Raw genomic sequence first — 922,746 nt, 5'->3', positions numbered from 1 at the left:
CAGCCTCATCACGCGCGATCACCGTTGTCGAATCCCCTTCACCACATAAAGACTCGCACACGCCCGCGTGCTGCCCGTAAACCTCGTCGGATCGGACGGTCCATCGGATAAGCGAGTCGCACAACCAGGAATCTCTCCCCCGGCTGCGCCAGCGATTGAATGCGCTAGCGAGTGGAGGTCGGCGGCGCCACGACTCAGCCAGCGTCATCGACGGACGGCCAGGCGGCCAGCGGCCGGCTCGCGGGTCCAATCACAGCGCCGAATTTTCGGGTGCGACTCGCGTATTTATCAGGCGTCCGACCGCAACAATCGGCGGACCACCGAGCGATTCGGATCGCGTTCGCGTTCGGCGAGCATCAGCTCGATACCCTCCTCGATCGCAGCCGCCGCACGCTCGCGCACCTTGCGCGCGGCGCTATCGTCGGCTTCCCGGCCGGCGAACTCCGTGGTGTCGATCGGCTCGCCGAACCAGTAGTACTGCCGCTCGGGCCGGGGCACCGGAGTCAGCCCGACGCCGCGGACCAGAGGCGGCCCTTCGCGCATGCCGAGCAGCTTGTCGGCCAGGAACTGGGTCGGTGCCATCAGCGGTGAATCTGTATCGAGCACGATGTCGATGCCGTGCTCAGCCCCGACCGAAGCGAACGGCACGATGGGATATGCATGTTGGATCGCTAAGCGTGCGAACCCCAGTCGGTTCTTCCACACCAACTTGTAGCGCTCGTTCTTGCGCTTGTTGACCTCCCGGCCGCCACCGGGGAACACCATGATCAGCTCGCCGCGCTGCATCAGCTCCGAGGTGATCTCTCTGGTTCCTTCGACGACGCCCATCCGCATCAGGGCCTCGCGCCACCCCGGAATTCTGAAGTCGCGTGATCTCCGAGGGAGCGGACCAGCCGGCCCCGCTCCCACAGCTCCGCGCCGAGCAACGGGGCATCGACCATGCCGAGTGTGTTGTGGTTGCCGACGAGCAACGCATGCTCGGTTGGCACATTCTCGATGCCATATACCTTGGGCTTGATCAGTTTTCGCAGCGGCTTGATGATCCGCAACGCCGCGTCGACGTCGGCTTGTGACGGCGGGGGCGGAACAGCGGGGGCTTCGACGTTCGACACAAGCTGAGTATGCCCTCGAGATTTGGGCAAGGGGGCCATTTTGCCTGGTCGGCGTTGGGCCGGACGGATCAGCGTCGGGCGTGCCGGTAGGGTACGCGGCAGCACCGTTGCAGGCATTCGTGAGATCGGGAGTGGGTATGTCGGGTCGCAAGTTCTCCTTCGAAGTCACCAAGACCAGTAGCGCGCCTGCCGCGACGCTGTTCCGGCTCGCGACGGACGGCGCCAACTGGGCTAACTGGGCCAAGCCAATCGTCATGCAGTCGAGCTGGGCGCGGCAAGGTGACCCGGCACCGGGCGGTGTCGGGGCGATTCGCAAGGTAGGCATGTGGCCCATGCTCGTGCAGGAGGAGACCGTCGAGTACGAGCAGGACCGCCGCCACGTTTACAAGATGGTTGGGTCTTCGACTCCGGCCAAGGACTATCACGGCGAAGTGGTCTTCACCCCGAACGCATCCGGCGGCACCGACATCCGCTGGAGCGGCTCTTTTTCCGAAGGAGTTCGCGGAACGGGGCCGGTGATGCGTGCGGCGTTGGGCAACGCGGTCAAGTTCTTTGCAGGTCGACTCGTCAAGGCGGCCGAGCGGGAGGCCTCCAGCACCGGCTAGCGCTTGCCCTAATCGGTGAGTGCTGAGCTTCAGCTGCAACGGCTTTCGGCCCCAGCGGCTACTTGCCGTCGAGTTCTTGCTGATATTTCTTGGTCATGTGGTCGATGGCCTACAGCTGCGTCTGGGCCAGACCTTCCCGCACTTCGCCGGCACGCACGGCAGCGTCGAGGGTGGGCTGGGCTTGTCCCTGAAAGTGCGGCATCACTTCGGCGGCGAACAGCTCGGCGGAACGTCTGGTCGCCGCGGGATTTGCCCATTCGTGGCCCATCTGCAGCATGCAGCCGAATCCACCAGATTGATCCCACAGTCGCTGGACCTGTGCCCGCGCCCGCTCCGGGGTACCGATCACACCGGCGCCGTTCTCGTTGATGATGTCGATCATCTCGTCAAGTTGTTCTCCAGGCATGGTCATCTGGGGGAACGCGGCAACTTTTTGGAAATATCGGAACCAAGGCTCGATGCCGAATTTCACGTCGGCACGGGCTTGCGCATCGGTCTCGGCGATGTGAAACGGCCCGACCAGGGTCCAGTTCTTGCGGTCGGCGTGGGTGCCGAACGCCGCGGCGCGCTCTTCGACGATGCCCCAGTGATAGGCCAGCGCATCGAAGCCCTCGATCGTCAGCGTCGCTCCGATCGACAGCAGGCCGATGCCATGCCTGCCGGCCAGCCGCGCACCGGTCGGCGACGCGACGGCGGCAACCGCCAGTGGGATCCCCCCTTCCGAGAAGGGCGCAAGCTGTAATCTCGCGTCGAACAGTTGATGTGTTGCGGTCTTGGCGGTCACGGTTTGCCCAGCCAACAGCCGGACGACGATGTCGAGGTTGGTTTCCAGCAGCTCGCGGGTGTCGGTGGGGGTAAGCCCGATCATCGCTGAATCGGTGGGCAGTGAACCTGGTCCCATGCCTCCGATCACCCGACCGTGAGTGAGATGATCGAGCAGCATCAGCCGGTCAGCGACCCAGAGCGGATTGTGATAGGCCAGCGATATGACCCCCGTGCCAAGGCGGATCCGCTTGGTCCGTTCGGCGGCGGCGGCGATGAAGACCTCCGGTGAACTGATGATCTCGCTGCCGGCCGAGTGATGTTCCCCGATCCAGGCCTCATCAAACCCGAGGGCATCCAGATGTTCGACGAACTCCAGATCGCGTTGCAGGGCCAGCGTTGGATTGGTGCCGGCACGGTGGAACGGGGCGATGAAATATCCGAACCTGAGCTTGGCCATGTCGAGGCTCCCTTGCGATCGGCCTTGACCGAACCATAACGCGGACCGACCGTCGCCGGAACGCATCAACTAACGCGCCTGGGCCACCAGGGCCGGGGCGAACGTCGCCGCAAAGTTCAAGAAAGTCTCAGTGACGTCTCGCGATCACGGGTAGCTGCCGCAGATGTTGCCGATGCAGCCGCCGCCACCGCCCGGCCCGCCGCCGCGCCCACCCACGCCGGGAATGGTGCCGCCGCCACCGCCTGGTCCACCGCCGCCGGTGGGCCCACCCGGGATGCTGCCGCCTCCCCCACCCGGACCGCCGCTGCCGGTGGGACCGCCGGGCACGCCGCCGCCCCCGCCCTCTGGGCCTCCAGTGCCGGACGGACCGCCCGGCGCCGGTGACGACTCTGTCGTAGGTGAGCTGGATGGGCTGGATGGGACTGTTGTTGTGGGTGTCGTGGTCGGCGTTGTGCTACTTGGCGCCTTGTTTTCGCCGCCACCGCAGGCCACCGCCAGAACAAGCATGGCGCCGCCGCCAAAAACTGCGAATGTCGTCCTGGCTTGGGATCTCATGTCACTCTCCGCTCTCGTCGCCACTGTTGGTCGGGCCTTGTTTGGTCGGGCCTTGCTGCAGGGCTCCGGCGTTGTTGATTAGCAGGCTTGTGAGCTGGGTTGATGATCTTTGGTGCCGCGCTATTGGGGCCGGAGTGTAGGCACGGGCTATCTGGAGAACGATCGAGTTGGTTACTGTTCGTCGTTGGTCTGGAGTTGCCCGTGCCTACCGTTTCAGTATTGCCTGTGTCGTCGGTTCCAGAGGTGTTCGACCGCTGGAGTCCTGGTGAGCGCAGCGAGCTCATCGGATCGGAGTTTCTCGATGTGTTGGCCTCGGTGCCAGACCTGAGGGACCCACGCGGTCGGAGGTATTCGCTGATGGCTTTGTTGGCGATCGCGGTTCTGGCCACTGCCGCGGGGATGCGCGGCTATGCTGGTTTTGCCACATGGGCGGCCACCGCTCCCGATGATGTGTTGGCCTAATTAGGGGTCCGGTTCCGGCGGCCCAGTGAGAAGACCTTCCGCGCTGTTTTGTCTCGGCTAGACCCCGCCGACCTCAACGCCAGGATGGGCAGTTACTTCACTGCACACGTGGCCAGCAGCGACCCCAGTGGATTGGTGCCGATCGCGTTGGACGGCAAGATGCTGCGTGGTGCTTTACGCGCCAAAGCGACAGCCACGCATCTCGTGTCGGTGTTCGCCCACCGTGCCCGATTGGTGCTCGGTCAACTCGCTGTCGCCGAGAAAAGCAATGAAATTCCCTGCGTACGTGCCCTGCTCACGCTGCTGCCGGGTAGCTTGCGGTGGCTGGTCACCGTGGATGCGATGCATACCCAGGTCGTCACCGCGAAGTTGATCTGCGCCACCTTGAAGTCGCACTACCTGATGATCGTCAAGTCCAACCAAGCCAAAATACTTGCGCGTATCACCGCGCTGCCCTGGGCCGAGGTGCCCACAGCCGCTACCGACGACTCCCGCGACCACGGCCGTGTCGAGACCCGCACCCTGCAAATCATCACCGCTGCACGAGGAATCGGCTTCCCCTACGCAAAACAAATCATCCGGATCACTCGTGAACGCTTGATCACCGCCACCGACCAGCGCAGCGTGGAGGTGGTCTATGCCATCTACAGCCTACCGTTCGAGCACGCCCGCCCTACCGCGATCATGACCTGGATGCGTCAACACTGGGGAATCGAGAACAGCCTGCACTGGATACGCGACGTCACCTTCGACGAAGACCATCAAAGGGCACATACCGGAAACGGCGCACAGGTCCTAGCAACGCTACGCAACACCGCGATCAATCTGCACCGCCTCAACGGCGCCGACAACATCGCCGAAGCCTGCCGGATCACCGCTTTGACCGCCAACCGCCGCCTAGACCTCCTCAATCCACAATTCCCCAGCTCACAAGCCTGCTAATCAACAACGCCGGAGCCCTGCGACTGAGCCGTTCACCATCGATCCGATTGCGGTTGGTGGGTTCACCCTCCCGCAGATCAACATTCCGCCCACGACAACAGGGGAACTCACCATCCCGCCGATAGGCCTGGCGTCTTTCACCACGCCTGCGCTCACCATCCCGAGCATTCACGTGCCGGCCGGTACGTTGGCGCAAGTTTCGATCCCCGCCGGTTCAGGTTTCCTCAACTCGAGCACTGCGCCGTCATCGGGCTTCTTCAATGCCGGAGCGGGCGGCAGTTCTGGGTTTGGCAACAACGGATCAGGGCTGTCGGGCTGGTTCAACACAAACGCCACCGGACTGATTGGTGGCTCGGGCTACCAAAACTACGGCAGCGTGTTCTCGGGCTTCTCCAACCTGGGCACCGGTGTTTCGGGCTTCGCCAACACCGGCACGTTGCCGTTAGCGATGACCAGTCTGGTGTCGGGCTTCGCCAATGTCGGCAGCAGCCTGTCGGGCTTGTTCTTCCAGAGCGTCACCCCGTAGCCGTCGTAGTTCCTGCCGGATGGCACGGTCAATCCATCGTGCCATCCGGCTGACTGGAACCTCGCTGGGTGAACTCCCGAGCGGCAGATGTACGCCTAGTCGCCCTTGGTGATCAACTGTCGCAGCGCCACCCGGTCCGCCGTCAGCAACTCCTCGATGCGCGGGCGGTTGACCTCCGCGACAATGATCTCGCCCACGTCCTGGTTGACCTCGCTGAAGATCCCATGCGACTTCATCTTTGAGGTCTGATACTGGTTGTCTTCGGTAGGCGTGACGTAGTAGACCGCGTCAGCCTTGAACCGGTGGACCAGCCAGAGGTGGATCAAGGTCATCAGCCGCTTCTGGCGAAGCTTGTGAGCGAACGTGTTCTGGTCACGCACGGTGAGAATGCTGCGGCTGTGGCGGTCCTTGATGGGATCGAACACGACGTTGGCCAACTGTTCGTCGTCGTTGCCGTAGATTCCCAGTTCCAGCACGTCGGAGCCGGCGCGGCGAGGCCGCAGCTGAACGCGCAGCTTTTCGCCCAGCTGGTAGTGATCGCTCCACAGCGCCAGCCACTCCTCCAGCAGCTTCTTGGGCACCTCGGTCTGCACGAGATGTTGGTGCTGTGTGGAGCCCTTGCCCATCGCCTTGGTAGTCGCCGTGCGTCCGGACGAGGCTTGCAGCGCAGCATCGCTGCGCGGGCCGCCGACCAGGGTCTGTGGTGTGCGATAAGGGGACTCGACGAGGCGCATCTTGCGCTGCAGCCGAGCCAGCGCCAGCATGCCGTCCTGTCGCAACGCCGTTGCGAATTCTTCGGAGGCAACACCATCGATCTGATGCCCACCGTAGGTGATGAAGTTGAAGACGAAGCCCATCTTGCCCAGCTCTTCGGGGAAGCGCTTCATCTCCTCGTCGGTCATGCCGGTGGTATCCCAGTTGAACGACGGCGAGAGGTTGTAGGCCAACATCTGGTCCGGGAACTCGGCATGGATCGCCTCGGCGAACTGCCGCGCGTCGGCGAGGTCGGCCGTCTTGGTCTCCATCCAGAGGATGTCGGCAAATGGTGCCGCCGCAAGCGACTTGGCGATTGCATACGGTATGCCGCCCCGGATTTGGTAGTAGCCTTCTGGCGTTTTTGCCAACTCGCAGTCCCAGCCGGGGTCGACGCCCATTTCCTTCGCCTTTTGCCGAGCCGCATAAAGCGATGCGCGCGCGGCGAAAGTCCGCCATTCTTCGGGGCTCATCGGCACCGGATCGCCTTCGCTTTGACCGAACGCGAGCACCTCGGCCACGGCCTCTGCATAGGTCATCAGGCCGGCGTCGTCCTCCCACGCGGCCACGAACCGGGATTCGACTTGGTCGAAAAGGTCGTCGATGGTCTGCATCCCGTCTTCGCGCCAGGAGTTAACGGCGTCGGAGATCAGGCCCATGATGCCGGAACGCTCGAGCCAGCCGTTGGCGGCGGCGTACTCGGCATCGGCGAGAGCGTAGAGCAGGTGACCGTTGAGTTCCTTGACGCCCAGTTCGTAGAAGCGCCGGAGCATGGCCAGGAAGCAGGACTTGTAGGAGGGGATATCGAGTTTGGTGGCGCCCAGCAGGAAAGGCTGGTCCCGTTCGTCGGCGCGGCTGTCGATCAGATTGGCTGCTTCGGCATCGGTGCGCGCGACGATGATGCCCGGGACTCGCATCACGTCGAGCTGGAAACGAGCGGCGTTGAGACGCTTGATCTGTTCGTCGGACGGCACCAGAACCTTGCCGCCTTGGTGGCCGCACTTCTTGGTGCCCGGGCGCTGGTCCTCGATGTGGTAGCCAGGCACTCCAACCTCGACGAAGCGGCGGATGAGGTTGCGCACGTGTGGATCACCGCCGTGGCCGGTGTCGGCGTCGGCGATGATGAAGGGCCGAAAATCGTAGGCCGTGGTGGTGGCGCGCTGCTGGTCGGTCATCTGCAGGCGCAGGTACTCCTGATTACGGTCGGCGGTAAGCAGGGCGCGTACCAGTACCGCCGCATCGTCGGGCACCTGACTCAGCGGGTAGCTGGCCAGGTCGGGTCCGGGATCCTCGGTCGTGGAACCCTTGGCCGAGGTCGCCCATCCGCCTAGGTAGATCGCCTCGATGCCCATGCGCTTCATGCTCACGGCCTGGCCCGGCGAGTACGGGCCGAAGGTGGTTACGCTCTTCTTCTCGGCGTAGAGCTCGCGTAGGCGCTGGTAGAAGGCGCCCGCGGCGGTTCGTGCGACGGTGTAGTCGTTCGGAATCGTGCCGCGCTGCTCTACGACTTGTCGCGCCGTATAGAGGCGAACAATCCCGGCAAAACGGGAACTGTCGAAGTATCGCTGTGTGTCGGCGACTTCTTGCTCGAACGGTGTGCGGACCTCAGTGTCCGTTTCGGCGATAGCCATGGGCTTGCGCTCCTTTGTGCGCCGGGTTACCTCAACGGACCGAGTGTATCCCCGTAGCACGCGACAAAATCATCGGCTAAGCGAGTCTCTGAAATCGCTCGCAGCCGGGCGGGCGGCGCCGGTATCGTTTTTCTGTGAAAACGCAATTGCGGTTCGAACGGTGGTTCCTGCCCCTTTCGGTGCCGCTGGGCCTGGGACCCAAAAACTGCGCGGTTCGGGTCGAGGCAGGCAACCTGCACGTGCGGATGGGTTGGGCGTTCGCCGCCGACATTCCCGTAACGTCGATCAAGAGTGCCGCGCTCACCAATGCCAGGGTGTTCGCGGCGGGGGTCCACTATTCTGGCGGCCGGTGGTTGGTCAACGGGTCCGGAAAGGGCCTGGTGGCACTGACGATCGAGCCGCCGGCGCAAGCCAAGGCGGTGTTCATGTCGGTGCGGGTGCGCTCCTTGTGGATCAGTGTCACCGATCCGGATGCGCTCATTGCCGCATGCGCTACTCCCTAGCTGCGCTCAGCGCAGGCCGGGGTGCGCCCGCTGCTTCAGCCAATCTCGCTGCCCGCGGATGAAGTCGGCGTCAACGACGCTGCCGTGACCGGGGACGTAAATGGCGTCGGGTCCGCCGATCGCCAGTAGACGCTCGAGTGTTGCGGGCCATGCCGCGACGTCAGAATCGGCGTCGATGGCGGGGTCGGCGGACTCCTCGACAAGGTCACCGGTGAAGACGACGACCGGTCCGGTCTGAGCAGCCGGCGCGGTCGCCACGACCACCAGGTCTGCGCTGGTGTGGCCACGGCCGAGATGGGTGATCCGCACGCGGCGGTCGCCGAGGTGGAGGTCGGCGTCCAAGATCGGGTGCCGAGGCGGTCGCAAGGCTGCGATTGCGGTATCGATCTCCCCAGCATCGGCGCCGTGGTGCAGCGCGTCCTCGCGCAGCTGGTGGCCAGCCGAGGAGAGGTATTCGGCGACTTCGGGCGCGCAGCATATTTCGGCGCCGACAAAAGCCGAGGAGCCCAGCACGTGGTCGAAATGCTTGTGTGTCAACGCGATGTGTGCCACACGGCGGTCGGTGAGTTGCCGGATGTCGGCCTGAATTGCGGCCGCTTCGCGCAGCGTTGAACCGGAGTCGACGAGCAGTGCGTCGTCGCGGCCGATCACCAAACCGACTGTGACGTCGCAGAACGGCAGCCGACAGCGATAGACGCTGCCGGGCAGCTGTTCCCAGTCGTAGTTCACAGCTAGCAACGTAGGCCGTCGCGGGCGTGCGCGGGCCGATTGCGGCATGCGTCTTGCCGGTCGGTCTGGCTGGGAGTCGACGATTGCAGCGCCGGGCGCCAACTTACTACGGGCGATGCGCGGCGGAGTACGGCTGTGTTATGACGGAAAAGTGTTCGAGGACGCGAGTGCCGAGCAGGCCCGGGCGATCCTGGCGGCCGCGCATTGTGTCACCCAGCAGACCATCGATCCCGCCGATCCCCGCTCCGGCCGCGGCGAGGGAGTCGTCGTCGCCGCGGGCCGGTTGTTGTTTCGCCCCGCCGTGGAGATAGAGCCGAGTGGATTGGGGCGCATCGAGCCGCAGGAACTGGCTCGCGCGGTGGGGCCGGATCGTGATCTGGCCGAACACGCCGCGGCGCTGATCGCCTGCGCCTCGCTCTCCGATGGCCGGATCGATCCTGGGCGGCTGCGCAAGGTGGTCGAGTACGCCCACGCGATGCATGTTCGGGCGGGCTGGGTGCGAGACGTGCTCCAGGTGGCTCGTGGGCATCTCGCCTGGGCGATGGCGGACATGACGCGACGCAACAGGTCGACCTTCCCCGGCTGGGCAAGCCCAGACGACACGCTCACCGAGATGATGCCCTACCGGGCGCAGACCGATGAGGACAAGAGGCTGGCCGCTCGGTTCCTGGCCTTGGAAGGATTGCCCAAAGGAACTTTCGGGCAACAGTTTTGGGCTCACTTCCGGCGGCACGGTTTCGGATTTCCCGGTGAAACGGAAGCGTTCACGGGATTGTTTGCTGTTCCTCATGACGGTCTACATGTGCTGTCCGGTTACAGCACCTCGATTCAGGGTGAACTGCTGGTGAGTACCTTCACCGGTGCAATGCACCGCCGCGATGCGCTGCGCGCGCATATCTTGCCGGTGATCTTCGAGTGGCACGTGGGCCACGAGGTCAACGGTATCGGCGCGCGCCGAGGAGCGCTGGACCCGGTCAAGTTCTTGGTCAGCTGGCAGCGCGGGGATTCGATGACCACCGATGTGCTGGCGCCGAATTGGGACTTCTGGTCGGTCGTGGATGCCGAACTCGACGAACTACGAGTCAGGTACGCCATTGCTCCGTTGCTGCCGGCCGACGCCGCGGCGGGTGACGAGGTCATCGTGGCGGATAAGGCGGACCCCTACGCGAACTAGCCGAGCATTATGTCGGAAAAAGTTGACATGTCGGAAATCTCCGACATATATTCGTCGGGTGTGTACCCCGGAACGCATTTGCGACCGCATCTTCGTCGCGCTGGCTAGTCCGGTGCGGCGCAAGCTACTTGAGATTCTGACCGGGCAGCCGCTATCGGCAGGTGAACTCAGCGACCGGTTCGAGCTGAGTCGCCCTGCCATCGCAGAACACCTCAAGGTGCTGCGCGAAGCCGGGCTGGTCAGTGACGAGGCGCAGGGGCGCCGGCGCATCTACCGGCTGACCGCCGAACCGCTGGCCGAGCTGGGTGAGTGGCTGCATCCATTCGAGAAGCTCTGGCGAGAAAAGTTGTCCGCACTTGCCGAAGCGGCCGAGGAGCAGCAGTGAGCCCGACGATTTGCGTGGACCAGTTCGTGGCTGCGCCCCCGGAGAAAGTGTGGCGGCTGCTGACCGAACCCGATCTGCTGCGGCGCTGGTGGGCCGAGGGCGAGGTGGCCGCGGTGGTTGGGCACCAGTTCGAACTCGACATGCCGGGTTTTGGAAAGCAACCCTGCAAAGTGCTCGAGGTGGACCCGCCGCGCCGCTTCGTCTACACCTTCACCGCCGCCTGGACGCTCGCCTGGACCTTGGAGCCCGAAGGCGCTGGCACCCGGGTGTTCTTGGAGCACAGTGGCTTTGATCGCAACGATAGGCGTATGGCCGATGCGTTCCTGCGCATGGGGCCCGGCTGGCGCGATGTGGTTCTCCCCCGCCTGGCGGCGGCCGTCACGGCGACTGCCGATGGGGCCGAGAAAGCAGCCATCGGCGAGTAATTCCGCAAGCTGCGGTTCGATGAGTCCTGATATGGAGGAACAATGCGTGCTGTCGTAATCACGAAACATGGTGACCCGTCGGTCCTGCAGGTGCAGCAGCGGCCCGACCCGCCGCCGCCCGGCCCGGGTCAGCTGCGGATCGCGGTTCGCGCGGCGGGGGTGAACTTCGCTGACCACCTCGCCCGCGTGGGTCTCTACCCGGATGCACCGAAGCTTCCGGCGGTGGTTGGCTACGAAGTCGCCGGGACTGTCGAGGCGGTGGGCGCCGGCGTCGACGAAAGCCGGATCGGCGAAAGAGTTTTGGCTGGGACACGGTTCGGCGGCTATTCCGAGATAGTGAACGTCACGGCGACCGACTCGGTGGTGCTCCCCGAAGGATTGAGCTTTGAACAGGGGGCCGCAGTCCCGGTGAACTACGCAACCGCGTGGGCGGCTCTGCACGGATACGGGTCGTTGCGGGCCGGAGAGCGTGTGCTGGTGCACGCCGCGGCCGGTGGTGTTGGCATCGCGGCTGTTCAATTCGCCAAGGCGGCGGGTGCTCAGGTGCACGGAACCGCATCTCCTGGGAAGCATCAGCGGCTTGCCGAATTGGGAGTCGATCGGGCCATCGACTACCGCCGGGACGGCTGGTGGAAGGGCCTGGACTCCTATGACCTCGTGCTCGACGCGCTCGGGGGCACCTCCCTGCGCCGATCGTATGAGCTGCTGCGGCCGGGAGGCAGGCTGGTCGGCTACGGGGTTTCCAACATGCAGGAGGGCGAGAAGCGCTCGCTGCGCCGGGTGGCCCCACATGCGCTATCGATGCTGCGCGGCTTCAACCTGATGAAGCAGCTCGAGGAGTCCAAAACCGTGATCGGTCTCAACATGCTGCGATTGTGGGACGACCGTGGCACGCTCGAGCCTTGGATCGCGCCCCTGAGTGAGGCGCTCGGTCAAGGTACCGCTGCGCCGATCGTTCACGCGGCGATACCGTTCGCCGAAGCGCCTGAAGCGCACCGCATTCTGGCGGCCCGGGAGAACATCGGCAAGGTTGTGCTGGTGCCATGAGCGTTCGGCGTGCATCGGTACACGTATAGCCAGTCGCCAATGCTGTTGCGCTATCCCGATGTTTGCCGTGTGGCCACATCCTCGAGCACCTGATAGGCAGCGTTGTAGCCCGGTATGAAGGTGATGCCCGGGCCGCCATGGCATCCAGCGCCGCCGAGGTAGAGGCCGTCGATGGGAATCGGAAAGTCGAGAAATCCCCTGGGGCCGGGGCGGTTAGGCCCCATCAGATCCGGATGCAACAACCCGTGGCAGAAGTCACCCGAGGGGGCCCCGAACATTGTTTGCATGTGATACGGCGCGAACGTGATGTAGCGGATCACAATGTCTTTGAAGTTGGGGGCGAATCGGGTGATCTTGTCGATAACGCGTTGGGCCATAATGCGTTTCAGATGACCATGTTGGTCGCGGTCGACCTCCACCGGAAACGCGTACGCATAAGCGCTGGCGGCGTGCTTGCCCGGCGGTGCGAGGCCGCTGTCGTGGACCGAGGGAATCTGCATCCCCATCGAGGGATTCTCCGGCACGATGCCTCGCCGGCAGGTTTCCCATTGCTGTTGCTGTTCCTCGGGCGTTCCGAAGATGCCGACCGACTGCTGCATTCCCGGCTCATTCAACAGCTCATAGGGTGGTGCGAATTCGGGTAGCGCGTCGAGGGCGAAGTGGATCTGTACGAAGGAGGCCCGATGGTCGCGCCCGGCCAACCGTGCCAGCAGATCTGCCGGGACGTGTTCCGGCCCGACGAGCTTGGCTAGGGTCACGTCCGGTGCCAGGTTGGACACCACGACCGGCGTGCCGATCACCGAGCCGTCGGGCAGTCGCACACCAGACACCGCCCCACGGTCAACGACGATCTCCACTACTTTCGAGCGGAATCGGATCTCGCCGCCGGCCGATGCGAAACGCTCCCGCAGATGATCGGTCAGGGCACCGATGCCGCCCCTGAGCTTGGTCATCATCGCGGTGCTGTCGTCGGGCACTGCAAGGGCAAACGCCAGGCAGGCGGCACTGCCAGGAGTAAATGGTCCACGGTAGGTGGAATTGACGGCCAGAAGCGCCAACATTCCGCGCATCACCGCATGTTTTTCCTTGTCCGGCAGGAATCGGTCAATCACGTCCATCGCGGAGCCGAATAGCATTTCGTGAATAGCCCTGCGCTCGGCCTGGTTGGTGGCGCAGGCATACATCTCGTCGAGGGTCCGGGGCGGCGTGCGCACCTCGAAGCGGCCGAGTGCCCGGGCCGGCCCCTGACTCCAGCCGATCAGCTCGGCCATGCCGGTGACAGCCGCCGAGCCGTGCTTTTCGCCTAGGTGTGAGATCAGTTGCAGCGGATCGCGATAGAAGATCATCGCCTCTTCGCCGGATTCGCCGATGTTGGTCGACATCACCTCGGGTGCCACGGTGGGCAAGGTGTCCAGCCCAAGCTCTTTGCTGATTTGGCTGGCCGTCGGAAATTGCACCGATCCTGCGATCTCGAAGGGGAAGCCGTCGATCAGTTCAACCGTTGCGGCCATTCCTCCGGCGTATGTGTTGGCTTCCATGCATAGGGTGCGAAGTCCCGCGCGTTGCAGAACCGCGGCGGCGGTCAACCCGTTGTGCCCAGCTCCCACCACGATCGCGTCATAGTCCGTCACGGCTATTTCCTCCCGAGTAGGCAATGCGCACGTCCCAGGTTATGTCAGTACTGACATATTTTGAAGATGTCAGCCCTGACATCTTTTGCGCCGCTGAGATAGCATCGGTGCGAGATGACCGTGCCCACCAACCGTCACGAACTGCGTCGACGATCCACCCACGAAGCGCTGCGGCGGGCTGCATTAAAGAGCTTTGCGCGTAAGGGATTTGCTCAGGTGACGGTGACCGAGCTGGCACGAGAGGCCGGTGTTACCGAACGGACGTTCTTCCGGCATTTTCCGACCAAAGAAGCGGTGCTGTTCCAGGACTATGAGAACCAGCTGGAGTGGCTCGCGCGGGCGCTTGCCCAACGCCCGGTGTCCGAGCCGCTCTTTGATGCGGTCTTGGCCAGTGTCGCCGCCTTTCCGCATGATCTGGGAGTGGTGCGCCAGGCCGCAACCGCTCGAAGCGAGTTGATCAGCGCGGATCGGATCGCTAACCATCTGCGGGTGGTGCAGTCGTCGTTCGCGCAGGTGCTGACCGCGTTCGTCAGAGACCGGTATGCGGATGTGGCCAATGTCGACCTTGTTGCGGAGGTCGCCGGCGCGACGATTGCAGCGGCTCTTGTGGTGGCGGTGGAAAATTGGGGCCGCTACGGGTGTGCCGAAGACCTCGGCGAACTGGTGGCCGCGAGCCTGGATCTGGTGCGGTCCGGTTTGGCGCCGCTGTCCTAGCGGCGGTGAAGGTGTCCGGTATTGTCAACGGCGCTGCGTTGCGCCAGTCGCGGCTTCTGGTCTACGGCGCCTTGGGGCATGGCAGGCCAGGGCAACCGAAATTCGTAGGCGGGCAGGACACGTCCAGTATTTCTGAAGTGTGAGTGTTACGCCAGGGATCGGCCATGGCGGGGCTGCCCTTGATGTGCGTGATGCATTGGAGGCGCATTGTTGTGAGCCTGCGGGTTCGTGCAGGGGTGGCGAGCGCCGGTACGGCCGCTACCGCGCTGGCCGATTACGGTGTCGCGGGGTTGGGTCGGATCGGTGAGCCTGGCTGTTGCGGAGGTAGTCGGGCATGACATCGCCGCTCTGGATGGCTTCGCCGCCTGAGGTGCATTCGTCGTTGCTGAGCACTGGACCGGGGCCCGGAGGAATCCTGGTGGCCGCCGCCGGGTGGCTATCGCTGGGTGCGCTTTTCGAGGCAACAGCGGCAGAGGTCGATCATCAAATTTGCGAAGCGATACGCCTCTGGCAGGGCCGTGCTGCCGATGATTATGTAGCAGCGCACACCCCTTACGTGGTGTGGCTCGACCACGCCGCAATCGTCTGTCAGCGGGCTGGTGCTGCGCTCCAGATGATGGTGGCGGCATATGGCGATGCCTTAGCCGAGATGCCCACGATGGCGGAATTGCAGGAAAATCATGCTGTACACGGGGTGCTGGTCGCGACGAATTTCTTTGGCCTAAACGGGGTTCCCATAGCTGTGAACGAGGCGGACTATGTGCGGATGTGGATCCAGGCCGCCGGCGTGATGGGCGTTTATGAATCCTGCACGAGTGCGGCGCTACTCGAGGTGCCGCCGACCTGCCCATCCCCGGTGTTGGTCAATCCCGGCGTCGAGGGGGTTGGCAATGCCACCAGTTGGTCCGGCTTCGCCGACAGCGACGAATTCTCCGTCTCTTCCTTCAACGACGGCGTTCTTGGGCTGGACGTTGCGGGGGAACTATGCGAGTTTGACCCGTTCGACGGCCTTGATCTTGACGGTTGCCAGTTGGTCAGCGTCTCCACGACTCAGGGATTCGGCGCAGCTATGGATGTGACCGCAGCACCGGGCTCGCCGCTTTCGGGAGCGGCGTTAGCTCCCACCGGCCACATCTGCGCTGGGGTGCCGTTGGCGACCAGCACGCCGTTGGGGGTCACCCGTCACGTTGGCGACCTTCAGATGATGGCAGCACGAGACAACTCCGATCGCGCTGTGGTGGACGCACCCCACGAAATACTCGTCAGTGATTCTCGCGGGGGCACAGCCCAGTCGGGGGCGTCAGGTTCGGTGCGTCCCGGAGTGGGATCGGCCTCCGTGGTGCAGGCAGCGTCCGATGGGAGGCCGGTGTCGGAGCTGGCAGGCGGCCGTGGTGCAGGAACGGTGGGCTTCGCGGGGGTCTCCGCCACCGGCACCAAGGTGCGGCCCGCGGGTTTGTCGGCGACCGGTGGTGGTGAATTCGGCAGTGGTGCCGGCGTGCCCGTCTTGCCGGCTACCTGGCCGCTGCAGGTTGTCGGCTCCACTAGCGGTAGCGGGGTCTCGCCGCCGGCCCTGTGAGAGCACACCACCGACAACTACCGACGACCCAGAGCGCAACAGCTGGCAGCCCTTCCCGCCGGCCAGCGCGGGGGCCATGGCTTCCCGTTCGTGGCCGCCGACCGGGATCCGATGCGCTTCGGGGTATGCCGCCGTCCTCGGCCACTATCAGATATGAGATCGCAAACCCTGCTCGGTGAGCATCGACTCGTCGACGGCTATGCGGCGTATGTCTTCGTCGACCCCGAGGCTGTCAAACATCACAAAATTGACGTGCTGTCAAGTGAATTATTAGCGCTATTCGGGCGGGCGTGCCATGACTCGCCGCTGCGATTGCTGGTTACAGCGAGGTAATTCCGTCTCTCCATATCGTGCTACATCACCGCAGGCTAACGTGCTATATGGGCGAATGCGTGTTCGGCGCTTATGCGAACTCCCCGCAGCAAAAGTTCATCGCATCATGAAATGTATATTCTAGAATGTAGTTTTGAATTCAAAATGAGCTTCATTTGTTAAACGTGTGCGAAAATTCAGCCATTTTGTGCTCACATTTCTCTGGTCGATGTCAGGATTGCCTACGTGGCCAGCTGCGCGAGGCCACGCCGAACGCAGGACCAGAGAGGAGCCATCATTTTCACGCTAAAAGCAACTCGCTCCAAGGGGTCTGCGCGGGTGTCCGCCGCGGCGACGTCTCCCCTACTTCGACCGGAATCGGCGCCTGCACCGCCGCCGCCGCCGTCTTTACCGCAGTCTGCCGAAGCCGGAAATCATCGGATCGTGAGATGTGAACGAGTTCCGTCGAGATCGCTGTCTTACGACCAACGTTCGGCGCTGCTGGACCGTCTTTATTCTGTCTACAGCGCCAGGGCTCCGGCGTTGTTGATTAGCAGGCTTGTGAGCTGGGTTGATGATCTTTGGTGCCGCGCTATTGGGGCCGGAGTGTAGGCACGGGCTATCTGGAGAACGATCGAGTTGGTTACTGTTCGTCGTTGGTCTGGAGTTGCCCGTGCCTACCGTTTCAGTATTGCCTGTGTCGTCGGTTCCAGAGGTGTTCGACCGCTGGAGTCCTGGTGAGCGCAGCGAGCTCATCGGATCGGAGTTTCTCGATGTGTTGGCCTCGGTGCCAGACCCGAGGGACCCACGCGGTCGGAGGTATTCGCTGATGGCTTTGTTGGCGATCGCGGTTCTGGCCACTGCCGCGGGGATGCGCGGCTATGCTGGTTTTGCCACATGGGCGGCCACCGCTCCCGATGATGTGTTGGCCCAATTAGGGGTCCGGTTCCGGCGGCCCAGTGAGAAGACCTTCCGCGCTGTTTTGTCTCGGCTAGACCCCGCCGACCTCAACGCCAGGATGGGCAGTTACTTCACTGCACACGTGGCCAGCAGCGACCCCAGTGGATTGGTGCCGATCGCGTTGGACGGCAAGATGCTGCGTGGTGCCTTTACGCGCCAAAGCGACAGCCACGCATCTCGTGTCGGTGTTCGCCCACCGTGCCCGATTGGTGCTCGGTCAACTCGCTGTCGCCGAGAAAAGCAATGAAATTCCCTGCGTACGTGCCCTGCTCACGCTGCTGCCGGGTAGCTTGCGGTGGCTGGTCACCGTGGATGCGATGCATACCCAGGTCGTCACCGCGAAGTTGATCTGCGCCACCTTGAAGTCGCACTACCTGATGATCGTCAAGTCCAACCAAGCCAAAATACTTGCGCGTATCACCGCGCTGCCCTGGGCCGAGGTGCCCACAGCCGCTACCGACGACTCCCGCGGCCACGGCCGTGTCGAGACCCGCACCCTGCAAATCATCACCGCTGTACGAGGAATCGGCTTCCCCTACGCAAAACAAATCATCCGGATCACTCGTGAACGCTTGATCACCGCCACCGACCAGCGCAGCGTGGAGGTGGTCTATGCCATCTGCAGCCTGCCGTTCGAGCACGCCCGCCCTACCGCGATCATGACCTGGATGCGTCAACACTGGGGAATCGAGAACAGCCTGCACTGGATACGCGACGTCACCTTCGACGAAGACCGTCAAAGGGCACATACCGGAAACGGCGCACAGGTCCTAGCAACGCTACGCAACACCGCGATCAATCTGCACCGCCTCAACGGCGCCGACAACATCGCCGAAGCCTGCCGGATCACCGCTTTGACCGCCAACCGCCGCCTAGACCTCCTCAATCCACAATTCCCCAGCTCACAAGCCTGCTAATCAACAACGCCGGAGCCCTGTCTACAGCGAGACCATGTAAGGGCACACGCGCGAACAATTCGAAGAGCACCTGTTCAGCGCTGGCGAGCTCACGTTTGCGCTTTATTACGGCACTTTTGGCGAGTTGGCCGGGTTCGCCATTAACGGTGTTCAATGCGTCACTCATGGGAAAAGTCGGATGGCGGCGTTTTCCGGCGGTGGCTTCTTCCGGCCCGGGTATAACGGATGCGGCGTGGTCGCCATGTTTTTCGGACTGCGTCAGGCGCTGCGCTTCAAACTCCGCCAGCCGGGCACCGCTTTGGGGTACCTCGCTCGCACCTCCTCACCGGTTGCCTACTGCCTGTTCACCCGGACCATGCCGCGGGTATATCCGTGTCGCACCTGCGCGACGCCGGCTGAGGTCGACAACTTGGTGCGGAGCATTGGCGAGGGCCGACACTACGTTCGGACCAACGCGGATTCCTGGGTGGTGCGCTCGGACGCGATTCCGCGCGACGCGTCTCGCATGAGCAAGCTCGACGATCACCCGGACGTGAGGTTCTACAGCCGAATCAATCCGCGATTCTGCGAGGGTGATGCTCTGTTGGTCTGGATACAGCTCAATGCCGCCAACATCTTCGGCGGGTTGTATCGCCAGGTAAGGCTGCGCGTCTTCCGATGGTCGCAGTAGTTCGCAACGGCTGGACACGCGAGGGCGCCCGCCAGGTGCTACTCGCGGTAGGTGCCGGTGTGTTGTATGGCAGCTGGGCGGCGTTTGCCAATCAGGCGGGCGGCGCCGCGGTGGCGCTGCGCGCGGCTTTGACACAGATGCTGTTGAGTATGGCCGCGACCCTGATGTTGGAGCTGCTGCTGGAGCGGCTATTTCGCTTGGGGCGCACTCCCAGACGCGGCTTTTGGCTGTCGTGGCTGGGGTCGTCGATGCTGGCCGCGACCGCATTGGTGACGGGGCACGTCCTGGTAGGTACGCCGCACGTTGCCACCACGATCGCGCCGTCACTGATGGTCGGCACCGCATTCTGCTATCTATATGCGTGCGGGATGCTCGCGCGCCGCGGACGCGGGCACCCGAGTCTGGCGGCGTAGATACCAGCAGTTCGAAATGCGCTGCTCACCCCGGTAGACTGCAGTGCTATGGGCTCGAAGGTAATGGCATCCCACGCGGCGCGCCTTGGCGCTGCGGGATTGCTGCTTGCGGGCTGGGCGGGGTCGATGGGCGTTGCCGCGGCCGATCCCCAACCAGCGCCGCCCGCGCCGAAGACGACGATGGATCACGACGGCACGTATGCCGTGGGCACCGACATCGTTCCCGGTACCTATACGTCGGCGGGGCCGGTCGGCGACGGGGCCTGTTATTGGAAGCGCATGAGCAACCCCGATGGCGCCCTCATCGACAACGCGATGACCAAGAAGCCTCAGGTAGTGCAAATCGAGCCGACCGACAAGGCGTTCAAGACGAGCGGCTGCCAACCCTGGCAGAGCACCCCTGACGCCGATGTGCCCGCCGAGCTTCCCGGCCCGGCCGCCGGGGGCCAGCTGCAGATGAATCTGGGGATACTCAACGGGCTGCTCGCTCCGAATGGTCAGCAAGTACCCCCGTCCTAATTGAGGTCGATCTTGGGCAGCGGTCGCACCGCGGCAAGTGATGCGCAACAAGTCGTCGTCATCGGTGCCGGCGTCAGCGGGCTGACGTCGGCCCTGTGCCTGGCCGAAGCGGGTTGGCCGGTGCGGGTGTGGACCGATCTGCTGCCACGGCAAACCACCTCCGCGGTGGCGGGTGCGGTGTGGCGACCGCGATTTGTGGAACCCGTCGTCAAGACCCGAAAGTGGGCCGAGCAGTCACTGCATCGGTTTCGCGAGCTGGCCGACGATCCGACCAGCGGTGTGCAGCTGATGCCCGCTATCAGTGTTGGGGAGATAGCCGAGGTGGACGTGACGGCGTCTGGGGAGGACATGATTCCCGGCCTGCGTCCGGTCGCCGACACCGACGTTCCGGACGGCTTTCCCGCGGCCACTGCAGCGACCCTGCCGATGATCGATATGCCCCGCTACCTTGATTACTTGACGACGCGGCTTGCCGCGGCGGGTTGTGAAATTGAGATACACCCGGTGCGGTCGCTGACCGAAGCCGCTCAGAGCGCACCGATCGTGATCAACTGTTCTGGTCTGGGTGCCAGGGAGTTGGCCGGCGATGACACCCTTCGGCCGCGATTTGGCCAGCATGTTGTGCTGGCCAACCCCGGCTTGGACCAACTGTTCATGCAGCTAGGTGATGGCCCGGAATGGATCTGCTACTTCCCTCACCCGCACCGGGTGGTGTGCGGCGGCATCAGCATTCTTGATCGCTGGGACACCACTGCGGATCCCCAGGTGACCGACCGTATCCTGCGAGACTGCCGGCGGATCGAACCCAGATTGGCCGACGCGCCGGTCATCGAAACAATTACCGGATTGCGGCCCGATCGGCCGTCGGTGCGTGTGGAAGTCGAACAGATTGGGGCGACGCGGTGTATTCACAACTACGGTCACGGGGGCGATGATGTGACTTTGTCGTGGGGTTGCGCGCTTGATGTTGCGCGGCTGGCCGGCCTCGATTGCTGAAGGGCAGGGCCCGCTCAGTGCCCGTTGGGAACGGGCGACAACGCGGCTTCGACCGACGAATACATCGGCAGCAGACGGCGCAGTCCACACGCGGCAATGGTGCGGGCAACGATGGGCTGGTTGCTCACCAATCGCAGATTCACGCCGCGCCGACGGCACCGCACCGACTCTTGGGCCAAAACCGCATAGGCACATGAGCCAATGAAATCCAGGTCACGAATATCGATCACAAACGGACCCGGCGCGATGGCGATGGCAGCGCTGCGATTCACCAACCGCTGCCAGACCACCTCATTGCTGGCGTCAACGTCTCCTCCGACGTGAACAACCACTGCCGAGCCGGTGCACTCGGTGACCGCCCGTAGACCGGTATGCGGATCCCCGGCGGGTGAACTCAGCCGGGTGCTCGATGAACTAGGCGATGACCCCATCGCGGCGGTGTTCACTCTTCGCACTATCCCGTCCTAGTGTGCCGTTAGGTAGCGCCGACCTGGATCCGCGAGGACAAACCATCGGTCCTCGCAATCGCAGCAGAGCTACTGTCTCCGAGCGCGTTAGCGAGCTGTGTTCGTAAGCATATGTGCAACTGTGGCTGACAACATAGGGTGTCGCGTGCGGTAATTTTGGGCGCTCTTGCCCGGCAAGTTTGTCACATCGATCGACGTAGGTGGCTGAACTTCAATTTATGGTCGTGTTCTACCTGCCCTCAGCAACCTAATCGAAGGCCAACTAATAATGGCTAGCCGCGCGCTACGCGGCGCAAATCACGAGTCAGCAACGACAGAAGCCAGCTCACGATCGACAAGAGGATGGCGGCCCAGACGGCGGTCCACCAGAAGTGGTCGATCTGCAGACCCCACCTGGTGGTGTCTTCGGTGATCCGGGCGGTGATCCACAACATGAACGCGTTGATGACGACGTGAATGAGGCCCAGCGTCAGGATGTAGAGCGGGATTGACAGAAATTGCACGATGGGCTTGATGATGGCGTTGACGAGGCCGAAGATCACCGCGACAACGAAGATGATCCCGATCTTCTCCAACGTCGTGTCGCCACCGACAAATCGGATTCCCGAGATGCAGAGCGTGACCACCCACAATGCAAATCCTGTGACGGCGGCGCGTAGCAGAAAAGGTCCCATGCGCCGATCCTGCCATTCAATTCAGCTCGTAGAAGCGCTGGGCGTTGAGTCCAGCGATCTTGTTCCGAGACTGTTCACCGATGTCGGTCCTGGTGCGCAGCTGCTTCGTGCTCTCGGGCCACTCGCCGTCCCAATGCGGGTAGTCGCTGGCGAACATGATGAAGTCATCGCCCAGCACGTCAATCACGCCAGGCAGGATTGGCTCGTCGGGCTCGCAGGTCACCCAGACGTTGCCGGCGCGCAGGTAGTCGTGCGGGTCGCGGCGCCAGCCTCCGTCGATCCAGTCACCGCGCTTCTCGTAGTGCTCGTGCAGGCGGTCGACAAAGAAGGGGACCCAGCCGACGCCCGCCTCCAGAAAGGCAACTCGCAATCGGGGATGACGGTCAAAGACACCGCCCGAGACCAGCGCGGTCATCGCCGTCATCTGGTCGAAAGGGAAGCTGATGCAGTGCACCTGGATGTAGTTGGTGAAGCGGTCCACGCCGATTTTGGGCAGGTGCATACCGGGGGCGCTGTGAATTCCCAGCGGCATCCCCTGCTCGACGGCGGCGGCGTAGAACGGATCCAGGTCGGCATGGTCAAGGTTGCGGGACTTGAGCGCGGGTGGGACCAACGTTGCGACCAGCCCCAGCTCGTTGGCCTCTTTCATGATGTCGATGGCCACTTGCCCGTGTTCGATGGGAGTGACACCGACACCGCGTAGTCGCCCGTTTGTCGGGGCACAGAAGTCCGCGATCCACTCGTTGTAGAGGCGCGCGAAACCGGCGGCGAACGCCGGGTCTTCCAGGCTGGGAACGCAGAGCCCGACGCTGGGATAGAGCACCATCGTGTCCAGGTGATCGCGATCGGCGTCGGCGAGTACCCCATCGGCTGTCGCACAGTTGATTCCGGGAGCTTTGCTGATGCCGTGTTGGGGCGGACACCCGGCCCCGGGACCGTTGTCCTGCGGGTAGTGCCGGCCCTCGATCATCAGATGCGGTCGACCGCGCGTAGTGAGTCGCACCCGGTCCGGCCAACGACGCAGCGCTTCGCCGGTCAGCGACGCGTTTTCGGCGACATGTCCATCGGCATCGATGATTCGCATATACGCCCAAGCTACTCGCGAGTGGTCGCCACCCCAGGTGCGCGGTCCGGCGTGCGGTACGCCACGATGCAGAACGTGAAAACACCGTGGCTGAACGTCGACCAGCGGAATTCGTTTATCGCGGCGTTCTTGGGCTGGACGATGGACGCGTTCGACTACTTCATCGTGGTGCTGGTCTACGCCGACATCGCCAAAACCTTTCATCACACCAAGACCGAAGTCGCGTTCGTGACCACCGCGACGCTGGCCATGCGGCCGGTGGGTGCGTTGATCTTCGGGCTGTGGGCAGATCGGGTCGGCAGGCGCGTTCCGCTCATGGTCGACGTGGCCTTGTACTCGGTGGTCGGGTTCTTGTGCGCCTTTGCCCCCAACTTCACGGTGCTGGTGATCTTGCGCCTGCTCTATGGCATCGGCATGGGTGGTGAGTGGGGATTGGGTGCGGCGCTTGCCATGGAGAAGGTTCCCGTCGGTCGGCGCGGATTTTTCTCGGGGCTGCTGCAAGAGGGCTATGCGTTCGGCTATCTGCTGGCCACGGTGTCGAGCCTGGTGGTGATGAACTGGCTGGGTCTGTCCTGGCGCTGGCTGTTCGGGTTGTCCATCATCCCCGCGTTGATCAGCCTGATCATTCGGTACCGGGTGAAGGAATCCGAGGTGTGGGAGGCCGCGCAGGACCGGATGAGGCTCACCAAGACCCGAGTCCGAGACGTGCTGCGCAACGCGGCGATCATCCGGCGGTTCGTCTACCTGGTGTTGCTGATGACCGCCTTCAACTGGATGAGCCACGGTACCCAGGACGTCTACCCGAGTTTCCTCACCGCCACCACCGACCACGGTGCCGGATTGTCGCCGGCTACCGCCCGCTGGATCGTGGTCGTCTACAACGCGGGCGCCATCATCGGCGGGCTGATGTTCGGCACCCTTTCACAGCGCTTCGGCCGGCGATACACGATTGCGTTCTGCGCGGTATTGGCGTTGCCGATCGTGCCGATATTCGCTTATTCGCGTATCACCGCGATGCTGTGCCTGGGTTCCTTCTTGATGCAGCTATGCGTGCAGGGGGCCTGGGGCGTGATCCCGGCGCACTTGACCGAGATGTCGCCGGACGCCATTCGCGGCCTCTACCCCGGGGTCACCTATCAGCTCGGCAACCTGCTGGCGGCGATGAACCTGCCCATTCAGGAACATCTGGCCGAAACCCACGGGTATCCGTTTGCCTTGGCCGTGACAATCGTGCCGGTGTTGACCGTGGTCGCGGTGCTGGCGCTGATCGGCAAGGACGCGACCGGTGTCCACTTCGGCACTGCCGAGACCGCCTTTTTACCAGGGAAGACATGACGCAGACAGCGTCGGGATCGCGAAATGCGCGCTCCGGCTAGCCCGACTCGGGAGCGGTCGCCGCACGATCGACCGGCGACGAATCGTCGGCCGAGTTATTCGCTCAACGCACGCCGCAACAGGTGCATGGCAACGGTCGTTGAGCGTTCGCGGATGTCGGACCGATTTCCGGGCAGCCGCAGCGTTCGAGTGACGTTGCGACCGTCGCCGACCAACACGCAAAAACAGACTGTCCCGACCGGCTTTTGCTCGGTTCCCCCACCGGGACCGGCGATTCCGGTAATCGCGACCGCGGTGTCGGCGCCGAAGCGCTGCAATGCCCCCGCCGCCATGGCCTGCGCCACTGGTTCTGAAACTGCCCCGTGCATCTCGATCAGTGCTGGGTCGACGCCGAGCAACTCGGCCTTGGCCTCATTGGAGTAACTCACCACACCGCCCATGACATAGGCCGAAGAGCCAGGGCGGTCGGTGAGCCGAGTGGCCAGGACTCCAGCGGTGCACGATTCCGCGGTCGCGATGCGCCGGTCGGCAAGCAATCGTGCCACCAGATCGTCCACCTGCGAGCCGTCTTCGGAGTAGATTTGATCGCCATGGCGATCGCGCAGCAGTCGCGCTACTTGCGCATAGGTGTCTGCCGCGCCCGGTTCGTACCGCGTGACCATCTCGATTTCTCCGCGCCGCAGGCATGTCGTGATCTCTAGCGCGCCAAAATCGGGGATGGTCGTCTCGGCACTGCGCAAGGTCTCGGCCAACCCGGACTCCGGCAGTCCGAACATCCGTATTGTCTCTTGCCGGTAGGTCGTTCGGCCGGCGATCGCCTCCTGCGCCCCGGGCATCTGAATGGCACTGTGCCACATGGGCTGAAGCTCGCGCGGGGGTCCTGGAAGCACCATGACCGCCGGCTTTCCCGGCACCACCAGACCAGGCGCGGTACCCACCGGATTGATCACTTGCGCACCAACCGGGATCATCGCTTGCTTCTGATTGGCGGCCAGTACCGAGTCGAAGTTGCCGGGGTCGAAACCCGGGTTGCGCGCCATCAGCCTCTTGAGGATGTTGGCGATCGTGTCTTCCAGTTCCGCGTCCAGTATCAGCTCGCGTCCACAGAAACGGGCGACCACCTCGACGGTCATGTCATCGGCCGTAGGTCCTAGGCCACCGCTGGTGATGATCAGGTCGAGGTCCTGGTCTGCCATGAATCGCAGCTGCGCTTCGATGTCGGCAGGGCGGTCGCCGCAGATGGTGATGTGGGCCAGCTCGACACCCAGCTCGAGCAGCTGGTCGGCGATCCACGGGCCGTTGCGATCTTGGACACGGCCGGTGAGAACCTCAGTTCCGGTGACCACGATGCCCGCACGTGCGCTCACCGGCCTCAGCCTACGCACCGGCCGATCCGGCGACGAAAGTGCCTTCTTGGCAAGTCGATTAATGCCCAGCTGGGGTGCGACGGCCGGGGCCGCACATTCGGCGCTCAGCGCCTGCAGGTGATCTAGTGGCCCGGGGCGCCAGGTTGACCCGGTTGGCCCGGCTGACCAGGCTGGCCGGGCTGACCGGGGGTTCCGCCGGGGCCCGGTTCGCCGCCGGCGCCGCCCGGACCACCCTCGCCGGGCCGACCACCTATGCCAGGTGCACCGCCCGGTCCGCCGTCGCCGCCCCGGCCGCCTTGACCTCCAGGACCGCCGGCACCGCCGGCACCGCCCCTGCCGCCGGCACCGCCTCGCCCACCGGCACCGCCCCTGCCGCCGGCACCACCGGCTCCGCCGGCGCCACCGCGGCCACCCGCCCCGCCTTGGCCGTCTTGGCCGCCGGGCTCACCGGTATCGCTACTCATGCGATTCGCGCCGGTAGGGGTGTGCAGTGACGAGCCATCGGTGTGCCTCCTGGTGGGCCAGCCAAACTTCCTCGGTTCTGTCACGTTATCTCAGCGGCCGCCTCGACCGGCATCAGACTCCAGGCCGTGCCGTGGCAGTCCCTCCGCTTTGGTCCGCGTCGTCGCGGCTGGCTGGCCGAAGCCGGCCGGTTGATGGCGTTTCCGGCGGTGCGCGACGGACAATGGGCCCATGATCGAGCTAGAGGTAGTCCAGGCTGACGTCACGAAGCTCGAACTCGACGCGATCACCAACGCCGCCAATACCCAACTTCGCCATGCCGGTGGCGTCGCAGCGGCCATCTCCCGCGCCGGTGGGCCGGATATCCAGCGTGAATCGAATGAAAAGGCGCCGATCGGGCTCGGAGAAGCGGTCGAAACCACGGCCGGCGAGATGCCGGCGCGCTACGTGATCCACGCGGCGACAATGGAGCTGGGCGGTCCTACCTCGTCCGAGCTCATCTCTCGGGCCACCAGCTCTGCCTTGCGCAAGGCCGATGAGCTCGGTTGCCGCTCGCTGGCCTTGGTGGCATTTGGCACCGGCGTCGGCGGCTTCCCGCTCGAACGGGCGGCACGGCTGATGGTCGAAGCGGTGCGGCGACACCACCCGGGTTCGCTAAAGCGGGTGGTTTTTGCCGTGCACGGAAATGCGGCCGAGAAAGCATTTGTCACTGCAGTGCAGGCCTAAGGTGCTGGCTGATCGCTGCCGGGCTGAGCTAGGTAACGCTCTACCGACGCGACTTTGCCGGTCATTGCGTCACTGGCTTCCCGGCGCCAGTCCGCCTTGATCACGGTGCTGACTCGCGGCGCGCGGGCCGCGACGGCCTCCACCGCGCGCTGTACCACCGCCATGACCTCTTCCCAGGTTACGCCTTCGATCACGGTGAACATCGAGTCCGTCTGGTTGGGCAACCCGGAATCGCGAACCACCCGAACCGCTTCGGCCACGATCTCGCCAACGCCTTCACCAACGCCCATCGGGGTAACGGAAAACGCGACAAGCACAGACACGCTTTTCTCCTATGTCAAGCCGCTGTCGGTCGGCACGGCCGTACTCGGCACCGCGACGGCCAGGACCGCAGCCACGGCAGCAAGAATCCGGCCCTCAGCACGATACGCCCCGCAGTGGGAGAACAGCCGTCCGCAATTGGCGAGATCGGTTGCTTCCACCAGTGCCGCCGCTACCGCCAGACCAAGCGATCGGATTTCCGCCACCGCAACACGTGGCACCCGCACGCTCACAGCGACATGCGCCTACCCAGACCGGCCCCTTGGCGCTGCGACCCGACCTGGCAGCATCGAGGCCCATACGGGTTCTGGTGCAACGGGTGTGCTCGGCAGCGGTGACGGTCGACGGTGACGTGGTCGGCGCCGTCCGGCCGCCCGGCCAGGGACTGCTGGCCTTCGTCGGTGTGACTCACGGTGACGACGGCGACAAGGCCCGGCGGCTTGCCGAAAAGCTCTGGTATTTGCGTATTCTCACCGACGAGAAATCGGCTTCTGACCTTGGCGCGCCGATTCTGGTGGTCAGTCAGTTCACGCTCTACGCCGATACTGTCAAGGGACGGCGGCCATCGTGGAACGCTGCGGCGCCGAAGGCGGTGGCCGAGCCGCTGGTGGCCGCGTTCGCTGAGGCCTTGCGGGCGCTGGGCGCCCACGTGGAAGCCGGTGTCTTCGGGGCCCACATGCAGGTTGAGCTCATCAACGACGGTCCGGTGACCGTCATGCTGGAACTGTGATCGCGTGCGGCGGTAGGTTGGCGCCGTAGCGGGAGGTATCGATGACTACATCCGAATATGGATCTCGTCGTTCCGACGATGACCAGTGGGACATCGTCAGCGGCGTCGGTTACACCGCATTGCTGGTGGCGGGATGGCGCGCGCTGGACACGGTCGGGCCGCAACCGCTGGCTCCCGACGAGTATGCGAAGTACTTCATCGCGGCGTCCGGGGATGCGTATTTGAACGACCAACTCGCCCATCCGCCAACCTCCGTGGACGAAACCGCGTTCCCCCGCCTCTACGGAGTCCAGACCCGGTTTTTCGATGACTTTTTCCGCTCCGCCGCCGCCGCGGGAACCAAACAGGCGGTGATCGTCGCCGCCGGTCTTGACTCGCGGGCCTATCGGCTCGAATGGCCATCCGGAACAACGGTATTCGAAATCGACCTGCCACAAGTTCTCGAGTTCAAAGCACGGGTGCTGCAGCGCCATGGTGTCGAGCCCAAAGCGCGACGAAACGAGGTAGCGGCGGATCTGCGCACCGACTGGCCGGCGACGCTGCACGCAGCGGGGTTCGAGCCGGGTCAGCCCAGCGCCTGGTCGGTGGAAGGACTGTTGCCATATCTGACCGCTGACGCGCAAGATGCCCTATTCGCGCGGATCGATGACCTTTGTGCGCCGGGCAGCCGAATCGCCACGGGGGCCCTGGGGTCGCGGTTGGATCACGATCAGCTCGTCGCCCTGGAGCAGACGCACCCCGGGGTCAATCTGTCTGGCGACGTGAACTTCTCTGCCTTGACGTATGACGACAAGACCAATCCGGCCCAATGGCTGGCGGCGCGCGGGTGGGTCGTCGAACCTGTTCGCAACACGCTCGAGTTGGAAGCCGGCTATGGAATGACGCCCCCCGCGGTGGATGTGCGCCTCGACGCCATCATGCACTCCGAGTACATCGTCGCTACTAAACCTTGAGCAGCACCTTCACGTCATTGCCGGACCGGGAACCGGCAATCGAGTATCCCTTGGCAGCTTCGTCCAGTGGCAATGAAGTGGTGAAGATCCCGTCCACATCAAGGCGTCCCGACTCGAGCAACGGAATCAATTCTGACCAGGTGCGCTGCACGGGTGCGATGGTCAGTCGCAATGTGATGCTGCGCAGCAGGCAGGTCAGGGCGGGAAGCGGAAACGGCTGCAGATCGTGAACGCCGACAACGGACACGGTGCCGCCGGCCCGAACGGCGTTGAGCGCGTCGGTCATTGATGCGTCGGTGCCCACGGCATCAATCACCGAATCGGCGCCGCGCCCACTCGTCGCTGCGACAATGGCCTCGGCCGCCGGAGAAGCGACGGCGGTCGCTCCCCATTCGGCGGCCCGCTGCAAGCGCCCCTGCACTCGATCCACCGCGAACACGGTCGCAGCGCCTTGGGCGAGGACACTGCGCACCGCGCACAGCCCCACCGCGCCCAGGCCGATGACTGCCACCGTTGCGCCAAAGGGGATATCGGCCCGGCGTGCGGCCGCTCAGCCGGTTGCGAGGTTGTCGGTGAGCAGCAACGCCTGCTCGGTGGTGATTGCAGCGGGAATCTTGAGCACCTGGAAGTCCGCGGCCGGGACCGCGAGCAGGTCGGCCTGCGCGCCGCCCAGCGCGCCGGATCCGAAGATCTGTGGCCCGGAAACACACATCGCCGGATCGCGGGTGGCGCAACCCGCGCAGGCGCCGCATCCCGCCACCGAGGACACCATGACCTGGTCACCCACTTCGACGGTGTGGACGTCGGGTCCTTTCTCCACCACCGTGCCAACCGCCTCATGACCCAGGGCCACCGGCTCGGCCAGGGGGTATTCGCCCTCGTAGAAATGCAGGTCGGAGCCGCAGATACCCGCGGCGCTCACGACGACTATGACTCCGTCAGATCCGGGCAGTGCCGGGTCGGGACGGTTGTCGACGCGGATACTGCCCGGCCCGTCGATGACTACGGTGCGCATGTCGGCGTGCTCACTTTCTTTGTCGGAGAACGAACTTAGACCAATCGGGCTGACGTACCGCGGCCCAATACTCGTTGAGCCGCCACGGGCTGACCGTATGAATTTCCCCGTCGGCGTTCTTGAAGTAGGAATGCTTGACGGCCGGGTGCGACCACACCATCTTCTTGATCTCGGCTTGCGTCCGCTCGTGCCAGCCCGCGGCCGCTTCGTCAGTCGGTTCCAGTGAACCAATGCTATCGGCCACCAAGCGTTCCAGGCACAGGTTGATATAGCGTATTTGAAGTTCCGATTGAAAGATCAGGCTGCCGCCGTGAGCGAGATGCGTGCCGGGCCCGTAGATGAGAAAGAGATTGGGAAATCCCGGAACCGTGATCCCCAGGTAGGCGTAGGGCCGTCTCCCCCACACGCGGTGCAGGTCGATTCCATTGCGGCCGATGACCTGCAGCGTGGCCAGCCAGCTACCGTTGTCCTGCAGGGTCCGCTTGCCGGTAGCCGGATAGTCGGGCAGCACCTTGCTCAATAGCGCGTCGCCGTCGGCGACTTGGCTGCTGATCCACTGGCTGAACATCATCCGCGCCGCGGCGTTGATATCGCTGACCGCATAGTCCTGGTCGGCGTAGTTCGGATCGGTACGGGCGGCGTCGAGGCCCTTGTCGGCTCCCGGCCAGAGCAGCAGAAATCGGTACCACCTGCCGTAGAACGGCAGGTGGCGCATCGCCCAGCGCACGCCGTCTCCGACTTCGTCGTGATACATGGTGTTGGGAAACATCCATTGGGCCGTGCGCTGAAACACGGACAGCTGCGCCACATCCTCGGCGATCGCCGGTGCGATCTGGAAACCGCTGGCGCCGGCGCCGACCAGGGCGACCCGCTTACCGGTCAGGTCCACCGACCGGTCCCAGGCTGCGGAGTGAAACGATGGCCCGGCAAAGGTGTCGGCACCGTCGAATTCCGGGACATAGGGACGGTTCAGCTGATCCACGGCGGTGATGAGCGCCCGCGCGGAGAGGGTGCGCGTGGTGCCGTCGGCCGACCGCAGCCGAACGGTCCAGACTCCGTCGTCATCGTTCTACTCGGCCCCCAGGGCTTCGGTATTCCACTGGATATGCCGACCCAGATCGTGCGTGTCGATCGCCTTTGCGAAATAGTCCTGCAGCTCCCACTGTTCGGCGAAGAAATGCGTCCAATCGTTGTTGGGTTCAAAGCTGTAGCAGTAGAAATGGTTGGCTACATCAACACGCGCGCCGGGATAGCGGTTTTCCCAGGGCTCCGGCGTTGTTGATTAGCAGGCTTGTGAGCTGGGTTGATGATCTTTGGTGCCGCGCTATTGGGGCCGGAGTGTAGGCACGGGCTATCTGGAGAACGATCGAGTTGGTTACTGTTCGTCGTTGGTCTGGAGTTGCCCGTGCCTACCGTTTCAGTATTGCCTGTGTCGTCGGTTCCAGAGGTGTTCGACCGCTGGAGTCCTGGTGAGCGCAGCGAGCTCATCGGATCGGAGTTTCTCGATGTGTTGGCCTCGGTGCCAGACCCGAGGGCCCCACGCGGTCGGAGGTATTCGCTGATGGCTTTGTTGGCGATCGCGGTTCTGGCCACTGCCGCGGGGATGCGCGGCTATGCTGGTTTTGCCACATGGGCGGCCACCGCTCCCGATGATGTGTTGGCCTAATTAGGGGTCCGGTTCCGGCGGCCCAGTGAGAAGACCTTCCGCGCTGTTTTGTCTCGGCTAGACCCCGCCGACCTCAACGCCAGGATGGGCAGTTACTTCACTGCACACGTGGCCAGCAGCGACCCCAGTGGATTGGTGCCGATCGCGTTGGACGGCAAGATGCTGCGTGGTGCTTTACGCGCCAAAGCGACAGCCACGCATCTCGTGTCGGTGTTCGCCCACCGTGCCCGATTGGTGCTCGGTCAACTCGCTGTCGCCGAGAAAAGCAATGAAATTCCCTGCGTACGTGCCCTGCTCACGCTGCTGCCGGGTAGCTTGCGGTGGCTGGTCACCGTGGATGCGATGCATACCCAGGTCGTCACCGCGAAGTTGATCTGCGCCACCTTGAAGTCGCACTACCTGATGATCGTCAAGTCCAACCAAGCCAAAATACTTGCGCGTATCACCGCGCTGCCCTGGGCCGAGGTGCCCACAGCCGCTACCGACGACTCCCGCGGCCACGGCCGTGTCGAGACCCGCACCCTGCAAATCATCACCGCTGTACGAGGAATCGGCTTCCCCTACGCAAAACAAATCATCCGGATCACTCGTGAACGCTTGATCACCGCCACCGACCAGCGCAGCGTGGAGGTGGTCTATGCCATCTGCAGCCTGCCGTTCGAGCACGCCCGCCCTACCGCGATCATGACCTGGATGCGTCAACACTGGGGAATCGAGAACAGCCTGCACTGGATACGCGACGTCACCTTCGACGAAGACCGTCAAAGGGCACATACCGGAAACGGCGCACAGGTCCTAGCAACGCTACGCAACACCGCGATCAATCTGCACCGCCTCAACGGCGCCGACAACATCGCCGAAGCCTGCCGGATCACCGCTTTGACCGCCAACCGCCGCCTAGACCTCCTCAATCCACAATTCCCCAGCTCACAAGCCTGCTAATCAACAACGCCGGAGCCCTGGCGGTTTTCCCACCACGTTCCGCCCGGTCCGGCGTTCTTCTCCACAATCGTGAACGCAATGTTGGCTTGCTCGAGGCGAATTCCGGCCAGGATCCCCGATTCGCCGCAGCCGATCACGATGACCGGGAACTCCGCCGCGCTCTCCGAAGGCAGGGCTACTGGCCGGCGTGGGTCCAGCCCCTCGAGGTCCATCTCTTCAGCGAGCAGAGGCAAGTAGTCATCGGGGACGTGCTCGCACGCGGCCCAGTCCAGCATTTCCCGGATGAGCTCACCGCTCAGGGGCTTGGGCTCGGGGCAGCCCTGGTCGCGATACTCGCTGATCACCGCCAGAGCCTCAGTGCGTGCTCGGGCCTTGTCGTCCTCCGACATGAATCCCTGCACTTCGTTGAGAAATAGACCCATGGGCTTGAAGTCACGGATGAAACGGGCATCGCCGGTGATGTGCACCAGGGAGAGCAACAGCGTCGGGATGCTTACGTCCTCGAGCGCGGCGGCGATCTCTGCTGTGGTCGTGGCGAACGGCAGGCCGGCGTAACGACTTCGCATTTCGGCCTTTCTCTCGGCGGACCGCAATTACGCTACTCGACGTGTCGTAATTAGCAGCACAACGCTACCGTTGCTTGCGGTACCTGAGCAAGAGTCGCCATTTCTTGCGCACCGAGGCGCGTCATCCAGATGGTGGCAACCGCTATCAATAAGCGGCAGGCATCTCAGTCTCCGTCGGACCCATCGTGGCCGGCCAGAGATCCACCTGTGCCGCCGGCGCCACCGGTTCCGCCGGAATCCCCCCCGGCCGCCGTCGCCGCCGTCGCCGATCAACTGGGCGTTGCCGCCGCTGCCGCCGTTGCTGGGGAAGACACCGGTGGGGCTGACCCCGGCGCTGCCGCCGGCGCCGCCATTGCCGATCAGCGTTGACATTCCGCCATTGCCGCCGTCGCCGGCAGGATGAACACCCGCGGTGGAACCACCGGACCCACCTGCTCCGCCGTTGCCGAGCAGCCAGGCCCCGGTCCCGCCATTGCCGCCGTCACTTCCTAGGGCAGTGCTAAAGCCGTCCGCCCCGGTGCCGCCGGCTCCGCCGTTGCCGATCAGCCCCACCGCATTGCCACCGTTGCCGCCACCGCCCGCACCGAGGATGAACCCGCTGCTGACAATGTTGGCGCCGCCGTCGCCACCGTTGCCGATGGCTGTCCCCCCCTGAACCACCATCGCCGGCGAAGCTGTTGTAGATCGCCCAGCCACCATTGCCGCCGTTGCCGACCAGCCCGGCGTTACCGCCGTCGCCGGCGGTGCTTTGAAAGCCGGCGGACCCGCCGTCGCCGCCATCGCCGAACAGCGATCCCCCGGCGCCGCCATGGCCGCCTATGCCGTTCTGCCGAAGAACACCCGCGGAGTCGCCGTCGCCGCCGTTGCCGATCAGGCCAGCGTCACCGCCGGCTCCGGCAGCGGCTCCGCCCCAGGAGGTGCCACCATCGCCGCCGTTGCCGTACCACTGGCCGCCAGCGCCCCCGGCGCCGCCAACCCCGCTGACCGCGCCGAAGGCTTGGTTGTAACCCCCGGTTCCACCGGTACCGCCGTTGCCGAACAATCCAATCGCGGCGCCGCCGGCGCCGCCCGCGCCCCCCGAATCCCCGATGCCGATGCCGAGCCCGCCGATCCCACCATGGCCGCCATTGCCGATCAGCCACCCGCCAGCACCGCCCGCGCCGCCGGACATTCCGGTGGTACCGGGCCCGCCGATCCCGCCATTGCCACCGTTGCCAATCAGCCCCGCGGCGCCACCGGCGCCCCCGGCCTGACCGGATAGACCGTTGCCGCCGTTGCCCCCGTTGCCATACAACAACCCGCCGTCCTGACCGGATTCACCCGGCGCTCCGTCGGCGCCGTCCCCGATCAATGGGCGACCCAGCAGCGCCTCGGTAGGAGCATTGACCACGTCAAGCGGATTGCCGATCAACCCGCCCGCACCAGCCGCGCCGGCGGACCCGCCCGAGTCGCCCAGGCCGCCGCTGCCGCCGTCGCCCATGAATTGGGCGCTGCCGCCGTTGCCGCCGGTACCAGGGGCGCCGCTGAGGCTCACCCCAGCGGCACCGCCGGCACCACCGTTGCCGAACAGCGCGGCCATGCCGCCACTGCCGCCGGTTCCCCCCGACGCAAGCTGGCTTTGTCCGCCGGCCCCTCCCGCCCCGCCATTGCCGAACAGTTGAGCGCCATTGCCGCCGTTGCCGCCGATCCCGCCCGTTACGCCAGAGAGGCCGGCCGCGCCGGCACCGCCGGCGCCGCCGTTGCCGATCAGCCCGACAGCGTTGCCGCCGTCACCTCCCGGGCCAGCGCCGGGAGTAAAGCCAATCGTTGCCCCGCTGGCGCCACCATCGCCGCCGTTTCCGATCACGGTCCCCCCCGGAGCCGCCGTCGCCTCCCCGGCCATCAAAGCCGGCCCACCCGCCGTTACCGCCGCTACCGAACATTCCGGCGGCGCCGCCGTCACCGCCAGTGCTATATGAGCCGGCGGAGCCGCCGTCACCGCCGTTGCCGACGAACCAACCGCCGCTACCGCCGGCGCCAGCAGTCCCCCCGCTCAGGACACCCAGGCTGCCCTCGTAGCCGCCGCCTCCGCCGTTGCCGATCAGCCGAGCATCACCCCCGGCCCCGCCGTCCGCGCCGCCCCACGGGGCGCCGCCCCGGCCCCGCCGTTGCCGAACAACAGCCCGCCGGTACCGCCGGACCCGCCGGCCCCACCAGCGATGAAGATATCGGGGCCGTTACCGCCTGTTCCGCCGGTTCCGCCGTGACCGAACAGGCCGACGGCGTCGCCTCCGGTCCCGCCGATGCCGCCGATACCTGTGGTGCCGATGCCGCCCCGCCCGCCGGTGCCGCCGTTTCCGAACAGCCACCCACCGGACCCGCCGGCCCCGCCAGCCAAACCGGTGGTCCCAGGCCCGCCGATACCACCGCTACCGCCGTTACCGATCAACCCCGCGGCCCCGCCAGCGCCGCCGGCCTGGCCCACTCCGCCGTTGCCCCCGTTGCCGCCGTTTCCGTACAGAAGTCCGCCGTCGCCGCCGGATTGCCCGGGCGCCCCGCCAGCGCCGTCGCCGATCAGCGGGCGTCCGAACAGTGCCTGGGCAGGCGCATTCAGCACGTCGAGCGCCGCCTGCAGGGGCGAAGCATTTACGGCCTCGGCGCCGGCATAAGCCCCCGCGCCGGCGGTCATTGCCTGCACAAACTGCAGGTGAAACGCGCTGGCTTGCTCACTCAACGCCTGATAGGCCTGCGCGTGCGCACCAAAGAATGCCGCGATTGCAGCCGATACCTCATCAGCGCCGGCGGCCAGGACCTCGATCGTCGGGGCCGCCGCCGCCGCATTGGCTGTGCTGAGCGCAGAACCGATGCCGGCCAAGTCCGACGCCGCCGCTGCCACGTACTCAGGGGAGGCCACCACAAACGACATCACGTTCTCCTCGCACCGATTGCCTTCGACCAGACCGGAAGCGGTGGAGCGCGGTGCGCCCTGCAGCCAACTCCGAAACTGACAATACCATATAGGACGGTATGTCCAGTTGTCCTGCCGACACTAATAATTGGATGACTGCGGGGTGGGTCGGCGGTGATCGCGATAAGTTCTAGCGCGCACCCGACGGCCCGCGTAGCCTGCACATTGGGATGCGCGACAGATCGATGATGGGCGGCATTGTGTGCCTGGCGGGTAACTATCGTGGCGACGGTACTCACCGCTTGTAGCGGCTTTCTGCTCGCGATCTTGTGGATGGACCTGATATTCGACAGTCAGGTTGTGTTCTGGCGAAATTCCCCCGATCGACTTCCCGAGTCGGTGCTGGAATCGATCTCGAGCTATTACCGGCGCGCGACCACCACATCGCGGCCGATGGGGCATCTGATTGCTCTGGTGATGTTGATCCTGTTGGGCACCTTAGGATTTCGTGCGGCTCTGGGGCACGACGCCGGCTGGCTGCTGGTGCTATCGGCGGCGCTTGCCGGTGGCCCGATCGTCTTGGCGCTCACCCGTACCTTGCCCAACGCGGTTCGGCTCGGAAGGCGATCGGGCCCGCCGTCCGCGCAGGCACGTGTTGCACGGTCGATCCTGCGGGATCACCTGTTTTGCTTTGGCTGCATGTTGGCGTTCCTCATTCTGTGGGTGGTCAACGACATGTCGTAGCCGAATCGGGTCGGGTCATCGGTGCTCAGCGCCGGTTTGCCGGCCCGAATCCGGCCTGAACCTGGGCCGCTGGTCAGGCCGCCGGTGGGCGTACTAAACTAGAACACGTTCCAATTCCGTCATCGTCCGTTAGTTTCCGGGGAGCAGGCATGCACACCGCCATATGCGACGAACTTGGCATTGAGTTTCCAATCTTCGCGTTCACGCACTGCCGCGATGTTGTCGTCGCGGTCAGCAAGGCCGGGGGCTTCGGCGTCCTGGGGGCGGTTGGATTTACCCCTGAACAGCTAGAGATCGAGCTCAACTGGATCGACGAGCACATCGGCGATCACCCCTACGGCGTTGACATCGTCATCCCCAACAAGTACGAGGGCATGGACTCGCACCTGTCGGCGGAGGAACTGGCCAACACGTTGCGGTCAATGGTTCCGCAACAGCATCTGGACTTTGCCCGCAAGATCCTCGCTGATCACGGTGTCCCAATTGAGGACGCCGACGAGAACAGTCTGCAGTTGCTCGGCTGGACCGAGGCGACGGCCACTCCCCAGGTGGAAGTGGCACTCAAGCACTCGAAGGTGACGATGATCGCCAATGCGCTCGGCACCCCTCCGGCGGAGATGATCGCGCATATTCATGAGCGAGGCCGCAAGGTTGCCGCCTTGTGCGGCTCGCCCTCGCAGGCCCGCAAGCACGCGAACGCGGGCGTCGACATCATCATCGCCCAGGGTGGCGAGGCCGGCGGGCACTGCGGTGAGGTGGGCTCGATTGTCTTGTGGCCGCAAGTCGTCAAGGAAGTGGCACCGGTCCCCGTCCTGGCTGCCGGCGGTATCGGCAGTGGCCAGCAGATCGCCGCGGCCCTGGCGCTGGGATGCCAAGGGGCATGGACGGGTTCGCAGTGGCTGATGGTCGAGGAGGCCTCCAACACCCCAGTGCAACAAGCGGCATACGCCAAGGCATCCAGCCGCGACACGGTCCGTAGCCGCTCGTTCACCGGAAAACCGGCCCGGATGCTGCGCAACGATTGGACCGAGGCGTGGGAGCAAGCGGACAACCCGAAGCCGCTAGGCATGCCACTGCAGTACATGGTCTCCGGCATGGCGGTGCGGGCCACCAACAAGTACCCGAACGAAACCGTGGACGTCGCGTTCAATCCGGTTGGTCAGGTGGTCGGACAGTTCACCAAGGTCGAGAAGGCTGCCATCGTCATCGAGAGATGGGTGCAGGAATATCTCGAGGCAACCAACAGGCTCGACGAACTCAACGCCGCCGCCGTCTGACGGCAGTCGCGCGGCCCGCCGAGCCTGGTGTCGGTGACTGCCAGCCGGGACTAGTCCAGGTCGTCGTCCTTGTCGATGAGCACCTCTTTGACCTTGTCGACCGCGTGGGTCGCGATGTCGATCGAGTTCTGCACAATGCCGCTGGCTCCCCCGGAGACGTCGCCGCGGATGATGTCACTGGCGTTCTCGACAATGTCGGAGGCCTTCTCGACGGCATTGGTCGCGATGTCCCTGGCCGCGTTGACTGCATCTTTGGGATTGATGGCCATCGGAGGCTCCTTTTCGTTGGTGGATGCTTGATACGACTGTAGTCCCGGCGAATTCGCCTCGAACATGCCAGAGTCAGTAGTCGACCAGGGTGCGCCAGTATTGTTCCGGGATCTCGTCACCGGACCGCAACACCCGGGCCAGCCCAACCGCCATCGCTATTCCAAGCAGACCCAGCCACAGCCCGGCGAGCCCGATGATCCACCACAGGACCGCGGTAGCCGCCTGCCACGGGGACAACAAAACCAGGGCTCCGGCGTTGTTGATTAGCAGGCTTGTGAGCTGCGGAATTGTGGATTGAGGAGGTCTAGGCGGCGGTTGGCGGTCAAAGCGGTGATCCGGCAGGCTTCGGCGATGTTGTCGGCGCCGTTGAGGCGGTGCAGATTGATCGCGGTGTTGCGTAGCGTTGCTAGGACCTGTGCGCCGTTTCCGGTATGTGCCCTTTGACGGTCTTCGTCGAAGGTGACGTCGCGTATCCAGTGCAGGCTGTTCTCGATTCCCCAGTGTTGACGCATCCAGGTCATGATCGCGGTAGGGCGGGCGTGCTCGAACGGCAGGCTGCAGATGGCATAGACCACCTCCACGCTGCGCTGGTCGGTGGCGGTGATCAAGCGTTCACGAGTGATCCGGATGATTTGTTTTGCGTAGGGGAAGCCGATTCCTCGTGCAGCGGTGATGATTTGCAGGGTGCGGGTCTCGACACGGCCGTGGCCGCGGGAGTCGTCGGTAGCGGCTGCGGGCACCTCGGCCCAGGGCAGCGCGGTGATACGCGCAAGTATTTTGGCTTGGTTGGACTTGACGATCATCAGGTAGTGCGACTTCAAGGTGGCGCAGATCAACTTCGCGGTGACGACCTGGGTATGCATCGCATCCACGGTGACCAGCCACCGCAAGCTACCCGGCAGCAGCGTGAGCAGGGCACGTACGCAGGGAATTTCATTGCTTTTCTCGGCGACAGCGAGTTGACCGAGCACCAATCGGGCACGGTGGGCGAACACCGACACGAGATGCGTGGCTGTCGCTTTGGCGCGTAAAGCACCACGCAGCATCTTGCCGTCCAACGCGATCGGCACCAATCCACTGGGGTCGCTGCTGGCCACGTGTGCAGTGAAGTAACTGCCCATCCTGGCGTTGAGGTCGGCGGGGTCTAGCCGAGACAAAACAGCGCGGAAGGTCTTCTCACTGGGCCGCCGGAACCGGACCCCTAATTAGGCCAACACATCATCGGGAGCGGTGGCCGCCCATGTGGCAAAACCAGCATAGCCGCGCATCCCCGCGGCAGTGGCCAGAACCGCGATCGCCAACAAAGCCATCAGCGAATACCTCCGACCGCGTGGGTCCCTCGGGTCCGGCACCGAGACCAACACATCGAGAAACTCCGATCCGATGAGCTCGCTACGCTCACCAGGACTCCAGCGGTCGAACACCTCTGGAACCGACGACACAGGCAATACTGAAACGGTAGGCACGGGCAACTCCAGACCAACGACGAACAGTAACCAACTCGATCGTTCTCCAGATAGCCCGTGCCTACACTCCGGCCCCAATAGCGCGGCACCAAAGATCATCAACCCAGCTCACAAGCCTGCTAATCAACAACGCCGGAGCCCTGACAACAAAACCAACACTGGCGCGAAAAAGAATCCGGCCCCGATGTACCACGCCGAGCCCGCCCGATCCGACGCGAGGACAAACCGTAACCACCGCGGGATCGGCGATTCGGCTTGCTGCGCCTCGGGCGTCATCGGATCAGGTCACTGGATCACTCGGGGGGAAAGAAGCCTGCTCCGGTAAACCATCCGGCCTGCCATCCCTGGGCACCCCGACAGAGCATCGGCAAGCCGTCTTCGGTCTGGGCGGCGGAATTCGGACCCGGGCACGACGCTCCGGTCTGCTGGACCCCGTACAGAGGATAGGAGATTACCCAGTAGCCGGTGGTGGCGGCCGGGAACTGGTTGGGCGGCGGGAAATGGCACGCCTCGGCTTGGCCGCTGGTGCCGTGTCCGAAGATAAAGCGTTCGTAGTTGTCGCAGGGCGCACCCAATGAGGCGTCGTAGTTCATCCCTGGCACGTCACCCTCGTAATGCGGCTGGTCGGCCACGGCGACAGGTGCTACACCGATCGCGGCACCCGTGATTGCCGCGGCGGCGAGCAGTTCCCGAATCATCTTCCACCCCTTCGTGGCACCGGCAAGCTTTCCCAAAGCATAACGATTGTGGCCTGGCCCACAAGATTGGATAGCAAAGCCGACGGTGTGGGACAAGGCGGCGACCATCCGCCGTCACCGGCGGCGAGGCCGGGGGCTCGGGTGGCCTGCCAGACGGATTTGACCAGTGCCTTCGGTGTACTGCGGCGCCGATATCCGTCGTGTCGGGCCGGTCGGCGCTAGCCGCGGTGGGCAAGCGCGCTCGTCGCCGTGGGAGGTTCGCGCGGTGTCTCTTCGACGCCGGTCGGGACTCGTGAACTCGTTTCGGTCTCGGACGTGTCAGGAAATCCTGGCGGCTGAACGCGTTGCAATTTCTCTTCGCGGATCTGGTCGGAGTTCTTCCCAACCGCGGTGGAGCAATGGATTATGGGCAATAGACGACGACTAACAGAATTCGCATCGAGGAGTGGCCTTATGCCAGCTGCCGAGCCAACCGCCACATCGGTCCCCAATCTGCCTCCCGGATTCGATTTCACCGACCCCGACATCTACGCGGAGCGGTTACCGGTAGCCGAACTCGCCGAGATGCATCGATCCGCGCCCATCTGGTGGAACGAACAGCCGACGGGCTGCGGTGGGTTCGACGACGGCGGTTTTTGGGTGGTGACAAAGCACAAGGACGTCAAGGAGATCTCGCTGCGCAGCGATGTCTTTTCCAGCCTGCAAAAGACCGCGCTCCCCCGCTATAAGGACGGCACGGTTGATGAGCAGATCGAACGCGGCAAGTTCGTGCTGCTCAATATGGACGCACCGCAACACACCCGGCTGCGCAAGATCGTCTCGCGCGCATTCACCCCAAGGGCGGTCGAGCGGCTGCGCGACGACCTCAGAGAGCGCGCTCGGCGCATCGTCGAGGCAGCCGCGGCCGAGGGGCGGGGGGACTTTGTGGAGCAGGTGTCTTGCGAACTGCCGCTGCAAGCCATCGCTGGCTTGATGGGCGTACCGCAGGAAGACCGCAAGAAGCTTTTTCACTGGTCCAACGAGATGGTCGGCGACCAAGATCCAGAGTTCGCTACCAACGATGCTCTGACCGCTTCCGTCGAACTCATCATGTACGGCATGCAGATGGCGGCCGACCGGGCGAAGAATCCGGGCCAGGATCTGGTCACCAAGCTGGTCGAGGCCGACATTGACGGCCACAAGCTCTCCGACGACGAGTTCGGCTTCTTCGTCATCCTGCTGGCGGTGGCCGGCAACGAAACCACCCGCAACTCCATCACCCAGGGCATGATGGCCTTCACCGACTTCCCCGATCAGTGGGAGCTGTACAAACGGGAGCGTCCTGTCACCACCGCCGACGAGATCGTGCGCTGGGCGACTCCGGTGACCTCGTTCCAGCGCACCGCCCTGGAAGACTATGAACTGTCGGGGGTGCGGATCAAAAAGGGCCAGCGGGTGGTGATGTTCTACCGCTCCGCCAATTTCGATGAAGACGTATTCGATGACCCGTATACGTTCAACATCCTGCGCGACCCCAACCCACACGTGGGTTTTGGCGGTACCGGCGCGCACTATTGCATCGGGGCTAATCTGGCCCGGATGACGATCGACCTGATGTTCAATGCGATCGCCGATGTGATGCCGGATCTGGAATCGATCAGCCGGCCAGAGCGGCTACGGTCGGGCTGGCTGAATGGAATCAAACACTGGCAGGTCGACTACCACAGCGATTCATCCGGGAAATGTCCTGTCGCGCACTGACAAACGAATAGTAGAGGCGAGCTGATGGCAACCCACAAAGCTGTCCAAATTGGTGCGGCGGGCGGGCCCCTACAGCTGGTTGATGTCGATACTGCTCCGCCGGCTGATGGCGAGGTGCGTATATCAGTTTCTGCGTGTGGTATTTGCGGCACCGACCGGGCATTTGTGCACGGGGCCTTTCCAGGCCTGGGCTGGCCGCTGACGCCTGGACACGAGATCGCCGGAAGAATAGCCGAAATCGGGAATGGGGTTGAGGATTTCGCAGTTGGCGACCGCGTCGCTGTCGGTTGGTTCGGCGGAAACTGTAACCACTGCGATCCCTGCCGCAAGGGAATGTTCATCCACTGCTCCAAGATGGAGGTTCCAGGCTGGCAGTATCCCGGTGGCTATGCGGAATCGGTGACGGTGCCGGCCACCGCGCTGGCTCGCATTCCGGCAGAGCTCTCCGACGCCGAGGCGGCTCCAATGGGTTGCGCTGGCGTCACGACGTACAACGCGTTGCGTCACACCCGGGCACGGCCGAGCGATCGGGTGGCGGTGCTCGGTGTCGGAGGTCTGGGCCATCTGGGGCTACAGTTCTGTCGGGCCATGGGTTTTGAGACTGTGGCGATCGCTCGCGGTAGTGCCAAGGCCGAGGATGCACGCCAGCTGGGAGCCCCCCATTACATCGATTCCACCACGGGTGACGTAGCGGAAGGATTGCGACGGATCGGCGGTGCCGCGGTCGTGTTGGCGACCGCTGGCAATTCGGCAGCTATGGCTGAAACGGTGGGCGGACTTCTTCCCCGCGGCGAGCTGGTCGTCATCGGCGTGACGGCTGATCCGCTACCGATCAGCCCGGTCCAGCTGATCAACCCCGGCCTCAGCGTCACGGGTCACCCATCCGGTACCGCTAAAGACGTGGAGGACACCATGCATTTCGCGGCCTTGTCCGGTGTGCGGGCCTGGATCGAAGAGCGACCGCTCGCGCAGGCCGCCGATGGCTATGAGGCGATGGAGCAAGGCCGGACGCGCTATCGCACGGTCCTGGCCATGTAAGGGCCAGGCCAAGCGAATACAGTCGTGTTGTGAGCGAGGCTGTGTGGACCCTGGACGCTTCCGACGGCGAGCTACTCATCGGCACTGGTGTCGCGGGACGGGCAGCGAAAATGGGCCATCGACTGACCATTGCGATGACCCGCTGGCAAGCGACGGTGAATTGGGTAGCTGACGAGCCCAGCGCCGCAGAGCTCATTGTCGAGGTGGATTCGCTAGAGGTGCTACGCGGCGAGGGCGGAGTCAAGGGGCTTTCCGGGCCGGAGAAGGTCCTGGTGCGGTCCAATGCACTGAAATCGTTGCGCGCCGATCGGTTTCCGCGCATCGAATTCTCCGCCGATGCCATCGAGAAGACCGCGGATGGTTACCGGCTCAGTGGGGCATTGCATATTCACGGAACGTCGCATCAGCACGTAATCGACTTGCACACAGATGATCTGGGCGATTCATGGCGCATGTCCACCGAAACGGCGGTTCGCCAGTCCGACTACGGTGTCAAGCCTTACTCACTGCTGATGGGATCGCTGCAGGTTGCCGATGAGGTGACGATCTCATTCAGCGCCGTGCGGGCCAAGAATGGCTGATGAACGGTTTGCCGGCCGCCGATAAACCGCTGGAAGACAATGTGTTACCGCTCCGGTGGCCGCCGTACGGCCGCCCGCGCTGAAAGGCTTCTGGTGCTTGGTGGCTTGCTCGGCAGTAGCCTTCGTGGTGTGAAAGAGCGTGATGACCAGTACGTGTAGTCGAAGGAGCCGTCGATGACGCAACCAACTGCCTATCCGGTCCGGGTAAGGGGCAGGGCTCCGGCGTTGTTGATTAGCAGGCTTGTGAGCTGGGGAATTGTGGATTGAGGAGGTCTAGGCGGCGGTTGGCGGTCAAAGCGGTGATCCGGCAGGCTTCGGCGATGTTGTCGGCGCCGTTGAGGCGGTGCAGATTGATCGCGGTGTTGCGTAGCGTTGCTAGGACCTGTGCGCCGTTTCCGGTATGTGCCCTTTGACGGTCTTCGTCGAAGGTGACGTCGCGTATCCAGTGCAGGCTGTTCTCGATTCCCCAGTGTTGACGCATCCAGGTCATGATCGCGGTAGGGCGGGCGTGCTCGAACGGCAGGCTGCAGATGGCATAGACCACCTCCACGCTGCGCTGGTCGGTGGCGGTGATCAAACGTTCACGAGTGATCCGGATGATTTGTTTTGCGTAGGGGAAGCCGATTCCTCGTACAGCGGTGATGATTTGCAGGGTGCGGGTCTCGACACGGCCGTGGCCGCGGGAGTCGTCGGTAGCGGCTGCGGGCACCTCGGCCCAGGGCAGCGCGGTGATACGCGCAAGTATTTTGGCTTGGTTGGACTTGACGATCATCAGGTAGTGCGACTTCAAGGTGGCGCAGATCAACTTCGCGGTGACGACCTGGGTATGCATCGCATCCACGGTGACCAGCCACCGCAAGCTACCCGGCAGCAGCGTGAGCAGGGCACGTACGCAGGGAATTTCATTGCTTTTCTCGGCGACAGCGAGTTGACCGAGCACCAATCGGGCACGGTGGGCGAACACCGACACGAGATGCGTGGCTGTCGCTTTGGCGCGTAAAGCACCACGCAGCATCTTGCCGTCCAACGCGATCGGCACCAATCCACTGGGGTCGCTGCTGGCCACGTGTGCAGTGAAGTAACTGCCCATCCTGGCGTTGAGGTCGGCGGGGTCTAGCCGAGACAAAACAGCGCGGAAGGTCTTCTCACTGGGCCGCCGGAACCGGACCCCTAATTAGGCCAACACATCATCGGGAGCGGTGGCCGCCCATGTAGCAAAAACAGCATAGCCGCGCATCCCCGCGGCAGTGGCCAGAACCGCGATCGCCAACAAAGCCATCAGCGAATACCTCCGACCGCGTGGGTCCCTCGGGTCTGGCACCGAGGCCAACACATCGAGAAACTCCGATCCGATGAGCTCGCTACGCTCACCAGGACTCCAGCGGTCGAACACCTCTGGAACCGACGACACAGGCAATACTGAAACGGTAGGCACGGGCAACTCCAGACCAACGACGAACAGTAACCAACTCGATCGTTCTCCAGATAGCCCGTGCCTACACTCCGGCCCCAATAGCGCGGCACCAAAGATCATCAACCCAGCTCACAAGCCTGCTAATCAACAACGCCGGAGCCCTGGGGTAAGGGGGGATATCGATCCCGCATTGTCACGTTGGCAATGGCTGATCAAGTGGATCTTGGCGATTCCGCACTACATCGTCCTGGTTTTCCTGTATCTGGGCGCCTTCGTGGCCACCGTGATTGCCTTTTTCGCGATCCTGCTCACCGGCAGATATCCACGGCCGCTGTTTGATTTCAACGTCGGCGTCATGCGGTGGCGGTGGCGGGTCGCGTTTTACGCGCTGACGGTGTTGGGCACCGACCGCTATCCGCCATTCAGTCTGCGGGAGAACCCGCAGTACCCTGCCGATCTGGACGTTGAGTATCCGCAGCACCTACATCGCGGTCTGGTGTTGATCAAGTGGTGGCTGCTGGCCATTCCCCACTACCTGATATTGGCCGCCTTCTTTTCCGGCGGCTGGCGCGTGGTCATGCTTGGCCGGCATGAATTAGGCGGTGTAATGCTGCCGTCGCTGGTGGTGATTGTGGTGGTTAGCGCCGCGATAGCGCTGTTGTTCACCGGGCGCTACCCCGATGGCTTGTACAACCTGTTGATCGGGGTCAACCGTTGGAGCCTGCGGGTGCACGCCTATGCCGGGTTGATGCGCGACGAGTACCCGCCGTTTCGGCTCGACATGGGTCCACGCGAGCCCTTCGAGTGAGCCTGACCAAGGTGGCGGACTACTCAGGTGGGCGAGAGCCCTCTTCTTCGCCGTAGCTGCCGGGGATGTGCGTAAGCACTCGGGTCAACATCGGTGATCCATCCGCGGGCTCGGACTGCGGTGCCTCCCCGCCAGGTTGTTCGACCGGCGCGGCGTCGGTGATCTGCTCACCGGCGGTAAGACGAATGGGCTCCTGCCCCGCACCGGGGGCCGGTGCCTGATGAGGAGCGGACGGCTCTGGTTGCGCGGGCATCGGCACAACGGGGGCGACCGCTTCTACGATCTCAGGCGTTGGCTTGTGTCCCGCGTGACCGGTGGCTGTGTGATGCCTTTCCGGGGTGAGCTGCAGACCGATCGCTAGTGATAGCGACCCAACGAAGGTCACCGCGGCGGCCGCCAGGGTGGTTGCCGCTCCGGCGTAGTGCAGGGACCGCTTGGGTGCCGGGGCGGGTTCGCTGACGTCTGCGATCAGCCGGGCGTCGGTGAAATCGGTGCTCTGGGCGGCCGCCAGCGCTGCGCCGCGCGCAATTGTCACCTGGGCCATCGTCTGTGCGAAAACCGGCACTGGCAGAGCCTTTTCGAGCTGCCAAGAGAATTCTTCAACGTCGGTGTCCGAACCGACGACCACGACGGCGGCGGGGCGCCACGCACCGCGGTCGAACATTCCGGTCAGCCAGGAATTCAGGCCGTCGAATCCGCCTCGAACGTGCTTGACGGCGGTTTGAGTCTTCCCGTCTTGGGTATCAACCATCACAACGGTTGCCCAGTCGTGCTCGAGGATGCAGACCGCGGTCTGGTCATAGCCGATAACCGGTGCGATCGCTTCGGCCAGCGTCTCCACCGCGTCAAGCAGCCGAACCGGCACAACGTTGTCGAAACCCGCGTCGGTGAGTGCCTCGAGCAGCAGCGCGGCCTGCGCGGATGCCTCGTCGCTCCAGGTCACGCCGATCATGCGCAGGCGATGGCCCGCACCGCTGGCAACCTCTTTCGCGTGCCAAACCTCATCGGCGACCTGCTCGGCGGTGTGCACGATGCGCATGCCGCGAGAACCGTGCAACTGCGACTCGTGGTGATCGAGGATGGCGCCATCGGCACCGTGTCCTTCAGCGAGGACCCACCCGACGGTGGTCGGCGTTACTGATAGCCCAAGTATCGTATCCAAAACTTCGCACCTCAATCGTTTCCGGAGCCCGACGCCCTCAGCCACCGCCAGCGCGCACCAAGGGGCCCTGGTGTGCTGGTGTGGGCAGCGCCGGAAATGACCGGAATAGTGTGGTCTCCATCGGCTTGTCTTGACAGAGAGTACGCGGTCGATGCAAATTCGGCCGCCTCGGTAGGCAAACCCGCAGGTGACTCACAAGAAGTGGGCATTGCCGCTGGCGTCGGCTACGGCGCCAACGCAGGGCTCCGGCGTTGTTGATTAGCAGGCTTGTGAGCTGGGTTGATGATCTTTGGTGCCGCGCTATTGGGGCCGGAGTGTAGGCACGGGCTATCTGGAGAACGATCGAGTTGGTTACTGTTCGTCGTTGGTCTGGAGTTGCCCGTGCCTACCGTTTCAGTATTGCCTGTGTCGTCGGTTCCAGAGGTGTTCGACCGCTGGAGTCCTGGTGAGCGTAGCGAGCTCATCGGATCGGAGTTTCTCGATGTGTTGGCCTCGGTGCCAGACCCGAGGGACCCACGCGGTCGGAGGTATTCGCTGATGGCTTTGTTGGCGATCGCGGTTCTGGCCACTGCCGCGGGGATGCGCGGCTATGCTGGTTTTGCTACATGGGCGGCCACCGCTCCCGATGATGTGTTGGCCTAATTAGGGGTCCGGTTCCGGCGGCCCAGTGAGAAGACCTTCCGCGCTGTTTTGTCTCGGCTAGACCCCGCCGACCTCAACGCCAGGATGGGCAGTTATTTCACTGCACACGTGGCCAGCAGCGACCCCAGTGGATTGGTGCCGATCGCGTTGGACGGCAAGATGCTGCGTGGTGCTTTACGCGCCAAAGCGACAGCCACGCATCTCGTGTCGGTGTTCGCCCACCGTGCCCGATTGGTGCTCGGTCAACTCGCTGTCGCCGAGAAAAGCAATGAAATTCCCTGCGTACGTGCCCTGCTCACGCTGCTGCCGGGTAGCTTGCGGTGGCTGGTCACCGTGGATGCGATGCATACCCAGGTCGTCACCGCGAAGTTGATCTGCGCCACCTTGAAGTCGCACTACCTGATGATCGTCAAGTCCAACCAAGCCAAAATACTTGCGCGTATCACCGCGCTGCCCTGGGCCGAGGTGCCCACAGCCGCTACCGACGACTCCCGCGGCCACGGCCGTGTCGAGACCCGCACCCTGCAAATCATCACCGCTGCACGAGGAATCGGCTTCCCCTACGCAAAACAAATCATCCGGATCACTCGTGAACGCTTGATCACCGCCACCGACCAGCGCAGCGTGGAGGTGGTCTATGCCATCTGCAGCCTGCCGTTCGAGCACGCCCGCCCTACCGCGATCATGACCTGGATGCGTCAACACTGGGGAATCGAGAACAGCCTGCACTGGATACGCGACGTCACCTTCGACGAAGACCGTCAAAGGGCACATACCGGAAACGGCGCACAGGTCCTAGCAACGCTACGCAACACCGCGATCAATCTGCACCGCCTCAACGGCGCCGACAACATCGCCGAAGCCTGCCGGATCACCGCTTTGACCGCCAACCGCCGCCTAGACCTCCTCAATCCACAATTCCCCAGCTCACAAGCCTGCTAATCAACAACGCCGGAGCCCTGGGCGCCAACGGAGCGCGGAATGCGTGGATTGCTCCCGCTGGCCGCCTCCCCGATATTCCGGCCGACTTTTCCGCCGATTCGTCATTTGATTCGTCTGATTCGTCAATTGAATCCGCAAGCGCTTTCTCCCCATACCGACCGATGCGACCCCATGCGGCACGCGGGCGCCGCCTGATTGGTTGCATATCGCCCCGCTCGCGGAGCGCCACCGCGCGCGGGCGATCAGCTGACTAGGTGCGGGTGCCGACTAGCCGCCAACTGTCCTGGTCACAGCTGCATCACGGCTGCTGGGGCTGGTTTATCAGGGCCGGCGGGAGGTTATTACCGAGAAGTCGGGATCGTGGCGGCTCGCGTAGCACAGGTGCTGTGTCCGTGGCGGTGGCCGATATCCAAATGAAATGAGTTCGCGTCCCGATCGACATTTTCTGTACTCACGCGGTAAGTTCTGCCGGGAGCACACGACTACATACGGACAAGGGGCACAGGTATGACAGACGTGAGCGGGAAAATCCGAACCTGGGGACGGCGGCTGCTAATCGGCGCGGCTGCCGCGATAACCCTTCCTGGCCTGGTCGGACTCGCCGGCGGCGCGCCGGCTGCGAAAGCTTTTTCGCGTCCGGGCTTGCCCGTCGAGTACCTGCAGGTGCCATCCGCGGCGATGGGGCGCAGCATCAAGGTCCAGTTCCAAAGCGGCGGGGACAACTCGCCTGCGGTCTACCTGCTCGATGGCCTGCGCGCCCAAGACGACTACAACGGCTGGGACATCAACACCCCGGCGTTCGAGTGGTACTACCAGTCAGGCCTGTCCGTCATCATGCCGGTAGGCGGCCAGTCCAGCTTCTATGCGAACTGGTACCAGCCCGCCTGCGGTAAGTCCGGCTGCTCGACCTACAAGTGGGAGACGTTCCTAACCAGCGAACTCCCCGAATGGCTGTCGGCCAATCGCAGCGTCAAGCCCACCGGTAGCGCCGCGATCGGCATCTCGATGTCCGGCTCTTCGGCGATGATCTTGGCGGTGTACCACCCCCAGCAGTTCGTGTACGCCGGTTCGCTGTCGGCGCTGCTGGATCCGTCCCAAGGGATGGGACCGTCCTTGATCGGCTTGGCAATGGGTGACGCCGGAGGCTACAAGGCCGGCGACATGTGGGGGCCGTCCAGCGATCCCGCCTGGCAGCGCAACGACCCGACGATCCAGATCCCTGCCTTGGTCTCCAACAACACCCGCCTGTGGGTTTACTGCGGCAACGGCACCCCCTCCGAACTGGGCGGCGCGAACCTGCCCGCCGAGTTCCTGGAGAACTTCGTGCGCAGCAGCAACCTGAAGTTCCAGGACGCCTACAACGCGGCCGGTGGCCACAACGCGGTGTTCAACTTCAACGACAACGGAACGCACAGCTGGGAGTACTGGGGCGCACAGCTCAACGCTATGAAGGGCGACTTGCAGGCCAGCCTCGGCGCCGCCTGATCGCCAATCAGATCGAAACTGCTGGGCTTGACGGCCCCGGTTTTCCGGGCCCGTCGAGCCCAGCGGTCGTTTCTGGCGTTGTCCTACCGGAGCGGGCCGAACTGGTCGCTGATATCGGTCCATCCCATCGTGTCGCGGCGGTGATCTGTGGTGTTGCGGCACGGACCGTAGAGCCGTAGGACTCCCATGGTGGGGTCATCGCGGTGCCGATACAGAACGGCTGTCGTGTCGTCCCTGGTCAAGGTCCTGCCGAACACGTGCTCAGCGGGTGGTCGTCCCTCGGTCCATCCGTGCTGGACCAGCGTGCCCGCCACCGCGCGAAAGTAGGTATCTGCGTGGGCGTCGACGGGCAAGGTGAAGGTCAGATAGATCACGCCCTGATAGGGCGGATCCTCGCGGTTCTTGCAGGACATCAAGAGGTAACCCGCGGCGATCGGCCGTAGCCCGGCGACGGCGACGAGTCCTCTGGCCGATTCAACGACGTGGGCTTCGGTCGCAGCGTCGGAAAGTGGGATGCCGGGATGGTCGATGGCGCCGGCAGACGACGACTTACGGCTGTCCACCAGCAGCACGGCTGCGCCGAGGAGTAAGCAGGTAGCCAGGGTGCTGGCGACGGCGAATCGAAGCTGGCTCCTGCCGAGCCACTGTCTGCTTGTGTCGTTGCGCTGGATCATCGGTGGGGCATCTGTTTCCCGTGGCGCCATGGTTGGGTGTCTGTCGCTGCGGCTGATTATCGTTGGTCGCGGTTGCGGTTGCACCCGTCAAACGGGTCTCGGTGCACCCAAGACCCCACCTTGTGACGTTGCGCTCGCCGCGAACACGCTGGTTGGCCCGGCTCCCGGCTGGCAGTGTCACCCCCGTGCCCGAATTCCGGTTCTCGTTCAACGTGTTTCGCATCGATCCGGTACACACGTTCATCGAAACGTGCCGACGCGCCGAACAATGGGGGTATGACGCCGTCTTCGCTGCCGACCACCTCGGAATCGCCGCACCCTTCATGACCCTGGTCGCCGCAGCAGCCGCCACCGATCGAATGCGGGTCGGCACCTTGGTGCTCAACGCGCCATGGTGGAACCCGGCGTTGCTGGCTCGCGATATCGCGACCACCGACGTCCTGACCGGGGGCCGGCTCGAGGTCGGTCTGGGTGCCGGGCATATGAAATGGGAGTACGACCAGGCGGACATTCCATTCCCGTCATTCACGACACGAACCGCTCGGTTGCGCCAGACCATCGAAGAACTCGCCAGCCGGTTCGCCGAGGACGGGTTCGCCCAACAAGCTGAACTACGCGAAGCCCACAACATTGCGGTACTGCGCCCGACCCAGCGGCGGGGATTCGGCGGCTACGGTCCACCCCTGCTAGTCGGCGGCACCGGTGATCAGGTGCTGCGACTTGCCGCGCAATACGCCGATACGGTCAGCATCGCGTGCCTGTACCAGGTCAAAGGACGGCCCCCAGGGACGATGCGACTGGCCACCGTAGCCGAGATCGAGCAACGGGTCGCCTACGTGCGTCGGTGTGCCGGAGCTGCCAGACACCCGGAGTTACACACGTTGATTCAAGAGGTCGTGTTGACCGATGACCGTAGGGAAGTCGCCGGCATGCTCGCCGCCAAGTATGGCAACCTGCTAACCGCCAACGAAATCCTGTAATCCCCAACGCTTCTCATCGGTACAGTTGAGCAGATAGCGCGGCAGCTGCGCGCGAATCGGGAACGATACGGCTTCACTCACTACACCATCCCCCAGCCCCATGTGGCGGCCTTCGCCCCGGTCATCACCGTGCTTGGTGACCTGAACTAGCGCCACCATTGACTTTCATGCGGGCTGCACGTAACTTACGTACTGGCAGCACGTAAGTATCCGCGAAGGGGTGGCACCGATGGCACAGGTCACGCTGAGTCAGGCGACAATCGCCTACCGAGTGCTCGGACCCGAAAACTCCCCACATCCCCCGGTGCTATTCGTCCACGGCATTCTCGTCGATGAGCGCCTGTGGTCCGCCGTAGCCGAAGGGCTTGCCGCGATGGGGTTTCGGTGCATCCTGCCCACCTGGCCGCTGGGTTCCCACACGATCCCGGCTAACGAAGGCGCTGACCTCTCCCCCGCCGGGATCGCGGAGATGATTCACGAGTTCATGGTCGCCCTTGATCTCGCCGACGTGACCTTGGTGGGCAACGACACCGGTGGCGGCCTGTGTCAGCTGGCGATCGATGCCCACCCGGATCTGGTCGGTCGGTTGGTGCTCACCAACTGCGATGCCTTCGAGACTTTTCCACCGTTTCCGTTTCCTGCCGTATTCACGCTGCTTCGGGGGCCAAGATCGATCAAGACGCTGTTTGCGGCGATGGGGTTGCGGCCGTTGCGGCACTCCCCGCTCGGGTTCGGCCTGCTGTTGAACAAGCCAGACGCCGCGCTGACGGCGTCGTGGTTGCAGCCCTGCCGCACAGACGCTCGCATCTGCGATGACCTGGCCACGCTGCTTCGACATCCACGCTGCTTCGACATGTCGCCGCCACCGATCTGACCGAGGTGTCGACGCGGTTTGCCCAGTTCACCAAGCCGGTGACGCTGGTCTGGGGCATGGGAGGCCGGTGCTTCAAGCCGACGCTGGCTCGCCGCATGGCCCAGCTCTTCCCGGACGCGTCGATCATCGAGGTACCGGGTTCGAAAACCTTTGTCGCTCTCAATGAGCCGGCGGCGGTGATCAACGCGATCAGCACTGTTGGCGCACACCACGGCTGACATGCTGTGATGAGGCGTGGTTTTTCCAGCGCGCCGATCGACTCGGCATCGGTTGGGTGTCGGGCTCGGCGGGGCGGCCGCCCTGCTTGCGGTGGCGCTGGGCGCGCCCGGGCAGGTGCGGGCCGACAGTGCCAGCCCGCTGATCACCTTGGTCGACGCGGCGGCGCAGCGGTTGGCCGTGGCAGACCCGGTGGCGGCCTTCAAGTGGCATGCTCGCGTGGCCATTGAGGACCCGGACCGCGTCCAGCAACAACTCGCCAAGCTGGGCGATGCGGCCCGCGCCGCACAGGTCGACCCCAACTACGTCACCCGGTTGTTTGGCGACCAGATCAGCGCGACCGAGGCGATCGAGTACAGCCGCTTCGCGGACTGGAAGTTCGGCTCGGCCGACGTCCCCGCGGCACCCCCCGACCTGTCCGCATCGCGCGCCGAGATCGATGCGCTAAACGATAAGATTTTATCTCAGATAACACTTAATCGCAGTTTGCTGGAGTCGGCGTCCTGCGCGGCCCAACTCGACCTCGCGAGGGCGGACACGATACGGGCTCGTCAGCTGGACAGCCTCTATCAACGTGCTCTGTTGACCGCAACGAGGTCGTACTGCCCGGCCGGGGGCCAAGCCTGAGGTAGCGGCCCGCGGGCGGTTTGCCTCCCTACTCGGTGAATTTCGGTGCGATAGATTTCCAATCTCACAAGATTCTCTAATCGGTAACGCTTTGACTACGTCCGCCGAAAAGTCGGACATGACACACATCGCGAAACCCCTCACCAAGTCCGCGCTCGCCGGTGGATTCGTCGTTGCGTCGATGTCACTGTCCACCGGTGTCGCACAGGCCGATCTGATGAACTGGGAAGCCGTCGCGCAGTGCGAGTCTGGCGGAAACTGGTCGGCCAATACCGGCAACGGCGCCTACGGCGGTCTGCAGTTCAAGCAAGCCACCTGGGAGGAATACGGTGGGGTGGGAAACCCCGCAAGTGCCTCTAAACAGCAACAAATCGCAATCGCCAACCGGGTTCTGGCAGGACAGGGACCGGCCGCCTGGCCCAAATGTTCGTCCGTCGGTGGATTGCCGCCGGTGCCCGTGGTGTTGCCCAAACCGGTACGTCAGCTCGAGCAGACGGTGACTCAGATCATCTCGATATTCACGCCCCGTTAGGGGAATATCGCTGGTTCGGTTCCATGTGTTACAGCGAGCGTGTTTGGATCGTGTCATGGAGGGTTCAGCGACAGTTCACATGGCAGCCCCGGCGGACAAGATCTGGGATTTGATCGCCGACATCCGCAATACCGGACGATTCTCGCCGGAAACCTTCGAGGCCGAATGGCTCGACGGCGCGACCGGCCCTGCGCTGGGTGCCAGGTTCCGGGGGCATGTTCGGCGTAACGAGATCGGACCGGTTTACTGGACGGTTTGCGAGGTGACGGCCTGCGAGCCAAGTCGCGAGTTCGGGTTTGCTGTGATGATGGGCGACAGACCGGTCAACAACTGGCACTATCGCCTGGCGCCCTCGGGGGGCGGGACCGATGTGACCGAGTCATTTCGGCTCGCGGAGTCTCCGCTGAGCACCGTGTACTACTGGATGTTCGGTGGCTGGCTGCGCAAGCGCCGCAACATTCGGGACATGACCAAGACGCTGAACCGGATCAAAGACGTGGTCGAGGCGGCCTAGGTCGGCGGCGCTCCATGAAATCGGTATTCATCACCGGCGCCGGCAGCGGAATGGGCCGCGAGGGGGCGAAGCTGTTTCACGCCAAAGGCTGGCGGGTCGCCGCGGTGGACCGCGACGGCGCCGGCCTTGACGCGCTGGGCGCCGAACTTGGCACCGAGCGGCTGTGGACCCGCGTTGTTGACGTGACCGACCGGGATGCGTTGGATCGCGCCCTGGCCGATTTCTGCGCCGGTACCAGCCACGGCGGACTTGACATGATGTGGAACAACGCCGGCATCGGCGAAGGCGGATGGTTCGAGGACGTACCCTACGACGCCGCGATGCGCGTCGTCGACGTGAACTTCAAGGCGGTGCTGACCGGGGCTTACGGCGCCCTCCCCTATCTGAGAAAGGCGCCGGGAAGTCTGATGTTTTCCACATCGTCGTCGTCGGCCACCTACGGCATGCCACGGCTGGCGGTCTATTCGGCAACCAAGCACGCCGTCAAGGGACTCACCGAAGCGTTGAGCACCGAATGGCGGCGCCATGGTGTGCGAGTTGCCGACGTGCTGCCCGGGTTGATCGACACCGCGATTCTCACCTCAACTCGGCAGCACTCCGACGCCTCCGCCCCGACCCTGTCCAGCGAGCAGATCCGCGCCGCCGCGCCCAAGAAGGGGATGTTTCGTCTACTGCCGGCATCCAGCGTCGCCGAGGCGGCCTGGCACGCCTACCAGCACCCGACGCGGCTGCATTGGTACGTGCCGCCAAGCATTCGCTGGATCGATCGGCTCAAGGGCGTCAGTCCGGAATTCGTTCGTAGCCGCATTCTCAAATCCCTACCCACGTTTGGAACAGGACAGCAGTAGAGTCTCGGGCACAGCGCTGGTGTCCACAATGGAGGTGGCTCGTGCAGATTCGGTTGGTCACTGTCACAGGGCTTGCAATGAGCGTGGTCGCTGCCGTCTCCGGGTGCGGGAGCGCGATGACGGTGCCCCGCCAAGCCGCGCACGTGACCATCGACGGCTCCACCCACACGGCACGCCCCGCCGCGTGCAGTCAGGAGCAGTCCTACCGGACCATCGACATCGGCGACCGGGACGGCCATGTCCAGGCGGTGGTGCTGATCAGCGGCGAGCGAGTGATTCCGCAGTGGGTGAAGATCCGCAATGTTGACGGGTTCAACGGCAGCTATTGGCAAGGCGGGGTGGGAGAGGCTCAGGTGGACTTTTCCCACGGGACATACACGATCACCGGCAGCGCCTACGGTATCGGCAGCGACAACCCGAACAAGGTGGTGACAACCGACTTCAAGATCGTCGCCGAGTGCTGACCCGTTGGGCTCTGCCTCGGGGCGCGAGCCTCGATTAGCCCTGCGTCGGCGACCTCGACGAGCTTAGTCTGGTCACAAGCGCAATGGCGAAGTCGATCGATGGAGGCGCGGTGAAGGACAAACTGCACTGGTTCGCGATGCACGGGGTAATCCGGGGCATGGCCAATATCGGTCTTCGACGAGGTGAATTGGAGGCTCGGCTGATCGCCGACCCGGCAGTTGCGGCCAACCCGGGACCGTTCCATGACGAGTTGCGCCGCCACGGGCGTATGGTGCGGACCCGCGTCAACTACCTCACCGTTGACTATCAGCTCGCGCACGATGTGCTGCGCTCCGACGACTTCCACACCATCTCGTTCGGTGAGAACCTGCCGGGACCGCTGCGCTGGCTGGAGCGCCGCACCCGCGACGAGCAGCTGCATCCGCTGCGGCCGCCGTCGCTGTTGGCCGTTGAGCCGCCCGATCACACCCGATACCGCAAGACGGTGTCGGCGGTTTTCACCTCCCGAGCGGTTGCCGCGCTACGCGATCGGGTCGAGCAGACCGCGAACAGTCTGTTGGATCAACTCGCGCAGCGGCCCGGTGTTGTCGACGTGGTGGGCCAGTACTGTTCCCAGCTCCCGATCATGGTGATCAGCGAAATCCTCGGTGTTCCAGAACAAGACCGCGGCCGAGTGCTGGAATACGGCGAATTGGCAGCGCCTAGCCTGGATATCGGGGTCCCCTACCGGCAGTACCGGCGCATACAGCAGGGCATAACGGGATTCAACTCGTGGCTGACGGCACACCTCGAGCAGTTGCGTCGAAACCCCGGCGACGACCTGATGAGTCAATTGATCCGGGTCGCTGAAAGTGGTGATGCTGGGACATATCTCGATGAATCCGAACTGCGCGCGATTGCTGGGCTGGTGTTGGTTGCGGGCTTCGAGACCACAGTCAACCTGTTGGGCAACGGAATTCGGATGCTGCTGGATGCCCCCGAGCAACTGGAGACACTGCGTCAGCGTCCGGAACTATGGCCGAACGCGGTCGAAGAGATCCTGCGGCTGGATTCACCAGTCCAGCTCACCGCCCGGGTGGCCCGCACCGATGTCGAGATAGCGAGCTGGCCAATCAATCGCGGCGAAATGGTGGTGGCCTAGCTGGCCGGAGCCAACCGCGACCCGGCGGTATTCCCGAACCCGCACCGTTTCGACGTCGAACGCGCTAATGCCGGAAGGCATCTCGCATTCTCCACGGGTCGTCATTTCTGTCTTGGTGCGGCTCTGGCCCGGGCCGAGGGAGAGGTTGGGTTGCGGACGTTCTTCGAGCGCTTCCCCGACGTTCGGGCCGCCGGCGCGGGAAGTCGCCGCGACACCCGCGTGTTGCGGGGCTGGTCGACGTTGCCGGTCACGCTCGGACCGGCCCGCGCGCTGGCCGCCTCCTAGCGGACCGCGAGGGCGTGTCCGCCGGTCGCGTTGAGGGCGCCAATTGGCATCGGCGCAGCGTGGTGGTTGACAGCCCAAGAGGGACCAAGTGTTATTGGCCGTTATGGCAGAACTTTCTTTGATTTCGGTTGGCGATACGGTGCGTGGGATGTGGCACGCGCTGTCTCGGAGGGACTGGGATGGCGTCAAGACGTTTTTGTCGCCGGACTGCCTGTATGTGGACATGCCGGTTCCCGCGCTGTCAGCGCGCGGTCCGGACGACATCGTCACGCGGCTGAAGCTCGGGTTGGAACCCCTGGCCGGCTACGAGAACCACGACGGACTGCTGCTGTCCAGCGGTTCCGATGTCATGTATGAGCACTCCGAGACCTGGACGTTCGCGACCGGTGAGCAGGGGCTGCTGAGGTTCGTTACCGTCCATCAAGTCGCCGACGGGAAAATCACCGTGTGGAAAGACTATTGGGACTTCAACAGCCTGGTGGCCTTTGCGCCGCCGCAGCATTTTGAGAACCTTGGCTCGGCAGATCAGGGCTGGATATTCGACGCGAGCAGCCTGGTCTAGCAACCGGTTGATGTCGCCGGTGACTACCGGTGGGGTCTAACGCGCCGACCACCAGCACAGCCGCCATAGGACCAGGGCAGCCGGTCGAGGTCAGACAGCGACGACAACTGCCGCCGCGGGTTGGCGGTCACCACCGTTAGGAGCCTCTCCAACCGGTCGGTAATGGCTTCGATCACCGTAGGAGTGAACATGGCGGTGCGGTATTCGACGACTCCGCTGATCCCGGCGGGCTCACCGCTCTCGGTGAACTGCTCGGTCAGGGACAACAAGAAGTTCATCCGTGCCGCCCCGGTGTGCACCGGGGCTTCGGTGATTTCCAGCTCGCCCAGTGCCAGCTCGGCCGGTTTGTTGTTTTGCCAGGCCAGCATGACTTGGGCCAAGGGGCTAGCGGGTGACGAGCGGGCGGCGTTGATCTGTTCTACCAGAACGCCATAGGGCATGTCTTGATGGTCGAGTGCTTGCAGACTGCGGGTACGCACCTGGTCGAGCAGGTGTGCGAAATCCAGGTCGGGGGCCACCGCAATGCGCAATAGCACCGTGTTGACGAACACACCGACCAACTCATCGAGCGAGGGGTGACGGCGACCGGCGACCGCTACTGCCACCACGATGTCGTTGCTGGCGGCCAGTTGTGAGAGCAGCGCGGTAAAGCCCGCCTGGACGACCATGAAGCTGGTGGCGTGCTGTGCGCACGCCAGCTCGGTTATCTGGCGGTGCAATGCCGCCGGCCAGCGCACGGCCAGCGTGTCGCCGCGAGTGTCGTACGAGGTGGCATCGGGTTGCCCGGGTGATAGCTCGAGATGCGTGGGCATGTCCGCAAGCGTCTTCTGCCAGTACCGAAGTTCCGCGGCGATCATGCTGTCGGGATCCGCCGGGTCCCCCAGGTACGCGCGTTGCCATAAGGCGTAGTCGATGTATTGGATGGGCAACGGCTCCCAGCCGGGGGCCTGCCCGTCGCATCGGCTGCGGTAGGCCACGTCGAGATCGGCCGCCAGCGGGGCCAGTGACCAGCCGTCAGCGGCAATATGGTGCAGCACGAGAACCAGCAGGTATTGATCGTCGGCCCGGCGATAGAGCTGGACCAGTAGCGGCAGCCGGCTGGCCAGGTCGAAGCTGTGGCGGGCTTGGGTCGAAACGACGTCACGCAGCTGACCCGGCGTCCAGGTGGTGGCGTCAATGACCTCCCAGCACAGGTCCACCGCTTCGGGCGCCAAGACGACTTGGTGCGGTTCACCGTCCACGGCGGGATAAACGGTGCGCAACGGTTCGTGACGACAAACAACATCGACTAGGGCCTGGCGCAGTGCCTCGGTGTGCAGGATGCCACGCAACTGCAGCACCCAGGGGATGTTGAACACAGCGGAGGGGCCCTGCAGCTGAACGACACTCCACATCCGGTGCTGGGCCGGCGATAGCGGCACCCGCTCGGGCCGCTGGACCGGTGCCAGGGGTATCGAGGCGGCCGATCCCTTGTTGATGTGCGGCACCAGCTCGGCGACGCTGGGTGCATCGAACAACACCCGCACGGACAGGTCTGCGGCCAAAGCGGTGTTGACCGCCGCGACCACGCGCATCGCCAGCAACGAGTCGCCGCCCAAATCGAAGAACGACTGGTCGGCGCCGACCCGTTCCAGCCCGAGGACCCGCGCAAAAATTCCGGCCACGATTTCCTCCACCGGCGTGGTCGGGGCTCGGTAACCGGTGATGTAGTCCGGAACGGGCAGCGCGGCAACGTCAAGTTTCCCGTTGACCGTCAACGGCAACCGCTCGAGCGACATGATGGCCGCCGGAACCATGTAGTGGGGCAGTTGGTCTTTGAGACCGGCACGAACAGCTTCGGGGTCGGCTTGGCCGGTGATGTAGCCCACCAGACGCTTGTCGCCAGGGCGGTCTTCGCGGACGATGACGACCGCACTGTTCACGCTGGGCGACCGCATTAGCGCTGTGGTGATTTCGGCGGGATCGATGCGATAGCCGCGAATCTTGACTTGGTCGTCCACCCGACCCTTGTAGTGCAGTTGACCGTCAGCACCCCAGCAGGCCAGATCGCCGGTCCGGTACATACGGCTGCCCGCGGTTCCCCGAACGGGCAGGCCACAAAACGCGATGCCGTCAACCCGGAGCGGTGCCAATATCCAAGCCCAACTTGGCTTCCCGCCACATACAGCTCCCCCACCACCCCGGGGGCAGCTGGCGCAACCACGAGTCCAATACAAATAGAGCAGTACCCGGCAGTGGTAGGCCGATGGGAGCGGTCCCGGAACCGGCAACCAGCGGTGCGCTGATGCTGACGCAGACAGTGGATTCGGTTGGGCCGTAGGCATTCACCATCACTCGCCCGGGCGCCCAACGATCCACCACCTCGGCGGTGCAGGGTTCACCGCCGACCACGAGTGTCGTGGCTTCCAGAGCATCGGTTGACAATGCGGCAACCGCCGAGGGGGTTTGGGTCAGCGCGTTGACTCGCTGTTCCAGCAGCAAGTCGTGGAAATCGGTGGGGGAACGAGTTGCGTCTTCGCCTACCACGACAAGTCGCCCGCCGTGCAGTAACGCGCTCCAGATTTCCCACACCGAGAAGTCGAATGCGTAGGAGTGGCAATGGGTTACGGCCAGACTGTTCTGGGCGTTCAGTGGGGTGGGTGCGGCCACGAGTTGGGCAATGTTGTGATGGGTGATCGCCACGCCTTTGGGCACGCCGGTGGTGCCGGATGTATACAGCACGTATGCGACGTCGTCGGCGGCTGGCGCGGGCAGCCCCGTACTGGGTCGGGCGGCAACGGCGGGATCGTCGACGTCGATGACCGCCAGGGCGTGGCCGTCCAGACCGCCGGTCAAGTCGCGGATGGTCAGGACAGCCACCGGCTTGGTGTCGTCGAGCAGGAAGGCAACGCGGGCGCGGGGGTGGTCCGGGTCGATGGGCAGGTAGGCCGCTCCCACCTTCAGCACTGCCAGGATCGCGATGATGGCTCGTCCGCTGCGTGGAAGCAGCAACGCTACGACGTCGCCACGGCCTATCTCGTGAGATGCCAACAAGGACGCGAGCCGGTTGCTGGCGGCGTCGAGTTGGCGGTAGCTCAGCACGACGTCCGCGGCTGTCACCGCGACAGCGTCCGGTCTCTGGGCGACGTGGGCGGCGAACAGCTCCGGAATCGACTGGGTAGGAGCAGCGGGGCAGGTCAGCGCGGCGTGGTTACCCCACGTATGGATCCGGCGGCGCTCGAGCTGATCGAGCAGGTCGATTGATGACAACCGCCGCGCCGGATCCGCGGCCAACACCATCAAGAGCCCAGTCAGTCGTTGCGCCAAGGCTGGGCCCTCGAAATCTGATGATGGCGCGCCAGCACCTGCCGTGCTCAAAAGCAGCCGCTGCCCCTCAATCATGACGAACATTCCAAATCGATTGCCGCGGCCAAAATTGGTATGCACCAGCGAGGCCGGCGCATCACCGAAATGTGGGATCGCCGTCGGCGGGAGCAGGTTCAGCGCGATTCCGCTGAGGGGCCCGCACAACGTGTGTACCGGAAACCGTTGATGTCGTAGGACATCGCGGACCCGCGAATCCGCCTGCGTACACAGCTCAGCAACTGAGGAAGTGGGTGATGTCGGCAACGCCAGCGGAACCACCCCGGCAACCATCCCCGGAATCGTCTTCAACTTGTCGGTGCCGCGCCGGCTCACCGCAAAATCCAGTACCACCTCCGGACCGCCACCATCCCAACCGTGTACCAGTAGCCCACACGCTGCGGTGATGATCGAGGATCGCCTGACGCCTAACACTGTGGCCAGAACATCAATGCTCTGCGCGGCGGCGGCATCCAGCACCACCGGCGCCGACGCGCCGTAGCGATCGTTCTCATTCCCGGTCTCCGCGGACTGGTATTGGAGCGCTGGGCGGTCCGGGGGCAGATTCTCCCGCCAAAACTGCAGGTCTTCTCGATACTTGCAGGACACCTCGTACTCCAGTTCGGCGCCGACCAGATCGTGCAGCGAACCAAAGGATGCTGCCGGGACTGGCGTGGCAGAGGCGAGCGCCGAGTAGATAACGGCGATTCGACTGACGAACAGCACGGAACTAAATCCGTCGACCACGATGTGATGTAGACAGAAAAACAAGAAGAATTGGTTTGGACTCGTCCGGAATAACGCAAATCGGAACAACGGCCCCGCCCATGCCATGGGCTGGCGCTGCATCGACGCGGCCAGTTGGTGCGCTTCCCGAACCGGATGTCGCGAGCCGCTCACGTCAACGAGCGGGACAGTAACGGCCGGATAGTCCCGCGGTTTCTGGCAGACCTGTGCGTCGACCTCGAATATTCCGACCCGCAACGGCTCGAATTCGGCCACCGCCCGCCGGACGGCACGCTCGATGAGGACCGGATCGACCGGGCCGCTGATCACTGCGAAAAAGCTTGTTTGCCAGGGTATTCCCGAGTCGTTGCGCTCTTGGGAGGGCCATACGTCGAGCTGCCCGCGCGTGAGTGCGAGGAACTTCCCATTTGCCGGCACTGCGCCGTGCGGGTCGGTGGGAGCAGACATCAGGTGCCGGTACGGACCCGAAGCGCGCGGTGGCGATTCCCGAGGTCACCGGCACAGACCCAGGGCTCCGGCGTTGTTGATTAGCAGGCTTGTGAGCTGGGTTGATGATCTTTGGTGCCGCGCTATTGGGGCCGGAGTGTAGGCACGGGCTATCTGGAGAACGATCGAGTTGGTTACTGTTCGTCGTTGGTCTGGAGTTGCCCGTGCCTACCGTTTCAGTATTGCCTGTGTCGTCGGTTCCAGAGGTGTTCGACCGCTGGAGTCCTGGTGAGCGCAGTGAGCTCATCGGATCGGAGTTTCTCGGTGTGTTGGCCTCGGTGCCAGACCCGAGGGACCCACGCGGTCGGAGGTATTCGCTGATGGCTTTGTTGGCGATCGCGGTTCTGGCCACTGCCGCGGGGATGCGCGGCTATGCTGTTTTTGCTACATGGGCGGCCACCGCTCCCGATGATGTGTTGGCCTAATTAGGGGTCCGGTTCCGGCGGCCCAGTGAGAAGACCTTCCGCGCTGTTTTGTCTCGGCTAGACCCCGCCGACCTCAACGCCAGGATGGGCAGTTACTTCACTGCACACGTGGCCAGCAGCGACCCCAGTGGATTGGTGCCGATCGCGTTGGACGGCAAGATGCTGCGTGGTGCTTTACGCGCCAAAGCGACAGCCACGCATCTCGTGTCGGTGTTCGCCCACCGTGCCCGATTGGTGCTCGGTCAACTCGCTGTCGCCGAGAAAAGCAATGAAATTCCCTGCGTACGTGCCCTGCTCACGCTGCTGCCGGGTAGCTTGCGGTGGCTGGTCACCGTGGATGCGATGCATACCCAGGTCGTCACCGCGAAGTTGATCTGCGCCACCTTGAAGTCGCACTACCTGATGATCGTCAAGTCCAACCAAGCCAAAATACTTGCGCGTATCACCGCGCTGCCCTGGGCCGAGGTGCCCACAGCCGCTACCGACGACTCCCGCGGCCACGGCCGTGTCGAGACCCGCACCCTGCAAATCATCACCGCTGCACGAGGAATCGGCTTCCCCTACGCAAAACAAATCATCCGGATCACTCGTGAACGTTTGATCACCGCCACCGACCAGCGCAGCGTGGAGGTGGTCTATGCCATCTGCAGCCTGCCGTTCGAGCACGCCCGCCCTACCGCGATCATGACCTGGATGCGTCAACACTGGGGAATCGAGAACAGCCTGCACTGGATACGCGACGTCACCTTCGACGAAGACCGTCAAAGGGCACATACCGGAAACGGCGCACAGGTCCTAGCAACGCTACGCAACACCGCGATCAATCTGCACCGCCTCAACGGCGCCGACAACATCACCGAAGCCTGCCGGATCACCGCTTTGACCGCCAACCGCCGCCTAGACCTCCTCAATCCACAATTCCCCAGCTCACAAGCCTGCTAATCAACAACGCCGGAGCCCTGGGCGCAGACCGAAACGGGCCGCCTAGTCTTTCGGCAAGTCGCCACGGTGGTGACGGAGCGTGGTGCCATTTTTCACCTAGGTCATCGCAACCAATGTCCGAGTTTGCTGCACATTTCGGATACAACACTGGCTGTGCACTGAAGTCGTCAATACGCCGTGGTAGAAGTTTACACGCGCAACCACTTCATCAGTATCCGCTGGCGCGCGGGATTTGTAGGGGGCGATGTCGTTTTGGCGCCGGAACGGCGCGGCCGTAGTCGCGCCGCTGGTCGTGTCCCCCGATCTGGGGACACGACTTCCCCCCGTACAGGGGGCGAGCATTCCGGTGCAATTGACACCCGTTCGGGGGATGTTGTGCTACCCAAAAACCGGAAAGCTCTGCATCAAAGTTGGCGAGCGCATCCGGCGATTCGTCTGTATCCACCAGAGGAGGCCAGTCGAATGGCGCACGAAATTCTGTTCTGCGAGGTTGAGGTTGCTCACAGCGCTCCTGCTTTCCACGTCGAGGGCATCACCGACTAAGACTCTCGGTCGCGTCGCCAATCACTATCGTGTGGTGAACTAGGCGACCGTCAGGTCACCACCAGCCCTGGGGCTTGCCATCCGCCGAATATCGCCTCGAGGTGGCTCGCTACCGCCAGCGCCGTGCCGTCGTGCCATGGCCGGGCCGCGATTTGAACGCCGATGGGCAAGCCACCTGGCGATGTTCCGCACCGGACCACCGCAGCGGGCCATCCGGTGAGGTTATGCACCATCAAATGCGAAAAATCGCTGATCTCGACCAGGCCGTGGTGGTGCGGCTTGGCCGGGGTGGGCATGGCCGGGCCGACGATTACGTCGTAGTCGGCCATAAATGCCAGCATCTGGATGCGGTAGTGGTCGATATCGACCAGGCGGCGTCGGGCTTCGGTGAGCGAGAAGTCCACTTGGCGGGCCTGCGCCGTGAACTCGGCCAGCTCTTCGGACGGCGCCGTGGTGCCGATGGCCCCCAGGTCCTCTTCAAATCCCCGGCCCCGGTCACCACCTAGGAAGATCGACGTCCACAACAGGTCTGTGGTGCGATTCAGGCAGGGCGGCACGGCGTGATCGATGACGGCGACCACCTCCCGTAACGCTTCGACCGCCGCCGTGACGACCGCCGTAACCTCTTCGGAGGGTGGCGAAATGCCGTCATCGAGATAGGCGGCCACTCGCAGAGTGCCCAGTTCCACATCGTCCGGGCTGCCCAGCGGAGCCGGCGCCGTATACGGGTCCGCGAGATCTGGGCCATTCATGATCGACAGGCCCAGAAACAGATCTCTAACCGATCGGGCCAGCGGCCCGTAGCACACGAACGGGCTGAAAACTCCTAGAGCATCGCCGAATACGCTCCCGGTGCGTGGGATCCGGCCGTGCGTGGGCTTCAGGCCGGCTATGCCGGTGTTGTGGCATGGCTGCCGGATGCTGCCACCGCCGTCGGACCCCACGCTCAACGCGGCCCCGCCGGCGGCGACGAGCGCGGCCGAACCTCCGCTGCTGCCGCCGGGAGTCCTGGTGAGGTCGTAGGGATTGTTGGTCCGCCCATACAGGTTGTTGTTCGACTCCCCGCCGCGGCTCATCTCCGGGACGTTGGTCATCCCCAACACGATCGCCCCTTGGGCCCGCAGCCGCGACACCACGGTAGCGTCGGTGTCCGCCACGGCGCGCAAGCCTGGACTGCCACCGGAGCACGCCAGCCCGGCCACTTGCATGACGTCCTTGATCACCACCGGCAGACCGTGCGCCGCGCCCAGCGGGGCGCCTCGCGCGACGCACTCGTCGGCGTGGTCGGCTTGCCGCAAGCAGCGCTCCGGATCTTCGGCCTCAACCAGCGCGTTGAGCGCGGGATTGACGGACCGAATCCGAACCAGATGCTGCTGGATGACTTCTCGGCACGATACCGAGCCGGCGCTCATCAGGGCGACCAACTCGTGGGCGCCCAGGTGGCACAACTCGGTCATGAATTCTTGCTCATCGATTGATCGCCCTTCTGCTCCAATTGGTATATGCGGGCTGCATTGTCGTGCCCAATGAGGTCGACGACGCGGATCGCGTCGGCTTCGGCCCAGTCGCCGCTTTGTACGAAGCCGTGTAGAACGCGGTGAATGCCTCTGCGCCACAAAGCCGCTCCCAGGTAGTGGAGCTCTGCGGGGCCGAAACCGTCCGAGGAATACACGATTTTTCGCAAGGGCGCCAATTCCAATAGCCGGCCGATGAATTCCGGCGCTCGCGCCCCAAGGTAGTTGACGGTCAGGCCGCCATCGACGAAGACGTTGTTGAAAGCCTGTGCAAGATATCCGGCTTCGCGTTCGTAAGGATAGCAATGCAGCAGCACAATCGGGGTTTCGCCGGACTGGCGCAGGAAATCAAGCAGATACAGCGGATTGGTCTTGTGTAGGTCGCAGTCCCGGTCGCCGAAGCCGATGTGCAGCTGTAGCGGCTTTCCCAGTCGCAGCGCCTGATGGAGCCCGAATCACAACAGAACGCGGTCACTCAACCGGGTTCCACCGCAGTCCCGCCACCGCTTTGCGGCTTGGGCAACCTGGGCCGGTGAGGGCTCGGTCAAGTCGCCGTCGAATCCGCCCCGGTACGCCAGGATTGACTTGGTGCCGATGGCCGTTGCCATACGTTGGTGTAGGAGTTCCTGGAATGCCAAGGCATAGTCGCCCGGCGCCTGCGCGGCCTGTTCGGCCACCTGCTCGAGTCGGACCACCTCGTGAGCACGGCCCCCTGACAGCGCACTCAACTCCGCCGGACCAGCTACATCGCTGTCGATGCCGGTATCTACCAGCCAGTCGGTTACCCCGGCGGCCGCCAAGAACCGCTCAGCCAGTTCGGTTTCCCCGAGCTGGCTGCGATGTTCCCAATATGTTTTCGGGTCAACGTGTTCAGGCAGGCCCAGGATGGGGCCACAGTGCTTGCGCAGCGCAAACCCCAGCTGCGAGTCGAACGCCGAGTCAAAGTCGGCAAGCGGTTGTGTGTTCGCCTCGTTGAGGGCGTTTTCGAACCGCGATCTCTCCCCCGCGGTCAACCAGCAGCCGTGCACATGTTGATCAATCAACGCCACATCGCGGATATGTCGGGCCAGCTCCGAAGTAGCGGACTCCGTCACTTGTCACAGGCTCCAGGCCATGCGGAACTTGTTGGCCAGCTGTTCGGGGTTCAGGTCGGTGTAGCGTTCCTGCATCAGTTTGCGGACCGCAACGACGGCGTCGATTGAGGCATCCCCGAGCACGCGCCGCATCGTCTGCGAATTGTCCAGCGCGGTAATAACCTCGCGCGGATCGTCGGGCAGCCGCAAGATGCCGGCGCGGTCGCGATCGGCATTGGAGAGTTTTGCCGGGTCAATCACCGTCTCCTGCGGAAGGCTGACTTTCCGCTGGATGCCGTCGAGTGCCAGCCCAAGAATCGCGGCCGATGCAAGGTACGGGTTGGCAGAGGGGTCAACGATTTTCACTTCACCGTTGCCGCCATAGGCGGCGCCGGGGACGTGCTTGACGAATCGAACTGCCGCCTCCCGGTTTTCGGTACCCCAGCAGGCATAGGCGCCAGCCCAGTTACCGGGGCGCATGCGTAAGCCGGAGACGATCGATCCGCACAGAATCCCCTGGGCCTCCGGCAGACCGCGCAGTACACCGGCGACCGCGCTTTCGCCCGCCGTTGTCATCCCGGCCGCGCCGGCGCCCTCTGAGAACATCGGGCCCTCGGCGGTGCTTAACGAAAAGTGCTGGTGCGCGCCGCAACCAACATTGTCGGCAAAGGGTGTTGGGGACAGGCTGACGCGTAGTCCGTGCCGACGGGCGGCGCGGCCGATGATGATCCGCGCCAACACCAGCTGGTCGGCGGCGGTGACCGGGGAATGCGGTGTTAGGGAGATTTCGAATTGGTTGGCGTAATACTCCGGGTGAAACTGCTCGATCCCGACACCGGCGGCGGTTGCCGAAGCGTTGACGTCCCGCACGAAATGCTCATACTCGAGCACCCCGGCAAGACCGTACTGCGCCCACATTGTCGACGGCCGCTGAGTACCGTCCGGGTTGACCACGAGGAATTCGATTTCGTGGCCCACCATCGCCTCGATGCCCGCTTCCTCGAGCGCGGCCTCGATCCGTGCGAGCGTGCCGCGGGTGCACGCGGCAACGGGGGCGCCATCTTGCTCGAAGAAAGCGGCAGGCGCCCACGCTAATCCGTCTCCTATTGCCCGTAGGGCGGACAGGTCGATACGCAGGCGTTGGTCGCCGATGACGCCCACTTCATCACTGAACGCGATACCGCTTTGGTCCACGGCGAAGCCGTGCCACGTCGGACTGGCACCGAGGCCGGGATAGGCGAATGTGTTGGTCCGGCGCACCGGCACGGTCTTGGCCAGCGCGAGGCCGGCGGGGTTAATCACGGTGCCGATGACCGTGTCGACGCCCTCGGCCTCCAGCTGAGCGATCGCCGCGGCGGCAAGCGGTGTTGCTGTCATGGAAGTCATTGTGCAGCGCCTTGCCGCCCGGACCGCGTGGACGCGCGGCTAGGCGCGGCTGGGCAGGGTGAGCATGCACGCTTGGCCGATGTCCAAGATGCGTAGGACCCGCCCCATGCCCACCCACAGCGCACACGACAAGGCCAGGTCGGCAAGCAGGTCTTCGGAGAAGTGTTCGGTGGCGCGGCGCCAGAAGTCTTCGTCATCGCGCAATACCGTGTGCTCGGTGGCAAACCGGTAAGCGAATTCGGCTGCCAGCCGCTCCTGTTCGCTGTAGCCGGGCCAGGTACGCGATTCGGCGACATGATCATAGAGTTCCTCGTCGACTCCGGCCGCCGGGCCGTCGGCATCGCGGGTATTGGCGCATACGACGCATTCGTTGTTGTCGGCAATCACAGCACGCGCGAGTTCCCGAGTTCGCAGTGGCAATCGGTTGCTGGTGTACACGGCGCGGCTGAAGGCAGCAAGCGCACCACCGAGCTCGGGTGATTTCTGAATCCAGCCGGCGACGTCATCGTCGGCGAATGTTCCGATGCGGCTCATGGCGCGATGCTACGCCCGCGCTGGCCGGTTTGGTCAGTGCGTTCCGGGCTCAGGGTCCCGTCTTTCGAGATGGCCGTCGATGGCGCAGCGGTTGCCTAAACGCGCTGATCCAGAACTCGACAAGCCCCACGTACGCCGGTGGCCTCCCCGTTCAGACGTATTACCCACCGGGATGCCATCGGCGGTGCGCGCAGTATCCCGGCGCGGCAGCGCCCGACTGCGGCTGCGACGAAATCGCCTCGGCCAAAGGGCTTTCGCATTCACGTCGGGCGGTGGCCGGGCGCACCGGTACGGGGCGATGAACAGGCGCATCGCCGCGACCCGGTTCCGGCAGACGAGGCGGTCAAGCTGGCCGAGAGGTCAGCCAGCCGCACGGGCATGTCATCGGATGGATGTTCGACTAGCCCCGCGCTGCGCCTGGGGACGGACCCACGGCCGAGATCAACTCGGCGGGCGCGAGACGCACTGTGCGGAGTACAGCTCCTCGCCGAGCTTGTTCATCAGCTCCAGCTGGGTCTCCAGGTAGTCGATGTGCTTTTCCTCGTCGGCCACGATGCTCTCGAAAAGCACCGCGCTGGTGCTGTCCTGCTTTTCGCGGCACATGATGATTCCGGGCTTGAGCCGGTTCACCACTTCGTATTCAATCGCGAGATCGGCCTCGAACTGCTCGCGCAGCGTTTGGCCGACTCGCAAGGAGCCGATGCGCTGGTAGTTGGGCAATCCGTCCAGCAACAAGATTCGATCGGTGATCGCCTCGGCGTGGCGCATCTCGTCGAAGGACTCGTCGCGGGTGTGGGCCGCCAACTCGGTAAACCCCCAGTTCTCCTGCATCTTCGAGTGCAAGAAGTACTGGTTGATAGCGGTGAGCTCGCTGGTCAATTGCTCATTGAGCAGGCGCAAAACATCGGGATCACCTTGCATGATCACTCCTAGGGGGTAGCAGGCTGTCATGTCTTACCGCAGCAGGTGAGCTGGGCTGGAGCGTCACCATGCTGTGTTCTGGCTGTGCCTTTCGGGTGCCAAACTCAAATCTAGTTCAGCAGGCGAGGCTAGCAGCGGATTTTTTGGACGCGATCGGCGCGTCGTCTGCCTTGAGCTTCAGGATTCTTAGGTTAGACTCAACTAACCTAGTCTAGGTTAGACTCCACTAATATGCGGTGCGTTCGTCCGGCAGTTTGTGAAGACACGTCATTCGGTGGCGTGAGCGAGCATCTGATGGGGGTTTGCTGATGTACGTGTGCCTTTGCGTCGGCGCCACCAATCAGACCGTCTGTGATGCCGTCGCCCGCGGTGCGGCAACCTCCAAGGAGATCGCCGCCGCATGCGGTGCCGGCAGCGACTGCGGGCGTTGCCGCCGCACGCTGCGGGCCATTATCGCGGCCGCAGCCCAACCCGCGGCAGTCTGAGCGTGCCCCGATAGTGGGTTTTTCGTCGGTTTACGGTCGCCGGCGATCGGTGAAATCGGCAAGGGCAGCGGCGTTGGCTTGAGCGCCCATCAGCTCCGCGAAGTGCGCGTTCTCTCGTGCGCTGGCCGCCGCGATCTGGGCACGGTTGGGTTCGACCATCGTGTGCTTGACCGCCATCAAGCTGGAAATCGGCTTGGCAGCAAGTATTTCGGCATGACGACGCGCCTCTGGTAGCAGTTCCTCAGGACTGCAGATTCGCCAGACCAGGCCCATCCGCAGTGCCTCTTCGGCGTCAATCCATTCCGAGGACATCAGCAACCAAGCCGCGTTCTGGCGGCCCACCAGTTGCGGCAGAAGATAGGACGAGGCCGCTTCGGGAGCCACGCCGAGGCTGGTGAAGGGGCACTTCAGGCGCGCTGTCGAGGACATGAAAGCCAGATCATCGGCATAGCCCAGAATGGTGGCGCCGATCCCGACGCCAAGCCCGTTGACGGCGCAAATCAGGGGCTTTGGGAACCCGGCGAGTGCTTCGATGAGACCGAGGAAGCCAAATTTCCCCTCGGAGAAATTTGGATCGTTGATGCGAGCCTGCATTTCGGCAAGATCGGTGCCAGCGCTGAAGCCGCGACCCGAGCCGGTCAGCAAGACCACGGCAACCTGCGGATCGTCGGCCGCGTCCAAGAGGGCCTGGGCGGTCGCGTCGTAGAGGGCTTCGTTAAATGCGTTGAGCGCCTCGGGACGGTTCAGCGTGAGCGTGCGTACGCGGTTGTCATCATCGATCTGCAGCGTCACTGCTGCAGCCTAGCCGTTGCCGTAAATGCGGGTCGGCTCGATGAGCACCACGGTTCGTCGTTCCTCGGCCATCACCCGGTCGTATTCGTCCCAGTTGTCGTGGGTGCCACCGGCCGAAATGAAGACATCGCGAAGCAGCAGTCGCAGCTGTTCGCGGTCGGCCAGCCATGGCTGGGAGTCGTCCGGACCGGCCAGCTCCGCGCCGCCCTCCACCGTCGCCCACCGCCATCCGTTGCGAAATGTGACGGCCAATTGAGGTCGAGCCCGCAGGTTGGCGAGTTTGACCTTGCCGTAGGTGGCAAAGCCCAGGGCCGGTCTGCCGTGGTCGGGGTGCATCAGCAGGCCGACATTGACCAACGAAGCCTGAACGGTGCCGTCAGCGCGAACGGTGGAGACAACGGCGAGGCCGCGATCCGCGGTCGCCAGGCCGACTGCGTCGTTGAGTGTTGTCATTGACGCTCCTCGCATGTAAACGGTGTCTTGAACACATAGCGGCTGGTGGGAACGGTGTCGATATTCTCGTTGGCGCCGAATGCGGCCGTGCTGGCCACCATCCTGCCGAGCCGGTGCTGCAGGTCGCCGTCATCGCTGGCGCCGAAGAATGCCTTCAGATCGGTGATTGCCGCCATCGGGAACAGTTCCTCGATGATGGCCGCGACCTCTGGTGCCCCTGGGGTGAGGGTCCGTACCACCCAGTTCTGCGTGTAGCCAAAGGTCGACTGGGTCTCAATCGCCACCGGCGTGTGGTCATGCTGCCAGCGGGCCAGCCAGGTTGGTTCATCTAACGCGGCGGGCCGACGCAGCAACGCGATGTTGGCTAATCCAGGTGTGCGACTGCCGGGTTGGACTCTCGGCGCGACCAGTGGCACCGACTCGGTCACCAGGTAGGCACCCAGCGATTGGCATTCGGCACCGAGCAATCGCAGCGCTTCGGCTACCTGGTCGCCGTAGCACTGCTGGGTCCACACGCTCACTACCGCGGCGACCGGTGGGTCCAGTGTGGTCAGAGTCATCAGCGACTCGCATACCGCGCCGTCGCGGACATTGACCGACAGTCCGGGCAGGCCCAGCGCCAACAACGACTCGGCAACGGGACCGCGTTGGCGAGCGCACCACCGCTCGCTGGGGTCCGTGTGCATGAGGACGGCGATTATCTTCTCCATAGGTCCTCCATAGGCCGAACCTACCCCCGCAGGCTCAGTTGACCAGGCGCACCTGCTGTTCGTTGCTGATCGATTCGCCCATGATTGCCGCAAGCTGCCGATAGGCCTCGTCGCGACCGCTGGACGCGCGGTAGACCAGACCGATGCGTCGCCCCGGAGTGGGCGCGGCAAAGTGCGCGAGGCCGACGCGGCTACGCGCAGCCTCGACGGACACCGCGCTCTGTGGGATCAGTGTTACGCCCAGGCCGCCGTTTACGCATTGGACGGCGGTCGCCAGCGAAGCTGCCCGGGTATCGGCAAGCTCAGCCCGGACGCCGGCGTTCTGGCAGACATCCAGAGCCTGGTCGCGCAGGCAGTGCCCCTCATCGAGCAACAGCAGCGGCAGCTCGGACAGTGCCGCGACAGGGACTCCGTGCCGGTCCGCCATCGGATGCCCAGGCGGTAGCGCCAGCACGAAATCCTCTTCATAGATCGGTATTTCCGTGAGACCGCCATAGTCGGCGGGCAGCGCGATCAGGGCCGTATCGAGTGAACCTTCGCGCAGGGCGGTCAGCAGACGCTCGGTCTGGTCTTCAATCACTCGTACCGTCAGGGTGGGCAGACGCCGGGTCAGCCCGGCTAGCACCGTGGGCAGCACATACGGAGCAACGGTGGGGATGATGCCGAACCGGATGCTGCCGTTGAGCGGATCCGCCTCTCCCGCAGCGGCTGTGGTGAAGGCTTCCACGGCTTCCACCGCGGCCTGGGCGTGAGGTAGCAGCGATCTGCCCTCGGTCGTCAAGAAAACCCGCCTGGTCGATCGTTCGACGAGGTGAAGGTCGAGTCCGGCCTCCAGTGCCGCCAACGCCTGCGACAACGTCGACTGACTGACGCCGAGAGCATTTGCCGCGCTGCCGAAATGCTGCTTTTCCGCTACCGCGACGAACGCGCGCAACCCGGCCAAGGTGGGCTGATAGCTCTTATCGGTCATGCCGATCAATATAGTGGCAAGCATCACCTTTACCTAACAGTCTTCTGCAGGCAACATGGTGTGGGCTCCAAAAGCCATGTGCGGAATACCGAAAAGCGAAAAATCGAAAATGAGGAGAGTTATGTCCCTGCTGACCATCGGCCAACAGTTTCCCGCCTACAGCCTGACTGCGTTGATCGGTGGCGATCTGTCCAAGGTCGACGCCAAGCAGCCCGGTGACTACTTCAAGACCGTGACCAGTGACGACCACGCGGGCAAGTGGCGGGTCGTGTTCTTCTGGCCCAAGGACTTCACCTTCGTGTGCCCGACCGAGATTGCCGCCTTCGGCAAGCTCAACGACGAGTTCGAGGACCGCGACGCGCAGGTCCTGGGTGTCTCGATCGACAGCGAGTTCGTGCACTTCCAGTGGCGTGCGCAGCACGACGACCTCAAGAACCTGCCCTTCCCGATGCTTGCCGACATCAAGCGCGAGCTGGTGGCGGCGACCGGTGTGCTCAACGCCGATGGTGTCGCGGACCGGGTGACCTTCATCGTCGACCCCAACAACGAGATTCAGTTCGTCTCGGCCACCGCTGGATCTGTCGGCCGCAACGTCGACGAGGTGCTCCGTGTGCTCGACGCCCTGCAGTCCGACGAGCTGTGTGCCTGCAACTGGCGCAAGGGTGACCCGACGCTGGACGCCGGCGAGCTGCTGAAGGCTTCGGCGTAGTCGGGGCTTGGTCAGAGACTGAGGACCGGACGGAGAAGACATGAGTATCGAAAACCTCAAGGCAGCGTTGCCTGAGTACGCCAAAGATCTCAAGCTGAACCTGGGCTCGATCAGCCGCACTACGGTGCTGGACGAAGAGCAGCTCTGGGGCACGCTTTTGGCGAGCGCCGCAGCGACTCGCAATGCGCAGGTGCTGGCCGAGATCGGTGCGGAGGCGGCTGACAATCTGTCTGCGCAGGCGTACCAGGCGGCGCTGGGAGCCGTGTCGATCATGGGCATGAACAACGTGTTCTATCGGGGGCGCGGCTTCCTCGAGGGCCAGTACGACGATCTGCGTGCCGGATTGCGGATGAACATCATCGCCAACCCGGGCGTGGACAAGGCGAATTTCGAGCTCTGGTCCTTTGCCGTGTCGTCGGTCAATGGGTGCTCCCATTGTGTCGTGGCCCACGAGCACACGCTGCGTGAGGCGGGTGTGGGCCGCGAGGCGGTGTTGGAGGCGCTGAAGGCGGCGGCTATCGTCTGCGGTGTGGCACAAGCGCTCACCGCTGCACAGACGCTGGCGGCCGTCGGCTGATCGTTGCGCCGTGAGTAAGCCCACCTGGGTGCAGCACGCGATCTGGTGGCAGGACTATCCCCTGGGCTTCGTCGGTGCTTTTCCCGCCAATCAGCCACCTGATCCGGGAGAGCACCGACTACGGCGCCTCGTTGGCTGGTTTGATCACGCCGTCGAGTTGGGCGCATCCGGGGTTGCCCTGGGCCCGATTTTCGACTCGCGTACCCATGGTTACGACACCACCGACCATTTCCGCATCGATCCTCGCCTCGGCGACGAGGGTGATTTCGACCACCTCGTCGCCGAGGCGCATCGGCGTGGACTGCGGGTGCTGCTCGACGGCGTTTTCAACCACGTCGGTGTGGATTTCCACAGCTATCGCCACGCCGCTGACGACCCGTCCTCCGCAGGCTGGTTTTGTGGCCGAGCAGGCAATTTCCGTACCTTCGAAGGACATTCGGGGCTCATCACACTCAACCATGCCAACCCGGAGGTGGCCGACTACGTCGTCGATGTCATGGCGCACTGGCTGCAACGCGGTGCCGATGGCTGGCGCCTGGATGCGGCCTACGCGGTGCCACAACAGTTCTGGGCGAAGGTCCTGCCCCGAGTGCGGGACCGATATCCGCAGGCCTGGTTTGTCGGCGAGATAATTCACGGCGACTATGCCGCCGCGGTTATGCCGCCGCGGTGCAGGGCGCCGGTTTCGACTCGGTGACTCAGTACGAACTTTGGAAGGCGATCTGGAGCGGTCTCAACGACGGCAACTTCTTCGAGCTGGACTGGGCGCTACAGCGGCACAACGAGTTTGTCGCCAGCTTTGCCCCGCTGACCTTCATCGGCAATCACGACGTCACCCGGATCGCCAGCCGCCTCGAACGTCCCGAGCACCTAGCCCATGCGCTGGTGATTCTGATGACTGTCGGTGGAATTCCGAGCATCTACGCCGGTGACGAATTCGGCTGGCGTGCCGTCAAGGAAGAGCGCTACGGCGGTGACGACGCGATACGCCCGGAATTCGGCTCTCCCCCATTCGAATTGACTCACGACCAGGCGTCGGTCTGGGCGTTGCACCAGTACCTGGTCGGGCTACGCCGCCGCTATCCATGGCTACACACGGCCTCCACCAGCGCACTACGATTGCGCAACCGTCAGTACGTCTACCAGACCCGCAGCGCCGACAACGCACTAGTGGTCATACTCAACGCAGACGATGAGCCGCTTCGGATGAGTCTGCCGGATCTTGGCATCCCTCGCGCCGAGGTGCTTGCCGGATCTGCCGCGCCGCCCCAGGAGGTCACCGACGAGGTGCTCGTCGAGGGGTACGGCTGGCGGATCCTGCAACCCGCCTAGCGATTCAGCTGCGCGAGCGTCAGCGGGTCGAGCCGGCGGGCGTAGCAGCGGGTGCCTCGACGAATCGCTTCAGGTCAAAGGGATGTCTTGTCGAGTCCATGCGACCACGTTGATACACTGGTTAGATGACGCGAATGAGCACGGATGAGCGCAGGCGCTGATGGCTGTCGATCGCAGGCTTCCGAGGGTGGGTGACCTGGCACCCCTGATGCAGTTCAAGAGGCCCCAGTTCAACCGCACCAAGCGCCGTCTGGAAACCGCCCTAACCATCGAGGACCTGCGCCGTGTCGCGAAACGGCGTACCCCCAGAGCGGCGTTCGACTACACCGACGGTGCAGCCGAGGACGAACTGTCGATCGAGCGTGTCCGGCAGGCCTTCCGCGATATCGAATTTCACCCGACGATCCTGCGCGATGTCACGAGTGTGCGTACCGGCTGGGACGTCTTTGGCAAGCCGGTCGCGTTGCCCTTCGGTATCGCGCCGACCGGGTTCACTCGATTGATGCACACCGAGGGCGAGATCGCCGGTGCGAGGGCGGCCGCCGAGGCCGGGATCCCGTTTTCCATGTCGACTCTGGCCACCTGCGCAATAGAGGATCTGCAGGCGGCTGTTCCCCAGGGCCGCAAATGGTTTCAGCTCTACATGTGGCGGGACCGGGACCGTTCGATGGCGTTGGTCAAACGCGCAGCGGACGCGGGATTCGACACCATGCTGGTCACCGTGGACGTTCCGGTCGCGGGTGCGCGGCTACGCGATGTCCGCAACGGCATGTCGATACCGCCGGCCTTGACGCTACGAACGGTGCTTGACGCACTGCCGCACCCACATTGGTGGTTCGACCTGCTGACCACCGAGCCGCTGGCCTTCGCATCACTGGATCGCTGGTCGGGCACCGTCGGCGAGTATCTGAACACCATGTTCGATCCCAGCGTCACCTTCGACGACCTGGAGTGGATGAAGGCCCAATGGCCAGGCAAGCTGGTCGTCAAGGGGATCCAGACCCTCGACGATGCCCGCGCGGTGGTGGAACGCGGGGCCGACGGCATCGTGTTGTCCAATCATGGCGGTCGCCAACTCGATCGTGCGCCGGTGCCGTTCCACCTGTTGCCCCTGGTTGCCCGCGAGCTGGGCAAGGACACCGAGATCGTGGTGGACACCGGCATCATGTCCGGTGCCGATATCGTCGCCGCGATCGCGCTCGGTGCGCGGTGCACGCTGATTGGGCGGGCGTACCTGTATGGGCTGATGGCTGGTGGCGAAGCGGGGGTCAAACGCGCGATCGAGATCCTGTCCGCCGGCGTCTCCCGGACCATGCGGCTGCTGGGGGTGACCTGCCTGGAAGAACTCTCGGCCAAGCATGTGACGCAGTTGCAGCGACTGGGTCCCATACCTCTGCCGACGTGAGGCTGCGCGCTCGAGTTCGGCGGAATCAGCCATCGGCCTGCGCCGGGGAACAAAACGCCCGACAGCTGGGTTAAGCGCAATAGACCTAGCTATTGGAGGATTGATACCCCAAGCCATATCAGTGCCGGTGCTGTTCGTCAGTGACACCATCGTGCTACCCGGAATGGTCGTGCCGATCACGCTCGACGATGCCGCACAAGCGGCGATCGACGCCGCGCGGGCCAGCGAGTCTGGGCAGTTGCTGATCGCTCCTCGGCTCGATGACCGATACCCCACCTACGGCGTCTTGGCAAAGATTCTGCAGGTTGGGCGAATCGCTGGCGGTGGCGCCGCCGCTGTCGTGCGAGGTGAGGCGACCGAGGAAGCCAAGACGCTTGCCGCCGAGTACAAGAAGCTGTTAGTGGCCATGCTGCAACGACGCGAGGCCTGGCAGATCATCGACCACGTCAATAGCCTCACCGATCCGTCTGCGCTCGCGGACACCGCCGGGTACGCGTCGTATCTGGCGGATATGCAGAAGCGCCAGTTGCTCGAGACGGCCGACGTTTCCCAGCGTCTGCGGTTGCTGATCGATTGGACCGGCGACCATCTCGCCGAAGTCGAGGTCAACGACAAGATCGCCGACGATGTGCGGGCGGGCATGGAAAAGACGCAGAAGGAGTTCCTGCTGCGCCAACAGCTGGCTGCGATTCGTAAGGAACTGGGTGAGGGTGATCCCGACGGCGCCGGAGATCCAGAGGACTACCGGGCCCGTATCGAGGCCGCTGAACTGCCCGACAAGGTGCGCGAAGCGGCGCTGCGTGAGGTTAGCAAGCTGGAACGGGCCAGCGACCAAAGCCCGGACAGCGGCTGGATTCGCACCTGGCTGGACACCGTGCTCGAGCTGCCGTGGAATATCACGACCGAGGACTCGGTCGACTTGAGCGCGGCCCGCGAGACCCTCGATGCCGATCACCACGGCCTCGACGATGTCAAAGACCGCATCATCGAGTATCTGGCGGTGCGTGCCCGACGCGCGCAGCGTGGACTGCAGGTCGTCGGCGGGCGTGGTTCGGGCGCGGTGATGGTGCTCGCCGGTCCTCCCGGGGTCGGCAAGACGTCCTTGGGCGAAAGCGTGGCCCGAGCCCTGGGGCGCCGCTTCGTGCGCGTCGCCCTGGGTGGTGTCCGCGACGAGGCCGAGATCCGCGGCCACCGGCGTACCTATGTGGGCGCGCTGCCAGGCCGGATCGTCCGTGCGATCAGCGAGGCGGGATCGATGAATCCCGTTGTGCTGCTGGATGAAATCGACAAGGTCGGTTCCGACTATCGGGGCGACCCAAGCGCTGCCCTGCTGGAGGTGCTTGGCCCTGCCCAGAACCACACCTTCCGCGATCACTACCTGGATCTGGACTTGGACCTGTCCGATGTGGTGTTTCTGGCTACGGCCAACGTGATCGAGAACATTCCCTCGGCCCTGCTGGACCGGATGGAGCTGGTCGAGATCGACGGCTACACCGAGGACGACAAGGTTGCCATCGCCCGCGACTACCTGCTGCCCCGGCAGCGAGACCGGGCAGCGCTGAGCGACGACGAGGTCATGATCACCGAGGCCGCGTTGCGCAAGATCGCTGCCGACTACACCCGTGAACCGGGTGTGCGGCAGTTCGAAAGGCTGCTGGCCAAAGTGCTGCGCAAGGTGACCACAAAGTTGGCCGCAGATCCCGGACCCGCGACGATCGACGAGCCCGATCTGGTTGGCTACCTGGGCCGCCCGCGGTTTACCCCCGAGGCCGCTGAACGCACCGCGGTGCCGGGTGTGGCCACCGGACTGGCCGTTACGGGCCTGGGCGGTGACGTGCTCTACATCGAGGCCGGTGCCGCTGGACCGCCACGGCCGGGCGAAGGTTCGCTGCAACTGACCGGGCAGTTGGGTGATGTGATGAAGGAGTCGGCGCAGATCGCTCTGTCCTACGTGCGCTCTCACGCTGGGCAGTTCGGTGTGGATCCCACGACGCTGGATCGCAGCATCCACGTGCATGTGCCCGCAGGCGCGGTACCCAAAGACGGCCCGTCCGCCGGTGTCACCATGGTGACCGCGCTGGTCTCGATGGCCACCGGGCGTCAGGTCCGCGCCGATGTCGGCATGACCGGGGAAGTCACGCTCAACGGCCGAGTGCTGCCGATCGGCGGCGTCAAACAGAAGTTGCTCGCAGCGCAACGTGCCGGGCTGTCAACGGTTTTCATTCCGGCTCGCAATGAACCCGACCTCGACGACGTTCCTGCCGAGGTGCTGGGCGCACTAGTGGTCAAACCGATGACCGATGTCGCCGAGATCGTTGCGCAAGCGCTGGAACCGGCGGCTGAGGCCGCTGGGGTCGCCGCCTGACACCGTCGCCAATGCCACGCTGGGGTGACCGTCGACACTGAGCGTCACCCCAGCGCGGCGCTCGGTGCTAGCGGTGCCGTGCGGTCTGCTGCACAATCAGGGACATGGCCGAGCTTCGGGATCTCAAACGCCGAGTAGTCCATCGCATGCAAAAACTTGTGGTCAATCCGATCGGCAGACAATTGCCGGTGACCATGCTGGAAACCATCGGTCGCAAGAGCGGACAACCCCGCCACACCGCGGTGGGCGGCAAGTTGGTGGACAACCAGTTCTGGATGGTCTCCGAACACGGCGAGCATTCGGATTACGTTCGCAATATCAAGGCTAACCCAGCGGTTCGGGTGCGCCTTGACGGCGAGTGGCGAAGCGGAACCGCTCACCTATTGCCCGACGACGACCCGCTACAGCGGCTGGGCAACCTGCCCCGGCTCAACAGCGCGGTCGTTCGGGCGATCGGTAGCGAGTTGCTGAGCATCCGGGTGGATTTGGACTGACCATGGCCTATGACACCGGCCTGGCCGACCGGATCCGTGAGTTGCTGGCTCGACAGCCCGGCGTGGATGAAATGCGCATGTTCGGCGGGCTTGCATTTCTCATCGGCGGGCACATGGCCGTTGCCGTCAGCGGGCAGGGCGGACTATTGGTCAGAGTGCCGCCGGAAGACGCCGACAAGCTGCTCGAGCGTGATCACGTCAGCCCCATGGTCATGGCCGGACGCGAAACCCGCCGCTGGCTGCAAGTGGCCAGCCAAGGCGTCAAAACCAAACGTCAGCTTCAGAGTTGGGTGGACCGCGCCGTGGCCTACGTGCGCACGATGCCGCCCAAGTAACGAGCGCGGAACCCACGCCCTGGCCTCCGTTGCCGCGAAGCGCCGCCGGCGGTGAGCCCCTAGTGTTGCCGTGAGGAATCATACGACCGAGGGCAGCCGAGTAGTGCAGTGGTTAGGAGAGTTATGAGTGCAGGCTGGATTATCCCGTTCATCATCCTGGGCGGAGCTCTACAGACATGTGGAGCTGCGATGAATGGGCAACTGTACAAACACATGATCAACCCATGGCTGGCATCAGCGATTTCGTTTGCGCTGATCACGATATTTTTCGTGGGCGCATTCCTCATCATGCCCAACCCGCTACCCACCACCAAGGACATCGCCTCGATGCCGTGGTGGGCCGTGGTCGGCGGCCTCGTCGGAGCGGTGCAGGTCTATGCGGGCCTGACATTGGTCAACAAGGTGGGCGCGGGCACGTTCATTGGGGTCACGGTCACAGCAGCACTCATCATGTCGTTACTGATCGATCATTTCGGCTGGCTCCGGGTGGACGCTCATCCGCTCACCCTGTGGCGGGCCCTCGACGGTGCGTTCCTGGTTTGCGGGGTGGTATTGGTTGCCAAGTTCTAGCGGGCGACCGTCCTGGTGGCCGTGGGCGCGCCAAGGGCCCACCGTTGCGATCGCCGGATTGATGGATCACCCGGGCGGTGTCTGGAATGTCCGCGACGATGTCAAAGCGCGGGATTCCAGTTGCCGTCAATCACTTCGGGTGGGTGCTGAGCCTGTAACCGTTCCCGTTCGGTGCGTCGGCGCTTGATTCGTAGCCGCGCATCGGCCGGCATGGTTACCAACTCGTCGGCGGTCAAATAGTAGACATCATCGATGGTGTCCATCAGATCGGCCGTTACCCGACGAGATGCCAGTTCGCGCAAAGTCATCCGGAGGTCGTGGGTGAACCGGATGGTGGTGTCATGGGCGAGTTCGCGCGAACCGCGGGCACTGGCGGCCAAGCGCTGGGACAAGGTCGGCGCCGCCGCCGGTGTCGCGGGTGCTGCTGCGGCTTTGGCCGCCGCTGTCAGCAGCAGCGCCGGATCGTCACCGAAAGACGGGTTGGCCAGCTCCGCTTCGCCGCAACCCCGATGCGCGAGCCGGGCAACCGTAGCGTCAAGTGCGGCGGCCGCTGATGCCGATAGGGCTAGGATGCTGTCGACGTTGCCGTCGCGGGCCAGCGCACACAACGGAGCATCGGCGCGCAGGATTTCGGTCAGCGCCGCGGTCTCCGCGGCGATACGGCCGCTTTCCATGATCACGCCGACACCGGAGACGCTGGTTCCGGCCCGGGTGTGCTCGAGCGTTGCGGCGGTAACACCTGTATCGATGACCCATAGCGCCGTGAGGATCCAGCCTTGGTGAATCCGGTCCCGTAACAATCGAATCCGAACTTCCAGGCTGGCGTCGGGCAGCGTAGAGAGCTGCTCGGCGCCAACGTGTTCGTCAGCCGCCGCGGTCACGTAAGCCTGCGTATCAGCACGGATATGACGTAACAGGGAAAGCGACCGCGCCGTCACCAGCACCTTGGCCGCCGACCGCAGGGGTCCACCGGTCAGCTGGGGCCGGCCGAACGGCAGCAGCTCGGTGACCTGGGTGTTACCCCCCAATGCTTGCTGGGTGACTGCTCGCTCATTCCAGCCGGGCAATTGGGTCGCGGCGACGAGATTGGCCGACACCCCAACATAGGGGCGATGACCGAACACCGCGATAGCCCGGCTCCCCCACTCCTCGGCGACCACGTCGCCAACGGCGAGCACTTGGCCCATCGCTCGCCCCGCAGCGCGCAACCCGCTCATCTGGACGTCCAGGGTCATCGGGGTCAGCGGCCCGGGCAGCGCCTCGGCGAGACTGGCCGCGCTGAAGACTGGGAACCGCGGGTCGATCCGGTCGTCGAACTCGCCCTCCAGCCCGTCTGGTGCCGCGGAATCCAGGGCGGTCCCGTCGGCGGGCGTCAGTCGCGGTGTCGGCTCCACCGGTAGCGCCAACTGGGCCGAACCGATGGTCGCACCGGCGGGATCTAGTCTGCGCCCGACCAGGCCACGGCCGGTATCGACGATCGCATCGGTGGCCTGCCACCCGTACTGAAAGTTCCAATCTTCCTGTGCTGCAGCGATATCCATCTCAGGGATCAACTGTGACCAGCCTTGAACCCGGTGCGGCCGCAACCGCGGGTCGACTGATCCGAGCAGCCGCCACGCGGTGACCACGTTTGTGGTGTCGGGCGTGGCCAGGTCGACGACACCATTGCGGTCGGTGTCCAGCGCCAGAACCAGGAACCGGACCAGATCGTCGAGGTGCAGTACCCGCATCGGCCGGGCGGAGACCTTGGAGCGCATCAGGGTCGCGACCGTGCGACACACCATCCAGTCGAGCTGGCGGCCGACCGGCGGTGCAATGCGGATGACCAAACTCGGTGCCCAACCGGTCGACACCAGTGTCTCGGCTTGTTGATAAAGCTCCGGTGAGCCCGCGGCCTGGGACACGAACAGCAACCGGGCGCCGGCGCGGGCCGCAGCGTTGCTCACGTGTGCCAAGCCGGTGATGCCCGCGGCACCCGGCGCGCCCTTCTCGACAGGGGCGAGGTGAATCACCGCGTCCGCTTCGCTGGCTAACTCCAATAGCACTGGGTTGCGCAGCGATGCGCAAACAAAATCGACGTTGGGATCCAGGTAGTCGTGTGGGTGGGAAGATATACCGCTTACGGTGTGTCCCGCAGCGATCAGCTGACGTGTGACCAGCCGCCCGATCGCTCCCGCGGCGTCGGTAACCAGGACGTGCACCTTACTCACCTCCCCCAACGCTTTCCATGACAATAGGCATGTTGGCCCCATTTGCGCGACACTTGAGTCTCGACCGTGACACTTCGGTGCTGGATGCGCCCGCTATTACCGGTGGGGCCGGTTACCGCAATGTCGCGTTGCCATCGGCAGCGATGGCAACCTTTGCCCCGGCGATGTCCTCATGCACGGTGGCATTGGCCGATGCGGGATCGGTGATCACGCCTAAGGTACGCGCCCCGGTGGGCGTGCGCACGGCGACGAAGGCCTTCTCGGGTTGCCCGTCTCTGGTGAAGGGCGTTGTCCAGGCCTCGACGGCGCCGACGCCGTCCCATCCGACCAGGGCGGCCCGGGTGGGCTCGCGGTCCACCAGCGGTTGCACGTCTTCCCAGCGGAACTCCGCGGGTGGCTCGGTGCCGTACACGCCGATGCTGTGCTTGGTCAGGTAGCCGCCGTTGGCGGTGATCAGCCCGCGCCGGCCGGGGTTGGCCGCCAATAACTCGGCCATGGTGGCAATCGAATGTGTGACGTAGTTGTTCCACGGGCCCCCGGCAAAGGTCAGTCCGCCGGTGACGGTCAACGGCCGGTCGGCATCGTCGACAGGCAGCCCGAGTTCGTGTGCGGCAACCTGCACCGCGGACGGGAAACACGAGTACAGGTCGACGTAGTCGGCATCGTTGATGCCCAGACCGGCGAGTTCCAACGCGCGTGCCCCGGCAATTCGGATGGCCGGCGACTGGTGCAGCTCGGCGCGCTCGGCAATCGAGAAGGTGTCGTGCGCCTCGGTCCCGGTCTGCGGGTAGACCCAGCGTTCGGTGGGCACCCGCAGCCGTGTCGCCTGCTCGACCGACGTGAGGATCAGGGCGGCGCCCTGGTCAACCATGTTGTTGGAGTTCATCAGCTTGGTGTAGGGCCAGCTGATCATCCGGTTCTGCGGGCCGGGCCGACAAATCTGTTCGGCAGTCATCGGGGTGCGGATCCAGGCGTGCGGGTTATCCACCGCGACCGCGTTGAACCCCGCCCACAGTCGGCCGACTCTGCTGCGGTGGTCCTCGATTGACTCGCCGTTGGCGATGCGTAGCGCCTGCTCGAACATCGGATAGACGTAGGCGGGCCGATCCAGCTTGATTCTGATTTCGCTCTCGCCGGCCATCGGCACATCCTGGCCGGCGACCCGCGGCAGCGGAACGGATTCGTCCTGAAGCGTCCAGGTCAGTCGGGCGCCCTTGGACTTCAGACCGGTCCTGGTCCGCCACGTCTCGGCGCCAGCGATCAACACCACCCCGGCTCGACCCCGCTGTACGTCCAGGCACGCCTGGCTGACCAGAGACTGCGGTGTGTTGCCGCCGACGCTGCTGTAGCTGGTGGCGAAACCACTGGCCTGCAGCCGCTCGCCGAGCAACTGGCCGGGATTGCGGTAGTGCGCCGAGAGCACGCGGACCACGCGAATGGAGTCAACGGCCGCGAGCACCCGGGAATCGGCCGCCTGCTGCGCCGCGGCGAGCATCAGATCGACAGGCTCGACCGACGGCATGGTGGGGTCGATTTCATCGCGGTAGTTGACCTGGCCGTAGCCGATCAGCACCGGCGTGCGGGGGTCTACGGCCATGAATCGAACCTAGCGCCGCCCCTCGCCGGCCACCGCACGTCGCGCTCGACCTCGGGCCGGCGGCGCAATCGAGCGAGCGAAGGCGTCACCGGCTTTCCCCGGAGCCCTGCTGTTCGGTGGCCAGCTGCTCGGAGTTAGCCGACGGGGCGAACAGCACGCCTTCGGTGATCAGGAACTCGATTTCTTCCGGGCTCATGTCCAGCAGCTCAGTGCAGATCTCTCGGGTGTCCTGACCCGGCTGCGGCGCGGGTCGTTGTGGTGACTGCGGGATATGGCGAAACGGCGCCGGGCCGGTCTCCGCGGGCAGCGGGCGTGCGATGAGCGGATGGGTCATGTCGCGGAACAGGTTTCGCGCGATTAGTTGCGGGTCCTCCAGAAGGTCCGGCGGGCGGTTCATCGGGCCCGCTGCAATCCCTGCCGCTTGCAGCGCCTGGGCCGCCTCGAATGGGGTGTGGTCGGCGGTCCAGGCCGACACGACTGCGACCAATTCGGCGCGATTGGCCATGCGCGACTCGGCCGAGGCGAAGCGCGGGTCATCGGCCAGTTCGGGTTGGTCGATCAGTTTCGCCGCACAGCGCCATTCGTTGTCCGAGCAGATGGTGACGACGCACCACTCGTCGTCACCGGCGCAGGGGCATACCGCGTGCACACTGAGGTCATTGCGGACTTCGGCGATGCCGGCGGCCAGTGCGGCCTCGGTGACGAACAGGGTGTCGAGCTGATTGACCACAACTTCGGCTTGCGAGATGTGTACGTGGGCTCCGGTACCGGTGCGGTGACGGTGGATCAGCGCGGCCAGCGCCAGGACGGCAACGATTCGCCCGACAACGTGGTCGGGGAAAATTGTCGTGGCGTCCTAGAAGGCATGCCGGGAACCGTCGGTAGCGGCGTCTTCGGATGTCCACACCCGGGTCACGCCGGTGGTGGCTCGCACCAGCGGGCCGTATCCCAGCCGGGTACTCCAGGGGCCGCGATTACCGAACGCGCTGCTGCCGGCGAGCACGATGTGCGGGTTGAGGGCATGGAGGTTGGCGTAATTGAAGCCCAGCGAGGTCAGGGTGCCCGGCTTGAAGTTGGCGAACACGGCGTCGGCCGCGGCGACCAGGCGACCGAAAATTTGCTTGCCCTCGGGGCTGCGCAGGTCGAGGCCGAGCGCACGATGATTACGGTGCGTCCAGGCAAACGACTCACTCATCGCGTCACCGGCACGGGCCTGTCGTAGCCCGTCGGGGTAGTCGGCGCTTTCGACCTTGATGACCTCGGCGCCCAGGTCGCCGAACAGCCGGCTCAGCTCGCCCCCCGCGACGATGATGCCCAGATCGAGAATCCGCAGCCCTTCGAGCGGGTAGCCCCCCACGCTGGCCGTGCTCGCAAGCTCCGGAGCCGGGTCGGCCAGCCAGCGCGGCTGGTCTTGGCCCACGGCGGGTGCGGGAGTGTGAAACCCCGCCCGCTGCTCGTTGACCACGAAGTATCCGGTGGGGACCTTGGTATGCACCCCGGGGACCAGTTCGGCCTCGGTGATGGCTCCCACCGCCTGGAAGTGTTCGGAGGCCAGAATCCGCGACGGTGTGAGGACGGCCGCAATCGGGACCCCGTGGGCTTGGCCGGCAGCCACCAGCTCCTTCATCGTCTGGGGGGCAAACAGCGCCGCAACCAACTCACTGATCTGCGGCCAGGCCGCGAAACGAGCACCGATCACGTCGTACTTGGGATCCTGAAAGTCTGGTGGTTCCCCCAGCCAGCGGCGTAGGCCGCGCCACTGGCGCGGCGCCATCACGCACAATCGCACGTACCCGTCCTGGCACGGGTAGATCGGGTAGGCGTCCTGGTTTTTCGGGCGTCCCCGCCACCGCGCACTGCTTCGGATGCCGGCCGCGACCTGCCCGTGTGCCCCGAATGCGGGATCAAGAGCCATCACCACCGCATCGAAGCGCGAGAAGTCGATGTAATCGCCGGTACCGCAACGCAATTTGTTGTAGTAGGCGGCCAGCACCGACCAGGTCGCCTGGACCGCGGCTGTCGCCGAAGCGATGCCATCTGGCGGCAATACCGGGGTGCCGGTGGTGGGCCCTGACCGTGATAGCGATCCCGACATCGCGTAGAGCACCGCGTCGGTTGCCCGCCACGACGATCGCGGACCCGATGCACCGAAGTCGGTGAACGACAGCACCACCAGGTGGGGGCAGCGATCGGCTAGCTCCACACACGATGTCCCGTAGCTGCTGGCCTGCCCCGGCAGACCGCTGTCGACGAGGATGTCGGCGCCGGCGGCCAGCTCGAGCAGCCGTGCCCGGTCGGCTGCGTCGTTGGGGTCCAGCACCACGCTGCGCTTGTTGGCGTTGTGCACGGCGAACGGAATGCTGGCGCCCGCCAGCGTGGGCGCTTGGTTACGTCCGGGGCTCCCGCCGGGCGGCTCCACCTTGAGGACGTCGGCGCCGAGGTCGGCGAGCAAGCGCGCGACCGTGTCGGCGGTACCGCCGGACAAGTCCAGGACGCGCACCGCGGCGAGCAGCTGGTCGGCCATTTGCATACCGTAGCCGCCGGGTGGCAGCGGGCTCCGCATCAAACGGGCCGCCGACCGGCCAAGCGCATCGGTGCGGCCTCGGCCAGTCGATGATTCCGCGCCGGGCGGCTAGGTCAGTGAGCAGCGGTAGCGCATTTGGTCGACCGGGGTGTCGCCGATGATCTCGGTGCGACGCGTGCCGTCGAAATTCCATCCATCGCGTTCATAGAAGCGCCGAGCGCGGGCATTGCCATCCAGGACCCATAACACGGCTGCGGTGACGCCAACCCGCCGCAGCCGTTCCCGGGCGGCAGTCATGAGCAACCGTCCGACGCCGGTGCAGACATGCTCGGGATCGACATAGATCGCCCGGAGCTCACCGAAGTTCGACAGCTCCGTGTCGCGGGATAGACCGGTGGTGGCCAGGCCGCGGATCGCCGAACCGTCGACCGCCACCTGGATGGAGGGTAGTCGCAACCCCATCCGGCCAACGGTGTAGCGGTCGACCCAGTCTTGCGGGCTGAGATTGTCGAGGTAATCCTGGGAAATCAGTCCCCGGAATGCCCACTGCCACGAACGCACATGCACCCGGGCCACGTCATAGGCATCCTCCGGGGTGGCTGCGCGGACCTCGATCATGGTTGCAGTATCGAGACTGTCTGCCGCTATGGCCATTCAATCGGCGTGCGCGCCCATCACCAGGGCCATTTGCGCAGCGGAGCCGTCAGTGCTGTGCTTGGCGGGTCGACTAGTTGACACCCGTCAAAGTCGGGGAGGGCGAAATGGCAGATTCGACAACCATCGGCGTCAGGGTCCGGGACAAAGTCATCGTGATCACCGGCGGTGCACGGGGAATCGGGCTGGCAACCGCGACCGCGCTGCACAAGCTGGGTGCCAAAGTCGCGATCAGCGACGTTGACGAACCCGCTGTGAAGGAGGCCGGCGCCGACCTCGGCCTCGAGGTGTACGGCAAACTCGATGTCACCGACCCAAATTCCTTCTCGGACTTCCTCGATCAAGTCGAGCGCCAACTCGGCCCGCTCGACGTGCTGGTGAACAATGCCGGCATCATGCCTGTCGGGCGGATTGTCGACGAGCCGGATTCGGTGACCCGGCGCATTCTGGACATCAATGTCTACGGCGTCATGGTGGGCAGCAAGCTGGCGGCTCAGCGAATGGTTCCCCGCGGGCGGGGCCACGTCATCAACGTCGCATCGCTGGCCGGCGAGATCTACGTGGTGGGCCTGGCCACCTATTGCGCAAGCAAGCACGCGGTGATCGCATTCACCGATGCCGCCAGGATCGAATACCGCACCACCGGGGTGAAGTTCTCCATGGTGTTGCCGACCTTCGTCAACACCGAACTCGCGTCGGGGACGCCGGGGATGAAAGGGTTCAAGAACGCTGAGCCCTCTGACATCGCCGACGCAATCGTCGCGCTGGTGGCCAATCCCAAGCCTCGCGTGCGGGTCACCAAAGCGGCCGGCGCCATGATCGCCTCGCAGAAGTACCTCCCCCGCTGGCTGTCCGAAGGCCTCAACCGACTCCTCGGGGGTGAGCATGTCTTCACCGACGACGTCGACGCCGCCAAGCGCGAGGCCTACGAGGCCCGCGCCCGCGGCGAAACCGGAGAAAGCTGAGCGCCGTCAACGGGTTGTTCATCGACGGCACGCACAATCGATGAGATGAGCCCAGAAAATCGTGCCACCAGCGAACCCGCTCCCCTGTCCGACGACGACCTGGCCCTCATTGACGCCTATTGGCGCGCCGCCAACTACCTGTCGGTCGGTCAGATCTATCTGCTGGACAATCCACTGTTGGCCGAACCGCTGGTGCCCACGCACGTCAAACCCCGGCTGCTGGGGCACTGGGGCACCACCCCCGGCCTCAATCTGATCTACGCGCACCTGAACCGGATAATTCGCGAGCGCGACGCCAACGTCATCTACGTCACCGGGCCCGGCCACGGGGGCCCGGACTGGTAGCCAATGCGTACTTGGAAGGCACCTACAGCGAGGTGTACAGCGCCATCGCGGAGAACACCGACGGAATGCGGCGGCTGTTTCGCCAGTTTTCCTTTCCGGGCGGGATTCCCAGCCATGTCGCGGCGCAGACGCCCGGGTCCATTCATGAGGGCGGCGAGCTCGGCTACGCGCTGGTGCATGCTTACGGCGCGGCCTTCGACAACCCCGACCTGGTGGTCGCCTGCGTGGTCGGTGACGGTGAAGCCGAGACCGGTCCACTGGCGACAAGCTGGCATTCGAACAAGTTCCTCAACCCCGCCATCGACGGGGCGGTGCTGCCGATCTTGCATCTCAACGGCTACAAGATCGCCAATCCGACCGTGCTGGCCCGCATTCCGCATGACGAGCTCGAATCGCTGTTGCGCGGCTACGGCTACCGGCCCATCACGGTGGCCGGCGATGATCCGCCCCGTGTGCACCAGCAGCTGGCCGGCGCGCTCGACGAGGCGTTCGACGAGATCGCCGCGATTCAGCTCGCCGCCCGCACCGGCGGCGATATCAAGCGGCCGGTATGGCCAATGATCGTGCTACGCACCCCCAAGGGCTGGACGGGGCCAAAAGTCGTCGACGGCAAGAAGGTCGAGGGCACCTGGCGATCCCATCAGGTTCCGCTAGCTGACACCCACGACAACGCGCAGCACCGTGACCAGCTTGAAGAATGGCTGCGCAGCTACCGGCCCCACGAGCTGTTCGACGATCACGGCAAGCTGCGAGCGCAGCTGCGGGCGATGGCTCCCAGCGGCAATCGACGGATGAGCGCCAACCCGCACGCCAACGGCGGGCTCTTGTTGCGTGACCTCGATCTGCCCGACTTCCGCGACTACGCGGTGCAGGTCAACAGCCCGGGCACCGAAATCCACGAAGCCACTCGGGTACTCGGGACATTTCTGCGCGATGTGATCAGGCGAAACCCGGATCGATTCCGTCTGATGGGTCCGGATGAGACGGCGTCGAATCGGCTCAGCGCCGTATTCGAGGCAACCGGCCGAACCTGGCTGTCGGAGACCACGGCCGATGACGACCACCTTTCGGCCGAAGGCCGCGTGATGGAGGTGCTGTCAGAACATCTGTGTCAGGGCTGGCTGGAAGGTTATCTACTGACCGGCCGCCACGGCATGTTCGATTGCTACGAGGCCTTCGTGCATATCGTCGACTCGATGTTCAATCAGCACACGAAATGGCTTTCCACCAGCCGGGAGCTGCCGTGGCGGCGGCCGATCGCATCGCTGAACTACCTGCTGAGTTCCCACGTGTGGCGGCAGGACCACAACGGCGCTTCCCATCAGGATCCCGGGTTCATCGACCTGGTCGCCAACAAGCGTCCGGAGGTGGTCCGCGTCTACTTGCCGCCGGACGGGAACACCTTGCTTTCGGTTGCCGACCACTGCCTGCGTAGCCGCAACTACGTCAACGTCATCGTCGCCGGCAAGCAGCCCGCGCTGGCTTATCTGGATATGGACGAGGCCATCGCGCACTGCACCCGGGGACTGGGCATCTGGCAGTGGGCGAGTACGGCCAGCGGCGAGCCCGACGTGGTGCTGGCCTGCGCGGGAGACATTCCGACGTTGGAGACACTGGCGGCCGCCGATATCCTGCGTCGCGAACTGCCCGACCTGGGTGTCCGGGTGGTCAACGTCGTCGACATCATGCGTTTGCAGCCGGAGTCCGAGCACCCCCACGGCTTGCCGGACCGCGAGTTCGATGCGCTGTTCACCCGCGACAAGCCGGTCATTTTCGCCTACCACGGCTATCCATGGCTGATCCACCGCCTTGCTTACCGTCGTGCCAACCATGCCCGCATCCATGTGCGCGGGTTCAAGGAGCGAGGCACCACGACTACGCCGTTCGACATGGTGATGCTCAATGACCTGGATCGCTTCCACCTGGTGATCGACGTCATCGACCGGGTGGTGGGCCTGTCCAGCCGGGCTGCGGTGCTGCGGCAGCGGATGGCCGATGCGCGCCTGGCAGCGCGCCAGTACACGCGTGAGCATGGTGAGGACGACCCGCGAATTGCGGATTGGGCCTGGGAGCCGAGCGAGCAGAGCGAGCTTGGCGAGTGATGGGAGCGAGGCGACCCATGCTTCGGCGCTAGCCTGTGTAGGTGGCGCATGTGTTGACGGTCAACTTGGCTCGTACCCGGGCGAATCCCGACGTGCGTTCGACGTCGGAATTGACGGGTATCGACAAAGTGGCGGCGGATGAGGCGGTAATGGTCCGTGCCCCCGGCCCATGCAAGGGGGCCTGGGGAGCGGTCTGGTCGGGGACACCATCGGCAATCACAACTTCCATGGGGGTGACGATCAGGCGGTGTACGCCTACTCGCGAGAAGACCTTGACGCGTGGGAGGCGCAACTGCAGCGCACCCTCACCAACGGAATCTTCGGCGAAAATCTGACGACCTCGGGCCTCGACGTCACTGGCGCGCGGATCGGGGAACACTGGCGTATCGGCGCCGACGGCTTGGTGCTGGAAGTCTCCGCGCCGCGGGTCCCGTGCCGCACGTTCGCGGCGTTCTTGAATCTGAAGCAATGGATCAAGACCTTCACCCAGGCCGGCAAGCCCGGCGCCTACTTACGGGTGATCTCGCCGGGAACGGTGCGCGCCGGCGACACGATCACCGTCGACCACCGGCCTGATCACGACGTGACCATTGGGCTGGTATTTCGTGCTCGGATGGCTGAACCCGACCTGCTTCCCAAGCTGCTGGCGGCAGATGCGCTGCCGGCGGAAATCAAGGCGGATGTGCGCCGTCGGCTGGCGTCCAACACTGGCTGAGCGCGTCGGCCTCGGCGACTGTGAGCAAGTAGACACTCGACGTGCGTCGGTGCGCATACGACAGCAAGGAATCACCGGTGAGCACGGCGCCGCGGGGCGGCCCGATCCTTTCGAGCTGCTGTTGGCCCCGCCGAGTTTGTAAGGGTTGTCTGCCCTTTCGGTGATGTGGGCCGAGGAGACGAGCGGGCGGCCGCATCTCGCGGCCGCCCCGGTTGCCCTTGCCTGCAGTTAGCCGGTACCGCTGGCGCCGACGAAAAACGGAGGTGGACGACCGCCCCGCAGGTAGAATCGGTCGGCATGCGTGACCATGCGACGACGGCCCCTCACCCGGATGCGCTAGTGACGCAGCTTTCCGCGCTGCACAGGTTGCGTATCCACCTTGATGTCGCGGTTGTTGTGGTGGTGTTGGTGCTGACAAATCTTATTGCGCACTTCACCACGCCGTGGGCGAGCATCGCGACCGTCCCGGCGGCCGCGGTCGGGCTGGTCATCCTGGTGCGTAGCAGGGGTCTGGGCTGGGCCGAGTTGGGGTTGGGGCGGGATCACTGGAGATCTGGGATGCTCTACGCGCTGGCCGCGGTTGGCCTGGTGGTCCTGGTGATCTCGGTAGGTGTGCTGTTGCCGATGACTCGGCCGATGTTCATGAACAACCACTACGCGACGGTTTCTGGCGCCGTGATTGCCTCTATGGTCATCATCCCGCTGCAAACGGTCATCCCCGAGGAGCTCGCCTTCCGCGGGGTGCTGCATGGGGCGCTGAATCGGGCTTGGGGATTTCGCGGGGTGGCGCTGGCGGGATCATTGTTGTTCGGACTTTGGCACGTCGCGACGTCGCTGGGACTGACCAGTAGCAACGTCGGTTTCACCCGGTTGTTCGGTGGCGGGATAGTCGGGATGGTCGCCGGCGTCGTCTTGGCGGTCCTGGCCACCGGGGCCGCCGGCTTCGTCTTCAGCTGGTTGCGCCGCCGCAGCGGAAGCTTGATCGCGCCGATCGCCCTGCATTGGTCGCTGAACGGCGTGGGTGCCCTGGCGGCCGCTGTGGTCTGGCACCTGTCGAGCTGAACCTCGTTACACGATCAACACCGCGGCGCCGGCGATGCGGCCCGCGCTGAGGTCGCTGAGCGCGCGGTCAGCCTGCCCGAGCGGGTATTCGGGCGTGGTGACCTCGATATGATGCTGGCCCGCAAAGTTGAGGAAAGCCCGGGCATCACCGCGGGTGTTGGACGTCACCGACCTGATCTGACGTTCCTGGAACAAGTGACGCTGATAGTTCAGCGGCGGGATGTCGCTGAGATGAATCCCGGCGACCGCCAGGGTGCCACCACGGTCGAGGCCCGCCAGAGCCGGCAACACCAGCTCCCCTACCGGGGCGAACAGGATCGCGGCATCCAACGGTACCGGTGGTGGGTCGGCGGCCCCCTGAGCCGATGCGGCGCCAAGCTCGAGTGCCAACTCACGCGCCTCGGCTCCACGGGTCATCACATGCACCTCGGCTCCCTGGGCCAACGCGACCTGTGCGGTGATGTGCGCGCTGCCGCCGAACCCATACAGGCCCAACCTGCCGCCGGGTGGTAGTTCGGCCCGCAGCAGGGAGCGGTAACCGATGATGCCGGCGCACAGCAGTGGGGCCAGCTCGCTATCGCTGTAGCCGCTGGGCAGATGGTGGGCAAACGCCGCGGGAACGGTGGTGAATTCTGCGTATCCCCCGTCAGCGTCCCATCCGGTGTAGAGGGACTTCGGGCACAGGTTCTCATCGCCACGGCGGCAGTACTTGCACACCCCGCAGGTGTGGCGCAGCCAGGCGATGCCCACCCGGTCGCCGACGGCGAACTCGTCGCCGGCCTCGGCCCCTACTTCTACGACCTCTCCGACCACCTCATGTCCCGGCGTCACCCGCTCCCGGTGCACCGCCAGATCGCCCTCGGTGACGTGGAGGTCGGTGCGGCACACGCCGCATGCTCGCACCGCCACGAGCAGTTCGGAGGGCGCCGGTCTTGGTACTTCGACGTTCACCCGCTCCAGCGGGCCGGTGTCGATGGGACCGGGCCGGCGCACCTGCCATGCGCTCATCGTCGGGGTACTCGCGGGTGCGGCCATCAGTCCATGATGACGCTATCGCCAGGGACGGCTCGACCCGCCACGGTCAGCAGGGATCCAACGCGCTAGTGGCGGGCCTTGCCCGCGATCCAGAGCAGGATCACCGAGCCCAGGATCGCGGTGAACAAGGTGAACCACCAGCCGCCGGCGGCGGTGTCGACAAAGAAGCTCAGCAAGAAGCCACCGATCAGCGCGCCGATGACGCCGATCACGATATTCATCAGAATGCCGGATCCGGCGCCTTTGACGATCTTGCCGGCAATCCACCCGGCGAGCGCTCCGATGATGATGTAGCCGAGCCAGCCGACACTGGTCAAGGTGCTGGAGCGAGCCAGGAATTCGGTAGCTGCCATGACGTCCATCGGGATCTCCTTGCAATCACTGGCAAGGTCCAACTGCGGTGTCGGACCGTGACTTCGGTATACCCCGTTCGGGTAACGATGGGGATGCGATTCTGCGAAGCAGAGAATATCCCCGCCTAGTTGGCGGGGACTATCTTGTCAGGGGCAGTACGGCCTCAGGTCGGTTGTGTTCGCGGTGCTGGGGCGACGGTCGGAGCCACCCCAGCGGCCGGCGCGGGAGCCGGTGCGGGGACGGGTTCCGGCGCGCCCGGTTGCGGCGCGGGCTCACCCGGCGCAGGCGCCGGTGCCGGTGCCGGTGGTGGCATCCACGGCCGGATCGACTCCGCCAGTACCTTCGCCGCACCCTTGTCGACGGGGTCATTCGAGGTTCCCAGCCAGACCACAAACCAGCGCTGCGGCGGTCCTTCGTTGGGCGTGCTGCCCGCGGGAGTGCCGACTACGCCGGTCCAGATCTGTCCGTTGGGCTTGGACTCATCGCTGAACTTCACTTCGTAGTGCGACGCGCTTCCGGTTATCCCGTTGGCGTTGAGCGGAATGGTTTCCTGATTGATCCGGGTGCCGGGATAAGGCATGAAGAACTCACCCATATCCGATCCCAGCCGGACGGCGGCCTTGGGATTGGTGGCCTCCGCGCTGGCGTAGAGCTTCTGGTCCAACCGCCCCAACACGACTCGCGTGTCGTTGGCAATCGGCGGGGCCTGTCCTGGCATGGGTGGCTCGCCCGTCATCTTGCTCAGCAGCGCCGACCCGTAGTCGAGGTGCGAAGCGTCGGACTCGACCCAGCCCGCCGGAACGACGAAGCTGAAACCACCGACCGCATTGTTGACCCGCCCGGGCTCCGGTGCATTCGGGTCAACCACCGGTGGTGGTGGGGCGTTGGGGTCAGCTGGTGGTGGTGGGGCGTTGGGGTCAGCTGGTGGTGGTGGGGCGTTGGGGTCTGCCGGTGGTGGTGGGGCGTTGGGGTCCGCTGGTGGCGGTGCGGCATTGGGATCCGCCGGTGGCGCCGCGGTGGTCGACGGTGCCGGCGCAGGCGCCGGGTCGGCGCTGGCGGTCGCCGGAAGGGCAATGGAGACAACGCTGGCACTGCTCACCGCTGCGAGCGCTAGCGTTGTCCAGAGTCCGTGGCGACGTCGCTTGTTGGGGTCCACCTCATGCATGGCGACGAACCTACCGTGTTATGGCCGCGAAGCAAGGATGGCCTGCCCATGTCTTCGCTGATCGTGACGGACCCGGTGGCAATCCCCTAGCGGGCTACCTGGCGGCGCAATGCTTGATGTAACGCCACCTCATGAGCCTTGACGCTGAACCACACTCGCGCCCCGGGCGTCAGCTTCAACTCGGCGGCAGCGTCGACGGTGATGCTCGCGGCCAGGCCGGGCAAGCCGTCGGGCTGGTCCTCACTGCGCACCAACACGGCCGGCCCACGAGTCTGTAGATCTGCCACGGTCACCTCGGCCGTATTGCGTGGGCTGCCGTGCGGCGGTTCGAGGTGCACTGCCACCGCGGTCGGCGGGAACACGGCGATGGCGTCTTGCCCAAAATCGAGCGCTTCATCGAGGTCTCGGGCCGGTGTTCCCCTCCATTGGCTACCGAAGCGGGTGTGCAGGGACCCGTCACGGCCGATGGTGCCGCTGACCAGGTTGACCCCCGCGATGCGAGCTCCGAAATTGCTGCGCGGCGCGGCCAGTACGTCGGCGGCCGCGCCGATTTCGGAGATCCGGCCGGCCTCGAGAATCAGCACCCGATCGGCCAGTGTGCATACATCGAGCAGGTCATGAGATATCAAAATTACGGCGCATCCGCTGTCGACCACCATGGCGCGCAGCACCGCCCGGATGGCCGCGGCCGCGGCGACATCGAGTCCGGTCAGCGGCTCATCGAGCAGCAGCACATCTGGTTCGGCCGCCAGCGCCCGGGCGATGGCGACGCGCTGGACTTGGCCGCCGGACAGCTGTCGCGGCCGGCGATCTACCAACTGCTCGGCGCCCACCTTGGCTAGCCACCGTAGTGCCGATTCGCGTTGCTGGCGGCGACCGGAGCGCAACGTGCCGCGACGGTGATGTGGACCGAACGCCACGTTGGCGCCCACGCTCATGTGCGGGAACAGCAGCGGGTCCTGCAGCAGTAAACCGACTTTGCGGTCGTGGGTTGCCACGTCGATGCCCGCGGCGGTATCGGTCAGCACCCGCTCGCCTAGACGAACCACTCCGTTGTCAGGGCGAACCAGCCCGGCGATGACGTGTAAGACGGAAGACTTTCCGGCGCCGTTGGGCCCCAGGATCGCCAGCACCTCGCCCGCCGCCACCGAGAACTCGACGTCTAGACGACGGTCCGCAACGACCGCGCGAAGCTCTAGCGCGCTCACACCGCGCCGTCCCGTGTCGGCGGCACCGTGCACGCCTGAATTCTGCGAATTGCGCCTGACGTCACGACCCGCGAAATCCGCGCCATACTGTCGGCACTGGGCACCCGATTTGCCCACCACTACGACGCATGCTCACACCCTAAGTGACGGCGAGCATGACCGATGGCCGGTCGCCGCGAGCGGCTAGTGGTGTCCGCTGAAGATGATTCGCATCATCTTCAGATTGATGCGGACGAATCGCCACATCTGCACCGGAAGATTCTGCCGCATGCGCAGTTTGGCTCCGGTGGGTAGTGGGGCGTCGGCAATGCGTTCGGCGGTCCGGACATCCACGTCTGAGCCGCTTTTGTCCGCGTCTGTAAGGTCCATGGAAGCGCCTTTCATTCAGGGATCAGCCACCAGAACGGCCTGGCCTTGGCCTTGTAGATGAACAGGTAGTGCAGCAGCACCTTGATCCAGTGCCCCGCCAGGCCAAGCTCACCGGAGGTGCCGCTGATGTCGCGGCCGGTCTGCGGGTAGCGCACCGGGTCGGGCACGACCGGAAACATGGTCATCGCGGCCGTCGAACCCTCACGCAGGCCGGTTCCGGCCGAGGCGATGCATGCGGCGCCCATGGTCGCCATCGAGGCTTGGTGGGCCGGACTCGCGGCGTTGTTGGTGATGCGATCGCGAATGGTCTCGGCCACGGTCTTGGCCATGATGCCCGACGGCATGCCGGTTCGGGGTGGGCTGGGGGTGATCACCGTCCCGGTAACGCTCTTGCGCGGTTTGGAGATTGGGTGCGGCGGCGCGAACGCGATGCCGGGCGCGAAGATGTTCGGATAGGCCACGGATTCGTAGGTGTGTGGCCAGTCCTCGGCGGTCCACTCGTCGTAGGGCTTGCCCGAATAGTCGGCGTCGACCTTGAGGAAGCCCGATGGCGCGAACAACGTGGACGTGATGTCGTTGCCGTCCCGGTCGTAGGCGGCCAGGCTGGCGCCCCTAAATGGTGGCAGCAGCATCGCAAAGTCAAAGTCCAGATCGTGTTCTTTGCCGTCGAGCTGTTCGTAGCGCAGCTTGCCGTCCATCACCTCGTGCACGTGGGCCTGCGTGATCGCCTTGACGCCACGTTCGCGGAATAGCGATTCGGTCCACAGCCGGCTGGACTGCATGAATCCCTTGTCGACGAATCTCATGCCGTCGACCCCGAAATCACCCAGCTCGTACTCATTGGTCAGATAGATGACCTCGGCCAAGTCGCGCACACCGGCGGCGCGCAGTCGATGTTCGACGTTGAAGGTGTACTCGAACGCTGCCCCTTCGCAGGTGCAGGTGCCATGCCCGACACCGATAACGAGGCGCTGCCGCTGGCCGGCCCGCAACTTGGCGATGACCCCGTCGAGCGCCTTGGCGGCCTCGGTGGCGTGGTCGGCAGTACACACCGAATACGAGTGCCCCTCGGGACCGAGGCCCGGCGTCGCCGCGAAATTCAGCTGAGGGCCCGTCGCATTGATCAAATAGTCGTAGCTAAGGCTGCCGGTCTCGCCGCGTCGCCCTTCCTCGGTGTACGTGAAGTCCACCGACGGTGTCTGCTGTTCACCGGTGCCCTCGGCACCGGATAGCAGTTGCCAGCGCCTGGTGAAAGACGATGCCTTTGCGCTGGTAGATCGGTTTGAGGGGAATCAACACCTTCGTCGGTTCCATCCGCCCCACGCCGACCCAGATATTGGATGGAATCCAGTTCCAGTCGGCGTTCGGAGAGATAACGACGATCTCGTGTGCGCGGGGAAGCCATCGGCGCAGGTGCAGCGCGGCGGCATGGCCCGCGATGCCGGCGCCGAGGATAACGACTCGTGCCATTGGTCGCTCCTTGATTGAACTCAACTACAGCTGAGGTAGCTAGCCGATCATCATTCTATACCCCCTAGGGTATTTTGTTAAGTGGTATCGACGATCGGATGTCCAGTTGCGGCCGCCGACGCAATCTGGGGCTACCCGCATTGCGCGCGCGGCATGGAGTCCTCCGGCGCGGCTTGGATAAGTTGTGTAGGTGGGTCATTCAGATAACAACGTGAACGCCGGAATGCTGGGCGGTGTCTCTGAAACCGCATTGCTGACCCTCAACGGCAGGGCTCACCAAGCCGCCAAGCCGAACCCGATCATCGATGACCCGATGGCGATCAAACTTGTTGAATCCATCGATTTCGACTTCGAGAAGTTTGGACGCCGCGGCCAAGAGATGGCGTTGCGATCGCTGGCCGTTGATCGGTGTGAGATCGCATACCTCACCAAGCATCCGGGGGCTACCGTGGTGGCGCTCGCGGAGGGCTTTCAGACCGGGTTCTGGCGGGTGAGCAATGCGCTACCAGATACGCAATTTCGTTGGGTATCGCTCGATCTGGAGCCCGTAATGGAACTGCGGCGGCGCCTGCTGCCGGATTCTGCGCGCGTCACCAACCTCGCACAGTCCGCCTTGGACTACACGTGGATGGACAAGGTCGACTCGCGCGCCGGCGTCTTCATCACCGCCGAAGGTCTACTGATGTATCTGCAGCCCAATCAGGCAATGGAGCTGATCAGTCAGTGCGCCAAGCGCTTTGCCGGTGGACAGATGTTCTTCGACCTGCCACCCACCATCGTCAAGCGGGTTGCCCCCAAGGGTATGCGTGCCTCCAGGCGCTACCGCGTTCCGCCGATGCCATTCAGCCTGTCGGTGAACCAGCTCGCGAGGCTGGTCGACACCGTGCCCGGAATCCGCGCGGTGCACGATGTGCCGATGCCCGAAGGCCGCGGGCTGTTCTTCAGGACCCTCTACCCCGCCCTGTGGCGTTTCCGCCGATCAAGCCATTCCGCGGCGCCTACGTCCTGCTCGAGTTCGACTGACCCACCCGAAGCTACCCCGCCTGGCCGCCGGTCAATCGGCGCGCCCCCAGGCTCAGAACCACCAGCGCGGCCACCGCGACCAGCAGCAGTGACAATGCGATCGCCGCGTCGGGATCATTCACCCGCTGCAGGTAGATCTCGAGCGGCAGCGTGCGGGTGACACCTTGGCGGGATCCGGCGAAAGTCAAGGTTGCGCCGAACTCCCCCAGCGACCGGGCGAAGGCGAGTACAGCACCGGACACCAGACCCGGCATCAGTAGCGGCAGCGTGACCTTCCACCAGACCGCGCTGGGCCGCGCTCCCAGCGTCGCCGCGACAACTTCATAGTCCGCGCCCGCGGTGCGCGCCGCTCCCTCGAGCGATACCACCAGGAATGGCAGCGAGACGAACGTCTGCGCCAGCACCACGGCCGTCGTGCTGAACGCGATCGTGATACCGCCCGCCTCTAGGTAACGCCCGATCAGGCCAAGTCGGCCGAATGCGTAGAGCAGCGCGATACCCCCCACTACCGGTGGCAGCACCAGCGGCAGCAGGATCAGCGGCCGCATCAGCCGCATGAGCCGCGCCCGGCTACGGGCCAGGACCAGCGCCATCGGCACGCCCAGGAGTACGCATATCGCGGTGCTCGCCGAGGCGGTCTTCAAGCTCAGCACGAGTGCCGTCCGAGACGACGTGCTGGTGATCAGGGACCAGAAATTCGGCCAATCGACCTTGGCCGCCATCGCGACCAGCGGCAGAATCACCAAACCCATCCCCGCGGTAGCGGGTAGGTAAACCCAGCGGGGCAGCTCCGGTGGTCCGTGCATATCGGCTCGTCAGGGCTTGGCGAAACCAGACTGATCCAGGATGCGGCGTCCTGTCTCGGCCGTGACCATGTCGACGAATTTACGCGCCAGCCCCGGTTGGGGGACGTTGCTGAGCACCGCGATGGGATAGACGTTCACCGCGGGTGCGGCCTGGGGAAACTTGATAGTGCTCACGGTGCTTCCCGCGCTCATCGCATCGGTGAGGTAGACCAGCGCGGCGTCGGCTTGTCCGGTCGTGACCTTGTTGAGGACATCGGTAACGCTGAGTTCTTCACTAACCGGGTTGAGGTGGACCCCGGTGCCGTCTTCGATGCGCTGCGTGGCCGCGCCACAGGGCACCTGCTGCTGGCAGACCACAACGGTTAGATCCGATCGAGAGAGGTCGGCGAACGATCCGACGTGCTTCGGATTGCCCAGCGCGGTGACGATGACCAGTGTGTTGGAGGCGAAGTTCGTCGGATCTGCGGCGAGCAGACCGGCTTTGGCGACCGTGTCCATCTGAGCGGTGTCCGCTGAGGCGAAGACGTCCGCGGTGGCGCCCTGGGTGAGTTGGGTGGCCAACTCGGAGGAACCGGCGAAATCGAGCTCGACACCGACGCCCGGGTTGGCGGTCTTGAACCGTTCACCTATCTGGGTGAAGGCGGTCTTCAGCGATGCCGCGGCAAAGATCGTGATCGAGCGAGCACCTTCGGCCAGCCGTGACGGCGAACCGCAGCCCACCACCCAGACCAGCAGCGCCGACACCATGCCGGCCAGCATCCCGACCCGAGTCACCGGTCAAACCTAGCAGCGACCTCGGAGGCTTCTGCCAGCGAGAACGGGCGGGTCCGTTGCTGACGAATCGTTACCCAAATCATCTGCTCGGCGCGACCGCGCGGAGTTTCGTCAAATTGCTACTGTCCAGTAACATGGGTGCGGATTGATGCCATAACATGCTGAGATCCCAGGCAACAATCCTGTCGTGTGTGACCATCGGGACGATGTTTTCAACGCGCCGAGTGGAAACATAAACGCTGGTGAAGTGCCAGGGTCTGGGTTCAACGGTGAACACGAGGAGGTCATGGCAGTGGAGGTGCTGGTCACCGGCGGCGACACCGATCTGGGACGCACAGTAGCCGAGGGCTTTCGCGACGACGGTCACAAAGTGACTCTTGTCGGCGCCCGGCGCGACGATCTCGAGGTGGTCGCCAAGGAACTCGACGCAGACGCGATCGCCTGCGACATCACCAATCCGGCCAGCCTGGCAGAGGTGCGCGGGTTGTTCCCCCACCATCTGGACACCATCGTCAACGTGCCGGCGCCGACCTGGGATGCCGGCGATCCGCGCACCTACTCGCTGGCGGACACCGCCACGGCGTGGCGCAATGCACTGGACACCACCGTGCTCTCGGCGGTGTTGACCGTGCAGTGTGTCGGCGACCATCTGCGATCTGGCGGTTCGATCATCAGCGTGGTGGCGGAGAACCCACCAGCGGGCAGCGTCGATGCGGCGATCAAGGGTGCCCTGTCGAATTGGGTCGCCGGGCAAGCCGAGATCTACGGCACCCGCGGCATCACGGTCAACGCCGTGGCTTGCGGACGCAGTGTGCAGGCGGGTTATGAAGGGTTGTCGCGCACGCCGGCTCCGGTGGCCGCGGAGATCGCCCGGCTGGCGCTGTTTCTCACCACCCCGGCGGCTCGGCACATCACCGGCCAGACGCTTCATGTGAGCCACGGCGCGCTCGCTCACTTCGCCTGAGGCAATTCGGTTCTCTTGGCTTTTCGGAGCCGATCGCTACGGTAGAGCCCGTGGCTATCCGGCTTGGTTTCCAGATCCCGAGTTTCTCCTACGGTACCGGCGTCGACAAGCTTTTTCCGTCAGTCATCGCGCAGGCGCGCGAGGCCGAGGCGGCCGGCTTCGACTCGCTTTTCTTGATGGACCATTTCTATCAACTGCCGATGTTGGGGACACCGGACCAGCCCATGCTGGAGGCCTACACCGCCCTGGGCGCGCTGGCCACCGCTACCGAGCGGCTGCAACTGGGCACTCTGGTGACCGGCAATACGTACCGTAACCCCGCGTTGTTGGCAAAGATCATCACGACGCTGGATGTGGTCAGTGCCGGACGTGCGGTCCTCGGCATCGGCGCTGGATGGTTCGAACTCGAACACCGCCAGCTCGGCTACGAGTTCGGCACCTTCACCGACCGATTCAATCGGCTCGAGGAGGCGTTGCAGATTCTTGATCCGATGATCAAGGGTGAGCATCCGACCTTCTCCGGGAGTTGGTACCAAGCCGAATCGGCGATGGCCGAACCCCGTTACCGTGACCGCATCCCGATCTTGATCGGCGGCGGGGGTGAGAAGAAGACCTTCCGCATCGCCGCCCACTGGGCCGATCATCTCAACATCGTCGCGGCGCTGGATGAATTGCCTCGCAAGATGGATGCCGTCGCCGCCCGATGCGAGGAAGCGGGGCGGGATCCATCAACACTGGAAACCAGTGTGATGCTCACGGTGGTGGTCGACGAGAAGGCCAAGGTGGAGCGCCTTCCCGCAGAGACGAGCAGGCGCATGGTGACCGGCAGCCCGGCACAGATCGCCGATCAGGTGCAAACCAAAGTGCTCGACACCGGCATTGACGGCGTGATCATGAACCTCTCCGCGCACGGCCACTCCCCCGGCCTGATCACCACCGTTGCCGAGGCACTGCGCCCGCTGTTGACCGGGTAGGCCGCTCAGGGTTTGTGCGATGAGCCGCCGGTGGGAGGGCGGATCCGGTTGCGCCGGTGTGGCTAATTACACATGCTCACGAGTTGGGCTTGCGGGCCTGGTATGACTAGCGTGTAGCTAACTGCAATGCGCCCGTCAGGAGATCCGTCAGGAGCAGCGTCACATGAGCCCCCAGCCAGAAACCACAGAACAAGCACGTCCGCGCCATCGTGTTGTCATCATCGGATCTGGCTTCGGCGGACTCAACGCGGCAAAGAAGCTCAAGCGTGCCGACGTCGATATCAAGCTGATTGCTCGCACCACCCACCACCTGTTCCAGCCGCTGCTCTACCAAGTGGCTACCGGAATCATCTCCGAAGGTGACATCGCGCCGCCGACACGCGTGGTCCTGCGCCGGCAACGCAACGCGCAGGTGCTGCTGGGCAACGTGACCCACATCGACCTGGCCAAGCAATCCGTCGTGTCGGACTTGCTCGGTCACACCTACGAAACCCCATACGACACCCTGATCGTCGCCGCGGGCGCGGGCCAGTCCTACTTCGGCAACGACCACTTCGCCGAGTTCGCACCTGGCATGAAGTCGATCGATGACGCGCTGGAACTACGCGGACGGATCCTGAGCGCCTTCGAACAAGCCGAACGGTCGCGTGATGCGGAACGACGGGCCAAACTGCTGACGTTCACAGTCGTCGGGGCCGGACCCACCGGTGTCGAAATGGCCGGGCAGATAGCCGAATTGGCCGAGCACACGTTGAAGGGCGCGTTCCGCCACATCGACTCCACCCGGGCGCGGGTTATTCTGCTCGATGCCGCTCCGGCGGTGCTGCCGCCGTTTGGCGACAAGTTGGGTGAGCGGGCGGCGGCACGGCTGCAGAAGCTGGGGGTGGAAATCCAGCTCGGCGCGATGGTCACCAACGTCGACCGCAACGGCATTACCGTGAAGGATTCCGACGGCACCATCCGGCGCATCGAATCCGCGTGCAAAGTGTGGTCCGCCGGTGTCCAGGCCAGCCGGTTGGGCCGGGACCTTGCCGAGCAGTCCGAGGTTGAGCTCGATCGAGCCGGCCGGGTCCAGGTGCTGCCCGACTTGTCGGTCCCGGGACACCCCAACGTGTTCGTCATCGGCGACATGGCTGCGGTCGAGGGCGTGCCCGGGGTAGCCCAGGGCGCCATCCAGGGCGCGAAGTACGTCGCCACCACGATCAAGTCCGAGCTGGCCGGTGCCAACGCTGCGGAACGCGAGCCGTTCCAGTACTTCGACAAGGGCTCCATGGCCACGGTGTCGCGTTTTTCCGCGGTGGCCAAGATCGGTCCAGTGGAGATCAGCGGCTTCATCGCTTGGCTGGCCTGGCTGGTCCTGCACCTGGTGTACCTGGTCGGGTTCAAGACCAAGGTCAGCACGCTGTTGTCGTGGACGGTGACCTTCCTGAGCACCCGGCGTGGTCAACTGACCATCACCGAACAGCAGGCTTTCGCCCGGACGCGGCTGGAGCAGCTGGCCGAGTTGGCTTCCGAGGCGCAGAGCACCGAGGCGCGACAAGCCAGCTAGGCCGGTGTGGTCGCGGCCGACTCGCAGCGTGACTATCCGACTCCGCGGCGCCCGGTGACCGCAATGACCTCTAGCCGATCAACCGTTCCGCTTGCCACGTACTAAGAGTTCCGCCCTCGGCGAGCTGCAGCACTGTCGAACCGGCCTCGATTGCATCAGTGAACTCCCCTGTGGGGTAGCGTAATTCGCTGACCGTCGCGCGGGGAGCGCAAATCACGTCATCGGCCAGTGATCCAGCGCCCAGTTCCATCCGGTGTCGCAGCATCGGACGACCGTCCAGGTCCGCATGCAGCGATCCCGACCAGAATCCTTCCCGCTCACCATATCTGCCGATCTGGATGCGCTCGCGCAGACGGACCCGGCTAGCGCCATCCAACTGCACCGTGACAGACGACAGATGCCGGGCGGCAGCGGCGACGATTGTCGGCTCGAGGTCCACATCCAGCTCCCCGGCAACCTCGATTTTCCAGCGGGCTCGGGAAGTCATGGTCTGTGCGCCGGGCAACACCACGGCCGCGGCCGCACTTCGCAATCGCAGCGACGCCCCCTCCTCAACGATGATCTGGAGGTCGAAGCTGTCGCCCCCTAGCGGCGTTGCCGCAGCCGACACCAGAAAAACGGTGTCGGCTGCGGTGCAACGGGCCGCAATGCCGCCCCGGCATCGGATGCGCGGCAGCCGGTTTCGCGACGCGACCAGCAGAACCTCGGAGTGCATCAGCCTGCGGCGGCCAACTGACTGCGCACCCAGTCCAGTACCTTCGTCGCGGCGGGGTCCTCGGTCAACGACTGCAACACGGTCGGACGTCCGTCGCGTACCGCTTCGGCGTCGCGAGCCATCACCTTCAGATCGGCGCCCACCAACGGGGCCAGATCGGTCTTGTTGACCACCAACAAGTCTGAAAAGGTCACACCGGGCCCGCCCTTGCGGGGAACCTTGTCGCCGCCGGCTACATCGATGACGAAGATCTGCACATCCACCAGGCCCGACGAGAAGGTGGCGGTGAGGTTGTCACCACCGGATTCGACCAAGATCAAGTCCAGCGCGTCGTGTGCGGCGATCAAGTCGTCGATCGCATCCAGGTTGGCGGTGATGTCGTCGCGGATCGCGGTGTGCGGACAGCCACCGGTTTGCACCGCGGTTATCCGGCTGTCTGGCAATACCGCATGCTTGCGCAGAAAGTCGGCGTCCTCGGTGGTGTAGATGTCATTGGTCAGCACCGAGAGCGACAGCTCGTCTCGCAACTGCCGACATATCGCCGCCACCAGTGCGGTCTTGCCGGATCCAACTGGGCCCCCGACCCCGATCCGCAACGGCTCCCCCGGCTTTCGAACCCGCCGTGGCCGGTCGTGATGGTCGTGGGTGTGATCATGGGAATGCTTGGCCATGCAATACCTTTCATGAGGCGAACAAGGGCCGCTCGCGTTCGGCGTGATGTTGCGCCAGCGTATCGAGCAGTGGGTCGGACAAATCGGCCAGTCCGATTGCCGCTTCAGCGGCGGTAGTCGTGCACAGCTCAGAGAGCTGGAACGTGAGCACGGCCACGTCGGTGGGATCCAGCGCGAGCAGCCGCTGGGCAGCGGTAGCCGAGCCGGTCATCGTGGTGTAGACAAGTTGCAGGGCAAGGTGTTCGGGGGTTAGCCCCGCCAGCGCTCCCACTCGGCCTGCAGCCACCGCCAGATGGGGTTTTGCGCCGAGGGCGTCCCAGTCCGCTTCCGGCCAGATCGCCCGAGCCAGCCGCACCAGCCCTCGTCCCTGGCTACGTGAGGCATCCCGCGCCGCGGGCGAAGGTGTGCGGGCGTCGGTTTCCCGATCTGCGCCATCGGGGGCCAGATCGCCTCGCTGCACAGCGGCAGCGATGGACGCGGTAACCAGGCCGTGGCTGCGGATGCGTCGCTTGAGAAACGCCTCCAGGCTTGACAGGTTGGTCACCAAGCCGGCGGTGATGGCCTCCTCGACGCCGCCGGAGTGCACGTGGGCACCGGTGGGTAGCCGAGAATCGGCCAGGGTCAGGAGCATCGCGAGCGTGGTCACTAGAACAAGAAATACCGTTGCGCCATAGGGAGTTCGGTGGCCGGCTGCTGCTCCCATACCTCGCCATCGATACGCACGGTGAACGTATCGGGGTCGACCTCGATGCGCGGCTGTGCGTCGTTGAGTGGCATGTCGGCCTTACCGACGGCCCGGACATCGGCCACCGGAACTAGTCGGCGGTCGACGGCGATCTGATCTGCCAGACCGGCCTCGATGGACTGTGCTGCGACGAAATGCACGGAGGTCGCCGCTGCCACGGCCGGCGACGCGCCGAACATCGGGCGCGGAAGCACCGGCTGAGGCGTGGGTATCGAGGCGTTCGCATCGCCCATCGCGGCCCAGGCGATGGCGCCACCCTTGACCACCGCGTGCGGGCGTACCCCGAAAAAGGCCGGCTCCCACAACACCAGATCGGCGAGCTTTCCCACCTCCACCGAGCCGACCTCGTGGTCGAGACCGTGCGCGACGGCCGGGCAGATGGTGTATTTGGCGACATAGCGCCGTGCTCGATTGTTATCGGCCGAATAGCGGCCCGACGGGTCGCCCTCCAAGGCGCCGCGGCGCTGCTTCATGACGTGCGCGGTCTGCCAGGTCCGCATCACCACCTCGCCGACCCGGCCCATCGCCTGGGAGTCACTGCCGATCATCGAGATCGCTCCGATGTCGTGCAGCAGGTCTTCGGCGGCGATGGTGGATGGCCGAATCCGACTCTCCGCAAATGCCAGATCTTCAGGAATCCGTGGGTTGAGGTGATGGCACACCATCAACATGTCGAGGTGCTCGTCGAGGGTGTTGACGGTGTACGGGCGAGTCGGATTGGTGGAGCTGGGCAGCACGTTGGGATGTGCCGCAACGGTGATGATGTCGGGGGCGTGCCCGCCTCCGGCTCCCTCGGTGTGGTAGGTGTGAATGGATCGCCCGGCGATCGCGGCCAGCGTGTCCTCGACGAAGCCCATCTCGTTGAGAGTGTCGGAGTGTAACGCGACTTGAACACCGGCGGCATCGGCGACGGTCAGGCACGCATCGATCGCCGCCGGTGACGAACCCCAGTCTTCGTGAAGTTTGAAACCTGATGCCCCACCACGCAATTGCTCCCACAACGCGTCGGGATTGACGGTGTTGCCCTTGCCCAGCAGCGCGATGTTGACCGGCCAGGAATCGAGGGCTTCCAGCATCCTGGCCAGATGCCATCCCCCGGGCGTGACGGTGGTGGACTTGCTGCCTTCCGCTGGGCCGGTGCCGCCGCCGATGATGGTGGTGATACCCGAACCGAGGGCCTCGGCGATGACCTGAGGACAGATCAAGTGCACATGGCAGTCGATGGCACCCGCGGTGACGATGCGCCCGTTTCCGCCAATGATCTCGGTGGACGGTCCGACCACTAAGTCGGGATGAATACCCGACATGATGTTGGGGTTGCCGGCCTTGCCAATTGCGACGATGCGCCCGTCACGAATGCCGATATCCGCCTTGATGATTCCCCAGTAGTCAATGATTACCGCGCCGGTGATCATGGTGTCGGGCGCGCCCTCGGCCCGCGTGACACGCCCCTGGCCCATGGACTCGCGCAGCACCTTGCCGCCGCCGAACACCGCCTCGTCCCCCGCCAGTCCGGGCCCCCCGCAACGGTCTTCGGTGATTTCGACCAGCAGATCGGTATCTGCGAGCCGGATCCTATCGCCAGTGGTCGGACCGTAGAGCTGTGCGTAGCGCTCCCTGGACAGCCGCGCCATCAGTCGTCCAATCTTCCAGGTGGATTCAGCGTCAGCCCGTACACCGCGCGTCTGCCCTCTAGCGGCACCAGGCTGACGGTGTGGGCAACGCCCGGCTCGAAGCGGACCGCGGTGGCGGCCGGAATGTCGAGACGGTAGCCGTGGGCGGCAGCGCGGTCGAACGACAGCGCCGCATTGGCCTGCGGAAAATGGACGTGACTTCCGACCTGTACCGGGCGGTCGCCGGTGTTGACGACATTCATCTCGATGCGCTGGGCAGTCGTGTTGATTTCGATATCGCCTCTGCCGTAGTGGATTTCACCGGGGATCATCGGATCGGATGATGGACGGTGACCAATTTGGTGCCGTCCGGGAAGGTCGCCTCAACCTGCACGTCCGCGATCATCTCGGGCACTCCTTCCATCACATCGTCTTGACCCAGGACCTCACAACCGCTGGCCATCAGCTCGGCCACCGTGCGGCCGTCGCGTGCACCTTCAAGGACGTGGTCGGTGATGAGCGCTACGGCCTCGGGGTGATTGAGACGCAAGCCGCGAGCCTGTCGGCGGCGGGCCACCTCGGCGGCGTAAGACAGCAGCAATCGCTCCTGTTCGTGCGGCGTCAAGCGCATGCTTTGGGATCCTGCCACGCCGTGACGGTTCTGGCCTTTCGAGGCGAGAGTGACTGAGGTCACCCGTCGCTGGGCGGCGCCTCGAGATTCTGCAGCCGCACCTGCCCGCGAGCGATCACATGATCGGCGTCGTCGGTGATCACGACCAGCCACAGCTGCTGGCGTCGGCCGCGGTGTAGTGGCTCGGCGGTGCCGTAGACGGTCCCCGAGCTGATCGCGCGCAGAAAGTCGGTGCTGTTGTTGACGCCCACCACACCGCCGCCGCCGCGGGTGCTCAGCCAGGTGAACGCGGCCATGCTGGCCATGCTTTCGACCATCGAGCAGTAGACACCCCCGTGGACTAGGCCCATTGGCTGCAGGTGCTTGGGCTTGACCTCGAGCTGCGCACGGGCGCCATCGGCGGTGAGTTCGGTGAACTCCAGGCCCAGTTCAACATCGAAAGGTGGAGAAACTGTGGGCGGGATGGCTACGGTGGGGTCCGCCTCCGGCGACGATCGCACGTTCTTGTGTCTACACCATCGGCGTCTGACCAGCGTTGCGGATCTACCAGACGCCTGCGGACCGCTCCGGGCGCGGCTATTCCGGCCGCAAAAACGGGCGAGCCCCGTGCACTAGGCACGGGGCTCGCCGATCGAGTAGACCGGGGGTCACTGCAGCCCTCAGGACTCCGGCACGGTCATTGTTGCTCGACCAGAACTACAATAGGCAAGGCTGCCCTAATTTCGCAAGCATCGACTGCGTAACATTGTCGACGTGTCGTCCCTACGCATCCCGGGTACCTGTCCTGGGTCGGCTGTCTCCCGATTGCTCGGACCGCGGATGTCTCCGGATTTGCCTGGAACTAATCGCGGTTGGTTACGACAGCCGGTAGTAAGCCGGAGTACTCTGGATTCAAAGCTGATGGAGCCGATGGAACTAAACGAACTATGGCCAAGCTGACGCGCCTGGGGGATCTGGAACGCGCGGTCATGGATCACCTGTGGTCCACCCCCGAACCCCAGACAGTTCGACAGGTCCACCAAGCGCTCTCGGCGCGGCGAGACCTCGCCTACACAACCGTGATGACGGTGCTGCAGCGGTTGGCTAAAAAGAACCTGGTTTCTCAGATCCGCGACGACCGGGCGCACCGGTATGCACCGGTGCACGGCCGTGACGAGCTGGTCGCCGGGCTGATGGTGGATGCGCTGGCCCAAGCCGAGGACTCGGGTGGCCGGCAGGCCGCGCTGGTGCACTTCGTCGAGCGTGTCGGAGCCGACGAGGCGGACGCGCTTCGCCGAGCGCTCGCCGAATTGGAAGCAAGTCATCGCATTCCGCCATCTGCTGGCGCTCCGGTGGACAGCTGAGGGAGACTAGCAGCGTGTCCGCGCTGGCCTTCACCATCCTCGCGGTGCTGCTGGCCGGCCCGACACCGGCCTTGCTGGCACGCGCCACGTGGCCGTTGCGCGCACCTCGCGCCGCAATGGTGCTCTGGCAAGCGATCTCCCTGGCCGCCGTACTTTCCGCCTTCAGTGCCGGAATCGCGATTGCGACCCGATTGCTCATGCCCGGTCCCGACGGGCGGCCCACGGCCGGCATCATCGACGCCGAAGGCCGGCTCGGTTGGCCGCTGTGGGCGGCCTACGTTTCCGTCTTCGCGCTCACCGTCCTCGTGGGGGTACGGCTGGTGGTCGCGGTGGTGCGTGTTGCCATCGCCACCCGGCGACGGCGGGCCCGTCACCGCATGGTCGTCGACCTGGTCGGAGTGGGGCACGAAGCGACCTTGGCCCAGCCTTGCGCGCGGACTCGCGATCTGCGCGTGTTACACGTCGCGCAACCACTCGCCTACTGCCTGCCCGGGGTACGTAGCCGGGTGGTGGTCAGCGAGGGGGCGCTCACCACGCTCAGCGACGAAGAAGTCGCGGCAATACTTACCCACGAACGGGCCCATCTACGGGCCCGCCATGACCTTGTGCTGGAGGCGTTTACCGCCTTCCACGAGTCCTTTCCGCGGCTGGTTCGCAGCGCCAACGCATTGCGCGCGGCGCAGCTACTGGTTGAACTGTTGGCCGACGACGCGGCAGTGCGCGCCGCGGGGCGAACCCCACTGGCCCGGGCCCTGGTCGCCTGCGCGTCCGGGCGGGCACCGTTGGGCGCCCTAGCCGCGGGCGGTCCCAGCACGCTGGTGCGGGTGCAGCGGTTGTCGGGGCGAGGCAACAGCCTGGCGCTGGCCGCGGCCGCCTACGCGGCCGCTGCGGTGGTGCTGGTGGTGCCCACCGTGGCGCTGGCCGTACCGTGGCTCACGGAATTGCAGCGGTTGTTCGACCTCTGACGCGCCGCGACACGCCTCGGAGTTTCTATGCCACAGTGGGTCGGATTAGCGTTCGGAAGAGCTTTGGCATGAGTTCTCTAATCTGAGTGGCCTCACCGAAAGGCAAGATATGAGTTCGTCGGAATCGAGCACCGCTACCGCGCAGATCGGTGTTACCGGCCTGGCCGTGATGGGTTCGAACATCGCCCGCAACTTTGCCCGACATGGCTACACGGTGGCCTTGCACAACCGCTCGATCGCCAAGACCGACGCGTTGCTCAAAGAGCATGGAGCTGAAGGCAAGTTCGTCCGAAGCGAGACGATCAGCGAGTTCCTCGCCGCGCTCGAGACGCCGCGCCGGGTGCTGATCATGGTCAAGGCGGGCGAGCCCACCGATGCCGTGATCAACGAACTCGCAGATGCCATGGAGCCCGGCGACATCATCATCGATGGCGGGAATGCGCTCTACACCGACACCATTCGCCGTGAGAAGGCGGTGCGTGAGCGCGGACTGCATTTCGTCGGCGCGGGGATCTCCGGCGGCGAGAAGGGCGCGCTCAACGGGCCATCGATCATGCCCGGCGGCCCCGCCGAGTCCTACACCTCGCTGGGCCCGCTGCTAGAGGAGATCTCGGCACACGTCGACGGCGTTCCGTGCTGCACTCACATCGGGCCGGACGGGTCCGGGCATTTCGTGAAGATGGTGCACAACGGCATCGAGTACTCCGACATGCAGCTCATCGGCGAGGCCTACCAGCTGCTCCGTGACGGGCTGGGGATGAGCGCCCCGCAGATCGCCGACGTGTTCAGCGAGTGGAACAAGTGCGATCTGGACAGCTATCTGGTGGAAATCACTGCCGAGGTGCTGCGCCAAACCGATGCGAAGACCGGAAAACCCCTCGTCGACGTCATTCCGGACCCAGGGCTCCGGCGTTGTTGATTAGCAGGCTTGTGAGCTGGGGAATTGTGGATTGAGGAGGTCTAGGCGGCGGTTGGCGGTCAAAGCGGTGATCCGGCAGGCTTCGGCGATGTTGTCGGCGCCGTTGAGGCGGTGCAGATTGATCGCGGTGTTGCGTAGCGTTGCTAGGACCTGTGCGCCGTTTCCGGTATGTGCCCTTTGACGGTCTTCGTCGAAGGTGACGTCGCGTATCCAGTGCAGGCTGTTCTCGATTCCCCAGTGTTGACGCATCCAGGTCATGATCGCGGTAGGGCGGGCGTGCTCGAACGGCAGGCTGCAGATGGCATAGACCACCTCCACGCTGCGCTGGTCGGTGGCGGTGATCAAGCGTTCACGAGTGATCCGGATGATTTGTTTTGCGTAGGGGAAGCCGATTCCTCGTACAGCGGTGATGATTTGCAGGGTGCGGGTCTCGACACGGCCGTGGCCGCGGGAGTCGTCGGTAGCGGCTGCGGGCACCTTGGCCCAGGGCAGCGCGGTGATACGCGCAAGTATTTTGGCTTGGTTGGACTTGACGATCATCAGGTAGTGCGACTTCAAGGTGGCGCAGATCAACTTCGCGGTGACGACCTGGGTATGCATCGCATCCACGGTGACCAGCCACCGCAAGCTACCCGGCAGCAGCGTGAGCAGGGCACGTACGCAGGGAATTTCATTGCTTTTCTCGGCGACAGCGAGTTGACCGAGCACCAATCGGGCACGGTGGGCGAACACCGACACGAGATGCGTGGCTGTCGCTTTGGCGCGTAAAGGCACCACGCAGCATCTTGCCGTCCAACGCGATCGGCACCAATCCACTGGGGTCGCTGCTGGCCACGTGTGCAGTGAAGTAACTGCCCATCCTGGCGTTGAGGTCGGCGGGGTCTAGCCGAGACAAAACAGCGCGGAAGGTCTTCTCACTGGGCCGCCGGAACCGGACCCCTAATTAGGCCAACACATCATCGGGAGCGGTGGCCGCCCATGTGGCAAAACCAGCATAGCCGCGCATCCCCGCGGCAGTGGCCAGAACCGCGATCGCCAACAAAGCCATCAGCGAATACCTCCGACCGCGTGGGTCCCTCGGGTCTGGCACCGAGGCCAACACATCGAGAAACTCCGATCCGATGAGCTCGCTGCGCTCACCAGGACTCCAGCGGTCGAACACCTCTGGAACCGACGACACAGGCAATACTGAAACGGTAGGCACGGGCAACTCCAGACCAACGACGAACAGTAACCAACTCGATCGTTCTCCAGATAGCCCGTGCCTACACTCCGGCCCCAATAGCGCGGCACCAAAGATCATCAACCCAGCTCACAAGCCTGCTAATCAACAACGCCGGAGCCCTGATTCTGGACCAGGCCGAGCAGAAGGGCACCGGTCGCTGGACCGTGAAATCCGCCCTCGACCTCGGGGTGCCGGTGACCGGCATCGCCGAAGCCGTCTTCGCGCGAGCGCTGTCGGGGTCGGTGCAGCAGCGCGCGGCCGCGGTTGGGCTGCCTTCGGGGCGGCTGGGCGACAAGCCCGCCGATCCGGACACCTTCACCGAGAACGTCCGGCGGGCCCTGCATGCCTCGAAGATCGTGGCCTACGCGCAGGGGTTCAACCAGATCCAGGCCGGCAGTGCCGAATTTGGCTGGGACATCACTCCGGGCGACTTGGCCACCATTTGGCGTGGCGGCTGCATCATTCGGGCCAAGTTCCTCAACCGGATCAAAGAGGCGTTCGACGCGGAGCCGGCCCTGGCCAGCTTGCTGGTCGCGCCCTATTTCCGCAGCGCCATCGAATCGGCCGTCGACAGCTGGCGCCGCGTGGTGTCCACGGCGGCTCAATTGGGTATACCGACCCCCGGGTTCTCGTCGGCCCTCGCCTACTATGACGCGCTGCGCACCGAACGGTTACCCGCCGCACTCACCCAGGCCCAGCGCGATTTCTTCGGCGCGCACACCTACGGGCGGATCGACGCGGCGGGCAAGTTTCACACGCTGTGGAGCGCAGATCGCAGCGAGGTGCCGGCCTAGCCCGGCGAGAACGGCTCAGCGAAGGGCAACCATGAGGTTCTTGGACGGGCATCGGCCCGGGTACGACCTGACGTACAACGACGTATTCATCATGCCGAATCGCTCCCTGGTGGCGTCCCGGTTCGACGTGGATCTGTCGACCGCCGACGGTTCGGGTACCACCATTCCCGTGGTGGTGGCCAACATGACCGCGGTGGCCGGGCGGCGGATGGCCGAGACCGTGGCCCGCCGCGGTGGCATCGTGGTTCTGCCGCAGGATCTGCCCATCCCGGCGGTGCACCAAACCGTGGAGTTCATCAAGAGCCGCGACCTGGTGCTAGACACGCCGGTGACGCTGGCCCCCGAGGATTCGGTATCCGATGCGATCGCGTTGATCCACAAACGTGCCCATGGGGTCGCCGTTGTGGTCTCCGAGGGCCGCCCAATCGGCTTGGTGACCGAAGCGTCCTGCGTGGGCGTGGACCGCTTCGCCCGGGTGCGCGATATCGCCGCCCTGGACTTTGTCAGCGCTCCGGTGGGCACCGAGCCGCGAAAGGTCTTCGATCTGCTCGAGCACTCGCCCATCGAGGTTGCGGTGCTGACCCGGCCCGATGGCACGCTCGCCGGCGTGCTGAGCCGAACCGGGGCGATCCGCGCCGGGATCTACACGCCGGCCACCGACGCGGCCGGCCGGCTGCGCATCGCGGCGGCCGTCGGTATCAATGGCGACGTGGCCGCCAAAGCGGGCGCCCTGGCCGAGTCAGGGGTGGACCTGCTGGTCATCGACACCGCCCACGGGCACCAGGTCAAGACACTGGATGCGATCAGTGCGGTCGCATCGCTGGATCTGGGCCTTCCGTTGGCGGCGGGCAACGTGGTGTCTGCCGAGGGCACGCGGGACCTTCTGGGCGCCGGTGCCGACATCGTCAAGGTGGGCGTTGGTCCCGGCGCCATGTGCACGACCCGGATGATGACCGGTGTCGGGCGGCCGCAGTTTTCCGCCGTGCTCGAATGCTCCGCTGCGGCAAGGGAGCTTGGCGGGCACGTATGGGCCGACGGCGGGATCCGTCATCCTCGCGATGTCGCACTGGCGCTGGCAGCAGGCGCGTCCAACGTGATGATCGGATCCTGGTTCGCGGGCACCTATGAGTCCCCCGGCGATCTGATGCGCGACCGCGAAGACCAGCCCTACAAGGAGAGCTACGGCATGGCTTCCAAGCGTGCGGTAGTCGCTCGGACCACCACCGACAGCGCGTTCGATCGGGCCCGAAAGTCGCTGTTCGAGGAAGGCATTTCGACGTCGCGGATGGGGCTCGACCCCGATCGCGGCGGAGTGGAGGACTTGATCGACCACATCACATCCGGCGTGCGCAGCACTTGCACCTACGTCGGCGCGTCGAATCTGGCCGAACTTCATGAACAGGTGGTCATCGGCGTGCAGTCAGCGGCCGGCTTTGCCGAGGGGCATCCCCTACCCGCCGGCTGGTGAGCAGCGCCACACGGCGCGGGCTGATCTGTGCGGGATGGTTTCGTTACCATATGGACTTCAATCCTGCGATGCCCTACCGCGGGATCTAGCGAAAGGGATGACGTGCCGCAGGCACCCGCCGAGGCCGCTGGCTTCCAGGGCGGGCGGTCCCCCGCATCCGCGCCGGGCGCTGCGGCCGCGCCACTGAGCCGCACATGATGTTCACCGCCACCACCGTGAGCATCGTGGCCATCCTGGTGCTCACCCTAGGCACCGCGGTTTTCGTCGGCGCCGAATTCTCGCTGACCGCGCTGGACCGCAGCACCGTCGAAGCCAACGCCCGCGGCGGAGACAGCCGTGACCGCTTCATCCGGCGCGCCCAGCACCGGCTGTCGTTCCACCTCTCGGGTGCGCAACTGGGCATCTCCATCACCACCCTGGCCACTGGGTATCTGACCGAACCCCTGGTCGACGCGTTGCCGCATCCGGCGCTGACCGCAATCGGAATATCCGACCAAATGTCGGACGCCATCACGGTGTTCTTGGCGCTGGTGGTCGTGACGTCGGTATCGATGGTGTTTGGCGAGCTGGTCCCCAAATATCTTGCGGTGGCCCGTCCCCTGCCGACTGCTCGAGCGGTGGTCCTTCCCCAGTGGCTGTTTTCGGTGCTGCTCACCCCGGCGATCCGACTGACCAACGGCGCCGCGAACTGGATCGTGCGCCAGCTCGGCATCGAGCCGGCCGAGGAGCTGCGCTCCGCCCGTACCCCGCAGGAGCTGGTGTCGTTGGTGCGCAGCTCCGCCCGAAGCGGGTCACTCGATGATGTCACCGCGTCGCTGATGCGCAGGTCGCTGCAGTTCGGGACCCTGACCGCCGAGGAGCTGATGACGCCGCGCTCAAAAGTCGTGGCGTTGCAGACCGATGACACCATCGCCGACCTGGTCGCCGCGGTGGCTGCGTCGGGATACTCGCGATTCCCGGTTGTCCAGGGGGATCTGGACGAGACCTTCGGCATCGTCCATGTCAAGCAGGTGTTCCAGGTTCCGGCCGCCAAGCGCGCGCACACGTTGCTGAGCAGCATCGCCAAGCCGGTTCCGGTGGTGCCCTCGACGTTGGACGGCGACGCGCTGATGGCCCAGATCAGGGCCAATTCGCTGCAGACCGCCATGGTGGTGGATGAATACGGTGGCACCGCGGGCATGGTCACCGTCGAGGACCTGGTCGAAGAGATCGTGGGCGATGTCCGAGATGAACACGATGACGCGACGCCGGACGTGGTGGCGGCCGGCAACGGATGGCGGGTATCGGGGCTGCTTCGCATCGACGAGGTGGCCATCGCCATCGGCTATCAGGCCCCGGAGGGACCCTACGAAACGATCGGCGGTTTGGTGTTGCGCCAGCTCGGACATATCCCGGTGGCCGGCGAAACGGTCGAACTTCCGGCGCTGGACGAAGACCGGGTGCCCGATCAATCGGTACGCTGGCGCGCCACCGTCGTACAGATGGATGGTCGCCGGATCGACCTGCTGGAGCTCACCGAGCTGGCCGGTGCCGAGGACGGCCAGGATGATTCCGACCCGGAGCGGGGCGGCCGATGAACCCGGTGCTGGCTGTGGCCCTTGCGGTGTTGCTGATTGCGGCCAACGCGTTCTTCGTCGGCGCGGAGTTCGCCCTGATTTCGGCCCGGCGCGATCGCCTCGAAGCACTGGCCGAACAGGGCAGGACCAGTGCGGTCACCGTGATCCGGGCGGCCGAGCAACTTCCGTCGATGTTGGCGGGGGCGCAGTTTGGGGTCACGGTGTCTTCGATCCTTCTCGGACGGATCGCGGAGCCAGCAGCGGCCCAGACCCTGCAGAGATGGTTCGGCTTGGCCGGTTTGGATCCGAGGTTGCTGCACACCTTGTCGTTCGTGGTCGCGCTGGCCATCGTGGTGACGCTGCACGTGCTGCTCGGCGAGATGGTGCCGAAGAACATCGCACTTGCTGGTCCGGAACGCACCGCGATGCTGCTGGTCCCGGCATACCTGCCGTATGTGCGCGCCGCCCGCCCAATCATCTTCTTGTACAACAAGTGCGCCAACGCGATCCTGCGCATCTTTGGGGTGCAGCCCAAAGATGAACTCGACATCACCGTCTCCACGGTGGAGCTCTCCGAGATGATCGCCGAATCGGTATCGGAGGGTCTGCTCGATCCTGAGGAACACACCCGATTGACGCGGGCACTACGGATTCGTACCCGGGTGGTGGACGATGTCGCGGTCCCCTTGCCCAATATTCGAGCGGTGCCCGTTGCTGCCGCAGGGTCCGGACCCACGATCGGTGCGGTGGAGCAAGCCTTGGCCGAGACCGGGTATTCGCGCTTCCCGGTGCTCGGTCTCGACCACCATTTCATTGGGTACCTGCACATCAAGGACGTGTTGGCACTTGGTGACGACCCAGCAACGGTTATCGACCTGGCCTTGGTCCGCCCGCTGCCCCAGCTGGCGAAGTCACTGCCGCTACCCGATGCGCTATCCCGGATGCGTCGCAGCAACAGCCATCTGGCACTGGTCACCTCCGACGACGGCGCTGTGGCCGGCATGGTCGCGCTAGAGGACCTAGTGGAAGACCTGGTCGGCACCCTCAGCGATGGGAAACACCGGAACTGACGGGCGGGACGCCCTATGGCTGCGGCCGCCCCTGATCACCATTTCTGAACCAGTTGGCCAAACGGCGCAAGCCGCAGTCGGATGACGATACGTTGTGGCTGCGAGGACTTTGTCGCTTTTTCGCGATTGGTGTGGCGCGCATATTGGGTCGTCCGGGAGAAGTGGGTCGTTAGCGGTGGTGTGAGGAGCACGTGATGTCGTTTGTGGTGGCGGCCCCGGACGCGGTGACCGCGGCGGTGCAGGACTTGGCCAGCATCGGCTCGGCGATCAACGTGGCCAACGCGGCGGCCGCGACGCCCACGACGGGGGCGCTGGCCGCGGCCGCTGATGAGGTGTCGGCGGCGGTTGCGGCATTGTTCGACGGACACGCCCAGGCCTATCAGCTGATCGGTGCGCAGGCGGCGGAATTTCATGAGCGGTTTGTGCGGGCCATGGCTGCGGGTGCGGCGTCCTACGCCACCGCGGAGGCCGCGAATGCTTCGCCGCTGCAGGCCGCGCTCGACGCGGTGAATGCGCCCGCCCAGGCGCTATTGGGACGCCCCCTGATCGGCGACGGTGCCGATGGAGCCCCGGGGCAGCCCGGCGGCGCCGGCGGATTGCTTTACGGCAACGGTGGTAGCGGCGGCAACGGTGGGATCGGCCAAGCCGGCGGGGCCGGCAGGGACGCGGGTTTGATCGGTAACGGCGGTAGCGGCGGCATCGGCGGGCCCGATTCCACCGGTCTGCCCGGTGGCGCCGGTGGGGCCGGCGGATGGCTGTTGGGTGACGGTGGCAACGGCGGCATCGGCGGGGCTGGGACTGGCGTCGGCGGCGCGGGAGGCTCCGGAGGTCAGGGCGGCGCCGCCGCCGGGCTGTTCGGCAGCGGTGGCACCGGTGGGGCAGGTGGGTTTGGCAATTCCGGGACCGGCGGGCCTGGCGGCGCCGGCGGCACCGGTGGGCTGCTGATCGGCAACGGCGGAAACGGCGGCTACGACATCCAGGGCGGTGCTTTCGGCGGAGACGGGGGCAACGCTCGGCTGATCGGCAATGGCGGGGACGGCGGCGTCGAAGCCGGTGGCCCCGGAACTACCGGCGGCGATGGCGGCAATGGCGGCAACGGTGCCGCTGACGGTGGTGGCGCCGGAAGCGCTGCCGGGGCCGGAGGCAACGCCGGGCTGATTGGCAACGGCGGTCACGGCGGCTTGGAACACATTGACGGCAACGGCGGCGCCGGCGGCAATGGTGGGCTGCTGTTCGGCAACGGCGGTCACGGCGGCGCCGTCGCATTCGGCGGCGCCGGCAGTATCGCCGGGGCCGGTGGTGATGCCGGACTGTTCGGCAGCGGCGGCAACGGCGGCTTCAACGGGTACCAGGGCGTCGGCGGTGCCGGCGGCGCAGGCGGGAAGCTGTTCGGCGACGGTGGTGACGGTGGCGACTGCGCGGAGAGCAACGGCGGCATCGGCAGTGGCGGTCGCGGCGGCAGCGCCGTCGGGCTGATCGGCAACGGTGGCGCCGGCGGCGTCGGCGGGGTGGGCCACAATGCCAATGCCGGGGGCAGCGGCGGGAGCGGCGGCAACGCCGCCTGGCTGTTCGGTGATGGTGGGGCGGGCGGTTCGGGTGGATCCAGCGATACCGCTGCCAGCGGCGGCAACGCCGCCTGGCTGTTCGGTGATGGTGGGGCGGGCGGTTCGGGTGGATCCAGCGATACCGCTGCCAGCGGCGCCGGAGGCAACGGCGGCACGGCCGCTCTGATCGGCAACGGCGGTGCCGGCGGGGACGCCGGCGTCAGCTTTGCCGGTATGGCGGGACCAGGTGGAAACGGCGGTGACGCCAGGTTGATCGGCGACGGCGGCGACGGCGGGCGCGGCGCCCCGGGCGGCGCCGGCGGTATGGGTGGGTCGCTATTCGGGCAGGACGGATCCAACGGGGCTTAGTCGGAAGCGCGGCCCGGCCCGTATGATCTCAGCGGCTACGGCAACACGCACGGATCGCCAATTGAGCTCAACGAGTTGCCAGAGCGCAATCGTGCAGCGCCATGCGCCGCGGTGGGCAACTTGGCTAGGCCATTGTGACCTGGTGCTGCGCGCCGCCGGATGCGGCAGTCGCGCTGTCGGCCGGTAGTCTGACCTAATTGCCAGTAAGGGAGGAAGCAATGACGGATCGCGTGTCGGCGGGGAATTTGCGCGTCGCTCGGGTGCTCTACGACTTCGTAAACAACGAGGCCCTGCCCGGCACCGACATCGACCAGGACAGCTTCTGGGCGGGCGTGGACAAGGTGGTCACCGACCTCACCCCGCAGAACCAGGATTTGCTGAAGACTCGCGATGATCTGCAGGCCCAGATCGACAAGTGGCATCGCCACCGGGTGATCGAGCCGTTGGACCCGCAGGCCTACCGCGAGTTCCTCACCGAGATCGGGTACCTGCTGCCGGCACCCGAGGACTTCACCATCACCACCTCCGGGGTTGACGACGAGATCACCACGACCGCCGGCCCGCAGCTGGTGGTGCCGATCCTCAACGCGCGGTTCGCCCTCAACGCTGCCAACGCCCGCTGGGGCTCGCTCTACGACGCCTTGTACGGCACCGACGTCATCTCCGAAAGCGACGGCGCCGAAAAGGGCCGGGGCTACAACAAGGTCCGTGGTGACAAGGTAATCGCCTACGCGCGCCAGTTCCTCGACGGCAGCGTGCCGCTGGCGGGGGCCTCCTACACCGATGCCACAGGCTTCAAGGTGGAAGACGGACAGCTGGTGGTGTCGCTGGCGGACACGTCCGCAGCGCTGGCCGATCCCGGCCAGTTCGCCGGCTACACCGGCACCGCCGAGAACCCTAAGTCGATCCTGCTGGCCAATCACGGGCTGCACATCGAGATCCTGATCGACCCCGAGTCGCAGATCGGTGCCACCGACGGCGCCGGCGTCAAGGACGTGATCCTGGAGTCCGCCATCACCACGATCATGGACTTCGAGGACTCGGTGGCCGCGGTCGACGCTGACGACAAGGCGCTGGGCTATCGGAACTGGCTCGGACTGAACCGGGGCGATCTGTCCGAGGACGTCACCAAGGACGACAAGACCTTCACCCGGGTGCTCAACACCGACCGCACCTACACCGCCCCGCACGGTGGTGAGCTGACCTTGCCCGGCCGCAGCCTGTTGTTCGTCCGCAACGTGGGCCACCTGATGACCAACGACGCCATCGTTTCGGACGCGGAAGGCGCCGAGGGCGCCCCGGTGTTCGAGGGCATCATGGATGCGCTGTTCACCGGCCTGATCGCCATCCACGGTCTGCGAAGCACCGATGCCAACGGGCTGTTGACCAACAGCCGCACGGGCTCCATCTACATCGTCAAGCCCAAGATGCACGGTCCCGCCGAGGTGGCGTTCACCTGTGAATTGTTCAGCCGCGTCGAGGACGTGCTGGGGTTGCCGCAGGGGACCATGAAGGTCGGCATCATGGACGAAGAGCGACGTACCACGCTCAACTTGAAGGCATGCATCAAGGCGGCCGCCGACCGGGTGGTGTTTATCAACACCGGCTTCCTGGACCGCACCGGTGATGAGATCCACACCTCGATGGAAGCCGGCCCGATGATCCGCAAGGGCGCGATGAAGAACACGGCGTGGATCAAGGCCTACGAGGACGCCAACGTCGACACCGGGCTCGCCGCCGGCTTCTCCGGTAAGGCGCAGATCGGCAAGGGCATGTGGGCGATGACCGAACTGATGGCCGACATGGTGGAGCAGAAGATTGCCCAGCCGAAGGCCGGCGCGACCACCGCGTGGGTGCCATCACCCACCGCGGCCACCCTGCACGCGATGCACTATCACAAGGTGGATGTCTTTGCCGTGCAGAAGGAGCTGCAGGGCAAGACCCGCACCAGCGTTGACGAATTGCTGACCATTCCGTTGGCCAAGGAACTGGCCTGGGCGCCCGAGGAGATCCGCGAAGAGGTCGACAACAACTGCCAGTCCATCCTCGGTTACGTGGTGCGTTGGATCGACCAGGGCGTCGGCTGTTCGAAGGTTCCCGACATCCACAACGTGGCCCTCATGGAGGACCGCGCCACCCTGCGGATTTCCAGCCAGTTGCTGGCCAACTGGCTACGGCATGGTGTGATCACCAGCGAGGATGTGCGGGCTAGCCTCGAGCGCATGGCACCGCTGGTGGACAAGCAGAACGCCGGAGATCCCGAATACCACGCGATGGCACCCAATTTCGACGACAGCATCGCATTCCTGGCGGCCCAGGATCTGATCTTGTCGGGGGCACAACAGCCCAACGGATACACGGAGCCGATCCTGCACCGCCGTCGTCGTGAATTGAAGGCACGCGCTGGTGCCTGATTCTCGCTGGCCATCGGTCAATCTTCGACGGAGAGGACGCTGATACCGGTATGGGTAGGCACAGTTTGCCCGACCCCGAGGACTCCGCCGACGAACCGTCCGATGATCACGATGCGGAGAATCAGGATTGGGACGATGAGCTAACCGGGCAGCCTGGTGGGGGTGCGGATTCGGCGGCCGCTGATCCGGGGGCCTTCGCGCACCCCCAGACTGCCGATTCGGCCGGCGGCTATCCCTACCCCGGGTGGGAGCAGCCGGGTGACACCGTTGGGCATTTCGGTGATCAGGAGGCTGACGAAGACTCCGCAGACGAGGACGGCTACTGGGCCGACGAACAGGTCTTCGACGAGAGCCAGTACCTCGAACAGGATCCCTACGGCGCCGACGATCGGCATCCGGAGCTGGGGGCCGAGGAATACCCGGACTTCGGGACGCACCCGGATGGCCCGGAGCCCAGTGACCCCAAACCGGCGGCAACTCCCCCGCCGCCGCTATTTCGTGTTGCCGGCCATCGTGGATTGCGCGGCTGGCAGGGCGGCCACCGCAGCGCCGACGGGCGGCGCGGAGTCAGCGTCGGCGTGATCGTGGCCTTGGTGGCCGTCGTGGTGGTGGTCGTCGGAGTGATCGGGTGGCGCTTCTTCGGTGACGTGTTGTCCAACCGCTCGCAGACCGCCGCGGCTCGTTGTGTGGGTGGAAACGATACCGTCGCCGTCATCGCCGACCCGTCGATCGCCGATCAGGTCAACGATTTTGCCGACAGCTACAACGCATCGTCGGGACCCATTGGTGACCGGTGCGTGTCGGTGGCTGTTAAGGCCGCCGACGCCGACGCCGTCATCACCGGCTTCATTGGCAAGTGGCCATCCGAGCTGGGTGCTCAGCCCGGATTGTGGATTCCCGGCAGCTCCGTCTCGGCGGCGCGGCTGGTCCAAGCCGCAGGTAAGGAAGCCATCAGCGACAGTCGGTCGTTGGTGACCTCGCCGGTGTTGTTGGCGATCCGGCCCGAGCTGCAGCAGGTGCTTGGCAACCAGAACTGGGCCGCGTTGCCCGGTCTGCAGTCGGATCCCAATTCGATGGCCGGCCTGAAATTGCCGTCTTGGGGTTCGCTGCGCCTGGCGCTGCCGGTCGGGGGTAACGGGGACGCCACCTTCCTGGCCGGTGAAGCCGTGGCGGCGTCGGCCCCCGCTGATGCGCCGCCGACCGCCGGCATCGGTGCGGTGCGCACGCTGATGGCCACCCAGCCCAAGTTGGCGGACGGGTCGCTCAGCGAAGCGATGGACGCCCTGCTCAAGGCCGACGACGTGGCCGCGGCGCCGGTGCACGCGGTGATCACCACCGAGCAACAGCTGTTCTTGCGAGCACAATCGTTGTCCGACGCGAAGAAGAAGTTGAGTTCATGGTTGCCGCCCGGCCCGGTCGCGGTCGCCGACTACCCGGCGGTCCTGCTCAATGGGTCATGGTTGTCGCAGGAGCAGACCACGGCGGCCAGCGCCTTTGCCCGGTACGTGCACAAGCCGGAACAACTCGCGAAGTTGGCGAAAGCGGGATTCCGGGTCGACGATGTCAAGCCGCCCAGCAGCCCTGTCACGAGTTTTCCGGCCTTGCCCGCTCCCCTTTCCGTTGGTGACGAGGGAATTCGCGCCACACTGGCCGATGCCGTGGCCGCACCGTCGATGGGAGTTGCCGCGACCATCATGCTTGACCAGTCGTTGTCCACCGACGACGGCGGCAAGACTCGCCTAACCAATATCGTTGCGGCGCTGCAGAACCGAATCAAGACGCTGCCGCCCACCTCGGCTGTTGGGTTGTGGACGTTTGACAGGCGCGAGGGCCGAACCGAGGTGCCCACCGGGCCACTCGCCGACCCGGTAAACGGGCAGCCCCGCTCGGCGGCGCTCAACGCCGCGCTGGACAAGCAATATTCGTCAAACGGTGGCGCGGTGTCGTTCACCACGCTGCGGATGATCTATGAGGACGTGCAGGCGCATTTCCGTGCCGACCAGGCCAACTCGATCTTGGTGATCACCGGGGGACCCCATACCGACCAAAGCCTCGATGGCCCTGGCCTGGAGAATTTCATCCGGACCAGCGCGGACCCGGCCAAGCCAATCGCGGTCAACGTCATCGACTTTGGTGCCGATCCGGACCGCAAGACGTGGGAAGCCGTTGCTCAGCTCAGCGGTGGTAGCTACCAGAACCTGGCGACCTCGACGGGCCCGAACCTGGCCGCCGCGGTCGACACCTTCTTGAGCTGACCCGGCTACCCGCGAGGATCGATACGGGCCTAGCCGACCAGCAGATCGAGTGCGGCTTGCGTATACGCTTTGGGATCCTCCACCTGCGGGTAGTGGCCCAAACCGGGTAATTCGATGACCCCGGCGTTCGGGCGCAGTTCACGCAACCCATTGAGCACGTTCGTTGTGGCCACCGGGTCATCGAGGCCCCAGACGAACCCCAGCGGCTTGGGCCAGTCCCGTACCGCGTTGTGCCAGCGCTGCGCGTACCGCTCCCGCTCTTCGAGGTAGCTGATCAGAAGATGCGCGATGCGATGACCGTTGTTGTGGGTCAACAGTTCCCACTGCGCCTCAGCTTCTTGGGCCGACAACGGGTGCTGCGCCGAAAACAGTTTGCCGAAACCCCGCGTGAACCCGCCCCGGTTGACCAAACGAGCCGCGATCGGCCCCAGCGGACCACGCAACACCTTCTGAATGGGACGTAGGCTGGCGCGTTCGAGGATCACGCTGCCGTTGCTGAGGACCACGCGTTGCAGCTCGAATGGGAGCCGGCCCTCGAGGTCGCGGGCAAGCAACTCGGTCGTCACCGAGGTACCCATGTCATGAGCCAGCACCACCACCGGTCCGGTGACGTTCTGGGCTACTACGTTTTGCGCCAAATCGGCCTGTTCCAGCAGGCTGTAGCGGTGCGGACGGGGCTTGTCCGACAGACCGAAACCAAGAAAGTCCATGGTCAGCCAGGCCTGACCCGCCAGGTACGGAATCACCGACCGGAAGTCGAACGAACTGGATGGGAATCCGTGCAGGAGCAGGACCGTGGGCGCAATGCCCTCACCAGATCGCACCAGGGCTCCGGCGTTGTTGATTAGCAGGCTTGTGAGCTGGGGAATTGTGGATTGAGGAGGTCTAGGCGGCGGTTGGCGGTCAAAGCGGTGATCCGGCAGGCTTCGGCGATGTTGTCGGCGCCGTTGAGGCGGTGCAGATTGATCGCGGTGTTGCGTAGCGTTGCTAGGACCTGTGCGCCGTTTCCGGTATGTGCCCTTTGACGGTCTTCGTCGAAGGTGACGTCGCGTATCCAGTGCAGGCTGTTCTCGATTCCCCAGTGTTGACGCATCCAGGTCATGATCGCGGTAGGGCGGGCGTGCTCGAACGGCAGGCTGTAGATGGCATAGACCACCTCCACGCTGCGCTGGTCGGTGGCGGTGATCAAGCGTTCACGAGTGATCCGGATGATTTGTTTTGCGTAGGGGAAGCCGATTCCTCGTGCAGCGGTGATGATTTGCAGGGTGCGGGTCTCGACACGGCCGTGGCCGCGGGAGTCGTCGGTAGCGGCTGCGGGCACCTCGGCCCAGGGCAGCGCGGTGATACGCGCAAGTATTTTGGCTTGGTTGGACTTGACGATCATCAGGTAGTGCGACTTCAAGGTGGCGCAGATCAACTTCGCGGTGACGACCTGGGTATGCATCGCATCCACGGTGACCAGCCACCGCAAGCTACCCGGCAGCAGCGTGAGCAGGGCACGTACGCAGGGAATTTCATTGCTTTTCTCGGCGACAGCGAGTTGACCGAGCACCAATCGGGCACGGTGGGCGAACACCGACACGAGATGCGTGGCTGTCGCTTTGGCGCGTAAAGCACCACGCAGCATCTTGCCGTCCAACGCGATCGGCACCAATCCACTGGGGTCGCTGCTGGCCACGTGTGCAGTGAAGTAACTGCCCATCCTGGCGTTGAGGTCGGCGGGGTCTAGCCGAGACAAAACAGCGCGGAAGGTCTTCTCACTGGGCCGCCGGAACCGGACCCCTAATTGGGCCAACACATCATCGGGAGCGGTGGCCGCCCATGTGGCAAAACCAGCATAGCCGCGCATCCCCGCGGCAGTGGCCAGAACCGCGATCGCCAACAAAGCCATCAGCGAATACCTCCGACCGCGTGGGTCCCTCGGGTCTGGCACCGAGGCCAACACATCGAGAAACTCCGATCCGATGAGCTCGCTGCGCTCACCAGGACTCCAGCGGTCGAACACCTCTGGAACCGACGACACAGGCAATACTGAAACGGTAGGCACGGGCAACTCCAGACCAACGACGAACAGTAACCAACTCGATCGTTCTCCAGATAGCCCGTGCCTACACTCCGGCCCCAATAGCGCGGCACCAAAGATCATCAACCCAGCTCACAAGCCTGCTAATCAACAACGCCGGAGCCCTGGCTCGACGATCAACATGGCGAATGTGGCGGCAACCGCGCCCACCACTGCGGTGTTAGCGGCCGGTGCGGATGAGGTGTCCGCGGTCATCGCCGCCTTGTTCGCCGCGCACGGCCAGGCCTACCAAACCTTGAGCGCTCAGGCGGCCCAATTTCATGACCAGTTCGTTGCGGCGATGACCTCGGCCGCGGGGGCCTACTCGGGCGCCGAAGCCGCCAACATCTCGCCGCTGCAATCGCTGCTTGACGCGGCCAACGGGGAGACGATGGCGATGTTGGGGCGCCCGCTGATCGGCAATGGAGCCGACGGGGCACCGGGCCAGGCCGGTGCGGACGGTGGCTTGTTGTTCGGCAACGGCGGCAACGGCGGCAGCGGGCTGGCCGGCCAGGCGGGTGGGGTCGGTGGGGCCGCCGGCCTGATCGGTAACGGCGGCAATGGCGGCGCCGGCGGTGCGGGGTCGAACGGATTGGCCGGCGGCAGCGGCGGCGCCGGTGGGTGGCTGATCGGCAACGGCGGCAATGGCGGCGTCGGTGGGATCGGCTCGGCGGCCGTCGGTAACGGCGGGTCCGGGGGTGCCGGCGGGGCGGCCGTCGGGCTGTTCGGAAACGGGGGCATCGGCGGGGCCGGCGGGGGCGCCGAAGGACTCACCGGCGGCGCCGGCGGCGCCGGTGGATCCGCTGTCGGGTGGTTCGGCGATGGCGGGGCGGGCGGCGCCGGCGGCCCTGTGGTGCCCACGGCGGCCCTGGGCGGGTTGGGCGGGGCCGGTGGTGCCGGCGGTAATGGCGGACAACTGTGGGGCGACGGCGGGGCCGGCGGGCTCGGTGCGTTCGGTCAGCACGGCGGCGGGGCCGGCGGTGCCGGGGGCAATGCCGGAATGGTCGGCAACGGTGGCGACGGCGGCACCGCTCTCGGTCTCGCCCACGGCGGCGACGGGGGCACCGGCGGGACGCTGATCGGTAACGGCGGTGCGGGCGGCGGCGCGACGATGTCAGACGCCGGGGACGGCGGTGATGCGGTCGGCCTGATCGGCAGCGGCGGGGCCGGTGGCATCGGTGGGGCCGCCCTGGCTGGCGGCACCGGTGGGACTGGCGGGGATGGCGGCCATGGCGCCAAGCTGCTGGGCAACGGCGGCGCCGGCGGGGCCGGCGGAGCGGCCGGGGGCGGACTCGGCAACGGCGGCAACGGTGGAAACGGCGGCGAGGCCGCGCTCATCGGCAACGGTGGTGCTGGTGGTGACGCGGGCACGTCCGGGAGCAGTCGCAACTTCGGGGACGGCGGCAACGGCGGCGATGCACAGTTGATCGGCAACGGCGGCAACGGCGGGACGGTGGCCGGGGCAAACGGGACCGACGGGCCCTAGCCGGAAACCCGCGGCCGACCGGGTCGGCCCTAGGCGAAAGCCTCCACCGGCGGGCAGGAGCAGACCAGGTTGCGGTCGCCATAGGCGCCGTCGATACGGCGCGCCGCCGGCCAGACTTTCGGCCGAAACGCGGTGCCGAGCGGGTAGGCCGCTTCCTCGCGGGTGTACGGGTGGTCCCACTCGCCCACCAGCAAACACTGCGCCGTGTGTGGCGCGCCCCGTAGCGGATTGTCGTCAACGGGCCACTGTCCGGACCCGACCCGGTCGATCTCGGCGCGGATGCTGATCATCGCGTCGCAGAACGCGTCGACCTCGGCCAGGCTCTCGCTTTCGGTCGGCTCCACCATCAGCGTGCCGGCCACCGGAAAGCTCATGGTAGGTGCGTGAAATCCATAGTCTGCCAACCGCTTTGCGACATCGTCGACAGTCACTCCGGTTGCCTTGGTGATGCCGCGCAGGTCCAGGATGCACTCGTGGGCGACCATGCCGTTCTCGCCGGTGTAGAGCACCGGGAAATACTCGTCCAGACGCCGCGCGATGTAGTTGGCCGAGGCGATCGCGGTCAGCGACGCCGCGCGCAGACCGTCGGCGCCCATCATGCGGATGTAGGCCCAGGTGATGGGCAGGATCGAGGCAGACCCGTAGGGCGCCGCCGACACCGGATCCCCTTGGGGTAGTCCCGGCGCGAACGGATGGCCCGGCAGAAACGGAGCCAGATGCGACCGCACCGCCACCGGACCCACTCCCGGACCACCGCCCCCGTGCGGGATGCAGAAGGTCTTGTGCAGGTTCAGGTGGCTGACATCGCCGCCGAATTTGCCCGGTCGGGCCAGGCCCACCAGCGCGTTGAGGTTGGCGCCGTCGACGTACACCTGGCCGCCGGCGTCGTGCACCGCCGCACAGATGTCGGCAATGTCGTGCTCGTAAACGCCGTGCGTGGAGGGGTAGGTGATCATCAGCGCCGCCAACCGGTCGGCGTGCTCGCCGACCTTGGCACGCAGATCGTCGAGGTCGACATCGCCGTTGTCGTGGCAACCCACCACGTCAACCCGCATCCCGGCCAGGGCGGCCGAAGCCGCATTGGTGCCGTGTGCGCTGGACGGGATCAGGCAGATATCGCGGTGCGGCTCCCCCCGGCTGGCGTGGTATTCGTGGATGGCCAATAGGCCGGAGTACTCCCCCTGTGAGCCCGCGTTGGGCTGCAAGGAGACCTCGTCGTAGCCGGTGATGGCCGCCAACCAGCCCTGCAGCTCAGTGATGAGCCGACGCAGGCCCGGGGTATCCGAGGCCGGGGCAAACGGATGCTGACGTCCGAGCTCAGGCCAGGTAATCGACTCCATCTCGGTTGCGGCATTGAGCTTCATCGTGCATGAGCCGAGCGGAATCATGCTGCGGTCCAGCGCAATATCTTTGTCCGCGAGTTCGCGCAGGTAGCGCATCATCGAAGTCTCGGTGCGGTAATTGGTGAATGCGGGATGGGTCAAGAACTCTGAGGTGCGCGTCGCGATCTCGGCGCGTGCTGCCTTGGCGGCCGACACCCCGAACGCGTCCAGGACCGCGGTCACGTGCGCGGCGGTGGTTACTTCGTCGCAGGCCACCGACACGTGGTCAGCGTCGACGCGCCATAGGTTGACTCCGCTCGCCTTGGCCGCGGCCACCACCTCATCGGCACGGTCGGGTACCCGCGCCAGCACGGTGTCGAAGAACGTGTCGTGCACCAGCGCGTCGCCCAGCGCACCGGCGATGGTCTCGGCATGCCCGTGCACCCGCCGGGCGATGCCGGTCAGCCCATCGGCGCCGTGATAGCTCGCATACATTGCGGCCATCACCGCCAGCAGCACCTGAGCGGTACAGATATTGCTGGTCGCCTTGTCGCGGCGAATGTGCTGCTCGCGGGTCTGCAGCGCGAGACGATAGGCCGGGTTGCCGTCACTGTCGACCGATACGCCGACCAACCGGCCGGGCAACTGCCGGGCGTGCTTAGCGTGCACCGACAGATATCCGGCGTGCGGGCCGCCGAATCCCATTGGAACCCCGAAACGTTGGGTGGTGCCGAACGCGATGTCAGCACCGATCTCGCCGGGCGGCGTGAGAAGTGTCAGCGCCAACAGATCGGCGCCGATGGACACCAGCGCGCCGCGGTCATGGGCCTGCTGGATCAGGGCGGTCCAGTCGGTGATGCGCCCACTCGCCCCGGGCAGCTGGGCGATCACCCCGAAGAATTCGCCGTCAGGCAACCCGTCGCGCAGGTCGGTGGTGACGATCTCGATACCCAACGGCTTGGCGCGCGTGGCCAGCACTGCGGCGGTTTGGGTGAACAGGTCGGCGTCCACCGCGAGATGCTTGGTGGAACTGCGCGTTACACGGTGCATGAGCGTCATGGCTTCCGCCGCCGCGGTGCCCTCGTCGAGCATCGAAGCATTCGCGATCTCGAGGCCGGTGAGATCGGTGACCATCGTCTGAAAGTTGAGCAACGCCTCGAGCCGCCCCTGGCTGATCTCGGGCTGGTACGGCGTGTAGGCGGTGTACCAGGCCGGGTTCTCCATGATGTTGCGTAACAGAACCTGCGGCGTGAATGTGTCGTAGTAGCCCTGTCCGATCATCGACACGGCCGTGGTGTTGGTGTCAGCCAGCGCACGTAGCTCGGCCAGGGCCTCGGCCTCGCTGGCGGCCGGCGGCAGCTGATCTAGGCCCGGCGCGAGGCCGCTGTCGGTGGGCGTATCGAAAATCCGCGTCGGCACCGCCTTGGCGGCCAAGTCGTCGAGCGAGTCGACGCCGATCACCGCGAGCATGGTCGCGATGGCCTGGTTGTCCAGCCCGATGTGGCGGTCTGCGAAGGTCGACTCGAACATGGAGTGGTCGGACACGGTGACTCCTGACTGGGCAGCGGACGGGCCTTACCCAAGGCCACGTGCGGGCAGAGGACTAGCGGGCCCTCTCCCTCTGTCTTCACCCGTGCACCAGGCGCCTGAGAGATTCAGCGCCCAGCCCAAGCGGGCGCCTTTCCCCATCGGCGGGCGAGGACCGCTACGGGTCACCACCGCTTTCCAGAGGCATCGTCATCCAGCGCGGTCCGGGGGCCTGAGAGATTGACGGAGAGGTGTTGCTCCTTCGGCGTCCGTAGCTGGCGGCCACAGAACTCTCCCGCACGAGAACGATGCGTCGCCCAGTTTACTCGGCCAGCCGCAGCGACGGCGCGCTGCACGCCGATGCGTGGTGCCGAAGGCGGTCAGCCGATCTTGCGGTCTCGATGCTTGCGGCGCGACGCCAACTCGTCTTCAGGGGCGGCAATGGATTCTCCGCCGTCGGCCCGCTCGCCGTGGAAGTCGGCGATGACTCCGGTCAGCTCCCGCATCGCGCCCGAAACCGCGATGCCGAACACACCCTGGCCGCCTTGCAGCAGGTCTACGACCTCCTCGGCCGACGTGCAATCATAGACGGTTGTCCCGTCGGAGAACAGGGTGATGTTGGCCAGATCCTGGACCCCGCGCTGACGCAGGTGATCGACCGCAACCCGGATGTTGTGCAGCGAGATGCCGGTGTCGAGCAATCGCTTGACGATCTTGAGCACCAGAATGTCTTTGAAGGAGTACAGGCGCTGACTGCCCGATCCTGCCGCGCCGCGGATCGAGGGCACAACCAACGAGGTGCGTGCCCAGTAGTCGAGTTGGCGGTAGGTGATACCCGCAATCTGACAAGCGCTTGGTCCGCGGTAGCCGACCAGCTCGTCGGGTACCGAATCGTCGGGGAACAGTCCCTGCTGCACGGGTTCGCCTGCTGCAGAGCCATCGTAAGAACCGTTGGTCCCAGCGGTTGGGTTGGCTGCAAGATCCAGCTGTTCTTGACGTGGCTGGTCGCTCACGGTGTTTCCTCTCGCCGATCGCGCTGTTGTGTCACTAGCTGCGTCACTGGCTGCCTCGGCAACCGCGTTTGCTCAGGGCCGAGTTCTGAAGAGCATACGCTGTTGGACCGTTGCGGTCCGCGGGTTGATCATCAAGTCGCCTTCAAAGTATGGACGCTGCGCGGGCCCGTGAGCGCCATCCCCTAGGCGTGTCGAGATGGCATGTTGCGAGATGAGACGGATCCGTGACGTTGTTGATCCTCCCTCACGATTGCTTTTTTCCTGCACCTTTGTTGGGTCAGGTGGCCTTGAAGTCGTCGGGCGAAACGCTGTCGAGAAACTCTTTGAATTTCTCGACCTCGTCCTCTCGAACGGCGCTTCCGGCCTCCTCGTCACCCTCGTCGGGTATCAACAGGCCGGCCTGGGCCAGCACCGCCTCCTCGACATAAATCGGAACACCGACGCGCAGCGCAATCGCCACCGAGTCGGAGGGGCGAGCCGAGACCGTGATGTTGCGGTCGAAGATCAAATCCGCATAGAACGTGCCCTCTTGCAGATCGACGATGCGCACTTCCTTGAGGGAATGCCCGAGCGCGGCAATGAGATCCCTGATCAAGTCGTGCGTCAACGGCCGGGGCGGCTCCACGCCTTGTTGCTCAAGCGCGATGGCAGCGGCCTCGGACTGGCCGATCCAAATCGGTAGGTACCGGTCACCGTCGGCTTCGCGCAGCAACAGCACCGGCTGGTTCTGCGGTTGCTCGACGCGAATGCCGACAACACGAACTTCACCCATCTGTGTCTGCCCTCCACACATCCCGCCGTGACCGACCATTGCTCAGCGTGACGACGCGGTGAACACCCATCCCATTGCCACTGTCTGCCATTGTCGGGCCTTTGTCGCCGAACACCGAGCTGTCGAGGAAAGTCTAATCCTCAGCGGTGCAGAACGTCGCGTACAGCGGATTTGATTAACGAGGTGTGCAAGGTGATCGCCAGTGCGGCCACCTCACGCGCCAAGTCGTCGGCACGGTCGCGCGCGCCGGCCTTGTCGGCCTTGACCAACGGCCCGGCGATCTGTGCGATCAGGTCCGACTGCCGGTCGGCCGCCGAGCGGAAAGCGCGCAGGTGCCGTGGCTCCACGCCGTATTCCGACAGCGCGCGGGCGCACTGCAGGATTACCACGGCGTGTTCGTCGAAAAACCCACCCGGCCCGGTTGTGATCACGCCAGCCTTCAACACCGCACTGAGCAGTTCGTCGTCGACGCCCGAGCGCTCGATCAGGTCTTCGCGACTGAGCCGAACTCGCGCCGGCGCGACCGCCCCGGTGTCAGATCCCCCATCAGGTCCGGCGGTGCCGGCACTGTTACCCGCCACCGACACCAATTTCGGTACCCCGTAAGGGGATCCAATCGCCGGCAACTGGCCGTCGGGCTGGGCGTCCAGCTCCGACCTGATTACTTTGAGCGGTAGGTAATGATCACGCTGAGCGGTGAGTATGAAGCGCAGCCGCGCACAGTCGTACGCGGTGAACCTCCGATACCCCGATGCCGCGCGCTGCGGCGTCACCAGCCCTTCGGCCTCCAGGAAACGGATCTTGGAGATGGTGACATCTGGGAAGTCCGGTCGGAGCAGTTCCAACACCGCCCCGATGGACATCCCGGCGAGCGCGGGGCTATCGGGCGCGCTCACTGGCCTCCGGTGCCCCCGTCGTCGTCACCTTGCTTGGGGCCGGTCAGGAAGACCAGGCGGAACTTGCCGATTTGAACCTCGTCGCCGTTTGCCAACACGGCCGAATCAACCGGCTCCCGGTTGACGTAGGTGCCGTTGAGGCTCCCGACGTCCACGACGCTGAACTCGTTGCCTTCCAAGCGGAATTCGGCGTGACGACGGCTCACCGTTACGTCATCGAGGAAGATGTCGCTGTCGGGATGCCGACCAGCCGAGGTGATGGGTTGATCGAGCAGGAAGCGCGACCCGGCGTTGGGCCCCCGCTTCACGACCAGCAACGCCGAGCCGGCCGGCAGTCCCTCTACCCCTGAAACTGAGCTTTCGGTGCCCGACTGGGTGGGGGCGTCCAGTTCGTTGAGGAAGTCAGCGCGGAAGACCGATGTCGTCTCCACGGTAACTTCGTCAGAAGTCTGGTCCCTATCTCTTGCTGCGTCCATGTCCGTCACCCGCTGCTCCTCACTGGCCGCTATCGCCTTGACCGCCGAGCCGGTCCACCGGCTTCTCCCTCGGATATACCGCTTGAACTACCTTTTACTGCCTTCAAACGCTTCCAACGCTGATCTATCGACCGTACCGCGCGAGGGTCCGCCCCGCGGCGGCGACGTGCCCGCCACTGCGGATCGTATGCCCGAAAGGCTGGTTCCTCATAGGTCAGTCACGGGTCCAACGCGCCCCCAACGCTGGCAGGGACCTTAGCAACCGATCATTCGGTCACCGTGTCGCGGTAGGTCTGGACGTCAAGCAAAGCCGCCAACGCCGATTCCAGCGCGGCGACGTCGGAACCCTCGACCTGGACGTCCAGCAACCAGCCGGCGCCATACGGATCGGTGTTCACCAGCTGTGGCGTCGCTTCCAGATCAGCGTTCACCGCGGCCACCTTGCCCGAGATCGGGGCAAACAGATCAGACACCGACTTGGTCGATTCGACCTCGCCGAAGGTCTCCCCGGCGGTCACTTCGGCACCCACGTCGGGCAGCTGCACGAAGACCACATCACCGAGCGCAGACTGCGCGAAGTCGGTGATCCCGACCCGCACGGTGTCCTCCGCGGTCCGGCGAATCCACTCGTGCTCGGCGGTGTAGTGCAGGTCGGCGGGGATATCGCTCACGGTAATCCTGTTCTGGTCGGTTTTCGGTGTTAGTTCATTTGACGGGCTGAGCGTATTGGTGAGGTTTTGGTTGCCGCAAGGCGGTCACGTCTACGCGGTCGGACTGCTGTACCGACATCCGCCCGCCGACACGTTTGATGCTGTCCTCTGCGCCACCCGGAATGTTCATCGCCGCGGCCAGTGTAGGTGGATCACCAATCGCCAGAATCGAATACGGCGGTGAGAGGTTCTTGTTGTCGATTGTCAACGCACCGGGAGCACCAACGACCCAGGTATCCACACCGACCCGAACCGACTGCTGAGCGTCACTGACTTGGATCGCCTCGGCTCCGGCGGCACGCAATTCGTTGATCACATCGAGCATCGCTTCCGGCGCCACCCCCGGCCCCGGATCGTCGATTCGCACCGTGACCCCGGGCCCGGTGGCGCCCACCGCACCGACCAGGATGGACAACGTGGCCAGCCTGGCCTGAGCGCTCTCGATCGCGGTCTGGTCGTTGTTGCCGGAAGCCTCCAGCGCGTTGAGAGTGTTCTGCAGGTCGGTCACTTCGGCATTGAGCGTTCCCTCGCGTTGCCGCAGCGAGTCCAGCAACACCAACAGGTCCGCGGGCCGGGCCGTTTCCAGCGAGTCGCCGGACTCCGTCTGGCGCACCTGGGTCACGATGGCCACCCCCAAAACCAGGCACAACAGGATCGCCAGCGCCCCAAACAACAACCGGGAACGGCCGCGGCGCGCGCCGGTGGAGTCTTGAGTCTCGCGCGGTCCACGGTCGGGCCGGGAACGGTCGGCAGGCATCTCGTGACGACCGTGCTTGGCGGTTGCGTGACTTTTCGGGGTCGTCTTGGAGTGACCGTGTTGGGTTGCCGTGCCACGGTTTTCGTCACGGCTTTCGTCGCCGCCGGCGGCGCAACGATCCTGACTCACAGTGACCTCATCTCCGTATCTCCGTCATGCTCCGAACAGCCGGCGCCGCAGCGCCGCCGCGTTGCCGAAGATGCGAATTCCCAGCACGACGATGATCGCGGTGGACAACTGCGTCCCAACGCCCAATTGGTCGCCCACATAGACGATCAGGGCGGCTACCAAGACGTTGAACACGAACGACACCACGAAGACCTTTGGGTCGAAGATTCGCTCGAGATAGGCGCGAAGTCCGCCGAACACCGCGTCGAGCGCGGCCACCACCGCGATCGGCAGATACGGCTGGATGGCCTCGGGCACGCTGGGGTGGAAAACCAGGCCCAGCACGATGCCCACGGCAAGTGCCGCAATTCCGATCATGCTGGCTGATTTCCCGTCGGCTTCTCTCCCCCGCACACCACTAATACCAGAGCTTCTCTCACTAGGGCCCAATCTGCTTGGCGAACTTGACATCTCGAATGGATCCGGCGGGCAGTGCCAGACCGTCGCCGACGTTGACGCTAACGCCGACACCGTAGGAGATCTCCAGCAGCTTAAGACGGCGCATGCCGGGGCTTCGGTCGAAGGCGTCTCGCATCGCGTGAGGCGGTCCGACAGCGAGGATGGTGTACGGGCTACTGGTGGGATTGTTGTCGACCAGAATCGCTCCACCGGCCTGGCGGATGGTGACATTCGGTCCGATCCGGACACCGTCGACCGAGACAGCCTCGGCCCCACTTGCCCACAGCGAGTTGAGCACGAGCTGCAGATCGCGGTCCAAGATGATTTGCTGGCTGCCGCTGACGCGCTGCTTGGATGCGTCGGAAAGATTGGGCCCGACACCGGGGTCGGTCACCGTCACCGTCAAGCCAGGGCCGATGACCGGTGTGCTGGCAGCCGCCAGATTGAGGGCGTCGAGCTGGGTCAGCAGCCGTTGTCCTTCGACGTCGTCGGCCAACGCCAGCCGCTGCACGTCGTCGACCTTCGCCGAGAGTGCGCTGCGCCGCTGGGCCAGTTCGGCGGCAGCGGCCTGAGTGGAACGCACACTGGTCACCAGCAGCTGCTGTGCCGCGTGCACGCCGGGGGCAACCAGGCGCGCTTGCGCGACCGCGGCAGCGAAAACCGCGGCGACCAACGTGGCCGCCAGGGCCTGCCACAGCCAGCCGAAAGCGCGGGCTCGAACAGTTCGCTGGGCGCCGGAACTCTCGCGTTTGGCGGCTGCCGCGGCGTAACCGGGATCGAGGTGGTCGGAAAGCAGGGCACGAAGCAGCGACGGCACCGGGTTCCGTTTAGGCCGCGCGGCGTGGGCACTGTAGCCGGCGTTGGGGTCATAGCCACCGAGCAGCCGGCCCACCTCAGCCATCCCCGCCCGCATTTCGGCCGACCGGCTGGAAAGTCCGGTGCTTGATCTTGGGAATCCGGCGCACCACCATCGTCATCTGCACGATGTAGAGCACAAATGCCCAGAGGTATGCATACAGACCCCAGATCAGAAACGCCCAGCCGCATGCCTTGAGCGCTCGGCTCCACAACGCATCCCACTGGCCCAGCAACAGCACCGGAAACCCGGCCATCAAAGCAAACGTGGCGGCCTTGCCGACGTAGGTGACCGGCAGCGCCGACACCCCCCGGCCCCACAGCGCCGGCAGAGTCAGGGCCAGCGCCGCGTCGCGGGCCAGCAGTGCCGCGATGAACCACCACGGCACGATCCCGCTCAGCCCCAGCACGATGGGCACCGTGATCATGTAGAGCCGATCAACGGCGGGGTCCAGCAGCACGCCCAGCCGGGACGACTGGTTGAGGAGCCGGGCGATCTTGCCGTCGGCCCAATCCGAGGCCCCGCTGAACATCAGAATCGCCACCGCCCAGCCATGGGCGGGCGCGATCAGCATTACGTAGACGAACACTGGGATCAGGGCCAGGCGGATGGCGCTCAGCAAGTTCGGTACCGTCAGCACCCGATTCTGTGCGAGCACTGGCTTCATGAGCGGTGACCTTAGCTGGGTGACGAGAGAGCCCGCATCACGGGCGCCGAACGCCCGAACGGGAACCTGGCCCCACGGTAGGGCACGAACATGAATCCGGCTGCACGGTTGCCGCCCCGGCTCACCGGAAAACGCCGGGCAGGCTCAGCGTAGAGAGAGTGTCGTCGGACAGTGGGTTGTCGTTGACCATGTAGGTCCATGTCGACGTGGGCCTGGCCAATTTGGACAGATCCAGCCCGGGCTCGTCTTCGAGAACGTTGGCGGTTTCGAAGGTCTGCTGTGCCGCCTCGATCGCGTCCGCGGCCAGCGAGGCAAACGCGTCCACCGCCATCCGGTGAAACTCGTCAAGCGGATTCTGCCGACCGAGCGCCCGCAGGTGAATGCTTTCCCGGATGTCGGCCAGGTATGCCAGGTGATCTGCCCAGCCCCGGTCGAGGTGATAGAGCATGATCATCCGACAGATCTTCTCGAGGCGGTCCTCGGACGCTGTCTCGGATAGCTCCTTGTACCGCTTGGGCGCCAAGTCCGCGAGTTCCTCGCGTGCGGTTGCGGTGCGCAGCAACGTGTTGCGCCGGTCGACGATGATGGCGCGCTGCTGGGCGATCAGTTGGTTGTAGCGCCAGGTGTTTGCGTGCACGTCGAGCATGCGGCCCTCGGCAACTCGCTGGGCGTGGTCGAGCAGCCCGGCCGCTTTGGCGCTGACGATCTGGCCGTCTTCGTCGGTTTCCATCGGAAGCTTGTTGCCGTCCAGGTTGGCCGCGACAACGTCGTCTTCCCAGCTCGAGAAGAACACCGATGATCCGGGATCGCCCTGGCGCCCGGCGCGGCCGCGCAGCTGGTTGTCCAGCCGTTGGGTGTGGTGGCGGCCGGTGCCCACCACGTGCAGCCCGCCCAGTTCGGCGACCTGGTCGTGGTCGGCTTCATCGGATCCGCCCAACCGGATATCGGTTCCACGCCCGGCCATCTGGGTCGAGACGGTGACCCTGCTCAGAGTGCCGGCCTCGGCGATGACCGCAGCCTCTTCGGCATCGTTTTTGGCGTTGAGCACCACCGCGGGAATGTCGCGGCGCAACAGCCGCTCGTGCAGATCTTCGGACTCGGCAACGTCGCGGGTGCCGACCAGGACCGGCTGTCCCGTGTCATGTACCTCGGCGATGTGTTCAACGATCGCGTCGTTCTTGGCCGCAGCGGTGATGTACACCCGGTCGGATTCGTCCTCACGAATGTTGGGGGTGTTCGGCGGTATCGGCGACACGCCCAACTTGTAGAATTGGCGCAGCTGCTCACCGGCCGCCAACGCGGTTCCGGTCATGCCGCACACGGTCACGTACCGATTGATCAGTGCCTGCACCGTGATGGTGCCGAGCACCTCTCCGGTCTCGGTGGTTTCGATACCTTCCTTCGCCTCCACCGCCGCCTGCAGCCCGTCGGGCCAGCGCTGCAGTTGTGCGATGCGACCGCGCGACGCGTTGATCAGGTGAACCGCGTCGTCTCGCACGATGTAGTGCACGTCGCGCTGCAGCAGCACATGGGCGTGCAGGGCCACATTGACTTCGGTCAGCGTGGTCCCGACATGCTCTTCGGAGTACAGATCGATGCCGCCCAGCGCCTTTTCGACCTTGCGCGCTCCGGCCTCGGTCAGGTGGACGTTGCGGCTGTCGGCGTCGGTGGCGAAGTACTCGTCGGCGTCCTTGTCTTTGACGAGTTGGCCCACCAGCTTGATGATCTCCAGCCGCGGTGTCTCGCGGTGAGTCGTCCCGGCCAGCACCAGCGGGACCAGTGCCTCGTCGACCAGCACCGAGTCGGCCTCGTCAATGAGCGCAACATCCGGATTGGGTGAGACCAGGTCGGCGACATCGGTCACCAACTGGTCGCGCAACACATCGAAGCCGATCTCGTTGACCGAGGCATATGTCACGTCGCATTCGTATGCGGCTCTGCGGTCTGCTCCGGTTGATTCGGCGGTGATCCAGCCGACCGTCAGGTCCATCGCTTCCAGCAGTGGCGCCATCCACTCCGCGTCGCGGCGGGCCAGGTAGTCGTTGATGGTCACGACGTGGACATGGCGACCGCCCAACGCGTAGCCAGCGGCCGCGATCGCGCCGGCCAAAGTCTTGCCCTCACCGGTAGCCATCTCAATCACGTCGCCGGCGAGCATGCGCAGGGCGCCAAGCAACTGCACGTCGAACGGTCGCAGCCCGGTCGCCCGCTCGCCCGCTTCCCGCGCGATCGCGAGGAACTGGGGAATGTCGGCGGAGTCGGCGAGGTCTTCCAGATTGAGCAGCCCGGCCGCCTTGCGCAGCTTTTCGTCGTTGAGGTCGGCGGCTTCTTTGTCGAACTCAGCTGAAGCGGTCACCTGGGCGAGCGACCGGTTTTGATTCTTTTCCGTTGTGGCGCCGAGCAGCCGCCAGAATCGGCTGCTCAGGCGGCCCGACTGGGCGCGCGTGGTCTTGGACACAGCCCAACGGTACGCGACGCCCAAACCGCGGCGAGCGTGCGTGTTTGTGCGCGACACGCCGGGCGCCGCTGTACAACTGCGCACGCTCGCTGCCCGCGACGCGCGGCGAGCCGCCTAGGCCAGGTTTGATCGGCGCGGGTAGGCGACGCTCGGGTCGGTGAGAACGTTGACGACGGCCGGAAGCCCGCTGGCGAAGGCGCGTTCCAGCGCGGGACGAAGTTCAGCGGGCGCGGCCACCAGCTCTCCGTGGCCGCCCAGGGCGCGTACCACTTCGTCGTAGCGGGTTCCCGGGCGCAGCTCGGCCACCACCGAATAGCCATAGAGCGCTTCCATCGGGTGCTTCTCCAGACCCCAGATGCCGTTGTTGCCGACCACCGACACGACCGGCACGTTGTGGCGGACCAACGTGTCCCATTCCATTCCGCTGAACCCGAATGCGCCGTCGCCTTGCAGCAGCACCACCTGACGCTCCGGCCGGGCCAGCTTGGCGGCCAGGGCGTAGCCGGGCCCCGATCCCAGGCAGCCGAACGGGCCGCTGTCGAGCCAGCAGCCCGGCTGGTAGCTGTCGATGACACGCCCGGCATAGGACCCGAAATCGCCCGCATCGATGACCACGATCGCATCGCGATCCAGCAGCGGCGCCAATTCCGCGTACACCCGCATGGGGTGCAGCGGGATCCGATCTTCAGCGAGTTCGGTCTTCTCCCGTTCGCGTGCCTCGGTCTCGGTGTCGCGCAGTTCGCGGATCCAGCTCTGATGGTCACCAGCATCAGGTCCGGTCAGCGCCGCCAGGATCTGACTCAAGTCCCCGTAGAGGCCGGCGGCAATGGGTCGTGGATGCTGGCGTTCGGGCTCGGCGCGGTCCACCACGATGAGCTGGGTCTGCGGCCCGAAGACTCCGCCGAAGCCCAGACGAAAGTCCATCGGCACGCCGACAATCAGCGCGACGTCGGCCTCGCCCAGCGCCTTTGATCGGGCCCGCGAAAAGGCAAGTGGATGGTCGGCGGGCACGACGCCACGCGCCATCCCGTTCATCAGCACCGGAATCTGCCGTTCTTCGGCAAGGCGCAGCAGCGCGCGCTCCCCGTGGCCCCACCAGACATTCGTTCCGGCCATGATGACCGGGCGCTGGGCCCGCGAGAGCAACTCGGCGGCCCGATCGATTTCCCGGCCGTTCGGGGCCGGGTGTTGTGCGGCTGCCGGTTGCTCGGTCAGAACGCCCGGCCGACCGTCATCTTGTGCCATGGAAAACACGTGGTCCATCGGGAAATCGACGAAGGCGACCCCGGAGTGGGAGCCCACCGCGGCCCGCAGCGCTTGGTCGACCAGGAGACCGGCATCCTCGGCGGACTGGGCGGTGGCGGCAAAGCGGGTCAACGGCGCCACAAACGGCACGTGGTCGATTTCCTGCAGCGAGCCCATCCCCCATCGCCCTGCCGGTGCCCGGCCCCCCAGGACCACCAGTGGCGACTGGTTCTGTTGGGCGGCGGCCATTGCGCTCATGCCATTGGTGACCCCGGGGCCGGCCGTCAGCGCCGCCACGCCCGGCACCCTGGTGACCTTCGACCAGCCTTCGGCGGCGAACGCCGCGGTCTGTTCGTGGCGGGTATCGACCAACCGGACGCCCTCGTCGCGGCAGCCGTCATAGAGCGAAAACAGATGGCCGCCCGATAGGGTGAACACGGTGTCGACACCGCTGGCGCGCAGCCTACGGGCGACAAGCCGGCCGGCATGAACGGTTTGGACTGGGGCGGCGTCGGTGCTCATGTCCGTCATATTTGGGAAGCCTAGCCACCTCCTTCGGGTACCTTCCAGGGCTCCGGCGTTGTTGATTAGCAGGCTTGTGAGCTGGGTTGATGATCTTTGGCGCCGCGCTATTGGGGCCGGAGTGTAGGCACGGGCTATCTGGAGAACGATCGAGTTGGTTACTGTTCGTCGTTGGTCTGGAGTTGCCCGTGCCTACCGTTTCAGTATTGCCTGTGTCGTCGGTTCCAGAGGTGTTCGACCGCTGGAGTCCTGGTGAGCGCAGCGAGCTCATCGGATCGGAGTTTCTCGATGTGTTGGCCTCGGTGCCAGACCCGAGGGACCCACGCGGTCGGAGGTATTCGCTGATGGCTTTGTTGGCGATCGCGGTTCTGGCCACTGCCGCGGGGATGCGCGGCTATGCTGGTTTTGCCACATGGGCGGCCACCGCTCCCGATGATGTGTTGGCCTAATTAGGGGTCCGGTTCCGGCGGCCCAGTGAGAAGACCTTCCGCGCTGTTTTGTCTCGGCTAGACCCCGCCGACCTCAACGCCAGGATGGGCAGTTACTTCACTGCACACGTGGCCAGCAGCGACCCCAGTGGATTGGTGCCGATCGCGTTGGACGGCAAGATGCTGCGTGGTGCTTTACGCGCCAAAGCGACAGCCACGCATCTCGTGTCGGTGTTCGCCCACCGTGCCCGATTGGTGCTCGGTCAACTCGCTGTCGCCGAGAAAAGCAATGAAATTCCCTGCGTACGTGCCCTGCTCACGCTGCTGCCGGGTAGCTTGCGGTGGCTGGTCACCGTGGATGCGATGCATACCCAGGTCGTCACCGCGAAGTTGATCTGCGCCACCTTGAAGTCGCACTACCTGATGATCGTCAAGTCCAACCAAGCCAAAATACTTGCGCGTATCACCGCGCTGCCCTGGGCCGAGGTGCCCGCAGCCGCTACCGATGACTCCCGCGGCCACGGCCGTGTCGAGACCCGCACCCTGCAAATCATCACCGCTGTACGAGGAATCGGCTTCCCCTACGCAAAACAAATCATCCGGATCACTCGTGAACGCTTGATCACCGCCACCGACCAGCGCAGCGTGGAGGTGGTCTATGCCATCTGCAGCCTGCCGTTCGAGCACGCCCGCCCTACCGCGATCATGACCTGGATGCGTCAACACTGGGGAATCGAGAACAGCCTGCACTGGATACGCGACGTCACCTTCGACGAAGACCGTCAAAGGGCACATACCGGAAACGGCGCACAGGTCCTAGCAACGCTACGCAACACCGCGATCAATCTGCACCGCCTCAACGGCGCCGACAACATCGCCGAAGCCTGCCGGATCACCGCTTTGACCGCCAACCGCCGCCTAGACCTCCTCAATCCACAATTCCCCAGCTCACAAGCCTGCTAATCAACAACGCCGGAGCCCTGGGGTACCTTCGCCGAAGGATTTGTATTGAGCAATCACCTCAACACCTCGACCGTGAGGAGTACCGATCTTGGGCCCGAAGCCGTTTACGCCCTCCATCGACTGGTCCAGTGCATTCGTAGATTCGGTGTTTTGGGTGGCTAAAGCGTGGGCGATCAGCGCCGTCTGCGTGATCGCCGCGTTGGCCCTCTTCAAGTTCTTCACGCCGTGGGGCCGGCAGTTCTGGCGAATCACCTCCGAGTACTTCATCGGCCCCAAAAGCATTCGCGTGTGGTTGATGCTCGGTGTGCTGTTGTTTTCGGTAGTGCTGGCGGTGCGACTGAATGTGCTGTTCAGCTACCAGGGCAATGACATGTACACCGCATTGCAGAAGGCCTTCCAGGGCACCGCCGCCAGTGACGAAGCGGTGAAACGCTCAGGCGTGCGAGGATTCTGGATGTCCATCGGGGTCTTCAGCGTCATGGCAGTAATACACGTGGCCCGCGTCATGGCCGACATATACCTGACCCAGCGCTTCATCATCGCGTGGCGGGTGTGGCTCACCGACCATCTCACCAAGGACTGGCTCAAAGGTCGGGCTTACTACCGGGATCTGTTCATCGACGAAACGATCGACAACCCCGACCAGCGTATTCAGCAAGACATTGACGTCTTCACCGCGGGCGCCGGGGGAACACCTAATCAGCCGTCCAATGGGACCGCCAGCACGCTGCTGTTCGGGGCCGTGCAGTCGATCATCTCGGTGATTTCCTTTACCGCGATTCTGTGGAACCTGTCCGGCACGCTGAATATCTTCGGCTTGTCATTCCCGCGGGCGATGTTCTGGACCGTGCTGATTTACGTCTTGGTGGCAACGATCATCTCGTTCGTCATCGGGCGGCCGCTGATCTGGCTCAGCTTCCGTAACGAAAAGCTCAATGCCGCTTTCCGTTACGCGCTGGTGCGATTGCGGGATGCGGCCGAGGCCGTGGGCTTCTACCGCGGCGAGCGGGTGGAAGGCGCACAGTTGGAGCGCCGCTTTCTACCGGTCATCCGCAACTATCGCCGATATGTCCGCCGCAGCATCGCGTTCAACGGCTGGAACTTGTCCGTGAGCCAGACCATCGTGCCGTTGCCCTGGGTGATCCAGGCGCCGCGATTGTTTGCGGGGCAGATCGACTTCGGCGACGTCGGCCAGACGGCCACGGCCTTCGGCAACATTCACGACTCGCTGTCGTTCTTCCGTAACAACTATGACGCATTTGCCTCTTTCCGGGCGGCGATCATCCGTCTGCACGGCTTGGTCGATGCCAACGAGAAGGGGCGCGCACTGCCTGCGGTATTGACCAAGCCAAGCAGCGACGAGTCCGTCGAACTCACCGATGTTGAGGTTCGCACCCCCGCTGGAGATCGATTGATCGACCCGTTGGATGTCCGGCTCGACCGCGGCGACTCACTGGTGATCACCGGCCGGTCGGGCTCTGGCAAAACGACGTTGCTGCGCAGCCTGGCCGAGCTGTGGCCGTTCGCCTCGGGAACTCTGAGCCGCCCAGACGGTGCCAACGACACGATGTTCTTGTCGCAGCTGCCCTATGTGCCGTTGGGCTCGCTGCGAGTCGTGGTGTGCTACCCGAATTCCCCTTACGACATCCCGGACGAGGCTGTGCGCGACACGCTGACCAAGGTCGCCCTGGCTCCGCTGTGCGACCGCCTCGACGAAGAACGCGACTGGGCGAAAGTCCTCTCTCCCGGTGAGCAACAGCGGGCGGCGTTTGCCCGGATTCTGCTGACCAAACCCAAAGCCGTCTTCCTTGACGAAAGCACGTCGGCGCTGGACACCGGTCTCGAGTTCGCGCTCTACGAGTTACTGCGCAACGAGCTACCGGACTGCATTGTGGTCAGCGTCAGCCATCGACCCGCGCTGGAGCGACTGCATAACCAGCAGCTCGAACTGCTCGGCGGCGGCCCTTGGCGGCTGGGTCCGGTGAACCAGGAGCCGGCACCGGCCTAACGACGCCCCGCTCCCGGCGGAAGCGGCAGCCTTTTCGCCAGAGCCGACGAGCGGTCCCATTCATCAGAGCTATTGCATGGCGAATTCATGGCCCGCCACCGACCTCGGCGTCAATTGCGGATATCATCCGGCAATAAATCTACGGCTCACCATCCGGTGAATCAATCGGCATCTTCGGGGTGCTAATTCAACCGGTCAGGAATTGTTTATCTTCTCGTCATCGCCCACCATGGCAGGCCGCCGCGATACTACTGGAACCCACTCTCCCGCAGCCTGACTGGACCACCCGCGGCCGGGCGCATGGCGCACCGACACTGACCCGGGCGATATTCCGAGTGTGATGAATATTCGGGCATCAACTTGCCTCGATCGATCCGCCTATTGCGCTATATCGCTGAAAGTCATTCGTGTCTCAACAATTCATCGAACCCGCAATTAAAATGGTTTCCAATTAGGACATTTTTGGCATGCCGTCGCGTAATGTCCCGACCCAACCTCGTTAGCGGCAGGTTTTTCTGGCCGATCCAGCGAGATTCATTGGTATTTGGTTCTGGGAGGAGAACGTGATGGCGTTTGTGCTGGCGGTGCCGGACATGGTGGCGGAGGCTGCGGCCGATCTGGCTGGTGTCGGGTCGGTGATCGATGCCGCGAATACGGCCGCGGCCGGGTCGACGACGGGGATCGTGGCTGCCGCTGAGGATGAGGTTTCGGCGGCGATCGCGGCGTTGTTTTCCGGCCACGGTCAGGCGTATCAACAGATCAGCGCTCGAGTCGCGGAGTTTCACGCCCAGTTCGAGCGGGTCTTCGCCGCCGGTGCGCAAGCCTATTCCGGCGCCGAAGCGGCCAACGCATCGTTCCTGCAAGACCCGCTGCAAACTGCGCTCAACGCCATCAACACACCAGTGCAGGACTTGACCGGGCGGCCGTTGGTTGGCAACGGCGCCAACGGTGTGCCCGGGACCGGCGCAAACGGGGCGGCCGGCGGCTGGTTACTCGGCAACGGTGGTGCGGGCGGCTCGGGTGCGGCCGGCCAGGCCGGCGGCGACGGCGGGGCCGGTGGGCTGTTGTTCGGCCCCGGCGGGGTGGGCGGAGCCGGTGGGGCGAGCTTCCTGACCGGCGGAACCGGTGGTGACGGTGGGGCCGGCGGCATGGGCGCAACCGGCGGTCACTCGGGTGGTGACGGCGGCGCCGGCGGGGACGCAGGCCTGCTTTTCGGCACCGGGGGCGCCGGTGGGGCAGGCGGTCACGCCTTTGACGGTGACGGGGGCGCCGGAGGGGCCGGGGGCAACGCGGGACTCATGTTCTCCAGCGGCGGGTCCGGCGGGGTCGGTGGTGCCGGCTCGATCGACGGCGGAGCGGGCGGCGCCGGCGGGGACGCGGGCTGGCTGGGCGGCGGCGGGGCCGGCGGCGCCGGCGGCTTCGGCACGATCAGCGATGGAGGCGCCGGCGGCCGGGGCGGCGGCGGTGGACAGCTATTGGGTAACGGCGGAGCAGGCGGCGCCGGCGGGCAGGGCGGCAATGATGGTGGCGCCGGTGGCCTCGGGGGCAATGGCGTCCTGATCGGCAATGGCGGCAACGGCGGAGTCGGCGGAGTAGGAGAAACGCCGGGTGGTGATGGCGGCGGCGGAATCAGCGGGCTACTGCTGGGCGCAGACGGATTCAACGCCCCGGCGGGTAGTTCCCCCGTGCACGCCCTGCAACAGCAGGCGCTGGCTGCAATCAACGCACCCGTGCAGGAGCTGACCGGGCGCCCGCTGATCGGCAACGGCCTGCCCGGTTCCGCGGGTAGCGGGGCGGCTGGCGCGCCGGGCGGTTGGCTGCTCGGCGACGGCGGAGCTGGGGGGTCTGCCGCTGCGACCCCGGGAGCCGCCGGCGGTGCCGGCGGTGCGGCCGGGCTGGTGGGTGCCGGCGGTGCGGGCGGTGCCGGCGCGAATACGGGGATCAGCAACCCCGGATTCGGCGGGGCCGGTGGATTCCTGCTTGGCGACGGCGGGGCTGGTGGAGCCGGTGGGGCCGGGGCCGGCGCCGGCGGCGGTGTGGGCGGGGCTGGTGGTGCCGGCGGACTGTTGGGCGCCGGTGGGACCGGCGGAGGCGGCGGAGTCGCCCCCTCATTGGTTGACGGCGGCACCGGAGGCGCTGGGGGTGCCGGCGGCGCTGGTGGTCTGTTCGGCGGGATTTTCGGCGCCGGCGGCGGTGACGGCGGGGCCGGTGGATTCACCGGCGGCATTGATGGTGCCGGCGGGGCCGGCGGGAATGCCGGCCTGCTGGGCGGCCCGGGCGGATCGGGCGGCAGCGGCGGCGACGGGATTGCGAAACTGGGATTCAACGCCGACGGAGGCGCGGGCGGTGCCGGCGGCAACGGCGGGTTCTTGTTCGGCAGCGGCGGGACCGGCGGGTTCGGCGGGGTGGGCGGAGTCGGCACCAGCACGGGTATTGGTGGTGCCGGCGGACGCGGCGGCAATGCCGGTTTGCTGTTCTCCGACGCCGGGTTCGGCGGGTTCGGCGGCACCGGCGGCGGAACCGGCGGAACCGGTGGGAATGCCGGGTGGCTCGGGTCGGGCGGGTCCGGTGGCGCCGGCGGCGGTTCCAGCGGCGATGGTGGCGCCGGCGGAACCGGTGGCTCCGGCGGACAAATAGTCGGTGATGGCGGCGCGGGCGGCGCCGGCGGGCAAGGCGACCTTCTTTCGGCCGGCGGCAGCGGCGGAGACGGCGGCCAGGGCGGCGACGCCGTGTTGATCGGCACCGGCGGCAACGGCGGCAACGGCGCTTCCGGAGTGCTCGCGGGTATCGGCGGCGACGGGGGCAGCCGTGGATTGCTGCTCGGCGAAGACGGCATCAACGGCGAAGCCGCCCCTCCGATGACGCACATCGTGTTGCTCGGCGGGGATTTCCCGGCGGCGGCTAGCTAGCGGTGCCGGACGGCCGCGGCGATCGACACGATGTGCCGTGATGACTTAGGGGGCCACGCGGGCGCCCGCGTGCGCCGCGGCATGGGCTCCGGCACGGCGCCCGAAGAATGATCCCTCCCCCAGCTGCGTACCGCTCGCGTAGCCCTTGCCATCCTGGGCGATGTTGGAGGCGCACGCGCCGGCCGCATATAGGCCCGCCACCACCGACCCGTCGCTTCGCAGCACCTCGCCGTCGACCGATGTGGCCAGTCCACCGAGGGTGAAGCCGGCATACATCGCCTTGCCCAGCGAGATGTCGAATGCTCCCCATGGCCCCTTGTCCTGGGGGGCAAGGAATTCCGGCTGTTTGTGAAAGTCGGGATCCTCGCCGCGCGCGGCATAGGTGTTGTAGCGATCCAGCGCCGCAACCAAATTGCAGTCCGGAATGCCAAGTGCGGCTTCCATTTCGGCGACGCTCTCCCACCCGTCGATCAACGGAACCAGCGGCATCTTGGGATGCTGCAGGTGTGCCTCGTCGACGATCAGATAGGCCGCGCTGTCGGGTTGATCCATGATGAACCCCGCCGTGCGGGAATGATATGAGTCCTCGGCGACGAAACGCCGTCCGAGCTTGTTGACGATGACGCCGGTCAGCAGGATCGATGGCGGGTACGGCGGAGCGGTAACGAAGATCTGATCCATGTGTTCGGTGGCGCCGCCGGCCGACACCCCCATCCGAATGCCCAGCCCGTCGTCGTAGGTGTTGCCGAGCACGAACGGCTTCTCGGCCAGTTTCGGGGTGTACTTGGCGACCATCTCGGGGTTCATCACAAATCCCCCGGCAGCAATAATCACCGACTTCGCCTTGATCGCGCCGGTTTCGGTGAACCGCTTCCACATCACTCCGGCTACCCGGGCCGCCGTTCCCGAGCCGGCCACGATGAGTTCGGTGGCGCCCGTCTCGTAGCGGATCTGCACCCCCAGGCTCGCGGCTCGTTTGAGCAGCAGGTCGATCACCATCGACGCGCCGCCGGTGTCACCCGGAACCGGCACCTTGTGGCCGCGTGGCGCCGGCACCGCCTTTTCGAAGAAGGGCCAAACCTTCTCATTGCCGGTGAACATCAATCCCTCGGTGTTGGGCTGGATCACCGCCTTCCCGGGAAAGTAACTACGCTCGAACTGAAAGCCGAGGTCTTCGAGCCAGTTGAAGTGCTCGACGCTACCGTCGCAGTAAGCGCGAATCTTGGCGTGATCGGGCTGGCGCGACACCGCAGCCAAGTACTTGTACATCTCATCGGGTGTGTCCGAGTGACCGGTCGCCTGCTGGACCGCCGTTCCGCCGCCCAGATAGAAATGCCCTCCGGCCAGCGATGTGGTTCCGCCCGCCGCGGCGGCACGTTCGAGCACCAGCACCCGGGCGCCGGCGGCGGCCGCCGCGACTGCTGCGCATCCCCCGGCGATACCGAAGCCGATTACCACCACATCGACGTCATCCGTCCATGAGGTCACCGTGTCTGAGCTAACCGTCGCTGGTATCTCGGTGTTCAACGCTGCTCCCGTTTGATGTAGTCATAAAACGCCTTGATTTCCGGCGAGAAGTACGCAATTTCCACAAACGGCACCCCCGCCTGTGGTGCCGCGACGTAGGCGAACTGAATTCCCCCCGGCATCGAGCCGCGCTGGACCACGCTGGCGCCGTGGTCAGCGGCCTCGGCCAGTGCGATCTCAAGCTGCTCGGGGCCCTCGACCTCCAGACAGATGTGATGCAGGCCCGGCCCGCAATCGCGCAGAAAGTCACTATAGATATTCTCTCCGCGGACCGGAGAGATCAGCTCCAGCTGAATGTCGCCGAGATAGCTCAGGGAGATACTCGCGACAAAGTCGGCGGGCTTGCCGCGATAGCTGCAGCTGTCCGGAGCAAAGTGCACATCGGGTATCCGCACCCACTTGCGAGCGCCCAATAAGCCTGTGAGCGCTGCTTCTGTAGCATCCAGATCCGGGGTGACCCACGCAATCTGTGTCGGCGACCGGACAGAAAGGTTCATCGTCTCGCAGGATAGCTCAGCCCGCTGAGCCCAGAAAGAGCGCAGAGGAACTTTGCCATCGTCACTAGTGGCGGTAACGCCGGGCCCAGGTGAACACGTTCTAATTCGGCGAGCGGCGCGGGTAGGTGGTCGGTCGGACGCAGCGGTGTCAGCGACTCCGGGATTCCGGCCGAATCGCGACCGCGGGCGTTTTAGCCGGCAAACGGCACTCCGAGATCCTGGCGCATCTCGTCAGAGGTGCGCTGCCAGGAGACCGCGGCGGGAAAATCGCCCCAGATGCTGTTAAAGATCCCCACCAGCTGCCCTGGCCCTGCGCCGGCAACGTAGACGGGTCCGCCGGAGTCACCCCGCTGACTTTCGACGCCACCGGTCATGGTGAACCACCCATTGTTGACGCTCTCGACGGTCCCGCACGTTTCCCCGGTGGTGATGCCGAAATGGCAGACCGCTTGGCCAGGTTGCAGCGCGAGACCCGGGTTTGAGGTCAAGGGGCGTCCCCCCGGCATGATGTTGCTGATCCGCACCCCATCAACCAGCATGATCGCTTCGTAGTCTTCGATCGTCTGATCGGTGGCCACCGTGGTACCGCTGGGTGTGTTGTCGCGGAAGGCCCGCAGCTGCCCGATGATGGCGTTGCCCCGGTCGGTGACTGGTCCGTCGCCTCGGCAGTGCCCCGCGGTAAAGGCCATGTGCATCGCGGGATCGACCCAGGCCAGGGTGCAGACGTGGTTGTCCTGGTGGATCTCCATGCCGGGGAACACCAGCGGCGGTTCGGCACGTGCGGCCGGCGCCCACGCGAACGCGAGGGCCGCGGTCGTGGCTGATACGGCGAAAGCACGCAATGCCAGGCGGCGAACCATGGAATCTACCCTTCGGGGCCGGCGCAATGCCGACCACAGTTAGACGTTACGGCGTATCTCGACTTGACGAATAACTTTTCGTAAACGGCCCCCCGGCCGTTACATCGGCTAAGTCGGACGCTAGCCAGACGTGGTCACAGTGGCTGCATCCTCGGCCCGAGGTGTTGCCGTCGTCGACGGTTGCCACCCCGGCGGCCCAAACGCGTAGCCTAGCCGGTCACGCAGCCTTGTCGCCGATCGCCAATCGCGAGCAATCGCCACATACTCACGCGTCTGCAGCTTCCAGATGTTGAACGTGTCGACCGGTTTGGTCAGTCCGTAGTGCGGCCGAGCGGTCTCCGCCTGGAAGCTGCGGAACAGCCGGTCCCAGATGATCAGGATGCCCCCGTAGTTCTTGTCCAGGTACATCTGGTCCATCCCATGGTGCACCCGGTGATGCGACGGAGTGTTGAAAATGAACTCGAACCAGCGTGGCAGCTTGTTCATTCGCTCGGTGTGCACCCAGAACTGGTAGATCAAGCTCACCGAAAACCCGAAGAACACCATCCAGGGCGGTAACCCCAACAGCGGCAACGGAACCCACATGAGCACCTCGCCGCTGTTGTTCCATTTCTGCCGCAACGCGGTGGCAAAGTTGAAATATTCGCTGGAGTGATGTGCCTGGTGAGTGGCCCAGATCAACCGGACTCGGTGAGCGATGCGGTGATAGGTGTAATACAGCAGGTCGACGCCCACGATCGCAATGACCCAGGTGTACCAGCGCCCCGGCGAAAGATGCCACGGGGCGACATAGGTGTAGATGGCCGCGTAACCCAGCAAGGCCAGCGTCTTCCAGAAAGCGATGGTGACCAGTGATACCAGGCCCATCGAGATGCTCGCGACGGAATCGCGGGTGTGGTAGGAGCCCGATACCGGCCGCGGTGTTTCGGTGGCGCCTGCCTCGAGTTTTTCCAGCTTGCGAGCGGCCGCCCATTCGACCGTCAACAGGAACAGAAAAAATGGGATGGCGAACAACACCGGATCGCGCATTTCGCCGGGCAAGACGGCGAGGAAGCCTGGTAGAGCACTCACGTTAGACAGACTACTGATATCCGGTTTGCCGCCCCAGGGCCAAAAGGCCCGGCAATCGTGGAGGTAGCGCCATGGACGGCCCGCCGCGCAAGCCCAGCATGCCCTACCGGCTCTGTTACGCGCCTCCGGTCAGCGCTGCCGACTGTTTCCGGTTGCCGAGCTGGACCGCTGGGCCGCCCACCCACGGTCTATGAGGTCAGCCCGCGACTGTCCGGGGACGCGGGATCGAACCTCACCTGCTATGTCTGCACGGCGGCGGGTACGTGCCGGATCTGTTGCCTCATTTCCACTGGCCCGCGATTGCAAGATTCGCCAACACCCTGCGCCGCACCATGACGGTGCCGATCTACCCAGGGCTCCGGCGTTGTTGATTAGCAGGCTTGTGAGCTGGGGAATTGTGGATTGAGGAGGTCTAGGTGGCGGTTGGCGGTCAAAGCGGTGATCCGGCAGGCTTCGGCGATGTTGTCGGCGCCGTTGAGGCGGTGCAGATTGATCGCGGTGTTGCGTAGCGTTGCTAGGACCTGTGCGCCGTTTCCGGTATGTGCCCTTTGACGGTCTTCGTCGAAGGTGACGTCGCGTATCCAGTGCAGGCTGTTCTCGATTCCCCAGTGTTGACGCATCCAGGTCATGATCGCGGTAGGGCGGGCGTGCTCGAACGGCAGGCTGCAGATGGCATAGACCACCTCCACGCTGCGCTGGTCGGTGGCGGTGATCAAACGTTCACGAGTGATCCGGATGATTTGTTTTGCGTAGGGGAAGCCGATTCCTCGTACAGCGGTGATGATTTGCAGGGTGCGGGTCTCGACACGGCCGTGGCCGCGGGAGTCGTCGGTAGCGGCTGCGGGCACCTCGGCCCAGGGCAGCGCGGTGATACGCGCAAGTATTTTGGCTTGGTTGGACTTGACGATCATCAGGTAGTGCGACTTCAAGGTGGCGCAGATCAACTTCGCGGTGACGACCTGGGTATGCATCGCATCCACGGTGACCAGCCACCGCAAGCTACCCGGCAGCAGCGTGAGCAGGGCACGTACGCAGGGAATTTCATTGCTTTTCTCGGCGACAGCGAGTTGACCGAGCACCAATCGGGCACGGTGGGCGAACACCGACACGAGATGCGTGGCTGTCGCTTTGGCGCGTAAAGCACCACGCAGCATCTTGCCGTCCAACGCGATCGGCACCAATCCACTGGGGTCGCTGCTGGCCACGTGTGCAGTGAAGTAACTGCCCATCCTGGCGTTGAGGTCGGCGGGGTCTAGCCGAGACAAAACAGCGCGGAAGGTCTTCTCACTGGGCCGCCGGAACCGGACCCCTAATTGGGCCAACACATCATCGGGAGCGGTGGCCGCCCATGTAGCAAAAACAGCATAGCCGCGCATCCCCGCGGCAGTGGCCAGAACCGCGATCGCCAACAAAGCCATCAGCGAATACCTCCGACCGCGTGGGTCCCTCGGGTCTGGCACCGAGGCCAACACATCGAGAAACTCCGATCCGATGAGCTCGCTGCGCTCACCAGGACTCCAGCGGTCGAACACCTCTGGAACCGACGACACAGGCAATACTGAAACGGTAGGCACGGGCAACTCCAGACCAACGACGAACAGTAACCAACTCGATCGTTCTCCAGATAGCCCGTGCCTACACTCCGGCCCCAATAGCGCGGCACCAAAGATCATCAACCCAGCTCACAAGCCTGCTAATCAACAACGCCGGAGCCCTGCCGATCTACCCCATCGCCCCCGAACTCACCTACCGCAAGGTGTTCCCGTTCCTCTTGCGGCTCTATCACCGGATTTTGCAGACCAGTGACCCGAATTCGGTTGCGTTCAGAGGTGATCCGGCCGGGGGCGGGATGGCGTTCGCGCTGTGCCATGCGCTGCGCGACGCGGGACTGCGGTACGCGGGACTGCGGTACGCGGGCGGAGATCCGCTGGGCACTCCCCTGCTGAGCCCGAGCGTCGGCCCGCTGATCGGCTTGCCCCGGCTGACGATATTCACTGGGACTCATGACGTGCTCAATCCCGATGCGCGCGCGTTGCGGGAGCGCGCCGCTGACGAGGGGCTCGACATCGGATGGTATGAACGCGACAGAGGTTTACACGTGTGGATGCTGATGCCGGGCCATGATGCGGCCGCGGCGCTGGCCCGGATGAGCGAGGGGCTGAGCGGTTGAACCGGGTACTGGTGATTGGTTCTGGTTTCGCGGGACTGTGGGCGGCCCTGGGCGCCGCGCGGCGAGTCGAGGAGCTCGCCGTACCGCCCGGGTCCGTCGACATTACGGTGTTGAGCGCCAAACCGTTTCACGATATCCGGGTTCGCAACTACGAAACCGATCTGAGTACCTGTCGGATCCCGCTCGCCGACCTCCTCGATCCAGCCGGGGTCTCACATATTCCCGCGGTGGTGGTTGGGATCGACGCCGCGGCACGCCGAGTGCGCACCGCCGACGGCCAGACGTACGAATACGACCGCTTGGTGCTCGCCTCGGGTAGTCAGGTGGCCAAGCCCGACCTTCCTGGCCTGCAGGAGTTCGGATTCGATGTGGACACCTATGAGGGTGCCGTCCGGCTGCAATGTCACCTGCAACAACTGGCCGATCGGCCGCCAGCGGCCGCCGCGGCCACGGTCGTGGTGGTGGGAGCCGGGTTGACCGGGATCGAAACCGCTTGCGAGCTGCCCGCTCGGCTCGCAAAGTTGTTCGCCCACAGTGCCGTCGTCCCCCGAGTGGTACTGGTGGACCACAACCCCGTGGTCGGCTCGGATATGGGTGCGTCAGCGCGGCCGGTGATCGAGGAAGCGTTGTCCGAGGTCGGTGTTGAGACCAGGACCGCGGTCGGTGTTACCGCGGTCACCGAGGCTGGCGTGGCGCTGTCATCGGGTGAGCTGCTCGAGGCAGCCACCGTGGTGTGATGCGCCGGCATGCGCGCAAATTCGCTGGCCGAACAACTGCCGGTACACCGTGATCGGCTGGGGCGTGTCGAGGTGGACGACTACCTGCGGGTGGTTGGGGTTCCCGAGATATTCGCCGCGGGCGATGTGGCCGCCGCCCAGATGGACGACGACCACGTGTCGGTGATGTCGTGTCAGCACGGGCGGCCGATGGGACGGTATGCGGGCTACAACGTGATCAGCGACCTGTTCGGCGAGCCACTGCTGGCCCTGCGGATTCCCTGGTATGTAACGGTTCTCGATCTGGGACCGGCCGGCGCGGTCTACACCGAGGGGTGGGACCGGATGGTGGTGTCGCGTGGCGCGAAGGCCAAGGCCACCAAGCAGACCATCAACACTGAGCGGATCTACCCGCCGCTGACCCGAGATCGCGCGGACCTGTTGGCAGCCGCCGCTCCGGACCTACAGGACCGGCCGTAGGTCAGTCCGGCTCGGTGCCGGGCAGCACGGGATTGGACTGCTCACCTGCGTACCAATGCACTGCGTAGATGCCTGGTTGTAGGGACAGCTCGGCCACCAGCCGCTCTAGCTTGGCGGGCGTGTGACCGTCCAAAAGGATGTGGGCGGTCAACGCGATGTTGTCGTCGTTGGCCTGGCCAGTGTGAATGCCACGGAGAATGATGTCGTTTCTGGCGATGTGTTGGACGATCTGGGCGCGCGCGTACTTCGCCGTCTTGGGGCGGCAGAGAACCTGTAGGCGATAGGGCTGCAGGCCTTCATCCTCTTCGACCCCGTTGTCGTGGTCGATCAGTCGGCCCAGTGGGCGTCCCAGCAAGTGAACGCTGACGATGGTGCCGGTAGCGATCAGCGCAAAGATCAAGTGTCCGGAGGCCGCCAGCACGCCCACCGCTGCCGAGCACCACAGGGTGGCGGCGGTGTTGAGGCCGCGGACGTTGAATCCCTCCCGCAGGATTACTCCACCGCCGAGAAACCCGATACCGGACACGACGTAGGACGCGACCCTGGTGGGGCTGCTGTCCTCGGTCGCGACGGCGTACAAGACGAATAGCGTGGCTCCGGTGGCCACCAGGGCATTGGTGCGCAACCCGGCCATGCGCGCGCGCCATTGCCGCTCGATGCCGATGAGGGCGCCACAGCCGAGTCCGACCGCCAATCGAAGTGTGAACTCAGCAACGCTCAGGTTCTGCACTGGCGTCGCACTCCCTTCCTGACCGACACGATGGCGACGGCAGCTAAGCACGCCTGGGTTAACGACAGGTGGAGTCAAGGCGAACCGGCCGCATCGTAGTGGTACTCAGCGACGACCTACCGGCGGCTCAGGGGCGATCCATTCGGTGCGATTTGGGCAATTTCGTTTTCGGCCGCATGGTTGAGCCGAAAGCCGCGACCTGCTAGATCAGGCGTGGCTGAGGTGATGCGGACAGTAGTAGGTCGCCGCCAGCACAGCGAACTGCGATGCCGCCTCCATATTGAATCCGGGATTGTGGGTCTTCATATCATGAACCAGTTCCAGGCCGGATTCGCCGCCGTCCAGACACCAGCACACCGCCTTGGCCGATCCGATGGCTTGGTCCGGGTTGGAATAAGTGATACCGGCATTTTGCAGTGCGGCAAGAAAGCCGACATCGTCCCCCCCGCCTTCGTCAGGGTGTGCGTGCGCGGGCGCGGCCAGCCAAATCATGGCAGACAGCCCGAGGAGAGCAAATAGCGTTTTCATTGTTAGCCATTCTCCGATCCCACAGCAGTTGCCTATTGCCAATTATTCCAGCTCGAGCTGGGGCATAGCTGTTAAATGTGTGTGGTCTAGCCACTGCCGCAGCGGAATGCGGCACTGGCATCGATGATGCCCACCGTTGCGAGTCGAAATTCCCCGAATGCTGTTCCAATCTTCTTGGCGCGCAGGTTATTTGGCGCTCTAGTGACGCGATTGTGGCAGCGCAGCGCGGGTAAGACGCTTCGAGATCCCGGCATCGGGGCCCATCATTGGGCAGCTCCAACGTCGAACTGCACTTCCCCACTAGCCTGGCTGCGCATCGGTGGGCACGACTTTGGCTTTGTCGCCTTTGGACAGGTGCACAGCATGGATACCGGGTTTCTTCGCCAGCTGCTCCAAGAGACTGTCAAGACCTTCCTGATCGACAGTATGGTGCTGGACACTTTCGGGCTTCTCCGATATTTGCGCGACCAGACGTTTCAACTTTTCCGGTGAAGTGGCGTCTTTGAGGTCTTTGAGCGGAGTGAGGCGACTGCGGACGCCGGCGCGTTTGTACGCGTCCGGGGCCCCGGCACCAAAGGCACTTCCGAGCATGCCCGCCACTGCCATGGAGCTGAGCAGCCCTCCCTCGCCGAGTGCCGCTGCCGGGACGGCCTCGGGTCCGGCGGCCGACAGCGCGGCGGCTACGGTCCTGATGGTCGGCGTGGCCGCGGCCCAGCTCGGTGGAACCGTCAATTTTCCGACCAGGGTGCCGCGCCCCCAGTGCGGCGTCATCGCCTCCGGCTGTATCGCGCTGAACAGCGTGCCCTGGTTCCAGTGCGGAGCCAGCCCGAGGCCGCCTCCCAACGCGTCCTTGGGAAGCGGGCCGAGCCCGGGGTGCGGGGCGAACTTGAGGAACTGCGAGGCGGGGAAGTTGATCAGCAGGCCGATGTCGTTAAACCCGGTGGTGAAGTTCAGCGGAGTCTTGATGGCGTTGTACAGCGTTAAATAGGTCGTCGCGCCGGATGGCCCGAAAAGGCCGTTCAGCAGCGCGGTGACCGCTGCGGTATAGCCGGTGCTGAGGTCGGCACCCAACTGCAGTAACCAGGAGATGGGGCCAGTTGCCAGCAGGTCCTGCACGGTGGCGGCCGGGGAGGCAGCGGCAGCTTGGCCCACCACTGCGGCTTGACTGGCCAACCCGGCAGCATTGACGACTTGCGGTGGTTCGGCAAATGGCGTGACTTCGCTGGCGGCCGCCGACGAGCTGGCGTAGCCGTCCATCGCGGTGGCGTCTTGTGCCCACATTTCAGCGTATTGCGACTCGGCCGCGGCGATGGCCGCAGTGTTCTGGCCGAATAGGTTGGTGGCCACCAGCATTGCCAATTGCGCGCGATTGGCCGCGATCTCGACCGGTGGCACGTGTGCGGCAAACGCGGTCTCGTAGGCGGTCGCCGCGGCGGTGGCCTGTGTCGCCGCCTGCGCGGCTTGTGCGGCGGTGGCGCCCATCCACGTCACGTAGGGTGCGACCGCGGCCGCCATCGCCAGCGAGGACGGACCTATCCATGGCCCGCTGGTCAGGCTTGCGATCACCGAGGAAAACGCGGCGGCCGTGGACTGCAATTCCGCGGCAACCGCGTCCCAGGCTGCCGCGGCGGCCAGCAACGGCCCCGATCCAGGACCGGTGTACATCCGGCCCGAGTTGATCTCCGGCGGAAACGCTGCATAGAACATGCGGTACCCCTTACCTGGACTTCTGTGCCTGGATCGCCCGGGCCGGGCTGCTGTAGGAGTTCTCGTGATTCATGGCAGTCGGCGTCCTATTCGTCGAGCGCCGGGATCACGATGATGGTGGCGGCGGCTGGGTCGGCCTCGGCAACAACCCCGCCGAGCGAGTTCGCCACGACACCCCCACTGGACGAACCAAACGTGCTGGCCCCCATGGCACGTCCGGCGAGGCTGGACAGCGCCATCTGGCCGAAGACCCCCGCCTCGCCCGGTAGCCCAGCGGTCGGCGCGGCCGCCAGGTTGGTGGATAGCACCGATGAGACCAGTCGCATCGCGGGTGCGGCCTGAGTCCAGCCTTGCGGCACCGACATGCTGCCCACCAGGGCGGCGCGCCCCATCGTCCCCGATACCGAGTTCGATACCGACGCCGAAGTCAATCCGACGCCGCCGGGACTGATCTCCGGAACCAGCGGCGCCAGCGTCCCGGTGATCGCTTTCGGACTGTAGAAGGCGTTGAGCCCCTGAGCGTTTTGCACGTAGGCGTAGACCTGCCCGAAAGACAGGAACGGGCCACCCGGTATCGAACTGATCCCCTGCAGTGAGAATGGCCCGGTCAAGGTTGCCATGATGGTATTCCAGTTCGCCAGGTTGGTGGCGAGCCATGGAGGCAGGGACACCTCGGGCAGGATGGACGCCGCGGTCGGTGCGGCGCTCGTTGTCGCGAGGGTTTGCAGCGCATTCGGTACCGAGGTGATCAGTCCGGCCAGCTGGGACACTACGTCTGAGCTGGCGGCGGTACTGCTGGCCTGGGCCACGGCGACGGATTGAGCGGCCCCCGCCACCGGATTCGTGGTTTGCGGCGGCTCGGTAAATGGCGTCAGCGCCGAGGCCGCGGCCGCAGTGCCGGCATAGGCGTACATTGCCGCCGCGTCTTGGGCCCACATCTCCAGGTATTGGGCTTCGGCGGCCGCGATAGCGGGAGTGTTTTGTCCGAAGATGTTGGTCGCGATCAGCGCCATCAGTAACGCGCGATTGGCCGCGATCACCGGCGGTGGCACCGTGGCCGCAAATGCCGTCTCATACGCGCCGGCGGCCAGCTTCGCCTGGGTGGCGGCCTGCTCGGCTTGAACGCCCGTGGTATTGATCCAGGTCACGTAGGGTGCGGCCGCTGCCGCCATCGTGATCGACGACGCACCGGTCCACGGTGCCACGGTCAAGCCTTGGACCGTTGAGCCATACGAAGCTGCCATGGATTGCAGCTCGGCGGCCAGCTCGTCCCACGCCGCGGCCGCAGCTATCAGCGGCGCCGCGCCTGGCCCCACATACATCCGCCCCGAGTTGATCTCCGGCGGAAGCGCCCCAAAGTCAATCATCTGCTACCTCCGGTTCTTAGCTGAACGCCAGGGTAATCACGAAGCTGTAGTCCCGCACGATGCTGGCCTCGGCTCTTATCGAACTCATTAACCACCCCCTGAACTCTCCAATGATTGATCCACCGAGCCACAACAAAAACTATCTCATATCCCCGCGGAAAAAATCCCAAATCGTCCTTTGGCTAGCCACTATTCGCGCCCCCATGGCCGCATACGACGTTGATCTTGAATGAGGCATATTTGCACCGCGTTCCCGCCGCGTGATCTCGATGTTAAAAATCGATCTCACCACCCCAGCGGCGCGTGTGAAGCTTCCGCTCAGCGATGCACTGCCGCCACTACCTATGCACCTAGACACAGTTATAACCCAACTCATGGCAAACCACCGCCCAGGCGGAGCCGCGTTCACCATCAACGCAGAGGACAAACACGATCGATGGGCGATTATTGACACACAAGTCCATATTTGTATTTTGCAGGCGAAATCGCACGGCGCCATTCTCGAACGAGCGGAAATGTCCCACTAAGAACAGCATTACAGTTTCACTAATATGAATTCATGTAGTAATTTCACGCTACCCACCGTAATGACCGACGGTGCGACGCTACCAACGGATAAGGCTGCCGCATGGCCTCCCGGATTTGATGCGTGATGGCGAGGAGTTTGATTGCTGAACACGTGGGTGCGAACGTCGCCAACTGCCAGGGGGAACGATGTCCACTCCCGTGGCGCAGGCAGTTACCGGCGCAGTACCGGATCAGCCGGAGCCGGGGCTCCAGACGACCGGGTAAGCATCGACTTCACCGAACTGACGGCTGCTCGTCATGGGGCGTTCTCCTTGCGTCGGAGGAAGGTTACGCACCTCGCGGGCAACCAGGTTCACAATCGGCTGTTACTCGGCTGGCTGGTTGCTGCAGGTTTGCTGGCAGGCCATCGCCCGGCGTGCCATGACGGTCCCGCGGCCGGGCGTGAAGCTTGTGCGCTGCAAATACCGCAGCCCACGGAGCAACATGACTACCGGACGTGGTCGACGATGTCCTTTGCGTGATCCGACTTCGCCTCGGCCGCAGATTTCCCCGCAGCTATCCCGCCGCGGGAGGGCGGGCGACAAAGATGGGGCGGAAGCCGTATTGGGGCAAAGCCCGCCCAAACGGCTGCCCAGCCATATTCCCGAACGGCATGCCGGGCATGCCGGCCGCCGCCGTCGGCGGAGGCGCGACCATCGGTGTGCCGCCCAGGGCTGAACCCAGCGGGCTGGCCAGTGGAGCTGCCCCCGTCCAACTCGGCGGCACCGACAACTTGCCGACGATGGCGGCGTTGCCCGCGGCCGCCAGCCCGGCCTGGCCACCGACGGACCCGAGCGGCGCGGAAAGCGCACCGCCGAGCGCGCCAGAACCCGTGGTTCCGAGCGCGTCCTCGGCCGCATCCGCCACCGCTGCGGTGCCCAGCATGCCGAGAAAGGGGGTGACCATATTGCTCGGCAGCAGAAAGCCGGTCGAGGCGATGGTGTTCCAGATATTGGCGTTGGGCCCGAACTCCGACCACAGCGTGGCTAGCCAGGACTGGCCATTGCCGGACAGCAACGTGCTCAGCAGCCCGGACGGCGCGGATGCCGAAGTGTTGGAAGACGCCAGTCCCTGCAACACGTTGGGAACTGCCGACATCAGCTGGGCCAGCGTTGACTGCTGTGCCAGCAGCCCAGCCGGATTGGTGTTGTGCTGCGGCTCGAGGAACTCGCTTAGCCGCGTGGCGGCGGCCGACGAGCCGGCATAGCCGTACATGGCCATGGCGTCCTGGGCCCACATCTCGCAGTATTGGGCCTCTACGGCTGCGATTGCCGGAGTATTCTGCCCCAGCACATTGGTCGCGACCAGCACCATCAATTGAGCCCGATTAGCTGTAATCACCGTGGGCGCCACGGTGGCCGAGAAGGCAGCTTCGTAGGCTGCCGCAGCGGCTGCCGCCTGTACCGCACTCTCCTCAGCCTGCGCGGCGGTGGTGCTCATCCATGCCACGTACGGCGCTGCCGCAGCCGCCATCGAGGCCGACGCCGGGCCGTACCATTCCTCGCCGGTCAACGCCCTGAGCACTGAGTCGTAGGACAACACGGTGACGCGAAGCTCCGCAGCCAGGCCCTTCCAGGCTGAGGCTGCGGCAAGCATCGGGGCGGAGCCTGGCCCCGAATACATACGTGCGGAATTGATTTCGGGTGGCAGTGTGGCGAAATCCAGACTGGCGGTCATCGCTGGCTTCTTTCTCTACCTGGCCGTGATGGCGTTGGCGGCCGTTACGGCCGAGTGGGACGCGGGGCGGGCATCGGGTTGCGTAGCCCTAGCGCCCGATTGCGCTCCGGTGCACGCTCGGTGCCCTATACATGGGCGCTATCCACCGAATTATGTTGTGGCCCAGCTTTATATCGGTCCAGGGGCCACATGGCATCGGGCTTCTCCTGACGCACAACGACACAGCGCCGATACCGCAACTTCGCGCGCTTCAGCTACACGTCCGCAGCACAGGCTAAGGCGTGCCGATCAAACAAACGTGGATGAAACCGTGTCAGATAACGAAAAGGGCGCCGGGATCGGATCGAAACGAAATGGCCGTTGGTCTCGAATACGGTCTATCACCGGGACTCACTTCGCACTCACCTCCTCGGGGCCGGGGCACGCGGGGTGCCAGTCACACAGCACATAGAGGCGAGTGCCCAGCACGACGACTGAGCGCGGCACCCCTCTCGTCAGAGCTTTGGCACCACACGGCGTATCCGACGCTTTCAAGCCGGAAGTCACTTGGGCTCAACCCTTAAGCCGGGAAGAGCTGTCCTGACCCGGGGCGTCTTTCGACGTTCGAGGTCAGTGGCCTGTATCCGTGCAGACGCCTCACCTAGCGAAGTGCTTGCAGAGGTCATAGTTTCACTCGAAGCGGTGACCGTCAACCCAACGCGCCCGTGGCTGCCCGATCATGCCGGTAAGGCGATGCGCCATCGTGTGCCGGGTTTTGTTTCATCGCAGCGCTTTTCGCTGTCTTCAGGTCACACACGCGGAGCGGCGCAACTCCGCCGGCTTCGGTGCAAGCGCGTTGTTCAGCCGCCCGAGAGCGGGCGCGGCATTATCGTCAGCCGGAATCCGTACCGGGGTCCGGTGCCGTAGCTGCGCGCGTAGGCGCCCGGAGCAGGTACCCCGGGTACGCCAGGCATCGCCGCACTCGCCTCCGGGGCGGTAGCGGTGCCAGCGCCCGGGAGCGCGGTGGCGACATGATCTGTCACTTCGGTGGTCCCCGCCCAGCTCGGCGGGACCGACAGTCGACCCACCATGGTCGCCTGGTTGGTTCCCGCGGCGACTCCCCCCAGGCCCGATTGCGGAACTGTCATTCTTGTCCAAACGGCATCGCCGGAATCGGATCCCGTAATTGGCAACGCAATCCCTGGTAAGCCGTCTAGGGCCAACGCATTGACGTCGGCCATTGCCGATATCACGGCGGGCACGACGATCCCCGGAGCCGTGTATCCGGCCGAGATGACTCCATTTGCCAATGAGGAGTTCAAGAAGGTCCCGAAGGCGTTTCCATCGTTGCCGTCCAGAAAGTTCAGGATGTCAGCAAGCAGACCCGACCCTGCAATGGTGTCCAGCGGTGCCGCCGCCGGTGCGGCGAGTCCTTGCAGACTTGCCGGTACCGCGGACATGAGTTGGGGCAGTTCGGTCTGCGTGAGGCCGCCCATAGCGGTACTCGCCGCCTGGGCAACCGCCGCGGTCTGACCCGCCAGCCCGGAGCGGCTGGCGGTGTGTGCTGGTTCCGAAAATGGTTCCAACGTGGATGCCACCGCGGAACCGGCCGCATACCCGTACATGGCTGTCGCATCCTGCGCCCACATCTCGGCGTATTCGGCCTCGGTAGCCGCGATCGCCGGTGTGTTGATGCCCAGAAAATTGGTAGCCACCAGCGTCAGCAACTGCACCCGGTTCGCCGCAACCACACTCGGCGGCACCGTCATGGCGAACGCGGCCTCGAACGCCGCCGCGGCCGCCGCCGCCTGACCGGCCGTCTGCGCGGCCTGTAGCCCGGTGGCGCTCAGCCACGTCACATACGGGGCCGCCGCTGCCGCCATAGCCGCCGAAGCTGGCCCCAGCCAGCCGTCGCTGAGCAAAGCCGAGAGCACCGACTCGTATGCCGCTGCCGTCAAAAGCATTTCCGCGGAAACGTCATCCCACGCCGCCATAGCGGCGAGCATGGGCGCTGACCCTGGGCCCGAATACATGCACAGGGAGTTGACTTCCGGTGGCAGGGCCCCGAAATCCATTGCCGGCAAGACCATTACCCGAGCCTCAACGCGAGGGAGTCATGCTGGCAGATTCGGTAGCCGCGGCAGTCCCGGAACCGATCGTCGATGTCACGGTGACTTCCGTCTCGTCATCCAGCAGCTGGCGGGCGCCCCATGATCGTTGGGCGGAATCCGTACCGGGGGCATTGCCGAGGCTGTGCCCGTAAATGCCCGCGGGCATACCTGGAATGCCGGGCATCCCGACTGCCGCTTCGGGGACAACGGCCGTACTGGTCCAGCCGCCGCCCGGGGCTGCCGCACCGGCGTGATTGGCCACCGCTGTTGCCACGCCCAGCTTTGGGGAACAGACATTCGCCCGACCAGCTCAGCCTGGTTCATACCCGCCGAGATTCCTCCAGTCCCCAGCGTGGCTGCCGTCTCCTCACCCAGAACCGGCAAACTTTCCGGGCTTGCCGATGATGCCGCGGGTATCCACGACGGATTTCCTTCGCCGGACCCCATGGGCGGTACCGCGGCCGATTCCTGGGCACCCAGTGCCACTGCATTGATATCGGCCATTGCGGCCCAGATTGCGGGTCCGACGACGGCACGGCTGACGTATCCGGCTGAGACGAACCCGTTCACCAATGACGAGTTCAAAAAGACCCCGTACGGGTTCCAGTCGTTGCCATCCAGGAAGTTCAGCAGTGCGGCAAGCAGCCCGGATCCGGGAATGGCGTCTATCGGCGATGCGGCCGCTGGTGAGGCCAGCCCCTACAGGCTCGCCGGCACCGCGGACATCAGTTGTGGCAGCTCCGTCTGAGTGAGGTTGCCGACTGTGCTGCCTACTGCCTGAGTGACCGCCGCCGACTGACTGGCCAGCCCGCTTGGATCGGTGGTCTGCGCCGGCTGGGTGAACTGTGTCAGCGTCGATGCGGCTGCAGAGCCGACCGCGTAGCCATACATCGCCGCCGCGTCCTGAGCCCACATCTCGCCGTACGCGGCTTCGGTAGCGGCGATGGCGGGCGTGTTCTGCCCCAGAAGATTGGTGGCAACCAGCGTCTGCAACTGAGTGCGGTTGGCGGCCACCTGCGCCGGGGGCACCGTCATCGCGAACGCGGCCTCAAACGCGCCCGCCGCCGCTGCCGCTTGGCGGGCGGTTTGCTCAGCCTGCATTCCGGTGATGTTCATCCACGCCAGGTACGGAAACACGGCGGCTTCCATCGACTCCGAGGCCGGCCCCAGCCAGCCGTCACCGGTTAGCACGGCGATCACCGTCTCGTATGCGGCGGCCGTCGAGCGCAACTCGGCAGCGAGCCCATCCCAGGCTGTTACCACAGCGAGCATCGGAGCTGAGCCCGGCCCCGAATACATGCGTATCGAATTGATCTCTGGTGGCAGTGCTGCGAAATCCATCTCCAACGCCCCCTACCCGGCCGCACTCGACGCGGCCATCATCGGCGCAAGCGATCCAAGCCCGCGCGCCGAGAGGGTGTCGGTACGCCGTCGATGATCAGGTTCAGGCTGCCGCCGCGCGCTTCCAAAACCCGGGGCGGGAAGAGCTACTTCTATTGCAGCCAAAAACAATTCGCCCCGGACAGGGGCAGGGCCTTGGTTGGCTAGCCTGCCGGCCGGCAGTGCCGGGACTGGCGGTCTCGTCATGACAAGAGACATCGGACTTTCTCCTCTTTGGGATAGCCCGACCCGGCTATTGGCTCGGCCGCTGTGGTGGTGTCGGGATGTTGCCGATGGCACGTGCACAATCAGTTCGCGCGTGCCTTCGGGCACTCGGCGCCAGTCGATTCAGACGGCGGAATTTCTGCCCGGACCGGATCGGATGGAAACGGTCACCAACTTCGCACAACCACTGTCAACTGGTTCAGTCCCGCCCACCTCCCGTCGCAATCCGGCGCCCACGGGAGTGCGCGGTGGTTGCGCAACTCGGGTTCAAGCCGCCAGCAGTGTTTGCTGGACCGGGCGGCCGGTGTTGCGCAAGCTTTGGCATGACATAGCGTATCCGCCCAACGGTGCGCGATGAGCCGAGTTGATCTCAATCCATCCACGGGGCGAACCAGCGCGCCCCGGAGCATCCCCCGACCACTGATGCCAATTCCGATTTCGAGGCCCCGTTTTCGTGCAAAGACTTCGGCTGGTGAGGCAGAACCAGCGTCATGGTGTCACCGGGGTCAACCCAGCGTGAACGCGACTCGCGGTGGTTGCGCCGGGCGAATACGGCGCCCCGCGTCTGGGCCCGTGTAGGTTCGTCCTCCCGGGCGACTGCGGGTTAGCTGGGCTTGGTGCTTGCCGCGCCGAGGCCTAGTTCGTCTTCTTCTCTGCCACCGCGGCACTGAGACCTTCGGCCAGGTCTTCTTTCGTCAGCTCTCTGAACCTACGCATCTGCAGCTCGCTGAATTCCGTCAGATCACTGTTGAGCACCGCATCGAGATCTTCATCGTCGAGGCGGAAACTGCGGTGGTCACGGGCCTTCTCCACGACATTGCGCACGAAGCCGGCGTTGCCGAGCATGTCGATGCCGCGAATCAGGTCGCCGTCCTCGGAGTAGTTCTGGTCGTTGTAGAACCTGGTGTACGACGGCAACAACACCTGAGCTTCTTCCTCAGTGATGACGTCTTCGTTCTCCTGGCCCATCAGTTTGGTGAGCGCAATCAGCTCTTCGGGCGTGTAGCTGAAAAACTCGATCACGGTCGAAAAGCGCCGTCGCAGACCCTGGTTCACCTCGAGCATCTTTTCCATGGCCTTGGCATAGCCCGCACCGAATACGACCAACTCGTCGCGGTGGTTCTCCATGTACAGCAGCAGGGTGTTGATGATCGCGTTGCCGTAGGGGTCGCCCTGGGAGTAGCCCTTCTCATGAAGGGTATGCATCTCGTCGAAGAAGACTGCGCCGCCCAGTGAACCCTCGAGCATCTCCTCGGTGTTCTTCTCCGCGTCGGCCATGTAGCGACCCAACAGCTTGGTGCGGCTGGTCTCTACCACCAGCGGCTTGCGCAGCACCGTCAGCCCGCACAGCTGTTTGGTGAATGCCCTTGCCACCGAGGTCTTTCCAGTACCAGGAGGACCGAATAACAGGGTGTGGCGTGAGGTCACCGGAACGGGAAGCCCCATCTTGGCGCGCGCCAGATTCACCTTGGTGGTCGACTTGATGAGCTTGATTTCTTTCTTGGCCTGCTCCATGCCGAGCATCGCATTGAGCTCGGCGTCCCCCTCGGCGAGATACTTGGCAGCCATCTCCGCATGCCGGGCGGCTTCGGTTTGGGCACGGGTAGGCGCACTGTCCGGATCCCATGGATCCTTGCGCGCCTCAATCGTTTCGGGGTCGGTCAATACCAGTCGGTAGTTGGGGTTATCCAAGGCTTCGCGGGCTGGGCTGAACTTTGCGTCGCGCGAATACACGCGACGCAACAGCTCGACGGCTTCCTCCTCGCGCCCCACGTGGCGCAGGCACATGCCCTGGGTGTAGAGGGCGATATTGGCCGCGCCGGGAACCCGGTCCCCTTCGATGGCCTCCTGCGCACGCCGGAAGGCCTCCTCGAAGACCCCCAGTGATGCCAAGGCCGTTGTCGCCATCGCCGCACCGGCCGCCTTCAGCTCCGGGTGCCGCCAGGGCGTTGCCTCGGGGAACTGGGCCAGCACGTCGGGCCAGCGCTTGGTGCGAAAGTACAAGACACCTCGCACATAGCTCACCAACTCGGCATCGAAGGGATGCTTGGGATCGGTGGTGTCGAGCAGGTCCGAGGCCTCCTGGTAACGCTTGTTCTCGGCCAGAACGGCAGCGTAGGCGCAGGCCAACGAATCGACACTGGTAACAGCCAGCCGCAGGAACAGCCCGTCGGACACCTCGGGGCGGAACTGCAAGTCGGTAACGCCGAGACGGCGGGTTTCCCAACCGAAGGTTCTTACCGCCGCCCATGCGCCGGCGAGAACGTCCATGGTCTGGTCGCCGGCGAGCAACCGTGCCAGCCAGGCGTCACACATCGCTGGATCGAGCTTGGTTGCGGTGGTGAACATCTTAGCCGCAACCTGCGGGTTATGGCTTGGCTGTAGCCCGTTGACCGAGATGCCCGACGCCAGAAGACCGGCGACCATGGCGTTGCGGGCATCGTCTGCAGCTGATTGTGCGCGGGTCATTGCCCTGTGGTCGCGCTTGTCGCGTGCTCCTGTGTTTGCCCCACAGGCAGTTCCAGCTCGTCGTGGTCTAGCAACTCGCGACTGGAAACAACCAGCTGAGCCCGGGTGGACGGCACCGGCAGGCTCGCTCGCACTGCCGCCAGTTGGCGGCCGGTCAACCGGTTGAGGCCCACCGATAGCTCCTTGGGCAGGCGTTCATCGCTGTGGTAGCGGACCCACGCCGACAACCGAGGTTCTCCCGCGCGCATCACCAGACGAAGCGTGAGCACCGTGGCGCCTACCTCGGGGGCGTCCGAGAGCCAGACCTCATCGAGGGTCTCGGCGTTGATGTCGGCCGGCGTTACCCAAAAACTGGTCGCATAGCCGTTGAAGTGCTTGAGATGACGCCAGCCCGGACGGCTCCAGGTCGGCTCCAGCTCGGCCAATATCGCGCTGTCAACCTCGGCCAGCTCGTCGGCCGCCAATGGGCGCGCGGCACAACTCTGGCCATCGAGCACCTGGGCAAGCCGCTCGGTGGCTGTCACCAACGTCGAGGCCAGCGAATCACGACTCGCTATCGCCGCAACGTTGCGCTGGGGATTCATCCGCAAGATCAACCACGTACGGCGACGGTTCGCGGCGGGACTCTCCCCCACCATTCCCCACTCTTCCGGGCCCCACTCATCCAATGAAGCCGACGCCCGGGCCGCCTCGGCACCACCGCGGACCTCAACGGTCACGATGTCGACGCCATCGAGCTGAACATCGAACTGTCGCAAGTTCTCGGCTACAGTCGCCACCGGTACCACCGCCGACTGCGTGGTGCGATGCCGATGCCGACCCGCGGCATCTCCCTCGCCATCGTCGACGGTGATCACGGTGACCAATCGGCCATGATGCTCGCGCACTCCGACGGTGTCGCGCCCGAAACGACGCTGGTGATCCACGGCCGGTGTGCAGCCGGCACCCAGTGCCGTGCCCGGGTCAGCGGACCAATCCCAAAGCCAGGCAGTGATACCCGAGGTGACCGTGATCCGGCGATAGGTGACGACCGACAACAAGGTGGCCAGCACGGCAATGCCGACGCCAACCCACCACGCGATGCGGTTCTCGCCCTGCCACGAGTCTGGGCAATGGCTGGCCACGATCAGAATGAGCAGGTCGATCACGAACACTGTCGTCAACCGCGCCCACGACAAAGCTAAACCGAACCTGCGCTGAGCCTTCATCGCCGCTTCCGTGATCGCCGCATTAACGTCGCCGTACCGAACACCGCACCGCCTATCAGTAATGCACCGGTCAATCCGCCGGCAGCCACCCATACTGGCACCATATTGCGCTCTGCGGGCGGCTTCGGCAGCTCCAGCGGTGCCGATAGCTGCTTAGGCGGCTTGACCGGCCCTTCGGGCACGTCCCAGGTGAGGGCAGCCACCGGATCCACCACACCGTAGCCGACCTGGTTGTCCACTCCACGAGCGGGCGGGCGGGCGGTGTGAATGAGCCGATTGCTGATTTGGTACGCCGACAGCTCCGGATACTTCGCCCGGACCAGGGCAACCACGCCAGACACGATCGCCGTCGCAAAACTCGTGCCAGCCGGAACCAGCAACGAGTTGTCCGGACCGTCGATCGCGTTGATCAAGCCGTCGTCACGGGGCGAGAGTCCGATGACATCGGTCCCGGGCGCCGCGATCGACACCCATGGTCCGGCGATGCTCATCTTTGTCATCGGCTGACCGTTGGTGTCGACTGCGCCAACCGTCAAGACATAGTCACTGAACCAAGAGGGCGTCACCACCGTGGTGACCGCGTTCCAGTCACGTGGGTCGTCTGGCTGCAACGGATCAAAGATCGGGTTCTGCTTGCAGTCCTTCTTGCTGCCGTCGCCGGCCGCGGCCACTATGACCACGTTCTTGTCGACGGCCGCGTAGTGGACTGCGGCCCCCAGCGCGTTCTGATCGATGACGTTGCGGGCGCTCATGCAGGTCACATCGGAGATGTTGATCACCGACGCTCCCATGTTGGCGGCATGGACGATCGCTCGCGCCATTGTCTCAACGTCGTCGATCTTCTGTTGCGTCTGCGGATCCTCATCCCCGGTGTAGGGGTCCTTGAGGCCGAACGCCTGGCTCGATTGGCGGATCGAGATCAGCTCGACCTCCGGCGCAATCCCGCTGAATGCATCCGGTGCCGGCGGCGGCGGGTCGAGCGGACGCGGGCCGCCCGCGTGGTCGACCCCCGTCACCCACGCACCACCTGAGTAGCTGGGGATCGTCACCGTTCCGCCACCATGGTTGCTTGCCGGCGGTTGGCCGGGAGCTGGCGGGGGCACCGGCCCGGGTCCGGGCTCACCCTGGGGAGCCCCTTCCTCCGGCGGCAGCCCCGGAATCACTGTCACCGTTTGAGGAGGCACAGGTGACAACGTCACGGTCTGCGGCGGTGGCGGCTTCTCGGTGGTGGGGATAGTGACCGGCCGGCGTGGGACTGCCGGAGGCGGTAGCGCCCCGTTGGCCGGCGCCGCACCGATCATCGACGCCACGATGGTGCCGTGGGCGTCGCAATCCTGCAGCCCGTCACCGCCCATCACGTAGTCCCCGCCCGGGATCAAGTGGGGAAACCGCGGGTGCGGTGTCACACCGGTGTCGATGACAGCGACCTTTACCCCGGCGCCACGGCCGAATTGCCATGCCTCGTTGATGTTCAGCATCTCCATGTACTTCGGCTGCAACTTGAAGTCGGTGCCAGGCAGCACCCCAACCTCAGTGCAGTAGGAGTTCTGTTTCATCGGGGCCGGCGGTCCCGGCGTACCGTCGGGCGGCAAAGCTCCCAGATCAATGGTCGGAGGATTGATTGCGTACGCCGGTGGCAGGCCGGCCAACGCACCCGAGGCAAGCAGAAGTGCGGCGATGGTCGCGGTTGATCCGCGACCAGGCCGCAACCTGCCGCTAACGGTACCGAATCGCTGCATAGACATTCATCAACCAGAATGCCAGCGGGAAGATTGGCATCAGGCAGAGGTACTCCGTCCATTCCACGAACTTGCGGAACAACGGACTGTAGATGGTGTTGGGGACAACGGCCGCGGCCGTCATTCCGGCTGCGGGCAGCAACACCAACAGCGACGCCACGATCGACACCGACAACGGCGAAGACAAGACCAGCGCGTATCGGACCGACACCGCAGCAACCACGATCACGGCGGTGACGGCCAGGGTGATCGACTGCCAGCGGTCGACGTAGGAGCGCCCGCGCAGCATCAGGAAGCCCGAGGTGAATCCGGCGAGCATCAGTGGCAGCCAACGCTCCGAGGTGTGCGGATTGCACAGCGAGGTCAGCGACACCACCATCAGCACGCCCAACCCGACCAGCAGACCGCTCAGGAAGGACCGGGCCCGTTCGGCCTGCAACACCACGTCGCGCACCGAGGCGGGGCCCTCCAACACGGGGGGACCGCCAGCGGCGACCGCCACGGTGGTGGGCAGATCGGGACGTGCCTCAAATACCCATCGGCTGGTTGCGGACGGGAAGACCGGCAGCCGGATACCCGACAGTCTCCGCGACAGCGCGGGCGAGGCGTGGTACATCACGACGCAGATCAACAACATGGTCGCGAACAGCGTCACCGCGCTGGTCGCGGCGACCATCCGCGACAAGCTCGCCAATGTCGTCAGGCCACAGATCGTGACGATGGCGGTATAGATCGCCAGTCGTCGACCAGTGAATCGCAGGGCCAGCGCCGCGGCGATGGACAGGACCCCGAAGCCGAGCACGGCCTGCGGAGAACCGACGGAACCAGGCGGTGCCGAAGCCGCCGCCACGGTCAGCGGCGCAAGACCGCTGACCAGCATGATGTCTGCAACGCGCCGATCCGCATCAGTGGTGGCACGCATCAGCAGCATCATGGCGACCATCAGCACAAGCACGGCAATCACCGAGGCGAAGATTGTGGTCAGCCACGTGTTGTGGTGCCAGCGCCACCAGCCCAAGACGCCCGAGGCAAGGATCACACCGGTCCCCACCATCCCCGCGCCGACCTGCACCGCGACAACTGGGTCGATCGAGGCGAATCGCTTGCTGAGATTCGACGCAACCGCAGTGGAGATGTGCTCGATGACCTGCGACCGGTGTTCGGTGTCCGGGATGAACCGGATCCACAGCCGGTCGCCGTCATAGACGTCTTGTTCGGTCAGCGACTGGGTAGCACGCAACGGCGAGCCGTCGATCAGGCACAACGCCCATCTACCGCGCCCAGCGGCCTCCAACGTCGACTCGCCGAGCTCCCGCAGCCGACTGTTGACCACCTTCAGCAACGGGTCGGTCATCACCGAAACGGGAGCATTGGCGTCGAGCAGAACCCCGATCTGGACGCCCTCGCCAGCCATGATGCCAACTACGACCGCCCGAGGCGAAGATACGCCCTCAAGTTCGGCCTGTGGAGCATCAGCTACTGCGGTCATCGTTCTGTACCCCCTGCTGTGGCGAACGTGTTACTCCGTGACTTCAGCCGCGCCCGGGGCTCTGTCGGTACATACACCGTCGGTACATACACCGAAGCGCCGTAGCCCGCTTTCATTTGCGGCTCGACTAACTCCAATTTCATTTGCCTCGCCTTGCGACTAATAGTTGTAGTTGCCGTTGCTTTTCAGTTTTACTGCGGATTCTAGAGCAGTATGCCGTGTTGCCGTCTCAATCGCATTTTATGCTTAAAAAGCTTGCTGCACGCGCAATTTCGTCGCTTCCTATCAAACTCTGCTATGCGTTTTCCACTCGCCGTATGGCAGCGTGTCGAGCACCGTCTTCACGCCGACTTGCACCAGCTGAGGGGTGGCGGGACAGATAGCCAACCAGGCCTCACCGGAACCGGCGGTCCGCGCTTGCTGATACAGCGCGATACGCCCACCGGATCCGTCTTTGAGAGACAGCACCGAGGCACTCGGGCCTTTGGCGTCATCCCGGTACTGCCGCGCGTAGACCGCCACTTCGGCTGCGGGGTCCGATAGCGCTTGCCCCAATGCCGCAACCGTGGACGCGCTGATGCCCATCCGGCGCAGATCCCCCCCGGAAAAGACGTTGAAGCCGGACTCCTGCCAGGATTTGGTGGCTTCCAGCATTTCCTCCAGCGGCACGTTGACCGCGTTGATCGCGGCCGGGTCCGCGTGGTGGATGGACTCCAGGCCGTCAATCACCAACGCGGCGATTGACGCGCTGTCGGAAACGGATACGTCGTCGACGGTGATGTCATTGCCAACGCGAACGGCCGACACCCAGTGCTGGCCACGACGGGCCAACACCACCCGAAATTCGTTGTCGGGAATGTCGCGCGAACCGGGCGGCTGGTCCTCGTTGTCGACGACTCCATACAGCAGTTTGCCCCGCGAAAGCAGGGCGACAACTTCGAGGTCAGGTGCGGCTAGCACCCTCATCCGGGCGGCTACCTGCTCGTTCACCGTGTCCCCGACGACGATGCCCTGCTCGCGCATGACCGCCATGCCCGGGTGTTCATTGAGCCAGTCGTTCGAGTCGGTGGATACGTACGGCCGGCACCGTAGTTCAGGCGCAACGTGCCGGATATCCAGCAACGCCTGAAGCATCCAGAAGCCGTCCACGTTGACGGTGATATCGGTGCGCGTACTTTGTTGATCCATCCCTACCTCAGATATCGACGTGGCTGTTGACTGCAAGACACGGCAGCACACCGGTTGGTTGGTGTGCTGCCGCGCCTGAAGTTAGGTTTTAGGCCCAGCTAGAGCCGACGGCGCTGTCGGTCTGCGCCATGTTGTTGCCGGCAGCCTGAACCTTCTGGCCGTGCGAGTTGGCCTGCTCGTAGATCACCTGGAAGTTGCGACCCAACTGGGTGATGAACTCCTGGCAAGCCACCGAACCGGCGCCACCCCAGAAGTCACCGGCAGCCAGCACATCGCGAACGATGGCCTGGTGCTCGGCCTCCAACGAGGCGGCCTGCGCGCGGATGAGGGCGCCGTGGGCGTCAACATCCCCGAACTGGTAATTGATGGTCATATTGGTGTTCTCCTAACCTGAGAAAAGCGTACGCAGCTGTGGCTTTGCGCGCTAGCCGCGGAGGACCTGCTGGGAAGCCTGCTCTTGCTGCTCGTAGTTGTTCGCGTCGCGAACGAGACCGTCGCGCACGCTGTGCAGCATGTTGACGATGTTGCGGAAAGCGGTGTTCATCTGGCCCATGGTGTCCAGCGAGGTGGCCGAGGCCATACCGCTCCAGCCCGCGCCGGCGATGTTCTGCGAGGACGCCCACATCTTGCGGGCCTCGTCCTCAACCGTCTGGGCGTGCATTTCGAAACGGCCCGCCATGTCCCGCATAGCGTGCGGGTCGGTCATAAAGCGTGCAGTCACCTGAATTTCTCCTTGTGTATTGGCTGGTTGGTTGTCAGTTAGATCGTGTATTCGGTTGTGGTGAGCGCGATGGCCGATCAGCTACGCGCTCACGCAACCGCCGGCCCAAAAGTTACGGATGCCCCCCTCCTTTCGGTCAGCCAGCGGTCACCGAGCATTTCAGCGCGGTGCGACATACATCGCCCCCGAACCTCGATGTCCGATTCGACGAAGCACTTCACAACTGCCGGGAGCGTCGTCGCAGCCGAGCGATCAGAGCCAGAATTCACCCACCGATGGGAGGTTTGTGTTGCGCTCACCGCAGCGCCTGATCCCTCCCCCGGTCTGAGACCGACAGTGCGGTCAGCCGGCAGCGGCCGCGTTGGCGGCTTCGGTGGCCGCATACGAACCGGAGCTTGTTGCAAGCGTGTTAACGAACATTTCGTGAATGGCCGCGGCTTGGGCGCTAACGGCTTGGTACATCTGCGCGTGGGCGGCGAACTGAGCGGCGGTCAGCGCTGACACCTCGTCGGCGGCCGCGGGTACCACTCCGGTCGTCGGCGCCGCCGCTGCCGCGTTCTGCGCGCTCATCGTGGTGCCTATACCCTGCAGGTTTGCGGCTGCAGCAGCCAGCGCCTCCGGCTGTGTGGTCACAAACGACATGCTGTATTCCTCCCTCGATTATCCCCGGCGCCCATCTAGTGCAGAGACTAGATGACTGTGTGACGCCAGGTTGCCTTCTACGGGGCCTGTTTACATTTGTTCACGCGATAGCACCGTGAATTCACCTGTAGTAACGACACAGTAACAGCGCTCGATGCACCTAGCATCCCACTCAGCAAACTCACAGTCAAGGATGTGCGGCTGCTGGCCGAAGAGCGCGCGACGGGGCATTTTGCGGCGTCTAGCTGCCAGCGCGACAGCCATCCGGTCGGCCGCGAGGCTCGTTCGGCGCTGCCGTGACGGTGCTACAGCAATACGGTGGGGCAGTTTCGGTGGGCCGGCTCGATGAGCGCCGGCCGTCTTGATCCACCGCGGATTCGCGCAACTAGTCAACGACTCTGAGTCCGAAACTCGCGACCACGGTCGGTCATGGGCGCTCGGGGCCCGGACAGCCCCAAACGAAGACGTTGTCGTCATACTCACTTCCCCCCTCCTCCCCTGGCATATCAGGGCTCCGGCGTTGTTGATTAGCAGGCTTGTGAGCTGGGTTGATGATCTTTGGTGCCGCGCTATTGGGGCCGGAGTGTAGGCACGGGCTATCTGGAGAACGATCGAGTTGGTTACTGTTCGTCGTTGGTCTGGAGTTGCCCGTGCCTACCGTTTCAGTATTGCCTGTGTCGTCGGTTCCAGAGGTGTTCGACCGCTGGAGTCCTGGTGAGCGCAGCGAGCTCATCGGATCGGAGTTTCTCGGTGTGTTGGCCTCGGTGCCAGACCCGAGGGACCCACGCGGTCGGAGGTATTCGCTGATGGCTTTGTTGGCGATCGCGGTTCTGGCCACTGCCGCGGGGATGCGCGGCTATGCTGGTTTTGCCACATGGGCGGCCACCGCTCCCGATGATGTGTTGGCCCAATTAGGGGTCCGGTTCCGGCGGCCCAGTGAGAAGACCTTCCGCGCTGTTTTGTCTCGGCTAGACCCCGCCGACCTCAACGCCAGGATGGGCAGTTACTTCACTGCACACGTGGCCAGCAGCGACCCCAGTGGATTGGTGCCGATCGCGTTGGACGGCAAGATGCTGCGTGGTGCTTTACGCGCCAAAGCGACAGCCACGCATCTCGTGTCGGTGTTCGCCCACCGTGCCCGATTGGTGCTCGGTCAACTCGCTGTCGCCGAGAAAAGCAATGAAATTCCCTGCGTACGTGCCCTGCTCACGCTGCTGCCGGGTAGCTTGCGGTGGCTGGTCACCGTGGATGCGATGCATACCCAGGTCGTCACCGCGAAGTTGATCTGCGCCACCTTGAAGTCGCACTACCTGATGATCGTCAAGTCCAACCAAGCCAAAATACTTGCGCGTATCACCGCGCTGCCCTGGGCCGAGGTGCCCGCAGCCGCTACCGACGACTCCCGCGGCCACGGCCGTGTCGAGACCCGCACCCTGCAAATCATCACCGCTGTACGAGGAATCGGCTTCCCCTACGCAAAACAAATCATCCGGATCACTCGTGAACGTTTGATCACCGCCACCGACCAGCGCAGCGTGGAGGTGGTCTATGCCATCTGCAGCCTGCCGTTCGAGCACGCCCGCCCTACCGCGATCATGACCTGGATGCGTCAACACTGGGGAATCGAGAACAGCCTGCACTGGATACGCGACGTCACCTTCGACGAAGACCGTCAAAGGGCACATACCGGAAACGGCGCACAGGTCCTAGCAACGCTACGCAACACCGCGATCAATCTGCACCGCCTCAACGGCGCCGACAACATCACCGAAGCCTGCCGGATCACCGCTTTGACCGCCAACCGCCGCCTAGACCTCCTCAATCCACAATTCCCCAGCTCACAAGCCTGCTAATCAACAACGCCGGAGCCCTGCCTGGCATATCCAATCAGTCCCGCCGCCCTATTACTAGGGTCGCCATCCGGCGGGTGCGCCGTGGCCCTAGAGCGATCCCTCCTCGGGCCGATACTGCGGGCAATACGCGTCAATAGCCGCGCCGACAAAGTAGCCGGAGTGATATCCGGGCATGGAACTGCTGTTGAGCACGTCGTAAGCGACCTCTGTTGGCGTCATGCCGCTGTCAAGCTTCTGGCACACAATGTGGGCGGCCAAGATCGCGTGCGAGGGCGAAATGTGGTCTGTGATGCCCTCGGACTGCAATTCCGAGAGAAATCTGTCGTCATTATTGTCCGCGTGAGCGGTTGCCACAGTTCCCAATGGTCCAAGTAACGCGATTGCGACAACTAGAAGGCGTTTTAACATTTTCGGTGCTCCCTTTGAGCTGAGGCTCCTTGCTGACGATGTGGTCCGGCAGGGGGCGATCTGCGTTGCCTGGCTAGCCAGCGGGAAGTGGGCGCGCCATGACCGTCGGTTTGAACCCGTATCGGTGACCTGAACCGACCCCACGTCCGGCACCCGTGGCGCCCACGGGCATGCCGCCGACCACGTTCGCCGCCTCGGGCGAGGTGATTGGCTCACTGACCGCCTGGACCGTTGGGCGCACGGCCTCTGCAACCGATGCACCCGGCCAGGATGCCGGGACCGCCAAGTGTCCGACGTGGGCGCCGCTGCCCAATCCGGCCGCCACCTGGCTGCCTGCACTGCCGATCGCACCGAGCGCGCCACCCAGCCCCGGGACCTTCGGCAGGGCTGCTGCCGCGGCGGCAGCCGGCTGAGTTATCAACCCCAGCGTCTTGGCCATCTGAACACCGAAGTTGCCCATACCGACGCTGAAGTACGGAAGACCTTCGGTGTTGTAGAAGAAGCTGGCGTAGTTGGAGTAGCCCTGCATGAACGTTCCCAGGTTGTTGGGCAGCACGGTCTGCCCGGTCAACAGGAACCAAATCTCGGTCAGGATCGGATTACTCGCCCCCAGCTGCGACACGAAGCTCTGCGTTCCGCTCGGCGAGGCGAGCTGTCCAAGCTGGCTGGTGATCTGGCTGAGGAAACTCTGGACCGTGCTTTGGGTGGAGGCCGCCGACGTCGCTTGCGCCGCACTGACCGCGGCACCCTGAGTGGTACTGGCCGCCGGATTGGCTATCGTCGGAGCCTCGGTAAACGACTCGATCTTCGTGGCAAGTGCAGATGAGGCGGCATAGTTGTACATCGCCGACGCATCTTGAGCCCACATTTCCGCATACTGGGCTTCCAATTGGGCGATCACACCGTTGTTCAAGCCGAACATGTTGGTCTGCAGCGCCTGAGTCAGTTCGGCGCAGTTGGTGGCGATTAACGGCGGAGGCACCACGGCGGCGAACGCCGTCTCGAAGGCCGCCGCGGCCGACTGAGCCTGCGTGGCCGCGTGCTCGGCCTGGCCGGCGGTGACCGACATCCAGGTCATGTAGGGCTCGACGGCCTGTGCCATCGTTGCGGAGGCAGGCCCCATCCACTCTTCGCTGGACAGCTGGGTGATCACCGTGAGGTAGCCCTGGGCTGTCGAATTCAGTTCGGCGGCCAGCGCGTTCCAGGCTGAGGCCGCCGCAACCATCGATGATGATCCCGGCCCCGCATACATCAGCGCCGAGGTGACCTCGGGCGGAAGCATCCCATAATCCATCGCCATTTCCGGACCCCCTAGCCGGCCGCGGCCGCGTTGGCCGCTTCGGTCGCCGCGTACGACCCTGAGCTGATGCCCAGGGTATTGACGAACATTTCGTGAATCGCCGAGGCTTGAGCGCTCACGGCTTGATACATCTGGGCATGTGCGGCGAACTGAGCCGCGGTCAGCGCCGAAACCTCATCGGCTGCCGCGGGCACCACACCCGTAGTGGGTGCTGCCGCGGCGGCATTCTGGGAGCTCAGCGTCGAGCCGATGCCCTGCAAGGTGCTGGCTGCCGCCGCCAGGGCCTCCGGCTGTGTGGTCACGTATGACATAGGAGTTCCTCCTCATCACCCGCGGGCCCGAAGACCGTCGGGATTTGATTGCTATCAACGCTAATTGGAACCGGCTTCGCGGCGCCCCTTCGCTGCGAAATACTCATCGTCGAACAGTCACTCTTCATCCGCTCTTCATTTACTGGCAACCTTTGAATCCGATGACGGTCACACGCAGTGGTTGTTGCGGCCATGACATCAACCTGCCGACGGCGGTCTGGTCAGGACGGGGTAGCGGAATCCGTAGCGCACGCCCAGGTTGCCGGTGCGCTGGGCGCCGCGCGATCCAACCGGGAATCCGCGCAGCGCGGCGTTCAATCCGTTCGCAGGGTTCGCTTCGCCCGGTAAGGTAGTGAAATTGGTGCTCACGAGCTTCGTGGATGCTTGTTCCACCGCACCGGGAGTGGTGCCCCAGCTGGCCGGAACCGATAGGCCGCCGACCTTGCTGGACGACGCAAAGCTCGCCATCGGGTGCCAATGCCAGGTATCAGCGCCCAAGGCGGCGAATTCGGGTGTCGGGTACCAGGCACCACCGGCACCGGCCGTGGTTCCCCCGGGGCCGAAGGTCAACTGCTGGGCTATCGACCAGCCGGAGTTGCCTATTCCCACACCGAAGTAGGCCTGCAGTGTTTGCCTCAGCGCGTTGTACATGCCGGGATAGAGGCCAGCATAGTTGTTGTCCGGCGTCGGCAGCCCGTAGGTCAGGAAGTTCTGTACTTGCGTCTGAATGATCTGCCACACGGTTGGCGATGACGCCGCCGACGGCGACATCGACGACACTGAAGACAATGAAAGCTGCTGCAGTCCGGGCACTCCGGCGGACGACAGCAGCTGCGGGATGGTGGCCGTGATGGTCTGCGCGGAGTCTCCAGCCGGCGTGGCAGCGGCTTGGGCAACGACAGCGGACTGACCTCCGGCCGCGTTCACCGAGGTGGTATCCGGTGGTGGCGCGAACCGCGGCAACTCCGTGGCCAGCGCCGACGAGCCGGCGTAGCTGTACATGGCGGCGGCGTCTTGCGCCCACATCTCCATGTATTGAGCTTCTGTGGCCGCGATAGCCGGGGTGTTCTGGCCAAAGACATTGGTCGCCACCAATGTCATCAACAAGACCCGGTTGGCCGCAATCACAGGCGGCGGCACCGTCATCACAAATGCGGTCTCGTAGGCCGCCGCCGCCGCGCGGGCCTGGCTGGCCGCGGTCTCGGTCTGGGCGGCCGCCGCGCTGAGCCAAGTCACATAAGGAGCAACGGCCGACATCATCGAGCGCGATGCCGGGCCGAGCCATGGTGAGCTAGTCAGCTCTGCAATCACCGAACTGTAACCAGATGCCGCAGAGCTCAATTCGGCCGCCAGAGCATCCCAGGCCGACGCAGCAGCCATCATTGGCCCCGATCCAGGGCCGGTATACATTCGGCCTGAATTTATCTCGGGAGGCAACGCCCCGAAATCAAACACCCACCCCTCCTAAAGCCGCCCACGATCGCAATCGCGATCCGGACACAGCAATGCCACCCCAGCATCGGCCAGCGAGGCCGCGACCGTTCGTGTAATCACCACCTTCTGCCCCCCGGCCCAGCTGATTGAAGCCGTCTCGCCAAACGGCCTCAGCACTGCGAACGGGCGTTACTCGTTGATCCGGCATGGTCTTCGAGACACGTCGCGGTGCGAAAGATGCGCGCCAGGAATTTTTCGGGCGAGGCGTTGTCGAGAGCATCTGCAGCTACCGTCACGGCCAACTTGTGGTCATCAGCGCATGAGCTTTCAGCCTCGAGAAGACCGCATCTTAGCACCATCATGCAACAGCTGTCACGTTGCAGAACTATTGCATATGGAACATATTAGATGACCCGACCGGCCTCCGGCGCCGAAGACGCCAACTATTCATTCCCCGTAAACCATAGTTAAACTGCTGTTAACCTAAATACAACTATCCGTTAATGTTTAGTTTAGAAAGACAGCGGCCGCCCGAGGTCCGTCAGGCGGCCACTTTTGTCACTCCTCGTCGAGGATGAGCGCCATTTCGGGGCAGCTAGCCACACCATCGCGGGCCACTTGCTCGTCCTCGGGTCGCACCTCGTGCTCTTCGAGAATCGAGTAGCCGGATTCGTCGATCGGAAACAGGTCTGGATCCACCGCGTAGCACTGGGCGTGGCCGACACACTTGGAGCTTTCGAGGCGAATCTTCACCGGACTTCCTCTCTCGAGTCTCAACCCAGCTTGGAGCAGGTCAGCTCGGACCACACCGATCAATAGGTAGATTAGCTTGTCGATTGATGGTCACGAGTCCCTCGTGGCCTCGGCTCCGCGGCCAATCCGTCGGATATGAACTCGGATGTGATCGATGTCGGATTGTTGGGTGTTTGCCGCCCGTGCGATATTGACCGTATCATCAAGAGTTTGGCGGCCCCGATGACCTCCGACTAGAACGGAAAACGGAAGACTTGAGCGAATGAGTACCCCCGGCGAAGGTTCGGCCAGCTCGTTTTATCTACCGCGCCTTGAATATTCGACATTGCCGCTAGCCGCCGACCGCGCGGTCGGGTGGAATACGCTGCGGGACGCCGGGCCCGTGGTCTTCATGAATGGCCACTACTACCTGACCCGGCGCGAGGACGTGCTCGCGGCGCTGCGAAATCCCAAGATCTTCTCGTCGCGGATCCTGCAGCCACCGGGCAATCCGCTGCCCGTAGTGCCCCTGGCGTTCGACCCGCCCGAGCACACCCGCTACCGCAAGGCGCTGCAGCCTTACTTCAGCCCGCATGCCCTGGGCAAGTCGCGGCCGGTACTGGAGCGCCGCGCGGCAGAGATGATCGCGGGCTTCGCCGGGCGCGGTGAATGCGATGCGATGGCAGAGTTCGCACGGCTATACCCATTCCAGGTATTCCTGGACCTCTATGGCCTGCCGCTGCAGGATCGCGACCGAGTGATCGCGTGGAAAGACGCAATTATCGGCGACAAGCTCTATCTCACCCGCGAAGAGCTCGAAGTCGGCCAACTAGAGCTGCTCGAGTACCTCAACAACGCGATCCAACAACGTCGCCAGAACCCCGGCTCAGACATGTTGTCACAGGTGATGACCGGCCCCGGCGAGTTCACTGATCTCGAACTTCTGGGCATGAGCCACCTGTTGATCCTTGCTGGTCTGGATACCGTGACCGCCGCGATCGGATTCTCGTTGCTCGAGTTGGCACGCCGGCCGCAGCTACGCACCCAGCTTCGCGATAACCCGAAGGAAATAAGGGTTTTCATCGAGGAGATCGTTCGGCTGGAGCCGTCAGCGCCGGTTGCTCCACGAATCACCACGGATTTTGTCAACGTGGGCGGCATGACGCTACCACCAGGCTCACAAATGCGGCTGTGCATGGCCGCCGTCAACCGCGACGGTAGCGACGCCATGTCCACCAATGAACTGGTCATGGACGGAAAGGTGCACCGGCACTGGGGATTCGGAGGTGGACCACACCGTTGCCTGGGCTCACACTTGGCGCGGATAGAACTGACCGTGATCGTTGCCGAATGGCTCAAGCAACTGCCCGACTTCGAACTGGCGCCCGACTACAGTCCCGAGATCGCTTTCCCGTCAAAGACGTTCGCACTCAAGTCATTGCCGCTGCGCTGGGCCTGACACGGTCAGGCCCAGCGCAGCGGGCCCGGTCTTACTTTCGCACCTCGGTCAGGGCAACCTGAACGAATACGCCGGTGTCCTCGGCCATCAGCAGGCCTCGGCCGCGAGGCAGCGGGCCACCCTTCATCTTGCCGCGAATGAAGCCCTCGTCAGGATCGGCATCCATCACCAGCAACGGCGCATTCGCCTGATGCAACGCCCGCAACATCGGGTCGCTACCTGCCGACGACCAACCACCGAAGGACCTCGTCACGATGACGTGCAAACCGACGTCAGCGGCCCGGTTGACCCAGGGAGCGGCCTTGTGCAGCGGCGAATCGAAGCCCGGTGGCAGCTGCTGGATGTCGTCGACGATCAGGAAGATCTCCGGACCACTCCACCACGACCGGGACAGCAGCTCCTCGGCTGACAGCCCAGGTGGTGGCTCCCGGCCGGCCAACACGGCGGCCAACTCGCCCATCTTCGCCTGGACGCCATCGAGGTTGTAGGCGAACCGCTCCACATAGTTGGAGCCCAGCGCGGTCAGCAGCTGACGGCGCGGGTCGATCAGCCAAACCTGCGCCGAAGGTTGCCCGGGTGGCGGAGCGGGAACGCTGGTGGCGCCCGGCGCATACAACCGCCCGATCTCGGACATGATCGTGGCCAACGTTGTGGTACGCCCACATTCGCGCCGGCCCGTCACCATCAAGTGCGAGTTCTCGGCGAAGTTAAGGTACACCGGCTGCAGATCCAATTCCGATATCGCCCAGGCAATTCCGCCGACACCAACACCTTGACGGGTATCCCGGGCGGCGAGCTGGCGCACCTGATCCACACCGAAACTCGCCGGCAGGCGACGCACCGGCGGCGCCTGGGAGGTCGTGAGCCGACTGACCGCCGCAACGACACTGTCACACTCGAAGACGTTGGTGGGGGTGCTGCCCATCGCCGGCCTCGCCACCAATGTGTGCAGGCCTGCCTGGGGATCGCTGTCCAGCCGGACGTAGTTGACCGCGACCATGCCGCGGCCGGGCTTGACCGGGACATCTTTGGCGAACCGAGAACGCACCAGCTTGGCGTCCTCCACCGCCGCCAAGCGCAGTTCAACGCGGGAACCGAACCCGCTGCGCACCGGGGGCCGCAGCTCAGATTCACGATCGGCAGTGACCACCACGTGCACGCCGAACGAGGGTCCCTGGTTGATGATCAGGTTCACCTGCTCGATCAGCACCTCGTTTTCCTCGGCGAGAGCGCGGTAGTTGTCGATCACCAGGTACACATCGCCGAAGCCATCGTTGGGCACCGGACCGGCTTCCCCACCGAATTTGCGCCGACGGAACATCTCCATCGAGGCAATTCCGTATTCCAGGAAGCTGCGCTTGCGCTCACGCACCAAGGCCAGCAGCTCGGCCACCGTCCGACGCACGCCATACGGGTCCGTCGGGCCAGCCACCTCACCCACGTGAGGCAGCTTGGAAACCGTGGTCAACGCGGTGCTGCTGTACGCCAGGCAGTAGAACTGAACTTGATCGGGCGTGTGAGTCAGCGCCGCCGAGGAAATCAGTGTCTGCAGCGCGGTCGTCTTGCCCGATCCACCCGCGCCCAAGATCAGCACGTTGGACCCGGGACCAGAGGTGTCCACGGTCCACGGCGGCTGGTCATGCTTGAACGGGCGGTCAATGACACCGATCGGGAACACCAGGTTCCGAGCGGACCCATACTCCTTCTGCCACGGGTGCCCGAGGAACCGGTTGACCAGGTCGTCGATCGCGACGGGCTGGGTCAGCGGCGGTTGCCACAGCCGGTAGGGCTCGAAGTTGATCCTGCGCAACTGATCGATGATCACGGTACCCACCTTGGGCACTCGGATGCCTTCTTCCTCGGCCTCGGCCTCGGCCTCCTCGACCACTTCGCCGTTGGCGTGCGCGACCACCTTGTCGATCTCGGGTCCGCCCACCGTTACCTCGAGTGGGGTGAATGAGTTGGTGAACAACTGCGGGCGAATGTAGTCGATGCTGTGCACCAACACCGGCGCTTCCTCGCCGTCGACGGTGATGCCGGGCTGGAAGTAGTCCCGCCAGAGGAATTCGGCCTGGAACCGGATGATGTCTTCGAGGCTCTTCCGGAAGTAGCCCAGACCTGCCTGCGCCGGCAGATTCACCGCGTTGGGCACACCCGCCGCCTGGGCGGCCCCGGCAGTACGTGCCTTCAGCACCAGGCGGTAACCCATGTTCTCCATGAGCTTTTCGGCACGGCTCTCAATGGTCTGCGAGGCCATCATCAAGTGGATCCAATAGGCACGACCCTGCCGGCCGATCGAGTCGAGCACGTCGACCGCCGTCGGCATGATGCGGAACCACTCGTAGAACTCGTCGATGACCACCACGAGCATCGGCAGCGGCGCCATGTCCTGGCCGCGTGCGCGCATCCTGCCGCGAACCGAGTTGTACTCCTTGGCGTCGTCCACACCCGCGCTGTCACAGATCGCCTTGCGCCGGGCGATCTCGCCCCACAAGGCGTCCAGGAAGCGTTCCATCAGCGCCTGGTCTTCTTCCAGGTCGGTGATGATTCGCGAGACGTGTGGCACGCCGGCGAACGGCTTCACCGCGGAACCACCCTTGAGGTCGGCCAGCACGAACTGCAGCTCCTCGGGCGGATGTCCGAGCATCAGCGATTCGATCACGGTCCGCACCAGCGTCGACTTACCGGAACCCGTGGTACCCGACATGACCCCGTGCGGGCCGTCACCACCTTCGTCGAGGGACTTCATGTCCAAGAACAGCAGCTCACCGTTGTCGGATCGGTTGCCGAACGGCGCCCGCAACCGCGACCGGCCCATGCTGTCAGTGCGGCTCCCCCACAAATAGTCGAAGTCGATGTTGCCCGGGTCGTCGATGCCGTAGTAGGCCAAGATGTCCCGAGCGCCAATGTGGGCAACCCGCTGACCGATCTCTTCGTATGCCTCGGCCAGCCGCCACTGGGCCAACTTCTGACCGAACTCCTCCGCCTCCGCGATGCTCACGTGGTCGGTCAGGGCGAAGAACCAGGCGTTGTCGTCGATCACCATCCAGGTGTCGCGGTCGCGGGGCAGCGCCTCGATCACACCAGTCTTGTCGAACTCCAACTTCCGCTCCGGGACGTTCGTCCACATCGGGGAACCGGTCAGGTCGAAGAACGTCACCCCGTCGACGCCCTCTGCGCTGATCACGTACTCCCACTGCGGGTCATCGACATCACAGATGATCACGGTGTGCGGTGTCGGCGTCTGCGCCGAGGAACTGGCGTGCCGTGGCGTGAAGGACCCTCGTCCGGCGAACAGCTCGCCTTGCTCGGCGGCGAACTCACGCACCGAGCTGTAAACCATCCGCGCGTTACCCGCCGCGTCGTAGCGCCGTGAGTCACCGAAGTGCGGAAGCCACTTCACCCATTCCCACTCGGCCAGATCGGAACTGACGACGATGAACTGCACGTGGTCAGGGCCGTGCGAAAAGGTGAGCTGGCAGATGATTGCACGCATCAGTCCCAACGCCTGCTCGCGCTCTCCGACCAGGGCATACCAGGGTTCGACAAGCAGCGAAATCATCTTGGGCAGGTTGTAGACGACGCTTTGATAGCGCCCGAATTCCTGCAACGCCTTACCGGTCACCGGCTCGAGTTCGATGTCGGTCGGCATGTTCTGCGGCTCACCCCAGGTCACCTCGGGGCGGGTCATGCCGACACCGACGCGCACGACCCCGAAGTTGAGGTCTTTGCCGTCGGGTTTGCGTTCCCACATTCGCGGCGAACCGACAGCCGCTGCCAGGGTGCTAGGCGCCGGATGGAACCAGCGATAGTTGGAGTCCATGCTGTCCGCAGACTCCTGAGCCGTCTCGCGCAGCATGTCCAGCATCAGCATGAACTGGGCCCGCATCGCATCGAGCTTGGGGCGGCTCATCTGCTGCTGTCCGCCCGCGCCGACGCTGCGGAACATCATCATCATGATTCCGACCATCATGAAGATGGGGAAAATCGAGCCGACGCCGCCGAAAACGTGCGAACCGCTGGCAAACACCATGGCCACCATGCCGCCAAGCAGGCCGACCACGACGACGCCAACGACAATCAACCACCAGGGCTTCCCCTCTGGCGGGGGGATGCTCAACGGTGTTGGCAGAACGATGTTTTCGGGCTTGATTACCGGCGCCTTCTCGGGCGTCGGCCGGGCGAATCCACGTTTCACTTCGGTACCACCAACTCTGCTGGGCTCATATCCATCGGTAGCGTGTCGTGCTCCACCAACGCATCCGCACGTGACAACGTCGGGCCTTGTGGCAATAGCCGCAGCACCACCCAGGGTGCCGGGCTGGGCGTCAACCCCAATCCCAACGCTTCACGCGCTTCTTTGGTGTCCTCAACCCCGAATCGCGCACCGGCTTCGGTAAGCCACCACAGCGATTCAGTTGTCTGGGCGGCCGGGTTGTTTCCGGTAACGGCGACGAAGTTCGCAAAGTTGGGGCCGAAATAGACCTGGTCAGCCTCGCGGCCGGACATGTCCGCCTTCGCCAAGTCGACCACCTTGTTCATCTCGTGTGGCGCGACTGGAATGTTGGGTCCGGAAATCACCTGAACCCGGGACCGGTTCTCACCGGCGGTCCGTTCCCACCACCAGCAGGTTGAGGGATTGTCCCGAATGTCCATCACATTCAGCGGGTCGTCGGGGTAGGCGGACAGATCCAGCCTGTTGACCACCGGCATCTTGGCCAGCGAGGAGGGCTGCACCGTGACCGGCTTGGTGTTGCCCGGGCGTCCCGCGTTTTGCAGGATCTGGGCCACCAGTGGCGGGAGAGTCTGCACACCGTCGGTCAAGACCAGCGAATACTGCTGCGGTCCACTGATCTGAGGCGTGACGATCACCGTCCCGACGGGCCCGGGAGCACCCGGGAACGTCGCCGCCGCACCGTCATCGGGCACCTCCGGAACTACCAACTCCGGTCCAACCGGCAGCGCATCATAGAGCGCATGGCTCATCGGACGTGCCTGAGTGACTTGTTCGGGCGTCAGCCCCAACGGCAGCAGTACCGACCGGTCTGTGGCGTCGATGCGGGAGCGACGTCCTTCGCGGATCACCCAGGCATCACCCCCGTAGCGCAAGACCACCGCGTCGGAGCCCTTCAGCACCCGCCGGTGACCAGTTAGGTCGGGTGTGCCGTCGATAACGGTCACCGTTACGCCGTGCGGCGACTGCGGCATGGTCGACGGACCCGCTACGGTGTCGCACACTAGCCAGGACGACGTGGCAGGACTTGCTGGATTGAAGTCCGACGGCGCGCCAGGGATACCCACCAGCGGCCCATGCGGCATCGAGTCGATCTGGCTTCCCCGAACCAGATGCGGGTTGGAAGCCCGCCCGGTGATCAGTCGTGCCGACGCCAGGTTGAGCGCTGGGTACAACCGGTCCCCTACCCGAACATAGAGAGCGCCGGAATCGCGGTCGGCGATGATCGGGGAATCGTTGATCTGGCCAGAGGGGCTGATGAACGACCAGAGCAGCGATCCCAGGCAGATCACCAACGCCGCCGACACCGATGCAACGACGGCAAGCGTCTGACGACGGCCCGGCTCGATTTCCATCCGCACGCGCCAGCGGGTTAATGCCATCGCGGTTCGACGGGCCAGGAACTGATAACCCGTTACCTGCGTCCGCGTCGACAACCCGAGGCCGTAGCCTGACCCCCGCTGTCCGCGGTCTTGTTCAGCCACGTTAGATCACCTTTCGCTCTGTTTCAGAACGCCTGGATGCTGGCCTGGATACCCGGCGTAACGCTGATCACGTTGACAACCGTAGGGCACCGGGCCAGAAGTCGCCATGCGACGCTGACCGTGCTGGACCCCCCCAAGGATTCGCTGTGTCTCCTGTGCATGTTAGCGGCGAATCGCCGGCGTGGCGCGCCAAGTGGCAAACACCCGGCCGCAGGTCGCTGACCTGCGGCGCAGTGCGACGATGCGGTCGATGTCGGGTGGGTGGGCCCCGTCAAGGTCGCCCTGCGCGCGACGCGTCCTCAGGGTTGGACGCAAGATGGGCGACATGACGGAGCTTGCGCCCTCGCTGGTCGAACTCGCCCGCCGGTACGGCATCGCCACCGAGTTCCAGGACTGGAGCGGCCAGTGCATACTCGTCTCTCAGGACACTTTGGTGGCCGTGCTGGCTGCCCTCGGCGTTCGGGCGGACACCGAACAGCGGCGCAACGCCGCCCTGACCGAGAACCTGCGGTCGTATTGGACGCGCTCGTTGCCGGCGACCATCGTCTCGCGTGCTGGCGCGCAAACGCGTTTTTGGGCGCATGTCACTCACGGCGCTCCGGCCGACGTCTGGCTGCAGCTCGAGGATGGCACGCTGCGTGGCGAGGTGGCGCAGATCGACAACTTCGCTGCGCCGTTCGAGCTGGACGGTCGCTGGATCGGCGAAGCCAGCTTCGTGCTGCCTACCGATCTGCCGATCGGCTACCACCGGGTGTATCTGCGATCCCACGACTACGAGACCAGCACGGCCCTCATCATCACCCCGGATTGGCTGGGGCTGTCGGAAAAGCTCGGAAACCGTCGAGCCTGGGGCCTGGCCACGCAGCTCTATAGCGTTCGATCGCGGCGGTCCTGGGGTATCGGAGACCTGACGGACCTGACTGATTTGGCGCTCTGGTCGGCCTACCGCCATGGCGCCGACTATGTATTGGTCAACCCGCTGCATGCGGCGGCACCGACCGCGCCCATGGAGCCCTCGCCCTACCTGCCGACATCCCGGCGATTCTTCAATCCGATCTACCTTCGTGTCGAGGCGATTCCGGAATACGCCGATCTACCCAAGCGAGGGCGGGTACGCCAACTGCGTGAGAACGTGCAACGGGGGGCGGACCAGGTCGCCGTCATCGACCGCGACGGGATATGGGCGGCCAAGCGCGCAGCCCTCACCCTGGTCCACCGGGTACCCCGCTCGGCGGGGCGTGAGCTGGCCTATACCGCGTTCTGCGACCGGCAGGGCCGAGCTTTGGATGACTTCGCCACCTGGTGCGCGCTGGCCGAGCGGTACGGCGATGACTGGCACCGTTGGCCGAAGCCGCTGCAGCATCCCGATGCCTCTGGCATCGCGGCTTTCGCGACCAAGCACGCGGATGCCATCGACTTCCACCGGTGGTTGCAGTGGCAACTCGACGAGCAGCTAGCCGCGGCGCAGTCGGAAGCGACCGGTGCCGGCATGTCGCTGGGGATCATGCATGACCTCGCCGTGGGCGTTCACCCCAACGGGGCCGACGCGTGGGCCCTACAGGACGTGCTGGCCTTGGGCGTCACCGCGGGCGCACCCCCGGATGAGTTCAATCAGCTCGGGCAGGACTGGTCGCAACCGCCATGGCGGCCGGACCGACTCGAGCAGCAGGAGTACCAGCCGTTTCGCGCGCTCATCCAGGCTGTGCTGCGGCACTCAGGCGGGGTCCGGATCGACCACATCATCGGGCTGTTCCGGCTCTGGTGGATTCCCGAGGGAGCCGCCCCAACCGAGGGTACTTATGTGCGCTATGACCACGAGGCCATGATCGGCATCGTCGCGCTGGAAGCGCATCGCGCCGGAGCTGTGGTCGTCGGCGAGGATCTCGGCACCGTCGAACCTTGGGTGCGTGACTACTTACTCCTGCGCGGCTTGCTGGGCACCTCGATCTTGTGGTTTGAGCTCGACCGGGACGGAAACGGTGACCCGCTTCCGGCCGAACGCTGGCGGGAGTACTGCTTGTCGTCGGTAACCACGCACGATCTTCCGCCGACAGCCGGGTACCTGGCCGGCGACCACGTGCGATTGCGCGAAACGCTGGGGCTGTTGACCCGACCGGTGGAGGTCGAATTGGAGGCATACCGGGCGGAACGAGCCGCCTGGCTAGCGGAATTGCGCCGCGTTGGCCTACTCGACGAAGCGGCCGGAGCCGGCGTAACAGCCGGGCCGGAAGACGACCCCGAACAGGTCGTGCTCGCGTTGTATCGCTACCTGGGGCGGACACCGTCACGGCTGCTGGGGGTGGCACTGACCGACGCGGTTGGCGATCGGCAGACCCAAAATCAGCCGGGAACCACAGACGAGTATCCGAACTGGCGAGTTCCGCTGGCCGGCCCCGACGGCCGCCAGGTGCTGCTGGAAGACATCTTCAGCAATGCCAGGGCCGCCAGGCTGGCCAACGCCGTTCGCGATCAGACGACGCCAGAAAGTATCCGGTAGTCCGGTCGGCTTCGGCGGCGACGGGCGTGGCGCCAAGTTGGCCGCTGCCAGCTGTCTCGCTAAAACCGTTGCGTGACTGCAGATTCAAGCCAGGCCATCGCTCTGGGCTACCGCAACTGCGCCAGGTTGCGCACCGAGGTGTGCACCTCGGATCGGAGGATTCTGGCTACCAGCCGCCCAATCGGCCCACCTAGCGGACCCCCCGGTCATATCGGCGGTCAGGTGAAATACCGATCCCGGGTGACCCGCCGCGACGGTCATCGCCACCGCGAGCCGCACTCCGCCCCGCCCACGCCCCCGCAGCTCTATGTACTTCGGCTGGTCGTATTCGGTAACCGTCCAGCCGATGACGTTGCGGAAGCTCATCGAACCGGTCTAGATCCGAAGCGACCGTCCAGGCGGTAGCGGGCTCGAGATCCGATGACGTCGAAACCTCCACGCGAGCCATGAGCCAGCCCCACTCCCCCTGTTGCCCCTCTTGCCGGCGACACCGGCTCGTCCCCAAACAGGACCGGGGGCGTCGTTCGGGTTCGCATACCCAGCCCCGGCCGGCAGCTAAACGAGAAACGACCCCAGCGGGGCGGCGCCCTAAGCAGTTGTCAGCGGTTGCCCCATCAGGCCAGCAGCCCCGGCGATAGCTATTGATCGCACTGTCGGACAACGGGATTGATGACGATCGGCTAGCCGGACCAAGGGGATCTGGCTAGATTCCGGTCCAGGCGTCGTCCAACTGGGTCGCCACATCGATGATCTGCGCGGCTTGTGAATGCGGTGCGTCGATCTCGTCCGCGACGTACTGGGCGATGAAACGCCGAATCTCACCGTCAACGCCCGCAAGAATGCGCAGGACCTCTCCCCTGATGGATTTCGAGGACACATTGACCGTGATGTCCGACGGACGCGGTTTCGATACGTCGACTATCAGCAGTAGCGGCTCGGCGGCGCGCGCGGTCGCGCGCAACGCGATGTCACCGGTCACCGAGAATCGCTGCTTGTCGAGGCGCAGATCCAACAGAAGATCGATCGACAAGGGAATGTGGATGACGAAGGTGATCAGATCACCCAGCTTTCGGGTCACCCGCGGATCCTGGATTTTGACTTTCGCACTGACTTTGGCGATGCCTCCGGGGCCCTGAGCGATCGGTTCCATCGCGAACTCGCTGCCCGCGATGTCGGCGAACGCCGCCGCGACGCGGTCCGGGGTGACGGCAACCTCAAAAAACCTGCGGCCGAAGTCCTCGTAGGAGACGTAGTGGTGATTTTGCATAGGTTTATACCGTCTCATGTCGCCTGCTGAAATGGACACTGATCCGCTCGCGTCGCACAAATATGCCACCTGGGCGCAGGACAGCAAGTACCGGTGGGGTATCGACCTGTGTGATCTGCAACATGAGCTGGTGACTTGTGAACAACCCCACATGCGGCCGCCTCGATTCGGTGTGTCGGGCGCCGGCCTGCCACCCTTGAACTAATTGGAGGTGTTTGGAGTCTGATGTGCGCCCAGAAATATCCTGAGCAGCGCTCGACCACCTCGCGGATCGAGGGGCTGCTCACCTGGCTTGGTGGCGGGCACTGGCGTGAACTCGGTGAGCGCCATGAGAGGTCCACGCACGCCGTCGCGGGCGCTGTTGTGGCCTTCGGAGCCGTGTTGGCCTGGCTCGTCGCCGGGCTGGCGGTGAGCGAATCGGTGAGCTGGCCCGGCTGGGCCGTGGTTGGCGTGACACTGGTGTTCGGCTTGCTGATTGGAGCGGTTACCCGCGGCACCGCTAGTGCTCTCACTCGACGCTGGCCCAGCATCGTGTGACGCGCCGCGGTCGCGGTCGCCGTCGGCGTGGTGGTGGGCGAGCTCGCCGCGCTTGTCGCATTCTCCGGTTCGATTGACCGATACCTCGACGAACATGCCCTGCGCAACGCGCAGACAGCCCCGGCCGTGGCAGCGGCTTCGGAGTCGCTACGGCAATCGCGCACGGCGCGCCGCTCGCTGGACAACGCGGTCGAAGAAGCTCGCGTCCATCTGGATAGCGCCCTGGTGGTTGCCCGGTGCGAGTACCACCCCACGGCAGACTGCCCACAGACCAGGATCACCGGCGTTCCCGGTCGCGGACCCGAAACACGAACGGCGAATCAGCTTCTCGCGGACTCGCAACGCGAGTTGGACAACGCGCTGGCGGCCCGGGCTCGCCAAGCATCCAACCTGGACGCCAAGGTGGCTCGTGATGAGCAAGCGCTGGCCGAAGCCCAACGCGCGGTGGTCGCCAACGCTGGTGGCGGGCTGGGCACGCGCTGGGTGGCGATGAACGCGCTGACATTCGCCAGCAAGGGCGCGTTGGCGTTGCGGCTGCTGACGATCGCGTTCTTTGCGCTTGTGTACTTGTTGCCGCTGATCCTGTGGCTCTGGCGGGGCGAGACGACTCACGACCGCCATGCGGCGGCGCGCGCGCAGCGCGAGCGTGCCGAGCTCGACGCGGACACCGCTATCGCGGTCAAACGGGCCGAAGTGCGCCAGGCCGCCGAAATCATGTGGGCCGAGCACCAACTCAATCAGACCCGTATGGCCATCGAGGCCCAGGCCGAAATCGACCGTGCGCAACAACGCCGCCGCGTCATCGAAGCACTGGAGCTTCCGATGCACGCTTCGTCGCAACGTACCGACGAGCCAGTGGAGGAAGACATGTATCTGCCGATCGCAGCCGAAGCAGAAGCCGCCGCCAGCCGGGCAGTCGCAGAATTGCCGGCCGGGGCAGCGAAAGCCGATACTGACACGACCCATCACCTTCCGGCGCAGGTCGAGTCGAGCCCGACGGTAGAGCGGCACGAGCAGGACCGCGCGGCGCCGCTGATCCCGTCGATTCCTGACGCCACAAAAGCCGCGGCGCGCTGGATTCGCCCGTTGGTGCCCCCGTTCGTCGCGCGTGTCATCGACAACACCACCCAGCCGATCCGCAGCGCGCGTCAGGTGTTCGAAGAAGTTGAGGAGATCGCTTTTTCGTTCAAGCGCACGCGCAAGGTAACGGTGAACACCGAGAGTTCCGACGACCATCGCGAGCAGCCCGCACCCCAATCCGCCGGTGCCGATGCTCCAGCCCCCGTCAATCGCATCGCTTCGTCGCGCGGAGACGCCGAATCGGGCAGTTGGGCCGAAGACGGCGAAGGACTGGAAACCCACCAGGGGCAGCCCTCGCTGGGGCAGGTGCCTGCCGCAGATGTGGTGGGACTGCCGGTCGGGACGACAAAGCAGCACGGCCGGCGCGAATTGGCCGAACGGGAGGGCCCACGCGAGCTGCGGTCGCCCGACGGTCCGCGCCAGCTCCCGCCCGGCAAATAGTCGTGCGACTTGCGACAGCGGTCGCACCACAGCGGCGGCGTATTATCCTGCCGACGCGTGGAATCGGTGCCGACAGCAGTGACACCCACCGTTGTATCTGGCCGGATTTCATACGGATTGGGAGCAGGACAGAATCTCGTGGATCTCATCACGGCGGTAAACGCAGGGTCCAGCCCAAAGGAGTTCCCCGCACGAGCGATCGGGATGCGGGTCCGCGCATGAAGGTCAGCGTCTTTCTTGCCGATGCCGCCCATGCCGACGTTCAGTCCGGAAAGATCCACACCCTCGGCCTGGGTTGGCGACAGTGCCAAACACCCACGCCCCCTTTTGCTTTAGTGCTTTTCGTAGACATTGACTGGAATGAGACCAACAAGCAGCACAAGCTGAAGTGCCAGCTGTTGACTACCGATGGTGACTTGGTCGTGGTGCCGGGGCCGAACGGACCGCAGCGTGTGCTCTTCGAAGCCTCCGCCGAGGCAGGGCGACCGCCCGGCGCTATCCACGGTACGTCGGTTCGGATGCCGCTCACCCTCAACATTCCTGCCGGCATTCCGCTGGAACCGGGCATATATGAGTGGCGAGTGGAGGTCGAAGGCTATGCCAGAGCCACGGCGGTCGAGTCGTTCGTGGTGACCGGCCCCGGTGTTCCACCGGCGCCTTCGGAGTGATGGCTTGCGCCGGAATGCCCACCGCGGAAGACACTTTCGTGGTGGCGTTGCACCGGACGGCGTGATATCGATTGCAGCAGGAGAGCGGTTCAATGAGCACTGAGGATCAAGTCACCGTCGATGCCGACCCGTACATCTGGCCTTTCGATGGCGACATTGCCATCGGGCGGACAGCGCTAGTCAACATCGACTGACAAGTCGACTTCGCCGGTCAAGGCGGCTATGTCGACACCATGGGCTACGACCTGTCTTTGGTACGTGTTCCCCTGGGCCCGGCGCAGACCGTGCTCGAAACCGCGCGGAAGCTGGGCCTGCTGATTGTGCACACCCGCGAGGCCTCACCCGAGGTGAGCCGGGATGGGAGATCATCCCGGAGATGGCGCCGTTGCCAGGAGAAATGGTCGTGGACAAACTTGGCAAGGGAAGCTTCTACGCCACCGATCTGGAGTTGATCCTCACCACCCGCCGTATCACCCATCTGATCTTCACCGGCATCGCCACTGATGTCTGTGTCCACACCACGATGCGCGAAGCGCGAAGCCAACGACCGAGGGTACGAGTGCCTACTGCTCTCTGACTGCACCGGCGCGACCGACTACGCTAATCACCTTGCCGCCCTGAAGATGATCACCATGCAGGGCGGTGTGTTCGGCGCCCATGCCACCGGCGCGGCGCTCCTCGAGGCGTTCGACAAAATCCGCGACAGGCAGGCCCACGCGGAACTGGGCGGCACCCACGCCGACACCCCGCGAGCGGTCCTGGCAAGACGCTAGTTGGAGGGATCGCCGCCGGCACCACCGGACCCGCCGGACCCGGTGTCGCCGTTGGGCGGATTGCCCCCTGAGCCAGCGTCGCCGAGTTTGCCGCCTTCCCCGATACCACCGATGACGCCGCTGCCACCCGTGCCGCCGTGGCCGCCGGTACCTCCGTAGGCACCCCCGCTGCCGAACGGTGCGGGCGCCCCAGTACCGCCGGCACCACCGGTGCCGCCGTCACCACCGGCCCCGCCGGCGCCGTTGAAGCCGTTGCCGCCGTTCCCGCCGTCACCGCCAGTGCCACCCACCTTTGCCTCGATGCCAACGCTCGCATCGTATCCGGGGCCGCCCCTGCCGCCGTTCCCGCCGTTCCCGCCGATGGTGCCGTTGCCACCGTCACCGCCATCAGCGCCCTCGTAGGCAGCCGAACTGTAACTTACGGGTTGCTGGTTCGGGGCGTCTCCGCCGTCCCCGCCATCCCCGCCAGGCCCGATCGCACCGTCGCCCCCATTACCACCTCTGCCTCCCCAGATTTCGGCGAGACCGTTGCCGCCGTCACCACCGTCCCCACCGGTGCCCCCGTCTCCGCCGGAACCGCCTCGACCGCCCTCCCCTGGGTTCCAGAGACCGAAGCCGTCGCCGCCGTCGCCACCCGAGCCGCCGTTACCGCCGGCTCTCCAGGCGCCGGTGGTGCCGGTGCTGCCCTGAGTGGACCCAGTCCCGCCAGCGCCGCCGGCCCCGCCGGCAAAGGCCTCGCCGCCACTACCACCGTCCCCGCCGTTGCCTGCGCGATTCGTCAAGGTGGCGTCGAGTCCATCCCAAGACCGCCGGTGCCGGCGAATCCGCCGTCTCCACCGTCACCACCGGCTCCTCGGGTGCCACCGCCACCAGCGCCCGCGGCGCCGCCGTTGCCGCCAGCCCCGCCATCGCCACCACCCTGGCCGTCGCCGCCGTCTCGGTCGGTCCCGCCGCTCGGAACGCTGCCGTTGTTGCCGTTGTGCCCGTTGCCGCCGTTGCCGCCGTCACCAGCGGCACCGCCGTTACCCCCGGCCCCTTGGCTGCCGTTCTGGCCCACACCGGACACAGCCTTGCCACCGGCACCGCCAGCGCCTCCGGCACCGCCATCACCACCATCGCCGCCGGCCCCACCGGCCGTACCGTCAGCACCACCGTCCTTGCCGGCTTCTCCTGACGCGGCACCCGAGGAGCCTGCCGTGCCGGCGGCACCGTTGCCGCCCTTGCCGCCGACCCCGTTGTTGACTGCCCAGGTGCCGTTGCCGCCGTTGCCGCCGTTGCCGGCCGTACCACCAGTTCCGCCGGCCCCGCCGTCACCGCCGACACCCTGGCTGCCGTCGCTGTAGCCCACCGCCTGCGCGGTACCGCCGGCGCCACCATTACCGCCGCGGCCGCCGGTACCGCCCTTGCCGCCGTCACCGCCCTCACCGCCCGCGCCACCTGCCGGGCCCGTGGTACCGACCTGGCCGGCCCCGCCAGTTCCGCCGACACCGCCGTCGCCGCCACTGCCACCGGTGCCACCATTGCCGGCATTGGCCCCGCCCTTGCCACCTGCTCCACCCACGCCGCCGTCGCCGGCCTGTCCGCCGGCTTCACCGTTGCTACCAGCTGAGACACCTGCGGCCCCAGCCTTGCCCGCGCCACCATTGCCGCCGGTACCGCCGTCGCCCCCGTCGCCGTAGAGCCCGCCGTCACCGCCGGCACCTCCCGCCCCGCCGGCGACACCGATTGCACCGCTGCCGCCGTTGCCGCCTTTGCCGCCGTTGCCGCCTTTGCCGCCGTTGCCGCCGGTGGTGGGGCTGAGCCCGTCTGCGCCATGAGCGCCGGTGGTGGCGCCGGCTCCACCAGCCCCACCGCCCCCGCCCAGGCCCGGATCGCCACCGTCGCCGCCCTTGCCGCCGACGGCACCCGAGCCGGCGGCCGCGTTTGCTCCGCTGCCGCCGGTGCCGCCCTCTCCGCCGGCCCCACCATCACCACCGGCTCCACCGCCCCCCTGGATGCCGTCGGAGAATCCCGCGGCCTGTGACAAACCACCCGCACCGCCGTTGCCGCCGGCCCCACCGACGCCGCCAGCGCCCCCGTCACCCGCGTCGCCACCGTTAAGGCCGGCCTTAGACGAGCCGTTGAACCCGTTGCCGCCTCGGCCGCCGGTTCCGCCAGTGCCGCCACTGCCACCGTCACCGCCATCGCCACCGTGACCGGCCAGGGTGCCACCCACGCCTCCGGCGCCTCCGTCGCCACCTGCCCAACCGGAACCACCGGCACCGCCGTTGGCACCCACCACATCGCTCGACCCGGCCGTGCCGATCGATCCGGTACCTCCGGTGCCGCCATTGCCGTAGCGCCCGCCGTCGCCGCCCGCACCGCCAGCGCCCCCGGTGCTGCCGGTGGGACCCGTCGTACCGCTGCCGCCGTTACCGCCGTCACCGCCGTTGCCGCCAATGGTCTGGGTCAGCCCATCCGCGCCGTGGGCACCGGTAACCGAGCCGGTTCCACCAGCCCCTCCATCCCCGCCGTCGCCGCTATCGCCACCGTGGCCACCATTGCCCCCAGCTAGCCCCGAGCCGGCGGCCGCGTTCGCGCCATCGCCACCATCACCGGCGCCTCCACCGGCCCCACCATCACCACCGGCTCCCCCGACACCTCGGATGCCATCGGAAAATCCCGCAGCCTGCGCCAGCCCACCCGCACCACCGTTGCCACCGGCCCCACCAACACCACCCATACCGCCACTGCCACCAGCGGTGCCGTCCAGGCTCAGCTCGGTACCGTCAGCACCACGGCCACCGTCGCCACCAATACCCCCGGTACCACCGTCTCCACCAGCACCACCAACACCACCGTTGCCGTACCGGCCACCATCACCACCAGCCCCACCAGCACCACCGCTGGCACCCACGGTGCTGGCATTGGCCCCATCCCCACCGTCACCGCCGTCGCCGCCAGTGGTCGGGCTCTGCCCGGCGACGCCGTGGTCACCCACGACCGAGCCGCGACCGCCGGCTCCACCAGCACCACCCACACCCGGGTCACCGCCCTGCCCGCCGGCACCACCGGCGCGCCACTTCCAGTCAGGAATGAACCCGCGGCCCCATCACCGCCATCACCCGCGGCCCCGCCAGCACCACCAGACCCGCCGGCACCCCGACCGCCCAAGAACCTGATCAGGCCGCCCTTGCCGCCATCTCCGCCAACCCCACCGACTCCGCCGCTGCCACCGCTTCCACCACCGTCGCCAGCACTACCCGCGATAATCCCGTTGGCACCTGCACCGCCCGCTCCGCCAAGCCCCCCGACGCCGCCCAAGCCTCCCGCGCCGCCGGCACCGATCAACCAGCCACCCCGCCCGCCGGCACCACCGTTGCCGGCGCTGCCGCCGTCGCCGCCGGACTCACCAATCCCGCCCGATATCCCGTCGGCGCCGTTTCCGCCGGCACCCCCACTGCCTCCGGCACCCCACAACCCGGCGGCAGCGCCACCGGAACCGCCGTCACCGCCAGTTCCGACCACGCCGCCCGCTCCGCCAGAGCCACCGACCCCACCGCTGCCAAACAAGCGCCCACCGACGCCGCCGGCCCCACCGTTGCCGAAGCCGTCGCTGGCACCGCCCACACCACCTGCGCCGCCACGCCCCAGCAGCGGGGCGTTGCCGCCGCCGCCGGCCCCGCCGTCTTGGCCGCCAACACCGCCAGCGCCACCCAGACCGCCGGTGCCGATCAGACCCGCATTTCCACCGGCACCACCGCCACCACCAGCACTAGCGAGGCCCCCGCCACCGGATCCACCGGCTCCGCCGGCACCCCACAACCAGGCCCCTCCGCCGGCACCGCCGGCACCGCCACTCAACGCACCCTGTCCGCCAGCACCGCCGACGCCGCCGTTGCCGTACACCAACCCGCCACGCCCGCCGACACCGCCACTACCGCCGTTGCCCGCCGCGTTGATTCCACCCGCTCCGCCGGCGCCGCCATTGCCAAACAACCCGGCCGACCCGCCGGCCCCACCAGCCTGGCCGGACCCTGGCGTTGCATCCACGCCATTGCCGATCAACGGACGTCCCAACCACGACTGTGTGGGCGCATTAATCGCGTTCAGCGCATTCTGTTCCGCGAGTTGCAAGGCCGATATGAGCGATGCATTAGCCGTCTCCGTGCTGACATAAATTCCGGTGCCCGAAGTCAGCGTCTGCACAAATTGTTCGTGAAACGCCGCCATCCGGGTGCTGAGCGATTGATATTCGGCCGCGTGAGTACCGAACAACGTCGCAATCGCCACCGACACCTCATCGGCCGCAGCGGACAGCACCGTCGTGGTCGGTCCCGCTGCCGCGGCATTGGCCGCCCCGATCGAAGACCCAGGGCTCCGGCGAACTGATCTACGACGCAGCCGCCGAGTTGATCGCAAGCGACGGACTCAGCGCGTTCGACATCGACAAGCCGCCGCCCGAGTGCACTGCTCGCGCGCGACCATCTATCGCTACGCCGGGGGCAAAGCCAAGATCCGCGATGTTGTCATCGCGCGGGCCGCGGCGCGCATCGTCGAATCCGTTCGCACACAGGCCGAAAGCCTCACTGGCGCTGAGCGAGTGGTCGCCTCGGTCGAGTTTGCGCTTGCCGGCGTCCGTTCCGACCCATTGGGCCGGCATCTTGTCGGATCGTTCCCAAAGAGCGCAAACGGGGCCGAGTGGTTCGTGGGTTCCCAGCTGGTAGCCAACTTCGCGGCCGATCTCGCCGGAATCACCGGCGGTGACCACCAGGCCGGGGGGTGGCTGGTTCGAGTGGTGCTGTCGCTGATCCTTTGGCCCGCCGAGGACGAGGAGATTGAACGCCAACTCGTGCACCGGTTTATCGGCCCGGCGTTTGGCCACGAATCGGGATTTGATGCAAACAACTCACGCGTCGCCGAAGCCGCCTCATAGCTTCGGCCCAAACCCGTGTCGGTTCCCAATGGTGTTGCACCGCTGTAGAGCGGCTTTACCTCACGGCCAGTTCGAGATTCTCCAGCCGGCGAACCAGCATGCTGGGCAACCATCGCCCGACATCAGCGGCCTCGATCACAGTGGTTCGTTCCAGCAGCAGGCGCAGCACGATCTGTGCCTCCAGGCGTGCCAGTGCGACGCCGACGCAGAAGTGCGCCCCTTTGCCGAAACTGATGTGGCCCTTGCCGCCCGGCCGATCGAGGCGGAACTCTTCGGGCGCATCGAACTGGACCGGGTCCCGATTGGCCGCCCCCCACATCAACAGCAGGTGCGAGTCGGCAGGCAGAGTCAGGCCGCCCAGCGTGGTGTCATTTCGTACGTGCCGGTAGTGGCCCCGGAAGGGGGCTTCGTAGCGCAGCGTTTCTTCAACGAACGCGCCGAGCAGCTGCGGATTGTCGCGCACCTGCTGCTGGATGTCAGGACGCGTTGCCAGTATCCACACCGCGCTACCCAGCAGTGATGCCGTGGACTCACCCCCGGCGGCGAACAGCATCACCATCATCAGGTTGGCGGTCAGGCTGTCCAGCTCCCCGGTCGCACACGCGGTAGCCAGCTCGCCCAACAGATTCTCCTGCGGGTCGGCTGCGGCTCGGGCGAATTGCTCGGTGATATAGCCACTGAGCTGCATCACAGCGATGCCTGCGTCGGCGAGCTGGTCTTGGTCGACGAGCCCCTCTAGCAGCTGGGTTGCGCCGTAGCCCCACTGGACCAACTGGGCAATGTCCGCGTCAGGCAGACCGATGAGCTCGGCGACGACCATCATCGGCAAACGGTTGGCGATGGCGTCCATCCATTCGATACGCCCGCCCTGCAATCCATCGAACCAAAGCCGTTCTGCAGTCTCGGAGACGAACCGTTCCAAGCTGCGGATGCGCCTGGCCGCCAGATGGCGCACCAACAGCTTGCGGTGTACCGCGTGGGCGGGATCGTCCGCGATGGCCAACACATGAGTGGGCCCGCCCAGCTGATCCATCTCGAACGCCGCGACCTTTCCGTCCGGCGAATACGTCATGGTCGCGGTCAGGTTGGAAGAGAAGTCTTCGGGGCGGCTGATGGCGTCGTTGACCGCGTCCCAGCCGCACACGGCGTAGAACTCCGAGTCCGCAATGCGATGCACCGGCCCCTCCGCGCGCATGCGCTCGTACAGCGGGTACGGATTCTGCAGAGATTCGGTGCCAAAAAATGTCATGGCATCGCTCGCGACTTTCATTGCTCCAGCCTGGGGGCAGAAAACGGCACGTCAACGGCGCGACAACAAGTCTAGAACGGCCCCCCGGCACCATGATCTCAGTCATTCTCAGCGCGGGCGTCATACCTGCGCATACTGAGGCCAACATGGCGAGGTTTGTCTCACGCTGAGAGATCCGGGCCCACCCGTTGCAACCGGTTCTCACCCGAGCCAGCCCTCCACCGACTCGATAGCGTTGCCCGGCTCCCGGCCTAGCCTCCGCCACCGAAGCCCCCTGACCGCCGTTACCGCCAGAGCCGCCATTGATGCCTGAGGGTGCCCCGCCGGTGGCCCCGCCGGAGCCGTTTTGGCCGGGGTAGGGGCTGCCATCGACAACTCCCACCCCACCGGTGCCGCCGGCCCCGCCGTTTCCGCCCGCGCCCCCAGGTTCGGTCACACTGAAGGGTGGGACTCCCGTATCGGTGCCCAGGCCCCCCGCTCCGCCGGCCCCGCCATGGCCGCCGTCACCGCCTGAACCATTGAGCCCGATACCGCCGAATCCGCCGGCTCCACCGTTACCTCCATCACCTGCACTGCTCAGCCCGCCCGATGCATCGCCTCCGTCGCCGCCGTCACCGCCCGAGCCACCATCTCCGCCCTGCGAGGTACCAGTGCCACCGGTGCCGCCGGTTCCGCCGGCACCGCCATTGGCCCCGAAGTAGGAATCGCCTCCGTACCCGCCGCTACCCCCGGTGCCGCCAGTCGCTCCGGTGCCGCCCGCGCCTCCCAAGCCGCCCTGACCGCTCTTGCCGCTGTTCGAGTCGCCGCCGTCACCGCCGACGCCGCCCGTACCACCGGTTCCGGCACCGCCCGATGCCCCCGTTGCGCCGATGCTCGATCCGTCGCCGCTGAGGCCGCCACCGCCCCCACTGCCGCCCTGGCCGGCCGTACCGCCGGTACCCCCGGTTCCGCCGGTACCAAACCCCGTGGCATAGCTACCGGTGCCGCCAGCACCGCCGGTTCCGCCGGTCCCACCGATTCCGCCTTGGCCACCGGCGCCCCCGGCGCCGTCGACGCCGTCCTGGAACCCGCCAGCCTGGGCCTGGCCACCGAGTCCTCCCGTCCCGCCGGTTCCGCCGGTGCCGCCCAAACCACCGGTAGACCCGCTACCACCTTGCACGCCCGAGCCCGTGGGCATCGACAAACCCGTGGCGCCGGTGCCGCCCTGGCCGCCGACTCCGCCCGTGCCGCCGGCACCGCCAGCGCCACCGTCGCCGGCTTGGGCTCCGCCGAGACCCCCGGCCCCGCCGTCACCACCGGTTCCTCCGGTAGCACCGGCGTCACCGAGCAGACCCGGCGTCGTGCCGCCGGCACCCGTGGCGCCTTTGCCGCCGGTGCCGCCCGTGCCACCATCGCCGCCGTTGCCGTAGAGCCCACCGGCGCCACCGGCCCCACCGGTCCCCCCTTTGGATCCGGTAGCGCCGCTGCCACCGGTGCCCCCGTCGCCGCCGTCGCCACCACTGGTGGGACTGGTCCCCGCCTTGCCGGTGCTCCCCGTGGTCAAACCGGTCCCGCCTTTGCCGCCAGCTCCCCCAGCACCGGGATCACCGCCGTCCCCGCCATTTCCACCGGTCGCACCGGAACCCGCCGCCGCATTCGCGCCGTCGCCGCCATCGCCCGGATTCCCTCCCTCGCCACCGTTGCCGCCGTCACCACCGGCTCCTTGGGTGCCGTCGGAGTATCCAGCCGCCTGCGCCTGACCGGCGTCGCCGCCGTTGCCGCCGGCGCCCCCATCACCCCCGGCGCCGCCGTCCCCGCCGTCCCCAGCGTTGGGGTTGCCCCCGGCGACTCCGTTGGCGCCGTTGCTGGCGTCACCCCCCTTACCTCCGGTGCTGCCGTTACCGCCATCGCCGCCGTCGCCACCGTCCTGTCCGGGCGTGAGGCCTCCGAAGCTATTTGTGCCGGAGGCTCCGTTACCGCCGTCGCCCCCGTCGCCGCCATTGCCGTAGAGCCCACCATCGCCACCCGCTCCGCCGGCCCCACCGCTGGCGCCGTTGAGGGTGGCATTGGCGCCGTTGCCGCCGTTGCCTGCGCTGGTCGGGCTGACGCCGTCGGCGCCTTCGGCACCCGTCGTGGAGCCACTACCGCCGCTACCGCCGGCCCCACCGACTCCAGGGTCGCCACCGTGACCACCGTCGCCCCCGGCCTGACCAGAACCCGCGGCCGCGTTTGCTCCGTCACCGCCGCTACCGGCGCCGCCCCCAGCCCCGCCGGTGCCGCCGTCGCCTCCGACACCCTGCGTGCCATCGGCGAAGCCGGTGGCCTGGGCCTGGCCAGCCGCACCGCCATTGCCACCGGAGCCGCCGGCTCCGCCGTTGCCACCGTCGCTGCCGTCGAGCGACAAACTGGTGCCGTCGAATCCTTGACCGCCGTCTCCGCCCTGTCCACCAGCGCCGCCGGTGCCGCCGGCACCACCATCACCACCGTCGCCGCCCAGGGCTTCGCCCATGCCGCCGGCACCACCATTGCCGCCGGACCCACCGGTGCCGCCGCCGGTGCCATTACCACCTACGACCGACGAAATGCCCCCTGAGCCGGTGTATCCGTCCCCACCGGCACCACCGTCCCCGCCGTTGCCGTACAACCCACCGTCACCACCGGCGCCACCGCCACCGCCGTCGCCACCGGTCGCTGCGAACGCGGCACCATCGCCGCCGTCACCGCCGTTGCCGCCAGTCGTGGGCGCGGCCCCGTCGGCCCCGTGTGCGCCCGTCGTGGAACCGCTTCCGCCGGCTCCACCGCTTCCCCCGGCACCGTTATCCCCGCCGTTACCGCCGTCACCCCCGGCCATGCCAGAACCCGCCACCGCGTCCGCGCCATTGCCACCGTCACCGGCAGTCCCGCCCGCGCCGCCACCGCCGCCGGCCCCACCCATTCCCTGGACGCCGTCAGAAGACCCCACGGCCTGGGCCTGACCGGCCGCGCCACCCGCACCGCCGGCCCCACCGACACCACCGGCGCCACCGTCGGTGCCATCGAGGCTGGCGCCAGTAACACCATCAGCCCCACCCGCGCCGAGCCCACCACCTCCACCGGTAGCCCCAGCCCCACCGACACCGCCGTCACCACCATGGCCTGCCAGCGCACCCCCCATGCCCCCGGCACCACCGGCGCCCCCGGCACCACCGACATCACCGGAGGCACCCGCCACGGTGGCATCCTGACCGTTGGCACCGGCATACCCATCCCCACCGGCACCACCGTCACCGCCGTTGCCATACAGCCCGCCATCACCACCGGCGCCGCCGACACCACCGCCGCCTCCGGCGCTGACGGCGTCGGCTCCACGGCCACCACTGCCGCCGTTGCCGCCGGTCGTGGCAATGGCCCCGTCCGCGCCGCGGTCGCCCGTAGTCAATCCGGACCCGCCGGCGCCGCCAGCGCCACCCAGGCCCGAGTCGCCGCCGCGCCCACCGGCTCCACCGGTGCCATCGCCCCCGCCCGCGAACGTGCCCGTGGCGCCGGCGCCACCATCACCAGCGGCCCCACCGGTACCGCCCTGGCCGCCGGTCCCACCGGCACCCTCACCGCCCAGGAAGCGGATCAGGCCGCCCTTGCCTCCAGCGCCGCCGATGCCCCCGGCGCCGCCACTGCCGCCGTTGCCGCCCGTGCCACCGGCGCTAGCCGGCACGAGCCCGTCGGCTCCGGTACCACCGGCGCCACCGGTGCCCCCGATACCGCCCGCGCCTCCCGCCCCACCGGCACCGATCAACCAGCCACCGCTACCACCGGCGCCGCCGTTACCCGCGTCACCGCCGGCTCCACCGGACTCACCGGCGCCGCCCGCCAAACCGGTGCCGCCCTCGCCGCCGGCGCCACCGACCCCGCCGTCGCCCGAACCAGCACCACCACCGACCCCACCGGCACCACCGGCGCCCCAGAGCCCGGACCAACCACCGGAGCCTCCCGCACCTCCGACCATTCCCTGTCCACCGGCGCCGCCAATTCCGCCGTTGCCGTAGAGAATCCCGCCGCTGCCACCGGCCCCGCCAGCAGCACCGGTGCCCGACGCGCCGGCAGCGCCGCCCGCGCCCCCGGCACCGCCATTACCGAATAATCCCGCCGCCCCACCAGCGCCGCCGGTCTGGCCGGTGCCTCCCGAGCCGCCATTGCCGCCATTGCCCCACAAAATGCCGCCGGCCCCGCCTGCTTGCCCGGTGCCGGCAGCTCCATCGGCACCGTTGCCGATCAACGGACGCCCGAACCAGGATTGCGTGGGCGCATTGATCAGTTGCAGCGCAGCCTGTTCCACGGCCTGCAGGGGTGCAGCATTGCCCACCTCGGCGGCCGCGTAGGACCCCACTCCCGCGCGCATTGTCTGCACGAAGTCGTCGTGAAAGGCCGCCATCCGCGTACTGATGGACTGATACTCGACAGCGTGTGCGCCGAACAGCTCCGCAATCGCCTCCGACACCTCATCGCCACCAGCGGCGAGCACGCTGGTAGTGGCCCCCGCGGCCTGTGCATTGGCGGTGCCGACCAAAGACCCGATCCGCGCTAGGTCTGACGCAGCCGCGGCCACATACTCCGGCAACACATTCACAAACGACATTCCCACCCCTACCCACTCGTTGACGAGAGCTCCGTGGGCCAGCCTTGCCAGCCCAGATTTCGAGGTCAACGGCGTCGCACACACTTGATACACAGGCCCGCTAGCGGCACCCGACGTCGTCTCAGGCCGGGGCTTGGACCTGTGATAGCAGCCAGATAGATGGACGAGTCCGTCTCACATTGAGAAGTTATGAATTTCTCAAAACGGGGGGCGGCTTTCAGTACGCAAAGGTAAGAATGTGGCTCACACGAGGTGATCACCGACCCGCCCGGAACTCTCAGATCAAGCCCTGATCGATCCCATCTCGAACACCGGAGTGGATGCCCTTGACATCGACATGCTGGCACCAAGATCAGCTGCGGGGGACCAAACCTTGCGCCACACCCTGATTCGCCACCTCTGTGCGGAAGAATGTTATTTACTTTGAACAACTTGCCACTTGGTATTTCGAGCGGGGAGGACACTGACCAGTGCCCAACGACGACTGGCTCGTCGGAGGCGATCGGCGCCGCGCCGCCGCCGATCGAATTTATGACGCCGCCACCGACCTCATCGCCCACGAGGGAATCAACCAACTCGACATCGACAGGCTTGCGACCCTCGTCCATTGTTCGCGCGCGACCGTCTATCGCTACGTCGGCGGTAAGAACGACATCCGCAACGTTGTCGTCAAACGCGCTGCCGCACGCATCGCCGACTCGGTCCGCTCGGCGGTGGAGAATCTTAGCGGCCGAGAACGCGTCGTCGCCGCGATCATCTTGTCGGTCCAACGCATTCGAGCCGACCCGCTCGGCCAACTCATGATCAGCTCGATTCATGGCGGCACTCAGGAAGTCGCCTGGCTTGCCGACTCGCCGCTGCTTGCGGGTGTGGCCAGCGACCTCACCGGACTTGCCGGCGGTGATCCCCACGCCGCGAGATGGGTGGTCCGCGTAGTGCTATCGCTGATGTACTGGCCGGCCGAAAGCGAAGACGTCGAACGCCTCATGGTCGAGAAGTTCGTCGCACCGGTATTCGCCGAGTAGCGGTGGCCGCGAGGGATACCCGTGAGTGGGTCCCGGTGCCGCGCGGCCTGGGGCTGCAGTCTCCCACCGTCGGCGGTGCCGTCGAACTGGAAGTCCATCGCCCGAAACAGCGTTGCGACGCATCGCTGATATCCCCGCTACGGCGGGTGATCGTGTTATCTCGAGATGGGATATTGGTACCGGCGCTGGGCGCGGCACCCACCTGGCCACAGCCGATGCGGCCGCATTTCCGCATTGTCGGATCAATTCAGATGTCCGGCAGTCACTTCCCGGACCAGTGTCGGCTTGCTCGCCACCGAAGCTGGACTGGTAGTCAGCCATACCGCACCTGAAGGACCTCATCCGGGGAGATCATTGCTGGCCGGCCCCGACGGCACTCGTGGCCCACGTTGACGGGACCATCGGGATACCTGAAGCAGTTGACGTCGACCAACCCCTAGCCGAAGCCGTCGCTGGGGAGCCAGCAGTATCGGCAAAGCCCGCCACCGTAGCCACTTCGCGAGACGGCTGCGCCACCTCCGCAGGTATGTGCCTCGGTGCCATCATCTCGACGGGGTTCGCGTCGACCGAGTCATCAGTGGTCGCGGAATCCGAATCGAGGGGGTGGGACGTGATCCGATCAGTGCCGGTATCGGATTCGGCGCCGGAGAAATCGGGCGCCGACTGCTCCCGATAGTTGACGTAGCCGCCAATGCCAAGCGGCAACGCGACTGGCAAGGTAATCGCGGCCGCGGCACCGAGGCCAAGTGGGACGAGAGCACTTGAACCCAGCACCAATAGCAACGTCGCCAGCGGATAGTTCCACAACAACGCCACAACGGCCCCCAAGAGAAACGGAACCCAGTCGGCAAGGAACCCGCCGATAGCTGAAAGTAGCCCTCCAATTAGCCCAAGGAGACCCTGCAGCAATGACAACAGCAGAGGTATGAAGAACTCCCAAAACAAAAATGCGACCGTTATGCCCAAATAGGCCACTTCGAGAATCCCCTGCCAGACCCATACAAGCATCCCGACGATCCACGACCAGATGCTGCCGATGACCTCGGCGCCGCCCAGGGCCGCGGTGCTCCCCGCACTACCGGCCGGTCCCATTTCACGATCTTTGAGGATCACTGGCGCGGGCGAGTTGTGTGGCGCTGAGCCCAGCGCCACAGCCGAGATCGCGTCATAGACGCCCATCGTGGTGGCGGCCTGCACCCACATGCGGACGTAGTCGGCCTCATTGAGGGCAATTGGAATAGTGTTGATACCGAAGAAGTTCGTCCCCAACAACACCGCGTGAGTGGTGTGGTTGGCCGCCAGCTCGGTCAGGGTCGGCATCGCCGCTAACGCACTGATATATGCCGTTGCCACGATTTCGAGCTGGGCCGCCGATTCACCGCAGACAGTGCTGTTCTGAGCTAACCACTGCAGGTAGGGCAGATATGCGGCCATGCAACTCTCGGCACCAGGGCCCTGCCACGCCCCGACCTGCATCCCCGCCAGTTCTGCAGCCAACTCCTCTGCCGCCGTGGCGTATTCAGCCCCCAGCGAACCCCACGCCGCGGCGGCGGTGAACAGCGGACCAGGGCCCGAGCCACTCCACAATGCACTCGAAAGTACCTCCGGCGGCCAGGCTATCCATACGGACGCCGTCATTACAGACCTCTTGAAGTTGCACGCGAAGCCGCTGTCGCGATATCGCCACCGGCGTCCCCGAGCCCGGCCAGGGTTCGACTGGAAAACCCCGCCCCGCTTTGCCAATTCGCCAGATTTGATACCGGAAGCATCGTCTTGCTGGCCGTTGCCGAACCCTCGGAAGTTAATCGCGTCACGACCATAAGCCCCTTTCGACCTCGCCCTGCCCCGATAGAGGCTGCGGGGTGACCGCCAATACCCACCACCAATCGAGGTATCGATCAACCGCGTTCCGTCCTAGCAACTCCCGTGAACGCGTCATCGCGACCGGAATGTGCGGCATACGGTAGTGAGCGTATGGGGGCTCGTCAGTACTTCGGCGGCACTGGGACTTCCAATGAGGACGCCTTCTGACCATTTCTCATGGTCATGGAACCTCGGGGCTGGCTAGCGCACATTAATTCCATGTGAGTCTAGCCAAAACCATTTTCTGTCAACAGGATTGACACTGAACCTGCCGCGGGAGTCAACGTGAATCGCGACCATGGCATCAAAGACCCAGTCCCCGGTGTGGAAATCACGCACTGCACACCGGGTTATTTGACCGGGGTCCACGCGGCATCGCCGATGGCTGGATAGCCCGGCCGATCGCAGTGTTGCCGGTCATCACCGGATCATGGTCGTGGTTGCCTTACCCGTCTTCATTCTTGGCAGGCGGCACAGTTCAGCGATGCCGGCGCGGCAAGCGTTACAACCGAAGCCGCTCGGTCAGGTTGCCGCCGCGGGATCTTGTGCTTCCCGCCCGGAGTCGCGAAACACACAGATGCCACCCTCGGGTGGTCCCGGATCCGACTTCTTGCGGCGAATCAGACCGCCAGCGCTAAGACTTCGTCAAAGCCAGCGACCAGAGCGCTATAGAACACGTCGTAGTCGGGGATTGCCCCAGTATCGACATTGATGCCGAGCGTGCAGCTATCCACGTAGGACAGCAGGGTGACGTTGACCGCCGCACCGATCGTTGGACCAAATGCGTATTGGGTGCGCACTGCGGCACCGCCCAGAAACACCGGCCCGGGCACCCCGGGCACATCGCTGGTCAGAAAATCAACATGCCGCAGAACCGAACCTATGTACCACCGCGGCATCAGGTTCAAAAAGCCGGCGATGGCTTGCGTATGCGGCAGCGACTTTTCCTGTCGCACCGCGCTGACCCGCTCGTGTATGGCCTTGATTCGCTGTGCCGGGTCGGCTTCGCCGACCGGAATATCGAAGCGCATGATGGTGATACGGTTGCCGCCCATACCATCGTCATCGGTTCGCAGACTGATCGGCATCGTCAGGTGTAGGTCACCAACGCCGACACCGTGTTTCTCATGATAAAGGCGTAGTCCACCGGCCACTCCGGCCACGAATGCCTCGTTGAGTGCACCCCCGCATCGGTGGGCGGCCTCGCGCAACTGCAGCCGAGGCACCTCGAGGACGCCGAGGTGCCGGATCAAACTGCGTTCCTTGATCAGCGGAGAACCGGTGTGGTTCAGTGGCCGAACGGTTCGGTAAACCGAGGCGGCGTTGGCTGCGGCCGATCGCGCTGTCACTACGGGCCGCCGCAGGCTGTTGTACAGCAACAGCGGACCCCCCTTGATCGCTCCGGTTAACGCTCTGGCCAGCATGGACACGCCGTAGCGCCAGGAGTCGCGGTACCCGTCGAGCCACGAATGCCGGGGCAGTTCCGCAACCGCCGGCAGCGACGGGTGTGCACCCACCTCTGCGGACAGGTCAAACAGGTGCATGGCGATCTGGACGCCACCGACACCATCGGTGAGCGCGTGGTGGAACTTGCAGATCACGGCGGCACCACCATCTTGGAGGCCCTCGATCAGCGTCGTCTCCCACAGCGCCCTGGCCCGGTCGAAGTCTTGCATCTCGGCCAACCGGGCCATCTCGAGCACATCCTCGAACGTCCCGGCTCCGGACACCGTCACCCGCCGCATGTGGTAGTCCAACTCGAAGTCGGCGTCCGGCTCCCATCGAGGCGGAGCGGGTGGCGGGGATTCCACCACCCGCTGCCGAAACATCGGCATCTCACGGCTGATCAGGTCGAACCGCTGGCCAGGGCTCCGGCGTTGTTGATTAGCAGGCTTGTGAGCTGGGTTGATGATCTTTGGTGCCGCGCTATTGGGGCCGGAGTGTAGGCACGGGCTATCTGGAGAACGATCGAGTTGGTTACTGTTCGTCGTTGGTCTGGAGTTGCCCGTGCCTACCGTTTCAGTATTGCCTGTGTCGTCGGTTCCAGAGGTGTTCGACCGCTGGAGTCCTGGTGAGCGCAGCGAGCTCATCGGATCGGAGTTTCTCGATGTGTTGGCCTCGGTGCCAGACCCGAGGGACCCACGCGGTCGGAGGTATTCGCTGATGGCTTTGTTGGCGATCGCGGTTCTGGCCACTGCCGCGGGGATGCGCGGCTATGCTGGTTTTGCCACATGGGCGGCCACCGCTCCCGATGATGTGTTGGCCTAATTAGGGGTCCGGTTCCGGCGGCCCAGTGAGAAGACCTTCCGCGATGTTTTGTCTCGGCTAGACCCCTCCGACCTCAACGCCAGGATGGGCAGTTACTTCACTGCACACGTGGCCAGCAGCGACCCCAGTGGATTGGTGCCGATCGCGTTGGACGGCAAGATGCTGCGTGGTGCCTTTACGCGCCAAAGCGACAGCCACGCATCTCGTGTCGGTGTTCGCCCACCGTGCCCGATTGGTGCTCGGTCAACTCGCTGTCGCCGAGAAAAGCAATGAAATTCCCTGCGTACGTGCCCTGCTCACGCTGCTGCCGGGTAGCTTGCGGTGGCTGGTCACCGTGGATGCGATGCATACCCAGGTCGTCACCGCGAAGTTGATCTGCGCCACCTTGAAGTCGCACTACCTGATGATCGTCAAGTCCAACCAAGCCAAAATACTTGCGCGTATCACCGCGCTGCCCTGGGCCGAGGTGCCCGCAGCCGCTACCGACGACTCCCGCGGCCACGGCCGTGTCGAGACCCGCACCCTGCAAATCATCACCGCTGCACGAGGAATCGGCTTCCCCTACGCAAAACAAATCATCCGGATCACTCGTGAACGCTTGATCACCGCCACCGACCAGCGCAGCGTGGAGGTGGTCTATACCATCTACAGCCTGCCGTTCGAGCACGCCCACCCTACCGCGATCATGACCTGGATGCGTCAACACTGGGGAATCGAGAACAGCCTGCACTGGATACGCGACGTCACCTTCGACGAAGACCATCAAAGGGCACATACCGGAAACGGCGCACAGGTCCTAGCAACGCTACGCAACACCGCGATCAATCTGCACCGCCTCAACGGCGCCGACAACATCACCGAAGCCTGCCGGATCACCGCTTTGACCGCCAACCGCCGCCTAGACCTCCTCAATCCACAATTCCCCAGCTCACAAGCCTGCTAATCAACAACGCCGGAGCCCTGAACCGCTGGCGAACCTCATCCCAATCCGGAGATCGATCCAGCAACAAGACCGTGACGACGGTGGATCGAAGGCGCGGATCGCTTTCCATCGACCAGGTAAACGCGTCGCTTTTGCGCATGAATTCGGTCATGTTGACTCCACGCACAAAACGTACGCCAGTCCGTGACCGGGGTCACTAGCGTGTTGGCCGCCAATGACTTTGGTCCCCATGAATTGGGGCCGTTAGTCGACCCCCGGGTCAGGCGCCCAGCACCCGCCGGGTGTAGTCATTGAGAAAGACGCGGTTGGGATCCAGCCGGTCGCGGACCGCGGTGAAGCGGTCCCAGGCCGGATAGCGCTCCCGCAGGCTGGCAGCCCGTTGATAGTGACGCTTGCCCCAGTGTGGCCGGCCGCCGTACTCATCCATGATCGCTTCGACCGCCCGGAAGTAGGTCTCGAATTCCATCCCGGTGTACTGATGCACCGCGATGTAGCAGGTGTCCCGCTCGTAGGCGGTGGACAGAAACGCATCGTCGGGAGCGCTGAAGCGGACCTCGAGGGGGTACATGATCGGCAAGTCGCGACGGCGCACGACCTCGATGACGCGGCGAACCGCCTCCCGCGCATTCTCACGCGGAATCGCGTACTCCATCTCGGTGAATTTGACGTTGCGCGGACTCGGGTAGACCTTCCAACCACGATCTTGCACGCTCGAGGGCGACATCAAACTCGTCAACAGACGATTCAGTTTCGGTGCTGTGCTGGGGAACTGCCGACCGGTCCGGCAGACAAGGCCTAATCCAACGTTTTCGAATTGGTCCCCCACCCGACGCCTCCACTCGGGTACGGGCATGGGGGGCTCTTCGCTGCGGCGCGTGGTCCGTGTCAGCGCCGTCTCGGCATAGGGAAACACGAAAAACTCGAAGTGGTCGTTGTTGTCGACATGCTCATCGAGCCGCTCGAGCGTTTCAGCGAGGGGCTTGAGCTCGTCGTCACGATGCAACGTGAACAGCGGCACTACCTTGAGCGTGAGCTGCGAAATCACCCCGAGAGCGCCGATAGACACCCGTGCTGCCAGATAGTCATCACCCTCGGATAACTCTAGCACCTCACCGCTGGCGGTGACCAGTCGTAGCGCAACGATTTGCGCTGACACGTTGGCAAAGCGGGCTCCGGTCCCATGCGTCGCGGTCGCGGTCGCACCGGTGATGGACTGCTTGTCGATGTCGCCCTGGTTTTCCAGCGCCAGACCGTGCTCTGCGAGCTGCGAAAAGAGTGGACGCAGTTTGGCCCCGCCCTCGACAGTGGCCAGACCGGCCTCGGGATCCACGTTGACGATCCGCTGCATCCCGGCCATGTCGACCATCACGCCGTCAGTGCATGCGCAGTCGGTGAACGAGTGCCCGCTGCCGACCGCGCGCACTCGCTCGCCGCGCTGGCCGGCTTTTGCGACAAGCTCTGCCAATTCGGCTTCCGAAGCTGGCCGGACAATCTCCGACGGCGCACAGTACTGCTCGCCGGCCCAATTTCTCCACACAGTTTTCACCGCGCCAACTCCCTCACTACCGACTCGGCCACGGTGACCGCGTGTGCCACCGTCTCATAATTGACGTTGTCCGGCGTATCGGACATCTGATGGTAATTCGACAGCGCTTTGTGGCGGTCGATCGACGAGAAGCACGCCGTCGGGTAACCCGCCCGGCTCATGATCACGGCGTCGGTGCTGTTGCGAGAGCGCATGCCGCGCCGCAGCGGCGCCTCGGCCCGGTCGGCGGCACGCGCCACCAGGTCACGGAATGGCCGGTGGTAGTAATCCTCCATAACCGTGGTGCCTTCACCTTCGAGCATGATGAGTTCGGGCGAGCCGATGGTGTCGAAATTGGGGAAATACGTGTGATCCCGGTCCAGTTCGGGCTTGTGGCGGGCGACAAATCCGTAAACGCCACCCTGCAGTTGTTCTTCGGCGCCCAGCGACACCAGTAGCACCCGCACGCCCGGCACCGGTCGCTCGCGTAGCCGCTCGGCGAGGGCAACAAGCAACGCGACGGCCGAGAGGTTGTCGTTGGCCCCGGGCACGATTGGACTGCGAGCGATGTCGGTGAACGCCGCTACTCCGATCGCGCTCATGGCTGCGCCCGCGATCATCGTTTTCCGGCTACCGCGCCAAGCACCGACACCGGCGACGATCGGCGCCAAGATTGACGGCCACCAGTTCGGTAGCGAGGTGTCGATGCGCTCGACGATCCCCGGGAACCGCTCGACAAAGAAGCGTTGATAGCCCGGCTCAAAGAACTTTCCGCTGTGGGCGGCGTCATGGTGGGCGCACACCACAACCGTCTCCTGCCCGTCTAGGTCTCCGGCCTCGGCCACAACATTCCAAGTCGTTCGCCGCTGTTGGAGCGACTTGCGTGCGATGCGCACCCCGTTCGAGCAGTCATCGGCGATCGCCAGTCCGGCTCCCACGCCAGCCAGCGCGGCAATGCCGCGCAGCCGCCGACTGATCAGCCCGGCGGCGGCCGCGCCGACCCCAACCGCCGACAATCTGGCGTGTAGCTGCGGATAGCCGTCGTAGAACTGCTCCTCTTCGATCCGTGCATGTTGGGCCCCAGCCGCATCAAGCCAGTCCACGATGCGCAGTGCCGCCTCGTGCTCACCCGGGTCACCGGCCGCTCGCTCGATCGGTGCCAGCGTCTCGATGATCGTGCGCATCGTGGCAAGCTCGGTAGGCAGTACCGTGATCGGACTCATTGCAGCTCCTTATCGCGCAATTCGTAAGCGAGGCAAGCCTTTTCCGCCGCCGAAGGCTATTGGCTCTTTAGAGAAATGTGCGTCCCTCACCCCGGTAGGTCGGGACGACGTCGACGACCTGCGCGCCACGAACCAGATACAAGCGATCGAATCGCTCACAGAGTTCGCCGGCCTTGGTGTGGCGGAAGTAGACCTTGTCGCCAACCTTGAGCCGTCGCGCCGCGCGGCCCGACAGCGGTGTCTGCACCTCGCCGGTGCCCTCCATCGGGTCGAGCTTCAACCCGCTGGGCAGATAGGGGCTGGGCATCCGGTCTTTTGCTCCGACTCCGCTGGCCAGGTAGCCGCCGCCGAGCGCGGTGACGGTCTTGGCTCCGGGTCGGCGGCATATCGGCAACGCAAACATCGCCGCTGGCTGCAGGGAGAACGCCGAGTAGGAGTCAAACAATGTCGGCGCGTAGAACCCGGAGCCGGCGGTCGCTTCGGTGACCGCGGACTCGTGGGCGACCAGTTGAAGGTCTCCGGTGCCGCCGGCATTGACGATCTCGAGTTCAGCGACCTCGCTGACCAGTTCAACGGCGCGAGCGCGGCGTTCGCGCAGCTCTGCGAAGGATTCGCGCTGCATCCAGCGCACGATCGCGTTTTGGGCGAATTTGCCTGCCACCTGGTCCCCGAACCCGGCGATGTGGCCTTCGTAGGACATGAGTGCGACCAGTCGCAGCCGTGGCCGCCGGGCGATCTCCAGCGCAAGCTCGCGTGCTTGTTCGGGGGTGTGCAACGGGGAGCGCTTCGGGCCGACCTTGACCCGTCCTCCCGCTCGCCAATAGCCGGCGTCGAGGTCCAGGCACAGCCGAACCGGCCTGTCGGTTGCTCGGTCGATCAGGTCGAGGTGTTCGACGCTATCGACCATGACGATCGGCGCCCGCGCGGGGTTTTCGGCGGTTAGCTCGCCCAGCTCACGCAGCCCGGTGCGATCGGTTGTCGGATAGGCAAGCAACAGGTTGTCGAAGCCCTGTCCGGCCAGCCAGAGGGTCTCGGCCAGCGTGAAGGTCATCAGACCTTCGAATCGTGGGTTCGAGTCCAGGATTTCGCGCTGCAGCGGCCTGCATCGCAATGACTTGGACGCTGCCCTGATGGGCTTGTCGCCCGCGCGCGAAAGCATTTGGCCGGCATTGCTCCACATCGCGTCGAGGTCGACGAACGCAAACGGCGCATCTTGGTCGGCAAACGCTTCCTCGTACCGCTGCAACCGATTCTGCTCATCTAGCCTGGCCATCTCGTCCGAGCGTTGCTCGCGACCCACCTCGTGCACGCCGCCACCCTACTGAACGTGGCCCACGCAGGGACAGAGGATCGGCCATGTTGCGCCCAGGGATCACCGGATATGCCACATTGTGTGCGGATCGCCTGCGAATTTGCGCAGCCATGTGCAAATTTCCCTTGAATTGCTGCCGGCGGCGTCCGTGCGCGCTAGGGAAGTCCGTTCGACCCGTTCTGGCCGAAGATGAAACCGCCGCTACCGCCGGCGCCACCGGCCGCGCCTCCGGTACCGTCGCCGCCGTCGCCCCCGTTGCCGATGAGCACCGCACTGCCGCCGGTACCACCGACGCCCGTGCCCCCTGGCGCACCGTTGCCCCCGGCACCGCCGTTGCCGAAGAACAGCGCACCCGAGCCGCCGGCACCGCCCGCTCCCTGGCCGCCCGCGCCGCCATCGCCGCCGGCTCCGCCATTGCCGAAGAACGCCGAGGCCGCGCCACCCTGGCCGCCCGCGCCGACGCTGGTGCCCCCGCCCGCGCCACCGTTTCCGCCGGTACCGCCGGTACCGAAGATCAGGCCGCCGCCACCGCCGTTGCCGCCGGTGGCATACAGCGCCCCGTTGGTGCTGGTGGCCCCACCGTTGCCCCCGGTACCGCCGACCCCGAAGAACAGCCCGGCTCGCCCACCATTGCCGCCAGTCCCGCCCACCGGCTGGGTTGTCAACGGCACCGCTGCGGTTTCACCGGCACCGATACCACCACCGCTGCCGCCGGTGCCGCCGAAACCAAGGAACTGAGCGTCACCGCCGGCCCCACCAAAGCCCCCTGAGCCGGCAAAACCGTTGGTGACGACGCCCGTGCCTCCGGAACCACCGAGGCCACCGTTACCGCCGGCCCCGCCCGTGCCGAAGATCCAGCCTCCCGGGCCGCCTACGCCACCGAGGCCACCCACCCCGCCGTTGCCCCCGTCATTGCCACCGCTGGCGCCATCGCCCCCGATACCGCCGTCGCCGCCGGCCGCTCCGTTGCTGAACAAACCAATTGCGCCGGCATCGCCGCCGGAGCCGCCATGTCCACCGGGGCTCGCGAACGTCCCGACGCCGGCACCTCCGGCGCCACCGGCCCCACCCGCACCGGGCGTGCCGAACAGGACCCCGCTCTGACCACCGAGCCCGCCCATGCCGCCATATCCGCCGATGGTCTCGGTCGTCGTGTCGCTGAGCCCACCGGTGCCACCGGCACCACCGAAGCCGATCAGAGCCGCACCACCGCCGCCGGCACCCCCGGTCCCGCCAACGCCGCCCGCCGACAGAATGGTCTGCCCGACGCCGGTGGGCGGCGCCACCCCGCCGGCACCGCCGTTGCCCCACAGCAGCCCGCCGCTGCCGCCGGCCCCCCCGTTGAATCCGTTGACACCCGCGACGGTGGAGTCTCCCCCGGCTCCGCCGGCACCGCCGTTGCCCCAGAGCCCGGCACTCCCGCCGTTGCCCCCACCCTGATTGTTGGCGCCGGACCCGCCGTTGCCGCCGTTGCCGTACAGAAACCCGCCATTACCACCGCTTTGCCCGGTTCCCGGCGCCCCGTCGGCGCCATTGCCGATCAGCGCCCGGCCGAACAGCGCCTGGGTCGGTGCATTGATCAAGTTCAGCGCGTCCTGCAGGGGTGAGACGCTGGCCGCCTCGGCCAGAGCGTAGGAACCCGCTCCCGCATTGAGCGCCTGCACAAACTGCTCATGAAACAGCGCGGCCTGCGCACTCAGGGACTGATAGGCCTGGGCATGTGCGTCGAACAACGCCGCGACCACAGCCGATACCTCGTCAGCGCCAGCGGCGCGCACCGACATCGTTGGGGCAGCGGCGGCGGCATTGGCCGCGCTTATCGATGAGCCAACGCTCGCCAGATCGGTAGCCGCCGCAGCCACCATCTCTGGCGCTGCGATGAGATACGACATCAGTGACCTCCCACCACGTCACACAGACCCGGCAGCCGCCCGGTCGCCATCGAACCCTCGGCAAGGGTATCGCTATCAAGTCAGCACACCCCGCATTTGCGGGTGACCTATCAAGCGTTTCGCTCGATGGCGCCGGAACGTTTCAGCCGGCCGCACTTCCGACGCTTCCGGGAACGCTGCGCAGCAGCTGAGACCATCAGGTGGCGTTGGTTTGGGCCTCCGCGAATTCGCAAAACGCGGTGTAGGCCCGCGCGCCGTAAATCGTGGCCGGTCCGCCGTGCATCAAGATGGTGACGCCGATCGCCTCAGCGGCTTCCTCCGGAGTGGCCCCGGCGCGTGCGGCAGCCTGGGCGTGGGAGGCAATGCAGCCGTCACACCCTTCCACTACACCGATCGCCATCGCCATGAGCTCCTTGACCTTGCGGCTGAGGGAGCCGTCGCCGAAGGCGGCACCACTGAGCGCCGCGAATCCCTTGTAGACCTCCGGGATCTGCTGACGTAGCGCCCGGTGTTGGGGCCGCAATTCCTCGAGAACCTCGTGATGGTGCTGGTCTGACATAGCTGTATTACCCCCCTTGGGTGTTAGGCGGAATGGGTGGACTCGGATCGACGGTCACACTTGCGACGGATTGGCGACGCTGGAATTCTCCAATTCGCCGATGAACGCCTTCAGCTTGCCCGAAACCTCTTCGGCGATCGGCACCAGCATCGGTTCGCCGGTCACGTCCGCCATCATCTGGGGATTCATCGCCTCGATGATGATGGTTCCGTCCCGCTCGGGGTCGGCCCGCACCACGACGTTGCACGGCAACAGCGTGCCGATCTGACGATTGACCCCGATAGCGCGGTGGGCCAGGGGTGGGTTGCAGGCGCCGAGGATCAGGTAGTCCTCCATGTCTTCGCCAAGTTTGGCTTTCAGCGTTTCCTTCACATTGATCTCGGTCAGAACGCCAAAGCCTTGCCCGGCCAGCGCCCCGCGGGTGAGTTTGACTGCCTCGTCAAAGCTCATGTGCAGCGTGGTCGACAACGCAAGATTCATTACCAGTGCCTCCCTATCCTTCGTTAACGCTGTTCAGGCCAGCGCCAGAAACAGCTTTTCCAATTCGGCTTCAGTCAGTGGCGGTGCGCCGTCGGCCGTGGCGCCCAGCGCGCATTCCCGCAGCCCGGTCGCGACGATCTTGAACCCGGCGCGGTCCAGGGCGCGTGATACCGCGGCAAGCTGGGTAACCACGTCTTTGCAGTCGCGGCCCTGTTCGATCATTGAGATCACTCCGGCAAGCTGCCCCTGGGCACGGCGCAACCTGTTCAGCACGGCAGCCATGCTGTCCTGATCACCAATCACGATGAGTCCTCTCTCGTTGAGCGTTACCGCCATAGTACCCCGGGGGGTATAAAACAGCCAGTGGCTCGATACAGGGAATATACCCCTATGGGTATCAGTTGTCCGAGTGGGTATCCCCGAAAGAAAGGACACACAATGCCTACCGTCAGCCTCAACCACGACACCTTCGAGTCGACCGTCACCGATAATTCTCTTGTTCTGGTTGACTTTTGGGCCTCCTACTGCCGCCCCTGCCACGCTTTCGCGCCAACCTATGAACGATCGGCGCAGACTCACCCCGACGTCGTACACGCCAAGGTTGATACACAAGCGGAGCCAGCGCTGGCGGCCGCGGCGGGCGTGCGCTCAATTCCGACGGTAATGGCGTTTCGGGACGGCGTGCTGGTCTATAACCAGCCCGGTGCCATGCCCTCGGCCGTCCTCGAAGACCTGATCGGCCAGATGAAGTCACTGGACATGGACAAGGTGCACGCCACGATCGCCGCCCGCAAAGCCGCCACGGCGGGGTAGCCGATTCGGCCGCGACCATAGACCATGTACGCCCGGGGCGGTCGCGGGCTTGCCGGTCGGCACGCGTTACGCGCGCGCCAGCAGCCAAGCCCGCCCGTCACCTTCACCCGCGGCGATCGGGTCGAGTTCGGCAAACGCGGTGGACAACTCACCGGGGGCGGCCCGGTAAGTCCCCGCAGCGGCGCCAACCTCGCTCAAAGCGACCAGGGCGACCAGCCCGCCCGGGGCCAGACGCTCGATAATGGCCGCGTCGAGGCGGCGGTCACGAAAGTTGTGACACACGATCAGGTCGACAGGCGGTCCATCCGGCAGGCCGTCGTCGAGGTCGACAACGTCGAAGCGGCATCGCGCGCTAACCCCACTGCGCTCAGCCAAGTCTCGCGCCTGGGCGATTGCCACAGGGGAAATGTCGAGCCCCAAGACATCCAGACCCCGGCGGGCCAACCAGACCGCCCCGAGCCCTTGTCCACACCCCAGATCGAGAGCCCTGCCCGCGGCGGGAACCAACTTCAGGTGAGCCTGTAGCAGGGCCGGCGGACGCACCGCGCTCACCGCTGCGGGCCCTAGGCTCGCGTAGCGCCGGTCCCAGCGACGGCGGTCGGACTCGGCCACACGCGCCACCATACGACGACCGCGACAACACCGGTGAACCTGAGCGGTGGCCGAACACCCCGGGTAACGAATGCTCAGGCGGTCCGCCCGCTCCGCAGTTCTGGACATATGTCTACTTATGGACTGGGCGTTGACGCCCCTGTCGCCACGGATCAGGACCGGCACGTCCAATTAATCACTTGGCAATAGCCTGAATAGCCGATCCGCTCAAGTTTCGGGGTGACATTGTCGGGCGAGCCCGGGTATTCCTACACTGGACTCGTGTCTAGCGATAACGCCGATCCACCCGATGCCGGCACCGGCGCACCCGTGCCGGCGGGGCGCCGATCGGATCGGCGGCCGGCGCAGACCATCCGCAAGGTGCTTGAAGCCGGATTGGACGAACTCCGCGCAACATCATTCGCCAACCTGACGATGCGCGCGGTTGCGGCTCGCGCCGGGGTGTCGCCGGCCAGTGCCTACACCTACTTTCCTTCGAAGAGCGCTCTGGTGGCGGCGGTCTACCTCCGGCTGCTGCGCGACCTGCCACTGCATACGGATGTCAACGACACCACCAAGACCCGGGTGAGCGCGACCATGCGGGATATGGCGATGGTGGTGGCCGACGAACCCGAACTGACCGCCGCCTGCGGCACCGCGTTGATGGCCGACGATCCGGCAGTGCAACCGCTGCGCGCGCAGATCGGCGAGGAAGTAGCGAGGCGGATCGGCGCCGCGCTGGGACCGGGTTGGCCACGCTCGGTCAAGTCGACCCTGCAGATGACGTTTTCCGGCGCCCTGATGACCGCGAGATTCCTCAGTTACGAGGAGATAGCCGGACAACTTGACGAGGCGGTGAACCTCATCCTCGGCGCGGCCGTTGCCTGAAAATTACTCGGGCGCAGCGCAATCCGATCGTGGCTTCCGATCACAGATGTGGCAGCGGATCGTGCCGTCGACGGGCATTCGAAACCCGGCCTCCGCGGGCGAGAATGAAAACCTCAGCGGGCGCCGGAGTTCTCTAGGTAGGCGACAATGGCGTTGGTCAGCCCGCGGCGCGCCTCATCGAGGTCTGAGTATGTCCCCAGCTGCTTCTCGGAGGTGATCCCACGCATCGCACCCGGGATGAAGGCGGCCACTTCTCGTACCCGATTGGGGTCGACCTCCAAGCCGGCGAATGCCTTCTGGCAGGCCAAGGCCCAGCTGCGCTGCCACGACGACAGTTCGGCGGCCGTGCGCGGATAGTTTCGTTCGAGTTCGTCACGATTGTTGGGCAGTGCCCTGCGCAATGTCTCGATGGCCCGGGAGTGAGTGGACGTCAGCCCCTCGTACAAGGTGTCGATGATGGCGGCGACTCGCTCCGGTAGTGGGCCGCCGGAGACGGCATTCGACGGCAACTCCCCACGCCGCTCGGCCGTGCGATGCAGCACCGCTGCCCAGAACCCGTCGATGTCGCCAAACTGGTACTTCACCGCGCCCCACGTGGCTCCGCATTCCTTGGCGATGCGATTCGCCGAAGCCGCGCCCGGGTCACCAGAGGCCAGCGAGCGTAGCGCCGCCTCCAACATGCTCTCGCGCGTCGCATGTCCGCGTCGGTTTGTACGCCGTCCCTGCACGCCCAGATCTGTCATTCCCGGCATGCTAGTGCTCGCATTCTGCCGCCACGCGGGCGCCACACAGCAGCCACGAAATCCAGCCAACAGATTCGCTCAGCGACCTTCGTGTGCCAGGATCCGCACGGATACCCGAAATTCGCCGAACACCGGTTTGCCAATGATTACGACGAAATTCCCCACCAAACCGTGCGTAGCCGTATCCGGGCACTACCAGCACGAACCCGGCTTATTTGCGCTCGCGGTTTGATCGATCGGCCGAGTTCGGAGATCCTCTACGAGCTGAGGTTGAGCACCACGCTGATGAGGAGTCGCTATGGTGGGTCTGGCGGAGATTGCGCTGAACACGGCGCCCATATTCGGTGGCGCACTGCTTGCCGTTTCGGCCGGTCAATTCAAGCGCCCCGACTACCGGGCAATAATCAAGCAAGACATGGACCTGCTGGATCGGCTTCCACCGGATGCCACCGAGCGGCGCGCGGATCTGCAGCGCACGATCGATTCACGCATCGATGACCTCGTGAACATATCCCAGCGCAACCGCGCGCTGCGTCAGGCTGCCGCGTCCTACCAGGGCAATTGGCGAGATCTGGTGCTCCTGCTGTGTGTGGTGCTCTTCACCTTCGTCTGGTGGGGCGTTAGTCATAGTCGAGCCAATTGGCTGCCGACATTCATCGCGCTGATCGTGCTTTCCTGTGTAGCGGCCGTCTACGCGGGACGCGGTGTGCTTCGGGCCATAACCTCGCTGCTGGCACGTGGGCAAGACCAAGCCTGACGAGCGGGCGCATCGCCACCGGTCACCGCGATGGAGCCTTCAGTACCCGCGGCCGCCAAAGGTTTCCAGCATCTCGAGCGCCGCGTCGATCCCGGGCTGGATCGTCGGCCCGTAGTGGCTGACCAGTTGTGCGAGCGCGCGGGCGATGTGCGGACCGACCGCCCCCGCGGCCAGCACCTGCTCGGCCAACACGATGCCGTTGACCAGATGAGAAGCGCTTAGCCGGCCATCTGAGGTGACCTCGTAGCGCCAGTCGCCGATCAGGATTCGTTCCGGTTCCGATCGAAAGAATCCGCGCCGGGCCGGGGTGAGAACGACCCCCGGAACTGCGCAAAAGACCTTGACCACCATCCCGACTCCCCCGGGCCGGCCAACGCTGCCCCCACGGCATCGCTGACCCGTTGCTGGTCGTACCCGGTCATCAACCACTCATCGGCAGAACGAATGACGGCGTGATGCTCTGCGGTTCGCCGCTGCGACGCACTGCCGTTCCGGCCACATAGAACTCCACCGTGTGATGTCCCCACGCATAGTTGGAGATGGCGAAGTGCACACCCACGACTCCGGAGGCGCCGTCCCGTTCCGCCTCGGCCTGCATCCGAGACATCGCAAGTTCGCGGGCCTGGTAGCTGCCCTGAGTCCATTGCGGCATCTCGACGTTGCGCCCAACCTGGCTCAGCGTCTTCAAGAATCCTTGGACCGCAATGTGGAACACGCAATTGCCCATCACGAATGCCACGGGCGCGAATCCCGAACGCAGCAGGGTCGTCAGGTCCTGGCCGGACAGGTGGCTGGTAAACGCTTGTCCGTTGGGGCGCCGAAAGGCCCCGGGCTTGGCGGTGTAGCGGACAGCGGTGCCGACGGCGATGAATTCGAGATGTTGTCCTTCACCCTGATGGCGCCAGTCCAGTCGGACCCCGACAATTCCGTCCGCGCCCAACGCATCGGCTTCGGCCTGCATCCGCGACATTGCGTTCCAGCGGGCGCGATAGGTCGCGTCGGTCAGCACCGGCAGCTCCGACTGCTGTCTGATGCCGGTGAACTGGTAGCCAACGTGGTAGACCGAAACCCCCATCACGAGTTCGATCGGTTCAAACCCCGCCCCGTGCAGGAGGGCGAACTCGTTGATCGACAAATCAGAGGTGAAGACCTTTGCAGCGTGGGACAGCCGCTCCTTGGCGACTGGGTCGAGCTGGTTGGGTTGCATGGTCAAATACCCTCCTGCGGTCCCGGACAGCGTAGCCGCAGCGGCGCATCGCAGACGCGTTATCTGCGACTTGGACGAGGGTGTCGGTGAGTGCTTGTCGCCACCGGCCGGATGCAGGCCGATCAGCTATCGAATCGGCGACCGATCAGACGTCGACAAGGTCGATATCTGCGCACCGGACGTCGCGACATTCGAGCAGTTCTTTCAACGCATCCGGGAATCCGTCGGCAAGACCCCACAGGTCAGGGACCAGGTCCGGGCAGGAGATGAGGCCAATGCCCAGTTCACCGTTGAGCGACATGACGGTGATGTTGAGTCCAGCACCCCCCAGGATCGGGCCGAGCGGACACATCGCGTCGACCCGGCAACCCAAGAAGTACAACTGACTCTGCGGACCTGGCACATTCGACAGGATCAAGTTGTAGGCGGGACTGCGGGATATCGGAATGCGAGGCAGGATCGAGAACATGGTCGGGCCGCCGAACTGAGTCCAATCGTGCAGGAGGGTGGGGCCCACCGCTGCGGTGTGATCTTTGGCGGCGGCGTTCCCTTTGGCGATGGCACGAATGCGTTCCGCAGGATCGCTAATCTGGCTTGCCACCCGGCAGAACATCCACGTGGTTTGGTTACGTCCGGGCCGGTCGGACTTCTCGTGCATCGATACCGGCACGGTCGCGACCAGCGGCGTATCGGGCAGTTCACCGCGCTCCAGCAGGAACCGGCGCAAGACCCCCGCACACAGCGCCACCACCACGTCGTTGACGGTCACCCCGAAACGCTGCTTTACCCGCTTCACGTCGCGCATGTCGAGCTGGGTGAACGCGACGTTGCGATGCCGAGTGACGTTGCCGTTGAACGGCGTCGGTGGGGCCGAGAACGGTGCGGCCATGGTGCGGCCTTCGCGAGCGCGTAGCACCGTCTGAGCCAGCGTCCGGATCGTTGCCGGCACCACCGTGGCCAGCCGTAGCGGGCGCAGCGCAAACCCCATCAGTCCGCTCGTGGCGATCTGCAACGGATGCCCAGGGCCGGCACCGCGGGCCGGCAGGGGTACCGGCCCGTCGGCCTGAAAGCTGCACAAGTGGGCCAGCAGGTTGGCTCCGGCAACCCCATCGACTACCGCGTGGTGAACCTTGAGCATCACCGTCACCGAGTCATTCCGGGCTCCGCCTTCGATCACCCACATCTCCCACAGGGGACGATCCCGGTCCAGCGCAAGTCCCGCGATATGGCCACACATCTCGGCTAGTTCGCGACGGCCTCCGGGCGCTGGCAGCCCGACCCTGTGTACATGGCGGCGCAGCTGAAAGCCTTCGTCGTCCACCCATACCAGGTGATCGAGGTTGAGCTGGGTATCGGCGAGCTTCATCCGAAACTCCGGCACCGCTTGTAGGTGTCTGGCCAGGGCGGCATGAAACCGCTTGTACCGGTAGCCGCCCGGCATGGTCGAAGTGTCCAGCTCCAGCACGCAACACACGTTCATTGGTTGCGCTGGAGTCTCCAGATAAAGGAAAAACGCATCAAGTCCGCTCAATCGTTCCATGGCCGCCCCGCCCGACTAGAGTGATTCACATCTTCCGCCCCGGAAATGCTCGTACGCGCAGACGCTGGGAAGCGTGCAACTACGCTCCCGTACAAGACATTTGGAGTTGATCTCGTATCGGTGCGCGCCACACTGCGCGCCCCGTTTGGTGAGCACGACATGACGATCTTGCGGTGGCGCCCACCCATCCCGCTCATGCCCGCTCATTGGTCTTTCCCACACTGAGCGCGTAATAAACATCGTCTTTGGGTCTTTGGCCGAAACCACCGGCGAGGCTCGGTGGGTGCAACCTTCGCCGGTGGCCGCTCCCGCGCGGACAACGCCCGCTAGTCCGTGTCGAGCAGCCGGGCGTTGATCATGGTGTGCAGGTCCTCGACCGGCCACGGCGGATCGGCCCGATGATCGCGCCAGCCCAGGACCCGTGGCGTCGGACGGTCGAAGGTGCCAACGAATCCTCCTGAAGCAACGAAGATCTGACCCGTGATCCCGCTGGCCAGATCGCTGGCCAAATAAGCATACAGCGGCGCGACGAAATCAGCCGGCGGCGCATCGAGGGAGGCCTGCCTAGTCATCTCGTCGAGCAGTCCACGGCGATGGAGTTCGTTGATATGCGCTTCATAGTCCGGGCCGCTGGACAGCCGCGTACGCGCCCCGGGGCAGATGACGTTGGCACGTACACCGCGCGCTTTCAGTTCTGCCGATATTGCCAGGGTCAGCCCGTTGACGGCCGCTTTGCCCGCGGGATATCCGCTGCCCCCGTAGTCGCCGAGGAACGCAACCGAACCCGTGTTGATGATCGATCCGTGTCCCTGAGCGGCCAGCACCGGCGCGGCGACCCGGCAGGTGTGGAATACGGTGCCCAGATGGGCTCGAAGCAGACCATCGAATTGAGCCGGACTGATGTTGAGGATCGAGGAGCCGGGCGGCTCGGCGATGCCCGCACAGTTGATCAAGGCGTCTAGTCGTCCGAAGCTGGTCATGCACCGATCGACCAGTGCATTTGCCGTGTCTTCGTGGTCCGCCGCGCCGGCGATGCCGGCGGCGCGACCGCCCGCGGAGATAACCGCCTCGGTTGCGTCACGTACCGCGTCCGGCTCGCGTCCACTGATCACCACGCCGGCACCGAGTCGGGCCAGCAGTTCGGCGACGGCGCGTCCGATGCCGCGGCTGCCGCCGACCACGACAACGCCCCGTCCGGCCAGGAGGTCTCGGTCGGTCATCGGTTCCCCGCAATCCGCTCAGTCCAGCGCCGGGCTGTCCATCCTCGAGATGACGACTCGAGGGGTCGCCTGCTTCGCGTCGTGACTCGCGCTGAACCGGCAACGACGGTTCTCGGCCACGTAGCAGGAATACTAAGAGCCCGACGGAAGCGCCTTGCCCGGGCTAGCTTGGGACCGGCGCGGCACGCTGCCGTCGTCTCACACCTGAGCCTGGCGAACGGAGCTTGCCTTGAAGAACACCTGCACGTTGGCCGCCACCTTGACTGCGACGGTGACGCTGGCCGCAGCCGCGCTGGTCGGCTGTAGCAGCAATACGGAGTCATCGCCGTCATCGTCGAGCCAGTCGAGCCCCTCGAATGCGAGCAGCGCAAGTTCGGCGGCCACCGCCGCGCCGACGGATCCGGCCGATTATGCCCGGCTGCTGATCCAGGCTTCAGAGATCGACGCGCCCTAGGCATTCACCGCTAGCCCGCCCGTGCGAAACCCGGATGGGCGACCCGGCGTCTCCACGAGCTTCAGCAACGACGACCGTAGCCACGTCATCAATGACACCATCTGGGTCCTGCCGGATCCTGCCGCCGCGACCAGTGCGCTCGATCAGCGCAAGAACGCTCTGGACGGCATCGTCACAGGAACCCCCGATCCGTTCGACGTCGGCGTTGGCGTTGGCGGGATCGCAATCACCGGGCTCTCACCGGACGGGACAAAGGGGGGGACGGTGCTGCTGTTCACCCAAGGTCGGGCGTTGGCCGAGCTGGAATTCGATGGGCCGGCCGAAATCCCGGCGCCACCCGAGTTCGTCACCGACGTGGGCCGCAAGCAAGATGCGGCGATCAAGAAGGGCCTCACCGGCTGAGCGGTCCCAATACCGCTCAGCGCGGGGCGGACACGGACCAACGAGCGCGCCCACCAACACCGCCGCCGTGCTCCCCCGCTCCCGATGGCGCGCTTTCGGCGTCGGCCCGAAAATCGTGAATTGCACTATCAAGGCGGCCATCCCGGGGTGAAGATATCCCTATGAGCGCACCGCGCGACGAACGGGACATCCCTCACTTTGTCTACGCGGAGCTGCCGATGGCTACCGACCGGGGACGCGGATGGGCGACCTTGCGCGACGCCGGCCCGGTGGTGATCGGCGATGGCTTCTATTACCTGACCAGACGCGACGATGTGCTCGATGCGCTGCGCCATCCCGAGGTCTTCTCGTCCAAGCGTGCCTTCGACATATTGGGCAGTCCATTGCCGCTGGTACCACTTGCGTTCGATCCACCCGAGCACACTCGATTCCGGAAAGTCCTGCAACCGTTCTTCAGTCCACATGCACTGGCCGCCATGCTGCCGTCACTGCAAGCGCAGGCGATCGAGATCATCGACGCAATCACCGCCGGAAGCCAGTGCGAGGTGATCACGGAGCTGGCGATCCCGTATCCATCACAGGTGTTCCTGACGTTGTTCGGCCTTTCGCTGGCAGACCGGGACCGCTTGATCCGCTGGAAAGACGCCATCATCGCCCTGGGCCTGCTCGCCAGCCTGGACGACGCTGACCTGACTCCCGCACTCGAGCTCACGAGCTACCTTGTCGACGCCATTGCCGCCCACCGCCGGCATCCGGGTACCGACATTCTGTCTCAGGTGCTCCTCGGCGATGACCCACTCGATGACAGCGAGGCACTCGGGCTCAGTTACGTCTTCGTCCTTGCCGGCCTGGACACCGTGACCTCCGCGATCGGGGCAGCGCTGCTCGAGCTGGCTCGGCGCCCGCAATTGCGCCAGCTACTTCGCGAAAACCACGGTCAAATAGCAGTTTTCGTTGATGAGATCGTCCGACTCGAACCTCCCGCGCCGGTTGTTCCGCGCGTCACGACCCGAGAAGTCAACATCGCCGGCGCGAAGATCCCAGCGGGTTCGAGGGTGTGGTTGTGCCTGGGTGCGATCAATCGCGATGGCAGCGACGCCACCTCGGTCAATGATGTCGTCATGGACGGCAAGGTGCACAAGCACTGGGGCTTCGGTGGCGGCACCCACCGCTGTTTGGGCTCGCACCTGGCGCGGATGGAGCTGAGCCTGGTGATAAGTGAATGGCTGCGCCGGATACCCCAGTTTGAATTGACGTGCGGGTACACGCCCGAGATCGATTGGCCATCGGCAACTCTCGGCCTGTCGACGCTGCCGCTGCAGTTCACCTCATAGCTGAATCCGCCGATGTCGACCCAGCGGGTGGTGTCGAAGAAGGAGAGCATCGATGAGTAGGCCGCTCACTGTCATGGCTGCGATCGCGGCCCTGCTCCTGTCGGCCGGCTGCGGCGGATCCAACTCGCCATCGGCTGACGATGCAGCCTCGACCGGGTCCGAGAGCCAGGCCGCGACGCCGGCCAGTTCCACCGAAGCCGCCGCAGCGGGCAAGGTCAATACCCGCTATGACGACGCCCAGACACCGGATGCGGAGCAAGGTCGAGGGCTCATGATGGACGCAAAGCTCTTGGAAGCGGTGGCGGCACAGGTCAACGACACCTTGAACCTGCCCTACGACATCACCGTGGTCGGCAAGCAATGCGGTGAACCCAACGACTATTGGGATCCCAGTGTCAATGAGATACAACTCTGCTACGAAGACATCCAGCAAAGCGAGCAGCGGTTCGCCGGAAGCGGCAACCCGGACTCGACGACCGCCGCGGTGGACGCGACGACTTCGGGTTTCTATCACGAGCTGGGCCACGCCACGCTCTCCATCTACGAGCTGGCATTCACCGGTCGTGAGGAGGATGTCGCCGACCAGCTCTCGGCTTTCATGTTGCTGGCCCCCGGGGCAGACGGAACGCCCTATCGCAATGGCGTCCGCATCGCGACCAACACGGCGCAAGATTGGCGGCTGAGCGCAAAAGAGGACGGCGATGCCAACGATCTCCCGTTCTGGGATGGGCATTCGATGGACATCACGCGGATGTACAACTGGGAGTGCTGGATCTACGGCTCGGATACGACAGCCAATGCCGGCATCGTCACTTCCGGCGATTTGCCGGAAGACCGCGCCGGCAATTGCGAGGACGAGTTCCAGAACATGTCGAAAGCGTGGCATCAGATGCTGGGCCCGCACCTGAAGAAGCCCAGCTGATCCGTAGTCCCCGGCACGACCCGAGTAGATTTCACGGACAATTCAGATGGCCGTCGGCTCCGCATCGTTGATCGCACACAAGGGCCGGTTTTTCTCACGGGTATGCGTGTGGTTCAGGTCGCCAACTTCTACGGACCACGTTCGGGTGGCCTGCGAACGGCGGTCGATCGGTTGGGCGCCGAATACTGCGCCAGCGGGCACGAGGTGTTTCTCATCGTGCCGGGGGCGCACACCGGGCAACGCCGCTTGGGCACCGGTGCAGGGCTCCGGCGTTGTTGATTAGCAGGCTTGTGAGCTGGGGAATTGTGGATTGAGGAGGTCTAGGCGGCGGTTGGCGGTCAAAGCGGTGATCCGGCAGGCTTCGGTGATGTTGTCGGCGCCGTTGAGGCGGTGCAGATTGATCGCGGTGTTGCGTAGCGTTGCTAGGACCTGTGCGCCGTTTCCGGTATGTGCCCTTTGATGGTCTTCGTCGAAGGTGACGTCGCGTATCCAGTGCAGGCTGTTCTCGATTCCCCAGTGTTGACGCATCCAGGTCATGATCGCGGTAGGGCGGGCGTGCTCGAACGGCAGGCTGTAGATGGCATAGACCACCTCCACGCTGCGCTGGTCGGTGGCGGTGATCAAGCGTTCACGAGTGATCCGGATGATTTGTTTTGCGTAGGGGAAGCCGATTCCTCGTGCAGCGGTGATGATTTGCAGGGTGCGGGTCTCGACACGGCCGTGGCCGCGGGAGTCGTCGGTAGCGGCTGTGGGCACCTCGGCCCAGGGCAGCGCGGTGATACGCGCAAGTATTTTGGCTTGGTTGGACTTGACGATCATCAGGTAGTGCGACTTCAAGGTGGCGCAGATCAACTTCGCGGTGACGACCTGGGTATGCATCGCATCCACGGTGACCAGCCACCGCAAGCTACCCGGCAGCAGCGTGAGCAGGGCACGTACGCAGGGAATTTCATTGCTTTTCTCGGCGACAGCGAGTTGACCGAGCACCAATCGGGCACGGTGGGCGAACACCGACACGAGATGCGTGGCTGTCGCTTTGGCGCGTAAAGCACCACGCAGCATCTTGCCGTCTAACGCGATCGGCACCAATCCACTGGGGTCGCTGCTGGCCACGTGTGCAGTGAAGTAACTGCCCATCCTGGCGTTGAGGTCGGCGGGGTCTAGCCGAGACAAAACAGCGCGGAAGGTCTTCTCACTGGGCCGCCGGAACCGGACCCCTAATTAGGCCAACACATCATCGGGAGCGGTGGCCGCCCATGTGGCAAAACCAGCATAGCCGCGCATCCCCGCGGCAGTGGCCAGAACCGCGATCGCCAACAAAGCCATCAGCGAATACCTCCGACCGCGTGGGTCCCTCGGGTCTGGCACCGAGGCCAACACACCGAGAAACTCCGATCCGATGAGCTCGCTGCGCTCACCAGGACTCCAGCGGTCGAACACCTCTGGAACCGACGACACAGGCAATACTGAAACGGTAGGCACGGGCAACTCCAGACCAACGACGAACAGTAACCAACTCGATCGTTCTCCAGATAGCCCGTGCCTACACTCCGGCCCCAATAGCGCGGCACCAAAGATCATCAACACAGCTCACAAGCCTGCTAATCAACAACGCCGGAGCCCTGGGCACCAGTGTCGTACGAATCAGCTTGCCCGCCAAGCTGATTCCGCTTACTGGCGGCTACCGCGCGGTGATGCCGGGACGGGTGCGGGAGCTGTTGGGCGCGCTTGATCCCGACGCCGTGGAGGTCTCCGACCCGCTCACGCTGCGATCGCTGGGATGCTGGGGTCGCGAGCGTGGGATCACGACGGTCATGATTTCCCATGAGCGCCTAGATCGGTTGGTGGGTCAGGTGCTTCCGCACCGCGCCGCGCAGCGGCTCGCCGACTTCGCAAACCGGCGTACTGCCGCCAACTACGACACCGTGGTGTGCACCACGGCGTTCGCCCGCGAAGAATTCGATCGCATCGGCGCGACCAACACCCTCACCGTGCCCCTGGGCGTGGACCTGCAGACCTTTCACCCGCGTCGGCGCTGCCCGCTGGTGCGCCAGCGTTTCGCCACACCCCGGCAGCTGCTGTTGATCCATTGCGGCCGGTTGTCAGTGGAAAAGCACGTCGATCGCAGCATCGGGGCACTGGCCGCGCTGTGTGGTGCGGGCGTCGATGCACGGTTGGTCATCGTTGGAGAGGGCCCGCTTCGGGCCAGGCTGCAGCGCCAGGCGGCAGGGCTGCCCGTCGACTTCACCGGATTTGTCACCCACCGCGACACCGTCGCCCAGCTCCTGGCCTCCGCCGATATCGCGTTGGCGCCCGGCCCGCACGAAACATTCGGGCTTGCCGCACTCGAGTCCTTGGCTTGTGGCACACCGGCCGTGGTGTCGCGCACCTCGGCCCTCAGCGAGATCATCACCACCGACAGCGGGGCATCGGCGGACAACGACCCCGCGGCGATCGCAGCCGCGGTTCGCACCATCGTCGGTTGGCCTGAGCGGCAACGCCGCAGCTCCGCCAGGCGCCGCGCCGAGATGTTCACTTGGCAGGTGGCCGCCGCCGGGATGCTAACCGCCCTGGACGCCGACGCACCAGGGTGCTGTGGCGGCGGGGACGCTGCCAGCCGCGCGTGCTGATGCCCGCCGCCCGTGGCTGTGCCGAAATCAAACAGACGCACATCGCAGACAGCAAATGGGCGCCTAGCCCATTGCTAGGCGCCCATTTGCGAAAATTGAAGCGTTGGTTGATCAGGTGCAGGGAATGCCGTGCGGTCCCCCAACCCAGTGGCCAGGAGGTGACTGCCACGGGCACACCTTCTTGATCTGGCCGGGCGGTACCTGGTGCCAGTTCGCCCAGTCGTCAACGTGCGGTCCCGGCGGGCCCGGTATCCGCGGTCCCGGGTTGGCCGAGGCCATACCCGCGCCGAACCCGAGCGTGGTGGCGCCGAGCGCACCCGCAAGAACAACTGTTCCAGCAAACTTCTTCACGTTCATTTCATAGCCTCCTTCCGGCCGGACTGTCGTGAATCCGGCCGGACTGTCGTGAATCATCCGATCGATTCACTCACGCGTCTGGTATCCAGCGGCTGCGTGTCGATTGGATCCGGCCTCAGAACCTGCGCAAGTATGCATATACCCGCGGTTTTGGGGCTCAAACCTCACCGTTTCACCGGGACCGGGGTTTGTGGGCTCAGTCACAAACCACAGCAGTCCCAGCAACCGCAGATACCACATGACCGGGCGCAAGATCCGTGCTGCGACCGCGCTCCAGGTTCAGCTCGGATTGCGCAGCGGAAGGCCTGCGGCGCGGTAGATGGCATCGATGACAGTCATGTTCTGCACCGCGTCCTGCGGTGTCGTCTTGACCGCTTCGCCGCGCAGTATTGCCCCGGTAAAGGCGTCGAGTTGATACGCATACGAGGCCCGGCGGGGAAAGCGTTCCACCCTCGTGCCAATGGCCGACTGGACGGTGAGCCGATGGAAGAGCTGGGGCACAACGGGGTTCAGCACCCGGAGCTCGCCGCGGTCACCAACCACCCGCGCGCTCATGTTCAACAGGTGCGACGAGCACATCGAGCACTGGATTCGACCGGAATGTCCTGCCGGAAAACGCAACTCGGCTGTCATCGCACGGTCCACTTCCGAGTCACGCCGTTTTGCTTGCGCTGAAACCACTTCCGGAGTGCCGCCGCCGAAGGTACGAGCCATGTGCACCGCGTAGCAGCCGGCGTCCATCGTCGCGCCTCCGGCCAGGGCGTAGTTGTAACGGATGTCGGAGAACTTTGGCAGCGGAAAACACATCGACGTCTCCACCCGCTGCAGCGTGCCCAGCTCCCCGGAGGCGATGATCTGCTCGATCCGCAGAGTCAGCGGATGGTAGCGGTAGTGGAAAGCCTCCATCACCACGCGATCGGTGGTCGCGGCCAACTGGGCGATCTCGTCGGCCTCGGCGGCATTGGCGGTGAACGGCTTCTCACACAGCACATGCTTGCCGGCGGTCAGCGCGGCTTGGGTCCACCTGCCATGCAGGCCGTTGGGCAGGGGGATGTAGACGGCATCGAGGGTTGGATCGGCGATGAGCGCCTCGTAGCTGCTGTGCACCCGGCTGATGCCGTGTTTGGCGGCAAAGGCCTGTGCGCGTGCGCCATCGCGTGCGGCGACCGCGGCCACCACGGCTTCGACGTTGCCCTGAGCTGGTTTGACGAGCGCCTGCGGCGCTATCCGCGCCGCGCCCAGGATGCCGATCCGCAGTGGGCTCCCGTGTCCTGTCACGGACCGACGCTAGCACTTGCGCCGGCACCGCCGGTGACGCGTGATCAGTCGGTGCGGCCGCCCCGGCGAGCAAAGGCGGGTGCGTGCTCGGGCCGGACCCCGACCCCGACAAAGTAGGCCGGGATCACCGACAGCCACGGCACCCGCTCGACCAAGCCGAGCAGAGCCGCCGGCGGGGTCGCGTCCTGACCGCGCAGCAGCGGTCCCAGCAGCCGCCGGTGCAGTAACCGTTGCACGGCCTGGGTTATCACGGTCGGGATGACGCGACGGCGGCGCACTGCCGCCAGGTCCCGACCGGTGACTCGGTGTCCTAGCAGTGGTTCGGCCAAGATGGTCGCTGCCGCGACCGCGTCCTGAACGGCAAGATTGATACCCACCCCACCCAGCGGCGACATCGCATGCGCGGCATCACCGATACACAGCAGCCCATCGATGTGCCAGCGTCGCAGCCTGTTCACCTTCACGTTGAGATGCTTGACATCGTCCATGGAGGCCAGCCCGGCCACGGACTCGGCCGCTTCGGGTAGCAGTGCGCCGATGTCGTGCCGGAATTCCTCGATCCCGCGCTCACGCAGCTTGGCGTCTGTCCCCTTGGGCCCGATGTAGGCGATCTGGAAATAGCCCTCACGTGGGATAACGCCCAGCCCCTTGCCCGGCCCGAAACGCGGCAGGAACGAAAAGTCCGCATCACCTTCGCGCGGCAGCTTGAACCACCACACGTCGAAGTTCACCGGGTAGTCGCGCGCCTTGAGCCCGGCCGCCTGGCGGGCAATGGACCACCGCCCATCGCACGCCACGGTCAGCTCCGCCCGCAATTCACCGGGTCCCTCGGCGCCCTGATAGCGCACTCCGGTGACGCGGCCGCCTTCCTGCAGCAAACCGGTCACCTCGGTATTCATCCGAAGTGTGAAGCTCGGCTCGGCTTGGGCGGCCTCGGCCAGCAGGTTCAACAGGTCCCACTGCGGCACCATCGCGACGTAGGGGTGCGGTTGGTTCAGCCGCCCGAAGTCGATATAGGTGACCGAACGCCCGTTCGTATCCAGCGTCGCTTTGCGAACTTCGCTGAAGGGCAGCTCAGCAAAGCGTTCCCACAAGCCCAACTCGTCGAGCAGCCGCATCGTGGTCGGATGCACTGTGTCACCGCGAAAGTCGCGCAGAAAGTCGCCGTGCTTTTCCAGCAACGTGACTTCTACACCCGCCCGGGCAGCAGAAGCCCGAGAACCATCCCGGCTGGGCCGCCGCCGATTATCGCGCACGTGGTTTTCTCACCCATTTGCGGACAAGCATAAGGGGCGTCCAATGGCACGCCGGACCGGGCGGAGTTCATCGGCGCACTACGGTCGAGCCAATGCTCGAGTCCAAGACACCGTGCACGCCCGCGACGGCGGCCCTGTCTGGTACCCGACGGCCGCCCGCAGCGGCGACATCCTCGATACTGCCTAACGCGAAATCGTCTTGGCGGCATGCGATCTGGCCGCTGGGCCACAAAAGGACGACACGCTGGGAACGCCCGCCACCCCGGCGACACCGTCAAGCTGATCACCGCCGAGCTCGAACATACCTGCCCCACAAGCCAACCCCAACAGACCCGCTCACAGCCCCGCAAGGAGAGGTCGGCGCCCACGATCACCAACAGAACCTGCACCCAATTCCGGTGCTGGGCCGGCGCTGGGGAGCACGCACGTGACCAGGCCCCAGGTTCGCCGCAGATGAAGTCCTAGTCGGCGGGTAGCTCGAGGCCGGCAGGCGGCAACCTGCCCGAGACGAAGAAATCGTTGACGATTGTGCCTAGTGGCTCGCCGGCGCGGCCGTAGGCGACGTGGCCGGCGCCAGCCCATTGCAGATATTGGCCGTGTACGAGCGTCGCAGCCAGCTCGCGGCCCCAGTGCGGCGGTGTCGCTGGGTCACCAGCGACACCGATCACCAGCGTCGGCCCGGAGCCCGCAGCCGTCATCCGGTGCGGCGGCGCGGCGGCCCGCGTGGGCCAGACGGTGCAGGGCAGTACGGACCACGCGCGGCTGGCCCCGGTCAATGGGGCTTCACGTGTCCAGGCGCGGGCTAACGCCGCAACGTCACCGACCTGGGTGGGCGTGGACAGGTCATGACACGCTACCGAGAGATAGGGCAGGTCAGCGGGGTTAACCAGAAGTGCCGGTCCGTGCACGGCGTCGATGACCGGAGCCCAGTTCCCCCGACTGGCCTCGGCGAGTACTTCTCGCAGTACCAGCACCGACGTCTCCGGTTCGTAGGCTGCTGATTCGACGTAGTTGAGCAACCGCAAACCCGACAGCACACGTCCGTCTTCGCCCACGATGGGGCTTTCATCCAGTCTCTCGATCAACGCCTGGATGCGTTGGATTTCTGGGGCGTCGAACTGAGCCCGGATAGCGCGGTCAAAAGCAACAGCCTGATCGTGGCGCAGTGTGGCGTAGTCGTTGGCGGGATTCATGGCCGAATCGAGCACGATGCGGTGAGTGCGGCCGGGGAACATGTCGGCATACACCACCCCCAGGTAGGTACCGTAGGAAAATCCGAAGTAGTCGATGCTCTCCACGTTCATCGCGACGCGCAGCGCCTCAAGGTCGCGTGCAACCTCTTGCGTCCCAACTAAACCCAGAACGCCTCCTCGCTGCGCGGCATCCACCAGCCGAGTTGTCCCCTCCAGACGACTCCGGCGCTGAGCCTCGGTGCGCGGAATGCTGGGTTGATTGCGGACAGCGGCGACAAGCTCATCGCCGGCCAACGCGATGGCCGGCCGGCTCGCGCCTACCCCGCGCGGATCGAAGGTGACGATGTCGAAATCTTGTCGTAGCCGGTCCCAAAAATTGCCGCTGTAAGCCATATCATCGATGCCCGATATGCCGGGACCGCCCGGGTTGGTGACGATTACACCCAGCTTGTGCGCTCCGGTTGCGGGCAGCCGAGCCACGGCCACCTGTGCCATGGCAGATTCAGCTAGGTTCCAATCCAGCGGCACGTTGAGGATGGCGCATTGCATTCCGGCAGCGCCGTTGGCAGCGGCGCATGGAGACCATTCCGACAGTGCGGCCGACTGGTCAGATCCGCCCGCCCAAGCGGCGGCCCAGCAGGTGCCCGCGGCAACAGACAGAACCGTCGCAGCCACACCAAACCAGCGGCGCCAAGTTGTTCTGCGTGGGCCAGCTCGGAGGCGGCGGAAAACCCATCGCGGCCGGGAACTGCCAGGGACTGCCGTCCCCGCGGCTTGCGGCTGGCCGGTGCCCTGCTCGCGAGCCCAATCGATGCCAGCGCCTTCGATGCCGCCGCTCATCGCGATCGACGCGCCCCCCGCACCGCGCCCTCCATCGTTGTTGTTACCGCCGCCGGTGGCAGCAATTGCGTAGGTCCCTGCGGTGCTCTGCACAGTCGAGCCGCACCCGCCGGCCACACCCTGATCACGGTCGCCGCACCGAGCCTCGGACGACATCGCTTGAGCTGTGCGACCGCCGTTGCCACAATATAGGCCTCGGTCCACGCGTGTCCGGCATCCAAGACGCCGTTGCCGACCAACAGGTCAGGGCTTGCTCGATTGGCCGCCGGCACCTCGGTACTCCAACGTCAGGGCGCCTGTCCGCGGTCGCGACCATGTGGCAAGCTGGTCTCGGTTCGACTGGTCACCACGAAGCGAAGTGTCGTGCGTTGCCTGAATAGGTGCGCCCTGGGAAATCTACCGGGACCATCCTGGCGATGGAGAAGAAGCGTCTGTGCCCGCTGCAGATCCGTTCGATTCACAGCAGTGGGATCGCGAACACCTGCTGACCGCCCTGCGCGGGATGATTGCAGCCCAGCTGATCATCGGTAAGCGACACGCCCGCCAGTTGCCCCAACCCACAACGAATACGGATCCTGATCAATGACAGAGACGATTCAGGCCCTGCTGCAACAGCGCATGTCCGACTCCAGCATTGCCGTGAAATATCATGATCTGCAATGGACTTGGCGCGAGTATCTGGCGGAGGCCGCCGCGCGCGCGGCCGGATTGATCGCCGCCGCCGACCCGGACCGCCCGCTACATATCGGGTCCTTGCTGGGCAACACGCCCGAAATGCTGGCCCAGATGGCCGCGGCCGGGCTGGGTGGCTATGTGCTCTGCGGCCTGAACACCACCAGGCGCGGCGAGGCGCTGGCCGCGGACATCAGGCGCGCCGAATGCCAGATCATCGTGACCGATGCCGAGAATCGCTCGCTGTTGGATGGTTTGGACCTCGCGGATGTAGAGATCTTCGATACCTCGACACCTCGGTGGGCAGAGCTGGTTGGCGGTGCCGGTTCGCTGGTCCCCCATCGCAAAGTCGAAATGATGGATCCGTTCATGATGATCTTCACGTCGGGTACCAGCGGCAACCCTAAGGCGGTACAGGTTTTACACCTGATGCCCACATTCGCCGGCCGCAGCCTGACCGAACGGTTCGGGCTGTCGGCTCACGACACCTGCTATGTGTCCATGCCCCTTTTTCATTCCAATGCGGTGGTCGCTGGATGGGCACCCGCGGTGGTCTCGGGCGCGGCGATCGCCCCGGCGAAGTTCTCAGCGACCGGGTTCCTGGATGACATTCGCCGCTATCAGGCCACCTATATGAACTATGTCGGCAAGCCACTGGCCTACATCCTTGCCACGCCCGAACGCGACGACGACGCCGAGAATCCGCTGCGCGTGGCTTTTGGCAACGAGGCCAATGAGAAAGATATCGAAGAGTTCTCGCGACGTTTCGCAGTCCAGGTCGAGGACGGCTTCGGCTCGACCGAGAATGCCGTCATCGTGATCCGTGAACCGGGCACGCCGCCGGGCTCGATCGGCAAGGGTGTCGACGGTGTCGCCGTGTACAACAGCGACTCCGTCACCGAGTGCGCCGTGGCACGCTTCGATGAGCACGGAGCGCTGGCCAACGCCGACGAAGCGGTGGGCGAATTGGTCAACACCATGGGATCGGGCTTTTTCACCGGTTATTACAACGACCCCGGCGCCAACGCCGAGCGTATGCGCCATGGCATGTACTGGTCCGGAGACCTCGCCTACCGAGACTCACAGGGCTGGATCTATCTCGCCAGCCGCACCGCCGACTGGATGCGGGTAGACGGCGAAAACCTTGCGGCAGCCCCGATCGAACGAATTCTGTTGCGGGACAATTCGGTAAACCGAGTCGCGGTATATGCGGTCCCAGATGCCCGGGTTGGCGATCAGGTGATGGCCGCCGTCGTGCCGCACCGGGACCAGCGGTTCACTCCCGAATCGCTTGAAGCGTTTCTGCGCGCGCAACCCGACCTGTCCGCCAAAGCCTGGCCGCGATACGTCCGGATCGCCGCAGATCTGCCCAGCACCGCCACCCACAAGGTGCTCAAGCGACAGCTGGTCGCCGAAGGGACAGCCATCGGCCCGGACGAGGCGCTGTGGGTGCGGGAGCAGCGCGGCACCCGTTACCGAATAGCCTCCGACGAGAGCCGCTAGCGCGGCGCCCGGGCCGGCCGGTAGCTAGCCATCTATCTCCCCGGCGATGCCGCGTTCGATGCTGGCTCTGGTAGTGCCAGGCAAGACCATGAGACCGTCGAGTTCATTGCAGGCCAAGTCGTATGCCCGCGAGCGTTCTTGGGCGGTGGCGGAGCTATCCGCGGCCACCCGCAGCAGGCTCTGGGCACGAGCCAGCCGCTGTTGACCTTCTCGGGAGAAATCACTTCTACGCCGGCGCATCGCCTCGGCTTCGGCGGCGTTGAACGCGGTGACGTAGTTCTGCACCGCATCGAAATACTCTTTGGCCGCATCGCGGTCGTCCAGCAGATCTTCGGCCCGCATAGGACGGTGAAAGTCCGCCGCCAACTTCGCCTTGTGAAAACGGGTCGTGATCGGGTCCCGCATGTCGGTCATCACCGGGAAATCAAGGAGCTTGGCCACGTCGAGTTCATAGTCCAACCAGCGCGTGTTCGTTTCCGTCGTGGGCGTCGATCGCGCGTCGTATCGCCCGCCATTGGGCCGGTTTGCTGCCGGGCAGGGCGTCGTCGGGCTGGCCAGCCGCGCGATCCTGCGGGGCGTGGTCGACCGCTCCATCCCCCGACCTCCTGTTGAGCGACGAGATCGCCCGGATGCCCGCATAGATCAGCCCAACGATGGGCGCAATCAGCACCAGCAACTCGACCAACCGAAACAGCAGCCCCACCCAAGCCAGGATGCCATCACCGGCGGGGATAGTCAGCGCCGCCGCGCGCCCCCTTCGGGCTAGCGCTTGTGCAGCTGGCCGGCGGCGATCTCGTCGGCCGCCTTGGCCGCGATCCCCCCACCCAGCCGCGAGGCGATCTCGGGGGCATTGGCGGCAAATCGCGCCAGCGCCCGCTGGCGTAGCGGCGCCACGGTGACCTCGCCGCGATTGCGCTCGATCGCGGTGACCACGGCGGCACCGACCTGATCGGGCCTGCCGGTACCGATCAGCGGCGGAGCGGTCGCACCGGAGTCCGCGAACATGCCCGCGCCACTGATCGCCCCGGGACTCACCACCGAGACGCCGACCCCAGCCGGGCGCAGATCGTCACGCAGGCACAGCGCGAAACCGCGGATGCCGAATTTCGTCGCCGCGTACAGCGACGCACGCGCGGTGGCCGTCTTGCCGGAAATGGACGACACGAAGACGAAATGCCCGGACCCTCGTTGAGTGAACGCCGGGATCAGTTCGCGGGTCATCTGGACCGGTATCTCGAGGTTGACCCGCAACGCGCGATCCACCTGCTCGGCGGTGAAGGTTTCCAGTTTCCCGGATGCTGGCAGGGCTGCGTTGGCGACCAAAACGTCGATCTCCCCCGCCTCGGCGAGCAGGGCCAGCGCGGCACCCGGTTCGGCGAGGTCGCTGACGATCGAGCGATGGTTGCGTCCCGGAAGCGATGCCGCGAGCTGGTCGAGCTCCGCGGGCTTGCGCGAGCTCAGGATCAGCTCCGCACCGCGGTCGGCCAGTGACGAGGCGATCGCCCGTCCGAGACCGCCCGTGGCGCCGGTAACCAGAACAGTCTTGCCGGATAGTTCCATGGGGACGACGGTAGCCGACGCTGCCCGTTGCCTTCGATCCGACGTGACACCGCCGCACCGGTGCCCGAGCTCAGCCACCGCGCACCGGGGCATCGACCGGCGCTTTGAGACCAGCCGAGAACCACACTGCGGGAGTAGGTTTGGGGCGCGCGGGGGCGCCGGCGCGCGCACTCACCGATCGGGCATTGGACCGCACCCCCGCCCGGGGCTGGCCATGGATGACTGGCCGTACGTATCTTGATGTCAATGGCCTTCTCCGATTGTAGCCACGCACCGTCCGCCGTACCCGCGGGGCCCGCGCGGTTGACCGGCATGCCGTTCCACGATTCCGACGATGTCATTCGGGCCGCCCTCGCCGAGGCCAGCGCTCCGGCGCTGCTGATGTCGATGGTGCACATGACCGGCAATTTGGGCTTGCTCGACGAACTTCCGGGCCCGTCGATGCTGATCGCCATGGACATCCAGGGCGGCATGAGCGAAGAGGACAAACAGACCGTCCGCGAGCGTGCCTTCGAGGTGGTGCGCGACTACCGCGACCGTGGCTGCCCGGCGCCGTTCCTCCCGAACCGGGTCCAGCTGCAGACCATGCTCGACGTGGCGTCGGCCGGTCAGGTTACCGACGAGTTCATCGACTACATTGCCGCGGATCTACGGATCTCAGACGCGGACCAGGATGGCCCGCCGCTGCGATCCACTCCAAGTCAACGCAGTGGTTTCCCAGTCTTGGTCATCGGTTGTGGCGAAGCGGAGCTACTGGCCGGAATTAAACTCAAGCAAGCCGGTCTGCCGTTTGTGATCATCGAGAAGCAGGCTGGGGTCGGGGGCACGTGGCGGGCCAACCGATATCCGGGCTGCCGCGTGGACATCGCGAACCATTACTACGCGTACTCGTTCGAGCCCAACGACCATTGGTCGCATTCCTACTCCGAGCAGCCCGAGATCCTGAACTACCTCAATAACGTGGCCCAGCGCTACGAGATCACCCCGCATGTCAGATTCAACACCGAAGTTGTCGGCGCCGCTTGGCAAGACGAATCGGATAGCTGGGCGGTGCGGATCCGCGGCCACGACGGCAGCGCCGAGGTGCTCAGCGCACGCGCGGTCATCTGCGCGGTCGGCCAGTTCAGCAAGCCGGTGATCCCGGACATCAAGGGCGGCAAGGATTTCGCCGGTCCGTCGTTCCACACCGCCGATTGGGACGAGCGCGTTGAGCTCGCCGGCAAGCGGGTCGCGGTGATCGGAGCCGGCGCCAGCGGTTTTCAGCTGGTGCCCGCCAGCGCCGACATGACCGAACGGGTCGACGTCTACCAGCGCACCGCGCAATGGATGGCGCCCAACATCAACTACCACGCGGCCGTCAGCGATCCGGCCAAATGGGCGGTGCGCCATCTCCCCTACTACGGCAGGTGGCTGCGATTCGTGACCTGGTGGCCGATCGCCGACGGTGCAGCCCACCTGACGGTTATCGACCCGGACTGGGAGAACGGCGGCTTGTCGGTCAGTGCCGCCAATCACCAAGTCCGCGAGCTGTTTATCGCCTGGATGCGGGCCTTCACCGATGATGAACAGCTGCTGGCGAAGGTCACGCCGAACTATCCGCCGATGGGCAAACGCACCCTGCAGGACAACGGAGCATGGCTCAAAACCCTGCAGCGTGACGATGTCGAACTCATCCGCGAGGGCGTTGCCGAGATCACCGCCCACGGGGTGATCACCCGCGACGGTGTGTACCGGCCGGCCGACGTCTTGATCTGGGCCACCGGATTCGACGTCAACCATCAACTGGGGCCCATCCGCGTTCGGGGCTTGGACGGCGTTGAGCTCAACGACCTGTGGGGCGACGCCGCCTACGCCTATCTCGGCATCAGCGTGCCCGGCTTCCCCAACTTCCATTGCATGTACGGCCCGGGTACCAACGCCGTCAACGGCGCCAGCATCATCTACAACTCCGAGTGCCAAATGCGCTACATCCTGGGCTGTATCGACATGGTGCTGTCCGAGGGGGCTCGCTACGCGGTGCTGCGAGACGGGGTGTGTAGTGACTACAACCAGCGCAGCCAGCGGCAGCTCGAGACCATGGTCTATACCCACCCTGCGGTGTGCAGCAGCTACTACAAGAACGCGGCGGGTGATGTGCCCACCCTGTTCGCCTGGCGCATCCTGGACTATTGGAACTGGACCAACCGCCCCGACCGCAACCACTACGAGTTTCGGCGCTAGGGGGCCTGAGGCTGGTCGCTGACGGCGGCGTGCAGGTGCGTTCGCAGGAACTGGCACTGACTGGCGAAGAACCCCAATGACACCTGCGCATTCGGCGCCAACAGATCGAATGCGTGGAAGGCACCGTCGGCGATCTGCTCATGGACCTCGACACCCGCGTCGCGCAGGCGCGCGGCATAGTCGAGGCATTCCTGATGAAACAGGTCCAGCGTTCCGACGCCGATCCAGGCCGGCGGCAGATTCGACAGGTCGGCACGTCGCGCCGGTGCGGCCGTGCTGGGGTCTGCCCCGGCCAGATACAACTGCCACGCCTGTTGGTTGTCCCGCTCGCTCCACATGATGCGCTTGTGGCCGTTCGGACCGGAGCCGGTGCGGTCGTCGAGCATGGGGTACACCAACATCTGCAGCACCGGTTCCACATCATCACGGTCGCAGGCCAGCTGAACCAGCGTGGCCGCGAAAAGATCGCCGGCACTGGCACCGGCCACCGCGATCCGCGACGGATCGACCCACTGCTGCTGGCGCAGCCACAGCAACGCCGCATAACAGCCCTCGACGGGGGTCGGATAGGGGTGCTCGGGCGCCAACCGGTAGTCCACCGCGGCCACCGCGACGCCCGCCAGATGAGACAACTTGCGGCAGTACTGATCCTCCTGAGCGGCGCTGCCCATGACCGTTCCGCCGCCGTGGATCCAGAGCAGGGCCGGGCCCGGATCCGGCAATCCGGCTGGCCGGTGTAATCGCACGCTGACCGCGTCGTTGACGGCCACCACCGGCACATCGCGCAGACGTCCAGTAATCCCAGCCAGCTTCATCAGCGCACGTGGCAGCTTGAGGCCGCGATGCAACCCATAGCCTCGCGGCAGGATCCGGGAGATCGCCCGCAAGGCGGGGTCGATTGCGTCGGGCTTGGTGAAGGCCGGCGGACCATCGGAACGGGCTTGCATGCACCATACGATTGCACATCGAGGTGTCCGCATGGGCCTACACCGGTACCGGCGGCGGCCCGGGCGACCCTAGCGGCCATCGGCGGACATGCCCGCTACCCAAGGCCATCTGAATTAATGACTCAAGTCACTTGAGTGTGCATACGAGGCTAGGTGAGCATAGGTGGGTGACTACCCTTCCTAGTGCCGGATCGCTGTCGATCTCCACCGTTACCGGCGACCCCGTCGCGCGAGTTGTCGCTGACGCCACGGTCGCCGACGTCGCCAACGCGATGATCGCCGACAACGTCGGAGCGATCGTGATCGGGGACGACGACCGGCCTGCCGCCCTGGTGAGCGAACGCGATGTGGTTCGCGTAGTAGCGACCGGCAAGGATCCGAATACGGTGCCCGCCCTCGACGTTGCCAGCACCAAACTGGTGTGGTGCGACTCCGACGCCACCGTCGATCAGGTAGCGAACCAGATGATGGAACACTACATTCGCCACGTTCTGGTGGAACACGATGGCATACCGGCGGGGATCGTCTCGGCTCGTGACCTGCTCGGCGTCTACTGCTCCGATGCCGTTTTGGACTCGGACTAGGGCGGTGCGCGGCGGCTCTGCGTCGTTCTCGGCCGGCCCGGATCGGCCGTGACAATCCTCAGAATGCCTCTGGATTCTGCGCGATGGCGACCGGTACCGGGTGCTGGTAGAGCCGCGCCGCATTCTCCCAAGTGATCTTGCGAATCACGTCGGCGGGCAGTCCGTCGAGTTGTTCATGCATGGTCTGCTGGGTGTGCGGCCAGGTCGAATCGCAGTGCGGATAGTCGGATTCCACCATGATGTTTTCCGTACCGATTCGGTGATGCTGCACGAACGAGGACTTGTCCTCCACCGCGCAGAACCAGAAGTTTCGCGTGAAAACCTCTGCCGGCGTCAAGCTTTCGCCCATGGCCCGCCAAGTGCCATACATCTCGTGATAGCTCAGCATGTGGTCGAGACGATCGAGCAGTCCGGCAACCCAACCGATTCCCCCCTCGGACAGGCAGATCTTGAGATCCGGAAATCTGCTGGGCAGGCCGGAATACAGCCAGTCCACGGCCGCGGAGATGGCGTAGGCGAAGAACAGCACGCCCGGGACATCCGCAGGTGCGCCATCGGTGGTCGACGGGGACGAACCCGACGATCCGATATGTAGGTTCACCACCGTGCCGGTCTCGGCGCACGCCGCCATCATCGGGTCCCAGTGGCCCGAGTGAATGCTCGGCAGTCCGAGCATCGCGGGGTTCTCGCTGAAGCTGACGGCGCGAAATCCGCGCTCGGCGTTCTCATGGATCAGCTGCGCGCCCGCACTGGGATCCAGCAGCCAGGGCAGCTGGCAGGGAATGATCCGCTCCGGATATGGTCCAGCCCAAGCTTCCAGGTGCCAGTCATTCCAGGCCCGCACCGCGGCCCAGGCGAGTTCGGGATCCTTGGTCACCTGCTGCAGCCGCTGGCCGGCAAACCCCGGCAGAAACGACGGGAAGTTCAGCGATGCGTAGACACCATTGAGATCCATGTCCTTGATGCGCTCATGAATATCCCACGCACCCCTTCGCATTTCGTCAAAGCGCACCGGCTCGAAGCCATATTCCGAGACGGGTCGCCCTACCACCGCGTTGAACCCGACGTTGGGCAGTACCTGTCCGTCGTAGACCCACACCTGTCCGCCGTCGTCGGTCTCGACGACTCGCGGTGCGCGGTCGGCGAACCTCTGCGGCAGACGTCCGGTGAAGGTGTCGGGCGGTTCGACGATGTGATCGTCCACCGAAATCACCGTGTAGCGGCGCCGCGCCCTGGGCGGATCCGTCAAGAAAGTGACGCTGCGATCTGCGCCGGTCTTCGCCGTGGTGAAGCTGAGGTCGCTGGCCAGTTCGTCGATCGATTTCATCGTCGGCAATCTCTCTGCAGTGCTGGGTGATTCGCGGTCATCGGGGCTCAGCTCAGTACGGCCGGGTCGGCCTTGATGGTCATCCGTGCCGCCCCCGCCCAATAGACGTCGGCAGCCCGTTCGATCAGCGATGAACGCATGCCGGCCATATCGGACCATTTCATCTGTGTGGGTTCTGCACCGGTGAGCATCACGTCGTAGGCCAGCTTGCATACTCGTTCGATCGACGCGGCGCGATAGACGGCTTGGGCGAGATTGCGGCCGGTGGCGATGACGCCGTGGTTGGCCAGAATCGTCAGGTTCGCGCTTCCGATATGTGCCGCGAAGTCGGCCGCACGTGCGGCGCTGTCGATTTCGCCGTCATAGCTTTCGACCAGGCACATGTCGTCGAGGAAGAGCGATCCGGTCTGGTGCACCAGGTCCGGCAGCCGGCCCAGGGCCGCCAGGACGCACACGTAGTACGGGTGGTTGTGGATGACCACGCGAGCATCGTCGCGAACTCGGTGCAACTGAGTGTGGATATGGATCGCGGGGGTGACGTCCCACCGCCCTTGACCACCCGCGCGTCGGCGTCCACCGTGCAGATATCCGAGGCGGTGAGTTCCTGCCACCACAGCCCCCATGGATTGACCAGCATGTCGGTTTGGCCGTCGGGCTGCCAGGTGATGTGACCGGCCATGTTCTCTGCGAACCCGATGCCCGCGAGGTGGCGGAAGGCAACGGCGAGCGCCTGCGCATCGGATAGCTCCACACCGATCGGCGGAATCACCGATGGCGCCCATACCTGCAGGCCACCTTGGCGTGCGTCAGGAGCGTTCATGCTCGGCCTCCATCCTGGCTCGAATATCGTCGCGAAGCTGCCCTTTGGCAATCTTGCCGCCGGAGGATCGAGGCAGTTCGTCGACCACGACGAGTCGTTCGGGCAGTAGTTCTTTGGAATACCCCAGCGCCAAGAGGTGCTCGACGAGTTCGGTTCGATCGAGGCGCTGCGAGTCGGCGAGCTCGACGTAGAGGCAGACCTTCTCCCCGAAAACCGGATCGGGCATCGACACCGCCGCAGCGATCGCGACGGCCGGGTGGGTCAGCGCCGCATCCTCGACCTGACCGGCGCTGATGTTCTTTCCGCCGCGCAAGATGAAGTCCGAGGTCCGGCCGGTGACGGTCAGATAGCCGTCCGGATCGATCTCGCAGATATCACCCATGCGCATCCACCCGTCCCGGGTGAACAACTTCTCGTGATCGGTTCCGCCCAGATAGCCGAGGCTGGTCGCCTGTCCGCGGCACCCAGGCTGGCCCCGGCCCGACGCGGTGACGTCACGGTCCCCGTCGAAAAGCCGCACCGACATTTCCGGAACAACCCGCCCACCCGTCCTGAGGCGACGCTCCCGCGAGTCGCGCAAGGTGGTCGCACTGAGCAATCCGGTCTCGTTGGAGCCATAGAACTGCAGAATGGCTGCGCCGGTGAGATCCTCGAACTCAGTGGCGCGCCGGTACGGCAACGCCTCGCCGCCGGCGAAGACGACCCGCAGCGAACTCAGATCATAGGCCCGGCACCAGTGGTCGGCCATGAGCATCGTCAATTGAGTATTGACACAGCACAACACCGTGACCCGGTGCCGAGCGATTGCCTCACATGCGGCCAGCGTCGTGAACCGATCCAGAATCACCGCGCTGGCCCCCAGGTAAATGGGTGTGGTGTGGCTGGTCCAGATGCCGAATCCGAAGGGCATGGGAATCACCGGCAGGACTACGTCCTGCGGCGTCAACATGCCATTGGCGACCGCGTGCTGATGAAAGTAGTGCCAACGGTTCTGGGTATGCACCACACATTTGGGTGCCCCCGTGGTGCCCGAGGTGGAGTTGATCAGGAACACATCATCGGGACCGAGGCGTCGCTCGTTTCCGAGCTCGCTTTCGAGCCCATTTTCGGGCGCCACCGGCACCGGCTTACCGTCGAAGCGCAGCGTTTTACCCTCGCGCACCAAGACACCCGAGGGCACCGGAAGCTGTGCGCTCACCTCGGTCGCGGCGGCGCTGCGCGGGGCGTCGCTGACCAGGAGCTTGACCTGCGCGGCGCGCAATATCTGGGTGGCTTCCCGGACACCGGCGCGTGCACCGATGCCCACCACCACGGCGCCACAGCGCTCGATGGCGATGAACAACGCATGTAGCGCGGCGCAGTCGCCGTGCCATACCGCCACCCGGTCGCCGGGCAGCACGCCAGCTCCGGCCAGCTGTTCGGCTAGACTTGTTGCCGCACAGTCGAATTCACTCCACGTTAGCAGTGACGCCGGGTAGTCGATATAGGCGGCATGATGCGGCGAGCCTTCGGCGTTTCGTCTTACCGCGTCCGATAGCGTCGAGTCGGACCACCAGCCTGCGGCGTGGTAGCGGATCGCCTCCTGGGTGCTGAATGCCGGAGATCCCGCCATATCGCGCCGACCGACAGCCATAACCAAATGATAGGAAAATAACGTGCCGCTCCACACCGACCCGCGACGGTTGGTGTCGGCCCCGCACCCAGTAGACAATCGAGATACCCCGTTCGCCAGGTGTCCCTCGGACGCTGCGCTACTCTCCCCCAAACCCGTAATCGTGCAACTGCGCGCGAAAGTCGGGTCGAAGACTGTAGCGGGCAGTATTGTCCGTGGCTCAGACAAACCATGGGAGCAAGCGTGACGGAGATGCCCGACGGTATCTCGATCCGGCAAGCTGAGCCGGCGGACTACCACAACGTCGCGCAGATGCACTATCCGAGCTGGCGGCTTTCCTACCGCGGCATCATGACGCCCGAAACCCTCGATCTGTTCGATTGGCAGGAGTGGATCGACGAGGAGTACCCGCGCAGGCTCGCCAGAGCCGGCTGGTCCATGTGGCTAGCCGAGTCGGGCGGCCAGATCGTCGGGATGAGCATTTTCGGGCCGGAGCCCGACAATCCGGATCAGCTGGAGATCGACTCGCTCTACGTCGCCGCCGGCAATGATCGCCGGGGCATCGGCGGCCTGCTGCTTGCCAATGCGCTCAACTCGGCGCCGTCACATGACGCGGTCTTGTGGTGTGCCGAGAAGAACTATCGAGCGCGACGGTTCTATCAGAAGAACGGCTTCCAGCTCGATGGCCGTTCATTCGCCTGGACGCTGGTACCCGGGGTCCTGGTCATACCGCAGATTGGCTTCACGCTGCACCGCTCGAGATCCCAGAGCTGAATCCTGACCTCACCGTGGCGGTCGCCCGGTGGCTGATCTGCGGTTTCGTGTCGCCAAGGAGTTACCAAGAATCCTCCAAGGACCGAGCGGCAAGGTGCAGTCGACCAGAACCGATCGACCACAGCGAGGAGCCCGAGACCACCCATGGCCATTGTGGAATCGCCGCCAGGCCACCCCTACCCGCACTTGCCCGCCTCGTTCTACGGCACCCCATCGGGATCGCCCCCGGGTCCCACCGGGTACCTGGAGCACCCCAGACGCCACCCGTGGGAAATCGGGCTACTGGTGCTGGTCATCGTGTCCAGCGTGCTGCTCTACCTGGTCGCGGCCGCCGTGGTGCTGTCGGGCAAGTCCAGCCTGCTCTGGATTTCCATCGTGGCCACGCCGATCGTGCTGTTCGCGCTGCGCGGGCTGACCTACGGCAAGCAGCGCGCCAACGGCGTCAAGATGTCACCGACCCAGTTCGCCGAAGGCTACTGGCTCGTCGTCGAGGCGGCCCGCCGGTTCGGGCTCAGCGAGGTTCCCGACGCCTACGTGGTGCTGGGCAACGGGCTGATCAACGCCTTCTCCAGCGGGCACGGCTTTCGCCGCTACGTCGTGGTGTACAGCGACCTGTTCGAAATCGGCGGTCAAGCCCGCGACCCCGAGGCGCTCGCCTTCATCATCGGCCATGAGGTCGGCCATCTCGCGGCCGGGCATGCCTCGTACTGGCGCCAGCTGATGCAACTTGCGATGCGCGTTCCGCTGTTGGGGCCGACGCTGTCACGGTCGATGGAGTACACCGCCGACAACTACGGCTACGCGTTCCGTCCCGCAGGTGCCCGCAAGGCCATCGGTGTGCTCAGTGCCGGAAAGTATCTGCTCCGGTCGGTGGATTTCGACGGCATGGCCGACCGGGCCGGGTCCGAGACCGGGTTCTTCGTCTGGCTGGCCAACATGGTGTCCTCGCATCCGGTGAACACCTGGCGCGCAGCCGCGCTGCGCAACCGCATGGTTGCGGGTTCGCTGTTCTTCCGGCCCAAACAGCCGGCCCCGGTGCCGCCGACGGCCTGGGCGGTCCCCGGCGACGGCGGATGGGCCAGGTAGTCCCCCAGCCTCGCGTTCAATAGCCTGGGCACGGGAATCATCCGGTCCGGCGACGCAGGAGGCAGCGGCAGTGCGATCCATATCGATGGGCCAGGTGGGGGCGGGACTGGCCAGCGGAGCGATCGCCGGCGCCGCCGGCACCACCGCGCTCAATGTGATCGCCTACCTGGACATCGCGGTGCGGGGCCGCTCCACCAGTACGACCCCGGAAGACACCGTCAATGCCATGGCGCGATTGCTGCACCTGACGGTTCCGGGTACTGGGGACGTGCTGGCCAACCGCGTCGCCGGTCTCGGCGCGCTGACCGGCTACGCGGCCGGGATTGGGATGGGCCTGGTTCTTGGGCTTGCCTACGGCCTGGGTTGGCGGCCGCGGTTGCTGGTGGCCATGCTGGTCGCAACAGCCCTCGCCCTGGTGGGTACCAACGGACCGATGACCCTGCTCGGGGTGACCGACCCCAGGACCTGGGGCCTCGTCGGCTGGATCAGTGATCTGGTCCCGCACCTCGGATATGGCGTGGTCACCGCGCTGGTCTTGCATTACACGGCGTTGTGCAAGCGCCACCAACCACTGGATCCACGCTAGGCGGGTTCGCCAGGAACCCGACCCCGCGGCCGATCACCCGCCCTTGAGGCGAATCTTCCACCGCACGAAGCTGACGTAGCACAAGCTGATGAACGCGAGCATGGCCATGTCAAACCACCAGGCACCAGCCGTGTGATGCCAGTGCGAATCCTTCGGAGTCAGCGGACCGGGCACGAGTTTGATCAGGTCGACGGTCGAGGCCGAGGTGGCAAATCCCCATCGTGCCGGTGTGGCCCAGGACATCTGGTCCAACCCCAGGCGGTCGGTGACGGGAATCATGCCGCCGGAGAACACCAGCTGCGACATCACCGCGACCACCAGCAGCGGCATGATCTGTTCGTTCGACTTGGCCACCGCCGATAGCGCCAGTCCGAGCATCGCTGAAGCGACGCAGGTGGCGGCGACGTCGGCGAACAGTTCGAGCCCAGGTTTGCCCAGCGCCACGGCGCCCTGGGTGGGACCGCCCTTGCCGATCAGCACGATGATGGTGACAATCGCCGATTGAACGACCGCAAACACCGTGTAGACGCAGATCTTCGCCAGCAGGTACGCGGTGGTGGACAGGCCGACTGCCTGTTCGCGCCGGAAGATGGCCCGCTCGCCGATGAGATCTCGGATTGTCAGCGCGGTCCCCATGAAGACCGCACCGACATTGAGCAACACCAGAATCTGGCCCGGCTCGTTGGGTGCGTTCCCCATCGGATTGGGCATGCCGAAGCCGACGTCCCCGGGTACCGACATCGACAGCGAGCCCATGACGAACGGCAATATCGCCAGGAAGATGAAATAGCCCCGGTCCGAGATGATCAGCCGCATCTGGCGTCTGGCGATGGTGGAGAACTGGCGGAACAGGCTGGTGTGCGACGGGTCGCCACCCAGCTCCCCTGGACGCTCCACCGGCGGCGCTGGCGGGGGTGGCCCCGTTTGCGCCAAGTAGCGCGCCTGGGCCCCCTCCGGGTCGTCGGCGACCGTGCTGAAGATGTCGGCCCAGTTGGTCGTCCCCATGGCCGGACCGATCTGGCTGGGCGGCCCGCAGAACGCTGTCTTGCCGCCCGGTGCCAGCAACAGAACCTGATCGCAGACATCGAGGTAGGTCAGTGAGTGAGTGACAACCAGCACCACACGACCGGCGTCGGCCAACTGCCGCAGCATGGTCATGACCTGCCGGTCCAACGCCGGATCCAGACCGGATGTGGGCTCATCCAGGATCAGCAGCGACGGTCCCGTCAGCAGTTCGAGGGCCACCGATGCACGTTTGCGCTGACCTCCCGACAGTTTGTCGACCCGCGTCTCGAGGTGCTTGGACATCTCCAGCTCTTCGAGGACCCGGGCGACCACCTGTTCGCGGTCCTCCTTGGTGGTGTCCGGCGGCAGCCGCAGTTCGGCCGCATACATCAACGCCTGCCGGACCGTCAGTTGACCGTGGACCACGTCGTCTTGCGGCACCATGCCGATCCTGCTGCGCAGGGAGGCGTATTCGGCATGAATGTTGTGGCCTTCAAAAGTCACCGTGCCGTTGGTCGGGTGCGTGTACCCGGCGACCAGCCTGGCGAAAGTTGATTTGCCAGCACCGGACGGGCCGATGACCGCGGTGAGCATCCCCGGGCGTGCCGCCAACGAGATGTTGTCCAGCAGTGTCTTGTTGCCCTCGATCGTCCACGTCACCCCGTGCACGTCAAGGCCCCCGGTGCGCGTCTCGAGCAGGCTCTCTTCGCGGCGGGCCAGCGCACCATTGGCGAAAATGAGGTCGATGTTGCCGATCGTGACGACGTCGCCGTCGTGCAGCAGTGCCGCCTCGACCCTGGCACCGTTGACGAATGTGCCGTTGATGCTGCGGTTGTCCCGGATCTCGGTGCCCTGCGGTGTCGGGATCAGGGTGGCGTGGTGACGCGACGCCAGCACCTCGGGAATGACGATGTCGTTGTCGTCGGCGCGGCCGATCGTCACCGCGCCCGGCGGTAATTCGCCCGCCGCCCTGCCCGGACGCAGAATCTTCATCATCGAGGTGGCGATGTTGCCGGTTTCGCCGGGCGCGCGCCCGACCACGAGGGGGGCCGGGGGCGCCGGGCTCGCGGCCGGCGGCCGGTATATCTGCGGGGCCGGCTGAGCGCCGGTTTGCGACCGCGACGTCTGCGGGCCGCTGGGGTATTGCGGTTGCTGGGCCGACGGCTGCACGTGCTGCGGTCCGCTGGGAGGTTGAGCCGGCATCCGCGTGGTCGGCGGGGCCGGCTGCGGCGGAACGGGCCGGTGCGAGCCGGTTTGCGGGGGTGCCTGGCTGGGCCATGCCCCGCTGGGCATGGGCGGGGGCACCTGCATGACCGCGGTTGGCGGTGGGCGCCCGACCGAACCTTGCTGACGGCGGCCGACTCCGAAGTCCAGCGCCGGACCATCCGGGTTGCCGATGCTGACCCGCTGGCCATCTTGGATGTCGACAACCGGTACTCGCCGGTTGTTGATGTAGAGCCCGTTGAGACTGCCATTGTCAATGGCGATCCATCGGCCTTGATCGAAGCGCAGCAGCAGATGCACCCGTGAGATCAGCGGGTCCGCGACGCGGACGTCTGCCCGCAAATCACGGCCAATGACTACGTCGTGGCCTGCGGCGAAGGTGCGCTCAGCTCCGTTGTACCGCACGGTCAGCACCGGCGGGGCGGCTGTTTGGGTCATCGGGACCAACTGTACTGGCACCGGCGCTCCGGGCAGAACAGGGCGCGGATATGTGTTAGCCGCGCCGATCCGCCGCGGCCACTGACATTTCACACGGCACGTCATATGGTCGGTCTACGGAGCCTCCCGGAGGAGAGATCGTGAGCACCTTGTCCAGTGGCCTGCGAACGCTCAGCTACGAAGCATTCATCTACTTCTATCCGTTGGTCATGATGGATGTGACGCGACTGCAGGCCCTCAACGCGGCACCCGGCACCGGCACCGGCGCCGGCCCGCCCAATCACTTCTCGCACATGCGGGCGTTCCCGTCGGCCGACTTCCGCGCGGTGGTGCGGCCCAACTTCGACACGCTGTACTCCTCGGCCTGGCTGGACCTGCGCAACGGTCCGGTCCGCCTGGCAAGCGCACCAGCGGGACGGGTCCACTTGATCTCGTGATCGCCGGCCCTGGCTACCAGGGCGAAAGCGGCGAAAGCGGCGAACAACCGCGCCCAACCACGGTCGTGGCCGCGCCGACACCGTTTGTCTGGATCATCGGCCGCACCCAGACCAACGGGCCGGCCGACTACCCGGCCGTTCACCGGGTACAGGACGGCTACTCCCTCACTGAGCTCGGCAGCGGTGCGCAGGCCAGTGCGGGAGACAAGCGACCAGACTTTGACCTGACTACCGAGCCGCCCAGAATCGTCAACGGCATGGCCGCGCTGGACTACCTCTCCTATGCGGCCGATCTGCTGTGCGTCAATCCACCACACCCGACCGACTACTCCGTGCTGGCCCGGCTGGCCAACCTCGGCATCGAAGCGGGAAGCCCGTTCGATGCGAGCCGGTTCGACGCGGACCAAGTGGCAGAGCTCGAGCGCGGCAGAAGCGATGCGCTCAACGACATCCTCAAGAGCGCCACCAAGCTTGGGGCCAACGTCGACGGCTGGATCAGCCTGACCGAGAGCATGGGCGTCTACGGCAACAACTACCTACGGCGCGCGGTGGTGGCCCTCATCGGTCTGGGAGCCAACCCCGCCGAGGACGCCGTATATCCGTTCCTCGCCACCGACGAGCACGGAGATCCGCTGGCCGGCGAACACGACTACGTCATCCACTTCGACGCGGACAAGCTGCCCCCGGTGGACGCATTCTGGTCGGTCACGATGTATGACGCCGAAGGCTTTCAAGTGGCCAACGAGCTGAACCGATTCGCCATCGGCGACCGTGACGAGCTGCGCTACAACGACGACGGCTCATTGGACCTCTATCTCGCGCACACCGACCCCGGTCCCGAGCGCCAGTCGAACTGGCTCCCGGCCCCGTTGGGCCCGCTGGGCGTGACCATGCGGCTGTACGCGCCGAGGCCCGAGGTGGTCGCCGGCGAATGGTCGCCACCCCCGGTGCGCAAGGCCTGACTCAAACATCGGCCGTGGCCTTGGCGCCCGGAGGTGCCGCCGCGGCTGCGGCGGTGTCTAGCCCTCGAATCCGTGATAGTGCATCACGTGCTTGATCCGGGTGTAGTCCTCGAACCCGTACATGGACAGGTCCTTGCCGTAGCCGGAGTGCTTGAAACCGCCGTGCGGCATCTCGGCAACCAGCGGAATATGGGTGTTGATCCACACACACCCGAAGTCCAGCCGTGCTCCCATGCGTACGGCGGTGTCGACGTCCTTGGTCCACACCGAGGATGCGAGACCGTATTCGGTGCCGTTGGCGAAAGACAGGGCCTGCTGCTCGTCGCTGAAACGCTGCGCGGTGACGACCGGGCCGAAGATCTCGGTCTGAATCAATTCGTCGTCCTGTTGCAGGTCGACAATCAACGTGGGCTCGTAGAAGAAGCCCGCGCAGTCTTTCTGCTTGCCGCCGGCAAGAATTCGAGCGTGCGCCGGCGCACGGGACACCAGGCCATCGATGTGGCGCATCTGGTTGCTGTTGTTGATGGGACCAAACAAGATGTCCTCATCCGCGGGGTCATAGCCCGTCCTGGTGCCGGCCACCGACTCGGCCATCGCCGACAGGAACTCGTCGTAGATGCCGTCCTGGATGATCAGCCGAGTGGCGGCGGTGCAATCCTGGCCCGCGTTGAAATAGCCTGCCGCGGTAAGTCCCTCCACCGCCGCCGCGATGTCGGCGTCATTGAAGATGACTACCGGCGCCTTGCCGCCCAGCTCGAGATGCGCACGTTTGAGGTCGTTGGCCGCGCTGGCCGCCACCGCCATACCTGCCCTGGTGGAGCCGGTGATCGACACCAGCTGTGGCACCGCGTGCGCCACCAGTGCCGCACCAGTGTCGCGGTCGCCGCACACCAGGTTGCACACCCCGGGCGGGAAGATCTCCTGCATCTTCTCGACCATCCAGTAGGACGACGCGGGCGTGGTGTCCGAAGGCTTGAGTACCACGGTGCAGCCGGCGGCCAGCGCCGGGGCAAACTTCCACACCGCCATCATCATCGGGTAATTCCAGGGCGCTACCTGGGCAACCGGGCCCACCGGCTCCCGTCGAATCGACGACGTGTGCCCACGCATGTATTCGCCCTGTGAGCGGCCTTCCAGAACCCGCGCCGCGCCGGCGAAGAACCGGATCTGATCAACCATCGGCGGAATTTCCTCCGACATGGTCAACGAGATTGGCTTGCCCGTGTTCTCGCACTCGAGCGCGACAAGTTCCTCGGCGTTGTCCTCGATGAGGTCGGCGAGCCGCAGCAGCGCACGCTGCCGTTCGCTGGGGGTGGACCAACGCCACGACTCGAACGCCTTGGCCGCCGCGGTAAACGCGTCATCGACATCTTTGCCAGAGGAATTCGGCGCCGATGCATAGACTTCGCCCGTCGACGGGTTGACGATATCCATCGTGTTTCCGTCCGGCGTTGCCTGAATTTCTCCGCCAATGATGTTGTGAAAAACCTTCTTTTCCACCATGGTGTCCCGTTCTACGAGTAGCGCTCAATGATGTTGGTCCGGACCGGCGTCCGGATGGCTAGCGGTGGCGATGGCGGCGTCGTCGGTGAGGGCAGGGGTTGACGGCGTCAGCGTGTGACCCAAAAAGAAGCCGGGTTGGCGCACTCGCATGACCACCATCAGCACCGCACCGAGCGACAGGATGCCGAAGCCAAGGTAGAAGACTAGCCCGACGCCTGCGATCGACGCGCCGCTGCCATGTCGCGGGTCCATGCTTTCGCGGACCGAAACAACAAAGACCAGCAACAGCATCATCCCGCCGAGCAGCGGACAAAGGAATTTGAAAACGACGTTGCGCAAAGACGTGAAGAGTTCCTTGCGGAAATACCACATGCAGGCGAAGGCGGTAATTCCGTAATGCCAGCAAACCAGCATGCCGAGGGCCGCAATGGTGTCCAACAGGGTTCGCTCCGATAGCAGGGCTCCGGCGTTGTTGATTAGCAGGCTTGTGAGCTGGGGAATTGTGGATTGAGGAGGTCTAGGCGGCGGTTGGCGGTCAAAGCGGTGATCCGGCAGGCTTCGGCGATGTTGTCGGCGCCGTTGAGGCGGTGCAGATTGATCGCGGTGTTGCGTAGCGTTGCTAGGACCTGTGCGCCGTTTCCGGTATGTGCCCTTTGACGGTCTTCGTCGAAGGTGACGTCGCGTATCCAGTGCAGGCTGTTCTCGATTCCCCAGTGTTGACGCATCCAGGTCATGATCGCGGTAGGGCGGGCGTGCTCGAACGGCAGGCTGCAGATGGCATAGACCACCTCCACGCTGCGCTGGTCGGTGGCGGTGATCAAGCGTTCACGAGTGATCCGGATGATTTGTTTTGCGTAGGGGAAGCCGATTCCTCGTGCAGCGGTGATGATTTGCAGGGTGCGGGTCTCGACACGGCCGTGGCCGCGGGAGTCGTCGGTAGCGGCTGCGGGCACCTCGGCCCAGGGCAGCGCGGTGATACGCGCAAGTATTTTGGCTTGGTTGGACTTGACGATCATCAGGTAGTGCGACTTCAAGGTGGCGCAGATCAACTTCGCGGTGACGACCTGGGTATGCATCGCATCCACGGTGACCAGCCACCGCAAGCTACCCGGCAGCAGCGTGAGCAGGGCACGTACGCAGGGAATTTCATTGCTTTTCTCGGCGACAGCGAGTTGACCGAGCACCAATCGGGCACGGTGGGCGAACACCGACACGAGATGCGTGGCTGTCGCTTTGGCGCGTAAAGCACCACGCAGCATCTTGCCGTCCAACGCGATCGGCACCAATCCACTGGGGTCGCTGCTGGCCACGTGTGCAGTGAAGTAACTGCCCATCCTGGCGTTGAGGTCGGCGGGGTCTAGCCGAGACAAAACAGCGCGGAAGGTCTTCTCACTGGGCCGCCGGAACCGGACCCCTAATTAGGCCAACACATCATCGGGAGCGGTGGCCGCCCATGTAGCAAAACCAGCATAGCCGCGCATCCCCGCGGCAGTGGCCAGAACCGCGATCGCCAACAAAGCCATCAGCGAATACCTCCGACCGCGTGGGTCCCTCGGGTCTGGCACCGAGGCCAACACACCGAGAAACTCCGATCCGATGAGCTCGCTACGCTCACCAGGACTCCAGCGGTCGAACACCTCTGGAACCGACGACACAGGCAATACTGAAACGGTAGGCACGGGCAACTCCAGACCAACGACGAACAGTAACCAACTCGATCGTTCTCCAGATAGCCCGTGCCTACACTCCGGCCCCAATAGCGCGGCACCAAAGATCATCAACCCAGCTCACAAGCCTGCTAATCAACAACGCCGGAGCCCTGGGACCAGCCCGCTCAGTAGCCGTTGCTGCGGCGAATGTCCTCTCGGCATTCGTGGCGGGTCTGGCCGGTCTGCTGCATGCAGATGCGTATCGGCGAATCCTGATCGATGGGTAACGGCGGCTCGGTCGGATCGGGCGTGGCGCTCACCGTCGGACTGGCCACCGTGCCTTCGGTGAGCGACCAGATTGTCGTGTTGGTGCCCTGCAGGGTCGAACAGTAGGCGGTGGCGCCTGTTTTTGTGGTTCCGGTGCTGCCGAGCGGGGAACACATGGCGCCAATGACGACCGCGGGCGCGGGAGTCACCGATTCCGTCGTCGCGGCCGCCGTACTGGTAGACGTGCTCGTCGGCGCGGTCGTGGTGGCCGTGGTTGTCGAGGTCTTGGCGGCCGTGGGGCTGGGCCGGCTGGAACTGGTCGCCGCAGGCGGTGCGACGCGCTCATCGTCGGCGCGCTCGAACTCGCGCAGCGCCACGGCGATCGCTACGACCAGCAGGATCGCCAGCACGGCGGGGACGATGACCGAGGCTCGCGCCAGGGACTTCTTGGCCGCAGGCACCGCCACCGCCACCGGCCGGGAGATGCGCGTGTCGTCGGGATCGCCGACTCCGCCCAGCCGATGGCTCAATGCCCGCGCGAAATCGATGCAGCGTTGGTAACGGTCCTTGGGGTCTTTGGCCAGCGTCTTGGCGAAAACCGGGTCCAGCTCTGCCAATGCCGGCAGGCGCTGGCCGATCGCCGGGGGTGCGGCGCTGAGATGCTGGCTGATCACCACGGCGGGATTGGAGTGCTGAAACGGCGGTGAGCCCGTCAGCAGGTGGTATGCCGTCGCCGCCAGGGCGTACTGATCGGCCTTTCCGTCCAGGTCGTGGCCCATCAGCTGCTCGGGCGGCGCGTAAGACACGGTGCCGACGGTCATGTTCGTCGCTGTGAGCCCACTGGCTTCGCCGACCCAGCCGGCGATCCCGAAGTCGGCCAACATGATCCGCTTGGCCTGCGAGGCCGGCGCCGCGATGAGAATGTTGGCGGGCTTGACGTCGCGGTGCAGCAGCTTGTGGTCGTGCGCGTAGTCGAGCGCCTCGGCTACCGCGGTGATGATCTCGCTGACCTCCGAGCCGGGCATCCCGTTGGGGTACCGATCGCGAAGCAGCGTCACAGCATCGGTGCCGTCGACGTAGTCCATGTCGATCCACAGCTGGCCGTCGGTTTCCCCGCGGTCATGCACGGCAACGATGTGCGGATGCCACAGGGCTGCGGCGGCGTCTGCCTCGCGGTGGAAGCGTTGGCGGTACTCGTGGTCTGCGGACACCTCGGGCCGAAGGACTTTGAGCGCGTCTTGCCGGGGCAATCGGGGATGCTGGGCCAGATAGACCTCGCCCATCCCGCCGGTACCCAGCTGTCGGACGATGGTGTAGCCGGCGAACGTCGAACCTGCGGCGAGCGGCATGGCCGCATCGTAGCCCGCCCGGGCGCAACAGGTCGAAGAGCGGGTTGGCCGCTCAGCCCGACGCGACTGTCGATTGGGTCTGCACCGGGCGAGCCGCGTTGCCCATCTGGCGGGCCCTGCCGATGAGGTCGGGGCGTCAGCTCACGGTCACCGGGATGCCGTTGAGGACACCGTTGCCGGAGGGCTCGTCGAGCAAGGTGGGCGGGACAGCACGTTGGTGTTGACTCCAGGTGCGCTGTTGGCCACCGCCAGCCGGGTGCCCGGTTTGCCGTGCCCCCAACCGTGGGGCATCGAGACCACGCCCGGTTTGATCGCCGAGGTGAGTTCGACGGGCACCGTGATCTCGCCGGCCGACGATCTCACCGTCACGGTGTCGTTGTCGGTGATGCCGTTACGGGCTGCGTCGTCCGGATGCATCAGCAGCGTGCAGCGATCCTTGCCCTTCATCAGCGCCGGCACGTTGTGCAGCCACGAGTTGTTCAATCGCAGGTGTCTGCGATTGACCAGGACCAACTGCTCGGCCGGCCGATCCATTCTGGATGCCAGCCGGGGCAGATCGTCCAGGAGGTACTGCGGGGCCAGCCGGATCTTTTTCTCCGGGGTCCCCAAAATGTCCGGTAACTGCGACACCATGGGTCCGAAGTCGATGCCGTTCGGATTGGCCTTGAGCATGTCCAGCGTCAGTCCGCCGGGATTCTGGCCGTAGCGATCGCCGAACGGACCGGTCCGCAACGTCAGATCCAAAATCCGCTCTGGCCCGCCCGCCCAGCCGTCATGCTCGTAGCGTTTGCGGATCGCCGCACCGTCAAATCCCTTGGTAAAAGCCAGATAATCAAAGAATCCGTCATCGATCGCGGCGACGTCGACGTCCTCGGCCGGCGTGCCGGTGCACAGCCCGGTCAGCCGAATCAGGATCTCCCACTCGTGCGGGCGATCGCCCGGATCGAAGAGCGGCGCGGAGTAGTTCGCAAAGCTGCGGATCGCGAATTGCAGCACCAGATCATCGTGATGGGGCTGTTCGAGCGGCGACAGCCCGGGCAGAATCACATCCGCGTGCCGCGTCGTCTCATTGAGCCAAAGGTCAACGGAGATCATCGCTTCCAGCGAAGACAGCGCTTCGTCGAGCTTGTCACCGCCGGGTGTGGACAGCACCGGGTTGCCGGCGATCGTGATGAGCGCCCGGAGCTGCCCATCTCCCGGGGTGGCGATCTCTTCGGCTAGACAGGACACCGGCGCCTGGCCCAGGACTTCCTTCGCACCGCGCACCCGGGTATGCCAGCGACCGAATTCGGCGACGCCACCTTCTAGACCCGGCAACGGTTGCGTGGTGATAGACCAGGCAGCCGGCCGGGGGGAACATGGCGCCGCCGGGGGTGTCGAAGTGGCCCGTCAAGATGTTGATCACGTCGACCAGCCAGCTCGCCAGACTGCCGAACTCCTGATTGCACAGGCCGATTCGGCCGTACACCACCGACTTGTGGGTGCCGGCGAGCTCGCGAGCCAGCCGCCGGATGCGCTCCTCCTCGATGCCCGTGACCGCGCTCACCCGGGCCGGCGGCCAGTCCGCGGCAACCCGGCGCATCGTGTCGACGCCGTCGACCTGCGGCCCGGGGTTGACCAGGTCCTCGTCAAACAGCTTGTGTGCGACCGCCAGTAGAAGCGCCGCATCGGTGCCGGGCACGATGGGCAGCCACTCATCGGCACGCGCGGCGGTGACCGTGCGGACCGGGTCGATCACGATGACCTTGCCTCGTTGACGAATCGCGTCGATCAGGCCCATTACGTCGGGCGCGGCCAGCAGCGAGCCCTGGGATGCGGCGGGGTTGGCGCCCATGATGACCAGGAGGTCGGTGCGTTCGATGTCGGGTACCGGAAACGTCCACCAGCCCCCGTACATCAGGTGCGACGAGAGGTTTTTCGGCCACTGGTCGACCGTGCCCGGCGAATAGGTGACCGGCATGCCGGACATGCCCAGCAGCACACCGGCATAGCGAGCCAGGGAGAAAGAGTGCGCCAATGGATTACCGGTGTAGGCGGTGACCGCGCCGATGCCGTAGGTGTCGATCACCGGAGCCAGCAATTCGGTGCAGCGGCGAAATGCCGCGTCCCAGCTCACCTCGTGCCATTGTCCGTCGATCTTGATCATCGGGTGCCGGATGCGGTCCGGGTCGTCATGCAAGGCGCCCAACGACGCGCCTTTGGGGCAGATGTGTCCGCGGCTCCACACGTCGTCGCGGTTGCCCCGGATGCCGACCACCCGACCGCCGCACAGGCCGTCGGCTACCCGAATCTCCAAGCCGCACATGGCTTCACAAAACGGGCACGTGTGCAGGTGCCTGCCATCATCGACCGTGGCCATGCACCCACCTTATTCCGCTACGCGCAGTCGCGGAAGTGGCTCCGGCCGATCGGCGAGGTCAAGCACCGCGGCCTTGGCGCCCTGCTGCGAGCGCCGATGCCGCTCGGTAGCCTCCTCGGAGGCCAGCGCGGTAGCCACGTCACGCGGGTAGCTGCGCCGGGCCACCGTCAGGATCAGGGTGCCCGCCAGGAACAGCGCGGTGAGCATGATCAGAAACGTCTGCGTCAGCCCGGTCGATGCGGTTGCCACCTGACCGGGCGCGCGCCGCTGCGGCGCCAACTGCATGGATACCAGGGCGAAAACCAGCGGGGCTGCCGCCGTGAAGCCGGACCGTAGGGCGGTGCGGATCGCCTCGGCCCTCCCCACAACCTGGAGTGCATGATGTCCAGTCGCGCCGCGTCCAGTGGCGGATTGACCCCGCCCAGCCCGATCGCCGCGAGAAAGGCCGCCACCACGGCGATCACGACGTTGTCGGTGAGCAGCGCGGGTACGAAGAACCCGCCCGCAACCAGAAATGCCGCACCGGCGACGCCCAACCGGGCGCCGAGGTAACCGCGGCCGATCAACCAATCCGCGAGGCGCCCGGCACACAGCGTTCCGATCAGCGCGCCCACTCCGATGATCACGATCAACGAAATCGCCAGTGTCTGGCTGATCCGGAATCGGCTGCGCAGCAGCGCGACCGCGAAGGTGCCCAGCCCCGTGTAGAAGAAGTATCCGAACGCCGACGCGACTATCAGGGCCACGTTGGTCCGAATTTTCAGTACATAGCCCACCGCCCAGCGCAGGGACCGGCCTTCCGGGCTCTCCTGCAGAATGAGGTGTGGGTGCGCGCTGACGCGTTGGGCGATCACCGCTGCCGCCAGGGTGTCGTTCGAGCAGTCCCGGCGATCGCTGCCCGCACTCGCGCCGAATGTGTCGCCGCCACGCGCGGGTTCGGGCACCGTCCTGGCCAAGGCGAGCGTGAGCAGCAATCCGGCCACCGCCAGCCACAGCAAACTCAACCGCCATGTGATGGCGGCCAACCAGCCCGAAACCAGCACCCCCAGTGCGGTGCAGATTCCCTCACCCGCCAGGACGAAGCCGTAGATTCGCCCCCGCTCATGCTGAGCGAAGAAATCGCCCATCAGGGACGCGACAACCGGGCCGCCAACCGCCACGACCACCCCAAGTGCGACCCGGCTGGCCAGCAGCCAGCCGTACCCGGCGCTGATACCGCCGAGGGCCATGGCCACCGACCAGATCAAGACGGTGATCCACAGCACGCGGGTGCGGTTGACCCGGTCGGCCAGCGTTCCCGACACCAGCATGACGACGATCCCGATCGCGGTCGACGCCGTCACCAGCAGGCCGACCTGCAAGTTGGTGATCCCGAAGGCCTGTTTCAAGGCCACGGCGAGGGCGCCGATGGTGCCGTTGCTGGCGCCTTCCAACCCGACCACCAAGGCCAGCAGCACGATCACCCGCATCCGGGCCGGACCGCCGACTGCATCGGCAAGCCCGCCCCTGATGGCGCGACCGTTGGTGGTCATCTCAGCGCATTCGCCCCGAGTCCCTCCGGCTCGGGAGCCACGCCCTGGCGATGGTGAGCCCTCACTACACCAGGATGCCCCGATAGTCGCGCGAGAAACAGCTGCGGTCACGAGCCGGTCGGCGATGTGGCCAGGGCCCGCCGGGCGGCCTTCCGGTCAGATTTGCACCCAGGGGTCGGTGGCCACCAGATGAGTGCTCTGCAATGCCGCCGCGCGGTGCACGTGCGCGTTCTCGTGATATGCCGGGTTGGTCACCATGGACACGAACGCCGCCCGCGATGGGTAGCGCACCACGACGATGGCGTCCCAGAAGGGGCGGTCGATATCGCCGGCGACAACGTGGCTGGCTTCGCCCGCGTACTCGATGGTGGCGCCCACCGCTTCCAGAAACGGCATGACCTCTTTGGCGTAGCGCTGGTAGTTGGCTACCCCGTCCGGTTTGAACTGCAGCAGGTTGATCATGACCACGGGCGTGTCGAGATCGGCGGCTGCCGCCATCAGGGTGGCTAGCTGGTTCTCGTTGGGTTCGATGGCGGTCATGGGTCACCCACCCCAGCTGGTCAGGTCACGCGAGGCGATCCCGTTGGCGGCGCAGTAGCTGGTGTAACGCTCGATGGAGGTCTTGTGGTTCTCCTGCCACAGGATCTTGTTGTCTGCGTCGAGAAAAAGCAGCTCGCCGACCAGGAAGAAGAACACCTCAGTGTCTTCCAGGCTTTCCGGGGTGTGCGATGAGCCGGCCACCTCGTAGACGGTGTCGCCCGCGCGGGAAATCCAGTTGTTCTCCTGGTACCGCCACGCCCCGCTGACGGTGTGGCCTACCACGATGCCGGTGTGGTAATGGGGTGGAAGTTCCAGTCCGGCAGGAAATTTCATCGACACGATGATTTCGGCGCGCACCGGATCGACCTTCCAGTACTTCAGGAAGACCTGGTCGGTGAGCGGGGTGAACGGAATCCATGGGTTGTCGATGCCGCTCATGTAGTTGACGTCGAGTTCTTGCAGGGTCTGCATTTCTCGTGCTCCTTCATGGTGCCTGTTTGCCGCCGCGGTGCGGCTGAGGCAAAACGTAGGAGCAAGAGCCAGCCCCGCGCTCGGTGCGCGGCGACAACCACGCCGACCCTGATTGTGCTCAGATCACAATTCCCCGGAGCGGCCCTGCGCGAGCCCGGGCAGCACCGGCAATAACGCCAGCGCCACCGACAGCTCGAGGACGTCGGCATCCACGGCACGGCCCAGGATCGCCTCGGCTTGATTCACCCGGTAGCTGACGGTGTTGGGGTGCACGTTGAGTCGCTTGGCCGCCCGCGTTCGGCTGCGATTTTCGGCCAGAAAGACCGCTAGGGTCGTGGCGATCCGATAGGTGTCTTCGTCGGCGGCCGCCAGCCCGCCCAGGACCCGGGTGGCGAAAAAGACGGCATGGTCGCGATCCGCACTGGCCAGGGCGGCAACCGCGACGCCGCGGTACAGCGTCACGGCGTCGGCGCGTCGCCCCATCAGCGACGCGACGCGATGCGCATACGTCGCCTCGAGATAGCTGCGCCTAAAACCCTTGAGTCCCCGCGCCGGATCGCCAACGGCCAGCCGTACGCCTGCCGGGGCCCCGGCAACACCGTCTTGGGCGTCACGCACGCTCAGCGAGCCTCGACCACTCACCCATCCGGCGACCGCCAGCGATCCCAGCGTGTGCACCAGCGTGCTCTGCGCGGCGGTGGCGCGCGCTAGGTCGGCGACCACCCGGCCCAGCAGCGGCTGAGCATCGCCGTCCTCGGGCAACCTGTCGATCCAGGCGATGACCGCGAGGTGCTGGGTGCTGACGTCATAGCGCAACCGTTTTGATGCCCGTTGCGGGTCGCGCTCGCGCTCGGCGACGATGTCGTCGATCGCGCTGGCGCGCGCGACGGTCGCCCCCCGCAGCCAGGCCTCTCGCTCAACGTCATAGGCCCGCTCGGCCCGCATCAACGCCGCGTCGACGTAGCCGAATATCCATCCCGTAGCCAGCTCTACCGCTTTGGCCTGCTCGGCAGCGTCTCGGGAATCGGCGTTAATGCGGCCGAACATCCACTGCCACAGCAGTTCCTGAGCCAGCCGGTAAAACCGCAACAAGTCCGCCAGCGCAACTTGGCGCGGCACCGCCGCGCGCGATGGCCTGGGTCGACGGCGGCAACTCCACTTGGCGTGGGTCAGCGCCGGCCTCGATCACCTGGGCCAGCTGGCGAAGGCTGGCTTCGGTGCTGACCAGGTTCTCTTTGACGGTCTGTTCGTCGGGGAACAATTGCGGCACTTCGGCTTGCATCCGGGCGACCGCGCGCTGGGCCAAGTCGGCGGCCTGAGTACCCATCTCGGCCGCGAGTGGCACCAGAACCCGCTGCCAGACCCGCTGCGCCTCGGCATCGCACGCCGGCGGCCACTGTAGCTCCATGGCCGGAATCTAGTCCCGCTGTCGCGACGTCACAATCACCCCAGCCAACGTTGGCATTTGCGTACGAGACGGCCGCATCGGGCCGACCGTACTTTGCTCACCATGTTCAAACTCAACTCAGGAACCAACACCTCAGATCTCGCTGGCCGAGTGGTGGCGATAACCGGTGCCGGCAGCGGCATCGGCCGCGAACTGGCCCTGCTGTGCGCGCAACGCGGAGCCGATCTCGCGCTCTGCGACAGCAACGACACCGCGGTGGCCGATACCGCACAAACCGCCCGCGGGTTCGGACATGACGTCATCACCCGCCGGGTGGACGTGTCCGATCCCGAGCAGATGACCGCCTTCGCCGACGCCACCCTCGGCCACTTCGGCGGGGTGGACCTCCTGGTCAACAATGCCGGAGTTGGCCTCATCGGGGGTTCCTGGACACCAGCCGTAAAGACTGGGACTGGCTGGTGTCGATCAACGTGATGGGTGTCGTCCATGGCTGTGAGGCCTTTCTCCCGGCCATGATCGAGTCGGGTCGGGGCGGACACGTCGTCAACCTTTCCTCGGCCGCGGGTCTGCTTGCCAATCCCGCACTCTCGGCGTATAGCGCAACGAAGTTCGCCGTGTTGGGGCTATCGGAAGCGTTGCGTATCGAGCTCGAGCCCCACCGCATCGGCGTCACCGCGATCTGCCCCGGTGTCATCAACACCGCAATCACCAAGGCCAGCCCGATCCGCGGAGCCGGCGACACCGAGGGGCGCCGGCAGCGCCTGACCGTGACGTATCAGAGGCGCGGATACACGCCAGCGCGTGCGGCCCGCAACATCTTGCGAGCGGTCGAGCGCAACAAGGCGGTCGCGCCGGTCGCCGCCGAGGCGCACGTCATGTACGTGTTGTCACGCATCATGCCACCGCTGGCCCGCTGGGTGTCCGCACAGATGGCGAAGGCCGCGAAATGACCGCGCCGATCAAAGGTGTCACGCGACCCCAACGGCTCAGCGGCGCGGACGCGTTCATGCTCGGGATGGAGACTCCGCGCGCCTACATGCACACGTTCAAGGTCGCGATCATCGATCCGTCCACCGATGCGCAGGGCTGGTCATTCGACAGGTTCTACGCCGAGGCGGCGCGGCGGATACATCTACTGCCGATGTTGCGGTGGAAGTGCGTCGAGTCGCCACTAGGCCTGAATCACCCCTATTGGGTGGAAGATCCGGACTTCGAGCTGCACAACCACATTCACCGCGTCGCGTGCCCGGCGCCGGGCGACCACAAGAGCCTCTGTGCGGTGATGACAACGATCTATTCGGCGCAACTCGAGCGTGATCGCCCGTTGTGGCTGATGTGGGTGGTCGAGGGACTCGCCGAGGGCAAGGTAGCGCTGGTCATGTTGGTCCATCATGCCTATGTCGACGGCGTCGGAGCCGCGTGGCTGATGCAGCAGTTCTACCAGCCCCATCGTGGTGTCGGAGCCGCCGAGGCGCCGGACTATCGCCCCGCCCCACTCCCCTCCTGGCCGACCCGGCTGGGCTGGGCCGTCCGGGACTGGCCGGAGACCGTGATCGGCAACGTACCGAAGGTGGCCACCGGACTATGGCGAAAATTCCTGTTTGACCACAAGCGCAAGTCGGCCGGCTTGCCACCGCACCCGTCGGCCCGGCAGATGCAACGAACGCCGATCAACGTCAACCTGAGTGCCGCGCGCACATTTGTCTGTGACAGCGTCCCGCTGCAGCACTTCTCGGCCGTGGCCAAGGCACTTGGTGTCACCATCAACGACGTCTTCAGCAGCTGCGCGGCCGGTGCCCTGCGACGTCTGCTTGTCGACCTGGACTACGACCCGGACACCCACCCGCTGATCGGCGCTACCCCGTTCGCGGGCGAACGGCCCTTGGGTATGCAGGGTTTGGGTAACTACGCAACCGTGGACTACTGCTGGCTGCGCAGCGACATCGCCGACCCGAGCGCACGGCTGCAAGCCAGCCGCGAGGCGAACACGCAGATGAAAGAGCACATCAAGGCGGTCAAGGAGGCCGGTGCCGATTTCAACTCCGTGATGCAGGTGCTGCCACCGTGGGGCATCAAGATCATCCGCAAGGCCATACACCGCAGCCGAGGACGCTTCGGATTCTTCGGCAACGTGGTGTTATCGAATGTCCCCGGCCCCAAAGAAACTCTCTACCTGGATCATTGGAAGGTATCGAACTGGTTCTCCACCGGTCAGATCGCTGACGGCACGGCGCTCAACATCACCATGTGGAGCTACTGCGGACAGGCCAACATCTGCATTCTGGCCGACCGCGCGGTGCTCGACGACGGCTGGCGAATGTTCGACTACCTCGTCGATGAACTCAATTCCCTTACCGCATTAGCGAGCACAAAGGAAGCCGCATGAACACCAACCGAATCAGTCCGATCGATCTGTCCTTCTTGTTACTCGAGCGGCCCAACCGGCCGTTTCACATGACGGCCTTCACGATCTTCCAGAAGCCAAAAGGACAACATTCGTCGTTCGGCTCACGCCTGTTCGACGCGTATCGGCACAGTAGGGCGATCGAACCCTTCAACTACAGGCTCAGCTGGCTGGGCAGGAATGTCGCACGGTGGGAAATCGTCGAGCCGGACATGCGAAACCATTTCCAGCACATCGTGTTACCGGGACCCGGTTCGATGGCCCAGTTCTACGAGACGGTGTCATTCCTGAACACCGGGCTGCTCGACCGGGGGCACCCGCTGTGGGAGTGCTACATCATCGATGGGATTGAGGGCGGTCGCATCGCCATCATGCTCAAGGTGCACCACGCGCTCATCGACGGTGAGGGCGGGTTGCGTGCAATGCGCGGTTTCCTGAGCACTTCCCCGCACGACAAGACGCTGGCCGGTCCATGGATGCCGGCACCGAGCGCTCGTGCGCCGCGCCGGCCGCAGCCGCGCGTTTCGCGCCGGCAGTGGCTGCAACGCGGCCTCACCGGCATCGCCAAGCTGCCGTCGGATCTGGCCGACATGGTCGGTGACGCGGTAGACCTCGGCGCGCAAGCACTGCAGCTCAAGCCGCAGCGGGGGGCCCTGCCCTTCGCCGCAAGCCCTACCCTGTTGAACCACACCGCGAAATCGGCGGCACGCGCCTACGCGAATATGGAGTTGCCGCTCGCCGAGGTAAAGGCCGTCGCCAAGGCCACCGATACCTCCATCAACGATGTCGTCATGACCATCGTCGACGACGCCTTGCATCACTACCTCGACGAACACCGGGCGCCGGCCGACCGGCCGCTGGTGGCCTTGATGCCGATGTCGATGCGGTCCCAAGCCGGGGCGGGCAACCAGGTGAGCGCCGAACTCATCGCGATGGGTGCGCCCAAGGCAAACCTCAGGCAGCGCCTCAAGCAGGTCAGCCAGGCCACAACAGCTGCCAAGGACAAAGGGAACGGCATGAAATCGCCGTCACGTCAGGCATATACGCTCTCGCTGTTTGCCAGTCTGGCCATGTCGGATGTGCTGCCCGGGTTCGGCAAGGCGCCCAGCGCCAACCTGGTGATATCGAACATGAAAGGCCCTGCCGAACAACTGTATTTGGCCGGTGCACCGATGGTCTCATTCGGTGGTTTGCCCATCTTGCCGCCGGGAGCCAGGCTGAACGTCACCGTCGCAAGCGTGAACGAGCAACTGTGCCTGGGCATCGGCGCTGCACCCGAGGCCGTACGCGAGCCCGCCCGGCTTGCCCAACTGATTGAGCAGGCCTTCGGCCAACTACAAGCCGACATCGGCAGGTCAGCACCGGCAATCGCTGGTCACCAGGCCGATTCCGCATAAGTCACATCGTCAACCCGCTGGACCGGACAGGAACCACCATGAAGAACATCGGCGCCATGCTCAAACAACGCGCGCATATCTCTCCTCGGCTGCAGGCCTACGTAGAGCCCTCGACCAACGTGCGGATGGACTACACCGAGCTGAATATGCTGACCAACCGATGCGCCAGCGTGCTGAGGGCGCTCGGGGTCGGCAAGGGCGATCGCGTCGCGCTGTTGATGCCGAACAGTGTTGCGTTCTGCTGCCTGTTCTACGGCGCAGCCAAGCTCGGGGCGGTGGCCGTGCCGCTCAACACCCGCCTGGCCGCACCCGAACTGGGATTCATCCTTGCCGACAGCGGCAGCACCGTCCTGATCTATCACCAGTCATTGGAGCCGGTGGTCACCGCGATCAAAACCGCAACCGAGCGGTCCCACAACGTCATCAGCTGGGTGCCGTTGTCGGACGGCGAAGGCTCCCTGGCGCAACGCCTCGAAACCGCCGATGCCGGCGAGCCGGTCTGCGACAGCGGCGGGTCGGACAACCTGTTCATCATGTACACCTCGGGCACCACCGGAAACCCCAAAGCGGTTGTGCATACTCATGACTCGGTGCACACGGCGGCCAGCTCATGGTCACTGACCGTAGACGTGCGCTACCAGGACCGCCTATTGCTGCCGTTGCCGATGTTCCACGTCGCGGCGCTGACGACGGTCATCATGTGCGCCATGCGCGGCGTCACCCTTGTCTCGATGCCACAGTTCGACCCGGCCAAGGCCTGGTCGCTGATCGTCGACGAGCGTGTTTCGCTGGCCGGCGCCGTACCGGCGATTTTGAACTTCATGCGTTTGGTACCCGAATTCACCGAGCTCGATGCACCCGAGTTCCGTTGCTTCATCACCGGCGGTGCGCCCATGCCCGAGGCGCTGATCAGGATGTATGACGCCAAGAACATGCAGGTCGTTCAGGGCTACGCACTCACCGAATCATGCGGCGGCGGCACCCTGCTGCTCGGGGAAGACGCCCTGGCCAAGGTCGGCTCGGCCGGACGCGCCACCATGTTCGCCGACGTTCGCGTACGCACCGACGACGGCATGATCGCCGAACGCGGGCAGGGCGAGGTGGTGATCAAGTCCGACTTCCTGCTCAAGGAATACTGGAACCGCCCGGACGCCACCCGCGACGCTTTCCACGGCGACTGGTTCCGTACCGGCGATGTCGGCGAGATCGACAGTGACGGCTATCTCTACATCAAAGACCGCATCAAAGACATGATCATCTCCGGTGGTGAGAACATCTACCCGGCCGAGATCGAGAACGTCATCACCGGCATCCCCGGCGTCGCCGAAGTGGCCGTCATCGGGCTGCCCGACCAGAAATGGGGCGAGATCGCCTGCGCCATCGTGGTGTCCGACCAGGGTGCGGTGAGCGAAGCGGGCATCGTGGAGTTCTGCGCCGCCCGGCTGGCGCGCTACAAGTTGCCGAAAAGGTTGATCTTCACCGCGACGCTGCCCCGCAATCCGGCAGGCAAGGTGCTCAAGCGAGAGCTGCGCGAACTGTATCGGTGAGAGCCCCGGCGCGGTGTCGCGGCTAGCCCGACATGCCGGGCGTTCCATAAAGCCCGCCACCTGCACCGCCGCGCCCGCCGGCTCCGTCGGTGACGCCACTGCCGCCGGCCCCGCCATTGCCACCGTTGCCACCGCTGCCCCACAGCCAGCCACCGTCCCCACCGCTGGCCCCGGCACCGCCACCGCCGCCGTCTCCGCCATCCCCCGGGTTGCCAACGCCATTACCGCCGTTGCCGCCCATGCCCCCGCGCCGCCGGCGCCGCCCCCGATCTCGCTGCCTCGGCCGGCGCCACCTTGCCCGCCCGCTCCGCCGGCGCCACCGGACCCACCGTCACCGAACAACCAATCCCCATCGCCCCCGGCGGCACCGGTCCCGCCAGCACCGCCAGTGCCACCGCCGCCGATGGAAGCACCGGTGCCACCCATGCCGCCCATCCCCCCGGCACCGCCGGCCCCACCCGCACCGCCGTTGCCGGCAACCCAGCCACCCGCCCCGCCGGAACCGCCTATCCCGCCCACCCCGCCATGCCCGCCGGTACCGCCCGAAGAGGCTCCGCCGGCCGCGCCTACCCGACCCGCACCGCCTTGCCCCCGGCCCCACCGGCACCGCCGTCGCCCCACAGCCCGGCAGCTCCGCCCACGCCACCGGCGCCACCGTCACCACCGGTCGGCACGGCGGGCACCCCTGCCCCGCCGGTGCCGCCTACGCCGCCAACGCCCCCGTTGCCGTAAAGCCAGCCGCCATGCCCGCCGGCGCCACCGGCCCCACCCGCAGCGCCGTTGCCGGCATTAAAGCCGGCTCCACCGGCCCCGCCGTTACCGATCAGGCCGGCATCCCCGCCGTTACCACCCGCGGTGTGTGTCGCGGTGCCGGCCCCGCCGGCTCCGCCGTTACCCCACAAAAGCCCACCGGCCGCGCCGTTTTGTCCAGGCGCCCCATCGGCACCGTTGCCGATGAGAGGTCGGCCCAACAGTGTCTGGGTGGGCGCGTTGATGGCCGCGAGCAGCTGTTGCTCGATGGCCTGAAGCGGGGATACATTGGCCGCCTCGGCGAGTGCATACGAACGGTTTGCGGCGCTCAGTGCTTGGGCGAATTGCCGGTGAAATTGCGCCATTTGAGCGCTGATCGCCTGATATTGCAGGGCTCCGGCGTTGTTGATTAGCAGGCTTGTGAGCTGGGTTGATGATCTTTGGTGCCGCGCTATTGGGGCCTGAGTGTAGGCACGGGCTATCTGGAGAACGATCGAGTTGGTTACTGTTCGTCGTTGGTCTGGAGTTGCCCGTGCCTACCGTTTCAGTATTGCCTGTGTCGTCGGTTCCAGAGGTGTTCGACCGCTGGAGTCCTGGTGAGCGCAGCGAGCTCATCGGATCGGAGTTTCTCGATGTGTTGGCCTCGGTGCCAGACCCGAGGGACCCACGCGGTCGGAGGTATTCGCTGATGGCTTTGTTGGCGATCGCGGTTCTGGCCACTGCCGCGGGGATGCGCGGCTATGCTGTTTTTGCCACATGGGCGGCCACCGCTCCCGATGATGTGTTGGCCCAATTAGGGGTCCGGTTCCGGCGGCCCAGTGAGAAGACCTTCCGCGCTGTTTTGTCTCGGCTAGACCCCGCCGACCTCAACGCCAGGATGGGCAGTTACTTCACTGCACACGTGGCCAGCAGCGACCCCAGTGGATTGGTGCCGATCGCGTTGGACGGCAAGATGCTGCGTGGTGCTTTACGCGCCAAAGCGACAGCCACGCATCTCGTGTCGGTGTTCGCCCACCGTGCCCGATTGGTGCTCGGTCAACTCGCTGTCGCCGAGAAAAGCAATGAAATTCCCTGCGTACGTGCCCTGCTCACGCTGCTGCCGGGTAGCTTGCGGTGGCTGGTCACCGTGGATGCGATGCATACCCAGGTCGTCACCGCGAAGTTGATCTGCGCCACCTTGAAGTCGCACTACCTGATGATCGTCAAGTCCAACCAAGCCAAAATACTTGCGCGTATCACCGCGCTGCCCTGGGCCGAGGTGCCCACAGCCGCTACCGACGACTCCCGCGGCCACGGCCGTGTCGAGACCCGCACCCTGCAAATCATCACCGCTGCACGAGGAATCGGCTTCCCCTACGCAAAACAAATCATCCGGATCACTCGTGAACGCTTGATCACCGCCACCGACCAGCGCAGCGTGGAGGTGGTCTATGCCATCTACAGCCTGCCGTTCGAGCACGCCCGCCCTACCGCGATCATGACCTGGATGCGTCAACACTGGGGAATCGAGAACAGCCTGCACTGGATACGCGACGTCACCTTCGACGAAGACCGTCAAAGGGCACATACCGGAAACGGCGCACAGGTCCTAGCAACGCTACGCAACACCGCGATCAATCTGCACCGCCTCAACGGCGCCGACAACATCGCCGAAGCCTGCCGGATCACCGCTTTGACCGCCAACCGCCGCCTAGACCTCCTCAATCCACAATTCCCCAGCTCACAAGCCTGCTAATCAACAACGCCGGAGCCCTGCCTGATATTGGACCCCGTGCGCGGAGAACACCGCCGCGATGGCCGCCGACACCTCGTCGCCACCGGCGGACAGCAGCCGCGCCGTACGCGCTGCCGCTGCCGCGTTGGCCGCGGCCAGCGCCGACCCGATCTCGGCCGCATCGCTGGTCGCCGCCGACAGCGCCTCTGGCGCAACCGTCAGGTATGACATGGCCACACTCCCAACGTGACCCGGACGAGCGCCGCGGATCGTGGCGCGAGTCAGGGCGGGGTAATCGAACCCGGCCAATGCGGGCGCATCGGTGCCCAACTGTAGCGCGATGGGCGGCGCTGACCTGGTAGTTTCACCGATCGGGTGGGGGCAATGGGCAACCTGAGCCAGCCCGCCGTCCCCGCGGCTCCCGACGTGCCAGCCCCCATCCCGACCATGCGGTCGGCACGCACCGTCTTGCCGCAGCGACAGCAGGCACGGTCACGACCAAAATAATCTGAACACGCCTTGTAAGCGGTTTGGAAAAGATCTGTATTAGATATGAGATCTGTCGCTATCCTTGGGCAATTATGGACTGCGCGAATTGTTCGACCCCACACGCGGATGCCGCCCGTTTCTGCTCCCGGTGCGGTAGTCCACTGAATCCGGCCATCGATCGGTCCCGACATTTCGCCGCACATCCCGAAGAGCCGGTGCGGGCGCTCGCGGTGATGAGCACGCTGATGCCACACCTGGCGGGCGGGCGCCACCACATCTACCGAGCGATGGTCGCGTTGGCGCTATTGGCGTCGCTGATCGCCGCGGCGTTCGGGATGCTTTCTATCGCATTGGTATTGGCGGCGATTGCGCTGCCTGCGGCCGTCCTGACCTATGTCCACGACCACGATGTGTGGCGACAGGAACCGTTCACCGTCATCGGGGTGGCGTTTGCGCTTTCCCTGCTGCTCGGTGTCGGCGTGGGGATGGTCGAACAGCACTTCACCAAGCCGGTGCTATTGGCCGCACCGGATCGCCAGTTACCACCGCTGTCCCAGATCTTCGAATTGGGCGTGCTCATCCCGGTTGTGGCTTTCGCCGCGGCATTGATTGCGCCGCTGCTGGTGACGGCGCGCAGCGCGTTTCGGCACCCGGTCGATGCCACCGTCGCCTGCTCGCTCAGCGGTTCGGCGCTGTCTTTGGGGCTGAGCGTGGTGGTAGAGCGTGGCGCGTTCACCCATCTCCCGACGACCCATATCGACCCGGCACACGTCGCTTTCATCGCGCTGACACTCGGGTTTTTGCAGCCGATCATCTTGGCCTGCGCTGCCGCCCTGGTCGTGGTGCCGTTGCGCGGCACCGGCGGCAACACGGCCCTGGGGCTGCTGGAGGGCGTGGCGTTGGTACTGCTGTACGAACTGGCGACCACCATGCTCACCCCCTACGGGACTCGCGGCATTGTGCTGACCGCGTTGGCCGCATTGGTGCTGGCCGCAGCCGGGCTGGTCGCAACCCGCGCCAGTTTGCATACCGCGCTGCTCGCCGAAGCCCAGGCCGCCCTCACCGGGGACGCCACCTTGACCCGCGCCCCCGATACCCACCAGGTCTGCGCTCACTGCGGCGCGGCAATCGGCAGCGGGAGCGCGTTCTGCCAAGTCTGCGGAACAGCCACGGCCGCACTAGCCAGCCATCCTGCCCTGAACCGCCCCATCAACGGATAACCGAACCGCGGTACCGCCGGCCTGAAACCACGGCAAAACAAGGAGCCACGATGTCAGCAGCACCGCCACCGGATACTCCCCCGCCACCGCACTACCCGCACGGCGGCGGCCGGGTCGGACACCGATTGCACTCGGCCATCATCATCGCCATCATCGGCGTAGTCATCCTGATCGCCGCAGCCGTGACCGCGGCGATTGTGCTGAGCGGCAAGGCCGAGCGATCCAAGCCGCCGTCGATTCTGCCCGGTGGCCATGCTGCCATGGCCGCAGCCGCTGGGCCCGGCACTGCCCGATTGCCTGACCCGGAAGCGCCGGTACGCACCCCCGTGACGATGCGGTTGAGGCTGGCCTCGGCCGAGTCAATCAACATCGCCGAGGGCATATCGGTCACGGCCGCGCCGGGCTGGACCCTGGTGAACCGGGGGCCGAATTGGGTGACGCTGCAAAACGGCGACACCAGCGCCCAGATGTACGTCGCCGTCAAGACCACTGATGAGACAGATGTCGTCGCCGCGCTGCGGACCGACATCGCCAGGTTGACCGATCCTTCGTCGGGCGATCTCGCCAACCCGGTGTTGTTCAAGGCCACTACCAAGACCCTGGAAAGCGCCAAGTTCCAGCAGGCCGCGCTGATGGACTACTTCGCCGACGTGTTCACCGAACAAGGCGAGCTTTCGGTCAGCGGCGCCTTCGCCGAATTGCTGAACACCTCCACCCACCAGTCGGCCTTCATCGACTTCCGGCGCACCGCCGATGCACCGAGCCAGGCTCCCGATGACGCCCGAGCCATGATCGACTCCATGCTCTAGTGTTCGGCCAGCTGGTCAAAGCCAGCCGAGGGCTTGGGGAACCATGTAGAGCCCGAAGGCGATGACAAATAGGCACAGGGTCCGAGTGATGTACTTGCGCACTCCGCGCATGCGCCATTCTTCGGGCAGCGTGTGGGCTTCCAGCACCAGCAGCAGCCCCAGCACGATCGGCAGCAAGAGTGCGTTCATCACTTCGACATCGACGGCCAGATTGACCAGGTCGACGCTGCCCAGGACGAGGACGGCGCCGATGATGTGGGCAAGCGCATAAGTGGTGTAGAACTTGGCGGTGGCCCGGTTGGGCCGCTGGTTGAGAGTGTGTCGCCAGCCGAAGACCTCGGATAGTCCCCACGCTCCAGCCAGCGACGCGACAATGGCGGCGACCAGGGCGGCACCCAACATTCCCAGTCCGAACAGCACGGTTCCACCGAGTCGGCCCAGGTATGGGGTCAGGGCATCGGCGATCTGCCCGACGGTTTGCAGCGACGCCGCACCATGGTGGGTTCCGATCGTCGCCGCAACGGTCACCACCACCGCGATCATGATCAATTGAGTCAGCACCGCACCGACGGCGGTGTCCAGGCGAGCCTGGCGGATCGTGGCCACCGACAGGTGCTTATCGACCACGGCTCCTTGCTGGTAGAAAATCATCCACGGCATGATGACCGCGCCAACGTTCGCCGCGACCAGCAACAGGTAGGACGAGTTGCCCAGCGGCATCGACCGCAAGCCCGCCAGCAGCTGGTCCAGTTGCGGGCGAGCCATGACCATGGCCACCAGGAACGCCACTTCCGCTGCGCCGACGGCCAGGCCGATGCGTTCGACGCGCCGGTAGCTGCCGGTCAGCGCCAAGGCCAGCAACATCACTGTGGCAATCGGGATGCTGACCCAGCGCGAGATCCCGAATAGCTCCCCGACCCCGGCAACCCCGACAAACTCGGTCAGCAGCGCGCCGATGGCCGATGCGAACAGGGTGAATGCCGAAAGCCACGCCCAACCGCGGCCGAATCGCTCCCGGATCAGCGCACCGTGCCCCTTGCCCGTGACGATCCCCAGCCGCACGGTCATCTCTTGGACGACATAGAGGATCGGCATCAAGATCAATTGCGGCAACACCATCCGATAGCCCCATTGCGCCCCGGACTCGGCAGCGGTGATCAGCGAGCCCGCATCGGTGTCGGCCAACATCACCACCAGGCCCGGACCCCAGACCGCCAGCAGGCCCCAGCGCAGCCAGCCGCCGCGATGGACCCGCATCGATGCCTCAGGCCCGGTCGTAGCCCGGACCTGCTCGTCGGATCTATCGGTCACGTCTCGAAAGCCCCTCAGTCGCAATAGCAGCCAAACAACGCCATGCCTTCGAAACACTGCCAGCCAGTGTGGCCCGAGGACAACCCGAAACCCTCCGGTTCGTGCGGCACTTGGTCCCGGAGGATGACCCGCCCTGGGATCCGGCCCGCGCCGTGACCCAGTATGTGACAGGTGGATGAAGCAACGCCGGCCCGGCAACTGCTGACCGACCGGGTGGCCGTGGTGACGGGCGGCGCCGGCGGTATCGGCGCGGCGACCTCGCGGCTATTCGCCCAACACGGCGCCCAGGTCGTCATCGCCAATATCGATGCGGAGCTTGCCCACCGCACCGTCGACGAAATCGGCGGTGCGGCTTGGGTAGTCGGCACCGACGTCCGCGATGCCGATCAGGTCAGCGCGCTGGCTCAGCGCGTGCTCGATCGCTACGGCCGCGTCGACATCCTGGTGAACAATGTCGGCCACTGGTTGCGCCACCCCGGCAACTTCGTCGACACCGACCCACAACTGTGGGATGAGCTGTATCGAGTGAACCTTCATCACGTCTTGCTGGCGACTCACGCCTTTCTGCCGGCGATGATCGAGCAACACGGCGGCGCGATTGTGAACGTCTCGTCGGTCGAAGGACTGCGCGGCTACCCGGAGGACCCGGTCTATGCAGCCTTCAAGGCCGCCGTCATCCATTTCACCCGCAGCCTTGCCGTCCAGGTAGCCAACCACGGGGTGCGGATCAATGCGATCGCCCCGGACGTCACCGAATCGCTACAGGTGCCCTACTCGCAGTGGCTATCCGATGCCGAACAGACGCAGTGGCCTGGTTGGGTTCCCGTTGGGCGGATGGGTGTCCCAGAAGATCAAGCCCGGGTGATCCTGTTCTTGGCCTGCGAACTCTCGGCGTTCGTCACCGGCCACACGATCCCGACCGATGGTGGCACCGCCGCGGCCGGCGGATGGTTCCGCTCGTCGCGCCGCCCCGACCGGGAATGGACGAACCGTCCCATCGCGCCCTGACGCAGCCTCGGGTGCATCGATCACCCGAAGAGCGGCTGGACATCGAAGAACGGCTGGATACTCACGTTGAAGTTGCCGGGACCCGCTGAAGCCATGACACCGTCGGTCAGACCAATGGCGAGGTTGAGGAAGCCGTTGAAGGCACTGGCCCCCGACCCACTACCGAACACGGTTGCGACATTGACGCTGGCCAGGCCGCCCGACTGGTCTCCGGCCAGGGCCGTGTTGTTGTCCCCGCCTACGGTCGCGATATTGGAGAGCCCCGTCCCGCCTGCGAAGACGTTCTGGTTGTTGCTCCCGATGACCGTGGCCACGTTGCCGATATTGGCCACACCAAAGCCGGCGGCGGCGACATCGGTGTTACCGAAACCGATGGCCGTGGAGACGATGCCCAGATTGCCGGCCTGGTGTCCGCGCGCCGCGATCCCGGTGTTGCCATCCCCGACGGCCGTGGCGACACTGCCGATGGTGAGTCCGGTGCTGCTGGCCGCGACCGTATTGCCGCCACCGATGGCAGTCGCTGCGACGCCGATGTTGCCGCCCAGGCCGCCGGCATCCGCGGTGACTTCGGTGTTGCCGTCGCCGATGGCCGTGGCCGCGATGGCGATGTTGCCGCCCGCGCCCGAAGCGGTGGCCGAGACCGCGTTATCAGCGCCGACGGCGGTGGCCAGGCTGGCAATGTTGCCCACACCGGACGCCGACGCGGTGGCCGTATTGCCGCCACCGATGAAGGCGGTGGCCACGGTGGCGGTGTTGCCGAAGCCGTTCGCTGTGGCCGAGACCGCGTTGCCGTCGGAGAGCGCGGTGCCCAAGGTGGCGATGTTGCCCCCGATGCCCACCGCGCTGGCCTCGGTCGCCGTGTTATTGCTGCCGATCACGGTGGCCAGGGTCGCGATGTTGCCGCCGACACCACCAGACTGAGCCAACACCCCACTGTTGCCGTCGCCGTACACGCTGGCCAAGGTGGCGATGTTCTCCACGCCGAAGACGTCGGTGGTAACCGTGTTGTTGCTGCCGATCACGGTGGCAGCGCTGGGAACGTTGCCGAAGCCCACCACATTTGCCTTCACGGCGTTGCCATCACCGAACACGTTGGCCAGGGTCGCGATGTTGCCACCCACACCGCTCGCCGTGGCTTCCGCGGCGGTGTTGTCGTTGCCGAACACGTTGGCCAAGGTGGCGATATTGCCGCCCACCCCGCCGGCGTCGGCCACAACGCCGGTGTTGTTGTCACCGATCACGGTGCCCAACGTGGCGATGTTTTCCAGCCCGAACGTGCTGACCTTGACGCCGTTGCCGCCACCGAACACGGTGGCGGCGGTGGGCACATTGCCCGCACCAAACGCGGTGACGACGGCCGTGTTGCTGTCGCCGAACACGCTGGACAGGGTGGCGATATTGCCCCCGGCGCCGCCGGCCTCGGCGCTGACCTGGGAGTTGCCGCTGCCGATCGCGGTGGCGACGGTGGCGATGTTGGCGCCAAGCCCCGGGGCATTGGCGGTCAGACCGTTGTTGTCACCGATTGCGGTCGCCACCGTGGCGACATTCTCCAGACCGAACACGTTGATGTCAGCCGTGTTGTTGTTGCCGATCATGGTGGCGATGCTGGCGGTATTGCCCGCGCCAATCGCACTCGCCGAAGCCGTGTTGTTCTCACCGAACAACACCGTCGACACCGACGCGATATTGGCGCCCGCCCCACCGGACTCCGCACTGACGGTATTGCCTTGCCCCCCAAGCGCAGTGGCCACCGTGACGATGTTGGCACCGATACCCGGCGCGGTCGCAGAGACATTGTTGTTGTCCCCGTAGGACGTAGCGATCGTCGCGATGTTCTCCACACCCAACGCACTGACAGTAGACGTGTTGTTATTGCTGAACAACACCGTCGCCACGTCCGCGATATTGCCCGCACCCAGCCCACTGGCCGAAGACGTGTTGTTGTCACCGAACAACACCGTGGCCACCTGCGCGATATTCGCCCCACCAGCACCGGCCTGAGCGCTCACCGTGTTGTCCTGACCACCCAACGCCGTGGCCACCGTGGCGATATTGCCACCCAGCCCCAACGAGTTGGTCGCCGTCACAGTGTTGCCATCACCGTAGGAGGTCGCCACAGCGGCAATGTTCTCCACCCCAAACGAACTGGCATTGGACGTGTTGTTATCGCTGAACAACACCGTGGCCACGTTGGCGATATTGCCCGCACCAATCGCACTCGCCGAAGACGTGTTGTTCTCACCGAACAACACCGTCGACACCGACGCGATATTGGCGCCCGCCCCACCGGACTCCGCACTGACGGTATTGCCTTGCCCCCCAAGCGCAGTGGCCACCGTGACGATGTTGGCACCGATACCCGGCGCGGTCGCAGAGACATTGTTGTTGTCCCCGTAGGACGTAGCGATCGTCGCGATGTTCTCCACACCCAACGCACTGGCAGTAGACGTGTTGTTATTGCTGAACAACACCGTCGCCACGTCCGCGATATTGCCCGCACCCAGCCCACTGGCCGAAGACGTGTTGTTCTCACCGAACAACACCGTGGCCACCTGCGCGATATTCGCCCCACCAGCACCGGCCTGAGCGCTCACCGTGTTGTCCTGACCACCCAACGCCGTGGCCACCGTGGCGATATTGCCACCCAGCCCCAACGAGTTGGTCGCCGTCACAGTGTTGCCATCACCGTAGGAGGTCGCCACAGCGGCAATGTTCTCCACCCCAAACGAACTGGCATTGGGCGTGTTGTTATCGCTGAACAACACCGTGGCCACGTTGGCGATATTGCCCGCACCAATCGCACTCGCCGAAGACGTGTTGTTCTCACCGAACAACACCGTCGACACCGACGCGATATTGGCGCCTCCGGTGCCGGTTTCGGCACTGACGGTGTTGTTCTGGCCGCCCAAGGCGGTGGCGACGGTGGCGATGTTGCCGCCCAGACCCAACCCGTTGGTGGCCGAGACCGTGTTGTTGTCACCGATCGAGGTGGCCACGGTGCCAATGTTTTCCACTCCGATCGAGCTGGCGGAGATCGTGTTGTTATTGCTGAACAACGCGCTGGAAACGTTGCCGATATTGCCCGCGCCGAAGGCGCTGGCCGTGACGTTGTTCTCGTTGCCGAACGCGGTGGCGACGGTGCCGAGGTTGCCGCCCGCGCCGCTGGCGTCGGCGCTGACCTGACTGTTGCTGTTGCCGAAGGCCGTCGCAATGTTGCCGATATTGCCGCCCACGCCAACACCGCTGGCTCCGACTCCATTGTCGTTGCCACCCGCGGTCGCCACGGTGGCGATGTTTTCCAAGCCCACCACGTTGGCATTGATGGTGTTGTTGTTACCCAACGCGGTGGCCGCGGTCGCGAGGTTGCCCGCACCCAAGACGTTCGCCGTGACCGTGGGGTTGTTGTTGCCGAACGCGGTGGCTAAGACGGCGACGTTCTCGGCGCCGCTGGCTTCGGCCGCAACCGTGGTGTTGCCGCTGCCGCCCGCGGTGGCCACCGTCGCGATGTTGTTCAAGCCGAAGGAAGTGGCTTTGACTCCATTGTTGTCGCCGAACAACGCGCTGGCGACGGTGCCGATATGACCAGCGCCGGTGGCGTCGGCATAAAGCGTGTTGTTGTTCCCGATCAACGAAATGGCGCCGGTACCGAGAGTGCCGCCCACGCCGGTGGCGTTGGCTATGGCCGAGTTGTTGTTGCCGAGTGCCGCTGCCACCAGGATTTCATTGGCGCCCACGCCGCCGGCGTTGGCCATCACATTGCTGTTGCCAGAGCCGGCAGCGGTGGCAACTATGGCGTTGTTTTCCACACCGAACGCGTTGGCAGAAACTCCGGAATTGTCGCTGCCGAACACGGCCGACACCACACCGGTGTTTTCCACACCATTGACGATCGCCGAGACGTCGGTGTTGTTGTTGCCGAACGCGGCCGCAACGGTGGCGTTGTTCTCCACCCCGTTGGCGATCGCGGTCACCGAGTTGTTGTTGCCGAACGCCGCGGCCACCGTGCCGATATTGGCGACGCCGATGGAGCTGGCGTTGACCGTGTTGCCGTCGCCGAACGCGAGCGCACCGGTGCCGATGTTGATTCCGCCGGTCGCGCTGGCCGAGCTATTGGCGCCGCCGACCCCGGCAATGTTGAGCACGCCACCGGTGGCGGAGGCGCTGCTACCGCTTCCGAAGGCGAAGGCGATATCGGCCACGCCGGCATCGGCCGAGCTGTTCGCGCCCGAGGCGATCGCCAACCCGCCAAACGTCGTGGTCGCATTCGCGGTACCGGTCTTCACCAGTTGCAGACCAAAGATAGAAAGGCTGAAGTCGGCATCCGCGGCGGGCAGGGCCAGCGCCTGCTGCCACGGAGCCAACTGCTGCGCTATCGCCGAGACTCCTGCGTGATAGCCCGCCATCACGGCCACATCCTGGGCCCACAGCTGTTCGTAGACGGCCTCGGTCGCCGCGATCGCTGGTGCGTTCTGTCCGAAGAGGTTGGAGATCACCAGCGCCACCAGCTCGTTGCGGTTGGCTGCCACCATTGCTGGATGCACGATCGCGGCCTGTGCGGCCTCGAACACCGCCGCCGCCGCCGCCCGCCCCGCCGTGCCCGGCGGCTTGGGCCGCCGCCGCGCTCAACCAGCTCGCGTACGGTGCGGCTACGGCTGACATCGCTGCCGACGCCGGCCCCTCCCATGCCCCACTCGCCAGCCCGGCGGTGACCGACGACAACGAAGACGCCGCGACCTGCAGCTCGTCAGCCAGGCTCCCCCACGCTGCTGCCGCCTCTAGCATCGATGTGGACCCGGCGCCGGAAAACAGTCGTAGTGAGTTGATCTCTGGCGGCAACACTGAAAAATTCATTGCATCCGTCCGTTCCCGTCCACAGCACCTGCGCTGTCGCCCACCACCACGTACCTACGACCGCTATCGCCCGATCCACCCGGCCAACCGTGCACACCTAGCCGGAGCCCGCCTCACGTGCCAACCCACGGCTTCACCCACACCGGCGTCATATCGCCGATGGGCCGCTGAGCGTGACCCCGCATCATTGCGTGCCTCCGCCCGCGACAGGCAGGCCGCTGATCCGGTCGAATCAAGCAACTTGGCAGCAAAAACATATCTGGCAACAGCGGAAAAATATGCCTGTTTGGAAGAAATCCCCGTATCAATTCTGAATGACGAGAGAACTCCGCATACCGTAATCCGGATGGCACCCGGCCAGGAAATGCGCTTGGACGCTGCCCCGCAACGCGAAAATTACTCGCATTCAGCACCTTTCGATATGGTCAGAGGCCCTCCCGGGGCCCTGGTGGGAATTTGTGCCGCCAATATCTCTCTCAAACGTCCTGGACCATGCCGGTCTGGGGCGTTGGGGCCGCGATCCGGCGGCAGCCGGCTTGATGGCGTCGCACTTCGAGGGGCACGATAACCGGATGGTCGCATTTCTCCCAGCAGCTGACTTGCCCGAGTCACAGACGACACCCGCTACATGACCGACTCCAGCACCTCCCGGGTGGCGGTCTACTTCGACTTCGACAACATCGTCATCTCGCGCTACGAGCAAGTCCACGGCCGAAACACGTTCCACCGGGACAAATCCAAGGGTCTGGAACAAGAACGATTGCAGCTGGCGACCGTCGATCTGGGTGCGATCATCGACTTCGCCTCCTCGTTCGGCACACTGGTACTCACCCGCGCCTATGCGGACTGGTCCGCCGACGTCAATGCTGGCTACCACGGCCAGTTGGTGGGCCGCGCGGTTGACCTGGTCCAATTGTTCCCAGCCGCCTCCTATGGCAAGAACGGGGCCGATATTCGACTAGCCGTCGATGCGGTCGAGGACATGTTTCGGCTACCCGATCTGACGCACGTGGTGATCGTCGGCGGCGACTCCGATTACATCGCTCTTGCCCAGCGCTGCAAGCGCTTAGGACGTTACGTCGTGGGGATCGGCGTGGCGGGTGCCAGCAGCGGGTCGTTGGCCGCCGCCTGCGACGAGTTCGTCACCTATGACGCCCTGCCCGGGATACCGACCCTGCCCCCGCCCGCGGCCAAGAAGCGCAGCCGGCGCTCGACCGCCGGCGATCGCGACGAGCCGACGCCACCGGACGCGCAAACCGCCGCCACCGGGTTGCTCGAGCGCGCCCTGCGCATCGGGCAGGAGAAGGACGACGCCGAATGGCTGCACAACTCCGCGGTCAAGGCCCAGATGAAGCGAATGGATCCATCGTTCAGCGAAAAGTCCCTCGGCTTCAAGTCATTCAGTGACTTCCTGCGCTCCCGCAGCGACCTGGTGGACCTCGATGAAAGCAGCACCACCCGACTGGTTCGACTCCATACCGAGGCCGATTCCTAACGGGTGCCCAGCGCGTACGCCTCGCGCGGGGTTCCGGGTGCAAGACCGCTCCGGCGCCGGGCATGTTGTGGCCGGGACAAGTCGCGGGGCAATCATGCCGGCGAAGAAGGGCCGAAGTTGCCAACGACAGCAATCCCACGCGTGCGTCAAATCGCTGCGCACACCGAGGTGAATGGGATCAATGCGTTGATCGCGACGGATTCCGTCATCGCCACGACGACCCGAATAGCACCAGGTAGACGGGGACCCGGCGAGGCTTGGACACCCGTAGATCTGGACCGACGATTGCCCGCGCGGACCGAACTTCAGTGCGCTCAATCTCGAGCGATACACCCCTGACCGCATGTTGGAAATAGGACCGGATACCGGCTCGATGTCGGCTGCTGTGTCAGATATTATCGGCCACAATCGATCGCTTGCTTCGCATGCAATTGTCGGATCCGCGGACCGGCATTCATGCAAATACCAAGGACCGCTCGGATGTGACAGCTAGACGATTTCCGCTCAATGTGGCTGTGTGTCCCGACGGCAACGGGCGTTGGGCGGCCCAGCGCGGTCTTTCTGCGATGGAAGGCCACCTAGCCGGAGGCGAGGTGGCGTTCAACCGCGTCCGCGATGCCTGCGAACTGGGTCTCACGCAGTTCTCGCTCTACGGTTTCTCTACCGAGAACTGGGGCCGTGCCTCCGCCGAGGTTTCCGGACTGATGGACATCTTCAGCACCCTGTTCGATCGTGGCATCCAGGCACTGGAACCTCTCGGCATCCGGCTAAAGGTCGTAGGCGCGCGCGTCGGCCTACCGCACAACGTGCTTGACGCGATCGATCGCGCCGAGGCCGCAACAGCCCACAACGACCGCATGACACTGTTCGTCGCGCTCAACTATGGCGGCCGCCAGGAGGTGCTAGATGCCGCGGAGCGCTACACCGGCGGTGGCCCGGAGGCGTTCCACCGGCTGCTCTACGCGCCCGAGATGCAAGATCCGGACCTCGTCATCCGTACCGGGGGCGACCGGCGCCTGTCCAACGGCTTTCTCTGGGAATCGGCCTACTCCGAACTGTTGTTCCTCGATGAACTGTGGCCGGACTTCACTCGCGAGCACCTCGAGAACGCGCTCATCGAGTTCGGACAGCGCGTCCGCACCCTAGGAACCTCACACCGCGAGCAGAGCCCGTAGCCGCCTGCCGCCTTCCGCCGCATCAAGACGTACGCCACGGCCGCGCGGGCGGAAAGCGCCCCGACGCCGATTGCTGTTCCACCGAGTGCGACTCACCGGGGCATCAATAGAACGTGTTACAGTTCGCCCAGCGGTGACGCGACGCCGGTTGGCCGGCGCAGTCCGTCACACGCCGGCAGGCGGTCGGTGAAAAGTGGAGCAGCCGAAGTGAATTGGCCATCATGCAGGCGCGCGGTGATGCGCGCCAACGGCTTCGCCCGCCAATGACCACCACCAAACGACGATCATTGACGATCATCGGCGGCGCCTACGTCGTCGCTGTCGGGGTGGGCGCCGCCTGGCTGGCGTGGGGGCCGACCACCGGACGGCTATGGCTGGACACGTTGGCGGCCGACGTGCTCGCTACCCTGGTGGTTTTCGCCTTCAGCCGCGCCTACCACAACTCGAGCTTCTATGACGCGTACTGGAGTGTCGTCCCACCGCTGCTGGCGCTGTATTGGTGGGCTCACGCTGGATCGTCGGCTGATCGATTGCGCTGCTGGCTGATCACCATCGTGATCTGGGTGTGGACGGTGCGCCTGACGGCGAACTGGGTCCGCGGATTTGCGGGGCTACACCACGAGGACTGGCGCTACCCCCTGCTGCGGGAGCGTGCTGGCCGCTGGGAATTCGCCGTCGATCTGGTGGCGATACACCTCATACCCACCGGGCAAGTGTTCGCGGGCATGTTGCCCGCCTATGTCGGCATCACCCGCGCCGGCCCCGGCGTTCGCTGGCTGACAATCGTCGCCTTCGGGGTGGGTCTGGCAGCGGTGGCCTTCGAATTCCTGGCGGACCGTCAACTGCACGCATTCGTCCGCGACCGGCGACCCGGTGCGGTCATGGACCATGGGTTGTGGAGTTGGTCGAGGCATCCCAACTACTTCGGGGAATTCGGCTTTTGGTTTGCCTTGGCCTTGTTCGGCGTGTCCGCTTCCCCATCGGACGCGTGGTGGTTGTTCGCCGGTGCGGGCGCGATGCTTGCCATGTTCCTGGGCGCCAGCATTCCGATGATGGAAACGCGCAATCTGCAACGGCGCCCGCAGTATCGCGAGGTAGTCGACCGAGTGCCGCGCTTTGTGCCCAGACCGCCCCGGCGATCGATGACATGAACCGCAAGCGCGTTGTCGTCGCCGGGCTGGGTGATGTGGGAGTGCTGATCGCCATCCGGCTGTCCCGCCATTGTGACGTGGTGGGGATCTCGGCCAAACCCGCCCTGGTGAGCGGCCAGGAGCTCGGTGTGCGGCTCACCCGCCCGCATGACTGGGCCCGCGACTACTGGATTGCGTTCGACAAGTTCCGGCGTCTGGACCGGGTACACACGATCCAGGCCGAACTGACCGGCGTCGACCTTGCCGCCAGATCCGTATTCGTCCGCTGCGATGATGGCACGACATTCGCCGAAGCCTATGACGCCCTGGTGATCTCGACCGGGGTCAGCAACGGCTTCTGGCGTCGGCCGACATTGCAGTCGCCCGCCGACATCGGCGCCGAGCTGCAGGCCGCACACCACAGGTTGGCCGCCACCGCATCGGTGATCGTCATCGGCGGCGGCGCCGCGGCGGTGAGCAGCGCCGTCAACATGGCAACCACCTGGCCAGACAAGCGGATTGACCTCTATTTCCCGGGAGAACGCCCGTTGACGGCCTATCATCCCCGGGCCTGGCAGCGCATCCGCGGCCGGCTGACCGGACTGGGAGTGGGCCTTCATCCCGGCCACCGCGCGGTGACCCCCGACGCGTTCACCGGCGATGAGATCACCAATGCACCGGTGCGGTGGACCACCGGACAACCCGCGGCCCACGCCGATGCCGTGCTGTGGGCGATCGGGAAGGTACGACCCAACACCGGCTGGCTGCCCGAGCAGCTACTCGATGATCATGGTTTCGTCCGCGTGACCCCGCAGTTGCGGGTCCCCGGCCGGCGCGACGTATTCGCGGTCGGCGACGTGGCTGCCAGCGATCCGCTGCGCAGCTCGGCACGAAATCGTGGCGATGCCTTGGTGGCGAACAACATTCGCGCCGAGTTCACCGGAAAACCGCTGCGCTCGTATCGGGCGCCGCGGCGGCGCTGGGGTTCGCTATTGGGCATCCAGCCCGACGGGCTGGAAGTCTTTCTGCCCACCGGCCATTCGCTGCGCCTTCCGTCCTGGTCGGTGCACCGGGTGGTGATGCCGGTGGTGGTCCGTTGGGGCATGTACCGGGGAGTGCGCAAGAACCACCCGTTGACCTGATCCCCCTGCTATGCCAGTTCCGTGTGCATCAACATCACGTTGTATGCCGACCACAACGACAGGTTGAAGTACACATCCTTGCCGGTGGACCACGGGTGCATCATCGGTGCGTAGATGCCGCCGGGCATCTGCCACGACGAGACCAGCATCTGCTCCGGGCTCCAGGGTCCTTGCGGAGTCGGGGCGGTGCGAGCCACCACGTCGTTGCCACCGTTGGTGTACATCACCAGGTACTGCTTGAGGTAGGTGTTGTATTGAGCCGACATTTCACCCACCGGCCCCGGGATCACCGGCGTGGCCGCACCCGGCTTTCCTGCCACCCATGAGTTCGAATCACCGTTCCAATATTGGTATTTGGTGAGATCGGGCACGAAACGCTGCGGGACGCGCGCCAGGTAGGCCGAACCGCCACGCCCCGGTGGGGTGCCAAACGAGTAGAGGTAGCCATCGTTGGCCTTGACGAATGCCCCCATCTGGAAGTTCTCATTGCCCGGGACGAACCGCACTCGTCCGCTATCGGGCCCGGACGCGCGGATGGTCCCCGGGAAAACTCCCCAGTTCTGGCCGTTGTCTTTGGAAACCGCGATGCCCGAGTAGTTCGTCGTCCACTCACCGTCGCGGCCCCAGTCCCGGATGGACATGAAGCTGACGTACTGGGTCTTGCCCACGGCAATGCCTGACGTCGGAATGATTCCCGTCTCGTCTGGCGCCCACTTGATGCTGCTGATGATCTGCTTGGAAAAGCCCGGCTGGCTGATCGGCGAACCGGAGTACCGGTTGACTGGATCGCCGGGGGTCACGTGCAGTCCGTCGGCCAGGTTACGGTCCTGACTGCGGAACAGCGTGTTGTATCGCCATTGATGCTCGCGGACAGCGCAATAGCCAAACGTGTCACCGAAGGCCATCAGCACCTGATGGTTGGCGGGATCGCCGTTATCCCACAGGATGCCCAGGTCGGTGCCGGAGATGCCGAATCGCTCGAGGGTCTTGTTGGGGCTGTCCGGTCCGGTCACCCATTCCGCCAGCGACGTCGTCGCACCGCCAAGTGCCCCACCGGCATCCGACCCATCCGGAGGTGGCGGCGGGGCCGGGGCGGGGATGGGCGCCGCATCGGGAGCGATCTGGGTGGCGTTGGGAGCCTGGTTGGCCGGGTTGGGCGGCGCCGGCGCCGGTACCGCAGCCTGCTGTTGCACCGGTGCGGAGCGCCGCGCACCCGGATTGAGCAGTCGTGACAAGGGGCCCAGCTTGGGCAGGGGCGCACGCTCGTTGGCGCCCCGCGGCCGCAGCCCTCGCGTCATCGGGCCGAGGGTCTTCGATGACGGCGCGGTCACCACCGCGTTCGCCGGTGGCGGAGCATTCGCTGCATCGCCGCTGCAGGGCACGGCGGAAGCCATGGGCGCGAGACCCACCGCACCGATGAACCCGAATGCGGCCGCCGACGCCACCGATAACGACACGAGTCGATGAATCGTCGACATGTAACACCTTCCAGCGCCCGAACATCACGTTGACGTCCGCAGTAGGCTGATGTGACGATAGTGATCGATGGGGCTTTTGTGATCATCGATCCCCCGATAGGTACCCGTCTGTGACCGTGTCGCAACGCATTTGCTCCACTCCCCGGCGCCGGCCCTGGTCGGATGCGATCACGGCCGGCCCGGCCCATCTGGTCGCGGTGGCGCCGGCGTCGCGGCTACTTCCCGAAGCCGGCGTCGCGCAATGCCTGGGCCATGGAGCTTCCGGATGAGCTGCTATCCCGGCGACCAGCACCCTTGGCATGGTGCGGATTTCGCTGGTCGCGCCGGAATTTGCTGTCAGCGCCGCCACGGGGCTTCGGGGCGCGGTCGGCGCGGTTGGCCCGGTCACGCTGGGGCTCGTCGTTCAGCCGCAGGCTCAGCCCGATGCGCTGGCGCTCCACGTCCACGTCGACGACCTTGACCCGCACCACCTGTCCGGACCGCACGACCTCGTGCGGATCGGACACGAAGCGCTCAGCCATCGCCGAGACATGCACCAAGCCATCCTGGTGCACACCGACGTCTACAAAAGCCCCGAACGCGGCGACGTTGGTCACCACACCCTCGAGAACCATGCCCACCTTGAGATCGGCCACCTTCTCGACACCGGCGGCAAATGTGGCGGTGATGAAGGCCGGTCGCGGATCGCGCCCCGGCTTTTCGAGTTCGGCGAGGATGTCGGTCACGGTCGGGACGCCAAATCGGTCATCGGCGAAATCCGCGGGCCGCAGTGATCGCAACGACCGTTCGTCGCCGATGATCTCGGCCAGCGCAACCCCGGTGCGGTCCAGAATGCGCCGGACGACGGGGTAAGCCTCGGGGTGAACCCCGGAAGCGTCGAGGGGATCTTCGCCGTCGCGGATCCGAAGAAAGCCGGCGCATTGCTCGAAGGCTTTCGGGCCCAGCCGCGGAACATCCAGCAGCGCGCGGCGGTTATGGAACGGACCGGTGTTGTCGCGGTAGGCCACGATGGCCTCGGCCAAGGATTCGGAGACACCGGACACCCGCGCCAGCAGCGGCACCGACGCCGTGTTGAGGTCGACGCCCACCGCATTGACCGCGTCCTCGACCACGGCGTCAAGGCTGCGCGCGAGAATCCCCGGCGTCACGTCGTGCTGATACTGGCCCACCCCGATCGACTTCGGCTCGATCTTCACCAATTCGGCCAGCGGGTCCTGCAGCCGCCGGGCGATCGACACCGCACCCCGCAGGGTGACATCCAGTTCGGGTAGCTCGTGAGCCGCATAGGCCGACGCCGAATACACCGACGCCCCGGCCTCACTCACCACGGCCTTGGCCGGTGGTGTCGCCCCGGCACCACGGATGTCGCTGATCAGTTCGGTCGCCAGGGCATCGGTCTCGCGCGAGGCGGTGCCGTTGCCGATGGCGATCAGGTCGACCCGGTGCCGGGCGATCAGCGCGGCCAGGGTCGCCTTGGCCGTGTCCCACTGCCGCTGCGGCTGGTGCGGATAAATGGCACAGGTGTCCACCACTTTGCCGGTCCCGTCGACGACGGCCACTTTCACGCCCGTCCGGAAGCCGGGATCAAGGCCGAGGGTCGTTCGTGCGCCAGCCGGGGCGGCGAGCAGCAGGTCCTTGAGGTTCTTCGCGAAGACCGAGACGGCGTCCACCTCGGCGCGCTGTCGCAGTCGGACCCGCGCGTCGATGGTTGCCGACGAGATCAGCCGGATGCGCCACGCGAAACTCACCGTGGCGGCCAGCCACGGGGTCGCCGCGGCCTTTGCGGATAGGTCGATGTCCAGGGTTGCCGCGACCATCGCCTCATACGGGCTGTCCTCGCCACAGTCGAAATTGAGGGAAAGGACCTTTTCCTTTTCGCCGCGTAGCACCGCGAGCACCCGGTGTGACGGCATGGTGTGTAGCGGCTCGGAAAACTCGAAGTAATCCCGAAATTTCTGGGCCGCAGCGGTCGTGACGACGTCGGCGGACCAGGGAGCCGTCTGTAGCGACGCGTCCGACCAAAACTTCTCGCGAATCGCTCCGACCAGCTCGGCGTCCTCGGCGGCCCGCTCGACCAGAATGTGCCGCGCCCCCTCCAGGGCCGCCGCGGCGTCGGCGACGTCGTCGCTGATGAACTCCGCGGCCGCGGACTCCGGGGCCAGCGTCGGGTCCGACAGCAGCCGGTCCGCCAGGGGCTCCAGACCGGCCTCCCGAGCGATCTGGGCCTTGGTCCGGCGCTTGGGCTTGTAGGGCAGGTAGATGTCCTCGACCCGCGCCTTGGTGTCGGCGGCCATCAGGGTGGCCCGCAGCTCGTCGGTCAGCTTGCCTTGTTCCTCGATGGAGGCCAGCACCGCGGCGCGGCGCTCGTCAAGCTCCCGCAGGTAGCGCAGGCGCTCCTCGAGGGTGCGCAGTTGCCCATCATCGAGGCTGCCGGTCGCCTCCTTGCGATAGCGGGCGATGAACGGGACGGTTGCGCCTTCGTCGAGCAACCGGACGGCGGCGACCACCTGGGCCTCCGCGATGGCCAGTTCCTCAGCGAGACGGGCGTTTACAGACTTGGTGGCGACGCTTGGATTCACGCGGATGGACCCTACCGAAGCCTTGCGACACCGCCCGGCAACCGGGCATGGCGCGCCGCGCGCCGACCCTCAACCGTGCCGATTGCGCAGGCCAGACGGTCGCCCCGCCAGCCCGAGCGGCGCGCGCGATGGCATCGTGCTGTACACGGCGGCCCAGACCGAGCGCTCCAGAAAGCTGTCGGCAATGAATAGCAGCTCATCGCCGGGTTCGAGCGTGTCATCGGGCTGCGGCACCCGCACCGCATCACCGCGCAGCACGCTGACCAGCGCCGTATTGCTGGGCAGTTCCAACTCCGATACCCGCTTGCCGACCAGCGGATTGTCGCTGGGCAGGGTCAGTTTGGTCAGCGCCGCCCGGCCCTCACGCAGCCCCATCATGCGAACCAGGTGGCCCACATCGATGGCACCCTCGATGCCCGCAACCATGGCACCCGGGGTCGACACCGCCACGTCGATGCCCCAGGACTGGCCGAACAACCACTCGTTGCGGAGGTCGTTGATCCGCGCCACCACTCTGGGCACTCCGAATTCGGTCTTGGCCAGCAAACCCACCACCAGATTTGCCTTGTCGTCTCCGGTGGCGGCGATCACCACGTCGCAGGTCTGCGCGCCCGCCTCCTGCAAGGTCGACAACTCACACGCATCGCCGTGGAGCCAATCCGCCGCGGGAACCGAATTCGGCTCGAAGTCGTCGCGTTCGCGTTCTATCAACAGCACCTTGTGGCCGCCGTCGAGCAGCTCCTGGGCAACCGAACGACCGACTTTTCCCGCACCCGCGATCCCGACCCGCATCCTTACAACCGGCACCTAGCCATCTTGTCGTATCCGGGCCGAGACCTTCACCCGGTACACACCGAGCGGCCTGCGGCTTCGACTAGCTGGTATCTATGTACTGGCACCACACCTGCGTCGCAGCCAGGTCGCCGCCTGCTCGCAACCCCATCGGGCGTAGTGCGCTCAGCGACGCATAACCATGCAAAAACGACGACACCGACGCAGAACCAACACGCCGCCGAGACCACATCGGGACGGGAACCAATGAGCTTGCAGCAGCTGTACCTGGCCATGCTGATCGGCGGCTTCGTGCTGCTGGCCAGCATCGTCGGTACCCGTTTGGCGACGCGGGTGGGTTTTCCCAGCATGCTGCTGTTCCTGCTGGTCGGCGTCATCGTGGGCGAGGATGGGTTCGGGCTGCGGTTCGACGATGTGGAACTCGCCCGGAACATGGGCACGGCTGCGCTGGCGGTGATCCTGGTCGAGGGCGGTTTGACCACCCGATTCAGCGATATCCGCAAAGTCCTGGCACCCGCGGCCACGCTGGCCACCGTCGGGGTGATGGTCAGCATGGTCGTGACCGCGGTCGGGGTGCACCTGGTACTGGGCGTCAGCTGGCAGGCCGCGCTGTTGTTGGGGGCCATCGTTTCCTCGACCGACGCCGCGGCGGTGTTCTCGGTCCTGCGGGTCCTGCCCCTGCCCCGGCGGGTGGCCGGCCTGCTCGAGGCCGAATCCGGCTTCAACGACGCACCCGCGGTGATTTTGGTGCTAATGTTCAGTGAGGTGCCCTTTGCGTTCCGGCCAGCGGCCGCACTCGAGGCCCTGGTCTTCGAACTACTCGTCGGCGCCGCGATCGGACTGGCGATCGGATATCTCGGCGCGTTCACGCTGCGGCGCATCGCGCTGCCCGCCTCGGGCCTGTACCCGATTGCCACGTTTGGGCTGGGGCTGGTCGCGTTCGCGGCCGCCGGTGAGAGCCATGCCAGCGGATTCATCGCCGCCTATCTGGCCGCGGTGGTGCTGGCCAACACCGGACTGCCGCACCGCGCGGCCACCCGGTCGTTCGCCGAAGGAGTGGGCTGGCTGGCGCAGATCGGTCTGTTTGTGCTGCTCGGACTGCTGGTCGAACCGATCGAGGTGATACACGACCTGATCGCGGCGATCGTGGTCGGTCTGCTGTTATTGCTGGTCGCCAGGCCACTTTCGGTCGTGCTCTCACTGTCCGGCTTTCGCATCCCGTGGCGCGACCAGGTCTTTTTATCCTGGGCCGGGCTGCGTGGCGCGGTTCCGATCGTGTTGGCCACCTTTCCGATCGTCGCGGGCGTTCCTGACAGCTACCGCCTGCTCAACATCGTGTTCATGCTGGTCGTGGTGTTCACCCTGGTACAGGGTCCGAGCCTGCGCCCGATCGCTCATCTGCTAGGGCTGATATCGCGCGAAGCCACCCGGGAGATCCAGGTCGAAGCGGCGCCGTTGGACGTGCTCGACGCGGAGCTGGTCACCATGACCGTGCAGCCGCCGTCGCGGCTGCACAACGTCACCGTGCTCGAACTGCGGCTCCCCGATCCAGCCGTGATCACGCTGATCATCCGCAAAGGACACACGTTCGTCCCGATGCCCGACACCCGGATCCAGCGTGGCGACGAACTGCTCATCGTGACGACCAGCACCACCCGTGCCGCCGCCGAATCCCGGCTTCGTGCCGTGAGCCGGCGGGGCAAGCTCGCCTACTGGTTCGACGAATACGGCGAGCCGGACTGACCGCGCACCCTAGCCGACCCGCTGCCGCACCGCCGCCGGTGCACGCTGAGCCTCGCCCGCCCCGGACGGCGGGCCCGTCATGGCCCGCGCCGCCACCAACGCCACCAGGAAACACCCCAGCGATACCCACCCGGGCGCGCCGCTGAGCCCGTTCTTGGCCACCAACAGCAGGGCGACACCGGCGCCACACACCAGTAAACCGGCGGCGCTGGCACGGGTACCGACGACAGGCACCGGTTCGTCCCACCAAGGCAGCCGACGATGTTCGAGCGGAGACAGCAGCCAAAACGTCGCCGCCATGACGAGGGTGAACACCACGGCACGCAGCGCCAGCAGGCACCAGAACCAGGGTGTGTGCACGTCGAAAGCGTCCAGCCCGACCGCATGCAACACAAAGGCGGCGACAGCGATGGCCGGGATATGCCACAAGTACAGCGTCATGGCTCCCCCATTGCCCATCGCGACCAGCTGCCAGACCCGCGGCCGTGCCGCCCAGCGCCGGATGACTGCCGCGGCCGCAACAAACGCGCAGAACATCCAGGTGCAGTGCAGCGCGAGCAGCAGTGTCGGTGGCGCCACGTTCGACATCCGGTCGGCTCCGGTCACGACCAGCGACACGTCGTAGACGCCGGTGCCTGCCAGGCGCAGCTGTGCGGCGAACGCGGCGACGGCGGCGACCAGGGCTGCGCGCGGGCCGATCAGCCGGCGCGCGTAGCCCACACCGAGCGCCACGGGGATCAGCCACACGATCAAGAAATTTGCGGCCCCCGATTCGGCGGTGCCCACCGCGAGACGAATCTGATCTACCGCGGCGGCCAGCACCAGCAGGGTCACCGAGACGGTGGCGATCCCATACCCCGTCCGCAGTCGCGTCAAGGCGGGCACGAAGGCAAGGACCACCAGATAGACACCGAGGAACCACAACAGCGCGACGCATTCTCGCCCGAGTCCGGCCGCGGACTGCGCACCCAGCGTCGCGCGCACGACAACCAGGGCACCCGTCCACGCCGCGAGATACCAGAACACCGGCCGGCACAGCCGCTGCGCCCGAGTCAATAGCCAGGCGCCCCAGGGCACAACGGGGACAACGCTGGAAGTTCGCCGAGCAGGTTGCCGATGCGCACCCCGTGCGAGTCGATGGTGGCCAGCAGCAGGGCGCGGTGCCCGAACATCACCACCACCAGGGCCCACAGGCGTGCGACGTCGACAGCGCGGTCCCGCCCGGGCGGGGTGGATCTGGGAGTGCGGCGGGGTCAGGGGTAAGCGACGTTTTTCGCATGCAACCAAGCATGCGTAGCAGTGGGCCGGCGCGAATGAGTAGGACTACGCGCTTCCCGGGGTGCTGGAACTATCCGATCAGCTTGGTCAGCCAGCTCGGATTCTGCAGGTCGATGGACTTGCTCCCGTCCCACACGAAGGGCGTGCCGCTGGCGTTCAGTTCGGACAGCGTCGCGTCAGCGGCCGCCGCCTTGGTACGGGCGGTACCCATGTCGTTTCCCGCCTTGATGCAGCTGGTCGCGGTGCCGTTGGCGCCGACGGTTTGCGCCAGATGGGCCAGTTCGGCGTCGGTGCGATCTGATGCGGCGGCCTCCTGGGGCTGAAAGTCGCTGGCGAACAGGGCGGCATAAAAGCGGTGTAGACCTTGGGATCGTCCTGAGCCGCGACGCAGTAGCTGGCCGCCACCGCCCGAGTCGAGTACGTCTTGGTGTGCGACTGTTCGTCGAGGAAGTTGAGCAGGTGATAGCGCACCGCCAGCTTCTTGTTGGCCACCGCGGCGTCGATGTCGCTGGCGTATGACCTGATGAACGCGCCGCAGGGCGGGCAGATGGGCTCATTGAAGATGTCGATGGTGGTTGTCGCGGCGGAGCTGCCGATGAACACGCCGTCATTGAGCACCCGAAGCTGCACCGCGTCGGGCGGCGGCGGAGGCGGGGCGCTTGCCGTCGGCGGACCCGGCGAGCGCCAAGGGTGCGCGATGACCACACCCAGCACACCCGCGATGACCACCACCACGGCGACGGCCGCGGCGATCCAGGGCCAGGTCTTGGCCGCGACGGTGGGCTGCGGCGGCGGTTGCCCCCAGGGCGGCGCCCCGGTGGTTCCGGTGTGTCCCACGCCCCAGCCTGGGACGCCGGCCCACGGCGTCGGCACGGGTGCGCTGGGCGCAACCGGCGCGCCGGGAACCGACGGCGCCGGCCATCCGGTGCTTGGCGCGGACCCGGGAACCGGCACCGCCGGCGAGCTGGGCGCAAAACCGCCGGGCGGGGTACTCGCGAATCCGGCCGGCAGCTGTGCCACCTGGCTGCGCTGCAAGATGTCGGTGGCCCGATCCTGGTCGGGTGTGGCCAGCGCCGAGTAGGCGGCCGCGGACAGGTCCCCGCAAGTGGCATACCGGTCCGCCGGGTCCTTGGCCATGCCACGGGCGATCACGTTGTCGAAACCCGCCGGAATACCAGGTCGCGCGGCGCTCGGCCGCGGAATCGGCTGGCTGAGGTGCGCGCCCATCACGCTGAGCTGGTCACCTCGATAGGGCGGAGAGCCCGTCAAACACTCGTACAGCACACACGCCAGCGCATAGATGTCGGCCCGGTAGGTCACGTCCCCGCTGCTGAATCGTTCGGGGGCCATGTAGTAGAGCGTTCCCACGGTGCTGCCCAGTTGGGTGAGCTTCTCGTCCGAGGTAGCGCTGGCGATGCCGAAATCCACGCGATAGGCGAAATCGTCGTGGCTGACCAGGATGTTTTCCGGCTTGACGTCACGGTGGGTCACCCCGGCGGCGTGCGCGGCGTCGAGGGCGGAACCGATCTGGCGCGTGATGGCCACCGCCCGCGGCGGGGGCAGCGGGCCGTACCGCTTCAGCATGGCCGCCAGGTCCTTGCCGTCGATCAGTCGCATGTCCACGTACAGCTGGCCATCGATCTCGCCGTAGTCGTGGATCGGCACCACGTGCGGTTCCTGCAGCCGCCCCGCGGTACGAGCCTCGCGCTGCATACGGGTACGGAATACCGGGTCGTTCGACAGCGTCTGCGACATGAGTTTGAGCGCCACAACCCGCTCGCGCACGGTGTCGTCGGCCTCGTAGACGTCGCCCATGGCACCGCGGCCGACTATCCGCCGCAACCGATACGGACCAAATTGCGAACCCTCCCGCGAATCCGCGGTCGCGTCACTCATCGCCGACTCCTCACCCCGCCTTCCACACGCCGCAAACCGATTCGAAGCGTCCTCTCGCCCCTGGGCATTGACCGCGCCGGATACGAGTACGCGGTGGTGTGTAGGCATAAGGCTAATCGTTTCGGGATTGCCGGGGCGCGGTGAATGGCGAGAAGACCGACCCCTGCGATGGCCCCCGGCACCCGCACCCACACGTCTGCGCGCTAACCGCGGTGCCCGACGCCCGAACTACTCGGTGTCGACGTGCACATCAGCCAATTGGATCGAGACCAGCGTCGGGAAGGGCAGCGAGCGATTTCGGGGGCCGATCGGGTGGACCCACCGACGCGTCGGGAACACCAGCCCGTCGGCCTCGATCGGTTCGACGCAATAGTGGGCGGCCCGTGCCCAGTGTCCGATCACCTCGGGTACATAGTCATGGCGGCGAAGCAGACCGTCACCATCGAAGTAGAAGGTCTGCCGCGGTGAGAGGGTGTCGATGGTGGCCGGGAAGCTGGCCCTGAGCCGGCGCCACGTCTGGCCCCCTTGCTGCCACGGTTGCGCCTCGCTGACCTCGACACCTTCGCGCGTCAAAAGGTAAGGGGTGGTGAGGTAGTTCCACATGGCGTAGCCGGCGAAGTAGACCGAATCCAGCGGATCCCAACGGATATTCCGCCGCAGGCCCGAGCGACCGAAGAACGCCGCGCGCGCGTTCGTTCGTGAACTCAGGACCTGCCCGTCGTCGCTTTCGATCCGCACCTGCAGGCGCTCGAAGACACCGCGTTGCCCGGCGCGCGGGAATGGGTCCAAGACCACCCGCTGCCGCGCAACGGTGATCGTGATGCGGTAATCGGCTAGCCGATTTCCGGGGACACGGGTCCGCAGCAGCAGGCCTCCCGTGCGCACCCGAGCGTGGATGGTTGCGGCGTTGCGCCACCGGGTAAGACCCCCATGCGCGTCTAGCACCTCGTCCAACAGGGCGCTCATCGCACGCGACTCCGTGCCGGGGCCTGGTCGATGCTCATCGGTGTAATCGAACACCATTTCCGGCGGCCACGGATCGGGTCAGCAAAAGACGATCAGTGCTCGGGCCGCATCGGCGGATGACTCACATGCCGCCCGCGCAATCGAACCAGGCCTTCCACGACAATCGCACCGACCAAGAACCCGCCCAGCACGCAAAGGTGAGCGGGCGTCGTCGCGGCCGCATAGACCGTCATTGCCGCGAAAGACGCGACGCAGGCCACCGCACCCGTGACGGCCAGCACGCGGGTCAGGCGCGTGATGCGCAGTCGCAGCACCGCCAGGTTGACGGCCGCGAAGATGAGCAGAAATCCGGCCGATCCCATCAGGCTAATGCCTTCGATGTCAACGGCATTCACCACGACCAGGGTGCCGGCGGTCGTGGCCAGCAGACCGCCGATGGGCCGATCCCACACCGGCTTTCCCAGGGCGGCCGGCAGTTCTCCATTGCGGGCCATCAGGTAGGTGAATTTTCCTGTGCCGTAGAGGGTTGCGTTGATGGCGCTGGCCGTGGAAATCACCGCGGCGATCCCGATCAGTTCGAAGCCGGCCGAGCCCAGGAACGGGCGTGCCGCGACGGCCAGCGCGTAGTCGCGGTCGTGATCGATTTGCGCGACATCGAGATTGCCGACCGCGACGAACGCCACGAGCACGTACAGAACGATCACCACGCCGATCGAGATGAGGTATGCCAACGGCAGACTGCGACGTGGATTCCGGGCGTCCTCGGCGGCGTTTGCGATCAGCTCAAAACCCTCGTACCCCAAGAAGATCAATGCACCGGCGTAGACGATCACCCCGAAAGAAGGATAGTGGGCGGGCGAGACACGGCTGCCGTCGACGAAGGCCAGCCCCGCCACACAGAACAGCAGCAGGATCGCGAGCTTGCCGTACACCAGAAACGACTCGGCCCGGCCCACGATCTGCGCGCCGGCCAGGTTCAACGCGGCGAACGCCACCACCACTGCGCTGGCCAGGACGCGGCGCCAGGGCCCGTCCGGGTCTGCTCCCAGCAACACCGCCCCGTAGCTGCCGAAGGCCACCGCGTACAGCCCCAACATGACGAAATAGCTCAGCCACAGCAACACGTTCAGTGGCCCACCGATCGCGGTGCCGAAGCACTTGTCCAGGAAGAACGCGGTGCCACCGCGGCTGCGAATCCGCACCGACAACAACGAATAGGACCGTCCGGTCAGAGCCGCGATCACGCCGCCGGCAACAAACGACAGGTAGGCGCCCGCGTCGGCGATCTGCACGGTCAACCCCAGAACCGAGAAGATCCCGCCACCGACCATGCCGCCGATACCGATCGACACCAGCGCGCTGACCCCAAGCTCACCCCCCTCGGGCTGTCCACCCGCGCGTTGGCGCCCCGCCGGGGAATCTCTGCTGCCCTTGGCCGGGGGCGACGCCGGCGCCGTCACTTGTCAGCGTTTCGAACAAGATTCGGGCGCCCGGGGGTTCGGTCGGGACGCACGTGGCGGTCGAGCCAGTAGTGGGTGGCCAGCTTGACCCGGTCTTCGATGAGGAACCAGAACAGCGCATATGCCCACACCAGTGCGGCCCAACGCCAGCCCAGCGGTGTCATGAGCGCACCGTAGACGGCGATCAGGGTGGCGACGGTCTGAGTGCCGATGACCGCGACCAACAGTATGGGTGCCGGCGCGGGCTTGGACCAGAACGCATGCCGGGTACGGGTGACGAACACGGTCAGATGGCCCGATACCGACAGCTTAAGGAAGATCAGCGTGCGGATCAGGTCCTGATCCAGCCCAAAGACCTGCTTGGCCAGCGCCAGGAGCAGGAAGGTTTCGGCGACCCCCATAATGCCCAGCGCGGTAGCGATGGTGAGCACGCTGCGCATGTCCCAGGCGGTGGGCCGATTCGCGCCCCGGACGTGGTCGTAGGCGATGGCCAAGATCGCGCCGTCGTTGAGCAGCGCCAGGAACACGATCATGACCGCGGTGACCGGGAAGAAGTTCATGAAGACGATCGCCAGAGTGATCAACAGCAGCACCCGGATCGTCTCGGCGATGCGGTAGGTGGCGTAGTTGGTCATCCGGGCGAAGATCTCGCGGGCTTGGCGGATCGCGTGCACGATCACCGACAGCCCTTCGGCCAGCAACACGACGTCGGCGGCGGCGCGGGCGGCGTCGGTGGCCCCGGCAACGGCGATGCCGGCGTCGGCCTGTTTGAGCGCGGGGGCGTCGTTGACACCGTCACCGGTCATGCCCACAATGTGCCCGCGCCCCTGAAGCAGACGGACGATGCGGTACTTGTGTTCGGGAAACACCTGGGCGAACCCGTCGGCGGCTTCCACCCGAACCGTCAACTCGTCGTCGTCAACGGCGCTGTCGAGCGTGCCCGCGTCCAGGATCTGCTCCCCTAGGCCCACCTGACCGGCGATTTCGCGGCCGATCGCCACCTGATCACCGGTGACCATTTTGACCTCGACACCCAGTTCCCTTGCCGCAGCGATGGTCTCGGCGGAGTCAGCACGCTGGGGGTCGGCCAACGCCAGCACTCCCAGCAGCCGCCAGGTCTGGTCGCCATCGGTGCGGGCCACGCCAAGAGAGCGGTACCCGCGGCTGGCGAATCCGTCAACCACATCGCTGACCTGGCTGCTGACCCCGTCTTGCCCGCACAACGCGGCGATGATCTGCGGTGCTCCTTTGCTCACCCGGAATCGCAGCCCGTCGGAGTCCTCGATGGCGGCTTCGGTGCGCTTGCTCACCGGGTCGAACGGGGTGAACCCCTGCACGTGCACTTCGGGCGGCGCACCCGCGGCGGCCAGCACGGCCAGATCGATGGCGTCGTTGTTCTCGGAGCGCGAAGCCATGGCGGCAACCCCGAGTAGATCGTGGTTGTCGACACCTGGTGCCGTCCACTGGGCCGTCAACGCCAGCCGGTTCTGGGTAAGAGTGCCGGTCTTGTCCGAGCACAGCAGGTCGACACCGCCGAGTTCCTCGACCGCGGGCAGATGGCTGACCACCGCCTGGTGCCGGGCCAGCTTGCGGGCACCGACCGCCATGGTCACCGACAGCACCGCCGGCAATGCCACCGGCACCGAGGCGATGGTCACCACAAGCGCGAACTCCAGTGTCTCGAGCACCGCGTTGCCGCGGATCAGCGAAACCGCCACCGTCAACACCACCAGCGCCGCGGCCAGCACGATCAGATAGTTGCCGATACGCAGCACCGCGCGCTGAAAGTGGCTGACCGTACCCGCCTCACCGACCAGCGCGGTGGTGCGCCCGAAATATGAGGCGGCGCCGGTCGCATAGACCACCGCGTCGGCTTCGCCGCGCACCAGTACCGAGCCCGAATACAAGACCTGCCCCCGCCCGCGCGACACGGCGAGCGATTCACCGGTCAGGGCCGATTGGTCCACCTCGAGCGTCACGTCATCGAGTACCCGCACGTCGGCGGGCACCACATCGCCAAGCCGGACCCGCACCACGTCGCCCGGTACCAGCTCCCGCGACGCAACGGTCACCCACGCGCGGTCCCGCAGCACCCGAGCCGAAGCGGCGAGTCGTTGCTTGAGCGCGGCGATTGCGTTGGCCGCCTGATGTTCTTCGACGAAGGCCACCCCGCCGTTCATCATCAGCAGCCCCGCGATGATCGCGGCATCGGTCCAGTGCCGGGCCGCCAGCGACAGCACCAGCGCCGCCTCGATCATCCATGGGATCGGGGCCCAGAAATATCCGAGGAAAACCAGCACCGGGTTGCGCCGCTGTTCGGCTATCTCGTTGGCGCCGTATCGCTGCAATCGCTGCGACGCCTCGGTCGCGGTCAAACCTTGTGCAGAGCTGTCCAATTCATCGAGCAGCTGTCCCAATGACAGTGTCGTCAGTTCGTCGGTGGCCTCCGTCACCCCTCGCACCTCCCACCTCGGTTTTCACACCGCCCCACGACCGCACAATCTGTTGAACCCACGTTCGCATCGCCGTTGCGCGCCGCAACAGGGCCGAATGACTCCATTCCACACCGATGTCGGCCATCCGTCACGCCGAGCCGCGCCCGCCTGGGCTTCGACACACCAAACAGCCGACCGTCGTGCCGGTTTGGCGGGATTCGAAGTCGGCCTGGAGGAAGAAAGCCTCGTCAAGTCGGCACTATTTGCTCCTGACTCGGCTACCGCGCACCGGATAGCGTCGAGGTTGCATCCACCGGCGCGCCCGGCCGGACGGGTGCGAGTCACTCGACGAGGAGGACAGCATGATTGAGGTATTGACGGATTTTCCTGACGAGGTAGCGGCATTCGTGTGTCACGGGCATGTCACCAAGGACGACTACGAGACGGTGGTCATCCCCGATATCGAGAAGCGGCTGCTCAACCACGACAAGGTGCGCATCTACTACGAAATCGGTTCGGATTTCGGCGGCTTTGACCCTGGCGCCATGTGGGAGGACACTAAGCTGGGATTCAGCCACTTCCTCCGGTGGGAGCGGTTTGCCGTGGTCACCAACATCGAATGGATCAAGCAGACAGTGAAATTCGTCGGGTTCCTGATGCCCGGCGAGCTGCGCACCTTCACCCCGACGCAAGCCGAGGAAGCCCGCGCCTGGGTCAGCGCAGAATCCGGCTAGACCCACGCTCAACGCCGTTCGGGCGCGCTGGAGCAAAGGGCCTGTGCACCCGAGCCACTGGGCGTTACGGTGGTGTTTCAGCGAGGGATGGTGACCATCGATGGCTGAGGATGCTCCGTACACAACGCAGGCACACCCTGCCCAGCGGGGTGGCATTTCGGGTATCCCCGGCGAGCTCATCGATGCCGGATTCGAGAACGTCGCCGAAGTCGGACGCGGTGGCTTCGGCATCGTCTATCGCGCCTTCCAGCCGTCCCTGGATCGCACCGTCGCGGTCAAGGTCTTGACCGCTGACCTCGATCCAGACAACCTCGATCGGTTCCTGCGTGAACAACGCGCGATGGGCCGATTGTCCGGGCACCCGCACATCGTCACCATCCTCGAAGTCGGTACCACCGCGACCGGCCGTCCGTTCCTGGTGATGCAGTATCACCAGAACGACTCGCTAGAAGCGCTGGTCCGGCGCAACGGGCCGCTGGACTGGGGCGAGGTGGTGCGGCTCGGGGTCAAGGTGGCCGGCGCCTTGGAGGCCGCGCACCGGGTAGGCACGCTGCATCGTGACGTCAAACCGGGAAACATCCTGATCTCCGATTACGGCGAGCCGCAACTCACCGACTTCGGCATCGCCAGGATCGCCGGAGGTTTCCAGACCTCGACGGGGGTGATCACGGGTTCCCCGGCCTTCACCGCCCCCGAGGTGCTCGAGGGTGCACCGCCGACGCCGCAGTCGGATGTGTATTCACTTGGTGCGACACTGTTTTCCGCCATCACCGGTCATGCCGCCTTCGAGCGCCGCCGCGGTGAAAAGGTGGTGGCCCAGTTTCTGCGGATCACCTCGCAACCGATCCCGAATCTGCGTGGGGAAGGCCTGCCGGCCGACGTGGCCTCGGTGATCGAAAAGGCGATGGCGCGCGATCCCGCGGATCGTCCCGACAGTGCCGCCGCTTTTGGTGAGCAACTTCGCCAAGTTCAGCGTGAACATGGCGTCGCCGTCGACGAGATGGCGCACCCGGTCGAGTTGGGGGCGCCCCGCAGCGATCTGGCCACCGCCCGGTCGACGTACGGACACGACACCCATGCACCCCGGCACCGCCCACCCCCGCGACCAAGTATCGTCCCCAGGTTCCCGCCCGGTCGCGGGTCAGCCGCCGGCGGCTGACCGACGCGCTCAGCGCGGCCGGCCGGCGCCGGCTCATTCTGATCTACGCGCCCTCGGGGTACGGCAAGAGCACGCTGGCCGCCCAGTGGCGCGAGGAACTGGTGCGCGCGGGCGTCGCGGTCGCGTGGCTGACGATCGACGATGGCGACAACAACCCCGTCTGGTTTCTGGCGCATCTGCTGGAGTCGATCCGGCGGGTGCATCCGGGGGTGGCCGAGTCACTGGACCACGTACTCGAGGAGCACGGCGACGACGGGAGCCGCTACCTACTGACGTCGATCATCGACGCCCTGCACGACGCCGACGAGCCGACCACCCTGATCGTCGACGATTGGCAGCGCGTGTCCGACAGCCAAACCATCGCCGCCCTGAGTTTTCTGCTCGAACACGGGTGCCATCACCTGCAGATCATCGTCACCAGCTGGTCCCGGACGGGACTGCCGTTGAGCAGACTGCGACTGGCCGATGAGCTGGTCGAGATCGACTCGGCGGCTTTGCGTTTCGACTCCGGCGAGGCGACGTCATTCTTCGACAGCCTCGGTGGGTTATCGCTGACCGGCAACGATGTGGCCGCCCTGACCGAGTCAACCGATGGCTGGGCCGCCGGGCTGCAACTGGCCGGGCTGTCCGTGCGAGGCGGCGCCGACGCGTCGACGCTGGTCGGCAAGCTCTGCGGCACCAGCGAGGTGATCGGTGAGTTCCTCGCCGAGAATGTCTTGGCCTCACTGGAACCCGAGATCGTCGATTTCGTCCTGGCCACCTCGATTCCCGAGCGAATATGCGCGGATCTGGCTTCGGCCCTGGCGCAGGTGCCCCGGGGCCAAGCGTTGCTGGAGCAGGTCGCCCAGCGTGGCCTGTTTCTGCAGCCGGTCGACGAGGAACCGGGCTGGTTTCACTACCACCAGATGTTCGCCGAGTTTCTGCGCCGCCGGCTCGAGCGCGACGATCCGCAGCGGGTCGCGCAGCTGCATCGCACCGCGGCGCTGTGGCTCAAAGAACACGACCGGCTCCACGATGCCGTCAAGCACGCGTTGGCGGCCGGCGATCCCGCTCTTGCCGTCGACTTCGTCGAGGATGACGAAACCAACCTGCTCGAACAGTCCAAGATGACGACCTTGCTCGAGATCGTCAAGAAGCTGCCGCCACGGCTGATCGTCTCCCGGGAGCGGCTGCAACTGGCCATCGCTTGGGCGAACATGCTGCTGCAACGCAAGGTGCCCGCCGCGCTCAATCTGTTCACGAAGGCGCTCGATCACGCGGACCCGGCCACCCAAGCCGACCTGCGGGTGGAAGCCGATGTGCTACAGGCGGTCGCGGACACGTTCGCCGACCGCATCGACCGGGTGGACACGCTTGTCGCCGAGGCACTCTCGAGGCCGCAAACGTTTCATCCGCGGGTGCCCGCGGTCGCCGGAAACGTATCGGCGTTCGCCGCGCTCTACCGGTTCCAGTTCGACCAAGTGCGCCGCCTCTTGGCGTGGGCAACACCCTACCGAGAGATGATGGGCCCGTTCGTCAGCGTCTACGCGCGGTGCTATCTGGGCTTGGCCGCCAAGTTTGCGCTCGATATTGCGACCGCGGTCGCCGAGTTCCGGCGAGCCGTGGAGATCGCACAGAGTTGCGGAACGAACTCCAACGCGACGCGGATCGCCGGCGCCTTCCTCGGTGAGATGCTGCACGATGTCGGCGAATTGACCGAAGCCAAGCTCCTGCTCGACGAGAGCTATCGGCTGAGCCCGGAGGGCGGCGGAGTGGACTACCTGGTGGCGCGGTTTGTGGCCGGCGCCAGAGTCAATGCGGCGCACGGGGATTGCGCCGCAGCGGCGGAGCGGCTGGAGGCTGGGATGGCGGTCGCCGACCAGCTGCACCTACCGCGACTGTCAGCGGCGATCAACCACGAGCGGGTCAGGCTGGGCATCGGCCTCTCGCCGCCGGTTTCTGCCCGGCTGCGCGATACCCGCCACAACTCGAGTGACGACGGAATCGTCACGCTCACCTACGAACTCGATGAAGCCTCCGCTATTCGGTTGCTGTCGGCCGGCGGTTCGGAGCAGGACCGCGCTGACGCCCACCGACGCGCTCGCGATCTGTTGACCGGTATTGATGCCACGCTACGACCGTGGGCGGCGTTGCGCGCTCAGCTATTGCTGGCCGAAACGCTGCGCGCAGCGGGACTGCAGCCCGATCCGGAGTCGGTCGGCCTCGCACAACGCTGCAACGAGCTGGGGCTGGTGCGCCTGGCCGTCGAAGCCGGCCTTACCTAGTTTCGGGACCTAGTTTCGGGACCTGGTTTCCGGCACCGTCCAGGTTGCTGCTCACCAGAAAAACGGCGGTTGGATATCGACGATGCCGTTGCCGCCGGTCGCGTCGGCCACCGCCTTGTACGCGCGAGCGAGCGCGAGATTGAAGTTCCCGGCACCGGCGCTGGCCTGGGCATCGGTGACCAGTGCCCAGGCATTGTTTCCGGCACCGATGGCCACACCGTCGTTGGCGGGGTTGACTTCGGCTAAGGTCGACGAGCCGATCGCCGCGGCCGTGTTGAAAACGCCGCCGCTGACGGCGGCGGTGCCCGCGGTCACCGCCGTGGCGCCATTGGCAATAGCGCTGCCACCACCGACGCCGAATACGGCGTTGAAGTCGCCGTGGGAGACGGCGGTGCCGCCGTCCATCGCCAGCGCGGGGTTGGCGGTGGCCACGTCGGCGTTCTGGATGTCGCTGATGGCCCAGGCCGAGTTGAAATTGCCGGTCACTACGCCGCTGGTGGTGTCGCCGGTGGCGGCGGAATCGGCGAAGTTGACGGTGCCCAGGCTGTTGCCGACCGCCCCGGCCACATTGAAGTCGCCCACGATGCTGGCGGTGGCGGTGCCGTTCAGGTTGGCGTTGGCGATGGCTTGGTTGACCTCGGCGTCGCTGTACTGGTCAAAGGCCCAGGCCCGGTTGAAGCTGCCGGTGGCGTCGGCGTTGGCAGCGCCGGTGAACGTCTGGGCGGTCACATCGTTGACCAGCGCGGCGCCGCCGCCGAAGGCTCCGACCGTGTTGAAGCTGCCGGTGGCCCCCGCGACGGCGTCCATACCGTCCGCGCGGGCGGTGTTGACTTCGGCGGCGCTGCCGTCGAAGGCCCAGGCGTTGTTGAAGCTGCCGTCCGCGCTCGCGGTGGCCCCGTTGTCGGAGCCCGCGGTGTTCACCGACGCGACACTGGCGCCGAAGGCTCCGGCCATGTTGAAGCCGCCGGAGGCGGCAGCGCCCCCGGTGACGTCGTTGACCGCCGCGAAACTGTCGGCCCCCATGGCGCAGGCACCGTTGAATACGCCGCCGCCGACCCGGGCGGTGCTGTTCTCGCCGACGGCGACCGCCAGCGAGCCAAAACCCGCGGTGGTGGCATTGGCACTGCCCCGCTGCAGCAGCTGCACCCCGCTGAACGACACGGCCAGATCCAGGTTCTGCGCGGCCGCGGCGTTGACGGCCTCGGCGGCGGTGTAGGCGGCCGCGCCCGAGTGCAAGCCCGCCACCAGCTGGCGGTGAAACGCCGCCATCTGGGCGCTGAGGGTCTGATAGGTCTGGGCATGCGTGCCCAACAGCGACGCGATGGCCGTCGACACCTCATCGGCAGCCGCGGCCAGCAGATCAGTTGTCGGGACGGCGGCGAGGGCATTGGCCGCCGCGATCGTTGAACCGATGCCGGCCAGATCGGTGGCCGCAGCCGACACCGCCTCGGGCACCGCGCTCACGTACGACATCACGCGCCTCTCGTCGGCCCGGTCAAGGCCTGGCTTCGCACCCGGAAAGCGCCCTTGATGCTGAAGGCAGATCAGACGCCGATCGTAACGTCCCACGGCCGGCCACCCGCGGCTTTTCGGCGGCGCCGCCTCAGCTCCCGGGGTGCTGCGCGCCCCGCGCGCCCGCCCCATCGGCCGGTTCGTCGTCGTCCTCGGCGTCGGCCACCGTCAGCGGCAGCGCCAACTCTTCCAGCGGGCGCTGTTCGGCGGCGATGCCGAGCCAGAGTTCGACCAGGCCGGCCACGGCCATCACCGCGGCACCGATGATGAACGACCAGAACACCTGGCTACGCTGCCCGGACTCGATCAGCTGACCGAACAGCAGCGGGCCGCTGATGCCGCCGATCGCGGTGCCCACCGCGTAGAAGAAGGCGATGGCCAGGGCTCGGGTCTCCATCGGGAAGATCTCGCTGACCGTCAGGTAGGCCGCGCTCGCGCCCGCCGATGCCAGGAAGAACGCCGCCGCCAACACGATGATGAACGTCCAGACACCGCCGGTCTGGTTCACAAATATCACCGCGAGCACCACGGCTATCACCGCGGATCCGATGTAGGACATCGTGATCATGGGCTTGCGGCCGACGGTATCGAAGAGCCGCCCCAGCACCAGGGGCCCGACAAAGTTGCTCAGCGCCCACACGATGAAAAACAGCGGCACGTGTCCGGATTCGACACCGTAGAAGCCGCTTAGCAACGTGCCGAGATTGAACGTGACCCCGTTGTAGAGGAACGCTTGACCGATGAACAGCGCCAGCCCAAGAAAGGCCCGCCGCGGATAGCGGGTAAACGCGACCCGGGCGATCTCCCACAAGGAAATCCTTTGACGCTGACGTATCTTGAGCGGCCGCCCCGGCGGGTCAGGTAACCGCTGGCCGGTGTCGCATTCTACTTCCTCCTCGATCTCCCGAACGATCTGCTCGGCTTCCTGCTCACGCCCATGAATGAACAGCCAGCGTGGGCTTTCCGGGACGTTGCGCCGGACCAGCAGCACAAAGATGCCGAAGATGGCACCCAAGCCGAAGGCAAGCCGCCACCCCATGTTGGGCGCGAAATTCGAGGTGTCCAACAGGACCAGCGCCCCGGCCGCTCCAGCGGCCGAACCCAGCCAATAGGTGCCGTTGATGATCAGGTCAACGCGGCCGCGCACGCGGGCGGGTATCAGTTCGTCGATCGCCGAGTTGATCGCGGCGTACTCTCCCCCGATGCCGGAGCCGGTGAAGAAACGCGCGATGAAGAAATACCAAGGTGCGAAGGCGAATGCGGTGGCCACGGTGGCCGTCAGGTACACCGCGAGGGTCAACAGAAACAGGTTGCGCCGCCCGAAGCGGTCGGTGAGGTGGCCGAAGAACAGTGCCCCCAGGCAGGCCCCGGCGATGTAGAACGACGCCGCCACGCCGATCTGCGCGGGCGTCAGGTTGATCCCGCTGCCATGCTCGGTCAGCCGCGCCGACACGTTGCCGACCATGGTGACTTCGAGCCCGTCGAGGACCCACACGCCGCCAAGCCCGATCACGACGCGCCAGTGGAATCGTCCCCACGGCAACCGGTCCAGCCGTGCAGGTACGTGCGTCGAGATGGTCCCGGTTTGCGCGCGTGCGCTCATCGCTGACTCCGTTTCTGGGTGGGCAGTCGGGTACGCACCGGCGCGTATCGACAGGCCTCGAGCGCGACGTCTTCGGTGCCGGGACATACCGCGGGCTCACCGGAACCAAAGGCGCCGTCCAGCGACATTAGCCAATCAATCGGCAAAACTCGTAGGCGACCTTCCGACCCGAGTCCGGGCGATCACGGTGCTGGCGGCCGCCGCGGGACCCGTCGGGGCGGGTGCGCTCCCGCGGGGCGCCACTAAGTGGTTAGCTTCGGGAATGCAACGCACACCCGAGTTGGCCCGGCGTTTATACGATCGCTTCGAACCCATCCACGCCGTCACATATTTTGCTCCGGAGGCCCGGGCAGCCCTGGCCAACCTTGGGTACCGCGGATTCTGGATGGGCTATTTCGCCGCCCGATCGGCCCCGCTGGGCCAGGTGGCGCCGGAGGTCGTGACAGCCGCCTTCTACAACTTCGCACCCGCACGGGTGGCCAAGGCCCTGCCCGCGGCCTGGGACATCGCCGAGCCGCGGCTGGCGCTGCAGGCTCGCCAAGATTCGGCGGTGGCTGCCCTACGGCGTTACGGGCTCACCGACGACGACAACGTGCGCAGCGCTGGCCGGCTGGCCGGCAGCGCCGCCAGCCGGGCTTCGCTGGAGGGGCGCGCATTGTTTGCCGCCAATCGCGCCCTGCCGTGGCCAGAGGATCCGGTCGCGGCGCTGTGGCACGCAACGACCCTGCTGCGCGAGCATCGCGGGGACAGCCACGTAGCGGTGCTGGTGGCCGCCGGCGTCTCCGGACGCGAGTCAAATGTGTTCCACTGCGCGGCCGACGGAGTCCCCAACGACTACATGAAACTAACCCGCCACTACGACGACGCCGAGTGGCAAGCCTGTGTCAACAGCCTGGTCGGCCGCGGCCTGCTCACCGAAGAAGGATCGTTGGCGCCCGCCGGGCGCGAATTGCATGAGCACCTGGAGAACACCACCGATGCGCTGGCGCTGCGCGCCTTTGACGGTCTCGACGACGCCGAGCTGGACGCGTTGTTCCAGGCATTGACACAGGTCGCAAAGACCGTGATTTCCGCGGGTGACCTGCGCTCGGTGACGCCGATGAGTATACGGCGCGACTTTTAGCCACTGCTCGGATCGTATGGTCGCGAGGTGACCTCGCGCGGGCGAAACAGCGGACCGCGACAAGGCCCCTGTCCTCGTTGAACTTTCGCGCCCGATGCCGAAACCCGCTGCCACGCGGCCTCGTCGGGCATCCGTTCCCGCGACGGAACTCCGTTGTACAGCAGATGATTTCGGCTCGCCCGTCAACGCTAGTTCCAAACACCGACGCGCGCAACGGCGGTACGGCCGAAGCACCCACCGATGACGCCCGCGCCGCTGTTCACCGCATGCGCAGCCTCCGGGAACCGATAAGGTGGGATGCATGGCCTGGCGTCGCTCAGCCGCCCCGATAGTGGCATACCTTGTGGTACTGATGGCGCCGGCCTGCAGTCCAGCGGCCGATTCGGGGTCACCGCCGTCAAGCAAGCGCTCCACCGCCAACACTGGAACCTCGATGCCGGCGCTGTTCTATGCCAAGGCGGGTTCGCTGTATGTGAGCGATCCCGCCGGAACCCCCGGACGCAAGCTCACCGACGGACCGGCCGACACGCAGCCGGCGCCGTCCCCCGACGGCACGCGGGTGGCCTATGTCCACAAGAACAGCGCCTCGGACTACGGCGGTGAGCTGTGGGTGCTCGACCTGGCTGAGGATGCGCCGGCGGGGGCGCCCCACCGACTCGTGGACCCCGCCGCCCTCCCGCCGCCCCCCGGGCATCGACTCGGGCAGATCGTCAACCCGCGCTGGTCACCAACCGGCAAGCAGATCGCGTTCCTGCAGAACGACAGCAACGGCACCATGGCCGGCGGCCTGCTGATCGTCGCGGCCGCCGACACCGGCTCGGTGCTGTCGCCGCCGCAGCGCCCGGCCGCGGCCGACCAATATGCGTGGGCGCCGGACGGCAACCACATCGCGTGGGCGAACGCGCGCAGCGACGTGTCCCCCATCGACGTCAATGCCCTCGAGGTCGGCGCGGCATCGGCCTCGGTCGCGATGGACACCAACGCGTATTCGGTGGCCTACGGCAGCGACGGTCGGTCGATCCTGTTCACCAACGGCGATGCCTCCGGTCCGAACTTCACCGAGATCCCGTTTGCGCTTCGCGACGGTGGCATCTATTCCGCCGCCGCACCCGGCGGCACCGGCACCGATCCGGCCGGAGCTCCCAGGACGGTGTTCGCCAGAGCCGGCTCCTACTACTCCGATCTCGCGGCGCTGTCCTCCGGCGAGCTGGCTTTCACCGAAACCCGAAGCGGCGAAGGCGAATGGTCGAAAAGCCTGCAGGTTCTCGATGTCTCGGGCGGCGCGCCGCAAACGATTGCCGCCAACGTCGCCGCCGAGGTCCAGGGGCCCCGGTGGGGAGCCGGCGACGTGGTCGCCTACCTGGAGAGCTCACCGGGCAAGCCGCTGGTCATCACCGATCTGGACAAGCGCACCCGCCAACAGATCGACACTGGGGTGGATGCGTTCGCCTGGCCACCCCAAGCCGCGACGGCAACCAGCGGCGGCTAGCGGTCACTTCCGCCCGGGCAGCTTCATCACCGTGCGCACGATCGGCAAGAGCGACTTCTGCCAGAGGGTGGGCGGGACGCCCATCGGCGGATCGAGGTTGAATACCCGCGCGGTGGCGATCGTCTGCGATTCGGTGTACTTGAGCAGCCCCTCGGGGCCGTGCCTGCGGCCGACCCCGGAGATTCCCATGCCGCCCATCGGTGCGCTCAGGCTTCCCCAGGCGAAGGCATAGCCCTCGTTGACGTTCACCGTTCCCGACCGCAACCGGGCGGCGATCTTCTCCCCCTCGGCGGTCGAGCCCGCCCATACGCTGGCGTTGAGCCCGTATTCGGTGTCGTTGGCCTTCTCAACGGCTTCCTCGACGTCGGCAACCGGGTAGATCGAGACGAGCGGCCCAAACGTTTCGTTGTCCGCGCATTCCATTTCGTGGGTGACATCGGTCAGCACGGTCGGCTCGTAGAACAGCGGCCCGACATCGGGTCGAGCCTTGCCACCCGCAATCACCTTGGCGCCCTTGGCCGTTGCGTCATCCACGTGGCCGGACACGGTCTTGAGCTGTCCCTCGGAGATCAGGCTGCCCATGTCGACCGAGAAGTCGTAGGCGGTACCGAGCTTCATGCTTCGCACCGCATCGCCGAACTTGCGGGTGAACTCGTCGGCGATGTCTTTCTCGACGTAGATCCGCTCGATCGAGATGCACAATTGGCCCGCGTTGGAGAAGCAGGCGCGGGTGGCCGCCTTGGCCACCTTGTCGAGGTTGACGCCGCGCGTCACGATCATCGCGTTCTTGCCGCCCAGTTCGGCCGAGAAACCGATGAGCCGACGGCCGGCGTGCTCGGCGAGCCGGCTGCCCGTCGCCGACGAACCGGTGAACATCAGGTAGTCGCAGTTATCGGCGATCGCGGTACCCACCACCGAGCCCGGGCCCGGCACGATCGCATACAGCGCGCGCGGCAGGCCGGCCCGGTACAGCAGCTCGGCGCACGCCAGTGCGCAGTACGGCGTCTGGCTGTCCGGCTTGAGCACCACCGCGTTACCCGCGATCAGCGCGGGAACCGAGTCCGACGCCGTGAGCGTCATGGGGTAATTCCATGGCGAAATCACCCCGACCACGCCTTTGGGCTGGTAGCCGACCGTGGTCTTGCCGATCCCGGGCAGCAGCGCCTGTACCGTGCGGGGCTTTAGCAGGCCCGCGGACACGCGTGCGTAGTAGTTGGCGTTGGCCACCAGGTCGACGACTTCCTCCTGCGCCGCCCAGCGCGCCTTGCCCGCCTCGGCCTGCAGCAGGTCCATCAGAAACTCGCGGTTCTCGATGACCAGATCGCGGTAGCGGCGGATGACCTCCGCGCGTTCGCTGACCGGACGCTTCGCCCAGTTGGCCTGTGCCGCGCGAGCTTCGGCAAACGCTGCCTCGACGTCTTCGGCGGTGCCGACCGGGATGGTGGTCAACGGTTTGCCAGTAAAGACCTCGTCGATGGTCCGGGTCGGACGAGCATCGACGTCCTTGATCGCGGCAAGGCTCAGTAGACGCTCGAAGACCGCGGATGACGGAACAGGCATATCGCTACCTCTCGAAGACGCACAGATTCGTTGGACATTTATAGGGCAAATGTAAGCCAGTTATAACAACAGACTAGCCGCCGATGAATTTGCTCAACCCAATGGCGACGAGTAGCCCGAATCCGGCCGGGCACCGCCGCCGAGTCGGGCCGCGAGGCGGCGCAGCGCTCAGCGCGGACTCGGTGCCAGGAAGTGGAACGGCGCGGCCGGCTCGAACTTCTGCGACACATCGCCGCCCTGATCGTCGGGGACACCGACGGTGAGCTTCATCGGTTGCGCGGCGGGCGTCAGATCGACCTTGTCGAGATCGACCCAGATCACCGACGGGTTGATCACCGAGTCGAAGTAATAGCGCCGAGCGTCGTGGTCGACCACCGATCGCCATAACGTGGACGCGATGTTGGGCTTGTCGGGGTCACTCATGCCCAGCGGTACTCCGATCGAGCGCATCTGCGAGAACACCGCCGCCACCGCCTGGCGCCGATCACTGAATTGCGGTGACGCCTTCAGGGCGTAGCTGGCGCGCACAAAGCGGTCCGCGGAGGTGATGGTTCCGGGCAGCATGTTGTGCCCGCCGATCAGATCCCAGTAGGTGTTGATGGCGAGCTGCTGCTCGAATACCGGCGAATTCGTCAACACCGTGTGGTCACGACTGTGGTGGATCACCAGCTTGGCGTCGAGGTACTCGAAGATCGCCGAATCGCCACCGGCGTCGGACAACGCGACATGCACCGAGGCGGCACGTCCGTTCGGCGCGTCGGCCGAGACCACCGTCATCGGATCGGCGCTCATCGCCTCGACCGCCTCAGCGACCGTGCCGAAATTGTCGAGCAGGTACTGCAGCCAGGCCCCCACCGAGATCGTCGGCTTGGACCGCGCGCCCTGGTCGCCGTAATCGGACTCGGTCAGGTAGAGCAGGTTGCCCACCATCCCCGCTTCGTTGACGCCGTCGGAGGTCGCCAGGTCGTAGATGCTCAGGATCACCGAGCCGTACTTCGAGGTCCACGTGATCGACCCCGCCCCACCCCGCCGTCGCGGCGCATGCCGCGGGGAAACACCCAGCAGTCCGTTTGCATGTCCAGGTCGTTCCAGTCCATGCCGCGTCCGGTGACGTAGGTCCCCGTGCCGGTCCTGTAGAGAATGCGTGTACACATGCGACTCCCCGTTCCTGAAGCGACTGACCGCGAAACCGGTTCTGGGTCAAGCTGATCCCGAACAAACCGCCGTCATCGACCAACCGGTGCCGATGCTTTGGCGTCGAAGCCGATTATGGACCGTCGCAGTTCTGACCAGACCGCGGGCGGCACCGGCCCGATCCGGTCGAGCATCCGCCGGCGCACAAAGCCAGAAAACCAACGACCAAAACACTGTCCCACCCGTCCCACCCGACACTAGAGTGCTGTTTCGTGGGCATTAACGTCTTCGGCAATGGCCGGGGCCGGTGGTTGGCATTCACAGCCTCGCTGGCCTTGTCGGCCGCCATGATCTACGCCCAGAACGCCAAGCCTCCCTGTTGCGTCGAGCCGCCGGCGGCCGCTCCGGTGTCCCCCGCATCCCCGGCACCCGCACCGGTCAGCGCGCCGCACACCGCCAGTCCGGTGGAGGCCCAGTCGCTGGCGGCGAACGTGCCTGCGGCAGCTCAGGAATTCCAGTTCTCCCTGCCCTCCGGTGTCGCGCCGGAAAGTGGGTTGCAGGTCAAGACCATCTGGGCGGCCCGCGCCATCAGCGTCTTGTTTCCCCAGATCACCACCATCGGCGGGTTCCGGCAGGATCCGTTGAAGTGGCATCCCAACGGGTTGGCCATCGACGTGATGATCCCCGACCACGCCAGCCCCGAGGGAATCGAGCTGGGCAACCAGATCGCCGGCTACGCGTTGGCCAACGCCAAGCGCTGGGGTGTGCTTCACGTGATCTGGAGGCAGAAGATCTACCCGGGCATCGGAGCGCCGAGCTGGACGGCGGACTACGGCTCCGAAACGCTCAACCACTACGACCACGTGCATATCGCCACCGACGGCGGCGGATACCCGACCGGCCAGGAAACCTACTTCATCGGGTCGATGAAGCCGACGCCGCGGGAATGATCGATTCGGCGCTGCCCGCCATCGCCGTGCTGCCGCGGCGGTGTCGCGGCGTCAGATATTCATGAAGCGATTCACGCTCCGGTGCGATACTCGCAGGCATCAGGACGGCTGGAAACCAATGGGGGAAGCGCGACCATGAGTGATGTCATTCTGCCCGCGGCCCAGGCGGCCACCGCAGCCACGAATGTCGGCGATGTGCGCACCGGAATGAGTTCCGATGCCCTGCGTCAGGCGATTGAAGACCACCTGCGCTATTCGCTCGGGCGTCCCGCGGCCCTGCTGGAGCCCAAGCATTACTACCGCGCGCTCGCGCTGGCTGTGCGCGATCGGATGCAGCAGCGCTGGATCGAGACCACCCAGACCTATCTGGATCTCTCCCGCAAAGTGGCCTGTTACCTGTCGGCGGAGTTTCTGCTCGGCCCGCACCTGGGCAACAACTTGCTCAACCTGCAGATCGAGGAGGAGGCGCGCGCCGCGCTGACCGCGCTGGGGCAAGATTTTGACGAGGTACTGGCCTGCGAGGAGGAGCCCGGCCTGGGCAATGGAGGGTTGGGCCGGCTCGCGGCCTGCTATCTGGACTCGCTGGCCACCCTGCAGCGCCCGGCGGTCGGCTACGGGATCCGCTACGAGTTCGGCATCTTCGACCAGGAGATCCGCGACGGCTGGCAGGTGGAGAAGACCGACAACTGGCTGGCCGACGGCAATCCCTGGGAGATCGTCAAACCCGAACTGAACTACCGGGTCGGCTGGGGCGGCCGCACCGAGTCCTACATCGATGAGCGGGACAGATACCGGGTGCGCTGGATTCCCCAGCGCGCGATCAAGGGCGTCTACTACGGCACGCCCATTCAGGGCTACGGAGTCAACACCTGCAACACCCTCACGCTGTGGAGCGCCCGGGCCATCCAGTCACTGGCGCTGGATGCGTTCAACGCCGGCGACTACTACCGGGCGGTCGATGACCAGGTGGTGTCCGAAACCGTCACCAAGGTGCTCTACCCCAACGATGAGCCGGAAGTCGGCAAACAACTGCGGCTGGCCCAGCAGTACTTCTTTGTGTCCTGTTCGCTGCAGGACATCCTGCACCTGCTCGAGGACTTCGCCGGCTTGCCCGTGCAGGAGCTGCCCAACCGCGTGGCGATTCAACTCAACGACACCCACCCCTCGGTCGCCGTGGCCGAGCTGATGCGGCTGCTGGTCGATGAACGTGACCTGGATTGGGAGGAGGCCTGGCGGATCACCGTGGCGTCGCTGGCCTACACCAATCACACCCTGTTGCCGGAAGCTCTCGAAACCTGGCCCCTGTCGATGTTTGAACGGTTCCTGCCGCGACATCTGGAGATCATCTACGAGATCAACCGGCGTTTCCTCGACGAGGTACGGGCACGGTTTCCCGGCGATGAGAACCGGGTCCGACGGATGTCGCTGATCGGCGAGGACGGCGACCGCAGCATCCGCATGGCGCATCTGGCGACCGTGGGCAGCCACGCGGTCAACGGTGTCGCGGCGCTGCACTCCGAGCTGCTGAAAACCACTGTGCTCAAAGACTTCTACGAGATGTGGCCGCAGCGATTCAGCAACAAGACCAACGGGGTGACCCCGCGCCGATTCGTTGCCCTGGCCAATCCCGGCCTGCGCAAACTGCTCGATGAAACACTCGGCCCTGGGTGGTTGCGCAACCTGGACCGCTTGAGCGAGCTGGCGCCGTTGGCCGGTGATCCGGCGTTTCAGCAGCGGTGGCGGGCCGTCAAACGAACCAACAAGGCCCGGCTATCGGATTATGTGCGGTCCTGCACCGGTATCGAGCTCGACCCGGACTGGCTTTTCGACATCCAGGTCAAGCGCATCCACGAATACAAGCGCCAGCATCTCAACGTGCTGCACATCATCACCGCCTACCACCGGCTCAAGCTCAATCCGGATCTGGAAACCGCTCCGCGCGCATACATTTTCGGCGGCAAGGCGGCACCCGGCTACATCATGGCCAAACTCATCATCAAACTGATCAACTCCGTCGCGGAAATCGTCAACTCCGATCCCGACGTCAACGACCGGATGAAGGTCGCGTTCATCCCGAACTTCAATGTGCAAAGCGGCCAGATGATCTATCCGGCGGCCGATCTCTCCGAGCAGATCTCCACGGCCGGCAAGGAAGCATCCGGCACGGGCAACATGAAGTTCATGATGAATGGTGCACTGACCATCGGCACCCTCGATGGGGCCAACGTCGAGATCCGCGAGCAGGTGGGCGCGCAGAATTTCTTCCTGTTCGGCCTGACCGTCCAGGACGTGCAGCGGGTTTTGGCCGCGGGCTATCGTCCCCGGGACTACATCCGCGAAAACGCGGAACTCTCGGCGGCTCTGGGGTTGATTGGTTCGGGAGCGTTCTCCGGCGGTGACCCCGAGGTGTTTGCGCCGCTGATCGCCAACCTGAGCGAGCGGGATCCGTTCTTGGTCAATGCCGACTACGCCGACTACCTGCGCGCCCAGCAGGAAGTCAGCAACACCTGGCAAGACACCGAAAGCTGGACTCGCAAGTCGATTCTCAACTCCGCCTACAGCGGGAAGTTTTCCTCAGATCGGGCGATCGCCAAATATTGCGACGATATCTGGAACATCGCCGCGGTGACCATTGGGTCCCGCCCGGACTGACTGCCCGGCTCGCCGGCGAGTGGCCGACACCTGCGCGGCGAGCACTCCCGTCCGCACTGGATGCCGCCCAAGGTACCCCCTTGAATAACCTTGGGCGGCATCACCATTAGCGACTATTGACCGCCGCGGTGCCGTCAGAGCCGGTGCAGGACTGCCGTAATCCCGGCCGTAGACGATCAGCCGGGATTACGGGTCGGCTGGCTGTCAGTGCAGCAGTCCGGAACGGCGACCGCCGGTGATGCCGGAGTGCCGCCTGCCCATCAGCGATGGCAACAGCGGCCACGATGACCTGGACCAGCAGTTCGAGCCAGTCGACGCCACTGGTCGCGGTCAGGATTCCGACAGCCTTTGCGATCGCGGTCCCGATGAACGCGGAGACGATGCCGACCAGGATGGTGACGAGCACTCCGATGGATTGTCGGCCTGGCACGACGAGTCGGCCGAGCACGCCGATTACCGTGCCGATGAGAATTGCAGTGATAACGCCGGTGATAGTCATCTGTCCTCCAAGGGGGTTTGCAGGTGCAGTTGAAATACCCCCGGCGCCGGCCACATAAACGTCGGCGCGATGTACACACCGCCCACCGCTATCCGAATCGGCCGGCACTGGCCCGGATGTGCGGTAAACGTCGGTCGCAAGAAATTCACCCGGTTGAACGAATCTCGGCCCTAGGGTCGAAGCCTATGGAATCCGCTGCGCAGCCCCACCGGATCGAAGTGGGAGAAACCGTCTGCAACGACGGCACCGTGATCGGCCACACGGCGGCCGGCGAGGGCCCGGCCTTGGTGTTGTTGCCCGGCTGGTCGCTCACCGCACAGATCTTCCGCCATCAGCTGGCTGGTTTGTCGCACACATGGCGGGTGCTGGCGATCGATCATCGCGGGCACGGTCGTTCGTCAACCCCCCAGCTCGGCTATCACATCCACCGCCTTGCCGCCGACCTGCGAACCGTATTGCAGACACACCAACTCGATCAGGTCCATCTGCTCGGACATTCGATGGGGTGCGCGGTGATCTGGTCCTACCTCGAGCTATTCGGTACCGATCGGCTCGCCTCGCTGCTGCTGGTCGACCAGATGCCCTGCGCGCTAAGAAATCCCGCGTGGACCGGTGCCCAGGCTCTCGAGGCCGGAGCGACGATGGACCCCACCGGACTGTTCGCGTTCACTGATCGGCTGCGCGCCGATGGCGATGACCCGCGTCCGGACTTCGTCACCGAGGTTGTCTCCGAAGGCATCGGAGCAGATGAATTGGCCTGGCTCGTGGAGCAAGGCCAGACGTTGGACCGCCGCTGCGCCGCCGACCTGATCTTTGACGTGGCAACCCATGACTGGCGCGGGCTGATGGCGCACATCGGCTTGCCAACGCTGGTGCTGGCCGGCGACTCGGTCAATGTGCCGATCGCTTCCCAACGATGGATGTGGCGGCAGATCCCCGGCGCGCAATTTGCCCGGGTCCCGGGACGGCGGGGTGGCACGCACTTCCCATTCCTGGAAAACCCGCAGACCTTCAACGACGTGGTGTCGCAGCATCTTTGCGCCCACCGGCCCGGCTGAGACCGGCCGGCCTCTGGCAAGCGCTTCGCGGGTACGGTGATCTAGGCCGGTGGGACCATGCGCAGCGAAACCCCGCTGTATCCGCCGGCGACCAAGTTGTATGAATTCGCGTAGTCCGAGTCGTGAAAGCTGAAGAAGTTGAGGACGAGCTTGGAAATCTCGGAACGCCCGGTGAGGTGGCGCAGACCCTGACATGCGTCGATCAGCGACCGCTCCGCCGTGCCATAGGCATGGGCAAAATAGTTCAATCGCTTGACGAAGGCCGGCGCCGCCTTGGCCACCGGCAAGGCATGTAGCGAGTCGAGAGCCAGATTGGTTTGGCGGCGCGTGAGGTCCTTCTCCAAGCGTGTGGTCATCGGGTCGTCGGCGCACACGCGGGCCAACACCTCATCGAACCTGGAATCCGTTGCCGCTGTGGCATCGGTGATCCGATTCGCCAGATCCTCACGGCCGGACTGATTCTTCAACAACTCGGGCCCGATGTCGCTCAGCAGGCAGACGAGACGATTGCACGCTGAAAGTGCGCGGAACAAGAGCAGATCGATCTCTTCCATCGGCACGTCGCGGTACTCGGGTGTGTCCAGCAGGAAGGCGATGTAGTACCCCAGGGTGGTGGAGGCCAAGATCGCATCGGCGCTGCTTTCCAGCCGCTGGCCGATTCCGCCCCTGAGTCCCGTGCCGATCATCCGATTGACGCCGGTGTAGCGCCCGAGCAGATAGCGCCGCACCGGTTCGGCGTAGCGCAGTCCCCTGATGGCGCGCAGCACCCCGCGAGCGGCGATGATGTTGCCGACGAGCAGCGGCCACAGCGCGGCGCGCACGTCAGCTCGCACATTCCGGCCGCATTATGCGTTGAAGGCCTTGACCAGCTGTGAATAGGCAGCTCCACTCGGCGTCTGAATCAAGAAGTCGATGCGACGAGCGCTCGCGCGGCTATCGGCGAGCAACATCGGCGCTGCGGGCCTTGGCCTCGATAGCGCACGGATGGCCGCGTGATTGACATCGGTCGCAAGTTTGCGCCGCAGCCGTTCGTGGGGGCCGTCGAGGCGAGGATCCATGCCGAGCCCGATGCCCAGATCGTTGGCGACAGCGTCGAAAGCCAGGTACGTGTTTAGGGCGGAGCTTTGTCCCAGCAGGTGCTCGGCGTGGGCGTCCTCCATTGAGTACAGAAGTACCTTTTCCGTCATCGCATGCGTGGCTCCGCTGCCGCTGAGACGCAGCCATTCGGGCTGCGCCGGCCTCTGCGGCGACGAGCACCACAGGAAGAAGTCGCGGCACGGCGAGTCGGCAAATGCCTCCTGCAACACGCCAGCAATGCCTTTGGTGAGGTTGTCCAGCACCTCGTCGTGGGAGTTGCGCCGAAAACTGGCGATGTCCACGGCGTTTTCCCCGGCCATCAGCGCTCCCGGCAGCAGATCAGTTGCGACAACGCGATCAGATCGCGGGATCGCACGGCATCGGGCAGTGCCGCGACAGTCGCTTGAATGCGTTGATCGGCGCATCGCTGCACGGCGTGGCGTCCCGCGGCAACGTCGACAAGGGTTGCGGCGCGATCGATGTCACCGGTTGCCATGAAACTGCCGGAGTGGCAGAGCGCCGCCGGTTCGATGGCCGCTTCGGATCGTGAGTTCAGTGCGGCCGCCACCGTCAGTGTCGCGTTACGGCGGCCAAGGTCGTTGACGCATTGGAACGCCAGACCCAATTCACGGCCGAACCGTTCCAACGCCGCAATCGTGGCATCGCCGGCATCGGCGGCCAAAGCGCCTAGACCGCAACAACAACCGATCAAGGCCGCAGTCTTGCCTGCGGCCATCCGCTCGTAACTGTCGACCGGGCCGGCTTGACCGCATTCGAATGCGCAATCCTCGAACCAGCCGATACACAAGTCCAGGCACGACGTCTCCAACCGCATGACCGCCCGGACCGCCACGCCCGGGTCAGGCAGGTCGGTCAGGGTCCGAATAGCCGCAGTCTGCAACGCATCTCCCAACAGGATCGCGTTGTCGATGCCCCAGATACTCCACACCGCGCGCCTGCCGCCGCGGGTCACCTCCCCAGCCATCACGTCGTCATGGAGCAACGTGCCGCTGTGCACCAACTCCACCGCCGCCGCAATCGGCGCCGCGTTGCCGGCATCACCGCCGCAGGCCGCGGCGGCCGCCCAGACCAGAGCGGCGCGAACGAACGTGCCCGACGATCCTGCTAGGGCGGATCTATCGATATCCCACCAGCCAAGGTGGTAGCCGGCCATCGTCGCCAACGGTTCCGGCATCGACTCGACGGCCCTGCGCAACACCGGATCACACGCGGCTCGAGCGCTGCTCAAAAACAGCTGCACAACCTCGGCGGGCACATCGCTCTCACAAGTCCCGTCCGCGGTCAACGTGCCTCCCCAACGCCACGGGAACGTCCAGATCCCAGCGTTGCCAGCAAACTCACAACCAGTGTGTCGGTTTGCCGCGAACCGGCTTTCGACTCTCGATCACCACATCGGATCCTGCCAAAATTATCCGATTGGTGCACAACACGTCTCAATTCATTCCTTGGTTCTCGACGGCGGGTTGCGGCGGCTTTAATGGCGCCTTCACCAAGCATTTTAAATCGATATCAGCCCATCCCCGCGACCAATCAGCAAACCTGACATGGGTTCCGGGCGGCGGCCGCCCTGCCGTGTCTCACGACTTCGGTCCAACCTGGGCGAACAGGCCGAATGCCCCAGCAATCCGTCTCACGCCTGCAACACAAGATCGCGTGGTCGATCCGCCCAGCACCACGTCGGACCGGTTGCGAGATACCCGACGCGGCGCCTTCCGGTGTCGGCAATTGCGTCATCGACGCATACCATCCGGTACCGGCGGCCTGTTACGCTCGGAAAAGCCCACCACAAATTGCGCGCCTTTCAAACAATTCGCAGCGGAGGCAAGGCTATGGGTATTCCTACATTCATGATGTTCGACGCGGCGCCTGACGCGTGTGCACCGTATAGCCATGTTGTCGAAAGCGACGGCTGGTTATGGATCACCGGGCAGATGCCCAACTATCCCGACGACCACGCGAAGCCGCTACCGGACGGGATCGAGGCCCAGACCCGCAATGTGATGCACAACCTCGAGATTGTGCTCGGCGAGCTGGGCATCGGTTTCGGCAACGTGGTGCAGACACGCGCCTTCCTCACCGAGTTCAAACGCGACTACGAGTCGTTCAACGGCGTCTATAAGTCCTACTTTGAACCGGGAAAGCTGCCCGCCCGCACCTGTATTGGTGTCACCGCACTCGCGCTGGACGCCTTGGTCGAGGTCGACTTCGTCGCCCGCAGGCCGTAGCGCGGTGCCCGACACCGGGTTACGCCCCGTTCGGCACGGGCTCAAGGCGGGCAGATGAGCCCTTACGGTGGCGGCGTCGTTACGACCGCCGTGGTGGCTCGCAAGGTACGCCCCGAACACGTCGAGGCCTACCGCGCTTGGCAATCCGAGATTGACGCCGCCACCAGCAGCAGTCCCGGGTTCATCGGAACCAAGACCATTCCCCCGGTGCCCGGTATCCATGATGACTGGGTCATCATCTTCCGGTTCGATTCCAAGGAAAATCTGTCGTATTGGATGCAGTCCGAACGGCGCCGCGAGTTGCTCGAACGCGGCGATCGGCTGCTGGAGACCCCCGCCGAGGAACACACCATGGTCGGCGGCCGGCCGGCCGCCCACGTGGTCACGGTGGTGGCCAGCACATCCCCGCGGCCGGGCCGGGAAACCGAGTTTCTCGCCGCGGAAAAGGCCCTCGAAACGGCGGCGCGGTGCTTCGACGGATTCACCGGCTACGAACTGCTCGAACCCGCTCACGACGGGGGCGCGTGGACCAGTTTGTATCGCTTCACCGAGCCGCGCTACGCCGACGAATGGCTCACGTCGCACACACGCGCCAAGCTGTTGGCTGAACTCAACCAACACATCGAGCGAAACGTCGTGCGCAAGGTGCCCAGTGCCTTCGGCAGTTGGTTCAGTTTCAACGAGGTCGATGGGGCGAACACGCCGAACTGGAAACAGTCGATGACCGTGTTGCTGATGCTCTACCCCACGATCATGTGCATCAGCTACCTCATGACCTACCTGCAGGACAAGGGCGTCCCGTTCTTCTTGCGGACCTTCACTTCCAACATCTTGAGCACCATCACTCTCGGTTTCCTGTTGATGCCGCTTGCCACCCGTGCCCTGAGTTTCTGGCTGAATCCGGGTGTGCCAACACGGATCACGATTCGAGGAACGATCCTCGTCATCGTGCTCTATGCGGTGCTGCTTGGCTTTTGGGCGCTGGTCACTCTCTGAGCCGATGCCTGCTCGCCTCTGCCTCGTCGAGGGGCGCGAGCACGCTGACGGTGATCGGACTGGCCAACAACGCGCTCAGTTGGGCACGGTAGTTGAGGTAATACTCGGTCGTGCGGTGGTGTTCCAGGGCGGCCTGATCGTCATAGCGCTCGATCAACACCAGCTCGCCGTCCGGCGGCGCCTCGTAGAGGTCGTAGCGTCGACAGCCCTCCTCGGATCGAGTGGGACCGACCATGCCCGCGAGCAGCACCCGCAGATCAGCACGCCTTTCCGGTAGTGGGGCGAATCGCGCGATAACGCTTACTGGGTCGGACACGGGTACCTCCTGTTGGGTGGCTGAGGTCACTTTGACACCGTTGTCACTAATCGTTTATAAACGTTACATGATGACTGCGCCTCCAGCTGCAGGGCCCAGCCGTGGCGCTGCGGCGGAGATGGCCGATGACCAGCGCATATCCCGAATCCCGAGCGAGTGCGATGTAATACGTTTTATGACGTCCGATGAGGATTCCCCCCGACACGATCTCGCCGATGCCGACCTGCGAGTCACCCGTGGCAGCGTGCCGGCGAGTGTCCAGCTTGCGGAGTTGTTGAGGACGCAGATCCTGGAGCGGGCGCTGTCCCCCGGCAGCCGGCTGCCGACCGAGCAAGAGTTGATCGCACGTTCGGGTGTTAGCAGGTCGACCGTGCGCGCCGCGGTTGGAATTCTCGAGGACGAGGGCTGGTTGGTCCGCCGTCAGGGGTTGGGGACGTTCGTCGCCGAGCCGGTGAAACAGGACTTGGAGTCCGGTGTCCGGACGATCACCGAGGTACTGCTGAGCCGGGGGGTGACGCCCCGCGTCGAGGTGTTGGCCCATGCGGTCGTCGCGGCGCCCCAGTCGGTGGGTGCCGCCCTGGGGCGTTCGGAAGTGCTGCGGATTCAGCGCCGCTATAGCGAATCCGATCAACCGCTGGCGATCGTGACCTGCTACCTACCGGCGGATTTGCCCCACGACGCCGTCGAACCGCTGCTCTCAGCCACATCGGTGACCGCGACCACCTACACGATGTGGGAACAACGACTCGGCGTGCGCATCAGCTCGGCCACCCATGAGATTCAGGCGGCCGGAGCCTCCCCGGAAATCGCAGCGGCACTGGGCTTGTCGGAAGGCGCGCCCGTTCTGGTGCTGCGGCGCACGAGTTACACCGACGGGGACAAGCCGCTGGAGGTGGTGCTCTTCCACCATCGCCCCGAGCGATACGAATTCTGCGTCACCCTGCCTCGGACGATGCCGGGACAGCGAGCCGGGATGACCGAAAGGTAGACGGTGCCATGCACGAAAACACCAGCAACCCGCCACAACACGGCGGCCCCCAGTTCGGGTTGATCCTGGCGCTGATGACCCAGGGACTGGCGATCAGCGACTATCCCGACATGGTCCGGGTATCCACCCTCGCCGAAAGCTACGGCTTCGATTCCGTTTGGCTCTGCGATCACTTTTTGACCCTGAGTCCCGACGACTACGTCACGCAGGCCGGCATCAGCGGCGAGCACGAGCGCCGCGACGGGCGAGACCGGCCCGCGACGATGCCGCTGCTCGAAGCATGGACAGCGCTTAGCGCACTGGCCCGCGATACCACCTACATCCGCCTGGGGACCAGCGTGCTGTGCAACTCCTACCGCCATCCGGCGGTGCTGGCCAAGATGGCCGCCACGCTCGACATCATCTCCGAGGGGCGCCTGGACCTCGGCCTGGGCGCCGGCTGGTTCGAGCGCGAATTCACCGCCTACGGAATCCCGTTCTTACCCGTCGGGGACCGCGTCACCGGTCTGGGCGAGGCGCTAGAGGTCATCACAGCGATCTGGACGCAGCCCGATCCGGTGTACTCCGGGCGGTTCTACACCCTCGACGGCGCGATCTGTGACCCACCGCCGGTGCAGACACCGCATCCACCGCTGTGGGTCGGGGGTGAAGGCGACCGGGTTCACCGCATCGCCGCCCGCTCTGCGCAGGGAATCAACGTGCGGTGGTGGTCGCCGCAGAAAGTCAAGCAGCGCAAAGACTTTCTGGCCCAGGCCTGCGCCACCGCGCAACGCGACCCCACCACGTTGCGGTTCTCGGTGACCGCCCTGCTCGCGCCGACCGACTCCGCCGAGCAGGAAGCCCAGATCAGGACAGAATTCTCGGCGGTTCCCTACGACGGTCTCATCGTCGGCCCCGCGGATAGGTGCATCGAGCGAATCAACGAATACTACGAGTCCGGGGTGGGCACCTTCTTGTTCACCATTCCAGATGTCGCACGGTCGGACTTGATTCATACCGTTGGCCAAGAGGTTCTTCCGGCGTTCGACTAAGCCGCTACCCGGCCTGGCAACAGTTTTCGGTTCACCGAGTAGGCAAGGATGGGTTCTGTCATGCACGCCAAGAGCGGCCGCAACACTGGTGCCGGCCCCTATCTGGAATCGACCGAGTATCTCGACGCCGACCATCCGGTAGTGGCCGAGCTCGCCGCGAGACTCACCCGCGGGGCAGGCTCCGATGTGGAGCGGATCCGGGCGATCTACTTGTATGTCCGTGATCTCCCCTACGCCATTGCCGAATCTTTCCGCTATCTGGCGGCCGGAGAGCGCACCGCCAGCGCCGTCCTCACCCACGGAGTCGCCTTCTGTATGGGCAAGGCCAGCTCGTTCGTGGCGTTGTCCCGGGCGGCGGGCGTGCCCGCGCGCGTCGCCTTCCAGACGCTGGACTCCCCCGAAAAGGAATTCCTCGCACCGCGCGTTCGCCCGCTGTGGGGCGGCAAACCGGGCCGGCCATTGGCCTGGCACTCACTGGGGGAAGCCTTGCTCAACGGCCGCTGGATCAAGCTGGATGCAACCATCGACGCGCCGACGGCCGCGCGGCTGGGCAAGCCCTACCCGCAGGAATTCGACGGGATCACCGACATCCATACCGTCGAAGGCCCGATCCTGCGCGAAAATGGCAGCTACGCCGACTATCCGCGAGAAGTCGCAGACTGGTATGAGCGCCTCGCTCGCGCGGTCGTCACGGCGCTGAACTCACCCGAAGATCGTCAGGTGATTGCCGAAGACGACGATCTTTGGTCGGGCCCCAAGCGTGCGCAGGTGATGCGTTTCGCGGTTCCCGGGGGCGTCGCCGGCGGTGCCCCACCGCGATGGGTTGGCTATTCGGCGCCGAAGCCGAAAACCGTTGTCGAATCGTAGGTCTGACCCGGGGTGAGCTCGGTGCTCGGGAAGCCGGGGTGATTCGGCGAATCCGGGTAGTGCTGGGTCTCCATCGTGAATCCCGCGCCTTGGCGGTAGATATGCCCGCTGGTGCCGGTGAACGTCGCGTTGATGAAGTTGGATGTGTAGAACTGCACGCCGGGCTCGGTGGTGGAGACGGTCAGGGTGCGCCCCGTTTGTGGATCCTGCACCCGGGCCGCCTCGATCAATTCGGTGTTGTCGGCGCGGTTGATCACCCAGTTTTGGTCATAGCCGTGGGCCAGCAACAGTTGCGGGTCATTGTCGGTGATGTGCGCGCCGATCGCGGTCGGTGAGGTGAAATCGAACGGCGTGCCCCGCACCGCGGTGATCTGCCCGGTCGGGATCAGGGTGGAGTCGATTGGCGTGTAGTTGTCGGCATGGATGGTGACCTTGTGGCCGTAGACGTCAAGTGCGTCCTCACCGGCCAGGTTGAAGTAGCTGTGATTGGTCAGGTTGATCACGGTCGGCGCGTCGGTGCTGGCGTGGTAGTTGATGCGCAGTTGATTGTTCTGATCCAGGGTGTAGGTGACCGTTGTACTCAGTGCCCCGGGAAAGCCCATTTCTCCTGCGGGACTGACATAGTGGAGCTTCAAGCCCACGCTGTCACCGCCTTTTTCCACACTGGCCTGCCACACCTTGGTATCGAATCCGGCGGTGCCGCCGTGCAGGCTGTTACCGCCGTCGTTGATGGGCAGGTGATACTCGTGGCCGTCGAGCGCGAAGACTCCCCCGGCGATCCGGTTGCCGTAGCGGCCGATGATCGCGCCGAAATAGGTCTTGGCGGATCCGGTGTTGTTCAAGTAGCCGGCCAGGGTCGGAAAGCCCAGCACCACATTGCCGATACGTCCGGTGCGATCGGGGACTTCGATCGACTGGATGATGCCGCCGTAAGTCAGGATTTGCACCCGCATTCCGCGCCCGCTGTTGAGCGTGTAGCGGCTCACCGGGGTCGCATCGACCTCACCGAACGGCTCGCTGGTGATCGACGGCGGCCCTGCCGGTGTCGATGCATTGCCGCGGCCCGTGGGCGGGTTGGTTGCCGTGTTGCTGCACGCCGCCAAGCCCGCCACCCCGGCGATGGCGATCAGTTGAAGTCCTCGTCTGCCGCGCATGGGCGCTCCTCGCACTCGTACGAGCAATGCTTGAAACCTGTCGATCGCCGGGGGAAGGCGCGTACCTTCCCGGATGACCGATTTGATGATTCCAAGCTAGACCGGCGCGCCAACGCTGGTCGGGAAGGCACGTCGGGTGCTCAGCGCAATCTCTGATTCCGGCGACCGGGACGACAGGCTGATCGGGGCCACCCGGTCGCGCTGGCGCGCGGTCAACGCACCGCATCTGGTTGCGCTGGTCCGCGCTGGGGCAAAGTTCGGCAACGGCGAACTCGTCGAACGCCCCGACGAGATCGCATGAACCCGCCGCCTCAAGGAAAGCGCTCGCTGGCGGGTCCCTCGTGGGCGACCTACCGGCAGAGCATCGGAGACAGATCCGGGCTGTTCGCAACCCTCGCAGCGGCCTGGGCGCCGGCGAAGGCACTGTATCCGGGCTGCTATCTCGACATCTCGCCCTCGACGGCGATCCCCTCGGTTACCTACGTCGACACCGACCGCCGCGCCGCACGCTACTTCGCCAGTCACGAATTCGCCGTCGCCGAATTGCGGGATCGCACCCGCCCCGGCGTCGAGCCCGATGTGAATTTCCTGCACGCCGACTACACCACCGCACTCGGCCTGGCGCAGGCCCACTTCGACCTGCTCATCTCGCTCTACGCAGGCCCACTGTGGGACCACTGCCAGCGCTACCTCAAACCCCGAGGCCTCTTCCTGGCCAACACCAGCCACGGTGACGCCAGCCTCGCTGCGCTCGACCCCCGACTCGAGCTCGTGGCCGCCGTTCACCACCGCGGTGAGCACTACCGCTTCGACACCGACGCACTCGACAGCTACCTGACCCCGAAGACGCCGACGGCGGCCGACCCCGACGCGATTCGCCGCAAGGGGCGAGGGATCGCCTACACCCGGACCGCGTTCGCCTACCTATTCCGACTGGCCTGACCGAGGCAATCCACCGGTAGTGACTACTTCTTCCACCCGGATTTCGTCGCAGTACGGGACTTTCGGCACTCCCGAGCTGCACGGTTGCCGTGTTGGACTTGCCCGAGACACAAACCGACGACGCTTTGTGCCCAGCAGTTTCCGACTGAAGTGTCGTTGGCGTAGCCACACCTCAGGTCGTTGGCGTAGCCACACCTCAGAAGGAGGTTGCCATGTCACTCTCAGCCCCAGCGGTGCACCGTGGGATCGCAGTCGGCGCATTCAGCGCCGCCCTGCTGTTCGGTAGCGCGGCTATCGCCGTTGCGGATCCGCCGGCGAACTGCACGGCCGCTGACCTGGCCCGCACCGCATCCGGTGTTTCCAACGCCACGGCGGACTACCTGTTCAACCATCCCGACGTGAACGATTTCTTCACCGGTCTCAGGGGCCAGGATCGCGATGCGATGAGCGCGAACACGCAGAATTATCTCGACGCCAACCCGTCGGTGAAAGCCGACCTGCAGGGCATCCGTCAGCCGCTGGTTGATTTCAAGGGTCGCTGCCAATAACCCCTGCGCCGAGCGGTTGGGTCTTTGATCCCGCTCGGCCCGTCGGAAGGATGACTGCCATGCGAATCGGACGGATGAGCCTCGCTGCGATTCTCGCGACCGCCCCCGCCGCCGCGGCGGCGATGCTGGGCGCCGCCAGCGCCAGCGCCGCCCCCGGCGTGGAGCGCTGTGTCGACGTGGTTCGGGTGTCCGCCTGCACCAGCGTCGACATTGGCGTACCCAATATCAACGCGGTGGAGAACATCCCCTACGTCCCGGTGCCGAACATCAACCTGCCCAAGGTCAAGGTGAACCCGGGGCACGTCGGTGCGCCGGGGCGCGGACGGTAACGCCGCAGCTTTTCGCGAGCGGCTGCCCGCACCGGTATCGAACGCCGTGGTGTTGATGGCCGCCCTGATGGCGCCGGTGCGGCATGGACCCTCGAGTGCGCCGTCAAAGGCCCGCGCCTCTGGCGGGGTCTGGGCCCCCACGCGCCGTGCCGATGCGGTGAGGTACAAGGTGTTCTTGTTGGTCCTCAGCAGCGCCAGGCGCTCTCGGAAGGAGCTCGATTGAACTGGTACACTGGCAATACGACCTATGACACCGTCTTGACGATCGCCCTGGCCGTCGCAGCGTTGGTCATCATCGGCGGCTTGTTTATGCAGAGTCCCTATGGTCGCTTCGGCGCCACCGCGGGCGGGGTGAATCTGAACCCGAAGCTGGGCTGGTGGCTGATGGAGATCCCGGCAACCGTGGTGTTCGCCATCTTCTATCTCACCGGCCCACAGCGATTCGATGCCGCGCCGCTGGTGCTTGCGGCCATCTGGCTGCTGCACTACGGCAACCGGGGCTGGTTCTTCCCCCTGTCGATCAGGCAGGTGCCGGGAAAGCGCAGCAGCTTCAACATCTCGGTGCTCGCGGCCGGAATGGTGATCACCTCGATGCACGGATATCTCAACGGGGCGTTCTTCAGCCACGACTACCGGCATCAGTACGGCACCAAGTGGCTGACCGATCCGCGGTTTCTGCTCGGGACGCTCGTGTATCTGGCCGGATTCGTCCTGCTGGTCTGGTCGGAGTCGATCGTGCGCAATCTGCGGGACAAGAAAAACCCGGGTGCCACCGAGTACCAGATCCCCTACGGCGGCGGGTTCCGGTTCGTCACCAGTCCCGCGTACTTGGGCGAGCTGATCGCCTGGGCCGGGTTCGCCCTGCTGACCTGGTCGCTGGCCGGGGTTGCCATCTTTGCGATCACGGCAGGCAATCTGGTTCCACGAGCGTTCGCCACGCAGAAGTGGTACCGCGAGAAGTTCCCCGACTACCCCGCCGAGCGAAAAGCCTTGATACCCGGGGTGATCTGAGCAGTCGGGGCTCGGTTCCGCGGCTTCGTCTCAGCACAGACCCCCGATGCCCCGGCCCCATTGGCACCGGCCTTGGGAGGCATCAGCCCCCAAGGTTGAACGACAGCTCGGTCGGCGGCCGAGAGTTGTCGAGGATCAGCACCGAACTCTGGCTGTTCACGTCGTCGAAAGGGAAGCCGTAGGCCAGGTTGTTGATGCTGTCGGAATGGAAGAACTCCGCCCAGTTGTTCCACCGCCCGCCTGTCGGGTAGTAGTCGGCGACGTTGGACCATTGGTCGGGCGAGATCGCGACACCCCGGTTGAACGCCGCATCGAGTTCGGCGAGGAACGCCCCCTGTTGGGCGGTGCCCACGAACGGGCCATTGGCGGCGAAGACTTCCGCCGTCGTCGGCTTGACCATCGTGTAGGTCGTGGAGCTGCCCCCGGTGGGGGTCACGCTGTAGACGAACTGGTCGCTGGCGTTGACGCTGCCCTGCACCGTGTACCCGGGCCCGTCGTAGTTGAACTGGTTGGTCTGGTAGGTCGTCCAGAAGTCATTGATCGATGGATCAAGCCAGGTGGACAGGCCTCCCGGCTGGGCGGTCCGCGGGGACAGGATCCGCACCGGGTCCCCGGTGGCATCGTGGACGACAAGTGACTGGAACTCCGTGGGGACCGTGGTCGCAAACTGCTGGAACACCTGAGCCCGCGACAGCGTCAGGCCGCTGGTGCCCGCAAAGCCGCTGGAGTCCTGGGTCACCGTCACCGAGAACGGGAACCCGAACTGGTCCACCTGTGTTGTGTTGCCGCCGAACGGGATTGCGCCGTTGTTGAAGGTCATCTCATACCAGTCATAGACGGTGCTGTAGTTCGGATCGGCCGGGTTGGCCGGGTCGGGACCCGCCCAGCCCATGTTGTCGGGGCTGATGGCGATGTAGAGCGGCTGCTTCATCGAGATGAATACCCGGCCGCCCTGAAATTCCGACGGCGTCGTCAGGTTGCCCGCTTGGTCGAGAGTGAACGACATGTTGGCGTAGTTCACGCCGTCCTTCGTCAGGTGGCCCGGGGCATCGGCGGCGTTGTGGTCGATGGGGTGGGCAACCCCGTTCTGGTCGATCCAAGCCCAGTGGCCGGGTGTCGTCTGGCCGATTTCGGTCACGTAGATCTGGTTGTCGGGCAGACCGGTGTTGTTGATGAAGTCCTCGCGGAATCCGAAACCGCCGCCGCCGGCAGCGCCATTGGTGCCGGTCTGCCCGCCGATGCCCGCGTGACCGGGGCTCCCAAACAGTCCGGCCGCGCCGCCCGCGCCCGCGACGCCGCCAGTGCCGCCCGGACCGCCGGCACCGACCACGCCTTCGGCGTTGACTTGGCCCCCGACGCCGCCAGTGCCGCCCGCACCGCCGGCGCCGCCGGTCCCGCCATTGCCGAACAGCAACCCGCCGTGGCCCCCGAGCCCGCCGGCCCCACCCGTGCCTCCGGTACCGCCGCTCTCGCCCGCGGCGCCAGGCGTGCCGGTAACTCCAGTTCCGCCCGCGCCACCGGTTCCGCCATTGCCGAACAAGCCCGCCGCCCCGCCGACACCGCCGGTCTGCCCGGGCGCCCCGGACCCGCCAGCACCGCCGTTACCCCACAAGATCCCGCCGGGCCCTCCGGCTTGACCGGTCCCCGGGGCACCGTTGGCGCCGTTGCCGATCAGCGGGCGTCCCAACAATGCGTTGGTGGGTGCATTGATGAGGTTCAGAGCGTCGCGCATGAGGGTCTGCAAGGACGAGGCACTGGCCGCCTCCGCGGCCGCATAGGCGCCGGCGGAGCCGTTGAGGCTTTGCACAAACTGCTGGTGATAGGTCGCCACCCGCGCACTGATCGCCTGATACTCCTGTGCGTGGGTGCCGAAGAACCCCGCAATCACCGCCGATACCTCATCGGCGCCAGCGGCCAGCACGGCCGTGGTCGAGCCCGCCGCGGCCGCGTTTGCCGCACCGACCGATGACCCGATACCCGCCAGATCCGATGCTGCCGCGGTCACCCACTCCGGCCTCACCATCGCAAATGACATTTGCGTGCCCTCCGACCAACCGCGTGCGCTTGCCCGCCACAATTGCAGAGATAGGCCACAGGTCAACGATGTTGCACAAGTTGAGATAGCCCGTTTTTGCTCTGCGCCGCGGATTCGTCTCACGCAGACGCCAGAGCAGTGACGACAAGCTGGAATCGGGGAAGACGGATCTCAGCGGTAAGAATCGATCGCACTGCGCTGCCGAGAGGAAAAGGCAGCTCAATGGCGTCCGGTGACGATTGGGCGTGGGGAAATCGTGGCGTCGCGGCCGGGCGCGTTTTCGGTGTGGTCGGCCAGACAACCGTGACGCACCGGCCAGACCTCAAGCGCGACGCATTAAACGAAAACGCTCATTCGTCGGGCCGACCGTGTCGCATTCCGCGACATCGTTGGCAGCTGTCGCGCGACATCGTCAGCATCTCTCCGTTTCGCTAGGTCAGCCAGGTCGATGGCGCAGCTGGTCATCACGGCCGTGGTGGTCGACGGACGCCCCGTCGTTTTAACCTGAGGCTTGGGCAATTCAGGTGACCGGCAAATCAGTAGGGTTTGCAGTGTTGGCCGAACTACACCTTGGAGTTAGGACACTGCTCATGCCAGCACCCACCAGCGGCAAGTGGCGGGATCGCGAAGAGCGGATGCAGCGGACGGCGGCACTGGTCGACCGCCTGCACGCGATCGTCGAGGAACTCGAGCTATTGCATCCGGGTCGGAAATTTCCCCTCGACGGACACCTCGTTGGGTCGTTGGCAGAAGCTGCGGCCGAGACGCTCTTCGATATCACGCTCATGCCGCCGTCGACACCGGGACATGATGCGATCAGCGAGGACCACCGCGCAGTCGAGATCAAGGGCACCTACGGCACCAGCGGCATCGCCATCAGGCCTACTTCCCACGACCATGCCTCGGCCCTGATTGTGCTCCGCTTGTCGCGCAAGTCCGACGAACACCCTGAGGTCGTCTACAACGGTCCGTTCGAAATCGCTGCCGCCGCTGCGGGACCCGTCGGGTCCAACGGGCAAGCACACATCAGCTTGAATCGGCTGCGCGCCCTCAACGAATCCGTCGCTGACGGAGACCGTGTCGCGCGTCGCCGCCAAGGAGGTCCCCTCATTCTGGATCCCGAATAATCCCTGAGGTCCTGTGATGTCGGGCCATGACGGGCCAAGCATTAGATCTTGCGCGGTTACGGGCCGACCTCGACGGCGCGCGGCGCGCGACGGTCTACTGGCCCGGAATGCGGCGGCGACCGTCAGGCCTCCGCCGACGCCAAGGCCGACGGAGTCAGAGCGGCAGGCGCGTCGGTGTTCGGCTGACGTTGTTCGGCAACTCGGTCCCCGACTGATCCCTCCCCCGAAAAACAAGACCCGCTCCGACGCTGGCAACCCGACGTCACACACTGGCATTTCGCCGATCACAGCGGCGCAGAAATCCTCAACATCATCGACGACCATTCCCGCCTAGCGATCGCTGCCATCGCCTGCCCCACCATCACCGGCCCAGACCTCGTCGACACCTTCCTGACCGCCTTCACCACCCGTGCAACCCCCGCAGCACTCCATCAACTCGACCGACTCATCGATGACGGCCCCCGTCGGAAGAAAGCGCAGTCAGCATGGCGACCAGGTGTTGGAACTCGTTCGATCGTCTGGACAGGTCTCGCAACTCCATTGGGCAACTACGAAACAGCTTCATGAACCCACCGGAGGACGACAACCTGACCCATTGACGGTGTTGGCCCGTCGTTGATGGTGTTGGCCCGTCGCCAGCAACGCCGCACCTAACCGGGCGGCCGACTGTCGCATTTCTTTCGTCGTGAGCGTCTCGAAAGCCGCAGCCAAAGTGCTTCCCTCAGCGGGCCAGTTCGACTCGCGCCTCGGTCTTCTGGTCTAGGCCGAAGACCTGGACAGCGGCTGTTTTCCCTTTCAGCACATGGAATCCCCGGTCGATGAGTCCAGGGGGTTGCGACACCAAAGCATCAACGCACTGTTGGGTGAGCAGGATCGTGTCACCGGTGGTCTTGGTGAGTTGCTCGACGCGGGCGGCCACGTTGACGGCATCACCAATCAGGGTGAACTCCAGCTTGCCCCCGCCGCCGATGGTTCCTGCGATGATCACGCCGGTGTTGATCCCAACGCCGATGCGAAGCTCCTGGCCGAATCGCTCAGCAACAAGACGGTGAATCTTCACGGCGGCGCGTAGTGCGGCGTCAGCGTGATCCTGAAGGTCATTTGGTGCCCCGAAAACAGCCAGTGCGCCGTCGCCCAGGAACTTGTTCACGTGCCCACCGACGTCGACGACGCCGGGCACCACGATCTCGAACAGCGCGTTGAGGCGGGCGACCGTGTCCTCGGCGATGTTGGCTTCGGCAAATGGGGTGAAGTCGCGGATGTCGATGAACATCACGGTGACTTCGCGGCGTTCACCGATGAACACATCGTCACCCTGCTCGAGCAGTCGGGCCGCCAGAGCTGGATCAACGTAAGTGCCGAACGCGGCGTGAAGTCGTCGCCGCTCGGCCAAACCGGCCTGCATGCGGTTGAACGAGGCGGCCAGCACACCGAGGTCATCGTCTTGAACCACGGGCAAGCGTTGGCTGTAGTCACCGACCGCAACACGTTTGGTGCCTTCGGCAAGGTCGCGAATCGGTTGGAGGGAAGGCGAAAACCCGGCGCCGACGGTGATCGGCAGCCCCATGCCAAACGCCAAGCTAAAGGCGATGACGACAGCGAGCAGGGGAACCTCACCGACCCGATGGAACACAGCCGCCAGCATCGCGCCCGCCAGGGCGAAGACGAAAGCGACGCCCAGCATGAACATGTTGGCCCAGGCGGCAAAAGTCGGGCGAGAGCGCGGCAGGGAATCACCGATCCCCGTATCACCGGCTAACGCGGCCCGCGCTGGCCGTAGGGATACTTCCGAGAAGCTGTGGCTCGCGGCCAGCTGGGTGGTGGCTCCGAGGACGGCACCCCATACGCCGTACTGGACGACCCGCCACCAGGTCGCTCCGGCGATCGCACCGACAACGACCGCAAGGATAGTGGCCCAAACGGCGGTGACGACCATGGCTCGGAAGAACGTTTCCCGAACGTACCTGTAGGTGTCCGCCAGAGCTGTCGCCCGATCGACCTGCTGGGCCGCCGCCCACCGCTCAACGGAGCGGAGTCGGCCTAGGCCAGGAAGAACGATGGCGTACACCAGCACTGGCACGGCCACAACGGTGAGAGCAGCCGTCTCGAAGTAATGATTGGAGTGCTCGTAAGCGGTAATGATCATCGACGCCACGAGCCAGACCGGGAGCAGCGTAAGGTTACTGATTGTAAAGATCGCCCACGAGTACCTCGCACCGTACCGATCCCACGCCCACTGCCAGATGCGGTCCATGCCGGTAGACTAAACGCCGAGCGCCTTGACCTGCGGATACTTCCAGCTATACGAAGTGGTCACCTTGGGCTAATAGAGCCGACAAAAGTCAAATTGGTTGCTCGGCAAGGCATTCGAGTCGGTCGGTGCCTTGCTCCGCGTAGTTCGTGATGGTGCCCACCTTGACCGGCCGTGAACGACCAAATCCGAGAATCCTATGAAGCTGGGCCGGGTGGTCCTTGGCGTAAAGCACCGCGGCAGCGTTCTCCACGTACGAGCGCAACAGTGTGTAGGCGACCAACGGGTTGTCGGCGCCGAGGGCATGGACCGCGCCGTCGTGTAACCCGGCCGCGCGACTCGCCAGACCCATCACAAGAAGGTGCCCGTCGCAAATCATGTCGTTCGTGCGACCAAGAACCTCCTTCGCGTCGTCAAAGAGCCACTGACAAGAGGCGCGGGCTTTCTCAATCCCGGTCGCCCGGTCAACGATGCCGCGAGCCTGCACCGGTTCGGGAGGCTCCCCGGTAGATCCGTCGCACGTCATGGGTCGATTGTCCGCCGCACAGCAAACGGGTTTAGGGGTGCCTTCCAGAGCTGGTTTGGGTCAAACATGTGGGTCAAACGACCGGAAACGGACGGTCAGACGGCCAAAAATGCACGCTGACTTGTGTCGGCCTGTTGCAAAACTATTCAAACCATGACGTAGTAGGTCTTCGTCGACTGGCTGCACTGATCGATACAACACCAAAACGCCCTCTGACCGGCACAAACCCGCCAGCACGGCCACATCGGCTTGACCGGCGACTCTCTCCCGACGCCATCACGGATCTAGTTGCCACCTATCGCTCCGGCACCTCCACCAACGAACTCTGCCGACGCTACGGCGTTTCGAAGGGCGGAGTGCTCAAGATTTTGGCCGACCATGGCATCGCCATGCGCTACCAACCAATGACGGAACGGGAGATCGACCGAGCTATCACACTCTACGTCGAAGAAGGCCTATCCATTCGCGCCATCGCGCACCAGCTTGGCAAGAGTAAGGGCAGCGTCTGGAAGGCACTTCACGAGCGCGGCATTATGATGCGCGCGGCTCACTGATCGACTTTCGGATTAATCTCCCGCTTGGCACTTGGAATACCTGTAGATCGAGACCAGCCAGCAGCAGATCTCACTCCATATTGGTAGCTTAGGCGCGCTGAGTTGGACGCTTGTCGTTGTAGCGGCTGTCGATGGCGCAATCGTTAACCCCGACGCATGAGCGAATTGGTTCCAGCCACGTCCGATCGGAAGCACGACTTTATGCGGCGAGCAGCAAGTCCGCTACGTGCATCGGCATTCGATCGATCGCCCCTGTGCCGACAGACATCCGTCTGAGGTTTCGGTAGAACTGACGCCGCACGTGCATTGGATCAGAGTCGTGGATCTCGGCGAGAAGCTTCTCAAGCTGGTCAGTGTCACCAGGCTTGCTCCCAGTACGCCTTCGAGCAACTGGGAAGTCGGTCTCCGGTAGAAGCCGGTCTAGCGGCAGAGCGGTGAGGATTTCACGGCGCATGGCTGTGTTCACTGAGAAATAGCACCCAAGCGATAGCAGCTCGTCGACCTCTTCGGGCCGGCCGGAAAACCAGTGCATGATTACACCTTGAGTCCGGCGTAGGCGGACGATCTTGGCGACCTCCGCCGTGCAGCCTGCGCTGTGTACTGACAAGAGCACTGGCTCGTCCTTGAGTCGATCGAGTAGTGCATCGAACACTTCCGCCTGATGATGCAGGTTACCGCTTCGACGGTCCATGCCGATCTCTCCGACGATGGCGAAGCCCGTTGCACAACGGTCGAACTCGTCGAGGTCGACAGCTCCGCCACGCGCGACGTATGAGGGGTGTGCTCCGCAGCCCCAGAGGATGTTGTGGTCGCGGCGTTGCGCGGCCTCGACTGCCTCCGCGGGCTCCCGGGTCATGGCAAAGACGATTGCCGTACCAAGCTGAGCGATCTGACGGTTCGTGACGCTAGGCGATACATGCGCGTGACAATCCAAGCTAGGCAGGCCCACTACCTCAGCTCCGCAAGCACTACCGCAAGCTCCGCAAATCCGCGACGGCAGAGCTCAGCGGCTGCCGAGAGGTCAAAGTCATCAGGGTACGGACCATTCTCCAGAAGCGTGAATTCGTCGATCTCGGCCTCCACCCGGCTCATAACTGCCCTGACATCGAGTCCACGTCGGGAGCGAAGCTGGTCAAGTGACGTGCCGGTCAATATCGTTGCAAGGTAAGGAGTCTTGTCCTCAAGACCCGCCGCACGAATCGAAGCCCTACGTGTAAGGCAAGCGACGCAGAGACCGCAGTTCAAGTTAGGATTCCCGCCCTTGTACGTCCGCCCGTCGAGCTTCGCGCACGACAGTGTTGTCACCAACCCTTCAGCGAATGCCGGGCAGACATCCGCCGCTGCCCGCACCAGTTCACCCTTTGTCTGCCATTCGTAAGGGTTCACGAGTTCAATATCGATCCCAGCGTCATCGAGCAGTCTTTGCATCAGGTGCATGGTCCACGGATGCGTGGATCGGGTTGACAACACGCCCCCTCTGTCGTTATCAAGCGAAAGATTCAGCCCTGTAAACCCGTTCTCAGGCACTTCGACGCGATCTATGCCACGAGCATCAGCGAGAGCCACAGCCAGGGCATAGAAGAGGAGTGCACGAGTACGTGTTGTGTTCTCACGCTTGCGACTGGCTTCATTCAGCGAGAGTCGGACACACTCGCCCTCGACCCCGTTGCTAGTCAACCAATTCCATGTGCGCCTCTGGGCGCCAGTCACCGTTGGATTGTCGGTGTGCGAGAGGAACAGTCCGGGCGCGCCCTTCAGCACAGCACCGCTGAACGAGTCGAGCCCGCCGCTGAGAAGTGAGACGGCGTCGGGCACATCATCGGGCGGGATGAACGGCTGCTGGCCCAGGACTGGTCGCGGCGCGGTGGCATCGGATGCGCTCAGTTCCCACGCATCCCCCGACACCCAATCCAGCAATCGTTCAAACTGCGCGAGTAGCGGCGTCCACGCTGCGACATCGGTGAGATGGACATGGACACGCATCGTTCGGGAGAAGCCGGCGCCACGGGGTCGAAGCCGGTCGGCAATGTACGCCGCGCCTGCAAGTCGAACAAGATCGATGACCCGGTCACTGACATCACCGAGTTGTGACAGCCACGCGTTCAGCGACGCGTCGACGTCCGAATCGGACTCCCCTGGCTCTCCCCACCCAACTTGCGTGAAGTCGTGGTGGATCGGCTGCGACTGGACCGGGCGGACCTCCAGGTTCACGGCGTGCCTCCGCCGCGTGCTCGCAGCAGCTTAATCACTTCCTTTGTCAGCTCGGCCGCTCGCGTTCGCAGATCACGCGGCTGGATGACTCCTCCGCCAGGAATAGGTAGATTCTGGACCCGCTTTTCGAGATAGACACGGATCGTGCGCTCTTTCTTCGCCACGCCGTCAGGTGAAAGAGCACCCTCGTTTACCTGTCGCTGTAGCTCCACCAGAGATAGCTCAAAGACATAGCTCACAACGAAAGCCCGCAGCGACACCATCTCATCCGGTGGTTCACCCTTCGTCAGAACATCTTTGAGAGCCTCAAGTGACGCCTTGCGTAGTGCCATTTCGTCCGGATGAGCGCCTTCTCCGAGCACCGCGTCAAGAATCTCGGCACACTGCCGTATCGGGCTAAGGCCCTGCAAACGAGTGAGGTCGAGCCCAAGCTCCTTCAAGTAGTCGGCGTCGCCCCTACGAACGGCGTATGCGGCACCGAGCGCGGCGCCGCCACGTGCAGCACTCCGAGTCACCTGCCGGCGAGAACCAGAGCCTTGGCGTCCCGCTCCCAAGCGGACCCGTCCGTTGCCTCCACCCTCGCTACCGCCATCAGAGCCGCTGGACCCTCTGCCGGGGCGGCCGAGCCATGGGATCAGCGCGGGTAACGCGATCTTCGATTCGTCGACTATCGGCCGGTGAGGCGAGGGATCGTCGGAATCAAGCGCATCACCGATCGATCCCCAAAGATCTTCCAGAGGTTTCTCGCTTGGCTGCTCGCCGCCTCCCGAATCACCACTGCCAGCGCCCGGCGGGAGGTCAAGAATCTGCTGCCGAGCGTCCTTCCAAACCTGCTTGGCACTCCCGCCATACGAGCCTCAAGTGCCCATTAATTCGTACCTCCATCGAGCACGTTAAGGGCCGCCTGCCTCACCTCTGCATCGATCACCTCGTCTTCAGCCAGTTGTCGCGCCACGGTCGCAATTTCGGGGACCTTTGAACTCGCCATCTCGACGGCATTGCCCACGTCAATCTGCTTCCAGCAGCTCTCTTTCAGTCCAGCGGCAACGTCTTGAGCGAGAGCGGGAGCCGTTCCCGCGATGTCGATAAGCGAGCTGATGGTCGACCCGCCCTCATCTTGTCGGCGCGCCTGGGCGAACAGCGCCTCAATCGCAATGCGCTGATCATCTTCCGACCGCTCGACGAGTTTGTCGACCGCCGTGCGTCGCAGAGTCTCTGAGTCACCGGTCAATTCGGCCAATAGGGCAGCAAGCTCCGCGTCAAGCGGCGTGCCGCTCTGGCGTGTAATAGCAAGCGACGCGGCAAGAGTCAGGTATGGGCCGATTTTCTCCGACGACAGGTCGGGCTCAGCCGCAGCCCATTCTCTACTATCCTCAGAAACGCCCTCGGGCTTGGCGCTGCCCTCTCCCGAAGCCCACTTCTGCCAGGTGTCCAGCAGTGTTTTTCGCTCCAGATCAGGCGTGTTGACCAGCTTCTCGAAATCTACCCTGAAGCGATCTTCGAGCAAGAGCAGCTTCGCGAGAACATCCGCACGAACGCTTACGCCGCGTGCCTGCGCGATTCGGTTTCGGACTTGAAAAGCGTTGAGAAAACGCTTGATCTCACGCGGATTGACGACCTTGTCGCTTCGCAGGCCGTGGACGAGCTGACTTGCGAGTCTGAGTGTGTCGTCATCGGGCTTGGCCGCAAGGCCGTCCATTTCAGACAGCAGCGGAACCTTGTTCGCCTTGCGACGGTCGCTCGCGTGGGCGACGAGGGCCGTGAATGCGTCGTCATCCAATCCGGCCTTCGCAAGCAGAAGCCCGAGGTACGCGTCTGCCTCATGCGCAGGCAGGAACGGCAAAGAAACCGGCAGCTGGACAATCTTGTCGAGGTAGCGCTGGGCATATCGGCTGGACTCCGGCGACCCCCCGAGGTTCATCGCGATGGCATCACGAACCATGTCCTGATCGGCTGCGATGACGAAAACCATGCCAGACACGGAGAGAAAGAGCTTGATTGCCTCCAAGGTGGCGACCGTCGCGGAGGGCATACAGCGATCCAGGTCATCAACCAAAACGACAATGCGTCGTGTATCCGGCAATGAATCGATCAGCTTGCCAAATTCTGTCTTGAAGCCAGCCATCGATTCAGGTGAGTTGCGCGACTTCGGCTTCAAGGCCTCCGCCAAGCCCGCGAAGTCCAACGTTTGGGTGAGAACTCCTTTCGCCACGACTGTGCCAACCCGTGACCAGCTGATCCGCCCGAGCAGCTCTCCGATCTTCTCGGTTAGGCCGGCATCTTGATCAAAGTGCTCGCGCAAACCGTCGAGCACTTCCGCGATAATGGTGCCCTTGACATCCTCGTGATCATCGAACTCCCACGGGTTTGTACTGACTACGCGGACACCGTCGACGTCGAAGAGCGCGTCGTCAATAAGGTTCAGCACGGTCGATTTGCCGCCGCCCCACTTCGCATGAACCCCAATCGTCAGTGGATCGAGTTCCTCCGCCACGATGGCATCTAGATGGGAGCAACGACAGCGTCGAAGCCCAGCAGATCGACTTCCGAGGGGTTGTCGTCCCAGAGCGGTGTGCGTAATACGTTGTCAGTCATGCGGCAGCAGCTCTCCCCGAAAGTTGTTTACGTGGACCAACCGCCGCGTGCGCTCCCGATGGTCACTCATTGATTCAAGCACGGCGCTGTTCCCAATCCTCCTCCGCCAGCGGAGCGTCGTTCAGCTGGTCACGCCGACTGCGCCAGTCGGGCATGAAACCGTCCATGAGTGTTGTAAAGCGTTCGCCGTGGTTGCGTTCAAGGTAGTGGGTCATCTCGTGGACGAGGATGTACTCCAAGCAGTCTGGGTGCTTCTTGGCGAGTTCGACGTTGATCCAGATATGTCGGGTCTCGCGGTTGCACGATCCCCACTTAGTCTTCATGCGGCGGATGCTCCATCGTGGCACCTTGAGATCGAGCTTTTGCTCCCATTTCGAGATCAGTGCCGGAGCCCTGGGCATGATCCCTACCCCGAAGGCGGAGAGCCTCAGGGCGATCGGAGGTGTCCTCGGTATACCGGCCATCGACTTGTTCACGATTGTTGGATGGATTGCGGCTGGCGAGTTGCCCTCGATCGGGCCGTATCTCCGTGCGAGATACCCCAAATTGCCCGAGGACGTGCTGCGGGAGATCGAGACTCACTTTGACGCAGTTGTCCACGAGTACGACCCCAGCTTTGATCTCGCACAAGGAGCTTGAACGTGACTGACCGTAATGACGCCAGCGTCCCTAGTCTCGACCTAGCAGTGACATATCTGCGGGTCTCCACCAAGAAGCAGCTCTACACGGCGATCGACATCGACCCGGACGGCAATTCCATCACTACCCAACGCGAGGTCACCGGTACCAAGGCAGACAGCATGGGGGTGAAGATCGATCGAGAGTTTATAGAGCCCGGGCATTCAGCCAAGACGCTTGACGAGCGCCCGGTGTTCAAAGAACTACTGGCGTATGTCCATCAGCGCCGAGGTATCAAGTACGTCATCGTCTATATGCGCTCGCGCGCTTTCCGCAATCACTTCGACGCAGCGATCGTCCAGACACAACTCAAGAAGCTCGGCGTCCGACTGGTCTCGGCCAAAGAGGACTTCGGCGAAGGCCCGACCGCCGTGGCCATGGAAGGGATGCTCGACATCATGAACGGCCTGCAGAACACTCTGCAGGGTCTGGACGTCCAGACGAAAATGCGCAATAAGGCCAAGGCAGGCGGCACCGTCTCACTCGCCAAATTGGGCTACAAGAACGTACGTGTCGACTACGAAGGCCGCCAGATCAACACCATCGCCCTAGACCCGGAACGAGCACCGCTCGTACGAAAAGCCTGGGAGCTGTACGCGACAGGCGAGTACTCCGTCGAACGGCTAGAAGCGACAATGGCAGACCTAGGCTTGACAGCCCGACCAAACAGGCGCTCCCCCAAGGGGACCCCAGTCTCAGCCTCGAAACTGCACCGAATGCTTAGCGATCCCTACTACGTAGGCTTTGTCACCTATAAGGGCGATATGTACCCCGGTCGCCACGAACCAATCGTCAGTCAAGCTCTCTTCGACCGCGCCCAAGACGTGGTCCATGCTCGCAGCGCCCGAGGACAACGCGATCGCGTCCACCAGCACTACCTCAAGGGAGCGCTGTTCTGCCAACGCTGCCACCACGCGGGACGGACTTCGCGAATGATCTACACGGAAGTCACAGGCAACGGCGGAAAGTACGCGTACTACGCATGCCGAGGACGTCAAGAGGGATTATGCGACCTGCCGCACCTGCGCGTCGAACTCATCGAAAAGGCAATCGCTGAGCACTACACCACGCTGCGGCTCCCTGACGATTTCATTCAGGATGTGAGGAGGCTCCTGGCGGATACAGTCAGCGACTCTCAGGCAAACACGCGGGAGTTGCACGCCAGCATGACGCGCCGGTTGAAGCAGATCGATGTGAGGGAATCACGGCTCATCGACCTCGCGGCTGACGGCGAGATGCCACGGGACAAGATTCGCGCCAAGCTCAACGCGCTGAAGATGGAGCGAGCAAACATCGAAGCCAGCCTCGCGAGCACGAGTGAAGAGCTGGCAATCGGAGCATCGGTGCTCCGCGATGCATTGCACCTGGTCGAAGATCCGCAATCGCTATACGCGAACGTACCCAACGAAGTCCGTCGTCACCTAAATCAAACCTTCTATGAGCGCTTCTACATCGATGACACGGAAGTTGCCAACGATCAAAGGACGCCGCTGTTCGCTGAGCTAGAGGAGGCAGCGCACGTGTTTGCACAGCATAGGGCGAAGGGCAACTCTGTCCCGACTCAGAGCGACGCAGTAGCCGCTATGAATGAAGAAAACCCCCGTCAAGCAGGGGCTCCTAGATCTACCGGAACGGAGTCGCTCACCTTGGCCAGTGTCTTTTCGGTCACTGGTTTGAGTAAGAACGTTCTGGTCGGGCTGACAGGATTTGAACCTGCGACCACTTGACCCCCAGTCAAGTGCGCTACCAAACTGCGCCACAGCCCGTTGCCGCCGATGTCTGCATCGGCAGCAGGTCGAAAGCCTACCTCAGTCCAACCACGCCTCCGCGCAAGGCCCGAGTGACCTGCGCGACACCTGGGCCCGAGCCCAGGTCCGCGGGCCTAGCGCCTGCCGGGGCGCTTGGCCCCCCGCTTTTCGCGGACCCGAACATTGATCCGGATGGGGCTGCCCTCGAACCCGAACGTCTCGCGCAGCCGCCGCTCCAAGAACCGCCGGTAGCCGGCTTCCAGGAAGCCGGTGGTGAACAGCACGAACGTCGGCGGGCGGGCGGTGGCCTGGGTGGCGAACAGGATCCGCGGCTGCTTGCCGCCGCGCACCGGCGGCGGGGTGGCCGCCACCACCTCTTTGATCCAGCTGTTCAACGGGCCGGTCGGGATCCTGGTGTCCCAGGATGCCAGTGCGGTCTCCATCGCCGGCACCAGTTTCTGCACGGCGCGTCCGGTCTTGGCGGAGATGTTGACCCGTTGCGCCCAGCGGATCTGCACCAGCTCGCGATCGATCTCGCGGTCGAGCAGGTCGCGCCGGTCCTCGTCGACCAGATCCCACTTGTTGTAGGCCAGCACCACGGCCCGGCCCGCTTCGATCACCATCGACAGCACCCGCAGGTCCTGTTCGGTGAGCGGTTGGGAGGCGTCGATCAGCAGCACCACCACCTCGGCGGCGTCGATGGCCCCGCGCGTGCGCACCGAGGCATAGAACTCGTGTCCGCTGGCCTGGCCGACCTTGCGGCGCAAGCCCGCGGTGTCGACGAACCGCCACACCTTGCCGCCCAGTTCGATCAGCGAGTCCACCGGATCGACGGTTGTGCCCGCGACGTCGTGCACCACCGAGCGCTCGTCGCCGGCCAGCTTGTTCAGCAGCGAGCTCTTACCCACGTTGGGCTTGCCGACCAGCGCCACCCGCCGCGGTCCCCCGCCCGCGGAGACCGACTCGGCCACCTCGGGCAGCATTTTCAACACCGTGTCGAGCAGATCTGCCACGCCGCGGCCGTGCATGGCGCTGATGGCGTGGGGCTCGCCGAGGCCCATCGACCACAAGGTCGCCGCGTCGGCTTCGGCCTTGTCGCTGTCGACCTTGTTGGCCGCCAGGAACACCGGTTTGCCCGAGCGCAGCAGGATGCGGGCTGCCGCCTCGTCGGCGGTGGTGGCACCGACGGTGGCATCGACCACCAGGACCACCGCGTCGGCGGTGCGCATCGCCACCGACGCCTGCTCGGCCACCAGCTGCTGTAGCCCCTTGGCGTCGGGCTCCCATCCCCCGGTGTCTTGGACGACGAACCGGCGTCCATTCCACAAGGCGTCGTAGGAGACGCGGTCACGCGTCACGCCCGGGATGTCCTGCACCACGGCTTCGCGCCGGCCCAGGATCCTGTTGACCAGGGTTGACTTTCCGACGTTGGGCCGGCCCACGATCGCCAACACCGGGGCAGGCGCGGCCTCGGCCAGGTCGGCCAGATCGGCGTCGTCGAGCTCCCAATCGCTTTCGTCGGACCAGGTGCCGTCTTGCGTCACCGCGCCGCACCGCTTCGCTGCGTCACCAACTCGGTCAGATGAGCGATCACCTCGGCCTCGGTCATCTCGCTGGTATCGACGACGATCGCATCCGCCGCCGCGCGCAACGGCGACACCGCCCGGGTCGAGTCGAGGTGGTCGCGCCGACGCACATCGGCCAGCACCGCCTCGTAATTGTCGGCCAGGCCGGACGCGACGTTTTGGTCGTTGCGCCGCCGTGCCCGCGTCTCGGCCGACGCGGTCAGGAAGATCTTCACCCGCGCATCGGGGAACACCACGGTGCCGATGTCGCGGCCCTCCACGACGATGCTGCCCGTCCCCTCGGCCATCGCGCGCTGCAGATTGACCAGCCGCTGGCGCACCGACGACACCGCCGACACCGCCGAGACCGCCCGCGTCACGTCGTCACCGCGGATCTCGGCGGAAACGTCTTCTCCCGAAAGGAAAAACTTGCTGGCGTCCGGGTCGTATCCCACCGACAATTGCGCGCTCGCCGCGCAATCGGCCACCGCCTGCTCGTCGGCCGGGTCGATTCCGGCGCGCAGCACGGCCAGGGTGACCATCCGGTACATCGCCCCGGTGTCCAGGAACCGTGATCCCAGACCGCGAGCCAATCCCCTTGACACCGAGGATTTTCCGGTGCCGGCCGGGCCGTCGATCGCGACGACTAACCCGACCGGCGCGGGCTCATTCGTTCCGCTCGTTCCGCTCGTTCCGGCACTCACTACGCTCGTTCCGCTCGTTCCAACACTCACTACGCTCGTCCGCTCGTTTCACTCAATACGCTCATGCCGCTCACAGCCCAACCGCCTTGTACAGCTGGCCGATTTCGTCGCGGCGTAACGCCCGGACACTGCCCGGGCGCTGTTCGCCCAGCGACACCCCACCGATATCGATGCGCACCAGCGCCTGCACCGAAAATCCCACCGCGGCCAGCATCCGGCGCACGATTCGATTCCGGCCCTCGTGCAGTGTCACCCGTACCAATGTCTTGCCGGGTATCGCATCCACCACGGCGAATCCGTCGACGCGGACCGGCCCGTCCTCCAATTCGATTCCCGCCCTGAGCTTTTTACCCAGACCCCGCGGTACCGTCCCGGCGACGGTGGCCAGATACGTCTTGGGCACCTCGTGGGAGGGATGCATCAGCCGGTGTGCCAGCTCACCGTCGTTGGTCAGCAGGATCAGCCCTTCGGTGTCGGCGTCCAACCGCCCGACGTGAAAGAGGTTCTTGTTGCCCCGGACCTTGCGCTCGATCAGGTCACCGATACACGGCCGGCCGCGGTCGTCGGACATGGTCGAGTGCATGCCGCGCGGCTTGTTGAGGGCCAGGTAGACCAGCGAATCATCGAGAATGACCCGGACTCCGTCGACCCGGATCAGCGAGGTGTCCGGGTCGACCCGGGTCCCCAGCTCGGTGACCACCTGGCCATCCACCTCGACGCGCCCGTCGATGATCAGCTTCTCCGCGGCCCGCCGCGAGGCAATCCCCGCCTGGGACAACACCTTTTGCAGGCGGATGCCGCGTTCCTGTTCGAAATCCTCGGTGTCTGTCATCAGTCTCGGTCCACATCGAAGGTCACCGACTGATCGGAGGGCTGGGTGCCGGCGAGTTTCATGAATCGCGGGTCGGTGTCCAGCGAGGCGCTCAGGTCCTCGATGCTGTCGATGTCGGGCAGCAGCGGCGCGATATCGGGCAGTTCGGTCAGCGACGTCAACCCCAACCGCTCCAGGAACAACTCGGTGGTCGCAAACGTCACCGCACCGCTGTCCTCATCGTTGCCCACCTCGGTGATCAGGCCGCGCGCCAGCAGGGTTCGCATCACGGCATCCACGTTGACCCCGCGCACCGCGCTCACCCGCGCCCGCGTGACCGGCTGACGGTAGGCCACCACCGCCAGCGTCTCCAAAGCCGCCCTGGTGAGCTTGGTTCGGGCGCCATCGAGCAACAGCTTCTCCACATAGGGCGCGAATCGGGAGCGGGTGTACAACCGCCAGCCCTCGCTGTTGTGCCGCAGGTCGATGCCGCTGTCGCGTTCGATGAGTTCGTCGGCCATCAGCCGCAGCTTGGCCGCCACCCGGTACACCGGTTGGTCGATCACCGTCGCCAGCGTCTCGGCGGTCACTGGGGTGTCGATCACCAGCAGCAGCGCCTCCAGCACCGAGCCGAGTTCTTCGGGTTCCATCTCGGCGGGCTCGGCGATGTCGGGAATGCCCGAGGACAGTTCCGAGCCCAGCTCGGGATCGGGTACTTGTTCGGTCATTATTGATCTCGCACTTCTACCAAGGCTTCGCTGGTCGGTCGTTCCCCGGTCCACGAAACCTGGAGCACGCCAAGGGGCTCTGACTGGTCGAATGCTACCGCCCTGCTCCGATACAGTTCGAGCAGCGCCAGGAAGCGGCCGACGATCTCGATTGGCGCCGTGCAGTCGGCCACCAGCTCCGAAAACGATGCCCACTGGCCGGTGCCGCGCGACTCCAGCATGGTCAGCAGGTGCTTGGCCTGCTCGGGAACCGACACCGTCTGTTCATGCAGGTGCCCGATGGCCACCGTGGGCACCGGCCGCGGAGTCAGCGCGACCGCGGCGATCTGGGCGAAGCGCTCGGCGTCAACGCCGAGCATCACCTCGGGAAGTAGCGTGGCGTAGCGATCCTCGAGCGACACACCCCGCGGGTAGCTGCGCAGCGCGGTGGCCTCCAGCTCGGCGAACATCTCGGCGACGTGCTTGAACGCGCGGTACTGCAGCAACCGGGCAAAGAGCAGGTCACGAACCTCGAGCAGGGCGAGGTCCTCTTCATCGTCCATCCGGCCGGCCGGCAGTAGCCGCGCCGCCTTGAGGTCCAGCAAGGTCGCGGCCACCACCAAGAACGCGGTGGTCTCCTCCAGGTCCAGCTGGGCGCCGATGGCTTTGGTGTAGGCGATGAAGTCGTCGGTGACCTGGTGCAACGCCACCTCGGTGACGTCGAGTCGGTGCGCAAAGATCAGCTGTAGCAGCAGGTCGAACGGCCCCTCAAAGTTGGTCAGCCGTACTCGGAAACTGTCCGGGTAGCCGTTCTGAGGTTCCGCCGCTGAGCTCTCGGTGCCGTTCACACGCCGAATCGGTCGATGAACTCACGGGCCAACGCGCGATAGGCCAAGGCGCCAGCGGACTTGGGGGCCCACGTCGTAATGGGTTCGCCGGCGACGCTGGTCTCCGGGAAACGAACCGTGCGGGTGATCACGGTATCGAACACTAGGTCACCGAATCGTTCGACGACGCGGGCCATGACCTCCCGGGAGTTGACCGTGCGCGGGTCATAGCGGGTGAGCAGGATGCCGCTGATGTCCAGCCTGGGGCTCAGCCGGTCGCGCACCTTCTCCACGGTGTCGGTCAGCAGCGCCAGGCCACGCAGCGAGAAGTACTCGCATTCGGTCGGGATGACGACACCGTCGGCGCAGGCCAGCCCATTGACGGTAAGCAGCCCCAGGGAGGGCTGGCAGTCGATCAGCACGTAGTCGTAGCGATCCAGCACCGGGTAGAGCGCCCGCCCCAGCGTCTGTTCCCGGCCCACCTCGTTGACCAGCTGAATCTCGGCGGCCGACAGGTCGATGTTGCTGGGCACCAGGTCCAGGTTCTTCACCCGGGTATGGATGAGCACGTCATCGACGGACACCCGGGGCTCCACCAGCACGTTGTGGATGGTCTTTTCCAGCTCGTAGTGGGCCACTCCCAGGCCCGCCGACAGCGCACCCTGGGGATCCATGTCCACCAGCAGCACTCGTCGGTCGTACTCGGCCAGCGCGGCGCCCAGGTTGATGGTCGACGTGGTCTTGCCCACCCCGCCCTTCTGGTTGCACATCGCAACGACCTTGGCGGGCCCGTGTGAGCTCAGCGGCTTGGGGTCTGGGATAGCCCGCGGTGGCCTACCGGTCAAGCCGACCGAGACACCGCTGTCTGGGTGATCGTTCATGCCCGATCGCGATGCGTTGTGAAGCACGTCAGGGTGGACATCGCAGGAAAGTCTAACGGCTGCGTCCGCCTGCGCCGGGAGACCCGCAGGCAACCATCAATGCCCGATCGCGCTCGCCCGGCGGTGGGAGCCGTCAGCGATGCCTTGTCAGGCAGCGATCACCGGCAAAGCGGCTAGACCGTCGACGCCTCCAGGATGTCGTCGAACATCTGCGAGTAGAAATGGATGGTCATGCGACGACCCTGGACGATTGAGTCGAAGTCGGAATCTCGGACCAGGTTGTTCACCGCCTTTTTCACATCTTCGATGTGTTTGACGTCGAATCCCGAATGCGCCCGCAGAAACGTCGTCTGTTTCGGTTCGAATCCATATTGCTCCAGGGCTCCGGCGTTGTTGATTAGCAGGCTTGTGAGCTGGGTTGATGATCTTTGGTGCCGCGCTATTGGGGCCGGAGTGTAGGCACGGGCTATCTGGAGAACGATCGAGTTGGTTACTGTTCGTCGTTGGTCTGGAGTTGCCCGTGCCTACCGTTTCAGTATTGCCTGTGTCGTCGGTTCCAGAGGTGTTCGACCGCTGGAGTCCTGGTGAGCGCAGCGAGCTCATCGGATCGGAGTTTCTCGATGTGTTGGCCTCGGTGCCAGACCCGAGGGAACCACGCGGTCGGAGGTATTCGCTGATGGCTTTGTTGGCGATCGCGGTTCTGGCCACTGCCGCGGGGATGCGCGGCTATGCTGGTTTTGCCACATGGGCGGCCACCGCTCCCGATGATGTGTTGGCCTAATTAGGGGTCCGGTTCCGGCGGCCCAGTGAGAAGACCTTCCGCGCTGTTTTGTCTCGGCTAGACCCCGCCGACCTCAACGCCAGGATGGGCAGTTACTTCACTGCACACGTGGCCAGCAGCGACCCCAGTGGATTGGTGCCGATCGCGTTGGACGGCAAGATGCTGCGTGGTGCTTTACGCGCCAAAGCGACAGCCACGCATCTCGTGTCGGTGTTCGCCCACCGTGCCCGATTGGTGCTCGGTCAACTCGCTGTCGCCGAGAAAAGCAATGAAATTCCCTGCGTACGTGCCCTGCTCACGCTGCTGCCGGGTAGCTTGCGGTGGCTGGTCACCGTGGATGCGATGCATACCCAGGTCGTCACCGCGAAGTTGATCTGCGCCACCTTGAAGTCGCACTACCTGATGATCGTCAAGTCCAACCAAGCCAAAATACTTGCGCGTATCACCGCGCTGCCCTGGGCCGAGGTGCCCGCAGCCGCTACCGATGACTCCCGCGGCCACGGCCGTGTCGAGACCCGCACCCTGCAAATCATCACCGCTGTACGAGGAATCGGCTTCCCCTACGCAAAACAAATCATCCGGATCACTCGTGAACGTTTGATCACCGCCACCGACCAGCGCAGCGTGGAGGTGGTCTATGCCATCTGCAGCCTGCCGTTCGAGCACGCCCGCCCTACCGCGATCATGACCTGGATGCGTCAACACTGGGGAATCGAGAACAGCCTGCACTGGATACGCGACGTCACCTTCGACGAAGACCGTCAAAGGGCACATACCGGAAACGGCGCACAGGTCCTAGCAACGCTACGCAACACCGCGATCAATCTGCACCGCCTCAACGGCGCCGACAACATCGCCGAAGCCTGCCGGATCACCGCTTTGACCGCCAACCGCCGCCTAGACCTCCTCAATCCACAATTCCCCAGCTCACAAGCCTGCTAATCAACAACGCCGGAGCCCTGTCCCCGCACCGAGCTTGGCCGAACTCCCAACTCGTCAAATCCCGATGAGACAATCGAAATCCTGTTCGAGCGGGGCGGAGCCGGGTTGAGCCATGAGCCCCTAGCGGGCAGCGATGCCACCGCCCGAGACCGAAAGCCATCGCAGCTAGCAAAAGCCCTGTGCCGCAAAGTCCCCCACACCATGGGCCGTCAATCCACGTCGAGCGACCGAACGCTCCGGGCAGACGGCGCGCTCGGGTCGAGCGCCGCGGCCGGCTCGAGAACGCACAACCGGTCAATATGTCGCGCCCATTTGCACACGCTCAGCCCGATTCCGGTGAGACCCTTGACTCATGCCTCATGAAGGACCGAACCAGCTGTATGGCCTCTACCTGAGCATGCTGCGCCGAATAGGCCACTACCGATGGTTCGCGGCGATCTTCAAGCGCGTCGGCACGCCGGTAGACCGGGCGCTGATACGGGTGAGCCGGGGCCGGCTCTCCATGGGTGGTTCCGAGATGCCGACGATGCTGCTTACCACGAAAGGCAGGCGCACCGGCAAAGAGCGAACGGTTCCGCTGCACTACGTGTGGGATGGCTCGAACGTGGTCGCCGTGTGTGAGAACTTCGGCTTGGATACGGCCTCGAGTTGGCCGTACAACCTGCTCGCTGACCCGAAGGCCCGCATCGAGATTGACGGCGCTGCTGCTGACTATCTGTCGCGACCCGCCACGGCGCAAGAGGTGGACCGCAACATGCCGAGGCTGATCGCGCTGTGGCCTGCGCATGACACCTATGTCAAGCGCACCGGCACCCGCAAGGTGTTCGTCTTCGAGCCCGTGAGCGCGCGGCGCTGACGGACTGACGGGCTGAGGGGCTGAGGGGCTGAGGCCAAAGCGGCTACCCGTCGCCGCCGTTGCCGCCGAGCGCGAAGTCACCGCCGGTGCCGGCGGTGCTGGCGCCGTTCCCACTGGCTGCGCCGCCGCTCCCGCCGTTGCCACCCGCACCGCCCTGACCGCCCGGACCGCCCGTGCCGCCAACCCCGGTGCCACCGGCAGCCCCCCGCCCAACATATCGAGCACTCGGTGGCTACCGATCCTAGGCCGCGGGTAACTCCCCGACAGGCATTCTGGAAAAGGTTGTATTCAGATCATCACAAGCCTGACCTCCGCGCGAAATCCGTCGTTGCGCTCATTCGGAAACTAAAGCGCAGCCACGCCCGCCACCCGCGTGATTGGCGATTTGCCCAGCAAATCTGGCTCGCAAACGGGCCCAACGCGTGAGCAGCTGCGATAGCCTCATGCCGCTATGACAGAAATGGCAAAGGGCAAGCTCATCCTCCTTAACGGCGGATCCAGCGCGGGAAAAACTTCGCTCGCGCTGGCATTCCAGGATTTGGCTGCCGAATGTTGGATGCACCTGGGTATCGACGTGTTTTGGAAGGCGCTGCCGCCCAAGCAACTTGACCTCGCGCGAGTGTGGCCGCAGTACTACACCTGGGAAAGCGTGGTCGAGGCCGACGGGCTGGACTGGTTCACCGTGCACCCGGGGCCCATCCTGGACCAGGCCATGCATGCGCGCTACCACGCAATCAGGGCCTACCTGGACAACGGCATGAACGTCGTCGCCGATGACGTGATCTGGAAACGGGAGTGGCTCATCGATGCACTCCAGATTTTCGAAGGTGCTCAGGTCTGGATGGTCGGGGTTCACGTCTCCGATGAAGAAGGCGCCCGTCGGGAAGAAGAGCGCGGCGACCGCTATGCGGGATGGAACCGCGGCAGCGCGCGCGCTGCCCACCGCGATGCCGAGTACGACTTCGAACTCGATACCACCGCGAGCCCGGTTCGGGAGCTGGCGCGCGAACTCTACGAGTCCTACCAGGCCTGCCCGCAACCCACGGCTTTCGACCGATTGCGCAAGCGCTTCCTGCCCTGAGCCGCAGCCTCAATCTTGCGGGGCGACGGTAGCTTTGGCCCACCGGTAATCCGGCTTGCCGGCCGGCGAACGTTGCACCTTGGGGCAGAAGACAATCTCCTTCGGCAGCTTGTAGCGGGCGATGTGTCGCGCGGCCTCCCCGATGATGCTGTCGGGGTCGGGGGCCGCGCCCTCGGCCAGCTGCACGATCGCGACGACTTCGTTTCCCCAGCGCGGGCTGGGCCGCCCCGTCACCACGACGTCATAGACGGCAGGATGCTCGGCGATCGCGGCCTCCACCTCCTCGACAAAGATCTTCTCGCCACCGGAATTGATGGTGACCGAATCCCGGCCCAGCAGCTCGATCGTGCCGTCGGCGTCCCAGCGCGCCCGGTCGCCGGGAACCGAATGCCGGATTCCTTCGATGACGGGAAAGGTCCGCGCGGTCTTGGCTTTGGCACCGAGGTAGCCCAGCGGTATCACGCCCTGCTGGGCAAGCCAGCCGATCTCGCTGTCCCCCGGCGTGAGGATTCTGGTCAAATCCTCGCTGACCACCACCGCACCCGGGATCGGGTCGAAGCGTCCGCTTGCGGGAAGCACCCGACTGGACACCTGGACCATTTGTGATCCCGATTCTGATGACCCGCCCGCGTCCAGGATCGTCAACTGCGGCAACAGATCGACGAAACGCTGCTTGACCCCGGCGCTGAGCGCGGCGCCACCCGAAAACAGCACCGACAGGGCGGACAGGTCGTAGTCGCCGGACTCGAGTTCGTCGAGCAATGGCCGGCCGAAGGCGTCGCCGACAATCGACAGCGACATCACCCGTTCCCGAGCGGCCATCGCCCACGCCGCGGCTGGATCGAAGCGGGTGGCCATTTGCGGCATCACAAACGGCCGGCCGCCGCACAGGCTGATGAACGCCGCCCACTGCGCAGCGCCGTGCATGAGCGGAGCGACCGTCATCGAGCCCGGTCCTCCTTGCCGGGATCGCTCGACGATGTCGTCGAGCCCGGTCACCAGCTCGCCGGTGCCGAACGTTCGCCCACCCATCGAGTTCATAAAGATGTCGTGCTGACGCCACAGCACCGCCTTCGGCATCCCGGTGGTGCCGCCGGTGTAGAGCATGTACAGGTCGTCTGGCGACAACTCGACGTCTAGCGGCTCGTCGGATACCGACGCCAGTAGCTCCTCATAGCGCACCGCGCCGGGCAGCGGATCATTTCCGGACTCATCGTCCACGTGGATCAGCTGCGGTTCACCGCCGGCCTTCTCCAACGTCTCGGCCAACGTCGGACCGAACCGAGCGTGGTAGATGACCGCATCCGCGCCGGCATTGCGCAGCAGGTACGCGAGTTCGTCAGCAACGTAGCGATAGTTGATGTTGAACGGGGCGACCCGCGCCTGGTACGCGCCGACCATCCCTTCGAGGAACTCGTTGCAGTTGGTCATATACAGGCCGAGGTGACTTTGACCCGACTCGTAGGGCGCCAATTGCGACCGTTCCCGGCTGGCGCCGAAACCCCACTGGTGCAGCGCCCGAGCCAAGCGGCGGGCACGCCGTTCGGTTTGAGCGAAGGTGAATCGCCGATCCCCGTAGACGATGCAGTCTCGGTCCGGGTTGGCAGCGGCCACCGCCGAGAATACCTGGGCGATGTTGTATTCCACCGGCTCTCCTCAGCTCGTTCAAGCCAACGTCTGGGCCCCTAGCAACGCTATAACGCCGACCCCGATCTGCATGGCGAGTTGCGGCTGAACTTGGCGCCAGTTGCGCGAATTCGCCGAACCGCCGGCGAGTCGACCGTAATTGGCTGGATGCGACCGAGGCGCGGACGCGCCGATACATTGCTCGGCTGCGTTTCGGACGCACATCTCGCGTCCGTCAGGCATCCTTTAGCCATGGATGTGGAAGCCCTGCTGCACACGATTCCGCCACTAGCGGTCTACATCCTGGTCGGCGCCGTCGTCGGGGTCGAGAGCCTGGGCATTCCCCTTCCCGGGGAGATCGTGTTGGTCAGCGCCGCCCTCCTGTCATCGCATCACGAGCTGGCCGTGAATCCGGTCGGGGTTGGGGCGGCGGCCGTGATCGGCGCGGTGATCGGCGACTCGATCGGTTACACGATCGGACGCCGGTTCGGCATGCCGCTGTTCGACCGGCTCGGGCGGCGTTTTCCCAAGCACTTCGGCCCGGGGCACGTCGCGCTCGCCGAACGGTTGTTCAGTCGCTGGGGCTCTCGGGCGGTCTTCTTCGGTCGTTTTATCGCGCTGCTACGGATCCTGGCCGGCCCGCTGGCCGGTGCCCTGAAGATGCACTACCCGCGATTTCTGACCGCCAACGTGTCCGGGGCGATCTGCTGGGCGGGCGGTACCACCGCGCTGGTGTACTACGCAGGCATGGCGGCCGAACACTGGCTGCAGCGGTTCTCCTGGGTCGGGCTGGTGATCGCCGTCGTGGGCGGCCTCATCGCGGCGATCCTGCTGCGCGAACGCACCGCCCGGGCCATCGCCGAATTGGAGGAAGAACACCACCGCAAGGCGCAGACCGCCGAGGCTTGACCTGGCCTGACTAGCAGGCCGCCGCACCGGCCGCGCGGTGCTGTTCGATGAGCACCTGGGCCATGCGCTGGGCGCGGCGGGCCGAATCCGGGTCACCCACCGCTGCCAAGATAATGGCGCCCTTCATCAGGATGTGCCAGGACCAGGCAAAATCCTCGACGTCGTGCAGCCCTGCGGCCACCGCTCGTTCACGCACGATGCCGCGGACGTGGTCGATGTGGCCGATGCACGCCCGCCCGGCGGGGTGATCGGCCCCCAGTTCGAGCAACACGTTGATGAATGAGCAGCCTTCGTAGCCGTCGCGGCTTTGGAACCACTCGTGCAGGACGTCGAAGATCGCCAGCAACTGTTCCGCGGGCGTGTTGCCGCGCGCCCGTGACTTCTGCTCGATCAGACCGAAAGTCCAGAGTTCTTCGCGACGCTGCAGCACCGCCAGCACCAGGTCGTCCTTCGTGGCGAAGTGCCGATAGAGCGTGGCTCTGGCCACCCCGGCACGATCGATTACCTCATCGGTGCCGACGGCCCGGATGCCGCGCCGACTGAACAGATCGTATGCGGCCCCCAAAATGCGCTCGCGAGCCGACACAGCCGGCGTGGTGGCCTCCGGGATTGCCATAGCGAGGATTAACCATACTCTCAGGCCGAAGAGGTAGACAGACCGCCCTGTCTTGTTATACGAATGAGATTCGAGCGACGAAAGTCTGTCTTCAGACGCGCAGGACGGGCATCCATCGCGGCGTTACGACGCCAGTCGATTAGGAGCGCACCATGAGCGTGGATATCGCAGAACCCTTTACCCCTCACCCAATGCTCAGCATCCGGCTGCTCCGCGAGTTGGGCGCCCCGCACAGCACACTGCGGGCCGCCACCGACTTCCGCAGCACCGCGGTGTTGATCCACGCGGGCGGCGAGGTGGACGCGGCCAACGAACACACCTGGCGCCAGCTGATCGCCGAGACGGCCGCCAGTGCCCCGTCGCCGGGATTGTTCGTCGTCGACGTGAGCGGCCTTGATTTCATGGGCTGCTGCGCGTTCGAGGTTCTGGCCGAGCAGGCCGGCCGATGTCGCGCCCGCGGCGTCGAGCTGCGCATCGCCAGTGCCGCCCACACCCGCGTGACTCGCATCGTGGCGGCGTGCGGGCTCAGCGACGCACTGCCCGTCTACCGGTCGGTGGACGCCGCCCTAGCGTTGCCCGCCCCATCGGATTGAGCACCCGGCCCCGTTGGGTTCAAGCGGGGTCAGGCGGGGCCTGCGGGCCGCGATCCACACCGGTACGCAACTTGACCGACGCCGAGTACGCGAGTGTGCGAAAGCGAAGCACCGGGTCATCAGAGGCTTCGATGCCGTCGGTCACCCGCATCGGGTCGAACACGACGATATCGCCGTCGTGTTCGCGTTCGGTGTCAACGCCAGTGACGTCAAGGGTGCCGACGGTGACCATCTCCGAACCCTGCCAAGGCACCGACGGATCGACGATCGAATCCCCCGGGCCGGCGATTTGGACGCGAAAATAGAACCGCACCGGCCCGGCGGCGAGGCGGGTTTGCAGTTCGTCGGTGAGGAAGTCGGCGCCCTGGTTGCGGGCCGCCAGCGGCGACAGGAATTTCTCCCCGACCGCGGGAATCATGTGGTAGCGAACGAATCTCGCACTGCCGTCAGCGGCTACCCAGCGAAAAGCGTGCAGCCCGTGATATTCGCAGGTGGCGTAACTGGCCGGAATTCTGTTCGCCGCGCCCAGGATCGGCAGCGCGGCCAGCACGCGCGGGTGGGTGACCAGATACTTCGCAATGCGCGCCGGGGTGGTCAGGCTCGGCCGCAGCGCTTTGAGCAGATCTACGAACCCCTCCGGCGTGCTCGAGGTGAACAGCCGCGCGGTCTGCATCGACACATCGGTGGTGGACTTGTCGGGCAGTGTGAATTTCACTGCCATGCCGCGCACTCCGGGCGCGCCGTCGCGCTGGGTGGGCTTGCCCGATCCATTGGAAAACCGGATCAGCGCCGCGACGGTGGCGCCGTCGAAGTGTTTGGCGCGAGAAAGCCCGGCCGCCTCGGGGGTCGCGGTGAACGTGCCGCGATACAGGGTTCCCTTGGCGTGCAACGCCCGGTAACCGGGACACGCTCCCCCGGTCCCCCGGATCGCTTCGATCGCCTCGTCAGGAGTGACTGAACCGCCCATTGGCGAATCCTAAGTCCTGCCGTCGCCCCGCCGGGGCGGTGGCTACAGGTACGGGACCGTCGCGGTTGCGTACATCTGGGCGGGGTCGGCGAGCAATTCGTTGTATTTGTTCTGCAGCGTCGCGATGGAGTCCCCCACGGGTTTGTCGCAATAGCGGCAGTGCGCTTTGAACTGGCCCTGCCCGTCTTCGTCCGGCCAGAATCGGCGTGGCCCGACCTGTGCACCGGGGTCGAATTGGACCGACTGATGCGCGGCCTCTTTGAGGATCCTGCCCACCGGATGACCTTGCGGGCATTCGAGTTTCAACACGCCCAGCCCGTCGGAAAAGCTCATCGTCTGCCATCCTCCGTGTTGTTTTGGACAACCTGCCAAGGCTGACGGTATGCCATCGCGCCGGGTAGCGCCTCGCCGTGCGGCGACCGCGGCCGGCTCAGGTGCAGCAGTCGGGACTGAGCACCGCGCACAACGCCTGCAGGGCCTCGGTGTGCACTCGGTGAAAGACGTGCATGCCGCGCCGCTCGGAGACCACCAGGCCCGCCTTGCGCAGCTGGGTCAGGTGATGGCTGACGGTGCCATCGCTGAGGTTGAGCGCGGTGGCGAGGGTGCCACTGATCTCCTCCCCGGCCGGGGAACCGAAGAGCAGCGACATGATCTTGACCCGCGCCGGGTCCGCCAGGGCCTTGAGCCGCAGGGCCACCGCCAAGGCGTCGTCGTCGCCGATCGGTCCGGCGGCCACCGGGGCACAGCAAACGGGTGCGGAGATGTCGATCACGGGCAGGGCCTTGGGCACAAGTTCACTCTGCCAGATACCTTGACATATATCAAAAAGGTGACGACACTGGGCAGCGGCGCCACTTTGATATATGTCTAACCAGCCGGAGGTTTCACCCGATGTCCCGTGTTCAGCTTGCCCTCAATGTCGATGACCTTGACGCGGCAATCACGTTCTATTCCAAGCTGTTTAACGCCGAACCGGCCAAACGCAAACCCGGATACGCCAACTTTGCGGTGGCCGATCCCCCACTGAAGCTGGTGCTGCTGGAAAACCCCGGCGCTGGCGGCACCCTCAACCATCTCGGCGTGGAAGTCGGCGATAGCGACACCGTGCATGCCGAGATCGCCCGCTTGGCCGAGACCGGAATGTTCACCGAGGAAGAGATGGGCACGACGTGTTGTTTTGCCACCCAAGACAAGGTGTGGATGACCGGCCCCGGCGGTGAGCGCTGGGAGGTATACACCGTGCTGGCCGACTCCGAAACCTTCGGCACCAGTCCGCAACACCCCGCCGACCAGGAGAGCGACGCGGCCGAGGCGGGTGGGTGCTGCGGCGCGCAGACCGCGGCCGCGACATCCTGCTGCTAGGTGATGACCCGAGGCGGGTGGGGCGGCTGGGCCGAGCGCCCCACTTGCCATCGGATTCGATATCCATCAATATCGATGCATGTCGAATCGTGTCGAAATGGATGCGCCGTGCTGTGTGACAGCGCCGCTGCTGCGTGAGCCGCTCGAGGCCAGCTCAGCGGTCGAAATGGCGGCCCGATTCAAGGCATTGGCCGATCCGGTGCGGTTGCAGCTGCTGAGCTCGGTAGCAAGTCATGCCGGAGGCGAAGCCTGCGTCTGTGACATCTCCGCCGGAGTCGAGGTGGGCCAGCCCACGATTTCCCACCATCTCAAGGTGCTGCGGGACGCGGGTTTGCTCACTTCACAACGGCGCGCCTCGTGGGTGTACTACGCCGTGGTCCCGGAAGCACTCAACGCGCTGTCGCGGCTGTTGAGCGTTCACGCGGGCAGCGCAACCGAGCTGGAGACATCGGCATGACCGGCACCGTCGACCACCAGCCCGCGCCCGCGGTGGTGGGCAAGCTTTCCACCCTGGACCGGTTCTTGCCGGTATGGATCGGGCTGGCGATGGCCGCCGGGTTGCTGCTCGGGCGCTGGATTCCAGGCCTGAACACGGCATTGGAAAAGGTTCAGGTCGACGGGATCTCGCTCCCGATCGCCCTGGGCCTGCTGATCATGATGTATCCGGTACTGGCCAAGGTGCGCTACGACCGCCTCGATAGCGTCACCGGCGATCGCAAGCTGTTGATCAGTTCCCTGCTGCTGAATTGGGTGGCCGGCCCGGCGCTGATGTTCGCACTGGCCTGGCTGCTGCTGCCGGATCTGCCGGAGTACCGAACCGGCCTGATCATCGTCGGACTGGCCCGCTGCATCGCCATGGTGATCATCTGGAACGACCTGGCCCGCGGGGATCGCGAGGCGGCCGCGGTGCTGGTCGCGCTGAACTCGATTTTCCAGGTGGCGATGTTCGCGGTGCTGGGCTGGTTCTACCTGTCGGTACTTCCGGGTTGGCTGCATCTGACACAGACCACCATCTCCACCTCGCCGTGGCAGATCGCCAAATCGGTGCTGATCTTCCTTGGTATCCCGCTGCTGGCCGGATACCTGTCCCGGCGGTTGGGCGAGCGGGCGAAAGGCCGCGGCTGGTATGAATCCCGGTTTCGGCCCAAGGTCGGGCCGTGGGCGCTCTATGGCCTGCTGTTCACCATCGTGATCCTGTTTGCGCTGCAAGGCGATCAGATCACCAATCGCCCCCAGGATGTCGCGCGCATCGCGCTGCCGCTACTGGTCTACTTCGCCGTCATGTGGGGCGGCGGCTACCTGCTGGGCGCGGCGCTGCACCTGGGCTACCAACGCACCACGACCATGGCGTTCACCGCCGCGGGCAACAACTTCGAACTGGCCATCGCCGTGGCCATCGCCACCTACGGCGCAACCTCGGGTCAGGCGCTGGCCGGAGTCGTCGGCCCGCTGATCGAAGTGCCGGTTCTGGTGGGACTGGTCTATGTGTCCCTGGCGCTGCGCAACCGCTACTACGGTCCGGCCCCCACCGGCGCAAGCACGACATGATCAAGCCCAGCGTCTTGTTCGTCTGCGTACACAACGCCGGACGTTCGCAGATGGCTGCCGGATGGCTGCGCCACCTCGCCGGTGATCGCATCGAAGTTCGCTCGGCCGGTACCGAGCCCGCTGACCGCATCAATCCCGTCGCGGTAGCAGCGATGGCCGAACTGGGCATCGACATCACCGCCAACACACCCGAGGTGCTCACCGGGGCGTGGGTACAGACCAGCGACGTCGTCATCACCATGGGCTGCGGCGACGCCTGCCCGTACTTCCCCGGCGTCAGCTACCGCGACTGGACCCTGGCCGACCCGGCCGGCCAGCCCCTCGACGTCGTGCGGCCGATCCGGGACGACATCGGCGAACGAGTGCGAGCCCTGATCGCCGAGTTGCTCAACGAGCATCCCGATACCGCGCAGATTTGCCGGGGATAGCCATTTCGGCCTCTTCCGAGGCGAGGTTTGCTAGGTTTTGTCGGGATCGTTACTGCCGGTGCGAAATCGCCCGCCGAGGAGACCTGTCAAATGAGCCAGCTCACGAGCCAGCCCGCCGGCGATCCATATGCGTGAGGCCGGTACTACTCCCGGGCCGGGGCAAATACTGCGGGTCGCCGTTCCCAGCTTCCTGTTGTTGTTCCTCGTCGCCTGTGGCGGGTCCGGACGGGTGAGCCACCCGGCGGCTCATGGCTCGTCGTCAGCGCAGGAAACCACCACTGCGCCAGAATTGAGCGCCGAACCGTTGCCCTTCAATGCCGGCGGCCTGCTTGCCGGTTCGGCGCACCCCAGCTTCCCCGAGGGGGAGCCGAACAAGATGTCCGTCGTTCAAGTCGGTCCGCTGACCGTGCATGAGGGCGGATCAGCCCAGGGCTCCGGCGTTGTTGATTAGCAGGCTTGTGAGCTGGGTTGATGATCTTTGGTGCCGCGCTATTGGGGCCGGAGTGTAGGCACGGGCTATCTGGAGAACGATCGAGTTGGTTACTGTTCGTCGTTGGTCTGGAGTTGCCCGTGCCTACCGTTTCAGTATTGCCTGTGTCGTCGGTTCCAGAGGTGTTCGACCGCTGGAGTCCTGGTGAGCGTAGCGAGCTCATCGGATCGGAGTTTCTCGATGTGTTGGCCTCGGTGCCAGACCCGAGGGACCCACGCGGTCGGAGGTATTCGCTGATGGCTTTGTTGGCGATCGCGGTTCTGGCCACTGCCGCGGGGATGCGCGGCTATGCTGGTTTTGCTACATGGGCGGCCACCGCTCCCGATGATGTGTTGGCCCAATTAGGGGTCCGGTTCCGGCGGCCCAGTGAGAAGACCTTCCGCGCTGTTTTGTCTCGGCTAGACCCCGCCGACCTCAACGCCAGGATGGGCAGTTACTTCACTGCACACGTGGCCAGCAGCGACCCCAGTGGATTGGTGCCGATCGCGTTGGACGGCAAGATGCTGCGTGGTGCTTTACGCGCCAAAGCGACAGCCACGCATCTCGTGTCGGTGTTCGCCCACCGTGCCCGATTGGTGCTCGGTCAACTCGCTGTCGCCGAGAAAAGCAATGAAATTCCCTGCGTACGTGCCCTGCTCACGCTGCTGCCGGGTAGCTTGCGGTGGCTGGTCACCGTGGATGCGATGCATACCCAGGTCGTCACCGCGAAGTTGATCTGCGCCACCTTGAAGTCGCACTACCTGATGATCGTCAAGTCCAACCAAGCCAAAATACTTGCGCGTATCACCGCGCTGCCCTGGGCCGAGGTGCCCACAGCCGCTACCGACGACTCCCGCGGCCACGGCCGTGTCGAGACCCGCACCCTGCAAATCATCACCGCTGCACGAGGAATCGGCTTCCCCTACGCAAAACAAATCATCCGGATCACTCGTGAACGCTTGATCACCGCCACCGACCAGCGCAGCGTGGAGGTGGTCTATGCCATCTGCAGCCTGCCGTTCGAGCACGCCCGCCCTACCGCGATCATGACCTGGATGCGTCAACACTGGGGAATCGAGAACAGCCTGCACTGGATACGCGACGTCACCTTCGACGAAGACCGTCAAAGGGCACATACCGGAAACGGCGCACAGGTCCTAGCAACGCTACGCAACACCGCGATCAATCTGCACCGCCTCAACGGCGCCGACAACATCGCCGAAGCCTGCCGGATCACCGCTTTGACCGCCAACCGCCACCTAGACCTCCTCAATCCACAATTCCCCAGCTCACAAGCCTGCTAATCAACAACGCCGGAGCCCTGCCCCGGAGCCGGGATCGAACGGAATTTGTTTGCCGAATCGGCATGCCATTGACCAGCGTTACCCCCTGGCCCGCAAGGCTTTTAGCCGTTAACTCAGCAACAGCAGACGTCAACACGCAGCGCTTGTGATCGCACACGAACCCTGGCCGATCAGCAAACAAACACCTGAGGCACCGAGACGCGGCCGACGCGCCGCTAAGCAGGCAGATAGATCAATCGCACCCGAGCGGAGTCGCAGCTAGCAAATTTTGCTATCCGAATAATTGGAATGGCATTCCACAATAGTAATTTCCTTTCTCGACGGTCACGAATTGCGGCAATGTACCGGCTCATCAAATGGCGGTTAAATACTCTGCAGATACCGTCAAAACCCTGAATTCGCGAATGGTCGTGCCTAACATTGACGGTTGCGACTATTCGCCAACGAAACAGTGCCCCTCTGGCACGGCCAGGGGCTGGGAGGACACCGATGTCGTATGTGATCGCGGCCCCGGAAATGCTGGCGGGCGCAGCCACGGACCTGGCCGGCATCGGCGCTGCACTGCAGAGTGCCAACGGCGCCGCTGCGGCCCCGATCACCGGCGTGCTGGCCGCCGGCGCCGACGAAATCTCCGCGGCGGTGGCCGCACTGTTTTCCGGCCACGCCCTGGACTACCAGGCCCTGAGCACCCAGATGGCCGGGTTCCACCAGCAGTTCGTCACAGCCCTCAACAGCGCCGGGGCCTCCTATGCGGCCGCCGAGGCGGCCAGCGCCAACCCGCTGCAAGCTGTCGAACAACAACTGCTCGGGGTGATCAACGCGCCCACCCAAGCCCTGTTGGGGCGGCCCCTGATCGGTGACGGCACCGCGGGCGCGCCCGGGCAGAACGGCGGCGACGGCGGACTTCTGTGGGGCAACGGCGGGGCGGGTGGCGTCGGGACCGCCGCGCATCCCACCGGCGGCAGCGGCGGATCGGCCGGACTCATCGGCACCGGCGGGGCCGGCGGCGCCGGCTACGGCCCGGCCGCCCAAACCGGCGCGACCGGCGGCAGCGGCGGGGTTGGCGGAACCGGGGGCTGGCTGTACGGCAATGGCGGGGCCGGCGGAATCGGCGGCACCGGCGGCAGCGGGCTGGATGGGCCCGACAGCGGCGCGGCGGGTGGCGCCGGCGGTAGCGGCGGCAGCGGCGGTGCGGCCCGGCTATTCGGCAATGGCGGCGCCGGCGGTAGCGGCGGGCAAGGCGGCAACGGCGGCAGCGCCATCGAGACGGGCAACGGCGGTGCCGCCGTTGCCGGCGGCACCGGTGGCGCCGGCGGACACGGCGGCTGGCTAGTCGGCAACGGAGGAATCGGCGGCGATGGGGGCAGCGGCGGCGTAGGCGGCGACGCGGGCGCCTATGGACCCCCCGCAAACGGTGGCGCTGGGGGCCACGGCGGCATGGGCGGCGTAGGCGGCGACGCCGGGTTGCTGTTCGGCAGCGGCGGCGCCGGCGGGGTGGGCGGCAATGGCGCCATCGGTGGGACCGGTGTGATGAGCGGCGCCGGCGGCGCCGGCGGTGACGGCGGCAACGGCGGATACGCCCAGCTGATCGGTGACGGCGGCGGCGGCGGCGCCGGCTACAGCGCGAGTGGCGTGCCCCCGCAGGGATCGGCGCACCCGGCGGCGCCGGCGGGGCCGGGGGAAGCGGCGGCTGGCTGGTCGGTAACGGCGGAGCCGGCGGAATCGGCGGAATCGGCGCCAGCGGCAGCTTCGGTGCGCCCAGCGGTCAGGGCGGCAACGGCGGCATCGGCGGAGCCGCGGGGCTGTCCGGCCAGGGCGGCGCCGGCGGCAACGGCGGGCAGGGCGGCGGCGACGACTTCGCCCTGTCGGCTGGAGCGGGCGGGGCGGGCGGTGCCGGCGGGCACGGCGGCCAGCTCTACGGCGATGGCGGCGGCGGCGCCGGTGGCATGGGCGGCAGCGTTGACATCGCGGAGAGCGGGGTAACCGGTGGTCGCGGTGGCAGCGGCGGCGTGGGCGGCGGCGCCGGGCTGTGGGGCGCCGGCGGGCAGGGCGGCGACGGCGCGCAGGGCGGGGACGGCGGGGCGGGCGTCGACACCACCACCGGCGCGGGCGGCGACGGCGGCGCCGGCGCTGGTGGCGGAACCAGTGGGTTCCTGTACGGCAACGGCGGAGCCGGCGGTGCGGGCGGGCATGGCGGCGGTGGGCCAGGCATGGGCGGTGATGGCGGGGACGGCGGCGACGGCGGCAGGGCCCAGCTGATCGGCACCGGTGGCAACGGCGGAGCGGGCGGCACCGCCGCCCCTGGCGGGACCGACGGGACCGCTGGCGCCGCCGGCAAAGGTGGAGTGCTGTTCGGAACCGACGGGGCAACCGGGTAACCACCACCAACCGCTGCCCGACGGCCGCTCGCGGCGCCTACGCCGGTGCTTGACTGCGAGTTCGCATCGGGAATGGGTGAAGAAAACCCATAAACAAACCTTGTGGTCCCGGCTGGGATCGAACCAGCGACCTTCCGCGTGTGAAGCGGACGCTCTCCCACTGAGCCACGGGACCGGCGCCGAACGGCAACGAGGAGGAAGACTAGCACGATCCACGGCGTCAATGAACGCGCCGTCTGAGCCGGCGACCACCAAAGCGCCCCAAAGGACCTCGCGATTTGTGCCCGTCCGCTCAAGTGGACTAGTGTCTTGCTTCGCACCGGACGACGATCTCGCCCGTTGCGCGCGGATGTAGCGCAGTTGGTAGCGCATCACCTTGCCAAGGTGAGGGTCGCGGGTTCGAATCCCGTCATCCGCTCGAAGGTGCAAGTGGCATCAATCCCCAGCGGTGGAGTGGCCGAGTGGTGAGGCAACGGCCTGCAAAGCCGTGCACACGGGTTCGATTCCCGTCTCCACCTCCAGATTTGATCTCCCCAGCGCGATTAGCTCAGCGGGAGAGCGCTTCCCTGACACGGAAGAGGTCACTGGTTCAATCCCAGTATCGCGCACCAGAGTCAGCTCAGTTCGCAGGTGCTACTTAGCACTGCTCATCAATTCTCGTGGTCGAATTCGGCTACACCGTCGCCTACCGTTCGAACCGCAGAGACGGTCGTCTCCGCTGCGGAGGTGTACGTAGTACTCATGTCTGAAGGGCCACAGCGGCGGGCCGAGGCCGCGCCGGCAACTCTTGCGGCATCGGCGCTACGGCCACGCAACGTGCTGGCGATCGCGGTCTCCGCGATTTCCCCGACGACGTCGGTGTTCTTGATCTACGGCGACGGGCTGCAGATCGCCGGAACCGGCGTCGTGTGGGCGTTTGTCATTGGCTCCGCCATCGCGGTGTGTATGGCGCTGTGTTACGCCGAGGTCGGCTCGGTCTTTCCCTCCGCCGGCGGCGCCTACACGATCGTGCGCCGCGCCATCGGCCCCGTAGCGGGTGGCGTCACCAGCGTGCTGTTCCTGCTGCTCGGAGTGGTCTCGACGGCCGCCATCCTGGTCGCCGCGGCGACGTATCTGTCGTCGCTGATCGGCGCCGCCGTACCGGTGCAGTGGCTGGCGCTGGGGATGATGGCGCTCATCACGGCGCTATCGATCGGGAAGATCGCCCCGGCCAGCTGGGTTGTCGCCGCCATGCTGGCCCTCGAACTGGCCGTGATCATCGTCTTCACCGTCGTGGCCTTCGCGCACGCTTCCGCGGTTACCAAGCCGTTCACCCAGCCGGTGACGGCCGGGCCCGGCGGCGCCCTCGTTGGTGTCGGCATCGCCGGTATTTTCGCTGCGGTCGGTCCGGCGCTGTTTGCCTTCAATGGCTACGACTGGCCGCTGTATTTCTCCGAGGAGACGGCGGGATCACGACGCGCGATTCCGCACGCCGTGGTCTTGTCCGCGGTCCTGGCCGTCGTGGTCGAGTGCGTCGCGGTGATCGCCGCGACCCTGGCCATCCGCGACATTCCCGCCGCCATCACCGATGGTTCTGCGGTCGAGTTTCTTGCCCGCCAAATGATGGGTCCGGCCGGCGCGACGGTTCTGGTCGCCGGCGTGGTGGTGGCGATGTTCGATACCGGCCTGGCGGCAAACCTCGGGTATGCGCGCGTCTACTACGCCGCGGCCAGGGATGGGATGCTGCCGCGACGGCTGCAACCTCTGTTCGGTCGACTGTCAGCCCGGTCGCGGGTCCCGGTGCACGGATTCCTCTTCCTCGGCAACGGCCTGCTGTGCGTCTTCATGTCGCTGCCCAAGCTCATCACGTTCACCGGCGTGGTCATCGCCATCGTGTATCTGCTGGTGGCGTTGTCGGCGATCGTCTGTCGTGTTCGGGACCGCGACTTGGTGCGGCCCTTTCGGATGCCGCTGTGGCCGCTGCCGCCGCTGCTGGCAGTCGTGGGCGTCGTCGTGACGCTGGCCACCCAGGAAGTCAAGGACCTCGCTATCGGCGCCGGCCTCGCCGCCGCCGCGGCCCTGGGTTATCGGATACCCCGGCGAAGGTTGCCCGCGCGCCTGGGCGGCGACCCCGTCACTGGTCGCAGCACGCCGTAACTCGGCATGCACACGAGGCGCGGATCGGCACGTCGGCACGCGCGGCGGCCAGCGCGAGCTGCTGGCCGATGATGGCGGCCTCAGCGGTTCGACCGAGCCGCTGCAGGCACTCGTGATACCCGTGCAGGCTCCAAACGTTTCCGGGATGCTGACACGGCCGGGCCAGGGTGGGGTCCAGTCCCAGGTCGGCGGCATACACCGCGGCCGCCTCCTCGACATGGCCCTGTTCGAGCAGCAGCGCCCCATACGCATGCCGGGTGGGCTGCATCCAGCCCCAGGGCTCGTCGTAGGGCAGCGTGTCATCGAGTGTCACCGCGCGCCGTAGGTGCGCGAAGGCCTCGTCGAAACGCCCGTCGCGGTAGGCGATCTCACCGTCGAGCATGGCGGCGGCCACCGCGAGGATGTCGCGGCTGGTGTTGTTGAACAGGTACCGCGACTCCGGCACCCGCGCGCAGGCCTCGACGAACGCGGCGCGCTCGGCATGGGCCTGAGCGAGTTGGCCGGTGGCCGCCAGGGCGACACCACGGCCATAGTGAATCGTGGCCGTCGTGTCGCAGTAGAGGTCCCGGTCCATGGCAGTGGTTGTGCGATCAGCTCCTGCCATCTGCCGAACCGCACCAGCACGTGGGTCCGCAGCGGCACGAACGCCTCGAGCCAGTCGGCCATCGGCGGAGATTCGATCGATAGCAGCTCGGCCCCCAGCTGGCCGGCCAGCTCGTCGGCGGCCCGCAGCGCGATCTGCGATTGCCCTTCGAACATCGCCGAGTACACGATGAAGTGCAGGTCGTGCGCGCGGTAGAGCGAGTAGAAGTTCAGCGGGCCCTCGCGACTGACGAACCGCCGATCCGCCCGCACCGCGGCAAGATTGGCCAGCACCGAGCTGCGGTAGTCGCCGCACAACACGTCGATATGGCTAGGCATGTGCTGCAGATGCCCGGCGTCGGGCACCAAGCCGCGCAACAGGTCGGCCGCCGGCAGGGCAACCTCGGGGTCGCCGACATCTCCATGGCGTGCAGGTACAGGTGCAGGATTCCCGGATGGGCCCGGCCCGCGGGGGTGGCCAGTGCCTGGTCCAGGAGGCGCTTGGCCTCGAGCACCCGCGAGCCGGCGGCCGGCTCCCCGGTCGCCGTGTCCCACAGGGCCCAGGCGGTGACGTTGAGCAGCGCGTCGGCGGCCAGGGCCTGCACGTCGACATCGGCCGGATAGGCGGCGGCCAGCTCTGCCATTGCGTCGGCGTAGGCGCCCAGGCCGGCGCGCAGCGCCTCCGCGTCGTCGGGGTCGTCGGTCGGGAAGCGGGCTTGCAGCGCCGCGACCAGGCCTTGGTCGACCGGACTGGCCCGTCCCTGGGCGGCCAGGGACAGCTCCATGCGTGCGCGGGCCAGTGACGTGGTCATATCGACGGGGTCGAACGCCACCCACGGCTTGTTGTAGTTCGGGCCCACCGCGTAGGCGATCCCCCACCGCGCAATGGCCAAGCCGGGATCAAGGTCCAGCGCCCGTTCAAAGCAGCGGATCGACTCTTCGTGATTGAACGCGTACGCCCACACCATCGCCCGGTCGAACCAGACCTGCGCCTGGGCGGAGGGGGTCTGGACGGGCCGGTGGTAGCTGCCGAGGTCGAAGTATTGCTCGCCGGCGGTCATCGCCACACCCCGCCGCGTGGCCCCGCATCATCACCGCTGCGCCGCAAAGGATTCGACGACTTCGGCCAGCTCGTCGACCGCCTCCCAGCTCAGCAGGTGTCCCGCGCCGGGCACGGTGACCAGCCGAGCACCCGGGATTCCGGCGGCCAGCCGGTGCGAGTGGCTGGGCGGGGTGGTGCGATCCGTGGAGCCTACCATCACCACCGCCGGCACCGAGATCTCGGCCAGCCGTGGATAGCGATCCTCGCGCGAGAACGCCCGCACGATGGGTAGGTGCGGTCCGTGCCGGTCGAGATGTTGATGGAACCACTCGAGGAATACCGAGATCATCGCCGGTGACGGACGCGCCCCGCACTGTGCCGCCCCGAACAGCACCGCGATGGTCCTGCTGCGCAGCAGCCGTTGCAGGATCCCGCGTTCCAGCAGCGGGATCTGTAGGCGGTTCTGCGGAGCCCCGTCCAGCACCCGGCCCGCCCAGGTGGCGAACAGCACCACCGCGCGCAGCCGCTGCGCCAGGGCGCCATGGTCGAGCAGGGCGCGGATGCTGACGAAGCCCCCCATCGAATGTCCGACCAGCACGCCGTCGCGGATGTCGAAGTGTTGCAGCACCGCGGCAAGATCGTCGGCCATGGGCTCCGATCCGATTCCCTCGGCGCCCAGTGTCGACCGGCCATGGCCGCGCTGATCAAAGGCAATCACCCGCAGGCCCCCGGCCAGCAGTTCGTCCCAGACGAAATTCCACTCGGTGAGGCTGGCGCAGTAGCCATGGACCAAAATCACCGGCGTCCCCCGGCCTGCCACCAACGCATGCAGCACGGCCCCGTCGGGGCGGGTGATCGCGACCCGCTCACCTTGTGGTTCGGCCAGCAACCGTTCCCTGGGAAACGGGTCGGGATTGCGCTCGATTCGGCGGGCCAGGGCCCGGGCACCACCCCAGCCGACCAGACCGCTGGCACCGGCTAGGGCCGCGGCGGCCAGCGTCGGTCTCATCCGTCCAGCTTGCCTGATTTGCCCGGCTCAGAGCACGCAATGGCCTAGCGGGCTCAGCCGGGAGGGTTTGCGCCGTGGCCGGAAAGGATCGCGGGGCAATAGGCATTGGCCGCGATCGCGGTGAACTTGGCTGCGCCATCTTCTTGGAGCCCGGAATTGGAGCTCTGTACCTGCTTGACAACGTCGACCGTCTGAGTCCCGTTGTTCACTTGCTGACATATCCATTTGGCGGCCGCGATCGCTCGTGCCGCGTCCGGATAGGTGATGCCGGCCTTTCCCAGCGCAACCAGGAATGCGTCATCGTTGGCATCGGCGTGTGCGGGTGCGGCCAGGCCGACCATGACGGCCAACCCTGTCACCCCAACCAAGAGCTTCATATCCCCCTGATGGTCCCAGACCGGCGCCATCCCTGCATCCCGGAGAACACGCCAAGATCGTCAACCTAGCGTTGACGAAACCGCTATCGTCAACCGATCGTTGACGACGTGGCCGATCCGACCAAAATCACCTATCCCGTCCGCCTCGACGAACTGATCGACGCGATCAAACAGGTCCACACCAACGCGCTGGACCAGCCTGACCGACGCGGTCCTGGCCGCCGAACACCTCGGCGAGATCGCCGACCATCTGATCGGACACTTCGTCGACCAGGCGCGTCGTTCCGGAGCCTCATGGACCGACATCGGCAAGAGCATGGGAGTGACCAAACAGGCCGCGCAGAAGCGATTCGTCCCCCGAGCCGAAGCCACCACGCTGGACCCGGAGCAAGGCTTCGGACGCTTCACGCCGCGCGCTCGCAGCGCGGTGGTCGCCGCCCAGAACGCCGCCCACCAAGGCGCCAACGACGAGATCACCCCCGACCACCTGCTGCTGGGAGTGCTGGCCGACCCCGCCGCGCTGGCCACCGCGCTGCTGCGGATGCAAGCGATCGACACCGAGGCCCTGCGCGCGTCGGTGCGCCTACCCGCGGCCACCGGCGAAACCCCCGCCCTCATCCCGTTCAGTGGACCGGCGCGCAAGGTGCTGGAACTGACCTTCCGTGAGGCCCTTCGGCTCGGCCACAACTACATCGGCACCGAGCACATGCTGCTCGCGTTGCTCGAACTCGAGGACGGAGCCGGACCGCTACACCGATCCGGTGTCGAGAAGTCACGTGCGGAGGCCGATCTGAGCAGCGCGCTCGAGTCATTGACCGGCCACGGACCGGACGGCCGCCCCGGCAAGTCCTGAAGACTCAACCCCTCCCCTTCGCATTGCCGCATGTGTAATCATGCGAAGGTCCCAGAACAGGGCGCCGAGGAGGCAAACATGCACCGCTGGCCGAAGGTTGTTCGCTCCGCCCTCGTCGTTCTCGTGGCCCCCGTCTTTGCCGTCTTGCTCGCCGCCGGTGCCGGGGTGCTGGCATTGAACTCGGCCGCTCCCCGCGCCTGGGCCGGCGATGCGCCGATCGGACACATCGGTGACACGCTTCGAGTCGATACCGGCACCTATGTCGCCGACGTCACCGTGAGCAACGTGGTACCGGTCGATCCGCCGCCGGGATTCGGCTACACCCGCACCGGCGTGCCGGTGAAGAGCTTCCCCGGCAGCTCGGTGAACCGCGACGACGTGACGGTCCGTGCGGTCCGGGTGCCCAATTCCTTCATCATGGCCACCAATTTCAGCTTCGACGGCGTCACCCAATTCGCCGACGCCTACAAGCCGCGCCCCTGCGACGCACCGGATTGGCTGGACGCCGCACTGGGCAACGCACCACAAGGCTCGATCGTGCGCGGCGGGGTGTACTGGGACGCCTATCGCGATCCGGTCTCCGTCGTCGTGCTGCTGGACCGCAAGACCGGCCAGCACCTCGCACAGTGGAACCTCTGAACTGAACGTCCAGATCGCCGCGGCGGGCCCCGTCGACGCCGCCGAGTTGGGTGCGGTGGCCGCGCGCACCTTCCCGCTGGCTTGTCCGCCCTCGGCACCGGCCGAACACGTCGCGTCGTTCATCGAGACCAACTTGTCGGGCGACCGGTTCGCCGAATATCTCAACGATCCGCAGCGCACCATTCTTGCCGCTCGCGCTGGCGGCCGAATTGTGGGCTACGCCATGCTTGTTCGCGCCGATACCGACGACTGCGATGTCGAGTTGTCCAAGCTGTACCTATTGCCCGACCAGCACGGCACCGGAACCGCCAAGGCGCTGATGGACAATGCGATCACTACCGCCCAAGACTGGGGAGCCCGCCGGGTATGGCTCGGGGTGAACCAGGAAAACCAACGGGCACAACGCTTCTACGCCAAACGCGGGTTCACGGTGAGTGGCACCAGAACATTTCAGTTGGGCCCCCACCAAGAGAACGACTACATCATGGTTCGCGAGCTTCGCTGACCGGGGCCGTCAAAGCCAACAGTCGCGAGGTGGCACGTAGATACTTCTTGCGGTAACCGCCCGCCAGCATCTCCTCACTGAAAATGGTGTCCAGCTTGGCCCCGGATGCCACCACCGGGACGCCGGCGTCATAGAGCCGATCGGTGAGCGCCACCAGCCGCAGCGCAACATGTTGGTCCTCGATGGGGTGCACACCGGTCAGAAACACCGCGCTCACACCGTCGATCAGGGTCAGATACCGCGATGGATGCATGGTAGCCAGGTGGGCACACAGGGCGTCGAAGTCATCGAGGGTCGCGCCGCGCACCGTCGCAGCGCGCTGGGCGACCTGATCATCGGACAACGGCTGCGGCGCCGGCGGCAGGCCACGGTGGCGATAGTCCGGACCCTCGATCCGCACCGTGGTGAAAATACTTGCCAGCGTGTTGATCTCGCGCAGAAAGTCCTGGGCGGCAAAGCGCCCCTCGCCCAGCTGTTCGGGCAGCGTATTGGAGGTGGCGGCCACCGACACGCCCCGCTGCACCAACGCCGAGAGCATCCGGGAGATCAGCGTGGTGTTACCGGGGTCATCAAGCTCGAACTCGTCGATGCACACGGCCGTGTGGTTGGCCAGCAGGTCGATGCATTCGGCGAAGCCGAAAACGCCCGCCAACTGGGTCAGCTCACCAAAGGTCGCGAACGCCTTGGGCTGTTCGGGTGCGTCCGGCCCCAAGCCGGGCAGCTGGTAGTAGGACGAGGCCAGCAAGTGCGTCTTGCCCACACCGAATCCGCCATCGAGGTACAGCCCGACCCCGGGCAACACCTCACGCCTGCCCAACAGCTTCTTGCGGCCAGCCCGGCGCTGCACCGCCTCCTGGCAGAAGTCCCGGCAGGCCACCAGGGCGGCGGCCTGGGTCGGTTCCGCGGGATCCGGCCGATACGTCGAGAAGCTCACCTCGGCGAAGGTTGGGGGCGGGCGCAATTGGGCAATCAGCCGCTCTGGCGACACCGACGGATGACGGTCCACCAGATGCGCCACCCCTCCCCAAGCACCCGCAGAAGTGGACCCGTGCATGCTGGCACTGTAGCGGCGTGTTGCAATCAACTTCATAGCCGACGTGGAGGTCTGCCCATGCCTGACCCAACCTCAGGCCGGTCCGCCGATGCACAGCTGACGCTGCTCGGAACCGACCGCCAACTCACCGACGAGGACCTGCCCGAGTTCTACGGCTATCCGGCGAAGCTGAGCGGCACCTGGTTGCGGGCCAATTTCATCACCAGCCTCGACGGCGGCGCGACCGTCGGGGGCACTAGCGGCGGCCTAGCGGGGCCGGGCGACCGAGCCGTGTTTGTCCTGCTGCGTGAGCTGGCCGACGTCATCTTGGTCGGCGCGGGCACGGTGCGCATCGAGGGCTACTCCGGCGCGCAACTGGGCGTCGCGGAACGCCAGCAGCGGCAGGCCCGCGGACAAAGCGAAGTCCCGCAACTGGCGATCGCCACCAACTCCGGTCAGCTGGACCGGGATCTGCCCGTGTTCACCCGCACCGAGGTACCACCGCTGGTTCTGACCGCCGCGGCGGCCGTCTACGACACCCGCCGGAGGCTGACCGGCCTCGCCGAAGTGGTCGACTGCTCCGGCAAGGACCCCCACCGGGTCGACGAGGGCCTGCTGCTGGCCAGACTCGCCGGGCGGGGCATGCGCCGCATCCTCACCGAGGGCGGGCCAACGCTGTTCGGATCGCTGATCGAGCAGGATCTGCTCGACGAGTTGTGTCTGACCATCGCCCCCGTTGTGGTGGGTGGTCTGCCCCGGCGCATTGCGTCCGGCCCGGGCCAGCTGCAAACCCGGATGCACTGCGCTCACGTCATCACCGACGATGCCGGGTACCTCTACACCCGCTACGTTCGAGCCTGAACTGCACGTCGCGCAGCATCGCTGAGCGGAGTGGTTAGTGTTGTCGGCATGAGTCGGCGCCTCCCGTCCACCCCGATTCTCGTCGCGGTGGCCTTCTCGGTGACCACAGTGCTGGCTGCCTGCGTTCCGGTACTGGGCGCTGACCCGCGCTTTGCCACCAACACCGGCGCGCGCCCGCAGGGCGCCGCCACCACCACACCACCGCCCAGCGGCCCGCCGCCGATCTCCGCGCCCAAGAACGATCTGTCCTGGACCGACTGCACCTCACAGGTCTATTCCGATGCCGGCGTTCAGGGCGCCCCCGGCACCCGGCTGGAGTGCGCGACCTTCGACAACGACCTGGATCCGGTCAACGGCGGATCCGGGTCGGTCAGTATCGGCGTGGTGCGCGCCCGCTCCGGCCAGACGCCACGCGACGCCGGCCCGCTGGTCTTCACCACCGGCTCCGATCTGCCGTCGTCGACTCAGTTGCCGGTCTGGCTGTCTCATGCCGGCGCCGACGTGCTGCGCACCCACCCGATCGTTGCCATCGACCGCCGCGGGATGGGCATGTCGAGCCCGATCGACTGCCGGGACCACTACGAGCGCACCGAGATGCGTGATCAGTCGCAGTTCCAAACCGGCGATGACCCGGTGGCCAACCTTTCGACGATCTCCAACGAAGCCACCACCGATTGCACCGACGCCATCGCCCCCGGCGCATCCGCCTACGACAACGGACACGCCGCATCCGACATCGAGCGGCTGCGCAATCTGTGGGATGTGCCGGCACTGGCGCTGGTCGGCATCGGCAACGGCGCCCAGGTGGCCCTCACCTACGCCGGATCACGACCCGACAAGGTCGCCCGGCTGATCCTCGACTCCCCGGTGGCTTTGGGGGTCAGCGCCGAAGCCGCCGCTGAACAACAGGTCAAGGGTCAGCAAGCGGCGCTGGATGCGTTCGCCGCACAGTGTGTCGCGGTGCACTGCGCGCTCGGATCCGATCCCAAGGGCGCCGTCGCCGCACTGCTGAACGACGCCCGTTCCGACAACGGCCCCGGCGGCGAGTCGGTGGCCTCGATCGCCACCGCCATCACCACCGCCCTGGGCTTTCCCACCGGGGACCGCATCCGCACCACAACCAACCTGGCGGACGCGCTGGTGGCCGCCCGCGCGGGTGACATGAACCAGCTGTCCAACCTGATCAACCGGGCCGATGCCCTGCAGCACACCGACGGCCAGTTCGTCAGCTCGTGCAGCGACGCGGTGAATCGCCCCACCCCGGACCGGGTTCGCGAACTGGTGGTCGCCTGGGGCAAGCTCTATCCACAATTCGGCACGGTCGCCGCACTCAACCTGGTCAAGTGCGTGCACTGGCCCAGCGGCTCGACAACCGATGCCCCCAAGAGCCTCAAGGTCAACGTCCTGTTGCTGGGGGTGCAAAACGACCCGATCGTGGGCAACGAAGGCGTCGCCCAGACCGCGGCCACGATCATCAACGCCAACGCCGCCAGCAAGCGAGTGATGTGGCAGGGCATCGGACACGGTGCCAGCATCTATTCGTCCTGCGCGGTACCACCGCTGATCGGCTATCTCAACGACGGCAAACTGCCGGGCACCGACACCTACTGTCCCGCCTGAAACCGGCTCGGCCGCCCCGGTGTACGGTGCGCTGGTGACCGCGGCTGACTCGACCCGAACCGGCTTGCGTGAATGCATGCAAGCCGCATTCCGTCCCCGTACCGGCCCACCGAGCGCGTCGGCGATATTGAGCTCGGTGCTGTGGCCGGCGGCCATTTTGTCGGTACTGCATCGCGCCATCGTGCTGACGACCAACGGGAACATCACTGACGACTTCAAGCCGGTGTATCGGGCGGTGCTCAACTTCCGCCGCGGCTGGGACATCTATAACGAGCATTTCGACTACGTCGACCCGCACTATCTCTACCCGCCGGGCGGCACGCTGCTGATGGCCCCGTTCGGGTACCTGCCCTTCGCGCCGTCGCGCTACCTGTTCATCTCGATCAACACCGCGGCCATTCTGCTGGCGGCGTACCTGTTGCTGCGGCTGTTCAACTTCACGCTGACCTCGGTCGCCGCCCCCGCCCTGGTATTGGCCATGTTCACCACCGAGACCGTGACCAACACCCTGGTCTTCACCAACATCAACGGCTGCATTCTGCTGCTCGAGGTGCTGTTCCTGCGGTGGCTGTTGGACGGCCGGGTCAGTCATCAATGGTGGGCCGGGATAGCTATCGGATTCACGCTGGTGCTCAAACCACTACTCGGCCCGCTGCTGCTGCTGCCCCTGCTCAACCGCCAGTGGCGCACGCTGGTGACCGCCATCGTGATCCCCATCGTCATCAACCTGGCCGCCCTGCCGCTGATCAATCATCCGATGGACTTCTTCACGCGGACATTGCCCTACATCCTGGGCACCCGCGACTACTTCAACAGTTCGATCCAGGGCAATGGCATCTACTTCGGCCTGCCGACCTGGTTGATCCTGTTCCTGCGGCTGCTGTTCACCGCAATCGCGATCGCCAGCTTGTGGCTGCTGTACCGCTACTACCGCACCCGCGATCCCCTGTTCTGGTTCACCACATCCTCGGGTGTGCTGCTGCTGTGGTCGTGGCTGGCGATGTCGCTGGCCCAGGGCTACTACTCGATGATGCTGTTCCCGTTCCTGATGACGATCACGCTGTGTAACTCGGTGATCCGGAACTGGCCGGCGTGGCTGGGGATCTACGGCTTCATGACGCTGGATCGCTGGCTGCTGTTCAACTGGATGAGGTGGGGCCGCGCCCTCGAGTATCTGAAGATCACCTACGGGTGGTCGCTGCTGTTGATCGTGACGTTCACCGTGCTGTATTTCCGCTACCTCGACGCCAAGGCCGAAGACCGGTTGGACAGCGGGATCGATCCGGCGTGGCTGACGGCCGAGCGAGAGCGCGCTAGCGTGGACGCATGACCTCCTCCGACGCCGGCTCGCAGCGTCCGAAACTGCAACTCAGCGAAGACGAGTGGCGCAAGAGGCTCAGCCAGCGGGAGTACGACGTGCTGCGTCTGGCCGGCACCGAACGGCCGTTCACCGGCGAGTACACCGACACCAAGACGCAGGGCATCTACCAATGCCGGGCCTGTGGCGCGGAGTTGTTCCGCAGTACCGAGAAGTTCGAATCCCATTGCGGCTGGCCGTCATTCTTTGACCCGTCGGCCAGCGAAGCGGTGATCCTGCGTCCCGACCACTCACTGGGCCAGCTGCGTACCGAGGTGCTATGCGCGAACTGCCACAGCCACCTGGGCCATGTGTTCGCCGGCGAGGGGTATCCGACACCGACGGATCTGCGTTACTGCATCAACTCGATCTCGCTGCGCCTGGTTCCCACGGACTCAGCAGCGCAATAGCAGGGGGGTTAGTCCAGCCGGGTGGCGTGGACTTCCCAGAACGGGACGTGCGCGATGCCGTCGGTCAGCCAGGGCTGGATCGTCTTGAACCGCTCCACCAAGGGCCCGACCTGGTCAGCCACCTCGGGGTTTCGCGCGGCCATGGTTTCCAGCGTCTCCATGCTCACCGTGGTGCGGTAGGTGGTCGGCCCCAGATAGGTGATCTCCCAACCGCCAAGTGGCAGCATCTCGCGGAAGTTTTCCTCCGGCAGCGACCGGATCGCGGTCAATCCGTTGACCTGGTGGGCGCCGAACTCGTACATGTAAAGTCGTGCGCCCGGCTTGGTCGCCCGCCACAACGCCTGCACGTAGGACCTCTGCAGCTCGGGCGCGGTACCGAACGTGTGATAGAAGGCGCAGTCGACGACGGTGTCGAATCGGTTGTCCAAGCCTTCCAGCCTCGTGGCATCGGCCACCTGGAAGTTCACCGACACCCCGGCCTTAGCCGCGTTGTCCCGGGCCCGCTCGATGGCGGTCGCCGATCCGTCGATGCCGGTCGCCAAGTAACCCTTGGACGCGTAATAGATCGCGTGGTGGCCGGGCCCGGTGCCCGGGTCGAGCACCTCCCCCTTGACCGCGCCCAGCGCGACCAGCTGCTCAACCACCGGTTGCGGGCCGCCGATGTCCCACGGTGTGGCCGCCGGCAAGCCGTGTGCCACCCGCTGGTCGCGATACATCTCCTCGAAGCGGGTGGGGTCGGTCGGATCCGGGGCGGTCATGGCAGCGAGGTCACCAGCTGCTCGACGGGCACCCGCGGCCCGCTGTAGAACGGCGTCTCCGCACGGGTGTGCCGTCGGGCGTCGGTGGCCCGCAGGTCACGCATCAAATCGACGATGCGGTCCAACTCGGGGGCCTCAAACGCCAGGATCCACTCGTAGTCCCCCAGCGCGAACGCCGGCACCGTGTTGGCCCGAACGTCCTTGTAGCCACGCGCGGCCATGCCGTGCTCGGCGAGCATGCGACGTCGCTCCTCGTCGGGCAGCAGATACCACTCGTAGGAGCGCACGAACGGATACACGCAGATGTAGGCGCCGGGCTCCTCGCCGGCTAGAAATGCCGGGATGTGGCTCTTGTTGAACTCGGCCGGACGATGCAGCCCGACGCTGCTCCACACCGGAGTGCAGGCCCGCCCCAAGGTGGTGGTGCGCCGAAAGTCCGAATAGGTCGCCTGCAACGTTTCGATGCGCTCGGCGTGGGTCCAGATCATGAAATCCGCGTCCGCCCGCAGGCCCGCGACGTCGTAGAGGCCGCGCACCACGACGCCGCGTTCCTCCTGCTGCTTGAAAAACGTCGCAGCGTCGTCGATCACGGCTTCGCGGTGGTCACCGAGTTCGCCCGGCCGCACAGAGAACACCGAGAACATCAGGTACCGAATGGTTGCGTTCAGGACGTCGTAGTCGAGGCGTGCCATGGCACCTATCGTGCCACTTGCGGGTTGAGCGCCCCAACGACGCCGTCCACCGCGCGGCTTGCCGCCCCGACACAGGCCGGCACCCCGATTCCGTCCAGATAGCTGCCGGCCACGGCCAATGTCGGGGGCAGCCCGGCCCGCACTTGCGCGACCAGCACCCCGTGACCGGGACCGTATTGCGGCATCGCCTCGATCCACCGCTGCACACGTGAATCGACGGGATCCACCGTCACACCGAACACCGTGGCCAGGTCGTCGCGCGCCCACGAAAGCAGCTGATGGTCGGACACGCGCTCGGCCAGGTCGTCGCCGAACCGCCCGAACGAAATCCGCAGCTGCTGGACGTCGCCCTGGATACCCCATTTCCGCGACGACAACGTGATTGCCTTGGCCCGCAACGGCTCACCGTTGGCCACCAGCACCCCGGAACACTGCGGGAAGGGGGTATCTGCCGGCACCGCCAGCGCCACCACAGCCGAGGAGGCACTGCGCACCCGGCTCGCGGCCGCGACGCTGCGCGGATCCACCCCGTCGACACCGTCGAGGATCCGCACCAGGCGCGGGGCCGGGATGGCCAGGATGACGGCGTCGGCGTGCCAGCGCCGGCCGGCATCGTCGTGCAGTGCCCAACCGGGTTCGATCTTGCTGACCGCGGCCTGCACCCACTGCACCCCACTGCGTGCGACCAGCTCCTCGACCAGCACCTGATAGCCGCCCGTCAAGGCACCGAACACCGGACCGGCACTGGCCGGTGGCAAGCTCTGCCGAACCGCCTCGGTCAGGCTGGTGGCGCCGCGGTCCAGCTCCGCCGCCACCGCCGGGATGGCCGCGCGCACACCGATCGTGGCGGCCGAGCCCGCATAGACGCCGCACAGCAGCGGATCGACCGACCTGGTCACGGTCTGCTCGCCGAACCGCTCGGCCACCAGTTCGGCCACCGCGGGATCGCCGCCCGGGCGCCAGTGCAGCGGCCGGTCCGGTTCGGCCTCGATCTGGGCAATCGTGGCGTCGTCAACCAGGCCGGCAAGCGAGCGCGCCGAAGCCGGGATCCCCATCACGGTGCCCGTTGGCAGCGGGTGCAGCTCTTGGCAGCTGTAGATCAGCGGCCGGGCGCCCGTGGTGGAGCGCTGCAGCCCGGACAGACCGAGTTCGGCGAGCAGGGCGGGCATCTCCGGACGGCGCACCACGAACGCTTCGGCACCCAGATCCATCGGCTGTCCGCCGACCCGCTCGGTGCGCAAGATTCCGCCCAGCCGATCGCTGGGGTCCAACAGGGTGATCAAGGCGTCTTCACCGACCGCCAGCCGCAACCGGAAGGCCGCGGTCAGGCCCGAGATTCCACCGCCCACAACACAATACGAGCCCGGTGTCATAGCGAGTGAACCAGTGACACCAGGTCGGTCAGCACCCCCGGATCGGTCTGCGGCAGTACCCCGTGCCCCAGATTGAAGACGTACCCGGCCGCACCCGCGTCGACGGCCCGACGTCCATCGTCGACGACGGCGCGTGCGGCCCGTTCCACCGCGGGCCAGCCCGCCAGCAGCACCACCGGATCCAGGTTGCCCTGCAGCGCGGTGCCGGGTTGCACCCGGGCGGCGGCATCGGCCAGCGCGGTGCGCCAGTCCACCCCGACCACCTTCGCCGTCCCCGGCTTGACCGCCTCCGACATCGCACCCAGCAGTTCAGCGGTGCCGACCCCGAAGTGCGTCATCGGAACACCATGCTCGGCTAGCGTGGCGAACACCCGTGCGCTGTGCGGCAACGCGTACTGGCGGTAGTCGGCCAACGACAACATTCCCGCCCACGAGTCGAACACCTGGATGGCATCCACGCCGGCACGGATCTGACCGAGCAGAAATTCGATGGTGAGGTCGGTCAACTTGGTCATCAACGCATGCCAGGTCGCGGGCTCGGCCAACATCATCGCCTTGGTCCGGGCATGGTGGCGGCTGGGTCCGCCCTCGACCAGGTAGGAGGCCAACGTGAAGGGCGCTCCGGCGAATCCGATCAGCGGAGTGTCACCCAGCTCGGCGACCAACAGCTCAACCGCGTCGAGCACCGGCGCAATCGACTGGGGGTCAATGGGTTTGATGGCGTCGACATCGGCAACCGTACGCACCGGCGCAGCGATGACGGGTCCGACATCGGCCACGATGTCCAAGTCCACACCGGCCGCGCGCAGCGGTACCACGATGTCGGAGAACAGGATCGCGGCATCGACGTGGTAGCGGCTGATCGGTTGCATGGTGACCTCGCAGGCCACCTCGGGTTCGAAGCAGGCGGCCAGCATGCTGTGCTGGCGGCGCAGCGCCCGGTATTCCGGCAGTGAGCGGCCGGCCTGCCGCATGAACCACACCGGTACTCGGCTGGGTTTGCGGCCGGCCACCGCGGCCAGATAGGGCGACTGCGGAAGGTCGCGACGGGTACTCATCGGCCTCAATGCTGCCATGAGGGCTGCCATGAGGCGGTTTGGGCGGCCCCGCAGGCCATCGGGCCGCTGCGTAACATCACGGCGGCAACCAGCTGGCAACCAGCAACGGTCAGGAGCGCCGCATGCCACTCACCTACCAAGATTTCCCCAGCCTTCGCTTCGAGCCGGGTGAGCACGGCGTGCTGAATCTGGTGCTGGACTCCCCCGGGCTGAATTCGGTCGGACCGCAGATGCACCGCGACCTCGCTGACGTCTGGCCGGTGATCGACCGTGACCCCGACGTGCGGGTGGTGCTGGTTCGTGGTGAGGGCAAAGCGTTTTCGTCCGGGGGCAGTTTTGAGCTCATCGACGAAACGATCGGCGACTACGAAGGCCGAATCCGCATCATGCGCGAGGCCCGTGACCTGGTGCTCAACCTGGTCAACCTCGACAAGCCGGTGGTTTCGGCGATTCGCGGCCCGGCCGTTGGCGCCGGTCTGGTGGTAGCGCTGCTCGCCGATATCTCGGTGGCAAGCGCAACCGCGAAAATCATCGACGGCCACACCAAGCTCGGGGTGGCGGCCGGTGACCACGCCGCGATCTGCTGGCCGCTGCTGGTCGGCATGGCCAAGGCCAAGTACTACCTACTCACCTGCGAGACACTGTCCGGCGAAGAAGCTGAACGCATCGGCCTGGTCTCGACGTGCGTCGATGACGATGAGGTGCTGCCCACCGCAACCCGGCTGGCCGAGAATCTGGCGCAGGGGGCGCAAAACGCGATCCGCTGGACCAAGCGCAGCCTCAATCACTGGTACCGGATGTTCGGGCCGACCTTCGAAACGTCGCTTGGCCTGGAGTTTCTCGGGTTCACCGGCCCCGATGTGCAGGAAGGCCTGGCCGCGCACCGGCAGAAGCGTCCCGCCCGGTTTACCGACCGCACCGAGGGGCCCTAGCCGGCGACGAAACGGCGCGCCTGTCCCCGCGTGTCGACCGATGGGTCTACCGTCGAATTCTGTGAACCGCGCCGACGATAAGACGGGGCGCAGCGATTGGGGGGCACCTCCCGCTTGCGGGGAGAGGAGCGGCGCTTGTGACCTCAGCCGAACCGACCCCTTTCCGCGAGGCGGTAGCGGCGATGAACGCTGTCACCGTGCGGCCCGAGATTGAACTCGGCCCCATCCGCCCGCCACAGCGGCTGGCCCCGTACAGCTATGCCCTGGGGGCCGAAGTCAAGCATCCCGAGCTCGACATCGTGCCCGAACGATCCGAAGGCGACGCTTTCGGACGGCTGATTCTGCTCTATGACCCTGATGGTTCTGACGCGTGGGACGGCACCATTCGCCTGGTTGCCTACATTGAGGCCGATCTGGACTCGCAAGAGGCGATCGATCCGCTGCTACCGGAAGTGGCGTGGAGTTGGCTGGTGGAGGCGCTGGAATCACGCACCGAACACGTGACCGCGCTCGGTGGCACCGTCACCGCCACCACATCGGTGCGCTACGGCGACATCTCCGGACCGCCGCGCGCCCATCAGCTCGAGCTACGAGCGTCGTGGACGGCGACCACACCCGATCTAGGCAGCCACGTCGAGGCGTTCTGCGCTGTCCTCGAGCACGCCGCGGGCCTGCCGCCGGCCGGGGTCGTCGACCTGGGCTCGAGGTCGCGCGCCTGATATGTGCTCAGCCCTATCTCCTGAGGGGAACGAACCGCCGGAGGGCACAGCACCCGAAGCCACTCCCCTGCTGAGCCCGGCGAGCGGGGTTCCGGAACTCTCCGTGACCGCCGGCCAGATCGAGGCGGCCGCGACACTCCTGGACCGCGGCAGCGGGCCCTTTGCCGTCGACGCCGAGCGCGCATCGGGCTTTCGTTACTCCAATCGGGCCTATCTGATCCAGATCCGGCGGGCCGGCGCCGGAACGGTGCTGATCGACCCGGTCAGCCACGGCGGTGACCCGCTGACCGTGCTGCAACCGCTGGCCGAAGTGCTGGCCAAAGACGAGTGGATCCTGCACTCGGCCGACCAGGACCTGCCCTGTCTGGCCGAGGTTGGGATGCGTCCGTCGGCGTTGTACGACACCGAACTGGCGGGGCGATTGGCCGGGTACGACCGGGTGAACCTGGCGACCATGGTCGAGCGGCTACTCGGCATGGGCCTGGTCAAAGGTCACGGCGCCGCCGACTGGTCCAAGCGTCCGCTGCCGTCGGACTGGCTCAACTACGCCGCGTTGGATGTGGAGTTGCTCATCGAGCTGCGCTCGGCGATCTCGGGGGTGCTGGCCGAGCAAGGTAAATCCGACTGGGCCGCGCAAGAATTCGAGTATCTGCGGACGTTCGAATCACGGTGGGTGCCGGCGACCGCCAAACCGGACCGCTGGCGGCGAACCTCGGGGATCCACAAAGTGCGTGACCGGCGAGGTCTGGCCGCCGTTCGCGAGTTGTGGATAACCAGAGATCGCATCGCCGAGCGTCGTGACATCGCGCCCCGCCGGATTCTGCCGGACTCGGCGATCATCGATGCCGCCCTCTCCGACCCGAAGTCGGTCGAAGACCTGGTGTCATTGCCGGTGTTCGGCGGGCGCAACCAGCGCCGTAACGCGACGATGTGGCTCGGGGCCCTCGACGTCGCGCGCAAGAGCCAGCATCCGCCGGAAGTGGCCGAACCCTCCAATGGGCCGCCCGTTCCGGCGCGGTGGAGCCGACGCAAACCCGAAGCTGCCGCGCGCCTGGAGGCCGCCCGCGCGGCGTTGTCCGAGGTGTCGGATTCGGTGGGAGTGCCGACGGAGAACCTGGTCACGCCCGAGCTGGTGCGGCGCCTGTGCTGGGACTGGGCACCGGTGGCCGCCGCCGAGATAACCAGCACCATCGATGAATTCTTGGCCACCGGGCAAGCCCGGGTCTGGCAGCGTGAGCTGGTGGTAACCGCCCTGGCCGCAGCGCTGGCCAATGCCGCCGAACCCGAGACCGAACCGGGCGCCCGCTAGTCGAGCTGTTCGGTGATCTCGGTTTCGGCAACGCTGGAACCCAGCGCGACAACCCAGCCGGTGATGCGGCGGGCGACATCCTGGTCGGTGAGACCCAAGTCGGCCAACACCTCGCCACGCGACGCGTGATCGAAGAAATCCTGCGGCAGGCCCACATCGCGACACGGCAGGTCGATCTCGGCACGCCGCAGCGCTGCCGACACCGCTGACCCGGTCCCCCGGTTGACCCCGTTGCCTTCGAGGGTCACCAGCAGCTTGTGCGCCACCGCCAATTCGAGCACCGCGTCGGGGACGGGCAACACCCAGCGTGGGTCGACCACCGTCACCCCGATGCCCTGGTTGTGTAGCCGCTTGGCCACCGCCACCGCCAGCGCCATCGACGTCTCCGCGCCGCTCCAAAGCCGGAATATCGTCACCGACGTCACCTCTGGGGAATCATAAAGCCGTCGGACCATCACTGAACTCGAGCGCATCCCCCAGTTCCTCGCGCAACCGGGTGGCATCCCTGGGCGCGGCTACCCGCATTCCGGGGACGATGCCCAGCATCGACAAATCCCGCATGCCGTTGTGGGCCGGACCATCCGAACCGGTGATCCCTGCCCGGTCGAGCACCATGGTGACGGGCAGCTGGTGCAGCGCCACATCCATCCTCAACTGGTCGAATGCCCGGTTGAGGAACGTCGAATAGATCGCCACTACCGGGTGCATCCCACCCATCGCCAGCCCAGCTGCCGACGTGATCGCATGTTGCTCGGCAATGCCGACATCGAACAGGCGGTCCGGAAAGCGCTGCCCGAACGCCGTCAGCCCGGTCGGCCCCGGCATGGCCGCGGTGATGGCCACAAGGTGGCAACGGCGGTTCCGGCGTCGGCGCGGGCCTGGCCGGCGGAAACGGCGGCGCCGGAGCGGGCGGCACCAGCGCCGGAAGCCTAGGGCTGCCATCCCCAGCAGGGCCAGGGGACGTCGAGGCGCGGGTGAGCGAAGCCGTAGGACGGTGCGGCACATTTCGAATGTCGATAGACAAAGCGATTTATTTAGACGTGGTGAATTACAACTGCAGCAACCGCATCCGAATTAACTCCATAGAGAATTAATTTCCTGCCAGAAATTCAGCAGTGAATGACTTAAGAAAAGTGCTCAAATTAGTGGAAATAGCTACACATTGGCGTACATTCGTCCAATCTAATTCCCACCACATTCCATGTGAATGGCAAGCGAGGCAGATGTGTGGTTCCACGCCGAGAACTCCCTGCTGCTACGCAGTAGCGCTGGTCGACAGCAGCGCAACCAGTCGCTGCGAGAGTCTGCCGAAGGGCCGGAAAAGAACTCTTTCTCATGTAATGGACGGCACGGTTCACAGCGAATTTCCGGTAGCCCGAGACATTGCCGACAACGAACCTTCGGTTCGAGACCGGGTGCGATCGCTGTCGCCCGACCGTGCGGAAACCATTCGGCCGTCCGGTGTTTTTCAGGGCGCGGTCAGCATTTGTCGACCGCGCTGCCTGAAGCCTGCGTTGTTGTTTGAGTTCGGAGGAGAAACCTGATGTCCTACCTAGCGATTGCACCGGAGATCGTGGCCGCCGCGGCCGCGGATATGGACGGGATCGGCTCGGCCATCACCGCCGCCAATGCCGCCGCGGCGATCCCAACCAGCGCCATCGCGGCCGCGGCCGCCGATGAGATTTCGGCGGCCATCGCCGAACTGTTCGGCAACCACGCCCAGCAATATCAGGCCCTGAGCGCCCAAATGGCGCGGTTCCACGACCAGTTCGTGCGCAGCCTGTCCGGCGCAGCACAGACGTACGCCAGCGCCGAGGCCACCGGAGCCGCACCCCTGCAACCGGTGCTAGACCTCATCAACGGGCCCACCCAAGCACTGTTGGGACGCCCGCTGATCGGCAACGGCGCCAGCGGGGCCCTAGGCACCGGGCAGGCCGGCGGTGACGGGGGCCTGCTGATCGGCAACGGCGGCGCCGGCGGTTCCGGCGCAGCAGGCCAGGCCGGCGGCGCCGGCGGGGCCGCCGGACTGATCGGCTCCGGCGGCGCCGACGGCATCGGCGGAACCGGCGCGGCCGGCGGAAAAGGCGGCAACGCCGTCCTCTTCGGCGCCGGAAGCAACGGCGGCATCGGCGGGACCGGAGCCGTTGGCGGGACCGGGGCGGCCGGCGGAGCCGGCGGCAACGGCGGGTTCCTCTTCGGCGCCGGAGGCAACGGCGGCATCGGCGGGACCGGAGCCGTTGGCGGGACCGGGGCGGCCGGCGGAGCCGGCGGCAACGGCGGGTTCCTCTTCGGCCACGGCGGTGACGGCGGCACCGGCGGCACCGGCGCCAGCGGCGTTGCTGGCGCCAACGGCGGTGCGGGCCAAACCGGACTAGCCGGAACCGACGGCGGTACCGGCGGCGTCGGCGGGGCCGGCGGCAAAGGCGGGCTGCTGTTCGGCGCCGGCGGCGAGGGCGGGGCCGGCGGCACCGGCGGGGCCGGCGGCGCCGGCGGCACCGGTGGCGACGGGCTGGCCGCCACGACCGCTGGCGGCACTGGCGGCAACGCGGGCGACGGCGGCGAGGGCGGCGCTGGCGGTAACGCTGGAGCCGGCGGCGCGGGAGGCCAAGGCGGCCTGTTCGGCAATGCGGGTACCACCGGCGCCGGCGGCGATGGCGGTAATGGCGGCAACGGCGGACTCGCGGGCAACGGCGGGGCCGGCGGCAACGGCGACGCTAGCAACCCCAACGGCGGGACCGGCGGCAACGGCGCCAACCCGGGAGCCGGCGGGGCCGGCGGCGCCGGCGGCAACGGGTCGCGCACCGGTGCACCCGGTACCACTGGCAACACCCCCACCACCGCGGCCGGCCACGGCGGCAAGGGCGGAGACGGCTTTAGTCCCGCCACCTCCGGTCAAGACGGCGGGTCTGGCGGCAAGGGCGGAGACGCCGGCCAATTCGGCAACGGCGGCAACGGCGGCAACGGAGCCGCCGGTGACGCGGCGGGCAGCGGCCACACCGGCGGCAACGGGGGCGCCGGCGGGGCCGGTGGCAACGCTGGCGCGGGAGGCCTGAGCGGCACCGGCGACAGCACCGGCAACGCCGGCACCGGCGGCAACGGCGGTGCCGGCGGCAACAGCGGAACCGGCGGCGATGGCAGCGATGGCGGCACCGGCGGCAACGGCGGAACCGGCGACACAGGCGCCGAAGGCGCCACCAGCTTTGCAGGCGGCACCGGCGGCAACGGCGGTACCGGCGGCAACAGCGGCCCCGGCGGCACCAACGGCACCGGCGGCAAGGGCGGCATCGGCGGCATCGGTGGCGACGGCCGCAACGGCAGTACCGGCGCCATCGGCGGCAACGGCGGGACAGGCGGCACTGGCGGAATCGGGGGTACCGCCGGGAGCGGCGGCACCGGGGGTAGCGCCGGCAACGCCGGCACCGGCGGCACCGGCGGCAATGGTGGCGCTGGTGACAGCGGCGCCTCTGGCGGCGCTGGCGGCGAAGGCGGCGCCGGAATCGGCGGTAAAGACGGCGGTACCGGGGGCACTGGAGGCACTGGAGGTGCGGGCGTCGTCAGCGGCTTATCCGCCTTCCCCAGCGGCATCGGTGGCACCGGCGGAGCCGGCGGGCAGGGCGGCCAAGCAACCGGCGGCGGCAATGCCGGCGACGGCGGCACCGGCGGGCAGGGCGGAACAGGCGGGCAGGGCGCAGCAGCCCCCTCAGCCGCCAAGGCCGCCGGCAACGGCGGGGCCGGCGGCGTCGGCGGCGACGGCGGGAACGGCGCCGACGCCAGCGGCGGTGGCAACGGCGGCGACGGCGGAAAGTCCGGCGGGGGCGGAACCGGCGGAACCGGCGGCAAGAGCTTAGGCAATCTACCCTCAGGTGACGGCGGAGTTGGAGGCAACGCCGGCACCGGCGGCAACGGTGGCAACGCAACCGATGGCGGTGCCGGCGGCAAAGGCGGAGACGGGGCCCCCGGCGGCACGGGCGGCAACGCCGGCGAGTTCCAGTTACTCCTCGGCATCGGCAAAGGCGGCACCGGCGGCAACGGCGGCACCGGCACACCCGTCGGGGCAGGCGGCCTGGCCGGTACCGGCGGTGCCGGCGGGTTTGGCATTTTCCCCGGCGGCCAGACCGGCCAGAATGGCACCGACGGCAAGGCCGGATGAACCCGTCCAGCCAACCGGGGCGGCAGCTAAGTCAGCGGAACCCTAGTCGAGATGTTCTTTGATCTCGGCTTCCGAAACGCAAGCACCCAGCGCGGCAACCCAACCGGTGACCCGGCGGGCCACGTCCTGATCGGTCAACCCCAGGTCGGCCAGCAGTTCACCGCGCGAGGCGTGCTCGAAGAACTGCTGCGGCAACCCCACATCGCGACAGGGCACGTCAATCTCGGCACGCCGCAGCGCAGCGGACACCGCTGACCCGACGCCACCGTTGACGCCGTTGTCCTCCAGCGTCACCACCAGCTTGTGCGCCACCGCCAGGTCGCCGATCCCATCGGCCACCGGCAACACCCAGCGAGGGTCGATCACCGTCACCCCGATCCCCTGGTTGTGCAGCCGTTTGGCCACCGCCAGCGCCATCGACGCCAATGCACCTACCGCTATCAGCAGCACGTCGTGGTTCAAGCCGCTAGCCGGCACAGCCAGCACATCCATGCCATCGCGCCGTTCCAGTGCCGGAATATCTTCGCCCACATCGCCTTTGGGGAACCGCAACGCCGTCGGTCCGTCATCGACGTCGAGCGCCTCGCCCAGTTCCTCGCGCAACCGGGTGGCATCCCTGGGTGCGGCTACCCGAATTCCGGGAACGATGCCCAGCATCGACAAATCCCACATGCCGTTGTGGCTCGGACCATCCGAACCGGTGATCCCGGCCCGGTCGAGCACCATGGTGACCGGCAGCTGGTGCAGCGCCACATCCATCATGATCTGGTCGAATGCGCGGTTCAGGAACGTCGAGTAGATCGCGACGACCGGATGCATTCCGCCCATCGCCAGCCCGGCCGCCGACGTCATCGCGTGTTGCTCGGCGATACCGACGTCGAACAGGCGGTCCGGGAACTGCTGGCCGAACGCGGTCAAACCGGTGGGGCCCGGCATGGCCGCGGTGATGGCCACGATGTCGCGGCGCTTGCCGGCGTATTCGATCAAGGCATCGGCGAACGTCGTCGTCCAGCCCGGGCCCGCCAGCTTGGTGGCCTGTCCGGTGGCCGGGTCGATCGGAACCGTGGAGTGCATCTGCTCGGCCACGTCGGCCTCGGCCGGGCCGTAACCCATGCCCTTGCGGGTGACCACGTGCACGATCACCGGGCCGCCGAAACCGCGGGCACTGCGCAACGCGACCTCTACCGCCCGCTCGTCGTGTCCGTCGACCGGGCCGACGTACTTCAACCCGAGGTCGGTGAACAGCAACTGCGGCGACAGGGAGTCCTTGATACCGGCCTTGACGCTGTGCATGAAGTGGTAACAGACTTCGCCGACCAGCGGCACCGCCCGCACCACGTCTCGGCCCTTCTCCAGCACCTGTTCGTAGGCCGGCTGCAACCGCAGCTTGGCCAGGTGGTCGGCGACCCCGCCGATGGTCGGCGCGTAGCTGCGGCCGTTGTCGTTGACGACGATGACCACCGGCCGGTGCGAGGCGGCGATGTTGTTCAGCGCTTCCCAACACATGCCGCCGGTGAGCGCGCCGTCGCCGACCACCGCAACCACATGCCGATTACGGAGCCCGCTCAGCTCGAACGCCTTGGACAGACCGTCGGCGTAGGACAGCGCCGCGCTGGCGTGGCTGGATTCCACCCAGTCGTGTTCGCTCTCGGCCCGGCACGGATAACCCGACAACCCGCCCTTCTTGCGCAGGCTCTCGAAGTCCTGGGCGCGGCCGGTCAGCATCTTGTGCACGTAGGCCTGGTGCCCGGTGTCGAAGATGATCGGATCGTGCGGCGAGTCGAACACCCGGTGCAAAGCCAGCGTCAGCTCCACGACCCCAAGATTCGGTCCCAGGTGTCCCCCGGTGGCGGCGACTTTGTGGACCAGAAACTCTCGGATTTCCTGAGCCAGCTCACGCAGCTGCGCCTGCGACAGGTGCTGCAGATCAGCGGGACCACGGATCTGTTGCAGCATCTCGCCAGTGTACGCAGCGCCTGCGCATCGGAGCCATCAATGACCTCCGCCGCCCATCGACCGGACGGCTTGATAGCGTCGGAGACCGGTGAGCCGGGAAGCCTGGTCGGCGTCTGATTGTCCTGCAAGCACTTACGACGCGAAAAAACACGATGGGTGCAAATGAGCTAACCCTGACCACACCGGCAACGTATGGTCACCATATGCGCGCCGAGGACATCGCCGAGGAGTATCCCGTAATCAGCATCGACTCAGACGCACTCGAGGCGGCACGCACGCTGGCCGAACACCGCCTGCCCGGGTTGCTGGTTACCAAGAAAACCGGCAGCCCTTACGCGGTGTTGCCGGCGTCGCAGGTGGTCCGATTCATCGTTCCCCGCTATGTCCAGGACGACCCATCGCTGGCCGGTGTGCTCAACGAATCGATGGCAGACCGCTGCGCGGAAAAACTGCGCGGCAAGAAGGTCAGCGATGTGTTGCCCGATCACCTCAATGACGTTCCGCCGGTCAATGCCGACGACACCATCATCGAGGTGGCCGCGCTGATGGCTCGGTTGCGCAGCCCGCTGCTCGCGGTGGTCAAGAACGGCAAGTTGCACGGGGTGATCACGGCATCGCGCCTTCTGGGAGCGGCGCTAAGGCCTTGATCTCAACGGATTCAGCGATAGACGGTCTGCGGGCAAAGACACAGGTAGCGACTCGATGAGCATTGTCGCGGTCGCCATCTTTGTGGTGGCCTATGCGCTGATCGCCAGCGAACGCGTCAACAAGACCCTGGTGGCGTTGGCCGGTGCCGCGATCGTGGTGATGCTGCCGGTCATCAATTCCGAGGACGTCTTCTATTCCCACGAGACCGGGGTCGACTGGGACGTCATCTTCTTGCTGCTCGGCATGATGATCATCGTCAGCGTGCTGCGTCAGACCGGTGTGTTCGAATACGTCGCGATCTGGGCGGCCAAGCGGGCCCGCGGCAAACCACTGCGGATCATGATCCTGTTGGTGATCGTCACCGCGGTCGCATCGGCGCTGCTGGACAACGTCACCACGGTGCTGCTGATCGCCCCGGTCACCCTGCTGGTGTGTGACCGGCTGGTGATCAACCCGGCGCCGTATCTGATGGCCGAAGCGTTCGCCTCCAACATCGGCGGCACCGCGACACTGGTCGGTGACCCGCCCAACATCGTCATCGCCAGCAAGGGCGGGCTGACGTTCAACGACTTCCTGGTCCACCTGGCTCCGATCGTGGTCATCGTGATGGCGGTGTTCATCCTGATGCTGCCGCGCCTGTTCCCCGGCTCATTCGAGGCCGACCCCGAGCGAGTCGCCGACGTGATGTCGCTGGAAGAGAAGGAGGCCATCCGCGACCACGGCCTGCTGATCAAGTGCGGCATCGTCCTGCTCCTGGTGTTCACGGCATTCGTCGCGAACTCCGCGCTGCACGTGAAGCCGTCCATGGTGGCGCTGATCGGTGCCGGCATCCTGGTGGTCGTCTCCCGGCTGGACCACTCCGACTATCTGTCCAGCGTCGAGTGGGACACGCTGCTGTTCTTCGTGGGTCTGTTCATCATGGTCGGTGCCCTGGTGAAAACCGGTGTGGTCACGCAGGTCGCGCAAATGGCGGTGACCGCGACCGGCGGCAACACCCTGCTGGCGACCATGGTGATCCTGGCCGCCTCGCTGGTGATCAGCGGCATCGTCAACAACGTTCCCTACGCGGCCACCATGACGCCGATCGTCGCCGAGTTGGTGCCGGTCCTGGTCGACAAGGGCAACCCGGACGTGTTGTGGTGGGCCCTTGCGCTGGGCACCGACTTCGGTGGCAACCTCACCGCGATCGGCGCCAGCGCCAACGTCATCGTCCTGGGCATCGCCAAGCGGGCCGACAATCCCATCTCCTTCTGGGAATTCACCCGTAAGGGCATCGTGGTCACCACGATGTCGCTGGTGCTGGCCGCCATCTACCTCTGGGTTCGCTACTTCGTACTGAGTTGACCCGTGCACACACCAGATAACGATTCATCGGAGACCCCGTGAGCGTCATTGCGATCGGGGTGTTCGTCGTCACCTACGCGCTCATCGCCAGCGACCGGGTCAGCAAGACCCGTGCGGCGCTGGTGGGTGCGGCGATCATGCTCGCGGTGGGCATCGTCGACTCCCACGACGTGTTCTACTCCCACGACACCGGAATCGACTGGGACGTCATCTTTCTGCTGCTGGGCATGATGATCATCGTCAGCGTGCTGCGCCAGACCGGCGTCTTTGAATACATCGCCATCTGGGCCGTCAAACGCGCCAATGGCTCCCCCACCCGCATCATGATTCTGCTGGTCCTGGTGATGGCGTTCGGTTCGGCCTTGTTGGACAACGTCACCACGGCGCTGCTGATCGCCCCCGTCACCCTGCTGGTGTGCGACCGGTTGGCGATCAACCCATCGCCGTTCTTGATGGCCGAGGTTTTCGCCGCCAACATCGGTGGCGCGGCAACACTGGTCGGCGACCCACCCAACATCATCATCGCCAGCCGAGCCGGACTGTCGTTCAACGACTTCCTGCTGAACATGGCCCCGGTCGTGCTCATCGTGCTGGTCATCTTCGTCGCACTGCTGCCCCGCTTGTTCGGCTCGGTCACCGTCGAGCCCGAACGGGTCTCCGACGTTATGTCGCTCAATGAGCGCGAAGCGATCAGTGACCGCAAATTGCTGATCAAGTGCGGCGTGGTGCTGCTGGCGGTGTTCGCGACCTTCATCGCCCATCCGGTGCTGCACATCCAGCCCTCGGTGGTGGCCCTGCTGGGCGCCGGCGTGCTGATCATCATCTCCGGACTGGGCGGCCGCGATTATCTGGCCAGCGTCGAGTGGGAAACGCTGCTGTTCTTCGCTGGGCTGTTCATCATGGTCGGGGCGCTGGTGAAGACCGGCGTCGTGGACAAACTCGCGCGCGCCTCGATCGAACTGACCGGCGGTAACGAACTATTCACCGTCTTGTTGATCATCGGGGTGTCGGCTCCGGTGTCGGGCATCATCGACAACATCCCCTACGTCGCCACCATGACGCCTATCGTCACCGAACTGGTCGCGGTGATGCCCGGTCAGGTCAACCCGGACGCGCTGTGGTGGGCGCTGGCCCTGGGTGCCGACTTCGGTGGCAACCTCACCGCCGTCGGAGCCAGCGCCAACGTCGTGATGCTGGGAATCGCCCGCCGGGCAGGCACTCCCATCTCATTCTGGGAATTCACCCGCAAAGGCATCGTGGTCACCACCATCTCACTGCTGGTGGCGGCGGCCTACCTGTGGCTGCGCTACTTCGTTTGGAGTTGACCCGGCTAGACCGAGGCCACGTGTTTGGCGTGGAAACGGCGGAACAGCGCCCAGGCCAGCGCCAGGTTGTAGGCGCTTCCCGCCACCAGGTACGGCCACCAGGTGGCGTGATCGCTGGCCAGCCAGAACGCTTTGGCCGGCCAGTACGGGGGCAACACCGCGAACACGAAGTTCCAGTTGGAGTGGATGAACCAGGGCAGGCAGGGCAATCCCGCGATCAGCATCCCCAGCGCGCGGACGGCGGCCAGCCCCTGAATCTTGTTGTTGGCCACGGCCAGAATCAACAGCAGGGTCACCACCGCCGACAGTCCCGCGAGCAGGCCGATCGGGATCAGCGAGGGCAACAGCCGCAGCTCGAGTATGCCGCTGAGCGACAACGTTGCCACCACATAGATGGTGGTGACCACCATGACGGTGGCAGCACGATAGACAAAGAAGGTCGACAGCGGCACCGGGGTGACCCGCAGCGCGGCCAGCGTGCCGGCGTCCACCTCGTCGAGAACGAGAAACGCCACCAAACCACCGACGATGATGATGCTGGTCAGCAGCAGGAATGCGGTCAAGATCAGCGGATAGTAGGGCCTCAGGTCGAACCCGTTGCGATCGGCCAGCATCGTGGTCACCCGCGGCGTCAGCAGCGCGACTGCGCTGGTCCAGATGACGGGTGCGACCACGATCATGACCAACAGCGGCTCACGATAGGTACCGCGGATGTCGTTGCGCCCAAACGCGATCAGTGCGCGTATCGACGCGCCGGCCGGGGCGCTCACCAGCTACCCGCCGCTGCGACGACGTAACGGGCGAAGCTTGCCTCAGCCACTCGATACAGCACCCCGACACACACCGACGGATACAACAGCGCGTATCCGATTTGCCAGGGCGCCAGGGTCAGCTGACCGAAGGCCGCGCCGAGCAGCAACAGCGGCCCCTGGGTGGGAATGGCATACAGCACCGGGTGCGGCCACACCCCGGAGTAGTACAGCACCGGCAGATTCATTACCGCCAGCGGGATCGTCGCCACCAGGAACCAGTCGCTTATCGAGGCGAATGGCAACGAGCTGATGAACCCCACCAGCAGCATCAACAACGTCCCCAGCGCCACCGCGACGATCATCGGCGCGGCCGAGTAGGAAAACCGATGCGCGATGGTGGCCACCACCACCGCCACCCCGACCGAAACCATCAGCAGGACGGCCAGTTTGGCCGCCAGATATTCCCCGAACCGCAGCGGGGTGGCGATCACCGCGCTCAGCGTGCGCTCCTGCTTTTCGAAGAAGACCGTGCCGGCGACAAAGAAGAACCCGATGATGGTGATGTCACCGGAGAGCACGTAAGGTTCGGCAACCGAACGCAAGTCGGCCGGCATCGGCAGCAGCACCGCCAGCCAGATCAAGCCCGAAAACACCGCGGCATGCAGGAACCGCTGACGGTTTTGCAGCGTCAGCTCCAGCCGCAGCGCCGTGCTCAAGCGGCTCACGACAACCGCCGGCCGGTGACTTCGACGAATACGTCCTCGAGGCTGGCTTCCCTGCTGTGGATCGTCTCGACCTGATGTTCGCGCAGCACCGCGTGAAATGCCGGGTCGTCGGCCAGCGTGTCCAGCGAAAACTCCGCGGCGCTCAAACCACCGCCGTTGCCGCGATATTCGACCGTGACCAGGCGCTGGCTGCGGGCGATCTTCAGCTCGGCGGGCCGGTCAGACGCGACGATGCTCCCGTCGACGACAAAGGCCACCCGGTCACACAGCTCGTCCGCCGTCGCCATGTCGTGTGTGGTGAGAAACACCGTGCGCCCGCGTGCCTTCAGATCCATGATCATGTTCTTCACGCTGCGGGCGTTCACCGGATCCATCCCCGAAGTCGGTTCGTCCAGGAAGAGTAACTCGGGGTCGTTGAGTAGCGCCCTGGCGAACGTCAGGCGCATCTGCATGCCTTTGGAGTACTTGCCCGCCCGGGTATCTGCGTGGTCGGCCAATCCGACCGCCTCGAGTAGCTGCATCGGATCCAGCGTCGGCGCGCTGTAGAGCGAGGCGAAGAACTGCAGGTTCTCCAGCCCGGTGAGTTTCTGATAGTGATTGGGCAACTCGAACGACACGCCAATGCGCTCGTAGTATTCGGAGCCCCAGCTCGCCGGGTCTTTGCCCTACACCGCCACTTCACCGCCGTGGCCACGCAGTAGCCCGATAAGAATTCGTTGCGTCGTCGACTTGCCCGCACCGCTGGGACCGAGAAAGCCGAAGATTTCACCTCGGCCGACACTGAAATCCATGCCGCGCACCGCGGGTGTCGACGCTTTCGGATACGCGAAGGTGAGTCCACGGACCCGGATCACCTCGCCCACGGCGCCGGACACGGCCGGCTCGGGGTCGCGCATGCGCGCTCCTTTCGTCCAGTTCCGACCAGACTTCCCGGAGCGCCCTCGCCAGCATAATCAAGTTCGCGGCGCTTCGGGCCTCGGCGCGCGCGCATTCGGCCCCGACGCCCAACGGGCTAGCGGGTTAGCAGGGCAACGCACTCCACGTGATGGGTCAACGGGAAGGCATCGAACACCTTGATGGCGTCGACGCCGTACCCGTGGCCCCGATACAGGCCGAGGTCGCGAGCGAAAGACGCTGCTTCACAACCAATGTGAACCACACGGCGCACTCCGGCATCGGCCAGCAGATCAATGACCTCACGCCCGGCGCCCGATCGGGGCGGGTCCAGCACCGCAATATCGGCGCCACCGTCCTGAGCCGCCAGCACCCGTCGCACCGAATCGGTGACCACCTCGACCTGGGGCAGATCAGCCAGGGCGACGCGGGCCGCGGCCGAGGCCGCGCGCGCGGTGTCCACGCTCAAGACCCGTCCCGACTCCCCCACCGCGTCACCGAGCACCGCCGCGAAAACACCCGCTCCCCCGTAGAGATCCCAGGCGGTCATGCCGGCACCGGGTTGGGCCCAGTCCGCGACCAGGCCGCTGTACACCTTCGCTGCGTCGCGGTGTGACTGCCAGAACGCCGTCGCCGGAATGCGCCAGCTGCGCTCACCCACCCGCTGCAGCACACGCGGGTCGCCCTCGACCACCTTGGCGTCGGTTCGCCGGCCCCGGCGCACCGTGAGCACCACGTGGCGTGCCCCGTCGTCACCGAGCGCCACATGCAGTTGCGCCCCGGCCGGCCAACCGGCCTTGGCCGACCGCTGCGCCAGCCCGTCCAGCATTCCGTCGGGCAGCTGCCCACAGCTCAGATCGGTGACCAGTTCGTTGCTGTGGTAGCGGTGGAAACCCACGCAATGGTCCGCTCCCACCTCGAGCCGAACCCGGGTACGCCACCCCGTCGGGCCGGCATCCGAGAGCGGCTCAGCCGCGCCGGACCAGCTGAAGCCGCCAAGGCGTTGCAGCTGTTCGCCAACCACGCTCGACTTGATCGACCGGGCCGCGTCCGGGGCCGCAAACGCCAGATCACAACACCCGGCACCATCCACCCCGGCGATGGGGCACAACGACCCGATCCGGTCCGGCGACGGGTTGATGACCTCGATAACCTCTGCGTTCCAATAGGAACCACGTTGCGCGGTGACTCTGGCGAGCACCCGCTCCCCCGGTAGCGCATGGCGGACGAAGACCACTCGCCCCTCGTGGCGGGCCACGCAGCTACCGCCGTTGGCGGCCGCACCGGTGACCAGGTTCAGTTCAAGTGCCTGATTCGGGTTCAATCGAAAATGCCCCGCCGCATGTCGCCGGGAGCCGCATGCGGCTCCAACGTGTTGATCCGCTCCGACGACGTCAGCTGCCATGGCACCGAGGTGACCATCACCCCGGGCATGAACAGCAGCCGCGTCTTGAGCCGGAAGGCACTTTGGTTGTGCAACAGCTGCTCCCACCACCGGCCCACCACGTACTCCGGGATGAACACCGTCACCACGGTGCGTGGCGATTCCTTGCTGACCCGTTTGACGTAATCCAATACCGGACGGGTGATCTCGCGATAGGGCGAAGCAATGACCTTCAGCGGCACGCTGACGTCGCTGTCCTCCCACTGCCGCACCAGCTCGCGGGTCTCGACATCATCGACACTGACGGTGATCGCCTCGAGCACATCCGGACGGGTCGCCCGCGCGTAGGACAGGGCCCGCAGCGTGGGCAGGTGCAACTTCGAGACCAGCACCAAGGCGTGGTTGCGGCTGGGCAACACCACCTCGTTGTCATGGGCGGCGGCTTGCTCCTCCAGTTCCCGATTGACCGTGTCGTAGTGCCTTCGGATCATCTTCATCAGAATGAAGACCGAACCCATTGCCACAATGGCGATCCACGCGCCGGCAAGGAATTTGGTGACCAGGACGATCAACAGGACAGCCCCGGTGGACACCAGGCCGACCGAGTTGACCACCCGGGAGCGCACCATCTTGCGCCGGGCCGCGACATCGGTTTCGGTGCGCAGCAAGCGAGTCCAGTGCCGGACCATTCCGATCTGGCTCAGCGTGAACGAAATGAACACGCCGACGATGTAGAGCTGGATCAGCGCCGTCAGCTCAGCCCGGAACGCGACGACCGCCCCGACGGCCGCCGCGGACAAGAAGATGATGCCGTTGGAAAACGCCAGGCGATCCCCGCGGGTGTGTAGTTGGCGGGGCAGGTAACTGTGCTGAGCCAGCACCGAGCCCAGGACCGGGAAGCCGTTGAAGGCGGTGTTGGCGGCCAGCACCAAGATGAGCGCAGTCACCGCAGCGATCATCAGGAAGCCGAGGTGAAAGCTGCCGAATACGGCCTGCGCCAGCTGGGCGACCAGCGTCTTTTGCTGGTACCCGTCCGGAGCACCGGTCAACTGGGTATCCGGGTCGTCGACGACTTGGGCCCCGGTCTGCACGGCCAGCGCGACCACACCCATCAGCAGGGCCACCGCGATGGCGCCCAGCATGAGCAGCGTGGTCGCGGCGTTGCGCGACTTCGGCTTCTGGAAGGCCGGTACCCCGTTGCTGATCGCCTCCACACCGGTGAGCGCCGCACAGCCGGAGGAGAACGAGCGGGCCACCAAAAAAACCAGCGCGATGCCAACCACCTTGCCGTGCTCGGCGTGCATCACAAATCCAGCGGATTCGGCGCGTACCTGATTGCCCAGCACGTCGATCCGGAACAAGCCCCAGCCCAGCATGGCGCTGATCCCGATGATGAATGCATAAGTCGGGATGGCGAATGCCAGCCCTGATTCGCGGACGCCGCGCAGATTCAACGCCGTCACCAGCAGGATGGCGGCCACCGCGAAGAACACCTTGTGGTCATAGACGAATGGAATCGCCGAGCCGATGTTCGACATCGCCGAAGCTATCGAGACCGCAACGGTGAGAACGTAATCCACCATCAAGGCGCTGGCCACCACCAGGCCGGCGGTGGGCCCGAGGTTGGTGCTGACGACCTCGTAGTCCCCGCCGCCGGATGGGTAGGCGTGCACGTTCTGGCGGTAACTGGAGACCACGACGAGCAACACCGCTGCCACCGCCAGCGCGATCCACGGCGCCATCGAGTAGGCCGCCAGGCCCGCCACCGACAGCATCAGAAAGATCTCCTCCGGGGCGTATGCCACCGAGGACATCGCGTCGGAGGCAAACACCGGCAACGCGATCCGTTTTGGCAATAGCGTGTGGCTAAGCCGATCGCTGCGAAACGGCCGGCCGATTAGCAGCCGGCGCGCGGCCGTGGAAAGTTTGGACACGAGAGCCAAGGGTAAGCCCCATCGGCGTTGACGGTAGCGTTCCCTAGGCGAGAATTTTCCATAGGGGAATCGGCTGGCCAGTGTGGTTACCGATTGCGTTCGACGCGAGGGATACGGCCGAGAGGACGTCAAGTGCGAGTGGTAGTGATGGGCTGCGGCCGAGTCGGCTCTTCGGTGGCCGATGCACTGTCGCGAATCGGCCACGACGTGTCGGTGATCGACCGCGACGGCACTGCCTTCAACCGGCTCAGTGCCGAATTCGCCGGCGAGCGTGTTCTGGGCCAGGGATTCGACCGAGATGTGCTGCTCAGCGCGGGAATCGAGGGCGCCGACGCCTTCGCCGCGGTGTCCTCCGGAGACAACTCCAACATCATCTCGGCGCGTTTGGCCCGGGAGACCTTCGGCGTCAAACGCGTCGTCGCGCGGATCTATGACGCCAAGCGCGCCGAGGTCTACGAACGCCTCGGCATTCCCACCATCGCCACGGTGCCGTGGACAACCGACCGCCTGCTCAACGCCCTGCTCCGGGAGACCGAGACCGCCAAGTGGCGCGATCCCACCGGCACCGTCGCGGTCTGTGAAGTAGTGCTGCACGAAGACTGGGTCGGCTGCCGCGTCTCCGACCTGCAGCAGGCCACCGGTGCCCGGGTCGCGTTCCTACTCCGTTTCGGCACCGGCGTGCTGCCCGAACCGAAAACGGTGCTACAGGCCGGTGACCAGGTCTATGTCGCCGCCATCTCCGGGCGGGCGGCCGAGGCCGTCGCCATCGCGGCGCTGCCGCCGAGCGAGGATTTCGAGTCGGGGACCGCCAAATGAGCCGCGCTCGCGACGCACACATCGGCGCAGCCGGGGTTGAGGGGTGGGGCAAATGAAAGTCGTTGTCGCCGGCGCCGGCGCGGTCGGCCGCTCAGTCGCCCGCGAACTGATCGCAAACGCCCACGACGTGACCCTGATCGAACGCAACAGCGATCACGTCGACGACGACGCCATTCCGGCCGCGCATTGGCTGCTGGGCGATGCCTGCGAACTGAGCCTGCTGGAGTCGGTTCATCTCGAAGATTTCGATGTCGTGGTCGCCGCCACCGGCGATGACAAGGCCAACGTGGTGCTCAGCCTGCTGGCCAAGACGGAGTTCGCGGTGCCGCGGGTGGTGGCCCGGGTCAACGATCCCCGCAACGAGTGGCTTTTCACCGATGCCTGGGGCGTGGACGTGGCGGTGTCGACGCCCCGCATGTTGGCCTCACTGATCGAAGAGGCTGTCGCCGTCGGCGACCTGGTGCGGCTGATGGAATTCAGCAAGGGTCAGGCCAACCTGGTGGAAATCACCCTGCCCGACGACACGCCCTGGGGCGGTAAACCGGTGCGCAAACTGCAACTACCGCGGGATGCGGTGCTGGTCACGATCCTGCGCGGACCCCGCGTCATCGTCCCGCAAGCCGATGAACCCCTTGAAGGTGGCGACGAGTTGCTCTTCGTCGCGGTCACCGAGGCAGAGGAAGAGCTGAGCCAGCTGTTGCTGCCGTCGAGCTAGCCACCCGCGCGCTGTCGCTGCGCGAGCCAATGTGCGATTACGGCGCGCACTGTGCGCCGGTGGCGATGCAACGGGGGCAACGCCGCCCTCAGCGCGCACTCAAAGCCCTCCAAGGACACTGAACGCCCCGCCGGCGCCTCACGGCCCATGGGGAGCCCGCCGAGCACGCTCAACGCGGTACAGGGGCTCTCAGCGCCCTAAATGCGTCCGAACCGGGTCTAGAGCTCCCGGCAGGCCTCGGTGTCGACGGCAGCGACTTCTGCGGCCTCGGGCTCGTCAGCGGCCGGCATGGCCCGCCGGGCCGCCTTGATCGCCGCATAGGTCGCCAGCGCCGCCACCGCGGTCAGCGGCCAGCCCATCCCGATCCGCGCAACCCCTAGCCAGCCCGTCTTGTCGGCATCGTAGAGAAGCCGCTGGACGATGAACCGGGCCGCGAACACCAGCGTCCAACCCAGCGTTGCGACGTCAAACGCGTAGACGGCGCGGGGCACCTCACGCCAGCCCTGGTCACGCCCGCTGGTCCAGCTCCACAGAAAACCGACCACGGGCCGACGAACAACGATCGACAGGGCGAACACGACCGCCCACAGCAGCGACATCCAGATGCCGAGCAAGAAGTAGCCCTTGGACTGCCCCACCAGGTAGGCGACCAGCGCGCACCCGGCGACCCCGAAGAACCCGGAGACCGCAGGTTGGGTGGACTCGCGCCGGATCAGGCGCAGCCGCAGCACCAACCCGGCCGCGGCAAGCGCGGATCCGATGGCGGGCAAGAGTCCGCCGATACTGGATACTGCGACGAAGATCACTACCGGAACCGACGAGTAGACCAGCCCGCTCACCCCGCCGGCCTGTGCTAGCAAGCTCTCGGCGCTGACCCGGTTAGCGCTCACCGGCCGCCTCCGCCACCAAAGCGATGATCACCGCTGGATTTCGTAATGCGGGTTGTAGATGGCCTTGCTCCCGTTCTCGAGCTTGCCAAGCCGTCCCCGCACCCGCAGTGTGCGGCCCGAATCGATGCCGGGGATCCGGCGTTGACCCAACCACACCAACGTCACGGTGTCGCTCCCGTCGAACAATTCGGCCCGAACACCGCCGGAACAACCCTTGCCGTTGGTTTCCACACTGCGCAGCGTGCCTACCATCGTGACTTCCTGGCCGCGTTGGCAGTCGATAGCCCGCTGCGCTCCGGTATTGACGACTTCGTCGGACAATTCTTCGACGTCGCGCTGCTCCGGGTCCTCCGTCAACCGACGGGTGAGCCGGCGCAGATAACCTTCGGCCCCCATGGCCTCTCCTGACACTCCAACGTCGTTTGGAAGCTGTGCTAGCTAGTGGCACTAGCTAGCAGCATTCCACAATGCCAACGGTCACCGTAGACCTGTTAGTTCCCGTCCGCCACACGGATCGCCCTACCGACGTTGGAGTACCTGAAATGACCGGGCACTATCGTGGGGTGCCAGTCGATCTGCGCGGTGTACCCGTCGCATTATTGCCCGGAACCGGCTCCGACGACGACTACGTCTACCGGGCCTTTTCCGGCCCGCTGCAAAGCGTGGAAGCCATCTTGGTGACACCGCCGCCGCAGCCAGAACACCTAATCCAGGGCTATCTGGCCGCACTGGATGAGGCCGCCCAGGCCGGTCCGATCGCCGTGGGCGGCGTGTCGATCGGTGCCGCGGTGGCCGTCGCGTGGGCGCTGGCCCATCCCGACCGGTGCGTTGCCGTGCTGGCCGCGCTGCCCGCATGGACCGGGGAACCTGGGCCGGCGCCGGCCGCCCACGCGGCGCGCTACACGGCAGCGCAATTGCGTCGCGACGGCCTGGCCACCACAACAACGCAGATGCGGGCATCCAGCCCACCCTGGTTGGCCGACGAGCTGGCTCGGTCCTGGCGGGTGCAATGGCCGCAGCTTCCCGATGCGATGGAACAGGCGGCCGACTACGTGGCGCCAAGCAGCACCGAATTGGGCCGCCTTACCGTGCCGCTGGGGGTAGCCGCCGCGACCGATGACCCGATCCATCCACTGCAGGTCGGTCTCGACTGGGTGTCCGCAGCGGCACACGCCGCCTTGCGGACGGTGACGCTGGAGCAGATGGGGGCCGACACTTCGGCGCTGGGCGCCGCCTGCCTGGCCGCTCTGGCCGATATTTGAGCGCTGGGTACGCCTAGCCGCCGGTGGTGCTGCGCAGCTGCTGCATGGCAGATCCTTCGGCCCCGCGCCGCGGTGCCGGCTGGTCGGGCTCCTGCTGTCCCTGCTGTCCCTGCTCGTGCTGGGCCGCCGCAGCCTGCCGCAGTTGCTCCACCATCGACTCAGGCAACTGCACCGGCAGCGGGGTGCGCACCGGCAACGGCGTGTCGCCGCGGCGAATCACCGTGTCGGCCAGCGCCTCGCGGGCCTCATCGGTCAGCGTGTCGATGGTCTCGTGCGGACCGTTGACCACACACCGGACCATCCACCGATAGCCGTCGACGCCGATGAAGCGCACCACCCCGGAGGCGGTGCCGATCACTTCCCGACCCCACGGGCCATCCTTGATCGATACCTCGGCCGAATCCTTGCGCAGCGAGTCGGCGAGCTCCGATGCGACCTCACGCCACAGGCCGGCGGACTTGGGCGCCGCATAGGCAGCGATGGTGAAGCGACCGTTGGCCGTGACAACCCACACGGCGCTGGGAACTCCGCTCTCGGTCAGTTCGACCTGGACCTGGCCGCCTTCCGGCATGGGAACCAAGACCGATCCCAGATCGAGTCGGGCCAGCTGGGCAACCGACGGGTCGTCGAAGTCTTCGATGTCGAACGGGCCTACCAGGTCCACGTCATCTGCAGCCGGTTCGCCGACCTCGCGCCCTGCGGGCCCATCGGGTTCCACGGGGCTGCCGCTGCTGTCGCCTTTACGGGTGCGTCTACCGAATGCCATCACAAACTCGCATGTCCGCCGGAGGAACCATGACCACCATCACCACGGGATGTCGCGGCCAGCCCGGCCTCGTCGAAGGACGAAACCTCGACCAGCTCTAGCAACTCGACCCGCTGCACCAACAGCTGAGCGATACGGTCACCGCGGTTAACCACGATTGGCGTGGCCGGGTCGAGATTGATCAGCGCGACCTTGAGCTCGCCCCGGTACCCCGCGTCGATGGTGCCCGGGCTGTTGACGATCGAGAGCCCGACGCGGGAGGCCAGCCCCGAGCGGGGATGGACCAGACCCACCATGCCGAAAGGAATCGCGACCGCGACACCCGTGCGCACCAGGGCCCGCTGCCCCGGGGGCAGCACCACGTCTTCGGCGCTGTAGAGGTCTACCCCCGCGTCGCCATCGTGAGCGCGGCTGGGCAGCGGAAGCCCGGGGTCAAGACGCACAACGGCGAGACTGTTCGACACGGGGCCACAGACTACTCTTGACCGGATGTCCGAAACGCGCGTCGCGCCGCACAGCGTGCGATATCGCGAACGACTTTGGGTCCCCTGGTGGTGGTGGCCGTTGGGCTTCGCACTGGCAGGACTCATCGCGTTCGAGGTCAATCTGGGTATAGCCGCTCTCGCGGACTGGCTCCCGTACGCGATTTTGTTCACTGTGGCGGCCGCCGCATTGCTGTGGCTAGGCCGAGTCGAGATCCGAGTCATCGCCGGCGCGGATGGCGAAGTCGAGCTATGGGCCGGCGAGGCGCATCTGCCTGTCACCGTCATCGCCCGCTCCGCCGAAGTTCCACGCACGGCGAAGTCCGCGGCTTTGGGCCGTCAACTCGACCCAGCAGCGTATGTCCTGCACCGAGCGTGGGTCGGGCCCATGGTTCTGCTCGTTCTGGACGACCCAGACGACCCGACGCCGTACTGGCTGGTGAGCTGTCGCCACCCCGAGCGGGTCCTATCTGCATTGCGCAGCTGACCGATCAGGCGGCGCAGTCGGTACAGATCATCAAGCCGTTCTTCTCGCTGGCCAGGCGGCTGCGGTGTTGCACCAGGAAGCAGCTCGAGCAGGTGAACTCGTCAGCCTGCTTCGGAATGACACGCACCGACAGCTCTTCGCCGGATAAGTCAGCCCCTGGCAGCTCGAATGACTCAGCGGATTCCGATTCATCCACGTCGACCACCGACGAGGCGGCCTCGTTCCGTCGAGCCTTCAGCTCCTCCAGCGAATCCTCTGACACGTCGTCAGACTCTGTCCGCCGTGGAGCGTCATAGTCGGTAGGCATTGTTCCGTCCCCTCGCATGCCCTCATCACTTCAAGCAACGCTTTGTACCAGCGTCGAACGCATCCACCAAACGATTCGTGCCCGTATCTTGCTTGATTCAACTGTGATTTACGTCACATCTCTGAATCGGCCCTTGTAATCAGGCCTAAACGGTGCGGACAGCGTGCGGACTAGAGTGCACGTGTGGTCGCACAAATCACCGAGGGTACCGCCTTCGACAAACACGGTCGGCCATTCCGGCGACGCAACCCCCGGCCCGCCATCATCGTCGTGATTCTGCTGGTGGTCTTGACCGGTGTGGTGTGGACAGTCGCGCTGACCCGCCCACCGGACATCACCGAGGCCGCGGTGTGCAACCCGCCGCCCCAACCGGCCGACGCGACGGCAACGGTCAAACTCGGTGAGCGGGTGTCGCGCACCGAAATGACCGACGTCACACCCGCACAACTGGGCGAGACCAAAGTCCGGGTGCTCAATGCCAGCGGCCGGGGCGGTCAAGCCGCCGACGTCGCTGGTGCGCTAAAAGACCTCGGATTCACCCAGCCGACCGCAGCAAACGACCCCGTCTATGCCGACACCCGTCTGGACTGCCAAGGCCAGATCCGATTCGGCACCGCCGGACAAGCGACCGCGGCGGCGGTATGGCTGGTCGCACCGTGCACCGAATTGTTCAACGACGGCCGGGCCGACGACTCCGTCGACCTCGTCCTGGGCACCGACTTCACCACCCTGGCGCACAACGACGACATTGACGCGGTGCTGAGCAGCCTGCGCCCGGGCGCCACCCAACCGCCGGACCCAACCCTGATAGCAAAGATCCACGCCAGTAGCTGTTAGCCGACTCAGTCCAGGGGTTCGAGCGCATTGAGTCGCTTCAGGACCCCCAACAGCTCATCGGCGACCCCAGGCGCGGCGGCGACGACCAAACCGGCGCCAACGACATCCGAGGCGGGCAACACCACCCGCGCTCCGGCCTCGGCGGCGATCAGCGCTCCCGCGGCGCGATCCCACAACTGCAGCCCGTGCTCGTAGTAGGCGTCGAGACGGCCGGCCGCGACCATGCACAGGTCCAGCGCCGCCGAACCGATCCGGCGCACGTCGCGGACCATTGGCAGCATCCGGGCCAGCAGGGCGGCCTGGGTGGCCCGGCGTCCCGCCGAGTAGCCAAACCCGGTGCCCAGCAACGCCATCGACAAATCCTCCACCGCGGTGCAGCGCAGCTCGCGGGTTCCCTGCTCGTCGGTGACGTGGGCGCCCTGGCCAAGCGCCGCCGAATACACGCTGCGGCCCACCACGTCGGCGACCGCCCCGGCCACCGACACGCCACCCACCTGGGCGCCGATCGACACCGCATAGGCCGGGATGCCGTAGACAAAGTTCACGGTGCCGTCGATGGGATCCAGCACCCAGGTAACGGCATCGTCGGGCGCCGGCGCCGAATCCGCGGGACCGCCACCCTCCTCCCCCACAATCGGGTCCCCGGGCCGAAGTTGCGCCAGTCGACTGCGCAGCAACCGTTCCGCATCGGTGTCGACGACGGTCACCGGGTCGGTCGGGGTGCTCTTGGCCCGCACCGCGTCCGACTCGTCAGCCGCGGCCGGATGGGCGCCAAACAGCTCGGCGCGCCGGCTGCGCACGAATTCGGCCGCCTCGGCGGCCAGGGTCTCAGCCACCACACGCAGCCGCGCAGGGTCGTTGTCAGGTCGTGTCACCGCTCTATCGCATCACAGTCGCCCCACGCAGCCCGCTCCTCACCACGCCAAGCCTGGTTTGTCGCCGGGCTCACCCCAAACAGCCCGCTCCTCACCAGGCCAAGCCTGGTTTGTCGCCGGGCTAAGGTGATCCGGACACAAAACGTCTCGCCACGTCTCGCCGAGGAGATCCGATGACCAGCACCGACCCAATGGCCCAAACCGCCGGTGCCGCACAGCCGCATCGCGGATTCGGGATTGACGTCGGCGGCAGCGGCATCAAAGGCGCGATCGTCGACCTGGACACGGGCCAGCTAATCGGCGAGCGCATCAAGCTGGCGACCCCGCAGCCCGCAACTCCGTCAGCGGTTGCCAAGACCATCGCCGAGGTGGTCGATCGATTCGGCTGGACCGGCCCGCTCGGGGTGACCTATCCGGGCGTGGTCACCCACGGCATCGTTCAGACGGCGGCCAACGTGGACAAGTCGTGGATCGGTACCAACGCGCGCGAGGTCATCAGCGCCGAATTGAACGGCCAGGACGTGACGATCCTCAACGACGCCGATGCGGCCGGGCTCGCCGAGGAACGGTACGGCGCCGGGAACAACCAGCCCGGCCTGGTGGTGCTCCTCACCTTCGGAACCGGTATCGGGTCGGCGGTCATCAACGACGGCACGCTCATACCCAACACAGAATTTGGCCATCTCGAGGTCGGCGGCAAGGAGGCCGAGCAACGGGCCGCGTCGTCGGTCAAGGAGAAAAACGACTGGAGCTACGAGAAGTGGACCAAGCAGGTGACGCGGGTCCTGGTGGCCATCGAAAACGCGATCTGGCCTGACCTTTTCATCGTCGGCGGTGGCATCAGCCGCAAGGCCGACAAGTGGGTGCACCTGCTGGAGAACCGCACGCCGGTGGTGGCGGCGACCCTGCAGAACACCGCCGGGATTGTCGGCGCGGCAATGGCCTCCAGCACCGATGTGACGCACTGAATTCTGCCCGCTCGGGCGGTGCACGCGCGCAGTGAAGTTACAATGGTCGTCGGCGACAGCCCAACCGATAGCGCGCGAGTATTCACGCTGATATCAACGCCGACATTCGACATAACAGACACTTTCGGTTAAGCACGCCCAGCCGCAGCCGGAAGTGAGTACCACCGAAGGGGTGTATGTGGCAGCGACCAAGGCAAGCCCGGAGACCGGTGAGCCGGTGAAACGCACCGCCACCAAGTCCCCGGCCAAGGCTGGGGCCAAGCGACCGACGAAGACCGCAAACGGCGCGGCCCCCGCCAAGCGGGCCGCAAAAACACCAGGTCAAGCCGACGACGCCACTACCGGCGACGCTCCGAAGAAGACGCGTCCGTCGGCCAGAGGCACCAAGGCCGCCCGCGGAACCAAGGCGCCGGGCGAAGGCGCAACGGACCCAGACGCCAATCTGGACACCGCTGACGATCTTGATGCCGATCCGGACATCGACGTCGACTCCTCCGACGATCTCGACCTCGACTTGGATGACCTCGAAGACGAGGACGAAGCGGCCTCCGACGAGGCCGAGGGCGACGACGACTCGGACGAGGGCGACGACGCCGAGGACGGCGATGGGGCCAAGGCACCCGCGGCCGCGGCGCCGGGAACCCCTAGCGATGAAGAAGAGATCGCCGAGCCCAGCGAGAAAGACAAGGCTTCGGGGGACTTCGTCTGGGACGAGGACGAGTCGGAGGCATTGCGCCAGGCGCGCAAGGACGCCGAACTGACGGCATCCGCCGACTCGGTCCGCGCCTACCTCAAGCAGATCGGCAAGGTGGCGCTGCTCAACGCCGAGGAAGAGGTTGAGCTCGCCAAGCGCATCGAGGCCGGTCTCTACGCGACACAGCTGATGGCTGAGTTGACAGACCGCGGCGAGAAACTGCCCGCAGCCCAGCGCCGCGACATGATGTGGATCTGCCGCGACGGTGATCGTGCGAAAAACCACCTGCTGGAAGCCAACCTGCGTCTGGTGGTCTCGCTGGCCAAGCGCTACACGGGCCGCGGGATGGCGTTTCTGGACCTCATCCAGGAAGGCAACCTGGGCCTGATCCGTGCGGTCGAAAAGTTCGACTACACCAAGGGCTACAAGTTCTCCACCTACGCGACGTGGTGGATCCGCCAGGCCATCACCCGTGCCATGGCCGACCAGGCCCGCACCATCCGGATCCCGGTGCACATGGTCGAGGTGATCAACAAGCTGGGCCGCATCCAGCGCGAGCTGCTTCAGGACCTGGGCCGCGAGCCCACGCCGGAGGAGCTGGCCAAAGAAATGGACATCACCCCGGAGAAGGTGCTGGAGATCCAGCAGTACGCCCGGGAACCGATCTCGCTGGACCAGACCATCGGTGACGAAGGCGACAGCCAGCTCGGTGACTTCATCGAAGACAGCGAAGCGGTCGTCGCGGTGGATGCCGTGTCGTTCACCCTGCTGCAAGACCAGCTGCAGTCGGTGCTGGACACGCTCTCCGAGCGCGAGGCCGGCGTCGTACGTCTGCGCTTCGGTCTCACCGACGGCCAGCCGCGCACGCTCGACGAGATCGGCCAGGTCTACGGCGTCACCCGGGAACGCATCCGCCAGATCGAGTCGAAGACGATGTCCAAGCTGCGCCACCCCAGCCGCTCGCAGGTGCTGCGCGACTACCTGGACTGACATCCCGCGTAAGCGCACCGGATCAGCGGTTCTCTTGCAGCTCCGGCGCGCCCGCCGCGCGTTGTGGGGACCGTTGGCGTCGCCATCTACCTGAGGTGTCGAATAGCTGCGACCCGCCAGCGTTTGCTGACATCCGGTGCACCAGGGCATAGTGTTCGGCGTACACATCGTGTTCTTTGGCAGTACTGACGCTCCCCGGGAGGTCGCCCATGCCGTCCTATGTGTTCGCCACGCCCGAGGCTCTGACCACGGTTTCGTCGGACCTGGCCGGGATCGGCATCGCCATTCGGTCGGCGAATTTGACGGCTGCGCCCTCGACAACGCAGGTGTTAGCCGCGGCACAGGACGAGGTCTCGGCGGCGATCGCAGGGTTCTTCAGTGGCCATGCCCAGCAATTTCAGACGCTCAGTGCGCAGGCCTCGGCCTTTCATGACCAGTTTGTGGAGACACTGAGCGGCGCCAGTGGCGCCTACGCGGCAGCCGAAGCGGCCAGCACCTCGCCGCTGCAGAACCTCGAACAGAGCTTGCTGGCGGTGATCAACGCCCCTAGCCAGGCGCTGACGGGGCGCCCGCTGATCGGCGATGGAGCCAACGGATCCCCGGGCACCGGGCAAAACGGCGGTGACGGCGGATGGCTGTGGGGCAATGGAGGCAATGGCGGCTCGGGTGCGCCCGGCGGCGCCGGTGGGGCCGCGGGGGCGACGGGGGCGTCGGCGGGGACGCCACTATCGCCGGCGGGTCTGGCGGTAACGGTGGCGCCGGCGGAGCCAATGGGCTGATCGGAGGCGGTAACGGTGGCGCCGGTGGCGCCGGTGGCATCGGCGGGGCCAACCGTCAGCTTCTTTCACTAGACGGGACCGGTGGCGCCGGCGGCACCGGCGGCGGCGGCGGGTTCGGCGGCATCGGCGCTGCTGGAGGTGATGCCGGTGCCGGCGGGGCCGGCGGGGCCAACCAGGCGCTGTTGGGCGGTACCGGCGGCACTGGCGGAAACGGCGGCAACGGCGGTGCCGGCGGCGCGGGCGGCGGGCTCGGTGGCCAGGGTGGCGTGGGCGGTACCGGCGGCGTCAACCACGCGCTGCTGGGCGGCACCGGCGGTCACAATGGCCTTAACGGCAGCAACGGCAGTGACGGCATCACCGGGACGGGCTCTACCGGGGTGTACAAGCCCTACGTCGACATCACGCTGTGGCCCTACCCGGATGGATCCGGATACAACTTCTCTGACGCCGCCAACGCGGGCATCACAGACGTCACGCTCGCGTTCATCACCGCCGACACCACAAATGGCCAAGCTGCTTGGGGTGGGTATACCGCCTACGACGTCACCGGCGGCTCCCAAATCTCCTACATCGAGAACCAGATCACCAACATGACCAACGCCGGCATCAACGGGACCATCTCCTTCGGTGGCCAGGCCGGCACCCCGCTCGCTGTGTACGCCGCGAACAACTCTCTCACCGCCACCCAGTTGGCCGCGCAGTATCAAGAGGTGATGAGCACCTATGGGATCTACAACATCGACTTCGACGACGAAGGCGCCATTCTGACCAACAGCTCGGCACTGACGTTGCAGGCCCAGGCGATCGCGCTCTCCCAGGCGTGGGGCACGGCCAACGGGACCCCGGTAACGGTCTCCTACACCGTTCCGGTGGCGCCCTCGGGTCTGACCGCTGAGGGCATGGCGCCGATCAATGCCGCGATCAGCAGTGGCGTGAACGTGTCGACAGTGAACATCATGGCGATGGACTACTACGACGGCACCACCCAGATGGGCACCGCGGCAATCGACGCCGCGACCGCCACTCATGGTCAGCTGATGACGCTGTATCCCTCGCTCAGCAGCGATCAGGCGTGGGCCATGCTCGGCGTGACGCCCATGATCGGCGTCAACGACGACACCAGCGAAATCTTCACCCTCACCGACGCCCAAACGTTGACCTCGTTCGCGCAGGACAACAACATCGGCCAACTGTCGATGTGGCAGCTTCCTCGCGACCAGACCGGCGATATCGGGGTATCGAACAACAACGGCAGCGGAGTGGAACAGACGCCCTTCGAGTTCTCCGAGATCTTCGAGCAGTACGCCAGCAACTCCTGAGCCCGACCGCGGCCTGCCAACACATCTCGGCCTGCCCTCCCGCTGCATCGGCTTGAACTGCGGCTCAAGAAATTGAGCTGCACTCAGGGCCACTGAGGTCCTACTGTGACGCGCATGTCAACCAGCCGCACCATCATTTCGTCGGAATCGGATTTCGAGTCGGCCGTCGGTTACTCGCGCGCAGTTCGCATCGGCCCCCATGTCGCGGTGGCCGGAACGACCGGCAATGGCCCGGCCGGTGACATCGCCGCGCAAACCCGAGACGCCCTGCGGCGCATCGAGGTCGCACTCACCGATGCCGGGGCCAGCCTCGCCGATGTGATCCGCACCCGGATCTACGTGACCGACATTTCACGGTGGCGCGAAGTCGGCGACGTGCATGCGCAGGTCTTCGGCCACATCCGTCCGGTAGCCACCATGGTCGAGGTCTCCGCACTCATCGCGCCCGACTTGCTGGTCGAGATCGAAGCCGACGCCTACGTGCAGTCGCCAGGCGGGCAGCCAAGCCCCGAGACCGACCCGAAGGTGCCGTCGGGGCCTGGCCGGTAGGCGGTCACCCCGACCACCGCCTGCACCGGCAGCGGCCCATACAAATGCGGGAATAGCATCGAGGCCGGATCCGTTGGAACGCCTGGTTGCCACCGCACCGGTGACTGCAGCGCAGCAGGGTCGATGTGGAGCAGAACCAAGTCTGGACGGCCGTGGAACAGTCGATTCGCCGGAAGGTGCACCTGTTCGGGCGTCGACAGGTGGATGAACTCGGCACCAGGTTGTGGCGTTATGCACCCATGGTGACGAGCGTGCAACCACTCCTCGGCACCGCACATGTGCACCAGTGAACCGACCGTCGCAGACATACAGTCAGCTTGCCCGACCCGCAGGTCAAAAACTCGTGAGAAACGACACACCTCACAGCGGTCGGGGAACAAGGCGAAATCCCCATACGTCTGACAGAGTGAACTTACGCCAGGAACGGAGAAGCCATGAACGCAACTCTGACCAGTCCCGAATTGACTAGAGCAGACCGCTGCGACCGCTGCAGTGCAGCAGCGCGGGTGCGTGCGAAGCTGCCTTCTGGAGCCGTACTTCTCTTCTGCCAGCATCACGCCAACGAGCATGAGGCCAAGCTGCTCGAGCTAGCCGCAGTGCTGGAGGTCAGCGGCGACTAGATGCACCGAGCCAGCCCGGAGCCAACGTCGGCTGACCGAGCAGTCTTCGGTAATGCTGGACTGGTATGAGCGACCAAGTCCCCAGGCCGTCCCGCCATCACATCTGGCGTATTAGTTTAAGAACCCTCTCCAAAAGTTGGGACGACTCGATCTTTTCCGAGTCGGCGCAAGCGGGTTTCTGGTCGGCGCTGTCGCTGCCGCCGCTGCTGTTGGGAATGTTGGGCAGTTTGGCTTACGTGGCTCCGCTGTTCGGGCAGGACACGTTGCCCGCGATCGAAAAAACGATCATCTCGATGACCCACCGCTTCTTCTCCCCCAGCGTGGTCGACGAGATCATTGTACCCACCATCCGCGACATCACCGCCAACGCTCGTGGTGAGGTGGTATCGGTGGGTTTCCTGATCTCGCTGTGGGCAGGGTCATCGGCGATCTCGTCCTACGTCGATGCCATCGTCGAGGCCCATGACCAGACTCCCCTGCGTCATCCGGTGCGCCAGCGGTTCTTCGCACTCTTTCTCTACGTCGTGGGATTGCTGTTCATCGTCATCTCGGCGCCGGTGGCGGTGATGGGCCCGCGCAAGGTGAGCGAACACATCCCCGACAGCATGTCCAACCTCATGCACTACGGTTACTACCCGGCCCTGATCGCGGTACTGACCGTCGGGGTGATCATCTTGTACCGAGTATCGCTGCCGGTGCCGCTGCCGACCCATCGACTCATCCTGGGTGCCGTGCTGGCGATGGCGGTGTTTCTCATCGCCACGTTGGGGCTGCGGTTCTACTTGGGATGGATCACCCACACCGGCTATACCTACGGTGCACTGTCCACCCCGATCGCTTTCCTGCTGTTCGCGTTCTTCGGCGGTTTTGCGGTCATGATCGGCGCCGAACTCAACGCCGCCATCCAAGAGGAATGGCCGGCACCGGCAACCCACGCGCACCGGCTGCGCAATTGGCTGCGGGCACGCACGGCTGCGGCTACCGGGTCCGCGGATTCGGAGTCACCGCAGTCCAACACCGCGGTCGACCCGCCGTCCTGATCAGTCCCTCTTGAGCTGTTCGTAGATCTGCTTGCAATCCGGGCAGACCGGCGAGCCCGGCTTGGCCGCCCGAGTCACCGGAAAGACCTCGCCGCACAACGCCACCACGTAATTGCCCATGACCGCGCTCTCGGCGATCTTGTCTTTCTTGACGTAGTGGAAGAATTTGGGGGTGTCGCTGCCGGTCCCGTCGTCGACGCGTTCTTCGGTATCGGGACGTTCGATCGTCTGCGTCTCCATGTATGACATTGTGCCTCCTGACTCGCTCCTGCCGGAATCCACCGGATGTGGGAGAGTGGAGGTATGACGCGAGACTCGGAGTTGAGTTTCGACGACTTCGACGACAAGCACCGCCCAGTGTTGATCACCGGCGCTGCGCCGTCCTACGAGGTGCAGCACCGAGCGCGAGTGCGCAAGTACCTGACCCTGATGGCCTTTCGGATCCCGGCGCTGATCCTTGCCGCGATCGCCTACGGCCTCTGGCACAACGGTTTGATTTCACTGCTGATCGTGGCCGCCTCGGTGCCGTTGCCATGGATGGCCGTACTCATCGCCAACGACCGGCCGCCGCGTAGCTCCGATGAGCCCCGCCGCTTCGACGACGCCCGGCGGCATACCCCCCTGTTCCCCACCGCTGAGCGGTTGGCGTTGGACGCCGGGCTGGAAGACCCCGCGCCACGGTGGGACGCGCAGCGCTTCGACGAGCGGGGCTAGTCCGGGTTCCGGTCAACCGACCCGGCGACACATTTCTCAGGACATTCTCAGCTCGGCGGCACATTCCTGCACGTCACGGGGTGTGAGATGACAGCTGCGCGGGAACTCTGCGGTGGAACCTGTCGTTAATCCTCATGACAGCACAAGCCGATCGGGAGGGCGAAATGGCACAGCCCATAGCAAGGGGCATCGTAGGCCGGGTTGACAGCGATCTGGACGCTCAAAGCCCTGCAGCGGACTTGGTGCGCGTGTATCTGAACGGCATCGGCAAGACGGCGTTGCTCAACGCCGAGGGCGAGGTGGAACTCGCCAAGCGCATCGAGGCCGGGCTCTACGCGGAGCATCTGTTGGCAACCCGCAAGCGCCTCGGCGACAACCGCAAACGCGAACTCGCCGCCGTGGTGCGCGATGGCGCGGAAGCGCGCCGCCACCTATTGGAAGCGAACCTGCGGCTGGTGGTGTCGTTGGCCAAGCGCTACACGGGTCGGGGCATGCCGTTGCTGGATCTCATCCAGGAGGGCAACCTGGGCCTGATCCGCGCGATGGAGAAGTTCGACTACACAAAGGGATTCAAGTTCTCGACGTACGCCACCTGGTGGATCCGTCAAGCCATCACCCGCGGCATGGCCGACCAGAGCCGCACCATTCGGCTGCCGGTCCACCTGGTCGAACAGGTCAACAAGCTGGCCCGGATCAAGCGTGAGATACACCAGAATCTGGGCCGCGAAGCCACCGACGAGGAACTCGCCGCCGAATCCGGCATTCCCGTCGAGAAGATCAACGACCTGTTGGAGCACAGCCGCGACCCGGTGAGCCTGGACATGCCGGTCGGCTCGGAGGAAGAGGCCCCGCTGGGCGACTTCATCGAAGATGCTGAGGCCATGTCCGCGGAGAACGCGGTCATCGCCGAACTGCTGCACACCGACATCCGCAGCGTGCTGGCCACCCTCGACGAACGTGAGCATCAGGTGATCCGGCTGCGCTTTGGCCTCGATGACGGCCAGCCACGCACCCTGGACCAGATCGGCAAACTGTTCGGCCTTTCCCGCGAGCGGGTACGTCAGATCGAGCGGGACGTGATGTGCAAGCTGCGCCACGGCGAACGCGCCGACCGGCTGCGCTCATACGCCAGTTGAGTAGTCAGCCCGTTGCCCGCTAGGTTGAGAGGCTAGGTACGAGACGGTGTGCCCGCCGCTATACGCGGCGGGCATACTGCTGCGGTGGGGTGTTTTGGCAGACCATGCAAGCAGCTGGCCAAGTAGACTCGGCGGCAACGGAGGATGCTGAATGAACGACTTGGTTGATACCACCGAGATGTATCTGCGGACGATCTATGACCTCGAAGAAGAGGGTGTCACCCCATTGCGCGCCCGGATCGCCGAGCGGCTCGAGCAAAGTGGGCCCACCGTCAGCCAGACCGTGTCGCGGATGGAGCGTGACGGGTTACTGCGCGTGGCCGGCGACCGCCACCTCGAATTGACCGACAAGGGCCGGGCCCTGGCGGTCGCGGTGATGCGCAAGCACCGCTTGGCCGAACGTTTACTCGTCGATGTCATCGGGTTGCCGTGGGAAGAGGTGCACGCCGAGGCATGCCGGTGGGAGCACGTGATGAGCGAAGACGTCGAACGGCGTCTGGTCAAGGTGCTCAACAACCCCACCACCTCCCCCTTCGGCAATCCGATTCCGGGTCTGCTGGACCTCGGTGTGGGACCGGAGTCCGACTCCTACGAAGCCAACTTGGTGCGGTTGACCGAATTGCCGTCGGGATCACCGGTCGCGGTGGTCGTCCGCCAGCTCACCGAGCACGTTCAGGGCGATATCGACTTGATCAGCCGGCTCAAGGACGCCGGCGTGGTACCCAACGCGCGGGTGACCGTCGAAACCAGCCCGGCCGGCGGGGTGACCATCCTCATCCCGGGACACGAGAACGTGACCCTGCCCCACGCGATGGCACACGCGGTCAAGGTCGAGAAGGTCTGACCTAGCCGGCGCATCGACCGTAGGGGCCCGATGCCCGCCGCGGAGGTAACTGCACCCCCAGCTGCTTTGCCAGCCGATAACCGGTGACCGCGAGGTCACGGATGTGCTCGGGGCGCAGACCGGACTGCAGCGCCGTGTCCAGCATGCCGGCCATGCGATGTCCTGGCGCGCAGCGCAGCGCCGCGTCCAGGGAAACCCCGGTCAGCGGCCCATCACCGCGCACATAGGCGCTGAACGCGAGCAAGACCAGCGCTTCGGCCCGCCATGGCGCCGGGAGCGCCCACGCCAGCACGCCCCACAAGGATTCGGCCTCATCCGCGTTTTCACCGACGGCAAGGGCATACAGCGTGTCGCGGACCTGAACGTCGGTCAGCGCGCATCCCAGCCGCGCCAGCTCCACCTCCGACAGGGATTGCCCGTCGGCAACCCGCGCGGCGGCGGCCATCGCGCTCTCGACGTCGCGGCGGGCGCATCGCGACGGGTCGGCCCGGTAGGAGATCTCCCGCTCGGCCGCGTGTTCGGCGAGGGCCCCGGCCAACTCGCCGGCACGCGCCGACTCGTCCAGCTCGACGACGGCTTGCAGGTCGGCACGCCGCGGGTAGAGACGGCGCCCGTCCAACACCGCCGCAACGGCCAGCGGCGACGCCGCCGGGTCGTCGATCAGCCCGCTAGAGCCGCACCCATCGACGCAATGCCAGCGTCCGCCCACCGCGATCTGGTCCACCACATGCGCCGCCCGCAGCACCACGTTGTGTTGCGAGAGCGCCTCGGCGAGCGCCGCGCACACTCGCCGGTACACCTCATTGCACGCCGGGCACTGTGCGCCGCCCTCGTCGACGATCACCGCGATGGCGGCCTGCGGATCGGCCCCTCCCGCGACCTCGGCGAGATGCTCGACCCGGTCAACAAGCAGGGCTCCGGCGTTGTTGATTAGCAGGCTTGTGAGCTGGGGAATTGTGGATTGAGGAGGTCTAGGCGGCGGTTGGCGGTCAAAGCGGTGATCCGGCAGGCTTCGGTGATGTTGTCGGCGCCGTTGAGGCGGTGCAGATTGATCGCGGTGTTGCGTAGCGTTGCTAGGACCTGTGCGCCGTTTCCGGTATGTGCCCTTTGACGGTCTTCGTCGAAGGTGACGTCGCGTATCCAGTGCAGGCTGTTCTCGATTCCCCAGTGTTGACGCATCCAGGTCATGATCGCGGTAGGGCGGGCGTGCTCGAACGGCAGGCTGCAGATGGCATAGACCACCTCCACGCTGCGCTGGTCGGTGGCGGTGATCAAGCGTTCACGAGTGATCCGGATGATTTGTTTTGCGTAGGGGAAGCCGATTCCTCGTGCAGCGGTGATGATTTGCAGGGTGCGGGTCTCGACACGGCCGTGGCCGCGGGAGTCATCGGTAGCGGCTGCGGGCACCTCGGCCCAGGGCAGCGCGGTGATACGCGCAAGTATTTTGGCTTGGTTGGACTTGACGATCATCAGGTAGTGCGACTTCAAGGTGGCGCAGATCAACTTCGCGGTGACGACCTGGGTATGCATCGCATCCACGGTGACCAGCCACCGCAAGCTACCCGGCAGCAGCGTGAGCAGGGCACGTACGCAGGGAATTTCATTGCTTTTCTCGGCGACAGCGAGTTGACCGAGCACCAATCGGGCACGGTGGGCGAACACCGACACGAGATGCGTGGCTGTCGCTTTGGCGCGTAAAGGCACCACGCAGCATCTTGCCGTCCAACGCGATCGGCACCAATCCACTGGGGTCGCTGCTGGCCACGTGTGCAGTGAAGTAACTGCCCATCCTGGCGTTGAGGTCGGCGGGGTCTAGCCGAGACAAAACAGCGCGGAAGGTCTTCTCACTGGGCCGCCGGAACCGGACCCCTAATTAGGCCAACACATCATCGGGAGCGGTGGCCGCCCATGTGGCAAAAACAGCATAGCCGCGCATCCCCGCGGCAGTGGCCAGAACCGCGATCGCCAACAAAGCCATCAGCGAATACCTCCGACCGCGTGGGTCCCTCGGGTCTGGCACCGAGGCCAACACATCGAGAAACTCCGATCCGATGAGCTCGCTGCGCTCACCAGGACTCCAGCGGTCGAACACCTCTGGAACCGACGACACAGGCAATACTGAAACGGTAGGCACGGGCAACTCCAGACCAACGACGAACAGTAACCAACTCGATCGTTCTCCAGATAGCCCGTGCCTACACTCCGGCCCCAATAGCGCGGCACCAAAGATCATCAACCCAGCTCACAAGCCTGCTAATCAACAACGCCGGAGCCCTGGGCCAACAAGGTCCTCGGACAAGTCGGCGCGCAGCACCGAACCCAGTTCGCCGTCATCGAGAGATACCAAGACCAGAGACTTTTCCGGCACGAATCCGAGAATGGCCGGAAGTGCCGCAATAAGTGCGGCAGGACGATTCAGTTCAAATTCAGATCGATGCTTCGTCATAGGCCTCAACGCTGGCCCTGCACACCGTCAGCCGGTGCACACACCGGGCGACCCAACTGCCCTCCTGTGGACGAATTGCCCACTGTGCGTTCTACTGTCTATTCCATGGGGTCGATGCGCGAATACGACATGGTGGTTATTGGTTCTGGGCCTGGCGGCCAGAAGGCCGCCATCGCCTCGGCCAAATTGGGTAAATCCGTCGCGATCATCGAGCGCGGCCGCATGCTGGGCGGGGTATGCGTCAATACGGGCACCATCCCGTCAAAGACGTTGCGCGAGGCGGTGCTTTACCTCACCGGCATGAACCAGCGCGAACTCTACGGAGCCAGCTACCGCGTCAAGGACCGAATCACCCCCGCCGACCTGCTGGCACGGACTCAGCACGTGATCGGCAAGGAAGTCGACGTGGTGCGTAACCAGCTGATGCGCAACCGGGTCGACCTGATCGTCGGCCATGGCCGCTTCGTCGACCCGCACAGCATCGTGGTCGAAGACCAGACACACCGGGAAAAGACCACGGTGACAGGCGATTACATCGTCATTGCCACCGGCACCAGGCCGGCCCGGCCATCCGGGGTCGAGTTCGACGAAGACAAGGTCCTCGACTCCAACGGGATCCTGGATCTCAAGTCGCTGCCGGCCTCGATGGTCGTGGTGGGCGCCGGAGTGATCGGGATCGAGTACGCGTCGATGTTCGCCGCGCTGGGCACCAAGGTGACCGTCGTCGAGAAGCGGGACAACATGCTCGACTTCTGCGATCCCGAGGTCGTCGAAGCGCTGAAATTCCACCTGCGCGATCTGGCGGTGACATTCCGGTTCGGCGAAGAGGTCACCGCGGTCGACGTCGGCTCAGCGGGAACGGTCACCACCCTGGCCAGCGGCAAGCAGATCCCCGCCGAAACAGTGATGTACTCCGCCGGACGCCAAGGCCAGACCGACCACCTGGATCTGGCCAACGCCGGACTCGAGGTCGAAGGTCGCGGGCGGATCTGGGTGGATGACAAGTTCAGGACCAAGGTCGAACACATCTACGCGGTGGGCGACGTCATCGGCTTCCCGGCGCTAGCCGCAACATCGATGGAGCAGGGCCGTCTCACCGCCTACCACGCATTCGGCGAACCCACCGACGGCATCACCGAACTGCAGCCGATCGGCATCTACTCCATCCCCGAGATTTCCTACGTCGGGGCCACCGAGGTGGAGCTGACCACGAACTCGATCCCCTACGAGGTGGGCGTAGCACGCTACCGCGAGCTGGCCCGCGGTCAGATCGCCGGCGACTCCTACGGCATGCTCAAGCTGCTGGTCTCCACCGAAGATCTCACCCTGCTGGGCGTGCACATCTTCGGTACCAGCGCCACCGAGATGGTGCACATCGGGCAGGCCATCATGGGCTGCGGCGGCACAGTCGAGTACCTGGTCGAGGCGGTGTTCAACTATCCGACCTTCTCCGAGGCCTACAAGGTGGCCGCGCTCGACGTGATGAACAAGGTCCGGGCGCTCAACCAGTTCCGCCGCTGATCGGGCCTCACAAGCACGCGTCGTCGAACTCGACCGGCGGGTCGTCGCCGGGTCCGCCGGCTTCGGCACGAACCAGAAGGGCAGCGGCGTGTTCGTCCAACGGTGCCGAATACGAGACGCTCTCGGTGCAGCCACCGCCTTCTAGACCACCGATTACCCCAGTGACGGTCCCAGCACTGACCCAGGGCGCCCCGCTTGTGCCGGCCACCAGGCCGTCGCATGACAATTCCGGAAACCCGCCCTCCGTGACCTCGGTGTTCGCCGAACAGGCGATGGGCGTGTCATCCAGACCCGCCGGGTAGCCGGTGACGGTCACCGGGGCGCCCCGCGCCGGGGCTCGGCCCAACAGCAGCGCGGAGCCGACCCGTGCTTGCAGCGATCCATCGCCGCTGACGCGGGCGATCGCGTAGTCGGCGCGCGGATCCTGGTTGGCGATCCAGCGTGGATCGAAATAGACCTGGTCGATCTTCCATCTCGACGGCGGCGGGTCGGCGCGCCCGAATCCCGGGATGAAGGACCCCGCCGTGTGACCGCCCAGCAGGCAATGCGCGGCGGTCAGGACGAGGTCACCGCTGGTCGAATGCAACACCGCGCCCGTGCAGATGTGCACCGGCCCGTCATCGACGGAAGATCGCGCCACCCGCGGGTCCGGATCCACCGGGACGGCCACCGCGGCCTGGTTGCCGGGCGGGCTGGACCGCTGCCCGGGCAAGGAAGTTTGCTCAGACCGCTCACCGGCGCTGGGGGCTTGGCTGGTTGGCCGCCCGCAGCAACTCAGTAGCAGCGCCAGGCCGCCCCACAAGCAAATCACCGCAGCCAGGTTGCGCATCGACACCCATCTTGACCCATCTGGTCCCACCGCCGGGCGGCAAGCGGATGCGGATCGCTTTCACCTCGCCAATACACTTGTCAGCAACCCGCTCCACCGCATGACGCCGGCGACAGCGAATACAGCCGGGCGCTCGCGCGTTATGTATGAAACGAACAAACGAGTTTGTAATTAGATCACTGGTGCCCACTGATCTGCGAGACACTGATCAGGGCACCCTGGTCCGACCCCCGAGAGGAGGCAACACCCATGGCGCATGACCAAGACCCAGGCGAGGCGCAGGACTACCAGCCGGGCCAATCCGGCATGTATGAGCTTGAGTTCCCCGCGCCCCAGTTGTCGACGTCCTATGGCCGCGGTCCGGTGTTGGTGCATGCTTTGGAGGGCTTCTCCGACGCCGGTCATGCGATCCGGCTAGCCGCCACCCACCTCAAGGATGGTTTGGACACCGAGCTGGTCGCGTCGTTCGCGATCGACGAGTTATTGGACTATCGCTCGCGGCGACCGATGATGACGTTCAAGACCGACCACTTCACCAAGTATGACGATCCAGAGCTGAGCCTTTACGCACTGCGTGACAGTGTCGGCACACCGTTTCTGCTGTTGGCCGGGATGGAACCCGACCTGAAATGGGAGCGGTTCATCACCGCTGTTCGCCTGCTGGCCGAGCGGCTGGGGGTGCGCCAGACCATCGGATTGGGCACCGTTCCCATGGCCGTCCCGCACACGCGTCCCGTCACGATGACCGCTCACTCCAACAACCCGGAGCTCATCGCGGACTTCCAACCGTGGATTTCCGAAATCCAGGTTCCGGCGAGCGCATCCAACCTGTTGGAGTACCGGATGGCTCAGCATGGCCACGAGGTCGTCGGATTCACCGTGCACGTCCCCCACTACCTCACCCAAACCGACTACCCCGCTGCCGCGCAGGCACTGCTGGAACAGGTGGCCAAGACCGGTTCACTGGACCTTCCTCTAGCCGCACTAACAGACGCATCGGCGCAGGTCGGAGCCAAGATCGATGAGCAAGTACAGGCAAGCGCGGAAGTCGCTCAAGTGGTGGCAGCCCTCGAGCGCCAGTACGATGCGTTCATCGACGCCCAGGAAAACAGATCACTGCTAACGCGCGACGAGGATCTGCCTAGTGGCGACGAGCTGGGCGCGGAGTTCGAACGATTCTTGGCCCAGCAGGCAGAGAAGAAGTTCGACGATGACGACCAGCCATAACGCCCCCAAAAAATACGCCCCAGTCGGCCAGACAATGAGGTTGCCGAGATGACCGAGCGCAAACGCAATCTTCGCCCGGTGCGGGAAGTGACTGCGCCGTCGCTTCAGTTCCGCACCATCCACGGATACAAGCGAGCGTTCCGGATCGCCGGGTCAGGTCCCGCGATCCTGCTAATCCACGGGATTGGCGACAATTCCACCACTTGGACCGGTATTCACGCCAAGCTCGCCCAGCGGTTCACCGTCATCGCCCCCGATCTGCTGGGGCACGGAAGGTCCGACAAGCCGCGCGCCGACTACTCGATCGCGGCCTATGCCAACGGCATGCGCGACCTGCTCAGCGTGCTCGACATCGAGCGCGTGACCATCATCGGCCATTCGCTCGGCGGCGGCGTTGCCATGCAATTCGCCTACCAGTTCCCACAGTTGGTGGACCGACTCATTCTGGTCGGGGCCGGTGGAGTTACCAAGGATGTCAACGTCGTCTTCCGTTTGGCCTCGCTGCCGATGGGCGCCGAGGCGTTGGCGTTGTTGCGGCTGCCCATGGTCCTGCCAACGGTTCAGCTCGCCGGCAAGGTGTTGGGCATGGCACTCGGCTCCACCGCGCTCGGCCAAGACCTTCCCAATGTGCTGCGAATACTCGACGACCTCCCCGAACCAACGGCCTCGTCGGCTTTCACCCGCACATTGCGGGCCGTGGTCGACTGGCGCGGCCAGATCGTCACGATGCTCGATCGCTGCTACTTGACCCAGGCCATCCCGGTGCAGATCATCTGGGGCAGTCGAGATGCCGTGGTCCCGGTTCGCCACGCCGAAATGGCACACGCGGCCATGCCGGGATCCAAGCTCGAGGTCTTCGAGGGATCCGGACATTTCCCGTTCCACGACGACCCCGCTCGTTTTATCGACATCGTCCTGCGCTTCATCGACAGCACCCAGCCTCCCGAATACGATCAAGCGGCGCTTCGGGAACTGCTGCGCACCGGCGGCGGTGAACGAACCGTTTCGGGCCCGGCCGACACCCGCGTGGCGGTGCTCAGCGCCATGGGTTCTGACGAACGCAGCGCCACCTGACCAGCCCTTATGCCGACGCCTAGGACGGCGTCGTAGAGTCGGGCCATGGGCATCGACGTAACGGTGTTGCGGGTCTTCACCGATCCAATCGGCAACTTCGGGAATGCACTCGGGGTGGTCGACGCCAGCAAGGTTGAACCCCGTGACCGGCAGCATCTGGCGAGCCGATTGGCCTACAGCGAAACAGTTTTCGTCGACCTTCCGGCCACCGGCTCGCACACCGCACACGCCACCATCTACACCCCCCGCACCGACATCGCATTCGCCGGCCACCCGACCGTTGGTGCGTCCTGGTGGCTGCGCGAGCAGGGAACACCGGTCAACACCCTGCAGGTGCCGGCCGGTCTCGTGCAGGTGCATCACGACCGCGACCTCACCACGATCAGCGCCCGCGCGGAGTGGGCACCCGAATTCGCTATCCACGACTTGGATTCCCCTGATGCCCTCGCGGCCGCCGACCCCTCTGACTTTGCCGATGACACGGCGCACTACCTATGGACATGGACCGACGACGCCGCCGGTGAGCTGCGGTCGCGGATGTTCGCCTCCAACCTGGGAGTCGAGGAAGACGAAGCAACCGGTTCCGCCGCAATGCGGCTTACCGACTACCTCAGCCGCGACCTCACCATCACCCAGGGCAAGGGATCAATAATCAACACGACCTGGAGTGCCGAAGGCTGGGTCGCGGTTGCCGGACGAGTCGTCAGCGACGGCGTGACGCACGTCGACTGACCGGGCGGATCAGGACTTTCGGCGCAACCGAGCGCCCAGATGGTGTTGCAGCGGCAGTCCGACCGCTCCCATGCGCAGCCGGTAGGACAGCTCGTCTCCGACCATCCGGAAAGATCGGCTCAGCGCAGTCACCTCTTTTGCCGTGGGGGTCATGCCGATGGCCGTGGTGACCATTTCCATCTCGATCACCCCGCCGCTTGCCGAATAGGTGCCCACCTCGATTTCGGTGATGCCACTCGGATGAGCCAGGACCAGCTCGACCTGGCCTGGTTTCGGCACGCGCAGATATCCGGTCTCCGCATGCAACGGCGTCCCGTCGGCAACGGCCCTGGTCTTCTGTGCGTAAACCAGGAACGGCTTGCCTACATGAGAGAACACAACCTCTTCGAGATATTCGAACGGCTCGATCGTCGGATACTCGCCGGCACCTTGTCCCGCCCAGGTGCCCAGCAGCGGGGCCAGCGCATCAAGATCCGGGTGCAAGTCGGCAGACATGGGGCCAGCCTAACGAGGCGGCAATGGCTCAGCTCGAAGTAGGAACCTGGCGGTGTGCGCGCAACGCCTCGATTTCGCGCTCGAAATCCTCGGCCGAGGAGAACGAGCGATACACCGATGCAAATCGCAGGTAAGCCACCTCGTCGAGTTCACGCAGCGGCCCAAGGATGGCCAGGCCGACTTCGTGACTGGGGATTTCCGGCGAGCCAGCGGCGCGAACCGAGTCCTCCACCTGCTGGGCAAGCAGGTTCAGCGCGTCGTCGTCAACTTGGCGCCCCTGGCACGCCCGGCGCACCCCGCTGATGACTTTCTCCCGACTGAATGGTTCTGAGACACCGCTGCGCTTGACCACGGCAAGGACCGCGGTCTCGACAGTGGTGAATCGTCGCCCGCATTCCGGACATGACCGGCGACGCCGAATGGCCTGGCCCTCATCGGTTTCCCGCGAATCGATCACCCTGGAATCGGGATGCCGGCAGAACGGACAATGCATGGCCGCTCCTTCGGCGTCCTGACAACGCGGTACCTCGGACCTTTCCGAGAGTACCTGCGCGCTCCCCCGCACTGCCAACGCCGTCGCAATCCACCTCCGCTCGACGCCGCGGTAGCCGAGGAGCGTTGATGTGGAGCGGTTTTCGCTGTTCATCGGAGTGCGCTAGCCAACCGGCGCAATCAGCGTCTGCCCGGAAGCCGGCATCGACGAGCCCAACGCGTTCAATTCCCGGATGCGCTCGACGACCTGTCGAACCGGCGCGTCCGGAGCGACTCGAGCCGCCACGTCCTGCAGCGACTCCCCCGCGTCCACCCGGACCACCGCGAGCCGGTCCGGCACGCCCGATGAGATGGGTGACACATTGGCGGAGCCGCCATTGGCCATCTCGCTGAAGTGGGCGACCAACCCCAGCCAGAGCGTGATGATCGCGGCGAGCAGCGCCAGGCCCACCGTCGTCGCAACCGAAGCGGGACGCCGGCGATGGGCCGTGGCCGACAGCGCCACACCGGTGCCCCGGTAGCTCAGCGGGGCAACAGCCGGACGCGATGGGCGGACCCGCCGCGACGTGGCCAGCCTGCCCCGGCCGGTGACAGGCTCGTGGATGGCCCCCCGACCGGCCCTCGAATGAACCTGCGCGCCTCACGGGTGCCCAACCGGACGGGCACGGCGGGCGAGACGGGCTGGACTGCCTGCATGAGTGTCATGTTCGTTCCTCCGGCTGACGGTTTATCGCTCAAGTGTTCGATACTGTAGTCGCTCATGTGTTCGATTTACCGAACATTTGATCGAGGCGTGTCGCTCGAGCAAAACGCTAGACCAAGCCACCGACAAGACCTGCCGGTCGCAACCAACTCCCATGTGCTGCGAATACCCGGCCTCGCGCCGAGTTACACCTTTGTGATTCGCCAGTTCGCGCCGCCGCGGCGGGCACCTGAGGCATGCCACTAACCCCGCGACACACTGGTCGAACACATGTTTGATTCTTGGGCGCCGTACGGCTACATTCAGTCCCATGAGCGACAGCAGCGACACCACGGTCGACGGGGCGAGTGACGGAGCCAGTGGAGCGGACAATCGCGCGCAATTAGTAGACACGGCGTTGACGGAGCGGCAGCGCACCATTTTGAACGTCATCCGGACGTCGGTGAACGATCGCGGATACCCACCGAGCATCCGGGAGATCGGCGATGCCGTCGGCTTGACGTCGACCTCGTCGGTCGCGCACCAACTACGCACCCTGGAGCGCAAGGGCTATCTGCGCCGCGACCCCAATCGCCCCCGCGCCGTCGACGTGCGTGGCGCTGACGACACGGTGACCGCCGCCCCGGTCACCGATGTCGCGGGTTCGGACGCGCTGCCGGAAGCCACGTTTGTCCCGGTCCTGGGACGCATCGCGGCCGGCGGACCGATCCTGGCCGAGGAAGCCGTCGAAGATGTGTTCCCGCTACCGCGTGAGCTGGTTGGCCAGGGAACACTGTTTCTGCTCAAGGTTGTCGGGGAGTCCATGGTCGAAGCCGCGATCTGTGACGGCGACTGGGTGGTGGTGCGACAGCAGAACGTCGCAGACAACGGCGATATCGTTGCGGCGATGATCGACGGCGAGGCGACGGTCAAGACGTTCAAGCGCGCGGGAGGCCAGATATGGCTGATGCCGCACAACCCCGCCTTTGATCCGATCCCCGGCAATGACGCGACCGTGCTCGGCAAGGTGGTCACGGTTATCCGCAAGATATAGCGGCACCCGGGGTGCCAACCACCACGGGCAGTGCGGCCCTCTAGTCGGCCTTGATGAAACCGTTGGCTTGCGCGGCCGCTTCGGTGGCGAACCAGATCTCGGCAAGGGTGTCGTAGTACAGCGCACTGCTCGGCGTGTAGTACAGGCCGAAGCGGGCGCTGGCCTTGATGGGATATCCCTCCGGCGCCTGGTACGGGTCGTGGTCGAGCGGCATGTGGATCGTCGGTCGCGCCCCCGCGCTTGGCCCAGCTGCGGCGGCCGCTGGGGCATGGGCTTGCCGAGCATGCACGGTGACCTCGTCCTCGGAGTCATCCTCCGCCGTTTCGGCCGCGGCGTGCCGTCCGGCCCTGGGTGGACGAGGCGATCCGGCCGCTTCCGGGAGCACGCGGATCTCGGTCGTGGCGTCTGCGGTACCACCGCCGGGCATGAAGCTTTTCGGGAAATCGTCCTCGTGGACCGCGGTTTCCGGAACCGCTGCCTCCGGTGCCGCGGTCTCCGGAACGACTGGTTCCGGAACATACCGGTGCGGTAGCCCGAAGGCCTCGGTGACCGCGGTTTCCGGCACGGCGGTCTCCTGCCGCACCGCTTCGGCCAAGTCGGCGATGGAGATCACGGGGGTGGGTGTGGTGTCCACCGCGTCGGGGTCTTCGTCATCGGCCCCGAAGTCCTCGTGTTCGAAGTTTTCGTGCTCGAAGTCCTCATCTTCGAAGTCTTCATGTTCGAAGTCCTCGTGTACGAACTCGTCCCGCTCGAAATCTTCGTGGAACGAGGGCGGCATCTCCTCGCCGTAGGCAGGGCCACCACCACCACGCGGCCAGCTGACCCGGGCCCCGGTGCCGGAGTCAGACGCCGCATGCGCCAGATCGTGATCATCAGGCGGGAAGTGTTCGGAACCGAAGTCCAACTCGTCATGGGGCCACTGGCCACCGATGGCGTCGTAGCCGGATTCCGCATCTTGCTCGGCCGGCTCATAGCCGTGGGTCTCCTGGCCGGCGCGACGCCGGCGCAGGCCAACAGCCATCACCACGAGGAATACCACCAGCAGCAGCACCGGGATGGCGGCCGCCAGCCACCACCAATGCCAGGTGAACTTCTTGCTGTGCGGGGGCGCCGCCGACGTGCTGGGCTGATTCTGGCCGGACACCTGAAGGCCCGAGAGCAGCGGCGCCAGGTTCGCCGGGTCGGTGCTGAAACTATTGGTCGCCCGGTTCCACGAAATCGTGCCGCCGGTGAACTTCTGCGACACCACATCGCCGGCCTCGGTCTGATCGGCGACCGGTGCGCCCAGTTTCCCGGTGGCACCCTTGAGCTTGTCCCAGGCGACCTTCATGGCTCCGCGCACGACGAAGGCGCCGTGATCGGGCGTCCAGAAGATCACCGGCTTGTCGGCCGCCGAGAAGGCAGCGACCCAGCTCGCCGGCTCGATGCCGCCGTCAGACTCGTTGGCGGTGGGGAAACCAAGGTCGCTGCTCACCGGCCCACCCAGCGACTCGTACTTCGCCAGAATCTCGCCCTCGACCGCGTTCGCACCGGTAGCCGGGCTGAAGAAGACCTTTCCGCCCTCGAAGTCCTGGGCGATACCATCGCCGCCGATCGGGTACTGGGCGCCCTTCCTGGCGCCCAACGGGCCGGTGGCGCCGCCGGCGGCGCGCCAGGCCATATTGATGGCCGCGGTGGGGTCGATCGCCACCTGCAGGTCCTTGAGCTGATCGGCCAGTACCGTCGGGGTGGTGGTGAACTCCTTGGTCTGCCGGTTCCAGGACACCTCGCCGCCGGTGAACTTCTGCGAAGTGACCTCGCCGTCGAATGTCGCGTCCCCTATCGGGGCACCCAATACACCGCCGGAGCTGCCCAGCTTGTCCCACGCGGCGTTCATCGCGCCACGCACGACGAACGCCCCGTGGTCGGGCGTCCAGAAGATCACCGGGTTGTCGCTGGCGGAGAAGGTGCTCACCCGGCTATCGGGGCCGGCCAGACCGGGGACTTCATTAATCGTCGGAAAGCCCAGATCGCTGTCTGCCGGACCGCCTAGCTCGTCATACTTCGCCAGAATCGGGCCGTACATGTACTTGGCCCCAGTCTGCGGGGTGAAGAACATCTTTCCGCCGTCGAAGTCCAGCGCGAATCCGTCACCGACGGGATAAACGTCGCCCTTGCGGGCACCGAGTGTTGACGTATCGCCGCCGGCCTTGTCCCAAGCTTCCATCATGGCGGCTTCGGCGTCGCCGATCGGCGACGCCGTCGCGGTAGGCGCCAGCAACGTGACTGCCACCACCGAAGCCGCCAAGCTGAGCAATGCACGCCCAATCAGCCTGCTCAATTGACCTCTCTGCCCGTTCACCAAGCCTCCCAGCCGATGCCGCTGCCCCGCCTAGCGTTTCAATGGACCGCCACCCTTGGGCCGTCCTCTAGCTACGATCCGCGTCGCTGCCAGGGGCCCGCATTACTTTGCTACAACGAATGACAAATAAGAAGTCAATTCGCAGATATTACGAAACGGATACCCAGCTGATGTCGAATCGATGCGGGGCCGAGCTCCTTTCGCGATGAACCGAACTGCTACCCGCACGGCGATTAGGTTACCGTGCGCACGAGCCTAACTCGACTTACACCGCGAGAGGAAACCCAGCTGGAAATGGGTGTTCCCACTATTGTCTGGGCCCTCACGATCGTGATGGTCGCGGCTCTGATGCTGTTCGACTACGTATTTCACGTACGTCATACCCACGTGCCGACGCTGCGTGAAGCCGCGTTATGGTCAGCGATCTACATCGGGGTTGCGATCCTGTTCGGTGTCGGCGTGGTGATCTTCGGCAGCATCGGCATGGGGATCGAATACTTCGCGGGCTACTTGAGCAACGAAGCCCTTTCTGTCGACAACCTATTCGTCTTCCTGGTGGTGATCAGCAGCTTCGGGGTCCCACGGGTCGCTCAGCAGAAGGTCTTGCTGTTCGGTGTTGCATTCGCACTCATCGCACGCACCGGTTTCATCCTGCTCGGTGGCGCACTCATCGAACACTTCAACGCGGCCTTCTATGTGTTCGGTCTGACGCTGCTGATCATGGCGGGTAACCTCGCCAAACCCGCCGCAGCGGAAAGCCGCGACGCCGACAATCTCGCCATCCGCCTGGCCAATCGGTTCCTGCGTACCTCCCAGAACTACAACGGCGACCGATTTTTTATCGTGGAGAACGAAAGTCGGGTCATGACTCCGCTGCTTCTGGTAATGCTCGCGGTTGGCGGCAGCGACGTGCTGTTCGCGTTCGACTCGGTGCCGGCGCTGTTTGGCCTGACCCAGAACGTCTATCTGGTGTTCGCTGCGACCGCGTTCTCATTGTTGGGTCTGCGACAGTTGTACTTTCTGATCGACAATCTGCTGTACCCAGGGCTCCGGCGTTGTTGATTAGCAGGCTTGTGAGCTGGGGAATTGTGGATTGAGGAGGTCTAGGCGGCGGTTGGCGGTCAAAGCGGTGATCCGGCAGGCTTCGGCGATGTTGTCGGCGCCGTTGAGGCGGTGCAGATTGATCGCGGTGTTGCGTAGCGTTGCTAGGACCTGTGCGCCGTTTCCGGTATGTGCCCTTTGATGGTCTTCGTCGAAGGTGACGTCGCGTATCCAGTGCAGGCTGTTCTCGATTCCCCAGTGTTGACGCATCCAGGTCATGATCGCGGTAGGGCGGGCGTGCTCGAACGGCAGGCTGCAGATGGCATAGACCACCTCCACGCTGCGCTGGTCGGTGGCGGTGATCAAGCGTTCACGAGTGATCCGGATGATTTGTTTTGCGTAGGGGAAGCCGATTCCTCGTGCAGCGGTGATGATTTGCAGGGTGCGGGTCTCGACACGGCCGTGGCCGCGGGAGTCGTCGGTAGCGGCTGCGGGCACCTCGGCCCAGGGCAGCGCGGTGATACGCGCAAGTATTTTGGCTTGGTTGGACTTGACGATCATCAGGTAGTGCGACTTCAAGGTGGCGCAGATCAACTTCGCGGTGACGACCTGGGTATGCATCGCATCCACGGTGACCAGCCACCGCAAGCTACCCGGCAGCAGCGTGAGCAGGGCACGTACGCAGGGAATTTCATTGCTTTTCTCGGCGACAGCGAGTTGACCGAGCACCAATCGGGCACGGTGGGCGAACACCGACACGAAATGCGTGGCTGTCGCTTTGGCGCGTAAAGCACCACGCAGCATCTTGCCGTCCAACGCGATCGGCACCAATCCACTGGGGTCGCTGCTGGCCACGTGTGCAGTGAAGTAACTGCCCATCCTGGCGTTGAGGTCGGCGGGGTCTAGCCGAGACAAAACAGCGCGGAAGGTCTTCTCACTGGGCCGCCGGAACCGGACCCCTAATTAGGCCAACACATCATCGGGAGCGGTGGCCGCCCATGTAGCAAAACCAGCATAGCCGCACATCCCCGCGGCAGTGGCCAGAACCGCGATCGCCAACAAAGCCATCAGCGAATACCTCCGACCGCGTGGGTCCCTCGGGTCTAGCACCGAGACCAACACACCGAGAAACTCCGATCCGATGACCTCGCTACGCTCACCAGGACTCCAGCGGTCGAACACCTCTGGAACCGACGACACAGGCAATACTGAAACGGTAGGCACGGGCAACTCCAGACCAACGACGAACAGTAACCAACTCGATCGTTCTCCAGATAGCCCGTGCCTACACTCCGGCCCCAATAGCGCGGCACCAAAGATCATCAACCCAGCTCACAAGCCTGCTAATCAACAACGCCGGAGCCCTGCTGCTGTACCGGCTGATCTATCTGCCCTACGGCCTAGCGACGATTCTGGGCTTCATCGGCATCAAGCTGATGCTAGAAGCGTTGCATCACAACACCATTGCATTCATTAACCGGGGCAGGCCGGTCACGACCGTGGAGATGAGCACCGCGATGTCGTTGACCGTGATTGTCGTCGTCCTACTTCTCACAACGGTGGCGTCATTGGTTTCGGTACGCGGACGCAGGGAAAACGCCGCTGCCCGAGCCCGTCGACACGCCCTGGAGTATCTCGATCTGCATCACCCGGCGGATCCGGTCGAACGAGAAGGGATCTTCGCAGCGCTGCTACAGGCCGAAGACGAAATCAGCTCACTCCCATTGAAACACCGCGCCCAGGTGCAGCAGGACACGGAGCTGACAACGCTGCTGCAACAGGCCCACAACGCGCGCGAAGCGCGCGAGTGAGACCCGTCAGAGCCACACCGCGGTGCGGCTAGATACCCAGGCTGCGGCCGATGATCTCTTTCATGATTTCGGTTGTGCCACCGTAAATCGTCTGCACCCGTGAATCCAGATAGGCTCGGGCAACTGGATATTCGCGCATGTACCCGTAGCCCCCGTGGAGCTGCAGGCACCGGTCGTTCAAGGACACCTGCTTCTCGGTGGAGTACCACTTGGCCATGGCGGCCTGCTCGGCCGTCAACTTGCCGTCAAGGTGCAACTCGATGAACTCGTCGACCATGATGCGGACCATGGTGGCCTCGGTGGCCAGCTCAGCCAGGACAAAGCGACTGTTCTGAAAATTGCCGATGGACCTGCCAAATGCCTTACGTTCCTTGGTGTATTGCAGCGTCTGGTCTAGCACCGATTCCATCCCGGCGGCGGCCATGATGGCGATGGAGATGCGCTCCTGGGGCAGGTTCTGCATCAGGTAGATGAAGCCCATTCCCTCTTGGCCAAGCAAGTTTTCGACCGGCACCTGCACGTCGGAGAAGGACAGTTCCGCGGTGTCCTGGGCATCCAGGCCGATCTTGTCGAGATGACGGCCCCGTTCGAAGCCCTCCATCCCGCGTTCGACCACCAGCAGCGAAAAGCCCTGGGCGCCTTTCTCGGGATCGGTCTGAGCTACCACGATGACCAAGTCCGCGTTGATCCCGTTGGTGATGAAGGTTTTTGAACCGTTCAGCAGGTAATGATCACCCTGCTTGACGGCGCGGGTCTTGATGCCCTGCAGGTCACTGCCGGTTCCCGGCTCAGTCATCGCGATCGCCGTAATGAACTCCCCGGTACAGAACTTCGGCAGCCAACGCTGCTTTTGCTCTTCGGTTGCCAACGCCAGCAGGTAGGGGGCCACGATGTCGTTGTGCAACCCGAAACCGATGCCGCTATAGCGCCCGGCGCTGGTCTCCTCGGTGATGATCGTGTTGTACCGGAAGTCGGGGTTGCCCCCGCCGCCGTACTCTGCGGGTACCGCCATGCCGAGGAAACCTTGTTTGCCGGCTTCAAGCCACACGCCTCGATCGACGATCTTGGCCTTTTCCCATTCGTCGTGATATGGCGCTACATGGCGCTCCAGAAAGCCGCGGTAAGACTCGCGGAATAGATCGTGCTCAGGTTCGAATAGAGTGCGCTGGTACTTGATGGCACTGCCCATGAATAGACCTCCGCCGAAGATAATCTTGCTGCACACCGTATACCAACCCTACGGCTGGTAGGCCTGTTGGGGCCGTTATTGGGCATCCGGTTGCAACGAGTGGCAGGCCAACGCGAAATTTGCGGCGATAACCCGGGCGGCCGCTACTCCCCCGGCCCGGCAGGCGATGCAGCGAATTCCCGCAAAGTGGCCGCCAGTGCACCAGGCACCCGGGCCCTGATCCGGGTGCCCTCCGGCTGATGCTCCGCCTGCTGCACCCGCCCATCGGCGTGCATGCGCGCCACCAGGTCACCGCGGTCATATGGGATCACCACATCCACGGCGGTATCGGTGGGAGCGGCGAGCTCTGCCAGCTTGCGCCAGAGCACATCGATACCGTCGCCGGTGTGTGCGGAGACGAATAGCGCGCCGGGCAGAGCGTGACGCAGCTCGGCCAATGCCAGGTCACCGACGGCATCCACCTTGTTGACGACCAGCAGCTCCTGCGGCGCCTCGGCGCCGGCACTGCCGGCCCTCCCATCACTGGCCTCACCGCCGCCTGTGGCCTCGTCGGCGATGACCTCGGAGATCACCTGGCGCACCGCGTTGATCTGGGCCAACGGGTTCGGGTCGGAGCCGTCGACGACGTGTAACAGCAGATCCGCGTCGATGACCTCCTCCAGCGTGGACCGAAACGCCTCGACCAGCTGGGTGGGCAGATGGCGCACGAAACCGACGGTGTCGGTGAACAGAAAGGGCCGCGCACCATTGGAATCGGGGTCAAACTCCGCGCGCCGGGTGGTTGGATCCAGTGTCGCGAACAACGCGTCCTGCACCAGGACCCCGGCGCCGGTGAGCGCGTTGAGCAGGCTGGACTTGCCGGCGTTGGTGTAGCCGACGATCGCAATCGAGGGCACGTCGCTATGCAGCCGCCGGCTGCGCTGAGTGTCGCGGGCCTGCTTCATCGCCTTGATCTCGCGCCGTAGCTTGGCCATCCGCTCCCGGATGCGACGACGGTCGGTCTCGATCTTGGTCTCACCCGGGCCGCGCAAGCCGACCCCGCCGCCGCTGCCACCGGCTCGGCCACCGGCCTGCCGCGACATCGACTCACCCCAGCCGCGCAGCCTCGGCAGCATGTACTCCATCTGAGCCAGCGCAACCTGGGCTTTGCCCTCTCGGCTGGTCGCGTGCTGGGCAAAGATGTCCAAAATCAGCGCGGTGCGGTCGATGACTTTGACCTTGACCGCCTTCTCCAGGGCGGTCAGCTGGGCCGGTGACAATTCGCCATCACAGATGACGGTGTCGGCCCCGGTCGCCACCACCACTTCGCGTAGTTCGGCGGCCTTGCCCGAGCCGATGTAGGTGGACGGGTCGGGCCGGTCACGACGTTGGATAAGCCCTTCGAGCACCTGGGAACCGGCGGTTTCGGCCAGTGCGGCCAGCTCCGCAAGGCTCGCCTGGTTGTCGGCCGCGGTACCTTCGGTCCACACGCCGACCAACACCACACGCTCCAGTCGCAGCTGTCGGTACTCGACCTCGGAGACGTCGGCGAGCTCGGTCGACAGCCCGGCGACGCGGCGCAGCGCGGACCGGTCTTCGAGGGCGAGCTCGCCGATGCTGGGCTCGGCGGCGGGCTGAGAAGCCCGCCGAACGGAATCGGGAAATTCGGAATATGTCATAGGCAATTAGCAATAGTGCACGGTGGATGGGTGTCGCGCACCTGAATTAACGCCGTTGATCGCGCCACCATTCCTCGCTGATCTCACCGCTGGCGACCAGCACCGACGGCCCGCGCAGCAGGCTAGTCGCATCGGTGATGTTGACCGTGACATCCCCGCCGGGAATGCGGACGGTCAGCGTGCCGGTCTCCTGTCCTGCGCTCGCCAGCGCGGCGACGGCGGCGGCGACGGTGCCGGTGCCGCAGGAGCGGGTTTCACCAACGCCGCGTTCATGAACACGCATGCACACCACGCCGGCGGCCGGCGCGGTGAGAACCTCGACGTTGACGCCCTCGGGAAATTGCGCGTGATCGAAGCTCACCGGGGCCCCCACATCCAACGCTGCCAGCTGCTCCGGTGTCAGCCCCGGATCAAGGCATGCCAGGTGCGGATTACCGACGTCAACGGCCACGCCGGATAACCGCCTGCCGCCAACGACGGCCTCCCCCGGCCCCAGCTTGTTGGCCTTGCCCATGTCGACGGTGACGTCGGCGTGGGTCTGATCGGCGTGGTGCGCGGTAACCGGCCGCGGGCCGGCCAGTGACCCGACCACGAACTCATCGCGCGTCTCCAACCCGCTGGCTCGCAGGTAATGGGCGAACACTCGCACGCCGTTGCCACACATCTGAGCGGTCGACCCGTCGGCGTTGCGGTAGTCCATGTACCAGTCGCCCGGACTGACACCGTCGGGCAGACGGTGCAGAACACCGGCCGCCGCGGCCGCATCCGCGGTGGTGACCCGCAGGATGCCGTCAGCGCCCAAACCCCGGCGGCGATCGCAGAGCGCCGCAACCTGCGCGGCGGTCAGCGACAGCCGGGCCGCCACGTCAGGCAACAGCACAAAATCGTTCTGGGTGCCGTGGCCCTTGGCGAAGATCACCAGATCAGGTTACGTGCCGCCACACCCGCAGCGCCTCATCGACCATGGCGACGCGATCGGAGGGACCGGTTGCGCCGGCGTCGCACCAGTGCACTCGGTGGTCCCGGCGAAACCACGACCGCTGCCGTCGGACGTAACGGCGGGTACCGAAATAGGTCTGCTCACGTGCGTCGTCGAGTAGCTCCGCGCCGCCGCCGGCGTCGAGAGCCGCGAGCACCTGGGCATAACCCAGCGCACGCGCGGCGGTCACCCCTTCGCGCAGACCCGCGCGCAGCAACACGCGCACTTCCTCGACCAGGCCCCGCTCGAACATCGAATCGGTGCGCACCGCCAGCCGATCATCCAGAATTGTTGTGTCGCAATCCAACCCGATAATCGCGGTGCCCCATTGGGCGGCGCCGATGCGCGGCGCGGATGCGGCGAACGGCTGCCCGGTGAGCTCGATGACCTCGAGCGCGCGCACGATGCGGCGACCGTCGGTGGGCAGGATCGTGGCGGCGGCGGCCGGGTCGCGCCGAGCCAGTTCGGCGTGCAGCTCGCCGACCCCGAGTTCGGCCAGACATTCTTCCCATCTGGCCCGCACCGCCGGATCGGTTGCCGGAAACGACCAGTTGTCGAGCAGCGACTGGACGTAGAGCATGGAACCGCCCACCACGATCGGCACATGCCCGCGAGCGATGATCGCCTCGATGTCGGCCGCCGCCGCCTGCTGGTAGCGGGCGACGGTCGCCGTTTCGGCGACGTTGAGGACGTCGAGTTGATGATGCGGGATGCCACGGCGCGCTGCGACCGACAGCTTCGCGGTGCCGATGTCCATGCCGCGATAGAGCTGCATCGCGTCGGCGTTCACGATCTCCGCGGGTACCTCGCCGGCCAGCCGCTCGGCCACGTCGAGCGCCAGTTGCGACTTTCCGCTGCCCGTCGGGCCGATGATCGCCAGTGGTCTCATGGCTGCCAGACACCGACGAAGCACCCCACACCGAAGGGTGCCCCGCGATAGAGCTCCGTGGCCGATCGGGGCCCGGCACCGCAAAGGCCGGCCAGCACCTGGAACGCGGGGCGCCCGAGCACTCGTTCGGGCAACCGCGCCAGGGCGGCGACGTCACCGCCGGCCAGCGCGTCGTCAAGGAGCAGTTGGGCCGGGGCGCCGGTGGGGTCATAGCCGCCCGGCGCGCTTGGGGTCAACGTATTGACGCCGTCGGCAACGACGAGCACACCGACCGGATCGGCCGTCCGGTCGATCTCGGCGCGCAGTAGCTTGCCCTGCACCAGTGCGTCTTCGGATTCCCGGCCGTGGGCGTAGACCTGGATTTTCGCGGTGGCGGCGGGCCGTACCTGACCGCGAACCCAACCCGCCAGCAATGCGCAGAGCGGAAGGTCGGACGGCGGACCCGGTTGCTCGCCAAGCGCTGGGGCAAGGCGGACCTGCACGTCTACCCCGAAGCCCGCAAAAGTCCCGACCGCGTCGGGGCCGGCTACCTGATCTTCGGGGCCGACCCCGATGCCAACCCAGTGGTTCGGCAACGAGCTCGCCGCTGCGACCACCGCCGACCTCAGGTCGGCCACTTCGGCGCCGGCCAGTCCGGTCAGTTCGGGGACAAGCACAGGCGCGGACGGGATGATCGCGATGGCGCTCAGCACGTCACCAAACTAGTGTCTCGGCGCGCGCCGGTTCGACCGGTTGGGGCTAACCCGCCGGCGCCCTGCGCAACCGGTCGGTCTGCACGTCGTCGTCGGCGGGCCCGAAGTGCATGGTGACCGCCCGGTGGGGCATCGTTGCCGGAATATGGCCACTCTCGACCGCCTCTTCGGCCACCTTCTCGGCCTCTCCGCGGGCCAGCGCTATCGTCGCGACGAGCACCAGGACCACGCCAAAGGCCACCACGACAAGCCCGGGGCCGGTGGTATCGAGTGTTTCGCCCAGGACGACCATGCCCAGCACCGCGCCCATCAATGGTTTGGCCACCACCACCGTCGGCAACGAGGCGGTCAACGTGCCCGCGCGAAACGAGGACTGCTGGAAGATCATTCCGCCCAGCGCGGCGGCGATCCAGACATAGAACTCCGGCGCGCGAAACAGTGCGCCGGCTCCCCCGCCGACCACTTCGACGACCGCCTTGGTGAGCACGGCGAACAGCGCCAACGAACACCCCGAGACCACCGCCAGCAGCACCGCGGCCACCGATCCTGACCAGATCCGTGCACCAAGCACACAGAACACCATTACCGGGCCCAGCACCGAGGCCACCACCATCCAGGTCGCCAGTGAACCACGCGACACGCCGACATCCGGGTCGCCAACGATGACCACCACCGCCAGCGAAACGGCCAACAGCACAGCCCAGGTCCACTCCCAGCGTGTCACCCGGCGCCGAGTAACACGGGCGTATATCGGCAGCGCGAACAACAGCGCCGTCACCTGCAGCGCCGACACCAGCACCACCGATCCCAGCGTCAGGGCGGCGGCCTGCAGCAGATAGTTCGCGATCGCGCCGAGGGCTCCCAGCCACCAGCGCGAGTCGCGCAATGACAGCCAGAACAGCTCCAGGTGGCCCACCTGTTCGTCGGTGATCTCCTGAGCGGAACGCTGACGCGTCACGTTGCCCAGCGCGGATGCGAACGCGGCACCCAGCGCGAGAACAGCCGCGATCTCCGTCGTCGTCATGGCCAACCTCCTCGCCAAAACTCGCCCTCGGGAAACCGTTCGTACATCCGGTATCCACTACCCGTTTTGGTGGTGTTCTCAACCAGGCTTACCCCGCCGGGCTGGCAACTAGCTGGATTCGAACCGACCCCAAATACCCACCGTGCACCCACCTAACAGCGGCAACTCTTTAGGAAGCTATGCAGAACCTGTGTGCCAGATGTGTTTCGGTTCACACGGCTACGGCATGGCAAGCTGGCCGGCCGCGTTGAGATTGTCGGCGGGCGCCATCATGGCGGCTTCGTCGCGAGCCAGCGCCACGGTGGCCACGATCACCACGGCAACGGCAACCAGCAACACAAACACGCCCAAGTCGCCGGTCTGTAGCACCTCGTCGAGCACCGTGACCCCCAACAGCGAAGCAATCACCGGCCTGGCCACGGTGATGGTCGGCAATGACGCGGTCAACGAGCCGGCCCGCAGCGATGATTGCTGAAGCATCAGACCGATCGGCAGCACCGTCATCCAGGCGTAGAACTCGGGGGCGCGCACTAGCGGCCCGAAGCCGGTGCCGATGAGCGCGACAACGCCTTTGGTAAACACCGTGAACACGGCCAGCACAGCTGGCCGAAGAGACCGCTAGTAGCACCGCCGACAGAGCACCGGAGGTGACCCGCGCCGCTACCACGCAGACCACCAAGGCCGGAATCATCACCGCGGCAACCACCGCCCAGGTCGACAGCGGGGCGCGCGCGTGGCCAGCCGTGGGATCCCCTGCCGTCACGATGACCGCCACCGCGCCGGCCAGCAAGATCGCCCACATCCACTCTCGAGCGGTGATCCGATGCTGAGTAAGCCAAGAATCGATCGGCAGGGCGAAAAGCAGCGCGGTCGCCTGCAGCGACTGCACCAGCACCACAGACCCCATGGTCAACGCGATGGCCTGCAGGGTGAAGCTGGACAGAGCCGCGGCGCTGCCCAGCCACCACTGACCATGGCGTAGCGAGAGGTGCAGCAGCGTGAAGTGACCATCCTCGTCCTCGGTGACCTGCTGCGCTGACCGCTGCAGCACCACGTAGCCGACCCCGGCCAGCAGCGCCGCGCCCAGGGCGAGCGACGCCGAGACTTCGACATTGGCCATTTGGTGCCCTCCCACCGCATTCAGCTGCAAGCTGTCTGCGTAAACCTTCCGTTAGGCAGTTGTTCAATAATGACCCGTGTGTACTGGTTAAGCATCTCAATCGCGCGATCCCGTAGAAATGGTTGCCTCACCCGGGCATCGGGCCGCGCATTTCGCAGCCGACCGGTCGGCCGCGACACCAGCTGGACGGTCCGCACGCCAGCAGCGCGCACACCCGATCACCGCAATTCACAAAATCGATCGGGGCGCCGGCTATGCCGATCCGACCTGCCCAAATTCCCGCGCGAGCACACAGCGCAACTAACGGAACGGTTGCAGCTATAGGACGGATGCTGCAGTTTTGGTGCGTCCACAATGGTGAGCAATTACCGTCATGGTTGCTAGACCGGGGTATGCGGTCGGCAGGTCGGCCGGTGAGTGTGGCTTGCCGGTGCGATTACCCGCTGGTTTGAGGAGTAGGCGATGAGCGCCTCCGCGCGACGCTCGCGAGTAGGTACCCGCTTCGGGCCCTACTACCTCAAGCGACAGCTTGGCACCGGCGGCATGGGCGAGGTCTACGAGGCCGTGGACACCGTGAGACAGCGCGTGGTGGCACTGAAGTTGATGTCGGAGTCGCTCAGCCACGATCCCGTGTTTCGCATGCGGATGCAGCGTGAGGCCCGCAACGCGGGCAGGCTGCAAGAGCCGCACGTGGTGCCCATTCACGATTACGGTGAAATCGACGGGCAGCTCTACCTGGACATGCGCCTCATCGAGGGCACCCACCTGGCGCTGCTGCTGGAACGGTTCGGTCCGGTGACACCCCCGTGGGCGGTGGCGCTGGTGCATCAGGTCGCCTCCGCATTGGACGCCGCCCACGCGGCCGGCGTGATGCATCGGGATGTGAAACCGGAAAACATCCTGGTGACCCAGGATGACTTCGTTTACCTGGTGGACTTCGGGATCGCCAGTGCGGCGACCGACGAGAAACTGACGCAGATCGGCAGCGCGGTGGGGACCTGGAGGTACATGGCCCCGGAGCGGTTTTCCGACGCCGAAGTGAATCAGCGTGCCGACATCTATTCGCTGACCTGCGTGCTCCATGAGTGCCTGACCGGAACCCCGCCATATCGGGCGGACAGCGCCGGCATGTTGATCACCGCGCATCTGATGGCGCCCATCCCGCGTCCCAGCCAGCTGCGGCCCGGTATCCCCGCCACGTTCGACGCGGTGATCGCGCGCGGAATGGCCAAACGCCCGGAGGACCGCTTCGCAAGCGCGGGCGAACTGGCTGCGGCGGCGCACCAAGCGCTCAGCGCACCGCACCAGGCTCAAGAATTTCGCATCCTCAAACGTAGTGAGGAGGCCGGTGGCCTGCACACCGACGCCGCGGCAGAGGCCGGTATCACCTTTGCGAGCCCGTCGACGGCGTCACCATCGGCACCCACCCCGGTCGCATCGACTTCGCAGCCCGACCTGAGGATCTCCGGGCCCCTGTCGATTCCGTCATTCCCCACATCGGAAGCCAACGTCCCGTTATTCGACGCGAGCACGAGTTCTTGGGGCGATCTGACGGCCGCACCACCACCACAGGCACCCCCGGCGCCCCTGACACCCCCGACTCCCCCAGTTCCCCCGACGCCCCCGCAACCGCCGAAGCAGACGAGCGACACATCACCGTCGGGCCCGGGCCCACACTTCTTGGCCGCACGCCTGCGCAACCCGTGGATGCTGCTCGGCGCCGCCGCCCTGGTGGCCCTGATCGTCTTCGCCGCCCAGGGCATCTGGCTCAGCTTCCGGCCGAAGTCCGAGTCCGCTTCCACCAGCCCGTCGACGGCTTCGCCCAGCGCGCCCTCGCCGGCGTCGGCGGACGCGCTGGCCCGCCTACTGAGCACGCTTCCACTGGGTTACGCACCGGGCACCTGCCGGGCCTTTCTGCCGGCCAAGGACTCGCTGGCCAGGGTCACCTGCGACAAGAACGTCGACCCTGGGGGCCCGTCCCGGGGCGTGTACACGCTGTTCGGGGAAACGGCGACGCTGCGCCAGTATTTCGACGGCCTGCTGCGCACCGACATCATGGTCGACTGCCCAGGCGAGAAGAAGTCACCGACCGCCTGGCACCATCCCGATAGCCCACAGGTCGGCGGCATGATCTTCTGCGCGATCCAGGAGGGCAGTCCCTCGGTGGTGTGGACAAACGAAGCCCAGTTGATGATCAGCGTGGTCCAGGGCGATCCGCGGGGCCCCAACCTCGAAGAGCTCTACAGCTGGTGGAAAAAGCACTCGTGATAGCCGGCCTCGTTTGTGAAACTGTCCAGATGGGCAGTTAACCAACACCGACCAAGGTGTCGGTGTATGGCGGGGCAAGCTGCTTCAATACTGTTGGAACTGTTAGAACCGGTCTGTGCCCTCTGGTGAAGCCGTCGGCCCCATCAGAGCTGCAGATCGGATATTGGGTGCCGCTTCGCGCGGCAGGTGCGCGGGATACGGACCGCGCAGAGGGTGCAAAGGGTAGGTGACGAGCGCATGACGGCTGACGAACCCCGCGGCAACGATTTGCACCCGACGGTTTCGGGCCCCGGCCCACGGCCGGGACCGCGGCCGGGACCCAGGCCCGGCCCCAGGCCGTCGCCCCGACCCGTTGCCCATCCGGTGGTGGTATCCGCGCCCAGCGATCCCCACCGGTTCGGTCGTGTCGACGACGACGGCACGGTCTGGCTGATCACCACCGCCGGCGAGCGCATCGTCGGGTCCTGGCAGGCCGGGGACGCCGAGGCCGCATTTGCGCATTTCGGCAGGCGTTTCGACGACTTGAACACCGAGATCACGCTGATGGAGGAGCGGCTGGCCGCCGGCACCGGAGACGCCCACAAGATCCGCGCCAACGCCGCAGCGCTGGCCGAGACACTGCCGATCGCGTCGGTGCTCGGGGACCTCGATGCGCTGGCCACCAGGCTGGCCAGCCTGTGCGAACAGGCCGACAGCATGGCCGTCGCCGACCGCACCAAACGAGACGAACATCGGGCCGCCCAGACCTCGCGCAAAGAGGCGCTGGCCGCCGAGGCTGAGGAACTGGCCGCCAACTCGACCCAATGGAAGGCCGCCGGCGACCGGCTGCGCGCGATCCTCGACGAATGGAAGACGATCAGCGGCCTGGACCGCAAGGTCGATGACGCGTTGTGGAAGCGCTACTCGGCGGCCCGTGACACCTTCAACCGTCGACGGGGCTCCCATTTCGCCGAACTCGACCGTGAGCGATCTGGGGTCAAGCAGAGCAAAGAGCGGCTCTGCGAGCGCGCGGAGGAGTTGTCCGACTCCACGGACTGGGCCCCCACCAGCGCTGAATTCCGCAAACTACTCGCCGAATGGAAAGCGGCGGGACGCGCCAGCAAGGACGTCGACGACGCGTTATGGCGTCGTTTCAAAGCCGCCCAGGATGCCTTTTTCACCGCGCGCAACGCCGCGACCGCGGAGCGAGACGCCGAGTTCCGCGCCAATGCCACCGCCAAGGAGGCCCTGCTCGTCGAGGCGGAGAAGCTCGACACCACCAACCGCGACGCCGCGCGAGCAGCGCTTCGCACCATCACCGACAAGTGGGACGCGATCGGCCGCGTGCCCCGCGAGCGCACCGCCGAATTGGAGCGTCGGTTGCGCGCGGTCGAGAAAAAGGTGCGCGAAGCCGGCGAATCCAATTGGTCGGATCCACAGGCTCAGGCGCGCGCCGAGCAGTTCCAGGCCCGAGTCGAGCAGTTCGAACAGCAAGCCGCCAAGGCAGCCGCGGCGGGTAAGACCAAGGAAGCCGAACAGGCAAAGGCCAACGCCGAACAGTGGCGGCAGTGGGCGGCAGCCGCGGCCGACGCGCTGACCCGCAAAACCTAGTCCTGGTCTTTTTCGGCCGCGGTCCCGTCGGACTCATCGGGTGTGTTGAAGCTGTCCAACAAGGTCTGCGACTGTTGTTCGGCGACCACGCGACGACGCTGCTCTTCCGCAGCAAGCTGCACTATCGTGCGCTGCCACACCACCCGTGCCCAGTGAAACGTCAACAGGATCACCGCGATCCAAGACACGATGAGCCCGACGCCCGGACCCGGTTGACCCGCGGCCACGGTCTGGCGCGACCACACCGCCAACAGCCCGGTGCCACTGGCCAACGCCGAACCCGCCAGGGCCACCCACGCCAGCGTCCAGCGTCGTGTCATCAACGCCAGCATCGAGAAGCCCACGCCGAATACCAGTGTCAACCAGGCGAACACCTGCGACGGCAGCGTCACCGCGGCGTCGGTGGCCCCATTGCTGCTGAACAGCACATCCCATCCGCGCACGTTTCCGGTGTGCGGCAGGATGAACGACCCCAGCAGCACGAACACGAGGATCGCGACGACCAAAGCTCTGGCGCCGGGGTCGATCTCACGCGCCACCCGGCGTTCTGCCGCCTCGATTTCAGACCGGTAGGCGTCGAAATCCGCCACGTCAACCTCTCCGTTCATTGCGGGTCACCCGCGCTAGATCCAGCCCCGTCCGCCGACCCGCATCCGCCCGCCGATCCGCATGAGGTGGCTTCGGCCGCAACGGGAACCACGGGCCGCCCGATGCCGGGCATGCCCAGGCCGATGCCCCGAACGGTCTGTCCGTCGGCGTGCGCGTCACCGGCACGGGTACGGCGGTGGGCCAGAATGCCCCCGTCGGCAATCAGGTGGTGCGGAGCGGCATCGGTGACCTCCACGGTGACGATGTCGCCGGGGCGAACCGGCCCGTCACCGGCGCGGAAGTGAACCAGGCGCCCATCGCGCGCCCGGCCGCTCATGCGCGCCGTCAGGGTGTCCTTGCGTCCTTCTCCGGTGGCCACCAGCAGCTCGACGCGCTGTCCGACGATGGCCCGGTTGCCCTCCAGCGAGATCTGCTCCTGCAACTCGACGAGCCGCTCATACCGTTCCTGCACAACAGCTTTGGGCAACTGCCCGTCGAGTTCGGCCGCCGGGGTCCCGGGGCGCTTGGAGTACTGGAAGGTGAACGCGGCCGAGAACCGGGCCTGCCGCACCACATCAAGGGTGGCGGCAAAGTCCTGTTCGGTCTCACCCGGGAATCCCACGATCAGATCCGTGGTGATGGCCGCGTGCGGCATGGCGGCCCGAACCCGCTCGATGATGCCCAGATAGCGTTCGGCACGGTAGGAGCGCCGCATCGCGCGCAGCACCCGATCCGATCCGGACTGCAGGGGCATGTGCAGGGCGGGGCACACGTTGGGTGTTTGTGCCATGGCCTCGATGACGTCATCGGTGAACTCGGCCGGGTGCGGCGAGGTAAACCGGACCCGCTCCAGCCCGTCGATGTCTCCGCAAGCCCGCAGCAACTCGGCGAAAGCGCCCCGGTTGCGCGGCAGTGCGGGGTCAGCGAAGGAGACGCCGTAGGCGTTGACGTTCTGCCCCAGCAGGGTGATCTCGACTACACCGGTATCCACCAGCGACTGGACCTCGGCCAGGATGTCTGCCGGGCTGCGATCGATCTCTTTGCCGCGCAGCGACGGCACGATGCAGAAGGTGCAGGTGTTGTTGCAGCCGACCGAGATCGATACCCAAGCGGCGTACGCAGACTCACGGGCGCTCGGCAGCGACGACGGGAACTGCTGCAGCGCCTCGGCGATCTCCACCTGAGCCACCCGGTTGTGCCGGGCGCGGTCGAGCAGCGCGGGCAACGACCCGATGTTATGGGTACCGAAAACCACGTCAACCCAGGGCGCTTTGCGCAGCAGCGCGTCGCGGTCTTTCTGGGCCAAGCAACCACCGACGGCGATTTGCATGTCCGGACTGGTGCGCTTGCGCGGGGCCAGGTGGCTGAGGTTGCCGTAGAGCTTGTTGTCGGCGTTTTCCCGTACCGCGCAGGTGTTGAAGACCACTACATCGGCATCGGTGCCCTCGGCCGCACGACGGTAGCCGGCGGCTTCGAGCAGGCCCGCCATTCGTTCGGAGTCGTGGACATTCATCTGGCAGCCGTAGGTGCGGACCTGATACGTGCGCGCCGACATGGGCTCAGCATCATCGGCCGGGCCGGCAGACCCGGCGCCGTGCGCCACCGTCGAAGTCACGGGGCCATGGTACGGCGGCCGGCTGGCCGACAGCGTGTCGGCCGGTGGCCGAGCCCCTCCCGGACAGAGTCGGGCTAGACCCGCCGGCGATCTCGTTCGGCGGCCAGTTCTGCGATGACCACCTCGCACGCCACAGTCTGGCTGTAGCCACGACGCGCCAGCATCGCCACCAATCTGCGGGTCACCCGGGCGTCATCCTCGGTCAGCTTTTCGCGCCTGAGCTTGGTCCTGACGAGTTGCTCGGCCCTGCCTCGCTCGGCACCCGCGTCGAGTCCGGCCAGCGCGGTGCCGATCACATCCTGGTCGACCCCTTTGGCCTGCAGCTCAGCGGCCAGTGCGCGCCTGCTCTTTCCCGCATTGGCCCGACGGGATTGCACCCAGTCCGCGGCAAAGTCGGCGTCGTCGACCAGACCTACCGCGGTAAGCCGATCCAGCACGCGATCGCCGACGTCCTCGGGGTAGCCACGTTTCGCCAGCTGACCGGCCAACTCTGCCCGAGTCCGGGATCGCGCGGTGAGCAGGCGCAGACATAACGCCCGCGCCTGCTCTTCGCGAGATGGCTCAGAAGTCGACGGGGGCGGGAAGGACACCGTCATCAGTCACCACTGCACCGATACCGAGCTTTTCTTTGATCTTCTTCTCGATCTCGTTGGCCACTTCGCCGTTCTCCAGCAGGAAGTTGCGGGCATTCTCCTTGCCCTGCCCGAGCTGTTCGCCCTCGTAGGTGAACCACGCACCGGATTTCCGGATGAAGCCCTGATCCACACCCATATCGATCAGCGAGCCTTCCCTGCTGATACCCCTGCCGTAGAGGATGTCGAACTCGGCCTGTTTGAACGGTGGCGAGACCTTGTTCTTGACGATCTTGACCCGGGTGCGGTTACCGACCGCATTGGTGCCGTCCTTGAGCGTTTCGATCCTACGCACATCCATGCGCACCGACGCGTAGAACTTCAGCGCCTTTCCACCCGTCGTCGTCTCGGGTGAGCCGAACATCACCCCGATCTTGTCGCGGAGCTGGTTGATGAAGATCGCCGTGGTTCCCGAATTGTTCAATGCGCCAGTCATCTTCCGCAGCGCCTGGCTCATCAGCCGGGCCTGCAGGCCGACATGGCTATCCCCCATTTCGCCTTCGAGCTCCGCGCGTGGCACCAGTGCGGCCACCGAGTCGATCACCACGATGTCGAGCGCCCCCGAACGGATCAGCATGTCGGCGATCTCGAGCGCCTGTTCACCGGTGTCCGGCTGGCTGACCAGCAGGGAATCGGTATCGACACCAAGCTTTTTGGCGTACTCGGGATCCAGCGCATGCTCGGCATCGATGAATGCCGCGACGCCGCCGGCGGCCTGGGCGTTGGCCACCGCGTGCAATGCCACGGTGGTCTTACCCGAGGATTCCGGGCCGTAGATCTCGATCACCCGGCCACGTGGCAGACCGCCGATGCCCAGGGCAACATCGAGTGCGATGGATCCGGTCGGGATGATCGAAATCGGTTGCCGTACCTCGTCGCCAAGGCGCATCACCGAACCTTTGCCATAACTCTTCTCGATCTGGGCCATCGCCAGTTCGAGTGCCTTTTCGCGGTCGGGAGCTTGCGCCATCGTGCCTCTCCTATAGTCGGTGTTCGATGACCGGTATCGGTCGGTTGGCTGTGACACTAAAGAAGGCCACCGACAGATCGCGTCTTCGAGCGATGACCACAGTAGCCGAACATCTGTTCGATTCAAGTTTCGACACGCCGCGTGTGGCAATATCGGCTACCGATGGACGCATGAACATCTCCGCCGAGCTGGCCGAAATCGCCTCCTACGGAGGTTTTTTCGGGCTGACCGTGGGCGGCGACCCAACGGGATGGCATCCGGTCACCCAGGCCTATGCCAACGGGTTCTCGGACTTGATCGACGCCACCATCGAGCGCTATGGCACGCCAGAGGTGCGAATCGGCGCATCCCTGGTGCATCTCGGCCATGCCGCCCGGCTGTGGTCACCAGTGCTCGCATGCGTCTTGAGCCAGGGGGTAGTTCCCGACCTGACCAACCTGCAGCGTGCCGACAACGCCGCGCTGCTGCGGCTGCCCGAACCCATCGGCGAGCCCGCCGCACCGTCCCCGGAATTGTTGTATCGCGTCGTCATCAAGGACCACATGGAGCCGTTCGCAGCGGGCCTGCGCGCCAAGTTGGCGCCCGCGCTGCTGTCCGGCAACATCGCGTCGGCACTCGTCGGGGCGTCACGCGCGATGATCTCGGCGCGGCCGGACTTGCGCCAGTCCGTAGCCAGCACCACCGCCGAGTTGCTGAGCATGGGCCGCCTGGCCGGATCAGGGGTGATCGCAGGCGCCGATCTGAGCTTCCGGCGCAACAGTTGCTGTCTCTACTACCGCCTGCCCGGCGCGGGGAAATGCGGCGACTGCCCGCTCTAGCGGGCGCCTAGATCACCACTGCTCACGGGGAACATCGAAGTCAGCGCACAACGCCCGCCACACGTCGCGAGGCTCCACACCCGCCTCGATCGCCTGGGCGGCGGTCCGGCCATCGAAGACCGTCAAGACGTGGTCGACCAGAACCGATGCGCCGTAGGCGGCACCAAACCGCAGCGTGATCCGTTCGTGAAACTCTGTCAGCCGCACGCCAGCCAACATACTGGGCCGGCCAGCCAATCCGGTCATCCCGCAAGCGCCAGCGCTTCGTGGCAGACCTGCACCGGATCGGCCACGTCGGCAATGCTGGCGGCGGCCCGTTGCGCCGCCTCCCGGTAACCGGGCGACGACAGCACCTCATTCACCGCGGCCGCCAGCGCATCAGCGCCCAGCGGCCGGATCAGCCGAGCGCTGCCCTGGCGTACCACGCGATTGGCTATCTCCCACTGGTCCCCGCCGCCGGGAACCACCACCAGGGGCACCCCGGCCAGCAACGTCTTGGAGACCATCCCATGACCGCCCCCGCAGATCACCACGTCGGCGTGGGTCAACAGCTCGGCCTGGCTGCCCAGCCCGACCGCCGCCCACGACGGTGTCACCAGATCGTCGCCGCCGAGCCGGGAGACCACCAGCCGCGATCCCGACGGCAGCGTGTCGCCCGGAATCAGCGACTCCAGTGCGACCTCGGCCAGTCCGGCGGTTCCGGACAATGCCGTGGACGGCGCGATGACCAGCACCGGACCCGAACCGGCAGGGACTTTCAGCAGCTGATCGGTCGGTTCGAAGTGCAACGGGCCGACCACGATCGCCTCGGCAGGCCAGTCCGGACGCGGCACCTCGAGGGCGGGCAGCGTAGCGATCAATCGCCGCAGCGGGCCCGGATCATGCTCTGCCAGGCCGATCTCGGCCCGCACCGCGGCGCGCTGTCGCAGGCCCGCACGCCAGGACCGCGCCGTCAGCGCCCGCATGGTGGTGTCGCGCAGCCGGCCGCGAATTCCGGTGCCCGGCGCCAGACCGCTGCCGATCGGCGGCAGGCCTTTCGACGGCCGATACAGCGGATGCGGGTTGAGCTCGATCCAGGGGATCCCCAACCGCTCGGCCGCCATTCCCCCGCAGGCGGTGATCACGTCGGACACCACCAGGTCGGGCGCCAGGTCGGACAGCGCCGGAGCGTTGAGCAGGGCCATCTGAGCGGCCCTGCGATGAATCCTGGCGCCGGCATCCAGATCCTCGTCGGTGGCGACCAGCCCCGCCAACTCAATGGCGTCAACGCCGGCCGCCCGAGCGGTGTCCAACCACTCCACACCGGTCAGCAGCGTTGGAATATCGCCGGCCGCCAAAAAGCGCCGGCACAGCGCAATCGCGGGAAACGAATGGCCGGGATCCGGCCCGGCGACCACGGCGACACGCACCGCACCACCCTGCCACAGTGCCTGGCCGGTGCCCAGCCACCGCCCAATCGCCGACCAGCCACCGCAGTTGCCCGTACTCGCTTACCCTGGCAACCATGACCGAGCTGACTCAAACAAGCCAAACAAGCACCGACAACATCCGCACGGTCGAGGGCTTCCTGAGTGCGCTTCAGGACGCGGACTACGAAGCGGCGAACGCGGCCCTAGACGACCACCTGGTGTACCAGAACGTCGGACTGCCGACGATCCGTGGCCGGAGCCGGGCGATGCGGCTGTTCCGCCAGATGGACGGGCGCATGGGGTTCGAGGTGAAGATCCATCGCGCCGCCGCCGATGGAGCCGCCGTACTCACCGAACGCACCGATGCATTGATTCTCGGCCCGCTGCGAATTCAGTTCTGGGTCTGCGGCGTGTTCGAGGTACACGACGGGCGCATCACGCTGTGGCGCGACTACTTCGATTTCTACGACATGACCAAGGCATTGCTGCGCGGGGTGGCCGGCGCGGTGATCCCAGCGCTGAAGGCACGCATGTAGGTGCACACCTAGCGGCGCGGTAACCCACCCAGTTCGTCGAAGGCCTGCGCCCAGCCGGCCAGGCGATCGGTAGCTCCGACCAGTTCGTGGCGGTAGCGCTGCTGCGACACCGCCTCGGCCACGGTGGCACCGTTGGCCGACGAAACCAATTGCGCTGCCGCGGTCACCATCTCGTTGTACTGACGCACGCCGGCGCCTAGTTGGGCGGTAAAGGCATTGATGGTGGGCACCAGTTGGCCACGCGAGGATTCCGAATACTGCGCCGCCCGCTCCATCGATACCACCTGGGCAGCCGTGGCGGCCATCGCCGCGGCGCTGTGGTTGGCCGCATCGGTCAGGTCCTGGATTTCGGCCGCAGGTACCAGCGCGCCCCGCTCCATCACACCCAACAGCGAGAAGAATCCACGTTCGGAGGCGCCCAGGGCGGCCATCGCGGGGCGGGCGGCCGAACCCATCGGCGGCAACCGCCGGGTGGTGGTCGGCCGCTGTGACGGCAACGGCTCCGACCGCAGCCAGTAGTAGCGGAAAAACAGCAACGTCGCGGGAATCACCTGCACCACCGCGATCGCTCCTGTGATCTGCAGCAGCAACGCGAACCAGCCCCACGCTGCCAGCACCGCCGTCACCGCGGCCCAAAAGACGCAGCCGGCGCTGAAGATCAGCGCCCACCGCAGCGCACGGCGGCGGCGGCGCAGCTGGCGAGCTCGCGGATCGGTGGCAGCGCTGATCTTGCGGGCGGCGAAGTCGGACAGATCACCCACGAAGTCGAGACCCCGCTGCAGCAACGCACGCCGCTGGCCGCGCTGAGCCGACTTCACCGCCATGTGAGACTCTCCGCCCTACTGCTGACCAAAAGGTTTCTCTGCGACCGCCCCACCGGTTTCGGTGGCCCCAGTGGCACCGGGAGTGGCCGCGCCTCCCGCCGGCAGCGACTCGCCGCGCATCGAGGCCCGGATCTGTTCCAGCCGGGAATGACCGGCCATCTGCACGCCGGCCTGCTGAACTTCGAGCATGCGGCCCTGCACCGAACTTTGGGCGAGCTCGGCCTGACCGAGTGCGGTGGCATACCGGCGTTCGATCTTGTCCCGCACCTCATCGAGGCTGGGGACGTTGCCGGGGGCGGCAAGCTCACTCATCGACCGCAGCGACGAGCTGACCTGCTCTTGCATCTTTGCCTGCTCCAGCTGGCTGAGCAGCTTGGTGCGTTCGGCGATCTTCTGCTGCAGCACCATCGAGTTCTGCTCGACTGCCCGCTTGGCCTGAGCCGCGGCATTGAGGGCCTGGTCGTGCAGCGCTTTGAGGTCTTCGACGCTCTGCTCGGCGGTCACCAGCTGGGCGGCAAACGCTTCGGCGGCGTTGTTGTACTCGACCGCCTTGGCCGCGTCGCCAGCGGCGGTGGCCTGGTCGGCCAGCGTCAGCGCCTGACGCACGTTGACCTGTAGCTTTTCGATGTCGGCCAGCTGGCGGTTGAGGCGCATCTCCAGCTGGCGCTGGTTTCCGATCACCTGTGCGGCCTGTTGGGTCAGCGCCTGATGGGTGCGCTGGGCTTCCTCAATAGCCTGCTGAATCTGCACTTTGGGGTCGGCGTGCTCGTCAATCTTGGAGTTGAACAGCGCCATGAGGTACTTCCACGCTTTGACGAACGGATTGGCCATCGGTTAGCTCCGCCTTCGTTTCTTGTGGGCCGGGTGGGTCCCGGGTAGGGCCCGATTGAGCTCAGCACACTTACCCTGTCGCTCAATTTAGTGGGTCCGGGCCGATCTCCCCACCCGTGATCCCATAACTGATCGACACCAGATCGGCTGCGCCGCGCTCAGGCCACCGCCAGCGACGCTACCTGGGGAATGACCAATCTGGTGCCGGCATCGATGGTGGCTCCGGTCGGCGCGGTCTGGATCGCGCGTTCGTCACGCGCCATCCGCTCACCCGCACCGATGAGCACCTCAGACAGCGGGACCTGCAACGCGTCGCAGATTGCATTGAGCAATTCGCTGGACGGCTCCTTGCGGCCACGCTCGATCTCGGACAGATACCCCAGACTCACCCGAGCGGTGTCGGACACCTCCCGCAGCGTCCGGCCCTGTGAAGTTCGCTCCCCGCGCAACACGTCGCCAATGACCTCGCGCACCAATGACGCCATCGTGCTCTCCTCCATCTGCCTTCAACATCCATGACGGCCAAATCAAGCACCCAAATGCGGTTCAAGCGCCCGACCAGCAGCGCCCAAGAGCACTGGTTCTTAGATGAACGCGGCGTGAGCTGGTGTGGTTCCCGCTGGCTTACGACGCGCGTTTTCCGGCACGAATTTCGCGGACGGTCGATACCACGTAGTCGATCCCGGTCACCACCGTGAGCACGATTGCGGCGGCCATCACGACCACCGCCGCCATGTGCAGCGGGCCGGAAAGCGGCAGGACGAACAGCCCGATCGCCACCGCTTGGACGACGGTCTTGAGCTTGCCGCCCCAGCTGGCGGGAATGACACCGCGGCGGATGACAGCCAGCCGCAGCATGGTCACCCCGAGTTCGCGGCTCAGGATCAACACCGTGACCCACCACGGCAGGTCGTTGAGCATCGATAGCCCGATCAGCGCCGCCCCGATCAGGGCCTTGTCCGCGATCGGATCAACAAACGCCCCGAATTCGGTGGCCATGCCGTAGTTGCGGGCGAGCAGTCCGTCAAATCGATCGGTGATGCTGGCAACCGCGAATACCGCCCATGCCGCTATCCGGAAAGTCGTTTGGTGACCTCCGTCATAGAACAGGAGGTACAAGAAAATCGGGACCAGCACAAAGCGCAGGCCAGTCAGGACGTTGGCTAGGTTGGCGATCCCTGCGGTTCCCGGCACCTGACCTGTTTGCGGCTGCCCTGACACCGCAACAGAATAACGGTTGACCAGCCGCCCCGCCGCCGATGTCGATACTGTTTTCTCGTGACCGAAAGTCAACAGGATTTCCGGCCGGTGGTCCGGCGTGCCAGAACGTCCGACGTCCCGGCGATCAAAAAGCTTGTCGACACCTATGCGGGGAAGATCCTGCTGGAGAAGAACCTGGTCACCCTTTACGAAGCGGTTCAGGAATTCTGGGTTGCCGAACACCCCGAAATCCAGGGCAACGTGATCGGCTGCGGGGCCCTGCACGTGTTGTGGTCGGACCTCGGTGAGGTCCGCACCGTCGCGGTGGATCCCGCTATGACCGGGCACGGCATCGGCCACGCGATTGTCGACCGACTGCTCGAGGTGGCCCGGGAACTGCAGCTAGAGCGACTATTCGTGCTGACGTTCGAGACCGAATTCTTCACCGCGCACGGGTTCACCGAGATCGAGGGCACGCCGGTGACCGCGGAGGTGTTCGAAGAGATGTGCCGCTCCTACGACATCGGCGTCGCGGAGTTTCTGGATCTGAGCTACATCAAGCCCAACATCTTGGGCAACACCCGGATGCTGTTGGTGCTTTAAGCCGTCACCGATCAATCCTCGTCCGGCGCGTCGTCGGCCACCCCGCCCCTGATCAAGGCCAGCGTTCCGGCCAATTCATCGGGCTTGACCAGCACCTCGCGGGCCTTCGAGCCTTCGCTCGGCCCGACGATGTTGCGCGTCTCCATCAGGTCCATCAGTCGGCCGGCTTTGGCGAACCCGACCCGCAGCTTGCGCTGCAACATCGAGGTGGAGCCGAACTGACTGGACACCACCAACTCCACGGCCTGCAGCAGCACGTCCATGTCGTCACCGATGTCCGAGTCGACGTCGGTGCGCTCACCGGTGGGCTTGGCGTTGGTGACACCCTCGGTGTACTCGGGCTCCGCCTGATCCTTACACGCGGTGACAACGGCGTGGATCTCCTCGTCGGTGATGAACGCGCCCTGCAGCCGGATCGGCTTGCCGGCGCCCATCGGCAGGAATAGGCCGTCACCCATACCGATCAGCTTTTCCGCGCCCGCCTGGTCCAGGATCACCCGGCTGTCGGTCAGTGAGGATGTGGCGAACGCCAGCCGGGACGGCACGTTGGTCTTGATCAAGCCGGTGACCACGTCGACCGAGGGCCGCTGGGTGGCCAGCACCAGATGGATGCCGGCGGCGCGGGCCTTCTGGGTGATCCGCACGATGGCTTCCTCGACGTCACGCGGCGCGGTCATCATCAGGTCGGCCAACTCGTCGACGATCGCAACGACGTAGGGATAGGGCTTGTACACCCGCTGGCTGCCCAGTGGCGCGGTGATCGCTCCCGATCGCACCTTCTCGTTGAAGTCATCGATATGACGCACCCGGGACGCTTGCATGTCCTGGTAGCGCTGTTCCATCTCCTCGACCAGCCATGCGAGAGCGGCCGCCGCCTTCTTTGGCTGCGTGATGATCGGGGTGATCAGGTGCGGAATGCCTTCGTAAGGGGTCAGTTCCACCATCTTCGGGTCGATCAGGATCATCCTGACCTCTTCCGGGGTGGCCCGGGTCAGCAGGGAGACCAGCATGGAGTTGACGAAGCTGGACTTTCCGGACCCGGTGGAACCGGCGACCAGCAGGTGCGGCATCTTCGCCAGGTTGGCCGAGATGAAATCGCCCTCGATGTCTTTGCCCAGGCCGATCACCAGCGGGTGGTGGTCGCGGCGGGTCGTCGGAGCGGTGAGCACGTCGGCAAGCCGCACCATTTCGCGGTCGGTGTTGGGCACCTCGATGCCGACCGCCGACTTGCCGGGGATGGGAGCGAGCATCCGCACGCTCTCGGTGGCCACCGCGTAGGCGATGTTCTTCTGCAGCGCGGTGATCTTCTCCACCTTGACGCCGGGCCCCAGCTCGACCTCATACCGCGTGACGGTCGGACCGCGGGTGCAGCCGGTCACCGCCGCGTCGACCTTGAATTGGGTGAGCACATCCCCGATGGCGCCGGCCATGTGACTGTTGGCGGCGCTGCGCTTCTTGGGCGGATCTCCCGCCACCAACAGTTCCATCGATGGCAGTGCGTAGGGCCCCTCGACGACACGGTCGAGTACCAGGGTTTCCTGCTTCTCCGCCGGGGCGCTGCGGCCGGACTTTCCGGCCTTGCCGGCGCCGCGCGCGACGGCAGGTTCTGGAACGGTCGGCGCATCCGGCTCCCCGATTTCGCCGTCGGGCTCCGTGTTCGGCGAGGGCCAGGCCCGCAGCTCCTCGTCGGGCCGCAGCGGCACCTCGTCGTAGTAGCCGTCGGAGAAGTCCTCACGCGCGACTTCCACCGTGTCGGCATCATCACCGGCGAAATCCGAGTAGCCCTCGTAGTCATCGCCGTCGTCGAACTCGTCATCGTAGTACTCGCGCTGCAGCAGCCGGGTTCCGAACAGACCACGTAGCACATCGGGAACCTCGCGGATTGTGGTCCCGGTCAACAGCAATAGTCCGAACAGCGCCCCGATGAACAGCAACGGAGCGGCGATCCACACGGTCAGCCCGTCGGATAGCGGTCCACCGATCGTGAATCCGATGAACCCCGCGGCACGCTGGCGCAACTCCGGGGATTCCGGCGAACCCGCCCACAAGTGCCGCAAACCCAGGAAAGACAGCGCGATCAGGCTGGACCCGAGAATCAGCCGGGGCCTGGTGTCGGGGTTCGGCTCGGTGCGCATCAGCACTATCGCCGTGCCTGCAAGAACGATCGGGAGCAGCACCACCGCCGAGCCGATGAACGTTCGCAGTACCGCATCCACCCACGCGCCGACCGGGCGGGCGGCGTCGAACCATGAACTCGCGGCGACGACCACCGCAATGCCCAGCACCACCAGCGCCACGCCGTCACGGCGATGCCCGGGTTCGATGTCACGAGCGCGCCCTATCGACCGCGCCGCCCCGCCGGTGCCCTTGGCCGCCATCATCCAGGTAGCGCGCATGGCTCGGCCGCCCGCGAGCCCGGCCACCTTGAGCACGGACTGATTGCGCCGCGGGATCGGCTTGGCTACCCGCTTGGCCGGCTTGCCCGCCGGCTTTCTGGTCCCCTTCGCCGGCCTTGCCGGCCCGGCGGAGGCAGTAGCTCTCCCGCCTCGGGAAGCGCCCCCTAAAGCGGCCTTTGACCTGCTCGTTCGGGCTCCGGAGCGCGCAGCGGTCTTACTAGCCATGCCAGCAAGACTAGTCGCAATTGCATCATCTGCACCACTTGCCACACTGGTAACGCAGGCTTCACCAGCATGTGCCCGCCTCGTTATCTTCGGGCCTGAGTAGGGTGGCCAAAGGTGACCAAAGTCATGCCCGGTCACACCACCAAAAACCCGCCGCAGTCTCCCCAGGAGGTCCCAGCATGCCCGTCGTCGTCGCCACGCTGACCGTCAAGCCGGAGTCGGTCGACGCCGTCCGCGACATCCTCACCACGGCGGTCGAAGAGGTGCACGGCGAACCCGGCTGCCAGCTCTACTCGCTGCATCAAACGGGCGAAACCTTCGTTTTCATCGAACAGTGGGCCGACGCGGAGGCACTGACCGCCCATAGCACCGCGCCCGCGGTGGCCAAGATGTTCACCGCGGCCGGCGAACACCTGGCCGGGGCGCCGGACATCAAGATGCTGGCGCCGATCCCCGCGGGAGATCCCGACAAAGGTCAACTCCGTCAGTGATGAGCCGGCCACTGGACGGCCCACTGAGCGGCCGTGTTGCCTTCATCACCGGGGCGGCGCGCGGGCAGGGTCGCGCGCATGCGCTTCGACTGGCCCGCGACGGCGCAGATGTCATCGCGGTCGACCTGTGTGACCAGATCGCCAGCGTGCCGTATCCGCTGGGCACCGCCGAGGAATTGGCAACCACCGTCAAGCTCGTCGAGGACACCGGCGCCCGCATCGTGGCCAGCCAGGCCGACGTCCGGGATCGGGAAGCACTGGCCGCGGCGCTGCAAGCCGGGATCGACGAATTGGGCCAGGTCGACATTGTGGTGGCCAACGCCGGTATCGCACCGATGCAGTCCGGCGACGACGCCTGGCGTGACGTTATCGACGTCAACCTCAGCGGCGCCTACTACACGGTCGAGGTCGCGATACCGACCATGATCGAACAGGGCCGGGGCGGGTCGATCGTTCTGATCAGCTCGGCGGCCGGATTGGTTGGCATCAGCAGCGCGGACGCCGGCGCCATCGGCTACGCCGCCTCCAAACACGCGTTGGTCGGGTTGATGCGCGTATACGCGAACCTGCTTGCACCGCACAGCATCCGGGTCAACTCGCTACACCCATCCGGGGTGGATACCCCGATGATCAACAACGAGTTCATCCGGCGCTGGCTCGCCGACCTGGTCGCCGAGACCGGCTCCGGCCCCGGCGCGGGCAACGCGCTGCCGGTGCAGATCCTGCAAGCCGATGACATCGCCGGTGCGCTGGCCTGGCTGGTGTCCGACGAGGCCCGTTACATCACCGGCGTCGCCCTGCCGGTGGATGCCGGCTGTGTGAACAAGAGGTAGTTGATGACCCGAAATCCCGCTGCGCAGACCGCCTTCGGCCCGATGGTGCTGTCGGCTGTCGAACAGAACGAGCCCGCCGAGCACCGCCTGGTCGACGACGACCTGGCGGATCTGTTCCTGCCCAGACCGCTGCGGTGGCTGGTCAGCGCGACCCGGCCGGCCGGCATTCGGCGCCTCTTCATCCGCTGGTCGGAGTGGTCCGGCAGCGGGCTCTGGGTCAATCTGACCTGCCGCAAACGATTCATCGGCGACAAACTTGGCGAGGCGCTCGACGACGTCGATGCGGTGGCGATTCTGGGCGCCGGGCTGGACACCCGCGCCTACCGACTGACCCGCAAGGTGCGCATTCCGATCTTCGAGGTGGACCTGCCGGTCAACATCGCTCGCAAGGCCAAGACGGTGCGACGGGTGCTGGGCGAACTACCGTTGTCGGTTCGGCTGGTGGCGTTGGACTTTGAGCATGACGACCTGCTCACCGCATTGGCCGAACATGGCTACCTCACCGACTTCCGGGTGTTCTTCATCTGCGAGGGCGTCACCCAATACCTCACCGAAGAGACCGTCCGGCGGACCCTGGAGGGGCTGCGCGCGGCGGCACCGGGCAGCCGCCTGGTGTTCACCTACGTCCGCCGCGACTTCATCGACGGAACCAATCGCTACGGCACCCGGACCTTGTACCGCTCGGTGCGCCAACGGCGTCAACTGTGGCATTTCGGCTTGCTGCCCGACGAGGTCCCCGAGTTTCTTGCCGAATACGGCTGGCGGCTGGTGGAACAGGCGGGGCCCGACGAGCTCGTCCAGCGCTATGTCGAGCCGGCCGGCCGCAAGCTCAACGCATCTCAGATCGAATGGTCGGCCTACGCCGAAAAACTCTGAGCCGGGCCGGAAGCGGCCGGTCCTCAGACTTCGATGACCGTGGGCACGATCAGCGGCTGCCGACGGTAGGTCTCACCGACCCATTTTCCGACGGTGCGGCGCACCCCCTGCGCGATCCTGATCGGATCGGTGACGTTGGCGGCAACCAGAGATTCCAGCTCGGCTTCGACCTTGCGCACGGCGGGCTCCAGCGCCTTGGGGTCTTCGGAGAATCCACGCGAATGCAGATGCGGCACAGCCGCGGGACGCCCGGTGCCCCGGTGCACGACCACGGTCACCGCGATAAAACCCGACGACAGGATCAGCCGCTCGCCCAGGGTGATTTCGCCGACATCGCCGGTGATCAAACCGTCGACGAACATCTTGCCAACCGGGACCGCACCGGCGATCGAAGCCTTGCGCCCCACCAGATCGACGCTGACCCCGTTCTCCGCCAACAGGATTGACTCCGGCGCCACCCCGGCGCTGGCGGCCAGCTTGGCGTTGGCCCGAAGCATTCGCCAGGTTCCGTGCACCGGCATGACGTTGCGTGGTCGCACCCCGTTGTACAGGAACAACAGCTCACCGGCGTAGGCATGGCCGGAAACGTGCACCCGGGCTTGGGCGTTGGTGACCACCCTGGCGCCGATCTTGGAGAGCGAGTCGATGACGCCGAAAACCGCTTCCTCATTGCCGGGGATCAGCGACGACGACAAAACGATGAGATCACCGGCAGTCAGCGTGATGCTGCGGTGCTCACCGCGCGACATCCGCGACAACGCCGACATCGGTTCGCCCTGGGTGCCGGTGGTAATCAACAACACCTGTTCGGGCGGCATCATCTCGGCGGCACCGATGTCGATCACATCGGAATCGTCCACCCGCAGAAAGCCCAGTTCCCTGGCGATGCCCATGTTGCGCACCATGGAGCGCCCCACGAAGGAAACTCGCCGGCCCAGTGCCACCGCGGCGTCGATGATCTGCTGCACCCGGTCGACGTTTGAGGCGAAACACGCCACGATGACCCGACCGTCGGCACCCCTGATCAGCCGGTGCAGGGTGGGACCCACCTCACTTTCGGAGGGCCCGACACCGGGGATCTCGGAGTTGGTCGAATCACACAGGAACAGGTCAACACCGGCATCGCCGAGGCGCGACATGCCCGGTAAGTCGGTGGGGCGACCGTCGAGGGGCAGCTGATCAAGCTTGATATCACCGGTGTGCAGCACGGTTCCCGCGCCGGTGTAGACGGCGATCGCAAGGGCATCCGGCACGGAGTGGTTGACGGCGAAGTATTCGCACTCGAACACGCCGTGTCGACTGCTCTGCCCCTCCGCGACCTCGACGAACACCGGTTTGATCCGGTATTCGCGGCACTTGGCCGCAACCAGCGCCAGGGTGAACTTGGATCCGACGATGGGGATGTCCGGACGCAACCTGAGCAAGAACGGGATAGCCCCGATGTGGTCCTCGTGCGCGTGCGTGAGCACCAGCGCCTCGATATCGTCCAGGCGGTCCTCGATATGGCGCAGGTCGGGCAGGATCAAATCGACGCCCGGCTCGTCGTGGGTCGGGAACAGCACGCCGCAGTCGATGATCAGCAGCCGCCCCAGATGCTCGAACACCGTCATGTTGCGGCCGATTTCGTTGATGCCGCCCAGCGCGGTGACCCGCAACCCCCCGGAAGCCAACGGCGCTGGTGGGGGAAGTTCTTCGTTCACCGTCGACTCACCCTGGGATTCACCGAAGCACGGAGGCCGCGCGCATGTCAGCGGCCAACACGTCGATTTGCTCAGCGGTGGCGGCGACCTGCGGCAGCCTCGGGTCACCGACCTCGATACCTTGCAGCCGCAAGCCGGCCTTGGACAGCGTCACCCCGCCCAGTCGGGTCATCGCGTTGCACAGCGGACTGACCGCGACGTTGATCTTGCGGGCGGTGGCGACGTCCCCGGAACTGAATGCCGACAACATCTCCCGTAGCTGGCCAGCCGCCAGATGACCGATCACGCTGATGAAGCCGATGGCGCCCATGGCCAGCCAGGGCAGGTTGAGGGCGTCGTCGCCGGAGTAGTAGGCCAGTCCCGTGTCGGCCATGATCTGGGCACCGCTGGGCAGGTCCGCTTTGGCGTCCTTGACGCCGACGATGTTCGGGTGCTTTGCCAGGGCGCGGATTGTTTCGGACTCGATCGGCACCGCAGACCGCCCGGGGATGTCGTAGAGCAGCACGGGCAGCTCGGTCGCATCGGCCACCGCGGTGAAGTGCGCCAATAGCCCCGATTGTGGCGGCTTGGAGTAATACGGGGTCACCACCAACAGACCATGGGCGCCTTCGGCCGCAGCGGCCTTCGCCAGCCCAATGCTGTGCGCGGTGTCATTGGTGCCGGCCCCCGCAATCACCCGAGCCCGGTCGCCCACCGCTTCCAAGACGACTCTGAGCAGCTCACGCTTCTCGTCGTCGGTGGTAGTGGGCGACTCGCCGGTGGTACCGGAAACCACCAGTCCATCGCACCCCTGGTCCACCAGGTGATTCGCCAGTCGCGCCGCCGCGGCAAGATCAAGGGCGCCGTCGGAGCCGAATGGTGTCACCATCGCGGTCAGCAGTGTTCCCAGGCGTGCGGGAACGTCGAATCCGACGGTGCTCACGGTTCCCAAGATTACCTGGCGGCAGCAATCTTTTTTTGCACCGGCGCAAGCGTGCGTGTTTGTCCGCCGACACGCCGCGAAGGCTGCCCGGATACGCATCCTCGCGCCAGGGCCGGACTCAGAACTCGGTGGCCAGCGGGCTGGTGGCGACCTCGCTGCCGTCGGCCAGGGTCGTGACCTCGAAGTCGGCGAACACCGCTGGCGCCACCGCGACGAGCTGACGCAGGCACTCGATGGCCAGCCGCCGGATCTCCACATCGGCATGCTCGCTGGCCCGCATGGCTATGAAGTGCCTCCACGCTCGGTAATTACCGCTGACCACGATCCGGGTTTCGGTCGCGTTGGGGAGCACGGCACGAGCGGCCTGGCGAGCCTGTTTGCGCCGCAGGACGGCGTTGGGCTGGTCAGCGAACCTGGCTTCCAGCTTGGTCAGCAGTTCGATGTAGGTGGCACGGCTGGCGTCGGCGGCGGCGATCAGGATTTCGCGCAGCTCGGGATCGTCCTCCAACCCCGGCGGCACGACGACCCGCGAGTCACCTTCGGGCACGTAGCGCTGGGATAGCTGCGAGTAGGAGAAGTGGCGGTGCCGGATCAGCTCGTGGGTGCACGATCGCGAGATGCCGCTGATGTAGAACGACACACTGGCGTGCTCGAGCACGGCAAAGTGCCCGACGTCGATGATGTGGCGCAGGTAACCGGCGTTGGTCGCGGTCTTGGGGTTGGGCTTGGACCAGCTCTGGTAGCAGGCGCGACCGGCGAACTCGACCAGCGCCTCGCCTCCGTCGGCGTCGGTGGTCCAGGGCACGTCGGGGGCGCCAAGAACTCGGTCTTGGCGATCAGCTGTACGCGTAGCGGCGCAGTCTCGGCCACGGCGCTCACCTTAAGGCGTGCCGAGCGGCGACGCGAGGAGGAGCTCTCCCCCACTGACGGCGACCTCGCCGGTGACCAATCCCGGTAGCAGCGCGTCGCGCAGCGCGGCCAGCTGCGCGCACTGGCCACGGCGGGCATGACACAACGCGCCCAGATCGGTGATCGTCGCGGACTGGGCGGCTCCCAAGCGCCGGACGTCTGGCACCTGAAGGTCGAGCAGGTCTTTGGGCCCGATGCGCTGGTGACTTCCCGATGTTCCGGCGACCAGCTGTGCCAGCGAGGTTGAGACTTCGGGCTGACGCAGCGCCGACCACAGCACCGAGGTATCCACCCCGAGCGGGCTCAATACGACGAACTCGCAGCTGGCCAGCGCCATCTGGGGCGGCAGGCGCACCACGTTCCAGATTCGCGGTACTCGGGGGTTCAGTTTCGCGAACAGCACACAGGGTTCGGACAAGTGGAACTTGCCGCTTTTGACCGATGCCCCGGCAACCGGCCGGGCGTGCGCCCCCGCATCAAAGGCGGGAAGGCTGAAATGGGCAACAACGTCGTCAAAGTCAGCGGGATTGACCAACTTCGTCGACCGGCGCGCCAGGCCCGACAGCCCGACGCGCGCATCGACCGACCCGACCATCGCGACCATCAGGGCCTCGGCGGCCTCGATGACCCGCTCGTTGTTGGCGATCTTGTCGTCCAGGGCGCCCAGCACCTCGGCGATTCGCCGACGCTCAGGTGCTTGGGCAACGTGGACCGAGACCTCGCGAAGAGTCCGCTGATTCAGCAATGGCTGTCCGGATCCCGCCCGGTGTTCATTGAGCCGGCACGTCTGCAGTGCGTAATACCAGTACCGGGTTTCCGCAGGGTCATTGGCACGGCAAACGTAGGCGTTATCGGTGACCCAGACATCGGAGTCGCAGTAGCGCACACTGCCGCAATAGGATCCAACGCGCCCCACCACAATCAGCGGACCGCTGACGTTGTGTTCGGCCGCGAAGCCGATCGGCCCGTTCGCACCGTATACGGGAACCCGGCCCCGGGCGCGTCGCGGCGGAGAGCAACTGCCGCTGCGGAATTCGAGGTGCTCGCCGAGCCTCACCTCCACCGCACCCGCCCCAACTGCGCACGCACCGCCTCGTCAAGTTTTGTCGATTCATCCAGCGCGGCCAGCAACTGGGTGGTCAACCTTGTGAGTTTGTCGCCGATCGGTTCGCCGTCAGCACAGGACGCTCCAGTCCCCACATAGCGCCCCGGCGTGAGCACGTACCCCTCGGCGCGGATCTCATCCAACGACGCCGACCTGCAAAATCCCGGAATATCCTGGTAAACAGCACCTTTCGCGACGGCTGATGCGGATCCGAACCAGCCGTGATAGGTATCGCCGATGCGGGCTACGTCGTCATCGGTCAGGGTTCGCTCGCAGCGGTCCAACATGCTCCCGAGCCCGCGCGCGTCGATGAACAGCACCTGGCCCGAACGAGCTTTCTTGTCCTTGGCGAAGAACCACAGACACACCGGAATTCCGGTACTGCGAAACAGCTGCGTCGGCAGGGCGACCATGCATGAGACCAGGTCTGCATCAATGATTCCAGCGCGAATCCTGTCCTCTCCATTGGTTTTCGATGACATCGAGCCATTGGCCATCACCACCCCGGCCTGACCTGTCGGCGCGAGCTTGGACAGGATGTGCTGAATCCAGGCGAAGTTCGCATTTGCGGCGGGCGGAGTGCCGAACCGCCAACGCGGGTCCTGTTCGTCGCGGGCCCAATCCTTGATGTTGAAGGGCGGATTGGCCATCACGTAGTCCATCGGCACGCCGTCGTGTTGGTCGGTGGCGAAGGTGTCGCCCCAACGCGCGCCCAGGCCCGCATCATCGATCCCATGGACGGCCAGGTTCAACTTTGCCATCCGCCAGGTCTGCTCGACGCTCTCCTGACCGTAGATCGATATCTGCGCGGGGTCCCCGTCGTGGGCGCAGATGAAGCGCTCGGTTTGCACGAACATCCCGCCCGATCCGCAGCACGGGTCATAGATCCGACCGCTCGAGGGTTCGAGAATCTCCACGATCACTCGAACGACGCTGGGTGGGGTGAAGAATTCGCCGCCGCGTCGTCCCTCCGCGCGCGCGAAGTTGCCGAGGAAGTATTCGTACACCTCACCCATCAGGTCACGCGCGCGATGACTTGGCCGGCCACTGAATCGCGCCGCGCCGAGCACCTCGACCAGTTCGCCGAGCCGCCGCTGATCGACCTTGTGATACAGCTGCGGCAGGGTCGCGGCCAGCGACGGATTGGCCGTCATTACCGACAGCATCGCCGTGTCGATGAGCTGGCCGATGTCCGGTGATTTCGCATTGCCGGCCAACGCTTCCCAGCGCGCTTCGGGGGGCACCACGAATGGCTTGCGCCCGTCTCGGGCATCGGAAACGAACTTGAGAAAGACCAGGCCGAGAATGACGTCTTTGTACTGGCTGGCCGGAATGGACCCGCGCAGCTTCTCGGCGCCTTTCCAGAGCGTGTCTTTGAGCTCTTTCATCGTCGACGGTGCCATCAGCCGGTCCGCCTGACGGCGATCGCCAGCTCCCCGGCCAGATCACCCCGTCCGGACGCGCTGACCCCGCTCAATCCCAGCCACGGCGCCATCGACGCCAACTCACCGGCGAGTGCCGCGGCGACCCGCGGCCCCGATGCGTCGGGTTCGGCGAACGCGCCCACCACCAGCAGGGTGTCGGTGGAACGGTCGGCCTTGAGGTCCACCCGTCCCACCAGCTGCCCGTCCAGCAGCAGCGGCCAGACGTAGTAGCCGTATTGGCGTTGGGCGGCCGGGGTGTAGATCTCGATGCGGTAGTGAAAGTCGAACAGGCGCTGCACCCGGGGCCGGAAAAAGATCAGCGGGTCAAACGGACACAACAGTGCGGTGCCGCGATCACGTCGTGGCAGGGATCGGCCCGCCCGCAGATATGCCGGGGCCGACCAACCCTGCACCTGCACCGGCTCGACCTCACCGGCGGCTACCAGATCGGCGAGCGCGGGCTTGACCTGCTGCGCGGACAGCCGGAAGTAGTCGCGGATGTCGGCCTCGGTCCCCACCCCCAGCGCGGAGGCCGCCCACAATACGAGTTCGCGAACCGCCTCGTCATCGTCGACCTGCCGGGCCAGCACTTCGGGCGGCAACACCCTTTCCACCAGGTCGTAGTGACGAGCGAAGCCCAACCGGGTGGCGGTGGTGAGCACGCCGGACGCGAACAACGCCTCGGCAACCCATTTGGTGTCGCTGCGATTCCACCAGGGCCCCTGGCCCCCGCGCGGCTCCGCTGCCAGGTGAGCTTCGATCTGTCCCGCGCTGGACGGGCCGAGTTCGGCAACAGCGGCAAGGACGTCGTCCACCAGGCGCGGGTTGGCCTTGACGATCTCGGTGCCCCACCTGCCGTGCCGGTACTGCCGCATCCGCCAGCGCAGCAACGGCCAGTCTTCGACGGCCATCAGCGCGGCCTCGTGCGCCCAGTATTCGGCAAGCAGCCGCGACGAGGGCGGGCCCCACGCGACCCGGTCCAGCACCTCCCGGTCGTAGGGCCCGAGCCGGCTGAACACCGGCGCGTAGTGGGCGCGCACCGCCACCGACACCGAATCCAGCTGCAGCACCTGGATCCGGGAGATCAGCCGCCTCAGGTGTGCCTTGTTGATCCGGCCGGCCGGCTTGGGTTCGGCGAACCCCTGTGCGGCGACCGCCACCCGGCGGGCCTGGGCAACGGTCAAGGTGCTCATAGTCGGCGGTAGCTGTGCATCCGGTATCGCAGTCCCGAGCGGCTGACCAGCCACTCCCCGAGGTGCCAGCCCAGGTCTGGTCGAGCACGGGGGCCAGGGCGTCCTCGTCCTCGGGCGGTAAGTCGACGTCGACCTCGGTGACTTCACACCTGTTCGCCAGGGGCAGCGCCAGCGCGTAGATCTGGGCACCACCGATCACCCATGTCTCGGCATCCGGCTCGGCCGGACACAACGCCTGCTCGAGGGAACCCACCACCTGCGCTCCGTGCGCCACCAGACCAGTCTGGCGGGTCACTACGACATTTCGCCGGCCTGGCAGTGGCCGGTGGGCGGCGGGCAGGGAGTCCCAGGTCCGGCGGCCCATCACCACGGTGTGCCCCATGGTGAGCCGTTTGAAGTGCGCGAGATCCTCGGGCAGTCGCCACGGGATGCCGCCATCACGGCCGATGACCCCGGAGGTGGACTGAGCCCAGATCAGGCCCACCGACGTCATCTGCGCCTCATACAGCGACGGGAGCTTTGATCGCGGGATGGGGATCATAATCCTGCACGACGACGTCCTCGTAGGTGTAGTCGAAGATCGAATCCCGTTGCGACAAGATTAGTTTCGGATAGGGCCGAGGCTCGCGACGCAGTTGCTCGGTGACCTGTTCGACGTGGTTGTCATAGATGTGGCAATCGCCGCCGGTCCAGATGAACTCGCCGACCGAAAGACCGGCCTGAGCGGCCATCATGTGGGTGAGCAGGGCGTAGCTGGCGATGTTGAAAGGCACCCCCAGAAACAGGTCGGCACTGCGCTGATACAGCTGGCAGCTCAGGCGGCCGTCGGCGACGTAGAACTGGAAAAAGGCGTGACACGGCGGCAGCGCCATTTGCGGGATCTGGCCGACATTCCAGGCCGACACGATGATGCGCCGCGAATCGGGGTCGGTACGCAGCAGTTCCAATGCGGCACTGATCTGGTCGATGTGCTCACCCGACGGAGTCGGCCAGGATCGCCACTGAACTCCGTAGATTGGGCCGAGACCGCCTGTTTCGCTGGCCCATTCGTCCCAGATGGTCACACCGTGCTGCTGCAACCAGCCCACGTTGGAGTCGCCGCGCAGAAACCACAGCAACTCATAAACGACCGACTTGAAGTGCACCTTCTTGGTGGTCAGCAAGGGGAAACCGCAACCGAGGTCGTACCGGATCTGCTGGCCGAACAGGCTGCGGGTCCCGGTGCCGGTGCGGTCGGATTTGGCGGTGCCCGTTTCGAGCACCCTGCGCAACAGATCCTCGTAAGGCGTCGCGATCGGCACGCGGTCAGCTTAGCGGTGATCGCGAGCCCAACGAAGCCAGGCACGGCGCGACGGCGCCGCCGAAGCTGGGGCGATCTAGCAGGAGTAGAACGGGTGCCATGCCGATAATCAGTGACAGCGTCTCCACTCCCGACGGCACCTGCCCGGTCCGTTTGTTCACTCCTGCCGGCCCGGGTCCCTGGCCAGGCGTGATCATGTTTCCCGACGCCGGCGGGGTGCGCGAGACCTTCGAGCAGATGGCGGCCACATTGGCCGGCCACGGCTACGTCGTGCTGCTGCCCGATGTGTACTACCGCGAGGGCGATTGGACGCCGTTCGCCATGGAAACGGTGTTCGGCGACGCGGACGAGCGCGCTCGACTCATGTTCATGCTCGGAACCCTGACGCCGGACCGGGTCACCCGCGACGCGGGCGCATACTTCGACTACCTGGCCACTCGCCCGCAGGTGAGCGGCGAGCGTTTCGGTGTATGCGGCTACTGCATGGGTGGGCGGATCTCGGTGCTGCTGGCCGGCCGGCAGCCGGACCGGGTGGCCGCCGCGGCGTCCTTTCACGGCGGTGGCCTGGTGACCGACAATCCCGACAGCCCGCATCTGTTGGCCGACCGGATGACCGCCAGGCTGTATGTGGGCGGCGCCACAAACGACCCGTCGTTCACCACCGACCACGCCGAACAATTGGAGAAGGCGCTGACGGCTGCGGGTGTCGAGCACACCATCGAGTGGTACCCGGGCGCGCACGGGTTCGCGGTTCCCGATAAGCCGCCCTACGACGAAGCCTGCGCGCAGCGGCACTGGACCGCGATGACCGACCTGTTCGCCGCGACGCTGTCCCGCTAGGCCCCCGGCCCCGCCGCAGGATTCAGCTCACCGGGAGGTTGACCAGCTTGGCCAGTCGACCGCGGTGGCGATACGCGGTGCCGAGCGCCAACTGGTCGCTCTTGGCTCGCTTCAGGTAGAGATGGGCCGGATATTCCCAGGTCATCCCGATGCCTCCATGTAGTTGCACACACTCCTCAGCGGCGTGCACCGCGACATCACCGCAGTAGGCCGCGGCGATCGCCGCCGCAATCGCCGCGTCCTCATCACCGCGAGCACAGGTGTCAGCGCCGTAGCGGGCCGCGGCCCGCTCTGAGCCGACTTCCAGCCACAGGTCCGCCAGCCGGTGTTTGATCGCTTGATAGGAACCGATGGCACGGCCGAACTGTTTGCGCTGCTTCGTGTAAGCCAGCGTGGTGTCAAAGCACCACTGCGCAATCCCGAGCTGCTCGGAGGCCAGCAGCGCGGCACCTGTCTGCAACGCCTCAGCCAGCGCGGCCTCCGCCGAGCCGAGACCGACCGGTGCGGACGCGGCCCCCGAAAACACAACGTCGGCAAGCGGTCTGGTCATATCGAAGGCCAGCAACGGCACTATCTCGACGCCGGGCGCATTGGCGCGCACCGTATGCAGTTCCACTCCGTCGGCCCCGGCGACCGGCACCACCAGCACGTCGGCCTCCCGGGCACCCGCCACGCCGCAGACTCGCCCGGACAGCCCAGCGCTGCCACGACTCACCCCGGCAACGGGGTCACCCGGCGCCGTGTCCAACGGCACCACCAGGGCCGCGGTGAGCTCACCCTGCGCCAGCTCCGAGAGGGTCTCGGTCTCCCCGGAATGCAGCAACGCGACGGTGGCCAGTACCGCACTGGACAGGAACGGGACCGGCGCTACCGCCCGGCCGACTTCCTCCATGACTACCGCCGCCTCGCGCGCGCTGGCGCCGGCCCCACCAAGGGACTCGGGCACCAGCAAACCCGCGACCCCGAGCTCGGCGGCCATCGTGCGCCACAGCTTGGCGAAGTCCGCCGGAGGCGAGTCGTAGGCGGCCACCACCGATTCGGGCGGGCAGCGCTCGGCGAACAACTGCCCAACGCTGGCCCGCAGCGCTTCCTCGGTGTCGGAGTACAGCAAGTCCCCGGTGCTCATCGGTCCAGGTCCTTCCAGGCGAGGGTCTTGTCCACGCGGTGTTCGCCGGGCAATCCCAGGACCCGCTCGGAGATGGTGTTGCGCAGGATTTCTGAGGTGCCTCCCTCGATCGAGTTACCGCGAGCCCGCAGGTACCGGTAACCGGGCCCGCGTCCGGTGAGATCAACCGTGTCGGGTCTGCGCAGCGTCCAGTCGTCGTACTGCAGACCGGATTCGGGGTGTAATTCCAGTTCGAAACCCGAGATCTGTTGCGCGAGCCGGGCAAACGCCACCTTCATGCCCGCCCCCTCCGGCCCGGGCTGACCCGAGGCGGCCTGCTGGCGCAGCCGTTCACCGGCCAGCCGCAGCACCTCCGCCTCGACCCACAGCCGCATCATGTCGTCGTGCATCGCCGGGTTGCGCAGCGCCGGTTCGGCGCGCCACGCTTCGGTGACCTTGCCGATCATGCCGCCCTCCCGCGGGACACCGGTTCGGGAGCCGATAGCGACGCGCTCGTTGTTGAGAGTGGTGGTCGCCACCCGCCAGCCACCGCCTTCGGGACCAAGCCGGTTCGCGTCGGGCACCCGGATGTCGGTCAGGAACACCTCGTTGAACTCCGCTTCGCCGGTGATCTGGCGCAGTGGCCGGATGTCGATCCCCGGTTGGGTCATGTCGCACAGTAAATAGGTCAAACCGGCGTGTTTGGGCACGTCGGGGTCGGTTCGCGCGACCAGGATCGCCATTTGCGCATGTTGCGCCATCGACGTCCATACCTTTTGCCCGTTGACAATCCAGTCCTGGGGCCGGTGTGGATCGCGAACGGCGCGGGTTGCCGCGGCGGCCAAGTCGGATCCGGCCCCGGGCTCGCTGAACAACTGGCAGTAGAGATGCTCTCCGGTGAACAACGGGCGCAAGAACTTCTGTTTCTGCTCCGCGGTGCCGAACGCGGCAATGGTCGGTGCCGCCATGCCGATGCCGATGATGTTTCGCCCGCCGCCGGCCGGCGGTGCACCGGCGGCGGCCAGCTGCTTGTCGACCTGCGCCTGGTAGGTGTGCGGCAGGTCGAGCCCGCCGAACCCGACCGGAAAATGCACCCAGGCCAGCCCGGCGTCAAATCGTGCACCGAGAAACTCGCGCGGGTCACTCGTGGCCGGGGGGTGCGCGTCGAGCAGAGTCTGGACCCGCGATTGCAGGTCGTCGGCGGCCGTCACGAGGCGCTGCCCGGCCGGGACTGGAAACCCGCCGCGCTGCCGAGCAGCAGACCGCCGTCAATCACCATGGTCTCGCCGGTGATCCAGCTCGCCGCGTCCGACACCAAAAAGCCGACGGCTTCGGCGACATCCACCGGTTCCCCGATCCGTCCGAGCGCGATGTTGGCCGCCAGCGGGTCCTCGTGGTCTTTCCACAGCGCTTCGGCGAGCTTGGTGCGCACCACACCGGGGCAGATCGCATTGACGCGCACCCGCGGTGAAAGTTCCAGCGCGAGCTGCTTGGTCACATGGATCAGGGCGGCCTTGGTGGCGTTGTACATCCCCATGGCCGGCGATTGGTGCATTCCGCCGATCGAGGCGGTATTGATCACGACGCCGCCGTGTTCGCCCATCCAGGCCTTGACCACCAGCGAGGTCCACATCAGCGGGGCCCACAGGTTGACATCGAAAATCTTGGTGAACCGGGCATGGTCCTGCTCGATCAGCGGACCGTAGGCCGGGTTGGTTCCCGCGTTGTTGATCAGGATGTCCACGCTGCCGAAGCGCTCGAGCGCGAGGTCGACGCACCCTCGCGCAGCCTCCTCATCGACCGCGTGAGCGCCGACGCCCACCGCCCGCTCACCCACCTCAGCGGCGGCGGCGTCGGCGGACTCCTGCTTGCGCGCGGTGAGCACCACGTTGGCGCCCGCGCCGGCGAGACGTTGTGCGATGGCCAACCCGATACCCCTTGAGGCTCCGGTGATTATCGCGGTGCGGCCGGTCAGATCCAGTGAGGTCATCGTGGTGTGCCTTCGGTTGTCGGTGAGCCGGACTCAGTCAATAACATCGTTGACGGGCACCTGTTGCACTCAATCCCTGCTGCCATGTTTCGGGCAGGCGCGCGCGTGGTATGCGATAAGGATGTTAACGAAATCACACCTCATCAAACCACTGGTGGTGGCTGGGGCTGTCGCTACTGCGATCGCCGCAGCACCGGTTGTCACAGCCGATGCCGTCGCGGCGGCCGGCCCGGCAGCGGCCACCACAGCAATCACTTTCCTCGCCACCGAACAGCCCGGCGGCAGCGGCTGCGACAGCAACGGCAACTGCGGATCCGGAGGGGTCAACGGTGGCCCCGGCGGCGGACCGGGCGGCCAAGGCTGCATCCCCGGCGTCGGTTGCGGCTCCGGAGGCCAGTTCTCCGGACCCGGTGGCGTGCCGGGCGGCCAGGGCTGCATCCCCGGCGTCGGTTGCGGCTCCGGCCACGGATAACCAGCCGCGCGAACCGTCAGCGTCCCGGCAGTCTGGTGATCCAGGCCCGGGACTCTGCCAGGTCTATCACGTCATCCAGTTCGAATGTGGTGGCCGACCGTAGCGCTTTGCCGTGTTGGTAGGCGGCCTGAACAAGACGATCGAAGAGTTCTTGGCGCTCGATGTCGTCGGCGGCCGCCGCGAGTTCTTTGCTAAAGCCAAGGCGGGCCGCCCCTTCCAAGCCCATGCCGCCGATCTCCCCGGTGGGCCAGGCGATGGTGAATTCGGGGGCATGAAAGGAGCCGCCGGCCATCGCCATGGCTCCCAGCCCATATCCCTTGCGCAAGATGATCATTCCGAGCGGCACCGTCAACCGTGCGCCGGCCAGAAACATCCGGCCGAACCGGCGGACCGAGGCCTGCGTTTCCGCGTCTGGCCCAGACCATGAACCCGGGCGTGTCACACAGTGAGATCACCGGCAACCGAAACGATTCGCAGAGCATGAGGAAGTCGGTCGCCTTGTCCGATGCTTCGGCATCGATGGCACCACCGAGGTGGTGACTGCTATTGGCGATCAAACCGTAGGCAACACCCTCGATCCGAACGAGTGCGGTGACGATGCCCACCCCATAGTCGGCGCGCAACTCCAATACCGAACCGACGTCCACAATGGACTCGATCGCACGGTGAACATCGTAGGCGCGCAACCGATTCTCCGGCACCACCTGGCGGGCCAACCGCGGATCCGGCGCCTGCCAACCCTCGACCTTGCCCTGGAAGTAGCCGAGATACCGTTTGGCAAGCGACACCGCATGGGCTTCGTCGCGGGCGACCAGACTTACCACGCCGTTTCGTCGTTGAACATCGATCGGGCCGATCGCCTCCGGGGGTACACCCCGAGCCCACCGCCCTCGATCATTGCGGGACCACCCATCCCGATGTTGGCGTCCGGGGTCGCAATGATCACGTCGCATACTCCGGCGAGTGCGGCATTGCCGGCGAAGCAGCGGCCGGAAACGATCGACACCAACGGCACCCGCCCGCTGAGTCCGGCCAGCATCCGGAAGGTCGGCACATCGAGTCCGGAAATGTTGCCGAGGTCGGTGTCCCCCGGCCGGCCACCACCGCCCTCGGCAAACAGCACGACCGGAATCCGTTTTCGAGCGGCCAGTCCGAAGACACGATCGGTCTTGGCGTGGTTGCGCATGCCTTGGGTTCCGGCCAGCACGGTGTAGTCATAGGACACCACCACCGCCTCGGCGGCGTTGCTTCCGAAGCGATCCGCGCCGATGGTTGCCAGCCCGGCCACCAGGCCGTCGGCCGGAGTGCTCACGATCAGGTCTTGCTCGGAGCGCCGGCTGCGTTGCGCCGCGATCGCCAGTGCACCGTATTCGACGAAGCTTCCGGCATCCACCAGGTCGGCGATGTTCTCCCGCGCCGTGCGTCGGCCTTGCTTGTGCCGCTTGCCGACGGCGAGTTCCCTGCCCTCGTCCAGAGTCAGCCGGTGGCGCGCCCGGACCTCCTCGAGATCGGCCCGCGAGCGATCCAGATCGACGGCCGCCAACGATGATTCGACGTCTTCTCCAGCATCGGTGCGGCAGAAGACTACTAGCGGGTCGCCCGTCGCAACGACCTGACCGGGCGTCACCAGTATCCGGACCGTGTGAAGCCGATGCGGCGCCGCCAGCACATGCTGCATTTTCATCGCTTCCAGAACCACCAGTTGGTCACCGGCGCCGATATCGACGCCCTCGGGCGGAACCTCGACGACGGTGCCCGCCATTTGGGCGCGCAGCGCCTGTTCACCGGGGTACAACTCGAGGGCCACCACACGGACCTCGCGCTGCTGCGACTGCGCCGCCTCTAACAGCGCCGGGAGTATCTCGTCGAGGAAGGTCGTCGGCACCACTCCGGACACAAGACGCTCATCCGAGAGCACTTCCCGCAACAGACCGGCGTTGGTCGCGATGCCCTCGATGCTGAAATCGGACAACACGGTCCGGGCCTTGCGCAACGCTGCCGGAAACGAAGAACCGTGTACGTGGGTGATCACCTTGGCCAGCAGCGAGTCGTAGAGCGGGCTGGGGACCAGGCCTGGCCGGCCATAGGTATCGACCCGCACGCCCGGACCGCTTGGCGGCGAGAACACGTTCAGGGTGCCGGTAGCGGGCGAGACCGAGCCGTCAGCGGCGAGGGTCTCCATGTTGATCCGGGTCTGGATGGCGATCCCGCGGCGCACGGCGGGCTCGCCGATGACTTCACTGCCGTCAGAGGCGATACCGGCGGGTAGTCCGAGCTGATGACCCAGTTCATAGTAGGAGGCGCCGCCGGCGATCGCCAACTGTGCGGCCACCAGGTCCACCCCGGTGACCTCTTCGGTGATGGTGTGTTCCACCTGAATTCGCGGATTGATCTCGAGAAAGACGAACTTGTCCCCCGCAACCAAGAATTCGACCGTGGCCACCCCGCGCAGGCCTACCCTGGCACACAACCGCGCGGCGGCCTGATGCAGCTGACGCCGCAGCAGGTCCGAAAGTTGCTGGGCTGGCGCTATTTCAACCAGCTTCTGGTAGCGCCGCTGGATACTGCAGTCCCGGTCACCAAGAGCCAGGGCACGTGTTTGGTGCCCGACGGGGGCGGCGACCACCTGGACCTCGATGTGGCGCGCGTTGTGCAGCAACGCCTCAGCGAACAGCGCGGGATTGCCGAATCCGAGTTACGCTTCGGCCGCGCACTGCCGGTATGCGTTGTCGATCTGGTCACCGCACTCGACCTTGCGCATTCCGCGGCCGCCACCGCCGGCCAGCGCCTTGATCATGATGCCGCCATCCTGGTCAGCGAAGAAGGCACGGACGTCCTCGACGCTGCTCGGCCCTTCGGTCGCGGCCAACACCGGCACTCCGGCGGCAGGCGCGACGCCACGGGCAGAGGCCTTGTTGCCCACCAGGTCCAGTACGTCGGCGTCCGGCCCGACAAACGTGTAGCCCGCGGCCGTGCAAGCCCACACAAATTCGGAGTTCTCGCTGAGAAATCCGTAGCCAGGATGGATCAGGCGGGCCCCGGCCTTCGCGGCCGCCGCGAGGATCGCCGCTCGGTCCAGGTAGGCGCATGCGCCCTTGCCAGGCAAACCGATCGCCTCATCGGCAGCGTGCACGTGTGGGGTCTCGGCGTCGTCTTCGGCATACACCGCCACCGTCGCGATTCCCAATTCATTTGCCGTGCGGATGATTCGCAGCGCAATCTCACCGCGGTTCGCGATTAGCAGAGTCATGAGTCCCGTCGGTTTTTCAGGTCAGTGGGGATCACACGACAACTTGCTTGGGCATGACGGTGGGTTTGAATCCATAGCGTGGCCCGGCAAAGCCCCCGCCCTTGCCTGCTACTGCCATTCCCGGTCCACCCGGCATCGCCGCTATTGGCCCGGATTCCTCGGGTACGGCCCAGCCGCTGCCGTCCAGCGCCGTGGTGCCAGAGGTCAGCGCGGGCGCGGCGCTGGACCAACCGACCGGAACCGACAACTTGCCCACCCCGGCGGCCTGCCCCAGACCCGCCTCAACGCCGGCCCCGCCGAAGCTCAACGGCGCCACCGCATGCCTTAGGCCCGCCGCGGGCGCGAGGGCTGGGGCAAGATCGGCAGCCACGGGCGCGCCCGCGGTCTCGATGGCGTTGAGGGTGTGGCCGAGGAAGACCGAATTGGGGATGGCCGCCATGACGAACCATGCCGCGGTGTTGACCGCACCGTTGATGGCGTTCTGCAGGAAGGGTGTCCCCAGCACGCTGCTGATGTCCTGAACCAGGGTGCTCAGCCCGGTCGCATCGACCAGTGATGCCGCCGGGGATGCCAGACCCATGACCGCCCCTGGCACGTTTGTGATCAGATTGCCCAGGCCCACCTGCTCGACAGTGGTGGCCGCGGCGGCCTGGCTCACGGCGGCCGCCTGGCTTGCCAGCCCGGCCGGGTTGGCGATCTGCGCGGGCGTGGTCAAAGGATTCAGCGTGCCGGCGGCCGCCGACGAATTGGCCGTCTCTGCGGCCGCATAGGTGCCAGCGCTGACCCCGAGCGTTCTGACGAACATGTCGTAGAGGGTCGCCGCCTCGGCGCTAACCTGCTGATACAGGGTTCCGTAGGCGGTGAACAGTGACGCCTGCAGCGCCGACACCTCGTCTGCTGCCGCGGGAATGACTCCGGTCGTGGTCGGAGCCACGGCGGCCACGTTCTCCGCATCCATCGTCGCACCGATGGTCTCCAGCTTGCCCGCCGCTGCCGCCAGCTCTTCGGGCTGTGTAGTCAGAAAAGACATCTATTGCTCCTTCCTTGTGAAACATTCCGGCTCATTGCCGCGACCGAATTTCCTGTACATTTGCTGAACACTTTCTGAATATTTTCTGATTGGCTCCTGTGCACTGAGATAAGGCTAGTGATATGCACCCCCGCACTTCCGGCCCAAAGACGCAGGCGAGGAATCCATTTACGGTTTCTTAACGCCGACGCCGACAGCGCTAACACTGTCCATTCGAGCGTGTCACCTTGGCACGGCCGACCGCACCGAATTGAGCCTTGTGGCGAAAAAATTTCTGCGGGCCGTGCGCGCGCGTCAGTCACCGCAAGGCCGCGCCCCACTGGATCTGCTCGCGAAGCTTGGCCTTGAGCAGCTTGCCTCCGGCGTTGCGCGGCAACGGATTGGTCACCACGGTCACGTATTGCGGGACTTTGAAGTCCGCGAGCTGGGCCCGACAGTGTTGCAGCACCGCGGCCACATCGATCGGGTCGGCGCCCCCGAACAGCACCGCTCCGACCTTCTCCCCTATCACCTCGTCGGGCACGGCCAACACACACTCGTCGGCGATGCTGGGCGCGGACAACAACACGGATTCGACCTCGACACTCGAGACGTTCTCCCCACCCCGGTTGATGATGTCTTTGAGTCGATCGATGACGTGCACCCGGCCCGCATCGTCGACGCGGACCACGTCACCGGTATGCAACCAGCCGTCCACGATCGTCGCCGACGTGGCCTCCGGCCGATTCCAGTAGCCCGCCGTCACATTGGCGCCACGCACCACCAGCTCGCCTACCAGCTCACCTGGACCGGTCCCGCCGTCGCGCAACGGAATTACCCCCAGGTCCACCGAAGGAACCGCATATCCGACCGAATCGGCGTGCTCGACGGCCTCCGGGTCGGGCAGCACGGTCATCAGCGAGGCGGACTCCGTCATGCCGTATCCATTCAACACCGTGGCCCGCGGAAACGCTTCCTTCACCCGCCGCACCAGCGACGGCGCTATCGGCGCACCCCCGTAGCAGACCTGGCGGACTCCCGAAACATCGGCAGCGCCAAAATCCTTGTGCCGCAGCAGTAAAGAATACACCGCCGGAACGGTCACCAGGAGCGAGATCCGCTCTGCGAGAAGCGTTACGAGCGCCTGGTCAAGGTCGAGTGCAGGCAGGATCACCGCGACGCCGCCAAGCCGGGCGGCCGTCAACAGCTGTGAGTTACAGCCTGTCACATGAAACAACGGCACCGTGATCAGGGTGCGCAGTTGCTCACCGAGATCCGTTGCCAATCCGAGACATCTGAGCCCGTTCTCGGTGTTGGTCAGGAACGCCTCGTGGGTCGTTGGCACGCCCTTGGGTTTTCCGGTGGTGCCCGACGTGTAGAACAGCGCTGCGACATCACGCCGGCCGAGTTGCTCGGTCACATACGGATCGCCATCGGGCAGCGCGTCCTGTGGTGCCAGGTCGATCCGTGCCCCGCAGTCGTTTAGCACGAATTCGACCTCGGGGCGGGCCGAGCGTGTGTTGACCGCAACCGCGATCCCCCCGGCCATCAGTACCCCCCAAAATGCCAGCACCCAATTGATGCCCGCCGGGTATCGCACGGCCACCCGGTCACCCAGGGCTCCGGCGTTGTTGATTAGCAGGCTTGTGAGCTGGGTTGATGATCTTTGGTGCCGCGCTATTGGGGCCGGAGTGTAGGCACGGGCTATCTGGAGAACGATCGAGTTGGTTACTGTTCGTCGTTGGTCTGGAGTTGCCCGTGCCTACCGTTTCAGTATTGCCTGTGTCGTCGGTTCCAGAGGTGTTCGACCGCTGGAGTCCTGGTGAGCGCAGCGAGCTCATCGGATCGGAGTTTCTCGATGTGTTGGCCTCGGTGCCAGACCCGAGGGACCCACGCGGTCGGAGGTATTCGCTGATGGCTTTGTTGGCGATCGCGGTTCTGGCCACTGCCGCGGGGATGCGCGGCTATGCTGGTTTTGCCACATGGGCGGCCACCGCTCCCGATGATGTGTTGGCCCAATTAGGGGTCCGGTTCCGGCGGCCCAGTGAGAAGACCTTCCGCGATGTTTTGTCTCGGCTAGACCCCGCCGACCTCAACGCCAGGATGGGCAGTTACTTCACTGCACACGTGGCCAGCAGCGACCCCAGTGGATTGGTGCCGATCGCGTTGGACGGCAAGATGCTGCGTGGTGCCTTTACGCGCCAAAGCGACAGCCACGCATCTCGTGTCGGTGTTCGCCCACCGTGCCCGATTGGTGCTCGGTCAACTCGCTGTCGCCGAGAAAAGCAATGAAATTCCCTGCGTACGTGCCCTGCTCACGCTGCTGCCGGGTAGCTTGCGGTGGCTGGTCACCGTGGATGCGATGCATACCCAGGTCGTCACCGCGAAGTTGATCTGCGCCACCTTGAAGTCGCACTACCTGATGATCGTCAAGTCCAACCAAGCCAAAATACTTGCGCGTATCACCGCGCTGCCCTGGGCCGAGGTGCCCACAGCCGCTACCGACGACTCCCGCGGCCACGGCCGTGTCGAGACCCGCACCCTGCAAATCATCACCGCTGCACGAGGAATCGGCTTCCCCTACGCAAAACAAATCATCCGGATCACTCGTGAACGCTTGATCACCGCCACCGACCAGCGCAGCGTGGAGGTGGTCTATGCCATCTGCAGCCTGCCGTTCGAGCACGCCCACCCTACCGCGATCATGACCTGGATGCGTCAACACTGGGGAATCGAGAACAGCCTGCACTGGATACGCGACGTCACCTTCGACGAAGACCGTCAAAGGGCACATACCGGAAACGGCGCACAGGTCCTAGCAACGCTACGCAACACCGCGATCAATCTGCACCGCCTCAACGGCGCCGACAACATCGCCGAAGCCTGCCGGATCACCGCTTTGACCGCCAACCGCCGCCTAGACCTCCTCAATCCACAATTCCCCAGCTCACAAGCCTGCTAATCAACAACGCCGGAGCCCTGCCCGGTCACCTGGTTTCAGGCCGTCGGCCCGCAGCCCTCCGGCCACTCGCGATGCGCGGCACCACAACTGGCGGTAGGTCAACCGGTCGCCACCGACTTCGATCACCGCCATGGCGTCGGGACGGCTGTCGAACTGCTCGGCGAGCATTTCCAGCAGGGTGGCCGGCAGTTCGTCGTAGCGCGCGACGCCGTTGCGATCGACGCAAACCCCTACTCGCGGGAACGGGTTGTGGTCGCGGGAGATTTCGATGACCGAACTCATGTCCCAATCCTTTTGCTACTACATCAGCGCTCACCGGTGTCGTTGTTGCCCCATATCAACAAACGGTAGGAGCGGCCGGCTGCGTAGTCCAGGTTCAGGTCAGACGAGGACTTTCTTCGGCATCACCCTCGGTTTGACTCCGTACCGCGGGCCTGGCCGCGCACCAGCACCGTTGGTGCCGGCGACCATCCCCGCCGGGCTCGGCACGTCCTCGTCGGGAACCGCCCAGCCCGTGCCGTCGGAGGCGGCGCCGCCGGTCGCAGCCGGTGCCGCGGTAGTCCAGCCCACCGGCACCGACAGCGCACCGACCGAGGATGCATCGCCAACGCCCGCGGAGGTGACCGTTTGGGCCAGTGCGGATCCCGCCGCGGCCGCCGGGGCGACCCCGCCCGCGGAGGTTGCGGTATTGGCGCTGGTCTGCAAGGTCAGCAGATTGGCAGCGATCATGGTGGCATAGTCCGCGGTCGCGCCCAGGCCGTGAAACGCGGACTCTACGAACCGCGGAATATCCAGAAAGATGATGTCCTCTATGAAAGCGCCGAGTGACGTCACATGCGGTGAGGATGTCACGGGAGCCGACAGGCTCATGACCGCATCGGAGACCGTGCTGATCAGGTTCTCGAAACCCGCCTGCTGCACCGAAACAGAGGCGGCAGCGTGGCTGACCGCGACCGCCTGGCTGGCGATCCCGCCCGGATTGGTGGTCTCCGACGGCCGGGTCAGTGGATTCAGTCTTACGGCACCCGCGCAAGAGGCCGCATAGCCGTACATGGCCGACGCGTCTTGGGCCCACATCTCGCCGTAACGTGCCTCGGTAGCCGCGATAGCCGGCACATTTTGCCCAAAGATGTTGGTCGCCATCAGTGCCGCCAGCCGCGCTCGGTTCGCCGCAACCTCGGCCGGGGGCACTGTCATGGCGAATGCGGTTTCGAAGGCGGCCACCGACGCCGCGGCCTGCGCCGCAGCAAGTGCTGAGGATTCAGCGGTGTAGCTCAACCAGGCCAGCAACGGCTGTGCCGCGGCGGCCATCGACAGCGACGCGGTACCCAACCACTGATCGGAACTGAGCCGGGTGATGACCGACTCGATGGCGGACGCGGCGGTGCTCAGCTCGACAGCGATGTCGTTCCATGCCGCCGCGGCCCCCAGCAGCGGAGCCGCTCCCGCGCCGAAGTACATGCGCGCGGAGTTTATCTCCGGAGGTAGAGCTCCAAAATCCACTTGGGATTCCATTTCTCGTTCTAGCCGGGGATATTGGCGTTCTGTGCTCCAGGTGTGCCATCCATTATCCAACAGCCTGCCCGCCAATGCGGGCTCAAGCGCGCCGATTGCAGCTTCTTTATTGCAACGCACTCGAAGTTTGCCTGCACCCGAGTTCCTTGCCGGACACAATTACCGTCTCGGCGTAGGTGTCGCCGATTGTGCGAGCAGGAAGTCCGCGCAGCGCTCTCCGATCATGATCGAGGGGGCATTGGTGTTGGCGCGGGGAATGCGAGGCAGCGCCGAGGCGTGGCTCCCCATCGCGACGCTGCAAGCGGGATGGCGGGTGGTGATCGCGGTTTCTCGAATGCATGCCTTCACATCGGAACCCGGGCCTGGGAGAAGTTCAGGCCCGACAGCGGATGCGATCGGCTCGGTGGCGACGATTTCCCTTGCCCGTTCCAACGCGCACACCAGCGCATCGACGTCGTCGCGCTCGGCTCGAATGCCCCTGTCTTGGGATCGGCGCGCATCACGGCAGCACGGGACTCACTCCATCAATTGCGCGGCGACCGTCGCGCCGAGGTTCCAACACGCCTCGACATCTGCCTTGGTCGGCTTACCCATCACCACGACGGTCTCCGCGGCCTTTACCCACCCGAGTCCGGCGGTGATGCCGTCGATGGCACGTAGGGCTCCCTCGGTGCCCTCATTGCCGTGCATCCAGGCCCCGAAGGGCCGACCTCGCGTCGAGTCGAGCAATTGGTAGTAGGACTGGTCAAACGCGTGCTTGAGCGCGCCCGAGATGTAGCCAAGGTTCGCCGGGGTGCCCAGCAAGTACCCGTGCGCCTCCAGCATCTCTACCGGTGAGACGGTCAACGCGGGCCGCCGGACGACCTCCACACCCTCGATCTCAGGGTCAGTCGCCCCGGCCACCACCGCCTCGAACATCTCCTGGCAGTGCGGCGACGGCGTGTGGTGCACGATCAACAGTCGCTTGCTCACTGCCGCGCCTGCAGTTCGACAGCGGTTCTCATGGCTTCGCGGGCACGGCGGCGGTCCCCCGCGTAATCGTAGACACGGGCCAGCCGGTACCAGCGCCGCCAATTTTGCGGGTCCTCTTCCAACTCGGCGCGCATCGTGTCGAACAACGCGTCAGCCGCATCGCGCTCGATCCGGCCCGACGCCCGCCGCGGCAGCCCCTCGGCGTCGAGTTCTAGTCCCTCTTCGGCGATGAGGCGGGCCAGCTTCTGATGCGTGAATCCAGCTCGTAGCGTCGCGACCATCGCCCATAACCCGATCAGCGGCATGATCAGCAGCGCCAACCCCAGCCCCACCGCGGCCGCGCGACCCGAGCCGATCATCGCGAACGCAAGCCGGCCGAGCATGACGAAATACGCCAGTAGGGCTACGCACATGAAGGCAATCAGCACCTGAACACGCACGGTGCGCACAGTGTCACTCATTGGTCACTCACTGCAGGTTGAGCAGCGGCTCAATACCTATGGTCAGGCCGGGACGCTCCCGGACCCGACGCACCGCCAGCAGCACACCGGGCACAAACGATGTCCGGTCCAGGCTGTCGTGGCGGATTGTGAGCGTCTCCCCCTGCGTACCGAACAACACCTCCTGGTGAGCGACGAGTCCGGCCAAGCGCACCGCGTGCACCGGGATCCCGTCGACGTCGGCGCCACGAGCTCCCGGCAGGCTGGTGCTGGTGGCATCGGGGTTGGGCGCCAGGCCTTCCCGCGCCTCGGCGATCAACTTTGCGGTACGGGTGGCCGTGCCCGATGGTGCGTCCGCCTTTTGTGGATGATGCAGCTCGATGATCTCAGCGGAGTCGAAGAACGGCGCAGCCTGCTTGGCGAAATGCATGGATAACACCGCCCCGATAGCAAAATTCGGCGCGATCAACACTGCCGTGCTTGGCTTTTTGGCCAGCCATGATTGCACCTGCTCGACCCGCTCGGCGGTGAAACCTGTGGTTCCGACCACGGCGTGAATTCCATTGTCGATCAGGAACTCCAGGTTGCCCATCACCACGTCGGGGTGGGTGAAGTCGATGACGGCCTCAGTGTTTGTCTCGGTCAAGGTACTCAGTGGATCACCGGCGTCCACCTCGGCGGACAGGGTCAAGTCCGCAGCGGACTCGACCGCCGAAACCATCGTCGCACCGACTTTTCCCTTGGCTCCCAATACGCCTACTCGCATGGCCTTCACCCTAGACCCGGCACCGTCATCCACAGTCCGGCGTTCATCCACAGCGGCCGTTGACCGCCGCACCCGTGTTGCCGCACACACATAAAATTCGAACATGTATTCGATATCCGCCTTGTTGGACGCGCTGGACGCGGCGGTGGCGGCGATCGGTGAAGCCGACCTTGGCCACCTCGAGCCCGCCGCTCGGCTGCGCGCGCTGCAGCGGATGGAGAACGCGCGACGACGCCAAGCGGTGGTCAGCCACGACGTGATCGCGGGCCTGGCCACCGAAGATCCGGCCGACATCGGCGGCCCGGTCTACAAGGTGGTCGCCGACTGGCTGCGCATCAGCTGCGCCGAAGCCCGTCGCCGGGTTCACGATGCCCAACAACTATCACCGCGCATCACGCTGACCGGCCAACCGCTGCCGGCGGAACTGCCCGCCACGGCACAGGTGTGGCGCCGGGGCCTGCTGGATGGCCAGCACGTAAAGGTCATAGCGGCCTTCGTGCGCGATCTCCCCCAGGACACACCGGCCAACACGGTCAGACAAGCGGAACAATTTCTGGCCCGGCAAGCGGTGCAGCTGCGGCCCGACCAACTCGAAAAGGTCGCCAACCGCGCCGCGGTGCTGATCAATCCCGACGGAAAGTTCTCCGACGCCGACCGGGCCCGCCAGCGTGGCTTTACCTGGTGCGCTCAACGCCCCGACAGCATGAGCATCGGCAAACTCATCGCCACCCCACAACTGCGTGCCCATCTCGATGCATGGCTGGCCCGGTTCGCCGCACCCGGAATGTGCAACCCCGATGACGAAACACCCTGCGTCAAAGGCGAACCCACCGACGAGGTCACCGACAAAGATCTGCGCAGCCCCGCCCAGCGCCGCCACGACGCCCTCAACGCCCTGCTCGACGGCCGGCTAGGTGATCCAAAACTCGGTGCCCACAACGGATTGCCGGTGACGGTCATCGTGTCGACCACGCTGCGGGAACTGACTTCGGGCACGGGCCGCGCGGTGACCGGCGGTGGGACGTTTGTGCCCATGCGCGACGTGATCCGGATGGCCAGCCGCGCATATCACTACTTGGCAGTTTTCGACGAACATTCAAATCGCCCCCTGTATCTCGGACGATCTCGCCGACTAGCCTCGGCCGATCAGCGGCTGGTCCTCTACGCGCAGGACCGCGGCTGCACCCACCCCGGCTGCGACGTGCCCGGCTACTGGTGCGAAGTGCACCACACCGACGAGTGGGCGGCCGGCGGCCCAACCGACGTCGACAAACTCACCTTTGCCTGCAAGCCCGATCACAAGCTGGCCGGAAATGGCTGGCAAACAACGAAACTCCCCAACGGACGGACCGCATGGATCCCGCCCCCACAGCTCGACCGCGGCGCACGCACCAATGACTACCATCACCCCGAGCGCCTCTTCGACGACGGGGGGCCCTGACCGGGGCTAGTTCTTGAACCGCCCGGCAAACCCGCGCAATGGAAGCTCAGCGCTGGTGATCAAGCCGGGCCGTGCCGCCACCACCGACTTGATCGAGTTGAGGGCGGGCATGCCGGTGACCGTCATGCCGATGGAGGCGAAGTTGTCCGGGTTGGACAGGTCCACACCGGCTTTCGGGAAGATCATGTGCTTGTTGTAGATGCACGGGTCACCCTTGATCTGGGTGATGTAGCAGCCCTTGATGTTCCAGCTCGGGTCGGTGTGCGGCGTCATCTGCCACTCCAGGTGTGTCTCCACCCGCGGCACCCCGCCGACCATGCCCTGATACTTGAGATAATTACCGCCGAGTGAGCCCTTGGGCAGCGTATACCAGCCCAGGTCGACGTCCTTGGTGCAGGCCCCGAGTTCGTAACTGAACTTGACCTCGTCGAGCGGCAAGTCGAAACAGTCCGCCATCATCAGCACGCTGTCGGCGAAGACCCGCGTGTACTTCTCCAGCTTGGCCGGAATGTCCGGGTCATCAACCGGTTGACCGTAACCGACCTCGATCCAGGTCTCCTTGGAGTGGTGGCATGACACGTCGACGGACTCGATCGTGGTGACGTTCTCGATCTCGGCCACATCAGCTAAGCACACCACACCCAGGATCTGGTTCAGGCCGGGGTTCATGCCGGTGCCGTAGAACGTGGCGCCGCCCTTTTCACACGCCTCGGCCAACAGCTGCGTCACCGGCTTGCCCGATGGATGTGGATGGTTGTGATCGCGGTGCCACCCGGTGATCCAGTCGGCGGTGGTGACGATATTGATGCCCGCCTCGAGCACTTTGACATAGAGGTCTTCGTCGGGGAACACACCGTGAAACGTGAGCACATCCGGCTTGGCCGCGACGATGTCGGAGACGCTGCCCGTGGCCGTTACGCCGATCGGGCCGATACCGGCCAGTTCCCCGGCATCTGCGCCGACCTTGTCTGGCGAATAGCAGTGCAGCCCGATCAGCTCCAGGTCGGGCCGGGTTTGTAGCCGTTTGATCATCTCGCGACCGACGTTGCCGGTGGCGACCTGAAAGACCCGAATCGGTTGGGGCCGTGCACTCATTCGGTTCAGCCTTTCTGCAACGCTGCATACACCTCGGCGGCGCTGCCGCCGATGCCGTCGGGATAGAACTGCTTGGCCCATCGGCGAATTGCGGTGAATCCGGCGAGTTCATCAGTGGTTAGCGCTGGCGGGTCGCAGTAGCGCTGATGAGCCCAAATCTGGATGTCTTGCTTGAACTGACGGATCACTTCCCGGCCGAATTCGGCAGCTTTGAGTTCGGCTCGGGCCGGATCCTTACCCGGGGTGCGGCCGATGTAGACCATGAACCGGACATCGGAAGTGGATTCGTCGACCGGCGTGATCGCCGAAATGGTGCGATTGTCGACCATGCCCCAGCTCTTGGTGACCGCCACTCCCAGGCCGCCGTTGATCGCCTCCACGCCGCTGTTGATGTCCTCGATCTGCTGGCCGTCATCGCCTTCGAAGGTGATGGTGAAGTCGACGAAAGACACTGGGCCGTCGAAGTCGTGGCGGGTGAACACCGGCACTATCGGAGTGTTGTGCACGTACTTGAAGTGCGCGAAATCCACCCCGTTCTCGAGCACGTATTGCGGATGCAGTTCCAATGTGTGCCGGTAGAGGCGCTGCTGCGGATAGTAGTCGGCGACGCTGCTGCCATCGTTGAAGCCGGCGAACACATCCGGGGCGTCGAAGAACGGCGCACGGCCTTCGACATCGTGCCAAAGGTAGACCGACGCATTGCGCTCCACCACGGGATAGGTACGAATGCGGCGCCCTCGATTTGGCCGGTCCTGATACGGAATGCACACGTTGCGACCCAGCTGATTCCACTGCCACCCATGGAACGGACACTGCAGCACCTCGCCAACGACCTTGCCGCCGTAGCCGAGGTGGGCGCCAAGATGTTCGCAATAGGCGTTCATCACGGTGAGCTGGCCCGACTCGGCCCGCCAGGCGATCAATTCCTGGTCGAAGTACTTCATGGTGCGTACGTCACCCACGCCGATCTCGTCGGACCAGGCGACCTGGAACCATCCGGTCGGCTTCATCGACAGCGGCGGCTTGGCCATCTGAGCAGTCCTCCTTGGCGGCTTCGTACGAATGATAGGCCGCCCCGCCAAAAAATCACAGCACTTTCATTGAAAATGTGGATTTGCCCCTACTGCCATCGCGACAGCCGATACCATCGGCACATGACTCGGGCCGGAGTCACAGGCAGACGCCCCAACCGGCGCGGCAACGCCACCCGCGAGAGCATGCTCGAAGCGGCGCTGACGTCACTTGCTTCCGGGGATCCGGGCTCGGTTTCGGCCAACCGCATCGCCAAGGAGATCGGCGCCACCTGGGGTGCGGTGCAATACCAGTTTGGCGACGTCGACGGTTTCTGGGCCGCCGTACTGCACCGCACCGCCGAGCGGCGTGCGGGGTCGATGTTGGCATTGTCGAAGCCGCTGCAGTCCGGCCGGCCCCTGCAGGAGCGAGTTGCCGCCGTCATCGAGACCCTGTTTCACGGCCTGGCATCGGCCGATTCACGCGCAATAGAGAACCTGCGCGCCGCGCTGCCCCGAGACCCAGGCGAACTCGAGCGCCTCTATCCCCGCACCGCGGCCGAGCTGTTCTCCTGGGGCAGAAGCTGGCTCGAAACGTGCCAGAACGCCTTCGCCGATCTCGATGTCGACCCCAACCGGGTGCGTGAGGTCGCCGCCCTCATTCCCGGCGCGATGCGCGGGCTGGTGTCAGAGCGACAACTGGGTTCCTACGCCGACCTCGAGCTGGCACGACGCGCGCTCACCAATGCGCTGGCGGGTTACCTGAAGAATTCTCGAACACCCTGAGTCGCTCAGGCGTCGATGACGACCCGAGCGCTGTGCCCCCGCGAAACGCAGACCAGCATTTCGTCGTCCCCCTGCGCCGCCCGGCCACGGTGATCAACCTGTCCGGCAAGCACTTTGACCTTGCACGTGCCACAGAATCCCTGTTGGCAGGAGTACGCGGTCGTCGGATCGCGGTCGAGCATGACGTCCAGCGCTGTCCGATTCGCCGGGATGCTCAGCACCTCGCCAGTGCGCGCGAGCTCCAGCTCGAACGGCACCCCGTCCACGACCGGCGGCGGGCTGAATCGTTCGTAGTGCAAAGGTGCACAGGGATATTCAGCACGCGCCGCGCGTACCGCCTCCAGCATTGGGGGTGGCCCGCACACGTAGACGGCCGTCTTCGGTCCGGCGCCGGCCACCAGATCTTCCACTTGGGCAAAGCGCCCGTGTTCGTCGTCGGCCCACACCGACACCCGCTCCGGTGCCATAGCCACGAGCTCATCGAGTAGGGGCATGTACTCGCGGCTGCGACCGGCATACATCGCGCGCCAATTGACGCCGCGCTGGTGGGCCAGCGCGACCATCGGCAGAATCGGAGTCACCCCGATACCGCCGATCACAAAGAGCATGTCGTGCTCGGCAGCACCGAGATAGAACGCGTTGCGCGGCCCCTCGAAGACCAGGATGTCTCCCGGTTGGTAAGCGGCGTGCATCTCGATGGAACCGCCGCCCCCGTCGGCGATGCGGCGCACCGCGATGCGGTAGTCGGTGCGGCGCCCCGGTGGGCCGCACAGCGAATACTGGCGGCGCCGGCCAGAGGGCAGCTGCACGTCGATGTGCCCCCGGGTGACCAGGACGGAAGCAATCCGCCGTCCGGGTCTGCCAGGGTCAGCGCGACCACGTCGGGCGCGACGAGCTCGCGCTCAACCACCCTGGCGCGATGTGTCCGGCCCACCGGCGTTACCCGCGACGGATTCCACCGCGAGAACCGGGCGAATCCACCGAACATGGTGCGCACACCCCACAATGCGGTGGCAAAGCGATCCCGGTGGCTGCGACCGTACAGATCGGCGGGCCTGCTGGTCCAGCTGCTCTCCGACACCGCCATATCCCCAACTTTCTACCGCTGCCGGATGTCCAAGCGTGCGAACATCCGAATCATCGACGGGCTGATGCGCCGCATCGCGTAGCCCACCTTGGATTCCGCGGCCACCGGCAACACGGCCGGCCCGGACCTGATGGCCTTCACGATCGCCCTTGCGGTCGCTTCCGGGGTGAAATTACGACGCCGATAGGCCGCGTCCGCCTTCTGCCGGGCGCGCTCTTGTTGCTCGGTCGACATCCCGGCGTAGACAGTGCTCTTGGCGATGTTGGTGTTGACGAAGCCCGGGCACACCGCTGTGACGCTGATGCCTTCGTCGGCTAGGTCGGCGCGCAACGCTTCGCTGAACCCCAGCACCGCGGCCTTGGTGGTGCTGTAGGCGACCATCGATTTCGACGGGAGATACGCGGCGGCCGACGCGATGTTGATGATCGTTCCGCCCTGACCGCGCTCGACCATCTGGGCACCGAATGCTCGGCTCCCGCTGATGACGCCACCGACATTGATCCCCAGGATCGCGTCCCAGTGCTGCGGGGTCGTCTCCAAAAACCTGCCCGCCATCCCGATTCCGGCGTTGTTCACCAGGATGTCGACGACACCATGTTCGTCAAGGACTTGCGCGGCAAGGTCGTTCATCGCCGTTTCGTCGCTGACATCGACCTGGTACACGGCCGCCGCCGCGCCCGCGGCGCGCACCTGTGTTGCGCTCTCGTTGGCCGCGGCAAGGTCACGGTCGGCGATTATCACCATGCGGGCGCCCTGGCGCGCCAGCTCCACCGCGGTGGCTCGGCCGATGCCCGCACCCGCCCCGGTGACCAAAGCGAGCTGACCGCGCACCTCACCCGGACCCGCGCGCACCACGGTCGCCGCGGCGTCGCCCGTACCCGCAACGACCCGGTCCACCCAGTCGGCGGTCAGCCGTGCGACCACGTCCGGACGCGAGGTCACCACCCAGTGCCCGCCCTCGATCGGGACCACCCTGCCGCCGCCCGGAATCGCGCCGGTGAAACGTTGCAGAGCCGGCGTCACGAACATGTCTTTCCTGGGCACCAACACCTGAACCGGCACGCTCGTCTGCGGGAGTGACGACCCATCGGTGACAAATCCGGCGGGCATGTTGGCCCGATAGAGGTTGAGCGCGTTCACATAGTCCCCGATCGAGCGCGGCGTCTGACCACGCTGACTGCGGGTGCTCGATTGACCGATACGCTCAAACGCCCCAACGAGTTTCACCCCGATGCCGGAACGGAAGAAGAGTTCCGGCACGACCGGGCACAAGAAGAACCCGATGTATCCTGAACTGGCAAGCTGCCTGGCAACCTGGGCCGCCGAGCGGGGGGTGCGCCCCGAGCGCAGGAACGCACCCGCGTACTGCAGGTGCGGGCCCGAGATAGAGGTAAATGAGGCGACCTTTTCCATGACCGAGTCGGCGGTCACCGCGGCCCAGCCCTGAATCGAGCCCCAATCGTGTGCCAGCAGGTGCACCCGATCGACGCCCAGGCTGTCGATCACCGCGCCGGTGTCAGAAACCAGCTGTTCCAGCCGGTACCCGGAACGACTGGCAGGACAGGATGATTCGCCGGAGCCGCGCACGTCATAGGCAACCACGTTGTAGCGATCGCCGAGCAGCTCGGCCACCGGATCCCACAGGTGGTGGTTATCGGGCCAGCCGTGAATGGCCAAAATGGTCGGGCACTGCGGATCTAGCGGCGTGTAGTGATACACAGCCAGGGTGGCGCCGTCGGATGCGGTGATTCCCGTTCGCGAAGCGGTGTTCATTGGCCTCAGTGCGACGCCCGGGCGGCGGGAGAGACGGCCAGGTAGTCGACGGCCCGCTCGAGTCCACCCAACTGCGAGGGGTGAAAGCCCGGCTTGTAGTAGTCGCCTACCACCCGGATCAGTCGCCACGGGCCGGGCGTCAGACCGCGACGCCTGGACCTGACGTAGTCCCGCCACCGTGGTTTGGTGCCCGGCGCCAGCAGCGGATCCACCGTATACATGAACCGGACCCCGCGAATCCACAGCAACAGCATCACCGGCGTCACGGCCAGCTGCGCACGCACTTGCCGCCAATACCCCGCGCGCAGGTGCTTCATGGTGTCGAACGCCACCGCCTTGTGCTCGACCTCTTCTGCGCCGTGCCACCGGAGCATGTCCAGCATCACCGGGTCGGTGCCGACCACGTCGAGTTGCGGCGAGTTCAGAATCCACTCCCCCAATACGGCGGTGTAGTGCTCGATTGCCGCGATGAAGGAGACCTGCTCCAGCAGCCAGCGGTGCCGTTGTCGCGGATTGCGTCCCGGCTTCTCCGCCAGCAGCTTCCCGAACAGCCACCTGATCTGGTCGGTATAAGGCGTCACGTCCACGCCCTGGGCCTCGAAGTGGGCCAGCACACCGGAGTGTGCCTGGGAGTGCATCGCCTCCTGGCCGATGAACCCCTGCACATCCAGCCGCAGCTGATCATCCTTGATCAATGGCAACGTCTTCTTGAAGACCTCGACGAAGAATTCCTCGCCGGCGGGCAGCAGCAGGTGCAGCACGTTGAGCACATGGGTGGGCAGCGGCTCGTTGGGAACGTAATGAAACGGCAGGTTCGCCCAGTCGAACTCGACATCGCGAGCCTCGAGAACGAGACGCTCGTGGTCGGCCGCACCCGATTCTCCAGAGTGCGGCCCCACTGCGCGGTTATCGACGGTGAACATAAGGCCCCCTTGCCTTGGACGTTTACATTAACGCCTCATATGTCGCCTCAATAGACAACTCGTGCTCGCAAGTATAGTGATGCAATCCCCCGATGGTGAAGAACTCAGTCGCCAGCCTCAGCACGTTGCTTCAGGCGCTGCAGCGTGGTCGCGATGTGCTCGGCGTTTGTCGCGGCCCGATCCTTGACCCCGGTCGCCAGGCCGGCCACCTTGCGGAACCACCCAGGCCGCCGGTCCCAGGTGCTCTCGGTGACCCGGCAACCGCCATCGGCACCGACGATGTCGTACTGCCACCGCGACACCGGAATGAAGATGGAGTGGACATCGAACGCGAAGATCCGGCCCGGTTCCGCGTCGGTCACCGTGCAGGTCGTCTTCCAGCGCCGGCCACCGTTTCGGTTGTGGCCGACGAACACGGCCCCCTTACCGACTCCATCGCCTTTCTGCAGTTCCATCACCACCGCCTCCTCGGCCAGCGACGCCAGTGTCCTCAGGTCGGTGATCAGTCCGTACACCCGCTCGGGGGTGGCATCGATCTCGACAGTGGCCGCCACAGAAGGCTTGGTCATTGGGTGATCATAACCAGGGCGGACCGGCCTAAAGGGGCGCGGCCCCGCGTAGATGTTCGAAGATCAGCGACGTTTGGGTGCCCGCGACGTTGATGTCCGCGTTGAGGTTCTCCACCACAAATGAGCGCAGGTCATCGGTGTCCCGAGCGGCGACATGCAACAGAAAGTCTTCGGCACCGGCCAGGAAGTAGACATCCATCACCTGTCGCTTGCGGCAGATCTGCTGAATGAAGCTGCGAATCTTGCCACGGGCGTTGGCCTGCAGGCTGACCGAGATCATCGCCTGCAGCGGTTGGCCCACCGCGACGGGGTCGATATCGGTGTAAAACCCGCGGATCACGCCGAGATCGACCAGTCGGCGAACCCGGCCGTGGCATGTCGAAGGCGCGATCCCGACCGCCTGGGCCAGGGCATTGTTGGTGATCCTGGCATCGCCATGCAGCAGCAGCAGGATCTTGCGGTCCATGTCGTCAAGCACAGCGGGCCGAACATCCTTCGGCGAGTCTCCCTCTCGGCCGCTAGATCCCGTTAGGTCATCAGACATGCATCCACATTACAGAATTATCATCAGTGTAATTGCATAACTTCCGAAGTTTTTTCACACTTATGGAACCGCGTCACACAAGCCCGTCAAACCCCCACCAAATCGGCAGGAGCGAATATGCGAGTCGGTATTCCAACCGAAACCAAAGACAACGAATTCCGGGTTGCGATCACCCCGGCCGGCGTCGCCGCCTTGACCAAGCGCGGCCACGAGGTGCTGATCCAGGCCGGCGCCGGAGAAGGCTCCGCCATCTCCGACTCCGACTTCAAGGCCGCCGGTGCCCAGCTGATCAGCACCGCCGACCAGGTGTGGGCGGATGCGGACCTGCTGCTCAAGGTCAAGGAACCGATCGAGTCCGAGTACGGCCGGCTGCGCCGGGGCCAGACCCTGTTCACCTACCTGCACCTGGCCGCCTCGCGCCCCTGCACCGATGCCCTGCTGAAGTCCGGCACCACGTCCATCGCCTACGAGACGGTGCAGACCGCCGACGGCGCATTGCCGCTGCTGGCCCCCATGAGCGAGGTCGCCGGGCGCCTGTCCGCCCAGGCTGGGGCCTACCACCTGATGCGCACCCACGGCGGTCGCGGCGTGCTGATGGGCGGCGTCCCCGGCGTCAAGCCTGCCGACGTCGTGGTGATCGGCGCGGGCACGGCCGGCTACAACGCCGCCCGCGTCGCCAACGGCATGGGCGCGATGGTCACCGTGCTGGATGTCAACATCAACAAGCTCCGCCAGATCGACGCGGAGTTCGGCGGTCGCGTCCGGACCCGCTACTCGTCGACCCTCGACCTTGAGGATGCGGCAGTCAACGCCGACCTGCTGATCGGGGCCGTGCTGGTGCCCGGCGCCAAGGCACCCAAGTTGATTCCGAACTCGCTGGTAGCGCGGATGAAGAAGGGCGCCGTGCTGGTGGACATCTCCATCGACCAGGGCGGCTGCTTCGAGGACTCCCGGCCGACCACGCACACGTCGCCGACGTTCACCGTCCACGACACGGTGTTCTACTGCGTCGCGAACATGCCCGGCGCCGCGCCCCGCACGTCGACCTACGCGCTGACCAACGCGACCATGCCCTACGTGCTCAAGCTCGCCGACCTGGGTTGGCAAGCGGCCTGCCTCTCGGATTCCGCACTGGCTAAAGGCCTTTCGACTCACGAAGGCGCGCTGCTGGCAGATCACGTGGCCGCCGACCTCGACCTGCCGTTCACCGACCCGGCGAGCGTGCTCGGCTAACCGAATCACAACCGACGCTGGCCACCTGCCCACCATGCAGGTGGCCAGTGTCGCGTCGGGGGCCGTTGGGCCGGACCTACAGCGACCACACGTCCGGCGCCAGGGCGGCAACGATGTCGGCCGCCGGTCCCGCCTGGGCCGCCCGGTAGGCCGTCCCCGCCCACAGGTTTGTTCCGTGGGGGTCGTCCGCCTCGATCGCCGCCGCCCGGATGGGCTTGGTCATCTGATTGACCTCCGGATAGCCGAGCGGCGCGACCCGGTCAAGCAGTCGAGTGAAGTTGTTCGCCAGCCCTCGCGCATAGCGGCCGGAGAAAGCACGGGTGACTAGCGTGGAGTCGAACTCCGGGTTCTTCAGGGCAACTCGGTGCACCGAGCTGGTACCCGCTTCATCAGCAAGCAACAGCGCCGTCCCCACCTGTGCAGCAACCGCTCCCCTGCGCAGCACGGCTGCCACTTCGTCGGCGGTACCAAGACCGCCCGCCGCGATCAGCGGCACATCGTGGGTATGGCCGATGTGATCGAGTAGTTGGTGCAGGGACTCCTCGCCCGGCTCCGTATCCGGCGCGAACGTACCGCGATGCCCGCCCGCGCCGGGGCCCTGAACCACCAGGTTGTCAGCGCCGGCCGCGATGGCCACCCCGGCCTCATAAGCCGACGTCACCGTGACCGAAACCAACAAACCCAGCGCACTGAGCTGGCGGACCACATCGGGCGGCGGCGCACCGAAGGTGAACGACACCAGCTCCGGACGAATGTCGGCCACGACTTCGAGCTTGCGTTCCCACTCGTCGTCATCACCGTGAATGGGTTGTCCCACCTCGACGTGGTAGTACTCGGCGACCTCCGCGAGTTCTTCTGCGTAGTACTCCAGCTGCAACCAGTCGGCGACGCTGGGCTGGGGCACAAAGATATTGGCTCCGATCGGGCCGGTGGTGGCGGCCCGCGCAGCGGAGATGTCATCGGCGAACTGGTCGGCGGTCCGATACCCGCCAGCGACGAAGCCCAGCCCGCCCGCGTTCGACACGGCCGCGGCCAAGGCCGGGGTTCCTGGGCCGCCCGCCATCGGAGCACCCACGATGGGTACCGCGATGTCCCAGAAACCCAGTACCATCGACCTAATTTACCATCGCTCGAAGTTGTTGCGGCAGCTGTCGTTTCGAGGTATACGGGCCGAGAACCGCGGCGCCGTATCGTTTCACCAGCAGCCGGCGGGCCAGTGCGTTGACCTCGTCGACCGTGACCCGATCGATTTGCTGCAAAGTGTGTTCGATAGTGCGGTGCTTGCCGTAGTTCAATTCGCTGCGGCCGATGCGGCTCATTCGCGAGCTGGAATCCTCTAGCCCCAGCACCAGCCCGCCACGCAGCGAACCCTTGGCAATACGGCATTCGGACTCGGTGATGCCGTCGCGTGCCACCGCCTCCAGCACCTCTCTGGTCACGCGCATCACTTCGGCGAAACGTTCCGGAAGACAGGCGGCATACACCGACAGCGCTCCACTGTCAGCGAAGATGTCCAGCGCCGAATAGACCGAATAGGCAAGACCGCGGGACTCGCGGATCTCCTGGAACAGCCGCGAGCTCAATCCGCCGCCGAGCGCGGTATGCAGCACCGACAAAGCCCAGCGGTGCTCCCAGCCACGTCCGGGCGTGCGGACTCCCAACGACACGTGGGTCTGTTCGGCTTCCCGGTCCGCCAGCACCAGCTGCGGGGTGCCTTTGACCCGGCCCGTGCCCTTGCGCGGGGCGACGGGCCGGCGGCCGCGGACCAAGCGTGGCCCGAAGTGCTCGCGCACCAACCCGACCACCTGGTTGTGGTCGACATTGCCGGCTACCGCGACGACCATCCGATCCGGTGTGTAGCGGCGCATGTGAAACGAGTGCAGCTGGGCTCGCGTCATCGCCGAGACGGATTGCGTACTGCCGATCACCGGCCGGCCGACCGGATGGTCACCGTACATGGCCGTCAAGAACATGTCCGCCAGTGCGTCCTCGGGGTCATCGTCGCGCATCGCGATCTCCTCGAGAACGACGTCACGTTCCAGCTCGACATCGTCGGCGGCGCAGCGTCCGTTGAGCACCACGTCGGCCACCAGTTCCACGGCCAGCTCTAGGTCGTTGTCGAGCACGTGCGCGTAGTAGCAGGTGTGCTCCTTGGCGGTGAACGCGTTGAGCTCCCCACCGACGGCGTCCATCGCCTGAGCGATGTCCACCGCGGTGCGGGTCGGGGTCGACTTGAAGAGCAGGTGCTCGAGGAAGTGCGCGGCACCGGCCACCGTCGTGCCCTCGTCCCGCGACCCGACCCCTACCCAGACCCCGACCGACGCGGAGCGCACCGCAGGCAGGTATTCGGTGACGACCCGCAGACCGCCCGGCAGTGTGGTGCGGCGCAGTGCCGGGACGGCCGCAGGGTCAGCTGCTTGCCGTGGCGGCATCAGCCGGCGCCGGGGAATCGGCGGCCGCCGCAGCGGCTGAATCGTCGTCCTCGGCCACCAACACCAGCGAGATCTTGCCGCGCTTGTCGATGTCGGCGATCTCCACCCGCAGCTTGTCGCCGACATTGACGACGTCCTCGACCTTGGCGATGCGCTTGCCCTTGCCCAGCTTGGAGATGTGCACCAGGCCATCGCGACCGGGCAGCAGCGACACAAAGGCACCGAAGTCGGTCGTCTTGACCACCGTGCCCAGGAACCGCTCACCAACGGTAGGCAGTTGCGGGTTGGCGATGGCGTTGATCTTGTCGATGGCAGCCTGAGCCGACGGCCCGTCGGTGGCGCCGACGAACACGGTGCCATCGTCCTCGATGGAGATTTGCGCGCCGGTCTCCTCGGTGATCGAGTTGATGACCTTGCCCTTGGGCCCGATCACCTCACCGATCTTGTCCACCGGAACCTTGATGGTGGTCACCCGAGGCGCGTACGGGCTCATCTCGTCGGGCGTGTCAATGGCCTCGGCCATGACCTCGAGGATGGTCAGGCGCGCATCCTTCGCCTGGGCCAGCGCACCGGCCAGAACCTGCGACGGGATCCCATCGAGCTTGGTGTCCAGCTGCAGTGCAGTGACGAAGTCCTTGGTTCCGGCGACCTTGAAGTCCATGTCACCGAACGCGTCTTCGGCGCCCAGGATGTCGGTCAAGGTGACGAAACGGCGCTCGGTCTTGCCGTCCACCTCGACATCGTCGGACACCAGGCCCATGGCGATACCGGCCACCGGCGCCTTCAACGGCACGCCGGCGTTGAGCAGCGCCAGCGTCGAAGCGCACACCGACCCCATCGAGGTCGAGCCGTTGGAACCCAGCGCTTCGGATACCTGGCGAATGGCGTACGGGAATTCCTCAACGCTGGGCAGCACCGGCATCAGCGCCCGCTCCGCCAGCGCACCGTGCCCGATCTCCCGTCGCTTGGGCGAACCGACCCGGCCGGTCTCACCAGTGGAGAACGGCGGGAAGTTGTAGTGGTGCATGTACCGCTTGGTGGTCTCCGGCCCCAGCGAGTCGATCTGCTGCGCCATCTTGACCATGTCGAGCGTGGTCACGCCGAGAATCTGGGTCTCACCGCGCTCGAATAGCGCGCTGCCGTGGGCCCGCGGAACCAGGGCGACTTCGGCCGACAATGCGCGGATGTCGGTGATGCCGCGGCCGTCGATGCGGAAGTGATCGGTGACGATGCGCTGCCGTACCAGCTTCTTGGTCAGCGAGCGGAACGCGGCGCCGATCTCTTTTTCCCGGCCCTCGTAGGTGTCGGCCAGCCGTTCGAGCACCTCGGCCTTGATTTCCTCGGTGCGCTGGTTTCGTTCGGCCTTACCACCGATGGTCAACGCCGCGGCCAGTCCATCGGTAGCCACCGAGGACACCACGTAGTAGACGTCGTCGCCGTATTCGGGGAACACCGGATATTCGGCACCGGTCTTGGCGGTGGCCCCAGATGCGTCGGCCAGCTCCTGCTGCGCGGTGCACAGCGCCGCGATGAACGGCTTGGCCGCTTCCAGACCCTGCGCGACCACGCTCTCGGTCGGCGCCGGGGCGCCACCCTCAACCAGCTCGATGACCTTGTCGGTGGCCTCGGCCTCGACCATCATGATCGCGACGTCGGGCGTGCCGTCTTCCTCGGTGCCGACAATCCGTCCGGCAACCACCATGTCGAACACGGCGCGCTCGAGCTGCTCGACGTTGGGGAATGCGACCCACTGGCCGTCGATGAGGGCCACCCGCACGCCCCCGACGGGACCGGAGAACGGCAGCCCGGCCAGTTGGGTCGAGGCCGACGCGGCGTTGATCGCCACCACGTCGTACAGGTCGTTGGGGTCCAGGCTCAGGATCGTCACCACGACCTGGATCTCGTTGCGCAGTCCGTTGACGAACGACGGCCGCAGCGGGCGGTCGATGAGCCGGCAGGTCAGGATCGCGTCGGTGGAGGGGCGGCCCTCACGACGGAAGAACGAACCGGGGATGCGGCCGGCGGCATACATCCGCTCTTCGACATCGACGGTCAGCGGAAAGAAGTCGAAATGCTCTTTGGGGTTCTTGCTGGCGGTGGTCGCCGACAGCAACATGTTCTCGTCGTCGAGGTATGCGACCACCGAGCCGGCGGCCTGCTGGGCCAATCGGCCAGTCTCGAAACGGATGGTGCGGGTGCCGAAGCTCCCGTTGTCGATGGTGGCGGTTGCTTCGAACACGCCTTCTTCAGTTTCAGCTACAGACATAACGTCCGTGCGGCCCTCTCTGGGTTATTCAGCTGTTTCGCGGCGTCACACGCAACCCGATGAGTTTGCAGGACTCCTCGCGGACCCAGATGGGCCGGCCTGGATGCGGCTACGGCCGTCGATCGAAGCGGCCGGACTTTCCCCAGATCCGGGGTGCCCGGCAGCCACTACCGAAGACCGCCCGATACAGGCAGGGCTGCTCCCTCGGACATACGTAGCGACTCGCTGGAACGGCGCACGCGGATCTGCGTGAACCGCACCACAGTGCCTGGGCCGAATGGGCCCAGAACTTCCTCACTGTACACCGGCCAATTCGCCACGATGCCCGGCCATGATGGGAACCTGTCGACGATTATCGAGGGCTCCGGTTCTAAGCCAATTCCAGTTCCGTGAAATCGTCGGCGACCTTCTCGAGCTCGCCCAACTCGTGGTCCCAGCAGAAGACCTCGTCGCGCAATGCCGAACCATTCACACCAGGCAACAAGACGAGCCGGTCGCCGCAACCGTTGGCCCCAATGGCGACGGCGTTGACCGGAAAGCCGAACCATTCCTTGGAGCTTGCCGTCTCGCGGACAATGTCATTGCAGGTCCGCTTCAGCCGCTGTTTGTCGCTCGTGTCGAAGAAGGGGTGCAAGTCCCAGACGTCCGACGACGTCTCGACAGCCCCACCGTTATCGGCCATCATCTTCGCCCGGAACGCCGCGGGGAAGGTAACTCCGAGCTTCTCCTCGGTGTCGAGGATGTACTTCTCAGCGACCGGGAAGGGCATCAACTTCTCCTGATGGAACGATCAAACTCACCCACTACGTCTGGGAACTGCCGCCGACGTCCTCCACACAGACAACGAACCGCCGTTCGGTGTAGGTGTAGCCCACACCGCTGGCGCACTGATCCACGGTGACCGGGGATGCGACATCTTGGAGAATCTGGGTGGCCCGTTGCCGGTGCGGCGCCGACGCGTCGTTGCAGCCCACTCGAAACGGGTCGGTCTTGTGGTCCGGGTCGACACTCATACAACTGCCCAGCACCCAGTCGACGTCCAGGCACAGGGTGCTGTTTGCGTCGCCCAGCACGTTGCGGCTGGAGTACGACGAATCCACGTCGGCCGGGCACTCCGTGTGGTCGGTCCCATCCTTGGCGACGGCAACGACCTTGAAGTTGGAGTCCTCGCTGCCGCACGCGGCCTTGGTGGCCTGCGGCCGGTCCGGCGGTCCGGCAAGTTTGAGGCAGTCACCCACCGCCAGGTCGGCGGCCTTGGTGGTTGACGAGCAACCCACCAAGACGCCGGATGCCGGCACCGCCAGAACCATCAGCACGGCCAAGAACAAGGCGCGCATCGCGCCGGGGGTCAGCGACGCAGGCCCAGCCGCTCAATGAGCGAGCGATAGCGCTGCACATCGATCTGGGAGATGTACTTGATCAGCCGGCGCCGGCGCCCCACCAGGAGCAGCAGTCCACGCCGCGAGTGGTGGTCGTGCTTGTGCACCTTGAGGTGCTCGGTGAGGTCAGAGATCCGCTTGGTCAGCAGCGCAATCTGCGCCTCCGGGGATCCGGTGTCGGTCTCATGAAGACCGTAGGAATTCAGAATTTCCTTTTTCTGCTCGGCAGTCAGCGCCACGAAACATCTCCATCAATTGGTCCGCGATCAGGGATTAGCCGGCGCGGCCACCGCGAACCGCAGCACGCGCCGATGTCGTCGGGCAGTCTAGCAGCGGTGTGGCCGACAGACACAAACGCCGCGGGTCAGCCGGTCGACAGCAGGACCCGGCTCCGTTCAGTATCCGCCCCGATCTCGGCGACCAATTCGGGCACGGAAGCGAATTTCTTCTGGCCTCGGATGCGGGCAACAAAGTCCAGCGCCACGTGCTGACCGTAGAGGTCCGCGGCGGTGTCCAGGACAAACGCCTCGACCGTGCGGGTGCGTCCGGAGAACGTCGGGTTGGTCCCGACCGAGACGGCCGCCTGGTAACGCTCCCCCGGTATGACCGCGCCGGTCACCGGGCCGTGTCCCAGGACGGTGAACCAGGCGGCGTAGACCCCGTCGGCCGGTATGGCCGAATACATCGGCGGCGCAACGTTAGCGGTGGGGAACCCCAGTTCGGCGCCACGCCCGTAGCCGCGGACCACGACGCCCTCGACACGATGCGGGCGGCCCAGGGCTTCGGTGGCCGCCATGACATCACCGGCGTCCACACACGACCGGATGTAGGTGGACGAGAACGTCACGGTCTCGTTGCTGTGGTGCTCGGACACCAGCGACATGGCCTCCACGGCGAACCCGAATCGCTCGCCGGCGTGGCGCAGGGTGTCGACGCTGCCGGCCGCCTTCTTGCCGAAGGTGAAGTTCTCACCGACCACGACCTCGACCACGTGCAGGTGCTCGACCAGCAGTTCGTGGATGAAGCGATCCGGTGTGAGCTTCATGAAATCGGTGGTGAACGGCATCACCAGGAACACGTCGATGCCCAGCTCTTCGACCAATTCAGCGCGACGGGTCAGCGTCGTCAGCTGCGCCGGGTGGCTGCCGGGGTAGACCACTTCCATCGGGTGTGGATCGAAGGTCATCATCACGGTCGGCACGCCGCGCGCCCTGCCGGCCTTCACGGCGTGCGCGATCAACTCGGCATGCCCGCGGTGCACACCGTCGAATACCCCGACGGTGAGCACGCACCTGCCCCAGTCCGTGGGGATCTCGTCCTGGCCACGCCACCGCTGCACAACCGCAAGCCTACGGCGCGATGGGACCGCGGCGTACAGCATCGCTGGGGTTGGCGGGTCTTGCCGGCACTGTCCGAGCGGGTTCGGAGCGCGCTCGGACGGTCATCGGGGCCCACCGGGACACGCTCGTTTGGCGGGCTGGACCGCCGATCAGGCGTGGGTTGCCTAAACTTTCTCCTGTGAGGGCTGACGAGGAGCCTGGCGGTCTCACCACGGTTGCCCAGGACTATCTGAAAGTCATTTGGACGGCGCAGGAGTGGTCGCGGGAAAGGGTCAGCACCAAGATGCTGGCGGAGAAGATCGGCGTGTCGGCCAGCACCGCTTCGGAGTCGATACGCAAACTCGCCGAGCAGGGCTTGGTCGACCACGAAAAGTACGGTGCAGTGACCCTGACCGACTCGGGGCGGCGAGCCGCGCTGACGATGGTGCGCCGGCACCGGCTCTTGGAAACCTTCCTGGTCAATGAGCTCGGCTACGGCTGGGATGAGGTGCACGACGAGGCCGAGGTGCTCGAGCACGCGGTATCGGATCGCCTGGTGGCCCGGATCGACGCGAAGCTGGGCTTCCCGCGGCGGGATCCCCATGGTGATCCCATTCCCGCCTCCGACGGGCAAGTGCCCACCCCACCGGCCCGCCAGCTGTGGGCCTGTCGGGATGGTGACACCGCGACCGTGGCACGCATATCCGATGCCGACCCGGAGATGCTGCGGTATTTCGACAGTGTCGGGATCAACCTCGACTCGCAGCTGCGGGTCCTGACCCGGCGTGAGTTCGCCGGCATGATCTCGGTGGCGATCGAATCGGCCGACGGCGCCGCGAACACGGTCGATTTGGGGAGCCCCGCGGCGCGAGCGATCTGGGTGGTGGCCTGATCGGTCTGATCCGACCTCAGCCAAGAAGGCCCTTGGCGATGTGAGTTACCTGGACCTCATTGCTTCCGGCATAGATCATCAGCGACTTTGCATCGCACGCAAGCTGTTCCACCCGGTACTCGGCCATGTAGCCGTTGCCGCCAAATAACTGGACGGCCTCCATCGCGACGTCGGTGGCGGCTTCGGAGGAGTACAGCTTGATCGCCGACGCTTCGGCCAGTGTCGGTTCCCTGCCCGCCTTGAGCTTCTCGAGTGTCTGAAAGACCATGTTCTCGACGTTGATTCGGGCCACCTCCATCTTGGCCAGCTTGAGCTGGATCAGTTGGAACTGCCCGATGTTCTTGCCCCACAACGTACGAGTCTTTGCGTAGTCCACGCACAATCGGTGACATTCGTTGATGATGCCCAGCGCCATCAGCGCCACCCCGAGACGTTCCACGGCGAAATTGGCACGGGCGCTCTCACGTCCGTCACCGTCGCCGTGGTGTTCACTCTCGCCGAGCAGACGGTCCGGAGTCAGCCGCACGTTGTCGAAGAACAACTCACCGGTCGGCGAGGACATCATGCCCATTTTCTTGAATGGCTTGCCTTGCGTGAGGCCTGCCATACCCGATTCGAGCACAAAGATGAGTACCGGCCGGTCCCGCCGGTCCGAGGACGTGGCTCCGGCCTCGTCGAGTTTGGCGTACACCAACAACACGTCGGCGTAAGGACCGTTGGTGATGAAAGTCTTCTGACCGTTGAGGATGTAGTCGGCGCCGTCACGTTTGACGTGAGTCTTCATGCCGCCGAACGCATCCGAGTCGGAATCCGGCTCGGTGATCGCCCAAGCCGCGACCTTTTCCAGCGTCATCAACTCGGGCAACCAGCGCTGCTTCTGCGCCAGCGTGCCGCGGCTCATGATGGTCGCCGCGCCCAATCCAAGGCTCACCGCGACCGTGCTCAGCAAGCCGATGCTGACTCCGGCGAGCTCGGACACCAGCACCGCGGCCATCGACGCCTGGGGCCCCAGGCCACCCGAACCGCTGGTTCGGTGCCGCTTTTCGCCTTGGTTGGCGCGCTCGGCGTCCAATATCGACTTGACCGATTCGGCGGCCAGCACATCCAAACCGAACTGACTGAACAGCTTGCGCATGATCGGATACGGCGATAGCGCACCGGTTTCCAGTTCATCCAGATTTGGCCGAATCTCCCTGTCGATGAATTGACGAACCGCGTCGCGCATCATCAGATCTGTGTCGGACCACTCGATCATCGGAGCCGCCTCGCCGCCCGCTCGCCGCTCAGCGTTCGGCGCGCTGGTAGGCGGTGACCACGGCGGCGCCACCGAGCCCGATATTGTGCTGTAGCGCGGCCGTGACGTTGTCGACCTGCCTCCTGTCGGCGGTGCCACGAAGCTGCCAGGTGAGTTCGCAGCACTGGGCCAGACCGGTCGCACCGAGCGGATGCCCCTTGGAGATCAGCCCACCCGAAGGGTTGACCACCCAACGTCCGCCGTAGGTGGTGTCGCCGTTGTCGATCAGTTTGGGCGCCTCACCTTGGCCACACAGGCCCAGCGCTTCGTAGAGCAACAACTCGTTGGCCGAGAAGCAGTCGTGCAGCTCGATCACTTGAAAGTCTTCGGGGCCAAGTCCAGATTGTTGGTAAACGCGCTGTGCCGCTTGAATATTCATGTCGTATCCGATGAGGTTCTTGGCGCTGCCGTCGAAGGTCGACGCGAAGTCGGTGGTCATGGCCTGGCCGACGATCTCGACCGCTCGCCCGGCCAGCCCGTGGCTGTCGACGAAGGATTCCGACGCCAGGATCGCCGCCCCCGAGCCGTCTGAGGTCGGCGAACACTGCAGCTTGGTGAGTGGTTCGTAGATCATCCGCGACGCCAGGATGTCGTCGAGCGTGTAGGCCTCCTGGAACTGCGCGAACGGGTTGTTGACCGAATGCTTGTGGTTCTTGAAGCCAATCTTGGCGAAGTGCTCGGCCGTGCTGCCGTACTGCTGCATGTGTTCGCGTCCGGCGGCCCCAAACATCCAGGGAGCCACCGGAAACGCGAATTCGGCTATTTGGGCCAGCGCCTTGACGTGTTTGTCCATCGGTTGCGTGCGGTCGTCGTAGGACGAGGACAGCGAGCCCGGCTTCATCTTCTCGAAGCCCAGCGCGACGGTGCAGTCGGCGAGTCCGCCGCGGATCGCCTGTGCCGCCAGGAACAACGCGGTGGAACCGGTGGAGCAGTTGTTGTTGACGTTGACGACCGGAATGCCCGTCATACCCAGCTCGTAGACCGCCCGCTGACCCGACGTCGACTCTCCATAGACATAGCCGACGTAGGCGTGCTCGACTTCGCGGTACTCGATGCCGGCGTCATTGAGCGCGTTGGTTCCCGACTCGCGCGCCATGTCGGGATAATCCCAGCCTTCACGAAGACCCGGCTTCTCAAACTTCGTCATACCGACGCCGATGACAAAAACCCTGTTCGACCCGTTGTTAGGCATCTTTACCCCTACTACCCTTCCAGGCCCCCCTTAGCGGCTGAAAGGCCGGAACGACCCCTCTTGCACAGTGTGCAACCCGGCCGCATCGACTTTAGGGGCAGGTCCCCTACATCGTCGCCGGGCGGATCACCACCACCGACTTGGTGCGGCGCCCCTCGTCGCGCAACAGCGCAATCACCCGGCCATCGGCATCGCTGGCGGCGTAGATGCCGTCGATTCCGGCCGGTTCAAGGGGACGACCGTTGCCCACGGACTGAGATTCGTCGACGGTGAGGTCGCGGCGCGGAAACATCAGCAGGCAGGCCTGATCGAGGGTCAGGCTCAGCGCCGGCCGCTCGGCCAGCTCGTCGAGTGACGCGGCCTGGGACAGGTCGAAGTGACTAACGCGAGTGCGCCGCAGCGACGTCAAATGGCCGCCCACATCGAGCGCCGCACCAAGATCGCGCGCCAGGGCGCGGATGTAGGTCCCTGACGAGCAGTCGACTTCGACGTCGATATCGATCACATCGGCGCCGCGCCGAAGATCCATCAGCTCGAATCGGTCGATGCGCACCGGGCGCGCCGCAAGCTCGACCGTCTGGCCTTCCCGGGCCAGTTGATACGCGCGCCGGCCGTCCACCTTGATCGCGCTGACCGCCGACGGAACTTGTCTGATGTCGCCAGTCAAATCCAAGATCGCCGCCGCGATTGCCTCGGGTGCGACATGTTCGGCGGACACCGAGGCCAGCGGCTCGCCTTCGGCGTCCTCGGTGGAGGTCGTCTGGCCCAACCGGATGGTGGCGGCGTACGACTTCGACGTGGCGGTCAGCAGGCCAAGGATCTTGGTGGCACGCTCGATGCCGATCACCAGCACACCGGTGGCCATCGGGTCCAGGGTTCCCGCGTGGCCGACCCGGCGGGTGCCAAAGATCCTGCGGCAGCGCCCAACCACGTCGTGGCTGGTCATTGCGCCCGGCTTGTCGACCACAACGATGCCCGGGCAAAAGCCGGGACCGGCGTTCTGCCGGCTCATAGCACGATCGCGGTCAGCACCAGCCCGCGCTCAACCGACCATCGACCGTGAAGTGTCGTCAGGGGCGGGCCCCACAGCGCACTCGGATCGATCAAGATGCGGGAGACAAAGCGGCCGCTCCGCCCCGAGTCGTCGGCCTCGAACGTGATGTGCGCGTCCTCGAATCCCAGCCACCGATTGGTCAGCGGAAACCATACTTTGTAGGTTGCTTCCTTGGCGCAGAACAGTATGCGGTCCCAGTGCAGGCCGTCCGGCATTGCCGACGGTATCTCGTCGCGCTCTTCGGGCAGGCTGATCGCATCGAGCACGCCGTTGGGCAACACGTCATGCGGTTCGGCGTCGATGCCCACCGAACGCACCGCGGCGCTGCGACCGACCACGGCACCGCGGTAGCCCGAGCAGTGGGTGAGGCTACCCACCACGCCGTCGGGCCAGCACGGTTGCCCCTTGTCGCCCTTGAGAATCGGCACCGGCGGCACACCGAGGTCGCCCAACGCGACGCGAGCACAGTGGCGGACGGTGATGAACTCGTTGCGCCGCTTGGCAACCGACCTGGCGATCAGTGGTTCCTCTTCGGGCAGCGGCACCAGGCCGGGCGGGTCCGAGTACAGCTCCGCATACGCCAGATCATCGACCACGGTGCCGGGTAGAACCGACGAGACCAACATGCTGATTGTCACCGCTCCTGCCGCTGCCGCAGTCTTTCCCGGAACTTGGTGGCCTGCGCCCTCATCTCCGGAGTGATCACGAAATGACCGCCGAAGTCGTTGAGGTACCCCGGCGCGTACTGGGGGTCCGGCAACACCTGACGCAGCCAGCTGTAGGGCTTGCGTCGACGCCATTCCCGCGGGTAGCCCACCGACACCTCTTCAAAGCGCACGCCGTCATGCCATGTGGTGCGCGGGATGTGCAGATGGCCGTAGACCGAACACAGCGCGTTGTAGCGGGTATGCCAGTCGGCCGTCTTGGTGGTTCCACACCACATCGAGAATTCCGGGTAGAACATCGCGTCACACGGTTCGCGCAGCAGCGGGAAGTGATTCACCAGCACGGTGGGCTGCATCCAGTCGAGCTGTTCGAGACGGGCGCGGGTAGCGGCAACCCGCTCGCGGCACCAGGCATCCCGGGTGGCATAGGGCTCGGGCGAGAGCAGGAATTCGTCGGTGGCCACCACATTGCGTTGCTTGGCGATGGCCATACCCTCGGCTTTGGTGGTCGCGCCGCTGGGCAGAAACGAGTAGTCGTACAGCAAGAACATCGGCACGATGGTGGCCGGGCCACCCCGTTCGGTCCATACCGGGAAGGGGTGCTCGGGTGTCACCACGCCCATTTCGTCGCACATGTTGACCAGGTAGTCATAGCGCGCCCGGCCAAAAATCTGCATCGGATCGCGGGTGGTGGTCCAAAGCTCATGGTTTCCGGGCACCCAGATCACCTTTGCGAATCGCCGCCGCAGCAAGTCCAGCGACCAACGAATCTCGTCGGTGCGCTCGGCAACGTCGCCGGCGACGATCAGCCAGTCCTCTGGCGAGGAGGGGTACAGCGACTCGGTGACCGGCTTGTTGCCCATATGACCGGTGTGCAGATCGGAGACAGCCCACAACGTCGGCTGCGCCCCGCCGGTCGATTCGTGTCCTGTCACGACTCACCAGCCTAACGACCCGGTGAAGTGGAGACGAAATCCTTGGGTCCCGCACACCTCGGGCGCAGCGGCGGGGTTCAAGGCCCCAGGCTAAGGGGTCGGCGGTGGGCTGGGTGTGTCGGTCTCACTGATCCGGCAGTCCGACTGCGCCGTGAGCGATGAGGCCACCTGGGTGCCCAGTTTGAACTCGACGCCCCCGTGCCCAGCGAGGTAGACGTCATGGTCACCCGGCTTGTCCTTCATCACCCCAAAGGTGGTGGCACCGAACTGCTGCCCACCATCTTTGACAATCCGAACAGCCTGCGGCCACTTGTCGTCGGGAATCGGCCCGCTGAATCCGACCATGAAATACGCCGTTCTGGCCCTGGTCCACTCGTAATCGCCTCCACACCCATTCCAGCTGTCCACATCCATCGACCAGGTCAACCCCGGCACCAGGGCCGCGATCGCATCGGCCATCCGGGTCACCGCGGCGCGGTACTGATCCTTGGCCGCCTCCAACGAAGGCTTGGCCCGCAACGGGTTCTCCAGTTCAGCAACCTTCTCCGGACTCAACGGGCCCTCCTGCTCACCACCACGCCCAAGACCACCAGAACCACTGGAACCACATCCCAGCACCAGCACACAAACCAGCGCCAGCAACCCCACCAGCCGCCACCGCATCAATACCCCCCTTCACACCGCTGCGGCAAGCGCCGACAAGCACCGTCCGGCAACCGGCTACGGGGGCGGCGGTGGGCTGGGTGTGTCGGTTTCACTGATCCGGCAGTCCGACTGCGCCGTGAGCGATGAGGCCACCTGGGTGCCCAGTTTGAACTCGACGCCCCCGTGCCCAGCGAGGTAGACGTCATGGTCACCCGGCTTGTCCTTCATCACCCCAAAGGTGGTGGCGCCGAACTGCTGCCCACCATCTTTGACAATCCGAACAGCCTGCGGCCACTTGTCGTCGGGAATCGGCCCGCTGAATCCGACCATGAAATACGCCATTCTGGCGTTGGTCCAGACGTACTCGCCACCGCAATGATTCCAGCTGTCCACATCCATCGACCAGGTCAACCCCGGCACCAGAGCCGCGATCGCATCGGCCATCCGGGTCACCGCGGCGCGGTACTGATCCTTGGCCGCCTCCAACGAAGGCTTGGCCCGCAACGGGTTCTCCAGTTCAGCAACCTTCTCCGGACTCAACGGGCCCTCCTGCTCACCACCACGCCCAAGACCACCAGAACCACTGGAACCGCACCCCAGCACCAGCACACAAACCAGCGCCAACAACCCCACCAGCCGCCACCGCATCAATGCCCTCCCGCCAATACGTGGCCGGGCGCTGCCGGCATCCCGCCGCCCAGAACCGGCGGAAGCAACGGCGCGCCGACCTTATTGTCCGGCAGCCCAGCGGCGATCGCCGCCAGGTTATAGCCCGACATCCGCAGCTGTGGCTGCCCGGCGGCATCTTGGAAGACTCGCGGATAATCACCATGGGCATACACCCCGTCCCGCCAGATCCCACCGGGATCGAAACCGGCCTGTGACGACAACTCCGTCAAGCCGGGAGTCAGATACGGGTCCGGCCCCCAACCGTGCAGCGGGGCCAGCGGGGCCACCACGCCGGTGATCAAATCGTGCGGCGCCTGCATGACATAAGCATGCCCGTGCTCGAGTCACAGTTGAGCCGGGCTGTAGAGCTCCAGGCCGGGTGAACCGTAGAACACGACATCGTTGACGGGATGCGCGCCATGGGCGTTGAGGTCCTGCAGGGCCAGCGACGCCGTCAACGAGCCATAGGAGTGCCCCAACACGGTGAGGTGGCCGGAGGGGTTATTGGCGCGCACCTGCTGCAAATACCTGGACAAATCGCCGGCGCCCGCACGTGCCTGCCCATCGGTCATGGTCTGCCACAGGTCACCCGCAGTTGCGGTGTCGAGCGGGTTGGGGGGCGGCTCATAGCCCATCCAGGCGATCGCGGCGACCGACGTCGGTTTGCCGGCATTCTTCAACTGCCGCATTTCTTCGCTTTGTAGATTCCGCGCCTCTGTGACCATGCCCGGCAGGGTGCCCCGGGTGGTGGAACCGACTCCGGGCACGGTCACCGAAACATTGGCTGCGGTGTCCGGATTACCCACAGCCACCGCAGCCAGCACCTGCTGGTGCGGGTCGTCCGGAACCCGCAACTGGGCCAGGTAGGTTTCCGGGGCGTTTCGCAGTGCCTGATCAACAGCATCTAGATCGCCCAGCCGGCCCTTGGCGGCGGTCAGCTGATCGCCAAGGGCGGCGAGCTGGCCCATCGCATCGCTGTCGAGGATGCCGTTGTTGTAGTCGCTGGCGCCCCGCGCCGCCAGCTGGTCATAGCGCCCCTGCAACTGCCCAATCCGGGCTCGCAGCTTGGCGCGTTCCTCACGCAACAGCTCCTCGTTGGCATCGCTGGCCCGCTAAGTCGGTGTCAGTCCCTCGGGTCCGACCGGCGCACCGGCCTCGGCCGGGATGGGCGAATCACCGTCGGCCATGTTGACCGCTGACGCCAATTCCTCGTCGATGGTGTTCGCCTCAACCACAATCGCCCCCAGGTCAGCCTGCAGCTCGGCTTGCTTGGCAAGCACCCGCGCCCATTCGGACTCGGTGTGGCGCAAGCCCGCAATCGGCACCACCCGGCTGCTCAGCGCATCGATCTGCAGTTCGGCGGCCGCGGCGGCATTGCGCAACGCGGCCAACTCCGATTGGACCTTCACAATCCCATCAGCGGCCCGATCCGCCGCCCTCGCAACTGCCAACGCTTCATTACCGTGGGCGTCGAGATCGCGGCGAAGTCCCGCGTTCTGATGCGCGGCAGCCTCGGCGGTCTTGCCACGGGAGTTGGCAAAAATCGACAGCGTGGCCAGCTGACGCGACACCTCCAAGCTCACCTGGGCTCGGGCGGTGGCCGCGTGGAACACCTCCCGAACCGCTTGCGCGTCCCACCGATCGATATCGGCGACCGTCAGCAACATCGCTCAAAACCAACGCCCACTTGGGCGAGCGCGCGGGCCCGCTCCTCCTCCGCCGCCGCATGCGCGACGGCGGCTTGATGCAGGCCGCGTGCATGATCGCCGATTCTGCTCAACAACGCCCTCGACATTTCCAACCAGTCGTCCATGGCGGCATTGAGAGCCAGCGCCGACGCGCCCTGCCACCCGGACTGAGCGGCCTGGATCCGATGATCGGACGACAAATGTCCGGCCGCCAAGTCCTCCCCCTGCCCGGTGACATGCGCCGCTGAGCGCACCCATTGCTCCGGGTTGATCTCAAACACCCAGACATTCTTGCGCTGGGCGCCACCAAGCGCACTTCATCGCGGGTCAGGGCGAAATTCGAGCTGCGCCACGCTCGAGTTGGCCACCAAGAAATCAACCCCCCGGACTAGAACAAGTTCTCGTTTGACTGTGGCGGCGCGGAGCCGACTTGTACACTCCGGGCAAAGGGACCGCCCAAAGGCAGGGGGTGTCGTGCTTACCAAAGTGCGTCTGGCCGGAGCGCTTGGCGCACTGGTCGCAGCGGCGGTGATCGGCTGGCAGGGCGTCGCGCCGGCCCCCACCAGAGGCGAAAACATCGATCTGCGCTCAACCACCGCGCCGCTGTCGAGCACGATGAAGAGCCCGATCGTGGAGACCAACAACGTACGCCCGTTCGACGCGTGCGAAGACATCCCGTTCGACGCCGTGCAGCGACTCGGTCTGGCCTACACGCCGCCTGAACACGAGGATGGGTTGCGGTGCCACTTCGATGCGGGCAACTACCAGATGGCCGTCGAAACGATCGTCTGGCACACCTACGCTCAGACCCTGCCGCCGGATGCCATCGAGACCACTATCGCGGGCCACCGGGCGGCTCAGTACTGGGTGATGAAGCCGACCTATCACAACAGCTTCTGGTTCTCCTCCTGCATGGTCACCTTCAAAACCAGCTACGGGGTGATCCAGCAGTCGCTCTACTACTCCACCGTCTACTCCGAGCCCGATGTCGACTGCCAGGCAACCAACCTGCAGCGGGCAAATGAACTTGCCTCCTACTACGTTTTCTAGCTCCGCTAGCGAGCGTGGCTAACCTGGGGATATGACCATCACTTCAACCGACGTCGGGCAGCCCACGCTGCGCGCCTTGACCAAACGAGTCGGCGGCAGCGCGGCCGGCGGCGCTCTCGGCGGCTTATTGGGCCTACCGCGCGCGACCACTCGCTACACCGTGAGCCGCGTCGGAGTCCCGATGCGCGACGGTGTCCACCTGGTGGCCGACCACTACTGCCCCACTACGTCGCGACCTGCCGGGACCGTGCTGGTCCGCGGACCCTACGGGCGCGGATTTCCGTTCTCGTTGGTGTTCGCCCGCCTGTATGCCGCCCGCGGCTACCACGTCGTGCTGCAGAGCGTGCGGGGAACCTTCGGGTCCGCCGGGCAGTTCGAGCCAATGGTCAACGAGGCGGCCGACGGCGCGGACACCGTCGAGTGGCTGCGCCGGCAGCCCTGGTTCACCGTCCGGTTCGCCACCATCGGGGTGTCCTACCTGGGGTTCACCCAGTGGGCGTTGTTGCAGGATCCGCCTCCGGAGCTGGCCGCGGCGGTGATCACCGCGGGCCCCCACGACTTGCGGTCCTCGGTCTGGGGCACCGGCTCGTTTGCCATCAACGACTTCCTGGGCTGGAGCGAGTTGGTCGCCCGCCAGGAGGATCCGGTGCGCATCCGGACCGGAATCCGCCAACTGACCGCCCCGCGCCGGGTGGCGCGAGCGGCGGCCGAATTACCGATGGGTGAATCGGCCAGGACGCTGCTCGGTACGGGGGCGCCGTGGTTCGAATCGTGGCTCGAGCACACCGACCACAGCGATCCGTTTTGGGACCGGATGCGCTCCCCGGACGCATTGGACCGGGTGCAGGTTCCGGTACTTCTGGTCGGCGGTTGGCAAGACGTCTTTGTGCAACAAACGTTGCAACAGTATCGGCATCTGCGCGACCGCGGCGTGGACGTCGCGCTGACCATCGGCCCCTGGACTCACTCGCAGCTACTCAGCAAAGGGCTGGCCGTCAGCGCACAAGAGACGTTGGACTGGCTCGACACCCACCTGGGCGGCACGGCCGAGTTGCGCCGGCCCGACGCGGTTCGCGTCTACGTGACCGGCGAGGGCTGGCGCCACCTTTCGGACTGGCCGCCGAAAACCACTGACCATGAGCTCTACCTGCACCCCACCGGCCGCCTCAGCGAGATCGCGCCGCCCGACGCAACGACACCGGCAACGTTCCGCTACGACCCCACCGATCCCACCCCGACCATCGGCGGCCCGCTGTTGTCCTCCAAAGCCGGCTATCGCAACGACAGTCGGCTCGCGTCACGCAATGACGTGCTCACCTTTACCGGCTCCGCGCTGACCCATGATCTGTGGATTCACGGGCACCCGGTGATCGAGTTGACCCACAGCTCGGACAATCCCAACGTCGACGTGTTTGTCCGGATCAGTGAGGTCGACAGCAACGGGCGATCCCGCAACGTCAGTGACGGTTACCAGCGACTGGGCGACGCGCCCGAAACGGTCCGCATCGAACTCGATCCGATCGCTCACCGCTTCAAGGCCGGCTCGCGTATTCGCGTCTTGATTGCGGGCAGCTGGTTCCCGCGTTATGCCCGCCACCTGGGCACCGACGAGCCGACCCTGACCGGACGGCAGGTGCAACCGGCCACCCACTCGGTGTACTTCGGCCAGTCGCGGCTGCTGCTGGGTGTCGACCAGTCAGCCAACGACATCACGGACGCGGGCAGCGACGAATCACCCGAATGACGCGTCCGCACGGGATCTGCGATTGAGACGAATTAGCCTGGCAGTCAATGCGATTCGGCCGAGAGAGCCGAAATGGCGGCTCGACGGGCTTGGCCCGGAGATGCGCCGACCGCGGATTGAAATGCGCAGTAGCGCAGTGCAGCACGTCAACGATCAATGAGCGCCCAACGCGGGCGCTAGCATCCCTGAACTCCTCCGCCGCGGCACGGTCGGTCAGCAAAATCTGGAGCCGGCGGTTTCCGCCTCTGCACCTCAATAGCACTGCTTTCCATAGCATTTGGGATATCTGCCCGTCATTGATTGCAGCGTCGCGCGATTTGGCTGGGGTGCAGACCCGCGCTGCCTGTGTGGTTCGCGTCCGCGACCGGCTCTGGGTATGCTCGGCTCCCGTCGAGTTCAAGACCGACTTGCTCACACGGCGCAAGCCGCCGGACCCGTACCGATTGAACGGGGTCAAGCCCACCCATGATGGAACTATTGACGATTTGGTGCGTTACATGATCGAGGTATTGACCAGTTGTTCGCTGGGCGGCGCGGGCGCTGTGGTGCCCACCGCCGCGCGATCCGCCCTCAGCGCAGCCGACTTCGGAGTCGAACGGCCCACCGTGCCGGGCGCACGACGTTCACCTGGGGGTTCGCTCACGTGAAGGCCGACCAGAATGCCCACCGGGCCGATGTGACCCCGGCGTTTCAGACTCGAGCGCGCCGCGGTCGGCTCTTAACCCGATTCTGCACCGTTGTTGCAGCCGGGATGCTGACCGCTTCCGCCGTGGCACCGAGCCAGGCGACCCCGGCAGCGGCCGATCGCTGCGATGGTGGACCAGGTTGGGAGTTCACGTCTGACGAGTTCGACAACTCGTATGGCCGGCACGCCTTCGTCGGCAACGGCTACCTGTCGCAACAAGTGCCGCCGGCGGGCATGGGGTATGCGCAGACCGGTGAGGAGACCGGATTCCCCCTCTTCACACCGCGTTTCGACGGCGCTTTCACCGCGGGCTTGTACTCCGCGGCTCCGACCAAGCAGAGCTCCGCGCCCCGGCGTGCCATCGCGGCGATACCCACGTGGTCGACGTTGGAGGTACAGCAAGGCGCCCACAAGTACTCGCCCGATGTGTCCCCGAAGCAGGTGTCGAATTTTCGGCAGACGCTCAACGTCAGGTGCGGGCTACTGCGCACGTCGTTGACGTGGACGACACCAGACGGGCGTGCGACGGACCTGGAGTACCAGGTGCTGGCCGATCGAGCGAACCCGCACGTCGGGGCGGTGCGCCTGAAGATGACGCCGCACTGGAGCGGACCGGCTCAGGTCGTCGACCGAATCGATGGGGCCGGAGCACGGCGGGTACAGCCGACCGGGTCTGGTGCCGACGAAAACACCATTCATGTCGGCTTTTCCACCGACGGGGTGGGTGTGAACGGCGCGGTCGCGTCAACGCTGCAGGCCGGTCCGTCAGCAAAGGTGCGCGAACACCACCACCGCGCCGACGGTCTGACCGCTGAGCATGCCGTCGATTTCCAAGTCGAGCCGGGTCACACCTACGAATTCGCAAAGTTCGTGGGCGTGGACACCAGGCGCCGAGATGCCTCGACCGCGGTGCGGTTCTCCCGGGATGCGGCCGAGCGCGGTTGGGGCAATGTGTTCGCGACGCATGCCGAGCAGTGGTCGCGGCTGTGGCGAAGCGACGTCCGAGTTGTCGGGCGTCCACAGCTGCAGGACGCGTTGCGTTCAACGAACTACGCCCTGCTGTCCAGCATCCGTGAGGGTCAGGCCAGCAGCGTCGCGCCGGCCGGGCTGAGCAGTGACAACTACGCCGGGCTGATCTTTTGGGATACCGAGCTGTGGATGTACCCGAATCTGCTGCTCGCGCACCCCGAAATCGCGCGCAACATCATCGATTACCGGGTGACAACGCTGCCGGCAGCGCGCCGTAACGCGCAATCGATCGGCGAGAAGGGCGCTTTCTACCCGTGGACGAGTGCGGACACCGGCGATGTATACGCCGACTGCCACAGCTGGGATCCGCCGCACTGCCTGACCCAAAACCATCTGCAAAGTGACGTCGGGTTTGCCATGTGGCAGTACTACCTGGCCACCGGCGACCGGCAATGGCTACGCCACGACGGCTGGCCGGTCCTGCAGGCGGTCGCCGAGTACTGGGCCGGCCGCGTGCGGGTCAATCGTGACGGGAGCTACTCGGTTGCCAACGTCGCCGGGCCCGACGAGTACAGCAACGGTGTCACCGATGGCGTGTTCACCAACGCGGGCGCCGCCATGGCGCTCACCCGCGCCACCGAAGCGGCGCGGCTGATTGGCGAAACGGCACCCCCGCGATGGGAACAGATCGCCGAACACACCTGCGGATTCCGTTCGACCAGAGCCACAAGGTGTTCATGCAGTACGACGGCTACCGAGACAGCACGATCAAGCAGGCCGACTCCGTATTGCTCCAATATCCGTTGGAGTGGCCGATGTTACGTGAAGCCGCGACCAACACCCTCGACTTCTACGCACCGCGCACCGACCCGGACGGTCCTGCCATGACGGATGCCGTGCACGCAATCGACGCGGCCGCCACCGGCGAACCGGGGTGTGCGACCAACACCTACCTGGACCGTTCCGTGCTGCCATACCTCAGAGCGCCATTCGCGCAGCTTTCGGAAACTCGCGATGACAGTGGCAGTGCGCGCACCGGGCCTCCGGCGTTTAGCTTCCTGACCGCCGGCGGCGGATTCACGCAGGTGTTCACCTTCGGTCTGACCGGCCTGCGACTGCGCGCCGACGGCATCGTCGTCGACTCGATGCTGCCGCCGCAGCTCGCCGACGGCGTGGAAGTTGCCAACCTGCATTGGCAGGGCCGCACCTTCGACATCGCCATCGGGCCCCAGACCACACAGGTCAGCCTTCGCGACGGTGAGCCATTCACGGTGCACGCCACGGACGGGGACCATGTGGTGAGCGCGCAAGAGCCGCTGGTCCTCCAGACCCGGCGCCCGGATCTCACACCGACCAGCGATGTCGCTCGGTGCCGACCCGCGACCGCCACATCGGAGGAGCCGGGACGGTACGCCGAGGCTGCGGTCGACGGCAACAACGCGACCAGCTGGGCGCCCAACGGAACCGCGGGCTCCCTCACTGTCGACTTGGGCCAGCCACGGTAGCTCACCAAGATCGCGACGACGTGGACTGATGTTGCGCCGAGCTCCTTGCGCCTGTTCACCTCCGTTGATGGTGAGCATTTCAGCGAAACGGGGACCGAGCTTACGCCGCCGCGGCTAGCCCGCTACGTGAAACTGGAAGTCACCGGGCCAGCGCAGCAACATGTCGGATTGCGTGAATTGGTGGTAACCGATCGGAGTTGACGTTGCGGGTTTCAGGCGCCGGCTAGTCAGCCGACGGCATCACGGACGCGGGCAGCGACCTGCGATAGCAGCGCCTCGTCGTGCACCGGTGCCGCGTTGCTCGGCGCAATCGGCAACCGGACCCAACTGGTGCACCCCCCGAACTCCGGAACGCGGCGCACCCGCACGGGCTCGGCGAGCGGGATCGCCGACACCACCAGCACGGCAAGCTTGTGTTTGGGCCGGAAGTCGAGCCGCTCGGACCGTACCGACTCTGCGGTCCAGATGTGCAGATCCTCGATTTCTCCCAGCCCCTCCGGACGGTTGACGGGCAGTGCGGCAACAACTTTCGCTGCCGCACGGATCAGCAGGTGGTCGTCGGTGCTATCGGCAGCGGCGGCGGTCAGTAGATCCCGGTGCTCGGGTCGAACCCGCTCGGTGTGGCTGTGCGCCACCGTCGGAAACAGCAAAAACTCTTGCGCCGCAACCTCGAATCGTTTCTCACCGATGCCCCCCTTGCGCAGCAGCACCTTCTGGCGCCCGTCCAGTAGCGCGTGCACCGCGGCGCTCCACTCCTTCAGCGCGGGCGTCATGGCGATTGCGAGCCCGCCAACCGCGCCACCACCTCTGGTCGGCGCAACGGCGGAACCGTCTTTGGCGGCTGCCGCCGGGGGGCTAGCCCGGCGAGCAACCGTGTCGTGGTCGCAGTGACTTCGGCGACCGCGGCTTCAAACGCTTCCGCGTTGGCAGCCGAGGGATGGGTGATCCCGCTGACTTTGCGCACATACTGGCGCGCCGCGGCCGCGATTTCCTGGGCAGTGGCCGGCGGCTCCAGCCCGCGCAGTTCGGTGATGTTCCGGCACATACCTCCACGATAGGCACCATGGGTCCGCTCGACCCCGCTACCCGCCAGCAGGAGTGCGTTGCATCACCCGATAGCGGAATCCGTATTTCTGCTCCGCCACGGCGGTATTCCTGCCGGCCGCTGTCATCGGCATGCCCTGCAGGTATGCGTTCGACTTCGCACTCGCCACCGAGCCGGCCAGGTCGAGCTGCTCATCGGCGGCGGCGTTGGCGAATTCTCGAACCCCAGCACCCCAACTGCTCGGCGTCGACAGGGATCCCGTCAACCGCGCCTTGCCCATTGCCGCCGACACCGGGCGGGTCAGCGTGCCCAAATCCTCCTCGAACTCCGCGGCGGCCCCGCCATGGGCGCCGTGCAGCATCGACCCCCAGTTGTCAACGACAGAGGATCCCGAGCCCCGGCGCCACTGGCGGTCCCGGGAATGGTTTGCAGCGCTATCGATGTGGAAAACTGCACCATCCCCAGGACGAAGTAGCTTTGCCCCAACAGCCGGACCACCGTGGTCCTTTCGGCGGGCGTGATGCCGGGCAGGTGCGCTTCGAGCCATTGCGCCAACGCCGCGAGCCGCGGGAGGGCGACGGGTCGCCGGGTCGCCGCCAACAGCGTTGACCCGCCAGCCACCGCGGTTGTGGTGGCGGCTTTTCCCATCGCGGATGCTTGCCACAGCGGTCCAGGCAGGTTGGTCGTCGCGGGCGGCGGCACGAAGGGGGTCAGCCTGGTGGCGGTCGCCGAGGATGCGGCGTAGCCGTACATCGCGGCGGCGTCCTGGGCCCACATCTCGGCGTATTGGGCCTCCGTGACCGCGATCGCCGGGGTGTTCTGACCGAAGAAGTTGGTGACGATGAGCGTCGTCAACAAGACCCGGTTAGCCGCGACCACGGGCGGGGGCACGGTCATGACGAATGCCGCCTCATAGGCGGCCGCGGCCGACCGCGCCTGACTGGCGGTCCGTTCGGCCCGGATGGCGCTGGCGCGCAACCATGCCACATACGGGGCGGACGCACCCACCATCGAAGCCGCCGCCGGACCGACCCACGGCCCACTCGTCAGCTCGGAAATCACCGATGTATAGCCGGAGGCCAGCACACCGAGCTCGAAGGCGACCGCATCCCATGCCGCCGCGGCCGCCAGCATGGATCGCGAGCCTGGGCCGAAATACATCAGCGCAGAGTTGATTTCGGGTGGTCGTGCCCCATAGTCGGCATGGGCCATCAGCGCTTTCCCGATTGGATGCGGTCGCCTGAATACAGGAAAGTCTGCATCGGGACATCGCCATAGGTTGGGTCAGCACTTGTGTCCTGGCTGTCGGGCGGGACCGTTATCACGTTGGTCGCGATCACGTTTCAGCCGGCAAAGGGTGGGCGTGCCATCACGGTGGGGCGGACACCGTATCGGGGACCCGAACCGGATGCGCCGAGCCCGGGACCGCCAAGCGGCATGCCCCCAACAGGTTCCCGGCGCCTCCACCGTCGGGTGCGAACTTGAGCGTCTCGATCGGCATGCGTGCTGGCATGGACTCGAGATCCGGGACGGACTGCGCCCACGACGGCGGCACCGACAACCGCCCCAGCGACGCGGCGTGCCCCAGATGTGCCGATACCTGCCCGCCGCCGTCAATCAGGCCGCCCAGACCGGCTAACCCACTGGCGGCGCCGCCAGTGGCCGCCGCGGTGGTGCCGCTGAGCAATCCCAGGGTCTTGCTCATCTGAATGAAGTTGTTCGCCATCCCAATGCTGAAATAGGGCAAGCCCTCGGTGTTGTAGAAAAAGCTGGCATATGGCTGCAAATCGGTGAGCAGCGCCGAAATCGAGGTGGGGAAAGTCGTTCCGAACAAGATTTGCCACAGCCAACCCAGCGGGGAGTCTGGTGTGGTCGAGGCTGCAAGGGGCGCAACAATGCCATGCAACGCCTTGGGGATCTCCGAAATTAGCCGCGACAGCGTTGTTTGACTGGTGCCGGCCAATGTTGCCGCCGAGTGTGCGACCGCAGCGATCTGCCCGGAACCGGCGCCGGGGCTAACGATCTGCTGCGGCTGCGTGAACGGGGTCAACTCCGTGGCCGACGAGGTGGCCGCGGCGTACTCGTACATGGCCGCGGCGTCTTGAGCCCACATCTGGCCGTACTCGGTTTCCAAGGCGGTAATAACCGCGGTGTTCTGACCGAAGACATTCGATGCGATCAGCTCGGCCAACCGCACCCGATTCGCCGAGATCAGCGGCGGTGGCACCACCGCACCAAACGCGGTCTCGTAGGCCGCCGCCGAGGCTCTGGCCTGCATCGCCGTGTGCTCGGCCTGTGCGGCGGTGGCCCGCATCCAGACCACATAGGGCGCGACCGCATCTGCCATCGCCACCGATGCCGGGCCCAGCCACCCTTCCTCGACCAGCCCGATGACCAGGGATTCATAGCTGGTCGCCGCCGAATCCAACTCCGCGGCAACGCGGTTCCAGACCGATGCCGCAGCGGTCATCGACGTCGACCCCGGACCCATATACATAAGCGCGGAGGTGACTTCAGGCGGTCTGCGCCCAAAATCCATCTCTTCGTCTCCTCACCTCGGAAGTAGCAGCGGTTACGAGATCTGCGCCGGCTGTGCCGCAGACACCCAAAAAGCGAGCCCGTCAACAGTTTTCCTACAAAACAGTTGCTATATGCAGTAATTGGCCGCTCGCAGGAAACGGTAGCGTCTATTCACGCGAAACCCAAGTGGGTTCAACACTGTTCACCGTTGATACACCACCCAGCCACTCCAAATTCGGCGCCGAGGGCTGCGGCCCCTTCCTGCCAACCAGCCGGATAGGGGTCCTTGCCAGCGCCGACTACGGTGAAATCATGACCAACGAAATCCTGCTGATTGATACTGCTGAGCGGGTGCTCACTTTGACCCTCAACCGCCCGCAATCACGCAATGCTCTATCGGCGGCCCTGCGGGATCAGTTTTTCGCGGCTCTCGCCGCGGCCGAGACCGACGACGTCGACGTCATCATCCTCACCGGCGCCGATCCGGTGTTCTGCGCCGGACTGGATCTCAAGGAGCTCGGCGGGCAATCAGCACTGCCCGACATCTCGCCGCGCTGGCCGGCCCTCACCAAGCCGGTGATCGGAGCCATCAACGGTGCCGCGGTGACGGGCGGACTCGAACTCGCCTTGTACTGCGACATCCTGATCGCCTCCGAGCAGGCACGCTTCGCCGACACTCACGCGCGAGTCGGACTGTTGCCCACCTGGGGCCTCAGCGTGCGGTTGCCCCAGAAGGTGGGCGTGGGCCTGGCCCGGCGCATGAGCCTCACCGGGGACTACCTTTCGGCCACCGACGCGCTGCGCGCGGGCCTGGTCACCGAGGTCGTGGAGCACCAGCAACTGCTGCCCGCCGCACGCCAGGTCGCGGCGTCCATCGTTGGCAACAACCAGAACGCGGTCCGAGCCTTACTCGCATCCTACCACCGCATCGATGATTCTTCGACCGCGCAGGGGCTGTGGCTGGAAGCAACTGCCGCTAGAGAATTCCGGACCAGCGGCGACGATATCGCGGCCAACCGCGAGGCTGTCCTCAATCGCGGACGTTCCCAAGTGCGGTAGCGATCACACCGCGCTTGCCTGAACGCAGAACTGCAGGGATCCTTGCCAGATGACCGATCCCCATGACGTCGTCGTCATCGGTAGCGGTCCAGCCGGATTGAGCAGTGCGTTAACGCTCGCCCGAGCCCGAAGATCCGTCCTGGTCATCGATGGCGGGCAACCGCGCAATGCGCGGTCAGCCGGGGTCCATGATTTCTTGACCCGCGACGGTTGTGCCCCCGCGGATCTCATTTCCGCCGGTCATGCCGAAATTGCGGGTTATGGCGGCCAACTCCGCCAGGGCCAGGTCATGGCGGCACACCGCAACGGATCGATGTTCGAGGTTTCCATCACCGACGGCAGCACGATTCGCGCACGCAAGCTGCTTATCGCTTCGGGGCTGGTGGACCATTTGCCCGACATCACCGGCCTGGCCGAGCTATGGGGCACCGATGTGCTGTATTGCCCGTACTGCCACGGGTGGGAGGTGCGAGACCAGCCGATCGGCGTCCTGGCAACCGGGCCCGAATCCGTCCATCAGGCCCTCATGTTCCGACAGTGGAGTCCGCGGATCACGCTCTTTCTCAACGGCGCAGTCGATCCGAGCGAACCCGAGCGAGCCCGGCTGCACGCCCGCCAGATCGAAGTCATAACCTCGCCGGTCACCGAGGTTGTCAGCAACGACGGGCGACTAGAGGCCGTCGCGCTCGCCGACGGCAACCGCGTCGCGCTGGCAGCGCTCGCGCTGTTGCCGCGGATGGTCGCCAACACCGATTTCCTAGAACCGCTGGGGCTTCGCTTGGTGACCCACCCGTCGGGTTTCGGCGAGAATCTGCAGACCGATGGCAGCGGCCGTACCTCGGTGCCCGGCGTCTACGCCGCCGGCAACGCGGCCGACATTTCGGCTCACGTGGTCAACTCGGCGTCTTCTGGCCTGCTCGCCGCTATGGCCATCAACGCCGACCTGGTCGACGAGGACACCGAGCAAGCACTTCTGGGGGTTGCTGACCGATGACATCGGGTCCGCGATAGCACCGGTACTGCTCAACGGATGCGCGACTCGGTTCGACTATCGAAGAAGCACACTTCCTGCGGATTCGGCGCGATCGACAACGAATCCCCCGCACCGACGGTGGTGTGTCGGTCGGACCGGATCACGATCCGCCGGGTCCGTGACGACCACCCGTCCTGGGCGACGGGGGTTGCGTAGATGAACGATTCGAAGCCCAATTCCTCGACCTGTTCGACGCGAACACCCAATGATGCGGCGGCATCGCCTCCTACCACATCCCAGGACTCCGGCCGGACGCCAATCAGCACCCGGTCGGCGGCGCCGCGCGGAACCGGTATCACCAGACCGGACAGTCGCGCCACCCCATCGGCGACCGGAGCCTCGATGGGGTTCATCGCCGACGCCCCGATGAAAGTGGCGACGAAAGTGTTCACCGGGTTGTCATACAATTCCCGGGGCGTATCAACCTGTTGCAGCACAACGTCTTTGAGTACGGCGACCCGATGGCCCATTGTCATGGCCTCCACCTGGTCGTGTGTGACGTACACGGTGGTGGTGCCCAGCTGACGTTGCAGCCCCGAGATGTGCGATCTGGTGCTCACTCGCAGCTTGGCATCCAAATTCGACAACGGTTCGTCCATGCAAAAGACCCGCGGCCGGCGCACGATGGCTCGTCCCATCGCCACCCGCTGGCGCTGTCCACCCGAAAGCTTCGACGGCTTACGATCCAGCAGCTCGGTCAGTTCCAGCATGCTGGCAACTTCGAGAACTCGTTGCCGAGTGTCCGCGCGCGACATGCCGGCATTGCGCAACGCAAATCCCATGTTCTGCGCCACCGTCATATTCGGGTAAAGCGCGTAGTTCTGGAATACCATCGCGACATCGCGAGCCCGCGGCGGAAGGTCGGTGACATCCGTATCGCCGATAGTAATACGACCGCTCTCAACGGATTCCAGTCCGGCCAGCACCCGCAGTATGGTGGATTTGCCGCAACCGGAAGGGCCGACCAGCACCAGAAACTCGCCGTCGGCGATCTCGAGGTCCAGGTTGTTCACAGCGGGCGCACCACTGCCTGGATACCGATAGGTGACCCCGGAGTACTGCACTTTAGCCATGCTGGCGAAGCTTTCGCACGATCTGTCGGTCCAGAATGATCTGCAGCTGCCTTTCAATACTTGCGAATGTCTTTGCCACGTTTGTTCCCCGCAACCCGATGGACTCGAGCCCGGCGGAGATGATTCGATCGGCACCGGGCAGGAAGACCCGCGCGTAGTCCTGCGGGCGGGTGTGGGGAAGCTGGTTGATCGCAACTCTGGCGCGCGGATGATCCGCCAAATACTTCTGTTCGCTGGGGACATCGGCTGCCGACTTTCGCACCGCCAGATATCCGGTGCGCTGACTGAAATAGGCGGTATTGACCGGGTTGGTGATGTACTCGATGAACCTGAGTGCGTTGCGCTTGCGTTCGTCGGAGAGCTTGGTGGGAATCGCCAGGCCCGCCCCACCTGTCGGGCATCCGGGGGCTCCGCCCGGGCCGGTAGGCCAGGGCTCCGGCGTTGTTGATTAGCAGGCTTGTGAGCTGGGGAATTGTGGATTGAGGAGGTCTAGGCGGCGGTTGGCGGTCAAAGCGGTGATCCGGCAGGCTTCGGCGATGTTGTCGGCGCCGTTGAGGCGGTGCAGATTGATCGCGGTGTTGCGTAGCGTTGCTAGGACCTGTGCGCCGTTTCCGGTATGTGCCCTTTGACGGTCTTCGTCGAAGGTGACGTCGCGTATCCAGTGCAGGCTGTTCTCGATTCCCCAGTGTTGACGCATCCAGGTCATGATCGCGGTAGGGCGGGCGTGCTCGAACGGCAGGCTGCAGATGGCATAGACCACCTCCACGCTGCGCTGGTCGGTGGCGGTGATCAAGCGTTCACGAGTGATCCGGATGATTTGTTTTGCGTAGGGGAAGCCGATTCCTCGTACAGCGGTGATGATTTGCAGGGTGCGGGTCTCGACACGGCCGTGGCCGCGGGAGTCGTCGGTAGCGGCTGCGGGCACCTCGGCCCAGGGCAGCGCGGTGATACGCGCAAGTATTTTGGCTTGGTTGGACTTGACGATCATCAGGTAGTGCGACTTCAAGGTGGCGCAGATCAACTTCGCGGTGACGACCTGGGTATGCATCGCATCCACGGTGACCAGCCACCGCAAGCTACCCGGCAGCAGCGTGAGCAGGGCACGTACGCAGGGAATTTCATTGCTTTTCTCGGCGACAGCGAGTTGACCGAGCACCAATCGGGCACGGTGGGCGAACACCGACACGAGATGCGTGGCTGTCGCTTTGGCGCGTAAAGCACCACGCAGCATCTTGCCGTCCAACGCGATCGGCACCAATCCACTGGGGTCGCTGCTGGCCACGTGTGCAGTGAAGTAACTGCCCATCCTGGCGTTGAGGTCGGCGGGGTCTAGCCGAGACAAAACAGCGCGGAAGGTCTTCTCACTGGGCCGCCGGAACCGGACCCCTAATTGGGCCAACACATCATCGGGAGCGGTGGCCGCCCATGTGGCAAAAACAGCATAGCCGCGCATCCCCGCGGCAGTGGCCAGAACCGCGATCGCCAACAAAGCCATCAGCGAATACCTCCGACCGCGTGGGTCCCTCGGGTCTGGCACCGAGGCCAACACATCGAGAAACTCCGATCCGATGAGCTCGCTGCGCTCACCAGGACTCCAGCGGTCGAACACCTCTGGAACCGACGACACAGGCAATACTGAAACGGTAGGCACGGGCAACTCCAGACCAACGACGAACAGTAACCAACTCGATCGTTCTCCAGATAGCCCGTGCCTACACTCCGGCCCCAATAGCGCGGCACCAAAGATCATCAACCCAGCTCACAAGCCTGCTAATCAACAACGCCGGAGCCCTGGCCGGTAGGCACGGGCGCCGCACCAAAGTCGAATTTGGCCATCTGGGTAATGCCGGTCAGCGAGCCGGTCGAGGCGACCGCGGAGGCCATGATTCCGGTGGCGAATTCGTTGGCGATGTTGTTGGCGACCGCCGCATAACGCTTGGTATGGATGCTGTCCCGGTAAAAGTTGCCGGCCGCGATGGTGTCGGGGTCGGTGAATCGCAGCGTCCACAGATCCGAGTAAGAACCATCGAAGGTCCAGTTCACTCCTTGGAACGTCCACGAGATCAATTCGGCATTGGCCCAGCCGTGGGCCCACTGCCGTTCATCGACGACGCGTTGTAGCCGCGGGCCCCAGTCATCGAATTCTTGCCAACTGTTCGGCCCGCGATCGGGCAATCCGGCCCGCTGCCATACCGCCTTGTTGTAGTAGAATAGCGGCGTCGAGCGCGCATAGGGCAACGCGTAATGCAGTCCGTTGAACTCGTAGTCGGCCAGCAGTGTGTCCACATAATCAGAGGTGTCCACACCGATCTGGCGAAATAGTTTATCGAGGGGGGAAAAATCACGCCGCTCAAGGCAAAGTGAAACCACCAGATATCGTCCAGCACAACCACATCGGGCACGTCATCGCCGATAAGTGCGGCGTTGAACTTCAGGGCTCCGGCGTTGTTGATTAGCAGGCTTGTGAGCTGGGGAATTGTGGATTGAGGAGGTCTAGGCGGCGGTTAGCGGTCAAAGCGGTGATCCGGCAGGCTTCGGCGATGTTGTCGGCGCCGTTGAGGCGGTGCAGATTGATCGCGGTGTTGCGTAGCGTTGCTAGGACCTGTGCGCCGTTTCCGGTATGTGCCCTTTGACGGTCTTCGTCGAAGGTGACGTCGCGTATCCAGTGCAGGCTGTTCTCGATTCCCCAGTGTTGACGCATCCAGGTCATGATCGCGGTAGGGCGGGCGTGCTCGAACGGCAGGCTGCAGATGGCATAGACCACCTCCACGCTGCGCTGGTCGGTGGCGGTGATCAAGCGTTCACGAGTGATCCGGATGATTTGTTTTGCGTAGGGGAAGCCGATTCCTCGTACAGCGGTGATGATTTGCAGGGTGCGGGTCTCGACACGGCCGTGGCCGCGGGAGTCGTCGGTAGCGGCTGCGGGCACCTCGGCCCAGGGCAGCGCGGTGATACGCGCAAGTATTTTGGCTTGGTTGGACTTGACGATCATCAGGTAGTGCGACTTCAAGGTGGCGCAGATCAACTTCGCGGTGACGACCTGGGTATGCATCGCATCCACGGTGACCAGCCACCGCAAGCTACCCGGCAGCAGCGTGAGCAGGGCACGTACGCAGGGAATTTCATTGCTTTTCTCGGCGACAGCGAGTTGACCGAGCACCAATCGGGCACGGTGGGCGAACACCGACACGAGATGCGTGGCTGTCGCTTTGGCGCGTAAAGCACCACGCAGCATCTTGCCGTCCAACGCGATCGGCACCAATCCACTGGGGTCGCTGCTGGCCACGTGTGCAGTGAAGTAACTGCCCATCCTGGCGTTGAGGTCGGCGGGGTCTAGCCGAGACAAAACAGCGCGGAAGGTCTTCTCACTGGGCCGCCGGAACCGGACCCCTAATTGGGCCAACACATCATCGGGAGCGGTGGCCGCCCATGTGGCAAAACCAGCATAGCCGCGCATCCCCGCGGCAGTGGCCAGAACCGCGATCGCCAACAAAGCCATCAGCGAATACCTCCGACCGCGTGGGTCCCTCGGGTCTAGCACCGAGACCAACACACCGAGAAACTCCGATCCGATGAGCTCGCTGCGCTCACCAGGACTCCAGCGGTCGAACACCTCTGGAACCGACGACACAGGCAATACTGAAACGGTAGGCACGGGCAACTCCAGACCAACGACGAACAGTAACCAACTCGATCGTTCTCCAGATAGCCCGTGCCTACACTCCGGCCCCAATAGCGCGGCACCAAAGATCATCAACCCAGCTCACAAGCCTGCTAATCAACAACGCCGGAGCCCTGCGCCGTGGCCGCGTCGTCGTCACCGGCGCAGTGTATCGGTGGTTGCTGGGGAGTTCTCGTCAAGATCCAAGATCGGCGCCGGGCGAGTCAAGCCGTCCCCGTCAAGGCCCACCGGCCACTCATCGCCCGCCATCCGACGAATATCAGCCGCAGCACGATGAAGGTGGCAAGGCCCGACCAGATGCCCGCCAGCCCCCAGCCGTACACCAACGACAGCCAGGTGAGCGGCAAGAACCCCGCCAGCGCGCTGACCACGGTCGCGGTACGCATGAAGGCGGCGTCACCAGCACCCAACAACACCCCGTCGAGTGCGAAAACGATTCCGGCAAAAGGTAACTGCGCAACAAGGAACCACCACGGCACGGTGACCGCCGCGAGCACCGCCGCATCGTCGGTGAACAGCGCGGGCAGCACCGGGGCCCCCAGCGCCAAAGCCGCCGCCAACATGCCCGCGGCAAGCAGCGAAAACACTGTCACCCGCCATGCCACCCACTTCGCGTGTGCGGCGTCCCCGGCCCCGAGTGCCGCCCCCACCAGCGATTGGGCCGCAATGGCCAGTGAATCGAGAACCAGGGCGAAAAAGCCCCACAGCTGCAGCACCACCTGGTGTGCAGCCAGAGCGGCAGCGCCGAACCTGGCAGCCACCGCCGCGGCCGAGATAAAACACGCCTGGAACGCCATCGTCCGCACGATCAGATCGCGAGCCAGCACCAATTGCTCCCGCAGTATGTGGCGGTCGGGTCGCAACGACACCCGCTCGGCGAGCAGCGCGCCCCCGAACAGCAACGCCGCCAGCCACTGCCCCACCAGATTGGCCACCGCCGAGCCGGCCAGTTCCATTCGCGGCAAGCCCAGCCAGCCGTACACCAGCAGCGGACACAGCAGTGCCGACAACCCAAAACCGGCAACCACGTAGCGCAGCGGCCGAACGGTGTCCTGCGCGCCCCGCATCCAGCCGTTGCCCGCGAGCGAGATGAGGATCGCCGGCGTGCCCAAAATGGCGATCCGCAGCCAGGGCAGCGCCGTCCCCGCGATATCGCCGCTACCCGCGCGGGCCCCGGCGATCACCGAGACCAGGGGCACCGCGGCGATCTGCACCACAAGGATGGTCAACAGCCCGAGCGCCACCGCCAACCAGGTCGCCTGCACGCCTTCGGCGACCGCCGCCACCCGGTCGCCCGCCCCGTAGTGGCGCGCCGAACGCGCCGTCGTGCCGTAGGACAGAAACGTCGCCTGAGAACCGACCAGGCCCAGAACCAGACTGCCGATGGCCAGACCCGCCAGGGCCAAAGCCCCAAGCCGACCTATCACTGCGGTATCGAACAACAGATACAGCGGCTCTGCGGCCAGCACACCCAGCGCGGGCAACGCCAGCGCTGCGATCTTGCGGCCGCCGGCGTCGGGCCGCCCGGCGTCGGGCCCCATTTCCCGCAAAGAGGGTCAGCCCAGCGCTGCGAGCAGCGACGCCACGACGTCATCGATCGAGCCGGTGGTCGAATACCCCGCCGCCAGCAGGTGGCCCCCGCCACCGAACGCTGAGGCGACCACGCTCAAATCGATGTCCTTCTTGGCCCGTATCGACACCGACCACTGCTGGGGGTCGACCTCTTTGAAAACGACCGCGACCTCGGCCTGCCGGGTGGTGCGCACGATGTCGACGATGCTCTCCACCTCTTCGGCGCGCGCCCGCACAAACTCCTGGTGCTCGACGACCGCGTAGACCAATCCCCGACCGGCTACCGCCTCGGGCAGCAGCTGCGCCGAGCCGAGCACCCGGGAGAGCATCGGCAACCACATGAACGGGTGGGTATCCATCAGCGATCGGCTGATCGCGGCGTTGTCCACGCCGATGTCCACCAGCCGGGCCGCCAGCCGCAGGCCGCGCGGACTCGCCCACCTAAACGACCCGGTGTCGGTGGTGAGACCGGCATAGATGCAGTGCGCGACGTCCAGATCGATCGGCTTGCCCCACGCATCGAGAATCTCGGCCACCATCATGGTGGTCGAGTCGGCCGAGCAATCGATGAAGTTGGCCGTGCCAAACTCGGCGTTGGACGCGTGGTGATCGATGACCAGCACGCTGCGGCCCGGATCGGCCAGGTCACTGAGCCCACCGAGACGCTTGATGCTGGGGACGTCGACGGTCACCACCAAGTCGACGTCGCGGCGCATCTCGTCGGCATCGACAAGCAGGGCGCAACCGGGCAGCGACGCCAGCGACTCAGGCAGCGTGGCGGGGGCGGCGAAACTCACCTCGACCTGCTTGCCGCACCCGTCCAACACCAACGCCAGGGCCAGCCCCGCGCCGATCGTGTCGGCGTCGGGGTGGACATGGGCGATTACCGCAATGCTGTCGGCGGCCGAAAGCAGCTCGGCCGCGCCGACGGCGTCGACGCGCACCCCCGGACATCGCATCTGCTCAATCTTCGGCTTGGTAGTCGTCACCGGTGTTCTCAGCCTCGAGCCCGTCGCTAGTTCGAATGACCAGTCCCCCGGCATCCGACGGTTCGTCGGCCGATCCCCTGTCGCGGTAGGGATCGGCCTCCCCCGCCGGCTTGGCACCGACTCGCACCCGCGCCAGATCTGCGTCGGCGGCGCGGGCACGGGCCAACAACTCGTCCATCCGATGCACGGTGTCGGACGTGACGTCCCGGGTGAACGTCAGGGTCGGGGTGAAGCGCACGCCAGTGCCGGCTCCGACCTTGGTGCGCAGCACCCCCTTGGCCCGTTCCAGTGCCGCCGCGGCGGCCGCGTAGTCCGGCTCATCGTCCAACGTCGGCCCCATCACGGTGTAGTACACCGTCGCATCGTGCAGATCGGCCGTCACCTTGGCGTCGGTGATGGTCACCCCGACCAGCCCCGGATCCTTGATCTCGTACTCGATCGCCGACGCGACGATCGTGGTGATCCGTTTGGCCAGCCGGCGCGCTCGCGCCGGGTCAGCCATGCTCGCGCCCCATCAGGAGCGGTCTTTCTGGACCAGCTCGTAGGACTCGATGAAGTCGCCCTCTTTGAGGTCGGAGTAGCCCAGCGTCATACCGCACTCGAATCCCTCGCGGACCTCGGTCACGTCGTCCTTCTCCCGACGCAACGAGTGAATCGAGAGGTTCTCGACGACCACGATGTTGTCTCGCAACAACCGGGCCTTCGCGTTGCGGCGAACCACACCGGAGCTGATCATGCAGCCCGCGATGAGGCCGACCTTCGAGGACCGGAACAGCGCCCGGATCTCTGCGCGCCCGAGCTCGACCTCTTCGTAGATCGGCTTGAGCATGCCGCGCAGGGCCTTCTCGATCTCATCGATCGCCTGGTAGATGACCGAGTAGTAGCGAATCTCCACACCTTCGCGGTTGGCCAGCTCGGTGGCCTTGCCCTCGGCACGCACGTTGAAACCGATGATGATCGCATCCGAAGCCGACGCCAGGTTGACGTTGGTCTCGGTGATGCCACCGACACCGCGGTCGATGACACGCAGGGCCACCTCGTCGTCGACCTCGATACCCATCAGGGCCTCTTCCAGCGCCTCGACAGTACCGGCGTTGTCGCCCTTGAGGATCAGGTTGAGCTGGCTGGTTTCCTTCAGCGCCGAATCCAGATCTTCCAGGCTGATCCGCTTGCGACTGCGCGCCGCCAACGCGTTGCGCTTGCGAGCGCTGCGCCGGTCGGCGATTTGGCGGGCGATCCGGTCCTCGTCCACGACCAGGAAGTTGTCACCGGCACCGGGGACCGAGGTGAAGCCGATCACCTGGACCGGACGCGACGGTAGCGCCTCTTCCACGTCCTCGCCGTGCTCGTCGACCATCCGGCGCACGCGGCCGTAGGCGTCGCCGGCCACCACCGAGTCGCCGACCCGCAGCGTGCCGCGTTGCACCAGCACGGTGGCCACCGGGCCACGACCACGGTCCAGGTGCGCTTCGATCGCCACACCCTGGGCCTCCATGTCGGGGTTGGCCCGCAGATCCAGGGCCGCGTCGGCGGTAAGCAGCACCGCCTCCTCGAGCGCCTCGATGTTGGTGCCTTGCTTGGCCGAGATGTCGACAAACATCGTGTCGCCACCGAAATCCTCAGCGACCAAACCGTATTCGGTGAGCTGACCGCGGATCTTGGCCGGGTCGGCGCCCTCCTTGTCGATCTTGTTGACCGCCACCACGATCGGCACGTCTGCGGCCTGCGCGTGGTTGATGGCCTCAACCGTCTGCGGCATCACACCGTCGTCGGCGGCGACCACCAGGATGGCGATGTCGGTGGCCTTGGCACCGCGGGCACGCATGGCGGTGAACGCCTCGTGACCGGGGGTGTCAATGAAGGTGATCAACCGCTCGGTGCCATCGTGGTCCACGCTGACCTGGTAGGCACCGATGTGCTGGGTGATGCCACCGGCCTCGCCCTCGCGGACGTTGGCCTTACGGATGGTGTCCAGCAGTCGGGTCTTGCCGTGGTCGACGTGACCCATCACCGTGACTACCGGCGGTCGGGTCTGCAACTCGGACTCGTCGCCGGAGTCTTCGCCGTAGGTCAGATCGAAGGATTCCAGCAGCTCGCGGTCCTCGTCCTCGGGACTGACCACCTGGACGTTGTAGTTCATCTCGCTGCCGAGCAGCTCGAGGGTCTCGTCGCCGACCGACTGGGTGGCCGTGACCATCTCGCCGAGGTTGAACAGCGCCTGGACCAGTGCCGCCGGGTTGGCGTTGATCTTGTCCGCGAAGTCGGAGAGCGATGCTCCGCGCGCCAGCCGGATGGTTTCACCGTTGCCGTGCGGCAGCCGCACACCGCCGACGACCGGCGCCTGCATGTTCTCGTACTCGGCGCGTTTGGCCCGCTTGGACTTACGGCCGCGCCGGGGCGCGCCGCCGGGACGGCCGAAAGCACCGGCCGCACCGCCGCGCTGGCCGGGACGGCCGCCGCCACCACCGCCACCGGGACGGCCGCGGAAGCCGCCTCCAGGTGCGGCGCCAACGCCGCCGCCTCCGCCGCGGTAGTTACCGCCGCCACCATCTGACCGGCCGCCACCTGGCCCACCAGGACGACCACCACCGGGCCGCGGCGCGCCGGTACGCGGTGGGCGAGGCCCACCGGAAGCGCCGCCGGGACGCGGAGGCATGTTGCCGGGAGAAGCGCCGCCGGGGCGAGGCGCCCCTGGGCGCGGCGCCCCGGGACGCGGCGCCTGCGGGCGCGGAATGGGCCGATCAACCGGCTGCGCCGAGGAGAACGGGTTGTTGCCGACGCGGGGAGTACGAACTCCCGGCTTGGGCACCGGCCCCGGCCGTGCACCCGGAGCCATGCCCGGGTGAGGCGCTTGCGGAGCGGCCGGCTTGCCCGGTGTCGGCGCAGGCCGTTGCCCGGGAAGCGGCGCCTTCGGCGGCGCGGGCGCTGCCGAAGCAGCGGGGGCCGCCGGCGTCGCGGCCGGCGGTGCCACACCGGAGTCCGCGGGTTGCGCGGGCGCAGGCGTAGGCGCCGGCGCGGGGGCGGGAACGGGCGCCGGAGCACCGTTGCCTACCGCCTTGTCCAGAGCGGCGTCCAGAGACCTGTCCGGAGCCTTGGCCGCGGGGCTGGCACCCGGCACCTTCTGCGGGGCCTTGGCCACACCTTTGGCGGCACCCGTGTCGGAGCCTTTCGCCGGCGCCGACTTACCGCCACCGAACGATTCACGCAGCCTGCGGGCCACGGGAGCTTCCACCGTCGACGAGGCCGACTTGACGAATTCGCCCTGTTCACTCAGCCGGGCGAGCACTTCTTTGCTGGTTACACCGAGTTCCTTAGCCAACTCGTGTACGCGGGCCTTACCTGCCACTACATCTCCTGTCCATGAGGCGACAGTCGTGGGCCGCGCCTCGGGGTTTAGCTATGACACATTGTCATCGGGACTTCACGGTGTGCTCATGTTCTTTGCTACCTGTTCTGTTGCTCGGCGGACCGGGCACATCCAAACCACCGATGTGCTCGACCACCGCGGATATATCCGGTGACCCGGTGATGCGCAGCGCTCTGGTGAAAGCCCGTCGCCGAATCGCTTGTTGTACGCACTGCGGCACCGGGTGCAACCACGCACCCCGTCCCGGCAGCCCCCTAGCTGTGTCAACGATCACGGCATAGTTGCCGTTCCCGGTCGACTCAGCCACCACTCGAAGCAGTTCGACGGCCAACTCTCGCTTTCGGCACCCGACACACGTCCGCACCGGTCCGCAGGGGATATCCGGACGCCCGTGCGCCATGGCCGAAGGCTTGCGCTGGATCACGGCTCAGTCTAGCGTCACCGAACCGATTGCCCGAACCGCCCGTGGACCCGTTGTCCGGGCCGGCGCCCAAACCGGGGCATGTCCCCTAGTGGTCGTGCGCCAAGCCGCGGCTGGCGCCCCGTTCCGGGTGCTCCGCCGACTGCTCCGGCGAATCGCCGCGGATGTCGATCCGCCAGCCGGTAAGCCTGGCCGCCAACCGCGCGTTCTGGCCTTCCTTGCCGATGGCCAGGGACAGCTGGAAGTCCGGCACCACGACGCGAGCCGCCCGTGCGGTCTGATCGATCACCGACACCGAAACAACCTTCGCCGGGGACAGCGCGTTGGCGACGAACCGCGCCGGGTCCTCGTCATAGTCGATGATGTCGATCTTTTCTCCGGAAAGTTCGCTCATCACGTTGCGGACGCGTTGACCCATCGGTCCGATGCAGGCGCCCTTGGCGTTCAGCCCCGGAACGTTGGACCGAACCGCAATCTTGGACCGATGTCCGGCCTCGCGGGCGACCGCCACGATCTCCACCGAACCATCCGCAATCTCGGGCACTTCCAGGGAGAACAGCTTGCGCACCAGATTGGGGTGGGTACGAGACAGCGTGATCAGCGGCTCGCGAGAACCGCGGCTAACGCCCACGACGTAGCAGCGCAGCCGATTGCCATGCTCGTAGCTCTCGCCAGGAACCTGTTCGGCAAAGGGAATCACGCCTTCGGAGGCCTTGGTCTCGCTTCCCATCCGAACCACGACCAGCCCACGAGCGTTGGCTCGGCTGTCACGCTGGATCACACCCGCGACGATCTCGCCCTCGCGGGTAGAGAACTCCCCGTAAGTGCGCTCATTTTCCGCGTCCCGGAACCGCTGCAACATGACTTGGCGTGCGGTTGTCGCGGCGATGCGGCCAAAACCCTCGGGCGTGTCATCCCATTCGCTGATCACATTGCCGTCGTCATCGGTCTCGCGGGCCATCACGCGCACGACGCCGGTCTTGCGGTCGATCTCGATGCGCGCGTCGGTCTGATGGCCTTGGGTGTGTCTATAGGCGGTCAGCAGCGCCGATTTGATCGTCTCGAGCAGCTCATTGACCGAGATGCCCCGATCGACCTCGATCGCATGCAGTGCCGCCATGTCGATGTTCATGCCTCGACCTCCGTCCCAGCGGCCCTACCTGTAGTCGCGAGTTCTAATTCAGCTGGATTCGGCGGCGAAAACTCGACCTGCACAACCGCTTTCTCCACCTCGGCAAGTGGGATCTCGCGGACTTTCCACTCCCGCCCGGCCCGAACCACCAGATCCAGCGAACCGCTTTGCAGCGCGCCGATGCGGCCAGTCAGCTGCGATCCGTCCGCCAGGGTCAGTTCGACCTTGCGGCCACGAGCACGGCGGAAATGCTTCTCGCTGGTCAGCGGGCGATCGATACCGGGCGAACTGACTTCAAGCACGTAGCTGTCGCCGATGTTGTCCAGGCTGTCGAGCAAGCTCGACGCGGAGCGCGACAGCACGCCGATAGTGTCCAGGTCCAGGGTGGTGTCACCATCAGCGACAACCGTAATCCGCGGTGGACGAGCGCGGTGGTCGATGACCACATCCTCGATCTCGTAGCCGGCGCGCGCGAACTCTCCACCGAGTAGCTCGATCACCTGCGTCTGCGAAGGTAGCCCGGTGGTCACGGCGAGCTCCTCATCTTGAGTTGTCCGGTCATCTGGCGGATGGCGCCGCCAGGGGCGGTACCAGCGTCGCACCGGCACCAAAAAGCCGACGATTCACCGGAACCAGCTACCAACGATACGCCAGGAATCCGCGTCGGCGCGCCGATCCCGCCGTCAAGCTCCGAGCTAATCGTCCCTGATCGTCCCCCGCTTGATCTCAATGGCAGGATGTTGCTGTGTCCCGAGCAGTAACCGTCCTCAACAGGCGGGGTGTGCTCGCCGGCGGTGCCGCTCTCGCTGCACTCGGGGTGGTCGTTTCCGCCTGCGGCGAGTCCCCGCCCAAGCCGCCAGCCGTCGAAGAGCTGCTGGCGCCTTTGGAGCAGGCCCGCCATGACAGTGCGCTGGCCTCGGCCGCCGCCGGGGCGATCGGCAATCCACCACAGATCGCCGCCGCCCTGACTGTGGTCGCCAACCAACGGGCCGCCCATGCGCGCGCGCTGGCCACCGAGATCGCCCGCGCGGCCGGCAAGCTGGTATCGGCGACCAGCGAAACGAGCAGTTCGAGTCCCAGCCCCAGCGCCACCGAGCCGCAGGCGCCGCCACCGCCGCCCCCGCCCCTGTCCGACGTGGTCGACTCACTGCGCCAGTCCGCCGAGGACGCCAATCGCCTGGTCACCACGACGGAGGGCTACCGTGCCGGGCTGCTCGCCTCGATCGCCGCATCCTGCACCGCGTCCTACCAGGTCGCGCTGCTGCCCGGAGGGCCATCGATATGACCTCTTCCGAACCCAGCTTCGGCGCCAACCCGAAGCGCTCCCCCGCCGACAAAGACGGCGACACCGCGGCGCTCTGCGATGCGCTCGCCGTCGAGCACGCGACCATCTATGGCTACGGCATCGTGTCAGCACTATCGCCCCCGAGCGTCAACGACCTGGTGGTGGAGGCGCTCAACCAACACCGCCAACGCCGTGATGACGTGATCGCCATGCTGACCTCCCGCAAGGTCACCGCACCGGTCGCCGCCGCCGGGTACCAGCTGCCGAACGTGGTGAGCAGTGCCGCCGACGCCGCGCGGCTGGCCGCCCGGATGGAGAACGACGGTGCAACGGCCTGGCGCGCGGTCGTCGAATACGCCGACACCGCCGGTGATCGGGTATTCGCCAGCACGGCGCTGACCCAGAGCGCGGTGATGGCCGCCCGCTGGAGCAAGGTGCTGGGCGCCTGGCCGATCACCACCGCCTTTCCGGGCGGGGACGAGTAGCCAGGCGTTGGGTTAGCCCGAAATGGCCGCCGCGATGTCGGTGGCCAGCGAATCTCCAACCGTCAACTCGCGGGTCTGCCCACCGAAGCGGTCGCGCAGCTCCACCACGCCGTCCGCCCAACCACGCCCGACGACGACCACCCAGGGCATTCCCAGCAGCTCAGCGTCCTTGAACTTGACTCCCGGCGACGCCTGCCGGTCATCGAGGAGCACCTCGACGCCGAGGCCATCCAGTTCGCCGGCCAGCCCGATGGCCCCAGCCCGCGCCTCGGCGTCCTTGTTGGCGATCACCAGATGAACACCGAACGGCGCGATCTCCGCCGGCCAGCGCAAGCCCAGGTTGTCGTGATGCTGTTCGGCGATGACCGCAACCAGCCGCGATACACCGATACCGTAGGAGCCCATGGTCAGCCGCACGGGCTTACCGTCCTCACCGAGCACATCGGCGGTGAAGGCGTCGGTGTATTTGCGGCCGAGCTGGAAGATGTGACCGATCTCGATTCCGCGGGCCATGACCAACTGACCGGCGCCGTCCGGGGCGGGATCTCCCTCGCGCACCTCGGCGGCCTCGATGGTGCCGTCGGCGGTGAAGTCGCGGCCGGCGACCAGGCCGACCACGTGGCGACCGGGTTCGTCGGCCCCGGTGATCCAGCTGGTGCCGTCGACCACCCTCGGGTCGAGAAGATAGCGAACGTCGTTGCTTCGTAGCGCCTTCGGACCGATGTAGCCCTTGACCAGGAACGGGTACTTGCCGAAATCGTCGTCATCGAGGAAGACGTACTCGGCCGGGTCCAGCGCCGCGGCCAGCCGCTTCTCGTCGATCTCGCGATCGCCCGGCACGCCGATCGCCAGCAGCTCCCACTCCCCGCCCGGTTGACGGATCTTCATCAGGACGTTCTTCAGCGTGTCCGCGGCGCTCACCTCACGCCCCAGACCCGCCTCGTTTGCCCAGGCCACCAGGGTGGCGATGGTGGGGGTCTCGCCGGTGTCGTGGACCACGGCGTCGGGCTGCCAATCGATCGGCAGGCTTTCCGGGCGCGCGGTGACGACCGCCTCCACGTTGGCCGCGTACCCCGACTCCACACACCGCACGAAGGTGTCTTCGCCGACTGGACTCTCGGCCAAGAACTCCTCCGAGGCGCTGCCGCCCATCGCACCGGACACCGCCGACACGATGACGTAGCGCACCCGCAGCCGATCGAAGATCCGCTGGTAGGCCTCTCGGTGGGCGTGGTAGGCCGCTTTGAGGCCGCCACTGTCGATGTCGAAGGAGTAGGAATCCTTCATGACGAATTCGCGGGCCCGCAAAATGCCGGCGCGCGGTCGGGCCTCGTCGCGGTACTTGATCTGGATTTGATACAGCGTGAGTGGAAAGTCTTTGTAGGAGTTGTATTCGCCCTTGACGGTCAGGGTGAACAGCTCTTCGTGGGTCGGGCCCAGTAGGTAGTCATTGCCGCGGCGGTCTTGCAAGCGGAATACGCCGTCGCCGTACTCGGTCCAGCGGTTGGTGGTCTCGTAGGGCGCCCGCGGCAACAATGCGGGAAACAGGATCTCCTGCCCACCGATCGCGTTCATCTCCTCACGAATGACGCGTTCGATGTTGCGCAGCACTCGCAGCCCCAACGGCAGCCAGCTATACAGGCCAGGCCCTACCGGCCGGATGTATCCGGCCCGAATCAGCAGTTTGTGGCTAGGCACTTCCGCATCGGCGGGGTCGTCTCGCAGGGTGCGCAGGAACAGCTCGGACATCCGGGTAATCACAGGCGGCTAGCCTAGTGGCGGTGCGTCCGCGGGTGACCAAGCGGGCCACCTCCGGGCGGCGAGCCGGCGTGTTCTCACGCGCGGCTACGGCGCCCCCGCCGAAGGCTTACAGCTCTCCGGCGTCGATCGCTTCCTTGACCTCTTGCGCGTGGGCCACCTGCTCCGGGGTGTACCCGATGAACACTGCCGCTCCGCCGACGATCACGGCCGCTCCGGCGACCCACAACAGGCCGTAGGTGTATCCGTGGTCGAGCGCGTGCAGCTGTGCGTCGTTCATGAACTTGACCGGGCCCGTGGTGCCACCCAGATACAGCGTGCGGGAGGTAATCACGGCCTGAATGACGGCCAGCACCAGCGGCCCGCCCAGGCTCTGCAGCATGAGCGTGAGGGCCGATACCGGACCGATGCGGTCGAAGCCGACGCCGGCGATCGCCGCCAGCGTCAGCGGGACGACAGCCATGCCGATACCGATGCCGCCGATCACGATGGGGGCCACCAGGTTCGGGAAGTAGGGCACACCGCGCTGCATGAACGCCCAGCCGTAGATCATCGCGCACACCAGCAGGTATCCACCGCCGATCGTCAGCACCCGCGGCGAGAATCGCGAAACCAGCTGCGAGGACACGCCTAGGCCGATTCCCATCGCGATGACGAAGGGGATGAAGCCGACACCGGCACGTAGCGCGCTGTAGCCCAAGACGTCCTGCACGTACAAGCCGATGCAGACGGTCAGGCTGAACATCACGCCACCGGCCAAGAAGATGGCGATGAACGTGACCAGCCGGTTGCGGTCATGGAACAGGTCAAACGGTACGACGGGGTTTTCGGCGGTACGTTCCACCAGAACGAAGCCGAGAGCGGCGGCGAACGCCACGGCACCCGAGCCGATCGTGGTGATCGAGAGCCAGCCCTTTTCCGGGCCTATCGAGAAGGCGAATACGGCAGCGGTGCACGCCAGTGTGGCCAGGATGGCACCGGCGGCGTCCAGCTTCATCCGCTCGCGGTTGGTCTCGCGCAGCGCGGTGCGAGCCAGGTAGATCATGACCAGACCGATCGGCACGTTGACCATGAACGCCAGCCGCCAGGAGACCTCGGTCAGCGCCCCGCCTACCACCAGGCCCATCACCGAACCGACCGCAGTCATCGCGGCGAATACCGCCGTCGCGGCGTTACGCGCCGGCCCCTTCGGGAACGTGGTGGCCACCAGGGCCAAACCAGTCGGCGAGGCGATCGCCGATCCCACACCCTGCGATAGCCGTGCGATGACCAATGTCGCCTCGTCCCAGGCGACCGCACACAGCACCGACGAGATGGTGAACAGCGCGACGCCGACGATGAATGTCCGCTTACGCCCGATCGTGTCCCCAAGCCGGCCGCCGAGCAGCATCAGCCCGCCGAAGGTCAGCACGTATGCGGTAATCACCCAGCTCCGACCCGCGTCGGAAAGGCTCAGCTCGTCCTGAATCTTAGGAAGCGCGACGATCGCGACGGTGCTGTCCATCGTCGCCAGCAGCTGCATCCCGCCGATCGCAATAACCGCGGCGATGAAGCGGCGCGAGGGCAACCACATCGGGTAATACCTGCTCGCGCGCTCTGAAGCGGTCTCCGTCTCGCGCGTTGCGCGAGCGGAGGTCGGACGCTCCTGCCGTCCGGACGTCCAATTATGGACTGCCCGCTCTGTGTCGTTGAGAGCCGTCATAGCGGGTTACCTTACAGTAATCTTAAGAATCGTTTAAACCCCGAATGCCGCGACAGCCCCTATGACGATGATCGCAGGAGGTCGGATCCCCTCCGCGCGGACCTTTTCCGGCGTGTCGGCAAGGGTCGCCCGCAACGTGTGCTGAGCGGGCGTCGTTCCATGCTGAACGACAAGCACCGGCGTATCCGCAGGTCGGCCGCCTTTCAACAGCGCCTCGACGAAAAGTTCGATTCGTTCGACCGCCATCAGCAAAACAATCGTGCCTGACATTGCTGCCAACGCATTCCAATTCACTAACGATTCGGGATGGTCGGGCGCGATATGGCCACTGACCACCACAAACTCGTGATTTGTGGCCCGATGAGTGACCGGAACGCCCGCCAAAGCGGGCACAGCTATGGCACTCGTCACACCTGGCACCACAATCACCGGAATCCCGGCTTCGGTGCATGCCAACACCTCTTCATAGCCCCGCGCGAAGACGAACGGGTCGCCCCCTTTGAGGCGGACGACAAAGCGCCCCGCCTTGGCCCGCTCGATCATGACGTCGTTGATGGCGTCCTGGGCCATGGCCCGGCCGTAAGGGATCTTGGCCGCGTCGATGACTTCCACGTGCGGCGGCAGTTCGGCGAGCAGTTCAGGTGGCGCGAGCCGGTCGGCGACGACGACATCCGCCTGGGCGAGCAGGCGTCGACCCCGGACGGTGATCAGCTCCGGATCCCCCGGACCGCCGCCGATCAGCGCGACCCCGCCCCGGATGACGTCGGAACTCTGATAGCTCGTCGAGGTGACAAGGCCGTTCTGCAGCGCCTCGCGAATCGCCGACCGGATTGCCGCCGAACGACGGTGGTCGCCACTGGCCAAGACTCCCACCGACAGGCCCGCGTGGTTGAAGGTCGCGGGGGTGACCGCGGTTCCTTCCACGGCGATGTCGGCGCGCACGCAGAAAATCTGGCGCCGATCGGCTTCAGCGACGATGGCCGCGTTCACCGCGGGGTCATCGGTGGCCGCTATCGCGTACCAGGCGCCTTCCAAGTCACCGTCGCGATATTCCCGCAGGGTCAAGGTGATCTTGTCCATCACCTCGACAGAACGGGTGGCGCTACGGGATATGACTTGCACATCCGCGCCGCTGGCGATCAGAAGGGGCAGACGGCGCTGAGCAACGGTGCCCCCGCCGACCACGACGACCTTCCTGCCGGTCAGACGCAGTCCGACAAGGTAGGGGCTCTCGGTCACCCGGCAAGCTTAGTGGTGACCGCCAGCGCGGCGGGGAGCCGGGCGCAGCGGGTCGCCACCATCAAATCCCGTGGCCGGCCCGGGCGGCGTGCGCGACAAAACGTGCTACCGCGTCCGGCGTGGATGCCGGATGAGTATGCAGGTATGACGCATGCACGCCGGCATGTACAACTCCATCCCGCACCGCTGCCGCATCGTTGCCGCGATACACCCAAGCCGGCTCGTAACGATCGGAGAAGGTGACGGTGGTGCGGTGGAATTCGTGTCCGACAACTCGATGGCCGGCCGCATACAACGCCGAGTCCGCAACCGCGACCGCGTCGCGATATCCCAGGGTGAGGTGCGGGGTGAACCGTGCCGATCCGGCCAGCACATCGCACATCGGGTACCCATCGAGTTCGGAGGCCAAATAGATAAGGCCCGCGCATTCGGCGTGCAGGGGCGCGCCGGCGTGCGCCAGGTCTTTGATTTGGCGGCGCACCAGGTCGTTGGCGGACAGCTCCGCGGTGAACTGCTCGGGAAATCCGCCGGGTAGCAGGACGCCGGTGCTATCCGAGGGCAGTGGTTCGCCGAGCGGGTCGAACTCGACCACGTCGGCCCCGGCGGCCCGCAACAACTCGGCGTGCTCGGCGTACGCGAAGCTGAATGCCTTGCCGGCGGCCATCGCGATGGTGGCGTGGCCGGCTGGCGCCCCACCAATGGCGGTCACCGGGTCCCAGGGCGCATCGCCGACACTGCTGCCGGCCGCGGCCAGCACCGCCTCCACGTCGACATGGCGGGCGATCAACGCTGTCATCGCCTCGACCGCCAGCCGGGCACGACGGCCATATTCGACGGCGGTAACCAGACCCAGATACCGCGTCGGAAGCTCCAGCTCGGCACTGCGCGGGATGGCGCCCACCACCGGCACACCGGCTTGCTCGCACGCCTGCCGCAAAACGTGCTCATGGCGGGCGCTTCCGACCCGGTTGAGAATGACCCCGGCGATGCGGGTCTTGGAGTCGAACGTAGAAAAGCCATGTAGCAGTGCGGCGATGCTGTGGCTTTGGCCGCGGGCATCGACCACCAGAATCACCGGTGTTCCCAACAGATTTGCCACGTGTGCGCTCGAACCCGTCGCCGGGCCCGCCACGGCGTGCTCGATACGCCCGTCGAAAAGGCCCATCACCCCTTCGACCACCGCGATGTCGGCACCTTGTGCGCCGTGTGCGTACAGCGGGCCGATGAGCCGCTCCCCCACCAATACCGGGTCCAAGTTGCGGCCCGGGCGTCCCGCGGCCAGGGCGTGGTAGCCGGGATCGATGAAATCCGGGCCGACCTTGAACGGGGCGACCCTGCGGCCCGCTTGTCGGAGCGCTCCGATCAGACCCGTGGCCACGGTGGTCTTTCCGCTGCCCGATGCCGGGGCGGCGATCACCACACCGGGGATTGAGTTCACCGAGGCACCCGGTGCGAGCGTGCACAAAATGCCACCTGTAGCGGCGTGTCGCTGTGCCGACACGCACGCTCGCGGCACCGGGGCGGGGCGATGCTCACCACTCGATGCCCTTCTGCCCCTTACGCCCCGCGTCCATCGGGTGTTTGACCTTGGTCATCTCGGTGACCAGGTCGGCGGCCGCAATCAGCTGCGCGGGGGCATCACGCCCGGTGATCACCACATGCTGGTACCCCGGCCGCGCCAGCAGTACGTCCACCACTTCCCCGACGTCCACCCAGCCCCACTTGAGTGGGTAGGTGAACTCGTCGAGCACGTAGAACTGGTGGCGCTGCGCCGCCAGTCGCCGCGCGATCTCGGCCCAGCCGTCCGCTGCTGCGGCCGCGTGGTCGTCGTCGCTGCCGACCTTGCGTGACCAGGACCACCCCGCGCCCATCTTGTGCCACTGGACGGCCGCGCCGATCCCCTGCTGGTCGTGCAACCGGCCGAGGTGTTGGAACGCCGTCTCCTCGCCCACTTTCCACTTGGCGTTCTTGACGAACTGGAATACCGCGACATCCAAGCCGACGTTCCAAGCCCGCAGCGCCATTCCGAACGCCGCGGTCGACTTGCCCTTGCCGTCACCGGTATGCACGGCCAGCACCGGGGTGTTGCGCCGCTGTCGGGTAGTGAGACCGTCGTCGGGGACTTGGGCCGGATTTCCCTGTGGCATAAGCAGTTGCCTTCCGCGAGTTCAGGCCACGCTGCGGATGGCTTGCGCCAAGTAGTCGGCGTGCAACTGTTCGAGCCGCACCGCCGGCGCGCCGAGATGGCGGGCGAGTTGCTGGGCCAGTCCGAGCCGCACATACGACGTCTCGCAGTCCACAACCACCGCGGTGGCGCCTTCGGCGACAAGCCGAGCGGCGGCGATTCGGCTGCGGCCCAACGGGTCCGGCCCGGCGGTGGCCCGTCCATCGGTGAGCACCACCACCAGCGGGCGGCGGGCACGGTCGCGTACTTTCTCCCGGATCACCAGCTCGCGCGCGGCCAGCAGACCCTCGGCCAGCGGAGTCTTGCCGCCGGTGTCGAACCGGGCCAGCCGCCGGCTGGCGATGTGCGCCGACGAGGTGGGTGACAGCAGGATCTTGGCTTCATGCTGGCGGAACGTGATCACCGCGACCTTGTCCCGGCGCTGGTAGGCATCGCGCAGCAGCGACATGGTCGCGCCGCTGACCGCCGCCATCCGATCCCGGGCAGCCATCGATCCCGAAGCGTCCACGACGAAGATCACCAGGTTGCCCTCACGCCCCTCGCGCACCGCCCGGCGGATGTCGGCGCCCTGCGGGCGCAGCGGCCCCGATCCGGTGGCGTTTTCGGCGGCCGAGAGCAAGGTGGCGAACAGGTGCAACCCACGGGCGCCGGAATTGCTGTCACTACCGTCGGCGGCCGCTACCACGCTGCCGGAGCCGTTGCGCGCCCGCGAGCGCCGCCCGGGCGCACCTTCGCCGACCCCGGGCACAACCAGCGCGCGGGTGCGGAACACCTTGGACGGCCCGGCGCTGGGCTTGGGCGCCTGCTGGGGCCTGGAGTTCGAGTTCTGTTGTTGGGGAGGGCAATCCTGGCCGGCTGACTGGCCTCCACCCGGCGGGTCAGGCTCCGGCTCGGGCGAACCCTGCGACTCCGCTCCGGCCCGTGCCAGTGCCTCGTCGAGCTGGTCGCGGTCAATACCGTGATCGTCGAATGGGTCCCGACGACGGCGATGGGGCAATGCCAGTTCCGCGGCGACCCGCACGTCTTGTTCTTCGACGGCCGGTGCGCCGCGCCACGCCGCATGAGCGGTGGCCGTTCGGGCCAGCACCAGATCCGCTCGCATGCCATCGACGTCGAACGCCGCGCACAACGCGGCGATCCGGCGCAATTCGTGGTCGGGCAACACGACCGTGTCGACGATGTCCCGCGCCTCGGCGATACGGCGGGCCAGCTCGGCGTCGGGGCCGACATAGCGTTCACAGAAGGCGTCCGGGTCGGCTTCAAAAGCCATCCGCTGGCGAATGACTTCCACGCGGACGTCCACATCGCGGGACGCGTGCACGTCGACGGTCAGCCCGAACCGGTCCAGCAGTTGTGGACGCAGTTCGCCTTCTTCGGGATTCATCGTGCCGATCAGGACGAAGCGGGCCTCGTGCGAATGTGAGATGCCGTCCCGTTCGACGTGCACCCGCCCCATCGCGGCGGCGTCGAGCAAGATGTCGACCAGATGATCGTGCAGCAAGTTCACTTCGTCGACGTAGAGCACTCCCCCGTGGGCGCGGGCCAGCAGTCCCGGCGCGAAGGCGTGTTCGCCATCGCGCAAGACGCGCTGCAGGTCCAGCGAGCCGACCACCCGGTCCTCGGTGGCTCCCAGCGGCATTTCGACCAGCCCGGGACCGGAACTGCCGGTAGCGGCGGACAGTAGCGCGGCGAGCCCGCGCACGGCTGTTGATTTCGCGGTGCCCTTCTCGCCGCGAATGAGCACGCCGCCTATCTCCGGACGAACGGCGCACAACAGCAACGCCAGTCGCATCTGGTCGTGTCCAACGATCGCGCTGAATGGATAGGCCTTCATGACTGCGCCGCGGGACCGTGTGCGGGCCGCAACATGGGCAGGTGCGGAATACCGTCGTCGATGAAATCGTCCCCGTCACGAACGAATCCGTGCCGCGCATACATTTCGGCCAGGTAGACCTGCGCGTCGATCCGGCACGGGTAGTCGCCAACCTCGGCCAGGGCTGCCCGCAGCAGCCGGGTGGAGTGCCCGTGCCCGCGGGCCTGACGTTTCGTACACAGCCGGCCAAGCCGGAACACCTTCTCGCCCCCGGCGTGTTCCTCCATCAACCGCAACGTGCAAATCACTTCGCCATCGGCGGTTTCCAGCCAGAAGTGGCGGGTCTCGGCGAGCAGATCACGGCCGTCCAGCTCCGGATAGGGGCAGGCCTGCTCGACCACGAACACCTCGACCCGCAACTTGAGCAATTCGTAAAGGGTTGGTACGTCAAGGTCTTTGGCCCAGACACGGCGCAGCGCTTCGCTCATGACGCATCCAGCTGCAGCGCCCTGCTGCTCCAGGACCGCACCTCGTCGTACAAAACCGGCTCTTCAGACAAGTTCGCCCCAACGACGGCACCATCTCTTTGAGTGCTGGCAGCCAGGACTGGTACCGATGGGTAAAGCATCGCTATAACACCTCAAGCATTATCGGCACCGCCGTCGAGGCCCCGGGCGACCCCCCAAGTAGTCCCGCAATACTGCCGTCGGCCTCGCCGACCACCGTGGTACCGAATTCGAGCACACCACCTTTGCGCTTGTCCCGACGGATCACCTGCACTCGCTGACCTGCCACAATCAATTCCCAGTCCGAATCCGCTGCACTGGGAACAAACTCGCGCAGCACCGCGACTCGGTCGGGCTCGGAGAGACGCAGCTGGCCGATCAGGTAGTTCAACAGTGTCACTTGAGTGACACCGACGCCAACCATGGACAGTATGTTGTTGGGCTTGATCGAACCAGGTAGGTCGCGCAAGTGGCCGCGCTTCAAGAACTTCGGCGACCATCCGGCGAACGGCCCGAACATCAGCCAGGACTTACCGTTGACATACCTCAGGTCCAGGTGCAGCGCACCCAGCGGCGGGGCCCCCGGCGCCGGAACGCCGTACACCTTGGCCCGGTGTGCCGCGGTGAGCGCCGTGTTCGCGGTACGCAAGAACCGGCCGCCGATGGGAAAGCCGGCAAAACCGTTTATTTCCTTGATGCCCGACCGCTGCAGCAACGACAGCGCGTTGCCCCCGGCACCGACAAACACGAATTTGGTTTTCAGCTTGCGCTTTTCGCCGGTGCGCCGGTTGACCACGGTCAGCATCCAACCACCGTCGGGCTGTCGAACCAGATTGCGGACCTCCTGACCGAACAGGGCCACCGCGCCATTGCGCACGCAATAGCCAATGAGCTGTCGAGACAGTGCGCCGAAATCAACGTCGGTACCGTCGGCGGCCCAGTTGAGCGCAATCGGTTCGGAGAAAACACGTTTGGCGGCCATCAAAGGCAGTCGGCGGGCGAACTCGTCCGGGTCGTCGATCCACTCGGCGCCGGCGAACAGCGGGTTGCCGGCCAGCGCGTCGCGACGCCGCCGCAGCTGATGGACCCGCTCGGCACCGTGCACAAAGCTCACGTGCGGGAGTGGGTTGAGGAAGCTGCGCACGTCGTTGAGGATGCCGTTCTCCGCCGCGTACGCGCAAAACTGGCGGGTGACCTGAAATTCCTCGTTGATCCGCACCGCTTTGGAAATGTCTATGGAACCGTCGGGTCGCTGTGGCGTGTAGTTCAACTCGCACAGCGCGGAGTGCCCGGTGCCGGCATTGTTCCAGGGGCCACTGCTTTCTGCTGCGACGGCGTCCAGGCGCTCGATGAGGGTGATCGACCAGTCCGGTTCCAGTCGTCGCAGCATCGCGCCCAGCGTGGCGCTCATGATGCCCGCGCCCACCAGCACGACGTCGGTTCTGGCTGACTCTGACACCGGATCGTTGGTCCTTCGTGTTCGCGCGGTTGTGCAGGTCCTCAGGTTATCCCGCCGGGCATGGGCCCCACCCAAACCGCTGCCGTCGAGCCGGCAGACCTCGGGGCGCAGGCCGCAATTGCGACGGCGCAGACCAGCAAACGCCGCTGCCCCACCTAGTCGCCCGCGCTTCGGTGATCGCCTCTAAGCTGACCTCGTGAGCGGCTGGGTACCCGATGTACTGCCTGGCTATGAGCAGTACACGATCCCGCTCGGACCCGATCCCGTCGACGAGGGCGACATCGTCGCGACCCTGGTCCGCCGGGCGAACGCCGCGCCCTCGGCACACGCGGTTCTGGCGGTGCACGGCTTCACCGACTACTTCTTCAATACCGCTCTGGCCGACCACTTCGCCGACCGCGGCTTCGCCTTTTACGCGCTGGATCTGCAAAAGTGCGGCCGCTCGCACCGGCCTGGCCAAACCCCGCACTTCACCACCGACCTGGCGCAATACGACGTCGAACTGCAGCGCGCCTTGGCGGTCATCGGCGAGCACACCGGCGCGGCAGATGCCGCCAAGGTCCTCATCTACGGGCATTCGGCCGGCGGGCTCATCGTGGCGCTATGGCTGGACCGGCTGCGTCGGCGCCGGCTCGGTGCGCACGGGGGCGTCGGCGGCCTGGTGCTCAACAGCCCGTGGCTGGACCTGCAGGGCGCGGCGGTCCTGCGCCTGGGCGTGATTTCCGCCGCGATCGGCGCGGTATCGCAGGTGCGCCCCATGTGGGTGCTCCGAGCGCGAGGTGAGCCCGGCTACGGCTCCGGCCTGCACCGGGACTACCACGGCGAGTTCGACTTCAACCTGCAGTGGAAACCGCTGGGCGGCTTTCCCGTCACCGCCGGCTGGTTCAGTGCCATACGCCGCGGCCAGGCGCGGCTGCATCGGGGGCTGGACGTCGGCGTGCCCAATCTGATCCTGCGTTCGGACCACAGCGTGCCCGACAGCGCCGACCCGACCGCCGTAGAACGCGGCGACGCGGTTCTCGACGTCACACAAATCGCCCGCTGGGCCGGCTGCATCGGGAACCGCAGCACCGTCATTCCGGTGCCGGACGCCAAACACGATGTGTTCTTGTCCCTGCCACAACCTCGACTGACCGCTTATCGTCAGCTGGACCGCTGGCTGGACCACTACCTCGAGACTATCGACGCCGACCCATCAAAGCCCTTGCGCAAGGGTTGACCGCGGCGCCCTCAAGTCGGACATGAACAAGGCGGCGCCGACGCCGAGCAGTGCGATCAACGCGGGCAACAGCAGTGACTGCGACATCGAGGCCGAGAACGGCTCGCGCGCAAACTCGGGCAGCTGCAGGGCGACGCCTTCGGTTGCCGCCGCCGCAGAGGTATGCGCGTCGTCGTGGATGGCCGGGGCCTGGGCGGCAATGCGTGATGTCATCAACGCCGCCATCCCGGCACTGCCGAGCGTGGCGCCCAACGCCCGAGCCGCGTTGTATACCCCTGAACTCGCACCGACCAGCTCCGCCGGCAGGTCACGGGTGGCGGTAACCGTCAACACAGGCCAGGCGAACACCATTCCAACGCCAAGGAAAGCGATCGGCACTGCTAACCGCCAAACCGGGGTTGCCGGGGCCATCTCGATCGAGAACCAGATCAGCGAGATGGCCACCACTGAGAAGCCGAAACCGGCCACCGCCCGCGGGTGTGCCCGATCCAGGATCTTGCCGATGAACGGGGTCAACAAGCCGACGACAATGGGCAGCGGCGCCATCAGCAGCGCCGTACGAGTCGGCGACAAGCCCCGCACCGTCTGCATATAGAACACGCCAGGCAGCATCATCGCCGCCGCCACGAACGCGATCACCGCCACACCGAAGCTGCACAGGGCGAAGTTGCGATCGCCGAAGATCCGCAGCGGGATCAGCGGCTCGCTGGTATTCACCGATTGCCAGTAGACAAATACGGTCACAAACCCGACGCCCACGGCGATCATCGCCCAGATCCATGGCGACCAGCCGGCCGCGTGCCCCTGCTGCAGCCCGAAGACAATGAGGAGCAAGCCGAGTCCGGATAGCCCCACACCGATCAGGTCGAACCGGCGCGTGTGTGTCGGCAGTGCGGGCACAAACCGCACGGCCAGCACCAATCCGACGATGCCGACGGGGATATTGACGAAAAAGATCCACTGCCACCCAAGGGTGTCGACCAGCGCGCCGCCGAGCAGCGGACCGACCAGATTGCCAAAGCCGGCGGCCGCAGCCCAAACGGTCGCCGCCGCTCCGCGACGTTCCGGCGGGAAAGCCCGGGTGACGATGGTGAATGTCTGTGTGTAGAGCAACGCGGCGCCGATGCCTTGGGCCACCCGAGCCGCTATCAATATTTCGATGGTGCCCGACAGGCCACACCACAATGAGCTGACGGTGAACACCGCCAATCCGGCCAGGTAGAGGTTCTTGACGCCGAACCGGTCACCAAGTCGACCAGCGACCAGCGACCAGCGACCAGCGACCAGCGACGGCACCGTATAGGCCAACACGTAGCCGCTGGTCACCCAGATCACCATGTGATAGCTGGTGTTCAGCCCGGCCATGATGCTCGGGTTGGCGACGTACACGACGGTGTCGTCCACCGAGGCCATGAAGATGCCAATGGCGATCGCCCATAGCGTGTCGCGATGGGTTTGGACGGGCACAGCATTGCAGCGGATGCCCGGACTTGCCGGCACGGCTCGCGTCTCCCCCCGCGTCATGGCGCTACTTCGACCTGGCCACCACCAGCAGCGCGGGCCGCGGTGGCCGTAACGGGCCCGGCCGGGCCAGCCCGATGCAGCACCCAGGCGGCCATCACCAGCAATGACATCGCTGCGCCCCTTCCAGTCACTCGGTGAGCATCGGCGAGAACCGATGAATACCTGCGCCGCGGCTCGATCTGAAACAGCTGCAATATTCGCGCACGTCCCGACCGAATATTTCCCCGAACGGAAGCCAACGTCGATGATGCGTCGGCAAGTCCAGCCCGTGACTCCACCCCGCAGAAAGACGCTGCTATGCAAATCTGACAAATTGACAAAATCTTGCCTATCTCCGCTCGAAAGCAACCACTGCGTGAGTCACCAGCAAACTCAACAATTGTTGACAGATATCGACATACAACCTCGCCATCAAGCGTAGAATCGAACATGCTCAGCGAGCCGATTCTCGCCAGGCCAATATCGAGGATATTGCCCCAATACTAGAATCAAATTCAAGAACGTAATTCGAGAATATAATTCAAGAATCTAATTCGAGTATCCCGGGCAGGGCGTCACTTCCGATTGCAAACCAGCTTGGTACGAGCCCGCGTTTATTCAGCTTCTGGCGTGCATAAATGGGATCGTCCTTCGATGACGAACCCCGGCAGGACGGCCCGACCAGGAGGAGTAGCGGTCAGCGTTTCATGGGTCGTAACCTCCGCCGCAGAATCGCTGCCCGAAATCGGTTTCCGGCGCCCACCACCGCGCGCCGCACCATGCCACCTACCAGCCGAAAGCCCGGCCGTACATCAGGACTTCGGACGGTGGAGCTGCGCGCGTCGTCGCACGGATTTCGGCCAGCACTAGCGCGACATCGTTGAATGCCCCGCCCCGCCATGAAAGCTGCACCCACCTAGCCCGGTCCGGGGCGACAAATAGCTGTGGACGAACATTGCCTGCACCCGCTTCCCGCCGCGACTTTCACAAAATACTGACAACCCGCTCGGCCACGAAGTACGCTGCACCAACGGTTCGTAGCACGACGGATGGGGCGGCGTTGACGACATACATCGCGACGAAGGAATCCGACATCGACTGTCGATTCACATCAGGCAATAAGAGATGGGCGACAGGGGGTACTCATCGCACCATCTTTGACACAATCGATCTAGCGAAGCACGCGTGAGTGGCAAATACCTCAACAACACAGATACAGAATCATTAATTCTGGCACGGTCGATCTACAAATTCGCGGTTTCCATCGCCCTGTTTTGGCTAGCCGTCTGCGCGATCATCGCGGCCTTCGTGCCTTCACTGGAATCGGTTGGAGAAAACCGTTCGGTGTCATTGACTCCCCGCGACGCGCCGGCGATGCAGGCTATACACCGGATCGGGGCGGTGTTCAAGGAATCGGATTCCGACAGCATCGTGACAATTGTTCTGGAAGGCGACCAGCCCCTCGGCACCGAAGCCCACAAGTACTACGACGATCTGGTCCGTAGGTTGCGTGGCGATACCAGGCACGTGCAGCACGTCCAGGATTTCTGGGGGGATCCGCTTACCGCTTCCGGGTCGCAGAGTGCCGATGACAAGGCCGCTTATGTCCAGCTGAATCTGGCCGGCAACCAGGGTGAGCCGCTGGGCAACGAATCCGTCGAAGCTGTCCGCAGCATCGTTGACGGCGCCAAGCCGCCGCCCGGGATCGCGGTCTACGTCACCGGGACGGCGGCACTGGTGGCTGACATGCAACACAGTGGCGACAGGTCTTTGGCGAGAATCACCGTCACGACCGCCGCGGTCATATTCATCATGTTGCTCTTGGTGTACCGTTCGCCGCTCACGGTGGTCCTGCTATTGCTCACCGTCGGAGCCGAATTCACGGTGGCCCGTGGAGTAGTCGCGCTACTCGGGCAGGTCGGGGCCATTGCGCTTTCCACCTTCGCCGTGAGCCTGCTGACTTCGCTGGCGATTGCCGCCGGCACCGACTACGGGATCTTCATCATCGGGCGCTATCAGGAAGCCCGCCAGGCCGGCGAAGACCGCGAGACGGCGTTCTACACGATGTACCGGGGGGTCGCCCACGTCATCGCGGGCTCGGGGCTGACGATCGCGGGGGCGACGTCTTGCCTCAGCCTGGCCCGGCTGCCCTACTTTCGAACGCTAGGTATCCCCTGCGCGGTCGGGATGCTGCTAGCGGTGGTGGTCGCCCTGACGTTAGGACCGGCGGTGCTTGCCATCGGCAGCCGTTTCGGGGTATTCGACCCCAAACGCATGATCAAGATTCGCGGCTGGCGACGGATCGGCACCGTCGTGGTTCGCTGGCCGGGGCCCGTTCTGGCTGCCACAATCGCAATCGCGCTGATCGGTCTGCTCGCTCTGCCCGCGTACACGACCAGCTACAACAACCGGGACTACACCCCGGGCTTCACCCCAGCCAACCAGGGATTCGCCGCCGCGGATCGACATTTCTCTCAGTCGCGGATGAAGCCCGAGGCGTTGCTGATCGAGTCGGATCACGATCTGCGGAATCCAGCCGACTTTCTGGTCTTGGACAAGGTCGCAAAGGAAATCTTCCGGATTCCCGAGATTTCCCGTGTCCAGGGGATAACCCGGCCCGAAGGAAAGCCGATGGATCACACGTCGATCCCGTTTCAGATCAGCATGCAAAACGCCAGTCAGATGCAAAATCTCAACTATCAACGTGACCGAATGGACGACCTACTCAGACAGGCGGATGCGATCGGCAAGTCCATCACCGTGATGAAACGCATGTATGACTTGATGATGCAAATGTCGGACACGATGCATCAGACGGTCATCGACACCGGCCAGATAAAGGATGTCACCGATGAGTTGCGCGATCATATTGCGGACTTCGATGATTTCTGGCGACCGATCCGGAGCTATTTCTACTGCGATAAGCACTGCAACGGAGTCCCGATGTGCTGGTCGCTGCGATCGATATTCGACGCGCTCGACGGCGTCGACAAGATCAGCGACGAACTAACCGACCTGCTGGGCGACGTGAAAACCATGGACCGGCTCATGCCGCTGACGGCCGCCCAGATCCCGCCACAGATCGAAGCCCTGGAGACGGTACGGGACATCGTCCTGACCATGCATAGCACCATGATCGGGATCTACGACCAGATGGACGAGTTGAGCGCAAACTCGACGGCCATGGGGAAAGCGTTCGACACCGCAAACAACGACGACTCGTTCTATCTCCCCCCCGAGGTGTTCACCAACGCGAACTTCAAACGCATAATGAAACTATTTCTATCCCCCGACGGGCATGCGGCTCGGTTCATTATTTTGCACCGTGGAGACCCCGACAGGCCTGAAGGAATTGCCTGCATCGACTTGATACGCACCGCTGCCGAAGAGTCGCTGAAGGGCTCGCCATTAGAAGACTCCAGGATTTATCTGACCGGAACCGGGGCCGTATCCAAGGACCTCTCCGAAGGCGCTAAATGGGATCTTCTGATCGCGGGAATCGCTTCCCTGTGCCTCATTTCCATCATCATGCTCATCCTCACCCGAGCCCTTATCGCCGCCACCGTCATCGTCGGCACGGTGGCGCTGTCATTGGGCGCTTCCTTTGGCCTATCCGTATTGGTCTGGCAACACATTTTCGGCATCAAATTGCACTGGCTGGTGCTTCCGATGTCGGTGATTGTGCTGTTGGCGGTGGGATCCGACTACAACCTGCTTCTGGTCTCCAGGTTCAAGCAGGAGATCGGCGCCGGCCTCAATACCGGCATCATCCGTGCGATCGGCGGTACCGGCAAGGTGGTGACGAATGCGGGACTGGTGTTCGCCATCACCATGGCCTCGACGATCGTCAGCGATCTGCGGATCATCGGCCAAGTCGGCACCACCATCAGTCTGGGCCTGCTGTTCGACACCCTGATCGTGCGCGCATTCATGACGCCGTCCATCGCCGCCCTACTCGGGCGCTGGTTCTGGTGGCCGCTGCAGGTGCGAACCCGGCCAACCAGGCCCACCGCCGTCAAACCCCGCCGGCCTGATCCGCCGGATCATTTGCCATCAGTTGGCGAACGTCACCAAACCCGGCGGCTGCGCGCCTTGTCGACTGAGACCCTCAGCCCCGGCTGATCCACTCCTCGAGGATCTGCGCTGCGGGTTTCGCCCCTTCGACGAGCAGCGAAACGTGGTCCACCGCGACCGTGCGCACGGTATTCGATGGCGACCAAGGCTCGGTGGCGGGACAGGGCTCCGGCGTTGTTGATTAGCAGGCTTGTGAGCTGGGTTGATGATCTTTGGTGCCGCGCTATTGGGGCCGGAGTGTAGGCACGGGCTATCTGGAGAACGATCGAGTTGGTTACTGTTCGTCGTTGGTCTGGAGTTGCCCGTGCCTACCGTTTCAGTATTGCCTGTGTCGTCGGTTCCAGAGGTGTTCGACCGCTGGAGTCCTGGTGAGCGTAGCGAGGTCATCGGATCGGAGTTTCTCGGTGTGTTGGTCTCGGTGCTAGACCCGAGGGACCCACGCGGTCGGAGGTATTCGCTGATGGCTTTGTTGGCGATCGCGGTTCTGGCCACTGCCGCGGGGATGCGCGGCTATGCTGGTTTTGCTACATGGGCGGCCACCGCTCCCGATGATGTGTTGGCCTAATTAGGGGTCCGGTTCCGGCGGCCCAGTGAGAAGACCTTCCGCGCTGTTTTGTCTCGGCTAGACCCCGCCGACCTCAACGCCAGGATGGGCAGTTACTTCACTGCACACGTGGCCAGCAGCGACCCCAGTGGATTGGTGCCGATCGCGTTGGACGGCAAGATGCTGCGTGGTGCTTTACGCGCCAAAGCGACAGCCACGCATCTCGTGTCGGTGTTCGCCCACCGTGCCCGATTGGTGCTCGGTCAACTCGCTGTCGCCGAGAAAAGCAATGAAATTCCCTGCGTACGTGCCCTGCTCACGCTGCTGCCGGGTAGCTTGCGGTGGCTGGTCACCGTGGATGCGATGCATACCCAGGTCGTCACCGCGAAGTTGATCTGCGCCACCTTGAAGTCGCACTACCTGATGATCGTCAAGTCCAACCAAGCCAAAATACTTGCGCGTATCACCGCGCTGCCCTGGGCCGAGGTGCCCACAGCCGCTACCGACGACTCCCGCGGCCACGGCCGTGTCGAGACCCGCACCCTGCAAATCATCACCGCTGCACGAGGAATCGGCTTCCCCTACGCAAAACAAATCATCCGGATCACTCGTGAACGCTTGATCACCGCCACCGACCAGCGCAGCGTGGAGGTGGTCTATGCCATCTACAGCCTGCCGTTCGAGCACGCCCGCCCTACCGCGATCATGACCTGGATGCGTCAACACTGGGGAATCGAGAACAGCCTGCACTGGATACGCGACGTCACCTTCGACGAAGACCGTCAAAGGGCACATACCGGAAACGGCGCACAGGTCCTAGCAACGCTACGCAACACCGCGATCAATCTGCACCGCCTCAACGGCGCCGACAACATCGCCGAAGCCTGCCGGATCACCGCTTTGACCGCCAACCGCCGCCTAGACCTCCTCAATCCACAATTCCCCAGCTCACAAGCCTGCTAATCAACAACGCCGGAGCCCTGGGTGGCGGGATAGGTAATATCACCCGCGCCATAAGGCATCACCCACGGCCGGGTGCATTGCACGAATAGCACATCGGATTCAAGAGGCCCATCGTACATATTGGGAAGCAGATCCGACCAGCTGACTACGGCAGTTAGCCTGGTGGCATGAAATAGATCCTGTCCGACACTTTCTACGTACACGTCATAAAGTATTTCTCTGGTGAGAAGTTCAGTTAGTTCGGGATCGGATTCCTTGTGACTATCGAGTAAGGCCACACCGGCTAAATTGCGATTTCTGACATCCTCAAAATGTTTGCCGAGAGCATAGGCGAACTTTCCACCCGATGATTGCCCCGCGAGGACGAAAGGCTCATCACCGACCAGTTCGACGACGATCCGAGCGAGGCACTCAACCGCGGCTTCCGGGGAGTCGGGCAGTGGCTCACCGCGGGCGAAACCGGGCAGGGGTATGGCCGAGACGGCTCGCACTCCCCTGAATTCTGATGCGATTCTTGCATAGTTATGCACTCCGCTGCTGAAGACCGACGTGCACAGGAAGATCAGATGGGGAGCCTTGGGCCCTCTGGTGAAGGTCGTCGGAACGGCGGTCGGCCAGGTCCGGGCGCCGGACTCGGATTGAACCGCCAGTCGCAGCTGAGACGCCGAACGCAGCAAGTGCATTCCCTCGCTGATCCGCCCTGTGGTGATCGCCCCCTTGAGGAGCGCTTCGAACGAATCCCTGGTTGATGCGTCGTCCCCATCCCCAGCCGGACCGCACCGGGCCGGGTTGGGGTGCTGCAGCAAAGCTTGCGGCGGGTGGTGTTCGCAACCCGCCACCTCAGCGTTCCTCAACATGTGAGCCAGGCCTCGAACGGTCGGGTGGTTGAAGACGTCCACCGGAGGCACATCCCGGTCGAACGCCTGGCTCAGGCGCGAAGCCAGTTTCACGAACCCGACCGAGTCCAGGCCCTGCTCACTGAGGGGTTGGTCGATGTCGACCCGCGCAGCCCGAATTCCGAAGACCGCGGCTACCTGGTCGCGCACCGACGCCAGTAGCGGGTCGCCCGGAGCTGCCGGCCAGGCTCCGGCCGATGTGACCACTGGGCCGGCCGTCCCCAGTTCGTCGTCGGGCACGTCCGGCGGCCCCGCGTCCTCGAGGCGTGCCACCAGCAGCTCCTCGGCTTCCAGGGTGCCGTCCAGCAGGCGGGTGCGGCATCTGGCACGCTGCACTTTCCCGCTGGTCGTCTTGCTCACGCTGCCGGGCGGCGCGACCACCACCGCCGAGCAGCGCAACTGGTGGTTCTTCAAGACAACTGCCTGCACCTCATCGGCCACCCCCGACAACATCTCGGTGGCGATATCGGCTTTCACCTCGACGAGCACCGCAAGCCCCTCGACATCGCCGGCATCGCCGGCATCGACTGCGAAGGCTGCGATCCCGCCCGGCCTGATGGCTGGGTGACAGTCACGCAGGCTCTCCTCGATGTCTTGGGGATGGATGTTGCGCCCGGCCAGGATGAGCAGGTCTTTGAGGCGACCGCACACATACAGCTCGCCGTCATGCAGGAGTCCCAGGTCACCGGTTCGCAGGTAGCTGCGGCTGTCGTCAGACCCGGCGAGACGGGCGCCGAAGGTGTCGCGGCTCTTGTCCGGCAATCCCCAGTAGCTCGCCGCCTTACTCGAATCCACCCAGATCTCGCCGACCTGCCCGTCGGCCAGCGGCACGTGGAGTTCGGGGTCCACGATGCGCACGTCGACGTCGTCGGCCACCTGGCCGCAACCAATCAGCATCTGGCTACCGGGACCATCGGCAGGAACCGCCAGCCGCTGCGTCTCCAGCTGATGGCGGTCGACACTGAGCGTCGAACGCCCGAACATCGTGACGGCGACGGTGTGCTCGGCCAGGCCATAGGCGGGGCAGAATGCATCGCGACGCAGCCCGGTTCCGCTGAAGGCATCCAGGAAACGGCTGGTGGTGTCCTCGCGTACCGGTTCGGCCGCGCTCATTACCACCTGCAGCGAACTCAGATCCCATGCCGCACGTTGCTCGGCGGTGGTCTTACGCACCGCCAGTTCGTAGGCAAAGTTGGGGGCGGCGGTGTGGGTGGCACGCACCCGATCCATGACGTCGAACCACAGCGCGGGCCGTTGCAGGAAGGTCAACGGCGACATCAGGGTGACCTCGCCACTGCCCGCCAAACCGCTCAGGATCACGCTGATGAGTCCGAAGTCGTGATACGGCGGGAGCCAGAAGACGCCCCGGGCATCCAGTCCGAGCCCTAGCAACCGACGGTTGAAATCGACCTGATGCGCCAGGTTGCCATGGGTGATGACGACACCCTTGGGGTCTGAGGTGGAGCCCGAGGTGTATTGCAGCAAAGCGGGGGCGTCAGGGCTCGGGGACCAGCCGCGGCCCGGCGCGCCGGGGGTGCCCGGTCCGCGCATTCGGCGGCCGCCGATACCCCGCGAGGTGATGTGCCAGGGGAGATCCCCAGGCCAGCCAACCGTGCTTCCGGTCACGATGGACCTGGCTGTTCCGAGCCGGCGAGCGTTCGCATACCGCCGACTCGTCAGCACCGCTTTCGCACCGCTGCTGGCCACCACCCGCTGCATCCGGTCGACGGTCTTCTGAGGGTTGATCGGGTCCGGCGGGTAGATCGGGACGGGAACAACCCCCGCTGCGAGGCAGCCGATCAGGCCGCGCACGAAGTCCAGACCGGATGGATATGCAAGAATCGCCCGGTCCCCCGGCTCCAGTCCGCAGTGGTGCCGCAGAAACTCGGCCACCTCGCCCATGTCGCTCACCACATCAGCACGGCTCATCGATTCGGCGACTCGCCCTTTTTCGTTGACGAACGAGATGGCGGTGTTGGCGGGTATGCACGCCGCGAGTTCCCTAAACCGGTCTAGAAGTAACGACATAGCTGTGGCCTCAGTAGTTGTACATGAAATCATTCGGGCATCAATCAGTGGCGCAAATGCGATGGGCGCTCCACTGCGTTGAACGGTAACAGTTCGCCGATCGCCTCGGCGGCCAAACCAAGATTCTCGGTACCGCGACTTGGGAGCACCCTCGAGGGGCCTGTTTGACGCCGGGATGCCCGTCGGTATCAAGCGGAAGAAGAGATGGTGGTGCCAATTATATTGTCGATAGAACCTGAATCTACATTCACATATTTCACGCAAACTCGAACACGCTCGAATGGCCCATTTCCGAGGAAGTGGCCGACGACGCAACCCCCGGGCAAAGGCGCGCATACGCCCCCTCGAGTCGAGCCGAGATCCCGCTGCATCATCTCGACAAGCATTGCGTGCCTCGAGGATCGGTCCTTGGCGCGCGTGGATCCGCGGGGCGGGCGATGCCACCCACCAGCTCATCGACGAGTGCGCCCAACACGACGTCTTCTTTCCGGCCGGACAGCCGGGCCAGATAGCCTATCGCCAACTAGACACCGACGTCTCGGCATCGTCCGGGGAAAGGGTAAACGGCCCAGAATGGAAACCTACGACCTCGCGATCATCGGAACGGGCTCGGGCAATAGCATTCTCGACGAGCGCTATGCCGGAAAGCGAGCAGCGATCTGCGAGCAAGGCACCTTCGGCGGCACCTGCCTCAACGTCGGGTGCCTGCCAACAAAGATGTTCGTCTACGCCGCCGAGGTGGCCCAGACCATTCGGGGCGCGTCGCGCTACGGCGTCGACGCGCACATCGACCGGGTGCGCTGGGACGACATTGTCTCGCGGATCTTCGGCCGTATCGATCCCATCGCGCACAGCGGCGAGGACTACCGACGCTCGGCACCCAACATCGATGTATACGGCTCCCATACCCGGTTCGGGCCGACCCAGGCTGACGGACGCTACCTGTTGCGGACTGCGGCCGGCGATGAGTTCACCGCGGACCAGGTGGTGATCGCGGCTGGGTCGCGGCCGGTGGTTCCCCAGGCCATCGCCGAATCCGGCCTGAAGTATCACACCAGCGACACCGTCATGCGTATCGCCGAGTTGCCCGAACACGTCGTGATCGTTGGAAGTGGTTTTGTGGCTGCCGAATTCGCGCATGTGTTCTCCACGCTCGGCGCACGAGTCACCTTGGTGATCCGGGGCAGCTGTCTGCTACGCCATTGCGACGACACCATCTGTGAGCGGTTTACCCGCATCGCGTCGACCAAGTGGGAACTACGCACGCACCGCAACATCGTGGGCGGGGAAAACCGTGGCTCGGGCGTCGAGCTGCAGCTCGACGACGGCTCAACCATCGACGCCGACCTGCTCCTGGTGGCGACCGGGCGGGTTTCCAACGCCGATCTGATCGATGCCGAGCAAGCCGGCGTCGCGGTCGCCGACGGCCGAGTAGTGGTCGACCAGTACCAACGGACTTCCGCGCGTAGGGTTTTCGCGCTCGGAGACGTGTCCTCGCCGTACCAGCTCAAGCACGTAGCCAACCATGAAGCCCGCGTTGTGCAGCAGAATCTGCTTTGCGACTGGGACGACACCGAGTCGATGGCCGTCACCGACCACCGGTTTGTCCCCGCTGCGGTGTTCACCGGCCCGCAACTGGCTGGGGTCGGGTTGACCGAAAATGAAGCCGTGGCAAAGGGCCTCGATATCACCGTTGCGATACAGGAGTACGCCGACGTCGGGTACGGCTGGGCGATGGAGGACACGACCGGGTTCGTGAAGCTCGTGGGCGACCGCGCCACCGGTCGGCTCTTGGGCGCCCACATCATGGGCTATCACGCATCGACGGTGATCCAACCGTTGATTCAGGCGATGAGTTTCGGGCTGACCGCGGCCGAGATGGCCCGCGGCCAGTACTGGATTCATCCCGCGCTGCCCGAGGTGATCGAAAACGCCCTGTTGAATCTGCGCTGACCTCGACTAGCGGTCTGCCTGTTCCGGCTTGTCCGCCACGCTGTCTTGACACGCCGGACACAACCCGCGCAGCGTCAGTCCGGCGCGCTCCGAGAGCACGAAAGAACTGCCCGCCATCGCCTGCTCCAGCGCCGAGCTCAGCTGTCGTGCGGGCACTTCGATGATCGCCGCGCATTTGGTGCATACCGCGTGGTGGTGGGCGGCGGTGGCCAGTCCGTAAGTGGTGACGCCCCCATCGAGGGTCAGCGCGTGCAGCACCCCCTGCTGCACCAGAGTGGTGACGGTGCGATAAATGGTTGCCAGGTCCGGCGGCTGTGCACCGGCGGGAAGCCGCGCGGCCAGCCGTTGATGGATCTCGGCCACCGACAGGTGCCCGTTGACCGGTTCGAGCACCGCCAACACCTGGATGCGCGACGCCATCCGCCGCAACCCGCGAGCGCGCAGCAACTCTCCGATGCGTTCGGTGACGGCCGGGTCCAGCCCCGGCGGCGTTGTCGTCACCTATTCAGTGTCGCGCCCAACCCCCGGGAATGCCAGTGATGGAACACGGCGGTGCCGCCGCGGCGGCGTTCTTGCAATTGACTTGCATCCAGCTCGGGGACGAACCTACAGTCTGATTGTTGCGTCGTGCCCAGTGCCGGAAGGACCGACATGGCCAGCAATGACCTCGTCTCACGCTCTTCGTGGTGGTCCAGGCTGCACAGCACCCTGACGCCGCCGGAATGGTGGCGCCTGGGCGCGATGTTCGCCTTCATCGCCGCGCTGCATGTCGTCGGCTGGGGCACGCTAGTTTTCTTGGTGGAGCCGGCGCAGCTTGCCGTGGGCAGCAGGGCCTTCGGTATCGGGATCGGAGTGACCGCCTACACGCTGGGCATGCGACATGCCTTCGATGCCGACCACATTGCCGCGATCGACAACACAACCCGCAAGCTGATGAACGACGGCCAGCGTCCGTTGGCCACCGGATTCTTCTTCTCCCTGGGCCACTCCACCGTGGTTTTCGGCCTAGCGGTCCTGCTGGCAACCGGGATCAAGACCATCATCGGCCCGGTCCGAGAGGACTCCTCGAGGCTGCACCACTACACGGGCCTGATCGGCACCAGCGTCTCCGGGCTGTTCCTATATCTGATCGCCATCCTCAACGTCATCATTCTGGCCGGCATCCTGCGCGTTTTCTTCCGGTTGCGGCGCGGCGAGTTCAGCGAGGCCGAACTCGAGGAGCAGCTGAACAACCGAGGACTGATCAACCGGCTGCTGGGCCGGTTCACCAATTCGATCACCAAGTCCTGGCACATGTATCCGGTGGGATTGCTGTTCGGACTCGGGTTCGACACCGCTACCGAAATCGCGCTGCTGGTGCTCGCCGGCACCAGTGCGGCGGCCGGATTGCCCTGGTACGCGATCCTGTGTTTGCCGGTGCTGTTCACCGCGGGCATGTGCCTGCTGGACACCATCGACGGTTCGTTCATGAACTTCGCCTATGGCTGGGCGTTCTCCAACCCGGTGCGCAAGATCTACTACAACATCACCATCACCGCACTGTCGGTGGCAGTGGCGCTGTTGATCGGAAGCGTCGAGTTGCTTGGCCTCTTCGCCGACGAATTCGGCTGGCGGGGTGCATTCTGGGATTGGATCGCCGGTCTGAACCTGAACCTGGTCGGTTTCCTGGTCGTCGGCATGTTTGTGGTCACCTGGGCCGCCGCCATGCTGGTCTGGCGCTTCGGCCGCATCGAAGAGAAGTGGACCGCCGCGGCAAATAGCGCGACCTGACCCGAGCCGCACCCCACCGCTGTGTCCCGGGCTGATGGCCCCGGTGCGGATCCACGGTGTAGAACAGGCACATGAGCTCCGTTTGCCGCCCATGCATGAACTAGCCCTGTGTGAGGCGATCGCCAACGTGGTCAAGACGCATGCCGACGGTCGCCACGTCGAGGTGGTCCGGGTGCGTGTCGGCGCGCTGAGGCAGGTGGTCCCGGAGTCTTTGTCGTTCTGCTGGACCCTGGTGCGCGACTCGGAGAACATGCCCGACGCCGAGTTGGAACTCGAGCGCGTCACCGCTGAGGTCCGCTGTCGCGCCTGTGGCCAGCAGTCGGAGATCACCTCGGCGTGTTCGATCTGGTGTCCGCAGTGTGACAGTTCCGATGTAGAGGTGCTACACGGCAACGAGTTCCTGGTGACATCGCTGGATGTCTCGTGAAAGGTAGTCAAGATGAACGGTTTCCAGCTTGGGTAGATTTCACCGTCACGACGACGGCACGGTGCACACCCACGAGCACGAACATCACCAGCACGGCGATCACACCGGCTATCAGACGGGACCGGCGCGAATCGAAGTGTTGGAAGAAATCTTCGCCGAAAACGACGTGCGCGCCGATCTCAACCGGAGGGCTTTCGAAACCAACGGGATCCGCGCGCTCAACCTGATGAGCTCCCCCGGGTCGGGTAAGACGACAGTGCTGCAAGCCACCCTCGACCAGCTCGCCAGCGAGTTCGCCATCGGGGTGATCGAAGGCGACATCGCCACCGATCTGGACGCCGCCAAACTCAGTGGTCGCGGCGCACAGGTATCGCTGCTGAACACCAGCAACGGATTTGGCGGGGAATGCCACCTCGACGCGCCAATGGTCAACCGGGCCCTACCGGGTCTGGACCTGCCGAACCTGGACCTGGTGATCGTCGAGAACGTCGGCAATCTGGTCTGTCCGGCGGAGTTCGATGTCGGCGAGCATGCCAAGGCCATGGTCTACTCGGTGACCGAAGGCGAGGACAAGCCGCTGAAGTACCCGGTGATGTTCCGCTGTGTGGATGTGGTGCTGCTGAACAAGATCGATCTGGTGCCCTATCTGGACGCTGACGTCGACACATACGTCGCGCACATCCGAGAGGTCAACGCGCACGCAACAATCCTGCCGGTGAGTGCACGCACCGGGGCCGGCATGACCGCCTGGTTCGACTGGTTGCGCCGATTCGCGCAAGGCCTACCGCCGGAATAGACCTCTTTACGCATGCAATTGGCGGCGCGCATTAATTCAGCTGCAAATGATTTGCAGAAAGCCCAACAATGGTCCGCCGAGCCGCTCGCCAGGGCTCATCGGATGGGCCAGAAGTCATGAATACTGTTCTGCTCGAAGCGGATTCGGTATAAACGATGGGTCATGCAATGGCTTTCTTGCCACATTGCTTGGTGTTCTAACTGCGAACCATTGACAAGGCTCGGCAACCGGGGTAGACCCAAAAACAACGCTGCGCAAGTGGGCCGAAGGTCAGGGCTCCGGCGTTGTTGATTAGCAGGCTTGTGAGCTGGGTTGATGATCAGGGCTCCGGCGTTGTTGATTAGCAGGCTTGTGAGCTGGGTTGATGATCTTTGGTGCCGCGCTATTGGGGCCGGAGTGTAGGCACGGGCTATCTGGAGAACGATCGAGTTGGTTACTGTTCGTCGTTGGTCTGGAGTTGCCCGTGCCTACCGTTTCAGTATTGCCTGTGTCGTCGGTTCCAGAGGTGTTCGACCGCTGGAGTCCTGGTGAGCGCAGCGAGCTCATCGGATCGGAGTTTCTCGATGTGTTGGCCTCGGTGCCAGACCCGAGGGACCCACGCGGTCGGAGGTATTCGCTGATGGCTTTGTTGGCGATCGCGGTTCTGGCCACTGCCGCGGGGATGCGCGGCTATGCTGGTTTTGCCACATGGGCGGCCACCGCTCCCGATGATGTGTTGGCCTAATTAGGGGTCCGGTTCCGGCGGCCCAGTGAGAAGACCTTCCGCGCTGTTTTGTCTCGGCTAGACCCCGCCGACCTCAACGCCAGGATGGGCAGTTACTTCACTGCACACGTGGCCAGCAGCGACCCCAGTGGATTGGTGCCGATCGCGTTGGACGGCAAGATGCTGCGTGGTGCCTTTACGCGCCAAAGCGACAGCCACGCATCTCGTGTCGGTGTTCGCCCACCGTGCCCGATTGGTGCTCGGTCAACTCGCTGTCGCCGAGAAAAGCAATGAAATTCCCTGCGTACGTGCCCTGCTCACGCTGCTGCCGGGTAGCTTGCGGTGGCTGGTCACCGTGGATGCGATGCATACCCAGGTCGTCACCGCGAAGTTGATCTGCGCCACCTTGAAGTCGCACTACCTGATGATCGTCAAGTCCAACCAAGCCAAAATACTTGCGCGTATCACCGCGCTGCCCTGGGCCGAGGTGCCCACAGCCGCTACCGACGACTCCCGCGGCCACGGCCGTGTCGAGACCCGCACCCTGCAAATCATCACCGCTGCACGAGGAATCGGCTTCCCCTACGCAAAACAAATCATCCGGATCACTCGTGAACGCTTGATCACCGCCACCGACCAGCGCAGCGTGGAGGTGGTCTATGCCATCTGCAGCCTGCCGTTCGAGCACGCCCGCCCTACCGCGATCATGACCTGGATGCGTCAACACTGGGGAATCGAGAACAGCCTGCACTGGATACGCGACGTCACCTTCGACGAAGACCGTCAAAGGGCACATACCGGAAACGGCGTACAGGTCCTAGCAACGCTACGCAACACCGCGATCAATCTGCACCGCCTCAACGGCGCCGACAACATCACCGAAGCCTGCCGGATCACCGCTTTGACCGCCAACCGCCGCCTAGACCTCCTCAATCCACAATTCCCCAGCTCACAAGCCTGCTAATCAACAACGCCGGAGCCCTGGGCCGAAGGTCGACTCCGGCAGCGTGAGGGGCTTCAGCCCGCCCCGGAAAGCTGCAGCATGCCAACAGAAGCAGCAGTCAAAGCAGAAGAAACCTTGATCCATGTTCTGTGGATCAATGCAGGTCTTAGTTGTGACGGCGATTCGGTGGCGTTGACTGCCGCCACCCAGCCCAGCGTCGAGGAAATCGCATTAGGCGCACTTCCCGGCCTGCCTCAGGTCGCTGTCCACTGGCCATTGATCGATTTTGAATGTGGGCCCAGCGGGGGCGCGGACGACTTTCTCGCGTGGTTCTTCAAGGCCGAACGCGGTGAATTGGAGCCCTTCGTGCTCGTCGTGGAAGGGTCGATTCCCAACGAGAAGATCAAGAACGAGGGCTACTGGTGCGGGTTCGGCAACGACCCGGCGACCGGTCAGCCGATGACCACCAGCGAATGGCTGGATCGGCTGACGCCCAAAGCCACCGCTGTCGTCGCCGTGGGAACATGCGCCACCTACGGCGGCATCCACGCGATGGCCGGCAATCCGACCGGGGCGATGGGGGTGCCCGACTACCTGGGCTGGGACTGGAAGAGCAAGGCCGGCATCCCGATCGTCTGCGTTCCCGGCTGCCCGATTCACCCGGACAACCTGTCGGAGACCCTGACGTATCTGCTCTACATGGCCACCGGGCAGGCACCGATGATTCCGCTCGACGACGCGCTGCGCCCCAAGTGGTTGTTCGGCAACACCGTGCACGAGGGCTGCGACCGGGCCGGTTACTACGAGCAGGGAGACTTCGCCACCGAATACGGTTCACCGAAATGCATTGTCAGACGGGGATGTTGGGGTCCCGTTGTGAAGTGCAACGTGTCCAAGCGCGGCTGGATCAACGGCATCGGGGGTTGCCCGAACGTCGGCGGCATTTGCATCGGTTGCACGATGCCGGGATTCCCGGACAAGTTCATGCCGTTCATGGACGAGCCGCCGGGCGGCAAGTTGTCCAGCACCGTGTCGGGTCTGTACGGAACGGTGATCCGCAGTCTGCGCAATATCACCGAACGCACCGTCGACAAGGAACCGCGCTGGCGCCACAAGGGCACCCAACTCACCACTGGAGCCCGCCGCACCTGGTAGTTCGACGAACCGACCGGCACTCCATCTTGTTCTAGACAGAGAGACTCCGATGACAACTATCGTCCCCGAGCCCACCACTGCCAAGCGCGAACCCGGCCAGCTCGTCGAAATGGCGTGGGATCCGATCACCCGAATCGTGGGCAGCCTCGGCATCTACACCAAGATCGATTTCGAAAACCGCGAAGTCGTCGAGTGCCACAGCACTTCGTCTATTTTCCGCGGCTACTCCATCTTCATGAAAGGCAAGGATCCCCGAGACGCCCACTTCATCACCAGCCGCATCTGCGGCATCTGCGGTGACAACCACGCCACCTGTTCGTGCTACGCGCAGAACATGGCCTACGGAGTCCGGCCGCCACACCTGGGTGAATGGATCGTCAACCTCGGTGAGGCCGCCGAGTACATGTTCGACCACAACATCTTCCAAGAGAACCTGGTCGGCGTGGACTTCTGCGAAAAGATGGTCTCCGAAACCAACCCCGGAGTGCTCGCCAAAGCGGAAAAGACCGAAGCGCCACATGCCGACGCGCACGGATACAAGACCATCGCCGACATCATGCGCTCGCTCAACCCGTTCAGCGGCGAGTTCTATCGCGAAGCCCTGCAAGTCAGTCGCTGGACCCGAGAGATGTTCTGTCTGATGGAAGGTCGCCACGTGCACCCCTCCACGCTGTACCCGGGTGGGGTCGGCACGGTCGCGACCATCCAGTTGATGACCGACTACATGACGCGTCTGATGCGCTACGTGGAGTTCATGAAGAAGGTCGTCCCGCTACACGACGATCTGTTCGACTTCTTCTACGACGCCCTGCCCGGCTACGAGAAGGTGGGCCTGCGCCGCACGCTGCTCGGCTGCTGGGGCTCCTTCCAGGATCCCGAGGTGTGCAACTTCGAATACAAGGACATGGAACGCTGGGGTAACGCCATGTTTGTAACCCCGGGTGTTGTGGTCGACGGCAAGCTGGTCACCCACTCGCTGGTGGACATCAACCTGGGTATCCGGATCCTTTTGGGCAGTTCGTATTACGACGACTGGACCGACCAGGAGATGTTTGTCAAGACCGATCCCCTGGGCAACAAGGTGGATCGACGCCACCCGTGGAACCAGCACACCAACCCGCATCCCCAGAAGCGGGAAATGGATGGCGGCAAGTACAGCTGGGTGATGTCGCCGCGCTGGTTTGACGGCAAGGATCACCTGGCCCTGGACACCGGTGGCGGTCCGCTGGCCCGGCTGTGGGCGACGGCCCTGGCCGGCCTGGTCGACATCGGCTACGTCAAGGCCACCGGCAACAGCGTCAAGATCAACCTGCCCAAGACCGCGCTGAAGGGCCCGGTCGAGTTTGAGTGGAAGGTACCCAAGCACGGCAGCAACACCATCGAGCGCGACCGCGCCCGCACCTACTTCCAGGCCTACGCCGCGGCGTGCGCCCTGCACTTCGCCGAGAAAGCACTCGCCGAGATCCGGGCCGGGCGCACCAAGACCTGGGAGAAATTCGAGGTGCCCGACGAGGGCATCGGATGCGGGTTCACCGAGGCCGTGCGTGGAGTGCTGAGCCACCATCTGGTGATTCGCAACGGCAAGATCGCCAACTATCATCCGTATCCGCCCACACCGTGGAATGCCAACCCGCGCGACAGCTTTGGCACCCCAGGCCCCTACGAAGATGCCGTGCAGGGCCAGCCGATCTTCGAAGAGAACGACCGGGAAAACTTCAAGGGCATCGATGTCATGCGCACCGTGCGTAGCTTTGATCCGTGCCTGCCTTGCGGGGTGCACATGTATCTGGGTAAGGGCAAAACCCTGGAGAGACTGCACACACCAACACAGTCACCCGTCGGGGAGTGACACATGGCGGATCGCCCGGAAACCCCCTCGGAACCTACCCAGGCAATTTCGGAAAGCGACGTGCAGTGGCGTACAGCGGGCGATCGGATCCAGACACTCCTGGACTCCTGCGCGGCCGGCGGAGCCGCCGCTCAGGAGCGCGCTTCGCAACTGGTCCGGGAGGTAGTCGGCCTCTACGGAGCCGGGCTTGAGCGGATCATGCGGCTGCTCTCCCAGCCTGGTCTGGACCCGGACGCGCACATCGACCTAGCCGAGCGGCTGGCCACCGACGACCTGGTGGCCAGCCTGCTCCTGGTCCACGGCCTACACCCGCATGACGTCCACCGGCGAGTGTCCGACGCTTTGGACGGGGTACGGCCCTATCTCGGATCCCACGGCGGTGACGTCGATTTGATCGACGTCGTCACCGGGCGATCGGGCGACATCACCGTGCGCCTGGCATTCACCGGCAGCTGCAAGAGCTGTCCGTCGTCGGCGGTGACGCTGGAGTTGGCGGTACAGGACGCGGTGCGGGCTGCCGCCCCGGAAATCGCGGCGATCGAGGTCGTGGCGGCCGAACCCGCCAGCACCGCCGGCGTGATACCGGCGGAGTCGTTGTTGTCGCGCGTGCATTCCAACGGGTCCAACGCATCACGCGCCACCAGCTGGCACCCGGTGCCCGAGCTGGCCGAACTGGTGCCCGGCGAAGTCGCCGGTTTTGCGATTGGCGACACCACGCTACTGGCGTGCCGCGTCGGCGAGCAGGTACTGGCCTACCGCGACCATTGTCCGATCTGCCGTGACTCCCTGGCCGGGGCGCAACTGCTGGGCACCCTTCTGCGATGCCCTGGCTGCCGAACAGATTTCGACGTCGTGCAGGCCGGCGTACCCGCCGGCGCGGGACACCAGGAGCTCCACCTCGACCCGCTGCCGCTGCTGATTCGCGACGGTGTGCCCTCGATAGCACTGCGCGGTCAAGAGCTGGGAGCCATCGCATGAACACCGCCTATGACGTGTTGGCGCGGATCACCGCCAACCGGCGGCCTCCCGAACCAGCGGGTGAGCACTGCGAAATGTGCGCTACCGAGATCGCCGACGAGCACCAGCACGTCGTCAATGTGGCTGGCCGGCAACTGATGTGCGTCTGTCGAGCCTGCTATCTGTTGTTCACGGACTCGGCCGCCGAGTTGCGCTACCGCGCGGTGCCCGACCGGTACTTGTGGTTCCCGGATTTCGCGCTGGACCGCCGCGCCTGGGACGCACTGCAGATCCCGGTCGGTGTGGCGTTCTTCTTCACCAACTCCGCTCTCGGACGCACCGTCGCCTTCTATCCGGGCCCGGCCGGGGCCTGCGAATCCGAGCTGGACCTCGATGTCTGGAGCGACCTCAAAGACGGCGACAAGCGACTCGAACTGCTTGCCGACGACGTTGAAGCGCTGCTGGTGCAAGTCCCCGAATCGGGCGCCCCACGCAGCTATCTGGTCCCGATCGATGCGTGCTACGAGTTCGTCGGACGGTTGCGCATGCTGTGGCGAGGGTTCGATGGCGGTCAGCAAGCCCGGGAGTTCATCGACAGCTTTTTCGCGAAGGTCGCGGGCAAGGCGGTGGAGACGCCGCGATGAACGAACAACCGCTGGACCTGACCTTCGCCGTGTTGGACGTGGCGCCCGAACCCTACGCCGTCAGCCCGGTGCTGACCGCCCGCGTCGGGATCGACACCGGCGGCGAAGACCCGGTGCACGCCATTGCGCTGCGCTGCCAGGTCCGAATCGAGCCGCTGCGTCGTCCCTATTCCGATGCCGAGGCGGACGGACTGGTGGACCTTTTCGGTGCCCGCGAACGCTGGGCTATCACCCAGGGCTCCGGCGTTGTTGATTAGCAGGCTTGTGAGCTGGGTTGATGATCTTTGGTGCCGCGCTATTGGGGCCGGAGTGTAGGCACGGGCTATCTGGAGAACGATCGAGTTGGTTACTGTTCGTCGTTGGTCTGGAGTTGCCCGTGCCTACCGTTTCAGTATTGCCTGTGTCGTCGGTTCCAGAGGTGTTCGACCGCTGGAGTCCTGGTGAGCGCAGCGAGCTCATCGGATCGGAGTTTCTCGATGTGTTGGCCTCGGTGCCAGACCCGAGGGACCCACGCGGTCGGAGGTATTCGCTGATGGCTTTGTTGGCGATCGCGGTTCTGGCCACTGCCGCGGGGATGCGCGGCTATGCTGGTTTTGCCACATGGGCGGCCACCGCTCCCAATGATGTGTTGGCCCAATTAGGGGTCCGGTTCCGGCGGCCCAGTGAGAAGACCTTCCGCGCTGTTTTGTCTCGGCTAGACCCCGCCGACCTCAACGCCAGGATGGGCAGTTACTTCACTGCACACGTGGCCAGCAGCGACCCCAGTGGATTGGTGCCGATCGCGTTGGACGGCAAGATGCTGCGTGGTGCTTTACGCGCCAAAGCGACAGCCACGCATCTCGTGTCGGTGTTCGCCCACCGTGCCCGATTGGTGCTCGGTCAACTCGCTGTCGCCGAGAAAAGCAATGAAATTCCCTGCGTACGTGCCCTGCTCACGCTGCTGCCGGGTAGCTTGCGGTGGCTGGTCACCGTGGATGCGATGCATACCCAGGTCGTCACCGCGAAGTTGATCTGCGCCACCTTGAAGTCGCACTACCTGATGATCGTCAAGTCCAACCAAGCCAAAATACTTGCGCGTATCACCGCGCTGCCCTGGGCCGAGGTGCCCGCAGCCGCTACCGACGACTCCCGCGGCCACGGCCGTGTCGAGACCCGCACCCTGCAAATCATCACCGCTGCACGAGGAATCGGCTTCCCCTACGCAAAACAAATCATCCGGATCACTCGTGAACGCTTGATCACCGCCACCGACCAGCGCAGCGTGGAGGTGGTCTATGCCATCTGCAGCCTGCCGTTCGAGCACGCCCGCCCTACCGCGATCATGACCTGGATGCGTCAACACTGGGGAATCGAGAACAGCCTGCACTGGATACGCGACGTCACCTTCGACGAAGACCGTCAAAGGGCACATACCGGAAACGGCGCACAGGTCCTAGCAACGCTACGCAACACCGCCATCAATCTGCACCGCCTCAACGGCGCCGACAACATCGCCGAAGCCTGCCGGATCACCGCTTTGACCGCCAACCGCCGCCTAGACCTCCTCAATCCACAATTCCCCAGCTCACAAGCCTGCTAATCAACAACGCCGGAGCCCTGGGCTATCACCCAGCGCACCTTCTTGTGGCAACACTGCACCGCGATGGTCCCCGGATTCGCCGGCAACACGACTGTCGCCCTGCCGCTGGACTGCATATACGACTTCGAGGTGACCGCCGCCAAGTACCTGCATGCGCTCCGCGACGGCGCATTGCCCCTTCAATTTCTCTTCAGCGGGACCATCTTCGTCAAGTCCGAGCGCGGATTCTCGGTCCAGCAGGTGTCCTGGGATTGCGAAGATCGATACGACATGCCGGTGGCGGTGTGGCATCAGCTGATCGCCCAGCACTATCCAAATTCCGGTTGGGCGCGGCTGGGCCATGACACCATCAGCGCGCTGGCCCGTTACAAGTCGGCCCACGGACTGCTCGACCTCGACCACACGGTCACCGCCCTGATCGCCGCCGCCGCACTACCGGAGGTCGCCCAATGACCTCAAACCGAGACCGGGCCCGCGCGGTCGCCGACGCGGTGCTCTACGAGGGTTACCTGCTGTATCCGTACCGTGGGACCTCCAGCAAGAACCAGTCTCGTTGGCAGTTCGGCGTTTTGGGTCCGCCCGGGGCGGCCGATGCCGGCTTGGGTGAAGACGACACGCTCGCGGCAGAGTTCCTGGTCGAGGGCACCCAGGCGATCACCGTGGCGGTGCGCTTCCTGCAGTTGCAGCATCGCCGGGCCGAGCGCGAAATCAACGGCGCGTTCGAGGCCGTCGACGAACTGGCGACACCGTCCGGATCATGGCTGACCTGGGACGAAGCGGTCGAGTGCGAAATGTCATTCGGACCACTCGCATTCGACGATCCGGACCAACCGTGGCAGCTACCGGTGCTGGCACCCGCGGCCACTGACATCGAGGAGGTCGAAGGCGGTCGTCTGCTGCGACAACGCCGGGAAGTGCGCGGCGAACTCACGGTTTCCAGCCAATCCGACGGCGACCTGCGGCGAGTCTCGTTGCGGCTCCGCAATGTAGGGCCGCCGGTGGATCCCGTTACCGAGGGTAAAGACTCGGTGATCGCGCGGTCCATGATCGGCAGTCATGTGATCGCCGAAGTGATTGGCGGCCAGTTTGTCTCGCTGCTCGAGCCGGCGCCTGCCGCGGCCGATGCGGTGTCACGGTGCACCCAGCACCGCTGCTTCCCCGTACTGGCCGGCCCCCCGGGCACCCAAGACTTGCTGCTGATCTCGCCGATCATCCTCTATGACCACCCCGAGGTCGCCGAACAGAGCAACACCGCACTCTACGACTGCACGGAGATCGACGAGATCCTGACGCTTCGGGTGATGACGATGACCGACGAGGAGAAGGCGCAAGCGCGGGCCACCGATCCGCGCGCCGCCCAGATCATCGACCAATGCGACGCCATGTCACCCGAAGCCATGGCGCGCCTGCACGGTGTGCTGCGCGATCCGCATGCCGTCTCCGGCCTGGTCCCTGAGCTGCCCGAGGGAGTCGACTGGTGGGATCCCATGGCCGACAACGCGGTTCGGCCCGAGCTGGACGGCGTGCTGGTGAACGGGGTCCGGGTCGCGCGGGGCAGCCGTGTCCGGCTGCACCCCAGGCGCAACGCCGACGCTCAGGACATCTTTGTTGCCGGCAAGATCGCGCGGGTCACCTCGGTGCATGAGGACGTTGAGGGCAACCGCCACGTCGGGGTCGTGGTGGAGGACGATCCCGCCGCCGATCTGCATGATTGGTACGGGCGCTACCTGTACTTCTCCCCCGACGAAGTCGAGCCGTTGGAATCCGAACAAACCAGCAACGAAAGGAGTTCGATATGGAGATCTTAGGCTGGATCTTCCTTGGCATCATCGCGCTGGTCGTGGCGGCCGCGGTGGTGATGGGCGTGGTATCGCTACCGGACGCCCGTCGCTACCTCAGGCTGCGGCGCATGTAGCCTCCCGCCAGCCCGATGACAGCACGCATCCTGGTAGCCGGAATCGGCAATATCTTTCTGGGGGATGACGGATTTGGCTCCGAAGTGGTCCGGCGAGCCGACATCCCGCAGAACGATCCGGGTGTGCGCGTCATCGACTACGGCATCCGCGGTATGCACTTGGCCTACGACCTGCTGGACAGCTGGGACACCCTGGTGCTCGTCGACGCGGTACCCAGCCGCGGCAATCCGGGCACCCTGCACGTCTTCCAAGCCGATTTCGAGGCAGATCAAGCGTCCTGGTCAGAGGCGCCCGGCCTGGACGCCCACGGCATGGATCCAGGAACGGTGTTCGCCAATCTGCGGGCGCTGGGCGGCAATCCGCCCTACACCGTTGTCGTCGGATGCGAGGCGGGTAGCGTCGAGGAAGGTATCGGCCTCACCGAACCCGTCGCCAAGGCCGTCCCCCGCGCCGCGCGAGCGGTCGAGGAGATCGTGGCGGCGCTACAGGGTCCCGCGACCGCGCAGTCGACCGGAGAGGAGGTCTGAGCATGTGCCTGGGCATACCCGGTCAAGTAATCAGGATCCTCGACGGCTACGAGGGGCAATTGGCGTTGGTCGAGGTCACCGGTGAGGCGCGGAAAGTCAATATCGGCATGCTGCCGGAGGAGACATTTTCACCCGGTGACTGAGTGATCATTCACATGGGCTTCGCCATCGAGAAAACGGATCGGGCCGGTGCCGAACAAGCGATGGCCGGTCTGGAGTTGATGGGCCGCGGCAGAACCGACACCGACTTCACCGACGGCGGCTGACATGGCCGGCCTCCCCCTGCTGCGGCCCGCGATGGTGCGGTGCGCCGAGACCCGACAGCGTTTCACGGTGACCGGTGTCGTCCAGGGAGTGGGTTTTCGCCCCTTCGTCCACCAACTGGCCAGCGAGCTGGGTCTGTCCGGGTTCGTCGGCAATGACTCGGCGGCGGTCTTCATCGAGGTACAGGGCGGGCGCGCCGGGCTGGACGAGTTTGCGCGCCGATTGCGCGCAGACGCTCCGCCGTTGGCCCGCATCAGCTCGGTCTCGGCTACCGAGTTGGCGCTGCAGGCCGGTGCCGCCGGCTTCCGGATCGTTGCCAGCCAGGGCGCACCGGTGCGACAACACCGATTCCGCCGGATATCGCGGTGTGCGACGACTGCGTGCGCGAGCTTTTCGACCCGCGGGACCGACGCTTTCGGCACCCGTTCGTGACCTGCACCAATTGCGGGCCGAGATTGACCGTCATCCGCACGCTGCCCTACGACCGTCCGGGCACCACCATGTCGGCATTCCCGATGTGCGAGCGGTGCGCCGCCGAGTACCACGATCCAGGCGATCGCCGATTTCACGCCCAACCGATCGCCTGCCCAAACTGCGGTCCGTCGCTGTGGTTTCGGAGTGCAACCGAGCACGTCGCCGGGGCGGATGCGGCGTTGGCGGCCGCCCAGCACGCCCTGACGGCGGCGAAGGTCTGCGCCATCAAGGGCATTGGCGGCTACCACCTGGCCTGTGCCGTCGACGACGACGCGGTGGTCGGTGTGCTGCGATCCCGCAAAAGCCGTGGGGCCAAACCTTTCGCCATCTTGGTCCGCGATCTGGACGTGGCGCGCCGCTACGCCTTCATCGACGATGCCGAGGCCGCGGTGTTGTCCGATCCCGCCCGGCCAATTGTGTTGCTGCGCCGCCGCCCCGACGCGCCGGTCGCCGACGCCGTCGCTCCGGGCAGCCCGCTGCTCGGGCTGATGCTGCCGTACTCCCCCATCCATCACCTACTGTTGGCGCCGGTCCCGGGTGCCGATGCGGCGGCGCCCGAGGCACTGGTGCTGACCAGCGCCAACCGCTCCGATGAACCCATCTGCTTCACCGAAGGTGATGCCGCAGAGCGCCTTTCGATGTTGTGCGATGCGGTGCTCGACCATGACCGTCCCATCCACGTGCCCTGCGACGACTCGGTGGTGCGGGTGGTCGAAGACGCGGGCCTGGCCCGTGAGCTACCGATCCGCCGATCTCGCGGCTATGCCCCCCTGCCGGTCGACCTCGGGCACATCGCCGTCGAGAGCCCACCGGTTCTTGCCGTCGGCGGCGAGCTCAAGAACACGTTCTGTCTGACCGACGGCACACGGGCCTACCTATCCGGGCATATCGGTGACATGGCTACCTGGGAGACGTTGCGTGCGTTCGAGCGCGCGGTTGGCCAACTCAGCGAAATACGCGGCCATCCGGTTCGTTTGGCCGCCGATCTGCATCCGGGTTACCACACCCGCAACTGGGCCGAGCGTCACGCGGACGATCGACCACTCGATCTGATCCAGCACCATCACGCGCACGTGGTGTCGCTGCTCGCCGAGCACGGGCGGATCAACGAACCCGTCGTCGGAGTCTCCTTCGACGGCACTGGCTATGGGTGTGATGAGACGATTTGGGGTGGGGAGATTCTTGTCCTCGGGCCCCAGAGCCACCGCTTCACCCGCGCCGGACACCTGTTGGCGGTGCCGCTGCCCGGCGGCGATGCCGGGGTGCGCAATCCGTGACGGATGGCGCTGTCGCAGCTGTGGACCGCGCATATCGAGTGGAGCCCGGACCTGGCGCCGGTCGCTGCGGCGGGAGTCGATGAACTACGGGTGACGCGTTCCCAGTTGGCCAGCGGCACGGGCTGTGTCCCGTGCTCGAGCATGGGCCGCTTGTTTGACGCGGTGGCTTCCCTGCTCGGCGTCCGCCACCGGATCGACTATGAAGGCCAGGCCGCCATCGAACTCGAGGCGCTCGCCGAGTCGGCGCTCGCTGAGTGCAACGGGCCCCGGCCGTCGCTGCCGCTCACCGTGCGCCCGGACGGGGTGATCGACCCGACCACGATGGTGCAAACACTGGTATCGGCCCTGCGCGCTGGCACGCCACCGGCGGTACTGGCGGCGAGTTTTCACCAAGCGGTGGCCCGCGCCTTCGCCGAGGTGGTTGCCCAGGTAGCGGGCCAGGTGGGGCTGGTGGGCCTGACCGGCGGAGTGTTCCAGAACGTGCTGCTGCTGCGGGCATGCCGGGAGCGATTGCAGCGAAAAGGATTCGAGGTGCTGACCCACCATACGGTGCCGCCCAACGACGGTGGGCTCGCGCTGGGCCAGGCCGTGGTTTCCTTGTTGATAGGACTGGATGAGGATTGGAAAAGGACTGATCGATGAACACCACCGCGATCGATCGCGGGCTCAGCTCCGAGCTGGCCGCTGACCTGGCGGCCGCCGCGTTCACGCTGGCGAAAAGGTTCGCCGCGGGCGCGACCATGTGGTCAATCGCGCCGTCGTGGGAACCGCATGCCCTGCACATCGCGGTCGAGTTCGTCCATCCGGTCATCATGGGCAAACGCGCCTTGCCCGCGGTGGCGCTGACCGGCCCTGACCTGGTGGATCTGGTCCGGGTATCGGTGCGGCCCGGCGACATCGTGGTCGCGGTGGCCGGCGCCGACCAGCCCGACGTCCGATCGGTGATGCGTCGCAGTCCGGCCTGGGGCGCCACCACGATCTGGATCGGCAGCGGCGCCCGCCCCGAGGCCGCGCTGGCCGATCATCTGCTCTGGCTCGACGATCCCGACCCGCGAGTGCCCGCAACCGGCGGATTTGTGCTGTTCTATCACCTGCTGTGGGAATTGACCCATGTCTGCTTCGAACATTCCGGTTTGCTCAAACCCGAGTGCACCGAGGAGGTGTGCGTCACCTGCAGCGACGAAGGCCGGCTGGGCGAGGTGGTGTCAGCCCCGGCCGACGGGCTGGCCGCGGTGCGCACCGCGCGCGGCATCGAGGACGTGATCACGACACTTATCGACCCGGTCGCCGCCGGTGACCTGGTGCTAGTGCATGCGGGTACCGCGATCAGCCGCCTCGGCGACGACGGGGACGACTCATGACGCGCGAGGAACCCACCAACTTTCTGTATCCGTTCATCGACGCGCAGGAAGAAGATCCACAATCCCTGCTCGCCGACCTCGCCGCCTCGGCGCAGGCAAAGGCCGCCGAGAGCCTGGCCTTGCGGCGCTCCACGCTGGAGGCCAACGCCGAACTGCTGGACCAGGCCGCCACCGAGATGGCACGCCGCTTCCGCGTCGGCGGGCGCCTGTTCACCTTCGGCAATGGCGGTAGCTGCACCGATTCGGCGACCTTGGCCGGCCTGTTCGCCCGGCCGCCGATCGGCACACCGGCGACGTCACTGCCGGCCTGGTCGCTGACCGCCGACCAGGCGATCATCACCGCGCTGGGCAACGATGTCGGGTTCGAGCTGGTGTTCGCCCGACAATTGATCGCGCGCGCACAGGCCGGCGACATTGCGATCGCCATGTCAACCAGCGGCAATTCACCGAACCTGTTGACCGCGTTGGCCGAGGCGCGGCAGCGGGGTCTGTACACCGTCGGGTTCGCCGGCTACGACGGTGGCGCGATGGCGGACAACCCGAACGTCGACGCCTGCTTCATCGTTCGGTCACAAAGCGTGCATCGGATTCAGGAGTCACAGGCATTGTTGGGCTATCAGTTGTGGTTGGCGACCCACGAAAAGGTCGACCGGGATCTGGGGGCGGCATGAGCAAGTCAGCCGGCGAATACTTGTCGTCAGGACCGCGCTTTGCCGAAGGTGACGTCATTGGGCGCATCGAGTCGTTTCGCCGCAGACGTCCCAGGCTGCTCGACGAGCACGTCACCCTGGCGCACGGCGCCGGCGGAAAGGCGTCCGCGGCGCTGATCGATGCGGTGTTCATGGAGGCTTGCCGCAACCCGCTGCTGGAGTCGCTGGGCGATGGAGCCATCCTCACTCTGCCCAGCGGCGAGCGGGTGGCGATATCCACGGACTCATTCGTGTTGCAGCCCAGACGCTTTCCCGGTGGCTCGATCGGCGAACTCGCCGTGCACGGAACATGCAACGACCTCGCCGTGGCGGGCGCGGTACCGTCCTGGATTTCGGCCGCCTTCGTGCTCGAAGAAGGGTTCCCGATCGAGGAGTTGAAACAGATCGTCGCCGACATGGCGGACGCGGCGGCCAAGGCCGGCGTGCAGATCGTCACCGGCGACACCAAGGTGGTGCCCAAGGGCGCAGCGGACGGCCTGTTCATCACGACCACCGGGACCGGCATCATTCCCACCGGGCGTGCGCTGTCTGCCGACTCGGTGCGACCGGGCGACAAGGTGCTGTTGTCCGGCTCGATGGGTGATCACGGCATGGCGGTCATGTTGGCGCGCGGGGATCTGGCCATCGAAGCCGACATCCACTCGGACACCGCGTCGGTCAGCCCGCTGGTGGAACTTCTCATGGCGGCCGCCCCGGGCACCCGCTGGCTGCGCGACGCCACCCGCGGCGGGGTGGGCACCGTCTGCAACGAGCTGGCCCAGGCCTGTGGTTTCGGGGTCTTGCTCGACGAACAGCGCCTTCCGGTGGCTCCGATGGTCAACGGCGCGTGTGAGCTGCTCGGCATCGACCCCCTTTACGTCGCCAATGAGGGCAAGTTCATCGCTGTCGTCGCGCCCGAGGAAGCCGAAGCGGGGCTGGCCGCGTTGCAGTCGCACCCTCTGGGAGCCGATGCGGCCGAGGTTGGCGAGATCATCGCCGAGCCGGCCGAAACCGTAATCCTGCGAACCGGATTCGGTGGTACCCGGATTGTCGACATGTTGGTCGGCGACCCGCTGCCGCGAATCTGCTGAGCTGCTAGAAGAGAGGGGCTGACATGTGTCTTGGGATTCCGGGCCGGATCGTCGAGATCACCGATCCGGAGAACTATTTGGCGAAAGTCGATGTCAGTGGGGTGCAGCGCACGATCAGCGTGCGGCTACTCGACGAAGACACGCCACAACCCGACGATTGGGTGTTGGTTCACGTCGGGTTCGCGATGGCCAAGATCGATGAGAGCGAAGCGTTACTCACGCTGGCCGCCATCAAGCAGCTCGGCGAGGCCTACACGGCCGAGATGGAAGCCTTCGACTCATCCTCGATCGTGTGAGGAGGCTGACGATGAAATTTGTCGACGAATTCCGTGATCCGGCGGCGGCCCGAAAACTGCTGACCGCCATCGAACATTTGGCGCACCTGCCGGGAGCCGGCCCCGAACACTTCAAGTTCATGGAGGTGTGCGGCGGACACACGCACACCATCTACCGGCATGGGATCGAACACCTCCTGCCAGACAATGTCGAACTGGTGCACGGCCCCGGTTGTCCGGTGTGCGTCATCCCGATGGGCCGCATCGACGACGCCATGTGGCTGGCCGGCCAACCCGATGTCATCTTTACCTGCTTCGGCGACATGATGCGGGTTCCCGGGTCCGACGGCAGCCTGCTGGACGCCAAGGCGCGCGGCGCCGACGTTCGGTTCGTCTACTCGCCGCTGGATGCGCTCAAGGTCGCAATCGACAACCCGGACAAGCAGGTGGTGTTCTTCGCCATCGGTTTTGAAACCACCGCACCCTCGACCGCGGTGACCCTGGTGCGGGCTCGCGACCTCGCGTTACCCAACTTCAGCGTGTTCTGCAATCACGTAACGATCGTTCCGCCGATCAAGGCCATTCTGGAATCACCGGATCTGCGCTTGTCGGGTTTCATTGGCCCCGGTCATGTCTCGACCGTCGTGGGTAATCGGCCGTATCGGTTCGTGCCCGAGGTGTACCACAAGCCGTTGGTCGTGGCGGGATTCGAGCCGTTGGACATCCTGGCGTCGGTCACGATGCTGCTACGTCAGATTCGTGAGGGCCGCTGCGAGGTGGAAAACCAGTACAAGCGGGTCGTGCCCGAAGAGGGCAACCCCGCCGCACTGGCACTGATGGGCAAGGTATTCGCCCTGCGCCCACACTTCGAGTGGCGTGGGTTGGGCTTCATCTCGCAAAGTGCACTGCGGCTCAGTGACGATTTCGCCGAGTTCGATGCCGAGCTGCGATTCGCGATGCCCGGCGTACGGGTGGCCGACCCGAAGGCATGCCAATGCGGTGAGGTGCTCAAGGGTGTGCTCAAGCCTTGGGAATGCAAGGTCTTCGGCACCGCGTGTACGCCGGAGACTCCGATCGGCACGTGCATGGTGTCTCCGGAGGGAGCCTGTGCGGCCTACTACAACTTCGGCCGCCTGCACCGCGACGCCGTCAAGCTCGTGGGGCAGTCCGGGCGGGCATGACGCGTGTCAGTCCCTGATACGCCCGACATCCGGGGGCCCGAGATGTTCGCCCGCTACGCCTACGCGCCCAACGCCTTGGGCTATTGCGGTCCCCCGCTGGGCGCCACGCTGCGGGACGGATCGGTTGCCGATGTGCGCGCCGCGGCCAGGAAATTCTCGGGTGCGTGGCCGTACCTGCGGGTGCTCTCGCGGCTGACCGGCATCGCCGATCCGTTGGACTATCGGCTCGTCGAGGCATACTGGCTCGGTGGCGGCGTCGGCGCCGACGTGGAGCCTGGCCGGTTCTTCGACGAGCTGCTGGCCATCATCGGCCCGCAGGCGGGCCGTTATTGGTCGCATCTGACGCCGGAACTGGCGCACGAGGCGGCCGGAAATCACTGCTTCCACGTCTTCGGTGTCTATCCGTGGACCCGCTTTCTGCGCCGGGGCCTCGACGAGCATCCGCTGAGCGTGCTCGATAGTTGCCGAATCACTTGGGCAACAGTCGTCTCCCGTACTGGTGACGCCGTTGAGGTTTCGCGTCAAAGCCTCATCTGGGATGGCGAGGCGCTGGCTTTGGCGGCGCCCTCATCGCAGCTACTGGATGTTTGGGCCGACGGATACAGCGCGGTACCCGATGTGTCGGTCGGCGAAGAAGTCGCCGTGCACTGGGGCCGGCTCTGCGCCCGGCTGCAGCCAGAACAGGTGGTGGCGCTCGCCGAGAGCACCCACCGCCAGCTACGAGTGACAAACCAGCGACTGGCTCGGGTGTAGCGGCATGCCAGACTGACCGTCATGCCCGGTTCCATCTGCGACGTGTTGCCTGCGGCGGGCGCACTACTGGGGGTCCCGGGCACCGAAGACCGGCTCGGGCTGATCGACCGGGTCGGCCACGTCGACCGCGTGCTCGTCGTCCTGGTCGACGGGCTGGGCTGGCACTTGCTGCCCGAGTTGGCCGCTGATGGTGCACTGCTGGCCTCCGTGTTGGCCGGTGATGCCGGTCGGGTCAGCCAACTCAGCTGTACGTTTCCGTCCACGACACCGACAAGCCTGGTCTCCCTGGGTACCGGAGCGATGCCCGGTGAGCACGGCATCCTCGGTTTTACCGTCAACGTCCCCGGAACCGATCGAGTGCTCAACCACATCCGCTGGCGCGATGATCCACCACAGGGCCAATGGCAGCCCCTCCCAACCTGGTTCGAACGATTGACGTGGGCGGGCATCAGTACACGCGCGGTGCTGCCGGAGTGGTTCATCGGCAGCGGCTTGACCGCAGCGGCGTACCGCGGCGCGCAGTTTCACCCGACCCGCGCAAGCGACGACTACGCTCAGCTGGTCATCGATGAGGTGCGTGGCGCGCCGGGACTGGTTTACGCCTACACCTCCGACCTGGACACCGCGGCGCACCTGTTCGGCATCGGTTCATCCCAGTGGCACGAGGCGGGGCGCAGCGTGGATTCCTTGCTCACCCGGCTGGTCGAGGCGTTGCCGCCGGATGCGGCGCTACTGGTGACCGCAGACCACGGTGGCCTCAATGTCGCGGCCGATGCTCGCGTCGATCTCGACACAGACCCACGGCTTTCGGCCGGGATCCGGGTGGTCGCCGGTGAACCGCGGGTGCGCTACCTGCACACCGTGCCCGGGGCGACAACCGACGTCTTGGATACCTGGCGGGAGCTGCTGGGAACCCGAGCCGATGTCCGCACCCGCGACGATGCAATTGCCACAGGGATTTTCGGTTCGGTGGCACCGGAGCACCGGCTCCGAATCGGCGATGTCGTCGTGACTTGTGCCGACGACGCGGCAGTGCTGGCAACGGCTCACGAGCCGCCGGAAACGGCCCGACTCATCGGCTTTCACGGCGCCGCCACCGCGGCCGAAATGGCCATACCGCTCATCTCGTTCTGATCCTTGTGCCCGGCAACTGATCTGCTTGGGCGATCTGTTCTGGCCACGGATACATCGTTGAACTGCGCGTTGCGCCAACATCGCGCGGGCGCATCAGCCTACGTACGGCTAACGGGTCGGGCGCAAGCGTTTCCGGACTATTCGGTTTCCTTCACCCGCTCGCGCGCATCCGACTTCCCAAGTTCGGCAGGGCTCCGGCGTTGTTGATTAGCAGGCTTGTGAGCTGGGGAATTGTGGATTGAGGAGGTCTAGGCGGCGGTTGGCGGTCAAAGCGGTGATCCGGCAGGCTTCGGCGATGTTGTCGGCGCCGTTGAGGCGGTGCAGATTGATCGCGGTGTTGCGTAGCGTTGCTAGGACCTGTGCGCCGTTTCCGGTATGTGCCCTTTGACGGTCTTCGTCGAAGGTGACGTCGCGTATCCAGTGCAGGCTGTTCTCGATTCCCCAGTGTTGACGCATCCAGGTCATGATCGCGGTAGGGCGGGCGTGCTCGAACGGCAGGCTGCAGATGGCATAGACCACCTCCACGCTGCGCTGGTCGGTGGCGGTGATCAAGCGTTCACGAGTGATCCGGATGATTTGTTTTGCGTAGGGGAAGCCGATTCCTCGTGCAGCGGTGATGATTTGCAGGGTGCGGGTCTCGACACGGCCGTGGCCGCGGGAGTCGTCGGTAGCGGCTGTGGGCACCTCGGCCCAGGGCAGCGCGGTGATACGCGTAAGTATTTTGGCTTGGTTGGACTTGACGATCATCAGGTAGTGCGACTTCAAGGTGGCGCAGATCAACTTCGCGGTGACGACCTGGGTATGCATCGCATCCACGGTGACCAGCCACCGCAAGCTACCCGGCAGCAGCGTGAGCAGGGCACGTACGCAGGGAATTTCATTGCTTTTCTCGGCGACAGCGAGTTGACCGAGCACCAATCGGGCACGGTGGGCGAACACCGACACGAGATGCGTGGCTGTCGCTTTGGCGCGTAAAGCACCACGCAGCATCTTGCCGTCCAACGCGATCGGCACCAATCCACTGGGGTCGCTGCTGGCCACGTGTGCAGTGAAGTAACTGCCCATCCTGGCGTTGAGGTCGGCGGGGTCTAGCCGAGACAAAACAGCGCGGAAGGTCTTCTCACTGGGCCGCCGGAACCGGACCCCTAATTAGGCCAACACATCATCGGGAGCGGTGGCCGCCCATGTGGCAAAACCAGCATAGCCGCGCATCCCCGCGGCAGTGGCCAGAACCGCGATCGCCAACAAAGCCATCAGCGAATACCTCCGACCGCGTGGGTCCCTCGGGTCTGGCACCGAGACCAACACATCGAGAAACTCCGATCCGATGAGCTCGCTACGCTCACCAGGACTCCAGCGGTCGAACACCTCTGGAACCGACGACACAGGCAATACTGAAACGGTAGGCACGGGCAACTCCAGACCAACGACGAACAGTAACCAACTCGATCGTTCTCCAGATAGCCCGTGCCTACACTCAGGCCCCAATAGCGCGGCACCAAAGATCATCAACCCAGCTCACAAGCCTGCTAATCAACAACGCCGGAGCCCTGGGTACTACCTGAGTTCGACGGTCGTCATGACGGGTTCCACGCTGTCCGAGGGCAATCACCTCTACCTGGACCGCATTGGCCCCTGGCGGGAAGCGCTACGACTGATTCTGGCCGCCGCGGACGAAGAATCCGAGCGCGCGGGAGCCGACGCGATCATGCTGCGAGACTTGCCCGACGGAGATCCGGAAATGGATACCTTCATGCTCGACGAGGGCTTCTCCCGCGTGCCAATCCTCGACACCCACACCCTCACCCTCGATGCCCCGGACGAGTCGGCCTGGTATTCGGCACTTCATAACAAGAAGCGCTACCAGCTGCGGCGGGTTATCGAACATGCGAAAGACACCGAAGTGAGCTTCCACGGAGTAGGCCTGGCTCCACTGACCGATGAGGAGGCCGTCTACTTGCATGGCCTGTTTGAACAGCTGGAGCAGAAAAAGTTTCGGATCAACCTATTCGACCTGCCGATGACGCTGCTCCCGGGCATGCTGACCAGCCCCGCTTGGGAACTCGGGGTGGTCCGAATCCGCGCCGAAGCGGGCGGCCCACAACAGCCGGTCGGATTCTGGGCCGCGCACAAGTGCGGTGACACCTATGCGCCGTTCCTGTTGGGAGTTGACGACGCGTATCGGGATCGAGACATTTACCGCGTGACGATCCTGCATTGGGTGCGCAGGGCATGCGCCCTGTCAATGCGCAAAGTCCGGATGGGCATGGACGCCGAGGTCGAGAAGAACCGCTTCGGCGCCCGCGCCGAACGCATCTTCATGTACTTGCGGACCCGCGATGACTACGCGGGGGCTCTGCTCGGCGAGGCCGTCGCCAAAGTGGCCACCAACCAACAGATTCACCAAGGCGCCGATTAGTCGCTCTCAACGCAGTGCATCCCGGCCTCGCGGGGGTTGGCGGCTGTTTGTTGACAGCACAAGAGCCCAGAAACGGCTTCACCCCATACACGTTCGCCAAGACCCCCGGTGCCGCAACGCATCCGCCCCGATGTCGAGATCCTGGTCCCGAATCGCGCTACGGTGAACCATGACCGCGTCGGTCCCGGGCCGACGCCAGCCGGTTATTCCGGTATTGGAGGTAGCACATGTCCTTCGTGATCACGCTGCCGGAGTTGATCGATTCGGCAGCAATGGATTTAGCCAATATCGGCACAGCTTTGAACTCGGCTACCGCCGCTGCGTCGGCTTCGACAACGGGGATTCTGGCCCCGGCCGGGGACGAAGTATCCGCGGCGGTTGCGACCTTGTTTTCCCAACACGCCCATGCATATCAAGCAGCCAGCGCGCAGGCGGCCACATTTCAGCAACGCTTTGTGCAAGCGTTGACCGCGGGCGCGAGCGCCTATGCCGGCGCGGAGTCCGCAAGTGCAGCATCGATCGCCGACCCGCTGCTGGCCGCCATTAACGAACCCGCGTTGGCGTTGACCGGGCGCCCGCTGATCGGCAATGGCGCCAACGGGGCCCCGGGAACCGGAGCGGACGGGGCACCGGGCGGGTGGCTGCTCGGTAATGGTGGGGCCGGCGGGTCGGGCGCGGCGGGGATGCCCGGCGGGACCGGCGGAGCGGCTGGACTGTTCGGTTCCGGAGGGGCCGGGGGTGCCGGCGGCGGCTCGACGGTCGATGGTCGCGGCGGGGCGGGCGGCGACGGCGGGGCAGGCGGATCCACCACCTTCGACTCCTCCGGCGCCGGCGGCAACGGCGGGGCCGGCGGCAACGGCGGGCTGTGGGGCACCGGTGGGATCGGCGGGAACGGCGGGTACGGCACGACAGGTGGTGGCGACGGCGGCAACGGCGGCAACGCCGCCTTGGTCGGCAACGGCGGGATAGGCGGAGCCGGCGGCTACGGCGAAAACGTCCTTGGCGGCGCCGGCGGGACCGGCGGGAGAGCCGGCCAGCTGATTGGCAATGGTGGCGCTGGCGGTGCCGGCGGCGGTGCTGGAGTCAGCGGCGGGACCGGCGGAAACGGCGGCGCCGGTGTGCTGTTCGGCAACGGCGGCAACGCCGGGGTGGGCGGTGCCAGCACCACCAACGGCGGCACCGGCGTCGGCGGCACCGGCGGGCTACTCATCGGGCTGGACGGATTCAACGCAGCGGCAAGCACCTCGCCCCTACACAACCTGCAACAGCAGGTCCTCACCGCCATCAACGCGCCCACCCAGGCACTGACCGGGCGCCCGCTGATCGGCAATGGCACCCCCGGCGCTGCTGGCACCGGGGCGATCGGCACGCCTGGCGGGTGGCTACTCGGTGACGGCGGAGCCGGCGGGTCCGGAGCACCAGGCGTCGGCCACAACGGCGGGGCCGGAGGTTTGGCCGGGCTATGGGGCGCCGGCGGAACCGGCGGGGCCGGAGGCAGCTCGTTGACATCGACTACCAACGGCGGCGCCGGCGGATCCGGCGGGGCCGGCGGCTGGCTGTCGGGCACCGGCGGGGCCGGCGGATCCGGCGGATCCGGCGGACCCAACATGGCCGGTGGCGGCGGTAACGGTGGGGCCGGGGGCGGCGGCGGGGCCGGCGGACTGCTGGGCGCCGGCGGTGTCGGTGGCACCGGCGGGGCGAGCGTGCTCAATGGCGATGGCGGCTCGGGTGGAGCCGGCGGCTCCGGCGGGCTACTTGGCGGGCTATTCGGGGCCGGCGGCGGCAATGGCGGGACCGGTGGCGGCGCTACCGGCATTGCAGGTCTTGGCGGGGCCGGCGGCGATGCCGGACTGCTTGGTGGCCCGGGCGGCAGTGGCGGAGCCGGCGGCTTCAGCCACGGGGGTTTCGCCGGTGGCGGCGGATCCGGCGGCAACGCCGGGCTGCTGTTCGGCAGCGGGGCGGCGGTGGGGACGGCGGATTCGCACCCGTTGGTGTCGGCGGCGTAGGCGGGGCCGGCGGCAACGGCCGTGACGCCGGACTGCTGTTCTCGGCGGGCGGGGCCGGGGGCTTCGGCGGGTTCGGCAGCGGGACCGGAGGGGCCGGCGGCGCGGGCGGAAGCGCGAGACTGGTTGGCTTTGGCGGGGCCGGTGGCGGCGGCGGACTCGGCGGAGTCGGTGACGCGGGTGCCGGAGGGGCCGGCGGCGTCGGCGGAGGGCTGCTCGGCAACGGCGGAGCCGGCGGCGAGGGCGGGGAAGGCGACGGCGCCGGCGGGGTCGGCGGCAACGCGGCGTTCATCGGGACCGGCGGCAACGGCGGCAACGGCGGAACACCCACCGGCAGCGGAGGCCACGGCGGCTCCGGCGGGCTACTGGGTCAAGACGGACTCAACGGGTTGCCCTAGCCAGGGCACCCTGCGCTGCGGCCGCACGTAACACATCGGAAACAACCGGCAAGCAAGACAATCCGTTTATCAGCCCAGTCCTCACACAGGGCTCCGGCGTTGTTGATTAGCAGGCTTGTGAGCTGGGGAATTGTGGATTGAGGAGGTCTAGGCGGCGGTTGGCGGTCAAAGCGGTGATCCGGCAGGCTTCGGCGATGTTGTCGGCGCCGTTGAGGCGGTGCAGATTGATCGCGGTGTTGCGTAGCGTTGCTAGGACCTGTGCGCCGTTTCCGGTATGTGCCCTTTGACGGTCTTCGTCGAAGGTGACGTCGCGTATCCAGTGCAGGCTGTTCTCGATTCCCCAGTGTTGACGCATCCAGGTCATGATCGCGGTAGGGCGGGCGTGCTCGAACGGCAGGCTGCAGATGGCATAGACCACCTCCACGCTGCGCTGGTCGGTGGCGGTGATCAAGCGTTCACGAGTGATCCGGATGATTTGTTTTGCGTAGGGGAAGCCGATTCCTCGTACAGCGGTGATGATTTGCAGGGTGCGGGTCTCGACACGGCCGTGGCCGCGGGAGTCGTCGGTAGCGGCTGTGGGCACCTCGGCCCAGGGCAGCGCGGTGATACGCGCAAGTATTTTGGCTTGGTTGGACTTGACGATCATCAGGTAGTGCGACTTCAAGGTGGCGCAGATCAACTTCGCGGTGACGACCTGGGTATGCATCGCATCCACGGTGACCAGCCACCGCAAGCTACCCGGCAGCAGCGTGAGCAGGGCACGTACGCAGGGAATTTCATTGCTTTTCTCGGCGACAGCGAGTTGACCGAGCACCAATCGGGCACGGTGGGCGAACACCGACACGAGATGCGTGGCTGTCGCTTTGGCGCGTAAAGCACCACGCAGCATCTTGCCGTCCAACGCGATCGGCACCAATCCACTGGGGTCGCTGCTGGCCACGTGTGCAGTGAAGTAACTGCCCATCCTGGCGTTGAGGTCGGCGGGGTCTAGCCGAGACAAAACATCGCGGAAGGTCTTCTCACTGGGCCGCCGGAACCGGACCCCTAATTAGGCCAACACATCATCGGGAGCGGTGGCCGCCCATGTAGCAAAACCAGCATAGCCGCGCATCCCCGCGGCAGTGGCCAGAACCGCGATCGCCAACAAAGCCATCAGCGAATACCTCCGACCGCGTGGGTCCCTCGGGTCCGGCACCGAGACCAACACACCGAGAAACTCCGATCCGATGAGCTCGCTGCGCTCACCAGGACTCCAGCGGTCGAACACCTCTGGAACCGACGACACAGGCAATACTGAAACGGTAGGCACGGGCAACTCCAGACCAACGACGAACAGTAACCAACTCGATCGTTCTCCAGATAGCCCGTGCCTACACTCCGGCCCCAATAGCGCGGCACCAAAGATCATCAACCCAGCTCACAAGCCTGCTAATCAACAACGCCGGAGCCCTGAGTCCTCACAACCGCACTGCGGCACTGGCAGGTTCGGCCACGACGCCCTAAAGCCATTTCACCCCAGAACTTTTCACAGCAAACCGGCGACCAACCGAGATCGCCGCGCCGCCCATCACCTGCCGCTATTACCGCCAATTCTAGGCATCCCGTTATGGAAATAGGAATCCCAAAAGCAAATTTGCGATACGGTAAATATCGCCAGGCGCGTCGACATCGATTGGGCGCAAACCGAATTCGATTCTATTTTGAGGGATGACAATGTCGTTCGTAATTGCGGTACCCGATTTTATTGGCTCGGCAGCAACAGACTTGACTGGCATCGGCTCGACACTGAGCGCCGCCAATGCCGCTGCGGCTATCCCTACAACCGAGATCCTGGCCGCCGCCGAAGACGAGATATCAACCGCAATTGCGGCGCTGTTTGCCGGTCACGCCCAGGCCTATCAAGCGGCCAGTGCCCAAGCGGCGGAGTTTGGGAACCGGTTTGTGCAGGCCCTGACCTCCGGGGCCGGCGCCTATTCCAGCGCCGAGGCCGCCAGCGCGGCGTCAATCGCCGACCCCCTCCTGGCCGCAATCAACGCCCCCGCTTTGGCCTTGACCGGACGCCCACTGATCGGCAACGGAGCCAACGGGACCCCGGGCACCGGTGCCGATGGGGCGGCCGGCGGCTGGCTGCTCGGCAATGGCGGCGCCGGCGGCTCTGGCGCGGCGGGATCCGGGCAGAACGGCGGGGCCGGCGGCGCGGCCGGACTGTTCGGGTCCGGGGGTGCCGGCGGTACCGGCGGCAGCTCATCGACCGGCAACGGCGGCGCCGGCGGGGCCGGGGGCTTGTTGTTGGGCAACGCCGGGACCGGCGGGGCCGGCGGGTACAGCAATTTCTTAACCGGATCGGGCGGTGTCGATGGCACCGGCGGCACCGGCGGGTTGTTTGGCGCCGGCGGGCTCGGCGGGGCCGGCGGCGCCTCAGGGATGGATACCGGTGGGGATGGTGGAGCCGGTGGAGCCGGTGGGCTGCTTGCGGGGCTATTCGGCTCCGGCGGCGGCAACGGCGGTAACGGCGGATTCGGCTCGGTCAATGGCGGAGCAGGCGGGGACGGCGGGGACGGCGGGGCGCTGGCCGGCCCGGGCGGAAGCGGCGGGTCGGGCGCATTCGGCGGCACCCTTGGCGGGGACGGCGGGGCCGGCGGCGCCGGCGGCGACGCCGGCTGGTTTGGCAACGGCGGAATCGGCGGCGCCGGCGGGGCGGGCTATTTCAGCTCCGGGGGTGTCGGCGGCGGCGGCGGTACCGGTGGGGTGCTGTTCGGCAACGGAGGTGCCGGTGGCAACGGCGGCACCGCTTCCACCGGTGGCGCCGGCGGGTCCGGCGGCGCCGGCGTACTGATCGGCAACGGCGGCAACGCCGGTATCGGCGGCGCTGGTGTGACCGTCGGCGGCACCGGCGTGGGCGGGACCAGCGGGCTGCTCTTGGGTCTGGACGGCTTCAACGCGCCGGCCAGCGCTTCGCCGATACACGCCCTGCAGCAACAGGCGCTGACCGCGATCAACGGGCCGATCCAGACACTGACCGGACGGCCGCTAGTCGGCAACGGCACCCCCGCTGCGGCGGGTAGCGGTGCCGATGGAGCCGCCGGCGGCTGGCTGCTCGGCGACGGCGGCGCCGGCGGATCCGCTCCACTGTTCACGGCCGAAGACGGAGGTGCGGGCGGAGCCGCCGGGCTGTGGGGCACCGGCGGCAGCGGCGGTGCCGGTGGCACCTCGACGGGAGGCCTGGGCGGCGCCGGCGGTGAGGGCGGGGCCGGCGGATTTCTGGCGGGTACTGGCGGGGCCGGTGGCGCCGGCGGGTTCTCACCAGCGACCGGTACCGGAGCCGGAGGGGTAGGCGGGGCAGGTGGAGCCGGGGGCCTGTTCGGCGGGGGCGGGGGCGGCGGGGTAGGCGGGGGCAGCCTCGCCGGGCCCGGTGGGGGCGGCGGGGCCGGCGGCGCGGGCGGGCTGCTCAGCGGCCTGGTCGGCGCCGGAGGTCACGGCGGGCCAGGGGATACCGACGGCGGCGACGGTGGCGCTGGAGGCAATGGCGGGTTGCTCGGCGGCGCCGGCGGCGCTGGCGGCACCGGCGGCTACAGCGACGATGCTCCCTCGAGCAACGGTGGAGCCGGCGGCAACGCCGGACTGCTGTTCGGCAGCGGCGGATTCGGCGGGTTCGGCGGGTTCGGATCCGGCGGCGGGTCCGGAGGCAACGGCGGCAACGCAGGTCTATTCGGCAGTGGTGGTGACGGCGGAGCCGGTGGATTCGGAGTGTTCGTCGATGGCGGCTCCGGCGGGTCCGGCGGTAGCGGCGGACCGGCTCTTGGGCACCGGAGGCTCCGGCGGCGCCGGCGGAGAGTGCGACTTGGGCGGATTCGGGGACGGCGGGGACGGCGGGGACGGTGGCGGTGCGATGCTGATCAGCAACGGCGGCAACGGCGCTGCCGGTGCAACTGCGGGCACCGACGGCAAGGGCGGAGCCGGCGGTACCGGCGGCACCCTGCTAGGCGAAGACGGGCTCAACGGGTTGCCCTGAGCCCACACCCGCTCTCCCCCGAACCGCAGATGGTGCGCATCTGGGTCGTGTAGCAAATGATTCGCAACTATTTCTGCAAATCGATTGCATCAATGTGGTTGCAGTAGTTACCTTCTAGATACAGGGAGTCTCCGCCAACCCTAAGGGGACGCACATGGCCTGTGCTCTGTGCTGCCGGCAGCCATCGTCGCGCTTGATTCGAAAGACTATTGCACCGGACAAATCGGCACCTTGTTTCCTGACCTGCAGTAGCGCACGGCTAGAAGAGCAGTGCTCGATGCCTGCCGAACGCGTCGGCTGATACGCGTCGTCACATCGGCTTGGGTCGGCCTCAAGCCGCGGGCACCACCGCGCCGGTACCGGATTCGATGACGATCCGATCTGATAGACGTTGGTGGGGAGGCATTTCCGGCATCCCAGCCATGGATCAACGCACAATCGACACAACGATCGGACCAGCTTCTCCCCCAACCACGGGCGGAGCAATTCACTGAAGTCGACGGCCGTAATCTACCCATCCGGTCCCGGTATCGCGCTCGACATCGAAAATGGTTTCACTGAGCCATATTTCATGCTCGTATGCTGTTTTTCAATCGTGCGCCGCTGCGCGCCCAAACACGGACACCTTTACCGGGGCCGGGCTCGATTCCGAAAGAGAAGCCCATGTCATCTGCCCGAACGATACCCCAAATATGCTCCGCGGCAGCGGATAACGCCAAATACCTTGGTCCGAGGCGGTCGGTCGTTGCGGACTGCCATCCCACCAACGAAGCCACCAACGTAATCATCGCCGGTTGAGCGGTGGGTACAACCATGGACTACGCAGCGCTTCCGCCCGAAGTCAACTCGGCACGCATGTACACCGGCCCCGGCTCGTGCCCGATGCTGGCCGCCGCACTGGCCTGGGATGGCCTTTCTACCGAGTTATCCTCGGCCACAGCCGATTACAGTTCAGCATTGGCCGCCATGACGAGCGGGCCGTGGCGGGGGCCCGCATCGACCTCGATGGCCTCCGCCGCCGCCCCCTACATCGCCTGGATGGCGGGCACCGCGACACAGGCCCTGCAGGCTTCACTGCAGGCCAAGGCCGCCGCCGCGGCCTACGAAACCGCATTCGCCATGACCGTGCCACCGCCGATGATCGCGGCCAACCGCGCGCTGTCGGCCTCATTGGTCGCCACCAACCTACTCGGCCAAAACACGCCGGCCATCGCCGCCGCCGAGGCCGCCTACGGCGAGATGTGGGCCCAAGATGCGGCCGCCATGTACGGCTATGCCGCGTGCTGCGCGACGGCAACGCAGTTGACCCCGTTCGCCGACCCACCACCGACCACCAGCCCCGAGGCCGGCCTGATCGCCCAGGCCGCGACCACAAGTAGCGCCCAAAGCCAGGCATCGCTGTCGCAGGTGATGTCAACGGTGCCGACCGCCCTGCAGGGGCTGGCCTCGCCGTCAGCGTCCGGCGTGACCATCACCGATGTCGCGGGCGCGCTGGGGCTGGGTGCCCCACAACTGGACCGCATTCAAAGTTGGCTCGGTTTACAGGGCATCGACCTGACGACCCCGAGCGGGCTGCTCGCATTCTTCAACGGGACCGACGGATCGCCGCTGGGCACAGCCGTCAACGCAATAACCACGAACGCGATCGGCTCCGGCTTCTACACGCCCGGCAACTTCTTTGGCACCATGTGTGACTTCTTCGGGCTATCCAGTTTCTCGGCCATGGACGCTGCCGAGGACGCCGCCATCGCCGCCAGCAGCGGCCTCGGCGGGGCCGCACCCGGTCTCGGCGGATTCGGCGGGTTGGGCACCGCCGTGTCGGCGGGGGTGGGAAATGCGGCCTCGATCGGGTCATTGTCGGTGCCCCCGACCTGGGCGGCAACCTCGCCGGTCGGCGCCGCAGTGGCGACCTTGCCATCCGTTGCCGCCGGCGCACCCCTGACCGCACACGGCCCGGCGAGCATGCTCGGCGGGCTGCCATTGAGCGGCTTTGGCGGACGCGGTTTCAGCGAGGTCCCCCGCTACGGGTTCAAGCCGACAGTGGTCATGCACCCGCCAGCGGCGGGTTGACCGGACTCCCTGCCAATCCGGTTCACGGCCATGCTCGGCACCGGCGCGAAAGCCGTTTCATGCCTTACCACCTCAGCTGAGTGCGGTCGCTGGTACCGTTGAATCACTGTGTTTCTGCGGGGCCCCAACAAGCCGACGCGATGGCAGTCAGCCATCGCTGTGGTGGCCGGGCTTTGCCTATTCGCCGCCGTCATCGGATGCTGGGCATTGCGCTCTGGGGTGGCGGCCGCCACTCCGTCGCATCCGGCCGCAACAGCATCCGCCGCCGGCCTCAGCCGAGCCGACATCGACAAACCGTCCGTGCGCAGCACCGGGCACCAACGCTCGTCATCCACAGATCACAGCCCCTGCAAAAGCGCTGGGTTGAAACGGGATCGGCCGCCGACGTGGTCGCGCTCGGCACCGCCGCAGTGGTGGCTATCCACACCTGCCTCACTGACCACGGCGGGCCACCCGCTCAGGGCACTGCGTGCGCGCGCCCCGCTGGCAGCTGCCGCCGGGCGGGCATATCTCAACCAGCTCTGCGTCGCTCGCTGCTGATCGGCTAGCACCAGGCTCGTTGTGCGGCCATTCCAAGGCTGACACGGAGCCGGCGAAACCTACACCCGGTCAGCAATCTCGCTGACCCGTGCGACTTGTCATGCCCTAAACGGCTCACCCAAACATGTCCAGAAGAAGTGCATGTTCTGTTGCGCCACAAACTAATTCGTCATGCCCGCGGCGACAGACACGCCAACGCACCAAGCCAGCCAACCGGCGCAAGACCCGAGGAAATAGCAATGGACTATGCAGCTTTACCACCCGAAATCAACTCCGCTCGCATGTATGCCGGGCCAGGATCGACATCCATGCAGACCGCGGCAACAGCCTGGGACGCGTTGGCCACCGAGCTCTATTCGGCGGCCAGTTGCTATAGCTCCATCACCGCGGGACTGGCCGGCAAGTGGCAGGGCCCGGCCCGCTACCGCGATGGCCCAAGCCGCCGCGCCCTACGCGGCGTGGCTCAGCACCACCGCGGCCCAGGCAGAGCTAGCCTCAGCCCAGGCAAGAGCGGCCGTCAGTGCCCACGCCGGCGCGTTCGCGGCGACAGTGCCGCCACCGGTGATCGCCGCCAACCGTGCCCATCTGGCAGCGTTGATCGCGACCAACCTACTAGGTCAGAACAGCCCGGCGATCGCGACAACCGAGGCCAACTACGAACAGATGTGGGCTCAGGATGCGGCAGCGATGTATGGCTACGCGGGTGCTTGCGCGAGCGCCACACGGCTGACGCCATTTACTTCACCGCCGCCGATCACCGACCCGGTCGGGTTGGCCAGACAAGGTGTTGCCGCCACGCAATCGACCGGCGCATCGGCGGCTGCGCCAAGCCTCGAGGCCGTACTGGCGGCATCTCAGGTGATCACAACGCCGCCCGGGACCCTGGCTGGGCTCGCCACCGCACCCATCATGACATCCCTGAATAGCGCCTTCACGTCGTTGTCAACGTCGCTTTCGAAGCTGAGCTCACTGGCCGTGCCGCTGAACTTCGCCATGTACGCGCTGAACTTTCTCGATAAGGGGATCGAATTTACCAAAGCCGCAACCGGTTCGCTCACTGCCGCGGCCACAGGTGCGGTCAAGGCGGTCGAATCCGGGGCGCAATCGCTGGGATCGGTTTCGCTGGGAATCACGGGTAGCGGTGCGGCACTGAGCGCCCCAATGGGCCGCGGCATGACGGTAGGGGCGTTGTCGGTTCCGCATTCTTGGATCACGGCGCCAGCCACAAGTGCCGTCGCCGCGAACCTGCCGAGCAGTTTGTCCTCGGTCGGCACCCTAGACAGCGGCACCGCAGGTATGCCGTTCATGCCGTTGACCGGCATGGCCGGGCGCAGCGCCAACGGCCCTGCCGCCTCCCGGTTCGAGCTGCGCTCAACGGTGGTACCCCGTTCCCCGGCCGCCGGATGACCCAAACGATGACGGGATGCTGTTGGGGCCCACGCCGCATCGGGCCCCGATCACGTGCCCGTGCTCAGTTACCCAGCTGAAAATGCCATTCCTCTAACCAATCTCAAAGGTTTCTTCCAGCCCCCAACAATGCTGGCGCTGTATGTTTGCGCCACTGTGACCTTCCCATGCGCGGCTTCTCCCCGACGATGGCAACGCGCCGTCGTCGTTGTTGTCGTCGCAGTAGGTCTTTTTGCCGCCGTCATCGCGGGCTGGGCACTGCGGTCCGGGCTTTCCGCCGCGGCACTACTGCAACCCGCAGCATGGTCGCAGGCGATCCCCGATATCGGCCACCTGCAGCTCGCTCACGGCCCACAACCCGTGAACCATAGCGATCAAGACGCTCCTCCCGCGCATCAGGAACCCTTCAGAAACGCTTGGATGACGCGGGATCGGCCGCCAAGCCAGGCCCACCTTGGGCCACTTTCAGCCTGGTCGCCGACGAGTGGTTGGGTAACCCGGGGCTGGCAATCCCAGCTGATCCACGTGCACCCGCCCGGTCCACCGGCGGCGACTGCCGCTGACCGAGATATCTTGACCGAGTTCTGCGTCGCTCGGCGCTGATCGTTCCCGACGGTTGTGCTGCAGCACAACCGGTTACAGGTGATTGCCAACCACGCGCTTTCAACGCGTCTGCGCTGGTTGCATGACGCCGTTCTTCGTTCTTCGATGCGGTAACCCCTTCGCGGGATGCCATCGAATGCCAACGATCCCGAGCACATCGATAACGGGACAACAGCGGAATCAACCCGTCCCCCAGCACTTTAGGAATTGATCATGTCTTTGCGGCCCACTCCTGCCATCCCCCGAACATTTGTCGCACGGAAGAGGCCGAAGAGATAGCCATGGACTTCGGAAAGTTGCCACCGGAGGTCAACTCCGGCCGAGCCCGTCCGGGCTCCCTGCAGGCCACCGCGGTGGCGTTGCGCGGGTTGACCGCCGGGATGCGCCAGATTGGGGCGGAATGTAGTTCGATCGCCGCCGGGCTCACCAGCGGGTGGCGCGGGCCGGCGGCGGTGCCGGTGATGCGGGTCATTGCGCCGCACTGGGCATTGCTCACCGCCCTGGCCCGCCATGCCAGTCAGACCGCGGTTCAGGCCGAAACTGCCGCGCAAGCCTACGAACAGGCAGCAGCAAAGATGACATCGGCACAGCTGATCGCGCCCAACCGCATGATGAGAAAGTGGTTGTCGGCGAACAACTTTCTGGGCCAGGCCAGCCCGGTGATCGCCGAGCTCGAAGCCGAGTACGACCGGGTGTGGGTGCACTGCGCCGACGCCGTGCACGACTTCGCCGGCGCCCTGGCTATCTCACCGAGGTCGACGCCGTTGACCTCCCAACTCGTCGCCATCGGGTTCACGAAGCTGGCCCACCGTGGTTCGCCCGTTGCCTGCGGGACAGCCGCCATGGATAGCCTCGCGATCATGACTACCGGCACTCAGGTGGTTTCATCAATTCCGCGAGCGTTCAAGGCCCTGTCTGCGCCCTATGCGTCATTGGGTGCCGCGATCTCCCCGGCGGCTTTGTCGCTGTCAAGACTGAGTTCGGTTGTCCTACGGTCAAATCTCGCGGCCCGCACGCTACATGTCCTGGAAACGGCTACCGCCTCGGGCCTAGCACGAACCACCGTCGCAGACAGTGGCGGTAGCCAGCTTTTGGTCGACGTTGATCACGCAACGTCGATCGGAGCGTTGTCGGTGCCGCAGGCGTGGATAACAGCGATTGCCGCCAGCCCCGTCGTCTCGGTGCTACAACGCACCGGATGGATCTGCGAACCAATCGGTGACGCCGTCGGCAGTGAGCCGCCGGGGTAGCGCCCACACTAGGGCGCAGCCAGGTCGGCGGAGGCGAGTGCGGCGTCCAATCGGGAGGGCCGATCCGCTCACCCGCTCCTGCGCGACCGGGCGGCATCAACCACCGCCGAGAACAGACGCAGATCCTCCAATGACTCCTCGGGATGCCACTGCACGGCCAACACGAAGTTCTCCCCCGGCAGCTCCAGCGCCTCGACCACGCCGTCGACATCAAAGGCGCTGACCACCAAGCCTTCGCCCACCTCGGCGACGGCCTGGTGGTGGTAGCAACGCACCTGCGCGGACTCCCCGATCAAGGTCGCCAACCGGGTCCCGGGCACGGTACGCACCGGCAGCGAGGAAAACACCGCGTTGCCTGCCCGGTGTCCGTTGTGCCCGAGCACATCGGGCAGGTGCTGGTGCAGCGTCCCACCGAATGCGACGTTGAGAACTTGAGCGCCGCGGCAGATACCGAGCACCGGTAGCCCCCGTTGCAGCGCACCACGCAGTAGCGCGAACTCCCAGCTGTCCCGGATCGGTGCCGGCTCGTCGGTGGCCGGATGCGCCTGTTGGCCGTAGGCAGCGGGGTCGACATCCTTACCTCCGGTGATGACCAGGGCATCGAGGCTGTCGAGCACTCTGTTGGCAGCATCGGCATCGGCCCGCTGCGGAGGCAGCAGCACGGCGATGCCACCAGCCATGGTGACACCGTCGAAATAGCTGGCGGGCAGAAAACTTGCGCTGACATCCCAGACACCAGTCTTGGCCTGGTCCAGATATGTGGTCATCCCCACGATCGGTCCCGGTCCAGCGGCGTTCAAGACCACCCGTCCTCTCCCCATCATGCTGGAGCATCCGCATCGCCCAGCGTGGTGTCATGCCGAATATTTCAACGGAAACGGTTGTGGCACAAGACTAGACATCCCTGGCCCGCTCGCGGAAGGCCAGGTTGGCGGCACCTACCAACCGCTGGTGCGCAGCACGATCTCGGTGGCCAGCTGGGCCGTCGACTCCTGCGCGTTGCGTCGGCCCAGCAGCTCAACCACCCGATACTCGGCGTAGACCAACTGCTGGCTGTTACGGGCCGCTTCCCGCACGGCCGCCGAAGTCACCAGCACGGTGGTGGCGATCTCGACGGGCGGACACGAGTCATCGCGAACGACGCCCTCGGAATCGGCGATCGCCGGATGGCCACGGTCAATTGCGACCAAGCCGGCGAACCTGCCCAACCTCGTCGCCGCCAGTTCCCAGGCGAGTTCGGCGCCCTCCCGATCGCCGACCACCACCGCCCACTTGATACCCAGGGCATCGAGGATGCCAACCACGGATTTTGACGTCAGCCGCGGGTCGGCGCCCACCACCACCGTTCGAAGTGAGGCGGTATGCAGCCGCTCGCACACCGCGTCATACGCGGTGACGGCGCGTTGATCGGCACCAAGAATGACGACGACGACGCCATTTGCGGGACCGGCCACTGCCACTTGGACCGGGAATCCGTCGAGCGTGGTCATCATCGAGGGCACCTACGCAAGTTACCGCCAATCGACCAGAGCGTGCCACGAGTTCATCCAGTCGCAGTCCCGCGACACCTCGAGCTTCCTGCGGCTAACCACCCGGTAACGGGTCAACCGCCGACGCCACCGAGCATGGCGAGCAGACGCAAAATCGCACCGGCACGCGGACGGCTACGCGAGTTTGCGTCTGCTCGCGTGCGGAGAGCTCATGGCAACGTGAGAATCTCGGCACCGGTATCGGTGACCAGCAGCGTGTGTTCGAACTGCGCGGTCCACTTGCGGTCCTTGGTGACCACCGTCCAGTCGTCATCCCAGATCTCGTAGTCCAACGTGCCCAGGTTGATCATCGGCTCGATGGTGAATGTCGTCCCGGTCTGCATGATCGTCTCCACCGCAGGCTGGTCGTAATGCAATACAACCAGCCCGTTGTGGAAGGTGGTACCGATGCCGTGGCCGGTGAAGTCGCGAACCACGTTGTAGCCAAAGCGATTTGCATACGCCTCGATCACTCGCCCGATGACCGACAACGCCCGTCCGGGTTTGACGGCGTTGATCGCCCGCATCGTCGCTTCCCGGGTGCGCTCCACCAGCAGCCGGTGCTCCTCGGAGACGTCGCCGGCCAGGAAGGTCGCGTTGGTATCGCCATGCACCCCGTCGAAGTAAGCCGTGACATCGATGTTGACGATGTCACCGTCGGCGATCACCGTCGAGTCGGGGATTCCGTGGCAGATCACCTCGTTGAGCGAGGTACAGCACGACTTGGGGAAGCCCTTGTACTCCAGCGTCGACGGGTAGGCGCCGTTGTCGACCATGTACTCGTGGGCGATCCGGTCCAGCTCGTCGGTCGTGACCCCGGGTGCGACCGCTTTGCCCGCCTCGACCAGTGCGCCGGCCGCGATCCGCCCGGCCACGCGCATCTTCTCGATGACCTCAGGCGTCTGCACCCATGGCTCGGTCCCTTCGCGGGCCGTCGGCTTGCCGACATACTCCGGGCGCGCGATCCACTTGGGCACCGAGCGCATCGGCGAGAGGACTCCGGGGGAAAGCGCGGTGCGAGCAGGCATCCCGCTAGCTTAGTCGCGCCTGGCCGGTGACTCGCACCTCACCGGGAGCGCCCGGCCCGCCGTCACATCCCGCCCCGATGGTCGCTGCCTGGACGAACCGCTGGTTACACCTGATGGCGGCGCAGCAAGGCCCGGCGCGGACCCCGGATCACCACGGAGCCGCACACCACCTGGCCCGTCACCACGACATGCGGTGTGCCTTCACCAGGGGCATCCTTGCGACGGTCGCTGGCACTGCCCACGTAAACCTCGACGTCGTCGATGGAGGCGCTGACCCCCTCGGGCAGTCTGAGCTCGAGTGAGCCGAACCTCATGTCGAGTTCGATCACCACCACGGGTCCCGCGAAACGCGCCTTGGTCAGGTCGAGTTCGATCGAGCCCAGCCGGCGAACCAACGCCAGGCGAGTCGGGACCATCCATTCGCCATGGCGCTTCAGCGACCCGGCCCAGCCACGCAATTCGACCCGGTCAGCCGCGGATGTGACGATGGCACCCGGCCCGGGCAGATCACAGACCAGCCCGTCCAGTTCGTTCTGGGTGCGCGCAAACGACACCCGAGACGAACGCTGCTCGAATTCATTGATGTCGATCAACCCGAGCGCCACCGCGTTGTGTAAACGGCGCATCGTGCCGTTCCTGTCGGCGTCGGAGACCCGCAACGCCACCATCTCTGCACCGGAATCCGTCATGGCCTTTTCCTGATGTCCCTCGCTAACGGCGATCATCCGCCTCTCCTGGCAACTTACCGCGGTTGCGGGATCGGTGGCGACGCCGCGGGCCCAGCCAGGCGCCCACAGCGGCTAGGTCAGGTACCCGGGCGGCATCAGCTCGAACATCATCTTGGTCATCCGCACGGCGTATTCCGAGCTGCCACCGCCGACAATCAGCGAGGCGAACGCCAGGTCACCGCGGTATCCGGCGAACCAGGAATGCGACCCGCCCGGGAATTCGGCTTCACCGGTCTTGCCGAAGACCTCGCCGCACCCGGCGATCTCTTTGGCGGTGCCGTTGGTCACCACCAGGCGCATCATGGGGCGCAGCGCGTCCACCATCTTCGGGCTGATCGGCGCGCCCTCACCCGTCACCTGCGTGGGCCGACCGACGATGAGCTGCGGAACCGGTGTCCTGCCCGCGGCCACGGTGGCCGCCACCAGCGCCATCCCGAAGGGGCTGGCCAGCACCTTGCCCTGGCCGAACCCGTCCTCGGTGCGCTCTGCCAGGTCCACCGTCGGGGGCACCGAACCGGTGACCGTGGTGAGGCCCTCCACTCGATAGTCGAGCCCGATGCCGTAGCGAATGGCCGCCTGCGTCAACCCGCGCGGGGGCATCTTGCTGCTCAGTTCCGCGAAGGTGGTGTTGCACGAACTGGCGAACGCGCGTGATAGCGGCACTACGCCGAGATCGAAGCCGCCGTAATTGGGGATCGTGCGATGGCCGATGTCGAGTTCGCCGGGGCAGCCGAGCATGGTGTTGGGGGTGGCCATATCGCGCTCGACGGCCGCACCGGCGGTAACGACCTTGAAGGTCGACCCGGGTGGATACAGGCCGGTGGTGGCAACCGGGCCGCCGGCGTCGGCGGCGGCATTCTGCGCCACCGCCAGAATCTCTCCGGTCGAAGGCTTGATCACCACGATCATCGCCTTGCCGCCCCTGGCGTCCACCGCGCGCTGCGCGGCGTTCTGCACGGCCCGATCCAACGTGATGGTGACCGACGGCGCCGGTGACGGTGCCACCTCATGCAGCACCGCCACGTCCACACCGTTCTGGTTGACGCTGACCACCCGCCAGCCCGCCTCGCCCTCCAGCTCGTCGACCACGGCTTTCTTCACCTCGGTCATGACGACTCCGGCGAAATGATCGTCGGTCGGCAACATCTCGGGCTGAGGCGTGATCACCACACCGGGCAGGTGGCCGATCGCTTCGGCGACCCGACCGCTGTCGTCAGGACGCAGGGTGACCCCCAAGTCCAGCGGGTGCGTCAACGAACTGGCCTGCTCGGCGAGCAGCTGCGGGTCGTTGAGCGCGTCGTTGAAGGGGTGCAGGGCATCAACCGCGGCGTGGGCGGTCCCGATCAGGTTGCGGCCGGCCTCGACGGCATCCAGAGCGTAGTGATACACGTAGCCCGGCACGAGCACGTCGGTGCCGCCGAGCTCGTTGACCGACGCCCGCCGGGGCGGGTCGGCGCGCAGGGAAAACGTCTGGTGCTCCCCCAGCTTGGGATGCAAGCCGGTGGACACCCAGCGGACCGCCCAGCGCCCCTCATCGCGGGCCATCTTCAACTGGCCGTCATAGGTCCACGTCCGATTCTTGGGAAGGTGCCAGGTGAAGCGGTAGACGACGGTGCCCGTGTCCTCGGCATACTTCGAGCTGAGGATCTGCGCGTCCAGGTGGGTCGCCTGCAGACCCGCCCACGCGGCGTTGAGCGCTTCCCGGGCTTCGTTGGGGTTGTCGCTGAGCTGGGCCGCGGTCGCGGTATCGCCAACGGCGAGCGCGGCGAAGAATTTCGCGGCAGCCGGCCCCGGGCCCTCGGGGCGGGGCGTGCAGCCTGGCAGCGCCATGCAGCAGACCAACAAAAGGGCTGCGCCAGCTGAGGCCAATGTTGCTCTAGTTACCATCGTTACTGATGTTAAGAACAGTGACGCCAAGGAGGGCGTAGACACACCGAGACCCAACCGTTATGTCGGATCTGGTTGACGCTACGAAGGGGTTTGGTGCAGGAGGCTGCTCAGTCGAGCAGCACTGTGGCGAAGGTGCCGACTTCCTTGAAGCCGACGCGCGTGTAGGCGGCGCGGGCGACCGTGTTGAAGTTGTTCACGTACAGGCTGGCGATGCGCCCGCTGCCGACGGTCACCGCGGCAAGCGTGGCGGTTCCCGCGGTACCCAAACCCAGGCCGCGCCGCTCCGGATGAACCCAAACCCCCTGGATCTGCCCGACGGCCGGAGACTGCGACCCCACCTCGGCCTTGAAAATCACCTCACCGTGCTCGAACCGGGCCCACGCCCGCCCGGCCGCGATGAGGCTGGCGACCCGGCGGCGATAACCCCGGCCGCCGTCTCCGAGGCGAGGATCGATGCCCACCTCACCGATGAACATGTCCACGGCGGCCACCAGGTAGGCGTCCAACTCCTCGGGTCGGACCTGGCGTACCTCCGGGTCGATCGCGCAACTGGGGTGAGTGTTGATGGCCATGAGCGGCTGGTGGTCACGCACATCGCGGGCCGGCCCCCAGGCCGACTCCAGGCGCTGCCACATCGGCAGCACCAGATCGGCCCGGCCCACCAGCGACGAACACCGCCGCGCGGTGCTCTTCGCCTCATCGGCGAACGCGTTCAAATCGATCAATTCACCGCGCAGCGGGATCAGGTTGGCGCCGGCGAAGCACAACGACTCATCCACTCCGTCGCGCGTCCACAGTTCCCCGCCAAGCGAATTGGGCTCGATTCCGTAGTCGGCCACCCGCGCGGCGACCATGCACGATTCGACCGGATTCTCGTCGAGCACTCGCCACAATGCGGCAACGTCACGCACCACAGACACCCGTCGTTCGCCGACAAGGCGCATGATGGACGGAGCCGACATCTCAGATCTCTCTGTGGTGCGAACTGAGGCCAGACAATTCACTGACCCCTATCAGCTTACGGTCACAATAGGCGCACCGCTTGATGTCGTGCCCGGATCCTCAGTTCCCATTTCTGCGGCGATGCGCATCGCCTCCTCGATCAGGGTCTCGACGATCTGCGCTTCGGGCACCGTCTTGATCACTTCGCCCCGCACAAAGATCTGGCCCTTGCCGTTGCCCGAGGCCACTCCCAGGTCAGCCTCACGCGCTTCACCAGGACCGTTGACGACGCACCCCATCACGGCCACCCGCAACGGAACGTCAAGACCGTCCAAGCCGGCGGTGACCTCGTTGGCCAGCGTGTAGACGTCAACCTGAGCGCGTCCGCAGGACGGACAGGACACGATCTCAAGGGACCGTGGTCGCAGATTCAGCGACTCGAGAATCTGGTTGCCGACCTTGACTTCCTCCACGGGTGGGGCCGACAACGACACCCGGATGGTGTCACCGATGCCACGGGAGAGCAGCGCACCGAAAGCGACCGCGGACTTGATGGTGCCCTGAAAGGCCGGACCGGCCTCGGTGACCCCCAGGTGCAGCGGATAGTCACATTGGGCCGCCAACTGCTCGTAGGCGGCGACCATGATCACCGGGTCGTTGTGCTTGACGCTGATTTTGATGTTGCCGAAACCATGCTCTTCGAACAACGACGCTTCCCACAGGGCAGACTCGACCAGCGCTTCGGGCGTGGCCTTGCCGTACTTCTGCATGAACCGCTTGTCCAGCGAGCCCGCGTTGACCCCGATGCGAATCGGAATGCCAGCCGCCCCGGCCGCCTTGGCGACCTCCCCCACCCGGCCGTCGAACTCCTTGATGTTGCCCGGATTCACCCGCACGGCAGCGCAACCGGCATCGATGGCGGCAAAGATGTACTTCGGCTGGAAGTGGATGTCGGCGACCACCGGAATCTGGCTGTGCCGGGCTATCTCGGCCAGCGCGTCAGCGTCCTCTTGGCGGGGGCAAGCCACCCGGACGATGTCGCAGCCCGCCGCGGTCAGCTCGGCGATCTGCTGCAGCGTGGCATTGACGTCGTGGGTCTTGGTGGTGCACATCGATTGCACCGAGACCGGGTAATCGCTGCCGACTCCGACATCGCGGACCATCAGCTGACGCGTGGTGCGGCGGGGCGAAAGCGTGGGCGCCGGAGGCTGCGGGATGCCCAGGCCAGTGGTCACTGTGACCCCTTCTTTCTGGTTCTTATTGGAACAACCTGATCGGGTTGACCAAGTCGGCGGTGACGGTCAACAGCATGTATCCGACCACGAAAACCAGCACCACATAGGTCGCTGGCATCAGCTTGAGATAGTTCACCGGCGCCGCGGCCACCTTGCCGCGGGCCGCGCGGATCATGTTGCGAATCTTCTCGAACACCGCGACGGCGATATGGCCGCCGTCGAACGGCAACAGGGGCAGCAGGTTGATGGCCCCGAGGATGAGATTCAACTGGGCCAGGAAGAACCAGAAGGCCACCCACAGCCCGTGGTCGACGGTGTCGCCGCCGATGATGCTGGCGCCGACCACGCTGATCGGCGTCTGCGGGTCACGCTGGCCGCCCCCGATGGCGTGGACCAGCGCGCCGACCTTGGTCGGGATGGCCACCAGCACCCTGCCCACTTCGACCGTTAGGTCACCGGTGAAGGCGAACGTGGCGGGCAGCGCCGACAGAATCCCGTATTGCGTCGGCCCGGACTGGGCCGCACCCACCCCGATAGCGCCGACAGTCGCGGGCTCGAGTTGATTGCCCTGCTCGTTGGGAACCCAGCGGCGGGTGGATTCGATGACCACGTTGGCCGTCACCGTGGTTCCGTCGCGTTCGACGACGATCGGCACGCTGCCGTGCAGCTTGCGAATGGCCGTCGCCATCTCGTCGAAGGTGGAGACCGCGGTGTCACCGACCTTGACGACGACGTCACCGGCGCGCAGTCTGGCTAGCGCCGCGGGCCCCGGCCCGGTGCACTGCTCCAGTTTTCCTTGAGCCGTTTCCGGTGCGACACAGCCGGTTTCGCCAATGATCGCCTGGGTGGGCGGGTGCAGGTTCGGCAGCCCCCAGACCACTGCGATGCCATAGATCAGCACCAGGCAGATAACGAAGTTCATGCCAGGCCCGGCGAACAGGACCGCCACCCGCTTCCAGGTCGCCTGTTTGTACATCGCCCGGTCATGTTCGTCGGGCTCGAGATCCTCCACCGGGGTCATGCCGGCGATGTCACAGAAGCCACCCGCCGGAATGGCCTTGACCCCGTACTCGGTTTCGCCTCGGCGCGTCGACCACAAGGTGGGACCGAAGCCGACGAAATAGCGCCGCACCTTCATTCCGGTCGCACGCGCTACCCACATGTGGCCGCACTCGTGCAGCGCCACCGATATCAAGATGGCGAGTGCGAAGAGCACAATGCCGACAACGAACATCATCAGCCTCTATCGACCTTTCTCAAGCCAGTCCGGAGACCTTCTCGCATGCGCCGGCCGGGCTTGCTTTGGCGATCGCACGCTGTGCCCGCTGCCGCGCCCAACGCTGCGCGTCAAGTACGTCATCCACGTTAGCGGGTGAAACGGCCCATTGGTCGGCAGCGTGCAGCACGTCGGCGATAGTTCCCACGATGGCGGGGAAACTGATCCGGCCGGCGAGGAAGGCCGCTGCCGCTTCTTCGTTGGCCGCGTTGTACACCGCGGTCATGCACCCGCCGGTCTCGCCGGCATGGCGAGCCAGCTCGACGGCGGGAAACACCTCGTCGTCCAGCGGCTCGAACTCCCACGTCTGAGCCTGACTGAAATCGCAATAACGGGCCGCACCCGGCACCCGGCGCGGCCAGCCCAACGCCAGCGAGATCGGCAATTTCATGTCCGGGGGGCTGGCCTGGGCGATGGTCGAACCGTCGACGAAGGTGACCATGGAATGCACGATCGACTGCGGATGCACGACGACCTCGATGCGCTCGTACGGGATGCCGAACAGTAGGTGGGTTTCGATGAGCTCGAGTCCCTTGTTGACCAGTGAGGCCGAGTTCAGCGTATTCATCGGGCCCATTGACCAGGTCGGATGGGCACCGGCCTGCTCCGGGGTGACCTCCTGAAGGTCGGCCGCCGACCACCCCCGAAACGGCCCACCCGAGGCGGTCAACACTAGTTTGGCGACTTCGTCGGGGGTGCCTGCGCGCAAGCACTGAGCCAGCGCGGAATGCTCGGAGTCGACCGGCACGATCTGACCGGGTTGCGCGGCCTGCAGTACCAGTGGACCGCCGGCAACCAGCGATTCCTTGTTGGCCAAGGCCAGCCTGGCCCCGGATGCCAGCGCGGCCAGCGTCGGGCGCAGGCCCAATGCGCCGACGAGCGCGTTGAGGACGACGTCGGCCTCGGTCTCCTCCACCAGCCGGGTGACAGCGTCGGGCCCCTGGTACGCAATGTCGCCGGCCAGTTGCGCCGCCCGCTCGTCGGCGATCGCAATCTCCGTTACGCCGGTCTCGGCGCGCTGTCGCAGCAGCGTGTCCAGATTGCTGCCCCCGGCAGCCAGCCCGACGACCTCGAAACGGTCCGGATTGGCGGCGATGACTTCCAGCGCCTGGGTGCCGATCGAACCCGTGCTGCCCAGCACTAGCACGCGCAAGCGGCCGTCGGCGGACCCGTCGGTGGCAGTAGTCACTCCATCATTGTGCCCCGACCGACCCCAATGCGGCCCGGCCAGCCCGCCGCTTCGACTAGCCATCCAGGACCTCCGCAGTTTCGAATAGTGAACATGGTCACGCTTGCACTCGTCGGCTTCGTCGGAGGTCTGATCACCGGGATCTCGCCGTGCATCCTGCCGGTGCTGCCGGTGGTCTTCTTCTCCGGCGCCCACGGCGGCGCCACGGTGGCCACCACACAGACGGGGGTTAGTACGCCGGACCCGAAGGCCGCGCGTGTCCAGACACGCCCCTATCGGGTGATCGCCGGCCTGGTGCTCAGCTTCTGTCTGGTGACCCTGACGGGTTCGGCGCTGCTGTCGTTGCTGCATCTGCGCCAGGACACCATCCGCTGGGTCGCGCTGGCCGCGCTGGTGGCGATCGGCTTGGGCTTGATCTTTCCGCGACTCGAACAGTGGCTGCAGCGGCCGTTTTCCCGCATCCCGCACAACTCGATCAGTGCTGGCGGCACCGGTTTCGGGCTCGGGTTGGCGCTGGGCGTGCTCTATGTTCCCTGCGCCGGCCCGGTGCTCACCGCCATCATCCTGGCCGGCGCCACCTCGAGAATCGGGCTCAACACCGTCGTGCTCACCTGCGCATTCGCCCTCGGAACCGCCTTGCCACTGCTGTTCTTCGCCCTGGCCGGGCGCGAGACGGCAGGACGGGTGAGCGCGTTTCGTCGGCGCCAGCGCGAGATCCGGATTGGGGCCGGAGTCGTGACGATTCTGCTGGCAGTGGCCCTGGTGCTCAATCTGCCCGCGACTCTGCAACGGGCCATCCCCGACTACACCAGTGCGCTACAGGGCCTACCGGAGCAGGTGGGCGGCCCCAACCAGATCGGCACCAACCTGGGCGGCATCGGCGGTCTTGTGACTGACCAAAACGCGCAGCTCTCCAACTGCACCAACGGCGCCGCCCAACCGCAAGACTGTGGCAGCGCACCCGACATCACGGGAATCAGCGGCTGGCTCAACACCCCTGAGCACCAACCGATCCGGTTGAGTTCGCTGCGAGGCCGCGTGGTGCTGGTCGACTTCTGGGCGTATTCATGCATCAACTGCCAACGCGCCATCCCCCACGTCGTCGGCTGGTACCGGGCCTACAAAGACAGCGGCCTGGAAGTGATCGGCGTGCACACACCCGAGTACGCGTTCGAAAAGGCGCCGGAAAATGTTGCGGCCGGCGCCGCGGATCTGAACATCACCTACCCGATCGCGCTGGACAACAACTATTCGACCTGGACGAACTACCGCAACGCATACTGGCCCGCCGAGTATCTGATCGATGCCAGTGGCACCGTTCGGCACATCAAATTCGGCGAGGGTGACTACGACGGCACGGAGAACCTGATCAGACGGCTACTCACCGACGCCAATCCGGGCGCCAAACTGCCGGCACCCGTGGACGCCGCCGACACCACACCCGCGCTGAGCCTGACCCCCGAGACATATTTCGGCGTGGGCAAAGCGGTCAACTTCGCCGGCAGCGGCTACGACCAGGGTTCGGCGACGTTCAGCTATCCGCTCGCGCTGCCCCCAGACACCTTCGCCCTGCAAGGCCCCTGGTCCCTGGACCACCAGCGGGCCACGGCCGACGGCGACGACTGCCGCATCAAGCTGAACTACCTCGCCAAGAACGTCTATCTGGTGGTCGGTGGCACCGGAACCCTCACCGTGACCGGAGCCGGCAAGTCGACGACGCTGCGGATCGGCGGGGCACCCACCTCGCATCAAATCGTCGCCGGCGACCAAGTGCAGCGAACCACGATAGAAGTGCATCCCAGCAAAGGATTGCAGGTGTATTCATTCACCTACGGATGAATTATTTTTCCCACAACACCGATCCAAAACCGCTGCGGCTCCGAATAACAGTCAGAGATCCACCCGACAACAAAGGAGCCATAGGCAATGAAGTTCCACAACCCAGCAATTGCAGCAACCGGTCTCGCGGCAGCCGCTGCGGTAGGCCTGGTGGTGGCCACCGCTCCGAGCGCGATGGCCAGCCCGCCAGACACGCTGGTCGGCCCCGGATGCAGTGCCTACGCACAGCAAGTGCCGACCGGGCCAGGGTCGGTAGCCGGCATGGCGGCCGAACCGGTCGCGGTGGCGGCGTCGAACAACCCGATGCTCACCACGCTGACCTCGGCGTTGTCCGGCAAGCTCAACCCGCAGGTGAACCTGGTCGACACCCTCAACGGCGGCCAATTCACAGTCTTCGCCCCGACCGATGCCGCGTTCGGCAAGATCGACGCCGCAACGATCGACTCGTTGAAAACCGATGCGCCGCTGCTGAAAAAGATCCTCACCTATCACGTGGTCCCCGGGCAGTTGAGTCCGTCGCAGGTGGTCGGCACCCACAGCACCGTCGAGGGCGCCTCGCTGACCGTCACCGGTTCTGGCAATGACCTACAGGTCGGTGACGCGGCCGTGGTCTGCGGCGGAGTGCAAACCGCCAACGCCGTGGTGTACATGATCGACACCGTGCTGATGCCGCCCAGCTAGCCAGCTAGGCATCACCGGCAGTGGCGACGCATTTCGCTACGGCGATTCCTCCGGACGGGTAGCACAAAGGTGATGACCCCGGTCTGCGCTTCGGGCAGATGTGCCAGAATGATCGGGTTCGATCCGAAGACGTGCAGTAGCCAATCCCATCCGGAGGAATCGCTGTGGCCAGTACTGAGGTGGAGCCTTTCACCGGCGTCGATATCGCCGAGGTGCCGTCCGCACGCTGGGGATGGAGCCGGATCAATTACCGCACCTGGCACATCACCGGCGCGTGCATCTTTGTGTTCCTGCTGGCGATGCTGCGCGGCAACCACGTCGGCCATGTCGAAGACTGGTTCCTCATCGGGTTCGCTGTACTGACGCTGGCCGTCCTGGTTCGTGACCTGTGGGGCCGCCGGCGCGGCTGGCTCCGATAGCGGTTTCCCGACCAACTCGGCGCGCGCCGCTTAGCGACGGGCCCGCCGATACCAACTAACGCTGAACGCACCGGCCACCAGCAACGTCAGCACCACCACCCACGGCCAGATACCGTGCTGGTGGACCCAGCCGGCCAACTCACCTTGGATGCGGCCGGCCGCACCGATCACCCGATCTTGGGGATCGACCAGTAGACCAGAGGTCAACCGCACCTCGTAGTAGCCGTAGTAGCCGACGTAGAGCCCAACCACCGCCAGCAACCCACCGCTGATCCGGTTGACCAGCGGCAGCACCCGCCGCAACCGGTCGGCCAGTGCTGAGCTGGCGGTCGCGGCGGCAATGGCGAGTGCGCCGACCACCATGGTCAGGCCCGCGATGTAGGCCAGGTAGATTGCCACCGCCCCCAGGATCGAACCGCCCCGCAGGCCCGCCCCGGTTACCGCGATAAACGGCCCGATGGTGCAGGACAACGAGGCGACGGCATAGCTGACGCCGTAGCCGTACATGGAACCCAAGCGGGCCGTTGGCGCCCATCGCGGACCAAACCCGCTAGGGGTCAGCGCGGCCAACTCACGCCCCGACAGCAGCCACACCCCAAGGCCGAAAAGCAGCACACCAATCAACACAGTCAGGTAGGGCAGGTATCGCTGCACCGTGGAAGCTGCCGAGATGGTCAAAGCGCCAAAGGCACCGAAGACCGTAAGGAAACCGAGCGCCATCCCGATGGTGGCGGCGATGGCTCGGCCGACCGCGCCGATCGGAGAGGCAGCCTCCCCCGACTCGCCGCCATGCTGCCCGCGCACCACCAACAGCAGGTATGCGGGCAGCATCGCGAATCCGCATGGGTTTAGCGCGGCCACCGATCCGGCGGCGAAGGCCAGCGCGACCAGGGCCGAATTCATCGGGGTCGGGGAATCAGGACGTCAGCGCGGCGACCCGGTCGGCCAGTTCCTGCTGGGACATGGCCGAGGTGGGGTTGTTGACGAAGGTCGAGGAACCGTCGGCCCGATAGAACACCCAGGCCGGCTGCCAGGGCACGTTGTAGCGCGCCCAGATCGCGCCATCGGCGTCGTTGATGTTGGTGAAGTTCAGCCCGTATTTGGAGACGAAGCCCTGCATCGCACCCACGTCCGAATGCGCGGCGATGCCGACGAATGTGACCCCGGGGTTGGCGGCCGCCACCTGGCTGGCGGCGGGGCCCTCGGCGTTGCAGAACGGGCACCACGGCGTCCAGAACCACAACACCGCTGGCTTACCCTGCAGGCTGGCCCCGTTGAAGGGCGCGCCGCCCAGCGTCATCGCGGTGAAATCGAGACGATCGTCGGCGGCGCGGGCGCGCGGCGCGGCGATCACGCCGAGCGTCAGGACAAGCGCGACCATGCTGGCCATCAGGACCGCGGCAAACCAACGATTGCGGGGCGTAGGGCGAACAGTCATAGCAGACCTCACTTACTGGTGTTTGCCTTGATGACGTAATACCCACTGACGCGGTTCATCGCACCCGCTGCAGCTACCCGCCTTCGGCGGCCAGCTGTCCGCAGGCCCAGCCCCAATCGCCCACGCTCCAGCTACCCGCCTTCGGCGGCCAGCTGTCCGCAGGCGGCGCTGATCTCGCGGCCGCGAGTATCCCGTACGGTGCACGAAACCCCTTGTGCACGAACTCGTTTGACAAACTCCCGCTCCACCGGCTTGGGACTCGCATCCCAATCGCTGCCCGGTGTCGGGTTGAGCGGGATCAGGTTGACATGGACCAACGGACCCAGCGCGCCATGCAGTCGTTTACCCAGCAGATCAGCCCGCCAAGGTTGGTCATTGACCTCACGGATCAGCGCATACTCGACGGAGACCCGACGACCGGTCACCTCTGCGTAGTAATGCGCGGCCTCGAGAGCTTCGCTGATCTTCCACCGGTTGTTGACCGGCACCAACGTGTCGCGCAGTTCGTCGTCGGGCGCATGCAATGACAGCGCCAGCGTGACGCCGAGGCGTTCATCGGCAAGCTTGCGGATCGCGGGCGCCAAACCCACCGTCGAGACCGTCACCGATCGGGCCGAGATGCCAAAACCCGTCGGCGGCGGTTCGGTGATGCGACGCACCGCCGCCAGCACCCGGGCGTAATTGGCCAGCGGCTCCCCCATGCCCATGAACACGACATTCGACAACCGGTCACCGAACTCGTCGCGCAACGCCGCGGCCGCGGCCCGCACCTGTTCGACGATCTCTGCAGTCGACAGATTGCGGGTCAGGCCGCCCTGCCCGGTCGCGCAGAACGGACACGCCATCCCACAGCCCGCTTGCGAGGAGATGCACACCGTATTGCGCTGCGGGTAGCGCATGAGCACCGATTCGACGGTGACACCATCGGTGGCGCGCCATAGCGTCTTTCGCGTCTGGCCCGCGTCACAGGTGACCTCTCGCGCCGCGGTCAGCAGGTTCGGGAACATCGTTTCGGCGATCTGGTCACGCACCGCCGCCGGCAGGTCGGTCATCTGACGGGGATCGGCGATCAGCCGACCGTAGTACTGGTGTGCCAGCTGCTTGGCCCTGAAAGGCGGCAGGCCGAGCGCGGCCACCGCCGACGCGCGGCCCTCCGCGTCGAAATCGGCAAGGTGCCGCGGCGGCTTCCCGCGACGCGGCTCCTCAAACATCAACTCTTGGGCCATGTGCTCCAGTTTGACATCCGTGCCGCGGCCGCAGCCGGGATTGCGAACCAACCGCGGCTTTCTGCACCCTCATCGTGGTTCGACCGGCACACGGCCCACCGCGCGGGGGTCAGGGGCTTGCGGGGGCGCCGCCGGTCCCGCCGACGCCGGGCGGACCGGCGTAGCCGGGTGGAGGAGGTTGGCCTGGGCCACCGTTGTAGCCGGGAATGCGTTGTCCGTCAATGGTGCTGGTGCCGCCGCGGCCGCCGGCACCGCCGTAGCCCCCCGTAGCGCCGTTACCGGTGCCGCCGGTGCCACCGTCCCCGCCGTAGCCGCCGACCCCGGCGGTGCCGAGGCCGCCGATACCGCCGATCCCACCGGTGCCGGAGGTGCCGGCAAAGGTGCTTCTACCGCCGGTCCCGCCTCGGCCGCCGTCGCCGCCGGTGACCCCGGCGCCACCGATCCCGCCGGTCCCGCCGTCGCCGCTGGCAGCGGCATAGTTATTGGCATCCGCGGCACCGGCCATGCCTCCGGTCCCGCCGGCGCCACCGACCCCGCCGGTGCCGTAGGTGCTGGAGCCGCCAACACCACCGGTGCCGCCGACCCCGCCGGCCCCGGAGTAGGTAAAGACGACGTTGTGATCGAGGGTGCCGCCGCTGCCACCGGCACCACCAGTCCCGCCATTGCCAGCGACGCCGCCGACTGTGTTGGAGTAGCCGCCTTCGCCGCCATCGCCGCCGGCGCCACCAACGCCACCGCTGGCCGCGGAATTTGTACTGAACCCGGTGCCCCCGTTGCCGCCATTGCCACCGGCCCCGCCGACTCCGCCGGTGCCGTTGGTGCCACCGGAGCCGCCGGCCCCGCCATTACCGCCAGTGCCACCGGCACCGCCGCTCGGGCCGAACAAGCCTCCGGCACCGTCGATACCGTGACCGCCGTCGCCGCCGGCACCGCCTCTTCCTCCGGTCACGGAGCCGACGCCACCGTCGCCGCCGTTACCACCGTGACCTCCGTATCGCGGCGTACCAGATTGGCCGCCATTGCCGCCGTCGCCGCCGCTGCCACCGACACCGCCGACAGAACCGTAACCACCGGCACCGCCGTTACCTCCGTGGCCGCCGTCGCCGGTCGCGGTGCGGCCACCGAGCCCGTCTCCCCCGCTGCCGCCGGTGCCACCGACCCCTCGAATGCCCGCGGCGCCTCCGGCGGCTCTAGTGCCGTCGCCGTTGAGGCCGCCGGTGCCGCCGTTGCCACCGGCACCACCATCTCCTCCAGCCCGCTGGTTGTACCCGGCTTTGCCGTTGCCGCCTTCGCCGCCGTACCCCCCGGTGCCTCCTTGGCCGCCGTCGCCTCCGTGGCCGCCGGCACCATCGTGGAATCCGGTTGCATGGGCCTTTCCGCCGTTGCCGCCGTCGCCGCCGGCGCCGCCAGCAGACCCGAGACCGCCCGCACCGCCGTTCAGGCCGTTTGCGTCCACCTGCGACTCACCGTGCGCGCCCATACCACCCGCGCCACCGGTTCCCCCCGTCCCGCCGTCCCCACCGTTACCGCCGAGGACTCCTCCGGCACCTCCCACGCCGCCGGCACCGCCATGCCTACCAGGACCACCGCCAGACCCGCTCAGGCTTTGGCTTCCGTCGCCGCCGGTCCCGCCGTCGCCGCCGTTACCGCCATTGCCGTAGGCCCCGCCGTTGCCGCCCCGCCCACCGGCTCCGCCGAAATCGCCCGGTGGGTTAGAGAGGTTGCCGGCGCTACCGCTGCCGCCGTCGCCGCCGCTGGTGGGGCTGTACCCGCCTAGTCCACTCAATCCGTTGGTCGAGCCGGCACCGCCTTTACCGCCGGCACCGCCGACACCCGGGTCACCGCCATTGCCGCCGTCGCCGCCGGCGCCACCGGTTGTCGCGGCTCTGTTTCCGCCCCGGCCGCCGTCGCCGGCCAGCCCGCCGGCGCCACCGGCGCCACCGGACCCACCAGCACCGCGGGTGCCATCGGAGTAGCCGGCCGCTTGTGCGTGACCGGCTGCTCCTCCGTCGCCCCCGGCACCGCCGTCGCCCCCGGTACCGCCGTGGCCGCCGTCACCACCGCGGCCACCGTTGTGGGTGCCGTTATCCCCGGCGGCACCGGCCGCGCCGGATCCGCCGGCACCACCATCACCACCGGACCCGCCGTCGCCACCGTCGCCCCGTGACCGGCCAGGGCCCCACCGTTGCCACCGGCCCCGCCCGCGCCGCCCACACTGCCGGCGCCGCCGTCGGTGCCTGAGCCCCCCGGAGCAATCGCGGTCAGCCCGCGTTCTCCATTGACGCCGTCACCGCCGTCGCCGCCGTGCCCGCCGTTGCCGTAGAGCCCGCCGTTACCGCCGGCACCGCCGGCACCGCCGGCGATATCGACCGCGCCTTTGCCGCCATCACCGCCGGCACCGCCGTTGCCGCCGTTAGTCGGGCTATGCCCGCCAAGGCCAGTGAGTCCGGTGGTCGAGCCGACACCGCCTTTACCGCCGACCCCGCCGGCGCCGGTGTTACCGCCGTGGCCGCCGTCCCCGCCGAACCCGACCGCGCCGTCTCCACCGCGGCCGCCGTCGCCGGCGAGCCCGCCGGACCCGCCGTCACCGCCACGGCCACCGTTGGGATCCGCGGCGCTGCCCTGATCCCCGGCACTACCCGTCGCGCCGGACCCGCCGAAACCACCATCACCGCCGGCCCCGCCGGCACCACCATCACCGCCGTGACCAGCCAGGGTTCCGCCCAGCCCGCCGGACCCGCCAGCACCACCAGCCCCACCGCTGGTACCCGAGCCCCCCGGTGTGGTCGCGGTCGACCCCTGCGATCCGGTAACACCGTCGCCACCGGCACCGCCGTCACCGCCATCGCCATACGTTCCGCCGTCACCACCGGCCCCGCCGGTCCCACCGGCGATATCGATCGCACCCCTGCCCCCCTCGCCGCCGGCACCGCCGTTGCCGCCGCTGGTCGGGGTTGCTCCGGAAAGGCCGTGCAATCCGGTGCTCCCGCCGGTACCACCGGCACCGCCGGACCCGCCAGTACCGGAGTCGCCGCCGTGGCCACCGTCGCCGCCATCGCCGCCCAATCCGACCGCGCCATCACCACCGCGGCCGCCGTCGGTGTAGCCGGCCGCCAATGCCTGACCACCGGCGCCACCGTTACCACCGGCGCCACCGTCGTGGCCGGCGGTACCCGAGTCGCCCGCAGTGATCGCGGTCAAGCCCCGCGATCCGGCGATCCCGTTGCCGCCAGCCCCGCCCGCACCACCATTGCCGTAGAGACCGCCGTTGCCGCCAGCCCCGCCGGTTCCGCCCAGCACCGCGCTGTCCGCCCCCCGGCCTCCGGCACCGCCATTACCGCTCAGTGGGCGGGCACCTTCGCTGCCATGAGCGCCCGCGATCGAGCCGGCCCCGCCGGCGCCGCCAGCACCACCCACACCGGGGGTGCCGCCATCACCGCCGGCACCACCGGTACCGCTGCCACCACCGGCAAACGTGCCCGTGGCCCCCACACCACCATCACCGGCCAGCCCACCGGCCCCACCGGCACCGCCGGCCCCGCCGGTACCGCCATCACCGCCATCTCCGCCGTCACTGCCCAACACCAGCCCGTCCGCGCCGCCACCACCGGCACCGCCGACACCCCCGACACCGCCAGCACCCCCGTCGCCGCCGGCACCGGCCAGCCAGCCGCCCCGCCCCCCAACGCCCCCATCACCGGCACGGCCGCCATCACCACCGGTCTGGCCCGCACCCCCGGTGCTACCGCCATCACCGGCACCACCGCCACCCCCGGCCCCACCGTGGCCGATCAGCCCCGCCGCACCACCGGCCCCGCCGGTACCGCCGGCGCCACCACCGCCGACCTCACCACCCACCCCGCCGGCACCACCGTCGCCGCCGCCATAGACCAGCCCGCCCTGCCCGCCGCCGCCACCGGCACCGCCATCGAGACCCATGCCCTGCCCGCCGGCACCGCCGGCCCCGCCCGCACCCCACAACCACGCTCGACCCGCCGCAGCACCAACACCACCGCTAAGCGCACCCACCCCGCCAGCACCACCATCCCCGCCGGCACCCCACAACCAGCCGCCATTGCCGCCCACCCCGCCCGCACCGCCGGCCCCCGAGGCGCCGCTGAGCCCGCCCGCACCACCGGCCCCGCCTCGCCCGATCAACCCCGCCGAACCACCCGCCCCACCGCTTTGACCCACCCCGCCCGAACCCCCATTACCCCCGTTACCCCACAACAACCCCCCGCCCCACCGGCTTGCCCCGTCCCGGCCGCCCCATCAGCGCCATCACCGATCAACGGCCGCCCCCACAACGCCACCGCCGGCCCGTTCACCGCCCCCCACACGCCCCGCTCAATCACCCCTAGCGGCGACAACGTCCCCACCGCAGCCGCCTCAGCCCCCGCATACGCCCCCGCCCCGGCCCCCAACGCCCGCGCGAACCGCTGCTCAAACTCCGCCCACTGCCCACACACCGCCTGATACTCGCGACCAAACCCCCCAAACAACGCCGCAATCGCCACCGACACCTCATCACCGGCAGCCGCCGTCACCGACGTCGTCGCCCCCGCCGCCGCCGCATTAGCCGCACCCACCACCGACCCAATCCCGGCCACATCGGTTGCCGCCGCCGCCACCCACTCCGGAACCACACTCACAAACGACACAACACCCACCGCCCATCCACCCAAAGGCCAACAGAGTTCGACCCGGACCCAACCGGTCCAAACACGCTATATCCGCAGGTCAGCGATGCATCTGTAGAAAAATCAGATCGTCAAAAGTTGAGTAGAGATCACGACATGCCAGGCTCGCGGCAATCTCACCTCGATTACGCGAACTGCAGTTCCGTCTGCCGGGAGCGACTCGTTGCGTCTCACAATTGCGAAATGCAAATCCGCCAGAAATGAGCTCTCTGGCGGATGGAACGCATTTGGAAGGCATGGATCTACCGAAGATGCGTTACGCCTCAAGCAGCTGCCGCATCTTCTCCGAGCCGGACCCGGCTGTCACATCGGGGCTGACTGACTCTGTCAGGTCAACAGTGACATCACGATCCAGGCCGCCACCGCTGACGGCAGAACGCCGTCGAGCCGATCCATCAAACCTCCGTGGCCGGGTAGCAGCCGCCCCATGTCTTTGATGCCGAGGTCACGCTTGACTTGCGACTCCACCAAGTCACCCAGCGTGGTGGTGAGCACGAACAGCACCCCGAGCAGCGCACCCACCCAGGAGGGTTCATGCGCCAGGAATGTCGCCGTGATAGTCGTTGCAACGATCCCGCAGAACAGCGAACCGGCAAAACCTTCCCAGGACTTCTTGGGGCTGATTGTGGGGACCATCGGATGCTTACCGAAAAGCACACCCACGGTGTATCCCCCGACATCGGACGCGATGATCGCGATCATCACGCAGAACACCCATCCGGTGCCGTTAGGCGGGTAGACCAGCATCGCGGCGAAGGAACCGAATAGCACAACCCAAACGGCCAGAAAAACGGTGGTCGAGGTATCGCGCAAATAGGTTCCCGACGCGGGCACCCCGTCGCTGCCAGCACCGTCGTGCGGCAGGTTGTCCTGCATGAACAGCCGCCAGAACATGCAAACCACGATCATGGCCCCGAACCCGGCTAGCACACCGCGAACGCCGTATGGCCAGCTCAGCCAGACGGTTAGCTGTCCACCGATCAGCAGCGGAACAACCGGAATCAGATACACGGCTTCACGTAGCCGCCGCACCACCTCGTGGGTAGCGACGACCATCGCAAACGCACAGATCGCGACCCAACCGCGCGGCGCGAACACCAACGTCGCAACCAGGAACAAACCAATGCTGAGGCCCACCGCGATGGCCGCGGGCAGGTCGCGCCCAGCTCGTGATGCTTTTTTCGGCGGCTCTTGCACCGGCTCGTCGGCCGGGGTGCCGGTGGTGGCGTCGGTGTTGGCCACGGATCTAAACGGACTCAGCTGCTGAGAGGTCGTTAGACCTCCAGCAGCTCGCCTTCCTTATGCTTGACCAGCTCATCGAGCTGCGCGACGTACTGGTGGGTGCTCTTGTCGAGGTCCTTTTCCGCACGGGCGACCTCATCCTCGCCCGCCTCGCCGTCCTTGCGGATGCGGTGCAGTTCTTCCATCACCTTGCGCCGAATGTTACGCACCGAGACCCGGGCTTCCTCGCCCTTGTGTTTGGCCTGCTTGACCAGGTCGCGCCGACGTTCCTCGGTGAGCTGCGGTACGGCCACTCGGATGATGGTGCCGTCGTTGGTGGGATTCACCCCGAGGTCGGAATTGCGAATTGCCGTCTCAATCGCATGCAACTGATTGACTTCATACGGCTTGATGACCACCATTCGCGCCTCGGGGACATTGATGCTGGCCAGCTGAGTGATAGGGGTATGGGTACCGTAGTAGTCGATAACAATCCGGGAGAACATTCCGGGGTTCGCGCGGCCGGTGCGGATTGTCGCCATGTCTTCACGGGCTACCGATACGGCCTTCTCCATTTTCTCTTCTGCATCGAAGAGAGCCTCATCGATCATTGCGCCGCTCCTCCTCATCGCTGCGCCCTGCATCGTCGCAAGCGCGGATCATTGAGTCTTCCTCTTAGGTGGTGACCAGCGTTCCGATTTTCTCACCAGCGACCGCACGGGCGATATTGCCATTGGTCAACAGGTTGAACACCAGAATCGGCATGCCATTGTCCATGCACAGACTGAATGCGGTGGCATCGGCGACCCGCAACCCTCGGTCGATGACCTCCCGATGACTGATCACGGCGAGCAGCTCGGCGTGCGGATTCACTCGCGGATCCTCGGCAAACACCCCGTCGACCGCTTTGGCCATCAGAACCACCTCGGCCCCGATCTCGAGTGCGCGCTGCGCCGCCGTCGTGTCCGTCGAGAAGTAAGGCAACCCCATGCCGGCGCCGAAGATCACCACTCGCCCCTTCTCCAGGTGGCGAACGGCGCGCAACGGCAGGTATGGCTCAGCCACCTGGCCCATGGTGATCGCGGTCTGAACTCGGGTAGCTATGCCCTCTTTTTCAAGAAAGTCCTGCAACGCGAGACTGTTCATGACGGTGCCGAGCATTCCCATGTAGTCCGACCGGGTCCGCTCCATACCGCGCTGCTGAAGCTGGGCGCCGCGGAAGAAGTTGCCGCCGCCGATCACGACCGCCACCTGTACGCCACCGCGCACCACTTCGGCGATCTGCCGGGCCACCTGTGCCACCACGTCGGGATCCAGGCCCACCTGACCGCCGCCGAACATTTCGCCACCCAGCTTGAGCAATACTCGCTTGTATTGCGACACCGACCCCGAAACAGGAGCTGCCGGTACGCCGTTGGCGCTTGCCGGCTCCGGCTTCGGAGCCGCCCCACCGGCGACGTCGGACTCCGTCATGAATCTCCTCGCATGAGAGTGCCATCCCGGCAACCACCCGGAACGGCCTCTCATATCCTGCCTCATCGCACTGCTCCGGGGTAGCCGGGGTGTCCGCTCATATCCAACGGCACCAAAAGCGTGCCCGGTGTCAGGTCGCGGACACCGGCGCAGCGATGTTTGAACGGCCGGGGCCCCGGGAATCCGCCATCGAGCGCGGGCCATTGACCCCAACCGCGGCGCCCCGCTGGGGACCAAGCAGGCTTGTTGGAAAGGTGGGCCCGGTCCGGACACGGATCGGGCCCACCGACTTGTTCTGGACTGTCGTGCATGCCACCGGCACGAGGGGGCGGAATTAGTTGCGGCCGAAAAGGGGTACCCAGTGCTGCCGTGAGACATCTCCCCGGGAGATGCATGCGGACCGGGGTGGCCGGAACCCCGCGAGGGGTTGAGAGATGTTTTTTGAGAGTCCTCTTGCTCAGCAATGCCGCTGACTTCGAATCGACTCTGCCGACGTTGAAGTCGTTCGCATCGCAGGGCTCCGGCGTTGTTGATTAGCAGGCTTGTGAGCTGGGGAATTGTGGATTGAGGAGGTCTAGGCGGCGGTTGGCGGTCAAAGCGGTGATCCGGCAGGCTTCGGCGATGTTGTCGGCGCCGTTGAGGCGGTGCAGATTGATCGCGGTGTTGCGTAGCGTTGCTAGGACCTGTGCGCCGTTTCCGGTATGTGCCCTTTGATGGTCTTCGTCGAAGGTGACGTCGCGTATCCAGTGCAGGCTGTTCTCGATTCCCCAGTGTTGACGCATCCAGGTCATGATCGCGGTAGGGCGGACGTGCTCGAACGGCAGGCTGCAGATGGCATAGACCACCTCCACGCTGCGCTGGTCGGTGGCGGTGATCAAGCGTTCACGAGTGATCCGGATGATTTGTTTTGCGTAGGGGAAGCCGATTCCTCGTACAGCGGTGATGATTTGCAGGGTGCGGGTCTCGACACGGCCGTGGCCGCGGGAGTCGTCGGTAGCGGCTGTGGGCACCTCGGCCCAGGGCAGCGCGGTGATACGCGCAAGTATTTTGGCTTGGTTGGACTTGACGATCATCAGGTAGTGCGACTTCAAGGTGGCGCAGATCAACTTCGCGGTGACGACCTGGGTATGCATCGCATCCACGGTGACCAGCCACCGCAAGCTACCCGGCAGCAGCGTGAGCAGGGCACGTACGCAGGGAATTTCATTGCTTTTCTCGGCGACAGCGAGTTGACCGAGCACCAATCGGGCACGGTGGGCGAACACCGACACGAGATGCGTGGCTGTCGCTTTGGCGCGTAAAGCACCACGCAGCATCTTGCCGTCCAACGCGATCGGCACCAATCCACTGGGGTCGCTGCTGGCCACGTGTGCAGTGAAGTAACTGCCCATCCTGGCGTTGAGGTCGGCGGGGTCTAGCCGAGACAAAACAGCGCGGAAGGTCTTCTCACTGGGCCGCCGGAACCGGACCCCTAATTAGGCCAACACATCATCGGGAGCGGTGGCCGCCCATGTGGCAAAACCAGCATAGCCGCGCATCCCCGCGGCAGTGGCCAGAACCGCGATCGCCAACAAAGCCATCAGCGAATACCTCCGACCGCGTGGGTCCCTCGGGTCTGGCACCGAGACCAACACACCGAGAAACTCCGATCCGATGAGCTCGCTGCGCTCACCAGGACTCCAGCGGTCGAACACCTCTGGAACCGACGACACAGGCAATACTGAAACGGTAGGCACGGGCAACTCCAGACCAACGACGAACAGTAACCAACTCGATCGTTCTCCAGATAGCCCGTGCCTACACTCCGGCCCCAATAGCGCGGCACCAAAGATCATCAACCCAGCTCACAAGCCTGCTAATCAACAACGCCGGAGCCCTGGTTCGCATCGGTAATACAACACGCGCGGCTAGACGCTGCCGACCCACCGGATTGGGCCGGCCCAGATGTCGCGATGATCGACGCGCGCTCCGACCTGACAACTGCCCGCAGCGCCTGCCGACGGCTGACCGCCAACGCGCCGTCTGTTGCGGTGGTTGCAGTTGTCGCCGCGGCCGACTTCGTCGACATCGACATCGATTGGCACTTCGACGACGTCTTGCTGGCGGCGGCCGGCGCGGCCGAGCTGCGGGCCCGGCTGCGGCTGGCGGTCATGCGTCGCCGCCGGGCCCGCAAAGGCACCCTGGAATTCGGCGACCTCGCCATTCACCCGGACAGTTGCACGGTCACCGTGGCCGGCGAAGCCTTAGGCCTGACACTCACCGAATTTCGGCTGTTCCACTTTCTCGTCCGCCACGCCGGACAAGCCTTCACCCGCACGCGGCTCATGCATGAAGTCTGGGGCTACGACTGCAACGGACGGGCCCGCACCGTCGACGTTCATGTGCGGCGACTGCGCGCCAAGCTGGGAGCAGACCACGAATCGATGGTCGATACCGTGCGGGGCGTGGGCTATATGGCGGTAACGCCACCGCCGCCCCGATGGACCGCCCGACAACCCGTACTCAGCCCGGGTTCGGGGCCAGAGCCGCAAGACATTTCGGTGCCGACCGAACAGGTCCTCGTCCGCTGATCACCCGAACAGGGGCAGAGCGCGCTTGCGCGCCAACGCGTCCATCCTGTGTTGGATGCTGTCCTCAACCTGGTGGTAGATGTCGTCGATGTACGCGTCGTCATCGGTGCGGTCGGGATCGTGGTCAAGATCGATCGCGGGCATAAACCGGGTGCGGATCTTGGCCGGCAACGGCAGCTGGGGCAGGGCAGCTGGCGCAATCCCCCATGGCAGTGAGATTGCCAGCGGGAACACCTTCAAGCGCAGCAGCCGGTCAAGTTGTAGCACCCGCGACAGACGGTCCCCACGGATCAGAACCGGCATCGCGTCCGCCCCGCCGACGGTCGCAATCGGCACGATCGGGACTCCGGCACGAATCGCCATCTTCACGAATCCCTTGCGCCCGGCCAGGTTGGCACAGTCGCGCTCGGTCCACGGACGCAATGAATCCACCTCGCCGCCCGGCCACAACGCCACGTCGCGGCCCTCGGCCAACGCCGTGGCGATCGCGTCCGGAGCGGCGGGGAGCACTCCCATAGACCGGAAGTAGCGCCCAATACCCGGAATCGCCATCAGCGCATCGTGAGCCGTACCGTGCAGCGGACGCTGCGGACCGAACCGCCGCCACCACTGCAGTCCCACCGTCCACGCATCCCAGACAAAGGGAGCACCCGAGTGAATGCCGATCAGCAGTGCCGGCGAATCCGGGATGTTTTCCCAGCCGTCGATCTCCATGCGAAACCAGTAGTCGACCAACAGATTCCAGAAAAACTTCTGCCGCTGCAGGGTGGCCTCGTCTTGGCCATCTAGGTCCCACCGCCCCGCTCGTTGCGCCACCCAACCGCTGAGTCCGCCGTCGCGGCGCTCACGCTTGTCATCCATCGCCACTCTCGCCCGCTCGGCATGGCGCTGAGCTTGTCGCCGTAGCGGTTCCGGCCTGGGGTCGGTTGCACTCGTGTCGGTTGCGCTCATGGCGAAGGAGTACCCGTTTGCCAGACCCACGACTCAGCCAATCGAACGGATTTCGGCGGCACAAACAACCCTCCCCGCGCCAGATGACGCGGGGAGGATGTCGGCTAGCGGTGCGCAATCAGACGTTACTGGTCCAGATGAGAACGTCTTGCACGCCGTCGTTGTACACAACGCCATTAGGCGGTGGGCCGGTCACATCGAAGTACAGGACGCCACTTTGGCTGTTGCCCTGCAGGATCGGTGCGGGATTGAGGCCACCGGGTGCCGGGACTTCGTTGACCACTCCGTAGGTGTCACCGTTGGCCGCGCGGGCGTTGAAGCTCGACACCAGCGGGGTGATCGTTCCGGTCACGGACCGAGCCGTGACGTCGGCCGAGTAAAGCTGTCCCTGAGGTAGGTAGCCCGCAATGGTGACATCGCTGAGCTGCAGGTTACCGACCGTGTAGGAGGTGACCATGGGCCCGTCGACGAGCCGTTCGCTGGTCCCGAAGCCTTGAATAGTCGGTGGCGCGGCCAACGCTGACGCTGCGCCGAAAACGCTTGCCGCCGCAATGGCCGCGGCCCCCACAGCCGTCTTCATGGTGGTAGCAATGAACTCCACGGTTATCCCCTCTCTCTCGTGTCGTTCAAACAGTCCGCCCCGCCATGGGGACCAACCGCTTTCAACTGGGTTTCCGGGTGCCGCCGGACCCAAACACCGATAACCCGGGAATTGTTTTGCCACACCGATCTAGCTGCGGGGACTGTGCATTTTCAGTTTGTTTCCTTTTACACTGCAGCATCATTGGCATCAGCTCTTACAGCGGCATCAATTGCCGGCCTTTGCTGAACCAAGCGCTTCCCGGCGACGATCGCGACCGCGTTCCGCGCGATATGTCAGGATGGTTGACATGGGTCAAGCCGAAGAAGCCCCGCTAGGGTTCCTGCTCTACCGGGCCGCAGCGGTGCTGCGGCCAGAGGTTTCTACCGCACTGAGCCCCCTGGGGCTGACGTTGCCGGAATTCGTCTGTCTACGCATACTCTCGGCGTCGCCCGGCCTGTCCAGCGCCGAGTTGGCCCGCCACACCAATGTCACACCGCAGGCGATGAACACGGTGCTGCGCAAATTGGAAGAGGTCGGCGCGGTATCGCGCCCAGCATCAGTGCCCTCCGGTCGCGCCCTGCCTGCCACCTTGACCGCACCCGGACGGGCCTTGTTGAAGCGCGCGGAGGTCGTCGTGCGCGGCGCCGATGACCGCATCCTGGCCAAGCTGACCCCAGCTGAGCAGCGTGAGTTCAAACGGATGCTGGAGATGCTGGGCACCGAATAGCGGGCACGTCTACATTCACCCGGGTACGTGGATGCGCGCGAAAGGCTGCGCTTCCTCCAATTCGTAGGCCAGCTCGAGCAGGCGGGCTTCGCGGCCGATGTCAGCCGTGAGCATCATGCCCACCGGCAACCCATCCGAGGATTGGGCCAGCGGTAGCGAAATCGCCGGGTCACCGGTGACGTTCTGCAGCGGAGTAAAGGTGACCCACTTGCGCAGCCGCTCGATGACCTGGTGGTAGTCAGTGGGCGAAAGGTAGCCGACCTGCGGCGGCGGGTCCGCGAGGGCAGGCGTGAGTACCACGTCATAGCGTTGGAAGAACCGCTCTGTGTGCCGCCGCAGCGTACGCAACCGGGCCACCGCCGTGGGTAAGCGGTGCACATTGCGGTTGGCGTGGCGAGCCAACCCGAGTGTCAAACTGTCCAACCGGTTGCGATCGAACGACTTACCGAAAGAATAGCGGCCGGTAAGCACCTGCGCGGTGGCCAAGAAGCCCCAGTACAAGATGAAGTCGTCGGGCAAAGACTCCGGTACCGGAACCTGTTCGACATATTCGACCCGGTGCCCAAGTTCCTCGAGAAGCCCGGCGGTCTTCAATGTCAGTTCCCGCATCTCGGTGCCGCATTCACCGTCGACCGAGCGAGTCACCACCGCGATCTTGAGCCGCTCGGTGCCGGGCCGGGTGACGTCCCCGATGGGTGGCAATCCACTCGGCCGCCAGCTGCGCTCGACCTCGCGGTAGATGGCAGCGGTGTCGCGCACCGACCGGGTCAGCACACCATTGGCGACGATGACCAGTGGCAGTCGGCGCAATTGCGAATTCAATGGCAGCCGACCGCGCGACGGCTTGAGCCCGACGAGGCCGTTACAGGATGCCGGAATTCGGATCGAACCCCCGCCGTCGTTGGCGTGCGCGATCGGCACCACGCCCGCGGCCACCAACGCCCCCGATCCCGACGAGGAGGCGCCCGCGGTGTGGTCGGTATTCCACGGATTACGGACCGGGCCCAACCGGGGATGCTCGGCCGCGGCGCAGAAGCCGAACTCCGACATCTGCGTCTTACCCAACGCGATCAATCCGGTAGACAGCAGTTCCCGGGCAATCTCACTGTCGGTACCGGCCCGACGGGGCACCCACGCGTCAGTGCCCCGCATCGTCGGCAGGCCACTGACGTCGACGTTGTCCTTGATATAACTCGGCACCCCGCCGAAGAAGCCGCGCCCCGACCCGCGCCCGTGCTGCTGAGCCGCGTCTCGCGCCCGGTCAAAATCGGCGTGCGCCACGCCGTTGAGCCGGGCGTTGACCGCTTCGGTCCGCGCGACGGCGGCCTCGACAACCTCGACCGCACCCAACTGGCCGGACCGGATGGCATCGGCTAGGCCGACAGCGTCAAGGTCACCGAGGACGTCGTCACCGAAAGCGTGGACACGGACCATACGGTCGACGGTAGCCCAAGCTAGGCCTGGCCCACCTCGAACCGGACGAACTGCGTGACCGTCACACCAGCGTCGTCGAGCAGAGCCTTGACGCTCTTCTTGCTGTCGGACACCGAGGGCTGTTCGAGCAGCACAGCGTCCTTGAAGAAGCCGTTGAGCCGGCCCTCGACGATCTTGGGCAGCGCCTGCTCGGGCTTGCCCTCTTCCTTTGCGGTCTCCTCGGCGATACGGCGCTCGCTGGCCACCAGGTCTTCGGGCACGTCCTCGCGCGAGAGGTAGCGCGCCTTGAGCGCGGCGATCTGCAGTGCCACCGCATGCGCCGCTTCGGCATCGGCACCGGTGTACTCGACCAGCACCCCGACCGCCGGCGGCAGGTCGGCCGCCCGACGGTGCAGGTAGGTCTCGACCGTGCCGCCGAAGATCGCGACGCGACGCAGTTCCAGCTTCTCGCCGATCTTGGCCGAGAGCGCCCCGATGGCCTCCTCGACCGTCTGACCGCCGATGCTGGCCGCCTTGAGCGCGTCAACATCAGCGGCCTTCGACGCCACCGCCGCAGCGACGATGTCGTCGGCAAGCTTCTGGAACTCCGCATTCTTGGCGACGAAGTCCGTCTCGCAGTTCAGCTCGATGAGCGCGCCATCCTTGGCAGCAACCAGACCCTCGGCGGTCGCACGCTCGGCGCGCTTGCCGACGTCCTTGGCACCCTTGATCCGCAGCGCCTCGACGGCCTTGTCGAAGTCTCCGTCGCTTTCGGCGAGCGCGTTCTTACACGCGAGCATGCCAGCACCGGTCAGCTCCCGAAGTCGCTTGACATCGGCAGCGGTGAAGTTCGCCATTTCAGCCTTCCGTGGGGGTTGTTTCGGTTGCGACAGCGCCTTCGGCCGGGGCGGTGGCAGTGGCACCGGCAAGCAGCTCCTGCTCCCATTCGGCCAGCGGCTCCGCGGCCTCGACCACAGGCTTGCCATCACCGCGGCCCGCTCCGGCACGTGCCTGCAGGCCCTCGGCGACCGCGGAGGCAATCACCTTGGTCAGCAGCGCGGCCGAGCGGATCGCGTCGTCGTTGCCCGGGATCGGGTAGTCGACCTCGTCGGGGTCGCAGTTGGTGTCCAGGATCGCGATGACCGGGATACCCAGCTTGCGGGCCTCGCCGACGGCGATGTGCTCCTTGTTGGTGTCGACAACCCAGATCGCCGACGGCACCTTGGCCATGTCGCGAATACCACCGAGGCTGCGCTCGAGCTTGTTCTTCTCCCGGGTCAGGCCCAGGATCTCTTTCTTGGTGCGGCCCTCGAAGCCACCGGTCTGCTCCATGGCCTCGAGCTCCTTGAGGCGCTGCAGCCGCTTGTGCACGGTGGAGAAGTTGGTGAGCATGCCACCCAGCCAGCGCTGGTTCACGTACGGCATGCCGACGCGGGTCGCTTCGGCGGCGACGGACTCCTGCGCCTGCTTCTTGGTGCCGACAAACAGCACGGTTCCACCGTGGGCGACGGTCTCTTTGACGAACTCGTACGCCTTGTCGATGAAGGTCAGCGTCTGCTGAAGGTCGATGATGTAGATGCCGTTGCGGTCGGTGAAAATGAACCGCTTCATCTTGGGATTCCAACGACGGGTCTGGTGCCCGAAGTGGGTGCCGCTGTCAAGCAGCTGCTTCATGGTTACAACAGCCATGCTGATGCCTTACTTGTGTCGGTTGTTCGCCCGGTATCGGCTGAAACCGGGGCCCTGGCGCCTGCCGCGATGCCGAACCCGCTCCGGAGACTCCGGCTACGGGACCGCTCGGCATGCTGTTGCGGATCCCTGAACTACCGGGCCGCGAAGCAAACGCGCGAAGTCAGCCCGCGGTTGCGAGCTGCGTCGAGAAGTTTACACCGAAGCCGGCGACGGTTTTTCCACAGCGGCCCCGTGGCGCACAGATCCGCGAATTTGGCTGGCAAGGACGCCGTCGGCGCATTGAACTGATCATGTGCGACGGGTGACGGTGGCTGCATCCTGGTTGGCATCCTGGCTTGCCGCCTGGTCGCTGCTGGGCGCGGCGGCGGCACATGCCGACGACACCCGGTTGCAGTGGCCGTTGCGGCCGCCGGCGGTCGTGTTGCGTGGTTTTGATGCACCCACACCGAATTGGCGCCCCGGGCATCGCGGCGTCGACTTGGCCGGGGTCCCCGGCGAGCCGATCTTTGCCGCCGGTGACGCGACCGTCGTGTATGCCGGAACCTTGGCGGATTGGCCGGTCGTTTCGCTGGCCCATCCAGGCGGCTTGCGCACCAGCTACCAGCCGATGCGCCCGACGGTGCGAGCCGGCCAGCACGTGACGGCGGGATCAGCGGTAGGCACCCTGGTGGCTGGGCACCCGGGCTGCCCAGCCAAGGCGTGGCTGCATTGGGGCGCGATGTGGGGGCCGGCGTCGGACGCCCACTATGTCGATCCGCTCGGCCTGCTGAAATCCACCCCGATCCGGCTCAAGCCCGTGACGGGCTGAGCTCCCCGCCGGAGGGCCCGGCTAGGCCCGCGGATGGGCCTGATCGTGTACGGCGCGCAGTCGCGAGACCGCCACATGGGTATAGAGCTGGGTGGTGGCCAAACTGGAATGCCCGAGCAACTCCTGGACCACCCTCAGGTCGGCTCCACCTTCAAGCAGATGGGTGGCCGCGCTGTGACGCAACCCGTGCGGCCCCATGTCGGGGGCCCCATCCACCGCGGCGACGGTTTGATGAACCACCGTGCGGGCTTGCCGCACATCGAGGCGCCGGCCCCGGGCGCCGAGCAGCAGCGCCGGACCGGACTCCGCCGTTGCCAGTGCCGGACGTCCGTCTGCCAGCCAGGCCTGAAGCGCTTCGGCAGCGGGCTGGCCAAACGGCGCGGTGCGCTGCTTGTTGCCCTTCCCGAGCACCCGCACCAGCCGATGGCCGGTGTCGACGTCGTCGATGTCAAGACCACACAGTTCGCTCACCCGGATCCCGGTGGCATACAGCAGTTCGACGATCAAGCGGTCCCGCAAGGCCAGCGGATCCCCTTGCTGCGCGCCGGACTTCGCCGCCGTCATGGCCGCCAGCGCTTGGTCCTGGCGCAGCACGGCGGGCAGGGTGCGGTGCGCCTTGGGCACCTGCAACCGCGCCGCGGGGTCGGTGGCCAACAGCCCGCGCCGCACCGCCCAGGCGGTGAAGGCCTTGACCGCAGAGGTGCGCCTGGCCAGCGTCGTTCGGGCCGCCCCGGCCCCCGCCGCGGTAGCCAGCCACGACCGCAGCACGGGCAGACTCAGTGCCCGCAGGTCAGCGCCGCGGCCGGCGAGATAATCCAGCAGCGATCGCAGGTCGCCCAGATACGCGCGACGAGTGTGGGCCGAGCGGCCGCACTGCAGTGCGAGGTATTCGTCGAACTCCTCGAGAATCGCTTCGCTGTTGTCCGGCACTCCCCCACCGTCGCAGACAGCGCTGCGGGTTTCAGTTGACGCGCCGCAATGTGTCCGGGGTGAGATCTTTGCGCGTGGGATACCCGTCGACGGCCATGATCAGGTCGGCTTCGGCGAGCAGCATGCGCAGTACATGCACGACGCCGTCCACGCCGCCCAGCGCCAATCCGTAGGCGTAGGGCCGCCCGATGCCGACCGCCGTCGCGCCCATCGCCAGCGCCTTGATGATGTCGGCGCCACTGCGAATCCCCGAGTCGAAAAGCACCGGCAGCCCGTCGGCCGCCTCGACCACACCCGGCAGACAGTCCAGGGCCGGAAGACCGCCGTTGGCCTGGCGTCCGCCATGGGTGGAGCAGTAGATGCCATCCACGCTCCCGTCCTTGGCGCGCCGGGCGTCATCGGGATGGCAGATGCCCTTGACGATGAGTGGCAGATCGGTGAGTTCGCGCAGCCAGGCGAGATCGCTCCAGGTCAGCGGGTTTCCGAAGAGCTGGGCCCAGCGCAGCACGGTCCCCTGCGGGTCTTCCTCCGGGGGCGGGGCAGGCCGGCGCGGAACACCGGGTCGCTGGTGTAGTTGCTCAGGCAGTGTCCGCGTAGTTGGGGAAAATTGGCGGTGCTCAGGTCACGCGGCCGCCAGCCGGGGATCCAGGTGTCGAGGGTGACCACGATGCCCTTGAAACCCGCGGATTCGGCGCGCTGCACCAGGCTGGCGGCCAGCTCGCGATCCTTCGGCGTGTACAGCTGAAAGAACCCGGGGGTGTCACCGAACTCGGCGGCCACGTCTTCCATGGGGTCGGCTGTCAGGGTGGAGACCACCATCGGGACTCCGGTACGGGCCGCCGCGCGCGCGGTGGCCAGATCGCCGTGGCCGTCCTGGGCGCACAGTCCGATGACGCCGATCGGTGCCAGGAAGATCGGTGAGGGCAGGGTCAGTCCGAACATCTCCACGGTCAGGTCGCGTTCCGCGGCACCGACAAACATGCGCGGCATCAGACCCCACCGGTCGAAGGCCTCACAGTTGGCGCGCTGGGTGCGCTCGTCGCCGGCCCCGCCGACCACGTATGACCACACCGACGGCGGCAGCGCCATCTGAGCCCTGGACTCCAGTTCGGCGAAGGCCATCGGCAGCCCTGGCACTACCCCGGATAGCCCCTGGAAGTAGATCTCGTACTGATAGTCGCCGAATGCCATGCGATGAGAATGCCAGCCGGCGGTCAGCTACCCGCTTCTGACTCCGCCAATTCCCTTTTCCAATGCCGGAACGTCTCCTCGGTGCGCCCGCGTCGCCAGTAACCAGAGATTGAGGACGCCCATTTCGCATCCACACCCCGCTCCTTGCGGATGTAGGGGCGCAAGTTGTGCATGACGGCCTGGGCCTCGCCGTGGATGAAGACGTGCACCTGACCGGGAAGCCACAGGGCGGTCTTGACGGCCTCGATCAGCGGCGCATGGTCGCCGGCACGATCCGCTGAAACCAGATCGGCGCGACCACCGCGGTAGACCCAGTTGATCTGGACCGACTCCGGCGCGCGCAATTCGATCTCGTCGTCGGGACCGGCAACCTCGATGAACGCTTTGCCGACAGCGTCGGCGGGCAGCTCCTCGAGCGCAGCGGCGATGGCCGGCAGCGCGGATTCATCGCCGGCCAGCAGATGCCAGTCGGCCTCCGGGTCGGGCTTGTAAGCGCCGTTAGGACCCATCAGGTAGACCGGCTCGCCAGGTTGCGCGGCCGCCGCCCACTGACCGGCTACCCCGTGTTCGCCATGCGCCACGACGTCGAGCACGATTTCGCGCGCCGCGGCGTCGACACGACGGACGGTCAGGGTCCGCACCGCGGGCTGCTTCTCGGGCGGAAGACTGGAAAAGCAATCCAGTGTCAACGGCCGAGGCAGTGCGGCCACGTCGACGTCATGCGCGACGAAAACCAGCTTGACGTCAGAGTCGGTGAATTCGCTGGGAACGAATGTGTCGAAGCCGCTGCCACCGACTCGCACCCGGACCATGTGGGGCGCGAGTTGTTGGGTACCCACGACTTCGAAGGTGTGTACAGGTCGACCCGCCACTACTCCTCCTGTCCAGATCCGACCCCAGTCGACTATACGAGCCGCGCCCGCACGCCCTCGGCCGCGGGCCGTGCGCGGCCGGCGCGCACCAGGCGCCACCGCCCGCCGTCACGCTCGGCCAGTCCGGCCACCTCGAGGATCGCCAACCGCCCCATCACCTGTTCGGCCACCAGCCCGGATGCGACAGCGATCTCGTCGACGCTCATCGCGCCGCGACCCGGCAATGCCTCATAGACCTGACTTTCGGACTGGCTGAGTCCGTCCAGGACGGACGTGGGACGCGATTGTTCGAGGGACAATTCGCCGATCCGACCGACCAGTTCGACTATCTCATCGGCGCGGGTGATCAGCTGCGCCCCGTTGCGAAGCAGCACATGGCAGCCCGCCGAAGCCGATGATGTCGCCGGCCCGGGCACCGCGGCCACGATCCGCCCCAGCGCCCGAGCCCACGCGGCGGTGTTGGCGGCACCGCTACGCAGCCCCGCTTCGACCACGACCGCGGCGCCACCGAGAGCAGCCACCAACCGGTTGCGGGTGAGGAACCGATGCCGGGCCGGCCGCACACCCGGCGGGTATTCGGTGACCAGCAAGCCGTGCTGGCCGATCCGATGAAGCAGGGCCGAATGCCCGGTGGGGTACGGGATGTCGATCCCACCGGCCAGTACCGCCACCGTGGTGCCCTCGGCAATGAGCACTGCGCGATGGGCCGCTCCGTCGATTCCGTAGGCACCGCCGGAGATGACCGCAACGTCACGTTCGACCAGGCCGGCGGCCAGATCCGCGGCCATGTGCTCGCCATATGCCGTCGCGGCGCGGGTTCCCACGAGAGCGGCGGCGCGCTGAACCACCTGGTCGAGGCGAGCGGGGCCCTGCACCCACAACGCCATCGGAGCTCCGCCGTTTCCCTTCGCCCGGATCGCCGAACCAGAAAAAGCCGTGAAGGCCACCACCGGCCACTCGTCGTCGTCGGGTGTGATCAAGCGCCCGCCACGGCGCGCGAGTTGCTCGAGATCCGCTGCGGCCCGATCGATTTCGCATCTGGCCCGGGTCAAGCGGGCAAGCTCGCCGTCAACCTGGCCGCGCCGGATCCGCTCGGCCGCCTCTACCGGGCCGACTCGTTGCACCAGGGCAGCCAATTCCGCGCACGGCGGCTCCGCCACGCGCGACAGGTAACCCCAGGCCCGCAAGGCACTATCGGACGCGCTCATCGGCAAGCTCCCGGCTGCCGAAAGCTCAGCGCGGTCGACACCTCGTCCAGGCCGGGTGCCGCCCGGCCGGCCAAGTCCGCCAGACTCCACGCGACTCGCAGAGTTCGATCGACACCGCGGATGCTGAGCAGCCCCCGATCCAGCGCCGTGCGCAACGGGACCATCGCTGAGTTGCCAAGCCGGAATTCCCGACGCAGCAGGGGGCCGCTGACTTCTGCATTGGTGCGAAAGCCGTGCGGCTGCCACCGCTGGGCGGCCGCGTTGCGGGCCTGGGCCACCCGGTCACGAACCTGCGAGGTCGACTCGCCCGCCACCGCCGAGAAGGCTCCGGCCCGCACCGGGTGCATCTGTACCCTCAGGTCCACCCGGTCCAGCAACGGCCCCGACAGTTTGCCGAGGTAACGTCGCTTCACCGCCGCCGCACAGATGCAGTCTTGCGGGTCCGCTGGAGCGCATGGACACGGGTTTGCGGCAAGCACCAGCTGAAATCGGGCCGGGTAACACGCCACTCCGTCGCGGCGGGCAAGGCGGATTTCTCCGTCCTCCAACGGAGTTCGCAACGCTTCCATGGCGCTGACGCTGATCTCGGCGCACTCGTCGAGAAACAACACCCCACGATGTGCCCGGCTGACGGCGCCAGGGCGGGCCATGCCCGTGCCGCCCCCCACCAGCGCGACGACGCTGGAACTGTGGTGCGGCGCCACGAACGGCGGCCGGGTGATCAGCGGGGTGTCCCCCGACAACAAACCAGCCACCGAGTGGATCGCGGTGACCTCCAGTGACTCGCCGCGCGACAGCGGCGGCAGTAAACCCGGAAGGCGTTGTGCCAGAATCGTTTTGCCTACCCCGGGAGGACCGGTCAGCATGAGATGGTGCGCACCGGCCGCCGCCACCTCGACCGCAAAACGCGCTTGGGACTGCCCGAGCACATCGGCCAAGTCGGCCGAAGTCCCCTCGCTGGTGGCCGCGGGCCCGCTGCGACTGTCCAAACCGGCAGCACCCGTCAGCCAGCCCTGCAGTTGTCCCAGGGTGCGCACACCCCAGACATCGATGCCATCCACCAGGCTGGCCTCGGCCAAGTTATCCGCCGGAACCACCACGGCCGGCCAGCCATCGCGCTTGGCGGCCAACACGGCCGGCAGCACGCCACGCACCGCGCGGACCCGGCCGTCCAGCGACAACTCCCCCAACAACAGCGTCTTTTCCAAACGCTGCCACGGCTTTTTTCGCTGCGCCGACAACACCGCAGCGGCCAGGGCAATGTCGTAGACCGAACCCATTTTCGGCAGGGTGGCCGGCGACAGTGCGAGCGTCAGCCGAGCCAATGGCCAGCTGTTGCCGCAGTTGGTGACCGCCGCGCGAACCCGGTCGCGGGATTCCTGCAGTGCCGCGTCGGGCAGACCCACCAGATGCACCCCCGGCAGCCCCGAGCTGATGTCGGCTTCGATTTCCACGATCTCGCCGTCCAGCCCGCACACCGCCACCGAGAACGCCCGCCCCAGCGCCATCAGCCCACGCCCATCAGATGCGTGATCTCGGGGTTGGCGCTGCGGCCGATGCGCACCCCGATGACATCGAGGCGCACGGCCGCCCAGCCGCGGTCCTGACCGGCCAGCCACAACCCGGCCAGGCGGCGCAGCCTGCGGACCTTGCCTTCGGTCACCGCCTGGGCCAGCCCGCCGTACCCGTCGCCGGTGCGCGTCTTGACCTCAACGAACACCACGGTGCGGGTGGCAGCTTCACAGGCGATCACATCGAGTTCGCCATAGCGGCACCGCCAGTTTCGGGTCAAGATCTGTAGCCCCTGACCGCTCAGATGCTCCACGGCCAGCTGCTCCCCCAGGGCTCCCAGTTGCATGCGAGTCAACGTCTTCATGCGCCCAAACCTGCACGCCGGCCCCGACACTGGCCGCCGGACCGAGGGCGTCAGGGAAGCAAAACCGCCCGATTATCAACAGTCGCGCACTCGTCCACAACGGGCCGACAGTGGATTCAGACGATGCGGTCCGGGCGCGTGTAGACGTTCATCGAGTCTTCCCGCAGAAACGCTACCAGCGTCATCCCGGATTCTTCGGCCAGCGAGACCGCCAGCGACGACGGGGCGGAGACCGCGGCCAGCACCGGGATCCCGGCCATCAGCGCCTTCTGCGTCAGCTCGAACGATGCGCGACCGCTGACCAGCAACACCGACCCCGCCAACGGAACCCGATCGTGCTCGATGGCCCAGCCGATGACCTTGTCTGCCGCGTTGTGCCGGCCGATATCTTCGCGGATCACGTGCATTGTGCCGTCCGCGCTGAACAACGCCGCGGCGTGCAGGCCGCCGGTGCTCGCGAAAACCTTTTGGCCACTACGGAGTTGGCCGGGCATCTCCTCGAGCGCACCGGCCGTGATGGTGGCCGGATCGTCGCCGGGCAAAAATCGGCTGATCAGCCGCACCGCGTCCAGCGACGCCTTGCCGCAGACTCCGCACGACGAGGTGGTGTAGAAGTTGCGGGTCACATCGAGGCCCGGCGGGCTTACCCCGGGCGCCAGCGTGATGTCCAAGACGTTGTAGGTGTTGGCGCCATCGGCACCGCGCCCGCCGCAATAGCGGACCGTCAGCACATCATCACGGTGGGCGATCACCCCTTCGGTCAGCAGGAAACCGCGCGCGAGCTCAAAATCCGAGCCGGGGGTGCGCATGGTGACCGATATCGGCACACCGTTGACGCGGATCTCCAGCGGCTCCTCGACGGCCAGGGTTTCCGGTCGGGTGATCGCATAACCGGCGGCGAGGTGCTTGACCCGCCGACGCGCCGTTACGTGGCCCACTGACCGGCTTCGATTGGCCCCGCCGCCGAATCGCACCGGCAGGAGGCCACGGCATCGGCAGGGACCGCAGAACACCCGAACACGGCCTCAACGTACCTCGATTGCGCACCGCCTGTCGGATCGGCCGGCCGCCGTCATATCGCTGCAGCCAGCGCCGACAAGGTTTCAGCTGACGAGTGCGTCGGCGACCACCCGAGTTCGCGTTTCGCCTTGGCGGTGTCCATCACCACGGGTTGTCGCACCGCATGAAGCCATTCGAGCAGCGAGGGTACCAGCGGCAACCGGGAAATAGCCGCGGATGCGACCGAGGCGGCGGCCGCTGGGACCCGGACCGGACGGCCGCCCAGCGCCCTGGCCATGTCGGTGATCGTCACGACCCCGTCAGCGGCGATGTTGTAGGCCCCCGCGGGCACCGGTGCGGTCGCCGCCAACGCTATCGCGGCTGCCACGTCGTCGTGATGCACCAGCTCCACCGGGACACCCGGATCCGGCACGATCGGCTTCAGCATCGGCACCACCCGGCTCAGCGCGCGCACCGGCGCGGGCACCTGCCTGCACGGCATGGCCTCGGCCAACGAGTAGGCGTGCGGGCCCGCGACGATACACGGGCGCAGGACGAACACCTGCAGTAACGAGTCCTCGGTGATCTTGGCGAGCTCTGCCTCGCTTTGCGCCTTCTGCTCGGAGTAGTAGTGCTCCGGTGATCCGCGCGCGGGTACGTCCTCGGTGATGGCCGCCGGGTTGTCCGAGTGGTAGCCGTAGGCCGCCACCGACGACGTGTAGACCAGGCGGCGTGGCCGGCGCGCCGCGACGGTCGCTTCGAAGACGTTGCGGGCGCCCTGCAGATTGACCTGCGCGCTCTCGGCACGCGATCCGAGCTTGATGAACGCCAGGTGGACCACCACATCGGCCTGGGCGACCAACGCGTCGACCGCATCGCGATCCAGGATGTTGCCCCGCTGATAGGTGGTCTTGGACCAGCCGTAGATGGCCGGGTCAAACGGCCGGCGCGCCATACCGACGATCGACGCCACGGCCGGCTCCCGCTCCAGCGCGGTGACCGCCGAGATGCCGATATCTCCAGTCGGCCCGGTAACCGCGACAGCAACACCCACCTAGAATGGGTTTCCGCCAGCGACCGCGCCCAAACGCAGGACCAAAACCCGCAATGTGTGCGGGGCCTTGCGCGCGGCTATCCCGGTTGGTGTTGCTCGAGTTCGGGGAGACGAATGATGAAGCTGATCGCACCCACCGATTCCATGTTCTTGCTCGGCGAATCGCGCGAACACCCGATGCATGTGGGGGGCCTGCAGCTGTTCCAGCCGCCCGAGGATGCCGACGAGAACTTCGTCACCGAGGCATATGAAGCCATGCTCGACTGCACCGACGTCCAGCCCATGTTCCGCAAGCATCCCGCGTTCTTGGGCACGATGACCAACTTCGCGTGGACATTCGACGACGACGTGGAGCTCGACTATCACTTCCGCCGGTCCGCTCTCCCCCGGCCAGGCCGGGTACGGGAGCTCCTCGAGCTGACCTCTCGGCTGCACGGCAGCCTGCTCGACAGGCACCGGCCCCTCTGGGAAGCCCATCTGGTGGAGGGACTCAACGACGGGCGCTACGCGGTCTACATCAAGTTCCACCATTCCTTGCAGGATGGGGTTTCCGCGCAGAAGCTGATGCAGCGCGCATTCAGCACCGATCCGGATGACGATGAGATCCGGGTGCCGTGGGAACTAAAACCGCGGCGCCGCTCGAACCCGGGGCACAGATCCTCACCGCTTCGGCTACTCACCGAGACGGTTGGCGCCACAGCATCTCTGGCGCCCTCGGCGCTGTCACTGGCCCGCGCGGCGCTGCTCGAGCAGCAACTGACCCTGCCATTTCGAGCCCCGAAGACGCTGTTCAATGTCCGGATCGGTGGAGCACGCCGGGTCGCCGCCCAGTCCTGGTCCCTCGATCGCATCAAGGCGGTGAAGAACGCGGCAGACGTCACCGTCAACGATGTCGTGCTGGCGATGTCGGCCGGCGCGCTGCGCGCCTACCTGATCGATCAACACGCGCTTCCCGACGCCCCACTGATCGCCATGGTTCCGGTGAGTCTGCGCAAGGAAGGCGATGCCGATCGCGGCGGCAACATGGTCGGCACCCTGCTGTGCAACCTCGCGACCAACCTCGACGACCCGATGAAACGCCTCCAGGTGATCAGCCAGTCGATGTCGGACAACAAGAAGGTGTTCGCTCAGCTTCCCCGCATCCAGCAGCTGGCGTTGTCGGGCTTACTGACCGGCGGTTTGGTGTTCGGACTGGTTCCCGGTTTCGTGGCCACCGCGCCGCCACCGTTCAACGTCGTCATATCGAATGTTCCCGGCGCGCCCAACCCGCTGTATTGGCGGGGCGCGCGGCTGGTCGGAAACTATCCACTCTCAATTGCCCTGGACGGCCAGGCGATGAACATTACAGTGACCAACAACGCCGACAATCTCGATTTCGGGCTCGTCGGTTGCCGGCGCAGCGTGCCTCGCCTGCAGCGCATGCTCGGGCACTTGGAGACATCGCTGAAAGAGTTGGAACGCGCTGTCGAAGTTTGAGGGCCCGGCCAGGCCCGATAATCTACGCCAGCGCACTGGGGGGCGACTCCCCCCTGCCACCCGAAGTGAGGGAACACGTGACGGCCACACCGAAGGACAGCAACCCGGACTCGGTACCGGGTGGGACGACCGCCGACCCGGCGACAGTCTTTGCGGCCCTCGCCGAGATCATCTATCAGGGCGCCCAACCCGCCGAGACGTACTCCGCGATCTGCATCGCCGCCACCCTGATCGTTCCGGGGTGTGACCATGCCAGCTTGCTGGTCCGCACCAATGACCGCTACATCACCGTCGGCGCCAGCGACCGGCTGGCCCAGCACGTCGACGAACTCGAGCGCAAAGCCGGCGACGGCCCGTGCATCGACGCTATCGAGGAAGAAACGCCGCAGATCGAAACGGACCTGACCACTCCGACGCAATGGCCGAAGTTTGCGGCCGCGCTTCTGGCCCAAACACCGGTACGCGCGCCATGGGATTCCGGCTGCTGGTCGACAAGCGCAAGGGCGCCGCACTCTACCTATTCAGCGAAACCCCCAACAGTTTCGATACCGAGTCCGCCGGCCGTGCGGCGGTGCTGGCATCGTTTGCGAGCGTGGCGGTCAACGCCATCGCACACGGCGAGGATGCCGCCAGCCTGCGCCGCGGGCTGCTCAGCAACCGCGAGATCGGAAAAGCCGTCGGCATGTTGATGTTGCTGAATGGGTTCACCGAGGAAGAGGCGTTCGACCTGCTCCGCCACCATTCCCAGAGCCTCAATATCAAGCTCGCCGATGTTGCCCGCACCGTCATCGAAAACCGTGGCCAGCTGCCCCCCGAAGCCCTCGAAACCGACGACACGGTCAACCCCACCGTCAGCGGCTAGGAGAACTATTCGGGCAGCCTCAGCTCGGGCTTCTCCACCTCTTCGATGTTGACGTCCTTGAAGGTGACCACCCGCACCTGCTTGACGAACCGAGCCGGCCGGTACATGTCCCATACCCAGGCATCGGCCAGTCGTAGCTCGAAATACACCTCGCCATCGGCGTTGCGCGGCACCATCTCCACGCTGTTAGCCAGGTAGAAGCGTCGCTCGGTTTCCACGACGTAGCTGAACTGGCCGACGATGTCCTTGTATTCGCGGTACAGCGAGAGCTCCATCTCGGTTTCGTACTTCTCGAGATCCTCTGCACTCATCTGCTCAGACGTCCTTCTCCCAACAATTTGCCAGATCTCCCGCTCGGGGCCCTGCAGGACTCCGCGCGCCACCGGCGGCGCCGATCGCCGCCCGGTCGGAAATCTTGCCCCATCTTTCCCTACCCGGTTCCGTCACGCTCTTGGGGAGGGTCCGCTTCGCGTTCGGCCGTCGCGGCGCCGTTGGACCGGGTGGCCACTCGGCGAACGTTGATGAACGACCGACGATGCTCGGGGCAGGGCCCTAGCTGGGTCAGCGCCAGGGTGTGTGCGCGGGTGCTGTAGCCCTTGTGCTCGGCGAATCCGTATCCGGGGTACTGGGTGTCCATCGCCACCATCAGCCGATCGCGGCTGACCTTTGCCAGCACGCTGGCCGCGGCAATGCAGGCGGCGGCCGCGTCGCCACCGATCACCGGCAGCGACGGCACCGACAGTCCCGGGACCCGAAAGCCGTCGCTGAGCACATAGCCGGGGCGCACCGACAGCCCGGCCACCGCCCGCCGTATGCCTTCGATGTTGGCCACGTGCACACCACGACGGTCGACCTCCACCGACGGAATGAACACCACGTGATAGGCCAGGGCATAGCGGCAGATCAACGGGAACAGCTTTTCCCGAGTCTTTTCGGTGAGTTTTTTCGAATCGTCGAGGGCGGCCAGGCTCTCGTAGCGATTCGGCCCGAGTGCGCAAGCGGCGACCACCAGCGGGCCCGCGCACGCACCTCGCCCCACCTCATCCACACCGGCTACCGGTCCCAGACCGCTGCGCTGCAGCGCGGACTCCAGCGTGCGCAGTCCGGAAGACTTGCGGATCACGGTTCGTGGCGGCCAGGTGGTGGCCACGGTTACTGGCCCGTTTGGGGGTTCACCGAACGCACCACGCCCCACCGCGACGGCGGCCACACGATAAACCGCGCCTTGCCGATGACGTTGGCCACCGGCACGGTGCCGGCCATGGCGTCCCCGGTGCACAGCATGGGGCAATGTGCCCGCGAATCCGCCGAGTGGGTCCGATTGTCGCCCATCACCCACAGCCGGCCCGCCGGGACGGTCACCGGCCCGAATTCGCTGCCCAGGCAGGGGTAGACGGATGGGTCAGCCAGCATGGTGGCCGGATCCAGATATGGCTCCTTGAGCGGCTTACCGTCGACGGTCAACCCGGTGTCGGAGCGGCATTGGACGGTCTGTCCGCCCACCGCGATGACGCGTTTGACCAAATCGTTCTCGTCCGGGGGTACGAAACCGATGAACGAGAGGGCGTTTTGCACCCAGCGCAGCGCGGTGTTGCTCGAACGTATCGACTTGTAGCCGACGTTCCACGACGGTGGCCCCTTGAAGACGATGACGTCACCGGGCTTGGGTGAAGTGAACCGGTAGGTGAGCTTGTCCACCATGATGCGGTCACCGACGCAGGTCGAACACCCGTGCAGGGTGGGCTCCATCGACTCCGACGGAATCAGGTATGGACGCGCCACAAACGTCAACATCACGTAGTAGATCACTATCGCGATGACGGCCAGGGTCGCGAATTCACGCAGGGTCGATTTCTTGGCCAGCTTCGACTCGTCCTCGTCGGCCGCCCTCGACTCCGCCCCAGGTTCTTCCTGAGCCGCCGCACCCGGGGCATCAGCACCTCGAGCAGCGAGCGGCGCCTCCGACTGACCTGCGTCGGGCTCGCGCTCAGATGGGGAGTCCGTGGTTTCGGTCACGTGATCAGCGTAGCCAGCGCGCGCCGTAGCCTTCGAGACTGGCGAGCCACTGGCGAGTTGAACCGCCGGTGGTGCCCAGGCAGGCCGGGATGGCCACCAAGGCCGCGCCGGTCAGCGCTTCTCCTTGATCTTGGCCTTCTTGCCGCGCAGTTCACGAAGGTAGTACAGCTTGGCGCGACGAACGTCACCACGCGTTACCACCTCGATGTGGTCGATGTTCGGCGAGTGCACCGGGAACGTCCGCTCGACGCCGACGCCGTAGCTTTCCTTGCGCACTGTGAACGTCTCGCGGATGCCCCCACCCTGCCGGCGAATCACCACACCCTTGAACACCTGGATACGCTCCTTGGCGCCCTCGATGACTTTGACGTGCACATTGATGGTGTCGCCCGGGCTGAAGGCCGGGATGTCGTCGCGCAGCGACGCCTGGTCGACGAAGTCCAGCCTGTTCATTGGAAAGACACTTCCTCCGGATCGCGGCTCGGCAGACCGCATACACGCAGGCACGCGGCACTTACCAAGCCAATGGATATGGGCTTTATGGGTGTATCTCGCAGCAGGCGGAGCAAGCGGCCCGCCGACAACTGCTAAAGACAACTGGCCAATTGTGCCAGACGGTACGCATGCAGTGAAAATCACAGGAAATCCGGGCGGTTCACATCGTCCGCAAAGCGCCTGCAAGTGGTACATATGACAGGTGCCAAACCGCGCAGGCCGAACCCTCAGCTTTGCGTGATTCCCGGGGCAGATGGCAGTGCGGCCGCCACACTTGCGCGTCTTCGCGTTACCGGAGAGTGCTGAAGGAGAAGCATGCGAGCACGGCCGCTGACGATGCTGACCGCCGCGGCGGCGGTGGCATTGGTGGTATCGCTGGTGCTCACCGGTTGCGAGGCAAAGGTGCAGGCCAAGGCGTATGGGACCGATGATCGCGAATCATCCCGGCAACAATCCCAGCCCCAGCAGCAACAGCTGATCGAACTGCTGCTGCGTGCCATCACGCCGCCCGAGGATCCGGCCGCGCTATTGCCCTCGGCCGGTCTGGTCGGGGTTCAAGAACGCATCCAGCGGGCAACCGAGGAAGCCGCCGCCAAGGGCGCCACCATCACGGTCGCGATCCTGGACCGCGCTACCCACCAGCTGGTCTCCAACGGCAAGACCTCGATCATCGCCACCGCCTCGGTGTCCAAGCTGTTCATCGCCGACGAGTTGTTATTGCGGGCGTCCCAGGGCAAGACCACCCTTTCTGCCCAGGATCGCCAGGCCCTCGAAAACATGCTGCGCTCATCGGATGACGGCGCCGCCGAGCAGTTCTGGGGCGAGCTCGGCGGCGATGCCATCGTCACCGAGATCGCGACCCGGTACGGATTGGCCGCCACCGCACCACCCAGCGACGGGCGCTGGTGGAACACCTTCAGTTCCGCACCTGACCTGATCCGCTACTACGAGATGTTGCTCGACGGGGAGGGTGGGCTGCCGTTGCAGAGTGCCGCCATCATCGTCAACGACCTGGCCCAGTCCACTCCGAACGGAATCGACGGCTACCCACAACGGTTTGGCATCCCCGACGGCCTCTACGCCGAACCGGTCGCGGTCAAGCAGGGGTGGATGTGCTGCATCGGCGCCGACTGGATGCATCTGTCGACCGGAATCATCGGCTCGGACCGCCGCTACATCATGGTGATCGAATCGCTGCAGGCCTCCGATGACGCCACCGCGCGCGAAACGATCACCCAAGCCGTCAAGACGATCTTTCCCGCCGGCCGGATCTGACCCGGTCCAGCGCGGGCCCTACGGCCCCGCAACGCCCCTCTTGCCGGCGAGCAGACGCGGAATCGCGCCAAACCGCTTCGCGATGTGCGATTCCGCGTCTGCTCGGCAGGGCTACTCCGGTGGCGCGAGGTCGGGCCGGCGCTCCCGGGTGCGCCGCAACGAGACCTCCCGGCGCCAAGTGGCGATGCGCGCGTGGTCACCGGAGAGCAGGATCTCGGGCACGTCGAGCCCCCGCCAGCTCGGTGGCCGGGTATAGCTGGGCCCCTCCAGCAACCGATCCAGTTCCGGCGAAAACGAATCCTCTTGGTGGGATGCGGGATTGCCCAGCACTCCGGTCAACAATCGCAGCACGGCCTCGATCATCACCACCGCCGCGGACTCCCCGCCGGGCAGGACATAGTCGCCGATCGAGACTTCCTCGACCCGCATGCGCCGGGCCGAGTCCTCGGCGACCCGCTGGTCTATCCCCTCATACCGGCCGCAGGCGAACACCAAGTGCTGCTCGGCACTCCACCGTTGCGCGGTGGCCTGGTCAAACAGCGAGCCGGCGGGCGTCGGGACAACCAGAAGCGTTTCAGCCGAACATATTTCGTCAAGCGCTTCCCCCCAGACCGGCGCCTTCATGACCATTCCGGGCCCGCCGCCGTAGGGCGAGTCGTCTACCGAGTGGTGCACGTCGTAGGTCCACCGGCGCAGGTCATGCACCTGTAGGTCGACGAGGCCCGACGCAATCGCCCTGCCCGGCAACGATTGCCGCAGCGGGTCCAGGTACGCCGGGAAAATCGTCACCACGTCGATTTTCATGACACCCCCTAGGACCCCAGGTCCAGCAGCCCGTCGGGCGGGTCGATCTCGAGAATGCGATCGTCCAGCGACACCGACGTGACGATCGCGCCGACGAACGGCACCAACACCTCGCCGGAATCACATTTGACCGCCAGCAACTCGCCGGCACCGGTGTGCAGTACCTCGGCGACCACTCCGACGTCTTGGCCCGCCGTGGTCCGGACCCGAAGTCCCTCCAACTGGTGGTCGTAGTAGGTGTCGGGCTCCTCGATCGGCGGCAGGTCGGCGGAATCGATGACGAACAGACTGCCACGCAGCCCATCGGCCGTGTCCCGGTCGTTCACCCCGGCCAATCGCACCAGCAGCCGCGCACCGTGCTCACGCACGCCTTCGATCACATAATTGCGGCCGGTGCCGCCGTCTCGGGATCTCTTGGCGCGCAGGCTGGCGCCCGGCGTGAACCGGCGGTCCGGTTCGTCGGTTCGGATCTCGACGACAACCTCGCCGGTAATCCCGTGCGCTTTCACCACGCGCCCGATTACCAGCTCCATCGGTGCTCCATGAGCAAGGCTTCGCTACTGGTCGGTGTCCACCACGTCAACGCGGATACCACGGCCGCCGATGCCGGCGACCAGTGTCCGCAGTGCCGTTGCGGTACGTCCCCCGCGCCCGATCACCTTGCCCAAGTCGTCGGGGTGGACGTGGACTTCGACGGTGCGTCCGCGACGGCTCGTCACCATGTCCACCCGCACATCGTCGGGGTTGTCCACGATTCCGCGGACCAAATGCTCGACAGCGTCGACCACGACAGTGCTCATAGCGGTCGTCAGCTCTCGGCCGATTCGGTCTGCTCACCCTCGGCGGAAGCTTCCACCTTCTCGGCCGCCGCATCGGCGTCGCCTTCGCCGCCCTTGGCCTTCTTGGCCGGCGACTTCTTCTTCGGCTTGGTGGCCTCGGTGGTGGGACCACCCTCGGCGGCAGCCAACGCGGCGTTGAACAGTTCGAGCTTGCTGGGCTTGGGCGGCTTGACCTTCAACCGGCCCTCGGCGCCGGGCAGGCCCTTGAACTTCTGCCAGTCACCGGTGATCTTGAGCAGCTTGAGAACGGGTTCGGTGGGCTGCGCCCCCACGGACAGCCAGTATTGGGCCCGCTCGGAGTTGATCTCGATCAGGCTCGGCTCTTCCTTGGGGTGGTAGCGGCCGATGACCTCGATCGAGCGACCATCACGCCGGGTGCGAGCGTCCGCCACCGCGATGCGGTACTGCGGGTTACGGATCTTGCCGAGCCGGGTGAGCTTGATCTTTACAGCCATGAAAGCGATTTCTCCTGTGTGTGCACGCTGCAATTCAGCGATCCGGGCGGGATGCCGGGAACCGGTTTTGCCTCGCGTGTTCGACCACCGGGCGGTATCGCAACGATGCACGGTCGCGCGGTGGACAGCCGCCCATTGTGCCAGAGCACCCTGCGATCCCGGAAATTCGCTCGATCCGCCAACGCACCGCTGGGGCGCGCCGGCGTCAGGGGCGTCGATCGAAGCACTTCGTTTCGGCGCGGCGGCTCATCCGCCAGCCCTCGGCGGTGCGCACGAACTCGTCGTCGTACCAGAGCCCGAGCAACATGGTGGTGGGCTTCTCGCCGGCGAACACCATCGGGTTGAAGCAGAAAGTGCGCGCGGTCGCGGTGTCGCCGGCGAGCCGAATCGATGGCAGACCCAGCATGTGCGCGTAGTTGGCGAAGTTGGGCAACACCTCGGCAAGCCACGCCTTGACGTGCGGGTACTGGCCGTCGATGCCGCCCATCGCGCGGTAGTCGATATAGGCGTCCGGGGTGAACACCTTGTCGAGGTCATCGAATCGGCGCAGATCAATGGCGGTGGAGTAGTCCACGAGCAGCTGCTGGATCTCTAACCGGTCAGAAATTTCGGGCAGGCTCAACATGATTCGATTCAACACCGCCGATCCGTTCGAAAATAGGCGTCCCGAAGCCGCGGAAGTTACACTTTGCGCCCATGCGAAAGGTCATGGCCGTAGCCGCGGTGCTGCTCACGGCCGCCACCATCAGCGGTGCCACCGCATCGGCCGATACCGAAATGCAGCCGGCCGGATCGGTGCCAATCCCCGACGGTCCCGCACAGACCTGGATCGTCGCCGATCTGGACACCGGCCAGGTGCTTGCCGGGCGCGACCAGAATGTCACCCACCCGCCCGCGAGCACCATCAAGGTGCTCCTGGCTTTGGTGGCGCTCGACGAGCTCAACCTGAACTCGACCGTCGTCGCAGACGAGGCCGACACGCACGTGGAGTGCAACTGCGTCGGCGTCAAAGCGGGTCACACCTACACCGCCCGTCAACTGCTCGACGGCCTGCTGCTGGTGTCGGGCAATGATGCCGCCAACACGCTGGCGCAGATGCTCGGCGGCCAGGACGCCGCGGTCGCCAAGATGAACGCCAAGGCGGCCGCGTTGGGCGCCATGAACACCCACGCGGCCACTCCCTCGGGATTGGACGGCCCCGGCGGGTCGGGATGGTCGACCGCTCATGACCTCGCGGTGATCTTCCGCACCGCGATGGCCAATCCGGTGTTCGCGCACATCACCGCGGAGCCGTCGGCGATGTTCCCCGGCGAGGATGGTGAGCACCCGATCGTCAACCAAGACGAGCTGTTACAGCGCTATCCGGGCGCGATCGGGGGCAAGACGGGCTACACCAACGCCGCCCGCAAGACCTTTGTCGGTGCGGCGGCCCGAAACGGCCGCCGGCTGGTGATTGCCATGATGTACGGGCTGGTCAAAGAGGGCGGGCCCACCTACTGGGACCAGGCCGGAAGTCTTTTCGACTGGGGATTCGCCCTCAACCCGCAGTCCGGCATCGGATCTCTGTAGCCGCCGGCGGGCTCGACCGCTAGGGAGCGGTATCCGGCACCGCGGCGCTCAGTAGCGCGGCGAGCACCGGGATTCGCTGCTCGTCGATGTCCGGCTGAGGCAACACCGCCCCCACGATCGCGGCTCCGTCGAACACGTTGGTCAACACCGCCACGATGGCCGGGAAGGTCTCCTCCGGGAAGCCCTCAGCGCCGGGCAGGGTGCGCGCGGCGTCGTAGATCTTGGCGCGATATTGCCCCAGCACGTGCTGCAGGGTTTCTTTGAGCTTGTCGTCGGTGCGCGCCGCGATCATGAGTTCATACAGCACCGCGTTGGTCGCCCCGGCGGTGATGTCGCGCAGTATTGCCAGCGCCGCTTCCAGCGCCGGCCGGTCCGCGGGTATTTCGGCGACTTGCTTGGTGAAGATGTCCAGTTGCCGGCGCAGCACCTCGTAGGCGGTCGCCGCCATGAAGTCGCCCATCGTCTCGAAGTGACGGAACAGAGCGCCCACCGACACGCCGGCACGCTTGGTGATGATGGCCGCCGACGCCCGAGCGTATCCAACCTCGACGATGGTGTCGATGCTGGCCTGCAGCAGCCGCGCGACGGTTTCTTCGCGGCGTTGCTGCTGGGTCCGGGCCATCTCAGGCGCTGACGCTAGCTGCCGTGTATCGCTGCCCCGCCCTCAGGTACCGGCCCGACCGCACCGTTTGACCATAGCCGTCCCGGAACTGGCCGGTGCCGAACACCACGGCACCGGCCACACCGGTGGCGATCACGGTCGCGTCGTTGCGATTGACCATGCGCGACAGGCCGCCATAGAACGGCACCTGCGCCTCATGATAGCCGTCTACCGATTCGTCGCGGTGGGCCTGCAGCAGACGGTGTATCGCCTGACCGGTGAACTGGCCGAGTGGTTTGGCGTCGATGCCGGCACGTTGCGCGAGGCGGGTCGATCACCACGAAGTCCGCGCGGTCACCGGGACAGGAACGGCTTTCCGGCCCGCTCGGCGTCCCAGGTTCGCTTGAGCAACCGCAAGGGGAAGTTGTAGAAGGCCATGTTGCGCAGGTGCGCGCCGGCGTCGGAGAAGCCCATGTGAACGCCGGGCTCGGCGGCCAGCTTGTTGAGCTGTTTGGGACGGTGGTTGGCGACGACGGTCGTCCAGCGCACGTTGCGTTCGCCGTTTTCGACGAGCACGTCGAGGAACGCATCGAGTGGATGCAGCCCGCGCTCGTCTGCGATGGCCCCGAAGCTCTTGCCGATCAACGACTCGTCAGGGCACTCGACGATCACTGCGTCGTGAAAGTCTTTGTGCCACAAGGACGGTCCGAGTTTGGTGCGGTCGAATTCACGCCGAAACTCGCGACGGTAGGACTCGTCGGCCAACAACTGGTTGCGCTGCACTTGTTCGCGAAGGTGCAACGCCGCGGTGCCGGCGCCGAACTCCTCGAAGACCGGCAGGTCGATTCCGTCGGAGTAGAGCTCGAACGGCACCGGCAGGTGCTGGAATCGGACGCTGGCGGCCAACAGCTTGTTCAGCAGCCGGGCACCCAATCCGAACGTGTGCACCGCCATCGGCATCGACTTGGAGTCGGCAGAGACCAGCAAGCTCATCCGAACTCCCTTGCGGCGGTTCAGGATCCGACTGCTGGCCAGGAAGAACAGCAGCGCCGAAGCGGGCTTGTCGACGTTGGGTGCGCTCTGCAGGATTCGCCCGCGCTTGCGCAAAACTTTGATCAGCCGGCGCCGTTCCCGCCACGTCGCGAAGGTCGACGGCAGCGCGCGCGACCGGAAGCGCTCACCGTCGAGCTTGTCGATCGCCGAGTCCATCCCGGACATGCCGAGCATCCCGGCATCTAGTGCCTCATCGAGCAGCGTGGCCATGCGCCCCAGCTCGGCTTCGCTGGGCCGCACGCTCGCGTCGGTGGCGCGTTCGAGCCCGAGGACGGTGGCTCGCAGGTCCGAATGACCAAGCAGTGAGCTCACATTCGGCCCAAGCGGCAGGGAGTCGATGGCCGTGATGTATTCGGCCGCGTTCGACCATGCGCGTTCGCTCTTGGCGGCGGACAAGGCACCCAAGACGAACTGGCGCGGCACCGCCTCGACCCGACTGAACAGGTCGGCGGCATCTTCGGCGCCCGCGTAGACCGTCGACAGGGAGCAGTTTCCGAGCAACACCGTGGTGACACCGTGGCGCACCGACTCGCGCAGCCCGGGATCGAGTAGCACCTCGGCGTCGTAGTGGGTGTGCACGTCGATGAAGCCGGGCATGACCCACTTCCCGGCCGCGTCGATGACCTGGGCGCATCCGGTCTCATCCAGCGGGCCTGCCGACACCGTCGCCACCATGCCGTCGCGGATTCCGAGCGTGCGGGTTTGCGGCGCGCTGCCGGTTCCGTCGAACCAGAGTCCGTCACGGATGATCACGTCGTAGGTCACAGTTCCTCCAGATTGCGGGTTGCAGACAATCTAACATAGATAGCGATCACTCGCAATCTTTTTTGGATTCGCGCTCCTCCCCCATTTGTGCTGGGCAGTTATCGATCAGCGGCCGGGGCCCGACGGCGCAGTGGTCGGGGTGGTCGGGGTGACCGTTGGCGTCTCGGACGGGGACTCGGACGTGGCAGGCGCCTGAGGGGCTTTGGGGATCGTCACCGGGTTGGGCACCTTGATCCCAGGCGGAATATCGCCACTGCGGCTAGCCACCGCGGGGATCCGGATCACGGCCGATTGTTGGCCGCACTCATTGGTTTCCACGGTGACCACCAGAGCACCGACGAGGTCACCCGTGGATTGCGGGCGCAGCGTCAGCACCTGCACTGTGGTCTGGGTGTTCGCCTCGCCATTGGGCCCGATGCAGGCAAACCGCACCGTATCGGGCCGCGATCGCCACTGACCTTCGGAAAACTCCATGATGATGGGGGGAATCCCCTGCTTGGCCTGCCCATGACCGTAGCCGTCGAGCATGGCGGCAGCCGCGAGGCACCCCGTCGGTATGCACGAGGATTGGATGGCCCACCAGGTGGTCACATTGGGCGGCTGTGGGCTGGGTCTGCCGTTGTAGAGCTGCTTGGCGCGTTGAATTTCGATGCTGTAGGTGCCGTCCAGGGGCTCCGGGGTGGCGGCCTGGGGGCTGGTGGCCGACGTGCTGGGCGCGGGCGGTGAACTGGTTGCGGGGGCCGCTGCTGGAGGTGGGCTGCTGGTTATCTCACGCAGGCTCGGGATGGCGACGGCCAGCATGCCCACCAACAGGATCGCGACCAGCGACCCGATGAGAATGCGCCGTAGCCTGCGCTTGCGCGGTTCACGGCCCGCCGCGGAGAATTCGTTGAGCCGCCGTGCCAGCGACGCTGCCACCGCCTGCAGCAGGGTGGCGGGCGGCTGGGGAGCCATCGGCATGGGTCCGGGGTGGACCGGGGGCTGCGGCGGTGCGACCGCCGGCCAGCCGTAGGCCGGGTAGTCAAGGACCTCGCGGTCCTGGCTCGCACCGGTGGCCCCGGCCTCCGGAGAGAGGTCCCAGGACGCGCCCACCTCCATGTCGTCCCGGCCGGCAGCGCCGAAACTGCCCCCGACCTCATCGCGCAGCGCATCCGCTAGCTCGTGGCAGGTCCGGAAGCGGCCGGCCGGCTCGGTTGCCAGCGCTCTGGCGAACAGCGCATCCAGCCGTGCCAGGTCGGGACGCAGGTCGCTGAGTTTGGGCGCCGCGGATGGGGAACCGCCACCCGGGGCCGCGCCGGTGAGCAGGATCATGGCGGTGGCCGCCAACGCATGCTGGTCGGAGCGCCCGTCGGCCTCGGCGCCGGTGAGTTGTTCGGGCGCCACAAATCCGGTCGCGTCGCCCGGCGCGCCGTGGGGAGCGGCTATGCCGAAGCCTTTCAACAGGATCCGGGGTTGGCCCTCCCCCGCATTCGTCATCACGATGTCGACGGGTTTGACGTCGCCGTGGACGAGCCCGCGTTGATGGGCATAGTCGAGGGCGTCGGCAACCGGAGCCACGATCTCGAGTACCTCGCCGACCGGCAAGACCGCGGGAAACCGATCGCGCATCAGTTGCCCGACATCGATGCCCTCGATGTAGTCCATCGCGATCCACAGCCTGCCGTCCAGCTCACCGTGGGCGCGAACCTCCACGATGTGCGGGTGATAGAGCCTGGCCGCGATCGCGCTGTCGCGCTCGAATCGCCGGCGGAATGCGTCATCCGACGACCACGACTGCGGAAGGATCTCGAGCACCTGCCAGCCCGGAAAGCCGGGTTCGCTAACCAGATAGCTCTCACCGGTCGCGTCCGCGCGCAACCTGCGAACCACGGTGTAGCCGGCATAGACCGCACCGTTGTCCAACGCCATTTCGCGATAATAGCCAGGCGCGAGTAGCCGCGCACGACCGCCGCTGAGCTAGCGGTGACCTAGTTGGTTGGGGCGATAGGTCCGGCCGCGCAGGATCACCAGATCCGGCCGGTTAAGTATTGCGGCACCCCGACGGGGGTCTTCGGAAAAGCACACCAGGTCCGCCGATGCCCCGTGCTCTACCGTGGGCCGGCCCAGCCAGCGCCGCGCCTCCCAGCACGCGGCACCCAGCGCCTCGGTGGCGCTCATTCCGATCTTCTTGAGGGCTTCGACCTCGTCGGCGATCCGCCCGTGTTGGATCGTGCCGCCCGCGTCGGTGCCGGCGTAGATCGCAATCCCCGCCTCGCGCGCCGCCGCGACCCGCGGGTAGGTGCTCGCATACAGGTCGCGCATGTGGGCGGCGTAGGTCGGATAGCGGACGGCGGAATCGGCGATGCCGGGAAAGTTCTCGACGTTGATCAGCGTGGGGACCAGAGCGGTCCCGTGGTCGCGCATGAGCGAAATCGTGTCGTCGGTCAGGCCGGTGCCGTGCTCGATGCAGTCAATCCCGGCGTTGATCAATCCGGGCAGCGCATCCTCTCCGAAAACGTGCGCGGTGACCCTGGCACCGTTGGCGTGTGCCGCGTCGATGGCGGCTTTGAGTACCTCGTCGGACCACAGCGGGGCGAGATCGCCGATTTGGCGGTCGATCCAGTCCCCGACCAGCTTGATCCAGCCGTCGCCGCGGCGGGCTTGGGCGGCCACCGCGGCGGGCAACTCGGATTCGTCTTCGAGTTCTGGCGCGAATCCCGGAATGTAGCGTTTCGGTCTGGCCAGATGGCGGCCCGCGCGGATGATTCGCGGCAGGTCTTCGCGGTCGTCGAGGGGGCGGGTGTCGGTGGGTGCCCCGCAATCGCGCAGCAGCAGCGCCCCCGCGTCGCGTTCGGCTTCGGCTTGGGCGATGGCCTGGTCAAGCTCGATGGCACCTTGGTGGCCCAGCCCAACGTGGCAATGCGCGTCGACCAGCCCGGGCAGAATCCAGCCGCCGTCGAAGACCGTGTCGGCGCCGCTGACCGGCTCCGTGCTGATGTGGCCGTCGACGATCCACAGCTCGACCGCAGTCTCGTCGGGCAGCCCCCGCCCCCGCACGTGCAGTCGCACGGCGGACTACTTCTTGCCCGGGAAATTCAGCTTGGACAGGTCGAAGTCGGCCAGGCCGGGCGGCAGCTCATCGAGCCCTTCGGGCATCTGCGACAGATCCGGGAATCCGGCCCGCATACCCGGCATACCCGGCATACCCGGCATGCCGAAGGGGCTTTTCACCTTCGGCGGAGTCGGACCGCGGGCGCCCCCCTTCTTGCCCTTCTTGCCGGCCTTGCCTTTTGCACCCTTGCTTTTTCGGGTCGCGGACTTGCGCCCCATGCCGGGGATGCCCATGCCGCCGAGCATCGACGACATCATCTTGCGAGCTTCGAAGAAGCGGTCGACCAGCTGGTTGACCTCCGACACCGATACACCGGAGCCGTTGGCGATACGCAGCCGCCGCGACGCATTGATGATTTTGGGGTCGGCCCGTTCTTCGGGTGTCATACCGCGGATGATGGCCTGGATCCGATCCAGGTGCTTGTCGTCGACCTCGGCCAGCGCATCCTTCATCTGCGCACCACCGGGCAGCATGCCCAGCAGGTTGCCGATCGGGCCCATCTTGCGCACCGCGAGCATCTGCTCGAGGAAGTCTTCCAGGGTCAGTTCGCCGGCGCCGATCTTGGCGGCGGCTTGTTCGGCCTGCTCGGCGTCAAAGACCTGTTCGGCCTGTTCGATCAGGCTCAACACGTCGCCCATGCCCAGGATGCGACTGGCCATGCGGTCCGGGTGGAAGACGTCGAAGTCCTCGAGCTTCTCCCCGGTTGACGCGAAAAGGATCGGAACGCCGGTCACTTCGCGGACCGACAACGCGGCACCACCGCGGGCATCGCCGTCGAGCTTGGTCAGCGCCACCCCAGTGAAGCCGACCCCTTCCCCGAATGCCTGGGCGGTGGCCACGGCGTCCTGGCCGATCATCGCGTCCAGGACGAACAGCACCTCGTCGGGGTTGATGGCCTTGCGGATGGCCGAGGCCTGGGCCATCAACTCCTCGTCGATGCCCAACCGGCCGGCGGTGTCCACGATGACGACGTCGAAATGCTTGGCCTGGGCTTCGGCCAGCCCCGCCGCGGCGACGGCTACCGGGTCGCCGGGGCCGGATTCGGGCGAGGCGCCCGGATGCGGCGCGAATACCGGCACCCCGGCCCGCTGGCCGACCACCTGCAGCTGGTTCACTGCGGCCGGTCGCTGCAGGTCACACGCCACCAGCAGCGGCGTGTGGCCTTGGCCGCGAAGACGTGCGGCCAACTTGCCGGCCAGCGTCGTCTTGCCGGACCCCTGCAGACCGGCCAGCATCACCACGGTCGGCGGTGTCTTGGCGAAAACCAACTCGCGCGTCTGGCCGCCGAGGATGCCGACAAGCTCCTCGTTGACGATCTTGACAACCTGTTGCGCCGGGTTGAGGGCTCCGGATACCACGGCCCCACGGGCGCGTTCTTTGATCCGGTGGACAAAAGCCCGAACCACCGGCAACGAAACGTCGGCCTCGAGCAGGGCCAGCCGGATCTCACGGGCAGTGGCATCGATATCGGCGTCGGTGAGGCGGCCCTTGCCGCGCAGCCCCTGCAGGGCACCGGTCAACCGGTCGGACAGCGATTCAAACACGACCGCCAGCCTAATGCGTAATCATGGTGCGGCACCGTCGTGGCCCTTGGTCCGCTCGCCGGCGCGACAAATCCCGCCGTGCCACAGCGCGACCTCCCGCCGCGATTGAAAGCCCGCCGGAAGGGCTAACCAAGCCCCATGGTTGCGTTCCGAGTTATCGATCCGCACGGCGCGATCGTCGCGACGAAGAACTGCGACAGCGCCGAGGACGCACACACGTGGTTCACCGGCTCGGTTGCGGGCAGTTCCCGGCTGGGCTGGCGGTTGGAGGTCAACGACGGCGGCCAGTGGGCGTTCTTCGACGACACCGGCGGATTCAGCGCGCCGGCAAGCCGCCACCGAGCGTCCGGGTAGCTCCCAGCACCGCACCGACCGGTGTCGTGCACGTGCCGAAATGTGTTGTCATGCTAGATTTCACACTCGCCAAGTCGTCGACCGGCCGATGAAGACCGTCGTGAGCTGCGCCGCGAGGGCACCGCGCGGCAGCGACGCCGCGGATCCGGGGCTTGGCAGTGGCTCGATTGGTGAACGCCAGGCGCGGCCGAACAGCTACGGGGGGAGCAAGGTCGATGCAGTCGGTAAGCCCCGCCGAACCCATCATCGAGGGCACTCGACCGCTGCGCAGCTGGCAGCGCAGGGCGCTGGTGAAGTACCTGGGCACCCAGCCGCGTGATTTCCTGGCGGTGGCCACCCCCGGGTCCGGCAAGACGGCATTCGCCCTGCGGATCGCGGCCGAAGCGCTTGGTCAGCGGGCCGCAGAGCAGATCACGGTGGTGGTGCCCACCGAGCATCTCAAGACCCAGTGGGCGCAGGCGGGCGCTCGGCTGGGCCTCTCGCTGGACCCGAAGTTCAGCAACTCCAACGCCCAGACTTCGGCCGAGTATCACGGTGTGGTGGTCACCTATGCCCAGGTCGCAGCGCATCCGACGCTGCACCGGGTGCGCACCGAGCAGCGCAAGACCCTGGTCATCTTCGATGAGATCCACCACGGCGGCGATGCCAATACCTGGGGCGACGCGATCCGGGAGGCGTTCAGCGACGCGTCGCGCCGGCTCGCGCTGACCGGGACGCCCTTCCGCAGCGACGACTCCCCCATCCCGTTCGTCAACTATGAGCCCGACGGGGAAGGTGTGTTGCGCTCCCAGGCCGACCACACCTACGGCTACGCGGAGGCCCTTGCCGACGGCGTGGTCCGGCCGGTGGTGTTCCTCGCCTACTCCGGGCAGGCCCGCTGGCGCGATAGCGCGGGCGAAGAGCACGAGGCGCGACTGGGCGAGCCGCTGTCGGCCGAACAGACCGCACGGGCGTGGCGCACGGCGCTGGATCCGGCCGGCGAATGGATGCCCGCGGTGATCGCGGCCGCGGACCGGCGACTGCGTCGGTTGCGCGAGCACGTGCCCGATGCCGGGGGCATGATCATCGCCTCCGACCGCACCGCCGCCCGCGCCTACGCCGCGTTGCTGCAGAAGATGACCGGGGAAACACCCACGGTCGTGCTCTCCGACGACCCCGGATCATCGGAACGGATCACGGAATTCTCCAACGGCACCAGCCGCTGGCTGGTCGCGGTGCGCATGGTGTCCGAAGGCGTCGACGTGCCCCGCCTGTCCGTGGGGATCTACGCCACCAGCGCTTCGACACCGTTGTTCTTCGCGCAGGCCATCGGCAGATTCGTCCGGTCCCGCCGACCGGGCGAAACCGCGAGCATTTTCCTGCCCTCGGTGCCCAACCTGTTGCAGTTGGCCAGCGAACTCGAGGCCCAGCGCAACCACGTGCTGGGCAAACCGCATCGCGAATCCCTCGATGATCCGCTCGACGGCGATCCGGCCACCAAGACACAAGACGAGCAGGGCGATCTCGAGAAGGGCTTCACCTCGCTAGGAGCCGACGCCGAACTCGATCAGGTCATCTTCGACGGCTCCTCGTTCGGGACCGCCACCCCGGCGGGCAGCGACGAGGAAGCCGATTATCTGGGCATCCCCGGCCTGCTGGATGCCGATCAGATGCGCGCCTTGCTACACCGTCGCCAAGACGAACAACTGCAGAAGCGGGCCCAGCTGCAACAAGGGGTCACACAAGTCGGGACGCTGGCCGAGCCGGCCACCACCCACGGCCAGATCCGCGAGCTGCGCCGCGAGCTCAACACCCTCGTGTCGATAGCCCACCACCGGACCGGCAAGCCGCACGGATGGATCCACAACGAACTGCGGCGGCGCTGCGGTGGACCACCGATCGCCGCGGCAACCCGCGACCAGCTCAAGGCGCGCATTGACGCGGTGCGCCAACTCAACGCCGAACATGGGTGAGGCCGGCCGGCCCCCGGTTCGCACGGCTAGTCGCCGACGGGCTCGTCGAGCAGCACGTCCGCGGACCCACCCAGCACGGCCGAGAGCTGCTGCTCCATCGCGGCCCGTGCTTGGGGCTCCTCGAGCCCGGCCGAAACCGTCACGCAGAACACGTCTGCGGCGGTCGAACCGAACGTGTTCACCTTGGCCCAGACGATGTCTGCGCCCGCCCGTTCCAGCGCGCGCGTCAGCAGCGCGAGCAGTCCCGGCCGGTCCATCGAACGAACTTCGAGCACCAGCTGATCGGGGGCGGCGGAGTCGAGCCAAAGGATGCGCGGCGGCGCGGTCGAACGCGTGACCGGCACCCCCGCGACCACCTCGCCGGCTCGCTGGGTCGCGTTGCTGGTGGCCTCGCTGTCCCGCTTTTCCACCATGGCGAGGGCGTCGATGTCGCCGCTGAGCGCGCCGACGAACTGCTGACGCAACAGGTCGGCGGCGGCCGGGGTGCCGAAAAGCGGGGACACCACGAATTGGGTGATCGCGACGCCCTCGTGGCTGTTCACCCACGCCGAATGCACACCCAGCGAATTCAGCGCCAACACCGCCGCCGCCTTGGACACCAACCCGGGCTTGTTCGGAGCGGCCATCACCACCTGGTACATGCGAGCACTCTCGCCGGGCGCGATCTCCACGTGCACTCCGTGGTCGGCCGACAGCGAAACATAGTGTGGTGCTTCGGGATCGGCACGCGGCAGCGGTTCGCCCGCCATCGCCAAGCGGCAGCGCGACACCAGGTCGTCGACCAGCGACGCCTTCCAGTCACTCCACACACCCGGACCGGTCGCCTTCGAGTCCGCTTCGGTCAGCGCACGCAGCACCTCGAGCAATTGCGGATCCCCGCCCAGGGCCTCCGACACCCGCGTGATGGTGCTGGGGTCATTCAGGTCGCTTCGGGTGGCCACGACCGGTAGCAACAAGTGGTGGCGGACCAGCTTGGACAGCAGATCGATGTCGGGGGCGGAAATGCCCAGCCGCTGGCCGATCGCCACGACCATCTCGGCGCCGAGCACGCTGTGATCGGCTCCCCTGCCCTTGCCGATGTCGTGCAACAGCGCGCCGAGCGCAAGCAGGTCGGGCCTGGCCACCTGCGTGGTGAGCGGCGCCGCCTGCACGGCGGTCTCGATCAGATGGCGATCCACCGTCCATTTGTGGGCCACGTCGCGCGGCGGCAGGTCTCGGATCGCACCCCACTCCGGCAACAGGCGCCCCCATAGCCCGGTGCGATCGAGCGCTTCGATGGTCACCACCGCGGTAGGACCGGCCAGCAGCACCACCAGCAGGTCGTCGAGGACCTCTCGGGGCCACGGCGTCGGCAATTCCGCAGCGCTGTCGGCCAACCGGCGCAGCGTGGCGGCACCGATCGGCAACCCGGCGTGGGCCGCCGCGGCGGCCACCCGCAGCACCAGACCGGCATCTTGTTCGGGTTGGGCATCGCGGGCCAGCACGATTTCGTTGGCACATTCGACCACGCCCTCGTCCAGCGGGCGCCGCTTGGGGCGCCGCCGCAGGGCTGAGATGCCGCGCCGGGGCAGGGCATTGCAGGCGGTCCGCAGCCCGCTTTCGGCGTGGTAGGCGATGGTGCGGCCAGCACTGGACAGCATCCGGGCCAGGTCGAACCGATCACCGAAATGCAGCGCCGCGCTGATGTCGTCGGCATGTTGAGCCAACAGCAGGTCGCGGCCACGGCCGGAGACCCGGTGCAACTCGGTACGCACATTGAGCAGGGTGAGGTATGCGGCATCCAGTGAACCCACCGGCATGTCGGGCGTGACCAGGCCGTGGCGATCGATGAGCTGGGCGATCGCCAGCGCGTCGAGCAACTGGACATCGCGCAGGCCACCGCGACCCGACTTCAGATCGGGCTCGGCGCGGTTGGCGACGCGCCCGCAGCGCAGCCAACGGTCGTGGGTCATGTCGACGAGTTCGTTCATCCGCGAACGGATTCCGCTGCGCCACTGGCGGCGTACGCCGTCGATCAAGCTCGCCGAGAGCTGTTGGTCCCCGACGATGTGGCGGGCTTCCAACATGCCCAGCGCGGCCGCCATGTCGGCACCGGCCACACCCAGGGCATCCGAGACGGTGCGCACACTGTGGTCCAGCCGAATGTTGGCGTCCCACAGTGGATACCACAGCGCATCGGCGACATCGCCCAGTTCCTCGACGGGTTTGCCGTCGTGCAACAGCACCAGATCCAGGTCCGAATACGGCAGCAGCTCGCGCCGGCCGAGCCCGCCGACCCCGACGATCGCATAACCGCTGTCATCGGCGATCCCGATCTGCGCGGCCTTGACGATCAGCCAGGACTCATGCAGATCCAGCCACGCCTGCCGCAACTCGGCCGGATCCATGTCGCGATGATCATCGGACAACAACTGGCGCCGCGCGGCAGCCAAATCGCTTGCCGCGCGGACACTCCCCGGCTCCATGACCTCCGAATCAGATAGCCCGGACGGGTCCGGCCGGTGCTGTCTCACGCCCGGCCGGCCCATCCGGATTCGTTGCGCAATGCGCGGCTATTCTCACAGCACGTCAGGTCCGCGTTCACCCGTGCGTACTCGCACGATGGTGTCCACGGGGCTGACCCACACCTTGCCGTCGCCGATCTTTCCGGTGCGCGCGGCCCGGACGATGCTGTCCACGACCTTGTCCACGATGGAGTCGTCGACCACGACCTCGATTCGGACCTTGGGCACGAAGTCCACCGAATATTCGGCGCCCCGGTAGACCTCGGTGTGCCCCTTTTGCCGCCCATAGCCCTGGATCTCGCTGACCGTCATTCCCAAGACTCCAGCTTCTTCGAGGCTGGTCTTGACGTCGTCGAGGGTGAACGGCTTTACGATCGCTGTGATCAGCTTCATTTCGGCTCCGCCTCCACTTTCTCGCCTACTCGCTCCTCTAGGCCGTTACGCGAATCCGCGACGATGCCGGGACGAGGTAGAACCGAACCGCTAGCGACCGCGAAGTCGTAGCCGTTCTCGGCGTGCTCAGCCTCGTCGATGCCCGCGGACTCCTGCTCCGGACCCAGACGCAACCCGATGGTGTACTTCAGGATCAAAGCAAGGATGAACGTGACTACACCAGAATAGATGAGAACGCTAGAGGCTCCGACAGCTTGTCGTACCAGCTGATCGAAGCCGCCGCCGTAGAACAGGCCCTTGGAGACACCCTCGACTCCGTTGATGGCCGGGCTCTCCGGGGCGGCCATCAGGCCCACCAGCAAGGTGCCGGCCAGACCACCGACCAGGTGCACGCCGACCACGTCGAGCGAGTCGTCGAATCCAAGTCTGAACTTCAATCCGACCGCCAGCGCACACAGCACCCCGGCTACCGCGCCGACCACCAGCGCGCCCAGCACGTTGACCGAAGAGCACGACGGGGTGATGGCAACCAACCCGGCGACAATGCCCGAGGCGGCACCCAGCGTGGTCGCCTTGCCGTCCCGGATTCGCTCGGTGAGCAGCCAGGCGAGCATCGCCGCGGCCGTAGCGACGGTGGTGGTGACGAACGTCGTGGCCGCGGTGCCGTTGGAGCTGGTCGCCGAACCGGCGTTGAACCCGTACCAGCCGAACCACAGCAGCCCCGCCCCGAGCATCACGAACGGCAGGTTGTGCGGTCGGAACAGCGTCGTGGGCCAACCGCGGCGCTTGCCCAGCACCAGCGCCAGCACCAAGCCGGCCACACCGGCGTTGATGTGGACCGCGGTTCCCCCCGCGAAGTCGATCGCGTGCAGCTTGTTGGCGATCCAGCCGCCGGTGGCAGCGGTGACGCCGTCGAACGAGAAGACCCAGTGCGCGACCGGGAAGTAGACGAAGGTCGCCCACAGTCCGGCGAACAGCAACCAGGCGCCGAACTTGAGCCGGTCAGCCACCGCCCCCGAGATCAGTGCGACCGTGATGATGGCGAACATCAGCTGGAATGCCACAAACACCGTCATGGGCAGCGAACCGGCCAGCGGGATGTCCACCGCCGCGGTCTGCGTGGCGGGATCCGCGGGCGCCCCATTGCCCCCGATCAGCCCCTTCAACCCCAGGTATTCGGTCGGGTTTCCGGCGACGCCGCCCATGTCGTTGCCGAAAGCGACCGAGTAGCCGTAGAGCACCCACAGCACGGTCACAACGCCCATCGCGCTGATGCTCATCATGATCATGTTCAGCACGCTCTTGGCGCGCACCATGCCGCCATAGAAGAACGCCAGCCCCGGCGTCATCAGCAGCACGAGCGCGGAACTCGCCAGCATCCAGGCAGTGTCGCCGGTGTCGGGCACGCCCGTTATCGGGAAGTCACTCACTCGTTATCACCTCCAGTCAGCGTTGGGAGGGCCCCAGATTTGTTGACTGGTGACCTGATCCAGAACCATGCGCAGTAGTTGTTGCAGCAATGGTGCCGACGTGTTTCATCAGGATTAACGTAAAACTTGCTGTGGAGTAGCTTTCAGCCGAGCAGGGCGTCGACAAACGCGGCGGGTTCGAACGGCGCCAGGTCGTCGGGGCCTTCGCCGAGCCCAACCAGCTTCACCGGCACGCCGAGTTCCTGTTGAACGCGAAAGACAATGCCGCCCTTGGCTGTTCCGTCCAGTTTTGTCAGCACCACCCCGGTGATGTCGACGACCTCGGCAAAGACCTTGGCCTGAGCCAGCCCGTTCTGCCCGATGGTGGCGTCGAGCACCAGCAACACCTCGTCGACGGCCGCGCGCCGGGTCACCACACGCTTCACTTTGCCCAGCTCATCCATCAGGCCGACCTTGGTGTGCAGCCGACCGGCGGTATCGATGAGGACGACGTCGGCGCCCGCGGCAACCCCCTTGTCGACGGCATCGAAGGCCACCGATGCCGGATCGGCTCCCTCGGCCCCGCTGACCACCTCCGCGCCCACCCGGGCCGCCCATGTCTGCAGCTGGACCGCCGCCGCCGCCCGGAAGGTGTCCGCCGCACCCAGCACCACGCGCCGGCCATCGGCCACCAGCACCCGCGCCAGCTTGCCGACCGTGGTGGTTTTGCCGGTTCCGTTCACGCCGACCACCAGCAGCACCGACGGATGGTCCGGATGCGGCAACGCGCGGATCGAACGATCCATGTCGGGTTGCAGCGCCTTGATCAGAACATCGCGCAGCACCGCCCGGGCGTCATCCTCGCTACGGACATTGCCGCTGGCCAGCCGGCTGCGCAACTGTGACACCACCGCCTCGGTGACAACCGGCCCGAGGTCGGCGACCAACAGGGTGTCTTCGACGTCCTGCCAGGAGTCCTCGTCCAGGTCACCGCCGCCGATCAGGCCCAGCACACTGCGCCCGAGCGCGTTCTGCGACTTGGCGAGGCGTCCGCGCAGGCGCTCCAAGCGGCCTTCCGGCGGCTCGAGAACCTCGGCCTCGGCAACCTCGGGCGCTTCGGGCGCTTCGGGTGCTTCGGGCGCTTCAGGCACTTCGGGCGCTTGGGGGGTCTCAGGTGCGACCGGCGGCGCCACCGGTTCTGCGGCAACCGGGGCGGGGGTCTCGGGTTCGGGCTCGATTTCTGGTAGATGAACCTCGGAGATGGTGCGTTTCGGGGCGTCGCGCGGGATGGTCGCATCGTCGCCGACCGCGGGCAGGCCGCTGGTGTCTATCCGATCGGCCGGTTCGGTGGTCGTTGGCGTCTGGCTGAAGGTGATGCCCGAGGACGCCGTGTAGCCGCCCGAACGGTCTTTGGACTCCACCTCCGGCCGGGCCGCCAGGCTGATCCGGCGCCTGCGGTAGCGCAACAGACCCACAACCAGCGCGACGATGACAAGCAATGCGGCAATGACCGCGATCGCGACCCACAGACCTTCCGACACGCTGACAATCCTTCCAGTGCTAGACGCGAGGCAGTTTCCGAAGCAGTTTCAGCCGAACGCTACGACGAGTTGGCAACCAGCCGATCGACCTGCTGACCGCGGATCCGCTGCGAGATCACCGCGGTGATGCCATCGCCCTGCATGGTGACCCCATAGAGCGCATCGGCGACTTCCATCGTCGGCTTCTGGTGCGTGATGATGATGAGCTGCGATCGGTCCCGCAGCATCTCGAACAGGCCGATCAACCGGCGCAGGTTCGTGTCATCGAGGGCCGCCTCCACCTCGTCCATGATGTAGAACGGCGACGGACGGGCCCGGAAGATCGCCACCAGCATCGCCACCGCGGTCAGCGCCTTCTCACCACCGGAGAGCAACGACAGCCGGGAGACCTTCTTGCCGGGCGGGCGGGCCTCCACCTCGATGCCGGTGGTGAGCATGTCCTCGGGCGCGGTGAGCCGCAACCGGCCCTCACCCCCCGGGAACAACGAACTGAAGACGATCTGGAACTCACGTTCCACGTCGACGAAGGCGTCGCTGAACACCTGCAGGATGCGGGCATCGACGTCGGCAACCACATCCAGCAAATCCTTGCGGGCCGCTTTGACGTCCTCGAGCTGGGTGGACAGGAAGTTGTAGCGCTCCTCTAGCGCAGCAAATTCTTCCAGGGCCAGCGGGTTGACCCTGCCCAGCTCCGTCAGTTCACGCTCGGCGCGTTTGGCGCGGCGCTGCTGGGTGGCGCGATCAAAAGGCATCGGGGCCGGCGCGACGACCTGCTCGCCACGTTCGCGGGCCTGTTCGAATTCGGCCATCTCCAGCTCGGTGGGCGGCAGCGCAACATCTGGGCCGTACTCGGCGACCAGATCTGAGGGCGCCATCCCGAACTGCTCGAGCACCATCTGTTCGACTTGCTCAATTCGCAACGCCGCCTGGGCATTTGCCACCTCGTCACGGTGCAGCGAATCAGTCAGTGTGGCCACTCGGGCGCTCAGCGAGCTGGTTTCTTCGCGAACCGCCGACATCGCCGCTGAACGCTGCTGCCGCTCGGCCGCCAACTCGTCACGAAGCTGCGATGCCGCGTCGACCACCCGGTTCAACCGCCACGCCAACAGCCGCCCGGATTCTGCGACGGCCGCGGCCACCGCCGCCGAGCGCAATCGAACCGCCCGCGCAAGCTCGGCGCGCACCCGGGCTTCGCGTTCCGCCGCGGCGGCCCGGCGCAGCGAGTCAGCCCGCCCGCGCAACGCGTTGGCACGCTCCTCGGCGGTCCGCACGGTGAGCCTGGCCTCCACTTCAATGGCGCGCGCGCTCTCGGCAGCCGCCGCTATCTCCTGGCGGTCGACCGGTTCGGCAGCCTGGACGTGCTGGGACTCTTGAGCGTTGCGCAGCCGGCTCTCCAGCTCGAGGACCTCTTCGAGGGTCTGCGTTCGCCCAACCTCTAATTCCTCACGCTGTCGCAGCAGCCTGGTCCACTCTTCCTCGGCCCCACGCGCATCCTGTCCGATGCGGCCCAGTTGCTCATACATCGCCGAAATGGCGGTGTCGGATTCGTTGAGCGCCGCCAAGGCCTGTTCGGCCGCATCCTGGCGGGCGGTCTGATCGGTCAACGCGCCCGAGAGCGCCGCGCCGAGTTCCGCCACCCGCACCTCCGCGGCGGCCAGCTCGCTACGGGCCTTGTCGATCTCCGATGTGATCTCCAGCGTGCTGGGTTTGCGGTCCGAACCGCCGCTCACCCAGCCGGCACCCACCAGATCACCGTCGAGGGTGACCGCACGCAGTTGAGGTTGGGCCTGCACCAGATCCAGCGCTTCGGACAAGTCGTTGACCACGACAACGCCCGAGAGCATCGCCGTCATCGCTGGCCGTAACCGCGACGGCACCTCGATCAAATCCAGCGCCCACAGCGTCCCGGACGGCAGGCCACCGGCCGCCCGGTGGTCGTGGGCATCCGGCCAGTCACCCAGCACCAGCGCGGCGCGGCCGCCGTCGGCCTGCTTGAGCGCGGTGACCGCGCTGCGGGCTGCCCCGAAACTGTCGGCGGCCAGCGCCTCGGCCGCAGACCCGAGCACTGCGGCAACTGCCGCCTCGTAACCCGAACGCACCTTGACCAGTTGGGCAACCGATCCGAAAAGCCCCGCGTCGCTGTGATTGCGGGCCAGCCACGCCGCGCCGTCTTTGCGGTCCAGACCCACCGACAGCGCCTCGATGCGGGCCCGCAGCGACGCCACCTGCCGCTCGGCGTCACGTTCGGCGACCTGCAGTTCGGCGAGCCGCTGCTCAGCCAGCCGCAGTGCCGCCACCGTGCGTTCGTGCTGCTCGTCCAGACCGACCTCGCCCTGATCCAATTCGCCGACGCGGGCCTGCACGGTCTCGAACTCCGCGCGGGTCTGCTGGGCCCGGGCGGCGGCATGTTCGATGCGCTCGGAGAGCCGCGCAACGCTGTCGTCGATCGATTCGACGCGCGCCCGCATGGTTTCCACCTGTCCGGCCAGGCGCGCCAGCCCCTCACGGCGGTCGGCCTCGGCGCGGACCGCTGCCAGGTGCGCGCGGTCGGACTCGGCGGCACGATGCTCACGGTCGGCCAACTCCGCGCGCGCGGCATCCAGCCGGTCGCGGGCTTCGGCCAGCTCGACCAGCAGCTGTTGTTCGGCGATCGCGACCTGCTCGGCCTCTGCGTCCAACGCGTCCGGGTCGGTGTCGCTGTTGGTCACCGGCTCGACGTCGAGATGCTGAGCACGCTCGTTGGCGATGCGCACCGTGGTGCCCACTCGTTCGGCCAATGCCGACAACCCGAACCAGGTGTGCTGAACCGACTCCGCCCTGGACGTGAGCTCGGCCAGCGCCGCCTCGTGAGCGGCCAACTCTTCGGCCGCGACGGTCAGGCGGGCAGCGGCCTCGTCGTGCTCGCGACGCATCGTCGCCTCGGCTTCGAAAATGGCTTCGCGCTCGGCGCGCCTGCTCACCACATCGTCGGCGGCCAGCCGCAGCCTCGCATCGCGCAGATCGGCCTGAATGGTCTGGGCACGGCGGGCCACCTCGGCCTGTCGGCCCAACGGCTTGAGCTGGCGACGCAGTTCGGTGGTCAGGTCGGTGAGCCGGGCCAGGTTGGCCGACATCGCGTCGAGTTTGCGCAAGGCCTTTTCCTTGCGCTTGCGATGTTTGAGCACACCCGCGGCTTCTTCGATGAATGCGCGGCGGTCCTCCGGTCGCGACTGCAGGATCTCGTCCAGCTTGCCCTGACCGACGATCACATGCATCTCACGGCCGATGCCCGAGTCGCTCAGCAGTTCCTGGACATCCATCAACCGGCAACTGCTGCCGTTGATTTCGTACTCACTGGCGCCATCGCGGAACATGCGCCTGGTGATCGACACCTCGGTGTACTCGATCGGCAGGGCGTTGTCGGAATTGTCGATCGTGACCGTGACTTCGGCGCGCCCCAGCGGTGCCCGCGACGACGTACCGGCGAAAATGACGTCTTCCATCTTCCCGCCACGCAGGGTCTTGGCGCCCTGCTCCCCCATCACCCAGGCCAGGGCATCCACCACATTGGACTTGCCGGATCCGTTGGGCCCGACCACGGCCGTGATGCCCGGCTCGAAGCGCAGAGTCGTCGGCGCAGCGAAGGATTTGAAGCCCTTCAGCGTCAGACTCTTGAGGTACACGACCAGCCAGACTACCTAGCAGCGCATTCGCCCCACCCGGTCCCCCGCAAGCTGGCGGACCCGCGCACCCTCAGTCGCGGTGCGTCTCGCCGCCCGGGCTATCGCTCGCTGAACCCACTGATCGGTTCAACCCGTTGCGACCAGTCCGCGACGACCTTGTCCACCCGGCCGGGAGTGGTATCTCCCTCGAGCAGCCGCAGCAGCTGCACACCCGAGTCGCGCGGCCCCTGGGCGACCACCATCACCCGGCCGTCAGCGTGATTGGCGGCGTAACCGGTCAGGCCCAGCTCCAGCGCCCGGCAGCGGGTCCACCAGCGGAAACCGACCCCCTGGACGTGACCGTGCACCCATGCGGTCAGCCGCACATCCGGCTGTGACACGGGCGCGACATCGGCGACCTCGAAGTTGACCACGGTGCCCGACTTCAGCGTGCGGCCCACGGTGCAGACCAGGTCGATGGCCCGGTCGACGACCACGCGCACGCGCTCCTTCTCCTCTTCGGACAAACCCGACAGGTCCAGCTCCAGGGTCTCCTCCAGCAGCGGATAGCGTTCCTGATCGCGGTCGGCGGCACCGGAAACCCTGACCACGGCTTGGTAGTCGTCGCCGAGACGACGAGCCAGCGGCCGGTCACTGGACATGCCGCTGCACGCGGCAAGCGCAATCTTCATCAACTCGCCCGGGGTGAACACCCCATCGACGTCCTCCGAGCCGATGAGTACCTGCGCACCCCGCGAGCTGTGTCCGGTATAGCGGCGAGCACCGGTGCGTTCGGCCCACAGTTGCGTCATGGCTTCTTTCTACTAAATTGCGGTGCCGCCTCCGGACACCACTACCGCCCCCGGACGGCGCCAGGTCACCCCCCACGAACTCAACTCTGGCTACCGGCGGGGCCGCGGCTGACATCTCGGGCAGTAGAACGACGAGCGGTTCATGAACTTTTCTCGACGCATCACCGCACCACAGCGCCGGCAGTGTTCTCCTTCGCGGCCGTAGGCGTCCAGCGATCGGTCGAAGTAACCCGACTGACCGTTGACGTTCACATACAGCGAATCAAACGAGGTACCGCCCTTGGCCAGCGCCTCACGCATCACATCGGCGGCCGCATCCAAGACCGCGCCCAGTTGCCGACGGGTCAGCGTGGCGGCCACCCGGGCGCCACGCACCTTGGCCCGCCACAGCGCCTCATCCGCGTAGATGTTCCCGATTCCCGAGACCACCTGCTGGTCGAGGAGTTGGCGTTTGATCTCAGAGTGCTTGCCCCGCAACACTTTAATGACGGAGTCAACGTCGAATAGCGGATCAAGCGGGTCACGCGCCAGGTGCGCGACCGGCGCCGGTACCACGCTGCCGTCGACGCTCACCAGGTCGGCAAGCTGCCACCCGCCGAAGGTCCGTTGGTCGGCGAAGCTCAGCACCGTCCCGTCATCGAGCACGGCGGAGATCCGCACGTGCTCGGCGCGTGGAACACCCCCCAGCAACATCTGCCCACTCATCCCCAGGTGCACCACCAGCGCGGCGTCCGGATCATCGCGCCCGGTCGTGGGCGCCCCAGCGTCCAGCGTCAACCACAGGTACTTGCCGCGCCGATCGGTTCCGCTGATGCGCGCGCCGAGCAGCCGCGCCGTCAGGTCGGCCGGCCCGGCTTCGTGGCGGCGCACCGCACGGGGGTGGTGGACCCGCACCGCGGTCATCGTCTTGCCCACCACGTGGTCCTGCAGGCCGCGCCGCACCACCTCGACTTCGGGCAGCTCGGGCATCTAGGCCGACGAATTGCCGGGCATGGCGCCGTCGAGGACTTCCAGACCTTCGAGTGCCTGGTAGGCGGCGGCCGCCGCCTTCTGCTCGGCTTCCTTCTTGGAACGCCCGACACCCGATCCGTATTCGGTGTTGTTCACCACGACCACCGCGGTGAACTCCTTGTGATGATCCGGACCGGTGGATGTCACCGCATAGAACGGGGCGCCCAGACTGCGCGAGGCGGTCAACTCCTGCAGGCTGGTCTTCCAATCCAATCCGGCGCCCAGCGTGGGTGCCGCGTCGAGCAGCGGACCGAAGATGCGCAGGATCGCCTCGCGCGCCACCTCCATGCCGTGGTGCAGGTATATCGCGCCCAGCAGCGATTCCATGCCGTCGGCCAGGATGCTGGATTTATCGGCACCACCGGTGTTGGCCTCACCCCGCCCCAACAGCATGTGGGCACCCAGACCGTGGTCAGACAGGTGGCGCGCCACATCGGCCAGCGCCTGAGTGTTGACCACGCTGGCCCGCAGTTTGGCCAGGTCGCCTTCCGAGCGTTCCGGGTGCCGGTGGAAGAGTTCGTCGGTGATCGTCAGCCCGAGTACCGCGTCGCCCAGAAACTCCAGCCTCTCGTTGGTCGGCAACCCGCCGTTCTCATAGGCGTAGCTGCGATGCGTCAACGCCAGCGTGACAAGTTCCTCAGGCAGCTCGACGCCCACCGCGTCGAGCAGCGCTTGCCGTGACACGCTCACCGCTCACCCCGCCCCGTCGCCTCGGGGCCGTCGGGGGTGAACATGTCGGCCAGCTTGGACCACCTCGGATCGATTTGGTCATGGTGATGACCGGGCTCGGCATCCAAGGCGACACCGCACTGTGGGCACAGTCCCGAGCAATCGGGCCGGCACACCGGCGACAACGGCAGTTCCAGACCGACGGCGTCGATGATCGGTTGCTCGAGGTCGATCCTCTCGTCGACGACGCGGCTGACCTCGCCTTCCTCCGTGGTCGCCTCGGTGGTGCTGTCGGGATAGGCGAATAGCTCGGTCAGGTTCACCTGCACGCTGCCGGTGACGGGAGTAAGGCAGCGGGAGCACTCACCGACGGTGTCCGCGGCGACGGTCCCTGTCACCAGCACTCCCTCCGATACCGACTCCACCCGCAGGTCGAGCTCCACCGGCGCACCCTTGTCGATCGCGATCAGGTCCAGCCCGATGCGTGAGGGGCTGTCCACAGTGGTGTGCGCGGTGACCATCGACCCGGGGCGGCGCCCGAGTCGTGCAATGTCGACCGTCAAGGGGCTACTTACATGTCCCGATTTTGTCTGGCTGCGCTGCCTTGCCATAGACGAAATCCTACGGCGCGAGCCCGCGATCTGGCGCCATCCGGTTTGCCCGGCCTCCCGGCGCCCGCTCGCGACTAGCGCGTGGCGTAGTCGTGCGTACCGGCCGCGGTGCGTAGCTGGTGGCGTCCCCGCCCGACAGAACGGAGCGTGCCGTTGAGCATTTCCTCGAACTCGGCGAGTTTGGTGTCCACATAGACATCGCATTCACCACGCAGCCGGTCGGACTCGGCGTGGGCGGTATCGACCAGCCGGGTGGCTTCCGCATTCGCCGCCTGGACCACCTCGTTCCGCGAAACCAGGCGCTGCTGTTCTTTGATGCCCTCCTGCACGGCGTTCTCGTAAGAGATGTTGCCGCTTTCGATGAGCCGATCGCATTCCGACTTGGCCCGACTCATGCTCGCTTCGTATTCGCGCTTGGCCGCGGCCGCGATACGAATGGCCTCCTCGCGTGCTTCCCCCACCATCCGTTCGCTGTGCTGGCGCGCCTCACCAACCATCCGATCGGCCTGAGCTTTCGCATCGGAGAGAATCCGGTCAGCCTCCGCACGGGCGTGGTTGAGCATTGATTCCGACTCGGTGGTCGCCGAGGACACCATCGAGTCGACATGGGCCTTGGCCTCCTGCAGCATTGAGTCGCGCGCGTCGAGCACATCCTGGGCGTCGTCGAGTTCACCCGGAATCGCGTCTTTGATGTCGTCGAGCAGCTCGAGCACGTCGCCGCGGGGCACAACGCATCCGGCCGTCATCGGCACGCCGCGGGCTTCTTCGACGATTGCGCCCAATTCGTCGAGCGCTTCAAAGACTCGGTACACGGCCATACCCTCCTGGTATCACTGGCACTGCTGTTGTTACCAGTGTGCCCGGTGTTATCCCTGTGACGATGGTTCGGCACCGGTGTGTCGGGTCTATTTCCAGATTTCAACGCAGCCTCGGCGACCCGCGATACGGCGGTTCCCGCAGCACACGGCCACGCCCAGCGGCCGGCCGGGCCGGCGGGCGTGGCCCCCGAAGCGGTCATCGCCGGGCCCGCGCGGCACCGCGCCAGTGAGTCGGCTAACCACCACGACGAGCAAGAACGCCGATACAAGCGGTTTGTAAACCAAGGTATGGTGACCCCGTGAACGGGCGCTCAAGCAACAGTAAAAGCGACGAAAAGCTAACTGCACCTACGCTATACATCTTCCCACATGCCGGTGGAACGGCGAAGGATTACGTTCCATTTGCTAAGGAGTTTTCCGGCGAAGTGAAGCGGGTAGCCGTCCAATACCCCGGCCAGCAGGACGGGTACGGCCTGCCACCACTGGAAAGCATCCCCGGCCTCGCCGAGGAAATCTTCGCGATCATGAAGCCAGCGGCTCGGATTGACACTCCGGTCGCGCTTTTCGGTCACAGCATGGGCGGAATGCTGGCCTTCGAAGTGGCACTGCGATTCGAAGCGGCGGGATATCGGGTACTTGCCCTGTTTCTGTCCGCCTGCTCGGCGCCGGGTCACATCAAGTACAAGCAACTCAAGGGCTACTCGGATAACGAGATGCTCGACCTCGTCGCCCGGGCAACTGGAACCGATCCAGAATTCTTCAACGATGAAGAATTTCGAGTGGGAGTCCTGCCGACATTGAGGGCAGTTCGAGCCATCGCCGGTTATAGCTGCCCACCGGAAAACAAATTATCGTGCCCAATCTACACATTTATCGGGAGCAAAGATTGGATTGCCACCCGAGAAGACATGGAACCGTGGCGCGAGCGCACCACCGGAGACTTTTCGCTCCGCGAGTTTCCCGGCGACCATTTTTACCTGAACAAAAATTTGCCAGAGCTGGTAAGCGACATAGAGATCGGAACGCTGCAGCAGTTTGACCAAATTTAGCTAGGGCGAAACCTGGGCCCGCGACGCCGGCTGACGGGCGGCTTACGCCGCTCCGGCATCCCGGTTCGCTGCACGCTGACGGGGGCCGCCGGGCCGCCGCAAGCCCACCCAGTTTCGCCCCCGCATGCCACCTAGCCTGGGCCGATGTGCCATGGATCACCCGCGACGGAGGTTTCACCGATGTTACCTTTGTCACAACTGGACGCCAGTCCCAAAACCGCTGGCATCCTGGTCCTAGCAGTCGAAACCTCATATCTCACGCAACTGGACATTGGTCACACATGCCTCAAATTTCACAGAACGTACGACCGCTTCCCCCGGGGGGCATGAAATTAGCGCTCAATGCTGATCAAAGCGCTGGGATACTAGATAGTGCGATCTGCGGGCGTCGCAAGCAGCGACCAGATTTTCCGAATACCGCCCGCACCTGTCTCCGAAGGCGCATACCCTACAGCTAGGGATTCGTTATTCGGGGAACTGGGTTTAGTCTAGGGCCGACTGCTGGTGCCACGCAGGCGTGCTTTGCGAGGTGCAAAACTGCGGCAGCAACAGAGCGGCCTGGTCAATGCGGACCAGCGCGGTTAGACAGCGCTGCGAAGTCTCGCTGTGCGATCGCAAGCGGGTTCACAGCTTCCGCAACACATAATTGAGCAGACAGCCGAATGGGAGTGTAGTGCGATGCCGGTGACCGACCGTTCCATCCCTTCTTTGCTGAAGGAGCAGGCCGACCAGCGGCCCAACGAGACTGCCTTTACTTTTCTGGACTACGACTTAGACCCCAACGGCTTTGCCGAGACGTTGACTTGGTCGCAGGTTCATGCGCGTGCCTGCGTCGTTGCTGACGAACTCACAATGTATGGCGTTCCGGGTGACCGAGTAGCAATTTTGGCGCCGCAGGGGCTGGAATACATTGTCGCGTTCCTCGGGGCACTACAGGCCGGATTTATCGGGGTCCCACTTTCCACACCGGAGTACGGCGTTCATGACGAACGTGTATCCGCGGTACTGCGGGATTCCCAACCGGTCGCCATTCTCACGACCTCGGCCGTGGTAGGCGACGTAACAAAATACGCCAGCTCACAAGACGGACAGCCCGCTCCGCCGGTCATCGAGGTCGACCTGCTCGACCTGGACACCCCGCACCCGCAGCAAGCTCTCCCACAGCCCGCCTCCGGGTCCGCGTATCTGCAGTACACGTCCGGGTCGACCCGCACCCCGGCTGGCGTCATCGTCTCGCACGAGAATGTCATCGCGAACGTGACGCAGAGCCTGTACGGGTACTTCGGCGGTCCCGACAAGTTCCCCGCGGACACCACCGTGGTCTCATGGCTGCCACTGTTTCACGACATGGGACTCATCCTCGGAATTTGCGCCCCGTTGGTGACCGGTTGCACCGCCGTCTTGTTGAGCCCGATGTCGTTCCTGCGCCGGCCGGCCCGTTGGATGCAGTTGCTGGCCAGCCATCCCAAATGCTTTTCCGCGGCGCCGAACTTTGCCTTCGAATTGGCGGTGCGCAGGACGACCGACGAGGACTTGGCCGGACTCGACCTGGGTGATGTGCTCGGGATCGTCAGCGGCAGTGAGCGCATTCACGTGGCAACGATCAAGCGGTTCACCGAGCGTTTCACTCCCTTCAACCTCAGCCCCGCTGCGGTGCGGCCGTCCTACGGCCTCGCCGAGGCAACCCTCTACGTGGCCGCACCGGAACCCGGCACCACCCCCAGGACGGTCCGGTTCGACTACGAGTCCCTGACCGCCGGCCACGCCAGGCCGTGCCGGGCTGACGGATCGGTCGGCACCGAACTCATCAGCTACGGCTCGCCCGACCCGTCGGCCGTGCGAATCGTCAACCCCGAGACCATGATCGAGAACCCATCGGGGACGGTCGGTGAGATCTGGGCGCATGGCGAGCACGTGGCCATGGGGTACTGGCAGAAGCCCGAGCAGAGCGACCGCACGTTCAACGCACGGATCGTCAATCCCGCGCCCGGAACACCTGAGGGGCCGTGGCTGCGCACCGGAGACTTGGGCGTCATGTCCAATGGCGAACTGTTCATCATGGGCCGGATCAAGGACCTCGTGATCGTGGACGGCCGCAACCACTACCCCGACGACATCGAAGCGACGATCCAGGAAATCACCGGCGGGCGCGTGGCGGCCATTGCCGTGCCGGACAACATCACCGAGCAACTGGTGGCGATCATCGAGCTGAAGCGACGGGGGGCTTCCGCGGAGGAAGCCATGGTCAAGCTCCGCTCGGTGAAGCGCGAGATCACTTCGGCGATCTCGAAGTCACACAGTCTGCGGGTGGCCGACGTCGTGCTGGTACCGCCCGGCTCGATCCCGATCACCACCAGCGGAAAGATCCGGCGTGCGGCCTGCGTCGAACGCTATCGCAGCGACGGATTCAATCGGCTGGACGTGACGGTATGACACCGAGCATCGGTGGAGAAGCCGACCTCCGCCACTGGCTCGTCGATTACCTGGTCACCAACATCGGCTGCCCACCCGATGAGGTCGACCCCAACCTTTCGCTGGCTGACCTCGGCGTGAGTTCCCGTGACGCCGTTGTGCTGTCGGGCGAGTTGACCGAGTTGCTGGGCAGGACCGTCTCCCCGATCGACTTCTGGGAACATCCGACCATCAATGACCTGGCCGCATACCTGACCGCGCCCGAGCCCAGCACGGGGGCCGAAGCCGCAGTGAGCCGCACCGTGCGCGGCTCACTCGAGGAGCCCATCGCCGTTGTCGGCATGGGGTGCCGGTTTCCGGGCGGGATATCCGGACCGGAAGCGTTGTGGCAGTTCCTCTGTGACCGCAAGTCCTCGATCGGTCGGGTTCCCGACGAACGGTGGGCGCAATTCGACGACGGATCGCCCGCGGTAAAAGCGCTGCTGGCCCGCACCACCCGGTGGGGCTCGTACCTGACCGACATCGATGCCTTCGACGCGGATTTCTTCGAGATCTCCGCCAGCGAGGCCGACAAGATGGACCCGCAGCAACGCCTGCTGCTGGAGGTGGCGTGGGAAGCGTTGGAGCACGCGGGAATTCCGCCGAGCTCGCTGCGCCGTTCGCAAACCGGGGTGTTCGCCGGCTCATGTCTGAGTGAATACGGCGCCATCGCTTCCACCGACCTCACTCAAGTCGATGGCTGGAGCAACACCGGCGGCGCGATGAGCATCATCGCCAACCGCCTCTCCTACTTCCTTGACCTGCGTGGCCCTTCGGTGGCAGTTGACACCGCTTGCTCGTCGTCGTTGGTGGCGATTCATCTCGCCTGCCAGAGCCTTCGCATGCAGGACTCGAACCTGGCGATCGCCGCCGGGGTGAATTTGCTGTTGTCTCCGGCGGTGTTTCGCGGATTCGATCAGGTCGGCGCATTGTCGCCAACCGGCAACTGTCGCGCCTTCGACGCGGCCGCCGACGGTTTCGTCCGTGGTGAAGGTGCCGGGGTGGTGGTGCTCAAGCGGTTGACCGATGCGCAGCAAGACGGCGATCGAGTGCTCGCAGTGATCTGCGGTTCGGCGATCAACCAGGACGGTCGCTCCAACGGTCTGATGGCTCCCAACCCGGCCGCGCAGCAGGCCGTGCTCCGTGCGGCCTACACGAACGCGGGGATGCAGCCCAGCGAGGTCGACTACGTCGAAGCGCACGGGACCGGAACATTGCTGGGCGACCCGATCGAGGCGCGCGCCCTGGGCTCGGTGCTGGGCCGCGGTCGTCCCGAGGAATCTCCGCTGCTCATCGGCGCCGTCAAGACCAACCTCGGCCACACCGAGGCAGCGGCCGGAATCGCCGGTTTCATCAAGGCGGTGCTGGCGGTGCAGCATGGCCGGATTCCGCCCAACCAGCGTTTCGAGAGCCCCAACCCACACATTGCCTTCGCCGACCTGCGGATGAAGGTCGTTGACGAACTGACTGATTGGCCGGACACGGGTCATCCGCGGCGGGCCGGCGTGTCGTCATTCGGATTCGGCGGCACCAACGCCCACGTGGTGATCGAGCAGGGTCAAGAAGCGGCTTCCTCGCCCGAGGCGGGCTTGACCCCGGCGCTGTCGACGCTGGTGGTGGCGGGTAAGACGCCGGCGCGGGTGGCTGCGACGGCCGGGATGCTGGCCGATTGGATGGAGGGCCCGGGCGCCGAGGTGGCGCTGGCCGATGTGGCCCACACGCTCAACCATCACCGTTCCCGGCAGGCCAGGTTCGGCACCGTGGTCGCCCGGGAACGCGCCCAAGCGGTGGCCGGACTACGCGCGCTGGCCGCCAACCAACACGCCCCCGGCGTGGTCAATCCAGCCGACACCCCGCCCGAGCCGGGCACCGTGTTCGTCTACTCCGGCCGCGGATCGCAGTGGGCCGGAATGGGCCGCCAACTGCTGGCCGACGAACCCGCCTTCGCCGCAGCCGTCGCCGAACTGGAACCGGTATTCCTGGCCGAAGCCGGGTTCTCCCTGCACGACGTCCTGGCCAACGGAACAGAACTAGTCGGCATCGAACAGATCCAGCTAGGTCTGATCGGCATGCAGCTCACCCTCACCGAGCTGTGGCGTTCCTACGGAATCCAGCCCGACCTGGTCATCGGCCACTCCATGGGCGAGGTCGCCGCCGCCGTGGTCGCCGGAGCACTGACCCCCGCCGAAGGATTGCGGGTGACCGCCGTGCGCTCGCGGCTGATGGCCCCACTGTCCGGACAAGGCGGTATGGCCCTCCTGGAGCTCGACGCGTCCCAGACCGAGGCGCTGATCGCCGACTACCCACAGGTCACGCTGGGCATCTACAACTCGCCACGCCAGACCGTGATCTCCGGGCCCACCGACCAGATCGACGAGTTGATCACCGTCGTACGCGCCCGCGACCGTTTCGCCACCCGAGTCAACATCGAAGTGGCCCCGCACAACCCCGCCATGGACGCGCTGCAACCCCAGATGCGTTCGGAACTAGCGGATCTGGCGCCGCGGACCCCAACAATCCCGATCATCTCCACCACCTACGCGGACCTGGGCGCCGCCCGCGAATCCGGCCCGACCTTCGACGCCGAGCACTGGGCCATCAACATGCGCAACCCAGTGCACTTCCAACAAGCCATCACCGCAGCGGCAACCGACAAGCACAACTTCATCGAAATCAGCGCACACCCGCTGTTGACCCAAGCGATCCTGGAAACCCTGCACACCGTGCAGCCCGGAAGTAAATACACCAGCCTGGGGACCCTGCAACGCGACAGCGACGACACCATCGTCTTTCGCACCAACCTCAACACCGTGCGCACCGCCCCACCCCAAACCCCCCACCCCCCGAACCACACCCCCAAATCCCCACCACACCCTGGCACCACACCCACCACTGGATCGACACCCCAGCAGTCGCCAGCCGATCGGCATCAACCCCGGACAAGGACGCCGCTGGGTCCAGCGAGCCCTCGGTGTCGGGCGACTCCGACGATGCGGTTGACTCCTGCCACTACCGGGTGGGCTGGCCCACCAAGCCGTTGGCTGATGCCAAGGCAAGCACCGAGACCGCAAGCGGTACCCGGTGGCTGGTGTTCGCGGACGCAGAGCTCGGTGCCGAGCTGGGCCTGGCCGCCGGCGCACAAACACGCGTCGACGTCATCGACCCGTCCGCGCTGACCGAGGAGAGCGAGCTGCTCGCGGCGCTTGCCGGCGTCGAGCATGTGGTCTACGCCCCACCCGCAGGAAAGTCCCTCGACGTCAACGCGGCCTACCAGCTCTTCCACCAGGTGCGCCGCCTGGTCACGGTGATGACCAAGGCGTCTTTGACGGCCAAACTGTTGCTCGTTACCCGCAACGCGCAGCCGATCGCCGAGGGCGATCGCGCCAACCCCGCGCACGGAGTGCTGTGGGGCCTGGGCCGCACCATCGCCCTGGAGCACCCCGAAATTTGGCGCGGCATTATCGATTTGGACGAATCGATGCCGGCCGAGCTGGCGGCGCCGAAGATACTGGGCGAAGTCACCGGCACCGATGGCGAAGACCAGGTCGTTTACCGGTGTGGCGGTCGCCACGTGCCCCGCTTGCAGCGCCGCACGGCGCCTGCCGTGGCGCCGGTGACGCTGGACCCCAACAGCAGTCAACTCGTCATCGGCGCGACTGGTAACATCGGCCCGTACTTGATCCGCCAGCTGGCGCAGATGGGCGCCAAGACCGTTGTCGCGGTGTCGCGCAATCCCGGACAGCGACTCCAAGAACTGGCTGAAAGTCTTGCCTCAGAAGGGACCAACCTCGTCATCGAAGCTGCTGATGCCACCGACGAAGCAGCGATGACAGCGCTGTTCGACCGGTTCGGTGCCGACTTGCCACCGCTGGAAGGCATCTATCTGGCGGCCTTTGCCGGCGGACCGGTCCTGCTCAACGAAATGACCGATGCCGACGTGCGCGCCATGTTTGCACCCAAACTCGACGCCGCGGCCCTGCTGCACCGGTTGTCGCTGAAGGTCCCGGCGCGCCACTTCGTCTTGTTCTCCTCCATCTCCGGCTTGATCGGCTCACGCTGGCTCGCCCACTACACCGCCACCAGCGGCTACCTCGACGCACTGGCCTACGCACGCCACGCCCTGGGGTTGCCGGCCACCACGGTCAACTGGGGCCTGTGGAAGTCCCTCGCGGACGCCGAGCACGACGCCAGCCAGGTCAGCGTGGGATCCGGACTACTGCCGATGCAGGACGAGGTCGCCATCGGCACACTGCCGCTGCTGATGAACCCAGCCGCCGGAGTGCATTCCGTTGTGGTCGAAGCGGATTGGCCGCTGCTGGCCGCCGCCTACCGAACCCGCGGGTCCCTGCACATCGTTGACGACCTGCTGCGCGATTTTGCGGAGGCTTCGACGATTCCGGCGCGAGATTGGTCGCACCTGTCGGCGCAGGAAGTGCGCACCGAGTTTGAAGCGGGGCTACGCAGGATAGTCGCCCGCGAGCTGCGGGTTTCGGAGTCAGATCTGGAAACCGACCGGCCGCTTGCCGAACTGGGGCTCAATTCCCTGATGGCGATGGCGATTCGGCGCGAGGCCGAGATGTTCGTGGGTATCGAGTTGTCGGCAACCATGCTGTTCAATCACCCGACTGTCGCATCACTTGCCAGCTATCTCGCTAACCGTGTTGCGCCACAAGATAATTCAAGTAACGACCAGATGGCCGAATTGTCCGCTTCAGCGGGAAGCACATTGGACAGCCTGTTCGACCGCATCGAGTCGTCTTCACTGCTCCCGGAGGGCCCTGGGTAATGCGATCTGTGTACAGCCGCATCTCGAGTATGACGGCTCAGCAGCGTGCTGCCCTGTCCGAGGAGTTCTCCCGGGCCTCACGCACCACCACGGCAGAGCCCGTGGCGGTCGTGGGTATCGGCTGCCGTTTTCCGGGGAACGTGACGGGCCCCGACAGCTTCTGGGACCTGTTGGTCGAAGGCGGCAACGCCATCTCGGGGATTCCCGCGGAGCGCTGGGACGCGGACGACTATTACCACCCCGACCCGTTGACGCCCGGGCACATGACCACCAAGTGGGGCGCCTTCGTAGCAGACATCGCCGGATTCGACGCCGAATTCTTCGGCATCACCCCGCGCGAAGCGGCGTCGATGGACCCGCAACAGCGGATGCTGCTCGAGGTCACCTGGGAAGCCCTCGAACATGCGGGCATTCCAACGGAATCCCTCGCCGGCACGCGAACCGCGGTCATGATGGGCGTCTACTTCAACGAGTACCAATCCATGTTGGCGTCCAGCCGCGAAGACGTGGACGCCTACACCGGAACCGGCAACTCGCACAGCATTACCGCCGGGCGGATCTCCTACCTGCTGGGGCTGCGTGGCCCGGCCGCGGCAATCGACACGGCCTGCTCGTCGTCCTTGTCGGCGATCCACCTGGCGTGCCAGAGCCTGCGCCTGCGCGAAACCGATCTGGCACTGGCGGGCGGGGTCAGCGCGACCCTGCGCCCGGAGACCCAGATCGCTATCTCGGCGTGGGGCCTGCTCTCACCGGAAGGCCGGTGCGCCACCTTCGATGCGGCCGCCGACGGGTTCGTACGTGGTGAAGGCGCCGGGGTTGTGGTGCTCAAGCGTCTTACCGACGCGCTACGTGACCAGAATCAGATACTGGCGGTGGTGCGCGGTTCCGCGGTCAACCAGGACGGGCGCTCCAACGGCATCACGGCACCGAACACGGCCGCCCAGTGCGATGTGATCGCCGACGCGTTGCGCTCGGCCGATGTCGCGCCGGAGAGTGTGCACTACGTGGAGACCCACGGCACCGGAACCCAACTCGGGGACCCGATCGAGTTCGAGGCGCTGGCGGCCACCTATGGCCTCATCAAAGGCCAGGATGGCGACTCGTGCGCACTGGGAGCCGTCAAGACCAACATCGGTCACCTCGAGGCCGCATCCGGCGTGGCCGGGTTCATCAAGGCGGTACTGGCCGTACAACACGGCCAAATCCCCCCGAACCTGCACTTCTCACAATGGAATCCGGCCATCGACGCGGCATCGACGCGGCTTTTCGTTCCGCTCGACAACATTGCTTGGCCGTCAGATTCGGGTCCACGACGGGCGGCGGTTTCCTCCTTCGGCCTGGGCGGGACGAATGCGCATGCAATCGTCGAGCAGGGTCCGGAACTGTCGCCAGCCGGCCGGCGCGGCACCGACGATGAGGTCACGACGCTGGTGGTGGCGGGTAAGACGCCGGCGCGGGTGGCTGCGACGGCCGGGATGCTGGCCGATTGGATGGAGGGCCCGGGCGCCGAGGTGGCGCTGGCCGATGTGGCCCACACGCTCAACCATCACCGTTCCCGGCAGGCCAGGTTCGGCACCGTGGTCGCCCGGGAACGCGCCCAAGCGGTGGCCGGACTACGCGCGCTGGCCGCCAACCAACACGCCCCCGGCGTGGTCAATCCAGCCGACGCCCCGCCCGAGCCGGGCACTGTGTTCGTCTACTCCGGCCGCGGATCGCAGTGGGCCGGAATGGGCCGCCAACTGCTGGCCGACGAACCCGCCTTCGCCGCAGCCGTCGCCGAACTGGAACCGGTATTCCTGGCCGAAGCCGGGTTCTCCCTGCACGACGTCCTGGCCAACGGAACAGAACTAGTCGGCATCGAACAGATCCAGCTAGGTCTGATCGGCATGCAGCTCACCCTCACCGAGCTGTGGCGTTCCTACGGAATCCAGCCCGACCTGGTCATCGGCCACTCCATGGGCGAGGTCGCCGCCGCCGTGGTCGCCGGAGCACTGACCCCCGCCGAAGGATTGCGGGTGACCGCCGTGCGCTCGCGGCTGATGGCCCCACTGTCCGGACAAGGCGGTATGGCCCTCCTGGAGCTCGACGCGTCCCAGACCGAGGCGCTGATCGCCGACTACCCACAGGTCACGCTGGGCATCTACAACTCGCCACGCCAGACCGTGATCTCCGGGCCCACCGACCAGATCGACGAGTTGATCACCGTCGTACGCGCCCGCGACCGTTTCGCCACCCGAGTCAACATCGAAGTGGCCCCGCACAACCCCGCCATGGACGCGCTGCAACCCCAGATGCGTTCGGAACTAGCGGATCTGGCGCCGCGGACCCCAACAATCCCGATCATCTCCACCACCTACGCGGACCTGGGCGCCGCCCGCGAATCCGGCCCGACCTTCGACGCCGAGCACTGGGCCATCAACATGCGCAACCCAGTGCACTTCCAACAAGCCATCACCGCAGCGGCAACCGACAAGCACAACTTCATCGAAATCAGCGCACACCCGCTGTTGACCCAAGCGATCCTGGAAACCCTGCACACCGTGCAGCCCGGAAGTAAATACACCAGCCTGGGGACCCTGCAACGCGACAGCGACGACACCATCGTCTTTCGCACCAACCTCAACACCGTGCGCACCGCCCCACCCCAAACCCCCCACCCCCCCGAACCACACCCCCAAATCCCCACCACACCCTGGCACCACACCCGCCACTGGATCGACAACGCGGCCTCGAGTTCACCCGCGCTGTCGCGGTCGGAGTCTCGAGACGGTACCGGGGCCGCGTTGGATACCCGCTGGTCACCGGAGAGCGGCAGCCTCCTCGACGAGTGGTCCCACAAGGTTGTGTGGGCGGCGCAGTCCTTGCCGGACACGCCGAGTGCGCAGACCGCGGTCCACGGCCGGTGGCTGGTGCTGGGCAATGCCGACCTGGCCGCCGAACTGGGCCGTGGCGCGGACGTGCTGGACAGCGATAGCGAGCCGGCCGCGTTGGCCCGGGCGCTCAGCGATGTCGACTACGTGCTCTACGCGCCGCCGGTCCCCGCCGACCTGCTCGATGTCGCAGAGGCCTACCAGCTGTTCCACCAGGCGCGCCGCCTCGCCACTGCGATGATCGCCAACGGCTCACCGGCCAAGTTGCTCATCGCCACCCGCAACGCCCAGCCGATCGCCGAAGGCGATCCCGCGAACCCCAGCCATGGCGTGCTGTGGGGCCTGGGCCGCACCATCACCCTCGAGCACCCCGAAATCTGGCGCGCAATAATCGATTTCGACAACTCGGTGCCGGCCCAGGTGGTCGCGCGCCAGGTGTTGGACGAAGCCGACGCCACCGACTCGGAGGACCAGGTGGTCTACCGGTCGGGGGTGCGCCACGTTCCCCGGTTGCGCAGACACTCCCTCGCCGCGCAACCGGTCGCGCTGGATGCCGGCGCTAGCCAATTGGTGATCGGCGCCACCGGTAACATCGGGCCGCACCTCATCAACCAGCTCGCCGAGATGGGCGCCAAGACCATCGTCGCCGTATCGCGCAATCCCGCTCAGCGGCTGCAGAAGTTGGCTGAAAGCCTTGCCGCAGAAGGGGTTAACCTCGTCATCGCGGCCGCTGATGCCACCGACGAAGCCGCGATGACCGCGTTGTTCGACCGGTTCGGTGCCGACTTGCCACCGCTGGAAGGCATCTATCTGGCCGCCTTCGCGGGCCAGCCCGTGCTGCTCACCGAGATGACAAACGACGACGTGACGGCCATGTTTGCGCCCAAACTCGACGCCGCGGCCCTGCTGCACCGGTTGTCGCTGAAGGTCCCGGTGCGTCACTTCGTCTTGTTCTCCTCCATCTCCGGCCTGATCGGCTCACGCTGGCTAGCCCACTACACCGCCACCAGCGGCTACCTCGACGCACTGGCCTACGCGCGCCGGGTGATGGGGTTGCCGGCCACCACGGTCAACTGGGGCCTGTGGAAGTCCCTCGCCGACGCCGAGCACGATGCCAGCCAGGTCAGCCTCGGCTCCGGGTTGGTGCCCATGCAGGACGACGTCGCCATCGGCGCATTGCCGCTGGTGATGAGCCAAGCCGCCGGAGTGCATTCGGTAGTCGTGGCGGCGGATTGGCCGCTGCTGGCCGCCGCCTACCGAACCCGCGGGTCGCTGCGCATCGTCGATGATGTGCTGCCGGTCTCGGACGAGACGACGGTGCTGGAAAGCGAATTCCGTGTCGCCCTGCGCAACTGTGCACCGGAGCGTCGCCACGACATGCTGCACGACCAGGTGGCAATGCTTGCCGCCAACGTGATGGGTTTACATGCGGGCGAATCGCTGGATCCCTCCACGGGCTTCTTCCAGCTCGGGATGGACTCATTGATGAGCGTGACGCTGCAGCGGGCGCTGTCGGACAGCCTCGGCGAGTTCCTGCCACCGTCGGTGGTTTTCGACTACCCGACCGTTTACAGCCTTACCGACTATCTGGCGACTATCCTGCCCGAGCTGGAGACCGACGATGAGTCGACAGCCGATGTTTACGACGAACTGACCGAAGCCGAACTATTGGAACAGCTTTCGCAGAGGCTGCGAGGAACCTGATGACCGCGACACCGGACCGCAGAGCGGTCATAACCGATGCGCTGCGCAAGATCGATGAACTCAGCGCACGCCTGGAAATCGCCGAAAAGGCGGGCACCGAGCCAATCGCAGTGGTTGGCATGGGGTGCCGATTCCCTGGTGGAGTCAACAACCCGGAACAGTTTTGGGACTTGCTGCACGAAGGCCGCAGCGGCATCGTCCGGGTTCCCTCCCAGCGGTGGGACGCCGACGCCCTCTACACCGACGACCACACCCTTGCGGGAACGATCTGTAATCGCGAAGGCGGCTTCCTCTCGACATGGGAGCCGAGCGAATTCGATGCGGAGTTCTTCTCCATCCCGCCGCGCGAGGCGGCGGCGATGGACCCGCAACAACGGTTGTTCCTCGAAATTGCCTGGGAAGCCCTGGAAAACGCGGGAATCCCGCCGCAGACCATTCGCGGCACCCAGACCGGGGTTTTCGTCGGCGTAACGGCCTATGACTACATGCTGATGATGTCGGGCGCCGTGCGAGCCGAAGAACTGGACGCCTACCTGCTCACCGGGAACTCGGCGAACTTCGCTGCCGGACGAACCGCCTATCTGCTCGGGGCCCGAGGTCCCGCCATGGTCCTGGACACGGCGTGCTCGTCGTCGTTGGTGGCCATCCACCTGGCCTGCCAAAGCCTGCGCTGGCGCGAAACCGACATGGCCTTGGTCGGCGGGATCAACCTGTTGCTCAGCCCCGGAACCAGCATCGCCTGCTCCCGGTGGGGCATGCTGTCGCCGGAGGGTCAATGCAAGACCTTCGACGCGGACGCCGACGGGTACGTACGCAGCGAAGGCGCTGGCGTGGTGGTGCTCAAGCGGTTGTCCGACGCGCAGCGCGACGGCAATCGGATCCTCGCCGTGGTGCGCGGTTCGGCGGTCAACCAGGACGGCGCCAGCAGTGGCGTGACGGTTCCCAACGGCCCGGCCCAGCAAGCGCTGCTGGCGCAGGCGCTCGATTCGGCCAAGTTGACGCCGGCCGACATCGACTACATCGAGGCGCACGGAACCGGCACTCCCCTCGGCGACCCGATCGAACTCGACTCGCTGAGTAAGGTTTTCGCCGATCGGGAGGGCCGCGAGCCGCTGGTGCTCGGCGCGGTCAAGACCAACCTCGGCCACCTGGAGGCCGCGGCCGGGATCGCCGGATTCATGAAGTCGGTGCTGGCCGTCGGACACGGCCGTATTCCACGCAACTTGAACTTCCGCCAGCTCACTCCCCACGCCAGTGAAGGCGTGTCGCGGCTGACCATTGCCACCGAGGAAATGGAATGGCCGGCCACCGATCAACCGCGCCGGGCCGGCGTGTCGTCGTTCGGTGTCAGCGGGACCAATGCGCACGTGGTGATCGAGCAGGCCCCGGATCCGGCGCCGGTGCCGCGAGACGCTGCTCCGGCGGTGTCGACGCTGGTGGTGTCGGGTAAGACGGCGCAGCGGGTGGCCGCAACGGCCGCTGCGCTGGCCGATTGGATGGAAGGCCCCGGTAGCGAGGTGCCACTGAGCGATGTGGCCCACACGCTCAACCATCACCGCGCCCGCCAACCCAAATTTGCCACGGTGGCCGCCGTCGACCGCGAGCAAGCCATCACGGGGTTGCGTGCGCTGGCCGCCGGCGAGCCGGCCACCGGCGTAGTCGGCTGCCCCGAGAAGCCGCTCGGGCCCGGCACCGTGTTCGTGTACTCGGGTCGCGGGTCGCAGTGGGCCGGAATGGGCCGCCAACTTCTCGCCGACGAACCCGCATTCGCCGCGGCGATCGCCGAACTGGAACCGGTGTTCCTGGCCGAGGCCGGGTTTTCGCTCCACGACGTGATCGCCGACGGAAAAGAACTGGAAGGCATCGAACAGATCCAGCTGGGTCTGATCGGGATGCAGTTGGCGCTCACCGCGCTGTGGCGCCACTACGGGGTTACACCCGATCTGGTGATCGGCCATTCCATGGGTGAAGTGGCCGCCGCGGTGGTGGCCGGCGCCTTGACGCCGGCCGAGGGCCTGCGGGTGACCGCGACCCGGTCCCGGCTGATGGCACCGCTGTCGGGCCAGGGCACCATGGCGATGCTCGAACTGGACGCCACGGCTACCGAGGCACTGATCGCTGGCTACCCCGAGGTCACGTTGGCCATCTACGCCTCGCCACGCCAAACCGTCATCGCGGGCCCGCCCCAGATGATCGACGAACTCATCGAGCAGGTACGCGCGCAGAACCGCTTCGCCGGCCGGGTCAATATCGAAGTGGCCCCACACAACCCGGCGATGGATGCCCTGCAGCCCCTGATGCGGTCCGAGTTGGCCGACCTCACCCCACGGCCGCCCTCCATTCCGATCATCTCAACCACCTATGAGGATCTGGAAAGTCGCCCGGCCTTCGACGCCGAGCACTGGGCCACCAACATGCGCAACCCGGTGCGCTTCCAGCAGGCCATCACCCATGCCTTCAACGGTGCCGACACCGCCCACCACACCTTCATCGAGATCAGCGCACACCCGCTGTTGACACACGCCATCAGCGAGACGCTGGCCGCAAGCCAGGACAGCGCCCAAGGCGAAACCGATTCCGGTGCGAGTTATCTGAGCATCGGCACCCTGCAGCGCGATGCGCATGACACCCTGACGTTCCACACCAACTTCAACGCGACCCACACCACCCGCGGCCCCCAGACGCCGCACCCTGCCGAACCGCACCCGGTGCTACCCACCACCCCCTGGCAACACGGCCAGCACTGGATTTCCAGCACGACCGCGTCTCGCTATGCGACCGGATCCCACCCACTGCTCGGCATCGGTGTCACCGATCCCACCAATGGCACCCGGGTATGGGAATCCCAGCTAGGCCCGGATCTGCTGTGGCTCGGAGATCACGTCATCGACGACCTTTGCGTGCTGCCGGGGTCGGCCTACGCCGAGGTCGCGCTGGCAGCAGCGATGGACACCTTCAAAGACGCTGAAGGCGACCAGGGTTCGGCAGACCCAGCCGGCCCGGACGGTTCGGTGGCCTCAAACGCGCATCAGCCCTGGGTGATTCGTGAACTGAGCCTCCATCAACTGCTCCACGTCACCGACGGCACCAAACTTGTCACCACCCTCACCGGGGACGAGCACACCTGCCGGATCGAGATCAGCACCCAAAGCGGCGCCTCGGGGTGGGTCAAGCACGCCTCCGCGACACTCGCGCGCCACGACGCCTCCGATAGCGACGCACCGCGACCGGCGGTCGAGGAAGCGGGCGCCCCAACCGACGAACTCGACCCGGAGCAGCTCTATCAGCGGCTCCGCGGCGCCGGGCAACAGCACGGACCCGCGTTTCGCGGAATCGTCGGCCTCGCCGTCACCGAGTCGGGTGCCGCCCGTGCGGACGTCCGGCTCCCCTCTTCGGCCAGGATCGGTTACCGCGGCTTCGCGCTACACCCGGTGATGATGGATATCGCGGTGCAGACCCTCGGGGCCACCCGGATGGCCCTCGAACTCGCCGAACAGCAGGATTCTGGCCACACCCTGGTGCTGCCAATACGTTTCGCGGGTATCCACGTGTACGGCGACATCGCCGAGGGAGTCCGCGCGATCGGCTCGCTCGCCGCCACCGATCGCCCGGACCGCCTCGTGGGCCGAGTGACCCTGGTTGATCCCGATGGCCAGCCGCTGCTGGTCATCGACGAGGTAGAGATGGCGGTGCTGGGGTCCAGCGCCAGCCCGACCGAACTCACCAGCCGCCTGTTCACTCTGGAATGGGAGCCAAAACCCCTCGACCAAACCGCCGCCACACCCGGTGCCGTGTTGTTGATCGGTGACCTCGGCGCCGACGACCGGCTGTTGCCGGCCCTGCAGACGTCGCTGACCGGCAGCGCCGCCGAGCTGGACGTGGTGTCACCGGCCGACGCAGCCAAGCTGCGCGCGGCCATCACCCGAACCGATGCCCGGTGGCAGGACATCGTCGTGGTCTGTCCGCCACGAGCCGTCGATGAGGCCCTGCCGCAGGACGCTCAACTGGACCTGACCCAGCAGCGCACGCTGATGATCGCCGACGTGGCACAGACCGTGACGCGGATGGGGGCCCGGAACAGCCCACGACTGTGGATCGTCACCCGGGGCGCACAACAGCTGAGTCCGGCCGACGAGGTCACCCTGGCACAGACACAGCTTCGAGGAATCGCGCGCGTGCTCACCTTCGAGCACCCGGAACTCAAGACCACCCTCGTCGACATCGAGGGCGACGGCGAGGGCTCACTTGCCGCCCTGACCCAAGAGTTGCTGGCCGGCACGGACGACGACGAAATCTCGCTTCGGGACGGACAACGCTTTGTCCACCGACTGGTGGCCGCACCGACGGTTGGCACCGGGGATCTCGAACTCGAATCTCGCCGCACCGTGGTAAATCTGGACGCCGGCGGGGCGGTACAGCTGCGGACCGATCAACCCGGACGGCTGGACTCGCTGACCGTGCATCAGGTGAAACGATGCCGGCCTCAAGGCGATCAGGTGGAGGTTCGTGTCGCCGCCGCCGGGCTCAACTTCAGCGATGTGCTCAAGGCGATGGGCGTCTACCCGGGACTCGACGGTGCGGCTCCGGTGATCGGCGGCGAGTGTGTCGGCTACGTGACTGCCATCGGCGACGACGTCGACTCACTCGAGATCGGGCAGCGCGTGATCGCCTTCGGCCCAGGCACATTCGGATCGCATCTGGGCACGATTGCCGATCTCGTCGTCCCGATCCCCGACACGTTGCCCGATAACGAGGCGGCCACCTTCGGCATCGCCTATCTCACCGCGTGGCACTCGTTGTGCGAGGTCGGGCGGCTGTCCCCCGGCGAACGCGTGCTGATCCACTCCGCCACCGGCGGGGTCGGAATGGCAGCGGTGTCGATCGCGAAGATGATCGGCGCGCGCATCTACACGACGGCCGGCTCGGATGCCAAACGCGAAATGCTGTCCAGCCTGGGCGTCGACTACGTCGGCGACTCGCGCACCGTCGACTTCGCCGACGAAATTCTGGAGCTCACAGACGGCTACGGTGTCGACATCGTTCTCAACTCGCTGGCCGGCGAGGCGATTCAGCGCGGCGTGCAGATACTGGCCCCTGGCGGCCGGTTTATCGAACTGGGCAAGAAGGACGTCCACGCCAACGCCAACCTGGGATTGGCCGCATTGGCGAAGAGCGCGTCGTTCTCGGTGGTGGACCTTGACCTGAATCTGAAGCTGCAGCCGGCCAAGTACCGCGAACTTCTGCAGGAAATTCTCGAGCATGTGGCCGATGGCACGCTGGAAGTGCTTCCGGTCACCGAATTCGGTCTGCGCGATGCGGCCGACGGATTTCGGCTCATGGCCTCCGGCAAGCACACCGGCAAGATCGTCATCTCGATCCCCGATGGCGGCACTGTCGAGGCGATCGCCTCGCCCCCACCGGAGCCGTTGGTCAGCCCGGAGGGCGGCTACCTCATCGTGGGCGGCATGGGCGGTTTGGGTTTCGTGGTCGCGCGGTGGCTGGCCGAGCAGGGCGCGGGTTTGATTGTGCTGAACGGACGTTCGGAGCCCAGCGACGACGTTCGGGCGGCCATCGCGGATCTGAGCTCCGGTGGCACCCGGATCGAGGTCGTCACCGGCGACATCGCCGAGCCCGGCACCGCCGAACGGCTGGTGCAGACGGTGCAGAACAGCGGCTTCCGGCTGGCCGGAGTCCTGCACAGCGCGATGGTGCTCGACGACGAGATTGTCTTGAACATGTCGGAATCGGCCGCGCGCCGGGTGTTCACTCCGAAAGTCGCCGGTAGCTGGCGGCTGCACGAGGCCACCGCCGACCTCGACCTCGATTGGTGGCTGACCTTCTCGTCGGTGGCTTCGCTGCTTGGGGCGCCCGGTCAGGGTTCCTACGCCGCCGCGAACTCGTTCGTCGACGGCCTGGTCGCCTATCGCCGTTCGCTCGGACTGCCCGCCGTGGGAATCAACTGGGGCCCGTGGGCCGAAGTCGGCCGCGCCCAGTTCTTCGCCGATCTCGGTGTCTCGATGATCACCGTCGAGCAGGGACTGGCGGCAATGCAGCTGGTGCTATCGGCAGACCGGGCACGCACCGGTGTGTTCATTCTCGACGCCCGGCAGTGGTTCCAATCCTTCCCGGCCGCAGCGGGTTCGTCGCTGTTCTCGAAGCTGCAGGAGTCGACCACGCCGGAGCGCCGTGCTGGCGGCGCGATCCGAGCGGAATTGGATGCCTTGGAGGGTGCGGCCGCCGCCGAGCGTCCCGCCCGGCTCGCGGCCGCGATCGCCGGCGAGATCCGGGCGGTGCTGCGCTCAACCGAGCCGATCGACGTCGACCGGCCGATGGAGTCCCTCGGTCTGGACTCGCTGATGGCCCTCGAGTTGCGCAACAGGCTCGAAGCGAGCCTGGGCACCACGTTGCCGGCGGCTTTGGTCTGGGCATACCCGACCATCACCGATCTTGCCGGCGCGTTGTGCGAACGCCTTGGCTATGCGCAGCTAGCCGATGTCGAGCAGACGCGCGACGCGGAGGCGGCATTGTCGGACGAAGAAATGGAATTGCTGTCCGACCTCGTGGCAGCAAGCGAGCTGGAAACGGCAACGGGGAGCAGCGAGTAATGACAAGTCTTGCCGAACGCGCGGCACAGATGTCACCGAAGGCGCGCGAGGTCCTCGCGCGTGAACTTGTGCGGGCGGGAACGGCGTTCCCGACGGATATCGCCGAGCCGGTGGCAGTGATTGGGATCGGTTGCCGGTTGCCGGGGAATGTCTCGGGGCCGGACAGCTTTTGGCAGCTGCTGGTAGACGGCAGGGACGCCGTCGACGAGGTGCCGGCCGATCGATGGGACGCGGACGCGTTCTATGACCCCGATCCGCGGGCACCGGGGCGGATGACGACGAAATGGGGCGGATTCATCGACGACGTCGCCGGGTTCGACGCCGACTTCTTCGGCATCACCCCGCGCGAGGCCGTGGCAATGGACCCCCAGCAGCGGGTGCTGCTCGAAGTTGCCTGGGAAGCCCTCGAGCATGCCGGCCTGCCACCGGATCCGCTGAGCGGCACCCGAACCGCGGCGGTGATGGGGTTGTCGGCGTGGGACTACACGATCGTGAACCTCGAGCGTCGCGCCGAGATCGACGCGTACATCAGCACCGGCAATCCGCACAGTGCCGCGGTGGGGCGGATTTCCTATCTGTTGGGACTGCGCGGCCCAGCCGTGGCCGTGGACACCGCGTGTTCGTCGTCTCTGGTGGCGCTGCACTTGGCTTGCCAGAGCCTGCGATTGCGCGAAAGCGACGTGGCGCTCGCGGGTGGGGTTCAGCTCATGCTGTCACCGTTCACCAGCATCGCGCTGTCCAAGTGGTCCGCCCTGTCACCGACCGGCCGGTGTAAAACCTTCGACGCCTTGGCCGACGGGTTCGTCCGCAGTGAAGGCTGCGGGGTCGTGGTGCTCAAGCGGTTGGTCGACGCCGTCCGCGATGGCGACCGCGTGCTGGCAGTGGTCCGGGGCTCGGCGATCAACCAAGACGGTCGATCCAACGGCATGACCGCGCCGAACGCGGCAGCGCAGCGTGATGTGATCGGCACGGCGTTGAAGCTGGCCGATGCGACCGCCGACAGCGTCAACTATGTCGAGACCCACGGCACTGGAACGGTGTTGGGCGATCCCATTGAATTCGAGGCGCTCGCGGCCACCTATGGCCTTGGCAAAGACAAGGGTGCGGACTCGTGCGCCCTGGGGTCGGTGAAGACCAACCTCGGTCACCTCGAGGCGGCCGCCGGGATTACCAGTTTCATCAAGGCGACGCTGGCGGTGGCGCACGGATACATTCCGCCCAATCTGCACTTTTCCCGCTGGAATCCGGCCATCGACGCATCGTCAACCCGGCTGTTCGTGCCCACGCAGGGCGCGCAATGGCCCGCCGGCCTGCGCAGGGCGGCCGTTTCCTCGTTCGGCCTGAGCGGGACGAATGCGCACGTGGTGCTCGAGCAGCCCCCGGCGCCCGCGCCGGCGGATCAGCCCCGTTCCGGGTTGTCGGCGTTGGTCGTCTCGGGCAAGACGCCGCAGCGGGTGGCCGCGATGGCGTCCGCCTTGGCCGACTGGGTGGACGGACCGGGGGCCCAGACGCCGCTGGCCGATGTGGCACACACGCTCAACCATCATCGGGCCCGCCATGGCAAGTTCGGCGCCGTGGTTGCGCGTGATCGAGCCGGCGCGGTCGAGGGGCTGCGGGCACTGGCCGCCGGCCAGCCTGGCCCCGGAGTCCTGGGCTGCCAGGACGTCCAAAACCAGCCGGGCACCGTGTTCGTGTACTCCGGACAGGGCTCGCAGTGGGTTGGCATGGGCAGGCAGTTGTTGGCCGACGAGCCGTCATTCGCCGCAGCCATCGCCGAGCTGGAGCCCGATTTCGTTGCCCAGGCCGGTTTTTCGCTGCAGCAGACCCTTACCGAGGGCCGCGAGGTGGTCGGCATCGACCGCATCCAGCCGGTGCTGGTGGGTATCCAACTGGCGCTGACCGCACTGTGGCGCTCCCACGGCGTGACACCCGACGCGGTGGTGGGCCACTCGATGGGCGAGGTGTCCGCCGCCGTGGTAGCCGGGGCTTTGACACCGGCGGACGGGTTCAAAGTCATCGCCACCCGCTCGCGACTGATGGCGCGGCTGGCCGGCCAGGGCGCGATGGCCCTGTTGGAACTCGACTCCGATGCCGCCGAGGCTCTGATAGCCGACTATCCGCAGGTGACACTGGCCGTGCACGCCTCGCCGCACCAGTCGGTGGTGGCCGGCCCGCCCGAGTCGGTGGACGCCGTGATCGCCGCGGTGGCCGGCCAGAATCGGCTAGCCCGACGGATCGAGGTCGATGTCGCCTCGCATCACCCCATCATCGATCCAATCCTGCCCGACTTGCGAAGCGCGCTAGCGGATTTGACTCCCCAGCCGCCCGCCATCCCGATGATCACGACCACCTGCGAGCAGCCTCAGCCGGTGCTCGACGCCGACTACTGGGCGGCCAACCTGCGCAATCCGGTGCGGTTCCACCAGGCCATCACCACCGCCGGCGCGCAACATCACACCTTTGTCGAGATCAGCCCCCACCCGCTGCTGACGCATGCCATCACCGACACGTTGGCCGCAGCCGAGAGCCGAACCCGACTGATAACCGCCACCTTGCAACGCGACGGAGACGACGCCATCACCTTCCACACGAACCTGGCGGCGGTCGGCAAAAAGCCCGCCGACGCTGTCACTGGTCAACTCGCCGACATCCCGGTGACGCCCTGGCAGCACACCCAATTCTGGGTCGAGGATCGGTCCGGGATATCTGAATTGGTGGCCGCCCACCCGTTGCTCGGCGTGCACATCGAGGTTCCCTCTGGCCACGACCACGTCTGGCAGGCCGACGTCGGAACCAAGGCTTGCCCCTGGCTCGGCGACCACAAGGTGTTCGGTCAGGCCATCATGCCGGCGGCGGGTTTCGCCGAGATCGCGTTGGCGGCGGCCAGCGAGGCTTTCGATCTGCCGGTCGATGCCCTCTCGATCAACCAGCTCGAGATCGAACAGATGCTCGATCTGGACGAGCACACTCAGGTCACAACGCAGTTGACTCGACGGGCCGACGACAAGACGCGCATCGAGATCTATTCCCGCTCCGCCAGCGGCTGGCGCCGGCATGCCGTGGCCAAGGCCGAAACGTCCACGCCGAGCGCGGCCCCGGTGCTGGAAGAACGCACGTCACGTCAGGACGAGACCGACATCAAACCGGCCGACCTGTACGCCCTGCTGCGCCAAGCCGGCCAGAACCATGGTCCGGCGTTTGCCGCCCTGACTCGCATTCTCCGACGGCCAGACGGATCCGTGGAAACCGAGATCACCCTTTCTGACGAGGCGCCCAGGCACCAGGGCTATCGCATCCACCCAGCAATGCTGGATGCGGCTCTGCAAAGTCTGGCGGCCGCCGTCCCCAACGACGAGTTCGCCGGGTCGGCCGAAGCCAGTTATCTGCCGGTGTCGTTCGAGACGTTGCGGGTGTACAGCAACCCCGGCCGGCATGCTCGCTGCCGGGCCCAGCTGACAAACCTCAACGACGGCGGCGCCGGGAAGCTGGGCCGAATCACCCTGACCGACGACGCGGGAAATGTGACCGTCGAGATCAACGACATCTACCTGCGCCGCGTCGAGCGCCGCAGTGTGCCGCTGCCGTTGGCGCAGAAGATCTTCGACACCGAGTGGGTGGAGAAATCCATCGCCGGCGCAGACCAACCCGATGCTCCCGGCAGTTGGCTGGTGCTCACCGACGCCAAGTCCAACGCCGACGAGTTCGTCGCGCGGTGGAGTTCGCCGCAACGCCGGGTGATCACCGCAGACCTAGGCGATGAAGCCGCCATGCTCGCCGCGTTCGCCGAAACCGCGGGCGATCCCGAGCGGCTTCCCGTCGGTGTCGTCGTTTTCGTTGGGGGCGCGGGGAACAACTCCGGCGCTGCCGACGACGGCCGCATCAGCTATGACGGCCTGATCCAGTCCCGCGATACCGTCTGGCAGATCTCGACGGTCGTTCGCGCGATCGTCGGCACCTGGCATGGGCGGGCACCGCGGCTGTGGTTGGTCACCGAAGGCGGCCTCGTGGTTCACGACGAGCCGGGCCGCCCCGCGATCGGTGCGTTGCAGGGTCTGGTGCGGGTGCTCGCCTACGAGCACCCCGAACTGCGCGCCACCCTCGTGGACCTGGACACGGGTGCGGATTCGGTAACGAGGTTGGCCGGCGAACTCAGTTCGCCGCGTGACGACCCGAACTACGACGACGTTGTCGCTTGGCGAGATGGGCACCGATACGTCACCCAGCTGTGCCGCGCGATCCTCGACCCCGAACCGCAGCGCGACCCGGTCATTCGCCCGGGAGCGTCCTATATCGTCACCGGCGGTCTCGGTGGTCTCGGCTTGGTTGTCGCCCGATGGCTGGTGGACAGCGGCGCGGGCCGCGTGGTTCTCAACGGCCGCAGCGAACCCTCCGATGAGCAGCGCAAAGTTCTGGCCGAGCTGGAAAGCCGGGCAGAGGTGGTCGTGGTCTGCGGCGATTCGGCCACCGAAGGCGTGGCGGAAAGTCTGGTTGCCGCGGCCGAGGACCAGCAGCGCCAGCTGCGCGGCATCGTGCACGGAGCGGCGGTCATCGACGACAGCCTGCTGTTCTCGATGACCAAGGACAGCCTCGAACGAGTGTGGGCCCCCAAGGCCGCCGGCGCGCTGCGACTGCACGACGCAACCGCGACTCGCGAACTCGACTGGTGGCTGGGATTTTCCTCTACCGCTTCGCTGTTGGGCTCCCCCGGCCAGACCGCGTACGCGTGCGCGAGCGCGTGGCTGGACGGTCTGGTTGCGTGGCGCCGGGCGGCCGGTTTGCCGGCCGCCACCATCAACTGGGGCCCGTGGTCAGAGGTGGGTGTGGCCCAAGCGCTGGTCGGCACCCCGCTGGACCCGATCACTCCGGCCGAAGGCGTGGTGGCACTGGACGCCTTGCTCGCCGCCGACCGCGGCCGCACCGGCGTTGCGCGGCTGCGTTCGGACCGAGCGCTGATCGCCTTCCCCGAGATCCGCAACCTCGGTTACTTCACCCTGGTGGTCCAAGAACTCGACGCGGCCGGCGACGGCGGCGACTGGGCTGGTCCCGAGGCGCTCAAGGAAATGGACCCGGCCGAGGCACGTCAAGTTGTGACCGAGCGGTTGCACACGCGCATCGCCGCGGTGATGGGCTACGCTGACCGGTCGGCTGTCGATGCCTCCATGCCGTTGACGGAGCTGGGTCTGGACTCTCTGATGGCGGTGCGTATCCGAAACACCGCACGAGCGGACTTCGGTGTGGAGCCGCCGGTGACACTGATTTTGCAAGGCGCGTCGTTGCATGACCTGACGGTCGACGTGATCCGCCAGCTCGACTTGGCCGGCGATGAGCAGACCCACCAACATGTCGACGTTGTTCGCGACCGGGCGCAGCAGCGCGCGGCAGCGCGACACGGAGCCGCGATGCGGCGGAAGCGAGGATAGAACCTGTGAGCACCATCCCCGACAACGCGATCGCGGTCGTCGGCATGGCCGGCAAATTCCCTGGCGCCAAGGATGTTTCGACCTTTTGGAGCAATCTGCGGCGGGGCAAGGAATCGATCGTCACGCTGTCCGAAGAGGAACTGCGCGAAGCCGGAGTCAGCGACAAGACGCTGGCCGACCCGTCCTATGTGCGTCGCGCTCCCCTGGTCGACGGGATCGACGAGTTTGACGCCGATTTCTTCGGGTTCCCACCGCTGGCGGCGCAGGTCCTGGACCCGCAACACCGGCTGTTCCTGCAGTGCGCGTGGCATGCACTCGAAGACGCGAACTGCGACCCCGCCAAGTTCGACGGCTCGATCGGCGTCTACGGAACCTCCTCTCCCAGTGGCTATCTGCTGCACAACCTGCTCTCGCACCGGGACCCGAACACGGTTTTGGCCGAAGGGCTCAACTTCGATCAGTTCAGCCTGTTCCTGCAGAACGACAAGGACTTCCTGGCAACGCGGATCTCGCACGCGTTCAACCTGCGTGGCCCCAGCATTGCCGTCCAAACCGCGTGCTCGTCGTCGCTGGTCGCGGTTCACCTGGCCTGCCTGAGCCTGCTGTCCGGCGAGTGTGACGTCGCACTGGCCGGCGGATCCTCGCTGTGCGTCCCCCACCACGTCGGTTACTTCACCTCGCCCGGATCGATGGTGTCGGCCGTGGGCCACTGCCGACCGTTCGATGTGCGATCGGATGGAACGGTCTTCGGCAGCGGCGTCGCGATGGTGGTCCTCAAGCCATTGCAGGCCGCCATCGACGCCGGGGATCGCATTCACGCCGTCATCCGCGGATCGGCGATCAACAATGACGGATCGGCGAAAATGGGTTACGCGGCACCTAACCCCGCCGCCCAGGCCGATGTCATCGCGGAAGCTCACGCGGTGTCGGGCATCGACGCGTCGACGGTGAGCTACGTCGAGTGCCACGGCACCGGCACCCCGCTCGGCGACCCCATCGAAATCCAAGGACTCCGAACGGCTTTCGAGGCATCTGAGACCACCCGTACGGGTCCTTGCGTGCTGGGTTCGGTCAAGTCGAACATCGGCCACCTGGAAGTTGCCGCCGGGATCGCGGGTCTCATCAAGACGATTCTGTGCCTGAAAAACCGGGCGATCCCCGCGACGCTGCACTACACCAGCCCGAACCCGGAACTGCGGCTCGAGCAGAGCCCATTCGTCGTGCAGAACAAGTACGGCCCCTGGGAATGGGATGGGGTGCTGCGCGCCGGGGTGAGTTCGTTCGGCGTCGGCGGCACCAACGCGCACGTCGTGCTCGAGGAGGCACCGACGGTGCCTGCGCACGACGAGCCGGCCGGCCCCCAGGTGCTGCTGCTGTCGGCGCAAACCGCTGCGGCGCTTACGGAGTCGCGGACCGCCCTGGCCGAGGTGTTGGAGCGGTCGGACAGCCCAGACCTCTCCGTAGTGGCCTACACGCTGTCCCGGCGGCGCAAGCACAACGTCACGATGGCCGCCGTCGTCAGCGACCGTGAAGAAGCGGCAACGGCGCTGCGCGCGGCCGACAACGACAGCATATTCGTCGGCGAATCCGTAGCCGGCGTCGCCGATGCCACCGCAGCGGCAGCAGAACGGGTCGTCTTCCTGTTCCCCGGCCAGGGCGCCCAGCACGTCGGAATGGCCAAGGGGCTCTACGAGACCGAACCGGTCTTCGCCGAACACTTCGACGCCTGCGCCGCGGGATTCCGCGCGGAGATGGGTGTCGACCTCAATGCCGAGATCTTCAACGGAACCGCCACCGACTTGGAGCGCATCGACCGCTCACAACCGGCGCTGTTCACGGTGGAATACGCACTGGCCAAATTGGTCGACACCTATGGCGTGCGCGCCGGCGCGTATATCGGGTACAGCACCGGCGAATACATCGCGGCCACCCTGGCCGGGGTCTTCGATCTCGAGACGGCGATCAAGACGGTCTCGTTGCGGGCCCGCCTGATGCACGAGTCACCCCCCGGCGCCATGGTCGCCGTGGCTGTGGGCCCCGATGACATTGCGCAGTACCTCGGCGACGGGGTGGAGCTGTCCGCGGTCAACGATCCCGGCAACTGCGTGGTCGCCGGGCCCAAGGACGAGATCCGGGCATTCAGCCAACGCCTCAACGAGGCCGGGATACCGGTGCGCCGGGTCCGCGCGACCCACGCTTTCCATTCCAGCTCGATGGAACCGATGCTCGGAGAGTTCCAGGAGTTTCTGTCCCGCCAGCAGTTGCGCGCCCCGCAAACACCGTTGTTGAGCAACCTCACCGGAACGTGGCTGTCCGAGCAGCAGGTCACCGATCCGGCTACCTGGGCGCGTCAGATCAGTTCCACGGTCCGGTTCGCTGACGAACTCGACGTGGTGCTGTCCCAACCGAACCGGATCCTGGTTGAAATCGGGCCCGGTGGCAGCCTGACCGGTTCGGCGATCCGGCATCCGAAATGGTCGGATGGGCACCGCAGCGTCCGGCTCATGCGTCACCCGATCCAGAACCTGGATGACCGCGAAACTTTCCTGCGCGCGCTGGGTGAACTCTGGTCGGCCGGAGTTGACGTGGACTGGACGCCACGGCGTGCGGCTTCGCCGCGCATCGTCTCCCTGCCCGGTTATCCGTTTGCCCGCCAACGGCATTGGGTCGAGCCCAAGCACATGGCCTGGGCGCAGATTCCCACCGCGAGCAACGGCTCATCGGTTGGCGCAAAGCTCGGCTCGGGCGCCGACTCGGGCATCCGCGGCGGTGCGCAAACCGGGGAGTCGCAGACCGAAGACGTCTTGCAGCGGATCTGGTCGCAGTGCCTGGGTGTCGGCTCGGTCGATCGAAACGCCAACTTCTTCGACATGGGCGGCGATTCCCTGATGGCGATCAGCATCGCGATGAGCGCCGCCAACGAAGGTCTGACCATCACGCCGCAGGATCTGTATGAACATCCCACCCTTGCGTCGTTGACGGCCGCCATCGATGCCTCGTTCGCGTCCAGCGGGTTGGCCAAGCCCCCGGAGGCCGACGCAAATCCGGCAGTTCCGCCCAACATCGCGTACTTCCTCGACCGTGGGTTGCGCGACACCGGCCGCTGGCGGGTACCCCTGATCCTGCGACTGGATCCCCAAGTGGGCCCCGAGGACATTCGAGCGGTGCTCAGCGCGGTGACCAACCACCACGACGCGTTGCGCCTGCGCCTGGTCGAGAACGGCGGAGTGTGGGAGCAGCACATCGCAGCGCCTGCAGACTTCACCGAGCTTGCCACCCGGCAGCTTCCCGGTGACCTGGCCGCCGACGAGGCGGATGAGCACAGCGCGGTCTCCAACATCGTGGCCGAGCTGATTGCCGAGCAAGGTGATTCGAACGCGCCGCTGATCGCCGTGCATGTCACTGCACCCAATGGTGGTGCGCAATACCTCGGTTTGGCATTGCACGAAATGGTTGCCGACGACGCCTCGCGTCAGCTGCTGGGCGCAGACATCATCACCGCGTTCGCGCAGCGGCTCGGCGATCAAGAGATCAAGCTGGACCCGGTCACCACCGGGTGGCGGGATTGGTCGGTGCGCTGCGCGGCGTTGGCGACCCACCCGGCGGCCCTCGACACCCGTTCGTACTGGATCGAACAGTCGACCAAGGCCAACCTGTGGTTGACCGATGGCGATGCCGCCCAGCCACCCAGCGCCACCGATCTGACCAAGCTGCCCAGCGTGCTCAACGCCGAGCAGACATCCGAGCTCGACGATGCCCGGCGCCGGTTCCGGCGGTCGATTCAGACCATCTTGCTGGCCGCGCTCGGCCGAACGATCGCCCAAACCGTCGGTGACGGCGTGGTGGCCGTCGAGCTCGACGGCGAGGGCCGCTCGGTGCTGCGGCCGGATGTCGACGTGCGCAGGACCGTCGGCAGGTTTACCACCTACTACCCGGTTGCCCTGACGTGTGCCACCGGGCAAGGCGCGGCAGCGCTCAAGGGGCTCGACGCCGTTCACGACACCCTCAAGTCGGTTCCGCACTATGGGATCGGATACGGGCTGCTGCGGTACCTGTATGCCCCGACCGGACGGGTGCTGGGTGCGCAGCGCACACCCGACATCCACTTCCGGTACGCCGGCACGATTCCCGAGCTGCCCCCCGTGGATGCTCCGGTACAGTTCGATTCCGACTTGGCAATGCCGGTGCGAGAGCCGCTCCCTGGGCTCGGCCACGCCGTCGAAATCCGGGCCTACCGGTCCGGCAGCTCGCTACATGTGGATTGGTGGTACGACACCCGGCGTATCACCGCGGAAACAGCAACGGCGCTGGCGCGGTCGTTCCCCACCGCACTCAGCGAACTGATCCAGGAGAGCATCGCGGCGGAGCAGGAAGAGCGCGACGAAGACGAAAAGGTTGGGGTAATCGAAGCCGGCGCTCTGGTGGACCTCTCGAGCCTGGATGCCGGCTGAGGAGGATTGGATGCGTAACAACGACTTGGCGGTAGAGGTTCGCGGGGTTCGCAAGGCCTTTGGCGACGTCGTGGCTCTCAACGACATCAGTTTCGAGGTTGGCCGCGGCGAGGTCATCGGTCTACTCGGCCCGAACGGGGCGGGCAAGACGACCATGGTGGACATCTTGTCCACCTTGACCCGCCCGGATACCGGCTCGGCCCACGTCGCCGGCTACGACGTCGTCGCCCAGCCGGCCGGAGTGCGGCGCTCGATCATGGTCACCGGGCAACAAGTGGCCGTCGACGACGGGCTGACCGGGGAGCAGAACCTGGTGTTGTTCGGCCGCCTCTACGGGCTGCGCAAGTCCCGTGCTCGCCAGCGGGCGCAGGAACTCCTCGATCAATTTGGCCTCACCTATGCCGGCAAGCGGCTGGTGCGCACCTACTCAGGCGGGATGCGTCGACGCATCGACATCGCGTGCGGACTGGTGGTCGAGCCGCAAGTGGCGTTCTTGGACGAGCCGACCACGGGGCTGGATCCCAGAAGCCGACAAGCCATTTGGGACCTGGTCACCAGTTTCAAGAAGCTTGGCATCGCCACCCTGCTGACCACGCAGTATCTCGAGGAGGCGGACGCGCTCAGCGACCGGATCATCCTGATCGATCACGGCAAGATCATTGCCGACGGTACTGCCAATGAGCTCAAGCACCGCGCCGGCGACACCTTCTGCGAGATTGTGCCGCGGCATCTGAAGGATCTGGACGCTACCGTCGCCGCCCTCGGCTCGCTGTTGCCCGAGCACAACAGGGCCATGGTGACCTCGGAATCGGACCGCATCACGATGCCGGCTCCCGATGGCACCCGCACCCTCATCGAAGCGGCCCGAAGGATCGATGAGGCCAATATCGAGCTGGCCGACATCGCGCTGCGCCGGCCGTCTCTTGATGACGTATTCCTTTCCATGACAACCGATCCCAGCGAGGCCCACGCGCTGAGTCACGTGGCGTCGGGGGCCATGCTGTGAGCATCTCGGCGGTCGACCCAACCCCGGTCCCGACCTTCAAGGGGGCAGGCCCGAGCGCGGCGAAACCACGTCTGTCGACGCTGCAGCAATGGTGGGTGCTCGTTGGACGCTTCACCAAACCGCGCCTGCGCGACCCGGAGCTGATCACCATGGTCGGCGCGCCAGTGGTCTTCACGGTGGGCTTCTACATACCGTTCGCCATACCGTGGAATCACTATGTGGGTGGCGGCGCCTCCGGTGTCGCCAGCAGCTTGGGGCAATACATCGCCCCGCTGATCGTGCTGCAGTCCATTTCGTTCGCCGCCATCTCCTCGGCCTTTCGGGCGGCCACCGATTCCCTGCAGGGCATCAATCGACGGTTCAGGTATATGCCGATCGCCCCGTTGACACCGGTAGTCGCCCGCGTGACAGCCGCGATCTACCGCTGCTGCGTCGGTCTGACGGTGGCGCTGATCTGCGGATACGCGATCGGCTTCCACTTCAATCGCGGACCGCTCTACATCGTCGGCTACTGCCTTTTGGCGATCGCGATCGGGGCGGTGCTGTCATTCGGTGCCGACCTACTCGGCACCGGCACCAAGAACCCCGATGCCATGCTGCCGTTGCTGTCGTTGCCCATCTTGATCTTTGGGCTGTTGTCCGTTGGTCTCATGCCGCTCAAGCTGTTTCCGCATTGGATCCACCCGTTTGTTCGCAACCAACCGATAACGCAGTTCGTGGTGGCGCTGCGCGCGTTGGCCGGGGATACCACCAAGGCGGCCATACCGGTGACGTGGACGGTAATGACGCCGACCTTGGCGTGGCTAGCCGGCTTCGCCCTGTTCCTGGTGCCCGTGTCCATCATCGTTTTGTCCCGGCGGCCATGATCGGTATGACAAGTCAAGAAATCGCGTTTGCGCCCGCACAGTCCCAGCACACCGACCACTCTGCCCGGCTGCTCATTTGGCAGACTCTAGTGCAGACCCAGCGGATACTCACGCGCTGGTCGCGTGACTTCGTCACCCTCATCGAAGCGCTGGTCTTCCCGATTCTGTTCATGCTGGTGTTGAAGATCGTGCTCGGCAATCTGATCTATGCCGTAACCCACCATGATGCGATGTACAGCATCGTTCCGTTGATCGCACTCGGCGCCGCGATCACCGGATCGGCGTTCGTCGCGATCGACCTGATGCGAGAACGCACCAGCGGACTGCTGTCCCGACTGTGGGTGCTGCCCGTGCACCGGATGTCGGGTCTGATGGCCCGCATCCTGGCGGACGCGGTTCGGATTCTGTTCACCACTCTCGTGATGCTGGGCGTGGGGATCCTGATGGGCTTCGAGTTTCGCCAAGGTCTGATCGCGAGCCTCATGTGGCTGTGCGTTCCGGTGACGCTGGGCATCGCCTTCGCCGTCATGGTCACCACCGTGGCGCTCTATTCGTCGCAGGCAGTGATCGTCGAGGGGGTCGAGCTGACCCAGGCGATCGCGATCTTCTTCTCCACGGGCCTGATTCCGCTGGACCAATACCCACACTGGATTCAGCCGGTGGTGGCCCATCAGCCAGTAAGCTATGCGGTCTCGGCGATGCGCGGACTGTCGATGGGTGGCCCGGTCCTGTTACCGATGATCGGGGTGCTGTTGTGGACCGCGGGCATCTGCGCGGTGTGCGCGGTTCCCCTGGCCGTCGGCTGGCGACGGGCCAGCACGCATTGATCCACCATGCAGTGAAGAACGGAGAGTCTTAACGTGTTCCCCGGAGCCGTAATCCGGAAGCTGGCGTTCAGCGAGGAAATATACGCCCGATACCAGGCTTTCACCTCGTTCACAGCGCATGTGCGAGGTCCGGTCGATATCGATGCGATGTCGGAGGCCTTCGACGCTCTCTTGCAGGCCCATCCGGTGTTCGCGGCCCATCTGGAGGAAGGTCCCGACGGGAACCACCACATCGTCGCCAATGACCTGCTGCACTCGGGGCTGGTGGTCATCGACGGCAGGCGGGCCGAAAACCCGCATGTGCAGCTCGATCAGCGCGACTCGCTGTTCAGGCTGCAGTTGACGCTCGGCGAGTCGGAGAACCTGGTCACCGCGTATGTCCATCACAGCCTGGCCGACGCTCACCACCTCGGCAGCCTGCTTGACGAGCTGTTGTCCCGCTACACCGACGTGGTCACTACCGGCGACCCCGGTCCGATAACGCCCGAGCCGGCGCCCCAACCAGCTGAAAACCTGCTGAAGCGCCGCGGTATCAAGCAATCAGCGCTGACCGGGTTCGAGCGTTTCTTGCCGCTCTTGTTCGCCTATGACCTTCCGCCCATCGCCGAGGAGATGCGCAAGTTCGAAGCGCCCGAGCCGGTTCCGGTCACCAGGTGCCGACTCACCAGCCAGGAGACCGCTGACCTGGTCTCATTCAGCCGAGACAATGGGCTCAGCTTCAACGCGGTGCTGGCGGCCGCTATCCTGCTCGCCGAGTGGCGGTTGCGCGAGACGCCGCACGTCCCAATTCCCTACTGCTACGCCGTAGATCTGCGCTTCCTTTTGAGCCCTCCGGTAGGGGCGACCGAGAGCACCAACCCGGTGGGATTGGCAACCTATCTCGCCGAGATTGGTCCCGACACCGACATCACCGAGTTGGCAGCCGACATCGTCGCAACTTTCCGGGCTGACTTGTCCGACGGCATGATTCACCAATCGGCGCTTCGTTCCGGCCGGATCCTGGAGGGAACTCCCCCCGGACTGCCACCATTTGTCTTGTGCACGAACGTCAGTACGCTACCGCCGATCCGCACACCGGAAGACGTGGAGCTGGTGGACTTCCACAGCAGGATCCACTGCGCGATGGATGTCCCCTTCGGCTTCTACGCCTGCTCGATTGCCACCGACCGGCTCTCGATCGAGCTGCACGGCAGCATCCCGGCGCCTCAGCTCTTGTTGGACGCCATCCGCGACATCCTGTGCTCTGTTCCCTCAGAGTACGGGTTGTTCATGGAATGACCTGCGCCTGCGCGCTTTTGTAGATCCGATCTGTAGATCCGACCTTTTGTCGGATCGGACCCTTTTGTTGGATCGCACGTTGTGCAGATCGGCTCTCGTTCGCCTTCGCCACCATCAAGCCTAGTTCGCTGCCATAAGGCACCGTTGCACTGCAGCGCCCCTCGCGGTCTCACGAAGAATGCTACAGTGCAACGGATCCGCCGTTATGACGCCGCGGGTTGGGCTTCTTCCTCGGCCAACGTGTCGGCCAGATGCTGCGACAAGGCACGCGCAGTGTTATGGCTGGCGATGACCTTGGGCGACAGCCGCACCCCGGTCTCGGTTTCGATGTGGGTCCGCATCTCGAGCATGCCCAGCGAGTCCAGGCCGTACTCGACGAACGGCCGGTCCGCGTCCACCGTGCGACGCAGGATCACACTGGCCTGCTCGGCTATCAGGCGCCGCAGCCGACCGGCCCACTCCTCTTGCGGCAGCAACTTCAGCTCCGCGAGGAATTTACTTGGGCCCCTCGTGTTTTGACCGCTGGACTGGAACATCTCAGCCCACGGGCTGCGCCTGACGAGGTCTGCCAGCCATGGCGCACCGATGATCGGGATGTAGCCGGTATAGGTGCGGGCATGGCGCAGCATCTGCTCGAATGCGTACATACCCTCGTCGGGGGCGATCATGATCTCGCCACCTTCGGCCAAGAATGTGGCGCGGCCGACCTCACCCCACGCACCCCAGCCGATGGCGCAGACCGGTAGGCCCTGGGCACGGCGCCAGTGAGCGAACGCGTCGACCCAGCTGTTGGCCGCCGCGTAGGCACCCTGACCGGGCGAACCCATCAGGGCCGCACCCGAGGAGAACAGGCAGAACCAGTCGAGCGGCTGTCCGGTCGATGCGCGATGCAGGTTCCAGGATCCGTAAACCTTGGGCGACCAGTCCCGATCGATCAGTTCGTCGGTGATGTTGCTCAACGTGGCGTCCTCGACCACCGCGGCCGCGTGCAGCACACCCCGCAGCGGAAGCCCGGTGGCGGTCGCCGCACTGACCAGACGGTCAGCGGTCTCGGGCTCGGCAATATTGCCGCACTCCACCACGATGTCAGCCCCATTGGCCCGCAGCCGCTCGATGGCCTGCCGCGATTTGGGGTTGGGCTGTGAGCGGGCAGTCAGCACGATCCGGCCGCATCCCGCCGCGGCCATCTTCGAGGCGAAGAAGAGTCCCAGGCCACCCAGGCCGCCGGTGATGATGTAAGATCCGTCGCCGCGGAACACCTCAACCTGCTCCGGAGGTACCACTACCCCTCTGCGTCCACTTCGCGGCATGTCGAGCAGCAGTTTGCCGGTGTGTGCGGCGTTGCTCATTGTCCGGATAGCCTCGGCGGCTTCGGCCAATGGGTAGTGAGTGCACTCCGGTGCACTCAGCACACCTTCGGCGGTGAGGTTGTACACCGTGGAAAGCAACTCGCGGACCCGTTCGGGCTGGATGACCGACATCAGCCCGAGGTCCACGTAGTAGAACGTCAGGCCGCGCCGGAACGGGTACAGCCCCATTCGGGTGTTGCCGTACACGTCGGCCTTGCCGATCTCGACGAACCGTCCACCGAAGGCCAACAGTTCCAGGCCCGCGCGTTGGGCGGCACCCGTCAGCGAGTTCAGCACGATATCGACGCCGTACCCGTTTGTGTCGCGCCGGATCTGATCCGCGAACTCGATGCTGCGCGAGTCGTAAACGTGCTCGATGCCCATGTCATTCAACAGTTGCCGACGTTCTGCGTTGCCGGCCGTTGCGAATATCTGTGCTCCTGCGGCGCGCGCGATCGCGATGGCCGCCTGCCCCACACCACCGGTTGCGGAGTGGATCAGCACCCGGTCGCCGGCCTTGATTCCGGCCAGGTCGTTGAGGCCGTACCACGCGGTGGCGTGGGCGGTGGAGGACGCGGCCGCATGCTCGTCGGACAGGCCCGCCGGCAGTGTGACAGCGAGGTTGGCGTCGCAGGTGAGGTAGCTCCGCCAGCATCCGTCCTTGGAGAAGCCGCCAACCCGGTCACCGACCTGATGATCCGTGACGCCCTCCCCGACCGCCGTCACCACGCCGACGAAGTCGGTGCCCGTCTCCGGCAGCCGTCCCTCCAAGCTGGGGTACCGGCCGAAGGCGATCAGGACATCGGCGAAGTTGATGCTGGACATGGTCACCGCGACCTCGATCTGACCGGGCCCCGGCGGAACGCGGTCACAGGCGGCGAGTTCCAGCGTCTGCAGGTCACCCGGCGTGCGGATCTGCAGACGCATGTTGTCACGCTCGTGGTCGACGGTGGTGGTTTGCCGCTCGTCAGCGCTCAGTGGGCCGGGGAACAGGCGCGCCACGTACCACTCGCCACCCCGCCAGGCGGTCTCGTCTTCCTCGGATCCTCCCAACAGTTGCTGGGCAAGCTGTTCGGACTGCGTGCTTTCGTCAACGTCGACCTGGGTTGTCTGCAACAGCGGATGCTCACTGCCAATCACCCGCAACAAGCCACGCAGTCCGGCCTGCTCCAGGTTGATCTCGTCTTCTGGCCGAACTCGCTGAGCTTGCCTGGTCACCACGAACAGACGCGGAAGCTCACCTTCTAGCTCGGCCAGCTCCCGGGTGATCCGAACCAGGTGGCGCACCTGCTCACGACCCTGCAGCAGGCTCTGCTCATCCGCGTCGCCGCTACGTGGCCCACAGACGATCACTACACCCTTGTTGGTACGGGCCCGAAGCTGGGCGCCCAGCTTTTCGATGCCGCCGGCCAGATCGTCCTGTGCCGACCAGACCATGCTGGCGCACTCCGCGCCCTGGGATTTCAGCGCATCAGCCAACATCGTTGCCATCAAGTCCTCACCATCGGAGGCGCTGATGAGCAACCACGAGCCGGTCTTCTCGTCGAGGACCTCGGGCAGCTGTCGTTGTTGCCACTCGAGGGTGAGCAGACGCTCGCTGAGCACGCGGTCGCGTTCACCGCTTTCGGAGGTCCCGGTGCCTAGGCGTAGGCCACGCACGGCCAATAGCACGCAACCCTGCTCATCGAGCAGCTCCAGGTCGGCCTCGCCTCCATTGGCGTCGGCCTTGGTCACCCGCGTGTAGCAGTACTGGGCATTGCGGGTCGGCCCGTAGGCACGCAGGCTGCGCACCCCCAATGGCAACAGCAAGCCGCCACCGCCGGTGCTCTTGACGCCCGCGGCGACGGACTGGAAGCAGGCATCCAGCAGCGCCGGGTGCACGCCGTAGGCCCCCTGCTGGAACCGAATCGACGCGGGCAGCGCCACTTCGGCCAGCACCGTGCCGCCTTCTGTCTCCGCGGTGCGCGCGATGGCCAGACCGCTGAATGCGGGACCGTGCTGAATGCCACGTTCGACGAACGCTTCGCGCAACTCGGCTCCGTTGACCGAGACGGGATGGGCCGCCAACAGTGCTGCGATGTCGTAGGCCGGCGGCACGGATTCGTCGTCGCTGGCGCGCAACGCCGCGGTGGCGTGGCGGGTGGTCTCACCGTCAACGTGGGTCTGCACCACGAAGTTGGCGGCACCCGGCGAGTCCAGCGATGCGACGGCGTCGATCGGGGTCTCCTCGTCGAGCAACAGCATCTGCTCAAAGACCAGGTCGCGGACCTCGAATGCTTCGCCGAATACCTCGCCAGCGGCCGCCAACGCCATCTCGCAGTAAGCCGCGCCGGGAAGGGCGGCCACGTTGCGCACCTGGTGATCGCTGAGCCACGACAAGGTTTCGGTGCCGACATCGGTCTGCCACACATGGCGCTCCGGCTGCTCGCTGAGCCGCACGTGTGCGCCGAGCAGCGGATGCACGGTGACCGAGCAGGCACCTTGCGCCTTGCTGTCTTGTCCTTCACCGTCGACGAAGAAGCGACGGTGCGTCCACGCCGGCAGCGGCGCATTCACCAACCGTCCGGCTGGATAGAGCACCGAGAAGTCCACGGCGGCGCCGGCGCTGTGCACATCGGTCAGCAGGCCGCGCAACCCGTGCGGCAGCGGCTGCTCCCGCCGCATACCGGCCAGGGCGGCCGCCGACATGTCGAGACTGCGGGCGTTCTGGTCGACGGCGTGGGTCAGCAGGGGGTGCGGCGAGAGCTCGGCGAAAACTCGGAAGCCGTCCTCCAGCGCGGCCTGCACCGCCGCAGCAAACTGCACGGTGTTGCGCAGGTTGTCCACCCAGTAGGCGGCGTCGCAGGTGGGCCGCTCACGCGGATCGAACAGAGTGGCCGAGTAGTACGGAACCTTGGGATCCGACGGAACGATATCCGCCAGCGCCGTGGCCAGATCTTCGAGGATTGGGTCAACTTGAGGCGAGTGCGACGCCACGTCCACTGCAACCTCGCGCGCCATCACCTCCCGCTGCTCCCACCGCGCGACGAGATCACGCACCGTGTCGGTGGCACCGCCGACTACCGTGGACTGCGGCGAGGCCACCACCGCGACGGCGACGTCATCGATGCCGCGGGCCATGAGCTCCGAATTCACTTGCTTGGCAGGCAGTTCCACCGATGCCATCGCGCCGGCGCCGGAGATCCGCAGCATCAGCTTGGACCGGCGACTGATGACGCGTGCGCCGTCTTCCAGCGACAGCGAGCCGGCGACGACGGCCGCGGCCGCCTCACCCAGCGAGTGCCCGATGACGGCACCCGGGCGCACCCCGTAGGTCTTCTCCATGGTGGCGGCCAGCGCAACCTGCATGGCGAACAGGGTCGGCTGCACCTTGTCGATCCCGGTCACCTTCTCCGGCGCCGTCATCGCCTCGGTCACCGAAAAACCCGACTCGTGGGCGATGATCGGCTCTACCGCGGCAACGGTCGCAGCAAACACTAGTTCGTTGGCCAACAGGTCGGCTCCCATGGCGGCCCACTGCGACCCCTGCCCCGAGAACACCCATACGGGTCCCCGGTCGCCGCGTCCGACCGCGGCCTCATACATGAGGTCGCCCTCGGCGACCTCCTGCAAACCCTCGACCAGTTCGGGCAGGCTGGCGGCGACTACCGCGGTGCGCACCGGCCGGTGCGCACGCCGGCGCGCCAGCGTGTAGGCCAGGTCAACAGCCTCGGTGGAGTCCGCGGAGTCCGCGCGACTACCCACCCACTCGGCGAGCTCGCGTGCGGTCTGGCGGAGCCCGTCGGCCGAGGTGGAGGACAAAGCGAACAGCAATGGGCTGGCCATGCCGGGCTCCGCGGGGGCTTGATCCCTTGCCGGCGCTGGGGTGGGCGGTTCTTCGAGGATGGCGTGCACGTTGGTCCCCGACATCCCGAACGAGGACACCGCCATCCGCCTCGGCCCCTGATCCTCCGGCCATGGCGTGATCTCGTGGGGCACATAGAGCCCCGTCTCGATCTCCGCAAGCTCGTCGGGCAGTCGGGTGTGGTGCACCATCGGCGGCACCACCCCGTGTCCAAGCGACAGGGTCGCCTTGATCAGTCCCACCGTTCCCGCGGCGGACTCGCTGTGCCCAATGTTGGTCTTGACCGATCCCAGCATGCAGCGGCTGCCGCCGGAGCCGTACACCTGCGCCAGGCTCCGGTACTCGATCGGGTCACCGACCGGGGTGCCGGTGCCGTGCACCTCCACCGCTCCGACGCTGGCTGCGTCCACTCCCGCCGCCGCCAGGGCTTCGCGGTAGACGGCGACCTGCGCGGTCTCCGAGGGCATGAGCAACGTCTCGGAGCGACCGTCCTGATTGGCAGCCGTACCGCGTACCACCGCGAGGATCCGGTCTCCGTCGGCCAGCGCATCCGACAGTCGCTTGAGCACGACCACCGCGCAACCCTCGGAACGCACAAAGCCGTCCGCGTCAACGTCGAATGCGTGGCAGCGACCGGTCGGAGAGAGCATGCCCTGCGAGGACAACGAAACACTGCCGTTGGGCTCCAGCAGCAACGCACAGCCGCCGGCCAACGCGAGGTCGCTCTCCCCCTCGTGCAGGCTGAGGCAGGCCAGACGCACCGTGAGCAGACCGGAAGAGCATGCGGTGTCCACCGTCATCGCCGGACCGTGCAGGCCCAGCGTGTGGGCAATGCGCCCGGACGCCACACTGTTGATAAGGCCCGTCGACGCGTAGGGGCCCGCCAGGTCGCCCGCGAGGACGCTGCGCACCAGGTAGTCCTCGTGGGACAGCCCAACGAACACCCCCGTCGAGGAGCCCGACAACGACGCCGGATCGAGACCGGCGTGCTCGATCGCCTCCCACGCGGTCTCCAGCAACTGCCGGTGCTGCGGGTCGATCGAGGTCGCTTCCCGTTCGCTGACGCCAAAGAACTCGGCGTCGAAACCGGCGACGTCGTCGATGAACCCACCCCATCGCGATACCGTTCGACCCGGGACGCCCGGCTCGGGGTCGTAGTAGTCGTCAACGTCCCACCGGTCAGGCGGAATCTCGGAGACCAAGTCGTCACCGCGCAGCAAGGACTCCCAGAGTTTCTCGGGCGAGTCGACGCCTCCGGGCAGCCGGCATCCCATCCCGATAATCGCAACGGGCGTGGCAGGTTTTTGCATAAATCTATATTCCTTGTCTCAGCTCGACCGATCTCACACCGTGCAACCGGTGTGACACCGACGACACCACCGAATCATTCACAAGGGCAACGAAATGGCTACAGCGCCGGTTCCGAAGCCGCCAATCCAGGCCAAGCCGGATCTCGACACCGCTAGCGGGTCTCGCAAGCAAGCCTAGACGACTCAGGGCATGCCGGGGGCACGGCTTGTCCGAATGCCCGGCCTGTGACGGGTCCGACCGATTGAGCGGCAAGTGGCCTTGGCCACCACGGCGTATATCGAGGGTCCGGACCCGAAGAACCCCGAGATCGGACGGTCCGACCGGCCTGCTGTGAGAAGAATGACCTTCAGCTGTGAGATGAATCGATCCGGCCGGCCAATCTCGCGTCACCCGGTGGCACACGTGGGCGAGGCCCCGAACCAGGACGCAGGGCCCCCCGAAGCCCCGAAGCCGCGCGCGGACCCACCAGGACAGCCCTCAATCCCGCCGTCAATCTTGTTCTGCTCCAACGCATTCGCATGACGTTGCTGCGGAGTAGGCAGGGGGCCGGTGGGGCGGCTACTCCTTGAGGAAGCAGTACATCCGGTAGGAGATATCACCGCTTTGCATCAGGCGGTATAGGGGGGTGCCCGTCGCACCGATGTAGTTGCGGCCGGCGGCGCGCAAAAAGATCGGCAGATGGCGCTTTACCAGTTCTCGCGACTTCGGCGTATTGATGTCGATGCCGCGAAGGACCTCCGCGTTGATCTCGCGGTGCGAAATTTGCTGTAGCCCGGCGGCGGCCAGGGCAGCCTCCCATTCGGCGATCTCAGTGCAGGGGCGGATATCCGCGTATGCGAAGTACCCTCCTGGGCGCAGCACCCGCTTCACCTCTTCGAGGAAAACTGGAAACCGCGGGTAGCAATGTGAGGCTTCCACGTTGAGCACCACATCAAAGGATTCGTCCTCGAAAGGCAGGTCCTCGGCATCGCCTTGCACGAAATCCAAACCGGGCAGGTGGTGCCGTTGTTGGCAGAACTTGATGCCGGCCGGGTTCAGGTCCAATGCCGTATACGAGGCGGGGCCCAGGGTGCGGGTGAGGTAGGAGGCTCCCCCGCCATGGCCGCAACTGACCTCCAGCACGCGCTTACCACTCAGATCAGCCTGGGTCGCCGTCCGGTGATACAGGTTGATGTGGCATCGGTCCGGCTCGTCGGTCGCCTCCAATGGCAGGTCCATCGGCGGATCTTCCTCGTAAGCCCAGTTGATGAACACAAGCTCATCGGCACCGAGCCCACGGGTCATAAGCGGATACCAGTATTTCCAAATTTTCTTGTAGACCCGGGTGTGTGCGAGGCCGGCGACGACACGGTGGGTACGACTTAAGGCCACGGGGAAGCAGTATGGCAGAGCACCTGTCCAAAAACGGCAAGAATGGCAAGAACGACAACGGCGCGTCCAAGAAAATTCGGCGTACCCCGCCACCGCAGTGCGGTGGCGGCCGGGAATATGGACAACGCCATTTGCTGTGCCCCTCGATTAACCGGCCCCCACCGCCGGTAGTGACCCGACCCGCCCCCCAAGAAATGGGGCCCATCGACGGCAATCATTTCCCCGCGCATCCGGGCGCACAAGAAATCAAGATCAACCGGGTGGCTCGACCTGCCCGGCGTTGCGTGAACGTCCACTAAGCCACCGTTAAGCCACCGTTTAAACCATCGTTGAACTCGCGAAATGCGGCTTTTAGGGCCCGGTGGGGTGCCCGCCGCCCGGATTCGTGGGCAGGCCGGGGCAACGTTGCATCCAGGCCGGTAACGTGATGCCCATGAGTGTGCGTTCCCTTCCCGCGGCGCTTCGTGCCTGCGCCCGCCTGCAGCCCAACGACCCAGCGTTCACCTTCATGAACTACGAACAGAACTGGGACGGTGCAGCGGAGACGCTGACGTGGTCGCAGCTGTATCGGCGGACTCTGAACGTGGCCCGAGAGCTGAGCAGTTGCGGGTCGGTCGGTGACCGTGCGGTGATCTTGGCTCCGCAGGGACTCGAGTACGTCGTCGCTTTCCTCGGCGCGCTACAGGCCGGACGGATCGCGGTTCCGCTTTCGGTTCCCCAGGGCGGCGCCAGCGATGAGCGCGCCACGTCGGTGCTTCGTGACGCGTCCCCGGTCGCGATTCTCACCACATCGCCGGTGATCGACGATGTGACCCAGCATGTTTCGGCTCAGTCCGCCGGGCCGGCTCCCTCGATCATCGAACTCGACCGGCTGGACCTGGACGCTGCGGCTGGATCCGGCGCCGGGACGGAGAACTACCCGGCCACAGCGTATCTGCAATACACCTCCGGATCGACCCGGGAACCGGCCGGCGTCATGCTTTCCCATCAGAATCTGGTGACCAACTTCGAACAGCTGATGTCGGGTTACTTCGCCGACACCGATGGGATCGCGCCACCGGACTCGACGCTGGTGTCGTGGCTGCCCTTCTACCACGACATGGGTTTGGTTCTGGGTGTCTGCGCACCGATTCTGGGTGGGTATCAGGCAGTGCTCACCAGCCCGGTGTCGTTCCTGCAGCGTCCGGCGCGGTGGCTGCAGATGCTGGCAACCAGTTCGCACGCATTTTCGGCAGCACCGAACTTCGCCTTCGAACTTGCGGCCAAGAAGGTATCGGATGACGACATGGCCGGGCTCGATCTCGGCAACGTGCTGACCATCCTCAGCGGCAGCGAGCGGGTACAGCCGGCAACCCTGAAACGCTTCGCCGACCGCTTTGCCCGCTTCAACCTGCAGGAAAAGGTGCTCCGCCCCTCCTACGGCTTGGCGGAGGCAACGGTGTATGTGTCGACCAGCAGACCGGGTCAACCACCCGAACTCGTCGAGTTCGATGCGGAGAGTTTGTCCACCGGCCAGGCCAAGCAGTGCGAAAGCGGAGCCGGCACCCAGTTGGTCAGCTACGTCTTGCCGCGCTCACCGATCGTGCGGGTCGTCGACCCCAACACCTGCACCGAGTGCCCGGACGGGACCGTCGGCGAAATCTGGGTGTGCGGCGACAACGTCGCCATCGGCTACTGGAACAAGCCCGAAGAAAGCGAACGGACCTTCGGCGGCAAGCTGGCCTCTTCCTCTGAAGGCACCCCGGAGGGGCCGTGGCTGCGAACGGGAGACTCCGGTTTCATCACTGACGGCAAGATGTTCATCATCGGCCGAATCAAGGATCTGTTGATCGTCTACGGGCGCAACCACTCTCCCGACGACATCGAGGCGACGATCCAGGAGATCACCCGGAGCCGCTGCGCGGCGATATCGGTTCCCGGAGACCGCAGCACCGAGAAGCTGGTGGCCATCATCGAATACCGACGCCGCGGCGACTCGGACCAAGAGGCGATGGACATGCTGGTCGCCGTCAAGCGTGAAGTCACCTCGGCCCTGTCGAATTCGCACGGCCTCAGCGTCGCGGATCTGGTTCTGGTAGCGCCGGGTTCGATCCCGACCACCACTAGCGGCAAGGTCAGGCGGGCTGCGTGCGTCGAGCAGTATCGACAGCAGCAGTTCGCCCGCCTGGACGTCTAGCGTGTCAACCGACGGTACCCATAGGTCGTCGCGGCTGGTCAACTTCCTCATCGTCGCCGCCTGGATTGCGGTGGCGGTGATCGCGAATCTGGCTGTGGTGCTAGCGCCGGGAAAGTCCAGCGATGCCGGCTCGGCGCTGTTGTCGCCGGATTCCACGGCGTCTGCCGCCAGCAGCCGGATTGGGCAGGCCTTCCCGGGCACCGGCACCAACGCGGTCGCCTACCTGGTGGTGGATAGGCCCGACACCCTTGGGCCCGCCGATCAGAGCTACTACGACGCGGCGGTTAACGCGCTGCGCGCGGACAGCCGCCACATCGGTTCCGTCCTCGACTGGTGGTCAGATCCTCTGACGGTCCCGCTGGGAACCGGCTCCGATGGCCACTCGGCGATGGCGATGGTCTGGCTGGTGGGCCAGGCCGGGTCGACCCAGGCGCGGGAATCGCTGCAAGCCGCGCAATCGGTGGTGCACAATCTGCCGGCAAGTGCGGGGCTGCGTGCCCGCGTCGTAGGTCCGACCACGTCGAGCAGCGTGCCCGCGCACATGACGGTGTGGCAGGGCGCGGTGATCGTGCTCGCCACTGCGGTGATTGCCGTCCTATTACTGCTGTGGGCGCGCCGCTCGCTCGTGGCCGCCGCAGTCGTGCTGCTGACCGCCGGCCTCTCGCTCGCGGTGGCGTGGCCGCTGGCCGCCGCGCTGCGCGCTATCCCCGGACAGAACATCTCGGTCTTCACCGTGTTCTCCGCGACCCTGGCCGCGGTCCTGACAATCGGCGCGATCGCCGCTTCCACCATGCTGGTCGCACGGCCCGGACATGCCCCGGGTGCCACCGCGGCCCAGCCGCTGGGCCGATCGGCATCCCGCGAAAACCTGGCCGCGTTGGCCATGCCCGCAGCGGGCGTCGCGATACTCACCGCCCCGCTACTGCTGGCCCGAACGCCCGCGCTCCACGGCGTCGGCGTCGCCGCGCTGGGTGTCGTTGTGGCACTCGCGGCTTCGCTGACGCTGTTGCCTGCCCTGATCGGGCTCACCGGGCCGTCACGGCTGTCCTCGTCACGACCCGTCGGCGCCCGCCGCACACTGCCCGTGTCGATACCGCGCACCGCCGTAGTCGCCGCCCTGGTGCTCGCGGTGTGTGCGGTACCGGTCATCGGGATGCAATGGGGCATCGGTGACGGCCCGGTGAACCCGGCCGCAGGCGGCACCAAGCGGGCGTTACCTTGGCAACCGCTGCCTGACGTGGTGATGCTGGAAGCCAAGCACGATCTGTCAGATCCAGCCGGGCTCATTGCCATCGACCAGGTCAGCCACCGGCTGATGGAGATTCCCGGCGTCCGCAGGGTGGAGTCGGCGGCATGGCCGGCCGGTGTGCCCTGGACCGACGCGTCGCTGACCGCCGCTGCCGGAAAACTCAGCGATGAGCTCGATCGCGGGGCCGGCTCCTTCATGCCGCAGGTGAGAGCGATCAAGACGTTGGGGTCGATCGTCGATCAGATGTCCGGCGCGGTCGACGAACTGGACCGCAGCGTCACCGCCGGTCTGGCCGGGGCGGCCCAAATCCAGCAGAACGTCGACCTGCTGATATCTGGCACCAAGAACATCAAAGGCGTGACCGTGGAGTTGTCCGGATATTTGGATCCGGTCCGCGGTTGGATGGGCGACGTCCCGAACTGTCCCGGCGACATGTTGTGTGTCGCCGCGGGCAAGGTGATCGATCCCGTCGACAGGGTGGTCGACGACGTGAAGTTGCTCACCGACGGGGCCGATCGCATCGCCGCGGTATCGCGCAAGACGGTGGGCGCGTTCTCCTCCGCGCCGCAGGTGGTCGCTCAGATGCGATCGGCACTGGCCCAGCTGCAGTCTTTTGTGCCCAACCTGGAAACGACCATCGAGAACACCCTCCCGCAGCTGGTGCAGGTGTCGGCGTTCTTGAAAAATCTCAGGCTCGATTTCGCCAACACCGGCCAGGGTGGCTTCTATCTATCCGGTAAGGCCCTCGCGGACCCGTCTTATCAGCAGGTCCGGCAGTCGATGTTTTCGGCGGACGGGACGGCCACCCGGCTACTCGTCTTCTCCGAGGGCAACCCCGGTCTGGACGCGTCGGCAAGGGCACAACAGCTCGAAGCCGCGGCCGGCAAGGCGATGAAGTACGGGAGCCTCGAGGACGCCGAGATCACCGTGAACGGGGCCGCCCAAGTGGCCACCGACGTCCGGGGCTCCCTCACCCACGATGCCGTGCTGCTGGCCGCCATGATGCTGGCGGCGGTGGTTCTGGTCAGCATGTGGCGCGGAGCGCTCACCGCCGTTGTGATGGCAGTCGGGTTGCTCGCGGCCTACCTCGCCGCGCTGGGCATTTCGACGGCCCTCTGGCAATACCTGGCGGGGCGTGAGATCCCCGCGGCGGTGCCGTTGGTGTCCTTCGCCATCCTGGCGGCGTGCGGGCTTCCCTATCTGCTGGATCGCACCGCCACCCCGATCAGCACCGAAGCCCCGATCACCTCCGACGCACAACCCGCGGATACCGCGGCGCTGCGCAACGCCGGTGCGCCGCTGGCGGCCCTGACCGCGGTCTTCGGCCTGGGTTTGGTGCTGGTCTCAGCCGGGTCGTTGGGCGCGCTGAGTCAGATCGGCACCGTGGTGCTGTTCGGCGTCGCCGCGCTGACGGTGCTGGCACGGGTGTGCATTCCAGCCGCGATGCAAGATCGGGCTGACCGCGCCACCGTCGCGACCGAGCCGGTCGCCCAGCCCGACTAGCAATCGACTGGGCACCGGTCAACGGCCGGCCCGCCGCAATCAGTCGACGTTGACCGGTTCATTCCATTTGGACAACGTGACCTCGACGGCCCCGGAACCGAGGTCCACGTTGGCCCGAACGAGGCGGTGCGAACCGTCCTGGGCGATCCACACGGTCGCCGGTCGCGGACTGCGCGCGCCAGGATCCAAGATCTTGACGCTGTCCGTTGGCAGCGTTCCGGTGATCTTGCTGGTCTGAATTCCGTTGATGACCTCGTTGCCCTGCGACTGCAGGTTGTTAACACCGGAGAGCAACTTCGTCACCCCATTGATGGGGTCCAGCACGCGTGAGGCCGACAGGTCGGACACGGAGCCCAGATTGCTCCAGTCGTCGAACAGTTTGACCGAGATGTTGTCGTCCTTGATGCGGAACGGGACACCCGCCTCGCCGTTGTAGGTGCAGTCACCCTTGGCGGCAAGCGGTTTGGCCTGGACATTCACGTCGGCGCTACTGATCCCGAGCATGCTGTCGACTTTCCCGGTCGTGCGGATCGCCAGATGCGCGCTGGTCAAGGCCTTTGTCGCGTCGAGCGACTGCTCGATCTCGGCCATCAACGCCGGGTCGGCCGGTACCGTGGTCGAACTTTGAGCCTCGGGTTGCGTTTTGTCAGAAGAACATCCGGACAGCCACAACACCAGTCCAAGCGCTACCAGAAGGGCGGAAATAACCGCCGGTTTCCTATGGTTCATTCCCTACCACCTCGCTGATATTCGCTGTATTGGTCCAAGCCGCTTGCACCGCGGGCAGCACCGAACCCAGCGCAGGGTTCGGTCATGAGCGGGCCGACAGCAATACCGCTCACCGCTCTGGTGTCCGGCACTGTGCCCTCTGGCGGCCCTACGGCGCAGCACGATTGGCCGCGCGTCGTCCATCAAATTGGCCAACAAAACATTCGGCGCGTCTCGGTGGACCCGAACATCATGCGCTTGCTGGCGTACCCGATCGTAGCGTGCGTCGACGTGGCCTCGCGGCCGCGGCCAGCATCGGCTCATCGACCACCCTGATGCACATACCGGCCATACCGGTGAGTTAGCCAGCGCTTCAGTCCTTTCCAGCGATCCGTCGCGTCCCGCCAACTCACCGGCAACCGGCGCTCGTCCCTGCTACGCAGTTACCGAAACCATCTCGCCGTCGGATTCGGGCAGCTTTTCTTCTTCGGCTTGGGTTGCCTGGCTGTCCGGAATCTGCCGGCCGACATATTCGGCGATCGCAGTCGGTGTCGGATGGTCGAAGATCACCGTGGGTGGCAACGTCAGGCCCGTGGCGCTCTTGAGCCGGTTGCGCAGTTCTACCGCGGTCAGCGAGTCGAAGCCAAGGTCCTGGAATCCTGCCTCCGGATCGATGTCCTCGGGGACGGCCGGCCCAGCACCGCGGCGGCCTGCAAACACACCAGGCCGACCAGGGCGTCTTGGCGTTCGCCTGCGCTCAGCCCATTGAGGCGCTCGGCCAGCGCCGACTTCGACTGGGCGGCATCACCGGTGTCCTCGATCTGGCGCCGCCGCGGCCGGCGCACCACCCCGGCGAACAACGGCGGCAAGCCGCCGGCCTGAGCCCGGGCCTCCAGGGCGGGCCGATCCAAGAGCGTAGCCACCATGAGGGGATGGTTGATCGCCAGCGCCGCATCGAGCAGCCCTACCGCCTGCTCCGGGTTCATCGGAGCCAGCCCACTGCGGCTCATCCGGGCCAAGTCGCGGCTGCTCAGATGGGCAGCCATGCCGCCGGACTGCTCCCACAGCCCCCACGCCACCGATATCCCGGCCAACCCCGCGGCTTGCCGATGCGCCGCCAACCCGTCCAGGAACCAGTTTGCTGCCGAGTAGTTGCCCTGCCCCGGCGAGCCGACGGTCGCCGCGATCGAGGAACACAGCACGAACATCGACAAATCCAGATCCAAGGTGGCCTCGTGCAGATTCCAGGCCGCATCCACCTTGGCCCGCAATACGGTATCGATCCGCTCCGGTGTCAGTGAGCTGATCACCGCGTCGTCGAGCACACCGGCGGCGTGAATCACGCCACGCACCGGCGGGTACTCCCCCGACAACCGGGCCAACATCGCCTCCACCGCGTCGCGGTCCGCCACATCACAGGCCACCACCTGCACATTGGCGCCGGCCTCGGACAACTCGGCGGCCAGTTCGGCAGCCCCCTCGGCCCGATCGCCTCGCCTACTGGCCAACACCAGATGACGCACGCCGTAGGCGTCGAGCATGTGGCGGGCCAGCACCGCACCAACCGCCCCGGTGGCACCGGTGATCAGCACCGTTGCATCGGCGAGCCCGTCGGCCAGCGCCGACGGCATGGTCAGCACCACCTTGCCGATGTGGCGGGCCTGGCTCATGAACCGGAAGGCCGCCGGCGCGCAGCGCACGTCCCAGGTGGTGACCGGCAACCGATGCAGCACTGCGGTGTCGAACAGCTCCCGCACCTCGGCCAGCATCTCCTGCATGCGCACCGGGCCGGCCTCGGACAGGTCGAAAGCCCGGTACCACACGCCGGGGTAGTTGGCGGCGATCTTGTCGGCGTCGCGGATATCGGTCTTGCCCATCTCGAGGAAACGCCCGCCGCGTACCAGCAGTCGCAGCGAAGCATCCACGAAATCACCGGCCAGCGAGTCGAGCACCACATCGACCCCACGGCCGTCGGTGACCGCGAGGAACTTCTCCTCGAAGTCCAGCGTGCGGGAGTCGCCGATGTGGTCGTCGTCAAATCCCATGGCGCGCAGCGTGTCCCACTTGCCGCGGCTGGCGGTGACGAAGATCTCGACGCCCCAGTGGCGAGCCAGCTGCACCGCCGCCATGCCCACACCACCGGTTCCGGCATGGATCAACACCGATTCGCCGGGCTGTATCTTGGCCAGGTCCTGCAACCCGAACAGGGCCGTCAGGAACACCACCGGCACGGCGGCAGCCTGGGCGAACGACCACCCTTGTGGCATCCGGGTGATCAGCTGCTGGTCCACGACCGACAGCGGACCGGCACCACCAAGGAAACCCATCACCGAGTCACCGACGGCAACCCCGGATACCTGCGGACCGACCTCGAGGACCACCCCCGCGCCTTCTGCCCCCAGCGGCGGGGCCTCACCGGGATACATCCCCAATGCCGCCACCACGTCGCGGAAATTGACACCGACCGCACGCACCGCCACCCGGACCTGTCCGGCCGCCAAGGGCGCCTGGACCTCCGGACAAGGCTCGATCACCAGGTCCTCCAACGTTCCGCCGCCACCGGCGGCCAACCGCCACGCCGACTCATCCGCCGGCACCGCCAGCAGCGGCGCGGCCGGGGCCAGCCGAGCGGCGTGTGCCACGCCGGAGCGCACCACGAGTTGGGGTTCCCCAACTGCGACCAGCTCCGCCGCCTCCACCGCGGCGTCCGCGTCGACCAGCACGATCCGGCCGGGATTCTCGGCCTGCGCCGACCGCACGATTCCCCATACCGCAGCGCCGGCCAGGTCGCTGACGTTCTCGCCGGGCATCGCCACGGCGCCGTGGGTCAACACCACCAAGGTGCCCGCGCGGTCCCCGTCGAACCAGGACTGCAACACCTCCAGGGCGGCGTGGGTGGCCGCATACACCGACCCCACCACATCCTCGCCTGCGGGGTTGGGCTCCCACACCACCACACCGGCATCGCCGGCCGCGCCACCGTCACCGCCGGCGCAGAAGTCCGCCCACGACACCACGGCGGGCTGAGCAAACCCGTTGGTGCCGCTCCCGCTCAGCGGTATCGGCGACCAGATCACGTCCAGTGGTCCCTGGTCGGGTGCGCCACCGCCGGCCGCCGCAACCGCGGCGCGCAGCTGGGCCGCCGACATCGCCCGGGTGACCAGCGCGCCCACCGTCAACACCGGCAGCCCCGCGGCATCGGCGATCTCCACCGAGATCGAATCCGGCCCGGACATGGTCAGGCGCGCCCGCACCCGGCCGGCACCGCCGGCGTGCAGCGACACGCCCCACCAGCAGAACGGCAGCTTTGTCTCATCGGAATCCGGGTTCTGCTCGGCGGTCAGCCCCAGCGCGTGCAGCACCGCGTCCAGTACCACCGGGTGCATTCCCATCTTGTCGACGGCCACTCCGGAGGGAGCGACCACCTCGGCGAACAGCTCGGAATCGCGCCGCCAGACCCCCACCAGCCCCTGAAATCCCGGGCCGTAGGCATAGCCGCGGTCGGCCAGCTGCGCATAGCCATCGGAGATGTCGACGCTCTCGGCGCCCTCCGGCGGCCAGACCGACAGATCCGCACCGGAGCTTGCCGCCTCGACCCCCAACATGCCCTCGGCATTGAGCAGCCAGCCCTCGCTCTGATCACCGCGCGAATACACCGACAGCGCCCGGTTCCCGGAGTCATCGGCGGCTCCCACGATCACCTGCACCTGCACGCCCATTCCGGGGTGCAGCACCAGCGGCGCGGCCAGCACCAACTCCTCGACGACGGCACAGCCGACCTCGTCACCGGCGCGGATGGCCAATTCCACAAAGCCCGCCCCGGGGAACAGCACGACTCCGCCGATCACGTGATCGGCCAGCCAAGGCTGATCGGCCAGCGCCAGCCGGCCGGTCAACACCACGCCACCGGAATCGGGACGCTCGACCACCGCACCCAACAGGGCATGCTCGGCACCGCCGAGACCCAGTCCGGTCGCGTCGGCGGGCCCATCGGCGCCCGGTACCTCCCAGAACCGCCGGCGCTGGAAGGCGTACGTCGGCAGGTCCACCCGGGTGGCACCCGAGCCGGCAAATACCGCCGGCCAATCCACCGACATCCCGGTGCTGAACAGCTGGCCGAACGCGGTGAGCACCGAGGCCACCTCGGGACGGTCCTTGCCCAGCATCGACACCACGACCGCCTCGGCGGGCGCCAGCGACTGCTCGATGGAGCCGGTCAATCCGCTACCGGGTCCGACCTCCACGAAATGGGTCACCCCGAGTATGTGCAGCTGCCGCGCGCTGTCGGCGAAGCGCACCGCCCGCCGAACGTGCTCGACCCAATACTGCGCAGATCCGAAACCGCCATCGGCACTGGCCAATTCGCCCGTCACATTCGACACCAGCGCGATCTGTGGTTCCCGCGCCTCAACCTGGGCGGCGATCCGCGCGAACTCCTCGAGCATCGGCTCCATCAGGGGCGAATGGAACGCATGCGAGACCGCCAGCCGATGCACCCGCCGACCCTGCTGGGCGAACTGGTCGGAGATGGCGGTCACCGCGGCCTCGGCCCCGGAGATCACCACCGATTTGGGGGCGTTGATCGCGGCGATGCCCACACCGTCGGTCAGTGACGGCAACACCTCGTCTTCGGCGGCGGCCACCGCCACCATGGCTCCGCCGGCCGGCAGGGCCTGCATCAACCGGCCGCGCGCAACCACCAGCATGGCCGCATCGGCCAATGTCAGCACCCCGGCGACGTAGGCCGCGGACAGCTCTCCCACCGAGTGGCCCATCACGAAGTCGGGCTGCAGTCCCCAGCGTTGCAGCGCCGCGAACAACGCCACCTCCACCGCGAACAATGCCGGCTGAGCAAATTCGGTGCTATCCAGCAGCGCCGCATCGGATCCCCACATAACTTCACGCAGAGGGATTCTCAGATGGCGGTCCAGCTCGTCGGCCACCGCGTCAAATGCTTCAGCAAACACTGGAAGTTGGTCATGGAGTTCCCGGGCCATGCCGATGCGCTGCGAGCCCTGCCCGGGGAATACCACGGCGGTCTTGCCTACCGACCCCGCTTGCCCGGTCACCACGCCCGCGCCCGGCGCGCCGTCGGCCAGCGTCGCCAGCCCGGTCAGCAATTGCTGGCGATCGGCGCCGACCACCACGGCCCGATGCTCGAACGCCGATCGGCCCGCCAACGAGAACCCGATGTCGACCGGGTTGGACTGCGGGTCGGCTTGGACATGGGCCAACAGTCGGCCGGCCTGCGCCGTCAGCGCCTCGGCCGATCGCGCCGAAATCACCCATGGCACCACCGGCAAACTCGGCTCGCCCTTGTTGGATTCGCTGTCCGGCACCGCTTCCGGTGCCGGAGCCTCTTCCAGGATCACGTGCGCGTTGGTGCCGCTGATCCCGAACGAGGACACACCGGCCCGGCGCGGGCGCCCGGCATCCGGCCAGTCCCGAGCCTCGGCCAGCACCGACACCGCGCCGCTTTCCCAATCCACTCGTTTGGAAGGCTCATCGACGTGCAGCGACGCCGGCATCAGGCCGTGCCGCATGGCCTGCACCATCTTGATCACCCCTGCCACACCCGCGGCGGCCTGAGTGTGACCCATGTTCGATTTGATCGAGCCCACCCACAGCGGCTGATCCGTCGGGCGTCCCTGCCCATAGGTGGCCAACAACGCCTCGGCTTCGATGGGATCACCCAATGTGGTTGCGGTCCCGTGGGCCTCGACCACGTCGACATCGGCGGAAGTCAGCCCACAATTTGCCAATGCCGCCTGGATCACGCGCTGCTGGGCGAGCCCATTGGGCGCGGTCAGGCCGTTGGACGCGCCGTCCTGATTGATCGCGCTGCCCCGCACCACCGCCAATACGTTGTGTCCGTTGCGTTGCGCATCGGATAGCCGCTCGAGCACCAGCACCCCGGCACCTTCGCCCCAGCCGGTCCCGTCGGCCGCCGCGGCAAATGCCTTGCATCGCCCATCTGCGGCCAACCCCCGCTGCCGACTGAACCCGACGAAGATCGACGGCAGCCCCATCACCGTCACACCGCCGGCCAATGCCATGTCGCATTCCCCGGAACGCAACGAGGCCATCGCCCAATGGATCGCCACCAACGACGACGAGCACGCCGTATCCACCGACAGCGCCGGGCCTTCCAGCCCCAGCACGTAAGCGACCCGTCCCGAGGCCACACTCACCGGCGAGCCGGTCAGCCCGTACCCCTGCAACGCACCGACGTCCTTGCCGCCGTAGCTGGGCGCGAAAATTCCGGTGAAGACCCCCGTCGAGGACCCGCGCAACGACATCGGGTCGATCCCGGCATGCTCGAGCGCCTCCCAGGAGACCTCCAGCATGAGCCGCTGCTGGGGATCCATCGCCAGGACCTCACTTGGCGGGATGCCGAAGAACCCGGCATCGAAGTTGGTGGCGTTCTCGACAAACGCACCCCACCGCGTGTAGGTCTTGCCCTCGGCATCCGGATCCGGGTCAAACAACCCCTCGGTGTCCCACCCTCGGTCATTCGGGAACTCCGTTACGGCGTCGCGCCCCTGCGAAACCAAATCCCACAGCCCTTCCGGGCCATCCGCGCCGCCGGGAAACCGGCAGCCGATTCCTACCACCGCCACCGGCTCGGTTGCGCGTTGTTCGTATTCCCGCAGTCGCGCGCGTGCCTCGTCGAGCTCGACAGCGACCTTCTTCAGGTAGCGGAAGAGCTTGTCGTTCTGCTGGTCGGCGCTTTCACCGCTGGTGGTCATACTCAGTTGCTCCTGTTCATGATTCGCCAAATTCCGAATCGATCAGCTGGAAAATTTCGTCGGGGGTCGAGGCGGCGGCGATGCGCTGGCCCCAGTGCTCCTGCCCTTCGGTGATCGTGCCGAGCAGGGCACGCAACCGTTCGGCCACTCGCGGCTTCTCACCGTCGGCGATGGCCGCGGTCAGCTCTTCGACCTTGTTCAGCTGCGCTTCGATCAGCGGCAGCGCCCGCGCGCCGCTGCGCGCTGACTGCGGCGTCACCCGCCGGTCCGCGCCGGACAGTTCGGCCTCCAGGTACTGGGCCAGTCCCGATATCGAGCCGTAGTCCCACCCAACCGTCTCGGGCACGCGCAACCCGGTGGCCGCGGCCAATCGGTGGCAGAGTTCGACGGTCATCTGCGAGTCGAAGCCGAGCTCCGAGAAGGCGAGATCGCGGTTGACCGAGCGCGGATCCGGCTCACCGAGCATCTTCGCGGTCTCCCCGCATACGGCGTCGAGTACCAGCCGGTGACGTTCCTGCTGCAGCGCGGCCAGCCGCTCTTTGAGGCTCACTTCGCGGGAGCCCGAAACCAGGGCAGACGCCGACTGATCATCGAGTTGGCCGGGCGCGTCGGACCGGTGCTCGGCCGAAGCGAGTTCCCAGATCGGCTTGGCCGGGGTCTGGCCACGCAGCGCGCTGCGCAACAACTTCCCGTTGGCGGTTCTGGGAAGTCGCTCAACAACGGCAAATCGGTGCGGCACCTTGAATGCAGACAGGCGGGTGAGCAATCGTCGGTGGATGTCGCGCATGACCGACCCGTCAATGCCCTCGGCGCTCGCCGGAACGAGAAATGCCTGCAGTGTCGATGCGCCGGTGGCTTCCTTAACTCCAACCACCGCGACCTCGGCGACGGCGTCCTCCTCGACGATCAGCCGCTCGATCTCGCGCGGATTGATATTGACCGCCCCGACGATTTCGGTGTCGTCCGCGCGGCAGGCGTAGGTGACCCATCCGTCGTCGTCGATGCAGACCCGGTCACGCGTGTCCAGCCAACCCTCATCTGTCAGCAGCGGCTCCGGCCAGTTCCAATAGCTCTCGGCAATCGACGGTCCGCGGACCCAGAGGTCACCCTCCACCCCGGGCCCGGCGGCCCCACCGTCCGGTGCCACGACGCGAATCTGGTAGGGCGGAAGAACCTTGCCCAGGCTCCCCGGGCGCCACTCGTCGACGGTATTGGATACGAACGTCTGCCCGACCTCGGTCGATCCGACCCCGTCCAGGATCGGGATACCGCCAAAGAATTCGGTGAGCCGCTCGGCCAGCCCCACCTCCAGGGCCTCGCCCGCCGATACCACGCATCGCACCGAACGGAACGAATCCGCAGAACACGCGTCGACAACTCTGGCAAAGAAATTCGGCACACCGTAGAGCACCGAGGGCTCGAATCGGGCGCTCAGCGTCGCCGCGACTTCCGCGCCCACCGGTAGCGGATTGACCACCGCCGAACTGCCGGTGGCCAGCGGAAACCAGACCGAATTTCCCAGGCCATAGGCGAAATACATGCGCGCGCTGCTCAGCCCGATGTCGGCGGGAGTCAGCCGCAACGCATTGCGACACATGGCCTCGACAAACGCGAACACGTCGCAGTGCCGGTGAATCGCCGCCTTGGGCGGACCCGTTGTACCGGAGGTGTAGGTGGCATACGCGGCGGCGTCACCACCCAAGATCTCGTAGTCCGCCGGCCCGACCCGGGCCGCCTCGGAAAATAGATCCGCGGCATCCACCACCGTCGACGGCGCAAATCGGTCACAAAGAGGACCGGAGGTGATTACCAGCGCCGCCTGCGTGTCCCGCTTCTGGAACGCGTGGTCGTCACGGTGCAGCTCCGGGTTTGCCAGAAACGCCAGGATCCCGCGTGCCAGGCATGCCAGCAAAACCTGCACCAGCTCCGGCGAATCCGGCATACACAGCAGGACACGATCCCCCCTGCAAAGGCCACGATTGGCTAGCACCGCGCCGAGCCGTGCGGCTCCATCATGGATCTGACCATGAGTCACCACATCCGGCGCGTAATAGGCAGGCTGGTCAGTCCATCCCGCTTCCGATGCCCGCTCGGCGAGCAGTCCCGCTACATTCTCATTCCGCATTATTGGATGACCGCCCTAGCCGATGCTGTTTCTGGCTTGCCGACTGAATTGGATCCATGGATACAAATTCTGCGACCTCTGGCATCGTCACCCCCATAAACCCACGGGGAACCGGCCATTAGGTACAAATCGATCTCCCACTCCTCGCACTGGTACCGACGGAACGTTGGTGACGAATAGGTTCTTCACGCGAATTATCTTCGAATACACTTCGGAGAAAATACTCGGTGATGATAATCACCGGCCGGCCTTCCGCGATCACACGGTACTGACGGCCGACAACTTTCGGCGGCAAGTTACGACGCCGATCGAGCGCGAGCCAGGCCGGTGACTCTCCCGCCCAGACCTTCGCCTCTTCTTTAAAGGTTTCAATACAGCTGGCGGCCATCACCTCGCCAATAGGACGATGCGTTTCCAGCAGGCTCGCCACGATTTCGGGAGGCAGCAAGTCGATGGCAATGAATGATTCTGCGGCGACGAACGGAATTCCCGACCTGCGGCCCTTCAGCACGATATCGCGCCGCAAGACGCGGCCGATCGAAGAATGGTCGCACCCATCCATTTCCGGCGCGGCATCCTGAATCTGCTGCTTGACTATCTCTACGACGATCTCGTCGTTGGCAAGCACGTTCAGAATCCGAGTGAGGGTGCCGTTCGTCGCTATCAGTATCCGAAGGTCGCGATTGAGCTTTCGGATATCTTCATCAGACAGATGACACTCGGTCATTTCTTGTTTCTCGGGTAAAGCCGCCAACATGCCGTCATGCGGACCGGTCCAAACGGGTGAATCCGTCGTTTCGGTAACGCTCCACACAGGATGAACGTCGAACTTTGCCGCTGGTCGTGACCGGAATCGAACCGGTCGCCACCAACACGACATCTGCGACCCGCACTCGGTGTGCCCGCGATATCGCGGAGGTGATCTCCCGCTTGACCGAGCGCAGCTTGTCGATGGCCTCCTCACCCGAGTGGCCCCAGCTGGCGAACTCCACGATGGTGACCAACTTCTCACCGTCGGCATCGGGCACCGCTATCGCCACCACCCGGCCACCGGTGATTTCCTGAATCGTCGACTCAATATCGTCGGGATAGTGATTGGATCCGTCCACGATCAGCAGATCCTTGATGCGGCCCGTGATGAACAACTCGCCTTCGAACATCACCCCGAGGTCTCCGGTTCGAAGCCACGGACCGATCGAGGTGCCCGGCGAGGGGTCGGTCAGCTTCGCATCGAACGTGCGCTCGGTGAGCTGGGGGTTACGCCAATAGCCCATGGCAACATTATCCCCCTGCACCCAAATTTCGCCGACCGTCCCCGCCGGACATTCCGTCCTGGCCTCGGGGTCGACGATCCGCACCTCAGATGTCCAGCTCGAACCGTAGCTGACCAGCTTGGCACCGTCGTCGGCTTCATTCGCGCACCGCTCGACCCGACCGACCGACAAGCTCTGGTAATCGAAGTTGACGCTTCTGGGCGGGCGTCCCGGTTCCGCAGTGGCCACGAACACCGTCGCCTCGGCGAGCCCGTAGGAGGGTCGGATCGCCGTGTCGCGCAGGTTGAAGGGGGCGAACCTGTCGATGAAGCGCTGCAGCGTCGCCGGATTCACGCGCTCCGCACCGCTACCGATCCCCCGGACGTGTCCGAGATCCAATCCGGCCATATCTTCGTCCGACGTGCGGCGGACCGCCAATTCGAAACCGAAGTTTGGCGCACAGGAAATCTGTCCACGAAATTTGCCCATCAATTGCATCCAGCGGGCCGGCCGCTGCAGGAATGCCATCGGATTCAGCAATACCGCGGTGTCTTGATTGATCATCGGCAGAATGATGCCGAGCATCAGCCCCATGTCGTGATAGAACGGCAGCCACGACACCGCGGTCGAGGGAACTTTCTCTGTCTCCCCAAGGTAATCGGACATCAACTGGACGCAGTTGGTGATGACGTTCTTGTGGGAGAGGACCACACCGGCGGGCGAACGGGTCGACCCCGACGTGTATTGCAGATACGCGGTGCTCGAATGGGCCGGCGGCGTGAGATCGAGCTCCCGCGCGGAATCCAAGTCCAGCAAGTCGACCGCCACCACAATGGGTGTGCCGCCCTGCCCGGCGCGTGCGTGTGGCGCATATTTGGTGACCTCGTCGATCACCGGCGAAGTCGTAAGAATGACGCTCGGCGTGGAATCCTGCAGCGCTGCCGAGATTCGTTCGTCGTGAATGCCGAACTGGGGCACTGGAAGGGGGACAGCGATAAGTCCGGCTTCTAGCACGCCCAGAAAGGCGATGATGTATTCAAGGCCTTGCGGAGCCAATACCGCGACCCGATCACCGCTGGCCCCGTAGCCGCGCAGCTCTTCGGCCACGATCTTGGCGCGCCGATAGATTTGCCACCAGGTGAGCGTTTCGGTGAACCCGTCCGGGTTCACGTCGTAGTCGATGAACTTGTAGGCCGCGCGATTGGGGTACTGGGTGGCCGCCTTGTGCAGCAGATCGGTAAGCGAGGACTCGCTCATCGCGAATCGCGTCATCATCCCATTGGACGTTGGTACTGCTTGGCCACCCGTTCCCGGTGCCAGTTGCGTCGTCACCTCGTCCCGGGCACGAAACGAAACGGCGTTGGTGTCCATGATCATCCTTGCTCTCGACGGAAGAGACTACGGGCGTTTCGCTGCTGTGTCAGTCGAAACCCGAATCAGCGGGACGGCGTGCCGCGCAAAGCCGCGCCGCAACTCGAAATCGATATGGCCGCATCGCCATAACAGCCCTCGCGCCACCGGCTCGCAGCAAGATTTAACATGGTCGTCACTCACGACCATGGCTCTTGCTGGAACCCGTTTGGTGGACATGAGCTTTGAGGTTACTAAGGATCAGCGATAGGTGAGATGTTGGGACCGACGGTCCTGGGAAAATTTGGGCCATCCAATCACCCTTCCCAGGGCCCGGACGCCGGGTGCAATCTGAAGCATCGAGGGGTCTACGACAATCACCTCGGCAAATCATCTCTGGATAACCAACCAGGGCTCCGGCGTTGTTGATTAGCAGGCTTGTGAGCTGGGGAATTGTGGATTGAGGAGGTCTAGGCGGCGGTTGGCGGTCAAAGCGGTGATCCGGCAGGCTTCGGCGATGTTGTCGGCGCCGTTGAGGCGGTGCAGATTGATCGCGGTGTTGCGTAGCGTTGCTAGGACCTGTGCGCCGTTTCCGGTATGTGCCCTTTGACGGTCTTCGTCGAAGGTGACGTCGCGTATCCAGTGCAGGCTGTTCTCGATTCCCCAGTGTTGACGCATCCAGGTCATGATCGCGGTAGGGCGGGCGTGCTCGAACGGCAGGCTGCAGATGGCATAGACCACCTCCACGCTGCGCTGGTCGGTGGCGGTGATCAAGCGTTCACGAGTGATCCGGATGATTTGTTTTGCGTAGGGGAAGCCGATTCCTCGTGCAGCGGTGATGATTTGCAGGGTGCGGGTCTCGACACGGCCGTGGCCGCGGGAGTCGTCGGTAGCGGCTGCGGGCACCTCGGCCCAGGGCAGCGCGGTGATACGCGCAAGTATTTTGGCTTGGTTGGACTTGACGATCATCAGGTAGTGCGACTTCAAAGTGGCGCAGATCAACTTCGCGGTGACGACCTGGGTATGCATCGCATCCACGGTGACCAGCCACCGCAAGCTACCCGGCAGCAGCGTGAGCAGGGCACGTACGCAGGGAATTTCATTGCTTTTCTCGGCGACAGCGAGTTGACCGAGCACCAATCGGGCACGGTGGGCGAACACCGACACGAGATGCGTGGCTGTCGCTTTGGCGCGTAAAGCACCACGCAGCATCTTGCCGTCCAACGCGATCGGCACCAATCCACTGGGGTCGCTGCTGGCCACGTGTGCAGTGAAGTAACTGCCCATCCTGGCGTTGAGGTCGGCGGGGTCTAGCCGAGACAAAACAGCGCGGAAGATCTTCTCACTGGGCCGCCGGAACCGGACCCCTAATTAGGCCAACACATCATCGGGAGCGGTGGCCGCCCATGTAGCAAAACCAGCATAGCCGCGCATCCCCGCGGCAGTGGCCAGAACCGCGATCGCCAACAAAGCCATCAGCGAATACCTCCGACCGCGTGGGTCCCTCGGGTCTAGCACCGAGACCAACACATCGAGAAACTCCGATCCGATGACCTCGCTACGCTCACCAGGACTCCAGCGGTCGAACACCTCTGGAACCGACGACACAGGCAATACTGAAACGGTAGGCACGGGCAACTCCAGACCAACGACGAACAGTAACCAACTCGATCGTTCTCCAGATAGCCCGTGCCTACACTCCGGCCCCAATAGCGCGGCACCAAAGATCATCAACCCAGCTCACAAGCCTGCTAATCAACAACGCCGGAGCCCTGGGGGGACTCCTAGCTGTTCATCGCGTATTCCTCTGGGGAGCGGGATCCGCAACCGGTTCCTGGGGCTGCTCAGCAACATCAGAGTCCTGTCCAGACGCCACCATCACGCCGGCCGAGACATCCGCACCGGCGGCCTGCGCCGCTTGTTTTGTATTGTCAGATGCCAGCAGCGGCCAACCCTTGCGCAGCACGTAGTCAAGCCAGGCGCCGGCGAACTGCGAGGTCAGCACCGCTGCGACCACCAACGTGGTGTAGAACTTCGGGCTGATGATGCCGGCGTCGAAGGCCACGCTTGCCAGGACGATGCCGGGGCCACCGCGGGCGTTGGTGGTGACCGCAAGGTTGATGAGGTCCAGACCTCGGAAGCCCGCGAATCGTCCGGCGAGCGACACCGATATCACCTTGATTGTGCAGGTGCCCAGAACGAAGATCGCGATCATGGGCAGCGAGACGCCGCGGATGAGGTCGAGCTTGAGGCCGACGATGGCAAAGTAGACGGGAATGAAGAAGGCAAAAGATACTTTGCCAATCGCCTCGAGAGCGTCCTCAAAGATCCTGCGCTTGCGATGCACAACCGCGAAACCCGCAAGGAACGCTGCGAATACGAGGTTGACGTCTAGTGCACCGGCGACGGCACAGTACGCCAGCAGCACCGCGATCGCATAGCCCGTAGGTGACTGCTGCGCGAAGGCGTTCCAGCAGGCCTTGTTGATGCGCTTCATCACGACGGGAAGAATCGTGAGACCGACGGCGAAGTAGGCCACCGTCACCGCCAGATGCAACGACATCTGCCACGCATTCAGCGTTGTCTTTGTCGCGATTGCGGTGGCGATGGCAAGCGCCAGCCACAAGACGATGTCGTCTAGCACGGCGACGCCAAGGACCAGTCGCGCGAATCGTGTGTCCAGAATGTTGAGGTCGGCGAAGATCTTTGATGCCACCGGCACCGAGGTGACGGCGATACCAACCGCGAGAATGATGATCAGTGACAGTCGATTGCCGTGTGGGCCAGCCAGACTCGGGCCCACCAGATGGGGACCGACAATCAGTCCGAGCAGGAACGGGGTGCCGGTACCGACGATGATGAGCCAGCCCACGGTGCGTCGTTCACCCCGGGTGAACAGCTGCTGCATCTCGGCGCCGGACAGAAACATCAGCAACAGCAGGCCAAGCCAGTAGACAAAGGTCAAGATGTTGCCGCTGTGTTTGACGGCGTCGACGATGTGCTCCATGAATGGCAGGCGTCCCAGCAGTGCCGGCCCCAGCACGACGCCGGCCAGAATCTCTCCCACTACCTTGGGTTGTCGCATCTTGACGAATAGGTAGCCCAACAGTTGCGCAAAACCGACGAGCAGCAACAGGATGAAAATAACGTCAGTCAATTGAGTATTCGACACGTTGGACTCCTCATCTCATCGAAATACTTTCGGTGGTGCAGCCCGGCCTGGCGATCCACCGTCGATAGAGCAGAAAAACGAACGTCAGGGCTGTGGCGCCGATGGCCACGCAGATGGGGTATTTGATTCCGGCGGAACTGATCACCAGGGGGAGTAGTCCGATCGCCAGCGCGGGCGGCATGTGGATCTGCAGCAGACGAAGGACTGCGATCCCGGTGGCCATGCTCAGCCCCGCCGCGATGCCGCTGGCCCCGAATGCGGTGACGGCGAGCCATCCCGCCGTAGCGGTAAGAAGGCAAGCCAGCGGAAGGGTGAAGGGCTTCTGTGCCCAGGGGCACGAATCGGGGTTGGCGAACATCTCGTATGCGATGACGACAAGTGGCGGCACAAGTAGCAGCCGCAGGCCCGACACCGTGGCATAGCAGGCCAGCGTCGCCAGGAACAGATATAGCGGCAGGATCCATCTATTCCCGACCGGCGGCGCCTCGAGGCGGTCGTCGATATCGCTGGTTGCGACCTCGACTTGGTCGGGATATTTGCGTTGATAGTGCCGGTGCCAGGGCACCAGAAGTACGACGACCCCAACCAGGCCGATCATTACCGCGACCGGGTAGAGCCAGCTGGTGATGCCCAGCACCAGCGGTAGCATTCCGGCGGCTATGGCGGGGCCGATGTTTGATTTGAGGATGGCCAACAAGCCCAGGGCTCCGGCGTTGTTGATTAGCAGGCTTGTGAGCTGGGGAATTGTGGATTGAGGAGGTCTAGGCGGCGGTTGGCGGTCAAAGCGGTGATCCGGCAGGCTTCGGCGATGTTGTCGGCGCCGTTGAGGCGGTGCAGATTGATCGCGGTGTTGCGTAGCGTTGCTAGGACCTGTGCGCCGTTTCCGGTATGTGCCCTTTGACGGTCTTCGTCGAAGGTGACGTCGCGTATCCAGTGCAGGCTGTTCTCGATTCCCCAGTGTTGACGCATCCAGGTCATGATCGCGGTAGGGCGGGCGTGCTCGAACGGCAGGCTGCAGATGGCATAGACCACCTCCACGCTGCGCTGGTCGGTGGCGGTGATCAAGCGTTCACGAGTGATCCGGATGATTTGTTTTGCGTAGGGGAAGCCGATTCCTCGTGCAGCGGTGATGATTTGCAGGGTGCGGGTCTCGACACGGCCGTGGCCGCGGGAGTCGTCGGTAGCGGCTGCGGGCACCTCGGCCCAGGGCAGCGCGGTGATACGCGCAAGTATTTTGGCTTGGTTGGACTTGACGATCATCAGGTAGTGCGACTTCAAGGTGGCGCAGATCAACTTCGCGGTGACGACCTGGGTATGCATCGCATCCACGGTGACCAGCCACCGCAAGCTACCCGGCAGCAGCGTGAGCAGGGCACGTACGCAGGGAATTTCATTGCTTTTCTCGGCGACAGCGAGTTGACCGAGCACCAATCGGGCACGGTGGGCGAACACCGACACGAGATGCGTGGCTGTCGCTTTGGCGCGTAAAGCACCACGCAGCATCTTGCCGTCCAACGCGATCGGCACCAATCCACTGGGGTCGCTGCTGGCCACGTGTGCAGTGAAGTAACTGCCCATCCTGGCGTTGAGGTCGGCGGGGTCTAGCCGAGACAAAACAGCGCGGAAGATCTTCTCACTGGGCCGCCGGAACCGGACCCCTAATTAGGCCAACACATCATCGGGAGCGGTGGCCGCCCATGTAGCAAAACCAGCATAGCCGCGCATCCCCGCGGCAGTGGCCAGAACCGCGATCGCCAACAAAGCCATCAGCGAATACCTCCGACCGCGTGGGTCCCTCGGGTCCGGCACCGAGACCAACACATCGAGAAACTCCGATCCGATGACCTCGCTACGCTCACCAGGACTCCAGCGGTCGAACACCTCTGGAACCGACGACACAGGCAATACTGAAACGGTAGGCACGGGCAACTCCAGACCAACGACGAACAGTAACCAACTCGATCGTTCTCCAGATAGCCCGTGCCTACACTCCGGCCCCAATAGCGCGGCACCAAAGATCATCAACCCAGCTCACAAGCCTGCTAATCAACAACGCCGGAGCCCTGGATAACCAACCAACAGCCGATTTTCATGAGAAGTGCTAAGTACGAGCACTGCTAAATAAGTTTGGCGCGCGCAACGTTTGGCGATACACGCCGCTGCGGTAACCACGCCCGGCGGTGATCGCCCCACTCCCCTAGCCCCGAGCAGGCCGTAACCAGTCGCGGCAAAACCGTTGCGACAAAGGCAATGTGGCATCTCGGGCACGCGGTGTCGCGCGGCGGTGCGCTGAGGCGTCGCCGCTAAATCGTTACCAGGCAACGGGTTGGGGCCAACTCGCCGCGCCCCCGAGGCCACCGATTCAGCGCTGCGGATCCATCCACCAAAGTGCCCGCAACGACTTCCGGCCGATCGCTAAGCGACCCGAATAGCTAACTTCAGCAATGGCTTTGATCGATCTGCGGCCGCAACGAGCCCAGGCTAGCCGCGAACCGGCTCCGAGCGGATTCGCCGGTGGCCGGTCACAGCTTCTTCAGCCCCCGCAACACCTTGGCGTGCGGCAGCACCGCAGTGACGGTCTTGCGCAGGCTCGGGTTGACCAGGCTGCCATTGATCACCAGCAGATACCTCAGACCGTGGTCACGCCACTCGGCGACCTGATCGATGACCTCGTCCGGCGTGCCGCTGGCCACCACTTCGCGGATCAGGCCGGGCGGAACCTTCGCGGTGTAGGAGAGGACCGTTTCCCTGTCCATCGTCTGGGGGATCAGATCCTGCACACCGGTGAAGTCGGCTCCCATCGGGTGCTCGACACCGTGGCGCGCCCAGGCCTCCGCGGGCATTCCGAGCGCGTTCATTTTGACGATCACCGAGTCCAGCGCTTCATCCACGTCGTCGCGACTCCACCCGGTGACCACGCCGCGCACTGCCGAAGGGGTGATGGACATCGGGTCACGACCGGCATCGGATGCCGCGGCACGCACCGCTTCCAGCGCGCGGCTGTAGTCGGTGGGCCGGATGATGACGATGGGCACCCAGGCGTCCGCGTAGCGTCCAGTAGCCCTCAGCATCCGCGGACCGTGCGCCGCGACCCAGATTTCGGGCCACTTTCCCTTGTAGGGCGGCAGGTCGAACAGGGCATTGCGCAGTGGAAAGTACGGCGACTCACGCGTGACCAGCGCCCCGTTCGAATCCCACAGGGCACGAATCGTCGCGAGGCCCTCTTCGAACCGCGCAACGGGCTTGCTCCACTCCACCCCGTAGGGCTCGTTGCCCTCACGTTCTCCAACACCGATGCCAAGAATGGCTCGGCCTCTGGTCAGCAGATGCACAGTCGCCGCGGCTTGCGCGGTAACCGCTGGATTGCGACGGCCGACATCGGTCACGCACACACCGAGCCGCAAGCGGTTGATCCGGTTGCCCGCGGCGCGGTTTCCCAGCATCGTCCAAGGCTCGTAGTTGGCATCAACCTTGGGCACCAGCCGCGCCCCAAGACCGAGAAATTCGGGGGTCGCCACCGACCGTGGCACCAGCGCGTTGAGATGGTCACCGATCCAATACGAGTCGGCGCCCATCACTGCGCCGGCCATCATGCTCGACCGCGCGATCATGCTCGGTGGGAGGCGCGAGTGCACCGGAGCGTCGACAAAGCCGTAACGAAAACCGCTCGATTTCTTCAAAATCCGCCTACCTTGCCGTCCGTCGCGGTGTGACTGCGGCGAGGCTACCTGACGTTTCTGTGGACATCCCGCAGCCAACTGGCGGCCTGCGGATCGCCGGCCGGCCCTACCATCTCGCGCCGATGACGCGGCGACTGCGTTCCTACGCAATTGCATTCATCGCTGGTCGCCCGTAACTCAGCCTCCCCAGCCCGCTCGGGTAGTCTCGCCCGATGAGTTCAGCGCAACGCGAGTTCGACATCGTCTTATACGGCGCAACCGGCTTCTCCGGCATGCTGACCGGCCAACACCTTGCGCAACGTGACACGAACGCTCGGATCGCCCTGGCCGGCCGTTCGCCCCAACGGCTGCGGGCCGTGCGGGACAAGTTGGGCCCACTAGCCAGCGACTGGCCACTCGTCGTCGCCGACGCATCACAACCGGCGACGCTCGAGGAGATGGCCACCCGGGCACAGGTCATCCTCACCACCGTTGGCCCCTACACGCGCTATGGCCTGCCCCTGGTGGCGGCCTGCGCCAAGGCTGGCACCGACTACGCCGATCTGACCGGCGAATTGATGTTCTGCCGCAACAGCATCGACCTGTACCACAAACAGGCCGCTGACACCGGCGCCCGAATAGTGCTCGCGTGTGGATTCGATTCAATTCCATCGGATCTGAACGTCCACCACTTGTACCGCCGTGCCGCCGAAGACGGCACCGGAGAATTGGCCGAGACCAACCTGGTGCTCCGCTCGTTCTCCCAGCGTTGGGCCTCCGGCGGCTCGGTGGCAACCTATTCCGAAGCGATGCGCACCGCATCGAGCGATCCCGAGGCGTACCGGTTGGTCAACGACCCTTATACGCTGACCACCGACCGCAGTGCCGAACCCGATCTCGGTCCGCAGCCGGACTTTTCCATGCGGCGCGGACGCGACCTGGCTCCTGAGCTCGCGGGCTTCTGGACCGGCGCATTCGTACAGGGCCCATTCAACACTCGAATTGTCCGACGTAGCAATGCATTACAGGATTGGGCTTATGGCAAGCAATTCCGCTACTCGGAGACGATGAGTCTCGGTCGGTCGTTTGCGGCACCAATCGCCTCCGCTGCCGTCACGGGCGCTATCGCCGGCGGCATCGGTTTGGGCAACAAGTACTTCAGTCGCCTACCGCAACGTGCGTTAGAGCGGGTCACTCCGAAACCAGGCACCGGCCCGAGCCAAAAAAGCCGGGAACGCGGCCATTACCGCTGTGAGACGTACACCACCACGACCACCGGTGCCCGCTACCTGGCGACGTTCACACACAACGTCGACGCGTATGCCTCGACGGCCGTGCTGCTCGGCGAAAGCGGTCTGGCCCTGGCGCTGGACCGCGATCGGCTCTCCGAGTTGCGCGGTGTGCTGACCCCCGCCGCCGCCATGGGGGATGCACTGCTGGCGCGGCTGCCCCAGACCGGCGTCGTTGTGAGCGCGACCCGACTGCACTGACTCCTGGCGCCGCCGCTCAGGTCAGCGCCCGAGCGGCGGTCGCCGGCCGATCAGATCTTCGGGCTGATTCCGTCGGATGCGAGAAAGTCGTCGAAATACGTGGGCGGCTTCAGGTTGAGTAGGCGCTCGCGGTCGGCGACCAGATCCGCGTAGTCGAGGGCCTCGATCTGGTCCGCCGTGTAGGACAACTGCGATTCCGCCGAGCCCTTACGCACGATCCCGACGCCGAAATCGCAATTGAGCACCGCGACCTGCAGATCCGCCCGAGTGCTGCGCAGATGAACGATCGCCTTCCAGACGTCGCCGCTCCACAACATCTGCCACCAGCGGTTCTCGGCACGAAAGTCTTCATAGGACGCCGCCGGATAGGCGATCGAAGGATGCGTGGGGTTGCAGTCGTGCAGGACGATGACCCCGTCGTCCTTGAGGTAGCGCAGGATGTTCTCGACATCACGCACTACCTGCTTGTAGGTGTGCAGCCCGTCGACCAAGGCCACATCGACACCGTTGTGCTCGAGATAGCCGGCATCATTGGCGAAAAAGGCGTCACTGGTCGTCTCGAAGTAATGGGTGACACGCGCCTTGGCCGAGGCCAGCTTGCGGGTCCGCGCCGACAGCTTGAACTCGGGGTCGATTGCCGTCTTCTCGTCGGCAGCTATTCGCCGGAACGCAAACCCATGGGAGACACCGATCTCGAGGTAAACAGGCGCCGCCCTACCGGCGAGCGCCCGTTGCACGGCCCTGACCCGGTTCATCCGACGATCCTTCCCGAAGTGGAACTGACCGTAGTTCCATGACTCTTCGGTGAGGCGCCACACCAGCGCCTTTGAAGTTTCGGTTGCTCCCATGAAGGGTTCCTTTCGCCGAGAGGAGAAACGTTAGCCGCAGTGCGGCATCGAACTAACGTTTGAATCGAGGATCTGTGGGGACCGAATCGTCCGATGCCGCCGATGAGCCGACCGCTGGTCCAAACCTACTAATTGACCTGATTGACAGGCGCTACCCCTGCTAGCCGGCCGCCGATTTCGCGACCGCGCCCTCGGATACGCGCCGCAAAGCGCTCTCCACATGCTGAGGAAAGCGAGCCAATTCGCGTCCGAACACCTCGGCGAGCTCCTGAGCGGATTGACGGTATCCAGGTCGGTCGAGCAGCTGGCGCACGGCCGCCGACACCGAGCGAGCCTTGAGCCGCTCGGTGCGCAGCAGCAAGCCCGCTCCGGCTGCCTCGATGGCCTGCATGTTGAGGTGCTGGTCCAGGTTGCTAGCGATCCCCAGCACCGGCACCCCAGCCACCAGGGCCTGCTGCGTCGTGAGGCTGCCCCCGTTGCAAATCACCACGTCGGAGCGAGCCGCGGCCGCCTCGCCCGGCAGATAGTCCGCCACATAGGCATTGGCCGGGATATTGTCCAGGTCGCTACGGTCGGCGGTGGCAGCGATGACCGTCACCGGCAGATCGGCCAGGCCGTTCAACACCACCTGCAACAGATTCCGCCCCCCGGAGGTACCCAGGGTCGCGTAGACGATCGGCCGGTCCGCCGGCAGCGAATCCCACCAGTCCGGCGTCTCCCCGACGGCGACCAGAGAACCGGGCCGAGATACTGGTGGTTGTCCGGCCGGTTGTAGGTCGGCTGCAGCTCGGGGATATCCGCGTACAGGGTTTGGTCGCCATCGGTGAAAATGCGGCACAGGTTCAAACCCAGGCTCGGCAATCCGTGCTTGCGCCGGACCCGATTCAGCGGCATGCACTGCAGAGCGAAGAACAACGGTCGCTCCAGCCGGTAGGCGCGCTTGACCAGCCGAACACCGAACAGGCGGCTCCAGAACACCTCGGGCAGCGGAAAACGACGGCGCGAGTAGGGACTCCAGTAGGCGTTGGCGATGGCGACGTAGGGAATGCCGGCCAGTCGGGCGCTGGCCGATAGCGAAATGCGAAGGTCACCGACGACCAGATCCGGCGCAACCTCGGCCAGCACCCTGCTGTCCTCCTCGACGTACTGGCGCAATGTCCGGGTCGTATAGAAACGGCCCTGCACCAGGTTGCCGAGAAATCGCTCGCTGGGGATGGTGTAGATCGGGTGATGGGGAAACGGGATCGGCCCCAGCAGCTTGTTGAACCGCGGGTCACACGCGAAATGCACCTCATAGCGGCTCGGGTCCAGCGACAGCGCGACGACGAACGGTCGCACGACGTGGGCCAGCGTCGTTGCCTCGGCGACAAACAGGACCCGCTGCCTCCTGACGGGCTGCGGTGCGTTTGTTGCGATGCTCATGACCGCGTCCCTTCACGACGTTTGTCGGCAAGTTGTCGGTAACCGTTGTTCGTTACGCCCCACCCAAACGCCGTAGCGTACCCCCTGGACGCCCGCGGTCTGGAAGATCGGGCCAAAATGGCGTGGGCGATGCCGATCCGGTCGACTCGTTCACCGCAGCGCCCGGTCGCGATGACATCCACCCGGGCGCCCGCGCTTCATTGCCCATCTCGAACATCGTGTTTCATTGTGTGCCAACGCTTTTGCGCAGCCGTCCGGAACTCTATCGCCAGCCAATGCGACGCTGCCGCCAACCGGTTCACCGACGGCCGGGACGCCCGGTCGCCAGCAAGCGGGAGGCGAACCCGCATGCGCCCCCCAAAACAGCCGCATATCCTGCGGATTCCGGACACGGCACCCCCTTGTGCCAATACCCCCATAGGGTATATGTTGCCGCAAGGGAGCGGGTCGGCCCAGAATGAAGACTTGCCGGATGGATGATGCGAAACGGAGGACCGGGTGGCGGGCACAGTATTGGGAGCGGTCGGCCATGCACTGGCCCTGACCGGATCGATGACCTGGGAAATCTTGTGGGCGCTGATCTTGGGCTTCACGTTGTCGGCGATGGTGCAGGCCGTGGTGCGCCGCTCGACGATCGTTGCTTTGATGGGCAACGACAAACCGCGCACGCTTGCGGTTGCCGCCGGACTGGGCGCCGCTTCGTCGTCCTGCTCCTACGCCGCGGTGGCGCTGGCACGATCGCTGTTTCGCAAGGGCGCGAACTTCACCGCAGCCATAGCGTTTGAGATAGGTTCCACCAACCTGGTCGTCGAGCTGGGCATCATCCTGGCGTTGTTGATGGGCTGGCAGTTCACCGCCGCGGAGTTCGTCGGTGGCCCGCTGATGATCATCGTGTTGGCCGTGTTGTTCCGGCTGTTCGTACGCACCCGGCTCATCGACGCGGCCCGCGAGCAGGCCGAACGCGGGATCGCCGGCTCCATGGAAGGTCACGCCGCCATGGACATGTCGGTGGGCGGCGAGGACTCGTTTCTGCGCCGGCTGTTCTCCCGCCGCGCCTTCACCTCGGTGTCGCACGTGTTCGTGATGGAGTGGGCGGCAATTCTGCGCGACCTCGTTCTCGGTCTGGTGATCGCCGGCGCAATCGCGGCTTGGGTTCCCGAAACTTTCTGGCAGAACTTCTTTTTGGCGAATCATCCGAACTTGTCGGTGGTGTGGGGACCGCTCGTTGGCCCCGTCGTCGCGATCGTCTCTTTCGTCTGCTCGATCGGCAATGTGCCACTTGCCGCGGTGCTGTGGAACGGTGGCATCAGCTTCGGCGGTGTCATCGCCTTCATCTTCGCCGACCTGCTGATCCTGCCGATCTTGAACATCTACCGGAAGTACTACGGAACGAAGATGATGTTGACCCTGCTGGGCACCTTCTATGTCTCGATGGTCGTCGCTGGATACCTGATCGGACTCATCTTTGGCGCGGCGAACTTGATTCCTCGACAGCGCAGCGCCACGGTCCTGCACGCGGGCATTTCGTGGAACTACACCACCTGGCTCAACATCATCTTTCTCGGAATCGCGGCAGTGCTGGTGACTCGCTTCATCACCAGTGGCGGCATGCCGATGCTGCGTATGATGGGCGGCTCTCCCGAAGCCGAAGGCCACCAACACGGCCATCAGTGTCACTAGCCGAGGGCGCCGGCGGTATCCTTTCCGGCGGCAATGTCTCAGAATTTTCCACCGCCGCCTGGCGGTCCACCGCCGCCGGCCGATATCGGTCGGCTACTACTGCGTTGCCACGACCACCCTGGGATCATCGCCGCCGTCAGCACGTTCCTGACCCAGGCCGGCGCCAACATCATTTCCCTGGACCAGCACTCCACCGCCCCCGAGGGCGGAACATTCCTGCAGCGGGCGATCTTTCACCTACCCGGGCTCACCGCTGCCATCGACGAACTGCAGCGTGAGTTCGGCAGTGCCGTCGCCGACAAGTTCGACATCGACTACCGGTTCACTGAAGCGGCCAAACCCAAACGAGTCGCGATCATGGCTTCCAAGGAAGACCACTGCTTGTTAGATCTGCTGTGGCGCAACCGACGTGGCGAACTCGAGATGTCGGTTGCCATGGTGATCGCCAACCACCCTGATCTGGCCGACCATGTGCGCACGTTCGGTGTGCCGTTCATCCACATCCCCGTGACTCGGGACACTCGCGCCGACGCCGAACAGCGTCAACTTCAGTTGTTAAGCGGCAACGTGGATCTGGTGATCCTGGCTCGCTACATGCAGATCCTCAGCCCCACGTTTCTCGACGCCATCGGTTGCCCGTTGATCAACATTCATCACTCGTTTCTTCCCGCCTTCACCGGCGCGTCTCCTTACAAACGCGCCCGGGAACGTGGCGTCAAGCTGATCGGCGCCACCGCACACTACGTGACCGAAGCTCTCGACGAGGGGCCGATCATCGAACAAGACGTCGTTCGGGTCGACCACAATGACACCGTGCACGACCTGGTGCGAGTCGGCGCCGACGTGGAGCGCGCCGTGCTGTCGCGTGCGGTGCTGTGGCACTGCCAGGACCGCGTCATCGTGCACCACAACCAGACCATCATCTTCTGACGCCGCGGCCGGCCGTCAACGCCGGCATACCCGCGACACCGATGCACCCCGGGGCACCAAGAATGTGCCAAGGTTTCGCCAAGCGCGCGCCATCAACCTTGCTTGGACGGCGACATTCGCCTCACCCGCACCCGATGACCGAACAGAAAGGCATCTATGATCGCTGCCCGAATCCGTGCCCTCGCCGGGATGTCGCTGTTGGCCTCGGCCATCGGCCTGGCCGCCTTCGCAGCGGCCGGAGCCGCCAGCGCGGCCTCCAGCCACCAGCCCGACTACGGCACCTACACCTGCTACGACACGGCGACGCAAACCTTCTACGGCTGCTTCGACCCACGCTAGTCGGGGCCGCATCGTCGCTCGACACTGTGGACAGGTGAGCGGACCTAGTCGCCAACCGCGGCTAGGTCCGCTGCTATTTTGTCCGCTCCCGCAGGCGGCGGTTCACCGGTTCCGGCAGCAGTTCGGAGACGTCGCCGCCGAGCATCGCCACCTCTTTGGCCAGCGACGACGACACAAACGAATACCGCGGCGCCGTCGCGACGAAGAATGTGTCGACGCCAGCGATGTGTTTGTTCATCTGCGCCATCTGCAGCTCGTACTCGAAGTCGGTGCCGGTGCGCAACCCCTTGACGATGGCGTTCATCCCCTGGGCCTTGACGAAGTCGACCACCAAGCCTTGCCCGGCCTCGACCCGCAGGTTGGGCAGGTGAGCCGTCGACTCCTCGATCATCGCGATCCGCTCATCGAGGTCGAACATGCCCTTCTTGGCGGGATTGACCAGAATCGCCACCACCACCTCGTCGAACTGGGCGGCGGCGCGTTCGAAGACGTCGACGTGCCCCAACGTCACCGGGTCGAACGAACCCGGACATACCGCGCCCGTCATCTGCGCCGCTTCTCCTCGTCGCTTCGGCCTGCCTGGTCGCCGGCGGTCATGACCGATGACGGTACACGCTGGCCTACGACCGGTCGGCCAGCTCCAAACGGGTGTCGCCGTAAACCCGCTCGGGCCACACCGACCAGCCGGCCGGCCAGGTCAACGCCGCACCGGTGGCCGGCCGCTCCACGACGGCCACCGTTGCCTGGTGCACCCACCCGTGGGAGTCCAAAGCCGCCAAGACGGCTTCGATCTCGGCGCAGGAGACATCGTAGGGCGGGTCGGCCAGGATCAGGTCGAACGGCGACGCGGTGCCACCCGCCAGGACCGCAGCGACCGCACCCCGGCGCAGTGTCGCGCCGGCGAGCCCCAGAGCCTCGATGTTGCGGGCCAGAACGGCCGCGGTGCGCTGATCGGACTCCACGAACAGCGCGGCGGCCGCGCCGCGCGAGAGTGCCTCCAGTCCGAGCGCTCCCGAACCGGCATACAGGTCCAGCACGGCCAGGCCGGTCATCGCGCGTCGCGCCGCAAGAATGTTGAACAGCGACTCGCGCACCCGATCGGTGGTGGGTCTGGTACCATGCTGCGGGACAGCGAGGCGACGGCCGCCGGCGACGCCACCGATGATCCGGGTCAGCTCACCACCACCAGCAGGTCGCCGCCCTCCACCTGGGCGGTCGACGACACGGCAACCCGTTCGACGGTGCCATCGTTGGGCGCGGTGATCGGGGCCTCCATTTTCATCGCCTCGATGGTGGCGATGGTTTGCCCGGCGCTCACCCGATCCCCGACCGCGACGCCCACGCTGACCACGCCGGCGAACGGCGCGGCGATGTGTCCAGGATTGCCGCGGTCGGCCTTCTCGGCGGTCGGGACCGCACTGGCAATGCTGCGGTCACGCACCAGTACCGGCCGCAGCTGACCGTTCATGATGCACATGACGGTTCGCATTCCACGCTCGTCGGGTTCGGAGATGGCCTCCAGGCCGATCAACAGTTCCACCCCGCGCTCCAGCTTGACCCGGTGCTCCTCGCCCTGTCGCAGGCCGTAGAAGAACTGGTTGGCCGACATTTGGGACGTGTCGCCGTAGGCTTCGCGGTGCTCCTCGAACTCCTTTGTCGGCGCCGGGAACAGCAACCGGTTCAAGGTCGCCTGGCGTTTGGGTCCCGGCGCGGCCAGCGCGCTGTGGTCCTCGCCGGTGAGCTGACCAACGGGCTTCGCCGGTGCGCGCCCGGCCAGGGCCGCACTCCGCAATGGTTCCGGCCACCCCCCGACCGGGTCGCCCAGATCGCCACGCAAGAAGCCCAAGACCGAGTCCGGAATGTCTAATCGTGCCGGCTCGGCAGCGAATTCGTCCGCACTCACCCCGGCACCAACCAGCGCCAGGGCCAGATCCCCGACCACCTTCGAGGATGGGGTGACCTTGATCAAGCGGCCCAGCACCCGGTCGGCTCCGGCGTAGGCCTCTTCGACCTCTTCGAACCGGTCCCCCAGCCCCAGCGCAATCGCCTGCTGGCGCAGGTTCGACAGCTGGCCGCCCGGAATCTCGTGGTGGTAGACCCGACCCGTCGGACCCGGCAACCCGGACTCGAAGGGCGCGTAGACCTTTCGCACCGCCTCCCAGTAAGGCTCGAGCGCGCAAACCGCCGCCAGTGACAGACCGGTGTCGTATTCGGTGTGCGCGGCGGCGCCAACGATCGAACTCAGCGCGGGCTGGCTGGTGGTACCGGCGAGCGGGGCGGCGGCGCCGTCGACGGCGTCGGCCCCCGCATGCCAGGCGGCGACATAGCTGGCGAGCTGGCCGCCCGGGGTGTCGTGGGTGTGCACATGCACCGGCAAATCGAAGCGACTGCGCAGTGCGGTGACCAGCTGGTGAGCCGCCGGGGCCCGCAACAGTCCGGCCATGTCCTTGATGGCCAGCACATGCGCGCCCGCCTCCACGATCTGCTCGGCCAGCCGCAGGTAGTAGTCCAGCGTGTAGAGCTGCTCGGCCGGGTCGCTCAGATCGCCGGTGTAGCACATCGCGACTTCGGCTATCGCAGAACCGGTTTCGCGCACCGCGTCGATCGCGGGCCGCATGGACTCCAGGTTGTTGAGCGCATCGAAGATCCGGAAGATGTCGATGCCGGTCGCGGTCGCTTCCTCGATGAAGGACGAGGTAACCACCTCGGGGTAGGGCGTGTACCCCACCGTGTTGCGGCCACGCAGCAGCATCTGCAGGCAGATGTTGGGCATCGCCGCGCGCAGCGTGGCCAGCCGCTCCCACGGGTCCTCTTTGAGGAAGCGCAGCGCCACGTCGTAGGTCGCACCACCCCAACACTCCACCGAGAGCAGCTGCGGCATGGTCCGCGCCAGATAGGGCGCCACCCGGCTCAATCCGCTGGTGCGCAGCCGAGTGGCCAGCAACGACTGGTGGGCGTCTCGGAAGGTCGTGTCGGTGACCCCCACCGCCGGCGATTCCCGGAGCCAGCGCGCGAAACCCTCCGGCCCCAATTCGACCAGGCGCTGCTTGGAGCCGGCCGGCGGCGGGGCATCCAGATCAACCTGGGGCAGCTTGTCGTTCGGGTAGACCTTGGACGGGCGGCTGCCGTGCGGCTTGTTGACCGTGACATCAGCCAGGTAGTTCAGAATCTTGGTGCCGCGGTCGGCCGAGGTGCGCGCGGTCAGCAGCTGGGGGCGTTCGTCGATGAACGCCGTCGTGATGCGCCCGGCTTGTAAGTCCGGGTCATCCAGAACCGCCTGCAAGAAGGGAATGTTGGTCGATACGCCGCGAATCCGGAACTCGGCGATCGCCCGGCGTGCCCGGTTCACCGCCGTCGAGAAATCCCGTCCCCGGCAGGTCAGCTTGACCAGCATGGAATCGAAGTGCGCGCTGATCTCCGCACCGAGGTTGGTGCTGCCGTCCAGGCGGATGCCCGCGCCGCCGGGGGCGCGCAGGGCGCTGATCCGCCCGGTGTCGGGCCGGAAACCGTTGGTCGGATCCTCGGTGGTGATCCGGCATTGCAGGGCGGCGCCGTGCGGCCGGACGGTTTCCTGTCGTAGACCCAGATCTTCGAGCGACTCCCCCGCGGCGATCCGCATCTGGCTGGAAACCAGGTCGACGTCGGTGATCTCCTCGGTTACGGTGTGCTCCACCTGAATCCGCGGATTCATCTCGATGAAGACGTATTCACCACTTTGGTCCAGCAGGAACTCGACGGTACCGGCGCAGGTGTAGCCAATGTGACGGGCGAAGGCGACCGCATCCGCGCAGATCTTGTCGCGCAGCTCACCGGGCAGGTTAGGCGCCGGCGCCAACTCGATGACCTTCTGGTGACGGCGCTGCACACTGCAGTCGCGCTCGTAGAGGTGAATCACGTTGCCTTGCGTGTCCGCCAGGATCTGCACCTCGATGTGACGGGGGTTCAACACCGCCTGTTCGAGATACACCGTCGGGTCGCAGAATGCGGACTCGGCTTCGCGGCTGGCTGCCTCGATCGCTTCGGCCAGCGCGGAGATGTCGTTGACCCGGCGCATGCCACGGCCACCACCGCCGGCAACCGCCTTGACGAAGAGCGGAAAGCGCAGGCCGGTGGTCTCCGACTGCGCCGCAGCCACCAGCTCCTGCACCGAGGCCGACGGCGCCGACGACCTCAGCACGGGCAGCCCGGCCTCCCTGGCCGCGGTGACCGCGCGGGACTTGTTTCCGGTCAGCTGGAGCAGCTCGGCGCGGGGGCCGACGAAGGTGATGCCCGCCGCCGCACACGCCCCGGCCAGATCCGGGTTCTCCGACAGGAACCCATAGCCCGGGTAGATGGCATCCGCACCCGCACGGAGGGCGGTTTCGACGATCTCGTCCACCGACAGGTAGGCGCGCACCGGGTGCCCGACCTCGCCGATCTGGTAGGACTCGTCGGCCTTGGACCGGTGCAGTGAATTGCGGTCCTCGTACGCGTAGACGGCAACGGTGCCGACGCCCAATTCGTAGGCGGCGCGATACGCGCGGATCGCGATCTCACCGCGGTTGGCCACCAGCACTTTTGAGATCATGATTGACCCCTTACTTCACCCGTCGCAACGCAAACTCGACACCTAGAGCAGTGTCGACCAATAGTTCCAGAAGCGAACCATGATCAGCAGAAACACTGCGGTGAGCCACAGCGTGGCAATCGACCACCGCCATTGGAAAAGCACCCGCACAGCAGCGCCGCTGGTGCTGTCCGGGTCCGGACAGAATGCTATCGAGCCAACCACGACTAACAAAGTCGCGGTGATGATCCAGACCACCATGCAGTACGGACACAGCGACCCGATGCGGTAGAGACTCTCGAAAATCAGCCAGTGCACGAACACCGTTCCGACCAGGACACCGATCGTCAGCCCCACCCAATACCAACGTGGCAGGGGTACTTTCGTCACCGCCAGCACGCCGGTGACCACCACCACGGTGAACGCCGCGATGCCGAACAGCTGGTTGGGAAAGCCCAGCAGCGAGGCCTGCGCGGTCGTCATCACCGAGCCGCACGACACGATGGGGTTGATGTTGCATGCGGGAACATAGCTGGGGTCGAGCAGGATCCTGACCTTCTCCACGGTCAGCGCTCCGGACGCAAGCAGGCCCGTCACACCGCAGATCAGCACCCACCATGCGCTGGCCATGGGCACGTACACCTGGTGAACGGCGCCTGACGTCAGGTCGCTGGATCGCTCGGCGGAGTCAGCTGACACCACAGTGGTCAGGATGTCGCGTTGGCTGCGACCGCGTCAATGCCCGGAATGGGGCCCACGATCTCTTTGATCTTGGCCACCAGCGCTTCCGGCGTCGACCATTCGTATTCCTCGCCATTGATCTTGACCGTCGGGGTGGCATGCACATTGGCTGCCACCGCCAACCCGTTGACCTTGTCGAGGTACTTGCCGCTGTTGATGCAGTCCGGCACCGTTCCCGCCGCACCCGCCTCACGCGCGATTTCGATCAACTTCGCGTTGTCGGGGAATGTCTTGCCGACCTCGGACGGCTGAATGTCCTTGCTGAACATCGCGGTGTGGAACCGCCGGAACGCATCGATGGACTCATCGGCGACGCAGTACGCCGTGGCGGCGGCTCGCGCCGAATAGTTCTGGTTGCGCGGGCTGGAGAGAATGTCGACCATCGTGTAATCGGCGGCGACCGCCCCGATGTCGACCAGCCTGGACACCGTCGGGCCGAACGCGCGCTCGAACATGCCGCACGCCGGACACAGGAAGTCCTCGTAGAAGGTCATCACGACCTTGGGGTCCTGGGTCCCCGGCTGGGTGACCAGCTTGCTCGACGTCACCCGGACCGAGTCGTCGGGACCGGCGGCACCGCCGCCCTTTTTCTGATGCGAGGTCACGATGTAGAAGACCAGGGCGACCGCGAAGAACACGACGAACGCGGTGCCACCGATCTGGATGAGCCGGCCGAACTTGCCGTCGGGCGAATTCAGGTCGATCCGCGGGGGACGCTTGTTTTTGTCGGCCACAGGTTTGCTGATCCTCACATGTATTGGTCGGCTGCGCTTCGCTTGCGGGCTCGTTCAGCCTCCGGTGGTCGGGCGCCTCTAGAGTACCGGCGGCCGGCCAGCCGCAGCTGAGACCCACGACGATATTGACCGATGGTGCCCGCAACGGTCCGCACCCACGGCGCGAAGCCACCCCACCGGCACCGCTCAAACCCGGGTCAGGTGTGCACGCAGCGCAGAAATCAGCTCGCTGGTTGCGGCGGCACAACCACCACCGAGCGGAAACAGATTGAGGAACCCGTGCGTCAGCGACCCCATGGCGCGCAGGTCAACCGGGGTGCCGGCGGCCCGCAGGGCGGTCGCGTAGTTCTCGCCTTCGTCACGCAACGGGTCGAAGCCTGCCACCGCGATCAGCGCCGGCGCCAGCCCGGCCAGTGATTCGGCTCGTAACGGCGATACCCGCGGGTCCGTGGGCTCGATGCCGGAGCCCTTCAGGTACTGGGAGTGAAACCAGTCGATGTCGCGTTTGGTCAGCAAGAACCCTCGGGCGAACAGGCTCGCGGAACGGGTCCGCCCGGCAAAGTCGGTTCGTGGGTAGATGAGCCACTGGAAAATCGGGGCCGGGCCTCCGCTGTCTCGGGCCAGCTGGCTCACCACGGCCGCCAGGTTGCCCCCCGCACTGTCGCCACCGACCGCAACCCGTCCCGGCAGAGCACCAAGCTCGGCGGCGTGCGCGTGCGCCCACTCAAAGGCCGCGAACGCATCGTCGATCGCGGCGGGGGCGCGATGCTCGGGCGACAGCCGGTAGTCGATCGCCAGGACATGGATGCCCGCATCGCGACAAGTCAGTCGGCAGACCGCGTCGTGGGTGTCGAGGTCGCCGAGTGCCCACCCGCCCCCGTGGTAGAAGACCAGCAACGGCGCGGCCGCATCGCCGGGCGGACGGTAATGCCTGGCGCTGATGTCGCCGGCAGGTCCGGGCAGGGTTAATTCCTCGACATCGACATGGATCTGCGGACCGGGAAATCCCAACATCGCCTCGCGCATGTGGGCGCGGGAAGCGGCCAGGTCGTCATCGATCACCAGCCCGTCCAGACCCACGACCCGCATGCCCGACAACATCAGCTGCAATGCGGGATCGAGGGTGTTTCCGTCGATGATGACCGAGCGACCCCGTGTGATCAGCCGTTTGGCGACATCGGGAACCCATGGGATGACCTTGGCGCCGACGACGGTGACGGTGTTCTGCACGCGACTCAGCCAGCTCATCGTCGCGTGCACCGTTTCGGGATGGAGGTCCGTCTCACCTGGCAGGCTATTTGTCATGGGCTACTCCCTAGAATCGCTAGACAAGCCTCGTCTTGCCTCGTCTTGCTGGACGACGATCATTCGGTAGCCGTCGTCGGGCTCGGCAACTGCTGGATCCCGACAACCCCCGAGGTAAACCGCAGTGAACGGGAAACCCGGCGCGCGGTCGGCGAGTCCGACGTGCCCTGCGACCAACTGTACGTGGTAGCCCTGTTGCCGAATCTGGACCACGGTTGCAGCCGCGGGCCGGATGCGCGGCAGCCATCCGACCATCTTCCACGCATCGGCGCTGGCCACCGCCGGACAAGTTCACCCGAAGCGCCCCCCGACACCGAGCGTCACAGGGCGCAACGCCGTCGCCGTCACCTGCGACGAAGCAGCGGCACGGGCGTTGATTAGGTGACATATACAACTCGGTAATATCGTGATCCCCTGAGTCGGTAAACCCCCAGACGGATTGCGAGCGACTTCCACCGTGTTCGACTTTGAACTGAGCGCCGATAAAATCACGGTGGCCTGGTCGCCAGAGGTTCGAACCCGACTTAGTCAAAATCCGCGAACGTTCAATTTTCACAGGTAGGTGAGATGATGCCGGGCGCCCCCAGCCCCTCTGCCCCATCGATAGCGCTCAATGACGAGAACACCATGCCGGTCCTCGGCATGGGCGTCGCTGGGTTGTCGGATGACGAGACCGAGCGCGCGGTGTCCGCGGCATTGGAAATCGGCTGCCGGCTCATCGACACCGCCGCCGCATACGGCAACGAGGCGGCAGTCGGGCGGGCCCTCGCCGCATCCGACATTCCCCGGGCGGAGTTGTTCGTCACCACCAAAGTCGCCACCGCCGACCACGGCTTCACCGCGTCCCGCGAGGCCTGCAAGGCCAGCCTGGACCGGCTGGGCTTGGACTACGTCGACCTGTACCTGATTCACTGGCCGGCCCCGGCGGTGGGCAAGTACGTGGACGCGTTCGGCGGCCTCATCCAGGCCCGCGGTGAAGGCTTCACCCGCTCCATCGGGGTGTCCAACTTCACCGAGGAACACGTCTCCAACGTCATCGACCTGACCTTCGTCACCCCCGCGGTCAACCAAGTCGAGTTGCACCCGCTGCTCAACCAGGACGAGCTGCGCAAGGCAAATGCCCAGCACAACGTGGTGACGCAGTCCTACACCCCGCTGGCGCTCGGCCAGCTGGCCGACAACCCGACCGTGACCTCGATCGCGGGCGAGTACGGCAAGACGCCCACCCAGGTGCTGCTGCGCTGGAACCTGCAACTGGGCAATGCCGTCATCTTCGGTTCCTCCAATGCCGAGCACATCGCCACCAACCTGGACGTGTTCGAGTTCGAGCTGGCCTCCCAGCACATGGACGCCATCAACGGCCTCAACGACGGGACCCGCCTGCGTGAGGACCCGATGACCTTCGCCGGGGTGTAACCGGCTACCCGGTCGGGCAGGTCGCCGCGGCCTGGCGCAGGACGTCGCTCGACGCCCGATCGACCGGCAGCGCATATCCGCGCAGCACGGCGATGAATTGCATGGCGTATTGGCAGGCAAACGCGGCGTTGGGCGGCATCCACCCGGCCGGCGGGGAGTCCCCTTTGTCCTGATTGGCGTGCCCCTGCACGGCCAGCAAGTTGGCCGGATCGTTGGCGAACCGCAGCCGCCGCGCCGCCGGCCAGTCCGATGCGCCCATGTCCCACGCATACGACAGCGGGACGATGTGATCGATCTGCACCGATTGCCCCACTCTGGCGCCACGCTGGAAGACGACGATGGTGTTGGTATACGGGTCGTGCAGCGTGCCGGTGGCCACCGCATTCGGACACCGCTTGGTCACCACATAGGTCTTGTCGACGAGATCGCGGTCGAGGATGTCGTCACGAGTGTCACACCCGTTGTGGCCGCCGGGGGCGTCGTTGTTGTCGTCCCAGGCCGCGCCGAATGCGGCCCTGCGGTAGTCGTAGCGGTGCATTCGCCGCGGCAGCACGCCGATCCCGGCGAGCACGTCGGTCCCGGGTTGGACCGTCGGAACGCCGGCCCGCGCGGCGAACTCCTCTGCGTGCCTGGCCGTCGACGCCCGCACGCTCTGATAGGCGACCAGCACCGCAAGCAGCGCGGCCACCGACAGCCACAGCAGCATCTTTCGGTTCACGACGTTATGACTTGTCCAGGTAGTCGATGCGATCGGTGTTGGTGAAGCGCGCCGCCATCAGAGCCAACCCGGGATGTGGGCCACCGCCGCCAGTGCTCTGCTGATACGCCTGGTTGCAGAAGTCCCGGGCGGCCTCGATGAATACCCGATGCTCGGCCAGCGACAGCAAGCGTAGGGTGATCGCCTTGCCGGACTGGTTGCGGCCCAGCACGTCTCCTTCCCGGCGCTCCTTGAGGTCCAGCTCGGCAAGATCGAAGCCGTCCATGGTCTCAGCGACCGCGCGCAGCCGTCGCCCCGCCGGCGAGCCCGGCGAAACCCAGCTGGCCAGCAGACAAAGGCTGGGATGTTCGCCACGCCCGATGCGGCCGCGCAGCTGGTGCAGCTGGCTGATGCCGAAGCGGTCGGCGTCCATCACCAGCATCACCGTGGCGTTGGGGACATCGACACCCACCTCGATGACCGTGGTGCACACCAGCACATCAACGTTGCCGGCGCGGAAGGCCGCCATCGCGGCTTCCTTCTCGTCGGCAGACAGGCGTCCGTGCATCAACGCCAATCGCAGCCCCGCCAGTTCGGCGGCCTGCAAACGGGAATAGAGCCCCACGGCGGTCGCCGACGGGCGGGCGCCGTTTTCGGCTTTGTCGCTCTCGTCGCTCTCGTCGATGCGCGGGGCCACCACGTAGGCCTGGCGACCCGCGGCAACCTCTTCGACGATGCGCTGCCAGGCCCGATCGAGCCAGGCGGGTTTGTCTTTCACAAAGATGACGTTGGTGGTGATCGGCTGACGCCCGCGCGGAAGCTCACGCAGGGTGGAGGTCTCCAGGTCGCCGTAGACGGTGAGCGCTACGGTGCGCGGTATCGGCGTGGCCGTCATCACCAGCAGATGCGGTGTGATGCCGGCGGGAGCCTTGGCCCGCAGTTGGTCTCGCTGCTCGACGCCGAAGCGGTGTTGTTCATCGACCACCACCATGCCGAGATTGTGGAATTCCACCGCGTCCTGCAGCAGCGCATGGGTACCGATGACGATGCCGACCTGACCGCTGGCGATTTCGGCCCGAACCTGCTTTTTTTGCCCCGCTGTCATCGAGCCGGTCAGCAGCGCCACCCGGGTGGCGTTGTCGGCGCCGCCCAGCTGGCCCCCCATCGCCAGCGGACCCAGAACATCGTTGATAGACAAAAGATGCTGTGCGGCAAGCACTTCCGTAGGAGCCAGCAGCGCACACTGGTAGCCCGCATCGACCATCTGCAGCATCGCCAGCACCGCCACGATCGTCTTGCCCGAGCCCACCTCGCCTTGCAGCAAGCGGTTCATCGGACGGGTCGCCGCCAGCCCGTCGGACAACTCGTCGAGCACTTCGCGCTGCCCCGCGGTGAGCTCGAAAGGCAACCGTGCCAACAGCTCGGCGGCCAGGCCGTCGGATCGGGCCGGGGCCGGCGGCCCCGACTCGGATAGCTCACCGTGCCGGCGGGCCACCAACGCCCACTGCAACCCGACGGCTTCGTCGAAGGTCAGCCGCCGGCGCGCTTGTTCGCGTTCGGACTCATCCTCGGCGAGGTGGATCGCGCGCAAGGCGTCGTCCTCGGAAATCAGGCCGTGCTCGGCGCGTAACGCCGCTGGCAGGGGCTCGTCCACCGGGTCGAGCACTTCGAGCACCTGGCGCACACACTTGAAGATGTCCCAGCTCTGCACCTTGGTGCTGGCCGGATAGATCGGGAAAAAGCGCCGCTCGAACTCCTCCATCGCCAGTTCGCCGCTGATGGCCTGGGAGGCGTCGGCGATGCTCTTCAATGATTTGGTGCCGTGATGCTGGCCGTCCGGCGAATCCAGGATCAGAAACGCCGGGTGCGTGAGCTGCATGACGCCCTTGAAGTACCCGACTTCGCCGGACAGCATCACCCGGGTGTTCTTGGTGAGGCCCTTTTTGATGTAGTCGGCGTTGAAGAAGGTGGCGGTCACCTTGTTGCGCCCCGACCCGAGGGTGATCCGCAGACACAACCGCCTCGGGGTCTTCTTCATCGGAAACGACTTGGTTTCGGTGATGACATCGACGATGGTGATGTGCTCCCCCACTTCGGGCTGCTCATCGTCGGTGCCGCGGCGTGCCCCGCCTTCGACATAGCTGCGCGGGTAGTGCCGCAAGAGGTCGTCGACAGTCCGGATGCCGAACTCCTCGTCGAGAGCCTCGGCCGCCTTGGCACCCAGAACGAAGTCGAGCCGATCGCTCAATGCCACCATGGCTACTCCACCCCGATCAGCAGCGCGTCACCGCGATGACCGGTGCGGTAGATCACCAGCTCGGTCCCCGGGTGATGGTCGTGCATGTGTTTTTCCAGGCTCTCAACCAGCCTGGCAATCCGTTCATCATCATCGATACCGGCGCCTATCAGCACCGTCACCAAGTCTCCTCCCGGCGCCAACAACAGATCGACCAACCCGATCGCCGCCGCGGCGACGTCATCGGCGACGATCAGCACCTCATCGCCGGCGATACCCAGACCATCGCCCGGTTTGCAGGTTCCAGCCCAGGTCAGTGCCGTCTCGGTGGCGATACGTACCGATCCGTGCCGGGCGGCCCCGGCGGCCCGGGCCATGATGTAGCCGTCGTCGACCGCCTGACTGGCCGGGTCGTGCACGGCCAGCGCGGCCAGGCCCTGCACCATCGACCCCGTCGGCACCGGGACCACGTCAACGCCCCAGCCGATGGCCGCCGTACAGCCGGCCACCAGTTCCTCGACGGCGACGTAGCCGTTGGGCAACACCATGACCTGCGCGGCACCGGTGTCGACCACCGCGCGCACCAACTGGTGTGCGCTCAGGTCGGACGCGGGCGCCGCGGCCCCCGCGCCGGGACGCAACACACACGCACCTTCGGCGGCAAACAGTTCGGCGGCACCATCGCCGTCGACAATGGCCAGCACGGCGCGCTGGCGGGTCCAACCGCCGGCCGCCAGTGCAGTGGTCCCGGAACTGAGCGCCGAGATCACGATCTTGCTCAGCCGCCCCGCCGCCAGCCCGGCCTCGACGGCCGCGCCCGCGTCGTCGGTATGCACATGCACCGAATAGCTCTCCGATGGTGCGGCGGCAATTGCCACCGAATCCCCCAGCTCCGAGAGCCGATCGCGCAGCGTGTCGGCCGCCGCGGCATCGCAACCGGCCAGCAGGTACATCACCTCGAACTGCGGTACGGGTGCCGGCACCCCCGCCCCGAGCGCCGGCGAGCGCGGGGCCGGCTCGTAGACCGATCGCGCGGGAGTCTGACCGGTGATGGTCGAGCGCAGCGCGTCCAGCAGGACCAACAATCCTCGTCCGCCGGCATCGACAACACCCGCGTCGGCCAGCACGTCGAGCTGCTCGGGGGTCTTCTCCAGCGCAACCACCGCCGCGTCCCCCGCCGCGGCGACGGCGGCGGCCAACCCTTCGCCGGCGTCAGCACACTGCCGGACCGCGACCGCGGCGGCGCGCAGGACCGAGACGATGGTGCCCGGCACTTCCTCACCGCCCATCGACGTGATGACCAGCTCGACGCCGCGCCACAGGGCCGCGGCCAGCAGTGCCGCGTCGATTGCGGCCAACGGTTGACCGGCGGCGGCGCTATCGGTCACATCGGAAACACCGCGCAGGATCTGTGACAGGATCACCCCGGAATTGCCGCGTGCGCCGTTGAGGGCGCCGGCCGCCAACGCGGCCGCGACCTGGGCGACATCCCTGTGCTCGGGGTCTTCGGGGTGTTCGGGCCCCGCACCACCCGTCGAATCGACCTGAGCAAGCGCGGATCGCATAGTGAACAGCATGTTCGCGCCGGTATCGGAATCGGCGACCGGAAACACGTTCAGCTGGTTGATCTCGTCAAGGTGGGTGATCAGGTCGCTGACGCCGGTGTGCGCCCAGTCTCGCAGGGCCAAGGCATCCAGCGGGCGTTCAGTCGTGCCCAACCTGCCCCCACCTCCTCTGCCTAGCCCCGGTGGGCGCCAGCGTAGCTCCGGTGACGTTGCGGATAGTTTGCGTCGGTTCATGCGCGAGGGAACACCCCGGGCCACCGGGGACCCGGCCCATCGAGCCTAGCCAGGCGGTCCGACGAGACCGGCCCTGACGCCACCCTTAGCGGTGGCTCGTTTGGTGCTTGCCGGGGACGTCGGTATCCTAGGACGGCCTGGGTAGATCTAGGCTGTCCCGGCCGGGTCGCCGGAACCCAACAGACTTGAGGAGTGCAACAATGGCCGCTGTGTGCGATATCTGCGGGAAAGGCCCCGGCTTCGGCAAGTCGGTGTCGCACTCCCACCGCCGCACCAGTCGCCGGTGGGACCCCAACGTCCAGACCGTGCGCGCCGTGACCCGCCCTGGCGGCAACAAGAAGCGCCTCAACGTCTGCACCTCGTGCATCAAGGCCGGTAAGGTCAGCCGCGGCTGAACAGCCACCGGCGGGTTCGGCCCAGCCAGTAGCGGCGCCACCGAGTTCGTGGTTGCTCGCGCCTGTTCGCCCGTCTCGATAGAGCCGGGCGATTTGGCGTGTACGGGCCCGCCCAACTCCGGTCACCGCAAGCTCTTCTCGCGCCCGCTGGCCAGTCAATCGTCGAGAAAAACGACGTGTTCAGCAACATCGTCGCGACCAACGCGCAGCTGATTGCCGGCAAAGTCCGGGTCGGGATAGCCGATCGCCAGGCCACACAGGATGGTCAGGTGCGAAGGTATGCCCACCTGCTTGCGGACGATCTCGGGATAGCCGGCGATGGAGACCTGTACGCAGGTGCCCAGACCGCGCGCGGTCAGCGCCAGCATCAGGTTCTGCAGAAACATGCCGACACCCATGCTGTCGACCAGCCCCAGCTCCTGGTGCATCGATACGATGCCACCCAGCGGGGCCCGGAAGAACTCCCAGTTGCGCAGCACAGCGGTCTGTCGGGCCTGCGTGTCATCGCGAGCAATGCCCATCGCCCCGTAGACCTGTGCTCCCAGTGCGCTGCGTAGGTGGGTGAATGCCGGCGGCAATCGCGCAACATTGGGCGGCTCGGAGCGCGCCCTTTCCAGCATCGCCGCGACCAATCGGTCGCGTGCCGCACCGCTGGTAAACACGACATGCCAGGGCTGCACATTGGAGTTCGAGGGGGCACACATCGCAAGTTCGAGCGCTTCCTGCACCAACCGCCGCGGCACCGGGCGGGGCAGGAACATGCGCGTCGAACGCCGCAGACGGATGGTCTCATCCAAGTCGTACATGCCTCGATGGTCTCAGGCCGTAGCGCAATCCGCGTCGAGCCGGCCGCTGTCACTGTCCAACCGTGATGACGGTCTTGCCCGCTCGCCGAGCGGCACCCCGTCCGCTTTCGAACGCCTCGCGCCCCTTTGCCAGCGGAAAACTCTGCGCAATCTCGACATGCAGCCGCCCACTGCCGACCAGCTCGCCGAGCCTGTTGAGCTGATCGCGGTTGGGCGTCACGATGAAAAACACTGCAGTAACGCCATGTTCGTCGGCCTTGCCGGCGGGCGGCGGTGCCGAGAGGGTGACCAGCCGTCCGCCTGGGCGCAACACCGCGAAGGATCTGTCCAATGTGTCCCCGCCCACCGTGTCGATGACGACGTCGAAATCCGTGGCGGTCCGCTCGAATGCTTCGGTGCGGGTGTCGATTACCCGCTGGGCACCCAGGCGGCTGACCAGCTCGCCGGCATCGCTGCGAACGGTAGCGGTGACGTTGGCGCCGAGGATGGCCGCCAGTTGGACCACCAGGGCCCCGACTCCCCCGGCCCCTCCGTGCACCAATACCGCTTCGCCGGGCCGTACCGCCGCGTGATCGACAAGTGCCTGCAGCGCGGTCAACCCGGCCAGCGGCAGCGCCGCCGCCACGGTATGGCTGATCGTCGCAGGCTTGGCGGCCAGGTGTGCGGCGGGCACCGCGACGAAATCGGCTGCCGCACCGTCTCGATCGAAACCGATCAGCCCGTAGACCTCATCACCACAATGGAAATCTTCGGTACCCGATCCGATTTCATGGATCACTCCGGAGACTTCGTGTGACGGGATCACCGGTGTCCGGCTGACACCATCGCGGGTCCAGGTCTGGTCCCAGGTCAACTCGTCGAACGTGATGCCGGCAGCGCGCACGGCTACCACGACCTCGCCGGCCGCCGGCACCGGCACCGGTGCGCGCTCGACGGCCAGCGTTTCCGGGCCGCCGCGCCGGTGCGCACGCAACGCCCTCATGGCGCTCAGGGCAAGCGCCAGTCAATCGGGTCGGCTCCCCTGCCGGTAAGCAATTCGTTGGCCCGGCTGAACGGCCGTGAACCGAAGAAACCACGAGACGCCGATAGCGGCGATGGGTGTGGAGATTCGATCGAAGCACAATCGCCGTCGGCCAACATCGGCTTCAGGGTCGACGCGTCGCGCCCCCAGAGAATGGCAACCATCGGCTGCGACCGCGCGGCCAAAGCCCGGATGGCGCACTCGGTCACCGCTTCCCAGCCCTTGCCCCGATGTGACGCCGGGTTGCTGGGCCGAACCGTGAGCACCCTGTTCAACAGCATGACACCGCGCTGCGCCCACGGCGTCAAGTCGCCGCAGGCGGGCATCGGATAGCCCAGATCGTCCGCATACTCCTGGAAAATGTTGGACAGGCTGCGTGGAGGCGGGCGGACATCGGGGGCTACCGAAAAGCTCAGTCCCACCGCGTGTCCGGGTGTCGGGTAGGGATCTTGGCCAACGATCAGAATTCGCACCTGGTCGAAGGGAAAAGTAAACGCGCGCAAGACGTTCGGCCCCGCGGGCAGGTACTTACGGCCCGCCGCGAGTTCGGCCCGCAAGAACTGCCCCATCGCAGTTACCTGGTCGGCGACCGGCTCGAGAGCTTTCGCCCACCCCGGCTCGACCAGTTCATCGAGCGCCCGCGCGGTCACTGCACCCCCCGAGCCAGCAACACGACCGTATCGGCGCCCTCCCGGCGATCCTTGGCGATGTCCTGGTAATCCGGCGACTGCGCCCAGTCCCGAAATGCCGCTTCGTCAGGGAACGACATCAGCACCACTTTCTCGCGGTCCCACTGCCCCTCGACCACCGTCGGTGACTCGTCGGCAGCGAGCAGCGTTCCCGCGTAGCGGTCGAAGACCTGCATAAACGCTGCCTGGTACCGGTCATAGGCGGGCCGGTCGGTGAATCTCAATTGGGCGATCGCGTAGACGGTCACCGCGTCACCCTACTCAATTGCCGCGCTAGTCAAATGACTGCCAGCCGGCGTAGCCGCTCCACTGCTGGCCGTCGACCAGCACCCGGGCCGGCCCGTCCAACACCCGCCCGATCACCCGCCAGCCATCGGGCACCGCACCGGAAAAACACGCCACCAGCGCGTGGTCCTCACCCCCACCGAGCACCCACCCCCACGGATCGGCGCCCACCGCATCCGCGGCTGCGATCAGCGCGCGATGATCTTGGGCCAACGCCGCCGTGGCGACGTCGATGCCGACCGCAGCGGAATCGGCGATATGGCGCAGGTCGGCGACCAAGCCGTCGGAGACGTCGATCATCGCTTGAGCCCCGGCCACCGCGGCCGCCACACCCTGGCCGTAGGGCGGGTCGGGTACCAGATGGCGGCGGCGAAGTTCGTCAAACCCGGCAATCTCGTTGTGCCACAGCGCATATCCGGCCGCCGAACGGCCCAGTTCGCCAGCGACCGCAACCGACGAGCCCGGCTTGGCGCCGCCACGGGTGACCGGCGGGCGACCTTCGAGGTCACCCAGAACGGTGACCGACACCACCCATTGCGGACACCGGACCATATCGCCGCCGACGATTCCGGTGCCGATCCGCCCGGCCTCCTCCCACATGCCGTCGAGCAACGCAGTCACCTCGGCCACCGGCGTGTGGGCGGGTGCGCCCAAGCTCACCACGAACGCGGTAGGCCTGGCGCCCATCGCGGCGATGTCGGCGGCGTTCTGGGCGATCGCTTTTCGACCGACGTCGTGGGGACTCGACCAGTCCAGCCGGAAGTGGCGATCTTGGACCAGCATGTCGGTGGAAATCACCGTACGGCCGTCGGGGGCGGCCACCACCGCAGCATCATCGCCTGGCCCCAGCTCAACGACAGCGGGCTGGTTGCGCCCCTGCACCAACCGGTCGATCACGGCGAACTCCCCGAGCTCGCGCAGGGTCGGTGTCTGTCCCGACGTGTCCTGACCCACGCCACCTCCTTCGTGGTGTACCGGCCCGGACTCGCATACCCGCGAACCGAGAGCGGTCTGCGGTAATTTTGGGGTTCCTGCCCGCCCGGGCGGACCGCGTTAGTGTATGAGCCCTGACGACCCGAAACACCCGCGCGGGCCGGTTGCGGTTCCGGGGCGGACCGGGTGGGACAGGAGAGTCGAGTTGAACCGGAGGTATCCGACGCGGTGACAGGCGACACCCCGGCCAACCCCCAACCCGATCCCGATGGTCCGCCACGAGTCCTGATCATCGCCGCCGCACTGCTGGCCGTGGCCGCCCTCGGGACAATTCTGGTGATCGCGGCCAACCGCGAGGTACCGCGACAACCGGTCGCCGTCCCCTCGGTTCCGGCCCCGCAGGCGGCCAGCCCTGCGTGCCACGCGCTGCTGACCGCGTTGCCGCAGCGTCTCGGCGACTATCAGCGCGCGCCCATGGTGCAACCCGCACCGCAAGGCACCGGCGCCTGGAGCTCCGCGGCCGCCGATGAGCCGGTGATATTGCGCTGCGGGCTGGACCGCCCGGCCGACTTCGTGGTGGGGTCGCCGATTCAGGTCGTCGACCGGGTGCAGTGGTTTCGGGTCAGCGACCAAACCGAGGCCGCCGGCACCGCGACGGCGGGGAGCAGATCCACCTGGTACACCGTGGACCGTCCGGTCTGCGTGGCGCTGACCTTGCCCGCGGGGTCGGGGCCCACCCCCATCCAGGAGTTGTCCGAGATCATCGACCGCGCCATTGCGCCGGTGCCGATCGACCCGGCCCCGGCGGGTTAGCGCAGGCCGATGCCCCGCGACAACGCGGTCTCCACCATGGTGGCCAGCAAGGTGGGATAGTCGACCCCGCTGGCCGCCCACATCCGCGGGTACATCGAGATCGTGGTGAACCCTGGCATCGTGTTGATCTCGTTGATCACCGGGCCGTCGTCGGTGAGGAAGAAGTCGACTCGGGCCAGGCCTTGGCAGTCGATGGCCTCGAAAGCGCGAATCGCCAGCTGGCGCACCGCGTCAGCGACGTCGTCTTCGACCTTGGCCGGCACGTCCAATTCGGCAGCGTCGTCGAGGTATTTGGTCTCAAAGTCATAGAAGCCGTCTTCGCGTCCACGCACACCGGCCACCCGGATCTCTCCCAGGGTGCTGGCTTCCAATCTGCCGTCGGGGAACTCGAGCACGCCGCACTCCAGCTCGCGACCGTTGATCGCGGCCTCGACGATCACCTTCGGATCGTGTCGCCGGGCGGCGGCGATCGCGGCGGGCAGCTCATCGAAGCTCGAGACCCGGCTGACACCGATCGAGGAGCCGCCGCGCGCGGGTTTGACGTAAGCCGGCAACCCCAGCCGCTGCAGTTCCTCGCGGTCCAGCGATTGTCGCGATGGGCGCAGCACGGCATGCGGGCCGATCGGTAGCCCCGCCGCACTCCACAGTTTCTTGGTGAACTCCTTGTCCATACCGGCCGCGCTGGCCAGCACCCCGGCGCCAACATAGGGAACGCCGGCGAGTTCGAGTAGTCCCTGGATCGTTCCGTCCTCGCCGTACGGTCCATGCAGCACTGGAAACACCACGTCGACCGAGGCCAGCACCTCTCCGGCACCGGGCGGCAACGAGACCAATTGGCCGCCCCAGCGCGGATCTGCCGGCAAGGCCAGCTCGGTGCCGGACTGGGAGCTCACCTCGGGTAGCCGCCGGTCGGTGATTGCCAGCGCATCCGGGTTGCCGTCGGTGAGCACCCACGAGCCTTGCGGGGTGATCCCGATCGCGATCACCTCGAAGCGTCGCGGGTCAAGATTGCGCAGAATGCTGCCCGCAGACACGCATGAGATCGCATGCTCGTTGCTGCGTCCGCCGAACACGACGGCAACCCGGAGACGTTCGCCACGCCGGCTGCTGCCACTCACAACCTGGAGAGGCTACCGGGTGCTGAGCGACCAGGCCGGACTACCCGCACTAACCAGGGCAATCGGGCGGCGCCGACAGAGCGGGTCTGACCTATTCGGGTTTGGTACTACGCCCCAGCAACAACGCGATCACGTCGTCTACCGACAGGCCCTTGTAGCAGACCCGGTGTACGGCGTCGGTGAGCGGCATTTCGACGTCGTAGCTGGACGCCAGCGCGAGCACCGATTCGCACGACGTCACCCCTTCCACGACGTGGCCTTCCTTGCTGTGCAGTGCCGATTGCAGGATCTCGCCGCGGCCCAGGCACTCGCCCAACGACCGGTTGCGGGAGCGCGACGACGTACAGGTCGCTACCAAGTCACCTACCCCGGCCAGCCCGGCCAGCGTCGCCCCCTTGGCGCCCAGGGCGATACCGAGCCGGATGATCTCCGCCAATCCGCGGGTGATGATGGTTGCCACGGTGTTTTCACCCAGGCCAACGCCCGCGGCCATACCGCACGCCAGCGCGATGACGTTTTTGCACGCTCCCCCGATCTCGGTGCCGACGATATCGGTGTTGGTATAGGGACGGAAGTAGCCGCTGTTGAGCGCACGCTGTAACGCGAAGGCCCGGCCGGAGTCGCTGCAGGCCACGACGGTGGCAGCGGGCTGGCACTCGGCGATCTCGCTAGCCAGGTTGGGGCCCGAGATCACCGCGACCTGGGCCGGGTCTGCTCCGGTGACCGAGACGATCACCTGACTCATCCGCATCAGGGTGCCCAGCTCGATGCCCTTGGCCAGACTCACCAGGGTCGCGCCACGTGGAATCAGGGTTGTCCAGTGCTCGAGATTGGTCCGCATCGTCTGCGCGGGTACACCCAGCAGCACCGTATCCGCGCCGGCGAGCGCCTCTGCCGCGTCGGCGGTGGCCCGGATCCCCGGCGGCAGCAACGTACCGGGCAGGTAGTCGGGGTTGTATCGGCTGTCGTTGATCTGGTTGGCAACGTCGGCGCGCCGGGCCCACAGCTTGACCTCGCCCCCGGCATCGGCCAACACCTTGGCCAGGGCGGTGCCCCAGGCACCGGCTCCCATCACCGTGACGGTTCCCGTGCTGGCCATCCCCACACCCCTATTTGTCCCATTTGTCGTTTGCGACGGCACCGGTAGCCGCTACACAGTAGACCCCGGCAGGGGCCGCCGTCACGCTGTTGCGGCGGGGGTCACTGCGGCAGGCGCCAGCCCAGTGAAAGCGGGCGGCGGCGGGGTGGCAGCTGGGTAGCACCGAAACCAGCGCTGGCAGGATGGCCTTCATGAGCGGCATACGGGCCGACGGTACGGGTGATGTCGGCCTGATCATCGCCGTCAAGCGATTGGGTGCGGCCAAGACGAGATTGGCCCCGGTGTTCTCCGCGGCGGCCCGGGAAAGTGTGGTGCTGGCCATGCTGATGGACACTTTGACCGCCGCGGCGCGGGTAGGCGACCTGCGCTCGATCACCGTCATCACACCGGACGAATCCGCCGCGGCCGCGGCAACCGAGCTCGGCGCCGAGGTGTTGGCCGACCCGACTCGCCAAGGTGATCCCGACCCGCTGAACAACGCCATCCTCACCGCCGAACAGGTGGTATCCGGTTCCGTGCCAAATATTGTTGTGCTGCAAGGCGATCTGCCTGCGATGCAGACCCAGGAGCTCGCCGATGCGATCTGCGCCGCACGCGCTCACCAGCGCAGCTTCGTCGCCGATCGGCTCGGCACCGGCACCGCGGCCCTGTGCGCCTTCGGAAGCGCACTCGATCCCCAGTTCGGGCCGGATTCCAGCGCCCGACATCGCCGTTCCGGGGCCGTCGAGCTGACCGGCGCGTGGCCCGGCCTGCGTTGCGACGTCGACACTCCGGCGGACTTGGCGGCCGCCCGCAGCCTCGGGGTCGGACCGGCCACTGCACGAGTCGTCGCCCACCATCGCTAGCCCGCATGGCGGCTGTGCGGGGATGAACGGAACAAAAACAGCAAACGGATGTCGGTTCAGCGCTGGCAACGTCACCCGGTGATAGGCAATGATCGCTGGGTGACCGAAATCGAAACCGGCCCAGTCACAGAGGCACGGCCAGACACGAACGCACGGGAGCCAGGCGACAGGACCCCGGCGGCACCGCCGGCCGCGACGCCGGCCGCGACCACCGACCAGCTGCCCGAGGACCGCTACCTCAACCGCGAACTGAGCTGGCTGGAGTTCAACGCCCGGGTGCTCGCGCTCGCCGCCGACGACTCGATGCCGTTGCTCGAACGGGCAAAGTTCCTGGCCATCTTCGCGTCCAATCTCGACGAGTTCTACATGGTTCGGGTGGCCGGTCTCAAACGCCGCGACCAGATGGGATTGTCGGCTCTGTCCGCCGACGGCCTCACCCCACGGGAGCAGCTGGGCCGCATCGGCGAGCAGACGCAGCGCATCGCCAGCCGCCATGCGCGGGTGTTTCGCGATTCGGTGTTGCCCGCGCTCGGCGAGGAAGGCATCTACGTTGTCACCTGGGCCGACCTGGATCAGGCTGAGCGCGAGCAACTGTCGACCTATTTCCACGAGCAGGTATTTCCGGTACTGACTCCGCTGGCCGTCGACCCCGCGCACCCGTTCCCGTTTGTCAGCGGGTTGAGCCTGAACCTGGCGGTCACGGTGCGCCAACCCGAAGACGGTGGCCAGCACTTCGCCCGGGTAAAGGTGCCCGACAACGTCGATCGCTTCGTCGAACTGGGCGGCACAGATACCGACGGAGCCGAAGGGGCGGCCGTACACCGTTTCCTGCCCGTGGAGGAACTCATCGCGGCCTTTCTTCCGGTGCTCTTCCCCGGGATGGAAATCGTCGAGCATCACGCGTTTCGCATCACCCGCAACGCAGACTTCGAAGTCGAGGAGGATCGCGACGAAGACCTGCTGCAGGCGCTCGAGCGGGAATTGGCTCGCCGACGGTTCGGTTCGCCGGTGCGGCTAGAAGTTGCCGACGACATGACCGAAGGCATGCTGGAGTTGCTGCTGCGTGAGCTCGACGTGCATCCCGGCGATGTCATCGAGGTGCCGGGGCTGCTGGATCTCTCATCGCTGTGGCAGATCTACGGTTTGGACCGCCCCGCCCTCAAGGATCGGACCTTCGTTCCGGCCACCCATCCCGCCTTCGCCGAGCGCGAAACGCCCAAGAGCATCTTCGCGACGCTGCGCGAGGGTGACGTCTTGGTGCACCACCCCTACTATTCGTTTTCCACCAGCGTGCAGCGGTTCATCGAACAAGCCGCCGCAGACCCCAACGTGCTGGCGATCAAACAGACGCTGTATCGCACCTCCGGGGATTCGCCGATTGTTCGGGCGCTGATCGACGCGGCCGAGGCGGGCAAACAGGTAGTGGCGCTGGTCGAGATCAAGGCCCGCTTCGACGAGCAGGCCAACATCCGCTGGGCCCGCGCGCTGGAGCAGGCGGGCGTGCACGTGGCCTACGGCATCGTCGGGCTCAAAACGCACTGCAAGACAGCACTGGTCGTGCGTCGTGAGGGCCCGGTGATCCGGCGGTACTGCCACATCGGGACGGGAAACTACAACAGCAAGACCGCGCGCCTGTATGAGGATGTCGGCCTGCTGACCGCCGCGCCCGACATTGGCGCAGACCTCACCGACCTGTTCAATTCGTTGACCGGCTACTCGCGAAAGCTGTCCTATCGCAATCTGTTGGTGGCCCCGCACGGGATTCGTGCCGGCATCATTGAACGCGTCGAACGCGAGGTGGCCGCACACCTTGAACACGGCCCCCAGGCGGGAAAGGGCCACATCCGGCTCAAGATGAACGCCCTCGTCGACGAACAGGTCATCGACGCGCTCTACCGCGCTTCGCAAGTGGGGGTCCGGATCGAGGTCGTGGTGCGTGGCATCTGCGCGCTGCGCCCCGGGGCCGAGGGGTTCTCGGAAAACATCACCGCCCGCTCGATTCTCGGCCGATTCCTAGAACATTCGCGAATCCTGCATTTCCGCGCGATTGACGAGTTCTGGATTGGCAGCGCCGACATGATGCACCGCAATCTCGATCGGCGGGTGGAGGTGATGGCTCAGGTCAAGGACCCGCGGCTGACCGCGCAGTTGGACGACTTGTTCGAGTCCGCACTCGACCCTGCCACCCGCTGCTGGGAACTGGGGCCCGACGGTCAGTGGACCGCGTCGCCTCAGGAAGGCCGTACCGTTCGCGACCATCAGGTATCACTGATGGAGCGGCACCGCAGCCCCTAACACTGTGAAACTCCGGCGAGTTTTGTGCCACCTAACCGACCGCGCGCGGCCCAGGCCGAATTGACCTGCAGGAGTTAACTTGTCGATCCCCAGCTCGTCTGTCCGCCGACGCTCGGGAGACCGAATCGTATATGCCGCCGGTGCGGTGCTGTGGCGCCCGGGAAAGGCCAAGGGGGCAATCGAGATTGCATTGATCCACCGCCCTCGCTATGACGACTGGTCGCTGCCCAAGGGCAAAGTGGATCCCGGCGAGACCGCAGCGGTTGCGGCCGCGCGTGAGGTGTGCGAGGAGACGGGCCAGCACGCCCACCTCGGCAGGCGACTGATCATGGTGAGCTATCCCGTCGAGCAGGGCCTCAAGAAGGTCTACTACTGGGCCGCGCGCAGCCTCGGCGGGGAGTTCACCGCCGGAAACGAGGTCGACAAGCTGATCTGGTTACCGGTCGCCGACGCGATGACCAAGCTTGACTACGCACAGGATCGAAAGGTCTTGCGGCGGTTCGGCAAAAAGCCGGCGGATACCAAGACCGTCCTGGTGGTCCGGCACGGCAGCGCCGGCAGCAAGTCACGCTTCTCCGGAGATGACACCCAACGGCCACTCGACAAGAAGGGACGAGCCCAGGCCGAGGCACTCGTGCCACAGCTACTCGCTTTCGGTGCCGACACGGTGTACGCGGCCGACCGGCTGCGCTGCCATCAGACGGTGCAGCCGCTGGCCGAGGAATTGGGAGTGGTCATCCACAACGAGCGCACCCTCACCGAAGAGGCCTACGCCAAGAACGCCAAACGCGGCCGGCAACGGCTACTGCAGATCGCTACGCGCGATGGCACACCCGTGATCTGCTCACAGGGCAAGGTGATTCCGGACCTGATCGCTTGGTGGTGCGAACGCGACGGCGTCCGCTCCGACCGATCGCGCAACCACAAAGGCAGTACGTGGGTGCTGTCGCTTTCCGGCGGCCGCGTCATCGCCGCCGACCACATCGGCGGCGCGCTGGCCGCCAACGTGCGGGCCTAACGCACGAATACCCTTCGGGAGGCATCGCTGCCACCCGAAGGGTATTTGCGTGTGAGCTGACTTACTTGCGACCGCGCCGGGTGCTCGTCGCCTTCTTGGCGGGAGCCTTGGTGGCCGGCCTCTTTGCCGCAGCCTTCTTGGCGGGAGCCTTGGTGGCCGGCCTCTTTGCCGCAGCCTTCTTGGCGGGAGCCTTGGTCGCAGCCTTGCGGACTGGCGCCTTGGCGGCGGTCTTCTTCACTGTTGCCTTGGTCACCTTCTTGGCCGGAGCCTTGGTGACCTTGGTCACGGCCTTCTTGGCGGGAGCCTTGGTCGCGGCCTTCTTGGCGGGAGCCTTGGTCGCAGCCTTCTTGGCAGCGGTCTTGGTCGCGGCCTTCTTGGCGGGAGCCTTCTTTGCTGCCTTCTTGGCAGCGGCGCTCGCCATCACGCCACGCTTGACCGCCGGGCCCTCCGCCGGGAGACGCTGTGCGCCAGAGACAACCGCTTTGAATTGCGCGCCTGGGCGAAATGCCGGGACGGACGTCGGCTTGACCTTCACCGTCTCACCGGTACGCGGATTGCGGGCCACCCGGGCCGCACGGCGACGCTGTTCAAACACCCCAAATCCGGTAATCGTGACGCTGTCGCCCTTGTGCACGGCGCGCACAATGGTGTCGACAACATTCTCGACGGCCGCGGTTGCCTGCCTACGGTCCGAGCCCAATTTCTGTGTGAGCACGTCAATGAGCTCTGCTTTGTTCATCCAACCCTCCGAAGCTAGCGGTCCTCGTTTATGGAACCGACTAGTGGACACGGTAAACCCTCACCTGCCTGATTTCCAAGAGCCACGCGCAATTTCAGGACCCGTCGAACGCAATTTCGGCAATCCGATTGCCGCCCTTGACCGGTGGAGTGACCCCAAAATGGGTGTTGCTTGCCCACACCACAGCGGCTCACGGAAGGGAAAATTCCCCGCCCCAAGAGCCTTCAGGAGGTAGGCAAAGTGCGCGGTTTCCACGCCGGATAAGCAGCCTCATATGCCTCGATTTCATCGAGTTTACGCAGCGTAAGGGCTATATCGTCAAGACCTTCAAGGAGTCGCCACGCGGTGTGGTCGTCAATCCTGAACGGCAGCACCACTGTTCCGGCAATCACATTTCGATCTTGAAGATTGACAGTGATTTCCAAACCTGGACTCTGCTCGATGAGCTTCCAAAGAAGTTCAACGCCATCTTGGTCGACTTCGGCGGCCAACAGACCCGCCTTGCCCGCGTTCCCGCGAAAAATATCGCCGAACCTCGAGGAGATGACCACCCGGAATCCGTAGTCCATGAGCGCCCAGACGGCATGCTCGCGGGAGGATCCGGTGCCGAAATCCGGCCCGGCCACCAACACCGAGCCCCGGTCAAAGGGGCTGAGGTTTAGCACGAATGACGGATCCGAGCGCCAGCTGGCGAACAACCCGTCCTCGAAACCGGTTCGCGTGACACGCTTCAGGAAAACCGCGGGAATGATCTGATCGGTGTCGACATTGGACCGGCGCAGCGGTACACCGATGCCGGTGTGGGTGTCAAAGGCTTCCATGACTCTTCCTCTGTTTGTTTGAGTTCAATTCAAATCGGCAGGCGCGGATAGGGTGCCGCGAACCGCGGTTGCGGCGGCCACCGCCGGCGAGACCAAATGTGTCCGCCCGCCCTTGCCCTGGCGCCCCTCGAAGTTGCGGTTGGACGTCGCCGCACAGCGCTCCCCCGGCGCGAGCTGATCGGGGTTCATCCCTAGGCACATAGAGCATCCCGCCTGCCGCCATTCGGCGCCCGCGACCGTGAAGACCTCACCCAGGCCCTCCTTCTCGGCCTGGGCACGCACCCGCATGGAGCCGGGAACGATGAGCATTCGCACCCCTGGGGCGACCTTGCGGCCACGCAGCACTTCGGCCACGACCCGCAGATCCTCGATCCGGCCGTTGGTGCACGACCCGACGAACACGGCATCGACCGCGATATCGCGCATGGCTTTTCCTGGCTCAAGGTCCATGTACGCCAATGCTTTCTCGGCGGCCTGGCGCTCGCCGTCATCGCCGATGAGCTCGGGATCGGGCACCGTGGCGCAAAGCGGCACGCCCTGGCCGGGATTGGTTCCCCACGTAACAAAGGGGCTCAGCTCGGCGGCGTCGAGATGGACCTCGGTGTCGAAGACGGCGCCAGGATCGGTCCGCAGTTGTTGCCAGTACCCAAGCGCGGCATCCCACTGGGCACCGGTTGGGGCGTGTGGCCGGTTTCGCAAGTACTCGTAAGTGGTCTCGTCCGGCGCCACCATCCCGGCTCGGGCGCCGGCCTCAATGCTCATGTTGCAGATCGTCATCCGGCCTTCCATGGACAGCGATTCAACCGCGCTGCCCTGGTACTCGATGACGTGCCCCTGCCCACCGCCGGTGCCGATCTTGGCGATCAGCGCAAGGATGATGTCCTTGGCCGACGCTCCTGCGGGTAGTTGCCCATCCACATTGACCGCCATCGCCTTGAACGGCCGCAACGGCAGCGTCTGTGTTGCGAGCACATGCTCGACTTCGGAAGTGCCGATGCCCATCGCCAAGGCACCGAACGCGCCATGGGTCGAAGTGTGGCTGTCACCACAGACGATGGTCATTCCCGGCTGAGTGAGGCCCAACTGAGGTCCCACGACGTGCACGATGCCCTGCTCGACATCACCCATGGGGTGCAGCCGGATGCCGAATTCCGCGCAATTACGCCGCAATGTCTCCACCTGGGTCCGAGACACCGGGTCGGCGATCGGCTTATCGATATCGACGGTCGGCACATTGTGATCCTCGGTGGCGATGGTCAGATCGGGCCGTCGCACCGGGCGGCCGGCCAGGCGCAGACCATCGAATGCCTGCGGGCTGGTGACCTCATGCACCAGATGCAGATCGATGTAGATCAGGTCGGGAGCCTCGTTCCGACCGGACACCACGACGTGGTCGTCCCAGACCTTCTCAGCCAGCGTGCGCGCCTCGCGCGTCTGCAGTGCCATCTCGAATTGCCTCGATTCGTGTATCCGCGGCTCGCGATCAATGAGGGTTCCATCGCATAATACGAGACGCTAGTATCTCCTTGTGAGACAGGATAGCGGCATCGGCGTCATCGACAAAGCGGTGGGTCTGTTGCGCGCCACCGCGGAATCACCCTGCGGTTTGGCCGAACTATGCGAACGGACCGGCCTGCCCAGAGCCACCGCATACCGGCTGGCGGCGGCCCTGGAGGTCCATCGCCTGCTGGGGCGGGACGAGGACGGACGCTGGGGCCTGGGCCCCGCGATCACCGAGCTCGCGGCCCATGTCGACGATCCCCTGCTGACCGCCGGCGCGACCGTGCTGCCCCGATTGCGCGAGACCACCGGCGAAAGCGTGCAGCTGTACCGCCGCGAAGGCACGTCACGGGTGTGCGTGGCGGCGCTGGAACCACCTGCGGGCCTTCGCGATACGGTTCCGGTCGGCGCCCGGCTACCGATGACGGCGGGCTCCGGAGCCAAGGTGCTACTGGCCCACAGCGCCCCGGCCACCCAGCAGGCCGTCCTACCAACCGCCAAATTCACCGACCGGGTGCTGGCCGAAGTACGCCGCCGGGGTTGGGCGCAGAGCGTGGCCGAGCGCGAACCCGGAGTAGCAAGCGTCTCGGCGCCGGTGCGCGATGGCCGCGGTGTCGTCGTCGCCGCCATATCGGTATCCGGTCCGATCGACCGAATCGGTCGACGGCCCGGGGCGCGTTGGGCCGCCGACCTGTTGGCCGCGGCCGACGAACTCGCCCGCCGGCTCTAGCGCTACCCGTTTGGCCGGCGGCCCCAATCTTGTGACACACCACCCGGTTCAGCCGCCCGCGCGTCGAGGCCTGGTGGCGATCGCCGCGCCCCTGCCTGCGGCAATCGATTCATTCCCGAAACGCCGCAGCCCCGGGCGCGCTAGGTTATTGTCGTTACCGTAGTCCTGTCTGTAACCGGAACCACACGGCCGCGCTCGCCGACCGTTCGCACATTAGGTCAGGACCAATCAGATGCGCTCGATCCTCGTAGCGGCGATCCAGGATGCGGCGCCGTCTGCGCCGGAGTGCCGGCGCTGCAACGACGCTCGGGTGCGCACAATTTTGCCGAATCCGCGCTTTGGCGAAACGCGAGCGGCTTACCGGCCACGCTCACCTGACGCGGCACGGCTTGGGCGGTGAGCAATCCCCGACCGCCTCGGGCCGCAACCACCAAGCACTACCCGGCTCCACCGTCGGCAACCTGATCCGTTACCGCCGGGCACCAAGCCGCTGTCTCGTCGACATCCTCGTAGCTCGCAGAGCCAACCAATCATGGGGGAACCATGGATCTATTCGCCAAACTTGTCGCAGATCAGGATCCGCTGTTTCAACTTTCACGTGCCATCCACGGGATAGCGACATTTCCCAAGTTAGGCGGAGCCGCCGGCACGCGAATGACGTGGCGCGACGATGAATACATCATCTGGAACCTCAACAACTACCTTGGGCTGGCCGATCATCCCGAAGTCCGGGCGGCCGATGCCGAGTTCGCAGGCCGCTACGGACTGGCGACTCCCATGGGCTCGAGAATGATGTCCGGCGAAACCGACGATCTCGAGCTACTCGAGAGCGAACCAGGGCTCCGGCGTTGTTGATTAGCAGGCTTGTGAGCTGGGGAATTGTGGATTGAGGAGGTCTAGGCGGCGGTTGGCGGTCAAAGCGGTGATCCGGCAGGCTTCGGCGATGTTGTCGGCGCCGTTGAGGCGGTGCAGATTGATCGCGGTGTTGCGTAGCGTTGCTAGGACCTGTGCGCCGTTTCCGGTATGTGCCCTTTGATGGTCTTCGTCGAAGGTGACGTCGCGTATCCAGTGCAGGCTGTTCTCGATTCCCCAGTGTTGACGCATCCAGGTCATGATCGCGGTAGGGCGGGCGTGCTCGAACGGCAGGCTGCAGATGGCATAGACCACCTCCACGCTGCGCTGGTCGGTGGCGGTGATCAAGCGTTCACGAGTGATCCGGATGATTTGTTTTGCGTAGGGGAAGCCGATTCCTCGTGCAGCGGTGATGATTTGCAGGGTGCGGGTCTCGACACGGCCGTGGCCGCGGGAGTCGTCGGTAGCGGCTGCGGGCACCTCGGCCCAGGGCAGCGCGGTGATACGCGCAAGTATTTTGGCTTGGTTGGACTTGACGATCATCAGGTAGTGCGACTTCAAGGTGGCGCAGATCAACTTCGCGGTGACGACCTGGGTATGCATCGCATCCACGGTGACCAGCCACCGCAAGCTACCCGGCAGCAGCGTGAGCAGGGCACGTACGCAGGGAATTTCATTGCTTTTCTCGGCGACAGCGAGTTGACCGAGCACCAATCGGGCACGGTGGGCGAACACCGACACGAGATGCGTGGCTGTCGCTTTGGCGCGTAAAGCACCACGCAGCATCTTGCCGTCCAACGCGATCGGCACCAATCCACTGGGGTCGCTGCTGGCCACGTGTGCAGTGAAGTAACTGCCCATCCTGGCGTTGAGGTCGGCGGGGTCTAGCCGAGACAAAACAGCGCGGAAGGTCTTCTCACTGGGCCGCCGGAACCGGACCCCTAATTAGGCCAACACATCATCGGGAGCGGTGGCCGCCCATGTGGCAAAACCAGCATAGCCGCGCATCCCCGCGGCAGTGGCCAGAACCGCGATCGCCAACAAAGCCATCAGCGAATACCTCCGACCGCGTGGGTCCCTCGGGTCTGGCACCGAGACCAACACACCGAGAAACTCCGATCCGATGAGCTCGCTACGCTCACCAGGACTCCAGCGGTCGAACACCTCTGGAACCGACGACACAGGCAATACTGAAACGGTAGGCACGGGCAACTCCAGACCAACGACGAACAGTAACCAACTCGATCGTTCTCCAGATAGCCCGTGCCTACACTCCGGCCCCAATAGCGCGGCACCAAAGATCATCAACCCAGCTCACAAGCCTGCTAATCAACAACGCCGGAGCCCTGGAGAGCGAACTGGCCGACTATGCGCAAAAGCCGGCAGCACTGGTCCTCAACTATGGCTATCAAGGCATGATCTCGCTGATTGACTCCCTGACCACCGAGGTGGACTGGATCGTGTCGGATGCGGAAAACCATGCCTGCATCATCGATGGGATTCGATTGCACCGTAAACGCGGTGAACGGACCCGAATGTTCGCCCACAACGACATTGACCAACTCGAGACACACCTGGCCGAAATCAACCGGGTGCGGGGCCCCGACTCCGGGGTGTTGGTGGTCACAGAGGGAGTCTTCGGAATGTCCGGCGATCAGGGCGCATTGCGCGAAATCGCGGCACTCAAGCAGCAGTACGACTTCCGGTTGCTCGTTGACGACGCACATGGATTCGGCGTTCTCGGCCCCAACGGCGGCGGCACCGGGGAACAACAGGGCGTCCAGGACGATATCGACCTCTATTTCGGCACCTTCACCAAGGCCGCCGCGGGCGCCGGAGCATTCGTCGCATCACAGGCCGATGTCATTTGGAAGCTTCGCTACACGATGCGGTCCCAGATCTTCTCCCGCGGCTTGCCCTGGCCGATCGTCGCGGGTAACCGGGTGCGTTTGGGGTTGCTGCGGCGTAGCGACGACCTGCGCCGACGAGCGCACGCGGTGGCCGGCAAACTTCAGGCCTCGCTGACCGAAGAAGGTCTCAACATCGGGAAAGCGAACTCTCTCATCACGCCGGTGTACCTGCCGATGGACCCGCTGTCGGCTCTCGCATTCTTGACCGAATTGCGCCATAAGCACGGAATATTCTGCTCAGCGGTGACCTATCCGGTGGTACCGCCCGGGATCGTTCAACTGCGCTTGATCTCAACCGCGGGCCACGACATCGCTGATGTCGAGCCGACGGTAAAAGCCATCGCGGCCGTCTACAAGGAATTGACCGGAAACCGGACCATCCCGCAGCTCGATAATGCGCCCACCTGAGCGATGTCGCCTTCGGGCACCGCGACCCGATGACGCCCTCTCGGCGGCGGACCCGCCCCAGCGCGTAGTTTCACCCGCTTTGTTCCCAGGATTCGGGCGCGAGCCGGTCCGATGAAATGCAAGAATTTACCCGCCTCGCGGCGCAATCACGGTGCCCTCATGGTCACGATGGGTTCGTCGCATAACGCGACGACCGGGCGATACCGAACGGGGGTTCAATGGTCAGCCTTTTTAGGCGGATGTGGGTGCCGATCGTGATGATCCTCGTCACAATTGTCGGGGCATCGGTGGTAATGCGCTTGCATGGCGTCTTCGGCTCACATCGATATGTGCCGGATGCGGGCAACTCCGACGCCATTGTCGCGTTCAACCCGAAGTACGTTCGCTACGAGGTTTTGGGTCCTCCGGGAACGGTCGTCACGGTCAATTACCTCGATGCCCAGGCCGAACCACACGAAGTCGCCAACGCCGCGATCCCGTGGTCGTTGACCATCGTGACCACACTGACCTCGGTGGTTGCCCACCTCGTGGCGCAGGGCAACAGCGCGACCCTGAGCTGTCGCATCACCGTCAACGGCGTGGTCCGCGCCGAGCGCACGGCCGATGCCCACGATGCCGCGACTAGCTGCCTAGTGAAATCTGCGTGACGCCGGCACACAGCGCGGGGCGCCCCTTTATCGCCCGGACTATCCAAAAGTTTTCGCTACCGGTCATTTTGCTCTGGATCGCGCTCACCGTCGGCGCCAACCTGCTGGCACCACAACTAGAAGAGGTCGCCAAAGAGCATTCGGTGTCGTTGAGCCCCAGTGATGCTCCGTCACTGATCGCGATGCGGCGCATCGGCAAAGACTTTCAGCAGTTCGACTCCGACAACACCACGATGATCGTGCTGGAGAGCAATGCCAAACTCGGCGACGAAGCCCACCGCTACTACGACGCACTAATTGCCAAGCTGTCGCAGGACAAGACGAACATCCAACACATCGACAATTTCTGGGGCGACAGGCTCACGGCCGCGGGTTCGCAAAGCGTCGACGGCAAGGCCGCCTATGTGCAGCTGTACCTCACCGGTGGCCTGGGCAGTGCCAGAGCCAACGATTCCGTTGCCGCAGTTGCGCGGATCCTCGACGATGTGCCGCCGCCGCCCGGAATCAAGGCCTACCTGACCGGCCCCGGTGCACTCGGCGCCGATCATGACACGTCCGGCAACAGCAGTCTGCAACGGTTGACCGCGGTCACGATTGCGGTGATCACCATCGTGCTGTTGATCGCCTATCGATCGATTGCGGCCGTTGTGGTGATGCTGCTCACAGTCGGGATCGAGCTGCTTGCGGCACGCGGCGTGATCGCTGCGCTGGCCGCCAACGACCTGATTGGCCTATCGACCTTCGCCATCAATGTCTTGACGGCACTGACGATCGCGGCGTCGACGGACTACATCATCTTTCTGGTCGGCCGCTACCAAGAGGCCCGGATGGCCGGCCAGGACCGAGAGCTCGCGTACTACACCATGTTCCGCGGGACAAGTCACGTCGTCTTGGGATCCGGGCTGACCGTCGCCGGAGCGATGTACTGCCTGAGCTTCACCAGGCTCCCCTACTTCCAAACCCTCGGGTCACCATGCTCGATCGGTCTGCTGGCGGTGATCCTGGCCTCATTGACCCTGGCGCCGGCAGTCATCGCCCTAACAACCAAATTCGGCGTATTCGAACCCAAACGCGCCACCACAACCCGGCGTTGGCGTCGCATCGGCACCATCGTGGTGCGCTGGCCGGGCCCGGTCCTGGTCGCCGCGGCACTGATCTCGCTGATCGGACTGCTCGCCCTGCCCAAGTACCAAACCAACTACAACGAGCGCCATTACATCCCGGCCGGCGCCCCCTCCAACATCGGCTACCGCGCATCGGACCGCCACTTCCCCCCGGCCCGCATGGAACCCGAAGTGCTGATGATCGAGGCGAACCACGATCTGCGCAATCCCACCGACATGATGCTGCTGGACCGGATCGCCAAAGGCGTGTTCCACCTTCCCGGCATCGCACGTGTCCAAGGCATCACCAGGCCACTGGGCTCACCGCTCGACCACAGCTCGATCCCGTTTCAGCTCAACATGCAAAACGCCATGACCATCGAGAACATGGGTTACCTCAAAGCCCGCGTCGCCGACATGTACACCATGATCGATGAGCTGCAACACATGATCGATATCGCGGCGCGCCAACAAGAACTGACCCAACAGCTCAACGACGCCAGCCACGACATGCTCACCCACAACAAGCAGATGCAGGCCAACACCGATCAACTGCGTGATCAGATCGCCGAATTCGACGACCTGTGGCGACCCATCAGAAGCTACTTCTACTGGGAACGCCACTGTTCGGACATCCCGATCTGTTGGTCACTGCGGTCCCTGTTCGACGCGATCGACGGCGTCGACAAGCTCAGCGAAGACGTCGGCACGCTCACCGACGACCTCGATCGCATCGACGAACTCCAACCCAAACTGCTCGCCCTGCTGTCCCCGATGATCGCCACCATGCAAACCGTGAAGAGCCTCACCCAAACCACGGCCAGCACCTTCTCGGCACTGATCACCCAAATGGACGACATGACCCGCAACGCCACCGCCATGGGGCAGGCCCTCGACGCCTCCAAGAACGACGACTCCTTCTATCTGCCGCCGGAAGCCTTCGACAATCCCGACTTTCAACGGGGTCTGACCCTGTTCCTATCCCCCGACGGCACCGCGGCCCGGTTCATCATCACCCACAAGGGCGATCCCGCCACCGCCGAGGGAATCGCCCACATCGACCCGATCCTGCTGGCCGCGAGCGAGGCGGTGAAAGGAACCCCACTGGCAGCCGCCAACATCTACCTGGCCGGCACCGCGGCCACCTACAAGGACATCAGCGAGGGCAGCACCTATGACCTACTGATCGCGGTGGTGGCCACCCTGTGTCTGATCTTCGTGGTCATGCTGGCCATCACCAGAAGCGTTGTGGCCTCCGCGGTCATCGTCGGCACGGTGGCACTCTCGCTGGGCGCCGCCTTTGGACTCTCGGTCCTGTTGTGGCAGCACATCTTGCACATGCCGCTGCACTGGCTGGTGCTGCCCATGGCCGTGATCGTCATGCTGGCCGTCGGATCGGACTACAACCTGCTGCTGGTCGCCCGATTCCAGGAAGAGATCGGCGCCGGCCTCAAGACCGGCATGATCCGAGCCATGGCCAGCACCGGCCGCGTCGTCACCATCGCCGGACTGGTGTTTGCCTTCACGATGGGCTCCATGCTCACCAGCGACCTGCGCGTGGTCGGCCAGGTCGGCACCACCATCATGATCGGACTGTTGTTCGACACCCTGGTTGTCCGCTCTTTCATGATGCCCGCCATCGCGGCCCTGCTCGGCCGCTGGTTCTGGTGGCCGCGCCGGGTACCCACGCACGCCGCTTCGCCGCCGGCCGTTACGGCCAGTCCCGGTGCGGCCGCGACGTCTGTGCTGGCTTGACGTCGAACGTGCCCGCCGCCGGCGGCTAACCCGACCGGTTCAGTATCCGGGTGGCATCGCAGACCATCTCGGACACGATGTCAGCGGCGGGGCCAACTCTAGAAATCAGACCTACCGCCTCGCCAACCAGCACCGTGGCCATCTCGAAGTCCTCTGCCGCGACCGCGTTTTCGAAGGCGCCCAGCAGGTCCGGCAGTCGCCGTATCAGTTCGGATTCGTTGCCATGCCATGCCTGGATCAACGAGTTGCTGAGCAACCGAAGATCGTATTCCGCCGGCCAATCCCGCTGCCGCACAATGTCGTAGACGCGGGTACGGATGGTGTCGTCCCCGCTGGCCTCCACCGCCCGCTGGTGGGCTCGCGGCGATACCAGCGCCTCTGGGCAAGCCCAGAATCTGGTACCCACCAGGGCGCCGTCTGCGCCCAGCGCCAGCGCTGCTGCCAGCCCGCGGCCATCAGGCGATCCCCCCGGCCGCCACGACCAGCGTTTCGGCCGAGCGTTGGGCAACCAGGTCCACCACGTCGGGAACCAGCGTGAAAGTGGAGCGCACACTCATTCCGTGTCCACCTGACTCGCTGCCCTGGGCCACGATGATGTCCGGACCGACTTCCAGCACACGCAGCGCCTGCTCGCGGGTATGTATTTGGCAGATCAGCGGAATGCCGGCATCGTGGATGGGGCCGGCGAAGTTGTGTGGATCACCGAACGACAACATGATCGCCGCCGGGTTCGCGGCCAGGATCAGGTCGAGCAGCTCGGGATTGCGGGCGAGGCTCCAGGTAATGAACCCACATCCGACCCGTTGCCCCTGCGCCTGCTCCAACTGGCGCTGCAGCCACTCGGCCTCGCCATAGCCTCCACCGATCAGGCCCAGGCCACCCGCGGCGGTCACCGCCGCAGCGAGCCGGCCCCCCGACGTCATTGCCATCGGTGCCAGCAGGATCGGGTGTTGGACTCCGAGGAATTCTGTGAGACGGGTATTCAGCGACACCGCTAGCCCCCTTCAGAGAATTGTTGAGCTGCTGTTTCGGCTTTCTACCATGGCCCGCGGCCGGGGCGGTCACCGAAGTTCGCGGCACCGCGGTCGCTGCTGGCAGGCCGTCCGCCGGTAGGGATTGAGCCCGTGCCTGCCACACTGACCGAATGGGAACAAAGCAGCGCGCAGACATCGTCATGTCCGAGGCTGAAATCGCCAACTTCGTCACCACCAGTCGCACCGGCACACTGGCCACGATCGGGCCGAACGGCCAGCCCCACCTGACCGCGATGTGGTACGCCGTGGTCGACGGTGAGATCTGGCTGGAGACCAAGGCCAAGTCACAAAAGGCCGTCAATCTCAAACGGGATCCGCGGGTGAGCTTCCTGCTCGAAGACGGCAATACCTATGACACGTTGCGCGGGGTTTCCTTCGAGGGTGTCGCCGAGATAATCGACGATCCCGAGGCGCTGCACCGGGTGGGGGTCAGCGTGTGGGAACGCTACACCGGGCCCTACACCGACGACGTGAAGCCCATGGTCGACCAGATGATGAACAAACGCGTCGGCGTTCGGATCCTCAGCCACCGAACCCGATCCTGGGACCACCGCAAGCTCGGGCTGCCGCCCATGCCGGTCGGAGGCAGCACCGCGCCGGCTGTGCTGGGTACCGGTCGGACCGACCGGTAACGCACTTGTTCTGTTGTAGCCCCGATGGGATTCGAACCCACGCTACCGCCGTGAGAGGGCGGCGTCCTAGGCCGCTAGACGACGGGGCCAGAACCAATCCGAGCAGTCAGCATAGCTCACCCGGATAAGCCCACCTAATCGCTTGCACTGGTGGGCTTTTGCTGGGGTACCAGGACTCGAACCTAGAATGGCTGAACCAGAATCAGCTGTGTTGCCAATTACACCATACCCCATTTTGGCCTAAAACAGCTGGTCAGAGCGGATCTGCGAGATTTACCCGCATCGCGACCCCACTACTGCCAACCATTGTCGGCCGACGTGCACACTACCAAAGACTCAGCCGGTATTGCGCATGGCGCCTTCGATTCTCGTCACACTGGGGCGAACCGACCTGATCGCGCGCCGATCGGAGCCTGCCCAAACTACGTTCGCGGCCGAGCAGTTCCAGTGATTCAAACAGCGGCGGACTAACCGTGGTGCCGGTGGCGGCAACCCGGATCGGGCCGAACGCCTTGCGCGGTTTGAGGGCCATACCCTCGATCAACGCGGTCTTGAGGGCCGCCTCGATGTCGGCAGTGGTCCAGTCGGCCGCACCGTCAAGCGCCGCGATAGCGGCGTCTAGCACTGGGCCGGCGTCGGGCCCCAGCTCCTTGGCCGCGGCTTTGGGGTCGATCGCGTACCGGTCGTCATTGAGGAACTTCAGCAATGCCCACGCATCCTCGAGTACCACGATGCGGGTCTGCACCAACTCCGCGGCGACGGCGAACGCCGCGTCGTCCAGCGCGAGCTGATGGCCGTGGGTATCCAGGTACGCGCGCAATCTGGCGGTGAAATCCGCGACGTCGAGCATCCGGATGTGCTCGGCATTGATCGCGTCAGCCTTCTTCTGATCGAAGCGCGCCGGGTTGGAATTCACGTCGGCCACATCGAACGCGGCCACCATCTCATCCAGGCTGAACAGATCGTGGTCATCGGCGATGGCCCAGCCGAGCAGCGCAAGGTAGTTGAGCAAGCCTTCGGGAATGAAGCCCCGGTCGCGGTGGGCAAACAGATTGGACTGCGGGTCCCGCTTGGAGAGCTTTTTGGTCCCCTCCCCCAATACCGTTGGCAAGTGCGCGAATTCCGGAACGCGCTCGGCAATCCCGATGCGCATCAGCGCCTGGTATAGCGCGATCTGGCGCGGCGTGGACGGCAGCAGGTCCTCGCCGCGCAGCACGTGGGTGATCTTCATTAGCGCGTCGTCGCAGGGGTTGACCAAGGTGTACAACGGATCTCCGGTTGCCCGGGTCAACGCGAAGTCGGGCACCGAGCCCGCCGCGAAGGTGGTCGGCCCACGCACCAGGTCATGCAAAGCCAGATCGGTGTCGGGCATCCGCAGCCGCACCACTGGCTTACGGCCTTCGGCCAGGTAGGCCGCGCGCTGGGAATCGGTCAGCTGACGGTCGAAGTTGTCGTAACCCAACTTGGGGTTGCGGCCGGCGGCGATGTGGCGGGCTTCGACCTCCTCGGGCGTCGAGAAGGCGTAATAGGCCTCACCCGCCGTCAACAGCTTGGCCACTACGTCGTGATAGATCTCGGTGCGCTGCGACTGCCGATAGGGCCCGTAGGGCCCGTCCACCTCGGGCCCCTCATCCCAGTCCAAGCCCAGCCAGCGCAACGCGTCGAGCAGGGCGAGATAGCTTTCCTCACTATCGCGTGCGGCGTCGGTGTCCTCGATGCGAAAAACAAAGGTGCCACCGGTGTGCCGGGCATAGGCCCAGTTGAACAGCGCGGTGCGAACCATTCCAACATGAGGGATACCGGTGGGCGACGGGCAGAATCGGACCCGGACGCTGGATGAAGTCACGACTTTCCTTTACGGACTACGGGGTTGGTCAGGGTGCCGATCCCCTCGATGGTGATGGAGACGGTGTCACCGTCTTCGATGGGACCGACCCCCGCGGGTGTTCCGGTGAGGATGAGATCACCGGGCAGCAATGTCATTACCGCCGAGATCCACTCCACGATGGCACCCACATCGTGGATCATCAGCGAGGTACGCGCGTGCTGCTTGACCGCACCATTGACTTCGGTGCGCAGTTCGAGGTCGGCAGGGTCGACATCGGTAACGATCCATGGCCCGACCGGACAGAATGTGTCATGGCCTTTGGCCCGGGTCCATTGCCCGTCGGATTTCTGCTGATCGCGGGCGGACACGTCATTGCCGATGGTGTAGCCGAGGATGTTGTCGACCGCCTGCGCGGCCGAGACGTCCTTACACGGCCGGCCGATCACAATCGCCAGTTCGCCTTCGAAGTGGACTGGTGATGCCTTGGCGGGCAACCGAATCGGCACGTTCGGACCGACGATCGCCGTGTTGGGCTTGAGGAATATCACCGGATCCGCCGGCGTCGGACCGGTTTGGCCGCCCATCTCCGCGATGTGATCGGTGTAGTTCTTGCCGACACAGACCACCTTGCTGGCAAGTATCGGGGCCAGCAGCCGCACATCGGCCAACGGCCACGAGCGGCCGGTGAAGTTCGGCGTCCCGAAAGGGTGCTCCGCGATCTCCCGGGCGGTCATCGCACCCGGATTGTCTAACTCGCCTTCGATGCTGGCGAAGGCGACCCCGTCAGGGCTGGCAATACGTCCAAGGCGCATTCGGATGAGCCTAGCGGGGCGACGATTCGGGCTGGCACGGCCCGATGAGAAGCCCCGCAATCCCACCCAGCGGGCCTGGGCGCGCTGCGCAGGGCTCCGGCGTTGTTGATTAGCAGGCTTGTGAGCTGGGTTGATGATCTTTGGTGCCGCGCTATTGGGGCCGGAGTGTAGGCACGGGCTATCTGGAGAACGATCGAGTTGGTTACTGTTCGTCGTTGGTCTGGAGTTGCCCGTGCCTACCGTTTCAGTATTGCCTGTGTCGTCGGTTCCAGAGGTGTTCGACCGCTGGAGTCCTGGTGAGCGCAGCGAGCTCATCGGATCGGAGTTTCTCGGTGTGTTGGCCTCGGTGCCAGACCCGAGGGACCCACGCGGTCGGAGGTATTCGCTGATGGCTTTGTTGGCGATCGCGGTTCTGGCCACTGCCGCGGGGATGCGCGGCTATGCTGGTTTTGCTACATGGGCGGCCACCGCTCCCGATGATGTGTTGGCCTAATTAGGGGTCCGGTTCCGGCGGCCCAGTGAGAAGACCTTCCGCGCTGTTTTGTCTCGGCTAGACCCCGCCGACCTCAACGCCAGGATGGGCAGTTACTTCACTGCACACGTGGCCAGCAGCGACCCCAGTGGATTGGTGCCGATCGCGTTGGACGGCAAGATGCTGCGTGGTGCTTTACGCGCCAAAGCGACAGCCACGCATTTCGTGTCGGTGTTCGCCCACCGTGCCCGATTGGTGCTCGGTCAACTCGCTGTCGCCGAGAAAAGCAATGAAATTCCCTGCGTACGTGCCCTGCTCACGCTGCTGCCGGGTAGCTTGTGGTGGCTGGTCACCGTGGATGCGATGCATACCCAGGTCGTCACCGCGAAGTTGATCTGCGCCACCTTGAAGTCGCACTACCTGATGATCGTCAAGTCCAACCAAGCCAAAATACTTGCGCGTATCACCGCGCTGCCCTGGGCCGAGGTGCCCGCAGCCGCTACCGATGACTCCCGCGGCCACGGCCGTGTCGAGACCCGCACCCTGCAAATCATCACCGCTGCACGAGGAATCGGCTTCCCCTACGCAAAACAAATCATCCGGATCACTCGTGAACGCTTGATCACCGCCACCGACCAGCGCAGCGTGGAGGTGGTCTATGCCATCTGCAGCCTGCCGTTCGAGCACGCCCGCCCTACCGCGATCATGACCTGGATGCGTCAACACTGGGGAATCGAGAACAGCCTGCACTGGATACGCGACGTCACCTTCGACGAAGACCGTCAAAGGGCACATACCGGAAACGGCGCACAGGTCCTAGCAACGCTACGCAACACCGCGATCAATCTGCACCGCCTCAACGGCGCCGACAACATCGCCGAAGCCTGCCGGATCACCGCTTTGACCGCCAACCGCCGCCTAGACCTCCTCAATCCACAATTCCCCAGCTCACAAGCCTGCTAATCAACAACGCCGGAGCCCTGGCGCGCTGCGGCCCGGCGATGTTACCGGAAAGCGATTCGATGGCGCCCTGCGCCGAGTCCGCCGATCCCGCTGCGCCACCCGACAGCGCAGAGGTGTGCAAGCATTAGCTAGTGCCTGATGAGTCGAGCGCCACACAGGAACTGAGTCTTTCCGCGCGGTGGTGGATTGTGATCGTCTCGCTGATCGTCACAGCAAGCTCATTTCTATTCATCAACGGTGTCGCCTTCCTGATCCCCCGGTTGGAAAACGCGCGCGACACCCCGCTGGCCGAGGCGGGTCTGCTGGCGTCCATGCCCAGCTGGGGCATGGTGGTAACGCTGGTCGCCTGGGGCTATGTGTTGGACCACGTCGGCGAGCAGATCGTGATGACCGTGGGCTCGGCGCTCACCGCGATCGCCGCCTATGCCGCGGCATCGGTGGATTCGCTGTTGTTGATGGGCATCTATCTGTTCCTCGGCGGCATGGCGGCCGCCAGCTGTAACAGCGCCGGCGGCCGGTTGGTGTCCGGCTGGTTTCCGCCCCATCAACGTGGGTTGGCGATGGGTATCCGTCAGACGGCGCAACCACTGGGAATCGCCCTAGGTGCGCTGGTGATCCCCGAGCTGGCCGAACACAGCATTCACAACGCGTTGATGTTTCCCGCTGCCTTTTGCACGATCGCCGCGGTAGCCAGCCTGGTCGGCGTGGTCGACCCGCCCCGCAAGTCCCGCAAGGTGGCCAGCAAGGAAGAACTTGCCAGCCCGTATCGGGGTTCGGCGGTGTTGTGGCGAATTCATGCGTCCTCGGCGCTGCTGATGATGCCCCAGACCGTGACCGTCACGTTCATGCTGGTTTGGCTGATGAATCATCACGGCTGGCCGGTTGCCAATGCCGGAATCCTGGTGACCGTCTCGCAGCTGCTGGGCGCGCTGGGCCGCATCGCGGTAGGCCGCTGGTCCGACCGCGTGGGTTCGCGGATGCGACCGGTGCGCGTCATCGCGATCGCGTCGGCTGCCGCCCTGTTCCTGCTCGCGCTCGTCGACGACGAGGGCTCCCGGTATGACGTCCTACTGATGATCACGATCACGGTGATCGCAGTGCTCGACAATGGGCTGCAGGCAACCGCGATCACGGAATACGCCGGGCCGTACTGGAGCGGACGCGCATTGGGCGTTCAAAACACCACTCAGCGCCTGATGGCGGCCGCCGGGCCTCCCATCTTCGGTGCGCTGATCACCACGGCTGCCTACCCACTGGCCTGGGGACTGTGCGGGTTGTTCCCGCTGGCAGCGATACCGCTGGTTCCCACCCGGCTACGTCCGCCCGGGTTGGAGCCTAGAGAGCGGCCGCAATCCGCTCGCCGACTGCGGCGGTGGCAAGCCGTTCGTTCCCGCGAGTTGCCAAGTAACCCTCGACCGCCCGATCCACCCGGCTAGCCGCGTCGTCCAGGCCCAGGTGGGCAAGCAGCAGCGACACCGACATGATGGCCGCGGTCGGATCGGCGATGCCCTGACCAGCGATATCGGGCGCACTTCCGTGCACCGGCTCGAACATCGACGGGTTGGTCCGGGTCGCATCGATGTTTCCGCTGGCGGCCAGGCCGATTCCACCGCACACGGCCGCCGCCAGGTCGGTCATGATGTCGCCGAACAAGTTGTCGGTGACGATCACGTCAAAGCGGCCGGGATCGGTAACCATGTGGATGGTCGCCGCATCGACGTGCTGGTAGGCCAACTCGACATCGGGATACTCTTCGCCGATCTCCTGCACGGTCCGCCACCACAGCGAGCCCGCAAAGGTCAGCACGTTGTTCTTGTGCACCAGGGTCAGGTGCTTGCGCCGCCGCATGGCTCGTTCGAAGGCGTCCCGCACCACTCTGCGCACCCCGAACGCGGTGTTCACGCTGACCTCGGTGACAACCTCATTGGCCGTGCCGACCCGGATCGCGCCGCCGTTTCCGGTGTAAGGGCCTTCCGTTCCCTCACGCACCACCACGAAGTCGATCTCGGGATTGCCCGGCTCCAACGCCAACGGGCTCTTCACTCCCGGATACAGCCGACCCGGACGAAGATTGATGTGGTGGTCCAGCTCGAATCGAAGCCGTAGTAGCAGACCCCGCTCGAGCACGCCGCTGGGCACCGACGGGTCACCGATCGCGCCCAACAAGATGGCATCGTGCTCGCGTAACTCCGCGATCACCGAATCCGGCAATATCTCGCCGGTGGCATGAAAACGCCGTGCACCCAGGTCATAGTTCGTCTTCTCGACACCCGGCTGGACCACGTCGAGGATCTTGACCGCTTGGGCCACCACCTCGGGACCGATCCCGTCACCGGCAACGATCGCTAATTTCATCGGTATCGCTCTCCTGCCCCCACGTCGTTTCGCTGCACGCCGTAACCGCCGCGGCTCACGAGAGATCGACAACTTCAAGCCTGTTGGCGCCCACCGCGGCGGCGATGGCCGAACGCACGTCCTCAGGCACATCCTGGTCCAGGCGCAGCAGAACGGTGGCGCCCGGGCCCTCCACGTCCTCGGAGAGCTGCGCGGCATGGATGTTCACCCCGGCCGCACCCAGCAGCGTGCCGATCTTGCCCAAAGCCCCCGGCTGGTCGACGTAGTTGACGATCAGGTTGGTCCCCTCGGCCCGCAGGTCGAAGTGCCGGCCGTTGATCTGAACGATCTTGTGGGTCAACTGCGCGCCGTACAACGTGCCCGAGACGCTCACCACCGAGCCGTCCGCCCCGACGACACGCACGTCGACGACGCTGCGGTGGTTGGGGCTCTCGGAGGCCTTGCTGATCTCGACGGAAACACCGCGTTCGGCGGCCAGCGCCGGCGCATTGACGAAGGTCACCGGGCCTTCGACGACCGCCGAGAACAGACCGCGCAGTGCCGACAGCTTGAGCACCTCGACGTCTTCAGACGCCAGCTCGCCACGGGCCTGAACCGACAGCGACACCGGTGGTTCATCGGACAGCGCGGCGGCCAGTACCCCGAGTTTGCAGGCCAGATCCAGCCACGGGGCCACCTCCTCGTTGACCGCACCACCGGCGATGTTCACCGCGTCGGGAACGAACTCACCGGCCAGCGCCAGCTTCACGCTGGCGGCGACGTCGGTTCCGGCCCGGTCCTGGGCCTCGGCGGTGGAGGCCCCCAAATGCGGTGTGACCACGACCTGCGGTAGCTCGAACAGCGGGCTGTCGGTGCACGGTTCGGTGGCGAACACGTCGAGCCCGGCCCCACGGACGTGGCCGCTGGTGATGGCCTCCGCCAGCGCTGACTCGTCGATCAGTCCGCCGCGTGCGGCGTTGACGATGATGACGCCGGGCTTGGTCTTGGCCAGCGCCTCCTTGCCGAGCAGGCCGGCCGTCTCGGGCGTCTTGGGCAGGTGCACCGAGATGAAGTCGGCACGGGCCAGCAGGTCGTCCAGGGGCAGCAGCTCAATGCCCAGCTGAGCCGCGCGCGCGGGCGACACGTAGGGGTCGTAGGCGACCACATGGGCACCGAACGCCTCGACCCGCTGTGCGACCAACTGCCCGATCCGGCCCAGACCCACCACCCCGACGGTCTTGCCGAAGATCTCCGCACCGGAAAACGATGACCGCTTCCAGGTGTGCTCGCGCAATGAGGCGTCGGCGGCCGGGATCTGGCGAGCGGCGGCCAGCAGCAGCGCCATCGCATGCTCGGCGGCGCTGTGAATGTTGGAGGTGGGAGCGTTGACCACCAGCACACCGCGCGTGGTAGCCGCATCCACGTCGACGTTATCCAGCCCCACGCCGGCGCGCGCGACGATCTTGAGCTTGGTCGCCGCGGCAAGTACCTCGGCGTCGACCGTGGTGGCCGAACGCACCAACAACGCGTCGGCCTCGGGCACCGCGGCCAGCAGCTTTTCCCGGTCAGGACCGTCCACCCAGCGCACCTCGACCTGATCTCCCAGGGCAGCGACTGTTGATTGAGCAAGTTTGTCGGCTATTAACACAACAGGGAGGTTCACGCGGCCAGCGTAGTCGGCTGTAATCATGGGGTGGACGTCACCGTCGTCGGCAGCGGGCCCAACGGGTTGACCGCAGCGGTGATCTGTGCTCGTGCAGGTCTAAGAGTGCAGGTCATAGAGGCCCAACAGACCTTCGGTGGCGGCTCCCGCACGGCAGCTGACTTCGAATTTCCCGGAGTCCTGCACGACGTGTGCTCAGCGGTGCACCCACTGGCGCTGGCGTCGCCGTTTTTTGTCGAGTTCGATCTGGCCGCCCGGGGCGTGCGGCTGGCCGTGCCGCACATCTCCTATGCCAACCCGCTGCCGGACCGCCCAGCGGCGATCGCCTACCGCGATCTGCGGCAAACCTGCGCCGAACTCGAGCATGGCCCATCCTGGGAGCGCTTGCTGGGCCCGCTCGTAGAGAACTGCGACGCCGCGGTCGATTTGCTACTCGGCGACAAGCGGTCGGTACCCACCGCGCTGCGCCCCGCCATGCATCTGGGTCTACGCGTGCTGGCGCAGGGCACCCCAGCATGGCGCGGACTCGCTGGCGAAGATGCCCGCGCATTGTTCACCGGCGTTGCTGCCCACGCTATTTCGCCGCTGCCTTCGCTGGTGTCGGCCGGCGCGGGACTGATGCTGGCCACCCTGGCCCATAGGGTCGGCTGGCCCATCCCGATCGGCGGCAGCCAGGTGATTGCCGACGCGCTGATCGCCGATCTGCGCGCGCACGGCGGCGAGCTGACCGCCGGGATCGAGGTGACCGAACCGCCCCAGGGCGTCGCCGTCTTCGACACCGCACCCACGGCATTGCTGCAGGTGTATCGGGACACGATCCCCAACCGGTACGCGACCGCATTGCGCCGGTACCGATTTGGATCCGGGGTAGCCAAGGTCGACTTCGTGCTCAACGGCGACATCCCGTGGTCGGATGACCGGATCGCGACGGCCCCGACATTTCACCTCGGCGGTACCCGCGAACAGATGGCGCACGCCGAAGCAGAAATCGCCGCCGGGCGCCACGCCGATTGGCCGATGGTGCTGGCGTCCTCGCCCCACACGTCCGATCCCGGCCGCGTCGACGACGGCGGCCACCGGCCATTTTGGACCTACGCCCATGTGCCGGCGGGGTCTTCCGTCGATGCCACCGAGGCGGTGTGTCGTGTCGTCGAACGGTTCGCGCCCGGCTTCCGTGACGTCGTGGTGGCGGCTCGCAGCGTGCCCGCGGCCGCGATGGCCGCGCACAACGCCAACTACGTGGGCGGCGACATCGCAGTGGGGGCAAACTCCGTCTGGCGAGCGATGGCTGGCCCCACCCCGCGGCTAAATCCTTGGCGCACGCCGATTCCGAAGGTGTACCTGTGTTCGGCCGCAACCCCACCCGGCGCCGGGGTCCATGGCATGGCCGGCTACTACTGTGCGCGCACGCTCTTGCGTCGCGAATTTGGGATTGCCGAAATGCCTAAGCTATCGCTATGACAAAACTCGCGGTCATTTACTACTCGGCCACCGGCCACGGGACAACGATGGCGCGGCACGTCGCCGCCGCGGCCGAGTCCGCCGGCGCCGAGGTACGGGTGCGACACGTCGCCGAAACCCGCGACCCCGATTCATTCGCCCACAATCCCGCGTGGTCAGCCAACTACGAAGCGACCAAAGACCTTCCGGCTGCCACCGGAGACGACATCGTGTGGGCCGACGCGGTCATTTTCGGTTCACCCACCCGTTTCGGATCGGTCGCGGCACAGCTGCGCGAGTTCCTCGACTCACTCGGCGGGCTGTGGGCCGAAGGCAAGCTGGCCGACAAGATTTACGCGGCCTACACCTCAACCAACACCGCCCACGGCGGTCAAGAGACCACCCTGCTCACGTTGTATGTCACGCTGATGCATTTCGGGGGCATCATCGTGGCGCCGGGGTACACCGACGCGCTCAAGTTCGTCGACGGCAATCCCTACGGAGCGAGCCTGGTGGCCACCCACGACAACATCAACGACATCGACGAGCCGACCGCCAACGCTTTGGACCACCTGGCGCGCCGCGTGGTGCACACCGCCGATCGGCTCGCCTCCGGCTAAGCCCGATCGCCGAGCGTCACGCCAGGGTGACGGTCGGCGCCGAGCGCCACGCTGGTGTGACGCTCGGCGCCGTGAGCCGCAAAGGGCTAGGCCGTCTCGGTGATCGGGCGGTCCACCCAGCTCATCAGGTCGCGCAGCTTCTTACCGGTGACCTCGATCGGGTGCTCGGCGTTCTCCTTGCGCAGCGCCTCGAGTTGCTTGTTGCCGCCCTCGACGTTGGCGACCAGCTTCTTGACGAAGTCGCCGCTCTGGATGTCGCGCAAGATGGCGCACATCCGCTCCTTGGTGCCCGCGTCGATCACGCGCGGACCGGACAGGTAGCCACCGAACTCCGCGGTGTCCGACACCGAGTAGTTCATCCGGGCGATGCCGCCCTCGTACATCAGGTCGACGATCAGCTTGAGCTCGTGCAGCACCTCGAAGTAGGCCATCTCCGGCGGGTAGCCCGCCTCGACCATCACGTCGAAACCGGTCTTCACCAGTTCCTCTGTGCCACCGCACAACACGGCCTGTTCGCCGAACAGGTCGGTCTCGGTCTCGTCTTTGAAGGTGGTCTTGATGACGCCGGCCCGAGTGCCGCCGATCGCCTTGGCATAGGACAACGCCAGCACCTCACCCTTGCCGGTCGGGTCCTGGTCGACCGCGATCAGACACGGCACGCCCTTGCCGTCGACGAACTGACGGCGCACCAGGTGGCCGGGCCCCTTCGGGGCCACCATGGCCACGGTGACGTCGGCCGGCGGCTTGATCAGGCCGAAGTGGACGTTGAGGCCGTGACCGAAGAACAAGGCGTCACCGGGCTTGAGGTTGGGCTCGATGTCGTTGGCAAAGATCTCGGCCTGGGCGGTGTCGGGTGCCAGCACCATGATGACGTCGGCCCACTCGGCCACCTTGGCCGGCGTATCGACCTCGATGCCCTGCTCCTCGACCTTGGCCCGCGACTTCGAGCCCTCTTTGAGCCCGACCCGCACCTGGACACCCGAGTCGCGCAGACTCAGCGAGTGCGCATGTCCCTGGCTGCCGTAGCCGATCACACCGACCTTGCGGCCCTGGATGATCGAAAGGTCGGCGTCATCGTCGTAGAACATCTCCAATGCCTGGGATGACACGTCTGCCACGTGAATATCTCCTTCTTACTTGTCTTTTCGAAACGTACGAATTTACTTGGCGGCGGTGCCGATGCCGCGCGGACCGCGGGACAACGCCACCATTCCGGACTGGGCGATTTCGCGGATGCCGAACGGCTCCAGTACTCGAAGCAACGCTTCCAGCTTGCCGCGGTCGCCAGTGGCCTCGATGGTCAGCGATTCCGGCGATACGTCAATGATCTTGCCACGGAAAAGATTTACCGCTTCAATCACCTGACTGCGGGTGCCCGCATCCGCCCGAACCTTGATCAGCGCCAGTTCCCGGGCCACCGAGTGGTCGTCATCCTGCTCGATGATCTTGATGACGTTGATCAACTTGTTGAGCTGCTTGGTGATCTGCTCGAGCGGAGTCGCCTCGGCGGAGACCACGATGGTCATCCGTGACATGTCCTTCTGCTCGGTAGCACCCACAGCCAACGACTCGATGTTGAAACCACGCCGCGAGAACAGCGCCGCGACGCGCGCCAACACACCGGCCTTGTCTTCGACCAGCACCGACAAGGTGTGAGTCTTCGTGCTCATCAGGCGTGCCCTTCGCTCTCGTCGTCGAACAGCGGGCGGATGCCGCGGGCCGCCTGGATCTCGTCGTTGCTGGTTCCGGCGGCAACCATCGGCCAGACCTGCGCATCGGCACCGACGATGAAGTCGATGACCACTGGCCGGTCACTGATCTCCCTGGCCTGGTTGATCACGTCGGCGACATCTTCTTCTCGCTCGCAACGCAATCCCACACAGCCCAGGGCCTCGGCCAGCTTGACGAAGTCTGGGATGCGGTGTGAGTGGGTGGCGAGGTCGGTTTGTGAGTAGCGCTCCTCGTAGAACAGATTCTGCCACTGCCGCACCATGCCCAGGTTGCCGTTGTTGATCAGTGCGACCTTGATCGGGATGCCCTCGATCGCGCAGGTGGCCAGTTCCTGATTGGTCATCTGGAAGCATCCGTCGCCGTCGATCGCCCAGACCTCGGTGTCGGGCAGCGCGATCTTGGCACCCATGGCCGCCGGGATGGCGAAGCCCATCGTGCCCAGCCCGCCGGAGTTGAGCCAGGTGCGCGGCTTCTCGTACTTGATGAACTGTGCCGCCCACATCTGGTGCTGCCCGACTCCGGCGACATAGATGGCGTCGGGGCCGGCGATCTCGCCCAGCTTCTCGATCACGTATTCCGGGCCCAGGCTGCCGTCACTTTGAGGTCCGTAGCTCAGCGGATACGTCGCCCGCACACCCTCCAGGTACGCCAGCCATTCGGACATCTCGATGTTGCCCGGAATGTCGTAGTGGCGCAGCATCGCGATCAGCTCGGTGATAACGGCCTGAACGTCACCCACGATCGGAACATCGGCGTTGCGGTTCTTGCCGATCTCGGCAGGGTCGATGTCGGCGTGGATCACCTTGGCCTCGGGGGCGAAGGAGTCGAGCTTTCCGGTGACCCGGTCGTCGAAGCGGGTGCCCAGGGCGATCAGCAGGTCGCTGCGCTGCAGGGCCGCCACCGCGGCCACCGTGCCGTGCATGCCCGGCATGCCCATGTTCTGGCGGTGGCTGTCAGGAAACGCGCCACGCGCCATCAGGGTGGTGACCACCGGAATGCCGGTCAGTTCGGCCAACTCGGCCAGCTGCTCGGTCGCCTCGCCACGAATGACGCCGCCGCCCACGTACAGCACGGGCTTGCGCGCGGCCCCGATCAGCTTGGCGGCCTCACGGATCTGCCGGTTGTGCGGCTTGGTGTTCGGCTTGTAACCCGGCAGATCCATCTGCGGCGGCCAGCTGAACGTGCACTGGGCCTGCAACACGTCCTTGGGGATGTCGACCAGCACGGCGCCGGGGCGCCCCGAGGCCGCGATGTGGAAGGCCTCGGCCAGCACCCGAGGGATGTCGTCACCGGTGCGAACCAAGAAGTTGTGCTTGGTGATCGGCATCGTGATGCCAGAGATGTCGGCTTCCTGGAAGGCGTCGGTGCCGATCAACCCGCGGCCAACCTGACCGGTGATGGCGACCACCGGGATCGAGTCCATCTGGGCGTCGGCCAGCGGAGTCACCAGGTTCGTCGCGCCCGGGCCCGAGGTCGCCATGCACACCCCGACCTTGCCGGTGGCATGCGCGTAGCCGCTGGCCGCGTGACCGGCGCCCTGTTCGTGACGGACCAGCACGTGACGTAGCTTCTGCGAGTCGAACAGCGGGTCATACACCGGCAGGACGGCACCGCCGGGAATCCCGAAGATGATCTCGACGTCGAGTTCTTCCAGCGACCGGATGACCGACTGGGCGCCGGTAAGCTGCTCCGGTGCAACATGTTTCGAGTGAACCGGCGAAGAGTTCACGCCAGCTGCCACGCCGCGCGGCTGCGGCTCTGATGTCGGGGAGTGTCGCTTGGTCGGTGCGCTCACTGTCCTTCTAGTCCTTTGTCCCGCTTCGCTGTCGAAGTCTCGTTGGTTAGGCAACAAAAAACCCCCGTCAGCTCACCTGCTGCACGAGGGTTGCGCGTTGGTGCTCGATTGACCTAGTCAGGCAACAACGCGCCGACCAAGTACTACAAGCTTTCCGGGGGTTCCGGCGGTATCCATAGCGTCTGACGGTAGCCTTCGCACAGCTCAACCGTCAAATCCGAGGCCTCGAGCTGGTGCTCACCGTCGGCTTCGGCGCTGGTGCTCACCGGCGCCACCGCCCCGACATGGCCAGACGGACCCGATTGCGCGGCGATGGAATGATACGAGGGTGACTACTCAAACGGCGGTGGTGATCAGGGTGTCGCCCATTGCGCACCTTGCGGTTGGCTTTGCGACGCTGGGTCTGCTGATACCGGTGCTGGCCTGGCCGCCAAGCGCTCCGCTGCTCCTTCTCCCGGTGCTGGTTTCGGCGCTGATCATCCGGCTGCGGACGGTCGCCGACGAGAACGGGGTGACCGCGCGGACATTGCTGGGCAGTACCACCGTGGCCTGGGATGACATCGAAGGTTTGCGGTTTAACCGCGGTTCCTGGGCGCGGGCCCAACTCAGAAATGGCGGTGAACTGCGGTTGCCCGCGGTCACCTTCGCGACTCTGCCGCAGCTGACCGAAGCCAGCTCAGGGCGCGTCCCCAATCCGTACCGGTGAGGCCGGGCTCAGGCGACTGGATTCACCCCGTTGAGCAACACCCATATCGCGATACCGGCGGCGATGCCCGTTAGCAGGGCGACGAAGGACCCGATGAACGGCCGGTGCGCCCAGCCGCGGCCCGCGTCGAGGCCATAGCGGCCGGGACCGCTCAGGATGACGGCGACGGCCATCACAACCAGGGTGATCTGGTACTCATGGCCGTCGGGCAGGAAGTAGGAGAACTGTGAATGCGGCCGCGCCGAAACGTTGGCGAGCGTGCCGTTGATCAGGAAGGCCAGTGCGCCCGCCCCGGCCAGCGGCGTGAACAGGCCCAGAACCAGCAGCACTCCCACGACGATCTCGCCGCCGGCGCCTACGTAGGCCAGGATGTCGGCATGCTGAAAGCCCACATCTGAGAGCGAGTTCTTGAACGCGGTCACCCCGGAGCCGCCCCGCCAGCCGAACAACTTCTGCAATCCATGCGCGATCAGCACCGCCCCCAGCCCAACCCGCAGGATCAGAAGGCCGAAGTTTTGGGTCCCGCGCCGGCTGGCGGCGCGTATCCGCTCGTCGTCCTCGTCCATGTCCAGAGCTGCGGGCGTCGCCGGGATGTGGCGCGCGCCCGGCTGGGGCTGGACGTAGGGCAACGGTTCCTGCGCGTCCATCAGGTTGTATCCCGAAGGCACAGCTCCGGAGTTGGTCGGGTCGTATGGCGGGATGACGGTGGTGGTTCCGGCGCTGCCAAAGTCACTCGAGTACTTCGCAGGGGTCAAGTCGTCTTCGGGGTCGACCAGGCTCGCCGTGACGGGGCGTCCCGGGATCGGTCCAGGGGAATCGTCCGGTCGTTGCCAACGTGAGTCATTCGAACTGGTCACTCGTGCCAGGGTAAGGGCAACTAGACCTGAATTGGGGATTTGAGCGGCGCTTTCGCCTGTTAAATCCGCACTTCGTACCCGACGGGTCCGCCGGTACCCTCAAATCGGCCCTCAGCCGAGGGACCGCGGTCATCCAAACCAGTGCGGTGGGCCTGCGAGCACAACCGCCTCGACGACGCACGGTGGCGGCCGGTGGCGGCGCCGCAGACAATGTCCGTAGCCTGTCGGTCATGCGGATACGGCGGTCGATTCGGTACGCGCTCGCTGCGTTGTGCGCGGTGACGTTGGTATCGAGCGGCTGCGCGCGGTTCAACGACGCCCAATCCCAGCCGTTCACCACCAACCCCGAACTGCGGCCTCAGCCGAGTTCGACGCCTCCTCCCCGCCGCCGCTGCCTCCGACACCATTCCCCAAGGAATGCCCGGCCCCCGGAGTGATGCAGGGCTGCCTGGACAGCACCAGCGGCTTGATCATGGGCTTGGACAGCAAGTCCGCACTGGTGGCCGAGCGCACCACCGGCGCCGTCAAGGAGGTGTCGGTCAGCGCAGAACCCAAGGTGAAGGTGGTCATCCCGGTCGACCCGGCCGGCGATGGCGGCTTGATGGATATCGTGCTCTCGCCGACCTATTCGCAGGACCGGTTGATGTACGCCTACATCAGCACGCCCACCGATAACCGGGTGATCCGCATCGCCGACGGCGATGTCCCCAAGGACATCCTGACCGGTATCCCCAAGGGCCCCACCGGCAATACCGGCGCGTTGATCTTCACCAGCCCCACCACGCTGGTCGTCATGACCGGAGACGCGGGTAGCCCAGAGATGGCCGCCGATCCCAATTCGCTGGCGGGCAAGGTGCTGCGGATCGAGCAGCCCACCACGATCGGGCAAGCCCCGCCCACCACGGCGCTGGCCGGCGTCGGCTCGGGGGGCGGCATGTGCATCGACCCCGTCGACGGCTCGCTCTACATCGCCGATCGCACGCCGACCGCGGATCGGTTGCAGCGCATTACCAAGAACTCAGAGGTTTCCACGGTGTGGACCTGGCCGGACAAACCCGGCGTGGCCGGGTGCGCGGCGATGGACGGGACCGTGCTGGTCAACCTGATTGAAACCAAGCTGACGGTGGCGGTCCGGCTCGCGGCGTCGACCGGGGCGGTCACCGGTGAGCCGGATGTGGTGCGCAAAGACACGCACGCACATACCTGGGCATTGCGCATGTCACCGGACGGCAACGTCTGGGGCGCCACGGTCAACAGGACCGCCGGCGATGCCGAGAAGCTTGATGACGTGGTGTTTCCGCTGTTCCCGCAGGGCGGCGGATTCCCCCGCAACAACGACGACAAGACCTGACGATCGGGCCCCTACTAGGGCGCGACTAGGGATAGTCGAGGGTGAATCGCACGCCGTATCGGCGCGTCACCTCAGCGGGTTTGTGGAACCGGGTCGGCTCCTCCTGGCCGGGTTCGAAGTCCTCAATATCGAGGTCGGACAGGTAGAGCAGTTCTTCCGGGGCATCGGGAGCCCAGACAGCAATCGGCTCCAGCAGGTAGGCCACGTGGTCGCCAACGTCGCTGCGGCTCAAGATCTTGCCGACGAACCACGCGGCCGCATCGTCGAGAATCGGCATGCCGTAGGGACCGGCGCGCCACGAGCAACGTTCGAATTTGTCAGCCTCCTCGCCCGCTTGGCTGCCGAAGAGTTCGGCCAGGGCCTGGTGACGACGGGCCAGCACGTGCACCGCGACACAGTCGGAGAGGCTCGCCGGCTCCACCATGCGGCTGGTGGTGGGCATCCCGATCATGAAACTTGGTGGCTGCACGCTGGTCTGGGTGGCAAAACTGACCAGGCAACCCGACGGGACCGCGTCGGCCTGGGTTGTCACCACAAACACCGGCACGTCCAGCATCGCCATCATGTCTTCGAACGGTTCACCGACCACATCAACATCATGGATGCACAACGCCGGTTGTGACACTCTTTCTCACGATTGGTCAGCGAACACTCAGCGAAGCTAGGCCTGGCCGCAGGCCACCAGCACCAACTCCCGCACCCGAGCCGCATCGGCCTGGCCGCGGGTGGCCTTCATCACCGCCCCGACGATCGCGCCGGCGGCCGCGACCTTGCCGGCGCGAATCTTTTCCGCCACTTCCGGATTGGCGGCCAGGGCCTCATCAACCGCCGCCTGGGTCAACGAATCGTCGCGGACCAGTTCCAGGCCACGGGCGGACATCACCTGGTCGGGCTCACCTTCCCCGGCCAGCACGCCCTCCACGACCTCGCGGGCCAGTTTGTTGGACAACTTGCCCGCTTCCACCAATGCCACGACGGCCGCGACCTGAGCCGGGGTGATGGCCAATTCGTCCAGGCCGATGCCGGCCTCATTGGCCTTTTGCACAAGGAAGTTGCCCCACCACGAGCGCGCCTCCTTGCTCGAAGCGCCATGCGCAATGGTCGCGGCCACCAGGTCCACCGCGCCGGCATTGACCAGATCGCGCATCACCTCGTCGGAGATGCCCCACTCTTGCTGAATTCGCTTGCGGCTCAACCACGGCAATTCCGGAATGGTGTGGCGCAATTGCTCCACCAATTCGCGGCTGGGTGCGACGGGCTCCAGGTCGGGCTCAGGGAAGTACCGATAGTCCTCCGCCGTCTCCTTGACCCGTCCCGGGCTCGTGTAGCCGGCCTCGTGAAAGTGCCGCGTCTCCTGGGTGATTTGCCCACCGGCCTCCAGGACGGCAGCTTGGCGCTGCATTTCGTAGCGGACGGCAACTTCAACGCTCTTGAGCGAGTTGACATTCTTGGTCTCGGTCCGAGTACCGAATTTCGCTGCGCCTGAAGGCTTTAGCGACACGTTCGCATCGCAGCGCATCGAACCCTGATCCATTCTCACGTCGGATACGTCCAATGCCCGCAATAGGTCTCGCAACGCCGTCACATAGGCCCGCGCGACCTGTGGCGCCCGGGCACCGGCACCTTCGATGGGCTTGGTGACGATTTCGATGAGCGGCACACCGGCGCGGTTGTAGTCGATGAGCGAGGTCGTCGCTCCGTGGATACGGCCCGTCTCGCTGCCGAGGTGGGTGAGTTTGCCGGTGTCCTCTTCCATGTGGGCACGTTCGATCTCTACCCGCCAGGTGCTGCCGTCTTCGAGCGGCGCTTCAAGGTAGCCGTTGATGGCGATCGGCTCGTCGTACTGCGAAATCTGGTAGTTCTTGGGCATGTCCGGGTAGAAGTAGTTCTTCCGCGCGAAGCGGCACCAGGGAACGATCTCGCAGTTGAGCGCCAACCCGATGCGAATCGTCGACTCGACAGCGACCCGGTTGAGCACCGGCAACGATCCGGGCAGACCCAGGCAGACCGGGCAAACTTGCGTGTTGGGCTCGGCGCCGAACGTGGTCACGCAGCCGCAGAACATCTTCGTCGCGGTGGACAGCTCCACGTGTACCTCGAGGCCTAGCACCGGATCGAAGCGTGCAATGACCTCGTCGTAATCGAGCAGCTCAGCGCTAGTGACCGTCATGTCGTTCGATCCTAGTGGTGGTTGCGAAACCGGCGAAGCCGGGCGAAGCGGGCCACCACCGACAAGCCCCGTGGTGGTCGCGAAACCGGCGAAGCCGGGCGAAGCGGGCCGGCCTCAGCCGAAGAACTCAGCGGCGTCGTCGTAGCGGCTCTGCGGTACCAGCTTGAGCTGTCGAACGGCGTCGGCCAGGGGTACACGGCCGATGTCCTGACCGCGCAGCGACACCATCTGGCCGTATTCGCCCGCATGTGCGGCGTCAGCGGCATTGACGCCAAACCGGGTCGCCAGCACCCGGTCGTAGGCCGTCGGCTGTCCGCCCCGTTGCACGTGGCCCAGCACGGTCACCCGGACATCCTTGTTGATGCGCTTTTCCACTTCCCAGCCGAGCTGAGCGGCGACGCCGGTGAATCGTTCGTGACCGAATTCGTCGAGTCCGCCCTCGCGCAACTGCATCGAGCCCGAAACGGGCTTGGCGCCCTCGGCGACCACACAGATGAAGTGCGAATCGCCTCGCTGGAAGCGCTGTTTGACCAGACGACACACCTCTTCGATGTCGAAGGGCTGCTCAGGGATGAGCGTCATGTGTGCGCCAGATGCCAGCCCGGAGTTCAGCGCGATCCAGCCCGCATGCCTACCCATCACCTCGACCAGCATCACCCGCTGGTGGGATTCCGCGGTGCTGTGCAGCCTGTCGATGGCCTCGGTTGCCACCATCAAGGCCGTGTCGTGGCCGAAAGTCACATCGGTGCAGTCGATGTCGTTGTCGATCGTCTTGGGCACGCCGACCACCGGAACGTTCTCTTCGGACAGCCAGTGCGCGGCGGTCAGCGTGCCTTCGCCGCCGATCGGGATGAGCACGTCAATGCCGTTGTCGTCTAACGTCTGTTTGATCTGGGGCAACCCGGCCCGCAGTTTGTCGGGGTGTACGCGGGCGGTGCCGAGCATCGTTCCGCCCTTGGCCAGCAGCCGGTCGTTGCGGTCGTCGTTGCGCAACTGCAGCCGCCGGTTCTCCAGCAACCCGCGCCAGCCGTCCTGAAATCCGACCACCGATGAGCCGTACCGGGCGTCGCAAGTGCGCACCACCGCCCGGATCACCGCATTCAGCCCTGGACAGTCGCCGCCTCCCGTGAGTACTCCAATCCGCATCCCTTCATCTTGCCTGGGGCGGCGACCATTGGCGCGAGCAGACGCAAAATCGGCCGAAATAGGCTGGATTGGCGCGATTCTGTGTCTGCTCGCGCGGAATCAGATGGCGCTGGGTAGCGGGCCTCGGGCGGCCTCGTAGGCCGCGCCCACCCGGTAGAGCCGGTCGTCGGCCAACGCCGGCGCCATGATCTGCAGCCCCACCGGCAGCCCGTCATCCGGAGACAATCCCGACGGCACCGACATGCCGCAGTGCCCCGCCAGGTTCAGCGGCAGCGTGCACAGGTCGAACAGGTACATCGCCAGCGGATCGTCGACCTTCTCCCCGAGCGGAAACGCGGTGGTCGGGGTCGCCGGCGAAACCAACACGTCGACTGATTGATAGGCCTCGTCCAGATCGCGTGCGATCAGGGTGCGAACCTTCTGCGCCTGGTTGTAGTAGGCGTCGTAGTAGCCCGCCGACAACGCGTACGCGCCGATCATGATGCGGCGTTTGACCTCGGGCCCGAACCCGGCGGCCCGCGTCATGGCCATCACCTCTTCGGCGCTGTGGGTCCCGTCATCGCCGATCCGAAGCCCGTAGCGCATCGCGTCGAAGCGCGCCAGGTTGCTCGACACTTCCGACGGCAGGATGAGGTAGTAGGCGGCCAGCGCATGGTCGAAGTGCGGGCAGTCGACCTCGCTCACCTCGGCGCCAAGCGCGGTCAGCTGCGCTACCGCGGCCTCGAACGAGGCCAGCACTCCGGGCTGGTAGCCGTCGCCCCGCAGCTGCTTGACCACCCCGATGCGCACGCCGCGCAGGTCACCGGACGCGCCGGCCTTGGCCGCGCCGACCACATCGGGTATCTCGGTTTCCAAAGAGGTGGAGTCCTTGGCGTCGTGACCGGCGATCACCTGGTGCAGCATGGCGGTGTCCAGCACGGTGCGCGCGCACGGCCCCCCTTGATCCAGGGAGGAGGCACAGGCCACCAGCCCGTATCGGGAAACGGTGCCGTAGGTGGGTTTGACACCGACGGTCGCGGTCAGCGCGGCCGGCTGGCGGATCGACCCGCCGGTGTCCGAGCCGATGGCCAGTGGAGCCTGGTAGGCGGCCAAGGCCGCGGCGCTACCACCGCCGGAGCCGCCGGGTACCCGGTCGAGGTTCCATGGGTTGCGGGTCGGGCCATAGGCGGAGTTCTCCGTCGAGGAGCCCATCGCGAACTCGTCCATGTTGGTCTTGCCCAGAATCGGGATTCCGGCCGCGCGGAGCCGCAGGGTGAGCGTGGCGTCGTACGGGGAGCGCCAGCCTTCGAGGATCTTGGACCCGCAGGTGGTGGGCATGTCGACGGTGGTGAACACGTCTTTGAGCGCCAGCGGCACCCCGGCCAGCGCCGACGGCAGCCGCTCCCCCGCGGCCAGGGCGGTATCGACGGCCGCCGCCGCAGACAGCGCCTCGTGCGCCCCGATGTGCAGGAAGGCGTGGTACCTGTCATCGGTCGCCTCGATCTGGTCCAGGCAGGCCTGAGTCAGCTCGGTCGCGGACACCTCTTTTGCGGCAATCTTGGCGGCCAGCGTGGCGGCATCGGATCGGATGAGGTCGGTCATTCGCTATCCCCCAGAATCTGCGGAACGGCGAAGCGGCCGTCAACCGCTGCGGGCGCCTCGGCCAGCGCCTCTTCCTGCGTCAGACACGGCGCCGTCTGGTCTGCGCGCATCACGTTGACGTCTTTGAGCGGATTATCGGTGGCTTCGACGCCGGTGACGTCGACGGCCTGGATCTGGCTGACGTGCGTCAGGATGGCGTCGAGTTGACCAGCGAAGCTGTCAAGCTCATCTTCGGTCAACGCCAGACGGGCAAGCCGGGCCAAGTGGGCCACCTCGTCGCGGGAGATCTGGGACACGAGCGAAAAGCCTAACCGCGCCCGTCGGGCCGGTTTCACGCCCGTCACCGAATGCGACGCGATGCCCGTCTCCCGAGCAGTTCGAGGCGGCCGTGATGCGGCCCGATCGTGTCCTGCCGAAATGCCCCACGCGCATCGCTGTGCAACAGTGATGCGCGTGCCTTCGTATCTGTTGCGCATCGAACTGCTGGACCGTCCAGGCAGCCTGGGGTCGCTGGCGATCGCACTCGGTTCGGTAGGTGCTGACATCTTGTCGCTCGACGTCGTCGAGCGCGGCTGTGGATATGCAATCGATGATCTGGTCGTCGAGCTTGCTCCGGGCGCCATGCCGGACGCATTGATCACCGCCGCGGAATCCCTCAACGGCGTCCGAGTGGACAGCGTGCGTCCGCATACCGGCCTCTTGGAAGCCCACCGTGAGCTGGAGCTTCTTGACCACGTCGCCACGGCGCGGGACAACACGTCCCGGCTGCAGGTTCTGGCCAACGAGGCGCCCCGAGTGCTGCGGGTCAGCTGGTGCACGGTGCTGCGCAGCGTCGAGGGCGAGTTGCAGCGGTTGGCCGGAAGCCCGGGCGCCCCGGAGACGCGTGCCGCTTCGGCACCGTGGCTTCCGATCGAGCAAGCCAAACCGCTGGACGGAAGCGCCGAGTGGGTGCCAAAGGTCTGGCGCGATATGGACACCAGGATGGTGGCCGCGCCGCTGGGCGACCAGCACACTGCGGTGGTGCTGGGGCGGCCCGGCCCGGAATTTCGGCCCTCGGAGGTGGCTCGGCTGGGCTATCTGGCCGGGATCGTGGCCACCATGCTGCGCTAGCGCGGCGCGGCTAGTGCGATTCTTTGGCAACCACCGGGTCGTCGTCTTCCCATAGCAGCAGTTGACGAACGGCCGTCCGTGGACCGTAGGGGCGCAGCATCTGACTGGCCGGACGGGGGCGCACCCGCAACGGCCACCAGAACCAGCGCCCAAGCAGCGTGGCGACCGACGGTGTCATGAACGAGCGCACGATCAGGGTGTCGAACAACAGGCCAAGACCGATGGTGGTTCCTATCTGACCGAGCACCTGAAAACCGCTGAACACGAAGGCGCACATGGTGACGGCGAACACCAGGCCGGCCGAGGTGACCACCGAGCCGGAGCCCGCCATGGCACGGATGATCCCGGTCTTGAGTCCGGCACCGATCTCCTCTTTGAACCGTGAGATGAGTAGCAGGTTGTAGTCGGATCCCACGGCCAAGAGCAGGATCACGGCCAGGGCAAGCACCACCCAATACAGCTTGATGCCAAAGAGGTACTCCCACACCAGCACCGACAGGCCGAATGAGGCCCCCAGTGACAGCGCAACCGTGCCTACGATGACCAGCGCGGCAACCAGGCTTCGGGTGAGAAACATCATGATCAGCAAGATCAGGCTCAGCGCCGCGATCCCGGCGATCATCAGGTCGTACTTGGCGCCGTCTTGGATGTCGTAGTAGGTGGCCGCGGTGCCGCCGAGGAAAAACTGCGCCCCGGCCAACGGGGTGCCCTTGACGGCTTCGTGGGCGGCCTTCTTGATCGGGTCGATGTGCGAGATGCCCTCGGGGGTGGCGGGATCACCTTCGTGGGTGATGATCATGCGGGCCGCCTTGCCGTCAGGCGAAAGGAAAAGCTTCAGACCGCGTTTGAAGTCGGGATTATTGAAGACCTCGGGCGGCAGGTAGAAGGTGTCGTCGTTCTTGGCCATATCGAAAGCCCGGCCCAGTGCCGTGGCGTTTTCGATCGCTGCCGCCGTCTGCGCATAGATGCCCGACAGGGTCGCGTAGTTCGCCATCAGCAGTTCGCGATTGGTCTCCTGGCTGGCGATCTGGGGTGGGATCAAGCCCAGTTTGGGCTGCAGCGCGTCGAGCCGGTCCAGGGTCGCCGTGAGGTCCTCGAATTTCGATGTGAGCTGGTCGATCCCGTCGAGCGCGTCATAGATCGACCGCAGCGCAAAGCAGACCGGGATGTCATAGCAATGCTTCTCCCAATAGAAGTAGCTGCGTATCGGCCGGAAGAAGTCGTCAAAATTCGCGATCTTGTCGCGCAGCTCTTTCATCGTCGCGATGGTGTCGTGGAAGTTCTCGGCCTCGCCGTGCGTCGTGGCCGCGAGTTCCTGCTGCAGGGCGTATTGCTTGTTCAGCAGGTCGATCGTGGTCGATAGTTCGCCGGCCTGCTTGAGCAAGTCGTTCGCGCGATCTCTTTGGTAGGTGAGGTTTTCGATCTGATTGGCGCTTTGCGCGCTCATCTGAAACGCCAGCGAACTGTGATCAAGCGGGGTGCCCAACGGCCGGGTGATCGACTGCACCTGGGCGATGCCGGGTACATGAAAAACCGCCTTGGCCACCCGGTCCAGGATGAGCATGTCGGCCGGGTTGCGCAGGTCGTGATCGGTTTCGATCATCAGCAGCTCGGGCTCCAACCGGGAGCGGGAAAAGTGCCGCTCGGCGGCCGCGTATCCGACGTTGGCCGCGGCGCTGGAGGGCATGTAGGGGCGCGTGTCATAGCTGGTCTTGTATCCCGGCAGGGCCAGCAGACCCGCCAGCGCCAACGCGCATGCCACCACCAGAACGGGGCCGGGCCACCGGACGATCGCGGTGCCGATCCGCCGCCAGCCGCGGGTTCGCATCGCGCGTTTGGGCTCGAAGACGCCCACCGCCGAGCCCAGCGTCAGCACCGCAGGCCCCAGGGTCAGCGCGGTCAGCAGCGCAACCAGAATGCCCAGTGCGGCTGGGATACCCAGGCTGTGGAAATAGGGCAACCGGGTGAAGCTCAGACATGCCACGGCACCGGCAACGGTCAGGCCCGAGCCCAGGACGACGTGGGCGGTACCGCGAAACATCGTGTAGAACGCGGTATCTCGTTCCTCGCCGGCAGAGCGGGCCTCCTGATAGCGGCCGACCACGAAGATCGCGTAGTCGGTTCCGGCGGCGATGACCAGCAGCGTGAGCAGATTCGTTGCGTAGGTTGAGAGCCCGATGATTCCGGCATTTCCCAGCACGGCGACGATGCCGCGGGCGGCGGCCATCTCGATGAGCACGGTGAGCAGCACCAGCAGCGTGGTGAGGACGGAGCGGTAAACGAAGAACAGCATCACCGCGATCACCCCGACGGTGATCGTGGTGACCTTGGCGGTCCCCTTGCTGCCCACCTCGAACTGATCCGCGATCAGGGGCGCGGGGCCGGTGACATATGCCTTGATACCCGGCGGCGCCTGGGTGTGCTCGACGATGTCACGGACCGCGTCCACCGACTCGTTGGCCTGCGCCGAACCGAGGTTTCCCGTCAGGTAGACCTGCACGTAGGCGGCCTTGCCGTCGGCGCTCTGCGCGCCCGCCGCGGTGAGCGTGTCGGCCCCAGAAGTCTTGTACATGCTCGACGTGCTTGGTGTCTTGTTCGAGCTTGTGAATCAGGATGTCGTAGAACTTGTGGGCGTCGGCGCCGAGCGGATTGTCGCCTTCGAGCACCACCATGGCCGAGCTGTCGGAGTCGAACTCACCGAACACCTTGCCGATTCGCTTGGTCGCCTGCAAGGACGGCGCATCGGGGGAATTCATCGCCACGTTGTGGGTCTTGCCGACGTCCTCCAGCTGTGGCACCGAAGCGTTGGTTATCGCGGCAAGGGCCAGCCACAGCAGCACGATGGGCACCGCGAGCCGGCGGATCGCGTGCGGGATGCGAGGCGGCGTGGGCTGCTGGTCACTCATCCGGACTTGTCCAGACAGAAGGTGTAGGCATCGGGGGTGTTGACGATCCGCTCGTCCTTGACTTCACCGTTGACCGTGATCCGGCAGCCAATGGTGCCGCCGTTGCCCTGCGCCACCACGTTGCCCAGAACCGCCGGCTCCGTGGTGGTGATGGTGAAGGACCAGGGCAGCGGCGCGTCCGCGACTTGCTGGGGTTGAGCGTTCACGTCGAGGTAGTTGATGGTCGCCACGGCCCCCGGGGCGCCGAACACATCCAGAACTACCTGTTTGGGGTTGAAGGGGACGATTTCATTCGAGATGCCGTTGGCGCCCGAAGCGTTGTTGTGCGACCCGAAAATTCCGTGCAAACGATAGATCGCAAATCCCGCGATCACGACGACGGCCACCGCGACAATCATCATCCACCCCCTTCTGACGAGGGCTTCCATTGAAATCTCCTTCACTTGTTGGCCTTTCGACGAGGGGCCGAAGCACCCGTGCCCGGGTGGCGGTGCACTTCAAGTGAGTTTGACTGCTATGACAGTACGGTACTGGACCGTACTGCACAAGAAACGTGCCTGTATCCTCCTGGCGCGCGCCGATCTCGCCGGGGCTCAACGGTCACCCGGTGGCTTGGGTCAGGCCGGCATGATGAAGTCGTCAACCAGAAGCTGCACCGTGTGAGGGGTCGGCGGCCGGTTGGGGATGATGGACCGGAAGATGAGATAGCCGGGCAACAGGTCCCAGAGTTCGTCGGTGATGGCCGCCTGGGTGATCTCCCCCCGGTCGACCGCCTGTTGCAGCACTTGCTGGATCAACGCCTTGCGCTGATCCACGAATTGACGCTGCAGCGCGTCACTGAGCGCGGGGTGCCGCGACACCTCGACGAGCACCGCGCGGATGGTGCTGGCTTGTTGGTGGGCCTGGCCGCAAATGCCCTCGCCGATCTTCACTAGATCGTCGCGCAGCGAGCCGGTATTCGGCGCGACGGCGACCTGTCGCACCCCCTCGATGAATGCCGCCAGCACCAATTCGGCCTTCGACGGCCAGCGCCGGTACACGGTGGCTTTGCTGGCCCGGGCGGTGTTGGCAACGGCGTCTATCGTCAACCGGTCGTAGCCATGTTCTTGCAGCAACTGCAACGTCACCGCGAGCAACTCCGCCTCACGCGGCGACCACGGTGATACCTGCGCGGACCGGTCGGCAGTCTGCGTCATAGCGCCCACGATAGAACTCGCCGGTGGTAGCCACAATCGTCGCGGCCCGGTCGTCGGGGGTTGCGACCGCTAGGTCGGCTCCCCCACTTCGGCCGGGGGGCCCTGCTCCAACAACTTTCGAAACCCATCTTCGTCGAGGATGGGCACGCCGAGTTCGACCGCCTTGTCGTACTTCGAGCCGGGTGCGTCACCGGCGACGACGTAGGAGGTCTTTTTCGATACCGAACCGGCGGCTTTGCCGCCACGGGTCACGATCGCCTCCTTGGCCTCGTCCCGTGAGAATCCGGGCAACGAGCCGGTGACCACCACGGTTACCCCGGCCAGTGTGCGCGGCACACTGTCGTCGCGCTCATCGGCCATCCGCACACCGGCGGCCCGCCACTTCTCGACGATCTCGCGGTGCCAGTCGACGGTGAACCACTCCGAAACGGCGGAGGCGATCGTCGGTCCCACTCCCTCAACGGCGGCCAACTGTTCGGTGGTCGCGGCGACGATCGCATCGATGCTGCCGAACTCGGTGGCCAGTGCGCGTGCCGCTGTCGGTCCGACATGGCGGATGGACAACGCCACCAGCACGCGCCATAGTGGCGCCGCCTTCGCCTTGTCCAGATTGGCCAGTAGCCGCCGGCCGTTGGCGGACAAGTCACCGGCCTTGGTGCGGAACAGGTCGGTGCGAAGCAGCTCTTCCTCGGTGAGCCCGAACAGGTCGCCTTCATCGCCGATCACCCGCGCCGAAAGCAGCGCGGCGCCAGCCTCATAGCCCAGCATCTCGATGTCGAGGGCATTGCGGCTGGAGACATGAAAAACCCGCTCCCGCAACTGCCCCGGACAGCTGCGGGTATTCGGACAGCGGATGTCGGCGTCACCCTCCTTCTCCGGAGCCAGCGGCGTGCCGCACTCCGGACACGTTGTGGGCATGACGAATTCGCGTTCGGACCCATCACGGAGGTCGACCACCGGACCCAACACTTCGGGGATCACGTCACCGGCCTTGCGGATCACCACCGTGTCGCCGATCAGCACGCCCTTGCGCTTGACCTCCGACGCGTTGTGCAAGGTGGCTTGTGCCACCGTCGAGCCCGCGACCTTCACCGGCGTCATGAACGCAAACGGCGTAACTCGCCCGGTTCGGCCGACGTTGACCCGAATATCGAGCAGCTTGGTCTGGGCTTCCTCGGGCGGGTACTTGTACGCGATCGCCCAGCGCGGTGCCCGTGAGGTGGAACCGAGCCGCCGCTGCAGGGCGACATCGTCGACTTTGACCACCACGCCGTCGATTTCGTGGTCGACCTCGTGGCGATGCTCGCCCCAGTAGTCGATGCGCTCCTGTACCCCGGCCAGGTCGGCGACCAGCGTGGTGTGCTGAGAAACCGGCAGCCCCCAGGCCTGCAACGCCAGGTAGGCCTGGTGCAGCGTCGCCGGGCGAAAGCCTTCGGTGTGGCCCAGCCCATGGCAGATCATCCGCAATCTGCGCCGGGCCGTGACCGCCGGATCCTTTTGCCGCAACGACCCGGCCGCGCTGTTGCGGGGGTTGGCGAACGGTGCCTTGCCCTCCTCGACCAAGCTCGCGTTGAGCGCCTGGAAATCAGCCACCCGAAAGAACACCTCACCGCGGACCTCGAGCACCTCGGGCATGCGGTGGTCCTCGCTGTGGGAAAGCCGTTCCGGAACGTCCTCGATGGTGCGGGCATTGAGCGTGACATCTTCGCCGGTGCGGCCGTCGCCCCGGGTGGAGGCCCGGGTCAGCCGCCCCCCTTCGTACACCAGCGACAGCGCCACGCCGTCAATCTTGAGCTCACACAAATAGGCCGCACTGTCGCCGACATCGGCGTGGATGCGGCCGGCCCAGGCGGTGAGTTCCTCGGTGTTGAACGCGTTGTCGAGGCTGAGCATTCTTTCCAGATGCTCGACGGGTTCGAACTCGGTCGCGAAACCGGCGCCACCGACCAGCTGAGTGGGCGAATCGGGTGTGCGTAGCTCGGGATACTGTTCTTCGAGCGCCTCCAGCCGGCGCAGCAATTCATCGAATTCCGCGTCGGTGATCACCGGCGCGTCGCGCACGTAGTAGCGAAACTGGTGTTCACGCACCTGCTCGGCCAGTTCCTGCCACTGCCGCAACACCTCAGGAGTCATTGGCGATCAGGGGCACGACGTCCGCGCGGCGGACCCGGCGCCCCATCCCCCTTCCCATCCGTGCGTGCGGCCTCGCCGCACACGGCCTTGCGACGTCCACCCGGACCGCCGACATCTCGATTATCAGGCGCAACGCAGCCACAATACGTAGTTGCCGATCCGGGGACGTGGGGTGGCGGGGTCCTCGGGCAGCTATCGGACTGCCCGTGGGTTCTCAGTCCTGACCCGCTCGATTCCAGTCGGCCCCGGCTCGGTTGGCGCGCCAATCAGCCCGCAAGGCGCGGGATTGTCAGGTCAACGACAGCAGTTCCGGCGTCTGAGGGCCGCCGGGCGGCTCGAGTGTGCCGGTGCCGTCGGCTGCCGTTTGCTCAATTCGCGCGGCGATGACGTCGTCCCATTCGTCAAGGCGCGCCAGGAAGAACTTCTCGGCCTCGTCGTAGGGCAGGTCCGGGCGTGGCGCGATGAGCGAACAGACATCGGCATAAACACGCGCGGCCTCCGGGTCCACGAAGTCCCATTCACCCAGCGGCCATTCCTCGCGTAGATAGCCCAGATCCGAATACTCCTGGTATAGGGGTGTTCCCGGATACGGGGTGATCTTGCCCATGAACTTATAGGTGGAGATGAATTTTGTGGCCCGTAGCAGCCGCGCGGTCTCGCGCAATTCGTCCGGCTGCACCGTGGGATGAAACATGATGGTGCCCGGTATTACGTCAACGCCCACCTGCTGCAGTGCGTTGATCGTGTCGGCGGCATCTTGTCCGCGATTGATAATCTGTTTGCGGTACGCGCGGAGTTGATCATAAGAACCGGTTTCCAAGCCGACGAAAACCTGGCGCAAACCCGCTTTGTGCAGGTGTTTGAACAGTTCTAGATCCACCACGGAGTCCAGGCGGATATCCATCATGAACTTGACGTCAACGCCGCTGTTGATCATGGCGTCAGCAAACTCGGCCGCGCGTTGTTGCGAGCTGGGATGCTTGGAGATGAACAGGTCGTCGGTGATGCAGAGAAAGCCAATGTCGAAATCGGATTTCAGGTACGCGATCTCGTCGACCACCGCGTCAACCGACTTGGCCCGGTAGCTGTTGCGCCCGAGCATCGCCGACATGGCTCCGGTGCCGCAGAACGTGCAGCGGTAGGGGCAGCCACGGGTCGAAAAGACCGCGGCGGAAAAGCCATCGGCAAGAACGCTCGGCAACTCGTCGCGGGCCGGACGGGGCAGCTCGTCGAGGTCGATCAGGCGCGACGGCGAGCAGATGATCTGCCCGCGATCGTCCCGGCGGGCCAACCCGGGAACGTCGTCAAGCGCAGCGCCATTGGCCACGGCATTGGCGAGCTTGGTGAATCCGACCTCGGCGTCTCCAACGATCACGAAGTCAAAGCAGTCATGCTGGCGCAAAATCCGCTCGTAATTCAATGTCGCGATCGCATTTCCCAGGGCGATCTGCACGTCGTCCCAGGTCTCGCGAACGCGCTGCGCTAGCCACAGCACCTCAGGAAGGGTGTCGATGCACGAAAAGCCGACCAGCCGGGGCTTACCGCTGCAACGCACGGCGTTCTCGATGGCCGACCACGTTTCCTGTACCGAACTGTGCCCGGCAACGAGCCCGTTGACGGTGGCAATCTCGATCCCCTGGGTCTTGGCGTAAGCCTTGATCGACATCATGCCGAGGTGCTCCATCGGCATGGTGGAATACACCCACGGGTCGCCAAGCTTCTGCTCGCTCAAATAGGAGCGCCCATTACGGCGGGCACCGGGAGGATTGACAAGCAATATCGCCACTTCTGGACCCCACGACCGAAATCAGCAGTTGATAACCTGATTTTCACTCACGGTCTGCATGGCCCGAACCAACAGACTTCGCGCGAGCTTAACCCACACTCGCGAAAAAAATCAGGAATGGCTTTCGGCTCGCAGAATCGCCGTTGTCTCGCGAATCGATCACTCACCCATTCCGTTCCGTATGGGATATTTCCGAACCCTACTCACGCGAACGAGTGCGGTCTGTCCGCCAATCGGATGCATACACCCGTCGACCCGCATGTCCACCAATCAGCGGAACAGGGTGAGGTCTCCGCCAGGGCCACAGGCCCCGAACATCGCACCCTCAGATGGCATCGGGATCTCGAGCCAGGCCTTCGGCGGCCTTGCGGGCGAGGCCGATCGCGGTGCGGGCCCATTGCGGCGTCGCGCCGGCCAGACCGCAGCCCGGCGCGACCCCAACATGGTCGCGCAGCACCGTGCGGCCGAAGCCAAGCCGGTCGGTCACCGCGACCACGTCGGCGGCGACCTCTTCGGCCGAAGGCCGGCGGTCGGGAACGCTGGCGGGCACGACGCCGAGCACCACCGTGCGGCCCGAGTCGATGAACGCCGCGATGCTGTCCAAGTCCGCGGCGCGCAGTGTTGCGACATCCACCGACACCGCGCTGATACCACTGCGCTGCAAAAGATCCCACGGCAGCGCCGCCGCGCAGCTATGCAGCGCCACGTCGGCGCCGGCGGCCTCGACGCAGGTATCGAGCAGCCCCAGCGCCACCGCCTCGTCGAGTGCGGCGACCGGGGCCAGCGAAGTCACGCCCGTCAGCCGCCCCTCCAGGGCCGCCGGTAGCGTCGGCTCGTCGAACTGCACCACCACCGGTGTATCGAGACGGCGCGCCAATTCCGCCCGGTGGGCGGCCACTCCCTCGCCGAGCGAGGCGGCCAGATCACGCACGGCCCCGGGGTCGGTGATGGCCCGATGCCCGTTGCTCAACTCCACCCCGGCCGCCAGGGTGATCGGCCCGGGAGCCTGCACCTTGACCACCCGCCCGCCGCCCCGAAGGCCCGCGGTCTCCCAAGCTTCTTCCAGGGCGTCCATGTCCTCGTTGAGCATGCTGATGGCCCTGCGGGTCACCGCGCCGGGCCGCGACACAATGCGGTAGCCGCGCGGCACCGTGTCCAGGGCCAAGTCGACCAGCAGCGCGCCCGCCCGCCCGAGCATGTCGGCACCCACTCCCCTGGCGGGCAACTCCACCAGATAAGCCAGCGCATCCGCCAACTCGCCAACGACGACCTCGGCGGCCGGCCGCGCAAGGATGCCCGGCCAGGACCCGACGCCGGTCGCCGTTGCGAAAACACTCACTTGCCAACCGTATTCGACATCACATCGGTGGCACACAGCCAGGGGTGTTTACCGACGGACCGCCGGGGTAGGTTGCAAGCACAAAGGGGTGGCAGATGGCCAGGACTGATTCGACCGCTGTTGATGTGTTGCGCCACGCTCCTGGCAGCGGCGTGTACGCGAGTGGTGGACGGCGAAGCGCTACCCGCGTTCGGTGCGTCCGCCCCGGAGGCCCGGCAGGCCGGCGCCCTGCTATTGGACCAAACCCGGATGCGCGCGATCACCGGCGCCGGCGAGGACCTGACGATCATTCCGGCGATGGACGGCAGCTATCCGGTGGATATCGATGCCCTGGCAAAGACCGCGCCGGTGGAATGCCAGTTCATCTTCTCCGAGACCACCACCTTTGGACCCGACATCGCGGGGTTCCACAAGACCACCTTCCAAGATCCGCCAGATAGCGCTCTGATCTCCGAAGCCGCGGCGGTGTATCCGGACGCCGACATCGCCCGACGAGCCTTCGACGATCTGGTGGGCGCCGTCGGAAGTTGCGCAGACAGTTCCAGCGGCTGGTTGTTCGTCAGCAGCTGGAAAGCCGACGCCGACTCGCTGCGCATGCGCCCCGGTGACTGCGGCCGCGACTACCGGGTGCTTTCGGTGGCCCTGCTGGAAGTCACCTTCTGCGGGTTCCCGGATTCGGTCTCTGACATCGTGCTCACCAACATCGCCGCCAACGTGCCGGGCTAGGACACCGGCGAGCACGCCGAGGTTGCGGTGATGGTGGCACTGCCCAGCACCTCATCGCCGTCCGGATCGGGGCGGTACAACACCAGCGTCTGCCCCCGTGCCACCCCCCTCAGCGGGGAATGTAACCGCACCGACAGTTCGTCGCCGACCAATTCGGCTACCGCACTGGTGGTTTCACCGTGCGCACGCACTTGAACCGCACACTCGAGCGGGCCCGTCGGAGCGGTACCCGCGGTGAAGATGGGCGCCCGCCCTGTCAGCGCGTGCACCTGCAGATCGGCCACGTCACCGACCCGAACCGTGCCGGTTTCGGCGTCGATCGCCGTCACGTAGCGCGGGCGGCCGTCGGGCCCCGGCCCGGGGATCCCCAGGCCCTTTCGCTGCCCGATGGTGAAACCGTGCACGCCGTCATGGGTGGCCAGCACCGCACCGGCCGCGTCCACCACTGTGCCGCGACGAACCCCTATCCGCTCGCCCAGAAACGTCTGGGTGTTGCCCGACGGAATGAAACAGATGTCGTGGCTATCCGGCTTGTCGGCCACCGCCAGGCCGCGCCGGGACGCCTCTTCCCGAATCTGCGGCTTGGGGGTATCCCCGATCGGGAACATCGCGTGGCGCAGCTGCTCGGCGGTCAGCACCGCCAGCACGTAGGACTGGTCCTTGTCCTGGTCCACAGCGCGGCGCAGCCGCCCCTCGGATAGCCGGGCATAGTGGCCGGTAACCACCACGTCAAAGCCCAGAGCCAACGCTTTGGCATACAGCGCCGAGAACTTGATGCGCTGATTGCAGCGAATGCAGGGGTTGGGGGTCTCACCGCGGGCGTAGGAGGACACGAAGTCGTCGATCACATCCTCTTTGAACCTCTCGGCGAAATCCCATACATAGAACGGGATTCCAAGCACATCGGCGACCCGGCGCGCGTCGGATGCGTCCTCTTTGGAGCAACAACCCCGGGAGCCGGTACGCAGCGCGCCCGGCGCGGTCGACAGCGCCAGATGCACGCCGACGACGTCGTGGCCGGCATCGACCATGCGGGCGGCCGCCACCGATGAGTCGACGCCTCCGCTCATTGCGGCTAGAACTTTCACCAGGCCGCTCCCGCGGCAGCCACGGCGGCAGAGCGGGCGCGAGCCACCGCTGCGGGCAGCACCTGCAGCGCCGCATCGACGTCCGCCTCGACTGTCGTGTGCCCCAGCGAAAGACGAAGCGAGCCACGCGCGCTGGCCGGATCGGCGCCCATCGCGATCAGCACATGCGACGGCTGCGCGACACCGGCGGTGCAGGCGGATCCGGTCGAGCACTCGATTCCGTTGGCGTCCAGCAGCATCAGCAGCGCATCACCTTCGCAACCGCGGAAGGTGAAGTGCGCGTTGCCGGGCAGCCGTAGCGGATCGCGGGCACCATTGAGACGAACGTCGTCGATTTCGGCGAGCACCCCGGCAACGAGGCGGTCCCGCAACGTCTGCAGCCGCGCACTGTTGGCCTCCAGCCCGTCCACCGCGATCCGCGCCGCCGCCGCTATACCGACCGCACTGGCGACGTCGGGGGTGCCGGACCGGATATCGCGCTCTTGGCCACCACCGTGCAGCAGCGGCACACAACTGACGTCGCGTCGCATCAGCAGCGCCCCGGCTCCGGGTGGGCCGCCGAACTTGTGTGCCGTCACACTCATCGCCGCCAGGCCGCAGGCACCGAAGTCCACCGGTATCTGGCCGACGGCCTGCACGGCGTCACTGTGCATGGGGACACCGAACTCGGCGGCAACCCCGGCCAGTTCGGCGATCGGCATGATCGTGCCGACCTCGTTGTTGGCCCACATCACCGATACCAACGCGACATCGTCATGGCTCTCCAGCGCATCGCGCAACGCGCTGGCCGACACCGAGCCATCGGCGTCGGTGGGCAGCCAGGTCACCTCGGCGCCTTCGTGCTCAACCAGCCAGTCCACCGTGTCCAAAACGGCGTGGTGCTCCACCCGAGTCGTGACGATGCGCCGACGGGCGGGCTGCGCGTCTCGGCGCGCCCAGTACATTCCCTTGACGGCCAGGTTGTCGCTCTCGGTGCCCCCCGCGGTGAAAATCACCTCCGAGGGGCGTGCCCCCAGCTTGGCCGCGATCAGCTCGCGGGATTCCTCGAGGCGCCGGCGCGCAGCCCTCCCGGTGGTGTGCAGCGACGACGCGTTGCCCACGGTGGCCAGCACAGCCGTCATCGCCTCGATGGCGGTTGGATGCATCGGGGTGGTGGCGGCGTGATCGAGGTAGACCATGACTCGCTCCACGATACCGGCCAGGTCAGCGACCCCAAACTCCTGAGCCGGCGGCCGCGCTTACCACCCCATCGATCCGGGAATGCCTTTGAACGGGCCGACAATCCAGCTGGTGATCCATCCGCCGTAAAAACCGCCGGGTTGGGGCACCACCGGCTCGCCATTGACCGTGCAGCGGTCCACCTGGGCCGCCATCACCGCGATCGCACCAGCGATGGGCTGGAAGGGGTGGGTGGGGTTTGGGTAGGTCCATGCCGCGTGCGCGGCCTGTCGCGCCGGGGTTACCAGGTCGAAGTAGCTCGCTCGGCCCTTCCACTCGCACCATGAACCGCCCGCCGCCGGGCGCAACACACCGTCGCCGAACGCATCTTCGGGCAGGTAGTACGTGGGTGGGTGACTGGTCTCGAGCACGCGCCAGGCTCGGGTCGCCGACGCAATCGTCTGGCCGCCCAGCTCGATGGTGATCGAACCGGCGAACGGCTCCAACCGCGGCGGCCGGGGATAGTCCCACACCGACTCCTGGCCGCCGGCGGGCGGATCGGGTGTTGGCCATGTTGTCATGACGGCCTCCTGCACGCTGGGCTGACGGTCCCTGTCACCCATTGTCCACAGACACGTTGCCGCAGGGTGAGAGGCCTTTTCAGGCCACCAGCGCGGGCCGGTGTGCCGGGTGCGCCGCCCCAGCGTGCACTGCGGACTGGCAGCGGCTGGCCAGGGCCCGGCGATCGCGGCCCGGCAGTTGCAGGGAATCGACATGCACCGACGCCACGATGCGACGCACGGCGAGCACCCGGCGAACCGAGCGCGCCAGGGTGTCGTCTCCGACGAAGGCCGGGGTGGTCGAGATGGCCCCGTTGACGTGGTGATATGTCAGCCGCAGCGGCTGCACCGGACGGCCGGCGTCAATCGCGGCCTGAAACATCGCGGGATAGAAGCTGCCCGACGCCAGCCCGCACCAGGTGGTTCCTTCCGGAAAGGCCACCACGGTCTGTCCGGCGCGCAGCCGGCGGGCGACGGTGTCGACCACGCCGGGCAGCCGGCGCAGGCTGGTCCGCTCGATCGGAATGATTTTCAGCAGTCGGGCCACAATCTCGACCCCGGGTCCGGTGAACATGTCCGCGCGGGCCACAAATGAACCTGGCAGTACCGCGCCGATGGCAAAGACGTCCAGCCAGGAGATGTGGTTGCTGGCCACCAGAACCCCGCGCAGGTTGCGGATCGGGCTGCCCGACACCGTGATCCGGACACCGAAACAACGCAGGACCAGCCGGCAGTATGCGCGTTGGGCGTGGCTGCGGCCGGGCACCGGCACGCCGAGCAGCGGCAGCCCCGGCATCAGCAGCAGCGCCCAGACGATGCGCAACGCCACCCGCAGGGTGGCCGGTACCCGGCGGGGCACCGCCGGGTGGCCGAGGCTGACGCAGCTGATGTCGCACGAGGTGCGAGGCAGCCAGGAGTGCCCGGCCTCAGTGTTCATCAGGCCGCTCCGCCCGCCAGCTCGCCCGCCATTTCCGCGGCCGCGGACACCGATCTGAGCCGCTTGAGGTAGCGGATGTCGGCGTCACGCTTGCCGAGCAGCACACAGAAATCCCCCACCCCGAAGTCCGGATCGTGGGCGGGCTCGCCGCAGGCCTGCGCGCCCAGCCGCAGATAGCCACGCAGCAACGGCGGGATCGCCGGCCGCGGCGGTGGGGCAATGTCATCCAGGCTCTTGCCGTCGATGCGCACCGGCCGGTAGGGGTCCACCCGGTAGGAAGCCGGGTGGCGCCTCAGCACGAAGTCACGCACGCCCCGCAGCTCGCGGCCCGGCGTGATGCCGTCCCGGCCGGTTGGCTCGACGATCGGCACCGACACGCAGCCGGTTACGTAGTCGTAGTCACAGCGGTCCAGGTAGGCAAGAATTCCCGCCCACATCAACAGCACCACCGCGCCATTGCGGTGCCCGTCACGCACCGCGGCGCGACCCATTTCCACCAGCGACGGCCGCAGCGGGTCGAAGGCACCCACGTCGAACTCGGTAGCGGTATAGAGGCCTCCCGCGGCGATGGCCCCTGCCGGTGGCAACATCCGGTAGCACCCCACCAGCTCACCGGTGTCGTCGTCGCGGACCAGCAGGTGATCGCAGTACTCGTCGAAGCGGTCGACATCCCTGCGGTCGTCGGCCGCCGGTAGCGCGAAGCCCGGCGTGGCGGCGAACACGTCATAGCGCAGGCGCTGAGCGGCCTCGATCAGCGCGGAATCGGTGGACAGTAATAGGGAATAGCGCGGGCCGGCACCCGCATCGGTCGCCGGGCCACGCGGCTTGTCGCTGGGTATGAGAACAGAAGCGATGCTCATGCCACCAACGTGGCCTAACCGGTCAGCTAACCGGCATCAGCGCTGTGACATGTCGGTGCACGTCAGATGACGAAATGTCGCAGCCGACGATAACGGCCCCGCAGGCTTGCCTGCGGGGCCGTTACTACTACTGAATCGGCCGATCAGCCCTTGCGAGCCTTGACCCCCTCGGTCAATTGCGGGGCAACCTTGAACAGGTCGCCGATCACGCCGTAGTCGGCGATCTCGAAAATCGGCGCCTCTTCGTCCTTGTTGACCGCAACGATGGTCTTGGACGTCTGCATGCCCGCGCGGTGCTGGATCGCCCCGGAGATACCCAGCGCGATGTAGAGCTGCGGCGAAACCGTCTTGCCGGTCTGCCCCACCTGGAACTGACCCGGGTAGTAGCCGGAGTCGACCGCGGCACGCGAAGCACCGACCGCACCCCCCAGCGAGTCGGCCAGCGCCTCGACCACGCTGAAGTTCTCGGCACTGCCGACACCACGGCCACCGGACACCACCACCGTGGCTTCCGTCAGCTCGGGGCGGTCGCCGGCGACCGCCGGCTCACGCGAGGTGATCTTGGTGGCGTTCTCGGCAGGGGCCGGGACGTCCACGCTGACCTGCTCACCGGCGCCATCGGCCGGCTCGGCCTCGATCGCACCGGCACGCACCGAAATCACCGGGGTGTCACCGGTGGCCTGGGCCTCGACGGTGAACGCGCCACCGAAGATGGAGTGGACGGCCTTGCCACCGTCGTTGATCCCCACCACGTCGACGAGCAGACCCGACCCGATCCGGGCAGCAAGCCGCCCGGCGATCTCCTTGCCGTCGGCGGTGGCAGCCACCAGCACGGCCGCCGGGGCCGAGGATTCAGCCAGTCCCGCCAGCACGTCGACGAACGGGGTGATCAGGTACTGGTCGACGACGTCGGACTCAGCGACGTAAATCTTGGCGGCACCGGCCGCCTTCAGTCCGTCGACCAGCGGCGCGGCGGTGCCGGGGGCGCCGATCACAACGGCGGCCGGCTCACCCAACGCACGGGCGGCGGTGATCAATTCGGCGCTGACCTTCTTCAGCGCGCCTTCCGCGTGCTCAACGAGCACCAATACTTCAGCCATGGGGTTTATCGCTCTTTCGTCATTGGGCCTGAAATGCAGGGCACTCGCTAGATGATTTTCTGCGCAACCAGGTACTGCACGATCTGGTTGCCGCCTTCACCTTCGTCGGTGACCTTTTCACCGGCAGTCTTGGCAGGCTTCGGGGTCGACGACAGCACCGTCGACCCGGCGTTGGCCAGGCCCACCTCGCCGGCTTCAACCCCGATCTCGGCGAGGGTCAGCACGGTGACTTCCTTCTTCTTGGCGGCCATGATGCCCTTGAAGGACGGGAAGCGCGGCTCGTTGATCTTCTCGTTGACGCTGACCACAGCCGGAAGAGAGGCTTCCAGGGTGAACAGGCCCTCGTCGGTCTCACGCTCGCCGGTGACCTTGCCACCCTCGACCGACAGTTTGCGCACGTGGGTGAGCTGCGGCAGGCCCAGGTACTCGGCGATGATGGCCGGCACCGCGCCGCCCACGCCATCGGTGGACTCGTTGCCCGCGATCACCAGCTCGGTGCCCTCGATGGCGCCCAGCGCACGTGCCAGCGCCCACCCGGTCTGGATGACGTCCGAGCCGTGCATGCCGTCGTCCTTGAGGTGGACGGCCTTGTCCGCGCCCATGGACAGGGCCTTGCGGATCGCCTCGGTGGCGCGCTCGGGACCCGCGGTCAGCACGGTCACCGAACCCTCGCCGCCTTCGCGCTCGCGGATCTGCAGCGCTTCTTCCACCGCTCGTTCGTTGATCTCGTCCAGGACCGCATCGGCGGCCTCGCGGTCTAGCGTCCAGTCGCCCTCGGTCAGCTTGCGCTCCGACCAGGTGTCTGGGACCTGCTTGATCAGGACCACAATGTTTGTCATGGGTGTGGCTCGTCCTCCTCGAAGGAGTCCCGCAGCCGTCGACTGCAGGACTTCGGTCACGCGGTTCGCAACCGCACGGCATGTTACTAGGCGGTAACTTCTCGCGGTCTGCCCTCACACCTTAGCGGGTGGCAGTTGCTCAATTGCCCGCTCACCCCCCCATAACCCGCGGCTATCCCACCCCGCCAGACCCCCGCGTCGGGGGCTCGAGCATTCCTGGCATTTCTGGCTACGGTTCGCGAATCGGGCGCTAGGCACTAGCCTGCGTTAGCAATGAGCTCATTCGTCCCCGACGTTCCCGACCAGATCCCGACCGCCAGTGCGCCGCCGGTCGATGCGGTGTTGACGCTGACGGGCGAACGCACCATCCCCGATCTGGACATCGAGAACTACTGGTTCCGTCGCCACGAGGTCGTATACGAACGGCTGGCGCCTCGTTGCGAGGGCCGCGACGTGCTGGAAGCGGGCTGCGGCGAAGGCTACGGCGCCGACATGATCGCCGATGTCGCGCGCCGCGTTGTGGCCGTGGACTACGACGAGGCCGCGGTAGCACATGTCCGCCACCGCTACCCCCGGGTCGAGGTAATGCAGGCGAACCTGGCGGACTTGCCCCTTCCCGACGCATCGATGGACGTGGTGGTCAACTTCCAGGTCATTGAGCACCTGTGGGATCAGGGCCAATTCGTCCGCGAATGCGCGCGGGTGCTGCGCCCGTCGGGCGTATTGATGGTGTCCACGCCGAACCGGATCACCTTCTCCCCCGGCCGCGACACCCCGATCAACCCCTTCCACACTCGCGAACTCAACGCCGCCGAACTCACCGAACTGCTGCTAGAAGCGGGTTTTGCCGAGGTGACGATGTACGGGTTGTTCCACGGGCCGCAGCTGCGCGCGATAGATGAACGCCATGGCGGCTCGATCATCGACGCCCAGATCGCCCGCGCGGTCGCCGACCAACCGTGGTCAGCCGAACTGACCGCCGATGTCGCGGCGGTCACCACCGCGGACTTCGACATCATCGGGGCGGGGCTGGAACCCGCCCACGAAATTGACGACAGCCTGGATCTGATTGCGATCGCGGTGCGGCATTGACCAATTGGGACAACACCAATTCGCCAGACCGGGTGCCCGGGTTGTTCACCCTGGTGCTGCACACCCATCTGCCCTGGCTTGCCCACCACGGCCGATGGCCGGTCGGCGAGGAGTGGCTCTACCAGTCCTGGTCGGCCGCCTACCTGCCGTTGTTCCGGGTGCTGCGCACCCTGGCCGACGAGGGGCGCCGCGGGCTCATCACGCTGGGGATGACTCCGGTAGTCAACGCCCAACTCGATGACCCCTATTGCCTGGACGGAATGCATCACTGGCTGGCCAACTGGCGGCTGCGCGCGGCCGAGGCCACCAGCGTCCGGTCTGCGCCCGCATCGAAGTCGGCCAAACACCTCTCCTGCACACCAGAGGCCCTACGCGACTTCGGAACCCGCGAGTGCGCCGAGGCCGATCAGGCGCTTGACGACTTCGCCGCCGCCTGGCGCCATGGCGCAAGCCCGCTGCTGCGCGCCCTGATCGACGCCGGCACGGTCGAGTTGCTCGGCGGCCCACTGGCCCACCCGTTCCAGCCGTTGCTGAATCCGCGGCTGCGGGAGTTCGCGCTGCGCGAAGGTTTGGCCGACGCACGGCTGCGGATGGCGCACAGCCCATCGGGGATCTGGGCACCCGAATGCGCATACGCCCCCGGCATGGAGCACGACTACGCGGCCGCCGCGGTCAGCCATTTCATGGTGGACGGTCCATCCCTGCACGGCGACACCGCACTGGGCCGACCGGTCGGCGACACCGACGTGGTCGCGTTCGGGCGTGATCTGCAGGTCAGCTACCGGGTGTGGTCACCGAAATCCGGCTACCCCGGGCATGCCGCATACCGCGATTTCCACACCTACGATCACCTGACCGGCCTCAAACCGGCCCGCGTCACCGGCCGCAATGTGGCATCGGAGGCCAAAGCCCCCTACGACCCGCAGCGCGCCGACCGCGCGATCGACGTCCACGTCGCCGACTTCGTCGAAGTGGTGCGCGGCCGGCTGATTGCCGAGTCACAGCGCATCGGCCGGCCGGCGCACGTGGTCGCCGCGTTCGACACCGAGTTGTTCGGCCATTGGTGGTACGAGGGGCCGACCTGGTTGCAGCGGGTGCTGCGCGCCCTGCCTGCCGCCGGCGTGCGGGTGGGAACGCTGCACGATGCCATGGCCAACGGATTCGTGGGCGCTCCGGTCGAATTGCCCCCCAGCTCTTGGGGTTCCGGCAAGGACTGGCAAGTCTGGAACGGCCCCAAGGTGTCCGATCTGGTCCAGCTCAACTCCGAAGTGGTCGACACCGCACTGACCACCGTCGATAAGGCGCTGGCCCAGACCGCGTCCCTGGATGGCCCGATCCCCCGCGATCACGTCGCCGATCAGATCCTGCGTGAGACGCTGCTGACCGTCTCGAGCGACTGGCCGTTCATGGTGAGCAAGGACTCCGCCGCCGACTATGCGCGCTATCGCACGCACTTGCATGCGCACGCCACCCGAGAGATCGCCGGGGCGCTGGCGTCGGGCCGGCGCGACAACGCCCAGCGACTGGCCCAAGGCTGGAACCGCGCCGATGGCCTGTTCGGGGCTCTGGACGCACGAAGGCTGCCCAAGTGAGCGCGCCGGCGACCGACGAGCGTGCGCGGCTGTACAGCGACACGCCGCTGCGGCCGACATTTTGTGCACGTTCGTGGAGGGGGCCACGTTCATGAAGATCCTGATGGTGTCGTGGGAGTACCCACCGGTGGTGATCGGCGGGCTCGGCCGCCATGTCCACCACCTCGCCACCGCATTGGTCGCGGCCGGCCACGAAGTCGTGGTGCTGTCCCGCCGGCCCTCGGGCACCGACCCCAGCACCCACCCACCGTCTGATCTGATCAGCGAGGGAGTCCGGGTGATCGCGGCCGCGCAGGATCCGCACGAATTCAGCTTCGGTAGCGACATGATGGCTTGGACCCTGGCCATGGGTCACGCCATGGTCCGGGCCGGCCTTACCCTCAGCGGTCCCGGCGCGGAGCAACCCTGGCAACCCGACATCGTGCACGCGCATGACTGGCTGGTGGCACATCCGGCGATTGCGCTCGCCGACTACTACGACGTGCCAATGGTTTCCACGATTCATGCGACCGAAGCCGGGCGGCATTCCGGTTGGGTTTCGGGAGATCTGAGTCGCCAGGTGCACGCGGTCGAATCCTGGCTGGTGCGTGAATCCGATTCGCTGATCACATGTTCGGGGTCGATGAGCGATGAGATCACCGAGCTGTTCGGCCCAGGGCTGGCCGAAACGGCGGTGATTCGCAACGGTATCGACGCGGCGCGCTGGCCTTTTGCGGTCCGTAAACCACGCACCGGGCCACCGGAACTGCTCTACGTCGGTCGGCTGGAGTACGAGAAGGGTGTGCACAATGCCATTGCCGCACTGCCGCGGATCAGGCGCGCGCACCCAGGCACCACACTTACCATCGCCGGCGAAGGCACCCAACAGGATTGGCTGGTCGAGCAGGCACGCAAACACCGGGTGCTCAAGGCCACCAAGTTCCTGGGCCACCTCGAGCACGCCGAACTGCTGACCCTGCTACATCGGGCCGACGCCGCGGTGTTCCCCAGCCACTACGAGCCGTTCGGACTGGTCGCGCTGGAGGCCGCCGCGGCCGGAACACCGTTGGTGACGTCGAATATCGGCGGGTTGGGCGAAGCGGTGATCGACGGGGTCACCGGGGTATCGTGCCCACCCCGCGACGTGGCGGCGCTGGCCGCCGCGGTGTGCGGTGTGCTCGATGATCCGGCCGCCGCGCAGCAACGTGCCCGGGCCGCGCGGGAACGGCTCAACTCCGACTTCGATTGGCAGACCGTGGCCGAGCAGACCGCGCAGGTGTACCTGGCGGCCAAGCGCGGAGAACGGCAGCCGCTGCCCCGGTTGCCGATCGTCGAGCACGCGCTGCCTGATCGCTAGTCGATGCCGATCGCGTCCGCGCAGTACCGCCACAGCCGTTGACGGTCATCGTCGCTGTACCGGGTCCACGGCAGGTAGTGCTCCGGGCGAGTCCGACGGTCATGCCAGAAGGTGCCGCTCAGCGGTGCCGGTCTGGTGGCCGCCAACCACACCGCGGTGTCGGCGCCCTGTTCGGCGGTGCGCAGTAGCGGCCCGATGACCGCGCGAAAACCCGGCAGTGATGTGGCCACCCCCGGAGTGTCGGCCCAGCCGGGATGCATGGAGTAGACGCGGATGCGCTCGCCGCTCCAGCGCCGGGCAAGCAGCGGCGTGAATGCCACCTGCATGCGCTTGGTGCGGGCGTATGCGACCGCCCCGCGGTAGCCACCGGCACGGTATTCGGGATCCTCGATCGGCAGCGGTTGGGTGTACATGCCGCCCGAAGACATCAGGATCACTCTCGGGTCGTCGGACTCGGCCAGCATCGGAACCAGCAGTTCGGTCAGCAGTATCGGCCCCAAGACGTGGGTGGCCAGCGTGATCTCATGGCCCTCGTCGGTCTCGGCGCGGGCCGCGGGCAGCAACCCGGCATTGTGGACCAGCACGTCCAGCCGGGACACCCGGGTGCGCAGGTCTGTCGCGAAGGCCCGAACGGCACTGAGGCTGGAGACATCGCAGACCTCCACCCGCACGTCGGCGCCGGAGGCCGCGGCGATCTCGTCGCGTGCGCGCTGCCCACTGTCGCGATCGCGCACGGTCAATACAACGGTGGCTCCCAGCTCGGCCAACCCGGCGGCAATGGCCTTACCCAGGCCGCGATTTGCGCCGGTGACCATCGCGGTGCGGCCCCGCAGGGCTGCCGGTGAGGGATCGTCGGACCAGCCCGAATGGCGAAGCTGATAGCCGACACGGGTGTATCCCCCAACGATGGTGCGATCGAGTGCCCGATCCAGGGTGGTATCCAGCAAAGAACGGATGCCATCGACAACGCTCATGCTGATCACTATCCGCTATCGGGCACGCCGTCGCCGCGCGGCCACCCGCGGCGGTAACGTGCAACGATGGGCGTGGTGTATTCCAGCGTGGTCGACGCGCCACGCGATGAGGTGTTCGAGTGGCACAGCAGGCCTGGAGCATTCAGCCGACTGTCACCGCCCTGGCAACCCATGCGGTTGGTAACCGAGGCACGATCACTCGAAGATGGTCGCGCGACGCTGGCGCTTCCCGGCGGCCTGCGCTGGTTGGCCCAGCACCAGCCCGATTCCTACGATCCCCCAAGGCGTTTCGTCGACACCATCGCAAGCGACGGGCTGGCTTCGCTGCCGGCCCGAATCGCGGTGCGGTGGCGGCACACTCACGACTTCGAGGACGCCGGCGCGGGCCGGACCCGGGTGATCGACCGTGTCGACACCCCGATACCGGCATCGGCATTGCGGCCGATGTTCGTATACCGCCACCAGCAGCTTGCCGATGATCTGGCCGCACACAAACTTGCCGCCGCTGCTGGCCTGGGCCCCACAACAATTGCGGTCACGGGGTCCTCCGGGCTGGTCGGTTCGGCGCTGACCGCCTTTTTGAGCACTGGCGGGCACCGGGTCGTGCGCTTGGTTCGTGGCACCCCACGCGGCGCCGACGAGCGGCACTGGGACCCGCACGATCCTGACCCCGAGTTACTGACGGGGATCGACGCGGTGATTCATCTGGCCGGCGCCTCAATCGCCGGGCGGTTCACCACAGCGCATCGAAACGCTATACGCGAGAGCCGAATTGGTCCGACGCGTCGGCTTGCCGAGTTACTGGGCCGCGGCGCTGACGGGCCTCGCGTGCTGATCTCGGCCTCGGCTGTCGGGTATTACGGCTACGACCGTGCCGACGAGATACTGACCGAGGAAAGCGGTCGCGGCGAGGGGTTTCTCGCCGATGTCGTCGCCGAGTGGGAAGCGGCGACCGGCCCCGCCCGACAAGACGGCGTGCGAGTGGTGCTGGTACGCACCGGCATCGTGCAGTCTCCCCGCGGCGGCACCCTGCAGTTGCTGCGCCCCCTGTTCAGCGCCGGGCTGGGCGGCCGCCTTGGCGACGGTCGTCAGTGGCTGTCCTGGATCGGGATCGACGACCTGGTCGACATCTATCACCGCGCCTTGTGGGACACCGGGCTATCGGGTCCGGTGAACGCTGTTGCACCACAACCGGTGCGTAACGCCGAGTACACGCGCACCCTGGCCCAGGTCTTGCACCGACCCGCGGTGTTGCCGGTCCCGGCACTGGGACCGCGGCTATTGCTGGGCGATCAGGGCGCCCGCGAACTCGCGTGTGCCAGTCAGCGCGTCCTGCCGGCGCGGCTGGCGCTGGCTGAGCACCGGTTCCGCCAGCCCGACCTCGACACGGCCCTGCGCCACTTGCTGGGGCGTCATCGGTGATCAGCTAGCTGCCGATCGTGCGCCCCTGCGGGGGTGGCTGCGTGGAGTCCACCGAGCGTGAATCGAGGTAGACCTGCCGCATGACCGCCGGCCAGGACTGGGCTTCGGATATCGAGCCGCGCACACCGTCGAGCAAGCCGGCGATCAAGGCGTGGTTGTCGTCGTCCAGCACGTATACGGGTGCACCAATCTCGTGCTGATCCGCGTCCATGCCGGCAATGACGAAGCGGCTCTCGGTGACGGTGTCGACGCGGCCGCAGCGTTGCCTCGCCGCGGTGGCCTCACACACCCGTGCACCGGGCTGGACCCGAAACCCTGGTTTCGACTGCAATCGAAGTCCGGTGGGCAGCAGGTCGGTAGCGGCCACTTCGGGGGCCAAGGTGATGACTTCATAGTCGACACCGGCAGCCGCACCGTCGACCGCCACTTCACTGACCGTCGCCTGGCCGGCCAGCGTCACGGCACCGACCGCATTGCCGTAGCGGTCGGTCACCATCGGATCGCCATTGCATCGACCGGCACTGAAGGCTATCCGCATCTGCGGTTCGACGAATCCAATCACGCACACCACCGAGCCCTGATGGATTTCCAATCCGGGATATGCCGTCACTCCAACGGCGGCCCGCCCCAGTGCCGGCGTCTCAACGCTCACCAGCACGAACACGACCGCGATCGCTGCGCGACACCATCGGTGATACATGATTTCCAACCGGTCACGGCAATCCAGCCGCGACCAACCCCACTTCTATTGGCAACGACATTATCCGGCGGAAACCGGTTACCCATTCTTGGCGTAGTCAAACACTACTGCTCAATCGCAGCTCGGTCGATCACCACAGTGCAAAAGCCACGCTCGATGCAGAAGTAATGACTCTACCGAAGGCCTGGTCAGCGCCTGGTCACCGGAACGGCGATTTCGTTGCGACGAAGGCATGGAATTGTCCACGGCGGATCGTAGAACCACGCCACCGGCGAACCAACCGGTTGCAGATCGGTGCCGTCGAGCAAGCCGAGTAGCTCCGTGGTGCGCGCCGCCACCGCGCCCGCGCCGCGATCACCGCTGAAGCGCAGCACCGCGTAAGTCTCCGCCGGCACCGCTACCAGGGCGACGGCGTTGTCGTTCGGCACCGGCAGGGTATCCAGGGTCCACTTGGCCGGCATGAAAAACCGTATCGTCCACGTGCCGCCGTCGCCGGCTTGCTGCGCCACCGGCGCTGTCATGGCGATGGGTTCGCCCGCGCCGGTCTGATCGCGGTGTTGGCTCACGGGAGCCGTCATCGCCAGTTTCGACTTGGCGTGGTTGGCGCCGAAAATATAGCCGGCCAGGACGCGGAATCCGCGATTTCGGGCGCCTTCCTCGGTGTCGTCGACCACGGTTTCGGCCGCAACGCGCGGACCATAACGACGGACCTCTAGGCCCTTGCCGAGTTGTTCGACGGTGTGGGCCGGTTCTTCGGTAACCCGCACCCCAACGACGAGACCGACCGCCTCCAGGAGTTGGGCCAAACGCGGCACAATGCATCCCAGCATCTGGGGATCTACCTTTCGTGTGTCTGTCGACGCTACGCCCCGGCAAGTCGAGCCCGCCGGCCCGTCAATTGTGGAACAGCCACCGACCCAACCACCACGTCGAAACCATGCGGTGCGACCAGTAGCCTCGAGGGGACACAGGCAGCTGGGGCGCCAACGATCGGAGCCATGCAATGACGCCGCAAGACCGGGGCGAGTACTTTCCCTACCGCTACGACGCCCGCCTGGCCCCCATGTGGCTCCCGTTCCGGTGGCCGGGCCGCCAAGGCGTCACGCTGACCGACGACGGCCGTTTCGTGGCCCGCTATGGGCCCTTTCATGCCGAAGCGCCACTGTCGAGCGTGACCGACTCCCACGTCACCGGGCCATACCGATGGTGGACCGCGGTAGGCCCGCGACTGTCGATGGTCGACGACGGCCTTACCTTTGGCACCAATGCGCAGGCCGGGGCGTGTGTCCACTTCGAGCCGCGGATCCACCGGGTGTTGGGTTTGCGGGATCACTCGGCACTGACCGTGACCGTCGCCGATCCCGCGGGCCTGGTGGCCGCCCTGAAGAAGATCGGCCAGAGCGCGCCCTAGCGCTACGGCGAGCTCAGATCGGTCCGAAACACGCGCATCGCGGCGATAAGGGCGGTAAAGACTCGATGCGCCGCCACCAGATCCGGGTCGGCAACGCCGTCCAGCGCGGCACGGGTGTGCATTCCCAGCGGAGTGAAGAAAGACCGGGCGGTCGCCAGGCCGGGTTCGGAATACCGTAGGACGACCTTGCGACGGTCTTCGGGGTGAGTATCGCGTCGAATGTGGCCGGATTCGATGAGCCGATCCACCAAATAGGTAATCGCGGCGGCCGATAGACCCATCCACTCCCCGAGTTGCCCCGAGGTCAGCGGCCGACCGCCGGTTTCGGCGACCATGATGTGTAGCAGCGCCCGAAAATCGTTGGGGCGCACGCTGTGTGACACCGCAAACAAGTGGCCGATCTGATCGGATTCGGTCGATAACTCCCGCAGATCGGCCGAAATCGCCGACTCGAGCCCCTGGCGGCTGCAGGCCTGTTCATCCGCATCCATGGCAATGTGCAGCATATCCGCATCGGCAATTAATTTCAGTTCATTAATCTTTAACCAGTTGAATTAGCTGACGGAGGCGGGCGCCGGCTCGCGAAGGCCCGTGCAGGCTCGACCATTGATCCGATCTATCGCGACTCGGCCGCGAGTTTTTCGAGCACCGCATGGGCCGCCGTGATGCGCGCGGCGTTGGGGAAGTTCTTGTTCGCCAGCATCACAATGCCGATCCTTTTGTCGGGTACGAACGCGGCATAGGCGCCGAACCCGTCGGTGGAACAGGTCTTGTTGAACAGCCTCGGGCCGGACGGGGGCACCCCGGCGACCAGGGTAACCGGGTTTGGCTGCATGGCAATGGTGTTGGAGTTGCCGGCCAGCAGCTGATCGAGGGTGACCGGGTAGGAATACTGCTCCCAGCCAAGCCCCTGGACCATGTCAGCGACATTAAAGTATCCGAGGTGGGTTACTTGCACGGCACGGCGCATCGACGCCGGTAGGCCCTCGGGTGAGATTTTGGCCTCGACGAAGCGCAGCATGTCAGGTGCAGATGACTTGACGCCGTAAGCTTCGGCAGCAAAAACCCCGGGTTCACCCGAACCGGTTCGTTGCTGGCGTTGTACCCCCACGCGTAGTCGTCCATCTGGGCTTGCGGCACCCGGATGAAGCTGTGGGACAGCCCCAGCTTGGGAAAGACCTGGGTTTGGACCAAATCGGCAAAATCGCTGTTCATCGCCAGCGCGGTGAGGTGGCCCAGCAGCCCGATGCTCGGGTTGGAGTAGCGCCGCTGTTGGCCCGGGGCGTCATCGGGTGTCCATTGCTGAAAGTAGGCCTGCATCTGGGCGTCGTCGGTGATCTCGGGCGGAAATTGCAGGGGCAGTCCGCCAGCGGTGTAGGTACCCAAGTTCAGCAGGGTGGCCTTGTCGATGGCGCTGCCCGCGAGCTGCGGCATGTACGCGGAGGGGTGCCCCGCCAGCGATATTCTGCCGAGTTCCTGCGCGTAGCAGGCCAGCGTTGCGGTGAACGTCTTGCTCACCGAACCGATCTCGAAGATGGTGTCCGCCGTCACGGGGGCACCGCTTTGCTTGGCGGCAACTCCATAGTTGAAGTAGCACTGTTGGCCGTTGACCGTCACCGCTACGGCCATACCGGGTATGTCGTACTGGACCAGCAGCGGTCGAAACGCGCTGTCCACGGCCGCGGACAGCGCATCGGGCGCCGCTACCGCCGGGGTGGCGACCAGCGCGCACAGCGAGGCGATGGCCAGGATTAGCGGTGTGGCCGCCCTGGTGATGATGCCCAACGGAGTCCCTTCGCCGGCCCGAATGCCCTTACCGGGCATGACTGCCCGCTAAGCCGACGACACTACTGGCCAAACCCGGCGGGCAGCACCGGCGCCTCGCGCGGCGCTACCCGGCGCCGACCGGCATGCGATCAGACGATCTGCATGAATTACGCTACTCCCCATAGCTTTTGGCATTTGGTGCGGCACCAGCGGAGCACACCGGGTGCACCCTTGATTCAAAATTACTTAATAACTGAAATACTTGCGCACGTGGTTTGGGACAGACTTGCGGCGGCGCTAGCGGCCAAGAGGTCGTGGCTGATCTCGGTGGGTGTCGTCGCACTGGCCACGGTGTTCATGGTGTTGGTAGGAGGAAACTCCGCGGCCGGGCAAGCACCGCAGTCGGTACCCGCCGACGCGGAGTCGGCGAAAGTCGAATCCGAGCTGGGCCGCTTCCCCGGCGGCGACCGGGCCCCACTGATCCTGGTCGTCACTCGCTCGGACGGGACCACGCTGGACGCCGCCGATCGCCGCGCGGCACAACAGGCAGCACAGCGCATGCAGGCCTCGGCACACCCCGGCGCGAACCCGCGACCGGCAGCTCCGTTGATCTCGGCCGACACAAAAGCGGCAATCTCGGTGGTGCCCATCAGCGCGAACCTGTCGGGCCTGGCCCTCAACGACGCTGTCAAGGCGTTGCGCGAGGCGGCACACGAGGGACTGCCGGCGGACCTGGACGCCCATGTCACCGGCGGACCGGCCTTCGGCGCCGACATCGCCAATGCATTCACCAACGCAAACATCACCCTGCTGGCGGTGACGGCATCGGTGGTAGCGCTGCTGCTCATCCTCACCTACCGCTCGCCGGTGCTATGGCTGCTGCCATTGCTGGTGATCGCCTTCGCCGATCGGGTCGCGACCACAGTCGGGACCGCGGTCGCCGCCCTGACCGGGCTGAACTTCGACGGATCCACCTCGGGGATCACCAGTGTGCTGGTCTTCGGCGCCGGGACCAACTACGCGCTGCTGCTGATTTCTCGATACCGGCAGGAACTTCCGGTTCACCGCGATCACCGCGACGCGCTGGCCCGGGCGGTGCGCATGGCCGGACCGCCGATCGCCGCCAGCAATGCCACCGTGGTGCTGGCGCTGCTCACGCTGGTCTTCGCGGCAACCCCCAGCAACCGCAGTCTGGGCGCCCTGGCGGCGTGCGGGCTGGTCGTCGCGGCGGTATCGGTGCTAGTGGTGCTGCCACCGCTGCTGGCGCTGTGTGGGCGAAGACTGTTCTGGCCCTTCATTCCCCGCGCCGAGGACACCACGGCGCTCGATTCCGGCTTTTGGCATGCGGTCGCCCAACGGGTGGCTCGCCGACCCGCTCCGGTCGCCCTGGTCACCGTCGCCCTGTTGATCGGGTTGGCGACCGGGCTACTCGGCACCCGCATCGGGCTGTCTCAGACCGAGCAGTTCCGGGTCAAAGCTGATTCGGTTTCCGGCTACGACGTCGTGGCCCAGCACTTCCCCGCGGGCCTGGTTAACCCCACACTGGTGGTAGCCCCCTCGGCGCAGGCGACGCAAGTGCGGCAAGCCATTGGCGCAACACCGGGCGTGGTCTCGGTTACCGAGTCGGGCCGCTCCGGCAAGTTCGGGGCCGGACTGACCAAGTGGTCGGTGGTGATCGACGCCCCACCATCCTCCGAACGGGCGTTCACAACGATTGCAGCGCTTCGACATTCGGCCAGCCAAGCGTCCCCTCCGCGTTGGTCGGCGGGCCGGATGCGCAGGCACTTGACGTACGCGACGCGGCCGAGCACGACCGTGCCCTGCTGATTCCGGCCATCCTTGCCGTCATCTTGGTGGTGCTCTACGCGCTGCTGCGCTCCGCATTGGCTCCGCTGATCCTGCTGGCCGCCACCATTCTCGGCGCGCTGGCCGCGTTGGGACTCGGCGGCTGGGCCAACATCCACGTATTCGGCTTTCCCGCCCTGGACAACAGCACCCCACTGTTCGCGTTCCTGTTCCTGGCCGCCCTCGGGGTGGACTACACGATATTCCTGGTCACCCGAGCCCGTGAGGAGTCGGCACGAAATGGCGCGCGCGCCGGGATGGTCCGGGCGGTGTCCGCCACCGGCGGGGTCATCACCAGCGCGGGAATCGTTCTGGCCGCCGTCTTCTGCGTGCTCGCTGTGCTGCCCCTGATCGTGCTGACCCAGTTGGGCATCATCGTCGGCCTGGGAATTCTGTTGGACACCTTCGTCGTACGTACCCTGGTAATTCCGGCGCTGTTCACCTTGATCGGCGATCGCATCTGGTGGCCCAGTGATCCCAAAACCACTGCTCACCAACCTGATTTAGCGTATTCGCACGCGGACGGAGGATCAGAATGAACAAATCGACACTGGCCAGCACCGCGCTTGCGGTCACCGCGGCGGCCGGTAGCGGAAGCATTGCCAGCCCGCCACGAACCTCAGACTGGTACGCGCGACTGCGCAAACCGTCCTACCAGCCACCTTCGGTCGCCTTCCCCATGGTGTGGACCACGCTCTACGGCGATATCGCCGCCAGTTCGGCAGTGGCCATCGACCGGTTGAACGCAACTGGCCAGCGCGACAAGGCACGCCGCTACATCGGCGCGTTGAGCATCAACTTGGTACTCAACGCCGGGTGGAGTTGGCTGTTCTTCCGGTTCCACCGGCTGGGAGCGTCAGCGCTCGGTGCCGCGGTCCTGGCAACCAGCAGCGCCGACCTGGTGCGGCGAACCGCCGACGCCGATCGGCGCGCCGGGCTGGCGATGCTCCCCTACGCCGTGTGGTGCGCGTTCGCCACCGTGCTGGCCACCCACGTCTGGCGACTCAACCGCTGAACCAGCCAATGACAAGGGCTCTGTTGTGGTTTCGCCGCGATCTGCGGCTTGGCGATCATCCGGCACTGGCCGCTGCCGCCGATAGCGAGGAAGTGCTCGCCTGCTTCGTGGTCGACCCGCGCCTGGAAGCTTCCTCAGGCCTGCGCCGCCTGCAGTTCCTCGGCGACTCACTTCGCCAACTCAACGATGCACTGCAGGGCCGCCTACTGGTGACACGCGGTCGGCCCGAGCAGCGGATTCCGCTGATAGCCAAAGCAATCGAGGCATCATCGGTGCACGTTACCGGCGATTTCGCGCCGTTTGGGCAGCGTCGCGACGAACGGGTTGCAGCGGGGCTGGGCCGCGTGCCACTGGTAGCGACGGGCTCGCCGTATCTGGTTTCACCGGGTCGAGTCGTCAAAAACGATGGCAGCCCCTACCAGGTGTTCACCCCGTTCTTCCGCAAATGGCAGGACGCGCGATGGCGAGCACCGGCTGACACGGGGCCCGGATCGGCGTGTTGGCTGGATCCGGCGCAGACCGACATCGAGCAGTGCGAGATCCCCGATCCGGGCACTGAGCTTGACCTGGCCGCCGGTGAGGCCGCGGCCATCCGGGAATGGACAGCATTCCGCACCGCCAAGCTGGACCGCTATGAGCATGACCGCGACAGGCCGGACTTCGAGGGCACCAGCCGGATGTCGGCGCACCTGAAGTTCGGCACCATCCATCCCCGGACCATGGTCGCGGGCATGGACCTGACCGGCACCGGAGCGCGTAGTTACCTACGTGAGTTGGCGTTCCGGGACTTTTATGGCGCCGTCCTGCACCACTGGCCGGCCAGCGCCTGGCACAACTGGAACAGCAACTTCGACGGCATCGTGACCGACACCGACGCCAACGCCAGACGCCTTTTCGAGTGCTGGAAGGCCGGAGAAACCGGATATCCATTGGTCGATGCCGGGATGCGTCAGTTGCGCGAAACCGGGTTCATGCACAACCGGGTCCGGATGATCGCCGCATCCTTCCTGGTCAAAGACCTGCACCTGCCCTGGCAATGGGGGGCCGCCTGGTTCCTTGACCAACTCACCGACGGTGACCTGGCCAGCAATCAGCACGGCTGGCAGTGGTCGGCGGGATGCGGCACCGACGCCGCGCCGTACTTTCGGATCTTCAATCCGAGCGCACAAGCCGAAAAGTTCGATCCCGCGGGCGATTACATTCGACGTTGGGTCCCCGAACTGCGCGATGTCGACAACGTGCATCGGATTCAGCGGCGCGGCGGCCCATGCCCGTCAACATATCCGGCGCCGATCGTGGATCACGGCACCGAACGCGCCGAGGCGTTGCGCCGCTATCACGACATCGGCTGACCTGCGGGCGCCGGATCTCTTTGCCAAACAGTAGCGTTTGCTTGGTGTTTGGCTGATTCGCCTTTCCGGAGCTGTTTGACATGTAATTATCAGCCGATTCCCAGTTGTCGACGCCAGGGAGGCGATATGGCTCATTCGATCGTGCGGACGTTTCTGGTCTCAGGCGCCGCGGTGGGCCTGATGGCCAGCGCCGGCGCCTGTTCCTGTTCGATCGGAACCGGATCGCATTCGGTGAGCAAAAGCGATGTGGCCGAGCAGATCAAGGCCAAGATGACCGACGCTTCCGGCAACAAGCCCGAGTCGGTGACCTGCCCGGGAGATCTCCCGGCCAAGGTCGGGGCTCAGCTCAACTGCGAAATGAAGGTCAAAGACTCCACATACAACGTCAACGTCACCGTGACCAGCGTCGACGGCAAAGACGTCAAGTTCGACATGGTGGAGACCGTCGACAAGGACAAGGTCGCACACATCATCAGCAACAAGCTGTATCAGAAGGTGGGCCAACGACCCGACTCGGTGACCTGCCCCGACAACCTCAAGGGCGTGGTGGGCGCGACACTGCGGTGTCAGCTCATCGACGGCAGCAAGACCTATGGCGTCAATGTGACCGTGACCAGCATCGACGCCGGCGATGTCCGGTTCGACTTCAAGGTCGACGACCACCCCGAGTAGGACCGCGACAGCAATACTGCAGGAGTGCGCAAACATGTCGTCCTGATTCATGGCGCATGGAGCCGCGGCCGGCAGCTGGCCGGCGCCCGGTCCGCTTTCGAACACCACGGCTACACGGTCCACACTCCGACGTTGCGCCATCACGAATTGCCGTTGCCCGACGGCGCGGCCCGCATTGCCACGCTGAGCCTGCGTGACTACGCCGATGACCTGGTCGAGCTGGTGGCCTCGCTCGACTCCGCGCCCCTGCTGGTCGGACACTCCCTGGGCGGCCTGCTGGTCCAGCTGGTGGCAGCGCGAACCCGCCACATCGGCGTGGTCGCCGCCTGCCCCTCGCCGGTCGGACCCGTTGGTCTGAACCGCACAACGGCGGGCCTTTCGATGCGGCACGCGCTGCGGCCGCGGCCATGGACCAAGCCGGTAGCGCCCCCGTCGTGGCCCCGGTTTCGGACCGGTATCGCCGGAGCCCAGTCGGCCGGCGCGGCCCGCGAAATGTTCGATGATCTGGTCTGCGAGTCCGGACGCGTGTTGTTCTTCGAGCTGGCCCTGCCCTGGCTGGACCGCTCCAAGGTCGCGCGCGTCGACTACCCCGCGGTCACGGGTCCGGTTCTGGTGTTAGGCGGCGAGTACGACCGCATCGTGGGGAGCGCGATCGCACGCCAAACGGCCGGCCGGTACCGCAACGGCACCTTCGTCGAGATTCCCGGCTCCGACCATCTCGTGTTCTCGGCGCGAGTGCTACCGGCCACCATGGCTCGGATCAGCGAGTGGATCGCACACAATCATCTGTTCGCCACCGCCTGAGGCGCCAGGCGCACCGCCGACTAGTGAGCCGCCTTCTTGCGCTCGATGTCGGCCAGCGCCGCGGCCAGCTCCGCGCGCTGAGCCGCCGAGGTCTCCCAGGACAGCTGGCGGTTCTTGACCACCTTGGCCGGTGATCCCACCGCGATCGAATAGTCGGGGATGTCACCACGGACCACCGCATGCGCGCCCAGCACACAACCGCGCCCCACCGACGTGCCACGCAGCACCGTCACTTTGACACCGACCCAGGTGTCAGGCCCGATCCGCACCGGCGACTTGATGATCCCCTGGTCTTTGATCGGGACGTTGATGTCGTCCATCCGGTGATCGAAGTCGCAGACGTAGCACCAATCGGCCATCAACGCCGAGTCCCCCAACTCGATGTCGAGGTAGCAGTTGATGACGTTGTCGCGGCCCAGCACCACCTTGTCGCCGAAGCGCAGCGATCCCTCGTGGGCACGAATGGTGTTCTTGTCCCCGATGTGCACCCAGCGGCCAATCTCGAGCTGCGCCAGCTCAGGTGTCGCATGGATTTCCACGCCCTTCCCGAGGAAGACCATGCCCCGGGTAATGATGTGCGGGTTGGCGAGTTTGAACTTGAGCAGCCGCCAGTACCGCACCAGGTACCACGGCGTGTACGCGCGGTTGGCCAGCACCCATTTCAGCGATGCCAGCGTCAGGAACTTGGCCTGGCGGGGGTCCCGCAACCGCGACCCGTGCCAGCGGCGATGAAGCGGCGCACCCCACATGGTCGTCATGGGCGGAAAGCCTAGCGTGACGCCGATGCACGACGCACAGCGTCCCGAGGCCTGACCACCCCGAAGGACGTCGGGCAATCGCCACGAGTACACCGCCACGCGTTACCCTCACCTGTACTCGATCGCTGCTCATGCAGACGGGCCGGACCCCGTGAGCTACCGCGTAGCGGAAGGATTTGGGAACCCTGCGAAATCATCCGGTGTTTGCCCGACGTCTCCTGACGACCGCTCTCGCGGCTGCACTCACGATCGGGCTGGGCGGCTGCGGCAATACCGATTCGTGGGTGGACGCCGCACCCGCGCTAGGTTGGCCCGCACAGTACGGCGACGCCGCCAACAGCAGCTACACCACCACCGCCGGCTCCAGCAAGCTGGCGCTGAAGTGGACGCGTTCGGTCAAGGGAAGTCTGGCCGCCGGGCCGGCGTTGAGCGGGCGCGGCTACCTCGCGCTCAACTCGCAGACCCCGGCCGGGTGTTCGCTGATGGAGTGGGAGAACAACGACAACGGCCGGCAACGCTGGTGTGTTCGGCTGGTCCAGGGCGGCGGCTTCGCCGGTCCGTTGTTCGACGGATTCGACAACCTCTACGTCGGCCAGCCGGGCGCGATCGTTGCCTTCCCCGTCACCCAGTGGACGCGCTGGCGCCAACCGGTGATCGGCATGCCGTCCACCCCGCGATTTTTGGGCAACGGCCACCTACTCGTGGCCACCCATCTGGGACAGATGCTGGTGTTCGACGCCCACCGCGGCAAGATCGTAGGCAGCCCGATGGATCTGGTGGAGGGCGTCGATCCGACTGATCCGGCGCGTGGTCTGGCCGACTGCGCTCCGGCACGACAGGGCTGCCCGGTGGCGGCGGCCCCGGCGTTCTCGAAGGTCAACGGCATGGTGGTGGTCGGCGTCTGGCAACCCGGAGCGCCGGCGGCGGGGCTGGTCGGGCTCAAGTACCACGCGCAGCAACTGGTTCGGGAGTGGACCAGCGACGCCGTCAAAGACGGCGTGCTTGCCAGTCCGGTGCTATCGGCCGACGGCGAAACCGTGTACGTCAACGGCCGCGACCAACGGCTGTGGGCCCTGCACGCAACGGACGGCAAGGTGAAGTGGTCGGTGCCGTTGGGATTTCTGGCTCAGACACCGCCGACGGTCACCCCGGAGGGCCTGATCGTTTCCGGCGGCGGCCCCGACACCCGGCTGGCGGCGTTTCGCGACGCGGGCGACCATGCCGACCAGGCCTGGCGCCGCGATGACGTCACGCCCCTATCGACGTCCAGCCTGGCGGCCGGAAACGTCGGCTACACGATCGTCGCGGGTCCGCCCCACGAAGGCGGACCCGGTATGTCGTTGCTGGTGTTCAACCCGGCGGACGGCCACACGATCAACAGCTATTCGCTGCCCGCGGCGACCGGATATCCGGTCGGGGTGTCGATCGCCGTCGACGGCCGCGTGGTAACTGCGACCAGCGACGGCCAGGTATACAGCTTCGCGCCGGCCTAGCGGCCATACTTGTTGGGTGTCTACCGACGATCTCGCCCCGGTACACACCGGCGGCGCCGGCAGCCGTCGCGCCAAGGCCCATCGAGCGGTAAATGTCACCCTCACCATCGCCCTGCTGGTCCTGCACGCCTTCTTATTCGTGGTGACGATGTTGGTGTTGGGCCTGCTCGTCATGGGTACCGACCCGTGCGGCTACCAGACCTGCGGTGATCCCTCCTGGGTCGACAAAGCGATCGGGCTGGGTTTTTGGGGCGGCATCGTGATATTTCTCGCCGATCTCATCATCAGCGTGTACCGGCTCGCACGGCACAACGTGGCCTTCGTGGTGCCGATCATCGGGTGTGTGGCCCAGCTGACGCTGGGCATCGGCGCCGCGGCGATGGAATCGCTGGCCGGCCCCGTGTGAACCTCAGATCGCCAGGGGCGGGATGGCATTGCGCGGCACCTGGGCCTGGGTAGCGCCGGCAAACGACGGCAGCAGCTCACCCTGAGCAAAATAGAAGATCACGTCGGTGTCGGTGATGGCGAAGTTCTGGTAGTGCGTCGGGTCCAGACCATTGGAGGGCAGGATCGCCACACCGAGCCCGGTCTGGTGCGCCAGCTCGCGCTGGACGATCGGGTAGATGGCGTCCAGCGGGGTGGTCCCCGGCGCGAACAAGGTGTCGAAGGTGATCGGCTGCTTGGTCCCGAGGTTGTAGTTGAAAGCCTTGTACCAGGTGAAGGGGTGTGCGCCACCGAGATCCTGGAAGAACTTCAGCACCACGCTGCGGGTGTTGTGCGGCGGCTGGCCGGCGGCGTGTTGTTCGGTGGTGGCGTCCATCTGATAGGGCTGATCACGTCGCCCGGACCCGGTCGCCACGCTGACGAACCCGTCCCGGTTCTGGGTGATGTAGTCGGTCAGCGCCTGCTGATCCGGGTAGTCCTGGGGAAACGTGATGTCCAACGTGTACGTGGATCCCGTCGCGTGGATGTGGCACATCTGAGCGCCTTCGACGTTGCCGCCGAGGCTGGCACAGGACGGCGGCTCGGCGGCAGCCGGCCAAGCCAATAGGACCGCACTGACAAGCATTGCGGCCGCAATCATTAAGCGCATCGTTGATTTTTCCTCGCAGACCAAAACGGGCGGTGGCGTTGCAAAGGGGTAACCGCCGCCAGCGTACCCGGACGCTACCGCGACGGACAGCAAACGTATGCCGTCACGTGGCTGGCGCTTCCCGTACCGATGCGCGTGATCACCACCGACAGCGCGCGGCCGCCACGCGGCCGTAGCCGCCGGCGCAGGGCGTCAGGATCGACCTGCACGCCCCGGACCAGAATCTCCAGCGCTCCGCAGTCCAGCGCGTTCAGGGCCTGACGCAGCCGCCGCTCGTCGAACGGTAGCGCCTCGAGCACCTCGAAGCCCCGTATCCCTTCTGGCAGGGTGTCGCCGGACAGATAGGCGATATTGGGATCGAGCTGCCACAGCCGGTGCCTGGCGCCGTAGTGGCGCACCAGGCCGGCCCGGACCACCGCTCCGTCGGGATCGATGATCCAGCGCCCGGCGGGACGCACGTCGCAGTCGTCGGGCTCGGAATCGGTGATCTGTTCGCCGCTGTCGAGGATGCTGGCCCGACGGCGCACCCCAGCTGCGGCCAGGCCCCGCGACCACAGGCACGCCTCGCGAACCGAGCCCTGGTAGGACGTCACCTCGATTTCGCCGTCGAAACCCAGGCGACTCACCTGATCGAAATCGATCCCGGGCGCGCACTTCACCACCAGCGGCCGATCGCGGTAGACGTCGAGAACGGGCCCCAGCCCGGGCTGATAATCGGCCGGACTGAAGCGCCGGCGCCCCTTGCTGCGACGCGCCGGATCGACCAGGACGACCGTGTCCCGGGTCACCGGCCGCAGCGCGTCGGCACGGCACAACCCGACCGCCCCCCAGGTTGTGGCGCGCCATCGCCAGCCGTACCGGGTCGATGTCGCTGCCGATCACCGTCGCCGCCGATCGGCACAGCGCGGCCAGCTCAGTGCCGATGGAGCAGGTCGCGTCGTGCACCGTCAGATCGGCCAATCGCCTGGCCCGGTGCAGGGCCACCGCCGCCACCGTGGCCTGCTGCAAGGCGGTGTCGGTGAACAGCCAGTCCGACACCGGCGTACTCGGGCACAGCCCACCCAGTTTTGCCACGGCCCGGCGTCGTAGCAGGGTCGTCTCGATCAGCATGGGGGTGCGCTCGCCGAAGCGGGCGCGCGCCGCGGTGATGTCGGCGATTCGGGTCGCGTCCCGCAGTTCCAGATCGGCGACCGCGCGAAGGGCGGCGGTACCTGCGTCGGAGCGCAGGTAGGCGACGTTGTCGACGCCGAAAACGACGCCGGTGCCCGCAGGGCTCAGGAGGGCTTAACCCCGGTTACCATCACGTTGTAGAACCAGCCTTTGGGCGCCACATGCCGCCAGACGTTGGCGTCCATCCAGCTCAGTGCCTTCCATCCGTTGAAGGCGAACCTCGCCCAGTTCCAGCCCAGTCGCCCGGGCGGCACCGAGGATTCGAACGTGCGCACCGGCCAGCCGAACATGGCGGCACTGAACTCTTCGCTGGCCGTCTCGACCCGGATCGCCCCGGCGTTTTTCGCCATCCGTTCCAGGTCCTCGGGGGCGAAGGTATGCAGGTCGACGATGGCCTCCAGGGCCGCGGCCCGCGAGGATTCGTCGAGCTCTTCCTGCGGCCGCCGCCAGCCGCCCAGGCCGGGCAGTTTGGTGACGTTGGTGGCGATTCGCCAGGTCAGGGTGGACAGCGTGCGGGCGTACTCGTTGCCCACCGTGGTGGGCTCCCCCGCGAACACGAACCGGCCGCCCGGTTTCAACACACGCATCACTTCACGCAGCGACAACTCGACATCGGGGATGTGGTGTAGCACGGCGTGCCCGACCACCAGGTCGAACGTGTCGTCGTCGTAGGGGATGCCCTCGGCGTCGGCCACTCGGCCATCGATGTCGAGCCCCAGTGACTGCCCGTTGCGGGTGGCGACCTTGACCATGCCCGGGGATAGGTCGGTCACCGAGCCGCGCCGGGCGACCCCCGCCTGGATCAGGTTGAGCAGAAAAAACCCGGTACCACAGCCAAGCTCCAACGCCCGCTCATACGGCAGATCGGCGTGGACTTGGGCGGGCACGATGGCGTCGAAGCGGCCCCGGGCGTACTCGACGCAACGCTGGTCATACGAGATCGACCACTTCTCGTCGTAGTTCTCGGCTTCCCAATCGTGGTAGAGCACCTGGGCGAGCTTGCTGTCGCGCCGGGCGGCCTCCACCTCTTCGGCAGTGGCGTGCGGGTTGGGCGCCGCGTCGGCAGGTATCTCCGAGCTCCTCGTCATGCAGGGCAGCCTAACGACCGTCTTGGTCGCCCGTGTTACCACCGCCCGGCCCACGGCCGTCAGGACCGCGCTGACCAGCGGCAAACAGCTCGACATAGCGGCGCCGTTCCGCGCCGGCCCGCTCGGTGGCTTCCAGTTCGAAGACGTCGTTGATGACCGCCTTGGCGGCGGCCAAGGCGCGCGGCGGGCATTCCAGATAGCGGCGGGCCCACGCGACGGCGGAGTCGTAGACGTCGTCGGGGGCCACCATGTCGTCGATCAGGCCCAACGCGAGGGCCTCCTCGGCGTCGAAGAATCGCCCGCTGAAAACCAGCTCCTTGGCTCTGCTGGACCCGACCACGCGGGTCAGGCGCCCCATGCCGCCGCCGCCGGGAATCAGGCCGGCGAGGATCTCGGTCGCGCCGAACTTCACGTTGTCACCGCTGACCCGCCAGTCGGCCGCCAGCGCCAGGGTCAGCCCCGCGCCCAACGCGTATCCAGTGACGGCCGCCACGGTTGGTTTCGGAATCGCCGCCACCGCATCGATGGCCTCCAGCCGGACCCGGGCGGCGGTGTCGGCCTCCGGGGCGTTGAGGGTCCGCAGTTCGGGCATGTCGTCGCCGGCGGAGAAAATCTCGTGGCCGCCGAAGAGCACAACTGCGCCGATGTCGTCGCGGCGTCCCAGCTCGTCGGCGGCCGCGACGATCTCCCGGTAGACCTGGCGGGTCATCGCATTGGTGGGTGGCCTGGACACCACCAAGGTGGCCAGTCCCTGGTCAGCCACGACGCTGACGAATTCGTTCATAACGGCCAAACGGTCGATCCGCCGGAGATCCGCGCCTGGTTGTAGCGATCGGAGTCGAAAAACTCGATCTCCCAGTTGTCGCCCTTGAGCGCGAGGTTGGGTTGCACCGGCACGATCTTGCGTTCCACGGCGAGCACATCGGCGACGGTATGGCCGGCCAGCGCGTCCAGCTGAGTCCAGGTCGGCGGCAAGAGGAAGTTTCGGCCCACGGCGAAGTCGGCGATGGCATCACGGGGCAGCATCCACTCCGCCCGATCGGATTCGGTGTTCTCGCCGTCGGCGCGCTGCCCCTCCGGCAGGGCTCCGACGAAGAAAAAGGTGTCGTAGCGACGGGTCCGTTCCGCCTCCGGGGTAATCCAGTTCGCCCAGGGCCGCAGCAGATCGGCGCGCAGCACCAGGTTTTCGCGGCGCAGGAAGTCCGCGAAGGACAGCGTGTGGTCGGCCAGCGCCGCGCGGGACTCGCTGTATATCGAGGCGTCACCGACGATGCCGTCGGGGTCGTCGGCCGGTCCGGCGAACAACACCCCGGATTCCTCGAACGTCTCGCGCGCCGCGGCGCAGACCAGCGCCTCAGCCAGATCGGGTTGGATGCCGAAGCGCTGGGCCCACCACAACGGCGGCGGGCCGGCCCAGGCCCCCAGCCCGCCCAGGTCGGCGTTGCGGTCCCGGTCGTCGACGCCGCCGCCGGGAAACACCATCACCCCGGCAGCGAAATCCATCGCCGCGTGTCGTCGCATCAGGAATACCGAGAGTCCGGTGTCGAGCCCTGTGTCGCGGACCAGCATCACGGTTGCTGCGGGCCTGGCCTGCAATGGAACGGGGTCTGGCGGGGAATTCATTGCTGCCTCCGGTGGGCTGCGCGGGCGCGGATCCGGCGGGCGAAATATCGCCCGTCGACGAAATCGACGGCAATCTGTTGGCCGAATGCGGCCGACAGGTTTTCGGCGGTGAGCACGTCGGACAATAGGCCCGATGCCACGACGTGGCCCTCCGCCAGCAGCAGGCAGTGGCTGAAGCCGGGAGGAACCTCTTCGACATGGTGGGTGACCAGCACCAGGGCGGGCGCATCCGGGTCGGCGGCCAGATCGGCCAGCCGCGCCACCAATTCCTCGCGGCCGCCCAAGTCGAGGCCGGCCGCGGGCTCATCGAGCAGCAACAGTTCGGGGTCGGTCATCAACGCACGGGCGATCAGGACCCGCTTGCGCTCCCCCTCGGACAGGGTTCCGTAGGTGCGGTCGGCCAGATGCTCGGCGCCCAGGCTCTCTAGCATGTCGACGGCCCGGCGGTAGTCGACGTCCTCGTAGCGCTCCCGCCACCTGCCCAACACCGCGTAGCCGGCCGATACGACGAGGTCTCGCACCACTTCGTCGGTGGGTATGCGCTGCGCCAGGGCCGAGGAACTCAGCCCGATGCGCGCGCGCAGCTCCGACACGTCGACCCGGCCCAGCCGTTCGCCCAGGACGAAGGCAACCCCCGAGGACGGGTGCTCGGAGGCGGCGGCCATCCGAAGCAAGGAGGTCTTGCCGGCGCCGTTGGGGCCCAGGATCACCCAACGCTCGTCGAGTTCGACGGCCCAGTCCAGCGGACCGACCAAGGTGCGTCCGCCGCGACGCAGCGAAACGTCTCTGAAGTCGATCAACAGGTCGGGATCGGCTGTATCGGGCCCAGCTTCAGACACTCGACCATCGTGCCGTACCGCGCCACCGCAACCGTTGCCGGGTCGTCTCGCCCCGCCCGGGTTCGCCGGGCCGGGCCCCGCGAGGGGCCTACACCGCACTAGAGGTCATTGCCGGCATAGGACAAATTGAAGCTCTTATTCGCCAACGGAAAGTCCGGGACGATGGTGTCGGCCATGGCGACCGGCAACGCGGGCCAGTTGAACCACGAGGGATCGACGATCTTGCATCGGGTGATGCGGCCCGCGCCGTCGACTTCGACCCGATGCAGCACCGCGCCGCGCCAGCCTTCGACGATCCCCACGCCCGATGTCAGCGCCGACCGCGCGCCGTTGGCCGCCGGCGGCGGCGCGAACCGGGTTCGACCGTGGTGGTTCTCGACCAGGTGGCAGGCCAACGCGACCGATGCGGCGAACTCGTCGCGCCGAATCGTGTAGCGAGCCAGGACGTCACCTCCGCCGGCCGCAACCGCGGTGACCGGCAGCTCGGCCGTCGGGTGATCCAGCCGGGCATCGGTAGCGATGCCGCTGGCGCGCGCAACGTAGCCGAGGCACCCGAGCGCGCGCGCATCCTCGCTGTGCAGCACCGCGGTCTCGGCGAACCGGTCGTAGACGACCGAATTTCGCAGCGTCAGCTCGCTGATCTCGGCAACCTCTGCGGCCACCGCGTGCAGCTCCGCCGGATCCGGAAGCTCCTGCAGCACAACGCCTCCAGGCGCCATCGCGGCCCTCAGCAAGCGATGTCCGGTGACCCGCCGGTTGATCCGCAACACCCGCTCGCGGATGCCCTGCGCATGGGCGTTGGCCAGGGCAAAACCCACATCGTTGGCCAGCGCACCCAGATCGGTCACGTGGTTGTAAAGCCGCTCCAATTCCACCAGCAGGGCGCGCAGCCGGTGCACCGGTTCGGGCACATCCAATCCCAGCGCGTCCTCGACGGCCAGGCAGTGCGCCAGCGAATGCGCCGCCGAACTGTCTCCGCTGATTCGTTCGGCGAGTTCCACAGCCTCCCTGGCGCCCAGTGCATTTCGCCCCTCGAAGAGCTTCTCGACGCCCCGGTGTACGAACCATAGTCGCGCCTTGAGCCGCAGTATCGATTCACCGATCACCGAGAACCGGAAGTGCCCTGGCTCGATCAGGCCGGCATGGACCGGCCCGACCGGGATCTCGTAGACCCCTGGGCCCTCAACGGTCACGAATGGAAAGCGTCCCACCGCATCGAAGGGCGGCGGGTCACCGGCGTCGCGGCGCATCGGATGCCAATCCTGCGGCCAATGCGCGTGGCGCACCAGCCGTCGTGGCTGCGGATGCCCCACTGGCGAAATCCCGTACAGGTCCATCATTTCCCTCTCGAAGCGGCCCGCCGGGATGGACAACTCCGCCAGCGACGGCACCGACGGATTCGCCGCGCCGGTGCGCAGCGTCAGCTCGACTCGCCGATCCGGCTGTCCCGCCACCAGCAGGTAGACCACCCGCAGTGCGTCGCCATCGTCGTGCGCCGCGACCAACGCAAGCCGGTAGCCCTCGGCCAGTAGTTCCGCCACCGATTCGGCGAGTTCGGCATCCGAAACCGTGCGGCTGACCGTCTTGTGTGCCATCAGTTCGCTCCGAACTGACCCGCGGCCGCATCGAAAAGCCCGCCCAGCGGTCCCGCGGTGACCCCCAACGCGATGCAGGCCACGACGCCGGTCACCAGGGCCGCCGCCACCGTCGCGGGCACCGCGATCCGCGGAGCACCCTCGCTGGCGGCGCCGAGCAGCATCCGCCGCGAATTCGCCACCAGCGCAGCGAAAGCCACCACCATCAACAGCAATGTCACACCGAGCACCCAGGCCAGCCCGGAGTTGGCCAGCGACCGGGCGATCGACACCTCGCTGGCAAACATTGCAAACGGCGGCAACCCGAGCAGCACAACGACACCAACGGCAAACGAGACGCCGACCACCCGCGACCGCGACAACACCGCGGTGATGTCAGCGATGCTCGCCGAGTCATGCGCGGACTGCAGCTGCCCACCGGCCAGGAACAACACCGTCTTGCCGATGCCGTGCGCAAGCACATGCAACAGCAGGGCCGCGATCGCCAGCTTGGTTCCCGCCGCGGCCGCAATCGCGATCAGGCCCATGTTCTCCATCGAGGAGTAGGCCAGCATCCGCTTGAGATCGGTGACCACGGTGAGCAGGAAGGCCGCGATGAGCACCGTGGTGAGCCCAACCGTCAATAGCCCGGCGCGCAGGTAACCCGGCCCCACCGCGGCATCAATGACCGGCCGTAGGCGGATCAGCACCGAGAAGGCCACCGAAAGCAACACCCCGCTCATCAATGCCGAGACCGGTGCCGGGGCCTGGCTGTGCGCGTCGGCCAGCCAACCGTGAAAGGGCGCCAGGCCGACTTTGGCGCCGTACCCGATCAGCAGCAGACCACCGGCGAGCCGCGTGACGGCCGGGTTGAGGTGTGCCGCACAGGCCGTCAGGACATCGAGGTTGAGCGCGTTGGCACCGTCGGCGCCGGCGTGTTGCGCCGCGAAGTACAACAGCACCGTGCCCAGAAATGCCACCGCGATGCCGACCGAGCAGATCACCACGTACTTCCAGGTGGCTTCCAGCGCGGTGCGAGTCCTACGGTGTCCGATCAGAAACGCGGTGACAACCGTGGTGGCTTCCACCGCGACCCAGATCAACCCGATGTTGTTGGCGGACACAGCGATCGCCATTGCCGCCAAGAACGCCGGCATCAGCGCCCCGTACAGCCGGGCATCGCGGCGATCGGTGTGGCCGTGTTCGAGTTCGGCATCGATGTAGCCGATGCTCGCCCAGGTCGCCAAGGTGCCGACGGCCCCGATGACGATCAGCATGATCACCGACAACGCGTCGACGCGCAGCAAGCCGCCCAGCACCAGGTGTGGTTGCGGCGTTGCCTGAAGACCAAGCGCAATGCCCGATCCGAGCACAGCGACCGCCGACAGCACGGTGAGCACCGCGGTTGCGCGCCGCCAGCCGCCGGCCAGTGCGAAGGCTGCCGCCACCAGTGGCGCCACGATCGGCACCAGAATCAAAGCAGTCATCAGTTCCGCAGTTCCTGTAGCCGGTCCAGGTCGGTGCCGCCGAACGTCCGCCGCAGTCGTCCGGTGAGCACACCCAGCACGATCAGCGCGAAAAGCACGTCCAGCGAAGCACCCATTTCGACAATCAGCGGCACCCCAGCCGTGAGCAGAAACGCCGTGGCCGCGATCCCGTTGTCCAACATGAGAAATCCCGCGGCCTGTGAGATGGCGTGGCGCCGGGTCACCATCACGAACAGCGCGATCAGCACCACCGCCAGACCTCCCGGTACGGCACTGACCGCCGCGCTGGAGTCCAGGTCCACGATGGGGCGGGTGACCGCCAACGCGACCACCGTCAGCACCGCCGCAATCAGTAGTGACGCGGTGGTGTTGACCAGCGGGGTCGCCTCCCGTTGCTCATGTTTCTCGGCTCCCAGCGCACGGGCCAGCAGCCACGGCAGGACCACTGCGCGCAGCGCGAACAGGGCCAGACCGATGCCAACGAGCTCCCAGTCATGGGAGTGCACACCAAGAATCATCGGGATCGCGGCCAGCGCAAGACCCTGCGCCGCCAGCAGCCACACGATCGAGCGCAGGTCGCGCCGCCACACGATCAGCACTGCGGTCAGGACCAGCCCTGCTGGGGCGAGGTCAAGCACACCGGCGTAGTTGAGATCGGTCATCGCATCACACCTGGGCCGTAAAGAAATTGGCTGACGTGACCGCCAGCAGCGCCAGCAGGAACGAGCCCGCCAGCAATTCGGGCACCCGGAACAATCGCAGCTTGGCGATGAACACCTCCACGGTAGCCAGCACACCGGCGGCAATCGCGACCTTGATACTGATCGCCGCGATGCCGACCGCAATCCCGATCAGGCTGGGGTCCGCACCCGCGATCCCCCACGGCACAAAGAGATTCGCCAGCAGTGCCAGTAGCACGGTGAGCCGCATGCCGCTGGCCCACTCGATGACGCCCAGCCGTGGTCCCGCGTATTCCAGCACCATCGCCTCGTGCACCATGGTCAGCTCCAGGTGGGTGGCGGGGTTGTCGACCGGGAGCCGGCCGGTCTCCGCGATGACGACGATCACCAAGGCTACGAAGGCCAGTATTCCGGCCAGTGACACCACTTCGGCCGGGTTCTCGAGGCTAAAGGCGACGATGGCGCCAAGATTGGCCGATTTCGCGGGAATGGACAGCGCGAAGACCGCTAACAGGATGGTGGGTTCAACCAAGGCGGCGATGGTGATCTCACGGCTGGCGCCCATGCCGCCGAAGGAAGTCCCGGTGTCGATTCCGGCCAGGGTCAACGCGACGGTACCCAAGAACAGCAGGCCCACCACCACAAACAAGTCGCCCACCGGGTCCAGCGGTGAGCCGGTGGCGACCAGCGGTGCGATCGCCGCGATCAGCAGGGTGGTTGCCGCCACCACGGCCGGTGCCACGGCAAACACCGCCGTGGTCCCCTCCGGGGTGACCTGCTGCTTGCGCAACTGCTTGCGCAGATCGCGTCAGGGCTGCAGAATTCCCGCGCCACAGCGCCCTTCGGATCGCGCCCGGATCTGTCGCATCAGCCCGATCACCAACGGGGCACCGAGAATGACGGCGCCGATCTGCGCCGCCCCGGCCATCGCCGACATCAGGTTCATCGCGCCACCACCAGCACTATGAGCACGCCCAGGGCGCCGTAGCCCAGGTAGAGGTGCACGCTTCCGTTGTGCGCGCGACGGATCACCTGCGCGCACCACGCCAGTGCCCGCAACACCGGGGCGTAGACGCGGTCTTCGATGGCATCGCTGAGATGGGCGCGATAGGCGATCTGCTCGACGTGATAGCGGGTTGCTTCCAGGTGAGTCACCTCGATGCCGGTATCGGGCCGCAGCACGTCGTCGAAGACGCGTTGCAGCGGTTGCGCAAAGGAGGTCGGCGTGCATTCCATCCGGGCGGTGAGTTCGTCTGCGCCGCATGCCCATAGCGGCGAGGTCACCGGCTCCGGGCGGTGACGTGACCCCCAGCGAGCCAGCACCAGCACCACCAGCAGGGCCGCGGCCAGCAGTGCCGGTGCGATCGAGCCGTCCATCCCCGGTAGTCGCAACACCGTGCCCAGGTCGGTCAGATCGGCATTCCTGGATGCGGGCAGGGTGTCCAGCACCGATTGCAGCGGTCCCGTGACGACCGCCGGCGCGATCGCGATGACCACACACCCGAGGGCGGCGACCGCCATGCCCACGAGCATGGTGGCCGGGGCTTCCCGCGCCCGCTCGGCCGACCCCGAGCGGGGTCGCGCCAGAAACCCGGTACCGAATGCCTTCACCATGGCGGCCACCCCCAGCCCCGTCGTCAGTGCGACGGCACCGACTCCCAGTGGGGTGGCCAAGCCCACGATGGTGTTGTGTTCGGGCCGGGCGTGAATCAGCGACTGCACCAGCAGCCATTCGCTGGCGAAGCCGGCGCCGAGCGGCAATCCGGAAGCGCCGAGTGCGGCGATACCGAAGAATGTGGTGGTGCAGCGCATCCGATGCGCAAGGCCGCCCAGCATGTCCAGGTCGCGCTGTTGCGTCGCCACCAGAACCGAACCGGCGGCCAGGAATCCGAGACTCTTGAACGCCGCATGGGCGATCAGGTGTAGCAGGGCCGCGGTCATCGCGATGACGGCCGCCGGGCCGGCACCGGCCGCCGACAACAGCGTGGCCGCCCCCAGCCCGAGGGTCACCAGGCCCATGTTTTCAATCGTCGAATACCCGAGCAGACGCTTGAGATCGGTGGCCACCGACGCCTGCAGCACCCCGTACATGGCCGAAAAAGCGCCGATCACAAGCAGTGTCACGCCCCACCACTTGGGCCCCGGCCCGAGCAACTGCAGATCAATCCGCACCAGACCATAGATGCCGAGGTTGACCATGGCGGCACTCATCAACGCCGACACCGGACTGGGCGACTCCGGGTGTGCCCGCGGCAACCATGCATGCAACGGCAGCAAGCCCGCCTTCGATCCGAATCCGAGCAATGTCGCAACGAAAACGAAGGTGCGTACCCCCTCCGACGGCACCGCCATGTCGGCGAAGCGATCGGTACCGGCCGCGGCGGCCAGCACCATCAGTCCGAGCAGCAGTGTCGCGAAGCCCAGCTGGGTCATCACCGCGTAGTAGCCCGCCGCCGAACGAACCTGCGCGCGGCGATGATCCGTCGCAACCAGCACCAGCGAGGAAATCGCCATCAGCTCCCACGCCAGCAGGAACGTGCTCACCGATCCGGCCGCGGGCACCAGCAGCATCGCGGTGACAAACACCGGCAGCATGGTCAGCGCGACCGCACCGAGGTGCTCACGGCGCGCATACCCGATGCTGTAAATGCCGGCGACCACGGCCACCGCACCCGTGAGGGCAATGAAGAACCCACCGAGGCGCCCGATATCGAAATCGACGCCGATCAGCGGCACCAGCCAGGCAATGTGAACCTGCCGCACCACGCCGAAGACCGCGGTGAGCCCCAGGGCGGTACCGCACGCGCCGATGCCCGCCGTGGTCGCGCCGCTCAGCACCGCCCCGAAGCCGTTGCCCGACAGCGCAACCTGATGCTCGGGCGGTGCGTCCGACAGTGTCGCCGTCACCGGCCGGTCACCGATCGCAGCGCGGCAACCACCTGGTCGGGCGTGGGTGGACAGCCCGGGACTTCGACATCGACGGGGACGACCTCGCTGACCGCACCCACCACCCCATAGGCGTCGGCAAACACCCCACGGTTGAGGGCGCAGTCGCCGCACGCGATCACCACCCGCGGTTGGGGTGTGGCCGCCAAGGTGTTCTTCAAAGGTTGCGCCATGTTCCTGGTCACCACCCCGGTGACCAGCAGCGCATCCGCGTGCCGCGGCGAGGCCACCAGCCGCGCCCCAACCCGCTCGGCGTCATAGACCGGCCCGAACGCTCCGGAGATCTCCACCTCGCAGCCATTGCAGGACCCGGCATCGACGTGGCGCACCTGCAGGGACCCCCGCAACCCGGCCGGCGCCGCCACCGCCGGGGTGGATTCGTCCCCCAGCTTCTCGGCCACCCGGCCCAGCCGCATGATTCTGGCGATCCAACCCATTGCCCGCCGCCCCGCTAGTTGTCCGCGCCCGGAACGCCGGCCCGCAGATCCTCGAGCATGGCGACCTGACCGCTGAGCATCCCGGTCAACACCCGGCGCGCCACGGCCATCAGTTCGGCGATCAATGGCGAAGTGATCGAGTAGATGACCGTGTTGCCATCCTTGGTCGCGCTCACCACTCCAGCCCGGCGCAGGACGCCGAGCTGCTGAGACAGATTGGACGACTCCAGGCCCACCTCCGGCAACAGCTCGGCCACCGTATGGTCCCGCTCGGAGAGCAGTTCGAGAATCCTGACCCGGGCCGGATGCCCCAGCGTCTTGAAGAACTCGGCCTTGAGCTTGTAGAGCGGCTCCGTCACCCGACCTCGCTTAAAATTCCACAATTTCAGCTTCTGTGAATTTATCAATTGAAAACTTTATCAGGTGTTCGACAGACTCGCGCGCTACCCGCTCCCCCACCCGCGAGCAGACGCAGACTCGCACAAAATCGGTGATTTTGCTGCGAGTCTGCGTCTGCTCAGCGCGATTGCGCGCGGCGGCTTAGTCCTCGGGGATCTCGACGCGGCGCATCACGCCGTCGACGTTGTCGGCGGCTTCAATCTCGCCGCGAGTCACCCCCAGCAGAAATAGCACGGTATCCAGGTATGGATGGCTCAACGACGCGTCGGCCACGGCGCGCAAGGCCGGCTTGGCGTTGAACGCGACGCCCAGGCCGGCGGCGGCCAGCATGTCGATGTCATTGGCGCCGTCGCCCACCGCGACGGTCTGTTCCATCGGAACGCCGAAGCGCCCGGCGAATTCTCGCAACGCCGCGGCCTTACCCGGCCGATCGACGATGGAGCCGACGACCCGGCCGGTCAGTGTGCCGTCGATGATCTCCAGCTCGTTGGCGGCGACGAAGTCCAGGTTCAGCTCTTGCGCCAGTGGCTCGATGATCCGGCGGAAGCCACCGGAGACCACGCCGCAGCGAAACCCCAACCGCTGCAAGGTGCGCAGCGTGGTGCGTGCGCCGGGCATCAGTTGCAGTTGTGCGGCGACATCGTCGATGACGGTGGCCGGCAGGCCCTCCAGGGTGGCCACCCGCTGTTGCAGCGACTGCGCGAAGTCCAGTTCCCCGCGCATGGCGGCCTCGGTGATCGCCGCCACGGTGCCCTCGGCACCGGCCCGGGCCGCGAGCATCTCGATGACCTCACCCTGAACCAGTGTCGAATCGACATCGAACACGATCAGTCGCTTGGTCCGCCAGGCCAGCCCGTAGTCTTCGACGGCGACATCGACCCGCTCGTCGACGGCGACCTTGGTCAGGGCCGTCTGCAAGGGTCGATAGGTGCCGGGCGGCACCGAGACCCGCAGCTCCAGGCCGGTGACCGGATAGTCGGAGATGCCGCGGATGAAGTCGATGTTGACGCCCAGCGCCGCCACCTCTTTGGCCACCGCACCGAATGCCCCGGCGGTCACCGGGCGGCCCAGCACGAAGATGGTGTGCGTCGACGGTTCCCGGATGACCGGTAGGTCGTCGCTGCGCTCCACCGTTACGTCCAGGCCCACCTCATGGATCGCGGCTTCGACGTCCTCGCGCAGCGCGGCGCCGTCGGCGACTTCCGGTGCGCAGGACACCAGCACTCCCAGCGTGAGCCGGCGCCGGATGACGACCTGTTCGACGTTGAGGAGCTCCACGCCATGCTTGGAGAGCACCTCGAAGAGCGCGGAGGTCACACCCGGCTGATCGATGCCGGTGACAGTGATCAACACCGACACTTTGGCGGGCACGCTCACTCGCGATTACCACCCAGCCACGCCGAGCACCGGCCCAGGCGGTGCGTTTCCATCAGCTCGACGTTGCCTTGGCCAACTCGTCGTGGTGACGACCCACGTGGGCCTCGGCCCGAAGACGCTCCACCATGTGCGGGTAGTGCAGCTCGAACGCCGGGCGCTCCGAACGGATGCGGGGCAGCTCGGTGAAGTTGTGCCGCGGCGGCGGGCAGCTGGTCGCCCACTCCAGCGAGTTGCCGTAGCCCCACGGGTCGTCGACGGTCACCACCTCGCCGTAGCGCCAGCTCTTGAACACGTTCCACACGAACGGGATCATCGCCACGCCCAGGATGAACGCCCCGATGGTCGAGACGATGTTCAGGCCCTGGAAGCCGTCGGTGGGCAGGTAGTCGGCGTACCGGCGAGGCATGCCCTCGTCGCCGAGCCAGTGCTGCACCAGGAACGTGGTGTGGAACCCGATGAACGTCAACCAGAAGTGCAGCTTGCCCAGCCGCTCGTCCAGCAGTCGACCGGTCATCTTGGGGAACCAGAAGTAGATCCCGGCGAAGGTGGAGAACACGATGGTGCCGAACAGCACGTAGTGGAAGTGCGCGACCACGAAATAGCTGTCGGTCACGTGGAAGTCCAGCGGCGGGCTGGCCAGCAGCACCCCACTCAGACCGCCCAGCAGGAACGTGACCGCAAAGCCCACCGAGAACAGCATCGGCGTCTCAAAGGTCAACTGCCCCTTCCACATGGTGCCGACCCAGTTGAAGAACTTGATCCCGGTCGGTACCGCGATGAGGAAGGTCATGAAGGAGAAGAACGGCAGCAGCACCGCACCGGTGGCGAACATGTGGTGCGCCCACACGGCAACGGACAGGGCCGCGATCGACAAGGTCGCGTAGACCAGCGTGGTGTAGCCGAAGATCGGCTTGCGCGAGAACACCGGGAAGATCTCGGAGACCACCCCGAAGAACGGCAGCGCGAGGATGTACACCTCGGGGTGACCGAAGAACCAGAAGAGATGTTGCCACAACAGCACCCCGCCGTTGGCCGGGTCGTAGATGTGGGCGCCCAGGTGGCGATCGGCGGCCAGCCCGAACAGCGCCGCGGTCAGCAACGGGAACGCGATCAGCACCAGGATCGATGTCACCAGGATGTTCCAGGTGAAGATCGGCATCCGGAACATCGTCATGCCGGGTGCACGCATGCACACGACGGTCGTGATCATGTTGACCGCGCCCAGGATGGTGCCCAGACCACCGACCGCGATGCCCATGATCCACAGGTCACCGCCGACGCCGGGTGAGTGGATGGCGTCGGTCAACGGGGTGTAGGCGGTCCAGCCGAAGTCGGCGGCGCCACCGGGCGTGATGAAGCCGGCCATACCCAGCGTGGCGCCGAACAGGAACAGCCAGAACGAAAAGGCGTTCAGCCGCGGGAACGCGACGTCGGGCGCCCCGATCTGCAGCGGAAGCACCAGGTTCGCGAAGCCGAACACGATCGGGGTCGCATAGAACAGCAGCATGACCGTGCCGTGCATGGTGAACAGCTGGTTGAACTGCTCATTCGACAAGAACTGCAGGCCCGGCGTGGCCAGCTCCGTACGCATCAGCAGCGCCAGCAACCCGCCGATCAGGAAAAAGATGAAGCAGGTGACGACGTACATGATGCCGATCAGCTTGTGATCGGTCGTCGTCAGCAGCTTGTAGACCAGATTCCCTTTGGGACCGGTGCGGGCCGGATACGGACGAATGGCCTCGAGTTCTCCCAAAGGGGGCGCTTCGGCTGTCAACAGCTCCTCCAAACATCCAGCGCGGACAGGGTCGCTTTACCCAACACTGGTACGAATCTTAGCCCGTTATCAGCCGGCCGGCAGGCCTGGTCCTACAAACTGTCGTAATTGGGTTCCGGCGGCGCCCATCGAGCTCGGGCGGATCGCCCGCACCTGGGCAGATGTTAACGTCGAACGCGTGCAATTCGGCCGGATGCGACTGGGTCTGGTCGCGGTATCTCTGAGTGTCGCAATCGTGGTGTGCTCCGGTTGCGGGTCAAACCAACCCGCCACCAAAGCGTCGCGTTCGGTGGCCACTCCTACCACCCAGATCGCGGGCGCCGGGGTGCTGGGCAACGACCGCAAGGCCGATGAGTCGTGCGCGCGCGAGGCGGCCGCACCCGACCCGGGGCCGGCAACCCGCCCGGCGCACAACGCCGCGGGCGTCACCCCGGATGTCGCCCAGATCTCCGCCGAACCGCAGCGCATCGTGGTGCTCTCCGGCGACCAGCTCGACGCGCTGTGTGCGCTGGGACTGCAATCCCGGGTGGTCGGTGCCGCCTTCCCGGACGGTTCCAATAGCCAGCCCTCCTACCTCGGCACCGCCGTGCACGACCTGCCGGGGGTCGGCAGCCGGACCGCGCCAGATCTGAAGGCGATCGATGCGGCCCACCCGGATCTGATCCTGGGCTCAGAAGCGCTGACACCGAATTTGTATGCGCAGTTGGCGGCGATCGCCCCCACCGTGTTCACGGCGGCACCGGGGGCGGCGTGGGAGGACAATCTGCGCGGCGTCGGGGCCGCGACCGCCCGCAGCGCCGCGCTCGAGGAGCTGCTCAGCGGATTCACCCAGCGAGCCAGACAGGTGGGGACCAAACATGACGCAACCCATTTCCAAGCGTCGATCGTCCAGCTGACCCGCGACAGCATGCGGATCTATGGGTCCCGCAACTTTGCGGCCAGTGTGCTCGCCGCGGTCGGGGTGGATCGGCCCGCGTCGCAGCGGTTCACCGACAAGCCTTATCTCGAGATGGGCACCACCGACGCCGAACTTGCCAAAGGACCGGACTTTTCGGCCGCTGACGCCGACATCATCTACGTGTCCTGCGCCTCCCCCGCGGCCGCCGAACGAGCCGCTACCGTGCTGGACAGCGGTCCGTGGCGCAAGCTGTCCGCCAACCACGACAACCGGGTCCTGATCGTCAACGACGAGATATGGCAGACGGGTGAGGGTTTAGTCGCCGCTCGGGGCATTGTCGATGACCTGCGCTGGGTGAACGCACCGATCAACTGAACGCTCGACCGGTCAGACCGGACCGCGGGCCGAGTCATAGGCTGGTGAGTGAGCGCCCTCACCTTGCCCCAGAACTTTAACTTAGCTAATCTTTACAAAAAACGATGCTCCCGAGGATTCGAAGAGGACTTCCATGAACACCGTCTCCGCATACGCCGCCCTGTCGGCCACCGAACCGCTGACCAAGACCCCAATCACCCGTCGCGACCCCGGCCCGCACGATGTGGCAATCGACATCAAGTTCGCCGGCATCTGCCACTCCGACATCCACACCGTCAAAGCCGAGTGGGGCCAGCCGAACTACCCCGTGGTTCCGGGCCACGAGATCGCCGGCGTGGTGAGCGCGGTGGGTTCGCAGGTAACCAAGCACAAGGTGGGCGACCACGTCGGTGTCGGCTGCTTCGTGGACTCCTGCCGCGAGTGCAGCTGTTGCGAGCGCGGCATCGAGCAATACTGCAAGCGCGGCGCGACCTTCACGTACAACTCGGTCGGCAAAGACGGCCAACCGACGCAGGGCGGCTACAGCAAGGCGATCGTCGTCGACGAGAGTTACGTGCTGCGCATCCCCGACGCACTGCCGCTGGATGCGGCCGCCCCACTGTTGTGCGCGGGCATCACGCTGTTTTCACCGCTTCGGCACTGGAACGCCGGGCCGGGCAAGCGAATTGCGGTGATCGGCCTGGGCGGGCTCGGGCACATGGGCGTGAAGCTGGCCACCGCGATGGGCGCCGAGGTGACCGTGTTGTCGCAGTCACTCAAGAAAATGGAAGACGGGTTGCGGCTGGGCGCCAGCCACTACTACGCAACATCGGACCCGGACACCTTCCGCAAGCTGCGCGGCAGCTTCGATCTGATCCTGAACACCGTGTCGGCGAACCTGGACATGGGCCAGTACCTCAACTTGCTGGACGTGGACGGCACGCTGGTGGAGCTGGGCATCCCGGAGCACCCCATGGAGGTGCCGGCATTCGCGTTGGCGCTGATGCGGCGCAGCCTGTCCGGATCGAACATCGGCGGGATCGCCGAGACCCAGGAGATGTTGGACTTCTGCGCCGAGCACGGCGTCACGCCCGAAATCGAGCTCATCGAGCCCGATTACATCAACGAAGCCTACGAGCGGGTGCTGGCCAGCGACGTGCGCTATCGATTCGTCATCGATACATCAAGCCTGTGACGAAAGCCCTTCGGGTGTCTCGGCGTCGCCATCCTCGGTCTCGCTGAGGTCGATGCCGGCCAGCGGCCAGCCGGCGGCGGCGAGCACGCCGGCTACCCGCTGGATGTTTTCCGGTCCCGCATCGTGGTGAGTCACGTCGGTAATGAATTCCGCAATCTCGTCGCGGTTGATCACCCCGTCGGCCGTCGCGGGTGAACCCTCCGCGGTGATATCGCGCACCACCTGCCGGATTTGGTCCTCGGTCAGCGGTGTGCTGCGCAACAACGCCAACAGGGGCACCCGATCGGGCCCCGGAACGCCGTCAGGGTAGCCCGCCTGCAGCCAACGAACCACTGAGCGGACGAACCGGGGGTGAGAAGACAAGGTTTTCATCACCCCACCAGTGTCACGGTAGGCGCCTCGCCGGCGCCACCGTGGGGTCCCGTCGTGCGCACAATTCACCGGCCGTTCACGGACCGCACACATATGGCGGGGCCCGACTATGGCGCCTGGTGGCGCCCTAGAAGTCCCAGTCCTCGTCTTGAGTGACCACGGCCTTGCCGATCACGTAGCTCGACCCCGAGCCGGAGAAGAAGTCGTGGTTCTCGTCGGCATTGGGCGACAGCGCCGAAAGGATCGCCGGGTTCACGTCGGTCTCATCGCGCGGGAACAGGGCCTCGTAGCCGAGGTTCATCAACGCCTTGTTTGCGTTGTAGCGCAAGAACTTCTTGACATCCTCGGTCAGCCCGACCTCGTCGTAGAGATCCTGGGTGTACTCGACTTCGTTGTCATATAGCTCGAAGAGCAGCTCGTAGGTGTAGTCCTTGAGCTCGGTACGCCGGGCCTCGTCGGCGGCCGCAAGCCCGCGCTGGAACTTGTAGCCGATGTAGTAGCCGTGCACGGCCTCATCGCGGATGATCAGCCGGATCATGTCAGCCGTGTTGGTCAGCTTGGCCCGGCTCGACCAGTACATCGGCAGGTAGAAGCCCGAGTAGAACAGGAAGCTTTCCAGCAGCGTGGAGGCCACCTTGCGCTTGAGCGGGTCATCGCCCCGGTAGTACTCGAGCACGATCTCCGCCTTGCGCTGCAGGTTGGAGTTTTCCTCCGACCAGCGGAACGCGTCGTCAATCTCGGCGGTCGAGCACAGGGTGGAGAAAATCTGGCTGTAGCTCTTGGCGTGCACCGACTCCATGAACGCGATGTTGGTCAGCACCGCCTCCTCGTGGGGAGTCAACGCGTCGGGGATCAAGCTGACCGCACCCACGGTGCCCTGAATCGTGTCCAGCATCGTCAGACCCGTGAACACCCGCATGGTCAGCTGCTTTTCACCGGCGGTCAGCGTGCCCCAGGAGGGGATGTCGTTGGATACCGGGACCTTCTCTGGCAGCCAGAAGTTGCCGGTCAACCGGTCCCAGACCTCGGCGTCTTTCTCGTCTTGGACGCGGTTCCAGTTGATCGCGGAGACGCGGTCGATCAGCTTTGCATTTCCAGTCACCGGAACTCCACTCCTCCAGGGCGATTGGGCCAAATTGGGACGAATTGGCCAGCGCGTTGCTTAGGCCACAAACACTACCCTTAGGGGCCGACAAGGCAGCGCAACACAAGAAGTTGTGTTTGCGTGTCGCCAACCAAGCGGCCCGGAATCCAGGGCAGCCGCGCTACCAGGGCCTATCCAGAAGCCGATCAATCATGTACCGTTTGGTACGTGATTACCGAACACAGTGTCGAAATCGATGCGCCACCAGAAACCGTCTGGGCGGTTTTCAGCGATGTTGAACGCTGGCCCGAATGGACCGCCTCGGTGACCTCGCTGGCCGCACTGGATGGGCCCGGCCTCGCCGTGGGCAAACGGTTCGCGATCAAGCAACCGAGGATGACCAAACTCGTCTGGAAGGTCACCGAGATCGATCCGGGCGTCTCGTGGACATGGGAACAGCGCGGCCCCGGTGCCCTGGCCTACGCACGCCACGACGTCACCCCCCTGCCCGGCGGCCGGACGCTGGTGCGCCAGCAAATCGACCAGCGCGGCGCATTCGGCTCCGTGGTCGGCCGGCTGATGACCAGCATGACCAAGCGCTACCTCGACATGGAGGCCAGCGGCCTGAAGAGCAGAGCCGAGCAACTCGGGCGTGCCCGTGGCGCGCACGCCTGACCTACAGCGGCGCAGACAGCTACTGGACGCTCTGGTCGAGGACTTCGCCACGCACGGGGTCGGCGACCGATCGCTGCGCGACGTTGCGGCGGCGGTCGGCACAAGCCATCGAATGCTGCTGCACCACTTTGGATCTCGAGACAATCTACTGGTGGCCGTGGTCGAAGAGGTCGAGCGTCGACAGATGAGTCTGTTGCCCGAATTGCCGACCAGCCCGGCGGAAAGTTTCACCGCGATGTGGGCCGATGTGCGTCGGCCCGAGCTGCGCCAGCTCGAGCGTCTGTTCTTCGAGTGTTACTCCCGCGCCGCGCAGGGCGAAAAGCGATTCGCTCAGATGGTTCCCCGCGCGGTCTACGGCTGGCTGGCCGAGGCCAACGCCGTCACCGAGGGGTCGGCCGATCCCGCGCTGGTACGACTCGGGCTGGCGGTCATCCGTGGCCTGTTGCTCGACCTCGTTGCCACCGACGACGACGCCGGCGTGGACGCGGCCGCACGGGCCTTCGCCCAACTACTCAGCCGTTGACCGAGCTCTTAGCGCCGGCCTTGAAGAATTGATACTCCTCGGGTTTGACCGACCGAGTGGCCAGCCAGTACTGCCAGGTGTAGCCACACCAGAGCACGGTGTTGCGCCCGTGCTCATCGAGATACCAGCTGCTGCATCCGCCGCTGTTCCACACCGAGCCCGCCAGCCTGCGTTGCAGCTCCTCGTTGAAACGATCCTGCGCAGCCCGAGTGGGAGCCAGCGCTTGGGCACCCCGCTTGTCGCACTTGGCGATCGCATCGGCGACGTAGTGGATCTGCGATTCGATCATGAAGACCACCGAATTGTGCCCCAATCCGGTGTTCGGGCCGAGCAGGAAAAACAGGTTGGGGACATCGGCGACGGCGATGCCGCGGTGAGCGCCGATGCCCTCCCGGTTCCACCGGTCGACCAGGTCCTCGCCGTGCTGCCCCTTGATCTGAACGTAGGTATAGGAGTCGGTGACGTGAAACCCGGTGGCGTACACGATCACGTCGGCCTGATATTCGACACCGTCGGCGGTCACGATGCCATTGCGGGTGATTCGCGCGATGCGGTCGGTGATCAGGCGCGTCTTCGGGTTCGCAACGGCCGGGTAGTAGCTCGACGAGTTCAGGATTCGCTTACAGCCGATGCGGTAATGCGGGGTGAGTTTGCGGCGCAGCTCACGATCCTTCACCGAGCGGCGGATGTTGTACTTGGCATAGGCCTCACCGACTTTGAGCACATTCGGCCGCTTGGTCATGCCGAAGGCCAACGCCTCCTGCGCCCAGTAGATCCCCAGGCGCGCCAGTGCGCGCAGCCCTGGAACGTTCTCCATGGCCCGGCGCAGCGCCGGCGGAATCTCCGGATTGGAGCGCGGTACCACCCACGGCGGGGTGCGCTGGTAGAGCTGCAGTTCGCCGACCTCCTCGACGATCTCGGGAACGATCTGGATCGCGCTGGCGCCGGTGCCGATGATCGCCACCCGCTTGCCGGTCAGATCCACGCTGTGGTCCCACTCGGCTGAATGGAACGCCGGTCCCGCGAATTCTTCGCGGCCCTCGATCTCGGGCAAGGAAGGAATGTGCAGCGCACCGGCCCCCGAGATGAGGAACTGGGCGACATATTCGCGCCCATCGCTGGTGAACACATGCCAACGGCACTCTTCGTCATCCCAATAGGCGCGGTCGACCAGGGAGTTGAACTCGACGTAGCGGCGCAGCCCGTATTTCTCGGTAACCCCTTTGAGGTAGTCCCAGATCTCGGGTTGATAGGAGAACGGGTTGCGCCAGTCCGGCTTGGGCTCGAACGAGAACGAGTACAGGTGTGAAGGGATATCGCAGGCACAACCTGGATAGCTGTTGTCACGCCAGGTTCCACCCACGTCATCGGATTTCTCCAAGATGACGAAGTCAACGCCTTGTTTTTGGAGCGCGATGGCCATGCCGAGACCGGAGAACCCGGTGCCGATGATGACCGCGCGGGTCTTGACTGGCGGTGTGGGCGCCTGCGGTTCCCCGGATGCTGTTGTTTCTGTGCTGGGGATCACGACATCGGTCATGGCGGTCTTTCCTGTTGTGTGAGTACGCGCAGTTACGACGATAGGCGTCTACCTGAACGCGAATACCCGGTACCCCCGGTATCGGATAACACGAGTGTTATCGATAGCCGCAACGATGTCAACGGCGGTCGGCAGTCGGCGCAGGTACCGCGTCGTGAATCGGCTTGTCGGGGTCCATCGCAATGCCGAGCGCTTCCGCGGTGCCCACGATGACGCCCATCATGATCGTGGTCAGATGCGCGACGAACTGATCGTGCGGCATGCGCCGCGGACTGTCCGGTTCCGGCCCCAACCACCATTCGGTGGCCGACGCCGCCGACCCGAAGGCGGCGAAGGCGGCGAGTTCGAAGGCCGCACGGTTCAGCTCCATCTCGCGCAGCTCGTTGTTGAACATCTCCGCGAAGGTCAGCGTGATCTCTCGGCCTTCGTTGAGGGTCCGCACCGTCGCCTCGGATTGGGTCGCGAAGCGACCCTGGATGAACACGCGCAGCACGTTGGGATGTTTGTCGACCAGGCTGACGTACTCTTCGACACTGCGCCGGATCACCTCGCGGGCCGAGTCGGTGGCCAGGTTGATCGACGGGAAGATCGACGTCCACAACATGTCGCGCAGACGCTCCCTGATCGCGACGAAGAGATCGGACTTGTCGGTGAAGTGCCGGTAGATCTTGGGCTTGGCGGTGCCGGCTTCCTCAGCGATTTCGCGGACACTGAGTTCGGGCCCCAACCGGTCGATGGCGCGAAAGGCCGCTTCGACGATCTCGTTGCGGACCTTCTTGCGGTGCTCGCGCCACCGTTCACTGCGTGCGTCAACTTTCACCCCCGCGTCTGCATTGGGGTGGGCTCGGCTTATTCTCCGCACGTCAAATACCTTACCGTGTAGCAGTTGCTGACCTGGGCAGACATGACATGCCGCCAGGGCGGATCGCGCGGCTCGAGACGCCTCGAACCCGCGGTCGACTTACCTTCTGCGGGCCTAGAGCATGCAGGACACGCAGCCGGCGACCTCGGTTCCCTCCAGCGCCATCTGCCGCAGCCTGATGTAGTACAGGGTTTTGATCCCTTTGCGCCAGGCGTAAATCTGCGCCTTGTTGACGTCGCGGGTGGTGGCGGTGTCCTTGAAGAACAACGTCAACGAAAGCCCTTGGTCCACATGCTCAGTGGCGGCCGCATAGGTGTCGATGATCTTCTCGTAGCCGATTTCATAGGCATCCTGGTAGTAGTCCAGGTTCTCGTTGGTCATGTAGGGCGCCGGGTAGTAGACGCGACCGATCTTGCCTTCTTTGCGGATCTCGACCTTGGAGACGATGGGGTGGATCGACGAGGTCGAGTGGTTGATGTAGGAAATCGACCCGGTCGGCGGCACCGCTTGCAGGTTCTGGTTGTAGATGCCGTGAGCTTGCACGGACTCCTTCAACCGCTGCCAGTCGTCCTGGTTGGGAATGCGGATGCCCGCGTCGGCGAAGAGCTGGCGCACCTTCTCGGTTTTCGGCTCCCAAACCCGTTCGGTGTACTTGTCGAAGAACTCCCCCGATGCGTACTTGGATTGGTCGAAACCCTTGAAGCGCGTGCCGCGTTCGACCGCGATTCGGTTGGACGCCCGCAGCGCGTGGTAGAGCACCGCATAGAAGTAGATGTTGGTGAAGTCAACGCCTTCTTCGGAGCCGTAGAAGATGTGTTCGCGGGCCAGGTAGCCGTGCAGGTTCATCTGTCCCAGACCGATGGCGTGGGAGTCCTTGTTCCCCTGCTCGATTGAGGGCACCGAGGTGATGTGCGTCTGGTCGCTGACCGCCGTCAGCGCCCGGATCGCCACCTCGATGGTCTGGGCGAAGTCCGGGGAATCCATGGTCCTGGCGATGTTCAGTGAGCCCAGGTTGCAGGAAATGTCCTTGCCCACCTTGGCGTACGACAAGTCGTCGTTGAACAACGACGGCGTGGACACCTGCAGGATCTCCGAGCACAGGTTGCTGTGGGTGATCTTGCCCTCAATGGGGTTGGCCCGGTTCACCGTGTCTTCGAACATGATGTAGGGGTAGCCGGACTCGAACTGCAGCTCGGCCAGCGTCTGAAAGAACTCTCGCGCTTTGATCTTGGTCTTGCGGATGCGCGAGTCGTCGACCATCTCGTAGTACTTCTCGGTCACCGAGATGTCGGCGAACGGCACACCGTAGACGCGTTCGACGTCGTAGGGCGAGAAGAGGTACATGTCGTCGTTGCGCTTGGCCAACTCGAAGGTGATGTCCGGGATCACCACCCCCAGGCTCAGGGTCTTGATCCGGATCTTCTCGTCGGCGTTCTCGCGCTTGGTGTCCAGGAAGCGGTAGATGTCGGGATGGTGCGCGTGCAGGTACACCGCGCCGGCACCCTGACGCGCCCCCAACTGATTGGCGTAGGAGAACGAGTCCTCGAGCAGCTTCATGATCGGGATGACGCCCGACGACTGATTCTCGATGTTTTTGATCGGCGCACCATGCTCGCGGATGTTGGTCAGCAGCAGCGCTACTCCCCCACCCCGCTTGGACAGCTGCAACGCGGAGTTGATCGATCGTCCGATCGACTCCATGTTGTCCTCGATGCGCAGCAGAAAGCAGCTCACCGGCTCGCCGCGCTGCTTCTTGCCGGAGTTCAAAAAGGTCGGCGTGGCCGGCTGGAACCGACCGTCGATGATTTCGTCGACGAGCTTCTCGGCCAACGTCGCGTCACCGGAGGCCAGCGTCAGCGCCACCATGACCACGCGGTCCTCGAAGCGTTCCAGGTAGCGCTTGCCGTCGAAGGTCTTCAACGTGTAGGAGGTGTAGTACTTGAACGCCCCCAAGAACGTCGGGAACCGGAACTTCTTTGCATAGGCGCGATCGAGCAGCGTCTTGACGAAGTTGCGCGAGTACTGATCGAGCACCTCACGCTCGTAGTAGTTCTCGCGGATCAGATAGTCGAGCTTCTCGTCCTGGTTATGGAAGAAGACCGTGTTCTGGTTGACGTGCTGCAGGAAAAACTGACGTGCGGCAAGAACGTCCCTGTCGAACTGAATCTTGCCGTCCGCGTCGTACAGATTCAGCATCGCGTTGAGCGCGTGGTAGTCCGTTTCCCCCGGCAGCGCGTGCGCGCTGGTGGTTACAGGCTCTGCAGTGACGGTTGGTGACACGTCTGTTCCTTCCAGAAATCGGCAAGTCCCGCGCGGACGGCGGCGACGTCGTCCGCGGTACCCATCAGTTCGAAGCGGTAGAGATACGGAACACCGCATTTGCGGGACACCACGTTGCCCGCATAGGCGAATTCGGCACCGAAGTTGTTGTTGCCGGCGGCGATCACGCCCCGGATCAGCGACCGGTTGTGTTCGTTGTTCAAAAAGGCGATGACCTGTTTGGGGACATAGCCGCCGGCGTTGGAGCCCAGATCGAGGTCCGGGTTAGCCCGGCCGCCCCCGTAGGTGGGCAGTAACAGCACGTACGGCTCGTCGACCTCGATACGGCCGTGCAGGGGTATCCGCGTGGCGGGAAGACCTAGCTTCTGCACGAAGCGGTGGGTGTTCTCCGAGACGCTGGAGAAATAGACCAGGTTGCACGGCTCCACCACAGCCTCCTTCGCTATCGTCTGCCCCGCTGTGCGCTCGGCGCCGCTATGCGCTCAGCGCCGACTTGGCGAGCGCCTTGATGCGGTCGGGCCGAAAACCGGACCAGTGGTCGTCGCCGGCCACCACGACGGGCGCCTGCAGGTAGCCCAGCGCCATCACGTAGTCGCGCGCCTCCGGGTCCAGGCTGATGTCGACCTTGTCGTAGTCGATGCCCTGCTTGTCCAGCGCCTTGTAGGTGGCGCTGCACTGGACGCATGCGGGCTTGGTGTACACGGTGATGGTCATGGGTGTACCGCTCCTTTGCGGAAGTCGGGGAGTCTGGCCTGTTGGGACTGGCAACGATTTGGGTTGTGCATCTTCGCTATGTTTCAGCGGCCCGGCAAGCCCCCAGATTCCCGTTGCGCGGCCGCCATGTCCGTCGACCTGGCGATGCCGATCCCGGGAAGTTCCTCGAATCCCGTGAATCTGCTGGGAACCGGTGAACCTGGGTTCTGTCGGTCCTCGAAACACTACACCTAGGGGGTGACAACGAGAAGAGATACAAGATGTTCGGAATGACATTTTTGAAATTCCCTGGTCGTGAGGCCGTGTCGGACGTCGGCACGGCGTGTCGCAGATCACAAATCCGCCGGCCGCGTCGTCCACGAATGGTGTACCACCGACCACCGACAGCGGCGCGGTCCAGTCGCACCGATCCGACCAGCAGCAAACGCGCCGATGTGCCGTCCGGCGGCGCTGCGCTCGTAGCCCCTGGCGCCCGGGCCACCGGCGCAAACGCCGGCCGCGCTACGTGCGACTAGGGACCGGTCCCCCTGAAGAAGAAGCCGGAGAGTCTGGTTCCGGCGTTGGCGACCCCGGAGACGAAGGCCGGCGTCACCGAGCCCGTGTTGCCGAACCCGGAGATAGTACTGCCCAGGTTCAAGATGCCCGACTGCAGTGCGCCGACATTGAGTAGGCCGGAGCTGCCCGCACCGGTAACCGAGGCGAAGTTCAGGAAGCCTGAATTGCCGACGCCGTAGTTGCCCACCCCGGACTCGCTGCCCTCCCCCGAGTTGAGCAGACCAGACGATGGGTTGGTGGTCGAGTTGAAGAAGCCCGGAGTCCCGTCGATCAGACCTTGGTGGTCGCCATCGACGAAGAAGCCGTTGCTGTAGTTGCCGGAAATGAACGCGCCGGTGTTGACGTCGCCGCTGTTGGCCAGGCCGGTGTTGTAGTCGCCCGAGTTGGGGTAACCGGTGTTGTGATCACCGGAGTTGAAGCTGCCGGTGTTGGTGCTGCCCGTGTTGAAGCCGCCGGAGTTGTAGTTGCCCGCGTTGCCCACACCGGTGTTGACCAGGCCCGTGTTGAACAGGCCGGTGTTGGTGGCGCCCGCGTTGCCGATGCCGGTGTTGTAGTTCCCGGAGTTGCCGATCCCGAAGCTGCCGGTGCCCGAGTTGAACAACCCGATGTTGCCGGTGCCCGAGTTCAGCGCCCCGAACCCGACCTGCCCATCCCCACTGAGCCCAATCCCGATGTTGTTGCTGCCCGTATTGGCGAAACCGAAATTGTTGAAGCCGGCGTTGCCCACACCCACGTTGTGGTCACCCGCATTGCCGAAACCAACATTCGAGTCACCCAGGTTCCCCAGGCCGATGTTGTAGTCACCCAGGTTGCCCGGACCGATGTTGTGGTCGCCCAGGTTCCCGAAGCCAAGGTTGAGGCTGCCCACATTGCCGCCAGGGCTCCGGCGTTGTTGATTAGCAGGCTTGTGAGCTGGGGAATTGTGGATTGAGGAGGTCTAGGCGGCGGTTGGCGGTCAAAGCGGTGATCCGGCAGGCTTCGGCGATGTTGTCGGCGCCGTTGAGGCGGTGCAGATTGATCGCGGTGTTGCGTAGCGTTGCTAGGACCTGTGCGCCGTTTCCGGTATGTGCCCTTTGACGGTCTTCGTCGAAGGTGACGTCGCGTATCCAGTGCAGGCTGTTCTCGATTCCCCAGTGTTGACGCATCCAGGTCATGATCGCGGTAGGGCGGGCGTGCTCGAACGGCAGGCTGCAGATGGCATAGACCACCTCCACGCTGCGCTGGTCGGTGGCGGTGATCAAGCGTTCACGAGTGATCCGGATGATTTGTTTTGCGTAGGGGAAGCCGATTCCTCGTGCAGCGGTGATGATTTGCAGGGTGCGGGTCTCGACACGGCCGTGGCCGCGGGAGTCGTCGGTAGCGGCTGCGGGCACCTCGGCCCAGGGCAGCGCGGTGATACGCGCAAGTATTTTGGCTTGGTTGGACTTGACGATCATCAGGTAGTGCGACTTCAAGGTGGCGCAGATCAACTTCGCGGTGACGACCTGGGTATGCATCGCATCCACGGTGACCAGCCACCGCAAGCTACCCGGCAGCAGCGTGAGCAGGGCACGTACGCAGGGAATTTCATTGCTTTTCTCGGCGACAGCGAGTTGACCGAGCACCAATCGGGCACGGTGGGCGAACACCGACACGAGATGCGTGGCTGTCGCTTTGGCGCGTAAAGCACCACGCAGCATCTTGCCGTCCAACGCGATCGGCACCAATCCACTGGGGTCGCTGCTGGCCACGTGTGCAGTGAAGTAACTGCCCATCCTGGCGTTGAGGTCGGCGGGGTCTAGCCGAGACAAAACAGCGCGGAAGGTCTTCTCACTGGGCCGCCGGAACCGGACCCCTAATTAGGCCAACACATCATCGGGAGCGGTGGCCGCCCATGTGGCAAAACCAGCATAGCCGCGCATCCCCGCGGCAGTGGCCAGAACCGCGATCGCCAACAAAGCCATCAGCGAATACCTCCGACCGCGTGGGTCCCTCGGGTCTAGCACCGAGACCAACACACCGAGAAACTCCGATCCGATGACCTCGCTACGCTCACCAGGACTCCAGCGGTCGAACACCTCTGGAACCGACGACACAGGCAATACTGAAACGGTAGGCACGGGCAACTCCAGACCAACGACGAACAGTAACCAACTCGATCGTTCTCCAGATAGCCCGTGCCTACACTCCGGCCCCAATAGCGCGGCACCAAAGATCATCAACCCAGCTCACAAGCCTGCTAATCAACAACGCCGGAGCCCTGGGCCCGTAATGTTGATCTGCGGGATGGTGATCGGGCCCAGATACAGCAAGTCGATTCCGATCACGGTGACCGATTGCCGGGGAATGACAAAGCTTGCAATGGACCTGGGTCCGATGTCTTCGGTAAACGGTATGTCCAGACTATAAGTCTCGTTGATATTGATCGGAATCGCTGGGATCGTGACCGAGTAAGAAATTCCGGTGCCCTGGTGGTCGCCGCGCCAGAAGGCGCCGTTGCTGTAATTGCCGGAGATGAACGCGCCGGTGTTGACGTCGCCGCTGTTGGCCAGACCGGTGTTGTAGTTACCCGGGTTGAGGTAGCCGGTGTTGTAGTCACCGGAGTTGAAGCTGCCGGTGTTGGTGTTCCCGGCGTTAAAGCCACCGGAGTTGTAGTTGCCCGCGTTGCCCACACCGGTGTTGACCAGGCCCGCATTCAACAGGCCGGTGTTGGTGGCGCCCGCGTTGCCGATGCCGGTATTGTAGTCACCGGAGTTGCCGATCCCGAAGTTGCCCGTCCCCGAATTGAACAACCCGATGTTGTCGGTGCCGGAGTTGAACAGCCCGATGTTGCCGGTGCCCGAGTTCAGCGCCCCGATCCCGACCTGCCCATCCCCGCTGAGCCCAATCCCGATGTTGTTGCTGCCGGTATTGGCGAAACCGAAATTGTTGAAGCCGGCGTTGCCCACACCCACGTTGTGGTCACCCGCATTGCCGAAACCAACATTCGAGTCACCCAGGTTCCCCAGGCCGATGTTGTAGCTGCCGCGGTTGCCCGAGCCCACATTGATGCCGCCGATATTGCCGCTACCGACGTTGCCGGAACCGATATTGCCCAAGCCCAGATTGAAATCGCCGATATTTGCCGCGCCCACATTTCCCTGGCCGGCGTTTGCGAAGCCCACATTGAAGCTGATCGACCTGGCGACCGAACCAAGGGCCGCGGCGGGAGCCGCCAGGCCCGCCAGGGTTTGGGTTGGCCAGCTCAACGGGGTCAGCGCGGCGGCAACCGACGAGGCCCCGGCATGGTAATCAAGCATCGCCACCACGTCCTGGGCCCACATCTGCTCATACCGAGCTTCAGCGGTTGCGATGGCCGGGGCGTTTTGCCCGAACAGGTTGGAGCCAACCAACGACACGAGCTGAGCACGGTTGGCAGCCACCAGCCCCGGCTGGACCGTCACAGCCCGCGCGGCCTCGAACACTTGCGCCGCGGTTTTGGCCTGTTCGGCCGCCTGTTCGGCGTGCGCCCCGGACGCACTCAGCCATCCGACATAGGAAGCGGCCACGTCCAACATCACCGCCGCCGCCGGCCCCCGCCACGAATTGCCCGTCAGGCCCGATGTCACCGCCAAGAACGCTGCTGCCGCCGAGCGCAACTCGGCGGCCAACCCGGTCCAGGCGGTCGCAGCAGCCAGCACCGGCCCGGACCCCGCGCCGCTAAATAATCGCGCCGAGTTGATCTCCGGCGGCAGCACCGCAAAATTCATTCGTCACCCGGTCCGTGGGCGACCGGAACCATCCCAGTGGCCAGACTAATCGCGTTGCGTCGATCCGAGGCGCTCTTGCGCGTAGCCCGCCGCGCCACCTCGGCCGGCGACCAAAGCCGTGATGCAAGTGGCCACCTGCCGCTGACCGCTTTGCTGGCCGCGCATCTCAAGCCCCCGCCTCCTCGCAATCGCTCCAGTCTCAACCCGGCAGCTGCCGAGCCGGAGGTGGTTTGCGGAGGACTCTACGACAGGCCGTGCGCGGATGGTGAATATCCGCGAAGCCGCCTCTGGACGACTTCCAGAAACCACCCCTGGGAGCAATCTTGCCACACCCAAAAGAGGTCACCTGACACAATCATTCACATTGGCTGCGGCAGGCAAAGTGGCTAGCACACAATAGAATCCGATTCTAGAGCGCGGCTCGGTCGGTGGGGTGCGAGTCGGCGTTCGGGCCCAGTCCGCTAATCCCACCGACCGCCAGGTCAGCCGACTTCGGCCGCGAGCTTGGCAATGATGTCACGTACGTTCGCCGTTAGCTCGGAGTTGTCTGCGGGCGGGTTTCCCTCCAGCGTCAGAAACGGCACCGAGAGTTTGATCGCGTCGCTGACGCGAGCACCGGCGATGCCAAATGATTTGCGGGTGTCGTCATGTGCCCATACCCCGCCGTACCGGCCGAAGGCCCCTCCGATGACCGCCAATGGCTTGTGCTTCAACGCGCCGTCGCCGAACGGCCGGGACAGCCAGTCGATCGCATTCTTGATGACTGCGGGGATGCTGCCGTTGTATTCCGGCGTGACCACCAGCGCGGCATCGGACTGCGCGGCCACCTCGCGTAACGCGGATACCGGCGCGGGCACCTGGTCGGGCGTATCGATGTCTTCGTTGTAGAAGGGCAAGTCCCCCAGGCCTTCGAAGACCGTGACGCTGACGCCGTCGGGTGCAACGTCGGCCGCGAGTTGAGCGATCTGGCGGTTGATAGACGCCACACGCAGGCTGCCCACTAGCGCCAAGACTTTGATGTCGGACGTTGTCTGTGCCACTGGCCCGTTCCCTTCACTGGTTGGTCTTCATTGTTGCAATATCTAAACGGACTATGGTCCGATTTATTCCAACCAAGCTACAGTGCTGGGGTGAGCGGCGTCGAGGGGCTGGGAGAGCTGCCCGTATCCGCTCGCCAGGAACGCGGTGACGCGGCGCGCAATCGTGAGCTGTTGCTGCAAGCGGCACGCCGCCTGGTCGCCAAGCGCGGCGCGGAAGCCGTCACCACCGATGACATCGCCGCCGAGGCGGGCGTCGGCAAGGGCACCCTGTTTCGCCGGTTCGGCAGTCGCGCCGGCCTGATGATGGTGCTGCTCGACGAAGACGAGCGCGCCAGTCAGCAGGCGTTCCTGTTCGGTCCGCCACCGCTGGGCCCCGAGGCCGCACCACTGGACCGCCTCATCGCGTTCGGTCGCGAGCGGATCTGCTTCGTTCACGCTCACCACGAGCTGCTCTCGGAAGCCAATCGCAATCCGCTGACCCGCTACGGCGCGGCGGCCTCGGTGCACCGTAGACACGTGCGGGTGCTCTTGGAGTCGGCAGACACCACGGGTGATCTTGATGTCCAAACCGATGCCCTGCTGGCCCTACTCGACGTCGACTATGTCGAACATCAGCTCAACGATCGCGGCCACACCCTGCGCACGCTCGGTGACGCATGGGAGGACCTGGCTCGCAAGCTGTGCGGCCGATGACCAGCGGCTCAGCATTGCGACGCAGGCTCGCGACGACAGGTCACTCGCGCTGCGGCAGGGCCACCGGTTTGGGTTTGAGCGCGCGCGTGAAGATCACGTTGACCTGGCGCATAGCCACGCTGTACGGCCACCATGCGAGCCGCTTGAACGCGTAAAGCGCGCGGATATCAGCCGAGGTGTAGACCAGATACCTGTTTCTGGCGACCCCGGCCAGGATCTTCTCGGCGGCCTTTTCCGGCGAAACGGCATGGCCGCTGAAGCGGTTCATCCAGCGGTTCACCTGCGGGTCTTCGCGGTCGACGCCGGCGATTTCGACCGTATCGACCAATGGGGTGTCCACCGCACCCGGCACCACGACCGACACACCGATCCGATGGCGCGCCAGGTCGAAGCGCAGCACTTCAGACAGTCCGCGCAGACCGTACTTGCTGGCGCTGTAGGCGGCGTGCCAGGGCAGCGCGACCAGCCCCGCCGCCGAGGACACGTTGACCAAATGCCCGCCCCGACCAGCCGCAACCATCGGCGGGACGAAAGTCTCGATCACATGGATCGGACCCATCAGATTGACGGCGACCATCTTGCTCCAGTGTTCGTGTGACAGCCGGTCCACGGTCCCCCACGCCGAAATGCCGGCGATGTTGAGCACCACGTCCATGCTGGGGTGGCTGGCGTGGATGTCGGCCGCGAAGGCGGCCACCTCGTCGTAGTCGGAGATATCCAGAACGCGATGCTCGGGCACCTGCGCACCGAGCGCGCGGGCCGCCGACACGGTCTGCGCCAAACCGTCACCGTCGCGATCGGTCAAATACAGTTCGGCGCCCTGCTCAGCAAGCCGCAAAGCGGTAGCGCGGCCGATACCGCTGGCCGCCCCCGTGACAAGACACCGCTTTCCCGCGAAATACCGCCGCTGCGCCATGGCGGTGACGATACCGGCGGTAACGGCGCGCGCCGCTCGGCCCAGACCACCGGGATCCTTCCGACCGCCCCGTCAGGTCCGGATCGGACCACCCCAGAGCGCGTTGAGCCACATCTGCTCGAGCACCCGCACCCTGCGCTCCAAGTCACTGTCGCGACCCACCAACAGCGCGTCCCCGGTCAACATCAGTGCGGTGGTGGCCGTCAGCGTGCGAATCAGCGTCGGCAGGTCTTCACTGATCGGGTTCGCGGTGCCGGCCCGCATCTCGGCATCGATGACACCGACAATTTCGCGCAACACCACGTCGAATTGCTGATCGAGAATGTCGCGAATCTCAATGTCGGTGTGTCTCGCGGCATTGCAGGCCATCATCACCGGGTCGTTGTGCGTGTAGACGATCGCCGCACTACCAACCATCCGCTTGGCGAACTCCTGCGGCGACTCACCGGGCTGGCGGGGCGCAAAATACTGCGTGCGCTCTTCGAGTTCCTCAACCGCCTCCGCCATGAGCTGCGCGAGCACCGAGTACTTGGAATCGAAATAGAAGTAGAAGCCTGAGCGGGCCACGCCGGCGCGGTTACTGATCGTGGCGACCGACAACTCCGCGAACGGCCGCTCCTCGAGGAGTTCGCGCAACGCCTGCAAGATCGCCTGTCGCTGCTTGTCGCCTCGTCGTCGCAACGTCGGCCCACGCTGCTTCTCATCGGCGGCCTGGCCGTTCACCATTCGATCACCCTCCGACCATGCACCAAGCCGCACGAAAAGGAAACTTGACAGCCGTCAAGTTCGTCCTGAGGATAGGTGGAAGTGACGGCTGCCACAACGAAGGAGCGCCAGTGGCCACTATCAGTACCCCGGCATACCTCCTCGACCAAGCCCAGCGTCGGCTGACCCCGTCGTTCAACAATTTCCCCGGCATGGGCATGGTCGAGCGCTGGCTACTCAAGACGCAATTTCCCGAAACCACGCTCGCCGATCCCCAACCGGGCAGTGACCTCAAGCCGGTTGTCGGTGATGCAGGATTGCCCATCCTGGGGCACCTCATCGAGATGTTGCGCGGCGGACCCGACTACTTGATGTTCCTGTACCGAACCAAGGGCCCGGTCGTATTCGGCGACTCGCCGGTGCTGCCGGCCGTCGTCGCCCTGGGGCCCGACGCCGCCCAGGTCATCTACTCCAACCGCAACAAGGACTATTCGCAACAAGGCTGGGTCCCGGTGATCGGGCCGTTCTTTCGCCGCGGGCTGATGCTGCTGGACTTCGAAGAACACATGTTCCACCGCCGGATCATGCAGGAGGCATTCGTCCGGTCCCGGCTGGTTGGCTACGTCGAGCACATGGACGAGGTGGCATCGCGAGCCATCGCCGGAGAGTGGGCCACCAACGACGCGCGCTTCCTGCTCTATCCCGCGATGAAGAAGCTGACCCTTGACATCGCGTCCATGGTCTTCATGGGCCACGAACCGGGCACCGACCACGAGCTGGTGACCAAGGTGAACCGGGCGTTCACCACGACGACCCGCGCGGGCAACGCGGTGATCCGCACCAGCGTGCCACCGTTCACCTGGTGGCGAGGGATACGGGCGAGGCAGCTTCTGGAAAACTACTTCGCCGCCCGGGTCACCGAACGGCGCGGCCAGGAGGGCAACGACCTACTCACGGTGCTGTGCCATACCGCCGACGAGGACGGCAACCGGTTCTCCGACCAGGACATCGTCAACCACATGATCTTCTTGATGATGGCGGCCCATGACACGTCGACGTCGACGGCCACGACGATGGCCTACCACCTGGCCGCCCATCCGGAGTGGCAGCAGCGCTGCCGGGACGAATCGGACCGCCTCGGTGACGGACCACTCGACATCGAGGCGCTGGAAAAGCTGGAGTCCCTCGATCTGGTGATGAACGAGTCGATCCGCTTGGTGACCCCGGTCCAATGGGCGATGCGGCAGACCGTGCGGGATACGGAGCTGCTGGGCTACTACCTACCCAAAGGCACCAACGTCATCGCATACCCGGGGATGAACCATCGCCTGCCCGAATTCTGGACGGATCCAATGACATTCGACCCGGATCGGTTCGCCGAGCCGCGCAACGAACACAAGCGGCACCGCTACGCGTTCACACCGTTTGGCGGCGGCGCGCACAAATGCCTCGGCATGGTGTTCGGTCAATTGGAGATCAAGACGATCCTGCACCGATTGCTGCGCCGCTACCGCCTGGAGCTCGCCCGGCCGGACTACCGTGCGTGCTGGGACTACGGAGGTATGCCCGTCCCCAAGGACGGGATGCCGATCGTGTTGCGTCCGCTCTGATCACCCGCCCACCAGCCGAGCCGGACATCAGTCGAGCAGCCGGTTGGCGCAGGCGATCAGCGCACGCAGCGCGGATTGAGTCGGGTCCTGCGACCAGCCCATAGCCCACTGGGAGCGCACCCCGTTGGTTCCGCAGATGAACGTCGCGGTGTGTGGGCCGGATTGCACCTGATGGAATTTCAGCGTCTCGACCATGATCGCGCGGTCGTGCAGCATCGCGGTCAGGGCCGCCATCGGGCCGCCCGCGGCGGCAGTCGAGGTGCTCATCTGATCCCCGACGGGGATCATCGCGCGGAAGCTGCGGGCCTGCGGCCCCAGCCGCCCGGATGGCCGATCCGCGTCGGTGCACTCCCAGTGCCCCAACCGGACCGGACCGCCGGTGCGACCATAGGTCGCGACAAAGCGATCCCATGACATCGTGGCGGCCTGCTCGCGCAGTCCGCGCGGCAAATCGACGCCGAAGATTCCCGCGAAATGTGCTCGCGCGCCGGGCTTGCGCGCCGAACCGTCGATCGGTTCGGGGTCGAGGTCCAGATCGAAAGTGGTGAGCAGAGTCATGGTGGCGGTCTTCTCTGATTCGCAGGAACGACCGACGGCAGTAGCTTCCGACCCACAGCGGGGGGTCGGTCTGGATCAGACCCCGCTGCGGGTGCTGGCTACTACGGCACGCTCGAGAAGACGCACGAACGGTGACACTAGACGGGGTCGGCGACCGGCGCAAGCGGGTTTTGTCTGCAGCGGCCGCGCGCTGGCGCAACCGGGCCGCCCAAAGATCCGAAAACCGCTCGCGTCGCCAAACGATGGCGTTAGCATCGGCTTGCGCTACAAATCGCAGGTTGTGGGGATTGGGGCTAGTGGAAGGCGCGGTAATGAGCGCGAGGAAAACCAGCAAGGGCATGCAGGCAATCCGGATGGTGGTCGTGGTACTGGCCGCGGCGTTCGCCGTGGCGTCGGCGGGTTGCTCAACCCAACGCGAGTCACCCGTGGAGCCGGTCGTCCCAACATATCCAGAAGAACAGTAGGGCTGGTTCGCCTGGCTGACGGCCCGCAGGTATGCGGGCCGCTATCCGGTCTGGCCTCGCATCGGATCAAGGCGTAGGTAGGCCTGGATGGTGGTGCCGCTTGCCGAGGTATGCGTGCGGACCAAATCCGCCATGGCGTTGACCAGGAACAGTCCGCGGCTGGCAGTTCCGCTGCCGCCGGGGATGTGACGTCCGGCCATCTGGTCACCGAGTTCCCCGCCGTCGCGCGCCTCACACACCAGATGCTCATCGTGACGCCAAAATGCCAGCTGGCAGCCACCGTCGGCGTATTGCAGGCTGTTGGTGGCCAACTCCGTGGCGATCAACTGCAGATCGGTGAGGCCTTCCTGCGACAAACCGACCCAACCCGCGTAGTCGACGGCGAACGAGCGCGCGGGCCGCAGGTCGGTGCTCTCGCGCACCAGGTAGGTAACGGCGCCCGGATGAAGTGGTAGCGGCCGATTGCACCGGGCCAGGACCTCAGCCGGCGCGTAGTCGGCGCTGCGCTGCGGCGACCCGCATTTCCACAGCAACGGATGGGTGGCGCGGGCGTCGGCGAGCACCTCCTCCTCCATTCGTTCGGCGTCGTAGAGGCACAGCGCCGTCACTCTGTCGTTTTCCAGCGCCGCATTGACCAGCGCCTCGTGCTGCATGCAGGCCAGACACTCGTCCACGGTGCGCCCCGGCCAGACAAGTTGGCTGACAATGTGGACCCGCCGACCGCGGTGTCGCGCCACGAACGCATTCTGCAGGGCCAGCAGCCGGCTCGGGTTGCGGGCGGCCTCGGCGATGTCGATCATTTGCAGCTCGGCCGTGGCTCCACCGCGCAGCCGGCTACCCAGCAGCGCCAGCCGGTCGGTGGGCACCGCGACCAGGACCGGCTCATCTAGCACCATCGCCTCGCGAACGAAGCGTTGCACCGATTCCAGATACTCATGCTGGGAGTGGTACAGCAGCGCGGAATGGACAAAGTTTCGTTGTCCGGTCACCGTGCTAGTGGTCATCTCAACGCTCCCGCCTGCGCCGGCACCCCGCTGGACCGGCCTCTCGCTTGGCTATCGGCATACCCGTCGAGAGGCGTTGCTATGCACGGGCTCTATGGGTTTGTCAGATCCCCGGCACAGGACTAGAGCCACCAGGACGCCGCAGCATCAAGGTGACGGCGGATGCGGTAGCGGGCCAGGCTGTCATCGCCGGCGATGATCGCCTCGCGAATCCGCTGATGCGCATGTTCGACGGCGCCGACATCGTTGAACGTCGGCTGCTGGTGTTCGGTGCTGGACCAGTGCCGTTGAAACAATTCGACGATTATCCGCAGAAACAAGTCCAATAGTGCGTTGCCCGCCAGCTGAGCCAGACCGACATGAAAGCCGAACTCCTCGACGGCGACCTTGCGGGCGGCGTCTGCGGCGTCCTCGAACGCGAAGTCGCTGGCCACAACCAGCTCGTCGAGGACCGAAGCAACCTCGGGCCGGGCGCGCTGCTCCACGACTTTGGCTACGTTTGCGATCTCGATGGCGTCACGAACACAACGCAGGTCCTCGCGGCTGGGCTGGCGGTACTGCAGGTAGAGCGCAATGGTGTCGATGCTGGCCTGCGACTGTGGTTTGGTGACCACCAGCCCACCACCGGGACCGCGGCGCATGCGCGCCACCGAGTGATACTCCAGTAGCCGCACGGCTTCCCGCAGCGCCGCACGGCTCACCCGATAGCGCTGCAGCAAAGCTGTTTCGGTCCCGAAGACCGAATCGAGCTGCCAGCCGCTGGCGGCGATGTCGTCGGCGATCGTGGCGGCCAACACTTCGGCGAGCTTGCCGGGCGGGGTCTCGGAGTCCAGCCGCAGTGACCGGCGCGGCACGTGCGCCAGCTTGGCATCCCCACCAGGTTGATGCTGTTGCAGCCAACCGGTCACCTGTTGCACGTGCTGCTCGCTGAGCGTCTTGGCACGCGCCGAATCCCCCGCCGTGACGGCTGCAGCGATGGCCGCGTGGTCGTTGTGCATCTGGTCGACAGCCTCAAACGCCTCGGCCACCGTATCTGTGCGCGAAGTGAGCGCGTAGCGGCGGGTCAACCTCATCAGGATTTCGATAAAGAGTTGCAGGACTGGATTTTTCGACTGCCGCGCCAGCGCCACATGGAACTCGTCACGCGCAGCCGGCAGCCCCGGCTTGCGCTGTTCCTCCGCGCGTAACACCGCTCGCAGCCGGTCGATCCCGGCTTCGTCGATGTGCTCGGCGGCAAGCGAGGCCGCCAGCGGCTCGAACACCAGCCGCGCGTCGAGCAATTCCCCCAGGGTGATGCCGAGATATTCGAGGTAGATGACGACGGCCCGGGTCGCAGGTCCGGCATCGGGCGCGCAGATAAGCAGCCCACCGTTGGGTCCGCGACGCATCCTGGCGACCTGATGGTGCTCGACGAGCCGAACCGCTTCACGCAGCACCGACCTACTTACGCCATACCGCTGTTGCAGAGCGCCCTCGGAACCCAGCGACGCCCCCACTGTCCACCCGCGGCGCACGATCTCGGCCTCAATGTGGCGGGCGACTCTTGCGGCTCGCTTGTCCGCCCGGATCACATCCGGCTCAACGCTCAACTGCCCCACCCCACCAGCTGATTCAACACGTCAACAACATGCATCCGGCAATCGGTCCTCCGCCCACAGAAACCACCCCGACCTCTGGGCGGCGCGGCACCTGCCGCTGCCCCGCATCCCCGCACAACTGTAGACAGCCTTCATGCAGTGCCCAGTAGCCATGCATGCGTCTCGCCGATAGCTGGCCACCGTAGGTGTTGAGCGGCAACTTCCCGTCACGCGCTATTCGCGCTCCGCCCTCGACAAACGGGCCGGCTTCGCCGTCGGCGCAAATGCCCAGGGCTTCCAGCCAGGCCAGGGTCAGAAACGTAAAGCCGTCATATAGCTGCGCGACGTCGAGATCGGCTGGTTTCAACGCGGTGCGCGACCACATCTGCGCCGCGGCGTCCGACATCGCCATCTTGGGATAGTCGGCGCGGTGAAACCAGCCGCCGGACCCATCGGATCCCCCAATCGCCTCGACCCGGACAGCGCGGTGCCGACAATCACGCGCGTATTCGGCGGTCGAGACCAGCACCGCGACGCAGCCGTCGATGGGCACATCGCAATCCAGCAAGCCCAATGGTGTGGACACCGGGCGCGCCCCCAAGTAGTCAGCCATGGTCATGGGTTCGCGATAGACGGCAAGCGGATTCAACGCCGCGTTGCGCCTCCCGTTGAGGGCGACCCAGCCCAGCTGCTCCCTTGTGGTGCCATACAGCTCCATGTGGCGGCGGCAGTTCAGCGCCAGCCAGTTCGCCGCCGAGTAGGCATGCGCCGCAATGAGATCGGTGATGTCATCCATCGGCCCCACCGCCGGGCGCGGGGCACCCTCGGCAACATCGAACATGCGGGCCAGCGGCGGAGCGGGAGCGTCCTGCTCCGGTTGGAGCGCAACGGTGCCGCCCAGCATCTGAATGGTCCGGTAAACGATCACATGACGGGCGCGCCGCTCGGCGACGGCACGGCAGGCCGACATCACCGGGCTCAACAACCCGCCGGTACCGAAGCCGGTTCCGCAGTCCGGGGCGTCGATCTGCAGTTCGGCGTTGACGTCGGCGGCCGGGGTGTCGCCCAGCGTCGCGATGCCGTCGACATCAGCGGGGGTCAGGCCGGCGTCGGCAACGGCGGCCCGCACCGCCTCCATGGTCAGTTCGAGCCCGGGGATGCCGGTTCGACGGCCGATCCGCGAAATCCCGATACCGGATAGGATCGCGTCTTTCTCGAAATGCTTCATCTGCAACCGTCCGAAGGCCCCGCGTACACGAATTAATAAAGTGTACTGTATTGAGCGTGTCCGCCGAGCCGATCTTCTCGCTGCTCATCGAGCACTGCGATACTTGCGCTCGCTGGGTACACCCGGCAACCGGACGGTGCGATGACTGCAACGCCGCGCTGGTGCCACGTCCGGTATCCGGGCGCGGCACGGTGTTTACCTACACGGTCAACCACCACCGGTACCACCCGGACATCCCGACGCCCTACATCATCGCCCTGGTAGAACTCAGCGAGCAAGCCGGGCTGCGAGTGGCCGCCAATATCGTTGATTGCGAACCCGATTCGGTGACCTGTGGCATGCCGGTCACTATCCGGCCGGAGCGGGGCACCGGCGGGGCGCCGCTTTTCGCACCGGCCGGGCGCTGATCACCGCTTGCGCGCGGTGACCAGCAGGTACTCCCATTCCATCGCCGAGCTGCCGGCCAGATACCGGTCGCCGAGTGCGGCCAGCTCCGCGTCCAGCGCCGCGACACGATCGGGTTCGGCCGCTATCGCCCGATAGGCCGCAATGGTGGGCCCGTAGTTCGCTTTGAAGTAGTCACGGAAGGACGCACCGTCGGCGAACTCGTCCACCAGCAACGCACCGCGGCGAACGGCAAAGTCGGTGACCCGATCCGCGAACAACTCACGGACGTGGCCTTCGGTTCCCCACAGCGGCGCCGGCTGGGCGCCCGGTAGCGGAGGGGCCAGGTAGGGCTTCATGGTCGTGAACATCTCACCGATGAATCCGCCTGGGGTCCAGCTGATCAAACCGATCACCCCGCCGGGCCGGCACACTCGAACCAGCTCGTCGGCGCAGGGCTGGTGATACGGCGCGAACATGACGCCGACGCAGGAAACCACGGCGTCGAACTCATCGGTGTCGAACGGCAAGGCTTGGGCGTTGGCCTCCACCCAGCGCAGGCTGGCACCACGGGCGGCCGCCAGCCCCCGGCCGCACTCGAGCAGGTTCGGGCACAGGTCGCTGGCAATGACGTCAGCCCCGGCCAGCGCGGCCGGTATCGCCACGTTGCCAGATCCGGCCGCGACATCCAGCACCCGGTCACCGGCGCTGATTCGATTGGCTTCCAACAGGATTGGGCCAAGTGGCGACACCAGATCGGTGGCCACGGCCAGATAGTCGCCCAATGCCCACAGGGCGCGATGCTTGCTTTCGTAACCGCGATCGGTCGGTTCGGTCCGGGCCAGGGTCGTCATGACGAGTTACCTTTCTGGGCTGTTCTGATGACTGATCACCATCGTCGGGCCGGCGCTGAATCACTTCCAGTGACAGATGTGAACCTGCGGCGGTACACAATCTGTACTAGTCAATTCGATCGCCACAGCGTCTACTGGACACAGTTGACTGGAGGGTCTTGCGCGATGTCCACATACAGCCAGTTCTGCCCGGTCGCCAAGGCGATGGAGTTGCTCGACGAACGATGGACACTGCTGGTGGTTCGGGAGCTGCTGCTGGGCAGCACGCATTTCAACGACCTGCGCCGCGGGGTACCCAAGATGTCACCGGCGTTGTTGTCCAAGCGACTCAAGTCGTTGACCAAGGCCGCTGTCGTTGAACGCAGCGATATCGAGGGGCGCACCTCGTACTCGCTGACAACCTGCGGTCGCGAGCTCGCCACGGTGGTGGATGCACTCGGTGAGTGGGGCATTCGCTGGATACCTGAGCTCGGCGACGAAGACCTCGATCCGCACCTGTTGATGTGGGATATCCGGCGCACCGTACCCATCGACGCGTGGCCGCGGGCCCGCACGGTCCTGGCGTTCCGGTTGGCCGGTGTGGCACCCAAAGCCGCACGCTGGTGGCTGCTGGTGTCCGAGGGAGAGGCCGACGTGTGCGATTTCGACCCCGGCTATCAGGTTGCCGCGACCGTCGAGACCAGCCTGCTCACGCTGACTCAGCTCTGGCGCGGGGACCAGTCCTGGTCGCGGGCGATGCTCAACGGCGGGGTGCGCATCGACGGGCCGGCGCAGGTGCGCCGGTCGGTGCCCGCCTGGCTCGGCCAATCGCGCCTGGCGGCGGTCCCCCGCCCGGCCTGAGCCCGCGAGGCGGATGACCCCGAGCCGCGGGCGCTAGTTGATCAAAGGATCACGCGGCATGCCGAGGATCCGCTCGGCGATCTGGTTGCGGGTCACCTCCGAGGTGCCGCCCGCGATCGCCATGCCGCGAGCGCCCATCACCATCCGGCCGATCACCGCACCGGGGCCATCTAGCAGGGCGATCTCGGGGCCCAGCAAGGCCGCCGAGATGGCCGCGCCCTCCACCATGTGTTCGGCCAGCTTGAGCTTGGTGACGTTGCCCTCCGGCCCCGGACCGGCACCTTCGACGCTGCGCGCGGCCCGGCGCAGGTTGAGCAGCCGCAGCGCGTGGTCTTCGGCTAGGAAGTACCCGACCCGAATCTCGGCGCCGGCCAATCGATCCACCCCGTTCTGGGCCAGCTTGACCAGCTTGGCGGCCAGGCCCTCGTAGTAGCCACCGCTGCCGCCGATGCTGACCCGCTCGTTGCCCAATGTCGCCCGCGCGACCGTCCAGCCGGAGTTGGGCGTGCCGACGACATCTTCGTCGGGAACGAACACGTCGTTGAAGAACACCTCGTTGAATTCCGAACCACCGGTGATCTGACGCAGCGGGCGGACCTCGACCCCGGGCGACTTCATATCGATGATCACCGTGGTGATGCCCGCGTGTTTGGGCACGTCAGGATCGGTGCGTACGGTGGCCAGACCGCGGGCGCAGTACTGCGCGCCGCTGGTCCACACCTTCTGGCCGTTGATCTTCCAGCCGCCATCGACCCGGGTGGCGCGGGTCTTGACCGAGGCCGCATCCGATCCGGCCTCCGGCTCGGAGAACAGCTGGCACCAGATCTCCTCCTGCCGCAGCGCCTTCTCCACGAATCGCTCGATCTGCCAAGCGGTCCCGTGCTGAATCAGCGTCAGGATCACCCAGCCGGTGATCGAATAGTCCGGGCGTTTGATGGCCGCCTTGCGGAACTCCTCCTCGATCACCAGCTGCTCCACCGCATCCGCCGCGCGCCCCCACGGCTTGGGCCAGTGCGGCATCACATAACCGGTCTCGATCAGCTTGTCGAGTTGGGCAGCCTTGTCGAGGGCAGCGATCTCGACGGCGTCGGCCCGGATCTGGGTACGCAATTCTTCGGCCTCGGCGGGCAGGTCCAGGCTGTTCTCTCGCGTCGCTCCGGCGGCGGTGCGCTCGAAAACATCACGAGCCGGCACTTCCGCGCCCAACAGGGCCGCATCCACCAGCGCCCGGCGTAGATGCAGATGCGCGTCATGCTCCCAGGTGAATCCGATCCCGCCGTGCACCTGGATGTTGAGTTCGGCGTTGCGCGCGTAGGCCGGGAACGCCAGCAGCGCGGCCACTGCGGCGATGAGCTGGAACTGTTCTTCGTCCTCGGTGGCTGCCCGCGCGGCATCCCATACCGCGGCGATCCCAGACTCGGCGGCCACCAGCATGTTTGCGCAATGGTGTTTCACCGCTTGGAAAGTGGCGATGGTGCGACCGAATTGCTGGCGCACCTTGGCGTAGGCGACAGCGGCGTCGACGCAGTCGGCCGCGCCGCCGACCGCCTCGGCGGCCAGCACGGTCCGCGCCCGGGCCAGCGCCGCGGCCCGGACGCCGGACAAGAGGTCCTGCCCGCTGACCTTCACCTCGTGCAACCGCACCCGCCCCGAGCGCCGCGTGGGATCGAAGTTGTCCGGAACCTCCACCGACACACCGCTGCGGCCGCGGTCCAGCACCAGCACGTCGTCCCCCGCGGCGACCAGCAGCAGCTCGGCCAGTCCCGCGCCCAGCACGATCCCGGCATCACCGCTGGCGACCCCGTTCTCGACCCGTACGTTGCCGTCGAGGCCGATGCCAGCGGTGACGGTGCCGTCGATCAGGCCCGGCAGCAGCCGCGTCTGCTGCTCGTCGCTGCCCTCCTTGGCGAGCACCGCCGAAGCGATAACGGTGGGCACAAAGGGGCCGGGCGCCACCGCACGGCCGAGTTCTTCGACTACCACGACAAGTTCAGGCAATCCGTAGCCGGAGCCGCCGTGACGCTCGTCGATGTGCAAGCCGAGCCAACCGAGCTCGACCATGTCCTGCCAGAAGGGTGGTCGCGACTCATCGGGTGAATCGAGCAGCGAACGCGCCGCCCAGCGCGCCTTCTGCGGGGTCAAGAACGCGCGGGCTACCTCGGCAAGCTCGCGATGGTCGTCGGTCAATGCGATACCCATCAGGGCCCTCCTCGCGGCACTGCCAAGCTCGCCTCGTTACGGGCCCGGCCGATCACCTAAAGAGTGTACTCAAATATGTGCGGTGCGATCGGCGGGGTTTGTGGGGTCACTCACTTGGGCGCGAACCGCTGTCCCGCATCTAGTCGCAGGCACTGCCCGTTGAGCATCGGGTTGTCCACGATTGCCGCGACCAGCTTGGCGTATTCCTCGGGCCGGCCCATCCGCTTCGGGAAGGCGGCGTCCTTGACCAGCTGGGCGGCCATCTCGTCGGGGACCATCGCAGTCAGCCCGGTGAGGAACAGGCTCGGCGCAATAGCCAGCACCCGGATCCCCATCGAGCCCAGATCGTGGGCCATGGTCAAACACATGCCGGCGATTCCAGCCTTGGCGGCCGTGTAGGCGACCTGCCCAATCTGGCCCTCGAAGGCCGCGATGGATGCGGTGTTGATGATGACGCCGCGCTCGTCGTCCTCCGGCTCGTTGTTGGCCATGTGCGCGGCGGCGAGCCGGCTGATGTTGAAGGTGGCAATGAGGTTGAGATCCACCACGGAGCGGAAGGATTCCAGGTCGTGCGGACCGGACTTGGTCAGGGTCCGCTTGGCGATACCACCGCCGGCGGTGGTCACGATGACGTGCAGACCGCCGAGACGATCAACCGCGGTCTGCAGGATCTCTTCGGTGCCGGCGAAGTCGGTGACATCGACCGGGTAGAACGCCGCGCCGATCGCCTCGGCAACACTCTTGCCGTCGGACCCCTCGCGGTCCAGTATCGCCACGTCAGCACCGCGTTTTGCCAGTAATTCGGCGGTGGCACGACCCATCCCCGACGCGCCGCCGATAACGACGGCCTTCTTGCCGCTGATCTCCATCCGGACCTCTCGATGCCTTGTCAGAATCATGACAATTTGTAACGTTATCTCGGAACGCTAGCGCGTCTACCGTGCATTGATGTCAGCGACTCATGCCAAGCTCGAAACGTGCTCCTCATCGACATAGCAAGCACTTCGCTTAATGTGGGCGGCACCTCGTCTCGGCTGGCCAAGGTCGCACGGATTGCCGAGCTGTTACGCGCGGCCGCACCCGACCCGGAGCTGGTCGCGATCGTCGTGGCGTGGCTCTCCGGCGAGCTGCGGCAGCGCCAGATCGGCGTGGGCTGGGCCACGTTGCGGTCGCTGCCCGCGGCCGCGGGTAGCCCGGCGCTCACCGTCACCGGTACCGACGCGGCGTTCAGCGAGATCGGCGCGGTGTCGGGTAAGGGGTCTGCGGCCCGCCGCCGCGAACTCATCACTCGGTTGTTCGCCGCTTCGACCGAAACCGAGCAGGCCTTTCTGGTGCGGCTGCTCAGCGGCGAACTGCGCCAGGGCGCGCTGGCCGGGATCATGGTCGACGCCGTCGCCAGGGCGGCCGAAGTCCCCGCTACGGCGGTGCAACGAGCCGCCATGCTGGGCGGGGATTTACCGACGGTGGCGGCGGCGTGCCTGGCGGCCGGGTCATCGGGCACGGCCGGCGCGCTGGATTCGTTCACGCTGCGGGTGGGCAGACCGATCGGGCCGATGCTGGCGCAGAGCGCCGGCAGCATCACCGATGCCCTCGAACGCCATGGCGGTGCAACAATTTTCGAGGCAAAGTTGGATGGCGCCCGGGTTCAGATCCACCGAACCGGTGATGAGGTCACCGTCTATACCCGAAGCCTCGACGACGTCACGGCCCGCCTGCCGGAGGTGGTTCAGGCAACGCTGGCGCTGCCGGTCCGCGATCTTGTTGCCGACGGCGAGGCGATTGCCCTGCAACCAGACGGCCGGCCGCATCGCTTCCAGGTCACCGCATCACGATTTGGCCGGTCGGTGAATGTCGCTGCCGCCCAAGCCAAACAGCCGCTGTCGGTGTTCTTCTTCGACATCTTGCATCGGGATGGACGCGACCTACTCGATGCGCCGACCACCGACCGGCTGGCAGCCCTGGACGCCGTGGTGCCGGCCCGGCACCGAGTCGATCGGCTGATCACCGCAGACGCGGCCGCGGCGACCGATTTTCTGCGGGCAACACTGGCCGCCGGCCACGAAGGCGTGATGGCCAAATCCCCCACCGCGCCCTACCTGGCCGGCCGCCGCGGCGCCGGATGGCTGAAGGTCAAACCGGTGCACACGCTGGACCTGGTGGTGCTCGCGGTGGAGTGGGGGTCAGGACGACGACGCGGCAAGCTGTCCAATATTCACCTCGGCGCCCGCGATGCCGCCACCGGCGAATTCGTGATGCTGGGCAAGACGTTCAAAGGCATGACCGATGCCATGCTGGACTGGCAGACCGCGCAATTCACCGAACTTGCCGTGGGGGGCACCGACGGCTATGTGGTCGCGCTGCGCCCCGAGCAGGTGGTCGAGGTGGCCTTCGACGGCGTGCAGGCGTCCTCGCGTTATCCCGGCGGGCTGGCGTTGCGCTTCGCCCGGGTGGTGCGCTACCGCGACGACAAGGGGCCGGCCGACGCAGACACCATCGACACCGTGCGGGCGCTGTATTGACGCGCTAGCGGTTCGCCGGTTTGAGCAGGAGCAGGCCAAGCGCCGCCCCGTAGATCAGGTGCTGGACGGCAAAGGGGCCGTAACCGGCCGCAGCCGCCATGTTGCGCACCGGATCCCCGCCGCCGAACAGCGCCGCCGAAACGGGCAAGGCAATCCAGGTGCTGACCGCGAAAACCGCCAGGCCCCAGACCAGCGCCGCGCCGACCAGGGCGACGCCGCGCAGTCGCACCCGGTCCACAATCAGCCCGAAGACCGCGCCATACCCCGCGCCCACCATCATGTGCACGAGCGCGCCCAGCACCGCCGGCGCGGCGATGAAGGTGAACAGTTGTCCCGCCGTGGCCGCCCGCATCGACTGCACCATCGCGTCGGGGCCGACGAACGTAGCGGCGATGCGATAGAGCGGGGTGAAGAACCCGCTGTGCAGCAGCGTGGCGCCGGCCAGCATCGCGAACATCGCCATCACCAGCGAGGCGAGCACACCCGCTCCCCCGCCCATAAGCAGGCCTCGCACGGCCTGGCGGGATATTGTCGATGCCTCCGAGCCAGATGAAGCAGCAGTTGCCATTTCGAATACCTCCGTACGTCGGCGCATGAGAAGCGGCGCCGCTGACACTCAATCCGCTAGACCTTGCGCACACCGCGGAAATGTCATCAGGATTACAGGAATCTAGGAGGGCACGACGATGAGCGAACGCCGCGGATCGGGATTTCGAGAGGCGGTCACCCTTTTCACCGGTGGCGCGCAACCCAGTGAGTCGCAAGTCCGCCACGCCGCGTGGGTGGCCCGCTGCGTCGGGCGGGGAGCGGCAGCGCCGCTGCATCCCAACGACCTCACGGCTCTCGCCGGAACCCTTAGTCAACGTCAGTTCACCTCCGGGGCAGTACTTTTCAATCTCGGCCAAGATCCGACCGGGGTGTGGATTGTGCGACAGGGACAGATCGAGCTCGCGGTAGGTTCGGGGCGGCGGCGCGCAGTCGTCGATGTGCTGCGCGGCGGCGATGTCGACGGAGACATTCCGCTGTTGCTGGAGATGCCGATGGCCTATACCGCCCGCGCGCTCGAGGACAGCACTTGCCTCTATCTGGACCGGGCGAACTTCGAGAGCCTACTGGCAGGCCACCCCAACATCGCGCGGCGCTGGCTGTCATCGGTCGCACAGTGCGTCTCAGCCGGGCAAGCCCGGCTCATTGCCCTGCTGGGCCGACCGCTTCCGGCTCAGGTTGCCCAGCTACTGCTCGACGAATCATCGGAAGGATCAGTACAACTCGCGCAACGCACGCTATCGGCAATGCTCGGTGTGCAGCGACCGTCTCTGAACAAGATCCTCAAGGGCTTTGAACGTGACGGGTTGATCGCCGTCGGCTACGCTGAGATATCGATCGTTGACGTCAACGGGCTCAGCGCCAGAGCGCGCTAGGCCGGCAGCCCGAACTAGGTGGCCGGCTCATTTGGGTCAGGCGGAGGCCACGAAGGACTGCGCCCCAGATCCGAGTCCCGCGTCACGTCGGCGCGGGCTTGATCACGGGCGTTAGACGGCAACGACGTATCCGTACACCACCATGCGTCGCAGATTTTCGCCCACCACAGCGGCACGGGCAACGACCCGGCGCCGCACGACACCACTCCGTAGGAGTTGGGGTCGCCGTTGCCGGGCGTGGACGCCACGAACTGATCCACCTGCGCGACAATGTGGTTGTCCACATCGATTTCGCAGTGCACATTGTCCGAGTACGGCCACGGGATACTTACTTGCATCGCCGCTTTCGCCGGATCGGCCAGCATCGTAGTGGTGGTGAATTCGCGGCCGGTCGCGCTCAACGGGGCGGTTGCCGTGTAGGTGTCGTTGACCATGTAGATGGCCCGTCCGCTGGAGATCGGGGCATCCACCTTCGCGATGTAGGTGATTGTGTGCGCGCCTGGTGGATCCGCTCGCGCAACATCCGGTGCGAGTCCAGGGCCGACGGCGGCGGCCAGCACCGCCGCGATCGACACCCATGCGTACACCGCAACTCGCATGGCTTCGTATCGTACGCCGGGCATCCCATGGCTGCCATCTCGAAATCGTCGGGCAGATCTGTTGGCGTGGCTGGTGCTCATCCGTATCAACGGCAGCCGAAACTCTGGGGTTTGCCCTGAGCCTAGAAGCCAGCGCCAAGTCCGAATCACATTCTGATCAAATGCTTTTGAAAGGCGCCGCGCCATTCGTCGGCTCCTAGCCGGATCGTAGTGACCTCCCATCTGCAATCTCTGTGCCGGAGTGCCTATGGCGCAGGCTCGTCGGGCATGGGGCGCACCTCCGGCGGTGCCGGCAGTGGGGTCGGCGGCAGACCACCCCCATAGGATGCCTGTCGCACGCCGACCACCAAGGTAAGCACGAAGGTGGGCGGAGTATCGGGCGGGAAGCCCAGCACCCTTACATCTTCGGGAATCGGTTCGGGGCGAAAGCATATCGTCGCCAGGCCCCTGCCCGCCCAATAGTCGTCGGGGGCACCGGTCTCGAGTCGGTACTCGAACACACTGAGGGTCGAGCTGCCCAACACTCGCTTGTCGAACGGGATGTAGACCCCCGGAAGTTCATAGGGGTTGGCCGACTCCCTCATGCGGTTTGGGTTGGGAACAATACGCTGACCGACCAGTTGCACCGGCACACGCTGATGGCGCGGCGGACCGTCGGGGTACCAGGAACCGCTGATCTCGGCCCAGTCCCAGCCTGGGCTCGGCTGACACTCCGGTTCTCCGTAGGGAATCCAGTGCACCGGGGTGCTGGGAAGCTGTACTTCCAGCATTGCACCCTTGGGCACCAGTTGCGGAGTCCAGGTGCGGTTCCACCAACTCAGATTGTCCCGATGCTGCTGGGTGAAGACATAGCGACCCTCCTTGTGCAGCGGCAACTGGGCATCTTCGGGCTCGGCCACCGCGGGACCGACGGCAAACACCAGAGCGGCGATGAATGCGGCCAGCAGCGGGCGGCGCAGCCTCACGGCGCCCCCTTCGGATACTGCCCTGGGGATCGACGAGCAAGATGCCCATCATTCCCCTGTCTTCGTGGGGCAGGATGTGACAGTGATAGACGGTCTTGCCGGTCACGTCCGGACGGAAGTAGGTCCGCAACGTATACCTGCGGTACGGTGGTAGGCGGAATGTGTCCCACCAGATGTCGGGCTCGTAGGCCGCCGCCCAACTGGTGTCACCTGCTGGGATCCCTTGGACGTCGACAACCTGGAACGGGTTTATGTGGATATGCAAGGGGTGCTGGAAGACGTCCTCATTGACTATCGTCCACTCCTCGACCGTGCCACCCTCGACCTCCTGATCAATCCGGTCCATATTCATCTCCTTACCGTCGATGAGGAACTGGATTCCCATACCGGTCCGCCCGCTGATATCGCCGGAGAACACCAGAACCCGGCGCCGCGACACCGGCAGGTTCGGCATCCGTGGCGGCTCCACCAGGGTCTTCGGCATCGGTGTGTCGGTCGGTTTGCCGCGCACCACCAGGGTGGCCAGCGGCAGATAAGGGCGGGGGCCACCGGGGTGTCCCTGGTCGTAGGCTTCGGCGTAGATCCGGTAGCGCCCGGGCTCGCCCGCTTTGATGATGAACTCGGCCCGGTTGGCCGAGGACAAGAAAATGTGCTGGCGCGTGCGCGGGGCGGCGTAGGGCGTCCCATCGGTTCCGATCTGCTCGAGTGAATGCCCTTCCACGTGCAGCCATATCGACCGATGCGGGCACGCGTTGAGCACCCGAAAGCGCTGGGCTTCACCCGGTTGCATGGTGATGTCTGGGATGAGTTGGCCGTTGACGGTGTAGTACATGCTCGACGGCACTGAGGGAAAGGAGGCGAACGGCACATCGCCCGCGATGGGCGCCACCACGGTTAACGGAACCTCACCGCTGTCATCGGCGATCCACAGCTCGTTGATCACGATGGTGCGCTCACGCATGGCGGCGATCTCGGGCACCGCGTCAATGTCGCCCTCGACGATGATTGCGCCGGAGAGCCCGTTCCAGCCCTGATGTGCGGTCGCCGTGTGGAAATGGGGGTGGTACCAATACAAGCCAGCCGGCTGATCCTTTGGGATGTCGTAGCTGTATTGGTGATCGTTTAGCGGGCCGATCTGCAGAAAGACGTTGTCCGCGGGGTCTTCTGGGCTCACTTGGAGGCCATGCAGGGCTCCGCGACGATCACGCCACCCCGGCCGAATATCTCGACGACGGCATGGACTACGTGCCCACCGACCGTCGGGTGGTGTTCGGCCACCATTTCGCCGCCATCGCCGGAGCCGGTCCGCTGGTCGGTCCGGTTTTGGCCACCCAGATGGGTTATTTGCCCGGCACCATATGGATTGTGGCCGGAGCGGTATTCGCCGGCTGCGTGCACGACTACCTGGTGTTGTGGATCTCCACTCGGCGGCGCGGGCGCTCGCTCGGGCAGATGGTGCGCGACGAACTCGGCGCGACAGCCGGGGTGGCCGCGCTCATCGGGGTGCCGGTGATCATCACGATCATCATCGCGGTGCTGGCGCTGGTGGTGGTGCGGGCGCTGTCGCAAAGCCCGTGGGGTGTCTTCTCGATCGCGATGACCATTCCGATTGCCCTGTTCATGGGCTGCTATCTGCGGTTCCTGCGGCCCGGGCGGGTCGCCGAGGTGTCGGTGATCGGGATCGGGATCGGGTTGCTGCTGTTGGCCGTGGTCTCCGGCGGCTGGGTTGCCGAAACATCGTGGGGTGCATCCTGGTTCAGCCTGTCGCCGGTCACCCTGTCATGGCTGCTGATCATCTACGGCTTCACGGCGTCGGTGCTGCCGGTGTGGTTGCTGCTGGCACCGCGTGACTACCTTTCTACGTTCATGAAAGTCGGCACCATCGCGCTGCTGGCCGTCAGCGTGCTGGTTGTTCGGCCCGACATCATGGCCCCGGCCGTTTCCCGATTCGCCATGACCGGTGACGGGCCGGTGTTCGCCGGCGCGTTGTTTCCGTTTCTGTTCATCACCATCGCCTGCGGCGCGCTGTCCGGATTCCACGCGCTGATCTCCTCGGGCACCACGCCGAAAATGCTGGAGAAGGAAGGCCAGATGCGCCTGATCGGCTATGGCGGGATGCTGACCGAGTCCTTCGTGGCGATCATCGCACTCCTCACCGCATCGATCCTGGACCAGCACTTGTATTTCGTGCTCAATGCCCCCGCCGCCAAGACCGGCGGCACGGCGGCCAGCGCCGCGGACTACGTCAACGGACTCGGGTTATCGGGAAATCCGGCCAGCGCAGACCAGATCACCCAGGCTGCCGCGGGCGTGGGCGAACACTCGATCGTGTCGCGCACCGGCGGCGCACCAACGCTGGCATTCGGCATGTCGGAGATCATGAACCGCGCCCTTGCCGGCATCGGCCTCAAAGCATTTTGGTACCACTTCGCGATCATGTTCGAGGCGCTGTTCATCCTGACCACCGTCGACGCCGGCACCCGGGCCGCACGCTTCATGGTGTCCGATGCGCTGAGCAACCTCGGCGGGCCGCTGCGCAAGCTGCAGAATCCGAGCTGGCGCCCGGGCGCATGGTTGGCCACCATACTGGTGGTTGCGGGATGGGGCGGCACCTTGCTGTTGGGCGTCACCGACCCATTGGGCGGGATCAACACGCTGTTCCCGCTGTTCGGTATCGCCAACCAGCTACTGGCCGCGATCTCACTCACGGTCATCACCGTCATCGTGATCAAGAAGGGTCACCTGAAGTGGGCCTGGATACCGGGCGTCCCACTGCTGTGGGACCTCATCGTCACTTTGACAGCGTCATGGCAAAAGATCTTCTCCGGTGACCCCGCCGTCGGCTACTGGACCCAGCACTTTCGGTACCAGGAGGCCAAGGACGCCGGCAAGACGGCGTTCGGTTCGGCCGCCAATGTCGACCAGCTCGACGACGTCATCCGCAACACGTTGGTGCAGGGGATCCTGTCCATCGTCTTCGCCGGCATTGTCATCATCATTGCGATCGCTGGAATAGCAATGTGTTACAAGGCACTTCGCGGAAGCGCTCGCCCGCTGACCGAAGACGAGCCAATGCCGTCGAAGCTGTTCGCCCCCGCCGGCCTGGTTCCCACCGCCGTCGAGCGTGAGGTAGCGCAGCAGTGGTCAGCGCTGGCCGACACGCAAGGTGGGCGACCATCATGACCGCCCGCTGATCAATCCGGTATCGGCGCGCCGGAAATCAGGTAGTGCCCAACTGCGTTGTAGCGCCCTAGAATTGTGCGCAATGAGAGTCGGTATCGACTTCGGCACCACCCACACCGTGGCTGCGGTCGTCGACAGAGGCAACTATCCCGTCGTGTCCTTCGACGGAGTGGACGCATGGCCTTCGGCCATCGCCGCCAACGCGGCCGGTGAGCTGCGCTTCGGTTTGGACGCAACCGCGGTGCGCCGCGATCCCGGCTGGTCGGTGCTGCGTTCGTTCAAACGTCTGCTCAACGACGCTGGACCGCACACCGAAGTCAGCCTGGCCGGCCGCAGCTACCGGCTGACCGAGCTGCTGGCCCGCTTCCTCGAACAGCTCAAAGACGATCTGCAACACCGGTCAAACGCCGGCCTGACACCCGGCGAGCCGGTCGAGGCCGCGATCAGCGTGCCGGCGAATGCGTCTAACGCACAACGCTTCCTGACGCTGGATGCCTTCGTGGCGGCGGGTTTCCAAGTAGTCGCGTTGTTGAACGAACCGTCTGCGGCCAGCCTGGAATACGCACATCGTTACCGCTCTACCATCACCGCCAAGCGCGAGTACGTCGTGATCTACGACCTCGGCGGCGGCACCTTCGATGCCTCACTGCTGAAGATGACCGGCCACGTCAACGACGTCGTCCGCAGCGAGGGCATCCAGCGGCTCGGCGGCGACGACTTCGACGAGGCGATACTGCAACTCGTTGCCGCACGGCTGCCCGAGATCGCGGAGCTGGCCGCAACCGACGTCACCGGATACGACGTGCTGAAGGAGGAATGCGCCGCGCGCAAAGAAGCCGTCGGGCCACAGACGCGCCGCTTCCTGATGGACCTCACCGGGATCGGGGGCGACCGGCCACCATTTTCCTGCGATATCGATGACGTGTATTCCGCATGTGCACCGCTGGTCGACGACACGATCGGGGTACTGTCGCGCGTCTTGCGTGATCCGGCGCCCGGCGGTGACGGTGTGGCCTGGTCGGAAGTCGCGGGCATCTACCTGGCCGGTGGGGCGGGGAGCTTCCCACTGATCTCGCGCATGCTGCGCGCGACCTTCGGCGACAAGCGGGTGAAACGCTCGCCGCACGCGTTTGCGGCCACCGCCATCGGGCTCGCCGTCTTCCTCGACCACGAAGCGAGTTTCGAGCTTTCCGAACATTTCTCGCGACACTTCGGGGTCTTTCGCGAGGCCCAAGCCGGTGCCGACGTCGTCTTTGACCCCATCGTGGCAAAAGACTCCCCACTTCCCCGCGACGGAAGTTCGCCGCTGGTCATCCGGCGCACCTACCGGGCCGCGCACAACATCGGCCATTTCCGGTTCGTGGAGTGCAGCCGCCTGGTCAACGGCCGCCCCGACGGTGACGTCACGCCCTACGATCCGGTCTACTTCCCGTTCGACCCGGCCCTTCGTGACCGGCAAGACCTCGGGCATCAGCCGGTCGGCCGCTGGGACGAGGGGCCCGATGTCGAGGAGCGCTACGTCATCGCCCCAGGGCTCCGGCGTTGTTGATTAGCAGGCTTGTGAGCTGGGTTGATGATCTTTGGTGCCGCGCTATTGGGGCCGGAGTGTAGGCACGGGCTATCTGGAGAACGATCGAGTTGGTTACTGTTCGTCGTTGGTCTGGAGTTGCCCGTGCCTACCGTTTCAGTATTGCCTGTGTCGTCGGTTCCAGAGGTGTTCGACCGCTGGAGTCCTGGTGAGCGCAGCGAGCTCATCGGATCGGAGTTTCTCGGTGTGTTGGCCTCGGTGCCAGACCCGAGGGACCCACGCGGTCGGAGGTATTCGCTGATGGCTTTGTTGGCGATCGCGGTTCTGGCCACTGCCGCGGGGATGCGCGGCTATGCTGGTTTTGCTACATGGGCGGCCACCGCTCCCGATGATGTGTTGGCCTAATTAGGGGTCCGGTTCCGGCGGCCCAGTGAGAAGACCTTCCGCGCTGTTTTGTCTCGGCTAGACCCCGCCGACCTCAACGCCAGGATGGGCAGTTACTTCACTGCACACGTGGCCAGCAGCGACCCCAGTGGATTGGTGCCGATCGCGTTGGACGGCAAGATGCTGCGTGGTGCTTTACGCGCCAAAGCGACAGCCACGCATCTCGTGTCGGTGTTCGCCCACCGTGCCCGATTGGTGCTCGGTCAACTCGCTGTCGCCGAGAAAAGCAATGAAATTCCCTGCGTACGTGCCCTGCTCACGCTGCTGCCGGGTAGCTTGCGGTGGCTGGTCACCGTGGATGCGATGCATACCCAGGTCGTCACCGCGAAGTTGATCTGCGCCACCTTGAAGTCGCACTACCTGATGATCGTCAAGTCCAACCAAGCCAAAATACTTGCGCGTATCACCGCGCTGCCCTGGGCCGAGGTGCCCGCAGCCGCTACCGACGACTCCCGCGGCCACGGCCGTGTCGAGACCCGCACCCTGCAAATCATCACCGCTGCACGAGGAATCGGCTTCCCCTACGCAAAACAAATCATCCGGATCACTCGTGAACGCTTGATCACCGCCACCGACCAGCGCAGCGTGGAGGTGGTCTATGCCATCTGCAGCCTGCCGTTCGAGCACGCCCGCCCTACCGCGATCATGACCTGGATGCGTCAACACTGGGGAATCGAGAACAGCCTGCACTGGATACGCGACGTCACCTTCGACGAAGACCGTCAAAGGGCACATACCGGAAACGGCGCACAGGTCCTAGCAACGCTACGCAACACCGCCATCAATCTGCACCGCCTCAACGGCGCCGACAACATCACCGAAGCCTGCCGGATCACCGCTTTGACCGCCAACCGCCGCCTAGACCTCCTCAATCCACAATTCCCCAGCTCACAAGCCTGCTAATCAACAACGCCGGAGCCCTGGTCATCGCCCCCAGCGGCGCGGTCGAAGTGACCCTCACCACGCATCCGGCCGGCTTCAACCGCACCTTCCGGCTGCAACGGCACGTCCCAGCACGATCCTGACCTATAGCCAAGGAGGCTTTCACCGTGTCCACCTGGCTCATCACCGGCTGTTCCACCGGGCTGGGCCGCGCCCTGGCCGAAGCCGTCATCGACGCCGGTCACCACACCGTCGCCACCGCGCGCAGCGTCGGCGGCGTTGCCGACTTGGCCCAGCGGTCCCCCGAACGGGTCTTGCCCCTCGCTTTGGACATCACCGAGCCCGACCAGATCACTGCGGCGGTGCAGGCGGCGCAGCAGCGTTTCGGCGGCATCGATGTACTCGTCAACAACGCCGGCTACGGATACCGTGCGGCGGTCGAAGAGGGCGACGACGCCGAGATCGGCGACCTGTTCGAGACACACTTCTTCGGCACCGTGGCACTGATCAAAGCCGTCCTTCCCGACATGCGGGCCCGCCGCAGCGGTGCGATCGTGAACATCTCATCGATCGCGGTGGCGCTGACGCCGGTGGGATCGGGTTACTACGCGGCGGCCAAGGCCGCCATGGAGGGGATGAGCGGCGCATTGCACGGGGAGCTCGCGCCGCTGGGCATATCGGTCACCGTCGTCGAGCCCGGCGCCTTCCGTACCGATTTCGCCGGCCGCTCCCTGGTGCAATCGACCAGGATGATCAATGACTACGCCGCCACGGCAGGGCAACGGCGCAAGGAGAACGACACCATGCACGGCAACCAGCCCGGTGATCCCGCCAAGGCTGCCGCCGCGATCATCACCGCCGTCGAATCACCCGCCCCGCCGGCATTTCTGCTGCTGGGGCCCGACGCGCTGATGGCCTACCGCCACATCGCGCAACGGCGCGATGTGGAGATCACCGATTGGGAACAACTCACGGCCGGCACCAACCTCACCCCGTAACTGCCAGGTCCCGAACTTGACCTAAATTGTGCGGTCAGCGACCTATCGGCCACTCCCCACGACGCGGCGAACGCCCTAACGTGCCCGGTATGCAATCAGTTCCAGAGCTCGTCGACACCACCGTCGCCCAAGCGGCACTGCGGCTGTCCCGTTCCACCGAGTCGCCCGCGGTGTTCAACCACAGCGTGCGCAGTTACCTCTTCGGCGAACTACTTGCCGCACACGACGGCATGCGCCACGGAGTCGACTACGACAGCCAGACCTTGTTTTTGGGCTGCGTGCTTCATGACTTGGGCGCCGGGTCCGCCGCCCCCGGCAAGGCCCGCTTCGAGGTCGAGGGCGCGGACCTCGCCGCAGCGCTGTTGGGCGAACACGGCTGCGACAACGAGGTCGTGGACACCGTCTGGGAAGCCATCGCCTTGCACACTTGCTTCGGGATCGCCGAGCGGCGCGGACCGATCTGCTATCTGGTCCACGCCGGGGTGGGCATGGATTTCGGCCGCAACGCCGAATTCGTTGACGACCGGACCGCCGCATTGATCCACGATCAGTACCCACGGCTGTCCATGGCCACCACCCTGGTCGACGCGATCACCACCCACGCGCAGCGCAGCCCCGAGGCGGCGCCGCCCTACACGGTGCCCGGAGGCCTGCTCCTGGAACGCCGCACCAATGGCATCACCGCCCTGGAACAGCTGGAGTCGCTGGGTAGGTGGGGTGAATAGGCCTGGGTAGACCCCAGCCGACCCTTCATGTACATTTGTACATGTACATTTGTACACGAGGAGGGTTCATGGCTTACCTACTGTTGTTGGGCGCGATCGCCATGGAGGTGATGGCGACCAGCTTACTGAAGAGCACCGAGGGCTTCAACCGACTGTGGCCCACGGTGATCTGCTTGACGGTCTATGGCTTCTCCTTCGCGATGCTGGCGATGTCGATCGCGCGCGGCATGCAAACCGACGTCGCATACGCGCTGTGGTCGGCCATCGGCACCGGCGCCATCGTCCTCATCGCCGTGCTCTTCCTCGGCTCACACTTGTCGCTGACCAAGGTCCTCGGAGTGGGGCTGATCATCGGCGGCGTGCTCACGCTGAACCTGACCGGCGCCCATTGACCCGGGAAGTCGAGCGTCGCCCTCGAGACCCCGCGGGTCGCAGGCAGACGATCATCGAGGCGGCCGGGAGGCTGATCGCCCGCCACGGACTGGGCGACCTCACCCATCGCCGGGTTGCCGCCGAAGCCGACGTACCGGTCGGGTCGACCACCTACTACTTCAGCGATCTTAGCGAACTAAGGGAAGCTGCCCTCGCTCACGTCGCGACCAGCGCAACCGACTGGCTCGAGCATTGGGAGCGCGACCTCGATGAGAGCACCGATATTCCGGCGACCCTGGCCCGGCTCACCGCCGACTACCTGACCGACCCTGATCGGCACCGCACCCTCAACGAGCTCTACGTTGCGGCAAGTCATCAGCCCGAACTGCAATCGCTGGCCCAGTTGTGGTCAGACGGCCTAGTCGCGCTGCTGGAGCCGCGTATCGGGCCCCGCGCCGCTCGCGTCGTCAGCATTTTCCTCGACGGCGCCACCCTGCACGCCATGATCAGCGACACCCCCCTGGACGCTCCGGCGCTCACCGACGCGATCGCCAGACTGGTCGGCAACGACACCGGGACGCCCGGCAGTCGGTAGGCCGCCGAAGGCCATCGTGAACTCGCGGTGCACATCGCCGTCATCCCGGTGACGACCGATACCGACGTGGCCAGAAACGAGGATTGCTCGCACAAAGTTCGTTGTGAGTTTCGCGCAGGGGGTTGCGGCTGGGGCCGCATGGGGAACCCTGGAGGGATGAGCACACCAACGGAAGTGGAGGAACTAATCGACGCCCTCGCCTACGACGTTTACGACATCTACTACGGAATCGAGCACGACGGCCCGCAGTACAACAAGGAGCAGGGAGTGGTCGCGGCGCGATATCTGGCCCGCCGGCTGCTCCGGCGTCGCTGGCGCAAGACCGCCACCCGCGCCTTGCCACGTTGCCCGCACGGAACGGTGACCTGCTTCGACCCGTCGCCGCACACCCGTTGCGAAATATAGGGCAGCAACTACCGAGAGCGCAGTTTCCCAAGAATCCACCAAGCCTGACGGCGCAGTCTGACCTCACTACGAGGACCCACTGGAAGGTGACTGCCGTGTCGAACTCCACAGCGCGCGCGCAGGCCGCGCTGGATTCTTTTCCCGGCCCGGTCACCATGCAGCAACCCAGGTGGGTGACCCGACTCGGACTCGCGGTGGGCGTGGCGCTTACCTTTACCTTCCTTTGGTTCGTCTTCGTCGGAGTCGGTGACTCCGACCCCCACTTTCCCCGCGCGGCACAGGCATTCTTCGGGACGTTGGTGTTCGGAACCTCGGGCGTGTTGGCCCTCGCGCTCTCCATCAGCGACCTGCGCAACCCGCCCGAACTGGTCCTGGACAAGCGGGGATTCGGGATCATCAAGGCCCACGATGCCCAGAACTTCCGCTGGAGCGCCGTCGAGAACTTCCGGATCAAGTCGGTTCGCGTCCATGGCCATGCGATACAGCGGGTCTGTTTTGACGAAGTCGAGACCGACCGCACCGGCGGCCAACGCCGCGACATGGTGTCCTTCCCGAACACTTACGGGCTGTCCAGGGAGTCGTTCTGCTCGATGATGCAGGCCTGGCGTACCGCGGTACTGAACACAAATCGTCCCCAGTCCGGATAGGTTCACCGCAGCGCCTTCGGCTACAAATTAGGGTCATGGAGCAGACCAGTCCCAGCCCCTTCATCGTCTCGAATCACCGCGATCACCTCAGCGCGCTCCCTTTTGGCGACACGCAGGATTTCACCGCCGCCGATCGCGGTTTCATCGCCAAGTTGTCACCGTGCGTGGTGACCGCCGCCGACGGCCGGGTGGTCTGGGATAACGATTCCTACTCCTTCCTCGACGAGGATGCCCCGCCGTCGGTGCATCCCAGCCTGTGGCGTCAGTCGCAGCTCTGCGCCAAGCAGGGCCTTTACCAGGTGGTCGAGGGCATCTACCAGGTGCGCGGACTGGACCTGTCCAACATCAGCTTCATCGAAGGCGACGCCGGTGTCATCGTCATCGACCCGCTGGTCTGCACCGAGACGGCGGCGGCCGCGCTGGCCCTGTACCGCGAATACCGCGGTGACCGAGCGGTGAGCGCCGTCATTTATACCCACAGCCACGTGGACCACTTCGGGGGCGTGTTCGGGGTGACCACCCAGGCCGACGTCGATGCCGGCAAGGTCGCGGTGCTGGCGCCCGAAGGATTCGTCGAACACGCGGTGCAAGAGAACGTCTATGCCGGCACCGCGATGGCCCGCCGGGCGGCGTACATGTACGGAGCGGTCCTGCCGCGTGGTCCGCAAGGTCAGGTGGGATGCGGCCTGGGACAGACCCCTTCCCTGGGTGAGGTCGGGTTGATCGTGCCGACGATCGACATCACCAGCACCGGCGAGATCCACACCATCGACGGTGTCGACATCGAATTCCAGATGGCTCCCGGCACCGAGGTGCCGGCAGAGATGCACTTCTACTTCCCCAAGTTCCGGGCGCTGTGCATGGCCGAGAACGCCACCCACAACCTGCACAACCTGTTGACCCTGCGCGGCGCGCTGGTGCGCGATCCGCACGCGTGGTCGGGCTACCTCACCGAGGCCATCGACACCTTCGCCGATCGCACCGACGTCGTATTCGCCTCACACCACTGGCCGACCTGGGGCCGCGAGGGCATCGTGGAATTCCTCTCGCTGCAACGGGATCTATACGCCTACCTGCACGATCAGACGCTGCGCCTGCTCAACCAGGGATACACCGGTATCGAGATCGCGGAAAACTTCCGGATGCCCCCGGCGCTGGAGAAGGCCTGGCACACCCATGGCTACTACGGATCGGTCAACCACAACGTCAAGGCCGTCTACCAGCGTTACATGGGCTGGTTCGACGGCAATCCCGCCCGGCTCTGGCAGCACCCGCCCGAAGCGATCGGGCCCCGATACGTCGAGGCCATCGGCGGCATCGACCGCACCCTCGAACTGGCCCAGAAGGCCTACGACACCGGCGACTACCGTTGGGCTGCAACACTTCTTGATCACATTGTGTTCACCGACGAGCAGCACGCCGGCGCGCGCAAGCTGTACGCGGACACCCTGACGCAGTTGGCCTACGGGGCGGAGTGCGCCACCTGGCGAAACTTCTTCCTGTCCGGAGCCACCGAGCTGGCGGCGGGCAACATGGGAACGCCCACTCAGGCCGCCTCGTCGGCCTCGTTGCTCGGCCAACTCACGCCCGAGCAGATGTTCGACGTCCTGGCGATCAGCGTGAACGGTCCGAAGGCGTGGGATCTCTCGTTGGCACTTGATGTTTCGTTCGACGACCTGGCAGTCAATTACCGGCTCACGCTGCGCAACGGGGTATTGGTCTATCGCAAGGCCAGCGCCGATGCGTCAACCGCGAATGCCACGATCAAACTCGCGGGCAAGCTGAGGTTGGTCACCCTGGCAGCCGGGGATCAGACCTCCCCCGGCGTCGAGATCAGTGGCGACCCGCAAGCCCTGCAATCCCTTGTCAGTGTGCTCGACAGGCCCAACCCCGACTTCAACATCGTGACGCCGTAGTACCTCTCCACGCACCCTAGCTGTCGGTTCCCCGAACTCCCCGATACAGACGCCCGACCAGGCGGCCGAGGATCCGGGTTCGCCGCGCCGAGTACGGGTACATGTGGACGTCGCGACGCGCGTGGAAGCGGGAAATGAGCAGCGCCTGCTGGCGACAGTACTTGCGGATGCCACCCGGGCCGTGGCGATAGCCAACCCCGGAGCCCGGCTTGGCTCCGCCCATCGGTAGCTCCAGCTCGGTGTAGTTCAACAGCGCGTCGTTGACGGTGACCGCACCCGAATTGACGCGTCGCGCCACGGCCTCGGCGTGCGCCAGATCGCGGGAGAACACCGCGGCGCACAGTCCGTACTCCGAGTCGTTGGCCAGCCGAATCGCCTCTTCGGCGTCGGCGACCTTCATGATCGGCAACGTCGGCCCGAAGGTCTCCTCGCGCATGCAGGCCATGTCGTGGTTGACGTCGACCAGCACCGTCGGTTCATACCAGTACCCCTTCGTCCGGCCGCAATGACCGCCGGTGAGCACCTTCGCGCCACGTTCAACCGCTTCCTCGACGTGGCGCTGCACCGTTTCGACTTGCGGTGGGAAGGTCAGTGACCCGACGTCGACGCTGCCGGGGCCGGCGGGTACGCCCTGGCGGATCGCACGCACCTTTTCGGTGACCTTCGCGACGAACTCGTCGTAGACCGGCGCCTCCACGTAGCAGCGCTCGATAGAGATGCACGTTTGACCGCAGTTGAACATCGAATAGTAGGCGGCGTGGTTGGCTGCCCGCTCGATGTCGGCATCGGCGAGCACGATCATCGGGTCCTTGCCACCGAGCTCGAGCGATGCCGGTATCAGGCGCTCGGCGGCGCGGACCGCGACCTTGCGCCCGGTGGCGGTGGAACCGGTGAACATGATCATGTCGACCTCGTCGATGACGGCCGCACCGGTGCCGCCCCGGCCGGTTGCCACCGCGAACACGCCGTCAGGCAAACCGGATTCGGCCAGTCCCTGCGCCAGTAGCAGCGAAGTCAGCGGCGTGACCTCCGAAGGTTTGAGAATCACGCTGTTTCCGGCCGCGAGTGCGGGAATGCAGTCGCCGAAGGAGTTGGTCAGCGGGTAGTTCCACGGGCCGATGACTCCGATGAGCCCCATTGGCCGGTAGCGCAGCACCAGCCGCTTGCCCTTGACGAATACCGACGATGAGTGGATCCGCTCGTCGGCGAGGTAGCGCGGGGCTTTGTCTGCCCAGAACCCGAATGCCGCTGCGCCGTATATGAGTTCGGCGATCTGCGCGTCCTCGTAGGTCTTGCCGGTTTCGGAGCAGATCGTCGCGATCACCTGATCTGCGTTGTCGACGAGCCAGCGCTGCATCCGCTTCAGCACGACGGCTCTGCCCTCGTAGCCCAGCGCCTCCCAGCCCGGTTGGGCGGCCCGGCGGGGCCGGGCCAGCTCGGCGATCTGCGCCGCACTCATGTCGGGAACATGCCCGATGACCTCACCGGTCGCGGGGTTCTCAACCGGGATCTGAGGCTGGCCATCATCCTTTTGCGTTGTTGGTTCGGTTGCGATGCTTGACATTTCAATCTCCTCAGGATCTCAGCGCAGCGTGTCGATAGCGGCTTGGCCGCCGCCGCGCCCGGACGGGATATGGGTCATTACGTGCCCGGTCATCACTGCTGCGCCGGGCTAGCCTGGGGAACGGTGATGTCGCGTTTGAGGATCTTGCCGGTAGGCCCCTTGGGCAGTTCATCGACGAACCAGATCCGACGGGGATACTTGTAAGCGGCGACGCGTTCTTTGACGAAGTCCGAAAGCGCTGCGGCGTCTGACGTGGCGCCCGGTATCAGCGCAATCGCGGCGCCCACCTCCTCCCCGAGCATGTCGTCGGGAACGGCGACCACCGCCGCCTCGCGGACCTCGGGATGCTCGTAGAGCACCTCCTCGATCTCGCGCGGGTAGACGTTGTAGCCGCCCTGGATGATCATGTCCTTGGACCGGTCCACGATGAAGTAGTAGCCGTCCTCATCGATGCGCGCCAGATCCCCGGTGCGAAACCAGCCCTCGGCGTCGATCGCGGCCGCGGTGGCATCGGGCCGGTTCCAGTAGCCCTTCATCACGTTGTGCCCGCGGATGGCGATCTCGCCGATGCCGTGCGTGTCGACTTCGAGAAGTTTCATCTGGACCCCAGCGATCGGCGTGCCGATCGACCCCGGCTTGCGCTCCCGATCGGGATGGTTGAACGACGCCGTCGGCGAGGTTTCGCTCAGGCCGTACCCCTCGAGCACCATGGTGCCGAAGGCCTGCTCGAAGCCGCGCATCACTTCGACCGGCATCGCGGCCCCACCGGACACGCACAGCCGCAACGATCCGGTGTCCGGGCGCTCGGTGCTGTGCAGCATCGCGGCGAACATGGTGGGCACGCCCTCAAAAACAGTGACCCGGTCTCGCTCGATAATCTGCAACGCCTTCTCCGGCGAGAAGCGCGGGATCAGGGTCAGGCATGCGCCGGCGGCGACTGCGGCGTTGAGCCCGGCGGTCTGCCCGAACGCGTGGAACAGGGGCAGGGCGCCCAGGATCACATCATCGGGCCCCACCTGCAGCATCTGCACGATCACCTCGACGTTGCGGCGCAGGTTGGCGTGGGTGAGCTCTGCGCCCTTGGGCTTTCCGGTGGTGCCCGAGGTGTAGAGGATCACCGCGGTGTCGTCGTCCTCGCGCACGGCCGCCTCTTCGAGCGGCTCGGCCGCTTGGATGAGTTCCTCGAATTCGCCCGGCTTGACCAAGATGCACTCGGCGCCAGCCTCATCGGCACCCGCTTGAGCTGCGGGAGCAAACTCGTGCCAGGCGATGATCGCCTTGGCTTCGGAGTCGGTGAGATAAAAGCTGGTTTCCCGCTCCTTGAGCAACACGTTCATCGGCACCACCACCCCGCCCGCACGCAGCACGCCATAGTAGGCAACCGCGAAGTAGGGGACGTTGGGCAGCATGACACCCACCCGGTCGCCGGGTCGTAATCCGCGCTGGATCAGCAGGCCGGCGAGCCGCGCACTGGCGGTATCAAGTGCGCCGTAAGGTATTTCGATTTCGTCGAGACGCAACGCGATTCGGTTCGGGTGGCGGCGAGCGCCCTCGATCAGGTTGCCGGCCAGACTGGTCACTTCGGATCCTCCTTGGGTTGCGTTCTCGCGGTGCGAGTTCGAGTCTTGCGCTTTGGGCGCGGAATCACCAGAGCAGACAGCTCTGCCAGCTCCGCCTTGATGTCTTCGATGAATGGCCACGCGTCCTCGACGAGGTCACGATCGGCGATCACGCCGATGTCGAGTGAGTCGCGGTAGCTCAACACCGTGAGGTTGACCCCGACGCCGTCGATGACGATCGACACCGGGAATTGGGCTTGCAGCCGGGCGCCGGCCAGATACAACGGCGTCGGTGAGCCCGGAACGTTGGAAACCACGACGTTGACCGGCGGCGCCAGTGGGTCGCTGACCGACAGCTGGCCGACGACCCGGGATGCCCGCGCCAGCAATGCCGGTGGAATGAATTGGTTGGCGTCTTGCATCAGCTTGGCCGGGATGGCGCGGTGACGCTGCTTGGCCGAGCGCATGACGTCATTGACCCGCGCGACTCGCCGCCGAGCGTCGGGTTCGTCGGTGGGCAGCGGCACGATCATCGTCGAGACGCGGTTACCGAAGGTCCCGGCTTGCTCGGGGGTGCGCACCGACACCGGGACCATGGCCAGCAACGGCTCGGTCGGCAGATCGCCGGCGGCGGCCAGCCGCCGACGCAATACCCCGGCGCTCAATGCGAGCACGACATCGTTGACGGTGACGCCCATCGCGTTCTTGACCGCCTTGACATCGGCCAACGGCACCGAGGCGAACGCGAACCGGCGGTGCGGACCGATACGCCGGTTGAATCGTGTTCGAGGTGCCCGCAGGTTGGTCCGCTCCAGCACGCCGCCGTCGCGGCGCCGCGCGCCGGTCAGCAGAGCGCTGCCGGCCGCCAGCGCCCGCACCCCGGGCAACATCCGCACGGTGGGCACTTGGTCCAGATGTGGCAGCGTGCGCGGTGTCGCGGCGAGCGCGCGCAGCGGCTGCCGGGCCAAACCGAGCAGACCGCGCAGCAGTAGCCCCACTTGACCCGGAACCGGGTCGCCGCGCCGAGGAGGGCGCTGCGCCGGTTCGAGGCGCTCGAGTGTGCGGGGGTTCGGGTCGGGATCCAACAACACGCTGAGCAACTCGCCGCCCGACACCCCGTCGACGGCGGCGTGGTGGATCTTGGTCATGATCGCGACTCGCCCCCCGGACAAGCCCTGGATGAGATAGAGCTCCCACAGTGGACGCCCGCGGTCCAGCGGGCGCGAGTGCAGGCGCGCCACCTGCTCGGCGAGCTGGCGGTCGTCACCCGGGGCGGGCAATGCCAGCTCACGGATGTGAAACTCGAGATCGAAGACCGGATCGTCGAACCAATAGGGGTGGTCGAGGTTCAGCGGCACAGGCGCCAATCGCCACCGAAACGGCGCCAGTGAGTCGATCCGCGTCGCGACGAGGTCGCGCACAGCCTCGAGGGTAAGCCTCGCCCCGGGCGCGGTCGAAGGATCGTAGATGCCCAACGCGCTGACGTGGCCGTGCGTGCGACCGTCTTCAGCGGCGAGAAACTGCGCGTCAAGACTGGTGAGCTGGTGCATCGCAGCTCACCCGAACACCGGGAAGCTGCGGCGCTTGGCCAGCCGGTCCATCCCGTCCTGGATCGCGCTTTGTACTTCCCGGTAGATCTTGTCCACGTACTCGGTGTCGTCGGCGCGCGCCGGGTCGGTATCGACGTAAACCGGATCGAGGAACTCGGTGCGGATCTTGGCCGGCAACGGCAGATGTGCGGACAGGATCTCGACGGCCAGCGGGAACGGGAAGCCCGCGATGATCGGTATCGTCGCGCCGCGCAGCCGCTTACCCAGACCCGTCCAGCGAGCAATGAACCGGCCCTCGGACAGCACAAACACGGTGCCGGTGGCCACCGACCGTGGCCACCGGCACAATCGGCACACCGGAACGGATCGCCTGGCGCACAAATCCCTTGCGGCCGGACAAGATCGCCTTGTCCCGCTGGCGCCAGTTGCGCATCGCATCCTGCTCGCCTCCCGGCCAGACGACCACATCGTGGCCCGCCGCCAGGGCATCGGTGACCCCCTTGCGGGACGCCGGAATCACCCCGAGGGCCTTAAAATAGTCGCCCAGCAGCGGCGCGGCCATCAACACGTCGTGGGCGGTGCCGTTCAAGATCCGCCGTCCCTCGAACCGCCGATACCAGGAATGCACCAGCGTCCACGCGTCCATTGTCAGCGAGCCGCCCGAATGGATGCCGATCAGCAACGACGGTTCGTCAGGGATGCGGTGCCAGCCATCGATCTCCACCCGAAAGTAATTGTCGCACAGGAACTTCCAGATCGGATTCTGCACGTATCGCATGAACTGCTGGTTGGGGGCCGCGGCGGACATCGCCCCGGCAATGCGACGTGCCATGAATTTCTCCAGCCGCCCCTGGGGCGCTTGCCTGGTATTGATGGGGGTGACGGTCGCGGTCGTCATGAATGTTCCTCCTTACGCGTTTCACGCCGAGCGAGCGCTCGACGGGATGGCATCAGCTGCCCTTGACTGTCATTGACTGAACGGATCGCCCGGACCATGGCTGCGCGATGGGGTGGAACGGAATCCGACGTCTCCAAAATTACGGCTCCCAGAACTCGGAAACGAGGTCGTCAGGCAACCAACTCCGCAGGCAGTCTTTGTCTCTCGAGAACAAACCTCTTCGCGCCGGGCGAACCCGCGAATCACTTCGCCGGCCCGCCGCCGCGTCATAGAGTCTGGGCATGGCCGCAGACCGCCAGCAAGACTCCGTCGACACCTGGGCGGTCGAAATCGTCACGCGGCTCGGTGACCTGATGACTTCGCTTGTCGACACGGTCGAAGCCGAGGTGGTCAGCGAAGTCGGCGAACTGCGCGAGGACGCGTTGCTGACGAGACTGTTGCATGACAGCATCAGGGCGAATATCGAGACGGTCTTCTCCGCCATCCGCCACGGGATCCGAATCGAAAACGTCGAGCCGCCAACAGCCGCACTCGAGCACGCACGGCGCCTGGCACAACGCGAGGTGTCGGTGAACTCGCTGGTGCGCTCCTATCGGCTGGGAAACAAGGCGGTACTCGACGTCGCACGCGGACAAGTCCGCGCCTTGAAGCTGGACCAGGGCCTGAGCCTGGACGTATTCGGCCGCATCGAGCAGGTCACCTTCGGCTACGTCGATCACATCACCCAAGAAGTGGTGAATACCTATCAGAGTGAGCACGACCGTTGGAGCGAGAACCGAAACAGTCTGCGCGCGTTGCGAGTACGTGAAGTACTCGACGGAGCCCAGCTCGACGTCGATGCCATGACGACCGAGATTCGCTATCCACTCAACCTCATCCACCTGGCCACCGTGATGTGGTTCGACGGGCCCGCCCTCGGCAACGAACTCGCGATCATGCAACGGGTTATCCGCCAATTCGGACAGTCGGTTGGCGCGAGCGCGAGCCCGTTGTTCATCCCGGTGGACCGACTGACCGGATGGGCATGGGTCCCGTTGACGACCGACACCGCGCGAAACGCGGTGACAGAGATCCGCGAATTCACCCGGGAGCGAACCGACATCCCGTGGATCGCGGTTGGCGATCCCCTGCCACATGTAGCCGGCTTCCGCCGCTCGCACTGGCAGGCGCGGGACGCTCGTTCGGTAGCAATCGTGTTGGGCTCCAATGCGCATCGGGTCACCGCCGCCGGCGATCCTGGGCTCTCCATGGCGGGTCTACTCGGCCGCAACATCGAGGACGCGGCGGCCTGGGTCGGCCAGATACTCGGCCCGCTGGCCTCTCAAACCGATAGCGACGAGCGGCTACGGGAGACGCTGCGCGCGTTCCTGCGCAGCGGATCGAGCTTCAAAGCGGCCGCCGAGGCGCTTCACCTGCATCACAACTCCGTCAAGTATCGAGTGCAGCGCGCGATCAAGCGTCGGGGCCGACCGCTCACCGATGACCGCCTCGACGTTGAAGTCGCACTCCTGCTTTGCCATTGGTACGGGGCCGCAGTTCTGGGCTGATGTCGGTCAGCCCAGAACTGCCGTGGTTGTCCACGTCAGGCGTTGCCCCCGCCAGGCACGGCGATCGCAGCGATGGCTTCCGCGGTGCGATGTGCCAGAGCCATTGTTGAGATCATCGGATTGGCACCGCTGGCACTCGGCAGTGCGCTCGCGTCACCGATGAAGACCCCGGGCGTGTCGTGCAGCTCGCCCCACTCGTTCGCAACCGAGGTGGCCGGATCCGAACCCATCCGGCAGCTGCTCATCTGGTGGGCGGAGAACAGCCGATGCCCGCCCGCGCCAAGCGGAATTCGCTGCATCTCGGCGATGAACGCCTCGAGGTCGTCGCCGGCGCGCCAGCGGGCGCCGGTTGCGGCGAACGACACGATCTCCCGAGCCCCACCCGCGGCATGGATGCGGATCTGAGCTTCGATCGACTGGTGCGCGATGCGCACGTCGAGTTCGTCGGTCAGATCGTAGTGAACCACCGCCTCCCCGGCGTCGTCGATCGTGACGGTCCCGTGCCCGCGGTCGCGGGCCAGCCCGATCAACCAGGCCGCGTTCCCCAGCCGCGCCATCGTTTCCTTGTGCTCCTCGAAGGTCGCACGCGCCATGCCGCCGGCAATGATCGATGTCGCCCATTGGGCACCTTCGATCAGGAAGCCGTAGCCGTCTTCGATATCGGAGAACTCGTCGACCAGTGCGGTCATCGGGCCGCCCCACCACGGCTGCTGCGGCTCGTCGTGTAGCGCGAGCATGGCGACCACCGGATGCAGGTGCAGATACCGGCCGACCGCCGGACCGCCGATACCCGAGCGCAGCAGCAGCGCGGGAGACTCGAGCGAGCCGCATGCGGCGACCACGCGCGGCGCATTGACCTGCAACGGCACACTCGCCCCAGTGCGCGGGTCCACGAAACTGGCCTGCACCCCGGTGGCGCGCCCGTCCCGCGTCAGCACCCGCTCGGCGCGACAGCGTGCGATTACCCGGGCACCGCTGTGCACCGCGTCGCGCAGGTAGGTGCGACGCACATCGAGCTTGGCTCCGGAGCGGTCACCCAAGCCGATGTAGCCCGCGGTGTCCGGTGAATACGCGGCCGGATCCGCGTTGCGGAACAGGGTTTTGAAGGACCAGCCCAGCTCTTGGGCGCCGTCACGCATGCGTTCGTGGGGGCCGTTGAGGTCCGAGCAATCCGGGTTGACCCCGAGGCGCTCCCATACCGCGTCCAGGTGGCGGTCGAACTCGGGTCCGTCCACATCTTTGAGGCCAAACTCCTGCGCCCATTGTTCGCGCACTTGCGCCGGGGTGCGCAAGCAGTTCGACCAGTTGATCGTCGGGCCGCCACCGAGCGTCGCCCCGGCCAGCAGGGTGACGTTGAAATCGGCCGTCGGGGTGGGGCCGCCGCGCCAGAACATCTGCTGGAAAGCGGGCAACTCGATCCCGCTGAAGTCGGGGTCATTGAAGTTCCCACCCGCCTCGAGCACCACGACATCGAGCCCGGCCTGCGCCAGCACGCCCGCGATCAGACCGCCCCCGGCCCCCGACCCGACCACACAGACATCGGCGCTGAGCTCGGGCCCGTCGGGAACAAACGGCACGGGGGCCTCGTCGCCGCCCGGCTCGATACGCGGCGCGCCCGGGTAACCGAAACCTTCCCACATGGGGTTGCTAGCAGTCTGCGGATCGGGCCCCGCGTAGGCGACCGCAAGGGTCAGCGATACCAGCGCGTTCATCGCCGCCGCCGGCTGCGGACCCAGCTGGGCAAAGTCACCGATGAACCGCTCGCGCGCCGATTGCGAGGCGGCGACGAATCCCTGCGCATGCAGCCCGTCGAGCAGTGCGAGCATGCGCGCGCGCTGTTGCTCGGGAAGTTCCACGAGGGTGAATCCGACCGCGACATCCGCGTGCAGGTCACTGCCGCCCAGCGACCAGAACCGGGTTGGGTCATCGGAGCGATCCAACGATGGCACGACGGTGTCCGCCAGCGCTGCCAAGACCGCGCGGTGCGTATCGGTGACGGGGGAATTCATTGGTGCCTCCTACAGGCTGATGGGATCTTGACTCCGTTGCGGGGAGGTAGCGAAATCGCGACGCGTGCCCTCCGCGCGGTCGCAATAAGAATTGCCGAGACGACGAGTGTGCGTCGACGTTGCCAGGTGACGAAACTCTTGATGCGGCCTTGTCGTCGGGAGACAAGTCAGCCGGACAACCGTCGGCCGCTATTGCCCCCGTCGCTGGCATCCGGATCCCACCGCGTCCGCGGCCAACTCCGCTTCTTCGCCGGCGCCGTGGACGATTAACCGGGCACGTCACCATCTGCGGAATTCGGCCCCCGAATTGCGGCGACGCTGATACGGTCGGCGGCACCTGGGAATCGGTGGCGATGAAATGGGGATCGAATATGTCGTTCGTGATGGTGGTGCCGGAATGTTTGAACCAGGCGGCCGGGCAATTGGAAAACATCGGCACGGCGTTGGGTGCGGCCAATGCGGCGGCGGCGCCGCCCACCACTGGGATAGCGGCCGCAGCCGGTGACGAGGTGTCGGCGGCGGTGGCGTCGCTGTTCGCGGAGCACGGACAAGGTTTCCAGCACCTCTGCGGTGAAGCGGCGGCATTTCACTCCCGGTTTGTGCAGGCCTTGGGTGGGGCTGGGTCCGCCTTTGCGGCCAGTGAAGCCACCAACGCAGCACTGATGTCGGCCTCGGCGGCAGCGGCCTCGGCCTCGGCCTCGGCCTCGACGATCCCCGTACCCCCACTCCCCCCGCTTCCGCCTATCATCAACGAGCTCATCAATTGGGCGTTCGACGTCGTGAACTGGGCAATTGACTGGGCGGTCTCGTGGATCAACTGGGCAGGGCTCCGGCGTTGTTGATTAGCAGGCTTGTGAGCTGGGGAATTGTGGATTGAGGAGGTCTAGGCGGCGGTTGGCGGTCAAAGGGGTGATCCGGCAGGCTTCGGTGATGTTGTCGGCGCCGTTGAGGCGGTGCAGATTGATGGCGGTGTTGCGTAGCGTTGCTAGGACCTGTGCGCCGTTTCCGGTATGTGCCCTTTGACGGTCTTCGTCGAAGGTGACGTCGCGTATCCAGTGCAGGCTGTTCTCGATTCCCCAGTGTTGACGCATCCAGGTCATGATCGCGGTAGGGTGGGCGTGCTCGAACGGCAGGCTGCAGATGGCATAGACCACCTCCACGCTGCGCTGGTCGGTGGCGGTGATCAAGCGTTCACGAGTGATCCGGATGATTTGTTTTGCGTAGGGGAAGCCGATTCCTCGTGCAGCGGTGATGATTTGCAGGGTGCGGGTCTCGACACGGCCGTGGCCGCGGGAGTCGTCGGTAGCGGCTGTGGGCACCTCGGCCCAGGGCAGCGCGGTGATACGCGCAAGTATTTTGGCTTGGTTGGACTTGACGATCATCAGGTAGTGCGACTTCAAGGTGGCGCAGATCAACTTCGCGGTGACGACCTGGGTATGCATCGCATCCACGGTGACCAGCCACCGCAAGCTGCCCGGCAGCAGCGTGAGCAGGGCACGTACGCAGGGAATTTCATTGCTTTTCTCGGCGACAGCGAGTTGACCGAGCACCAATCGGGCACGGTGGGCGAACACCGACACGAGATGCGTGGCTGTCGCTTTGGCGCGTAAAGCACCACGCAGCATCTTGCCGTCCAACGCGATCGGCACCAATCCACTGGGGTCGCTGCTGGCCACGTGTGCAGTGAAGTAACTGCCCATCCTGGCGTTGAGGTCGGCGGGGTCTAGCCGAGACAAAACAGCGCGGAAGGTCTTCTCACTGGGCCGCCGGAACCGGACCCCTAATTAGGCCAACACATCATCGGGAGCGGTGGCCGCCCATGTAGCAAAACCAGCATAGCCGCGCATCCCCGCGGCAGTGGCCAGAACCGCGATCGCCAACAAAGCCATCAGCGAATACCTCCGACCGCGTGGGTCCCTCGGGTCTGGCACCGAGACCAACACACCGAGAAACTCCGATCCGATGACCTCGCTACGCTCACCAGGACTCCAGCGGTCGAACACCTCTGGAACCGACGACACAGGCAATACTGAAACGGTAGGCACGGGCAACTCCAGACCAACGACGAACAGTAACCAACTCGATCGTTCTCCAGATAGCCCGTGCCTACACTCCGGCCCCAATAGCGCGGCACCAAAGATCATCAACCCAGCTCACAAGCCTGCTAATCAACAACGCCGGAGCCCTGATCAACTGGGGGATCCAATTGGTGAACTCGGTAATCAATTGGGCGCTCAGTTTCATCCCGTCACTTGGTTGGATCAACTCGTGGATCAATTACGGGATCAATTGGGTGAACTCCCTCATCAACTGGGCTTTCGGTTTCATCCCGCCGATCCCTGTCCCATAGTCGCTAGTCCAGTCGGGGAATCAGTCATCAACCCGAACTCGTGGACGATCATTGGAAGAGGACAGCGTGCCGCCGGGACCGTTGAGTCGGTCACCAAGTATCGCGGTTACGCGGTCTGCAACACTGAGGTGGATGGGGGTGCGGGAGGTGCACCGGGGGCGGTGGGGACTTTGCTGGGCAGACTTAGCGGAGTCAGCGAGCCGTACTGTGGGCAATAGGCCTGAATTGCGGCTCCGGTGAAGTAGGCAGCGTCGAGCGCCGGCCAGTCGGTGGCTTTGGTCACCTTGGCGATCAGGTCCGCGTTGCTGGCATTGGGATTGTCGTGCAGCGAGCCGCACACGATGGTTTTCGCGACTTGGATTGCCTTGTCTGGGGATCCGAAATCCATGCCGGAGGTGTTGAGGTTGGTCAGGAATGCATCGTCGGTGGAGTCTGCAGCGGCCGGCGCGGCCAATCCGACCGCAAGGACCATCAGCGCTACGGCTTTCGCCACCATGGCGTGCCCCTCCTTGCTCGGATGTCGCGTGTTGGGCGCCCCGGGCTGTCACGACGCGATTGCTAGGGATATTAGCGAATACCCCGATGCGCCGCTGGCGTTGCGATTGGCCGCATCCAGCGCCGAGCCGTTCATCGGTGCTTGCACGCGGCGGCGTAGCGGGCGGGCGGCAGGTGCCCGAGCACGGCGTGGCGACGGCGATGGTTGTAGTCGTGTTTCCAGTCATTGATGGCTATCCGGGCCTGGTTCAGCGACCAGAAGCTGTTGATGTTGAGACATTCGTCGCGGATGCGCGAGTTGAACCACTCCACGTAATTGTTGCGCCGAGGTTCACTGGGCGGGATGAAGTGCAGACCTGCGTGTTCGGTGGCCCATTCGGACATTGCGGCACAGGCTAATTCGGGTCCATTGTGACAGCGCACCACATCCGGGTAGGTTCCGCGGCTGGCCGCGAGTCTCTCGAGTACAACGATCAGGCCTTCGCCGGTGATGCTGCGGACAATCAGCCCACCCAAGCATTCGCGGGTGTGCTCATCGACAATCGACATGATCTTGATCGGCCGTCCGTCGATAGTGGCACCGGACAGGAAGACCGCCGCCCATATCCGGTTTGGCCTGTCGGCTGTCATCCCGCTTGGCGAAATCGAGCTGGCCTGGCGCTCGCCGCGCCGACTCTGCGCCACCCGCAGGCCTTCCTCGCGCCAGAGTCGCTGCACCTTCTTGTGATTGACCACCCAGCCTTCAACGACGGCGTCGCGATAGGCCGGCCGGAACCCGCGACCTGGATGCTCCTTCGCGTAGCTACGCAGCCAGGCCCGCAACGCCGCATCGGGGTCGGTTGTCGTGGCTGCGGGCTGGTGTCGCTGAGTCGCACGGGGCTGCCCGGTAACCCGGCAGGCGAATCGCTCGCTGACCCCCAGCTCCTGCTGGAGATGACGAACGGCCGCCCGCCGACGTTCCGGGCCTAGAAGTTTCCCTTCCCGATCTCCTTAAGGGCGATCTTCTCCAGCTCGGCATCTGCCAACAGCCGCTTGAGCTTGGCGTTTTCCCGCTCGAGCTTCTTGAGGCGCTTAGCGTCGTCAGCCTTCAAACCACCAAACTGGTTGCGCCACCGGTGATATGTCGCCTGCGAGATACCCAGCTCGCGGCACACCGCCGCCGTGTCCATCCCCTCAGCCAGCAGCCGATCAGCCGTCACCAACTTGCGTACAACCTGTTCGGGGCTGTGCCTCTTCCTCGTCGCCACGATCCTATCGAGCCTCCGCGCTGGCGTGCTGCTGCTGGACTGGCCCCAATCGAGTGAGCCAGGGTGTATGAGAGTTCTTTGGTCCACGATGGGCACCATCCAATCGAGAACTGTCAGCCAAGACCGGCGTCGCGAATGCGCCGACGGGTGCTGCAGGTTGGGTGTTTTCTCGGCGAGGCGGACCCACAGGTGCCAACCTGTAAGGGCAGCCTCGATGTCTTCGACATCTACCCCGGCGCGGCCCATGGCCACGACGCGGTGGATGTCGGGTCAATGTTTGGCGATGCCAGCGATATTGACCCGCGTCGGTGTGCCGGGCATTTCGGCGGGACCGTAGCCGACAGGGCCCGCCCGGCGTTGTCGGGCGAAGCCAGGTTCAGTGCAAGGTCGCTGTGCATGGCGTGTCTGTCCGATGTCAGCGGCTGGCGACCCTGGCCCATTGGGCGCGCTGATGGTGGATGCCATCAATGACACTTTCAAGCGCTGTACCGATACTCACGCGGTCACCGGTGGCGAGAAAGTCGAACTGCAGACCGCGCAGTTGCGCCGGCAACAGCGTGGCAAAGGTGTCGGCCTCGTCGCTGGGGCACCCGGCTAGCAGTGCGTGGTAGCGGATGATTTCGATCCATCCGGTCACCACGCGGTCCAGGAACGCGCGGTACTCGTCTGGGCTGCGCACCGCGTGTGCGTAGGCCTCAAACACAAGTCGAGACCTGCGGTCAGACTGTGGCTCGGTCCATCGCTGCCACATCTTCCTGACTAGCGACTCGACATCATCAGCACCAAAGTGATCCGGGATCTGTACCCGTGCGCCGATCACGCCAAAGATTTCGACTAGCAGTTCGTCCTTTGTGCCGAAGTGGTGGCGCAACGTTATGTGCGACACGCCTGCCGCTGCCGCAAGAGTGCGAAACGACATCCCGCTAATCCCGTGCTCCAACAGATGGGCCATGACCGCGTCGAGGATTTCGCCGCGCCGGTCCCGGTAGCGCAGCCGCCGGCCATCCACACGCTCACCGCTGTGATCGTTGGACACCATCGCCATTGCCCTCACTTCCAACTTCCTGCTGGCGTCACACTTGATCTACCAATCGGTAGATCAAGTCGCCGTATTAGCTATACCAGACGGTAGATCAACATGTCAAAGAGGGGTTGTTGGTGAGCACCACCTCGGCTTGCCTCTCGGCACAAATTCGGCGAGCCGGCCGCCCTCACGCAACACCAGGCCCCCGCCCGAGCGGGAAAGCCCGCACCGTGCGTTCGGGCTCGTGCCTCGTTTTGACCTGTAACCATCGAGTCGATTCGGGAGCGGCCGTCGTCAAGACCAGTCCGGCCCGTGCCAGTTCGCGGCGCAGCGTTGCGAGGGTGATTCGCCGCATCGTCTGCCGCTGGCACCATTGCTGGTCGTCGACAGCAACAACCAACTCAGCGTCGATGACACCGCCTCGGTTGGAGTGGATGGCCAAGCTCATCGTCACTCCCGCCTTGACATGGGTTCCGGTCCAGCCCGTCGGCCGCTCGGCAAAGTAGGACGGTAGCGACCACTCGATGATGGCCTTTCCGGCCGGCGCAAGATGGTGGGTGACCGAGGCCAACATCGACCTGAGCAGTTGAGTGTCCGGATAGTTGATCAGGTTGGATATCAGCAGAACTGCGTCGAACCTCTCGGCCAATCGCAGGTTCTCGATTCGCGCCTGAACCGTGCGCGCACAACGGACATGCTCAAGCATCTCGGCCGAGTCGTCGAACGCGGTGACCCGATGCCCCAACGCCGTTAGCGCGTTGGCGATACGGCCGGTTCCGGCGCCGAGGTCCAGCACCGAACTGCGCGGCGGGAGTAGCGAATGGATGCGTTCAACTTCGCCCAGCGATGGCATTCGGCGGTAGATTTCGACCACGCTGCCGTCGCCGGTCACTGCGCTGACGGCTCCCGGTGGATTGCCGTGAGGCATGGTGGTGACGTAGTTAGGCATCGAGGCTGCTTTCCGGACTAAGCCGAGCGGTTACGTACAGGCTCGGCGGTGTTGCATCACCCAGCTCGACGGGTGCGCTGCGGTGATAGCGGGCCAAGAGGCGCTCCGCGGTCAACACAGAAGCGTGCCAACCACGCCCGCGTAGCCAGTCGGCGACGTCTGAGCGTCCTTCGGCGAGATCCCACAGCTCGGTAACGTTGGAAAGCCCGGCCAGCGTGGTCGCGGTGACTCGCATCCGCCGTATGCGAGCACGCTGGCGCGCCACCGTCGTTGGCTTGAGGAACTCGCTACCCAATGCCTCAGCGGCAAGCCAGCTTCCAGGCACGCTGAGCTTGTGGACGTCCCCAAAAAGCAGATCCTGGGCCGCGACAGAAAGGAACGGCAGGAGACCTTCGACCAGCCAGGCGGTCGGTGCGGCAGGGTCGAATCCGGCCAGACACAGCGATCGCGGCCAGCATCGATGTAGATCCACCGGGACGTCGACGTAGTTCGCCGCCGGCGTTGCGCCGTTGTCCCGCAACGTAGACAACTTGAATTCCAGCACGTTGGGCTGTTCGAGTTCATACACGGTGACAGCGTCAGGCCAGCTCAGACGCGACGCTCGGGTGTCAAGACCGGCCCCCAGACTCACCACCTGGCGGATGCCCGCGTCAGCCGCTGCAAGAACGAATTCGTCGAAAAACTTGGTGCGCGATGCGATGTGCCCCAGCGAGGTTTGCACTACCGCCGCCAAAGCCGGATCGGCACTGGCAAGTTCATCGTGCGCCGCGCCACTGGCCACCATGCTCCACAAGTCCTGACCGGCCGCATCGACGAATAGTTGCGCGAACGGATCGACGATCAGCGGCCGCTGCCGCCGGGTCTCTGCCGCACGCGCGGCGGCCACACCGAGCGCGGTGGCCGCCACTTCCTCGGCCCCTTCCCGGGGGGCGTTCTTGGTGATGGACATGATGAACCTTTCCAGAGTTGGGTTTTGACGCCGCGGACCCTTCGTCTGCGGCCGCAGTCTTTGTCGTCGAGGCCCGCCGAGAAGCAAGCTTGGCCGCTCTCCACCGGTGGCTACGGCGGCGCCGGCAATGCCCGTACCCAGGCGTGGCCGAACGCCCTGATCGCAGCCGATATCACGCCGGCGCGGCGGGCCGCCTCGCACAGCTTTGCGGCCGCCCCGACCCGGGAATTGCCCTGCCGCGACGTGCGGCAGTACTGCTCTGATGAAATGCGTTGAGGCGGAAAGGCACCGCGACGGGCGGGTGCGCTGTCAGGCAATGCGCGTTCGGGGCCACCCGCCCGACTGCCGATCACAGCCGGTGCAGGTGGGCTCGACCCCAGGGCTCCGGCGTTGTTGATTAGCAGGCTTGTGAGCTGGGTTGATGATCTTTGGTGCCGCGCTATTGGGGCCGGAGTGTAGGCACGGGCTATCTGGAGAACGATCGAGTTGGTTACTGTTCGTCGTTGGTCTGGAGTTGCCCGTGCCTACCGTTTCAGTATTGCCTGTGTCGTCGGTTCCAGAGGTGTTCGACCGCTGGAGTCCTGGTGAGCGCAGCGAGCTCATCGGATCGGAGTTTCTCGATGTGTTGGCCTCGGTGCCAGACCCGAGGGACCCACGCGGTCGGAGGTATTCGCTGATGGCTTTGTTGGCGATCGCGGTTCTGGCCACTGCCGCGGGGATGCGCGGCTATGCTGGTTTTGCCACATGGGCGGCCACCGCTCCCGATGATGTGTTGGCCTAATTAGGGGTCCGGTTCCGGCGGCCCAGTGAGAAGACCTTCCGCGCTGTTTTGTCTCGGCTAGACCCCGCCGACCTCAACGCCAGGATGGGCAGTTACTTCACTGCACACGTGGCCAGCAGCGACCCCAGTGGATTGGTGCCGATCGCGTTGGACGGCAAGATGCTGCGTGGTGCCTTTGCGCGCCAAAGCGACAGCCACGCATCTCGTGTCGGTGTTCGCCCACCGTGCCCGATTGGTGCTCGGTCAACTCGCTGTCGCCGAGAAAAGCAATGAAATTCCCTGCGTACGTGCCCTGCTCACGCTGCTGCCGGGCAGCTTGCGGTGGCTGGTCACCGTGGATGCGATGCATACCCAGGTCGTCACCGCGAAGTTGATCTGCGCCACCTTGAAGTCGCACTACCTGATGATCGTCAAGTCCAACCAAGCCAAAATACTTGCGCGTATCACCGCGCTGCCCTGGGCCGAGGTGCCCACAGCCGCTACCGACGACTCCCGCGGCCACGGCCGTGTCGAGACCCGCACCCTGCAAATCATCACCGCTGCACGAGGAATCGGCTTCCCCTACGCAAAACAAATCATCCGGATCACTCGTGAACGCTTGATCACCGCCACCGACCAGCGCAGCGTGGAGGTGGTCTATGCCATCTGCAGCCTGCCGTTCGAGCACGCCCACCCTACCGCGATCATGACCTGGATGCGTCAACACTGGGGAATCGAGAACAGCCTGCACTGGATACGCGACGTCACCTTCGACGAAGACCGTCAAAGGGCACATACCGGAAACGGCGCACAGGTCCTAGCAACGCTACGCAACACCGCGATCAATCTGCACCGCCTCAACGGCGCCGACAACATCACCGAAGCCTGCCGGATCACCCCTTTGACCGCCAACCGCCGCCTAGACCTCCTCAATCCACAATTCCCCAGCTCACAAGCCTGCTAATCAACAACGCCGGAGCCCTGGGCTCGACCCCCGAATTCGTCGCGATTCGTGTCATTGCACACGACTACTTCCTGCGTTGGCGGTCGAGCTCCGCCAGAAAGAATCAGCTTGCCGGATGATTGTTCCCTCGGTACGACTTCCGTTGTCGCTTCCAACTCCGGGAAGCCTGCACATTGAGCAACGACGTTTGTTCGTCACTAGCCGAACTTTCAACCGGTTCCACAAGCAGCTCTCAGAAGGTAACGATTGCGTTCAAACCAGTGCACCTCCCCGGGGCGATTTATAACGTTTCCATTAAATGGGCATGCAGATGCTAGGCAGCCATTTCTGTGTTGCGACTAATTGATAGCTAACAATTTGCTGAGACCTCGCGATGCTCGGGCTTGAACAAGGCATCACTGCTGGTGTTGTGCCTTATTTTCACTGCCGCAAACTACAACAGCGTCCGGCGGCCGGACTAGAAGTAACCAGCTGGCCCCAATTAATTGGTCCGGGGTGTATGATAGTCTTGTCGAAAATAATTGTCAAATGCCCTACCGATATTGCGCGGACGGCGGGTGATGGCACGCGGGCCGAGGCAGGTTCGGGCCGAGCGCAACGCCGCGCATCCGGGCGCAGGTAGTGCCGTAAGGTCCCGTAGCGCTGGTGATATCGGCATGGCAGTGGACTCGTGGCGTTGGCACACAGGCGTGCGAGCCACGGGATATCGAGGCGACGTCGCCCCAGATGTCCAAGCACCCTTGCCGCCAGCCCTGCCGGGCAAACGCGCCGCATCCGGCCAGTCTCAGCGACCATTCTCGGAAAACCTCTCATACACCCCGGCTCAAGCAATTGGGGCCAACCAGGCATTCCTGGCATAAACTTTCCTCTCCCCCATTCGGCTATCGACTAACTCCCCCACCCACGGCTCCGGCGTTGTTGATTAGCAGGCTTGTGAGCTGGGTTGATGATCTTTGGTGCCGCGCTATTGGGGCCGGAGTGTAGGCACGGGCTATCTGGAGAACGATCGAGTTGGTTACTGTTCGTCGTTGGTCTGGAGTTGCCCGTGCCTACCGTTTCAGTATTGCCTGTGTCGTCGGTTCCAGAGGTGTTCGACCGCTGGAGTCCTGGTGAGCGCAGCGAGCTCATCGGATCGGAGTTTCTCGATGTGTTGGCCTCGGTGCCAGACCCGAGGGACCCACGCGGTCGGAGGTATTCGCTGATGGCTTTGTTGGCGATCGCGGTTCTGGCCACTGCCGCGGGGATGCGCGGCTATGCTGGTTTTGCCACATGGGCGGCCACCGCTCCCGATGATGTGTTGGCCCAATTAGGGGTCCGGTTCCGGCGGCCCAGTGAGAAGACCTTCCGCGCTGTTTTGTCTCGGCTAGACCCCGCCGACCTCAACGCCAGGATGGGCAGTTACTTCACTGCACACGTGGCCAGCAGCGACCCCAGTGGATTGGTGCCGATCGCGTTGGACGGCAAGATGCTGCGTGGTGCCTTTACGCGCCAAAGCGACAGCCACGCATCTCGTGTCGGTGTTCGCCCACCGTGCCCGATTGGTGCTCGGTCAACTCGCTGTCGCCGAGAAAAGCAATGAAATTCCCTGCGTACGTGCCCTGCTCACGCTGCTGCCGGGTAGCTTGCGGTGGCTGGTCACCGTGGATGCGATGCATACCCAGGTCGTCACCGCGAAGTTGATCTGCGCCACCTTGAAGTCGCACTACCTGATGATCGTCAAGTCCAACCAAGCCAAAATACTTGCGCGTATCACCGCGCTGCCCTGGGCCGAGGTGCCCACAGCCGCTACCGACGACTCCCGCGGCCACGGCCGTGTCGAGACCCGCACCCTGCAAATCATCACCGCTGCACGAGGAATCGGCTTCCCCTACGCAAAACAAATCATCCGGATCACTCGTGAACGCTTGATCACCGCCACCGACCAGCGCAGCGTGGAGGTGGTCTATGCCATCTGCAGCCTGCCGTTCGAGCACGCCCGCCCTACCGCGATCATGACCTGGATGCGTCAACACTGGGGAATCGAGAACAGCCTGCACTGGATACGCGACGTCACCTTCGACGAAGACCATCAAAGGGCACATACCGGAAACGGCGCACAGGTCCTAGCAACGCTACGCAACACCGCGATCAATCTGCACCGCCTCAACGGCGCCGACAACATCGCCGAAGCCTGCCGGATCACCGCATTGACCGCCAACCGCCGCCTAGACCTCCTCAATCCACAATTCCCCAGCTCACAAGCCTCCTAATCAACAACGCCGGAGCCCTGCTCCCCCACCGAGGCAGGTGCGTAGCAGCAGCTCACGGTCGAAAATTACGTTGCCGACAGTTATCGGCTCAATTGCTAACTTCCGATCTTCGCCTTGACCAGGTCTAGAGTGCGCCTGGCTTCGCAAACGACAATGAAAGTCAAATCGAATAAGCGGTCGTTGTGAGAAGCGGCTCCATCAGTCAACGGAAACGCGGGTGTCGCCCGCGTTGTTCGGATCGATGGTTTGGATGACGTCGCTATCGCTGGGACCCACGCGAGGCCGGCGCGAAGCATCAGACCGGCGCCGATACCAGTCGCGGCAACACGATCGTCGGTCGAACAACACGAGCTCGTGTGGGTGGTGGTAGGACTTTGCTGGCCGATCCCTCAAGCACTTTGCGATCTCCGGCACCGACGCGAAACGCTAAACCGGCCGAACCGATTACCAGGCGCTCGCCCAGATGTACGAGCCGACGTACGTCGCGACCCGCTGCACGCAGAGGCCGACTGTTGGCTGCCTGGGCGCTCTGCCGGTGCAGAATTGGCCGATCCGCACCAACAGTCCCAGGATTGGTGCGCAACCATGCCTCGCCTCCGGCCGACCGCCGATCATGAGGTCCGCATGAACACCAAATGACACTGCCGATTTCGTGATCGCGGCCAACCACCACGACATGATTGGTGTTCGGCACCTTGAGCATCTCGAGTCGCGTCGCGCATCCTGCCCGATCTTCGGGTTCCCGACCATGACGTCAGGTTATCCTCTGCCCCAACACTTTTGTTGACCGTGACGAGGCTAGGAATGCTTCGGTCCAACGTGTGCGGTTGGCACTTGGTCGATGTCGTGTCCCGCAGAGTCGTCCCATCCGAACGTCGCGTGACCGAGTCGCACAAAGGCTGGACCACAACGACGGGCTCACCTTGGCAATCTCTCCAAAGCGAACCTACGCCAGTAGGCCGCCTACCTATTTTCTTTCCCAATACCAACCGCATCAATTCTGGCTGCGGGTGCACTGCCGTCACCGAGCGTGTTTTGGAGCTGCCCTGTGTCGTACATATCTATCTCACCGGAAATCGTCTCATCGGCCGCAGGTGAATTGGCGAACATCGGATCGACGGTCAGCGCGGCCAACGCGGCGGCTGCCGTCGCCACGACAGAGTTGTTAGCTGCTGGCTCTGACGAGGTATCGACGCGCATCGCAGCGCTCTTTGGCGCCAACGGCGTCGAGTATCAGGCCATCAGCGCACAGATAGCGTCGTTTCACGACCGGTTCGTTGCGGCTTTGAACACTGGGACGAGTTCGTATGTGTGAGCTGAGGCGACCAACGTTGAGCAGAATCTGCTGAACGCGGTCAACGCGCCGGTCCAGACTCTGCTCGGGCGCCCGTTGATCGGCAACGGTGCCAATGCGACAACCCCCGGTGGTGCGGGCGGCGACGGTGGGCTGCTCTACGGCAGTGGCGGCAACGGCGCGGCCGGTGCGCCCGGGCAGGCCGGCGGGGCCGGCGGATCCGCGGGCCTATGGGGCAACGATGGCTCTGGCGGCTCCGGCGGAATAGGCGACGGCACCGGCGGCAACGGCGGCAGCGGCGGGTGGCTGCTTGGCCGCGGTGGCATCGGCGGTGCGGGCGGCACTGGTGGCGGTAGCGGGGGTAGCGGTGGAGGTGCGTGGCTGTTTGGCGACGGCGGCGCAGGCGGGATGGGCGGCACCGGCGGCTCCGGTGGCGGCTTCGGCGGCACCGGCGGGCACGGCGGGCTGCTGTATGGCAACGGCGGCGCTGGCGGTGCCGGTGCAACTGGGCAGACCGGCGGGTCCGGCGGATGGGCGGCGCTGTGGGGCCGCGGTGGGGCTGGTGGGGCTGGCGGCGACAACGGTGGGTTCGCCGGTGGCGACGGCGGCCACGGCGGACTGTTGTGCGGCGCCGGCGGTGACGGCGGCCTCGGGGGCGGCGATGGTGGCAATGCCGGGTGGTTGTTGGGCTTCGGCGGGCACGGCGGCGCCGGCGGCGATGGCGGCTTCGCGGGCGGCGAGGGCGGTAACGGTGGATGGTTGTTGGGCTTCGGCGGGCACGGCGGCACCGGCGGCATCGGCGGCGGCACGGGCGGGGCGGGCGGCGCAGGCGGCCTGGTGATGGGCTTCGGCGGACACGGCGGCACCGGCGGCATCGGCGGCGGTGCAGGCGGGGCGGGCGGTCAGGCCGCGCTGCTCTTCGGGCACGGCGGCGGTGGTGGCGCCGGCGGAGTCGGCACTGCCGGCGGCGCCGGGGGTGCCGGCGGCGCCGGCGGCAACCCCGGATGGCTGTTGGGCCGAGCTGGCTCCGGCGGAGACGGCGGGGCCGGCGGGGCTGCTACCACAGTCGGCGCCACCGGAGGCGTCGTTGGCCACGGCGGGGCCGGCGGACGCGGCGGCGTCTTGATGGGTGGCGGTGCCGGCGGGGACGGCGGGGCCGGCGGAGCTGGTGCTGATGGCAGCAACGGTGTCGGCGACGGAGGCAACGGCGCCACTGGTGGCGGTGGCGGTGTTGGCGGCGACGGCGGCGCCGGCGGTCAAGCCGCGCTGTTGTTCGGCTGCGGTGGGACCGGGG

Annotated in this window: 676 protein-coding genes, 7 tRNA genes, 130 pseudogenes, 3 riboswitches and 1 other annotated feature (2 of these 817 only partly in view); of the genes and pseudogenes, 331 read left to right on the top strand and 482 right to left on the bottom strand. The window is 65.5% G+C overall.

Features of this window, described 5'->3' with window-relative positions:
• Together CKW46_RS14810 and CKW46_RS14805 are read right to left on the bottom strand one after the other, a co-directional pair.
• Window positions 1–22, bottom strand: the beginning of a protein-coding gene (locus CKW46_RS14810; RefSeq protein ID WP_015355579.1) for a serine hydrolase domain-containing protein. 1,172 nt of this gene lie to the left of the window's left edge; 22 of the gene's 1,194 nt are visible here — the first part of the coding sequence; it begins with the start codon at window positions 20–22; its stop codon lies beyond the left edge, outside the window.
• Between the two features lie 266 nt (window positions 23–288).
• A pseudogene (locus CKW46_RS14805) lies at window positions 289–1,112 on the bottom strand (lysophospholipid acyltransferase family protein).
• A 137-nt stretch (window positions 1,113–1,249) separates the two neighbouring features.
• Here CKW46_RS14805 and CKW46_RS14800 point away from each other — a divergent pair.
• Entirely contained in the window at window positions 1,250–1,717 is a 468-nt protein-coding gene (locus CKW46_RS14800; protein WP_011740825.1) for an SRPBCC family protein, read from the top strand.
• 109 nt (window positions 1,718–1,826) lie between these two features.
• On the opposite strand, the gene CKW46_RS14795 is transcribed toward CKW46_RS14800, so the two are convergent.
• Window positions 1,827–2,939, bottom strand: coding sequence for an LLM class flavin-dependent oxidoreductase (locus CKW46_RS14795; RefSeq protein WP_117436748.1), 1,113 nt, complete (start codon window positions 2,937–2,939; stop codon window positions 1,827–1,829).
• A gap of 144 nt (window positions 2,940–3,083) precedes the next feature.
• A complete protein-coding gene (locus CKW46_RS14790) occupies window positions 3,084–3,494 on the bottom strand; it encodes a hypothetical protein (protein ID WP_482053304.1) in 411 nt (136 codons plus the stop codon).
• Window positions 3,495–3,695: 201 nt separating this feature from the next.
• Here CKW46_RS14790 and CKW46_RS14785 point away from each other — a divergent pair.
• Both CKW46_RS14785 and CKW46_RS14780 read left to right on the top strand, forming a co-directional pair.
• Window positions 3,696–4,898 (top strand): annotated as a pseudogene (locus tag CKW46_RS14785) (ISAs1-like element IS2404/ISMul1 family transposase).
• A 22-nt stretch (window positions 4,899–4,920) separates the two neighbouring features.
• A pseudogene (locus CKW46_RS14780) lies at window positions 4,921–5,424 on the top strand (PPE family protein); the annotation flags it as partial.
• Window positions 5,425–5,519: 95 nt separating this feature from the next.
• Here CKW46_RS14780 and aceA read toward each other — a convergent pair.
• Window positions 5,520–7,808 carry a beta/alpha barrel domain-containing protein gene (gene aceA / locus CKW46_RS14775; protein ID WP_499017922.1) on the bottom strand — a complete coding sequence of 763 codons (2,289 nt, stop codon included), beginning with the start codon at window positions 7,806–7,808 and terminating at the stop codon, window positions 5,520–5,522.
• Window positions 7,809–7,942: 134 nt separating this feature from the next.
• On the opposite strand from aceA, the gene CKW46_RS14770 reads away from it, so the two are divergent.
• Window positions 7,943–8,311: a hypothetical protein gene (locus CKW46_RS14770; RefSeq protein WP_011740823.1), complete on the top strand. Its 369-nt coding sequence runs from the start codon at window positions 7,943–7,945 to the stop codon at window positions 8,309–8,311.
• 6 nt (window positions 8,312–8,317) lie between these two features.
• Here the strand turns inward: CKW46_RS14770 and CKW46_RS14765 are convergent, their stop codons facing one another.
• Window positions 8,318–9,040, bottom strand: coding sequence for an MBL fold metallo-hydrolase (locus tag CKW46_RS14765; protein ID WP_041299148.1), 723 nt, complete (start codon window positions 9,038–9,040; stop codon window positions 8,318–8,320).
• 151 nt (window positions 9,041–9,191) lie between these two features.
• On the opposite strand from CKW46_RS14765, the gene CKW46_RS14760 reads away from it, so the two are divergent.
• From CKW46_RS14760 to CKW46_RS14745, 4 genes are read left to right on the top strand one after another with little or no spacing between them, the layout of a single operon-like run.
• A complete protein-coding gene (locus CKW46_RS14760) occupies window positions 9,192–10,214 on the top strand; it encodes a hypothetical protein (protein ID WP_482053303.1) in 1,023 nt (340 codons plus the stop codon).
• Between the two features lie 58 nt (window positions 10,215–10,272).
• Window positions 10,273–10,599 (top strand): ArsR/SmtB family transcription factor, encoded by a 327-nt coding sequence (locus CKW46_RS14755; RefSeq protein ID WP_015355573.1) that lies wholly within the window; start codon window positions 10,273–10,275, stop codon window positions 10,597–10,599.
• Window positions 10,596–11,024, top strand: coding sequence for an SRPBCC family protein (locus CKW46_RS14750; protein WP_482053302.1), 429 nt, complete (start codon window positions 10,596–10,598; stop codon window positions 11,022–11,024). Before CKW46_RS14755 ends, CKW46_RS14750 begins: the two co-directional genes overlap by 4 nt.
• A gap of 42 nt (window positions 11,025–11,066) precedes the next feature.
• Window positions 11,067–12,071, top strand: a complete 1,005-nt coding sequence (locus CKW46_RS14745; protein ID WP_020725338.1) for a zinc-binding dehydrogenase — start codon at window positions 11,067–11,069, stop codon at window positions 12,069–12,071.
• Between the two features lie 50 nt (window positions 12,072–12,121).
• Here CKW46_RS14745 and CKW46_RS14740 read toward each other — a convergent pair whose 3' ends face one another.
• Window positions 12,122–13,702 carry a phytoene desaturase family protein gene (locus tag CKW46_RS14740; protein WP_117436508.1) on the bottom strand — a complete coding sequence of 527 codons (1,581 nt, stop codon included), beginning with the start codon at window positions 13,700–13,702 and terminating at the stop codon, window positions 12,122–12,124.
• A 114-nt stretch (window positions 13,703–13,816) separates the two neighbouring features.
• On the opposite strand from CKW46_RS14740, the gene CKW46_RS14735 reads away from it, so the two are divergent.
• The 7 genes and pseudogenes from CKW46_RS14735 (at window position 13,817) to CKW46_RS14705 (ending at window position 20,779) form a co-directional block, all read left to right on the top strand.
• Entirely contained in the window at window positions 13,817–14,416 is a 600-nt protein-coding gene (locus CKW46_RS14735; protein WP_482053301.1) for a TetR/AcrR family transcriptional regulator, read from the top strand.
• Window positions 14,417–14,750: 334 nt separating this feature from the next.
• Window positions 14,751–15,992 (top strand): PPE family protein, encoded by a 1,242-nt coding sequence (locus tag CKW46_RS14730; protein ID WP_015355570.1) that lies wholly within the window; start codon window positions 14,751–14,753, stop codon window positions 15,990–15,992.
• 985 nt (window positions 15,993–16,977) lie between these two features.
• Window positions 16,978–18,181: pseudogene (locus CKW46_RS14725) on the top strand (ISAs1-like element IS2404/ISMul1 family transposase).
• A 178-nt stretch (window positions 18,182–18,359) separates the two neighbouring features.
• Complete coding sequence (locus CKW46_RS14720) at window positions 18,360–18,851, top strand: hypothetical protein (RefSeq protein WP_015355569.1); 492 nt, start codon at window positions 18,360–18,362, stop codon at window positions 18,849–18,851.
• Window positions 18,839–19,264 (top strand): hypothetical protein, encoded by a 426-nt coding sequence (locus tag CKW46_RS14715; protein WP_117436397.1) that lies wholly within the window; start codon window positions 18,839–18,841, stop codon window positions 19,262–19,264. The genes CKW46_RS14720 and CKW46_RS14715 overlap by 13 nt, the downstream gene beginning before the upstream one ends.
• Before the next feature lie 48 nt (window positions 19,265–19,312).
• Window positions 19,313–19,783: an Rv1352/Rv1906c domain-containing protein gene (locus CKW46_RS14710; RefSeq protein WP_117436398.1), complete on the top strand. Its 471-nt coding sequence runs from the start codon at window positions 19,313–19,315 to the stop codon at window positions 19,781–19,783.
• 12 nt (window positions 19,784–19,795) lie between these two features.
• On the top strand, window positions 19,796–20,779 hold the full coding sequence (locus tag CKW46_RS14705) for an FAD-dependent oxidoreductase (RefSeq protein WP_482053300.1): 984 nt from the start codon (window positions 19,796–19,798) through the stop codon (window positions 20,777–20,779).
• 14 nt (window positions 20,780–20,793) lie between these two features.
• Here the strand turns inward: CKW46_RS14705 and CKW46_RS14700 are convergent, their stop codons facing one another.
• The 3 genes from CKW46_RS14700 to CKW46_RS14690 all read right to left on the bottom strand — a co-directional run bounded on the left by CKW46_RS14700 (window position 20,794) and on the right by CKW46_RS14690 (window position 23,004).
• On the bottom strand, window positions 20,794–21,210 hold the full coding sequence (locus tag CKW46_RS14700) for an anti-sigma factor antagonist (RefSeq protein ID WP_036427320.1): 417 nt from the start codon (window positions 21,208–21,210) through the stop codon (window positions 20,794–20,796).
• A 308-nt stretch (window positions 21,211–21,518) separates the two neighbouring features.
• Window positions 21,519–21,920 carry a phage holin family protein gene (locus CKW46_RS14695; RefSeq protein ID WP_015355564.1) on the bottom strand — a complete coding sequence of 134 codons (402 nt, stop codon included), beginning with the start codon at window positions 21,918–21,920 and terminating at the stop codon, window positions 21,519–21,521.
• A gap of 16 nt (window positions 21,921–21,936) precedes the next feature.
• On the bottom strand, window positions 21,937–23,004 hold the full coding sequence (locus CKW46_RS14690) for an amidohydrolase family protein (RefSeq protein WP_482053299.1): 1,068 nt from the start codon (window positions 23,002–23,004) through the stop codon (window positions 21,937–21,939).
• Window positions 23,005–23,070: 66 nt separating this feature from the next.
• On the opposite strand from CKW46_RS14690, the gene CKW46_RS14685 reads away from it, so the two are divergent.
• Window positions 23,071–24,339 (top strand): sialate:H+ symport family MFS transporter, encoded by a 1,269-nt coding sequence (locus CKW46_RS14685; RefSeq protein WP_117436406.1) that lies wholly within the window; start codon window positions 23,071–23,073, stop codon window positions 24,337–24,339.
• Window positions 24,340–24,434: 95 nt separating this feature from the next.
• Here CKW46_RS14685 and CKW46_RS14680 read toward each other — a convergent pair whose 3' ends face one another.
• Window positions 24,435–25,706 carry a competence/damage-inducible protein A gene (locus tag CKW46_RS14680; RefSeq protein ID WP_117436402.1) on the bottom strand — a complete coding sequence of 424 codons (1,272 nt, stop codon included), beginning with the start codon at window positions 25,704–25,706 and terminating at the stop codon, window positions 24,435–24,437.
• A 143-nt stretch (window positions 25,707–25,849) separates the two neighbouring features.
• On the opposite strand from CKW46_RS14680, the gene CKW46_RS14675 reads away from it, so the two are divergent.
• Together CKW46_RS14675 and CKW46_RS14670 are read left to right on the top strand one after the other, a co-directional pair.
• The gene (locus tag CKW46_RS14675; RefSeq protein ID WP_499017912.1) at window positions 25,850–26,200 is read left to right on the top strand and encodes a hypothetical protein; all 351 of its coding nucleotides are present in this window, start codon (window positions 25,850–25,852) and stop codon (window positions 26,198–26,200) included.
• A gap of 199 nt (window positions 26,201–26,399) precedes the next feature.
• Entirely contained in the window at window positions 26,400–26,894 is a 495-nt protein-coding gene (locus CKW46_RS14670) for a macro domain-containing protein (RefSeq protein ID WP_117436403.1), read from the top strand.
• Here the strand turns inward: CKW46_RS14670 and CKW46_RS14665 are convergent.
• The gene (locus tag CKW46_RS14665) at window positions 26,891–27,217 is read right to left on the bottom strand and encodes an MTH1187 family thiamine-binding protein (RefSeq protein ID WP_482053298.1); all 327 of its coding nucleotides are present in this window, start codon (window positions 27,215–27,217) and stop codon (window positions 26,891–26,893) included. The genes CKW46_RS14670 and CKW46_RS14665 overlap by 4 nt on opposite strands.
• A gap of 296 nt (window positions 27,218–27,513) precedes the next feature.
• Between CKW46_RS14665 and dtd the strand changes: the two genes are divergently transcribed.
• The gene (dtd, locus tag CKW46_RS14660; RefSeq protein WP_117436407.1) at window positions 27,514–27,945 is read left to right on the top strand and encodes a D-aminoacyl-tRNA deacylase; all 432 of its coding nucleotides are present in this window, start codon (window positions 27,514–27,516) and stop codon (window positions 27,943–27,945) included.
• A 41-nt stretch (window positions 27,946–27,986) separates the two neighbouring features.
• A pseudogene (locus tag CKW46_RS14655) lies at window positions 27,987–28,892 on the top strand (class I SAM-dependent methyltransferase); the annotation flags it as partial.
• Here CKW46_RS14655 and CKW46_RS14650 read toward each other — a convergent pair.
• Window positions 28,773–29,913 (bottom strand): annotated as a pseudogene (locus CKW46_RS14650) (zinc-binding dehydrogenase); the annotation flags it as partial. The pseudogenes CKW46_RS14655 and CKW46_RS14650 overlap by 120 nt on opposite strands.
• 10 nt (window positions 29,914–29,923) lie before the next feature.
• Window positions 29,924–31,177 (bottom strand): annotated as a pseudogene (locus tag CKW46_RS14645) (flavin-containing monooxygenase); the annotation flags it as partial.
• Window positions 31,178–31,318: 141 nt separating this feature from the next.
• Between CKW46_RS14645 and CKW46_RS14640 the strand changes: the two are divergent.
• A pseudogene (locus CKW46_RS14640) lies at window positions 31,319–32,521 on the top strand (ISAs1-like element IS2404/ISMul1 family transposase).
• Here CKW46_RS14640 and CKW46_RS14635 read toward each other — a convergent pair.
• A pseudogene (locus CKW46_RS14635) lies at window positions 32,521–33,087 on the bottom strand (4-hydroxyacetophenone monooxygenase); the annotation flags it as partial. The pseudogenes CKW46_RS14640 and CKW46_RS14635 sit on opposite strands and share 1 nt — an antisense overlap.
• 207 nt (window positions 33,088–33,294) lie before the next feature.
• Here CKW46_RS14635 and CKW46_RS14630 point away from each other — a divergent pair.
• The gene (locus CKW46_RS14630) at window positions 33,295–33,456 is read left to right on the top strand and encodes a hypothetical protein (RefSeq protein ID WP_482053297.1); all 162 of its coding nucleotides are present in this window, start codon (window positions 33,295–33,297) and stop codon (window positions 33,454–33,456) included.
• Window positions 33,457–33,871: 415 nt separating this feature from the next.
• Here CKW46_RS14630 and CKW46_RS14625 read toward each other — a convergent pair.
• Window positions 33,872–35,992: pseudogene (locus CKW46_RS14625) on the bottom strand (PE family protein); the annotation flags it as partial.
• Window positions 35,993–36,256: 264 nt separating this feature from the next.
• On the opposite strand from CKW46_RS14625, the gene CKW46_RS14620 reads away from it, so the two are divergent.
• A complete protein-coding gene (locus CKW46_RS14620) occupies window positions 36,257–36,718 on the top strand; it encodes a hypothetical protein (protein ID WP_117436988.1) in 462 nt (153 codons plus the stop codon).
• A gap of 149 nt (window positions 36,719–36,867) precedes the next feature.
• Window positions 36,868–37,995 (top strand): nitronate monooxygenase, encoded by a 1,128-nt coding sequence (locus CKW46_RS14615; RefSeq protein WP_117436987.1) that lies wholly within the window; start codon window positions 36,868–36,870, stop codon window positions 37,993–37,995.
• 50 nt (window positions 37,996–38,045) lie between these two features.
• Here the strand turns inward: CKW46_RS14615 and CKW46_RS14610 are convergent, their stop codons facing one another.
• From CKW46_RS14610 to CKW46_RS14590, 5 genes and pseudogenes are all read right to left on the bottom strand, one after another.
• Complete coding sequence (locus CKW46_RS14610; RefSeq protein ID WP_015355553.1) at window positions 38,046–38,264, bottom strand: Rv1893 family protein; 219 nt, start codon at window positions 38,262–38,264, stop codon at window positions 38,046–38,048.
• Window positions 38,265–38,337: 73 nt separating this feature from the next.
• Entirely contained in the window at window positions 38,338–38,607 is a 270-nt protein-coding gene (locus CKW46_RS14605; protein ID WP_420891815.1) for a hypothetical protein, read from the bottom strand.
• A pseudogene (locus CKW46_RS14600) lies at window positions 38,529–39,731 on the bottom strand (ISAs1-like element IS2404/ISMul1 family transposase). The gene CKW46_RS14605 and the pseudogene CKW46_RS14600 overlap by 79 nt, the downstream one beginning before the upstream one ends.
• Window positions 39,732–39,872: 141 nt before the next feature.
• Window positions 39,873–40,007, bottom strand: a pseudogene (locus CKW46_RS14595) (hypothetical protein); the annotation flags it as partial.
• 17 nt (window positions 40,008–40,024) lie between these two features.
• The gene (locus CKW46_RS14590; protein WP_015355551.1) at window positions 40,025–40,429 is read right to left on the bottom strand and encodes a hypothetical protein; all 405 of its coding nucleotides are present in this window, start codon (window positions 40,427–40,429) and stop codon (window positions 40,025–40,027) included.
• Window positions 40,430–40,882: 453 nt separating this feature from the next.
• On the opposite strand from CKW46_RS14590, the gene CKW46_RS14585 reads away from it, so the two are divergent.
• The 3 genes from CKW46_RS14585 to CKW46_RS14575 are packed head-to-tail and all read left to right on the top strand — an operon-like array spanning window position 40,883 to window position 43,788.
• Complete coding sequence (locus tag CKW46_RS14585) at window positions 40,883–42,169, top strand: cytochrome P450 (protein WP_117435701.1); 1,287 nt, start codon at window positions 40,883–40,885, stop codon at window positions 42,167–42,169.
• Window positions 42,170–42,193: 24 nt separating this feature from the next.
• A complete protein-coding gene (locus tag CKW46_RS14580) occupies window positions 42,194–43,207 on the top strand; it encodes an alcohol dehydrogenase catalytic domain-containing protein (RefSeq protein ID WP_117435700.1) in 1,014 nt (337 codons plus the stop codon).
• A 29-nt stretch (window positions 43,208–43,236) separates the two neighbouring features.
• Window positions 43,237–43,788: a YceI family protein gene (locus CKW46_RS14575; RefSeq protein ID WP_020725310.1), complete on the top strand. Its 552-nt coding sequence runs from the start codon at window positions 43,237–43,239 to the stop codon at window positions 43,786–43,788.
• A gap of 232 nt (window positions 43,789–44,020) precedes the next feature.
• On the opposite strand, the pseudogene CKW46_RS14570 reads toward CKW46_RS14575, so the two are convergent.
• A pseudogene (locus tag CKW46_RS14570) lies at window positions 44,021–45,223 on the bottom strand (ISAs1-like element IS2404/ISMul1 family transposase).
• 169 nt (window positions 45,224–45,392) lie between these two features.
• Between CKW46_RS14570 and CKW46_RS14565 the strand changes: the two are divergent.
• Window positions 45,393–46,010 carry a DUF4389 domain-containing protein gene (locus CKW46_RS14565; RefSeq protein ID WP_482053296.1) on the top strand — a complete coding sequence of 206 codons (618 nt, stop codon included), beginning with the start codon at window positions 45,393–45,395 and terminating at the stop codon, window positions 46,008–46,010.
• A gap of 19 nt (window positions 46,011–46,029) precedes the next feature.
• Here CKW46_RS14565 and CKW46_RS14560 read toward each other — a convergent pair whose 3' ends face one another.
• Window positions 46,030–47,172 (bottom strand): DUF7159 family protein, encoded by a 1,143-nt coding sequence (locus CKW46_RS14560; protein ID WP_015355546.1) that lies wholly within the window; start codon window positions 47,170–47,172, stop codon window positions 46,030–46,032.
• A gap of 381 nt (window positions 47,173–47,553) precedes the next feature.
• On the opposite strand from CKW46_RS14560, the pseudogene CKW46_RS14555 reads away from it, so the two are divergent.
• Window positions 47,554–48,756: pseudogene (locus CKW46_RS14555) on the top strand (ISAs1-like element IS2404/ISMul1 family transposase).
• A 507-nt stretch (window positions 48,757–49,263) separates the two neighbouring features.
• A complete protein-coding gene (gene ag85B / locus CKW46_RS14550) occupies window positions 49,264–50,241 on the top strand; it encodes a diacylglycerol acyltransferase/mycolyltransferase Ag85B (RefSeq protein ID WP_015355544.1) in 978 nt (325 codons plus the stop codon).
• 83 nt (window positions 50,242–50,324) lie between these two features.
• On the opposite strand, the gene CKW46_RS14545 is transcribed toward ag85B, so the two are convergent.
• Complete coding sequence (locus CKW46_RS14545) at window positions 50,325–50,915, bottom strand: lipoprotein LppJ family protein (protein WP_499017907.1); 591 nt, start codon at window positions 50,913–50,915, stop codon at window positions 50,325–50,327.
• A 185-nt stretch (window positions 50,916–51,100) separates the two neighbouring features.
• Between CKW46_RS14545 and CKW46_RS14540 the strand changes: the two are divergent.
• The 9 genes and pseudogenes from CKW46_RS14540 (at window position 51,101) to CKW46_RS14500 (ending at window position 57,959) form a co-directional block, all read left to right on the top strand.
• A pseudogene (locus tag CKW46_RS14540) lies at window positions 51,101–52,045 on the top strand (TIGR03621 family F420-dependent LLM class oxidoreductase).
• A 79-nt stretch (window positions 52,046–52,124) separates the two neighbouring features.
• Window positions 52,125–52,987 (top strand): annotated as a pseudogene (locus tag CKW46_RS14535) (alpha/beta fold hydrolase).
• A 52-nt stretch (window positions 52,988–53,039) separates the two neighbouring features.
• Window positions 53,040–53,612 carry a chorismate mutase gene (locus CKW46_RS14530; protein WP_223161353.1) on the top strand — a complete coding sequence of 191 codons (573 nt, stop codon included), beginning with the start codon at window positions 53,040–53,042 and terminating at the stop codon, window positions 53,610–53,612.
• A 118-nt stretch (window positions 53,613–53,730) separates the two neighbouring features.
• A complete protein-coding gene (locus CKW46_RS14525; protein WP_117436410.1) occupies window positions 53,731–54,144 on the top strand; it encodes a transglycosylase family protein in 414 nt (137 codons plus the stop codon).
• A gap of 55 nt (window positions 54,145–54,199) precedes the next feature.
• Window positions 54,200–54,658 (top strand): SRPBCC family protein, encoded by a 459-nt coding sequence (locus CKW46_RS14520; RefSeq protein WP_015355538.1) that lies wholly within the window; start codon window positions 54,200–54,202, stop codon window positions 54,656–54,658.
• 14 nt (window positions 54,659–54,672) lie between these two features.
• Window positions 54,673–55,506, top strand: a complete 834-nt coding sequence (locus CKW46_RS14515; protein WP_482053295.1) for an SDR family oxidoreductase — start codon at window positions 54,673–54,675, stop codon at window positions 55,504–55,506.
• A 41-nt stretch (window positions 55,507–55,547) separates the two neighbouring features.
• Entirely contained in the window at window positions 55,548–55,970 is a 423-nt protein-coding gene (locus CKW46_RS14510; RefSeq protein ID WP_015355536.1) for a lipoprotein LpqH, read from the top strand.
• A 110-nt stretch (window positions 55,971–56,080) separates the two neighbouring features.
• Window positions 56,081–57,397: pseudogene (locus tag CKW46_RS14505) on the top strand (cytochrome P450).
• A gap of 118 nt (window positions 57,398–57,515) precedes the next feature.
• Complete coding sequence (locus tag CKW46_RS14500) at window positions 57,516–57,959, top strand: nuclear transport factor 2 family protein (protein ID WP_041300230.1); 444 nt, start codon at window positions 57,516–57,518, stop codon at window positions 57,957–57,959.
• A 23-nt stretch (window positions 57,960–57,982) separates the two neighbouring features.
• Here CKW46_RS14500 and CKW46_RS14495 read toward each other — a convergent pair.
• Window positions 57,983–62,495 (bottom strand): annotated as a pseudogene (locus CKW46_RS14495) (amino acid adenylation domain-containing protein).
• Window positions 62,496–62,698: 203 nt separating this feature from the next.
• Between CKW46_RS14495 and CKW46_RS14490 the strand changes: the two are divergent.
• Window positions 62,699–63,901 (top strand): annotated as a pseudogene (locus CKW46_RS14490) (ISAs1-like element IS2404/ISMul1 family transposase).
• Window positions 63,902–64,494: 593 nt separating this feature from the next.
• On the opposite strand, the gene CKW46_RS14485 reads toward CKW46_RS14490, so the two are convergent.
• From CKW46_RS14485 to bfr, 5 genes and pseudogenes are all read right to left on the bottom strand, one after another.
• A complete protein-coding gene (locus CKW46_RS14485; RefSeq protein ID WP_015355532.1) occupies window positions 64,495–65,901 on the bottom strand; it encodes an amidase in 1,407 nt (468 codons plus the stop codon).
• Window positions 65,898–67,052: pseudogene (locus CKW46_RS14480) on the bottom strand (amidohydrolase family protein). The gene CKW46_RS14485 and the pseudogene CKW46_RS14480 overlap by 4 nt, the downstream one beginning before the upstream one ends.
• Window positions 67,053–67,055: 3 nt before the next feature.
• Window positions 67,056–68,408 (bottom strand): type I glutamate--ammonia ligase, encoded by a 1,353-nt coding sequence (locus CKW46_RS14475; protein WP_117437234.1) that lies wholly within the window; start codon window positions 68,406–68,408, stop codon window positions 67,056–67,058.
• Between the two features lie 48 nt (window positions 68,409–68,456).
• On the bottom strand, window positions 68,457–68,951 hold the full coding sequence (locus CKW46_RS14470) for a carboxymuconolactone decarboxylase family protein (protein WP_117437235.1): 495 nt from the start codon (window positions 68,949–68,951) through the stop codon (window positions 68,457–68,459).
• Window positions 68,952–69,392: 441 nt separating this feature from the next.
• On the bottom strand, window positions 69,393–69,872 hold the full coding sequence (gene bfr / locus CKW46_RS14465) for a bacterioferritin (RefSeq protein WP_012394468.1): 480 nt from the start codon (window positions 69,870–69,872) through the stop codon (window positions 69,393–69,395).
• 308 nt (window positions 69,873–70,180) lie between these two features.
• Here bfr and CKW46_RS14460 point away from each other — a divergent pair, with 308 nt between their 5' ends.
• Window positions 70,181–70,357 carry a (2Fe-2S)-binding protein gene (locus CKW46_RS14460; protein ID WP_012394467.1) on the top strand — a complete coding sequence of 59 codons (177 nt, stop codon included), beginning with the start codon at window positions 70,181–70,183 and terminating at the stop codon, window positions 70,355–70,357.
• Between the two features lie 30 nt (window positions 70,358–70,387).
• On the opposite strand, the gene CKW46_RS14455 is transcribed toward CKW46_RS14460, so the two are convergent.
• Genes CKW46_RS14455 through CKW46_RS14440 form a run of 4 tightly spaced genes read right to left on the bottom strand, consistent with a single transcriptional unit; the run spans window position 70,388 to window position 73,282 of the window.
• Window positions 70,388–71,149: an enoyl-CoA hydratase/isomerase family protein gene (locus CKW46_RS14455; RefSeq protein ID WP_117437236.1), complete on the bottom strand. Its 762-nt coding sequence runs from the start codon at window positions 71,147–71,149 to the stop codon at window positions 70,388–70,390.
• A 9-nt stretch (window positions 71,150–71,158) separates the two neighbouring features.
• Entirely contained in the window at window positions 71,159–71,602 is a 444-nt protein-coding gene (locus tag CKW46_RS14450) for a TIGR03618 family F420-dependent PPOX class oxidoreductase (protein ID WP_011740861.1), read from the bottom strand.
• Window positions 71,599–72,312: a hypothetical protein gene (locus CKW46_RS14445; RefSeq protein ID WP_015355527.1), complete on the bottom strand. Its 714-nt coding sequence runs from the start codon at window positions 72,310–72,312 to the stop codon at window positions 71,599–71,601. The genes CKW46_RS14450 and CKW46_RS14445 overlap by 4 nt, the downstream gene beginning before the upstream one ends.
• 34 nt (window positions 72,313–72,346) lie before the next feature.
• Entirely contained in the window at window positions 72,347–73,282 is a 936-nt protein-coding gene (locus CKW46_RS14440) for a hydrogen peroxide-inducible genes activator (RefSeq protein WP_020725291.1), read from the bottom strand.
• Window positions 73,283–73,403: 121 nt separating this feature from the next.
• On the opposite strand from CKW46_RS14440, the gene CKW46_RS14435 reads away from it, so the two are divergent.
• The 8 genes and pseudogenes from CKW46_RS14435 (at window position 73,404) to CKW46_RS14400 (ending at window position 81,069) form a co-directional block, all read left to right on the top strand.
• Entirely contained in the window at window positions 73,404–73,991 is a 588-nt protein-coding gene (locus CKW46_RS14435) for a peroxiredoxin (RefSeq protein WP_012394463.1), read from the top strand.
• Between the two features lie 40 nt (window positions 73,992–74,031).
• The gene (locus CKW46_RS14430; RefSeq protein WP_012394462.1) at window positions 74,032–74,568 is read left to right on the top strand and encodes an alkyl hydroperoxide reductase; all 537 of its coding nucleotides are present in this window, start codon (window positions 74,032–74,034) and stop codon (window positions 74,566–74,568) included.
• A gap of 10 nt (window positions 74,569–74,578) precedes the next feature.
• Window positions 74,579–75,900, top strand: a pseudogene (locus CKW46_RS14425) (alpha-amylase family glycosyl hydrolase).
• 160 nt (window positions 75,901–76,060) lie between these two features.
• Window positions 76,061–77,305 carry an alpha-hydroxy acid oxidase gene (locus CKW46_RS14420; protein ID WP_015355526.1) on the top strand — a complete coding sequence of 415 codons (1,245 nt, stop codon included), beginning with the start codon at window positions 76,061–76,063 and terminating at the stop codon, window positions 77,303–77,305.
• 103 nt (window positions 77,306–77,408) lie between these two features.
• Entirely contained in the window at window positions 77,409–79,670 is a 2,262-nt protein-coding gene (gene lon / locus CKW46_RS14415) for an endopeptidase La (protein WP_117437254.1), read from the top strand.
• A 104-nt stretch (window positions 79,671–79,774) separates the two neighbouring features.
• Window positions 79,775–80,164 (top strand): nitroreductase family deazaflavin-dependent oxidoreductase, encoded by a 390-nt coding sequence (locus tag CKW46_RS14410; protein ID WP_011740869.1) that lies wholly within the window; start codon window positions 79,775–79,777, stop codon window positions 80,162–80,164.
• 2 nt (window positions 80,165–80,166) lie between these two features.
• Entirely contained in the window at window positions 80,167–80,499 is a 333-nt protein-coding gene (locus CKW46_RS14405) for a TfoX/Sxy family protein (RefSeq protein WP_015355523.1), read from the top strand.
• A 123-nt stretch (window positions 80,500–80,622) separates the two neighbouring features.
• Window positions 80,623–81,069 carry a DMT family transporter gene (locus CKW46_RS14400; protein ID WP_117437240.1) on the top strand — a complete coding sequence of 149 codons (447 nt, stop codon included), beginning with the start codon at window positions 80,623–80,625 and terminating at the stop codon, window positions 81,067–81,069.
• 101 nt (window positions 81,070–81,170) lie between these two features.
• Here CKW46_RS14400 and CKW46_RS14395 read toward each other — a convergent pair whose 3' ends face one another.
• The 4 genes and pseudogenes from CKW46_RS14395 to CKW46_RS14380 all read right to left on the bottom strand — a co-directional run bounded on the left by CKW46_RS14395 (window position 81,171) and on the right by CKW46_RS14380 (window position 88,018).
• Window positions 81,171–83,270, bottom strand: coding sequence for an NAD(P)H-binding protein (locus CKW46_RS14395; RefSeq protein ID WP_117437241.1), 2,100 nt, complete (start codon window positions 83,268–83,270; stop codon window positions 81,171–81,173).
• 121 nt (window positions 83,271–83,391) lie between these two features.
• Window positions 83,392–84,876, bottom strand: a complete 1,485-nt coding sequence (locus CKW46_RS14390; RefSeq protein WP_482053294.1) for an acetyl-CoA acetyltransferase — start codon at window positions 84,874–84,876, stop codon at window positions 83,392–83,394.
• An 85-nt stretch (window positions 84,877–84,961) separates the two neighbouring features.
• A pseudogene (locus tag CKW46_RS14385) lies at window positions 84,962–87,406 on the bottom strand (CaiB/BaiF CoA transferase family protein).
• Between the two features lie 102 nt (window positions 87,407–87,508).
• Window positions 87,509–88,018: a GNAT family N-acetyltransferase gene (locus CKW46_RS14380; protein WP_015355520.1), complete on the bottom strand. Its 510-nt coding sequence runs from the start codon at window positions 88,016–88,018 to the stop codon at window positions 87,509–87,511.
• Window positions 88,019–88,161: 143 nt separating this feature from the next.
• Here CKW46_RS14380 and CKW46_RS14375 point away from each other — a divergent pair, with 143 nt between their 5' ends.
• The 4 genes and pseudogenes from CKW46_RS14375 to CKW46_RS14360 all read left to right on the top strand — a co-directional run bounded on the left by CKW46_RS14375 (window position 88,162) and on the right by CKW46_RS14360 (window position 93,243).
• Window positions 88,162–89,019: an SDR family oxidoreductase gene (locus CKW46_RS14375; protein ID WP_015355519.1), complete on the top strand. Its 858-nt coding sequence runs from the start codon at window positions 88,162–88,164 to the stop codon at window positions 89,017–89,019.
• A 45-nt stretch (window positions 89,020–89,064) separates the two neighbouring features.
• A pseudogene (locus tag CKW46_RS14370) lies at window positions 89,065–91,466 on the top strand (phosphoketolase family protein).
• 50 nt (window positions 91,467–91,516) lie between these two features.
• A pseudogene (locus CKW46_RS14365) lies at window positions 91,517–92,181 on the top strand (MOSC domain-containing protein).
• A 297-nt stretch (window positions 92,182–92,478) separates the two neighbouring features.
• Window positions 92,479–93,243, top strand: a complete 765-nt coding sequence (locus CKW46_RS14360) for a CPBP family intramembrane glutamic endopeptidase (protein WP_482053293.1) — start codon at window positions 92,479–92,481, stop codon at window positions 93,241–93,243.
• 6 nt (window positions 93,244–93,249) lie between these two features.
• On the opposite strand, the gene CKW46_RS14355 is transcribed toward CKW46_RS14360, so the two are convergent.
• The 6 genes and pseudogenes from CKW46_RS14355 to CKW46_RS14330 form a co-directional block, all read right to left on the bottom strand.
• The gene (locus tag CKW46_RS14355) at window positions 93,250–94,278 is read right to left on the bottom strand and encodes a zinc-binding alcohol dehydrogenase family protein (protein ID WP_020725277.1); all 1,029 of its coding nucleotides are present in this window, start codon (window positions 94,276–94,278) and stop codon (window positions 93,250–93,252) included.
• 65 nt (window positions 94,279–94,343) lie between these two features.
• On the bottom strand, window positions 94,344–94,640 hold the full coding sequence (locus CKW46_RS14350) for a GlsB/YeaQ/YmgE family stress response membrane protein (RefSeq protein WP_015355515.1): 297 nt from the start codon (window positions 94,638–94,640) through the stop codon (window positions 94,344–94,346).
• A gap of 155 nt (window positions 94,641–94,795) precedes the next feature.
• Window positions 94,796–95,797, bottom strand: a complete 1,002-nt coding sequence (locus tag CKW46_RS14345) for an alanine and proline-rich secreted protein Apa (RefSeq protein ID WP_482053292.1) — start codon at window positions 95,795–95,797, stop codon at window positions 94,796–94,798.
• A gap of 86 nt (window positions 95,798–95,883) precedes the next feature.
• Complete coding sequence (locus CKW46_RS14340; RefSeq protein WP_011740881.1) at window positions 95,884–97,005, bottom strand: sulfate/molybdate ABC transporter ATP-binding protein; 1,122 nt, start codon at window positions 97,003–97,005, stop codon at window positions 95,884–95,886.
• Window positions 97,006–97,188: 183 nt separating this feature from the next.
• Window positions 97,189–97,374 (bottom strand): hypothetical protein, encoded by a 186-nt coding sequence (locus CKW46_RS14335; RefSeq protein WP_015355512.1) that lies wholly within the window; start codon window positions 97,372–97,374, stop codon window positions 97,189–97,191.
• A gap of 11 nt (window positions 97,375–97,385) precedes the next feature.
• A pseudogene (locus CKW46_RS14330) lies at window positions 97,386–98,844 on the bottom strand (NAD(P)/FAD-dependent oxidoreductase).
• Window positions 98,845–99,034: 190 nt separating this feature from the next.
• On the opposite strand from CKW46_RS14330, the pseudogene CKW46_RS14325 reads away from it, so the two are divergent.
• Window positions 99,035–99,867, top strand: a pseudogene (locus CKW46_RS14325) (class I SAM-dependent methyltransferase).
• A gap of 11 nt (window positions 99,868–99,878) precedes the next feature.
• Here CKW46_RS14325 and CKW46_RS14320 read toward each other — a convergent pair.
• Window positions 99,879–100,673: an ABC transporter permease gene (locus CKW46_RS14320; protein WP_020787460.1), complete on the bottom strand. Its 795-nt coding sequence runs from the start codon at window positions 100,671–100,673 to the stop codon at window positions 99,879–99,881.
• Between the two features lie 9 nt (window positions 100,674–100,682).
• Entirely contained in the window at window positions 100,683–101,447 is a 765-nt protein-coding gene (gene modA, locus CKW46_RS14315; protein ID WP_252872592.1) for a molybdate ABC transporter substrate-binding protein, read from the bottom strand.
• 286 nt (window positions 101,448–101,733) lie between these two features.
• On the opposite strand from modA, the gene CKW46_RS14310 reads away from it, so the two are divergent.
• The 3 genes from CKW46_RS14310 to CKW46_RS14300 all read left to right on the top strand — a co-directional run bounded on the left by CKW46_RS14310 (window position 101,734) and on the right by CKW46_RS14300 (window position 104,934).
• Window positions 101,734–102,411 (top strand): SDR family oxidoreductase, encoded by a 678-nt coding sequence (locus tag CKW46_RS14310; RefSeq protein WP_012394441.1) that lies wholly within the window; start codon window positions 101,734–101,736, stop codon window positions 102,409–102,411.
• A 50-nt stretch (window positions 102,412–102,461) separates the two neighbouring features.
• Window positions 102,462–103,385 (top strand): LLM class F420-dependent oxidoreductase, encoded by a 924-nt coding sequence (locus tag CKW46_RS14305; RefSeq protein ID WP_117437247.1) that lies wholly within the window; start codon window positions 102,462–102,464, stop codon window positions 103,383–103,385.
• Between the two features lie 163 nt (window positions 103,386–103,548).
• Window positions 103,549–104,934, top strand: a complete 1,386-nt coding sequence (locus CKW46_RS14300; protein WP_482053291.1) for an NAD(P)/FAD-dependent oxidoreductase — start codon at window positions 103,549–103,551, stop codon at window positions 104,932–104,934.
• 70 nt (window positions 104,935–105,004) lie between these two features.
• Here the strand turns inward: CKW46_RS14300 and CKW46_RS14295 are convergent, their stop codons facing one another.
• The 7 genes from CKW46_RS14295 to CKW46_RS14265 are packed head-to-tail and all read right to left on the bottom strand — an operon-like array spanning window position 105,005 to window position 109,773.
• The gene (locus CKW46_RS14295) at window positions 105,005–105,649 is read right to left on the bottom strand and encodes an urease accessory protein UreD (protein ID WP_482053290.1); all 645 of its coding nucleotides are present in this window, start codon (window positions 105,647–105,649) and stop codon (window positions 105,005–105,007) included.
• A complete protein-coding gene (ureG, locus tag CKW46_RS14290) occupies window positions 105,649–106,320 on the bottom strand; it encodes an urease accessory protein UreG (protein ID WP_015355505.1) in 672 nt (223 codons plus the stop codon). Before ureG ends, CKW46_RS14295 begins: the two co-directional genes overlap by 1 nt.
• A 10-nt stretch (window positions 106,321–106,330) precedes the next feature.
• Entirely contained in the window at window positions 106,331–106,966 is a 636-nt protein-coding gene (locus CKW46_RS14285) for an urease accessory protein UreF (protein WP_012394437.1), read from the bottom strand.
• On the bottom strand, window positions 106,966–108,699 hold the full coding sequence (locus tag CKW46_RS14280) for an urease subunit alpha (protein WP_117437251.1): 1,734 nt from the start codon (window positions 108,697–108,699) through the stop codon (window positions 106,966–106,968). Before CKW46_RS14280 ends, CKW46_RS14285 begins: the two co-directional genes overlap by 1 nt.
• Window positions 108,699–109,010, bottom strand: coding sequence for an urease subunit beta (locus CKW46_RS14275; RefSeq protein ID WP_011740894.1), 312 nt, complete (start codon window positions 109,008–109,010; stop codon window positions 108,699–108,701). Before CKW46_RS14275 ends, CKW46_RS14280 begins: the two co-directional genes overlap by 1 nt.
• Window positions 109,007–109,309 carry an urease subunit gamma gene (locus CKW46_RS14270; RefSeq protein WP_015355503.1) on the bottom strand — a complete coding sequence of 101 codons (303 nt, stop codon included), beginning with the start codon at window positions 109,307–109,309 and terminating at the stop codon, window positions 109,007–109,009. Before CKW46_RS14270 ends, CKW46_RS14275 begins: the two co-directional genes overlap by 4 nt.
• Before the next feature lie 59 nt (window positions 109,310–109,368).
• Entirely contained in the window at window positions 109,369–109,773 is a 405-nt protein-coding gene (locus tag CKW46_RS14265; RefSeq protein WP_408582284.1) for a PaaI family thioesterase, read from the bottom strand.
• 462 nt (window positions 109,774–110,235) lie between these two features.
• On the opposite strand from CKW46_RS14265, the gene CKW46_RS14260 reads away from it, so the two are divergent.
• The 3 genes and pseudogenes from CKW46_RS14260 to gnd form a co-directional block, all read left to right on the top strand.
• On the top strand, window positions 110,236–110,652 hold the full coding sequence (locus CKW46_RS14260; protein WP_012394433.1) for a BlaI/MecI/CopY family transcriptional regulator: 417 nt from the start codon (window positions 110,236–110,238) through the stop codon (window positions 110,650–110,652).
• A gap of 14 nt (window positions 110,653–110,666) precedes the next feature.
• Window positions 110,667–111,617 carry a M56 family metallopeptidase gene (locus CKW46_RS14255; RefSeq protein WP_117437253.1) on the top strand — a complete coding sequence of 317 codons (951 nt, stop codon included), beginning with the start codon at window positions 110,667–110,669 and terminating at the stop codon, window positions 111,615–111,617.
• A gap of 109 nt (window positions 111,618–111,726) precedes the next feature.
• Window positions 111,727–112,515, top strand: a pseudogene (gene gnd, locus CKW46_RS14250) (NADP-dependent phosphogluconate dehydrogenase); the annotation flags it as partial.
• A gap of 21 nt (window positions 112,516–112,536) precedes the next feature.
• On the opposite strand, the pseudogene CKW46_RS14245 reads toward gnd, so the two are convergent.
• Window positions 112,537–113,740: pseudogene (locus CKW46_RS14245) on the bottom strand (ISAs1-like element IS2404/ISMul1 family transposase).
• 140 nt (window positions 113,741–113,880) lie between these two features.
• Here CKW46_RS14245 and CKW46_RS14240 point away from each other — a divergent pair.
• From CKW46_RS14240 to CKW46_RS14210, 7 genes and pseudogenes are all read left to right on the top strand, one after another.
• Window positions 113,881–114,555: pseudogene (locus tag CKW46_RS14240) on the top strand (NADP(+)-dependent, decarboxylating phosphogluconate dehydrogenase); the annotation flags it as partial.
• A 31-nt stretch (window positions 114,556–114,586) separates the two neighbouring features.
• Window positions 114,587–116,023, top strand: a complete 1,437-nt coding sequence (locus tag CKW46_RS14235; protein ID WP_012394430.1) for a GuaB1 family IMP dehydrogenase-related protein — start codon at window positions 114,587–114,589, stop codon at window positions 116,021–116,023.
• A gap of 194 nt (window positions 116,024–116,217) precedes the next feature.
• Window positions 116,218–117,600, top strand: a complete 1,383-nt coding sequence (locus CKW46_RS14230) for a hemolysin family protein (protein WP_012394429.1) — start codon at window positions 116,218–116,220, stop codon at window positions 117,598–117,600.
• Window positions 117,597–118,649 carry a hemolysin family protein gene (locus tag CKW46_RS14225; protein WP_015355500.1) on the top strand — a complete coding sequence of 351 codons (1,053 nt, stop codon included), beginning with the start codon at window positions 117,597–117,599 and terminating at the stop codon, window positions 118,647–118,649. The genes CKW46_RS14230 and CKW46_RS14225 overlap by 4 nt, the downstream gene beginning before the upstream one ends.
• A gap of 194 nt (window positions 118,650–118,843) precedes the next feature.
• Window positions 118,844–120,562 (top strand): PE family protein, encoded by a 1,719-nt coding sequence (locus CKW46_RS14220; RefSeq protein ID WP_482053289.1) that lies wholly within the window; start codon window positions 118,844–118,846, stop codon window positions 120,560–120,562.
• Window positions 120,563–120,780: 218 nt separating this feature from the next.
• Entirely contained in the window at window positions 120,781–122,976 is a 2,196-nt protein-coding gene (locus CKW46_RS14215; protein WP_015355499.1) for a malate synthase G, read from the top strand.
• Window positions 122,977–123,026: 50 nt separating this feature from the next.
• On the top strand, window positions 123,027–125,231 hold the full coding sequence (locus CKW46_RS14210) for a substrate-binding domain-containing protein (RefSeq protein ID WP_482053288.1): 2,205 nt from the start codon (window positions 123,027–123,029) through the stop codon (window positions 125,229–125,231).
• A 29-nt stretch (window positions 125,232–125,260) separates the two neighbouring features.
• On the opposite strand, the gene CKW46_RS14205 is transcribed toward CKW46_RS14210, so the two are convergent.
• Together CKW46_RS14205 and CKW46_RS14200 are read right to left on the bottom strand one after the other, a co-directional pair.
• Window positions 125,261–126,100 carry an alpha/beta fold hydrolase gene (locus CKW46_RS14205; RefSeq protein WP_085981845.1) on the bottom strand — a complete coding sequence of 280 codons (840 nt, stop codon included), beginning with the start codon at window positions 126,098–126,100 and terminating at the stop codon, window positions 125,261–125,263.
• A complete protein-coding gene (locus tag CKW46_RS14200) occupies window positions 126,076–127,278 on the bottom strand; it encodes an ISAs1-like element IS2404/ISMul1 family transposase (protein ID WP_482053416.1) in 1,203 nt (400 codons plus the stop codon). The genes CKW46_RS14205 and CKW46_RS14200 overlap by 25 nt, the downstream gene beginning before the upstream one ends.
• Window positions 127,279–127,372: 94 nt before the next feature.
• Between CKW46_RS14200 and CKW46_RS14195 the strand changes: the two genes are divergently transcribed.
• Window positions 127,373–128,779: a PE family protein gene (locus CKW46_RS14195; protein WP_482053415.1), complete on the top strand. Its 1,407-nt coding sequence runs from the start codon at window positions 127,373–127,375 to the stop codon at window positions 128,777–128,779.
• A 29-nt stretch (window positions 128,780–128,808) separates the two neighbouring features.
• Here the strand turns inward: CKW46_RS14195 and gcvP are convergent, their stop codons facing one another.
• The 12 genes from gcvP to CKW46_RS14135 form a co-directional block, all read right to left on the bottom strand.
• Window positions 128,809–131,646: an aminomethyl-transferring glycine dehydrogenase gene (gene gcvP / locus CKW46_RS14190; RefSeq protein ID WP_482053287.1), complete on the bottom strand. Its 2,838-nt coding sequence runs from the start codon at window positions 131,644–131,646 to the stop codon at window positions 128,809–128,811.
• A 66-nt stretch (window positions 131,647–131,712) separates the two neighbouring features.
• Window positions 131,713–131,838: riboswitch (glycine riboswitch) on the bottom strand.
• Window positions 131,839–131,936: riboswitch (glycine riboswitch) on the bottom strand. It abuts the riboswitch before it with no gap.
• Window positions 131,937–132,008: 72 nt separating this feature from the next.
• Complete coding sequence (locus CKW46_RS14185) at window positions 132,009–132,641, bottom strand: MerR family transcriptional regulator (RefSeq protein ID WP_020787471.1); 633 nt, start codon at window positions 132,639–132,641, stop codon at window positions 132,009–132,011.
• Between the two features lie 277 nt (window positions 132,642–132,918).
• On the bottom strand, window positions 132,919–133,413 hold the full coding sequence (locus CKW46_RS14180) for a bifunctional nuclease family protein (protein WP_012394420.1): 495 nt from the start codon (window positions 133,411–133,413) through the stop codon (window positions 132,919–132,921).
• Window positions 133,414–133,553: 140 nt separating this feature from the next.
• The gene (ftsR, locus tag CKW46_RS14175; protein WP_012394419.1) at window positions 133,554–134,309 is read right to left on the bottom strand and encodes a transcriptional regulator FtsR; all 756 of its coding nucleotides are present in this window, start codon (window positions 134,307–134,309) and stop codon (window positions 133,554–133,556) included.
• Complete coding sequence (gene garA / locus CKW46_RS14170; protein ID WP_373122703.1) at window positions 134,306–134,785, bottom strand: glycogen accumulation regulator GarA; 480 nt, start codon at window positions 134,783–134,785, stop codon at window positions 134,306–134,308. Before garA ends, ftsR begins: the two co-directional genes overlap by 4 nt.
• 266 nt (window positions 134,786–135,051) lie before the next feature.
• Window positions 135,052–135,456: a glycine cleavage system protein GcvH gene (gene gcvH / locus CKW46_RS14165; protein WP_011740907.1), complete on the bottom strand. Its 405-nt coding sequence runs from the start codon at window positions 135,454–135,456 to the stop codon at window positions 135,052–135,054.
• Window positions 135,457–135,490: 34 nt separating this feature from the next.
• Window positions 135,491–136,381: a DUF881 domain-containing protein gene (locus tag CKW46_RS14160; RefSeq protein ID WP_015355492.1), complete on the bottom strand. Its 891-nt coding sequence runs from the start codon at window positions 136,379–136,381 to the stop codon at window positions 135,491–135,493.
• Between the two features lie 24 nt (window positions 136,382–136,405).
• On the bottom strand, window positions 136,406–136,738 hold the full coding sequence (locus tag CKW46_RS14155) for a small basic family protein (RefSeq protein ID WP_012394415.1): 333 nt from the start codon (window positions 136,736–136,738) through the stop codon (window positions 136,406–136,408).
• A 61-nt stretch (window positions 136,739–136,799) separates the two neighbouring features.
• Window positions 136,800–137,720, bottom strand: coding sequence for a DUF881 domain-containing protein (locus CKW46_RS14150; RefSeq protein WP_482053286.1), 921 nt, complete (start codon window positions 137,718–137,720; stop codon window positions 136,800–136,802).
• Window positions 137,713–138,342, bottom strand: coding sequence for a CDP-alcohol phosphatidyltransferase family protein (locus tag CKW46_RS14145; RefSeq protein ID WP_015355490.1), 630 nt, complete (start codon window positions 138,340–138,342; stop codon window positions 137,713–137,715). The genes CKW46_RS14150 and CKW46_RS14145 overlap by 8 nt, the downstream gene beginning before the upstream one ends.
• A gap of 121 nt (window positions 138,343–138,463) precedes the next feature.
• On the bottom strand, window positions 138,464–140,800 hold the full coding sequence (secA2, locus tag CKW46_RS14140; protein ID WP_015355489.1) for an accessory Sec system translocase SecA2: 2,337 nt from the start codon (window positions 140,798–140,800) through the stop codon (window positions 138,464–138,466).
• A gap of 114 nt (window positions 140,801–140,914) precedes the next feature.
• A complete protein-coding gene (locus CKW46_RS14135) occupies window positions 140,915–142,567 on the bottom strand; it encodes an acetolactate synthase (protein WP_240274887.1) in 1,653 nt (550 codons plus the stop codon).
• A 188-nt stretch (window positions 142,568–142,755) separates the two neighbouring features.
• Here CKW46_RS14135 and CKW46_RS14130 point away from each other — a divergent pair.
• The 3 genes and pseudogenes from CKW46_RS14130 (at window position 142,756) to CKW46_RS14120 (ending at window position 148,875) form a co-directional block, all read left to right on the top strand.
• Window positions 142,756–143,958: pseudogene (locus CKW46_RS14130) on the top strand (ISAs1-like element IS2404/ISMul1 family transposase).
• An 88-nt stretch (window positions 143,959–144,046) separates the two neighbouring features.
• Window positions 144,047–145,966, top strand: coding sequence for a vitamin B12 ABC transporter pemease/ATP-binding protein BacA (gene bacA / locus CKW46_RS14125; RefSeq protein WP_117436714.1), 1,920 nt, complete (start codon window positions 144,047–144,049; stop codon window positions 145,964–145,966).
• 566 nt (window positions 145,967–146,532) lie between these two features.
• Window positions 146,533–148,875 carry a PE family protein gene (locus CKW46_RS14120; protein WP_482053285.1) on the top strand — a complete coding sequence of 781 codons (2,343 nt, stop codon included), beginning with the start codon at window positions 146,533–146,535 and terminating at the stop codon, window positions 148,873–148,875.
• A gap of 45 nt (window positions 148,876–148,920) precedes the next feature.
• Here CKW46_RS14120 and CKW46_RS14115 read toward each other — a convergent pair whose 3' ends face one another.
• The 5 genes from CKW46_RS14115 to CKW46_RS14095 all read right to left on the bottom strand — a co-directional run bounded on the left by CKW46_RS14115 (window position 148,921) and on the right by CKW46_RS14095 (window position 154,404).
• The gene (locus CKW46_RS14115) at window positions 148,921–150,402 is read right to left on the bottom strand and encodes an FAD-binding protein (protein WP_015355485.1); all 1,482 of its coding nucleotides are present in this window, start codon (window positions 150,400–150,402) and stop codon (window positions 148,921–148,923) included.
• Window positions 150,399–150,899 (bottom strand): VOC family protein, encoded by a 501-nt coding sequence (locus CKW46_RS14110; RefSeq protein WP_117435357.1) that lies wholly within the window; start codon window positions 150,897–150,899, stop codon window positions 150,399–150,401. Before CKW46_RS14110 ends, CKW46_RS14115 begins: the two co-directional genes overlap by 4 nt.
• A gap of 191 nt (window positions 150,900–151,090) precedes the next feature.
• The gene (locus tag CKW46_RS14105) at window positions 151,091–151,759 is read right to left on the bottom strand and encodes an Rv1815 family serine proteinase (protein WP_117435358.1); all 669 of its coding nucleotides are present in this window, start codon (window positions 151,757–151,759) and stop codon (window positions 151,091–151,093) included.
• 120 nt (window positions 151,760–151,879) lie between these two features.
• The gene (locus CKW46_RS14100) at window positions 151,880–152,830 is read right to left on the bottom strand and encodes a sterol desaturase family protein (protein WP_015355482.1); all 951 of its coding nucleotides are present in this window, start codon (window positions 152,828–152,830) and stop codon (window positions 151,880–151,882) included.
• Window positions 152,831–153,201: 371 nt separating this feature from the next.
• On the bottom strand, window positions 153,202–154,404 hold the full coding sequence (locus tag CKW46_RS14095; RefSeq protein ID WP_482053414.1) for an ISAs1-like element IS2404/ISMul1 family transposase: 1,203 nt from the start codon (window positions 154,402–154,404) through the stop codon (window positions 153,202–153,204).
• A gap of 275 nt (window positions 154,405–154,679) precedes the next feature.
• Between CKW46_RS14095 and CKW46_RS14090 the strand changes: the two genes are divergently transcribed.
• Both CKW46_RS14090 and CKW46_RS14085 read left to right on the top strand, forming a co-directional pair.
• On the top strand, window positions 154,680–155,000 hold the full coding sequence (locus CKW46_RS14090) for an alpha/beta hydrolase fold domain-containing protein (protein WP_499017892.1): 321 nt from the start codon (window positions 154,680–154,682) through the stop codon (window positions 154,998–155,000).
• Window positions 154,997–156,196, top strand: a pseudogene (locus tag CKW46_RS14085) (NAD(P)/FAD-dependent oxidoreductase). Before CKW46_RS14090 ends, CKW46_RS14085 begins: the two are co-directional and overlap by 4 nt.
• A 1-nt stretch (window position 156,197) precedes the next feature.
• Here the strand turns inward: CKW46_RS14085 and CKW46_RS14080 are convergent.
• From CKW46_RS14080 to CKW46_RS14010, 15 genes and pseudogenes are all read right to left on the bottom strand, one after another.
• Entirely contained in the window at window positions 156,198–156,926 is a 729-nt protein-coding gene (locus CKW46_RS14080) for an MgtC/SapB family protein (protein WP_012394401.1), read from the bottom strand.
• A 207-nt stretch (window positions 156,927–157,133) separates the two neighbouring features.
• Window positions 157,134–157,496, bottom strand: a complete 363-nt coding sequence (locus CKW46_RS14075) for a DUF732 domain-containing protein (RefSeq protein ID WP_482053283.1) — start codon at window positions 157,494–157,496, stop codon at window positions 157,134–157,136.
• Window positions 157,497–157,754: 258 nt separating this feature from the next.
• On the bottom strand, window positions 157,755–159,161 hold the full coding sequence (locus tag CKW46_RS14070) for a PPE family protein (protein WP_012394399.1): 1,407 nt from the start codon (window positions 159,159–159,161) through the stop codon (window positions 157,755–157,757).
• 86 nt (window positions 159,162–159,247) lie between these two features.
• Complete coding sequence (locus CKW46_RS14065) at window positions 159,248–160,528, bottom strand: PPE family protein (RefSeq protein WP_482053282.1); 1,281 nt, start codon at window positions 160,526–160,528, stop codon at window positions 159,248–159,250.
• Between the two features lie 1,083 nt (window positions 160,529–161,611).
• Window positions 161,612–162,772 carry a PPE family protein gene (locus CKW46_RS14060; RefSeq protein ID WP_015355477.1) on the bottom strand — a complete coding sequence of 387 codons (1,161 nt, stop codon included), beginning with the start codon at window positions 162,770–162,772 and terminating at the stop codon, window positions 161,612–161,614.
• Window positions 162,773–163,251: 479 nt separating this feature from the next.
• Window positions 163,252–163,427: riboswitch (M-box (ykoK) riboswitch) on the bottom strand.
• 184 nt (window positions 163,428–163,611) lie between these two features.
• Window positions 163,612–164,841: a PPE family protein gene (locus tag CKW46_RS14055; protein ID WP_015355476.1), complete on the bottom strand. Its 1,230-nt coding sequence runs from the start codon at window positions 164,839–164,841 to the stop codon at window positions 163,612–163,614.
• Between the two features lie 10 nt (window positions 164,842–164,851).
• Window positions 164,852–166,203: pseudogene (locus tag CKW46_RS14050) on the bottom strand (PPE family protein).
• A 900-nt stretch (window positions 166,204–167,103) separates the two neighbouring features.
• On the bottom strand, window positions 167,104–168,936 hold the full coding sequence (eccA5, locus tag CKW46_RS14045; RefSeq protein ID WP_015355474.1) for a type VII secretion system ESX-5 AAA family ATPase EccA5: 1,833 nt from the start codon (window positions 168,934–168,936) through the stop codon (window positions 167,104–167,106).
• The gene (eccE, locus tag CKW46_RS14040) at window positions 168,933–170,144 is read right to left on the bottom strand and encodes a type VII secretion protein EccE (RefSeq protein WP_482053280.1); all 1,212 of its coding nucleotides are present in this window, start codon (window positions 170,142–170,144) and stop codon (window positions 168,933–168,935) included. The genes eccA5 and eccE overlap by 4 nt, the downstream gene beginning before the upstream one ends.
• Window positions 170,141–171,883: a type VII secretion system ESX-5 serine protease mycosin MycP5 gene (gene mycP5, locus CKW46_RS14035; protein ID WP_482053413.1), complete on the bottom strand. Its 1,743-nt coding sequence runs from the start codon at window positions 171,881–171,883 to the stop codon at window positions 170,141–170,143. The genes eccE and mycP5 overlap by 4 nt, the downstream gene beginning before the upstream one ends.
• Window positions 171,861–173,372, bottom strand: a complete 1,512-nt coding sequence (eccD, locus tag CKW46_RS14030; protein ID WP_012394391.1) for a type VII secretion integral membrane protein EccD — start codon at window positions 173,370–173,372, stop codon at window positions 171,861–171,863. Before eccD ends, mycP5 begins: the two co-directional genes overlap by 23 nt.
• A gap of 285 nt (window positions 173,373–173,657) precedes the next feature.
• Window positions 173,658–174,560 carry an ESX secretion-associated protein EspG gene (locus CKW46_RS14025; RefSeq protein WP_012394390.1) on the bottom strand — a complete coding sequence of 301 codons (903 nt, stop codon included), beginning with the start codon at window positions 174,558–174,560 and terminating at the stop codon, window positions 173,658–173,660.
• 88 nt (window positions 174,561–174,648) lie between these two features.
• Complete coding sequence (locus tag CKW46_RS14020) at window positions 174,649–174,933, bottom strand: WXG100 family type VII secretion target (RefSeq protein ID WP_011740938.1); 285 nt, start codon at window positions 174,931–174,933, stop codon at window positions 174,649–174,651.
• 51 nt (window positions 174,934–174,984) lie between these two features.
• Window positions 174,985–175,281, bottom strand: a complete 297-nt coding sequence (gene esxM / locus CKW46_RS14015) for a type VII secretion system effector EsxM (protein ID WP_012394389.1) — start codon at window positions 175,279–175,281, stop codon at window positions 174,985–174,987.
• Window positions 175,282–175,623: 342 nt separating this feature from the next.
• On the bottom strand, window positions 175,624–175,923 hold the full coding sequence (locus CKW46_RS14010) for a type VII secretion system ESX-5 target PE19 (RefSeq protein ID WP_012394388.1): 300 nt from the start codon (window positions 175,921–175,923) through the stop codon (window positions 175,624–175,626).
• Window positions 175,924–176,573: 650 nt separating this feature from the next.
• On the opposite strand from CKW46_RS14010, the gene CKW46_RS14005 reads away from it, so the two are divergent.
• On the top strand, window positions 176,574–177,776 hold the full coding sequence (locus CKW46_RS14005; protein ID WP_482053412.1) for an ISAs1-like element IS2404/ISMul1 family transposase: 1,203 nt from the start codon (window positions 176,574–176,576) through the stop codon (window positions 177,774–177,776).
• Window positions 177,777–177,863: 87 nt separating this feature from the next.
• Here CKW46_RS14005 and CKW46_RS14000 read toward each other — a convergent pair whose 3' ends face one another.
• The 5 genes from CKW46_RS14000 to CKW46_RS13980 all read right to left on the bottom strand — a co-directional run bounded on the left by CKW46_RS14000 (window position 177,864) and on the right by CKW46_RS13980 (window position 181,982).
• The gene (locus CKW46_RS14000; RefSeq protein ID WP_011740942.1) at window positions 177,864–178,184 is read right to left on the bottom strand and encodes a DUF732 domain-containing protein; all 321 of its coding nucleotides are present in this window, start codon (window positions 178,182–178,184) and stop codon (window positions 177,864–177,866) included.
• 73 nt (window positions 178,185–178,257) lie between these two features.
• Window positions 178,258–179,478: a PPE family protein gene (locus CKW46_RS13995; protein WP_041299120.1), complete on the bottom strand. Its 1,221-nt coding sequence runs from the start codon at window positions 179,476–179,478 to the stop codon at window positions 178,258–178,260.
• A gap of 17 nt (window positions 179,479–179,495) precedes the next feature.
• Window positions 179,496–179,795 carry a PE family protein gene (locus CKW46_RS13990; protein ID WP_012394386.1) on the bottom strand — a complete coding sequence of 100 codons (300 nt, stop codon included), beginning with the start codon at window positions 179,793–179,795 and terminating at the stop codon, window positions 179,496–179,498.
• 198 nt (window positions 179,796–179,993) lie between these two features.
• Window positions 179,994–181,250 carry a PPE family protein gene (locus CKW46_RS13985; RefSeq protein ID WP_482053279.1) on the bottom strand — a complete coding sequence of 419 codons (1,257 nt, stop codon included), beginning with the start codon at window positions 181,248–181,250 and terminating at the stop codon, window positions 179,994–179,996.
• Between the two features lie 537 nt (window positions 181,251–181,787).
• A complete protein-coding gene (locus CKW46_RS13980; protein ID WP_011740946.1) occupies window positions 181,788–181,982 on the bottom strand; it encodes a ferredoxin FdxE in 195 nt (64 codons plus the stop codon).
• Between the two features lie 262 nt (window positions 181,983–182,244).
• Between CKW46_RS13980 and CKW46_RS13975 the strand changes: the two genes are divergently transcribed.
• A complete protein-coding gene (locus CKW46_RS13975; protein ID WP_015355467.1) occupies window positions 182,245–183,420 on the top strand; it encodes a cytochrome P450 in 1,176 nt (391 codons plus the stop codon).
• 31 nt (window positions 183,421–183,451) lie between these two features.
• Here CKW46_RS13975 and eccCa read toward each other — a convergent pair whose 3' ends face one another.
• Both eccCa and eccB read right to left on the bottom strand, forming a co-directional pair.
• Entirely contained in the window at window positions 183,452–187,618 is a 4,167-nt protein-coding gene (eccCa, locus tag CKW46_RS13970; RefSeq protein ID WP_240274891.1) for a type VII secretion protein EccCa, read from the bottom strand.
• On the bottom strand, window positions 187,615–189,138 hold the full coding sequence (eccB, locus tag CKW46_RS13965; protein ID WP_015355465.1) for a type VII secretion protein EccB: 1,524 nt from the start codon (window positions 189,136–189,138) through the stop codon (window positions 187,615–187,617). The genes eccCa and eccB overlap by 4 nt, the downstream gene beginning before the upstream one ends.
• Before the next feature lie 325 nt (window positions 189,139–189,463).
• Between eccB and malQ the strand changes: the two genes are divergently transcribed.
• Window positions 189,464–191,635 (top strand): 4-alpha-glucanotransferase, encoded by a 2,172-nt coding sequence (gene malQ, locus CKW46_RS13960; protein ID WP_482053278.1) that lies wholly within the window; start codon window positions 189,464–189,466, stop codon window positions 191,633–191,635.
• Window positions 191,636–191,742: 107 nt separating this feature from the next.
• Here the strand turns inward: malQ and CKW46_RS13955 are convergent.
• Both CKW46_RS13955 and CKW46_RS13950 read right to left on the bottom strand, forming a co-directional pair.
• Window positions 191,743–192,083, bottom strand: a pseudogene (locus tag CKW46_RS13955) (SRPBCC family protein).
• Window positions 192,084–192,338: 255 nt separating this feature from the next.
• On the bottom strand, window positions 192,339–192,902 hold the full coding sequence (locus CKW46_RS13950) for a hypothetical protein (RefSeq protein ID WP_117437034.1): 564 nt from the start codon (window positions 192,900–192,902) through the stop codon (window positions 192,339–192,341).
• Between the two features lie 225 nt (window positions 192,903–193,127).
• Here CKW46_RS13950 and CKW46_RS13945 point away from each other — a divergent pair.
• The 3 genes and pseudogenes from CKW46_RS13945 to CKW46_RS13935 all read left to right on the top strand — a co-directional run bounded on the left by CKW46_RS13945 (window position 193,128) and on the right by CKW46_RS13935 (window position 196,401).
• Window positions 193,128–194,960 (top strand): annotated as a pseudogene (locus tag CKW46_RS13945) (DUF4407 domain-containing protein).
• Window positions 194,961–195,178: 218 nt separating this feature from the next.
• Window positions 195,179–195,628 (top strand): DUF6941 family protein, encoded by a 450-nt coding sequence (locus tag CKW46_RS13940; RefSeq protein ID WP_012394376.1) that lies wholly within the window; start codon window positions 195,179–195,181, stop codon window positions 195,626–195,628.
• Window positions 195,629–195,720: 92 nt separating this feature from the next.
• Window positions 195,721–196,401 (top strand): annotated as a pseudogene (locus CKW46_RS13935) (cysteine hydrolase family protein).
• On the opposite strand, the gene CKW46_RS13930 reads toward CKW46_RS13935, so the two are convergent.
• Both CKW46_RS13930 and CKW46_RS13925 read right to left on the bottom strand, forming a co-directional pair.
• Window positions 196,398–197,183 (bottom strand): hypothetical protein, encoded by a 786-nt coding sequence (locus CKW46_RS13930; RefSeq protein WP_482053277.1) that lies wholly within the window; start codon window positions 197,181–197,183, stop codon window positions 196,398–196,400. The pseudogene CKW46_RS13935 and the gene CKW46_RS13930 sit on opposite strands and share 4 nt — an antisense overlap.
• 1,972 nt (window positions 197,184–199,155) lie before the next feature.
• Window positions 199,156–200,703 (bottom strand): PE family protein, encoded by a 1,548-nt coding sequence (locus CKW46_RS13925; RefSeq protein WP_499017885.1) that lies wholly within the window; start codon window positions 200,701–200,703, stop codon window positions 199,156–199,158.
• 17 nt (window positions 200,704–200,720) lie between these two features.
• Between CKW46_RS13925 and CKW46_RS13920 the strand changes: the two are divergent.
• Window positions 200,721–201,316 (top strand): annotated as a pseudogene (locus CKW46_RS13920) (TetR/AcrR family transcriptional regulator).
• A 55-nt stretch (window positions 201,317–201,371) separates the two neighbouring features.
• Here the strand turns inward: CKW46_RS13920 and CKW46_RS13915 are convergent.
• Together CKW46_RS13915 and CKW46_RS13910 are read right to left on the bottom strand one after the other, a co-directional pair.
• On the bottom strand, window positions 201,372–202,166 hold the full coding sequence (locus CKW46_RS13915) for a cytochrome P450 (protein WP_240274894.1): 795 nt from the start codon (window positions 202,164–202,166) through the stop codon (window positions 201,372–201,374).
• Window positions 202,105–207,156 carry a PE family protein gene (locus CKW46_RS13910; protein ID WP_482053276.1) on the bottom strand — a complete coding sequence of 1,684 codons (5,052 nt, stop codon included), beginning with the start codon at window positions 207,154–207,156 and terminating at the stop codon, window positions 202,105–202,107. The genes CKW46_RS13915 and CKW46_RS13910 overlap by 62 nt, the downstream gene beginning before the upstream one ends.
• Window positions 207,157–207,626: 470 nt before the next feature.
• Between CKW46_RS13910 and CKW46_RS13905 the strand changes: the two genes are divergently transcribed.
• Window positions 207,627–208,181 carry a TetR/AcrR family transcriptional regulator gene (locus CKW46_RS13905; protein ID WP_011740974.1) on the top strand — a complete coding sequence of 185 codons (555 nt, stop codon included), beginning with the start codon at window positions 207,627–207,629 and terminating at the stop codon, window positions 208,179–208,181.
• Window positions 208,182–208,532: 351 nt separating this feature from the next.
• On the opposite strand, the gene CKW46_RS13900 is transcribed toward CKW46_RS13905, so the two are convergent.
• Both CKW46_RS13900 and CKW46_RS13895 read right to left on the bottom strand, forming a co-directional pair.
• Window positions 208,533–209,819, bottom strand: a complete 1,287-nt coding sequence (locus tag CKW46_RS13900; protein WP_015355453.1) for a PPE family protein — start codon at window positions 209,817–209,819, stop codon at window positions 208,533–208,535.
• 845 nt (window positions 209,820–210,664) lie between these two features.
• A pseudogene (locus CKW46_RS13895) lies at window positions 210,665–211,906 on the bottom strand (wax ester/triacylglycerol synthase domain-containing protein); the annotation flags it as partial.
• Between the two features lie 145 nt (window positions 211,907–212,051).
• Here CKW46_RS13895 and CKW46_RS13890 point away from each other — a divergent pair.
• Window positions 212,052–213,255, top strand: a pseudogene (locus CKW46_RS13890) (ISAs1-like element IS2404/ISMul1 family transposase).
• A gap of 259 nt (window positions 213,256–213,514) precedes the next feature.
• Here the strand turns inward: CKW46_RS13890 and CKW46_RS13885 are convergent.
• The 7 genes from CKW46_RS13885 to CKW46_RS13855 all read right to left on the bottom strand — a co-directional run bounded on the left by CKW46_RS13885 (window position 213,515) and on the right by CKW46_RS13855 (window position 220,549).
• Window positions 213,515–214,801 carry a D-arabinono-1,4-lactone oxidase gene (locus CKW46_RS13885; RefSeq protein WP_012394368.1) on the bottom strand — a complete coding sequence of 429 codons (1,287 nt, stop codon included), beginning with the start codon at window positions 214,799–214,801 and terminating at the stop codon, window positions 213,515–213,517.
• Complete coding sequence (locus CKW46_RS13880; RefSeq protein ID WP_482053275.1) at window positions 214,798–216,003, bottom strand: M28 family metallopeptidase; 1,206 nt, start codon at window positions 216,001–216,003, stop codon at window positions 214,798–214,800. The genes CKW46_RS13885 and CKW46_RS13880 overlap by 4 nt, the downstream gene beginning before the upstream one ends.
• Before the next feature lie 67 nt (window positions 216,004–216,070).
• Window positions 216,071–217,312, bottom strand: coding sequence for an amino acid deaminase/aldolase (locus tag CKW46_RS13875; RefSeq protein WP_117435288.1), 1,242 nt, complete (start codon window positions 217,310–217,312; stop codon window positions 216,071–216,073).
• Between the two features lie 158 nt (window positions 217,313–217,470).
• The gene (locus CKW46_RS13870) at window positions 217,471–219,207 is read right to left on the bottom strand and encodes a PE family protein (protein WP_482053274.1); all 1,737 of its coding nucleotides are present in this window, start codon (window positions 219,205–219,207) and stop codon (window positions 217,471–217,473) included.
• Between the two features lie 196 nt (window positions 219,208–219,403).
• On the bottom strand, window positions 219,404–219,766 hold the full coding sequence (locus CKW46_RS13865) for a carboxymuconolactone decarboxylase family protein (protein WP_015355449.1): 363 nt from the start codon (window positions 219,764–219,766) through the stop codon (window positions 219,404–219,406).
• A 54-nt stretch (window positions 219,767–219,820) separates the two neighbouring features.
• The gene (locus CKW46_RS13860; RefSeq protein ID WP_117435285.1) at window positions 219,821–220,246 is read right to left on the bottom strand and encodes a DUF302 domain-containing protein; all 426 of its coding nucleotides are present in this window, start codon (window positions 220,244–220,246) and stop codon (window positions 219,821–219,823) included.
• A 33-nt stretch (window positions 220,247–220,279) separates the two neighbouring features.
• A complete protein-coding gene (locus tag CKW46_RS13855; RefSeq protein ID WP_011740966.1) occupies window positions 220,280–220,549 on the bottom strand; it encodes a metal-sensitive transcriptional regulator in 270 nt (89 codons plus the stop codon).
• A 135-nt stretch (window positions 220,550–220,684) separates the two neighbouring features.
• On the opposite strand from CKW46_RS13855, the gene CKW46_RS13850 reads away from it, so the two are divergent.
• Window positions 220,685–221,059: a thioredoxin family protein gene (locus CKW46_RS13850; RefSeq protein WP_015355447.1), complete on the top strand. Its 375-nt coding sequence runs from the start codon at window positions 220,685–220,687 to the stop codon at window positions 221,057–221,059.
• A 66-nt stretch (window positions 221,060–221,125) separates the two neighbouring features.
• Here CKW46_RS13850 and CKW46_RS13845 read toward each other — a convergent pair whose 3' ends face one another.
• Entirely contained in the window at window positions 221,126–221,671 is a 546-nt protein-coding gene (locus CKW46_RS13845) for an SAM-dependent methyltransferase (protein ID WP_036450869.1), read from the bottom strand.
• A 261-nt stretch (window positions 221,672–221,932) separates the two neighbouring features.
• On the opposite strand from CKW46_RS13845, the gene CKW46_RS13840 reads away from it, so the two are divergent.
• Window positions 221,933–222,538 (top strand): TetR/AcrR family transcriptional regulator, encoded by a 606-nt coding sequence (locus CKW46_RS13840; protein ID WP_049785231.1) that lies wholly within the window; start codon window positions 221,933–221,935, stop codon window positions 222,536–222,538.
• Window positions 222,539–222,651: 113 nt separating this feature from the next.
• Here CKW46_RS13840 and CKW46_RS13835 read toward each other — a convergent pair whose 3' ends face one another.
• Window positions 222,652–223,281: a TetR/AcrR family transcriptional regulator gene (locus CKW46_RS13835; protein WP_012394360.1), complete on the bottom strand. Its 630-nt coding sequence runs from the start codon at window positions 223,279–223,281 to the stop codon at window positions 222,652–222,654.
• A 298-nt stretch (window positions 223,282–223,579) separates the two neighbouring features.
• Between CKW46_RS13835 and CKW46_RS13830 the strand changes: the two genes are divergently transcribed.
• Window positions 223,580–224,038 (top strand): hypothetical protein, encoded by a 459-nt coding sequence (locus CKW46_RS13830; RefSeq protein ID WP_012394359.1) that lies wholly within the window; start codon window positions 223,580–223,582, stop codon window positions 224,036–224,038.
• 39 nt (window positions 224,039–224,077) lie between these two features.
• On the opposite strand, the pseudogene CKW46_RS13825 reads toward CKW46_RS13830, so the two are convergent.
• The 5 genes and pseudogenes from CKW46_RS13825 to CKW46_RS13805 form a co-directional block, all read right to left on the bottom strand.
• Window positions 224,078–224,460, bottom strand: a pseudogene (locus CKW46_RS13825) (DUF5073 family protein).
• Window positions 224,460–225,245: a heavy metal-binding domain-containing protein gene (locus tag CKW46_RS13820; RefSeq protein ID WP_012394357.1), complete on the bottom strand. Its 786-nt coding sequence runs from the start codon at window positions 225,243–225,245 to the stop codon at window positions 224,460–224,462. The pseudogene CKW46_RS13825 and the gene CKW46_RS13820 overlap by 1 nt, the downstream one beginning before the upstream one ends.
• 145 nt (window positions 225,246–225,390) lie before the next feature.
• The gene (locus CKW46_RS13815; RefSeq protein WP_117435282.1) at window positions 225,391–226,785 is read right to left on the bottom strand and encodes a WS/DGAT/MGAT family O-acyltransferase; all 1,395 of its coding nucleotides are present in this window, start codon (window positions 226,783–226,785) and stop codon (window positions 225,391–225,393) included.
• A gap of 326 nt (window positions 226,786–227,111) precedes the next feature.
• On the bottom strand, window positions 227,112–228,005 hold the full coding sequence (locus tag CKW46_RS13810) for an SDR family NAD(P)-dependent oxidoreductase (protein ID WP_012394355.1): 894 nt from the start codon (window positions 228,003–228,005) through the stop codon (window positions 227,112–227,114).
• A gap of 198 nt (window positions 228,006–228,203) precedes the next feature.
• Window positions 228,204–228,389: a hypothetical protein gene (locus CKW46_RS13805; protein WP_020787521.1), complete on the bottom strand. Its 186-nt coding sequence runs from the start codon at window positions 228,387–228,389 to the stop codon at window positions 228,204–228,206.
• On the opposite strand from CKW46_RS13805, the pseudogene CKW46_RS13800 reads away from it, so the two are divergent.
• The 4 genes and pseudogenes from CKW46_RS13800 to CKW46_RS13785 all read left to right on the top strand — a co-directional run.
• A pseudogene (locus tag CKW46_RS13800) lies at window positions 228,298–228,861 on the top strand (hypothetical protein). The gene CKW46_RS13805 and the pseudogene CKW46_RS13800 sit on opposite strands and share 92 nt — an antisense overlap.
• 161 nt (window positions 228,862–229,022) lie before the next feature.
• Complete coding sequence (locus tag CKW46_RS13795) at window positions 229,023–230,195, top strand: cytochrome P450 (RefSeq protein WP_240274898.1); 1,173 nt, start codon at window positions 229,023–229,025, stop codon at window positions 230,193–230,195.
• 52 nt (window positions 230,196–230,247) lie between these two features.
• Complete coding sequence (locus CKW46_RS13790; protein ID WP_482053273.1) at window positions 230,248–231,117, top strand: DUF4344 domain-containing metallopeptidase; 870 nt, start codon at window positions 230,248–230,250, stop codon at window positions 231,115–231,117.
• A gap of 102 nt (window positions 231,118–231,219) precedes the next feature.
• A pseudogene (locus tag CKW46_RS13785) lies at window positions 231,220–231,375 on the top strand (alpha-(1-2)-phosphatidylinositol mannosyltransferase); the annotation flags it as partial.
• Window positions 231,376–231,396: 21 nt separating this feature from the next.
• On the opposite strand, the pseudogene CKW46_RS13780 reads toward CKW46_RS13785, so the two are convergent.
• Window positions 231,397–232,599 (bottom strand): annotated as a pseudogene (locus CKW46_RS13780) (ISAs1-like element IS2404/ISMul1 family transposase).
• A 140-nt stretch (window positions 232,600–232,739) separates the two neighbouring features.
• Here CKW46_RS13780 and CKW46_RS13775 point away from each other — a divergent pair.
• Window positions 232,740–233,747 (top strand): annotated as a pseudogene (locus CKW46_RS13775) (glycosyltransferase); the annotation flags it as partial.
• 111 nt (window positions 233,748–233,858) lie between these two features.
• Here CKW46_RS13775 and CKW46_RS13770 read toward each other — a convergent pair.
• The 4 genes and pseudogenes from CKW46_RS13770 to CKW46_RS13755 all read right to left on the bottom strand — a co-directional run bounded on the left by CKW46_RS13770 (window position 233,859) and on the right by CKW46_RS13755 (window position 238,326).
• Window positions 233,859–234,104: a hypothetical protein gene (locus tag CKW46_RS13770; protein WP_117435449.1), complete on the bottom strand. Its 246-nt coding sequence runs from the start codon at window positions 234,102–234,104 to the stop codon at window positions 233,859–233,861.
• 279 nt (window positions 234,105–234,383) lie between these two features.
• Window positions 234,384–235,382 carry a Gfo/Idh/MocA family protein gene (locus CKW46_RS13765; protein ID WP_482053272.1) on the bottom strand — a complete coding sequence of 333 codons (999 nt, stop codon included), beginning with the start codon at window positions 235,380–235,382 and terminating at the stop codon, window positions 234,384–234,386.
• Window positions 235,383–235,426: 44 nt separating this feature from the next.
• Window positions 235,427–236,655 (bottom strand): annotated as a pseudogene (locus tag CKW46_RS13760) (FAD-dependent oxidoreductase).
• Window positions 236,656–237,099: 444 nt separating this feature from the next.
• Complete coding sequence (locus CKW46_RS13755) at window positions 237,100–238,326, bottom strand: alpha/beta hydrolase (RefSeq protein WP_238559580.1); 1,227 nt, start codon at window positions 238,324–238,326, stop codon at window positions 237,100–237,102.
• Between the two features lie 778 nt (window positions 238,327–239,104).
• On the opposite strand from CKW46_RS13755, the gene CKW46_RS13750 reads away from it, so the two are divergent.
• Complete coding sequence (locus CKW46_RS13750) at window positions 239,105–239,257, top strand: hypothetical protein (protein WP_153269187.1); 153 nt, start codon at window positions 239,105–239,107, stop codon at window positions 239,255–239,257.
• Window positions 239,254–240,846, top strand: a complete 1,593-nt coding sequence (gene fadD1 / locus CKW46_RS13745) for a fatty-acid--CoA ligase FadD1 (RefSeq protein ID WP_117435441.1) — start codon at window positions 239,254–239,256, stop codon at window positions 240,844–240,846. Before CKW46_RS13750 ends, fadD1 begins: the two co-directional genes overlap by 4 nt.
• 24 nt (window positions 240,847–240,870) lie before the next feature.
• Here fadD1 and CKW46_RS13740 read toward each other — a convergent pair.
• Together CKW46_RS13740 and CKW46_RS13735 are read right to left on the bottom strand one after the other, a co-directional pair.
• Window positions 240,871–241,549: pseudogene (locus CKW46_RS13740) on the bottom strand (hypothetical protein).
• Window positions 241,550–241,608: 59 nt separating this feature from the next.
• Window positions 241,609–242,406: an SDR family NAD(P)-dependent oxidoreductase gene (locus CKW46_RS13735; RefSeq protein ID WP_015355433.1), complete on the bottom strand. Its 798-nt coding sequence runs from the start codon at window positions 242,404–242,406 to the stop codon at window positions 241,609–241,611.
• Window positions 242,407–242,652: 246 nt separating this feature from the next.
• On the opposite strand from CKW46_RS13735, the gene CKW46_RS13730 reads away from it, so the two are divergent.
• Window positions 242,653–244,626, top strand: coding sequence for a flavin-containing monooxygenase (locus CKW46_RS13730; RefSeq protein ID WP_482053409.1), 1,974 nt, complete (start codon window positions 242,653–242,655; stop codon window positions 244,624–244,626).
• Here CKW46_RS13730 and CKW46_RS13725 read toward each other — a convergent pair.
• Window positions 244,623–245,573, bottom strand: coding sequence for an alpha/beta hydrolase (locus CKW46_RS13725; RefSeq protein ID WP_015355431.1), 951 nt, complete (start codon window positions 245,571–245,573; stop codon window positions 244,623–244,625). The genes CKW46_RS13730 and CKW46_RS13725 overlap by 4 nt on opposite strands.
• A gap of 167 nt (window positions 245,574–245,740) precedes the next feature.
• Between CKW46_RS13725 and CKW46_RS13720 the strand changes: the two genes are divergently transcribed.
• Window positions 245,741–246,157, top strand: a complete 417-nt coding sequence (locus CKW46_RS13720) for a CBS domain-containing protein (protein ID WP_012394342.1) — start codon at window positions 245,741–245,743, stop codon at window positions 246,155–246,157.
• Window positions 246,158–246,215: 58 nt separating this feature from the next.
• Here CKW46_RS13720 and CKW46_RS13715 read toward each other — a convergent pair whose 3' ends face one another.
• From CKW46_RS13715 to CKW46_RS13705, 3 genes and pseudogenes are all read right to left on the bottom strand, one after another.
• Window positions 246,216–247,484 (bottom strand): amidohydrolase family protein, encoded by a 1,269-nt coding sequence (locus CKW46_RS13715; RefSeq protein ID WP_117435444.1) that lies wholly within the window; start codon window positions 247,482–247,484, stop codon window positions 246,216–246,218.
• A 47-nt stretch (window positions 247,485–247,531) separates the two neighbouring features.
• A pseudogene (locus tag CKW46_RS13710) lies at window positions 247,532–248,304 on the bottom strand (class II aldolase/adducin family protein).
• The gene (locus CKW46_RS13705) at window positions 248,291–249,937 is read right to left on the bottom strand and encodes a class I adenylate-forming enzyme family protein (RefSeq protein ID WP_482053271.1); all 1,647 of its coding nucleotides are present in this window, start codon (window positions 249,935–249,937) and stop codon (window positions 248,291–248,293) included. The pseudogene CKW46_RS13710 and the gene CKW46_RS13705 overlap by 14 nt, the downstream one beginning before the upstream one ends.
• 231 nt (window positions 249,938–250,168) lie before the next feature.
• Here CKW46_RS13705 and CKW46_RS13700 point away from each other — a divergent pair, with 231 nt between their 5' ends.
• From CKW46_RS13700 to CKW46_RS13690, 3 genes are all read left to right on the top strand, one after another.
• Window positions 250,169–250,690, top strand: a complete 522-nt coding sequence (locus tag CKW46_RS13700) for a GNAT family N-acetyltransferase (RefSeq protein ID WP_020787540.1) — start codon at window positions 250,169–250,171, stop codon at window positions 250,688–250,690.
• Window positions 250,691–250,834: 144 nt separating this feature from the next.
• The gene (locus CKW46_RS13695) at window positions 250,835–251,776 is read left to right on the top strand and encodes a M48 family metallopeptidase (RefSeq protein ID WP_015355427.1); all 942 of its coding nucleotides are present in this window, start codon (window positions 250,835–250,837) and stop codon (window positions 251,774–251,776) included.
• Between the two features lie 70 nt (window positions 251,777–251,846).
• Entirely contained in the window at window positions 251,847–252,362 is a 516-nt protein-coding gene (locus CKW46_RS13690; RefSeq protein ID WP_011740986.1) for a hypothetical protein, read from the top strand.
• A 33-nt stretch (window positions 252,363–252,395) separates the two neighbouring features.
• On the opposite strand, the gene CKW46_RS13685 is transcribed toward CKW46_RS13690, so the two are convergent.
• Window positions 252,396–255,029 (bottom strand): FHA domain-containing protein, encoded by a 2,634-nt coding sequence (locus CKW46_RS13685; protein WP_482053270.1) that lies wholly within the window; start codon window positions 255,027–255,029, stop codon window positions 252,396–252,398.
• Between the two features lie 209 nt (window positions 255,030–255,238).
• On the opposite strand from CKW46_RS13685, the pseudogene CKW46_RS13680 reads away from it, so the two are divergent.
• A pseudogene (locus tag CKW46_RS13680) lies at window positions 255,239–255,576 on the top strand (DUF1254 domain-containing protein); the annotation flags it as partial.
• A gap of 147 nt (window positions 255,577–255,723) precedes the next feature.
• Entirely contained in the window at window positions 255,724–256,428 is a 705-nt protein-coding gene (locus tag CKW46_RS13675) for a DUF1254 domain-containing protein (protein WP_318580722.1), read from the top strand.
• A gap of 57 nt (window positions 256,429–256,485) precedes the next feature.
• On the opposite strand, the gene CKW46_RS13670 is transcribed toward CKW46_RS13675, so the two are convergent.
• From CKW46_RS13670 to CKW46_RS13625, 10 genes and pseudogenes are all read right to left on the bottom strand, one after another.
• Window positions 256,486–257,931 (bottom strand): gamma-aminobutyraldehyde dehydrogenase, encoded by a 1,446-nt coding sequence (locus CKW46_RS13670; RefSeq protein WP_482053269.1) that lies wholly within the window; start codon window positions 257,929–257,931, stop codon window positions 256,486–256,488.
• 24 nt (window positions 257,932–257,955) lie between these two features.
• Window positions 257,956–258,387, bottom strand: a pseudogene (locus CKW46_RS13665) (amino acid transporter); the annotation flags it as partial.
• A 20-nt stretch (window positions 258,388–258,407) separates the two neighbouring features.
• Window positions 258,408–259,610 (bottom strand): annotated as a pseudogene (locus CKW46_RS13660) (ISAs1-like element IS2404/ISMul1 family transposase).
• A 155-nt stretch (window positions 259,611–259,765) separates the two neighbouring features.
• Window positions 259,766–261,196, bottom strand: a complete 1,431-nt coding sequence (locus CKW46_RS13655; RefSeq protein WP_482053268.1) for a serine/threonine-protein kinase — start codon at window positions 261,194–261,196, stop codon at window positions 259,766–259,768.
• A gap of 136 nt (window positions 261,197–261,332) precedes the next feature.
• Window positions 261,333–263,555: pseudogene (locus tag CKW46_RS13650) on the bottom strand (molybdopterin-dependent oxidoreductase).
• 9 nt (window positions 263,556–263,564) lie between these two features.
• Window positions 263,565–263,804 (bottom strand): hypothetical protein, encoded by a 240-nt coding sequence (locus CKW46_RS13645; RefSeq protein WP_232047624.1) that lies wholly within the window; start codon window positions 263,802–263,804, stop codon window positions 263,565–263,567.
• Window positions 263,780–265,087, bottom strand: coding sequence for an MFS transporter (locus CKW46_RS13640; protein WP_499019211.1), 1,308 nt, complete (start codon window positions 265,085–265,087; stop codon window positions 263,780–263,782). The genes CKW46_RS13645 and CKW46_RS13640 overlap by 25 nt, the downstream gene beginning before the upstream one ends.
• Window positions 265,088–265,243: 156 nt before the next feature.
• A complete protein-coding gene (locus tag CKW46_RS13635; protein WP_015355422.1) occupies window positions 265,244–265,627 on the bottom strand; it encodes a DUF1330 domain-containing protein in 384 nt (127 codons plus the stop codon).
• A gap of 3 nt (window positions 265,628–265,630) precedes the next feature.
• A complete protein-coding gene (locus CKW46_RS13630; protein WP_011740993.1) occupies window positions 265,631–266,098 on the bottom strand; it encodes a 2,4'-dihydroxyacetophenone dioxygenase family protein in 468 nt (155 codons plus the stop codon).
• Window positions 266,099–266,221: 123 nt separating this feature from the next.
• On the bottom strand, window positions 266,222–267,187 hold the full coding sequence (locus tag CKW46_RS13625; RefSeq protein ID WP_499019209.1) for a PucR family transcriptional regulator: 966 nt from the start codon (window positions 267,185–267,187) through the stop codon (window positions 266,222–266,224).
• A 70-nt stretch (window positions 267,188–267,257) separates the two neighbouring features.
• Here CKW46_RS13625 and CKW46_RS13620 point away from each other — a divergent pair, with 70 nt between their 5' ends.
• From CKW46_RS13620 to CKW46_RS13595, 6 genes are all read left to right on the top strand, one after another.
• A complete protein-coding gene (locus CKW46_RS13620) occupies window positions 267,258–267,500 on the top strand; it encodes a hypothetical protein (RefSeq protein WP_232022840.1) in 243 nt (80 codons plus the stop codon).
• A gap of 156 nt (window positions 267,501–267,656) precedes the next feature.
• Window positions 267,657–267,980, top strand: coding sequence for an SDR family NAD(P)-dependent oxidoreductase (locus CKW46_RS13615; RefSeq protein ID WP_499019206.1), 324 nt, complete (start codon window positions 267,657–267,659; stop codon window positions 267,978–267,980).
• Window positions 267,965–268,456 carry an SDR family NAD(P)-dependent oxidoreductase gene (locus CKW46_RS13610; RefSeq protein ID WP_499019205.1) on the top strand — a complete coding sequence of 164 codons (492 nt, stop codon included), beginning with the start codon at window positions 267,965–267,967 and terminating at the stop codon, window positions 268,454–268,456. The genes CKW46_RS13615 and CKW46_RS13610 overlap by 16 nt, the downstream gene beginning before the upstream one ends.
• Window positions 268,453–269,892, top strand: a complete 1,440-nt coding sequence (locus CKW46_RS13605) for a wax ester/triacylglycerol synthase family O-acyltransferase (RefSeq protein ID WP_482053264.1) — start codon at window positions 268,453–268,455, stop codon at window positions 269,890–269,892. The genes CKW46_RS13610 and CKW46_RS13605 overlap by 4 nt, the downstream gene beginning before the upstream one ends.
• Window positions 269,889–271,307 (top strand): WS/DGAT/MGAT family O-acyltransferase, encoded by a 1,419-nt coding sequence (locus tag CKW46_RS13600; RefSeq protein ID WP_482053263.1) that lies wholly within the window; start codon window positions 269,889–269,891, stop codon window positions 271,305–271,307. The genes CKW46_RS13605 and CKW46_RS13600 overlap by 4 nt, the downstream gene beginning before the upstream one ends.
• Window positions 271,308–271,345: 38 nt before the next feature.
• Complete coding sequence (locus CKW46_RS13595; RefSeq protein WP_240274904.1) at window positions 271,346–272,854, top strand: acyl-CoA synthetase; 1,509 nt, start codon at window positions 271,346–271,348, stop codon at window positions 272,852–272,854.
• Window positions 272,855–272,876: 22 nt separating this feature from the next.
• Here the strand turns inward: CKW46_RS13595 and CKW46_RS13590 are convergent.
• A pseudogene (locus CKW46_RS13590) lies at window positions 272,877–273,999 on the bottom strand (PE family protein); the annotation flags it as partial.
• A gap of 137 nt (window positions 274,000–274,136) precedes the next feature.
• Between CKW46_RS13590 and CKW46_RS13585 the strand changes: the two are divergent.
• Window positions 274,137–275,339: an ISAs1-like element IS2404/ISMul1 family transposase gene (locus CKW46_RS13585; RefSeq protein ID WP_482053408.1), complete on the top strand. Its 1,203-nt coding sequence runs from the start codon at window positions 274,137–274,139 to the stop codon at window positions 275,337–275,339.
• Here CKW46_RS13585 and CKW46_RS13580 read toward each other — a convergent pair whose 3' ends face one another.
• Window positions 275,340–275,549 (bottom strand): PE family protein, encoded by a 210-nt coding sequence (locus CKW46_RS13580; RefSeq protein ID WP_265339395.1) that lies wholly within the window; start codon window positions 275,547–275,549, stop codon window positions 275,340–275,342. It abuts the gene before it with no gap.
• Between the two features lie 491 nt (window positions 275,550–276,040).
• On the opposite strand from CKW46_RS13580, the gene CKW46_RS13575 reads away from it, so the two are divergent.
• On the top strand, window positions 276,041–277,027 hold the full coding sequence (locus tag CKW46_RS13575; RefSeq protein WP_247649645.1) for a zinc ribbon domain-containing protein: 987 nt from the start codon (window positions 276,041–276,043) through the stop codon (window positions 277,025–277,027).
• 50 nt (window positions 277,028–277,077) lie between these two features.
• Window positions 277,078–277,836: a hypothetical protein gene (locus tag CKW46_RS13570; RefSeq protein WP_482053262.1), complete on the top strand. Its 759-nt coding sequence runs from the start codon at window positions 277,078–277,080 to the stop codon at window positions 277,834–277,836.
• Between the two features lie 15 nt (window positions 277,837–277,851).
• On the opposite strand, the gene CKW46_RS13565 is transcribed toward CKW46_RS13570, so the two are convergent.
• Entirely contained in the window at window positions 277,852–279,093 is a 1,242-nt protein-coding gene (locus tag CKW46_RS13565) for an NRAMP family divalent metal transporter (protein WP_071498128.1), read from the bottom strand.
• A gap of 225 nt (window positions 279,094–279,318) precedes the next feature.
• Between CKW46_RS13565 and CKW46_RS13560 the strand changes: the two genes are divergently transcribed.
• On the top strand, window positions 279,319–280,155 hold the full coding sequence (locus CKW46_RS13560) for an SDR family NAD(P)-dependent oxidoreductase (protein ID WP_117436316.1): 837 nt from the start codon (window positions 279,319–279,321) through the stop codon (window positions 280,153–280,155).
• A 20-nt stretch (window positions 280,156–280,175) separates the two neighbouring features.
• On the opposite strand, the pseudogene CKW46_RS13555 reads toward CKW46_RS13560, so the two are convergent.
• Window positions 280,176–285,006: pseudogene (locus CKW46_RS13555) on the bottom strand (beta strand repeat-containing protein).
• A gap of 628 nt (window positions 285,007–285,634) precedes the next feature.
• Here CKW46_RS13555 and CKW46_RS13550 point away from each other — a divergent pair.
• The 4 genes from CKW46_RS13550 (at window position 285,635) to CKW46_RS13535 (ending at window position 289,948) form a co-directional block, all read left to right on the top strand.
• Entirely contained in the window at window positions 285,635–286,501 is an 867-nt protein-coding gene (locus CKW46_RS13550) for an NYN domain-containing protein (protein WP_015355411.1), read from the top strand.
• Between the two features lie 425 nt (window positions 286,502–286,926).
• Entirely contained in the window at window positions 286,927–287,676 is a 750-nt protein-coding gene (uppS, locus tag CKW46_RS13545; RefSeq protein ID WP_240274908.1) for a polyprenyl diphosphate synthase, read from the top strand.
• A gap of 263 nt (window positions 287,677–287,939) precedes the next feature.
• Window positions 287,940–288,827: a DUF1295 domain-containing protein gene (locus tag CKW46_RS13540; RefSeq protein WP_015355409.1), complete on the top strand. Its 888-nt coding sequence runs from the start codon at window positions 287,940–287,942 to the stop codon at window positions 288,825–288,827.
• The gene (locus CKW46_RS13535; protein WP_482053261.1) at window positions 288,824–289,948 is read left to right on the top strand and encodes an FAD-dependent oxidoreductase; all 1,125 of its coding nucleotides are present in this window, start codon (window positions 288,824–288,826) and stop codon (window positions 289,946–289,948) included. The genes CKW46_RS13540 and CKW46_RS13535 overlap by 4 nt, the downstream gene beginning before the upstream one ends.
• 8 nt (window positions 289,949–289,956) lie before the next feature.
• Here CKW46_RS13535 and CKW46_RS13530 read toward each other — a convergent pair whose 3' ends face one another.
• From CKW46_RS13530 to CKW46_RS13520, 3 genes are all read right to left on the bottom strand, one after another.
• Entirely contained in the window at window positions 289,957–291,426 is a 1,470-nt protein-coding gene (locus CKW46_RS13530; protein ID WP_011741005.1) for a glycoside hydrolase family 183 protein, read from the bottom strand.
• A gap of 215 nt (window positions 291,427–291,641) precedes the next feature.
• A complete protein-coding gene (locus tag CKW46_RS13525) occupies window positions 291,642–294,005 on the bottom strand; it encodes a Tex family protein (RefSeq protein WP_015355407.1) in 2,364 nt (787 codons plus the stop codon).
• 69 nt (window positions 294,006–294,074) lie between these two features.
• Entirely contained in the window at window positions 294,075–294,797 is a 723-nt protein-coding gene (locus CKW46_RS13520; protein WP_015355406.1) for a potassium channel family protein, read from the bottom strand.
• Between the two features lie 246 nt (window positions 294,798–295,043).
• Here CKW46_RS13520 and CKW46_RS13515 point away from each other — a divergent pair, with 246 nt between their 5' ends.
• The gene (locus tag CKW46_RS13515; RefSeq protein WP_012394310.1) at window positions 295,044–296,540 is read left to right on the top strand and encodes a potassium/proton antiporter; all 1,497 of its coding nucleotides are present in this window, start codon (window positions 295,044–295,046) and stop codon (window positions 296,538–296,540) included.
• 9 nt (window positions 296,541–296,549) lie between these two features.
• On the opposite strand, the pseudogene CKW46_RS13510 reads toward CKW46_RS13515, so the two are convergent.
• The 5 genes and pseudogenes from CKW46_RS13510 to CKW46_RS13490 form a co-directional block, all read right to left on the bottom strand.
• Window positions 296,550–297,819 (bottom strand): annotated as a pseudogene (locus tag CKW46_RS13510) (acyltransferase family protein).
• Between the two features lie 69 nt (window positions 297,820–297,888).
• Window positions 297,889–299,714: pseudogene (locus tag CKW46_RS13505) on the bottom strand (serine/threonine protein kinase PknE).
• 228 nt (window positions 299,715–299,942) lie between these two features.
• Window positions 299,943–300,680 carry a hypothetical protein gene (locus CKW46_RS13500; protein ID WP_117436324.1) on the bottom strand — a complete coding sequence of 246 codons (738 nt, stop codon included), beginning with the start codon at window positions 300,678–300,680 and terminating at the stop codon, window positions 299,943–299,945.
• A gap of 92 nt (window positions 300,681–300,772) precedes the next feature.
• Window positions 300,773–302,140, bottom strand: a complete 1,368-nt coding sequence (locus tag CKW46_RS13495) for an APC family permease (protein WP_015355401.1) — start codon at window positions 302,138–302,140, stop codon at window positions 300,773–300,775.
• Window positions 302,137–304,593 carry a plasma-membrane proton-efflux P-type ATPase gene (locus CKW46_RS13490; RefSeq protein WP_482053260.1) on the bottom strand — a complete coding sequence of 819 codons (2,457 nt, stop codon included), beginning with the start codon at window positions 304,591–304,593 and terminating at the stop codon, window positions 302,137–302,139. Before CKW46_RS13490 ends, CKW46_RS13495 begins: the two co-directional genes overlap by 4 nt.
• 344 nt (window positions 304,594–304,937) lie before the next feature.
• Here CKW46_RS13490 and CKW46_RS13485 point away from each other — a divergent pair, with 344 nt between their 5' ends.
• Window positions 304,938–305,309: a SpoIIAA family protein gene (locus tag CKW46_RS13485; protein WP_011741014.1), complete on the top strand. Its 372-nt coding sequence runs from the start codon at window positions 304,938–304,940 to the stop codon at window positions 305,307–305,309.
• A 100-nt stretch (window positions 305,310–305,409) separates the two neighbouring features.
• Window positions 305,410–308,732: pseudogene (locus CKW46_RS13480) on the top strand (protein kinase domain-containing protein).
• Between the two features lie 51 nt (window positions 308,733–308,783).
• Here the strand turns inward: CKW46_RS13480 and CKW46_RS13475 are convergent.
• Together CKW46_RS13475 and CKW46_RS13470 are read right to left on the bottom strand one after the other, a co-directional pair.
• Entirely contained in the window at window positions 308,784–310,205 is a 1,422-nt protein-coding gene (locus CKW46_RS13475) for a PE family protein (RefSeq protein WP_482053259.1), read from the bottom strand.
• A 130-nt stretch (window positions 310,206–310,335) separates the two neighbouring features.
• The gene (locus CKW46_RS13470; protein ID WP_482053258.1) at window positions 310,336–311,847 is read right to left on the bottom strand and encodes an MFS transporter; all 1,512 of its coding nucleotides are present in this window, start codon (window positions 311,845–311,847) and stop codon (window positions 310,336–310,338) included.
• Window positions 311,848–312,109: 262 nt separating this feature from the next.
• On the opposite strand from CKW46_RS13470, the gene CKW46_RS13465 reads away from it, so the two are divergent.
• Both CKW46_RS13465 and CKW46_RS13460 read left to right on the top strand, forming a co-directional pair.
• Entirely contained in the window at window positions 312,110–312,970 is an 861-nt protein-coding gene (locus CKW46_RS13465; RefSeq protein WP_482053257.1) for an SCO6745 family protein, read from the top strand.
• A 433-nt stretch (window positions 312,971–313,403) separates the two neighbouring features.
• Window positions 313,404–314,459 (top strand): TolB family protein, encoded by a 1,056-nt coding sequence (locus tag CKW46_RS13460; RefSeq protein WP_482053256.1) that lies wholly within the window; start codon window positions 313,404–313,406, stop codon window positions 314,457–314,459.
• Window positions 314,460–314,462: 3 nt separating this feature from the next.
• Here the strand turns inward: CKW46_RS13460 and CKW46_RS13455 are convergent, their stop codons facing one another.
• Both CKW46_RS13455 and CKW46_RS13450 read right to left on the bottom strand, forming a co-directional pair.
• A complete protein-coding gene (locus tag CKW46_RS13455) occupies window positions 314,463–316,019 on the bottom strand; it encodes a succinic semialdehyde dehydrogenase (protein WP_012394298.1) in 1,557 nt (518 codons plus the stop codon).
• A 168-nt stretch (window positions 316,020–316,187) separates the two neighbouring features.
• Window positions 316,188–317,173, bottom strand: a pseudogene (locus CKW46_RS13450) (linear amide C-N hydrolase).
• A gap of 252 nt (window positions 317,174–317,425) precedes the next feature.
• Between CKW46_RS13450 and CKW46_RS13445 the strand changes: the two are divergent.
• Entirely contained in the window at window positions 317,426–318,103 is a 678-nt protein-coding gene (locus CKW46_RS13445) for a VldE C-terminal domain-containing protein (protein ID WP_015355395.1), read from the top strand.
• A gap of 207 nt (window positions 318,104–318,310) precedes the next feature.
• Entirely contained in the window at window positions 318,311–320,755 is a 2,445-nt protein-coding gene (locus CKW46_RS13440; protein ID WP_117436322.1) for a glycogen/starch/alpha-glucan phosphorylase, read from the top strand.
• 204 nt (window positions 320,756–320,959) lie between these two features.
• On the opposite strand, the pseudogene CKW46_RS13435 reads toward CKW46_RS13440, so the two are convergent.
• Window positions 320,960–321,254 (bottom strand): annotated as a pseudogene (locus CKW46_RS13435) (GlsB/YeaQ/YmgE family stress response membrane protein).
• Window positions 321,255–321,439: 185 nt separating this feature from the next.
• Between CKW46_RS13435 and CKW46_RS13430 the strand changes: the two are divergent.
• Window positions 321,440–322,312 carry an alpha/beta fold hydrolase gene (locus CKW46_RS13430; RefSeq protein ID WP_020787570.1) on the top strand — a complete coding sequence of 291 codons (873 nt, stop codon included), beginning with the start codon at window positions 321,440–321,442 and terminating at the stop codon, window positions 322,310–322,312.
• A gap of 41 nt (window positions 322,313–322,353) precedes the next feature.
• Here the strand turns inward: CKW46_RS13430 and CKW46_RS13425 are convergent, their stop codons facing one another.
• The 3 genes from CKW46_RS13425 to idsB are packed head-to-tail and all read right to left on the bottom strand — an operon-like array spanning window position 322,354 to window position 324,695.
• The gene (locus CKW46_RS13425) at window positions 322,354–323,133 is read right to left on the bottom strand and encodes a hypothetical protein (protein ID WP_252872424.1); all 780 of its coding nucleotides are present in this window, start codon (window positions 323,131–323,133) and stop codon (window positions 322,354–322,356) included.
• A gap of 24 nt (window positions 323,134–323,157) precedes the next feature.
• Window positions 323,158–323,709, bottom strand: coding sequence for a hypothetical protein (locus CKW46_RS13420; protein ID WP_252872423.1), 552 nt, complete (start codon window positions 323,707–323,709; stop codon window positions 323,158–323,160).
• Complete coding sequence (idsB, locus tag CKW46_RS13415) at window positions 323,709–324,695, bottom strand: geranylgeranyl diphosphate synthase IdsB (RefSeq protein ID WP_117436300.1); 987 nt, start codon at window positions 324,693–324,695, stop codon at window positions 323,709–323,711. The genes CKW46_RS13420 and idsB overlap by 1 nt, the downstream gene beginning before the upstream one ends.
• Window positions 324,696–325,239: 544 nt before the next feature.
• Between idsB and CKW46_RS13410 the strand changes: the two genes are divergently transcribed.
• Both CKW46_RS13410 and CKW46_RS13405 read left to right on the top strand, forming a co-directional pair.
• On the top strand, window positions 325,240–325,635 hold the full coding sequence (locus CKW46_RS13410) for a RidA family protein (protein ID WP_012394291.1): 396 nt from the start codon (window positions 325,240–325,242) through the stop codon (window positions 325,633–325,635).
• A gap of 54 nt (window positions 325,636–325,689) precedes the next feature.
• Window positions 325,690–326,631 (top strand): antibiotic biosynthesis monooxygenase, encoded by a 942-nt coding sequence (locus tag CKW46_RS13405; protein ID WP_482053254.1) that lies wholly within the window; start codon window positions 325,690–325,692, stop codon window positions 326,629–326,631.
• On the opposite strand, the gene CKW46_RS13400 is transcribed toward CKW46_RS13405, so the two are convergent.
• Window positions 326,621–326,947, bottom strand: coding sequence for a putative quinol monooxygenase (locus CKW46_RS13400; RefSeq protein WP_117436321.1), 327 nt, complete (start codon window positions 326,945–326,947; stop codon window positions 326,621–326,623). The genes CKW46_RS13405 and CKW46_RS13400 overlap by 11 nt on opposite strands.
• A gap of 175 nt (window positions 326,948–327,122) precedes the next feature.
• Here CKW46_RS13400 and CKW46_RS13395 point away from each other — a divergent pair, with 175 nt between their 5' ends.
• From CKW46_RS13395 to CKW46_RS13385, 3 genes are read left to right on the top strand one after another with little or no spacing between them, the layout of a single operon-like run.
• Window positions 327,123–327,935: an Rv0792c family HTH-type transcriptional regulator gene (locus CKW46_RS13395; protein ID WP_015355389.1), complete on the top strand. Its 813-nt coding sequence runs from the start codon at window positions 327,123–327,125 to the stop codon at window positions 327,933–327,935.
• An 8-nt stretch (window positions 327,936–327,943) separates the two neighbouring features.
• Complete coding sequence (locus CKW46_RS13390) at window positions 327,944–328,966, top strand: LLM class flavin-dependent oxidoreductase (protein ID WP_482053253.1); 1,023 nt, start codon at window positions 327,944–327,946, stop codon at window positions 328,964–328,966.
• Window positions 328,967–329,026: 60 nt separating this feature from the next.
• Complete coding sequence (locus CKW46_RS13385; RefSeq protein ID WP_020787577.1) at window positions 329,027–329,833, top strand: transglutaminase-like domain-containing protein; 807 nt, start codon at window positions 329,027–329,029, stop codon at window positions 329,831–329,833.
• Here CKW46_RS13385 and CKW46_RS13380 read toward each other — a convergent pair.
• The gene (locus CKW46_RS13380) at window positions 329,794–330,987 is read right to left on the bottom strand and encodes an aldose epimerase family protein (protein ID WP_015355386.1); all 1,194 of its coding nucleotides are present in this window, start codon (window positions 330,985–330,987) and stop codon (window positions 329,794–329,796) included. The genes CKW46_RS13385 and CKW46_RS13380 overlap by 40 nt on opposite strands.
• Before the next feature lie 136 nt (window positions 330,988–331,123).
• Between CKW46_RS13380 and CKW46_RS13375 the strand changes: the two genes are divergently transcribed.
• The 5 genes from CKW46_RS13375 (at window position 331,124) to CKW46_RS13355 (ending at window position 333,817) form a co-directional block, all read left to right on the top strand.
• Entirely contained in the window at window positions 331,124–331,288 is a 165-nt protein-coding gene (locus CKW46_RS13375; RefSeq protein ID WP_020787579.1) for a hypothetical protein, read from the top strand.
• Window positions 331,285–331,929, top strand: a complete 645-nt coding sequence (locus CKW46_RS13370; protein WP_015355385.1) for a class I SAM-dependent methyltransferase — start codon at window positions 331,285–331,287, stop codon at window positions 331,927–331,929. Before CKW46_RS13375 ends, CKW46_RS13370 begins: the two co-directional genes overlap by 4 nt.
• Before the next feature lie 212 nt (window positions 331,930–332,141).
• The gene (locus tag CKW46_RS13365; protein WP_012394283.1) at window positions 332,142–332,477 is read left to right on the top strand and encodes a heme-binding protein; all 336 of its coding nucleotides are present in this window, start codon (window positions 332,142–332,144) and stop codon (window positions 332,475–332,477) included.
• 59 nt (window positions 332,478–332,536) lie between these two features.
• Entirely contained in the window at window positions 332,537–332,806 is a 270-nt protein-coding gene (locus CKW46_RS13360; RefSeq protein ID WP_117436320.1) for a hypothetical protein, read from the top strand.
• Window positions 332,807–333,025: 219 nt separating this feature from the next.
• Complete coding sequence (locus CKW46_RS13355; protein ID WP_020725152.1) at window positions 333,026–333,817, top strand: phosphatidylethanolamine N-methyltransferase family domain-containing protein; 792 nt, start codon at window positions 333,026–333,028, stop codon at window positions 333,815–333,817.
• An 82-nt stretch (window positions 333,818–333,899) separates the two neighbouring features.
• Here CKW46_RS13355 and CKW46_RS13350 read toward each other — a convergent pair whose 3' ends face one another.
• Window positions 333,900–335,852 carry a glycoside hydrolase family 64 protein gene (locus tag CKW46_RS13350; RefSeq protein WP_188069431.1) on the bottom strand — a complete coding sequence of 651 codons (1,953 nt, stop codon included), beginning with the start codon at window positions 335,850–335,852 and terminating at the stop codon, window positions 333,900–333,902.
• A 590-nt stretch (window positions 335,853–336,442) separates the two neighbouring features.
• Here CKW46_RS13350 and CKW46_RS13345 point away from each other — a divergent pair.
• Window positions 336,443–336,979, top strand: coding sequence for a DUF6998 domain-containing protein (locus CKW46_RS13345; RefSeq protein WP_015355381.1), 537 nt, complete (start codon window positions 336,443–336,445; stop codon window positions 336,977–336,979).
• A gap of 721 nt (window positions 336,980–337,700) precedes the next feature.
• On the opposite strand, the gene CKW46_RS13340 is transcribed toward CKW46_RS13345, so the two are convergent.
• Window positions 337,701–339,233, bottom strand: a complete 1,533-nt coding sequence (locus tag CKW46_RS13340; RefSeq protein ID WP_482053251.1) for an adenylate/guanylate cyclase domain-containing protein — start codon at window positions 339,231–339,233, stop codon at window positions 337,701–337,703.
• An 88-nt stretch (window positions 339,234–339,321) separates the two neighbouring features.
• On the bottom strand, window positions 339,322–339,756 hold the full coding sequence (locus CKW46_RS13335) for a hypothetical protein (RefSeq protein WP_015355379.1): 435 nt from the start codon (window positions 339,754–339,756) through the stop codon (window positions 339,322–339,324).
• Window positions 339,757–339,824: 68 nt separating this feature from the next.
• On the opposite strand from CKW46_RS13335, the gene CKW46_RS13330 reads away from it, so the two are divergent.
• A complete protein-coding gene (locus tag CKW46_RS13330) occupies window positions 339,825–340,310 on the top strand; it encodes a helix-turn-helix domain-containing protein (RefSeq protein ID WP_036426641.1) in 486 nt (161 codons plus the stop codon).
• Window positions 340,311–340,509: 199 nt separating this feature from the next.
• Here CKW46_RS13330 and CKW46_RS13325 read toward each other — a convergent pair whose 3' ends face one another.
• The 5 genes from CKW46_RS13325 to CKW46_RS13305 all read right to left on the bottom strand — a co-directional run bounded on the left by CKW46_RS13325 (window position 340,510) and on the right by CKW46_RS13305 (window position 345,592).
• Window positions 340,510–341,259: a TatD family hydrolase gene (locus CKW46_RS13325; protein WP_117436290.1), complete on the bottom strand. Its 750-nt coding sequence runs from the start codon at window positions 341,257–341,259 to the stop codon at window positions 340,510–340,512.
• Entirely contained in the window at window positions 341,259–342,521 is a 1,263-nt protein-coding gene (locus CKW46_RS13320) for a hypothetical protein (RefSeq protein WP_117436289.1), read from the bottom strand. The genes CKW46_RS13325 and CKW46_RS13320 overlap by 1 nt, the downstream gene beginning before the upstream one ends.
• Window positions 342,518–343,036, bottom strand: a complete 519-nt coding sequence (locus CKW46_RS13315) for a Qat anti-phage system associated protein QatB (RefSeq protein WP_499019193.1) — start codon at window positions 343,034–343,036, stop codon at window positions 342,518–342,520. The genes CKW46_RS13320 and CKW46_RS13315 overlap by 4 nt, the downstream gene beginning before the upstream one ends.
• A gap of 353 nt (window positions 343,037–343,389) precedes the next feature.
• Entirely contained in the window at window positions 343,390–345,015 is a 1,626-nt protein-coding gene (locus CKW46_RS13310) for a KAP family P-loop NTPase fold protein (protein WP_482053250.1), read from the bottom strand.
• Between the two features lie 175 nt (window positions 345,016–345,190).
• On the bottom strand, window positions 345,191–345,592 hold the full coding sequence (locus tag CKW46_RS13305) for a M48 metallopeptidase family protein (RefSeq protein WP_252872421.1): 402 nt from the start codon (window positions 345,590–345,592) through the stop codon (window positions 345,191–345,193).
• Window positions 345,593–345,757: 165 nt separating this feature from the next.
• Here CKW46_RS13305 and CKW46_RS13300 point away from each other — a divergent pair, with 165 nt between their 5' ends.
• A complete protein-coding gene (locus tag CKW46_RS13300) occupies window positions 345,758–347,521 on the top strand; it encodes a recombinase family protein (protein ID WP_499019191.1) in 1,764 nt (587 codons plus the stop codon).
• On the opposite strand, the gene CKW46_RS13295 is transcribed toward CKW46_RS13300, so the two are convergent.
• The 7 genes from CKW46_RS13295 to CKW46_RS13265 all read right to left on the bottom strand — a co-directional run bounded on the left by CKW46_RS13295 (window position 347,484) and on the right by CKW46_RS13265 (window position 353,037).
• Window positions 347,484–347,560, bottom strand: a tRNA-Pro gene (locus CKW46_RS13295). The two genes, CKW46_RS13300 and CKW46_RS13295, sit on opposite strands and share 38 nt — an antisense overlap.
• Window positions 347,561–347,676: 116 nt before the next feature.
• A complete protein-coding gene (gene der / locus CKW46_RS13290; RefSeq protein WP_482053248.1) occupies window positions 347,677–349,086 on the bottom strand; it encodes a ribosome biogenesis GTPase Der in 1,410 nt (469 codons plus the stop codon).
• On the bottom strand, window positions 349,083–349,811 hold the full coding sequence (cmk, locus tag CKW46_RS13285; protein ID WP_015355367.1) for a (d)CMP kinase: 729 nt from the start codon (window positions 349,809–349,811) through the stop codon (window positions 349,083–349,085). The genes der and cmk overlap by 4 nt, the downstream gene beginning before the upstream one ends.
• Window positions 349,812–349,881: 70 nt before the next feature.
• A complete protein-coding gene (locus tag CKW46_RS13280) occupies window positions 349,882–350,643 on the bottom strand; it encodes a pseudouridine synthase (RefSeq protein ID WP_482053246.1) in 762 nt (253 codons plus the stop codon).
• Window positions 350,643–351,350 carry an SMC-Scp complex subunit ScpB gene (gene scpB, locus CKW46_RS13275; protein ID WP_015355365.1) on the bottom strand — a complete coding sequence of 236 codons (708 nt, stop codon included), beginning with the start codon at window positions 351,348–351,350 and terminating at the stop codon, window positions 350,643–350,645. The genes CKW46_RS13280 and scpB overlap by 1 nt, the downstream gene beginning before the upstream one ends.
• Entirely contained in the window at window positions 351,350–352,177 is an 828-nt protein-coding gene (locus CKW46_RS13270; RefSeq protein WP_015355364.1) for a segregation/condensation protein A, read from the bottom strand. Before CKW46_RS13270 ends, scpB begins: the two co-directional genes overlap by 1 nt.
• On the bottom strand, window positions 352,174–353,037 hold the full coding sequence (locus CKW46_RS13265; protein ID WP_482053245.1) for a ParA family protein: 864 nt from the start codon (window positions 353,035–353,037) through the stop codon (window positions 352,174–352,176). The genes CKW46_RS13270 and CKW46_RS13265 overlap by 4 nt, the downstream gene beginning before the upstream one ends.
• A gap of 520 nt (window positions 353,038–353,557) precedes the next feature.
• Between CKW46_RS13265 and CKW46_RS13260 the strand changes: the two are divergent.
• From CKW46_RS13260 to CKW46_RS13250, 3 genes and pseudogenes are all read left to right on the top strand, one after another.
• Window positions 353,558–354,760 (top strand): annotated as a pseudogene (locus CKW46_RS13260) (ISAs1-like element IS2404/ISMul1 family transposase).
• Window positions 354,761–355,112: 352 nt separating this feature from the next.
• Window positions 355,113–355,616 carry a nitroreductase/quinone reductase family protein gene (locus CKW46_RS13255; protein ID WP_020787941.1) on the top strand — a complete coding sequence of 168 codons (504 nt, stop codon included), beginning with the start codon at window positions 355,113–355,115 and terminating at the stop codon, window positions 355,614–355,616.
• Window positions 355,617–356,067: 451 nt separating this feature from the next.
• The gene (locus CKW46_RS13250) at window positions 356,068–356,697 is read left to right on the top strand and encodes a phosphotransferase-like protein (RefSeq protein ID WP_012393840.1); all 630 of its coding nucleotides are present in this window, start codon (window positions 356,068–356,070) and stop codon (window positions 356,695–356,697) included.
• 9 nt (window positions 356,698–356,706) lie between these two features.
• Here the strand turns inward: CKW46_RS13250 and CKW46_RS13245 are convergent, their stop codons facing one another.
• Window positions 356,707–358,344, bottom strand: a complete 1,638-nt coding sequence (locus CKW46_RS13245) for an acyl-CoA synthetase (protein WP_117437058.1) — start codon at window positions 358,342–358,344, stop codon at window positions 356,707–356,709.
• Between the two features lie 231 nt (window positions 358,345–358,575).
• Here CKW46_RS13245 and CKW46_RS13240 point away from each other — a divergent pair, with 231 nt between their 5' ends.
• Window positions 358,576–359,232 (top strand): DedA family protein, encoded by a 657-nt coding sequence (locus CKW46_RS13240; RefSeq protein WP_012393838.1) that lies wholly within the window; start codon window positions 358,576–358,578, stop codon window positions 359,230–359,232.
• Window positions 359,233–359,242: 10 nt separating this feature from the next.
• On the opposite strand, the gene CKW46_RS13235 is transcribed toward CKW46_RS13240, so the two are convergent.
• Window positions 359,243–359,848 carry a TetR/AcrR family transcriptional regulator gene (locus tag CKW46_RS13235; protein WP_482053244.1) on the bottom strand — a complete coding sequence of 202 codons (606 nt, stop codon included), beginning with the start codon at window positions 359,846–359,848 and terminating at the stop codon, window positions 359,243–359,245.
• A gap of 152 nt (window positions 359,849–360,000) precedes the next feature.
• Between CKW46_RS13235 and CKW46_RS13230 the strand changes: the two genes are divergently transcribed.
• Window positions 360,001–360,441, top strand: coding sequence for an anti-sigma factor antagonist (locus tag CKW46_RS13230; protein WP_482053243.1), 441 nt, complete (start codon window positions 360,001–360,003; stop codon window positions 360,439–360,441).
• A gap of 19 nt (window positions 360,442–360,460) precedes the next feature.
• Here CKW46_RS13230 and CKW46_RS13225 read toward each other — a convergent pair whose 3' ends face one another.
• The 3 genes from CKW46_RS13225 to CKW46_RS13215 form a co-directional block, all read right to left on the bottom strand.
• On the bottom strand, window positions 360,461–361,408 hold the full coding sequence (locus tag CKW46_RS13225; protein ID WP_015355359.1) for a catalase family peroxidase: 948 nt from the start codon (window positions 361,406–361,408) through the stop codon (window positions 360,461–360,463).
• Window positions 361,409–361,450: 42 nt separating this feature from the next.
• On the bottom strand, window positions 361,451–361,741 hold the full coding sequence (locus tag CKW46_RS13220) for a hypothetical protein (protein WP_012393834.1): 291 nt from the start codon (window positions 361,739–361,741) through the stop codon (window positions 361,451–361,453).
• A gap of 97 nt (window positions 361,742–361,838) precedes the next feature.
• Window positions 361,839–362,198 carry an Rv2640c family ArsR-like transcriptional regulator gene (locus CKW46_RS13215; RefSeq protein ID WP_011741093.1) on the bottom strand — a complete coding sequence of 120 codons (360 nt, stop codon included), beginning with the start codon at window positions 362,196–362,198 and terminating at the stop codon, window positions 361,839–361,841.
• A 101-nt stretch (window positions 362,199–362,299) separates the two neighbouring features.
• Between CKW46_RS13215 and CKW46_RS13210 the strand changes: the two genes are divergently transcribed.
• From CKW46_RS13210 to CKW46_RS13185, 6 genes and pseudogenes are all read left to right on the top strand, one after another.
• Window positions 362,300–362,770 (top strand): ArsI/CadI family heavy metal resistance metalloenzyme, encoded by a 471-nt coding sequence (locus CKW46_RS13210; protein WP_117437063.1) that lies wholly within the window; start codon window positions 362,300–362,302, stop codon window positions 362,768–362,770.
• Between the two features lie 79 nt (window positions 362,771–362,849).
• Complete coding sequence (locus CKW46_RS13205; protein WP_011741095.1) at window positions 362,850–363,227, top strand: ArsR/SmtB family transcription factor; 378 nt, start codon at window positions 362,850–362,852, stop codon at window positions 363,225–363,227.
• Window positions 363,224–364,746: pseudogene (gene arsB / locus CKW46_RS13200) on the top strand (ACR3 family arsenite efflux transporter). Before CKW46_RS13205 ends, arsB begins: the two are co-directional and overlap by 4 nt.
• Before the next feature lie 127 nt (window positions 364,747–364,873).
• On the top strand, window positions 364,874–365,197 hold the full coding sequence (locus CKW46_RS13195; RefSeq protein WP_238559561.1) for a hypothetical protein: 324 nt from the start codon (window positions 364,874–364,876) through the stop codon (window positions 365,195–365,197).
• A gap of 119 nt (window positions 365,198–365,316) precedes the next feature.
• Window positions 365,317–366,519 carry an ISAs1-like element IS2404/ISMul1 family transposase gene (locus CKW46_RS13190; RefSeq protein ID WP_482053407.1) on the top strand — a complete coding sequence of 401 codons (1,203 nt, stop codon included), beginning with the start codon at window positions 365,317–365,319 and terminating at the stop codon, window positions 366,517–366,519.
• A 489-nt stretch (window positions 366,520–367,008) separates the two neighbouring features.
• Window positions 367,009–368,897, top strand: a pseudogene (locus tag CKW46_RS13185) (PE family protein).
• A gap of 103 nt (window positions 368,898–369,000) precedes the next feature.
• Here CKW46_RS13185 and CKW46_RS13180 read toward each other — a convergent pair.
• Window positions 369,001–369,072, bottom strand: a tRNA-Val gene (locus CKW46_RS13180).
• Window positions 369,073–369,242: 170 nt separating this feature from the next.
• On the opposite strand from CKW46_RS13180, the gene CKW46_RS13175 reads away from it, so the two are divergent.
• The 4 genes from CKW46_RS13175 (at window position 369,243) to CKW46_RS13160 (ending at window position 371,033) form a co-directional block, all read left to right on the top strand.
• Window positions 369,243–369,315: transfer RNA gene (locus tag CKW46_RS13175), tRNA-Gly, on the top strand.
• 29 nt (window positions 369,316–369,344) lie between these two features.
• Window positions 369,345–369,418, top strand: a tRNA-Cys gene (locus CKW46_RS13170).
• A gap of 15 nt (window positions 369,419–369,433) precedes the next feature.
• A tRNA-Val gene (locus CKW46_RS13165) sits at window positions 369,434–369,508 on the top strand.
• A gap of 130 nt (window positions 369,509–369,638) precedes the next feature.
• Window positions 369,639–371,033: an APC family permease gene (locus CKW46_RS13160; protein WP_482053241.1), complete on the top strand. Its 1,395-nt coding sequence runs from the start codon at window positions 369,639–369,641 to the stop codon at window positions 371,031–371,033.
• Here CKW46_RS13160 and CKW46_RS13155 read toward each other — a convergent pair.
• From CKW46_RS13155 to CKW46_RS13145, 3 genes and pseudogenes are all read right to left on the bottom strand, one after another.
• Window positions 371,011–372,676 (bottom strand): annotated as a pseudogene (locus CKW46_RS13155) (tetratricopeptide repeat protein). The gene CKW46_RS13160 and the pseudogene CKW46_RS13155 sit on opposite strands and share 23 nt — an antisense overlap.
• A 30-nt stretch (window positions 372,677–372,706) precedes the next feature.
• Window positions 372,707–373,666, bottom strand: coding sequence for an alpha/beta fold hydrolase (locus CKW46_RS13150; protein ID WP_482053240.1), 960 nt, complete (start codon window positions 373,664–373,666; stop codon window positions 372,707–372,709).
• 53 nt (window positions 373,667–373,719) lie between these two features.
• Entirely contained in the window at window positions 373,720–374,043 is a 324-nt protein-coding gene (locus CKW46_RS13145; RefSeq protein WP_011741101.1) for a DUF732 domain-containing protein, read from the bottom strand.
• Window positions 374,044–374,151: 108 nt separating this feature from the next.
• On the opposite strand from CKW46_RS13145, the pseudogene CKW46_RS13140 reads away from it, so the two are divergent.
• The 3 genes and pseudogenes from CKW46_RS13140 (at window position 374,152) to CKW46_RS13130 (ending at window position 376,040) form a co-directional block, all read left to right on the top strand.
• A pseudogene (locus CKW46_RS13140) lies at window positions 374,152–374,896 on the top strand (Clp protease N-terminal domain-containing protein).
• A gap of 78 nt (window positions 374,897–374,974) precedes the next feature.
• The gene (locus CKW46_RS13135; protein WP_117435148.1) at window positions 374,975–375,535 is read left to right on the top strand and encodes a hypothetical protein; all 561 of its coding nucleotides are present in this window, start codon (window positions 374,975–374,977) and stop codon (window positions 375,533–375,535) included.
• A 1-nt stretch (window position 375,536) separates the two neighbouring features.
• Window positions 375,537–376,040 carry a GNAT family N-acetyltransferase gene (locus CKW46_RS13130; RefSeq protein WP_238559629.1) on the top strand — a complete coding sequence of 168 codons (504 nt, stop codon included), beginning with the start codon at window positions 375,537–375,539 and terminating at the stop codon, window positions 376,038–376,040.
• Here CKW46_RS13130 and zapE read toward each other — a convergent pair.
• Window positions 376,018–377,130, bottom strand: a complete 1,113-nt coding sequence (gene zapE / locus CKW46_RS13125) for a cell division protein ZapE (protein ID WP_015355349.1) — start codon at window positions 377,128–377,130, stop codon at window positions 376,018–376,020. The two genes, CKW46_RS13130 and zapE, sit on opposite strands and share 23 nt — an antisense overlap.
• Before the next feature lie 21 nt (window positions 377,131–377,151).
• Between zapE and CKW46_RS13120 the strand changes: the two genes are divergently transcribed.
• Genes CKW46_RS13120 through msrB form a run of 4 tightly spaced genes read left to right on the top strand, consistent with a single transcriptional unit; the run spans window position 377,152 to window position 381,321 of the window.
• A complete protein-coding gene (locus CKW46_RS13120; protein WP_012393821.1) occupies window positions 377,152–377,934 on the top strand; it encodes a pyrimidine reductase family protein in 783 nt (260 codons plus the stop codon).
• A gap of 30 nt (window positions 377,935–377,964) precedes the next feature.
• Window positions 377,965–379,554 (top strand): alpha/beta fold hydrolase, encoded by a 1,590-nt coding sequence (locus CKW46_RS13115; RefSeq protein ID WP_482053239.1) that lies wholly within the window; start codon window positions 377,965–377,967, stop codon window positions 379,552–379,554.
• Window positions 379,555–379,573: 19 nt separating this feature from the next.
• Window positions 379,574–380,884 (top strand): arabinofuranan 3-O-arabinosyltransferase, encoded by a 1,311-nt coding sequence (aftC, locus tag CKW46_RS13110; RefSeq protein WP_482053238.1) that lies wholly within the window; start codon window positions 379,574–379,576, stop codon window positions 380,882–380,884.
• On the top strand, window positions 380,881–381,321 hold the full coding sequence (gene msrB / locus CKW46_RS13105) for a peptide-methionine (R)-S-oxide reductase MsrB (RefSeq protein WP_012393818.1): 441 nt from the start codon (window positions 380,881–380,883) through the stop codon (window positions 381,319–381,321). The genes aftC and msrB overlap by 4 nt, the downstream gene beginning before the upstream one ends.
• 8 nt (window positions 381,322–381,329) lie before the next feature.
• On the opposite strand, the gene CKW46_RS13100 is transcribed toward msrB, so the two are convergent.
• From CKW46_RS13100 to hemE, 4 genes are read right to left on the bottom strand one after another with little or no spacing between them, the layout of a single operon-like run.
• Entirely contained in the window at window positions 381,330–382,079 is a 750-nt protein-coding gene (locus CKW46_RS13100; RefSeq protein WP_015355347.1) for a class I SAM-dependent methyltransferase, read from the bottom strand.
• A complete protein-coding gene (gene hemQ / locus CKW46_RS13095) occupies window positions 382,076–382,771 on the bottom strand; it encodes a hydrogen peroxide-dependent heme synthase (protein WP_011741110.1) in 696 nt (231 codons plus the stop codon). The genes CKW46_RS13100 and hemQ overlap by 4 nt, the downstream gene beginning before the upstream one ends.
• Window positions 382,772–382,776: 5 nt before the next feature.
• Window positions 382,777–384,144, bottom strand: coding sequence for a protoporphyrinogen oxidase (locus CKW46_RS13090; protein ID WP_036426726.1), 1,368 nt, complete (start codon window positions 384,142–384,144; stop codon window positions 382,777–382,779).
• Window positions 384,141–385,202 carry a uroporphyrinogen decarboxylase gene (gene hemE, locus CKW46_RS13085; RefSeq protein ID WP_482053236.1) on the bottom strand — a complete coding sequence of 354 codons (1,062 nt, stop codon included), beginning with the start codon at window positions 385,200–385,202 and terminating at the stop codon, window positions 384,141–384,143. Before hemE ends, CKW46_RS13090 begins: the two co-directional genes overlap by 4 nt.
• A 122-nt stretch (window positions 385,203–385,324) precedes the next feature.
• Between hemE and CKW46_RS13080 the strand changes: the two genes are divergently transcribed.
• From CKW46_RS13080 to CKW46_RS13070, 3 genes are all read left to right on the top strand, one after another.
• Window positions 385,325–386,134, top strand: coding sequence for an enoyl-CoA hydratase/isomerase family protein (locus CKW46_RS13080; protein WP_012393814.1), 810 nt, complete (start codon window positions 385,325–385,327; stop codon window positions 386,132–386,134).
• Window positions 386,135–386,316: 182 nt separating this feature from the next.
• On the top strand, window positions 386,317–386,853 hold the full coding sequence (locus CKW46_RS13075; protein WP_499019273.1) for a DUF3000 domain-containing protein: 537 nt from the start codon (window positions 386,317–386,319) through the stop codon (window positions 386,851–386,853).
• A 1-nt stretch (window position 386,854) separates the two neighbouring features.
• The gene (locus CKW46_RS13070; protein ID WP_482053235.1) at window positions 386,855–388,162 is read left to right on the top strand and encodes a ribonuclease D; all 1,308 of its coding nucleotides are present in this window, start codon (window positions 386,855–386,857) and stop codon (window positions 388,160–388,162) included.
• Here CKW46_RS13070 and CKW46_RS13065 read toward each other — a convergent pair.
• A pseudogene (locus CKW46_RS13065) lies at window positions 388,159–389,020 on the bottom strand (transketolase C-terminal domain-containing protein); the annotation flags it as partial. The gene CKW46_RS13070 and the pseudogene CKW46_RS13065 sit on opposite strands and share 4 nt — an antisense overlap.
• 685 nt (window positions 389,021–389,705) lie before the next feature.
• Here CKW46_RS13065 and CKW46_RS13060 point away from each other — a divergent pair.
• Entirely contained in the window at window positions 389,706–392,312 is a 2,607-nt protein-coding gene (locus CKW46_RS13060) for a PE family protein (RefSeq protein WP_482053234.1), read from the top strand.
• A gap of 42 nt (window positions 392,313–392,354) precedes the next feature.
• On the opposite strand, the gene dxs is transcribed toward CKW46_RS13060, so the two are convergent.
• Window positions 392,355–394,268, bottom strand: a complete 1,914-nt coding sequence (gene dxs, locus CKW46_RS13055) for a 1-deoxy-D-xylulose-5-phosphate synthase (RefSeq protein WP_012393811.1) — start codon at window positions 394,266–394,268, stop codon at window positions 392,355–392,357.
• Between the two features lie 203 nt (window positions 394,269–394,471).
• Here dxs and CKW46_RS13050 point away from each other — a divergent pair, with 203 nt between their 5' ends.
• The 3 genes from CKW46_RS13050 to CKW46_RS13040 are packed head-to-tail and all read left to right on the top strand — an operon-like array spanning window position 394,472 to window position 397,585.
• Window positions 394,472–394,915, top strand: a complete 444-nt coding sequence (locus CKW46_RS13050; RefSeq protein ID WP_012393810.1) for a CBS domain-containing protein — start codon at window positions 394,472–394,474, stop codon at window positions 394,913–394,915.
• Between the two features lie 55 nt (window positions 394,916–394,970).
• Window positions 394,971–396,260: an ArsB/NhaD family transporter gene (locus CKW46_RS13045; protein ID WP_015355343.1), complete on the top strand. Its 1,290-nt coding sequence runs from the start codon at window positions 394,971–394,973 to the stop codon at window positions 396,258–396,260.
• 38 nt (window positions 396,261–396,298) lie between these two features.
• A complete protein-coding gene (locus CKW46_RS13040) occupies window positions 396,299–397,585 on the top strand; it encodes an ArsB/NhaD family transporter (RefSeq protein ID WP_482053233.1) in 1,287 nt (428 codons plus the stop codon).
• A gap of 5 nt (window positions 397,586–397,590) precedes the next feature.
• On the opposite strand, the gene CKW46_RS13035 is transcribed toward CKW46_RS13040, so the two are convergent.
• The 5 genes and pseudogenes from CKW46_RS13035 to CKW46_RS13015 form a co-directional block, all read right to left on the bottom strand.
• The gene (locus tag CKW46_RS13035; RefSeq protein WP_015355342.1) at window positions 397,591–398,355 is read right to left on the bottom strand and encodes an Rv2686c family ABC transporter permease subunit; all 765 of its coding nucleotides are present in this window, start codon (window positions 398,353–398,355) and stop codon (window positions 397,591–397,593) included.
• Window positions 398,352–399,062: a fluoroquinolone export ABC transporter permease subunit gene (locus tag CKW46_RS13030; RefSeq protein ID WP_482053232.1), complete on the bottom strand. Its 711-nt coding sequence runs from the start codon at window positions 399,060–399,062 to the stop codon at window positions 398,352–398,354. The genes CKW46_RS13035 and CKW46_RS13030 overlap by 4 nt, the downstream gene beginning before the upstream one ends.
• Window positions 399,059–399,958, bottom strand: a pseudogene (locus CKW46_RS13025) (ABC transporter ATP-binding protein). Before CKW46_RS13025 ends, CKW46_RS13030 begins: the two are co-directional and overlap by 4 nt.
• A gap of 116 nt (window positions 399,959–400,074) precedes the next feature.
• Window positions 400,075–401,280, bottom strand: coding sequence for a class I SAM-dependent RNA methyltransferase (locus CKW46_RS13020; protein ID WP_482053231.1), 1,206 nt, complete (start codon window positions 401,278–401,280; stop codon window positions 400,075–400,077).
• Window positions 401,277–403,274: an APC family permease gene (locus CKW46_RS13015; RefSeq protein ID WP_482053230.1), complete on the bottom strand. Its 1,998-nt coding sequence runs from the start codon at window positions 403,272–403,274 to the stop codon at window positions 401,277–401,279. The genes CKW46_RS13020 and CKW46_RS13015 overlap by 4 nt, the downstream gene beginning before the upstream one ends.
• A 132-nt stretch (window positions 403,275–403,406) precedes the next feature.
• On the opposite strand from CKW46_RS13015, the gene CKW46_RS13010 reads away from it, so the two are divergent.
• Together CKW46_RS13010 and CKW46_RS13005 are read left to right on the top strand one after the other, a co-directional pair.
• The gene (locus CKW46_RS13010) at window positions 403,407–404,090 is read left to right on the top strand and encodes a potassium channel family protein (RefSeq protein WP_011741123.1); all 684 of its coding nucleotides are present in this window, start codon (window positions 403,407–403,409) and stop codon (window positions 404,088–404,090) included.
• Window positions 404,091–404,142: 52 nt separating this feature from the next.
• Complete coding sequence (locus CKW46_RS13005; RefSeq protein ID WP_015355337.1) at window positions 404,143–404,805, top strand: potassium channel family protein; 663 nt, start codon at window positions 404,143–404,145, stop codon at window positions 404,803–404,805.
• Between the two features lie 218 nt (window positions 404,806–405,023).
• Here CKW46_RS13005 and CKW46_RS13000 read toward each other — a convergent pair whose 3' ends face one another.
• Window positions 405,024–405,695 (bottom strand): DUF3159 domain-containing protein, encoded by a 672-nt coding sequence (locus CKW46_RS13000; RefSeq protein WP_117438073.1) that lies wholly within the window; start codon window positions 405,693–405,695, stop codon window positions 405,024–405,026.
• Window positions 405,696–405,722: 27 nt separating this feature from the next.
• Window positions 405,723–406,091 carry an OB-fold nucleic acid binding domain-containing protein gene (locus tag CKW46_RS12995; protein WP_011741126.1) on the bottom strand — a complete coding sequence of 123 codons (369 nt, stop codon included), beginning with the start codon at window positions 406,089–406,091 and terminating at the stop codon, window positions 405,723–405,725.
• 167 nt (window positions 406,092–406,258) lie between these two features.
• On the opposite strand from CKW46_RS12995, the gene CKW46_RS12990 reads away from it, so the two are divergent.
• Window positions 406,259–406,957, top strand: a complete 699-nt coding sequence (locus CKW46_RS12990) for a serine aminopeptidase domain-containing protein (protein WP_117438080.1) — start codon at window positions 406,259–406,261, stop codon at window positions 406,955–406,957.
• 13 nt (window positions 406,958–406,970) lie between these two features.
• Here CKW46_RS12990 and CKW46_RS12985 read toward each other — a convergent pair whose 3' ends face one another.
• Together CKW46_RS12985 and dut are read right to left on the bottom strand one after the other, a co-directional pair.
• Window positions 406,971–407,723: a DUF3710 domain-containing protein gene (locus CKW46_RS12985; protein ID WP_482053229.1), complete on the bottom strand. Its 753-nt coding sequence runs from the start codon at window positions 407,721–407,723 to the stop codon at window positions 406,971–406,973.
• Complete coding sequence (gene dut / locus CKW46_RS12980; protein WP_012393798.1) at window positions 407,723–408,187, bottom strand: dUTP diphosphatase; 465 nt, start codon at window positions 408,185–408,187, stop codon at window positions 407,723–407,725. The genes CKW46_RS12985 and dut overlap by 1 nt, the downstream gene beginning before the upstream one ends.
• Before the next feature lie 25 nt (window positions 408,188–408,212).
• On the opposite strand from dut, the gene CKW46_RS12975 reads away from it, so the two are divergent.
• Window positions 408,213–408,692: a DUF3093 domain-containing protein gene (locus tag CKW46_RS12975; protein ID WP_011741130.1), complete on the top strand. Its 480-nt coding sequence runs from the start codon at window positions 408,213–408,215 to the stop codon at window positions 408,690–408,692.
• A 4-nt stretch (window positions 408,693–408,696) separates the two neighbouring features.
• Here CKW46_RS12975 and CKW46_RS12970 read toward each other — a convergent pair whose 3' ends face one another.
• Window positions 408,697–408,999, bottom strand: coding sequence for a DUF4193 domain-containing protein (locus CKW46_RS12970; protein ID WP_011741131.1), 303 nt, complete (start codon window positions 408,997–408,999; stop codon window positions 408,697–408,699).
• 183 nt (window positions 409,000–409,182) lie between these two features.
• Here CKW46_RS12970 and cei point away from each other — a divergent pair, with 183 nt between their 5' ends.
• Complete coding sequence (gene cei / locus CKW46_RS12965) at window positions 409,183–409,836, top strand: envelope integrity protein Cei (protein ID WP_012393797.1); 654 nt, start codon at window positions 409,183–409,185, stop codon at window positions 409,834–409,836.
• Window positions 409,837–409,841: 5 nt separating this feature from the next.
• Here cei and CKW46_RS12960 read toward each other — a convergent pair whose 3' ends face one another.
• Window positions 409,842–410,711: an inositol monophosphatase family protein gene (locus tag CKW46_RS12960; RefSeq protein ID WP_011741133.1), complete on the bottom strand. Its 870-nt coding sequence runs from the start codon at window positions 410,709–410,711 to the stop codon at window positions 409,842–409,844.
• A gap of 173 nt (window positions 410,712–410,884) precedes the next feature.
• Between CKW46_RS12960 and ppgK the strand changes: the two genes are divergently transcribed.
• From ppgK to CKW46_RS12940, 4 genes and pseudogenes are all read left to right on the top strand, one after another.
• Window positions 410,885–411,679, top strand: a complete 795-nt coding sequence (gene ppgK / locus CKW46_RS12955) for a polyphosphate--glucose phosphotransferase (RefSeq protein ID WP_015355332.1) — start codon at window positions 410,885–410,887, stop codon at window positions 411,677–411,679.
• Window positions 411,680–411,857: 178 nt separating this feature from the next.
• The gene (locus CKW46_RS12950) at window positions 411,858–413,363 is read left to right on the top strand and encodes an RNA polymerase sigma factor (RefSeq protein ID WP_202098408.1); all 1,506 of its coding nucleotides are present in this window, start codon (window positions 411,858–411,860) and stop codon (window positions 413,361–413,363) included.
• Window positions 413,364–413,572: 209 nt separating this feature from the next.
• Window positions 413,573–415,461 (top strand): annotated as a pseudogene (locus CKW46_RS12945) (PE domain-containing protein).
• Window positions 415,462–415,575: 114 nt separating this feature from the next.
• Window positions 415,576–416,010 carry a RidA family protein gene (locus tag CKW46_RS12940; protein ID WP_020724812.1) on the top strand — a complete coding sequence of 145 codons (435 nt, stop codon included), beginning with the start codon at window positions 415,576–415,578 and terminating at the stop codon, window positions 416,008–416,010.
• Here CKW46_RS12940 and CKW46_RS12935 read toward each other — a convergent pair.
• Window positions 415,938–416,318 carry a DUF952 domain-containing protein gene (locus CKW46_RS12935; RefSeq protein WP_083866433.1) on the bottom strand — a complete coding sequence of 127 codons (381 nt, stop codon included), beginning with the start codon at window positions 416,316–416,318 and terminating at the stop codon, window positions 415,938–415,940. The two genes, CKW46_RS12940 and CKW46_RS12935, sit on opposite strands and share 73 nt — an antisense overlap.
• 126 nt (window positions 416,319–416,444) lie before the next feature.
• Here CKW46_RS12935 and CKW46_RS12930 point away from each other — a divergent pair, with 126 nt between their 5' ends.
• Together CKW46_RS12930 and CKW46_RS12925 are read left to right on the top strand one after the other, a co-directional pair.
• Window positions 416,445–416,630 (top strand): DUF7455 domain-containing protein, encoded by a 186-nt coding sequence (locus CKW46_RS12930; protein WP_011741138.1) that lies wholly within the window; start codon window positions 416,445–416,447, stop codon window positions 416,628–416,630.
• Window positions 416,631–416,695: 65 nt separating this feature from the next.
• Window positions 416,696–417,670: a YihY/virulence factor BrkB family protein gene (locus tag CKW46_RS12925; protein WP_015355328.1), complete on the top strand. Its 975-nt coding sequence runs from the start codon at window positions 416,696–416,698 to the stop codon at window positions 417,668–417,670.
• Here the strand turns inward: CKW46_RS12925 and CKW46_RS12920 are convergent, their stop codons facing one another.
• Window positions 417,671–417,910, bottom strand: coding sequence for a DUF3039 domain-containing protein (locus CKW46_RS12920; RefSeq protein ID WP_020728402.1), 240 nt, complete (start codon window positions 417,908–417,910; stop codon window positions 417,671–417,673). It lies immediately after the preceding gene.
• Between the two features lie 45 nt (window positions 417,911–417,955).
• Here CKW46_RS12920 and CKW46_RS12915 point away from each other — a divergent pair, with 45 nt between their 5' ends.
• The 3 genes from CKW46_RS12915 to CKW46_RS12905 all read left to right on the top strand — a co-directional run bounded on the left by CKW46_RS12915 (window position 417,956) and on the right by CKW46_RS12905 (window position 420,364).
• Window positions 417,956–418,384 (top strand): DUF3099 domain-containing protein, encoded by a 429-nt coding sequence (locus CKW46_RS12915; protein ID WP_015355327.1) that lies wholly within the window; start codon window positions 417,956–417,958, stop codon window positions 418,382–418,384.
• 164 nt (window positions 418,385–418,548) lie between these two features.
• The gene (gene sigB / locus CKW46_RS12910; protein WP_015355326.1) at window positions 418,549–419,520 is read left to right on the top strand and encodes a sigma-70 family RNA polymerase sigma factor SigB; all 972 of its coding nucleotides are present in this window, start codon (window positions 418,549–418,551) and stop codon (window positions 419,518–419,520) included.
• A gap of 151 nt (window positions 419,521–419,671) precedes the next feature.
• Window positions 419,672–420,364 (top strand): iron-dependent transcriptional repressor DtxR, encoded by a 693-nt coding sequence (locus tag CKW46_RS12905; RefSeq protein WP_012393787.1) that lies wholly within the window; start codon window positions 419,672–419,674, stop codon window positions 420,362–420,364.
• A gap of 1 nt (window position 420,365) precedes the next feature.
• On the opposite strand, the pseudogene CKW46_RS12900 reads toward CKW46_RS12905, so the two are convergent.
• From CKW46_RS12900 to CKW46_RS12890, 3 pseudogenes are all read right to left on the bottom strand, one after another.
• Window positions 420,366–421,274: pseudogene (locus tag CKW46_RS12900) on the bottom strand (DUF4192 domain-containing protein); the annotation flags it as partial.
• A gap of 20 nt (window positions 421,275–421,294) precedes the next feature.
• Window positions 421,295–422,498, bottom strand: a pseudogene (locus CKW46_RS12895) (ISAs1-like element IS2404/ISMul1 family transposase).
• 150 nt (window positions 422,499–422,648) lie between these two features.
• Window positions 422,649–422,810: pseudogene (locus tag CKW46_RS12890) on the bottom strand (DUF4192 family protein); the annotation flags it as partial.
• A 114-nt stretch (window positions 422,811–422,924) separates the two neighbouring features.
• On the opposite strand from CKW46_RS12890, the gene sthA reads away from it, so the two are divergent.
• Window positions 422,925–424,331 carry a Si-specific NAD(P)(+) transhydrogenase gene (gene sthA, locus CKW46_RS12885; RefSeq protein ID WP_482053228.1) on the top strand — a complete coding sequence of 469 codons (1,407 nt, stop codon included), beginning with the start codon at window positions 422,925–422,927 and terminating at the stop codon, window positions 424,329–424,331.
• A 7-nt stretch (window positions 424,332–424,338) separates the two neighbouring features.
• Here sthA and CKW46_RS12880 read toward each other — a convergent pair whose 3' ends face one another.
• Complete coding sequence (locus CKW46_RS12880; protein WP_482053227.1) at window positions 424,339–425,166, bottom strand: trypsin-like serine peptidase; 828 nt, start codon at window positions 425,164–425,166, stop codon at window positions 424,339–424,341.
• A 243-nt stretch (window positions 425,167–425,409) separates the two neighbouring features.
• On the opposite strand from CKW46_RS12880, the gene CKW46_RS12875 reads away from it, so the two are divergent.
• The 3 genes from CKW46_RS12875 to CKW46_RS12865 are packed head-to-tail and all read left to right on the top strand — an operon-like array spanning window position 425,410 to window position 428,193.
• Entirely contained in the window at window positions 425,410–426,387 is a 978-nt protein-coding gene (locus CKW46_RS12875) for a proteasome assembly chaperone family protein (protein WP_482053226.1), read from the top strand.
• 48 nt (window positions 426,388–426,435) lie between these two features.
• On the top strand, window positions 426,436–427,461 hold the full coding sequence (locus CKW46_RS12870) for an alpha/beta fold hydrolase (RefSeq protein ID WP_012393782.1): 1,026 nt from the start codon (window positions 426,436–426,438) through the stop codon (window positions 427,459–427,461).
• 45 nt (window positions 427,462–427,506) lie between these two features.
• Entirely contained in the window at window positions 427,507–428,193 is a 687-nt protein-coding gene (locus CKW46_RS12865; RefSeq protein ID WP_015355321.1) for a PhzF family phenazine biosynthesis protein, read from the top strand.
• 9 nt (window positions 428,194–428,202) lie between these two features.
• On the opposite strand, the gene CKW46_RS12860 is transcribed toward CKW46_RS12865, so the two are convergent.
• The 3 genes from CKW46_RS12860 to CKW46_RS12850 form a co-directional block, all read right to left on the bottom strand.
• Window positions 428,203–428,688: a peroxynitrite isomerase gene (locus tag CKW46_RS12860; RefSeq protein ID WP_117436035.1), complete on the bottom strand. Its 486-nt coding sequence runs from the start codon at window positions 428,686–428,688 to the stop codon at window positions 428,203–428,205.
• Window positions 428,689–428,716: 28 nt separating this feature from the next.
• Entirely contained in the window at window positions 428,717–429,181 is a 465-nt protein-coding gene (gene nrdR / locus CKW46_RS12855; protein WP_011741151.1) for a transcriptional regulator NrdR, read from the bottom strand.
• Window positions 429,182–429,343: 162 nt separating this feature from the next.
• Window positions 429,344–429,685: a hypothetical protein gene (locus CKW46_RS12850; RefSeq protein ID WP_499019173.1), complete on the bottom strand. Its 342-nt coding sequence runs from the start codon at window positions 429,683–429,685 to the stop codon at window positions 429,344–429,346.
• 508 nt (window positions 429,686–430,193) lie between these two features.
• On the opposite strand from CKW46_RS12850, the gene lexA reads away from it, so the two are divergent.
• Window positions 430,194–430,916, top strand: a complete 723-nt coding sequence (gene lexA, locus CKW46_RS12845; protein ID WP_015355319.1) for a transcriptional repressor LexA — start codon at window positions 430,194–430,196, stop codon at window positions 430,914–430,916.
• Window positions 430,917–430,956: 40 nt separating this feature from the next.
• Here lexA and CKW46_RS12840 read toward each other — a convergent pair whose 3' ends face one another.
• On the bottom strand, window positions 430,957–433,257 hold the full coding sequence (locus CKW46_RS12840) for an LGFP repeat-containing protein (RefSeq protein ID WP_482053224.1): 2,301 nt from the start codon (window positions 433,255–433,257) through the stop codon (window positions 430,957–430,959).
• A 294-nt stretch (window positions 433,258–433,551) separates the two neighbouring features.
• Between CKW46_RS12840 and CKW46_RS12835 the strand changes: the two are divergent.
• Window positions 433,552–434,295, top strand: a pseudogene (locus CKW46_RS12835) (TerC/Alx family metal homeostasis membrane protein); the annotation flags it as partial.
• A 24-nt stretch (window positions 434,296–434,319) separates the two neighbouring features.
• Here the strand turns inward: CKW46_RS12835 and CKW46_RS12830 are convergent.
• Window positions 434,320–435,522, bottom strand: a pseudogene (locus tag CKW46_RS12830) (ISAs1-like element IS2404/ISMul1 family transposase).
• A gap of 143 nt (window positions 435,523–435,665) precedes the next feature.
• Between CKW46_RS12830 and CKW46_RS12825 the strand changes: the two are divergent.
• Window positions 435,666–436,109, top strand: a pseudogene (locus tag CKW46_RS12825) (TerC/Alx family metal homeostasis membrane protein); the annotation flags it as partial.
• 28 nt (window positions 436,110–436,137) lie between these two features.
• On the opposite strand, the gene CKW46_RS12820 reads toward CKW46_RS12825, so the two are convergent.
• The 7 genes and pseudogenes from CKW46_RS12820 to CKW46_RS12790 form a co-directional block, all read right to left on the bottom strand.
• On the bottom strand, window positions 436,138–437,298 hold the full coding sequence (locus tag CKW46_RS12820) for an acyl-CoA dehydrogenase family protein (RefSeq protein ID WP_117435776.1): 1,161 nt from the start codon (window positions 437,296–437,298) through the stop codon (window positions 436,138–436,140).
• A gap of 143 nt (window positions 437,299–437,441) precedes the next feature.
• The gene (hflX, locus tag CKW46_RS12815) at window positions 437,442–438,956 is read right to left on the bottom strand and encodes a GTPase HflX (RefSeq protein ID WP_015355317.1); all 1,515 of its coding nucleotides are present in this window, start codon (window positions 438,954–438,956) and stop codon (window positions 437,442–437,444) included.
• 46 nt (window positions 438,957–439,002) lie between these two features.
• Entirely contained in the window at window positions 439,003–439,875 is an 873-nt protein-coding gene (gene dapF / locus CKW46_RS12810; RefSeq protein WP_482053223.1) for a diaminopimelate epimerase, read from the bottom strand.
• Between the two features lie 4 nt (window positions 439,876–439,879).
• Window positions 439,880–440,824 carry a tRNA (adenosine(37)-N6)-dimethylallyltransferase MiaA gene (gene miaA, locus CKW46_RS12805; protein WP_482053222.1) on the bottom strand — a complete coding sequence of 315 codons (945 nt, stop codon included), beginning with the start codon at window positions 440,822–440,824 and terminating at the stop codon, window positions 439,880–439,882.
• A complete protein-coding gene (locus CKW46_RS12800) occupies window positions 440,821–441,516 on the bottom strand; it encodes a class III extradiol ring-cleavage dioxygenase family protein (protein WP_012393770.1) in 696 nt (231 codons plus the stop codon). Before CKW46_RS12800 ends, miaA begins: the two co-directional genes overlap by 4 nt.
• Before the next feature lie 46 nt (window positions 441,517–441,562).
• A complete protein-coding gene (locus tag CKW46_RS12795; protein ID WP_011741160.1) occupies window positions 441,563–442,540 on the bottom strand; it encodes a DMT family transporter in 978 nt (325 codons plus the stop codon).
• A 219-nt stretch (window positions 442,541–442,759) separates the two neighbouring features.
• A pseudogene (locus CKW46_RS12790) lies at window positions 442,760–443,660 on the bottom strand (DMT family transporter).
• A gap of 462 nt (window positions 443,661–444,122) precedes the next feature.
• Between CKW46_RS12790 and CKW46_RS12785 the strand changes: the two are divergent.
• Both CKW46_RS12785 and CKW46_RS12780 read left to right on the top strand, forming a co-directional pair.
• A complete protein-coding gene (locus CKW46_RS12785; protein WP_117420656.1) occupies window positions 444,123–445,928 on the top strand; it encodes a serine/threonine-protein kinase in 1,806 nt (601 codons plus the stop codon).
• A 237-nt stretch (window positions 445,929–446,165) separates the two neighbouring features.
• Complete coding sequence (locus CKW46_RS12780) at window positions 446,166–447,518, top strand: DUF349 domain-containing protein (protein ID WP_482053221.1); 1,353 nt, start codon at window positions 446,166–446,168, stop codon at window positions 447,516–447,518.
• Here the strand turns inward: CKW46_RS12780 and CKW46_RS12775 are convergent.
• The 4 genes from CKW46_RS12775 to recA form a co-directional block, all read right to left on the bottom strand.
• A complete protein-coding gene (locus CKW46_RS12775) occupies window positions 447,515–448,126 on the bottom strand; it encodes an Rv2732c family membrane protein (protein WP_012393766.1) in 612 nt (203 codons plus the stop codon). The genes CKW46_RS12780 and CKW46_RS12775 overlap by 4 nt on opposite strands.
• Entirely contained in the window at window positions 448,123–449,661 is a 1,539-nt protein-coding gene (gene miaB, locus CKW46_RS12770) for a tRNA (N6-isopentenyl adenosine(37)-C2)-methylthiotransferase MiaB (RefSeq protein ID WP_223161124.1), read from the bottom strand. The genes CKW46_RS12775 and miaB overlap by 4 nt, the downstream gene beginning before the upstream one ends.
• A gap of 134 nt (window positions 449,662–449,795) precedes the next feature.
• On the bottom strand, window positions 449,796–450,317 hold the full coding sequence (recX, locus tag CKW46_RS12765; protein ID WP_011741165.1) for a recombination regulator RecX: 522 nt from the start codon (window positions 450,315–450,317) through the stop codon (window positions 449,796–449,798).
• Window positions 450,283–451,323, bottom strand: coding sequence for a recombinase RecA (gene recA / locus CKW46_RS12760; protein ID WP_012393764.1), 1,041 nt, complete (start codon window positions 451,321–451,323; stop codon window positions 450,283–450,285). Before recA ends, recX begins: the two co-directional genes overlap by 35 nt.
• A gap of 170 nt (window positions 451,324–451,493) precedes the next feature.
• On the opposite strand from recA, the gene CKW46_RS12755 reads away from it, so the two are divergent.
• Window positions 451,494–452,141: a (2Fe-2S)-binding protein gene (locus CKW46_RS12755; protein WP_166436181.1), complete on the top strand. Its 648-nt coding sequence runs from the start codon at window positions 451,494–451,496 to the stop codon at window positions 452,139–452,141.
• 12 nt (window positions 452,142–452,153) lie between these two features.
• Here CKW46_RS12755 and CKW46_RS12750 read toward each other — a convergent pair whose 3' ends face one another.
• Together CKW46_RS12750 and CKW46_RS12745 are read right to left on the bottom strand one after the other, a co-directional pair.
• Entirely contained in the window at window positions 452,154–452,348 is a 195-nt protein-coding gene (locus tag CKW46_RS12750; RefSeq protein ID WP_407070187.1) for a DUF3046 domain-containing protein, read from the bottom strand.
• Window positions 452,349–452,383: 35 nt separating this feature from the next.
• On the bottom strand, window positions 452,384–453,550 hold the full coding sequence (locus CKW46_RS12745; protein WP_015355307.1) for a glycosyltransferase: 1,167 nt from the start codon (window positions 453,548–453,550) through the stop codon (window positions 452,384–452,386).
• Between the two features lie 95 nt (window positions 453,551–453,645).
• On the opposite strand from CKW46_RS12745, the gene CKW46_RS12740 reads away from it, so the two are divergent.
• The gene (locus CKW46_RS12740; protein WP_012393761.1) at window positions 453,646–454,086 is read left to right on the top strand and encodes a limonene-1,2-epoxide hydrolase family protein; all 441 of its coding nucleotides are present in this window, start codon (window positions 453,646–453,648) and stop codon (window positions 454,084–454,086) included.
• An 8-nt stretch (window positions 454,087–454,094) separates the two neighbouring features.
• Here the strand turns inward: CKW46_RS12740 and pspM are convergent, their stop codons facing one another.
• From pspM to pgsA, 4 genes are all read right to left on the bottom strand, one after another.
• Entirely contained in the window at window positions 454,095–454,910 is an 816-nt protein-coding gene (gene pspM / locus CKW46_RS12735) for a phage shock envelope stress response protein PspM (protein ID WP_012393760.1), read from the bottom strand.
• A 15-nt stretch (window positions 454,911–454,925) separates the two neighbouring features.
• Window positions 454,926–455,741, bottom strand: coding sequence for a phage shock protein PspA (gene pspA, locus CKW46_RS12730; protein ID WP_012393759.1), 816 nt, complete (start codon window positions 455,739–455,741; stop codon window positions 454,926–454,928).
• A 158-nt stretch (window positions 455,742–455,899) separates the two neighbouring features.
• A complete protein-coding gene (gene clgR, locus CKW46_RS12725) occupies window positions 455,900–456,226 on the bottom strand; it encodes a transcriptional regulator ClgR (RefSeq protein WP_012393758.1) in 327 nt (108 codons plus the stop codon).
• A gap of 139 nt (window positions 456,227–456,365) precedes the next feature.
• Window positions 456,366–456,962: a CDP-diacylglycerol--glycerol-3-phosphate 3-phosphatidyltransferase gene (gene pgsA, locus CKW46_RS12720; RefSeq protein WP_482053220.1), complete on the bottom strand. Its 597-nt coding sequence runs from the start codon at window positions 456,960–456,962 to the stop codon at window positions 456,366–456,368.
• 57 nt (window positions 456,963–457,019) lie between these two features.
• Between pgsA and CKW46_RS12715 the strand changes: the two genes are divergently transcribed.
• Window positions 457,020–457,544 (top strand): amino-acid N-acetyltransferase, encoded by a 525-nt coding sequence (locus CKW46_RS12715; RefSeq protein WP_011741175.1) that lies wholly within the window; start codon window positions 457,020–457,022, stop codon window positions 457,542–457,544.
• Window positions 457,545–457,555: 11 nt separating this feature from the next.
• On the opposite strand, the gene CKW46_RS12710 is transcribed toward CKW46_RS12715, so the two are convergent.
• On the bottom strand, window positions 457,556–460,165 hold the full coding sequence (locus CKW46_RS12710; protein ID WP_482053219.1) for an FtsK/SpoIIIE family DNA translocase: 2,610 nt from the start codon (window positions 460,163–460,165) through the stop codon (window positions 457,556–457,558).
• Between the two features lie 179 nt (window positions 460,166–460,344).
• On the opposite strand from CKW46_RS12710, the gene CKW46_RS12705 reads away from it, so the two are divergent.
• The 3 genes from CKW46_RS12705 to CKW46_RS12695 are packed head-to-tail and all read left to right on the top strand — an operon-like array spanning window position 460,345 to window position 462,365.
• Window positions 460,345–460,656, top strand: coding sequence for a putative quinol monooxygenase (locus CKW46_RS12705; RefSeq protein ID WP_012393755.1), 312 nt, complete (start codon window positions 460,345–460,347; stop codon window positions 460,654–460,656).
• A complete protein-coding gene (locus CKW46_RS12700) occupies window positions 460,656–461,489 on the top strand; it encodes a mycofactocin-coupled SDR family oxidoreductase (protein ID WP_134427546.1) in 834 nt (277 codons plus the stop codon). The genes CKW46_RS12705 and CKW46_RS12700 overlap by 1 nt, the downstream gene beginning before the upstream one ends.
• A 3-nt stretch (window positions 461,490–461,492) precedes the next feature.
• The gene (locus tag CKW46_RS12695; protein WP_015355302.1) at window positions 461,493–462,365 is read left to right on the top strand and encodes an SAM-dependent methyltransferase; all 873 of its coding nucleotides are present in this window, start codon (window positions 461,493–461,495) and stop codon (window positions 462,363–462,365) included.
• A gap of 23 nt (window positions 462,366–462,388) precedes the next feature.
• Here the strand turns inward: CKW46_RS12695 and CKW46_RS12690 are convergent, their stop codons facing one another.
• From CKW46_RS12690 to CKW46_RS12655, 8 genes and pseudogenes are all read right to left on the bottom strand, one after another.
• Entirely contained in the window at window positions 462,389–464,065 is a 1,677-nt protein-coding gene (locus tag CKW46_RS12690; protein WP_117435763.1) for a ribonuclease J, read from the bottom strand.
• A 19-nt stretch (window positions 464,066–464,084) separates the two neighbouring features.
• A complete protein-coding gene (gene dapA / locus CKW46_RS12685; RefSeq protein WP_011740207.1) occupies window positions 464,085–464,987 on the bottom strand; it encodes a 4-hydroxy-tetrahydrodipicolinate synthase in 903 nt (300 codons plus the stop codon).
• Between the two features lie 118 nt (window positions 464,988–465,105).
• Window positions 465,106–465,857 (bottom strand): annotated as a pseudogene (gene thyX, locus CKW46_RS12680) (FAD-dependent thymidylate synthase).
• Window positions 465,858–465,867: 10 nt separating this feature from the next.
• A complete protein-coding gene (locus tag CKW46_RS12675) occupies window positions 465,868–466,959 on the bottom strand; it encodes a restriction endonuclease subunit S (protein ID WP_015355299.1) in 1,092 nt (363 codons plus the stop codon).
• Window positions 466,950–468,404, bottom strand: coding sequence for a class I SAM-dependent DNA methyltransferase (locus CKW46_RS12670; protein WP_015355298.1), 1,455 nt, complete (start codon window positions 468,402–468,404; stop codon window positions 466,950–466,952). Before CKW46_RS12670 ends, CKW46_RS12675 begins: the two co-directional genes overlap by 10 nt.
• The gene (locus CKW46_RS12665; RefSeq protein ID WP_482053218.1) at window positions 468,404–469,618 is read right to left on the bottom strand and encodes a winged helix-turn-helix domain-containing protein; all 1,215 of its coding nucleotides are present in this window, start codon (window positions 469,616–469,618) and stop codon (window positions 468,404–468,406) included. The genes CKW46_RS12670 and CKW46_RS12665 overlap by 1 nt, the downstream gene beginning before the upstream one ends.
• Window positions 469,615–470,111, bottom strand: a pseudogene (locus CKW46_RS12660) (dihydrofolate reductase). Before CKW46_RS12660 ends, CKW46_RS12665 begins: the two are co-directional and overlap by 4 nt.
• Before the next feature lie 7 nt (window positions 470,112–470,118).
• Window positions 470,119–470,919 carry a thymidylate synthase gene (locus tag CKW46_RS12655; protein WP_117435759.1) on the bottom strand — a complete coding sequence of 267 codons (801 nt, stop codon included), beginning with the start codon at window positions 470,917–470,919 and terminating at the stop codon, window positions 470,119–470,121.
• Between the two features lie 98 nt (window positions 470,920–471,017).
• Between CKW46_RS12655 and CKW46_RS12650 the strand changes: the two genes are divergently transcribed.
• On the top strand, window positions 471,018–471,758 hold the full coding sequence (locus tag CKW46_RS12650) for an alpha/beta fold hydrolase (RefSeq protein WP_015355294.1): 741 nt from the start codon (window positions 471,018–471,020) through the stop codon (window positions 471,756–471,758).
• A 22-nt stretch (window positions 471,759–471,780) separates the two neighbouring features.
• On the opposite strand, the gene CKW46_RS12645 is transcribed toward CKW46_RS12650, so the two are convergent.
• Genes CKW46_RS12645 through CKW46_RS12635 form a run of 3 tightly spaced genes read right to left on the bottom strand, consistent with a single transcriptional unit; the run spans window position 471,781 to window position 474,853 of the window.
• A complete protein-coding gene (locus CKW46_RS12645) occupies window positions 471,781–472,884 on the bottom strand; it encodes an acyl-CoA dehydrogenase family protein (RefSeq protein WP_482053217.1) in 1,104 nt (367 codons plus the stop codon).
• Entirely contained in the window at window positions 472,881–474,074 is a 1,194-nt protein-coding gene (locus CKW46_RS12640) for an acyl-CoA dehydrogenase family protein (RefSeq protein WP_015355293.1), read from the bottom strand. The genes CKW46_RS12645 and CKW46_RS12640 overlap by 4 nt, the downstream gene beginning before the upstream one ends.
• A complete protein-coding gene (locus CKW46_RS12635) occupies window positions 474,071–474,853 on the bottom strand; it encodes an SDR family oxidoreductase (protein WP_012393743.1) in 783 nt (260 codons plus the stop codon). The genes CKW46_RS12640 and CKW46_RS12635 overlap by 4 nt, the downstream gene beginning before the upstream one ends.
• Before the next feature lie 142 nt (window positions 474,854–474,995).
• Here CKW46_RS12635 and CKW46_RS12630 point away from each other — a divergent pair, with 142 nt between their 5' ends.
• The gene (locus CKW46_RS12630) at window positions 474,996–475,325 is read left to right on the top strand and encodes a PE-PGRS family protein (protein ID WP_172900676.1); all 330 of its coding nucleotides are present in this window, start codon (window positions 474,996–474,998) and stop codon (window positions 475,323–475,325) included.
• 16 nt (window positions 475,326–475,341) lie between these two features.
• Here the strand turns inward: CKW46_RS12630 and CKW46_RS12625 are convergent.
• The 4 genes and pseudogenes from CKW46_RS12625 to CKW46_RS12610 form a co-directional block, all read right to left on the bottom strand.
• Window positions 475,342–478,575, bottom strand: a pseudogene (locus tag CKW46_RS12625) (acetyl-CoA carboxylase family protein).
• Window positions 478,576–478,606: 31 nt separating this feature from the next.
• Window positions 478,607–479,014 carry a PE/PPE C-terminal domain-containing protein gene (locus tag CKW46_RS12620; protein WP_412176902.1) on the bottom strand — a complete coding sequence of 136 codons (408 nt, stop codon included), beginning with the start codon at window positions 479,012–479,014 and terminating at the stop codon, window positions 478,607–478,609.
• Window positions 479,015–479,296: 282 nt separating this feature from the next.
• Window positions 479,297–479,605, bottom strand: a pseudogene (locus CKW46_RS12615) (PE family protein); the annotation flags it as partial.
• 298 nt (window positions 479,606–479,903) lie between these two features.
• A pseudogene (locus CKW46_RS12610) lies at window positions 479,904–481,199 on the bottom strand (class I adenylate-forming enzyme family protein); the annotation flags it as partial.
• Window positions 481,200–481,342: 143 nt separating this feature from the next.
• Here CKW46_RS12610 and CKW46_RS12605 point away from each other — a divergent pair.
• A pseudogene (locus tag CKW46_RS12605) lies at window positions 481,343–482,546 on the top strand (ISAs1-like element IS2404/ISMul1 family transposase).
• Window positions 482,547–482,555: 9 nt separating this feature from the next.
• On the opposite strand, the pseudogene CKW46_RS12600 reads toward CKW46_RS12605, so the two are convergent.
• From CKW46_RS12600 to dapB, 5 genes and pseudogenes are all read right to left on the bottom strand, one after another.
• A pseudogene (locus CKW46_RS12600) lies at window positions 482,556–482,828 on the bottom strand (AMP-binding protein); the annotation flags it as partial.
• A 99-nt stretch (window positions 482,829–482,927) separates the two neighbouring features.
• On the bottom strand, window positions 482,928–484,049 hold the full coding sequence (locus CKW46_RS12595; protein WP_193376266.1) for a PPE family protein: 1,122 nt from the start codon (window positions 484,047–484,049) through the stop codon (window positions 482,928–482,930).
• Between the two features lie 528 nt (window positions 484,050–484,577).
• Window positions 484,578–484,979, bottom strand: coding sequence for a flavodoxin family protein (locus CKW46_RS12590; protein ID WP_085981912.1), 402 nt, complete (start codon window positions 484,977–484,979; stop codon window positions 484,578–484,580).
• A 50-nt stretch (window positions 484,980–485,029) separates the two neighbouring features.
• Complete coding sequence (locus CKW46_RS12585) at window positions 485,030–485,494, bottom strand: tetratricopeptide repeat protein (RefSeq protein WP_482053216.1); 465 nt, start codon at window positions 485,492–485,494, stop codon at window positions 485,030–485,032.
• A 7-nt stretch (window positions 485,495–485,501) separates the two neighbouring features.
• Window positions 485,502–486,239, bottom strand: coding sequence for a 4-hydroxy-tetrahydrodipicolinate reductase (gene dapB / locus CKW46_RS12580; protein ID WP_012393728.1), 738 nt, complete (start codon window positions 486,237–486,239; stop codon window positions 485,502–485,504).
• A gap of 103 nt (window positions 486,240–486,342) precedes the next feature.
• Here dapB and CKW46_RS12575 point away from each other — a divergent pair, with 103 nt between their 5' ends.
• Window positions 486,343–487,680: an HNH endonuclease signature motif containing protein gene (locus CKW46_RS12575; protein ID WP_482053215.1), complete on the top strand. Its 1,338-nt coding sequence runs from the start codon at window positions 486,343–486,345 to the stop codon at window positions 487,678–487,680.
• 6 nt (window positions 487,681–487,686) lie between these two features.
• Here CKW46_RS12575 and CKW46_RS12570 read toward each other — a convergent pair whose 3' ends face one another.
• Both CKW46_RS12570 and CKW46_RS12565 read right to left on the bottom strand, forming a co-directional pair.
• Complete coding sequence (locus tag CKW46_RS12570; RefSeq protein ID WP_117436851.1) at window positions 487,687–488,775, bottom strand: NAD(P)H-dependent amine dehydrogenase family protein; 1,089 nt, start codon at window positions 488,773–488,775, stop codon at window positions 487,687–487,689.
• 5 nt (window positions 488,776–488,780) lie between these two features.
• Complete coding sequence (locus CKW46_RS12565) at window positions 488,781–489,806, bottom strand: Rieske 2Fe-2S domain-containing protein (protein WP_240274932.1); 1,026 nt, start codon at window positions 489,804–489,806, stop codon at window positions 488,781–488,783.
• Window positions 489,807–489,929: 123 nt separating this feature from the next.
• On the opposite strand from CKW46_RS12565, the gene CKW46_RS12560 reads away from it, so the two are divergent.
• A complete protein-coding gene (locus CKW46_RS12560; RefSeq protein WP_015355283.1) occupies window positions 489,930–490,571 on the top strand; it encodes a TetR/AcrR family transcriptional regulator in 642 nt (213 codons plus the stop codon).
• 5 nt (window positions 490,572–490,576) lie between these two features.
• Here CKW46_RS12560 and CKW46_RS12555 read toward each other — a convergent pair.
• The 5 genes and pseudogenes from CKW46_RS12555 to aldR form a co-directional block, all read right to left on the bottom strand.
• Window positions 490,577–491,658 (bottom strand): annotated as a pseudogene (locus CKW46_RS12555) (PDR/VanB family oxidoreductase).
• Between the two features lie 12 nt (window positions 491,659–491,670).
• Window positions 491,671–493,431, bottom strand: a complete 1,761-nt coding sequence (locus CKW46_RS12550) for an SDR family oxidoreductase (protein WP_015355281.1) — start codon at window positions 493,429–493,431, stop codon at window positions 491,671–491,673.
• A 5-nt stretch (window positions 493,432–493,436) separates the two neighbouring features.
• A complete protein-coding gene (locus tag CKW46_RS12545; protein ID WP_482053214.1) occupies window positions 493,437–494,354 on the bottom strand; it encodes a metal-dependent hydrolase in 918 nt (305 codons plus the stop codon).
• Between the two features lie 104 nt (window positions 494,355–494,458).
• Window positions 494,459–494,923, bottom strand: coding sequence for an SRPBCC family protein (locus CKW46_RS12540; RefSeq protein WP_117436846.1), 465 nt, complete (start codon window positions 494,921–494,923; stop codon window positions 494,459–494,461).
• A 28-nt stretch (window positions 494,924–494,951) separates the two neighbouring features.
• The gene (gene aldR / locus CKW46_RS12535) at window positions 494,952–495,467 is read right to left on the bottom strand and encodes an HTH-type transcriptional regulator AldR (RefSeq protein WP_117436845.1); all 516 of its coding nucleotides are present in this window, start codon (window positions 495,465–495,467) and stop codon (window positions 494,952–494,954) included.
• Between the two features lie 117 nt (window positions 495,468–495,584).
• On the opposite strand from aldR, the gene ald reads away from it, so the two are divergent.
• Entirely contained in the window at window positions 495,585–496,700 is a 1,116-nt protein-coding gene (gene ald, locus CKW46_RS12530; protein ID WP_086085009.1) for an alanine dehydrogenase, read from the top strand.
• 76 nt (window positions 496,701–496,776) lie between these two features.
• Here the strand turns inward: ald and CKW46_RS12525 are convergent, their stop codons facing one another.
• From CKW46_RS12525 to CKW46_RS12495, 7 genes are all read right to left on the bottom strand, one after another.
• Complete coding sequence (locus tag CKW46_RS12525) at window positions 496,777–497,811, bottom strand: nitronate monooxygenase (RefSeq protein ID WP_012393719.1); 1,035 nt, start codon at window positions 497,809–497,811, stop codon at window positions 496,777–496,779.
• A gap of 4 nt (window positions 497,812–497,815) precedes the next feature.
• Window positions 497,816–499,132, bottom strand: a complete 1,317-nt coding sequence (locus tag CKW46_RS12520; RefSeq protein WP_015355278.1) for a M16 family metallopeptidase — start codon at window positions 499,130–499,132, stop codon at window positions 497,816–497,818.
• Entirely contained in the window at window positions 499,110–501,398 is a 2,289-nt protein-coding gene (locus CKW46_RS12515; protein WP_015355277.1) for a polyribonucleotide nucleotidyltransferase, read from the bottom strand. Before CKW46_RS12515 ends, CKW46_RS12520 begins: the two co-directional genes overlap by 23 nt.
• Window positions 501,399–501,768: 370 nt before the next feature.
• Window positions 501,769–502,167, bottom strand: a complete 399-nt coding sequence (locus CKW46_RS12510) for an SMI1/KNR4 family protein (protein ID WP_012393716.1) — start codon at window positions 502,165–502,167, stop codon at window positions 501,769–501,771.
• Window positions 502,168–502,201: 34 nt separating this feature from the next.
• Complete coding sequence (gene lppU, locus CKW46_RS12505; protein ID WP_482053213.1) at window positions 502,202–502,735, bottom strand: LppU family putative lipoprotein; 534 nt, start codon at window positions 502,733–502,735, stop codon at window positions 502,202–502,204.
• Between the two features lie 11 nt (window positions 502,736–502,746).
• Window positions 502,747–503,016, bottom strand: a complete 270-nt coding sequence (gene rpsO / locus CKW46_RS12500) for a 30S ribosomal protein S15 (protein ID WP_011740180.1) — start codon at window positions 503,014–503,016, stop codon at window positions 502,747–502,749.
• Window positions 503,017–503,141: 125 nt separating this feature from the next.
• Window positions 503,142–504,116 carry a bifunctional riboflavin kinase/FAD synthetase gene (locus tag CKW46_RS12495; RefSeq protein WP_252872524.1) on the bottom strand — a complete coding sequence of 325 codons (975 nt, stop codon included), beginning with the start codon at window positions 504,114–504,116 and terminating at the stop codon, window positions 503,142–503,144.
• 179 nt (window positions 504,117–504,295) lie between these two features.
• On the opposite strand from CKW46_RS12495, the gene mntR reads away from it, so the two are divergent.
• Window positions 504,296–504,988, top strand: coding sequence for a manganese-binding transcriptional regulator MntR (gene mntR / locus CKW46_RS12490; protein ID WP_015355274.1), 693 nt, complete (start codon window positions 504,296–504,298; stop codon window positions 504,986–504,988).
• Between the two features lie 16 nt (window positions 504,989–505,004).
• On the opposite strand, the gene CKW46_RS12485 is transcribed toward mntR, so the two are convergent.
• The 9 genes and pseudogenes from CKW46_RS12485 to CKW46_RS12445 all read right to left on the bottom strand — a co-directional run bounded on the left by CKW46_RS12485 (window position 505,005) and on the right by CKW46_RS12445 (window position 513,411).
• Window positions 505,005–506,243 (bottom strand): acyl-CoA dehydrogenase family protein, encoded by a 1,239-nt coding sequence (locus CKW46_RS12485; RefSeq protein ID WP_015355273.1) that lies wholly within the window; start codon window positions 506,241–506,243, stop codon window positions 505,005–505,007.
• A gap of 28 nt (window positions 506,244–506,271) precedes the next feature.
• Complete coding sequence (locus CKW46_RS12480) at window positions 506,272–507,474, bottom strand: lipid-transfer protein (protein WP_117436838.1); 1,203 nt, start codon at window positions 507,472–507,474, stop codon at window positions 506,272–506,274.
• A 106-nt stretch (window positions 507,475–507,580) separates the two neighbouring features.
• Window positions 507,581–508,486, bottom strand: a complete 906-nt coding sequence (truB, locus tag CKW46_RS12475) for a tRNA pseudouridine(55) synthase TruB (RefSeq protein ID WP_482053212.1) — start codon at window positions 508,484–508,486, stop codon at window positions 507,581–507,583.
• Window positions 508,483–509,166, bottom strand: a complete 684-nt coding sequence (gene pptT / locus CKW46_RS12470; RefSeq protein WP_085981840.1) for a 4'-phosphopantetheinyl transferase PptT — start codon at window positions 509,164–509,166, stop codon at window positions 508,483–508,485. Before pptT ends, truB begins: the two co-directional genes overlap by 4 nt.
• Window positions 509,163–510,056, bottom strand: coding sequence for an ACP phosphodiesterase PptH (gene pptH, locus CKW46_RS12465; protein ID WP_231389696.1), 894 nt, complete (start codon window positions 510,054–510,056; stop codon window positions 509,163–509,165). Before pptH ends, pptT begins: the two co-directional genes overlap by 4 nt.
• Window positions 510,057–510,218: 162 nt before the next feature.
• Window positions 510,219–510,791 carry an LppA family lipoprotein gene (locus CKW46_RS12460; RefSeq protein ID WP_020788040.1) on the bottom strand — a complete coding sequence of 191 codons (573 nt, stop codon included), beginning with the start codon at window positions 510,789–510,791 and terminating at the stop codon, window positions 510,219–510,221.
• Window positions 510,792–510,848: 57 nt separating this feature from the next.
• Window positions 510,849–511,421, bottom strand: a complete 573-nt coding sequence (locus tag CKW46_RS12455) for an LppA family lipoprotein (RefSeq protein ID WP_482053211.1) — start codon at window positions 511,419–511,421, stop codon at window positions 510,849–510,851.
• Window positions 511,421–513,109 (bottom strand): annotated as a pseudogene (locus CKW46_RS12450) (alpha/beta hydrolase family protein). The gene CKW46_RS12455 and the pseudogene CKW46_RS12450 overlap by 1 nt, the downstream one beginning before the upstream one ends.
• On the bottom strand, window positions 513,100–513,411 hold the full coding sequence (locus CKW46_RS12445) for a WXG100 family type VII secretion target (protein WP_117436835.1): 312 nt from the start codon (window positions 513,409–513,411) through the stop codon (window positions 513,100–513,102). The pseudogene CKW46_RS12450 and the gene CKW46_RS12445 overlap by 10 nt, the downstream one beginning before the upstream one ends.
• 193 nt (window positions 513,412–513,604) lie before the next feature.
• On the opposite strand from CKW46_RS12445, the gene CKW46_RS12440 reads away from it, so the two are divergent.
• From CKW46_RS12440 to CKW46_RS12425, 4 genes are all read left to right on the top strand, one after another.
• Window positions 513,605–514,180, top strand: a complete 576-nt coding sequence (locus tag CKW46_RS12440) for a DUF3558 domain-containing protein (RefSeq protein WP_482053210.1) — start codon at window positions 513,605–513,607, stop codon at window positions 514,178–514,180.
• A 31-nt stretch (window positions 514,181–514,211) separates the two neighbouring features.
• Window positions 514,212–515,924 carry a CocE/NonD family hydrolase gene (locus CKW46_RS12435; protein ID WP_482053209.1) on the top strand — a complete coding sequence of 571 codons (1,713 nt, stop codon included), beginning with the start codon at window positions 514,212–514,214 and terminating at the stop codon, window positions 515,922–515,924.
• 751 nt (window positions 515,925–516,675) lie between these two features.
• A complete protein-coding gene (locus CKW46_RS12430) occupies window positions 516,676–518,466 on the top strand; it encodes a glycoside hydrolase family 65 protein (RefSeq protein ID WP_252872523.1) in 1,791 nt (596 codons plus the stop codon).
• Entirely contained in the window at window positions 518,463–519,083 is a 621-nt protein-coding gene (locus CKW46_RS12425; RefSeq protein ID WP_499019165.1) for a glycosyl hydrolase family 65 domain-containing protein, read from the top strand. Before CKW46_RS12430 ends, CKW46_RS12425 begins: the two co-directional genes overlap by 4 nt.
• Before the next feature lie 227 nt (window positions 519,084–519,310).
• Here the strand turns inward: CKW46_RS12425 and CKW46_RS12420 are convergent, their stop codons facing one another.
• The 4 genes and pseudogenes from CKW46_RS12420 to CKW46_RS12405 all read right to left on the bottom strand — a co-directional run bounded on the left by CKW46_RS12420 (window position 519,311) and on the right by CKW46_RS12405 (window position 522,667).
• On the bottom strand, window positions 519,311–519,856 hold the full coding sequence (locus CKW46_RS12420; protein ID WP_015355265.1) for a DUF1802 family protein: 546 nt from the start codon (window positions 519,854–519,856) through the stop codon (window positions 519,311–519,313).
• Complete coding sequence (locus CKW46_RS12415; RefSeq protein ID WP_012393701.1) at window positions 519,853–520,128, bottom strand: DUF2277 family protein; 276 nt, start codon at window positions 520,126–520,128, stop codon at window positions 519,853–519,855. The genes CKW46_RS12420 and CKW46_RS12415 overlap by 4 nt, the downstream gene beginning before the upstream one ends.
• A 37-nt stretch (window positions 520,129–520,165) precedes the next feature.
• Window positions 520,166–521,340, bottom strand: a pseudogene (locus CKW46_RS12410) (PPE family protein).
• Between the two features lie 131 nt (window positions 521,341–521,471).
• Window positions 521,472–522,667 (bottom strand): annotated as a pseudogene (locus tag CKW46_RS12405) (PPE family protein).
• A gap of 293 nt (window positions 522,668–522,960) precedes the next feature.
• Here CKW46_RS12405 and CKW46_RS12400 point away from each other — a divergent pair.
• The gene (locus CKW46_RS12400; RefSeq protein WP_482053406.1) at window positions 522,961–523,707 is read left to right on the top strand and encodes an enoyl-CoA hydratase; all 747 of its coding nucleotides are present in this window, start codon (window positions 522,961–522,963) and stop codon (window positions 523,705–523,707) included.
• Window positions 523,708–523,756: 49 nt separating this feature from the next.
• Window positions 523,757–524,701: an NAD(P)/FAD-dependent oxidoreductase gene (locus CKW46_RS12395; RefSeq protein ID WP_015355261.1), complete on the top strand. Its 945-nt coding sequence runs from the start codon at window positions 523,757–523,759 to the stop codon at window positions 524,699–524,701.
• A 29-nt stretch (window positions 524,702–524,730) separates the two neighbouring features.
• On the opposite strand, the gene CKW46_RS12390 is transcribed toward CKW46_RS12395, so the two are convergent.
• The 12 genes and pseudogenes from CKW46_RS12390 to rimP form a co-directional block, all read right to left on the bottom strand.
• Window positions 524,731–525,813 (bottom strand): ABC transporter ATP-binding protein, encoded by a 1,083-nt coding sequence (locus CKW46_RS12390; RefSeq protein WP_117436827.1) that lies wholly within the window; start codon window positions 525,811–525,813, stop codon window positions 524,731–524,733.
• Window positions 525,806–526,246 (bottom strand): annotated as a pseudogene (locus CKW46_RS12385) (extracellular solute-binding protein); the annotation flags it as partial. The pseudogene CKW46_RS12385 and the gene CKW46_RS12390, both read right to left, overlap by 8 nt.
• Before the next feature lie 15 nt (window positions 526,247–526,261).
• A complete protein-coding gene (locus CKW46_RS12380) occupies window positions 526,262–527,464 on the bottom strand; it encodes an ISAs1-like element IS2404/ISMul1 family transposase (RefSeq protein ID WP_420891843.1) in 1,203 nt (400 codons plus the stop codon).
• Window positions 527,465–527,607: 143 nt separating this feature from the next.
• Window positions 527,608–528,251: pseudogene (locus CKW46_RS12375) on the bottom strand (extracellular solute-binding protein); the annotation flags it as partial.
• 14 nt (window positions 528,252–528,265) lie between these two features.
• Entirely contained in the window at window positions 528,266–529,468 is a 1,203-nt protein-coding gene (locus CKW46_RS12370; protein WP_482053405.1) for an ISAs1-like element IS2404/ISMul1 family transposase, read from the bottom strand.
• Between the two features lie 230 nt (window positions 529,469–529,698).
• Complete coding sequence (locus CKW46_RS12365) at window positions 529,699–531,036, bottom strand: MATE family efflux transporter (protein WP_482053205.1); 1,338 nt, start codon at window positions 531,034–531,036, stop codon at window positions 529,699–529,701.
• Window positions 531,037–531,051: 15 nt separating this feature from the next.
• A complete protein-coding gene (locus tag CKW46_RS12360; RefSeq protein ID WP_482053404.1) occupies window positions 531,052–532,026 on the bottom strand; it encodes a DHH family phosphoesterase in 975 nt (324 codons plus the stop codon).
• A gap of 4 nt (window positions 532,027–532,030) precedes the next feature.
• Window positions 532,031–532,558, bottom strand: coding sequence for a 30S ribosome-binding factor RbfA (gene rbfA, locus CKW46_RS12355; RefSeq protein WP_012393691.1), 528 nt, complete (start codon window positions 532,556–532,558; stop codon window positions 532,031–532,033).
• Between the two features lie 12 nt (window positions 532,559–532,570).
• A complete protein-coding gene (gene infB / locus CKW46_RS12350; protein WP_482053204.1) occupies window positions 532,571–535,402 on the bottom strand; it encodes a translation initiation factor IF-2 in 2,832 nt (943 codons plus the stop codon).
• A gap of 64 nt (window positions 535,403–535,466) precedes the next feature.
• Window positions 535,467–535,823, bottom strand: coding sequence for a YlxR family protein (locus tag CKW46_RS12345; RefSeq protein ID WP_179953036.1), 357 nt, complete (start codon window positions 535,821–535,823; stop codon window positions 535,467–535,469).
• A gap of 109 nt (window positions 535,824–535,932) precedes the next feature.
• Window positions 535,933–536,976 carry a transcription termination factor NusA gene (gene nusA / locus CKW46_RS12340; protein ID WP_015355253.1) on the bottom strand — a complete coding sequence of 348 codons (1,044 nt, stop codon included), beginning with the start codon at window positions 536,974–536,976 and terminating at the stop codon, window positions 535,933–535,935.
• Window positions 536,973–537,506, bottom strand: coding sequence for a ribosome maturation factor RimP (gene rimP, locus CKW46_RS12335; RefSeq protein ID WP_015355252.1), 534 nt, complete (start codon window positions 537,504–537,506; stop codon window positions 536,973–536,975). The genes nusA and rimP overlap by 4 nt, the downstream gene beginning before the upstream one ends.
• A 215-nt stretch (window positions 537,507–537,721) precedes the next feature.
• Here rimP and CKW46_RS12330 point away from each other — a divergent pair, with 215 nt between their 5' ends.
• Complete coding sequence (locus tag CKW46_RS12330) at window positions 537,722–538,261, top strand: hypothetical protein (RefSeq protein WP_012393686.1); 540 nt, start codon at window positions 537,722–537,724, stop codon at window positions 538,259–538,261.
• Window positions 538,258–538,746: a ferritin-like domain-containing protein gene (locus CKW46_RS12325; RefSeq protein ID WP_482053203.1), complete on the top strand. Its 489-nt coding sequence runs from the start codon at window positions 538,258–538,260 to the stop codon at window positions 538,744–538,746. Before CKW46_RS12330 ends, CKW46_RS12325 begins: the two co-directional genes overlap by 4 nt.
• Window positions 538,747–538,758: 12 nt before the next feature.
• Here CKW46_RS12325 and CKW46_RS12320 read toward each other — a convergent pair whose 3' ends face one another.
• The 8 genes and pseudogenes from CKW46_RS12320 to mqo all read right to left on the bottom strand — a co-directional run bounded on the left by CKW46_RS12320 (window position 538,759) and on the right by mqo (window position 549,408).
• The gene (locus tag CKW46_RS12320; RefSeq protein WP_482053202.1) at window positions 538,759–540,507 is read right to left on the bottom strand and encodes a proline--tRNA ligase; all 1,749 of its coding nucleotides are present in this window, start codon (window positions 540,505–540,507) and stop codon (window positions 538,759–538,761) included.
• A gap of 106 nt (window positions 540,508–540,613) precedes the next feature.
• Entirely contained in the window at window positions 540,614–542,206 is a 1,593-nt protein-coding gene (locus CKW46_RS12315; protein WP_015355250.1) for an MFS transporter, read from the bottom strand.
• Window positions 542,207–542,228: 22 nt separating this feature from the next.
• Window positions 542,229–543,445: pseudogene (cobA, locus tag CKW46_RS12310) on the bottom strand (uroporphyrinogen-III C-methyltransferase).
• A 61-nt stretch (window positions 543,446–543,506) separates the two neighbouring features.
• Complete coding sequence (locus CKW46_RS12305) at window positions 543,507–544,874, bottom strand: cobyrinic acid a,c-diamide synthase CobB (protein ID WP_482053403.1); 1,368 nt, start codon at window positions 544,872–544,874, stop codon at window positions 543,507–543,509.
• Window positions 544,875–544,977: 103 nt separating this feature from the next.
• Window positions 544,978–545,592, bottom strand: coding sequence for a cob(I)yrinic acid a,c-diamide adenosyltransferase (cobO, locus tag CKW46_RS12300; protein WP_015355248.1), 615 nt, complete (start codon window positions 545,590–545,592; stop codon window positions 544,978–544,980).
• A gap of 21 nt (window positions 545,593–545,613) precedes the next feature.
• The gene (locus CKW46_RS12295; protein WP_012393680.1) at window positions 545,614–547,464 is read right to left on the bottom strand and encodes a magnesium chelatase subunit D family protein; all 1,851 of its coding nucleotides are present in this window, start codon (window positions 547,462–547,464) and stop codon (window positions 545,614–545,616) included.
• Complete coding sequence (locus tag CKW46_RS12290) at window positions 547,461–547,931, bottom strand: GNAT family N-acetyltransferase (RefSeq protein ID WP_012393679.1); 471 nt, start codon at window positions 547,929–547,931, stop codon at window positions 547,461–547,463. The genes CKW46_RS12295 and CKW46_RS12290 overlap by 4 nt, the downstream gene beginning before the upstream one ends.
• Window positions 547,928–549,408 (bottom strand): annotated as a pseudogene (gene mqo / locus CKW46_RS12285) (malate dehydrogenase (quinone)). Before mqo ends, CKW46_RS12290 begins: the two are co-directional and overlap by 4 nt.
• A 196-nt stretch (window positions 549,409–549,604) precedes the next feature.
• Here mqo and CKW46_RS12280 point away from each other — a divergent pair.
• Window positions 549,605–550,627 carry an alpha/beta hydrolase gene (locus tag CKW46_RS12280; RefSeq protein ID WP_482053201.1) on the top strand — a complete coding sequence of 341 codons (1,023 nt, stop codon included), beginning with the start codon at window positions 549,605–549,607 and terminating at the stop codon, window positions 550,625–550,627.
• Here the strand turns inward: CKW46_RS12280 and CKW46_RS12275 are convergent.
• Complete coding sequence (locus CKW46_RS12275) at window positions 550,604–552,127, bottom strand: MFS transporter (protein WP_117436716.1); 1,524 nt, start codon at window positions 552,125–552,127, stop codon at window positions 550,604–550,606. The two genes, CKW46_RS12280 and CKW46_RS12275, sit on opposite strands and share 24 nt — an antisense overlap.
• 1,188 nt (window positions 552,128–553,315) lie before the next feature.
• On the opposite strand from CKW46_RS12275, the gene CKW46_RS12270 reads away from it, so the two are divergent.
• Both CKW46_RS12270 and CKW46_RS12265 read left to right on the top strand, forming a co-directional pair.
• The gene (locus tag CKW46_RS12270; protein WP_482053200.1) at window positions 553,316–556,252 is read left to right on the top strand and encodes an MMPL/RND family transporter; all 2,937 of its coding nucleotides are present in this window, start codon (window positions 553,316–553,318) and stop codon (window positions 556,250–556,252) included.
• A gap of 256 nt (window positions 556,253–556,508) precedes the next feature.
• Window positions 556,509–557,711, top strand: a pseudogene (locus tag CKW46_RS12265) (ISAs1-like element IS2404/ISMul1 family transposase).
• Here CKW46_RS12265 and CKW46_RS12260 read toward each other — a convergent pair.
• Entirely contained in the window at window positions 557,708–560,635 is a 2,928-nt protein-coding gene (locus CKW46_RS12260; RefSeq protein ID WP_482053402.1) for an AMP-binding protein, read from the bottom strand. The pseudogene CKW46_RS12265 and the gene CKW46_RS12260 sit on opposite strands and share 4 nt — an antisense overlap.
• A gap of 573 nt (window positions 560,636–561,208) precedes the next feature.
• Here CKW46_RS12260 and mtr point away from each other — a divergent pair.
• The gene (gene mtr / locus CKW46_RS12255; protein WP_482053199.1) at window positions 561,209–562,588 is read left to right on the top strand and encodes a mycothione reductase; all 1,380 of its coding nucleotides are present in this window, start codon (window positions 561,209–561,211) and stop codon (window positions 562,586–562,588) included.
• 6 nt (window positions 562,589–562,594) lie between these two features.
• On the opposite strand, the gene CKW46_RS12250 is transcribed toward mtr, so the two are convergent.
• Window positions 562,595–563,089, bottom strand: coding sequence for a Fur family transcriptional regulator (locus CKW46_RS12250; RefSeq protein ID WP_015355242.1), 495 nt, complete (start codon window positions 563,087–563,089; stop codon window positions 562,595–562,597).
• Between the two features lie 150 nt (window positions 563,090–563,239).
• Between CKW46_RS12250 and nicT the strand changes: the two genes are divergently transcribed.
• From nicT to CKW46_RS12135, 23 genes and pseudogenes are all read left to right on the top strand, one after another.
• Window positions 563,240–564,358, top strand: coding sequence for a Nickel transporter NicT (gene nicT / locus CKW46_RS12245; protein WP_012393670.1), 1,119 nt, complete (start codon window positions 563,240–563,242; stop codon window positions 564,356–564,358).
• Window positions 564,359–564,449: 91 nt separating this feature from the next.
• The gene (locus tag CKW46_RS12240) at window positions 564,450–564,785 is read left to right on the top strand and encodes a hydrogenase maturation nickel metallochaperone HypA (protein ID WP_117436076.1); all 336 of its coding nucleotides are present in this window, start codon (window positions 564,450–564,452) and stop codon (window positions 564,783–564,785) included.
• 28 nt (window positions 564,786–564,813) lie between these two features.
• The gene (hypB, locus tag CKW46_RS12235) at window positions 564,814–565,581 is read left to right on the top strand and encodes a hydrogenase nickel incorporation protein HypB (RefSeq protein WP_012393668.1); all 768 of its coding nucleotides are present in this window, start codon (window positions 564,814–564,816) and stop codon (window positions 565,579–565,581) included.
• A gap of 463 nt (window positions 565,582–566,044) precedes the next feature.
• A pseudogene (locus CKW46_RS12230) lies at window positions 566,045–567,248 on the top strand (ISAs1-like element IS2404/ISMul1 family transposase).
• 78 nt (window positions 567,249–567,326) lie between these two features.
• On the top strand, window positions 567,327–568,382 hold the full coding sequence (locus CKW46_RS12225; protein ID WP_482053198.1) for an NADH-quinone oxidoreductase subunit B family protein: 1,056 nt from the start codon (window positions 567,327–567,329) through the stop codon (window positions 568,380–568,382).
• Window positions 568,383–568,431: 49 nt separating this feature from the next.
• The gene (locus CKW46_RS12220) at window positions 568,432–570,231 is read left to right on the top strand and encodes a nickel-dependent hydrogenase large subunit (RefSeq protein WP_012393666.1); all 1,800 of its coding nucleotides are present in this window, start codon (window positions 568,432–568,434) and stop codon (window positions 570,229–570,231) included.
• A gap of 3 nt (window positions 570,232–570,234) precedes the next feature.
• Window positions 570,235–571,209: a NifU family protein gene (locus CKW46_RS12215; RefSeq protein ID WP_015355235.1), complete on the top strand. Its 975-nt coding sequence runs from the start codon at window positions 570,235–570,237 to the stop codon at window positions 571,207–571,209.
• Window positions 571,206–571,832: a DUF5947 family protein gene (locus CKW46_RS12210; protein WP_117437257.1), complete on the top strand. Its 627-nt coding sequence runs from the start codon at window positions 571,206–571,208 to the stop codon at window positions 571,830–571,832. Before CKW46_RS12215 ends, CKW46_RS12210 begins: the two co-directional genes overlap by 4 nt.
• A pseudogene (locus CKW46_RS12205) lies at window positions 571,829–572,068 on the top strand (DUF6084 family protein); the annotation flags it as partial. The gene CKW46_RS12210 and the pseudogene CKW46_RS12205, both read left to right, overlap by 4 nt.
• A 140-nt stretch (window positions 572,069–572,208) precedes the next feature.
• Window positions 572,209–573,411 carry an ISAs1-like element IS2404/ISMul1 family transposase gene (locus CKW46_RS12200; protein ID WP_482053401.1) on the top strand — a complete coding sequence of 401 codons (1,203 nt, stop codon included), beginning with the start codon at window positions 572,209–572,211 and terminating at the stop codon, window positions 573,409–573,411.
• A gap of 12 nt (window positions 573,412–573,423) precedes the next feature.
• Window positions 573,424–573,864 (top strand): annotated as a pseudogene (locus CKW46_RS12195) (DUF6084 family protein); the annotation flags it as partial.
• The gene (locus tag CKW46_RS12190) at window positions 573,861–575,219 is read left to right on the top strand and encodes a hypothetical protein (protein ID WP_117436862.1); all 1,359 of its coding nucleotides are present in this window, start codon (window positions 573,861–573,863) and stop codon (window positions 575,217–575,219) included. The pseudogene CKW46_RS12195 and the gene CKW46_RS12190, both read left to right, overlap by 4 nt.
• Window positions 575,207–575,326, top strand: a complete 120-nt coding sequence (locus tag CKW46_RS12185) for a DUF6893 family small protein (protein ID WP_015355232.1) — start codon at window positions 575,207–575,209, stop codon at window positions 575,324–575,326. Before CKW46_RS12190 ends, CKW46_RS12185 begins: the two co-directional genes overlap by 13 nt.
• A 15-nt stretch (window positions 575,327–575,341) precedes the next feature.
• The gene (locus tag CKW46_RS12180) at window positions 575,342–575,854 is read left to right on the top strand and encodes a hydrogenase maturation protease (RefSeq protein ID WP_012393661.1); all 513 of its coding nucleotides are present in this window, start codon (window positions 575,342–575,344) and stop codon (window positions 575,852–575,854) included.
• Window positions 575,855–575,856: 2 nt separating this feature from the next.
• Window positions 575,857–576,120, top strand: a pseudogene (locus CKW46_RS12175) (HypC/HybG/HupF family hydrogenase formation chaperone).
• A gap of 1 nt (window position 576,121) precedes the next feature.
• Window positions 576,122–578,511, top strand: a pseudogene (hypF, locus tag CKW46_RS12170) (carbamoyltransferase HypF).
• Window positions 578,508–579,230 (top strand): HypC/HybG/HupF family hydrogenase formation chaperone, encoded by a 723-nt coding sequence (locus tag CKW46_RS12165; RefSeq protein ID WP_020788080.1) that lies wholly within the window; start codon window positions 578,508–578,510, stop codon window positions 579,228–579,230. Before hypF ends, CKW46_RS12165 begins: the two are co-directional and overlap by 4 nt.
• Window positions 579,227–579,901 (top strand): D-sedoheptulose-7-phosphate isomerase, encoded by a 675-nt coding sequence (locus tag CKW46_RS12160; protein ID WP_012393657.1) that lies wholly within the window; start codon window positions 579,227–579,229, stop codon window positions 579,899–579,901. Before CKW46_RS12165 ends, CKW46_RS12160 begins: the two co-directional genes overlap by 4 nt.
• Window positions 579,898–581,010, top strand: coding sequence for a hydrogenase expression/formation protein HypE (hypE, locus tag CKW46_RS12155; RefSeq protein WP_482053197.1), 1,113 nt, complete (start codon window positions 579,898–579,900; stop codon window positions 581,008–581,010). Before CKW46_RS12160 ends, hypE begins: the two co-directional genes overlap by 4 nt.
• A gap of 23 nt (window positions 581,011–581,033) precedes the next feature.
• Entirely contained in the window at window positions 581,034–581,306 is a 273-nt protein-coding gene (locus tag CKW46_RS12150) for a HypC/HybG/HupF family hydrogenase formation chaperone (RefSeq protein ID WP_012393655.1), read from the top strand.
• A gap of 11 nt (window positions 581,307–581,317) precedes the next feature.
• Window positions 581,318–582,466, top strand: coding sequence for a hydrogenase formation protein HypD (gene hypD, locus CKW46_RS12145; RefSeq protein WP_020724727.1), 1,149 nt, complete (start codon window positions 581,318–581,320; stop codon window positions 582,464–582,466).
• 3 nt (window positions 582,467–582,469) lie between these two features.
• Window positions 582,470–583,219 (top strand): DUF6390 family protein, encoded by a 750-nt coding sequence (locus CKW46_RS12140; RefSeq protein ID WP_117436858.1) that lies wholly within the window; start codon window positions 582,470–582,472, stop codon window positions 583,217–583,219.
• 21 nt (window positions 583,220–583,240) lie between these two features.
• Window positions 583,241–584,353: an alkaline phosphatase family protein gene (locus CKW46_RS12135; protein WP_015355226.1), complete on the top strand. Its 1,113-nt coding sequence runs from the start codon at window positions 583,241–583,243 to the stop codon at window positions 584,351–584,353.
• 207 nt (window positions 584,354–584,560) lie between these two features.
• On the opposite strand, the pseudogene CKW46_RS12130 reads toward CKW46_RS12135, so the two are convergent.
• Window positions 584,561–585,763: pseudogene (locus CKW46_RS12130) on the bottom strand (ISAs1-like element IS2404/ISMul1 family transposase).
• Window positions 585,764–585,932: 169 nt separating this feature from the next.
• Between CKW46_RS12130 and CKW46_RS12125 the strand changes: the two are divergent.
• Together CKW46_RS12125 and CKW46_RS12120 are read left to right on the top strand one after the other, a co-directional pair.
• Window positions 585,933–586,772 carry a GNAT family N-acetyltransferase gene (locus tag CKW46_RS12125; RefSeq protein ID WP_240274941.1) on the top strand — a complete coding sequence of 280 codons (840 nt, stop codon included), beginning with the start codon at window positions 585,933–585,935 and terminating at the stop codon, window positions 586,770–586,772.
• Window positions 586,773–586,999: 227 nt separating this feature from the next.
• The gene (locus tag CKW46_RS12120; protein WP_482053196.1) at window positions 587,000–588,778 is read left to right on the top strand and encodes a PE family protein; all 1,779 of its coding nucleotides are present in this window, start codon (window positions 587,000–587,002) and stop codon (window positions 588,776–588,778) included.
• Window positions 588,779–589,279: 501 nt separating this feature from the next.
• Here the strand turns inward: CKW46_RS12120 and CKW46_RS12115 are convergent.
• Window positions 589,280–590,482: pseudogene (locus CKW46_RS12115) on the bottom strand (ISAs1-like element IS2404/ISMul1 family transposase).
• A gap of 404 nt (window positions 590,483–590,886) precedes the next feature.
• Here CKW46_RS12115 and CKW46_RS12110 point away from each other — a divergent pair.
• The 4 genes and pseudogenes from CKW46_RS12110 to CKW46_RS12095 all read left to right on the top strand — a co-directional run bounded on the left by CKW46_RS12110 (window position 590,887) and on the right by CKW46_RS12095 (window position 599,055).
• Window positions 590,887–593,238 carry a PE family protein gene (locus CKW46_RS12110; protein WP_482053400.1) on the top strand — a complete coding sequence of 784 codons (2,352 nt, stop codon included), beginning with the start codon at window positions 590,887–590,889 and terminating at the stop codon, window positions 593,236–593,238.
• Window positions 593,239–593,998: 760 nt separating this feature from the next.
• Window positions 593,999–595,255: a PPE family protein gene (locus tag CKW46_RS12105; protein ID WP_482053399.1), complete on the top strand. Its 1,257-nt coding sequence runs from the start codon at window positions 593,999–594,001 to the stop codon at window positions 595,253–595,255.
• A gap of 779 nt (window positions 595,256–596,034) precedes the next feature.
• Window positions 596,035–597,202 (top strand): annotated as a pseudogene (locus CKW46_RS12100) (PPE family protein).
• Between the two features lie 884 nt (window positions 597,203–598,086).
• Window positions 598,087–599,055 carry a PPE family protein gene (locus tag CKW46_RS12095; RefSeq protein ID WP_482053195.1) on the top strand — a complete coding sequence of 323 codons (969 nt, stop codon included), beginning with the start codon at window positions 598,087–598,089 and terminating at the stop codon, window positions 599,053–599,055.
• Window positions 599,056–599,123: 68 nt separating this feature from the next.
• Here CKW46_RS12095 and CKW46_RS12090 read toward each other — a convergent pair whose 3' ends face one another.
• From CKW46_RS12090 to dxr, 9 genes are all read right to left on the bottom strand, one after another.
• Window positions 599,124–599,879: a gamma-glutamyl-gamma-aminobutyrate hydrolase family protein gene (locus CKW46_RS12090; protein ID WP_015355221.1), complete on the bottom strand. Its 756-nt coding sequence runs from the start codon at window positions 599,877–599,879 to the stop codon at window positions 599,124–599,126.
• A gap of 114 nt (window positions 599,880–599,993) precedes the next feature.
• Window positions 599,994–600,548, bottom strand: coding sequence for an alpha/beta hydrolase (locus tag CKW46_RS12085; RefSeq protein ID WP_015355220.1), 555 nt, complete (start codon window positions 600,546–600,548; stop codon window positions 599,994–599,996).
• A gap of 206 nt (window positions 600,549–600,754) precedes the next feature.
• Window positions 600,755–601,612 (bottom strand): type I methionyl aminopeptidase, encoded by an 858-nt coding sequence (gene map, locus CKW46_RS12080; RefSeq protein ID WP_117438107.1) that lies wholly within the window; start codon window positions 601,610–601,612, stop codon window positions 600,755–600,757.
• 104 nt (window positions 601,613–601,716) lie between these two features.
• Window positions 601,717–602,301, bottom strand: a complete 585-nt coding sequence (locus tag CKW46_RS12075) for a DUF1707 SHOCT-like domain-containing protein (RefSeq protein ID WP_117438114.1) — start codon at window positions 602,299–602,301, stop codon at window positions 601,717–601,719.
• Window positions 602,302–602,412: 111 nt separating this feature from the next.
• Window positions 602,413–604,227: a penicillin-binding transpeptidase domain-containing protein gene (locus tag CKW46_RS12070; RefSeq protein ID WP_482053194.1), complete on the bottom strand. Its 1,815-nt coding sequence runs from the start codon at window positions 604,225–604,227 to the stop codon at window positions 602,413–602,415.
• A gap of 110 nt (window positions 604,228–604,337) precedes the next feature.
• A complete protein-coding gene (locus tag CKW46_RS12065; protein ID WP_240274943.1) occupies window positions 604,338–605,192 on the bottom strand; it encodes a GNAT family N-acetyltransferase in 855 nt (284 codons plus the stop codon).
• A gap of 51 nt (window positions 605,193–605,243) precedes the next feature.
• Entirely contained in the window at window positions 605,244–606,407 is a 1,164-nt protein-coding gene (gene ispG / locus CKW46_RS12060) for a flavodoxin-dependent (E)-4-hydroxy-3-methylbut-2-enyl-diphosphate synthase (RefSeq protein WP_015355217.1), read from the bottom strand.
• 22 nt (window positions 606,408–606,429) lie between these two features.
• Window positions 606,430–607,644, bottom strand: coding sequence for a M50 family metallopeptidase (locus CKW46_RS12055; RefSeq protein ID WP_482053193.1), 1,215 nt, complete (start codon window positions 607,642–607,644; stop codon window positions 606,430–606,432).
• A 19-nt stretch (window positions 607,645–607,663) separates the two neighbouring features.
• Window positions 607,664–608,872: a 1-deoxy-D-xylulose-5-phosphate reductoisomerase gene (gene dxr / locus CKW46_RS12050; RefSeq protein WP_012393634.1), complete on the bottom strand. Its 1,209-nt coding sequence runs from the start codon at window positions 608,870–608,872 to the stop codon at window positions 607,664–607,666.
• 93 nt (window positions 608,873–608,965) lie between these two features.
• On the opposite strand from dxr, the gene CKW46_RS12045 reads away from it, so the two are divergent.
• The 3 genes from CKW46_RS12045 to CKW46_RS12035 all read left to right on the top strand — a co-directional run bounded on the left by CKW46_RS12045 (window position 608,966) and on the right by CKW46_RS12035 (window position 611,811).
• Entirely contained in the window at window positions 608,966–610,711 is a 1,746-nt protein-coding gene (locus CKW46_RS12045; protein WP_015355214.1) for a cytochrome c biogenesis protein DipZ, read from the top strand.
• Between the two features lie 87 nt (window positions 610,712–610,798).
• Window positions 610,799–611,392, top strand: coding sequence for a fasciclin domain-containing protein (locus tag CKW46_RS12040; RefSeq protein WP_012393632.1), 594 nt, complete (start codon window positions 610,799–610,801; stop codon window positions 611,390–611,392).
• Window positions 611,393–611,556: 164 nt separating this feature from the next.
• On the top strand, window positions 611,557–611,811 hold the full coding sequence (locus CKW46_RS12035; protein ID WP_015355213.1) for a DUF2631 domain-containing protein: 255 nt from the start codon (window positions 611,557–611,559) through the stop codon (window positions 611,809–611,811).
• Between the two features lie 30 nt (window positions 611,812–611,841).
• Here CKW46_RS12035 and CKW46_RS12030 read toward each other — a convergent pair whose 3' ends face one another.
• The 9 genes and pseudogenes from CKW46_RS12030 to CKW46_RS11990 form a co-directional block, all read right to left on the bottom strand.
• Complete coding sequence (locus CKW46_RS12030; RefSeq protein ID WP_015355212.1) at window positions 611,842–612,714, bottom strand: cytochrome c biogenesis CcdA family protein; 873 nt, start codon at window positions 612,712–612,714, stop codon at window positions 611,842–611,844.
• A gap of 13 nt (window positions 612,715–612,727) precedes the next feature.
• Entirely contained in the window at window positions 612,728–613,249 is a 522-nt protein-coding gene (gene dsbE / locus CKW46_RS12025) for a disulfide bond-forming protein DsbE (protein ID WP_482053192.1), read from the bottom strand.
• Between the two features lie 131 nt (window positions 613,250–613,380).
• Complete coding sequence (gene rlmN, locus CKW46_RS12020; protein WP_036450764.1) at window positions 613,381–614,475, bottom strand: dual-specificity RNA methyltransferase RlmN; 1,095 nt, start codon at window positions 614,473–614,475, stop codon at window positions 613,381–613,383.
• A gap of 109 nt (window positions 614,476–614,584) precedes the next feature.
• Entirely contained in the window at window positions 614,585–616,261 is a 1,677-nt protein-coding gene (locus CKW46_RS12015) for a GTP-binding protein CgtA (protein WP_482053191.1), read from the bottom strand.
• 584 nt (window positions 616,262–616,845) lie between these two features.
• A pseudogene (locus CKW46_RS12010) lies at window positions 616,846–619,136 on the bottom strand (PE family protein); the annotation flags it as partial.
• 366 nt (window positions 619,137–619,502) lie between these two features.
• Window positions 619,503–620,417 carry a phosphatidate cytidylyltransferase gene (locus CKW46_RS12005; RefSeq protein ID WP_482053189.1) on the bottom strand — a complete coding sequence of 305 codons (915 nt, stop codon included), beginning with the start codon at window positions 620,415–620,417 and terminating at the stop codon, window positions 619,503–619,505.
• A 32-nt stretch (window positions 620,418–620,449) separates the two neighbouring features.
• Window positions 620,450–621,007 (bottom strand): ribosome recycling factor, encoded by a 558-nt coding sequence (frr, locus tag CKW46_RS12000; protein ID WP_117435538.1) that lies wholly within the window; start codon window positions 621,005–621,007, stop codon window positions 620,450–620,452.
• A gap of 64 nt (window positions 621,008–621,071) precedes the next feature.
• Window positions 621,072–621,869: a UMP kinase gene (gene pyrH, locus CKW46_RS11995; protein WP_015355202.1), complete on the bottom strand. Its 798-nt coding sequence runs from the start codon at window positions 621,867–621,869 to the stop codon at window positions 621,072–621,074.
• A 533-nt stretch (window positions 621,870–622,402) separates the two neighbouring features.
• Window positions 622,403–623,605 (bottom strand): annotated as a pseudogene (locus CKW46_RS11990) (ISAs1-like element IS2404/ISMul1 family transposase).
• Between the two features lie 144 nt (window positions 623,606–623,749).
• Between CKW46_RS11990 and CKW46_RS11985 the strand changes: the two are divergent.
• Window positions 623,750–624,439 (top strand): annotated as a pseudogene (locus tag CKW46_RS11985) (winged helix-turn-helix domain-containing protein); the annotation flags it as partial.
• On the opposite strand, the gene CKW46_RS11980 reads toward CKW46_RS11985, so the two are convergent.
• Together CKW46_RS11980 and CKW46_RS11975 are read right to left on the bottom strand one after the other, a co-directional pair.
• Entirely contained in the window at window positions 624,440–625,390 is a 951-nt protein-coding gene (locus CKW46_RS11980) for a lysophospholipid acyltransferase family protein (protein WP_482053188.1), read from the bottom strand. It lies immediately after the preceding pseudogene.
• Between the two features lie 118 nt (window positions 625,391–625,508).
• The gene (locus CKW46_RS11975) at window positions 625,509–625,991 is read right to left on the bottom strand and encodes an MPT63 family protein (RefSeq protein ID WP_015355198.1); all 483 of its coding nucleotides are present in this window, start codon (window positions 625,989–625,991) and stop codon (window positions 625,509–625,511) included.
• Window positions 625,992–626,280: 289 nt separating this feature from the next.
• Here CKW46_RS11975 and CKW46_RS11970 point away from each other — a divergent pair, with 289 nt between their 5' ends.
• Window positions 626,281–626,700, top strand: a complete 420-nt coding sequence (locus CKW46_RS11970; RefSeq protein WP_012393620.1) for a MarR family winged helix-turn-helix transcriptional regulator — start codon at window positions 626,281–626,283, stop codon at window positions 626,698–626,700.
• 15 nt (window positions 626,701–626,715) lie between these two features.
• On the opposite strand, the gene CKW46_RS11965 is transcribed toward CKW46_RS11970, so the two are convergent.
• The 3 genes from CKW46_RS11965 to rpsB are packed head-to-tail and all read right to left on the bottom strand — an operon-like array spanning window position 626,716 to window position 629,802.
• A complete protein-coding gene (locus CKW46_RS11965) occupies window positions 626,716–628,134 on the bottom strand; it encodes an amidase (protein WP_015355196.1) in 1,419 nt (472 codons plus the stop codon).
• Between the two features lie 20 nt (window positions 628,135–628,154).
• Entirely contained in the window at window positions 628,155–628,970 is an 816-nt protein-coding gene (tsf, locus tag CKW46_RS11960; RefSeq protein ID WP_482053187.1) for a translation elongation factor Ts, read from the bottom strand.
• A 1-nt stretch (window position 628,971) separates the two neighbouring features.
• Complete coding sequence (rpsB, locus tag CKW46_RS11955; protein WP_015355195.1) at window positions 628,972–629,802, bottom strand: 30S ribosomal protein S2; 831 nt, start codon at window positions 629,800–629,802, stop codon at window positions 628,972–628,974.
• A gap of 304 nt (window positions 629,803–630,106) precedes the next feature.
• On the opposite strand from rpsB, the gene CKW46_RS11950 reads away from it, so the two are divergent.
• On the top strand, window positions 630,107–630,613 hold the full coding sequence (locus CKW46_RS11950; RefSeq protein ID WP_015355194.1) for a M23 family metallopeptidase: 507 nt from the start codon (window positions 630,107–630,109) through the stop codon (window positions 630,611–630,613).
• Window positions 630,614–630,634: 21 nt separating this feature from the next.
• On the opposite strand, the gene CKW46_RS11945 is transcribed toward CKW46_RS11950, so the two are convergent.
• The 8 genes and pseudogenes from CKW46_RS11945 to CKW46_RS11910 all read right to left on the bottom strand — a co-directional run bounded on the left by CKW46_RS11945 (window position 630,635) and on the right by CKW46_RS11910 (window position 638,743).
• Complete coding sequence (locus CKW46_RS11945; protein WP_012393616.1) at window positions 630,635–631,543, bottom strand: tyrosine recombinase XerC; 909 nt, start codon at window positions 631,541–631,543, stop codon at window positions 630,635–630,637.
• A gap of 31 nt (window positions 631,544–631,574) precedes the next feature.
• Window positions 631,575–632,734, bottom strand: a pseudogene (locus CKW46_RS11940) (lactate 2-monooxygenase).
• A 23-nt stretch (window positions 632,735–632,757) separates the two neighbouring features.
• Window positions 632,758–633,606, bottom strand: coding sequence for a siderophore-interacting protein (locus CKW46_RS11935; RefSeq protein ID WP_482053186.1), 849 nt, complete (start codon window positions 633,604–633,606; stop codon window positions 632,758–632,760).
• A gap of 32 nt (window positions 633,607–633,638) precedes the next feature.
• Window positions 633,639–634,814: a DNA-processing protein DprA gene (dprA, locus tag CKW46_RS11930; protein ID WP_015355191.1), complete on the bottom strand. Its 1,176-nt coding sequence runs from the start codon at window positions 634,812–634,814 to the stop codon at window positions 633,639–633,641.
• The gene (locus CKW46_RS11925) at window positions 634,811–636,322 is read right to left on the bottom strand and encodes a YifB family Mg chelatase-like AAA ATPase (RefSeq protein WP_482053185.1); all 1,512 of its coding nucleotides are present in this window, start codon (window positions 636,320–636,322) and stop codon (window positions 634,811–634,813) included. The genes dprA and CKW46_RS11925 overlap by 4 nt, the downstream gene beginning before the upstream one ends.
• Entirely contained in the window at window positions 636,322–636,690 is a 369-nt protein-coding gene (locus tag CKW46_RS11920; protein ID WP_011740111.1) for a YraN family protein, read from the bottom strand. Before CKW46_RS11920 ends, CKW46_RS11925 begins: the two co-directional genes overlap by 1 nt.
• 116 nt (window positions 636,691–636,806) lie before the next feature.
• Window positions 636,807–637,628: a formate dehydrogenase accessory sulfurtransferase FdhD gene (fdhD, locus tag CKW46_RS11915; RefSeq protein WP_482053184.1), complete on the bottom strand. Its 822-nt coding sequence runs from the start codon at window positions 637,626–637,628 to the stop codon at window positions 636,807–636,809.
• A gap of 134 nt (window positions 637,629–637,762) precedes the next feature.
• A complete protein-coding gene (locus CKW46_RS11910; protein WP_482053183.1) occupies window positions 637,763–638,743 on the bottom strand; it encodes an NAD-dependent epimerase/dehydratase family protein in 981 nt (326 codons plus the stop codon).
• A gap of 117 nt (window positions 638,744–638,860) precedes the next feature.
• Between CKW46_RS11910 and CKW46_RS11905 the strand changes: the two genes are divergently transcribed.
• Window positions 638,861–640,219: a WS/DGAT/MGAT family O-acyltransferase gene (locus CKW46_RS11905; protein WP_482053182.1), complete on the top strand. Its 1,359-nt coding sequence runs from the start codon at window positions 638,861–638,863 to the stop codon at window positions 640,217–640,219.
• 77 nt (window positions 640,220–640,296) lie between these two features.
• Window positions 640,297–641,081 (top strand): annotated as a pseudogene (locus CKW46_RS11900) (ANTAR domain-containing protein).
• A 5-nt stretch (window positions 641,082–641,086) separates the two neighbouring features.
• On the opposite strand, the gene CKW46_RS11895 reads toward CKW46_RS11900, so the two are convergent.
• The 4 genes and pseudogenes from CKW46_RS11895 to rplS all read right to left on the bottom strand — a co-directional run bounded on the left by CKW46_RS11895 (window position 641,087) and on the right by rplS (window position 643,550).
• Window positions 641,087–641,392 (bottom strand): DUF2469 domain-containing protein, encoded by a 306-nt coding sequence (locus tag CKW46_RS11895; protein WP_012393608.1) that lies wholly within the window; start codon window positions 641,390–641,392, stop codon window positions 641,087–641,089.
• Between the two features lie 4 nt (window positions 641,393–641,396).
• Window positions 641,397–642,231 (bottom strand): annotated as a pseudogene (locus tag CKW46_RS11890) (ribonuclease HII).
• Between the two features lie 2 nt (window positions 642,232–642,233).
• A complete protein-coding gene (lepB, locus tag CKW46_RS11885) occupies window positions 642,234–643,097 on the bottom strand; it encodes a signal peptidase I (protein ID WP_117437112.1) in 864 nt (287 codons plus the stop codon).
• 111 nt (window positions 643,098–643,208) lie between these two features.
• Window positions 643,209–643,550, bottom strand: coding sequence for a 50S ribosomal protein L19 (gene rplS, locus CKW46_RS11880; RefSeq protein ID WP_012393605.1), 342 nt, complete (start codon window positions 643,548–643,550; stop codon window positions 643,209–643,211).
• Between the two features lie 357 nt (window positions 643,551–643,907).
• Between rplS and CKW46_RS11875 the strand changes: the two genes are divergently transcribed.
• Window positions 643,908–644,867 (top strand): serine hydrolase, encoded by a 960-nt coding sequence (locus CKW46_RS11875; protein ID WP_240274945.1) that lies wholly within the window; start codon window positions 643,908–643,910, stop codon window positions 644,865–644,867.
• A gap of 111 nt (window positions 644,868–644,978) precedes the next feature.
• On the opposite strand, the gene trmD is transcribed toward CKW46_RS11875, so the two are convergent.
• The 5 genes from trmD to CKW46_RS11850 all read right to left on the bottom strand — a co-directional run bounded on the left by trmD (window position 644,979) and on the right by CKW46_RS11850 (window position 647,590).
• A complete protein-coding gene (trmD, locus tag CKW46_RS11870; protein ID WP_011740102.1) occupies window positions 644,979–645,671 on the bottom strand; it encodes a tRNA (guanosine(37)-N1)-methyltransferase TrmD in 693 nt (230 codons plus the stop codon).
• 8 nt (window positions 645,672–645,679) lie between these two features.
• Window positions 645,680–646,204, bottom strand: coding sequence for a ribosome maturation factor RimM (gene rimM, locus CKW46_RS11865; RefSeq protein ID WP_011740101.1), 525 nt, complete (start codon window positions 646,202–646,204; stop codon window positions 645,680–645,682).
• A 24-nt stretch (window positions 646,205–646,228) separates the two neighbouring features.
• Window positions 646,229–646,471, bottom strand: a complete 243-nt coding sequence (locus CKW46_RS11860; RefSeq protein WP_003878715.1) for an RNA-binding protein — start codon at window positions 646,469–646,471, stop codon at window positions 646,229–646,231.
• Between the two features lie 8 nt (window positions 646,472–646,479).
• On the bottom strand, window positions 646,480–646,965 hold the full coding sequence (rpsP, locus tag CKW46_RS11855; protein ID WP_011740100.1) for a 30S ribosomal protein S16: 486 nt from the start codon (window positions 646,963–646,965) through the stop codon (window positions 646,480–646,482).
• Between the two features lie 205 nt (window positions 646,966–647,170).
• Window positions 647,171–647,590 (bottom strand): nuclear transport factor 2 family protein, encoded by a 420-nt coding sequence (locus tag CKW46_RS11850; RefSeq protein ID WP_036427198.1) that lies wholly within the window; start codon window positions 647,588–647,590, stop codon window positions 647,171–647,173.
• 71 nt (window positions 647,591–647,661) lie between these two features.
• Between CKW46_RS11850 and CKW46_RS11845 the strand changes: the two genes are divergently transcribed.
• Window positions 647,662–648,534: a D-alanyl-D-alanine carboxypeptidase family protein gene (locus tag CKW46_RS11845; RefSeq protein ID WP_015355181.1), complete on the top strand. Its 873-nt coding sequence runs from the start codon at window positions 647,662–647,664 to the stop codon at window positions 648,532–648,534.
• Window positions 648,535–648,553: 19 nt separating this feature from the next.
• Here CKW46_RS11845 and CKW46_RS11840 read toward each other — a convergent pair whose 3' ends face one another.
• The 5 genes and pseudogenes from CKW46_RS11840 to ffh all read right to left on the bottom strand — a co-directional run bounded on the left by CKW46_RS11840 (window position 648,554) and on the right by ffh (window position 655,588).
• Entirely contained in the window at window positions 648,554–649,156 is a 603-nt protein-coding gene (locus CKW46_RS11840; protein ID WP_012393599.1) for a TetR/AcrR family transcriptional regulator, read from the bottom strand.
• Between the two features lies 1 nt (window position 649,157).
• Window positions 649,158–650,983 (bottom strand): annotated as a pseudogene (locus CKW46_RS11835) (N-acyl-D-amino-acid deacylase family protein).
• Between the two features lie 75 nt (window positions 650,984–651,058).
• A complete protein-coding gene (locus tag CKW46_RS11830) occupies window positions 651,059–652,861 on the bottom strand; it encodes a serine/threonine-protein kinase (protein WP_482053181.1) in 1,803 nt (600 codons plus the stop codon).
• A 48-nt stretch (window positions 652,862–652,909) separates the two neighbouring features.
• Window positions 652,910–654,001, bottom strand: a complete 1,092-nt coding sequence (locus tag CKW46_RS11825; RefSeq protein ID WP_015355179.1) for a metal-dependent hydrolase family protein — start codon at window positions 653,999–654,001, stop codon at window positions 652,910–652,912.
• A 6-nt stretch (window positions 654,002–654,007) separates the two neighbouring features.
• Window positions 654,008–655,588 (bottom strand): signal recognition particle protein, encoded by a 1,581-nt coding sequence (ffh, locus tag CKW46_RS11820; protein ID WP_117437120.1) that lies wholly within the window; start codon window positions 655,586–655,588, stop codon window positions 654,008–654,010.
• 138 nt (window positions 655,589–655,726) lie between these two features.
• Between ffh and CKW46_RS11815 the strand changes: the two genes are divergently transcribed.
• Together CKW46_RS11815 and CKW46_RS11810 are read left to right on the top strand one after the other, a co-directional pair.
• On the top strand, window positions 655,727–655,942 hold the full coding sequence (locus CKW46_RS11815; RefSeq protein ID WP_117437121.1) for a hypothetical protein: 216 nt from the start codon (window positions 655,727–655,729) through the stop codon (window positions 655,940–655,942).
• A gap of 215 nt (window positions 655,943–656,157) precedes the next feature.
• Complete coding sequence (locus tag CKW46_RS11810; protein ID WP_482053180.1) at window positions 656,158–657,894, top strand: DEAD/DEAH box helicase; 1,737 nt, start codon at window positions 656,158–656,160, stop codon at window positions 657,892–657,894.
• Between the two features lie 26 nt (window positions 657,895–657,920).
• On the opposite strand, the gene CKW46_RS11805 is transcribed toward CKW46_RS11810, so the two are convergent.
• The 11 genes and pseudogenes from CKW46_RS11805 to sepIVA form a co-directional block, all read right to left on the bottom strand.
• Entirely contained in the window at window positions 657,921–660,359 is a 2,439-nt protein-coding gene (locus CKW46_RS11805; protein ID WP_015355176.1) for a [protein-PII] uridylyltransferase, read from the bottom strand.
• Between the two features lie 93 nt (window positions 660,360–660,452).
• Window positions 660,453–660,791 (bottom strand): nitrogen regulatory protein P-II, encoded by a 339-nt coding sequence (gene glnB / locus CKW46_RS11800; RefSeq protein ID WP_117437124.1) that lies wholly within the window; start codon window positions 660,789–660,791, stop codon window positions 660,453–660,455.
• Window positions 660,788–662,221, bottom strand: a complete 1,434-nt coding sequence (locus tag CKW46_RS11795) for an ammonium transporter (RefSeq protein ID WP_482053179.1) — start codon at window positions 662,219–662,221, stop codon at window positions 660,788–660,790. Before CKW46_RS11795 ends, glnB begins: the two co-directional genes overlap by 4 nt.
• Before the next feature lie 143 nt (window positions 662,222–662,364).
• On the bottom strand, window positions 662,365–663,741 hold the full coding sequence (gene ftsY / locus CKW46_RS11790; RefSeq protein WP_482053178.1) for a signal recognition particle-docking protein FtsY: 1,377 nt from the start codon (window positions 663,739–663,741) through the stop codon (window positions 662,365–662,367).
• A 59-nt stretch (window positions 663,742–663,800) separates the two neighbouring features.
• A complete protein-coding gene (gene smc / locus CKW46_RS11785; protein WP_020786548.1) occupies window positions 663,801–667,403 on the bottom strand; it encodes a chromosome segregation protein SMC in 3,603 nt (1,200 codons plus the stop codon).
• A 98-nt stretch (window positions 667,404–667,501) separates the two neighbouring features.
• Window positions 667,502–667,783 (bottom strand): acylphosphatase, encoded by a 282-nt coding sequence (locus tag CKW46_RS11780; RefSeq protein WP_231395683.1) that lies wholly within the window; start codon window positions 667,781–667,783, stop codon window positions 667,502–667,504.
• A gap of 6 nt (window positions 667,784–667,789) precedes the next feature.
• Window positions 667,790–668,194 (bottom strand): annotated as a pseudogene (locus CKW46_RS11775) (OsmC family protein); the annotation flags it as partial.
• Window positions 668,195–668,284: 90 nt separating this feature from the next.
• A complete protein-coding gene (gene mutM / locus CKW46_RS11770) occupies window positions 668,285–669,163 on the bottom strand; it encodes a DNA-formamidopyrimidine glycosylase (RefSeq protein ID WP_482053177.1) in 879 nt (292 codons plus the stop codon).
• Window positions 669,164–669,895 carry a ribonuclease III gene (gene rnc / locus CKW46_RS11765; RefSeq protein WP_482053176.1) on the bottom strand — a complete coding sequence of 244 codons (732 nt, stop codon included), beginning with the start codon at window positions 669,893–669,895 and terminating at the stop codon, window positions 669,164–669,166. It lies immediately after the preceding gene.
• Window positions 669,892–670,485 carry a YceD family protein gene (locus CKW46_RS11760; protein ID WP_117437131.1) on the bottom strand — a complete coding sequence of 198 codons (594 nt, stop codon included), beginning with the start codon at window positions 670,483–670,485 and terminating at the stop codon, window positions 669,892–669,894. Before CKW46_RS11760 ends, rnc begins: the two co-directional genes overlap by 4 nt.
• A gap of 74 nt (window positions 670,486–670,559) precedes the next feature.
• On the bottom strand, window positions 670,560–671,297 hold the full coding sequence (gene sepIVA, locus CKW46_RS11755) for a cell division protein SepIVA (RefSeq protein WP_482053398.1): 738 nt from the start codon (window positions 671,295–671,297) through the stop codon (window positions 670,560–670,562).
• A gap of 269 nt (window positions 671,298–671,566) precedes the next feature.
• On the opposite strand from sepIVA, the gene CKW46_RS11750 reads away from it, so the two are divergent.
• The 12 genes and pseudogenes from CKW46_RS11750 to CKW46_RS11695 all read left to right on the top strand — a co-directional run bounded on the left by CKW46_RS11750 (window position 671,567) and on the right by CKW46_RS11695 (window position 704,616).
• Window positions 671,567–672,352: a thioesterase II family protein gene (locus CKW46_RS11750; protein WP_036426411.1), complete on the top strand. Its 786-nt coding sequence runs from the start codon at window positions 671,567–671,569 to the stop codon at window positions 672,350–672,352.
• 678 nt (window positions 672,353–673,030) lie between these two features.
• Window positions 673,031–674,785, top strand: a complete 1,755-nt coding sequence (gene fadD26 / locus CKW46_RS11745) for a long-chain-fatty-acid--AMP ligase FAAL26/FadD26 (protein ID WP_015355169.1) — start codon at window positions 673,031–673,033, stop codon at window positions 674,783–674,785.
• Window positions 674,782–677,889: pseudogene (locus tag CKW46_RS11740) on the top strand (type I polyketide synthase); the annotation flags it as partial. The gene fadD26 and the pseudogene CKW46_RS11740, both read left to right, overlap by 4 nt.
• Complete coding sequence (locus CKW46_RS11735; RefSeq protein ID WP_499019144.1) at window positions 677,775–679,589, top strand: beta-ketoacyl reductase; 1,815 nt, start codon at window positions 677,775–677,777, stop codon at window positions 679,587–679,589. The pseudogene CKW46_RS11740 and the gene CKW46_RS11735, both read left to right, overlap by 115 nt.
• Window positions 679,589–684,163 (top strand): type I polyketide synthase, encoded by a 4,575-nt coding sequence (locus CKW46_RS11730; protein WP_482053175.1) that lies wholly within the window; start codon window positions 679,589–679,591, stop codon window positions 684,161–684,163. The genes CKW46_RS11735 and CKW46_RS11730 overlap by 1 nt, the downstream gene beginning before the upstream one ends.
• Window positions 684,163–690,768, top strand: a complete 6,606-nt coding sequence (locus CKW46_RS11725; protein ID WP_117436005.1) for a type I polyketide synthase — start codon at window positions 684,163–684,165, stop codon at window positions 690,766–690,768. Before CKW46_RS11730 ends, CKW46_RS11725 begins: the two co-directional genes overlap by 1 nt.
• Complete coding sequence (locus CKW46_RS11720) at window positions 690,768–696,188, top strand: type I polyketide synthase (protein WP_117436004.1); 5,421 nt, start codon at window positions 690,768–690,770, stop codon at window positions 696,186–696,188. Before CKW46_RS11725 ends, CKW46_RS11720 begins: the two co-directional genes overlap by 1 nt.
• Window positions 696,189–696,232: 44 nt before the next feature.
• Window positions 696,233–700,639: a type I polyketide synthase gene (locus CKW46_RS11715; RefSeq protein ID WP_051045863.1), complete on the top strand. Its 4,407-nt coding sequence runs from the start codon at window positions 696,233–696,235 to the stop codon at window positions 700,637–700,639.
• Window positions 700,640–700,649: 10 nt separating this feature from the next.
• Window positions 700,650–701,645, top strand: a complete 996-nt coding sequence (locus tag CKW46_RS11710; RefSeq protein WP_015355163.1) for an ATP-binding cassette domain-containing protein — start codon at window positions 700,650–700,652, stop codon at window positions 701,643–701,645.
• Complete coding sequence (locus CKW46_RS11705) at window positions 701,642–702,511, top strand: ABC transporter permease (protein WP_012393577.1); 870 nt, start codon at window positions 701,642–701,644, stop codon at window positions 702,509–702,511. Before CKW46_RS11710 ends, CKW46_RS11705 begins: the two co-directional genes overlap by 4 nt.
• A complete protein-coding gene (locus tag CKW46_RS11700; RefSeq protein ID WP_011740070.1) occupies window positions 702,508–703,338 on the top strand; it encodes an ABC transporter permease in 831 nt (276 codons plus the stop codon). The genes CKW46_RS11705 and CKW46_RS11700 overlap by 4 nt, the downstream gene beginning before the upstream one ends.
• Before the next feature lie 33 nt (window positions 703,339–703,371).
• The gene (locus CKW46_RS11695) at window positions 703,372–704,616 is read left to right on the top strand and encodes a phthiocerol/phthiodiolone dimycocerosyl transferase (RefSeq protein WP_117436003.1); all 1,245 of its coding nucleotides are present in this window, start codon (window positions 703,372–703,374) and stop codon (window positions 704,614–704,616) included.
• Window positions 704,617–704,819: 203 nt separating this feature from the next.
• Here the strand turns inward: CKW46_RS11695 and pks2 are convergent, their stop codons facing one another.
• A complete protein-coding gene (gene pks2 / locus CKW46_RS11690) occupies window positions 704,820–711,119 on the bottom strand; it encodes a sulfolipid-1 biosynthesis phthioceranic/hydroxyphthioceranic acid synthase (protein ID WP_117436002.1) in 6,300 nt (2,099 codons plus the stop codon).
• A 559-nt stretch (window positions 711,120–711,678) separates the two neighbouring features.
• On the bottom strand, window positions 711,679–712,491 hold the full coding sequence (locus CKW46_RS11685; protein ID WP_117436001.1) for a phthiotriol/phenolphthiotriol dimycocerosates methyltransferase: 813 nt from the start codon (window positions 712,489–712,491) through the stop codon (window positions 711,679–711,681).
• A gap of 433 nt (window positions 712,492–712,924) precedes the next feature.
• Here CKW46_RS11685 and fadD28 point away from each other — a divergent pair, with 433 nt between their 5' ends.
• Together fadD28 and CKW46_RS11675 are read left to right on the top strand one after the other, a co-directional pair.
• Entirely contained in the window at window positions 712,925–714,667 is a 1,743-nt protein-coding gene (gene fadD28 / locus CKW46_RS11680; RefSeq protein WP_117436000.1) for a fatty-acid--AMP ligase FAAL28/FadD28, read from the top strand.
• A gap of 1 nt (window position 714,668) precedes the next feature.
• A complete protein-coding gene (locus CKW46_RS11675) occupies window positions 714,669–717,419 on the top strand; it encodes an MMPL family transporter (protein ID WP_117435999.1) in 2,751 nt (916 codons plus the stop codon).
• A gap of 39 nt (window positions 717,420–717,458) precedes the next feature.
• Here CKW46_RS11675 and CKW46_RS11670 read toward each other — a convergent pair whose 3' ends face one another.
• From CKW46_RS11670 to CKW46_RS11625, 10 genes and pseudogenes are all read right to left on the bottom strand, one after another.
• Complete coding sequence (locus CKW46_RS11670) at window positions 717,459–718,148, bottom strand: LppX_LprAFG lipoprotein (RefSeq protein ID WP_011740064.1); 690 nt, start codon at window positions 718,146–718,148, stop codon at window positions 717,459–717,461.
• A gap of 414 nt (window positions 718,149–718,562) precedes the next feature.
• Window positions 718,563–724,876, bottom strand: a pseudogene (locus tag CKW46_RS11665) (type I polyketide synthase).
• Between the two features lie 16 nt (window positions 724,877–724,892).
• Window positions 724,893–727,001 carry a p-hydroxybenzoic acid--AMP ligase FadD22 gene (locus CKW46_RS11660; RefSeq protein WP_117435997.1) on the bottom strand — a complete coding sequence of 703 codons (2,109 nt, stop codon included), beginning with the start codon at window positions 726,999–727,001 and terminating at the stop codon, window positions 724,893–724,895.
• Between the two features lie 118 nt (window positions 727,002–727,119).
• On the bottom strand, window positions 727,120–727,755 hold the full coding sequence (locus tag CKW46_RS11655; RefSeq protein ID WP_412176894.1) for a chorismate--pyruvate lyase family protein: 636 nt from the start codon (window positions 727,753–727,755) through the stop codon (window positions 727,120–727,122).
• Window positions 727,756–727,762: 7 nt separating this feature from the next.
• Window positions 727,763–729,511: an AMP-binding protein gene (locus CKW46_RS11650; RefSeq protein WP_085981911.1), complete on the bottom strand. Its 1,749-nt coding sequence runs from the start codon at window positions 729,509–729,511 to the stop codon at window positions 727,763–727,765.
• A gap of 522 nt (window positions 729,512–730,033) precedes the next feature.
• Window positions 730,034–731,236, bottom strand: a pseudogene (locus CKW46_RS11645) (ISAs1-like element IS2404/ISMul1 family transposase).
• A 160-nt stretch (window positions 731,237–731,396) separates the two neighbouring features.
• Entirely contained in the window at window positions 731,397–732,737 is a 1,341-nt protein-coding gene (locus CKW46_RS11640) for a cation:proton antiporter (RefSeq protein ID WP_482053173.1), read from the bottom strand.
• Between the two features lie 49 nt (window positions 732,738–732,786).
• Window positions 732,787–733,470, bottom strand: coding sequence for a hypothetical protein (locus tag CKW46_RS11635; protein ID WP_499019140.1), 684 nt, complete (start codon window positions 733,468–733,470; stop codon window positions 732,787–732,789).
• Window positions 733,471–733,496: 26 nt separating this feature from the next.
• Window positions 733,497–734,699, bottom strand: a pseudogene (locus CKW46_RS11630) (ISAs1-like element IS2404/ISMul1 family transposase).
• Window positions 734,700–735,298: 599 nt separating this feature from the next.
• Window positions 735,299–736,387, bottom strand: a complete 1,089-nt coding sequence (locus CKW46_RS11625) for an LLM class flavin-dependent oxidoreductase (protein ID WP_085981839.1) — start codon at window positions 736,385–736,387, stop codon at window positions 735,299–735,301.
• 281 nt (window positions 736,388–736,668) lie between these two features.
• Between CKW46_RS11625 and CKW46_RS11620 the strand changes: the two genes are divergently transcribed.
• Window positions 736,669–737,925: a saccharopine dehydrogenase family protein gene (locus tag CKW46_RS11620; RefSeq protein ID WP_015355154.1), complete on the top strand. Its 1,257-nt coding sequence runs from the start codon at window positions 736,669–736,671 to the stop codon at window positions 737,923–737,925.
• Between the two features lie 50 nt (window positions 737,926–737,975).
• On the opposite strand, the gene CKW46_RS11615 is transcribed toward CKW46_RS11620, so the two are convergent.
• Both CKW46_RS11615 and CKW46_RS11610 read right to left on the bottom strand, forming a co-directional pair.
• A complete protein-coding gene (locus tag CKW46_RS11615; protein WP_011740058.1) occupies window positions 737,976–738,773 on the bottom strand; it encodes a class I SAM-dependent methyltransferase in 798 nt (265 codons plus the stop codon).
• Between the two features lie 160 nt (window positions 738,774–738,933).
• A pseudogene (locus CKW46_RS11610) lies at window positions 738,934–740,195 on the bottom strand (glycosyltransferase).
• A 498-nt stretch (window positions 740,196–740,693) separates the two neighbouring features.
• On the opposite strand from CKW46_RS11610, the gene CKW46_RS11605 reads away from it, so the two are divergent.
• From CKW46_RS11605 to CKW46_RS11595, 3 genes are all read left to right on the top strand, one after another.
• Window positions 740,694–741,875 (top strand): permease, encoded by a 1,182-nt coding sequence (locus CKW46_RS11605; RefSeq protein WP_015355152.1) that lies wholly within the window; start codon window positions 740,694–740,696, stop codon window positions 741,873–741,875.
• Window positions 741,876–741,908: 33 nt separating this feature from the next.
• Window positions 741,909–742,805 (top strand): formyltetrahydrofolate deformylase, encoded by an 897-nt coding sequence (gene purU / locus CKW46_RS11600; RefSeq protein WP_117435866.1) that lies wholly within the window; start codon window positions 741,909–741,911, stop codon window positions 742,803–742,805.
• A 156-nt stretch (window positions 742,806–742,961) separates the two neighbouring features.
• Complete coding sequence (locus tag CKW46_RS11595; RefSeq protein WP_482053171.1) at window positions 742,962–743,144, top strand: hypothetical protein; 183 nt, start codon at window positions 742,962–742,964, stop codon at window positions 743,142–743,144.
• A gap of 73 nt (window positions 743,145–743,217) precedes the next feature.
• Here the strand turns inward: CKW46_RS11595 and coaD are convergent, their stop codons facing one another.
• The 6 genes from coaD to CKW46_RS11565 form a co-directional block, all read right to left on the bottom strand.
• Entirely contained in the window at window positions 743,218–743,691 is a 474-nt protein-coding gene (gene coaD / locus CKW46_RS11590) for a pantetheine-phosphate adenylyltransferase (RefSeq protein WP_011740055.1), read from the bottom strand.
• A 73-nt stretch (window positions 743,692–743,764) separates the two neighbouring features.
• The gene (gene rsmD, locus CKW46_RS11585; RefSeq protein WP_482053396.1) at window positions 743,765–744,319 is read right to left on the bottom strand and encodes a 16S rRNA (guanine(966)-N(2))-methyltransferase RsmD; all 555 of its coding nucleotides are present in this window, start codon (window positions 744,317–744,319) and stop codon (window positions 743,765–743,767) included.
• Window positions 744,316–747,711 carry a pyruvate carboxylase gene (locus CKW46_RS11580; protein WP_482053170.1) on the bottom strand — a complete coding sequence of 1,132 codons (3,396 nt, stop codon included), beginning with the start codon at window positions 747,709–747,711 and terminating at the stop codon, window positions 744,316–744,318. The genes rsmD and CKW46_RS11580 overlap by 4 nt, the downstream gene beginning before the upstream one ends.
• 42 nt (window positions 747,712–747,753) lie before the next feature.
• Window positions 747,754–748,392: a vitamin K epoxide reductase family protein gene (locus tag CKW46_RS11575; RefSeq protein WP_117435862.1), complete on the bottom strand. Its 639-nt coding sequence runs from the start codon at window positions 748,390–748,392 to the stop codon at window positions 747,754–747,756.
• Window positions 748,393–748,397: 5 nt separating this feature from the next.
• Complete coding sequence (locus CKW46_RS11570; protein WP_015355148.1) at window positions 748,398–749,165, bottom strand: DsbA family protein; 768 nt, start codon at window positions 749,163–749,165, stop codon at window positions 748,398–748,400.
• A gap of 186 nt (window positions 749,166–749,351) precedes the next feature.
• Entirely contained in the window at window positions 749,352–750,413 is a 1,062-nt protein-coding gene (locus tag CKW46_RS11565) for an alpha/beta hydrolase (RefSeq protein ID WP_272890004.1), read from the bottom strand.
• Between the two features lie 624 nt (window positions 750,414–751,037).
• Here CKW46_RS11565 and CKW46_RS11560 point away from each other — a divergent pair.
• The gene (locus tag CKW46_RS11560) at window positions 751,038–751,886 is read left to right on the top strand and encodes an aldo/keto reductase (protein ID WP_015355146.1); all 849 of its coding nucleotides are present in this window, start codon (window positions 751,038–751,040) and stop codon (window positions 751,884–751,886) included.
• Between the two features lie 4 nt (window positions 751,887–751,890).
• On the opposite strand, the gene CKW46_RS11555 is transcribed toward CKW46_RS11560, so the two are convergent.
• The 3 genes from CKW46_RS11555 to CKW46_RS11545 are packed head-to-tail and all read right to left on the bottom strand — an operon-like array spanning window position 751,891 to window position 756,537.
• Window positions 751,891–752,604 (bottom strand): HNH endonuclease family protein, encoded by a 714-nt coding sequence (locus CKW46_RS11555; protein WP_020724652.1) that lies wholly within the window; start codon window positions 752,602–752,604, stop codon window positions 751,891–751,893.
• A gap of 4 nt (window positions 752,605–752,608) precedes the next feature.
• Window positions 752,609–754,840 (bottom strand): ATP-dependent DNA helicase RecG, encoded by a 2,232-nt coding sequence (gene recG, locus CKW46_RS11550; RefSeq protein WP_015355144.1) that lies wholly within the window; start codon window positions 754,838–754,840, stop codon window positions 752,609–752,611.
• 2 nt (window positions 754,841–754,842) lie between these two features.
• Entirely contained in the window at window positions 754,843–756,537 is a 1,695-nt protein-coding gene (locus CKW46_RS11545; RefSeq protein ID WP_482053169.1) for a DAK2 domain-containing protein, read from the bottom strand.
• A gap of 281 nt (window positions 756,538–756,818) precedes the next feature.
• Here CKW46_RS11545 and rpmB point away from each other — a divergent pair, with 281 nt between their 5' ends.
• The gene (rpmB, locus tag CKW46_RS11540; RefSeq protein WP_011740047.1) at window positions 756,819–757,013 is read left to right on the top strand and encodes a 50S ribosomal protein L28; all 195 of its coding nucleotides are present in this window, start codon (window positions 756,819–756,821) and stop codon (window positions 757,011–757,013) included.
• Window positions 757,014–757,168: 155 nt separating this feature from the next.
• Here the strand turns inward: rpmB and CKW46_RS11535 are convergent, their stop codons facing one another.
• The 5 genes from CKW46_RS11535 to CKW46_RS11515 are packed head-to-tail and all read right to left on the bottom strand — an operon-like array spanning window position 757,169 to window position 760,768.
• Window positions 757,169–757,819, bottom strand: coding sequence for a nitroreductase (locus CKW46_RS11535; RefSeq protein ID WP_012393550.1), 651 nt, complete (start codon window positions 757,817–757,819; stop codon window positions 757,169–757,171).
• Between the two features lie 49 nt (window positions 757,820–757,868).
• The gene (locus CKW46_RS11530) at window positions 757,869–758,801 is read right to left on the bottom strand and encodes an NADP-dependent oxidoreductase (RefSeq protein WP_015355142.1); all 933 of its coding nucleotides are present in this window, start codon (window positions 758,799–758,801) and stop codon (window positions 757,869–757,871) included.
• 5 nt (window positions 758,802–758,806) lie between these two features.
• Complete coding sequence (locus CKW46_RS11525; RefSeq protein WP_482053168.1) at window positions 758,807–759,490, bottom strand: uracil-DNA glycosylase; 684 nt, start codon at window positions 759,488–759,490, stop codon at window positions 758,807–758,809.
• Window positions 759,487–759,777, bottom strand: a complete 291-nt coding sequence (locus tag CKW46_RS11520) for a DUF1330 domain-containing protein (protein WP_011740044.1) — start codon at window positions 759,775–759,777, stop codon at window positions 759,487–759,489. The genes CKW46_RS11525 and CKW46_RS11520 overlap by 4 nt, the downstream gene beginning before the upstream one ends.
• Window positions 759,778–759,802: 25 nt before the next feature.
• Complete coding sequence (locus CKW46_RS11515) at window positions 759,803–760,768, bottom strand: thiamine-phosphate kinase (protein WP_015355141.1); 966 nt, start codon at window positions 760,766–760,768, stop codon at window positions 759,803–759,805.
• A gap of 207 nt (window positions 760,769–760,975) precedes the next feature.
• On the opposite strand from CKW46_RS11515, the gene CKW46_RS11510 reads away from it, so the two are divergent.
• Window positions 760,976–761,560: a DUF3515 domain-containing protein gene (locus CKW46_RS11510; protein ID WP_252872346.1), complete on the top strand. Its 585-nt coding sequence runs from the start codon at window positions 760,976–760,978 to the stop codon at window positions 761,558–761,560.
• On the opposite strand, the gene CKW46_RS11505 is transcribed toward CKW46_RS11510, so the two are convergent.
• Together CKW46_RS11505 and CKW46_RS11500 are read right to left on the bottom strand one after the other, a co-directional pair.
• Window positions 761,557–762,678 carry a D-alanine--D-alanine ligase family protein gene (locus tag CKW46_RS11505; RefSeq protein WP_012393545.1) on the bottom strand — a complete coding sequence of 374 codons (1,122 nt, stop codon included), beginning with the start codon at window positions 762,676–762,678 and terminating at the stop codon, window positions 761,557–761,559. The two genes, CKW46_RS11510 and CKW46_RS11505, sit on opposite strands and share 4 nt — an antisense overlap.
• A 91-nt stretch (window positions 762,679–762,769) precedes the next feature.
• Complete coding sequence (locus CKW46_RS11500; protein ID WP_482053167.1) at window positions 762,770–763,777, bottom strand: NAD(P)H-dependent glycerol-3-phosphate dehydrogenase; 1,008 nt, start codon at window positions 763,775–763,777, stop codon at window positions 762,770–762,772.
• 191 nt (window positions 763,778–763,968) lie between these two features.
• On the opposite strand from CKW46_RS11500, the gene cofC reads away from it, so the two are divergent.
• The 3 genes from cofC (at window position 763,969) to mutT1 (ending at window position 767,935) form a co-directional block, all read left to right on the top strand.
• Window positions 763,969–764,622, top strand: coding sequence for a 2-phospho-L-lactate guanylyltransferase (cofC, locus tag CKW46_RS11495; RefSeq protein ID WP_012393543.1), 654 nt, complete (start codon window positions 763,969–763,971; stop codon window positions 764,620–764,622).
• 78 nt (window positions 764,623–764,700) lie between these two features.
• Window positions 764,701–766,917 carry an RNA degradosome polyphosphate kinase gene (locus CKW46_RS11490; protein WP_012393542.1) on the top strand — a complete coding sequence of 739 codons (2,217 nt, stop codon included), beginning with the start codon at window positions 764,701–764,703 and terminating at the stop codon, window positions 766,915–766,917.
• A 79-nt stretch (window positions 766,918–766,996) separates the two neighbouring features.
• Entirely contained in the window at window positions 766,997–767,935 is a 939-nt protein-coding gene (gene mutT1, locus CKW46_RS11485; RefSeq protein WP_011740037.1) for an 8-oxo-(d)GTP phosphatase MutT1, read from the top strand.
• A gap of 61 nt (window positions 767,936–767,996) precedes the next feature.
• Here the strand turns inward: mutT1 and CKW46_RS11480 are convergent, their stop codons facing one another.
• The 3 genes from CKW46_RS11480 to leuC all read right to left on the bottom strand — a co-directional run bounded on the left by CKW46_RS11480 (window position 767,997) and on the right by leuC (window position 770,941).
• Window positions 767,997–768,674 (bottom strand): HU family DNA-binding protein, encoded by a 678-nt coding sequence (locus tag CKW46_RS11480; protein ID WP_015355136.1) that lies wholly within the window; start codon window positions 768,672–768,674, stop codon window positions 767,997–767,999.
• 224 nt (window positions 768,675–768,898) lie between these two features.
• On the bottom strand, window positions 768,899–769,495 hold the full coding sequence (gene leuD, locus CKW46_RS11475; RefSeq protein ID WP_011740035.1) for a 3-isopropylmalate dehydratase small subunit: 597 nt from the start codon (window positions 769,493–769,495) through the stop codon (window positions 768,899–768,901).
• A 24-nt stretch (window positions 769,496–769,519) separates the two neighbouring features.
• A complete protein-coding gene (gene leuC / locus CKW46_RS11470) occupies window positions 769,520–770,941 on the bottom strand; it encodes a 3-isopropylmalate dehydratase large subunit (RefSeq protein ID WP_015355135.1) in 1,422 nt (473 codons plus the stop codon).
• Between the two features lie 82 nt (window positions 770,942–771,023).
• Here leuC and CKW46_RS11465 point away from each other — a divergent pair, with 82 nt between their 5' ends.
• Window positions 771,024–771,725 carry an IclR family transcriptional regulator gene (locus CKW46_RS11465; RefSeq protein ID WP_240274956.1) on the top strand — a complete coding sequence of 234 codons (702 nt, stop codon included), beginning with the start codon at window positions 771,024–771,026 and terminating at the stop codon, window positions 771,723–771,725.
• A gap of 543 nt (window positions 771,726–772,268) precedes the next feature.
• Window positions 772,269–772,580 carry a hypothetical protein gene (locus CKW46_RS11460; RefSeq protein ID WP_041299007.1) on the top strand — a complete coding sequence of 104 codons (312 nt, stop codon included), beginning with the start codon at window positions 772,269–772,271 and terminating at the stop codon, window positions 772,578–772,580.
• On the opposite strand, the pseudogene CKW46_RS11455 reads toward CKW46_RS11460, so the two are convergent.
• Window positions 772,581–773,783 (bottom strand): annotated as a pseudogene (locus CKW46_RS11455) (ISAs1-like element IS2404/ISMul1 family transposase).
• A gap of 140 nt (window positions 773,784–773,923) precedes the next feature.
• Between CKW46_RS11455 and CKW46_RS11450 the strand changes: the two are divergent.
• From CKW46_RS11450 to CKW46_RS11440, 3 genes and pseudogenes are all read left to right on the top strand, one after another.
• A pseudogene (locus CKW46_RS11450) lies at window positions 773,924–774,895 on the top strand (aminotransferase class I/II-fold pyridoxal phosphate-dependent enzyme); the annotation flags it as partial.
• A 218-nt stretch (window positions 774,896–775,113) separates the two neighbouring features.
• The gene (locus CKW46_RS11445) at window positions 775,114–775,542 is read left to right on the top strand and encodes an MmpS family transport accessory protein (protein ID WP_117436121.1); all 429 of its coding nucleotides are present in this window, start codon (window positions 775,114–775,116) and stop codon (window positions 775,540–775,542) included.
• Window positions 775,539–778,400: an MMPL/RND family transporter gene (locus CKW46_RS11440; protein ID WP_482053166.1), complete on the top strand. Its 2,862-nt coding sequence runs from the start codon at window positions 775,539–775,541 to the stop codon at window positions 778,398–778,400. The genes CKW46_RS11445 and CKW46_RS11440 overlap by 4 nt, the downstream gene beginning before the upstream one ends.
• Before the next feature lie 25 nt (window positions 778,401–778,425).
• Here the strand turns inward: CKW46_RS11440 and CKW46_RS11435 are convergent.
• Window positions 778,426–779,392 (bottom strand): annotated as a pseudogene (locus CKW46_RS11435) (NAD(P)H-dependent flavin oxidoreductase).
• 152 nt (window positions 779,393–779,544) lie between these two features.
• On the opposite strand from CKW46_RS11435, the gene CKW46_RS11430 reads away from it, so the two are divergent.
• A complete protein-coding gene (locus CKW46_RS11430; protein ID WP_011740027.1) occupies window positions 779,545–780,066 on the top strand; it encodes a pyridoxamine 5'-phosphate oxidase family protein in 522 nt (173 codons plus the stop codon).
• A 16-nt stretch (window positions 780,067–780,082) separates the two neighbouring features.
• On the opposite strand, the gene CKW46_RS11425 is transcribed toward CKW46_RS11430, so the two are convergent.
• From CKW46_RS11425 to CKW46_RS11410, 4 genes are all read right to left on the bottom strand, one after another.
• Window positions 780,083–780,155 (bottom strand) — tRNA-Glu (locus CKW46_RS11425).
• A 72-nt stretch (window positions 780,156–780,227) separates the two neighbouring features.
• Window positions 780,228–780,299, bottom strand: a tRNA-Gln gene (locus tag CKW46_RS11420).
• A 92-nt stretch (window positions 780,300–780,391) separates the two neighbouring features.
• The gene (gltX, locus tag CKW46_RS11415) at window positions 780,392–781,849 is read right to left on the bottom strand and encodes a glutamate--tRNA ligase (protein ID WP_499019263.1); all 1,458 of its coding nucleotides are present in this window, start codon (window positions 781,847–781,849) and stop codon (window positions 780,392–780,394) included.
• 59 nt (window positions 781,850–781,908) lie between these two features.
• Window positions 781,909–782,706 (bottom strand): fumarylacetoacetate hydrolase family protein, encoded by a 798-nt coding sequence (locus CKW46_RS11410; protein WP_015355130.1) that lies wholly within the window; start codon window positions 782,704–782,706, stop codon window positions 781,909–781,911.
• A gap of 232 nt (window positions 782,707–782,938) precedes the next feature.
• Here CKW46_RS11410 and CKW46_RS11405 point away from each other — a divergent pair.
• Both CKW46_RS11405 and CKW46_RS11400 read left to right on the top strand, forming a co-directional pair.
• Window positions 782,939–784,141 (top strand): annotated as a pseudogene (locus tag CKW46_RS11405) (ISAs1-like element IS2404/ISMul1 family transposase).
• A gap of 161 nt (window positions 784,142–784,302) precedes the next feature.
• Window positions 784,303–785,577 (top strand): MFS transporter, encoded by a 1,275-nt coding sequence (locus tag CKW46_RS11400; protein WP_252872236.1) that lies wholly within the window; start codon window positions 784,303–784,305, stop codon window positions 785,575–785,577.
• On the opposite strand, the gene CKW46_RS11395 is transcribed toward CKW46_RS11400, so the two are convergent.
• Window positions 785,477–786,496: a 3-isopropylmalate dehydrogenase gene (locus CKW46_RS11395; protein ID WP_117435164.1), complete on the bottom strand. Its 1,020-nt coding sequence runs from the start codon at window positions 786,494–786,496 to the stop codon at window positions 785,477–785,479. The genes CKW46_RS11400 and CKW46_RS11395 overlap by 101 nt on opposite strands.
• 55 nt (window positions 786,497–786,551) lie before the next feature.
• Window positions 786,552–788,138, bottom strand: a complete 1,587-nt coding sequence (gene serA / locus CKW46_RS11390; protein ID WP_012393530.1) for a phosphoglycerate dehydrogenase — start codon at window positions 788,136–788,138, stop codon at window positions 786,552–786,554.
• Window positions 788,139–788,168: 30 nt separating this feature from the next.
• Here serA and CKW46_RS11385 point away from each other — a divergent pair, with 30 nt between their 5' ends.
• Both CKW46_RS11385 and wrbA read left to right on the top strand, forming a co-directional pair.
• Window positions 788,169–789,599, top strand: coding sequence for a phytoene desaturase family protein (locus tag CKW46_RS11385; RefSeq protein WP_482053164.1), 1,431 nt, complete (start codon window positions 788,169–788,171; stop codon window positions 789,597–789,599).
• The gene (wrbA, locus tag CKW46_RS11380) at window positions 789,596–790,198 is read left to right on the top strand and encodes an NAD(P)H:quinone oxidoreductase (protein WP_015355124.1); all 603 of its coding nucleotides are present in this window, start codon (window positions 789,596–789,598) and stop codon (window positions 790,196–790,198) included. The genes CKW46_RS11385 and wrbA overlap by 4 nt, the downstream gene beginning before the upstream one ends.
• 86 nt (window positions 790,199–790,284) lie before the next feature.
• Here wrbA and ilvC read toward each other — a convergent pair whose 3' ends face one another.
• From ilvC to CKW46_RS11360, 4 genes are all read right to left on the bottom strand, one after another.
• On the bottom strand, window positions 790,285–791,286 hold the full coding sequence (gene ilvC, locus CKW46_RS11375) for a ketol-acid reductoisomerase (protein WP_117435205.1): 1,002 nt from the start codon (window positions 791,284–791,286) through the stop codon (window positions 790,285–790,287).
• Between the two features lie 72 nt (window positions 791,287–791,358).
• Window positions 791,359–791,868, bottom strand: coding sequence for an acetolactate synthase small subunit (gene ilvN / locus CKW46_RS11370; protein ID WP_117435167.1), 510 nt, complete (start codon window positions 791,866–791,868; stop codon window positions 791,359–791,361).
• On the bottom strand, window positions 791,868–793,724 hold the full coding sequence (locus CKW46_RS11365) for an acetolactate synthase large subunit (protein WP_012393526.1): 1,857 nt from the start codon (window positions 793,722–793,724) through the stop codon (window positions 791,868–791,870). Before CKW46_RS11365 ends, ilvN begins: the two co-directional genes overlap by 1 nt.
• A 143-nt stretch (window positions 793,725–793,867) precedes the next feature.
• Window positions 793,868–793,990, bottom strand: coding sequence for a hypothetical protein (locus CKW46_RS11360; RefSeq protein ID WP_482053163.1), 123 nt, complete (start codon window positions 793,988–793,990; stop codon window positions 793,868–793,870).
• 80 nt (window positions 793,991–794,070) lie between these two features.
• On the opposite strand from CKW46_RS11360, the gene CKW46_RS11355 reads away from it, so the two are divergent.
• The gene (locus CKW46_RS11355; RefSeq protein ID WP_373120878.1) at window positions 794,071–794,430 is read left to right on the top strand and encodes a PH domain-containing protein; all 360 of its coding nucleotides are present in this window, start codon (window positions 794,071–794,073) and stop codon (window positions 794,428–794,430) included.
• Window positions 794,431–794,438: 8 nt separating this feature from the next.
• Here the strand turns inward: CKW46_RS11355 and CKW46_RS11350 are convergent, their stop codons facing one another.
• Window positions 794,439–795,287: a DoxX family protein gene (locus tag CKW46_RS11350; protein WP_482053162.1), complete on the bottom strand. Its 849-nt coding sequence runs from the start codon at window positions 795,285–795,287 to the stop codon at window positions 794,439–794,441.
• 230 nt (window positions 795,288–795,517) lie between these two features.
• Here CKW46_RS11350 and CKW46_RS11345 point away from each other — a divergent pair.
• Window positions 795,518–796,638 (top strand): annotated as a pseudogene (locus tag CKW46_RS11345) (PQQ-dependent sugar dehydrogenase).
• 25 nt (window positions 796,639–796,663) lie between these two features.
• On the opposite strand, the gene CKW46_RS11340 reads toward CKW46_RS11345, so the two are convergent.
• From CKW46_RS11340 to gatC, 5 genes are all read right to left on the bottom strand, one after another.
• Window positions 796,664–797,263 (bottom strand): flavin reductase family protein, encoded by a 600-nt coding sequence (locus CKW46_RS11340; protein WP_015355118.1) that lies wholly within the window; start codon window positions 797,261–797,263, stop codon window positions 796,664–796,666.
• Window positions 797,264–797,299: 36 nt separating this feature from the next.
• Window positions 797,300–798,808, bottom strand: coding sequence for an Asp-tRNA(Asn)/Glu-tRNA(Gln) amidotransferase subunit GatB (gene gatB / locus CKW46_RS11335; protein WP_015355117.1), 1,509 nt, complete (start codon window positions 798,806–798,808; stop codon window positions 797,300–797,302).
• Window positions 798,809–798,922: 114 nt separating this feature from the next.
• Window positions 798,923–799,954 carry an ATP-dependent 6-phosphofructokinase gene (locus CKW46_RS11330; RefSeq protein WP_011740013.1) on the bottom strand — a complete coding sequence of 344 codons (1,032 nt, stop codon included), beginning with the start codon at window positions 799,952–799,954 and terminating at the stop codon, window positions 798,923–798,925.
• A gap of 99 nt (window positions 799,955–800,053) precedes the next feature.
• The gene (gene gatA, locus CKW46_RS11325) at window positions 800,054–801,535 is read right to left on the bottom strand and encodes an Asp-tRNA(Asn)/Glu-tRNA(Gln) amidotransferase subunit GatA (RefSeq protein WP_012393519.1); all 1,482 of its coding nucleotides are present in this window, start codon (window positions 801,533–801,535) and stop codon (window positions 800,054–800,056) included.
• The gene (gene gatC / locus CKW46_RS11320; protein ID WP_011740011.1) at window positions 801,532–801,831 is read right to left on the bottom strand and encodes an Asp-tRNA(Asn)/Glu-tRNA(Gln) amidotransferase subunit GatC; all 300 of its coding nucleotides are present in this window, start codon (window positions 801,829–801,831) and stop codon (window positions 801,532–801,534) included. Before gatC ends, gatA begins: the two co-directional genes overlap by 4 nt.
• Before the next feature lie 157 nt (window positions 801,832–801,988).
• Here gatC and CKW46_RS11315 point away from each other — a divergent pair, with 157 nt between their 5' ends.
• A complete protein-coding gene (locus CKW46_RS11315) occupies window positions 801,989–802,645 on the top strand; it encodes an ACT domain-containing protein (RefSeq protein ID WP_117435207.1) in 657 nt (218 codons plus the stop codon).
• A 10-nt stretch (window positions 802,646–802,655) separates the two neighbouring features.
• On the opposite strand, the pseudogene CKW46_RS11310 reads toward CKW46_RS11315, so the two are convergent.
• The 6 genes and pseudogenes from CKW46_RS11310 to CKW46_RS11285 all read right to left on the bottom strand — a co-directional run bounded on the left by CKW46_RS11310 (window position 802,656) and on the right by CKW46_RS11285 (window position 812,005).
• Window positions 802,656–805,551, bottom strand: a pseudogene (locus CKW46_RS11310) (MMPL/RND family transporter).
• Window positions 805,548–805,979, bottom strand: a complete 432-nt coding sequence (locus CKW46_RS11305) for an MmpS family transport accessory protein (protein WP_015355114.1) — start codon at window positions 805,977–805,979, stop codon at window positions 805,548–805,550. The pseudogene CKW46_RS11310 and the gene CKW46_RS11305 overlap by 4 nt, the downstream one beginning before the upstream one ends.
• A 172-nt stretch (window positions 805,980–806,151) precedes the next feature.
• Window positions 806,152–806,759: pseudogene (locus CKW46_RS11300) on the bottom strand (TetR/AcrR family transcriptional regulator).
• 57 nt (window positions 806,760–806,816) lie between these two features.
• Entirely contained in the window at window positions 806,817–808,880 is a 2,064-nt protein-coding gene (gene ligA / locus CKW46_RS11295) for an NAD-dependent DNA ligase LigA (RefSeq protein WP_015355113.1), read from the bottom strand.
• 289 nt (window positions 808,881–809,169) lie between these two features.
• Complete coding sequence (locus tag CKW46_RS11290; RefSeq protein ID WP_252872234.1) at window positions 809,170–810,666, bottom strand: B12-binding domain-containing radical SAM protein; 1,497 nt, start codon at window positions 810,664–810,666, stop codon at window positions 809,170–809,172.
• A 325-nt stretch (window positions 810,667–810,991) separates the two neighbouring features.
• On the bottom strand, window positions 810,992–812,005 hold the full coding sequence (locus CKW46_RS11285) for a uroporphyrinogen decarboxylase/cobalamine-independent methonine synthase family protein (protein WP_015355111.1): 1,014 nt from the start codon (window positions 812,003–812,005) through the stop codon (window positions 810,992–810,994).
• A gap of 123 nt (window positions 812,006–812,128) precedes the next feature.
• Between CKW46_RS11285 and CKW46_RS11280 the strand changes: the two genes are divergently transcribed.
• Entirely contained in the window at window positions 812,129–812,731 is a 603-nt protein-coding gene (locus tag CKW46_RS11280; RefSeq protein ID WP_482053161.1) for a sensor domain-containing protein, read from the top strand.
• Here CKW46_RS11280 and mnmA read toward each other — a convergent pair.
• The 7 genes from mnmA to CKW46_RS11245 all read right to left on the bottom strand — a co-directional run bounded on the left by mnmA (window position 812,728) and on the right by CKW46_RS11245 (window position 819,273).
• Window positions 812,728–813,819, bottom strand: a complete 1,092-nt coding sequence (mnmA, locus tag CKW46_RS11275; RefSeq protein WP_011740003.1) for a tRNA 2-thiouridine(34) synthase MnmA — start codon at window positions 813,817–813,819, stop codon at window positions 812,728–812,730. The genes CKW46_RS11280 and mnmA overlap by 4 nt on opposite strands.
• Window positions 813,816–814,997 (bottom strand): cysteine desulfurase family protein, encoded by a 1,182-nt coding sequence (locus CKW46_RS11270; protein WP_011740002.1) that lies wholly within the window; start codon window positions 814,995–814,997, stop codon window positions 813,816–813,818. The genes mnmA and CKW46_RS11270 overlap by 4 nt, the downstream gene beginning before the upstream one ends.
• Before the next feature lie 60 nt (window positions 814,998–815,057).
• A complete protein-coding gene (locus CKW46_RS11265) occupies window positions 815,058–815,558 on the bottom strand; it encodes a DUF427 domain-containing protein (protein ID WP_117435177.1) in 501 nt (166 codons plus the stop codon).
• Between the two features lie 79 nt (window positions 815,559–815,637).
• A complete protein-coding gene (locus CKW46_RS11260) occupies window positions 815,638–816,474 on the bottom strand; it encodes a lysophospholipid acyltransferase family protein (RefSeq protein WP_134427150.1) in 837 nt (278 codons plus the stop codon).
• Window positions 816,474–817,334: a GNAT family N-acetyltransferase gene (locus CKW46_RS11255; RefSeq protein WP_012393509.1), complete on the bottom strand. Its 861-nt coding sequence runs from the start codon at window positions 817,332–817,334 to the stop codon at window positions 816,474–816,476. The genes CKW46_RS11260 and CKW46_RS11255 overlap by 1 nt, the downstream gene beginning before the upstream one ends.
• 143 nt (window positions 817,335–817,477) lie before the next feature.
• Complete coding sequence (locus tag CKW46_RS11250) at window positions 817,478–818,434, bottom strand: electron transfer flavoprotein subunit alpha/FixB family protein (protein ID WP_011739999.1); 957 nt, start codon at window positions 818,432–818,434, stop codon at window positions 817,478–817,480.
• A gap of 47 nt (window positions 818,435–818,481) precedes the next feature.
• The gene (locus CKW46_RS11245; RefSeq protein WP_015355106.1) at window positions 818,482–819,273 is read right to left on the bottom strand and encodes an electron transfer flavoprotein subunit beta/FixA family protein; all 792 of its coding nucleotides are present in this window, start codon (window positions 819,271–819,273) and stop codon (window positions 818,482–818,484) included.
• Window positions 819,274–819,546: 273 nt separating this feature from the next.
• Between CKW46_RS11245 and CKW46_RS11240 the strand changes: the two genes are divergently transcribed.
• The 3 genes from CKW46_RS11240 (at window position 819,547) to CKW46_RS11230 (ending at window position 823,293) form a co-directional block, all read left to right on the top strand.
• The gene (locus CKW46_RS11240; RefSeq protein WP_011739997.1) at window positions 819,547–820,365 is read left to right on the top strand and encodes a class I SAM-dependent methyltransferase; all 819 of its coding nucleotides are present in this window, start codon (window positions 819,547–819,549) and stop codon (window positions 820,363–820,365) included.
• On the top strand, window positions 820,362–821,957 hold the full coding sequence (locus CKW46_RS11235; protein ID WP_482053160.1) for a 1,4-alpha-glucan branching protein domain-containing protein: 1,596 nt from the start codon (window positions 820,362–820,364) through the stop codon (window positions 821,955–821,957). The genes CKW46_RS11240 and CKW46_RS11235 overlap by 4 nt, the downstream gene beginning before the upstream one ends.
• A 91-nt stretch (window positions 821,958–822,048) precedes the next feature.
• The gene (locus CKW46_RS11230; RefSeq protein ID WP_240274961.1) at window positions 822,049–823,293 is read left to right on the top strand and encodes a glycosyltransferase family 4 protein; all 1,245 of its coding nucleotides are present in this window, start codon (window positions 822,049–822,051) and stop codon (window positions 823,291–823,293) included.
• Here the strand turns inward: CKW46_RS11230 and CKW46_RS11225 are convergent.
• On the bottom strand, window positions 823,290–824,267 hold the full coding sequence (locus CKW46_RS11225; protein ID WP_015355103.1) for an SDR family NAD(P)-dependent oxidoreductase: 978 nt from the start codon (window positions 824,265–824,267) through the stop codon (window positions 823,290–823,292). The two genes, CKW46_RS11230 and CKW46_RS11225, sit on opposite strands and share 4 nt — an antisense overlap.
• 66 nt (window positions 824,268–824,333) lie before the next feature.
• Between CKW46_RS11225 and CKW46_RS11220 the strand changes: the two genes are divergently transcribed.
• Window positions 824,334–825,689, top strand: a complete 1,356-nt coding sequence (locus CKW46_RS11220; RefSeq protein WP_015355102.1) for a TIGR01777 family oxidoreductase — start codon at window positions 824,334–824,336, stop codon at window positions 825,687–825,689.
• A 4-nt stretch (window positions 825,690–825,693) separates the two neighbouring features.
• Here CKW46_RS11220 and CKW46_RS11215 read toward each other — a convergent pair whose 3' ends face one another.
• Together CKW46_RS11215 and CKW46_RS11210 are read right to left on the bottom strand one after the other, a co-directional pair.
• A complete protein-coding gene (locus tag CKW46_RS11215) occupies window positions 825,694–826,389 on the bottom strand; it encodes an Rv1815 family serine proteinase (RefSeq protein WP_011739993.1) in 696 nt (231 codons plus the stop codon).
• A 188-nt stretch (window positions 826,390–826,577) separates the two neighbouring features.
• Complete coding sequence (locus CKW46_RS11210; RefSeq protein ID WP_015355100.1) at window positions 826,578–827,219, bottom strand: SOUL family heme-binding protein; 642 nt, start codon at window positions 827,217–827,219, stop codon at window positions 826,578–826,580.
• A gap of 173 nt (window positions 827,220–827,392) precedes the next feature.
• Here CKW46_RS11210 and CKW46_RS11205 point away from each other — a divergent pair, with 173 nt between their 5' ends.
• Window positions 827,393–827,800, top strand: a complete 408-nt coding sequence (locus tag CKW46_RS11205) for a hypothetical protein (protein WP_011739992.1) — start codon at window positions 827,393–827,395, stop codon at window positions 827,798–827,800.
• 2 nt (window positions 827,801–827,802) lie between these two features.
• On the opposite strand, the gene CKW46_RS11200 is transcribed toward CKW46_RS11205, so the two are convergent.
• Together CKW46_RS11200 and ampC are read right to left on the bottom strand one after the other, a co-directional pair.
• Complete coding sequence (locus tag CKW46_RS11200) at window positions 827,803–828,306, bottom strand: MarR family winged helix-turn-helix transcriptional regulator (protein ID WP_015355099.1); 504 nt, start codon at window positions 828,304–828,306, stop codon at window positions 827,803–827,805.
• 110 nt (window positions 828,307–828,416) lie between these two features.
• Window positions 828,417–829,429 (bottom strand): annotated as a pseudogene (gene ampC / locus CKW46_RS11195) (class C beta-lactamase).
• Window positions 829,430–829,837: 408 nt separating this feature from the next.
• Here ampC and CKW46_RS11190 point away from each other — a divergent pair.
• The 5 genes and pseudogenes from CKW46_RS11190 to CKW46_RS11170 all read left to right on the top strand — a co-directional run bounded on the left by CKW46_RS11190 (window position 829,838) and on the right by CKW46_RS11170 (window position 835,255).
• Window positions 829,838–831,951: pseudogene (locus tag CKW46_RS11190) on the top strand (MMPL family transporter).
• Entirely contained in the window at window positions 831,948–832,427 is a 480-nt protein-coding gene (locus tag CKW46_RS11185) for a TspO/MBR family protein (protein WP_482053159.1), read from the top strand. Before CKW46_RS11190 ends, CKW46_RS11185 begins: the two are co-directional and overlap by 4 nt.
• Window positions 832,428–832,435: 8 nt before the next feature.
• Window positions 832,436–833,779: a cryptochrome/photolyase family protein gene (locus CKW46_RS11180; RefSeq protein ID WP_482053158.1), complete on the top strand. Its 1,344-nt coding sequence runs from the start codon at window positions 832,436–832,438 to the stop codon at window positions 833,777–833,779.
• A gap of 126 nt (window positions 833,780–833,905) precedes the next feature.
• Entirely contained in the window at window positions 833,906–834,451 is a 546-nt protein-coding gene (locus tag CKW46_RS11175; RefSeq protein WP_012393496.1) for an anti-apoptotic protein, read from the top strand.
• 24 nt (window positions 834,452–834,475) lie between these two features.
• Window positions 834,476–835,255 carry an alpha/beta hydrolase gene (locus tag CKW46_RS11170; protein WP_020786477.1) on the top strand — a complete coding sequence of 260 codons (780 nt, stop codon included), beginning with the start codon at window positions 834,476–834,478 and terminating at the stop codon, window positions 835,253–835,255.
• A 20-nt stretch (window positions 835,256–835,275) separates the two neighbouring features.
• On the opposite strand, the gene CKW46_RS11165 is transcribed toward CKW46_RS11170, so the two are convergent.
• A complete protein-coding gene (locus tag CKW46_RS11165) occupies window positions 835,276–836,013 on the bottom strand; it encodes an acyltransferase (RefSeq protein ID WP_011739985.1) in 738 nt (245 codons plus the stop codon).
• A gap of 200 nt (window positions 836,014–836,213) precedes the next feature.
• Between CKW46_RS11165 and CKW46_RS11160 the strand changes: the two genes are divergently transcribed.
• Window positions 836,214–837,506 carry an outer membrane protein assembly factor BamB family protein gene (locus CKW46_RS11160; RefSeq protein WP_015355093.1) on the top strand — a complete coding sequence of 431 codons (1,293 nt, stop codon included), beginning with the start codon at window positions 836,214–836,216 and terminating at the stop codon, window positions 837,504–837,506.
• Window positions 837,507–837,522: 16 nt separating this feature from the next.
• Window positions 837,523–837,912: a DUF6264 family protein gene (locus CKW46_RS11155; RefSeq protein ID WP_012393493.1), complete on the top strand. Its 390-nt coding sequence runs from the start codon at window positions 837,523–837,525 to the stop codon at window positions 837,910–837,912.
• A 3-nt stretch (window positions 837,913–837,915) separates the two neighbouring features.
• Here the strand turns inward: CKW46_RS11155 and CKW46_RS11150 are convergent, their stop codons facing one another.
• From CKW46_RS11150 to ctaD, 15 genes and pseudogenes are all read right to left on the bottom strand, one after another.
• The gene (locus CKW46_RS11150) at window positions 837,916–838,599 is read right to left on the bottom strand and encodes an esterase (RefSeq protein WP_020728139.1); all 684 of its coding nucleotides are present in this window, start codon (window positions 838,597–838,599) and stop codon (window positions 837,916–837,918) included.
• Between the two features lie 74 nt (window positions 838,600–838,673).
• Window positions 838,674–839,877, bottom strand: a pseudogene (locus tag CKW46_RS11145) (THUMP-like domain-containing protein).
• Window positions 839,874–840,857 (bottom strand): class I SAM-dependent methyltransferase, encoded by a 984-nt coding sequence (locus tag CKW46_RS11140; protein WP_117435195.1) that lies wholly within the window; start codon window positions 840,855–840,857, stop codon window positions 839,874–839,876. The pseudogene CKW46_RS11145 and the gene CKW46_RS11140 overlap by 4 nt, the downstream one beginning before the upstream one ends.
• 10 nt (window positions 840,858–840,867) lie before the next feature.
• Entirely contained in the window at window positions 840,868–841,641 is a 774-nt protein-coding gene (locus tag CKW46_RS11135; protein ID WP_117435196.1) for an enoyl-CoA hydratase, read from the bottom strand.
• Window positions 841,638–842,480, bottom strand: a complete 843-nt coding sequence (locus CKW46_RS11130) for an NUDIX hydrolase (protein WP_482053157.1) — start codon at window positions 842,478–842,480, stop codon at window positions 841,638–841,640. Before CKW46_RS11130 ends, CKW46_RS11135 begins: the two co-directional genes overlap by 4 nt.
• Window positions 842,477–843,319: an ABC transporter ATP-binding protein gene (locus CKW46_RS11125; RefSeq protein ID WP_012393487.1), complete on the bottom strand. Its 843-nt coding sequence runs from the start codon at window positions 843,317–843,319 to the stop codon at window positions 842,477–842,479. Before CKW46_RS11125 ends, CKW46_RS11130 begins: the two co-directional genes overlap by 4 nt.
• A 98-nt stretch (window positions 843,320–843,417) precedes the next feature.
• On the bottom strand, window positions 843,418–844,914 hold the full coding sequence (locus CKW46_RS11120; RefSeq protein WP_015355088.1) for a hydrogenase large subunit: 1,497 nt from the start codon (window positions 844,912–844,914) through the stop codon (window positions 843,418–843,420).
• On the bottom strand, window positions 844,914–846,380 hold the full coding sequence (locus CKW46_RS11115) for a proton-conducting transporter transmembrane domain-containing protein (protein ID WP_020786470.1): 1,467 nt from the start codon (window positions 846,378–846,380) through the stop codon (window positions 844,914–844,916). Before CKW46_RS11115 ends, CKW46_RS11120 begins: the two co-directional genes overlap by 1 nt.
• The gene (locus tag CKW46_RS11110; protein WP_482053156.1) at window positions 846,380–847,042 is read right to left on the bottom strand and encodes a hypothetical protein; all 663 of its coding nucleotides are present in this window, start codon (window positions 847,040–847,042) and stop codon (window positions 846,380–846,382) included. Before CKW46_RS11110 ends, CKW46_RS11115 begins: the two co-directional genes overlap by 1 nt.
• Before the next feature lie 4 nt (window positions 847,043–847,046).
• Window positions 847,047–847,997, bottom strand: a pseudogene (locus CKW46_RS11105) (respiratory chain complex I subunit 1 family protein).
• A gap of 5 nt (window positions 847,998–848,002) precedes the next feature.
• On the bottom strand, window positions 848,003–849,967 hold the full coding sequence (locus CKW46_RS11100) for a proton-conducting transporter transmembrane domain-containing protein (RefSeq protein WP_482053155.1): 1,965 nt from the start codon (window positions 849,965–849,967) through the stop codon (window positions 848,003–848,005).
• Entirely contained in the window at window positions 849,964–850,443 is a 480-nt protein-coding gene (locus CKW46_RS11095) for an NADH-quinone oxidoreductase subunit B family protein (RefSeq protein WP_015355084.1), read from the bottom strand. Before CKW46_RS11095 ends, CKW46_RS11100 begins: the two co-directional genes overlap by 4 nt.
• A 14-nt stretch (window positions 850,444–850,457) precedes the next feature.
• The gene (locus CKW46_RS11090; RefSeq protein WP_012393480.1) at window positions 850,458–850,802 is read right to left on the bottom strand and encodes an ArsR/SmtB family transcription factor; all 345 of its coding nucleotides are present in this window, start codon (window positions 850,800–850,802) and stop codon (window positions 850,458–850,460) included.
• A gap of 181 nt (window positions 850,803–850,983) precedes the next feature.
• The gene (gene serB / locus CKW46_RS11085; protein WP_015355083.1) at window positions 850,984–852,213 is read right to left on the bottom strand and encodes a phosphoserine phosphatase SerB; all 1,230 of its coding nucleotides are present in this window, start codon (window positions 852,211–852,213) and stop codon (window positions 850,984–850,986) included.
• Between the two features lie 58 nt (window positions 852,214–852,271).
• The gene (gene ctaD, locus CKW46_RS11080; protein ID WP_012393478.1) at window positions 852,272–853,993 is read right to left on the bottom strand and encodes an aa3-type cytochrome oxidase subunit I; all 1,722 of its coding nucleotides are present in this window, start codon (window positions 853,991–853,993) and stop codon (window positions 852,272–852,274) included.
• A gap of 193 nt (window positions 853,994–854,186) precedes the next feature.
• On the opposite strand from ctaD, the gene CKW46_RS11075 reads away from it, so the two are divergent.
• On the top strand, window positions 854,187–855,266 hold the full coding sequence (locus tag CKW46_RS11075; RefSeq protein WP_015355081.1) for an iron-siderophore ABC transporter substrate-binding protein: 1,080 nt from the start codon (window positions 854,187–854,189) through the stop codon (window positions 855,264–855,266).
• A 133-nt stretch (window positions 855,267–855,399) separates the two neighbouring features.
• Entirely contained in the window at window positions 855,400–856,440 is a 1,041-nt protein-coding gene (locus tag CKW46_RS11070; RefSeq protein ID WP_482053154.1) for an NAD(P)-dependent alcohol dehydrogenase, read from the top strand.
• On the opposite strand, the gene CKW46_RS11065 is transcribed toward CKW46_RS11070, so the two are convergent.
• Both CKW46_RS11065 and nrdF read right to left on the bottom strand, forming a co-directional pair.
• A complete protein-coding gene (locus CKW46_RS11065; RefSeq protein ID WP_036449685.1) occupies window positions 856,429–856,812 on the bottom strand; it encodes a DUF3349 domain-containing protein in 384 nt (127 codons plus the stop codon). The two genes, CKW46_RS11070 and CKW46_RS11065, sit on opposite strands and share 12 nt — an antisense overlap.
• Before the next feature lie 127 nt (window positions 856,813–856,939).
• Window positions 856,940–857,914, bottom strand: a complete 975-nt coding sequence (gene nrdF / locus CKW46_RS11060; protein WP_012393475.1) for a class 1b ribonucleoside-diphosphate reductase subunit beta — start codon at window positions 857,912–857,914, stop codon at window positions 856,940–856,942.
• A gap of 210 nt (window positions 857,915–858,124) precedes the next feature.
• On the opposite strand from nrdF, the gene CKW46_RS11055 reads away from it, so the two are divergent.
• Entirely contained in the window at window positions 858,125–858,571 is a 447-nt protein-coding gene (locus CKW46_RS11055; RefSeq protein ID WP_015355079.1) for an SRPBCC family protein, read from the top strand.
• Window positions 858,555–859,094 (top strand): TetR/AcrR family transcriptional regulator, encoded by a 540-nt coding sequence (locus tag CKW46_RS11050; protein WP_020786461.1) that lies wholly within the window; start codon window positions 858,555–858,557, stop codon window positions 859,092–859,094. The genes CKW46_RS11055 and CKW46_RS11050 overlap by 17 nt, the downstream gene beginning before the upstream one ends.
• Here CKW46_RS11050 and CKW46_RS11045 read toward each other — a convergent pair.
• From CKW46_RS11045 to CKW46_RS11005, 9 genes and pseudogenes are all read right to left on the bottom strand, one after another.
• The gene (locus CKW46_RS11045) at window positions 859,084–860,634 is read right to left on the bottom strand and encodes a flavin-containing monooxygenase (protein WP_252872235.1); all 1,551 of its coding nucleotides are present in this window, start codon (window positions 860,632–860,634) and stop codon (window positions 859,084–859,086) included. The two genes, CKW46_RS11050 and CKW46_RS11045, sit on opposite strands and share 11 nt — an antisense overlap.
• 118 nt (window positions 860,635–860,752) lie before the next feature.
• Window positions 860,753–861,496, bottom strand: coding sequence for a TetR/AcrR family transcriptional regulator (locus CKW46_RS11040; RefSeq protein ID WP_015355078.1), 744 nt, complete (start codon window positions 861,494–861,496; stop codon window positions 860,753–860,755).
• Between the two features lie 114 nt (window positions 861,497–861,610).
• Window positions 861,611–863,776, bottom strand: a complete 2,166-nt coding sequence (gene nrdE, locus CKW46_RS11035) for a class 1b ribonucleoside-diphosphate reductase subunit alpha (protein ID WP_117435204.1) — start codon at window positions 863,774–863,776, stop codon at window positions 861,611–861,613.
• The gene (gene nrdI / locus CKW46_RS11030) at window positions 863,746–864,204 is read right to left on the bottom strand and encodes a class Ib ribonucleoside-diphosphate reductase assembly flavoprotein NrdI (protein WP_015355076.1); all 459 of its coding nucleotides are present in this window, start codon (window positions 864,202–864,204) and stop codon (window positions 863,746–863,748) included. The genes nrdE and nrdI overlap by 31 nt, the downstream gene beginning before the upstream one ends.
• Before the next feature lie 46 nt (window positions 864,205–864,250).
• The gene (locus tag CKW46_RS11025; RefSeq protein WP_012393468.1) at window positions 864,251–864,490 is read right to left on the bottom strand and encodes a redoxin NrdH; all 240 of its coding nucleotides are present in this window, start codon (window positions 864,488–864,490) and stop codon (window positions 864,251–864,253) included.
• Between the two features lie 511 nt (window positions 864,491–865,001).
• Window positions 865,002–865,919, bottom strand: a pseudogene (locus CKW46_RS11020) (PPE family protein); the annotation flags it as partial.
• Window positions 865,920–865,941: 22 nt separating this feature from the next.
• Window positions 865,942–867,144, bottom strand: a pseudogene (locus tag CKW46_RS11015) (ISAs1-like element IS2404/ISMul1 family transposase).
• Between the two features lie 123 nt (window positions 867,145–867,267).
• Entirely contained in the window at window positions 867,268–868,773 is a 1,506-nt protein-coding gene (locus CKW46_RS11010; protein WP_482053153.1) for a PPE family protein, read from the bottom strand.
• 482 nt (window positions 868,774–869,255) lie between these two features.
• Window positions 869,256–869,813, bottom strand: coding sequence for an NAD(P)H-dependent oxidoreductase (locus tag CKW46_RS11005; RefSeq protein ID WP_015355075.1), 558 nt, complete (start codon window positions 869,811–869,813; stop codon window positions 869,256–869,258).
• A 90-nt stretch (window positions 869,814–869,903) separates the two neighbouring features.
• Between CKW46_RS11005 and CKW46_RS11000 the strand changes: the two genes are divergently transcribed.
• Window positions 869,904–870,506 carry a TetR/AcrR family transcriptional regulator gene (locus CKW46_RS11000; protein ID WP_012393465.1) on the top strand — a complete coding sequence of 201 codons (603 nt, stop codon included), beginning with the start codon at window positions 869,904–869,906 and terminating at the stop codon, window positions 870,504–870,506.
• A gap of 40 nt (window positions 870,507–870,546) precedes the next feature.
• Here CKW46_RS11000 and CKW46_RS10995 read toward each other — a convergent pair whose 3' ends face one another.
• Window positions 870,547–871,422 carry an SDR family oxidoreductase gene (locus tag CKW46_RS10995; RefSeq protein WP_482053152.1) on the bottom strand — a complete coding sequence of 292 codons (876 nt, stop codon included), beginning with the start codon at window positions 871,420–871,422 and terminating at the stop codon, window positions 870,547–870,549.
• Window positions 871,423–871,494: 72 nt separating this feature from the next.
• Window positions 871,495–872,145 carry a TetR/AcrR family transcriptional regulator gene (locus CKW46_RS10990; RefSeq protein WP_085981838.1) on the bottom strand — a complete coding sequence of 217 codons (651 nt, stop codon included), beginning with the start codon at window positions 872,143–872,145 and terminating at the stop codon, window positions 871,495–871,497.
• 113 nt (window positions 872,146–872,258) lie between these two features.
• On the opposite strand from CKW46_RS10990, the gene CKW46_RS10985 reads away from it, so the two are divergent.
• Window positions 872,259–873,737 carry a cytochrome P450 gene (locus CKW46_RS10985; RefSeq protein ID WP_015355073.1) on the top strand — a complete coding sequence of 493 codons (1,479 nt, stop codon included), beginning with the start codon at window positions 872,259–872,261 and terminating at the stop codon, window positions 873,735–873,737.
• Window positions 873,738–873,764: 27 nt separating this feature from the next.
• Here CKW46_RS10985 and CKW46_RS10980 read toward each other — a convergent pair whose 3' ends face one another.
• Window positions 873,765–874,295, bottom strand: a complete 531-nt coding sequence (locus CKW46_RS10980; protein WP_240274964.1) for a 2-isopropylmalate synthase — start codon at window positions 874,293–874,295, stop codon at window positions 873,765–873,767.
• A 311-nt stretch (window positions 874,296–874,606) separates the two neighbouring features.
• On the opposite strand from CKW46_RS10980, the gene CKW46_RS10975 reads away from it, so the two are divergent.
• Window positions 874,607–874,759, top strand: coding sequence for a hypothetical protein (locus tag CKW46_RS10975; protein WP_015355071.1), 153 nt, complete (start codon window positions 874,607–874,609; stop codon window positions 874,757–874,759).
• 41 nt (window positions 874,760–874,800) lie between these two features.
• Here CKW46_RS10975 and CKW46_RS10970 read toward each other — a convergent pair whose 3' ends face one another.
• The 3 genes from CKW46_RS10970 to CKW46_RS10960 form a co-directional block, all read right to left on the bottom strand.
• Window positions 874,801–875,763: a sensor histidine kinase gene (locus CKW46_RS10970; protein ID WP_015355070.1), complete on the bottom strand. Its 963-nt coding sequence runs from the start codon at window positions 875,761–875,763 to the stop codon at window positions 874,801–874,803.
• 122 nt (window positions 875,764–875,885) lie between these two features.
• Complete coding sequence (locus tag CKW46_RS10965; protein ID WP_020724587.1) at window positions 875,886–877,352, bottom strand: FadR/GntR family transcriptional regulator; 1,467 nt, start codon at window positions 877,350–877,352, stop codon at window positions 875,886–875,888.
• A 22-nt stretch (window positions 877,353–877,374) separates the two neighbouring features.
• On the bottom strand, window positions 877,375–878,568 hold the full coding sequence (locus CKW46_RS10960; protein WP_482053151.1) for a thiolase family protein: 1,194 nt from the start codon (window positions 878,566–878,568) through the stop codon (window positions 877,375–877,377).
• 56 nt (window positions 878,569–878,624) lie between these two features.
• On the opposite strand from CKW46_RS10960, the gene CKW46_RS10955 reads away from it, so the two are divergent.
• Window positions 878,625–878,975 carry a Zn-ribbon domain-containing OB-fold protein gene (locus CKW46_RS10955; RefSeq protein ID WP_015355067.1) on the top strand — a complete coding sequence of 117 codons (351 nt, stop codon included), beginning with the start codon at window positions 878,625–878,627 and terminating at the stop codon, window positions 878,973–878,975.
• Here CKW46_RS10955 and CKW46_RS10950 read toward each other — a convergent pair whose 3' ends face one another.
• Window positions 878,976–879,806: a class I SAM-dependent methyltransferase gene (locus CKW46_RS10950; RefSeq protein WP_117435520.1), complete on the bottom strand. Its 831-nt coding sequence runs from the start codon at window positions 879,804–879,806 to the stop codon at window positions 878,976–878,978.
• A gap of 165 nt (window positions 879,807–879,971) precedes the next feature.
• Between CKW46_RS10950 and CKW46_RS10945 the strand changes: the two genes are divergently transcribed.
• The gene (locus CKW46_RS10945) at window positions 879,972–880,646 is read left to right on the top strand and encodes a winged helix-turn-helix transcriptional regulator (protein ID WP_011741193.1); all 675 of its coding nucleotides are present in this window, start codon (window positions 879,972–879,974) and stop codon (window positions 880,644–880,646) included.
• Between the two features lie 33 nt (window positions 880,647–880,679).
• On the opposite strand, the gene CKW46_RS10940 is transcribed toward CKW46_RS10945, so the two are convergent.
• Together CKW46_RS10940 and CKW46_RS10935 are read right to left on the bottom strand one after the other, a co-directional pair.
• Window positions 880,680–882,845 carry an acyl-CoA dehydrogenase family protein gene (locus tag CKW46_RS10940; protein WP_482053150.1) on the bottom strand — a complete coding sequence of 722 codons (2,166 nt, stop codon included), beginning with the start codon at window positions 882,843–882,845 and terminating at the stop codon, window positions 880,680–880,682.
• Between the two features lie 110 nt (window positions 882,846–882,955).
• Window positions 882,956–883,714, bottom strand: coding sequence for an SDR family NAD(P)-dependent oxidoreductase (locus CKW46_RS10935; RefSeq protein WP_015355064.1), 759 nt, complete (start codon window positions 883,712–883,714; stop codon window positions 882,956–882,958).
• A 108-nt stretch (window positions 883,715–883,822) separates the two neighbouring features.
• Between CKW46_RS10935 and CKW46_RS10930 the strand changes: the two genes are divergently transcribed.
• Window positions 883,823–885,364, top strand: a complete 1,542-nt coding sequence (locus CKW46_RS10930; protein WP_482053149.1) for an ATP-dependent DNA ligase — start codon at window positions 883,823–883,825, stop codon at window positions 885,362–885,364.
• Window positions 885,365–885,368: 4 nt separating this feature from the next.
• Here CKW46_RS10930 and CKW46_RS10925 read toward each other — a convergent pair whose 3' ends face one another.
• A complete protein-coding gene (locus tag CKW46_RS10925) occupies window positions 885,369–885,845 on the bottom strand; it encodes a hypothetical protein (RefSeq protein ID WP_231991728.1) in 477 nt (158 codons plus the stop codon).
• Window positions 885,846–886,050: 205 nt separating this feature from the next.
• Between CKW46_RS10925 and CKW46_RS10920 the strand changes: the two genes are divergently transcribed.
• Entirely contained in the window at window positions 886,051–886,785 is a 735-nt protein-coding gene (locus CKW46_RS10920) for a Crp/Fnr family transcriptional regulator (protein ID WP_117435515.1), read from the top strand.
• Between the two features lie 14 nt (window positions 886,786–886,799).
• Here the strand turns inward: CKW46_RS10920 and CKW46_RS10915 are convergent, their stop codons facing one another.
• The 3 genes and pseudogenes from CKW46_RS10915 to CKW46_RS10905 all read right to left on the bottom strand — a co-directional run.
• Entirely contained in the window at window positions 886,800–887,570 is a 771-nt protein-coding gene (locus CKW46_RS10915; protein ID WP_499019118.1) for a hypothetical protein, read from the bottom strand.
• Between the two features lie 59 nt (window positions 887,571–887,629).
• The gene (locus tag CKW46_RS10910) at window positions 887,630–888,349 is read right to left on the bottom strand and encodes a hypothetical protein (protein WP_117435513.1); all 720 of its coding nucleotides are present in this window, start codon (window positions 888,347–888,349) and stop codon (window positions 887,630–887,632) included.
• A gap of 82 nt (window positions 888,350–888,431) precedes the next feature.
• Window positions 888,432–889,139: pseudogene (locus tag CKW46_RS10905) on the bottom strand (multicopper oxidase family protein); the annotation flags it as partial.
• A 40-nt stretch (window positions 889,140–889,179) separates the two neighbouring features.
• Here CKW46_RS10905 and CKW46_RS10900 point away from each other — a divergent pair.
• A complete protein-coding gene (locus CKW46_RS10900; protein WP_015355059.1) occupies window positions 889,180–889,383 on the top strand; it encodes a hypothetical protein in 204 nt (67 codons plus the stop codon).
• 17 nt (window positions 889,384–889,400) lie between these two features.
• On the opposite strand, the pseudogene CKW46_RS10895 reads toward CKW46_RS10900, so the two are convergent.
• Window positions 889,401–889,523: pseudogene (locus tag CKW46_RS10895) on the bottom strand (hypothetical protein); the annotation flags it as partial.
• A gap of 20 nt (window positions 889,524–889,543) precedes the next feature.
• Here CKW46_RS10895 and CKW46_RS10890 point away from each other — a divergent pair.
• The 10 genes and pseudogenes from CKW46_RS10890 to CKW46_RS10845 form a co-directional block, all read left to right on the top strand.
• Window positions 889,544–891,532: pseudogene (locus CKW46_RS10890) on the top strand (carbon starvation CstA family protein); the annotation flags it as partial.
• An 82-nt stretch (window positions 891,533–891,614) separates the two neighbouring features.
• Window positions 891,615–893,081, top strand: a complete 1,467-nt coding sequence (locus tag CKW46_RS10885) for an Hsp70 family protein (RefSeq protein ID WP_015355056.1) — start codon at window positions 891,615–891,617, stop codon at window positions 893,079–893,081.
• 123 nt (window positions 893,082–893,204) lie between these two features.
• Window positions 893,205–894,407, top strand: a pseudogene (locus CKW46_RS10880) (ISAs1-like element IS2404/ISMul1 family transposase).
• A 146-nt stretch (window positions 894,408–894,553) separates the two neighbouring features.
• Window positions 894,554–895,384 carry an oxidoreductase gene (locus CKW46_RS10875; RefSeq protein ID WP_117438170.1) on the top strand — a complete coding sequence of 277 codons (831 nt, stop codon included), beginning with the start codon at window positions 894,554–894,556 and terminating at the stop codon, window positions 895,382–895,384.
• An 89-nt stretch (window positions 895,385–895,473) separates the two neighbouring features.
• Complete coding sequence (locus tag CKW46_RS10870; RefSeq protein WP_012393446.1) at window positions 895,474–896,109, top strand: HD domain-containing protein; 636 nt, start codon at window positions 895,474–895,476, stop codon at window positions 896,107–896,109.
• Between the two features lie 68 nt (window positions 896,110–896,177).
• The gene (locus CKW46_RS10865; protein WP_117438171.1) at window positions 896,178–896,501 is read left to right on the top strand and encodes a DMT family transporter; all 324 of its coding nucleotides are present in this window, start codon (window positions 896,178–896,180) and stop codon (window positions 896,499–896,501) included.
• Window positions 896,498–897,076, top strand: a complete 579-nt coding sequence (locus CKW46_RS10860) for a TetR/AcrR family transcriptional regulator (protein WP_015355052.1) — start codon at window positions 896,498–896,500, stop codon at window positions 897,074–897,076. The genes CKW46_RS10865 and CKW46_RS10860 overlap by 4 nt, the downstream gene beginning before the upstream one ends.
• Window positions 897,077–897,232: 156 nt before the next feature.
• A complete protein-coding gene (locus tag CKW46_RS10855) occupies window positions 897,233–897,481 on the top strand; it encodes a hypothetical protein (RefSeq protein WP_015355051.1) in 249 nt (82 codons plus the stop codon).
• 95 nt (window positions 897,482–897,576) lie between these two features.
• Window positions 897,577–898,128, top strand: a complete 552-nt coding sequence (locus tag CKW46_RS10850) for a hypothetical protein (RefSeq protein ID WP_117438173.1) — start codon at window positions 897,577–897,579, stop codon at window positions 898,126–898,128.
• A 35-nt stretch (window positions 898,129–898,163) separates the two neighbouring features.
• Window positions 898,164–900,044, top strand: coding sequence for an alkyl/aryl-sulfatase (locus tag CKW46_RS10845; protein WP_482053147.1), 1,881 nt, complete (start codon window positions 898,164–898,166; stop codon window positions 900,042–900,044).
• A gap of 16 nt (window positions 900,045–900,060) precedes the next feature.
• Here CKW46_RS10845 and CKW46_RS10840 read toward each other — a convergent pair whose 3' ends face one another.
• The 4 genes and pseudogenes from CKW46_RS10840 to CKW46_RS10825 form a co-directional block, all read right to left on the bottom strand.
• The gene (locus CKW46_RS10840; protein WP_482053146.1) at window positions 900,061–901,608 is read right to left on the bottom strand and encodes an aldehyde dehydrogenase family protein; all 1,548 of its coding nucleotides are present in this window, start codon (window positions 901,606–901,608) and stop codon (window positions 900,061–900,063) included.
• Window positions 901,609–901,700: 92 nt separating this feature from the next.
• Window positions 901,701–903,188: a long-chain-fatty-acid--CoA ligase gene (locus tag CKW46_RS10835; RefSeq protein WP_117438176.1), complete on the bottom strand. Its 1,488-nt coding sequence runs from the start codon at window positions 903,186–903,188 to the stop codon at window positions 901,701–901,703.
• Window positions 903,185–904,717 (bottom strand): WS/DGAT/MGAT family O-acyltransferase, encoded by a 1,533-nt coding sequence (locus tag CKW46_RS10830; protein ID WP_015355046.1) that lies wholly within the window; start codon window positions 904,715–904,717, stop codon window positions 903,185–903,187. Before CKW46_RS10830 ends, CKW46_RS10835 begins: the two co-directional genes overlap by 4 nt.
• Window positions 904,718–904,723: 6 nt before the next feature.
• Window positions 904,724–905,615: pseudogene (locus CKW46_RS10825) on the bottom strand (lysophospholipid acyltransferase family protein).
• 281 nt (window positions 905,616–905,896) lie between these two features.
• Between CKW46_RS10825 and CKW46_RS10820 the strand changes: the two are divergent.
• On the top strand, window positions 905,897–907,162 hold the full coding sequence (locus CKW46_RS10820; RefSeq protein ID WP_482053145.1) for a PucR family transcriptional regulator: 1,266 nt from the start codon (window positions 905,897–905,899) through the stop codon (window positions 907,160–907,162).
• Between the two features lie 35 nt (window positions 907,163–907,197).
• Here the strand turns inward: CKW46_RS10820 and CKW46_RS10815 are convergent, their stop codons facing one another.
• Window positions 907,198–909,171 carry a GMC family oxidoreductase gene (locus CKW46_RS10815; protein ID WP_482053144.1) on the bottom strand — a complete coding sequence of 658 codons (1,974 nt, stop codon included), beginning with the start codon at window positions 909,169–909,171 and terminating at the stop codon, window positions 907,198–907,200.
• A gap of 371 nt (window positions 909,172–909,542) precedes the next feature.
• Here CKW46_RS10815 and CKW46_RS10810 point away from each other — a divergent pair, with 371 nt between their 5' ends.
• A complete protein-coding gene (locus tag CKW46_RS10810; RefSeq protein WP_482053143.1) occupies window positions 909,543–910,013 on the top strand; it encodes a PE family protein in 471 nt (156 codons plus the stop codon).
• Here CKW46_RS10810 and CKW46_RS10805 read toward each other — a convergent pair.
• From CKW46_RS10805 to CKW46_RS10780, 6 genes and pseudogenes are all read right to left on the bottom strand, one after another.
• A pseudogene (locus CKW46_RS10805) lies at window positions 910,014–911,216 on the bottom strand (ISAs1-like element IS2404/ISMul1 family transposase).
• 411 nt (window positions 911,217–911,627) lie between these two features.
• Window positions 911,628–912,017: a DUF732 domain-containing protein gene (locus tag CKW46_RS10800; protein WP_015355041.1), complete on the bottom strand. Its 390-nt coding sequence runs from the start codon at window positions 912,015–912,017 to the stop codon at window positions 911,628–911,630.
• Between the two features lie 131 nt (window positions 912,018–912,148).
• Window positions 912,149–913,266 (bottom strand): IS3 family transposase gene (locus CKW46_RS10795; protein ID WP_166436176.1). Its coding sequence is split into 2 segments (ribosomal slippage): window positions 912,149–912,999 and window positions 912,999–913,266, totalling 1,119 coding nucleotides; the frame shifts between segments, so codons are not numbered across the junction.
• Window positions 913,267–913,678: 412 nt separating this feature from the next.
• A complete protein-coding gene (locus CKW46_RS10790) occupies window positions 913,679–914,302 on the bottom strand; it encodes a TetR/AcrR family transcriptional regulator (protein WP_166436175.1) in 624 nt (207 codons plus the stop codon).
• A gap of 172 nt (window positions 914,303–914,474) precedes the next feature.
• Complete coding sequence (locus CKW46_RS10785; RefSeq protein ID WP_015355037.1) at window positions 914,475–915,236, bottom strand: class I SAM-dependent methyltransferase; 762 nt, start codon at window positions 915,234–915,236, stop codon at window positions 914,475–914,477.
• The gene (locus CKW46_RS10780; RefSeq protein ID WP_015355036.1) at window positions 915,229–916,185 is read right to left on the bottom strand and encodes an SAM-dependent methyltransferase; all 957 of its coding nucleotides are present in this window, start codon (window positions 916,183–916,185) and stop codon (window positions 915,229–915,231) included. The genes CKW46_RS10785 and CKW46_RS10780 overlap by 8 nt, the downstream gene beginning before the upstream one ends.
• Window positions 916,186–916,209: 24 nt before the next feature.
• On the opposite strand from CKW46_RS10780, the gene CKW46_RS10775 reads away from it, so the two are divergent.
• The 3 genes and pseudogenes from CKW46_RS10775 (at window position 916,210) to CKW46_RS10765 (ending at window position 920,158) form a co-directional block, all read left to right on the top strand.
• Window positions 916,210–916,461: a hypothetical protein gene (locus CKW46_RS10775; RefSeq protein WP_482053142.1), complete on the top strand. Its 252-nt coding sequence runs from the start codon at window positions 916,210–916,212 to the stop codon at window positions 916,459–916,461.
• 244 nt (window positions 916,462–916,705) lie between these two features.
• Window positions 916,706–917,909, top strand: a pseudogene (locus CKW46_RS10770) (ISAs1-like element IS2404/ISMul1 family transposase).
• Between the two features lie 10 nt (window positions 917,910–917,919).
• Window positions 917,920–918,018 (bottom strand) — a sequence feature (AL1L pseudoknot).
• A gap of 936 nt (window positions 918,019–918,954) precedes the next feature.
• Window positions 918,955–920,158: pseudogene (locus CKW46_RS10765) on the top strand (ISAs1-like element IS2404/ISMul1 family transposase).
• A gap of 963 nt (window positions 920,159–921,121) precedes the next feature.
• Here the strand turns inward: CKW46_RS10765 and CKW46_RS10760 are convergent.
• Window positions 921,122–921,358, bottom strand: a complete 237-nt coding sequence (locus CKW46_RS10760) for a hypothetical protein (RefSeq protein ID WP_231991631.1) — start codon at window positions 921,356–921,358, stop codon at window positions 921,122–921,124.
• Here CKW46_RS10760 and CKW46_RS10755 point away from each other — a divergent pair.
• Together CKW46_RS10755 and CKW46_RS10750 are read left to right on the top strand one after the other, a co-directional pair.
• Window positions 921,258–921,473, top strand: coding sequence for a PE family protein (locus CKW46_RS10755; RefSeq protein WP_420891826.1), 216 nt, complete (start codon window positions 921,258–921,260; stop codon window positions 921,471–921,473). The two genes, CKW46_RS10760 and CKW46_RS10755, sit on opposite strands and share 101 nt — an antisense overlap.
• A gap of 75 nt (window positions 921,474–921,548) precedes the next feature.
• Window positions 921,549–922,746 carry the 5' end (the start) of a PGRS repeat-containing protein gene (locus CKW46_RS10750; protein ID WP_499019115.1) on the top strand. Its footprint extends 8,111 nt past the window's final position, so 1,198 of the gene's 9,309 nt are visible here — the first part of the coding sequence; its start codon is at window positions 921,549–921,551; the stop codon falls past the right edge of the window.

Origin of the sequence: Mycobacterium liflandii, from assembly GCF_022354805.1 — a bacterium.
GTDB classification, from domain to species: domain Bacteria; phylum Actinomycetota; class Actinomycetes; order Mycobacteriales; family Mycobacteriaceae; genus Mycobacterium; species Mycobacterium marinum.
The sequence above is the reverse complement of the archived record's forward strand: the minus strand, read 5'-3'. Positions and strand labels throughout refer to the sequence as shown.

Coding starts and splice junctions, on each gene's coding strand:
- CKW46_RS12670 (WP_015355298.1), bottom strand. CDS start 468,404: ATGGCACCGTCGACGATGAAAGAGCTCAAAGACACGCTCTGGAAAGGC.
- CKW46_RS13280 (WP_482053246.1), bottom strand. CDS start 350,643: ATGACAGACACCGAGGATTTCGAACAGGAACGCGGCATCCGCCTGCAA.
- tsf (WP_482053187.1), bottom strand. CDS start 628,970: ATGGCGAACTTCACCGCTGCCGATGTCAAGCGACTTCGGGAGCTGACC.
- CKW46_RS10855 (WP_015355051.1), top strand. CDS start 897,233: ATGAGCACACCAACGGAAGTGGAGGAACTAATCGACGCCCTCGCCTAC.
- CKW46_RS13220 (WP_012393834.1), bottom strand. CDS start 361,741: ATGAGCTTTTCCGACGGGCTGGGCGTGTTGAAACTCGAATGCCCGCAA.
- CKW46_RS14435 (WP_012394463.1), top strand. CDS start 73,404: ATGTCCCTGCTGACCATCGGCCAACAGTTTCCCGCCTACAGCCTGACT.
- recX (WP_011741165.1), bottom strand. CDS start 450,317: ATGACGGTGTCCTTCCCGCCCCCGTCGACTTCTGAGCCATCTCGCGAA.
- CKW46_RS14210 (WP_482053288.1), top strand. CDS start 123,027: ATGGGTAGGCACAGTTTGCCCGACCCCGAGGACTCCGCCGACGAACCG.
- CKW46_RS12510 (WP_012393716.1), bottom strand. CDS start 502,167: ATGCCCTTCCCGGTCGCTGAGAAGTACATCCTCGACACCGAGGAGAAG.
- CKW46_RS12165 (WP_020788080.1), top strand. CDS start 578,508: ATGAACACCACCGCGATCGATCGCGGGCTCAGCTCCGAGCTGGCCGCT.
- CKW46_RS13580 (WP_265339395.1), bottom strand. CDS start 275,549: ATGTCATACCTGACGGTTGCGCCAGAGGCGCTGTCGGCGGCGACCAGC.
- CKW46_RS12565 (WP_240274932.1), bottom strand. CDS start 489,806: ATGGCCAAGCCGCCGCTGTCGATGAAGCCGACCGGATGGTTCCAGGTC.
- CKW46_RS12705 (WP_012393755.1), top strand. CDS start 460,345: ATGCCCGTCGTCGTCGCCACGCTGACCGTCAAGCCGGAGTCGGTCGAC.
- CKW46_RS12985 (WP_482053229.1), bottom strand. CDS start 407,723: ATGGCATTCGGTAGACGCACCCGTAAAGGCGACAGCAGCGGCAGCCCC.
- sthA (WP_482053228.1), top strand. CDS start 422,925: ATGCGCGAATACGACATGGTGGTTATTGGTTCTGGGCCTGGCGGCCAG.
- dsbE (WP_482053192.1), bottom strand. CDS start 613,249: ATGACTGTTCGCCCTACGCCCCGCAATCGTTGGTTTGCCGCGGTCCTG.
- CKW46_RS14515 (WP_482053295.1), top strand. CDS start 54,673: ATGAAATCGGTATTCATCACCGGCGCCGGCAGCGGAATGGGCCGCGAG.
- CKW46_RS11625 (WP_085981839.1), bottom strand. CDS start 736,387: ATGATCGCGCGGTCGAGCATGATGGCCGGCGCAGTGATGGGCGCCGAC.
- CKW46_RS14070 (WP_012394399.1), bottom strand. CDS start 159,161: ATGTTCTATGCAGCGTTTCCGCCGGAGATCAACTCGGGCCGGATGTAC.
- ilvC (WP_117435205.1), bottom strand. CDS start 791,286: ATGTTCTACGACGATGACGCCGACCTTTCGATCATCCAGGGCCGCAAG.
- CKW46_RS12920 (WP_020728402.1), bottom strand. CDS start 417,910: ATGGAGACGCAGACGATCGAACGTCCCGATACCGAAGAACGCGTCGAC.
- lexA (WP_015355319.1), top strand. CDS start 430,194: ATGAGCGACAGCAGCGACACCACGGTCGACGGGGCGAGTGACGGAGCC.
- CKW46_RS13335 (WP_015355379.1), bottom strand. CDS start 339,756: ATGACGTGCGACGGATCTACCGGGGAGCCTCCCGAACCGGTGCAGGCT.
- CKW46_RS10915 (WP_499019118.1), bottom strand. CDS start 887,570: ATGGCGCGGCGCCTTTCAAAAGCATTTGATCAGAATGTGATTCGGACT.
- CKW46_RS11595 (WP_482053171.1), top strand. CDS start 742,962: ATGATCGCTGCCCGAATCCGTGCCCTCGCCGGGATGTCGCTGTTGGCC.
- CKW46_RS13500 (WP_117436324.1), bottom strand. CDS start 300,680: ATGAGCGCCCTGTTGGACGAGGTGCTAGACGCGCATGGGGGTCTTACC.
- CKW46_RS12360 (WP_482053404.1), bottom strand. CDS start 532,026: ATGCGATGTCCGGGGGTGCGCGTCGACGCCGTCGGCGCGGCCGAGCTG.
- CKW46_RS13850 (WP_015355447.1), top strand. CDS start 220,685: ATGCCTACCGTCAGCCTCAACCACGACACCTTCGAGTCGACCGTCACC.
- CKW46_RS14335 (WP_015355512.1), bottom strand. CDS start 97,374: ATGGACCTTACAGACGCGGACAAAAGCGGCTCAGACGTGGATGTCCGG.
- ilvN (WP_117435167.1), bottom strand. CDS start 791,868: ATGAGCACGAAGACTCACACCTTGTCGGTGCTGGTCGAAGACAAGGCC.
- CKW46_RS12485 (WP_015355273.1), bottom strand. CDS start 506,243: ATGATCGAGTGGTCCGACACAGATCTGATGATGCGCGACGCGGTTCGT.
- hypE (WP_482053197.1), top strand. CDS start 579,898: ATGAGCAAGTCAGCCGGCGAATACTTGTCGTCAGGACCGCGCTTTGCC.
- frr (WP_117435538.1), bottom strand. CDS start 621,007: ATGATCGATGAGGCTCTCTTCGATGCAGAAGAGAAAATGGAGAAGGCC.
- fadD26 (WP_015355169.1), top strand. CDS start 673,031: ATGCCGGTGACCGACCGTTCCATCCCTTCTTTGCTGAAGGAGCAGGCC.
- CKW46_RS13820 (WP_012394357.1), bottom strand. CDS start 225,245: ATGCAACCCAACCAGCTCGACCCAGTCGCCAAGGAGCGGCTGTCCCAC.
- CKW46_RS14280 (WP_117437251.1), bottom strand. CDS start 108,699: ATGGCGCGGCTGTCCAGGGAGCGCTACGCACAGCTCTACGGTCCGACC.
- CKW46_RS13860 (WP_117435285.1), bottom strand. CDS start 220,246: ATGAATCTTGCGTTGTCGACCACGCTGCACATGAGCTTTGACGAGGCA.
- CKW46_RS11580 (WP_482053170.1), bottom strand. CDS start 747,711: ATGATCTCAAAAGTGCTGGTGGCCAACCGCGGTGAGATCGCGATCCGC.
- CKW46_RS14580 (WP_117435700.1), top strand. CDS start 42,194: ATGGCAACCCACAAAGCTGTCCAAATTGGTGCGGCGGGCGGGCCCCTA.
- CKW46_RS14275 (WP_011740894.1), bottom strand. CDS start 109,010: ATGATCCCCGGTGAAATCCACTACGGCAGAGGCGATATCGAAATCAAC.
- ureG (WP_015355505.1), bottom strand. CDS start 106,320: ATGGCCAAGCATTCCCATGATCACACCCACGACCATCACGACCGGCCA.
- clgR (WP_012393758.1), bottom strand. CDS start 456,226: ATGGCGTCATTGGTGCGCGAGGTCATTGGCGACGTGTTGCGCGGGGAG.
- CKW46_RS11255 (WP_012393509.1), bottom strand. CDS start 817,334: ATGAGCATCGCTTCTGTTCTCATACCCAGCGACAAGCCGCGTGGCCCG.
- CKW46_RS10960 (WP_482053151.1), bottom strand. CDS start 878,568: ATGAAGCATTTCGAGAAAGACGCGATCCTATCCGGTATCGGGATTTCG.
- CKW46_RS12190 (WP_117436862.1), top strand. CDS start 573,861: ATGACCTCAAACCGAGACCGGGCCCGCGCGGTCGCCGACGCGGTGCTC.
- CKW46_RS14420 (WP_015355526.1), top strand. CDS start 76,061: ATGGCTGTCGATCGCAGGCTTCCGAGGGTGGGTGACCTGGCACCCCTG.
- CKW46_RS12550 (WP_015355281.1), bottom strand. CDS start 493,431: ATGAACACCGCTTCGCGAACGGGAATCACCGCATCCGACGGCGCCACC.
- CKW46_RS14000 (WP_011740942.1), bottom strand. CDS start 178,184: ATGTTAAAACGCCTTCTAGTTGTCGCAATCGCGTTACTTGGACCATTG.
- CKW46_RS10865 (WP_117438171.1), top strand. CDS start 896,178: ATGGCTTACCTACTGTTGTTGGGCGCGATCGCCATGGAGGTGATGGCG.
- CKW46_RS12925 (WP_015355328.1), top strand. CDS start 416,696: ATGAGCGACCAAGTCCCCAGGCCGTCCCGCCATCACATCTGGCGTATT.
- CKW46_RS14700 (WP_036427320.1), bottom strand. CDS start 21,210: ATGGGGTCATCGCCTAGTTCATCGAGCACCCGGCTGAGTTCACCCGCC.
- truB (WP_482053212.1), bottom strand. CDS start 508,486: ATGAGCCGGCAGAACGCCGGTCCCGGCTTTTGCCCGGGCATCGTTGTG.
- trmD (WP_011740102.1), bottom strand. CDS start 645,671: ATGAAAATCGACGTGGTGACGATTTTCCCGGCGTACCTGGACCCGCTG.
- ag85B (WP_015355544.1), top strand. CDS start 49,264: ATGACAGACGTGAGCGGGAAAATCCGAACCTGGGGACGGCGGCTGCTA.
- CKW46_RS11480 (WP_015355136.1), bottom strand. CDS start 768,674: ATGAACAAAGCAGAGCTCATTGACGTGCTCACACAGAAATTGGGCTCG.
- CKW46_RS10885 (WP_015355056.1), top strand. CDS start 891,615: ATGAGAGTCGGTATCGACTTCGGCACCACCCACACCGTGGCTGCGGTC.
- CKW46_RS10920 (WP_117435515.1), top strand. CDS start 886,051: ATGAGCGAACGCCGCGGATCGGGATTTCGAGAGGCGGTCACCCTTTTC.
- CKW46_RS12295 (WP_012393680.1), bottom strand. CDS start 547,464: ATGAAGGCCTATCCATTCAGCGCGATCGTTGGACACGACCAGATGCGA.
- CKW46_RS12620 (WP_412176902.1), bottom strand. CDS start 479,014: ATGGCGGCCATCCCCAATTCGGTCTTCCTCGGCCACACCCTCAACGCC.
- CKW46_RS12110 (WP_482053400.1), top strand. CDS start 590,887: ATGTCGTTCGTAATTGCGGTACCCGATTTTATTGGCTCGGCAGCAACA.
- CKW46_RS11670 (WP_011740064.1), bottom strand. CDS start 718,148: ATGAACCATAGGAAACCGGCGGTTATTTCCGCCCTTCTGGTAGCGCTT.
- CKW46_RS12455 (WP_482053211.1), bottom strand. CDS start 511,421: ATGCGGTGGCGGCTGGTGGGGTTGTTGGCGCTGGTTTGTGTGCTGGTG.
- ald (WP_086085009.1), top strand. CDS start 495,585: ATGCGAGTCGGTATTCCAACCGAAACCAAAGACAACGAATTCCGGGTT.
- CKW46_RS12425 (WP_499019165.1), top strand. CDS start 518,463: ATGACGGATGCCGTGCACGCAATCGACGCGGCCGCCACCGGCGAACCG.
- CKW46_RS14060 (WP_015355477.1), bottom strand. CDS start 162,772: ATGACCGCCAGTCTGGATTTCGCCACACTGCCACCCGAAATCAATTCC.
- CKW46_RS10815 (WP_482053144.1), bottom strand. CDS start 909,171: ATGAATTCCCCCGTCACCGATACGCACCGCGCGGTCTTGGCAGCGCTG.
- CKW46_RS13605 (WP_482053264.1), top strand. CDS start 268,453: ATGACCGCGCCGATCAAAGGTGTCACGCGACCCCAACGGCTCAGCGGC.
- CKW46_RS11265 (WP_117435177.1), bottom strand. CDS start 815,558: ATGACAACATGGCCAACACCCGATCCGCCCGCCGGCGGCCAGGAGTCG.
- CKW46_RS11965 (WP_015355196.1), bottom strand. CDS start 628,134: ATGGTCCGTGTCCACGCTTTCGGTGACGACGTCCTCGGTGACCTTGAC.
- rimM (WP_011740101.1), bottom strand. CDS start 646,204: ATGGAGCTGGTAATCGGGCGCGTGGTGAAAGCGCACGGGATTACCGGC.
- CKW46_RS11615 (WP_011740058.1), bottom strand. CDS start 738,773: ATGGGAGCAACCGAAACTTCAAAGGCGCTGGTGTGGCGCCTCACCGAA.
- malQ (WP_482053278.1), top strand. CDS start 189,464: ATGACGGAGCTTGCGCCCTCGCTGGTCGAACTCGCCCGCCGGTACGGC.
- miaB (WP_223161124.1), bottom strand. CDS start 449,661: ATGTCGGCGCGCACGTATCAGGTCCGCACCTACGGCTGCCAGATGAAT.
- CKW46_RS13060 (WP_482053234.1), top strand. CDS start 389,706: ATGTCCTACCTAGCGATTGCACCGGAGATCGTGGCCGCCGCGGCCGCG.
- CKW46_RS13195 (WP_238559561.1), top strand. CDS start 364,874: ATGCGTGAGGCCGGTACTACTCCCGGGCCGGGGCAAATACTGCGGGTC.
- CKW46_RS13830 (WP_012394359.1), top strand. CDS start 223,580: ATGGTGGGTCTGGCGGAGATTGCGCTGAACACGGCGCCCATATTCGGT.
- CKW46_RS13385 (WP_020787577.1), top strand. CDS start 329,027: ATGCACGCCAAGAGCGGCCGCAACACTGGTGCCGGCCCCTATCTGGAA.
- CKW46_RS13695 (WP_015355427.1), top strand. CDS start 250,835: ATGGCCATTGTGGAATCGCCGCCAGGCCACCCCTACCCGCACTTGCCC.
- CKW46_RS12975 (WP_011741130.1), top strand. CDS start 408,213: ATGTCCGAAACGCGCGTCGCGCCGCACAGCGTGCGATATCGCGAACGA.
- CKW46_RS11970 (WP_012393620.1), top strand. CDS start 626,281: ATGGGTCAAGCCGAAGAAGCCCCGCTAGGGTTCCTGCTCTACCGGGCC.
- CKW46_RS13070 (WP_482053235.1), top strand. CDS start 386,855: ATGTGCTCAGCCCTATCTCCTGAGGGGAACGAACCGCCGGAGGGCACA.
- CKW46_RS13005 (WP_015355337.1), top strand. CDS start 404,143: ATGAAAGTCGTTGTCGCCGGCGCCGGCGCGGTCGGCCGCTCAGTCGCC.
- CKW46_RS11720 (WP_117436004.1), top strand. CDS start 690,768: ATGACAAGTCTTGCCGAACGCGCGGCACAGATGTCACCGAAGGCGCGC.
- CKW46_RS11010 (WP_482053153.1), bottom strand. CDS start 868,773: ATGAATTTTGCGGTGCTGCCGCCGGAGATCAACTCGGCGCGATTATTT.
- ppgK (WP_015355332.1), top strand. CDS start 410,885: ATGACCAGCACCGACCCAATGGCCCAAACCGCCGGTGCCGCACAGCCG.
- rlmN (WP_036450764.1), bottom strand. CDS start 614,475: ATGGCCCAAGAGTTGATGTTTGAGGAGCCGCGTCGCGGGAAGCCGCCG.
- CKW46_RS13380 (WP_015355386.1), bottom strand. CDS start 330,987: ATGCGCGGCAGACGAGGACTTCAACTGATCGCCATCGCCGGGGTGGCG.
- CKW46_RS14730 (WP_015355570.1), top strand. CDS start 14,751: ATGACATCGCCGCTCTGGATGGCTTCGCCGCCTGAGGTGCATTCGTCG.
- CKW46_RS12055 (WP_482053193.1), bottom strand. CDS start 607,644: ATGATGTTCGTTGTCGGCATTGTGCTCTTCGCACTCGCCATCTTGATA.
- CKW46_RS12185 (WP_015355232.1), top strand. CDS start 575,207: ATGGAGATCTTAGGCTGGATCTTCCTTGGCATCATCGCGCTGGTCGTG.
- CKW46_RS13735 (WP_015355433.1), bottom strand. CDS start 242,406: ATGGAACTATCCGGCAAGACTGTTCTGGTTACCGGCGCCACGGGCGGT.
- CKW46_RS11260 (WP_134427150.1), bottom strand. CDS start 816,474: ATGAACACTGAGGCCGGGCACTCCTGGCTGCCTCGCACCTCGTGCGAC.
- CKW46_RS14745 (WP_020725338.1), top strand. CDS start 11,067: ATGCGTGCTGTCGTAATCACGAAACATGGTGACCCGTCGGTCCTGCAG.
- hypD (WP_020724727.1), top strand. CDS start 581,318: ATGAAATTTGTCGACGAATTCCGTGATCCGGCGGCGGCCCGAAAACTG.
- eccD (WP_012394391.1), bottom strand. CDS start 173,372: ATGACCGCAGTAGCTGATGCTCCACAGGCCGAACTTGAGGGCGTATCT.
- fadD28 (WP_117436000.1), top strand. CDS start 712,925: ATGAGTGTGCGTTCCCTTCCCGCGGCGCTTCGTGCCTGCGCCCGCCTG.
- CKW46_RS13265 (WP_482053245.1), bottom strand. CDS start 353,037: ATGAACGATCACCCAGACAGCGGTGTCTCGGTCGGCTTGACCGGTAGG.
- CKW46_RS13530 (WP_011741005.1), bottom strand. CDS start 291,426: ATGTCGACGATTCATCGACTCGTGTCGTTATCGGTGGCGTCGGCGGCC.
- CKW46_RS12240 (WP_117436076.1), top strand. CDS start 564,450: ATGCATGAACTAGCCCTGTGTGAGGCGATCGCCAACGTGGTCAAGACG.
- CKW46_RS12995 (WP_011741126.1), bottom strand. CDS start 406,091: ATGGGGGCCGAAGGTTATCTGCGCCGGCTCACCCGTCGGTTGACGGAG.
- CKW46_RS13575 (WP_247649645.1), top strand. CDS start 276,041: ATGAGCACGCTGATGCCACACCTGGCGGGCGGGCGCCACCACATCTAC.
- CKW46_RS13120 (WP_012393821.1), top strand. CDS start 377,152: ATGCCTGACCCAACCTCAGGCCGGTCCGCCGATGCACAGCTGACGCTG.
- CKW46_RS14295 (WP_482053290.1), bottom strand. CDS start 105,649: ATGCACTCCGAGGTTCTGCTGGTCGCGTCGCGAAACCGGCTGCCGCGC.
- CKW46_RS14320 (WP_020787460.1), bottom strand. CDS start 100,673: ATGCACGGACCACCGGAGCTGCCCCGCTGGGTTTACCTACCCGCTACC.
- CKW46_RS14310 (WP_012394441.1), top strand. CDS start 101,734: ATGGCAGTGGAGGTGCTGGTCACCGGCGGCGACACCGATCTGGGACGC.
- CKW46_RS14020 (WP_011740938.1), bottom strand. CDS start 174,933: ATGACCATCAATTACCAGTTCGGGGATGTTGACGCCCACGGCGCCCTC.
- CKW46_RS12160 (WP_012393657.1), top strand. CDS start 579,227: ATGACGCGCGAGGAACCCACCAACTTTCTGTATCCGTTCATCGACGCG.
- CKW46_RS14715 (WP_117436397.1), top strand. CDS start 18,839: ATGGTCGCAGTAGTTCGCAACGGCTGGACACGCGAGGGCGCCCGCCAG.
- CKW46_RS14545 (WP_499017907.1), bottom strand. CDS start 50,915: ATGATCCAGCGCAACGACACAAGCAGACAGTGGCTCGGCAGGAGCCAG.
- CKW46_RS14800 (WP_011740825.1), top strand. CDS start 1,250: ATGTCGGGTCGCAAGTTCTCCTTCGAAGTCACCAAGACCAGTAGCGCG.
- CKW46_RS12095 (WP_482053195.1), top strand. CDS start 598,087: ATGGACTTCGGAAAGTTGCCACCGGAGGTCAACTCCGGCCGAGCCCGT.
- CKW46_RS13790 (WP_482053273.1), top strand. CDS start 230,248: ATGAGTAGGCCGCTCACTGTCATGGCTGCGATCGCGGCCCTGCTCCTG.
- CKW46_RS14270 (WP_015355503.1), bottom strand. CDS start 109,309: ATGCGCTTGACGCCGCACGAACAGGAGCGATTGCTGCTGTCTTACGCC.
- aldR (WP_117436845.1), bottom strand. CDS start 495,467: ATGTCTGATGACCTAACGGGATCTAGCGGCCGAGAGGGAGACTCGCCG.
- CKW46_RS11445 (WP_117436121.1), top strand. CDS start 775,114: ATGGTCAGCCTTTTTAGGCGGATGTGGGTGCCGATCGTGATGATCCTC.
- CKW46_RS10940 (WP_482053150.1), bottom strand. CDS start 882,845: ATGGGTATCGCATTGACCGACGACCATCGCGAGCTTGCCGAGGTAGCC.
- CKW46_RS12135 (WP_015355226.1), top strand. CDS start 583,241: ATGCCCGGTTCCATCTGCGACGTGTTGCCTGCGGCGGGCGCACTACTG.
- CKW46_RS11725 (WP_117436005.1), top strand. CDS start 684,163: ATGACCGCGACACCGGACCGCAGAGCGGTCATAACCGATGCGCTGCGC.
- cofC (WP_012393543.1), top strand. CDS start 763,969: ATGAGCGGCATACGGGCCGACGGTACGGGTGATGTCGGCCTGATCATC.
- mtr (WP_482053199.1), top strand. CDS start 561,209: ATGGAAACCTACGACCTCGCGATCATCGGAACGGGCTCGGGCAATAGC.
- CKW46_RS11110 (WP_482053156.1), bottom strand. CDS start 847,042: ATGACCGATCTCAACTACGCCGGTGTGCTTGACCTCGCCCCAGCAGGG.
- CKW46_RS14710 (WP_117436398.1), top strand. CDS start 19,313: ATGGGCTCGAAGGTAATGGCATCCCACGCGGCGCGCCTTGGCGCTGCG.
- CKW46_RS13685 (WP_482053270.1), bottom strand. CDS start 255,029: ATGACCCAAACAGCCGCCCCGCCGGTGCTGACCGTGCGGTACAACGGA.
- CKW46_RS12315 (WP_015355250.1), bottom strand. CDS start 542,206: ATGACGGCTCTCAACGACACAGAGCGGGCAGTCCATAATTGGACGTCC.
- CKW46_RS11830 (WP_482053181.1), bottom strand. CDS start 652,861: ATGGCGTTGGACAACGGTGCGGTCTATGCCGGCTACACCGTGGTTCGC.
- wrbA (WP_015355124.1), top strand. CDS start 789,596: ATGACAAAACTCGCGGTCATTTACTACTCGGCCACCGGCCACGGGACA.
- scpB (WP_015355365.1), bottom strand. CDS start 351,350: ATGACCGAACAAGTACCCGATCCCGAGCTGGGCTCGGAACTGTCCTCG.
- CKW46_RS14390 (WP_482053294.1), bottom strand. CDS start 84,876: ATGGCCGTAGACCCCCGCACGCCGGTGCTGATCGGCTACGGCCAGGTC.
- CKW46_RS10810 (WP_482053143.1), top strand. CDS start 909,543: ATGTCGTTCGTGATGGTGGTGCCGGAATGTTTGAACCAGGCGGCCGGG.
- CKW46_RS11875 (WP_240274945.1), top strand. CDS start 643,908: ATGCGAGCACGGCCGCTGACGATGCTGACCGCCGCGGCGGCGGTGGCA.
- CKW46_RS13630 (WP_011740993.1), bottom strand. CDS start 266,098: ATGCAGACCCTGCAAGAACTCGACGTCAACTACATGAGCGGCATCGAC.
- CKW46_RS13465 (WP_482053257.1), top strand. CDS start 312,110: ATGCAACGCACACCCGAGTTGGCCCGGCGTTTATACGATCGCTTCGAA.
- CKW46_RS11165 (WP_011739985.1), bottom strand. CDS start 836,013: ATGACGACCATGTGGGGTGCGCCGCTTCATCGCCGCTGGCACGGGTCG.
- CKW46_RS11805 (WP_015355176.1), bottom strand. CDS start 660,359: ATGGAGCCGGGGAGTGTCCGCGCGGCAAGCGATTTGGCTGCCGCGCGG.
- CKW46_RS10950 (WP_117435520.1), bottom strand. CDS start 879,806: ATGACGACCCTGGCCCGGACCGAACCGACCGATCGCGGTTACGAAAGC.
- CKW46_RS13390 (WP_482053253.1), top strand. CDS start 327,944: ATGCACGAAAACACCAGCAACCCGCCACAACACGGCGGCCCCCAGTTC.
- CKW46_RS10980 (WP_240274964.1), bottom strand. CDS start 874,295: ATGACTCTGCTCACCACTTTCGATCTGGACCTCGACCCCGAACCGATC.
- CKW46_RS12325 (WP_482053203.1), top strand. CDS start 538,258: ATGACCTCTTCCGAACCCAGCTTCGGCGCCAACCCGAAGCGCTCCCCC.
- CKW46_RS13485 (WP_011741014.1), top strand. CDS start 304,938: ATGATTGAGGTATTGACGGATTTTCCTGACGAGGTAGCGGCATTCGTG.
- CKW46_RS11175 (WP_012393496.1), top strand. CDS start 833,906: ATGGCTCATTCGATCGTGCGGACGTTTCTGGTCTCAGGCGCCGCGGTG.
- nrdR (WP_011741151.1), bottom strand. CDS start 429,181: ATGCATTGTCCGTTCTGCCGGCATCCCGATTCCAGGGTGATCGATTCG.
- CKW46_RS13565 (WP_071498128.1), bottom strand. CDS start 279,093: ATGCGGGTCCATCGCGGCGGCTGGCTGCGCTGGGGCCTGCTGGCGGTC.
- rpsB (WP_015355195.1), bottom strand. CDS start 629,802: ATGGCTGTTGTAACCATGAAGCAGCTGCTTGACAGCGGCACCCACTTC.
- CKW46_RS13940 (WP_012394376.1), top strand. CDS start 195,179: ATGAAGGTCAGCGTCTTTCTTGCCGATGCCGCCCATGCCGACGTTCAG.
- CKW46_RS14145 (WP_015355490.1), bottom strand. CDS start 138,342: ATGAAGCCAGTGCTCGCACAGAATCGGGTGCTGACGGTACCGAACTTG.
- dprA (WP_015355191.1), bottom strand. CDS start 634,814: ATGAGCGCGTCCGATAGTGCCTTGCGGGCCTGGGGTTACCTGTCGCGC.
- hemQ (WP_011741110.1), bottom strand. CDS start 382,771: ATGGCACGCCTCGACTACGACGTCCTGAACGCAACCATTCGGTACCTG.
- CKW46_RS14105 (WP_117435358.1), bottom strand. CDS start 151,759: ATGGTTCGCCGCCTGGCATTGCGTGCTTTCGCCGTATCAGCCACGACC.
- CKW46_RS11810 (WP_482053180.1), top strand. CDS start 656,158: ATGCAGTCGGTAAGCCCCGCCGAACCCATCATCGAGGGCACTCGACCG.
- CKW46_RS14065 (WP_482053282.1), bottom strand. CDS start 160,528: ATGATTGACTTTGGGGCGCTTCCGCCGGAGATCAACTCGGGGCGGATG.
- CKW46_RS12260 (WP_482053402.1), bottom strand. CDS start 560,635: ATGTCGTTACTTCTAGACCGGTTTAGGGAACTCGCGGCGTGCATACCC.
- CKW46_RS11850 (WP_036427198.1), bottom strand. CDS start 647,590: ATGTTGAGCCTGCCCGAAATTTCTGACCGGTTAGAGATCCAGCAGCTG.
- CKW46_RS12650 (WP_015355294.1), top strand. CDS start 471,018: ATGCCGATAATCAGTGACAGCGTCTCCACTCCCGACGGCACCTGCCCG.
- rbfA (WP_012393691.1), bottom strand. CDS start 532,558: ATGGCTGACCCGGCGCGAGCGCGCCGGCTGGCCAAACGGATCACCACG.
- msrB (WP_012393818.1), top strand. CDS start 380,881: ATGACCTCCTCCGACGCCGGCTCGCAGCGTCCGAAACTGCAACTCAGC.
- CKW46_RS12085 (WP_015355220.1), bottom strand. CDS start 600,548: ATGATGACCACGCTCGACGGATTCCCGGTCCAAGTGGCAGTGGCCGGT.
- nusA (WP_015355253.1), bottom strand. CDS start 536,976: ATGAACATCGACATGGCGGCACTGCATGCGATCGAGGTCGATCGGGGC.
- CKW46_RS11845 (WP_015355181.1), top strand. CDS start 647,662: ATGCGAAAGGTCATGGCCGTAGCCGCGGTGCTGCTCACGGCCGCCACC.
- CKW46_RS12515 (WP_015355277.1), bottom strand. CDS start 501,398: ATGTCTGTAGCTGAAACTGAAGAAGGCGTGTTCGAAGCAACCGCCACC.
- CKW46_RS13640 (WP_499019211.1), bottom strand. CDS start 265,087: ATGACCACCAACGGTCGCGCCATCAGGGGCGGGCTTGCCGATGCAGTC.
- CKW46_RS11905 (WP_482053182.1), top strand. CDS start 638,861: ATGAAGCTGATCGCACCCACCGATTCCATGTTCTTGCTCGGCGAATCG.
- dxs (WP_012393811.1), bottom strand. CDS start 394,268: ATGCTGCAACAGATCCGTGGTCCCGCTGATCTGCAGCACCTGTCGCAG.
- CKW46_RS11200 (WP_015355099.1), bottom strand. CDS start 828,306: ATGCTGCACATTGCCATGGATGCGGATGAACAGGCCTGCAGCCGCCAG.
- CKW46_RS12710 (WP_482053219.1), bottom strand. CDS start 460,165: ATGGCTAGTAAGACCGCTGCGCGCTCCGGAGCCCGAACGAGCAGGTCA.
- dapB (WP_012393728.1), bottom strand. CDS start 486,239: ATGCGAGTAGGCGTATTGGGAGCCAAGGGAAAAGTCGGTGCGACGATG.
- CKW46_RS14690 (WP_482053299.1), bottom strand. CDS start 23,004: ATGCGAATCATCGATGCCGATGGACATGTCGCCGAAAACGCGTCGCTG.
- CKW46_RS11530 (WP_015355142.1), bottom strand. CDS start 758,801: ATGAGGGCGTTGCGTGCGCACCGGCGCGGCGGCCCGGAAACGCTGGCC.
- CKW46_RS12970 (WP_011741131.1), bottom strand. CDS start 408,999: ATGCCTACCGACTATGACGCTCCACGGCGGACAGAGTCTGACGACGTG.
- CKW46_RS13755 (WP_238559580.1), bottom strand. CDS start 238,326: ATGGCACAGGTGGCCGTGGCTCGGCTGCCCGCAACCGGAGCGCACAAG.
- CKW46_RS12940 (WP_020724812.1), top strand. CDS start 415,576: ATGTCAACCAGCCGCACCATCATTTCGTCGGAATCGGATTTCGAGTCG.
- CKW46_RS14180 (WP_012394420.1), bottom strand. CDS start 133,413: ATGGGTGAAGTTCGTGTTGTCGGCATTCGCGTCGAGCAACCGCAGAAC.
- CKW46_RS12395 (WP_015355261.1), top strand. CDS start 523,757: ATGACCGATCCCCATGACGTCGTCGTCATCGGTAGCGGTCCAGCCGGA.
- CKW46_RS11650 (WP_085981911.1), bottom strand. CDS start 729,511: ATGAGCGAGTCCTCGCTTACCGATCTGCTGCACAAGGCGGCCACCCAG.
- CKW46_RS12870 (WP_012393782.1), top strand. CDS start 426,436: ATGACCGAGCGCAAACGCAATCTTCGCCCGGTGCGGGAAGTGACTGCG.
- CKW46_RS12215 (WP_015355235.1), top strand. CDS start 570,235: ATGGCGGATCGCCCGGAAACCCCCTCGGAACCTACCCAGGCAATTTCG.
- CKW46_RS13455 (WP_012394298.1), bottom strand. CDS start 316,019: ATGCCTGTTCCGTCATCCGCGGTCTTCGAGCGTCTACTGAGCCTTGCC.
- CKW46_RS12460 (WP_020788040.1), bottom strand. CDS start 510,791: ATGCGGTGGCGGCTGGTGGGGTTGCTGGCGCTGGTTTGTGTGCTGGTG.
- CKW46_RS13595 (WP_240274904.1), top strand. CDS start 271,346: ATGAAGAACATCGGCGCCATGCTCAAACAACGCGCGCATATCTCTCCT.
- CKW46_RS14440 (WP_020725291.1), bottom strand. CDS start 73,282: ATGACCGATAAGAGCTATCAGCCCACCTTGGCCGGGTTGCGCGCGTTC.
- CKW46_RS12860 (WP_117436035.1), bottom strand. CDS start 428,688: ATGTCTGCCGACTTGCACCCGGATCTTGATGCGCTGGCCCCGCTGCTG.
- CKW46_RS11025 (WP_012393468.1), bottom strand. CDS start 864,490: ATGACCATCACCGTGTACACCAAGCCCGCATGCGTCCAGTGCAGCGCC.
- CKW46_RS13865 (WP_015355449.1), bottom strand. CDS start 219,766: ATGTCAGACCAGCACCATCACGAGGTTCTCGAGGAATTGCGGCCCCAA.
- CKW46_RS13430 (WP_020787570.1), top strand. CDS start 321,440: ATGGAATCCGCTGCGCAGCCCCACCGGATCGAAGTGGGAGAAACCGTC.
- CKW46_RS12635 (WP_012393743.1), bottom strand. CDS start 474,853: ATGACCTCACTGGATCTGACCGGCCGCACCGCGATAATCACCGGAGCC.
- nicT (WP_012393670.1), top strand. CDS start 563,240: ATGGCCAGCAATGACCTCGTCTCACGCTCTTCGTGGTGGTCCAGGCTG.
- CKW46_RS14110 (WP_117435357.1), bottom strand. CDS start 150,899: ATGAACCTTTCTGTCCGGTCGCCGACACAGATTGCGTGGGTCACCCCG.
- CKW46_RS13345 (WP_015355381.1), top strand. CDS start 336,443: ATGCCAGCACCCACCAGCGGCAAGTGGCGGGATCGCGAAGAGCGGATG.
- CKW46_RS13550 (WP_015355411.1), top strand. CDS start 285,635: ATGACCGACTCCAGCACCTCCCGGGTGGCGGTCTACTTCGACTTCGAC.
- eccA5 (WP_015355474.1), bottom strand. CDS start 168,936: ATGACCCGCGCACAATCAGCTGCAGACGATGCCCGCAACGCCATGGTC.
- CKW46_RS12070 (WP_482053194.1), bottom strand. CDS start 604,227: ATGGTAACTAGAGCAACATTGGCCTCAGCTGGCGCAGCCCTTTTGTTG.
- CKW46_RS11215 (WP_011739993.1), bottom strand. CDS start 826,389: ATGTATCACCGATGGTGTCGCGCAGCGATCGCGGTCGTGTTCGTGCTG.
- CKW46_RS13975 (WP_015355467.1), top strand. CDS start 182,245: ATGAGTACCCCCGGCGAAGGTTCGGCCAGCTCGTTTTATCTACCGCGC.
- CKW46_RS14120 (WP_482053285.1), top strand. CDS start 146,533: ATGGCGTTTGTGCTGGCGGTGCCGGACATGGTGGCGGAGGCTGCGGCC.
- eccE (WP_482053280.1), bottom strand. CDS start 170,144: ATGAAGGCTCAGCGCAGGTTCGGTTTAGCTTTGTCGTGGGCGCGGTTG.
- CKW46_RS12210 (WP_117437257.1), top strand. CDS start 571,206: ATGAACACCGCCTATGACGTGTTGGCGCGGATCACCGCCAACCGGCGG.
- CKW46_RS12365 (WP_482053205.1), bottom strand. CDS start 531,036: ATGGGGCCCGACGCCGGGCGGCCCGACGCCGGCGGCCGCAAGATCGCA.
- CKW46_RS12590 (WP_085981912.1), bottom strand. CDS start 484,979: ATGTTCGAGGCGGTGGTGGCCGGGGCGACTGACCCTGAGATCGAGGGT.
- bfr (WP_012394468.1), bottom strand. CDS start 69,872: ATGCAAGGTGATCCCGATGTTTTGCGCCTGCTCAATGAGCAATTGACC.
- CKW46_RS13715 (WP_117435444.1), bottom strand. CDS start 247,484: ATGAAATCGATCGACGAACTGGCCAGCGACCTCAGCTTCACCACGGCG.
- CKW46_RS13795 (WP_240274898.1), top strand. CDS start 229,023: ATGAGCGCACCGCGCGACGAACGGGACATCCCTCACTTTGTCTACGCG.
- CKW46_RS11245 (WP_015355106.1), bottom strand. CDS start 819,273: ATGACAAACATTGTGGTCCTGATCAAGCAGGTCCCAGACACCTGGTCG.
- CKW46_RS13600 (WP_482053263.1), top strand. CDS start 269,889: ATGAACACCAACCGAATCAGTCCGATCGATCTGTCCTTCTTGTTACTC.
- CKW46_RS11205 (WP_011739992.1), top strand. CDS start 827,393: ATGACGCCGCAAGACCGGGGCGAGTACTTTCCCTACCGCTACGACGCC.
- CKW46_RS12695 (WP_015355302.1), top strand. CDS start 461,493: ATGACCCGAAATCCCGCTGCGCAGACCGCCTTCGGCCCGATGGTGCTG.
- CKW46_RS12915 (WP_015355327.1), top strand. CDS start 417,956: ATGTGGGAGAGTGGAGGTATGACGCGAGACTCGGAGTTGAGTTTCGAC.
- CKW46_RS13255 (WP_020787941.1), top strand. CDS start 355,113: ATGCCTCATGAAGGACCGAACCAGCTGTATGGCCTCTACCTGAGCATG.
- CKW46_RS13045 (WP_015355343.1), top strand. CDS start 394,971: ATGAGCATTGTCGCGGTCGCCATCTTTGTGGTGGCCTATGCGCTGATC.
- CKW46_RS14225 (WP_015355500.1), top strand. CDS start 117,597: ATGAACCCGGTGCTGGCTGTGGCCCTTGCGGTGTTGCTGATTGCGGCC.
- CKW46_RS12290 (WP_012393679.1), bottom strand. CDS start 547,931: ATGAGCGAAGCGCTGCGCCGTGTCTGGGCCAAAGACCTTGACGTACCA.
- CKW46_RS11895 (WP_012393608.1), bottom strand. CDS start 641,392: ATGAGTGCAGAGGATCTCGAGAAGTACGAAACCGAGATGGAGCTCTCG.
- CKW46_RS12030 (WP_015355212.1), bottom strand. CDS start 612,714: ATGAATTCGGCCCTGGTCGCGCTGGCCTTCGCCGCCGGATCGGTGGCC.
- CKW46_RS13870 (WP_482053274.1), bottom strand. CDS start 219,207: ATGTCGTATCTCATCGCAGCGCCAGAGATGGTGGCTGCGGCGGCTACC.
- CKW46_RS13160 (WP_482053241.1), top strand. CDS start 369,639: ATGTCTGAAGGGCCACAGCGGCGGGCCGAGGCCGCGCCGGCAACTCTT.
- miaA (WP_482053222.1), bottom strand. CDS start 440,824: ATGAGACCACTGGCGATCATCGGCCCGACGGGCAGCGGAAAGTCGCAA.
- CKW46_RS14685 (WP_117436406.1), top strand. CDS start 23,071: ATGCAGAACGTGAAAACACCGTGGCTGAACGTCGACCAGCGGAATTCG.
- mutM (WP_482053177.1), bottom strand. CDS start 669,163: ATGCCCGAGCTGCCCGAAGTCGAGGTGGTGCGGCGCGGCCTGCAGGAC.
- CKW46_RS13210 (WP_117437063.1), top strand. CDS start 362,300: ATGTCCCGTGTTCAGCTTGCCCTCAATGTCGATGACCTTGACGCGGCA.
- CKW46_RS10840 (WP_482053146.1), bottom strand. CDS start 901,608: ATGTCAAGCATCGCAACCGAACCAACAACGCAAAAGGATGATGGCCAG.
- CKW46_RS14790 (WP_482053304.1), bottom strand. CDS start 3,494: ATGAGATCCCAAGCCAGGACGACATTCGCAGTTTTTGGCGGCGGCGCC.
- CKW46_RS12875 (WP_482053226.1), top strand. CDS start 425,410: ATGGCGCATGACCAAGACCCAGGCGAGGCGCAGGACTACCAGCCGGGC.
- CKW46_RS13670 (WP_482053269.1), bottom strand. CDS start 257,931: ATGGTGGAAAAGAAGGTTTTTCACAACATCATTGGCGGAGAAATTCAG.
- CKW46_RS10935 (WP_015355064.1), bottom strand. CDS start 883,714: ATGGAGATCAGCGGCAAGAAGGCCGTCGTTATCGGCGGCGCGTCGGGG.
- CKW46_RS14300 (WP_482053291.1), top strand. CDS start 103,549: ATGAGCCCCCAGCCAGAAACCACAGAACAAGCACGTCCGCGCCATCGT.
- CKW46_RS14520 (WP_015355538.1), top strand. CDS start 54,200: ATGGAGGGTTCAGCGACAGTTCACATGGCAGCCCCGGCGGACAAGATC.
- CKW46_RS14090 (WP_499017892.1), top strand. CDS start 154,680: ATGGCGTTCGCGCTGTGCCATGCGCTGCGCGACGCGGGACTGCGGTAC.
- CKW46_RS14055 (WP_015355476.1), bottom strand. CDS start 164,841: ATGGTCTTGCCGGCAATGGATTTCGGGGCCCTGCCACCGGAAGTCAAC.
- CKW46_RS12755 (WP_166436181.1), top strand. CDS start 451,494: ATGAACATCTCCGCCGAGCTGGCCGAAATCGCCTCCTACGGAGGTTTT.
- CKW46_RS13705 (WP_482053271.1), bottom strand. CDS start 249,937: ATGGCTGTCGGTCGGCGCGATATGGCGGGATCTCCGGCATTCAGCACC.
- CKW46_RS13365 (WP_012394283.1), top strand. CDS start 332,142: ATGTCACTCTCAGCCCCAGCGGTGCACCGTGGGATCGCAGTCGGCGCA.
- CKW46_RS12935 (WP_083866433.1), bottom strand. CDS start 416,318: ATGTCTGCGACGGTCGGTTCACTGGTGCACATGTGCGGTGCCGAGGAG.
- rplS (WP_012393605.1), bottom strand. CDS start 643,550: ATGAACAGGCTGGACTTCGTCGACCAGGCGTCGCTGCGCGACGACATC.
- CKW46_RS11980 (WP_482053188.1), bottom strand. CDS start 625,390: ATGAGCGCAACCGACACGAGTGCAACCGACCCCAGGCCGGAACCGCTA.
- CKW46_RS12075 (WP_117438114.1), bottom strand. CDS start 602,301: ATGACGGATTCCGGTGCAGAGATGGTGGCGTTGCGGGTCTCCGACGCC.
- CKW46_RS11840 (WP_012393599.1), bottom strand. CDS start 649,156: ATGGCCCGGACCCAGCAGCAACGCCGCGAAGAAACCGTCGCGCGGCTG.
- CKW46_RS12820 (WP_117435776.1), bottom strand. CDS start 437,298: ATGGGCAGTGCCATCAAGTACCAGCGCACTCTATTCGAACCTGAGCAC.
- CKW46_RS12540 (WP_117436846.1), bottom strand. CDS start 494,923: ATGACCAAGCCTTCTGTGGCGGCCACTGTCGAGATCGATGCCACCCCC.
- CKW46_RS11565 (WP_272890004.1), bottom strand. CDS start 750,413: ATGAGCTGGCTGAGTCGCGTGCAGAACACCGTCACCGTCGTCGGCGCC.
- zapE (WP_015355349.1), bottom strand. CDS start 377,130: ATGAAGTTGATTGCAACACGCCGCTACAGTGCCAGCATGCACGGGTCC.
- CKW46_RS14735 (WP_482053301.1), top strand. CDS start 13,817: ATGACCGTGCCCACCAACCGTCACGAACTGCGTCGACGATCCACCCAC.
- CKW46_RS10995 (WP_482053152.1), bottom strand. CDS start 871,422: ATGGCGCAGCGGCGGTATTTCGCGGGAAAGCGGTGTCTTGTCACGGGG.
- CKW46_RS14380 (WP_015355520.1), bottom strand. CDS start 88,018: ATGATCGAGGTCCGCGCAGCCACCCCGGAGGATGCCTATGACGTGGCC.
- CKW46_RS14355 (WP_020725277.1), bottom strand. CDS start 94,278: ATGGCCGCACCCGCGAGTACCCCGACGATGAGCGCATGGCAGGTGCGC.
- CKW46_RS11535 (WP_012393550.1), bottom strand. CDS start 757,819: ATGTACGACTTGGATGAGACCATCCGTCTGCGGCGTTCGACGCGCATG.
- CKW46_RS14445 (WP_015355527.1), bottom strand. CDS start 72,312: ATGGAGAAGATAATCGCCGTCCTCATGCACACGGACCCCAGCGAGCGG.
- CKW46_RS14470 (WP_117437235.1), bottom strand. CDS start 68,951: ATGAGCCGCATCGGAACATTCGCCGACGATGACGTCGCCGGCTGGATT.
- purU (WP_117435866.1), top strand. CDS start 741,909: ATGTCTCAGAATTTTCCACCGCCGCCTGGCGGTCCACCGCCGCCGGCC.
- CKW46_RS14410 (WP_011740869.1), top strand. CDS start 79,775: ATGGCCGAGCTTCGGGATCTCAAACGCCGAGTAGTCCATCGCATGCAA.
- CKW46_RS14475 (WP_117437234.1), bottom strand. CDS start 68,408: ATGACAGCAACACCGCTTGCCGCCGCGGCGATCGCTCAGCTGGAGGCC.
- CKW46_RS11430 (WP_011740027.1), top strand. CDS start 779,545: ATGGGAACAAAGCAGCGCGCAGACATCGTCATGTCCGAGGCTGAAATC.
- recG (WP_015355144.1), bottom strand. CDS start 754,840: ATGGTGGCATTGAGCGATCGGCTCGACTTCGTTCTGGGTGCCAAGGCG.
- CKW46_RS11135 (WP_117435196.1), bottom strand. CDS start 841,641: ATGAACGAATTCGTCAGCGTCGTGGCTGACCAGGGACTGGCCACCTTG.
- CKW46_RS11280 (WP_482053161.1), top strand. CDS start 812,129: ATGTGTTGCGCCACGCTCCTGGCAGCGGCGTGTACGCGAGTGGTGGAC.
- map (WP_117438107.1), bottom strand. CDS start 601,612: ATGCCTGCTCGCACCGCGCTTTCCCCCGGAGTCCTCTCGCCGATGCGC.
- CKW46_RS13990 (WP_012394386.1), bottom strand. CDS start 179,795: ATGTCATACGTGACCACACAGCCGGAGGCCCTGGCGGCGGCAGCCAGC.
- CKW46_RS12780 (WP_482053221.1), top strand. CDS start 446,166: ATGACGGCTGACGAACCCCGCGGCAACGATTTGCACCCGACGGTTTCG.
- CKW46_RS12560 (WP_015355283.1), top strand. CDS start 489,930: ATGACTCGGGCCGGAGTCACAGGCAGACGCCCCAACCGGCGCGGCAAC.
- CKW46_RS10800 (WP_015355041.1), bottom strand. CDS start 912,017: ATGGTGGCGAAAGCCGTAGCGCTGATGGTCCTTGCGGTCGGATTGGCC.
- hemE (WP_482053236.1), bottom strand. CDS start 385,202: ATGAGTACCCGTCGCGACCTTCCGCAGTCGCCCTATCTGGCCGCGGTG.
- CKW46_RS12740 (WP_012393761.1), top strand. CDS start 453,646: ATGACCGAGCTGACTCAAACAAGCCAAACAAGCACCGACAACATCCGC.
- CKW46_RS10760 (WP_231991631.1), bottom strand. CDS start 921,358: ATGCGCGTCGATACCTCGTCAGAGCCAGCAGCTAACAACTCTGTCGTG.
- CKW46_RS13420 (WP_252872423.1), bottom strand. CDS start 323,709: ATGGCCGGGGAAAACGCCGTGGACATCGCCAGTTTTCGGCGCAACTCC.
- CKW46_RS13910 (WP_482053276.1), bottom strand. CDS start 207,156: ATGTCGTTTGTGAATGTGTTGCCGGAGTATGTGGCCGCGGCTGCGTCA.
- CKW46_RS14430 (WP_012394462.1), top strand. CDS start 74,032: ATGAGTATCGAAAACCTCAAGGCAGCGTTGCCTGAGTACGCCAAAGAT.
- CKW46_RS12040 (WP_012393632.1), top strand. CDS start 610,799: ATGAAGTTCCACAACCCAGCAATTGCAGCAACCGGTCTCGCGGCAGCC.
- CKW46_RS13080 (WP_012393814.1), top strand. CDS start 385,325: ATGCCACTCACCTACCAAGATTTCCCCAGCCTTCGCTTCGAGCCGGGT.
- CKW46_RS13535 (WP_482053261.1), top strand. CDS start 288,824: ATGAACCGCAAGCGCGTTGTCGTCGCCGGGCTGGGTGATGTGGGAGTG.
- CKW46_RS14525 (WP_117436410.1), top strand. CDS start 53,731: ATGACACACATCGCGAAACCCCTCACCAAGTCCGCGCTCGCCGGTGGA.
- CKW46_RS13700 (WP_020787540.1), top strand. CDS start 250,169: ATGCCCGACGGTATCTCGATCCGGCAAGCTGAGCCGGCGGACTACCAC.
- CKW46_RS10790 (WP_166436175.1), bottom strand. CDS start 914,302: ATGGTGTCCAACGATCACAGCGGTGAGCGTGTGGATGGCCGGCGGCTG.
- CKW46_RS12390 (WP_117436827.1), bottom strand. CDS start 525,813: ATGGCTAAAGTGCAGTACTCCGGGGTCACCTATCGGTATCCAGGCAGT.
- CKW46_RS14260 (WP_012394433.1), top strand. CDS start 110,236: ATGGCCAAGCTGACGCGCCTGGGGGATCTGGAACGCGCGGTCATGGAT.
- CKW46_RS13360 (WP_117436320.1), top strand. CDS start 332,537: ATGCGAATCGGACGGATGAGCCTCGCTGCGATTCTCGCGACCGCCCCC.
- CKW46_RS12225 (WP_482053198.1), top strand. CDS start 567,327: ATGCCAACAGAAGCAGCAGTCAAAGCAGAAGAAACCTTGATCCATGTT.
- CKW46_RS14155 (WP_012394415.1), bottom strand. CDS start 136,738: ATGATCGGAATTGCGGCACTTGCCGTGGGCATCGTGCTGGGCCTGGTT.
- CKW46_RS11225 (WP_015355103.1), bottom strand. CDS start 824,267: ATGAGCGTTGTCGATGGCATCCGTTCTTTGCTGGATACCACCCTGGAT.
- CKW46_RS13900 (WP_015355453.1), bottom strand. CDS start 209,819: ATGACGGCGTCCGTATGGATAGCCTGGCCGCCGGAGGTACTTTCGAGT.
- CKW46_RS14375 (WP_015355519.1), top strand. CDS start 88,162: ATGGCAGATTCGACAACCATCGGCGTCAGGGTCCGGGACAAAGTCATC.
- CKW46_RS12575 (WP_482053215.1), top strand. CDS start 486,343: ATGTATTCGATATCCGCCTTGTTGGACGCGCTGGACGCGGCGGTGGCG.
- rpsP (WP_011740100.1), bottom strand. CDS start 646,965: ATGGCTGTAAAGATCAAGCTCACCCGGCTCGGCAAGATCCGTAACCCG.
- CKW46_RS11305 (WP_015355114.1), bottom strand. CDS start 805,979: ATGGAAGCCCTCGTCAGAAGGGGGTGGATGATGATTGTCGCGGTGGCC.
- CKW46_RS11620 (WP_015355154.1), top strand. CDS start 736,669: ATGAGTTCAGCGCAACGCGAGTTCGACATCGTCTTATACGGCGCAACC.
- gltX (WP_499019263.1), bottom strand. CDS start 781,849: ATGGTTCGCACCGCGCTGTTCAACTGGGCCTATGCCCGGCACACCGGT.
- CKW46_RS12480 (WP_117436838.1), bottom strand. CDS start 507,474: ATGCCTAACAACGGGTCGAACAGGGTTTTTGTCATCGGCGTCGGTATG.
- CKW46_RS12430 (WP_252872523.1), top strand. CDS start 516,676: ATGCTGACCGCTTCCGCCGTGGCACCGAGCCAGGCGACCCCGGCAGCG.
- CKW46_RS13470 (WP_482053258.1), bottom strand. CDS start 311,847: ATGAGCGCACGCGCGCAAACCGGGACCATCTCGACGCACGTACCTGCA.
- CKW46_RS13405 (WP_482053254.1), top strand. CDS start 325,690: ATGAGCCCTTACGGTGGCGGCGTCGTTACGACCGCCGTGGTGGCTCGC.
- CKW46_RS11120 (WP_015355088.1), bottom strand. CDS start 844,914: ATGGCACACAAGACGGTCAGCCGCACGGTTTCGGATGCCGAACTCGCC.
- CKW46_RS14405 (WP_015355523.1), top strand. CDS start 80,167: ATGGCCTATGACACCGGCCTGGCCGACCGGATCCGTGAGTTGCTGGCT.
- CKW46_RS11730 (WP_482053175.1), top strand. CDS start 679,589: ATGCGATCTGTGTACAGCCGCATCTCGAGTATGACGGCTCAGCAGCGT.
- CKW46_RS13250 (WP_012393840.1), top strand. CDS start 356,068: ATGACAGAAATGGCAAAGGGCAAGCTCATCCTCCTTAACGGCGGATCC.
- CKW46_RS13460 (WP_482053256.1), top strand. CDS start 313,404: ATGCCGGCGCTGTTCTATGCCAAGGCGGGTTCGCTGTATGTGAGCGAT.
- CKW46_RS13075 (WP_499019273.1), top strand. CDS start 386,317: ATGAACGCTGTCACCGTGCGGCCCGAGATTGAACTCGGCCCCATCCGC.
- CKW46_RS13835 (WP_012394360.1), bottom strand. CDS start 223,281: ATGACAGATCTGGGCGTGCAGGGACGGCGTACAAACCGACGCGGACAT.
- CKW46_RS12345 (WP_179953036.1), bottom strand. CDS start 535,823: ATGGCGCACGGGCGTCCGGATATCCCCTGCGGACCGGTGCGGACGTGT.
- CKW46_RS13350 (WP_188069431.1), bottom strand. CDS start 335,852: ATGTCATTTGCGATGGTGAGGCCGGAGTGGGTGACCGCGGCAGCATCG.
- CKW46_RS13395 (WP_015355389.1), top strand. CDS start 327,123: ATGACGTCCGATGAGGATTCCCCCCGACACGATCTCGCCGATGCCGAC.
- CKW46_RS11180 (WP_482053158.1), top strand. CDS start 832,436: ATGACAAGGGCTCTGTTGTGGTTTCGCCGCGATCTGCGGCTTGGCGAT.
- ligA (WP_015355113.1), bottom strand. CDS start 808,880: ATGACTCCTGAGGTGTTGCGGCAGTGGCAGGAACTGGCCGAGCAGGTG.
- CKW46_RS12905 (WP_012393787.1), top strand. CDS start 419,672: ATGAACGACTTGGTTGATACCACCGAGATGTATCTGCGGACGATCTAT.
- gatB (WP_015355117.1), bottom strand. CDS start 798,808: ATGACGGTCACTAGCGCTGAGCTGCTCGATTACGACGAGGTCATTGCA.
- CKW46_RS11070 (WP_482053154.1), top strand. CDS start 855,400: ATGAACACCGTCTCCGCATACGCCGCCCTGTCGGCCACCGAACCGCTG.
- CKW46_RS11660 (WP_117435997.1), bottom strand. CDS start 727,001: ATGCGGAATGAGAATGTAGCGGGACTGCTCGCCGAGCGGGCATCGGAA.
- CKW46_RS12865 (WP_015355321.1), top strand. CDS start 427,507: ATGGGCATCGACGTAACGGTGTTGCGGGTCTTCACCGATCCAATCGGC.
- CKW46_RS11925 (WP_482053185.1), bottom strand. CDS start 636,322: ATGGCGCTGGGGCGGGCGTTCTCGGTGGCGGTGTGCGGGCTGGACGGC.
- CKW46_RS12420 (WP_015355265.1), bottom strand. CDS start 519,856: ATGACGCCCGCGCTGAAGGAGTGGAGCGCCGCGGTGCACGCGCTACTG.
- CKW46_RS12585 (WP_482053216.1), bottom strand. CDS start 485,494: ATGAGTGACACTGTGCGCACCGTGCGTGTTCAGGTGCTGATTGCCTTC.
- CKW46_RS12125 (WP_240274941.1), top strand. CDS start 585,933: ATGACGGGTTCCACGCTGTCCGAGGGCAATCACCTCTACCTGGACCGC.
- CKW46_RS11115 (WP_020786470.1), bottom strand. CDS start 846,380: ATGACTGCTTTGATTCTGGTGCCGATCGTGGCGCCACTGGTGGCGGCA.
- CKW46_RS12785 (WP_117420656.1), top strand. CDS start 444,123: ATGAGCGCCTCCGCGCGACGCTCGCGAGTAGGTACCCGCTTCGGGCCC.
- CKW46_RS13205 (WP_011741095.1), top strand. CDS start 362,850: ATGTCGAATCGTGTCGAAATGGATGCGCCGTGCTGTGTGACAGCGCCG.
- CKW46_RS12775 (WP_012393766.1), bottom strand. CDS start 448,126: ATGAACGGAGAGGTTGACGTGGCGGATTTCGACGCCTACCGGTCTGAA.
- CKW46_RS14610 (WP_015355553.1), bottom strand. CDS start 38,264: ATGGCCATCAATCCCAAAGATGCAGTCAACGCGGCCAGGGACATCGCG.
- CKW46_RS13145 (WP_011741101.1), bottom strand. CDS start 374,043: ATGAAGCTCTTGGTTGGGGTGACAGGGTTGGCCGTCATGGTCGGCCTG.
- CKW46_RS10900 (WP_015355059.1), top strand. CDS start 889,180: ATGCTCGACGGCACTGAGGGAAAGGAGGCGAACGGCACATCGCCCGCG.
- CKW46_RS13090 (WP_036426726.1), bottom strand. CDS start 384,144: ATGACACCGGGCTCGTATTGTGTTGTGGGCGGTGGAATCTCGGGCCTG.
- gatA (WP_012393519.1), bottom strand. CDS start 801,535: ATGACCGACCTCATCCGATCCGATGCCGCCACGCTGGCCGCCAAGATT.
- CKW46_RS10845 (WP_482053147.1), top strand. CDS start 898,164: ATGGAGCAGACCAGTCCCAGCCCCTTCATCGTCTCGAATCACCGCGAT.
- CKW46_RS11240 (WP_011739997.1), top strand. CDS start 819,547: ATGAGCTCATTCGTCCCCGACGTTCCCGACCAGATCCCGACCGCCAGT.
- CKW46_RS13730 (WP_482053409.1), top strand. CDS start 242,653: ATGGCCTTCTCCGATTGTAGCCACGCACCGTCCGCCGTACCCGCGGGG.
- CKW46_RS11140 (WP_117435195.1), bottom strand. CDS start 840,857: ATGACGAGGAGCTCGGAGATACCTGCCGACGCGGCGCCCAACCCGCAC.
- CKW46_RS11130 (WP_482053157.1), bottom strand. CDS start 842,480: ATGAATTCCCCGCCAGACCCCGTTCCATTGCAGGCCAGGCCCGCAGCA.
- CKW46_RS14795 (WP_117436748.1), bottom strand. CDS start 2,939: ATGGCCAAGCTCAGGTTCGGATATTTCATCGCCCCGTTCCACCGTGCC.
- CKW46_RS12795 (WP_011741160.1), bottom strand. CDS start 442,540: ATGACGACGACGGAGATCGCGGCTGTTCTCGCGCTGGGTGCCGCGTTC.
- CKW46_RS12930 (WP_011741138.1), top strand. CDS start 416,445: ATGAACGCAACTCTGACCAGTCCCGAATTGACTAGAGCAGACCGCTGC.
- recA (WP_012393764.1), bottom strand. CDS start 451,323: ATGGCGCAAGCTCCCGACCGCGAAAAGGCACTCGAACTGGCGATGGCC.
- CKW46_RS14360 (WP_482053293.1), top strand. CDS start 92,479: ATGCGTGACCATGCGACGACGGCCCCTCACCCGGATGCGCTAGTGACG.
- CKW46_RS14025 (WP_012394390.1), bottom strand. CDS start 174,560: ATGGATCAACAAAGTACGCGCACCGATATCACCGTCAACGTGGACGGC.
- garA (WP_373122703.1), bottom strand. CDS start 134,785: ATGGACGCAGCAAGAGATAGGGACCAGACTTCTGACGAAGTTACCGTG.
- CKW46_RS12520 (WP_015355278.1), bottom strand. CDS start 499,132: ATGCCGCCACGGCAAGCAGCTGACCCTGCGGCCGTCCCGGCACTGCGC.
- CKW46_RS12065 (WP_240274943.1), bottom strand. CDS start 605,192: ATGTCGGCTCCGTCCATCATGCGCCTTGTCGGCGAACGACGGGTGTCT.
- coaD (WP_011740055.1), bottom strand. CDS start 743,691: ATGACGGGCGCGGTATGTCCGGGTTCGTTCGACCCGGTGACGTTGGGG.
- lppU (WP_482053213.1), bottom strand. CDS start 502,735: ATGCGCGCCTTGTTCTTGGCCGTGCTGATGGTTCTGGCGGTGCCGGCA.
- CKW46_RS14230 (WP_012394429.1), top strand. CDS start 116,218: ATGATGTTCACCGCCACCACCGTGAGCATCGTGGCCATCCTGGTGCTC.
- CKW46_RS12090 (WP_015355221.1), bottom strand. CDS start 599,879: ATGATGGGGAGAGGACGGGTGGTCTTGAACGCCGCTGGACCGGGACCG.
- CKW46_RS14695 (WP_015355564.1), bottom strand. CDS start 21,920: ATGGGACCTTTTCTGCTACGCGCCGCCGTCACAGGATTTGCATTGTGG.
- CKW46_RS11095 (WP_015355084.1), bottom strand. CDS start 850,443: ATGGGTTGGATCGCCAGAATCATGCGGCTGGGCCGGGTGGCCGAGAAG.
- pspA (WP_012393759.1), bottom strand. CDS start 455,741: ATGGCCAATCCGTTCGTCAAAGCGTGGAAGTACCTCATGGCGCTGTTC.
- CKW46_RS13235 (WP_482053244.1), bottom strand. CDS start 359,848: ATGGCAATCCCGGAGGCCACCACGCCGGCTGTGTCGGCTCGCGAGCGC.
- CKW46_RS11860 (WP_003878715.1), bottom strand. CDS start 646,471: ATGAGCACTGTCGTGGTCGACGCTGTCGAGCATTTGGTCCGCGGAATC.
- pptH (WP_231389696.1), bottom strand. CDS start 510,056: ATGGGCAACAAGCCGGTCACCGAGTCGCTGTACCCCTCCTCGCCAGAG.
- CKW46_RS10970 (WP_015355070.1), bottom strand. CDS start 875,763: ATGACCACTAGCACGGTGACCGGACAACGAAACTTTGTCCATTCCGCG.
- CKW46_RS11920 (WP_011740111.1), bottom strand. CDS start 636,690: ATGAAGACGTTGACTCGCATGCAACTGGGAGCCCTGGGGGAGCAGCTG.
- CKW46_RS11230 (WP_240274961.1), top strand. CDS start 822,049: ATGAAGATCCTGATGGTGTCGTGGGAGTACCCACCGGTGGTGATCGGC.
- CKW46_RS13370 (WP_015355385.1), top strand. CDS start 331,285: ATGAACCCGCCGCCTCAAGGAAAGCGCTCGCTGGCGGGTCCCTCGTGG.
- CKW46_RS11460 (WP_041299007.1), top strand. CDS start 772,269: ATGGATCTATTCGCCAAACTTGTCGCAGATCAGGATCCGCTGTTTCAA.
- CKW46_RS10975 (WP_015355071.1), top strand. CDS start 874,607: ATGAGCGCGAGGAAAACCAGCAAGGGCATGCAGGCAATCCGGATGGTG.
- CKW46_RS13050 (WP_012393810.1), top strand. CDS start 394,472: ATGCGCGCCGAGGACATCGCCGAGGAGTATCCCGTAATCAGCATCGAC.
- sigB (WP_015355326.1), top strand. CDS start 418,549: ATGGCACAGCCCATAGCAAGGGGCATCGTAGGCCGGGTTGACAGCGAT.
- CKW46_RS11075 (WP_015355081.1), top strand. CDS start 854,187: ATGCGACTGGGTCTGGTCGCGGTATCTCTGAGTGTCGCAATCGTGGTG.
- CKW46_RS14460 (WP_012394467.1), top strand. CDS start 70,181: ATGTACGTGTGCCTTTGCGTCGGCGCCACCAATCAGACCGTCTGTGAT.
- CKW46_RS12570 (WP_117436851.1), bottom strand. CDS start 488,775: ATGAGTGCACGGCCCCAACCGATTCGGGTCTTTCAGGTCGCCACCGGC.
- CKW46_RS12220 (WP_012393666.1), top strand. CDS start 568,432: ATGACAACTATCGTCCCCGAGCCCACCACTGCCAAGCGCGAACCCGGC.
- CKW46_RS10780 (WP_015355036.1), bottom strand. CDS start 916,185: ATGTCCATCACCAAGAACGCCCCCCGGGAAGGGGCCGAGGAAGTGGCG.
- CKW46_RS12400 (WP_482053406.1), top strand. CDS start 522,961: ATGACCAACGAAATCCTGCTGATTGATACTGCTGAGCGGGTGCTCACT.
- CKW46_RS13240 (WP_012393838.1), top strand. CDS start 358,576: ATGGATGTGGAAGCCCTGCTGCACACGATTCCGCCACTAGCGGTCTAC.
- CKW46_RS11220 (WP_015355102.1), top strand. CDS start 824,334: ATGGGCGTGGTGTATTCCAGCGTGGTCGACGCGCCACGCGATGAGGTG.
- CKW46_RS11760 (WP_117437131.1), bottom strand. CDS start 670,485: ATGGCAAGGCAGCGCAGCCAGACAAAATCGGGACATGTAAGTAGCCCC.
- CKW46_RS14235 (WP_012394430.1), top strand. CDS start 114,587: ATGAGGTTCTTGGACGGGCATCGGCCCGGGTACGACCTGACGTACAAC.
- CKW46_RS11045 (WP_252872235.1), bottom strand. CDS start 860,634: ATGACCGATGTCGTGATCCCCAGCACAGAAACAACAGCATCCGGGGAA.
- CKW46_RS13655 (WP_482053268.1), bottom strand. CDS start 261,196: ATGCCGCTCGCCGCAGGTTCGACGTTCGCCGGCTACACCATCGTCCGA.
- CKW46_RS13225 (WP_015355359.1), bottom strand. CDS start 361,408: ATGGGCGGTTCAGTCACTCCTGACGAGGCGATCGAAGCGATCCGGGGG.
- CKW46_RS14485 (WP_015355532.1), bottom strand. CDS start 65,901: ATGACCGAGTTGTGCCACCTGGGCGCCCACGAGTTGGTCGCCCTGATG.
- CKW46_RS13410 (WP_012394291.1), top strand. CDS start 325,240: ATGGGTATTCCTACATTCATGATGTTCGACGCGGCGCCTGACGCGTGT.
- CKW46_RS11270 (WP_011740002.1), bottom strand. CDS start 814,997: ATGGTCTACCTCGATCACGCCGCCACCACCCCGATGCATCCAACCGCC.
- CKW46_RS11715 (WP_051045863.1), top strand. CDS start 696,233: ATGGCCGGCAAATTCCCTGGCGCCAAGGATGTTTCGACCTTTTGGAGC.
- CKW46_RS11410 (WP_015355130.1), bottom strand. CDS start 782,706: ATGCGCCTTGGACGTATTGCCAGCCCTGACGGGGTCGCCTTCGCCAGC.
- CKW46_RS13880 (WP_482053275.1), bottom strand. CDS start 216,003: ATGAGTCCGATCACGGTACTGCCTACCGAGCTTGCCACGATGCGCACG.
- CKW46_RS12525 (WP_012393719.1), bottom strand. CDS start 497,811: ATGGTACTGGGTTTCTGGGACATCGCGGTACCCATCGTGGGTGCTCCG.
- uppS (WP_240274908.1), top strand. CDS start 286,927: ATGCAATTGTCGGATCCGCGGACCGGCATTCATGCAAATACCAAGGAC.
- CKW46_RS14450 (WP_011740861.1), bottom strand. CDS start 71,602: ATGACAACACTCAACGACGCAGTCGGCCTGGCGACCGCGGATCGCGGC.
- CKW46_RS14590 (WP_015355551.1), bottom strand. CDS start 40,429: ATGATTCGGGAACTGCTCGCCGCCGCGGCAATCACGGGTGCCGCGATC.
- CKW46_RS14345 (WP_482053292.1), bottom strand. CDS start 95,797: ATGCATGAGGTGGACCCCAACAAGCGACGTCGCCACGGACTCTGGACA.
- CKW46_RS10945 (WP_011741193.1), top strand. CDS start 879,972: ATGTCCACATACAGCCAGTTCTGCCCGGTCGCCAAGGCGATGGAGTTG.
- CKW46_RS11210 (WP_015355100.1), bottom strand. CDS start 827,219: ATGCTGGGATGCATTGTGCCGCGTTTGGCCCAACTCCTGGAGGCGGTC.
- CKW46_RS11330 (WP_011740013.1), bottom strand. CDS start 799,954: ATGCGGATTGGAGTACTCACGGGAGGCGGCGACTGTCCAGGGCTGAAT.
- CKW46_RS11500 (WP_482053167.1), bottom strand. CDS start 763,777: ATGGCCAGCACGGGAACCGTCACGGTGATGGGAGCCGGTGCCTGGGGC.
- CKW46_RS14350 (WP_015355515.1), bottom strand. CDS start 94,640: ATGGACGTCATGGCAGCTACCGAATTCCTGGCTCGCTCCAGCACCTTG.
- CKW46_RS13915 (WP_240274894.1), bottom strand. CDS start 202,166: ATGGACGCCATCGCCAACCGTTTGCCGATGATGGTCGTCGCCGAGCTC.
- CKW46_RS13440 (WP_117436322.1), top strand. CDS start 318,311: ATGAGTTCCGATGCCCTGCGTCAGGCGATTGAAGACCACCTGCGCTAT.
- CKW46_RS12045 (WP_015355214.1), top strand. CDS start 608,966: ATGGTCACGCTTGCACTCGTCGGCTTCGTCGGAGGTCTGATCACCGGG.
- CKW46_RS14220 (WP_482053289.1), top strand. CDS start 118,844: ATGTCGTTTGTGGTGGCGGCCCCGGACGCGGTGACCGCGGCGGTGCAG.
- leuD (WP_011740035.1), bottom strand. CDS start 769,495: ATGGAAGCCTTTGACACCCACACCGGCATCGGTGTACCGCTGCGCCGG.
- CKW46_RS11250 (WP_011739999.1), bottom strand. CDS start 818,434: ATGGCTGAAGTATTGGTGCTCGTTGAGCACGCGGAAGGCGCGCTGAAG.
- CKW46_RS12180 (WP_012393661.1), top strand. CDS start 575,342: ATGACAGCACGCATCCTGGTAGCCGGAATCGGCAATATCTTTCTGGGG.
- CKW46_RS14585 (WP_117435701.1), top strand. CDS start 40,883: ATGCCAGCTGCCGAGCCAACCGCCACATCGGTCCCCAATCTGCCTCCC.
- CKW46_RS13135 (WP_117435148.1), top strand. CDS start 374,975: ATGCACCGCTGGCCGAAGGTTGTTCGCTCCGCCCTCGTCGTTCTCGTG.
- CKW46_RS13570 (WP_482053262.1), top strand. CDS start 277,078: ATGTCAGCAGCACCGCCACCGGATACTCCCCCGCCACCGCACTACCCG.
- CKW46_RS11185 (WP_482053159.1), top strand. CDS start 831,948: ATGAACAAATCGACACTGGCCAGCACCGCGCTTGCGGTCACCGCGGCG.
- CKW46_RS14615 (WP_117436987.1), top strand. CDS start 36,868: ATGCACACCGCCATATGCGACGAACTTGGCATTGAGTTTCCAATCTTC.
- CKW46_RS13815 (WP_117435282.1), bottom strand. CDS start 226,785: ATGGAACGATTGAGCGGACTTGATGCGTTTTTCCTTTATCTGGAGACT.
- CKW46_RS10785 (WP_015355037.1), bottom strand. CDS start 915,236: ATGCCTAACTACGTCACCACCATGCCTCACGGCAATCCACCGGGAGCC.
- glnB (WP_117437124.1), bottom strand. CDS start 660,791: ATGAAGCTGATCACAGCGATCGTAAAGCCGTTCACCCTCGACGACGTC.
- CKW46_RS13340 (WP_482053251.1), bottom strand. CDS start 339,233: ATGGACCGCATCTGGCAGTGGGCGTGGGATCGGTACGGTGCGAGGTAC.
- CKW46_RS13995 (WP_041299120.1), bottom strand. CDS start 179,478: ATGGATTATGGGATGCTTCCGCCCGAGGTCACCTCGGCGCTGATGTAT.
- CKW46_RS14010 (WP_012394388.1), bottom strand. CDS start 175,923: ATGTCGTTTGTGACCACACAGCCGGAGGCGCTGGCTGCTGCAGCCGCA.
- CKW46_RS10830 (WP_015355046.1), bottom strand. CDS start 904,717: ATGCACCAGCTCACCAGTCTTGACGCGCAGTTTCTCGCCGCTGAAGAC.
- CKW46_RS13675 (WP_318580722.1), top strand. CDS start 255,724: ATGGCCGCGCTGGACTACCTCTCCTATGCGGCCGATCTGCTGTGCGTC.
- CKW46_RS11150 (WP_020728139.1), bottom strand. CDS start 838,599: ATGCGCTTAATGATTGCGGCCGCAATGCTTGTCAGTGCGGTCCTATTG.
- CKW46_RS12415 (WP_012393701.1), bottom strand. CDS start 520,128: ATGTGCCGGAACATCACCGAACTGCGCGGGCTGGAGCCGCCGGCCACT.
- CKW46_RS12120 (WP_482053196.1), top strand. CDS start 587,000: ATGTCCTTCGTGATCACGCTGCCGGAGTTGATCGATTCGGCAGCAATG.
- CKW46_RS10870 (WP_012393446.1), top strand. CDS start 895,474: ATGCAATCAGTTCCAGAGCTCGTCGACACCACCGTCGCCCAAGCGGCA.
- pspM (WP_012393760.1), bottom strand. CDS start 454,910: ATGGCGGTGAAGTCGGCTCAGCGCGGCCAGCGGCGTGCGTTGCTGCAG.
- aceA (WP_499017922.1), bottom strand. CDS start 7,808: ATGGCTATCGCCGAAACGGACACTGAGGTCCGCACACCGTTCGAGCAA.
- CKW46_RS13770 (WP_117435449.1), bottom strand. CDS start 234,104: ATGAACGTGAAGAAGTTTGCTGGAACAGTTGTTCTTGCGGGTGCGCTC.
- CKW46_RS12700 (WP_134427546.1), top strand. CDS start 460,656: ATGAGCCGGCCACTGGACGGCCCACTGAGCGGCCGTGTTGCCTTCATC.
- cobO (WP_015355248.1), bottom strand. CDS start 545,592: ATGCCACAGGGAAATCCGGCCCAAGTCCCCGACGACGGTCTCACTACC.
- CKW46_RS13810 (WP_012394355.1), bottom strand. CDS start 228,005: ATGACCGACCGAGACCTCCTGGCCGGACGGGGCGTTGTCGTGGTCGGC.
- CKW46_RS14720 (WP_015355569.1), top strand. CDS start 18,360: ATGGCGGCGTTTTCCGGCGGTGGCTTCTTCCGGCCCGGGTATAACGGA.
- CKW46_RS14670 (WP_117436403.1), top strand. CDS start 26,400: ATGATCGAGCTAGAGGTAGTCCAGGCTGACGTCACGAAGCTCGAACTC.
- CKW46_RS10820 (WP_482053145.1), top strand. CDS start 905,897: ATGGCCGCAGACCGCCAGCAAGACTCCGTCGACACCTGGGCGGTCGAA.
- CKW46_RS11560 (WP_015355146.1), top strand. CDS start 751,038: ATGATGCCGGGCGCCCCCAGCCCCTCTGCCCCATCGATAGCGCTCAAT.
- CKW46_RS14135 (WP_240274887.1), bottom strand. CDS start 142,567: ATGAGCACCGACGCCGCCCCAGTCCAAACCGTTCATGCCGGCCGGCTT.
- CKW46_RS13725 (WP_015355431.1), bottom strand. CDS start 245,573: ATGCAAGCCCGTTCCGATGGTCCGCCGGCCTTCACCAAGCCCGACGCA.
- CKW46_RS11065 (WP_036449685.1), bottom strand. CDS start 856,812: ATGAAAACCTTGTCTTCTCACCCCCGGTTCGTCCGCTCAGTGGTTCGT.
- CKW46_RS12150 (WP_012393655.1), top strand. CDS start 581,034: ATGTGTCTTGGGATTCCGGGCCGGATCGTCGAGATCACCGATCCGGAG.
- CKW46_RS11395 (WP_117435164.1), bottom strand. CDS start 786,496: ATGAAATTAGCGATCGTTGCCGGTGACGGGATCGGTCCCGAGGTGGTG.
- CKW46_RS13950 (WP_117437034.1), bottom strand. CDS start 192,902: ATGCAAAATCACCACTACGTCTCCTACGAGGACTTCGGCCGCAGGTTT.
- CKW46_RS13540 (WP_015355409.1), top strand. CDS start 287,940: ATGACCACCACCAAACGACGATCATTGACGATCATCGGCGGCGCCTAC.
- CKW46_RS13520 (WP_015355406.1), bottom strand. CDS start 294,797: ATGCGGGTCGGGATCGCGGGTGCGGGAAAAGTCGGTCGTTCGGTTGCC.
- CKW46_RS14400 (WP_117437240.1), top strand. CDS start 80,623: ATGAGTGCAGGCTGGATTATCCCGTTCATCATCCTGGGCGGAGCTCTA.
- CKW46_RS12665 (WP_482053218.1), bottom strand. CDS start 469,618: ATGAGCACCTTGACCGTTGCCCAGGCCCGCCGGGTGGCGGTCGCCGCA.
- pks2 (WP_117436002.1), bottom strand. CDS start 711,119: ATGCAAAAACCTGCCACGCCCGTTGCGATTATCGGGATGGGATGCCGG.
- leuC (WP_015355135.1), bottom strand. CDS start 770,941: ATGGCACTGCAGACGCGCGAGGCGCGCACGCTGGCTGAGAAGGTCTGG.
- CKW46_RS11815 (WP_117437121.1), top strand. CDS start 655,727: ATGGTTGCGTTCCGAGTTATCGATCCGCACGGCGCGATCGTCGCGACG.
- CKW46_RS11710 (WP_015355163.1), top strand. CDS start 700,650: ATGCGTAACAACGACTTGGCGGTAGAGGTTCGCGGGGTTCGCAAGGCC.
- mycP5 (WP_482053413.1), bottom strand. CDS start 171,883: ATGCAGCGATTCGGTACCGTTAGCGGCAGGTTGCGGCCTGGTCGCGGA.
- pyrH (WP_015355202.1), bottom strand. CDS start 621,869: ATGACGGAGTCCGACGTCGCCGGTGGGGCGGCTCCGAAGCCGGAGCCG.
- CKW46_RS13475 (WP_482053259.1), bottom strand. CDS start 310,205: ATGTCGTACGTGAGCGCGGTGCCCGAGGCGGTGTCGGCTGCGGCCACC.
- CKW46_RS13635 (WP_015355422.1), bottom strand. CDS start 265,627: ATGACCGCCATCGAACCCAACGAGAACCAGCTAGCCACCCTGATGGCG.
- CKW46_RS13100 (WP_015355347.1), bottom strand. CDS start 382,079: ATGACCGCCCCGGATCCGACCGACCCCACCCGCTTCGAGGAGATGTAT.
- CKW46_RS12435 (WP_482053209.1), top strand. CDS start 514,212: ATGACCATCACTTCAACCGACGTCGGGCAGCCCACGCTGCGCGCCTTG.
- CKW46_RS13515 (WP_012394310.1), top strand. CDS start 295,044: ATGAGCTTGCAGCAGCTGTACCTGGCCATGCTGATCGGCGGCTTCGTG.
- hflX (WP_015355317.1), bottom strand. CDS start 438,956: ATGACATATTCCGAATTTCCCGATTCCGTTCGGCGGGCTTCTCAGCCC.
- CKW46_RS12545 (WP_482053214.1), bottom strand. CDS start 494,354: ATGTTCACCGTCGATAACCGCGCAGTGGGGCCGCACTCTGGAGAATCG.
- CKW46_RS11700 (WP_011740070.1), top strand. CDS start 702,508: ATGATCGGTATGACAAGTCAAGAAATCGCGTTTGCGCCCGCACAGTCC.
- CKW46_RS14150 (WP_482053286.1), bottom strand. CDS start 137,720: ATGGCTGAGGTGGGCCGGCTGCTCGGTGGCTATGACCCCAACGCCGGC.
- fadD1 (WP_117435441.1), top strand. CDS start 239,254: ATGACAGAGACGATTCAGGCCCTGCTGCAACAGCGCATGTCCGACTCC.
- rpmB (WP_011740047.1), top strand. CDS start 756,819: ATGGCCGCTGTGTGCGATATCTGCGGGAAAGGCCCCGGCTTCGGCAAG.
- CKW46_RS12645 (WP_482053217.1), bottom strand. CDS start 472,884: ATGAGCACCGGGGACTTGCTGTACTCCGACACCGAGGAAGCGCTGCGG.
- CKW46_RS13150 (WP_482053240.1), bottom strand. CDS start 373,666: ATGAGACCGACGCTGGCCGCCGCGGCCCTAGCCGGTGCCAGCGGTCTG.
- CKW46_RS14215 (WP_015355499.1), top strand. CDS start 120,781: ATGACGGATCGCGTGTCGGCGGGGAATTTGCGCGTCGCTCGGGTGCTC.
- CKW46_RS13230 (WP_482053243.1), top strand. CDS start 360,001: ATGAGCGTGGATATCGCAGAACCCTTTACCCCTCACCCAATGCTCAGC.
- CKW46_RS12105 (WP_482053399.1), top strand. CDS start 593,999: ATGGACTACGCAGCGCTTCCGCCCGAAGTCAACTCGGCACGCATGTAC.